Source organism: Ectobacillus soli, from assembly GCF_042610425.1.
GTDB lineage: Bacteria > Bacillota > Bacilli > Bacillales > Bacillaceae_G > Ectobacillus.
In genome coordinates, this window is the sequence record NZ_JBGJZM010000001.1 from 980,418 (window position 1) to 1,903,163 (window position 922,746).

The window sequence follows — 922,746 nt, forward strand, 5'->3', positions numbered from 1 at the left end:
TCCACTTTTTATGCTTATCATCGGGTCATTTACAATAGCAAATGAAATGGAAAATGGTCAATGGAAGTTGCTTTGCACATATCCAATTTCATCCTTCTCCTATGTGATAGGAAAATACGGGGGACAGGCTACAGCTCAGCTCATTTTATTTACAATGAGCTTTGGTACAAGCATGTTGATTGGGTTATTGTTTGGTATTCCGCTTTCTTTGGAGTGGACAGTAGCATTGTTTATCTTCAGTGTATGGCTCTTATTACTTTTCCTTTTACTTGGCGTTAGTGTAGGGGCGTTGGTACACACTAGGTGGCAGGCACTTGTTTCGTCAGTTATAGTTTGGTTTTTACTTATTATTATGTGGCCATCTATGATTATTGCAATTCTTTCATTTGTTCCTTATACTTGGATTTCCCCTATACTAAAGAGTATTTTATTTTTCAATCCTGCCGAATTATTGAGGGTTGTATTCATAGTCACATTAAATGGGGGCTCTGTTTTTGGTCAAACCTATGACACTCTTATTGTATCGCTTAGTACACCATTTGGCTGGACGTTATTACTGGTGTACACGATTATTTTTTCATTGCTATGCCTTCTGGTTGCCTCATGGAAGCTTGAGAGGGGGAGATGGCAATGACAGTACTAGAAATAACTAATATTTCTAAGATGTATAAGCAAACGACAGTTTTTCACCCATTTTCTTTAAAAGTTGAAGAAGGTACCACTATTGCACTATGTGGAGGAAATGGAGCTGGAAAAAGCACATGTTTACAAATGCTTGCGGGCTTAGCTTTACCATCTACAGGTTCAATTCATTTATATGATATGGATGTGAGCAAACAGAGAAAACAATATGTTTCTCACATTGGATATATGCCAGACGATTTTTCTGCACAAGAAATGCTAAGTGTAGAAGAATTTCTAAATTTTTATGCGCATTTTCGGCAAGTAAAACGGGAAGAAGTCGATGAATTGATTGAAAAGATTGACTTGGTAAAACAAAAGAACATGCAAATTAAACAGCTATCAAAAGGAATGAGACAGCGTCTATTACTGGGGCAAGCATATATAGGAAACCCAACTCTTCTTCTATTAGATGAACCAACAAATGGGCTTGATCCATATTGGATTCGTATGTTCATGAAGCTTATAAAAGAAAGAAATCAAATTACTATTTTTTCGACTCATATGATGGACGTAGCGGCAGAATTGGCTGATATCATTTTGTTTTTGAATGAAGGTAAAGTCACCCATCAATTTTTTCATAGTGACGATAAGGAGCAAATGACATTACAGTTATTAAAGCTTTATCGAAGCTAGAATAGCAGTACAGCCGGAAAAATGAATTACTATTATTTCCGGTTGTATGTATGGGTAATCCAATGAAACATTTTTTGTAACGTTTCATTGCGAACATCTGGCGGTAGGTGATGTCCGTAGCCTTTCAGTGGTAACAGTTCTACTTCTGCCTTATTGTCTTTTAAAGCTTCATACATGGCTTGACCATGACTATAATCAACTTGGACATCATTTGTTCCATGTATAATTAGAACGGGACAATGGATATCATGTGTCATATGAATAGGAGATCGTTGTTGATAAGCAGCTGGATTTCTTGCAGGAGTCCCATGTAAGACTCGTTTTAACATTCTTCTTAGTTCAATCCGTTCTTCATATGTTTTTGTAACGTCAGATACACCACCCCAAAGTATGAGTGATTGTATATTTCCGAGTTCAGCCGCTGCTTGCGTTGCATTAATCGATCCTCGGGAAAATCCTAGAATAGAAATGTTTCCATTACAAAAGGGGAGTTGCTCTAGCAATTCATAGGCTGCAGCTACATCGTGCTTGTCTGCTCCTCCGAATTCATCTCGTCCTTCTCCGCCTTCATTTCCTTGGTAAGCAGGAGCAAATACTACATAGCCAAAATTCGTATATTCCTCAATCCAACTCGTACGAACTTTCCCCACTTTCCATATGCCACCTCTGCAATAAATAAGTCCAGGCAGTTGGTAGGACATGATGTTCTTTGTTGGTCGTTGTAAGGAACAAGTAAGTTTTGTAATGGGAAGTGTATGTTCTCCGTATAGGATTCTTATTTCGTTTTGTATATGTGAAAGGGGAAGGTCGTATTCATTTGGAATTCCTAAGTACCCTTTTATCTTTAATCCATTTGAAATATAAGTAACATGGTAAATCATTGTATCCATCTCCAATAAATTGAATTGCTATATCAAAAACAATAACGCTAGTGAATAGTAATCGCAAGATATATGCATGATTTGGGGAAGAAACGGATTGGTCTACGTCTCTTAAAAAGGTATTTTGATTTTGTTAGAGATAATCTATTAAATGTAAAGTAGTGGTAGTTAAGAGTGAAAAAACATTTTACCTATATCTATTGTGTATTCGAATGAAATTTATTATTAATTAACTACAAAATAGATTAAGTATAGAGTATGATTATAGAGTACTAGGAAGTTACAAACAGGGGGATTAAAAGATGATTAGCTTGAAAAAAGTAGGAATGCTTGCAATCCTGTGTATGGGTGTTTTCTCAGTCGCTGTAGGTTGTTCTTCTAATCAAAAAACAGCAGCTGCTGCAAGTGAAACGAAAACACAAACGGTTCAGGAACTTGCTACAATTCCTACATCGAGTTCTTTGAAGGAAGAACCGGTGCAATTTAATGGTCAAATTCGAAAAGTAGCATACTTAACTTTTGATGATGGCCCAGGTAAATTTACAGCCCAAGTATTGGACATTTTGAAACAAAACAATATTAAGGCAACTTTTTTCCTAATTGGTTCTCATGCTGAGCAGTACAAAGATCTTGTGCAAAGAGAAGTAAAAGAAGGAAATTATGTGGGCATGCATAGTATGTCGCATGATTATAAAAAGTTGTATGTTCAAGGCGATTTTGTTAATGAAATGGAAGAAGATCAACAACTAATTAAAAAAATCTCTGGGGTGGAATCTCATTTAGTACGTCCACCATATGGATCTATGCCTGGTTTAAATCAACAATTGCGTGATAAAGTGGCGGATGCTCATTTAAAGATTTGGGATTGGACGATTGATTCTTTGGACTGGAAATATAATAAAGTACCCGCGGATAAATCAGTTCCTGCTATTGTACAAAATGTTGTATCGCAAGCTAAAGGAAATCGTGAAGTTATTCTTATGCATGATATTCATCAACAATCTTTAGATGCGCTTCCTGCAGTTATTAAGGCGGTTAAAGACAAGGGCTATGAATTTGAAGTGTATAGTGATCAAGAACATTTCAGCCTGAATTTTTGGCACGACAATCGGTTATAAAAAGACACTTCTATTATACTTCCTCCAAAAAAGGCCTTTACAAAAAGTAAAGGCCTTTTTTGGGTATATTTGTTATGGACTATCATCAAATTAAGTTTACCTTATTCGTGAACTAGTTTTCTGCAATTAGTATGGTTAGTTGGAGTATTCTTCATAGAAATCAGAGAGCCATTTAGATAACATTCTATCATTTCATCCAAACGTCGTATGGCACTAAGTGCCTTTTCTTGAGAAATTCTGCGATAATGATGGTTTCCACCTAGCTCTTCATCCATTTCATCTGCTGTTTTTACAATTTGCTGTAGTGTGCTTCTTTGTATAATAGCGCCGGGTAAGTATGAATCGGTATGAAGTAATATAGCGAGTGAAATTTCTTTCGCATCTTTTGGATTTTCTCCTAAACGAATAAGTAGTTTATGTGCACGTTCAGCGCCTTTAATCGCATGAATATCGTTCTTCTTATATAAATCATAGTCCCATTTACCATTATTGTACCAAGTATAATGTCCGATATCATGTAAGAATCCTGCTTTTGTAGCTAAATCTACAGAAATGTTATGTTCCTTTGCTAAGTGAAACGCATGATAGGCAACAGATAAGGCATGCACCATACCGGATCGATTTACATACTTCTGGACAATACGATGACTATATAATTGTTCTAACGTTACGTTACGCATATCATTCGCTCTCCTTTGCTACATAATTTTTCCCCTTATTTTATTCATGTTTATTTTCCCGCATATTTCCGAAAAATTAGTTAGAATTCGTTAATATATTCAGAACATTGTACTGTATTACAGCTGTTTCGTAAAGTATTTTCATTCCATTTTCCTTATTTAAAACTGGAAAAAGTATGTATGTTTCGATGAAAGTAAAACGTGGCAATAAAGGAAGACAAAGATTTGCCTATAACAGTTCGAATTTGTTTGTATAGTATTTGCAGATTGGTGAAAACTAACGTGGATAACTGTGAAGGAGAGTGCTTGAATGAAAATTTTATCTTCAATACTTGTTTTGCTGATTATGCTGTTTGGCGGGCAAGACTTTGCACATGCTAATGAAATGAAACCGGAAAAAGTTCTTACAGCTGAGCAGAAAAAAGAGATTGCATCGTTGCAACGTGATATTTTAACAAAAAGGAAAGAAATCATATCCAAGTATGTAAAGTATGGAGTGATTACAAAGGAAAAGGGCGATGCAATGATTGTTCATTTACAAGAACACTACGATACTCTTGAGAAAAATGGTTTTATTCATAAAAGAGATAAACACCATCAACATATAAAAGAGAATACCCCATAAAGAAAGAGGTTTGTTTCAAGAAGGACACTGAAAAAATTCATTTAGTGCCCTTTTTTCATGGATGTGCAAGATTTTTCTCCCTTATTCTAAGAGTTCTACCATTTGCTTTAATAAGAAAACAGGTATCGTTCTCTGTATGTATGAGAACGATACCTGTTCATCTGTATGGGACCTTTTTAATGCTCTCATTTCGAGAGCACTTTTTCCTGGCTTTTCCTTACTTAATACTGATCAGCATGGAGTTCTTGCCCTAACAAATAAGTTAAAAATCTTCCTACTTCCTTTGTATCTTCAGGGTGTACACCGAGCTTAGGTGCCCAATAGCTCGTATTCGGTATATCGTCATCACACAACAGAGCCATACGTTCACTTTGAAGAGAGACGACCATTGCTTTCCCTAAAAACTTCACAGAATAGATGATAGTTAAGTCATAGCGATGATTACCAGCTGAAATACAGTAGTAATGAATGTTTTGCCGTTCATTTTCTTCTGACAAGATATCAAAGTTCATTCTTACCACTCCTTTTTAATTGTCTCTTGCGTAATAGGCTGCTGAAGATTCCATAATTTGTGTACGATTGTTAAAAATATGGCGACTTGTACACATTATTACGTAATTTTATAAATTCGCCATAGAGTATAGTATATTCCTTCTATGTCACAAAAATGTTACTTTTGGACTCAGGGAACGGGCCAAAAAAAAAGGGAACTTATTTACGAAGAGACAGAAATAGTTCTTCCTATGCTAGGTATATAATTGTGTATACATAGGGATTGATTTCAGCATCATTATTTAAATAAAGAGCAGCTTTCTTCTTAAAGGGATTATCAACAATTACTACATCGAATCAGTCCGGTTTCGCTTAATAGTAAGCACATTGTGCAGATGAGATAACCACCTCCAATAATTAGAACATCGCATGTAACATCCTCCTCTAAGGAGGGATATTGAGGAGCATTTGGAAATATAGTTGGCCAGTACAATGTTCCTGATTGTAGATTCATCTAGTGTCACCCCATTCTTAATTGCTAGCCATTCTGTTCATTATCGTTGCCGAAAAAGGAATTGATATGCATGCATTTCGGTTTTGAGAATTGATCCTAAAATAATTGGATTACTAAACCACAAAGAATTTTTACGCATATTTGTACATGTATTTCAATACTATTTAGTGAATGAATAATTTCAGGAATAAGTTAACGTCTGCGTTATATAAAATTGTATAAGAGGAGTGAGAAGATGACAGAAAAGGAATTAATAAAAGAAGAGAAATTATGGGGGATGTTTGCACATCTCTCCTCGCTAGCTGGATTTTTTACAGGAATTGGATTTATTGTTGGGCCATTAATTGTGTGGTTAGTAAAGAAAGACGAGAGTGCGTTTGTAGATAGTGAGGGGAAGGAATCATTAAATTTTCAAATTAGTATGCTCATTTATTATATTGTTGCAGGCCTACTTTCTCTTGTATTAATCGGTCTCATTCTTATCCCTATTCTGGCGGTGTATCAACTTGTTATTGCTATTATCGCAGCGGTTAAAGCAAAGGATGGTCAACACTTTCGTTACCCTCTTACTATTCGTTTTATCAAATAAAATAGTATTCTAGTGTTCTAAAACTTCGGCAGTTATGCCGGAGTTTTTTTTATAAAAGGTAATAGATGTTGAGGAATTTTATGATAACAAGAAGTAGAAAAGTTATTGTATAATATTCTCGTGAAAATACAATTCTGTAAGCGCTTTACATAATGAATTTGCGAGAAACCCATGATAGAACTATTTATTTTATAGTAGAGAATGTGGAGTATAGCAGAATTTGTCGTAAATTATTTGTGAATTAGTGTTGTACAAAAACAATAAATCTTTTATTATTAAATTAAATATTCTAAATATTTTAAATATTTAGAAGAAATAATAAATAGGAGGGTTACATGTGTTATTAAAAAAAGAGATGTCATTTGTTCTAGCAGCTTCACTCGTATTCGGAATTTTGGCTGGATGTGGAAAAACAGATCAAGCATCTAGTTCAGCTTCGGGTGGAACTGGACAAGTTATTAAAATTGCAACGCAGTCTCCTTTGTCAGGTTCAAGTGCAACATCAGGTGAAGCAATTGAACTAGGAGCAAAATTGAAAGTTGAGGACGCAAAAGAAGAATTTAAGAAACTAGGATATGATTTACAATTTGTTCCTTATGATGATCAAGGTGATCCTAAAAAAGGTGCAGCAAACGCTCAGCTTATAGCTTCAGATGCACAAATTCTTGGAGTGGTTGGTCATTTAAATTCAGGTGTTGCCATTCCATCATCTGAAGTGTATGAAAAAAATAATATTGTCATGGTATCTCCTTCTAATACAGCAACTGCAGTTACTGACAGAGGGTTAAAAACAGTTAATCGCATATGTGCACGCGATGATTTCCAAGGACCTGCGGGAGCAGATTATGCAATGAAAACATTGAACGCAAAGAAAATTTTCGTTATCGACGATAAAACAGCATATGGTTCTGGTCTTGCTAAAGAATTTGGAGATGCTGTAAAGAAAAACGGCGGAACATTAGCTGGTACTGAATCCATTACAGTTGGTGAAAAAGATTTCAGCGGCGTATTAAATAAAGTAAAAGCTTCCAATGCAGATTTGATATTTTTTGGGGGATTATACGCTGAGGGTGGCTTAATTGTAAAGCAAGCTCGTGACAAAGGCATTACAGCTCCAATTCTTGGCGGAGATGCAATCGATTCAAAATCAATGGTAGACATAGCTGGTACAAGTATTGTTGATACTTATTTTACATCAGTAGCAGCAGATGTAACGAAAACTGCTGAAGGTAAAAAGTTTGCAGATGCATATAAGCAAAAATTTAATAAGGATGTAGAAGGATACTCAGCATATGGATATGATTCAGCAGGCGTTCTGCTTCAAGGGCTTAAAGATGCAATTGCAGCAAATGGAAATAAGCTTCCTTCTCGTCAACAAGTAGCAGAATCCGTACGTAAAATACAAGATTATCAAGGTGTTGTAACAAAAGTTGGATTTGATAGTAAAGGTGATAATAAGTTCGCTAAAGTTTATATTTATAAGTTTGATGGAGCAAAATATCCTGGCGTACAACAAGGAGAAATAGAAAAGAAATAAGCTTGGAGAGCGGGTACAAGAATCTTTGTACCTGCTTATATTATATTTTTCTTTTATTTCTAAAAAAAGAAATATGTGATTATACAGATTAATTAGAACAAGTGCGGCATAGGAGGGTATTCCGTACTAATAGATAAATAGAAAGCGAGGAACAAGCATGCTGAACGCAATATTGAATACTTTACCACAAGTTCTGATCGACGGTTTAACGCTGGGCTCTGTATATGCCACAATTGCCTTAGGGTATACGATGGTATATGGAATCTTGGAGCTGATTAACTTTGCACATGGAGAAATCTTCATGAGTGGAGCTTTTATCGGGACCGGTCTTTTACTTGTGATGACAGGATTCGGTTGGTTAGGAGCGATGCCGGCAATTTTAGCTCTTATTCTTGTGGTAGTAGTAGCTGGGGTAATAACCGGATTTTTAGGAATGGGAATTGAGAGGGTGGCTTACCGGCCATTACGAACTGCGCCAAAGCTAATTACACTCATTACAGCAATTGGAGTTTCCTTTTTGCTGCAAGATATCGTTCGTTTTATTACTGAACTTCGACAAGGAAATTACATTGTAACTGGACCTTCCTTATTTACAGATAAGGTTTCCATTCAAGCTTCTCATCTCTTACCGATGTTTAGTGATGCACAGCTAAAGTCATCTTCTATTATTCTCATTCTAATAGCAATTGTAATGATGATTTCTTTAGATTTTTTCGTTAACCGGACGAAATGGGGAATCGCAATGCGTGCTGTGGCGCTTGATCGTGAAACAGCGTCATTAATGTCCATTAATGTAAACAAGGTAATATCGTTAACGTTTTTTATTGGATCTGGACTTGGAGGAGCAACAGGGGTATTATTTGCCATGCAATATGGAACAATTGATCCGTATATTGGATTTATTTTAGGATTAAAGGCATTTACAGCTGCTGTAATGGGTGGGATTGGTAATATTCGGGGAGCCATGGTAGGCGGTATACTATTAGGAATTCTTGAAATGTTTGCAGCAACGAATCTTACTATATTTACAGGCGGATTATTTGGATCCGAGTATAAAGATGTGTTTGCGTTTATTATCCTAATTTTAATTCTTATTTTTAAGCCAGAAGGAATTTTTGGCAAAGCAGTCACAGAGAAAGTGTAGGTGATACGCATGTTAAAATTCAAACAAAACAAGCTATTACAAGGTGTATTACTTGCCTTATATATTGTAATTACGTCAGCCAGCTTATATTTTTCACAAAAGTCCGTTATTGCCTTTTTATTACTTCTTTTTTCTCTCTTGTTACTTTATTACACTAGCTTTACAACAAGAATAAAATGGATGATTGGTCTCGTGGAATTATTTTTGGTAGTACCATTTGCTGCAAGCGGTGGGCAAGCTTATCAATCTTATATGGAAGTCGCTACTTTAGTAGGAATTTATGTTGCAATGGCATTAGGATTAAATATTGTAGTTGGATTTGCTGGTCTTCTCGACCTAGGGTTTATTGCTTTCTTTGCAGTTGGAGCTTATACGTACGGAATCTTTTCTACTGCACAGGCAAGTAACTTTATGCCATTTGGTCATTATCCGTTATCTGGTGAAAGCTTCTGGATTTTTATCCTCATAGGAGGCTTTATCGCAGCCCTTTTCGGTATATTACTAGGAATTCCGGTTTTGCGTGTGAAAGGGGATTATTTAGCGATTGTAACGTTAGGGTTTGGTGAAATAATTCGCATTATATTTAATAATTTGGATAAACCAGTTAATATTACGAACGGGGCAATGGGCTTGACATCGATTCAAGCGCCTCAGCTTTTTGGTATTAGCTTTAGTAATGCTAGTCAATTTTATTACGTAGTACTTGTTATTTTACTATTCGTAATTTTTGCAGTCAGACGTCTTGAATACTCAAAAGTTGGACGTTCTTGGAAGGCAGTACGAGAAAATGAAATTGCTGCACAGGCGATGGGAATTCATCTTGTACGAACGAAGTTGCTTGCTTTCGCAATTGGTGCATCTTTTTCAGGAATGATGGGAGTTGTGTTTGCGGCTAAGCAGATGTTTATAGATCCTACTAGTTTTACGATGATAGAGTCTACAACCATCCTCGTAATGGTACTACTAGGTGGGATGGGAAGTGTTCCTGGTGTTATTCTCGGCGCAGCAGTAGTTACGATTTTAAATTTACAAGTACTTGCAGAGCTAACGAACTATTTAAATGCACTAACACAAAATGGAACCATAAATATTCCAGATGCACTCTCTCCAGCAAAAATGCAACGTTTCATTTTCGGCGGTATTCTCATTCTATTTGCCTTGTATCGATCTCAAGGATTAATCCCAGCAAAAAATCCAACTTTTAATAAAGCAGAGCTGGAAAAAACAACGAAACAAGAAAATGCGAAAATTGAGGAAAAAGCATTTGGAGCATAGGAGGTGCCAAGATGATTTTAACAGTTAAAAATGTAACAAAACGCTTTGGCGGTCTTACGGCAGTGAAATCAATTGATATGACTGTTGAAAAAGGCTCCATTACAGCAGTGATAGGTCCAAATGGTGCAGGTAAGACAACTTTCTTTAATATGGTCACAGGTGTATATAAGCCAGATGAGGGGGAAATTATCCTTGATTCGAAACCATTAGTCGGTTTAAAACCTCATAGTATTTCTCGAGCTGGTATTGCTCGTACATTTCAAAATATTCGACTTTTTAATAATATTACCGTCCTTGAAAATGTCATGGTCGGTGCGCACAATCATTTAAAGAGCACATTTGTAGGGGTATTATTAGACTTACCCCATGTAAAGCGGGAAGAAAAAGAGGCACAACGCGAAGCATTTCGTCTTCTTACCTATGTAGGACTTGGTGATTACTTAAATGAGGAGGCCCAAAATTTACCGTACGGTGCACAGCGTAGGCTAGAGATTGCTCGGGCTCTTGCTTCTAAGCCGAAGGTTCTTTTACTTGATGAGCCAGCTGCTGGTATGAATCCAAAAGAAACAAGGGAGCTAACGGATTTAATTTTTCGTATTCGAGAAGAATTAGGGATTACCATTATTTTGATTGAGCACGATATGAAGCTTATTATGAAGATTTCAGAGCATATCATTGTTCTTGATCATGGTGAAAAAATTGCAGAAGGTAAACCAGAAGAAATTCGAAATAATCCAAAGGTAATCGAAGCTTATCTTGGAAAGAGCGCAGTGGCGGCAGAGTAAAGGAGGAATAGAAGCAATGCTACAAATGAATAATGTTCATGCATACTATGGTGGAATTCATGCATTAAAAGGGGTTACCATTAGCGTTGAAAAAGGGGAAATTGTGACGTTGATTGGCAGCAATGGGGCTGGAAAATCAACGACATTAAAAACAATAAGTGGACAGGTGGTTCCAAAGGATGGAACGGTTACATTTGAAGGAAACAATATAACAAAACAACTGCCACATCTTACAGCGCTGTCCGGTATTGCTCACGTACCAGAAGGACGCCGGATTTTTTCCCGACTTTCTGTTCTGGAAAATTTAGAAATGGGTGCTTTCTCTGTTAAAGATAAAAAGGTAGTAAAGGAACGGATAGAACAGGTGTTTTATTATTTTCCAAAGTTAAAGGAACGTCTCGATCAACAAGGAGGTACGATGAGTGGCGGGGAGCAACAAATGCTTGCCATTGGAAGAGCATTGATGAGTAAACCGCATTTATTAATGCTAGATGAGCCCTCTATGGGTCTGGCTCCTATTATTGTAGAGCAAATATTCGAAATTATAAAAGATTTAAATAAAGAGGGAATGACAATTCTTCTTGTGGAACAAAATGCTTACCAAGCCCTTCAAATCGCTCATCGCGGATATGTAATTCAAACTGGTGAAATTAAAATGGTAGGAAAAGGTTCCGAACTATTGAAGGATGAAATTGTAAAGGAAGCATACTTAGCTTAGTAAACAATAGGGAAGGTGCAAAAGATTGCACCTTCCTTATTTGTGATTGTTCCTGTGAACAGTTAGTTCTTCCAATTTTTTTCAATAAATGTAGCGCGTCCGGATTCTATACGTTCTTGTTTGTATTTTTCGGGATTTTTCTTGTAAAAATGTTGATGATATTCTTCTGCTTCAAAAAACGTGTCGGCAGGAAGAATGCTTGTGACAACAGGCTTTTGAAAGCGACCGCTACGTTCTACTGCCTGCTTCGATTCTTCCGCTAGTTCCTTTTGTTTATTAGAATAGTAGAAAATTGCAGTTCGATACTGCGTTCCACGATCAAAAAATTGTCCACCATCATCGGTTGGATCAATTTGTGGCCAATAAAGTTCTAGCAGTTTTTCATAAGGAAATATAGTAGGATCGAACTGTATTTGCACAACTTCGTAATGTCCTGTCGTCCCACTTTTCACTTGCTCATAGGTAGGATGGTCAACACTTCCACCAGAATAACCAGAAACTACTCTTACAATACCTGGTAATTCATCAAATGGTTTGACCATGCACCAGAAGCATCCTCCGGCAAACATAGCAAATTCAATTCGAGATTCTTCCATTATCTATTCATCCTTTCATTATGTAGGTACTATTGTATTTATAGTAAGTTTCACTGAGAAACACAATCGGTACTCAGTAAATTTATGCCTCTTCACCGCGTGAATAGCAATTATTATAACTGAAGTATGTTTTCATGTAAAACAATGTACAAGTAGACTCCTATAATAGATATAGAAAAATATTACATTTGAAATAAGAAAACTAAAATACATAAATCTTTATATAAGCTAAACACAAAAATCCATTGACAAGGATTATAATGGAATTAATGGCATTTTCATCAAAATTTCATATTGAAGAAAAGAGGGATGGGATTGAGTTGGATTACAACATTAAAAAACGAAATGGATATTACGGGGAATTTAGAAAAAGACGTGGAGTCCTTTTACAAACATTTTAATGCCCTACCCCTGTTTTTGCATTCTGTCGATGTCGCAGAGGAATGTAGAAACCTAGCGAATCTTTTCCATACTAATGAAAAAAACGCACATATTACAGGTTATTTACATGATATAAGCTCTGTCATTCCTAAGGAAAATATTATGGAAGCTGTTCTTGATTTGAATATAGCTGTATTACCCGAAGAAACCCAATTTCCATATCTACTATATCAGAAATTATCGGCGGCACTTGCTCAAGAACTGTTTCAAATAGATAATAAGGAAGTATTAAGTGCTTTAGAGTGTCACACAACATTAAAGAAAAAATGTAAAAAACAAGACCTCATTTTATTCGTAGCAGATAAAATAAAATGGGGTAAAATTGGAAATCCACCATATATTGCAGCAATTCATATGGAATGGCAAAAATCATTAGAGCATGCCGCATATTGTTACATTACATATGTATGGGAAAGAAGAAATCAATACCAGGTCATTCATCCTTGGCTAATAGAAGCATATTATGATTTAAAGGAAAAGTTAGAAATCTCTTTCTCTAGTGAAAATGATACGAAATGAAAATGTTTTGTATACGACTCGTTATAAATTTTTAACTACATGTATATGAGTGTAGGTGAACTTAATAATATAAGTATTGTGAATACGAAAGAATTTGGTATATGATAAATATAGTATATGATAGAGTTGGATTTGATTGCTATGACTTTGATAACGATAGGGTGTTTAATATTATTTTAGTATGTATTGTCTAATCTTTTTTTTAGAATGTATGTGATTTTGTTTTTTAGTAATATAAAGTATATTCGGGTGATTGCAATGGAAAAAGAAGAGATGTTACTCATCAAAATAGGGAATACGATAAAATTGGAAAGAATGAAAAATGGACTTTCACAGGCAGACCTTGCTCAACAATCTAATCTTCATAAGAATTTTATTGGTATGGTAGAGCGAGGGCAACGCGGACCTACGATTTCTTCTTTACAAAAAATTTGTTTAGCATTGGGTATTAGCTTAACCGAATTTTTTCAATCTTTAAATTTATAATTGCATAAGAAAATGGCCAAAGGTGTTGACTCATGGGGTATTCTTACTACTTTCATTAGTAAAAAGACATTTGTACAAAGCGTATAAATGTCTTTTTGTATTTCTTATGTAGTTTACGCTCAATTGCTACGTATAGTACAATAATACTGTAACTCAAAATGTCTGGAGGAAATTAACATTGATCCAAGTTAGCAATGTAAGTTTACGATACGGAGACCGAAAATTATTTGAAGATGTAAATATAAAGTTTACACCAGGAAATTGTTATGGTCTGATTGGCGCAAATGGAGCTGGAAAATCTACGTTTATTAAAGTATTATCTGGTGAAATTGAGCCTAATACTGGAGATGTATTTATTACCCCTGGAGAGCGTCTTGCTGTTTTAAAACAAAATCACTTTGAATTTGATGATTATGCAGTAATTGACACAGTTATAATGGGCCATTCTCGTTTATATGAGGTTATGCAAGAAAAAAATGCAATCTATATGAAGGAAAACTTTACGGATGAAGACGGTATGCGTGCGGCAGAATTGGAAGCGGAATTTGCAGAAATGAACGGTTGGGAATCTGAAGCAGACGCCGCTATATTACTTAAAGGTGTTGGAATAGACGAAGAACTACATCAAAAGAAGATGGCTGAGCTAACAGGTGCTGAAAAGGTGAAAGTATTATTAGCGCAAGCATTATTTGGTAAGCCTGACATTCTACTTTTAGATGAACCTACCAACTATTTGGACATAAAAGCGGTACGTTGGCTTGAAAATTTTCTTCTTAATTTTGAAAACACTGTAATTGTTGTTTCGCATGATCGGTACTTTCTGAATAAAGTTTGTACACATATGGCTGATTTAGATTATGGACGTTTGCAAATATATGTAGGGAATTATGACTTTTGGTATGAATCAAGTCAACTAGCATTAAAAATGTCTCAGGATACGAATAAGAAAAAAGAAGAGAAAATAAAGGAACTTCAAGGTTTCATCGCTAGATTTAGTTCCAATGCATCGAAAGCAAAACAAGCGACGTCGCGTAAAAAATTATTAGACAAAATAACACTTGATGATATACGACCATCCTCTCGTCGTTATCCGTTTGTTGGCTTTACTCAAAATCGTGAAGTTGGTAATGATTTGCTTCAGGTTGAAGGACTATCCAAGACGATTGATGGCGAATTGGTTCTTAATAATGTGAGTTTTACTGTAAATAAGGGAGACAAAATTGCCTTTGTAGGACGTAATGAACTTGCAAATACAACTCTATTTAAGATATTATCAGGTGAATTAGAGCCAGATAGTGGCACTTATAAATGGGGTGTAACTACGACGCAAGCCTATTTTCCAAAAGACAACGCTTCTTTCTTTGAAAATAATGAATTGACGCTAGTAGAATGGTTACGTCAATTCTCTCCTGAAGATGAATCAGAAAGCTTCTTACGTGGATTTTTAGGTAGAATGCTCTTTTCTGGTGAAGAAGTAATGAAAAAAGCAAAGGTCCTTTCTGGAGGAGAGAAGGTCCGCTGCATGCTTTCCAAAATGATGCTAAGCGGTGCGAATGTATTATCTCTAGATGAGCCTACGAACCATTTGGATTTGGAGTCAATTACAGCATTAAATAATGGTTTAATTGCGTTCAAAGGAACGATTTTATTTACGTCTCATGACCATCAATTTGTACAAACTATAGCAAATCGTATTATTGAGATAGGATCCAATGGTATGATGGATAAACAAACTACGTATGATGAATATCTTGAAGATGCGGATATTCAAAAAAGAGTGGAACAATTGTATGTCTAAATATAGCTCAATAGGGTTGTAAAACGATTTCAAGTAATATTCATAATTGTATAATTTTCAACATATTTTTGAATTTCGAAAGCAGGCCTATTAACGGTCTGCTTTCCTTATTAATATAGAGAAAAAATTATGAATCCGATTCATAACATGAGGAACGAAGGGGAATAGTATACATTGTAAATGTTGATAGCATCTGGAGGTGTAAGACATATAATTCGACCATATCTTCTATAATTAAAGCGGGGAAATGATTCGGAATTATTCGAAAAATATTATATTCCGTTTTTTGTATTATAAGTATATATTATACAATATATGAAGTGTTTGTATATATGCTTACCTTTTTGTGGATAAAATGTGATGATTGATATGTAAAATCGACAAAAATGTATTTTTTTTATAATAGTACTTTACAAATCTCTAGAATTTAGTAGAATGTGTAGTAATAGAAATTTTCAGATAATTTTACTAGTAGAATTATTGTGAGATGTAAGAAAACTTCTATTTGACAAAAGATACATATAATCAAGGAGGGTACCCGAATGAATAAGAAAAAGATCACAGCTGTAGTTGCGCCTGTGCTTGTTGCCAGCTTGGCATTAAGTGCTTGCGGTACAAAAGATAACAACACAGCAAACAGTGGCACAGGAAAGTTAGCAGCAAAGCAAGTATTAAATTTAACGGATAGTGCAGAAATTCCTTCTATGGATTCTACGCTGGCAAAGGATCAAGTTTCCTTTATCGTTATGAATAACGTTATGGAAGGTCTTTACCGTTTGGATAAGGATCAAAAACCAACTCCAGGGGTAGCAGAATCGTATACAAAGAGTGATGACGGCAAAACGTATACATTCAAACTTCGCAAAGATGCGAAATGGTCGAATGGAGATCCTGTCACTGCAAAAGACTTTGTTTATTCTTGGAAGCGTGCGGTTGATCCTGCGACAAAGGCAGAATATTCTTATATCATGTTTGATATAAAGAATGCACAAGCAATTAATCAAGGTAAAGCATCACTTGACACGTTAGGTGTAAAGGCAATTGACGACAATACATTGGAAGTACAATTGGAAAATGCAGTTCCTTATTTCCTTGAATTAACTTCGTTTGGAACGTTCTATCCTCTTAACGAAAAATTCGTGAAGGCGCAAGGAGATAAATTTGGTTTAGAAGCAAGTACTACATTATATAATGGACCATTTGTTCTATCTGATTGGAAACATGAACAATCTTGGTCATATAAGAAAAATGATCAATACTGGGATAACAAAACAGTAAAATTAACAGATATTAACGTAAATGTTGTAAAAGATGTTGCGACTGGTGTTAACTTGTATGAATCAAACCAAGTAGATCGCGTTAGACTATCTTCAGAATTCGTTGATAAATACAAAGGACAAAAAGACCAATTTGTTACAGAACAACTTGCATCAACTTATTTCCTACGTTTGAATGAAAAACGTAATGGAAAAGATACACAATTAGCAAACAAAAACTTGCGTAAAGCAATCTCAATGGCATTTGATAAAAAAGGACTAGCTAACGTAATCTTAAATGATGGTTCTGTATCTGCTGATTACCTAGTTCCTAAAGATTTAGTTAAAGATTCTAGCGGTAAGGATTTCCGTGATAATAAAGGAAATCTATTATCAACGGATACAGCAAAAGCAAAAGAATACTTTGATGCTGCTAAGAAAGATCTTGGCACAGACAAAATCACTTTAGAATTCTTAAACTATGATACAGAAACTGCTAAGAAAACTGGTGAATATATTAAAGATCAATTGGAAAAGAATTTACCAGGTTTAACAGTTAACATCAAACAACAACCATTCAAACAAAAATTAGAACTTGAATCAAAACAAGATTATGAATTTTCATTAGCTGGTTGGGGTGCTGATTACCCAGATCCAATGACGTTCCTAGATATGTTTGATAGTAAGAATGCAATGAATGAAATGAGCTATTCTAATCCTGCATACGATAAAATTATCAATGATGCTAAAACTACATTGCTTGCAAATCCAAAAGATCGCCTAGATCAATTGGCTAATGCTGAAAAATTATTGTTAGACGATGCAGCTATTGCACCAATTTATCAACGTGGTGATTCCTATGCACAACGTCCGTATGTAAAAGGTATCGTAAAACATAACTTTGGCGGCGACTACTCATACAAATGGGCTTATGTAGAAGAACACTAAAATTCACATGGTTGTGAAAAACAGGGGGTGTATACTCCCTGTTTTTTTGTGCACATTTTTCTTTTCGCTACATACAAATGGTAGGAGTTTAGAATAAGGGTGATTCATGTGGAAAATCTGTATTTAGATTTATTGGCACAACTTGGTGTAAGTAGTGCACATCCGGGAGGCTTTTCTCTAACCACCCACTTACTTAGCTATCTCCCTCTCTCCTCACAATGCTCCGTATTAGATGCTGGTTGTGGCACAGGAAGGACGGCTATAAACATTGCAAATAAATATGGGTGCCATACTGTGGCAATTGATTTAAATCCAACTATGATAGCTAAAGCGAAACAAAATATCTTAAGAGAATGTGCAACGATTTCTCTCCTACAAGGCACGGTGGAAGCACTTCCATTTAACAGCGGAACATTCGATGTTGTTTTGTCAGAGTCAGTAATTGCATTTACAAACGTACAACAAACAATTGCAGAACTTAGGCGTGTCTTACGGCCAGGGGGATATCTAGCTTGTATTGAGATGTGTGTGGAACGACAACTCCGTCAGGAAGAGCAGGATGAACTTCGTAGTGTTTATGGTACAAAGGAATTTCTAACCTCGATGCAGTGGTACTATTATTTGCAGCAATCCGGCTTTTCTGATATAAGAATGGTTGAGGGGAGTACAATTGCTACTATGTTGCACTCGGCACAGGAAGTACCAAGTTGGGACGTTTCCCCGAGCATTCCCCCTTCCTATATGGACTTATTGGAAAAACATGAAAAAATCATAGCAAAATATCAACACGTACTTGGTCATCGTTCGTTCCTATGTAAAAAATAAAGGAAGTCTCCCTCAGTAATGTTCATAATCTTACTGAAGGGAGTATTATTAATTGTAGTTATGATTGATTAAAAAAAGAATAAGGCTGCAAGTGTAATGCCGACAATAAACCCAAAGGCAAGTTCTAAGCCGAATTCCCCATTGTAATCATAGCCATACCCATCGTATCGGGTATTGTCATAGCCATAATAATCTTCATCACTGTATCTTGGACCGTAGCCAAAACCACCATTGTATGGTCGCTTGCTAACGGGCTCAATCCAAACAGAATTATCTGTAATTTTTGTAATTCTTCCTACATGGTAGGAACCCTCTATATCGCGAATGTGTACAATTTTGCCATTGTATTGATGGCAAAGATGATAACAATCTTGCTTATTCATCTTTTTTCCTCCTCTCTTTTGAGCTACCATATAGTATATGGACTTGCTATAATAATGTTTGTATATCTAACTATGTACGTATCTCCTTTTTTAAAAGGACCATTATTTCCAGTGAAAGGAGGATTTCAATGTATTCGAAGAAGTCTTTTTTAGCAATCATTCTTATTTGTTTTCTAAGTATATTAGTAAGCGGATGTGCATCTGGACAAGCACATATTACGGTTCATGAAAATGGAAGTGCTGATGCTGATTTAACATTTGGACTAGAGCAACAAGTCAAAGCATATATTGGAACTTACAATCCATTTACGACGCTAGAAGATGAATTACACAATAATGGGTTTGTAATCAAGCCATTTGAAAGCCAAAGTGAGTTTGGTTTTCAGGCATCGAAGCATTTGGAGAGTATTGGACTTGAACCAAAACAATCTGGTGTTGCCCATGCTGCGTCTAAAGCAACACTTGAAAATAATGAATTTATTTCGTTTCATACAGAGCAAGTGGATAAGTATTTTTATTCGGTGTATTACGTTACGGGTAAGCTGAACATTTCAAGCTATTATAATAATTTATTACAAACAATAAACAAGCAATTTAAGGCTGCTCAGTCTGCCCCATCATTTGTAGCAAGTCAAATCAGACAAAACCTTGATTTGCGTGTGAAAGTATCTCTCCCTGTCAAAGCAATTACTTCAAATGCGAATGATGTATCTTTTGATGGGAAGGATTTGGAATGGCAAATTGATCCTACTAGTGAAAATACAGTGACAATGGCGATTACTGTACCTAATGTTCAGCATATTGTAACGGCAGCTAGTATTGTTCTCGTTTTCTTAATTGCCCTTATCCTATTTATAAAACGAAGAACAGGGACGAAAAACCAAATTTCATGATGCAAGAGATAATGTGTTTAAAGTGCGCTCTTTCGGTCACTTATGCTATGCTTATTTGTGCATACACAATTGAAATGAGGGGAAACAAATGCTAAACCAAACGGCTATACCGCTTCGAACACTCGGAAAAACAGAATTGGAGATTTCCGCACTTGGTCTTGGATGTTGGCAATTTAGTAAAGGGAGCGGTATGGTAGGTCGGTTTTGGCCAGTTTTATCGCAGGACGACATTCGTAACATTGTCAAGACTAGTTTGCAAGGTGGAATCAATTGGTTTGATACCGCTGAAGTATATGGAAAAGGGCAGTCAGAGGAAGCATTAGCAGAAGCTTTGGTAATGCTTGGTGAAGAAGCAAAGGATGCTCTAGTTGCAACGAAGTGGTGGCCACTATTTCGATCTGCTAGTAGTATTACTGCTACAATCGATAATCGAATACATGCTTTAAAAGGCCGCACAATAGACTTGTATCAAATTCATCAACCCTATGCACTTTCAAATGTTCGCTCACAGTTAATTGCAATGGCTTCGCTCATAAAGGAAGGAAAAATCCGTTATGCAGGCGTAAGTAATTTTAATGAATCAAAAATGAGGGAAGCTCATACGGTTTTGCAGGAGTTCGGATACCCACTTGCCTCTAATCAGGTGAAGTATAGCTTACTTGATCGTCGCATTGAGAAAAACGGTATTATGGATGCTGCTAAAGAGCTAGGCATTACGATTATTGCGTATTCTCCACTTGAACAAGGAATATTATCGGGCAAGTTTCATAAAAATCCAGAACTTGTGAAAAAAATTACAGGACCTCGGAAATATTTATCCTATTTCAAACCTACAGGTCTTGCAAAAACAAAGCCACTCATTGATCTTCTAGATAAACTAGCTTTAGAATATAACGTAACAACCAGTCAAATTGCATTAAATTGGTTAATTCATTTTCACGGAGACACAGTGGTGGCGATTCCAGGAGCATCGAAGATTCGACATGCAGAGGAAAATATCGGGACGCTTGGATTCAAATTATCGGAACAGCATCTTAATGAGATAGATAGGATGTCAAAGCAGGTAACTGCCAATTAAAATCGGAATACGATTTAACGAAAGGCACCTACAAGGTGTTCTTTTTTTTATGCATATGATAAAATTCAGTAAAATCCGATAAAATTAATGGGTAAAAACTATTGACTTTCTTTTACAAAATTATTAGAATAAAGACACTCTACAAAATATAATAAATTTTCCGAATTCTTATCAAGAGAGGTGGAGGGACTGGCCCTATGATACCTCGGCAGCGGATTCTCTTTGAATACTGTGCTAATTCCAGCAAGCAAAAGTGCTTGGAAGATAAGAAGAGTTTATAAATGTTTTCATATTTTTGTTAACATTTCAACCTCTTTCTATTTTCTAGAAAGAGGTTTTTTATTTGTAGTAGGGGATTACTTCATGTAAAGAAGAGTTGAATTATTACATGTACATAAGCTTAAAAAAGCATGGATTACATCAACCTACCATAACCCTACTGCATATGAACTATGGAAAATAAAAACGAGTTAGAAGTATTATGAGGTTCACTCATGAAAGGAAAAGGGGATTAAACATGAAAAAACTATTATTCGTACTAGCTAGCATTCTACTAATTGTAACTGGATGCAGTAACAAAACATCTACTCCTGTAGAAAAAACAATTAAGGTGGGTATTAGTGGATCTGATACACGTGTTTGGGATTTTGTTAAAGAAAAAGCAAAAAAGGAAGGTATTAATATTGAAATCGTTAAGTTTTCAGATTATATCCAACCAAACCTTGCACTTAGCAATGGTGAAGTAGATGTGAATGCTTTTCAAACGGTAGCGTATTTCAATTCCTTTAAGAAAGATCGTAATCTAGATCTAACAGCAATTGGAACGACAGTACTCGCGCCTTTAGGCTTGTATTCTAAAAAAATAAAAAGTGTACAGGATTTGAAGAATGGGGATCAAATTGCAGTGCCGAATGACACAACAAATTTAGGACGTGGACTCATTCTTTTAGAAAAAGCAGGGCTTATAAAATTAAAGCAAGGCTTTGATGGTAAGGGTGGATTAGAAAATATTGTAGAAAACCCTAAAAATTTAAAAATAACTCCTGTGGCTGCAGGTCAAACTCCTCGTGCTATGGATGATGTTGCAGCTTCCATCATAAACAATGGTATTGCAGTTGATGCTGGATTTAACCCGAGCAAAGATCCGATTTTCAGGGAAGATCAAACGGCTAAACCATATATAAACATCATAGCAACGCAAACGAAGCGTAAAGATGATCCAACTTTGAAAAAGCTAGTAGCCATTTATCAAACAGAAGAGGTTGCGAATTTCATTAAAGAAACATATAAAGGGGCTCAAATTCCAACGTCTATTCCTGTAAAGGATATTGAAAACTTGTAAAAAGGGGATGCTGATATGTCTGTAATACAAGCGGAGGAACAGCGTAATAGAATTATTGAAAATATCAATAGAGCAGAAGCAGTATATATTGATACGAGTCATACTATCCACAATAATCCTGAAATTGGAAATCAAGAATATTTTGCTTCCCAAACCTTACTTGCTCTTTTAGAGCAGGCAGGGTTTGAAATCACAAAAGATATTGCAGGACATGAAACAGGTTTTATTGCAAGCAAGCAATCTGGTAAACCAGGTCCTACCCTTGGATATCTTGCTGAATACGATGCACTTCCTGGACTTGGTCATGCTTGCGGACACAATATTATAGGAACAACAAGTGTAGCAGCTGCAATTGCAGTAGCTGAGGTCATCGATGAGACCGGAGGAGAAATTGTTGTTTTTGGTACACCGGCAGAAGAGGGGGGACCAAATGGAAGTGCAAAGGGAAGTTATGTGAGTGCTGGATTATTCAAAGATGTGTCTGCATGTTTAATGATTCATCCTCATAATAAAACGTCGACAACGAGTGAATCGCTTGCAGTTAACCCATTTGATTTTCACTTTTACGGTGTCTCGGCTCACGCAGCTGCATGTCCGGAAAAAGGAATCAATGCATTAGATGCAGTTCTATCTTTATTTAATGGTATAAATGCGCTTCGTCAACAATTATCAGCTGATGTCCGTATTCACGGTATTATTACGAATGGCGGTGATGCACCTAATATTATTCCAGCCTACGCATCCGCACGTTTTTTCATTCGTGCAAACACCCGAGTAGCTTGCGAGAGAGTAACTGAAAAAGTGTTTAATATTGCAAAAGGAGCAGCGCTTGCTACCGGAGCAACCTTAAAAATCGAGCAAACCCAGAACAAAATTGATAATCTATTATTAAATTCTACGTTTGATGAAATTGTTGCTAATGAATTAGAGCAGCTAGGCGAGGTTGTTTTTCGTGATGGGAGAACGGGAATTGGATCTACAGATGCTGGCAATGTAAGTCAAGTAGTTCCTACCATTCATCCGTATATAAAAATAGGAAATGATAATTTAGTTGCTCATACAGATGCGTTTCGTGAGGCTGCTTGTTCCCAGCAAGGAGATCAGGCCTTGATTATAGGGGCAAAGGCGCTAGCCTTAACGGGATATCGATTACTCATTGATCGTGATTTGCTTCAAAAGATCCATGCTGAGTTTGAATTAAAAAAGCAAGCTGAGCAAATAGTACAGTAGGTTAATTGAAGTATTTATTTTTTCTATTCTAGTATTTACTTGCAAACAGAGAGGGGAAATAGTTATGAAATATGGATTTTGGCTTCCGATTTTTGGAGGATGGCTTCGCAATGTAGAGGACGAAAATATGCCGGCGACGTTTGAGTATGCAAAATCAGTAATACAATCTGGTGAAAAATGGGGGTTTGATGTTACTCTTATAGCAGAACTATATTTAAATGACATTAAAGGACCTGATCAGGATTCATTAGAAGCGTGGACAACAGCAGCAGCACTTGCAGCGGTAACCGAACGGATTGAAATTTTAACTGCTATTCGTCCTGGATACCACAACCCAGCAGTTATTGCAAAAATGGCAGCAAACATCGATCAAATATGTAACGGAAGATTTTCACTAAATATTGTGTCTGCATGGTGGGCAGAGGAAGCGCGTCAATACGGCGGTATATTTACAGAACATGATGAACGATATGATCGTACAAAAGAATTTGTAGATATTATAAAGGGACTATGGACAGAGGATACATTTAGTTATAATGGTAAGTATTATACGATTGAAAATGCTAAACTGTCTCCTAAGCCTGTTCAACGACCGTATCCACTCCTTTATGCAGGTGGAGAGAGTGAAAAAGGTAAGAATGTAATTGTAAATGGTACGGATGCATATGTAATGCATGGTGGCACTCCTGAAGAAATTGAAGTGAAAGTGGCTGATATGAAACTACGTCGTAAAAATGCGGGGAAACCACCGTTTGAAACATTTGGTATGGCAGCTTATGTTATTTGCCGTGATACACCAGAAGAAGCACAGGCTGAATTAGATCGTATTACGGATATTAAGGATTCTAGTGGTTATGCAGGTTACGATGATTTCGTAAGCAAATCTCATCTTGAACAACAAGTGAAGCTATATGATTATTCTGTTTCAAATCGTGGTTTGCGTCCGAATTTAATTGGAACCCCAGAGCAAATTGCTGATCAAATCCTAGCATTCGAACGTGTTGGAGTCGATCTTCTCATTCTTCAATTTTCGCCACAATTAGAAGAAATGCAACGTTTTTCAGAGCAAGTAATGCCAATTGTAGAAAAAAAACGAGCACAAGCGATTACATTATAAGGAAAGAAGGAATTGTAGATGGCAAAGATTTATATTATTCATGAAAATGACGAATGGACGATTCATTTAACGAAACGCTTAGATGAATTGAAACTTCCATATGAAGTATTGCATTTAAATGCAGGAACAGTTGATTTATCTGCTGAGCCTCCAGAAGGAATTTATTATAGTCGTATGAGTGCCTCTTCTCATACTCGCGGTCATCGATATGCTCCGGAACTTGCTGGAGCCTATATAGCATGGTTAGAACACCATGGTAGAAAAGTGTTTAATGGTAGTCGCGCTCTTCAATTAGAGGTTAGTAAGGTCGCACAATATTTGGCATTAAATAAAGAAGGTATTCATACACCAAAAACTATTGCGGCAGTAGGTAAGGAACAAATAATAGAAGCTGCAAAGCAGTTTGAAGGACAGCCTTTCATTACGAAACATAATCGTGCGGGTAAAGGTCTTGGTGTACAATTGTTTCAAACAGTTGCTAGTTTGCAAGCATATGTAGAAAGCAGTGCATTTGAAGAACCAGTTGACGGTATTACGCTTATCCAAGAATATATACAATCATTGGGGTCATATATTACGCGTTGTGAATTTGTAGGAGGAACATTTGTATACGCAGTTCGCGTTGATACATCTGAAGGATTTCAGTTATGTCCTGCCGATGCGTGTCANTTTATATTTGTGGCGGACTCTTAATTATGCTCGGCTTTGTTCCGAAAATTGCAGCAGCCACGACAATTATACCGCCTTCAGTTCTTGGCGGAGCAAGCCTTGCTATGTTCGGAATGGTTATGGCATATGGAATGAAAATGCTTGGTAAGGTTGACTTTGCAAAGCAAGAAAACTTACTTATAGTCGCATGTTCGGTTGGAATTGGTCTTGGTGTAACTGCTGTTCCAACTTTCTTCGCAAAGCTTCCGGAAAGCATTCGGATTTTAACAGACAACGGCATTGTGCTAGGAAGCTTGACGGCGATTATTCTAAATCTCTTGTTTCATACAACATCCAATCAATCCAAGGCGAATCATGATGGAAAGTTAGCTTCTTGATTTTTATTCGTGAAATTTCAAATATTTTAAAAAACAACCCTCACCTGAATCAAATTAGTGAGGGTTGTTTTTTACGTCCATATGTTCCCCATCGCCATATATATTCGAGCGGTCCGTATGAAAAATGCGAGAGCCACCATTTACTAAAGAACACTTGGAGTATAAATACAAGGAAACAATAGGGAACGCCGATAGATAAAGGAAGCGTTCTAGAAGAAAAGAAGCCGCTAAAAAGGAATTGGGTTACAAGTGTTTGTCCAATATAGTTTGACAGAGCCATACGTCCTACAAACTGAAATGGATGAAGAAGTCGCTGCCATGCTTTGTGCTCCATTAGACGTAGTAGCGTGATAATGTAAAACAAACATAACGTTTTTCCGCTAAAGGAAACAAATGGATAGACTGTAGCTGAATAGTAAATGGTATGGTTATTAAAATAGGAAAGAATATAGTACCAGCTTGGTAATGTACATAGGAGGGCCACCATTTGTATTATTTGAAGAGGTCGTTTATAGTGACTAACCCGACGTAATACATCTTTTTTCCCTATATATAATCCAATAAGAAATAATCCAGCGATTTCCGGAAGGTAGACAAGATTGGAAGTCATATTTTCTCCAAAAAATTTGTAAAAGCGAGTACTTACGTATAGCCATTGAAAGCTCGGAATAGGCATTGCTGTTACCATTGTATTCTCAAGGGGTATGAATAGGGTGAGCATGGTGAAAAGTATAAATAAACATTGCATAGTAATTGCTGTAACGAGAATCGTTTTAGTACTTCTATGTATATATAGGAGAAGGACTAAACCAAATAAAGCATAGGAATGTAAAATATCACCGCTCCAAAATAAGATATAATGAAGAGCCCCAAATATAAATAGAGCGACTAAGCGTCGTATATAAACTAACGGAGCGTCGTTTCCCTTTTCTTTTGCTTTTTTCATAAAAATAGTAAAGCTAAGACCAAATAAAATAGAAAAAATGGTATAAAACTTTGTTTGGATAAATAAATCATAAAAACAGCGTGTATAAGCATCCAATCCTATATAGCCACGTTCTTGTTCCAGTGTCTCGACCCCGACCATGGTGGGCCAATTGACAAAGAAAATACCAAAAATGGCAAACCCACGAATAACATCCAAACTAGCAATTCGTTCTTGCGTGCGCAAATAATCCTCTCCTCCTTACTTCGACAAATCCATTATATCAAGAGAACCTATTCATCATATATGTAATAAATCAATCCTCATTTCCTTATTTCCAATAAATCTTCCAATTATTTTCACTATTGGATTCAGACTACTACGGTATAATAAGAAGGCACAACAAAATAGGTATCACTCCTTTGAACTGGCAGTTCATTACGGAGAAGCTCCCATATTGGGAGCTTTTTTTTATAAAATGCAAGTAGATTGTGCTTTTCATGTATACTTTTACATCCTTTGAACATAGTAAGAACAATTATGCAGAGCTAGGAGTGAAGAGTATGCCAAAGATCGTATCTGCTGGAATTTGTCCTCCGCCTCATGAGTTCACACAGCAATCTGTAGAAAAATTCGTTTCTCATTTATTCGATGGTTCTTTCAAAGATATGGGAAGGCTACTGAAAGTTTTTGCAAATGGACAAATTGAAAAACGTCATTTTACGAAGGATTTAGCATGGTTTAAAGAAGAACATACGTTTGAAGAGCGAAATGATGTATACATAGAATATGCTGTTGCTTTCGGGGTAAAAGCCATTCAAAATTGCTTACAAAGTGAACGTTTCTTAAAGGAGTTTGTATCTGTGGAGGAAATTGACGCCTTTTTCTTTATTTCCTCTTCAGGTCTTGCAACGCCAACCATTGATGCGAGAATTATGAATATATTGCCATTCTCTTCGCATACCAAGCGAATTCCATTATGGGGACTAGGCTGTGCTGGAGGAGCAGTAGGTTTGTCTCGCGCATTTGAGTACTGCCAAGCATTTCCGAACGCAAAGGTCATTGTGCTAACAGTGGAGCTATGTAGTCTTACCTTTCAACGTAATGATAAATCCAAAAGTAATTTAATTGGGACGTCCCTATTTGCTGATGGTGTCGCCTGTGTTTTTATTACAGGAGATGAGGTATCTATTTCCTCTGCCCTACCTGTGTTACCAATATTCAAAGGATCTCAATCCACGTTAATGAAAGATTCCGAAGATGTAATGGGCTGGAATATTCGAAATAATGGTCTGCATGTCATATTTTCTAAAGACATTCCATCTATTATTCGTAGTTGGCTTCGTCCAAATGTAGTCCGTTTTTTACATGATAAAGGGTTGGAATTACAGGATGTTTCACACTTTATTGCTCATCCAGGCGGGAAAAAAGTGCTAGAGGCGTATGAAGATTCTCTTGGAATGAGCTTGGAGCATACGCGAGTTTCGTTTGAAGTACTGAGGGATTATGGCAATATGTCATCTGCAACCTTACTTTATGTAATTGAAAGATATTTGTCGTTAGTGAATGAACCAGGACAATTCGGTTTACTTGCTGCGTTAGGACCTGGGTTTAGCTCTGAACTGCTGCTAGTTGAATGGGAGGAAGTTGGATGATTTTCTATTTCTTTTTCTCATTTTTCATATTGCAACGAATTGTAGAGTTGTTCATTGCAAAGAAAAATGAAAGAATGATGAAAAAGAAGGGGGCGATAGAGTTTGGAAAAAAGCAATATGCTGTTATTGTCCTGTTACATATCACCTTTTTCATCTCATATCTAAGTGAAGTAATGATTTTTCATAAGGGACTTTCAATCCTTTGGCCCTTATTGATAATAGCATTGTCTTTAACACAACTGCTCAGATTATGGGTAATTGTTTCTCTAGGAGAGCGGTGGAATACTAAAATTCTAGTTCTTCCAAAGAAAGATGTTGTTGTAAAAGGTCCCTATCGATTGATTCGACATCCAAATTATGTAGTTGTCGTGTGCGAATTTTTACTTATTCCTCTTTTTTTCCAGGCCTATGTAACAGCAATCCTGTTTAGTTTATGTAATGTATATATTCTTTTTATAAGAATTCGTGAAGAAGAGAAAGCACTACTAGAGATGACAAATTATGGACAAAGATTCACAAACATTTCGCGATTTACGCCATAATATATATTGATAATCATTCTCTGTAATGCTATAATACAAACAAGAAATGATAATCATTATCAAAAAGGGTGATAAATATGGTAATCGCTTTTTTAACAGGAACGGTAGTTGTATATTCGGTGCTAACAACAGTGGTTTTAAAACGAGTTTCTCACTAATTTATAGATAAAAAAGGATGAAGCAAAAGAATTTCTTTTGCTTCATCCTTTTTCGTATATGTCAGCTGAACAAAACCCTCTGCCCTCCGGAGCTTACAAGCCGATTAAGCTTTACTTTTTATTTTCTCGAAAATTTAGTAAGATAGAACATAAGTGAAATATTTTAGGTGGAAACGGTTACGTTTTCGAATATGGGGAGATACGTTTTTGAACTCGGCGTGTCATCTTAAGTAAAGGGGAACGGGTAGATGGTACAAATTGCGAATTCACAAGTACAACAAATGTTGTACTTGTACGAGATGATGAAAAGTAAAGGGGATTTGGAAAATAGTAAACGGACCCATGAGGTTATTCAAAAATATGTGCAGAATGAGTTTATGATTGCATTTTGTGGACATTTTTCAGCTGGAAAATCAACAATGCTAAACGAATTGTATGGGAAGGATTTACTTCCTACGAGTCCAATCCCAACGAGCGCGAACGTTGTGAAAATTCAGCGCGGGCACAATCGTGTTGTGATCACATTAAAATCAGGTGTTAAACATTCCTATGAAGGCGCATACACCGATGAACAGTTAAAGCAGCTCTTTAAGAATGGAGAGGAAGTTATTGGTGTACACATCACGAGAGAAGATGCATCTCTTCCGGATGGTGTGATTCTCGTTGATACGCCAGGGATTGATTCAACTGATGACGCACATAAGATAGCAACGGAATCAGCGCTTCATGTGGCAGACGTTATTTTCTATATGATGGATTATAACCATGTTCAATCACAGGTGAATTTACAATTTGTGAAGGAACTTAAGGAACGGAATAAAACAGTATATTTAGTTGTAAATCAAATTGATAAGCACAAGGAAGAAGAATTGTCCTTCTCTCTCTATATGGATAGTGTGAAACAATCGTTTTTAAATTGGAATATTCATGTAGATGGTATCTTTTATACTACGCTTCGAAGTCCAAATCATCTCTATAATGAAATCATGCAATTAAAACAATTATTAGCATCCATTATGGAAAAACGAACGGATTATTTAGAAGAAAGCGTGCATCAAGAGATAACGTATTTACTTCAGGAGCACGAAAAGAGCATTCGTAAAAGTCTTGAAAACAATGAGTATGATGTATCATTGCAATCTGTTGAGAATACAGAACGGGCGTTACAAGAAAATTATGCTAGAAAAAACGAGTTACTGCAAAAAGAAGAGAAAGTAAAAGTGCAATTTGCAAACGAATTGGAGCATATTTTGCAAAATGCGTATCTACTTCCTTTCGATGTACGTGCGTTAGCAGAAAAATATTTAGAAACAGAGTTGACGAATTTTAAAGTAGGTATCCTTTTTTCAAAGGCAAAAACAGAAAAGGAAAAGGAACAAAGACGCACTGCATTTTTTGAAAAGATTAGTCAAACAACTGAAACACAGCTAGATGTACATGTAAAACAATATATATTGTCCTTTTTACAAGCTTATGATATTTACAATGAGGAACTTGGAAAGGACGTATATAGCCTTTCTACTACATTTACAGCCTCTTTATTGACAGAAGCAATTAAACGAAGTGCAGGTTTATCTGGAAACTACGTCCTGACGTATACGAACGATGTTGCCGCCGCAATTAAGTCCATCATTCGCACTAAAGCGAATTCTTTTCTCGAACAAGTCCTTCCTATTTTACATGAAAAGTGGGAAATAGAACTGGCTGAAGTGAATGATCATATACGTGAAATGGAGAAGGAATATAGTGATAGAACAGAAGGTAGAGAAAGCCTGCATATTGTTACGACTTATTTACAAGATTTGTTTGATGTCTGGGAAGGTCGTAAGCAAATTGAACCGCTCTCACTTGCTTTGCTAGAAGAGGAAGAAGTTATAGTAACGGAGCACCCGTTATTCGTAAAAGAAAATGACATCGTTGAAAACCAAGAGCCAGAAATCATAGAAGAAGTCATCGAAAAAAAAGGAACGGCACAAGAACGCGTAAGAGTTATTACGAATTATATTCGCGAAGCAGAATCTATTATCCAACCATTCTCTGCACTGCGTCATTTATATGAGGAAATAGAAGAAAAACGTCGCCGCGTTGATACAAAGCAATTTACGGTTGCACTATTTGGAGCATTTAGTGCAGGAAAATCATCCTTTGCTAATGCCTTGCTTGGAGCTAAGGTCTTACCGGTTTCACCAAACCCTACGACTGCAGCTATTAATAAAATTGTTCCTGTATCACAGGAGCATCCGCATGGAAGCGTTACGATTATGGTGAAATCTGCAACAATTTTATTCGAGGATTTACAGCGGATTTATAAATTATTTGAAAAGCAAGTCGCAACGCTAGATGATGCAGTCAGAGGTATTGATGATCTCCTTAAGCATTCCTCACCGAGTGCACGTCAGAAAACAACACTAAGCTTTTTGCGAGCTGTACAGACAGGTTACAGTACATTTGCTGATAAACTTGGACAAAAAATTACAACGGATATGAGTGAATTTTCATCCTATGTTGCAAATGAGGAAAAATCATGCTTTGTGGAATTTATGGAACTTCACTATGACTGCGAGCTAACTCGTAGAGGAGTTACGATTGTGGATACGCCCGGAGCAGATTCTGTGAACGCACGTCATACGGATGTTTCCTTTCAATATATTAAAAATGCAGATGCCATATTATTTGTTACTTACTACAATCATGTATTCAGTCGCGCTGATCGTGAGTTTTTAATACAGCTTGGACGTGTAAAGGATTCATTTGCAATGGATAAAATGTTTTTCATGATTAATGCAGCTGATTTAGCAGCAACGACAGAAGAACTTCAAACAGTTAAGGATTATATTCGTGGACAGCTTTTACAATATGGAATTCGTAATCCACGTTTATATCCTATATCAAGCTTATTTGCACTAGAGGAAAAACTTGGAACAGTTAAAGAAAAGGGAGCATATGGAGTTCTTGAAACATCAGGCATAGCAGCATTTGAAGAAGCATTCACTACATTTATTATGCGCGATTTAATGCTAGTTTCTCTTTCTTCCTTACAATCAGATGTGAAATCTGCACACAATTTAGTAGCTAGTATCCTCGCAAACGCGAAAGCTGGTAATGAAGAAAAAGAGGTAAAACGTAAACAATATAAACAAGAGCACGCATCGATTATTAAAATGATTTCAAACTATAGCGTGCTAACGGAAGAACAAGCGCTCGTTCAGGAAATACGTGAGCTTCTCTTTTATGTTAAAAAACGAGTTATGCTCCGTTACAATGATGTATTTATTGAATTCTTTAACCCAGCGACCTTGCGCTCAGATAAAGGTGACATAAAACAAATTCTTTATAATTGTGTGGCAGAGCTTGTTGATTTTCTTAAAAATGACCTTATGCAAGAAATGAGAGCAACCTCCCTTCGCATAGAAAATTGGATGCAAAAAAAGCTACAATTTTCATCTGAAGGATTGCAAAAAGAATGTTTACAAATTTCAGATGGTGTTCCTTTCACTAAGGGAGAGGATTTCACCATTGCATCCGTCACACATACTGAACCATTTCAAAAGCTAGAGTTAAATCAATTTAAAAAAGCTATGTCGTATTTTAAAAATGCAAAGAGCTTTTTCGAGAAAAATGAGAAAGTATTGATGCAAGAAGAAATGCAGGAAGTTTTAGACGGGCCGATGGATTCTTATGTTCAAGACGAAGAGGAAATGATAACCGTCTACTATAAGAAAGAATGGGAAAAAATATGGCAAACGACGAAAAAAGAATTACAAGAGGATGTTACAAAATACTATGAGGGAATTGTTGCTGCTCTTTCGGAACATATTGATGTATCGTCCTATGAACTTGCACAAAAAAAGCTACATCTTATTATTACAATGATCGAAAAAGATATAAACGTGCTATAATAATCTCAATATATAGGTGCTATAGAAATAAAATGTATCCATTTCAAACAAACATATGATCTAGAAGAGGTGATTATAATGGAAGTACATGAAGCAATTTCAAGTCATTCACAAAAACAACATACACTCGTATCAACCTTTTTCAAATTAGATAAACAAAGAGAAGAAGCAATTAGCACAGCAGTCACACAATGTCAAAAAGGAAATAATTTTTCAGTTGAACCTATAAATATAGTAACTAAAAAAATAAATGAACTTGCGAAACAAGGTATTGTTCCAAATCGTCAGCTTGTTACAAATGAAATGGTAAAGGAATATGTTGGTCGTCTATCACAAGGATAAGGGGGAGTATGAATTGAGTCATGTACTCGATGTACAATGGCTAGCCGAGAATCTTCAAGATGATGGCTTGCGAATAATTGACTGTCGATTTCAAATGAATGATCCATCTTGGGGAAGAAAACAATATCAGGATGGACATATCCCACATGCAGTATATTTTGATTTAAATGAAGATTTATCAAGTGAAGTACAGGCTCACGGTGGACGTCATCCGTTACCTGATATGGAGAAATTCTCTCAAAAACTAGCTGAAGCCGGTATAGATGAACATACAACGGTTATAGCGTATGATAGCGAAGACGGTGCAATGGCTTCTCGTCTTTGGTGGTTACTTACGTTTCTTGGCCATAAGAAAGTTTTTGTTTTAAATGGGGGATGGCCACTTTGGCTGGATCGAGACTATGATATATCTACAGAAGTACCTGTCTTCTCTAAAAAGACATACATTCCCAACCTACAACGAGACTATGTTGTAGGTATGGAGGATGTGAAAATGCGCATTCTAGAGGGAAAAGATTTTACCCTTATCGATTCGAGAGAGCCGGAACGGTATAAAGGGAATGTTGAGCCCATCGATGCAAAGGCTGGGCATATTTCAACTGCTGTAAACTACTTTTGGAAAGAAGGAATTGCTGCAGATGGAACCTTTCGAAATAAGGAAGAACAATTGCTTCGATTTTCCCATCTTGATAAAGAAAAAGAAACAATTGTTTATTGCGGTTCAGGTGTAACTGCCTGCCCTAATGTGCTTATGCTACAAGAAGCAGGATTTTTAAATGTAAAATTATATGCAGGAAGCTGGAGTGACTGGATTTCTTACGAAGATAATGAGATTGTAATAAATAAGTAGATTGTTTATTTTGTCGATATTTGAAATTAAATAGTATAGATTAGATATTTTACAGCCATGAAAAAGTATGATATTATATGGACAAATAGTTTAGTCCTGCAGTGTTCGTGACTAATTTATGTTTAAATCAACGTTATTTCTACGGAAGCTCGATATTTAAAAGCTGACGTCAAGCCTTGATTAAGGAAGATGAAGACTTTTGTGAGGGCATCCACCTGCTAGGGCGGGTTTTTGGACATATGTGGTGACGGCACAGGCGGGGAATTAACTTAACCTTACGTAAAACGTGAGGTTTTTTATTTTGGGGGGAAATCAATTGAAGAAAATTTTACTCGTTGATGGCATGGCTTTACTGTTTCGAGCCTTTTATGCAACGAGCGTTTATGGACAATATATGAAAACGAGCAGTGGTGTTCCCACAAATGGAATCCACGGATTTCTCAAGCATTTGCTTACGGCTGTGCAAAAAATTCAGCCTACCCATGTGATTGCCTGTTGGGATATGGGGAGTACGACCTTTCGTACGGAAGTATTTTCACAGTATAAGGCAAATCGTGGCGAAGCACCAGCGGAATTAAAACCTCAATTCAGCCTTGTAAAAGAAGCGACAAGTATGTTGCAGATTCCGAATATTGGCTTGGTTGGCTATGAAGCAGATGATTGTATTGGTACCCTGTCGAAACTTTACGATCAGGACGGTGAAGTATTCGTCCTAACAGGAGATACAGATTTATTACAGCTCTCTGATCACAGTACGACAATTATGCTAATGCGAAAGGGAGTAGGAAATTACTCTTTCTATACTCCGGATGATATTTTTTCAGAAAAAGGCGTGCAACCATGGCAAATTGTACATGCAAAAGCATTTATGGGAGATACAAGTGACAATTATCCAGGCGTACGAGGTATTGGTGAGAAAACTGCGTATAAGCTTATTCAACAATTTCAATCGGTACAAGGAGTTTTAGATAACTTACATGTTCTTTCAAACGTACAACGCATAAAAATTGAGAGCGATATGGATAATCTGATGCTTTCTCTTCATCTTGCGAAAATTCAATGTGATCTGCCAATCTCGTGTGAACTAGAGCAAGCATCGGTTACAATGGATACAAACAAACTATCGCGTATTTGCACTGAATTAGAATGGAATCGTCCGCAATCATTGCTAACATTATTATAGTAAAGAATGCAAATGAGCATAATGCTAGCTCGTTTGCATTCTTTTTACAGCCTTTCTAATCAGGAAAGCCTTCCTTTTGATGGAAGTGTATCAAGAGGGAAGCCCTTTTTAAAGGTGAGTTGTCTTTTATATATGTAAAAATCCTAATTGCTTTTGTTATAGATGTGACGTTATGATGATAAAGGGATATTTGAAAAGGGATGAGGCTTCGTGAGAACGATAGAATACATATACTTTTTGCATGCAAAAGGATTTAGACTGTCAAAAGATGCCCTTGGATTTATTGAATTTGGACAGAAGTATACGGCATCCTCTGATGAATTAGTAATTGTTGCAATTGAAACTACTCTTAAACACCAACGAAATTTTGATGGAAGTTATTTTATTGCATTACTAGAACGTCTTCATCAAGAAAACATTTCAGATGTAAAGCAAGCACATGCGTTTTTTCGTAAGCTTGAAGGATAAGCTTACGCAGCGGCCTGTGGTTTCTTTCTTTTGGTAGGTAATTCTGCGAAAATCATACCAAACAAAATACATGAACATCCAATCAGTGCAGATGTAGAGAGAATTTCATTTGCGATAATTACTCCTGTTAGAGCTGCAAACACAGGTTCCATCGAAAGAATAATTGCGACTCGGGTTGGTGAAGTGTATGTTTGGGCTACTGTTTGAATGAGAAATGCAAGGGCTGTTCCCATAACAGCTGTAATAAGAATGGCAAATACAAAGGATGGATTACTCCATACAGCTACAGAAAAGATACGATGGTAATCTTCAAAAAAGATTGCACAAATGGATGATAATATACCTACTGTTAGTATTTGAATGGTGCTTAAAAAAAGTGGAGAATATTCTTTTGAAAAAATACCATTTATGATAATGTGCAATGCAAATGAAACCGCACAGAATAACACAAGAATATCACCCTTTTGTAAAGCAAATGAACCATCTGCTGTTAGAAAGAAAAGACCAATGGTTGCAATTCCAACACCGAAAATTGCAAATAAGCTCGTTTTATGGCGAAAGAAAATATAAGAAAATAAGGGAACCATCACAACGCTTAATCCTGTTAAAAATCCAGCCTTGGATGAAGTCGTATACAGCAATCCGAAGGTTTGAAACAAATAACCGCCAAATAAAAATACTCCAATTCCAATACCAGGACCAAGTTTCACGTTTTTTTCCTTATTGGGGGAAAAAGTGTGAGCCAACAGTAGAATCAATCCTGCAAAAAGAAATCGAACGGCGTTAAATGTAAAGGGCTCTATTAAAGAAATCGCCTTCTGAACAACTACAAATGTTGTTCCCCATATAAAAGTAATAAACAATAATCCGAAATGAGCAAAAACGACTTTACGCATTTGTCTCTTCTCGTCCGTTCATCAATATGGCTTTTCGAGCTAGCTTGTCAGCCACTTTATTTTGTTGGCTTGGAATCCATTTTAAGAAAAATAAATCGAATTGTTCAATAAGATGAAGAGCTCTTTGTAGAAGGGGAGAAAACGTCTTATTTTTTACATGTTTATTTTCAATTGCACGTTCGACAAGCTGCGAATCTGTGCGAACCGAAATAACCATATAGTGATGTGCTAAGCAGTAGTTTAATGCAGCAAGCAACGCTTCATATTCTGCTTCATGATTACTCATGACACCTAACGGTTTAGATAAAAAAACGGGTTTCTCAATTCCTTTAATAAAAATACCTGCTCCAGATGGCCCTGGATTTCCTTTTGATGCGCCGTCAATATATACTTCAATCAATGTATATACACCTTCTCTTTTATAAAATCCCATTTAATTTAACATAAACATAAATAAGAAATATGTTTTTATATCATTATAACAATGAATATGAAAACATGAACACAAAAATAAATAATCGTGAACAAATTAGCTATATGTTGGTTGCTTTTTACATGTAACTTTGTATGTAAGAATGAAGGTATTATACAATATAAAAAAGAACAAATAAGAATGCATTCTATTTATGGATAAGCAGTGAATAGAGTAAGACGTGAAAAAGGGGTATTTAGATGAGATATCAAATAATTTGGACATATAAACGAAATCAGTTGGAAACAGTATTGCATTCTGACTATATGACGTTAGAACAGTCATTGTTGGTTGCAGCTGATTTTGAAAAAACAGGACGTGTGAAAGAATTAGTTTTTTGTGATGAATTCGGATCAAACTGGACGAAAAAAGAAGCGACAAAGCTAGGAAAACAAGTAGAGGAAGAACCACAGGAAATCATTCTTTACTTTGATGGTGGGTATGATGTACAGACAAAGCAAGCAGGCGTTGGGGCGGTACTGTATTATACAAAAAACAAAAAGACATTTCGTTTGCGGCGTAACTTTAAATTTTATGAGCTAGACAATAATAATGAAGCAGAGTATGCAGCATTATTATTTGGCTTACAAATTCTTGAGGAATTGAATGTAAACTATCAGATTATTACATTACGCGGCGATTCCCAGGTTGTATTGAATCAGTTAGCTGGTGAATGGCCATGCTATGAAGAAAGCCTAACGAACTATATAGATCGTATTGAAAAGAAGCAGGAAGTAGGACGGTGGAAATTTGTATATGAACCCATTTCACGAAAAAATAATCATGAAGCTGATCATTTAGCAACACAAGCACTTCAAGGGACGATTATTGATAGTCATGCAATTGTGGAGGAATAGGCAATGAGGAAAAAAGAACTCATCGTTGAAATAAATGAACTGTTGGACACATATTGTACGGGCTGTTTTTTAAACAGTTATTTTCGAAAAGAATATGGTAAACACTATGCCCAAACATTTTGTATTAAGAAATGCACAGTCGGTGAAAAATTAAAAACGTTTGGGAAAGAACTGTCCTAAAGAAAATGCAATATTCCTAAGTGGAGATTAAAAAACCGCCATATTGGCGGTTTTATTGATTAGCTTCTAATAATTGTTTTTCAATTCGGGTAAGTCTTTTTTCCTGACTTCGAAGGTAATGTTCATCTAACTCTGTGGCTGTAGCCTTTACAAGGTCTAACTGTTCTTTTGCTTCACTCACGGAAGTAGCAGCGTGTTGTAAGAGCTCAGGATCCATAGTAACAGTAGCAGATCCAACCATTTTTTCGGCAGTCTCAACCTTTAGAAAAATCTGTTCTAAATCTGTAAAAGGTTCACTCATACAGAATTCCTCCTTCAGTATATAGTATCTATAGTGTTGTCTCTAAAGGAGAAAACCATACATTTTTAATGCCTATAGAGTGGAATTGAAAGACATAGTATAGCTTTCTTTATAATAAGTTTAGTTATGAAAGTGATAAAGGGAGGTATACATATGGTTGGAAATAAGCATTCCGTTCTTTTAGACAGACAATCTATTTATAATCGCAGGGATATTCCTAAATGGTTGGTGGATGAGTTTGAAACATTTTCTACGATTGTTGCTGATCCTACATTTCCCTGCTATTTTGGAATGACAGCATTTAAACGAAATGAATTACGATATTCGTATGTTGAAAGTAAGGATTGGAGTAATCTTCCGTCAACGCTTTTAGAGTTTTTACAGTTAATCGAACAACAGCCACTTGTACGTCGTGGGTTATTTTTATTTGTAGAGCCAGAAACAGAAGAACGGTCTCTTTCTTATTATCGCGATTATTTTTGGAATTTGCTTCAGTTTTTGCATGAGAAAGACAAACAGCCTTGGCCTAGACAGATTCCTGTAAATCCCGATCATCATTTATGGGAATTTTCTTTTGGAGGAGAGCCGATTTTTGCGTTTGGAAATGCACCTGCCTATAAAAGGCGTAAAACGAGACATCTTGGTCGCTCGCTTGTGATTGGTTTTCAACCTCGTATTATTTTTGAAGGGCTAGAAGGGAATAGACCGAGTGGTGCCTATTCAAGACAAACAGTAAGAGAGCGCACAGAAAAATGGGATGGACTTCCGAAGCATCCTAATATTAGTCATTATGGTGATTCAGATCATCGTGAATGGAAGCAATACTTTATTGGTGATGATAGTAAACCGATTGAAGGGTCTTGCCCTTTTCATTTTAAAGAATAAACAAAAAAAATCATCATATAGAGCAAAGTGATGTTGTGAGGAATAAATCCTGCGAACATCACTTTTTTTGTATAGTTTACCAGTGATAGGCAAACGCTACACGTATGTTTTTTACCAGTTCTATCTAGAAGACAAGCATCATCTACTATCAATATCAAGTATAGAAAGGAATGGGATATGTTAGTTGCAATTATTCAACAAGTTGTACTCGGTATATCATTAGCGGCTCCTGTAGGTCCAATCAATATTGAAATGGTAAAGCGTGGTATGGCAAAAGGGTTTTGGCATGCATGGGTTGTTGGATTAGGAGGTATGACTGCAGACATTTGTTTTATGCTTCTCATCTATTTTGGGCTTTCCACTTTTTTTATGAGAACGAATGTCCAGTTTTTTATGTATGGACTAGGATTTTTTTTCTTATTACATTTAGGTTTTACAAGTATAAAACAAGGGATTTTTCATCGTGAAATGGAATATATTAAAGATACAGTAGGCAACATTCGCCAGTCGTATACAACCGGTTTTTTGATTGCATTGTCGAACCCGTTAAATTTAGTATTTTGGTTTGGTGTATATGGCAGTACATTAAGCACCTTACTTACAGAAGTAAGTAGAACCAAAGCAATGCTCTACAGTCTCTGTATACTTGTGGGAATTGTTCTATGGAACTTGAATATTGCATTTACAGTTCATTTTGGCCGAACGCTCTTGAAACCGAAAATGCTTGGATATGTAACTGCAGTAGCAGGTATAATATTAGTTGCCTATAGTATTCATTTTGCCTATAAAGCAATGCAGCTTTTCAACTAAAGGGAGGATACATGTATGTATCGAACTATAATCTTCGAACGAGAGATTCTTATTAAATTATCATCGAAGCTCATAAAAGAAGTAGAGGATCGCGCCCCTATCTATTATGCTGTACTATCTATTGTAGAAAATGTACTTAGGCATGAACAGAAAACTAGTTTTGCAGTTGTACACGAAACGTTAGGTTTAATTATTGGAGAGGTTGTTCAGGCAGATATAGTTGTATTTTCAGTGGAATATATTATCGATAAACATAATTTGTATACTTTTAATCAATTCCCAGAACACGTACAAAGAGCGAATTAGAATGAAATATTAAAAAAAACTCGGAAATGATGTCTATATAGAAATCAAAATATGCCGCAGATATGCGGTTTTTTTTATGCAACAAGGAGTTTTGATTACAAATTAAGGTAAAAATGGATGTGATACGGAAATTGTCGAAAGAAAACCCTTTCAAAAGAAGGGAGTATCCAATAGAATGAATATAAGTTTCAGAATATTGTAACATTTTAAGTGGTTACGTCGAAGAGGGGGGAATATTTCGTTGTAAGGATTAGTTCCGAAACATAATAAAAGGGAGGAATGTTCACTATGGCTGTGAAGAAAGAATTTCAAGAGGAAATAAATGAAAATGATTACACGAGAGTTGCTGCTTCAAGAGAATTTAAACAGCTACTTCAAGTAAAGAAAAAATTTATTGTTCCTATTACCCTATTCTTTTTAAGCTTTTATTTTTTGCTCCCTATATTAACGTCATATTCCAAAATATTGAATACATCAGCAGTTGGCGCCATTACTTGGGCATGGATTTTTGCGTTTGCTCAGTTTATTATGACGTGGGCACTTTGCATTGTGTATAGCAAAAAAGCACGGACTTTTGATCGTTTGTCAGAAAAAATAGTAAAGCAATTAGATGATGGGAGGGATACGCAATGAATATGACAGCCTTTGGATTATTTTTAATTATAGTTCTTGGTACTTTGGTCATAACGTACTTTGCATCTAAAAAGACTAAAAATGCAAGTGAATTTTATACAGCTGGTGGGGGTCTTACTGGTTGGCAAAATGGACTAGCTATCGCAGGTGATTACATGTCTGCTGCTTCATTTTTAGGAATTGCAGGCGCAATTGCACTTGCTGGATTTGATGGATTTTTCTATAGCATTGGCTTTCTAGTTGCTTATCTTGTGGTGTTATATTTGGTTGCTGAGCCACTCCGTAATTTAGGAAAATATACACTTGCAGATATGATTGCAGCACGATTTGATGCTAAGAAAGTACGCGGAGTTGCGGCAATGAATACAATCACTATTTCGATTTTTTATATGATTGCACAATTGGTAGGGGCAGGGGCTCTTATCAAACTATTACTTGGAATTGATTATACAACTTCAGTTCTTATCGTTGGTACGTTAATGACTGTTTATGTTATTTTCGGTGGGATGCATGCTACAAGTTGGGTACAAATTGTTAAGGCTGTATTATTAATGATTGGTACATTAGTAATTTCTCTAATTGTATTTGCAAAATTTAATTTTAATGTGATGGATATGTTTCAAGCAATGTCAACTGCTACGCCTTATAAGGAATCATTCTTAAATCCAGGTATTAAATATACAAATGGGCTAGATACGATATCACTCAATATAGCTCTTGTTTTAGGGACAGCAGGTCTTCCACATATTCTAGTTCGTTTCTTTACGGTACGAGATGCAAAAACGGCACGTTCTTCCGTAGTATATGCGACTTGGTTAATCGGATTTTTTTACATTTTGACTGTTTTTCTCGGTTTCGGGGCAGCAGCGTTCGTCGGACATGATGCAATTGTGTTAGCAAATCCTGCTGGTAATATGGCGGCTCCGCTTCTTGCAAAAATGGTAGGTGGGGACTTCTTATTTGCTTTTGTTTCTGCAGTAGCTTTTGCCACGATTCTGGCTGTAGTAGCAGGGCTTGTATTAACGGCTGCTTCCGCCTTTGCTCATGATTTTTATAGTGAAATTGTCCGTGGTGGAAATGCAACAGAAAAGGAACAAGTGGCAATGGCACGATATGCTTCCATTGGGGTGGCAGTACTTAGTATTGTACTCGCATTGTTTGCACAAACACTTAATGTAGCCTTTCTCGTAGCTCTAGCATTTGCAGTAGCAGCAAGCGCAAATCTTCCAGTTATTTTATTCACAATTTATTGGAAACGCTTTAATACAGCTGGAGCTATTACGGGAATGATAGTAGGGCTCCTTAGCGCTATTATCGTTGTTGCGATTGGTCCAAACGTTTGGAATCCGGTTGCGGGTAAAGCAATTTTTGTTGGAACACCACTTATTTCATTATCGAATCCAGGGATAATTTCTATACCACTTGGTTTTCTTGCAGCTTACCTTGGCACTGTATTATCGGGTAAAAAGGAAAGCGAAGCGAAGTTTGATGAAATATTAGTAAAATCCAATACTGGTCATGGAGTAAGTGATGCATCAGCACATTAACTCAAGTAAAGGGTGATTTTAATCTTTAATAAAGAATGAGAGAAAGTCCTTGCTGAGGAAATGTTTTACTTTATAATAAAAACGTCCCCTTTTTTAGTTAGAAGGGGACGCTTTTATTTCATCGGATATTTGTAATGGTTTTAAAATCATTATATAAATTAGGAAGATTACGATGCTGTATTTATGTCCTTGTTTTGTACATTGCGATTACGCATGAGAATGGGATAGAATAGCAAACCAATTACAAATAATCCTATTCCAAGCATGAATGTTTTCAGATCTGCTGTACCAGTTTTAATAACCCAAATGGAATAAACTAGGGCAATTATTACAATGATTCCATCCTTTATACGTGCACCCATTGACTTATATGTTTCTCCCGTAATAACCAGTTTTAACTGGTAAAGGGAGCTTACAAGGTAAGGGATTAGGTATGCAAGTGTTGCAACGATAATAGCAAAGTTATAGGCTTGTCCAACTGTACCTGAAATAGTAGAAAATAGAAAAACTTGTGTCATTATGTTCGTAATAGTTAACGAACGGATTGGACTACCTCCTTTATTTGTCTTTGCAAAATACATAGGAAATAGTTCGCTTTTAGCAGCTTGATACGGAACCTCCGCACTAACGACAATCCAACCTACTATCGACCCAAACAATGAAATGAGAGCGAGAATAGCTAGAATGGCCGCACCGTTAGGTCCGATTGCCGTGCTAAGTGCATCAACTAGCGGTTTTTGAGAATCGCGTAACGCTTGTTGTGATAGTGCTCCCATTGTTAGCAGAGTAATGCCAATATAAATAATAATTGCAATCAAAAGTCCAATAAGTGTAGCTCGTTTTACATCTTGTTGCGATTTTGCACGGTTTGAGAGCATAACGGCTGCTTCGATACCAATAAATGCCCATAGTGTGGAAATGGCCGCACCGTTTACTTGCCCACTAAGTGAAATAGTTTCACCTGAACTGTTAACAAATGTGCTTCCAGAAACATTGGCAACGTTAAAAATGAAAAGAGTAAAAATGATAAATAACCCAAATCCGAGTACTTTCGCTGCTGTAGCAACAAAGTTAATTTTGCCAGCACTCGTAAAGCGAGTTGCGAGTATCCATTGTAATCCCCAGAGAAGGGCAGAACATACAATAAACGTTGTTAAATTACCACTATGCACTTCAAGTGATCCAATAGAAAATAAGACCGTCTTTGAAGATAATATTGGGAAAAATGTTGATAAATATCCCGCAAATGAAATAATAATAGATGCGGTAGCTGGCCAATTGGCTGCCCAATATCCCCATGCGACACTAAATCCTGCAGTGCGCCCCATTTTCTTAGACGCGAACATTGCTTGTGCATAACTTTGCGGACCAGCTTTTAAATCAGGACGTCTTATTGCCAAATTTCCAAAGACAAGAGCAATCATTAATACTCCAAGTCCAGTTGTAAGCCAAGCAATTGTTGATCCGATTGGACTTGCTACTTGAGCCATATTTGCTGGTAGCATAAAGATACCACCACCAACCATGTTTCCTACTACAAATGCAGTTAAGACCCATAATCCCCACTTTTTATTTTCCATGTTTGTCTCTCCTTTGTTTGTACACATATCCCCTAAAAAGTAAAAGCCATGAAGGCAAAAAATACCTACATGGCTTTATAGAAGCGTGTAGGTACAAATGGGAACAACCCTTGTACCTACACGTAATAGTTACGTTAGGTTCAAGGGTTATATATGGCGATGAAGTTGTGTGAATGTAATCAGACGGTTCATTTTTGTAATCTCCCTAATAATAGAATCAATCTTTATCGTATTACTAATACGATATGTCAGAAACTGTTTCTCTTTTTCATATGACCATTACATAAATCCTCAAAAAAAGTTTTATTCATACAACAAGTTATTTTACTGTATGTCTCACAGGATTGCAATGACTTTTATAGATTTAAATGATGTAGGGAATTAATAAAATTCTTTATAATGAACTATTATAATAATTTAATATCTATTATTTGGAATTTTATAATTTTATCTGAAATATTTTTGAAATAGTATAGCTATTTTAACTGTTTTTTTATATAATTTTAGTAGCAACACTGGGGTATAAAGTACTTTGTTCGTTTTAAAGAATTGTACTTGTTGTTTGGAATGCTGTTGACCAAAAGTTGTGAAAAATAGTAAAATAAAAATGGCATTTATTGGAAATGACAATTTGTTCGTTATAAAGAATTAAAGATAGAGATTTTAAGGGGGAAGTAATATGCATAATAAAAGTCGTATTATAGAAGAGATTACAGTTACATTAGAAAAATTGATTGAGTCTAATGATAGTGCAGAAATCAAAAGAATGCATATGCAGGAATTGTCTCAATCATTACAAGTAGAGTTTGAGGATATAATAACACTTTATAACAAGATGGAATTATTTCAACAAGAAGTATCTGAGTTAGGTGGTATGGATACATATCAGAAATCAAAGTATTCATGGTTGAAAGCCGAGCTAGATTTACTTCTATTTATATATCAATTTTTTCAAAAGAATGGTATTAGTGTCATTACCATTTCAGATTTACTAAGTATCAAGCATCTTAACATTTTTCCAAAGACAAAGAATCAATTACAAAATACGTACTACAAGTTACGTAACAACCAACTTCCACTTGAAAATATTATTAAGCAAAAACCAGGTCGTAAGCCTGGCCAAGAATATAAAAAAATAGCTAGTGATTTGAATGAATCCAATATGAAGAAAAAACAAGATCTTTCGGAAAATACAGAAATTATTTCACAACAGCCTAAGTATAGCTTGGTACATTTATTATCTGGCATGGTGAGAAATTTTCAAACAATTTGTGATGATAATGAAAATGAAAAACGTGTGTATCAGTTAATGGCTGGTATTTATGAATTATCAGGAATGGCAGCAGATGGAATAAATGTAAATAAGAATGGTTCAGATGAGCAAATGCTTTTACTTCGACAAGAAACAGAAAGACTTAAAAGAGAACAGAAAGAAATTATGCATGAAATTCGTGGAATAACAAACCATATTAAAGCTTTTGTTGAGAGTACAGACGTTGACCAAATTAAAAATTTATCCGGATTTGTAAATGAATGTAAACGAGATTTGAATCGCCTTGAAGTATATAATGTACAAAAACATTCAACGATGTAATTAGAAATAGCTAGGGAGAATTTTAATTCATTAATGAAATATAAGAAAAAACGAAGCACAGCATGGCTTCGTTTTTTTATGTCTTCAAAGGTTTTGTTTCTTCAATATTGTCATATTTACAGTACAATAAATGGGAAATTTAGAAAATAAATGAAGAAAAATAAGAGTGCGGAAATGTTGCAACTGCTTCATAAGCAAGCTTGGCTTCCTGTAATGCAATCTCCTTCATTCCGAGTTTGTCATAGCACAATGCTCGGTATGAACCTGCTGTATAAAGCTAAGCATGATCAAGCGGATGGAATAAATCTTCAAAATGAAAAATGTAAAGGAATCGTTATAGAAATCTGTAAAACTTAGAATTTCTATGATGATTCCTTTTTACGAAATGGAAATAATTATATTATTAAGAAAAGTAATCCATGCTATAATGAGATTATAATAGAAATGATTCTGTTATATCACTAGATTCTATACTCTTCCTATGTTCCAGCTTATCCTTTTTTCGGCTTCGGTAGGGACTCTTCTAACAATGTTTTTCTATCCCACTTTTACAAAGTTGTGAATGGTTAACATTCGACGCTTAGAAATAGATGGTTCGTTTATGAGCGTAATGCGTGTTTCAAATGTACAAAAATTGCGTTTTACGAAGTGCTACGTTACAGTACCGCGATTTGCTATGCTTCATCGTCTACGAATTGGCGGAATACCGAAACGAATTATGCTTATAAATACGGTTGTTACTGGTTGGTATTTATACAGTTGGTGTTCTCTCCTCTCTTTATGCTACTTTTTTTGAACCATTCTTTACATCAACAGCAAGTCAACTTACTGAATAATTAATGGCGTTGCCACGATATTACCCACTTTGTTTCTTGACCCTCACATTGCGATACTAACAGAACGTTCCTTGCAGCAAAAAACTGGGGCAGAGCAGATGGGAAAGCTATTCGGATGGCTTATGATTTCACGCTTTTTTGGCACGTTGCTCGCGCAGCTTTTTCTTGTGCCAGCTTCACAAATGATAATATGGACGAGCGCTATATTAAGTAAGATTTTATCATAATTAGTAAGAAGAGATTTAATAAGTTGAAAAAAGGTGTTTGGAACTAGAACATAGGACTTTATTTTACCATACTGTGAGTATATATGTTCAAAGGAGTGTAATGATTATGTATCCTTATTGGCAATCCAGTTATTTCATATATGATAATCCTTATTTAATGTGGAATCCAACACCTGTTCTTTCAACAACACGGAATGATTCCATTAGTAAGGCTGCAGTTGATTTTAAAAGTTATATGCGTTTACTTTGGGAACAACATGTTACGTGGACAAGAATGGTTATCCTTAGCCTTATTTTTAATTTGCCAGATTTGGACGTTGCTATTACACGTCTCCTTCAAAACGCTCCGGATATGGGGAATTCAATCAAACCTTTCTATGGTGAAAATATAGCGAGAAAATATAGTGACTTGATAAAAGATCACTTAGTAATTGCTGCAGATCTTGTCAAAGCAGCAAAGGCTGGTAACAAAAGCGCCGCATCAATTGCAGAGAGGAAATGGTACTCCAATGCAGACGAAATTGTTGAATTTTTACACAGTATAATTCCGTATTTATCTAAAGAAGGTTTTAGGAAAATGTTTTATGAACATCTAGCATTAACTAAATCTGAAGCGGTATCTATCCTGAGTAAAGATTATAAATCAGGTGTTCAAATGTACGACAAAATTGAGAAAGAAGCTTTAGAAATGGCGGATGCAATTTCTGAGGGTGTAATAAAGCAATTTCCTCACATGTTTTAAATTACAATAGGCCTTTATGTGATAAAATAATAAAATTGAGCAAGTCTGATTTGGAAATTTAGGATGTAAGGTGATTAGTAAAATGAAGTTAATTATTGCAGAAAAGCCAGATCAGGGGCTTAAGTTAGCAGCCCCTTTTTCCTTTAAAAAAAGAAACGGTTACTTAGAAATTGCTCCAAACTCACTGTTTCCAGAAGGTGCTATTTTAACATGGGCTGTTGGACATTTATGCGAACTTGTTCCACCTGAAGAATATGATCCAAAGTGGAAACGATGGTCTATCAATACGCTTCCGATGATTCCAGATACTTTTCACTACCGTGTGTCAAAATCAAAAGCTAAGCAATTTCATATCGTTCGCGAATTAGCGAAGCGCTCCAATGTGGAAGAAATTATTCATGCTGGCGATGCAGGGAGAGAAGGGGAATTAATAGTACGGACGATTCTCCAAACAGCACATATACATAAGCCAATGAAACGTCTTTGGATTTCCTCTTTAACAGAAAAGGCAGTGAAAGAGGGTTTCAGAGCATTACTATCAGAGAAGGAGACGTATCCTCTTTATGAAGAAGCATATAGCCGTGCTTGTGCCGACTGGCTCGTTGGAATGAATGCATCTCGTATTTATACTCTTCTGATGAAACAAAATGGAATTACAGATGTCTTTTCTGCGGGACGTGTGCAAACTCCTACACTAGCCTTAGTTGTGAAAAGAGAAAAGGAAATTGCAAGTTTCGTCTCAAAACCGTTTTGGGAAGTGCTGGCTATGTTCGATATGGACGGGAAGCAGTATGAGGGAAAATGGCATAATAAACAGGAAAGCCGGTTAGATCAGCCTGAAATGGCCGCGAAAATTGCGGCATTTTGTAAAGGGAAGCCTGCCTCCGTCCATGAAGTAAACACGGAACGGAAGGAATTTCAGCCACCCTACTTATTTAACCTCTCTTCCTTACAAGCTACCGCAAATCGAGCTTTTACGTTTTCACCGAAAAAAACGTTAGATATCGCGCAAAGTTTGTATACGAAAGGATTTATCTCCTATCCGCGGTCGGATAGTAGCTTCGTGACGAAAGGCGAGGCAGAAGGGTTTGCTGCAATCTTGCAAAAGCTAAGCAAACAGGACGCCTACAAGCTGTATTTTCCAACACCAATTACAAGTATTAGCAGGAATAGACGGTATGTGAACGAAAAAAAAGTAACGGATCACTATGCGATCATTCCGACTGAGCAAGTCCCTACCGTCTCGAAATTACAGGAAGATGAACGGAAACTTTATGATTTAATTGTAAAGCGTCTCATTGCCGCTCATTATGAATCAGCCATTTTTGATTATACAACCGTTACGACTCTGGTTGATGGAAGAGCGACGTTTCTTTCAAAAGGAAAGCAGCTAATTCGGCAAGGATGGCGGACCGTCTTATTTGCAGAGAATAGCAAAGACGATGACGATGAAGTTCTTCTTCCTATGTTGCAGCAGGGAGAGCTAGGAATAGTTGTCAACGTAAAAGTGAAAGAGGGAAAAACCCAGCCTCCAAAACGATATACAGAAGGACAGCTCATCACGCTAATGAAAACAGCGGGGAAAGTGCTAGAAGATCAGCAGCTAGAAAAGGTATTAAACAAAACAGAAGGACTTGGCACAGAGGCAACGCGAGCAGGAATTATTACGATGCTAAAGGACCGTAAATATATAGAAGTAAAAAAGAATCAAGTGTTTGCTAAGGAAAAAGGAACGCTGCTAATTGATGCAATTGGGGAACAAATTCTTGCATCTCCAGAAATGACAGCACGCTGGGAGCAAAGACTTTCTGAAATTGGAGCAGGAATGGCGGATGCCACGAAATTTATGGAGCAGGTTCGAAAACTTGCTACAACTATCATTGCTCACGCTGTTGAAGGTGCTAAAGACTGGGATTTTAGTCATGTAGATAAAGAACAGTTTCAACAGAAATCCCCATACAAAAAAACATCAGTACCACTTGGACTTTGCAAAAAATGCGATGGGGAAATGGTTGATAAAGGTACGTTTTATGGTTGCACAAACTATGCTAAAACAAAGTGTACATTTACTATATCTAAAAAAATACTTGGAAAAACAATTTCACAGGCAAATGTAAAAAAACTGTTAGCAACAGGTACTACAAATATAATAAAAGGTTTTAAAAAGGGAGAAAAGACGTTTGATGCTAAGCTAGAATGGAAAGAGGAAGGCATTGCTTTTGTCTTTTCAAATACGGAAAAAAAAGACGATTGAGTAGAAAATAGATTCACATTTTTTATTGACGTAAAGGGAAAATATTGCTATTATACCTATAACATACTATTCTGATAAGAAATAAAAATGATGTTGACCGGAAAACCGGAGGCACAACGATTTTAAATTGTTGTGTCTTTTTTATTTTCTTAACATATTTAATTGAACTAAAAAACGTATAGGCTAATAGGATTGGAGGCTTTCCATTTTTAACCCAGGCATTATAGCAGGATGTTTATCATACGGATATCGCTTTGTTTTAGTTGGAAAGATAAAATAGATATTACCATTCGGGTAGTTTAATTGATTTATTCATACTAAAACTATGTAAATAATAAGGTTAAACGTGGCGATATAAAGAAAGAGGGTGGCTACATGATTGTTGTGAAAGATGTAAGTAAAGTGTATAAAACTTCAAAACAGACGATACAAGCACTCGATCATATTAATCTAAAAATAGAAAAAGGCGATATTTTTGGAATTATTGGGTTTAGTGGTGCGGGGAAATCGACGTTGATTCGCTGCTTAAATCGGTTGGAGGATCCGAGTGAAGGAAGTATAGAAATTGCAGGACAACGGATTACAGAGCTAGGGGAAAAAGAATTGCAGTTAGCGAGACGAAAGATCGGTATGATTTTTCAGCACTTTAATCTATTTGATTCGATGACCGTCTTTCAAAACATTGCATTTCCTTTACAAATCGCTGGTCAAAAAAAGTCAGATATTGATAAAAAGGTAACGGAACTATTGGAACTTGTTAATCTGAGCGACAAAGGTATGGCATATCCTGCTGCGTTGAGCGGCGGTCAAAAGCAACGTGTCGGTATTGCGCGAGCATTAGTAAATGATCCGCATGTGCTTCTATGTGATGAAGCTACATCTGCACTTGATCCGCAAACAACCTATTCCATCTTAGAGTTATTACAGGACATTAATCGCAAGCTGAATCTAACAATTGTTCTTATCACACATGAGCTCGATGTGTTGGGGCATATATGTAACAACATGGCTGTGTTAGAAAATGGGAAAATAATTGAAACAGGAAGTGTTGATTCGTTTTTCTTACATCCATCTAGTGAAACAGCAAGACGGTTTGTCAGAATACTAGAATATTACCGTCAAAAGCGAGAGGCTTGGGACCATATGGGAGGCGTAATATGAATCCGGATTTAGTTGAATTGCTCTGGAAAGGATTAATAGAGACGCTCTATATGGTGTTTTGGTCTTCAGTATTTGCAATTATTCTTGGATTATTTCTTGGTGTAACGATTGTTGTAACTGAAAAAGGAGGAATTCTAGAATCTCTTAAATTACATACAGTCATAAGTACAGTAATAAATGGGATACGTTCGATTCCTTTTATTATATTAGTCGTATTGCTCTTGCCGTTTTCACGACTCGTTGTTGGTACAACACTTGGGCCGACCGCTGCGATTGTTTCGCTATCAATCGGGGCAGCTCCGTTTATTGGCCGTATCATTGAAAACTCATTAAAGGAGGTGAGTGCGGGGAAAATTGAAGCTGCGAAATCAATCGGAGCATCACGCTCTACCATCATATTTAAAGTACTTATACCGGAAGCGCTTCCTGCTCTCGTACGAGGGGTGACGATAGGAGTCATTGGTATAACAGAATTTACAGCTGTTGCAGGTGCAATTGGAGCTGGTGGATTAGGTAGTTTAGCTATTCGATTTGGCTACCAACGATTTCGAGAGGATATTTTGTTTTCTACGGTATTATTCATTATTCTTATCGTTGCTTTGATTCAATGGACCGGGAATTTTATCGCAAAATCAATTAACAAAAAGCGATACAAATTTGATCAATAGTAGAGTATGCAAAACAATAAAATGGAAATGGATGTGTATGTATGACAAAGAAATATATTGGGGTAATCTTTACATTTATTCTTTTATTCGCAGCCTTTGCTACTGGATGCAGTAATGGAACAGCAAAAACAAGTGGAACAGATGCCAAAAAGGAAATTACGCTCAAAGTAGGAGCAGCAGCAGTTCCTCATGCTGAAATTTTAAATTTCATTAAACCGAAATTGAAGGAACAAGGGATTAATCTAGAAGTCGTTGTTCTAGACAGCGAGGATTTATTAAATCCATCTTTAAAAGATAAACAAATTGATGCAAACTATTTTCAGCATGTTCCGTATTTAGATTCTGTAAAAACGGAAAAAGGATTTGATTTTGTTGTTACAACAAAGGTTCATGTTGAACCAATTGGTTTCTATTCAAATAAATTAAAATCAAAGGATGATATTAAAGAAGGAGCAAAGATTGGTATCCCAAACAATCCGTCTAATGAGTATCGAGCACTTACATTACTTCAGCAGCAAGGACTTATAAAGTTAAAGGATGGCATTACAACGTATCAGGCAACACCAAAGGATATTGTTGAAAATCCGAAAAAACTTCAATTTGTAGAAGCGGAAGCTCCAACACTCGCTCGTTCTTTGCAGGATTTGGATGGAGCAATTATTAATACGAACGTAGTGTTAGAAGCAAAAATAGATCCTAAATCAGCGTTATTCCGTGAAGATAAAAACTCACCTTATGCCAATGTAATTGTTGTTCGCAAAGGGGATGAAAACCGTGAAGAGATTAAGAAGCTAGACGCGGCATTGACAACACCAGAAGTGAAGAAATTTATAGAAGACAAATATGGAGTAGCGGTAGTACCTGCGTTTTAATATGAAAATTATTAAGTTGTAATTTAAGCTTGATAAGAAAACCTACCTGTCTAGTAATTATGAAAAGTCAGGTAGGTTTTCTTATAAAAATCCGTTTTTTTAATATTTTCTCCTCAAACAGATGATTTCCCTACATTCAACATAATAACCCCTACAATAATAAGTACAATTCCAATCCCACCCTGTATGGAAATCGTTTCTTTCCAAATAAGCACACCTACAATGGCTGTTAATGCTGTTCCAACTCCAGACCATATGGCATAAGAGACGCTCAGTGACAGGGACTGCAGCGCTAAAGATAGAAAATAGAAGGCGGATACATATCCGATTAAGACACCAATACTCGGATATAATTTAGAAAATCCATCGGAAGCTTTTAGCATAGAACTTCCAAATATTTCGGTTAGTATTGCAATAGCTAAAAATAGATATGCCTTCATAATTTTCCCCTTTATATAGGTATGTACATCATTATTTTTAAATGGTTTCTACAACTGAAAAGGATTTCATTCCATTAAAAAAAATGATAGCATAAAATCGTATAATGTGGAAAGTGAGGATTATCATATGCCAAATCAAGTTAAAGCGTTTATTTTTGATTTAGATGGGGTCATTACAGATAGTGCCGAACTTCATTATTTAGCATGGAAGCAGCTTGCTGATGAACTAGGAATCCCTATGGACCGTGCGTTTAATGAACGACTGAAGGGGATAAGCCGTATGGAATCATTGGAACTCATTTTGACACATGGAAAACAGGAGCACGATTTTACTTTCGAGGAAAAAGAAACGTTAGCTACAAAGAAAAATGATCATTACAAGGAGTTAATTGGTACCATTTCTGAAAAAGATGTATTACCAGGTATTATGGATTTGCTACAAGCCTTACAAGCGAATGGAATAAAAATCGGATTAGCCTCTGCAAGTAAAAATGCCAGTCTAGTTATTGAACGTTTAGGAATACAGTCTTTCTTTGATACGATTGTAGATGCAGCTACTATTGCAAATGGAAAACCAAATCCAGAAATCTTTTTAAAAGCTGCCGATAGCCTTATGGTTCCTTACGAATCATGCATAGGGGTAGAAGATGCGGCAGCAGGTGTGGAAGCAATTAAAGCGGCAGGCATGTATGCAGTCGGAGTGGGAACACCGGGAGCAATGGAAAAAGCAGATTATGCGGTTAATGGAACTGATGAATTACAATTTGATAAACTTGTTGCAGGATTTACTGCTAGCATGTAATTTGAGTATACTCGTTAAAGTAAACGTTCGCATATACAAATACATTCCCTTGGCAAATAGAATGGGAATGTATTTGTATAGTTTTTTCATCATGTTAACCTATCAAGTGGTTTTTTCGCAGGTCCTTCTAACACATCTCCATTGAATGAAAAGCGAGATCCGTGACAAGGACAGTCCCATGTTGATTCCCCATCGTTCCATTCTACCTCACAGCCAAGGTGGGTACACGTGGTATCAACAAGATGGAGCACACCATTACAATCTTTATAGGCACCTGCACGTTTACCATTGACACGAACAACAGAACCTTCTTCGTTGATTAGTTCTTCAGGAGTTCGTAAAGGAAATTCCAGCTTCCCCTCTATTAGATGTTTTGCCACATCTCCGTTTTGCGTAAGAAAATGTTTAATGCTTGGATCGGCTAGAAAGCGGGAAGGAGTAAATAGATTTCGGTACGGATTGCTTCGTTCCATAATAATATCTCGAATGAGTAAGGCCGCTGCAGTTCCGGTAGTCATTCCCCATTTTTTATAACCTGTTGCAACAAGTATATTCGGATGCTCAGAGGTGATATTTCCAATGTAAGGAAGCTTATCTAGCGTGAGTAAATCTTGTGCAGACCACCGATACTCAATAGTTTCTACACCTAGAACTTCATCTGCAAAGGATTGCAATGCCTCGTAGTGTAAAACTGTATCGATACCTTGTCCTGTTTTATGACTTTCTCCGCCAACTAGTACAAGTTTTTCTCCGTTATCCATCGTATATCGTAAGGAACGAACAGGTTCATCAACGCTTAGGTACATTCCTCCTGGAAAAGGTTGTTTGGTCTTTACCGCCAATACATAGGAGCGTTCTGCATACATTCTTGTAAAGTAGAGACCTTTTCCGTCATAAAATGGAAAGTGCGAGCAAGAAATAACATAATCACATGTAACGATTGGACCGTCTTTTGTAATAACGCGTGGATGAATTCCTTCATGCACGTCGATGGCTACTGTGTGTTCATAGATGCTTCCACCTGCTTTCGTAAATAAGTCGACGAGGTGTTGTAAGTAATGAACCGGATGAAATTGAGCTTGATTTTTCATAATGAGTGCTAACGTAACCGGGATGGAAACCGGTAACGTCTCACTTAGTTCTCCCGAAATGGATAGCCTTTCATATGCCTTGTATTCTTGTTCTAGCAGTTTTGCAGATTGTTCAGTGGTACTATACAGATACGAATGCTCCTGTGAAAAATCGCAATGTATGTTATACTCGTCGATCATGTTTTTAATAAATTGCAGGGCATCGTGGTTTGCATTGTAATATAATTTTGCTTTATCTTCGCCAATATGCTCTAGGAGTTCATGATAGATTACATTGTGCTGTGCAGAAATCTTTGCAGTTGTATGGCCAGTAGTCCCGTTTATAATTTTGTCAGCCTCTAGCAATGCTACACATAGCCCTTCCTTTGCAAGCAAGTAGGCAGTTGTAATACCCGAGATGCCACCTCCAACAATTGCGACGTCAACTTTTATATCAGATGAAAGCTTTTGAAAGGATGATTGTTGGGATGACGCTCTCCAAAACGAATTTGTTTGTTCATTATGATTCATAAGTTTGTCCTCCTAAGTAACAGATATATCCTTATGTTTCTATTAAAAGGAAAGAAACATACATGATTATCGGTAATAAGAAAAATAACAGGAGATACAATATCCTTTCATTCACATAAATATCCTTCAATTGTAAGGGTTTTATTTAAGGACGAGATTGATTAATAATAAATTATAATGTCTAAATAAGTGATAGTGATTATAAACAAATTTTGTTAATTTATGATTGAGGAAAAGGAGAGGGGAACAATGGAAATAACGAAAGTGCAGCTGTCTGATGCAAAGAAAATTATGGGGATTTATAAGGCTGTTGTGAAAGAATTACGAGCAAATGAAATTTATCAATGGGATCGTTTTTATCCAAATTCTTTTGTTATACGTGAGGATATAAAGAACGGATATGTATACGGTATAAAAGAAGAATCAACGTATGTAGGGGTAATCGTACTAAACACAAATCAAAGCGCAAAATATAAACAAATTACGTGGAATGAGATGGAGGGAACACCTTTAGTTATTCATCGCTTAGCTGTACATCCGGGGCATCAGGGTAAGGGAATCGGAAGACAACTGATGCAGTTTGCACTACAATTTGCCAGAGAGCATGGTCATCTTAGTATACGGTTAGATGTATATACGAAAAATCCTCATGCTGTCACCATGTATGAACGAGCTGGTTTTGAAAAGAGAGGACAAATAAAGTTCCCTTTTCGGAACGATCCTTATATTTGTATGGAAAAAAGCTTGTTTTCGTAAAAAAACTGAATTTTACAAAATAAATCGACGTTCTCAAGATAATACCTGCGTGTGATGTATGTATATGTTCAAGCAACTAATTTTTAGTTTCATATAAATTTGCGTACAATAAAAGAAAGGTGAAACGAAAAGAAGGAGCTAGAATTGGTATGGATAAAATTCAAAATATGGAAGAAATAAAAGGAATTATTTCAAATAATCAAATGTCTTTACTTTTTATTAAAACTGTACAGTGCGGTGTATGTGATGCGGTACTTGCACAAGCAGAAGATGTATTGGAGCGTTTTCCGAAAATACATTCTATCCTTGTATCTCTCGAAGAAACACCGCAAGTTTCTGGTGAATATTTGGTTTTCTCTGCCCCTACAATAATTATGTTTTTAAATGGAAAAGAAATGTTTAGAGAATCTCGATTTGTTGTGTTCAGCGAATTCGAGAGAAAATTACAACAAATATACGAAGTGACTGAAGAATCATGAATATATTATTCCTTTAGTAGAAATGCTATTTTATTGATAATATTTTCTAGCCTTTCTGAATGAGCATGATACATGTCTGCGGCATTTCTAGATTCTGTTTCAAGTGAAAACAATTCTAAATCTGCTTGACATTTTTTTAAAGTCGCAAGAAGTAAGGGCTTTTCCTGGGATGATGGAACTTGAATCTTATCATCGTACACATCGACAGTTAACACACCAGTGCTGTCAACTTGTCCAATAAAGACATTGTCTTGGGAAATGCCTATTTTTTTTAGTTCACTAAGAAGCCAATGTCGATTGTGACCACTAGCTGTTAGTGGTTCATCTAGTATTTTTCCATCCATAATAACAGTTTGTGGTTCTTTTTCAGTAGCTACTTGTAATCCTACCATGCTAGGGGTAAGAGGTTGGTTTTCTTTTTTTACGAGTACATTTAACTCACCAGCCGCTTCAAGTACAGCAAATTCAACATCTGCTACGCGAAATACATCCTTTTTTCGAAGTAACTCCAGTAATTCGTCGCTGGTGTATTTTTCTTTTTTTAAATTATCTTCAAGTATTTTCCCGTCTTTTATTACAACCGTAGCTTTTCCTTCCACGAAATCTCGTATCTTTTTATTTTTTAGTGCGAGTAGTCCTGCCAAGAATGGAATCATGGAAAATACAAGAATACTAAAGACTCCGTGTGTATAATTTTGTTCAAGCCCGGTTGATACTTCTGCAGCTATGTCACCAATTGTCATACCGCCAATATATTCAAAATAGGAAAGCTGTGATATTTGTCGTTTACCTAGAAGTTTTGTGATAAAGAATAGTATAGCTAATATACTTAAGGATCGAACGATTACCATTAACCATTCTGGCATGAAAATCAATTCCTTTCTTACATTCCTTTATATTGTGGTTCTTCGTTTTCTAAATGGGATATTCTTTTTTGTAAATCGGAAATAACGTCGTCTAATTCCATCATGCATTCGTGAAACAGTTGCTTTGTATGGTTATCTACGGTATCTTGGGCTAATACACTTAAACTAGACTGTGCGCCTTTCACACTAGCTAAACATGATTTAACATTTGCTACGATTGTCATCCAATTGCTCTCCTTATCCCTTTGGTTTAAAAAGTAGTGCTCCGATAAAGCCGAAAATAATTGCTGCAGAAATACCTGCACTCGTTACTTTAAACATTCCTGTTATAACTCCAACGAGACCGTGTTTTTCTCCCTCGGCCATGGCTCCGTGCACAAGAGCGTTTCCAAAGCTCGTAATGGGCACTGTAGCACCGGCACCAGCAAAATCAATAAGCGGTTCGTATAAATTAAAACCATCTAAAATCGCTCCTGTTACGACAAGTACAACCATCGTATGAGCAGGAGTTAACTTTGCAACGTCAAATAAAAGCTGACCGATTACGCAGATAAAACCTCCAACAACGAATGCTGAGATAAACATGGCCATTAGTGAACACCTCCATATTCTATGGATACAGCGTGCGCGATACATGGTATTGTTTCCTTCTGTTGGAATGATAAAGGTGAAAGCAAAGCTCCTGTAGCTACAACTAACATTTTTTTGAATTCTCCATTTTTCATTCGATTTAATAAATGACCATATACAACGGTAGCGGAGCATCCAGGTCCACTTGCCCCCGAAAAAACAGGTTGATCTTTGCTATAAATCAGTAATCCACAATCTTGAAATTGTTCATCGTTTATAGAATGTCCATGTTTGCGGAGTAAATGAAGAGCAATTTCTCTTCCGATTTTCCCTAAATCACCTGTTACAATTAAATCATAGTAAGCTGCATCAATTTGTCGGTCACGTAAATGAGCCTCAATTGTGTCAACAGCAGCAGGTGCCATTGCCCCCCCCATATTAAAAGGATCACTTAATCCCATATCTACAACTTTACCTATGGTAGCAGATGTGACAAAGGGACCGTCCCCTTGAGCGCAAAGCAGGGCAACTCCTGCTCCTGTAACTGTCCACTGGGCAGTAGGAGGTTTTTGTCCTCCGTATTCTGTTGGATAGCGAAACTGTTTTTCAACAGCTGCGTTATGACTGGAAGCTCCGGTTAATACATAATTAGCACATTTACTATTAATAATGAGAGCAGCTAAAGATAGACCTTCCATTGAGGTGGAACAAGCACCGAACAAACCTAAGTAGGGAATTCCAAGTAGACGACTTGCAAAGCTTGTAGGGGTTATTTGATTTATTAAATCCCCACCTAATAAAAACTGTACATCCTGCGTTCGAAGCTTTGCTTTTTCAGTTGCACGTTTGCAAGCTTCCTCAAATAGAACGCGATGCGCTTTTTCATAGGAATCTTGTCCAAGCCATAAATCCCCATGCAACGAATCAAAATCTTCAGCAATTGCTCCATTTGCTTCAAATGGTCCGCCAGTTACTCCGGTTGAGAGGATAGTAGGTGTATGCTCAAATCTCCAAGTTTGATGACCTTCTTGCATTTAAAATCCTCCCCAGTGAATGAGTATCGTTTTAATAATAGCAATTACAAATGCGGAAAAGACGCCAAATAATATGACAGAACCGGCCATTTTAAACATATTTCCGCCTACTCCCAACACAAACCCCTCAGTCCGATGTTCGATACAAGCAGAGATAACAGAATTACCAAATCCTGTTACAGGAACAGCAGTACCTGCACCCCCAAACTGCGCAATGCGGTCGTACACACCGAAACCAGTTAATAGCATCGATATAAAAATAAGAGTCGCTACAGTTGGATTGCCCGCGGATCGTTCTGTAAAGTCAAAGTAGGTTGTATAAAAAAGGGAAATAAACTGACCAATGATACAGATGAATCCTCCAACAAAAAAAGCTTTTACACAGTTTTTAATAATAGGTCGTTTTGTTTCATGCGTCTTTGCGAGCGTTTGATATTCCTGCTGTACAGGTGTCATATTTTTTTGCTTACTAGACATACGACGTCATCCTTTCCATATGGATTCTTTATGTATCAGAATTCATTTCTGAGTGGATTATTTTCCCTTCTTTTACAATGGTTGCAGCATCAATTTCTTTTTTATTTATTTCACTTTGTAGCTGTTCGACTAGCTTATAAATTTTACCGTCTAAGCTAACGTGATAGTTATAAGAAGGCAAAGTTTCCTGGAGCTTATTTGAAATTTCCTTACGTAACGCCTTTAATTGGAATCGTTTATATTGAGCAGGCTTTGCTGCTACATAAAGATCATTTCCTGCATTTACAGCTTTTACGGACACTATTCCTTCTAATGTAGAGATTTTATCCTGTGCTTGAACGGCAGGAGATTGATTTTCTACCATACTTACATTTTGCGTTTGTACGTTTTGTTTTGCTGTTTTGGTTTCTGGCAGCTTTGTACATCCAACTAAGCTGATTTGCATAAATAGGAAAGCCAAGCAATAGAGCATTATTTTTGGCATACTATCATTCCATTTCGTAATAAAGTAAGCAATGCTTTGGTTTGGAAAAAAGGATGATTGAAAATCACCCTTTTTTCTCTTTTTTCGTTTATTGATGAAACGAGCGATATTATGACTTATATTGCGGTTCTTCTAGTTCTACTTCTTGCATTCGTGGTGCCAGGGTGTCAATGATCGTTTGCGCTTGCTTGGCAGCACTTTGATAGGTTTGTTTTGCTTGTTGATTATCAGTTGCTATTGCAAATCCTTCCAAACTTGCTTGCGCACTTTTTAAACCAGAAATGGTTTGCTTTAATTGATTAATTACAGTCATATGTCGTTTCCTCCTATGAAATGAAAGTCAAATATAGATTGCTCTTTTTAAGCCAAAAGTATAGTTTCCAAATATTACAACATATGTATCACTTGTCTTTTGATCATAAAAAAGCATTCATTGTCGCATTAGTCAAACACACAAATTAGATTGTCAGTTTTGTCCTTTTACTGTGGTAGAAGCTAAATGCCTATGCCCTTTGAAGTTGCCATGCATACTGTGAAAATGAATACAGCACGAAAACAATAAAAGGAGGTTAACAAACATGATTGATGAGCGTCGTCCTATTGGAGGATTTGGAGGACACCATTTTGGAGGATTCGGCCGTCCGGGTTTTGGATTTGGAGGATTCGGTCGTCCAGGTTTTGGATTTGGAGGCTTTGGTCGCCCAGGTTTTGGATTTGGAGGCTTTGGCCGTCCGGGCTTTGGATTTGGAGGGTTTGGTCGTCCAGGCTTTGGATTTGGAGGTTTTGGATTCCCATTTATTGCAGGATTAACAGCAGGTGCATTATTAACACCAGGATATGGATATGGCTATCCGTATCCGGCACCATACCCATATCCAGTACCTTATCCGGCGCCGTATTACGGAGACTATGGCTATCCGTATGGTCAGGTAATCACATATTAGTAAAGTGTGTAAATTCTTGATGAATGTAACAGCAATTAAAAACTATGCAAGAACGCTACTTTTTTAAGCAGGTAGCGTTCTTATTTGCCCTAGGACCAAGTTTTTTCAAATTACTCATTATAAGAATTTCATGATATAGTTAGAAACGTAAAAATAAGAATAAAGGAAGTACATTCTAATGTTACAAACGACTATAAAAGATATAGAATTGAAATTTGATACAAATAATGGATTATTTTCTCCAAAGCATATTGATAAGGGGACATTATCCATGTTGTCTGTTATTGATTTTAATGAAAATGATAAAGTATGTGATCTCGGTTGTGGTTATGGGGTCGTTGGGATTTTAGCAGCAAAACAAATCGGTGCAAGTCATGTAACGATGGTTGATAATGATAAAGAAGCCGTTTTGGTTGCCAAGCAAAATGCTATATTAAATAATGTTCCTGAAATAGATGTTGAAGTAAGTGATGGATTCTCAAATGTACAAGAAACAGGTTTTACAAAAATTATTTCCCATCCTCCTTATCATGCTGATTTTTCAGTCCCTAAAGCATTTATTGAAAAAGGGTTTAATCGGCTATGTAAAGACGGTGCTCTATACATGGTTACGAAAAGAAAGGACTGGTATAAAAATAAACTAACTGCCATTTTTGGCGGTGTGAAAATATGGGAAGTCGATGGATATTATGTGTTTCTTGCGATTAAGAAAAGAGATTCGTATGCAAACATCAAAAAGAAAAAAGAAAAAACACCTCCTAAAAATATTCGAAAACATAAATAATTATTAATTCCATGGTAAATATTTTAGTCTAAGTGGGATACAATGCTCGTAAAAGTCAAGGTTGGTTCAATTCATCCTTTGGGTTTATGAACAAACCTCTGAGACAAATTTCACTTGATCTTTCATGTACAATATTAATATTATTTTTGAATGAATCATCAAAATAACTATTATCAAGTTGACAAATAGGAATTGTATGATATTATTAATTTAATTTTCATCGAAAAAAACACAATTATATACATAAGCTGATCAGATAACTGAAGGCGCATAATGTTCCAATTTGGAACCATTGTGTGCTTTTTTTATATTACGAGTTAATTGGAGTGTTGATATGAATTTAAATAGTTATCGTACGGCGGTACGGTCGATTCTTATTAGTTATCTTTTCGTCCTTGTCGCATTGCCAATAGCAGCTGTTTATGTGAAAGGTTTTTCTTTAGGCTGGGAGCCTTTTTGGAAAGAAATTTCCGGTGTCATTGCCTGGAAAGCGATTCTATTAACCTTTAAGCTTAGTATTTTAACCACCTTGATTCAGGCGGTTATCGGAACCTTTATCGCATTTGTTTTAGTTCGTTATCGTTTTATTGGGCGCAGATTGCTAAACAGCTTGGTTGATCTTCCCTTTTCCTTGCCTACAGCAGTTTCAGGTTTAATGCTACTGACACTGTTAGGTCCGCAAAGCCCAATTGGAAAATGGCTCAATTCCACCGGCATCAATCTGCTTTACAATCAATCCTCAATTGTTATCGGCATGGTTTTTATTACGTTTCCATTTGTAATTCGAACCGTACAGCCGATGATCGAGCAGTTCGATCCGTTTGAAGAAGAGGCAAGTTTTACGCTGGGAGCAGGCAAAGTGTTTACTTTTTTTCACGTACTGCTTCCTTCCATTGTTCCTGGTATTATAGCTGGAAGTATGTTGTCCTTTTCCAGGGCATTGGCAGAATTCGGTGCTATCTCGCTTATTTCTGGTAACATTCCGGGAAAAACACAGGTTGCTTCAGTGTACATTTATGGTGAGATTGAAAACTATAACATTCAGGGCGCGGCCGCTGTTTCTATTGTGCTGATAACCATTTCTTTAGTCGTCTTATGGCTGGTCAATGTATTTCAAAAAAGGAGGGGCACGAAAGCATGAGAAGAATTTTTATTGCTATCACTGTATTTTTGTTTGTTCTGATTCTCATTCTGCCTTTTTCCAGTATTGTATTTGGGGCTTTTTCAACAGGGTTCGGTCCGTTTTTCGAAGCTTTGAAGCGTCCGGAAGCTATTCATGCCTTAACAGTAAGTCTGATTATCGTAATTATAGTCACATTTCTGAATACCGTAATTGGCATTTTGCTTTCACTAGAAATTGTGCGCGGTACCTGGATATCAAAATGGCTTCGTCCCTTGGTCAATACCATCATCGATTTACCGTTTGCCGTTTCTCCCGTAATCGGTGGCTTGATGATTATCCTGCTTTTTGGACCAAATACGCTGTTAGGTGCTTTTTTTGAAAACTCCGGAATGAAAATCGTTTATGCACTTCCCGGTATGGTAATGGCAACGGTTTTTGTCACATTCCCGCTGATGATTCGCGAGATTGTTCCCGTTCTATCGGAACTTGGAGTGACTTCCGAAGAAGCTTCTGCTACTTTGGGTGCCAGTCCAATCCGTACCTTTTTTCGTGTAACTTGGCCTTCCATTCGCTGGGCAGTATATTATGGGCTGGTGCTTACGGTTGCAAGATCAGTCGGTGAATTTGGTGCCGTGCTCGTCGTGTCAGGTAATATCATCAATCAGACACAAACAGCAACCACGTTGGTTTATCAAGACTCCGTCGATTTTCATACGGTTGCAGCTAACAGTGTCGCACTGCTGCTCGGACTCTTTTCCGTCACGGTCCTTCTGTTTTTGGAATGGATGAAAAAAAGAAAGGAAGTTGAATGAATCTTATGGACATTGAAGTGAAAGAGTTAGAAAAACATTTCGGGGAGTTTCAAGCGATACATAAAGCCAGTTTTCGGATTCAAAAAGGACATCTGGTCGGACTATTGGGTCCAAGTGGAGGTGGCAAGACTTCCATTTTACGTATGCTCGCCGGTCTAGAGCAACCGAATTCCGGTGAAATCTTTTTTAATGGCAAGCTAGCCAATTCATTATCCGTACAAGAACGCGGGATTGGATTTGTCTTTCAAAACTACGCCTTGTTCAAGCATATGACAGTCTTTGAAAATATAGCGTATGGGCTGAAGGTAAAAAAGCAGAGAGGTAGTGTAATTAAGGAACGCATTTTCTATCTTCTCAAACTGATGGGACTGGAAGGTACCGAAAACAAATACCCGGACCAACTTTCAGGCGGGCAACGACAACGTGTTGCCTTTGCACGTGCGCTTGCACCAGAACCAAAACTGCTACTACTCGACGAACCGTTTGCCGCAATAGACGCGAAAATTCGTAAGGAGCTACGTCTGTGGCTACGTAATTTGATTAGTGAATTCGGTATCACTACGATTTTTGTGACACATGATCAAGACGAAGCAATCGAGGTTGCGGATCAAATTATTATCGTCCAAAAAGGAACAATTGAGCAGCAGGGCACACCTTGGGAAATATACAATAAGCCGGCTTCGGCATTCGTCGCATCTTTTATCGGCGAATCAAATAAGCTTGATGTTCCAATATTACTTCAAGGTTTTCAAGAATTGTTAGACTATCAGAATGGTGATCAATGGAAATCAGGTGTTCAAGTACTGATTCGTCCGGAAGCGATTGAGGTCCTCCCGGAAAACACATCGTATCTTGCTAGTGCCATGGAGGCAGGCACTGTCACGCATGTGCACTTTCGCGGTGATTCCTGGTATCTGGAAATCAAGCTTGCAAATGACACTAGGTTATTTGCCTTCCAAGCAATCAATCAAAAGGTGTTCCAGCCAGGAGACAAGATTAATATTTTAATTCATCAGCTCTCAGTGTTTACACCTATAGAAACCCGTGTGTTGGAAAATCGATCCAAAATTGATCCAATGCCTGTTTTCATATAAGCAATCATTTATTTATAAGGAGATGAAATGTATGACAAAGAAACAGATTTATTCATTTTTCACAATACTTATTTTACTTGTAGCAGTGGTGCTTTCCGGTTGCTCTTCTTCTAGTAAAACAAATAGTTCTGAAACAGCCGGCACATCGGCTTCTAAAGACAACGGTACCGTCACATTAACTATCGGTGGTTATTCTACAATCAAGGATGAATTTGAAGCGATATTTCCTTTGTTTCAAAAGGAATGGAAGAATAAGACTGGTCAAACTGTGGAATTCAAAGAGTCCTATCAAGCATCTGGAGCGCAGGCTCAGAACATTACAAATGGCTTTGAGGCAGATATCGCCGCTCTTTCACTTGAAGGAGATATCGACAAGATTGTAAAGGCAGGATTGATTACTCACGATTGGAAAAGTGCACCACATAGTGGCATTATTACCAAGTCAATCGCAGCATTCGGAGTACGTGAGGGGAATCCAAAGGGCATTAAGGATTGGTCGGACTTAACGAATCCAGGCGTTCAAGTTTTAGTTCCTAACCCGAAAACTTCTGGTGGCGCCAAATGGGATGTAAATGCCATTTATGGAGCAGGGTTAAAAATATCGGAAGAAAAAACAGGGAAACAAGATCCTGCTGAGGCCAAGGTATTACTTAGTAAAGTATATAAAAATGTAAAATCACTGGATAAAAGTGGCGAGGAATCAATGTCTACATTTGATAAAGGAGTTGGCGACGTCATCATTACTTATGAAAATGAACTGATTGACCGCATCAAAAAGGGAAATAAGTATGAGGAAATCGTGCCTCAATATACGACCTCAATTGAAAATCCAGCTTCTATTGTCGATAAGTATGTTGATAAGCACGGTACCCGAAAAGTTGCTGAAGCATTTTTGGAATTTCTGTGGACACCGGATGCACAAAAGATATTTGTCCAAAGCGGGTTCCGCTCAGTTGATCCAGACGTGGCTAAAGCCAATGCCAACACATACAAACAACCTGCAGGATTATTCGATACTAATTATCTGGGCGGCTGGAGTAAAGTTGGGAAAGACCTTTATGGCGATGGTGGTATTTGGGATCAAGTTGTTGCCGGGAAGTAATGATTACGTTCATAATTCGAATTTCAAAGGGGTTTGCGTTTTTTGTAGGTTATGAATACAAGGAATGTAACGAAGTAAAGAAGTACTGATTTCAGTACTTCTTAATCCCCTTCTTGTTCAGAAAGAGTTTTCCATCCAATTGCAGTAACGTCGTGTTCCAGACTTAACTTACCAACAATTTGTTCTATTAAAAGAGCTTTCGATTTATCACTATGAAGCAATGCTCTTACGGATACTTTGCTTCCGCTTTCGATTTCTTCACTGTACATTTCTTGTAACGCAAGTCCCTCTGATAGTATCATCCGAGACAGTGCCTCTCGAATGCTTGCTTCATGTTCATCTAAGCAGGATATTGTAATTTCATAGAATAGGTTTTCTTGTGAAAGAGCTTTCGATTTTTTATTCATAAATAACGCAACTGGACGGAGGAGGATATTTGCTAACACGACACCTATAGCTCCTATAATACTTACTTTTATAAAACCTGCTCCAACTAACGTTCCTACGGCCGCAGAACACCATAATGTAGCAGCTGTATTTAATCCACGTACAGTAAACCCTTCTCGCATAATAACACCTGCGCCTAAAAAACCGATGCCGCTAACCACTTGGGCGGCAATTCGAGTTTGACTGTTATCTCCTGGTGTCAAAACAGATAAAATGACGAATAAACATGCTCCCAGTGAAACAAGAGCATTTGTACGTATGCCGGCCATACGGTGTCGCCACTGACGTTCTGTACCAATACATGCACCAGTGAGTATAGCTATAAAGAGCCGAATTACCATGTCTTGCCATGGCATATGTATCATCTCCATACTATATTTGTATTATATAAGGAAGATAACATGATTTCTAATCAATACCCGTATTATGAAGGAATCAGTTAGGAAGCGTCAACTGTTTTCAATATTTTACCGGATATATCAAGCAAGAATGAATAATAAATATACTTGTATAATAGGGGGCTTTAATTGACGAATATGTTGAATAGGTATATTATTAAGAGCAAATCGATAGAAAGTGTATCGTACATACAATTTTCAAATATTGAATATGAAATTCTTATCTAGAGAGGTGGAGGGATAGGCCCTGCGAAACCTCAGCAACCCCTAGTACGTATAGGAAGGTGCTAATTCCAACAGAGTAACTTTTGTTTGCTCTGAAAGATAAGAGGTCGAAAATGTTAGCTCGTGGCCTCTTATAAAAGAGGCCACTTTTTATTTTTTACATGTCATTCGTATACCTATAACAGATTAATAGGAGGGAGTTGTTCAATATGGAAAAAGAGACGTTGATGAAGTCACCAGATATTTACGGTAAAATTGTAGCACATTCGAAATTACTAGGATTTCATCAGTCATGTGATACGAAAACAGGATTTTTATTAAAAGGGCTAGCAGCATCAAAAGCACACGGAACATTTTTAGAGCTTGGGACAGGAGCTGGTGCATCTGCAGCTTGGATTGTTGACGGAATGGACCAAGAGAGTACACTTATTTCAGTGGATATTGATCCTGCGCTTCAAAAAATAGCACACACGTATTTAGGAGACGATAAACGCGTTACATTTCGTTGTGAAGATGCAGCTGTCTTTATTCGAAATATGGAGGAGACGTTTGATTTTATTTTTGCAGATACATGGCCAGGAAAATTTGAACTTTTGGATAAGACGTTAGATCATTTAAATGTAGGTGGATTTTACGTCATTCATGATTTACTTCCTGATATGAGCGTGCCCGAGGAGTACCGTGTGAAAGCACCAAAGCTCATACATAAGTTACGTGAAAGAAGTGATTTAGTCATAACAGAAGTAGATTGGGGTACTGGTATTCTTTTAGCGATAAAGACAACTGAATAGATTGTTCTTTGAACAAAAATAGGCGATGCATTCCCCTTCCAAATCTCCGATTTGGTGGGGTTTAGTCGCCCTCTTATCAACTCTTTTCTTTTTTTCCTTGTCCTCGATGTATTTCTTTATGACATCAATGGTTGCCCCGCCTGTCGATAACACCATGTAACTTTGACTCCAAAAATAAGGTTTCCAGTAAAATTTCTGCAAGTGTTCAGCAAACTCCTTACGGATTAAACGTGAAGTGCCGGTTTTATAGCTATTAATCATTTTAGATAATTGGATTTGAGGGGGAGCATCAAATGATAAATGGATATGGTCGGCTTCTCCATTCATCTCAATCTTATATCATCAACGATACTTGTCACCAAATCATTCAATTTGCCAAAGAGCATAACGCTGATGTTATTGTGTTGGAGTACCTTAAAAAAATGAGAATCCCGAAGGGATTCTATGGAGCCAAGCGTTTACGATTTACATTACGTTACTGGCGCAAAACTGCTATCCAAAACAAGGTAACTGAAATGGCACACTATGTTGGTCTCCGTATTTCCCATATTGTCGCCCGCAATACAAGTGCTTTGGCTTTTGATGGAAGTGGATTTGTCACCCGTAACCCGAAGAAGGATATGGCTACTTTTACAACAGGCAAAGTGTATCATGCTGACCTATCTGCTTCTTACAACATTGGAGCAAGATACTTTATTCGAGAACTCCTTAAACCCTTTTCAGAAATGGAGAGGTTGTCCGTTCAGGCAAAAGTTCCTGAATTGGCAAAAAGAACAAATCAGACCTTATCTTCACTCATTAGTCTTTACTTGGCATTAGAGCCAACAGCGTTGACTCACAGCGAGGTTTAGATCGTATCTAAGATAAGAGAAGCACCTTCCAAGTGCAGTAACATTTGGTGGGTGAGGTTCACTATGTAATGCATCTAACTTAATGTTATTTACACGAACAAAAGGCTGGAAATAAAATAATCCCTCCATATATAGAAGGGATTATTTTATTAAGATTGTTTTATAGATTTCCGATAACGGTATTGTAACCATTGATATCGAATAAAGCAACCAATACAAAAACCAAGAATTGCTACAAATGCAGCAATAGCAACCATTATTGTAAAGATATATGCTACAAGCGTCCAGTTTGCAAGATAACTAATTAGTCCACCAGCTAAGCATGCAATTGCAATAATTTGATTGAATTGTTGTTGATCCCAATCTTCAAGAGCATATTCGGACGGTTTTTTTCTTAAAAATAATTTTGCCAAACGCATTACCGGATTAAACTGAAAGAATAGACCCATAAGACCTGCAACTAACGGGAATGCCAGCAACCATGCTTCACCAGAAATCCATGTCGCTACTACGCTTATTACGATAAACCATTGATTCGTTCTAACTAGAGGACGAGGAATAGACCGAACTGTTTGTGACATTTTATTCATACCTTTCATATAGGGAATATATGAATTTTACATCTTTTTTTATGATTTGTGAAGTGTTTTGTTTTTTTGTATGTCGGATTTTATAAATCAAATTCTATCCTGTTTCATGATGAGTGAAAATCGTTACTTTTGCTTAATCCCAGTAGCGCTTTTTCTGCTAAAGTTGCGAAATAATGGGCAGTGATAGATAGAGCACGTTCATCTAAAGTGAAAGAGGGATGATGCCATTCTTCGGTACCAGACGTCCCCATAAAAACGAAAAAGCCTGGAACCTCCCTTTGGTAGTAGGCAAAGTCTTCTCCTGCCATTGAGGGCTGCGGATCTACAATAGAAAGTCCATTTAAAGTTGCTGCATTTTGGCATAATTCCGTAAGTAGAGAATCATTTTGAATAGACGGCGGTCCTGGATACCAATGTAATGATGCTATCCCTCCCAAGGCAGATGCAACTCCCTGTATAATTTGACGAATTTTCTCAGGAATGGTGTTGCGTACATCGTCTTGAAAGGTTCGAACAGTACCTTCTAATGTAACAGTTCCGGGAATTACATTCCATGTGTTTCTTGCATGGAGGTTTGTTACACTTATTACTGCACTATGAAGGGGATTTATACTTCGACTGACGATGGATTGCAAAGCTAAAATGATGTGAGATGCTGTCACAATTGGATCGATTCCTCTATGCGGAGCAGCTGCATGAGTTCCTTTTCCATCAATTTGAATTTCAAATCGGTCTACACTGGCCATTAGCGGTCCTTCTGTAATCCCAATTGTACCTACAGAGAGATCTGGCTTGTTATGCAAACCAAAAATAGCAGTTACATCGTTTAGTAGTCCTGCCTTTATGACATCTTTAGCCCCACTGCTATTTTCTTCTGCAGCTTGGAAGATGAATCGTACGGTACCTTTAAGATGCGTTTCTTTCTGCTTTAATAAATAAGCAGCACCTAGGATGGAAGCGGTATGAAAATCATGACCGCAGGCGTGCATTTTACCAAGGTTTTTTGAAGCGTAAGGGAGATTTGTTTCTTCAGTAATCGGCAATGCATCAATATCTGCACGAAGAGCAATAACTGGTCCGTTTCCCTTGATTTCTGCTATAACACCTGTCTCGAGCGAAGATGGCAATATAGATATATCTGCATCTTCTAGTAGTTCTCTAATGTATACTGACGTTTGAAATTCTTGCCGCGATAGTTCAGGGTATTCATGTAAATGTCGTCGGATTTCCACTAGTTTATTTTGCAAATGAGGAACCATGGTTTGAAAATTCGTTTTAGTCATATATAATCCGTCCTTTCACTTTGGATAATCCTCACATAACTATTAAACCATTTGTACGAGAATTTATTTCCTTATAAAAATAAGGCACCTATCCATTTTGTAAGTCGGTAGGTGCCTTTGGTAATCCAATCAGCATTTATAAAAGTATATACATAATAAACTCATAATTCTTATAAGTCAAGATGGATTTATACTTATATAGTATTCTAATAGAAAAAATGAGTGATATGGAAAATAGCATTGACAACTTATCTAAATCAATTTATATTGTATTCAATGATTAAAACCAATTAAATTGATAGGTAATATATATTATGATTTAAATCACAGTTTACATTTTTAATATAAAGCTAGATTTCGCGTAACTCGAAACATACAGAATGCTGATTGGAAAACCAAAGGCGCCTGTTTATCAGGGGTCTTTTTGATTTTTTTTCGCTGGCAGTAGGTAAGGAGTAATTACTTCATTTTAGAGGAAACTGGTTTTTTAATAATAAATGCGTAGGAGGATTTCAAATGGGTAATATCATTTTAATTTCTGGTGGGGTATCAAAAAATTCGAGAACGGCAAGGGTGATTCATCATATCGCATCCTTTATTGAGGAGCGTGGAGGAAGTTCGCAAACTTTCGAGGTAACTGATTTTCGCGCTGAAGATGTTTTATTTGCAAATTTTGAAAGTTCAGCCATTCAAGAATTTGCTACGACAGTACTAAATTCGAGTGCAGTTATTATTGCAACACCAGTTTATAAGGCGACCTATACGGGAGCATTAAAGGCGTTGTTAGATTTATTACCGCAAAATAGTTTAAAGGGAAAAGTAGTTATCCCCATTGCAATAGGTGGTACCCTTAATCATGTTCTTAGTATTGAATATGGCTTAAAACCTTTAATAGGAGTGCTGGGTGGTGAGCATGTGCTTGCTGGAACGTTTATTTTAGATGAATACGTATCTGCAGATGGATCGATAACGGATTCATATACAGCAGAACGTTTATATAAGTCAGTAGAAGAACTATTATTATCTAGTAATAATCTCGTTCTAAAAAAGTGAATAACTTAACTTTAAATTTTAGGAGATAGTTTCTTTTGAAATAGGTCAGATAGTAAGTATATACATTAAGAAATAAGCTAATATTTTTCATAGAGAACAAGGAACGATTCTACTAGGATCGCTTCTTGTTTTTATTTTGCAAATGGAAGCAATGTATGTACTTTTACATATAAAAAAACAAATAATAAAGAATCATTTACAAACTATTTACGTAACTCTGTTTAAAATTAATATTTGTTTAATATCCCATTTACTTTGTTTGTTTAGTATTTTAGTTGTTAAACAAACAAAAACAAAAACAAAACAAAAATGGGAGGCACGTTCCGATGAATTTCAAATCTTTACTTAAGATTGGAACAGCAGGGGCACTATCTATATCATTACTGGTTGCATGTTCAACAAAGCAAGCTGAACCTGCAAAAACAACAGACACAAAGGTTTCTTTGGAAGACATTACAAAGAAGGCAAAAGTAGAAGGTACGGTTACTTCAATTGGTATGCCTGATTCTTGGGCAAACTGGAAAGGTACTTGGGACGATTTGCAAACGAAATACAGTATCAAACATACTGACACGGATATGTCGAGTGCAGAAGAACTTGCAAAGTTTGAATCTGAAAAGGATAATGCCACAGCTGATATCGGAGACGTTGGTATCGCATTTGGGCCATTAGCAAAACAAAAGGGATTAACACAACCTTATAAACCATCTCACTGGGATGAAATTCCTTCTTGGGCTAAAGATGAAAACGGAGATTGGGCAGTCGCTTATACAGGTTCAATCGCATTTATTACAGATAAAACAAAAGTAAAAAATCCTCCTAAATCATGGAAAGATCTTGAAAATGGTGATTATAAAGTAACAATTGGAGATGTACTAAAGGCTAACCAAGCGCAATTTGCCGTATTAGCAGCAGCATTTGCAAATGGCGGAGATGAAACGAATATTAAACCGGGTATTGATTTCTTTGCTAAGCTAGCAAAACAAGGACGCCTTAAAACAACGGATCCGAAAGTAAACACGCTAGAAAAAGGTGAAGATGCAGTATCTATCGTTTGGGATTTCAACGGATTAAACTATCGTGACCAAATCGACAAAAACCGCTTTGATGTAGTGATTCCGCAAGAAGCTTCCGTTATTTCTGGTTACACAACAATCATTAACAAGTATGCAAAACATCCAAACGCAGCAAAACTTGCTCGTGAATATATATTCTCTGATGAAGGTCAAGCAAATCTTGCACGCGGATATGCACGTCCAATTCGTGAAAATGTAAAATTACCAGAAGATGCAAAGGCAAAACTTCTTCCAAACGAAATGTATAAAAACGTAAAACCTATTAAAGACTTTAAGGCTTGGGAACAAACGACTAAAACATTAATGCAATCTTGGCAAGAACAGGTGTTAATTAATGTCAAATAAACTCATATTTATCATGCTAGACGGTCTGCGCTATGATACAGCCGTCTCTCAAATGGGATATGTACATCATCTCGTTGAAAAAGGATTAGCTGCAAGATATAAAGTGGAATCAGAATTACCAAGTCTTTCTCGTCCACTTTACGAAGTGCTACTAACAGGTACACCAGCATACAAAAATGGTATTACTACGAATCAAACTGTTCGGTTGTCACATGAAGAAAGCTTGTTTCATTTGACAAAGAAAAACGGCTTGAAAAACGCATCAGCATCGTATTATTGGGTGAGTGAGCTTTATAATAAAGCACCTTTTAATCCAGCAACAGACAGAATACAACTAGATAGTGAGAATCCTATTGAACACGGTATTTTCTACTGGGAGGATCATTATCCAGATTCTCATCTTTTCGCTGATGCCAATTATTTATTGCAAGCCTATCATCCGGATTTTTTGTATGTACATTCAATGAATATTGATGATGACGGACATAAATATACGGCTGATTCGAAGGGGTATCGAAATCGGGCTATTGCAACTGATATTCTTTTAGCAAGTATTTTGCCAAGTTGGATGGAAGCCGGTTATCAAATTATTATTACAGCTGATCATGGAATGAATGATGATGGGCAGCATGGAGGAACGACATATGCAGATCGGGATGTTCCCTTGTTCATCATAAGTGACCGTGTACAAGCAGGAGTCCATGATGAAGTGATTCCGCAATTACAAATTGCGCCGCTTGCGTGTGAATTATTATCAATCCAACCATCAGCAGCTATGCAGCATTTATCTATTCCTTTCGTTAACGAAACATCATTCATCGAAGATTAGACAAACATATTCGTTTATGCTCGAACCGATATGAGAATGTGAAAATAAGGGTTAAGTAAGATGCAAGAATGAGTTCATTTCGTGAGGTGACGCAAAAAGAGATATGTTTATCTCTTTTCACGTCACCTTATTCTTTATAAATGTGTATGTTCAAAGTTTGTACTCGTTGAAGGGAGTTTTTATATTGAAGCGAATCAATGGAATGCTCGTGTATAGTATCATTCCGTTTTTTATTTTCGTTATTCTCTTTTTATTGATTCCACTTTGCTTTATGCTCTATGGAAGTTTTCAAGAGGATGGAGGCACAGGGTTCACATTGAAGCAATACGAGGAAATATTTAAGAATCCGTACTATCATCAAGCCTTTCAAAATAGTATTCTTATTTCTTTCTCGTCTAGTTTGATTGCAATTATAATAGCCGTATTTGCAGCATACTCGATTACACGTTTTTCCAAAACGATACAAGATCGAATTTTAATATTTGCTAACCTAACATCCAATTTTGCTGGTATTCCATTAGCTTTTGCTTTTATCGTATTGTTAGGAAATAGCGGTTTGTTTACGATTCTTTTTGAAAAATTAGGGCTTTCTGTATTTCAATCGTTTAATTTATATTCCTGGACTGGGTTAGTGCTCATTTACGTTTACTTCCAATTGCCGCTAGCTGTAATGTTGCTTTATCCAGTATATCAAGGAATTCAAACGCAATGGAAGGAAGCGGCATCCTTATTAGGGGCTTCTACGTTTCAATTTTGGCTTCGTATTGGAGTTCCTATTATGCTCCCAAGTCTAGCAGGAACATTCAGTATTTTATTTGCTAACGCAATGGGTGCCTATGCATCGGCCTATGCACTTACTGGAAGCACGTACAATCTAGTAACGATTCGTATCGGCGCACTTACAACTGGGGATATTTTTGCACAACCAGAGCTCGGAAGTGCCATTGCTTGTATTCTTGGTTTAACACTTGTCATAGCGATGGTGATCAATGAATGGCTAACTGGTAAAGTACGGAGGGATTTATCATGAAACGTTCTGGCTTTCACTATGTATCGATTGGAATTGTCTTTCTCTATTTAGTTGTTCCTCTCCTTGCTACTCTGGCCTATTCCTTTGCAACGCAGTGGCATAAAACCGTTTTGCCGGAGGGATTTACATTTGAGTGGTATGTAGCCTTATTCAATGATCCGCGATTTATTAATTCGCTTGTTCGGTCTCTTCTTGTCACTGTAGGAACAACAATTCTTGCACTTGTCATTATGGTTCCGGCTGTTTTTTCAATCGTTTTATATGCACCAAAATTGGAAAAATTCATCCAAGCTATAATTGTAATGACGTATGCAATGCCAGGGGTTATTATAGCCGTTGGGTTGATTCGTGCTTATTCTGGAAGCGGAATTTCTATGGTATTTGTTACAATTGGTGCTTACTTTGTAAGTATTCTACCTTATATGTATCAAGGTACACGAAATAGTCTTCGAAATGTTAATGCAGCAACGTTAATGGAGTCCGCACAAATTTTAGGAGCGAGTCAATTTACTGCATTTAGAAAGGTAGTTTTACCAAATATCACTTCAGGAGTTCTCGTTTCATCTTTGCTTTCTTTTTCCATTTTATTTGGAGAGTTCGTACTTATTAACATGTTAGCCGGAGGAAATTTTGAAACAGTCCAAATTTATTTATATAAAAAACTAAATGAAAGTGGACATTTAGCAAGTGCTATTGTCGTTTGTTACTTCCTCTTAATCTGTATTCTCTCTATTGTTATTGTTAAAATGATTCGAACAAAAAAGGAGACCTTCTAATATGGGATATGTAACGATTGAAAAGGTTAGTAAGTCCTTTCAACATCAAACTGTACTTCATGAATTACAGCTTACTATAAATAAAGGGGAATTCGTGACTCTCTTAGGACCAAGTGGCTGCGGGAAAAGTACACTGCTGCGAATCGTGGCAGGGTTAACAAATCCTGAACAAGGTATAATTAAAATAGATGGACAAGATGTAACGAATGTCGTGGCTAAAGATCGTCAAGTTGGTATGGTCTTTCAATCCTATGCACTATTTCCTAATATGACAGTGGAAGAAAACATAGCATTTGGACTTACTATGAAAAAATTTAGTAAACAAGCAATTCAAGAAAAAGTAGCAAGTATAATTAAACTCGTAGGCTTATCAGAAAAAGAAAAAGCATATCCACGTGAATTATCAGGTGGTCAACAACAACGTGTAGCATTAGCACGTTCACTCGTAACGGAACCGAAAGTGCTCCTTCTTGATGAACCGCTAAGTGCACTTGATGCGCAAATTCGAAAAAATTTACAAAAACAACTTCGTATGATTCAACAAAAGCTAAATATGACAATGATTCTTGTTACGCATGATCAAGAAGAAGCAATGGCAGTTAGTGATCGTATTTATATATTAAACGCTGGACATATTGCTCAAAGTGGAACACCACATGAAATTTATACGCATCCTGCAAATGAATTTGTTGCGAGATTTATTGGAAATTATAACGTTTTAGAAAAGAAACAAATGGTACAGTTAATTGGGGAGAAAAAAGAGCTTACTACGAATCTGTATGCCATTCGACCTGAAGCATTTTCTACTTTACAGGTAGAAAATAGCTATGAGTTGTCAGGAAAGGTGTTAAGAACGATGATGTTAGGGAAAGTGATTCGCTATGAGATGGATTGCTTCGGAATTCCAGTAGTGGTGGAGCAATTGCATCATTCATCAGGACATATCCAAATGAATGAAACGATGAAAGTGTATCTTAGAAAACAGGATGTGATTGCACTGCAATGAATGTAATGTTTACAGAACGCCACCAATATATAATTGCAAAACTTTCGAAAGAGAAGAAAGTGTTTGTAACCACACTTGCCAAGGAATTAGGAGTAACACCTGAAACGATTCGTCGTGATTTAGATATTTTAGAAAGTGAAAAAAAACTGCAACGGATACATGGAGGTGCAGTCAAATATCATCAAACGAACAACGAACCTCATTTTGTAAAAAAGATGAATTTATATGCCAATGAAAAAAAAGCTATTGGTGAAAAAACTGCGGAGTTTATTAAAGATGGAGACACTGTGATGATTGACGTAGGAACGACTACAATCCATCTTGCTAGTAGCATAAGCGGAGTTAGAGGAGTTACAATCGTAACGAATTCGTTAGCTGCGGCACAAGAGCTAAACAACCGACTAGAAAATAAAGAATTTGAAGGAAAAGTTATTGTTCTAGGTGGCGTAACAAATCCAGAACAAAAATCGATTGTTGGTGCACTAACATGTAAATTTTTAGAGAATTTCCGCTTTGATAAAGTATTTTTATCATGTGGAGGTATTTCGATTGACAGCGTGAGTGACTATGATTGTGAGGAATGTGTAGTTTCGTCAGTTATGGTGGAACGAGCTAATCAAGTATTTCTCATGGCTGATTCTTCTAAACTGGAAAATGAAGCTTTTTATTCAATATGTTCGTTATCCAAAGTGGATTATATTATTTGTGATCAAGCTATGCCAAAAGAATGGAAGAACCGTCAGCTAGATACAATGCTGCGGTGGGTTATTGCAGAGATCGGTGCAGAATATGAAGGTTGACTATCATTTATATTTAAGCGTTAGCAACATTTGAGAAAATGAAGAGAATGATGAAACCATTGGGATAATGAAAATAGTCTGATAAGAGACTAGCAGTATTAAATAATATACGTTTAAATTTGTTTAGTTTTAGCAATAATAATGACTCGAAATGAAGGGATTTTTACTTTGTTTTATTTCTTTTTTTTTATTAATCTGTTATAATTAAATAAATTATTTTTGTTCGGTATATTGTTTAAAGAGTGTTTGTTATAACATCGTCTTGAAAGAGTATGAAGAGCAAGAATGGTAAAACAATGTGGGCAATCCACGCAGGAGGAAAAGATTATGTTACAAGGTAAAGTAAAATGGTTTAATGCAGAAAAAGGTTTTGGTTTCATCGAAGTTGAAGGTCAAGACGATGTATTCGTTCATTTCTCTGCAATTCAAGGAGAAGGCTTCAAAACTTTAGAAGAAGGCCAAACTGTTTCTTTTGAAATCGTTCAAGGCGCTCGTGGACCACAAGCAGCTAACGTTACAAAATAATTGTAACATCCAAAAAGCTGACTACAAACTATGTTTGTAGTCAGCTTTTTTGTGCAGAAATTATGTAAATCTTCCCCACAGTCTAAGGGCTCATGCAGCTATATATGTAAATCCCTTACCACATAGTACAAATTTTTTTCTATTTCAAAAAACTCACATGATTTCTTCGCATTTTCAACACATTTTTTTGGTATCTTACATTGTAACGTGAGAAATGTGAGATTTATCATTTTCTGCTTGAGAGGAATGTGGAAATGAAAGCGGTTAAATCTATACTAATCTTGGTAATATTACTATTTTTCTTTCCTTTTCAAAGTACGGCATGGGCACAATCATTACAATCTCGAATCGATGAGGCGCCAGAAAATAGTGTGATTCACGTAGATGGTGTATATAACGAAGCCATTATTATAGAAAAGCCCATTTCGTTAGAAGGAACTGCGGATACAAAGATCGTTTCTTGCACAGATACACCTTCGTTAGTTGTAAAAGGAAAAGGGGTGGCAGTGAAAAATATAACTGTTGAGAAATGTGAAGGTGGTCAAGATGTACCTGCAATATATGTGACTGGTAATGGGCATATGTTGAATTCTATCCATGTACGTGCTATGCAGACGGGCATTCAATTAGATAAAGCGTCTCACATTACGATAATCAATAGCTTAGTGGATGGCAGTGGTCAAAAAAACGGGATTGATCTCTGGGAGTCCAAGGATAATTTGATTTCAAACACGGGTATCACACATGCTAGAGATGGCATCTATTTAGAAAATAGTAATCATAATGTCATTGAGCGTAATTCGATTGAACAATCTAGATATGGAATGCACCTTATGTTTTCAGATGATGTGGTGCTTAACGCAAACCATTCCGAGCATAATGTTACTGGTGCGATGGTAATGGAAGCAAATCGTACGACCATATCCAATAATACCTTTTCGTACAATTCGAATAATGTAAATGCTCAAGGGTTACTTTTGTATGATGCAAATCGTACAAACATTTTTCAAAATACGATTTCATATAACAGAGTCGGAATTTATGTTGAAAAATCGGAACAAAATAAATTGTATACCAATATGGTGCAAGGAAATTTTGTTGGAATTCAGTTAAAGAATGCAAACAACCAAGCTGTCCAACAAAATGATTTTATTGGAAATGTAGTTGAAGCACAAGCTGTAAATAGTTCAAACAATCAATTTGCTACAAACTTTTGGGATTCATCCGTAAAACTTGATACGACAGGTAAAGGAATTAGTATCATTCCATATAGAATGGACCCATTTTTTCTAACATTAACGAGTAATATACCGGAATATCGGGTGTTTTTTCAAGCACCAGGGATGTTTTTATTACAAAAACTATTAAAAAGTCCAGATACAGCAGTGTTAACAGATTGGAATCCTGTTGTTCAACGTTCGTTGAAACAGGAAAATCGGTCTCAGCCAGTCACATATCTAGTACTAATAAGTGTGGTCATGGTAGCTCTAAGTGTACTTTTATTTCTAATTGGGAGGAAACGAATATGAAAAAAGGGTTTGTATCAACTGTATTAGTATTGGTTATCATTACAATTTTAGCGGCATGTGGAAAACAGGCAGTGAATCCGGTAGCAGTTGACGAAAAAAATGATAAATGTGCAACATGCAATATGGCTGTAACGAACAATCAATATGCGACGGAAGTGGTTTTAGAAAATGGAAAAGCACTTAAATTTGATGATATTGGCTGTATGTATAAATGGTTACAAGAAAATAGCGGTGAAAAGCTTCAAGCAAAATTTGTACGCGATTATAATACAAAAGAATGGGTGCCATCTGAGAAAGCAACCTATGTGTATGAAACATCTATTAAAACACCAATGGCATACAATGTTATTTCATTTCAAAATAAATCCGACGCTGAATCGTATGTGAAAAATCAAAAGGGATCAGTACTGTCATATGAAGATTTAAATAATCATAAGTGGGAAATGAATAAAGAAATGATGAAAATGATGAAGGATAATAAAGCCATGAATCCTACTAATTAAGAAGAAAAAATCGTTTTTTCTCTAGGGGGCATGCTTTATGTGGCATATTTGGCGCACGGAATGGCGCATTTCGATGAGACAACGTTCGTTCTATGCATTTTTCATATTGTGGGTCGTTGTGAATTCTTTGTTATTCCAACTTGTGAAGAATGTTTCTTCCTTATCATCTTATACAAATGTAACAGGGACTACAGTCAATCTTGTCCTGTATATGATTCCACTTTTTATGCTTATCATCGGGTCATTTACAATAGCAAATGAAATGGAAAATGGTCAATGGAAGTTGCTTTGCACATATCCAATTTCATCCTTCTCCTATGTGATAGGAAAATACGGGGGACAGGCTACAGCTCAGCTCATTTTATTTACAATGAGCTTTGGTACAAGCATGTTGATTGGGTTATTGTTTGGTATTCCGCTTTCTTTGGAGTGGACAGTAGCATTGTTTATCTTCAGTGTATGGCTCTTATTACTTTTCCTTTTACTTGGCGTTAGTGTAGGGGCGTTGGTACACACTAGGTGGCAGGCACTTGTTTCGTCAGTTATAGTTTGGTTTTTACTTATTATTATGTGGCCATCTATGATTATTGCAATTCTTTCATTTGTTCCTTATACTTGGATTTCCCCTATACTAAAGAGTATTTTATTTTTCAATCCTGCCGAATTATTGAGGGTTGTATTCATAGTCACATTAAATGGGGGCTCTGTTTTTGGTCAAACCTATGACACTCTTATTGTATCGCTTAGTACACCATTTGGCTGGACGTTATTACTGGTGTACACGATTATTTTTTCATTGCTATGCCTTCTGGTTGCCTCATGGAAGCTTGAGAGGGGGAGATGGCAATGACAGTACTAGAAATAACTAATATTTCTAAGATGTATAAGCAAACGACAGTTTTTCACCCATTTTCTTTAAAAGTTGAAGAAGGTACCACTATTGCACTATGTGGAGGAAATGGAGCTGGAAAAAGCACATGTTTACAAATGCTTGCGGGCTTAGCTTTACCATCTACAGGTTCAATTCATTTATATGATATGGATGTGAGCAAACAGAGAAAACAATATGTTTCTCACATTGGATATATGCCAGACGATTTTTCTGCACAAGAAATGCTAAGTGTAGAAGAATTTCTAAATTTTTATGCGCATTTTCGGCAAGTAAAACGGGAAGAAGTCGATGAATTGATTGAAAAGATTGACTTGGTAAAACAAAAGAACATGCAAATTAAACAGCTATCAAAAGGAATGAGACAGCGTCTATTACTGGGGCAAGCATATATAGGAAACCCAACTCTTCTTCTATTAGATGAACCAACAAATGGGCTTGATCCATATTGGATTCGTATGTTCATGAAGCTTATAAAAGAAAGAAATCAAATTACTATTTTTTCGACTCATATGATGGACGTAGCGGCAGAATTGGCTGATATCATTTTGTTTTTGAATGAAGGTAAAGTCACCCATCAATTTTTTCATAGTGACGATAAGGAGCAAATGACATTACAGTTATTAAAGCTTTATCGAAGCTAGAATAGCAGTACAGCCGGAAAAATGAATTACTATTATTTCCGGTTGTATGTATGGGTAATCCAATGAAACATTTTTTGTAACGTTTCATTGCGAACATCTGGCGGTAGGTGATGTCCGTAGCCTTTCAGTGGTAACAGTTCTACTTCTGCCTTATTGTCTTTTAAAGCTTCATACATGGCTTGACCATGACTATAATCAACTTGGACATCATTTGTTCCATGTATAATTAGAACGGGACAATGGATATCATGTGTCATATGAATAGGAGATCGTTGTTGATAAGCAGCTGGATTTCTTGCAGGAGTCCCATGTAAGACTCGTTTTAACATTCTTCTTAGTTCAATCCGTTCTTCATATGTTTTTGTAACGTCAGATACACCACCCCAAAGTATGAGTGATTGTATATTTCCGAGTTCAGCCGCTGCTTGCGTTGCATTAATCGATCCTCGGGAAAATCCTAGAATAGAAATGTTTCCATTACAAAAGGGGAGTTGCTCTAGCAATTCATAGGCTGCAGCTACATCGTGCTTGTCTGCTCCTCCGAATTCATCTCGTCCTTCTCCGCCTTCATTTCCTTGGTAAGCAGGAGCAAATACTACATAGCCAAAATTCGTATATTCCTCAATCCAACTCGTACGAACTTTCCCCACTTTCCATATGCCACCTCTGCAATAAATAAGTCCAGGCAGTTGGTAGGACATGATGTTCTTTGTTGGTCGTTGTAAGGAACAAGTAAGTTTTGTAATGGGAAGTGTATGTTCTCCGTATAGGATTCTTATTTCGTTTTGTATATGTGAAAGGGGAAGGTCGTATTCATTTGGAATTCCTAAGTACCCTTTTATCTTTAATCCATTTGAAATATAAGTAACATGGTAAATCATTGTATCCATCTCCAATAAATTGAATTGCTATATCAAAAACAATAACGCTAGTGAATAGTAATCGCAAGATATATGCATGATTTGGGGAAGAAACGGATTGGTCTACGTCTCTTAAAAAGGTATTTTGATTTTGTTAGAGATAATCTATTAAATGTAAAGTAGTGGTAGTTAAGAGTGAAAAAACATTTTACCTATATCTATTGTGTATTCGAATGAAATTTATTATTAATTAACTACAAAATAGATTAAGTATAGAGTATGATTATAGAGTACTAGGAAGTTACAAACAGGGGGATTAAAAGATGATTAGCTTGAAAAAAGTAGGAATGCTTGCAATCCTGTGTATGGGTGTTTTCTCAGTCGCTGTAGGTTGTTCTTCTAATCAAAAAACAGCAGCTGCTGCAAGTGAAACGAAAACACAAACGGTTCAGGAACTTGCTACAATTCCTACATCGAGTTCTTTGAAGGAAGAACCGGTGCAATTTAATGGTCAAATTCGAAAAGTAGCATACTTAACTTTTGATGATGGCCCAGGTAAATTTACAGCCCAAGTATTGGACATTTTGAAACAAAACAATATTAAGGCAACTTTTTTCCTAATTGGTTCTCATGCTGAGCAGTACAAAGATCTTGTGCAAAGAGAAGTAAAAGAAGGAAATTATGTGGGCATGCATAGTATGTCGCATGATTATAAAAAGTTGTATGTTCAAGGCGATTTTGTTAATGAAATGGAAGAAGATCAACAACTAATTAAAAAAATCTCTGGGGTGGAATCTCATTTAGTACGTCCACCATATGGATCTATGCCTGGTTTAAATCAACAATTGCGTGATAAAGTGGCGGATGCTCATTTAAAGATTTGGGATTGGACGATTGATTCTTTGGACTGGAAATATAATAAAGTACCCGCGGATAAATCAGTTCCTGCTATTGTACAAAATGTTGTATCGCAAGCTAAAGGAAATCGTGAAGTTATTCTTATGCATGATATTCATCAACAATCTTTAGATGCGCTTCCTGCAGTTATTAAGGCGGTTAAAGACAAGGGCTATGAATTTGAAGTGTATAGTGATCAAGAACATTTCAGCCTGAATTTTTGGCACGACAATCGGTTATAAAAAGACACTTCTATTATACTTCCTCCAAAAAAGGCCTTTACAAAAAGTAAAGGCCTTTTTTGGGTATATTTGTTATGGACTATCATCAAATTAAGTTTACCTTATTCGTGAACTAGTTTTCTGCAATTAGTATGGTTAGTTGGAGTATTCTTCATAGAAATCAGAGAGCCATTTAGATAACATTCTATCATTTCATCCAAACGTCGTATGGCACTAAGTGCCTTTTCTTGAGAAATTCTGCGATAATGATGGTTTCCACCTAGCTCTTCATCCATTTCATCTGCTGTTTTTACAATTTGCTGTAGTGTGCTTCTTTGTATAATAGCGCCGGGTAAGTATGAATCGGTATGAAGTAATATAGCGAGTGAAATTTCTTTCGCATCTTTTGGATTTTCTCCTAAACGAATAAGTAGTTTATGTGCACGTTCAGCGCCTTTAATCGCATGAATATCGTTCTTCTTATATAAATCATAGTCCCATTTACCATTATTGTACCAAGTATAATGTCCGATATCATGTAAGAATCCTGCTTTTGTAGCTAAATCTACAGAAATGTTATGTTCCTTTGCTAAGTGAAACGCATGATAGGCAACAGATAAGGCATGCACCATACCGGATCGATTTACATACTTCTGGACAATACGATGACTATATAATTGTTCTAACGTTACGTTACGCATATCATTCGCTCTCCTTTGCTACATAATTTTTCCCCTTATTTTATTCATGTTTATTTTCCCGCATATTTCCGAAAAATTAGTTAGAATTCGTTAATATATTCAGAACATTGTACTGTATTACAGCTGTTTCGTAAAGTATTTTCATTCCATTTTCCTTATTTAAAACTGGAAAAAGTATGTATGTTTCGATGAAAGTAAAACGTGGCAATAAAGGAAGACAAAGATTTGCCTATAACAGTTCGAATTTGTTTGTATAGTATTTGCAGATTGGTGAAAACTAACGTGGATAACTGTGAAGGAGAGTGCTTGAATGAAAATTTTATCTTCAATACTTGTTTTGCTGATTATGCTGTTTGGCGGGCAAGACTTTGCACATGCTAATGAAATGAAACCGGAAAAAGTTCTTACAGCTGAGCAGAAAAAAGAGATTGCATCGTTGCAACGTGATATTTTAACAAAAAGGAAAGAAATCATATCCAAGTATGTAAAGTATGGAGTGATTACAAAGGAAAAGGGCGATGCAATGATTGTTCATTTACAAGAACACTACGATACTCTTGAGAAAAATGGTTTTATTCATAAAAGAGATAAACACCATCAACATATAAAAGAGAATACCCCATAAAGAAAGAGGTTTGTTTCAAGAAGGACACTGAAAAAATTCATTTAGTGCCCTTTTTTCATGGATGTGCAAGATTTTTCTCCCTTATTCTAAGAGTTCTACCATTTGCTTTAATAAGAAAACAGGTATCGTTCTCTGTATGTATGAGAACGATACCTGTTCATCTGTATGGGACCTTTTTAATGCTCTCATTTCGAGAGCACTTTTTCCTGGCTTTTCCTTACTTAATACTGATCAGCATGGAGTTCTTGCCCTAACAAATAAGTTAAAAATCTTCCTACTTCCTTTGTATCTTCAGGGTGTACACCGAGCTTAGGTGCCCAATAGCTCGTATTCGGTATATCGTCATCACACAACAGAGCCATACGTTCACTTTGAAGAGAGACGACCATTGCTTTCCCTAAAAACTTCACAGAATAGATGATAGTTAAGTCATAGCGATGATTACCAGCTGAAATACAGTAGTAATGAATGTTTTGCCGTTCATTTTCTTCTGACAAGATATCAAAGTTCATTCTTACCACTCCTTTTTAATTGTCTCTTGCGTAATAGGCTGCTGAAGATTCCATAATTTGTGTACGATTGTTAAAAATATGGCGACTTGTACACATTATTACGTAATTTTATAAATTCGCCATAGAGTATAGTATATTCCTTCTATGTCACAAAAATGTTACTTTTGGACTCAGGGAACGGGCCAAAAAAAAAGGGAACTTATTTACGAAGAGACAGAAATAGTTCTTCCTATGCTAGGTATATAATTGTGTATACATAGGGATTGATTTCAGCATCATTATTTAAATAAAGAGCAGCTTTCTTCTTAAAGGGATTATCAACAATTACTACATCGAATCAGTCCGGTTTCGCTTAATAGTAAGCACATTGTGCAGATGAGATAACCACCTCCAATAATTAGAACATCGCATGTAACATCCTCCTCTAAGGAGGGATATTGAGGAGCATTTGGAAATATAGTTGGCCAGTACAATGTTCCTGATTGTAGATTCATCTAGTGTCACCCCATTCTTAATTGCTAGCCATTCTGTTCATTATCGTTGCCGAAAAAGGAATTGATATGCATGCATTTCGGTTTTGAGAATTGATCCTAAAATAATTGGATTACTAAACCACAAAGAATTTTTACGCATATTTGTACATGTATTTCAATACTATTTAGTGAATGAATAATTTCAGGAATAAGTTAACGTCTGCGTTATATAAAATTGTATAAGAGGAGTGAGAAGATGACAGAAAAGGAATTAATAAAAGAAGAGAAATTATGGGGGATGTTTGCACATCTCTCCTCGCTAGCTGGATTTTTTACAGGAATTGGATTTATTGTTGGGCCATTAATTGTGTGGTTAGTAAAGAAAGACGAGAGTGCGTTTGTAGATAGTGAGGGGAAGGAATCATTAAATTTTCAAATTAGTATGCTCATTTATTATATTGTTGCAGGCCTACTTTCTCTTGTATTAATCGGTCTCATTCTTATCCCTATTCTGGCGGTGTATCAACTTGTTATTGCTATTATCGCAGCGGTTAAAGCAAAGGATGGTCAACACTTTCGTTACCCTCTTACTATTCGTTTTATCAAATAAAATAGTATTCTAGTGTTCTAAAACTTCGGCAGTTATGCCGGAGTTTTTTTTATAAAAGGTAATAGATGTTGAGGAATTTTATGATAACAAGAAGTAGAAAAGTTATTGTATAATATTCTCGTGAAAATACAATTCTGTAAGCGCTTTACATAATGAATTTGCGAGAAACCCATGATAGAACTATTTATTTTATAGTAGAGAATGTGGAGTATAGCAGAATTTGTCGTAAATTATTTGTGAATTAGTGTTGTACAAAAACAATAAATCTTTTATTATTAAATTAAATATTCTAAATATTTTAAATATTTAGAAGAAATAATAAATAGGAGGGTTACATGTGTTATTAAAAAAAGAGATGTCATTTGTTCTAGCAGCTTCACTCGTATTCGGAATTTTGGCTGGATGTGGAAAAACAGATCAAGCATCTAGTTCAGCTTCGGGTGGAACTGGACAAGTTATTAAAATTGCAACGCAGTCTCCTTTGTCAGGTTCAAGTGCAACATCAGGTGAAGCAATTGAACTAGGAGCAAAATTGAAAGTTGAGGACGCAAAAGAAGAATTTAAGAAACTAGGATATGATTTACAATTTGTTCCTTATGATGATCAAGGTGATCCTAAAAAAGGTGCAGCAAACGCTCAGCTTATAGCTTCAGATGCACAAATTCTTGGAGTGGTTGGTCATTTAAATTCAGGTGTTGCCATTCCATCATCTGAAGTGTATGAAAAAAATAATATTGTCATGGTATCTCCTTCTAATACAGCAACTGCAGTTACTGACAGAGGGTTAAAAACAGTTAATCGCATATGTGCACGCGATGATTTCCAAGGACCTGCGGGAGCAGATTATGCAATGAAAACATTGAACGCAAAGAAAATTTTCGTTATCGACGATAAAACAGCATATGGTTCTGGTCTTGCTAAAGAATTTGGAGATGCTGTAAAGAAAAACGGCGGAACATTAGCTGGTACTGAATCCATTACAGTTGGTGAAAAAGATTTCAGCGGCGTATTAAATAAAGTAAAAGCTTCCAATGCAGATTTGATATTTTTTGGGGGATTATACGCTGAGGGTGGCTTAATTGTAAAGCAAGCTCGTGACAAAGGCATTACAGCTCCAATTCTTGGCGGAGATGCAATCGATTCAAAATCAATGGTAGACATAGCTGGTACAAGTATTGTTGATACTTATTTTACATCAGTAGCAGCAGATGTAACGAAAACTGCTGAAGGTAAAAAGTTTGCAGATGCATATAAGCAAAAATTTAATAAGGATGTAGAAGGATACTCAGCATATGGATATGATTCAGCAGGCGTTCTGCTTCAAGGGCTTAAAGATGCAATTGCAGCAAATGGAAATAAGCTTCCTTCTCGTCAACAAGTAGCAGAATCCGTACGTAAAATACAAGATTATCAAGGTGTTGTAACAAAAGTTGGATTTGATAGTAAAGGTGATAATAAGTTCGCTAAAGTTTATATTTATAAGTTTGATGGAGCAAAATATCCTGGCGTACAACAAGGAGAAATAGAAAAGAAATAAGCTTGGAGAGCGGGTACAAGAATCTTTGTACCTGCTTATATTATATTTTTCTTTTATTTCTAAAAAAAGAAATATGTGATTATACAGATTAATTAGAACAAGTGCGGCATAGGAGGGTATTCCGTACTAATAGATAAATAGAAAGCGAGGAACAAGCATGCTGAACGCAATATTGAATACTTTACCACAAGTTCTGATCGACGGTTTAACGCTGGGCTCTGTATATGCCACAATTGCCTTAGGGTATACGATGGTATATGGAATCTTGGAGCTGATTAACTTTGCACATGGAGAAATCTTCATGAGTGGAGCTTTTATCGGGACCGGTCTTTTACTTGTGATGACAGGATTCGGTTGGTTAGGAGCGATGCCGGCAATTTTAGCTCTTATTCTTGTGGTAGTAGTAGCTGGGGTAATAACCGGATTTTTAGGAATGGGAATTGAGAGGGTGGCTTACCGGCCATTACGAACTGCGCCAAAGCTAATTACACTCATTACAGCAATTGGAGTTTCCTTTTTGCTGCAAGATATCGTTCGTTTTATTACTGAACTTCGACAAGGAAATTACATTGTAACTGGACCTTCCTTATTTACAGATAAGGTTTCCATTCAAGCTTCTCATCTCTTACCGATGTTTAGTGATGCACAGCTAAAGTCATCTTCTATTATTCTCATTCTAATAGCAATTGTAATGATGATTTCTTTAGATTTTTTCGTTAACCGGACGAAATGGGGAATCGCAATGCGTGCTGTGGCGCTTGATCGTGAAACAGCGTCATTAATGTCCATTAATGTAAACAAGGTAATATCGTTAACGTTTTTTATTGGATCTGGACTTGGAGGAGCAACAGGGGTATTATTTGCCATGCAATATGGAACAATTGATCCGTATATTGGATTTATTTTAGGATTAAAGGCATTTACAGCTGCTGTAATGGGTGGGATTGGTAATATTCGGGGAGCCATGGTAGGCGGTATACTATTAGGAATTCTTGAAATGTTTGCAGCAACGAATCTTACTATATTTACAGGCGGATTATTTGGATCCGAGTATAAAGATGTGTTTGCGTTTATTATCCTAATTTTAATTCTTATTTTTAAGCCAGAAGGAATTTTTGGCAAAGCAGTCACAGAGAAAGTGTAGGTGATACGCATGTTAAAATTCAAACAAAACAAGCTATTACAAGGTGTATTACTTGCCTTATATATTGTAATTACGTCAGCCAGCTTATATTTTTCACAAAAGTCCGTTATTGCCTTTTTATTACTTCTTTTTTCTCTCTTGTTACTTTATTACACTAGCTTTACAACAAGAATAAAATGGATGATTGGTCTCGTGGAATTATTTTTGGTAGTACCATTTGCTGCAAGCGGTGGGCAAGCTTATCAATCTTATATGGAAGTCGCTACTTTAGTAGGAATTTATGTTGCAATGGCATTAGGATTAAATATTGTAGTTGGATTTGCTGGTCTTCTCGACCTAGGGTTTATTGCTTTCTTTGCAGTTGGAGCTTATACGTACGGAATCTTTTCTACTGCACAGGCAAGTAACTTTATGCCATTTGGTCATTATCCGTTATCTGGTGAAAGCTTCTGGATTTTTATCCTCATAGGAGGCTTTATCGCAGCCCTTTTCGGTATATTACTAGGAATTCCGGTTTTGCGTGTGAAAGGGGATTATTTAGCGATTGTAACGTTAGGGTTTGGTGAAATAATTCGCATTATATTTAATAATTTGGATAAACCAGTTAATATTACGAACGGGGCAATGGGCTTGACATCGATTCAAGCGCCTCAGCTTTTTGGTATTAGCTTTAGTAATGCTAGTCAATTTTATTACGTAGTACTTGTTATTTTACTATTCGTAATTTTTGCAGTCAGACGTCTTGAATACTCAAAAGTTGGACGTTCTTGGAAGGCAGTACGAGAAAATGAAATTGCTGCACAGGCGATGGGAATTCATCTTGTACGAACGAAGTTGCTTGCTTTCGCAATTGGTGCATCTTTTTCAGGAATGATGGGAGTTGTGTTTGCGGCTAAGCAGATGTTTATAGATCCTACTAGTTTTACGATGATAGAGTCTACAACCATCCTCGTAATGGTACTACTAGGTGGGATGGGAAGTGTTCCTGGTGTTATTCTCGGCGCAGCAGTAGTTACGATTTTAAATTTACAAGTACTTGCAGAGCTAACGAACTATTTAAATGCACTAACACAAAATGGAACCATAAATATTCCAGATGCACTCTCTCCAGCAAAAATGCAACGTTTCATTTTCGGCGGTATTCTCATTCTATTTGCCTTGTATCGATCTCAAGGATTAATCCCAGCAAAAAATCCAACTTTTAATAAAGCAGAGCTGGAAAAAACAACGAAACAAGAAAATGCGAAAATTGAGGAAAAAGCATTTGGAGCATAGGAGGTGCCAAGATGATTTTAACAGTTAAAAATGTAACAAAACGCTTTGGCGGTCTTACGGCAGTGAAATCAATTGATATGACTGTTGAAAAAGGCTCCATTACAGCAGTGATAGGTCCAAATGGTGCAGGTAAGACAACTTTCTTTAATATGGTCACAGGTGTATATAAGCCAGATGAGGGGGAAATTATCCTTGATTCGAAACCATTAGTCGGTTTAAAACCTCATAGTATTTCTCGAGCTGGTATTGCTCGTACATTTCAAAATATTCGACTTTTTAATAATATTACCGTCCTTGAAAATGTCATGGTCGGTGCGCACAATCATTTAAAGAGCACATTTGTAGGGGTATTATTAGACTTACCCCATGTAAAGCGGGAAGAAAAAGAGGCACAACGCGAAGCATTTCGTCTTCTTACCTATGTAGGACTTGGTGATTACTTAAATGAGGAGGCCCAAAATTTACCGTACGGTGCACAGCGTAGGCTAGAGATTGCTCGGGCTCTTGCTTCTAAGCCGAAGGTTCTTTTACTTGATGAGCCAGCTGCTGGTATGAATCCAAAAGAAACAAGGGAGCTAACGGATTTAATTTTTCGTATTCGAGAAGAATTAGGGATTACCATTATTTTGATTGAGCACGATATGAAGCTTATTATGAAGATTTCAGAGCATATCATTGTTCTTGATCATGGTGAAAAAATTGCAGAAGGTAAACCAGAAGAAATTCGAAATAATCCAAAGGTAATCGAAGCTTATCTTGGAAAGAGCGCAGTGGCGGCAGAGTAAAGGAGGAATAGAAGCAATGCTACAAATGAATAATGTTCATGCATACTATGGTGGAATTCATGCATTAAAAGGGGTTACCATTAGCGTTGAAAAAGGGGAAATTGTGACGTTGATTGGCAGCAATGGGGCTGGAAAATCAACGACATTAAAAACAATAAGTGGACAGGTGGTTCCAAAGGATGGAACGGTTACATTTGAAGGAAACAATATAACAAAACAACTGCCACATCTTACAGCGCTGTCCGGTATTGCTCACGTACCAGAAGGACGCCGGATTTTTTCCCGACTTTCTGTTCTGGAAAATTTAGAAATGGGTGCTTTCTCTGTTAAAGATAAAAAGGTAGTAAAGGAACGGATAGAACAGGTGTTTTATTATTTTCCAAAGTTAAAGGAACGTCTCGATCAACAAGGAGGTACGATGAGTGGCGGGGAGCAACAAATGCTTGCCATTGGAAGAGCATTGATGAGTAAACCGCATTTATTAATGCTAGATGAGCCCTCTATGGGTCTGGCTCCTATTATTGTAGAGCAAATATTCGAAATTATAAAAGATTTAAATAAAGAGGGAATGACAATTCTTCTTGTGGAACAAAATGCTTACCAAGCCCTTCAAATCGCTCATCGCGGATATGTAATTCAAACTGGTGAAATTAAAATGGTAGGAAAAGGTTCCGAACTATTGAAGGATGAAATTGTAAAGGAAGCATACTTAGCTTAGTAAACAATAGGGAAGGTGCAAAAGATTGCACCTTCCTTATTTGTGATTGTTCCTGTGAACAGTTAGTTCTTCCAATTTTTTTCAATAAATGTAGCGCGTCCGGATTCTATACGTTCTTGTTTGTATTTTTCGGGATTTTTCTTGTAAAAATGTTGATGATATTCTTCTGCTTCAAAAAACGTGTCGGCAGGAAGAATGCTTGTGACAACAGGCTTTTGAAAGCGACCGCTACGTTCTACTGCCTGCTTCGATTCTTCCGCTAGTTCCTTTTGTTTATTAGAATAGTAGAAAATTGCAGTTCGATACTGCGTTCCACGATCAAAAAATTGTCCACCATCATCGGTTGGATCAATTTGTGGCCAATAAAGTTCTAGCAGTTTTTCATAAGGAAATATAGTAGGATCGAACTGTATTTGCACAACTTCGTAATGTCCTGTCGTCCCACTTTTCACTTGCTCATAGGTAGGATGGTCAACACTTCCACCAGAATAACCAGAAACTACTCTTACAATACCTGGTAATTCATCAAATGGTTTGACCATGCACCAGAAGCATCCTCCGGCAAACATAGCAAATTCAATTCGAGATTCTTCCATTATCTATTCATCCTTTCATTATGTAGGTACTATTGTATTTATAGTAAGTTTCACTGAGAAACACAATCGGTACTCAGTAAATTTATGCCTCTTCACCGCGTGAATAGCAATTATTATAACTGAAGTATGTTTTCATGTAAAACAATGTACAAGTAGACTCCTATAATAGATATAGAAAAATATTACATTTGAAATAAGAAAACTAAAATACATAAATCTTTATATAAGCTAAACACAAAAATCCATTGACAAGGATTATAATGGAATTAATGGCATTTTCATCAAAATTTCATATTGAAGAAAAGAGGGATGGGATTGAGTTGGATTACAACATTAAAAAACGAAATGGATATTACGGGGAATTTAGAAAAAGACGTGGAGTCCTTTTACAAACATTTTAATGCCCTACCCCTGTTTTTGCATTCTGTCGATGTCGCAGAGGAATGTAGAAACCTAGCGAATCTTTTCCATACTAATGAAAAAAACGCACATATTACAGGTTATTTACATGATATAAGCTCTGTCATTCCTAAGGAAAATATTATGGAAGCTGTTCTTGATTTGAATATAGCTGTATTACCCGAAGAAACCCAATTTCCATATCTACTATATCAGAAATTATCGGCGGCACTTGCTCAAGAACTGTTTCAAATAGATAATAAGGAAGTATTAAGTGCTTTAGAGTGTCACACAACATTAAAGAAAAAATGTAAAAAACAAGACCTCATTTTATTCGTAGCAGATAAAATAAAATGGGGTAAAATTGGAAATCCACCATATATTGCAGCAATTCATATGGAATGGCAAAAATCATTAGAGCATGCCGCATATTGTTACATTACATATGTATGGGAAAGAAGAAATCAATACCAGGTCATTCATCCTTGGCTAATAGAAGCATATTATGATTTAAAGGAAAAGTTAGAAATCTCTTTCTCTAGTGAAAATGATACGAAATGAAAATGTTTTGTATACGACTCGTTATAAATTTTTAACTACATGTATATGAGTGTAGGTGAACTTAATAATATAAGTATTGTGAATACGAAAGAATTTGGTATATGATAAATATAGTATATGATAGAGTTGGATTTGATTGCTATGACTTTGATAACGATAGGGTGTTTAATATTATTTTAGTATGTATTGTCTAATCTTTTTTTTAGAATGTATGTGATTTTGTTTTTTAGTAATATAAAGTATATTCGGGTGATTGCAATGGAAAAAGAAGAGATGTTACTCATCAAAATAGGGAATACGATAAAATTGGAAAGAATGAAAAATGGACTTTCACAGGCAGACCTTGCTCAACAATCTAATCTTCATAAGAATTTTATTGGTATGGTAGAGCGAGGGCAACGCGGACCTACGATTTCTTCTTTACAAAAAATTTGTTTAGCATTGGGTATTAGCTTAACCGAATTTTTTCAATCTTTAAATTTATAATTGCATAAGAAAATGGCCAAAGGTGTTGACTCATGGGGTATTCTTACTACTTTCATTAGTAAAAAGACATTTGTACAAAGCGTATAAATGTCTTTTTGTATTTCTTATGTAGTTTACGCTCAATTGCTACGTATAGTACAATAATACTGTAACTCAAAATGTCTGGAGGAAATTAACATTGATCCAAGTTAGCAATGTAAGTTTACGATACGGAGACCGAAAATTATTTGAAGATGTAAATATAAAGTTTACACCAGGAAATTGTTATGGTCTGATTGGCGCAAATGGAGCTGGAAAATCTACGTTTATTAAAGTATTATCTGGTGAAATTGAGCCTAATACTGGAGATGTATTTATTACCCCTGGAGAGCGTCTTGCTGTTTTAAAACAAAATCACTTTGAATTTGATGATTATGCAGTAATTGACACAGTTATAATGGGCCATTCTCGTTTATATGAGGTTATGCAAGAAAAAAATGCAATCTATATGAAGGAAAACTTTACGGATGAAGACGGTATGCGTGCGGCAGAATTGGAAGCGGAATTTGCAGAAATGAACGGTTGGGAATCTGAAGCAGACGCCGCTATATTACTTAAAGGTGTTGGAATAGACGAAGAACTACATCAAAAGAAGATGGCTGAGCTAACAGGTGCTGAAAAGGTGAAAGTATTATTAGCGCAAGCATTATTTGGTAAGCCTGACATTCTACTTTTAGATGAACCTACCAACTATTTGGACATAAAAGCGGTACGTTGGCTTGAAAATTTTCTTCTTAATTTTGAAAACACTGTAATTGTTGTTTCGCATGATCGGTACTTTCTGAATAAAGTTTGTACACATATGGCTGATTTAGATTATGGACGTTTGCAAATATATGTAGGGAATTATGACTTTTGGTATGAATCAAGTCAACTAGCATTAAAAATGTCTCAGGATACGAATAAGAAAAAAGAAGAGAAAATAAAGGAACTTCAAGGTTTCATCGCTAGATTTAGTTCCAATGCATCGAAAGCAAAACAAGCGACGTCGCGTAAAAAATTATTAGACAAAATAACACTTGATGATATACGACCATCCTCTCGTCGTTATCCGTTTGTTGGCTTTACTCAAAATCGTGAAGTTGGTAATGATTTGCTTCAGGTTGAAGGACTATCCAAGACGATTGATGGCGAATTGGTTCTTAATAATGTGAGTTTTACTGTAAATAAGGGAGACAAAATTGCCTTTGTAGGACGTAATGAACTTGCAAATACAACTCTATTTAAGATATTATCAGGTGAATTAGAGCCAGATAGTGGCACTTATAAATGGGGTGTAACTACGACGCAAGCCTATTTTCCAAAAGACAACGCTTCTTTCTTTGAAAATAATGAATTGACGCTAGTAGAATGGTTACGTCAATTCTCTCCTGAAGATGAATCAGAAAGCTTCTTACGTGGATTTTTAGGTAGAATGCTCTTTTCTGGTGAAGAAGTAATGAAAAAAGCAAAGGTCCTTTCTGGAGGAGAGAAGGTCCGCTGCATGCTTTCCAAAATGATGCTAAGCGGTGCGAATGTATTATCTCTAGATGAGCCTACGAACCATTTGGATTTGGAGTCAATTACAGCATTAAATAATGGTTTAATTGCGTTCAAAGGAACGATTTTATTTACGTCTCATGACCATCAATTTGTACAAACTATAGCAAATCGTATTATTGAGATAGGATCCAATGGTATGATGGATAAACAAACTACGTATGATGAATATCTTGAAGATGCGGATATTCAAAAAAGAGTGGAACAATTGTATGTCTAAATATAGCTCAATAGGGTTGTAAAACGATTTCAAGTAATATTCATAATTGTATAATTTTCAACATATTTTTGAATTTCGAAAGCAGGCCTATTAACGGTCTGCTTTCCTTATTAATATAGAGAAAAAATTATGAATCCGATTCATAACATGAGGAACGAAGGGGAATAGTATACATTGTAAATGTTGATAGCATCTGGAGGTGTAAGACATATAATTCGACCATATCTTCTATAATTAAAGCGGGGAAATGATTCGGAATTATTCGAAAAATATTATATTCCGTTTTTTGTATTATAAGTATATATTATACAATATATGAAGTGTTTGTATATATGCTTACCTTTTTGTGGATAAAATGTGATGATTGATATGTAAAATCGACAAAAATGTATTTTTTTTATAATAGTACTTTACAAATCTCTAGAATTTAGTAGAATGTGTAGTAATAGAAATTTTCAGATAATTTTACTAGTAGAATTATTGTGAGATGTAAGAAAACTTCTATTTGACAAAAGATACATATAATCAAGGAGGGTACCCGAATGAATAAGAAAAAGATCACAGCTGTAGTTGCGCCTGTGCTTGTTGCCAGCTTGGCATTAAGTGCTTGCGGTACAAAAGATAACAACACAGCAAACAGTGGCACAGGAAAGTTAGCAGCAAAGCAAGTATTAAATTTAACGGATAGTGCAGAAATTCCTTCTATGGATTCTACGCTGGCAAAGGATCAAGTTTCCTTTATCGTTATGAATAACGTTATGGAAGGTCTTTACCGTTTGGATAAGGATCAAAAACCAACTCCAGGGGTAGCAGAATCGTATACAAAGAGTGATGACGGCAAAACGTATACATTCAAACTTCGCAAAGATGCGAAATGGTCGAATGGAGATCCTGTCACTGCAAAAGACTTTGTTTATTCTTGGAAGCGTGCGGTTGATCCTGCGACAAAGGCAGAATATTCTTATATCATGTTTGATATAAAGAATGCACAAGCAATTAATCAAGGTAAAGCATCACTTGACACGTTAGGTGTAAAGGCAATTGACGACAATACATTGGAAGTACAATTGGAAAATGCAGTTCCTTATTTCCTTGAATTAACTTCGTTTGGAACGTTCTATCCTCTTAACGAAAAATTCGTGAAGGCGCAAGGAGATAAATTTGGTTTAGAAGCAAGTACTACATTATATAATGGACCATTTGTTCTATCTGATTGGAAACATGAACAATCTTGGTCATATAAGAAAAATGATCAATACTGGGATAACAAAACAGTAAAATTAACAGATATTAACGTAAATGTTGTAAAAGATGTTGCGACTGGTGTTAACTTGTATGAATCAAACCAAGTAGATCGCGTTAGACTATCTTCAGAATTCGTTGATAAATACAAAGGACAAAAAGACCAATTTGTTACAGAACAACTTGCATCAACTTATTTCCTACGTTTGAATGAAAAACGTAATGGAAAAGATACACAATTAGCAAACAAAAACTTGCGTAAAGCAATCTCAATGGCATTTGATAAAAAAGGACTAGCTAACGTAATCTTAAATGATGGTTCTGTATCTGCTGATTACCTAGTTCCTAAAGATTTAGTTAAAGATTCTAGCGGTAAGGATTTCCGTGATAATAAAGGAAATCTATTATCAACGGATACAGCAAAAGCAAAAGAATACTTTGATGCTGCTAAGAAAGATCTTGGCACAGACAAAATCACTTTAGAATTCTTAAACTATGATACAGAAACTGCTAAGAAAACTGGTGAATATATTAAAGATCAATTGGAAAAGAATTTACCAGGTTTAACAGTTAACATCAAACAACAACCATTCAAACAAAAATTAGAACTTGAATCAAAACAAGATTATGAATTTTCATTAGCTGGTTGGGGTGCTGATTACCCAGATCCAATGACGTTCCTAGATATGTTTGATAGTAAGAATGCAATGAATGAAATGAGCTATTCTAATCCTGCATACGATAAAATTATCAATGATGCTAAAACTACATTGCTTGCAAATCCAAAAGATCGCCTAGATCAATTGGCTAATGCTGAAAAATTATTGTTAGACGATGCAGCTATTGCACCAATTTATCAACGTGGTGATTCCTATGCACAACGTCCGTATGTAAAAGGTATCGTAAAACATAACTTTGGCGGCGACTACTCATACAAATGGGCTTATGTAGAAGAACACTAAAATTCACATGGTTGTGAAAAACAGGGGGTGTATACTCCCTGTTTTTTTGTGCACATTTTTCTTTTCGCTACATACAAATGGTAGGAGTTTAGAATAAGGGTGATTCATGTGGAAAATCTGTATTTAGATTTATTGGCACAACTTGGTGTAAGTAGTGCACATCCGGGAGGCTTTTCTCTAACCACCCACTTACTTAGCTATCTCCCTCTCTCCTCACAATGCTCCGTATTAGATGCTGGTTGTGGCACAGGAAGGACGGCTATAAACATTGCAAATAAATATGGGTGCCATACTGTGGCAATTGATTTAAATCCAACTATGATAGCTAAAGCGAAACAAAATATCTTAAGAGAATGTGCAACGATTTCTCTCCTACAAGGCACGGTGGAAGCACTTCCATTTAACAGCGGAACATTCGATGTTGTTTTGTCAGAGTCAGTAATTGCATTTACAAACGTACAACAAACAATTGCAGAACTTAGGCGTGTCTTACGGCCAGGGGGATATCTAGCTTGTATTGAGATGTGTGTGGAACGACAACTCCGTCAGGAAGAGCAGGATGAACTTCGTAGTGTTTATGGTACAAAGGAATTTCTAACCTCGATGCAGTGGTACTATTATTTGCAGCAATCCGGCTTTTCTGATATAAGAATGGTTGAGGGGAGTACAATTGCTACTATGTTGCACTCGGCACAGGAAGTACCAAGTTGGGACGTTTCCCCGAGCATTCCCCCTTCCTATATGGACTTATTGGAAAAACATGAAAAAATCATAGCAAAATATCAACACGTACTTGGTCATCGTTCGTTCCTATGTAAAAAATAAAGGAAGTCTCCCTCAGTAATGTTCATAATCTTACTGAAGGGAGTATTATTAATTGTAGTTATGATTGATTAAAAAAAGAATAAGGCTGCAAGTGTAATGCCGACAATAAACCCAAAGGCAAGTTCTAAGCCGAATTCCCCATTGTAATCATAGCCATACCCATCGTATCGGGTATTGTCATAGCCATAATAATCTTCATCACTGTATCTTGGACCGTAGCCAAAACCACCATTGTATGGTCGCTTGCTAACGGGCTCAATCCAAACAGAATTATCTGTAATTTTTGTAATTCTTCCTACATGGTAGGAACCCTCTATATCGCGAATGTGTACAATTTTGCCATTGTATTGATGGCAAAGATGATAACAATCTTGCTTATTCATCTTTTTTCCTCCTCTCTTTTGAGCTACCATATAGTATATGGACTTGCTATAATAATGTTTGTATATCTAACTATGTACGTATCTCCTTTTTTAAAAGGACCATTATTTCCAGTGAAAGGAGGATTTCAATGTATTCGAAGAAGTCTTTTTTAGCAATCATTCTTATTTGTTTTCTAAGTATATTAGTAAGCGGATGTGCATCTGGACAAGCACATATTACGGTTCATGAAAATGGAAGTGCTGATGCTGATTTAACATTTGGACTAGAGCAACAAGTCAAAGCATATATTGGAACTTACAATCCATTTACGACGCTAGAAGATGAATTACACAATAATGGGTTTGTAATCAAGCCATTTGAAAGCCAAAGTGAGTTTGGTTTTCAGGCATCGAAGCATTTGGAGAGTATTGGACTTGAACCAAAACAATCTGGTGTTGCCCATGCTGCGTCTAAAGCAACACTTGAAAATAATGAATTTATTTCGTTTCATACAGAGCAAGTGGATAAGTATTTTTATTCGGTGTATTACGTTACGGGTAAGCTGAACATTTCAAGCTATTATAATAATTTATTACAAACAATAAACAAGCAATTTAAGGCTGCTCAGTCTGCCCCATCATTTGTAGCAAGTCAAATCAGACAAAACCTTGATTTGCGTGTGAAAGTATCTCTCCCTGTCAAAGCAATTACTTCAAATGCGAATGATGTATCTTTTGATGGGAAGGATTTGGAATGGCAAATTGATCCTACTAGTGAAAATACAGTGACAATGGCGATTACTGTACCTAATGTTCAGCATATTGTAACGGCAGCTAGTATTGTTCTCGTTTTCTTAATTGCCCTTATCCTATTTATAAAACGAAGAACAGGGACGAAAAACCAAATTTCATGATGCAAGAGATAATGTGTTTAAAGTGCGCTCTTTCGGTCACTTATGCTATGCTTATTTGTGCATACACAATTGAAATGAGGGGAAACAAATGCTAAACCAAACGGCTATACCGCTTCGAACACTCGGAAAAACAGAATTGGAGATTTCCGCACTTGGTCTTGGATGTTGGCAATTTAGTAAAGGGAGCGGTATGGTAGGTCGGTTTTGGCCAGTTTTATCGCAGGACGACATTCGTAACATTGTCAAGACTAGTTTGCAAGGTGGAATCAATTGGTTTGATACCGCTGAAGTATATGGAAAAGGGCAGTCAGAGGAAGCATTAGCAGAAGCTTTGGTAATGCTTGGTGAAGAAGCAAAGGATGCTCTAGTTGCAACGAAGTGGTGGCCACTATTTCGATCTGCTAGTAGTATTACTGCTACAATCGATAATCGAATACATGCTTTAAAAGGCCGCACAATAGACTTGTATCAAATTCATCAACCCTATGCACTTTCAAATGTTCGCTCACAGTTAATTGCAATGGCTTCGCTCATAAAGGAAGGAAAAATCCGTTATGCAGGCGTAAGTAATTTTAATGAATCAAAAATGAGGGAAGCTCATACGGTTTTGCAGGAGTTCGGATACCCACTTGCCTCTAATCAGGTGAAGTATAGCTTACTTGATCGTCGCATTGAGAAAAACGGTATTATGGATGCTGCTAAAGAGCTAGGCATTACGATTATTGCGTATTCTCCACTTGAACAAGGAATATTATCGGGCAAGTTTCATAAAAATCCAGAACTTGTGAAAAAAATTACAGGACCTCGGAAATATTTATCCTATTTCAAACCTACAGGTCTTGCAAAAACAAAGCCACTCATTGATCTTCTAGATAAACTAGCTTTAGAATATAACGTAACAACCAGTCAAATTGCATTAAATTGGTTAATTCATTTTCACGGAGACACAGTGGTGGCGATTCCAGGAGCATCGAAGATTCGACATGCAGAGGAAAATATCGGGACGCTTGGATTCAAATTATCGGAACAGCATCTTAATGAGATAGATAGGATGTCAAAGCAGGTAACTGCCAATTAAAATCGGAATACGATTTAACGAAAGGCACCTACAAGGTGTTCTTTTTTTTATGCATATGATAAAATTCAGTAAAATCCGATAAAATTAATGGGTAAAAACTATTGACTTTCTTTTACAAAATTATTAGAATAAAGACACTCTACAAAATATAATAAATTTTCCGAATTCTTATCAAGAGAGGTGGAGGGACTGGCCCTATGATACCTCGGCAGCGGATTCTCTTTGAATACTGTGCTAATTCCAGCAAGCAAAAGTGCTTGGAAGATAAGAAGAGTTTATAAATGTTTTCATATTTTTGTTAACATTTCAACCTCTTTCTATTTTCTAGAAAGAGGTTTTTTATTTGTAGTAGGGGATTACTTCATGTAAAGAAGAGTTGAATTATTACATGTACATAAGCTTAAAAAAGCATGGATTACATCAACCTACCATAACCCTACTGCATATGAACTATGGAAAATAAAAACGAGTTAGAAGTATTATGAGGTTCACTCATGAAAGGAAAAGGGGATTAAACATGAAAAAACTATTATTCGTACTAGCTAGCATTCTACTAATTGTAACTGGATGCAGTAACAAAACATCTACTCCTGTAGAAAAAACAATTAAGGTGGGTATTAGTGGATCTGATACACGTGTTTGGGATTTTGTTAAAGAAAAAGCAAAAAAGGAAGGTATTAATATTGAAATCGTTAAGTTTTCAGATTATATCCAACCAAACCTTGCACTTAGCAATGGTGAAGTAGATGTGAATGCTTTTCAAACGGTAGCGTATTTCAATTCCTTTAAGAAAGATCGTAATCTAGATCTAACAGCAATTGGAACGACAGTACTCGCGCCTTTAGGCTTGTATTCTAAAAAAATAAAAAGTGTACAGGATTTGAAGAATGGGGATCAAATTGCAGTGCCGAATGACACAACAAATTTAGGACGTGGACTCATTCTTTTAGAAAAAGCAGGGCTTATAAAATTAAAGCAAGGCTTTGATGGTAAGGGTGGATTAGAAAATATTGTAGAAAACCCTAAAAATTTAAAAATAACTCCTGTGGCTGCAGGTCAAACTCCTCGTGCTATGGATGATGTTGCAGCTTCCATCATAAACAATGGTATTGCAGTTGATGCTGGATTTAACCCGAGCAAAGATCCGATTTTCAGGGAAGATCAAACGGCTAAACCATATATAAACATCATAGCAACGCAAACGAAGCGTAAAGATGATCCAACTTTGAAAAAGCTAGTAGCCATTTATCAAACAGAAGAGGTTGCGAATTTCATTAAAGAAACATATAAAGGGGCTCAAATTCCAACGTCTATTCCTGTAAAGGATATTGAAAACTTGTAAAAAGGGGATGCTGATATGTCTGTAATACAAGCGGAGGAACAGCGTAATAGAATTATTGAAAATATCAATAGAGCAGAAGCAGTATATATTGATACGAGTCATACTATCCACAATAATCCTGAAATTGGAAATCAAGAATATTTTGCTTCCCAAACCTTACTTGCTCTTTTAGAGCAGGCAGGGTTTGAAATCACAAAAGATATTGCAGGACATGAAACAGGTTTTATTGCAAGCAAGCAATCTGGTAAACCAGGTCCTACCCTTGGATATCTTGCTGAATACGATGCACTTCCTGGACTTGGTCATGCTTGCGGACACAATATTATAGGAACAACAAGTGTAGCAGCTGCAATTGCAGTAGCTGAGGTCATCGATGAGACCGGAGGAGAAATTGTTGTTTTTGGTACACCGGCAGAAGAGGGGGGACCAAATGGAAGTGCAAAGGGAAGTTATGTGAGTGCTGGATTATTCAAAGATGTGTCTGCATGTTTAATGATTCATCCTCATAATAAAACGTCGACAACGAGTGAATCGCTTGCAGTTAACCCATTTGATTTTCACTTTTACGGTGTCTCGGCTCACGCAGCTGCATGTCCGGAAAAAGGAATCAATGCATTAGATGCAGTTCTATCTTTATTTAATGGTATAAATGCGCTTCGTCAACAATTATCAGCTGATGTCCGTATTCACGGTATTATTACGAATGGCGGTGATGCACCTAATATTATTCCAGCCTACGCATCCGCACGTTTTTTCATTCGTGCAAACACCCGAGTAGCTTGCGAGAGAGTAACTGAAAAAGTGTTTAATATTGCAAAAGGAGCAGCGCTTGCTACCGGAGCAACCTTAAAAATCGAGCAAACCCAGAACAAAATTGATAATCTATTATTAAATTCTACGTTTGATGAAATTGTTGCTAATGAATTAGAGCAGCTAGGCGAGGTTGTTTTTCGTGATGGGAGAACGGGAATTGGATCTACAGATGCTGGCAATGTAAGTCAAGTAGTTCCTACCATTCATCCGTATATAAAAATAGGAAATGATAATTTAGTTGCTCATACAGATGCGTTTCGTGAGGCTGCTTGTTCCCAGCAAGGAGATCAGGCCTTGATTATAGGGGCAAAGGCGCTAGCCTTAACGGGATATCGATTACTCATTGATCGTGATTTGCTTCAAAAGATCCATGCTGAGTTTGAATTAAAAAAGCAAGCTGAGCAAATAGTACAGTAGGTTAATTGAAGTATTTATTTTTTCTATTCTAGTATTTACTTGCAAACAGAGAGGGGAAATAGTTATGAAATATGGATTTTGGCTTCCGATTTTTGGAGGATGGCTTCGCAATGTAGAGGACGAAAATATGCCGGCGACGTTTGAGTATGCAAAATCAGTAATACAATCTGGTGAAAAATGGGGGTTTGATGTTACTCTTATAGCAGAACTATATTTAAATGACATTAAAGGACCTGATCAGGATTCATTAGAAGCGTGGACAACAGCAGCAGCACTTGCAGCGGTAACCGAACGGATTGAAATTTTAACTGCTATTCGTCCTGGATACCACAACCCAGCAGTTATTGCAAAAATGGCAGCAAACATCGATCAAATATGTAACGGAAGATTTTCACTAAATATTGTGTCTGCATGGTGGGCAGAGGAAGCGCGTCAATACGGCGGTATATTTACAGAACATGATGAACGATATGATCGTACAAAAGAATTTGTAGATATTATAAAGGGACTATGGACAGAGGATACATTTAGTTATAATGGTAAGTATTATACGATTGAAAATGCTAAACTGTCTCCTAAGCCTGTTCAACGACCGTATCCACTCCTTTATGCAGGTGGAGAGAGTGAAAAAGGTAAGAATGTAATTGTAAATGGTACGGATGCATATGTAATGCATGGTGGCACTCCTGAAGAAATTGAAGTGAAAGTGGCTGATATGAAACTACGTCGTAAAAATGCGGGGAAACCACCGTTTGAAACATTTGGTATGGCAGCTTATGTTATTTGCCGTGATACACCAGAAGAAGCACAGGCTGAATTAGATCGTATTACGGATATTAAGGATTCTAGTGGTTATGCAGGTTACGATGATTTCGTAAGCAAATCTCATCTTGAACAACAAGTGAAGCTATATGATTATTCTGTTTCAAATCGTGGTTTGCGTCCGAATTTAATTGGAACCCCAGAGCAAATTGCTGATCAAATCCTAGCATTCGAACGTGTTGGAGTCGATCTTCTCATTCTTCAATTTTCGCCACAATTAGAAGAAATGCAACGTTTTTCAGAGCAAGTAATGCCAATTGTAGAAAAAAAACGAGCACAAGCGATTACATTATAAGGAAAGAAGGAATTGTAGATGGCAAAGATTTATATTATTCATGAAAATGACGAATGGACGATTCATTTAACGAAACGCTTAGATGAATTGAAACTTCCATATGAAGTATTGCATTTAAATGCAGGAACAGTTGATTTATCTGCTGAGCCTCCAGAAGGAATTTATTATAGTCGTATGAGTGCCTCTTCTCATACTCGCGGTCATCGATATGCTCCGGAACTTGCTGGAGCCTATATAGCATGGTTAGAACACCATGGTAGAAAAGTGTTTAATGGTAGTCGCGCTCTTCAATTAGAGGTTAGTAAGGTCGCACAATATTTGGCATTAAATAAAGAAGGTATTCATACACCAAAAACTATTGCGGCAGTAGGTAAGGAACAAATAATAGAAGCTGCAAAGCAGTTTGAAGGACAGCCTTTCATTACGAAACATAATCGTGCGGGTAAAGGTCTTGGTGTACAATTGTTTCAAACAGTTGCTAGTTTGCAAGCATATGTAGAAAGCAGTGCATTTGAAGAACCAGTTGACGGTATTACGCTTATCCAAGAATATATACAATCACCAGAGTCATATATTACGCGTTGTGAATTTGTAGGAGGAACATTTGTATACGCAGTTCGCGTTGATACATCTGAAGGATTTCAGTTATGTCCTGCCGATGCGTGTCAAATCGGCGATCTATTTTGCCCAGTTGGTGAAGAATCAGATAAAAAACCGAAATTTCAAGTTATTGATGGATTTCATGAATCTATTCTTGAAAAATATAAAGCAGTCTTGGCGAATAACGGAATTTCTGTTGCTGGTATTGAGTTTATACGCGATAGTAAAGGAGAAATCTATACGTATGATATCAACACGAACACAAATTATAACTCAGATGCAGAAGCAAATTCTGGAAAATACGGCATGCTAGAAGTTGCAAAATTTCTTGGAAAAGAATTAGAAAAAGAATATGGAGCTCGCGTTAAATAATCTTCTCTCATTGATATTATAAATAGTTTTTCCCTAAAAACGCCTTTGGTTTCTAACTGAAGGCGTTTTTATTATGACTCATTTAACAAAATACAAGTCATATCCTTGTATTAGATTCATAAGCTTAATCAAGAGACTTTGTCTATTGCTATTCCAATGTAAAGGTGGCGCCTTCTTCTATGAAAAAACAAATGATTGCCACTTGTGTGCTGCTTCTTTTGATCCTTATTCCTATTCATTCACATGCGGCGGAAGGGGAAGGAAAACGCAGAACTGTAATGCTCATCTATGATGATTCTGGCAGCATGCGAACGAGTGGAGATGTAGAGGTTGATCGCTGGAAATATGCCAATTACGCTTTGCAAAGCTTTGTTGGATTGCTTGATAGTAAGGATCGGTTTTCTTATGTAGCAATGAGCAATCCAACTTCAGAAATAGCTGTCACTCTTGAACGGCGGCAAGAAGAAATCAATCAGCTTCGTTCCATAGACAAATTTAAAGACACTCCTTTTCAATCCGTTGTTACAGCGATAGAAGCAATGAAACGTCAAATCAAAGGGAACGAGTCTGATGAGTATTGGTTTATGATTGTTACAGACGGAGCCTTTAACGATTTGCAAGTTACAAATCCAGCACAATATGCTACCAATAAAAAAATGATGACAGATACACTTCAAAGTTTTATGCAATTTACGAATGATAACCATATTTCGATTCATACTCTTCTTATTACTATGGAATCGAATATAAGCAATGAAGAACGTCAGCAGATGAATACGTTTAAAGAAATTTGGAAGCAGACAACAAATGGATTGGTTATAAGTAGTGATGGGGAAGATGGAATTATTCGAAGTGTAAATGAAGCAGCGGCACTCATATCCAATCGTGATCCATTTTCAAATATAGAGGATGCGCTAAAGCTTACTGTAAAAGATACAACCATTTCGCTTGTATCACCGTTTCCGATGCGCCGTATTACAGTAGTTGAGCAAGAACATATTAACAATATTGTTGGTCTGTCTGATAAAGCGGCGACGACGGAGGGACCGTTTTTGATGAGCGCCCCGAAGATGCCAATGCTTGGCGGTGCAGTGGTTCATGTGGAACATCCGGATGGGTCTGTCATGAAACCTGGAACGTATACTTTGCAGCTTGAAAAACCAGTAGATGCATCTAAAAGCTTGAAGGTTCTTGTAGAGCCTGCACTTGATTTTACAGTCAATTTGTTTGAGAAAAATGGAAATCAATTAAATAAAAGTGAGGGTAGTCTCTATGTGGGAAGTACAGCGATCATAGAAGCAAGACCCACTTATTTACCTATTCATCCCACCGACTATACAGTCTCTTATAAACAAAATGGTCAAACATATGAAATGAAGTGGAATGAGGAAAGGAAAGCATTTCAATACACAACTACAGTTGGTAATGAAATTGTGCAAGGAAATGTGGTAATGAGTATTAAAGGATTTTATCAGCAAATGAAAGAAATTAGGATTCATCCTATTAGCAAGCCAAATTTCACATTACAGCTATTGACGTCAAATTGGAAAGACAATGTAGCTAATTTGTCAAACAGCCCTCCCATTATCGTGCAGCCTCTTCTGGATGGGAAACCGATGACGGAAGAGGACGTAGCAACATTACATACAACCCTCTCTCTTACTAAACATGTAAACATAGAAATAGAAAAAAAAGGAACGAAACTATATGTATATCCTCGTGCTTATTTCTCTCAACTATTTAATTTCACAGACACAGGTATGGTAGAAGCATCGTTACAATTGGAAAGTCAGCGATATGGAAAAGCCAGTGTTGTTATTCCATTCGAAGTATCGGACGCTTCGTTTTGGAAAAGATACAATATCTTACTTCAACAAGTTGTCCCTCTTTCTATATTGTTTCTTATTTTAGTAATTCTAGTAATTGGGTGGGTAACGAGGGCTCGTTTTCATAAAAGGGCTTTTATTCAATATGAATTAGATCAGTCACTGTATACTGAATGGATTCATACAGCCGAGCCGGAACCGTTGCAAGGTTCATGGTGGAAGCATTACGTAGGTATTCCATTTAGGGATGAACGCCGGACAGTGCAAGCTGTAACGTTTATTGCAAAGAAACGAACCAAGGCGGTGCAAATTGCTAAGGAATCGCAATGTGCTGGAATGATAATTGATGGTTCTGTGTTAGAGGAAGAAGAAGTAGGAATAGCAGTTCGAACTTTGTATCCGAATGAGACGATTGTCATTGAACGAGGTTATGGAAAAGAAACGTATAAATATGAATGTGAATAAAGGAGTGAGGATAATGAGTTTACAAGTTCCTACGATTCTAGTTGGCCTTGGTGGAATTGGAAGTTCAATTACGCAAGAGGTGTATAAGAAAATTCCGAAGGAGCTTCGAAAAAAGGTAGCGATGCATGTATTCGATACAGATGTGAATACCATTAATCAATTTGAGAATCGAAAGTTCGTGACTCAAACTAGTTCAAGTAAAACGCCGCGTGATTATATTGCAGAAGATGCGACCATTACAGACTGGTTTCCAGATGATATGACAATTTTGGATAAACCGCTAACAGAAGGAGCAGGTCAAATCCGCGTTATATCACGCTTAGCTCTTCGGGCAGCGATGAAGGAAGAGAAACTCACTACCTTTTGGCAAGAAATTGAACGGATTTTCCCGGTAACTAGTGATACGACAGAGTATGGAGTGCGTGTAATTATCATTACATCTCTGGCAGGTGGAACAGGATCAGGAATGTATTTACAAATTGCTTTGTATTTGCGGGAAATGCTCAGAAAAAAGCTGCATCATAACAATATTATTATTAGGGGTGCTTTTCTTCTTCCAGATGCACTTGTAAAAACACGAACCGTGAGTACAAAGGAATTTGAAACGGTTCAAGCAAATGGATATGCATCGTTAAAGGAGCTTCACGCGATTACTTTAGGAGCTTCTGGCGAGTTATCTCACCGGAGCGGAGTTACGATTGAACTGGAATACAGACCAGACCAAGTGGATGAAGAAGGTCGCAGTAATTATAGTATTATGCAAAAGCATTTGCCCTTTAACTATTGTTTTTTATATGACTATGAAAATTTACATGGTCATCATTTACAGACGCTGGCTGATTATATTGATCAAATGACGGATACAATTTACTTACAGCTTTTTAGTCCGTTATCTTCTTCTCATTTTGCTCAGGAAGATAATCAAATTCAGCAACTTGCCGATTCTAATGGAAAAGCCCGTTATTGCGGGGCTGGTGCAGCAAAGATTGTGTATCCATATGAACATATGGTAAAGTATTGTGCATTAAAATGGGCGGTGCAAGGATTAGATGAATCGTGGCTACACTTAGACCGTTTATATGAAGAGAAAAAGAATCGCTATGAACAAGATATACGCCGTGGTGTACAACGTGAGAAACCAGAACGTGGGCGTAGTTTTTTAGAAGACTTAGAGCACTTAGCAACGAGACCAGAGCGTGCTCACCCATTTTATAAACAAATGTATGTAGAAACTAGAGAGGGAGCGGAAGGAGGAAAAACAGGAATTTCAAAGGTACGGCTATTTTTAGAGGCAGTCGAAAGTTATGTTCATCGAACCGTACAAAAGGATGAGGAATTGAATCGCTTGCAGCGTGAGTGTAAAGTGATGCAAACGAAATTGAAGGTAACCGAACAAATGAAAGGAGAGGTGGGACGTGTCGATCATGCCATGCGATTATATGCATACACGATTCCGAGCCGTATTCATGAGCATGTCACAACACTAGTATATGACATTATAGAAGCTGATCAATATACACTAGGAGGTTCGGAAGGACAATCGTATCAATTAAATACGTTGTTTTTGAAAAAACCGTCACCCGTTCATCCGGTCGCTGCCCGTTATATGTTATATGAGATTCGGAAAACGGTGAATGAACGAATGAAACGATTACAGGAGAGCAATGAGCACAAACGAATGCTCATACGAAACTACGATAAAAAGTTTAATCTTGGTAAAGAGGATGAATCCATTACCGCTGTAAGACGTGTAGAGTTATCCCAGCAGCAAAATTGGTTTGGAAAGTTATTTCATAATGAGCAGCGAGAGTTTCGAAGAGAGTTTCAAGACATTAGCACATCGTATATAAATAAACTAAATGAATTTCGAAAAGACCTGCTGCTAGAACTCGTATATCAGGCTATATTCCAAGCGGTGAATCAAATGATCCGTCATTGGGAGAGATTTTTCAGTCAATTACACGAAACAAGAGAAAGCCTACTTTTAGAAATTAATAGACGTGAAAAGGAATTTGAAGGACGAACAAATCCGACAAATGTATACGTTCTTGCAAAGGAAGAACACATGAAAAAAATGTGGAAGCAACTGCATCAAAGCGTTGACAGTGGCATTCTACCTCACGAAATATCGGCAGAAATTTATTTAAATCTATACCGTGAATTTATTAGGGAAGCTGGAGGAGAAACGGAGCTGCATGACAGAGTGGAGGATTTTTATCGCCAACATATTTTATCCTATTGCAATGATCAACTACGTACCCGTTATCGTGATAAACTGGAATTCAATATTGTGGAGGCCATGCGTAAAGAAGCAGATTTTCAGCATATAGAAGGTGATACGTACGTAAGAGAACGAATCGTTGAACTCATTCATTTAGCTAGTCCATTTATCCCGAAAGTGTCCCATCACCGTGAACTGCAATACTGGGGAATTCATCCAAATGTCTATAACTCTCTAAATGAGGAATTATTACAAGATGTATTTTCTGAAAAGGAAACCGTCGATGAAACGTTCTCTACATTTGAAATCGTATGCTACCGTGCTCATTACGGATTATCATTACAGGATTTTCCTAAGCTTTCATCTGGTCATTTATCGAATGTAATGTTAGATGGAAAAGGCGATTATTTTCAAGCGTATTATCGCAGAATTAATAAATTAAACATAAAAAAGACGAATGTAACCCCGCATCTTGATAAGTATTGGCATCTGCCAGCTTTCATGCCAGATTTAAATGCAACGCAAACAAAGCTAGATTATGAAAAATGTAACCGTGCCTTCTTATACGCGTATATTTATCGTTGGATTGATCTCGTAAAAGTAGATGACCGGTATTTCTATCAATACAATGGAATAGGCAGAACACAGCTTATTCAATCGATGGGGAAAAATGTGACAGGCGAAGGATATAAATTGCACCGAGCTCTTCTTCATAATCCGTTTATTTATGAAAATATTATTTCTCGGTTTGAACAGGAACACGAAAAAGCGATGCAAGTTGGAGGACATTTGTATACACATCCATTCATAATGGGAGCACAAGACGTGAAATGGTTGAAAAAAGAACAGGTGCACAACATCGTAGATATTGTGACGGTATATGCGGGTGAGGCGAAGCGTGACGCTTTACTTGAAGAAACATCGGATGAGTTACTTCGTTTACTAGTTGATGAAATAGAAGGATATTTTAAAAGCTATTATGGTATTGGTGCAGAAGGAATGGCGCGCAAGGAAAGTGCAATTTTCATTGATCATTTATGGAATCGTTCCTACGCGAAGGATTATATCGATGAAAACAGTGCAGCGTATAAAAAGTGGCTGTATATGCTTGGAATTCAAGAACCAACGGAGGAAGGAACCAATGTATAGGTTTAACCTAGCAGAAATGCTAGGTTTTTGTTATGTAAATGGTCATCTAACCTAGGCATGATCAACAAATTAAAATCTATACACGAATAGGTATATACAATGGTACAATAGAAGAATGTGAAAGATTTTATGAATTGTTATCTAAACTTTGCGTGGTAGAAAGAATGAAGTGATTCATTTTCGCATAGGGTAGCAAATGGAGTTATAAGCAATACGATGATGTGTTTACATACATACAAAGAGATACATAAGCACATCTAGGGAGGAATTTTATATGGAAAGTGAAGCAACTGAACGAAAGAAGGGAATACTCTATACGGCTGCATCTTATATGATGTGGGGAGTGTTCCCCCTTTATTGGAAGATGGTAGAGAATGTAACATCGGATGAAATCATTGCACATCGGATATTCTGGTCATTTATATTTACAATCATACTTGTAATTATAGCAAATCGTTATCATGATTTTGCAAAAGAATGGAAGAAGGTTATCCATCAGCCGCGTACTTTTTTTGTACTGTTAGCCTCCTCCCTCTTAATTTCTACCAATTGGTATATTTACATCTGGGCAGTTAATCATAATCATATAATTGAGGCTAGCTTAGGATACTATATTAATCCACTGATAAGTATATTATTAGGAATGGTAGTATTAAAGGAACGCTTATCATTTTGGCAAATCGTTGCTGTTTTATTGGCATTACTTGGTGTTGGAGTGTTAACATTTGAATATGGTTCGTTTCCATGGATTGCTATTTCTTTAGCATGTAGCTTTGGATTATATGGGCTAGTGAAGAAACTAACGAATTTTGATGCATTGATTGGTCTTACGCTTGAAACGCTCGTTATTACCCCTTTTGCACTTATGTATACATTATATCTATTCTTTACGGGACATGTTGCATTTGGTACCAATACGGCGACATCCTTGCTGCTAATAGGCGGAGGGATTGCTACTGCTGTTCCACTTCTCTATTTTGCAAAAGGAACAAAGCGAATCCCGCTTTCCATGGTTGGATTTCTACAATATATTTCACCTACAATTACCCTTTGTTTAGGGATATTTCTATACCATGAGCATTTTACAGTAGCACATTTAACAGCATTTCTATTTATTTGGATCGCACTCGTTGTATTTTCTTTAGCAAAAACAAAAATAATGACGAAAATAGAACCGAAGATGAACAAACATAATGCAATGAAAATATCTTGATGCTCTTAATGAGGACGAATAAACATTTGCTAATTATATGTTAAGACACTATTATATAAACTATATTTCAAAGTGATAGGAGGCTTATTATGAATATGCTTCTAGCAAACGGTCCGCTTATGTGTGCCATTATTGCTTGGTTTGCAGCACAATTCGCTAAGTTCATATTAACCTTTATACAAACAAAGGAAATTGATCTTGCAAAGTTTTTTTCTTCAGGCGGAATGCCAAGTTCACATTCCTCCACTGTAACAGCATTAGCTACAGCCATTGCAATTAAAGAGGGTATCGATAGTTCGTTCTTTGCTATTACACTTATTTTTGCAATTATTGTTATGTATGATGCATCTGGCGTTCGTTTGGCTGTTAGTAAACAAGCAAAAATCTTAAATGATTTTTTTCATGGGAAAATGAGGGACTACAAACAATTAAATGAATTTGTGGGACATACGCCGTACCAAGTTATCGTGGGGGCTATTTTAGGTATTATAGTGGCTGCCTTATATTATCGATAAGGCCACTTATTATGTTACATAAGAAAAGCGGAGAAGGGAAGATTCCTTCTCCGCTTTTTATTACTTTTTTGTTTGTCATTGGGTTTATTTGACTACGTGTTTAGATATTCAATCCGCTTGATCAAGGGGGAAAAATGGGAATAGTAATTTTTAAAACGGGAAATGTAAAAAGGGAGGTGAAAGAAATGAAAAAAACGAAGAAGAATCCTTCACGTATGGTACTAGGTTCAGCTCATGTGGAGGGACAAGGAACAACAAATAAAGAAACAGGTTCTAAAGAAGTAGACTCTTCAAGGAATAAACAAAGAAGATAGGATGAATGTTGGAATTTTTCTCTTTTCTTGCTTATCGCCCTTCATGAATTTTTGAATCCATGAAGGGGAATTTCATGAAAAGTACATAAATTAATACTATTTGGTTAATTTTCTATCATAGTCTATTATTTCTTTAATGTTTTAAAATAATTTTAAGAATTATCCTGTATAATTAATTTGCGTACATATTCTACTAGGTGGTTTTGTTGTTTTAAAGGTAGTTGTTAAAAAGTTATATTAATCAGAATAAACGGAGGCTATTATTTATGTTCCAGGAAGTTACATCTCATATTCATCCTATTCTTGTTCACTTTCCAATTGCTCTCATTACTGTTGCTGTTCTATACGACTTATGGATTGCGTATAAGAAAGATGAATTTAAACCTAGTAAAGGATTAGCTTTGTGGGTTGTTGTAGTCATTAGTGCTTGGATTGCTGTATGGACAGGTCCAGAAGATTCAGCAAATGGGAATACAAACTACATCTTTTTACATTCTAAGCTAGCAGATTTAACAGCAATCTTTGTTACATTACTTACAGCATACCGTATATGGACTGGTGTTACACAACGTAAAGAGTTATTTAAAAAATTAGTAGTACCATATCTTGTCGTTTCCATTGCTTCTCTTGTACTTGTGTTTTCTGTCGGTTATTTTGGTGGAAAAATGGTGTACAGTGATGGTGTTGGTGTAAAAGTAAATAACACATTGGTTAACCCACCTAAATAATGTAAAATAATGGGTAGATGTACGCAATGCATTATACGAGGAAAACTAGTGTATCAAACAAGGGGAATTTACATATTTATTACGTAAAATTGGCTCTATATAAAACAAGCTAGCGGAGACGCTAGCTTGTTTTATATAGAGCCTCAACAAAAGGATTAAGATTTACGAATCTTCATCAATTCGTATCGTGCCACCTTGTAAAAATGAATCGGATTCTAGCAAGTTAATCACTGCATTTGCTACGTATTCAGGAGAAAGTAGCTTTCCTTCTTCTTTTAAATTTTGAAACCGATCCCGTTGTGTGAAATCTTGTTTATTTGCATTACGAATTTTGGATTGCATTGCAGTATCAATGACACCTGGAGAAAATGAAATAATGCGAGTAGGGTATTCAATATCTTCCTGCTCAAGTGCAACACACTGTGTAAACATATCGATTCCTGCCTTAGTTGTACAATACGCACCCCAGCCAAAGTAAGGCTTTTTTCCTGCTCCAGAAGAAATATTAATAATTCGCTTATCACAAGGAGCGTAACTTGATCGCTTTAAAAAGGATGATGTTATGAGCATAGGGGCCATCAAATTCACATTCACATTTTCAATTAATTCGTTTGGCTCCGCTTTTGCAATTGGTTTAATCGGATCAAGAATACCAGCATTATTAATGAGATAGATGGCACTAGCACTATCTAAATCTATTAAAGAGAATACCTCATCCATTAATTCTTCCATCTCACCAAGTTTTGATAAATCAAAACTGAATGGATAAAAAAGTGTACTGCCTTCCTTTGCTATCTCTTCTAAATCCATGTTTCTACTTCTAGAAATTGAAAAAACAATGACTTCTTTTGCAAGGAGATTGCGAACAATCGCTTCTCCGAGACCACGTGAAGATCCTGTAACTATCGCATATCTCACTTAAAAATCCTCCCTTTTTTCCAACATAACAGAAAATTCTACATAAGTAAATTGTGAAAACGCAGTCTTTTCTGATAATTTGTCGAAATAGAACGAATGTAAGAAGGATAATGAGAATATTCAACGAACAAAAAAAGATTCAAACATGATACTCGTTTGAATCCCTTTGAATATGTTCATCTGTATAAAAAATTGACTTATAGTGAAATTCTGTGGCGACAAATGGATAGACAATACTTTCTTCTTTCTTTATATGTTCACATAGACGTTCATCTAGTTCTATAATGTGGAATATGAGACTTTTTGCAGCAGCGAGTGGTATTTTAGTGGATCGTGGTTTTGCACAGTTTAAAAAGGCCCGAAGATGAAATGCTATTTGTTCATGTTCACAGGTAAATACAGTTGTGAGACCTTTTTCTTCACCAAGAATGTTCGTTAAAGCAGGAAGTAAGATTCGTTCTTCTTCTTCTGTATGCAGTGTAAAGAGTACATAGAATTGTTGGACTTTTTCATATAAAGATTGCAAGGCTTGGTCGTAGGTTTGCTGTTCTGTTAGAATGGGATTCGACGCTTCAAGTAATTCTTCTTTTAAAGCAATAAACTGTCGATGCTCCGCTAACCATTTTTCTATAAAGGTTATGACTTGAGCAGGCTGATGACGATTGGTTAGTATTGTCATTGTTATTCCTCCTAACTCTTTTTTCCTCATTATTATTTTCTCTCTTTTTCATGGTTACGGATGCCCAACATATGTAAATTAGGTGACGATTTTTTCTTGCATCTCATAACAAATGCATTCCATTTTTTCAGTATCACTGAAGACCGATTATATCCTATAATAGAAGCTGGAACATCCTGAAAAAACGCAATGTTTACAAGATGCCGAGCTCGGAGATGATAAAATGAACGAACGAGAAGATTATACTGAATTGATTGAAAGATTGTTACGAGATGTTGTTATTGTTAGTGAAGATCCTTATGAACCCATTCAGGTAAAGCGTTTGCCTCACCACTGGACATGTATAGGGGCCGGAAACTATGCAGCTGTTTTCCAACATGAAAGTTATCCAGATTGGGTTGTGAAAGTATATGGGAGAGACTACGAAGGTATTGAAAAAGAAGTAAAGGTGTATGAAAGATTAGGTGAGCATCCTGCATATTCCCAATTAATCTTATATGGAAAAACATATCTGGTTTTGAAAAGGCTGGGCGGTATTACTTTGTACGATGCGTTTCATAAAGGAATCTATATACCTGAGCGTGTTATCCTTGATGTAAACGAAGCTCTTGACTATGCACGAGCACGTGGATTAAATCCCTTTGATGTACATGGAAAAAATGTGATGATGAAGGATGGTCACGGGTATGTCATTGACGTATCAGACTTTTATAAACAAGGCATTGATACAAAATGGAAGGATTTAGTGAAAGCGTATTATGCCATTTATATTCCGATTTTTTCAAAGTTTCGTATTCGAATTCCGTATTTTGTATTAGACTTTGTACGACATTCCTATCGAACATATAAAAAATGGAAGAAAAAGATGAAAGGAAAGTCAGAAAACAGAAGCACTTATATGTGAGTGCTTTTTTATTTTAAATATTATCTGTTAGATTACATAACATACTAATTTCATGATTTGAAAATGAAAGATATAATAAAAATATATTTTTAAGATTCAGAAAATTTAATTTATTTATAATGATTACCTACATAACTAAGATGGGGTCCGCACTTGCTTGGGGAACATTCACTTTGAAAAGTAGGGTAAAGGAGGCTGTATACGTATGGAAACAAGTACATTGAATTATTTTCAAGAAATAGAAGCTGGGCTTTCTAAAGAGGAAGCGATGCAAGAGGCAAATCGATGTTTGTACTGTTACGATGCACCGTGTATACAAGCATGTCCAACATCAATTGATATTCCTTCATTTATTAGAAAAATCACCTCAGATAATATAAAAGGATCAGCTAAGACGATTATGCTTTCTAATCCAATGGGGGCAAGCTGTTCACGTGTATGTCCAACAGAAGAATTATGTGAAGGTGCATGCGTTCTCAATCACTCTACAAAGCCAATTCTCATAGGCGCATTGCAACGTTATGCTACAGACTGGGCCATTCAAAATGAACAAGTACTGTTTAAAGCAGGGATACAAAACGGGAAGAAGATTGCTATTGTAGGAAGTGGACCGGCTGGGTTATCAGCAGCACGTGATCTCGCTCTTATGGGTTTTGCAGTGACTATCTTTGAAGCAAAGGAAGAGGCAGGAGGACTTAATACTTATGGAATTGTTTCATTTCGTTTACCAAAAGCTATTTCATACTGGGAAGTAAATCAAGTAAAAAGCCTAGATGTAGAAATTCGAACAAATACGCGGGTCGGAACTGATATTTCAACTACGGAATTATTAGATTCCTTTGATGCAGTTGTTCTTGCTATCGGTATGGGACATGTTCAGAAACTTCATATAGAAGGAGAAACGTTAGACGGTGTTCATGATGCAATTGAATTTGTTAAACAAACAAAGGGAAAGGAATTACCTACAGAATATAAGGGAAAACGAATGCTTGTTATCGGAGCGGGGAATACCGCCATTGATGCAGCAACATGCTCGGTTCGTCTTGGTGCTGAAAATGTGAAAATTGTATACCGTCGTTCCAAGGACGAAATGACGGCCTATTCATTCGAGTATGAGTTTGCTAAGCAAGATGGCGTAGAATTCAGATGGTTAACGAATCCGAAACGTATTGTTGGGAATAAGGAAGGGAAAGTAATTGGGGTCGAATGTATAAAAATGAAATTAAGTGAATTTGGCGAGGATGGAAGAAGAAAATCAGAACCAATCAAAGGATCAGAATTTTTACTGCCTGCAGATGGGGTAATTATGGCAATCGGTCAGGAGAGATATCTTGATTTAATAGAAGAGTTTGATCTACTTCACGAAGATGGGGTTGTAAAGGTGAACGGGGATACATTAGAAACTTCTCATCCAAAGGTGTATGCATGCGGGGATGTAATCTTTGGAAAAGGGTATGGAGATGCCATGGTTGTCACCGCAGCGCAGCAAGGTAAACAAACGGCCTATGCTATTCATAAAAAAATAATGAACCTAAAATAAGCTTGGAAAAGGGGGAACACATGATGGCAAATTTACAAATTAACTTTGCAGGAATTACTTCACCGAATCCTTTTTGGCTAGCATCGGCACCTCCTACTAATTCCGGATATCAGGTGCAACGTGCTTTTGAGGCTGGATGGGGAGGAGCCGTATGGAAAACGATGGGGGAGCCGATTTTAAATACATCTTCTCGATTTGCAGCCATTAGCTTTAATGGTCAACGAGTAGCTGGATTTAATAACATTGAATTAATCACGGACCGTCCGCTTTCTGTGAATCTTCAGGAAATATATGAAACGAAGAAGCGATTTCCTACACATACCATTATTGCATCGTTAATGGTAGAACCTAAGCAAGAAAAATGGCATGAAATTGTAAAGCGAGTAGAAGATGTCGGAGTTGATGGATTAGAGCTTAATTTTGGCTGCCCTCATGGAATGGCAGAACGGGGGATGGGAGCGGCTTCAGGACAAGTACCAGCTTTAGTTGAAAAACAAACCTATTGGGTGAAAGAAGTTGCAAAAACTCCGGTCATAGTCAAACTAACCCCTAATATTACAGATATCACTGCTACCGCAGAAGCTGCAGTTCAAGGAGGGGCGGATGCTATTAGTATGATTAATACGATAAATAGCTTAGCAGGCGTAGATTTAGATACGTGGAATACTATTCCTCATGTTGGCGGAAAAGGGACGCATGGAGGCTATTGTGGGCCTGCTGTTAAGCCGATTGCACTCAGCATGGTGGCAGAATGTACACGAAACCCACTTATTACCGTTCCCATTTCTGGTATTGGAGGTATTTCAAGCTGGAAAGATGCAGTTGAGTTTATATTAATGGGAGCTACTGGCATTCAAGTTTGTACGGCTGCTATGCATCATGGATTTCGTATTGTGGAAGATATGATTGATGGCCTTAACCAATATTTAGATGACAAGGGTATTCATTCTGTAATGGATATAGTAGGGAAAGCTACTTCGAAATATAGCGATTGGGGGGATCTCAATCTTAATTATAAGGTAACAGCGCGTATAGATACAAACAATTGTATAAATTGTAATAAATGTTACATTGCATGTGAAGATACTTCTCACCAATGTATTGATAGAGTGAAAGGTAAAGATGGTACTAGTTATTTACGTGTTCGTGAGGAAGATTGCGTTGGCTGTAATCTTTGTAAGATCGTATGCCCAGTAGACAGTGCTATTTCGATGGTTGAGGTTCCTAATGAATTACCACCTATGACTTGGAATGAACGACAGCAAACAATAGTTGGAAGCTCAGCGTGTGAAATTGATGTAAAGTAATAAGTCACATTGACAGGAGGGTATATGAGCGATTATAAGGAGTTCATTGCGGAAAGAGAGAAAATTGATTTTCTAATTGAAAAACGGTTTTGCATAAAACAAATGCAAGACGTATTAGACGGAACAAGTGTGGTTTTTGAAAAAAATGAAGAGGAAACAATACTAACCATCTCAAATGCAAATGCACGTAAATATGTATCCTATCTTTTTATGAAGCCATAACAAGAAAGAAAAAAGAAGAACTCAACGTTGAGTTCTTCTTATCTTAATAGGAAAGTAGTTTGATTAGCCTACTTTCTTTGAACTTTCTTCTTTACCATTTAATGTGCTATGTTTTCTGCTGTACGTAAAGAAAATGATTAAACCTAATACAAGCCATATTCCAAATGCTTCCCATGTCATTAGAGGCAATTGAATGATTAAGTATGCACAGAATACAATAGCTAAAATCGGAATAAGTGGTACGAATGGTACTTTAAAGCCACGTTTTAAATTTGGTTGTGTTTTGCGAAGAACCATAATACCTATGGATACGGTAATAAATGCAAATAATGTACCGATGTTTGTAAGTTCAGCTAATTTGTTCAATGGAACAATACCAGCGAAAATAGAAACTAATACTGCTATTACCCATGAATTAACAACAGGTGTTTGTGTTTTTTTATTTACGCGAGAGAACACTTTTGGAAGCAATCCATCACGGCTAATGGCATAGAATAAACGAGATTGACCATAAAGCATAACAAGTAAGACAGTCGTAATACCGATAATTGCTCCAAGGGAAACGAAACCAGCAACCCAGTCTTGATGGATATAATTAAGTGCGAAAGCAACAGGATTTTTAACATTTAATTCAGTATATGGTACGATACCAGTCAAAATTAATGAAACGACAATGTATAATACAGTAGCAATTCCTAAGGAAGCAATAATACCGATTGGCATGTCGCGCTTTGGATTGCGAACTTCTTCAGCTGCAGTAGATACTGCATCAAATCCGATGTAAGCAAAGAATACGGTTGCTGCACCAGTGGCAACACCAGAAAATCCAAATGGCATAAACGGAGTCCAGTTAGATGGTTTTACATACCAAGCTCCAACGGCGATAAACAGAATAACAACTGCTAATTTAATTAATACCATAACGCTGTTAATACGAGCAGATTGTCTAATTCCTCGTGTTAATAATGCTGTAAGGATAAATACAATAATAATGGCAGGAACGTCAATAAATGTACCCTTAGCAGGATCGTAAGCACTGGTTATGGCGGTAGGGAAATGAATTCCAAATCCAGCTAACAAGCCTTGAAAATAGCCAGACCAACCAGATGCAACCGCAGAGGAAGCAAGACCATATTCAAGAATTAAATCCCATCCAAGAATCCAAGCGAAAAGTTCACCAAATGTCGCATAACTATACGTATATGCACTCCCTGAAATCGGTAAGGTGGAAGCAAACTCGGCGTAACATAGGGCTGCAAAAGCACATGCAAGTCCAGATAAAATAAAAGATAAAACAAGAGCAGGTCCAGCATGCTTTGCTGCTGCAACACCTGTTAATACGAAAATCCCAGTACCAACAATGGCACCAATTCCTAGCATCGTTAAATCAAATGCTCCTAAATCTTTCTTCAATGGTTTGGCATTCTCAATTGCGAGCATTTCTGCAACTGACTTTTTTCTAAATAAACTCATGTAAGTTTTCCTCCCAATCTACAACATCTGTCGAAACGTGTTGATTTATGGGTAATATTCTACACGCTTCCGTAATTTTTGTAAAGTTAGAAAAGTGAGAAAATTAAATAAACATTACATGAAGAGTTGCTGCAATAAGGTTGTTATATATTATTAATGAAGGTAAATTATGATAATTATAATATTTTTCTGTGAAAAGGGCATAAAAAAAGTGACAAGAGTCACTTTTTTTAACTTACTTTTCTACACGTTTACCTAGAATAATTAAGTCACGTTCAATGCCATCTAATTCTGCAATGCCTGGGAAATGGCCCCATTTATCAAAGCCATTTTTCAGAAATAGGCGCAAGCTAGGTTCATTATGGCCAAAAATAAATGCTAATAAGGTGTGTAGTCCTAACCCCGGACAAGAGGATATTGCCCTTTCTAACGCTAATTTTCCTAATCCATGACCACGATAATCAGTATGGATGTATATACTTATCTCTGCTGTGGCGTTGTATGCGGGACGTCCATAGAAGGATTGAAAGCTGAGCCAGCCACAAATAGTACCTTCGTGCTCCATTACCCATAGCGGGCGAAAGTTAGGAACATGTTCTCGAAACCAAGCTTCTTTGCTCTCGACTGAAACAAACTCAGTGTCTGCTGTAACCATTCTGCTTGGTATTGTAGAATTGTAAATAGTTACAATATCAGTTAAATCTTCTTTCTTTGCATCTCTAAATTCTATTTCCTTTAACACGTTCTCATCTCTTTCTTTATTTTTGATATAAGGCAAGCGTATTGGTTGTCAGCTGATTTATTACAGCTTGTAATGGAATCCCTTTTATCTCACTAATCTTTTTTGCAACATTCTGTAAGAAGAGTGGAGAAGTTGGTCTTCCTGTAAAAGGACCGGAATAGGACCAAGGACCATCAGTTTCTACTAATAATTGTTCTATGGGTACATGATTAGCAAGAACTACATCCCGATTTCGATAGCAAATCTCTGGTGTTACTGATATATAATACCCTCGTTCTACAATGCGTAGAACATCAGTTTCTTCAGCTTTTAACCAGTGAAAATGTGCTTTTTGTATGCTATGCTTCACCAATAATTCATAGGCGATGGATACATGAGAATGTACAGCATGTAGCACAACAGGTAATTGTTTTCTTGCAGCAAGTGCCATCATTTGATCGAGGAAATAAATATAGTGATCAAGGGTTACGTTTTCATATTGCGAGATTGTATAGTAGGGAAGTCCTACCTCACCAATCGCAGAAATAAGATGGTGTTCCATATGTACTAAACGTTCCCATTCCTTTACATCGCTTGCTTGGGGTAGCGGTTGCTCCGGATGAAACCCAATAGCAGCAAAAATAAAATCAGGATATTTCTCCTTTAGTGCCAATGTTTTATAGCTTGACCGAAGATCAGTAGAAACAGCAACAACACCCGTTACACCTGCACGCTTCCAATGTTCAATATTCCTGCTTATATATTCATATTGATCGAGATGAATGTGTGCATCATACATGGGAATGCCTCCAAACACGCTCATTTGTGACAATTGTAGCATAGAATAATGGGAAAAGTAATAGGACAGATAAAAGAGAGTTGGAGTTATGAAATACAAGATATTCACAGTGTATTCCGTTTAGTATTAGATAGAAACGGACCTATTTTCGTATGTAAAACTCCATTTGTTGATATAATGAATTCGGTTGTAATAAAAAGGAGTTGGATAGGATGCAAGTTATACAAGTTTTATTTCAGAATCAAAATTTATATCTTGTGAGCAGCATTATAATAAGTATTTTGTTGTATTATTTTGGCCTAAAAGTGTTACATACGAACAAGAACATTATGGATTTGCTTCTTAACACCTTTATTTATGGCTTGTTAATATGGAAATTCAGTTACATTCTTATTCATACTCAAACGGTTTTGCATAACCCGATAAGTATATTGTATTTTAATGGGGGTACAATAGGGATTGGAATCGCAAGTGTTTTTGTTATTTTTTATACTTGGGTTATGATTAGAAGAACTAATATAACTTGGATATCCTATATAAAAGCTGCCATTCCCGTATATTTAGGGTATTTTAGCACATTTATGTTGATTAATGTGAGCAGCGATTTAAATAATATAATTCTTATTTTACAAGTACTTGTAGCGGTAGGCTTTTTTGTAATAGTAACAAGAAATAACACAGGGAAGCAGCTTGTACACTTGCTTATTTGGTTTCATTTGCTCCAATTTGAGCTAGCCTTATTTAACCATCATTTTCTCTATTCAGGATTAGTATCGACAGAAGTCATTTATAACGGACTATTCGTTGTTCTTTTATTGATTGTTTCCTATTGGATGGAAAAACAGGATAAAGAAACGACACAGGGACGTATGAATTCAATTAATCAGCTGGTAATTGGTATTTTACTTGTAAGTCTTGCTACAACTAGTATTGTAACGAATACGAAGCCAACAAGTAAGCCACAGACTATAGTTGATACAGCAGTTTCAACAGGTTTAAACAAAGGACAAGTTGCACCTGATTTTGAATTACAATCAGTAATAGGCACGAATACGAAATTGTCTGATTATCGCGGGAAAGTTGTTATTCTTAATTTTTGGGCTAGTTGGTGTCCTCCTTGTAAAGCTGAAATACCAGAATTAGTAAACTATTATGAAGCTCATAAAAATGAACAGATTGAGATTGTGGGAGTAAACTTAACGAAAAGTGAAAGTAATTCTGGTGTTGTAAAGGATTTTGTAAAAAATAATAGCATGACATTTCCTATTTTGCTTGATGAACAAGGAAAGATTGGCGATTTGTATCGGACAATTACCATACCTACTTCTTATATAATTGATAAAAATGGTGTGATCCAGGATAAATATGTTGGTGCCATGTCTTATGAGACGATAAATAAGTTTGTATCTAGTATAAACAAATGATTGGTTTTATTTTGTTAAGATGAATACCTGGCGGAGTATATGATTTTGTGAGAAAATAGAAATACTAAGTGCTGATTAGCACACCTTTGAATGGTTTCAAAGGTTACACATTTTGAAAAAGGAGCTGTAAAAAATGGACTTTCATTATACGTTAGAGTCTAATAAATCATTTCCAGAAACGATATCATCAATTGAAAACGAATTAAAACAAGATGGATTTGGAGTTCTATGGCATTTTGATGTAAGGGAAAAGCTCCAAAGTAAAGGCCTTGACTTTGAGAACCAATTTCAAGTGCTTGAAGTATGTAATCCAAAAGAAGCTTACCGTGTGCTGAGTCAAGACATGCTTGCAGGATATTTTTTACCGTGCAAGATTGTTGTGTTTACAAAAGAAGAGAAAACATATATTGGGATGATCAAACCATCGATACTAATGAGTATAGTTGAGAACAAAGAACTGCAACAAATAGCAGTAGAAATTGAAGGACGATTAATGAAGGCAGTGGATCGATGTGTTAAGGGATAAATCACTTTTAAAGTAACTTAGTATGAGTTTCATACAAAATCATATAGAAATGGAATGAAATTATCAGTTCTATCTTGTTAAAGGTGTTTAAAAATGAGAGTTCACTATTTTGAATATGATTTGTAGTGAACTTTCATTTTTGGATATTTTCAACTAGTGTTTCTGCTTAGTCCGCTCAATCACCGTTCCAAGCTCATCTAGTTTCAAAACTCAATCGAAAAAAAACTCTTTTCAAACACAAGAGAATCAGCTTCAATCATCACAACATACCGGATTATCTACCTTTGCAGTATGTATTTGTTCCCCAAAATCAGTTAGCACCCCTTTTATCACGGTATGGTCTGTCGTCATCTTTAATTCTGCGTCTGAAGCAGGAAATTTGGCTACTTGCTTCATCGAACTTTTCTTGATGCATGATTTTAAGATTGCACGAGTCATATAAATTATAATTTTATGTTTATAGTATTTATTAACAAATCACTGAAGTTAATCTTAATAAATTCTGAAAATTTGATATAATCCGTATATGACTATCCCCTATTTTTCCCCATTTAATAAATATATTTTTATGGATTAATATTATAGGAAAAAATATTATAATCGATTTCATTATTTGAGATATTATTTTAATGAAAAATAGTCAGGATTTTGCAATGATATGGAGATAAAAGTTTGGATACATAATGAGGAGGGGATTTCAATGGATTTTATAGATCTAATTATTACTATTTTTTCCATTCGTAGTGAAAGAATTCAGGATAATATTGACATTCTTGAAGATGAAAAGTGGTTTATTCGTGAATATGGTCGAGAGCTCTTAGAAAAAAAAGAGTTTAGAAAGTTTATAAAAAAGTATAAACTTAGAAAAATATTTCGTGATAAAACAAAGAAGAGAAAATTTAAACTCGAACTAAAAAATTGGGTAGATGGATTACAATGATTGCAAAGGTAAAGTGTATCACTATTACATAATATTAAAAACTTAATTGTAATGAACTATAATGACCTTAGCCTGATAGAATATCGAACTAAGGTCATTATAAGAGCTTGTTTTGGTCACAAAATTATCTGTTATATTAATCATAAAAGCAATGACGATAAAACGAAAAAACCTTATTCTCTGTTAACCTTTCTTTCCAATCCGCTCAATCACCGTGCCAATCTCATCTGGCTTCAAAAACTCAATCGGAGAAAATCCCTTCTCAAACACAAGAGAATCCGCCTCAATCATCACCACATACCGTTCATTTACTTTCGCAATGTGTATCTGCTCTCCAAAGTCCGCCAGCAATCCCTTCACAGCTATATGGTCTGCCTTTAGCTTTAATTCCACGTCAGGAGCGCGTTGGACGATTTGAGCGGAAGCTTCGATGATTTCTTCCGTACTAAAATGTTCTTGAATTTCACGTTTTGGGCTTGCTGCCCAAATCTCCATAGCTTCGTCGAATTTTACTCGTTCCTCGCTGCCTTCTTCAAACGCTTCGTCGATTTCGTCATATACCATTGTCATGACTTCCCGCTTCATAATTTCTGGCATTGATTGTTCGTATTCGACAAACTTAAGGAAATCCTCGAAATAACGGGCGTGGGACGATTGATGAATTTTCAGCTCCCGTTCTTCGATCATGCCTTCTTCAGGCATGTATGGGTATTGGATGGATTTCATATTTTTCGTTGTGATAGCCATTTCAACGTTATGGATGAGAGTTGCTTCATCTGAAATTGAGGCAACCTTTGGCTCAAAATCGCATTTTAGTAGAAATAAAAAGGGAGCGTCAAAATATTCGCGTAATGTTGCGGTGACAGCAAGAAATACACCGCCCCGAACGGCACTTGTATCTACATAGGAAGTAACCACTGCTTCACTATATGTACGAAATTCTTCTTTGTTGACTGCAAAGCGAACACGCTGCATCATATTGTAGTTTGGATTGGAGTCAAGTTCATGACCTGGTTCTACAATAAAATAACCAATTTTCGTGGGCACTTGCTCGGACTTTGGATGTCGATCCACCTTCCGCTTTGAAATTTTCATCAATTCTCCGTCCAAAAATGTTTTGATCGCATTTTCCTCATATTCTGCGGCATCTAACGTTTGGAAATGTTTAAAACGTTTATTCGCTTGCTCTCCGTTTCCTTCTACTTGGACAACGTAAAAGGAGAGATAATGTATTTGAAAATCCATTGGTATCACCTAATCCTAACTGTAATTGCTTTTCTCAGTATAAAAACGAAAAAAGCATTCGTCAATGAACAAAGCGTAAGAAAGGTGGAGTTTTTTAGGAACTAATGTATTGATTAGGTGTACCAAAATAATATAAGCCGCGATAGGCTGGATAATTGGATTGAAAATAAATATAAATCGGAGCATTTTGTAATATAGGATAGGTGCTGAAAAATGTTTGATCACCGTTCACAATTCCTTGAAGGGCAGTCGTCATCTCCTCTTTAAAAATGGTAAACCGTAGTTTGGCTACTTCCTCTATAAATTGTCCGTCACTTACGAGTACGACGCCAAACAAAGCAGGGATTTGCTGCGGAGCAATCATCCATTCTGCAAGAACTTCATCGCGCATATTAGCATCGATTGCTTCAAAATCATAGCTGTCTCCAATTGTTACAAAGAGATCTCCTGTTATATCTGAATGGGTAAGAGTATATTTACGACCATGGACTGGTTCAATACTACTGGCTGGCGGAACATACTTTACTGATAATTTTGATGGATTAAATTGTGACATTCCCATGTTCCCCCTAGCTATTTATTTTGTCTTGAATAAATAAAAAAATATTTACAGTAAGTACAAATAGGAATCAACAAAGGATATTTTAAAAATGGGTCTTTTTATTACTATATGTGGATGCGTGTGAAGAACATCACTTTATTTTGGAAATTCCCTATTTTAGAATGGAGCCAGATTCGAAAAATAGCATGAAATAGATGAGGTTGGGGTGGGGAGATAGGTAGATTTCGGGTAAGCCAATTTCATTGAGCGCTCTGCCCCTCATAGTGTATAATTTCTCTGATAGAGAATGGGGGAATAGAGTATTGAAAAATAGAACAGTCGTTATGGTTAGTATTGTAATTGCGATGCTTGTTGCGTCGATGGATTCGACGATTATGAATACGACGATGCCGGTTATTGCGAAGGAGCTTGGACAGTTTGAGCTTTATGCTTGGTCGTTTGCATCGTATATGATTTTTTGTACCATTCTTTCTCCTGTTGCCGGGAGAATTTCTGACTTATATGGAAGAAAGCACGTGTTTGCTGCTGGGATTATTTTATTTTTTGGCGGATCATTACTTTGTGGGATGTCACAAAACATGGTGCAGCTGATAGTGTTTCGTGCTGTGCAAGGAATTGGTGCGGGAGTAATGATGCCATTTCCCGCAATTATTGCGGGGGATTTGTTCCCAATTGAAAAGCGAGGTAAAATTCAAGCGCTTTTCACAGCAATGTGGGGACTATCTGCGGTATTAGCACCACTATTAGGAGCGTTTTTTGTCCAGTATATGACGTGGAGATGGATTTTCTTCGTTAATCTTCCGCTTTGTGTCATTTCACTTGTTATGTTACTACCATACAAAGAAGTATACTCACCAAAAAAAGCAAGCGTCGATTATATCGGTGCCATTATTTTTGCAGTTGGGGTGAGTCTTGTTTTACTTGTTACGGTTCTTGATCACAATCAAGTAGTTTACGGCATTGCGGGAGTGCTGATTTTAGCAACTTTTTATTTTTATGAGAAAAAACAAGATTCACCGATTGTTCCACTTTCACTTATTCGGAATCGAACGATTAAGTGGATGAATGTGAACGGATTTGTTGGTTGTGTTGCTTTATTTGGAACTGCTAGCTATGTCCCGCTCTTTTTACAAAAAATAGCGAATCAATCTTTATTTATGAGCGGCGTTGCTTTGCTCGGAATGTCAATTGGATGGATGGTTGCTGCAGTACCAGCCGGAAATTTAATTGGTAGGTTTGGCTACCGGACATTGCTTATTATCGGGAATGGGTTGCTTGTATTATCTGGGATCCAACTAGCTATGTTAAATATAGGAAGTGGATTTTATTATGTTTTCTTTGCGATGATTGTCCAAGGCGTGGCATTTGGGTTAATTTCAACTGTAAGCTTACTCGGTTCACAGCAACTTGTTGAACGCCATGAAATGGGAATTTCTACTTCGTTCATTCTGTTCTCACGAAATATCGGTACCGCTATTGGTGTTACGGTTATGGGAGCGATTTTAACGAAGGCAGACACCTTTATGCTGGGCATTCAACATTTGTTTTTATTTGGTTTGATTGGAAGTATTCTTGCATTTCTCACATCTTTCTTCATTCATAATGAAGCTAAAACAACTTCTATTAGAACTGCAGAAAAAGCGTAAAAAAAGGTATGCCGCGGCATACCTTTTTTTACATAATTTTACTTGTAGGTGGCATCATAACTAGAAACCTATGAGAGAGGACTGATACGATGGAGCAGGAAGTTGCAATTAAAGAGTTGAATGCCTTTTTGAAAGGTCGTTATATGGGAATACATGCTTACGAGCATTTGATTCATCATGCACAGGATGCAGAACTAAAGAAAACGTTGCAGCTCATTCAGCAAAATCATAAGCAACATGCAATCACAGTAGCGGAGCGTATACAAAATTTAGGTGGTACACCCGCCGATGATGCAGGGTTCATCGGTTCCGTGCAAGAGCTGTTTAGCAATATTAAGGGATATGCACAAACAAAGGACGATATTGTAAAAACGGCCATAAAAAGCGAAGAAGATTACGCTGTTCGGCTTTCAGAGGAAATTGTAAAAGGAGATTTGGACGAGGAAAGCAATGTCATTGTTCATCATATTATTAACGAAGACCGAAAGCATACAGACACTTTGAAAAAGCTCCTCCACTGATGAAGAAGGCACTAACATATTAGTGTCTTTTTTACTGTGAATTCGTTACTATATAAGAGAGAAAATTGATAGGGGGACGTTTCATGAACGAAGTAATACAAACGATTCAACATCACCGCTCTATTCGAAAATATGAAGACCGATCATTATCGGACGAACAAATACGTACGATTGTAGAAAGTGCACAAGCGGCCGCTACATCAAGCTATTTGCAAGCGTATTCGATTATTGGTGTAAAAGATATGGGAAAAAAGAAGAAGCTAGCTGAATTAGCTGGTAATCAGTCTTATGTGGAAACAAATGGACATTTCTTTATTTTTTGTGCAGATTTGCACCGTCACGAAGTACTAGGAAACATGGAAGGAGTCGATCTTTCATCCTTCTTGGGAAGTACAGAAAATTATATGGTTGCAACTATTGATGCTGCACTAGCAGCGCAGAATGCTGCACTTGCTGCAGAATCTATGGGACTTGGTATTTGCTACATAGGGGGAATACGTAATAATTTAGAGGAAGTTGCAAAGCTACTTAACATTCCATCCAGAGTTGTCCCTCTTTTTGGGCTTACTGTCGGATATCCATTACATGAGGGAAGTGTAAAGCCACGTCTGCCATTTGAAGAAATTTATCATGAAGATGGATACCAAGATAATCTAGAGAAGACAAAAGAAAGTCTAACGAAGTACAATCAAGTCATCAAAGACTACTATATAAAACGTACGGGCGGAAAGCGTTCGGATACGTGGACAAGCCAAATGGTTCAAATGCTATCAAGTAAATCCCGTGAATATATGAAGGGATATGTACAAGGGCAAGGCCTAGATCTAAAATAAACAAGAAAAGCCGGCCTATTGGGGCCGGCTTTCTTAATCTGTCGGGACTGTATATGCAAAAGGAATGAGTTCATTAGCTTTGACTTTTCTTATACCATTTGAGGTGTTAATTATGACTAAGCAGTCTGGCATATAATCGGATAACATTTGTCTGCAGTTACCGCACGGAGCCAGTACTTCTCTGCCATCTATTCCTCTTACTGCAACAATACTATCAAACTTCCTTTCACCATTTGTAATTGCTGCGCCAATGGCAACAGTCTCTGCGCATGCGCCGTGCATGGAATACACATTTACTCCGACATATATCTTTCCATTTTTGCTGCGAACCGCACAACCAACTGTATGATTGCCATTCTCTGAATCGTAGTTTTGTTTAATAATCGATGTTGCTGCTTCGAGTAGTTCTTTATCTAAATCGGAAAGTGTTAGTAGGTTTTGTGTCATTTTTCCCCTCCAAAATTTTTTCTTACTTTCATTATTAAAACCACTCTTTCTATGAAAAATCAATCGTTTTCTTCAGTTTGCATGCCTTTTAATCTATACGAATGATATGCATAATCAACTTAGATAAAAATTTTTACAGGTTGTTAACAATTATTAATTAAAAAATAAATAAAAAAATATATAATGGTAGATGGGAATCCAATAATTTTTGGATAATTGAAAAATATATAATAAAACAGGGGAGAATTATGTTGAAAAAAATGATCCTGATTTCTCTTGGAATTGTGACGGTGTTAAGTGTTGGAGGGGTATACGCAAAACATTATAGTGAACAGCAAGTTAGTAAAGTGATTCTATCATCGGCCCAGTCACAGCACCTAACTGATACACTACAAAATCATTTGAATGATGTACAAGTAGTAGAAAAGAAAACGGAAGAAAAAACAGATCATCACGACGTTACAGTTGCGCCTACAGAATCCAGATCGAATGATCAGAATCAGCAAATAGAGGATAGAAAGCAACCAGAAGTAAATGCAATATCAAGTAAGGTTGATCTAGAAAAAGTAGATCAAGCAGCAGTTACAGACCTAGCAAAAAAGGAAAAAGTAGAGACGGAAGCAGATGCTGTACAATATGTGGAGCATAAATTATCAACTTCAGAAATGATCAAAACAATTGAGCTTTATAACAACCGAAAACAATTGACAGCCGAACAAAAACAAACAGCTAAGCAAGATATACTATCGCATTTTTCGAAAGAAGAAGTAGCTATGCTAGTTCAAGCGGTTCAAAAGAAATAATATTATTTTAACTACAAGTGACTAAAAACAAGGGCGAAGATTTTCTTCACCCTTGTTTTTTTGTGGAAAATATATAATCTTAAACCATGCAAAGAGTAGTTAGAATAAAATTATACTTCTTTTTGCATTGATGTTTTTAGGAAAAGAGGATAAACAATGGCCGAAGAATTAAGAAATGTGTTTAATCAGACGTTTATAGAGGAATTGATACAGGCATTTCAAAAGGAATATCCTTTAATGGATGGAGAAGCATTTCGTAAACTTATTTTTCAAGAGGATTGGAATGGACTAGCCTTAAAACAGCGCATGAGAAAAATTACAGTTTGTTTACATGAGGTATTACCTCAAGAATACACAGAAGCACTGAACATACTATATAAAGTGGCCCCACAGTTTTCAGGAGGACTGAGTGGCATCATTTTTCCAGATTATGTAGAACAATATGGTTTGGAAGAATGGGATGAATCCATAAAAGCATTGGCCTTTTTTACTTCATTTTCCACATCAGAATTTGCAGTTCGACCATTTCTATTAAAAAATCAGGATCGCATGCTTAGCCAAATGATTGAATGGTCCATTCACCCGAGCGAACATCTTAGACGGTTAGCAAGTGAAGGCAGTAGACCAAGACTTCCATGGGGATTATCTGTTCCTTCATTAAAAAAGAATCCAGAAAAAACGTTACCCATATTAATAAACCTGAAAGAGGACGAATCTCTTTACGTGCGCAAAAGTGTAGCGAATCATCTCAACGACATCTCTTATCTTGCTCCAGATATCGTAATTGAAATAGCGAAAGCATGGAAGGGGAAACAAAAACGCACAGATTGGATCATCCAACATGCGTGTCGTTCCTTACTGAAAAAGGGAGATGCACGGGCACTTTCGTTATTCGGATATCAGGATGATCATACCATTACAATTGAAAAATTAACGCTCGGTTGCGATCACATTACCATCGGGCAAAGCATTCCGTTTTCGTTTGAACTATATTCAGAAAACGCACTTCCCGTACGAGTCGAATATGGAATCGATTTTGTAAAAGCTAGAGGGCAAAGACATAGAAAAATATTTATGATAAAAAAAGGTGAAATTAAGAAAGGGGAAAGACAAGCCATTATTCGTGAGCATTCCTTTCAAGACTTAACTACAAGAAAACATTATAAAGGAACACATACATTGTCTATTATTGTAAATGGTGTAGTAAAAGCAACGAAGGATTTTCAAATTAATTGAGCTTGAATTAAAAGAAAAATCGTAAAGATTACACGTAGTTTTCTCTGTTGAACCTGTGTAAAAAGGGTAAACATTTAATCATGACAAACGTCACTATTCGCGAAAAAAACATCGTGTTACACTTCGAAATAGTTAATAAAAAACTACTTGAAACGAGGAATTACTTTGAACTTTCCCCAATTAAAAATAGGACATATTATGCCAAAAGTTCCCATTATGCAGGGTGGGATGGGTGTCGGAATCTCTCTTTCCAAACTTGCTTCAGCTGTAGCAAATGCAGGGGGGATTGGTATTATTTCCGGTACAGGAATTTCCGTTGATGAATTGCGTAGTCATATTAGACAAGCTAGAAGCTCTATGAAAGAAAATGGATATATCGGCGTCAATGTGTTATTTGCTATGAATGATTTTGCCGAAAAAATGAAAGCTGCTCTAGAAGAAAAAGTAGATTTCATTATTTCTGGCGCAGGGATTTCAAGAGATATGTATGCATGGGGAAGACAAGCAGGAATTCCGGTTCTTTCCATCGTCTCTTCTGCAAAACTAGCTAGAATTGCTGAAAAACTTGGAGCAGCAGCTGTTGTCGTTGAAGGATTTGAAGCTGGTGGACATCTTGGTACAGACAGACCTCTGTTTGACATACTACCAGAGGTAGTGGAAGCCGTTTCCATACCGGTTATTGCTGCTGGAGGAATTATGACAGGTGAAGATATTGCGAAAGCCATTGAAATCGGGGCTAATGGGGTGCAAATGGGAACAAGGTTTGTAGCAAGTCACGAATGTGACGCTCCTTTGTCTTTTAAAGAGAAATATATTGCTGCGCAAAAGGATGATATTCTTCTAGTTAAAACGTCTGTGGGTCTGCAAGGAAGAGTCATCGCTAATGCCTTTACTGATATAATAACAGGGCCAGACGAAGTGAAAATAAATAATTGCCAACGATGTCTTAAAAATTGTTCCTACCGTTTTTGTACATTAGATTCTTTGTTTAAAATTGTTAAAGGTGATGTAGAAAATGGACTTGTTTTTGCGGGTGCAAGAGTCCATGAAGTGAAAGAAATCCTATCTGTCCAAACCATCATCGATAAGCTCTCAGTAGAATATAGTTTGGCAAAAACACGGGGTTTTGCCAAACTGAATATGATTTAACATAATGATTAAGGAAAGACACTAGCATATGCTTCGTGTCTTTCCTTAATTTAGTATAAAATTCATGCAATATTCATTGAATTATTTCGTAGAATGTGAAACTTTTCTCAAAGAAGGTTGCTTTGATCTCCAATGCGTAATAAAATCTAGTAGTCTAGAAATATTTTCAGAGCCCGTTAAAGCGGATGTAATAGCAGGCTACGTCACTAAGTCAAACCTTTAGTAACCATTTTACCCTATTGTTACGTTAAAATGTGTGAAAACAATGTAAAGACTTTTTTAATAACAGGCCTGTACGCGTAGACATAGTTCTAAAAAAATTATTTTTTTGTGGCACCTTACAGGTTCGACAAATCTTATGGGTAAAGGGAATACTCGTTTCATTTCCCTAATTATTACCTATTATAAAGGAGAATTGGATATGTCAGAAACAATCACTGCAACAAAGCCTGAACAAGAATCACAACAAGTGTCTGCTAATCAGGATGTACTTGATCAGCTATTAAAGCCTGAGGTACAAGAATCTTTAACTACCTTAGTAGAACAATTGCCAAAATTGACTGAGTTATTAAATGTTTTAAATAAGTCTTATGACTTTGCTAAATTAGTTGCTACTGATGAAATCCTAAAGAATGATACTGTGGGAGCAATCCGTGAAGTTGCAGGTCCCGTAAAAGATACTGTGAAGAATATTGCATCTACAGCAATTGAAGCGAAAGATCGTGCAGAGGAAAGTAATGATGTTATTGGCCTATTTAGTCTTATTAAAATGATTAAAGATCCTCAAGCACAAAAGATTTTCCGTTTCATTAATGCTTATCTTGAAATCGCTAAAGAAAAAGAAATTCAAAAATAATTTTTTACAATGAGTTAGGATGGAGGATAAACATGTCAAAGCATATTGTCATCTTAGGTGCAGGTTATGGCGGACTTCTAACTGCTTTAACTGTTCGTAAATATTTAAATGAATCACAAGCAAAGGTTACTGTAGTAAACCAATACCCAACACATCAAATCATTACTGAACTACACCGCCTTGCAGCAGGAAACATTTCTGAACAAAATATTGCTATGCCATTAACAAAACTATTCAAAGGTAAAGATATCAATCTTAAGATTGCAAAGGTTGAAACTTTTTCAGTAGACCAAAAAGAAGTGAAGCTTTCAGATGGGTCTACTTTAACATATGATGCACTTGTTGTTAGCTTAGGAAGTAAAACGGCATACTTCAATATTCCAGGACTTGAAAAATATAGCATGGTGTTAAAGTCTACTGAAGATGCAATGAAAATTCAAAAACATATTGAAGATCGCATTCGTGAATATGCAAAAACGAAAAATGAAGCAGATGCAACAATCTTAATTGGTGGCGGCGGATTAACCGGCGTTGAACTAGTTGGTGAAATTGCTGATACTATACCTGAAGTTGCGAAACGTTATGGCGTAGATCCTAAAGAATTAAAATTCTTGCTTGTAGAAGCTGGTCCAAAAATTCTTTCCGTATTACCACAAGTGTTAATTGATCGCGCAACTGCTAGCTTAGAAGCACGTGGTGTTACATTCTTAACAGGTCTTCCTGTAACGAACGTTAATGGAAACGTAGTTGACTTAAAGGATGGCACAAAGATTGTTACAAACACATTCATCTGGACAGGCGGTGTACAAGGTAACCCGCTTATTGGTGAATCTGGTCTAGAAGTGAATCGTGGTCGTGCAACGGTTAATGAATATCTTCAATCAACATCTCACAAAGATGTATTTATTGCTGGAGACGCTGCTGTTGTCTTTGGACCAAATAGCGATCGTCCATTCCCTCCTACAGCACAAATTGCTTGGCAAATGGGAGAACTTGTTGGATATAACTTATTTGCATACTTAGAAAACAAATCCTTTGAAACGTTTGCTCCAGTTAACTCAGGTACTCTTGCAAGCTTAGGCCGTAAAGATGCTGTTGCTACAATCGGATCAAACTCTATTGAGCTTAAAGGATTATCAGCATCCTTAATGAAAAAAGCTAGTAACGCTCGTTATGTGTCACACATTAACGGATTATTTAGCTTTGTTAAATAAACTGTAATTTTTTTTGATATAGAAAATAGGATGTAGCAAAAAACAAGGGCACTGAAAGTCATCAGTGCCCTCTTTATATAGAGACGATTAATTTGATGTGCTTTGAAGACCGGTTACTATGATTTTAGATCGAAGCGGTAACCAAAATGGAGGATTGAAGACCGGCTACTATGATTTTAGATCGAAGCGGTAACTAAAGCAGAGGATTGAAGACCGAGCTACTATGATTTTAGATCAAAGCGGTAACCAAAACAGAGGATTGAAGACCGGGCTATCTTAATTTTCGCTCATGGCGGTAACCAATGCTCTTTTTATGTTCCCGTTGAAACGCATAATCCGCTCTCGCGGGCAACAATCTAGTATTTATGAGTGAAGGGATTACTACAAGTTCCATCATTGGTTAGGCAAAGAAATAAGGCATCCTTTTCTAAGTATGTAAGAGAGTGATACCTTTTTCAGTGTCCTAGCAAAAAACGAGTATGATTTGTTTATTTGCTAGGTCTTTTTCTATTTTTTCCACTACAGTGCGATAGTACGCCATGTTGGTGTAAGGGTCTCTTCCAGCTTATCATTCATATTTACACGAAATAACTACTTTACTCATTGGATTAATTAGAGTAAAATCGAATAAATTGGTAAAATAAATAAACAGCTGATTGGTCATCCAAAGGCTCCTGTACGCTTCAAGCGTGTAGGAGCCTTTTTTATACAGATGTGTGATGATTTTTGTTGAAGGCTAACCTTTTGTATATAAAGATAGATGAATTACTACAAAATATGAATTGACAAGTATTCCAAGGGTGCTTATAGCATCAACAATCGAATATATGAATAGGGGTTGAAAGAATGAATATTGATCATCTTGAAGCTTTTATCTATGTGGTCCATTTGGAGAGTATACATAAAGCAGCGGAAGCGTTGTATTTATCTCAACCAACAGTTACAGCGAGAATTAAAACATTAGAACGTGACCTTGACACTGAATTATTTTTGCGAAAGGGGAGAAGTGTTACATTAACTGAGGAAGGGAAAGCGTTTATCCCATATGCAGAACAAATCATAAGTACGTATCAACAAGGGAAAAAATTTCTAAAAAAGGGAAATAGGCAAGAAGAAATTATTATTGGAGCAAATACGATTACTTCACAATATTTTATTCCATTTGCCCTTCCTTTCTTAAAGAAAGCAAATCCTCATCTGCGTTTTAAATTTACTTCAGCACCAAATGATGTGTTGCTCGAAAAACTTTTACAGAAACAGATAGATATCGCCTTTATGAAAGAGGTTTCTCATAATAGGATTCAAAGTCAGGCACTTCTTGACAATTCTGTTCGACTTGTAGTGTATCCGGGGCATCCCTTCCAATTTCAAACAGATGTAACGGTTCAGCAGCTAGCCGCGGAGCCTATGGTGTTCTTTGAGTGCGGGGCGTTTGATTGGAATCGGATTCATAAACTATTTGAAGTGGCAAATGTAGAACTACAAATAGAATTTTTGGTTGACCATCTAGAAGTGGCAAAATCTATTATTCTAAATGAAAGTGGTATAGGATTTCTACCGTATTTATGCATGAAGCAGGAGCTTGCTAGAGGTGAACTTATTGAAATAGATTTTTCGCATAGTATTAAAATAAATCAGAATATTTTTGCAACGTATTTAAATAATGGTTTTGAAAATTCTATTTTATTGAAACAAATTCTTTTATGCGTCAAAGAATTTGAAAAGTATACATATGGTATACAACCCAAGCCTATTGATCAAATTTTCTTATAAAGACTATAAATTTTTCTATCAGTGAAAGTATTGCTGTTTTCGTATTTTCAATGATAGGATAAATCTCAAATAATAAAGTCTAATGATTCATACGTATAATTCCAACTATTTCGGTGACTATTGTTAGTTATAAAAAGGAGGGCATCTATCATGCAATTTAATAATAGGAAACTTTTATTAAAGTCTAAAAAGCAGAATTCTTTTGAAACAAGTAATTATCTTAACTTGCCAGATTTACAGTTCTATAATTGGTGCAATTACCAATATGCGATAAATAGAGGTGTTTATAATACGATTGATCAATGGTTTTACGATTACGGGATGAACCACATTCATTCCCGTAGAATTCACATCTTGGCATTCTTAGAATTTGCTAAAGAAGAAGGGGTAGAGGAGGATCGGCATAAATATATTCGATTTGGTAATGGTGGTCTTATAAGAAATCTAGATGCGTTTATGAATGAGATGGGAAAAAGAAGTACTATCGTTCAACTGGAAAGGTAAAGAAATCCGATTCTTCCTTTTGTGTTAGTCATCGAGCAAAGAACGATGGAATTAAATCACACTTTGTTTATGTGCAAAATAAGAATTGAAAGGGAGGATAAAGAAAATGAAGTATAAGCTAAGTATTTTAGATCAGAGCCCAATCATCCCTGGTACAACTGCCTTGGATGCATTGCAGCAAACTGTGAAACTTGCTCAAAAGGCTGAAGAATGGGGGTACACACGGTTTTGGGTTTCAGAGCATCATCATACAGACCAATTGGCAGGTTCTTCACCGGAAGTATTAATTTCTTATATATTAGCCCTGACAAGTTCGATTCGAGTAGGTTCTGGAGGTGTGATGCTTCAGCATTACAGTCCGTATAAGGTAGCCGAAAATTTTCATGTTTTATCAAATCTTGCTCCTGGAAGAGTTGATCTTGGCATAGGGAAAGCACCTGGTGGTCTACCATTATCGACAAAAGCATTACAATATGGGACCGTAAATGACGGAAAAGATTTTCCAGAACGGCTGTCTTTCTTGAAGAAACTAATTGAAAATTCTGTCGAGGAAGAGCATCCACTTGGCGGTATTCAAGCAACACCGATTCCAATTGAGAAACCGGAGCTATTTTTACTCGGTGCAAGTGCAAAAAGCGCTCAGCTAGCCGCAAGTCTAGGTATATCCTATGTATTTGCCAAATTTATTACGAGTGACGAAAAGGTACTAGAAGAAGCAGCAAATGTGTACCGGCAGGGTTTTCCAAGTGGCCGATTCATCGTCTCTGTGGCTGCTATTGCAGCCCCAACTCAAAAAGAAGCAGAAGCGCTGGTAGTAAATCAAAAGATTGTAAAGGTCCATCTACAAAGTGGACGCATTGTAACTGTGCAAACGGCCGAGCAGGCAGAACTGTTTGGAAAGCAGGCGGGAGGGTCGTATGAAATCAAAGAACAGCAGGCAGATATTACTGCTGGAACTCCTAATTATGTAAAAGAAGTATTAGAGCATCTTCACCAAACCTATCAGGTAGATGAATTTATTCTACATTCACCTATTCAAACAAAAACGGAACGATTTCGTTCATTCGAATTGTTGAGCCCACTTTATAGAGAGGATGTGAATGGAAATATAACAAGTAAAAGTGTGTATATACCGAATTAAAAGGAGTTCATTGAAACGATATAAAATCGAGTTAAAAGACGACTCCTTATTACTATAATTCAAACTATTTATATAGGAATAATTATTTTTATATTGATTTGTAAAAAGAAAGTAATGAATGGATAAGGGGAGTGTCACGTGAAATTCGTAGCGAATTGGACAAAAACAATCACAATGATTACAGCATTTGTACTTTTATTAACAGGATGTTCTAGTACCACCAATCCGAGCAGCAATGCAGTCGATACAAATAAAAAGGTACAATCTCAAGCGAAACCAGGCGGGGAATTAACGTATGCGCTCGCTACATCTCCTGATTCACTTGATCCGCATCGTAGTGGCTTAGCAGTAGCGGTTCGAGCATTCCGAACCATTTTTGACAGTTTAGTTGTGCAGGCACCTGACAACACGATAAAGCCATGGCTTGCTACTGAATGGACGATATCGGATGATGGAAAAAGTTATACATTTAAGCTTCGTAAGGATGTGAAGTTTCAAGATGGAACTCCATTTAATTCAGAAGCTGTAAAATTCAGCTTTGACCGTATTATTGATCCAACTACACAAGCAAAAAATGCAGTAGCACTTCTAAAGCCATATAAATCATCAGAAGTACTTGATGAATACACAATTAAAATTAATCTTTCCACCCCTTCTACGGCTTTTTTAAGTAATTTAAGTCAAGCTATGCTTGGAATTGTATCACCGACAGCGGTAAAGAAATATGGAGATCAGTTTGGTAAACATCCAGTAGGAACGGGTCCATTTAAATTCGTAAGTTGGGTAGAAAATGGAGATATTGTAGTTGAAAAAAATACAGATTATCATTGGGGCCCTTCTAATGTAGAAAACAAAGAAGTTCCTTATCTTGATAAACTTACATTTAAAATTATTCCAGAAGAAGCAACACGTATCGGAAGTGTACAAAGCAAACAAGTACTAGCTGCTGAAACTGTACCACCTCAAAATATCCTTGCCTTAAAAAATGATACACAAACGCAATTGCTTCAGGTAAACACGATCGGTTTGCCGTATACACTCTTTTTTAATCAGAGAAAAAAACCATGGGATGATGCCAAGGCCCGCCAAGCTGTACAGCTTGCTGTTGATGTCGATGCAATTGTAAAAACGTTATACTTAAACACCTATCAAAGAGCTTGGTCACCTCTTACACCGGGGATTTTAGGATATGATGAATCATTGAAAGGTAGTGTGAAGCCGGATATTGAAAAAGCAAATCAAATTCTTGATGAGTTAGGCTATGTGAAAGGAGCAGATGGGATTCGTGTGAAGGATGGAAAGAAACTTACTTTGAATTATGTAGACGGGGCTCCAAACCGAGAAAAGAGAAATGATATTGCTGTCATTATTCAGCAGCAATTAAAAAAGATTGGAATCGATGTGCAAATAAATATTACGAAAGATATAGCTATAGTCGTACAAAAAAATGCTGATTACGATTTGTATGGAAACAGCCAAGTAAATTCTGATCCAAATGCGTTACGCGCTTTTTATCACACTACGACCCCAGAAGAAGAAGCAATTGTGAAAAGATTGGGTGGTGGCTCGAACTCAGAATTAGATCGATTATTGGAAGAAGGTACAGTAGAACAGGATCCTGCAAAACGGGAAGAGATTTATAAGAAAGTTCAACAATTTATTATTAAAGATGCATGGATATTGCCGATTTATGTATTCCCTTATACAGTGGCAGCATCAAAAACCGTGAATGGAATTAAATTTGATTCATTAGGATATCCATTATTCAATGATGTAAGCATTAAATAATGAAGGAATAGGGGCTGATAGATATGGTACTTGCAAATAAAATTCTTTTGAAAATCTTTACTGCATTCGTATCGATTTTTGGTTCCCTCTTCCTTGTTTTTTTCATCAACTATTTGCTTCCAGGGGATCCGGTTCTCTCATTGCTCGATCCCTCAACTGCTACTCCGGAAATGGTAGCAAATTTACGCAAGGAATTGGGGCTTGATCAACCGCTTTATGTCCAATTTATAGAATATTTTTCCAATTTTCTTCACGGCAATTTTGGTCAGTCAATTGTCAATAGTGAGCCAGTACTTCCTAAAATTTTATCGCAATTTCCGGCCACATTTGCCTTAACCCTCACAAGTGCTTTTTTATCGGTTGTGATTGGTGTTACGTTTGGCGTATTATCAGCAATTTATCAGAATAGTTGGATTGATACGATAGCCCGCTTAATTGGATTATTTGGGATATCGATGCCAACCTTTTGGTCGGGAATTTTACTTATTCTTATTTTCTGTGTACAGCTTAACTGGTTTCCTGCCATGGGGTCTGATAATTGGAAAGCACTTGTATTACCGTCCCTTTCGCTTGGATTTGTTGGAGCTGGTTTAATTATTCGTTTGGTGAGAAATAGCATGCTTGAAATTATTCATGAACCATTCATTGTAACGCTTCGTGCAAAAGGTCTTTCAGAACGAGTCATTATGTATCGTCATGCACTTCGTAATGCTTTGATTCCAGCTATTACTGTTATTGGTTTAAACATTGGAGAAATGATGGCCGGTACGGTTGTGATTGAAACCGTGTTTTCAAGACAGGGGATTGGACGGATTGTAGCAGATGCTATTATGGCGAAAGACTTACCCGTCATTCAAGGTGTTGTCTTCTTCAGCGCGATTATTTATGTCATTGTCAATCTTTTAGTTGACCTTTCTTATTCAATGATTGATCCGAGGGTACGTCGATCTTCTTAAATTGAACGAAAATGAAGAAGGGGAAGGGATGTTGCATGAAAGAAGTAATACAAAGCAAAACGGTGCTACAGGTTCCAAAATGGAATATTGGAAAATATGCAACAAACGTGTCCGTAGCAAATTTGTTTTTCTATATTTCTAGTTTTATTGTATTGGCTATTATCGTTTGTGCACTGTTTCCAAAATGGATTGCCCCTTATTTGCCAACTGTTATGAATACGGAGTTTATTTTAAGTCCTCCAAGTTCGGCGCATTGGTTTGGAACAGATTATTTTGGAAGAGATGTGTTCAGTCTAGTCATTTATGGAAGTCGTGATTCGCTCATAATTGGTTTTGCTTCCGTTCTTATTGGAGGGTTAATTGGAGGATGTATAGGAGCACTTGCTGGTTATATTGGTGGTATTGTTGATGCCATCTTTATGCGTTTTATTGAAATTTTGATGACAATCCCAGGTATTCTTCTAGCACTCGCGATTGCTGCTGCCCTTGGACCAAGCTTATCTAATATTGTATTGGCTGTTGCAGCTTCCTCTATTCCAGGATATGCACGCGTAATGAGAGGGCAAATGATAAGCATTAAGAAACGACAGTATGTAGATGCCTCCCGTTCGATTGGAACACCGACATGGAAAATTTTTATTTTTCATGTTTTACCTAATTCTTTGTCCCCACTTTTCGTGATGGGGACGATTGGTCTAGGAACAGCCATTTTAATTGGTTCCGGATTAAGTTTTTTAGGCTTAGGCTATATTAAAGAAATTCCAGATTGGGGTGCATTGCTTTCACAGGGAAGAGGATATTTAAGTGTAGGTTGGTGGATTTCTACATTTCCAGGGTTAGCCATTACTCTTTTTGTTCTTTCTATCAATATTATAGGTGATCAACTGCGAGATAAGTTTGACCCCAAAATGAGTAGGACGAGATAAAGGAGAAATCGAAAATGGAGAAACTGCTTGATGTTCAGCGATTAAAGGTTGATTTCACCTTGAAGGATGGCAATCTTACAGCAATCAGAGATATAACAATGGATATGCAAGTTGGTGAAACGGTCTGTATTGTCGGAGAATCTGGCAGTGGGAAGACTGTGATGTCAAAGTCAATTATGAGACTAATAGACTTTGAAGGTGGAAAAATAGCAGAGGGAAATATTGTACTAGATGGTATCAATCTGACACAGCTTTCTCAAAAAGAGCTTCGTTCCATTCGAGGGAAAAAGGTAGCGATGGTTTTTCAAGAACCAATGGCTGCCTTTGACCCTGTATTTTCAATCGGTAGTCAGATCATTGAAACAATTCTTGAAAATAAGCAAGCGAGTCAAGTAGAAGCAAAGGAGCGTGCTCTTTTTTTATTAAAGAGGGTTGGGATATCTGACGCAGAAATTCGTATGAAGCAATATCCAAATGAGCTATCTGGAGGAATGTTGCAACGGGCTATGATAGCGATGGCACTAGCGTGTAGCCCAGACCTTCTAATTGCTGATGAACCGACTACAGCATTGGATGTAACGATTCAAGCACAAATACTGGAGCTTCTTCAGGAATTAAAAGAAGAGTTTGGAATGTCGATTCTTTTCATTACCCATGATATGGGCGTTGCAGCAGAAATAGCGGACCGAATTATTGTGATGTATGCAGGGAGAATTGTAGAACATGCACCAGCATCACCTTTGTTTGATCATCCCTATCACCCATATACGCAAGGATTGCTGCAATCTATTACGACAATGGATCATGATAGAAGTAAAAAGTTGTTTTCTATTAAAGGATCGATTCCAAGATTGGCTGATTTGCCGTCTGGATGTCTGTTTCATCCGCGTTGCCTGCATGCAACAGAGCGATGCTTCGTTGAATCACCTCCTTTATTAGAAGTTAATAATCGTCACACCGCTTGTTGGCATGCGGAGGACTTACTAGAGTTATATAAAAAGAACGAACCGGTTGTAGAAATACAAACAGATGTGACGTTTGAACAAGAAAAGAATTCAGGTGCCCCAAAGCAGCGTGAAACGCTGTTTTCCGTTCAGGGGTTAAGTAAATATTATCCGATTGGTAAAAGTTTGTTTTCCCGAAATTCGTCTATTGTAAGAGCGGTAGACAATGTGTCCTTCACAATTGAGAAAGGAGAAACGTTCGGACTTGTAGGGGAATCCGGAAGCGGGAAATCTACACTTGGGCGTGTTCTGTTACAACTAGAAAAATTGACTAGCGGAAAAGTTATGTTTCAGGATCAGGATCTTTCAAAGCTAAGCGCAAAACAGTTACGTGCAAAGCGAAAGGATATGCAGGTGATTTATCAAGACCCGTACGGCTCTGTCAATCCTCGTTGGAAAGTAGGAGATATAATTGGTGAGCCTTTGCAAGTACATGGATCACTTCATTCCAATGAAAGACAAACGAGAGTTCAAGAGCTATTAGAGGTAGTCGGCTTAAATAAAAGTGACTATAATCGTTATCCTCATGAATTTTCAGGAGGACAGCGCCAACGTATTGCCATTGCTAGAGCAATTGCACTGAATCCCAAGTTTATTTTAGCAGATGAAGCTGTTTCCGCATTAGATGTATCTGTACAGTCACAAATTATTAATTTACTTCAGGATTTACAGAGAGAGCGGAATTTAACGTATTTATTTATTGCTCATGGCTTGAATATTGTTCGGCATATTTCTGATCGTATTGGTGTGATGTATTTGGGTCAAATCGTAGAAATTGCAACAAGCGAAGAATTATTTTTACATTCGGCACATCATTATACAAAAGGATTAATTGATTCGATCCCAGTTGCCAACCCATCCTACGCTAGGGAACGGATTTCCATTCAGGGAGAAATTTCATCCCCTGCTAATCCACCAACAGGCTGTAGATTTCATCCTCGCTGCCCTGCAGCGACAGCTCGTTGCCGAGAAGATAATCCTCAATTTCTAGAAGTTCAGAAAGGACACTGGGTCGCTTGTCATCATCCTGTTTAATACGTTTGGCTTGTTTTGAAAATAAAAGTTTGACTGGAGGAATGGAAAGATGAAATTTATTTTGTTTGATCTTATGAGTAATCATCCGAACGATGTGACAGGAGAGGTAGTAACCACGCAGCAAAGAATTCAACAAGTACTTGATCAGGCTGTATTTGTTGAATCGCTAGGCTTTGATGGATTTGGGGTTGGTGAGCGCCATGGAGCTCCTTTTCTATCCTCTTCACCAGCTGTGATGCTTACGGCAATTGCCGCCAAAACATCAAGAATTCGTTTGTTGCCAACGGTATCTGTATTAAGCGTACTTGACCCAGTTCGTGTAGCGGAGGATTATGCGTCGCTGGATCATCTTTCAGGAGGAAGATTAGAGCTGATGATTGGGAAAGGGAATGATCCGCGCCATTACCCGTTATTCGGGATAACCGAGGAAGAGCAGTGGGAATCTTTAGCGGAACGGTATGAACTTCTCAAGCAATTGTGGACGGAAGAAAATGTGACTTGGGAGGGGAAATATCGTCCACCATTATACAATGTGACGACCGAGCCAAGACCATTTCAAAAGCAAATTCCTATTTGGCATGGAAGTGCCTCAAGTCCCCATTCTACAGAGCTTGCCGCAAGGAACGGGGAACCAATATTTTCATCCAATACGTTTCATCGAATGGAGAAGTATAAAGAATTAATCGATCACTACCGGACTCGTTTGGAACATTATGGTCACGATCCGAATAAGGCTATCGTTGGTGCTGGGGCTAGAGGCTTATACTTGGCCAATACAACAGAAGAAGCAATCAAACGTTACCGACCTTACTATGATATTTACATGAATACAGATGCATCAAAATATAATGAATCTCCCTTTAAGAATCTTGAAGATCATATTCAAAATGGTTCCGCTCTCGTTGGAACTGCTGATCAAGTCATAGAGAAAATACTAAAGTATCACAAAGCCTTTGGGCATCAAGTGCAAAGTATTAGTGTGGAGGGATTACGGATAGAAGAGCAACAAGAGCAGCTTGAGAGATTCGCGACGGAAGTAATGCCGGTACTTCGCCGTGAGATCCCAAGTACAGTATGGGAACAGAAACAATCGACATCTGTTTAAAAGGAGATGCCTTGTCATACGTTCATTGATAGAATAAATGAATCAATTCAATAAATTTTTTTATCAGGAAAAGTATTGAAAAAGAAGGGAGTAAAGTGTTAGGATAAAACACAATATCAAATTTTACTATTCTTATAGTTAAACTAAGATATAAAAATTTTAACGGATGCATGAGGAGGGTGAATGATGTCGCAGGAAAGAAAATTGAAATTTGGAGCAATTATTCATGGTGTTGGAGGGAATATAGCTGGATGGAGACATCCTAGTATTCAAGCAGATGCGAGTGTCAGTTTGGAATTTTACACAAATCAGGCTAAGAAGGCGGAAGAAGGAAAATTCGATTTAGTCTTTATTGCGGATGGCTTACATATTAACGAGAAATCTATCCCACATTTTCTAAATCGTTTTGAACCGATTACGATCTTATCAGCACTTGCAGCAGTTACTTCGAGAATCGGGCTTGTTGGGACGCTTTCTACTTCGTACAGTGAGCCATTTAATGTTGCAAGACAGTTTGCATCGCTTGATCACATTAGTCATGGACGTGCGGGCTGGAATGTTGTGACTTCCCCGCTTGAGAAAACGGCTTTAAATTTTAGTAAAACGATTGAGGAACATCCTGATCATGCTACGCGGTACCGAATTGCTGATGAATACCTTCAGGTAGCAAAAGGATTATGGGATTCGTGGGAAGATGATGCATTTATTCGCGACAAAGAATCCGGTGTGTTTTTCCAACCTGACAAAGTGCATCCTTTGCATCATAAAGGAGAGTATTTTGCGGTAGAGGGTCCTTTGAATATAGGGAGATCAAAACAAGGACGACCGGTTATTTTTCAAGCGGGTTCATCGGAAGCGGGCAAAACGCTAGCAGCGAAAGAAGCGGATGCGATATTTACTGGACATCCACTACTCGAAGAATCGCAAAAATTTTATGAGGATGTGAAAAACAGGGCAAAGGAATTTGGCCGTAATCCAGATGAACTAGTGATCATGCCTGGAATTGCACCGATTATTGGTGTTACAGAAGAAGATGCTGAGCGGAAATATCAAGCAATTGCTAATCTGGTATCCATCGATAAAGCACTTGCGTATTTAGGCCGCTATTTTGAACACCATGATTTTTCACAATATCCACTCGATGAACCCTTTCCTGAACTAGGTGACTTAGGAAAAAATAGTTTTCAAAGTCATACCAACCGCATTAAAAAGCAGGCAAAGGAACAAAATCTAACGCTTCGTCAAGTCGCATTATTCGAGACTACACCGCGGACACCTTTTATGGGAACGCCGGAAAAAGTAGCGAATTTGATTCAGGAATGGTTTGAAGCCAAGGGTGCCGATGGGTTCATTATTGGTTCCGCTGTTCCGAATGGCTTAGATGAGTTTATTGACTTTGTCGTACCGATTCTACAAAAGCGAGGCCAGTTCCGAACAGCGTACGAAGCTGATACATTGCGAGGCAACCTAGGACTTCCGTTTCCAGAAAACCGTTATGCGAAAGAACGAGTAAATCATTAATGTAAGCTAGGAACAGACGGATTATCGTAATCTTAAATCATACTTTTTTTATATGTTAAATGCAAATTAAGGTTAGTAGATTCAGATGAAAAAATACATTCTATATTGTAAGGGAGACATTATAAATGGCAAAAGAATTTTCTGTTGTAGTTTGGGCAAAAGAAGGATGTTCCTATTGTGCAGATGTGAAACAATATTTAAAAAATAAGGGGATTGAATACAAAACTATTGATGTTACGAATCATGATGAATATCGAGACATTTTGGAAGTTAAATACGGTGTCCGCCATGTTCCGGTCGTTGAAATTGGTCAAGGCGGGGTGTATGAGGGGGTAACGAAAGTAGGAATTGAGCATCTTGAAGCTGCACTTGCACAAGGACAGGTGATTAGCAAATGAAGAAAATTTTACTGATTTTCATGTCAATCGTACTTGCTTTCGTTGTTAGCGCATGCTCTTCCAAGGAAACGAATACCACTTCCAAAGCTAATTCGGATACTGCGAACAAGAATACGAAAGTACAAAAAATAATTGTAGGGACAGGGACGCAATTTCCAAATATTTGTTTTATTGATAAAAACGGGAATTTAACTGGATATGATGTTGAACTAGTTCGGAAAATTGATGAAAAGCTACCAGAATATGAATTTGAGTTTAAAACAATGGAATTTTCCAATCTATTACTAAGCCTTGAAACGAAAAAAATTGATTTTGTTGCGCATCAAATGGAAGTGAATAAAGAACGGCAAGAAAAATTTCTATTTAATACCGAACCGTACAATGTCTTTCCTTTACACGTAGTGGTTCGTCAAGATAACAAGGATATTCAATCAATCAAGGATCTAAAAGGGAAAAAAGTAGTCGTGAGTGCAACGAGTAATTCTGCTGTGTTTCTTGAAAAATATAATAAAGACAACAATGCAGGGATCAATATTGTCTATGCAGGGCAAGGGTCAGATGATACGAAAAATCAAATTAAGACGGGGCGTGCAGATGCAACGATATCAACACCGTTTGCTGTGAAATTCTTGAATGAACAAGCAGATGCTCAGGAAAAAGTAGTAGGGGAGCCGCTTCTAAATTCTAAGGTATATTTCCTTCTTAGAAAGGATGAAACAACGCTACAAAAAAGAATTGATGAAGCACTTGTCGAATTGAAAAAAGAAGGTGTTGTAAGCGAATTGAGTAAAAAATGGTTAGGAGCCGACTATACGGTTGACTTTTAATTGATGAAAATGCGTTTGGAGGTGTACAGAGGATGGGGAAAGCATTCGATCCTATGTTAATCATTGAGTTGATCCCGACATTAATTCATTATCTCGGGGTAACTCTCCTAATATTAGCATCATCTACTATTCTCGGACTGATTCTCGGTATAGCAGCTGCTATACCGAGGTTGTTTAAAATTCCTTTTTTTAATTACTTTGTCATTTTGTATGTATCCTTTATTCGAGGAACTCCGATTATTATACAATTATTTCTAGTTTTTTATGGCTTGCCTGCTGTTCTCTTACTTGTGGATGTAGATATTTCACGGATGGAGCCAATTTATTTCGTCATTATTACGTATGCCATAAGTAATGGGGCCGGTTTCTCAGAAATTTTTCGCGGATCGATTCAAGCTGTCGATTATGGACAGACAGAAGCAGCCTATTCTGTCGGAATGACAAATAGTCAAAGTTTTTTTCGAATCGTTCTGCCGCAGGCCATTCGGATTGCTTTTCCGAATATAGGGAATCATGTTATAGGCTCATTAAAGGATACTTCACTAGCATTTACCATTGGCGTGATGGACATGATGGGAAGAGGGGAAACGCTAATTGCTTCAACAGCACACGCGCTTGAAGTGTATATTGCCCTTTCTATTATCTATTATGTGGTGGTGGTATTGTTTGAAAAAATAGTTAGCAAACTAGAAAAATATTTCAATCGGTATCAGAAGGCGGATGGATCGATTGCAGCATAACTAGGAGGTTCTAGCATGACAATAGATATTCCTTTTATTTGGGAAGCAGGTAAAGAAATTATAAAGGCGCTTCCTATTACGCTCATCTTAACGATTATTCCTCTATTGGTCGGATTTCTAATCGGCATCACTGTGGCACTGATTCGTGTCTTCAATATGAAATTTCTCTATCATCTGGCAAATGGGTATGTATCCTTTTTCCGAGGAACCCCGATCATTATGCATATTATGCTCATTTATTTTGGCTTTCCGTTACTCCTTGATCGTATTTCTGAAAGCTTTCATTTAGGAATTCAGTCGAATTCCGTCCCTGTTATTTTATTCGTTCTAACCGCTCTATCGCTAAGTGCAGGTGCGTATTTATCTGAAATTATTCGATCTGGAATTATCAGTGTTTCCTCGGGTCAATTGGAGGCAGCCTATTCGGTCGGAATGAACAAGTGGCAAGCAATGAAACGAATTATTTTACCACAAGCACTGGCTCATTCGATTCCGAATTTCACGAATGTTTTCGTTGGGTTTTTACACACTTCTTCGATTGCTTTTCTCGTGTCGCAGAAAGAACTGACAGGGGCTGCCAATATCGTAGCTTCAACAAATTTGAAATTTTTAGAAGCTTTTATTGCCGCAGGACTTATCTATTGGGGACTCACCATTCTAGTAGAGAGAATTTCATTTTTACTGGAAAAAAGGGTAACTGCTTATAACCGAGGAGGGGTGTTATGATCTATTTATCCAATATTACAAAATCATTCGATACGAATACTGTATTAAAAGGGATTGACTTAACAATAGAAAGAGGAGAAGTTGTAACGATTCTTGGTCCGAGTGGATCAGGGAAAACGACCTTGCTACGGTGCATGAATCTTTTGGAAACGCCAGATGAAGGAATCGTTCAGATTGGAAATGTACATGTGAATGCAGATGCAGCGACGAAGAAAGAAATCTTGTCACTTCGTAAGCAATCTGCCATGGTTTTTCAGCATTATAATTTATTTGCTCATAAAAATGTGCTGGAAAATGTAATGGAAGGATTAATTGTAGCGAAGAAAGTGAAGAAAAAGGATGCGAGAGAGCAAAGTGAACGGGTGCTTGAAAAAGTAGGTCTAAGCGATAAACTGCATCACTACCCATCACAGCTTTCGGGAGGACAACAACAGCGAGTCGGAATAGCAAGGGCACTTGCATTAAATCCAGAAGTCATTTTATTTGATGAACCTACATCTGCTCTTGATCCTGAGTTAGTCGGAGATGTACTGGATGTTATCAAAGCAATCGCACAAGAAGGCATTACGATGGTTGTTGTCACACATGAAATGAGCTTTGCCAGAGAGGTGTCGGACCGGGTGTTGTTTATGGATGGTGGGGTCATTATAGAAGAGGGCACGCCTCTAGAAATTTTTCATACACCAAAAGAAGAACGAACACGTCGTTTTTTACAACGGATATCCAGTGATACATCTTTTTCTTATTTAAAAGAACAGATTAATTAAAGAGAAAATTCATGAGGAAAAGGTGGCGATACGATGATAAAGCAAATTATAATTGATGAACTAAGGGTAGAAGAAAAAGAAGCGGTTCGTCGTTTATTAGTTGAGAGTTATCAGCAGTATGAGGATTCTTATACAAATCCAAATGTTTGGAACGAATATCTAGCAAATATCAAATCATCGGTTGATAATCCTGATGTAGATAAGATATTGGTCGCAAAAAGTGATCAGATTATTCTGGGCACCTTACAGCTTTTTCAATCATCAGAAAAAGCGTATCAAAAACCAGAGTTGCAAATTTTTTCGCCTATTATACGATTATTGGCCGTCCATCCACAGGCAAGAGGACGCGGAGTAGCGCAGGAATTAATAAGGGCGAGTAGAGATTACGCAAAGTCTCAAGGAGCAAATACCTTGTATTTGCACTCAAGTGATAAAATGCAAAAAGCCATTCAACTCTATGAATGGCTAGGTTTTAAGCGGGATCATACAAAAGAATTTATGAACCATGATATTTTAGTAAAATGCTATCGATTAGATTTGTAAAAAGGAGATGACTATGAATCTACCAGAACTAGAGACCCACTTGATTTCTATTCGCCGTCATTTACATCAATATCCGGAGTTATCCCAACAAGAATTTGAAACAACTAAATTCATAAAAAAATGGTTGCAAGAAGGTGGAATTGAGAGTAGGAAAACAAATTTGGAAACAGGTGTATTTGCTGACATTAAAGGCGGAAAACCTGGTTTGACGGTAGCTTTACGTGCCGATATCGATGCTCTTCCAATTGAGGAGAAAACAGGACTTTCCTATGCTTCAAAAAGAAAGGGAGTGATGCATGCTTGTGGTCATGATTTTCACACAGCTGCACTTCTAGGTGCTGCTTATCTGTTAAAACGAAATCAGTCAGAACTATGTGGAACCGTTCGTCTTTTATTTCAACCGGCAGAGGAATTCGGAGGTGGTGCCACGCAGGTGATTGCCGATGGTCAGCTTGATGGAGTAGAGGCAATTATCGGGCTGCACAATAAACCGGAACTTCCAGTTGGGACGATTGGATTAAAAGAAGGGCCGATGATGGCGGCAGTAGATCGGTTCCATGTCGTACTGCATGGAAAAGGTAGTCATGCAGCGATTCCTCAAAATGGTAAGGATCCTATCGTAGCTGCCGGTCACCTCATTACAGCGCTTCAGACGGTGGTTAGCCGGAATGTGTCTCCGCTGCAAAGTGCTGTAGTAAGTGTTACGAGAATAACAGGAGGCAGCACATGGAACGTGATTCCTGCTGAAATTCAACTCGAAGGCACCATTCGAACGTTTGACACTGCTATTCGTGAAGAAGTAAAAGAAACGTTCAATCGAATTGTAAATTCTATTGCAGCAGCCTTTTCACAGGAAGCTGATGTCAAATGGGTTCCGGGACCACCACCACTTGTGAATTATCAGTCAATAACCGATATCGCCCGGAAATCCGCAAAGCAACAATCTTTGCATGTGATTGATCCAGAACCTTCTATGGCGGGTGAAGATTTCGCCTACTATCTTCAACAAATCCCAGGTGCATTTGCCTTTTTTGGTACAAACGGAAATGAGGAATGGCACCACCCTGCTTTTACGCTAGATGAATCTGCTATTATAAAAGCTGCTTATTTTCTATATGAAAGTGCTAGAGAATTTTTAGATGGAAATGGAAAATAAACGTTTGGATGAAGTCATCCGAACGTTTATTTTTTTAAAAATCATATGTCTCTGTTAAAGAGGTCAAGAACAGGTATTATATAAGACTTTTTACCACTGTAAAACGGAATTTCCTGTAAAAAAATGTTATAAGTAAAAAAGGAATTAAATTAGTGAATATAGAATGCTTTCAGTGTAAAAATACACTGAAAGAGGGTGGCTTATATGAAAAAATTTATTTTCATTACTATAGTTATCGTTATTACTGGTATGGCTATCCTTTCTACTACTATTTATTTCGCATTGCATGGTAATCCTATAAGTCAGTATGTGATGGTAAAAAACACGAAACAATATCTTATAGCAAAGGGGTATAAGGAAAGTGAACTTGATTCCATTACAGCAAGTTATAGCATCAAACGAAATACGAATAGAATAAAAGGGACAATAGCATATGTCGTATTTAAAAATGAACCGAACATAAAATATCAATATATTAAATGGAGAAATTTCGGGGAAATCCAACAGCACTGTGAGCACTATAATGAGAAGACAAGAACCTACGAAGTGAAAGGTACAGAACAGCTAAAGAATATAGAAGCTAACTGTGCTCTAAAGTATTGAGAATATGAAATAAGTTTGTATAGGCGACACCATTATAGGAATTTTGCTAGCAGATCTTACCTTACTCATATGGGGTGGAATTTGACATTCGAAATAGACCATCACAGCAAAAACTGATACTTGACGATCTATTTCGCGATATGACTCAAAATATATTATGTTGTTTAGCATCACCATTATTATTTATAAATTCAGCTAAGCTTTTACTATGCTTTCTGTTTTCTTTTCTTCTTGTAGCTCGTTCCTTGGCTGTTGTATGTAAATATTTTTCTTCTTCTGTTTCAGGAATGACTTGTGCAACTTCTGTTGGCTTTCCGTCCGCTCCAATAGCAACAAAAGTTAGGAAGCTCGTTGCTGCAATTTTACGTTCCTCTGTAAGTAAGTTTTCAGCTATTATTTTAACGAACACTTCCATAGAAGTTCTACCTGTCCATGTTACGTATGCTTCTAAACATACAGCATCTGCTTTTGTAATGGGGTTTAAAAAGTCAACAGAGTCTGTTGAGGCTGTAACAGTATCTCTTCTAGAATGTCTGGATGCTGCTATTGAAGCAATGTCATCGATCCAGCTCATTAAACGTCCTCCAAATAATGTTTCATAACTGTTCGTATCATTTGGAAAAACACGACTTGTTTTAATGGATTTGCTGTCTTTGCAATATTTTGGTTCCAATTCATCTGCACCTCTTACTTTTTTAATGTAATGTAGTAAATTATACTACTTTTTACTAACATTTCACATTCCCTCTCCAATTCAAAGGGGACACTGAAAAAGTCCATATAGTTTAGATAATCCGAACCTTTACTTAATCATCCTACTCCTTTAAACGTTAAAATCAGCTCATGAAATGGCTGTAAGCCAGGTTTTGTACTTCCGTACTACAATCGGCAGCAAGCCTTGTACAAGAAGCAGCAGTCATTTGACTATCGACCGATGGCCGATTCATCCGTTAGGTTCATTTCCCGCAGGATGATGCCCCTACCTATTTTGGGTTGCTCGCTCGTGGGGTTTACCCGTTTCATCTTTTCCATTTCCAGAAAAGCTGCGTCACTGTGGCACTTTTCAGGTTATTCTCAGCTTATCCTGAAAGGACTTAGCATGATTTCACCGCCGTCAGTCGATACTTAAGATCAACTGCCCACCCTTGCGGATGGCACGAACACTACAGGCATCTCAGCACTGTGCGAGCCTGGACTTTCCTCAGCTCCTGTTAAGGAACCGCGACTACTCACCATTTCATGTTAATTTTAAGTCGTTCAGAAGCGACAAAAGGTAATATATCACGGATTAACAGGATAAATCATTAGTATTTTAATTCCAATTTTGCAAATTATGTACTGCAATCTAAATTATTTATCATTATATGCGAGCAGACTCCTACCTCAAGGAATGGGAAGGGCGGAGCCTAATGAGTAGGAGGGGGATGAATCGCCTTCGGACAAGAGATACACTGGTGTTCTTAGGAATCTCCCACTTCAAACAACCCGGAAGGGTGTTAAGTGGTGAGTAGTTCAATTGTCCCAACCTAATAATATTCTCGTTATAACATAATGGTTCTTATCAAATGAACAGCCCAATTTTTTTGGAAAAATACAAGAAAAACTCGTAAGGAATTATCGAGGCATCCGGTTTGAACGAAGAATACTGTTATTGTCAGATTTGACTATGAACGTGAAAATAAAAATATAATTTGTATAGTTCTTGTGAAGACCACAGGCCTATTTTTGTATGTCAAAGGTAAATTAAGGTAAACTAGTATGGTGTATTTATAATGAAAATTTTAAAATGAAAGAAGGTGGCCTAATTGCCGACAAATCAGAAACCCAATAGATTAATCACTGAAAAATCACCATATTTACTCCAACATGCTTACAACCCAGTCAACTGGTATCCATGGGGAGAAGAAGCATTTGAAAAGGCGAAACGTGAAAATAAGCCTCTTTTCGTTAGTATTGGCTACTCGACTTCCATTGGTGACAATTATTCAATATATCCAAAATACTTTTAGATAAAGGAAATTTAATGGTAAAATAAAAGGAGGTAATAAATAAAATTGTTGGAGGTATATATGGCTAAAAAGTTAGGTGATGGTTTAAATGGTTGGTTAAAACCTGATGGTACATTTTATGAGTGTGAGTATGGTAAACATAAAGAATTAGCTAAATCCTTAAATCACAATTCTAAATCAGATAATGAAGGATCGATAATGAATGGATTAATATGAGTTCCATTCATTATGATAGTGTTGTAGGTTTTTATTCAAAACCAACACCAGAACAAATCGAATTTATAGAAAAAAATATTGACCAATTTGATGAAAAACAAATCAAAGATATTGAGGAAGCAAAACTATATTATGAATTCTAAAATAAAAATATATATAGACGGTGTAATACCGTTTTTTTATAAAGTTTAGCAATCTTCAACATTCGGAGACCTGTATAATTTGATAATTCTAATTTTAAAGATATGCAACTTATTTTTTATCTGCTAAGACTACAACCAAGCCACACTTACTTGAAATCAAGGAACATTATGAAGAAGTAAATGCTTTAAATGCTCGTATCGTTGAACTAGAGAAACAATTGGCTGTGGCTGTTTTGGAATATGTTATAATACTCTTGTCTAAGGGGGACGATAAAAATGAAAAAACTGGTTATATTATTAGGCTCATTTTTAATGCTTGCATTGGTATTAGCTGGTTGTGGTGGAACTAAAACTGTTAAAGCAGACTACACAACTACACAGTTTGAAACTGCTCTGAACAAAGGAGATAACTTAGAGGGAAAGACTGTATCTGTTGAAGTAGACAAGCTTGTGCCTAATAGCGCTTTTGGTTACAATATCGAGGCTGGTGAACATTTGAATTTCGTATCAACTAACAATCCGAATGTTAAAAAAGGTGATAAAGTAATACTGAAGGTCAAAAAAGTTCAAAGTACGCTTGGCTCATATATAATTACTTATGAAAAGCAATAATTATAGCAAACCCTCCGGTTATTCATTGAGGGTTTGTCTGTGTTATTAATTGGTTTTTTTCAGTCCTTTTCATAAATTCAGTCAGACACTTGTTTCATTAACTCAATAGACTCAATTTGTTGTTTTATAATTTCTTGCTGTTTCGCTATCTCTACTTTCTTTTCCAATATCTGCTGAAATAAATTTGAGGATTCTAAAGCCTGGTCTCTTTGAGTTCTAAGAAATGCTATACGCTCTCGATTTGTTTTTCTAGATTTAAGTCCAAACACAATTATGACAGCCCCTAATGCAACAAAGGTTGCAAAATCGTCAATTGGTGCAACCATTTCAAATAATGGCCTGTTTGATAAAAGAACAACTGGAAGCAAGAAAAAGCAAAATACAGCAATCATGGTCATAAAAGAGCTAAGAAATCGCCTACCAACATTACCAATAAATCGTTGTGGAAATATACTCGGATCAGAAAAAGTAAAAAATAAACCAGACAACGTAGCACCTAAAATAAATTCAGGCGGCACATCTGAAAACATATTAAGGACTCCTAATATAACAAGAGAAGCCCCAATAAATATCATAACTAAATCTGAAATCCCTTCTGATTCCACGTTTACATCTTCTTCTTTATTGAACAGATTCTCATCCACCGAAAATAGAATTATAGTATATAATTTTACCAGTAATTCTTTCCAATGAATAGTCCTTTTGATAGAGGAATAATGATATAAATTATTCAGGTGGTTGTTCATGTAAAAGCTTTTTTATCTTTTCTTTGATTTGTTTTCGCTTCGCCCAAATGGTATTACGATGATAACCCATCTATTGCCGGATTTCTTCACCTTCGTACCTTCTAAACTCCCTCATACTTTATTAAGCAATCAGATGTAATACGACATAAAAGTAGAAGAAATATATTTTTACCTATAGAAGTAAACTGCCACGTTAGTACAGTAAGGATAACTTGAAAAATATGTATAAATATTAGCATTTATACAATTTCCCCTTGAGAAATAATTCATAAAAAATAATAAACATACTGCCAAAACCTACATAGCTTAATTGCCACAAACAATTCAATGGATTTTTATTATGAACATCCTAAATACCATAAGGATGGAAGAGCTGATATTGCAGTAATGATAGATGAAAAAACTTATTTATATGTAGAAGTAAAATTTCCTGATAATAAATTAGATGTTAAAGAATCTAACCCATAACATAAACTTAACAAGATTAGGGTCTTGTTTCTTATTGCGTCTTTCTTTTTATCATGAAAACTTAGAATCAAGTCTATAGTTTCTTCTTTAATAATCTCATTTTTTTCAGTATTTTTCTCCTCAACATTTAGAAGTCTAATTATAACTGCTATTGTTTAAATGAATTTATACGGTTACATTTACGACCTATACGTCACATATGTAATGGTACATAGTCAAATTTTCCTACCGCCTCATGGTGACGGACGCGGACTGCTTAGTTAAAAGAGGTTATCAAATGACAACCTCCTTTTTATTAATCCTATTTATACAATAAGTCTAAAACAAATGTATATAAAAATCAGAAATGACTTATTGCGAAACTTTATTATTTTTATTAATTTTGGTCAATTGTTTCACTTTTAGCTTTTCTTCAACTTCTGCAGGTAAGTCTCCCAAAAAGTAATTTTCGATATGATTCCAAAAATCTTCTGACTTGAAATTTCCTTCAAATAAATATTTAAGCATTTCTACAGAAGTAAAGTGACGATTATGGACATTTTCTAAAATGCTATTTCGGTAAGTTTTAGGATTTTGTAGGACTTTTTCAATTTGATATTCAGAACCTACACGAATATAAATTTGTGGATGGTCTCCACCTTTAACTTCATAAACTAGTAATTCAAACATTTCTATTATCCCTAAGACTAAGAATATTTTTGCAGAACCTGAAGTATCTTTTTTACGTAATAAGTATTCTAATGAAGTGCCCTGTTCATTTAATTTATGAGCATAATGTAAAAGTTTTGTTGCTTCTTGCATGATAAACTTTGTAAAAGCATTAAAACTTGGATGGATGCGATATGTTGTTGAAAGACGATATTCATTTTTGTTTATAATATTTGTACGTTGAGTACTAGTTCTATTCATAATAGATTCATATTGAATGATACTTTCGATTAACTGTCCAACAAATGCCTCAGCTTTATAATTAGATATTGAAAAGTGTGTTTTTATTCTTTCTTGAATATCTTCAGATTTGAACACTTTTCTTTGCATTATATAAGGAGAAAATACTTGATTTAATTTATTGAGATTCTCTTCTAATATATGCATAAAAAACTCTTGAGAAGGTTTTTGTAAACTCAAGTTAATAATAAAGACTGGATCAAGTTTCCCTAAAAGGTTGTCTTTAAGTTGGCTATCTTTTTCATGTAAGATTCGCTTGAAGTTAGGGAATGATAAATGGCTAAACTTATCTCTCCACAGTCGATCTAAAAATACTTTATAAATTGAATAAGTGTTACCTTCTATATCTCGGTTTTTTTGAACATAGTCTTCGTATTTCTTTAGTAAACGGTTTTCATCTTCTTTTAGAATTTTAAAATATTCTACAGCAAACATACTACGTGGACGAGCAGTAATTGGAGAATATTTTAATGGTGAATTAATGAAACCTTTTTCAATAATTAAAAGAGCGGTTTTAAGCTGATTATCAACTAAATCATTTTGTAAAGAATCGTCTTTTTTAGATTGGAAAATAAAGTGAAATTCCTCTGAACTAACTAATAAATGACGAGACTTATTTTGGCGACTTCTATGTTTATATAAATCCAACACTTTCTGCATAACTTGAATGAGCTGATATTTTTTGATTGTGCTAATACCGTGAAGTCGATTAACATGTTTAAAATCCTCTTTTAAGAAAGTAAAGCTAGCTAACCCATTAGGTAACGCACGTGCTGCCCGACCAATTTCTTGCACATAGTCACATACATTTCCTGTGGGTGCAAAATGGAGAACAGTATTAATATCCGGAATGTCAATTCCCATACCAAATGCCTTAGTTGCTAACATTACTTTTGAGTTTCCATCTTTAAAACGTAAAAAGTTTTCATTTTTTTCTTCTTTTCGAAGGCGACCATAATAAGTAGTTACAACATTCAGCAGTTTATTTGAAGCATTTCTTTCAAGATATTCTTTGAAACCAAAAATAGAAGAAATTAGCGGGAAGTAAACAAGTACTTTGTGATTTTGATTTAATTCGTATTCAATCTGTTTCATTAAACAAAGATGTTTGATTTTTAAATACTCTTTTTCGTTACGTGTAGTTTCGTCTGCACCATTTGAATGAATTTGATTGATTTCAACATCAATATTATCTCGCTTTACATAGCCAAAGTAATTAATAGGATTATTTAAGATTAAACTATCACGAGTCTCTGCATACATATCTTCTACACCACCATAAATCGCTGTGGCTGTAAATGTTGCTATGGGGAAGAAATGTTTTGTTTCAGGTTCTCTTTGTTTTTCTTTGCTATATGTTTGTCCTCTACGTAGTTTTTGTAGGTAGTCACCTAAATACCAATAATCTGCACGGAATGCCTTGCCCCATGTAGTAACAATATGGGCCTCGTCAATAATGAATAAACCAATTTCACGAGTTCCAATAAGAGCACTAATATCTGCACGACTCAATAGCGTTTCCGGAGAGATATACAATATAGAAATCTCTTTATTTTCAATTCGAACTGCAATATTTGCTTTTTCGACAGGCGATATTTCGGAGTTAATTGTTGCACTAAAGGTTACATTTTTTTCTTGTAAATTATAAACTTGGTCTTTCATAAGTCCAATTAGCGGTGAAATAATTATTGTTAAGTAGTCGTATTTTTCAGCTAGATAAATTGCTGGTACTTGGAACATAACAGATTTCCCAGCACCTGTAGGGGCAGTAACGAATATATCTCTAAAGTTGGCGATAGTTTCATTATTTTTAGCAGCTTCAGCTTGAGTAACAACATTATGAATAATTTGCATTTGTGATATTTCAATAGTTTCTTTTTTATTAGTTAGCGAATCTACATTTTTATAGACTCTTAGTTGGCGATATGAGTCGTATCCCCAATAGCGTTTTAAAATATCCAAGTATGCATTTTCTTTTTCTTGAGGTATTTCCTTAGTAGGAACTTGCTTTAATACTTTATAGATTTGTAAATTTGGAAGGTAAGTTTGAAGAATTTTCAATTTAGTTAAGTTAAGATTTTCTATATAGTTCGTAGATGAATCATTTCCCCAACTTAAATATATTGTTGAATAAATTTTTGATGAAGAAAGCGTTTCAGTAATAAAGTCAAGAAAATCAAAAGGGATTTCTCCTCCGATTTCAATATACTTTACATCCTCTGTTACCTCTTTGAAAGTAATTTCTCCAGTTAAGTTAAATAGGTTTATTTCCTCAAATTCACTTTCAGTAATATAGGATACATATATTTGATTTTGATAAGATTCTTCAATGGAAGTATAAAATTGAAATAAGTAATGAGCATCTGTTATAGAAGTATCATCTTGCATATTTTGGAATAATTCAAGATGTTCCTGTGGAATAGGATAGTATAAAGGATAGTACGCATCATAAAAGTTATTATTAATAATAATAGGTCTACCGACAATAGTGAAGTTTCCAACGGGAATAGTCTGAAATTCTTCGTAAGTCATCCAATGGTGTTTTTTATTAGAACTTTGTGCAAAAAAATCGATAATATTTGCTTGTTTATTAGAATCTAGAGAGAGTAAAGATTCAGTTAATGGAAATTTAAGTAATTTCGTATCGGTAATTTCTTCTAGCCAACTATGAGGAAATCCCTTAAATACATATATAATTGTTTCGTCATCATTAAAGCGCTGTTTTACTTTTGAAAAATTTTCTAGGAAAATAGTTCTAAGCAAAAATAACTCCCCCTTAAACTGTAATATGGTAATATTATATCAATAAATACTATTTTTACAACAAATGGTGGTGTTACCATGGATGAAGAATTAGATTTAATTATCTCTCCACGTTTGAAGAGTATAGATAAAAATTCTAAAGTCAATTTAAAATGGTTATTAAATTTATATAAAGTATTGTCAGGTAATGATATTACAGAAGAAAAACTTATTGCTTATTTGGTAGAGCAAGGGTATTTCCTATATTCCAATCAGATATCTAAACAAGTAGTTCAAGAGAAAGAGGAAGAGATAAAAGAACTATCTTTACCAAGAAAGTCGTTTAACCCTAATGATTTTTTATCAGAGATAGATAATGATGATGATTTGAACATTTATTCATATAAGGATAATGAATACTTATTCCGCCAATACAATACAACAGGTGAACAAAGATTCTTAGATAGAATTGTAGAAGTTAACTTACGCTTAGTTCAATCTGTAGCTAAGAAATCACTTGGATTAGGCCATAATTTAGAGTTTGATGATTTAGTTCACACAGGAGTTCTTGGGTTATATAAAGCTATTGAAAAATTTGATGAAACTATGGACTATGCATTTTCAACTTATGCCACATGGTGGATACGGCAAGCAATAAATCGAGAGGTAATTAATACAGGATTTATGATTAGACTTCCCGTTCATATGCATGAGGAATTAATAAAATTAAAAAAATTCCAAAATAAATCGATTGAGACATTATGTAAAATTGATGATGAATGGATAACAAAAAAGATGAATATAACAATTGAAAAATATGAAGAATTAGTAAGGATAGACTATAATTTTTTTAGTTTAGCTTCATTAAATACTATTGTTTCAGAAGAAAGTGATAGTACAGAGTTAATTGAACTAGTTAATGTTACACAAGATTTAGAATTTAATTACCAATTGTATCACAGTGAAAATCCAGAGAAAATATATTTAAAAATGGCAACTATTGATATAGTAGAAGAATTGTTAGCATCTTTATCCGAACGTGAAGCAGATGTAATAAGAAAACGTATAGGATTATATGCGGATCAACCTTTAACATTAGAAGAAATTGGTGTTCAATATAATGTAACTAGAGAACGAATACGACAAATAGAGTCTAAAGCGTTAAATAGGTTGAGAAAAATTATATCTATTAAACAAATGAATAAATATGACCTCGTACCATAGAGTATAATAAATTACTTAAATGGGTGTTATAAGATTGAAATTCTATGCAACTTTTAATTCTAGTTCGCAGGTGATTAGTCAACACAAAAAGAATATTTTATGATTATAAATACACTTTAAATGGATAAATTGGATTATGATTACTAATAAATTAAGATGAAAGAAGGTGGTCATATGCCAACTAACAAAAAAACTAATATGTTAATCGATGAAAAGTCACCGTATTTGTTACAACATGCCTACAACCCAGTCAACTGGTATCCATGGGGAGAAGAAGCTTTTGAAAAAGCGAAACGTGAGAACAAGCCACTATTTGTTAGTATCGGTTATTCGACTTGTCACTGGTGTCACGTGATGGAGCATGAGTCCTTTGAAGATGAAGAAGTTGCTAAGCTCATTAATGATCGTTTCGTAGCAATCAAGGTTGATCGCGAGGAGCGCCCCGACATTGATTCGATTTACATGCGTGTTTGTCAAATGATGACTGGTCAGGGTGGTTGGCCACTAAATGTGTTTTTGACACCGGATCAAAAGCCGTTTTATGCAGGGACGTATTTTCCGAAGGAGAGTCGTTTTAATCGTCCAGGCTTACAGGATGTTGTTGTACAATTGTATGATGCCTTTACGAACGACCCGAAGCGGATTACTGGAATTACAGAGCAAATTACGGAGGCTTTGCAGCAAAAGGCTGCCTTGACGTCCAATCAACTAGATATTTCCGTTTTACATCAAACATTTGAGCAGCTTGCTACTAGTTTTGATAGTATATACGGTGGATTTGGTACTGCCCCGAAGTTTCCAATTCCGCATATGCTCACGTTTTTATATCGCTATCATCTTCTTACAGGGAATGAGCAGGCGCTGCATCTTGCAAAGAAAACGTTAGATGGCATGGCTAATGGAGGCATTTACGATCATATTGGCGGCGGATTTGCACGCTATTCTACCGATCAAGAGTGGCTTGTACCACATTTTGAAAAAATGCTCTATGATAATGCCTTATTGCTACATGCCTATGCAGAAGGCTACCAATTGCTTCATGATGAACGCTATGCACAAATTGTTGATGAAATCATCACGTTTGTGAAGCGTGAATTAACAGATGTAGACGGGGCATTTTATTCGGCTTTGGATGCGGATAGTGATGGCGTAGAAGGAAAATATTATGTTTGGACAAAGGAAGAAATATTGCAACTACTTGGAGATGAGATGGGCGAGTTAGTTGCGGAAGTATATGATATTACAGAATTAGGAAATTTTGAAGGAGAAAACATCCCAAATCTCATACATACGAATTGGGAGCGGATTGAACGTTTTGGATTTTCGAAAGAAGAGCTAGATGAGAAACTAACGGCTGCGAAGGAAACACTTTTGCTAGAACGAAGTACACGTGTGTACCCACATTGTGATGATAAGATATTAACCGCTTGGAATGCCTTGTTTATTTCAGGTCTGGCAAAAGCAGCGCAAGTATTTCAAAAGCAAGAATATGTAGATGTAGCAAAACGGGCTCTTCAGTTTATCGAAGATCGACTTATTATAGACGGTCGTGTTATGGTTCGATTCAGGGATGGAGAAGTAAAAAATAAAGGATATATTGATGACTATGCGTTTTTATTGTGGGCGTACATTGAAATGTACGAAGCAACATTTGATCTTTTGTATATCGAACGTGCGAAAAAGATTGCAGATGATATGAATGTTCTCTTTTGGGATGAGGAACAAGGAGGCTTCTTTTTTTATGGAAATGATGGAGAGAATCTTCTCGTTCGGGATAAAGAAGTGTATGATGGTGCCATCCCGTCTGGAAATGGGGTAGCAGCAGTGCAATTTATGCGGTTGTCTTCAATAACAGGGGAAGATGCGTATAGCAGGCAAGTAGAAAAGATGTTTGTAGCATTTTCGGAAGTAGGTCAATATGGAAATGGACATACCCAATTTTTGCAAGGTTTACTTCTTACGGCATTACCAAGAAAAGAAATTGTTATAGTAGGAGAACAATCGGATGAAGATGTTCAATCGTTACTTCGCACATTGCAACAATCGTTTTTGCCGCAATACTCGGTGCTCGTCTTTGATTCTTCTGAGCAGATAGTAAATATAGCAGCAAATGTAATGCAGTATAAAAAGATTGACGATAAACCAACTGTGTATATTTGTGAAAACTTTGCGTGTAAGCAGCCAACGACATCGATTGATGAGGTTCTTTCCATTTTAATAAAAAAATAACTCAAGAGGATATAATAAGGTAAATCGTGTTACCTTATTCGTCCTCTTTTTAATTTTTTGTAAAAAATGAATTTAAATTATTTTCAGAAAATTGTATAATATGATACATAAGTCAAAAATGAGGTAGGTAAGTATAATGAAAGATGTTAAAGAAGAAGTCAAAATCGAAGATGTACTCGTTGCATATCAACTATTAAAGGATGTTGTGGTTCATACTCCGTTGCAGCGTGATCCGATTTTATCTGAAAAATATGATTGCAATGTATATTTGAAACGTGAAGACTTGCAGGCAGTTCGTTCTTTTAAAATACGCGGTGCTTACAATGCGATAAGCAGTTTACCAATGGAACAGTTAAAAAAAGGAGTTGTGTGTGCGAGTGCAGGGAATCATGCACAAGGAGTTGCATACACGAGTCGGGAGCTTCAAATTCCAGCAAAGATCTTTATGCCAACAACAACCCCAAATCAAAAAGTATCACAAGTTCGTTTCTTTGGCGGGTCAACAGTTGAGGTAGTACTGGTAGGAGATACGTTCGATGCTTCTTATCAGGAAGCAGTGAAGTATTGTGATGAGAACGGGTTAACGTTTATTCATCCATTTGATAACCCACAAGTCATTGCGGGCCAAGGAACGATTGGCGTTGAAATATTTCATGATATTGACCGACCGGTAGACTTCGTATTTGTAGCAATCGGAGGCGGTGGCTTGGCTTCCGGTGTTGGCACATATATTAAAGGAGTGAGTCCTTCTACACAGTTGATTGGAGTCGAACCTGAGGGAGCGGCATCGATGAAAGAAGCAATCGCGCAAGGACATGTGGTAACCTTACCAAAAATCAGCTCATTTGTTGACGGTGCGGCTGTTAAGCGTGTCGGGGATCTTTCGTTCGATATTTGCAAACGAACATTAAGCGATATTGTAGTTGTACCAGAAGGAAAGGTATGCAGTACCATTTTAGATTTGTATAATCAAAATGCAATTGTGGCCGAGCCTGCTGGTGCTCTTCCAGTTTCAGCCTTAGATTTTTACCAGGAACAAATTCGCGGTAAAAATGTTGTTTGCGTCATTAGCGGAGGAAATAATGATATTGATCGGATGCAGGAAATGAAAGAGCGCTCTCTTCTATATGAAGGATTGAAGCACTATTTTATTATTAATTTTCCGCAACGACCACGTGCACTTCGTGAATTTTTAGATAATGTTCTTGGACCAAATGATGACATTACACGTTTTGAGTACACGAAAAAGAGCAACAAAGATAATGGCCCTGCTCTTGTTGGAATTGAACTTCATTCCAAGGAAGATTTCGAACCACTCATTCGTCGTATGGAAGAGCAAGGCGTACGATATATGGAATTTACGCAAAATCCAACACTATTTAGTTTATTAATTTAGTTTGTAAGCAGAGGAAAAAGATAGGAACGGAGTGTGCGCCCTATGTCCGAGGAAAAAAGCTTAGTTGAAACGGAAGTAAAGGAATTAAAGGAGACAATAGTGAGACTAGAGGAAACTGTAAATCTTCTTCAAAAGGAAATTTGGGAAATGCGATATGAAAAACAAAAATTCCAATGGTCTCCTGCTTTACTGAAGCAAATCTTTGGATTTATATTAGGGGCAATTGTGTTAATCGGAATCTTCTGGAAAAAATGAGCTTGCGGCTTTTGCCGCAAGCTCATTTTTTATAGAAAATAGCGGATATACAAGTACACATTAGATAGTAAGAGTGCCACGATTGTAAGTGGCAACCCAATTTTTAAATAGTCTACAAAACCAAAAGCATGTCCTTCACGGTTTGCGATGCCAGCTACTACTACATTTGCGGATGCACCGATGATTGTTCCGTTTCCTCCTAGACAAGCGCCGAGAGAAAGAGCCCACCATAATACTTCCATTTGCGGTGAATCAGGCTGCAGGCCAAGTCCAACTGCAAAGTTTTGAATGAGCGGAATCATGGTTGCCACAAATGGGATGTTATCAATGATTGCAGATGCCACTCCTGATCCCCACAGTATAAATGTTGCGGCAGTACTTATATTACCACCAGTCATTGTAATCATCTTTTGGGCTAGCATGCTTACGAGGCCAATATCAACGAGTCCACCAACGAGAATAAATAAACCAGCAAAGAAGAAAATGGTTGTCCATTCGATTTGGGAAAGAATATCTTCAACTTCGTGTTGTTTTAAAGCGATGGCCATTAAAATAGTAGCTCCCAATAGAGCAATAATAGCTGCATCAACATGAATAGTGCTATGCAAGACAAACCCAATAACGGTTCCGCCAAGTACGGTAAGAGATTGGGTGAGTAGCTTGCGGTCCTTAATATAATCATGTTCTTGTAATGACATTAGTTTTTCAATAAGATGGTCAGACGTACGAATGCTTCTATAATATATGATGTAAAGTAATATAATGCTTACAAGTCCTATGATGATGATGATTGGAGTTAGGTTAAATAGAAAAGAATTAAAATCTAAGTGTTTGTTTGCAGATCCAATCATAATATTGGGCGGATCACCAATTAATGTAGCAGTACCACCGATATTTGAAAATAAAATTTCTGAAATAAAAAAAGGCATGGGACTAATTTTTAGGATTCGCGTAACAGAAAGAGTAACCGGAACAATCAGCAGTACTGTTGTCACATTATCTAAAAATGCAGAACCTACAGCAGTTAGGAAAGATAAAATGATTAAAATCCAAATTGGTTGTCCTTTTGCTTTTTTTGCTGCGTAAATGGAAAGAAATTCGAATACACCCGATTTACTAGTAATATTAACAAGAATCATCATGCCAAGTAAAAGTGTGATGGTTTCCCATTGAATATGGGTTGTAAATGCCACCTTCGTTTCTACAATCCCAAATACAATCATGAGCGTCCCGCCCAAAAGAGCAATGACTGCCCGGTTCATCTTTTCGGAAATGAGAATTGCATAGGTAAGTAAAAAAATTGCAATGGCAGTGTAATATTGTATATTGCTAATATGGCTGTTTGCCTGCTCCATTGAATGCACCGTCCTCTATTATATAAACATCAAAATCATACAATACATTTCATTGTAGCAAATTCTAGTTTATAAGAAAACGCTAATGAAATTTCAATTACCGTATTAGTAGTACGAATATATTGCCTAAAGACGTAAAGTATGTAAAGCTAGTATAATGAAAGAAATTGAATTGTCTTGAGTCACGGTGAAGGAGGGTTTGAAAAGTGGAGCGTATTATAGATAAGAACGTGTTGCAAAAAGAGATTGAATCGTTCGCAAATAGAGACGTGTATCTTCATTTAGAGACTACGAACGGAGCATACGCCACTCATGTAAATGAAAAAACGATGACAGTAGGTGTGTTCATTCGAAATACCCGCATTCAGTTTGAAAGAGGATCGATTGCTGGAGAAGATCCGTATCGAGTTGGTTTGAAAATGGAGCAGGGCTGGGTATACGCACAAGGGTTGACTCATTGGGAGAAAGACGAAAAAGGAAGACTTCTTCTCGCTGGTCATAATGAGAAAGGGCAGCTAGCGGTTGCGTTTGAGCTTAGTAAAACACCGTTTTAAGGAGGTAGAATAATGGAACGACATATATTTGTTTCACTCCCCCATCCAGATGATGAAGCATTTGGTGCAGGGGGCACAATTTCACAGTTTACAAAATCAGGAGTTCCGGTAACCTATGCGTGTGGAACATTAGGACAAATGGGGCGTAATATGGGAGTGGAAGTATTTGCAAACCGAGAAACCATGCCAGAAATTCGCAAGAAGGAATTACAAGAAGCATGCTTACAAATGGGAATTCAAGATCTTCGTATGCTCGGCTTCCATGACAAAATGCTAGAATTTGAGGATGTAGAATTCGTAGCGGATAAAATTGAAGAAGTAATTCGAGAAGTTAAGCCGTCCCTTGTTATTACGTTTTATCCAGGACATGGTGTTCATCCTGACCATGATGCATATGGACGTGCCACGGTAACAGCAGTTGCCCGGCTACCAAAGGAAATGCGTCCTACGATATATGCGATGGCAATTACAAAAAATCGTGTGGAAGCGTTAGGTGAACCCGACATTACTAATGATATACAAGATGTATTTGAGAACAAACTAGCCGCACTTCACGCTCACCGTTCACAGACAGAGGCAATGCTCGAAGAAATTGATAAAAAAATAAAAGAGAAGGATTCAAAAACTCTGAATTGGTTACGATTTGAAAAGTTTTGGATCTATTCTGTATAGAAAAAAGTCGGGGTTGATGTGACCCTATAAAGTCGGACTCGTATTTCCTACTTAGGGGGGACATCAGTTTCGGCTTTTTTGTTCTATCCAATATATTATATATTGTTGAATTGTTCCGTGAACTTCAAGGATGATAACCTCATAACTATTTCTTAGGAATTTCATTCACCAAGCCCTCCCCCTATGATAATAACCTTTTTATTCATGCAAAACCTCCTTATATATTTGAAGAACTCCTACTAAACGAATAAAGGGAAACCATTCCTATTTTTCCCATATGTTAATTCTCTGTACTCCAGGCTGAAAGGATGAAAGAGATGTTCATTATGATTGTCCTGTCCCTTCTAATTGGTATCTTGTTGTTTCACAATATTACAGATTGTACGAGAGCAAAACCTCTTATTCATGTAAAACAAGTATCTATCATTATGTCCACTCGTAATGAAGAAAGGAATATTGAAAGATTGCTGCAGTCGATAAAGCAGCAAATGTATCCGTGTGTGGAACTAATCGTTTGTGATGATCATTCAACAGCTTCTATTGCTTTTTCACTTGGGGCGAAGGTAATACGTCTCCCCACTGTTCCAACAGGTTGGCTTGGGAAAGCTTGGGGCTGCTATAACGGGGCCAAGGAGGCGAGTGGCGATGTGCTCATGTTTGTGGATGCAGACACCATTTTGCAACCGAGCGGACTTCATCGTATGTTGTCCATTATTCAACATAGCAGAAAAACGATGTTGACGGTTCATCCGTATCATGAAATGAAGTAGCCGTATGAGTTTTTCTCATCCTTTTTTCATTTAATGATCTTTGCATTCGCGGATGGATTTTATTGGGTGTACTGTAAGGGGGATTTGGGCAATGTATCTTGATTCGGAAACAGGACTATTTTACGTATGATGGACATGCTGCAAACCCACCAGCTCTTTTTGAAAATAAGCAACTAACGCAGTATATCCAGAATTTGAGTGGTTCGGTTGGTTGTATTTATTAGTATTTTTTTATAATTTCTATTTTTCAAACCTTCATTCATAAAGAAGTTTTGTGGAAATGGCGTTCTATTGAAGTGAAGGGGAACAGGGATCGTTGAGTATGATTATTAGGAATGCACGGTCATGGGGTGGATCCATCTAATTATTTCGTCCTGTTGTATAAGAGTTTCAGATGTATATTTTGATAGGATGAAAACGACTGCAAAAATCTTCGGGATTATAAAAAGAAATAAAAAGCGAAAAAGGGTAGGAGAACGCCGCCACCCTTTTTATTGTGAAAAAAATATGGAATTTACAATAATGAAAAAATGTAAAAAACATATTTTATTTACAAAATAAAACATTTGTTATATAAATATAAGAGTGGAAAGTATTTTTTTAAATATTTTTTAATTATTATTATAAATGTACTGCGAAATAATGAAATAGGGAGATATTAGATAACTAAACGTTTTTGTTCATCACCCGATACTAAGAAGTAGATCTGTTTATTAAAATGAATCCAGGCATACAAAGTTTTTTTAGATTGTGATTATTAAAACGATTCTATGTTTTCTACTCCTTGAATAATAAATAAGTTACACAATCGTAATATATCAGAATATTAGTTTACAAAAAATGAAAAATGTAAATATACATTATTGAGTTTTTGTTAAAAGTATTCTACGATGGAGTGAGAAAAATGGAAATGTCCTTAGCTGTATACTATAAAATACAAGATTTAATTAACAACGCTTTACGTGTTAGAGATGTTACGTTACTTGAAATACAAACACAATTTGTTCTCATGAATACAATACTTGCAATTCCTGTATGGTTTTCTCAAACAGTTCAGTTTGCTAGGGTTACAGGTTTGAAGATGAAGGAAAGTCCGTCTTTCCTGTTCTCAGAAACAAATGTTTACATGGTGAGAAAATTATTAGATACATTAAAAGATGGTAAGAGAGTAAATCATGATTTTTCTCATTTTAAGTTGGATTTTGATTTGTGGTTTTTTGAAATGACATCTAGTGGTTGGATCGATTATGTGTATGACAAGACGCAACTTGTTTCGGCAGATTGTGCAGCTCGAATTCTTCTAGTGAGTAAACCTACTATTTATAATTATCTAAATAAGGGTATGGAGTATGTGGAGGTAAATGGAAATAAGAAAATTCCATTGTACGTTTTACAATTATGGTCAGAATCGGGACTAGCTCTTAAACTACAACTATTGGCTCAGCAAAAAAAAGATAGAATACAATCAATTGAGTATTAGTTGAATAAAATACAGCAGGAAATTACAGATTTATTGTTTTTTTTTTTAACACTCCTGTATTATTCATCACGAAGTCACCTTTGCCTAGTAAACAACAAATACATATCTTTCGTACAGCTATATAATAAGCATATAAGGAGAATTTCGTTATGCTGAACATAGTACAAAAATTGAATGGGGCAAAATTCATAGATTTAATTGAGAACTATTCAAACCAAACCTTATCATCGATTATTATTACAGATCCGAATCAAATGGATAACCCAATTGTATATGTAAATGAGTATTTTACGTTACATACAGGATATAGACTAGAAGAAGTGTTAGGTAAAAATTGCCGTTTTATGAATGGTGCTTTAACCGATAAAGACGATTTAAAAAAAGTTAAGGAAGCTATTCAAAATAAGCAATCAATTCATATAGAACTTATGAATTATAAGAAAACGGGAGAGCACTTCTGGAATAATATTTGTAATAGTCCCATATTTGATGTTGAGGGTAACCTGATCTATTTTATTAGCGTACAGCAAGATGTTTCATCTTATAAACAGTCTGAGCATATGTTTATGGCTTTAAATAAAACATTGCAAACCATTTACGAAGGGAAAAACCTGCAAGCTATTTTGAAAAACTTATGCGAATTAGTAGAGAAAACATTTAACTACGATGCAAAGTGTTCCATATTACTAGTTGATAAAGAGCAAGCCTATTTAAATGTTGGAGCGGCGCCTAGTTTACCTGAAGATTACGTGAAAAAAATAAAAAAGGTAGAAATTGGACCAAATGAGGGATCATGTGGATCGGCTGCTTATAATAAAAAACCGACTTTAGTTGATGATATTCAAACGAATCCATTGTGGGATAAGTACCGGACTTATGCTGAAAAGTATAATCTTCGTGCTTGCTGGTCTTTTCCTATTTTTAATCGGAATAAAAGTGAAGTACTTGGTACGTTTGCCATTTATTTTCATTACACGAGGAAGCCAGAGCCATTTGATTTAGAATTGATTGAAAAGGCGATTCAAGTGGCAACCATAGCGTTAGAGTATATCACTTCTCATAAACGAATTTTTAAATTAGCATATTTTGACACAGTAACAGGCTTTATGAATCAGAATTTATTATTTCAAACCATGGATAGTATGCTGCAATCATCAGAAAGAAAAATGCAGAAAAGTGCTGTTCTTTTCCTTGATTTAGCTCGGTTTAAGCTAATTGTTGATAAATATGGACACGCTGTTGCAGGGGCAGTCATCCAAACATTTGCAAAACGATTGGAACTAGCATTAGCGGATATGATTCCTTTACAAATTGCACGATACGCTGCTGACGAGTTTGTTTTTCTATTTTCTTTTGAAGAAAAATTGCAAGTGGAGCAGATTGCAAAGGCTGTGTTAGAGGTTGCAAAAAAGCCAATTATCCATAATGATGATGAACTATATTTAGCCCCATCAATTGGAATAAGTCTTTTTCCTTCAGATGCATCTAATTCTGATAGTTTAATTCAATATGCAGATATAGCAATGAGAAGAGCAAAGCAGCAGGGAATTCATCTTTATGAATTTTTTGCTGAGCAAATGGAATTAGATAATAATAATGACTTAGGATTATTAAACGATTTACATAAAGCTCTTGAAAATGAAGAATTTATTTTGCACTATCAGCCACAAGTCGATAGTAAATCAAGAAAAATTATTGGAGTGGAATGTTTAGTTCGTTGGAACCACAATAAGTACGGTCTTATTCCTCCCAATAGGTTTATCCCATTGTTAGAGGAAACCGGTCTCATTTTTGCAATGGATGAATATATTTTACGTAAGGCTTGTTTACAAAATAAAAAATGGCAAGATGAAGGTCTTCCGAAAATACCTATGTCGATTAATGTGTCAAGCAAACAGTTTTTACATAAAAATTTTGTGGAGACAGTAGATGAAATTCTACGAGAAACGGAAATTGATCCGCAATATATAATAATTGAAATTACCGAAAACATCGCCTTAAATCATAATGAATATGTGAGCCAAGTAATTCGTAAATTAAAAGAAACGGGCGTCTCCGTTGCTATTGATGACTTTGGAACTGGATATTCCTCTCTTAGTTATTTGCAAGACTATAATGTTGATATTTTAAAAATCGATCGATCGTTTACATGGCGCATAGGTAATAATAGCAATAGTGAAAATATTACAGAAGCGATTATATTTATTGCTAAAAAGCTAGGGCTTGCAATTATTGCGGAAGGAGTAGAAACGGACGAGCAATTAGAATTTTTAAATTTTCATGAATGCTGGAATATTCAAGGCTTTTTATTCGGAAAACCTATGGACGAAGAAAAGTTTTCAAAACAATTGCAGTTACAAAATATTAATTTATAAAATAAAAATTATACAATATGAGAAGCAATGATTTTAGATTGTGAGGAACTTGCATCTTTGTATAAATCAGTCTTTAAAATTTAACAATCTGGCTATCGATATCAAGGAATACTAACAAATAATTCTTATATTTATGATAAATTAGAAGATATGAATGTTTGGGTTAAGGACTTGTCACACTCATGTTAAATACTTGTTTCTGCGTAGTAGAAAAAAGATGCAGGTTATTCTGCATCTTTTTCTGTAATCGCACATAGTGTTGCGTTTGTCACTTTAACTAAATCCTTGCCGCTTATAAATATTTGTAACCCACGCTTACCTGCGCTAATGCTAATAGGATCTATATCTTCTGCTGTTTTATCAATATAAAGAGGATAATTTTTCTTTACACCTAACGGAGATACCCCGCCGCGAATATAGCCAGTAAGTGCTTGAATTTCTTTTACGTGAACCATTTCAACTTTTTTATTCCCACTTGCTGCAGCCAAGGATTTTAATCTTATTTCTGTATGAGAAGGGATACAAGCCATAACAATACCTGTTTTATCCCCGCGTACAACAAGCGTTTTAAACACTTGCTCAAGTGGAAGACCCACTTGCTCCGCTGCATGCTGTGCATTTAAATGTTCTTCGTCCCAATCGTACTCATGAAGACTATAGGGGATATGATTTCGATCTAGAATTCGACTAGCAATCGTTTTATTAGCCAATTGATTCAACTCCTTTCTTATATTAGTATACAAAAAAATTATAGAGTAGAAATAGAGGAATGAAAGTTTATTTCATTTACTATGATTTAAATGATTCTTTCAAAATATTACAATTATTATCGACAAAGAAGGGGATTTGTAGTAAGCTTATTTAGAATTTTAAAAGTTACTAATACTATTGGTACATAATGCAACTACATTATGTTTAAAAGGGAAGTCGGTGAAAATCCGACACGGTCCCGCCACTGTAAGTGCAGAGATTACGTGCAAGATGCCACTGGTTATCGGGAAGGCGCACGTTGTTGATGACGCACAAGTCAGGAGACCTGCCGGTAGAAAGAACACAACACCAAGATCCTACGAGGAATAGGAAGTTTTGTGTAGACGGATTTTATCATGAAAGTTGATGAACGGATACGCGCGCCCCTCTCTCGTAGAGGGGCGCTTTTTGCGTAGATTTAGGGTAGGGGGGAGATTAAGAAAGATGATTAAAAAGAAGTTTTCATTGTTTGTTATGGCAGTATTATTGGTAGTCCTTTCGTTCGCTAATGGAGGTACATTAGCCTATGCAGCTGGCAATCAAGCAACGCTTATTGTAGTAGGAGATTCACAGAAAAAGGTCATTCTATGTCCGAAGGTAGTGAATCTAGATGCTAATGAAACTGCTTATGATATGTTGAAGAAAGAATTGGGAGATAAAGTTGCTTCTTCTTCATTTGCTGGTAAGCCATATGTCACAGGTATTGACGGACTAAAAGAGTATGATGATGGTCCGCAAAGCGGATGGATGTATGAAATTAATGGCAAGTCTGCCGATGTTGGCGCATCCGATTACATAGTGAAAAATAATGATGTTATCGCTTACCGCTACACGCTTAACTGGGGAACGGATTTACTAGCACAGACTGTAAATGATAGCATAAAAGGATATGGCGCGTGCACAACATCACCGACATCACCGACATCACCAACATCAACACAAACGCCTGTACAAGCAACACAAAGTCCCACTCAAACATCGACTGTAGCGGTTGATGCTGCATTGAAAAAGGCAATTGATTTTACGTTAACCAATGGAATTCAGTCAGATTGGCAAGCTATTGCACTTACTCGTGCAACGGATACGGTTTCAAGTGATGTAAAAAACAATTATTTACAAAAATTAGCGGATCGTGTGCAGAATAGTGGCCGTTTACAAGGAACCTATTTAGCTAGTACGATACTAGCTGTAAATGCAGTAGGTGGAGATGCTACAAATATAGCAGGTCAAAACTTAATTTCAAAGCTGTACAATGATTCCAAAGTAAATGATATTTATGCATATACTTATGCGTTGCTTGCACTAGATAGCAAGGATTATAGTATTCCAAGCGATGCAACATGGAACCGTGAAAAGTTAATCGCTGCTATTCTGAAGACACAAACGTCTCCAGGTAAATGGACGGAAGATCAAGATCCAGATACAAATGCAATGGTATTAATGGCGCTAGCTGTTCATCAGGATAATTCAGATGTAGCAGCAGCCGTAAAACATACTGTAGATTATTTAAAGGGAATCCAATTACCTGATGGTGGGTTTGTATCCTATGGTAATGAAAATTCAAATAGCGCAGCAGTAGTTGTAACTGCACTATCCATGATGGGAATAGATCCAACTGGAAAAGACTTTACGAAAAATAGCTCTGCTGTTCAAAACCTATTATCGTTTCAACTTGATAATGGCGGATTTAAATGGATTGCTGGTGATGATTTCAATAATGGTATGGCGTTTGATCAAGCCTTCTATGCACTTGTACAATATAAGTACTTTGTGGATGGAAAAGGATCCATTTTTCATTGGACGAATACGCAGACAACTGATAGTAAGCAAGACAATCCATCGGTGACCCCTGTACCTGTTTCTGAGCAACCTAAAACAGACTTACAGGTTAAGCAAGAACAAAAGCAAGAGCAAGTACAGCAACAAGACCAAGTAAACAATACATCAACAGAGCAACAAACAAATCCATCTCAGGCGAAAGAACAAAAAAAACAACTACCTGATACCGGATTAATTGGAACAGATTTTTGGACGTCCATTGCTGCTGGACTATTATTTATCGGCGTCGCAATGATCGCCTTGCGAAATAAAGTAATGTAGTAGGATGGTAGGAGCAGTCTTGCTCCTACTCTTTTTAACAGGAAAGGATGTGGAATCATGAAATATGTAAAATTATTAATGGTCTGCTGCTTTTCGGCTGCGTTGTTAGTTAGCTGCAGTACGCAAGCAAAAAACAGTCAGCAAGTTTCTAAACCAACACAGCAGGCTAATGCAGGGCAAACACAAGAACAGCCAAAACAAGATACACAACAAGATACGAATAAACAACAAGAAGAACAGAAGAAGGAGACGACAAATCAACAGGGAGAATCCCCGTCCACACAATCTTCTTCGAATCAGCAAAGTAACGCTACTAATTCAGTTGCAGCGCCTACAGTTCAGGCATCTTCACAATCAAGTCAATCCCAATCACAACAAGCGTCATCATCGGCTTCAGCTTCACCTGCACCTGCACCCCCTCAAAAAAACGTTGCTACACTTTCGATTCGTTCTGATAGTGGAATGATTTTGGGTACAACAGAAGTAGAAGTACAAGGCAGTGATACTGTATTTACTATCTTATCACGTACAGTAAAAAGTAAGGGGATACAAATGGAATCAGAAGGAGTTGGTCCTTCTGCTTATGTAATGGGAATTAATAATTTGTATGAGAAGGACCGCGGTCCTCGAAGTGGTTGGATGTATCGTGTGAACGGCGTATACTTAAATGTAAGTGCCGGGGCAGCATCAGTGAAAAATGGGGATAAAATTGAATGGGTATATACGACGAACGGAGAAAAACCGTGAAGTCAGCATTTGCTTCCGTACATCCAATTGTTTCTTTTTTGTATTATGTGGGTGTTATCATATTATGTATGACCATGCTACACCCCATCTTTTTACTATCTGCTATTGTTCTACTATTGGTATTGCTATCTAGGCATGGCAGCGACCAACCATTAAAAAAATTACTGCTTGCATCACTTAGTTTGACATTGTTTATTGCAGTTTTAAATCCGCTATTAACTCACCGTGGGAGTACGATGTTATTTTATATTTTTGACAATCCTGTTACGCTCGAAGCTATCGTATATGGCATAACGATGGCTCTTTCATTTTTTTCGATTGCACTTTCCTTTGCATCGTTTCAAACGATCATTACAAGTCATAAATTCTTATATGTGTTTTCAAGATTTTCTCCCAAAATTGCCTTACTTACAATGATTTCGATTCGGTTTGTGCCCTTATTTATTCGGCGTTTATTGCAGATAAAACTCGTTCAAATGACAAAGGGGATTCAAACGGAGAGCGGAACATTAAAAAATAGAGCAAGTAATGGAATGAAGCTCCTGTCGGTTTTACTTGTTTGTTCCTTAGAAGAGGCACTTCAAACTGCTGATTCCATGCAGGCTAGAGGATTTGGTACAACAAAACGAAGTACGTATATTCGCTATCAGTTTGAGATTCGGGATCGACTCGTTCTGCTAGCACTTCTTGCTTTTTTTAGTAGTTGCATGGTAGCACTTCAGAGCGGTCAGGGGGTACTCCATGTGTATCCAAGGCTACATAATATGTTTCATATGGATTGGATCGCATATGCATCATTTCTATTATATATAAGCGTACCGCTAGTGGTGGAAGGAAGGGAATGGATTTGGTGGCACACACACAACTAAAGGAAGTAACATTTACATATAGCAATGAAAAAGATCCTGCGCTATCTGCCGTTTCATTATCAATAGATGAAGGACAATTTGTTGTACTTGCGGGACGGTCGGGTTCTGGAAAAACAACTTTACTTCATCATTTAAAAAAAGAGCTTCAGCCAATTGGCACGCGCACAGGTGAAGTGTTATATAACGGAAAGCCACTTCTTTCGTTACCCTCTGTCTCTAGCGCCCAGGAAATTGGTATTGTGTTTCAAAATCCTGATAATCAAATTGTGATGGATACGGTTGTTCAGGAACTTGCTTTTTCGTTAGAAAATTTAGGCTATGAATCGGCCGTTATTCAAAAAAGAATTGCAGAACTTATTAGTTTTCTTGGATTTCAAGATTTACTGCACACGTCTGTACATACACTTTCAGGGGGACAAAAGCAAATCGTAAATTTAGCTGCTGTACTCATTTTACAGCCTAAGCTACTATTATTAGATGAACCGACTGCACAACTTGATCCAATTGCAGCAAAGGATTTTTTAACACTTTTAAAGCGTATACACGAAGAACTGGGCATTACAATTATCATGAGTGAGCACCGTTTAGATGAAGTATTATCTCTTGCTGATCGTCTTGTCTTTATGGATGATAGTCATATTGTATATGATGGTCACCCAAGTGAGGTTGTGAAGCAACTTTGGAATCATAATGATTTTCGCTGTTATATACCGCAAATTCCACGTCTATTTTTAGAATGGGGGGCAGAATTTCCACCTTTTACCGTTCGAGATGGGAAGAAAATACTTCCGAAGTTTCACAATGATACTTGTGCTCAAATAGACAAATCAGAGGACCATGTGCTTCTAGAAGCAAAGCATGTTACGTTTCAATATGAAAAAAATAGTGCAATGGTATTACAAAATGTTTCATTTCAAGTACATACAGGAGATTGGGTAGGATTAGTCGGAAAAAATGGTACAGGAAAATCGACTTTTCTGCAGGTATTGGCAGGTTTAGTCACAGCAAGACGAGGGAAAGTATTATGGAATGGGACGTCCATTCAAAAGTTAGATGTAACGCGCCGTTATGAAGAAATCGGATATGTATCTCAACATCCCTACTATCATTTCACATTTGATACTGTGTGGGATGAACTGCTAAACCGTGCTAGAGATTGTAAATATGAACATCCAGAACATGTAGTCGAAGACATGTTACAACAATTTTCAATAGCGTCTACGAAAAACCGGCATCCTCATGATTGTAGTGGAGGGGAGCAACAACTTGTTGCTATTTGCTTGGCACTGCTAGCAAAACCATCAATACTTGTGCTTGATGAACCAACAAAAGGTCTCGATCCAGAAAAGAAGGAAGAGCTAGGAAATATTCTTACAAGTCTTAGGAAGAATGGAACCACTATTGTCATGGCAACACATGATTTAGCCTTTGCTGCTAAGTATGTAACTCGGTGTGTCATGCTTTTTGACGGTCAGCTTATTATGGAAGAAACACCGCAACGTTTTTTCAGCGAGAACTTCTTCTACACAACTTCGATTAATCGGTTAGTGCGCAAGCAAATGCCTTACGCTCTTACATGGGAGGATGTGATAGCATGCGAAAGTCAACTCTCCTTGCAATCCTAGTAGCATGCTCTTTCTTGCTAATCATTCTTGCATTTAACTCTATGAATGATCGGTATTATTTATGGATTAGTTTTTTATTCTTATTCATCATTATGTTGCCTTTCTACGTTCGATTTGAACGTAAGGCATTTGCATCTAGGGAAGTTGTTTTACTCTCAGTATTAGCGGCTATAGCTGCTGTAAGTCGTGTGCCATTTAGTATGTTGCCAAGTGTTCAGCCTACGTCTTTCGTTATAATCGTTTCAGCCATCGTTTTTGGTGGAGAATCTGGATTTTTAATTGGAGCAACAGCTGCTATTGTATCCAATCTGTTTTTAGGACAAGGACCGTGGACGCCGTGGCAAATGGTTTGCTGGGGATTAATGGGGCTCTTTGCGGGACTCCTACGTAATACATTTCTTATGAAGAAAGTATGGGGACGTATGATATACGGTGGTATAGCTGGCTTTGTTTTCGGTTGGATCATGAATGTTTGGGTCCTTCTAGGCTTTACTGACAGTGTAACATGGTCAACTGTCGTCGGAATTTATATATCTAGTTTTTACTTTGATCTTGCCCATGCGCTCTCCAATATATTTTTTCTCGGTCTATTTAGTACGCAATGGATTAAAATATTGACGAGATTTAAAGGTAAATATGGTATGCTACAAGAAATGCCTGAAAAGGAGAAAGCCGTATGATTGAAAAGATGCCAAAGGAAGAAAGACAGCAAATGGTGACGAATTTGCAAAATTATTTTCAAGAAAAGCAATGGTCAGAAATAGGAAATTTAGAAGCCGAGCAACTTCTTTCTTTTATCATGGATGATGTGTCTCCGTATATTTATAATGCCGCCCTTCAAGATGCTAGAAAGTTAATTATAGAGCGTATGGAGAATGTAGAAGAAGATTTATACACGCTTGAGAAACCGACAAGTAAATAAATCTATGGTAGTAACCGAAATAATTTGCTAAAGCAATGCGTTTCGGTTTTTTTGTTTAAACTTTGCTCGAGTCGTGAGACAGGAAAGACGGGAACGGATGTTGCTAAAATGGTGTAAAAAAGATAGAGGTTAGCGTTAGATATGTATTATGAAGGATCCTGCTATGACAGAGCACTTCATTTAAAGGACCATACGCACTCCGAGAGGACATTTAAACGTGATGGTGGTATTAAAGCTTGAAAATGGTTCATCTTACGATCAGGTGTAAGTGGTTTACCGCAAACGTTGTAGCACTCATTGATTGGGAGCGTATCGTACCGAATGCCGGTGAAAGTTATGTGCCGTGACACTATTCTCCCTGGAGCAGGGACGATAGGGGCGGTAGTTAGAGGATATCATATACTTTAATCAATTATGAATTTTTCGCACGTCCTTCTAGAATAATTGCAAAGTTCCTACGAATACAGAAATGAGACGAATAACAGATTTTACATATGAAAATTTAATTCTTTCTGACGAAATAAGCACCTATTTAGGTGCTTATTTCAGTATTACGATAGGAATGAAAGTTACTCTTGGGAAAGCGCTTGTTCTACGCTCGTACATTGCGTAATAGCGCCCTGCACCGCTTGTAAAGATGATTGGATTTGTTGGCGATTATTAGCCTTTTCTACTGTTTGTAGTGCATCTTGCAGGCATGATGCTGCCTGATTTAATGCTTGACAGGAATCTTGCACGTAACTTTTAGCATTTTTTTGCATACGAAATCCCTCCTTTTCTAATGTTTCATTTTAGTATGGGTAGATGGTAGAAATCTATTCCAAGAAAATAATTCTTCTGGTATCAATTTTGGTATTGTTTCATTTTATAAATTTTGAAACAATAACCATTTTGTGGTATTTTATACATATAACCATTCTTAAAAAAGGGGGAAATAGAATGGAGATAAAGTCTGGTGTTCAATCTGTTATATTACCAAATGGAGAAACCATTGCTTATCGCCAAGCTGGATCTGGAGAGAAGGTCCTTGTTCTCATTCACGGTAATATGACGTCCTCAAAGCATTGGGATGTGGTAATGGACAACTTGCAATTTTCTTATAGGATGTATGCGATTGATCTAAGAGGATTCGGTTTCTCAACGTACAAAAAGTCAATTGAGTCGCTTCGTGATTTTTCTGAGGATCTCTTTTTATTTGTTAATCAAGTAGGTCTCACTTCCTTTTCACTCGTGGGTTGGTCAACTGGTGGCGGAGTATCGATGCAGTTTGCAAGTAATCATCCTGAATATGTGGAGCAGTTAATCTTAGTGGAATCTGTTGGTATTAAGGGGTACCCCATATTTCAAAAAGATGAGAAAGGTCAGCCAATCCCGTTTAAATATCTTTCTTCAAAAGAGGAGATTGCAAAGGATCCCATCCAGGTTCTTCCTGCACTGCAAGCACTTGAAAAAAGGGATAAAGATTACTACAGAATGGTTTGGAACCTGCTTATTTATACACATAATCAGCCAACCCCAGAAAAATATGAGGAATATTTAGATGATATGCTGACGCAGCGTAACCTTGTTGATGTGGATTATGCACTGGTCACGTTTAATATATCGGATGAAAGCAACGGAGTAACAGATGGGACTGGCGAAGTACATCAAATTGTAGCACCTACTCTAGTACTGCAAGGGGATCGTGATTATGTTGTACCAAAAGGGATGGCAGATGGAATAGCAAATGCAATTCCCCATGCTAAATTTGTACTTCTTCCTGATTGCGGACATTCCCCACTTGTTGATTGCTTAGATGAACTTGTGCAACATATAAAAGCGTTTGTAAAGTAGAAGGTAAGAAAATTTTTTTTGATAAAATTAATAAATATTTATAGCGGATAGAGATTACAGGAGCATCTGCGGCATATGATAATAATGTAAAGGCTTACAAGACAAGATCCAACTGGAGGTGACATCATGAAATTTCTCACTTATCTCACTGGTTTTCTTGTTTTCATAGGTGCATTGAACTGGTTATTTGTTGCATGGCAATTTAATGTAGTTGAAAAACTATTCGGTTCCTTTCCTACAGTAGTAACGACAATTTATTGGCTCGTTGGTCTTTCAGCTATCTATCAATTGTTCGTCTATTTTTCTAAGCGCAACTAGCAATTATAAGCCTAATTTTTATTAATACAGAGCGAGAAGGAGATGATTTGTAATCTCCTTCTTTCTTTTTGGAAATATGTTTTTTAAATTAAACGAAAGATTGTTGAAAGTGTTGAATTTGCTTCATATGATGGAAGTCATGTTCAATTTCTTGTTTACTATAATCCGAATAATCTTCCTCGTATATAGTTTTTCAACTCCTAAGGTGATGGGGATCAAGAATTGACCCATGTGTAAATTTAGTTAAATTAAATAGTTATGCCCTATATTCCTTCTTTATCTTTTATTGGTTTTTAACAGCTAATTTATGTAAAATATAGAGGTTGCAATAGTAATTATGTTAAAATCTGTTACAAATTGTATTACGATTGATAACGGTTCCAAGACGTTTTAGTAAAATAGTGATGAAGACGTTGACCAACCTATGTATCTTGAGTTATAATTCAGAAAGTTTAAATTTTATAAATTATTGTTCTGATAAAAAAGGGGAGAGAACAGGATGGAGAGAGTGTTCAATTTTTCTGCAGGACCTTCTATGCTGCCATTGCCGGTTTTAGAGAAGGCACAGGCGGAACTAATTACATACAAGGATACAGGAATGTCAGTGATGGAAATGAGCCATCGTTCTGCAGCGTTTGAAGACATTATTACGGGTGCAGAAAAGCTTTTGCGTGAATTAATGAACATACCAGAAAATTATAAAGTGCTGTTTTTACAAGGTGGAGGATCGACACAATTTGCGATGGTGCCTCTCAACTTGTTTAAGAACAAAAAAGCAGATTATATTATTACTGGATCTTGGTCAAAAAAGGCATTCTCCGAAGCAAAAAAATATGGCGATGTTTCTGTTATTGCATCATCAGAGGAAAGTAATTTTACGTATATTCCTGAAGTTACTGCTGATATGATCCATAAAGATGCAGATTACGTTCACATTACAACGAACAATACAATTGAAGGAACAACATTCCCATATATTCCAGAAACGGGAGATATACCATTAGTAGCTGATATGTCATCTAATATTTTATCTGTACCGTATGATATTTCTAAGTTTGGAATTATCTATGCTGGAGCTCAAAAAAATATTGCGCCGGCTGGTGTAACAGTAGTTATTATTCGTGAAGATTTACTTGGGAATGCTTCTGATATTTGCCCAACAATGCTTGATTACAATATTCATGCAAAGAATAATTCACTTTATAATACACCTCCTGCTTACAGCATTTATATTGCAAAGCTAGTATTTGAATGGATAAAAGAATTAGGCGGCGTACCTGCAATAGCAGAACTAAATCGTAAAAAGGCAAAAATTCTATATGATTTCTTAGATGAATCGAAGCTATTTACTTCACCTGTGTCACCTGAAAGTCGTTCTATTATGAATATTCCATTTGTAACTCCTTCTAAAGAGCTCGATGCAGCATTTATAAAAGGAGCAACTGAACGTGGTCTTCAAACGTTGAAAGGACACCGCTCAGTAGGTGGAATGCGCGCAAGTATTTACAATGCAATGCCGATTGAAGGCGTAGAAAAGCTTGTTGAATATATGAAAGAATTTGAAGCAAACCATTGATAGGGGGAACCACTTTGTTTACGATTCAAACACTAAATAACATTGCAAAAATTGGTATTGAGCAGTTACCAACAGACAATTATTCTATTTCTAATGAAGCAAAAGCACCAGATGCTGTACTTGTTCGTAGCTTTAATATGCATGAATTAGAACTATCAAGTAATTTAAAAGCAATTGCTAGAGCTGGAGCAGGTGTTAACAATATACCTGTAGAAAAATGTACGGAAAAGGGTATCGTTGTATTCAATACACCAGGGGCAAATGCAAATGCGGTAAAAGAATTAATACTTGGCTTCTTGTTAGCATCTTCCCGGAATATAATTGAAGGTGTGGCTTGGGCAAAGACATTGAAAGGCCAAGATGGAATTTCTAAGTTAGTCGAAGCTGGTAAAAAGAAGTTTGTTGGAACTGAAATTAAAGGGAAACGTCTAGGAATTATTGGACTAGGCGCCATCGGTGGTTTGGTTGCAAATGACGCACTTGCGCTAGATATGGAAGTAATGGGATTTGATCCTTATGTATCGGTTGAAACTGCTTGGAGACTTTCTCGTCAAGTACAACGTGCTACAAATATAGAACAAATCTTCGCCACTTGTGATTATATTACCATTCATGTACCATTACTAGATTCTACTAAAGGAATGTTAGATGAAAATGCCTTTAAAGCGATGAAAAAAGGTGTTCGTATCTTTAACTTCTCACGTGGTGAATTAGTGAATGAAGATGCATTAGAAAATGCGATTCAAGAAGGTATTGTAGCAAAATATATAACAGACTTTCCAAATGACCGCGTGTTAGGAATGGAAAATGTTATTCCTGTTCCTCACTTAGGTGCGTCTACGGTTGAATCTGAAGAAAACTGTGCTATTATGGCAGCTCGTGAATTGAAGGATTATTTAGAAACAGGTAATATCCGAAATTCCGTTAACTATCCAAATGCAGTATTACCATATGTAGGAAAAAGACGTATTACAGTATTGCACCAAAATGTTCCGAACATGGTTGGTCGTATATCCGCAGCGTTGGCTGAGCATAATATAAACATTGCAGATATGGTTAATCGAAGCAAAGGAACATATGCATATACAATTATTGATATTGATAATGCTTTAGATAGCAATATTAAAGCTGGTATAGCAGATAAAATACAAACTATTCCTGGCGTTGCAGCAGTTCGTATTATTAAATAAATTGCTTGTTTTATAGAGAATTGGAAGGATTAGGAGGACCGTTATGTGAAATATATATAACGGTCTTTTTATATACTTGTGTCTATCTAATAGAGTAAATGCAATGCATGATACGTATGATGTATTTCTACATAGATGTAGGAGGGGTAAAATGGTTATCAATCGGAAAGAAATTATCGAAAAGTTTAATGAGATTTCAATGAATTATGATGAACAGAGAAGAAAATTAATCCCTTGTTTTGATGATTTTTATACGATACCTGTATCCATTGCAACAACTGAGCAGGACAAACCTTATATCCTAGATCTAGGAGCTGGTACCGGCTTGCTATCAGCAATTTTTCTACAAAAATACCCACAGGCGCATCTTACACTGATTGATTTATCTGAAAAAATGCTTGATGTTGCAAAAGAAAGATTAAAGGATTATGAGAATATAACTTATATTTGTGATGATTATACAAAGCATACCTACGATTTGAAGTATGATGTTATTATTTCTTCGTTATCAATTCATCACTTAACTGCTGTCGAAAAGGAAAAGTTGTATGCAAAGGTGTATACCCTTTTGCAAGATGAGGGCATTTTTATAAATGCAGATCAAGTTCTTGGTTCTACTCTCCATTTAGATGACTTGTATAAGAGAGATTGGAAACAAAAAGTAGAAAGTAGTGGCTTATCTGAGAAAGAAATTTTGTCTGCGTATGAACGAACCAAACTGGATAAAATGTCTTCTTTAGAAGAACAAATGCAGTGGCTTAAAGAAGCAGGATTTTCTAATGTAGATGTTATGTATAAATATTATAATTTTGTTATATTGTATGGAAAAAAAGAAAAATAGGCTACTACTATTGCATACATAATATGCCTATTAAAGTTTAGCTTAATTGAAAAGAGGCACCAATTAATGGGCAATATTTCATTTGTGGAGTGGGTAAGAAGAGATATAGAAAAGCAAGGCTTTATCGGTGCAGACATAATCGGTAGACAATATGAGGTCTTGGCTAACATACCATCGTCATTGCAGCAACTAGTAGAAGACGCATTATACAGCAATGCTGCTAAGCGTCCGCTTCTCCTTTATATTGAATCTTTGCGTGATATGGATGAGGAGGTGCAAAGAAAAAAAGACCTACTTGTACGATTTTTAGTTGAAGCCAAACAATAAGCAAAAGACACAAGTAAATGTGCCCTTTGCTTATTTTTTTAGGGGTTGGATTGACATACCGTAAGCGATTGTTTCGTTTTTTGTATACAAACGAAATCCCGTTTTGTACTCTATGTGTAACTCTGGACCAATGTATTCCTTTGCATATGAATTGCATTGTAGAAATAATCCCTCATTTTCAAAAATCAGATTATCTTTATGTAATTCATCTTGAACGAGCTCCATATCGACTGTAGCACTGCAACTGCAAGATGGTAACACACGAATCGTAATAATGGCGGGATTCCCATAGGAACGAAGCATGGCTTCAGCTTTTTCCGTAATGTATATGTGCATTATTTCACCTTCTTAGAATTTAAATTATACAATTTAGAATAAAACGAATCTATCCTTTTAGTCTACTATAAGGAGGGAATTACTTGAACAAAAATGCTTGTTTTTCATCCTATTTTTTTCAAATCATCGAAAACTTATAGGTATTTCGTTTTTTTAGTAAAAAAATACATTTTTCTTCACTTCTCTTTGTGAATCAGACCTACTTCTGGTATGCTAGTTACGTACATAACTTGGAGGTGTAATGATGAAATCATTTACTGTGCATTTTCATAATGAGGATCAAGTAGCAGCAATGAATGTTGAGAAGTTGAATGAGGAAGATTTTAATCGTGCAACCGCTGGTGGAACTCGTCATTTGTTTGAATTAGATACAAATGTAGGCTTTTTCGTATATTTTGATGCAGTAGACAGCGAAGGAAAAGAATCTTATCTTGTTCTTCAATATGAAGAAGAAAATGAAGATGCAAGTGCATGTTACTCCTTTGCTTTACAAGATTTTTATGAATTTTCCGCTCTATACTTAAATGATTTAGAATTTGATGAGGAAGACGATGAAGATGAGGAAAGTTATGGTCCACTCCATCACCTTGCACATCTTATGTTCCATATCGTTGAAGAAGGAAAAACTGTTGAAGTATAAATAATAAAACACCGTTTAGCAATTAGCTAAGCGGTGTTTTATTATTTACTAGAAAGATTGTAGTTGTTTTAAACCATCACTTTTTTAAAATATTGCTCTTCTCAATTCGGTCCACAACTTGTTTCATTACATTTTCGGGCTCGACAAGGGCAATACGGACATATCCTTCACCTGAAGGACCAAAAGCTTGACCTGGAATGACGACCACTCCTGCTCGGTCAATAAGAGCATATGCAAAATCTGTAGAAGTCCATCCATCTGGTATCTGTGCCCATATGAACATGCTTCCTGATGGTTTTTCTATGTTCCAACCAATGCTGCCAAGGCCATCTATTAATGCATCTCTCCGTTTTTGGTAGATACTCCGACTGTTTTCACAGAAAGAATCTCCTTGTAAAAGTGCAGCAGCAGCTGCTTTTTGAATGGGCAGAAATACGCCGTAATCCAAATTGGATTTAAAGGCATCAATTGCCTGTATCAGCTTTTCATTACCAGTTACATAGCCTATGCGACAACCAGCCAAATTAAAGCTTTTAGAGAGCGAATTAATTTCAATTCCGACCTCTTTTGCACCGTCCACAGAAAGAAAGCTAATCGGTTTTTTTTGATCGAAATACAATTCCCCATATGCAAAATCGTGAACAATCCAAATATCGTATTTGGAAGCAAATGCTATTGCTTCTTTGAAAAATGCTTCATCCGCAAATGCAGAAACTGGATTTCCCGGACAGTTTAAAAACATTAGTTTGGCTTTTTTTGCTACTTCTTCAGGAATACTACGGAAATCTGGTAAAAATTGATGTTCTTGACGTAGAGGCATCAAGTATGGAATAGCACCGGCCATAGCAATTCCAGTCGCATAAGCTGTATAGCCAGGATCGGGAACTAAAATGTAGTCTCCAGGATTTGCAACAATCATTGGGATATGTACAAGTCCGTCTTGTGATCCCATCAAGAGACAGACTTCCTTATCGCTGTTCACAGGAGCGTGAAGACGAGTTTCATAATAAGAGGAAACAGCCTCATGAAATTCTCTTGTTCCTGCCATGGTATAGCGATAGCTTCCATGGGAACTAGCTGCCTGTTGCAATGTGTCTATGACAAATTGGGGAGGAGATAAATCGGGACTTCCAATGCTTAAATCAATAATCTCGCACCCTTGTTTTACTTTCTGTTGTTTATACGCTACAAGCTCGCTAAAGATAGATGGCTGAAACGCTTGCATGCGATCTGATAATACCATTTTCATAGTTGAAACGCTCCTCTATTTTCCATGTATGAGCTTTATTTTATCACAATTCTTTATGGAAAATAACCTCTCCATTTTTAGATTAGTTTATTATTATTTCATACTTTATATGGTTTGGGAAGAAGATGCTGCAACCTTTGCAGTGCTGTTTTTGACCAATATACTTGAAAGTACTATAACAAAAAAAGATATCCCACTAAATATAAGAACCATGTAGCGAAGACCAATCGTATCTAGAAATAATCCTGTAGCTAACAATACGATTTGAAACATCATTCTTTCAAACATGTTACGAAATGAAAATAACCTTCCATGGTATTGTTTATCAATCTTTGTTTGAAAGATTGTAGAAGCAACCGGAAAAAATCCTCCAACTCCAAATCCAAACAAGGCGAATGAAGCAATGGCCATCATTTTTATATCGCTAAAGAAAAGTGAGGCATGTGCGATAGCGATAAGAAATGAGTATGCATAAAGCAATTTTAAGGAAGAAAGTACAGTTGAAACATACTTAATAAGAAAAGCTCCGAGTAAAAAGCTTATTCCTTCCACAGTGTACAACATACCCTTAATGGTTGGATCATGTTGAAGCTCGCTTATGGAAATGACAACGAGATTAAACCCACCAATGAAAAGAAGCGGTATGACATTTAGTAGTAATGTATGAGATGCAATCGGAATTTGTTTTAATAAGTGAAATATTTCTTTAAATCCAGATTTTTGTTGCGAGCTTGGTTGTTTGCTTGGTGTAGATGTATCTTGAAAATGTAAAAGAAAAGTAGAAAGAAATAAAATAGCATAGGCAGACATAGATAAGCTGTATATCCATTCTAAGCTTGTAACAGCAAGTAGTGCACCGCCAACGGCTGTTCCTGCAATACGGGAAATGGTGGACACGTTCATATGATAGCCATTCATTTGAAGTAGCTGCTTATCTGAAACAATTAAAGGAATGATCGCTTGTAAGGCGGGAAAATAGAATGCTGCAGCAATTTGGATACTAATCATAAAGAGCACCATAAACCAAATATTTTCAAAATGAAGTGCCAAAAACATAAATACAACGCTAATAAGACGACCAAATCCAGAATAAATTAATATTTTTTTCTTTGAATATTCATCAATCATTTTTCCAGCTAAAGGACCAAATAAAACACCCGCAAATAATCCTGAAAATAGTATGAGGGATTTCAAAAAGTCGGAAGGAATATAATGTTGCATAAACTCCAAATTTCCGATAATTCCTAACCATAAACCTAAACCAGCAACAAACTCTCCAAACAATACAAGCCATACATTTTTATTTCTCCACATATATAAAAGCCCTCTGATTTTCTGTATATTAACTTTTAAAGTTTATTATTATTTAACGTGTTATTCTCTTGTTCTGTCAAGAATAAACGAATCATTGCCCTATCGATATATATGAAAACCCAAGATATCAGTGAAACTTCCATCAGTGGGGGTCTTACTGCCCGTTAAGCGGGATAAAGCCGAAAAGAGAAAAAGATGATAAAATAGTAATGATTGTGTTTATAATAGTATAAATAGAAATGAAGGTAAGTAGGAAGGATTGAGACGTTTGAAACGTATTACGAGAGATACAATTGAATTATTAGCACCTGCTGGGAATTGGGAATGTCTGCGGGCAGCGGTTGCAAATGGAGCAGATGCTGTGTTCTTTGGAGTGGAAAAATTTAATGCACGTGTTCGTGCGAAAAATTTCCAAATGGATGAGTTGCCAAGCATTATGGCATATCTTCATAAGTATAACGTACGTGGGTATGTAACCCTTAATATTTTAATTTTTGAAAATGAATTGAATGATGCAAAATCACTAGTAGAAGCGTGCATAGACGCCGGGGTTGATGCACTGATTGTGCAAGATGTAGGATTGGTGCAATTGATCAGGGAGATTTCACCTGATTTTCCGATTCACGGCTCTACACAAATGACAATCACATCACCTGAAGCTATTGACTTTTTTAACCCATATGATTTAGAAGTCGTAGTTCTTGGACGCGAAAATAATTTAAAACAAATTCAAACGATTTCCAAAAAAACAGCAATGCCTCTTGAAGTATTTGTCCACGGTGCTCTTTGTGTATCCTATTCTGGGCAGTGTTTAACATCTGAAATGTGGGGCGGCCGGTCAGCAAATCGAGGCGAATGTGCACAAGCCTGCAGATTACCTTACGATTTAATGGTGGATGGACAAAAGAAGGAAATGGGAAATCTTGCTTATGTACTTTCTCCGAAAGATTTGGCTGCTCTTGATATTATTCCGGAAATGATTGAAGCTGGTGTTTCTTCTTTTAAAATAGAAGGCCGTCTCAAATCACCAGAATATGTTGCAAATGTTGTTAGTAAATATCGGAATGCAATTGATGAGTATATTGCTGGAAGAAAATATCAGCCTTCAAAAGAAGAAATACGTGAGTTAGAGCAAAGTTTCAGTAGAGGGTTTACGCACGGATTTTTAGAAGGTACAAATAATAAAAAGCTACTTGATGGAACGTTTCCAAAAAGCCGAGGCGTATATTTAGGCACCGTAAGCCATGTATTAAAAGATGCAGTTGTTTGTAAACTGGATGCACCGCTTAAGCGTGGGGACGGCATTGTATTTGATGCTGGACGTCCTGAAGAAAAAGAAGAGGGCGGAAGAGTATATGATTTACGCAGAAATGGTAAGAAGGTAGAGGGAGAAGTACAAGGAGGTCTAATCGAAATCGTTCCAGGTCGAAGAGATGTTACAATTTCGAAAATCCATGTTGGCGATCGTATCTGGAAAACGAGTGATCAAGAACTCTCTAGATTATTACAGAAAACGTTTGAGGAAGAACGTGCACATCGATTATTTCCTATTCATATTAAGGCCTATGGTAAAGCAAATCATCCACTCGTTTCGGTATGGTATGATGAAGAGACAGCCAACCACGTTACAATACAATCAGCAGACATGATGCAAGAGGCGAAAAAGCATCCGCTTACTGAAGACTATCTGCTAGAGCAATGGGGACGTCTGGGGGGAACCATTTTCAAGCTTGATAAGGTTGAAATGAACCTGAGCGGCGAAGTAATGTTACCAGTGAAGGAACTCAATCGCATGCGTCGTGAGGCGATTGAACAGTTACTATTACTTCGTGAAACGCCGCCCGTGTATGAAAAACGAAATGTAGAAATCATAGCAGAGAAACAAGTAATAGAAACGAACATAGAACCGCAGCTCATTGCACTTTGTAGAACGATGGAGCAAGTAGAAGCAGCAAGTCACGCGGATATCGACTACTTATATGCAGACTTTGAATTTACTACAGATTATCCGCAAGCTGTTCAAATTGCGCATGCGAATGGTAAAAATATTGCACTTGCTACACCACGTATTCATATGCCTGGAGAAAACGGAATCTTAAATAGTATCGTGAAAGCGAATCCCGATAGCATTCTCGTGCGCAGTTTAGGTGCACTGCAGCATTATAAACAGCAGCATTTGGATCTATCTCTTATCGGTGATTTTTCACTTAACATTGCTAACCATAAAGCTGTTTCTGTCTTTTTAGAATCTGGATTATCGCGCGTGACACCATCTTATGATTTAAACATCCAACAGATGATGGATATGCTTGCAGTAACGCAAAGTGACAAACTAGAAATGGTTATTCATCAGCATTTACCTATGTTCCATACGGAGCATTGTGTATATTGTACGTTCTTAAGCGAAGGAACTGACTTTACAAACTGTGGTCGTCCGTGTGAAAAGCATCGCATATCCTTGCAGGATCGTCTTGGTATGCATCATCCGGTTCGTGTGGATGTAGGGTGTCGTAATACCGTATACAATGCCATCGAGCAGTCTGGGGCTGAATATATTTCTCATTTTGTCGAAGAAGGTGTTCGCCATTTTCGCATAGAGTTTTTAGAAGAAGATGCAAAAGACGTTAGAAAAGTAATTGCTCTTTATCGTGAAGCACTGAGAGGCGAACGAACAGGTACAAGTGTATGGAGATCGTTAAAAGCTACGAACCAACTTGGCGTAACACGTGGTCAACTTATCAATAAAGAGAACGTAAGTAGAACAACTAGTAAATAAATTGGATGGAAAACCTCTTCTCATTAAATAGGGAGGAGGTTTTGTTTCTATATGAAACTAATAATTTCATATACCGTATGTGATTATATAAAAAACAAATTGAGATAAAAAAAAGGAGAAAATGAAATGAATTTTGGCCGCTTTCATTGTTGCGGAACATGTACTCATTTTCGAGTGGAAAAAGATGAAGGAAGGACTAAATATAGATGTGATCGATTGCAGTATGAAACAAAAACGACGTATCAATTCCGTTGCTGGCAACCAAAGGAGCATATAATTGCACTGATGAAAAAAGAGATAACTAATAGCAAAAAGAATGAATTCTAAAATGAATTCTAAATAGGGGAGTATGATGTCTATGAAAGATTTTGAAAACGAAACGCTACCAACATACGTAAAAGAAGGTTTAACTGTACTTTTTTGCGGAATAAATCCAGGTCGTATTTCTGCAATAAAAGGCTATCATTATGCTAATCCAGTGAATGTATTTTGGCGTGGTTTACACGAGGGCGGGCTCACCCCTTATCAGCTTAAGCCAGAAGAAACCATGTCACTACTTCATTATGGTTATGGTATTACGGATTTAGTAGCTAGGCCAAGCCGGTCCTCTTCTAATCTTCGAAAGAAGGATTATGATGATGGCAGGATTCGTTTTCAAAAACTGGTAGCATTCTATAAACCAAAGGTGGTTTGCTTTAATGGTATTACTGCCTTTCGCGAAGCAGTACGAGAGCGAACGGTTTCCCTTGGTCTTCAAACGAATATGTACTTTGGTAATGAAAGGTGGGAAGGTTGTTATGTTTTTGTAGTTCCCTCTACTAGCGGGGCAAATGCCAGATATTCGAGAGAAGAAAAGGTAGATTCTTTCAAAGAGCTTGGCACTTTTTTAAGAAAAAAAGGTTGGCTTCATTAAATAGAAGTCAACCTCTTATACCCAATAAAAATATAATCTATTATTTCTAAGTTTCCCTTACTCGGAAATAATTTCATATTCGTCTTCTTCTAGAATAAGGATTGTTGTTTTCTTTCCTTTGTTTTCAACTATAATTACGTCATAGGCACCTAAATTACGCAATTTACTTGCGGATGCATTTACAATTCCTTCTATGGAATCGATTAAAATGTCTTCTTCCATGTATGAATCTGGCAAGGACATATCTTCCGTTTCAAGTATACGTGTATAGAATATGCGTAGCATTTCCTCATTTGGATTTTGTTCTTCTACATCAATTGCATGTTTAACTTGAGGCAATTGTTCTTCTAGAGGTTGATAAACGCGTATTTTAGTCATTGTAAATCTCCTTTATTTTTAATAAGTCCTCTTTATTATACACAGGATTTGCCCTATCTTGCCGGTTGCTAAGGAAAAATTTATCAGTATTTGTCCCATCCTGCGGTTCCCTAGGAAATATAATCACTATTTCCTTAATTAGTAAGTAGAATTCCCTTTGAGACGGACGGCAGTATCGTACTGTCGTGAACTTTCTTATATGGAAAGTCTGTAATCTATTTTGTATTAGGTTGGTGAAACCATGTCTTCCATTATTTTATTTGATGGTGTATGTAATTTTTGTAATCGTAGTATTCAATTTATTATAAAAAGAGATCAACATGCAACGTTTCAATTTGCCTCTTTACAAAGCGATATAGGAAGAAAACTAGTATTAGATTACGACCTACCGACATATGTAGACAGTGTCATTCTAATCGAGGATGAATTGGTTTATATGAAATCCACAGCTGTTTTGAAAATTTGTAAAAGGCTAAATAGAGCTTGGGGACTTCTTTATATAGGTATCCTTGTGCCTAGACCGATTCGAGATTTTGTTTATGATTATATAGCAAATCATCGCTATCAATGGTTCGGAAAGGCAACCAGTTGCATTGTACCGTCAAAGGAAATACGAAAAAGATTTTTAGATTAAGTGGAAATATAATCTTGTATTTACACTTAATCTAAAAATTGTACTCATTCAGGTGACGATAGCTCACCTATGTTATGTAGAAACAATGTAGCAGATAGATACCGTTTTGCCATCATCTGAAAATAAGCTGTGTGTACAGATAGGGAAGCGATGACAATAACATTTGTAATCGCTTCATGCTGTCCATTTGTTGCATGTTGGAATGTATGGGACAGTTCTTTTGCTTTACGTTCAATTGAAAGCTCAATTTTTTGAATGGCGGTATGTAATTCCTCATTATTGTATAAATACGTATAATCTGTATTTAGTTCTTGAAAAAGAGAAGAATACGCTGCATATAATCGCACTGGATTGATTAAATCATCTTCCTGATCTGCGGGATCATTGACAATAAGCTGAAGTAATTTTCGAATCGAATCAAAGTCTAGCGCTGTTTTTAAATCTTCTACTATAAATAATAGGGCAGCTTGCTCAATCGAATATTTTTTTCCCTTTTGCGGTGAACCAACCATTTCTTTTATATCACGTTTCACCCAATTTTGCAGGGTAGTAATGGAGAAATTTGTGTTTTCAATTTGCCTCCCCAAATCTGCGATTTCATTTAACGATAACCCCATATCATATTCTTCATACTTCATTAATTTTTCAAATATAACAGGAAGTGTGGCCGATGCAAAGGTTTTGATTAATGGTTCCTCATTTTGTTGTAACGTACGACTTACCATCCAAGCATCTTGCAAGATAGAAAGAGCAGATTTTGAGTTCCATCCCTTTAATGAAAGAAGGAGGTCAGCCATCTCTTTCCTTGTTAGCTGAAAAGTGTTCATTTGTGTATCCTCCATAAATATAAGTTCTTATGAACTCATATTATTCTTTGTAACTCACAAAGTCAATGTGGAGAGTTTGTTAGAACGTAATCCTAAATTTACAATATATTTCTCTTGCATATTACAAAATAAGTTCATATAATAAGTTCATAAGAACTTTAATGGACAAGCATATCTATATGAATTACAAATCCATTATTATTGGAAAAAGGGGATACAAAAGAATGAAGAAAAAAATGATTGCTTTACTTACCGCATTTACTTTTGCTTTTGCTGCATTTAGCTTTGCAACTTCAAATGTTGCACAAGCGAAAGGATATTCATCAGGAAAAAGCTCTTATTCGCCGAGTCAAAGTCAAACGACTACACCAAATAAGAGTCAAAGTTCAAACGTTCAGCAATCTTCTACAAAACCGGCATCAACCTCTGCGGCTTCTTCTAACAAAGGCGGTCTTATGAAGGGACTTCTTCTTGGTGGAATTGGTGGATTGTTAATGGGAAGTTTATTTGCTGGTCTAGGGCCAATAGGATCAGGACTATCCCTTATTATCAATTTATTATTGTTTGCGGGTGTTATAATGTTACTTGTAAGTGCGTTTAAAGCTTTTAAAAACCGACGTAAGGATCAAGAAGCATGGAAACGTTAAAAATTTCAGAACAAGAAATTATAAATTCTATTTGTATATACATTGCAGATAAACGTCAAGTTTCACCTACAGATGTAATAGTTGAGCTTAAGTATGATGATGAATATGGATATTCTGCTGAAGTAGAAGTAAATGGGAGATCTCAAATACTCATACAAGCAAATCTAATTGAGGCGCTTCGTATGTGGCTAGATGAGCGTAGTGTTGATCCGTTTTCAGCGCGATTAAAACTGGCTCTTGAAGATAGTGAAGGAATCGTTGCTTACGCTAGCTTAGATAAAGAATATGTAGAGTAAAAGTAAAAGGAAGAGTCACTCGACTCTTCCTTTTTTTTACGATTTAACTTTTGTACATATTGATGTTCCTAATTGCTAGGCTAACCATGGCTTTTGGACAGTCATGAATTCAGCTAATTTTTTACTATGCTGTCTATTTTCTTTACGTCTCTTTGCACGTTCCTCTGCTGATTGGTGCAAATATTTTTCTTCTTCAGTTTCAGGTATAACTTGTGGGATTGCTGCAGGCTTTCCGTTCTCATCAATCGCAACAAAGGTAAGGAAGCTAGTCGCTGCAATTTTTCGTTCTCCTGTTAAAAGGTTTTCTGCAGTGATTTTAACAAATACCTCCATTGAAGTTCTACCTGTCCATGAAACATATGCTTCGAGGCAAACAGAGTCTGCTTTCGTAATTGGGTATAAAAAGTCAACCGAGTCAGTAGAGGCAGTAACAGTTGTATGTCTGGCATGTCTTGATGCAGCAATAGATGCTACATCGTCAATCCAACTCATTAAACGTCCACCAAATAATGTATTATGGCTATTTGTATCATTAGGGAAAACACGGCTTGTTTTAATGGATTTGCTTTCTTTGCAATATTTAGGTTTCATAAGTAAATACACCTCTATTTTAAATAGTGTAATGCGAGAACATTGTACATCATTTCCTAAAAAAAATGTTGTGAAACGCTTGTACCAGAGATACCCAAAAAAAGTACTGTACTCACACTACTTATATCATATTAGTTATACTGATATAAGTCTACTATTTTGATTTAATAAAAATATTCGGAAATTAATTGAAAACGAATACAAATAGAATAGCTGGATTAAATCATTAAAACAGAGAAAACGCTTTATTTTATAATATCATTGAATCTAATTGAAAATGAGAATCGTAATAAAAATAAGGAGGAAGATTTCTTGATAAAATTATAATAGGCAAACATATTGTTTGGATTTGTGAGTAAATAGACTATACTTATTTTCTTATTCTCCATAAATGTGTTATGCGTATTTGTTATAAACGTATATTCACATTTTGTTAAGGAATAAATTCTATATATGGAAAATAAATAAATATATGAGATTAACTAGGAGCTTTTTAGTTTGCTATATTCAACTTATTAACAAATAAAGGAGGGTTTCCTTTGCAAACAATACACTGGAAAAAATATAGATTCGCAATTATTTTGTATAGTATTATTTTACTTTTTCTTGTATACATTGTTTGGCAATTTATTCTTACTAACCCACGTAATGCTCCGCTGGCCACAGGAAAGCATCAAATCCCAAATTTCCCTTGGGCTATTTGGGAAAGTGTTTTGTATTTGCATATAACGTGCGGAATACTGGCTTTAGTTATTGGACCTTTTCAATTTGTTGAATCCTTTCGGAAGAGAAATATCCGTATGCATCGACTGCTAGGTAGTATTTATATATGGTCTATTTTAATATCATTCCCAATTAGCTGTTATTTAGCGTATTATGCTACAGGTGGAGTACCTTCTACAATTGCATTTACGGTTTTAAATATTTTTTGGATTACAGCAACAATCTTGGCTCTTAAGAAAGTAAAGGAACGTAATATTGCCGAGCATCAAAACTGGATGTTACGAAGTTATGCAATTACATGGGTTTTTGTTACATTTCGTATGTTTATGCCACTTACCAGCATCGTATTTGGGTTTAAACTAGGATTCCCTATCGCTGTTTGGGTTGCGCTTATTAGCAATATTCTATTTATCGAATGGCGTATTTCAAAACGCAATACAATAAAATTCACAAGTGCACTTTAATAATTGATTCATTGTCTGCCGAAATGGGGGGAAAGATATGTCTAAACGATTACATATAGTTGTTACCCTATTTATAAACGGGATTGTACCTTGGTTGTTATATGTTTTGTTATCCGATTATATGACGAGCTTGCTTGCATTATCGATTGCAACATTAGTACCATTAGTAGAAAATATCTTATATATTGTTAAAAATAAAAAAATCGATGCTTTTGGTGCTATTATGCTTTTTACTTTTGTAGTAGCCATTTTTCTCGTTCTTCTAGGTGGAAGTGAAAAACTTCTTTTAATTCGTGAATCTTTTATTACAGCCTCAGTGGGATTGATCTTTCTCTTATCTCTTTTGTTTAAACGTCCCATTATATATTATCTTGCCCTACGATTTACTGTTAATAACAATGAGTCCGATAAAAATATTTTTTCGGAAAATTGGGCTATCCCATATTTTCGTCAAGTAATTCGTATTATGACGATGGTATGGGGCATCGCTCTTGTACTAGAGGCAATTGTTAGGACGTTTTTAGTATTTGAGCTTTCGACTGCGCAATTTTTATTTTTCTCTAATTTTGTTTTGTATGGTTTTATTGGGGCTACGATTCTTTGGACAGCGATGTACCGAAGACGTGCAAGCGAACGACTACAAGACATTAAACTGAATAAGTAGCTAAGGCTAAACTCTTTCTTCTACGACATTATAAAAAAGAAAGAGTTTATTTTTTAACCATTTATTTTTGTCTAAGTGATTTACTAAAAAGGAATAATTGGATTGATAAAGAATACAATCCGACATTTTTATGTAGAAATTTAACTTCAGCTGTAGTGGAAATGACATGTAATTGAAACGTATTACTAATGAGATTTTGATAGAATGAACTGGAAAGCAAATAAAGTATAGACGAGCTTATGCTTCATGAGAAAGAAGCATAAGCAAACTGACACAGCGGGTGAAAATAATGATTCTAGAGAGACAATTAATTGGGAAGACGTATTATGAGACGTTTTTAAAGGATGAGGAAGACATTCATCCAGTTCAATCCTTAGGGGAAGAATATTACCGAGAATTAGGCAATGAAGAGACAGAATTAGCCTATATTCGTTTTGCGCAAGGAGAAGTGTATTACCACAATAAAGATTTTGAAAGTGCGATTTTTAAATGGGAGCAAGTTCAGAACGATTTACAGGATTGGGCGAATAAAAATATAGCTGATGCATTATTTGATCTTGGAAAGCTTTCTAGTGCAGAAGAGAAATATAAATCAATTACGTCTGACTCAAAATCGTTAACTGTTGAAGTGCTATTGCAATTGTTTTCTTTGTATATGCTCCAAGAAAATGATTCCAAGGCAGATGAAGTAATTAAGGAAGCTGTTACGTTTGCTCCTGATTATCCCAATGTTACACCTTTAGCAAAATCATTTTATGAAAAACAACAAGATTGGCAAAGTGCTGTTGCACTAGCTGTTCATGAAATGGTTCGAACCGAGTCTGTAGAATGGGCGGATGTATTAAAGCGATATATTGATGACGACCATTTGTCTTCAATCGAACCTAGCTATTTTACAAATGCACTCCTTGCGCTTTTTAAAGTCGATGATGAAAGATTTAAGAAGCTAATTGTTTCATTATGGAAAAATTATAGAGTCAAGGACTCCTACTTGTCTTGGCTTGAGACTGTAAATCAACTATTTCTACAAATTGAAGTTCATCAGTATGAATCTTGGCATGGAGTTGTTAATCAATTTCGTGATACATATAGGGAACTTCTTTCAGGTGAAAGATACATTCGAACATTTAAACCAATCATGCCAAATCATTTGCAGAATTGGATTAAGCTCTCTGATGTATCAGAATCTTTGTTTGCGGCGGCTGCATTGTTAGCTTGGGAGCAAGCCTTTCCTAATAGTATGAATGATTCCGTCATTACAGACGCACAGCAGCTTATGTATGAGTCGAATAAGTATGAACATAGTTTGGAAGATAGTGTGAACTTGTTTAATGAAGTACTTAGTTGGGCCCAGCAGAATGGAGTTTTTGTTTCCTTCAAATGGAAATGGCACATGCAACAACTACTCGATTTGAATTTGCACTATGTTCTTCTAGCAGGAACACAATCGAGTGGGAAGGAAAATGTGAGGGACATCATTTTAGGAAAAAAATTAGGAGAAGAACCTACTAATATTATATATTTTCGAGATGATACTCGTACATTTGCTCATTTGATTACAGATGCCGGAGAAGAAGAATATGCTTCAGGAACATATGAAGACAATGATCTATATTTCGATTCTCATTTTCCAAGCAGATTTTTAAATGAAAATAAAATGGTATTAATTGATTTACCTTTTATAAATGATGGGGAAATCAATCCATTGAATCATGCTTTATTTGCTGACACGATTCTTTTCGTTCTTCATGCACATTTACCGTTTACAGATCAAGAGCGGGATTTTATCATGCATATGCAAGAGCAAGCCCCACATGTACACATTCAATTCTTACTTAATAAAGCAGAATTACTTCATGATGAAATGGCACTACATGAAGTGAAAAAACGTATTCATACGTATTTTCCAGATGCCAATGTGATTCCATTTTCATCGCAAGAGGATAGTAAGGATATTGCTACATGTTTTGTTATAGATGGGAGCAAGCGAGATAGAGTCAAGGAACGAATTGGTCAATTGCAGCGAGTGATTCGAAATTTGTTAACGTATTTATTGGAAAAACGAGTTGAAGCTGAAAAATTACTTATAGAATCAATTAATTGGAATGAAGATATGGTAGTAAAACTAAATGGATTAATTAATAATGTTTCATCATTGGAACAAGAAAAAAATACTGTTATCTTACAATCGTATAAGAGTATCAAAGAAAAAATTGTTGCTGATTTAACAGCACAAATCCCTGCCATTCTAAAGCAATGTAGTAAGCAAATTAGTATTAATAGCGATTTTCGAATTGTAGATAAACAATTGAATGAAAGCATGAATGAACAGATTCAAAATTACGTAAACGATTCTGTTATGCCGAAATTTGTTAATTATATGTTGGATTGGATAAACAACTGTAAAGAAGAATTGACTTCGAGTCAGCATTATCTTGATGAAACGAAAGAAACGTTTAACTCGTTGTATGAGGAGAATCGAATGATGCTCTCCGGTGATTTTAAAGTGTTAGATGATTGGAAAAGAGATGTAGATCGAATCATGCGTAGAGTACACATCGATCATTTGAATATACTTTTAAAATTCGATCCAACTTTATTTGCATTAAAGAGTATAGGGAATCTATTTGGTCGTATAGACCGTAGTAAAACCATGCTCGCCAATCAATATAACAAGTATGTGGAACAAAAGGATTATACTGAAATAAAAGATGTTGTTATTCGTAAGTTTTTTGCAGAATTCGAATTGTTTGAACGTGCACTTGAACAAGATGTTGCTTTGTTTTTCCGAGAACCTATCGGAGAATTAAAACGGATGGTAGAAGAAACGCATGTCAGTATACAACAAAGCCGTGATGAGTTAAATGAAATGAGGGCCAAGCCAGAGGTATATCAAGATCCGATTACATTATTTGAAGTGCAATTACGACAACAAGAAATGATGTGGAATGTAGGGAATTTCCCAATATTTATTGATAATACTACAGTATAAAGATTTAGGAGATATGTGTTTAAAAGATGACTATAGAAATGGTATTCATTTTTATAGTCATCTTTTTTTTAATATAGGGGATAAAAGAAAATTTCCACAGTGATATGTTTCACTTTATAATGAAAAGGACTTGTTTTACATATTTTATTGTTACTGGCATAATGATAATAGAAAAGGTGGGGAATAGAATGACAGTAAAAATTATAACCGATAGTGCTTCGGACCTACCGAAGGAACTGGCCACACAGTATAACATCGAAGTGCTACCACTTCGTGTGTATGATCAAGATGAAAATGAATATATCGATGGTGTTACTCTAGATTCTTACGAGTTATTTCGTAATATGCGAGAAGGGAAGGTTTATAAAACTTCTTTACCATCCTATGAAACTATACATCAAGTATTTTCAGATTACGCAAAGAATGGGATTTCTTGCATCTATATTGCCTTCTCCTCAGAGTTGTCAGGAACTTATCAATCTGCACAATTGGTTAAAACGGATGTAAAAGAGAACTATCCAGATTTTGATTTGCATATTGTTGATACAAAGTGTGCATCCATGGGCCAAGGAATTGTAGCAATTCGGGCTGCACAGCTTTCCAAAGAAGGAAACTCTGCAGAAGATATTATACCGATTGTAAATAAACTTGCTTTTAGTATGGAACACATTTTTACAGTAGATGATTTGCAGTATCTTGTTCGCGGTGGAAGAGTGAGCAGAGTTGCTGGGTTTATTGGAGGATTACTCAATATTAAACCTCTTCTTCACGTAGAAAGCGGAAAGCTTATACCGCTTGAAAAATTAAGAGGAAGAAAAAAAGTATTTCATCGCATGGTTGAAATTATGGAACAAAGAGGAGAAAATCTGATAAACCAAACGATTGGAATTAGTCATGGTGATGATATAGAAAGTGCGACATTATTAAAAAATATGATTCATGAAAAGTTTGGTTGTAATGATTTTGTAATTAGTACAATAGGAGCAGCAGTTGGTGCACATTCAGGACCAGGTACACTTGCCCTCTTCTTTTTAAATAAAAAAAATAATTAATATGCTATCTTTTCGTTGCTAGTAAAATGAAGAGCAAGAAAATATTGAGATATTTTCATAATTATGATAAGCTACACTTTCCTCATGATGTGTTTTCCTATACAATCATAGTGGAAACTATTTGAAAAGGAAGTACGTTCTATGAATGAAATAATAAATCCGATGCTTATGTTTATTGCAATTATTTTAACAGTTATTGCTTCTTTTACTTCTTTTGATTTACTTGTACTCATGAAAAGTACGGACAGAAATAAGCGATTTCTATTTTTAGGAAGTATCTTTTCAATGGGTATTGGAATCTGGGTTACAAACTTTTTTGGAGTTCTTGCACGTGATATGAATGCTATAAGTTCCTATCATATATTCATTGTAGCTGCCGCAGCCGTAGTAGGGGTACTTTTAACTGGAGTTGCCTATTGTTGGTTATGTAAAAGGGATATTCGAAATGTTGACGTGCTCATAGCAAGCTTCATCATGACAGTTACAGCTTTATTGATCTTTGCTGGTAGTATGTATGGCATGAACGTAGATTTTCAGATTGATGTGTTTGTATGTATTCTTTCAGGTCTTATGATATTCTTTGCATTCTTTGCATCATTATGGATGCTTTTTCGTGCGAACAAGAGACAGGATAGTCACTTGTGGTTGAAGCCACTCGGGGCCTGCTTAGTGACAGCATCTATTATTGAGAGCCATTTTTTATTAATGCGAGCTACAATATTTCCTGCTATGCAAGAAACAAGCACACTTTCAGGAAATATATTAATGTACATGATGTTATTTGCTTCTATCCTAATATTAGGTAGTCTTGTTGTTTCTACAACAATTATTAGTAAACGTTTAACTGTAAGTGATACGTATTTAAGAGATTTTCAATATGCGCTAGATGCTTCTTCGATTGTTGCGATTACGGATCCAAAAGGAACCATTACTTTTGTGAATGATAAATTCGTTGAAATATCAAAATATAGTCGGCCAGAACTACTTGGTCAAAACCATAGTATTTTAAATTCCGGAGAACATCCAAAGGAATTCTTTAAAGATATGTGGCGAACGATAGGGAATGGAAAGGTATGGCATGGGGAAATTCGCAATCGTGCCAAGGACGGTACATTGTATTGGGTAGATACAACAATTATTCCCTTTTTAAATGAGAATAATAAGCCTTATCAATACCTTGCTATCCGCAATGATATAACAGAACGTAAAAGAACAGAAGAAATGCTACGTCGTCAAGATAAGCTGGCTGCAATAGGACAAATGGCTGCTGGTATTGCTCATGAAATTCGAAATCCCTTAACTTCTGTGAAGGGATATACTGAATTTTTGCAGCTAGATGAACATGATGACGAACGTAATGAGTATCTTTCTATAATTTTAGACGAGGTGGACCGAGTAAACGAGATTGTCGAAGATTTTCTCGTATTAGCTAAACCTAAAGTTGTACAACTAAAGCGCCATAATGTTGTTGCAATCGTTCAACACGTCTTAGCGCTCATGCAGTTTGATGCTAGAAAAAAAGGTATTCGATTTATGCTAGACTTTAACTTTGAAAATATTCTGGTAGATTGCGATGAAAGTCGTTTAAAACAGGTATTTCTTAACTTTTTGAAAAATGGAATGGAAGCAATGCCGGGTGGCGGGGAGATTCGAGTCAATCTTCATGCCCATTCTGGTCATGTCCATATATCAATCCAAGATACTGGACTTGGAATTCCTAAAGATAAACTGAAAAAAATTGGAGAACCCTTTTTTACAACGAAGAAAAATGGGAATGGTCTTGGTCTGATGGTAAGCTTTAAAATTATTGAAGGACATAATGGTAAAATTGTTGTGGATAGTGAAATGAATATTGGAACCACATTCACTGTGATTTTACCGGTACAAGAAATTGCATAGTACGAGTATGACTTAATTTTATAAAAAATGTGTTGACAGTTTACTGAATAACAATCTATAATACAAATCATAGTAATTCAAAAAATTTAAACAATTGCGACGAAGGGAACGAAGTAGTCTTTATTTCCAAGTTACAGAGAGCTGATGGTTGGTGCAAATCAGTACTGGAATAGAAACGAAATACAATCCTTGAGCATCTTTTTCGTAATAAAGAGAAGATTTCTTTATGAAGAGAAAGACGGTCCTAGTGGATCGTTATCAAGTAAGAGTGGCAGATACGTCTGCAATTAGGGTGGTACCGCGATAATAATCGTCCCTACTGAGAAATCAGTAGGGGCTTTTTTATTTATTATGGACCATTAATTTTATATATGTGTTGAAAGGAACAAAAGTAGTGGTTATCTCACTGTTACAGAGAGCTGATGGTTGGTGCAAATCAGTATATAGATAATCGTGAATTACAGTCCTGGAGCATTCTTTTCGAAATAGCATGGCTATCTAGGGAAGGACGGTCGTATGAGATCGTTAACAAGTCAAAGAGGCAGACATTGTCTGCAAATAGGGTGGTACCGCGATAATAATCGTCCCTGTCAAACATGACAGGGACGTTTTTTATAAATTGTGGAAAGTACTTTTGTTTTAGAAAGGAGAACCAGTAAAAATTGTTTTAATGGAAATAAGAATCTCGCACATTCTTATATTCAATCATTCCAACACATCGAAAAATTAACTTTCCAAAATTAAATAATAGTACACTTTGGTAATAAAGGCAATAATCATTTTAAGATAACTGATGTGTTTGTATTGTAAGTTTTCAATTGATAAAAATAAAACATATAAAAATCAGGAGGTAATACAATGACAACTCATGAATTAGATAATTTACGTAACAAGGTAGATGAAATTAACCTACAGCTTTTGCAATTATTAAATGAACGTGCAATGGTAGTACAAAAAATTGGGGAACAAAAGAAAGTACATGGTGTAAAACGTTTTGATCCAGTCAGAGAACGTCAAGTACTAGACATTATTGCGGAAAACAATGAAGGACCATTTGAAACGTCTACATTACAACATATTTTCAAAACAATTTTCAAAGCAAGTCTTGAACTTCAAGAAGATGACCATCGTAAAGCACTACTTGTATCGCGTAAGAAAAAACCAGAAGATACAGTCGTTGAAGTGAAAGGTGTAAAAATTGGCGACGGAACGCAAACATTTATTATGGGACCATGTGCGGTAGAAAGCTACGAACAAGTTCGCGAAGTTGCACAAGCAATGAAGCAACAAGGTTTAAAACTAATGAGAGGTGGAGCGTTCAAACCTCGTACTTCTCCATACGATTTCCAAGGGCTAGGCGTAGAAGGTTTAGAAATTTTACGTAAAGTAGGGGATGAATTCGACTTAGGGATTATCAGTGAAATTCTAAATCCGAATGATATTGAAATGGCTCTTGATTATGTTGATGTTATTCAAATTGGAGCTAGAAATATGCAAAACTTCGATTTGTTAAAGGCAGCAGGAAAAGTTAAAAAGCCAATTCTTCTAAAACGTGGATTGTCCGCTACGATTGAAGAATTCATGTACGCTGCTGAATACATCATGTCCCAAGGGAATGATCAAATTATCTTATGTGAACGTGGTATTCGAACTTACGAAAAAGCAACGAGAAATACGCTTGATATTTCTGCTGTTCCAATTCTTAAGAAAGAAACACATTTACCAGTATTAGTTGATGTTGTGCATTCTACTGGAAGACGTGATCTTCTAATTCCGACTGCAAAAGCGGCACTAGCAATTGGTGCAGATGCAGTAATGGCAGAGGTTCATCCTGATCCAGCTGTAGCGCTATCAGATTCAGCACAACAAATGAATATTCCACAATTCAATGATTTCATGAAAGAATTAAAGGAATTTCAAGCAAGATTAAATCCGCAACAATCTGTACAATCATAATAAACATCGATTACTATTTTTGAAAATAATCCTCCTTCTAGAATCTAGAAGGAGGAATCTATTATTACAGAGAAATCAGATCGCCACTTTCAGGAGGTTTTAACATGAGATATATAACTGCGGGTGAGTCACACGGGCCACAACTAACCGTTATTATTGAAGGAGTACCAGCTGGTTTGTCGTTGACTGCTGAGGATATTAATATAGAGCTACAAAGAAGACAAAAAGGCCACGGTAGAGGAAGAAGAATGGTAATTGAAAAGGATCAAGTCAAAATTGTAAGCGGTGTTAGACATGGCTATACACTAGGGTCCCCAATTGCATTAGTCGTTGAAAATAAAGATTATACACACTGGACCAAAATTATGGGAGCAGAGCCGGTTTCTGATCAAGATTTAGAAGAAATGAAGCGAGTGATCACAAAGCCCCGTCCTGGTCATGCTGATTTAAATGGTGCGATTAAATATGGTCATCGTGATATTCGAAATGTCTTGGAACGTTCTTCTGCTCGTGAAACAACGGTTCGCGTTGCAGCAGGTGCGGTTGCGAAAAAAATATTAGCAGAGTTAGGTATAAAAATTGGTGGACATGTTTTAGAAATCGGTGGTGTGGTAGATGAACCACATCATTATGAATCCATCGAAGAACTGCAGCGCATCACAGAGGCTTCACCTGTTCGTTGTTTAGATGAAAAAGCCGGTGAAAAGATGATGAAAGCAATCGATGATGCAAAAACGAATGGGGATTCTATAGGAGGTATTGTAGAAGTCATAGCGGAAGGGATGCCAACGGGAGTAGGTAGCTATGTACATTATGACCGAAAGCTCGATGCAAAGCTGGCTTTCGCGATGATGAGTATAAATGCGTTTAAGGGAGTAGAAATCGGAATCGGATTTGAAGCAGCAAAGAAGCCAGGTAGTGAAGTGCATGACGAAATTGTATGGAATAATGGATATGAACGGAAAACAAATCGTGCGGGTGGTATAGAAGGCGGCATGACAACGGGGATGCCAATTGTAATTCGCGGGGTAATGAAGCCAATACCTACTTTATATAAACCTCTTCAAACGATTGACATTGAGACAAAAGAGCCATTTCAAGCGAGTGTGGAACGGTCAGATAGCTGTGCTGTACCAGCAGCAAGTGTTGTAGCTGAATCTGTAGTTGCATGGGAGCTTGCTAATGCAATTGTTGATCAATTTGGAGTAGATCGTATGGATTTGATTGCACAAAACATTGCTAAGCACCGTGAATATAGTCAGACATTTTAATGTCAGGATTGTAGTTTTTTTTTCAACACGAGCACAAATGATAAGATTTATGTATGAAGTAGCGCGGAAATAAACGTAAGGAATGATTGCGATGCGAAAACAGGTGCTTCTTGTAGGAACGGGTCTAATAGGTGGATCCATTGCCCTTGCTATAAAAAAAGAAAATGACGTTTATATAGTAGGATATGATATTAATGAAGAGCAAGTACAACGCGCTAAGGAAATTGGTGTAATAGATGAAGTTGGTAGAAATGTGTTGGACGAAGCAGAGAAATCTGACGTTATTATTTTGGCTTCACCTGTAGAAGTTACTGTATCATTGCTCGAGCAGCTCGCCACTTGTCAATTACGTGAACATGTTATTATTACAGATGTTGGAAGCACTAAGGTAAAGATTATGCATGCAGCTAACCAACTTGCAGAGCGGGGCATTACTTTTATCGGTGGACATCCAATGGCTGGTTCTCATAAAACGGGAGTGGAAAGTGCTAAAGCACATTTGTTTGAAAATGCTTTTTATATTTTCACTCCTTTTCCTACCACACCGAAAGAAAAAGTAGATCAATTAAAAGAATTATTAAAGGGAACACGTGCACACTTTCTAATTCTTGAACAAACGGAACATGATCATGTTACAGGAATTGTTAGTCATTTTCCGCATGTTATTGCTTCTGGCTTAGTAAAGCTTATACAGAAGCATGCGGATGAAAATGATTATGTGACAGCACTGGCATCCGGTGGATTTCGAGATATTACGCGTATTGCATCGAGTAGTCCTAAGATGTGGACTGACATTGTAAAACAAAATCGTTCACAGCTTGTCACCCTTCTGCAGGAATGGATTGCAGAAATGAAACAAGTCGAAGAAATGATTGAGAGCGATAATGAAAAATGGATTTATGATTTTTTTGCACGTGCAAAGCAATTTCGTGATTCTTTGCCTGTAAATACGAGTGGAGCTATTCCATCTTATTTTGATTTATATGTTGACGTTATTGACAAAGTTGGAGCCCTTGCCGATATTACATCCGTACTTGCAAAACACGAGATTAGCGTAAGTAATTTGCAAATATTAGAGGCAAGAGAAGGGTTACTTGGCGTATTACGAATTAGTTTTCAATCCGAGAGAGACCGCAGTCATGCTAAAATCCAGTTAGAACACCAACATTACCAAACATACGAGGTATTATAAGGAGAGTGAGCGTATGCGAGTATTACATAGTAGTTTACAGGGATTAAATGGCGAATTGAAAGTGCCTGGAGATAAATCTATTTCACATCGTGCGGTTATGTTTGGCAGTATTGCAACTGGAACGACGAAAATTACAGGTTTCTTGCCAGGTGCTGATTGTCTAAGTACAATTGCATGCTTTCGAAAGCTTGGTGTTTCCATTACACAAGATCATGATTGTGTAGAAATAATAGGAAATGGTATAGATGGTTTGAAGGAAGCAAATGAAGTATTGGATGTTGGTAATTCAGGGACAACGATTCGTCTTATGCTCGGAATATTAGCAGGAACTTCGTTTCATTCTTGTCTGCAAGGTGATGAATCGATAGCAAAAAGACCAATGAAGCGTGTTACCAATCCTTTGCGTCAACTAGGAGCAAAGATTGACGGGAGACAAGAGGGAACCTATACTCCGCTTTCAATACGTGGTGGCGATTTAAAGGCAATTTCTTATCAATCACCTGTAGCAAGCGCTCAAGTGAAATCGTCTATCTTACTTGCTGGTTTGCGTGCAGTTGGAGTAACTGCTGTTACGGAGCCCCATCTATCACGAGATCATACAGAACGAATGCTTGAAGCGTTTGGCGTCCATGTAAAAAGAGAAGGAATGACGGTTATGATTGAAGGGGGACAGCAGCTAACCGGAACTACGATCGAAGTACCAGGTGATATTTCTTCAGCTGCATTCTTTTTAGTTGCGGGTGCTATCACACCGAATAGTAAAATTCTATTACATGATGTTGGTGTAAACCAAACTCGTTCTGGTATTTTAGATGTGTTAGAACGAATGGGTGCAAATATTGAAATAAAAAACAGTAATACAAGTTCCTTTGAACCAAGAGCTGATTTGCAAGTACAGACCTCATCCTTACGCGGGACGGTAGTAAAGGGAGACGAAATTCCTAGACTTATTGATGAAATTCCTATTATTGCATTGGCTGCTACGCAAGCTGAGGGAACTACGATTATAAAAGATGCAAGTGAATTGAAGGTAAAAGAAACGAATCGTATTCAAACGGTTGTAGAAGAACTAACGAAGTTAGGTGCAAAAATTGAACCGACTGAGGACGGTATGATTATTTACGGAAAAACAGCATTAAAAGGTGCACACGTAAATAGCCACGGTGATCACCGAATTGGAATGATGCTTGCAATCGCGAGTTGCATTGCAGAAGGAGAAATGGTCATTGAATCCGATGATGCCATTCAAGTTTCATTTCCCGGCTTTTTTGAAACGTTACAGGAATTGAAAAAGACTGAATAAAGCTTGGAATGTTATTTTTTATTTGTAAATAAAACTAAATGAATCTTTATAGATTCTTAATCGAATTATACATTCTTCTTAAGTCAAATTTGATACAATAATAAAAATGATTTAAGAGAGGGATGCTATAATTTGCAACGTACAGCTAGAAAAAAGAATCAGGATTGGAAAAGTACACTGTTTACATTTATAATTGCTGCAATCGGTGGAACTGTTTTTGCTTGGCTTCACATTCCGCTGGCCTGGATGCTAGGACCAATCATCTTTATTGTTATCGCAAGATGGATATGGAAGATGAAAGTTGTGTGGCCAAGCTACTATAGAAGTAGCGGTCTCATCGTCCTTGGCTATACGCTAGGTACATCATTTACAAATGATGCATTGCAGCATATTACTCATCAATTGCCACTCATTTTTTCTTACACACTTTTATTACTGTTGGTCAGTTCTTTGATTGGTTGGGTTATATCGCTCGTTACGAATGTTTCATTTCGAACAGCTATTATTGGCAGCATTCCAGGCGGACTTTCACAAATGGCAACGTTAGCAGAAGAAATACCGGGTGTTGATGTGGCACACGTTATGTTAATGCAGACCATACGCATCATGGGGATCGTTGGAATTGTCCCATTAATAGCATCTATGTTTCCAGCTACGCAGCTCACAAATCTACATCTTGTTACTAATCCTAGTAGCTACTCCCTAATTCATATGATGTTGTATATTATATGCATTGGAATCGGAACCTGGATTGGACGACGTATTCATCTTCCTACGCCATACTTATTATCACCAATGATTGTTACATCTATATTTGTACTAGTTGGATTTTCTCATCCAGCTATACCTAACTTTTTAACATTACTTGCCCAGCTTTTTGTAGGAACACATTTAGGTGCTACCTTACAAATTGATAGTGTAAAACGAGCGAAGGAAAATCTTATCTACTTTATTATAGGAACGATGTTACTAATATCTTTCGCCTTTTTCGCTTCCATTCTTTTTATGGGAATTGTACATAGTAGTATGTTATCTACCTTTTTAAGCTTTGCACCAGGTGGTATTGCTGAAATGGGAACGACAGCGATAGCTATGCATGCCGATTTAGCTACTGTGATAAGCTTTCATCTGTTTCGGATCTTTTTTATTCTACTTATCGTTACACCATCTATGAGTTATATATTTAGAAGAGTTACAAAAAGACAGCAGCAAGTTAAAAGTGCATAATATCAAATTGGTTTAGCATCCCAGTTTTTTGCTGAGGCCACTGAAACAGTACTATGTTTCAGTGGCCTCGGTTATTTAAGATATGTTTGATAGAAACAGCTTTATAATTTCACTTACCGTATGGGTAAATAAAAATACTAATTCTAAAAACCTACAAACTATAGGAGAAAAAATTATAAAAATGGGAAAAAGAATATGCAACATGCATTCACTAATGATTGCTTTCAAGACGGGATTTCAACAACATAAAAAAGGATAAAGGCAGGAAATATAACGCCTGTCTTTTATCCTTTTTACTAAGCTACCTGATGTTCATTCTTAGGAGCACAATCAACAGAATGATTTACGAACATCATAATTGAATTTATAATAAGAATACTCATCGTCACATAAAAAACCATATGAATATCCCAAACTGCAGCAATTTGGCTTCCTATAAGTGGTCCTACAAAGTTACCTAAAAATAAGGAAGAAGTATTCAGTCCAAAAGCAGTGGCTTGTACTTCTGGAGGTGCAAGTTTTTTTACTAGCACATTCAAAGAAGGAATCATGCCACCTACAAATAACCCAAGAGTAAAACGGCCAATTAGTAACATTGTGATTCCACTGGCGAAGACTTGTGGAATAAACGACATAGCTGCCATGAATAATGAAAATGCCAATATTCTTCGTTGCCCAATTTTATCTCCGATTTTCCCTAAAGTAGGGGATCCAACTAAATTTGCTATACCCGTTATCGAAACGACAAGCCCTGCGAGAAATTCAAGATGTACTCCATGATATAACGTTTTTACATAAACAGTAGCAAGTGGTTCAATGCTCATCATGCCAAGATTTGTTACGAAGGATGCAAGAAATACTGGAAACAGTGGCTTCATCAAGGAGAAATGATTCATAGATGCGGCACTTTGTTCGCTTTGTTCATGGTGTTCTTCATGCACAAAGAAAATGATGATAAAACTTGCGAGAAATAGCAATCCTCCAGTAAGAAAGAAAACTGAATGGTATCCCATGTTTTCTGCAAGTACTCCTCCAAGTAATGGCCCTAGTAAAGAACCAGCGATAGAACCTGTTTGGAGCGTGCCGAGAGCCCGACCTGATTTAGCATCAGGTGTAACAGATGCCTGTAAGGACACTGACATTGAAATAAATCCCGAAAAAATCCCGTTAATAATGCGAAGGATAAGCAATTGAAGTGGACTCGTAACTAATCCCATTAGAGCGGTCACAATCCCCATTCCAAATCCAGCACGTAAAAGCATAATTTTACGGCCATATTTATCTGCCATTGATCCCCAGAGAGGCTGAAATAGAAAAGAAAATACAAATTGAGCAGCAAAAATCCATCCTGTCCACTTCTCAATAGCAGCTGTCTGATGAACACCTAATTGTTCAATATATAAGGGTAAAAAAGGTAATATAATGCTCATACCCATCGCTGCAATAAAATCTGATATCCATAAAACCAATAACGTTCGTTTCCAAGTCAATCTTTCTACACCTTCTATTCCATTCCAATCATTTATTCGGTTTCGCTTGCTCCAAGCTTAGCAAGTATATCACGTAAAAATATCTTTTGTTCTTGGTTTAATGTTTTTGTCATATCTTGTTCAAATGTACGCACAGTCTGTTCGACAAATGGTAATTTTTCTTTTGCCTTATCGGTTAATTCTACAACTTTTTCGCGTTTATCCGTCCCTAATTTCCTTATTATCCATCCATTTTTTTCTAGACGAATAAGGGTTCTAGTAACTGTAGGCGCTTCTACATTTAAATACCTCCACAACGAGGTTTGTGTCATACCACCATATTTTTGTATGCAAAATAAAATCGTCCACTGCGAATGGTAAAGTCCATGTTTTGACAATCTCTCATTCATTTCTTTTGTTAATAGCCGAGCTTTTTGATTTAATTCATGCATCAAAAGACTGTTTAAATCCATATTCTCATCCTTACCTAGGTAATTATTATTTTTTTACTTTATAGCAACTCTATAAATAAGTAAAGAATATTGTTTAAATAACAAAACTGTACATTATGATTGTGAATAAATATAGAATCCATTACAATTACGTTACGAGAAAAGCTAACAAGGGGGTGAACATCCATGGAAATTGATGAGATGATACTGAAGCTACAGAATAGGGATTCCAATATATTAGGAAGTGAATCTGCATCTAAATTTGCAATACTACTACCGCTTATCGAAATAAATGGTTGTGCTCATGTTTTATTTGAGGTCAGAGCACACGATTTAAGAAGACAGCCTGGAGAGATCTGTTTTCCTGGAGGAAAAATTGAGGAAACTGATATAAATGAATGTGATACGGCAATTCGTGAAACAATAGAAGAATTAGGCGTACAAAGAGAGAGTATTCAAAATGTAATTCCCTTAGATTATATTCCTTCTTTTTTTGGTTCCATTATGTACCCATTTGTAGGGGTGTTGAAGGATTACGAACAGATTAATTATAATCTTTCTGAAGTTGCGGAAGTATTTACTGTGCCACTTTCTTATTTTCAAGATACACCGCCTGATTCCTATACTATTTCTTTCAATGTAGAACCTGAACAAGGATTTCCATTCCATCTTATAAACAATGGTGAAAATTATAATTGGCAAACAAGAGAGGTTCGTGAATATTTTTATTTTTACAAGGATAAAGTGATTTGGGGATTAACGGCTCGAATTTTAAAGCATTTTATGGATATCACGGGGAAGGATGTATAAATTTAGCACACCATCAGTGAAGGAAGATTCCTCCAACTGATGGTTTTATACGTTTATTTACTATAAAAATTATTGAACTCCAATATACTGATGAATAAGTTGGTTTGTTTCAGTTTGCGTTTGACTACTACTTTGGATTTGCTTGGTAATTTCCGAAGCAATTGCAGGAGAAGAAGCACTATACATGCCTTGTTGAGACATAAACGTATATAACTGTCCTTGAAGATTTAAAGTATCCTGCAATAGTCCTTGAAATTGTTGACGTACCTCTGTGCAATTAGCCTCCGTTACAGCAGTAGCATATTCATTTGAAGTTCGTTTTAAATCGGCCAAAATGGTATATAGTAAATCTTCATCTTTTAATATGGATTGTTGTGTCAATATATTCCCTCCCTTACTGAATAAACGATTGATCTGGTTGATTTGTCTTTTGCATACCTATCCACGTATTTTCTTGCCCCGTAGTAGGAGCAAGCGAACTATGTTGCTGTAGTACCCCAAGCAATGTTTGGTAATGTCCCTGATGCTTAGAAACAAATTGTCTGCAAATATTCTGTACTTGCGTATTTTTTGATTGAGTTGCTGTAGCAATGCATTGCTTTACTAGTAAGTCTTCGTTTGACATGGAATCCACGATATATGCCATTTCTTTGAATGTTAATGGTTGCATTTTAATTCCCTCCTTTTTTTCATACTTATTGTGGATAAAACACCCTCAATTTATTCAAATTCAATTTTCTATATTTCGGATAATTTCAACAAGTATTTATCGCTTATGCAATTTATACCAACTTAGGAAAGTATATCTTAAAGTAGTATGGAGTTACGTTTTAATACATAGTATTGTTAGATACACTAACATAAAGAGAAAAAAATCTAACAAATAACATCTTATGATATATTTTCTTCCTTAAAATAAAGACATTTTTGCTTCAATTTGGTAAAATTGAATTAATTAATAAATTAATAAGGGGAATGGGATATGATATCTGTGAAAAAACAACTATTTTCAGAGTACACAAACTTTCCAAGCTATGATGAGATGTTTTCTGAGATGAAAGAGGTTAGGATGAATTATCAGAATGTTTATAACTATCTGATAGATATTGGCGTGGAAGGCTTGCAGGAACGACATCAATCGATGCAGACTCAGATGGTAAAGCAAGGAATTACCTTTACTTTATATCATGGTCAAGATTCAGAACCACTTGAAAGAACGATTCCATTTGATTTAATTCCCCGTATTATCACATCGGATGAATGGAGCATGATTGAAAGAGGATTGAAGCAAAGAGTATCAGCGTTAAATATGTTTTTGTATGATATTTACCATGAACAGAATATTTTAAAGGACAGAATTGTTCCTAGAAAGATGGTTGTGACAAATCGATATTTTCGACCAGAGATGATGAATGTCACTATTCCGAAGAATATTTATACGTTTCTGTCCGGAATTGATATAATTCGTGATCAAACTGGAGATTTTTATGTTTTAGAAGATAATCTAAGAACTCCTTCTGGATTATCATATTTGTATAAAAATCGAGAGCTTATGACACATTGTTTTCCGGAGCTCTTCTTTGATAATCAAGTACGTGATATGCAGCATGGGCTAAATGATCTTTTATCCAATCTGCGTCATATGACACATACCAATAAAGACGACCCAGTGGTTGTTCTACTAACACCAGGTCGATATAATTCTGCTTATTTTGAACATATATTTCTTGCTAAAGAAATGGGCATTGATTTAGTGGAAGGGAAAGATTTATTAATAAGGGATCATAAAGTTTACATGAAAAGTATCCATGGATTAAAGCAAGTGGATGTGATTTATCGTAGACTCGATGATGATTATTTAGATCCTCTTGCATTCCGACCAGACTCTATGCTCGGAGTAGCGGGATTAATGAATGCGTACCGAGCTGGAAATATTACAATAGCAAATGCTCCTGGTACAGGGGTAGCAGATGACAAAGCGATATACGCATATGTTCCTGATATGATTCGCTATTACTTAAATGAAGAATCAATTTTGAAAAATGTACCTACTTATCTATTATCTAGGGAAGAAGAACGAGAATATGTGCTGGCTCACTTGAACGAATTAGTAGTGAAAGAAACGTCACTTTCGGGTGGGTATGGAATGCTAATTGGTCCAAAAGCAACCGAGCAAGAAATCAAAGAGTTTGCTAGAAAAATTAGAGAAACACCAGAACAATATATTGCGCAGCCTACGATTCAATTATCTACAGCACCATCATTAATCGGAGATAGTATTGTTCCTAGGCATATCGACTTACGTGCCTTTGTGACGATGGGAGATGATATTCGGGTCATACCTGGGGGATTAACACGAACGGCACTGAAGGAAGGTTCTCTAGTAGTGAATTCGTCCCAAGGAGGCGGTAGTAAAGATACTTGGATCTTACATTGACAAATATTGAAGGGAGAGAGGAACCATGTTAAATCGAACTGCTGAAATCTTGTTTTGGATAGGCCGATATACAGAAAGAATACAGAATCATGCACGACTAATTGATGTAAATTACCATATGCGTCATGAGCTACGAGGAGGAGACCAATCAGGTTGCGCTTGGGAAAGACTGCTTATTAATACCGGAGACTACAATACATTTTATTCTTCACACGAGCAAGCAACGGAACGTGACGTGTTGAATTTTATGACGTTTGATTCTACCCAAATCAATTCTATATTTTCGTGTTTGAAGCAGGCGAGAACAAATAGTCACATGGTTCGGGAAAGAATTCCGAGTGAATCTTGGGATATTATCAATTCGTTTTATCTATGGTTAAAGGATAAAACTATACAAGATGTTTTTTCAAGATCGCCTTATCTATTCTATCAACGACTGAAAGAATGGATTTCTCTTTTTCATGGCAGTCTAGAATCAACCATGCTCCGTCAAGAGGAATGGAGTTTCATTCAAATCGGAATTTTTCTTGAACGAGCAGAGAATACAGTACGTCTTCTCCAAGTCATCTACCATAACTTTGTGGAAGACGGGTGTTTATTAGAAGATCACAATAATTATCACCGGATGGTTGCTTCATTAAAATCATTAAATGCTTATGAAGTATTTCGAAAAATTTGTGCGGATGAAATGACAATGCAAAAAGTTATTGAATTTTTAATGAGTAATCCTCTATTTCCGAGATCCTTTTCCTTTTCTTTAACAATGCTAGAGTCGCATTTAAAAGTATTGCAGAAAAGTTCAGCTACTTCTTTAATATCACAACGAGCTTGTAGCTTAGTTGAACAGCGCAAAGCAAAATTGTCCTATTTAGAATGGTCAAGCCTTTCTTCAGAACAATTACATGATGTACTGCAAGAAATGCTCTTATCCAGTAATGAAATTGGATCCGTTATTTCAAAAGCATTTTTTCAAGAGGAGGTTACAAGAGTATGAAGCTAGAAATATCTCATTTGACTCGATATTTATACGAGGAACCGGTCATCAAGAGTGTCAATGAGATTCGCCTGACACCTAAAACAAATCACAGACAATCCTGTTATCATCATTCCATAGTAATTGAACCAGCGGTGTCCACATTTTCATACGATGATTTTTTTAATAATCATGTTTATTCTTTTTCTATCTACGAACCTCATAAAGAAATCGAAATTAAAGCTCATTCAATTGTTGTAACGCATGAAATCGAAAGAACGGAATCACAAATCATTCCATTTAGAGAAGAATTGAAGGTACTTCGAAGTGAAGAATTTCAAAATGATTATGCGGAATATTTAACTACGACCAATTATATATCTCTTACACCTGCTATAGTCAATTTTGCAGAAGAGATACGTAATTCTAGGTCAGTGACAAGTATACATGAATTACTTGAACAAATTTCTGCCATAATTTATTCTTATTTTACATATGATCCACAAGTAACTCATGTGTATACTACTGTAACAGATTTTCTGACAATGAAAAGAGGGGTATGTCAAGACTATGCCCATTTAATGATAGCAATTTGTAAATATTTTCATATTCCAGCAAGGTATGTAAGTGGGTATCATTATGTAAGTGATTTACAAGGAGGACTTGCTGATTTTACACAAGCATCTCATGCATGGGTAGAAGCATTTGTTCCCTATATTGGATGGGTAGGTTTTGATCCTACAAACAATGGAAATATTAATGAACGCTATGTAAAACTAGGGCACGGAAGAGATTATAGTGATATTGTCCCAATGAAGGGAATTTATCGTGGAACGGACAGACAGAATCTTGCAGTTATCGTTGATGTTAGAAAAATAGAAGATTAATCATATAGAATATGGATTGTTATAAAGAGACTCTTTCTAGATGGAGTCTCTTTATAATTGTTACATACGAAAATAATCAATGACAAACGATTTGAATTTTCGAGTAGCAGGGGATAGGTAATGATCGGATAAGGTTGCGATTGCAATCGTTCGTTCACATGGATAATCATTAATCGGTAATAATTTCATTTTTGTTTCATCTAATTCCTTTGTTTTTGGCAATACAGCAATTCCAAGTCCTACCGCTATAAAACCTGCAATCGTCGGAACTTCTTCGCCTTCAAATGTAATGGTAGGATTCAATTGTAAGTGCGTACATATCTGATCAAAAATATAACGAAGTCCGTATCCTTTTTTAAAGGATATAAAATCTTCATGTTCTAAGGAACCGATTGATACACTTGATTGTTTAGCAAGATAGTGATTAGAGGGTACGACAAGATACAACGGTTCAGTTGTCAAGGTAGTCCATTCAATATTCTCTCTTGGTACTGGAGGGGAGGTTAAACAAAGATCGACCAATCCTTTCTCTACTTTCTCCAATAAATAATTGTTAGCGCCTTCAAATAGTTGAAACGTAACGTTAGGATATATTTTTTTATAATCTACGATGAGTTGAGGTATTAAATTCGCTCCTAACGTATGTAAAAATGCGACGGATATTTCACCGCCATCTGGAGAAATAACTTCCTGAATTTCTTCAATTCCTTCCCGAATGCGTGCCTGAGCTTGTTGTGCTTTTTTTAAAAACATAGTTCCATAACGAGTTAATGTTATTGTTCTCCCATCACGAATAAATAAAGGAATTCCTAGTTCTTGTTCTAATTTGATAATGGATCGGCTTAAAGCCGGCTGTGATATCAATTGTTTTTTGGCAGCCTGGGTAAAATGTTTTAGTTCTGCTACCGCAATAAAATTTTCAAGTTGATGCCATTCCATATAAGCACACCTACTTCTCTATTCATAACTTATAAGCATCATATTAATGCAAATTATAAATTAGACGCATTAAAAAGAAAAGAGTAAGATTGAAATTACAATGATAGGTATCAAAAAAGAGGAGAAATAACATGACTTTTTTTGAAAAAGGAAGTAGGGAATATCGTAATGCCTGTATTTCACTATTTCTAGCTGGATTTGTATCATTTGCAACATTGTATGCAACACAACCAATTTTACCAATTTTTTCGATGGAATTTCATATCTCTGCGACTGCTGCAAGCTTAACTTTATCATTATCTACAGTTACTTTAGCAGTTGGGATGCTCTTTGCAGCACCACTAGCAGATGCAATTGGTCAAAAACAAATTATGATTCTATCTATGATCATTACATCCTTACTTGGATTATTAACCGCATTTAGTCCAAATTACATGATGCTCATTATACTTCGTGGAATTCTTGGTCTGGCTGTAACAGGTGTTCCAGCTATTGCTATGGCTTATACAAGTGAAGAGTTTCATCCAGGTGGAATTGGAAAAATCATGGGTCTTTATATAGGTGGAACAAGTATTGGAGGAATGGTAGGCAGATTAGTAACCGGGATCCTGACTGATTTATTTTCATGGAGGGTTGCATTGGCGGCACTCGGAATATTAACTATACTAATGAGTCTCTTATTTTGGAAACTGCTTCCTACTCCTGTAAATCATAAGAAACAATCGTTTCAGTGGAAGCCTGCACTAGATGCTTATAAAGTACATTTGAATAATAAATTATTAATCCCATTATTGTGTATGGGATTTGTATTAATGGGTAGCTATGTTACATTATATAACTACGTGGGATTTATGCTCATGGAGCCGCCTTATAATTTAAGCCAAACACTTATTGGGTTTTTGTTTCTTGTGAATTTAGGAGGAGCATATAGTTCTATGTATATGGGGAAGAAAGCAGATCAATATGGTCGTCCAGTCACCTTAAAAGTATCATTATTCATTATGATCTGTGGAGCAATCTCTACACTAATTCCTAACTTTATTATTAAATTATTAGGAATTACGATCTTCACATTCGGATTTTTTGGGAGTCATTCAGTTGCAAGTTCATGGGTGGGAGCCAGAGCTCAATCAAACAAATCGCAAGCTTCTTCATTATATCTATTACTATATTATGTTGGATCTAGTTTAGTTGGTTCGATTGGAGGAATTTTCTGGACAAATTATAAATGGATAGGAGTTATTTCGCTAATCGTATGTTTATTATTAAGTGGATATCCCCTTATCCTTGCTTCTCAAAAGAAATATCAAACATCTCCTAGTCTTGATCATAACTAAGAAAAGCAAAGGCTTCTGCCTTTGCTTTTCTTAGTTAATTAACGATTGTAGCGGAGCTGGAATCCGTCCTCCTCGTCGAATAAGCTTCTCGGAGCTGAATGGGTTTACGCCCATCACAGGAGCACGTCCAAGTAGCCCACCAAACTCAACCATGTCGCCTTCTTTCTTACCTGGAACTGGGATAACGCGAACGGCTGTTGTCTTTTTGTTTATCATTCCGATTGCTGCTTCATCTGCTATCATCGCAGATAAGGTTGAAGGGGAGACATCTCCTGTTATCGCAATCATATCAAGTCCTACGGAACAGACACAAGTCATCGCTTCTAGTTTAGACAACGTTAAGGATTGATCAATAATTCCGCGAATCATCCCGTTATCTTCACTTACTGGAATAAAAGCACCACTTAATCCGCCGACGTAAGAGCTTGCCATCGCACCGCCTTTTTTAACTGCATCATTCATAAGAGCAAGAGCTGCAATGGTTCCGTGAGTACCAACACGTTCAAGTCCAATTTCCTCTAATATTTCAGCTACACTATCATTTAAAGCATTTGTCGGTGCGAGAGATAAGTCCATAATACCAAATGGAACATCAAGCCTTTTTGCTACAACTCTTCCAATAAATTCTCCAGCACGCGTAATTTTAAAAACTGTTTTTTTGATGATGTCGGCTACTTCACCAAGATCAGCATCCGGGTATCGTTTTAACGCGTGTAAAACGACGCCTGGTCCACTTACACCAACATTCAAAACGACTTCTCCTTCACCAGAACCGTGGAATGCTCCGGCCATAAAGGGATTATCTTCAACAGGATTGCAAAAAACAACAAGCTTAGCGCAAGCAATTCCATTTCTATCTTTGGTACGCTCAGCAGCGTCCTTTATGATCTCACCTACTTGACGTACGGCATCCATATTTATTCCAGTTCTGGTAGTAGCGACTGAAATAGAGGAACATACTCGCTCCGTGACACTTAATGCTTCTGGAAGTGCATCAAGCAACGTTTGGTCACCTTTTGCAATTCCCTTATGTACGAGAGCGGAAAATCCGCCTATGAAGTCAACTCCTAGTTCGGTTGCTGCTCGGTCAAGTGTTTTTGCTAGCTCAATTGTTTGCTGCAAGGTTGCATTTCCTAGTAGTTCAGCAATGGGGGTAATGGAAATTCGCTTGTTTATAATCGGTATACCATACTCCCGTTCAACCTCTTCAGCAACCTCTTTTAATTGGCTTGCATAAGTTGTAATTTTTTGATAAATACGAGTATTCATCTTGTCAAAATCAGAATCTGCACAATCTCGTAAGCTAATTCCCATTGTAACAGTCCGTATATCTAAATTCTCCATTTGAACCATTTGGATTGTTTCTAACATTTCATCAAGTGCAATTGCCATATGTTTCTCTCCTCTGCTGTCTCCAACATAAGGATGTCCAACCCTTATGCTATCTGAGATATACCTTACACGCGGTGCATAGCGTGAAAAATTTCTTCAAGTTGAATGTTGATTTTCAATCCCATCTTTTCACTAATCATATCAAATTGATTTTGTAGCGTTGCTAAATCTTCAATGGTCGATACATCTACAATCATCATCATTGTGAAAAAGTCCTGTAAGATTGTCTGACTAATATCTAAAATATTCACATCATTGTCTGCTAATACATGAGTTACCTTACTAATGATTCCAACTTGATCTTTTCCAATTACGCTAACTACTGCTCTTCTGGTCACTATGTTCACCTCTTTATGTTGGTAGAAATCCGTGTTGAATTGTTGTACAACTATGAATAAAAAAAGATATAAAAAAGGATATAAAAAAGGATTGGAGTTTCCTCCAATCCCAGACAAGTAAAAAGAATAACGAAAGGTTTCATCGATTACTCTTCTGTCCTTTTGCCTGAGATTGTGAATCCTTCGGCGCTGCAGTGTGCAGTCTCTCCAGAAGCTGCTCCTGTTATAGTATTACCCATAACGATCATAGCGGCAATTTCTAAATATTACATCGATTCTATCAATTATTTTGGAGTTGGTCAATACGAATACACTCGTTCTTTGTTTTTCACTACCGACACGATAGAAAATAAGCATATTTCATGAACGGTTGTTCATCTTCGCCAAGGAACTTCGTGTATCATAGTGAAGTGCCTTTTTCATAGAAGAAACAGCTACTTCATTCTTTATGCTATAATACAAGTAGAATGGAGGGAAAAAGTGCGTGTCTACAAAAGCTAGTAGTTATTTACGACAATATTTCGGATATGAATCATTCCGCGTAGGTCAAGAACAGATTATTGAACACGTGTTGGCAGGGGAAAACACAGCTGGTATTATGCCAACAGGTGGTGGAAAATCAATTTGTTATCAGATTCCTGCTCTTTTACTTCCTGGTATAACCCTCGTAATATCACCGCTTATTTCATTAATGAAAGATCAAGTAGATAGTTTAGAACAAGTGGGTATACCTGCAACCTATTTAAATAGTACGTTAACATTTGAAAAAGCCAAAGAGCGTATGCATCGTATGCAGCATGGTGATTATAAAATCTTATACATAGCCCCAGAACGATTGGAATCTCCTCAATTCATGGAAGAACTTCAAAAGCTTTCTATCTCGCTAATTGCAGTGGATGAAGCCCATTGTATTTCACAATGGGGACATGACTTTCGTCCAAGTTACGTAAAAATTCAAACGTTTCTACAACAATTTTCTAACAAACCGACCGTTCTTGCTCTAACTGCAACAGCTACACCTGAGGTAAGAGAAGACATTTGTCAATTGTTAAACATACCGTCAGAGCATACAGTAATTACAGGATTTGAACGGGAAAATTTATCCTTCAAAATTGTAAAAGGACAAAATCGTCTCCAATTCGTAACAGATTATGTAAAGAAGAATAAAACAGAAGCTGGAATTATATATGCTGCAACGAGAAAAGAAGTAAATCATGTTCATGAATATTTAGAAAAACAAGGGATACAGGCGGGAAAATATCATGCAGGTATGACAGACGTTGCACGTATTGCATCGCAGGAAGCATTTTTACAAGATGATATTACCGTTATGGTAGCTACAAATGCATTTGGCATGGGCATTGATAAATCAAATGTCCGTTATGTTATTCATTATCAAATGCCAAAAAATATGGAAAGCTATTATCAAGAAGCAGGACGGGCTGGGCGTGACAGCCTGGATAGTGAATGTATCCTGTTATATGGGGCCCAGGATGTACAAATTCAACGATTTTTAATTGAACAATCCCATAACGAAGAACGAAAAGAGCAGGATTTAAATAAGCTACAGTTGATGAAAGATTATTGCTATACAGAGGGATGCTTACAAGCATATATTTTACAATATTTTGGTGAAACAGAAGTATCTCCTTGTGGTAGGTGCAGCAACTGTACAGACACACGTAGCTCCGTTGATGTAACGACAGAAACGCAAATGGTACTCTCTTGTATGATACGGATGGGAGAACGATTTGGTAAAACCATGATTAGCCAGGTTTTAGCAGGTTCTGCAAACAAAAAAGTACGAGATATGGGATTTGATAAGCTCTCTACGTACGGAATACTCAAACAAAAAACAGCGAAAGATATTATGGAATTTGTTGATTTTCTTACTTCTGAACAATATATAGGAATTACAGGAAGTCAATTTCCCGTTTTGTATGTGACAAACAATGGGAAGGAAGTGCTGCTTGGTAAGCAAACCGTGATGAGAAAACAACAGATGAAGGTTTCACAAGTATCTGTGAATGATGAGCTATTTGAACAACTCCGTCAATTACGAAAGATGATTGCATCTGAAGAAAAGGTACCGCCGTTTGTTATTTTTTCTGATCAAACCTTGCGAGATATGTGTAGTATCCTACCGCAAACGAAAGAACAGCTTCTTAGCGTGAAAGGAATTGGCGTGCAAAAAGAGCAGCGATATGGATATCGATTTTTACAACCTATTCAGGAGTACTTAAACGAACATCCTGAAGCGCAGGAGCATCAATCAACTATCCCTGTTCAAGGAAAGAAAGAGCGGACCAAGGATTCTCATCTTATTACCTATTATATGTTTACAGAAGGAAACACTGTGCAGGAGATTGCGAAGGAGAGGGAACTATCTGTTCTTACCATTGAAAATCATATTTTACAGTGTGCTGAACAAGGGATGGAAATAGATTGGAATGCACTTCTTCCAAGCGAATATGGGAAAGAAATTGAAGAAGTTATTAATAAAATAGGGATGGAAAGACTAAAGCCGATAAAAGAACAACTATCGGAAGAAATAAGTTATTTTCATATCAAGGCCTTTATTTGTCGGAAGAAGAGTTGTAAGGTTTGAAAGTAACTTGTATGTAATATATCAAAAAAAGATTCTGCTCTCTCATACCTCGTGTAAGAGTAAGCAGAATCTTTCTCTATTTATAGATGTGCAGAAGATTGACGAAGGACAACCCGCTTTTGTTTTTGCTGGAATAGAAAAGTTTGTAAGCCTGCAGATAATGGTTTCTCAATATAAGAATGAGAGAGACAACCCATACATACAACTGTTACGATGCAAACCGTAATAGATCCGACACTACCTATAATATTATTTATACCTGAGTTTACAAGTATTGCTGCTACTAAGCCTAGAAAAGGTGGATGAACAAGATAGATAGAAAAAGATGCATTACCAAGGTACTGAAGTACTCTCGGTAGTTTTATTTCCTTTTTCAAATCAATTGAAACGAGACCGAACATAAGAAATGTACCAGCAATTGAATACATTAACGTGTCGTCAAATCTCCACAAATGTTCAACTCCACTTACCCAAGTATAAATATATCCCGTTATTCCAAGTGTAAGATATAAAGTTCCGTTCTTAATTGTATGGTGCAAGGCATAATACGCACACCAAGTTCCGAGAGCAAAGTCGAGATTTATTTTATTAAAAATCATCGAAACGAAGAAATTGGTAAATGTTATATCAGTCAAAGTGAAGAACAAAATCGCAGAAATCCAAATTCCAATCAAAATTTTGAAGATTGATTTTGTTGAATAGATAAATAGTGAAAATATGATATAAAACATTAATGTATTTTGTAAAGACCATGCACTATAAATAATTGGCATTCCGGATTGAGGTAAAAGAAAATAGGAATTAAGCATGGTTTGCAAATCGTTAGAGTAGCTATACCCAATTGGAACAAAATAGAAAAAAGCTATTACAACTGTAGTTAAAAGCCAGTAATAAGGAATAAGTCGCGAAAATCGTTTAATAAGAAAGGTTTTAACCTTTTCTTTTTTTCCAAAATCCTTCGAATAAATATAATACATCATAAATCCTGTTAAAATGAAGAAATAATCAGCCCCACCTGTTCGAGTAAGATTCGTAAGACCAAGCAAATCATAATGAAAATAATAATTAGCTACAAAGCTCATGTGAAATAAAATTACCAACAAGGGAACAATCGCTCGAGATGCTTGCACAAGCTGTAGACGTTTCTTCGTTTTCATATTGGTTAAGCCTCCTTTTTTAAACAATGACTATATCGTAAAAAATTCTTACATGGATAGATGAGATTGGTTTACTACCAAATCCAGCTATTTTATAAAGGAGTTTTTAGATATATTTATAAAATTTTCTTCTTATTTATCTTATTTGTTTCGATACCTATATTATTGATTTTGTTCCTTAACATTTGCTTAACAAAAGTTAATGTAAAATTATCATTAAGTATATTATAATTTTGTTATGTAAACTAAAGACGGGGATAGCTAGATAATTAAATAGAAAAAGTCCCTTAAAGGGACTTTTTCTATTTGATAGGAATTTTACCGTAAGTCATCTGCGAAGCTTAGTGCTGCATTATCCTGACGTTTTAAATACTTTTCTAGATAAATTTGTGTCGTATATATAGAATCATGTCCGAGCGTTCGCTGAATTTTTGTAATTTCAACACCTCTGGCTGCTGCAGTGATTGCAAATAGATGGCGAAATGTGTGCGGGGTAATCGGATTTTCCCGATGTGCTAAGAAAGGTAAGGCTGTATCTTGTACCATCTTCGTCACTTGATTGGAAAGCTGATTCGGGTTATACGCGTTTCCTCGAATAGTCAGGAGAAGCGGTGATTCATCACCCGTACCAATCTCCGTTTGAAATCCTCTGTTTTTTCGAAATTCCGTAATAGAACGGAAAAGCATCGGAGAAATATATGCTTGTCTTTCTTTATTTCGTTTACCCACTACAGTTAACCAATAGTGCCCTTCTAAGTAATGAATATCCTTCATCTTCGCGGATGTAACTTCGCGAATACGAAGTCCTGTTGTAGCTAGTAATAATAAGATGGTGTAATTGACAATATGACTACGCGTACGGTAAAAACTTAAAATTTGTTCCATTTCAACAAGTGTTAAATCTCGGTTAGGACGATCTTCGCTACGAACACTACTTCGTTTTACTTCGTGATGAAGTGGCTTTTCGATATAATGGGACTCATATAAAAAGGAAAGAAATGATTTGATAATCGTCGTTTTCTTTGCTAAACTTGCGGGCTTATATGGTTCTCCCTTTCGTTTCCCTAAGGGAGCACATCGTAAGTATTCTCCGTATCTTCTTACATTCCACGGTTCAATAGCTTTTAAAAGAGATTCTTTCTTTGCAACTACATCTCCGCGTATTTCAAATTCCTCCGCATGAGTAACCAATGTTTGACAAAACGTTAAGATTTCATTAAAATAGCTTTTTTTCGTTGTTTCTTTTCTATTTTTTGATGCGTTCATATCTTTTTCTTGGTGAATGAAGTAATAAATGATTTCTATATCCTGAAAATATGAAAAACGGTCTTTCTCCTCCTTTTCAGCATCTTCCATCTTTTCTACGAGCATAGGAATATATTGGCTCGAAAGCAAGGTGCTTTTTATTTGCTTTGATAGAGAAGTCATGACGTTATGTAATGGTAAATTTAAAGGAAACTCTATGATACTCATAACAATTCTCCTTTATATATTATATGTGCAACTAATATGAATCATTTATAGTTAGTATAACATATATTTTATTATCACTTTATAGATAATGTTACTTAATAAGTATGTATAATATGTAATAATCGTCTATTCTTACATGTTGTACGTATATATATCATTTTATATAAATTGTTATTAAAAATAATATATATATGTTATCATGAACTAGTATTGGAAATATTTTTATATAAAACTAGTATATTATTTTATACTTAATTATAAGTAGCATTATAAATAAAGGAGAATACCAAATGCCTGAAGATGTATTATTTGATGATAAGCCAAAAGTAACAACGAAGGAAGCAGCAACTATGCTTGGAGTAACAGAAGCAACTATTTATCGATATGAAAAGGAGGGAAAGCTTTCTTCTGTTTACAAAGATAACTGGCGTAAAGATGGGACGAAAATGTTTTACGAAGAAGAGGTAACACATATTGTGCAATCCATGAAAAAACCAGGACTCACGATACAAGAAGTTGCAAATCAAGCCGGGGTATCTCACTCAACTGTTTCCAAATGGATTCAAGAAGGAACAGTTGTTGCTGAAAAAACGATATATAATGGAAGAAACACGTATTTTATTTCTGAAAATGAGGCATCTCGTATTCTAGAAGAATTACCTTCACTTATCCATCGTCGATTGGAGAAACGACAGCTATCTGCAATGATTGAAGGGTACGAAGTATTTTTGTATCAGTCGTTTTATCATGAGACGACAAATGAACAAGCACGTATTATGTTATTACAACATAATACTGGAAAAGTGGTTACTGATCGAGAAGATATGTTTCCAGTAGAAGAGCTATTTTCTCGCGGGTTTCGGCCGACATATATAATAGAAAAAAAGCGTCACAGTACGAAACGAGGGCAGGCACGCTTCAGCTTCCGAAAGCCTCAATTTGTACAGGCTGCTGCGTATACAATCATTGAATGGCTTTATCAGTTCGGAGGCACAGCAAATGTGAAAATTGAAGAACACGATCAAATGCTTCATGTAGAAGTAAAACCGTTAACCTTAGAAATTGATCTTCGAGAGCATCAAACTGAAATTGAGTTTTTAGCTAAGCACATTAAAGAAGGTACAGTATCTGTTCGAAGTAATAGTGTATATATTGAAAGTGATATCGAACCTGTTTCATTTTATGTTGAAAAAACAATAAAACAACGCATGAAAGAAGCTGCAGAAGAAGAGAAGATGGGTTTAGAAGAGTGGTTAAAACAGATTGTCGTTTCTTATTTACATAGGGAACAAAATAAAATCGAATAGAGATACAAGACATTAGACTAGCTAGGACGATTTTTTCGTTCTAGTTTTTATTTTAAAAACTATTTAAATTCTAGATGCATGATAAGTGACATTGCATACCTTTTCGTAATATGGGAAATATTATACTCAAGATAATGATGAGTTAAGGGAGGATCATATTGAAAAATTCTGATAGCATCACCGTCTTTCAACTTTCATACTTAGCGATGATGGCTATAGGCTTTAAAACGCATGTCACGATTATTCCACCTTTACTACAGACTGCTGGTCGTGATGGATGGATTTCCGTATTATTCTCCGTTATTGTCATAAGTATATGGTGTATTTTATTGATTTCTATTCATAAAGAAACAAAAAAACAACATTTGACGATTTGGTTAAAACAGCATATAGGCATATTCTTTACGGCGGTCATCATAATTGTAATTTGTATATATTTGATTTTGCTTGCTTCCTTTGCGATACGAGAAACTATAACATGGGTAAGAATTGACTTTTTACCAACAACACCGGAATGGGTAGGCACAATAGTTTTTGGAGCCCTCTGTACGGTTACTGCAGCATTCGGTCTACGGACGATGGCAATTATAAATTTTTTTCTATTGACGATGGTCTTAGTATTCGGATTTTTTGTTGCTACGGTTAATATACAGGTAAAAGACTATTCGTTACTTCTTCCGATATTAGAAAATGGATTTTCACCTGTTTTGAAGGCAAGTATATACCAAATTGCAGCAATGGCAGAACTTCTTTTTTTTCTATTCCTACAACAAAAAGTTGAAAGACCTTTTCGCTATCGTGATTTCTTTATTAATGTTATGCTACTCGGATTTTTAACAATGGGTCCTCTAGTTGCAGCCATTGCCGAATTTGGACCCGTAGAAGCTGCAAAACAACGGCATCCAGCTTATGAAGAATGGGGGCTTGTTCAGCTTGGTCAATTCATCGAACATTTTGATTTTTTATCCATTTATCAATGGTTTTCTGGCGCCTATATTCGCACTTCTTTACTTCTACTCATTATGATAGAGCTTATGAATATAAAGAACAAAAAAATAAAAAAATGGACATTATTTGGTGCATTCCTACTAATGACAAGTGTAGGTTTCATTCCCATGAGTGATTCTGTATTTTATAAACTTCTCATTACCATACTCCTTCCTACGACTGCTTATATTTTTATTGGAATCTCTATTTTGCTTGGAATAATCGTTTTGCTTACTCGACTTAGAGGAGGAAAATCAACCAATGGATGATAAAACATTCCGATCTTTATTTCAAAAATGTGGAGATGTTACATTCCAGCATATTTCTTTATCAGGGTACACAATCCTATTCTCCTTTTGCCAAGGAATGGTTAAGACAGAAATGATCGACTCTATTATTTTTGTAAGATTAAAAAATTTTATAGAGGAATATAAAATCATTACACAGGAAGTGATTCAAGAGAATTTCCCTGTTTCTGGATTAACATGGGTTGAAAATAAAGAACAAATTATCAGTAATGTGTTTTCTGGAAAGCTTGTAATATTAATAGAAGAATCTAATGTAATATTTTCTGTTGACATATCGAGCGTTCCAAATCGAAAACCAGAAGAAACCAAAACAGAAGTGACTGTACAAGGACCAAGGGATAATTTTATTGAAGATCTTACGACGAATGTAGCATTAATTCGTAAGCGATTACGAACTAATTCTCTATGCATAGAATACCTTGAAATTGGCAAACGGTCCAAAACGAAGGTAGGCATTTTTTATATTAATGATATTGCGGATCAAACAATTCTTAAAGAAATTAGAAAAAAACTACAATCTGTTAATATAGATGGTATTTTCAGTGGAAATCAACTAAAGGAACTTTTTGATGATGATCCTTACAATATTTTTCCACGAGGTCAATACACAGGTCGTCCTGATTTTATTGTTGACTCGTTGCTTAGTGGCCGTTTTTCTATCCTTATTGACGGGGTTGCCTATGCAATTATTGCGCCTGCTAATTTATTTTTTTTACTTAAGACAGGAGAAGACACAGAGAATACATATATATATAATTCCTTTGAACGATTGATGCGAGTTATAGGGTTAATTATTTCCACATTTTTACCCGGATTTTGGGTGGCACTAACGTCCTTCCACCAAAATCAAATTCCATTCACCTTGCTTGCCACTGTAGTAGAATCAAGAAGGGGAATTCCGCTTCCAAGTGTATTAGAAGCTTTTTTAATGATGCTTCTATTTGAATTATTCCGAGAAGCGGGGATGAGATTGCCACTTCCAGTTGGCCAGACTTTAAGTGTTGTTGGTGGATTAATTATCGGTGACGCCGCCATTCGCGCTGGATTGACAAGCGCATCAATGCTCGTCATTATTGGAGCTTCCACTGTTGCTACATTTACTCTTTCTAACCAAGCACTTATTGGCACGGTCACTTTGTTGCGCTTCTTTGTTCTTTTCCTTTCTGGTATGTTTGGACTCCCAGGGTTTTTTACAGCTCTTTTCTGCATTTTATTATATATGGCACGAATCCGGACATTTGGGGTTCCCTTTCTTGAAATTGCTACACGTATAAATGTATTAAATATTTTGCACGCTATATTTCGTTTACCAGCTAAAGCAAATAATCAACGTCCACATGCTCTTACTCCAAAGGATAAAACTCGCTCAGGAGGCAAGAAAAGATGAAAAGAGAAAGGATTATTCTGTTATTTTTCATTCTTTGTCCTCTTCTTAGTGGATGCTGGGATTCAGTTGAGCCAGAGCGAATGGCTTATTTACATGGACTAGGTGTTGATTATAAAGATGGCAAGTACGTTGTGTATGTACAACTTTTAAACATAGGAAGTCTAGCAAAATCAGAGAGTGGAGGTACAATTAGTAAAGAAAAGATTGAAATTGGTCACAGTACCGGAAAGGATATAGATGAAGCTATGTTTAAGTTGTACAATTCAACGCAAATTCGCCTCTTTTGGGGACATTTGAAATTTTTGCTACTGTCTAAGTCTGCACTTGAAAACCAAGGATTGGATAAAGTATTGGACTTAATGGACCGTTATCGTGAGACACGCTATCGCATATATATGTATAGTACCGAAGAAGATATTAAACAAGTATTAAGTTCTTATCAGCCAGTACAAATTACTTCAGCACTTAATAAATTGGCAGAGCCCACAAATAGCTTCAAGCAAAACTCTTTCATTTTACCAGTCAAAATGCGTGAGTTTTTAATTGCGCTTCAACAACCAGGAAATTCTGGAGTCCTTCCGAAAGTAAGTTTAACAAAAGGAGACACATGGGGGGAAGATCATAAAAAACTGTCAGCCATTCAACTAGATGGCATGTCTTTGGTAACAAAACAAAATTTAATTGGTTCACTAACCGGTAATGAAGTAGCAGGATATCGATGGATGACAGAAAAGTCAAAACGAAACGGTCTTTCGATTGAGAAAGATGGCAAAGCTATTGCGAAAGTTGTTATGGAGAAAAATAAAGTTAAGATTAAGCCGAGTATGAACGGAGAGAATGTTCACTTTACCATTAACGTTAAAGTTAGCGGAATTATCAATGAATTAGATCAGAGTGCAGATGAAGTGCTTATACGCGATAGCGCTGCTGCAAAAATAAAAGAGGAAATACTGCATACCTATGTTAAAGCAATCACCATGAATGCGGACATCTATCAATTAAATGAAATATTGCATAAAAAAAACAATAAGCTCTGGAAAAAATTAAGTAAAAATGGAATACTCCCTTTGAATGAGGATTCTATTTCGGTTAATGTATCAGTTATGATTAAAGACGCAGGAAAGCTTCGTACTGTTAAATAAATTCCCCCACTTTTGTTATTTTCTCTGAAGTGGGGGTCTTCTCGTTGCTATTGTTTATAGATTCCTACTTTCTCAAATGTGTGTATTGTGCCTTATATATGACAAGTATTCAAGATGAAAATTTAATTTAACTTTAATCTCTATCAAATACATAAAAATTTATTATTTCCAATAATATTAATTTTTATGTATAATTTTGTTATGGTTGGTTATTTGTTCTAAATATTCAACACTATTATCTAGTAATGGGGAGGATTATTATATGAAAAAACGGATAACTGTCATCGGAGCAGGAATTATGGGACATGGCATTGCACAAGCTTGTGCAATAGCTGGAAATGATGTTCATTTATACGATCTAAAAGAAGAGTTTATACAAAAAGCTACGGCTTCTATTCAAAATAACTTAGACATTTACGTTAAACAAGAACTAATCAATTCTGGGGAAAAAGATGAAATATTACAACGTATTTACACAACGATTCACTTACAAGAAAGTGTGAAGGACGCTGATATCATTATTGAAGCAATTCCTGAAGTAATTGAACTGAAATGGGATTTATACAAAAGCTTAGAAACTATGGTAAATGAAGATACCATCATCGCTTCGAACACTTCTACATTACCATTATCTCAACTTATTACATACGCAAAAGTTCCAAGCCGATTCATCATCGCTCATTTTTTTAACCCTGCACATTTAGTACCGCTCGTTGAAATAGTGAAACACGAAACAACCGCACAGCATGTAGTAGATACGACGATGCAATTTATTACGAGCATTGGAAAAACGCCAGTATTATTAAAAAAAGAAGTGCCCGGATTTATTGCCAATCGATTACAAGCTGCACTTTTGCGGGAAGCGCTGCATTTACTGTATAGTGGTGTCGCAGATGCTGCAGACATCGATACAGTAATAAAAAGTGGTCCAGGATTTCGTTGGGCATTTATTGGTCCATTAGAAACAGCTGACTACGGCGGCCTTGATACTTGGAAGCGAGTATTAGATAACCTTTCTCCAGAGTTAGCAAAGGATGAAGGTGCTCCAGAGCTAATATGTCATCTTGTCGAACAAAATAACCTAGGTGTAAAGACAGGAAACGGAATATACAACTATGACAAAGTATCTGTAGAAGCGGAATTAAATAAACGCGATGAAAATTTCATTCAGCTAGCAAAAATAAAACATGCACAAGTAAAATAATGGGGGACATAATATCATATTTACACTTTCTTATATTCGTTGTGATTCAACAGCTCGTAGGCATGCTACCTGACCGAATCGGACGTCGCCCGATATTCGGCTTAAGAGTATTGGACAACGAGTCACTCTTTTTTCTATTACGTAGCAACATGCTGTGCACTGGGAGTTATCGTCTACTGAACCATGTGTGAATCTTCGAAGGATTCTCATATTGAAGCTGAGATAGATGCTGAAAATGTACTTACTGTTCGTGAAACCAGCTCGCGGCAGTCTTACGTATTATTAGTGCTCAAAGGACGAAAACATTTGTAGCAAAACCCAGAAGAGTTCGAGACAGAGGTTATTGAAGCGATCCAGCTTCCCAATTACCTGTACGTCAAGCTACTAAAATATAAGAAACATCTTAGAAGCAATGGAAGTATCTCTGCGTTTTGGAGTTTTATTTAGAAAGACTTAATCCGAATGAATACAAATAAAGAGAATTCAAAGAACGATCTATACATACAAAAGGACCAAAAACTTGGCCTTTTTCTTTTGCTAAAATTAATCAACACGAATGTTTAACAGAACTATGTATCGAATATATCAATGGTACTTGTTATAATAAAATATTAAAGGATTATACCAATGTCTTCGCAAAAGGTGCGTTTTGCATCGCTTCATTTGCTTTAATGATGGAATAGAGCGTTTGATTTACAGGAGTTTCCAATCCGTATTTTTTCCCTAATTCACAAATCACCCCAGCAAAAGTGTCAACCTCTGTTATTCTGCCTAATTCCACGTCTTCAAGCATAGAAGTACGACTTGTTGGATTTAACTGGTTTAACACATCATACCATCTTGTAATATCATCGCCTGATAGACCCACACCAGCTTTATTCGCAACGTGAATTACCTCCCACATCGTCATTTCCATCAGCTGTTTGGCTTCATCAATTGTTTGAAAAATGCCGTAGCGTCCTCGTAACACCGCAGAACATTGGTTGATCCCTACGTTAATCATAAATTTATACCAAAGAGATCGAAGCATATCTTCTGGAATTTCATAGGTAATATCTGTTTGATCAAATAATTCTTTTACTGCTTTTACCTTTTTCGTATAATGTATATTTTCTTTTTCGCCAAACACAATGGTTCCTAAATTTGAAAAGCGAGTATGATTGTCCGCGCGATTGGCATCAATTGCAATACACATGGAATAAAGCATTTTCTCCATACCGTATACTTTTCCAATTGCTTCCTCGCTTGTAATTCCATTTAATAAGGAAAGGATAATAGTTTGTTCTCCCACGTGGTTTTTTATGTCTTTGATAGCTTGTGTTAATTGATTTGCTTTAACCGATACAATAATTAAATCGGCAGGTTCGACAATCTCTGTTGGATTTACATATGTAAAATCATATTTTTCACCATTCACAAAAATTCCCTTTTCTTGATACCGCGCTGCACGCTCTTGTTCAGCAATTACTCGGATTGTACCTTGATGCCGTTTCAATAATTGACTGCCATATGCACAGCCGATTGCTCCAAGACCTATGAGCGATATAGTGTTAATTTGTACCATTTAGATTTCTCCCCCTTATTTATGTACGAATCCTAGATTTATACTCTACTAATACTATATCATTGTTCATATACTCCGTAAAAAACAAATAAAGTCTTATCTCAAAAAAATATACATGAGAAGGTGACTAAATGATTCATATTGTAAATGGGGATGAAGTTGGCAAGAAAATAAAGGATCTTGACGGTGATGTTATCGTTTGGAGAGAAATGTATGATTTTGGTCCACTAACAAAAGATAGCTCGACAGAAGAGTTTATGATCCGTCGCGCAATTTTTTTTGAGAAAAAATTAGGTATTCCAGCAACAATATTTATTGCAAATTGTAAAAATCAAAATCAGCTGCTTAATGATTTGCCGAGATCAACAGAGATAACGCTTTGGTTTGAGCATGATAGATATGATCAAACGATGTTCATGTTTTTACTTCATGAATTATCAAGAAAAGGATTTCATAATCTTTCAATGGTAAGCGTGAATCATTATCCAAGTATTGTACCTTTTTATGGTTTAGGACAATTATCTTCTTCCCAATTAGGTGACCTTTTTCACGATAAAAAGCAACCAATCTCGTCTGATCAAATACATGAAGCAATTACAGGATGGACGGCTTATACCTCACCGAATCCTAGTAATATTGAAAATTGGATTGCTACTTCTAAGGGTCAACTCCCTTTCTTGAAACAAGCAATGCAGACTCATTTAAGTTATTTTCCATCTATACACACAGGATTAAATGAGGTGGAATATTTAGCACTATCCTTTGTTAATACTAGAACTTGCTCATTTACACAGTTGTTTCAATACATATGTCAACAAAGAATTTATGATGGTTTAAGTGATTTACACTTTGCTGCAATTCTAAATCAGCTCATACAAGGTAACCAACCTTTGCTGCACGTTGATGTTCCAATTCCAACTTACAACCATCCTGAGTCAAAATCAAATATGAAATTAACTTCGTACGGTTTAGATGTTTTACAAAGAAAGCGAGATCGGTTTGAGTTAATAGGAATTGATTGGTGGGTAGGTGGTGTGTATCTTCAGCAGGACGACTGGCGTATGAGTGAACAAGGTATTATGAAGCGTTTATGATTGTAAGTAGTTTTTTGTGAGCGAAACAAAAAAGCCCATTTTTAAAAGATTGGGCTTTTTTAGCATATATAAATGATTAAAGAATCTTACAGCGGCAATATAAACATTGGGTTAAGAAATACGTTTTAACTCTTCTGTTAACCGGAAAAATTCATCTTTATTTTTCGCTAGTAATGACTGGTCGATTTCCTCTAGAAGTGTCGATTTTCGAACATCGAATAAAACCTTTTCTAACAACAATTCAGCAAATTGAGCATCTGTAATATTTTCATCGAGTTGTGGAGCATTAAGAAAGTACTTTTCCATTGGAAATCAACTCCTTTGCTTTTTTCTATTATACAATTTATTATCAGATAATTCAAACACGAAAGTTTGAACAAATTTTGACATAAAATTTAATATGCTAGAGCTTTTTATCGAATGAGCAAAAGAGGTACTTGATAGGGGGAATTACGGAATCAAATCCCGCTAACAGCGGAAAGGACAATACTGTGGCAATATCTCTGGATTACCGATTTACAATTCACCTGATTTAGAATCTATTAAAAATTCATATTGAAAAGGTAAAAAAGGTTGTTTATTTTTACTTTTAGTATTATAGTTAATATATAAAAGTAAGTTAATAGACCACAGAAAGAAGGATTAAATATGACAACTTCATATACCTATGACATTCTTTATCCTGAACAGTATGATCCTGATCAAAAGTATCCTGTCATTTTCGCTATGCATGGTATGGGATCAAATGAAAAAGATCTTCCATCTATGCTTGGTGGTGTAAGTGACAAATTTATAATCATTAGTATTCGAGGGCATCTTACACAAGGCAATGGATTTGCTTTCTTTACTATTAAGAGCATTGGAAATCCGGACAGAGCAATTTTTGATGAATCAGTTCGTAACCTTCAGGATTTTATTCAATATGCTACAGAAAAATATCCAATTGATCCTAAGCGACGTTATCTTCTCGGATTTAGCCAAGGGTCTATTATGTCAATGTCACTCGCACTTACCTTGGGAGAAGAAATAAAGGGAATTGTTGCCCTAAGCGGATATATTCCATCATTTGTGAGAAATGAATACGAAAAAAAATCAGTTGCACATACATCCGTATTTATTTCACATGGTGAGCAGGATCCGGTTTTCCCGATTCACATTGGCGATGAAACAAAACAATATTTCCTTGATCAAGGAAGTAATGTCACTTATAAAACATATGATGCTGGTCATGAAGTAACTTCTCAAAATGTAAAAGACCTTACAGATTGGTTGCTTCGTGATTCAATGAATCTATAAGTCGTTTCTCCTATTATGAAATGATCTAGAATTGAGGAGAGTTGGCATGCGAAATAGACCGCAATTGTGGTCTATTTTGCATTTCTACACGTGAGGACAATCTAGCTTCCTCCTATTCTAGTAGGACTGATAATGGATTTTACATAGTGTTCAATCGATACACGTAAAGGAATAGGAGAGCAGTTTGATTCGCCTACCTGAAATTAACTCCGTTGCTTTTTTACCTATACTATTTATGTTCAAATATTGTGTTAAATTTAATATTCGTTCCTTGTGGTACAATAACTGTACATACTAATCTACGAGGGGGGAAGAAAATGAACGAAACAATGTCTAATTGTGCTGCCATTTGTCCCATTTGCGGAAAGGGTAATAGCTGTGGAAATGTACAAGGAAAAGCACATGGGTCCTGTTGGTGTAGCAACGAATCGTTTCCAGAGGACATTTTTAAGCTAGTACCTGAAGAAAAGATTAGAAAATCATGTATATGTCAGGAATGTCTTTCTGCATTCAAGCGAGAATAGAATGCAGAAGTGAGGAGGCCAAACTATGAAAATCGTAGTAATCGGTGCAGGAGCAATCGGGTGTTTTTATGGTAGTTTACTAGCAAAGGCTGGGGAAGATGTAACGTTTGTAGCAAGAGGAGAGACGCTTCGTCATTTGCAGGAACAGGATTTACTCGTACATAGTGTATGGGGAGATTATTCAATGGCAGTTCATGCAATTGATTCTTCCCATCTTAGCGAAATTCGAGATTGTGATTTGATTCTTCTAGCCGTGAAATCTACTTCTCTAACGAGTGTTCTTCCGCAAATTGAGCAGCTTCTTGCAAGTGAAACGAAAATACTATGTCTATTAAACGGCATTGGTAACGAAGAACGACTTGCTGAAACGTTCGGAGCGGAGCGTGTGATTGGCGGCTGCGCCTTTGTGTCTGTTATCAACGAAGGCGCAGGTAGAATTCAGCACCTAGCAAAGGGAGATCTTGCAATTGGTAGTTGGATCAAGCAGACTTCATCGTTTCTTTCCGAATTACGAGCGGCATTTACGAAAGCGGGTGTTGCCGTTACACTTGAAGAAAATATGAAAAAAGCCAAATGGGAAAAGTTACTTTGGAATATCCGATACAATCTCATTACAGCCTTAACGCGAACGACAGTTGGAGAAGCGGTGGATAGTCCATATTTATATGCCATCTTACATGAAATGACAAGTGAGTATATAAATGTTGCTGCATCCATTGGCATTACGTTTGATTTAGAAAAAAATAAGGAAACGTTTCATCCAAATCAAGCTGTAAAACAACATAAAACATCGATGCTACAAGACTTGGAGCACGGGAAAAAAATGGAGTTAGAAGCCCTAGTTGGCTATGTCATCAAGATTGCCAAAGAACAAAATGTTCCTGTTCCAACAATCGAAACTATTTATCAGTTGCTTCAGTTCGAAGAACAAAAAGAAAACTTGGCCCATAGATAAAACATTGTTTCAACAAGGAGATTCATTTTTTATGAAATTAATTTCGTGGAATGTAAACGGCCTACGCGCTTGTGTAAAAAAAGGATTTCTAGAATATTTTAAAAACATGGACGCAGATATTTTTTGTGTGCAAGAAACAAAATTACAAGCAGGACAAATAGATTTAAACTTAGAGAATTACTATCAATATTGGAATTATGCAGTGAAAAAAGGTTACTCGGGCACTGCTGTTTTTTCAAAGCAAAAACCACTAGATGTGAGATATGGTGTTGGCATGGAAGAGGACGAGCAGGAGGGAAGAATCCTTACCTTAGAGTTTGATAGCTTCTTCTTAGTCAATGTGTATACACCTAACTCACAGCGCGACCTGGCACGCCTGGATGTGAGAATGAGATGGGAAGATCAGATACGCAGCTATCTCATCGAATTGGATGGGCGTAAGCCTGTCATTCTGTGCGGGGATTTAAATGTAGCACATCAAGAAATTGATTTGAAAAATCCGAAACCGAATATTGGAAACTCTGGTTTTACAATTGAAGAACGAGGAAAGATGACAGACCTCCTCGCATCCGGATTTATTGATACCTATCGATATCTGTATTCAGATAAGACAGATGTTTACACGTGGTGGTCCTATATGAATCAAGTAAGAGCAAGAAATATTGGCTGGCGCATCGATTATTTCCTTGCTTCCGAACGGTTGAAGGAACATATTCAAGATGTTCAAATTCATGCAGAAGTCATGGGGAGTGACCATTGCCCAGTTGTGTTAGAAATTGAATTGCTTTAAACACAAAGACTACCAAACTCCAAAAATGGTTTGGTAGTCTTTGTATCTTTTATTATCCTCTAAACGTTATTTGCTCTGATGGAATGACTTGTTAATCCCCTTTTTCTCATTACACATACATCTTTCAAAAAATGATTATGTGAGATTTCCTTACAAACTGGTAAGCTATTTACGAATTTCCGTGTAATCTATTTATATAGCAGCCTTTTTTTTAATCATCGAATAGAAAGGAGAGATGGGTATTTTCATGGTGACATTACGAAACATAGCCAGTCTTCCTTCGTTACAAGCTATTTCAGTCGTTGCAGGAGAATCCGGATTAGAACGTTGCATTACAGGAGTGAATGTTACAGAAAGTGTGGATCTTGCAGAATTTATCAGGCCGCATGAACTTATTGTTACCACGGGTATTAATATGAATCATAACGCAGAAGAACTGATTGAAATGGTGAAATCAGCCTTTTACTGTAAAGCTGCAGGCATTGTTTTAAATATAGGTCCTTATATACCTAGTATTCCCTCAGACATCCTGCATTTTGCAAATGAACATCAATTTCCTATATTTGAAATGCCCTGGAGATATCGCATTGCTGACTTTATTAAAATTACCGTCTCCTATTTAACATCAGCACAGAATCTAAAGTGCGACAATCAGCAATTTCTAACCGGCCTTCTGTTCCAAGATCAACTTGATTTAGATGAGTATGAAGCAAAGCGAGCTTATTTTGGTTTTCCTTCTGATGTCGGCTTTAGAGTTATTGTTTGTAACGTCGACCAACGCATTGATTCCATACCAAATGTCCTCACACTTATAGACGAGAGCATTCGCATGCGTTATAAACATTTTCTGTCAATCTCATATGAAAATCAAATCATTTATATGGTAAAGGAACGAGAGACTTATCAAGTTCCCCTTACATCTTTAATCGCATCGTTGAAGCAAAAGAGAGGAGATGTAAGACTAGGGATTGGTAACGTGTACGAGAAATTGAAGGATGTAAAAAACAGCTATCAAGAAGCACGCCACGTAATTAAACTTTGCCAAAATCGCTGTAGTCAGACGATATATGCATATGAAAAGATGGGTGCCTATAAACTATTACTACATTTACAGTATCGGCACATGGCAGAAGAATATCATCATGAAATTCTAGGACCGCTCTATCGATATGACAGACTACATCAAACAGATTACGTTCCCTTTCTTCGCATTTTTATTGAAGAGGATGGGCATACATCAACAATAGGGCGAAGAAACTATATCCACCGGAATACCGTTCTTTATAAAATAAAAAAAATTGAATCGATACTCGAATGTAGTGTAAACACTACATTTATTAAAACAAATATAACACTAGCCTTTATGATCGAGGATATGTTTGAGTTACATACATCCTTAGATTGTGCAGTTGCACAATCTTTTTTGTAAAGGTGGTTCTTGTCAAAGCGGCTATAATTGCGATACGATTAAATTATCAAATAATTCAGAATTGTTAAAGGGGGAACAAGCAATGAAACCGATTGAAGATACACAAATAAAGAAAGATGATAAAGAATACGTCATGCATTCCTGGTCAAAGCAAAAGAATGTGAACCCAAAAATCATAAAAAACGCGGAAGGGATTTTCTTCTGGGATGAAAAAGGCAAGAAATATTATGATATGTGTTCCCAGCTTGTGTACTTAAATGTAGGACATCAGCATCCAAAACTACTTGAGGAGTTTAAGCATATCGGCGAGATTCCTATTGCAGCACCAGGCTTTGCCACTGCACCTAAAGCAGAATTAGCGAGAAAAATCATTGAAGTAGCCCCAAGTAATATGGCGAAGGTTTTCTTCACAAATGGGGGAGCCGAATCCAATGATCATGCTGTCAAAATCGCCCGAATGGCAACTGGGCGCTATAAAATTTTTTCCCGCTATCGTTCTTATCACGGCGCAACATTTGGTGCCGGTAATTTAACCGGTGAGGCTCGCCGCTTCACAGTAGAACCGGGTCTTCCTGGCTTTATTAAATTCGATACGCCGTATTTATACAGAGAAGTGATTGATTTTGCTAGTGAAGAGGATGCAACAAAGTTTTATATTAGCCGGTTACATAACCAAATTCAATACGAAGGTCCGGAAACGATTGCGGCCATCTTTATGGAGCCTATTCCAGGTAGCAATGGTGTTATTATTCCGCCAAAAGGCTATTTAGAAGGAGTTCGGGAGCTTTGTGATCAGTACGGAATTCTTATGATTTGTGATGAAGTGATGACAGGGTTTGGTCGTACAGGGAAAATGTTCGCCGTACAGAATTATGACTTTGAGCCAGATATGATGACTTTTGCTAAAGGAGTTACATGTGGCTATAGTCCGCTTGGCGGCGTCATTGTAAGTGAAAAAGTAGCAAACTACTTTGATGATAACGTATTTATGACCGGTTTAACCTATAGTGGTCATACCGTTTCCACGCAAATCGGCTGTGCGACACTTGATATTTATAAGGATGAAAATTTAATTGAACATGCTGCAGAAATGGGGAAAGTATTAGCAGCGCGGTTAGAAAAACTTCTAAAATTTGATTCGGTTGGTGAAGTTCGCTCCATCGGTTTATTTGCTGCTGTAGAACTTGTGAAGGACAAAGAAACGAGAGAGCCGATTATCGCATACGGAATGGATTACGGAAAAGATAAAGTGGGGCTTATGGGTAAATTTGTTAGCCTCCTCTCGGAACAAGGCTTTTACACATACTCTCATGAATCTAGCGTCATCATCGCACCGCCGCTCATTATTATTGAGGATCAACTTAACGCAGCAATGGATATTTTTGAATCAGTGGTTAAACAATTCGAAACAGAATACTTATTTGTGAATCGATGATTTCCCGGAACACCAAGGAGCCGAGCCTCTTTGGTGTTCATGTATTCATTTCTCCTTTTTCATTTAGTTTAATAATTCGTCCGTCATCTAATGCTATGGAAACCGGGTATATTTCAGACTCGCGGTTTGAAAAATACCATCGTCGTTTACGCGGAACGAGAAGAAAAAAGGCTCCGTCCTCATACTCCCCGATAAAATTCAAGTTGTCTGCGTCTAGTGGTTCATCCCGCATAACTGGAAAACCGAGTTGTAGCATACGCTTTCCTACAGTTATCACATCATTTGTCGTTGTACTAATTTCTCCTACTGATAAAATTTCTTCTGCAGAGAAAACAGAATTCTCAGAAGCGCGCGATACAGAATGTCTGGCAATGAGTTCCACTATATTTCCTGAAGGATCTTGAAAATACAATGAACTTGCATCGATAGATTGAAAGTACACTTCGTCCTCACCATCTTCTTTATTTAAAACAACTCTCGTCTTGGCCCATTCCTTTGCTGCATGAAACAAATTTTTCGGAATGTTAAAAGCAAAGTGATAAAAGGGAGAGCCCTCCTCATCATACGTTTGGAATTTCAACCTACTTGCTCCCGCCTGAACTTCAAAGCTTATATCATCTTCAGACAATAACGGAAATCCGAGATGCACCGCGTAGAAATCTTTCGTTTCCTTTAGAAAAGAGCTAAAGAGCGTGACTTGCTTGATGAACATAATGCGGCCCCCTTTGGTTTAAAGTTAGAGAAAGCGGAGATATGTTTCTAACATTGCAACAACCTATACTATTTATTCTGGTTATGCGATTCCCTTTCTTTTATAATAAATATGTATGTAGTCAGCCATCGTATTAAGTTCTAAGAAAAATTCTATTATCACAGCCGATGTATATACGAAAGAATGGAGGAGAAATGATGTCACATATTCAGAAATGGGGGAATAGTTTAGGAGTTAGGATACCGAAAGCACTCCTCGCGCAAGTTGGAATGAACGAGGGTGCTGAAGTGGATTTTGTGGCAGAAGGTGATACTATTATTGTGAAACCAAAACAAAAGAGACTAGATTCTTTTTTATCGAAAATAACAAATGAAACTCTTCATCATGAAATCCAAACAGGAGAACCACAAGGTCGTGAAACGTGGTAAGTAATTATGTCCCCAGTCGTTGTGATCTTGTTTGGCTACAATGTAATCCTCAATCTGGTCACGAACAATCAGGAAAAAGACCCGCACTCGTTCTTTCACCACTAGAATATAACAAAAAAGTAGGGTTAGCTATTTTTTGCCCCATCACCTCTATAAAAAAAGGGTATCCGTTTGAATTCGAGATTCCTCAATCTTATCCAATTGAAGGTGTTATTTTAAGTGATTAAGTGAAGAGTAGATTGGCAATCAAGAAATTTGATGTTTATTTGCAAGGTTGATGACGAAATATGTAACGAAGTAATGCTAAATCTATCAATGCTGCTCTACTAGTATACTTTCTATATACTACTTTCATCATTCACTACCCTGGAGGAAGCTTATGAAAAAAATACTTATCATTCTTGGTCATCCCGATTCAGATTCTTATTGCGGGGCTATTGCAAAAACTTATGAAGAAGCGGCTCGCTCAAAAGGGGCTGAGGTAAACCGGCTCTTTCTTGGCGACATGCAGTTTCAGCTTAATCTTGCACATGGATATAAAAAGCGAACAGAATTAGAAGCAGACCTAGTGCAAGCTCAGCAGCTAATAAAATGGGCTGACCATCTCGTATTTGTTTATCCGACATGGTGGGGAACGATGCCTGCGTTGTTAAAAGGCTTCATCGACCGCACATTTTTGCCGGGATTCGCTTTTTCGTACCGGAAAAACTCATCCTTATGGGACAAGTTGTTAACCGGAAAAACAGCAAGACTCCTTGTTACAATGGATACTCCGATTTGGTATTATGCGTTTGTCTATAAAAATGTTGGGCACCAAATTATGAAAAATAATATTTTATCTTTTTGCGGCATAAAGCCCGTACGCGTCCTTTCGTTAGGATCTGTGAAAATGGCTTCGGAAGAAAGGAAAAAGAATTGGCTGCAAAAGGTTCGAGTATTAGGAGAAAAAATGATATAGCAATCTTAAAAAGTTTAGGTGCTCACCTAAACTTTTTTTATAGTTTTAAAACGAAAGGATTGTTCTTTATAACTATAAATAGTATAGTTAATAAATAATAGTAATAAAGTTAATTATCTTTAAAAGTTACAAGGAGGAATAGAAAATGAATGAAAATAATAACATAGAAGCTTCAACCAAAAAAGGAATGGAAATCGGTATTTATACGTTCGGTGATGTCATACAAAACAAACAAACAGGGAAAAGAGTCAGCTCCCATCAACGAATTAAAGAAATTATCGAAGCAGCAAAACTAGCGGATGAAGCAGGTCTTGATATATTTGGGCTTGGCGAGCATCATAGTACAGATTTTGCTGTTAGTTCACCTGCCGTTGTCTTAGGCGCAATCGCCCAGCAGACGAAAAACATTCGGTTAACAACGACAACGACTGTTCTTAGTACGAATGATCCTGTCCGTGTATACGAAGACTTTGCGACACTTGACCTTATATCTGACGGACGTGCAGAAATACTTGCAGGGCGCGGTGCCTTCGTTGAATCGTTCCCGCTCTTTGGCTATGACTTAGCTGACTATAGTGAGCTATTTGCAGAGAAAATTGAACTATTGTTAAAGCTGAATGAAAATGAACGGATTACATGGAATGGGAACTTTCGGTCACCATTGCAAGATGTAGAACTTACGCCGCGCCCTATGCGGGGGCAACTTCCAATCTGGATTGGAGTAGGGGGAACACCGGAAAGTGCAAGAAGAGCAGGGCGTCTTGGTACTGGCATGGCAATTGCTATTTTAAGCGGAAATGGGGATAACTTTAAGCCACTCGTGGAACTCTATCGTAAAACCGGTCTGTTAGCAGGGCACAGCTTAGATCAGCTGAAAGTGGGTATCACAACACATGCTTATATTGCTGACACTACGCAGCAAGCGAAGGATGAATTCTACTCTTCCTATGTCAATTACTTTGGTTATCTTATGAAACTGATGCAAGGAATTGATACAAACGTCTCTCGCGCAGATTTTGAGCATCTATCTAATCGCCTTTTTGTCGGAAGCCCACAAGAAATCATTGAAAAAATACTCTATCAATATGAATTATTTGGTCATCAACGTTTTATCGCGCAAATGGACATTGGCGGCATGCCATATAAACAAGTCGCAAAGGCAATTGAACTTCTTGCGACAGAAGTAGCACCGGTTATCCGGAGGGAGACGAGTAAATAAATACACTTACATTTTCCAAAATGCTAAATTTGAAATGGAGTCCATTGAATTTCAGTATAAAGATGTTATCCTTATGCTAGATTAAAAAAATAAAAAGGATTAAGAACCCTTTATACAAAACAAGAGATTGGATGTGCTTTTACAGTATGAAATTAGATGTAGCAATAGTCGGCGGTGGTATTAGTGGTCTTTCCGCAGCGTTATATACGGGACATGCTGGATTAAAAACAGTCGTATTCGATACAGTTGCATCACAAATTAAAAAAGTATCTGCCTTATCAAACTACTTAGGAACACCTGGTCTTTCTGGTGATCAGCTACTTGAACAATTTACAAAACAGATAAAGGATTATGCCCAGCTAAAACAAGAAAATGTAGAAGGAATTCAAAAAGAAGGCGATATGTTTATAGTTAGTACAGATAAAGAAACCTATCAAGCCAAACGAGTAATTGTAGCAACGAATGTAAATACACAACTTTTAGAAAAATTAGGATTTGAAATTGGGATAAATGAAAACATCAAAAGCGGAAAGATAAAAAAGGTGGTTGGTGTTAACTGGGAAGGAATCACTTCCATTCCGAACCTTTATATCACTGGTTTATTAACTGGTATTCCGAGTCAGGCCATGATAGCTGCTGGTCAAGGGGCTGCGGTTGGTGTTCGTATTGCACAAGAAGCAACTGGTGAGAAGTATATGTGGCATGATAAATAATAAGAACAATAAGAGCATCTTACCTAGTAGGATGCTCTTTATCTTGAAAGTATACAAATGTAAACATATAATTAAAACATCAAAAAAAATTGATGAAGGAAGATTATATGAATACAAAACCAATGTTTAAACAATATGAACTGAAATTTAAAGCTTTAGCTGATCAAAAAAGATTGGAAATTCTCTATGAATTATGTCAAAGAGGCAAGACTTGTGTTTGTGATTTAACTGAAGCATTTGAAATGACACAATCCAAATTATCCTATCATTTAAAGGTTTTATTAGATGCCAATTTAATCACAAAAGAGGTCAAAGGAACTTGGAATTATTATGCTTTGAATGAAACAGAACTCAATGATACATTATCGGTACAACTTTGTAATGTCTTTAGTAAAATTCATAAAGATGGTTGTTGCTAAATGTTCACATATTATATCAATTTTATTTGATTTAATATACAACCCAATATATATAAGGATATAATTATATAAAAAGAAAGACAATAGAGTAGGGGCATGGCAAATGAAAAAAAATGATTTAACATCTGGAACCGAATTATTTGTTATTTCTAACCTTGCACTTCCCTTGATTGGAAGTGCTTTGCTTCAATTTCTGTATAACTTCATTGATCTGTTCTTTGTAGGAGGATTAGGTTCAAATGCCCTTGCTACCGTAGGGTCTGCTAGTTTTTTTATGAATGTAGGATATGCTTTTCAAGCCATGATTGTAGCTGGTGGTGGGATAAAGATTGCACATGCAATAGGAGGTAACAAAGAGAAAGAACTTTCCTCTTATATCGGCAACAGCATCTTCTTAAATCTATTATTTGGGGTGCTTACAGAAGTCGTATTCCTATTGTATGGACATAACTTATTGGGATTTCTAGGTTTAAACAATAAAGAAGTAGAAATATCTTCTTATTGGTACCTAGCTGTATCCGGTGTTATGCTGTTTTTTTCCTATTTCAATACCTTTTTCATTCGCATGTTTAGTAGCTTTGGAAATAATAAACAAAGCTTTTATATAAGTGCAATGGGGATCATCTTAAATATTGTTCTCGATCCCATTTTCATTTATTGGTTTAAATGGGGAGTAATAGGTGCAGCGATTGCGACACTTTTTGCACAAATCATCATGTTTGCCTCATTTGTATACCTTGCAAAAGATGTCTTACTTAATAGGGATAATAAGCAATTAAGCCTAAACAAGTCGTTGGATATTGTAAAGCTAGGTTTACCAATGTCTGTACAACGCGTACTTTTTACAATCATTTCGATTCTTTTAGCTAAATTAATCGTTTCCTACGGAACTAATGCGATTGCAGCTCAAAAAATTGGCTTTCAAATTGAATCTGTAACTTTTGTCGTAATGGGTTCTCTAAGTGGTGCTGTTAGTAGCTTTATAGGTCAAAATTTTGGGGCAGCAAAACATACAAGAATTTTGGCAGGATACCAAGTAAGTATGATGTTAGGAATTCTATACGCTCTCGTAACGAGTATTCTATTTTTCTTCTGGCCTGAGCAACTTGCACGCCTCTTTACGCTAGATAGAGAAACAATTGGTATTGCTTCCTCTTACTTAAAAATAGTCGGCATATCACAAATATTTATGGCAATGGAGATGATTAGTACTGGTGTGTATATAGGAATAGGTTTACCTAATATATCCAGTACAATCTCTATTGTTTTCACTGCTTTACGCATACCGTTAGCTATGTATCTTATCCCTATAGCTGGACTTAATGGGGTTTGGTGGAGTATTACTATCTCTTCCATTCTAAAGGGAGTTTTGTCTGTTATTATTTTTCAAATTGTATATAAAAGGAGAATGCAACATGAATTTTGATCTGTTTTCTGGACTTTCAACACAACAAATTCTTTCAGCTGAATTTGGAATTGAACGGGAAGGACTGCGTGTAACCAATGATGGGGTTCTTTCTTTAAAATCACATCCAAGCGTATTTGGAGACAAAAAAGAAAATCCATACATTACAACGGACTTCTCGGAAAGTCAATTAGAAGTAGTTACCCCTCCCTTTACTAAAACAATAGACGCAGTGAATTTTTTGGATTCCTTATACAATATAGTGGCTTTAGAACAAAAAGACGAATGGATTTGGCCACAATCCATGCCTGCCATTACACCTGAAGACGAACATATTCCACTTGCCGTTTTTTCTGATAAAGGAAACGATCAAAAGTACAGAGAATATTTGGCAAGAAAATATGGAGGTAAAAAGCAATTAATTTCTGGAATTCATATTAATTTTTCCATAGGAAAGGCACTATTAGATGCTCTTTACGCTAAAACGGATCAAAAAACATCTCTTCAAGATTTTAAACAGCATTTCTATTTAAAGCTTACTCGAAACTACTTACGTTATAATTGGCTACTCGTCTACTTACTTGGAGCTACTAGCACGATACACAAAACATTTGAACAAGAGTGTGTCGAAACATTAAATGAAATTTCTAAGGATACGTATTCAAATGAAGGGGCTATTTCTTTTCGAAATAGTATGTGTGGATACCAAAATAAACAACATATATGGCCGGATTATTCTTCCACTGAAAATTATGTTGCATCCATTAACTCCTATATTCAAAATGGTTTACTTAATGATTTTCGAGAGCTATATTCACAAGTACGGCTAAAAGGTCCAGGAATCTATTACAAAGCTGAAGACTTGCTTAAAAATGGGATTGCATATATAGAAATTCGTACAATCGATATCAATCCATTTGTCAAGAGTGGATTAACCTTAGATGACTTAGACTTTATTCATCTTTTGTTATTGTTTTGCATAGCAAAAGATGAGAGTGATTATGTAAATTGGCAAGAAGAGGGCGAGTCTAATAGTAAAAGAGTAGCAGTCAGCGGGCAAAATACGGAAACAATTCTCTATAAGGATGGGACAGGAGTTTCTTTACAGAAATGGGCCTTTGAAATTTTAGAGCATCTTCTAGAGATGAATAAGAAATATAAATTACCTTTCGAACGCATTTTAAACGAAAAAATTGAAGTCGTAAAAGATCATCAAAAAACGTATTCTTACCGAATTACCGAACTTTGTCATGAGAAAGGATATATAAAGGCACATATGGAATTGGCCAAACATTACAAACAAAAAGCATTCTCTGAACGATTCCAATTAAAACCGTATACAGATATGGAACTTTCTACACAAATTCTCATGCAAGAAAGTATTAAAAGAGGCATCCATATTGAAATCTTGGATAGAAAAGAGAATTTTATAGCATTAACAAAGGGTAATCATACAGAATATGTAAAACAAGCTACAAAAACGAGTAAGGATCAATACATTTCTGTATTAGTTATGGAAAACAAAAGTGTAACAAAAAAAATTCTAGAGAGATATCATATTTCAGTACCTGGCGGAGAAGAGTTTTTTGATATAGAATCTGCCATAGATTCCCTTCCTCGATGGATTCATAAGCCTGTGGTTATAAAGCCTAAATCAACCAATTTCGGTTTAGGGATATCTATTTTTCCGCAAGGCACAAATAAAGAAGAATTAATGCAAGGAGTACATCTCGCGTTTCAGGAGGATTCCACCATTCTTATTGAACCTTTTATTAAGGGGAAAGAATATCGCTTTTTGGTGATTGGTGATGAAGTAGCAGCTGTCTTGCACAGAGTTCCAGCTAATGTAATCGGTGACGGGACATCTACGATTACACAATTAATCGAATGCAAAAATGTTGATCCATTGCGAGGAAAAGGATATAAAACTCCACTAGAAAAAATTAGAATTGATGAAAGTATGAAGCTTTTCCTTCAACAACAAAATCTTAACGTCGATACAGTTTTACCAAAAGGGAAATTACAATACTTACGGGAGAATTCTAATATATCTACTGGCGGCGACAGTATCGATGTCACGGATATCGTACCCAACACATTTAAATATATAGCAGTAGATGCGTCTAAGGCAGTTGGTGCAAACATTTGCGGGGTTGATATGATTCTTGAAGATGTAACAGATGAGAAATCCCCTTATTCCATAATTGAATTGAACTTTAATCCAGCTATTCATATTCATTGTTTCCCTTACAAAGGAAAAGAGCGGAATATCGCATATAAAATTATTAAGCTTCTTGATTTAGTTTAAATCGAACAAATTGGGTCGTATATAATTCATAGTAAATAGATCGATAATAAGAGAAACTTATGCTCGACATAATATTTCTGACATTTTATTACTAATAGATTAGGGATACAATTGGATAAAAAAGGAGGCGTTATGAATGTCCTATCATTTTAAAGCCATTGACCATATTCAATTAGCAGCCCCATCTGGTTCAGAAGAAAAAGCAAGAGCGTTTTTCGGAGAACTATTAGGATTTGAAGAACTAGAAAAACCAGAAACATTAAAGAAAAGAGGAGGCGTTTGGTTTAAAAGCGGAACGATTCAAATTCATATTGGAATTGAAGAGCCATTCTCTCCAGCAAAAAAAGCACATCCAGCGCTTAAAGTAAAACATATTGAAGACTTAAAAAAACACCTAGTGAAAAATAATGTACCATTTGCGATAGATGAAAATTTACCTGGAGCAAACAGACTATATATGGACGATCCATTTGGCAATCGAATTGAAATGTTAGAATGGATTTAGAATCTTTACATATAGTTGTAGATATAGTATTTTATTCATAAAGTAAACCGAATTGATCATTACTATGTTTTCTAGGGTTCCGCGGTCAAAAAACCGGTCAGGTCCGAGAGAAAACGCACGGATACTCGTGTACACGGAGGGATAAAAGCCCGGGAGGAATATCTAAGAGATATTCTTTTCGGGCTTTATTTATTGTGTTTGAGAGAATACAAGAGGGAGAGTTTACTATGAACAAATATTGGTTTTTAGTCATGATTGCAGCAATATTTGAAGTAATATGGGTAGCTGGATTCAAACATTCTACGAATTGGATCGAGTGGAGTTTAACAATCATTGCACTGCTACTAAGCTTCGGAGTCCTTATTTATGCTGGGAAAAAGCTGCCAACGAGCACCGTATACGCTGTCTTTGTCGGACTTGGGACAACGGGCACAGTAATTGCAGAAATGATTTGGTTTCACGTTCCATTTAGTTGGGGGAAAGTTGGATTAATCACCTTGCTATTAATTGGGATTATTGGACTTAAGTCGGTTACTGCTAATTCGGAGCATGGTCATCAAAAGCGAGGTGAACTTTCTTGAATTGGGTTGCATTGATTTTAGCGGGCTGTTTTGAGGTTGTTGGTGTTTTGGGGGTTACTTTGATTAATCGAAATCCCTCGATTCGTTCTTTTCTTATTCTGATAGGGGGATTTTCCCTTAGCTTTGTCTTTCTATACATTTCCATGGAGAACATATCTATGGGAACCGCTTATGCAGTCTGGACAGGAATTGGAACCGTTGGAGCTACGTTGGTTGGCATGCTGTTTTTTGGCGAATCGAGAAATACAACAAGGATTTTTTTCATTTTACTCGTAATCATGTCTGTGTTGGGACTTAAATTCGTGAATTAAACATTATTTCAAAAAACTAATTAAAAGATATAAGCCCGTAATTTTTTTCATAATTTCGTATTAAAATTATTTTAAAATATTTTATTCGCTGTTTAAGTAATGAAAGCAGGAGGTTTTATGTTATTTTATCCAAAATTGACCAATAACTTTGATTAAGTATATACTTTGTTTACGATATACATAGATTATTAAAACTAGAAGGGGGAAAGAACCATGGGAAATGTGTTAGAAGGAAAACAAATTGTGATTGGAGGTTCCCGTAAGACGGATGAAATGCGTACATTAATTGAAAAACAAGGTGGCACACCTATTGTGCGATCTCTGCAAGGGACTGTGTTTCTAGCAGAAAAAGAAGTAGAGCCAAATCTTCGACAATTTATTGAAGAGGGAGCCGATTGGATAATTTTCACCACGGGAATCGGGATTGAAACGTTACTTAAGATGGCAGAGCAAATAGGGATGGCGGATGCATTTTTAACGAGAATTCGTGAAGCAAAGGTAGCGGTAAGAGGATATAAATCGTATGCTGCTTTAAAAAAGCTTGATATTCAGCCAGTAGCTGTTGATGATGATGGAACAACTAGAGGTTTAATTCGTGCGCTGCAGCCTTTTGCATTCGCTAATCAACGGGTCATGGTTCAGCTTCATGGGGATGCGGCACCATCCTTGCTTGCGTTTTTGGAAGGGCAAGGATCATCTGTTTTGCAACTACTACCTTATCAGCACATTGCCCCAAAAGAAGAAGTGGTGGAGCAATTATCTCAAGAGTTGCTAAATTATAAGATTGATGCGGTATGCTTTACAACTGCGATTCAAGTACGCGGATTATTTGATTGGGCAAAAAAGCATGGACATCATGCACGGATTGTACAACTTTTCCACGACAAGACTGTTGCAGTTTCCATTGGTAAACTAACAACAGAGGCGTTGCAAGAAGAAGGAATCAAGCGCATTGTGGCACCGGAGAATGAACGAATGGGAGCTATGATTATTGAGTTGGTCCGTTATTATGAAGAGTCTCACCCAAAATCGTATAGTTAATCAAAGCTAAGCGGAGCCTGTTTCTCATTTTTTTTCATAGGACAGGCTCGTATGTCCACCTCTTGTAATATAGTATAATGAGACAAAATAAGGGGTGTTTTTATGTACTGTCATAATCCTTTTTATTCACCATGTGTTCCATATCCGCCGTTTCCACAGCAAATTTGCTGTACAACAATCTTTCCAACGTATCAACAACCTGTTTATGCTGCGCCCACTTCGGTTAAGCCTACCTATGTCCAACCAGTTACCAGCAATCAACCGAATCTTCCGAACCTGCCGAATGTGCCAAATCAACCAAATATGTATGGGCGTATGTTCTAATTTGTGATAAGAAAAGTAGAAGGGAGAAATGCCCTTCTACTTTTCTGTATATGAAATATATACTATAATGCAAAAATCTTGTTTAATTCGCATGACCAAGTATAAATTAAAGAAAAATGAGTAAAATAAGATTTGGACTTGTAGTTCAATGGTAGAACAGTAAGTAATTATGAAGTGTAATTGCTATACATCTTGTGGGTTCGAATCCCACCAAGTCCATTTTGACAAAAGACACATATAAAATAAAGAATCCATTTTTTAAAATAAGCCCCTTATTCTCTACGATAAGCTGAGAATAAGGGGTTTATATTTTATAATTAAAATTTCATAATGAATTATTCTATAAAGCCTAGTGATTAATTTGGTATAAAATATGACCTATTTAAGCTTCATTCTTTTCAATCAAGACTTGTAAATATTTTACCAGTATTGTAGGTTAAGGATAAACTACTATCAGTCTGAATAGGTAAAGATTCCATTCGATATTTGATAATACTAAATTTAAAGGAGGATACAGCCATGTCCTTATTTACTAAAATCTATGATCCTGCAATGAGACCCATTGAAAATGCAGGGCTGCAGCGATTTCGAAAAGACTTAGTTGGGAAAGCAAGGAAGCATGTATTAGAGATTGGCTGTGGTACAGGCCTGAACTTTCCATTTTACAACCCTGCTACTCTCGTAACTGCAGTCGATCCGAATCCTGGAATGCTACATAAAGCAAAACACAGAGCGCAATTAGCAGATGCAAACATTTCGGTTATGCAAGGCAGCGTAGAAGAGTTGCCGTTTCCTGCTGATATATTTGACTCGGTTGTTTGTACGCTCGTTCTATGCTCCGTTCCAAACGTAGATTTGGCACTGGCAGAGCTCACCCGCGTTTGTAAACCGGGTGGTACGATGTTATTTATGGAACATGTACGAGCTCAGCAACCCGTAGTTGGAAAAATACAAGACTTCCTTACACCCGCTTGGAAAAAACTTTGTGACGGATGTTGCTTAAACCGAAACACGCGCCTTAATATTGAAAGGGCAAAGATCGAAACAACATCAGTTCAGTATCATTATGGACACGCTATGTTTATTTTAGAGGGGAAAAATATGAAAGAATAGACGATTATTTTGCACATGACCAGTGAATCTTCTTTGATATTTCAAATATGTATCATCAAACAACATGATTATGATGTAAAAGATGTTTATAGAAGCAAGTAAGGAGTAAAGTAGAAAAATATATAAATCGAATGTAATTCCAAATAAATGATACTATTCGTTATCTTATAACTAAATCAATAAGGGCTAGCGATTAAATCATTGCTAGCCCTTTACTAAAAGTTAAGCTCTTTTCCATGTTGCATCAATTTGTGTTCCAGCGTCCTTCAAAAGATTATAGACCGGACATCTTTTTTCCACGTTTTCCTTTAATAGTTGAATTCTTTCGTCACTTTCATCCGTTGTTATCTTTACATCAAAACGAACTTTTTGGAAATGAGGAGATACACCTTCAACACCTGATAATCCACGAATATCAATAATCCCTGTTGAATCAAATTCAATATCGGAGAAGCTGAAATTAATTTCTTTTGAAATTAAAGGAATCATAACACCATTACACCCATTCAATGCTGCTAATACAAATTCCATTGGATTAGGTCCTTCATCTGTTCCGCCTAGCTCTACTGGTTCATCCATAAGAAAAGGCTTAAAATTACGTATTACTATATTCGTTTTAACTCCAGATTCCCATTTTCCAGATGCAGATATTTTAGTAAGGGTAGAAGGATTTGCCATAACAGCACCTCAATTCAAATTATTTTTATAAGAATTATATACTATAATTTTAAAACTGTAAATATGCCATTTACCCACAGAATTAATTAGTACGGTATAAGAAGTAAAAAGCGATTATCAATATGAAAACACGTTGATGTTGAATATTTTTCCCAAAATCATCTATTACTTTTATATAATTATAAAGTAGAGATGAAAAAAACTAGAATACATGCAATCACAAATATACAAAAAAGGAGGACAAGCATGAAAATAGGTATACGAACAGTAAAAACAGCAGTCGGAGCAGGAATTTCCATTTGGATTGCAATGATGTTACATTTAGATTTTTATGTGTCAGCGGGGATTCTAACCATCTTATGTATTGAACGAACCAGAATGCGTTCAATTCAAGCAACTGTAAAGCGCTTCGTGGCGTGTATCTTAGGATTAACAACGGGAGCATTTTGTTTTACCGTATTTGGCTATCATCCTTTTGCCTTTACGATATATCTTCTAATCGTAATTCCGTTGTTGAATCGATTTAAAATACAAGAAGGACTAATATTTAGTTCTGTCATCGCCCTACACCTTTTTATTTTAAAATCGATAACAGTAGCCATATTTTGGAATGAGTTTCAAATTATATTAATCGGGATTGGAGTTGCGTTAATCCTCAATAGCTATATACCAGATTTAAAGGCGGAGGTGCTACAGTACCGAGACCAAATTGAGGAATATATAAAGAAAATCCTATTTGAATACGCAACGTATTTAGATAAAGGGGATCAAGGCTGGTCAGGAAAAGAACTGCTACAATTAGAAGAAACTTTGAAACAAGCAAGAAATACAGCACTAGCAGATATTGAAAATCAATTGGTAAAAAAAGAAGAAGACTATTATTTCTATTTTGGAATGCGGCAACAACAATATGAAATTATAAAACGAATGCTTCCAATCATTTCAACACTTTCAGAAGATGTGCCGCAAAGACATATGTTTGCATCGTTCTTGTATTATCTAAGCGAAAACGTTACATCCTACAACAAAACCGAAGCATCACTAGCGCAATTGCATGAAAAACTAGAAAGTATGAAAAAACTAGACCTGCCAACAACAAGAGAAGAATTCGAAACAAGAGCCAACCTGTATCATCTTATGAATGAGATGGAATTGTATTTAAAAACTAAAAATGAATATTATCAGCAAAAGATATCAGGTACGATTTAATCTGTATTAAAAAATTTCTTCAGTACATAATACGTAATAAATACAAGAGAGAGGGAGGGAAATGAATGGCTAATCAGAATGATAATCGAAAAAGAAAAAATAAATATCCTAATAATCTAAAAAGTGATACCGAATTCTCTAAGGATATAAATATTAGAAGTGAAGTAACGAAAAAAGATTTAAATAAATAATGTTTTGAGTTGTGGACACCCAATCCAAGAGAATTCCAGGAATACAAATATCACTTAACTAATCTAAAGGATAGTAAAAAATGAAATGACGTGCAAACTATTGTCAGTTTGCATGTCATTTTTTTGTTGATTCAGTAATTGTGCTAATCCTTATAAAAATGCTCTTATGGTTTAAAGGCGTTTGCATTTATTGAAAATGACCTCCAAGAAACAGGCTTAAGCATTCTCTATTCAAATTTCAAATCCTTTTTTTAGAAAATCCCTATAAATTATAGGATCATAATTTTATAAAGTTAACTCCTGTTCAATTTTTGAATATCGTTTAAAAAAGGTATTGACGAACGGTAAACAACCATGTTTATAATAAAATCAAACGTAATTACCATTTTATGTATTTATAACCAAAATAAAGGTTTTAAGGGAGGCCTAAATTTGGGTACATCTATTTTAACAAAAGAGCATGTGATGTTTCGAGAATCTTTGCGTAAAATGCTGGAAAAAGAAGCGTATCCGTATTTTGAGCAATGGGAAAAAGACCGTGAAATCCCGCGGGAATTTTGGTTGAAAATGGGGGAGAATGGATTTCTTTGTCCAGGAGTAGATGAGGAGTATGGTGGATTAGGATTAGATTTTTCTTATTCAAAGATATTAATTGAAGAATTAGAACGAGTGGGTCAAGGGCTTAGTAGTGGAATGTGTTTGCATTCTGATATTGTAACCCCTTATATAGCATCGTTAGGAACAGAGGAGCAGAAGCGTAAGTGGTTGTCCCGGTGTATGAGTGGTGAAATTATATCATCCATTGCAATGACAGAGCCGGGTGCTGGTTCGGACTTAGCTGGAGTCAAAACAACAGCTAGACGCGAGGGCGACAATTATATTTTAAATGGTGAAAAAACATTTATCACAAATGCAATTGCCTCAGATATTGCTATTGTTGTTTGCAAAACGGATGCCCATGCTTCTTCTGCACATCTGGCGATTAGCTTAATCGTTGTGGAAAAAGGAACAGAAGGATTCAAAAAAGGGAAAAAGCTTAACAAAATTGGTATGCATAGCGGTGATACGGGCGAACTCATTTTTGAGGATGCAAAGGTTCCTGTCTCCAATTTGCTTGGAGAAGAAGGAAAAGGTTTCTATTATTTGATGGAACATCTTCAGCAAGAGCGCCTTGTCGTAGCGATACAGTGTCAGGTTGAAGCGGAAGAGATGCTGCGTTTAACAATAGATTATGTAAAAAAACGACAAGCTTTTGGCAAGTCTATTAGTCATTTCCAGAATACACAATTTAAAATAGCGGAAATGGCAACGGAAATTGAGCTTGGTAGAACGTATATTAATGAGATTGCGGATCGTCATGTGAAGGGTGAATCGTTAATTAAAGAAGTGTCTATGGCAAAGTGGTGGATTAGTGAGATGGCAAAACGGGTTGCTTCTGAATGTCTTCAGCTCCACGGAGGCTATGGGTATATGGAAGAGTACGAGATTGCAAGACGTTATCGAGATATACCAGTCGCAAGCATCTATGCTGGTACAACTGAAATTATGAAGAAGATTATCGCAAAGCAACTAGACTTATAAAGATAGGATAAGATGACATGAAATTATCTGAAAAAAAGGTATTGAAGAAAAAAGAAGAAATTATTTTATCCGCAATAAAAATCGTAAATCGCAAGGGCTACCAAGCAGCTACTATGGAAGAAATTGCAGCTGAACTATTAATGACAAAGGGATCACTATATTACTATTTTAAAAACAAAGAAGATTTAATTTTCCAATGTCATGAGATAGTTTTATCAAAAGTTATGGAGGAATTACAAACACATCTAGAGGAGCCAGTTTCTTATGAGGAACGATTAAAGAAAATGATTATGACACATATTCATTATGCAATCGAAGAAAAGGAAACGTTTAATTTAATCATTAAACCGAATGAAACGTTTTCTGAGAAATTAAACCCAATATTAGAGAAACGACAGGCTTATGCTAGCTACTTTGATCAAGTCATTCAACGTGGTATCGAGGCAAAGCAATTTACAGTAACGGAACCCAAAATCGTACGTATGATTTTACTCGGTGCCATGAACTGGATTCAACAGTGGTACAGTTCAGATGGAATCATGACGAAAGAACAAATCCAATCGATTTATGCGGACTATTTAATAAAGTTAGTAAAATAAATACGACTCGTAAAGGGGTTATCTAGGATGTTTATTTTTGAACAGTTAGCAGAACATGCAAAACTACAACCTGAGAAAGTAATTACATCCTATCAAGGTAGGAACACAACGTATTCCGAATTTTACCAACAAGCAAAGAATCTAGCTGGGTACTTTCAAGCAAGAGGTTATAAAAAGGATGATATTATCGCAGTTTACTTACAAAATTCTGATTATTTCCTAGTTTGTTATTACGCTTGTCAGATTGGCGGTTTTACTGTATTACCCGTAAATATAAAATTAGCCGCACCAGAAACTGAGTATATTCTATACTATTCGAAACCTAAAGCCATTATTTATGATGATCGTTTTCACGAATTCTTACATCAACTGGATACAACTCTTGAAAAAATTGAAGATCATGTAGTAGTTGGAGGAGAAAAATGGCTTTCGATTGTCGCTAACGATTCCCTTTCCTTTCATCAGCCAGAGGTAGATCAGGATGATACAGCGGTAATTTTTTATACATCCGGTACTACTGGGAAACCAAAGGGTGTTATGCTCTCAGCTGGTAATGTACGATCTGTAGCACAAATTTGGTCTGAGGCGATGGAGATGACATCAGACGACCGTACACATATCGTAACCCCTCTTTTCCACTGTGCAGCGATTCATTGCTTTACGACTCCTACTATACTTAGAGGAGGTTCTGTGGTTATCGAAGAAGCATTTTCTCCAGAACAAACGTTACACACGATGGAAAAAGAAAATGTAACCATTTTCTTTGGAGTTCCAGCTATATATAGCATTCTACTAAACACGTCGAAAATGGGAGAGATGGATTTATCCCATCTGCGGTTGTTTGCATATGGAGCAGCGCCAATGCCATATGAGTTAGTGAAAAAAATTAAAGCGCTTTATCCTAACGTGAAAGTGCAAAATTTATATGGGCAAACAGAAAATTCACCAGGTGCTACTACGTTAAAAGATAAGTACGCTTTAGATAAAATTGGTTCTGTCGGTGAACCCCTGCCTCAAACACAAGTTCAAGTTGTAGATGAGTTTGGAGATAAGCTGCCTACTAGACAAGTAGGAGAAATCGTTGTGAAAGGACCACAAGTTATGAAAGGGTATCTACGAAATGAGGAAGCAACTCGACATGCTATTAAAAACGGTTGGCTATATAGTGGTGATTTAGGATTCTTTGATGAAGACGGGTTGCTATACATTGTAGATCGAAAGAAAGATATGATTATTCGCGGCGGTGAAAATGTCTATCCCGTGGAGGTAGAAGAGGTCTTGTATGAGATTCCAGAAATATTAGAAGCCGCTGTAGTCGGTATTCCTCATGAAGTATACGGCGAAGTGCCGAAAGCATTTATTGTACTTAAGAAAGGGCAGCCATTCACGGAGGAAGATGTGATTACGTATTGCAATCAAAAACTAGCAAAATATAAATTGCCTGTAGAAGTAGTTTTTCTTGACACTCTCCCTCGGAATGCGAGTGGAAAAGTGTTAAAACAAACGTTACGAGAAAAGAAAAGAGTATAAGTACTTTTTACTAAGTAAAATGGAAGGGCTTACAAAGCTAAGAAAAGAGGAGAATTAGGGATGACTTTAGTTAAAACAATTGGTGTAGTAGGGGCAGGAACGATGGGGAACGGTATTGCCCAAGTTGCCGCAGAAGCTGGATATGAAGTTATTATGCGAGATATGACGGAGGAGTTTGTACAAAAGGGAATACGTACCATTCAAAAAAATCTGAACCGAGCGATTGAGAAAAACAAACTGGATCAAGGGAAGGCCCAGGAAATCTTAGGGAGAATCCGAAGTACCGTGGACCTTCAGGACTTGGCAGACGCTGACGTAATTATTGAAGTTATTATTGAAAAGACGGAACCGAAAAAAGCTCTATTTCAAGAGCTTGATACAATTTGTACAGAAACAACCGTTTTCGCTACAAATACCTCTGGCTTAAGCATTACAGAGCTTGCAGCGTCTACGAAGCGTCCCAATCGCTTTATTGGAATGCATTTTTTTAATCCTGTTCCAGTCATGAAGTTAACAGAAGTCATTAAAGGTCAAGAAACATCTGAGAAAACATACCAATTAGCGAAGAGTTTAGTAGAATCCTTTGGAAAAGTTGGTATTACGGTCAATGATGCTCCCCTTTTTGCTGTGAACCGAATTTTGGTTCCAATGATAAATGAGGCAATCTTCGTTTTAGCAGAGGGAACAGCGAGTGCAGAAGATATTGATGAAGGTATGAAGCTAGGTGCGAATCATCCAATTGGACCATTAGCATTAGCTGATCTTATTGGGTTGGATACGTTGCTACTCGTTGTCGAAACATTGTACACAGAAACAGGTGATTCAAAATACCGTCCTTGTCCATTGCTAAAGAAACTAGTACGTGCGGGACACTACGGCAGAAAAACAGGTAAGGGATTTTATAATTATTCATAATTTATACGATAGGGGATATGTATATGAGAGATGTTGTAATTGTAAGTGCTGCCCGAACACCAATTGGTGATTTTTTTGGAGCATTAAAGGATTTTTCAGCTGTGGACTTAGGTGTAATTGCGTTAAAGGCTGCGATTGAAAAAGCAGGTATCGAGCCTGATCAAATAGAGGAAGTAGTAGGTGGCCATATTTATCAAGCTGGATGCAAAGGGAATACTGCTCGGCAAGTGGCACTGGGATCAAATTGTTCCGTACAAACAGTTGCATCAACCATTAATCAACAGTGTGCCTCATCCTTACGAGCAACTGAAATTTTGGTGCAAGAAATTATGTTAGGAAAAGTAGACGTAGGTGCAGCTGTTGGCTATGAAAGTATGACCAATGTCCCTTATTTGCTTCCTAAAGTGAGAAGTGGATATAAAATGGGTCACGGAGAATTGTTAGATTCTTTATTGCACGATGCTTTATTCGATGCTTTTAATAATTATCATATGGGTATTACTGCGGAAAATCTAGCAGAGAGCTATGATATTTCTCGTGAAGAACAGGATCATCTTGCATTACTTAGCCATGAACGTGCTAGCAAGGCAATTAAAGTGGAGAAATTTAAGGAAGAGATTGTCCCAATCGAAATCAAAACAAAAAAAGGATCATTCATTTTTGATACGGATGAACATCCTAAATCTGATATAAATATAGATAAACTTGCTTCTTTACGTCCTGCATTTAAAAAGGATGGAACGGTTACGGCAGGAAATGCTTCAAGTCTTAATGATGGGGCAGCTGCATTAATTATCATGACAGCTGAAAAAGCGAAAGAATATGGGCTTATGCCATTAGCACGTATTGTCGCAACTGCATCTGCGTCAGTCGATCCGAAAGTAATGGGGATTGGAGTGGTCCCAGCTGTTGAAAAAGCACTACGATTTGCGAACCTGCAAAAAGATGAGATTGGATACTGGGAAATAAATGAAGCCTTCGCAGCTCAGTTTTTAGCAGTGAACCGTGAGTTGAAACTAGATATAAACAAGGTAAATGCTAATGGATCAGGTATATCTTTAGGTCATCCGGTTGGTTGCACGGGTATACGATTATTGATTTCTCTTATAAACGAAATGCATCGCCGCGGTGTCCAATATGGCTGTGCTTCCCTTTGTAGTGGCGGCGGTCCGGCTGCAGCTATGATAATAGAGGTTCTGTAGTTGGGAAGATCTGTGATACATTTGCGAAAAAAGCGACTTTTAAACAGTCGCTTTTTTTATTAGGGAAATTCTTTTACAGCCAATTATTAGAAATATTTATAGTTATAATAGTTTATATATATTTTACTAATGCTTAGTATTCCGGTAAACTTTAATTAGGAAATTTTTCCAAGGAAATGTCTAAGTTAGGTAAAGCAATCGAGAGGCAAATAAAATGACGTACGAAAAGTTTATATTCCTTTGTGAGGTGGATATCATTGCAACTTCAGGTAATGAACAGTCCGTTTAATAAGGAGCAGGCAGAACTCCTAAATCTCCTTCTGCCGACCTTGACAGAATTTCAAAAGGTATGGCTAAGCGGTTATCTAGCCGCGTCGGCGGCAGAACTTTCTGCTGAAGGCACCGAGCAGGCAATCTCACAAGAAGTAACCATTCTTTACGGATCACAAACAGGAAACGCGCAGCGGCTTGCAGAAAATGTAGGTAAGATGCTTGACGAGCATGGCTTTCAAATGACCGTCTCGTCCATGAGTGATTTTAAGCCAAACAATTTGAAGAAAGTCCAAAACCTGCTTATTGTAGTGAGCACGCATGGAGAAGGAGCTCCGCCCGATAACGCGCTATCGTTCCATGAGTTTCTTCACGGTATACGGGCTCCCAAGCTTAACGAACTTCGTTTTTCTGTTTTAGCGCTTGGAGACAGCTCATATGAGTTTTTCTGTCAGACGGGAAAAGAATTTGATCAACGGCTGAATGAACTCGGCGGAACACGACTCTATCCGCGTGTTGACTGTGATATTGACTATGATGAGCTGGCAGCTGAATGGATGGAAGGAATCATTGATAGCTTACGTGAATCGACAGGCCAAAGTGCTGCACCAGCTATAGCGGCAGTTACTCAAGAAAGTGAAACAACGTATTCTAGAACCAATCCATTTAAAGCCGTAGTACTTGAAAATATTAATTTGAATGGTCGCGGCTCGAATAAGGAAACGCATCACATCGAATTATCACTTGAAGGTTCTGGTTTTACATATGAATCTGGTGACAGCCTTGGTGTATACCCGGAAAACGATCCGGTCCTTGTAGACATGCTTCTTGAGGAAATGAAATGGGATCCGGAAGAAATTGTGACAATCAATAAACAAGGAGACGTTCATTCGCTTAAAGAAGCGCTCCTTTCTTATTTTGAAATTACCGTTTTAACAAAACCACTTCTTCAACAGGCGACGCAGCTTTCAGTGAATGAGGATTTACGGACGCTTTTATCTCCAGGTAATGAAGAAAAATTAAAAGCGTATCTGAAAGGCCGGGATTTGCTTGATTTGGTTCGAGATTTTGGTTCGTGGGGTAAAACGGCGCAAGAATTTATCTCTATTCTCAGAAAAATGCCGGCACGTCTTTATTCGATTGCGAGCAGCTTATCCGCGAATCCGGATGAAGTGCATGTAACAATTGGCGCCGTTCGGTATGATGCACACGGGCGCAAACGAAAAGGCGTTTGCTCCACTTTATGTGCGGAACGTCTCCAACCAGGCGATATGCTGCCAGTTTTCATACAGCGTAATCCCAACTTTAAATTGCTAAAGAACCCGGATACATCGATTATCATGATCGGACCAGGGACAGGAATTGCACCGTTTCGTTCTTTTCTGCAGGAGCGTGAAGAAATAGGAGCGCGAGGAAAGTCATGGCTGTTCTTTGGCGACCAGCATTTTGTGACGGATTTCCTTTACCAAACAGAATGGCAAAAATGGCTGAAAGACGGTGTGCTGTCGAAAATGGATGTTGCTTTTTCCCGCGATACAGAAGAAAAAGTGTATGTACAACACCGCATGGTTGAACATAGCAAAGAATTATTTGAATGGCTACAAGAAGGAGCAGCAATTTACATTTGCGGAGATGAGAAAAACATGGCACATGACGTTCATAACACGATTATTTCGATTATCGAAAAAGAAGGCGGTATGAGCCGTGAAAAAGCAGAGGACTATCTTGCTTACATGCAACAGCAAAAACGCTACCAACGTGATGTATACTGATTCTGGATTGATAGGAGTGATATCAAAACATGGTGAATCATAAATTAACAGCACCGGACGGTCCGCCAAGCGATGTTGAACGGATTAAAGCAGAAAGTAACTATTTGCGCGGCACACTTAAGGAAACAATGCAAAACCGAATCAGCGCGGGAATTTCCGAAGATGACAATCGCTTGATGAAATTTCACGGGAGCTACTTGCAGGATGATCGGGATCTCCGTAATGAACGTCAAAAACAAAAACTGGAGCCTGCGTATCAGTTCATGCTGCGCGTCCGAACGCCGGGTGGTGTAGCAACACCGAAGCAATGGCTTGTCATGGATGAACTTGCTCAAACATATGGTAACGGAACTTTAAAACTTACAACTCGCCAAGCGTTTCAAATGCATGGTATTTTAAAATGGAATATGAAAAAAACGATTCAGGAAATCCATGCATCCCTTTTGGATACGATCGCAGCGTGCGGCGATGTAAACCGGAACGTCATGTGTAACACGAATCCCTATCAATCTGAAATTCATGCCGAAGTATATGAATGGTCAAAACGATTAAGTGATTATTTATTGCCACGTACAAGAGCCTATTATGAACTTTGGCTAGATGAGGAAAAAGTGGCTGGTACGCCGGAAGTGGATGAAGTCGAACCAATGTACGGATCACTCTATTTACCGCGGAAATTTAAGATTGGCATTGCCGTTCCGCCATCCAATGATATAGATGTATTTTCGCAGGACCTTGGACTCATAGCGGTTGTGGAAGATAACAAGTTGGTTGGTTTTAATGTGGCGATTGGCGGCGGCATGGGCATGACGCACGGTGATAAAGAGACGTATCCACAGCTCGCCAAATTAATCGGTTTTTGTACTCCTAATCAAATTCTTGATGTGACAGAAAAAGTCATAACAATTCAGCGTGACTACGGCAATCGCTCTGTCCGTAAAAATGCTAGATTTAAGTACACAGTTGACCGCCTCGGGCTAGAAACAGTAAAGGCTGAACTAGAGAACCGCCTCGGCTGGAACTTAGAAGAAGCTAAGCCTTATCATTTCGACCATAACGGCGATCGTTACGGTTGGGTGAAAGGCGTTCAAGGAAGATGGCAATTTACACTGTTTGTACAAGGAGGACGAATCGCGGATTTTGATGATTACAAGCTCATGACCGGCTTGCGTGAAATTGCCAAAATCCATACTGGTGATTTCCGTCTAACGGCAAATCAAAACCTAGTCATTGCCAATGTATCAAGCCAGAAAAAGAAAAAGATTACCGAACTAATCGAACAATACGGTTTAACGGATGGCAAGCATTATACAGCACTCCGCCTGGGTTCATTGATGTGCGTAGCTCTACCAACGTGCGGACTTGCGATGGCAGAAGCAGAACGCTATTTGCCGGTTCTCCTTGAGAAGATTGAGACTATTGTTGATAAAAACGGAATACGGAACGAAGAAATTACGATCCGCATGACCGGATGCCCAAACGGCTGCGCTCGTCCAGCGCTCGGCGAAATTGCCTTTATCGGCAAGGGACCAGGCAAATACAATATGTATCTCGGTGCAGCCTTTGATGGCAGTCGCCTAAGCAAAATCTACCGTGAAAGTATTGGAGAAGAGGAAATTTTGAGCGAACTACATGTGCTTCTTTCCCGCTATGCGAAAGATCGGCAAGAAGGCGAACACTTCGGTGACTTTGTCATACGAGTTGGTGTCGTTAAAGAAGTGACAGATGGAACGAATTTTCATGATTGATTAGAGACAGGAATTCATTTCGGCCTCTTTTTATGTAGGCCACTTAATTTAATCAAGTTTGTATAAAACTATTTATATTACTAAGAAACCGCAAAAGGCTGAGCCTTTGCGGTTTCTTTATTTTATGAATTAATGGACTTTTTCTAATGTCGTTTTATATATACCAAACATTTCTATGATATACAGCAGGAATCCCCCTATATCAAACGAATGGAACATAACAAGGGTATTAAAAATTGACACTAAAGGAGAGCTCATATGAAAAGGGGCGTTAGATATCAAATTCTAGATGAAAAGTCCAGCGATCAAAACATTGCAGATATACTTAAACCTATACCTTGTGACTTGTATAACTGGGATATTGGTTATACAGAGACACATCGCTATGAAAATAACAGGATGATTCATGACTCAATATTTGAGGAACAAGATGTATTAGATGGAAGAGAATTAGAACGTGTAGTGAATAAACACACTTACCTTGCCATATTTGCCGAACTAAAAGCGTTTCCTAAAACCGCAATTGTATCTGATATTGCAGACTATGAGGATTTTGTAAATAGCGAATGTGAAATAATAGTCTTATTAGTTGATTGTGCATATGTTGATGTTTATTGTAAGGACATTAACTTAACTGAAGAGGTTTACCAGTATGCACAACAAAAGGGCTATACAGATATAGAATATATCGACGAGAATGATTCAAGATATAAAATGTATGTTTGGTAGCAAAGAAATAGATGACACTATTGGATTTTTTTATATAGAAGGCACCAATTTAGGAGGTTATCAAATGGAATCATTTTCAGCAGGAGATATATACTCTTTTGAAGGAAGAAAAAGTGATCCGAGCCCTCAGATTATCATACTGGGAAAAGAGCCATTTCTAGATACGACAGCCGTTCATGTTCAAATAATCGGTATAGAATTACAAATATCCGATGGACAAACTCTAACAAAGATTGGACATGTACCTGTATGCGAAGAAAGCTTAAGAAATAGTGTAATAGATTACTTAGGAAAAGCTAACGTGCCAGATGATGAATTAGAAGGCATTAAAGTATGGAAAGAGGCAAAGGGAGGTATTTATACTGTTTCATTAAAAGAAATTGTTAACATAATAGAGAGAACATTACATGAAGAAGAATAAATATATTTTACCAAGTATATGTACAACATACTCTAATACATTTTTCGAAAAATAAAACCCTGATTTTCTTACGCTAAGAAAAAATCAGGGTTATTTTTATGTCCTTAGAGGACGTAGAAAATTCATGAATCTAGAAATCTCAGTTATTTTCCGTATTCAGTTTTCACAAATTTTTCTAACGCAAACAGTGAGCGTTCTACTTTTTCTGTCTCAATACAATAAGCCATTCTAAAGTATCCCGGGCAACCAAAGCTATCACCTGGTACCAAAATCAAATCATATTTTAAAGCTTTCTTGCAGAATACATTGGCATCTTCTTCAAGTGCTTTAGGGAAGATATAGAAAGTTCCACCTGGTTTTACACATGTAAATCCTAGTTCTATCAATTTCTCATAAATTAGGTTCATATTTGTTTCATAAACAGACATATCTGCAGTCAAATCCACCACTTCTGCAACAGCAAGTTGAATAATGGAAGAGGGGCAGTTATGTCCTGTGCCTCTAGAAATCTGTCCACACATACTAACAATCAAGTCAGAATCGACGCAAGCAGGATTTACTGCAATGTAACCAATCCGTTCACCTGGAAGAGACAAAGATTTGGAATAAGAATAACAGGACAGGGTATTATCGTAATAGTTTGAAATATAGAGAGCATCTACACCTTCAAACAATATCTCTCTGTATGGTTCATCCGAGATAATAAAAATTTCATGTCCGTATTCTTTTTCCTTTTTATAGAGGATTTCTACCAGCTTCTTAATGGTCTCCAAAGAATAAACAACTCCAGATGGATTATTAGGAGAGTTAATCAATACTGCGGACACGTTCTCCGTCAACATCTCTTCAAACAAAGTAAAGTTAATTTGAAAGTCTTCCATATTAGGAGGAACCACTTTAAGCGTAGCACCTGTTAAATCAATATAAGGGTGGTATTCAGGGAAAAATGGAGCAAAAGTCAACACTTCATCTCCAGGTTTTGTTACACATCGTATTGCATGCGCTAAAGCACCAGCGGCACCAGTAGTCATGAAAATATGATTTTCCGTGTAATTCATATGGAATCGACGGTTCAAAGATTGGGCTACTTTTACTTTAACGGACGGAATTCCTAAACTAGGGCTATAACTGTGAAGTTCTCCAGGGTTTTTACTAGATAGCATATCAATCATAACTTGAGTAAATTTTTTTGGAACAGGAACAGATGGATTGCCTAAGCTGTAATCAAATACATTTTCATAACCAATTTCATGTCCCCGTTTTGTAGCAAATTCAGCTAGTTCTCTAATAACGGATTTGGATTCTAACATTTTTTTGTATTTTTGTGCAATCATTTTTTTCCTCCTTGATATTATAGGCCATTTACAATAAAGTTCGGACGCTCACCTTTTAATGCAGCATCAATGTTCGACCAGTTTTTTTATGTGCGCGGTAAAAATAACTTGAAGTAATTCCACCTATATGTGGCGAAAAAATAATTCGATCAGCATATTCCTTTAGCAAATTCAAAAGGATATGATTTCTCAAGGTAGGTTCTGGAACAACGGTATCTAATCCAGCACCTTGAATCTTTCCGGATACAATGGCATCGTAAAGCGCTTGATTATAAATGATTTCGTCGCGGGCTGTATTAACGATATAAGTACATGTACGTGCCATCTCAGACAAATCTATGTAAGACACGTGATAGTCTTTTTCCACATCAACAGGCTTTTGAACTTTAGTATAATAGTATATCTCACATTCAAATGGGTCCAGTCTTTTTGCCGTTTCCTTTGTAATATCACCAAATCCAATCAGACCAACTTTACAATCAGATAGTTCTGTAATACCTTCGATCATCATTTGTTCCTTCATTTGTATCTGATTGCTTTCTCGCTCCGTACGGTCTCCAATGATAATGTTACGTAGCAATGCAAGCATGAAAAGCACTGTAGCAATTGCAATAGCATCTGCATCAAAAGCAGCTTGTAACAACTCTTCATCACTTGCACCACGAGGACAGAAAACCATAGTAATCTGTTTTACAATATAAGGTCGGGTATATATTTTCTATACCATTCTTCATTGCCAATAATCAAAATTTTCATATGTTTCTCCTTTATATTTTAAATCATTTTATATATAGTAAAAACCCCTAGTAACTAGAGAGTCAAATAAATAATTATATCGGAACATTTAAGGCTCTTAAGTACTTGATTAAATTTAATCATTCAAACTGTTGGGTTGAGTAATAACGGTAGTTCGTTTGTTCGTCCGTATATTGTGGTTTTAACAAACCAATTTCATCATATTACCTAAGGGTTGCGATTTTGATATGGAATAGCCTTGACATTTCTCCAATCGTAAAAAAATCTTTCATTACAGCTATCATTCCTTTCGCTAGGATCAAGGCACAAAATGAAATGAAAATCATTCTTTTGCAAATACTATCCATACTATCCATCGGATGAAACAGTATAGTACACCTGTATACTTAAATTTTTTTTGATTTTGATAGAAAATAGGGGGTATTTTCAATGCCGATTTTGAATATGTTTCATACCCTTATCAAACATAAGGTTAATACATAAAAGAATGGAGATGAAATAATTTTGAAAACCGTTACGTTGCAGAATATAACTCTGGCATATAGAGATGAAGGACACGGAAAGACAATTGTTTTACTTCACGGTTTTTGCGGAAGCCATAAGTATTGGGAAAAGGTAATCCCTGCCTTGTCAAAAGACTATCGAGTCATAGCACCGGATCTTCCTGGCCATGGAAATTCTACCTTTATAAATGAACAGCATACAATTGAAGACATCGCAGAGAGTATTAAGGAACTATTAGATACATTAAATATAGAGAAAGTAACCATGTTTGGGCACTCTTTAGGAGGATATATCACGCTTGCTTTTGCAGAAAGATATAGTAATCGTTTAGATGGTTTTTCTCTTGTCCACTCTACTGCGTTTCCTGACTCAGAAGAGGCGAAAAAAGGAAGAATAGCTACCATAGAAAAAGTGACAAACAGTGGAATTCATTCTCTAATCGACGGATTGGTGCCAAAACTCTTTGCTACAGACAATTTGAAGAAAAATGCAAGTGACGTAAATGTAGCTAAGGAAATAGGTTACTTGACTTCTTTAGAAGGGGCAATTGAGACACTTAAAGCAATGAAAGATCGACCTGACCGTAATTACATTCTTGAAAACACTCCATTGCCTGTCCTTTTACTCGCAGGCGAAAAGGATCAAATTATCTCTTACAAGCAAACATTTTCTGTTACGAAAGATAATATTACACATTCCTTACTCAAAGACACGGGTCATATGAGTATGTATGAAGCACCGGAACAACTTATTTCTGAGATGAAGAGCTTTTTACATTTTTAATGTCTAAATAATAGTATAGGAGTGAGTTTTATGAATAATGAACCCAAACGTTATATAGGGGAACAGATTGACGTTATTTTCCACACTGAAAGATGTGTTCATGCGGCAAAATGTGTAAAAGGACTACCAAAGGTTTTCAATGTTAATAAGAAGCCATGGGTGAATGCAGATGGGGAAGAGGCCAGCAAAATAGCAAAAGTTATTGAAGAATGCCCAAGTGGTGCATTGGAATATATAAGAAAAGATAGCGGGGAACAAGAAGTACCAAAAGATAAGACAACTGTTGAAGTTGCTGCAAATGGAATGATATATCTTACGGGTAACTTGGAAATTCAAAAAGGGGACGAAACGATTCCATGCACGCGTGCCACATTATGTGGGTGCGGAAGTTCTAAAAATAAACCTTTTTGCGATAATAGCCATTTAAAAAACTCCTAATGGTTTAAGAAGAATTTTTATAGAGGGGGGAAAACTAAAATGATCGATATAAAAAAAGATAACAACACGTTTTATGTAGGAAATCAGGTTAAAAAGGACGCCGAAATCCATTATGTTCCTACTGGTAAAAATAAAATTATCATAGATCATACACTTGTATCAGACAGTTTACGAGGTAAAGGAGTAGGAGAAGCATTAGTGAAACGAATAGTAGAATTTGCAAGGGAAGAAGGGATAAAGATTATTCCATTATGTCCTTTTGCAAAGAGTCAATTTGACCGTAATGAGAATTATCATGATGTTTTAGTAAAATAATAGGATTCGTATTCTCATTAGAGGAGAATGAAACTTTTTCTCCTCTTTTTAATTTTGTTTTCATTTCTTTTTTGATTCCTTAGAGGATGATTTATATATCGTAGTAGGGAAAGAGCGAATTTATCAAACAATAGTAATCAAACATAATTTAATAATTAAAACATATTGATTATTAAATTGAACTATTTATTAAGTTATTGTAACTATAGCATAGATAATAAAAAACAGAGCTAATTCCCCCATTATGACAATATCTGGAACTATTATAACCAAATTAATAATAAAAAAGGCTGCTAAAATCCCTACAAACATCCCTAAATGATATATTTTCAAACGATGTTGTTCATACCGGTATTGATGAAAAACAATGGTAGTTGCAATGAAATAGAGCAATACGGAACTAAATACAAAATATAAGATAAATGAATAATGGACCTGATGTAAAAACATCAGTTTGATAGATGCTGCAATCATACCCAAAGACATTAGAATAAACAGATGTCCGTATACAATAGTTTGTCCTGCTCCCTGAATCGACTTATTGACCTTCTTTTCTACGTTATCGAAATACTGCCACCACATCGAAATTATAAGAATAAATGAAATGATCGAAAATGAGATAGAATCCCAGTCACCTTTTTGCGGTTGCAAGACAAAAAGGGTGCTAACGACTGATTCCCCTAAAAGGATTAATGTCAATAAAGCAAAACGTTCTAATAAATGAGCCGTATTTGTCGGGGCTTTCACCAAATACTTACGTCCGAAAAAAGGCATAATAATATCCACAATAATCCCTGCATATAACACGGCGTATCGAATCCATAAATTAAAAAAGATAGAAAAAAATGAGATGATGATCCCAATCCAAAAACGTGTTCCTAAAAACCAAGCAACTTTTTTTCTATTACCTTTTTCTACGTTTTGAACAACAAGATATTGGATTGCTGTTATTGCTCTTATTCCAATATAACCAGTAAGGAAAGGGAGGTAGTATTGATCAAAATCAACCGATAAACTGGATGTCATAATAAGGACAAACAACATTTGAAGAATCATAAAGACACGTTGATGTAAAAGATCTCTCCCAAACCGATTAGTAAACATTGTTTGTCCAGTCCAAGACCACCATATCGGAATAAACATTAAAGCAAATTTTAATAAATATTCTGGATATATATACCCTTCTTCAACATGAAGCAAGACCTGAGTCGTATTTGCTACCGCTGCCACAAATAGCAAGTCATAAAAGAGTTCTAACCACGTAACCTTTTTTTCTTCCATTTTTACACACCTTTCCATTCCATAGTATGATGAAAGGTGATTTCAAACAAGAAGTATTCTGTATGACCCAAACCTTGGTTAGAGTTTTTTGTTAAAAAATCCCTATAAATTTAATTTATAAAAAGCATAGCTTTTTTCCTCTTCTTACCATAAAGCAAGTGGGTGTTTCATGCTAGGTTTTGGATAGATTGAGTCTAATTGCTCCAAATCTTGCTGTGTTAATTGTATCTCAGTTGCTTTCACATTATCTATCACATGAGCGGTATTACTAGATTGTGGTATAGCAATTGTTTGACCATTTCGAATACACCATGCTAATAAAATTTGAAAAATTTCTGAATGATGTTTTTCAGCAATCTCCTTTAAAACTTTTTGTTTAGTTAGATTAGTACCCAAGCTATCACCCCGAGCAACTGGGGCATAGGCGATTAATGGCATTTCAAGTTTGTTCATCATAGGTACTAAATCGAATTCAATCCCTCGATCTCCTAAATTATAACGTACTTGATTTGTTGCACATTTTCTTCCATCAGGTAATTTCATTATTTTTTCTAAGTCATCAACATCTAAATTAGAAACACCCCATGACTTAATTTTCCCCTGACTTTTTACTTTCTCCAAGGCTTCAATAGTTTCTTCAATAGGAATATTCCCTTTCCAATGGAGTAAGTATAAATCTAAATAATCTGTATTTAATCTTTTTAAGCTATTTTCTAAACTAATTGGTAATTGCTTTTTTGAGGCATTTGAAGGGAGAACTTTTGAAATGAGAAATAATTCTTCACGGTTATAAGGCATAATAGCATGTGCAACTAATCTTTCTGCATGTCCATCTCCATACATTTCAGCAGTATCAATAACTTGAGCGCCATTATCAAGACCAACTCTTATTGCTTCTACTTCTTGTTCAAATTTATATGCTTTGTCTCCCATATTCCAAGTGCCTAAACCTATAGGAAAAACTTTCCTTCCTGCAATTTTTACTTTATTCAATTTTTTCACTCCCCACCTGAAAATTTTATAGCTGATTTTGATATGATTTCCAATTAAAATATGGCTTTTTTATCATTCATAAAAATGTATCAGAGGCCAGAAATAACTTTTACTGACCGCTGAAGTCTTCATTGTTTATGTCAATTCTTTCATCTAAATATAACCGCCGTTTGACCTTCCCCATATAACATGCTATTTATTTCTGCACGTATACAATTTTCACTACATAGATCTACCTAAATGAAAAGAGCATATTGTTCTGCTCTTTTCATTAATTAGAATTTGATTGTTTTTTTATAATGAACGTTTTAGTAACTGACTATTTCTTCTTTCCACCAAATACAGGCATTATGCTTGCCTCACCATAATCCTTGATGCGTTCAAGATTTTTCAAGAACTCCATATCCTCTTCAGAAATAATGAAATCCACTTCTGCATTATTTTTCATATGTTCCGGATTTGCAGTTTTTGGTAACGGAAGAAGACCCAGCTGTAAAACATATCGAATACCTAATTGAGGTACTGAAACACTGTATTTTTCTGCGATTTCTAAAACTTTTTGATTTTTCAATAATTCTCCATGTGCAACCGGTGAATAAGCCTCCACAAGAATGCCTTGTTCTTGAGTATATTGAATCAATTCTGTCGGTGTATTGCTTATATGAGCCAAAATCTGATTTACCATCGGTCCGACTGTACAATCACTAAGAATATTATCTAGGTCCTCTTTTTGAAAGTTAGATACACCTATGGCACGAAGCTTTCCTGCTTTGTATGCTTCCTCAAGAGCTCTCCATGCTTCACGGTTTCCTTCGAAGTAACGATCTTCGTCACCGAAATTCTTCCATGGTTGTGGACTGTGAATAATCATCATATCGATATAATCAAGTCCCATCGCCTTCAGTGATTGATCAATCGATGAAACGGCTTCTTCATATGACTTTATTTCTGCAGCAAGTTTTGTAGTTATAAACAATTCCTCTCTGTTCACTCCACAAGCTCTAATCCCATCCCCAACACCACTTTCATTCGCATATGCCTGTGCTGTATCAATATGACGATATCCGATTTTCACAGCATCTACCACTGCCTGTACGACATCCTTATTATTTATCATCCATGTTCCAAGACCTAATTTAGGAATCTGAATTCCATTAGATAGATTATAATTTTCTTTTAAAATCATATATAACATCTCCTTTTTTAATGGTTGATTGGACATACATCTTTCTTAAAAATACTTATTATAAGTATATCCTAGGACCTAAAGTTAACTTTAAGTCAAGACCTTTTTTCTAAAATAATTACAAAAAAATTCATATATAATCTATGACATCTGGCGGGCTGTCCACTGGGAGGGTATGTAAATTGATAATTGGAAGCAAGAAAACCGTCCCTATGCTTCTGCTTAATTAGAAACAAAAGATCCTTCACTATGCTTTTCTGCTTGTTTTGAAGCGTTAAACATATTGTTTCTTAGTAGGATAACAGCAAGGCTTAGGATTACGGATAGGATTCCTACTAATACGACGTATGGTACGCCCATTTCTGAAATGAATAATCCACACCTACAGCAGCTGCTCCAATTAGAAACAGCTTTTGGAGCTTCTTCTTTACTTACTGAGGAAGCAGCAACAATAAATGGGATGGAAAAAGCCTAGAATTATACGAGCAATTAATAAAATGGTAAAGTTAGATATAAATATAGATACAATGTTTTCCAAAACGAAAACGCCTAATACAAATGACATGAATTCTGATGGAAAAAATACAGGAAATATTATCTTGTATAACCCGGATAAATGGGTGTATAGCCAATTCGTCTTTTATGAAGAAAAGCCCAAAATAGATGCAGCAGAGCACCTTACGATTTATGAAATTTTACACATTTCACAATAGCACGAGACTGTGATTGGGAGGAGGAGCCTCCTTTTTTTACTGTATAAACATGAAGTATAGATTGGAACAAAAACTTCTTATTATAGTAACTTAAAAAAATATAGTATAATGAAACTGCAAGATGCTAACATCGAACCATTAACATTTTATACAAAATTTTAAAGATTGAAATAAATCCAAAATAGATTGGCTTTTAAAGGAGCGAGATAGAAGTGAATAGCAAAATTATGAACATACAAAAATTAGGATTTCCATGGGAGACAGAAGATCCGTTCCTAATGACAGTGCACCATAAAGATGCATATCCTGCAGGAAATGATCAGCAGGGTCCTAACGTTTCATTGGAGGGAAGAAATCTTGGTGAGGATTTTACGATTCGTGACGGTTTTAGAATGTATCATGGCACATCCGTTCCAGGATTTCCTGTACATCCGCACAGAGGTTTTGAAACGGTAACCGTCGTTTTGGAAGGCTTTGTTGATCATTTTGATTCATATGGGTCAGTAGGGCGCTATGGAAATGGGGATGTACAATGGATGACAGCAGGGAAGGGGTGCCAGCATACCGAAATGTTTCCTCTCGTCCATCAGGACAAAGGCAATCCGCTTGAACTCTTTCAGATCTGGCTTAATCTACCTGCAAAAGATAAATTCGCTGAACCGGAATATAAAATGTTATGGAGTGAGGATATACCGGAAGTACAACTAGCTGCTGATGGACAGAAAACGACTGTAAGACTCATTGCTGGAAGTATGCAAGGCAAGTCTAGTTTAGAACCAAACTCTGCTTCTTGGGCAAACGATAAAAGTCATCATGTAGGAATCTACATCATTCATATGGAGCCAGATGCAGTTTTCACCCTTCCGTCCGTTTCAAAGACAATGACGCGAAATTTATATTTTTATCAGGGAGAGAAACTAAATATAGAGGAAACGGTAATTGAGGCTAACCATCGTGTAAAGCTTGCTGGTAATCAGGAAATTACGATTACAAATGGTTTATCAGAGAGTTATATGCTGCTCCTAGAGGGAGAGATGATTCAAGAACCGGTCGTAGCCTATGGACCATTTGTCATGAATACGAAGGAAGAAATCCGCGATACCTTTAAAGATTATCAAGAAACACAATTTGGAGGCTGGTCATGGGGTCGTCCTGATCCCGTAAATGAGCGGGAGTCAGGAAGATTTGCACGCCATGCGGATGGAAGAGTTGAAAAAAGGTAACTGCTATTCCTGGTAATTGAAAAAGTAGCAGTGACATAGAAAAGACAGTAGAAAATGATAAAAAGCTAATCACCTAAAATATATAGATGATTAGCTTTCCTTTTTTTATATCGATAAAAAATTACGATTTCCATTAACCTTCTATAGTTTTTAATTATTAATACGGTCTCGAATAACCGAGGAAGTGGCTGCTCCAGTACGGGTTGCTTACGGAAGATACGGTTACCCCGTTACCTGCAGCACTTATGAAGGTGCCATCTCCAAGATAGATGCCCATATGAGAGGCGCCGTTTGTCTGATAAGTACCTTGAAAATACACGAAATCGCCAGGTAGTGGATTATTTGTTTTCGTAAAGCTGTTCCAATAGCTATTTGCACTTTGACGGTCAAAGGAGAAGCCAAATTTGTTATATACATAATAAATGAAGCCACTACAATCAAAACCGCTTGGCGATGTTCCGCCAAATACGTAAGGTACACCTTCGAAAGACTTGGCATAAGAGAGCAAGGCAGGCACGTTATTAAAGATTGAAGAAGCTTGTGATGTAAAAGAAGAACTAGTTGTAGAAGTCGATACATTTTGTGACGTAGAAGCAGAGCTAGTTGTAGAATTAGATACATTCTGTGATGTAGAAACATAATCTTTATAAACATATCCATCAGATCCATTGTAATGAACTTTGTACCAATTTCCTGATTGGCCAGTTACTTCTATTTTGTCTCCATTAGATAATACATCAATACTACTGTAGTTTGTTCCAGGTCCTGTTCGAAAATGTAAACTATCTGCATTTACATAAAATGTAGAGGTTGACTGAACAGAAGTGGAATTAGTAGAAGAGTTGGAAGTGGAAGAAGATGTAAGATAATCTTTGCTAACATAGGCAGACTGATTATTATATGTAATCTTGCACCAGCCATTGTTTTCAGACTCTACTGTAACTTCATCCCCGTTACTTAACAATCCTATAATAGAAGAACTAGTATTTGCGTCGCTTCGAACACGAAGAACGTCTGCTGTAACTTTGTATTTGGAAGAAGAGACCGTAACGAAATCTTTATTTACATAGGCCTCTTGATTGTTGTATTGAATTTTGTACCAATTACCGCTTTCGCCCAGAATGGTAACTTTACCTTGATTTGGTAAGGCACCAATTACACTATCATTTGTGCTAGGACCTGTTCGTACATTTAAATATGTAGCATTTACAGAGCCAACTGAGTTACCGCTTGCTTGCACAGTATCTACAACGAAAGGTAAAGCAGCTAGTGCGACGGATGAAACAAAAAAAGTTTGAGCCTTCAAAGCAATTCCTCCATTTATAATAATTTTACATTTAGGTATAAAAACAATTGCGATAATTTCAATTCAGAATGAATACTCTTCTATTATTCTATTAATCTAATATTTTTTCAATGTATTTTTAATTATTTTTATGAAAACATCAAGAAAACATTAGTAAAATAAAATAAAAAATGATTGACAGCTCGTAATCGAGATTGATCCAGACGGAACACTTATAGATTAGCCACAGCAACTAACCAATATTGATCAACACACTTTTCCGTACTTCAAAGATTTACTTACAAAAGATCTTGGCTACTAACAAGATCCTAGGACAGCAATTACTTATATTGAATTACTCGTTACCGGCTAAATTAACTACATTTAATGAATGAAAACAAAAAGGGGCGTACCGATAAATATCGGTACGCCCCTACAATTCTATAATTTAATTTACATATTAAATATTTGATTTGAAGGAAAATAGATTTATTGTTTAGTTCCAAATCACTTCTTCTTAATCCTGGTTGATTAGATAATTAATATACCTTCATATAACTGCTTTATTCGGTAATATTCCTCAAAAATCTCCTCCACCTCAATGGAAAAGCATCCTCCAAAATGAAATAGCTTTGAAATGAAGTTAGATTTATAATGTAATATACCATTCATCATCGACAGGTTCTAACCAAACCGTTTCTCCTGGCGTAATTGCTAAGTGCACAAAGCAACTGTCTTTTGTCGCACCATGCCAATGTTTTACATGCGGTGGAATATTCACCACATCCCCAGTTACGAGTAATTGAGCTGATTTTCCTTCTTCTTGATACCAACCCTTTCCACCTGTAACTAACAAAACTTGTCCAATATTATGAGAGTGCCAGTTATTACGAGCTCCTGGAGCAAAGGTTACATTCCCGATTGGTGCATTGAGTGGCGTCACATCCGTAAACACCATTTGTAAATATGCATCCCCGATAAAGTGTGCTTGAACTTTTTCTCCCAATGGAAAGATGGTGCTATTGTTTAATTCTTCATTTGCCATGTTTTAAATCCCACTTTCTTTTAATTTTTATAGATTTTTTTTGCGATGTTAAATGCTGACCAAGCTTTAGGCCATCCTGCATAGAACGAAAGATGGGTGATGATTTCCGCAATTTCATCTTTTGTTAATCCGTTTTCCTTCGCTTTTTGAAGATGTGGAGTTAATTGTTCAAAGTTTCCGCCAGCGATTAACGCAGAAACTGTAATCATGCTACGATCGCGTAGAGATAGCTCTTTCTCTCTTGCCCAAACTTCACCGAATAAGACATCATCGTTAAGTTCAGCAAATTTTGGAGCGAATTCTCCTAACAAATCTTGTCCAGCTGTTTGTTTTTCTGTCATTTTTATTCATTCCCTTCACCCAGTCCTTATTCGTTACATGATGAAGTATAGACCTTAAAGTAAACTTTAAGGCAAGAAATAAAATTTTGAAAAAAGTTCAGAAATGTAAGGATGTCTTTTTTGCTTGACTTAAAGTTAACTTTAAATGGTAGATTCGATACATAAAAGATAGCGAGGTGAGGAAAATGAATATTGCACAAGTGGCAAGCCAGTTTGATCTAACAACAGCAACTCTCAGATATTACGAACGCGTAGGCTTGATTCCACCGGTAAACCGAAAGAAAAGCGGCATACGTGATTACGATGAAGACGATATCAAATGGATTGAATTTATAAAATGTATGCGAAATGCTGGATTGACGATAGAGGCGTTAATTGAATATACAACTTTATTTATCGAAGGAAATAATACCGTAGAAGCTCGCAAAAATATCCTAGTTGACGAACGACAGCGACTGATAGAGAAACGGATAGAGATTGACGAAACAGTAAAAAGATTAGATAGAAAAATTGAGGACTATGATGGGAAATTACTTAAAAGTGAGGCTGAACTCAAAAGTATACCTGCAACGGATAATATTCAAAAATAAAGCATCTTCATTTTATTGATTTCTATCATTGCTTTGTACGTTGTTTTTATGAATGGGAAAATGAACAAGACAAAGTATTTAGGAAGAAGGAATTAAAAAATTATTCTCATATCATTTGACTTAAAGTTAACTTTAAGTTGTAAAGTGGTTTCGTAACAATAACTAAGGAGGAATTTACCATGGAAAATATTGAAGGAAAAGTTGTCATTATTATGGGTGCATCAAGTGGGATTGGTGAAGCAGCTACCAAGAAACTTGCACAAGAAGGAGCAAAATTAGTGATTGCTGCTCGCCGCGAAGATCGCTTGAAAGCTCTCATTGAATCATTACCAAATGCTGAAATTTCATACGCTGTTGCAGACGTATCGAAAAAAGAGGAAGTTCAAGCAGTTGTAGATTTGGCAGTTGAAAAATATGGTCGTATAGATGTACTCTACAACAACGCAGGAGTCATGCCAACTGCGCCACTTTCAGAAACACACTTTGATGAATGGCGCCAAATGTTAGACATCAACATTATGGGTGTTTTGAATGGGATTGCTGCGGTTTTACCTATTATGAAAAAACAACAATCTGGTCATATTATTGCGACTGACTCAATTGCAGGACATGTAGTTTATCCTGGTTCTGCTGTTTACTGTGGAACAAAATTTGCTGTTCGTGCCATCATGGAAGGATTACGCCAAGAAGAACGTGAAAGCAATTTGCGTAGCACAATCATCTCTCCAGGGGCCGTGGATACTGAATTATATCTCACTTCAAAGAATCCTGAAATACAAGAATGGTTGAAGAATAATCAAAGTACAGAAGGCTTCGGATTGCAGTCAAGCGACATTGCAGATGCAGTAGCTTATGCAATAAGTACACCTGAAACTGTTGCGGTAAGCGAAATCATGATTCGTCCAACGAAACAAATTATCTAAGCATTCTTTTTCTACTATATAGTTGTCAAGAAAAGGACCAAATAGAATTCTCTCATCCATGTCACATGATGAAGAACTCTATTTGGTTTTTATTAGTGAAATAAAAACATTCGTTTAAAGTCCGCTTTATGTGTATCTTATTAGTAGAAACAAATACACAAAACGAGGTGGGTATTGTGACTTATTCAATTGGAGAATTTGCAAAAATCGTTGGTGTAACACCGAGTATGCTCAGATACTATGAAATGGAAGGGTTACTTACTGCTCAGCGAAATGAAAATAATGTACGAGAATTTACTGATTACGATATCGGTTGGGTTCAATTTTTGCTCCATTTGAAAGATTCAGGAATGTCGATGACAGAGCTTAAACAATATACCAGATGGCGTGAAATGGGTGAAGCCACGATTCCTCAAAGGCTGGATTTGCTTGAAAAGCGTAGGAGCCTCGTGGAACAAAAGATGCAAGCTTTGCAACAAAACCTGGATGTTTTGAATCGTAAGATTGTATTCTATGAAGATCAGTTAAAAGGGAATAAATATGAATTCGTCCTTTATCCAAGTGAAAAAGTGAATTCATAAAGCTTTTCAGAAGCATTAATATATGGTTCAGATACCTATTCCGAAAGAATATTCAACTAAATATCCAGACGTAAAAAAGAATTGAGATTATTACAATGGTTAAATATTGTATTCTAGAAAAGAAGTGATGAAATTGAAATTTTTACAAATAAATAGAACAGGAAAAAATAATAAAATAGTTGTTATTGAATTGAATCGCTAAGAAGCGCTAAATGCTTTTAATACGAAAATGGTTATGAACTTTTTAGAAGGCTTCCTAGCTTTTGTTGAGAAGCGTGTACCAATGTTTGGAGGAAAATAAATATATCAGGTTTGTGGGGAAAGGTGTCTGAAATACAAGGTTGCTCTTACATAATTTAGAAAACATTTTACATAAGGGAGTGGTTATAATGGCACGTGTTTTATTTATTAATGGTGGATCAGAAGGACATATCAATCCAACTATTGGAGTTGTGCAAGAGCTTATTTCGCGTGGAGAAGAGGTAGTGTACTTTACAATTGAGGCTTTTCGAGAACGTATTGAGAAAACGGGAGCTACTGTACGAACATTTGACGGTGAGAAATTTATAAAAGCTTTTATCTCAGGTGGAAGAAATTATTTAGTCGAAAGAATCAATGGCCTTTTGCGTACGGCAGATATCATGATACCTAGTGTTCTGGAGCAAATCGAAGGGGAACATTTTGATTATATCATTCACGATTCCATGTTTGGTTGTGGACGTTTACTTGCACAAATCCTTAAACTTCCGGCAATTAGTTCATGTACTTCTTTTGCACAGACGAAAGCATCATTTGATAACATGTTGGAACATCTTTCGCAAAGTATTCCAACAGAAATTGTTAAAATGATCAATGAGGATTATCAAAACCTGACAACAAAAATGAAAGAAAAATATGATGTGGAAATCGCTTCTCCCTATGAAGTTTTTTGTAACCCTGCACCACTTACAATCATTTATACAACGAGGGAGTTTCAGCCCTTTGGAGAGACATTTGATCAAACGTATAAATTTGTAGGTCCATCCATTTCTTTACGATCAACGCAGGAAAACTTTGACCTTACCACAATCAAGGGAAAAAACCTGATTTACATTTCACTGGGAACTGTCTTTAACCAAGCAATTGATTTCTATAAGCTTTGTTTTCAGGCATTTGGAAACACTGTTCATACTGTTGTCATGTCTATTGGGGAAAAAGCTCAAATATCTGAATTGGGAGTGATTCCCAAAAACTTCATTGTCAAAAATTATGTTCCACAAACTGAGGTGCTGAAATACACGAAATTATTTATCACACATGGTGGAATGAACAGTACCAATGAAGGTCTTTATTACGGGGTACCTTTACTTGTAATCCCCCAAAGCGCTGATCAGCCTATAATCGCCGGGCAAGTTGCCAATATCGGAGCGGGTATTACATTACAAATGCAAGACTTAACAGCGAATCAACTACGTGAAACCGCAGATCATGTGTTAAACCACCCATCTTTCCATAAAGCTGTTGTGAATATGAGAGAATCCTTTCAAAAATCAGGTGGATATCACCAAGCTGTTGATGAGATTTTCAAATTGAAAAGTAACTATGATATTTAACTGAAGAGGATATTCGTGAAATTTTAATGATATAAGTATAGATTTTTTTGATAATGAATAAAACAGAGGCACTACTTTTGTACAGAGTAGTGCTATTTCTGATGCTTGGGTGCGGGTATTTGCTTGAGGTTTCTCTTTTGTTTCTTTGAATTACGTCTTGTAATTCATGTTAAACAAGGGTTACTTCTTCTAATCATCCCTGCTATTATTGCAATCCTGCCCATCATTTGCATGTAAATACTGAATAATATGTATCCTATAATTCCGCCAATGACACCGGTTTGAAGGCTACCTAGCGAGAGTGTGTTAGAAAATTCGTGTCTAGAATCTGGACATAGTTCTAACCTTATTCCCATCCCCCGTAGAAATAGGCACCCAAATCAGTAACAGTGACCTAATTTGAATCATATTTTGTTGAAGAGAGTACACGAGGAATCTGGTGGTTCTATCTTACTAGATTAACAAATGACTTTTGTTATACTCTCCGTTCACATATCAGTTTTTACTTATTTATTTTAACTTTAAAGGGGGGATAAGTATGCAAGGCTTTCAAAATGAATTGCAAATGTTAGGCATGGATCATTACCAAGTTGGTCAGGTAAATCCAATAAATCCTCATGTCAACCAATATATGGAGGATTATCGGCGATGCGGAGGGTGCGGACGGTGCGGACGATGCGGAGGATTTGGTTGTGGAGGGTTCCGATGCGGAGGATTCCGATGTGGGGGATGTGCGGGCTGCTTTGGCTGTTTTAGTTGTTTTGGATGTGTTGGTTTTGTAGGTAGTTGTTTCGGAATTGGTATCGGTTTCATATAAAAAGAAAGTGTCCCTTCAGGTTTGCTCCAGGGGCACTTCTTTTTTGGTTTATCATAATGGACAAATAAATGAACATAAAATGATAGTGCAAAATTCGGATGAATGTTAGGAAGAAGGAGGAGCTGAATGACAAAACTGAACTCGTCCTCACGTTTGAAGGTTAAAAGGGAGACAATTTTTCTCCCTGATCCAAACAATGGTGTTTATTTTAGAAATAATTTAAGCTCGTTCCGTATGGAAGGTGCCACCATCTATCAGTGGATTGAAAAACTAATGCCGATGTTTAATGGGGAGCAGACATTGGGAGATTTGACAGAAGGACTAACTGCTCCTTATCGGAATCGGGTATATGAGATCGGTGAAACGTTGTATAAGAATGGCTTTGTTCGAGATATAAGCCAAGATATGCCCCATCAGTTAACCAGGGTAGTTCTTCATCATTTTGCTCCACAAATAGAATTTATAGAAAATTTTGTAGAATCGGGCGCATACCGATTTCAGCAATACCGACAAGCTAAAGTGTTGACAATTGGGTCAGGCTCCTTCATCGTTTCATTAGTTTCATCGTTACTAGAATCAGGACTACCTAAAATTTATGTCATGGTAACAGATTCCATTCATACAAATCAGCAGCGATTACATGAATTGGTGGAGAAAGCTAAAATGACGGACCCTGAGGTTGAAGTAGAGGTGGTACCTTTTCAAAAAGAAGAGGGGAGTAGTTTTTGGGGAGAAGTTGTGAAGCCCTATGATTGGGTTCTGTATATATCGCAGGATGGAAATATAAAAGAAGTAAGGGATCTAAACGAGGTTTGTAAAGAAGAAAGGAAGGCCTTTATACCCGCTATATGTTTAGATCAAGTGGGGTTAGCTGGTCCACTTGTACATCCAGAATCAGATGGCTGCTGGGAATCTGCTTGGCGGCGCCTTCATCAAACTGTAATTAATACAAATAAGCAACCCCAGGCTTTCTCTTCGATTGCAGGATCTCTTTTGGCGAATGTTACAGTGTTCGAATTTTTCAAGAGGGTGACAGGGGTTGCGGGATCCAATCAGAGTAACCAAATTTACCTTCTAGATCTTGAAACGTTAGAAGGAGATTGGATTTCATTCCTAACTCATCCTCTGGTGACGACTAAAAAGGATACACTAAGACTGGTTGAAAATATTGATGTTGAACTCAAACAGGATGCAGAGAGAAATGAATCACCAAGAAACCTCTTGGACTATTTCAGTCGCTTAACTTCAGAAGAAACTGGAATTTTTCATACATGGGAGGAACGAAATTTGACCCAGCTACCGCTTACACAGTGCTCTGTTCAAGCAGTTAACCCCCTGTCAGAAGGTCCGGCGGAACTGCTAACAGAATGTATCTGTGGAGGTTTAACCCATGAGGAAGCACAAAGAGAAGCAGGACTGACAGGTATTGAAATGTATGTTTCAAATATGATTGATTCATTCGTTAGGAGAGACGGCGATAACACAAGTGCAAGCCTATCAAGCGAATTTATAGGTATTGGTGCAGGTGAAACATTCGAAGAGGCTGTTTGCCGAGGGTTGCAAGCCTATTTAGAGGAAGAATTAAGAAAAAGAAAGATTGAACAACTGAAAATGATTTTTTGTATGGAGCTAGGATCGATGGAAGATCGACACTGCCGATTTTATTTAAATTCCCTAACTACTTTCAATAGCGAAACGACGATCGGAGTAGAAGAGGAAATACATGGCTTCCCCGTAATATGGATTAGATCAAATGACAGATGGTACACAAAGGTGGGTTTAAATACAACATTGGCGTTAAGGGGTGCATTACAACAAGCTCTAATGGATGCGCAAAATCAAGTGCTTTTCAATGAGAGGAAAGTAATGGAGCCAGCAGCTTTTTTGAAAAATAACTCTTCTAAACTCGAAATTCCTTCTTGTGAGGAAATGACACAATTTGAACTATTCCGATCCTCCATGCAGGTTCTTAATAGGAATAACAAACGACTTTTCGTCTATGATCTTGCCTTTGAACCTTTTTTAAAGCAGCATGAGCTGGCCGGAGTGTTTGGTGTTCAGCTGCGTGAGGGGGAATCCTGATGGCTGCCCAAATTCTAATTGAAGGAGAGGGAGTATTAGCTGATTATGTCAGTGATCTTTTGTCTATTGACTATGACATAAGGAGACAAAGTAACTTAGCAGAGGTCCCCAAAGAAACAGAATTAGCTTTGGTATTACACGATGGTTGGCATCCATCGATTCATCAAAAAGCGGAAGAAAAATTCCGGACTGCTCGTATCCCCTGGCTTCGAGGGTTTGTTTCGTTCGGGGAGGGAATCATTGGTCCAATTGTATACCCTGATGGACGCGGGTGTTCTCGCTGTGCTGACATACGGCGCATGATTGCAGGACCCGATCGGCAGGAAATGTGGTCGCTTCAAGCAAGAATGGAAGAAGCAGAAGAAATGCAGCGTAATGCATGGACATCGCGAACTGGACTATTGCATATGGCCTTGTTAATAAAGAAAGAGGTACAGAAGATCCTGAAAGGTGACCGTGCCTATTTAGAAAATAGGATGTGTATTACGAATTTAAGAACGTTACTTACTTCTAGCCACTTTTTCTTGCCTGTTCCAACGTGCTCAGTTTGCAGCCCATTACCGAATGACACAGCAGCATTAGCGCAAGTGAAAATCAAATCTAGTCCTAAAATAAGTGAGGATAGTTACCGCTGCCGTCCTACTCGTGAATTAAAATCATTTTTGCTGAAAGAATATCTGGATTTTCGAACCGGTGTCATGAATGGGAAAATGCAGGATTACAGACTGCCATTTGCTGATGTTCTTGTGAACATGCCGATGTTTGGAGCCGATGAGGGAGTTGCAGGGCGGTCTAATTCTTATGAGTTGAGTGAGCTGATAGCCATTTTGGAAGGCTTGGAGCGATATTGCGGGATCCAGCCTCGGGGTAAAACGACGGTCATTCGAGACAGCTACCGCAATTTGGAGCATATAGCACTATATCCTGGACGTGTAGGCTTTCATGAAAAGGAACAGTATGCAAAGGTGAATTTTCCATTTAAACCGTTTCATCCTGATGACCAATTGAATTGGGTATGGGGATATTCGTTTTCACAAGAACGTCCTATTTTGGTTCCAGAGTTACTCGCTTACTACAGTTTGGGCTATGGAGAGGGCGTTGTTTATGAAACGTCTAACGGATGTGCAGTGGGTGGGAGCCTAGAGGAGGCTATTTTCCATGGCATTATGGAGATTGTCGAGCGAGATTCCTTCCTATTAACCTGGTATGCAAGGTTGCCCCTTCCGCGTCTTGATCTTCATTCCGCGAACGATAAAGAATTACAGTTGATGGTCGACCGTGTGCGAGAGGTTGCCGGATATGACCTCTATTTTTATAATTCAACGATGGAACACGAGATTCCAAGCGTTTGGGCAATCGCAAAAAATAGAAGATCCACGGGTGTAAACCTTATTTGTGCAGCCGGAGCAAATCCAGATCCAGTAAGAGCAGTTAAAAGTGCGATTTACGAGCTTGCGGGAATGATGTATCGACATGATGAAAAATTGGAAGAAAACCGACAAAAATATGAAAGGATGTTACTCGATCCATTCGAAGTAAAGACGATGGAGGACCATGGCATGCTATATGGCTTACCAGAGGCTGAGGAGCGCCTACATTTTTTATTGAATAATAATCGTCCATTACGAACGTTTGAAGAGGAATATAAGACACAGCCGAAATATACAGATTTGCAAGATGATCTAGAGAACATCTTGCAAAGGTTTCGTCAGTTAAACCTCGAGGTTATCGTGATTGACCAGTCAACACCTGAAATCAAGCAGAACGGTTTATACTGTGTAAAAGTATTGATCCCAGGAATGTTACCAATGACATTTGGTCATCACCTAACTCGTGTAAAAGGACTGGAAAGGGTCTTAAACGTACCGATGAAACTTGGCTTTACAAAACATCCGTTAGTATATGAACAGCTAAATCCATATCCTCATCCGTTTCCATAATGGAAAGAGTAGGAGGTGAAAGGTTGAATCTTGACACATTTCTATACAATTTGCATTTTGAAACAGATAAAATCTCTCCGCCGGATTGGCAGGTTGATTGGGAAGATGCACCACTTTCCTATAAATTGTATCGTGGCTTACCTGAGATACCACTTTCTGCAGAAGTACCGTTATCCATCGAGAAACGGGAAGGTGCTGTAAAACCAAACCTTACAGACATAGGTCATCTTCTATGGTATGTATATGGCCTTACTCAATACTCACAGTCCGCTTTTTCCAATGGTGTCACAGAAAATGATGTGATGATTGCCTTACGGCGATTTGTTCCTTCTGGAGGAGCTTTGTATCCCAATGAAGTATACATCTATTTAAAGTTAGATGATATACCAGAAGGAATCTACCATTACTCCGTTGCTCATCACCGCCTCGTAATAGTAAGAGAAGGAAATTACGACTCTTATTTATCTCGTAGTCTAGGAAATAACTGTGATATTTCAGACTGTTTTGGAACTCTATTTATTTCAACAATGTTTTGGAAAAATTTTTATAAATATAATAACTTTTCCTATCGTTTGCAAGGGCTAGATACTGGTGTGTTAATCGGGCAAACGTTAGAAGTGGCGGATCGGTTAGGGTTCTCTACACGGATATGCTACCAATTTCTTGATCGGCCGATCAATCATTTACTAGGACTATACGAACAGGATGAAAGTGTATATGCAGTTATTCCTTTGTCAATACAACCAGTTATTAATTACCGTGAAATTGATAAACTAGATAGGGTTTCCGCCAGTGCTTTATGCCATGAGCTACCAGTGTTGACCCATGAATCCTATCAACGATCAAAGAGAGTACTAGATTACCCGATGATAAGAAAGCTCAATGAAGCATCCATGTTAGAATCAACAGATTCATTTTTGAAGATGGAACAAGATAATCAGATTAGTGTGTCTACAGAAACTATTATGCTGCCATTTACAGAGTCCTTATCATATGATCTCGCAACTGTTTGTAGAAAGCGACATTCTCCTGATGCAGATTTTTTGCTAGGGAAAGTAAGTCAAGTCCAATTATCCACTTTATTAAAAGAGACATTTTCCTTTTCCTATCAGAATGACCTTGATAGAACAGAGGGAAATATTGAGTCTCGTTTGGCCTTATATAGTTGTTTATATAATATTGAGGATGTTCCAAATGGAGCATACTCCTATGACAAAAGGATTAATGCCCTTCGGAAAATATCGTCAGGGGATTGTCGGGAGTATTTACAATATGGATTAACATTGGATAATGTAAATCTATTTCAGGTCCCGCTTAGCTTCCATGTCATTGGAGATAAGGATCATTTCATCAAGAAATTGGGGTATAGAGGATACCGGATTCAGCAGATGGAAGCAGGGATCCTTGTGCAACGGCTCCTATTGGCAGCAAATGCTTTGGGGATGGGCGGCCACCCGCTTCTGGGTTTTGATGTTAAATCATGTGACGAACTTTACCAGATTGAATCAAAAGGGAAAACCAGTTTAATCCACATCCCTGTCGGTCCCTACCGTCCACGCGCTTGGTTAAAGGGGAGCTTGCATAGCTAGTGTAGGGATATTCTAAAATGAACGTAAGATAATTATAGTAGGTGGGGAGACAACTGTAAGAGGAAAAGATTTTGTAGGAAGATATTTTATTAAACTTAAGGTGGCGAATCAGAATAAGTTGTTAGTTAGCGATCAGATACAGTCAAAAGGTTAAGCGAAATTACACCTATCGGGAGCTATAATTACTTGGAGCAATTGTTCCTGAATCATATTGTTGTGTTCATGCTCTGAATCTTAGGATATATGCTATAATTTGGAGGGTAAAATAAAGATAGAGGTGACCATTCTTGGCAATACATGTTGTACTATATCAACCAGAAATACCGGCTAATACTGCAAATATTGCACGTACTTGTGCCGGAACGGATACAGCCTTGCATTTAATCCGACCACTTGGATTTTCAACAGATGAGAATATGATAAAACGAGCAGGTATAGATTACTGGCAGTCTGTAAACATAACGTATTATGACTCATTGGATGATTTTTTTTCAAAAAATCAAGGCGAGTTTTACTATATTGAGACATTTGGTGAAAAATCACATTCGTCCTTTGATTTCAGTGATGTATCAAAGGAACATTATTTTATATTTGGAAAAGAAACAACGGGTTTACCAAAAGATTTACTAGAAAAAAATAAAAATCACTTTTTGAGAATACCAATGAGTGTTAATGTTCGTTCACTGAACCTTTCGAATACAGCTGCAATATTGGTGTATGAGGCTTTGCGTCAGCAAGGATATCCAAATTTAAAATAAAAAAATCTTCCAGACGGAAGATTTTTTTATTTGACTTTTTTTGCAGAATTCTTCTTTTTAATGGGGAGGAAAAACGCAGTACTTTTCTAACATTTGAACAGTATGTTTCCCTAAAAAATATTATTAGACATGTTTCCGCTGCTAATTAGTAGTTATGGAATTGGTAAGGGTACTTGGAATAAGATGAAGTTTAAAGATTTTTTGATCCATCTTGGGAAAGGAATGGAGGAACTACAAAATAGGCAAAACAAATGAACAGATTGATGATTATGATAAGTTTGTGTTTTTATCTAGTTAACATAATATATATTCCGTTTGATGAAAAATAGATTTATTGTTTAGTTCCTATAATTATTGGGTCGTTTCTTAAAGTTATTAGGTTCATCCCACATAGTTATGTTCAATTTATAGAGAAACAATAACTGATAATTATTATGTCCCCTTTTTTGTTTTATAATCCAATTCAAGAAACCTAAAGCATGAATATGTATCATAGTATTTAATTGGTTATGAATTTGTAGAAAGCTCTCTCACTATATGGTCCTTTTCTCTGTTTTCTACAACTAGGAAAAAATGATAAAAAGTCTTTACCAATAAAAATACTATGTCGTTTTCCATAGAAAATAATATTTAGCCCCTCCTCGTAATATTAGAAACTTAATAACAACTGGGATTGTTGCGGTTTTAATAAAGACTTTTAAAAATGCCCAACACATATTACTCTAGTAAAAGTTCCTGAATGAAGAATAATTAAACTGGTATACGATTCAAGAAGGTGAACTAGAAATAGTTTAGGTTTTAGAATTTATCAAATGAAAGGAATAAATTTTATATAATTATCGTATACAACACTAGCGTTTTAATAAACAGGAAATAGTTTTTTATATGGTGTATAATTTTGGTAAAACAATGGTGGTGATTTAATGGAAGTTTCAGATTTATCAACTTATTTAGAGGAAATAGCTAGTATATTAACTACCAATGAGAAACTTTGGTATAGAGGGCAGTCTAAAAACTCTGAAAAATATAAACTTCTACCCTCAAGTTACAGAGATAATGTTAATGATAATTACGAAGAAGACTTTTATATGAAGTTTAAAGCGAAGGCAGTTCCTTTTTTAGAAAAAGAACCACAGTCTTTTTGGGGTTGGTTATTTATTATGCAACATCATGGTGTTCCTACTAGATTATTGGACTGGAGTGAAGATGCATTTATAGCATTAATGTTTGCTTTGGAGCATAGAAGCTCAGAAGATAAAATTGAGTATGATGCTGTAGTTTGGTGTTTAAATCCTTTAAAGCTCAATGGGCAGTTCATCTTTTCTTCAACTAGAAATAATATACCAAATATAGAATCAACTGATATTACTAATGCATTCGGTCCAAATAGTATGCCGGGAATTCCTATTAATCATCCAGTTGCTGTTATAGGTTCTCTAAATAATGTAAGAATTATTGCCCAAAAAGGAGTGTTTACATTATTCCCAAAACCCCCTAACGTGAAGCCATTAGAAGAAACAATTGATGCTAGTAAATTTTTGACGAAAATTGTTATAAAAAAGGAATCTATAGATTCTATTAAAAACCAACTTTATCATATTGGATTAAATGAGAGCAGTTTGTATCCTGGGTTGGATTCAATAGGAGAAACAATAGTCAGAGAAAATAAAGAAAGAATAGCTAGTACATCAGGGAGGGTTTAACATGTTTGCAATTGAAAAGACTGCTTCCACAATTTCTGAATGGTATACTCACTATAAAAATAATAATATTGATTTTGAGCCACCATATCAACGGGTTGGTAGTTTATGGAGTCAAGAGAGTCAACAATTATTGATTGATAGTATACTTAATAAATTAGATGTTCCTAAATTTTATGTTAATTACTTTGTTTCTAAAGGAAATATACTAAATCCCAAAGAAAAATTATTCGCAATAATCGATGGAAAACAACGCTTTTATGCAATATTTCAATTTATGGAAGATAATTTCCCATTAAGTCGCAATTTTGAATTATTTGATAATCCAAAACTTGATCTTAAAGGATTAACCTATAGTGAAATTTCTAGATTTTATCCAGATTTTAAGCACTTTTTTGATAACTATAAAATAGATATAGCACTTGTAATAACAGATGAGCAAGAACGTATAGAGGAATTGTTTTTAAGATTAAACGAAGGAAAGCAACTTAATAATGCCGAAAAAAGATATGCGATTTCAGGTGATTTATCCACCAAAATAAAAGGATTGGTTAATAGTAATTCTTTTTTCAATAAGGTATCATTTAATGATAAGAGATACGATTACTTTGATGTGTTAACTAAATTATTTTTATTAGATAGCCAAGTTAATATTGTTTCTTTAAATAAGTCCAACCTGGATGGTATTCTAAAGTCTAATAGAATTTTAACAACAGAAATGAAAAAGAAATTTAAAGACTTTGAAGAAAATCTTAAAAAGTTTTCAGATTTATTCCAAGAAAATGATTCTTTGTTTAATTCAAAATCCAAAATACCTCTTTATTATGCTTTTATTCGTAAATTAAATGCAGAGTCCCTTAACTATGTTTATAACTTTTTAACACAATTTGAAAAGTTAATTTTACAAAATAGGGTATCTACTGAAAAAGATGAAACTTTAATAGAGTATGATCGTTTGACCCAGCAAGGAACTGTTTCTAAAAGTTCACTTGAAAACCGTTTACAAATTCTTCAGTTATATTTCGATAAGTTTATCGAAAATAACGAAAAACTAGAAGTAGTTAAAGTTGATATTGAATTTGATGAGTGAAATATTTACTTTTATATAAATAAGAAAGTATTACTAAATTGCATTTTGTAATAAGGTTACATAAAAATTAAACAGATTTACTTAACCCCGTTCTATTTATCAGAACGGGGTTAAGTTTGTTTCAGGTTTTTAGAATAAGGTAACTTTTGTCATTTTTCAAACTACTATTTTTTAACATGTGAAATTTAAATTTTGTTAGAAAACTATACAAGTTTCAAGATAACAGCCATGCCTAAAAGTGAGGGGTAATAACTTTTAGTGTCAAAAAAAACATTAATCGTAGCATCTATTGATTTTAGGGCACATTTTTATTCCTACAAATTAACAAAGGAGGCTACGTAAAGTGAACTTTACACGTGTCGTGGATAATAATGGAGGAGAGGGTAGAATCTACATACTGTAATCATGGTAGATTTCATCGTGATTATAATAAGTCAAAAGGTTCCAAAAGTAAATTTAGAGGTGGGAGATTAAAAGATACAGATATTCGAAATGATTCATGGGGGAAAAGTATGGCTCCTTTGCAGCTACTTGGAACTCCGGTATCATCTGATTTTATGGGTTTAAGATGGTCAAACTTTATAGAAGTAGATAACGTAATTAGTTCCTTTCCGAATAATCGAGGAGTTTATAGGGTCAAGTCATTGGAAAGTGATGTGCTCTTGTATATTGGTGAGTCAATAAATATAAGAAACCGAATTCGATCACACTTCAGAAAAGATTGGGGACAGAAAATAGGAATTTCCTATTGTATTTTAGAGGATGCAAAGTCTTATCATTTGAAGGAAACCGAAAAGAATCTTATTGGCGGCTATTATTCTATTCAACAGAATGTCCCTAGATTTCAGTTTAGAAATTTACAGTAAACAATCTCTAAAGGGGTAATTAATCAGAGTTTATCTATGATTTTTATTATGTAGAGAGATTTATTGTCGAATTTTAAAAGAATAGTTTGATCGTAATTAGAATAGTATAAAACTAATACTGTTAACTGGTTAGTTTGGTCAACTGAAGTCTGTTGAAAGGCTAGACAGAAGGGTAAATCATGTAACTTCTGGTAAATTTCGCTTATCATCTAATCATTTGGAGAAGTTAAGAATGTTATTATATTATGAATTTCTCGGAATAAGGATATTTACACTTTAGAATTCTACTTAGGGTGTCAATATTCTTTTTTGTATTAAAAAAGATAATTAGTTAACCACTTAGAAAAGCTTGAAGATTTTTATAAAATATTAACGATGTTAAGACTAGAACAAAGTAAATAAAAGTTACTTTTGAGACGTTCCATAATTATAAGGGACATACCATATTAATTAGGGACAGGTTCCAATAATAAATGTAACGTCATAATAAGTCACGAATCTAGTTAACATAATATATATTTGGTTTGATGAAAACTAGATTTATTGTTTAGTTCCTATAATTATTGGGTCGTTCCATACAGTTATGTTCGTTTCATTGAGGAACAAAAACTGATAGTCATTATGTCCAAATCACTATCTTTTAGTCGGAAATTTATTATAAATAATACAAAACATTGGATTAAAAAATAACATAAATATTTTACAGCAATCAAATGACCTCCTTAGATTTTTCCTTAAATAAGGAAGTTAATTCAAGTAAATTTCACAATGATTTTTATGTAGTGAGTATGAGATAACTACACCGTGAATGATTAAAAACGAAAATTCATCGAAAGTAGAGGGTTTCAACAAACCAATAAAAAAGGATAAGTGTTTTAATTGAAATCTATTCCTTTAATTACAAATAATACCAATAGTATTATATAATGAGTATATATTAATCACAGTAAGGTAGTGATTACGTGACAATAGCCAATATTCACGGAAAAATTCCCTAATATGAAGGAATGGAGGACTTGTTAACATCAGATGTATTTTCCCTATTTAAAAACCTTCCTGCTGATTTAGTATTGGTTCCATTTCTGAAAAAGTCAGTTAATTTTCAAATTAAAGAGACTATAAAATTCTCTTTTAATAATGTTACCAAGGCTGATTTTATTTTTTAGCCTAAAACATCATTCTATAAGCGTGAACCCGATATATTCATACTATTAACACAAAATAATAAACCTCCTTTTTCAATAATAGTTGAATCAAAGTATAGAAGTGGAAAAAGTAATATAACTCGAGTGAAAGATTCAAGTCAACTCTCATTATTTGAAGGCGACCAATTAGCGGAACAATACTTTGAGTTAATAAATGGAAACTTAAATCTAGATCAATCTATAATTGATCATTAAAACAACTCTCTCGACCATCTGATCTTAATCAAAAACAAACTCCCTAGCAGCAATATCTTCTGCTCTAAGAGCATGGAAGGTGTTAAGTACTAGCGAAATAAAGATATTATTAGAGTTCATTAAAGAAAATGAAAATAAAGGTTGGTTAAACAATAAGCTTCTTTCAATTGAAGAAGTTTTTCATGTGTAAGAAAGAGATATAGAAAATTTTATAGCAAGTAATCCCGAAATATTAGGTAAGGGGTTAAACTAATAAAACAACAATATATATTTTCTGATGAGACAAGACCTGGTCTTCTCTTAATTAATCCAATGAATGATGAAAATTATTGTGGTTGAAATTAAAAAAGTAAATTTGGACCTGAACAACAACTAAAACATTATATGAAATTATGCAAGTATGAAAACTTGGTTACTCGAATATAAAAGGTATAGTAGTATGGTATACTCTCTTATTTTAAAGAAGAAATGGTGCTTCAAAAAAGGAAAATATTTGTGGGAGAACTTTCGGGTGGAAATTGGATGTAAATTAATTAGGATAAACGTATTTTTACTAAACATTATGTAATACACTTATAATAAGGGAATCGTTTTATTTCTTCCTGCTCTTTCAACAGTAATCAGTTTTAGCTGTGTTTTACCATTAGTCACCACCTCCCCTTTCCTTTCAGATTTATAACCTTTCGTCAAGTTGGTGTAAAAATGGATTAAGCATATCCTACCTGTTTTATGACGTTCCTATTATTAAAACGGAACAAATTATTTATTATTTCCAAAATTTTCGAAGTAATAATGACTAAACTTTATGAAATTTATAACAAAAGGGAGTATGTGGTATATATTACTATATTAATCAAATTAAAAAGTTTTATCTTGCCTTGTTATAATAATAATTAGATGTGACAATTTAAGTCCTATATAAAAAGGAGTACATATTATGACCAATAATGTGACCTCAAAAGAAAGTATTCTTTCTCAATATACTGAAAATCAACAACGAGAGGACATATCAAGGAATTATGTAGAGCGTTTTTTTGTAACAAAAGGATGGAAATTTAGAAAAACTGAAAATGATAATGATATCGATGCAGAAATAGAAATATTTAAAAAAAGAATAACTACAGCGAAGTTCATAAAAATACAATTAAAATCTACTAAAGATATTGAAATAAAAGAAAATAATGGTGAAGTAATCTACGATTGTCCAGTAAAGTTTTTAAACTTTTGTGATATCTGCGAAGTGCCTGTACTTATATTTTTATATGACGATAATAGTAGTAACAGTAAAGCATATTGGCTTTGGGTACAACAATACATATATAACAATTTAGAAGTTGATAATCCTACATGGAGACTAAATGAGACAACAGTGCGAATTAAAATTCCTAGAGATAATATAGTTAGTCAGCAAGAAAAATTTTTTAACCAACTTATAAAAATATCATCAATCGGAATAAACGAAATAATAAATCTAAGAAAAGCTAAACTCGCAGAGCAATACATGTTGGTATTGTATAAATTCTCTTAGTAAGCGTATTGAAATAGAAGAAATTGAATGGATAACGGAAATTGCAGAGGAAATGCCAGTTATTATTGTATTAACTCAAACCATCAATAAAAAGGATAATGAACTTTACGATAAAATTAGATCTTATAATATCTCTTATAAACAAATTGTAAAAGTTCTTGCCGAAACTTATAATATTGAAGATAATGATGGAAATGTCATATATAAAAAACCATTTGGACTCCAAGAGTTGTCTGAGATCACCTTTCAACTTCTTCCAGAGCAATTAAGAAAAGCCTATACTGCTGCTCAAAAGGTTGATTTACAAAAAAAAATTAATTTTGCGTGGGTAACTGCTGGTTCGTTAATAGCAGGTACCGTAGCGTCTACGTTCTTGCCAACAGGAGCAGATTTGGCGGCAGTTGTAGCAGCTCAAGCTACGATGTTATCAAGTATTACTGTTATATTTGGGCTTGAGTTTGGTAAGAACTTCTTTCTCTCAGTAGTTGCAGGAGTGGTAAGTAGGGCTTGCGCTACAGCGGGGCTAGTATAGATCAAAACACTCACTACTTACACCAATAGTGGGATAAATAGCTAAATAAGTGATTAAACTTTTACAAATGATACACTTTGTTCATTTAACCCTCTTTTACAATAAATAAACATTAAGTAATAAAATATTAAAGCAGTTTTCCTATAGTTGGAAATATAGTATCATAGATTTAGTACATATTAGAAAATTCACTCAGTCAAAGTAAGGAGATTAGCATGCCGAATAGGAGTATCCCAGATAATATTAAACTCAACCTTATAGAAGAGGCTGGATGGAAATGTGCAAATCCGGGTTGTTCTGTTACCTCTCGTTTTGAAATACATCATATAAAAGAGTGGGCTGTATATAAGACACATGATGAAAAGCATATGATTGCTATATGCCCAACGTGTCATGCAAATGTCCACTACAATAATTCCTTAATAATTGAAGATTCAGAAATTTACCAATGGAAAACAATTATAAGGTCTAAAACTAATGAACTAATTACACAATTCTTTGTTGAGCCAAGTAGTAAATGTTCATTATTATTTGGACCAATGAAATTTATTTCATATAAAGGCATGCTCCCAATAAAATTAGCTGACCAATTAATAGAGTATAAGATATTAGATGGGAAACTGTATTTCATTAATTTATTTATCAAAGATCAAAATGGTAATCCATTGTGTAAAGCAAATCATAATATTATTATATCAAATGAAGTTGAAGGTTTTACAATAAACAAAAGAGAAGGTAGACTACAAATAATAGCAGATCTTTCAACTGGCCTATTACCAAAATGGGCCTTAGAGGATATTAGGAAGTTTGAACCAGATTTTGCTATGGATAATAAATTAACCGTACTAGATATTAAAGTTGAAGAACCGGGAACAGTATCAATCAGCAATCTTGTCATTGTCGAAAATAACGCTGCATTTGTAGTGAAGAAAGATGAATACTACTTTATTAAAAAAGGAAGAGTAAGACCTCTCATTTTTTCAGAAGTTCATAAATCCTTACCAATACTTTTCCCTAAAGAGCTGGATTATAGTCAATATGACTACATCGACCCCTTAGTATTTTTGAAAATTAATACAAAATTATAAATACTTTTGTAAAATTACTTCTAAGTAAAAAAAGGATTCATTGCTGTTAAAGAGCAAAAGACTTCAATATTAAATATTCATAAAAAAGTGCGAAAATTACCATTATCGCACTTTTTTTATGTGATCATAAGGTGTAAAAGTTTAATAGAAAATAAAACTTGCTATTTTGGACGTACCATAATTATAAGAAACAGCCATAATTATAGGGGACATGTGAATGTCGTCGTAAAACTTTAATGTAGGTATTTTTATGACAATTTTAATGCCGTGAAAATACCTACATAATGTTGTTATCAACTATTATATATAATCTTTAAATGAGATTTTTTTATTTTAATCATTTCTAAACTAGAGCCTTTTCTTATGTAAATTATAGCAGTAATATGATTTAATTTAATTAACAGATTTCAACTGTTATATAGAACCATTAGGGACGTTTCATAATTATGAGTAACGTCCCGTAATTATAGGGTTAATATTCCATTAATACCATAAACATCCTAATAATGTTTGATTTTAGTTAACATAATATATATTCGGTTTGATGAAAAATTGAATTATTGTTTAGTGCCTATAATTATGGGGTCGTTCCTTTAAGTTATTTGGTGCATTCCACAAAGTTATGTTCATTTTATAGTGAAACAATAACTTTTAGTCATTATGTCCAAATTGTGGTTTCATAATCCTATTTATGAAAATTAAGCATTAAAGTTAAAGAGAGAATTTACGCTGTTATATTAGAGCTATATCTATAAATATGGATTGTCAACACCAAACTAGACAATTTTTTAAAGTATGTAAGTTTGTATTGTAGGTCTGCATTAATAAAGGCAAGTACTTGGTAAACCAGTAAGGCATTTTTGTTCGGACCTGTGCTGCACCCAATGATTTCTCGATTAAAGAGGTCGACAAATACATATATAATGTCTTTTTTTATCGACTCTTACATAAGTCAAATCGCTTATAATGGCTCTCAACCGCTCATCCTGTTTAAACTCACGGTCCAGTTCATTAGCCTAGGTTGATTCGTTACACGTTTTTGCTTGCGGCTTGAACTGAGCCACTGTGTAGGAAGAGACAAGGCCTTGCTCATTCATAATACGACCTATTCGTCGTCTAGAGACGATTTTTCCTTGCTTTTTTAATTCGAATTTTATTTTACGAGTCCCATAGTTTTGACGGCTGGCCTGGAAAATCTCAACAATATCAGCCTCTAAAACTCTCTATTTTACTTCATAATAATAAGTAGTTCTCGGTAGATGGAGGGATTTTGCACATTGCTGATATCGAGTATTTGTCTCGGTTATTCCGGATCACATTTACTTTCGTCCTAGTATCAGCGCAGCTTGCTTTAAATATCATTTCCCATCAACAGTTGCTTATTTTTTTACGTATATTGTTCAACTCAATTTCTTCTGTGGTTTGGTTATCTTTCTCTTTAATTGAACCTGTAGTTTTGTTTTGCTCGATCCATTTATTTAGAGAGAAGGGTGTCAGATCGTACTCATGAATGATATCCTTTCTTGGTTTGCCATTCAGATACAGTTGCACCATTTGATTTTTAAATTCTTCTGTAAATGTTCCTCGCTCTCTTTTAGTCATCGTAGATTATCCTCAAATATATTATGTGTAGTCTACTTGACCTTAAAATTTCTGTCTAGATAAGTGTAGCCCATCCAATAATTAGTTTATTAGATGCTATTTCTCGGAGAGGTACGGATCACAAACTTATGACAAGAAGGACAAACCATTAATTATAGATTTTATAATTCACATGGACAACGCACCTCATTCTTCAAACAATAAATAGTTTATAAAGATATACTTTGTACACGTGGCTAGCAAGGCAGGCACAAGGAAATAGGAATGAAAATAAGGAAAATATAGTAATAATATCAAATTGTTAGTATAATAGTAATGAACATTTTAATCGAAAGTAAATAACTAGATTCAAGAGGGAGATTTATAAATATTAAATATTGATTGAGTCCAAGATGACATATCAATAAAGACATCTTCCTATAGACTGATCTCCTGAATGGTAAAACCATAACACATTTCTTACAGATATTACCTATACCTATTTGTTTGTGATTTATTAGGTTTAATGGAATGAAAGGTTTGTGAAAAAAGCTCATTACATCTAAGAAAACAGTGTCTATACATTCTGATAACTAATCCATTACAGACAAATCCTTACCCCTTCTAGACATCAAAGTTGGATATGACAAGATTTAAACAACTGTAAGTATTCCGTATCATTAAATTTTTCCAGGATTTGAAGTAGTTAAACAAGTATTTCTTGAAGATTAAGATATTTTACATTTTGAAAAAATTCAACAGAGGAACTTTGTTCCAACTGAACCTTCTCTTATGTTAAGTTGTCGCCAACAATATTGGCAGGAATTCGCGAGCGTTTTTTATTTTTGTCTAACTTACAAAATGTGAATATGAATCTATATTATAATATTCTATCTTAATAGAATTAAGGAGTGTAAGAGCATGAATAAGTACATAGGTTATATAGAGGGAAGAGGTAAATGTAAAGTCACTAAGGGTGGTAGTTTCTATGTATTCGCAACAGTGATCTCCCCTGTACCTCCTACAAAGGCAGCAGATATTGAACAAAAGGAGGTTAATATCTTCGCTAACGAGTTGTATAAACATGGTTTTCCTAAAATTAACTTAAAAATTGCTGGTGAACGCACTAAAAATCAGACAATCGATCAAGGATGGGACTTACTCCGGGAAAAAATTATTTCTTTTGAAATCGAGGAAAGTACGAACAACAGAACAGGTTCACCAGTGTTTATTGCCAAAAATGTTAATATTCATAGAACCAAAATATCAAGAGAAAACAATTTTTTGCATATCAAGGTTATTAATAGTGAAGTGGATTTTATTTCCTTAACAAAAGATAGCAAGGTATTAGAATTATCTGCCCCACAACTATTTCACTCGCTTTTTGCATGGAGAGGAAACATCTATTGGCTACCAATAGATGATATTAAAATTTTGGAGGATCAAGAACCCCAACTTGTCGATTCGATTTCAGCTATAGAGAAAATTCATAACATTAAACTCATTACATTCGGGGGAACCCCTGAAGAACCAGAAGAAATCTTGGTTGCTGATCATCAGTATGAAAGCATTATTAAAATCCTTAAACAACAAGAATCTACTAAGGCTGAGACATCTATCAAAATAGAAGAGCACTCAGAAGAAATTAGGTTTTTAGATTCACTTGTACAAAATAACCAGCTTTTGTACAAACCACAAACCTTACTTTCCTTACATACTTCCCTTAAGACATCCATGCTGACTATACTCTCCGGGCCATCCGGAACTGGAAAATCTAGTCTTTGCAGATTATATGCTAAATCCTTAGGACTCATTAACGAGGAAACATATAAAGAAGTACCTGTACAAACAAATTGGACAGATTCATCCGACTTTCTTGGTTATTATGATAATCAAAACGGTAGATATCTACCTTGCGCGAGCGGGATTGTTCAATTTTTATTAAGGGCTGATAAATATCGTAATCAAATACATATATTAGTTCTGGATGAAATGAATCTAGCCAAGGTGGAGCATTACTTTGCTGAATTTAGTAGTGTACTTCAGCGTCCATTAGAGGAACGCGTCATTCGTCTTTACACGTGTAGTAGTGAAAAGATGGACCCGACTTTCCCTGCAGAGATTCCATTGCATGACAATTTACTTATTATTGGAACAGTTAATACAGATGATTCGACTCATGTACTAAGTGACAAGATTTTAGATCGAGGAAACTACATAGAAATTAATGAATTAGATATTCGAAGTTGGCATCAGGCAAAACTCCAAGAAATGGAAGTAGATTCGTCTAGCATCTCAATATCAAATGATTGGTCCGAAACCTTCAAATCATGGTGCAAACCATTAGGTTCTCTAAACGATCATGAAATTGAATTCTTTGATCAACTGTACAATTGCTTGAAACGAAACAGAATGGAGAAGATAATTGGCTATCGAACTTTAACAGAAATTACATCGTTCCTAGCAAATATGCCAACTCTCTATATTAATGATCAACTAGTGCTCTCTCGGTCAGAAGCTCTAGATATGCAAATTTGTCAAAGGATACTATCAAAGCTACGAGGAAGCCGGAGGGAGTTAGAGAAAATATTAGAACAACAAAATGAGGAAAACCAATCCTCACTCTTTAATCTTTTTGAGTCATTCAGGGAAAATTTATTTGGTAAAAATTTAAAATCAGAAGAGATACTAAAACGAAAGAGGGATGAAGTAGAGGTGTATGGATTTGTCCAATAAATCACTTGGTTTCCTCCTCTCTTTTATCGTTAAAAATAATAAGTATACTTGTTCAGAACTATATACATCAGAACAAGAAGCTATGTTACCTGAGAATGTATTTACTTATGCTGAAATTACGGAATACGATATAACCCTCCACCTAGAGGTGTTAGAGGGTAATGACCCGATTATGATTACGATGGATGGATTAAAGACCCCACGAAATCGGCCACTTCGTTTTGACCCAGTGACCAATAGAATGAACTATGTAAATTGGGAATTAAAGGGCATTAACACTAGTAGACTTATTGCCTACTGTGGTGATTACATGTTGACCGTTAAGCGAGGAAATGAAGTCTGGTACCTTATGTTCCGTATTTATCCTGACAATATTCGTATTAATACATTAAGTGATATGATGCGGGAATTGGAGAATTTCGTTAAATCAATTACAATCGATGTGACATCGCCTGCTAGGATGAGGAGTAGGATAAATGAGGATACTAGCACTAAAAATTACTACCATTGGTATGAAATGCTTAAAGAAATAATTGAAACAATTAGTAGCACTGTAATAAGTATATCTAAAAACCCTTTACAGAAGATTGAAACGGCTTACAAGAATGTGGATGGTCGGAAATCAAAAGCAGTTGACTCCCGGGGACAAATGCTACAACTACATGTAAAGAATCAAAATCCAAACCGTGGTATTGCTAAGGAGTACTATTCTTCATACAATACCTCTGATAACCAGTTTCTCAAAGATGGATTAAATTTATTAATCGAATATTGTGAGGAATTGACACAATCAATTCTAAACTCAATCCAGCAAGAAAAGGATCGAATATCCACTTTTGAGAGTAGGAATACTCATCTTGATGAGATTACAAGGAAGAAATATATTGCCCCTAGTACACGTAAAATAAATAGGTTAAATTCAATTTTAGCAGATTTGAGTGGTATTAGGGTAACTATTGAGCAGTTATGTAATGAATGGTTTTTTCAAAAAGTTGATACTCGGTATTTAGATAGAAGAAAATCTATAAAATCAAGGGATGTAAGGTATAATGTTGTATTTGAAGAATTGAATAGATTGGAGGATGCTAGTTTTGAGGTGCACTTTGATTCGATAAGTTGGACGAGACTCAAGCGTACATTTATTTTATATGAGTATTGGTGCTATTTCCTGGTCATTAGTAAAATATGTAGGCTTGGTTTTACTCCAACCAATCAGTTTGCATTTACATTCCGCCAAATTGGTAAACAGTTTGAAGTTAATCTCCCATACAATTTTGAATGCGAATTAATTGACGGAGATGGAAACCGGATTATAGTCGCTTATGAAGAACAGATTCCATATGCCCTACGGGTTGAGGATGCGAGGTCTCAGGGTTATGATTACTTTGGTACCAGTCGCATGACACCGGATATCCATGTTCGTATATACACATCTAATCAATTATATAAAGGGTCTATAGTATTTGATGCAAAGTATAAACCTCGGTCCATGGTATGGGATGAAACTAATGAGACATCCGATCAGGATCAAATTAACAAGTATACTAATCAAATATACCATACACTTAATCAAAGAAGTGAAGTTGCTTGTGGAGTTTTACTGTTTCCCGACATGGATGAGGAGATAAATTTCATAGACACGGATGTAGATAATATTCTCAACCCCAATATGAATAGGACTGGTTTATTATCAGCTATTCCGGGTCAAGAAAATGAGGAAATTGAGAAAATTATCCGAGTGATGATTGACAAAGTATTACATGAAAAGGTGTGAAATATGTAAACATAACGATAACTATAGGGACGTACCAATAAATAGCGGTAACGTCCCTATAATTCTTTTTTAGTTAACATAATATATATTCCGTTTGATCAAAAATAGGTTTATTGTGTAGTTCCTATAATTATTAGGTTCGTTCCATATAGTTAGATCGAGGAACAATAACTGATAGTCATTATGTCCAATTTTTTGATTTTTAATCTAATTCAAGAAATCTATAACATGTATGTGTTCATAGTATTTAATTGATTAATTTAGCAATCTTCCCTCACTTGGTGTTTTTTTCTGTCTTTAAAAAATCATTATCAATGAAAAACCATGTCGTGTTCCATAGAAAATTTACTAAGACTTTAAAGCCTGATATGGTTTCTTTATTAAGATTTAATTACCCCTTAAAACCAATTATGACTATTAAAAGAATAGCCTTCTACATGAAATCTATATCCCTCTGATACCTGCTTTTTTTATTTATAAACTAAATTTTTATTTTTTCTACATTGTTTATAAAAACCTTATCACAAGTACATATATTGTCCATCGCTCTATGATACATTACCGATGTGTTAGCTAAAGGAAATAAAATGAAGTTTTAATCCTATAGATATTTCTGAAGGGAGATAGAATAATGGCTGAAAAAGAGATACAAACCTTAGATATAGAATGGGTAGAATTAATTTTGGAAGCCTTAAGCAATGGGATTACAGAAAGAGAAATAAGAGATTTTCTAGATAGGCAAAAGATGTAGATGTAAAATTGTGATAAAATACCAATATAATAATATATCGAATTTTAGATATAACAATTTAAATCAAGGTGATGGAAGAGATGGGGGAACAAGAAATAAAGTCATTGAGAATTTTGTCCTTATACGAGCGTTTGCGTAAGGGTGAGATGATAAGTAAAAAAGAAGAAGCTGTGCGTTTTGAAGTAAACCTAAAAACCATTCAGCGGGATTTGGATGAGTTACGGCTATATCTAGCAACTACCTATAAAGATTCAATCGCCCTAACTTATAACCGTTCGAAAAAAAGCTATAGTTTAAATCGTAGTGATGATATTGGGTTGACAAAGGAAGAAATCTTGGCATTAACAAAGGTTCTTTTAGAGACCAGGGCCTTTTCAGATAAAGAAATGAAGGTATTACTTGATAAGCTTATTATACAATCTAGGCCCGATGATAGGACCTTTATTAAGGAGGTCATCGGAAATGAGCGGATTCATTATGAACCACCTCATCATGATAAACCTTTACTATCCATGATATGGGACCTAGGTGAAGCTGTTAGGACAAAGAGGTTAATAGAGATATCTTACGAAAAGGAAGAGGGAACAAAGTCGTCTACACGTATGGTACAACCAGTTGGATTATTGTTTTCGGAATATTATTTTTACCTAGCAGCTTTTCTTGTGGATTATGATTTTAAGTTTCCAACAATTTATCGAGTGGATCGAATTTCAAACTATGAGATAAAGAAAGAACATTTCAAGGTGAATTACAAAGATCGGTTTGAGGAAGGACAGTTTCGCAAACGAATTCAATTTATGAACCCTGGTGCCTTGCTGAAAGTTACCTTCCGATTTTGGGGTACATCTTTGCAAGCTGTATTGGATCGTCTACCAACTGCACGTATTGTTTCACAAGATGAAAATGGAGCAATTATTGAAGCAGAGGTATTTGGAAATGGGGTGAAAATGTGGCTTCTTAGTCAAGGACCGTATATTGAGGTCTTAAAACCGACAGAATTTAGAAATGAAATGAAGGAAACGTTAGAGAAAATGTTAGAAAACCACTCGCATAAAGAAGAAATTATGGATTAAATATCTATTTTCATTGATTTTTAGTTTTTCATAATTGGAATGCATACATAAAAAGAGGAATTGTTTTAGTCTGTTAAATTACATTTGGAAATCTAAGAAATTTATATAGAACAATCTGAAGGTTTAGATACTTTTACAATACCCAAAATACATCATTAAATCACAAGGATTCTATAATAGTGGCAGTGGATAAAATGAACATATCTATGAACGCTTACTCACAATACTTTTTTTATTTAGTTGGATTAACAGTTTTTTTAATAGAATTGGAAGATAATTATAATTAATAGGAGTGTTATGAATGATTGACCGGACTTTCGTAGTAAAACATATTGAGCGAATTCAACAAATTATTAATGAATACAGTATCCAAGGAGAAGTGGAAGAAAAGCTACAGCAGTTACAAAAGAAAATTGATCTTTTTTCAATGAAAATTTTGTTCATTGGTGGATTTAGTGCAGGAAAAAGCGCACTATTAAATACACTATTGTCAGAAGAATTATTAATTGAGAACCAAAATCCTGAAACCGCAGTAGCAACAGAGTTATGCTACGGACCCATTAATAAATTTGAGGCTATCTTTACAAATGGTACAACACTTGATATGTCATTAGCAGATATTCAGCAACTTTCACCGAAGGATGTATTACATTTTCGTTTTACGATAAAAAACGACTTTTTACATAAATATACAGATTTCGTATTTGTCGATATGCCCGGATTTAATTCCACCCTTGAAGAACATAATAAAGCGATTATGCAATACATTGGTCAGGGTAATGCCTATATTATGGTTATAGACTGCGAAGATGGTGAAATCAAATTGACAGGGGTTGATTTTATTCATGAAATTCGTCAATACGATCATAATTTAGCAATTGCTGTATCGAAAGCTGATAAAAAAGCTCCGTCTGCCCTACAACAGATTGTAACGAATATTAAGGAAACGGCAGAGTGGGAATTTCAAGAAAATATTGCTGTTGAATCAGTCAGTAAATTTGATCGTGAAACTGTTACCAAAATGCAACGGACTATCGAAAGCTTCAATGTACAACAGATATTTAATGTAACGTTTCGTCCTATGATTGAGGAACTTTACGAGTATATTTTAATTAGTTTAAAAAAGTTGATGGCGACAGAAAAATTGGATGTATCTCATCTCCAACAGCAAATTGATAGTCATATACGTTTAAAGAAGGAGCTTGAAAGGAATTTACAAATAGAACGTAAAAAATTGACTCACAAAATGCAAAACTACGTACTACCAAATATTATTGCTGACGTAGAAACGGCATTATTTAATAACTCATACCAATTAGCAACAGCGGCAAAAACAAGTGAAAATGCGTTCTCACGCCAAGTGAATAACATATTACGACCAGTCCTAGTAGAGGCGACAAGACGTTATACAGAAGAGTCGTATGCTGAGTTTTTACAAGAACTTGAATTTGATTCTATTAATTTTGATAACGCAAATGTAGAAGAGAGTATTCAAGGAAAGCTCACTGATACTATTAAAGCATTAGAAAAAATCCAAAAGGTAATCAATCAATCATCGAAAATGTATAAGGTGATTACAAGTGTATTGGCTGTTACGACATCAGTGGTTACCCCATGGTTAGAGCTTATTATTATCTTTTTACCTGATATATTAAAATTATTTTGCATCGGTGGAGAAAAAAGTCAAACTGAGAAAATTAAGAAGAAAATGGAAGATGAAATCATCCCACAAATTGTGGATAAGCTTCGCCCAGCCATTGGTAAATCCTTAATTGAAGTAGAAGCAGAGTTATTAGAAGAAACTGAAAGCAAAATGACTGAACTCATTTCAATTGAAGAGGATGCATTAAAATCCGCCCAGCAAATGAAGCAAAGTGAAACAGAGCGTTATGAGGTAATGCAGCAACAACTACAAGTAACTATTCAACAAACACAACAACAATTGGAAGATTTAAGAGGTGTGAAATATGATAACAAGAGATGAAGAATTTACTAGTTTGATTGAAGAAATAGCTGAGTCTTTAACCACTGCCCGTGATTTGGTAAGTGAAAACAATATTCTAGATTTTCAGAAAAACGCCAGAACATTAAAAGAGAGTTTACAAGTAATAAAAGAAGAAAATCGTGCTATTCGAATTGGAATTGTTGGAGAGGTGAAGGCAGGTAAATCATCATTTTTAAACGCACTTATTTTTAATGGCGACTCTATTTTACCAAAAGCACCTACACCGATGACTGCAGCACTTACTAAAATTACTTACGGTAAAGAATTCGAAGGATGCATAGTTTTCTATACACAAAAAGATTGGCAATTAATCGAAAGAAATATGCAAGATGCTGATCAATTTATGAAAAACTTATACGAAGAGCATATTAAAAAATGTGGAACACTACGTATCCCAATGTCAAGAGATCAATTCTATAAACGTAATGAAAATAAAATTCCTCAAGAGCTTAAGTCATGCAAAGAACTTGTTGAAATGGCTGAACGAAACAAAATCAATATTTATGAATATTTAGGTGAAACAATTAAAATTCGTGGGAAGGACCAAGATGATTTTATACGAGAGTTGAACGAATACGTAGGTTCAGGCGGTCATTACACCCCAATTGTGAAACATACCGAAATTCAATTAAACAATGAACTATTAAAAAATGCAGAAATTATCGACACCCCTGGATTAAATGATCCAATTATTTCACGTGGTCGGACAACGATGGATTTCCTTGTGAAATGTGATATAGTGTTTTTTTTAAGCTACACAGGTCAATTTTTAACGAAAGAGGATCTGGACTTTTTATCCAATATTTTACCGGGTGAGTCGGTAAACCGGGCTGTACTTATAGGAAGCAAGTTTGATTCGGGGATTTTAGATTATAAAGAGCAAAGTGTACCACTGAAAAAAGCATTGAAGGCAAGTCAATATAATTTTAATAAACAAGCAGACAATATTTTTGGCGAAGCACTGAAAGATCCCAATTGTGCACAAATTATTCACAACATCGGTGAAAATTTGCCTCCAAAATATGTCTCTGCAATTATGTATACAATTGCTACAAAAATAGAAAAGCAACAAATGTTATCAGAGGAAGAAGAACATTTAGTGAAGACATTTGAACGTAGATTCCAAGGATTTTCAAGAAATCCAGAATTGTTGAAGGATTTATCAAATATTGAAGGAATCCAAAAGGAAGAGCTAGAAAGAATCTTAGCGCAAAAAGATGAGATAATCGTAGAAAAAGTGAAAAATACCATACGAGATAAACAAATTTATTTCCTAAAAGAACTTGAAACGATTAATATTCAAGCGCGTACGAATCGTCAAGATTTACAAACATATGATTTGGGTGAACTTCAAAACAAAATTGATTCTATTTCCAAAACATTAAATAAAATTCGCTACAACATTCAAGAAATATTTACCTCAGGAAGTGTTCGTGCACAAAAAACGCTTGAAACGATTAAAGTTGAAGTCGAGCGTGAGATTGATAACTTTGTAGGCGTTAGTGTAACCCCCAATTCTGAATCGCATAATGGCACTCACCGAACAGGTTTTTTGGGATTATTTAAAGAGCATTATACACAGACGGTTGTGACGAATACAGCTAGTGTACAAGAAGCTATTTCGGGTATTCGTCAGTATGTTATACGTAGTAAAGAACTTATTAATACAGAGTTTGATAAATTGTTCGATTTGAAGTCAATGAAAAAGCAAATAACAAATGAAGTTACACGCGCTTTTGATGTAGTTGATGAGGAATATAATGAACAGGAGATTTTGCTGCCGCTAAATAGTGCACTTTGTCAGATTACGATCCCTAAAATCAAATTAGAAGCAACAAAGTATGATCAAAAACTAACAGATGAATTTACTTCGAGCATCGTGAAAAATGAGGATATTAGCCGATTGATGCTGACGCAGGACCGAATAATGGCCGAGATTAACAAGGATATTGTTACTATTTTAGATTTGAAAGCAAAAGAAATTGACGGCTTATTAATGAAGCAAGCGAATACGTTTGTTGATAATATTGAGTATCAATTACGAGACAATGTACAAAAAGTACAAGCACTTTTAAAGGATAAAGAAAATAGTCTTCAAAAATATAATGATTTTATTGAACAAATTGTTCAGTATAAAAATCAAATTGTCCAGTATTCGTAGGAGAGTGAGAAATAGTGAGTCTTTGGGATGATGATGACGATTTTGAAGAATATGTGGAGGATGAAAATCCATACATAGCAAAACCTGAACTGGGGCTTCAGCTTATAGCATCATTATTAAATGTCGATAAAAATGCTATAAATCATATAAATAAAATGAAACGAATTGATACACTCATAGATAAACGTTTATTACAGTCTATCAGCCAAGTGAATTTAAATAACGAGTTAGAATTATATCAACAACTTATCCAATTAAGCGATAAATTGTTCGAACAAAATAAAATGAAATTACTCGAGAAAAAAATGGTAATTGGAATTGGCGGCAAATTTAGCGCTGGTAAATCAAAGTTTATTAATTCACTATTACAAAGTAATTTTTTACCTGAGGCTCAATCACCGACAACGTCTATTGCAACTTATCTGGTTCAAGGAAAAGAAGAAACGGTTAGTGCATATACAAAGTACGACCGTAAAGTGCCAATTACGATGGAAGCAGCCAATGCCTTAACGCATGCTTTTTACGACAAATACAATCTGGGATTCTCACAATTTATTAACAATCTTGTTATGACAATACCAAGTTTTCAATACAAACAGATTGCTCTGCTTGATACACCAGGATACAGTAAATCTGATTCAAGCATTGTACAAAATGTATCCGACGAACATAAAGCATTTACTCAGTTGCGTAGTGTTGATCGTCTTATTTGGCTTGTGGATATAGAAAATGGCATTATTCAGCAGGATGATATAGAATTTATTGAATCACTGAATTTAACACAGCCGGTTTTAATCGTTTTTAATAAGGCAGATAAGAAAAGTACTGACGATGTAGAGCGTGTTATTGAAGAGAGCAAAGAAATTTTACGGATGACAAATATTCCGATTTTTGAAGTTATTGCGTATTCAGCATTGGAGACAAAGGAATTTCGCGGAACGAACTATTTAGTCCAATTTATGGATGAAATAGAGCATATGAAACAATCGAACGATAATGTGTATGTTCAGATCATAAGAGTTATTGAAAGATTGCAAAATGAATTGATTAGAAAAAAACAAGCTTTTAGAAGTGAAAGCTACCGAATAAGCGATGTCATTTTTAAATCAGCAGATATTTTGGAAATTAAAACGTTGACGGAATCGTATGCTGCCATTTTAGAAGATATAAAAGAATGTAATTATGCGATGAAAAGCTTAGATAAGACATTTAAAACGATTGAGGAATTACTGCAACAAATTTAATTGATTGAAGGTGCAAAATTATGACTCAACCAAATAAAACATTTGATTTACTTTCTACATTATTATCTGAAAAAATACCCCAACTTACACCTGATGGTGTTAATATTCGTCAAAAGTATGATGAATTGTATGAGCATGTGACGAGTAAATTAGCGCGTAAGTTAGATGCAAGTATTTATGAGGAAAAAACGAATCTTATGCTACAGCTCGAACAATTGTTAAAAAGGATTGACTTTTTTACGTATTTTCCAAAAGTCGCTAATACCACGATTGTGACAGTTTATGGTTCTGCAAAAGAAGTGAAGCGTTTCTTTGAACAAGTGCTTTCAGCAGAAGTTGTGAAACTCATTCGTATGAATACAAACGTACCAACAATTATTTACCATGACGAGCATTTGAATGATATTTATTCATTTAATACTTTAAGAATCTTAAATACACTCCCTGTAGATGATTACAAGGAATCTAATACAGATTTATATAAAAAAGGAATTGACATTCGCCGGCTTATTCAGCTATACCAATTGTCTACAACAGAAACTGTCCAAAATGCTACATTTTTATATTTGCCTTATTTTAGCTTAAAAGAACAAGAAATGTATTCTTTATTAAGTCAATTAGGAGAAATCACAGTCATCTTAGTCGACGACAAGGATATATGGAAACGAGAATTGCAATCATTATTAAAATACAAACATGTTAAAGATATACATTTGTTTGCACCCTCCATAAAGTTAGAGGAAGTTCAGCAATTTGCTGTAAAAATTGCGGAAAGCATTTCAGTACATTCACTGGAAGGGGATATGCACAAATGGTTGGATACAATTGATGTACCAAGCTACAATACTGCGTTTGAAGAACTACTTTATGAAAAATTAATGGCATATTGCACATCAATTAAAGCGATTTTACATAAGCAAAATCATTTAATTCAAAATATTAGTAAAGATATAATAAATACATCCGATAAAGAAGCGGAAGCAATGCTACGTTTGCTTCGGGAGAAATTAAAGAAAGATAATAAAGATGTAAAAACTAACCATACAGCGATACTTAGTGAAATTAAAGAAGTGGTTGAACTTGCACAACAACTTGACAGTTTAATTTGTTCACAATCGAATGTACAAGTAGCAAAAATTACAAAAACATCGTCATTTATTAAACAACAGACTGTTAGCCTTATTTTATCTTTAATTGAAAACGGCGACTTAAATATTGCTCGCGGCTACATGGCTTTGTTAGAGAAATTTGACTTTGACTATTTGCGAGCATTTGAAATTTACATTAAATTAGAAAAAAGTTCGAAGTTATCTCTTGCGGATGTGAATTATTTAGCGAAGAACGGTTTACAACCAGAGATTAGTCGTATTCAATTGAAAGTATGGCCTCAATTAAAACTTGGTATAGACGTACTTCAAGATTTACAGCAACTGTACGGGAAATCGTATGATTCCAATATACTTTATGAGCTAGGTTTGGCATACGAATGCAGTAATGAAGTGAAAACAGCACAAGATTACTATTGGTGGGCAGCAAATTTGGGTCAAATAGATGCAGCAAAACGTTTAATTTTTTATGTTGATAAAAATAACATGAGAGATATGGAAAAACTGGCAAACTTGATGATTCCTGAAGCAAATTATTATGTTGGGATGTACTATTTACATCAAGATAGGGGCTATAAAAAGGCGGTAACTTCGCTTAAAATGGCGGCTGCATATGAACATTTAGGAGCGATTAAAGAATTATCGAAGATAGAGTTTATTAATTATATAAAAGTACGTAAGAAGGATCAAAATAGGGCTGACAATATGCTGGATTCATTAATTTTCCTTCATCAATATTTACTTCAAAACGGTGAAAACGATGATGAGATATGTGAGCGGCTGGGGAAACTCTTTTATTGGAACAAGGATTACCGAAAAGCGGAACCTCTTCTAAAGAAATGTAACACTGCCGACGCACAATTTTTATGTGGAAAAATACACCAATACGGAAATGGGTATGCACAAGATTTGCCTAAGGCAAAGGAATTCTTTGAAAAAGCGAAAAATTTGGGCCATTTTCAAGCGGATAATGAATACCGTAAAGTCGAAGGGTGGATCCAATCAAACAAATCGAAGGAACAGTATTCTGCAAGTCGTAGCTATACATCAACTTCTTATACCAGCTCAAGCTCAGAAAAAGGTTGTTTTTTGACCACCGCTACATGTGTAGCACTTGATAAACCTGATAACTGTGAGGAAATTATGGCTTATAAAGCGTATCGTGATAATAATTTAGTCAAAGATGCAGATGGTAAAAAGCTTATTATTGAATATTATCGTATCGCCCCATTACTCGTGGAAGCAATTAATGCTAAGGCAAATGCGAAAGAAATTTATGTCAGCTTATACAATAAATATATTAAAGTGGGATACAGTTATCTTCAAAAGAAAGATATGCGTCAGGCTAAAAAAACATATATTTACATGGTAAAAGAGTTATGTAAGGAATATAATATTTGTCCACTAATTGAAGAAAAAGAAATATTAATATAACTGAAAAGTCACGTGCATTTCATATATAAAAATTACTCTTTAATAAATAAAAAAATACAAATTCATTTTTTAGTTGCAACCAAATAGAAACTAAGAAATGAGTGTGAAGAATATTGTTTCCATCGAGAGAGAAAATTATGAGTATTTTAGCAGATAATTATTACTATTTTCTTAAAGGTCTTCCGTTTGACAATAAATTATATATGAATGGAATGGGTGAAGCACGAAGGAAATTCCTAGCTAATCTTCATATCACCGTTTTAAAGGAATACTTACCAAAAGGATATAAGGATTGGCGATATTCTACAGATTATGTTAGCGATAAAGCGTTAGAGCTACTTAAACAAAAAAATTGGGATAAAAATGAGTTAATTTATGAGCATATGGTTCCTAAAGCTAAATATATCAAAGATGAATGTGAAAAAGCCGCAGAAAAGGTAACTTATCATCACCTGTATATATATATGAAAAGTTAATCAAGTATTTTTGGACAGCAACTATACATAAAGATGAAAATACACTATTACTTCAAAGTAGAATGCCTGAAGGCTGGGCCGACGGTAATATATTCGCTAGATATGATTATGCAGAACCTAAGATTCAATTAAAACTACCCGATGAAAAAAGCGGGGTTATTACGTTGAGAAGACCTGATTCCTCAATCACACCTATATTTTACCAAAATTAGATTATCAACTATGTTTCAAATAGTTATAGTTTTGGTGAATAGAATACTGAATAGTGCTTTAATAGGAATTAATTGCATACGTTTATTATTATGAAGTCTATTAAGGATCCTGACAGGATTTATACGGTACGATATAGAAGCAATTATGTGATATTTAAGTACAATGAGTTAGGATGGTGTAATGATGAAAGTGGAAAAGGTCCATAATCTATATGGTGGTTTGGAGAGTTGTAAGTTTGAGGACTTAGATTTGCAAGACTTGAAAGCAATAAGAACTGCCTTAACAATAGCGATAATAAAGTACGAAGAATTAGGTTATAATGAAATGCCTAAATTCCATCAACTTTATGAGGATTTTCACCGATTACGTAACAAAATAGACGGTAGAGATTAAGTCGACAATTTTTTCATCTGAACTTACTAATTAATCTAATTGATAAGGATAACGAAGTACAAGATTTCAAGGAACATCAAATAGGGACGTTCCATAATTATAAGGATCGTCCCGTAATTGTAGAGGACATATATCAATAATGCATAGTACTGTCCTAATAAGTTCTGATTCTAGTTAACATAATATATATTATCGGAAGTTATAAAGAAAATTTATTTTCCGTCTCATATTGTAAGTATACTTAACTTATTGAGATGAAAGAAAAAAATCATTAGAGTTTTAGTATCCATTAAATCCACATCAATTACTACGTTATGCCATTAAATGAGTCAAGTTTTTAACAACGCTGACTCAGACTACGACTAATCTCTCTAAATAATTTTGTAAAACCGTGACTATCTCAACTATTTACAATGAGTCTATAACGTCTTACTATCAATTTGAGCATCTTTATATCTATTTATTTAAATGCTAATTCTCAAAATTTGTATTATTCTATTGGATTTTGGCTTGCAATTGTTTTAACAAATTCGATAAAGCGTCCCTTGTGTATTTTCAATCAGAATTGATCCAATGACCATATGGCCCTTGCTATGACCATTGGATCAATTCTTGGTTTTCAAATTGCCTTGACCGATTTTACCTAAATTTCCTTTACTGGCAGCCTACGTTTTATTAAGTATCGTTTCCTGTTTGTTGATCCTCCAAATGATTTTGTTATTCTAACAAAGTTATTCTGCACTCTCAGCATTTATCACTGTTCCATTCGTAATCGTTTGAAGCTTTTCAAATGTTATCGGCAGTGCTGATTCGGCTGTTCCTGCTGCTGTATAGACGAGTTCAAACCGTTTCATTGACTCATCTAAAAATATAGGTATCTCTTTGTTTAAAGCAAACGGACATACCCCTCCTACTTTATATCCTGTTATTTCTTCCACTTCTGCTGGTGTTGCAAGCTTTGGCTTGCCTCCAAGCAGCTTCTTGACCTTTTTCTGATGGACACGTATGTCTCCTGCGGTGACAAACAGTCCAAATGTATCCCCTGCTTTAAACAGGATCGACTTGGCTATTTGGGCTTCCTCAACACCAAGGACCTTCGCTGCCTCTGCGACTGTATTCGTTTTTTCCGTAAATGCAATTGGTTCTAAGCTAGTATCTAATTGTTTAACAGCTGTATAAACTTTCTCAAATGACATCTAAAATCCCTTCTTTTCTAATGATTTCCTTATTTATTGAAACTATTATCACATAAAATATGGTATTTTACTATATACACAAGAAAAACCCTAATATCAGTTTCGACATTAGGGTTTTATGTATTCGTAACATATTTTAGTTATAGAAGCTAACCTTGTTCTTCACTATCTTCTATTCTAATCGGAACCATCGCACGTTGTGGTTGAGTCATCTGTTGATATGCAACAAGAAGTAATGCTACTAATGTAATTGCAAAGAAAGTCATGCCTGTCATAATCCATGCACCTCCATTTTATATGCCTATCAATCTATAATCATTAGGTATTTCTTACTACACCTTTATTATACACCTTATTTTTGAAAACGGATACATTTCACAAAAATGTTGAAATAGTTGTACATACTCCTATCTGTATGTTAGTCAGTCTTTTCTAAAGGAGAATTCAGTACTGTAAACGCCTCTTTTTCAAGAGTTACAGTATAGTTCGGTATATCATCTTGTTGCTGTTTCCAGTTGTTCTGCTCCTTATTATTAAAAACATCCTTTATTCCCTCAGTAATAAGGTTGAGAAAGAAAATGATGATCGCAAATGCACAAAGTGGACTTAGTACAATCCACGGTGCTAGATTGAATTCGTATCGATCTAACCCGATTAATCCTGCCCATTCACTTGTTAATGATACATATTTCGTAACCATAGTAGAGATTGGAATTGCATACGATTGCTTTGCTCCGAAATTAATAATTTGAAAAGGCATCTGTCCCGTTTGCTTTAAGAACCAAATGAGCAATGCTTGTATTCCAACGATAACCATTACATCTGGAATAGCTTCCACTACAAATAACAACCACTTTATCCATGCTTTCATCGTTCGGTTAGAAATCATATATAGAATGCTTAGTATAATTGCTACAGTAAAAGCAATGAAAAATGCGCTCGCTAACAAGGTCATAGAATAGGAATATGGACTCCATATGTTTGAAAAAAACGTAATTAGATTAAACTTACTAAGTGAATGTATCAAATCTTCTATTGCAAATACGTATAAGAATGGTTGAAAGGAAACAGTATGATTATAGGTAAACAGCGAAGGCAAACAAAGAATCAAAGTCGTTGCGATAATAAAATGTAATAGGGTAATCATACTTATACGTAATCTGCTAAACATTTCTATCGCTCCTATATGATATAATTAACAAAACTTTATAATATTATATCATTATCTGGGATTACAGGATATAAAAGGAAATGAGGAGTGTTTATGAAATTCTTACTTGTAATCACAATCACTGGTTTGCTTTTGTCTGGATGCTCTGCCGATATTCAAACTTCACGAACGCAGCAAAAACCTATAGATAGCATAGAAACTGTAAATACAACAGGGATTACTGCTACCCAATTTGCTAGTATCAAGGAAGGAATGAGCTATGACGAAGTAAAGCAATTACTCGGAAGTGAAGGTGATATAATCAATGAATCAGGAGAAAAAGGAACGCCTACCTATAAAGTGGATTATGCATGGCCAGGTAAGACATCAAGAACAATGGGCCGTGTTACGTTTTTAGATGGAAAAGTAAGAAGTACATTTCAAAATGGATTGCAATAGCTATCACCGTAACATGTAATAGGAGCCATTCATAAATGGCTCCTATCTTTCTTATGTTCGTGTCAATACTTCAGGATTTGCAATATACTCTACTTTTTCTCCGTGAAAAAAGCGAATGACATTTTCCGCTACTGTCGTGGCTGTAATATAGTTACATTCAACTGTTGTTCCTGCGACATGAGGCGTTACCAGAACATTTGGTAGTGATAATAGTGGTAAATCCTTTGCAGGAGGCTCAGGATCAAATACATCTAGAGCTGCTCCCGCAATTTTTTCATTTAGTACGTAATGATACAAATCTTCCTGGTTGACGACTGCTCCCCGGGCAGTGTTAATCAAATACGCAGATGGTTTCATACACGATAAAAGTTTTGCGTCAAAAAAATGTTCCGTACTTTTTTGAAGCGGAATATGTAGGGACACAAAGTCAGCTTGTTTTACGACTTCTTCTAAATTTGTTGTTAAGTTCACGCCTATTGCACGTGCGATACTTTGTTTCGAATAATCATAGTTTCTAACCCATGCCGTTACCTTCATTTCAAGTCCAAGAGCTAATCGCTTCGCTACTTCCTGCGCGATATTTCCAAAGCCAATTAACCCTACTGATTTTCCTTTTAATTCATAGGTTGGTATGACATTTCTTGCCTGATAGTTTCCTTGTTTCATTTCATGATTGAACGAGATTACAGATTTACTAAGCGCCATGATGAACATGACTGTATGTTCTGCCGTAGAAACTTTATTGACCGACGGAGCATGTAAAACAGCAATTCCTTTTTTCGTTGCATAGTCTACATCAATATTATCAAGACCGACACCTGCCCCAGATATCATCTTTAGATTGGGAGCAGCGTCTATGACTTCTTTCGTAATTTTTGCAGGTGCTCGTAAAACAATTCCGTCAACATCGTCTGCTAATTTACATAAGTGCAAAATATCATATTCATTTGTTTGGATGACACTGGCACCCTTGCGAAGAATCGTTTCTCCTTCTTCATGATACATCGGAAGAATTTGTAATATGCGAGGCTTATTCAACTATATCACAGTCCTTTCTTGAAATTTAACTTGCTTTTGCTATTTCTCTTTTTTTATAATATCGATCTAGTACATGACCATTAAGCGATGCTAGTGTTTGCTGAAATAACATACCGAGTATGACAGGAACTGCTACTGCAGCAGGAAAATAGGTAATGGCTACAACTGCACCTGCGCTAATGTTTCGCATGCCTCCTGTAAAGGTTAAGGTTATTACATCCTCTTTATCAAAGTGAAGTACTTTCCCCGTTAACCATGAAAGAGCATACCCGGACGTGGAAATAACAAGAATCATGAAACAAATCAAAACAAGTTTACCGTTTATATGTACGAGGTAAGGTGCTACATTGGCACTATTGATCATAACAACAAGACCTACTCCAATTTTAGAAAACGGAGACAGTGGTTTTCCTATTGTCGTTTTTACCTTCCCAGCTGTAAGTTGATTTAACAGCATACCTAAAATAGAAGGCAGAACAACCATTCCTAGTAAACCTTTCATAATCGGCCATACATCCATAGAAACAGCACCGCCGCCTAATAAGGCAATGCTATAGGGAACAATAAGAGGAGATAATAGTGTATCAATTAAGATAATAGACAACGCAAGTACCGCATTCCCTTTATAAATAGTAGTCCATATTAAACTAGTAACACCTGTTGGGATTACAACCGCTAAAATTAATCCGGTTATTGTGAATGGATCCCCGCTAAATGATAGATGCCCAAGCAGCCAAGCAACAATTGGCATGAGGATGTGTAAGATAACTAGCACAACAATTGTTGGAAGCGGATGAAGAACAACACGCTTTAATGATTTAAAGCTCGAACCCAAGCTCCCTGTAAATGTAATAAAAGCAAAAATCCATGCAACAAGAAAAGCAAAGGATTTCAGATGGTCAGCAAAAAATACACCTAGTACTACACTTGTTGGTGTAATGATTGGCATCACTTTTTCCAAAAAACGATTCAGTTTTGACAACATTCTCAGTTCACTCCTACTGCTACATAACTATATTTTTTTCATGACAAAATGACCATCTCAAAATACTATTGCAACTAACTTATCTTTTTTTGAATTATAAGTAAAGAGCAAAAGTTTATAATTCCCCTCATTGTTTGCATAAAAAAGCATCAGAAGGCTATTCCCTCTGATGCTAAAATCCAAATACCTTGGATCCTAATACATGATCGATTGGAACAAATCCAATTTCTCTACTGTCTTTGCTATTGTTACGATTGTCACCCATGACAAATACATGTCCACTCGGTACTTTCCATTTTCCTTGTGCGACTAGCGTCATTTCTTCTTTTATGTAAGGTTCATCAACGAGAGTACCATTTCGATATAACTTATGATCTTTTAATTCGATTTCATCTCCAGGCTTACCGATAATACGCTTTACATAAAGAAAGCTATCTTGGCGTTTGTTTGTAACAAGCTGAAATAGCGCATTTTCAGTAATATCGTCAAGAACAGAACGTGCCCGGTCCACACGACTATCAATAATAACAACATCCCCATAATTAGGTTCCTGGGAAAATGTATGCGACAGCTTCGAAACCATAATTCGTTCTTGATCTCGTAATGTCGGATCCATAGAATGTCCCTCAACCTTATAAGGTTGAATCAAAAAAACACTTGTAATGAAGGCCAATACAAAAGCAATGGCAATGGAACGAATCCAACTCCATATTTCTTTTATTACTTTACTACCCAAGGAAATACCTACCCTTCTAAACAAAATATACTGCTAGTAAAAGAGTACCATGTTTTTGCCTATAATAACAATGGCTGTATCACCGTTATACAGGATAATTCATCGCATATTATGTAACGTTTATCTTAAAAAACTCCGTAAAATTGAAGACTAAGTATAAGTATGCCAAGCAGCCATACATAATAGGAAAATATTTTTAAAGAATGCTTCTTTAAAAATTGGATCATCCATGAAACAGCTATATAGCCAAAGAAAGCTGCGGATAGGGTTCCAATAAGTAGAGATGTTCCAGAAATCGTTTCTGCTTTTCCTTGTACAATATCTCCGGTCTGTAATACGATGGCTCCAATTATCGCCGGTGTGGATAATAAAAACGAAAAGTAGGCTGCTGTTTCCCGGTCTAGCTTACGCCATAATGCTGCGACAATTGTCATACCAGAACGAGAAATAGCTGGAAAAATAGCAAACGCTTGAAAGGAGCCAATAATTAGGGCGTCTTTGTAAGTAATATCCTCCATCTTTTTACTCCCGCTTTTCCCTACTTCGGCTATGTATAGAAAGCAACCAGTTGCTAAAAACTCCCATCCAATAGTTACTCCTGTTTTTGATATTTCCTCAAAAAAATCTTTAAATAAAAGCCCGATGATAACGGCAGGGATTGTTCCTACAACTAGAAGAAACGTCAATTTACTAAAGGGACGTTTGATAATACGAATCCACTCTTTCCGGTAATAAACAATTACTGCTAGTAACGTTCCAAGATGAAGCATTGTATCTAAAAATAAACCAGCGTCATCTAAGCCAACTAGATGACGTCCCAAATACAAATGGCCCGTGCTACTAATCGGCAAAAATTCCGTTAACCCTTGAATAATACCTAATAAAAAAGCTTCTAGCCCATTCACGAAAGTCCCTCCTCTTTACGCTTGTACCAGTATATGCGAGAAAAGTAGCGTTCATGATGCGAGGCAAGAAGCTGATTTATAAAAAAAGGAACGCAGAAAAAATTCTCTTTCTGCGTTCCTAACTTTGTTAAACCGGATATACAGCATGCTTCCGATCTGTAAATACTTGATATTTACTGCTGTACATGTCAAATCGCTTAATAAGCTTGCTTCGTAATGAATTAGGATGAACGACACCATCGATAATCATTTCAGATGCCAGATGGTAAACATCAATATCTTTTTTGTATTCTTCGCGCTTTTCTTCAATGAATGCTGCTCGCTCTTCCTCAGGAAGTGCAGCAATTTTATTAGCATAAACCGCATTTACCGCTGCTTCTGGTCCCATAACAGCTATGGATGCAGTAGGAAGTGCTAAACAGCAATCGGGTTCAAAGGCTGGGCCTGCCATTGCGTAAAGCCCTGCTCCATATGCCTTACGAACGATAATTGATATTTTCGGAACAGTTGCTTCACTCATCGCCGATATCATCTTTGCACCGTGACGAATAATACCTGCTCGTTCCACCTTTGTACCAATCATAAAGCCAGGAACATCTGCTAAAAACAGGAGTGGAATATGGTAGGCATCACACAATGTAATAAACTTGGCCGCTTTATCTGCAGAGTCATGGAACAAAACACCACCCTTCATTCGGGGCTGGTTGGCAACAATACCGACAACCTTTCCATCGATGCGAGCAAGACCAGTAATAATTTCTTGGGCAAACAGCTTTTTAATTTCGAAAAATGAGCCCTCATCAATAATGCGATAAATCAAATCCATCATATTAAAAGGTGCGTTTTGGTTTTGTGGTATGATTTCTTCTAACGTTTTTTCAAATGTTTTCGGTTGTATCGCTGTTGTGACAGATGGTTTTTCTAAATAGTGATTTGGAAAATACGAAATATAGTTGCGTGCAAGTATCAATGCTTCTTCTTCCGTTTTGCATAGTACATCTCCGCATCCGGAAACGGAACAATGCATACGTGCTCCGCCCATTTCTTCGAGGGTCACTTTTTCTCCGATTACCATTTCAGCCATACGAGGTGAACCGAGGTACATCGAAGCATTTCCTTCTACCATCATAACAATGTCACAAAAAGCGGGAATATAGGCTCCTCCTGCTGCAGAAGGTCCAAACAATAAGCAAATTTGCGGGATTTTCCCTGATAGCTTTACTTGATTATAGAAAATACGTCCTGCGCCGCGGCGCCCTGGAAACATATCAATTTGATCGGTAATACGTGCCCCTGCCGAATCAACTAAATAAAACAATGGTGCGCGCAGCTTTTCAGCTGTTTCTTGAATGCGAAGGATTTTTTCAACCGTACGTGAGCCCCACGACCCGGCCTTTACAGTTGAATCATTCGCCATCACACAAACAGTGCGTCCATGTATCTTGCCAATAGCAGTTACTACACCGTCTGCAGGTAAATCATCATTATCGCAATTTGCAAATAATCCATCTTCTACATAGTCAAAGTCATCAAATAAAGCAGTAAGGCGCTCTCTTACGAAAAACTTCCCTTTTGCATTATTTTGTTCATGATATTTTTTGGCTCCGCCCTTTGTTATTTTCTCCACGCGTTCTTCTAACGTACCTTGCTTCTGTTGTTGATCTAGCACGATTATTCCCCCTTATAGATTGGCTTTCGCTTTTCTCCAAATGCTTGTAGCCCTTCCAAACGATCCTTTGTCGGGATGATAGTTTCATATGCCTCTATTTCAACTTGAAGCCCGCTTTGAATATCCACCTGCATCCCTTTTGAAATAGCAAGCTTTGCAGCCTTTACGGCAAGAGGTCCATTTTGTGCAATGAGTGCCGCAATCTCATAGGCTTTCGTAAGCAGATCTTCCTTATTAGCTGTAAATTCTACAAGACCGTATTCCTTTGCTTCGACTCCTGTTATACGTCTGGCTGTATAAATGAGCTCTTTGGCCCTGCCTAAACCGACTAACCTAGGTAAACGCTGCGTTCCACCAGCACCAGGAATGATGGCAAGGGATGTTTCGGTTAAACCAAGTGTAGCGGTTTCAGCAGCGACGCGAATATCACATGCTAAGCAAAGCTCTGTTCCCCCGCCAAGTGCAGTGCCATTTATCGCAGCAATGACAGGTTGCGGCAATTGTTCGAGTTGATTTATCGTTTCACGAATTAATGTGACCGCCTGGCGTACCTCGGCTTCATTCATTCCCATTCGTTCCTTCAAATCTGCACCGGCGCAAAATGCTTTTTCTCCTGCACCGGTAATAATCACAACACGTATATCTGTATTTTCTCTTATCTGATTCCATACTTCTTGCAGTTCCTCAAGCAATGAAAGTGATAATGCATTCGCTTGCTTCGGCCTGTTTAGTATAATGGTCACAATATGCTCTGTACGAAATTCAACTGAAATATTCTCTAGCAGAAGCATCGCGTTCACCTACTTTTCATTTTTTGTTGCATAGCGCGGTGTACATGACTGTGTAACGGCATATTTAGCTTACGCTCTATAAACTGAGTAGCAATTGTAAAACGGCTTTCATCAATATTTGTTTGTATTCCCATAGCAGAAAGCATATGAATGAGATCATTTGTTGCGACATTTCCGGAAGCGCCTGGTGCATACGGACAGCCTCCTAATCCCCCGCACGCACTATCAAACGTTGTGATCCCCATAGATAGTGATTGCATAACATTAGCAAGGGCCATTCCATACGTGTTATGAAAATGAAGTGCTAGGGAAGAAGTTGGGAATTTACTAAGTAGAGACCCTAATACACGTTCTACTTGAGACGGATTTGCTACGCCAATCGTATCTCCAAGAGAAATTTCGTAAATTCCGTACGATAGCAATTCCTCACAAATCTCTTCAACTTTCGAAATGGAGACCTGCCCTTCAAAGGGACAGCCAAACACAGTTGATATGTAACCACGAACTTTTTTTCCAGCTTGTAAGCTATTTACGGTTACTTCTTTTATGGATGCAAGAGCATCCGAAATAGATGTGTTAATATTACTATGATTGTGAGTCTCACTTGCTGAGAGAAATACACTAACTTCATCTACATTTACAGAAAGAGCACGCTGTAATCCGCGAATATTTGGAACGAGAGCAGCATAGGTAACGCCTGCTTTTCGCTCCAAATGGGCAAAAACGTCCGCTGCATCTGCTAAAGCCGGAATCCACTTTGGATGAACAAAGGATGACACTTCTATATAAGATAGCCCCGTTTCGGATAGGAGGTGAATCCATTCGAGCTTATCTTTTGTTGCTACGATTTTTTTTTCATTTTGCAATCCATCTCGAGGACCAACTTCTTTTATCACAACAAAATCAGGCAACTTCATCCCTCATCCTCCTATTCCAGTTCCGCTATAACATCACCTTCGTTTACAAACTCTCCCTCACTTACGTTTAATTTCACAATTGTTCCTGCTTGTTCAGTTGAGATTGGAATTTCCATTTTCATCGACTCTAAAATGGCAACATCTTGTCCTTCTTCAATTACATCTCCTACATTCACCACAAGCTTCCATACGCTTCCTGCCATCGTAGCATATACATTTGCCATTTTTTTCTCCTCCTTTAATTTATTTTTGAACTACTCGTTCTGTTAAAAAGCTCGTCGTATACACTCCTATGCGAAATGTCTCATCCTCTAGCACTTGAAGTAGTAATGGAATATTTGTTTTAATACCTTGTAATTTGAAGTCTGTAAGTGCCTGATGAAGCGACTGGATTGCCTTCTCTCTTGTAGCTCCATGTGCAATTACCTTTGCAATCATTGGATCGTAATAGGGAGTTATGGTTGTTCCTTCTTCGACAAAATGATCAATACGAACCGTAGTTGGAAGTTGAAGAAACGTAATTTTTCCTGGTGAAGGATAAAATGTGTTGGGATCCTCTGCGTACACCCGTGCTTCGATACTATGTCCGTTTAAAGCAATATCCTCTTGTGAAAAAGAGAGCCTCTCTCCTGCGGCAATACGCAATTGTTGTTCAACTAAATCTAAACCCGTAATTTCTTCCGTTACCGGATGTTCGACTTGAAGGCGGGTGTTCATTTCTAAAAAATAAAAATTCATCTCTTCATCAACAAGAAATTCAATTGTTCCTGCATTCTGGTAGCCAATAGCCTTTGCTGCTTTTACGGCAATTTCTCCCATTTTTATACGTGTTCTTTCATCTATGAAAGGGGAAGGAGCCTCTTCCATTACCTTTTGGTTTCGCCGTTGAAGCGAGCATTCTCGTTCCCATAGGTATACGGTATTGCCATATGAATCTGCTAACACTTGTATTTCGATATGATGAGCGTTAGTAATCAATTTTTCAATGTACATGTCTCCATTTCCAAAAAAGTTCTTTGCACGTGTCATATTACTTTCAAAAACCTGAACGAGCGTTTGCTCATTTTCAATCCGCTGCATACCAATTCCACCGCCGCCAGCAGCAGCCTTTAGCATAAGCGGATAACCAAACTCTCCTGCGATAACCCTTGCATCAGAGATTGTAGGTATACGAGTTGTAATTCCAGGCACCACGGGAACACCTGCGGCAATCATCGCTTTTCGAGATTGAATTTTATTTCCCATCTGCAAGATGACTTCCTTAGAAGGGCCAATAAATGTAAGTCCTTCTTCAGCGCAGCGCGAAGCAAAATCTGGATGCTCCGACAGCAATCCATAGCCTGGATGAATAGCCTCAGCTCCTGTCTTCTTTGCAATTTCAATTATGGTATCAAGCTTTAAATAACTATCTTGCACGCGCGATCCGCCGATGCCATATGCCTCGTCAGCAAGCAAAACGTGCATGGAATTTGCATCGGCTTCTGAATACACGGCAACCGTCGTAATTCCTAAACGTTTACAAGTTTTTATAATTCGAACTGCAATTTCCCCGCGATTGGCAATTAGGATTTTAGTAAACATTTACATTCCTCCTTTAGCGAAGCCCTAACTGTCTTGCAATTACAAGGCGCTGTATTTCAGACGTTCCCTCTCCAATTTCAAGTAACTTGGCATCTCGCATATACCGTTCTACTTCATACTCTCGCATATACCCAGAACCACCATGTATTTGAACGGATTGATTTGCAGCACGGCTTGCCGTTTCTGATGCAAATAGTTTTGCAAAGGCAGCTTCTTTTGCAAAGGCTTTATTATGATCCTTCAACCATGCTGCCTTGTGTACTGCATTTCTCGCTAATTCAATTTCCATTGCCATGTCTGCTAACTTAAATTGAATCGCTTGGAAAGAGGAAATCGATTTTCCAAATTGCTTGCGTTCCTTAGCAAACTGGAGTGCTTTTTCAAAAGCAGCTTGTGCAATACCAACGGCTAATGCAGCAATTGATATACGTCCACCGTCTAGCGTATATAAAAATTGGTGAAATCCTTTATTTTCATCACCTAAAATATTTTCTCTTGGAACGCGTACTTGGTCTAAAATGATTTCACATGTATTGGAAGCTCGCACTCCCATTTTGTCATATGGGCTTGAAATCGATAGTCCTTCTGTATTTGTAGGAACAATAAAAGCGGAAATTTTCTTTTTTCCTCTTTCATCTACTCCATTGATAGCGGTTACAATTATTGTGTTAGAGTACTCCGCATTTGTAATCCAGCACTTTTCTCCGCTAATAATATATTCATCGCCATCAAGAATTGCCTTTGTTTGTGTTCCACCTGCATCAGACCCAGCATTAGGTTCTGTTAGACCAAATGCGCCAAGCGTTTTTCCAGATGCCATAGGAATGAGATAGGTTTGCTTTTGCTCTTCTGTACCAAAGTAATAAATGGGGGATGCACCAAGAGAAATAGTTGCTGCATAACTAAGCCCCGTCCCTCCGCATGCACGTCCAATTTCTTCGACTGCCAGTGCATATGACAATGTATCTCCGCCAGATCCACCATATTCTTCAGGAAAGGGAATTCCTAGTAGTCCAAGTTCCCCCATTTTTTGAAACGTTTCATATGGAAATTCTCCTGTACGATCGTAGTAGATTGCCTTTGGTGCGATTTCCTTTTCAGCAAAATCCCGAACCATTTCTTGAATCATCTGTTTTTCACGTGGTAAAGTGTACTCCATTTTGTCACGCTCCCTCACTTTATTCGACAGCGATTCATGTACTAACGAGATATAAATTTGAAGTAGGCATGATAAATAGTTTGGTTATTTTTTCAATTCTGTCATTATTTTCATTGTAAAGCATATTTCCATAAAATGGGCAAAAAAGAATCCTACATAGTTCTACAACTATGTAGGATTCCATCGAATCATCAGATATTTTGTTATAAATCAAATCGAGTACGTGGTACGACACAAGTGTATGTACGATAACCATAAGAATGAAACCATTCAAAATCCCAAAAACAACAAACCACTCAAAATACATATGAATTGATTATTCTTTTTTAGTTCCGCCATGATTTCACTTTCAATATGAATCCCCTTATTTTGAAACACGATTCCTTTATCTCTATTTTCTACAGCAATTATAATAGTACGTAGATTTTAATTTTTTTGCTACTGATTATTGAAAAATCTTATTTTATTTTTATATTAACCATACGGTACATGAAATTTAATTATTACTTATAAAAAAATGTGTCTAGAATCTAGACACATTTTTTTGTATGTATTATTTTACAGCTGCTTTTAATTCTTTTCCTGCTTTGAATGCTGGTGCTTTTGTTGCAGCAATTGTAATTTCAGCACCTGTTTGTGGGTTACGGCCTGTACGTTCTGCACGTTCGCGAACTTCAAATGTTCCGAAACCAATCAATTGTACTTTTTCACCAGATGCTAAAGCTTTTGTTACAGCTTCAAAAACTGCATTGACTGCTGATGTTGCATCTTTTTGTGATAATTCTGTTGTTTCCGCTACTTTTTTTACTAATTCTGTTTTATTCATGTTTGCCACCTCTATTTATACTATTGATGAGGGCTTTATTATAACGCACAATGTGGCTTTTGTACAAGTCATATCTGTTATTTCTTCTCTTTTTGACAATGAATACACCGAAGTATTCTTTAATGATCACACATTACTATTAGACATTTTGTGTATTTGAGATACCGGTTCCGTATTTGCGTTAAAGAAGCTGGTACATAAAAAATGTTACTATGGTATTGACATTGCTATAATTTTGAAATTGTGATACAATGAATTTACATGAATGCATCTTATTTATAATTCACATTTTGTCAAGCAGTGCTATTTTGTCTACGAAGCTTGCCAATGTGTGAATCATTTTTTTATAAATAAATATGTCATGCATAGTAACTTGTTGCAACGAACATGTAACCAGTTGTATCCGTTCCAAGTTACATTAAACAGGGTTCTAAATCATTTAAAATTGAACGAGGCCACCGTAATCCCTTTAGGGATAAAGTCATTTTTCTTTCCTTACAAGAGGATACAGGCTGTTAACAGATTCGTTAGCAGTCTTTATTTATTTTAGCCTTATTCTTAATTTAAGAAGGAGTGATTTCATGAATTGGAATAAGAAAAAAGACATTATGCAGCAAGAACGCAAATTAGAAGAAGTTGAGGTTTGGGCTTGCGAGGCAGACGATTGTAAGGGATGGATGCGAAAAGAATTTTCTCTTAGCGAAGTACCTACCTGCCCTTTATGTAAATCAAAAATGAAAACGGAAACTCGTATGCTATACGAATTATCGAATTAAACAAAAAAGCTAAGCCGATTTCAGGCCTAGCTTTTTTTGTTACTCACGATCATGATTCTTACTTTTCATCATTTGATAGTATGTAAAAACTAAGCAAGCAATGGCAAGCAAACTACATACATACTGAAAAAATTTCAAAACAGTCATAGGCACACCCTCCTTACATGATGTATAGTATGCCTATAATTTCACCCTTCTATATTATCTTCACGATTATATTAAAATTTCTATTCCCTAGTTTCTAACATTACTTAATAACAAATTTTGTTTGGCTAAATCCATCCTTACTCTTTGTCACTTCTAATGAAACTGGGAGAGCTTGCTTTAGTTCCTGTACGTGTGAAATAACTCCAATAATCCGGCCCGATTTCTGCAAATCTATTAACGTATCAATTGCTTTCATAAGCGACTCTTCATCAAGTGAACCAAACCCTTCATCGATAAACATTGTTTCAATGCTAATACCGCCCTCGTATGATTGAATAACATCAGCCATTCCAAGTGCTAGACATAGAGAAGCATTGAATTTTTCTCCACCTGATAGAGTTTTCACATCACGAGTTTGCCCAGTATATGCATCGTATACATCCAAGCCCAGTCCACTTTGTCGATTTCGTTTTTCAACTCGATCACTTCGTTTTAAGAAAAATTGTCCATTCGAAAGTTTTCGTAATCGTTCATTAGCAGCATGAACAATTTGCTCTAAATATTCAATTAAAACATACCGTTCAAAGGAAATTCTATTTTCATTATCTCCCTTCACGACTTCATATACATCTACTATTTCTTGATAGATTACTTCGTCATCATGAATTTGTTCATCGATGGAAGCAATCTTTCCCTTTAATTTGATTATATCTTCAATTGTACGCTTTACATTTTGTCTTTGCTCAATAAGGGATGTAACGAGTTGTTGAATATCCGTTATGTCTTGTGTCAGCTCGGCTAAATCGCTTTTTTCTTTTCCATCTAATGTTTGTTGCAAACGAACCAATTGCTTTTTCATCACATCCACAGATGAATAATAATCTTGCAGGTTTCTTTTTTCGCTCACCACTTGCTCAGGTGTTAATTTTGCTGTTTCATAGGCGGCCATATTTATAAAGCCTGCTCCTATTAGTTGCACATCGAACAATTTTTGCTTTTCTACTTTTTGTACAGTAGCACGTTCAAGCTCACGTGAGAGCGAATCAAATTCAGCACCTATTTGAATTGCCTGCTTTTGTATGGTCTCAAATTGTTGCTGCACGCTATGCCAAGATTGCTCTAATTCTTCAAATTTAGATTTTGCTATTTGACATTGTGAGCGCCATTCTTCTAAAGAAGTAATCGCACTGGGAAGTGTATTTCGATCATGTTCAAGAGACAGCTTCTGCTCCATTTCTTGAAGTTGGATCGTATGAATCTCACTATCGACTTCCTTTATTTTGTCTACTAAAGTGTCTATTCTTTGTTCTTTTTCTTTTTCCAATTTACGCATAGAAGAACGCTGTTTTTCATTCTCCTCTAGTTGCTTTACATCCTTACTTAACTGTTGTCCCCGCTCTGTTAGGGATTGAAAAATGACCGCAAAATTGGAAATATCATAGCCTCTATATTTCGCTTCTACTGCATATTCTTCATATTGCTTTATACTTAATTTCCACTTTTCATCGTTTCGAAAATAGATTTTTTCTGCTTGTTCTTTTCTTTTACGCACTTCGTTCATTTGGTGTTTGTCTATTACCTCAATCATTTGATCGGCCAGGTTCGGATGTAAGGTACTCCCACAAACTGGACAAGGCTCTCCATCATGTAAGTGAAGTGCAATTTGTCCAGCCTGTTCCGATAAATATTGCTTCTCAATTTCCTCGTATGCCGCGTTTGCATCGTTCACTTCTTTTTTCGCTTCATGAAGAGTGGATTCATCTTTCTTACTTTCATTAAGGGCTTTCTCAACCTTCATTAATAATTTCACATCATCACGTAATGTATCCAATTCACGCTGTTTTGTTACAAAATGCTGCGATGCCTCATCCAGTTGTTGCAATTGCATAGAGATCTGCTTACGCTCTTGCATAGCTCGTTCATATTGTTGCTTATAGGTATGTAACATTTCACTCTTTTTAGTTATATGAGAAGCTAAAGCTGCTATTTTCGTTGTTCGTTCCGCCCAAGTTTCCACAATGGATTGCATGTCTTGAAGCACATTCCACTCTTGCTTTCTCTGTTCACGCAGCGTTTGCTTTTCTTTTTCTTCTTCAAAGAGTAACGTAACTTTCTTATACGCAGAATCCAGTTGTTCTTTTTGTATTTGAACAGTTTTATAAACTTGATTCGTCTGTTCAACAACTCGGTTTGCTTCTTTACATGAAGCTTCATACGGCTGAATACGATTTGCCTTTTCTGCTTGTACCAATTGTTCCTCTTTTTGTTTCATATACGATTGATTTTCTATAAGATTATTATATTCAATATTCGTTTGCTCGAGCTGTTGAAACAGTTCATTAATGGACTTTGCCTCATGATAAGCTTTTTCTTTTTGACGCAATTGAGAAATCTGTAAGCTTTCTTCGTTACGTAATAGTTGTAGCTGCCCGTTGAAAAATGCCTGCTCTTCCTCTAGCGCCGCAATCATTTGAAAACTATTCCAACTGCTTTGCTGCGAAAGTTCCTGTAACAAGCTTTCTTCACGCACTGGCATGGCAAGTGCATTGCGGTAATAAATATCCCTTTCTTGTATTTTCCCCTCTAACTTGTTTTTTAATTGTTTTCGTTTATGATCTAATAACTCCCGAATTTGGTTATAACGATTCGTTTTAAAAATCCGACGCAATATTTCTTCTTTATTTTCTGTTTCCGAAGTTAATAGTTTCCGAAATTCCCCTTGTGGTAGCATCACAATCTGACTAAACTGATGCTTTGTTAATCCGATTAATTCTTCTAGCTTTTTATTTACATCATTCACATGAAACCGATCTACACACGGTATATTTTCGCCATCTACCACTTCATAAAGCTCAACAACTCCGCCAGTAGCCGTTTTATTTCCTTGTTTACGATGTGCCATTTGCCGTTTTATATAATAGGTTTTCCCGTGCATTTCAAATGTTAACGAAACAAACGTATATGTATCATCATCAGCAAAATGACTTCGTAGCATACTAACATCATTTCTCTCTTCCCCGCTCGCCTCACCGTAAAGAGCGTAGCAAATAGCATCGAAAATCGTAGTTTTCCCAGCGCCTGTATTACCTGAAATAGAAAATAGGCGATGTTCCCCAAGCTTTGTAAAATCGATGTTTTCTTGATATTTGTATGGACCAAATGCGGTCATTGTTAATAGAATCGGTTTCATTGTCGTTCCCCCTCCAGTGACTGGAGCTCTTCTAAAATGTCTTGAAAAATCCGTTGCTTATTTTCTGTTGGCTCAATTCCCTTCATTTCTTTGTAAAAGGCCTTAAGCAAAGCAAAATCATCCATCTTATGCCGCTCCGTCACTTGCTCACTATTTACTGTTTCCTGCCTTTTTATAATCCGTTCCACATGCATCGCATTTGGATAGACAGAACGAATTTTTTCCATAGGCTGCAATACAGGATTCTCATCAAGCAAGTGTACGAACACATAGTCATCTGAATTCTCATGCTGCAGTATATCATGCAAGGTTCCTTCTATTGTTCTCATTTTACGCAATGGTTCAAGCAACCGTTTTTCAATGGTAGCCTTACCATCACCGTCTAAGGTAACAATATAAAAACCTTTTTTATGAGCTTCTTCAGAAATAGAGTACGGTAAGGGGGAACCTGCATAACGTATCGTTTCATTTGTAACAAAATGAGCCTGGTGTAAATGCCCAAGTGCAGTATAGTCAAAACTAGTAAAATAGTTACTATTCACATATTCGGCACCACCAATCGATAACGGCCGTTCTGAATCACTTGTGTTTTCCTCTTCCTCTCCTAAGGATGTAACAAACGCATGACCAACAAAAACATGACGTGCTTGACGGTCCATTGATTCACGTATCATAGATGTAATGATTCGCATTGCATCGTCATGCGAATGAATATCTTCATTTTGCAATACATGACGAACAATACCTGGATCCGCATAGGGAACGAGGTGGACATGCACTTCTCCGTATTGGTCGTGTAATGTTACGGTTTCAAACGGGTACTGAAGCTGTCCGATAATATGAAGTCCTTGGCGTTTCAACAAATCACTACCAAAATGGATGCGGTCAGGGCTGTCATGGTTTCCTGCTATCGAAAGAACTGGTGTTTCTAAATCAATCACGATTTTTTTCAACGTTTCATTTAATAATTCCACCGCTTCCGTGGGAGGAATCGCACGATCATATAAATCGCCTGCAATAATAACCGCATCTGGCTTTTCTTCCTCTATTGCTTCTATAAAGCGATCTAAGATATAAGCTTGATCGTGCGTCATATACACACCGTGTATAAGCTTTCCTAGATGCCAATCGGCAGTATGAAATAGCTTCATTGTACTTAGTCCCTTCTTAGTTCACAGAATGAAGAGAAATAAGTTGATACTGGAATATTGTTTTCTCATCAGACCAAGAGATTTTTTTAGGAATAGCCGTTCCAATTCGTTCTTTTTCCGTTTTCAAGAGTGCAACTGATTCATTTAATGGATACACATGATATCCCTCTAACACAAGTTCAAATAAATTATTCTCTATATCAATCCGAATTTCATTATCATTTGTAACAATATTTGTATGCGTCTCAAATTTCACTTCATTCATCTCCTCTAGCATGTTCTTACTTTTATAGTAAATGCTTCTTTATAAATTGACAAGGGAGAGGAAAACAGTTGATTTCCTCTCCCTTGTATACTTATACATATCGAAACCATACTGTCCATTTTTTCCTGCTATCTTTACTTATAAAAAATTCACCTAGCTTGTTCATTTGTGAAGAATTCGGAAAACGTAACCGAACGAAGTATGAACGATTTGCTACTGTAAGCCCGCATTGCTGAACTGCAATGTGGTAATACGAGGCGTCCGTTCGCTTTAGATTCTGCAAAGGGCTAACGACTTCGGCTGTCCATTTTTTATTGTTTCCATACATATTCTTGACGATGTAATCTTGCAAAGCTTTTTCCACTTCTTCTTTGTCCTGTTCTGCATTAGCCGATAATTCCTCTGCTTTCGGACAAACGACTTGCTTATTTGATTCTGCATAAGCAATAGATTGAACCAAAAATAACAAAAGGAAAGCAAAACAAAACGGCACTAGCCTTTGTTTTCTATTTCTTAGGTTACTAAGCGAGCTATTATTTGTTTTCAATACAAACACCTCCCTGTCGCTTATATTTTCCTAATTTAGAAATTATAGTACCCTTTTCTCGATATCCCTCTATTATCCGTTTCAAATAATTGACACAGAACTGTAAAAAGATTATAAAGAAATGGAAGTATTATCGCTTATTACATATACAGGAGGGGATGAGAAAATGAAAAGCATCCAATCAGCAGCAGAATTCCGTGAAATTAGTAACAGTGAGACCCCCGTGGTAGTAAAATTTTATACAACATGGTGTCCGGATTGTGCACGATTAAATAATTTTATCGATGATGTAATTGCTGAATTTAATGCGTTCGCTTGGTATGAAATTGATAAGGATGAATTTCCAGAGATTGGGGATGAATTTCAAGTTATGGGGATTCCAAGCCTACTTGTATTCCAACACGGGAAAAAAATCGGTCATTTACATAGCGCCAATGCAAAAACAGAAGAACAAGTCACTGAGTTTTTACAAGCATATTAATTTTCGTTTAGTATTGATAATTTCTAGAAAGACGACCATCACATTATTTTGTGATGGCCGTTTTTTTGCTTACATAATTCATTGCAGCTTATCCTTATCTCGCTGCATCATACTGTGAAACAAAGTGCAGAGGAGCAGCCAACCACATCCAGCAATCATACCAGCGAGAACATCAGTCGGATAATGAACACCTAAATACACTCGGCTTAGTCCAATCGAAAATATAATGAAACTACTTATTACAATTAAAATAATTTTCAGACGCAATGTGAGCCGATATTCAGTAATGGCAAGATAGGAGACAAATCCTAAAAAAGCTGTTGCATTCATCGCATGACCACTCGGAAAGCTATAACCAGCTGCAGTGATAAGCGTTTGCACATCAGGACGAGGTCTTTCATACCAGGATTTTAATAGGTAATTCATGTAATCAGCTCCATATAGGCTAGCGATTGTAAACAACGCGGAAAGGAATCGTTTGTGTATGAATAAATACACCACTAACAAAACGGAAAGCGGAATGTAAACACGCATCGATCCGAGTGTAGTCATAAACAAAAACCAATCCGACAAAGCTGGATTACGAAAGCCCTGTACGAAACGACTTACAGCAGTATCGAACCTCACCATTAAACTCATATTGTAAGTAATCGAAAAAAAGTAAAAAACTAACCAACATCCTACCACATAACTAATTTTTCGATAGTTCATAATTTATGCTCCTAAGTAAATAGAATGGAGAGGTATAGTTTCCCTCTCCAAGCAACAATTATACATTAATAATTTAGTTTTCTAATAACCGCCTCAAATTGCTTCCCAAAGCAGAAATATTTTCTTCAGTGGTATGGATTTACTGATGCATCTTATCTACATCTAATGCCTCAGATAGCAACCCTAGGATTCCACTTCTATCAATTTCAATGTATATTCATTCCTCTACAAAAGTCAAAATGTCCATCATTAGTTCCTCTACTGATTCATATGGCTTTGCTATTTGTAGCATTCTTTTCAATATGGATCGGCCCATTGTACTGATATCTAGTTCCTCATACCATGGCTTTTCGTGTTCCGTAGTGGATTCATAGCCTGAATACAGCAGAAATAGTGCAAAATGTCCAAGTGCATAAAAATCACTATAAAATTGTATATTTCTCATTCGCAATTTTTCATCATAGAAGGTTTGGATTCGTTCGTCTTGTTCACCGATATAACGGGCAAGTCCGAAATCAATGATAGAAAAAGAATGATTATCATATAGGATATTCGGTATTCGAAGATCACGGTGAACAATATTATGTTTGTGGATATACATGACAATACATAGAATGCTATGGATAATTTGAAAAACATCTCGTTCGCAATACGTTTGATGTTGATCGAATATCAGTTCTTCAAATGTCAGCCCAGGCATACGTTCCATTACAAGAAATAAATTTCGACGCCACTTAAAATCATCTACTAGCTTGGGAATTGACGGGTGATTGAGCGCTTGCAGTATTTTCTTCTCGTATTGAAACGAATCTCGTCCATATTTCGACCAGCGTTTACTTGTACGTAGCTGTTTTACTACGTATTCCCTCCCCGCATCGTCCAAAACCACGTAAGAAATACCGTAGCTACCCATTCCTAACACACTTTGAATCGTATATCGATTTAGCTTCATTCCTATTCGTAAAGGTCGATCTATAATATAAGACGCATGGTACAGCAAATCCATCATTAGCTACTATATGATCTATGGCTCTTACGTTTTTTTGTATAATATTCATGTCCATGATGTTCTGAATGGCGTCTAGAACCAGAGTGATCACTCGATGAATGTCTCTTGTAATGTCTTTCGTGGTCACTTGATGAGTGTCTCGTGAATCTCCTCTTATGATCACTGCTAGAATAACGACGAGATTGGCTACCAAGAAGAGATTGCAATATTTTTTTTAACATAGTTTCTCCTCACAAAAATAGATTTTTAACAATTATAACAGAGTTTGGCAATGAAAATTCACTAAAAATTGTGACAAATTTAAAAACGACGAGCTTTTACCCGTCGTTATATACTCCGTTATTCTTCATCAAAAATTTCATCAATCATACATTTTTCTACTAAATAGTCAAATACAATATCTGCAAGCTCATCCGTCTCTTCGGTTTTCGGGACATAGCCTCTTTGGATTAACTGATTGTAAAAGAATTCTGCAATTTCATCTGTATCAATAACCACTTCGATTTCTTTCACACTCATCACTCCTTTAATTCTGTTTTATGAGAAAAAAGAAAAAATATGTTTCTTAAAAAAAACATTTTCCTTCTGCTTATGTACGAGTTATAGGAGATGAAGGTCTTGCATACTCTTAGAATACAAGCAATATTAAAGGGGGAATGTATATTGGCAAAGCAATTGTCCTGTGCGGAGAAAGAACAGACAAGAGGATCATTTACATTTTTGACGAACGAAAAAATTGATCAAGTTATGGAATCCATCATTCGTGCAATGGTTCTTTTTTTAACAGTTGTAGGCATACCTTACACTATATATTTACTTTGGAGGTTTCTTCTCTCTTTTTAGACGGTTCATCGTTTTTCTGATAACTTCGTTAAATACTGCATAACAACATTCATAACAGTTTCATATTCTTGATCTTGAAATGTTTGATACAGTTCTTTGTAGTCATTATAAATATCAAGTAATCCGTCGATAATTTCTTGCCGGTTTGTTTTACTACTAGCCCGTTGCGAATTATTTACTACCTTTAACTTTTCTAAGTCCAACTTATTAATACCGGCTTTATCATTTTTTAACTTTTTTAAAATGGCTGTTGCTGTTTGTGAATTAGCAAGTAATGTTAAATCTGATTCATCCGCTTCCAACCATTCACCATCCGTAATTCGCGATAGCTCATAGATTGTATCCTCCCAAGCATCATTCTTATAGCGCCATACCTCTGTTCGATATCCGACTACACGAAAAACATCTTTTTCGTAGCCAGATACTTGCACAAGATCACCAAATGAGAATTGATAATGTAACTGGAGCCACTCTTTTTCCACATTTTGCCCCTCATACTCTGTAATAAATTGTACAACGTTCTCGACATACACACCGTCATGATTATTAATTTCATAAACATACACACCGTCTAACATTTTAATATTTGTTATCTTTCCGACAGTGCCGTATAGAGTAACCACGACTATATCCCCGATACTAAATTTAGGCTGCTTCTTTTTTGTCAAAACCATCCTCCCCTTAAGAGTCGTGATTAGTAGCGTGTTATAACGATAATAGTATATGCGAGCTACAAGAAAACGCGTATCTTAGATATAGGGTAAAGAAAATATTTTTACAAAAACAACATAAAAAAGTAGTATCCGTTTTTATTTATGAATGAAGGGCTGTCTCCAATAAATAAGTTTCCCATGCTTGATCGAACATTGTCATTGAATCCAGTAGTCCGCTTACTTCTAGATACGAGCTAATTTCTTCATAATCATTTGAATACTTGGGGAAACTGTGGTCTTCATAAATTACAGTAGCTATAATTGCATAGAGATCTGCTTTCGTACTATGACGGTATTTCATCATATAATGATAGAATGACTTACTCATAGAATGCCTCCTCGTTTTTTTGATTCATTATACACATTGTAAAGTAAAAAAACCAGAAGCAAATCTCCTGCATATAAAAAATACGAACAGTTGGAAAAGGAGAATACTTCCTTTTTGATACCATCTGTTCGTATTCAAATTCAAAATATTGTTTTCAACAATCTTCTATTATCCAATTTCGAGTGCTTGATCAGCTGAAATCTTTATTTTTTCTACAATATTCCTTGCTATCCAAACCCCGCAAGCACTCGCTTGAGCGAGACCACGGGTAATACCAGCACCGTCTCCACCTAAATACAATCCAGAAATTTCGGATTCGAAATGCTCGTTCAACTTAGGACGTGCAGAATAAAATTTCGCTTCTACACCATAAAACAAAGTATGCTCGGATGCAATACCCGGTGTTACATGATTAAGGGCATCTGTCATTTCAATTAAGCTTTTCATTGTATTGTACGGAAGCACAAGTCCTAAATCACCAGGAACTGCCTCTTTTAATGTAGGTTCAATAAATCCTTCACGAATTCTCTTTTCAGTGGATCGACGACCCTTCAATAAATCTCCATATCTTTGCACAATAACACTTCCCATACTAAGCTGATTCGCTAGGTGAGATATTTCATGTGCATATTCATTCGGCTGATCAAACGGCTCTGAAAATTGATGAGAAACCAAAAGAGCAAAGTTCGTATTATCACTGCCAAGAGCGGGATCTTTATAGGAGTGGCCATTTGCATTCATAATTCCTGTATGATTTTCCACCACTACATGGCCGGAAGGATTGCTACAAAATGTACGTACTCGCGTTCCGACTGATGTGTTGTAGACAAACTTTCCTTCATATAAATATTTATTAATTTCCTCCATTACAATGTTTGATGTTTCCACACGAACCCCAACATCTACTTGATTCGATGTCATATGCAAACGACGCTTTTTTAAAATTTTTGTAAGCCATGTTGAACCATCACGACCAGGCACAATAACCACTTTATTTGCCGTGATTATTGTACCATCTTTTAGAAGAACACCGCAAATAGTGTCGGTACCATTTTTCTTTTCAGTCAAGATGTCCTCTACTTCTGTCTTTAATCGCATTTCAATTTTCGTTTTCAAATATTCATAAATGCTCTTTAATATTTCTAAATTTTGTTCGGTTCCAAGATGACGAACCTTAGCACGTAAGAGTTTTAACCCAACTGCATAGCCTCGTTTTTCTATATCTCGTACTTCCTCTGTTAGGGGATCTGTGATTGTATGTGTTGCACCGTGTTCCAAATTTATCTGATCCACGTAATGAATTAAATCTAAAATAGTAGAAGAATCCAAATAATCAGTCATCCATCCACCGAATTCGCTCGTTATATTAAATTTACCATCTGAATAAGCACCCGCTCCGCCGAATCCATTTGTAATACTGCATGCAGGTAGGCAACCAGCATGGTCTTTCTTTCCAACAGGAGGTGGACATTTCGTAATTTTCTTTTCTAAAATCGGACAATTTCTCCGGTAAATATCATGCCCTTTATCAATTAATAGTACATTTGCTTCCGGCATTTTCAAAGACAATTCATAACATGTGAAAATGCCTGCTGGACCTGCACCAATTACTATTACATCGTAATTATATTTCATATTTGTATTCCCCCCTAGACGTTCAGTAAAAAATCCTTTCTAAAGGTAACATGGAAAGTACCAATTGTCAATTTTTACGAATTATTTTAAATATAAAATGTTTATTGTTCGTTTTATCATTATATTCTTCCTAAATTTATACTATGTAATCCCTATCTATACAGAAAGAACCGATTAATGGTCCATTAATCGGTTTGATTGATGACGCTCTATAGAACTGCTTAGTGAATCCAAGATGCCCCGATAATAATTAAAAGAATAAACAATACAACGATTAATGCAAATCCAGATCCATAACCATGACCGTAGCCGCCACATCCACATCCATATCCATATCCCGGATATCCATATCCATACATAGTTTTTCACTCCTTACAGTAGATTGATAATCTTTACATGGTAAACTATGCAGGACATTCCTAGGTTGGTTTGTGCGTTTGCCTATATAGAAAAAATCTCTGCTAAGCAGAGATTTTAAAGTTCTTCATTTATTTGAAGCGCCGCTGTTTTCTTTAGTTTACGTCGCTCCATGAACATCGTTTGAATTGCCATAAATGTATTTCCCGCCACCCAGTACAAACCAATGGCAGATGCTAAATTAAACGACATGAAAAATATCATAATCGGCATCGCATACATCATCATTTTCATTTGTTGGTTCATCATTTGATTATCTGACATATTCGGCCGCTTGTTCATTACATAATATTGAAAGAAAGTTGCCACTGCAGCAAGAATCGGTAATATGTGATAAGGATCTGTTTGCCCTAGACTAAACCATAGAAAAGTATGTGCTGCAATGTCCTTTGTTCGAATAATAGCATTATATAACGCCATTAAAATAAACATTTGAATCACAGCTGGAAGACAGCCCATTGCAGGATTGATTCCTTGTTTTTTATAAAGGTTCATCATTTCTTTATTCAGCTCTTGCTGAGTTTTCTGATCCTTTGCACTGTACTTTTCACGTAGCTTCTTCATCTCAGGCTGCACAAGTTGCATTTTCCACTGATTATCATTTAAAGATATGACAAGTGGTGTAAGAACAAGACGAATAAGAAGCGTGATTCCAATAATACCAATTCCATAATTATCTTGAAACAGATGAGAAATTTGGGTAATGACAAAAGAAATTGGGTACACAAAATAATGATCCCAAAGTCCCGTGTTCTGTGGTGTAATAGCAGATTTCGTACTACACCCTGTTAAAAATAATAGAAACGTAAGGGGTAACATCCCCAATAGTTTTTTCAAATGATTTCCTCCTCGTTACTTTTGGTTTATAGTTATAACCTGTAACGAGGGTATTCCATCATCATCATTTTCCGGAGAAATTTTGTGCCGAATGGACATAACGATTTGCTTCCGTGCATCAAGCATCCATACATTCGCTGTTAATTCATACGATTGCCGAACGGATGTAGAAAAGGACATACGTCTATGAGAATCATATATACTAGGAAGCTCAGAGAATAGACGGAAAGACCATCGTCCGCCGATAAAAATCGTACTAAGTATCGCAATTGTAATCATCGTTTCCCCATAATCAACGAGAAAGCCTTCAATCATCATATTCTCCTCTGCCTCCTTTCCAAAATTCTACATCCCTAAACACGATGTTTATTATATTCTTAGTGTTTTCAATTTCGTTATCATTGTGAGGTAGAAAACAAAAAATGTCAATTGTTTGTTACAGGAACCTCAATATGATGAAATGCTTTGACATCGAATAAGCCCAAATCTGTTATTTTCAAGGACGGTATAACAGGTAAGGAAAGAAAAGATAACGTTAAAAACGGATTAAATGCGGATGATGCACCGATTTCCTGTAAAGCCCCGTCAATCTTCTTTATCTGTTTGTATACTTCTATATAGCTCACATCTGACATCAAACCAGCAACTTTAAGTGGAAGTTCTGCTATGGTTATTCCATTATGAACAACGACTAAGCCACCTTGCATCCGTTCAAGGGAATGAATAGCAGCTAACATATCTTTATCATTTGTTGCAACTGCAATTATATTATGAGAGTCATGTGCTACGGTAGTCGCAATTGCCCCGCCTTTCAATCCAAATCCTTTAACGATCCCAAGTCCTATATTTCCAGATGCAACGTGCCGTTCTATCACAGCCATTTTTAATAGGTCTTGTTCGATATTTGAAACAAATTTTCCTTCTTTCGTATCCACATTCATTACGAGATGTTCCGTTAGTAAATTATTTGGAATGATACCTATCACATTTGCTCTCGTTGCATCGTGCATCTCAATAGCTATATCTTTTTCTATAATGGACGGTATATGTACTGTCTGTTTTATATGTTGATGATTCGCTCCTTGCTTCGTTCCACCTACATATACTCCATCTTTTGCAACAAGCTTTCCTTTCTTATACACATATGAAATCTTAAAGTCATATAAGTCATCAAGTAGCAATAAGTCTGCATCATATCCAGGGGCGATTGCTCCTTTATTATGAAGTCCGTAGCACTGAGCAGCATTAAAACTCCCCATACTGATTGCTGTAAGAGGAGATAGTCCATGTGAAATTGCAACCCTAACGTTATAATCTACGCTACCTTCTTCAATCAAGTCATCCAAATGCTTATCATCCGTACAAAATAAACAACGATGTGCATTTGCTTCTGTTACAGCATCTAATAAGGAACGTAAATTTTTTGCAACAGATCCTTCTCGAAGCATCACGTACATTCCGAGACGTAACCGAATGAGTGCTTCTTCTTTTGTTACACACTCGTGATCCGTTAATATTCCTGCCGCACGGTACACGTTCATATCCTGCTCTGTCAACCCAGCAGCATGCCCATCTATTTGCTTAGTTAGCAGGAGTTTATCAAGCATTTCCTCTTTTGCATGTAAAACAGCAGGAAAGTCCATTACTTCTGCTAATCCTAACACTCTTCTATGAGATAAAAAGGACTGAATATGTTCAGCTTCTAGAACAGCACCTGCATTTTCAAACGGAGTTGCAGGAACACAAGATGGCAGCATGACAAAACAATCTAGCAAACAGGCTTCTGAATCATCTAACATAAACTGAATCCCTTTTGTACCAACGACATTTGCAATTTCATGTGGATCCGTGACTACGGAAGTAACACCATGAGGAAGAACAATGTGGGAAAATTGGCTTGGCGTAACCATAGAAGATTCAATGTGAACATGAGCATCAATTAGTCCCGGAGAAACATAGCGACCGTTAGCATCAAATTCTTCTATTCCTTCGTAATTTCCGATTCCTACAATCACGCCATCTGTGATAGCAATATCACCTTTTACTATTTCCTTTGTAAACACATTAACTATATTTGCATTACGAATGACCAAGTCAGCACGTTCTTTTTTATTTGCAACGCTAATCCGTTTTCGTAAATGTTGTTTCATTAGCAAGATGAACACCCTCCTTTTTTGTATACGAGAATAAAAGATGGTGCGTCCATCAGCTTTTATTCTCGTAGTCAAGCTATTTAAGGTAGCTTGGTAGAAACACACGGACCTTATTTCCGCAATTATACGAGAACAATGTTTCGCTATGATATTTTTAGTATTGTAGCGTATTAGAATACAAAAGACAAGTTAATAGATAATTCATACATATTGTCTGCTAGCCTGGGCATATAGTATAAGGAGAATGAGGAGGGAAAGCTATGACTGAAATACAAAAGCACGCTTTTGATGCAAGCATGTACGAGCAGTTAGCCTGTTATTACAAATATCGAAATCCGCAAAAGTACGTAGAATATTATTACAAACATTATGAAGCGGTGCAGAAACTAGTACAGGCTTATGAACAAGGACGAATTACCCCACAGCAGCCTATGCAACAAGCGAAAGTACGTGTATTACATGCCTCTCCAAATACACCTGCTGTTGATATATACGTAAATAGCCAGGAGGTCCTCCAAAATATTTCATACAAACAATCTAGTAACTATATGTCCTTACCACAGGGACAATACCGCATTGATGTATATGCAACGGGAACTCATACATCTCCAATATTTTCAGCATTAGTACCCGTAATGAACAACAAGGTGTATACGATCGCTGCTGTAGGAGATAGCAGTAAATTCCAACTACTTCCTTTCATCGACAGCACTTATTTACCTTACGGAGATGCGAAAATTCGAGTGGCCCATTTATCTCCTGATGCACCATTAGTTGACATTACCTTTAAGAATGGCGAAACGTTATTTTCTAATCTATCATATAAACAAATCACCGAATTTTTACAAGTCACATCTGGAACTGCAGATTTAGAAATTCATGTGGCTGGAACGAAAGATGTTCTTCTGACAGTCCCAACTATGAAAATACAACCAAATACATTATATACGATTCATATCATTGGTTTTGCTACGCATTCTCCAAAATTGGAAACCATTCTCCTTACAAACTAAAAAGTCTACAAGTTAATTTGTAGACTTTTTAGTTTGTATATAAGTAACATATTATATTATGTACTTTTGAAACGTAATATGAAAGCAAGTATATTCTTCTGTAGATTCACATATGATTTGCCCGCCATGTTTTTCCACAATTTGTCTACATACAAATAAACCAATACCAGTGCCAAGCTTTTTCGAGGTGACAAATGGCTCGAAAATCATGTCAATTTGATCCTTTGGAATCATGGGACCATTATTTTGAATCGCAATATCTATTGAATTCTTATTTTCCCAAGTATTAATTGTAATCTTTCTATCTTCTTGTATGGACTCTAATGCATCGATACTATTCATTAGGACATTAAGAAAGACTTGTCTTAGCTCACCACGATATCCAATCATTTCTATCGGCATAGATATATCTTCTTGAACCTTAACATTTTTATCCACAATACTTGGATATAAGAAATGAATAATTTCATGAAACATATCATTAAGTAGAAATTTTTCTTTTTGTTCACTCTCCTCTCTTTTAGATACGAGTAAAAATTGCGAAATTCGAAAATTCAATTGTTCTATTTCATGTGAAATAATATCTAAATAAGGCATAGATGAATGCTCATCCCGTAATAATTTTACAAAACCCATTATGGAAGTAAGAGGATTTCTAAATTCATGTACAAAACTCGCAGACATTTGTCCAAGAATTGTCAGTCGATCCTTATGCGTTTCACTAATATATCTCTGTTGATTTTGCAAATTTTGCGCAATGATCGAGGAATATCTAAGAACTGTATAATACGTTAAATGGTCAAAAAACCTGTGAACTTTATTAATTAGCGGAAGCAAATCAATTGCCTTAGCATCGAATGTACACATTTTCTCAAACAATGCATTGCGTCCAATGTTCGTATTATAAACAAAGTCTCCAATATTTGCTTTTGCCTTCACTCGTTCCGATGCAATTTTATCACACATAGGCTGCATATCCTTTAATTCCATTTCTTCCATTACTAATGCCTTTAATAACATAAGTAATTTTTCTCCATTTACTATGATTTCCTCTTGAAATGGATCGTTATCAGAAACAATAAGCTGCTTTTTCCAATACAACAAAAATTCTGTTCTTTTATTTTCTAAGTAATCACAGAACGCTAACTCAATGTCACTTAGCATATAATAACCTCCTATCCCCTCCGTTATGCACAATTGAGCGGTATAGCGGACTTCTGTTATGAACAATGGTACCATGCAATAATAAATGTATTATTATCATTGTAACATTAGAAACCTATTATATTTATAAAAATATACTTTGCAAATATATTTTTTAACATGTTAATTGAGAAGAAAAATCAGCATTTTTACTAGAATACAACTCTTCTTCTCTCTTGAAAAGTACAAAAGACCGACTGGTAGTGGGAAATTTCACTTTCTTTGCCGATTTCAGACTTGTTTTGTCGTCATAGAAGGGAAATACAAAAGAAAAGAGAAAACCTACTACAAACAAAGTAAAGGAGGATAATAATGGAAATTAAAACTCCGATGGTAGCTGAGAAATTAGGTGTGAGTCCAAAGGTTGTCATGCGTATCGTGCAGCAACTACAAATCAGTTTACAAAAAAACAAAAATGGTCACTATGTTTTTTCAGAAGAACAAGTAAAGCAAATTGAAAGCTATAATGCTTCCTCACAGATACATCCAGAAAATGAAGACTTTAAACAAACTGGTGTAACTCGTGAGGACTTTCAATCTTTAATACATCTCATTCAAAATTTAGATAAACGCGTAAGTAGAACAGAAGATCGTATACAAGAAAAGGCTGATGATGTAGTAAATTATCAACTGTTACAGCATAGAAAAGAACTGGAGGAGTTGCATACACATATTATACAGCTCGAAAACCAACTTACTACTACCGAACAACCTAAAGGATACAGTAAGGAAACAAATGAAGTAAAAACCGAACCAACAAAACGCAAAAAATTAAGTTTAAGCATGTTTGGATTATAATCCTAAGTAGCTTCGACTAGGAATAATATCCTTACTCGCAATGATAGAAGTAACGATAATAGGATTATTCAGACAAAGTAATCCTATTATCGTTATTGTTTAATAACTGCATAGCGTAGGCATTTGTTTTAATTACATCACGTATTTCTTTAATTGAATAGACATGTTTCATCCCCTCATATGCATTAATCATAATTGGGACACCAATCATTACTTCATTTATTCTAAATTCCTTGTCAAGCGTATCTATTTTAAACCCTAAAAAAAGTAAATACATATACATTCTCTTTGTGACAACAGTAATATATGTAGTAGCTTTTGTTTCTAACGCATGAATGAATAAAATTGCTGCAAGTCGTTTAAAATAACCGCGTCCTCGAAATTGTCGTTCAATCATAAATTTCCCAATTTCATATAAGTTTTGTTCATGTCGCTGTATAATGCTATTAGAAGAAAATTTATAAAAATACTCTGAATTAGATTCCTGTGGATGTACATACTTTGCACATTCAACAGTTCCAATGTATTTATTTCCATCGTCCTCTAGTAAAAACCGCTCCGGCTGTAAATTTCTCTCAACAAATTGAATATTTCTCTCTTCACAAAAATCTCCCCAAAGTTGTTCAAAAACGAAATGATCTTCTTTCGTTTGAACTCTATGAAACATAATTCCCCACCTTCCTGTATACTAACCTTACCTAGTTTACACTATTTGATAGCGTTTTCATTACTTTTACTATATTCGTATCCTTTTAAAGATGCAACTAAAAATTTTGGGTCTAGTCTTATAGAATTGTAACTATCATCCTAATGCTAACCATCTTTTTAACAATTCCATCATTTCATATTCCCCCTTGATCTTTACTTCTTCTTGATGGGTTTTATAGGGATAGAACTGCAGAAAGATCCCACACCCACTTTCTATCTTTTTCGGGTGAACTTGACTACCAGGATAAACACATAATACTTCATGAATCGCTCTTCTTTGATAGAAAAGCTTACCCTGTTCTTCATGTACATATTTAATAGCCCAATATTTATACATTTGTTCCGTCGCCTTCGTATTTCCAATCGGCTGAAATATATTGTACATAGGACTATACTTCACTTCAATTATGATGGTTGATTGGTAGTTCCATTTTCCTTCTTCCATTTCATAATAATCGAGACGGATATCAGGTTTTTTTGTGTCTTCTCCGTTATAAAAATTACTGTTTTTACTTAATGCTATGATAGGATGTGTTTCAATTAACTCATTGTATACAATTTTCACCATTTTCTCATTGTAATGTAGTTCCACAATGGTACCGTCTTGAAGTCCATCCATATAGAAATAAGTTTGAATTTGCTCCAAAATAGGGCGAATCGCAGCAAAACCGATTTCCTGTAGCAGAAAAAGTAACGATACATATACGTAATATTCGTAGATTAGAAATGTAGGTTTATACACAAGTAGAAAGGATGGGGTATATTCGTGTATGTGTCCATCGCTAAGTTCTAACATAGACACGCATTGACGAAATGGAATCGGCAAACTAGGAAAGGAATTAGCGTGTGCCATCTTCATATTGTTCCAAAATGGTAGTTGTAACCGGTGCTTCATATAAGTGAAGAATTCATTAACAAAGCTATGAATCATTCGATACTCTTGTTTATTCACATTTAGTTTCTTTCTCTCGGTATCCTTAACTAGATATAAGTTTCTATATTTTTGTTTTTCTCTCTCGGTAACAGACCCATTTTTTTCAATTGATTGCATAATAGTTTGGAGTGCCTGCTTTTCACGTATTTTCACATTCATTTCTTGTTCCAACTTTTTAATTGTATCCTCTAAAAATTGTGTCATGTGTTGAATCTGAGAGAGGAAACCAACGAGCTTATATTTCACATATTGATGGGGTGGACTTTGCCTTGTTGTAAACATTCGATTCCAGAGTTTCCCCTCTTTTTGTAAAGGCTGTTTTTCATTTTTTCTAATTGTTCTATAGTTAGGTTTTCGTGATGAATAGTTATACTTATAGATTGCCGTAAAAGAATCTATTTTTTCCACTGTTAGAATATGTTTTTTAATCATAGGTATCCTTTTTAACAGCAGACGAATCGTTTTCATATATGAAGAATCTTCTAAATCCGTAAACATACGAAATGTTTTTTTATATTGGCCACGATCAAGTAGAAGATTATTCCACACAGATTGTACCGTATTTTGTATAAGCGATAACTGCACATCATTAAAATTTTTCGGTACAATTTTAATGGCAGCCATATATATTTTTTCCCCTATTCGAATTTCACAATGATACAATCCGCATCTCCACGGGTACACATGTTCAGTTTTTCCATGTTCATATAGTAAAATCTGGTTTTGTTTTCGGTTTAAATGATAGCAATTATCCATTCCCTGCTTTTTCCCATCATAGACTTTATTCCAGACAAATGTTACAGAAACATCTTGGTTGGTATGGAGAATCAGACGCAATGGTTTGAGCTCTTGTATTTCATATATACAATTTAATATATTTTCAATCGTATCGCTAACCTTGTTTAGCGATACGATTTCAGCTCGTTCCCCTCCCCCAACATATATTTGTAATTGAAAGGGAAGGATTTTGTCACTATCTACAATTGCTGTATACACATCATTATTTAACATATCCGAACAACTCCAACTCTTTTGCCTTTTGTTTCAGAGAGGAAATACTACTAGAAAATGATGAAACTTCTTGAGCAATTGGTGATTGTAACAAATGTAACAGCGATGTTTGACCTCGGTTTTCTTCGTCAACAAACGGCCGTACAACAGTATCTACACCCCTTATTTTAGTAAGTATTCGTTGTAATACTTGTATGTCTAGCGCCTCTTCTCTAGAAAGTAATGGAAAGTGATCATCATCAATTGGGATATTAATTAAATAGGTAGAAATCGCTGCAACCGTTCGAAACGATACGCCTTTTGTTGGATCTACTTTCTGCAAGGAAGTATGTAACCGGTCAAAAAACTCAAGCTCCTCTTCGGAAAAAACCATTGAAAATTGCCGCCTACAAACCCACTGTTCTCTATATTCATTAGCAGAGATAGAATTGTACACATGTTTTTTATCTTTCTTCATGAGAAAAGATTCGCGAAAGGAAAGTTTTTTTAATATCACCATATTTACTCGGTCTAATAAACGATCTGACAGCTCCTTCGTTGTCTCATCAAAATTAACAGTACCGATAAATATAATATTGCGACCTATTTTAACGGAAGAGGGGACACGCGATATTTCTGCATCCGTTTTATATAGATGTAGAATCCGCTTCTCTTCTTCCAGTTCTAAAAGGGAAAGAAAACTTGTAAACCAATGCTCAATAATCGATAAATTCATCTCATCAAACACGATCATATAGAGCTGTTCTGGATGAGTTGCAGCTTCTAACAAAAACGAAATAATTCCATGTTCACTTTCCATATACGTTCCGTTTGGATGTAAATAGCCAAGTAAATCTTGAGGCTCTTGAATAGTAGGAGATATGGGAACGAGAAGGAAATGCTTGTTATATTGTAGGCCAAGTGCTTCCCCGTATATCTGAGCCAACTTAGATTTACCGATACCTGGCATCCCTCCAACAATTGTAATCGGACTTGTTTTCAAGCAAATATGGAAATTATAAATGTCTAACTCATCCAAGTAGAGCTCTCTTTCAAGAGCTAGTTGCTTTATATTGTATAAAAATTGAATTTCCTTTTCATTGATTCCATTGTAAGTAATAACAGTATTATCCTCTGCCATAACTTTTTTACCGTATTCTTGTACGGTTTTAAGCAATTTATGAAAAGTAGCTGATGAGACAAAGTAAAGCGTTTCATCTACTTGCATTTCGATATAGGTAGACCAGTTTTCTATATCTAGATAAAGAGCCTCCATTTTTTGCTCAACGAACATCATTGCACTCATAGATGACTTTAATTCAAGGTTTCCATATAATCTACCGTCTTTTATAAGCATTTCGGGCATACCAAAATCACTCGTATATTTTGGTAGAAAAATAGATGTGTAACCATTTGCTAGTTTACGATCTAGTACAGCCCTCGTTTGTCCTCTTTGTAATAAAGGTGCAGGAATAATTTGATAGGAATTTGCTACTATTGTTTTTTTGGTATGAAGAATTTGAACATGGAGCCGTTGATTTCCATACTGTAACCGAAACATGATGAGACTCTGTTCACGTTCTAAATTATTTGTATTGGAAAAAAATGAGTCATTGTGTTTATTAGATAATAATCCAGAAAAGATGGGCTGCTCTGACGAATCCAATTCGCGCAGGAAGGATGGTACCGGAGATAAGCATTGTATATAAAAATGAGTTTGATCTTGTTTTACAAACTTTCCGACAAACACCATATGATGCAACCGTTTCATAACTGTAGGATGAATCGTTTGCCAAAGCTTCACATATATAGCCTCCTTTACTATTGCTTTTCCCAGTAGAGAATTCGAAAATAAGACAGCATAAATGAGAAAATTCTTCCCCCATGCCGCCTATTATCGGTGGCTATGTGTAGTATATTATAATATTTGTGCATTTTTCTCACGTTCTACAATATTTTTTGCTACACGCATTTTCGTTACGGAATATTGAAATGTACTATGTTTATCTAAATCCTCTTCAAGAATAATCTTACTAAGAGCCGCTACTGTACCAGCTAGGTGTTCGATGGAATCCCGTATGTGAGCATCGCGGTTCTGAAAGGATTCGTTACGAAGCATCACTAAAATGTCCTGTGCTAAACAAGTAATACGTTGCAATTGTTTTTGTTCTTCCATTATTTCAACACTCCCTTACATTGGATTTGATGTTATTTAGAAGGATAGATAGTACTATTCTATTCGACAAAGTTTCAATTCTTTCCTTGATAAAAGATTTAATTTGAATAAAAAATAAAAGCAGATCTCTCCGCTTTTATTGCACCAATCCTTTAGTTTATAAATAATCCTTCACTTAGCAATAGTACTACTTTCTTGTTACCCAAGTATGTATGATGGCAGCATATTCTCGTAAATAAGAAGCAAGGATTATCTTACTAGGAGTAGAAGCAGCTAATCCATCAGCGTTTAATCCCATCCGATTCGCAATCCATTTGGATCGATACAAATGATAATCGTTCGTTACGATTATTACATGTTGCAATTGGAATTTTTCTTGTGAAAATAACAGATTCTCATATGTACTTGTAGATCGGTCTTCTACGAGAATTCTATCATCTGGAACTCCGTTTTTCAGTAAATATTGCTTCATCGCAAGAGCCTCTTCTACAGGCTCATTATCGCCTTTTCCTCCTGATACAATTACCTTCACGTACGAATGTTCCCTCATATAAGAAAGAGCCGTATCTAGTCTTTCCTTTAAAGATAGCGAAATTCCTTCTTTATACACCCTCGCTCCTAACACTAACAAATATTCTGCTTGTTCTTTCGGTTTTTGCTTACTCGCTAAAAAAATAAGAACGGAAGCAATAAAAACATACATACAAGAGACGACAATGATGCTGAGCAGGACTAGTTTCATCTATTCTATTCCTTTCCATCCTATTTCGAGGAATGCATGTAAAGTGAGTTTGGTAACTTTACCAATTATACCATATGCAAAAAAAGAGATGCTGCAAAATAGGATTTGCAGCATCTCGCCCTAATCTAGGTTATATTGTTATTATTGAATATCAATCACTTTACGTTGTTCTTCTGTTTTGTTTGTTTTAGGTAAAATTACTTCTAACACACCGTCATTATAGGAAGCTTTGATTTGTTCTTCATCAATTCCATCCACAACAAAACGTCGCATATAAGTACCACTATATCTTTCCTTGCGAATATAGGATTCATCTTTGCTTGTATCTTCTTTTTGACGAGAGGCTTGAATTGTTAGCACACGATCTTGATAGTCCACTTGAAGTTCTTCTTTGGAGAAACCAGGAAGATCAGCATGCACAATATATAAATCCCCTTTTTCTTCAATATCAGTTGCAAATGATTCTGTTAACATAGGCTTGAAAAAGTCCCCATTCCACATATTCCATAAGGAAGACTCAAGTTCCATTAAACCATTGCGACGATTCATCAACTCTGGTAATAACTTTCTCATTTTCCGTCTCCTCCTTGTTATTTGTGAAAGATTTTCTCTTTCTATTATTAGTATAAAACTTTGGTCAAAAAAGGTCAAACAAAAACCAAACTTTTTCGCATTAGAAAAAGACCGTTTTACTACCTAATAACGGTCTTCCCCTTTTTCTATATTTCCTCTTTTTTCAGCCAATTAACAAAAAAGATGTAAGACTGATAATGCAAACGCCGAATGAAACCTATAAGTAATAGTAGAATAAGTCCAGTAACACTGTATATGGCAATAAATTTCATTATAAGGCTTATCCCCAAGGGAAAGAAAAAGAAATGTTGCATTACAAGTATGGCTACAAGTTGCATTGCAAAAAGCGGGAGATGCTGCCACTCAAATGGCAACCCTCTTTTCCGTAAAGCTCCTTTTATCGGAATATGAAAGAATTCGGTCAAGCCAAGGCAAAGGATTGTACAGAATATACCCACTATCATGCCATCCCTACTTTCTACTTCGTTACAAGAAATTTCGTATACTCGTATGCCTACAGTAGTAACTCCTTTTCATAACAATCTACTACCATTCCTTTATTCGAGCGTTTTCTCGCATAATGGGTATAACCAACATGTTTCCAAAATAATTTCGCCTTTTCGTTATTTTGTAAAACGCCAAGCCGAAGTTTCACCTTTCCTTGCTTTCTAAGCATTTCTTCTATGAAATAATACGCATTTGTTCCGTAACCAAAGCGATGATAATCTCTGTGAATCATAAATAACCCAAGCCAAGGATACCCATCCTTTTCATCCATAGTCTCAACTAGTCCGATGTAGGTATCGTCTACTTTTATGAAACTAGTACGCAAATTTGGGTTCTCGTGAATAAATTCTTTGTATATCTCTTCATTTGTTCTTGTTGATCTTCCATTTTCACATTTATTGTAATCTTCATTACTATTAACGATTTCCTTGACGATGTATAAGGATGATTTCGTTACTGTTTCTAACGTAAACATACATTCCTCCAAAATTTAATCTATGTAGTATAAATATATCCCCTGTCCTTTCAATTTATGAACAGAATACAAAAAGGAAGATGATAGGAATGGAAACACCGTTTCTCCTCCCTCATCTTCCTTTTCGTGAAAAAAGTCACTTAATCTTATCGAACACTAGAATAGGACTGCTTTGTTATTTCTTGAAACATATTCGTATCGTATTTATTCTCCATGTATATTTGGTGCCAAACCATGAAGGATAGAACGGTCCAAATTTTACGGCTATAGTCACCTTTACCTGCACAATGATCTTCCAGTAAATTCAATACATATTGTTTATTAATACAATAATCTGTTCCACTTTCCATAATAATAGAAACTGCCCAGTCATGCATTTCATTCTTCAACCAATGACGAATTGGTACTGGGAAACCAAGTTTTTTACGATTTAATACATGATCTGGAACCACGCCTTGCACCGCTTCACGTAAAATTGCTTTCGTTGTACCATTTGCAATTTTAAGCTCCGTTGGTATCTTAGAAGCAACTTCAAATACTTCTTTATCTAAAAATGGTACCCGAAGTTCAAGTGAATGAGCCATTGTCATTTTATCAGCCTTTACTAGAATATCACCACGAAGCCACGTAAACATATCAATATATTGCATTTTGCTTACATCATCATAAGAACGGATTTCTTCATATAATGGCTTTGTAATATCCATATAGTTAACATGGCTATTGTAATTCAACATTAGTTTTGCTTTTTCTTCTTCTGTAAAAATTTTCGCATTTCCATAATACCGCTGCTCAATTGGTGTACAGCCACGTTCAAGGAAGCTCTTTCCTTTAAAGCCATCTTGCAGGGCACCACTTAGTGCCTTTAACATACGTTTACCAGGAGTAGGTATATATTCAAACATTTTCAATGATGTAGGTTCGTGATATATATTATAACCACCAAACAGTTCATCGGACCCTTCACCAGAAAGAACAACGGTAACATGCTTACGTGCTTCTCTAGCTACGAAGTACAATGGTACAGCAGCTGGATCGGCTAATGGATCGTCCATATGCCACATGATTTTTGGAAATTCTTTCATATACTCTTCTGGTGAAACCGTAACACTATAGTTTTTTACATTTAGCTTGTCCGCAGTTTCTTGGGCCACATCTACTTCACTAAATCCTTCTCTTTCAAACCCGACTGAGAATGTAAGTAGATTTGGATTTAATTCTTTCGCAATTGATACTACGATCGATGAATCGATTCCACCTGAAAGGAATGAACCTACAGGAACATCGCTACGCATATGAACCTTAACTGAGTCGAATAAAACGTCACGGATAGCTTTAATATGATCTTCTTTAGAGCTATTAGATGCTTGAAAATGGGGTTTCCAATACGTATGAAAGGAAATTGGTTTACCAGGTTCTTTAATAAAATAATGACCAGGCTCTACTTTACTAATATCCTCTGTTAATGAATCTGGCTCTGGTGCATATTGATATGTAAAATAATGTTGCAATGCAGTAGGATTTACCCCTTTGTTACGTAACACTGGTAAAATACTTTTCTTTTCTGAAGCGAAGTATATTGCATCATCATCCTGGGCAACAAACATTGGCTTAATACCAAAATGATCACGAGCTCCGAAAAGACGTTTTTCTTCGCGGTCCCAAATCATAAAAGCAAACATGCCTCGTAAATAATCAACACACTTTTCTTTCATATTTGCATAAAGTGCTACAATTACTTCGGTATCTGACTGCGTAGCAAATGTTGCACCTTTTGCAATAAGCATTTCACGTAATTCAACGTAATTATAAATTTCACCGTTGAAGATGATGATGTAACGTTCGTTTTCATATGTTAACGGCTGATGTCCTGCCGCAATGTCAATAATACTTAGACGGCGAAATCCAAATTGAATATGCTCATCTCTAAAGTATCCTTCATCATCAGGTCCGCGATGAAAAATCACTTCATTCATCGTATTAAACTGCTGCTTGTCTTCAGCAGAAAGTTCTCTAGGCTTTTCGTATAAGCAACCTACAAAGCCGCACATATTGTTACCTTCTTTCTATAGAATCCGTTTTTTCTATCCTACTATATTGACCTAATATATACTAGCACAAGAATGAAAAACGTGCGAGAAAAACTAAAAAAAGATAATTTCTATGCATATGCACACAATTAGGCACTTCCATCATATGCTATGACATAAAAGCATACTGTGGGAGGTAAAAAAATGAGTGAAAATAAAAGTAACGATCCTCGTTCGCAAATGAAAGGATACTTAAAGCAAATTGATGATTTCTTTGAACAGACACCATTGCGGGGGCTAATCGAAGAAATGAACCATTTCTTTCAAAAAGGCAATCGTCTCCTTACATTTCCGGTTGACTTATATGAGGTTGGGAACGATCTAGTTATCGAAGCTGAAATTCCAGGTATTCAAAAAAATCAAATTAAAGTTGAATTCGAACATGAATATGTACGTATTTCCGTTCAGGATGAAACAACCATTCAAGAAGAAAACGAAGTAAATAGCTACTATCGTAGGGAACGATCAATCGCGGAAACAACGAGGCTAATTAAGATGCCTTATGTAATTAACAAAAAACTAGCAAAAGCATCTTATACAGATGGGGTATTAATCATCCGTGCGCCTAAAGTTCCAAAACAAAGTGAAACATTGAGTATTGACTAATGAAACGATAAGAAGGATGCCCATGAAAAGGCATCCTTCTATTTAGATAGTAACTTTATATCATGAATAATATCTTCATAGGGAACATTACTAATCCCGCTATATTTTTTTACAACCGTACCAGTCTTATCTATTAAATAAAAACTTGTACCATGTGTAACTTGCGAATTACCTGCAGGTTTGTCTGCGACCGTATGAAAAGATTTTTGCACAAAATCTTGAATATCCGTTTGCTTATAACCGGTTAATAAATTCCAATTTGACAAATCACTCGTATATTTTGAAGTAAATGTACGGATAACTTCCGGTGTATCTACTTCCGGATCCACACTAAACGAAACGAATTGTACATCAAGATTTTCTTCCTTCGCCATTTTTTGCAAACGAACAAGATTAGCAGTCATAGGGGGGCATACAGTTTCGCAGCTTGTAAAAAATAAATCAGCAACTGTAACTTTCCCTTTCAAATTGTTGCTTCCAAATGATTCACCGTTTTGGTTTATATATTGGAAAGGTTCTACATTCCAATTCAGTGAATCCCGCAATTTAGAACTAGTGCTACACCCTGAAACAACAATAACAAGTATGCTAATTAATAATACTAAGAAACTTCTATTCCATTTCATACAATACCCCTTTCCCAAATGCTACATTACCATTGTAACAAAATAAGAAAGTGAATGAAAACCCTTTCCTACGCTTCCAAATAAAGCTGTGACAATTTAGTGAAATCTCATCTTTGTGGTGCATGGATGAATGTTTCAAATTGTGCCAATGCTTCTTCTTTATTAAATGTACTAAACCACCGATAATCTTCTTGATCTATAATGCGGTAGTGGCGGCTAATGATATTTTGCTGCAACCGATATAGACCTTGATGGTCTACCTCTTCCCACCAAATTTTTCCTCCAAGTGTTCGATCTTTACGATATACAATCGATTCTCGTGCAAGCACGGTTACCATTTCAAGTGGATGTCCCCCACATACTGAAACTAATATTTCACTATCCGCAAATAAGGCACACATTGCTACAACCGTTGTCCAAGAGGGAACCAACCGTTCCTTCTCAATTTGAACCAATGTTTTTTTGGAGATACCTAGAATATGTGCCATTTTCTCTTGGGTATGTCCATTTTCAATTCGTACAAGTTTCATTTTCTTAGCAACAAGTATACATGCTTCTTCTCTATTCATTTATGGCACCCCATTTCAATGTAAAGAATAATTAATGTAATTTTACACTTTTTTAATATGGAGTCAATGATTCCAGCTTCTTTCACTAACATTCGCTGTATACAATAATTATGAAACCAAAAACGGTAGAGGTGATATTTTGTGGGAAGAATACGATATGAAAATATGGATGGGATTATTACTGCAAAAACGCTTTCTCAGTACTTTCAAATGAAAAGGGAAGGAAAAAATAAGCTTAAGAATCTTCCATTTAAGATGGATCAGTCACCTATTAAGCAAATAGAATTCTTGAACAGAAATAAAACAACATCCTCCATTACTTGGATTGGTCATTGTACATTCCTGATTCAAGTAAATGGTCTAAATATTTTAACAGACCCAATTTGGACGAAAGATTTAAAAATGTACCGTCGTCTTACTGAACCTGGACTCAACATAGAAGATCTTCCGCCTATTGATATTGTTCTCATTTCACATGGACACTACGATCATTTAGATTTTTCAACGTTACGCAAGCTACCAACTACCATTCAATATCTAGTTCCTGTTGGCTTAAAAAAACTATTTCACCAAAAGGGATTTGATCGCGTACAAGAGTTTGACTGGTGGGAGCATACAGTCTATGACAATATTTCCTTTCATTTTGTTCCTGCGCAGCATTGGACGCGTCGAACACTATTTGACTTAAATAGATCACATTGGGGCGGTTGGGTCATTCAAGATGATAAATCGAAGGATAGTATTTATTTTTCTGGTGATAGTGGCTATTTCCGAGGATTTAAAGAAATTGGAGAACGATTTTCCATTCAGTATGCTCTGTTGCCTATTGGGGCCTATGAACCAGAGTGGTTTATGAAAGCTGTTCACATGTCACCTGAGGATTCTGTGCAAGCCTTTATCGATTGCAAAGCAAAGCACTTTATTCCTATGCATTACGGTTCTTATCCTCTTACAACTGAAACACCTTATGAAGCATTGGAACGCCTTCGGGCCGATTGGGCAAAGCGAAATCTTAATCCAGAATCTTTCCATGTATTACTACTAGGTGGTACGTTACATCTTGCACATCTACAATATATGCTCTATGAGAAAATTATCGAAAATAAAGTAATTACTGTATAACAACCACGTACTTCTGAACATTATATAAAGTAAGTAAATGTTTAGGAGGACGTTTTATGTTACGCACATTACCATCTTACTTAAAGCGGCGGTTCTTCATGAGCGCACTTGCCGTAGTTTCTCTCATTATCTGCTATTTTATTCATTAATACATGGAATTATTTAGATAAAAATAAAAGGTAAAGGAGTTATCCACTCCCTTTACCTTTTATTTCTATACAGTTGTGTTCAAACCTTATTCAGCAAAAAACATAAATCCGATTGCACCGGCTCCCGTATGAGTAGTAATTGCCGGCCCTGTATAACATATTTTTGTATCTGTAAATCCACTAATTTTCATAATAGCGTCCTTTACCGCTGTAGCAAGAGGAATGGCATTTGCTTGCGGAACACTTACTGCCTTAATTGTTTTTCCTTTTGTCTCTTCAGCAAAAAGGTTAGCTAACGTCTTAACTACTTGTCCGTAACTTCTTACTTTAGCGACAGGTGTATAAACTCCGTCCGCTAAACTTGCAATTGGCTTAATATTGAGAAGAGAACCTATTAGCGCTTTGCCGCGACCGATTCGACCACCCTTAACAAGATTTTCGAGTGTATCAACTACAACATATAAGTTAGAATTCTTTCTTACTTCTTCTACACGCTTTAAGATATCCTCCATTGGATAATTTTCTTTTGCGAGCTTAGCTGCTTCTAGGACTTGATATCCAAGTGCATGTGAAATAAACATAGAATCAACAACTGTAACTTTTGTATTCGTCATGGTTGCAGCTGCCCTTGCTGTACTGACTGTTCCGCTCATTCCGCCTGTCATATGTATAGAGAGGACTTCACTGCCATCTTCTCCGAGTTTGTCGTACATTTCTACAAATGATCCAACAGCTGGCTGAGATGTTTTTGGAAGTTCGTTAGCAGCTTTCATTTTTTCTAAGAATTCTTCTGGTGAAATGTCAACACGATCTAAAAATGTTACTCCATCAATACAAATAGATAGAGGAATAACATGAACTCCGTACTGCATTAATTCTTCTTGTGATATATCTATCGTGGAATCTGTCACAATTTTAATGTTTGTCATAGTGTTTTTCGTTCCTTTCTCTAACACTCTCCTAGTTATTATACTAATAATCATTCTGCTTTCAATATGATATTTGTCATATAAGACAAGTTGCATCTACTAGTTGAGATAAGAAATTCACTCCTCATCGTTACGTTCTTCCATCTAGATTGTATACGTTTACTTATTTGTCAAAGGTTCCTTTGACAATCATTTCCCCCTCCTTAATCATTGTCTTTCCTTTAGCTATGACAGAATGAATCGTTAAATCACTGCGACGAAGGAGTACAAGATCGGCGTCCTTTCCTTCGTGAATATGTCCTTTATTTGAAAGTTTTAGAACACGAGCAGGGTTTAACGTAATTGGTTGCAATGCCACTTCTATTGGGATGTGCTCTTCTAAAATAGCCTCTCGAACAGACTGAAACAAGGAAGAAACACGTCCTACTTGTAAGCCTGTTAATTCCCCCTCTTCATTAAACGCGGGCAAACTTGCTTGCCCATCAGATGAAAAAGTAATACAGCCAATAGGCACTCCTTCTTCTAGCATAAGGCGGAGTGCCACAGAACATTTCACTTCCCCTTCTTCTAAAAATTGAGGAATTGTACTTGTCGTGAAATCTACGTAACCACCGCTTTTCGCAAAATTTATACCTGCCTGAAATAAATCAGGATTACGATTTATATGAGTTGGATGGAATTGTCGTATTGGAATGGACGTTTCTTCGATAATCCGCTTTAGTAATGATAATTGGTCGTCTCCGTCTCCTACATGTATTTCCAATATGCCTGCTTTTCCAGATAAGATACCTCCATTTCTTGCAGCTGCAGAAACCTTAACGAGTTCTTCAAATGAAGGCTGAGACGAACGGTGATCTGCAATAGCTACCTCGCCTACACCAATAATTTTGTCAATTAGAATAATATCCTCCTGAACACTATTCATTATGGTTTGCAGTGGTAATTGATACGAACCAGTATGTATAAATACAGTGATTCCTTCTTCCTCTAACGCACGGGCCTTGGCAAGCAGGCTTTCCATACGTCTTGTGGTTCCATCCGTACCAAGCACTCCAACAACTGTTGTAATACCAGCTTGCGTAGCATCTGTAAGATTTAGTTCGGGCGTTCTCGTTTTAAATCCACCTTCTCCTCCTCCACCAATGATATGAACATGAGCATCAATAAATCCTGGTACGACGTATAGACCAGTTGCATCAATCACTTCCACATCTACAAACTGAGATGGAATTGCAATTGAATCACGTATGTAGCCAATTTTATCGTGAGTAAGTAAGATATCCTTTTTCCCGATGTAATGCGGGGCATACACTTCCCCGTTTTTTATTAACGTTAGCATGTGTATCACTCTTTTCTATATATCATCTATAATTTAAAATCGTATCATGTTCAGAAGGAAAAATCATTTTCTATAAATATCATGATAAAATAGAGATAACCTTACGCAAAGGAAAGGAACGAAGAAATATGGCAAGTACACACATTTTCTCTAAAGAAGAGGAAATTGCAAATGCGATTACTCACGGTTTGGGCGCTTTACTAAGTATTGCTGCACTCGTCATCTTAATCGTGGCAGCCTCACTTCACGGTACAGTATGGCATGTCGTAAGCTTTACTTTATTTGGCTCTACGATGGTGCTGCTTTACACTTCTTCAACCTTCGTTCATGCCTTACCCGCTGGAAAAGCGAAGCATGTCTTTGAAATTTTGGACCACTCATCCATCTATTTTTTTATTGCAGGAACTTATACACCGTTTCTATTTCTTGCAGTTAAAGGGACACTTGGATGGACATTATTCGGAATTGTTTGGGGAGCAGCAATTGGCGGAACCGTTTTTAAAGCATTCTTTGTCAACAAATTTCTCCACATTTCTACGATTCTGTATTTGATTCTTGGCTGGTTAATCGTACTGGTTTGGAAGCCACTTACGCAATCCATTTCTCAAGGTGGAATTAATTTACTTGTCATCGGTGGATTGCTGTACAGTATAGGAGCCGTTTTTTATGTTTGGAGAGGATTTAAATACCATCATATGGTTTGGCATATATTCGTACTATTAGGGACAATCGCTCATTTCTTTGCCGTTTTGATTTATTTATTATAAATGCAGGAAAAATAGAAACAAGCTAGTCCTACGGACTAGCTTGTTTCTAAACGTTTTTATTTGTTAGATTCGATAATTTCACGACAATAGCGTGCTAATTCATTCATATCCATGTCCTGATATTGCTTTGCATAAATCGGTTCATGAACCGTTAACGTAATGTCGGCAGGCTGTACCCGATTGTTGTTTGCTTCTAAAATGTTGTATGTTCCATTAATTGTAATCGGCACAACTGGTACACCCGATTTTACGGCCAAGTGAAAACTACCAGCCTTGAATTCCCCCATATCTTTCCCCTTACTTCTTGTTCCTTCCGGAAAAATAACAAGAGAATGTCCAGCTTTCAAATTTTGAATACCATCCTTGATTGCTTGTAACGACTGTCTTCGATTACTTCGATCCATAAATACACTATTCATAAGCGTCATCCAGTCTTTCACGATAGGTAACTTCTGCATCTCTGCTTTCGAAATAAATCCAAGTGGAGTTTGTAAATACCCCATTAAAAGCGGAATATCGAAGTTACTCTGGTGATTGCTTACAAAAAGAACAGCTTGATGTTTGGGAATGCGTTCAAGCCCCTTCACATCTACCTTTGAACCCGTTATTTGTATCATTCCTTGTCCAAACCAATTCGGTGTTTGATGAATGACTCGATCTCTCTCTTCTGTAGAAAGAGTATCTGGTAGCTTCTTAAAACGAACCAAACTCGGTATGGTCTTTAAAACAAGAAAAATTATTCCTATAACAGCAAATATAGTACGAATCATAATAAACCCCCAAATTTCATACATTCGAGTTATATTATACAAGACTCTCCTTGGAAAAAGAAGAAAAAATCAAAATGAGGATGGTAGGTAAGAAAGTTTTCTACCTTCTTACCTACCATCCTCTGTAAAGGGTTGTAATGTATCGTTATGTTAGCCTGGCTTCTCCAATTGATCACTTTGGAGTTATATTGGCTCATGATTTATGCCGTTTAAAGCATTATGTGTTTACCAGTTTTTTGCTAATTTTTTTGCTTCTTCAATAGCTTGCGCTTTAATTTCTTGTGCTTTATCAGCATTTGCAGCCATACCTTCTACAGCTAGATATTCAACATCTGTAACACCCATAAAGCCTAACACTGCTTTTAAGTGGTTACGTCCTAAGTCATAGCCAACTGCAGGGCCTTCTGAATATATGCCGCCTGTAGCTTGAATATGAAGGGCTTTTTTACCTTCTAGTAATCCTACAGGACCGTTTGCAGTGTATTTAAATGTTTGTCCAGCGATAGAAAGGTTATCAATGTAAGCTTTCACAACTGGTGGATAGCTAAAGTTCCACATTGGTGTTACAAATACATAACGATCTGCACTCTTAAATTGTTCAAGATTTGCAGTCATTGCTCCAACTTTTTCTTGTTGAAGAGCACTAAGTTCTTCAAATGCAGTACCTGCACCTAATTTGCCCCATGCAGCTAATACATCACCATCAATCAAAGGTACATTTGTTGCAAATAAATCAACAGTTACAACTTCATCACTAGGGTTTGCTTCTTTATATGCTTTGATAAATTCTTCGCCAACAGCCTTACCATAAGAGATAGTTGCAGGATTTGGATTTGCAGTAATATAAAGTAATTTTGCCATGTTGTTTGCTCCTTTTTACAATTAAAAATTATCTTAAATTTAAGAAATATAAGTAAAAAATAATCTACTTACATTACGTTAGCTAGTATATAAAAATGAAAAATGATTGTCAACTATAACATCTTGTCCCCCATATTTTTAGCATTTGTAACATTAAACATACCTACCTAATAATTTACATCTTTCATTCGACAACTTCCTATCATCTTCAACATCTAAAGAATCAGTTTTATTACATCCTCATGACTCAATTAACATTCCCTTAACATTTCAATTACTTTACTTGCTAGCCTCTATTACATCCCATATCCTTAATATACACTAAGGTAATAAATTCCATGTGAAAGGTGATGCTATTGCTGAGTATAAAACGATTTTTGTCGATACGAATAGTTCCTACTCTTATAATTGCCGTAGGTTTTGGAGGGGCAACAGCGACCGTACAAAGTCAATACGAAGGAGCAAAGCAACAGCACCAAGAAGTACAAAACGAATTACAACAAAAAAACGAAGATTTAGAACGAAGGATACAGGATTTAACCCAGCAAAAAGATCAGCTACAGCATACCGTTCAGGATAAGGATTCTGAAATCAAGCAAACCTCGCAGCAGCTACAAGATGCAGAGCATAAATTAGAACAAGCGGGAATCTCATTTTCCTCTCGTGACGACTCTGTTACCGCTCGTACTGTTACCGTTAAGGCAACTGCTTATTCAGCCGATCCTGCTGAAAACGGCGGTACATACCAAGGAAAAGTATTAACGAAAACTGGTTATAGTTTAACAGATAATCCAAATGCAAAGGTAATTGCGGTAGATCCAGATATTATTCCACTTGGAAGTTCAGTATGGGTCGAAGGATATGGCTTTGCAAAAGCAATTGATACGGGCAGTGCGATTCAAGGGAATCATATCGATATATTTATGAATGATAAAGAACGAATGAATCAGTGGGGGGTTCGTAACGTTCAAGTGAAAATCTTAACGCAATAATGTCGTTTATCACAGAAACCCTAAATGATTATTCATTCACATAAAGACTGCTACTATAAACGAAAGAAGGAAGTTTAAACTTATTATGCTTCCTCTTTCGTTTTTTTCCTTTTTTCATGTATACTTGGGAAGAATATGATTATTTTGTTCAAAGGAGCTTATTACTATATGTTTTCTTTACTTGTAGCAATGGATGAAAATCGAATTATCGGTAAAAATAATACATTACCGTGGCATTTATCAAATGACTTAAAAAAGGTTAAAGCGCTAACTACTTCCAATATTATTGTACTGGGAAGAAAAAATTTTGAGTCAATAGGAAAGCCACTTCCCAATCGACTAAATGTTGTATTAACTAGAGACCTGAATGTGTCCATTTCAGGATGTGTTGTTATGCATTCCGTGGATGAAGTTGTTACAGCCTTTCAACATGATACAAGAGAGGTATTTATATTTGGAGGGGCTGAAATTTACAAGCAATTTTTCCCGTTAGTTTCAAAAATGTACATAACATTTATTCATCATTCTTTTGAAGGCGATACGTATTTTCCGACCTATAACAGTGAGGAATGGGATCTTGTATCACAAGAAGAAGGTATCATGGATGAAAAAAATAAGTATCCACATACTTTTTGTGTGCTACAACGAAAAGCAAAAAACGTATAAATCAAACAGCCAAAGCAATGCTTTGGCTGTTTGATTTATACCGATACTTTTGCTTTAATATGTGGATGTGATTCATAACCTACCAATTCAAAATCTTCATACGTATAATCCAAGATAGAGGATGGCTTTCTCTTAATAACCAATTTTGGTAAAGGGTATGGGGTACGAGTAAGCTGCAGCTTGGCTTGTTCGATGTGATTTGTATATAAATGTACATCTCCGCCCGACCAAATAAATTCCCCTACTTCAAGATCACATTGCTGCGCAATCATATGTGTCAACAATGCATAACTTGCAATATTAAACGGAACCCCTAGAAAAAAGTCCGCTGAACGTTGATTTAGCATACAAGAAAGTTTCCCATCCACAACGTAGAATTGAAACGAATAATGACAGGGTGGCAACGCCATCTTATCAATCTCACCCACATTCCATGCACTTACAAGTAAACGTCTGGAATTCGGATTCGTTTTAATTTGTTGAATGACTTCGGAAATTTGATCGATAACTTTCCCATCCTTTGTTTCCCATGCACGCCATTGTTTACCATAGACAGGTCCAAGATTTCCTTCTTCATCGGCCCACTCATCCCAAATCGAAACACCATTTTCTTTTAAATAGGAGATGTTGGTATCACCTGTTAAAAACCAAAGAAGTTCATAGATAATAGAACGAAGATGTAATTTCTTCGTTGTAACGACCGGAAACCCCTCAGACAAATCAAATCTCATTTGTTTAGCAAATAACGAAATCGTTCCTGTACCAGTTCGATCGCCCTTCAATGCCCCATTATCTAAAATATCCTGCATGAGTTGTAAATATTGTTTCATTTGTAGAATCCTCCTCAATTGCAACTTGCTTGTTCTACTTTACAACATAAACTTACAAAATAAAAGGAAAGAGATATCCTCTTTCCTTCTAAGATAACCATTGTGGAGGTTGATTTTTACCCCAGTATATTTTTCCCAACTCGTGATGGGCAATAAAATTATCATTTGCTATATGGTAATGAAAATCGAAATAATAACCATCTTTAGGTGGATGATCCCGTCTTACGTGAAATCGTAATAGATCTTCGTTTGTACGCGAATCGTAAATATGCATAATTTTTTCATTTTCCCCGCCCTTAGGATATTGCGATACTGCTAAATAGGAAAAAGATTGTGGAGATTGGCTCTCTGCAAACGTTGTGATTGTATCAGTCACTTTTGGTAATATCGTTTCATCAAATTTTGTAGCAATTACAGGGCTGATTTTTGATCCGAATTTTTCTTTTGATTGTCTATCTGCTTCGGAGACTACATAAGTCACGAATGACGCAGCTGAAAGTTCATCAGCCTTTTCTTCTACTAGAGCTTGCGGTGCTTGTTCTACATTTACTTTGGATTTATCCGTCTTTGCTGGATCTAATAAAACAGCTGGCGGCGTAACAATGCCAAACGTACAAACCGTAATAATGACAACGAGCGCCTTTTTTAGCATTGTTAACATGTAGGTCATCTCCCTTCGACCTCTTCATTCTGGTGCATATGTCTATCATACAAAACATTTCTTTAAATTGTATTAAAAAAATGATACAACTTTTACACTACAAATGGGTGAAAAATAATAAAATTTCATAAAATATTAATACTTATGTAAGAATGCGTGAAAGGGCATTGTGAAAATAGAAATCTTCCACATAACCGTCAAACTTGCTCGTCCACAATAGAAAAGTCCAGTCTTGCAAAAAATACAAGCATAAACATTTTGTAGCTTCACACATTATGAATATTTTCTCACTCCCCTTTGAAATCAAATATGTAATTACTTCATAAGCTTAGTTGTAACATACCTCAAAATAATCGTTTTCCCAGTACTACCGACTGCGTTTGCAGCTTTTCTCCCTGCCCCTGTGCTATAGAGAAATCTTCGTAGAAAACTAGGCCCAGTTAGGCAAAATATCATAAATCCGAATCCAATAACAAAATCTTGTAGTGTATTCGCATCGCCCATACTATTAAACGATATCCATATAATCATAATTTGTAAGCTTTGTGTAAATACAGTCGCAATTGTTTCTCGCCACCAAATGCTCCATATATTCATTTCTTCATTTACAAGTGACCATGCAGCAAGTGGACTCATAATAAATAATATAAGTAGTTCTACCGTTCGAATCACATATTGAATAGCAAGTAAGAGAAAAATGATTGCCATACATAACCCTGCAAGTAACAAAGACGTTGCTCCCGCCCCAGGAATGGTAACAAATTTCGAGAACGTTTCTACTCGAATTCCTTTATTTAGAAAGATTTCTACAATTGCGTTATTGATTGGTAGAAATACGTCTTTTAATAGGAAAGGTGCAAGCATCGCTACTGTTCCTCCAAGAAATGTTTTTACAATTACCTCTTGATAGCCACGCTGACTATAGCCGCCCACTTTATCAACAAGAATCTTAATCAGATTAAATACGAAAAATACGCCGCCAATCGTTACCGAAATCATAAGGACTATATGATATGCCTCGGATACATAGGGATAGCGCGTTAAATCTGTCGGTGCAAACAAATAGATAGAAAGCCAGCTAAAGGCAGCATTGGCAATATCACTCATTAGACCATGAATGAGCTCATTCACATATTCAATTGGGCTTTTGAACATCAACTTCCCCCTTACTGACTAGGCACATTTGTTAAAAACGTGATGTCTTGGATTCGCCAAACATCTTGCTTGTGTAACTGAAGGAGAATGTAGTCCGTTTGGGTGGTACTAGCAGACTGAACCGAAACAGATCGGGTAATGGCTACAATACTTTCGGCACTGTCATCGGTAACATTTCGTGAGTAGACTCTAATGCCATCTATTTTCGTTTGAATCTTGACGGTTGTTTTACTCGTATTTTCACCAGGAGGAATAACTGTTGCCTTTACTCGTTCAGTCGCATACGGCGAAATATCACCGCCATCATATAAAGCCTTGCAAAATGCAACAACGGTCTCTTCCCAGGAAGCTTGCTTGCTTACAGCTTCCACATTATTTTTTTCTACTGTTACTGGTAGCCGAATTGATTTGGGTATAACTGCCTGGCGCTGCAAATAAAAATAAAGGATCCAAAGAAATACCAATATAAGAATGAACAATAGAATAGCCCACTTTATGATTTTCATTTCGTTCCTCCTCGGAGAACACGCCCATAACCATATATTTTACTTTTCCATATTGGGTCTGTTAGATTGCTATATCCAACCCCTGACGAGTTGCTATTATACATTTTTCCATTTCCCACATATACACCCACATGACTAATAAATGCATGATCACTCGTCCCTGTAAAAAACACTAAATCACCCGGTTTCAACTCTGCATCACTTATTCGTGACGAGTAATAATATTGTTCCTCTGCTGTTCGCGGCAGTTGAATACCGACCTTCGCATAAATCCATGTCATAAGACCGCTACAATCAAAGCTTGTATTTGGAGAATCTCCGCCCCATACGTAGGGCCAACCTTCAAATTTACGAGCCTCCGTTATAATCGTTTCTACTTGAGACGATACATTTTCATTTTTGTTCGTACTCGCAGCATATTTCAATACTTTTACCCCGTATGTATAATCCCCATAGCAGTAGGGACTCCGCCATCCACAACTGGCATTTCTCGCATGGGATAAGGAGAAGGTTTTACGGAGCTCTTCTGTACCGATGCCGCCATGCTCTTTAATGAAGTACAACCAGCCTGGGCCATAATTATAGCTTTGTACAATCGTTTCGGTATCGGTAATTCCTAGATTTCTAGCTAACGTAAGCATTTGCTTCCAATGCTTGATTCCTTGCCGAATACTCGCAACCGGATCCGTAATCGCTCCTACCTGTAACCCAGCCGATTCACTGCTCTGCATGATATCATTTAACTTGCCACCGCTTTCTTGCATCATAATGGCAAGTAAGATGGGAAGTTGTTCTTCCCCTAGTTGCTCTTTCATAGCTAGTTCACGGACGATCGGTTCCCACATCAACACTTCATTAGATAGGGTTCCCTTTTCTTTTGGCGGCAAGGTGCTAGGGAAAAACAACAGAAAGACGAGAAGGCATAGAAAAAAGAAAATCATAAGAAGGACTTTCCAAAGTCGAACTACTGCTGTGCCGTACATACTAGTTTGATCCCTCGTAAAGCTCCCTGTATTGCCGCGGATCAATAAGCTGTAGCTCTTCTGGCGTAACATCTACCCTCATATATACGCGAGAATGACCAGCAACATAGATACCTTCCCCTTGTTTGCGTCTGCTAATAATTGTCTCTTCCTCCTCAGACAGACGAAGCACATCATATTCTTTCAAGTCGCGAATATCATTATCCTGTAAGCCAAGAAGGAGCATGCTAATACTATTATTTATAATGGCCTTCCCGACATTATGCCCGCCCTCCACTGCACCTAAAAAATCAATAGGTTGCTGCGTAGCAACGATTGCATCTCCCCCATATTTTCGAATTCGTTTGTATACATCTAGTAAAAATAAGGCACTTTTTGCACTTCTCATCAAAAGATGAGCTTCATCCACATACAATTTTTTAGGTGTAATCGTATCGCGAGTAATCTCCTCCCATAAAAAGGAAAGGATATTAAACATCGCAACCGGTTGACTATCTCCGTCCTGCTGTAGGTCTTTAATATCAAAGCAAATAATAGCATTGTGCAAATTAACATTTGTCGTACCATTAAAGAGCTTTGCATTCGTTCCTTCTGTATACATACGTAATATTTCACGAAATTCTCGCAAGTTTTCAAATTCTTCTTGATTAATATAATGATATAAATCAAGTAATGTTGGAAAGGCCTCCGCCTTTCGGTTTGCAAATACTGTTACCTCCGTAATACCGTGCTGTTTATACACTGCAAATAGTGCTCTCTCAAGCAGGGCACTCTCTAATACGGTCATTGTGGGATAGATAAGCCGAAAAAAAATCTTAAGACGTTGCATTTTTAAAAATAGAACACTACCTCTAATGTCATCATCAGTAACATCATGTAAGATATGAAACGGATTAATGACATGCTCTGTATTATTACTAATGCGAATCACTTGACCGCCAATTTTGGCAACGAGACGAGCAAATTCCCGTTCCGGATCTACAATAAAAAAGCGTGTATCATTGCTCTCTAGTACCCATTGCCGCAAGAAATGCTTTTGCATAAAAAAGCTCTTCCCCATTCCTGTTGTACCAAGAATAAGCATATTTCGAGAGGGAAATCGCTTTTTATCGTTCATATCAACGAGGACAAGATTATCCGTATGTAGATTTTGACCCATTATAATGCCGCTTTTCATAAACAGTTCACTTTCATCAAAGGGAATTAAGGACGAGGCTGCCGATGTATGCATATTTTGATATGTATAGTGAGGAAGGGTAATCTTGCAAAGTGGAAGTACACTTTGCAATGCTTCTGCCATATTATCTCGTGCCGGTACGATCGACAGTCCGATTTGCCAAATAATCGATTGAAGCCTTTCTGTTAATCGGTTTAAATCATCTATACTGTTTGCCTGTAAATGAATATACGTATAAACAAGAAAGATGGTTTTATGATTATGACCAAGCAGAACGTCGAGCATATGATCTGCACTTTTTTTCTTTCGTTCGATCTCCTTTCGCCTCATAGGGGATAACGATTGGTTCAACCTTGCTTCATATTCTTCAATGGACTGGTTCAAATGCCGAACCATTTTATCACTCGCAACCGGTACTAAATGTGTACTCACATTCATATTGCCAGAAAAACGATAGAGCTTCGTGAGCCAGTTTCCTCTAACAGTATTCGGATAATCCACGACTAATAGAGTACGAGCAACATTTGATCCCAATTGAAGAAAATCACGATGTTCTTCAATAAAGTCAGGAGCAAGCTTATTCTTCAAAGCATTCGAATTTCCTACATATTGTTCAAGTTCTGATACATGCTTCTTACTCCCTATTTGCTTCATGGAGTCTCACTCCCATCGTAAACGGATACATTTGTGCATCTACAATTGGCCGATACTGAGAACTAATATAGTCATATAGAGTATGTAGATAACGAGCTACGTCCCTATCATTTGCTTCTTGCACTGATAGCCCGATTTCTTCTAATCCATTTTTTACATGTTTTTTCTTCTGCTCCAATATAAGCATACTCTCTTCATACGCCTGCTTTGTCGTTCCGGTAATTCGTTCCTCTAGGATAAGATAGCGCTGCCGCTGAATCATCGTAGTACTCGTTTCAATTCCCTTTGCATATTCCATATAGCCGTGTAACAACTTTTGTTTCATGGATGAAGTACGATCCTGCTTATTCTTTAGTTTTCTCACATAGCTTCCTAAATCAACTGGCTGTGACATAATCGTCGTTTGAATCGGAAAGGAAATGCTTCGCAAAAACATTTCATATTTTTCTAGCGTCTCATTTAATTCTCGGTAGCTCATGAGATCCAGATTAAAAGATGAAATGCGTAGCAATTGAACGAGGCGAAAATCATCGGTCACGATAATGCCCGCATCAAGAGCCCTTACTGGTATGAAATGTTGCACGCTCATTTGTTGTTGCAGTAGCTTCTTCCGCTCCCCACTCTTCTTCCTGCTCTTCATAGATTTCCTCCTTTCGGTAGTAATACAGACGCTGCCTATAGTAATAACGAATCAGCTCATTCGCATGTCGCCAAAACGGGATGTTTTCACGGACTGGTCTTACATATACGAACACGCACGATATAATGACTATAATCGTAACAAAAGGAACTTTTATATAGATGGAAATTGGCATAAGAATTATGGGAATGATCAGGAGCAGGGCCGGTATAAAACACAGGGAATCCTTGAGCGTAACATGCTGCATAATCTCAAAGTCACCATTCACATTTTCAGGAATCGTATATTCTTGTTTTTGATCCATCATTTACCCAAGTAATCCTAGGAACCATTTCATTAAAACACCTGCACACATAACAATAGCAACGACGATAAATGTATCCTTCATGCTACTTTTATACTCACTCTTTTTCCCTGAGGAATTGGTTAAGCTATACATTACACCAAATGCCATAATAGCAGCTGTACCAATGGAAGGCGCAATAATCATGAAAAAATTTATAATTCCATTTGCTACATTTTTAACAATAGTTGTTGGGTCATCACTTATAGCAAAGGCATGCTGTGGCACGAGTAAGAAGAACAAGATGCATACTACAAACTTCCATCGATTCATACGTTAATCTCCTCCTTATGTATGGAGTTTTCTTTCACTTTTCACTGACTAAACCATTCTCTTTCATATATATACGCGAAAGGTCAGAAAGACAACTCCGCTTTTCCTTCTTTTTATATACAAATACCGACAAGGCACAGGCATTCTTGTGCAAAACACATTTAATATCTGATAACTTGGTTTTTACCGATGGGCATCACTAAAAAAAGGTATTCCCCTCAAAAAATCAAGAGAAAAATACCTTTTCATTCCATCGTACTAGGTAATCAATAACACTACGGATATATATGTACTTATATTAGATGTGCCTTTATCTTTTTTTCTAATGCAGAAAGAATAGTAACATCCGGAGGTTGTATGTGGTCAGGAAGATCATTTAGGTGAAAAAATTGTAGTTCACTCGTTTCGTCTTCATCTGGTTGCATAATGCCGTGATAGTCATGACAGAAGTAAGCTGCGGCTACTACATAAACTTCATCCCCGTTCGGATATTGATAGTACAACTCAGGGCCTGAAAAAACATCAAATAATTCTAACTTGTCTGCTATTAACCCTGTTTCTTCTAACAACTCTCGCTTTGCCGTTTCTTCTGTGCGTTCGCCTAGCTCCATCGCCCCACCAGGCAAACCCCAACAGTCGTTATCGGTTCGATGCTGCAGCAAAAGCCTTCTTTCTTCATCCAAAATGATGACACAAGCTGCTGTCATAATAATCGGTCGACTTCCAAGCTTCTCTCGTAAATCCATAATATAGCCCATGCCCTGCACCTCTGCTTTTTCCTTAACATTAAAATACGTTTCTTATGTATTCTACCATTTATTGTGAGCAGACAGAATGGATTTGTATGTAATCATAACTTCTGCTTCCGGGCAGAAAATGAATCTTATATGATTTCTAGATAAAAACTTCCTATTATGCTAGTTGGTAATGAATGTTGAGTTTTATTAATATATTACAAATACGGTATGTGAAATTTATCATTAAGTTCTTTACTAATTCATTGTCCTCTTTGCATGCACAAAATGTATTCATAAAAATTAGAAACGAACATGAATGATTCCTTCATGTTCGTTCTTGGTCTCCATCAATTACATTTCAGCGCTTACTTCCTGCACTTGTTCCGTTTCCTCTTGTTTCGAATCATTCATATCTTGATAGTACGTTGGAAGTTCAATATTATGCTCAGAGAAATAGTCTTCAATTAAAACAATAAGGGTTTTTAAGGTTTTTAAACGCGCATACATTTTATCATTACTTGGAATGACATTCCACATGGCATTCGGTTTATCTGTTTGTTCAAACATATCCTCTGATGCTTCGACATATTCTTCCCACTTATCGCGATTACGCCAATCTTCTTCTGTAATTTTCCATTGTTTAAGAGGATTTTGTTCCCGTTCTTTAAATCTTGTTAACTGTACATCTTGGCTAATATGAAAGAAAAATTTTGCTACAATGTAATGATCATCTGTTAGTAGCTTTTCAAATTCATTGATTTCATCATAGGCTCTTTTCCATTCTTCTTTTGTGGCGAATCCTTCCACCCGTTCAACTAGAACACGACCATACCAAGAACGATCGAAAATGGTAATCTGACCATATTGGGGGATTTTACGCCAAAATCGTTGTAAATAATGATAGCGTTGTTCATGGGGAGCAGGTGCACCGATTGGAATTACTTGTGTTCCTCGTGGATCAAGATGCTCGGTAATTCGTTTGATTGCGCCGCCCTTTCCCGCAGCATCCCATCCTTCCATAGCAATGATGACAGCTATTTTTTCTTTCCGCAAAATCTGTTGCAGTGCTAGTAAACGCATTTGATATTTTTCAAGTTTCTTATTATATTTTTGCTTGGATTCAATTTTTTTTGATAAATCTGTTTTTGCAAGACGATCTTTTTTCATACTAGAAGACCCCTTTTCCTATAAATTATTACTATTTTACCCTATATTATAGTAATTTTGGTATAGCAATTTATTTAAATGTAAGAGTATGACTACATATTGTTGCATATGTTCCATTCGTAATGAATACGGTAAATGAAATTAAATAAGCATTCCTAAATTTTTGTGAAGGTAAATTTAATTCCTAACATCATACGCAAAGTTCAAAAAAGGGAAACCGTCCTCGCTCGGTACAGTCTCCCTTTTTTAAACCGAATTATTTTTCTAATACACCAAAATGAAAGCTTGCACTTTTTCGGCGTTGCACATTAAATCCATACGTTTCAAAACGAGCACTGCGGAAATGATCCTTTAAAACCACCCGTTTTTTCGCCACTCGTAGTGCTTCTCGTATCGTTTCCCCGTCTATATCTTCGTATAATGCAAAGTGTTTGAGCCCCTGTATCCCGTCCGATTGTGCTACCGTTTGTTCAAACATAGGATCTAAATAAACTACATCAAACGATTGGTCCTCACATTGCTTTAAGTACGTGAGATGCTCGTTATGGACAACAGAAATACGCCGCATAGCCTCATTCATTGCCTTTTGCTCGCTACCCCATTGTTGTAATCCTTCTTTCACGATATACGCAATCATTTTATTTCCTTCAATACCCGTTACTTTGCCGTTTTCCCCAGTCACATAGCTAGCCACAATACTATCCGAAGCAAGACCCAGTGTGCAATCTAACATGCTCATTCCTTGTTCTAATTTAGTTACCTCTATAAACGGATCATGTTCTCCTCGAAGTAATCGTTTCATTCGAAAGCTTGCGGAGTTAGGATGGAAAAAGAAAGAATCTTCCCCTGTTTCCGGGTACAATTCCAAGCGATTTTTCCCAACGACAAGTACGTCATCTTGAAATTTCTTCACAATATGCGCTATTGAATCCTCTTTCCTCTTTTCAAATCGGCACTGCAGATCATCAGCAACTTGTTTTGCACGTATCATCATATCTGCCGTTGTTCTTCCGGCTGTTGTAACAATCATTTTCTCACCTCAACTAGGGGTAAAAACCCCTGCCTATACAAGCAGGGGCTGACATATGCAAGGTACAAGCGTCCTTAGCAAAATTGATCGAACGCAGTTTTTAAATGTTCCCGAATACCTTCTAAGCTATTTCCTTCAATTTCATGACGATGGATAAAATGAACAACTTCTTTTCCGTTTACTAGGGCAATTGACGGAGAAGATGGAGGAATTTCACCAAAATATTCTCTCATTTTTGCTGTCGCTTCCTTGTCCTGTCCTGCGAATACAGTAACAAGATTCATAGGGCGCTTTTCTTCTGCTTGAACTAAAGCCTCTGCAACAGCAGGACGAGCAAGCCCAGCTGCACAGCCGCAAACAGAATTCACTACAACAAGTGTCGTTCCAGTAGCTTCCTCCATATAATTTTCAACAGATTCTGAAGTGGTAAGCTCTTTAAATCCAGCTGTTACAAGCTCTTGACGCATAGGAATTACTACTTGTTTCATATATTCTTCGTAAGCATTCATATAAGCTAATTCTCCTTTAAACATGGTTATCATTCATCTTATCATGATACGCTCCAATTGCAAAATGAGAGTACAGATAATTACAAAGTTTATTCATCCGTGCTGCGCGACTGGGTCATTTGTTTCCAAACAGATCCTTTCGCTTCCTCGCCGCCTTCGATGCGACTAGCCGCAAGCCGTGCTTGCATAGCAACTTCAAATTCAGAATCTTGCTCAGCATGTTTCAGCGCAGGTAAGGCACGTTCGTCTCCTTCCTCAAATAAAAACATCGCTGCACGCCAACGAACAAGTTTGCTCGGATCCCCTAACGCCTCTGTCATAGCAGGTATTGCTTCTTTCGCACCGATATCTGATAAACAGTCACCAGCCGTTCGGCGTACGCTCACGGCTTTATCCTTAAGTGCATGATATAGCATAGGTAATACTTCTTTCCCTTTTACCATTCCTAAATAAGCTGTCGCTAGACGGCGAATTGACACTTTTTCATCTTTTATTGCTTTCGCAAGAACAGGAATATCTTGTTCACTTGGATTCATTTGCTCTAAAGCAGCATAACGAGTTTTCCAATCTGGATTTTCCATCATGTCCATTGTGACTTGAAAGGATTCTCTTTCTTTTACCGTTATTTCATGATTAGTAGACTGTTGTAGCAGTTCGTCTACAAGCGATTGTACGCGTTTCTCAGGAAAGGCTGCTGTAAGTTCCTCAACCACTTCTTGGCCAATCTCCTCGAACTCCCCATAACGTGTTCCTTTCTCGGACCACTTTCTTTCCTTTACCACGTTTGGCGTTGCAAATTGTAGCTTCATAATGGATGCTTTAAAATAATCAGGAAGTCCAAATCGTTGATCCTTTTCACCGTCGGTTAGCTTCACTTGCATCGGAATATCATACAATTCTTGTACAAATACCTTTACTTCCCCAAAATGAGATACCTTTTCCTTTGCCTCTACGGATTCTGTTTCGCCAAAAACAGCGCGAACATTTTGCAATATGAACTTCCAATCATATTTAGGATTTCTTTCAACTGCTAAAAAATCAGCCACATGATAGACACCTTTTACACCTTCTATGGTAAGAATGGATTGAATGACTGCAGGAGCGGTATGTGCATTTTCCTTACTATAATTATTACGTGTTCCAAATGAAAGTTCTTCATCTAAAAGCACCTTCATTGTATTTGGACTTGGTGTAGGTTCAATGGCCTTAATTTTCAACTTTCTCTCCCCTTTAACAAATGTGTTTCCTTTAGTGTAGCACGAGGGAAAACAGACTACCTACAAAGAAGCATTCTCCTTTTTACGTTCAAGAAACGTAACATTCTCAGCAGAAACATCAGTTCGATACAATCGTTTACCCTCCTGATTTGTATAACTACTCGTTTGAATACGACCCGTTATCCCAATCAAGGAACCCTTTTTACAATATTGCGTAACGGTTTCAGCTGACTTACGCCATACGGTACAATCAATAAAATCCGTCTCTTGCTCACCATTTCCATTTTTAAAATTACGGTTGACTGCAATTCGTATTTTAGCGTAGGGTAACCCTTGCTTCGAATATAGTAATTCTGGATCACGAGTTAATCTACCTGTTAATACCACACGATTAATCATAACAATCGCCACCTATCCTCGTTTTGTTCATTGTAAATGATAGATAGCGATGAAGAAAAATTAGAAAAGTGGAGAGATGCTGTAGTTATTTTGTCTCTTTTCATAAAAGACTTACATAGAATCCTAGTATATTTTTCTTTTTCATAAGTTAATATTTTTTATTTTCATCATTTTACGGACAATGAAGTAAATAAAGAATGGAATGTACCAGCTAACTGAAAGCTTGTTGCACAAATGCTTTTTGGTAAATCTTCTGCAAACGATAAAGAATTTCAACCTGCAGAAGCTCGTGCACAATTCTTTAAATAATACTAAAAGACCGGAATAGCGGTGAGCTGTTCCAGTCTTCTTTCATTTATTTTGGAGCATCAGCCATTTTCGGTCTCCTTGCTGCACTACTTCAATCGGCACTTCAAAAAAGTCAGTTAATCTGTCTGTCGTTAAGCATTCCTCTGTTTTTCCCGATGCATATACTTCCCCTTTTTTTAACAACAGCGTGTTTGTAAAGCATGGTAAAATTTCTTCGATATGATGCGTAACATAAATGAGCGTTGGGGCATTCTCCTGCTTCGCAATAGCCTCGATCATAGTCAGCACCTGTTCCCGCGCAAGTACATCTAGCCCTGTACATGGTTCATCCAAAATAAGAATCTCCGGCATTGCCATAAGTGCTCGCGCAATCAATATTTTTTGTTGTTGCCCTTGGGAAAGCGTTGCAAAGTATCTACCAATCAAGGATTCACAGTTAAGAGTCGACAGCAGCTCTGCTGCCCGCTGCAAATCCGTTTCGTTCACTTCATCGTGCAAACCAATTGTTGAAAAAACACCACTTAGAACGACTTCTTCCGTCAATTCATCACCATGAAAGCGTTGTTGCAGTGACGTACTCACCCAGCCAATTCGTTTGCGAACGTCTGCAAGCTTTACACGACCATATGTAAAATCGAGAACACGAATTTTTCCTTCTGTCGGCCAAATGTAGCCGTTAATCATTTGCAAAAGTGTTGTCTTACCCGATCCATTTAATCCGACTAAGCAGCAGTGCTCCCCTTTTTGTATGTGCCAAGACACATCTTTTAAAATCCATTCCTGTTCCCTTTTCCATGAAACATGCTCAAGTGATACAATCATTTGTAACTTCCTTCCTATCCTAAAATAACGAATTTTCAATCTTTTTACCCATCATTATACTACGAAAATCTTTCCATAACCATTAAAAAGCTACACATAAAAATAGGCCGCCCACTTGTAGCGGACGACCCCATTTATGTTTCCATCAATCATTTCTTGTAAAATAAGAAATGAAACGTAAAATTTCGAAATATAACCATACAAGCGTAAGCATTAAACCTAAAGCTCCGTACCATTCCATATATTTCGGTGCGCGCTGGCTTGCTCCTGTTTCAATGAAATCAAAATCGAGAACAAGGTTTAACGAGGCAATGACGATAATAATCGCGCTTACGATAATGGAAACTGTACCACCATCGTGCAAAAACGGAACTTGTACGCCAAATAAATGGAGCACCGCAGTACCTACGTACAAAATCACGACGCCTAGTGTAGCTGAAAGCACAGCCATACGAAATTTATCCGTTACACGAATAATGCGGGTAGCGTACAAAATAAGCATAGCAAACAAAATCGCAAAGGTAAGCAATACAGCTTGAAGGACGATTGAATCTCCAGCTTGCAATGTAAACATAGCTGAAACAGATCCAAGAACAATCCCTTCTACCGCAGCATAAATTGGCGCAGTTACGGGAGAAATTCTTGGTATAAAGGTTGTAGCAATTGCGACAATTGCCGCGATAATCATGGCACCCATCATAACCGAAATGTTCATCTTATGATTCATCACTTGCACATAGGAATACATAGAGGTTGCCACGAGTAATAGGAGCATAATCAAGGTTTTCCCTACAGCCCCGTTAATCGTCATCGCTTCACTGCTTGCCGAAGCATTTTGCAACGTATCTTCTCTTAACATCGGGTTGTTCGTTCTCATCCAAATCCCTCCTAAAAAGGTTTCTGTTACAAGTTTACGTTGTTTTCATTTAAAGTTCAAGAGAACTTATTTTAGACCTTCTACGATTTCCGATAGCTCTTCCCATCTTTCCATCGCTGTCTCTAATTTTTCCTCTGTTTCCTGCTGCTCATCCGTCAACCTCTGCGCCTTTTCAAAATCGGAACCGACCGATTCTAGCTGTGCAGTAATTTCTTCTAGTTTCTCTTCAAGAGATGCAATCGTATCTTCAATAGTTTCCCACTCCCGCTGCTCATGATACGAGAGCTTGCGCTTTCTTTGCTTTGGCTGCTCTATTGCCACTTTCTTTTCCTTTATTTCTTCCTTAGCCAATCCTTGTTTTTCCTTCTTCTTTTCTAAATAATCCGTGTAGCTTCCAAAATAGAGGTCAATCTTTCCGTTTCCTTCAAACACGAATAATTGATCGACTACCTTATCAAGAAAATAGCGGTCATGCGATACCGTAACGACGACACCCGGAAATTCGTCTAAATAATCTTCTAATACGGTCAACGTTTGCGTATCTAAATCATTCGTTGGTTCATCAAGTAAGAGGACATTCGGCTCTCCCATCAACAGACGAAGTAAATACAATCTCCGCTTTTCTCCGCCTGAAAGCTTGCCAAGCGGCGTACCGTGAGAGCTAGGAATAAATAAAAATCTCTCTAGCATTTGCGAAGCACTTAGAACTTTCCCGTCCGTCGTATGAATGACTTCCGCTACTTCTTTAATGTAATCCAGCATCCGCATCTTTTCATCCATATGCTCATTTTCTTGCGTATAGTAGGCAATCTTTACGGTTTGACCAATTTCCACTTCTCCACTATCAGGCTCAAGCTTCCGTGCAAATAGGTTCAAAAGCGTCGATTTCCCGCTCCCATTTCGGCCAATAATCCCAATGCGATCGCCTGGCTTTATAATAGTGCTAAAATGATCCAGTACAAGCTTGTCATCAAACATCTTCGTTGCTTCCTTTAGTTCAATGACTTTCTTGCCAAGGCGACTACCGCTAATGGAAATATCAACTTGCTCCTTCATATTCGGGCGGTCCCGTTTTTCAAGCTCTTCAAAGCGCTGAATCCGGGCCTTTTGCTTCGTCGAACGAGCCTGTGCCCCGCGCCGAATCCAAGCAAGCTCTCTGCGAAATAGGTTTTGATTCTTCTGCTCTCTCGCTGCATCCGTTTCCTCGCGAATCGCCTTCGCTTCTAAGAACGCAGCATAATTTCCTTCATAACTATATAAATTACCATTATCTAGTTCAAACATACGATTCGTAACGCGATCAAGAAAATACCGATCATGCGTAACAAGAAGCAACGCGCCTGTATACCGGGACAAATATTCCTCTAACCATTCTACTGTTTCATGGTCAAGATGATTCGTTGGTTCATCTAAAATAAGCAAATCCGGTGTTTGAATAAGTGCCTGTGCCATCGCAACGCGCTTCTTTTGTCCCCCGGATAACGTTCCTACCTTTACGGTAAAATCGTGAATGCCTAGCTTCGTAAGTAGCGCCTTCGCACTCGCATTCGCTTCCCACGCATTCATCGCATCCATTCGCTGTTGCACGTCAAACAGTGCTTGCTGCGCAAGTTCGCTTGTTGGCTCTTTCTCTAGATTAAGAAGGGACGTTTCATATTCGCGAAGCAACCGGATTAGCGGCGTCTCACCGTAAAACACCTGCTCTAAAACAGTCAAATCTCGGTTGAAATCAGGCTGCTGCGCCAAATAGCTAATCGTATAATCACGAGTATGACTAATGTTTCCTTCATCTGCTTGCTCGGTGCCGGCAATAATTTTCAGCAAGGTTGATTTTCCCGTACCGTTCACCCCGATTACACCTACCCGTTGTCCCTCTGCAATGCTAAACGTAACATCATGAAATAAAGGCTTCACGCCATATGACTTTGCTAGTTGTTCAACTTGTAACATTTTCATCGTTCTACATTCCACTCTTTCATAAATTGTTCGGCAAACTGCTTCATATACGCATGTCGCTCATTTGCAAGCTCCCGTGCTGCTTCCGTATTCATTAAGTCTTTTAGCTTAAATAATTTTTCATAAAAATGGTTTAGTGACGTGCTATTTCCACTGCGATACTCCTCCTTCGTCATATGCAGGCGCGGTGGAACCTCTGGATCGTACATGAGTCTTCCCTTTGAACCACCGTACGCAAAGGTGCGCGCAATTCCAATCGCACCGAGCGCATCGATACGGTCAGCATCCTGTACAATTTTCCCTTCGATTGTATCAAGTTGACCACCATGACCGCCTTTAAAGGACATATTTTGAATAATCGATAGAATATGTATGCGGTCCTCTTCGCCGACCCGCGGATATAAAAAATCATTCACGCGGCGAAGACCTATTTCTTCACTTTCATTCAGCTTCTCATCTGCGACATCGTGAAGAAGAGCGGCCATCTCAATAATAAAAAGATTGCCTCCTTCCTTCTCGCAAAGAAGCCTTGCTACTTTATGTACACGCGAAATATGGTACCAATCATGACCACTCGCATCACCTTCTAAACAATCCTTAACAAATTGAATCGTTTCTTCTATTAATTGTTCCATACTATCACCTACTTATCATCTATACTACCATGAACGAAACGGGAGTCACACCTTTTCTCGTCCGCCCATACTATGAAGTATTTCATATGAAGGAGGAAAACACATGCAACAACAACCAATGTATCCGGTAGATCCTCGTTTTGCGCAGCAATACCCACAACAGCCATATCAAGGTCAACCTTATCCGCCGCAGCAATATCCCGGCTATCAAGGTCAAATGCCAGTAGAACCACCGCATCAGCTAGCGCAGCAAGCAGTCGGAACGCAGTACCAATCATGGAAAGCACCTGTTATGCAAGCCATTCGCCCCTGGGTCCAATACGGACTAAACGAAGCACAAAAAACATCTGTCCCCCACGCGATGACAGAAGTCGCAGCAATTGCTTACTTACTTGGAAAAGGGATTGATCCTCAAACCGCACATTATATTGTAGAGTCTTGGGAGAAAGGGGAAGGGTTTTAAAAGGAATTAATTTTGGGATTTGTAAGAGGAGGCAGTCAACCCAGATTAGATGGGATGGCTGTTTTTTTGTGGGTGTAGACAGGAACCTTTCATTAAAATTTCAAGGTACAAAATAAAGATTAGAATGATAATATTATAAAACTATCGTTTTTAGTACTCATTTGGAAACTACATCTTTGAATAGAGAGTAGATCGGTGATGGTGATTAGATGAAGAAATAGGAAAATAGCAGGCTGTCAAGGTGTTCTCGACAGCCTGCTATTTTGCGAAGAGCTCGAATTGTATAATTTTATTAACTTACAAGTTCTTGATCCAATCGGATTCCTGTAGATAATACTTCTTCTATATATTGAAGCACCTCATGGCCTTCTACATCGTAAAATAACGAATAATAACAAATATAATCAGTTTTAAGCATATTTTCTTTTATATCTTTTTGATCAATAGAATCAAGAATATGTAACTGGATTTGATTATTCTCATACTCCCCAGCAGCCAAGAAACACTCATCTTTATATGTAAACACAATATTATAATAGCCATCATACTGATTCGTTTGTATAATTTTAAACATAATAATCCCCCTAATATTGTTATTTCACCAACTATCAAGCTGATATATATCATTCTAAACAATAATAGTTAAAAATTTTGTCGATTCTACTCCTGAACGGAAAATTTTTTTCTGTTCTATTAAAAAATAAAAAGGACCTCATCTACACTTTTCTTACTTAACAATTACTATTTTTATTAAGAAGAATATAAAATGCATTATTTAAATCCACCAAGCGATACAGACCTCGAAAGTAGGCGCATTATATCATAAAACAATCTGATTAATAATGAGAAATCATATTCCAAGCAATTAACTACCTGACATCGTAACAGTAATAATCATCCAATAAATACGGATTATGAGATAAAATGCCTTATTGACCCTACTAAAATAGGAAAAACCCTATGCATGATTCGCATAGGGTTTTTCCCCATTCTATTTATTATTTTCCCTCTTCCCACAGTTCAAGCGGCAGTCCTACAAGTAGTTTTCCAACATGTTCACGTGCTAGGTTATTCGATGGAGCCATTGGAATGCCTGCTCTTGCGTCGCGGTACAGTCTTTCGAAGATTCCTTCTTTGTAGCCGTAGCCGCCGGCTACGTCCATCGCTATCCGGGCAGCAAAATCTGCTACCTCGGAGGCATGTACTTTGAATTTTGTTACCTCAGCTCCTAGTTTGCTAATGGGTTCTCCAGCTTCTAGCAACTCATCATACTGCCGAGCGATGTCTAACTGCCACGCTTTCGCACTTGTAATGGCGATTTCGACTTCTGCTAGCTTTTGACGAATGACTTGATAGTCTGCTAGACTTTTGTGGAAATCTTTGTGAACCGTCTTTTTAACGTGGTCGGTTGCAGCGGTTAGGGCACCTTGGGCAACACCGATCCAAGCTGAGGCGATTCCTACTAGATAAATTGGGTTAGCTCCTTCATCGAGGACTTGCTGGCCAATGTTTTCCCCGCCGACAATGTCACGGTGGCTCACTTTGACATTCTCATATTTGATTGGACCGCTATGGTTACCGCGAACGCCTAGCGCCTTCCAGGGCTGTGCTGTAATTCCTTTATCCTTGCCATCTACAATAAAATAACTAATATCGCTAGGGCTTTCTGTTTCAGGAGTACGAGTTTGGACAATATAAAAGTCTGCTTGCCCACCGCTTGTCGTAAAGGACTTTTCAGCGTTAATGATGTAATCTTTGCCGTCACGTGCTGCCTGGCTAAGGCTATACCAAATATGGCCTCCTGATGCCTTTTCGCTTATGGAGAACGTGCCAATGGAACCTTGACGAATCGGAGGGAGCCAGCGTTCTTTTTGATCATCATTCCCATATAATGAAATAACCTGTGCTGCCCCAACGTGCATGACATACACTAAAGCGGTGGAAGCATCTACTTTCCCTATTTCTTCCGCAACAATGGAAAAGCCGACATAACCTAAATCTAGCCCGCCCCATTTTTCTTCTAATGTGACTGAATTCCAACCTTCCTTCGCTAACGCGATAAGGTTTTCTCTTGGAAATTTTCCTTCACGATCGATGATTTCCGCATTTGGTTTAATCACTTCTTCAATAATCGGTCTTACCTGTTCCCGAATGGATTCAATATACGCTCTTGCATACGGATTTTTTTCTACAGTCGTTTTTGTCATATTCTCGCCCACTTTCTTCTCATTTTTTATACTTGTTCTGGGGTAGGAAGCTTCCGATAGGTTGCGGCTGGATGCTCATCAGGCAGGCGCGCTTGTCCTTTACCGAACATTTTCTCGCGGTATGTTCCTTCTTCATACTCTGTTTTCAGAAGGCCGCGGCGCTGCAACTCCGGCGACACGAGCTCAGCAAAATCCTGAAACGTTCCCGGTGTAATGGCATACGCCAAATTAAATCCATCAAGATCTGTATCTTGAATCCATTCTTCAAATGTATCAGCAATTTGCTCCGGACTTCCGACAAAGACCGGACCCATTCCGCCAATTCCGGCAAACTGGGCAAGCTCTCGCACCGTCCATTTTTTATCTGGACTTGACTTTGTTAGCACCTCTACTGCTGATTGAATGGCATTCGTTTCGATGTATTTAATTTCTTGGTCTAAGTCATACTGGGAGAAATCAATTCCCGTCCAGCCACTTAGCAATGTTAAGGCTCCTTCAATGCTGCTGTAGCTAGCAAGCTCCTCGTACTTGGCCCAAGCTTCCTCCTCCGTTCGGCCGGTAATAACCGTAACAAGAGCAAATACTAGCACCTTGCTTGGATCTCTTCCCTGAGTGGCAGCCTGGGATCTCAGGTCCTTTACATAGGTTGCAACGGATTCTTTATTTGGAGCGGAAATAAACGTGCATTCGGCATGCTTCCCTGCAAAGCTACGTCCCTTTGCAGATCCGCCTGCTTGGTACAATACTGGCGTTCGCTGCGGAGATGGCTCACATAAATGAATACCCGGTACATGAAAGTACTTCCCTTGATGATGGATAGGGTGAACTTTCGTAGGATCTGTAAATATCTTTCTCTCTTTATCCTTCACGACAGCCCCATCTTCCCAGCTGCCTTCCCACAATTTATAGCAAACTTCTAAATATTCATCTGCGATATTGTAGCGTTCGTTATGCTCGAAACGATCCCCAATATCAATATTCTTCGTCCCGCTTTCTAAATAAGATGTCACGATATTCCAAGCAATACGTCCGTTTGTTAGATGATCAAGCGTAGACATTCTACGTGCGAACGTATAAGGATGCTCAAATGTCGTGGAGCACGTAATTCCAAATCCGAGATGCTCAGTTACATTTGCCATCGCGGATACGAGCAGGATCGGATCATTGACTGGTACTTGCGTCGCTTGGCGCACGGTCTCATCCTTTCCTTCCCCGTATACATCATAAATACCAATTACGTCCGCAATAAAAAGGCCATCGAACTTCCCCTTTTCAAGCAGCTTTGCTAGCTCTGTCCAATAGGAAATATCCTTGTAACGATAGGATTGATCATCTGGATGTGTCCATAGACCAGCGGACTGATGTCCGACACAATTCATATCAAATGCGTTTAAGTACAATCGTTTTTTCGTCATTTTCTCTGTCTCCTTTCTAAATGATGTAGCGCCTTCTCTTTAAACACAGCATCTTTTCTTCTTGTGACAGAAAACAAAAAAACCGAAGACTTTCCCCTTACTAGGGTATGTCTCCGGTTTTCCGGTCAACTTATGTATTCCAATAAGAATAGTGTGTTTATTACAACCTATGATACAAAGATACAAAAGGTATTGTCAAGTGAAAACTCTATTATTATACAATCCTAAAAAAGATTACTAAGAAAAACAAAACAGTTAGTATACTCATTTGAGAAGTATACTAACTGTTTTGTTCTACATATATTTATTAAGTACTTACGATTTTTTGTACACGAATCATCAATAAATCAAAGTCCGTAAATACATTCTAATTAAACTGCCAACATATCAATCCTATGTGATACAAATCTTCCTTCGTTTACAAGCCGAAATATGGTTTCTTCCATATTCCCAACATAGGCCTGTATAATTTCAACGGAATGAATCACATCATTTTCTTTATTTGTTAGGACATGATTTACTCGTAACGTCACTTGTGATTCTAGCAAATCAAGAGTACTCAGGAGATTCTCAATCGTCATTACTACCTTTTCCTTGGATACGATTTCCATTTCAAATCCCTCCCTGTTTTGTCACTACATACAGTATTCTCTCTATTCCATCTACTCCCTTCCAGCCTGACAAAACTAGTATTATTTCGGCAAAGAAAGTGGTTTTTCACAGTAGGTATGAAAATTTCTCACATGGCTACAATACAGGTAGGAGGTGGGAAAATGAGCAAAAATAAAAAACAAACATCTAAGGAACAAAAGAAGCAAAATCAATCGATTAACTCTGGGAATCCAAAGGTTGAAGGACCCAATATTCCTTCTACTTAAAAACTTCAATATACAATGAAGAGAGAGGTGAATGAACATGGTCATTCGCCTCTTCTATTTTCACTAAAGGAAGGTTTCAATTGAGGCTAGCAATTGAATCTGTTTTCGTTTCGCTGTAAACCACTCTGTTACGTCCATACTCCCCTTAACGGAGACTGGGGCAAACAATGCGGATACATCCATTCCTTTTTCAAACCAATCGTCATTCTCATGTCTATGATGCGAAATAACTGGAAACACATCTCGTAAATACGGACTATCTGGTTCCTTTTTACCCATGTATTGTTCATAGTCTATACGAGAGCCTGTGTGAACCGTTTTATCCGAGAAAGATGTAAACATACTATAATATGAGGAATGGAATAATAGCATAGCTAGCTTCTTCCCTAATTCAATTCTCTTTTTTACTTGTACAAATTCATGGACAGAAAAGCCATATAATTTTCCTGATAATGCAGGAAAAATAACCGAGCTAAAATGAAATAATTCTTGTAATTGAAAGATGAGCGATTCAAATACATGTTTTTGAAAATAAGGATGTTCAATTACGGTTGCCTGAATCACATATTGTTCATTTATAATTTGCGCTGTCATCAATCTTTCTATATCTTTATTCTTCCAAAACCTCTCCCATTCTCCTTCCATAAATACTGATACAGAAAAGGCACGTAATAAATGAAACTGCGGTCTTTGTAACTGCAGAGAACGTTCATATATAAGAAGCTGCGGATACGCATCTTCAAAAATGAGCCAATTTGCTCTTTCATAAGTAAGAAATAAACGTTTCCTCATAGAAGTCGATAGTAACTTTGGTAAGTAGATTCCTTCTAAATCTGTCATATTCCAACCTGCATTACGAGAAACCATGCTAGCAAGAAAAGACCAAGGAATGTCCGAATGTGCTCGGTAAAATTCCTTGTATGCATCGGTTCGCGAAATATTATCCACGTTATAGAGCTTTACACGCTCTTTGATCTCCTTAATAAGAACATTTTCAGCTTCTGTAATTGCAGCGTCTTTGCGTCTTTTTCTAAATTGATCATAATCATGATTCCATGCAGTCATTCTTCTCCCCCCCCAATCTAGGATCCTTACTATAAAACTTTCTGTCCTATTGTGCCCTTTTTTTGATATAATCACCTTTGTAAGTAATTCAAATATTGGAGAAGACGAGACTATGAGCATCCGTTATCCGAATGGCAAACGGTTCTTGAAACAAGCAACCATCCAGCATTCACCTGCGAACAATCAAACATATAGTAACAGGGGGATGTCATTAGAAGAGGAGCTTAATGAAACAAACGAATATTATCTTGCACATGGCATCGCTTGCGTACATAAAAAGCCGATTCCTCTTCAAATTGTAAAGGTGAATTACCCGCAAAGAAGTGCCGCTGTTATTACCGAGGCATACTTTAAACAGCCTTCAACAACTGATTATAATGGCGTGTACAAAGGAAAATATGTTGATTTTGAAGCAAAGGAAACGAAAAATAAAACGAGTTTCCCTTTGCACAATTTTCACCCCCATCAGATTGAGCATATGAAGCAAGTGCTTAATCACGGAGGCATAACATTCGCCATTATTAAATTTACGCAATATAGCGAAATTTATTTCCTTGAAGGCAACTATGTTATCCAATTTTGGAATCGACAAGAACAAGGAGGAAGAAAGTCAATCACAAAACAAGAGATAGAAACTTATGGGCATGCATTGCAATCTGGTTATCACCCGCGTATACACTACGTTTGTGTACTAGACACACTGTATTTTTCATGATAGAGTCAACAATAAAGCCCAGGTTTCGACTTTTTTTCAGCTAGTGAAAGGTAGGAGAAAGGATAATGTCAGACAATTATCGTTCTCGCGAAGAACGAAAACAGGCAGAAAAATCAAAACAAGGACAGCAAATGAATGATTCATCGCCGCGTAAGAAGGGCTCGTTCTTGAAGAAGTTTTTAGTAGCCTGCTTACTTATCGGTATTATAACTTTAGGTGCTGGGGTTGCTACTTTCTTTGCAATGATAAAAGATGCTCCGAAGATAGATGATTCAAAGCTCGCTGATCCTGTATCTACAAAGTTCTATGATAAAGACGGGAACCTTATCCATGAATATGGTTCACAAAAACGTACACTTATTACTTACGACCAAGTACCAAAAATAGCAGAGGAAGCATTTCTGGCAACAGAAGATTCTAGATTCTATGAGCATCATGGTGTAGACGTAATCCGAACTGCCAAAGCCATATTTGAAAATGTCAGTGCCGGCTTCGGATCACAGGGTGGAAGTACGATTACCCAACAGGTTATTAAAAACTCTTTTTTGTCCTCTGATAAAACGTTAAAAAGAAAAATACAAGAATGGTATTTAGCTTACAAGCTCGAACAGAAGTATAGTAAGCATGAAATACTAGAAATGTATTTGAACAAAATTAATCTGGGGAACAAATCATGGGGACTTGCAGCTGCTGCCAAAAATTATTATGGCATTGATGTTAAAGATTTAAAGAATTTAACATTGCCACAAGCTGCACTAATTGCTGGTCTTCCGCAAAGTCCGAACAAATACGACCCAACGAAGCCAGAAAACCGAGATGCGGCTTTAAAGCGCCGTAATCTAGTTTTAACTCTTATGAACAAACAGGGCTATATTACGCAAAAAGAAATGGAAGATGCAATGAAGGTTCCAATCGATCAAGGATTGCAACCACCTGCTTCTAATGCAGAAATGCCGTACCAAGCATTTCTAGACGCTGCTGTGAAGGAAGTAGAAGCGAAGATACCAGATGTAAATATCGGTACGGATGGGCTTGCCATTTATACAACGCTTGACCCGAAAGCACAGCAATATGCAGAACAAATTGTAAATACAGAAGACGTTGTAAATTATCCGAATGATAAATTCCAAGCTGCTTTTGTATTTATGGACTCTAAAACGAGTGAAGTACGCGCAATTGGTAGTGGACGTAATGAGAACAAGGCTCAATTTAAAGGTAGTAACTTTGCCATTGACATCAATCGTCAACCAGGTTCTTCCTTTAAGCCAATTTTTGATTACGGTCCCGCTATTGAAAACTTAAAATGGTCTACCGGTCATCAAATTGAAGATAAAGCAACAACATATGATAATGGTGCACCTATTAACAACTACGACAATCAATACCATGGTGTAATGTCGATTCGAACTGCACTAGCCAAATCATATAATATCCCTGCTTTGCTTACATTGCGAGCTGTTGGTAAAGATAAGGCACAAACATTTGCACAAGGACTTGGCATAACGTTTGATAAGAATCAAACATTTGAATCTACCGCAATCGGAAGTAACTCTGTAAATCCATTAGAAATGGCCGGAGCATACGGATCCTTTGCGAATGGCGGTAACTATACACAGCCTCATTTTGTTCAAAAGGTCGTGTATCCGGATGGAAAAGAAGTAAGCTTTAAAGCAAAAGCAAAACGGGTGATGAAAGACTACACAGCATTTATGATTACTGATATGCTTCGCTCTGTTGTTAGCGATGGTACTGGTACAACTGCAGCCGTGCCTGGTTTGGATGTTGCTGGTAAGACAGGAACTACAAACTTCCCTGCAGATATCATAAGTAAGTATGGATTCCCTAGTACAGCTACAAACGATAGCTGGTTTGCTGGGTACACACCGCAGTATACGATGGCGGTATGGACGGGTTACGTAAAAAATGGCCCTGGAATGTATATGGATGGAAGTACGACAAAAATTTCGCAACGAATATTCAAAGAAATGTTCGCAAAATTTGGTACAGACAATTCTACCTTCCAAATGCCAGATAGTGTTGAACGTGATCCTGCTACCAATGAACTTAATGTCAAAGGTGGAGAAAAAGTAGATGCACCTAAAGTGAAACCAGATGCACCTAGCGGCTTACAAGCGAAGTACGACCAAGCATCTAACACAATTTCTTTAAACTGGGCATTCAGTTCTGCTACTATGAAGGATCCATCCTTTGACATTAGTTATACATTAAATGGCGGCGCTAAAACGTCACTTACTTCAACAAAGAGCACGAATGTAACACTAAGCAATGCACAAGCAGGAGGTCAATACTCCTTCTCTATCGTTGCAAGTGCAAACGGGCAAAGTAGTGATGCTGTAACTGTCACTGTAGTCGTTCCTGGTGCAGCTACGAATCAAAACAACAATCAGCCGAATACAAATCAAAATAATGGCCAAACGAATACACCTAAAACTCCTACTACGCCAGCAACTCCAAGTACAGGCGGAAGTACGGGCACAGGAACAAATTCTGGTAACACAGGAACAAATTCTGGTAGCACAGGAACTGGTAGTACAGGCGGAACAGGAACAAATTCTGGTAGCACTACTACCAAACCAACTCAATAAGTATTAATGGTGAAACATCTTCTAATCAAGAGGGCGCTGAAAACATTCATTCAGTGCCCTCTTTTTTATAGATGCGAATACTTTGACGTACTTTGGTGGCCACAAGGTCCACCTTATTGCAGTCACCAATCAAGTATCTATGAGCAAAAGGTTACTACAAGTTCCATCATTGGTTAGACAAAGAAAAAAGGTATCCATCTCTAAGTATGTAAGAGATGGATACCTTTTTCAGTGCTCTCCTAATCAAGGAGATGGGTTTTTTTCATTATCATCGTTTTCTCAAATAGTTTCTCAACTTCTTCATATAACTCTGAAAGCTGAATAAAGGAATGATAATGGTCAGGTTGCTCTAGTATAAAATCCAGCCTTTCTACTACATTCACAGGCTTTCTACGTAATGCTTCAATTTGCACGGTATACTGCTGCAAAGAGGATAAATAGGTTTCATTCATCCAAAACAAAATGGAGAGAAATCTAGCTGTATTTGTCACCATTGGCGGCCCTGCTTCTTTTCTCTTTCGTTGTCTGAATAAGGAGGCAATCGAATCTTTATTTTGTTTCCACATTTGAAGTATGATTGGTACCGTTTTCTCCCTCTTATTCCATGGCTTATCGAACGGGAGTCCTTCTTCTGCTGCTATTTCAAATACAAATATGCTACCGTCTTCAATTGTTACTGTGGAATCGAATCGAATACAATCTCCCTCTTTAAAAAAAGGAGAGAATACAAATTTATCTGGTACTACAATGTTCATTCTTTTCCTTCTCCTTCATACGCTTCGTACCTTCCCGGCAAATGGAGAGGAGCGGGCACGTTTCGCATTGTGGACGCTGTGCCTTACAATGGTAACGTCCGAAAAAAATGAGACGATGATGAGTAATCCCCCACTCTTCTTTCGGTACTTTTTTCATTAACGTTTGTTCCACTTCTAATACGGAATCCTTTAATCGACAAATACCTAATCGTTTACTTACCCGTTCCACATGCGTATCTACTGCTATAGCAGGAATATCAAATGCGACAGAGATAACAACATTTGCTGTCTTTCGCCCCACTCCTGGCAATTTCATTAACTCTTCGCGATTGCGAGGTACTTCCCCGCCATACTCATCGATAAGCAGACGAGATAACTGCTGAATATGCTTCGCCTTATTACGGTATAACCCAATTGACCTTATATCCGCTTGTAATTCTTCTAACGAGACTGCTATATAATCCTCTGGTGTTTTATATTTCTCGAACAGACTTTTTGTTACTTTATTTACAAGTGCATCTGTACACTGAGCAGACAACGAAACCGCTATGACAAGCTCAAAAGGATTTGAATGATTGAGCTCGCAATGGGCATATGGAAACATGTCCGCCATCGCATCAAGACAATATCGAATTTGTTTTAACGTTAACATGCTCTACCTCCTACCAAGACAAAAACCTTGGTCACTTGAAAGCCTTCCACTCATGGAAAAGCAACCCTACGCTATGTTTACTGCTCCAGCCAATTGTAAAATGGAATTTTTCCTGTATATTTTGCATCTTGTTTAGGAGAAGAGGATGTCTTTTGATGCGAGCGAAATTTACGACCATATTCCTGTGCATCCTCGACCGACCGAACGCCGTTCTTCTTCCATTCAAAAAGAATGCGGTCAATATACCGAAAGTTCAATTTTCCGCTCATTACTGCCTCACGAAGGGCAGCTTGTATAATATTAGCGCTATGCTCATCTTGATCTTGCCACATCATGAGTGTTTCACATTCGAATGGAGATAAAGGACGACCGAGTTCTTTTTCAAAAATCGTATATAAGCTGGATTGCAATTGTTCCATCTTCTCTTGCTCTTGCTCCGTTGATTCATGCAAAAGAAGCTGTAACATTTTTTCCCAAAGTGGCTGCAAGGAATATGCTTCAGATAGAATTTCGTCGTCTTTTTTATTAGCCTCAATGATCATATAACCGCGTTGGATAAGCGTTCGCAAAATGTCCATGCATTGTTGGGATGTAATGGTCATTCTACTTGCTATTTCATCGGGCGTAGGAAACGATTTTCCCGATTCTAAAAATGTATGGACATGTAAAACAACCATAAATTCCATCTCATTTAATCCGATATTCTTATAATGATTCATAAGAAGCTTCGGAATTGCAATACTTCCCTGTTCCATCCATTCCACCATTACGTTGTGTTTCATTTCATACACCTCTCTTTCTATAGCAAAGCTGGTGTGCATTGCTTGTATGGAATGTAATGTAAGACCCAATCATTAACTGTAAAAAAGACCTCCCCTGCTTCGAACAAATACCGTTCGTTCGAGGCATGCGGAGGTCAAAGAGTACGTTCCTTATTATGGATAAATACGGTTTAATAAACGAGGGAACGGAATTGTTTCTCGCACATGTTCTACCCCTGATAGCCATGCTACTGTTCGTTCAAGACCTAATCCAAAGCCAGAGTGAGGAACAGAACCGTATTTACGAAGATCTAAATACCATTGGTAGGCATCCTCACTTAAATTATTTTCATCGATGCGTTGTTTTAATAAATCATAATCATCAATACGTTGGGAACCACCAATGATTTCACCGTATCCTTCTGGTGCGATTAAGTCCGCACATAAAACAACTTCAGAACGATTTGGATCTGGCTTCATATAAAATGACTTAATTGCTGCAGGATAATTTGTAATGAAGACCGGTTTCTCAAAGCTGTCTGCAATGGCAGTTTCATGAGGTGCCCCGAAATCCTCACCCCATGTTATATCATCAAAGCCTTTCTCATGTAAAAGCTTAATCGCATCATCATAGGAAATACGAGGGAATGGAGCTTTAATTAATTCTAGCTTTGTTGTATCTCTTCCCAATGTTTGTAGTTCCAATGCACAATTTTTTAGAACGGATTGAACAATATACGTAACGTACTTTTCTTGAACTTGTAAGCTATCTTCATGATCCATAAAAGCCATTTCAGGTTCAATCATCCAAAACTCAATTAAGTGACGACGAGTTTTCGATTTTTCGGCACGGAAGGTTGGCCCAAATGAAAATACACGACCCATTGCCATAGCTGCGGCTTCCATATATAACTGTCCACTTTGGGATAAATAGGCATCTTCATCAAAGTATTTCGTATGGAAAAGCTCTGTTGTACCTTCTGGCGCACTGCCAGTAAGAATTGGCGGATCTACCTTTACGAACCCGTTTTGATCAAAAAATTCGTAAGTAGCACGAATGATTTCATGGCGAATACGTAATACAGCATGCTGACGCTTTGATCGAATCCAGAGATGACGATGGTCCATTAAAAACTCTGTACCATGCTCCTTTGGTGTAATGGGATAGTCCTTTGATTCATGAATGATTTCAACATTCGTAACAGCAAGTTCATAACCAAACGGTGAACGAGTATCTTCATGAACAATTCCTGTTACATACAGGGATGTTTCTTGTGTTAAAGATTTTGCTCGTTGAAATAGTTCCTCACCAACTTCAGCCTTTACAACAACGCCTTGAATAAATCCTGAGCCGTCACGCAATTGTAAAAATGCAATTTTACCACTTGAGCGTTTATTTGCTAGCCAAGCGCCAATGGTTACCTCTTGATTTACATAGTTTTTTACTTGTTCAATAGTCGTTTTCACCTACGTAGTCCCTCCAACAAAGTCTCTCTATATGTTTTATTTGTTCCTACACGTTATATGGTGCAATGTACGTAATGATTCTAAAACAAAACCATCTTTATATGCTATATTGCCCTTCAAATTTCCCATCAGTAAAATTCACATAATAATAATGGTAATGATTAGCTTGGTCAATATACGTAATTTCCCACAATGGGGTTTCATTTTCAGCCCCTAATTTGACTTTAATGATTTGTTTTGGCTGCTTGTCTTTCGTAACAATTTGTGCAGCTTGTTGCTCGGAAATACCATCCTTTTTTTGCTTTGATAGTACTTTTCCCCCGCTCGTCGGCACCCAAACAATCATTTGTTCACCCTTAGAATTTGTACCTTCAATTATCGTGTAGGAACTCATTCCATGGTAATAATCTGTAGCAGTAATTGTAGAAAGAGAAGCTTCTTTCTTAGCATCTGTAATAGCTTTATCTTCTCCCAAATGCTTGTTATTCATTGTATTGTTATAAATGTACACTCCGTATGAGATTCCCGTTACAATAACTAATATGATTATAAGTATCCACTTTTTCATTGTATCACTACGATCTATAAATAGTAAATATTGCCGTATTTGTCTCGTTATCGTCTAGAGCTAAGCCGAACTTTAAATCCTTTTCCTTCAAAGTGCGGTTCAAACTATCAACGCTCTTATACAAATCACTTGAGTATTGCATGCGAGTCGTTGCCAACACTTCAGTCTTCTTATCCATGAAAACTCCCCCGTTACAAAAATTTCTAATCATATTAGTTCGTCATACGGTTACAATAAAGGTACATTCTCTACAACACCTGCTTCTACCCTCACCTATTATAGCAGGAGATTTTCATCTATTAAAGGTTTAGGCATAAAGTGGCCGGTTCTACGTTTTTATTTTTTAATATGACGTATTCCCGTTCCATCAAATCAATTGACATTCATGCAGAATCAGTTACAAATAACAAAATAGCCTCCAACCCACATAAATAGCCTGTAAACAGTTACAGGCTATTTAAATGATGACAATTTCTTTACTAAATCTTCAATGGGTTCTTCATAAATAGGAACTTTTGGAATCGATGTGATAAATCGTTTTCCATAATAGGTAGTTGTAATGCGGCGATCTAACACGAAACATATACCTCTGTCATCCTTCGTTCGAATCAATCTCCCGAATCCTTGTTTAAAGCGAAGAATTGCTTGAGGTAAGGAAAGATCTTGGAAAGCGTTTTTTCCTTCTTCTGTAAGCTTCTTTGCCTTTGCAGCCATAATAGGTGAGTCAGGAGGAGCAAATGGAAGACGAACGATTACAAGACAACTCAGTGCTTCTCCAGGTATATCAATACCTTCCCAAAAACTACTTGTGCCAAACAAAATAGCCTTATCAAATTGCTGAAAATTCTTTGTCATCCGCATCCGGCTCATCCCATTTATGCCTTGAGCAAGCAGTGCATATTCTTCCAAAACAGCATTTTCCTTCACAATCATATATGTCTGTCGTAGCATGTCATAGGATGTAAATAATACAAGCATACGTCCCCGCATTGCTTTTGCAATTAATACAATATGCTCTGAAATTTGTTCTACATACTCCTGTTCCGATACAGTCTTAATATTTGGCACAGTCGTAGGAATCATCATGGTCACTTGTTTGTCATATTGAAATGGTGAGGATACATGTAAAGTTGATGTTGGAAATTTTGTGAGACCTAGTGCTTGCTTCACATAATCAAATGTTCCATTAACAGTTAAAGTAGCTGATGTTAACACGACGCTTTTTCGTTTTGAAAAAAAAGTCTCGGCTAGCATGGTGCTTACATCAGTTGGTTGTTTATACAGCATCGTAGAATGAAGAGACCCCTTCGTTTCTGCTTCCATCCAAGTAACTCCGTCAACCTGCTCCTGTACTAGCAGTGATGTAAGAGTCAGATGCATAGCATGTAAGGAATCGGCTAAACTTGCAAATTCCTCCCCAATTACAAAACCTTCAAATTCTGTTTGTAATGTGTGACGCAATGATTCAAAGATCTCTTGAACACGGCGTAATAATGAATCAAGCCGATAAGTGGATTCTACAATTGCACTCCATAGTTTCCCTTTTTCCCGTTTCAATACGTATTTGTATTGAAGCTTGACATTTTGATTCACGTTTCTCCTTTTATTTCGATCTAAAATAAACCCGCGCAGCATGCGGAACAGTTCATCTGATTCAAATTTTGCCGTACGTAACATTTCATCAAGTTTACTAAATACAGTACTTTGCTGAGGACTCATCGTATCGTATACACGCCGAATAGTTCCATCTGTATCTAATGTTCCAAGCCGTGACAAAAGCAATTGAAACGACATACAAGAAAATTGCTCTCCTAATGCATGGCTAGCTACTTCTTCTATATGATGTGCTTCATCCAACACTACGTATTCATACTGAGATAATAAGGGCTCCTCATTTGTACTATCCTGCAGGAGCATAGCATGGTTTGTAATAATGATATCGGCAAAAAAGACACGATTCCTAGCATATTCATAAAAGCAACGAGAATTCCAAACATTTCGTTTACCGGTAGGACTGTTTCGATCGCTACAAATACGTTGCCACAGCATCTTCCCACCCGATGGCAAATTTAACTCATCTACATCTCCTGTTTCCGTTTGCAAAAGCCAAACAAGTATTTTTGCTTTTGTTAATACACTGTCGTAGTTTGCATCTTCTTCTTGCAAGGCATGCTCAAACTTATGTAAGCATAGATAATGCTTTCTCCCCTTGATTAAAGCTACTTCAAATGGAAAGGGTACTATATTCTTTAGAAACGGTATCTCTTTTTCAATAATTTGCTGCTGCAGCTGCACAGTATGTGTACTTATCACAACAGGTTTTTCCGCTTCTTTCGCATAAAATATGCTAGGAAGTAAATAGGCAAGTGTCTTCCCAGTACCCGTTCCTGCTTCAATGAATGAAATATTGCTATGTATAAATGCATGATATACTTCCTTCATCATCAATCTTTGTCCATCACGTCTATCATAGTTATCCATCGAATGTTGCAGATGTTCATCTATATGTTTTTCATAATTCGTAAATGACATAGGTGTTTGTTCTTCCTGAAATGAAACTGCATACGATTTTTTACGAAGAGCAATATTATGAAAAATATCGAAGCCTTCACTTGGTTCATTATGTTCCATCTTCTTCATCACCAATAAAGCGATGACTTCCCCGCTGTCGCTTTTAAAGTACCGACTTAATTCATACAAGGATTGCAAGGTCACTAGCGGAAAACCACTCATAATATCCAGTAATTTTAAAAATAAATGAGCAGTTACAAGGGCATCACTATCGGCACGATGTGGATGATCATGGGAAAGTTCAAATGATTTTGCTAAATCGCCCAGCTTATAGCTATCGGAAGTAGGAAGTAAAAACCTAGCAAGCTCGACCGTATCCATAATCGAACATGTGAAGGGTGGATATCCGGCCAATATCATTTCTTCTTGTAAAAATCCCCAATCAAAATGAACATTGTGAGCGACAAAGGTAGCATTTGCTAATAATCTTTGGATAGTTGGAACAATATCATAAAAAAGCGGAGCATTTTGCACCATTTCATCATCTATTCCTGTTAGCTCTGTTATGAATGGTGGAATTGATTTTTGAGGATTGACAAACGTAGAATACACTTCGCAAACTTTTCCATCCTCAATGACAACCGCCGCAAATTGAGTAATTTTATCATTACCGTTTTTAGGGGAATTTCCCGTCGTTTCCAAGTCGACGACAACATATCTGTTCATAGTCTACACCTCTCTTACCTACTAAATGAACAAACCTCGTTCTCCCTGTGTTTACTATACCACGTTTTACCTTCGCATTAAGAGTACTAGAAAAAAGGGCAACACAAAAAGATTTTCCTTTTTGGTTACCCTCTTTTCACATCAATTATAAAATAGTACTTGCAGGCTCATAGCCAAGCATTTGCTCTATATTATTATTTTCGTCTAACACCGCAATTTTAGGCTGATGGGTTTGTAGTTCTACTTCATTTACCATGCCATAGCAAATGACAATAATCTTATCGCCAGGTTGAACGAGTCTTGCTGCAGCTCCGTTTAAACACATAACTCCGCTTCCTCGTTCTCCTTTAATTACGTACGTTTCCAGACGTGATCCGTTATTGTTGTCTACGATTTGCACCTTTTCATTTTCAACAATTCCTACAGCGTCCATAAGATCTTCATCTATCGTAATACTTCCTACATAATTCAAGTTTGCTTCCGTAACGGTTGCACGGTGTAACTTTGCTCTCATAACAGTGCGAAGCATATATAATCCTCCTAGATTGTGAATGTAATGTTATCGATTAATCTTGCATGAGGAAACTTAACGGCAATTGCAATCAGCATCGATCCTTGTATCGTTTCGACTTCAGTCAAGGACGGGTATGCGTAAAGTTCAACATAATCGATTTCCCCTTGGGTATGATCTTGTAGATATTTAGAAATAAGAGAAATAATTGCTTGCGGAGACCGTTCTCCCTCATCAATTGCTTTTTTGGCTAGTTGTAAGCTTTTATTTAGATGGGGTGCATCCTTTCTTTCCTCACTTGAAAGAAAAGTATTTCGTGAGCTTTTTGCAAGACCATCTTCTTCTCTTACAATATCAACTGGATTAATCGTAACAGGAATATTATAATCCGCCACAAATCCTCTTATCACCGCAACCTGCTGTGCATCCTTTAAACCGAAATATGCATTGTGAGGCATTGTAATATGAAATAGCTTAATTAAAACGGTTGCAACCCCGTCAAAATGGCCAGGGCGTTTTCTACCACATAATACATTTGTGCGTGCAGTTACCGTTATGCTCGTTGATAGCGGTTCTGGATACATTTCATTTACACTTGGATAAAAAACGTAATCAACATTTGCATTCCGTGCTACTTGTTCATCTCGTTCTTTATCGCGTGGATACGTGTCAAAGTCTTCATTCGGCCCAAATTGTAAAGGATTCACAAAAACACTAAGAATAACAATATCATTTTCTTGTCTAGCACGTTTTAACAATGCTTGATGTCCCTCATGCAAATAACCCATGGTAGGTACAAATCCAATTGTTTTTCCTTCTGCACGTAAAGAAAGTGCAGTTTTCTGCATTGTTTCAATAGTTGTAATTACTTGCACGATAAATTCCCTCCATAAAGAGCTTGTAGTTCTTCTTCTTTCATAGTAAATGAATGTTTATCTTCTGGAAATTGACGTTGTTTCACTTCGTTTGTATATTGCGTAATCCCACGAACAATTTCATCCTGAACAGAAACATAGGCTTTCACAAATTTAGGAACTCGTCCAACACCGTACGTAATTAAATCATGATAAACGAGAACTTGTCCATCTACTCCGTTACCAGCTCCAATTCCAATTGTAGGAATGGTAAGAGCAGATGAAATTTCTAATGCCAGCTGCTTTGGTACACATTCAAGCACGATTGCAATCGCGCCTGCTTCCTCACAAAGACGGGCATCATCAATCAGCTTACGGGCACTTTCAGCATCCTTACCTTGAACTTTATATCCACCTAATACATTAACGGATTGCGGCGTTAAACCAAGGTGCGCAACTACTGGTACTCCTGCATGGGTTAATTGCCCTACTACGTCAAGAACTTCGTCTGCACCTTCAATTTTAAGAGCATGTGCACCACCTTCTTGCACAATCCGCATCGCGTTCTTCATTGTATCTTCTTTCGAAACATGATAGGACATAAATGGCATATCTGTAACAATAAACGTATTGGTTGCGCCGCGTTTGACCGCTTTTGTATGATGAATCATATCCTCAACAGTTACAGGAATTGTTGAATCATAACCAAGCACAACCATTCCTAAAGAATCCCCAACCAGAATCATATCAACATTTGCTTGCTCCGTTAATTTCGCAGATGGATAATCATATGCTGTTACCATTACAATTGGTTCACTTTGACGCTTCATTTCAATAAAGTCTTTTGAAGTTTTCATCAATTTCCTCCTCGGTTTCGAATAAGGAAGGGGAAGGACATAAAAAAATCCTTCTGTCCATAAGGAAGAAGGATTATCTGTCGGTTTCATCCCTCTGTCCCAGTCCGTTTGGATCCAGGCAGAATCCGCTATAAGTTGAAAGGGTGCAGTTCCTGTTGATACTGCCCATGCACAACATTATACCAAATTCTATACAGAACTACTAGATTTCAATATCAGCAGAAGGGATATAATGAATGTTACCGTCGTAATCTTCTAAAATAAGGACACCATCGTCCCGAATACCTTTAGCAATACCAACGTACGTTTCATTCATTGTTATCGCCTTAATTTCTTTTCCAATGCTTATAGCATAGCTTTCCCAAAGCACTTTAATAAATGAAAACCCATGTTGTAAATATTCTCCGTACAATTTTTCCATTTGCGCAAATATAGCTTGCATTAATCCAGCACGATTGATATCGCTTCCTTTTTCGATAGCAAGTGAGGTAGCAATATGCTGAATTTCAGGTGCAAAATGTTCTTTTTTCTGGTTTACATTAATTCCAATCCCAATAATTATAGCTTGGATTTTATCTATTTCAGCTTGCATTTCAGTTAAAATACCAACAACCTTTTTTCCCTTAATTAAAATATCATTTGGCCATTTAATCCCTACTTCTACCCCTGTATATAATTCGATTGCCTGTGCAACACTTACAGCGGCAAGCAAAGTAAGCTGAGGAGCTTGTTGCATTGGAATATCAGGACGTAAAATGATGCTCATCCAAACTCCCGTCCCTTTTGGAGCAAACCATTTGCGTTGCAATCTACCTCGCCCTTCGGTTTGTTCTTCTGCAACGACAACAGTTCCTTCAGGTGCTCCTTCATACACAAGGCGGGCAGCAACTTTTTGTGTAGATGAGACGGTTTCTTCAAAATGAACATTTCGACCAATATAGTTCGTTTGTAACCCTAAATGAACTTCATTTTCTGTTACTTTATCAGGCTTGCTGGCAATACGGTACCCAAGGCGACGAATCGCCTCAAGCTCATAACCTTCTGACCGTAAATCTTCCATATGTTTCCACACAGCAGTTCGTGAACATCCAAGCTGTTCACTAATCGTCTGTCCGGAAACAAACTTTCCATCTGCTTCTGAAAAAATTTCCAAAAGCTGCTTTCTTATAGAAGTTTGCATGAGATGAGCCACTCCTTAATATCATCCTTCGTATTTGTAATGTCTTTATTTATGACTGCTTTTTCTACTTCATCTAATATATTTGCAACCCACGGACCTGCTTGCTGCTTGCTCCAAGTAAGTAAATCATGTCCCGATATAGCAAGCTCTGCCCGATTGTGAATAGGTAATGCTCGAAGCATAGATGAAATATCCTGAAAAGAAGCTTGGGGTGACAAAATACGAAATAGTTTTTCTACCATCCTTGCGATTTCTTCCCCCGCATGATACAGCATCACTTCATCCCATTGCTTTTCCATTCGTGTTCGCAAATAAATTAGCATCGTATGAATCCGTTTCATTTTTTTACCGGGTAATTTCCAATTTTTTAACATATTGATTTCATTTTCGATTTCTAAAGTAAAGAGCACCAATGTCCATGCTTCCACATCATAATCAATCTTCGACCAATCATAAGTCGTTAAACAAGCTAACTTCTCCCGCTTGTCCTCAAGCCCCGGTAAATACCGTTGCATGTTTACCTCGATTAAAATAGGAATTGCCATCGTAACGAATTCTCCGAGTAGTAATTTTTCAAATTCTACTGCTATCCGTTCAATTGCAATATGGGAAAGATGTTCCATATTTTCTATCATCGCTTGCTTCGTTTCTTCCTGTAAAGTAAAACCAAGCGTGCTCACAAACCTAGCCCCTCGCATAATACGAAGAGCATCTTCCCTAAACCGTTCGTGCGGGTTCCCTACTGTTACAATTCGTTTTTCAGCAATCGCCTTCTGGCCACCATATGGATCAATTAAAACTCCATCCTCTGTCATGGCAATGGCATTCATCGTAAAGTCTCTTCGCTTCAAATCTTCCTGAAGAGAGCGGACGAATTTCACCTCTTTCGGATGTCGAAAATCATCGTACCCTTCCTCTACTCGAAATGTCGTTACTTCATAGGGTATTCCTGATTCTAAAACAATAACTGTCCCGTGCACAAGCCCAACAGGAATGTGATGAGGAAACAGATTCATGACATCGGCAGGCATCGCCGATGTGGCTATATCAATGTCTCCAAGTGAACGCCCGAGTAATAAATCCCGAACACTTCCTCCTACAAAATAAGCTTCATATCCGTTTTCCTTTAAGAGTTGTAAAATAGCCGTTGCTTGCTTAAATTCCTTCATGCAACTCACCTAACAGTTCATAATAGATTGCTTCATACTTAGAAACGATATATTCTGCAGAAAATTGCTCCTTCACAACTTGCAAGGCACGATGCGACATCTGTTTGTGCAACGATTGACTTTGTAAAATGCGAAGCGACTTTTGACTAATATCTTCAACATCTCCCAGTTCACAGATGAAGCCAGTTTCCCCGTGCCGAATAACTTCTGGAATGCCACCAATATTTGTCCCTACGCACGGAACCCCACATGCCATCGCTTCCAGAAGAACGAGTCCAAAACTTTCCTTCTCAGACAGCAAAAGCATTAGATCGCTGATTGATAATAAGTCTTCTACATTGTCTTGCTTTCCAAGAAATAAAACATTTTTCTCTAGATGCAGTTCTTTCACAAGAGATGTCATTGCGCAATACTCAGGTCCATCTCCCACAAGAAGAAGCTTGGCAGGAACCTTTTGCTGAATACGTGAGAAGGAACGAATAATATCATCTAATCGTTTTACTTTTCGAAAGTTAGAAATATGAATCAATACCTTTTCATCGTCACGTATACCGTATTCTTTTTTCAGATGTAACATTTTCTTTTTATGATACACTCTTTCATCTATGAAATTATGAATGGTATGTAATTCTTTATCAGGTGAAATCAGTTCCTTTGTTTGCTCCCTAAGCGAATGGGATACTGCTGTAACATAATCCGACTGCTCAATACCAAATCGTATTAAATTATTTAAGGTTGCATCATAACCGAGTACCGTAATATCTGTTCCATGAAGCGTTGTCACAATTTTCAATGGCGTATTTGCCATTTGTTTCGCTAAATAAGCACATACAGCATGTGGAATGGCATAATGAACATGTAGGAGATCAAGATGCTCCCTTTCTGCCACCTCCGCCATCTTACTAGCTAAAGCTAAATCATAAGGAGGATATTGAAAAACGGAATATTGATTTACTTCCACTTCATGAAAATAAATATTGTGATAAAATTTATTAAGTCGAAATGGGACGCCAGACGTAATGAAATGAATTTCATGGCCACGCTCTGCAAGCAGCTTTCCGAGCTCGGTACCCACAACTCCTGAACCGCCAACTGACGGATAGCATGTTATTCCAATTTTCAACATTATGATCCTCCCAGCAAGTCTTTATGCAAAACAAGAGGCTTTTTACTCATAAAACCTTCCGCATATTTCACTCCGACTTCTTTGCCAAATAATTTTTCCCGAGCAATGACAGTTTCAGTATAACCATCCGTTAACGGCGTACTCACTCCCTCAACGCCTTTTGAAAATTGACTTTCATAGGCTTGCAAGGCACGAACCTTATCATCCATATATTCGCTTACATCTACACAAAAGTTCGGCTTATGAAAGCCATTTATCATGTAAAAATACATAGATTGAACGCGGTGATGCTCTAAGTGCGGCATAAACTTCCGAACACCAGCAGAAAACATTGCTTCCTCAACAAGTTTGGCACAAGAAGCATGATCCGGATGACGATCCTCTAAAAAAGGGGCAAAAATAAGCTTCGGTTTGTATGTGCGAATGACTTCTACTATTTTTTGAATGTATTCATCCTTGTATTGCAAACCGCGATCTGGAAATCCAAGATTTAATCTAGTCTTTACACCCATGACATCGGCAGCCTTTTGCGCTTCACGTTTACGTAAAGGAACTGACCCATTGGAAGATAAATCCGCTTCTGTTAAATCACAAATTCCTACTTGATAACCCAGTTTTGTATATTTAATAATAGTCGCTGCCATACCGATTTCTACATCATCGGCATGCGCTCCAAATGCTAGTATGTCTAATCCCATGATGATCTCCTTATTTTAACTTTCGATAATCTAAATCTCCTCGATCTAGTGCATGCATCAACAACTCAGCACTTGCCATATTGGTTGCGAGTGGAATGGAATATACATCGCATAATCGCAACAATGCATTTACATCTGGTTCATGCGGCTGCGCAGTTAGAGGATCTCGGAAAAAAATAATCATGTCCATATTCTTATCTGCAATCATAGCTCCAATTTGTTGGTCTCCACCAAGTGGTCCAGATTGAAACCGAGTAACAGATAACCCGGTTGCTTCTGCTACTTTAAGTCCAGTCGTACCCGTTGCAAATAATTCATGCTCGCAAAGGATTGGTGTATATGCCGTCGTAAAAGACACCATGTCCTGTTTCTTTTTGTCATGGGCAATTAAAGCAATCTTCATGTGTCATTTCTCCTCTTAATCTACGATATTTTCTAATCCGTATATAAGTGTATCGACTTTCATTACGGTTTCAATTGCAATTTTCACACCTGACATAAAGGAAGCACGGTTATAAGAATCGTGACGAAGGGTAAGGAGCTGTCCATCTCCTCCAAATAATACTTCTTGATGAGCAATAAGCCCAGGGAGTCTTACACTATGAACATGAATTCCATCGATATTGGCACCGCGAGCACCTTGAATTTGCTCTTTCTCATTTGGATGTCCTTGCTCTTTTGGCTGTCTTTCCTTACGAATTAAATCTACTGTTTTTAATGCTGTTCCTGAAGGCGCATCCAATTTCCGATCATGATGAAGCTCAATTACTTCTACATCTTGAAAATATTTTGCTGCCATTTGTGCAAACTTCATCATCAGAACCGCTCCAATAGCAAAGTTAGGGGCAATAATAGCGCCAATTTCTTTGCTTTCTGCGATTTGTGTAAGCTCTTTAATTTCGTTTTCTGTAAAGCCAGTTGTCCCGATTACGGAGCGTACTCCGTTCACAAGTGCTGTATGTAAATGTTTTTTCCCCACTTCAGGCGTTGTTAAATCAAGAACGACATCTGCCTTAACATGTTGCAAACATTCCTCTAATGATTCATATATAGGTGCATCCAACGAAGGAAGTCCTTCAATATCTGAAATAAGCTTTCCCCCATTTTTATAATCTACTGCTGCTACTAGTTCAAAATGAGCTGTTCTTTCCATAAGAAGCACCGCTTCACGGCCCATCCGTCCTCTAGGACCTGCAATAATAACTGAGATTGTATTCATTTTCTTATTCCTCCTCTTTACGTGTCCAACGGTCTTTATCCCGCGTACGAAATTTCTCCATAACACGATCATGTGCCGTTGCTAAGTCTATATGTAGACTATTTGCCATACAAATAACAACAAATAGTAAATCTGCTAGCTCTTCCTCGATTGTACGCTCTTTCTCCGTATTTTTCTTCGGTTTTTCCCCATAATAATGGTTTATTTCCCGCGCTAGCTCCCCTAGCTCCTCTGTTAAACGAGCTGTCATCGCTAGAGGACTAAAATAGCCTTCTTTAAATTGACCTATGTATGCATCGACTTCTTCTTGCATTTGCTTCATTGATTTATTTTCCATTTTCATCACCTCTAGATCCTATCTACCATGTTAGCTAATTCCATTCATTTTGACAAATGATAAGCTAATTCATCATTTGCCTCGTAATAAAGGATACACTATAATAAATTGTTGGACTACATATCAGGGGGAAGATTATGCAAAACATACATATTCGTAACATCTTTTTTATCATAGTTGGTGCAGCCATTTTTTCTTTTGGTATCGTGAATATTAACATCGAAAACCATTTAGCGGAAGGTGGATTCACAGGGATTACACTATTGCTGTATTTTTTATTTCACCTTGATCCCTCTTATACAAATTTAATTTTAAACGTACCTCTCTTTTTTATTGGTTGGAAACTACTTGGAAGAATTACGTTTATTTATACAATCCTTGGAACGGTTGCTGTATCCGTTTTTTTATGGGTATTTCAACGATACTCCATTTTTCATTTGCATTTAGAATTACAAAATGATATGACGCTGGCAGCTTTATTAGCAGGAGTCTTTATTGGGGTTGGACTTGGTATCATTTTTCGCTTTGGTGGAACGACCGGCGGGGTCGATATCATTGCTCGGTTAGCACATAAATTTGCTGGATGGGGCATGGGAAAAACGATGTTTTTATTTGATGCCGTTGTCATTTCCCTTTCAATTGTTATGTATCTTTCCTACAAGCAAGGAATGTATACGCTTCTAGCTGTTTTTGTTGGTGCACGTGTTATTGATTTCATGCAAGAAGGTGCCTATGCAGCAAAGGGAGCAACCATTATTTCAGATAAAAACGAAGCGATTGCTTCTAAGATTTTAACCGAAATGGATCGCGGTGCTACCTTTTTAAAAGGCGTAGGGACCTATACAAAACTAGAAAGAGATGTCTTATATTGCGTTGTTGCAAAAAATGAAGTATTTAAATTAAAAAGCATTATTACGTCCATTGACCCTCATGCATTTGTTGCAGTAAGCGATGTGCATGATGTATTAGGTGAAGGATTTACTTTAGACGAAAACAAGAAACCAATACATAAATAATAAAAGTGAGTTGATCCAACGTCTGTGTTGAATCAACTCACTTTTGCATTACCATTATTTCGTATATACTGGCGTACAGTAATGCGCATATTTCGGATTTTTAGCAATCGTTAAATCAAAGAATAGTTCTTTAATCTTTCCGCATACTTCGCCTTGATGACCTGTTCCTACTACACGGTGATCCACTTCTACAACCGGCGTTACTTCCATAGCAGTTCCGCTAAAGAATACTTCATCAGCTGCATAAAGTTCCGTTCTAGATACACTTCGTTCTACTACTTCCATACCTAGATCTTCCTGTGCAAGTTGCATAACGAGCTCACGCGTAATACCTTCAAGAATATTGTCAGATGGTGGTGGTGTAATCAACTTACCCTTTTTATACATAAAGATATTTTCTCCTGGTCCTTCACATACATGACCGGAATTTGTAAGGAAAATAGCTTCATCAAAGCCAGCTCTTGTAATTTCTAATCCAGCAAGCGCAGAATTTAGATAAGCAGCTGTTGCTTTTGTACGAGGTGGTAACATATTGTCTTCAATTCGTTTCCAAGAAGTTACCCCTACACTTAGTTCTGCTTTACCTGCGTATTTATTTAGTGGCTGCGTATAGATTAAAATGCGCGGCTCTGGATTTGTTAAAGAAGGACCAATGTCTTGTGCATCATTGTAGACAATTGGACGAATATATGTTGTTTGTTTACAATTATTTTTCTTAAGTAGTTCGACTGTTCCTGCACATAACTCTTCAACAGTCATGCCGAAATCTAAGTTTACCGTTTTGGCAGATTGCAGCAATCTTATGTAATGATCTTCCATTCGAAAACCATACAATTGTTCCGTTTCATCATCCCAGTAAGCTCTGATTCCTTCAAAAACCCCAAGACCATAGTTAAATGCTTTACTACGGATTCCGATTTTTACTTCTTCTTCTTTTACAATCTTCCCTTGATAAAACACATATGATTCTGTCATAAAACTGCCTCCTTATTCAATTACTGTATCATTCGTACAGATTATCTTTTTATATAAGTAGATAACTGATACTAGTATAAATGCCCCTAAACGAAAGAGTAATTATAACTCACTATTCTATATCTACTGTTATATATGATACCATAAAAATCGACATACTTTTTAAAAAATCAAAATATAATGACTTGCCTTATAATTTCGTTTAATTAGTGGAAAGACCTTCTTTCTATCATTATCTGATTTTACATTCCCCTGAACTAACCATTTTTCCGGCAGCTGAAATTTATTTTTTCATACATTTCTCAAACTGTGATTTAAATCATAGTATGATTGTTCTTCTTTCACTATACTAAAGCTATTCAAAGAAAAAGGAGCTGTATAGGATGACTATAATTTTCAATTCTTCGACTAAAACTGGTGATATCGTAACAAAACTTCCAGCTGCAAGCAAGCTGTTTAAACAATATAAAATTGATTTCTGTTGTGGTGGTGATCAACCAATTGGAATGGTGCTACAAGAAAAAGGATTACATGAAAATGATATTCTACAACAATTAAATGAACTTTATGCTGCTACTACTACAAAACAAGAAATAAATTGGGAAACTGCCTCCTTACAAACGTTTGTTGACTACATTATTACAAATTATCATGTACGTACAAATGAAATGCTCGCTGAATTAAATACGTTCGTCATGAAAGTTTATCGAGTTCATGGTGACCGTCATGCCCATTTAAAAGATGTGTATCAACTATTTTCGATGCTAAAAGCTGAACTTGAGCCGCATCTAGTGGATGAAGAACGTGATGTATTCCCTCATATTGTTTCATACGAACAGTCTGGTTCACAAACCGATTTAGCACAAGCAAAACAACAAATTGCGGATCTAGAATCCGAGCATGAAGCAGCTGGGACTCTTCTAAAAAAACTAAGAACGGTAACTAACGATTATCAAGCACCAGAAGATGCATGTACTACGTATCGTCTTACCTATTTAAAACTAGAGGAGTTAGAATCCTTAACATTTGAACATATCCATTTGGAAAATAACATTTTATTTCCTCGACTAATGAGAAGATGAAGATGATGAATATAACGATAGAGCAAATTTATGAAGAACTTGAAAGTGTGATGGATCCAGAGCTTGGTATTGACATTGTCAATCTTGGTCTTATATACGATATAGCGTTAAATGAACAGAGCGTCGTAATCACGATGACAATGACATCAATGGGTTGCCCGCTTGCTGGGCATATAATTGCGGACATAAAAGACACTTTGTCAGTAGCCCTTCCCTCGCTGCCGCCAGTAGATGTTAAGATAGTATGGACTCCTTCTTGGACAAAGGAGCGTATGTCCCGTTATGCTAAAATAGCACTTGGTGTACATGAGTAAAATTTTTAGATAGGTTCCCTCAACTATTTGTTCCAACTCTCAGTTCTTAATACAGGGCTCATAAGCCCAGTTCATACAGATTCAATGTGGGTACTGAAAAAGTGATTCAGTGCCCTCTTTTTATGGAAATACATACTTTGATGACCATCTACCTTGATTTTCGCTCAAGGCGGTAACCAAAGCCCTTTTTATGTTCCCGTTGAAACGTATGATTTGCTCTCGCAGGTACCAGATTCTATGAGTAAAGAAAAAAGGGATCCCTCTCTAAGTATGTAAGAGAGGGATCCCTTTTTCAGTGTCCTCGATTCAATCGACTGTCCTTTACATGAGATACGAAAAGCTATTAGTCGTTTCGTTGCATCCCTGTATAGATTAAAATTAGACGAACCAACTCAGATACTGCAACTGCTGCTGCGGCCACATACGTAAGCGCTGCTGCATTTAGTACTTTTCGTGCATACTTTTCTTCATCGTGGTCAACAATTCCAAGCGATGAAATTTGTTTCATTGCTCTACTAGAGGCATCAAATTCCACAGGCAATGTAATAAGTTGGAACAAAACACCAGCTGCCATCAAAACGATACCAAGTAATAGCATATTCGTTAATCCAGCAAATAAGCCAATCATAATGAAAACCCATGACATATTACTTCCTATATTCGCTACAGGTACAAGTGCGTGACGAAAACGCATAAACGTGTAGTTTTTTGCATCTTGAATCGCGTGTCCAACTTCATGGGAAGCGACAGCTGTGCCAGCAACTGACTGACCGTAGTAATTGTTCGTAGATAGTCGTACCGTCTTCGTACGTGGATCATAGTGATCAGATAATGTTCCAGGTGTTTCTTCTACTGCTACATCGTACAAACCGTTTGAGTCTAAAATTCTACGGGCAACCTGTGCCCCTGTCATTCCTGATGTAGAATATACTTCTGAGTATTTTCTAAAAGCCCCTCGAACTCTCGCTTGTGCAATCAATGGTACAATCAAGATTATCAAGAAGTAAACTAGGTATAACATAACCATCCTCCAATGATGTTCGTATTACTATACATTGTATTTTCACTATCATTTCTTGTCAAATAAAATGATAGAAAATAACCTGACATATCGTTAGCTATCCTTTGATTTTAATTGTTTTTTCTTTTCTTGTTCACCTTTATACTTTCGAAAACCGACATACGTTAATGTGAAAATAATAATGCCACCTGTCATAATCATCATCCAAACGAGGGAAAAATCCGCATCTTTTCCTTTTGGATACAAAAATACACTCTCCACATCTCCTCGAATGAGTTGTAGACGCTGCTTACTATCAGATTGCTTTACAATTGCATTACGAGATTGATCTAAATACGAAAGATCGCTATTCAATTGTTGCAGCTGCTTCTCAGACAAATCAAGTGTTAAACTTGGATAAATAATATCAAATTGACGCAAAAATTGATTTAGAGCATATTGAAATTCGGTATTATCTTGCTTTGCCAACGATGCTTCCATTCCCTGAAAAGCACTAATAACAGTTTCCTGCCGATTTAACCAGAGCGGTTGTATATTTGAACCTTCTGCATCTATAACTAGCCTTAGTGCAAGCAGATTATCTTCCTTATCCTGTTTACTCCCAATATCTATCGCTTCTAGAGCTTTGTCATATGCTAATGAAATAACACGTGAATGCTCTGGCGATGAGACAGCTACAGGAAATCCAGTCGCAGATGATAGCATCTGTTTTGCTTTTTCATATTCATCCTGTTTCACAAGCTGAATTGATTCGTCAACCAATTGATTCCACTCATTCCACTCCTTTGCTATGGTTTGCAGTGGAATGAGTAAAAGAAAAAGCCCTATGACAATGGTAAAGACTTTTTTCATCCCTGTCCCCCCTAAAGCTACTACTTCATTGTATGAAAGGAAGGACAAGAAAAGACTATTATTTTCATTAACGAAGCGGCAATGATAGATGCTTTTCACGGATACATAATGCGTATGCAATAAAAATAGAAAGGATACTTAACCAAAATGTTGCGTATCCAATTGGCTGATAGTAAAGATCTAACACACCGTACTGCGGCATTTGTCTATAGACATAGTCAATGATTACGTCATGCAGTGTCCATACTGCAGCAACTACTAGATGCCATTTTTTTATGCGATAAAACGGGGCAAATAAGAGACCTTCTAGTGCCATCGAACCGTGCGAAATCATCAGCATATAGCCTGTCCAATCTAAATCTCCTGTTACAATTAGAAGAAGGAGATTCATGGATACAGCCCAAACACCATACTTAAACAATGTGACAATTGCTAATGCTTCAAACAATCCCCAATTTTTATTCAATAAAAAGCCGAGTAAAACGATAACGAAAAATAAACTTGCCGTCGGACTGTCAGGTACAAATATTAAAAATTGCGGAGGTGTTTCTACAAGCTGATACCGGTACCAAATATAGCCATAAATCGTACCTAACAGATTGATAATAAATAAAAGTTTTAAAATGGTGCGATCTCGTAAAATGTGATACAGAAATGCCACTGTCTTTCCCTCTACTTTCTATAGTTTCCCATATTACCTTCATTATAGCATGACCTATACATAAAAAAAGAGACTGTGGTAGCTATTACGCACCAAGCACAGCCTCTTTTTATGCTAATCGTTTCATTATTTTTTGTTATATTGAGATATAAATTCTACAATTTGTTTTAACTCCTCATCTGTACCTTTAAACACGCCTTTTGGCATTTTCCCTATTCCTTCCTTCGCAATCGTTGCAATCTCTTCCGGTTTTTTTGTGGTATTTTGTAGTGCTGGTGCTGCTGGTCCCCCTTGTAGGTTTTCCCCGTGACACGTTAAACAAGTATTTTGTTGCATCAATTTATATCCACCTGCGTTTTTGTCTACTTCTACTGTTTTAATAATAGCACCTTGTTTTTTGGCTGCTTCCCAATTATGATTTGCAACCGATTCATAGGTTAGAAAGACCATGGAACAAAGTGCAAGAAGCATAAATCCTGTCGCTAGAGGACGCTTATGTGGGCGCCTCTCTGTTCCTCGATCAAGGAACGGAGCGAGTAGTAAAGCCCCGCCTGCAATTCCTGGTATAATAAAAGCGCCAATCGCCGTATAAGGGCCTGATGCATACGAATATTTTAAAAGTTGATATAAAAATAAGAAATACCAATCTGGTAATGGTATGTAGCTCGCATCTGTTGGATCAGCTGCTCTCTCGAGGGGGGCTGGTTCTGCTACTGTTAAGCATAAAAACCCAACTAAAAATACTGCACCTACCATCCATTCTTTTAAAAGAAAGTTTGGCCAAAATGCCTCTGTCTTGCCCGGATATTCGGAATAATCCTTAGGGATGTTTGGCTTTCGAGTAGCTGACACGCGTGAATCACCTACAAACTTCATGCCTTTGCCGCGATGCATAATCTCCCTCCCTTATGCTTCTCTCTTAAAGTGGACCTGAAATTCCTTGCTTTCGAATAATTAAAAAGTGAGCTCCCATAAGTCCAAGTAATGCACCAGGTAAGAAAAAAACATGAATGGCGAAAAAGCGTGTTAATGTTTGTGCCCCGACAATTTCAGAATGACCAGCCAGTAGTGTTTTAACATATGGTCCAATTAATGGGGTTTGCTGTGCAATTTGTAGACCTACCTTTGTTGCGAAAAGAGCCTTCATATCCATAGGAAGCAAATAACCAGTGAATCCAAGTCCCATCATAATTCCGAATATAAGTACCCCGACAATCCAGTTTAGTTCACGAGGTTTTTTGTATGCTCCTTGAAAGAACACGCGCAATGTATGCAAAAACATCATAACAATAACTAAGCTAGCACCCCAATGATGCATACCGCGAACAATTTGTCCGTACGCAACTTCATTTTGTAAATAGTAAACGGATTCCCATGCATTTTTTATATCTGGAACATAATACATCGTTAAAAACATACCAGAAAGAATTTGGATAACTGTTACGAAAAAGGTAAGCCCGCCAAAGCAGTATACGAATGCTGAGAAATGATGAGCAGGATTTACATGTTCTGGTACTTCATGATCAGCAATATCCCGCCATAAAGGTGTTATATCTAAGCGTTCATCAACCCAGTCGTATATTTTATTAAGCATTTACTTACCACCTCCATGCGGTTTCGCCTTTCCTAGATACAACGTTCCATCCTTCAGCATGGATTCATACACATCTAACGGGGCTAAAGGAGGTGTATTCGGGATATTTATGCCACTTTTCTCATAACGGCCACCATGACAAGGACAGAAATATTGGTTCGGATGCGCAGTATCTCCGTTCCAGTTTACTGTGCAACCTAAATGTTTACATACAGGTGATAATGCTACAATGTCTCCGCTTTCATTTTTATATACCCAAGCTGACTTAGGCTCGTCTGATTTATACCATGCATCTACTTGCTTTATTTTAAAATCAAAGCGTTTCGGATCATTGGTAATATCAGAAATTCTCGCAACCGCAACCATATCTGTTCCTGCTTCCTGCTTCAAAATGGGGTCTAGCGCAGCACGAACCATGGGCATCAACATGCTAGCCGCCATAAATCCACCTACTCCTGTAAGTGTATAGGTAAGAAACTGACGACGTGTAACCTTACGATCGGATTCACTCATAATCATCCCCCCTACGTAAAAAATCCCATAAAAAATATGAAGTAATTCTTCTTTACAAAGGACAGCGGTCAATCAGATAGTGTAGCTCATATACTTGGATAAAAGGTAAATATCAGAAGGAATGTAGTAGCGCATTCATATAGAGGTTTTTTTGAAGTGAATGTTATAAAGCACATCAGTGGGATTTTATTCCCACTGATGCTAATTTATGTTTATAATTTTTTTAACTCTGCAGTAAGTTTTTCAAATTCATCCCGATCTTGTCTATCAAGGGCCTCGTCAATTTTCTTAAGCAATTTATCACGAGTAAAGCTAAAAATACTTTCTTCTAAAAATCTTTCCGCAAGTAGTCGATCCTTCTCATTGATTTCTAAGCTTTTTGGAAGATACGGATTTTCTTCCAATACTGCAACGTAGTTGGACGTTTGAAAAGAAGATTTAAAATTTAACTGAATATAAATATCCTCATCCCGATTAAGTCGTATGTCATGAAATGATTTCTCAGCATCCGTCGTCATTACATTCTGTTTATAAAAGCAAAATGGTGTTTCCTTGACACAGCTTGTTGACATGACAATACCTCGTGGACAATACTTCGCGTGCTCAACAAAGTGTACCTTCTTCATTAACTGATCATGACTCATCAAATAATTCAAAATCCAAACACACTCCCGCTGCTTAAGCTGGTAGTTGCCTAAAAACCATTTGACAAAATCCTTCTTCTCATTCACAGAAACAGGGGTATTCATCTCGTATCAACCCTCCTCTGTCTTTCTTTTCTTTTTTACTAACATTCAAGAAGCATGCTCTCGTTTCCTTCTAATCACTGCAAATCCTCTAAATTAAATAAAAGTTCTTCAATATGTGTTTGCGTTTGGTCTAATTCAAGCAGCCTTGTAAACACATCTCTCGCCTGTTGTCTCAGCCCTTCTTCTAATAAAAAATGGCCGTATTCTTCTAAGAAGGTAAGATTATCCTTAAAAGAAGTATATGCTTCTTGGTAAGCATTTAATGCATCCGAATACTGTTCTAATTGTTTCTTAGCAAATGCTAAATCCCATAATAATTGCGGGTCGTCTTCCCCATTTTCATTAGCCGTAACAATAGCAATTACGATATCGTCATATTTTTCTGCATGCTTTAGAATATGAATGTATTTTAATACTGCCTCTAAATGACCAGGATCAAGAGCAAGTGCTTCTAGAAGGGCTGCCTCTGCTTCGTCCATCTTACCAAGACTTGCCGCCGCATCTGCTAGTTTTATATGATATCCAACTGAGAAAGAATCTGATTTCAGTCCTTCCTTTAGCGTATCATAACTTTCCTGCAACATTCCTTCTTCTTCATAACACTCGGCTAAATAAACATGTAAGGATGTATAATGTGGATCCAGTTCTTTCAGTTCTAAAAATACTGGAATGGCACGTTGGTGTAAGCCTGCTTGAAACATCGTAAATGCATATCCAAAAAGGGTATGAATATCTTTATGCTTCTCTAACCCACTTTCATAATAAGGAAGTGCTTCCTCCCATTGTCCAAGTGAGCTTAACGCTTCTGCAATTCGAAGTGGGATGTGCACATCACCAATTTCATCTTGTTGTTCTACCAATTCTTCATAATACGGCAGTGCCTTTGCAAAGTCACCACGGCTGCTGTAAAATTCACCTAGACCAAATAAAATGATCGGCTCATCCGGTAATTCTTCACGTGCTAGCAATAATTTTTGTTCTGCTACTTCATCCAGTCCTTGCGCTTGATATAAATCAGCTAAAAGTAATAAGCCTTGTACATACAAATCATCATCCTGATGTATATCATTTAATATCTCAATAGCTTCATCTTCACGATCGAAATCGATATATAACTCAGCTAGAAAAAGGATTAATTCACTTTCTTCTGGATAGAGCAAACATAAGTCTTCCATTATGACAAGCGCTTGTTCTAAAAACCCAAGTGTATGATAATAGTGCGCAACTTCGTACTTTTCTTCATCGGTACCCTGCTTTGCAACTTGTTGTAATAATTGTAACCCTTCTTCTGTTTTTCCTTGCTCAATATATTGCACAGCTTCTTGTAACGTATTCATTTGTCTTAACTCCTTTTTGGTATACTCCTATTTTCTCATCGTAGCGAACACAATGCAAATATTGATACATTTATGTATAAGCAATTTTCATTCCTACAAAAAAAGAATCCCCTCCTAACGAGAAGATTCTTTATCATATCATGTTTTTCTTCCAATTTAAATCAATAAGAACGTTCTTCCATACTTATTTTGAACTTTCCCGTTCTATAAACTCTTGGAGTACATTGATAACCACGTCATCATTTACTGAGACTACTTCGACAGTTCCAATTTCACGAAGTAAGACCATTCGAATGATTCCACCATTTGATTTCTTATCTAACTTCATTTTCTCAACTAGAGGTTCTACTTGTAAATGCTTTGGCATGGTTGGATAGCCGTAGGAAGCAAAGAGACCATCTAATTCACTATAGTTTAAATCCGTTTGATAAATACGTTCACTTAAAAGAATCGCATACCGCATACCAATGGCTATGGCGTCACCATGTGTCATCACGCCGTACCCAAGGATAGATTCAATAGCATGTCCTAGCGTATGCCCAAAGTTTAAAAAGGCCCGAATTCCTTTTTCTTTTTCATCTTGGGAAACGACTGCAGCCTTGACTCCAATCGCAATTTTCAAGGCGTATTGTAGCTTGTCACCTCGCAGCGCAGAAATAGTCGGCACTTCCTTACGAAGCCATTCAAAAAAGGCAGGATCCCATATAAGAGCGTGCTTAATAACTTCTGCAAAACCGGAACGCCACTCGTTTTCTGGAAGTGATCTAAGAAATGTAAGATTATACAAAACTATCTCTGGTTGATGGAAGGCACCAATCATATTTTTACCAAGAGGATGGTTTACTGCCACTTTTCCTCCTACTGCACTATCATGGGCTAGTAGAGTCGTTGGTATTTGAATAAAACGAATACCGCGCATAAAGGAAGCAGCAACAAATCCTGCTAAATCTCCAATCACTCCCCCTCCAAGTGCAATGATAATAGAGTGGCGATCGAGATGATTTTCGAGAGCAAATGTTAAAATATTATAATAGTTTTCAAATGACTTTGCTGTTTCCCCATTTGGTACCACATAAGAATACACCTTACCAATAATGGCTTGTTTTACTTGCTCCAAGTAAAGCGGAGCAACGTTATCATCTGTAACAATAAGAATAGAAGATACACTTGGTTCCATATCATGAATGATAGGATCAAGTTCATCCAAAATTTGTTCTCCAAGCAGTACAGGATACTGCTTCTTGGTTGCAATATGTACGCGTTCCATGATAATCCCCTCACATAGTAAAGACTCATTTCTCCATGACCTACTAGCGGTAACGAAATCAACTTCATCTCGCAACATCACCCTATATTCAAGTTGAAATCTACTGAATCTTTTTATTATTTATGTACCAATATAACACATATGACTCCCTTTGATAAGCTATCGATATACAAAAACCAAAGCATCTTCCTTAACGTCCTTACCTTTTTTAGGAAAATGAAAAAAACATGATCCAGAACCACCTGTCTGTACCATGTCTTTTTTCTCAAATATTGTAAAACGGTTACAAATTATGTAGTAAAAAAATTAATAAATCCACTTATTTGCAAGCTTTGTGTATTCTACTAATTCTTCTTCTTTAAAGAAAATTCCAATTTCACGTTCTGCACTAGCAGGAGAATCAGAGCCATGAATAATGTTTTTACCCATTGTTACTCCATAATCACCGCGAATAGTACCTTGTACTGCATCACTAGGATTTGTTTTTCCCATCATTTGACGAGCTGTTGCAATTACATTTTCACCTTCCCAAACCATTGCAAAAACAGGGCTAGATGTAATAAAGCTTACCAATTCACCGAAAAATGGACGTTCTTTATGTTCAGCATAATGCAATTCTGCTGTTTCTTTAGAAATTTGCATTAATTTTGCGCCTACCAATTGATAACCTTTCTTTTCAAAACGAGAAACGATTTCTCCAACTAGACTACGTTGTACGCCATCCGGTTTTACCATTAGAAATGTCTTTTCCATTATGGTTTCCACTCCCTATAAGTTATGTATTTTGACCCAAAGAAAATAGTATCATTAGTTTTTCATTTTAGCAATAGTGGTAACTAGAACCGTAAATGATTAAAATTTACGTTTGCCTATATATTTTGCAACATTTTGCAACGCTGACTTCGCTTGGCTTTTTGGGAGCGGAGCAATTACTTGTAGAGCCTTTTGCAAATATCGTTCACTAAACGCGAAAGATTTCTCAATTGCATCACTTGCTTTAATCATTTCAATAATACTGTTCATTTCTTCTCTACTCGTTCCTTCATGAACTTGCATTATTTTTTCCCGAAGTGATTCTTGCTGCAACGCATATAAGGCTGGTAACGTAACATTTCCTTGAAGTAAATCTCCACCTGCCGGTTTACCAAGATCTCTTTCTGTTGCAACAAAGTCTAATATATCATCAATAATTTGATACGACATTCCAACAAAATACCCAAACCAATAAAGTCTTTTCTCCGTATCTCGCGTGGCACCTGTCGCAATAGCTCCAAGTTGACAACTAGCAGCAATTAACAACGCTGTTTTCCGCTTAATCCGTCGTAAATAAATGCGTAAATTTTGATAAAAATCGTATTTATCCCGTATTTGCTCAATTTCTCCTTTGCACACTTCTACAATGGTATGAGAAAGTGCAATATGTGCTGCAGGCGTTTCTAATTTCGTAATACACTCAAGTGCCTTTGCAAATAAATAGTCTCCCGTATACATTGCAATACGATCACCCCATATTGCATTTACCGTAGCACTACCTCTCCGAAGCATTGCTGCATCAATAACATCATCATGAATAAGAGATGCCATATGAATGAGTTCAAGAGCTACAGCTACGTTTTTAATCGTTTCTAACTTGTACGTACCGAATTTTCCAGCGAGCAAAACAAAAACAGGCCGTATGCGTTTTCCGCCTGCCCTAATGAGCTGAAGTGCCGCATCCTGAAGCATTTGCTGATCCGAAGACACGACAGCTTGCAACTCTTGTTCAATTTTTTCAATATCTGATTTTAAAAAAGAGTACATAACTTGTAGCTTCATATCTTTCACCTTAACCTAGATTCTAATAATCATTTTGGTTTGTATCCCAAATGCATTGCTGCTACCCCAAACGTAAACGGTTTTACTTCAATTTTCTCTAATCCAGCTTGTTTAAACATACTTGCTAATTCTTTCATGCCTGGAAATGTACTTGCTGATTCTTGTAACCAAGAGTATTCGTTATAGCTCTTTGCAAATATTTTACCTATTATAGGCATAATATAACGAAAATAAAGGAGATATAATTGACGAATTCCAATTGCCGTAGGCTGAGATGTTTCAAGACACACAACTTTACCACCCGGCTTTACAACTCTCGTCATTTCCTTAAGCACTTGCAAATAGTCGGGGACATTTCGTAATCCGAATCCTATAGTCACATAGTCAAACGTGTTATCTTCAAATGGAAGTTCCATGGCATTTCCATGGATAAGATTCACTTGATCCAACTGCATACTATGTATTTTTTCTTCCCCTACAGACAACATATTCTGACTGAAATCAAGTCCAAATACTCGTCCCTTTTTCCCTACGGCATCTGCTAAAGAGATCGTCCAATCACATGTACCGCAGCAAACATCGAGTGCCTTTTCACCCTTTTGTACATCCATTATTTTCATTGTTTCTTTTCGCCATGTTTTATGACGTTGAAAACTAATAACAGAATTCATTACATCATATCGTTTATAAATTTTCTCAAAAACATCATGAACTCTTTCTTCCTTAGATTGATGCATATGCTTCCCTTCTTCCAATCTTAATTAAATGTTTACCTAGTCAGTAACAGCTTATTTAATATTTCTACCTGATCATTCGTGGTAGCAAGATTGGTAAGCTGCTTTTCTATTCGCTGTAAATAAGATTGATAATAAGCTTCAACTTCACTAGTTGGAAGGAATGTCTCCCACAATGCAAATACAATCGAATCTTTCTGCTGTTTGTAAAGATTAAATTCTCTTTTTATGCGCTGTCTAGCTAGAAAACTTGCGGAATATTCGTCCAAGTTTTCAATTTGAAAGTAGTTGCACGTTTTTTGTATTAGGGCAGATTCAACTATTTCCACACTTCGCACTACATCTTCTGCCGAGAAATTCAATCGTTGGTGTAGGCGAATTTTTTGTTCATTTATTTCTTTAATTCCTTGTGCCAGTTCGCGAATTAAACAAATATCTGATTGCTGGGCTAATAAATAGTAATAAAGACCGCTATAATAATCACCTGCGAGAGCAGTAAGCTGACGTCTTTTATGTAAATCAATTGCTTCTACATCACCTTTATCTGAGACCTTTTCATGAGTATCAAGTGCGATTTGTACAAGCATAATTGTTAGAGCATACCGCTGCTTTTTTTCTATATGTAAATTTGTATGATTTAAAATAGAATATAAAATAAACAGCTTTTCTTCATCAATAACTGGCGTATCGATATAACGCATCAAAAAAGGATGCTGTAATCTCTCCTGTAGGCTCTCCTTTACAGCAGAAAAGCCGTAGTTGTCGTTATACACACTTAATCACCCTTGTCCTCCGTAATCCATACGACCTATTATAACACATATACGAAGTGTTCCTACAAAAAAAGAAAAGCAGAATCTGCTTTCCTATTCGTTCTACTTAATCAGAGACAATACTTCTGCACGCGCAGCTGCATCCGTTTCCAACACACCTCTAACAGCAGATGTGATTGTTTTTGCGCCAGGTTTTTTTACACCGCGCATTGTCATACACATATGCTCGGCTTCTAATACGACCATAACACCATGTGGTTCCAATACTTCCATAATACTATTTGCCACCGTAGACGTAATCCGTTCCTGTAATTGTGGTCGACGTGCAATCGTATCTACCGTACGTGCTAACTTACTTAAACCAGTTACCTTACCGCCTCTAGGTATGTATGCAACATGTGCAACACCATAAAAAGGTACAAGATGATGCTCACACATACTAAAAAATGGTATATCCTTTACTAAAACGAGTTCTTCATGTTCTTCCCCGAAAACCTTATGTAGATGTTCCTTCGGATCTTCGTGCATACCAGAAAAAACCTCTGCATACATTTTTGCGACACGTTTCGGCGTTTCAAGCACGCCTTCACGATTTGGATCATCACCAATTGCTTCTAGTATAAGCCGAACGGCGTGTTCTATTTTTTCTAAATTTACTGTTTCCATCCGCTGTTATCCTCCCAAAATCATACCTTTTACTGTATGAACACATTCTAGCATATGTACGATTTTAAAAGCAAAAAACTGAATCCAAAATGAAAACATTTTCATTTCTGCTTTAAAAAAGGAAAAAGCTCTCCTATTGGAAATAGAAGAGCCTACATACCATATCAAGGATGGAAAAAGGAATCTCTACGTTGAAAAATCATATGTACTGGGCATGATTCCCCATTCATACACCTTATTGTTGTACTGCATCTTTGAGTGCTTTACCAGGTTTAAATGCAGGAACCTTACTTGCTGCAATTTCGATTTCTTCCCCCGTTTGAGGATTACGTCCTTTGCGAGCAGCACGTTCACGAACTTCAAAATTACCAAATCCGATCAATTGCACTTTGTCTCCGCTTTTCAATGATTCTAAAATAGAATCAAACACAGCTTCAACTGCTTTCGTAGCGTCTTTCTTAGAAATTTCACTAGCTTCTGCAACTGCGTTAATTAAATCAGTCTTATTCATGCCATTCACCTCCTCCCAAAGGGACCACTATATGCATAATAAAGTGAGTCTTATCTTCATTTGTAGGCAATTTCTACAATTTCTATACAACGAAGCTGTAGATAATTCATTATCAACGCTTATATTATACGATTCTTCCTTATAATTCAATGATTTTAAAGAAAATGTTACCAACTAAGTTTTAAAATATGTAACGCTTTCCTAATTATATATAAAAAAAAGACCTCGCGTAAAGAGGTCTTATCTTCACTATAATATAATTGCAATGAGCCCACCCGATCCCTCGTTTATGATACGTTCAAGCGTTTCTTTTAATTTGTAGCGTGCATTTTCAGGCATTAGCGAGAGTTTTGCTTGAATCCCTTCGCGAACGATGGAGCTAAGAGATCTGCCAAAGATGTCAGAATTCCAAATAGAAAGCGGATCATCTTCAAAATCCTGCATCAAATAACGAACAAGTTCTTCGCTTTGCTTCTCCGTCCCAATAATCGGTTCAAACGTAGATTCTACGTCGACTTTAATCATATGAATAGAAGGGGCAACCGCCTTTAACTTTACCCCGAACCGAGAACCATGACGAATAATTTCGGGTTCATCCAAGCTCATGTCAACTAAAGCAGGTGCTGCGATGCCGTAGCCCGTTTGTTTTACCATTTTCAGTGCATCAGCTACTTGGTCATACTCTACTTTGGCATGAGCAAAATCTAGCATCAACTTTAATAGATGGTCTTTCCCGCGAATCTCTACTCCTACCACTTCTTTTAAAATTTCATCATATAATTCGTCTGGTGCATATAAATCAATTTCTGCTACTCCCTGCCCCATGTCGATGCCAGCAAGGCTCGCACGGTCAATAAATTCATATTGACTAAATTGCCATACAACGCGATCTACATCGCGCAGTCGTTTAATATCCTTTACTGTCTCCTGAACTGCTTCTTGATAGCTTTCACGAAGCCAGTGATTTTCATTTAGCACCATCACCCAGCTAGGAAGATTCACATTCACTTCCAGAACAGGGAATTCGTAAAGAGCTTCGCGAAGTACATTATGGACATCGCCTTCGCGCATGCCTTCCACACTCATAGCAAGAACGGGAATATCATATTGCTCTACTAAACTTTGCCGCAGCACCTCTGTGTCCGGATGGTACGGCTGTACGGTGTTAATGACCATAATAAAGGGTTTCCCAACTTCTTTTAATTCATTGACGACACGCTCTTCGGCATCCACATAATCACGACGGGGAATTTCACCAATCGTTCCATCTGTAGTCACAACTACCCCAATAGTTGAATGCTCTTGAATCACTTTTCTTGTACCAATTTCTGCAGCCTCATGAAATGGAATTGGTTCGTCATACCAAGGCGTAGTAATCATACGAGGCCCATTTTCATCTTCATACCCTTTCGCACCTGGCACAGTATACCCAACGCAGTCAACGAGTCGTATGTTCACATCAAGCCCATCCTCTACATGAATAGAAACAGCTTGATTTGGAACAAACTTCGGCTCCGTTGTCATTATCGTTCTTCCAGCAGCACTTTGTGGCAGTTCATCTTGCGCCCGTTGACGATCCCCTTCATTTTCGATATTTGGAATGACAACAAGCTCCATAAACTTTTTAATAAATGTAGATTTCCCTGTTCGAACTGCACCGACTACTCCAAAATAAATATCACCGCCTGTACGTTCGGCAATATCTTTAAACACATCAATCTTTTCCAAGTATGTTCCCCCCTAAGAGTTGTTGGGAATGTGATTTTGGTTTCGTCAGGACATCTTACCTATGATTTTGTCCTACTTTATTATGACGAGTGTAAACAAAATAGTTTTTTCCCATTTCATAGAAAAACAAAAACCCTTCTTTTAGAACGTATTCGAAAATAGAAGGGTTCATGCCATATCACATGAAAAATTTTGACTCATTGGTTAGGATATAATTATGTCAGAGTGAATCTAAGATTCCTATCATTCATTCGTTGGGCCACTTAACAACACCAGTAGCATCAATAACCCTGCTACGATCATAATACAATAAGCAAAAAATGCAGCAATGCCTTTCCATACTTGGTTTTGAACTTTATATCTGCTAAAAAGAATGAGGTAAACAGCAAGGCCCATACCGCCCATAGAAGTTAGTGATAGCCACATTTTTAAAAGAGAAGTCGACATGCAAATCCCCCCAATTTCTTCCCCATTCTTATATCCTTTAATTAGAATATTTTATATTTATTACCAAAATTTTTCAACTTTTATTTTATTCCACAACTAAAACCGAAGCGAACGGGGGGCTCTTCGCTTCGGTTGACCATGTATCCCCTATTTAGCTCATGGATTGCTTCGTACGTAGTATCATATGCGACTTTATATCCTATTGTTTCCTACTCCTAAACCACAACTCTATTTTTTAAACATATTTCCTAATGAACTTAAATCAGTAGGCATATTATTATTCATAATTGCCTTTACAATTTGATCTTCTTTTTCTTTCGTAACGTTGCGTCCTGCAATAGCGCCTACTTGTTGCACGAGCTGACGTAACACCTTTTCATCCTTTAAATTCGAGTTTTGTACCGAAGCAGCTAGTTTGAATATATCTTCTTTGTTAACATTTGCTTTCTTCTCTACATTATCAAATAAATTATTGGAGTTCATTACTTCCACCCTCTCTTCATATCTTCCCTTTATCATATGCAAGAGAAGATATTGGGTGAATGTCATCCTAATGAACAACCTTAACGACCAATTTTTTTGAATAAAGCAAAAAAGAGGGGGTACACCCCTCTTTTTTATACTATCGTATTGTATTAATGGTTCCGCTGAGAAAGATTTGGTACAACTTCCATTTCATGCTTACGAACACGTCCCATTAAAGAATGAACCGCTTCCTTGACATCTTTGTTGTGGAATAATACATCGTTTAATTCGGAAGTAATTGGCATTTCTACATTCATTGTTTTCGCTAGCTGGTGTGCAGCTTTTGTAGTACGTACCCCTTCTACAACCATGCCCATGCTGTCTAATACATCGTCAAGAGAATGACCCTTTCCTAACATGTTTCCCGCTCGCCAATTTCGACTATGGACACTCGTACACGTTACGATAAGATCCCCCATGCCTGCTAGCCCAGCAAATGTTAGCGGATTCGCCCCCATTTTTCTACCAAGCCGAGCAATTTCAGTTAATCCACGTGTCATAAGTGCAGCTTTAGCGTTGTCGCCAAAGCCCATGCCATCCGTCATTCCTGCGGCTAACGCAATGATATTTTTTAATGCTCCGCCGAGTTCCACACCAATAATGTCCGGATTCGTATATACCCGAAAGTATTGATTCATAAATAAATCTTGAACCATTTCTGCAGCTTTCATATTTTTAGAAGCTGCAGTAATAGTTGTAGGATAACGAAGTGCCACCTCTTCTGCATGGCTAGGTCCCGATAGAACGACTACATCACGAAGTAAATCGGCCGGTACTTCTTCTTCGATCATTTCGGATATGCGTTTTAACGTATCCGGTTCAATTCCTTTACTTGCATGAATCATCGTAACAGGGTAAGACAAAAGCCCTTTCATCTTACGAAGTACATCTCGAATCGCTTTCGTAGGTACGACGAGCAATATGTTCTCCACTCCGTCTAATGCCTGTGCCAAGGAATGATATCCAATAATACTTGACGGCAAAACAACTTCGGGCAAATAACGAGTATTCGTATGTTTGGTATTAATTTCTTCTATTTGTTCTATCCGATTGCCCCAAAGGCGGACTTCATGACCATTGTCTGCGAGCACCATAGCAAGCGCACTTCCCCAACTACCTGCTCCTATAACTGCAACTTTCTCCATCGTTCTACACCCTCCTTTTAGCTTCGTGTTCTAGCTATAATTTTAATAGGAGTTCCCACAAATCCGAATGCATCTCGAATTCGATTTGTTAGGAAACGTTCGTATGAAAAATGTAATAACTCCGCTTCATTTACAAATACCACGAATGTTGGCGGCTTGACAGCTACTTGTGAAGCATAGAAAATTTTCAAGCGTTTTCCATTATGTGTTGGTGTAGGGTTCGTTGCAACAGCATCCATTATAATATCATTTAACACATTTGTTTGAACCCGAATCATTTGATTTTCACTTGCTGTATGAATCATCGGTAGTAAGGTATGAATGCGTTTTTTTGTTTTTGCTGATAAGAATACGATCGGTGCATAGTCTAAAAATAAGAAATGTGCCCGGATTTTTTCTTCGAATTCCTTCATCGTTTTTTCATCTTTTTCTACCGCATCCCACTTATTAACAACAATAATAACGGCTCTCCCTGCTTCATGCGCATAGCCAGCAATTTTCTTATCCTGCTCAATAATGCCTTCTTCGCCGTCTAATACGACAAGGACAACGTCTGAGCGTTCAATAGCACGTAATGCGCGTAGCACACTATATTTCTCGGTGCTTTCGTATACTTTCCCTCTTTTTCTCATTCCTGCTGTATCAATAATGACGTATTCTTTTCCATCCTTCGTATAAGGGGTATCGACAGCATCACGAGTCGTACCTGCAATATTACTTACAATAACGCGTTCTTCACCGAGCAACGCGTTTACTAACGATGATTTTCCTACATTTGGCCGGCCAATCAAACTAAATTTTATGGTATCCTCACCGTACTGGTCTTCCATATCTTCTGGAAAATGCTTAGCTACTTCATCAAGCAAATCGCCAAGCCCTAGACCATGCGATCCCGAGATTGGAAATGGTTCTCCAAAGCCAAGTGAATAAAAATCATAGATATCTTCTCGCATTTCTGGATTATCTATTTTATTCACTGCGAGAACAACGGGTTTCTTTGATTTGTATAAAATTTTGGATACTTCTTCATCCGCTGCTGTAATGCCATCACGACCATTTGTCATAAAGATAATAACATCTGCTTCGTCGATAGCAATTTCTGCTTGCTGACGGATTTGTGTTAAAAATGGTGCATCACCAATATCAATTCCACCTGTATCAATAATATTAAATTCGTAGGCAAGCCATTCTCCTGAACTATAAATTCGATCTCGAGTCACGCCAGGAACGTCCTCCACAATGGATACTCGCTCTCCAACAATTCTATTGAAAATCGTAGATTTCCCTACATTTGGACGTCCTACGATCGCAATCACCGGTTTTGGCATATTTTTGTCATCCTTTCATCTGTTGTGCTATGTAAAAAAACCCTTCTTTCATCAAGAAGGGATTGACGATCAACCACAGTTTTTTTAGCATCAAAACAAATTCATTATATCATAATCTATTAGTGTTTCACAATAATATATACATCTTCTTGCAATCGATGTGCGATTCCATCTAAAATTGCTTCTAAATTTGAAGCAACAAATTCCATTTCCTGTACTGATGAACAAGTAAAAAAAGGAGCGCCGCCAGCAAATTTAGTAGCATCTGTTGTAATAACGGCTAAAATATAATTTTCAATCATCATCTAGTAGGCTTCTCCTTCCCTGCCTTAGAGGACATTCGAATTGCATTTTCAAGTGTTGGAGCATTTTCTATCACGTGGATTGCCTTTGTTATATCCCGTTCCTGCGGAAGGACAAACACCCCGACTCTTCCATCATTTAAATCTAATTTTGCTAACGGAACAAGTGATGGCGTTCCTGCATCTCGAATGACACCTAATCCAACTGAAACATCATGCAAGATGGCTTGTCTTTGTCCTAAATTAGCAAGTGTAATTCTTGCATCAGACGACTTAGGCGTTAATAGAAAGCCCATACCATATTGTAAAATTTCCTTCTGCCGCGCAGGTAAGCCAATATTCATAATGTAAATTGTATCAATATATAAACCTGCTCCTTCAAAGCGAAGCGGAATATGATCAATTTTCGCAATATCACATAGTTTCTTCCCAGCCATCAAATGCTTTGATAGAAAAAAACTCAGTGCAGCAACGCCTAATGCGGCATAAATTGAATTCAGAGCTAAATAAGCAAACGTTGTAACAAGCGAAGTAAGAATAACTAAATAATTGCGGCTCTCAAATACAAGTGCAATCCCTTCTATATAGGTATGTCCACGTGGTACAAGTTCATAAGCATCCATCGACTGCAATGTATTTCGCTCCATATTTCTCACATCACGAAATTGTGATGCCGCAAGAGTTAAAAAAGTAATTGCAGAAAAATCTTTACTCATAATAGATGGAATTGCCACCGCTCCTAACGTGGCAGCAATAAACCCCATCGCAAGATGAACAATTTTACCATGAAGTCTTGTAGGATATTGCCGAGAATCGGTTTTCAGCATGATAAGTCGTGTCATCATTCCAGACACAATTCCTACTAGTATTGGATAGGTGAATTGATTCATAGACTGCTTTTCCCTTCCCGAACTTGTTTTTGTTTAAATAACTCCAACAAAAATTTACTTTTTCCAAACACCGTGTATATACTTACTAAGCAGAAAGCACACATTAAGACATCCAGTGAATAGAACGTTCCGATTTCGTTATGAAATTGGAATTTCCATAATACGACAGAAAGCATCGTCTCTCCTTGCACTATACTTATTCCCAATACAAGAAGCTTTTCTCGATACGTACGAACCATAAGGAAGAGCAATAGAGCCATCACACTGCTACTTATCCATAAATTTCCCTTTAAAAACCAAATTGGATCATACAAGACCATAAGCTGTATGGTTGCATAAAACATAGCGACTATTCCCATACAAATAAAAAGGTATAGCGTCTTCCACCAAGGATACTGACATAAGCCAAGTAAACAAAGCACCAAAATAAATAACAAGCTTCCAGAAATCAAAAGTACTCCTACCGAAATATGAATGCCTGAACTTATAAGAAGTAACAGGAACCCTGTTGCTATGTAAAGACGGCTAGCGGTTTGTTTCATCCAAAATGTTGCAATCCACCATCCGAACCAAGAAACAATGTAAAAATATACACCCTCCATCGCTCTACCTCCTATCCTCCCCATTATGGGTACATTGTATGAGAAATATAATCGGACGCATAAAATAAATAAGGACAGAAACACTTGTAAATGGGAGGTGATACGAATGAGCAAAGACCGGCAGGAAAAAAAGCTCCGTGAATCTCGTAGGGTGGAATCGGACCGTGATCAATCCATTCATTACAGCGGAGCAACTCGTCTGGACAATCCAGAGCAAGCGCGACAAGACAATAAGAAATAATAAGTAAACAGAGATTTACTTGGGAACTAGTCAGAAAATATGCATGTAGTAGGGGAAAATGACTTTATCTGATACCAATTAATGCTTGTTTTTACGAGGAAAAAGCGGTATAGCTTAGTTGCTATACCGCTTTCTTGTACTGTATGAAGCTGTATCAATACCTCTTTGCGTTAACCAATGAAAAGAATCACCGCTAATAACAAGTGGTGTAGTTTGAAGTTCCTCAATCGACCTAGCACCTAGGGCTGTCATCATATACTTTATATCCTTGTGGATGGTATCAATTTCCTCAAGAAGACCTTCGATACCAGTATTCATATAAGCCTTCAGAAAATAACCCGCAAATGCCACTGCTGATGCACCAATTGCAAGCGCCTTTGTAGCATCGAGTGCCGTCTGCATTCCTCCTGATGCTATGAAAGATACCACCTTATTGTTTGTCTCACTTAAGCCCTCTATAAGGGATACTGCAGTTGGTATGCCCCATTCACTAAAGTAGGTGAGCATGCGCTTTCTCCGTTCGTTCTCGATAGTAGCAAAGTTAGTACCACCAAAACCACCTACGTCAATTATTTGTACACCGATATCAGTTAATTGGCGGACTGTTTCTTTGCTCATCCCAAACCCTACTTCCTTGACAATAACCGGGACTCCAACCCCCTTAACGATTCGTTCAATTCGTTCAAGTGAGTGAGTAAAATCACGATCGCCCTCAGGCATTGTAAGTTCTTGAATCACATTTAAATGAATTTGAATAGCATTACCCTCTACCATAGCAACTGCTCGCTTAGCTTGTTCCACTGTGGCTTCGCTACCTAGATTTGCAAACACAATTCCATTTGGATTCACTTTTCTTACTATTTTATAAGACCGTTCTTCTGTCTCATCCTTTATTGCAGCCATCTGAGAACCGACTGCCATTGCAATGTTTTTTTCACGTGCAGCTTCTGCAAGCGCCTGGTTGATACGCTCCGTTGCTTCTCCACCACCGCCTGTCATTGCATTGATATAAATAGGCGAACTTAAAGAAAGTTCGCCTATTTCCGTATGCAATGAAACGTCTGCAAGCGCTATGTTCGGTAAACTTTGATGAACGAAGGATACGTCATCAAACCCTTGCGCCCGAGACTGACCGGTAGAGAGAGCGTACTGAACATGATCAATTTTCCGCTTTGCTCTCGTCACAGTCATCACCTATTATTTTTTTAGCTTTTTTAATTGTTCTCCAATTATATCACCAAGCTGGAATGAAGCTGATTCTGAAGTGGATTGGTACTTACTGAAATCTTCTTCATAGTCATTACTTTCTTCTGTTGCATCTTTCATACTTAATGAAATTCGTTTTTCTTTTGCATTTACTTCAAGAACTTTTACTGTCACCGTTTGTCCAACTTCTAATACTTCATTTGGATTTTTAATATGGCGACTTGAAATTTGTGATACATGAACAAGACCTTCTACAGAAGGTAACACTTCAACAAATGCACCAAATGTAACAAGACGTCTCACAGTACCTTCTACGATATCTCCAGCCTTAATTTTTTCAATAACTGTATCCCAAGGACCAGGCTGAGCTGCTTTTATAGAAAGAGAGATACGTCCAGTATCGGCATCCACAGAAAGAATTTTCACTTTAACGGATTGTCCTTCTGCAAGTACATCAGAAGGTTTTCCTACACGTTCATGCGAAATTTGAGAAATATGTACTAATCCGTCTACTCCGCCAACATTTACAAATGCACCGAAGTCAGTAAGACGTTGTACAGTACCTTCTACTACATTCCCAGGTTGTAGAGAATGAATGACTTCTTTTTTCTTAGCTTCTAATTCTTCTTCTACTACAGCTTTATGAGAAAGAATCACACGATTTTTTTCGCGTTCTAATTCTACGATTTTAACCACAATTGTTTTTTCTTTGTAGTCTGTGAAATCTTCAACGTAGTGAGTTTCAACGAGAGAAGCAGGAATGAAACCTCTTACGCCAAGATCTACAACTAAACCACCATTCACAATATCTTTAACTGTTACTTCGAATGATTCGCTAGCTTCGAATTTTTCATATAAATCTTCCCAAGCACGTTCAGCATCTACTGCACGCTTAGAAAGAACTAAATCGTCTTCTTCAAGTTTAATTACTTTTAATTGAAGAGTTTCCCCTTCTTTCACAACATCGCTTGCTTTTTCAATGTGAACGTTAGCTAATTCACTAATAGGAATAATACCTTCCGTTTTGTAGCCAACATCTACACGCACTTGTTTTTCTTCTACTTTTACAATTTCTCCTGTTACAACATTCCCTACTTCTAATGGTGTAACCTCTTCATTCATCTTTTCTACCATGGAAATACCTCCCTACTAAAATGGCAAAGCCTCTTTATGTATATACGAAATGGAAATAAGTTTTCCATTTGCATGCTGAATTACAATTCGCATCTGCTGCGGAGGAATCTCAAATGTCTCTTCTTTTAATGTGAATTATATGACTTCACATTTAAATCAAAATACAGGCGTTTATTGATATAACCTCTACATTATAACAAAATGAAATCTAACTAGTACTGAAATAGTTTGAAAACATTTTCCTCTTACTAACTTCTAATAAATCAGAGAATTTGTCAAGTAAATTGTATCTTTACATGAATTTGCGCCTGCTTCAAATAATGTATCTAGCATTCATTTTAATTTTCAAATCACGAAATAGCTACCTTATTCTCCCTCTTCGATATAGGCTAGAAAAACCTCCACAGTATGGAGGTTTTTCTTTTATATTATGCTAATTTTGTATGTATAATATCCATAATTTTCTCTACTACCTGCATGATTGACAAAGCAGTCGTATCAAGTGCGATTGCATCGGCGGCTTGTTTTAACGGAGCCACTTCGCGCTCAGAATCGAGTTTATCACGATTTGCAATTTCTGTTTTTAATTCTTCTAAATCAGATGGAAACCCTTTATCCATATTTTCCATATGGCGTCGTTTCGCCCGTTCCTCAACAGATGCGAGAAGAAAAATTTTCACCTCAGCATTTGGGAGCACATGGGTACCAATGTCTCTACCATCCATAACTACTCCGCCCTTGCTTCCAAGATACTGTTGACGGTGTACCATTTCTTCTCGGACGAGACGATTCTTCGCTACAACTGACACTTTATTTGTAACTTCACGCGAACGAATGACATCTGTTACATCTTCACCATTTAAAAGTACACGCTGCGAATCATCTTTGTTTACTAATTCAATTCTACTGGAGTGCAACAAATTAGCCACCTGTATTTCATCTTGTAAATCTAACTCATTCAATTGAGCGGCATATGTTAATGTGCGATACATCGCTCCTGTATCAATATAAATGTATGATAGCTGTTTTGCGATGATTTTTGCTACTGTGCTTTTTCCAGCAGCAGCTGGTCCATCAATCGCGACTGAAATTTTTTTCATCGTAATCACCCCATAGTAAAGTACAAAAGACATACCAAAAAACAGGCATGTCCGCTGCTTTTGGATGTCTTCTCCATGCTAGCTCTAAGTCTGAAACTATTGTAGCACAACTATCACTGGATGCAAAAGCTTGGATTGCTCCCTTTCTAACATCCACATCTATCTTTACACATATGTAACTTATACAGAATCGCCTTCATTGCGTTACTATCATACACATCTACATGATTGATAGCGCCAGGCTATGCCAATTTATTTCCATTGAATATACTCTAGTTTGCGTGATATCTTCATATAGTAGTATTCAGAGGAAAGGACGATTTATTTTGAAAAATATACTCGTATTACATACAGGTGGAACAATAGCCATGGAGGAAGACCATAATACAGGTGCTGTACTCCAAAAAGGGTATAACCCTCTTTTACAATACATTCCCCAGACCAATACAGTGCATTTAATTGTAGAGGATGTCTTCTACTTGCCTTCTCCTCATATCACTCCAAAGGAAATGCTAGTTTTGCAACAAATTATTGACAAAAGAGCTGATGCAGAGCACATAGATGGTGTTGTGATCACACATGGTACAGACACACTTGAAGAGACAGCATACTTTTTAGATATAACGGTTCAAGCAAATATTCCAATTGTCGTAACAGGCGCCATGCGTTCTAGCAATGAGCTTGGCTCGGATGGTCTCTATAATTTTCTCTCTGCTGTAAAGGTTGCAAGCAGTGATGAAGCTAAAGGGAAAGGAGTTTTAGTCGTATTAAATGACGAGATTCATTGTGCTACAAATGTTACAAAGACTCATACCAGCAATGTTGCCACTTTCCAAAGTCCGCAATACGGACCAATCGGCGTTGTAACAAAACAAGGCGTTATCTTTCATCAGGCTCTTTTGCATAGGGAGCACTATAGAATTGGAGCAATTACAAAAAAAGTTGTTTTACTGAAAGCATATGCCGGAATGGATGAAACTCTTCTACAAGCTATAGAAAGCTTACATGTTGATGGTTTAGTTATTGAGGCACTTGGACAAGGAAATCTTCCGCCAACAACCATTCCCGCACTAGAACGCCTTATTAGCAAAGATGTTCCAGTCATTCTCGTATCACGCTGCTTTAATGGGATTGCACAAGATGTATATTCCTATGTAGGTGGAGGAAAACAGCTAAAGGAAATAGGAGCGATTTTTACCAATGGATTAAACGGTCAAAAAGCACGGTTAAAATTACTAGTCGCACTTGAGGTTACATCAACAATCGAGGACATTCGCAATTTATTTCATCAATAAAGGGTAACTTATTTTGGTAGACCGCAAATAAAAAAACAACGTAGACAAAAAGAGAAGAACAGCTCTCTCCCTTTGTCTACGTTATTATTTTGGTGACCGTATTTAGTTTTGCTTGATAATCGTTTTTGCGATTTGATCACCATGAAATCTCCCGTTTTCAATAAAAATTTCATTGGCATCATTTCCCGCAGCAATTACCCCCGCAATAAATATGCCTTGTACATTGGTTTCCATAGTTTCTTCATTAAATGCAGGTCGCCCAGTTTCTGGATCGATACGAACACCCATATTTGATAAAAAACTGTGATTGGGGTGATAGCCAGTCATGGCAAATACAAAGTCATTTTTAATTGTTACCTCTTCGCCGTTCACTATATATGTTAACGAATGTTCTTCTATTGCCTTTACATTAGCTTGGAACACCATTTTAATCACACCGTTACGAACTAAGGATTCAAACTCAGGTAGAACCCATGGTTTAATACTAGGAGAGTATACCTCTCCGCGATATAATACTGTAACATGTGCTCCGCTCTTCACAAGCTCTAGTGCTGCATCAATACTTGAGTTTTTTCCCCCAATGACAACAACATCACGGTCAAAATATGGATGAGCTTCTTTAAAATAGTGAAATACCTTTTCTAACTCTTCACCTGGAACATTCATATAGTTTGGATGATCATAATACCCTGTAGCAATAATTACATGATTTGCTTCATACACACCACTATTTCCGTCTCGTTTTGTAGTCTGAATATGAAACAATCCATTTTCTTGCTTCCTAACAGCATGAACTTCTTCAAACGCTTGAATGCGGATTTGTTTCCGTTTCACTACTTCACGATAGTATGCAAGCGCTTGATTACGTACAGGCTTCCGGTTTTCTGTAATAAAGGGTACTCCACCGATTTCTAGTCGTTCACTCGAAGAAAAAAACGTTTGATGAGTGGGATACCGATAGATTGCATTCACAATATTCCCTTTCTCAATCACTAAACTATTAATCCCAATCTCTTGCATGGATAGTGCTGCTGCTAGACCACATGGTCCTCCGCCAATAATAATTACTTTTTCTTTTTGCATGTTTCTATCACTCCCTACCATAAATACCAACAATAATTATGACACGAAAAGAATTATCTGTCCAAAAAGAAAAAACCTACTTACGTAGGGATAAGAGATATACTCCATATTTATCTAATAAATTACTTCTATTTCATAGTGCCATCATTTGTGTTACTACTAAAATAAATAATAAAATTGTGAGTGAAATGCCGTAAAATCCATAGAACCATACACGATCGCCTCTTGATTCCAAACCAAAAAACATATCTAAGCGCTCAATAAGACTAGTTACTTTAACTTGATGTCTAGGTTTTTCATCCATGTAATGAGATGGCAGTGCAACTGATTGATTATACGCAGCTTTCATTCTCTTCTCCCCTTTTCTTCGTACAAGTGTTCTCCTTATGAGGAAAGTATACCACGAACCACAAAAACGAACAAGTGTTCTTTTTTGTTTTTATCAAAAAAAAATAGACCGATACGCAGAAACTTTGCATCGGTCTATTTGAATCGCTTCCATTTATAAGTAAAAAAAAATTAAACCCATCCTCTAAAACGACTTGCTTCTGCCATCTTACGAACCCCTATCATATAAGCAGCTAACCGCATATTAACCTTTCGTACTTGCGCTGTCTCATAAATGGCATTAAATGATTTTACCATAACTTTCTCAAGACGTTGTTCTACCTCTTCCTCTGTCCAGTAGTAGCCTTGATTATTTTGTACCCATTCGAAATAAGAAACAGTAACTCCACCAGAGCTAGCTAGAACGTCTGGAACGAGTAAAATACCGCGATCCGAAAGTATTTTTGTAGCCTTCAGCGTGGTAGGCCCATTTGCCGCTTCTACTACAATTTGAGCTTTTATCTGATCTGCATTTTCTTCTGTAATTTGATTTTCTATCGCTGCTGGAACAAGAATATCACAATCAAGTTCTAGTAATTCTTTATTCGTAATCGTATTTTGAAACAATTTAGTAATGGTACCAAAACTATCCCGACGGTCTAGTAAATAATCTATATCGAGTCCCTTAGGATCATACATTGCTCCGTATGCATCTGAAATTCCAATTACTTTCGCACCTGCATCATGCATAAATTTTGCCAAATAACTTCCTGCATTTCCGAATCCTTGTACAACAACCCGAGCACCATTTACGTCAATACCACGTTTCTTTGCAGCCTCGCGAATCATAATGGTAACTCCCTTAGCCGTGGCAGTTTCACGACCGTGTGATCCACCTAATACAATCGGCTTACCTGTTATAAATCCAGGCGAATTAAATTCATCAATTCGGCTGTATTCATCCATCATCCAAGCCATAATTTGTGAATTTGTATATACATCTGGAGCTGGAATATCTTTTGTAGGTCCTACAATCTGACTAATAGCACGAACGTATCCTCTGCTTAATCGTTCAAGTTCTCGAAAAGACATATCACGCGGATCACAGACGATTCCGCCTTTTCCTCCGCCGTATGGTAAGTCTACAATTCCACATTTTAAGCTCATCCAAATTGAAAGTGCCTTGACTTCATTTTCAGTTACATTCGGATGAAAGCGTATTCCACCTTTAGTTGGACCAACTGCATCATTATGTTGAGCACGATAACCCGTAAAAATTTTAACGTGTCCGTCATCCATTCGAACCGGGATTTTTACGGTCATCATACGAATAGGTTCTTTTAACAACTCATATACTTCTTGCGGATAGCCTAATTTTTCTAGTGCCTCTTTTATTACAATTTGAGTTGATTGTAACAATTTTAAATGCTGTTCTTGTTGTAGCTTTTGATTCTGATTCTCGGCTACCATGATTGCCCCCCTACTCATTTCTAATTCTTTCACATTGCTTAGTATACACGGATACATTTGGAATGCAAACGAAAACCGCCATACGTTCTAAACTGGCACAGCCTACTTGTAAGCGATTACAAACAGGCTTTTTGCGCCCTTTTTAGATAACATTAACAAGATCATGACATAAACCTATGTAGAAAGCCTCAACTTTATGAGTTGAGGCCATTGTTTGCAACAAAATAAGAATATATTTGTTCAATTGCGCGTTCCTTCATTAACTCTTTTCCGTATTCCACTAAACGATAGATCGTTATAGTAGCTGAATTACCGTACTCAGCTAAAATTGCAATCATATTTTCCTTGTTAAGTATCATATCTTCTTCTAACAGAACATAAAATCTATCTTGAAACGAATATAATTTTCCACCCGTAATACCTAATGAATAGAGTCTGTTCGCTAGCGCGATCACATCGTCTAGTGAAGAAAATTCATATAATATATCATCGCTTTCATCTAGCGTAACCTGCATTTCAATAAATTCATCACTAAAATCTTCTTCTAAATCTTCCTCTAGACGCTCTTTCGTTACGATAACAATCATACCCTGTGCTTGTAATGAAAAAACTTCAACAGCAATTGGACCATCTGCTTCAAACCCAAGCTCAAGATTTGCCTCATGCATCATATCACGAAACAGTTGCTGTACTTTCGGAGCATTTTTCCACAAATCTTCTTTGGTCAGTCCACGTTCCATTAAATCATCAAACGTTAGAAATATTTTAATTTTGTTGTAATTTAGTCGTTCCAGCCTCATCCCATACCCTCCTAACATCAACAGCAGCATCTAAAATTAGTATATGAAAGAGAGATGGGATGGTTCATCATAACATTTGTGACATCCACCGATCCCACTCTTCTTTCGTTGTACCTACTATATATTCCTGCAAAGCTTCTTTTTCTTGACTAGACAACATAGTGAATGCCAATCCTCCAAGGCCAACCGTTAGAAAATTATACGTTTCTCTGAGACGGTTCGCCAATTGAATGGTAGGCATTACATTCTTTTGAAGTGTACAAGAGAAAAAAACGAACTTCGGATTTACTTCCTCTATTACGATATCAATATCAGTTTCGACAATACTCGTACCAAAGTAGATGACCTGATACCCTTTTCTTCTTAAATAAATAGTAAAAATTAAAAGTCCAAGTTCATGAGTTTCATCGGGACCACAAACCGCAATTACCTTAGGAAGAACTGTATTCACTGGTAGATTGTGATAAATCATTCCAATGCGAGATCGAAGAAAAGATGTAGCATAATGTTCATGAGCGCTCGTAATTTTATGATTCTCCCACATCTCTCCAACCTTAATCAATACTTTGGAAATAATATCCATCGTTACCTTATCCACGGAAAAAATACTAAAGGATTCGTTTAAATATTCATGAGCTTTAATTTCATCAAATTGTAGCAGAGAATGGAGAATAGAGTCAATTAAAATTTCAACACGGCTATCTTCTTTATTGAATAATTGTGTAGTTAATTGGTTACTTTCTAATAGGCTAACCGCTTGACCAATCGTAAACCCTTCATTTACTTTCTCAAGAAGCCACTTAAGTATTTTAACATGTTCTTCTGTATAAAGCCGATGTCCCGCTTCGTTTCTTTTCGGAGCAATTATTTGATATCTTCGTTCCCATGCACGTAACGTCCCCGGTTGAATGCCAAGCATATTTGAGACTGCTTTAATGTTATATTTTCCTTGATAAGTTTCCATATCTATTTTCCCACCTTACCAATCGTATCAATCGTCATTAGCTTTTATTGTGAGTAAACATACTTCTGATGAAGGATACCGATAAGGAAAATACGATGAACGGTATCCATTACTACAAAATAACTTCGTGCAATCCAACATATTGATCCCCCCTCCAAATGATGGATTCTTTGTGTATCCACTTAAAATGAGTGAAATATGATTGTCTGCAGTAACCTTATTCACGATGCTACTATCGTGACATGCAAGGATACGAAATCCAGCTTCTTCTGCATCGCTTAATGCCAAATCGAGTCGATCTCTACCTATTGAAACATCATCTACACCAAGAAGAATGAGTAATTCTCCACTATTTGATTCAAACACCGCACGGGTATTATCAAGGATTGTTACATTATAATCGTGCAAGAGTGCATCAAGATCATGCGCATTGCCTTCATAATCTTTTTCTCCCCATACAAAGTAGATAGGACCAATCTTCCTTAGCCGTTCAATATTTTGTGAGACTCGTTCCAAAGGCACTCCCTTATCTGTCACGTTTCCTCCAATGACAACAAAATCCGCTATACCTATTGCTTGTTCCACTATAGAGGTTGACACGAGGCAACGACGAATATCCGAAATATAAAAAATAGTAATTTCCCCAAAGCTATTAGGAAAGTCTTCACATATTATATTTTGCTTTCGAATAATTACTTTTTGTGCTGCTTTATATTGATAGCAAACCATTATAAATCCTAATAGAACTATTACAACAAAACCAATCATAACATACCCCTTATATTTATCTTATACACTTCCTATTACATAACCTATACAGATAATACCACATTCATGTATCAAAGATAAAAGACAATGAACTGTACTCATAAATAAACCTTCCTTGTAACAAGGAAGGTTCATCATAGCACCAATCGCTTATAAAATACGATTACCGCGATGGGATTTTTAACACTTGTCCAACTGTCACACTATTATTTGGAAGTGTATTGTTTTTCAGAATAATTGAAACACCATCATCATTAGGAAAGTAGGTCTTGGCAATACTCTCCAACGTTTCTCCGTCCGTAACTTTATGAAAAGTAAATGTACCCGTTTGATTTGATTGCTTTATTTGCTCTGTTTGTGCACTTTTCTTTTCAAAAAAAATTTCTTCAAATATTTTTGAATTTTGTTGTATTTCTTTTTGTTTTTGAACGATATAACGATTTGTGAAAAAGTAAACAGCAACTGGTAATATAATAAAAACAGCCACAAGGAAACGGATAAACAAGTATTGAATATGACGTTTCTTTTTTTTAACGTCTCGTTTTCTATGTACCTCACTTCTTGGGGGTAAAGATTGTATTTCTTCCTTTTTCTCGTCTTGTAACGTGGATGTATATTCAGACATGCTCTTCTCCCTCCCCTGTTTTTCTTACATATAACCCCATAATAAAATCCACAAGAAAGTGCGCAAAAATAGTAACGAGTATATTTCCCGTCCATAAAAATAAAGAACCGAATACCACGCTTATAAATAATACAAAAATGAATAAAAAAGGCTTTTTTAAATAACGTATATGTAAGACTGCAAAAACGATACTCGCATATACGAGCCCCACCTTCGTTTGTAGAATACCACGAAATAATAATTCCTCCGAAGTACCGATAAGTAAAGTTAATAAAAAAAGATGTGATATGCTAATACCACGAAATATTCGATCATTTATCCCACCATCATCAAGCCATTCTTCTGGCAATAATTTTGTATATGCAAAATCTATCAAAACAATTATACAAGCTATGCCCCCACCTAAAATTATAATCTCTTTTGGATTCCACACAAACAATAAATAGAGAACCGTAACGTCATGAAATAGCATGTATGATAAAAATATGCTAAGAGCGATAATTATAGCTTGTGTAATATACAAATTAAAGCGAAGTTCACGTTCCGACATTGCTTCTTTTACTTTCTGCTCTTTATTCATGTTTCCTCCATAGATTTGGGTAAAGCAAATGCTGTAACTCTAATTTCCAATCCATACACTCCATGGATGTAGCATTGTCGGTTTCACAATAATTGGAAATATCTATCCCACACCTATCACAGCAAGGATCTGGTTTTTCCTCAAGTGTATAATTAAAGAGCTGCAACAATCCTTCACGTCTACATCCCTCAACCTCAAGCCATCTTTGCATATCTTGTAATTTATCAATCTTTGTCTTAAGCAATGACGTTGCAGCCGTCATTATTACTTCCTTGACGTTAGCTCCAAGTTTATTTTTATCCAACCCTTCTTCTGTTATTACACCAAGTTTTTCTAGTTGAAAGTAGACAAAACGCCAATGTTGCTCTGTAAATCCAAACGTATTTCGAGCTACTTCTTCTGCATGATCTACAGAAATCAGACTTTCCTGTCCTTGTTCTATGCTCATTATAAAACTTGCAATTCGTTCATTACTTGGGAGTTCATCTGCTATCATATGCATCGGTCCTTCATGATCCATCGGTGAAAGTAGAATAATGGCAACACTCTTCTGCCCATCACGCCCTGCTCGGCCAATCTCTTGCAAATAGGATTCAATATTGGAAGAATATTGAAAATGAACAATATAACGTATGTTTGGTTTATTAATCCCCATTCCAAAAGCACTTGTACATGATATAATCCGCAACTGATCATGGATGAACTGCTGCTGAATTAGCATACGGTCTTCTTGCTCCATTCCCCCATGATAGTGAGAAACTCCTGCTATTCCCTCTTGTCGTAAATAATGGGCAATTGCCTCTGACCAATACCGACTCGAACAATATATAATTCCTGGTCCTTGTAATTTTTTTATATAATCAAGTAAGACTTTCTTTTTCTCTTCTATTGATTCAACCTTATTAACACAAAGGGCAATATTGGGTCGATCAATCGAAAATAAGTGCATCTTGACGTCAGTTAGATGTAAGCTACTGACAATATCCTCTAACATAGGTTGTGTTGCTGTAGCCGTTAGTGCAAGAACAGGAGGATTACCTAGTTTTTTCACAACTCGGTATAGTCGCTGATAATCCGGACGAAAATCATGACCCCACTGTGAAATACAGTGCGCCTCATCTACTACGAACAAGGCTACTTGAATGCGTTGCAACGTCAAGATAAATTGCGTTGCTTGTAACATTTCTGGTGAAGCAAATATAAATTTATACCTATGTATACGATGCATTGCTGCTCGTTTTTCTTCGAACGTACGGAAGCTATTAAAGGCTATTACTCGTTTTTCTCCAATCATACGCAGTTGGTTTACTTGATCTTCCATAAGCGATAGTAACGGTGACACAATGACAACGGCTCCATCTAGTGCATATGCTGGTAGTTGATACGTAATTGACTTTCCACCGCCCGTAGGAAGCATTGCAACGACATTATGCCCCGCTAGTAAATCAATAATAATTTCCTTCTGTCCTGTACGAAAAGAATCATACTTGAACTTTTCCTGTAGCAATGCTTCAAGATTCACTGGCTCCTCCTAACGATGCGAGTACTAGACGTATGGAAAAATAATCAATATCTGTACCTACATACTCTTTAAGTACACGTAGCTTCCTCGTATTCACTTCCTGAATTACAGTACGAATTCGCTTCAGCTTATCATCTGATACGAAATGGTCTACTCGAAATGAAGGCACATGCATTGCTATTTCCACTAAATGATCTTCTATCGTATTTTGTTTCAACCTACGTAAAGCAGCCATTTCCTCTATTCCTCTCCCATTTTTCCATAGCATGTACGTTTTTTGTGCAGACATGCTTAAGATTGTGGCAAAATCATCACGTTCTGGAATTAATGCCTTTAAAAAGGATAACTCATTATCTTGTTCTATATGCGATATTAGATAATGAAGGGTTCCAAGAAACGACAAATGTACTTGAAATGAATCTTGGTGATAGTATAACGCTAATTGCTCACTTGTGTATCCAACGCGATGTGCACCTGTTAAACGAAAAACGAACTTAGCTGCATCCTCATCCGGTAGTGCCTCGAGCAATTTGAGGATTTCCTCATAAAGCTTGTCCCGAACCTGCTCTCTCGAATATGGAAGAGAAAATAAGAATGTTCTCACCCAAGACGTAGTATCATGATCTTGCTGTACTGGGAGAAACGACGTATATGTTTGTAAATGGGAAACGGTTTGTATAAGTAAGGATAACCGCCTCCACACGACTTCCGTTACATCTTTATATACCAAGCCATTTAAATTGGGAGGAAAAGGTGTAACTTGAAGTGCCTGTGTAAGAGCTGCTTCTCCTAGTGAAGAAAGCAAAAAAGTATTTTCTTCAATTTTTACAATTTGATTTAGGTTTAATAATTGATTAATTTGCTCATCATATACGTGTCGACTTAGTTTCTTGCAGATTCCGAACAAAAAGGATAAGCCATATACCGTTCCATCTTGTAGAGTTTGTGAAGAACGCTTTCCCTTTAGAAGATGATAAATGGAAGCAGTCGTCCGTTCACCATTAATTTTTCTAAGTCCGAACAAAATCGTATGTGAAAGTTGCAAAGCAAACTCCCCTTTTCTACTTCATATGCCTATATTGTAACAAAAAAAAACAAGTATCGTCATAGTTGAAAAATTGAGAGTGCTTAAAAAACATGTCGATTTTATAACAAAACATGTATTTTCCACGAGTTTTTAATTGAAAAGTTGAAGAAACCGTTTTACAATAGGTTTAGAATTTCTTTCATTAGATTTTTCTGAAAAAGATTTGATACATAATATTAGGAGGTTTTCAAAAATGGCAAAGTATACAATCGTTGATAAAGAAACATGCATTGCATGTGGAGCTTGTGGAGCATCTGCACCAGACATTTATGATTATGATGATGAAGGTCTAGCATTCGTAACATTAGATGAAAACAAAGGGATTGTTGAAATTCCTGACGTTCTTCTAGACGATATGATGGACGCTTTTGAAGGTTGTCCAACTGATTCAATCAAAGTTGCTGAAGAACCATTTGATGGCGACGCAACAAAATTCGAATAATATCGTAAAAAAGCGTTATTCCTAATTGGAATAACGCTTTTTTTACGTAAAGTAAAAACGACCGAAATATACACTCGGTCGTTTTAATCATAGATATTATTATGCACTCTTCATTTTTAGACTCATCCAAACCCGTAATCGGCTAATGAGAAGAACAGCCACTACAGCGATGAATACACCCTTGATAATATTAAATGGCAATATGCTTGTTATAATAAGTTGTTTCATCACTGCACTAGACATGGCAGGTGAGTTTAAAAACCATGTGTACGCAGGTAAAATGAGGTAATAATTCAATACACTCATGCTAACCGTCATAATCACTGTCCCAAGAACAAGACCTGTTGTTAACCCTTTAACAGAACGATATTTTCGGTACAAATACGCTGCTGGCAAAATGAAAATGCATCCTGCAATAAAGTTAGCAATTTCTCCAACTGGTACACCTGTTAGGCTTCCTTGAATACCATAGTATAAAATATTTTTCGTAGCTTCTACGATCATCATAGCAACTGGTCCAAACATAATCGCTGCCACCAGAGCAGGCACATCACTAAAATCAATTCGTAAAAACACAGGAAATCCTGGAAATGGGAAATCCAACATCATAAGTAAGTAAGCAATACTACCTAACATCGCTACAGTCACCATTTTGGTTACGTTTCTGTTCTTCATATTTCTCTCTCCCTTTTCCTTCGATCTTCGTTTGGAAAATGGGAAGGCCCCATCTATCGTACTCATAGAAAATCCCCTTTTCAATAAGAAAAGGGGAGAATTTGTGGTACGGTAAATAACGTTTTCATGAATGTAATGATAACGCCGAACCTCCATCTTCTCCCATCCAGACTGTACTGTCGGCTTCGGAATCTCACCGAATCGTGCCAAATAAAGGCTCGCGGGCTTAAAAGCATATAGCTCTCATACCGCCGGTAGGGAATTGCACCCTGCCCCGAAGATAGATCGATATTTGATTTTATAACTCGATTATACAATATTTCGCATGAATTGTGAAGAAAAATGTCAGATTTTTATACCATTTCATTGAAGTGACTACTAATTTCGATTATACTTATGTCCTAAAGTTATATACAGACAATTGACTTAACACGACTTTGTTTATTTCAACTATAGTCTGATGTTTCGCATTACATGCTTATTAAAGGAGGATGATCTCATGACATTTGAAAACAGAATTGTTGAGGCTTTTATCGAGATTCCAACAGGCAGCCAAAATAAATATGAATTCGATAAAGAAAAAGGTGTTTTTAAATTAGACCGTGTACTTTTCTCTCCTATGTTTTATCCAGCTGAATACGGATATATTGATCATACATTAGCAAATGATGGTGATCCATTAGATATTCTTGTTCTCGTAACGAACCCAACTTTTCCTGGTTGCGTCATTGATGCACGTGTAATTGGTTTTTTAAACATGATAGACGGCGGAGAAGAGGACTCAAAGCTTATTGCGGTCCCAACTGAAGATCCTCGTTTTCAAGATGTTACGTCATTAGATGATGTTCCGCAGCATAAATTAAAAGAGATCTCCCATTTCTTTCAAACATATAAAGATTTACAAGGAAAAAAAACAGAAATAGGGGCATGGGAAGGTGCAGAAGCCGCTTCTTTACTGATTGATGCCTGTATAGCTCGGTACAAAAGCGCACAAAAATAACAATTATTTGTGCATGTTATAAAGAAATATATTACTCATTTTAGCATTTACACTGGTGTTTATAAATCCAAAGTGCTAGTATGTTATATTGTGAAGAAACGGCAGTTCTTTGTTGGAGGAAATGTCATGAAGAAAACGCAAAAGCAGACTGTTTATCAGTTTATGAAGAAAAGTCTGCGTAAAGAATATTTTTATTTAAAAAGGGATTTATTGCTATATTGTCCAGTTGAACTTGGAGAATTTTCAACAAATGCATATTACGCTTCACTTGATAAGGACGGCATTAGTATTTATCAATACGATAAAAAAGTAGATAACCGTATTAAATTATTAGAAAGACATCCTTGGAAAACATGGAATCATGTGAAAATTGATCATTTTTTAAAAAAATCAGAATTTGTTTTTCAAGGTCAATCAAATCGAATTTTTTATTTTTTAAACGATGGAAAATCGGTTCAAGAAATCATTGCGAACTACACTGCTATTGAGGTAGAAGTAGCAACCAGATCCTTTTGGCGAAAGTTGCCAGGATACCGGTCACTTTCTCCGATAAATATGTATGTAGCATCGATATTTTACGCTGCAATCCCATCGTATATTCTCAAGCTGCTTCTTCCATATATCGTTCAAAAATTATTCTTTGCAATTTCTGTTTTCACGATGCTACTTGGACTTCTTTGCTTGGTCATCGGACTCATTGATCCGACAATTGTACTTTGGAAACAAAAAGACAAAACACGTAAAAAAGTTTTATATTATTATAGTTATATCATGATTACTGGATTTATTTGTATTTTTATTTTTTGGTAATACATAGTAACGACATAAAACAGACCATCAATGGGAGGATGGTCTGTTTTCTTGTTATAAACATTTGTTAGTATATCATTCTATGCTTGTCCGCATTCCCTGTATACGCAGCTGCTGAGAAGGATAAATTGTATCGTTTTGCAAATGATTTATGCTTTTTAATTCCTGAACAGTCATACCAAACTTTGTAGCAATACTACGGAGTGTATCTCCTTTTCTCACAAAATAAGATGTAGATGACACCATTTCTGATGGTACATTTCCTAATACACGAAGTGGATTGACTGCATTTGTTTTTGCGACATTCCAAGCACCTTTATGTACTTCAAAATGGAGATGAGCCCCGTGTGATAAACCGGTATTTCCTACCTCGCCAATTTTCTGTCCACTTTGTATGACTTGCCCAACTGTAACGATGCGTTTGCTTAAATGTGCGTAAATCGCTTCATACCCATTCGAATGACGGACAAAAATAACATTACCATAACTCTTACTATAATACGATTTCGTCACCTTACCCGAACTAGCTGCTAGAACGGCAGTCCCTGCTGTTGCAGCAATGTCGATTCCGTAGTGATGTCCATTTCGCGTTCCAAAATAATCGCTTATAACACCCGATACGGGCCATGTCCATTTTGTTTCTGCCCTTGTATGAACCGGCAAAATGAATACGAAAATGAACACGAGCTTCAACCATTTCATCTTATCTCCCTCCTAAAGCTCACCGTATTAGTTTGCTCATTTTGTCAAACTCATATACGAGTGTACAATAGGAAAAATATCATTTGCTTATCAATTAGAGGACTCTTCCTCTTTACTACGAAATACAATTGCACTTCTTTCGTATTCTACATCCTTAACACCAAGTCTTGCATTAATTACCCGTGCTACCGCGAATAAGTAATCTGATAGACGATTCACATACTTTAATACGTTCTCATTAATAGCATCTATTTTTTTCAGTGAAACAATCTCACGTTCTGCCCGTCTTGTAATCGCTCTTACGATATGTATAGCGCTTGAAGCAGGGGATCCTCCTGGTAAAATAAATCGTTCGAGTGGCGGTGCCTCTTGAATATATGTATCAATACGTTCTTCTAGAAACGTAATCATGTTTTCCGTAACTTTGTAAGGAATTTTATTGTTGACAACTGCTAAATCTCCACCGCAATCAAATAATTCATGCTGCACCTTTTCAAGTTCTTTATATAAATCAGAAAACACATCATCTTTTAGGAGTGTCATTGCTTGACCCAGAAACGAATTGACCTCATCAATTGTTCCGTACGCTTCTACACGAGCATGATCTTTATCAACCCGTCCCCCCACTAAGCTTGTCTTACCTTCATCACCGGTTTTCGTATACAATTTCATTCATACCCCTACCTTTCTTATGCAATGCATATTTTACATTTTTCTACAAGTAATGCACGTACTCCTTTATTTTATCTGTATTTTCTATACTTCGCATCTTTCATTGCCTAACCATGTACAAATAGCTCTTACGATTACTTTCACAAAGAAATCGTAAGAGCTTTTTGTTATCTATCTAGGGATGCTTGGGCAAAAAAATCGAAAACGTTGTACCTTCGCTTACAATGCTATGCACCGAGATATGACCGCCGTGTGTTTCAATGATATTTTTTGCTATAGCCAAGCCGAGCCCTGTTCCGCCTGTTTTTCCACGGGTTCTCGCTTTATCACCTTTATAAAAACGTTCAAAAACAAATGAAACATCCTCTTCTGGAATTCCAATACCAGAATCCTTTACTTCAAAGGACACTCCCTTAGCATCCTGATCAATGATAAGAAGAACTTCCCCGCCTTCATTAGTATGTCGAACAGCGTTATCAATCAAATTGGTGAACACCTGCTCCATACGGTCCGGGTCAAACGAAATCTGTTTCACATCCGAACGATAGACGGCATGTAATTCAACTGATTTTTCCTTTACAATTCCTTGAAATTTACGAATGATTTTTTCTACAAAGGGAACAACTTCAATCACTTCCCAATGTAATTCTACGACTCCACTTTCCATCCGGGCCAAATCGAGCAAATCATTAACTAAACGTCCTAAACGAACCGATTCATCGTAAATAATTTGAACAAACTCATGCACTTCTTCCTTAGTAGAAACAATATCATCTAGAATGGCTTCGCTGTATCCCTGCAACATAACCATTGGTGTTCGCAATTCATGAGACACATTTGCAATAAAATCTTGTCTCATCTTTTCCAACCGTCGTTCTTCCGTCATATCACGAAGTACGGCAACTGCCCCACGCACATTCGTTTGATTGTATAGTGGTGTCATAAGTACAACATAATTACCATTTTGAAAATTCACTTCCACGACTTGCTGCTGCTCACTTTTAACAACTCGGTGAAATAAATTTGTCAAAACATCAGGGATATGCCCTTTCGTTTCCAATACTTTGTAGTCTTCATCCAAAAGTTTTACGAAACGCTCCGCAGGTGGGTTTATCATAACTGCTTCCCCGTCATGATTAAGAGTAATCACGCCATCCGCCATACTACTTAGAATACTTGATAAATGTTCCTTCTCTTGCTGTAAGGCGTTAATATTAAATTTAAGCTGCTTCCCCATCTGATTAAGAGCTGTAGCAAGCTCACCTATTTCATCTTGTGAACGTGCCTTTGCTTTTACATCAAATTTCCCACGTGCAACTTCAAAGGCTACCTCCCTCATTTTACGCAAGGGAGCAGTAATTCGTGTTGATAGAAAAAAAGCGAAAAAAGTCGTCAAAATTATAGCAATTCCAGCTGATAAAAAAATGAAATCTGTCGCCTTATCCATCGCTTGATTTGAAACCTGAAGAGACTGATATACAAATACAGCTCCTCCATTTTGGTTTTTGATAGGAATACCAACAATCATGATTTCATTGTTATTCGTACTTACATCCTTTGGTACAAGAAGCTTCTTTTTCACTGTCTTTTTTTCAGTAAATACTTGATCGAGTTGACTATCCTTTTTCAAATCATCAAGGGTTAGTCGAACTAGTCCCTCCTGTTCTGGAGAGTAAGAAATGGTAGCCCCGCTTTTCACCACAACAATTTGGGAGAGAGGATCGACAAACTGATATGCGATATTTTCAATCGTTCTTTCATCCATACCATCATCAATCATTTGGGATATACGTGTCGCAAAATGAGTAAGACGTGTCTCACTTAGATTATCATAGTAGCTTTGAAAGAATTGATGTAGTAGCAGCATTACAAAGCCTAGTACGAAGGAAACAAGAAGTAAAATCGTAATCCAAAGCTTCCCTACAACGCTTCGCCAAAACATCAATCGTTCACGACCTCAAATTTGTAGCCAACGCCCCATACTGTTACGATCATCTTCGCTGCATTAGCAGATTTTTTGTTTAGTTTTTCGCGTAAACGTTTCACATGTGTATCGACTGTTCGCAAATCACCAAAAAACTCGTATTGCCATACTTCTTTCAGCAATTGTTCCCGGTCAAACACTTTATCGGGTGACTTGGCTAGAAAAAGCAGAAGCTCATATTCTTTCGGTGTTAACCCAACTTCCTCCCCATCAGCAACGACGCGGTGCGCATCATTATCAATTGTAAGATGTGGAAATACTGTAACATCCTTTGATGTCGTTTCACTGGAGAAAAAATTATTCGAAGCAGACCGACGAAGCAAAGCTTTCACGCGAAGTACCACTTCACGAGGGCTAAATGGCTTCACAATATAATCGTCTGTCCCTACTTCAAAGCCTTGCACACGGTTTACTTCCTCACCCTTTGCAGTTAGCATGATAATCGGTGTTGCCTTTTTTTCACGAATTTCCTTACAAGCTTCAATGCCATCTTTACCCGGCATCATAATATCGAGAATAATTAAATCGTAATCATATTGAAGTGCCTTTAAAACGGCAGTATCTCCGTTATCAGCTTCATCAATTGTATAGTTTTCCCGCTCTAAGTACATTTTTAAGAGGCGGCGAATTCGTTCTTCATCGTCTACTACTAAGATTTTTGCATCTTTTTCCATTGTCATTCCGTTAGAAGAATAAATTCTTCTTCGGATTCCACCTGCCTTTCATCTATATACTCTAAATATTACCATGCTAACTTTCTTTATTCTGTTCATTTTTTATAATAGCAACATTATTTTGCCATTACTTTGTTACAGAAATGGCATTTTAACATAGTAAACATGAAACCCCCTTAATATTTTACAGAAGGTGCATTCAGTTTGCTATGTTTTTCATAAAATTGAAGAAAAATTGACAAATTTAGAAACAAACCGTGACTTTCCTTAGGCATAAGAATGTAAGCCTACAATAACAAGATTTACAGCAACTAAGTTAAACATAATAATAGCAAATCCCATGACAGCTAGCCATGCTGACCGTTCTCCGTGCCATCCTTTCGACAGGCGCAAATGCAAAAATGCAGCGTAGAACAGCCACGTAATAAGCGCCCATACTTCCTTGGGATCCCACCCCCACATACGCGTCCAGGCTGCTTGGGCCCAAATCATTGCAAAAATAAGGGCTCCAAGGGTGAAAATTGGGAATCCAATTGCAACGGAACGATAGCTAATTTCATCTAATAACTCGTCGTCCGCCTTCTGAATGAGAGGCTGTAGGGCTGTGCCTATTCGTTTTCGCAAGATAATGCGAAGCAAAATGTAAAGCGCTCCACCAAATAACAATGACCATACAAATGTATTCAACTTCTTTGCATCAAGTACTGCTGGTAATTGCACAATTGGCTTTATAACCGTATTTGTCAGCTCCTTACCTTCATGAAGTCCAATAAGTGGTGGAAACTTGTATGCAGTTTCTACTCTCTCATCATTTTTGTTCGTCCATTGAAATTTCGCTTCATAAGAGATAGCTGAAAATAAGGAAGCAGCAATAATAAATCCCAGCGTTGCTAGTAAACAATACATAATAAATTCAAGCCAAAATGTTTTCGCACTCCGTATGGTTTGATCTACATGCTTCAGTAAATAAAGAAGCCCTGCCACTGCACTAATCGAAAGAATCGCTTCTCCTGCAGCAGCAGTTGTAACATGAATGTAAAGCCAATTGCTCTTAAGAGAAGGAATTAACGGAGCAATATCTGTCGGAAACATACTTGCGTACGCAATAATGAGTAGTGCTATCGGTAAAGCGAACAATCCGAGCAAACTCGAACGATATATAAAATAGATAATGATAAAAGCAAGAACCAGCATCATACCGAAAAATGTAGTAAATTCAAAGAGATTGCTAACGGGTGCATGCTTTGCTGCAATCCAACGTGTAATAAAGTAAAGAAGCTGTGAAACAAACCCTATTATGGTTATTATTATACCAATGTTTGCCCACGTATTTCCCTTATCACGTACTGCACCTCCAAAAACTAAGGTACCGAGTAAGTACAACAGGAATGCAACAAATAAAAAGTTACTGCTCAGTCCCGCCACTTTGATCCCCGCCTCTCGTTTTCTTTTCCAGAACTTAATCACGCAACTCTTCTATCGAAGTCCCTTCTAGTATTTTCTTACACTCCCTTTGAAACCCATACCAATTTTTATTTGTAAACCCAGCAATCCACCATTCATCATTCACTCGTTGCACCCAAATACGACGATGATTCCAGTACATCCCTTGCGATACACCAATCATAAAAATAATGCCACCTAGTGCAACCATCCACAGTGTACGATCCTTACGCACCGTTAATGCAGTGACATTCTTCGTTTCCGTACCTGCAAACGATATTTTGTAAAGATTCTTCCCATCCGTTTCAATATTTTGACGAATACCTACAAAGCTAACCTCACCATTAGGTGTTTGCGGAGTAGTCATTTTAAACACGAAACCAGGATTGTTTGGAATCTTCGTTTTCGTATTCGGCTTGCCTTGCTCATCTAAATAAAAATCTGGAAAATAACTTACGAGTTGTGCAGAATATCCATTTCCTAGGTCATATTTTTCTTTTGGATTAGTTAGATCAACTTCAATAGGTCCCCATTTTTGTTTGGATTCCTTATTTTCAAGATTAAAAAACATTTTACTAAATTCGCCCTCTTTATAATCGACCTGATAAAGAGCATAATCGGCAAATTTCAACGGATCATTCACCCGAATGGCATAATCCTCTACTTTTTCTAACTGAGGCTGTTCTCCCGCTATCGTGTTCCCAATCACTTTAAATAAAACAGCGTTGGTTTGAAAGTTTTTTGGAATCATCCCATCGCCAACACGGTTAATGGCGCTTTGAAACACCTTGTCATCCTTTTGACTATCATATACTTCCTTTATAAACGCTTCATTCTTTAAATAATACATTCCATTTGTTCCTGGTATTTCCTTCGTCTGTCCTTCACGAAGCCAAAGAAGCTCATCTACATACATTCCTGGGACAAATCGCATCATAATGCCTATTAGAAAAATAATAATACCTAAATGATTGACATAGGGACCCCATCTAGAAAACCGTCCCTTTTCTGCAAGTATGTTACCCTGTTCGGTGCGGATATGATAATGCCTACGTTTCATATTTACTTTTAATGTGTCAATATCTTCTTCAGATAGTATCATTTTTTTGAATAAACGTTGCCGACTAAGAAAATTAGGATGTCTTGTCACACCTTGTTTGGCAAGCGCTTTGTATAGCGGTATCACACGATCTAAACTCGCAATTACAAGGGAAATTCCGATTGAAGCGATAAGCAGCATATACCACCAAGAACTATATAAATGATGAAACCCAAGGGTATAATAGATTCCCCCTAACGTTCCGTATTGTTCTTGGTAGAACTCGCTTGGTGATGCAGAGGGTGGAATATACATTTGCTGCGGAAATATCGTACCTATCATGGAAGCAACCAACGTAATCACAATGAGCCAAATACCGACTTTAACAGATGAAAAAAAACTCCAAATACTATCAACGATTGATTTCGTCTGTATAATAGACCGCCTTGCACTTCCTTCATATTTCATATCTAACAAACCTTCATTTTGCACAAATGGCTTCCCACATTTCTCGCAAAAGGATGTGCCAAAAGGGTTCACGTGTCCGCATTCACATGTAACGTGTTCCATTCCCTCACCCCAATTTTTGTCATGTAAAGGCTTTCTATTCTTTCGTTGCAATTTCCTTTAAATACCCTTCAATTTGTTCTTTCGTTTGTGTACCGGTTATTTGTTTCAACACTTTTCCATTTTTATCAATTAAAAATGTAGTGGGCAGAGGACCTACTCCGTATGTATTAATTACTTTTTGTCCTTTATCAATCGCAATTGGGAAGGTTAATTTATATTGCTGTGCAAAATTTTTCACTGCTAGATTCGTTTCGTCGGCATTTAAAGCAACTATTTCTACACCTCTATCTTTATAGGTTCCATATAATTCATTCATATATGGCATTTCCTCTTCACATGGTTTGCACCATGTGCCCCAAAAATTCAACAAAACACCTTTTCCACGTAGATTCTGTAACGTAATAGAATTCCCATTTGTATCCACCAAAGAGAAATTTGGTGCCGTTTTTCCTATTTGCACCTTTTCCTTAGCTGCGAAAAAGTTTTGATAAAACGTAAATACTAATGCACCAATGAGAATAAGTAGAATACTAGAACGAAAGAGCAGTCTCTTTTTTTTCATTGTATTTCCTCCTAATATGAAAAGAAATGGTCCTAAGCTGACCGATACAAATGTAGTTCAACCAATGGAGGACCATTTCCTTTTCGAAGCTTTCTAAATGATTTAACAATACAAGCCTATGAGTAGGAGATATCCTACGGTAAAATCACCCTGCTCATTATTTTATTTGTTTAAGTGCTAGTGACCGAAGTTGTTTTACTTCATGAGGAGATAATCCTCTCGAATCACCAGGGCGAAGAGCTCCGACCCCTAAAAACGCATATTGCTCTCTTTTTAATTTCACAACTTTACAACCGACCGCTTCTAACATTCTTCGTACTTGGCGATTTTTTCCTTCATGAATCGTAATTTGCACGATTGCTGTTTCCTTGCGACGATCCCCGCCAAGCAATTTGACTCGAGCTGGAGCAGTTTTACCATCCTCTAACATGACTCCCTTTTCAAGCATGGTTATTTTCTCCCGATCAAGTACACCTTTCACCTTTGCAATATACACTTTTTCAATTTCGTGCTTTGGGTGCATAAGTAAATTAGCAAATTCACCGTCGTTCGTCATTAGCAGTACACCTGATGTATCATAATCTAATCGACCGATAGGAAAAATACGCTGTTCAATGTGTGGGAAAAAGTCTGCAACTACTTTGCGCCCTTTATCATCACTTACGCTTGAAATGACTCCAACAGGCTTATATAGCAAAAAGTATACCGGCTCTTCTTTTTCAATTTGAATGCCATTTACTTCAATGCGATCTTGTCTCGCCACTTTCGTTCCCAATTCTGTCACAACGACGTCATTGACTTTTACTTTTCCTTGTTTAATAAGCTCTTCCGCATTACGTCGTGACGCAATTCCGGCCTGAGCAATAACCTTCTGTAAACGTTCCATATTTGATTATTCACCTCAAATTTATCTTATAGCCATGCAAAGTGGAATACAAGCGATCCCTGTCATTTGCGTATTAACTCCACACTCTGTTCCTTTTTTCGTCAAAATTCATTCAAAAAATTATCACATAAAAAGGCCACTATTAAGCTCTTTTTTCTTAATAGCGGGGCTTACCCATTATACTAGAATTTCCTGTAAAAAGAAAATAGAGTCGTAAAACAATCAGGATTATGCTAGGAAAACATAAGTGATACAAACACAATACTACATATAATTCCAATTAAGTCCGCAAATAAGCCTACCTTTACAGCGTCCCCCATCTTTCGAATACCAACTGCTCCGAAATAGACGGTTAGCACATAGAATGTAGTATCTGTACTTCCCTGCATAGTTGAAGCAAGCCGCCCAATAAAAGAATCCGGTCCATACGTAGCAATAAGATCCGTTGTTATACTTAAACCTGCTGAACCAGAAATCGGACGAATCAGTGCAAGGGGTACAATTTCTGCTGGGACACCAATTTGATCAAGCATCGGCTTAAGTAAGGTAACAAAAGCATCGAGTGCTCCCGATGCACGAAAAATAGAGATGGAAACGAGCATGCCAACCATAAAGGGTAAAATAGCTATAGCAATTGAGATACCTTCCTTTCCTCCTTCTACAAATGATTCGTACGTAGGTACTTTCTTCCATGTACCATATAATAAAATAAAACCAATGATACAAGGGATGAGCCAAAGGGAAATCGTATTTATAATACTCATTTTTTCTTTCCCCCTTTTTTAAATCGTTTATGATAAAAATACCGATCAATCCATATTGCACCCATCATCGATAGAGCCTGTGCTATAAAAGTAACACCAACAATCTCTGTAGGATTAGCTGATTCATATGTCATACGGACGGAAATAACCGTTGTTGGAATAAGCGTTATTGCTGAAGTATTTAAAGCAAGAAATGTAACCATTGAACGACTGGCAGAGTCACTCCCCCCATTTAGTTCCTTTAAATGCTCCATTGCCTTTATACCAAGCGGTGTTGCTGCATTGCCAAGTCCAAATAGATTTGCCATCATATTTGAAAGAATGAACCCCATGGCTGGGTGATTTTTCGGCACATCTGGAAATAATTTTTTTACAATCGGCATGAACAGTGCCACAAGTTTCTTTAGCAATCCTGCTTCTTCCGCAATTCGCATTAGGCCGAGCCAAAATACAAGTACACTTATAAGACCAATACAAATGGTAACAGCTTGCTTTGCCCCGTCAAATACAGCTTTATTTACTTCCTCCATCGTTCCATGTAACATAGCGAACACGACGCCAATAACCGTCATGAGTACCCATATGATATTAACCATTGAATCTAACACCTATCATACAAGAGAAAATTTGAATGAAATCATGCCAAAGATCTCCTGTTACAGATACAAGCAACCGTTTACTATAATACAAGTTACGTTCACCAATCTTTTGTCCTTCTAAGGATATAATTGCTTTGCCTACATTTTGTCCTTCCTGAACATTCTGATTCTCGTTCCATTGTAATGTAACAGCTACTTTTTGACTTTCTTCCTTGGTTAATGGGTATGAAAACTCTTGCTGGATATAAACATGATTAGCGAGTGACGGATGACTTACCTCGTAAGCACCCTTCTTTAGTATTGGCACCATCTGATAGTCTTGAAAAGCTTGCTCAAATAAATTTGTATGGTCGTCCCAGTCGTTTGAATCATTGAGCGTAACAACAATCAGGTTCATACCATTTTTCGATGCGGTTGTAACAAGAGTTCGACCTGCTTTTTTCGTAAATCCGGTTTTCCCGCCCGTTGTAAATTCATACATAGAGGTTAGCAGCTTATGCTTGTTGGTCCACGGATAGTCCCATGCATTTGAACGGAATTTTTTCGTACCAAATATAGTTTTAAAGGTATCGTTTTGCGTCGCATAGCGAGTCAGAAGTGCCATATCATAGGCAGAAGAATAGTGCTGTCCGTCCCCATCTAGTCCACTTGGATTCGAAAAGTGAGTGTGTTGCATGCCAAGTGACGCAGCTTTTTGGTTCATCAAAAACACAAACCCATCGACACTCCCGCCGACGTATTCTGCAATAGCTTGGGCTGCATCATTGCCAGAGCGAAGCAAAAGCCCATATACTAAGTCGATCAGCTTTACCTTGTCCCCAGCCTTTAAGTAAATAGAGGAACCCTCTACGCGGACCGCATTATCACTAATCGTGACTGTTTCCTGAAGCTTGCCCGATTCTACCGCTAGCAAAGCTGTCATAATCTTCGTAATACTCGCAATTCCACGGGACTCATTTGGCAATTTCGCATATAACACTCTCCCAGATTGCTGGTCCATTAACACCGCATTATGAGCGCTCACACTAAAAGCATATGTAGGGAGAGGAACCAAACAAAAGCAAGCTAGGCACATCCAAAAAACACACTTGCGCCACATCTGCACCAACCTCACGTCCTTTATCAGCCTAATTTGTACAAGTGTATGCCGAAAAATAATATATATACCAGAAAAGCTACACCGGCTCGTTCAGTCCCATAGGACAACAAAAAAGACGCATCCTCTGCGTCTTTTTAGTAAGGCTGCCATTCTACTCTTTCAGCTTTTTCGAGTCTCTGGGCTACGTTATCCCAATTTACGATGTTCCACCAGTTTCGTATATATTCGTCTTTTCGGTTTTCGTATTGCAAATAATAAGCATGCTCCCATACATCAAGTGCTAGAAGCACGATTGTATCCCACTGTGCAAAAAGGTGATGTAACGTGCTTTGAAGAAGATCTAAACGTCCTGAACGAGGAGACCATATGAGAAGTGCCCAGCCTGATCCTTCCACTCGGTTTGCAGCTTCCGAAAAGTGTCTTTGAAAAAGTTCCAAGCTTCCAAAATCTCGCTGAATAAGCTGCAACAATCTCCCTTTTGGTTGACTGCCCCCTTGCTTCATATTATTCCAAAAAATCGTATGCAGAAAGTGGCCAGAACCATGAAAAGCAGCTTCTCGTTCCCAATGCTTGAGTATGTCATAATTACCACTTTCCCTGGCCTTTGCTAACATTTTTTCCGCCGTATTTAATCCTTCCACATAACTACGATGGTGTTTATCGTGATGAAGACGCATAATCTCTTTTGAAATATATGGCTCTAATGCATTATAGGCATATGGAAGTGGTGGTAGAATATGAGAGCCAACTGGCACTGCACGAACAGCAGTGGTTGGATATCCTCTTGCATATTCTTCATGCTGACCGGACACGAAAACATCTTGTAATTGATATTGAATACGTTCAACATCATCACTCAGTTCATATACGAAATCTACATCATAATCGATTTTCTTCCCCTTAATCCGGTCTAATAGCGTTTGTATTCTATATTCAAGCATATGAACATCATAGATTTCAGCAGCGCGGCTATCGAGTACATGCAATACACTCTCACACCAATCTCCCACCTCATAAATATAGTGGTCAAATAAATCACGCTGACTCATATGGCACCCCCTTATGCAGTACCCTCTATATATATTCAAACAGAGAAATAGCTATGCCTACCAAGAAAAGCAAAAACGGCTCGTTCAGTCCCATAGGGCAGAGGTTCCTCGCACAAAAAGGCGCTTTCCGCCTTTATGGGCGAGGGTTCTCTGACCGGAGGGACTAGCCGGTTTTGCTAGACACAAGAAAAGCAAAAACGGCTCGTTTTGCTCCGGAGGACAGAGGTTCTTTCCCCTTAAAGGCGCTTTTTTCCCTTATAGGGAACGAATCCGACTAGATTCTCATGAAAGAAGCCACTGAATCATAGTACTTATTCAGTGGCCTCTCACAATAACTATTTTTGTTGTGTGTTTTATTTGTTATCTGTTTCTTAGCTTCGCAAAAATTTAGATTGCATTGTCTTCGTCTTATAGTCCGTTTCGTAATATTCCAGCTCTTCGCGTATAGATTGAAATTTACCTTCAAGTTGTTTCATCATCGTTTGCAACGAAGGAGGCGGTGTTTGCGGAAACGCAATCGCATTTTTTCCCGTATAGGCTGAACGACTATTTTCAAACCAATAATCATTTTTCGGTGAAAAGAATTCCGAAATGACCTGATGATAAATTTTATACAACGTGTTTTCAGCGGCATTTTTACGGAACGGGCTACTTTTTAGAAGAACACGGCTTGCATCCAATCCCTCTTCGCAAAAGACAAGAAGACGACGATTTGCAGAAAGCAGTCCTTCATAATATACTTTGTCACCATCGCTCACTTCTTCAACAAGATCTGTGATTGTATGATGATTAAGATAGTCTGTTATGACGTTAACCGTTTCTTGCAAAAATGCTTCAACCTGCTTAGTTTGATTTTCCACAATGGAATTTGACATTCCGAATCCTCCCTATACCTCAAGTTTTTATACAAGAGATTGTTCTATTGCGCCTTCATCCCGCTGTTCAATTGTTCGATCGCTATCTTCACTTGTTGCACATTTTCTTCATCAAAATAAGATGCTAATTCTTCTTTTGAATTTATATATACTCGCTTGCGCTCTGTTAAGCTTGGATCTTTAAGCAAACAAGCAAGTGCAACAATCTCCTTAAAGTTTACGTCATTTTCCCCTATTCTAAAAACAGGATCTCCTGTGAATGGAGTGAAGTCATTTAATTGTTCTTCAAAAAAACGTACGTACAATACATGTAATGTTTTTTCAATTCCTTCGTATTCGTACGTAACTTCAGAACGATTAAAAAAATCTTCTGACGTATTCGGCAATGCCTTTTCTAGTTCATATCCTTTTATCTCTTTCAGGATCATGCTTTCACCTCTATTCTATTTCATTACTTGTATCTTATCATAAAAAGTTTTTAATTTATGCAAATTTTTTCGAAATATACCGCATTCCATAAGGATTTTTACTTCTTTTCTAACTATCCTCGCTGCCTTATTCCTACATTATTACTATATTTACTAGCAATGGTTCTTTTTATTTTTCTCATGTTTTGTCATAATAAGAAGAGGCTTGAGGGAGGATTTGATTTATGAACACATTCTTAAATAAATTACTTACAATTACAAAAATAATTGTTCCAATTGTTATATTAATTCTTGTATTTTTTGAAGCCAGGAAAGAACTGGCCCATCTTTCTATACGCCATGCTGTTGTTGTAATTAAACAAATACCAAACGGAGGATTTTTCCTAGCAGTTGCTGCTGGACTTCTCGCAGTATCAACCATGTTTTTTTACGATTTCTTTATGCTACGATCCGTACACGCTTCGGTCCCAATTAAGAAGGTCTTTCGCATTTCCTGGATTGCAAACTCTTTTAATGGAGTTTTTGGATTTGGTGGTCTAATTGGTGCAGGTGTACGCAGTATGTTATATCGCCCTTATATTCAAGAACAAGGAAAACTGGTAAGAACGATAGCATGGATGACGACTGCCTTCATCATGGGTCTGTCATTCCTTTCTATTTTTGGCTTATTAGGGATCTTACATACTTCCTTTATCGCATTAGAAAAACCATGGATATGGCCTGCACTTATTGGGTTTGCGGCAATTGCGCCCATCTATATCATTGTCTCCAAATTAAATATTGGGAAAAACCCAAAGAAAACAATTAATAAAAATCCTACGTTCCTCTATTCAATTGTATCTCTAATTGAATGGACAGCAGCCGGCATTGTAATCTACGTTATCCTTCGACTTCTTGGAGTTGAACTTGACTTAAGTCAAGCATTGGGTATTTATGTTATTTCCGCTATTGTTGGTAGCTTGAGCCTTGTTCCAGGTGGACTCGGTTCCTTTGATTTAATCTTCCTTATGGGAATGAACGAATACGGGATTGCGGCAGAAACAACACTTTCTGCATTGCTCCTATATCGACTCGTTTATTACATTATTCCATTTGGGGTAGGCTTAACATTTGCAGCGTTTGAAATGACCGAAGTAGCCAAAAAACGGATTGGGAATCGCACAATATTAACAAACGCATTTGAAACGAGCAGCGTAATTGTCTCCTTACAACGCCAATTATTTTCTAAAATGGAGGCCTGGGCACTTGCATCTCTTTCCGTTCTTACTGGCCTAGCTGTCATTTTGTTTGTATTATTTCCTACCGCAGTTGAAAGAGTACACGTACTTCGTATTTATGTACCGAAGTACTTTATTCAAATGTCATTTGATCTTTCCTTATGTGTAGGTGTGTTACTGATTCTTCTTGCTAAGCCAATCTATGAACGAACAAAACAGGCATATAATATGACCGTTATCGTTCTGATTACTGGAATTATTTTTAATACGCTTAAAGGAATTGACATCGAAGGATCCTTTCTACTACTCATCATCCTTATAATCTTTTACCTGCTTCGAAAACAATTTGTACATGAACAAATTTCCTTTTCATATATTGAGACTATCAAAGTAGGATTTTTCTTATTTATATTACTGTACACGTATCAATATTTTGGAGCATGGTTATGGGCACATCAACATGAGTTTCGTCCCCATTATGTTGTACGGTCCAATATACAAGTAACAAGAAGTATGCTTATCACTGCTGGTCTCGTCCCACTTTTTCTTTATATTGCTACATTCTTTCACAATCGAAAGGGAACAAAAGTACCGGGACAACCCGCTTCCACTCCCATCTTGGAGCAATTTCTTCAAAATTACGGTGGCAATGTTTTAAGCCATCTTGGTTTTTTAGGAGATAAGCGTTTTTTCCTAAGTAGTGACGGGAAAGCACTTCTTCAATTTGCAGTAACAGGAAAACGTCTTGTCGTTCTCGGAGATCCGATTGGCGCTAGTTCGTCTTACGCAGTGGTGATAACAGAATTGTTAGATGAAGCTACACAGTTTGGATACGTTTGTATTTTCTATCAAGTAGAAGCAAAATGGCTAGGGATGTATCATGACTTCGGCTATAATTTTTTGAAACTTGGTGAGGAAGCCGAAGTAGATGTAACAACTTTTTCTTTAGAAGGGAAAAAACGATCCAGCTTGCGGGCTGTCTTTCATAAATTTGAAAGAGAAGGATATATGTTCTCTGTAAATAAGCCTCTCCATTCAGAACAACTATTATCGCAGCTAAAGCAAATATCAGATAACTGGTTACATGGAAAAAAAGAAAAAGGCTTTTCTCTAGGCTATTTTGATAATGATTATTTAAACCGAAGTCCTATTGCAACTCTATCTAAAGGGGGAACAATAGTTGCTTTCGTAACTCTAGTACCAGACTATCAGCCCAACAAAATTTCGATTGATTTAATGCGATATTCACAAAATGCCCCCTCATCAGTAATGGATGTTATGTTTCTTCATTTGATTATGTGGGCAAAAACGAATGGCTATAAACAGTTAAATATGGGGATGGCTCCTCTTTCTAATGTCGGCGCCTCTCCTCACTCATTCTTTGCAGAACGCGTTGCAGCAACAATTTATAATAATATAAGGTATATGTATAGCTTTAGCGGATTGCGTCAGTTTAAAGAAAAGTACAAGCCAACTTGGAGAGGAAAATATTTAGCCTATCGTAAAACGCGCTCTTTATTTGCCACGATGCTCGTTGTAACAAAGCTAATTGGAAAAGGAAAACAGTAAAGCTATTCCTAGTAGTAGGCTACTAACAACCATGCGCCAAATGGTAGCCTACTCGCCCCCTTATCCTTTTGCAACTTTCACTACATACGATTTCAAATACGTTTTTCCATTTAAATAGAATGTTCCCATCAATTTATAGTTTCCCTCTTCTGGAAAAGTGACATCGAAGGTGATTTGTCTTCCTGGCTTATTCGATTGTGGTACTACCGAAATTAAATGTGTCAGCTTTTCGTCTACAATTAATAATCGGGATACTTCACCACTTGGAGATATATTGGTGAGATCCTCCTCACTTTGAATCTGTATTGCAATTGACTCCTTACGATTTGCTTTCAACATACTAAATTGCAAGGATGCTGGATACGGACCAATATTTGATGTTAACAATGCATCCACCGTAAGCGGAGTCTGTTTGTCATTCGCCGGTCCAATGACAAGCTCCTTCTTAGCTAGTTCTTGACGTGTTTCCTGATCTTTTATGTATAAAAACAAGGTCGTATTTTGTATGAAAACATGTTGAAACGTAAACGTACCGTTTCCGATATAGGTTGGTTTAACATCCTCACATTGTTTAAGCATGTTGTTCATAATACAAACGACAAATTTATTTTGTTCATTTTCTCCAATAGTACGGAGTGGTTCACCCTTTTCGTTTTGCAATGTAAATGATACGCTTCCTCTTTTTCCGTCTATTTGCCAAGAAACATTTGGTACCGCATCCTTTTGTCCTGAGCTAAACAGTATACCGCTTTTACTTTGAATCACATACATAGCTAACAAAATTAGAAAAAAACAGGCAAGACCAATTTTACTAATTCGCATATATCCTCCTTTCTTGAAGAAGTATCGTATTTGTATGTACATAGATATTCTCGCATAGAAAAAGGACTCCTGCTTAGAGTCCTTTTTCTATGCGATTTATTTGTGTTCAACCGCCTCATATGCAACAAGTGCAATTCGTTTTCCAAGTCTTCCTTCGAATTCATCTTCTATTTGCTTTAGCTTGTCGTGTATATCGTCAGTTATATGAGCAATCGTGAATGGTTTTTTATTTTCCATTATTTATCACATCCCATTTCTTTTATTTATCTTCACCAAAGATATCATTACCCATTAATTCATCAAATGTTAAAACACCCAATGCTCCTGCCGAAACTTCACCAACCACACTCATCGTACTAGTGGGGCTAATTATAATTCGGGAGTTGTTTGGATAAGATATCCTCTTTCCCCTTTGTTTTTTATCAACAAATTCTTTTTTACCTTCGTGATTCATATGCAGTTCTTCATCTCCCTTTCTTTACCTATTTGTACGTCAACTAGGATTCCCAGATCTGGTTCTCCTCATTCTAGTTCTCCTGTACCGAATAAATATTTTACGGAAAAGGAGCAACTAGTATATAATGCAAGAAACAGAATGATATAGTGAAACTCCCCAATATAGTGGGATAAAGAAGGAGGAGCAGAATGAGTATACATATTGGAGCAAAAGAAGGAGAAATTGCTGAAACAATTCTTCTTCCTGGTGACCCACTTCGCGCAAAGTATATTGCTGAAACCTTTTTAGACGAACCAACGTGTTACAATGAAGTTCGTGGCATGTATGGTTTTACGGGTACTTATAAGGGAAAACGAGTTTCCGTACAAGGAACCGGAATGGGTGTTCCTTCTATTTCTATTTATACGAATGAGCTCATTCAAAGTTACGGGGTGAAAACCTTAATTCGTGTAGGTACATGCGGTGGTGTGCACAAGGATGTACACGTGCGTGATGTCATTTTAGCCATGACAGCATGCACGGATTCAAATATGAATCATCTTACTTTTCCTGGTTTTGACTATGCTCCTTGCGCAAGTTTTTCATTACTAAAGGGTGCATATGATGCTGCACTAAATAGAAATCTGAACGTTCGCGTAGGAAATGTATTAACCGCAGACGTTTTCTACCGCGAAAGCATGGATATGGTGAAAAAACTTGGTGAGTATGGAGTTCTAGCTGTTGAAATGGAAACGACAGCTCTCTACACGATTGCTGCGAAGTATGGTGTCCAAGCTCTATCTGTATTAACAGTGAGTGATCATATTTTCACCGGTGAAGATACAACGGCGCAGGAAAGACAAACTACATTTAACGATATGATTACCATTGCGCTTGACACTGCCATAATGGAGCACTAGAACAGGAGTAGCTTTACTCCTGTTTTCTTACACATTCCTCTTTAAATTTCTTCTCAAAAGACATGTTTTTCACCGATGAAATACAAGTTTTGCATGCTTCTTTGTTATAATAGAAGAACCATTTATATACAATGGTTCCTAATCACAAGATTTCTGTATAGAGGTGCACTCGTGACACGAAAAAGTATTGTATTTAAATTATTTATTTTAACTTTTGGTTTTTTTACTCTAACATTTGTTTTATTCTTTGTTGGACAATCTCTTTTTTTAGAAAAATTTTATATAAACCAAAAAGTAAATGGGGTCCAAAAAGCGTTCGAAACGTTTGTGGACGATTATTCAAAAAGTGATCAAAGCTTTGATACTGCCAAAAAACTAAAACAACAGTTTTTTGATCAAACGAATGCTCAGCTTATTCTGCTTGATCAAAATGGCGTTATTCAGGATGAGCATAATTATTACATTGAGGTACACGATGAAAATAATACGAATGAATATCATATTGCATTAAACAACATTATGACCGGTCAAGAATACAGTAACTTTATGAAGCTTGCCATACAAAACAATGAAAGCATTTCTGTGCAGGGTATCCGCAAAAAAGATACAATTATTCCCATTACAATCAAATCCACTCACGGCACATGGACAAATGGAAACATAATTGGTGATTTAAAAGCTTATGGTATTAGTTCAAGTGAAGTGAAAGGAGATTCATCTTCTAATAACATACTCATTCAAATTAAGGGACAAGTAACAAAAATGAATATGCCCTCAAAAGCTGACTTACAAATCGCCAATAATATTGATACTCTTGTTCAAGGCGTGCAGCGTTGGGAAATATCGGCGATTTTAGGAGAAATTGATCGCAACGCGTTAACAACTTATACCTTTAGCGATGAAAAAGGGAAAAATCAAATGTTCGTAAAGCCTATTCTCCAAAATAATACCATAACTGAATTTGCTTTTGCTATGACTTCCTTCCAACCTGTAAACGAGGCAATGATTGTGTTAAAGGATTACTATGTCTACGCTATGATGATTGTGTTTCTTGTAATTATTTTGCTATCCTTTTACTACTCAAAAATCATTGCAAAGCCGCTTATTCGGGTAAATCGAGTCACAAAGCGTATGGCAAATTTTGATTTCTCAGAGACCCTTCCCGTAACATCGAATGACGAAATTGGAAGCTTGTCGCAAAGTATTAATACGATGTCTGTTACATTGAAGGACCGAATCGAACAGCTACATGTTGCTAATGAAAAGCTGCAAAAAGATGTGGAAATGGAAAGACAGCTAGAACGAACAAGAAAAGACTTTATTTCTGGTGTTTCCCACGAATTGAAAACACCATTAAGTGTAATCCGTAGCTTTGCGGAAGGAATTAAGGACGGCGTTAGCAACAATACAGATTACTATACAGATGTTATCTTAGAAGAAGTAGATAAAATGAACACGCTAATCGTTGAAATGCTAGAGTTAGCAAAGCTTGAATCAGGTACCTACAAGCTAGAGGTTCAATCATTTACAATTGATACCCTCATTCACCAAGTCTACACCAAGCTTCTTTTTAGCATCGAGGAAAAACAACTAGCTGTAACCATTAATGCCGAAACAGATTTAATAGTCGAGGCAAACCGTAATCGAATGGAGCAGGTCATTATCAATCTACTAAGCAATGCCATTCGGTATACTCCGGTAGGAAAAGCAATTACCATTTCAGCATTAAATCGAGAAGATAACGTATATATTTCCATTAAAAATGATGGTTCGCCAATCCCTGAAGAAAACCTAAATAAGATTTGGGAACGATTTTATCGCTTAGATACATCACGGAGCCGCCACACAGGAGGTACAGGCCTTGGTTTATCTATTGTAAAAAATATTTTGGAGCTACATCACGTCCCGTATGGCGTACGCAATGAAAGTGATGGCGTATTGTTTTACTTTTCTTTGAAAAAAGGCAATAGAAACGAATAGTTTTCTTCATTTTCACGCAAAGTTCACATGAAGTACACACCGCCTCGCTATATTGAAAGTGTAAATTCTTTCCTTATGGATGGAAATGGAGGAGAGTGTTTCTATGAAACAATTAGGACAACCTATTCAAAGTGAAAAACTATTGCAAGAAATGAAGCATATACTTCTTCAAACTTCTAAACGTGATGGGCTACTTTTTGCACTTGCAGTTAATTCTGGTTTAAAGGTCAGTGAAATTCTTCAATTAAAAATTGCTGATGTAATAGATGTAAACGGAAACGTTCGACACTCTATTCTATTTAATAACGATAAAACAAAAAAACAAAAGTGGTTCGCCGTCAATCATGAGCTAGAAGAAGCAATTCAGGCGTATATGTGTGAACGTAAAGGGATTCGACGAAATGAATATTTATTAAAATCGCAAAAGGGAAATGGACCAATTACGCGTCAACATGCTTGGTTTATACTGAATAAAGCTGCAAAAGAAGCTGGTCTAGATGGAATCAGCTCTCATACCCTTCGTAAAACATGGGGATATTGCGCTTATAAATCAGGCGTGGATATCGCATTCTTGCAGCATTTCTTCGATCATAGTACCCCTTCCAAAACATTAAAGTACATCGGAATCGCTTAGTATGACATATTGGTGAAATATCCCCTATCATATTACCTCTTTAGGGAAGTTATGATATGATACATAAGGGGGAATACACAATGAGTATATCGAAATTAACGATTGAGTTACCAGATGATATTTTGGAAAAATTAATGCTATTGAAACAATGCTATAAAAAGAAAAATGGGAATACAATATCCGATACAACTCTCATACAATCACTTATAGCACGAGAGTTCATCCAAGAAATTTCGCCGTTTGATTTACATTTCTATCTTGAAGAAAAGGAACAGCATTAATGCTGTTCCTTTTCATTTGCTATTTTCTCTTTTTTTACGCAGTGGACAAACAAGAAATGCCCCTTTTATTCCATCAATTTCAATCGTTCGTAAGAGATTAATAAGCCGTTTACGATCCTGAGGAGAATTTGTAAGGATGCCTCTTTTTATCAAAAAATCATTCAATTCAGTGAATGATACTCCTCTTTTCTCTGTCAACAAGTCTCTAATAGCAGCATACAAGCGATCTTCTTCCATGCCTACCCCCCATTAAAATAACTTCATTTGCTCGACTGAATGTGTTTCATAGGATATACCAAGTACCCGCATAAGCTGTTTCGCATTGTCTGCAGCATCCCCGCCAGAATTGTTATTAAATAAAACAACAATGTCCTTTGAATATTTTTGCAAGTCATGAATACGTAAAGCCCATTCCTGCAATTCCTCTTCACTGTAGCGATACAAACAACGTACAGCCCGCCAATTTTGTTCTGATTTTCCGCGCAACCAGCCATGAACATTCCTACCGTGCAATCGAATTAATGTTAATTCTGAATGAGTTGCCTGAGGCACAATCGGAACTGAGCCGGTACTTGTTTGCGGTTCGTCACAAATGGTATGCATCCATTTCGATTGTATTAAAAATGAAATGGTTCGTTCCCGGTACGTCGGCATAAACCAAGTTTCATTGCGAAATTCGATAGCACACGGAATATCCCCCATCTTTTCTTTCGTATAGAGAAGCATATCAACATGCTTTGTTTGACAATCAAACCATGGTGGATATTGAAATAACACCGTTTTCAGCTTTCCTGACTCTACAAGAGGTGCAATGGACTCTACAAATATAGCAAACATTTCGTCTACATTTGCAAATGGAATTGTTCCTCTCATATGACCCGTCATCCCTTGATAGGCTTTTACTACAAAAGAAAATGGTTCTGGCGTTTCTTCAATCCACTTCTTATAATTTCGTTCTGGTTGAATCGCGTAGAACGAGCTATCAATTTCAACAATAGGAAAATGACCGCTATATGCTTGTAGCTTCCTCTTAGAAGAAGTTAAATCGCGATATAAGGAGTCATGATCGCCCCACCCTGTTAATCCTATTTCAATCATATAGAGACATTCCTTCACTTATATTTCTATAGTACTTTAAATTACATTCATTCTTACATTTTAACAAAGCAAGGTTTGATTGTCGAAGAAGACGGTGTTTACAATTACACTACCATTCAAAAAAGAGTTTGAATTAATTTTTTTAAATATAGTGAAATACCCCATATCCTGTCCTTTCGTTATGAATACCATGTAGTATTGCAAGCTTTCTAACAAAAGGGAGGAATAACAATGTATCAAAAGCAATCTGCTTATACTCAATATTCAGCTGTAAAAAGTTTAAAGGATTTACAAGGGCAACTTGTTCAATTAAATTTAGGCGGACCAGAATCAGGTAAAGGCACGCTCGTAAAGATTGGTTTAGACTTCTGCGCTTTAGAGAGTGAAAAAGAGATTCACTACTACCAACTCCAGCACATAAAAAGCTTCACACTCCTACTAAGTAATGAAGAAGATGAGAATTCAGAAGAAAATAAACAAAGCAAATCTAATGATAAAGGTAGCGAGAATAAGAAAGAAAAAGAAAACAAGAAAGAGAAACAAAGCAAATCTAATGATAAAGGTAGCGAGAACAAGAAAGAAAAAGAAAACAAGAAAGAGAAACAAAGCAAATCTAATAATAAAGATAAAGACAGCAAGGAAAATAAAAAGGCGCCTATACTCTACGGTAGAACCTTTACACAAATTATTGATTGCTTACGAGGAGAAGAAATTCAAATCAATCGCGGCGGTCCGCAAAAAGTCATTGGGGTATTAGAAGGACGAGATCAACAATACATGATTCTTACCGTCAATAAAGATATTGTACTCATTCCTATTTTCCACGTTCAAAACATCAGTTGGAAATTTTAGATAGACAAAAACGAAGGACTATTCCTAATTGGAGATAGTCCTTCGTTTTTCAATAGATTTTTTCCTTTGCACGAAATTTGATGGTGCAAAGCATAATTTTATTGTAAATTAATTATTGTTTTGCTAATTTTTCTACATGTATATTATTAAATTTTTGTTAATTTATTTTTATTTCTATCCTATGCGGCACATTTTTTGGTAAAATTGATTAGCCAATGCAATGAATCGACTAATTTTGGTGGAGGTTACCATATGAGTTTTCTTAATAGAAAAGATAAATGTTTTACACTACTTTCTAGCATTTCAGAAAATGTAAAAGAAAGTGCTAAATTTTTCATGGAATATAAATTAGATACTCCAAGTGAAGTACGGAGAATTGCAAAAAGAATGAAGGAGTACGAAGCAAAAGGTGATACATTTATCCATGAACTTATTTTAGAGCTGAATAAAGTATTTATAACGCCTATTGAGCGTGAAGACATACTACAATTGGCGATGAGCATGGATGATATACTTGACAACCTTGAATTATGTGCAGCCCAATTTGAAATATTTGAACTTACACGAGCAAATCAGAATATGAATCGATTAAATTCTACAATTTATGCTTGTACATGTGAAATGGATGCCGCACTCAAACGTATTCAGTCAATGAAGTTTCTTGAAATTCGAACCAATGCAATTAAAATGAAAGATTACGAATCAACATGTACAGATATTCTTCGTGAAGCATTACATAGCCTTTTTTCACACGAAAAAAATCCAATTACGTTGATGAAATATAAAGAAATATATGAGACGTGGAATAAGCTAGCAAAATCTTGCCAACATGTGGCAAACGTACTTGAATTCATTGTAATGAAAAATGCATAGTAAGGAGTACATAATATACAATGAGCACTCTGTTTGTGTTAACTATCTTTATTGTACTGGGAGCTATTTTATTTGATTTCATAAACGGCTTCCATGATACAGCTAATGCCGTTGCAACGGCCGTTTCAACGAAGGCTTTAACGCCTCGTCAAGCTATTACACTTGCAGCATTTATGAACATCATTGGTGCCTTGTCATTTACCGGAGTAGCCAAAACTATTTCGAGTGGTATTGTAGATCCATTTAAACTTCAAAATGGGTCTCTCGTTATTATTGCTGCACTGCTTGCAGCAATATGTTGGAACCTAATTACATGGTATTTCGGAATTCCAAGTAGCTCCTCTCACGCTATTATTGGTGCGATTGCAGGGTCAGCTATTGTCGCGTCTGGAGTACATGCTGTAAATTTTAAAGGCTTTCTAAAAATCATTGAATCACTTATCATTTCACCTATTCTCGCTTATGCATTAGGGTATATTGTATTCCTGATTATCAAATTGATTTTTCGAAACCTGGACCTAATGAAAACAAATCGACGTTTCCGTTACGTTCAAATCGTAACAGCTGCTTTACAAGCATATACACACGGAACAAACGATGCACAAAAATCTATGGGAATCATTACATTAGCACTTCTCACAGGTGGGTATATTTCGACTGATAATATTCCATTGTGGGTACAGTTATCATGTGCAATCGCAATGGGACTTGGAACATTTGTAGGTGGCTGGCGAATTATTAAAACAGTGGGTAGTAAACTAATGAAAATTCGTCCTGTACACGGAGTAGCAGCAGATATAACAGGAGCTTCTATTATTTTCACTGCGACTATGATTCATTTGCCTGTTAGTACAACTCATGTCATCTCCTCTGCCGTTCTAGGAGTTGGCTCTTCGCAGCGAATGAAGGGCGTACAGTGGAAAACCGCACAACGTATTATCATTACTTGGTTTATTACACTTCCGTTATCTGCATTCCTTGCCGCTGCACTTTATTACGTCTTACACATGCTAATTTCGTTATAAAAATTTAAAAATACGAATATATATCGCATTTATTTCTTTAATAAACAAAAACGAACGATACGATTATAAATCATAATCATATCGTTCATTTTTTAATACAAACATCTATATAAAAACATTCCAAAAGGTATAAGAATGCTTAAAAAGGCAAATAGTAAAAATAAGTTTGAAGCATACCATTTTTGTGTCATCATATTCCCCCATTCCTTCATTTCCTACATACATCATAAACGAAATAGTGAAGAAATAGGTTAAAAACAGATTACATACGTTTTACAATCAAAATACAGATATATTTCTATTAAATCATTAATGAAGAAGCTTCCATCCCATTAAATCATCATGTACTTGTCGTGCACGTTTATCATTACGATCATATAATACCCCGTAACTTTCGTCCACTTCATCATATGCCATAGTGAAAATGATTTGGCCTTCCATTTCAACGGATAATACAATTCCGCCTTTCATTTCTTCCACACGAATCACTGCATTTTGCGGAAGCTTCGCATCAACCAACATTCTCTCAAACATACTAATCCCCCTAATACCTTGCAGATTTATACACTACACAGTATACTATCAAACAGTAGCAAAAAAAGAAAGTGAAACTTCCTTTCGGGGTATGAAAGTCGTACGAACACATATCGATTAGAAAAATAAAGAGGTGTACATACGTTGATTCTACATAAAGGAGATATTTTATTTCGACAAGGAGAAGAGGGACCTCTCTATCGTATTACCAGTGGTCTTTTAAAAGTAGTACGCCTACAGGAAGACGGAACACCCTTTTTATTCAACATCATTGTTCCAGGAGAGATGATTCCGCACCATTCTTTACTTTCTCCTAAAGAATATCACGGAACAGCCATTGCCCTAGTGAAAACGGAAGCAGAACCCATTTCCCCGCAGAAATGGTATGAACAACTACAGCAAGAACCTCTTGCATATGCAAATGTTGCTTTGCAGCTCCAATCAAAGCTGCGCATGATGCAAGAGCGAATCGACCAACTTACAACTGTTACCTCAAAAGAACGCATCGAACGTCTACAACAGTGGTTTTCTACTTATTTAGGAAACATTCCTGTATATGACATTCTTACACAAACAGAAATTGCACAGCTTGTCGGCCTTCGGCGTGAGACAGTAAACCGATTACTTCGTGAACAAACAATGAAAACGAGCAGCATGTAACCCCTGCTCGTTTTTTCTTAGACATTCTTATTAAGTTTTACGATTTCATCTTCGACCACTTTAATATTTGCTCCGTTTCCAAATTCGGATACCCCCCAAATATTCTGTTCTTTTTGATAATTATTGATTATAATATCTAGATCATGATAAATACGGTGACCATATATAACATTTTGCATATTATTAGTTTCTATTCCATTTTTCATTAGTTCATAGCTTCTTTTTACATCCCGCTTCAATTTTTCATTTTTCACTCGCTTATCAAATTCCCTTAACTCTGACTCTTGACTTTGAAACCACTGCTTCATATATTTCCAATCTCCTTCTGTATATCGATCGGATTTCCCATAGTTTAAAAATCCATTCAAGCTTTCATGTGTTTTTGAAATAAAATGCTTTACTGACTCTTCTTCCTCTACTTTTACATTTACCGCAGCTGGATTGGCAATCGGTCGATTTGCTATGTATATAAATAAATTGGTTAATAAAAGAAAGGTAACTGCCATCAGCATGATAACACCAATTATGCGCAAGGTTCTCTTCATTCGTTAAACTCCTTATCTAGCACTTTAACTTTGCATGTATATATTACCTTTTATTGTCATATATGTGATATTCGTGAAGAAATATGTTTTTCCTTTCAAAAATTTTCTAGTATTTTCGACAATCCCCATCATTCTACATAAAGCCCATCCGATATATCATTTTACAATGTATTTTTTTGTGAATTCACGTTTGATTTACATTTTTTGACCCATACTATGGGAGAGGAGGTGATATGATGAAACTTCAATTAATTGTTATGGGACTTCTTTCATTTCTTGCATCTATATGTATTCTATATGCTATTGGTAGCTTGTTTTCAATTGACTGGCTTCAATTTGATGATCAGCAACCCCTATTCTCACCAGGCTTTTGGCTTCCCTTATCCATCGCATTATTAATCGGTTATTTAATTGTACGAAAAACGAGACTCGGATAACATCGAGTCTCGTTTTTCATGGTTGTAAATCCATTTTTGCGCCATATTGCTTTACAATTTGTATAATATTATGGAATATCCCTTTTGGCTTATAATCCTTGTCCATCAAAACTAAATCATAGTTATCGTAATACAAAGAAATTGCTTGCTTTTGTGATTGTGTGATCTGTTGTGCAGGTACATCAATCTGGACGTTATATTCTTTTTGACCTTCTTTCATGCTTTCTCCTAGAACTGCTCCACTCTCCCTCATACCAATAATATTTTGTACCTTTTGCGGAAAGATAAGCTGGATATAGTACGTTTGTTGTGCATATAAGTCATCGTATAATGTATCTGATATCCGATATGTGACCTTGTAGGTTATCGATTGTGATTGCTGCCGTGCTTGTATGATGAACCTTGTAATTTGAAAATCATTCTTACCTACAGGAAGGGATTCTTGCCCTCCGCTTACGCCTGGTAGAGATGGATTGAATGAAAACAATTCTATCAGCTTTTCTGCTTCTTCATTACTTAGTGAAATTAGCTTATTTTCCTCTCCCACCTTTTTAGCGTAGCCGGTCTTCTCTTCCTTATTAAACCAAACATGATAGGTTTCTTCATTCGAAGAATTATATACTTGCACAATATATTGCGGTTGTTTTAGCTCTATGTTTACATCACGTATCTTAGCATATGTAAGAATTTGTACAATAACTTGCATTTCTAACTCATTTTTAATTGTCTTCGAATCGTTTGTATTGTTTGATTTCATAACAATAATCTGATTAGGTATTTTATTTTGTTTCACATCACTCATCGTCTTTTCTCCTGTCGTAGCTGAACTACATGCTACTAGCAACATGACATATAGCAAACAAAGCACTCGCTTCATTCTACACCATCCTATTTTTGTGCATACACCCTATTAATGCTGGATAAACAAACAAGAGCCCTAATAGTAGAGGGCTCTCCTAATTTATAAACGGTTTCCACAGCATTCCTGGTATCCCCCATGTCTAGCATGAGCACGACCACACTTTGAACATACTAAGAAATGAGATTGTCTAGCTAGGTTTCCTTTTCCACTAAGCAATACACCCACTTGCTTCCATGACCGAAAATAAACATAATATACAAAGAATACGACCGTACTAGCAACAAGTAAAAGACCGGCAATGAACACTGCCTTCACCTCTTTATATAATCTCATCCATAAAATGGATTGTATTACTATTTTCTAGAAAAAAGAGAAAATTCCTTCCTTATTTTTAATAAAATTCTAATTTTTCTAAATATATAATAATATTTTATTTATAATTGATTTCGTAAAAAAATAGCCTCCTATCAGAAGCTATTACGTACATTCAAAATGTTCAATCATTCGCAAATCGTAACCAGCATACATCCAACGATAGCGACTAGGACTCCAGCGGTATCCAGCAATGGAATCACGTCCTAGAAACACAGGATAAAACCAAAAATTTCGACCTGTGGTTAACCACACATATGTGTAACGATATAAGCAACGTCGAATGGCTCCTGGATCAACTGCATAAGTTGTTAGTTGCGGCTTAGGTGGGATAGTTGCTGGAGGAGGTGATTGCGGCGGTCCCGCTTGCATAGAACCACCACCTGGTGGATACGAAGGGTATCCTCCTCCCTGACCAGGCGGATACGAGGGATATCCCCCTCCATGGCCCGGCGGATAAGGTGGATACCCGCCACCTTGACCGGGTAGATAAGGTGGGAAAGCACTTGGCTGAGATTGTTGTGGCCGGTTGTATTGCCAATTCGGATCATACATATCCATTCACTCCTTTTCATAACCATACATTTAGTCACTCTAAATGTATGTCGGAGATGCTTGGCCATATCCTTCATTTTCCAATTTTACAAAACTCGCCAGAAGACTTTATATAGTGGTGAGGAGGTCTACTTCGTTACTTGATGGCGAAATGCATAAATAACCGCTTGCGTTCGGTCGCTTACATTCAGCTTATTTAAAATATTACTAACATGTGTTTTTACGGTCTTTACCGTAATAAAAAGTTCGCTTGCAATGTCTTGATTTGACTTTCCTTCAGTCATTAGCAGCAATATTTCCAACTCACGCTCAGTTAAATCCTCATGAAGCTGATGAACATCCTTTTGTCTCATTTTCGACATCATTCTCCCCGTTACTTTTGGTTCAAGAATGGAGTCTCCCTTGTATGTTGCACGTACCGCATTTGCAATATCGCTTGCACGTGATGTTTTTAATAAATAACTGATTGCTCCTGCCTCAATTACAGGATACAATTTCTCATCATCTAAAAAACTGGTAACGACGACTATTTTCGCTTCAGGCCATTGTTTTATAATTTCTCTTGTTGCTTCAATCCCATCCATTTCTTCCATTACTAAATCCATTAAAATAATATTAGGACGAAGACAAAGTGCGAGTTCTACTCCTTTTTTCCCATTCTCTGCTTCTGCTACTACTTCGATATCCGGCTGAGTAGATAAATAACTGCTTACTCCTAACCGAACCATTTCATGATCATCTACAAGCAACACGGTAATCATCTTGTCATCTCCTCTCATTTTATCCCGCATCAATGGGCAGTATGGCCCCTACTTTAGGGAAGTTTCACTTTATAATAGGAACCTTTACCTCTATTTGCGTCCCTTTATTTGGCAAGCTCATAATTTTTAGCAAGCCACCAATTTCTTGTACACGTTCTTGGATCGAAGAAAGTCCGTAGGACCCCGCTTTACGAACATTCACATCAAACCCCACTCCATCATCAAGCAATTTTAATAGAGCATGCCCCTCTATTTTTCGCAGGCGAAGCTCCATATGCTTTGCTTTAGAATGGCGCAACGTGTTTGATATCACCTCTTGGATAATACGAAACAGATGATCTTCGACTCCTTTTTCTAGTGCAATGGATTCCACATGCCAATCAATTTTCATTTGTTGCTTTGCAGATAACTCAGTTAACAGTTCATGAATCCCTTCTTCAAGTTTTTTCCCCTCAAGCTGTACAGGGCGCAAATGAAGAAGTAAGGCACGCATTTCAGATTGTGCATTCACAATCATCGTTTCTACTAACGATAGCTGGCCTCGCGTTTCATCAGAGAATAAGTTTTGTTGTTCATTTATGGCAGACATCATCATTGACATAGCAAAAAGCTGTTGACTTACCGAATCATGTAATTCCCTTGCTAATCGTTGCCGTTCCTGTGAAATAGCCTCTTGTTTCATTTCTTCGTTCCACGATGCTCGTTCGTTCGTTAGTTTTTGAAACAGACGCGCCTGCTCTTCAAACCTTTTCCCAAGTTCTGTAATACGGTTTGTGATTTCATCAAACTCATCATGTTCAGAAAACACGGTTTCTACATGATAATTTCCCCTCTCCAATGCCATTAAGGAAACTGAAAGTTCATGAACACGTCGCTTCATAAATTGGCTAATTGCATAGCCAATTGCGATTCCAAACAAACAACTGCTTCCTACTACAAATAATACGACTGGAATTGTTGCGACCTTTTGTTCAAAGAGAAAATGATACATAGTTTGACCACTTTTCCACGTATATACAACCGTTGCAAGGAGAGAAACAGTAAAGCTTAGCATTAACGAATAGTTAAAATATATAGAGGAAATGCTACGCTGCTTATGCATATCTCACCTCTGTATCTCCTACAATAAGTGAAGAAATAATTTTAATTTTTCTCGTTGCAAGCAGATATCCATCTGTTCTAAGAATCAAACTTTGATTAAATCCCTTTTCCTCTTCTCCTAGTATGAACATGTTTCCAACCACTACTGAATGGTGCACAGATAACTCTAAATCGTAAGGTATATATAAACTTATATTACCAACAAGACCATGTATGATAATCACGGTTTCTCCCTCGGGAATCATTGCAGTAGTGAGATCAATCACAATGTCCCCTAGCCCGTAACGAATATTAATGTCATGTAACTCGAAGGTATGATTCATCATTCGATAATTCCCAATCAGCATACTTTTTAAAAATGGCTCATGCCGTATGATCCGTTCTCTCTGAATATCATCTTTCAATTCTACTTGAATAGATGACGGATGTTTCCTACTTGTATACAGGTGATAGCCCACTAAAACTAATAAACCGACAAACAGCATTTGAAATGCTGTAGAAGAAAAAATAGTACTAATCAAAGAAAACGCACCAAGAACAAGCAATACATTCCCACGAATACGATGTCCTTTTTTTCGAAAATGCCGCCCGAGGATGAGGAGAACGATTGAAATAATAAGACCTGCTGGCTGAAAACGATGAAATATAATGTCTATTAACATACCTATTGCAAAAATAATCGTAAAAATTCCGATTATTTGCGTTTTTGAATATGGTTTTTTCATGCTCCTCCTCCTCTTTTACATAGTGAAGAAAAGGTATGGACTCCCAATACCTTCTCCTTTTTACTATATCATATGACGTATGTTCCATGTACCCTATTTCCCTAGTGATGCACTTCTCTCTTTCTCTAGCTTTGCAATCTTTGCATCAAACGTATCTCGTTTGTAATCTTCATTTATTCGCTGTTCTAGATTTGAAATGTACTGTTCAATTTCTTCGAACCGTAAAAATGGACTGTTGTCAGAAATTTTCGTAAGTGTATCATTCATACGACGATTTGCATGCGCGACATTTTCACGCGCCATTAGTTCCATACGCTTCGTATGCATTTCCTTTAGCTTATTCTTCATTTCTCGTAATCGTTGCTGTAATGAGTCAATTTGTTCAATAGATGTATCGTACAAGGTCGCTAATCGGTCACCTTGCTGTTTGTAGTAATCCGCTTCTTTATGAGCACGATCCTCAAGTTCCTTTTCTCCTGCTTCTCCTGCAATGACAGCTTGATGACTACGTTTTTTCTCCATATACCGCACGTCTTCCAGCTCTTTAAAGAAGTTGGTTTTTAAGACATGTTGACGTTCGATTAATTTCTCGATTTTTCGAACCTCTCCTTCTCCATCTCGTACATATTGATTTAAAAGAGCAATCGGATTTTTCTTTTCTTGCTCATCTAATAATTGGTGCACATCCGCTAACACAACATCTCTTACCCTTGAAAATATAGAACGTTTCATTACAATCTTCCTCTCCACAATTTATTTTCTTGCCATGATCTTGTCCCATTCTTCATCAAAATGATGGTACGAATGATACTCTTTTTCCTGCTTTTTGTTCGTTTTCCACTTACGATACAACAGAAACAGAAGCAGCACAGCGCCAATTCCTACTAGTCCTGGTACATTACCGAATATCAACATAAACGAAACAACTCCAAGTAAGCTCCATCCAATCTTGCTTAGTACAGAGTCTGCTTTTAAAAATGAACGAAAGCTCCAATATAACAGAGCAATTCCTAAACCAAGAAAAACAATATGTCCAACACTTCCTAAAGCCACCAACGTTAATAAGCCAGCTCCTATAAAGAATAGAATATTTTTCACTACACTCAGCCTCCCTTCGTTTTGATATCTTTATCTTACCGAGAATGATGTTTCACCATAACTGGCTGAGGGATGGTTTTTATATCAGACTTTAGACTGAGGAGTGCTAGGACTATAACGCAAAAAAGGCCTCACGCTATGCGTGAGGCCCTTGTTAGCTATCTAGCTATTAAGATGCATGCTTGATTTCTTCTAAATACTTGGTTGCTACTTTGTCATCATACTGTTTTTCCCATTTGGACATAATAACAGCTGCCAAAGAGTTTCCAATCACGTTTACGACCGTACGAGCCATATCAAGAAGACGGTCAATACCTGCGATAAATGCCAATCCTTCTAATGGAATACCTACAGAACCAAGTGTCGCTAGCAATACAACGAACGATACGCCTGGAACACCAGCAATCCCTTTAGATGTTACCATCAACACGAGAAGAAGCGTAATTTGTTGGGAAATCGGCAAATTGATGCCGTACATTTGCGCCAAAAAGAGAGCTGCAATTGCTTGATACAATGTAGATCCATCCAAGTTAAATGAATAACCAGTTGGAATAACGAATGATACGATCGCTTTAGGACAACCGAATTTCTCCATTTTTTCCATAATTTTTGGTAAAACAGTTTCTGAACTTGCTGTTGAGTAAGCAAGAATAATTTCATCTTTTAAAATTCTAAAAAATTGGAAAATATTAATTCCAAATATCTTTGCAATAATTCCAAATACTACTATTATAAAAAAGAACATTGCCCCGTAGACAACTAGTACAAGTTTACCTAACGGAATAAGTGAGACTATGCCGAATTTCGAAACCGTAACCCCAATTAGAGCAAATACACCAAACGGAGCAAATTTCATTACTTGATTTGTAACGTAAAACATAGCTTCTGCAGTACCTTTAAAGAAGCGAAGAACCGGAAGCCCTTTTTCTCCAATAGCAGCAACACCGAGACCGAACATAACAGAAAAGAAAATAATAGCGAGCATATCGCCCTTAGCCAATGAATCGATAATATTGGTAGGAACAATATTAACAAATGTGTCGGCCATTGAATGTGTACCTACTTGATGAGCTGTAGTTACATAAGAAGCAATATCGGTCTTTTGTAAGCTTTTCATATTTACTCCAACACCGGGTTGAAATAAATTTGCAAAAAGCAATCCTAACACAATCGCAAATGTTGTAACAACTTCGAAATAAAGAATGGTTTTCCCACCTAATTTTCCAAGCTTTTTAATATCACCTACACCTGCTACCCCTACAACAAGACTAGATACAACAATTGGTACAACAATCATCTTAATGAGACGAATAAATACATCGCCAATCGGCTTTAAGTAAGTGACTAGATTTGCGTTACCATAAAAGATGGCACCTACAACAATACCTAAGATGAGACCAATTAAAATTTGCCAAGCTAACCCAATTTTTCTCATACTGACTCCCCCCTCAAGGAATAATCTATTAACTTTGGATAAATATATTGAATTTTCTAGTATTTTTATATATTTCTAGACGATTTAATATTTTTACCCTTAAGAATACATCATAATAAAAAATTTACTTTCTGACAATAACTTTATTGTTATATTCATTTAAAATTCTCTTTTTTGTATATTTTTATTTCTTTCAATATAAGGAACCTAGAAAAAGAAGATACCTCTTTTTCTAGGTTCCTTAATGTACAATAATTTCAATCTGCGCCATACCCTGGTCAGTAATTACTTTGATTAAACCACCTATTGGGAATGTAATAATCGGAGAAGTATGTCCAAAATTCACATTTGCAAGCACCGGAAGATGATGAAGTTCTTTTTTCGTCATAACGATTTGTTGAAGAAGTTTCATTGTCAAGTTTGATTTCTTCTGAAAACGACCGATTAGAACGCCTTGAATACCATTCGCTCCATTTATCTGTAGAAGCGACTGCAAATCACGATCAAATATGCGAGCATCTACTAAATCATCATCTTCAATAAATAATATAGTATTATGTAAATCTGGCATATATTCTGTTCCTTGTAGTAAGTTCAACGTACAAAGATTCCCGCCTACAATTCGTCCCTCGCTACTGCCCTCCTGAATCACAACAGGGCCCTCATTTGGCAAAAAGCAGCGCGTTTCTTGGTTGAGATACCAAGCATCATCGCTCCACTCTTGCGAAGGCTCGACGATAATCGAGCTATCATCCATTAGACATGCTTGAAAGTAATTCTTCGTATAGGAAAAACCCTGCTTCATTGCAAAAGTTGAAAAATGAGGTCCAGAATAGGTCACAAGTCCTGTTTTTTGATAAATTGCATTGCACAGCGCAGTAATGTCTGAATAGCCGCAAAGGACTTTCGGATGATTACGAATCAAATCATAATCCAAATACTGTAGTAATTGATTTACATTAAACCCTCCAAGCGTCGTTAAGATTCCTTTAACGTGCGGATCACGGAACGCCTCATGCAAATCTTCTATTCTCGCTTGTAGGAAGAGGAAAGAAAATCATCGCATTCTAATGCATGTTTAGAGAACGTTACATAGAACCCCATTTCATTTAAAACCGTTGTTGCGAGATCACGTTGTTCTTCTGCTACTACAGCTAAACTAGTAGAAGGAGCAACAATACGAATTTCGTCTCCACGTGTCAATTTTATAGGTATCATAGCTATATTTCTCCTATTAGCAAAGTGAATTTATTATATTTTAAAAATATAATAAATATTCTAAAAAATTAGATATTTATTCATAGACAATCAATGGGTATTCTTTTCATTTTTGCTAAATTTACCTTTTTCCCTTTTTACCAAATTTACCATAACAAAAAATGCCATTTTATTCAATTATTTAATTACATACACAGAAAAAATGGATGGCACATTTAATTATATAAGTATCATTATTATAAATGTATTATCAAATTCATTTTTATATTTTTATAATCAAAAACCCCATTATTTACCTATATTTCTATAATTAACTCTTTTTTTACTAAGCAATTATTAAAATATTATTACACTTTCTTAAAATAATAGATTCTCTTTTTTTTACATGTAAAATGAATAAGGTAAAGAAAGGAGACTGTCATTCATGAATAGAAAGAATACGATTCTGAGTTTACTAACAGCCGGGACTCTCGTTGTATTCCCTAGCTTCACATACGCAGAATCGAATCAAAACCAGTTAAACAGCATTGATTCACAGCTATCTAGTAAACAACAAGATTTGCAAAACAAACAGCAACAAAAATCACAAATCGAAACAGATATTTCTTCTTTGCAAAAGAAGCTGGATGACTTACAAGCAGCTGCTAGTACAAATGAACAACAATTAAAGGCAACAAACGGTGAAATTTCGCAAACCCAAAATCAAATTAAAGAAAAACAAAGTCGTATTGCAGCTTTAGAACAACAAATCGCAAAGCGACAGGAATTAATTAAAAAACGCTTGCAATCTGTTCAAGAGCAGCCTCGTACCACTTTAATAACAGAAGTCGTTGCAAACTCTGGAAATCTTGCTGATTTAATCGAAAACTTATATTCTGTAACACTTATCTTAAATTCTGATAATGACATTCTCAAAGCACAGGATCGCGATCAACAGGAAGTTAAAAATGAGAAAACTGCTATTGAAACAAAACAGAATGAATTAAAGAACTATGAGTTAACATTAAAACAAAAACAGCAAGACCTTGATTCAAACAAGCAGCAGCAACAAACTGTTATGAATGCGATGAGTGACAAATTAAAGCAAACAACACAAGATATTATGAGCACCGAGGAAGCACAAAAACTACTAGAATCTCAAAAGTCAGCACTGCAGCAAGCAATTGCTCTAGAAAATGCTAAAGTTGCAGCTGCTAAGACAGCTACCTCCACACCAACTACAGGATCTACAAGTAGTTCTAGCGGTTCAAACTATAGTCAGCCATCTAACACTGGCGGCTTTATTAAGCCTGCTGCTGGTGCCTTTACATCTGGATTTGGTGGACGCTGGGGCGCTATGCATTACGGAGTGGATATTGCTGGTAGTGGCACAATTCCTATTGTTGCTGCCGCTGATGGTGTAGTTATTCAATCCTATTTATCTAGTAGCTATGGAAATGTCGTTTTTCTCGCACATAGCATAAATGGAAAAACATATACGACGGTCTATGCACATATGCAAAATCGAATGGTTTCGGAAGGACAAGTTGTCAAACAAGGACAACAACTTGGCATTATGGGAAGTACAGGTGAATCTACAGGACAGCATCTTCACTTTGAACTACATATTGGTGAATGGAACTACGCAAAAAGTAATGCCGTCGATCCCATGCCTTATATACAATAACAAAGAAAGGGTGACATATCAGTCACCCTTTTTTTCTACATATTCCGTTAGTTTCTCATAAAATTGTTTCCGTTTAGTTGCATCGATTCGGTACATATCTTCTAATACTTCCTCTAGCAGTTGACGTCTTTTCTCTTTATCATCGTATTGTTTGATTTTCAAACGACAATCATATAAGAAATCCACATAATTTTCATAAGATTCATCATATATGGTTGCTAGATGATCTCGTACTTTCTTGGTTAGTTTTGGACTTGCCCCGCCTGATGAAACTGCCAATATTAATTTCCCCCTATGGACAGCTGCAGGAAAATGACAATTTCCGCGTTCAGGATCCGTTACAACATTCACGAGCTGATTCTGATCAGCTTCTTCGGCTACCCTTTCGTTTACAAGTTTATCATTTGTCGCCGCAATAAGTAAAAAGGATGACGCAACATCACACCGCTCGTATTCCTTTTGCAGCCACTGCACTTCGTTTTTCTCTACAAGCAGTGTAATGTTATTGTCAAGCTTTGGACTAATAACGGTAATAGTAGCTCCCTCTTTTAAGAGCGACTTTATTTTAAAATAAGCTACCTTTCCGCCCCCAATGACGCTAACCTTCTTATCCTTCATACATATTGTAATGGGATACAAGAACCTCACCTCTAATCGTTTCTTCCGTACGTTGCTTTAGCAACTCTACTAACTTAGGATGATAACCTAGGCAAGGGCATAGCACAACATTTTTTCTATGTAACTGCTTAATTGTACATTCCATTTTCTGCATAAGTCTACCTGTAAACAACAAATATGGAACGACGAATAGTTGATTAAGATGAGATGAAAGTGCTTGCTGCAAGCCTTCTTGAAAACTAGGCTTAGCTGCGGCTAAAAAGCAAAAATCCACCTTCTGGAATGGATAGGCATTCTCCATTAAGGATGTAATGCGTTGCATGTCTCGCAAGACGTCAGGATCACTGCTACCTCTTCCAACAATCAGGACTCTAGCACATGGCTCAATCCGTTCCTTACCGATTCGTTCCAGTAAAATAGACGGGATATGCTCATGCACGCCGAGAGGTCTTCCGTAAGAAACTGCGACCTCTTTGTATTTGTGTTGCAGCGCATATAGTTCATTTGGAATATCCTGTTTTGCATGTCCTCCAGCTAGCAGCAGGACAGGGACGACGGCGATTTTCGTCGCTCCCTTTTCAATACACCTTGCAAAGCCTTCTGCTATGGACGGCTCCTCCAACTCAAGAAAGCAAATTTCTTGAAGAGGCACGTCCACCACCTTCATGCATTGTTCGATAAATAACTTTGCCTCTTTAGCTGCTTCCTTCACACGACTGCCATGGCATATATAGAGAACCGCTTGCATTATAATGCCTCGCTTACATAGTTCGGTGAAGCTTGCATAAACCACTGTATTTTCTCACGAAGACGCACAACTTCACCAATAATGATCATACTCGGATTTTGCACCGCTTGTTTTTGCAATATGGTGACAATCGTTCCGAGCGTCCCTGTAATCGTCCGTTGATCGTTTGTTGTCCCCCATTCAACGAGGGCTACCGGTGTGTTCTCATCCTTACCATGTGCAATCAATTGATTACATATATAGGGAAGATTACTTACTCCCATATAAACGGCAAGTGTGTCAATTCCTTTTGCCAAGTTTTCCCATTTTGTCTCCTCTTCCTTCCCACTTCGGCGATGTCCCGTCACAATTGCAAAGCTTGAACCCATATCGCGATGGGTAACAGGAATACCAGCATAGGCGGGCGCTGCAATTCCCGAAGTAATACCTGGAACGATTTCAAAGGCAATTCCGTTTTTTGCAAGTACCTCGGCTTCTTCCGCACCTCTTCCAAAGACAAATGGATCTCCGCCCTTTAGGCGCGTTACCAATTTTCCATTCTTTGCATGCTTGACGAGACAAGCATTTATCGTTTCCTGCTGCATCGTATGGTTATTTGGCAATTTTCCACAATAAATCAAATCACACTTAGGCTTTGCATGCTGTAACATAAGCGGATTCACGAGCCTGTCATACAAAATAACATCCGCCTCCTGAATACATGCCAATCCTTTAACCGTAATCAAATCCGGATCACCCGGTCCCGCTCCAACAAGATACACCTTCCCCATAAGGCAGACCTCTCCTTTACAAACTTTCTGTTTCGTATAGAACAAATCCTGTGCTACTTTGAATTCGTTTCTTTTCGTATAGTGTAATGTCACGAATACTTGGTAACCGCAAAAAATACTTTTCTAGTTCAATTTCTACCGCGCGGAATGCTTTCTCTTCACTATCAGCGACAATGACAACTGGGATAACTTCTGCTTCTGTTGTTACTTCAAAACGATATAGTTCCAATTCGTTACACCAACACTTCTGCCAAAATTTGAGTAAAGTGGTTTTGTAACTCCTCAATCCCAACACGACCGACGAATTCATAAAAGGTTTCACTTAGTAACTTTTCATCTTTAAAGAACGTAAGAAATGAGAGCAGTACATCCTGCAATGCATCTGCGTTAACTTTTCCCTTTAGCTTTTCATTGAATTTTCCACCGTTTAAAAGCGTTCCTCCAACGTACAGTTCAAACGCTTCGACCATTCCTTTATCACTTTTTAATTTCACGCCTTGCAAACCGATATCAGCAATTTGTCGTTGCCCGCACGAGTTAGGGCAGCCTACCATATGAATACGAACTGGTACATCAATTGTTAAATGCTCATCTAAATATGTCGCAACACCTCGAAGGCGTGCCTTTGTCTCAACTAATGCCAAATTGCAGTATTCCATTCCTGTGCAAGAAACAGCGTATCCGATAAAAGATTGTGGGTTTGTCGTAATACTCTCGAATAGAGACTGCTGCGATAACTCTTCTACCTTCTCCCTTGGTACGTTTGGTATAATAAAGTTTTGGGAATTACACGTACGAATATCGCCATTTCCGTACTCTCTTGCAATTCTTGCGATTTCAAATAGTTCATTTGCATGCAAGCGTCCCACTGGCACGTGAAATCCTGCGTAAAATACTCCCTCCTGTTTTTGCTCATGAATTCCGTAAAAATAGCCGGCCTTCCAACCTTTTGACGCATCTTCTCCTTTCGTAGGCAGGGGTCCTGTAAGCTCAAATAGCTTATCTCTAAATTTGTCTACTCCCCAATCTGCTACTAAAAACTTGAGACGTGCATGGTGACGCTTCTCACGATATCCGTTATCACGAAAGATCGTTGTAATTGCAATGGTCACATTCTTCACTTGCTCAGGACGAACGAATATATCTAACTGCTCTGCTAAATACGGACGTGCCGATAAACCTCCGCCCACTTTCACATTAAAACCAACCACGTACTCTCCGTTTATTTCCTTCGTTGCAGGAATAAATGATGCACAGTTCAGTTCCGCATTTGAAGCATTGTAAAGATTGGAACTAATCGACAGCTTGTACTTACGCGGTAAATTCGAAAATTCTTCATTACGTTGAAAAAAATTGTATATATCTTTTACAATTTCCGTTGTATCAAATAATTCATCTTTATCGATTCCTGCTAACGGATTCCCTACAATATTTCTCGTAATATCTCCGCATGCCCCAGCACTCGATAACCCAACATGCTCTAGACGATTAAAAATATCAGGAATCTCTTCTATTCGGAGCCAGTGAAATTGAACGGCCTGACGAACCGTAATGTCAATGACATTCCGTCCATAATCACGTGCAATCCCTGCAATAGTTTCAACCTGCCCGTTTGTTAAAATACCAGATGGAATATTCACGCGCATCATAAAGTATCCCGCTTCTTTTGGACGCTGTAAGTACAATCCTGCAAATTTAAATGAATCCCATTCCTCTCTAGGGATCGAACCAAAACCGTTTTCTGCGTAAAAGGGAACATCATTAAATATTGCTAAGCCGTCCTTTTCCAATTTTTTTATCTCTGATGCATGTAAATTCGGACGATTCGCCCATACCTTTTCATACGACATTCTTTTTTTCCTCCTAATTATAGATGCAAGTATATCTATATCCTACTATTTTCCAATGAGTAGCAATTTTCTCTTTTGTAAGTAGTGAATTAATTGATCCACACATTCTTCAACACTAAACTCATGCGTATGAATCGTAATTTCTGGCTGCAACGGTTCTTCATACGGCGAATCAATTCCTGTAAAATGCTTCACTTCTCCATTTCTTGCTTTCTCATACAATCCTTTTGGATCACGCTTTTCACACTCTTGCAGGGGACAATGCACAAATACCTCTATAAATTCATCGTCGGATAGAAGCGTCCGCACAAGATTTCTATCTTCACGAAATGGTGAAATAAAAGCAGTTATCACAATTGTTCCACTATCAACAAACAATTTAGATACTTCCCCAATGCGGCGAATATTTTCCTTTCGATCGTCTTCAGAGAAACTTAAATCTTTGTTAAGCCCGTGACGAATGTTATCCCCGTCCAACACATAGTTATGAACATTACTTTCAAATAAACGTCTTGCCAGAGCATTTGCAATCGTTGATTTACCGGAAGCTGACAATCCTGTAAACCAAAGAACGAAGCTTCCATGATTATTTTGTGTACGACGCTCTTCCTTTGTTACGGACGCTTGATGCCAAGTTAAATTATTCATGTTCTTCCTCCTCTACTTTATAACTTCTTCACGCTGCATTCCGCGAATCAGAACTTCTACGACTTCTTTTCGACTAAATGTACTTGGTGGTAATTCACCATTTCGGAGCATGGCACGTACCTTTGTTCCTGATAAAATGATATGATCTTCCGATCCGTGCGGACACGTTTTCGATGATGTCATTCCTTCACATTTTCTGCAGTAAAAGCTGTGCTCAAAAAAGAGAGGAGTAATGTCGAGTTCCTCTTCTGTGAAATTGGAAAAAATCAATTGCGCATCATATGTGCCGTAATAGTTTCCTACCCCTGCATGGTCGCGTCCGACGATAAAGTGCGTACAGCCGAAGTTTTTGCGTACAATCGCATGAAAAATCGCTTCACGAGGACCCGCGTATCGCATCGCTGCTGGAAAAACAGCTAGAAATACATGGGACTTTGGATAATAGTTTTTCAAAAGCACTTCATAGCTTTCCATCCGAACATCTGCAGGGATATCATCAGATTTTGTTTCGCCTACTAACGGATTTAAAAACAATCCATCTACGATTTCGAGTGCTGCCTTTTGAATGTATTCATGTGCACGATGTACTGGATTACGTGTTTGAAAGCCCACTACCGTTTTCCAGCCAAGTTCTTGAAACTTTTGACGTGTTTCAATTGGATCTAAACGATAGGTTGCAAATGAATCCTTTGGTACCCGTTTTACAAGAATGATAGATCCTCCTACATAGACTGAAGGGCGATGCTTCATTTTTTTTACACCCGGATGGTCTTCATCCGCTGTTTGAAAAACAAACTCTGCTTCTTTTTGCTTATCGGGAGTGTAAATATCTTCTACAGTTATGACTCCGTACGTAACCCTGTCCTTCACTAGCTTTACTTCTTCACCAACTTGCAACTTATCTGCATTTTCTGCTGTTACGGGAAGCGTAATAGGAATACTCCATACCGTTCCATCTGCTAAGCGCATCGTCTCGACGACAGAGTTATAATCACTTTCTGTTAAAAAGCCAGTGAGCGGGCTATACGCGCCTGTGGCGATTAATTCTAAATCACTAAGCGCTATGCCATCTAGTGAAATTTCCTTTTGTATATGTGATACATTGTAGTTTTCATAAATACGATTGATTAATAATCCTCCGTGCGGTGCGATTTGACTCATCTGATTATTCCTCCAATTTTATTTTTTTGCTTCGTATGTTTCCATAAGCTTGCAACTCCCAATGTTGCGAGCACACCTACAATTACAATAAAAGTTGTGTATAAATCCTTTTGGACTAGCAGCTTTATGATAGAGTACGCGAGTAGCATGGATAAAAATGGAGCTACAATCCACATCTTCAGCATTTGTGAAACGATCTTCTTACGAAACACATCTACACCTTGCGATACTCCCATGCCGATAATAGCGGATGACGTAATTTGGGCAATAGGCAATGGAATACCAAAAAACGCCGCAATCATGACTATGCATGAGCTTGTTGAAGAAATCGTTATTCCTTCCGTTAAAGAAACAGATGTAATTTTCTTTCCATTCGTCTCTAGTACTCTCGTTCCTAATAAGAATGCTCCTGCTGCAACAACAAGACCACCTAGTAGCGAAGCGGAAGACATAGGCAGCAAATGTGCACCGACTATAGGTGCAATCGCATTCGCTACGTTTTTCATTCCCGCTGAGTACGCTTCAAAAAATCCTGCTACAATCACAAGTACCGTAAACAATGGCTTCCATTTTCCTGATTCCAAATACGGATACTTGGTATGAAAGCGATGAATAAACTTGCCAGCCATATATGTAATCGTAAATGCTACTACGGGAGTCACAAACCAAAGTGATACTATAAATAGTACCTTTCCTACGTATAAAACCTTGTATGCAATACCTACGCCTACTACCGAGCCCACTGTAATTTCACTCGTTGACAGTGGGATGCCGAGAACATTTGCAAGAAATAACGTAACGGTGGCAGCTAGAAGCGTTACTACAACAACTTCTACAGTGAACAAGTTCTCCGGAATAATACCGGAGCTGATTGTCCTTACAACCATTTGTCCACCTAAAATAGATCCTCCAATAATAGCAATTGCACACACCAATAGTGCAACATACTTGCTTTTAATGGCACCGGATGCATAAGCCACTCCCATAGATGCTGCTGCCCCGCTCGCTCCTATATTTAAAGCAAACATAAATGCGATACAAAACGCGATTGTGATCATACCTACTCATCTCCTCTATTGATGAAGACCACATTCCGTTTTTGATTTTCCAGCCCAGCGCCCATCTCTTGAATCTCCTCCATCCTGGACAGGACGAGTACACTTTTCACAGCCAATGCTTGGATATCCATGATCATGCAATGGGTTGTACGGTAAATTATGATTGTACACATATCGCCATATTTCCTTATTTGTCCAATGAATAAGAGGACATATTTTAATAGAATGGAACTTATGATCTTGATTAATAAATTGAACATGCTGCCGCGTTGCGGATTGCTCTCTTCGTAATCCAGAAATCCAAGCCTTACCTTGTGACAGGGCCTCGCGAAGTGGTTCTATTTTCCTCATTCCACAGCACGCGTTTGGATCACGCTCCCATAATGCAGCGCCGTATTTTTCTTCCTGTTCTTCTACACTTAGCTTCGGGGTCTTCATTTCAATTTTTAGTAACGGGAAACGCTCTTTTATTTTCGCAATCGTTTCATACGTTTCTTTAAAATGAAGATTCGTATCCAAGAAAACAATCTTTGCATCTGGCTTTACTTGCTGAATGAAATCAATGAGTACAATTCCTTCGATTCCGAAACTACAGGCGTACACGATATCTTCTCCATATTGCTCATACGCCCAGTGCACTACAGAAAGAGCTCCCTTTGTTTCATCATTGTCTGAAAAAGAAACCCCTGAATCATCCCATGTTTCATACGTTATCATTGTCTATTCTCCTTTACTGTTGAAAATACGTAACTTACATACAGAATAAAAGCCAAATAAAAAAGGCAGTCTTATCCTAATAAAAGGTAAGACCGCCTCTAGTTTTTCTAGTCAGCGAATGTATGTTATTTTAACCGTACTTTCTCGTTTCTCTCTAGTTGAATTACTTTCCCATCTTGGACAACGAGTGTAATAGATCCATATTTCATGTCACCTAACATTGTCTTAATGGTTTCAGTCAATAGCCTCAACTGTTCTTCTGCTACCACAACAGTCAACCCCCTCTATTTTCCCTTCTAAAAAACAAAAAATCTTTTCCATTTCGAAAAGACTGTTGAGGTAACAATTTTACCTTATCTTTCAAAATGGATTCCATTTTGCTGGAAGTAGCACCTTGCCTATAGCAGGTTGCCGGGTTTCATCGGGCCAGTTCCCTCCACCACTCTGGATAAGTATTTTTTATAATAGTAACACAATTCCAAATATTTTCAATCATATTTTTTCAATTTGTTTAATGTGGTATCATTTTTTTCATAAGAAAGGCTTGATTCCATACTAAATACATGACATAGCTTACGAACAATAATTCCTTCCCCAGCCAAATAGGTACACACACTTTGTTTCTTATCCGCATCTGTTCCAGCAATGGCATCTTCCACAATAGTTACATGAAACCCCTTTTTCTTAGCCTGAAGTGCAGTACTACTAATAGTCGTTTCCGCCAAAAGGCCTACCACAATTATGTGATGAATCTTACATTCCCTTATAAAAACAGCGAGCCTATCATTAGAAAAGGCACTACTTCGTCTTTTTGTAAATACCATATCATTTATAATTTTCAAACGAGGATCGAGCATTATTCTACCTTCCGTTGCATCCATATAATATCGCCATTTCTTCCACCAATCGCCCCCACTATTCTGGGTTACCACATAAACAACTACTATATTATGATGATTCGCTTTATCAATTGCTTCATTAATTGTGCGTAGCATAGCAGGCATATCTGTGTATTCAATTGGTGTAACAGCATTTAAATAAGGAGGCTGCACATCCATAACAAACAATGCCGTATTTCTCATATAAACTCTCCTCGTCAGGAATCGTGCTCTTCATTATATGAGACCTTATGCAAAAAAATGCTACATAAAAAAGCGAGATAGAAGAAACGACTTGATTGGACGTTTTTCTACTCGCATTTTTTACTGCCTACACACCGTTTATGAATTGGTGTTACACGATTGGTTGTGAGACAAAATTATTCATGTTCATACGATCATTCTTCACAAGGTCAGCATAACTTTCTCGTTCGACCACAATTTTTGATTTTCCATCTTTAACAAATACAACTGCAGGTCTAGGAATACGATTATAATTGCTTGCCATGGAGTATCCGTATGCTCCTGTGCATGATACAGCTAATACATCCATAGATGCTACTTTTGGCAAGTCAATATCCCAAATGAGCATGTCTCCACTCTCACAGCATTTTCCTGCAATGGATACTTTTTCTTCTGGTTGTTCCTTTGCACGATTGGCAAGCATTGCCTCATAGGATGCTTGATACAGAGCAGGACGGATGTTATCAGTCATGCCACCATCCACAGCAACATACTTGCGAATTCCTGGTATATCTTTTATCGATCCAATTGTATATAAGGTCGTTCCAGCATCTCCGACGATACTACGGCCTGGTTCAATCCAAATTTCTGGTATAGGATAGTTTCGACTTGTAAACTGCTCACGAACAGTATCTGTCATCTCTTTTACATACGTGGAAACGGGAAGAGGAGTATCTTCCTTCGTATACCGAATACCAAAACCACCACCTAAATTTAAGATGGGCATCGTCTCTCCTGTTTCCACACGTACTAACTCTAGAAAGGTACTTAAAATTTCAATGGCACGAACAAATCCGTCTGTTTCAAAAATTTGTGAACCAATATGGGAATGAACACCTTGCACACGGTAAAAAGGCTTTCGTACAGCAATTTTCATAGCTTGAAGTGCCTGCCCACTTGAAATACCAAAACCAAACTTTGAATCATCCTGACCGGTTGTAATATATTCATGGGTATGAGCTTCCACACCTGGAGTTACGCGCAATAAGATATTAACAATTTTTCCTGATTCCTTAGCAATGTCATGTAAAATTTCAAGTTCGAAGAAATTATCCACTACAAAGCAACCAATATTTGCTTCAATTGCCATACGAATTTCTTCTTCTGTTTTGTTATTCCCATGAAAATGAATACGCTGTGCTGGAAATCCTGCTTGCAGCGCTGTATATAATTCTCCTCCTGAAACTACATCTAGGGATAGATGTTCTTCCTTCACTACATTACACATTTCTAAACATAAAAACGCCTTACTTGCATACGCTACCTGATAAGAAAATCCGCTTTCTTCAAAGGCACGAATAAACGCCTGGCTTTTTTCCCGAATTAATGATTCGTCATATACATAAAGAGGTGTTCCATACTTTTTTACAAGTTGGGTCGTGTCACAACCTCCAATTTCTAAATGCCCTTGCTCATTTATGCGGCTTGATCCATGCAAATACATTGCTACTCCCCCTAGTTTAGTCGTAAAAAAACGCGTTGAACCAATGTTCATACGCGTTTCTTTAAAAATGAATCATCATTTTAATAAGAAACCGCATCAACATCTCCAATAGTTCTCCACAAGCATTGCTTGTGACAGTCATGCACTTCTTCAATGCAAGCCCAATAGAATAGCATTACGGCTACTAGTCCACTTCGGCAACCATTTCCTTTCGTACTATGATCGATGACCCCAGAAAGTCTCACATAGTCTACTATTAAAGGTTGCAACCTCTATTCATGAGATAAGATGAGGCTGATCTATTTAATTTACAAACGTTTTATATTGCTTTTAACAATACCAGAACAAAAACAAATCTGTCAATTCATTTTCCCCATATTTACAGGGGATATATCCTTGTCCATTCGATAAATTTAATTTATCATATAAATTCTGAACATTTCAATGGTACATATATATGGAAATGTTTGCTTTGTATCCGCTGTTTTGTGGTATGATATAAAGGACAGCCTTTCATATGGTTACCATTTATTCTTCTCTTTGAGAGGTAATGACTCACATATACTACAGTTAGGATAAATGGATAAAAAAGAATCTAAAAGGAAAGTAAGGGATCTTATTTTGTACAGAACAGCTATTCCGAATCTATTTACTCTCGGAAATTTATACAGCGGATTTCTGTCCATTGGCTATGCCTCCATGGGACATTATCGATCTGCAGCCATATTGGTTTTAATTGGTATGATGTTAGACAGTTTAGACGGTAGACTTGCTCGTTTACTCCGAGTTGACTCCCCGATAGGTAAAGAATTAGACTCATTAGCAGACATTATTACATTCGGAGCTGCACCCGCCATTTTAATGTATTATACGTATTTTTCTAAATTCGGTCTAATGGGGTTATACATTGCAGGTTTATTTCCACTATTTGGTGCCTATCGACTTGCTCGATTTAATATTACGCCTACATCGAGCTCCTTGCATTATTTCACAGGAGTTCCGATAACAGCAGCCGGTGGAATTATGGCATTTCTTACATTGTTCTCTCATGTCATTCCCCATATTGTTCTCGTTATCCTATACATTGCATTCGCCTTTCTCATGGTAAGCCGAATTAAAATTCCTAGCTTAAAGGAAGTACCTATCCCAAAGTATAGCATCATTGTTACGCTCTTTTTGTTAGGTGTCATTCTTACGATGTATAAACGCAATATTGGTAATATACCGGAATTTTTATTCATAGCGATTCCACTCTATATTGTTTACATGCTTTCACAGTTTTTACGTCAGCGACATTTTGATCACATTAAAGACCATGATGAAAAAAGGGAAGAAGACTAAAAGAGACATCCTCGGCGGAGGGTGTCTCTTTTTGTCCTATCGTACTGGTGTTAGCGGTGCACGGCCATCTAATACCTGTAAAATGTTGCGTACAGCCATTTCTGCCATATTATCACGCGTTTCAAATGTCGCATTCCCGATATGCGGCGTAAGTACAACATTTGTAAGCTCTTTCAGTTCTTCTGTAATGCTCGGCTCATATTCGTACACATCAAGTGCCGCTCCTTCAATGCTTTTGTTCTTTAATGCCCTGGCAAGAGCGAATTCATTTAGAATAGGACCACGAGATGCATTAATTAAATAGGAGGTAGGCTTCATCATTGAAAGCTGTTCATCATCTATCAAGTGATGAAGATCTGGGTGATACGAACTATTAATTACGACAAAGTCCGAATTTTTGAGTACATCCTCTAGCGAGACATACGTAGCACCTACTTCTTTCTCTTCCTCCTGCTTGCGATGAGGCCCCGTATATAATACGTTCATTCCAAAGGTCTTTGCACGTTTGGCAACCGCTTGGCCAATGGCACCAAATCCAATAATACCGATTGTTTTCCCATATACTTCACGCCCTAAAAAGAAAAGCGGTGCCCATCCCTTAAACCCTACTGTACGACATAACTGATCTCCTTCAGGGATACGGCGGGCAGCTGCTAGTAAAATGGCAAAAGTAAGTTCTGCTGTCGCTTCCGTTGATACGTCTGGTGTATTGGTAACAGGAATCCCTTTACTTGCTGCATAAACATAATCAATATTGTCAAAACCTGCACCATAATTAGCAATGACTTTTAAATGGGGTGCGGATTCAATTGTCTCTTTCGTTACCTTTGTAGATAGTAAACTAAGCAGTGCGTCTGCATCATAAAGAAGATCCTGCAGATGCCCCTCTTGAATTAGGTCTTCCCCTTCATACATTTTTACTTCATGTCCTTTTAACATTTCTAATCCAGCGCTCGGTATTTTTCCTGCTACAACTATTTTCGCCATCGTTTTTATCCTCTCCATTAAAAATAGGGTATGCGAAAAGGACCCTCAGACAGTATAACTGTATGACGATCCTTTTCACGCAATCTATTAGAAATCACTAGCTCTTCCCATTCATGAAAATACATTCTTTCCAGCCTTGCACGAAGGCCGCTTATTTGTTGTATAAACAAAAGAAGGATTTTCACAAATGGAAGAATGCCAATCCTTGCTTAGTCAAGTGGCTTCATAATACGCTTTCGGTTTTCAAATGTCGCGATTTCTGTAATGCCATGCTTACGTATTGTTTCAAAATTTTGTGCCACATAACTTCCAATATCATCGGGATAATGGGAATCAGAAGAAACGGTTAATGGCACATGGTGTTTCGCTAACACACTTAAAAAGAGCGGGCTTGGGCACATTTCATGCACAGGATAACGGTAGTACAATCCTGCATTGATTTCAGTTGCCACATCGCTTTCTAGTAGAGCATTTGCTATATTTTCATAGTATGGAAGCAAACTATTTTCATCTGGACGATAGTTAAATACTTTCATATTATCAAGATGTGCTACGAAATTAAATAGCTTAGAACGTATCGCACGTTCTACGGTTGCAAAATGATTTTTATATAAAACATCAAGATCTTGTCCAATAAAAAGTTCTTGTGTATCTGGATTATCAAAACCCCATCCATCATCTGTAAAATGGACGGACCCGATTACATAGTCCCAGTTCCCAAGCTTTAATAGTTCGGCTAATTCTTCTTCCCCACCGACAAAATAATCTGCTTCCAGTCCTAGACGTAATGTAATCCCTTTTTTCGCCCATCTTTCCTTCGCTTCTTCAATTGCATTTGTAAACTGATTCACGTTCATAATCATGACTTGGTCTAGCCATTCTTTCTGCAGTACACCTAGTTCACTATCAGAAATGTCAACATAACGATAATAATACTCTCTCGCTTCTGTAAAACGATATAAATGATCTACAATCCCGACTTCCGTTAACCCTTTACGAAGAGCTTCTTCTAAATACAAATCAATCCAGTATGCAGAAAACGCACCTAGCTCCAATCGTTTTTCTAATAATTCATTCGACTGTAACAACCATTTCATCGAATGAATTGGTGCAGAAACTGGTGTAAAATGCTGGATTGCACGATTTGTCCGGTCTAACCAACGAAGTGAGTATGGTCCTTCTTCTAAATGAAGATGATAATCGACTCGCATCCTATTCTCCCCCTTATAGCGTTTCGATATCTTTACGATCATGTACATGAGATAGCTTTCCGCGGCGACGATTCGCTTCTTCTTTCAGCTCATCTAATGTAATGTTTTGCTCTGCAAGTAAAACGAGACAGTGGTATGTTAAATCCATCATTTCACTGACAAGTTCCTCACGACTGTTATTTTTTGCAGCAATAACAACTTCCGTAGCTTCTTCTCCTACTTTTTTCAGAATTTTATCTAAGCCCTTTGTAAATAAGTAGTTTGTATACGATTCTGCTACTGGGTTTTGCTTACGATCGAGAATTTCATCATATAATTCTTGTAATACATTTGTCATTTTTAGTTCCCCCTACAATACTTTTGTAAAAAAACAGCTCCTGCTGCCTGTATGACAGGCAGGACCAATTTGATCCACTCGTACTAAAATCGTATCTTGGTCGCAGTCTAGGTACATTTCCTTTACATGTTGAAAATGACCAGACGTTTCCCCTTTATTCCATAGCTTATTACGAGAACGAGAAAAAAACCATGTAGTTTTCGTTTCCAATGTTTTCGCATAAGATTCTTCGTTCATATAACCAAGCATTAGTATATCATTGCTTTTGTCATCCACGATAACAGCCGGAAGCAACCCTTTAGAAAAATCTGGTTTCATTTTCTTACCTCAACTCCCGCTTCATCCAATTTTTTCTTTGTTTCTGCAATTGTAGTTTCCCCGTAATGATAAATAGAAGCGGCAAGCGCTGCATCTGCCGTTGTTTGCTTAAACAACTCAACGATATGCTCATTATTGCCACAGCCACCAGAAGCAATAACCGGGATGGTTACAGCTTGTGAAATCGCCTCAGTCAATGCTAAATCATACCCCATCTTCGTACCATCTGCATCCATGCTCGTTAGCAAAATTTCGCCTGCCCCTAGCTCTTCTGCACGTTTCGCCCATTCTACTGCATCTAAGCCCGTGTCAATGCGCCCACCATTTACGTACACATTCCATTTTCCTTCTCCAACCTTCTTAGCATCAATGGCAACAACGATACACTGCGCACCGAAACGCTCTGCCCCATCTGCAATCAGCTGTGGATTGCGTACAGCTGAAGAATTAATGGAAATTTTGTCAGCACCTGCACGTAAGAGATGATACATCTGTTCAACTGTACTAATTCCACCACCTACTGTTAGCGGAATAAATACCTCGTTTGCTGTACGTTCTACTACATCAATCATCGTTTTACGTCCTTCATGCGTAGCAGTAATATCTAAATACACAAGTTCATCCGCACCTTGTTTATTATAAGCAGCAGCGATAGCAACGGGATCTCCTACATCAGTAAGCTCAACAAAATTAACCCCTTTTACTACTCGACCGTTTTTCACATCTAAGCAAGGAATAATTCGTTTCGTTAACATGATTCCACCACCTGCAATGCTTCCTCAAGGGCAAATTTCCCTTCATATAAAGCCTTACCTGTAATAACACCGTACAAATTCATGTCTTGCAATCTTTTTATATCGTCTAGTGAGCTCACGCCACCGGATGCGACAATTTGAATAGATACCGCTTCTTGCAGAGCTTGCAATTGCTCGAAGTTTGGTCCAGTAAGCGTACCGTCCCTAGAAATATCAGTAAAGACAATCGTTTGTACCCCTTTTTTCTCCATTTGCTTCGCAAGTGTAAGATAGTGTACATCCGAAACATCAAGCCAACCACGCGTTGCAACGTATTCATTTTTTGCATCGATGCCAACTACAATGCGATCTCCATACTTTTCTATTGCCTCTTCTAAAAATGCAGGATTTAACAAAGCGGCTGTTCCTATAATGACACGCGCTACTCCAATTGATAATAACGTTTGTATTGTTTCCATTGAACGAATACCGCCGCCTACTTGTACAGGAATACGTAATGCCTTCGCAATACTTTCGATAACGGGAAAGTTCGTTGGTTTTCCTTCAAGTGCACCGTCGAGATCAACGAGATGCAAATATTTCGCTCCTAGCTTTTCAAACACGAGTGCTTGCTCAAGAGGATTTTCATTTACTACCGTTTCTTGCTGGAATTGTCCTTGATACAAACGAACACAGCGGCCGTTCTTTAAATCGATTGCTGGGAAAATGACCATGTTTCAACCAACTCCTTAAAGTTTTCTAGCATTTTCAGTCCCGTTTCACTGCTTTTTTCCGGATGAAATTGGGCACCAAAAATGTTACCGCGCGATACAACACCTGGAACAAATACACCATAGTTGCTTCCTGCATCAACTACTTCATCCGGGCAATCTGCATAAAAGGAGTGAACATAATAAACGTATGAATTTTCCTTTACATCTTTTAAAAGAGGGGACTTCTTTTTTTGTTCCAAAGAATTCCAACCCATATGAGGAATTTTCCGTCCAGCTGGAAGCTTTCGTACAGTACCAGGTAAAAGGCCAAGACCTTTTGTATTTTCAATTTCTTCTCCTGCTTCAAACAAGAGCTGCATGCCGAGGCATACACCAAGAAACGGCTTTCCTGTAGCAGCTTCCTCTTTCAAAAGTGGAGTTAGACCACGCTTTTCTATTTCCTTCATCGCTCTAGGAAATGCACCGACTCCAGGTAATATAATTGCTTCGCTACCACGAATGACATCTGCATCGTCAGTAATAACGTAAGAAACACCAACATGTTCAAGCGCCTTAGAAACACTGCGCAAATTTCCCATTCCGTAATCGATAATTGCAATCATATTACAGCATCCCTTTCGTGGAGTTAACTCCTTTAATATTTTCGTTAATCTCTACTGCCTCGCGCAATGCACGTCCAAACGCCTTAAAGAGTGCTTCAATTTTATGATGTGTATTTTTCCCATAAAGGGCACGTGCGTGTAAAGTAATACCCGCATTAAAGCTCACAGCTCTGAAAAATTCCTCTGTCAATTCGGTATCAAAGTTGCCAAGCTTTTCATTTGCAAGTTCCGCATCAAAGACAAGAAAAGGGCGATTACTTATGTCGAGTGTAACAAAGCCAAGTGCTTCATCCATCGGTACATAAGATGTACCATATCTATTTATTTGCTTTTTATCACCAAGCGCCTCTTTCATACATTCCCCAAGTGCAATTCCTACATCCTCTACAGTATGATGCGAATCGATGTGAAGATCGCCTTTAGCATGAATGTGTAAACCAAATCGGCCATGTCTAGCAAATAAATTAAGCATATGGTCAAAGAAGCCAACACCAGTTTCAATACTTACTTCGTCTGGATTATCAAGGTCAATTTTTACGGTGATGTCAGTTTCTGTTGTCGTACGAATACGCTCTGCACTTCTTGTCATGCTTGATTCTCTCCTTTGCCATCAAATCGAATTTGGATTGCCTTCGCATGCGCCTGCAATCCCTCTTTTTCTGCTAAAATGACAATTTGATCTTTTACATTTTCTAGCGCTTTTCTCGTATACGATACAAAGCTTGATTTTTTTATAAAATCGTCAACAGAGAGCGGTGAGAAGAAGCGAGCGGTACCACTTGTTGGAAGTACATGGTTTGGTCCAGCGAAATAGTCGCCAAGCGGTTCTGGAGCATATGGTCCTAAGAAAATACTGCCGCCATTGTGTACGTTTGCTAAGGCTAGCATGGGTTCCTTCACATGGAGCTCTATATGCTCAGGGCTAATAGCATTCGCTGCCTCAAATGCTTCTTCCATTGTATCAACGACAATAATAGCACCGTTTCGCTCAATAGACGTCTTTGCTATTTCTTTTCTTGGTAGTTCTTCAACTTGTTTTTCCACTTCTTGTTTAACTGCAAGTGCAAGTTCTTCATTAGGAGTAACAAGAATAGCCGTTGCATTCACATCATGCTCCGCCTGGGAAAGAAGATCAGATGCAATATAGCGTGCATTTCCCGTTTCATCGGCAACAACAAGAATATCAGAAGGTCCAGCAATCATATCAATATTTACATCACCAAATACAGCACGCTTAGCCAAAGCAACATACATATTTCCTGGTCCTACAATTTTGTCAACGCGAGGGATGCTTTCCGTACCATAAGCTAATGCTGCAATCGCCTGTGCTCCCCCTATGCTATATACTTCATCAACGCCGGCAACCTTCGCTGCTGCCAAGATGTAAGGATTCACCCCACCAGCATGTGGCGGCGTTACCATAACAATGCGAGGTACTCCTGCTATTTTTGCAGGTAAGATATTCATAAGAACTGAAGAAGGATACGCAGCTGTACCACCCGGAACATAAACACCAACTGTTTGCAAAGGACGAATGAGTTGACCACGAATAATGCCATCGTGTTCTGCCTCCACAAAACCTTGACGCTTTTGTTTTTCATGATACGAAACGATATTCACTTTTGCTTCTTCAAGTGCTTGTAGGAAAGACGGTTCTACTACAGAGAACGCTTCATCGATCTCTCGTTGCGGAATACGAAATTCTTTCAACTCTACTTTATCAAATTTTCTTGTATAGTCTCGGAGCGCTTCATCTCCGTTTGTTTTCACTTCTTGAATGACTGCTTCCACAGCCAATGCTGCTTCTTTTTCTACGATCTTTGATGATTCACGCAGATTTTCAATATTCTTTAAAATTTCATCTTGCTCTCCATACCATACTTTCATGGTGTTACCTCCTCTACTTCAATGCTTCCTCAATACGATCAATAATGGAGAACATCTCTTTCGTCTTCATTTTCAACGATGCTTTATTTGCTATAAGGCGAGCAGAAATGTCCGATATTTCTTCAAAAATGATTAGTCCATTTTCTTTTAGCGTTTGTCCCGTTTCAACGATATCAACGATGGCATCCGCAAGACCTAATAGGGGTGCAATTTCAACGGATCCTTCAATCTTGATAATTTCTACATCTTCTCCCTTTTGACGGAAATATGCAGATGCTACATTTGGATATTTAGTTGCAATTGTTTTTTTCTTATAGCTATTTGGATCATAAGATGGAACGGATGCCACGCAAAATTTACAACGTCCAATTCCAAGATCAATCATTTCGTACACTTCTCTTTCATTCTCCTGCAAAACGTCTTTACCGACGATGCCAATATCAGCTACGCCGTGCTCAACATATGTTAAAACGTCGATCGCTTTTACAAGAATAAACGAAATGGCGCCGTCTCCACTTTTAAAAACAAGCTTTCTTCCTTTATCCTTAAGCTCTGAACAATCTACTCCGATACGTTCCAACAATGGAATAATATTTTTTTCTAATCGGCCCTTTGTTAGCGCAATTTGAATGTTACGCATGAAGCTTCCCCCTCTTTATCTAGCACCCATTTATCCGTCCATACATATGATGTAAGTTTATCATTCGATGTATCAATAACATGCATGATTTGATGTTTTCTAGCGAAAGTAAATGTATCTTGCAATGTATCATGCATCGACAATTCAGCTTTCACACCATCCTTAGCAAACATAGTTCGCAATCGTTCGGCTTCTTCAATTGATTCTAATGAATAATGAATCAGAACTGCAGGCTCCTCAGTTGAAGTAAGGGGTGAGGTTTCCTTCAAAACGCGTACAATTTGATCTACATTCAGCGCAAGTCCAACAGCCGGAAGTGGTTCACCAAAGTGTCCCATTAAATCGTCATAACGTCCCCCGCTTAGAATTTCTTCCCCAATATCGTTGGCATATCCTCGGAAAATGACGCCTGTATAATATTGAAGATTTTGAATCATACCTAGGTCCACAGTAATATAATTGCTGTACCCTAACCGGTCGATTGTTTCATAAATTTGTCGAACGCGAATAACTGCTTGTTTCATTTCATTATTGGATGCTAACCGCTCGGCTTCTTCAATAATCTCCATACCACCGAAGAGTCGTGGTAATCGTTTAAGTAAGCGAATCGTCTCATCATTGCTATCAAAGTTCTTTTTCTCTAAAAATTCGGATAATCCAGTATAACTCTTATTCTCAATGTAGTTTCGTAAACTTGCTTCATCTTCTTCCGTTAACGAAAGTTTCTTCACAATAGATTTATATAATTCCACTTGTCCAATTTCAATTTTACATTGAGTTACGCCAACAGATTGCAGAGCATGAATAGCACTAACAATACATTCAACTTCTGCGCGTAAATTGTCGATACCAATTATTTCAATACCTGTCTGTGTGAGTTCATTGTATTTACCTGTCATGCTTTTATTTGCACGGAAAATATTACCGCTATATGTAAGCTTTAACGGCGGTTTCATCATGGTTGATCCAATGACCCGAGCTATTGGAATCGTCATATCTGGACGCATGACGAGAATACGACCGTTTTGGTCAAAGAATTTATACATTTTTTCTTCGTCAATGGGACGATTACGGAAAGAAAATACATCGTAAAATTCAATTGAAGGCGTACGTATTTCTTCATATCCTCGCGATAGAAATACACGACGTAATCGCTGTTCTACTTCTTCTTGGCGGGTACATTCTTCAAATAGCAAGTCCCTCGTCCCGGTTGGGTTTGCTCTCTTCCATTTAGTCATCAGTAACACTCCTTGTCTTAGAAAACGAAAGTAGTCATATAAAACGATACAAAGGATTAAAAATTATGTCAAATTATTTCGAAATATGTATTCATTATCGCTTGTTACGGATATTTATTCAAGCCAATATACCTAAACTTCCTTATGTAGAATTATAAACTGCATAAATTCCAAAATAACTATGCCATTTATATCCATCTTATGACAACATGGGAAATTCATAGAAAAACCTTCAATTCTATTGCAAATTGAAGGTTTTTCCCTACCTATGCACGCTGTTCGAAGCTTGAGATTTCCTTTTCGTATCTAAGGGTTACTGCAATGTCATCAAGTCCAAGAAGTAATTTTTCCTTCCAAACCGGTTCGATGTCAAATGTATAAGTTTCAGTTTTCATTTGAATCGTTTGTTTCTCTAAATCAACGATAATTTCTTCATCTGATTTGAGATTGCTAAGGGCATTTCGTTCCTTTTCACCGAGTACAAGAGGAAGAATACCATTTTTCGTACAGTTCATATAAAAAATATCAGCAAAGCTTCCAGCTATAATAACTCGGAACCCATAATCATCAAGTGCCCACGGTGCATGCTCACGAGATGAGCCACAGCCAAAGTTATCACCCGCGACTAGTATAGTAGCCGATTTTCTTACATTTAACGGGAAATTTGGGTTATCACTACGATCATCATTATAGCGCCACTCATCAAAAAGAAATTGTCCGAATCCCGTGCGCTCAATACGCTTCAAATATTGCTTCGGTATAATTTGATCCGTATCGATATTATCACTCATAAGAGCTACAACCGTTCCTTTATGCGTATGAAATGGCTTCACGGTACTCCTCCTTTCGAATATCTACAAATGTTCCGTAAATTGCAGCTGCTGCTGCCATTGCAGGGCTTACAAGATGGGTACGTGCTCCTTTTCCTTGTCGCCCTTCAAAGTTACGATTCGATGTAGAAGCACAGTGCTCACCACTTGGTACTTGATCTGGATTCATTCCCAGACACATAGAACAACCGGCTTCGCGCCATTCAAATCCAGCATCTGTGAAAATTTTGTCCAAGCCTTTTTCCATAGCTTGCAAACGTACTTGCTTTGATCCTGGTACAACAAGAGCTCGCACACCGTCTTTTACTTTTCTTCCCTTTATGAAAGCGGCTGCTTCTTCTAAGTCAGATAAGCGTGAATTTGTGCATGATCCAATAAACACATGTTGCACTGGTATACTATTTGCAGTTTCACCTGGCTTCAAATCCATATAATCGTATGCGCGTTCCAAATTGTTATCTGTAATTTCAGGGAACGCCTGATCAATGCTAACACCCATGCCAGGATTTGTTCCCCACGTTACATACGGTGCAAGAGAAGCGACATCCACTGTCACCTGACGATCGAACGTTGCGCCTTCTTCTGTATATAACGTTTTCCAATTAGCTACGGCCTCATCAAAGTTAGTTGGCGTATACGGACGTCCTTCCATATAGGCAAATGTCGTCTCATCAGGAGCAATAAGACCTGCTTTGGCACCGCCTTCAATGGCCATGTTACAAATCGTCATTCTTTCTTCCATTGACAGATGCTTGATGGCATCTCCGTAGAACTCAATAACATGACCTGTACCCATGGAAACACCGTACGTTGCTAGTAAATGTAGAATAATATCTTTTGCATACACACCTTGTGACAAACGACCTTTAAGCTCTACACCCATTGATTTCGGTTTCTTTTGCCAAAGTGTTTGCGTAGCAAGGACATGCTCGACTTCACTTGTGCCGATACCAAATGCAAGTGCTCCAAATGCACCATGGGTAGAAGTATGGCTATCGCCGCACACAATCGTTTTTCCAGGCTGCGTTAACCCAAGCTCTGGTCCAATAACATGAACGATTCCTTGACGATCATCATCCATATCTGCAAGTGTGATACCAAATTCTTCACAATTTGCACGAAGCGTATCCATTTGTTTTTTTGCAATTACATCCGTAATGTTCCAAACATCTTTCGTTGGCACATTATGATCCATTGTTGCAAAGGTACGATCAGGTCTACGAACCGGACGACCTGCAAGTCGAAGTCCTTCAAACGCTTGCGGAGATGTAACTTCATGTACAAGATGAAGATCAATGTAGATTAAATCTGTACCATTGTCTGAGCTTGCAACTACATGGCGATCCCACAATTTATCAAATAGTGTTTTCTTCATGCTTTCCCTCTCCCCACTAAAACTTGTTCTTCAATTGTTTGAATAATAAGATTCGTGAACGAAGTCGTTGTTTCCTTACCACCTAGGTCTGCTGTGAAGTTACCAGTACCTAATACAGAAGAAATAGCATTTGTAATGGCACTTGCCTCATTGGTTAATCCAAATGACTGCTCAAGAAGCATGGATAGCGAACGAAGCATGGCTATCGGATTCGCAATATTTTTCCCTGCAATGTCGGGAGCTGAACCATGAACAGGCTCGTATAAAGATGGACCATCTTGTGAATGACTTGCAGATGGTAGCATACCAAGCGAACCAGTTAGTACCGATGCTTCATCGCTCAAAATGTCCCCAAACATATTTTCCGTTACTAAGACATCAAATTTGCCTGGGTTGCGAATCATTTCCATAGAGGCGGCATCAACATACAGATGCTCAAGCTTTACATCTTCATAGCGTCCTGCGATTTCTAGTGCAATTTCTCGCCAAAGCTTGCTTGTTTCAAGAACATTTGCTTTATCTACACTCGTTACTTTTTTACTTCTCGTTCTTGCTAGCTTAAACGCATACTCAATAATTCTTTCAATTTCTTTTCTTGTATAAGAAAGCGTATCGGTTGCCTTCTCGGCATCACGTTCCTTCGGAAGAGCGAAATACAAACCACCTGTTAATTCGCGAACAACTACGAATTGTACATCTTTCGCACGATCTTCCTTAAGCGGAGACAAGTAGGCAAGAGAGTTTTCCACCTCTACCGGTCGCACATTAGCAAATACACCAAGCCCTTTGCGAAGAGCAAGTAATCCTTTTTCAGGACGTTCTGTTACATGATCCCACTTTGGGCCACCAACAGCTGCAAGTAATATAGCATCACTTGTTAAGCATGCTGTAAGAGTTCGAGCCGGAAGCGGTTGCCCATATTCGTCAATCGCAGCTCCCCCAAACGCTTCATCCTGCAATTCAAAATGATGTCCATACAGCCGTTCGATTACCTGCAATACTTTTTTTGCACTGTCCATTACTTCTGGACCGATGCCATCACCTGCTAAACAAACGATTCTCTTCTCCATTCGTATCACCTCACCGTTTTACTGCTGACAATCGGATAAGCTTACCTGCCGCATGTACATAGGCTCTTGCGGAAGCTTCCAGAACATCAAACGCAACACCGAACCCAGATAAAGTTTTCACACCATCGCTTAGTTCGACATTTACATGTGCTAACGCATCCTGTCCTTGCGTAATTGATTGTATACGATAGTCTACTAGATTAAATTCTCTTCCTATAATTCGGTCTATTGCATGATAGATAGCCTCAATACTACCTGCACCTGTTGCTGCGTCCTCTACTGTGTTACCTTGCTCATCTACGAGAACGACAGTTGCTGATTGCGTACCATTCGAATTAAAATGTACTTGTAAATCTTTGACTTCGTATGGTTGATCAAGAAGCGCTTTTTCCCCTAAAACAAGGGCATGTAAATCTGCTTCTGTCACTTCTTTTTTACGATCGGCAAGTTGTTTAAAAGCTTTGAATGCTCGGTCGCGCTCTTCATCTGTCAGTTCATAGCCAAGCTCAATCATTCGATCTGTAAAGGCATGACGTCCAGAGTGCTTTCCTAACACAAGTTTATTTTGTTCTTCCCCAACAAGCTCAGGTGAAATAATTTCATAAGTAGAGGCTTCCTTTAACACACCATCTTGATGAATTCCAGACTCATGTGCAAATGCATTTGCTCCAACAACAGCCTTATTTTTCGGAATAATCATTCCTGTTAATCGACTGACAAGTGAGCTGGTCGCTTTAATTTCCTTCAACTGCAAAGAGCTTGCAGCTTGGTAGTGATCTTGACGAATGTGAAGGGCAACAGCAACTTCTTCCAAAGCTGCATTTCCTGCACGTTCCCCTATTCCGTTGATTGTTCCTTCTACTTGGCCAATTCCACTTTCAATTGCCGCTAGTGAATTTGCTGTTGCCATCCCTAAATCGTCATGACAGTGGCAAGAGAAAATTGCTTGTTCAAAAGACGGAACATGTTGTTTTAAGTATTGGAACAAAGCATAGTATTCCTGCGGATTCGTGTATCCAACGGTATCAGGGATGTTAATTACACTCGCTCCGCAGCGAATAGCCAACTCGGATGCTTCTGCAAGAAAAGCGTAATCCGTTCTCGTTGCATCCTCAGCTGAAAATTGAACAACTGGAAACAAAGATTTTGCTAATACCACCGATTGTTTAATTGAATCCAGTACCTGCTCTCTCGTCATACGAAGCTTATATTTCATATGAATATCACTTGTAGCGATAAACACGTGCAAGCGAGGTTGCGCCGCATCCTTCAACGCATCAAAGGCAGTCTTGATATCGCTTTCTTTTGCACGAGCAAGACTCATAACAGATGCATTTTTTACAAGCTTTGCAATATCACGTACAGATTTGAAATCACCGTCGGAAGCGGCTGCAAAGCCGGCTTCCATGACGTTGATTCCTAATTTTTCTAACTGACGTGCGATTTGCAATTTTTCTTGCGGATTCAAGTTTACGCCGGCTGATTGTTCCCCGTCTCGAAGCGTCGTATCCATGAATTGAATTTGTCTCATTGATTATGCCTCCACTTTAGTACGTGGTTTTACAAACGGCATCATTTCGCGAAGCTTACTTCCAACTGTTTCAAGTTGATGATTCTTTTCATCTTCCACAAATTTATTAAAGTTTGGACGGCCTGATTTATGTTCATTAATCCAACCATGTGCAAACGTACCATCTTGAATGTCAGTCAAAACATCCTTCATTGCTTTCTTAGATTCAGCTGTTACTACACGTGGTCCAGAAACATAATCGCCCCATTGTGCTGTGTCTGAGATAGAGTAATGCATGTTAGCAATACCACCTTCATACATCAAATCTACGATTAGTTTAAGTTCATGGAACGTTTCAAAGTAAGCAAGTTCCGGTTGGTATCCTGCTTCCACAAGCGTTTCAAAACCAGCCTTAACAAGAGCAGTAACCCCGCCGCAAAGAACAGCTTGTTCGCCGAATAGATCCGTTTCTGTTTCTTCTTGGAATGTTGTTTGAAGAACCCCAGCGCGAGTTGCACCGATGCCATCTGCATAAGACAATGCTTTTTCAGTTGCAGTTCCAGTAGCATCTTGGTATACAGCAAACAATGCTGGAACAGCTCCGCCTTCTACAAATGTACGACGTACAAGATGTCCTGGACCTTTAGGAGCTACTAGGAATACATCTACATCCGCTGGAGGTGTGATTTGTTTAAAGTGAATGTTAAATCCGTGTGCAAATACAAGAGAATTTCCAGCTTCTAAATTTGCGGCGATTTCTGCTTCATATACTTCTGGTTGAAGTTCATCTGGAAGAAGGATCATAACAACTTCTGCTTCTTTAGCAGCTTCTGCTACTGTTTTTACAGAAAATCCGTCTTCTTTCGCTTTATTAAATGATTTTCCAGCACGAACTCCGACTACTACATCGAATCCGTTATCGCGTAGATTTTGCGCATGTGCATGACCTTGAGAACCGTAACCGATAATTGCAATTTTCTTACCTTCTAATACGTTGTTTTTAATGGAATCCTTGTAATATACTTTTGTCATTTTCTTTTCCCCCTAATTTTTAATGGATAATAAGTGTTTGTTGTTTTTCTTGCTTCTTCATACTGCGTGTAAATGCGGTAACGCCAGTACGAGCAATTTCTTTGAGCCCGTACGGACGGAGCAATTCAATTAAAGCTTCTACCTTATCCGACGTTCCAGTTACTTGTACGACGACAGAATCTTTACCTACGTCGATAACTGATGCACGAAAAGGTTCGATTAAGCTGTAAATCTCAGTGCGAGTTGCCTGTGTAGTCGACACTTTAATTAGTGCGAGCTCACGAGCAATCATCGCTTCATCTGTAATATCAGATACCTTAATAACATCAATTTGTTTATGGAGATTTTTGATGAGCTGCTCCACTTCCTGTAGATTTTCTACATGAACAACAAATGTCATACGTGAAATCGTAGATACCTCGGTATGGCCGACTGAAATACTTTCAATGTTATATTGCCTTCTGGACATAACACCCGTAATCCGATTCAAAACGCCACTTTGATTTCGTACGGTTGCTGTAACAATGCGTTTCATCCTTCCACCCCTTCCATCTGATGAATACCTTTACCAGGTGCAATCATTGGCATTACGATTTCAGATTGTAATACCCGGCAGTCAATTACAACAGGTCCATCAAAAGCAATAGCCTCTTCCAATTGTTGCTTCGCAGTAGCAGGATCAGTGATTCTTACTCCCTTAATTCCATAAGCCCCTGCTAATGCAACAAAGTCGGGTTGACAGGAAAGCAATGAATGTGAATAACGTTCATTGTAGAATGATTCTTGCCATTGGCGAACCATACCAAGTGCCTCGTTGTTTAAAATAAACACTTTAATTGGCAACTGATGCTGCTTTAATACACTTAGTTCTTGCAGCGTCATTTGAAAACCAGCATCGCCAACTACCGCAACGACTAACTCATTTGGTTTTGCAAATTGTGCACCAATCGCAGCTGGTAAGCCAAAGCCCATCGTACCTAGTCCTCCGGATGTTACCCATTTGTCCGGATACTTAAGGGGATAATATTGTGCTGCCCACATTTGATGCTGACCTACATCTGTTGCTATAATTGCATTTCCTTTTGTCACCTCGTATAGAAGCTCAATTGCAGTTTGCGGCTTTAATACATCGCCGCCTTTTTTATATTGCAATGGGTACTTTTCTTTACGAGCTTTTACTTCATTGATCCATTCTTCGTGATCCGTTTTTACGACTTCTTTTTCCAAAAGAGCTTGCAAGGCACGCTTTGCAGATGCCACAATTGGAATTTCCGTCGGTACATTTTTGCTTATTTCAGCAGGATCAATATCTATGTGAGCAACAACTGCATTTTGTGCGAAAAAGGCTAGGTTACCCGTTAATCGGTCATCAAATCTTGCTCCAATATTGATGAGAAGATCACATTCGTACAAAGCCATATTGGCTGCATACGTTCCGTGCATACCGCCCATTCCTAAAAATAAAGGATCTTGCGGCGAGAATGCGCCTAAGCCAAGTAAAGTATGCACAACTGGTATGTGATATAATCTTGCAAATTTCGTAAGTTCTTCAGAAGCTTGTGCGTGAAGAACTCCAGCACCTGCAAGAATGACAGGCTTTTTCGACTTTTTAATCGCTAATAGAAGCTTTGCTATTTGCTGACGATTCGGCTCATAATTTGGTTGATATCCAGGCAAATCCATTTCTACCTGGGCATTTGCAGTACCCTTATCTATTACCATATTTTTCGGTAAATCAATAACAACCGGACCTTTTCGTCCTGTAGATGCAATATGGAAGGCTTCTTTTATAATTCTTGGAAAATCAGATACTTTACGAACTTGATAATTATGTTTGGTTACTGGCATTGTTATTCCAATAACATCTGCCTCTTGGAATGCATCTGTTCCAATTACCTTGCTTGATACCTGTCCGGTAAATACTACAAGTGGAAGAGAATCAATCATCGCATCAGCCAATCCTGTAATGAGGTTAGTCGCTCCAGGTCCACTAGTTGCAATGACAACACCCGGTTTTCCTGTTACTCTTGCGTATCCTTCAGCTGCATGTATGGCTCCTTGTTCATGTCTCGTTAAAATGTGTGGAATATCGCAATCATACAAGGCGTCATATAAAGGTAAAACTGCCCCGCCCGGATAACCGAAAATAAGTTCTACACCTTCTTGTACCAACGAATTAATGAGAAGCTCTGCACCTGTTCGTTCCTTCGTTTGCGAAGACATGTTCTTCAAACCCCCAATTCATATTCATATTTATATACAAAAAAAACCATTCGCCAAAAGCCACAACAACGCTGTGACTAAAGGGGCGAATGATTTCGCGGTACCACCCTTCTTTACAAGAAGTTTACCTTCTTGCCTCAGAGACTCCTATGGAGCCGAGCCTATAACGCGGCTAACGTTTGAGCCTACCAATTTAGCCCAACACTCAGGGGCGATGTTCGCTGTCTTGAACCATCGGTTTCCACCAACCACCGACTCTCTGTGAGGCTTCAAGAACAACTACTCCTCCCCGTCATCGCTTTACACTTTTAAAATTCCACCTGTGTTTGCAGAAGTAACGAGTTTCGCATAACGTGCTAAATAGCCACGTTTTATTTTTGGTTCAGGTAATTTTATATTTTGCTTACGTTCTTCAAATTCTTCATCTGAGATATCCCAATGTAACGTACGATCCTTTAATGCAATTGTAATCGTATCGCCATCTTTCACATAAGCGATTGGTCCACCTTCAGCTGCTTCCGGCGAAATGTGACCAATTGCAATTCCTCTTGTTGCACCTGAGAAACGTCCATCGGTGATGAGCGCTACCTTCTTGCCAAGCCCTCTACCAACAATAGAAGACGTTGGTGCAAGCATTTCTGGCATCCCAGGTCCACCCTTTGGTCCTTCAAAGCGAATAACAACAATGTGTCCTTCTTTAACGAGACCTTTATCTATTGCTTCAACTGCTTCATCATGTGAGTTAAAGCAAATAGCTTTCCCAGTAAACGTTTCAATTGAAGGATCTACACCGCCTACTTTAATAACACCACCATCAGGAGCAAGGTTTCCAAATAATATAGATAATCCGCCGGTCTTTTTGTAAGGATTTTCTTTTCGATGGATTACTTCATCATTTGTAATCTCTGCATCTTGGACATTTTCTAGTAATGTTTTACCTGTAATCGTTATACGGTCTGCATGTATGGCTCCTGGTATCGAAGAAAGTTCTTTGATGATGGAAGAAACACCTCCAGCATTATGAACATCATGCATAGAATACAAGGATGCAGGACTAATTTTCGCAAGATACGGAACACGATTTGCTACTTCGTTGATGCGGCTTAGATTATATTCAATTCCTGCTTCGTTAGCAATGGCAAGCATGTGAAGGACTGTATTTGTTGAACCGCCCATCGCCATATCAAGTGCAAATGCATCATCAATTGCTTCTTTTGTAATAATGTCACGCGGTTTTACATCATTTTGTATTAATTCCATCAAATGAGATGCAGCTTTATAAATCAGTTCATGTCTTTCCTTGCTAGTTGCTAAAATGGTTCCATTGCCTGGCAGGGCAACACCAAGCATTTCCATAATGGTATTCATGGAGTTTGCTGTAAACATTCCTGAACATGAACCACATGTAGGGCAAGCCGCTTGTTCCATTTCTACAAGATCTTCTAAACTAATTTTTCCTGACTTGAGAGCTCCCACACCTTCGAAAACGGAAGCAAGTGATAATTGTTTGCCATTTTTCGACACTCCAGCTTCCATCGGTCCACCAGATACGAACACAGCAGGCACATTCGTACGAACAGCTGCCATAAGCATGCCTGGTGTAATTTTATCGCAGTTTGGTATGTAAAATACACCATCAAACCAATGCGCTTGAATGACCGTTTCAGCTGCATCCGCAATAATTTCACGGCTTGGAAGTGAATATCGCATTCCAACGTGTCCCATTGCAATACCATCATCAACACCAATTGTATTAAACTCAAAAGGTACACCGCCCGCTGCTCGAATGGCAGCCTTTGCTACATCTGCTAACTCACGCAAATGGATGTGCCCTGGTACTATGTCTATATAAGAATTACAAATCGCAATGAAAGGCTTGTTAAAGTCTTCCTCCTTAACCCCAGCTGCATGAACCAAACTGCGATGGGGAGCGCGATCAATTCCGTCTTTTATCATATTGCTTCGCAACGCGATCTCCTCCATTCTTCTATCGCATTAGGAATCTCTATGAGAATTGATGTAGCTAATTTATGCAAACAGATTATATGTTGTTTCTGGAAATAGACATTACTGCTCTATATGCACGTATGCCTAAAAATATACCATCAACCATCACCATATAAATATCCGTTATTATAAAAAGTAACCTTTACTTCATTCTCCTGAACGAAACTATATTTAAGTAGGTAAATTGCTCGTTCATTTTAAATCCCCAATGTCTTGTGCATTTATTTTTATTGTTTCTTAGTTTACGCTTCCTTTATGAATTAATCAAAACAATTTTTTTAATATTTTAAATATTATATACGAAGAATTAACTGAATTTATTGTAATATCAGTATTGTTAGCGCTTACATTTTAAATAAAATTTTTTTCGACATATTTCATTATCTCTTAAGAAGGACATTCTCCTATTTATTGCGAATATATATTGCCAATTTCTATTATTGTCGTATTTTGTCCTTCCCCTAATTTAAGAAAAGACATTTCGGTCGTAATGTGTTTGTATTTTTTCCCAATACTGTTTCTATATTCAAAAAGTTTTAAAAGGGAGATTAGAGAAATGGCAACTATTCAAATGAAAGATACCCCGGAAGAGGTTGGCAACGTGCTACAAATCTTTTATTTTCTACGTTCGAAAGGATTGTGTAGCTTTGGAAATTGTGAAGAACATCACGTCGAAAAATCAGAACATTCAGAACTGACAATCACTTCAGTTATATGGAATAAAGAGGCAACTACATCTGATACTGAGGATGTTCGTTTCGTTAGTTCCATGCTTACGGGTGTATACAATGATTAAATGACAAACAATTGAACACGTAAAAAAAGGGCTCTTTACTTAAAAAGAGACCTTTTTGCATTTGAATGAGAGGGTTAGTAACATGCTAATTCTACTTTTCAGATAAAAGCCCTACCTCTCTTTTATCCCTGCGGCTCCAATGACCGCTCCTGCTGCGCTGGCTTCATTTACTTAGCTTACGAACACAACTAGCATGAAGGTTGAGAAAGTTGTTGGCGTTCCTGACCCGATCTTTCCCAGCAGTTTCATTGTGTAATACATAGAGCATAACGAGTAACAGAATCAATAGTGCCAGCGTTCTTCCAAGTATAACTGAGACACAAATTTTATTATATAACATAAAAAACAAAAAAACAATGTATAATAAAGAATTTTTTTAATAACTACACACAATTCAATCCAAATTCCCACTTAAACATACTGTTTTTTATTTTTTACAATACTCTCCATTTCCTTCCATGTATATATGACGAAGGCACCGGTTAACAGAAATACGCCTATGGTAAATTTCTTTACGTTAATCATTTCCCTTCCTCCCATTCCACTTTTATCGTAGTTGTTTTACCTAATTTTTCCCAGTAACATGTGCTGCTATACATGTTACATTTTTGTGACATGTATATTTTTTTGTTTCCATTCTATCTATGACATAAAACAACAGAATTTGCAATAAATTGTATATACTATAATAGTGAGGTTCCTTGTTTCACCAGTATCATACCCATATTCAAAAGAAAAAAGTAAAAAAGGGGCGTGTAAAATTGTGTTAAGCTTGGTAAAACAACATAAATGGAAAGTAATTTTGTCTTTGCCGTTTTTTTCAGCTCTCTCCTACCTTGGTGCAAAAAAAGTTTATACTATGAAGAAACCAGCGCTTCTTCTTACTACACATATTTCACAAAATCCCGAACTCCCAAGGGGTTGTGAAGTAACTAGCTTAGCTATGTTGCTTTCATATGCCGGAATGAACGTCGACAAAATGGAGCTAGCAGCAAAAATTGTTAAGATTCCATTTGAACAAAAGGGCCTTCATGGCAATATGGAGGACGGGTTTGTTGGTGATATGTTTTCCTTCAGCCGTCCAGGCCTTGGCGTGTTTGCAGGTCCCATATTTAAGCTAGGGCTTCGGTATTTACCAAATCAGCTTGTTAATTTAACAGGAGGAGCACCTGAGGATATGTATGCTATGATTGATAATGGTTCCCCTGTCTGGACCATCATCAACGATACATATGCTTTATTACCTGAAGACCGTTTTGAAACTTGGTATACAAATGAAGGACCGATGCGAATTACATTTGCCCAACATAGTGTTTTGCTTGTTGGCTACAATTCCTTTTATGTTTACATACAGGACCCTCTTCATCCAACTCCAAACCATAAAATAAACCGCAGAGATTTCGAAAAAGCATGGATTCAAATGGGAAGACAAGCCATTAGTTATAAAAATATTTTATCGAACAAAGCAGAAGAGAAAGAAAAACCAAAGGTTACATCAATATAAACAAGATGATCACATAAAGGAATGGAGACACATATAATTGCGTCTCCATTCCTTTACAAATTAGGTTATTTCACTTTACCCGTTATGTGCGGTAGAACTCGCATTCCTTACTTTTTGTATAGATTGAATCGTCTTTGGTGCTGTTTCCATCACCTTTTCAATTAAATGCGTACTGCTTTGTAAATGCATCACTCGAACCCCTTTTTCACCTACCACTAGAAAAGCTACAGGACTTATGGACACGCCCGCTCCACTTCCTCCACCAAAGGGATACTCCGTTTCATTCTCCAACGTCTTTTCAACATTCGGATGAAACTTATTCCTTGGCCGTTTCAAGCTTAATGATCCTTCACCCTGAAAATCACTTCCTCCTGCTCCAAACCCAAAGGATACTTTCGATACAGTTAAAATTACACTCCCGTCCTGCGTTGATACAGGCTTCCCTATAATTGTATTTACATCTACCATAGCTTTCAAATTGTGCATCGTCGTTTTCATGAGATCTTCAATTGGATGTTGCATCAATCTAAGCCTCCTTCGTATCATCACTTCCTCCCTATCGTTTCCAATAGAAGTACAATCATACCAATTTTTTTCAGATAGTTTTTGAATTGAAAATGAGATATGCAGGTCATACTAGTTATAGCTCCTTTCATAGGAGCCAACAGAAAAGAGGGGGATTATTATGGCAGATAAAGATCACGATCATGACTTATTTCGCGATTCAGAAGATACAGAATATGCCGCTGAAGTTTCTCCTGTTCGTTTAAATCCCGAGCGAAAGGAAGTAGAACCTACTACAAGTGGTGCGGTGATTGGCTACACTGCGTTAGCACTTGCAGTATTGTCCTTCTTTACCTATCCGGCTATGTTTGGGATTATTGCTGTAATTCTCGGTTTTTTCGCCATGAGCCGGGATGCCAAAACAACAGGAAGACTAGCGATTATCATTGGCGGAATTGCCGCTATACTTGCAATCGTATTTCGCGTTGCAGTAATTAGTGCTATCCTATCGTTGCTGAGATAGAGATACGTTTTACACAAAACAAAAAACCAGGAATTTTTCCTGGTTTTTTTGTTCGTTTAAAATTATTCTGGGTTGTTAGCTTAATCCCTCCACCAGTTGACACACGACTGGCACCAATATACATAAGAATCAAAACCCAGAGGCTAATATTTGCGGTGGATATAATTGTATAAAACGATCATTAAACGTAGATTTCTTTCTCTTCCCCATACATGTATGAAACCCCTTAGCGTTTGCAATTTTTCTTTTCATCTTGTGAAATGAATGTATTGATATTTACTTACGCAAGTAAAGACAATCCACCATCTACTATAATCGTCTGTCCACAAACCATACTAGCAGCAGGTGTACTTAAAAAATATACCATTTCTGCTAGGTCCTTTGGCTCAACAAGTCTGCCAGCTGGATTTCGGGATGCCGCTGAATGCAATAGCTCTTCTCGGTTTGGAAAATGAGTAAGCGCATCCGTATCTACAGCCCCACCAGATACCGCATTTACAACAATTCCTTTTGGCGCAAGTTCAACTGCTAAATATCGTGTTAACGCTTCTACTGCTGCTTTTGAGACGCCTACTGTAACATAATTCGGAAGTGCACGAATAGAACCAAGACTTGACATGGCAATGATGGAACCGCCATTTTCCATTAGCTTAGCAGCTTCTTGTGCTGCAAATAAATAAGCTTTAGCATTAATATCTTGCGTCCAATCCCAGTGACTTTCTTCTACTTCCATAAGAGGACGTAGCACACCGGATGCTGCATTGTTTACAAATACATCAAGACGCCCAAAATAATTCTTAACTTCTTCAAACAGCATCCTAATTTGACTTACTTCTTTAACATTCGCCTTCACAAGCAATACATTTACTCCAAACTCAGCTTCAATTTCTTCTTTTGCTAATTCTGCATCACTCTTTTTACGCATGTAATTGAGAACAACATTATATCCTTCCATCGCAAATCGTTTTGCGATTGCCTTTCCAATCCCTCTCGTTCCTCCTGTGATTAATGCTACCTTTTCTGCCATATGTATTTCCTCCTCAAATATGAATCTGTAAAAAATTGTACCGTTCTTATGACATTCGGTCAATGAAACAAAATTTCAATTCTCTAACACGTAGAGTTCACAATGATTTCACACAATGGCTGTAAAGTAAGAAATAAGGAAGTTGCACCGCGCAACTTATTCCTTATTGACATAGATAGTCCTCTTTCCCGCTCCTTGTTCTGCTAGCAAGGAGTTTTTTCTTGAAATAAAATAGACCGTCGCAGTCTAAGCTGCAAAGGTCTACTTTTCAGATGAAAATTTTTTATTGTCTATGTTTTTCCTTAGACTGACTTCCTTGCCGCGACCGATATTCTTTCCCCTTATTATCATTTCCAACCGAGGAATTATGTTCGATGCTTTGATTCGTTTTTGGGGAACCTTGATTTCCACTTCCCTCGCTGCCATTCCGACTGCTCATTCTACTCACCCTTTCTTATAATGTGAGTTTAGTCTTTTGCAATTTGCATCGTTTTAGTCACACTAGAAGAAGGTTTTTCTTCGCTATTCTTTTTTCACACTTGTACGAATTAAGGATTTCCTTTTCGAAAAGGGTATCCCAATGAATTACGACTTTGTTATTTTTTGAAACACATCAATGGTTACCTTCATATCTTCCTCTGATAATGCCTCAAATTTTTCTTTTATATATTTTGTTTTACGTTCTTCCATTTCTCGTACAAGCATACTTCCTTGCTCGGTTATTTTTAAAAAAACAACGCGTCGATCCGACGTGCACCGCGTTCGTTCTATCAATTTTCTGGCAATTAACTTTTCAGAAACTGCTGTAATATGACTGCTTGAAACATGCAATTCATTTGCTAGTTGCGACACTTTCTCTTGTTTTTCTCGATCTAAAATACGTAAAACGAAAAACTCATTCATTGGAATAAATTCCTCAAACTGTTTTGCTACACCGCTACGCAAGGAACGGAAGACGGTAAACATAGATGCTACGAGCTCATTGGATAGCTCTTCGCGATTATCATTCATAATTGATTTACGGCTCCTTTTATGTAATTAAGTTAATTAAAAATAAAATTAACTATATAATATATTAAATGAAATGTCATCTATTTTATTTAAATACTGGGTATGAGGCAATCTCAAATTGGCTATAACGGTAGTAGGTTGCTTTCATTGGCGATTCTGCCAAAGGAAGAGTACAAAAGTTACTCTTCCTTCTTTATTATTTCCAGTACAATACAACACATAAATAAAGGAAAGGGAGAGGCTTAACACTTCTCCCTTTCCTTTATTTACCTACTACTATCGTTCAAATCGCTTTAATACATACGGCAGCATATTGCTTATATCACTTGCTAGCATGGTCGCTTCAGCACGGTCTACTGTCCATTCATCTGCACATAAGCCATGAATATATACTGCGTTTGAAATGGCTTTCTGTGGGTTTTCGTATGTGCATAAAAACGCTAGTAGCATGCCTGTTAACGTGTCACCTGTCCCGCCTTTCGCTAGTCCAGAATTGCCCGTTGTATTGATTACACCTGAACCATCTGGGTATGCAATGACCGTGTAGGCTCCTTTTAATACAACAATAACTCCATGCTTTTTTGCATATTCCGATGCAAACGTGATTCGATTAGCTTGTATATCTATCACTTTCATATCAATCATTCGACTAAATTCACCTGGATGAGGTGTTACCACTGTTACATGGCTGCGAAGAGGATAGGTTCTTTTGTTTAACGCACCTGCATCTAGGACGACAGGTATATTCATAGTAAGAAGTGTTGTGACGGCCTGTTCGACGAGAACACGATCTTCAATCCCAGGTCCAATGGCAGCAGCGCGGAAAGAAGAAGAAAGATTTCCGTTTGCAATCCTTTGCAACCCTTCCGTCCAATACGTCGCTTCAGGCACCCGAGGTGTTAAAACGCTAGTTGTAAACTTCGTCGTTGCAACGGTTAGCTTTCCAATACCCGAGCGCATCGCTCCAAGCGCAGCTAGCATGGCACTCCCTGGCATTTCATCGCTCCCCGCGACCAACAAGCCTGTTCCATATGTTCCTTTATGTGAATATGGAGAGCGTACCGAAGTGCTCTGATTGACATCTTCTTCGGTCCACACCTTCCATCGCCCTGTCTGTGGTAATCCAATATCTACACTTTTCCACGCACCGTAATAAGAAGATGATGGTTCCAGAAATACCGACGGCTTCAAACCATGTAAACAAAATGTATAACTCGCGCAAAATGCATTGTCCACATAACCAGAATCTGCCGTAAGCCCAGTCGGAATATCAACTGCAATGCGCAGAGAAATTGCTTGATTAGCCCACTGCACAACCTCTTGCAATGTCCCATGCAGGCCGTAGCGAGCACCTACACCAAGCAGCGCATCTATGATTACATCATATTTATTGGATCGCGACCATTCATCCACCTGATAGCCGCATTCCTCATAATACTGTAAATGATCAAGCGCTGGCTCTGTCTTTGGTTTTCCAATAGGCAGACATAGAGAGGCATTGTAACCATGCATCTTTAAATAACGTGTAAGAACGATACCATCCCCGCCGTTATTTCCAGTCCCTGCCACAATACAAATGGAATCATGCTTATTTATTACGTTCGTAATAGCTTCAAACAGGGAACGTCCTGCATTTTCCATCAGAGTTTGTAAAGTTAATCCGTGTCTTTGAGCAAGCTGATCACTCCTGCGAATGTCTTCTTCAAAGTATACATTCATTCTTACCCCTCCTGTTCTTTCGCAATGGAATAAGCAAATGGTATTACCCGCATCATTACAAAAAGCCCGAGCCAACATGGTCCGGGCAAAGAAGGCTACTTCACATTCCATTCGGATAGCTCTTTCACTTCAGGAAAGAGACTTTTCGCAAGGGAGCCGATTGCCCCTTCCTCTACCCAATCTACTTTATTGAGATAGGAATCTGGTTCATTGCACATATCAGTTATCTCTTTACGAAGTCGTTCCGTTAGTAATTCCATTTCATTCCATTCCCAGTGTGAAAATTTTGACATATGATACAAATCTTTACCCTTGCTATCACGAATATACATAAAAAGCCGAATTTCATGTTCATTTGGCACAGCAAGAAAAGAAACTGAAAGAAGCATACGCATAAAATAGCCTGTAGGAACGAATTTAAAATACTGCACGCATCCATCAAAAAATCCAAACGAAGGATCACGCCTAAAATCAAGATTATACAGTGAACTAATCACTTGTCGAAGCGGCTCATTTGGAACAATATCAATTAACTTAACATCCTCATGCCCTGACAAGGTGTGAAGACGTATACTATACATGATATGGTTACTAGAAATAGCAATTGTTTCAGGAATTTGATAAGAAAATATAAAATTGGACTTTTCACCCTTAGTAAGATTCATATACTGCTCCTCAAAAAAAGTAAGAACTGTCCTCGTATATTCTCTTCCTCGCATCGTAACAAGTGTCATCATTAGCTCTACACGCACATCTTGAAATGGCTCTGAACCTCCTGTTACACGTATGTAACCTTGTAGCCATTCTCCTTGCTTCCAAGTATCCCTTGTAAGAACGAGCTTTATTCGTCCAGCTCCTATTCCCCACGCATGAAATAAACGTCGAAGCATACAATCCCCTACCTTACGCCACTCATCTATAATTAAGTATTCATTACATTCAAATTTATTATGTATAAACATAGCACAACCAAGCCATCATGGAAAGCTATATAGTCACTTTACTACGACAAAAAGATATCACTGTAGCAAACTGATAGATGGCAAATATGAAAAAAGGTGCCAACAACGTTAGCACCTTTTTGTATTACATTATGACAAAGAAATAGAATAAAATTGCAACTGCAAATCGATAGTAAGCAAACGGTGTTAGCTTCCAACGCTGTAAGAGTTGTAAGAAGGTTACAATTGCAACCATTGCCACAACAAACGCAGCAATAAATCCTACTGCAAATAATGGAATATCTGCAGCCGTTAAAAAGTGCCAGCTTTTCACTAAATCAAGACCTGTTGCCGCAATCATCATCGGAACAGCCAAAATGAAAGTAAATTCTGCTGCTGCTTTATGAGAAACACGAGTCAATATACCACCACTTATTGTAGAACCCGAACGGGAGAATCCAGGCCAAAGTGCTAAACATTGGAACAAGCCGATCATAAATGCTTGCTTATAAGTAACATCATCTAAAGTTTTGGATATACTTGGATTTTTCTTTGCAAAACGTTCTGCAACAATCATTAAAATACCACCGAGAATTAAACTAATTACAACAGGTCCCGGTCCAAACAATACCGTTTTAATTTGATCGCGGAATACCACACCAACAAGACCTGCTGGAATCATAGCAATCAAAATATGAATTAAATTCAAGGATGGACCATTTACCTTACGGCCAATTCCAAATAGTGACCATAGGCGCTTCCAATATAGAACAACAACCGCTAATATCGATCCTAATTGAACAACGACCTCAAATGTTTTTGCTTTATCTCCTTCAAATCCAAGAAGATGACCTACAAGAATCATGTGTCCTGTTGAAGAAACAGGTAAAAATTCCGTTAATCCTTCTACAGTCCCAAGTATAAGACCTATTAACCATTCTACCAAGATAGGTTGCCTCCTCTATGTACATTTTGTATCAAAGATTTCATACTTTTTAATATTACATGATTCTGTCAAATTTCGCACAATTTTTTTCTGTATATCCTGCCATTATGAACATGTTTGAGAGGACTCTAATGCTCTTTTTGATAACTCCAACTTGATATTATATTCCATTTTTCACCAACACAATTTTCTTAGTTACCTTGGAAAATGATTTTCATATGGTATCATAGAATACAAATAGGCTTATATGTAAGATTAAATGAGGAATTTAACCTTCAAACTCCTCTAGATTTCGAGTACACGATTTATCTTTTTTCTAACAAAAAGTAAAGAGAGGAAGTGCTAAAATGTTAGATAAATTTATGGCGAAGCTAGGAAAAGGTGCTGCAGACGTATATTTACAATTACCGGAGGATACATTTCGATTAGGGGAAACTATCCAAGGAACTATCATTGTAAGAGGCGGAAAAGTAGAACAACGCATTAATACCATCTTTGTAGAGTTATATCGTGGATTTTCAGATTTAACGATGGGTGAACAGCTACTTATTTCTGTCATACCTGTGGTGAAAGATCATTTTGTAATTGCACCAAATGAAACGAAATCATTTCCTTTTAAAACCACACTTCCTACTGAAATGGACTTCGATGAAGAACACGAATTTTATTTTGTGACAAACCTAGATATTAAAGCAGGAAAAGATGATCATAGAAAAACAGTGATTTCTCTTCTTCCTCCAGCTGTGCAAAAATAATAGTGACTTTTACATATTCGTAAGCTGGCTACCTTTCATCATAACCATTTCCGGTAGCCAGCCTTTTTTTGCCTGCCTTGTATTTCTCTAATTAAGAAAGGATTTTTATGAAAGAAACAACAACTCAACTTCATAAGATACGACAATTTATTCTTTTATTTTTACCTATTTTTATTACCCAGCTCGCTTTGTTTGCGATGACGTTTTTTGATACAACCATGTCTGGACACGCCAGCTCCGCAGATCTCGCAGGTGTTGCAATTGGTTCTAGTTTATGGATACCTGTAAACACAGGGCTAACAGGTATACTGCTTGCAGTAACCCCGATTGTCGCGCAGCTGACCGGTGCAAAAAAAGCCGGAGATGTAGCTCCGTCCATTATGCAAGCAATTTATCTTGCTATCGGCATAGCCGTCGCTATTATAATCGTCGGTATGTTCTTAGTAGGACCAATTTTGCAAGCAATGAATTTGGATCCTCATGTTCGTCAGGTTGCAGGTGACTTTTTGCATATGCTAGCGTTTGGTATTATACCATTATTCATTTATACAGTACTCCGCTGCTTTATTGACGCCCTTGGAAAAACGCGAGTTTCCATGATGATTACCGTATGCTCATTGCCAATCAATATTATTCTTAATTATGCCTTTATTTTCGGGCATCTTGGAATGCCACGACTGGGAGGGGTTGGTGCTGGAATCGCCTCAGCAGTTACATATTGGTGCATATTAACAATCGCTATCATTATTATTCATCGCAGCCATCCATTTTCTAGCTATCGAATTTTCCATAAACTATACAAATTGAATATTTCAACATGGAAGGACCTATTGAAACTTGGTGTGCCGATTGGCTTTGCTATTTTTTTCGAGACGAGTATTTTTGCAGCCGTTACGTTACTGATGAGTCGATTTGATACAGCCACTATTGCTGCCCATCAGTCTGCAATCAATTTTGCTTCTATGCTTTATATGACTCCTCTTAGCATTTCGATGACACTTACTATTGCCGTTGGCTTCGAAGTTGGTGCACGGAGAATGAAAGATGCAAGAACATATAGTTTCATAGGAATTGGCTTTGCCCTCCTATTTGCTCTCTTGTATTCGCTTATCATCTTTCTTTTTAATGATCAAGTTGCAGCCATTTATAGTAATGATGGAACTGTTCAAAGACTCACCGGACAATTTCTATTGTTCGCGATTCTATTTCAAATATCAGATGCCATCGCAACACCGGTACAAGGGGCACTGCGCGGGTATAAGGACGTAAATGCCGCTCTCATTATGACACTTGTAGCCTATTGGGTAATTGGATTACCACTCGGGTACGTTCTTGCTAATTTTACTTACTTAGCAGCTAAGGGATATTGGATTGGTCTCATAATAGGACTTGCGTTTGGTGCAACATTTCTACTCATTCGACTTATGTATGTGCAACGAAAAAATCAGGAGGAAGCTGCTTAATGCAGCTTCCTTGATAACCTCTCTCTACTATTTAAGCCGATAACTTCGTAGAAGGAACACTCCAATCGTAACAAATACACTTATTAGCTCTAGAATAAGCGGAACGATTCCTAGTCCACCTCTTCGCCCAAGGGCTATTTCAATCGTCATCCAGTCATTGTAAACAAATAAAAGTACCAGCTCAAACTTTAGCCATCCCATCAATAGCTGTGCATTTTTATACTGATCGTACGCATTTTCTTCAGTAATTTTAACAAGAAAATTAAAAGTGTGTGGAAATTTACTCAAAATAGAAAACAACATAAATAATAGTGTTGGCACAATTAAAATAGCAATAAGAGATTCCTTCCCACCAAAACTGTCCGGTGTTCCATACATATTAAAGTGCTTTGGAATAGACTGCGGAAGTTCCTTCCATATCATAACAACATCCAGAATGATACTAATCAACAATACTGCTGTAAGTAGATCCAGTACCCGCTCCATTATCGTCTTTTCAAGTTGTAACTTAGGTTTCATTTCCATCGTTCATCTCACCTCAAAACATAAAATATTCTTATGCTTTAATTATAAAGGAAGAAAAGAAAAATGATTATATATTATTATTCGTATAGTAGAGTCTATTCACAATAGTAGACGGCTGTGTTCTCATTCATGATGTTTGTCTATACACCTCATTTGACTTTCTTTCATCCAACGTCAAAAGACGGGATAAGCCCTACGCGCAGGCTTTCCCGTTCAGAAAATCTGTAATAATAAACTATTTACTATCATCATAGTCATAGCGAAAACCATCACTGCTTACATCTACTTTCTCTTCTATTTGTGTGTTTTCATACTGAAAATTTTTATCCTGTTCCTCTTTTGTAAATACAACTTTTGCTTTTTGCTTACGGTTACTCTTCATCTTTTCTGCTCCTTTCAGTTTACTCATCTATACTTTGAGGCTCAGAAAACAATTTTATTCAGATTAGAAAAACCACGCACTTACTTCGTACGCGGTTTTTCTAATGCCCCTATTTCTACATATGTGAGGAGCTAACTCGTAAAATAGACGTTAGCAATCCAGGAAACAACTTATTTAAATCGTTAGTCCGAAGCGAGTAAAAGTGCTGTGTCCCTTCTATGCGCACTTGAATTACTCCAGCCTCCCGAAGCACTCGAAAATGATGTGACACCGTAGATTTCGATATATTCAAACTACAATAGGACGCACAGTGTTGTTCCTTTGTTTTAGCCAAGCTTCGGACAATGGACAAACGAATTGGATCACTTAATGCATGCAACACAGACGTTAACTTTAATTCATCAATAGACGGTTGTAGTGGTGTTTTCATATGGTTACTGTATCATAATCACCTTATGGTCGCAACGAGAATGCAAAATCGTTGCGCATTTAAAACAGTCGTGCTATAGTTCTTAACGTTCGATATCTATCGAACGTTAAGAGGAATTAGGAGGCTAACAAAATGGTTACAATTCAAGGATTTATGCAAATAAAGCCAGAATTTCACGATGAGTTTATAGAGAAACTGGCATTATTACTGCAAGCCTCTCGTACTGAGAACGGCAATATTGACTACAATTTATATGAAAATGTGGAAAAACCAAATCATTTCGTCATGCTGGAGCAATGGGAAAGTGAAGAAGTACTGGCCATGCATAGTAAAACACCACATTACATAAGCTTTCGAAAGTATGTCCAAGACGTATTAGCAGCACCCCCAGAATTTAAACGTATGTAACTCTTCCTTACAAAGGAACTGATTATATAACCAGAAGGGATGAATCAAATTATGAATGAAGTTATGAAAACTTTAACCAACCACCGTTCTATCCGTAGTTACACAAACGAATCTGTGTCTGAAGAACAATTAAACGAAATTATTGCAGCTGCACAAGCAGCCCCAACTTCAATCAATGGTCAACAACTAACAATCATTAGTATCCAAGATCCTGAGAAGAAAGCAAAGGCAGCTGAATATGTTGGCGGTCAGCCTTGGGTTGCACAAGCACCTGTTTTTCTTGTATTCTGTGCAGATTTCTACCGTGCCAAAATTGCTGCTGATAAAAATGGTCTACCACTTGGCATTACAGACGGAGTAGAATCTCTTCTTGTTGGGGCAACAGATGTTGGTCTTGCCATGGGCAACGCCATAGCAGCTGCAGAATCAATGGGCCTTGGCATTGTGCCAATTGGCGGAGTTAGACGAAATCCACAAGAATTAATTGAACTTCTTGCTATTCCGGAATATGTATTCCCGGTATGCGGTCTGGTAGTCGGTCATCCAGCAGATCTTTCTGCGAAAAAACCACGCTTGCAACCTGAAGCGATTCATCACAAGGAAAGCTACAACAAAGATCAAAAAGCCTTCATTGATGCATATGATGAAACAATATCTGCTTATATGAAAGAACGTACAGGCGGCAAAGAAGATCGTAACTGGTCATCCATGATTGCTGGATTCTACCAAGGTATATACTATCCAAACATTCAATCAACCATTCTAAAGCAAGGCTTTAAGCTTAAATAATAGCATTCACACCCCATTTACTATTAAGGTAGGTGGGGTCTTTTTTCGTCAAATCCTACCTCATTACAGTCACAATCATTCCATCAATAATACATGGTCTCATTGTGCGAAACCTTCCTTATCTCAATTTCTTACCTTACTTTGAAATAGCCGTAGTTTGCTCATAAAATCGGCGAAGAACTTGTCCAGAATAAGTCTCATTTGTAATCGCGTGATCAATAACGATACTACCGTTCACAATGACATAATCGATGCCTTCCGGATATTGACGAGAGTTTGTATAGGTTGCTGTATCAATAACCTGCTCTTCGTCAAATACAACGAGATCGGCTTTCATGCCCGTGCGAACGATTCCTCGATCCTGCAATCCAATAATTCTTGCCGGCTGAGATGTTAGTCTGCGAATCATTTCATGTAGGGGAAGAACGTTTTCTTGTCTGACATATTTGCCTAATACCCGTGGAAAGGAGCCATAAGCACGCGGATGAGGTTTTCCGCCAAGCAAGCCGTCGCTACCAATCGTTCCAGCCGGATGTGCCATAATTTTGGAAACATACTCATCGCTCATTACAAAATCAATCATGCCAACTGCATTTTTCTCTGCTAGAATAAGATCTAAAGCCACATCTGTAGGATCATCTTTTCCAAGCAATGCAGTAATTTCAAGCACATTTTTTCCGACGAGTTGCTGATTTGCCTCGGATACAACCGAAGTGATGATAATACCGTCCCAGCCAGCCCACTCGGACATGCTATCCCAGCCTGGATAGCCGGTTTCCATTTCCTGCTTCATTTTATTTCGTAGTTCTTGATCTGCTAAGCGCAGCAAGAGTTTCTCAGTTCCACCATCGTGAGCCCAAGGAGGAAGAATGGCGCTTAACATCGTACTGCCAGCCGTGTAAGGATATTGGTCGAATGTCACTTCAATCCCCTCACTGCGTGCTTTATCGATGGTTGCTAGCACATCATCTGTTTTATGCCAGTTTTTCTTTCCGCACACCTTGAGATGAGAAAAGTGAAGATGGGCACCCGTTACCTTCATCATGTCTATTAACTCGTTCATAGACTCGATAATTTCATCGCCTTCACTGCGTTGATGAATGACAAGAGGTACACCGTACTGTGCAATGACAGAGCAAAGTGCCGTAAGCTCTCTCATATCTGCAAAGCAGCAAGGAGGGTAGATCAGACCCGTCGATAATCCGCATGCTCCTTGTTCTAATGACTTACGCAGTACATCTTTCATTTTCTCAATTTCTTCATCCGTTGCAATTCGATTGGCTAGACCCATCACTTCCATCCGAATATTGCCATGAGGAACTAGAAATGCGAGATTGTAGCTTGGCTGAAGTTTCTCGATTTTCGTCAAATAACTATCAACATTTCTCCAATCCCACTCAATATCAGGTGTTCCATCAAGACCAGACAAGTTTTTTCTCCACGTTTCTACGTATTCACTAGGTAGCGGCGCAGCTGCGATTCCGTCCTGACCAAGTAGGTCCGTGGTAATTCCTTGACGGATTTTCGCTTCAATAAGCGGTTTTTCTAAGACGAATAAATCGGAATGCGTGTGCATATCGATAAAGCCAGGACACACCGTTTTTCCTTTCACATCTAAGACTTGTTTGGCTAAAGCACCAGATAATTTTCCTATTGTAGCAATGGTATCTCCCTTGATACCAATATCACCATAAAACCAAGGTGAACCTGTACCATCGATAATTTTGGCATGAGTTATTAGTAAGTCGTACATAGCATCCTCCATTTACAGAATATTCTGTTATTTTTAATTAAATCCTTTGAATAAAGCTTCCATGATTCCATAGTACCCAAGAGTAGCAGCAGCTAATTGTTCCGTTTCGATGTATTCATCATCTGTGTGAGCAAGTGATTCTTCAGAGGGACCAAAGCCTATTGTCGGAATGCCGGCTTCCCCTGCATAATGACTGCCATTGGTACAGAAAGCATAATGAGTAAGTGATGGTTGCAGTCCACTCAATTTCAACCCTTGGAGCGCTGCTTGGACAAACGGATCCTCATCTTCCATTAACCACGCTGGAAAAAATCTCTCAGCTTCAATTTCGGCACCTGTATAGCACAGTTCTTTACCCTTTGCAAAGCTGACAGCTGCATGAAATGTAGGATCTTCCTTTTCTAACGTAGCGATGAGTTCCTCAATCGGTGCAAGGACCGATTCCCTCGTTTCTCCGACAAGCGTTCTACGGTCAAACGTTGCTTTGCAATAATGCGGCACGACAGAAGCACCCGGATATGGCTCTGATTTCATATCCGTCAGCTCTAAAATGCCTTTGCCTAGCACTGGATGATTAGAGAGTGGCAACGTTTGGATATGCTGGATAAGCTTCATCATTTGATAGACTGCATTAACACCTTTTTCTGGGTTGCTTGAGTGAGCCGGCTTTCCGAACGTTTCCACAACAATCTCAGCTCGTCCACGTTGACCCCGCTTTAATTGCAAGCTCGATGATTCTCCGATGATAACATAATCTGGCTGCATTCGATCGCTTACCTTTCGCGGTGCAATTCCCTCAAAACATTCTTCATGCACACTACATGAAACAACAATGCTTCCGGAAAAATCTTTGCTGCGATCCTGTGCAAAATAAGCTGCGGCACTTATCATCGCACTTACTGCACCTTTCATGTCAGATGTACCACGTCCATAAATGCGACCATCTCGTATCTCCCCTCCAAAAGGGTCTATAGTCCAGTTATCTTCCTTAACGGGAACGGTGTCAATATGACCATCCAATAGAAGCCGAGGACCTTCCTGTTTTCCTTTTAGTACCCCCATCACATTTCCATATAAATCTACAATTACATCGTCATAACCTAGTTTGTTAAAGGCTTCTTTGACCACCTCAGCTGCCTCGGTTTCTTTGCCTGAGTAGCTCTTCTTCTGAATTAACGATTGGCATAGAGCAATCGTATACGCCTTTCTTTCGTCTGTTAACATTAATTGTTACCCCCTATCATACGGATATGTTCCTTCCCACACAATGCTGCGATAATGCTCTGGATCCGTATCTCCTTCAGTATTAATAAGAAGAACTTTAGAATCTGCAGTAAGACCTAGTTTTTCGCGAATTGTGGCAAAGCGTTCTTCCTTACATACACGGTATAGCATTCCAAGTGTTACTGCTCCAGATTCTCCTGAAATAATACGTTCATCATTGCCGAGCGGATTGCCATACACACGCATTCCAGTCGCTGCCACATCGTCACTACAAGAGATAGCCCCTTTTGCATATTGCTGAATAATGCTCCATGCTAATGGGTTTGGTTCTCCGCAAGCAAGTCCTGCCATAATCGTTTGCATATCTCCTGTTACATTTACTGCTTTCCCCTGTGAGATAGATTGATAGAAGCAATCTGCTTCTTTCGGCTCGACAATGACAGTAATCGGTGCATTCCCCTGAAACTTTGCTACAAAATAGCCAAGAATCGAAGCCGCATACGATCCAACCCCAGCCTGTAAAAACAGATGTGTGGGAGGTTCGTCCATTTGCTCCATCAGCTCTGCGGCAAGTGCACCATACCCTTGCATGATCCATTTTGGGATATCTTCATACCCTTCCCATGCTGTGTCCTGAACAACCACCCATCCTTCCTTCTTCGCTTCCTGTGCTACAAATCGAACTGTATCATCATAGTTCCAATCAGTAATGTAGCCTTTGGCACCCGTATCATGGATGTGCTTCAAGCGATGAGGAGAAGAACCCTTTGGCATATAAATAACTGCCTCAAATCCAAGTGTCTTTGCAGCCCACGCAACGCCGCGGCCATGGTTGCCATCTGTCGCGGATGCAAAGGTAATGTTTCCTATTTTTTCCTTCACATCTTTCTCCATCAAGCGTTCAAACGTTATGTCCCCTTCATTAATACCAAGCTGTTTGCTCACGTAAGCAGCAACCGCGTAAAATCCACCAAGCCCTTTGAATGAATTCAATCCAAGACGATAAGACTCATCTTTTACGAAAATCGTATCAACGCCAAGTTCACTTGCAAGGGATGAGAGAGATCTTAGAGGCGTGGGTTTATAGTTTGGATAGCTCATATGAAACGCAAACGCTGATTTAATTGCATCTGGCTGCAAAAAGGATAATGATTTCGTATTTCTTTGCTCTACTTGAAATAAATTTTTCTTATATAAAATCTTACTCATAAGAACCTCCTACTCTATTCTCTTACCTTTATGATTTTACGGTAAGTAAAAGCTGGTACAATATTTTCGGTCTTCCTTTTCCCCCCAAATGCTCCTCACCAATCGGGATTGCCAATCCTTTTTCCACAAAATACTTAAGAGTTCTCCGGCTGTTTCGTATTGTTTGACCCAGCTCATTGGCCAGCTCCTCAGCCGTTATTGTCGTTTTCCCTAACTTCTCAAGCACGTGAGACACACGCTTTATAACCATTGCCGATACATGATGCTGCTCTGCTAAGTGCTGAATCTCTACGTCATCTGTTCGATACGACTGCTCTTTATTATCAAACAAGTTAACAATTTGCTCTTCATCCAGCGTTAAGAAGCATTGATCATCCTCAAACCTCTTACAGTAGACCAGTGCCATTTTCGCACGCTCACCCGCTATTTGAGCTGTATTTCCAAATCCAAGCCCAATATGAACAGAATTTTGCGAGATAGATTTCAAATCACGAAGCAACTTCTCAATAAATGCGAAATCTCTTTTTTCAAGCATTCCTCTCGTTGAATAAAAAACAAACTGTGTACGATTCATTGCAAAAATATCAGCGTGTAGCTCCTTTGCATATGTAACAAGTTGACGATGTCGTTCTAGATGAATTCGCTGCCCTTCATACTCCGATTTATCAGGATCATCAAGAAAATGAATATGTCCTACGGCTATTTGAGATTTTTTAAAATAGTTGGAACTATCGAGCAATACAGCCCGTTGAATCCCCTCGCGAATTGCTGACTCCGTTGCTAGCACAAGTACGGCTGGAATTCCTTCACTTCTTAGTAGCTCAAACGTAGACAACACACACGTAATGGCACATCTCGTCTTTCCCCCCTCGTATAGTGATTTATGAAACGTAAAATACTGTTTACCCGTTCCATCAAGAGTAGGATACACATAAGCAGACGAAGAGGATAATCCCAAATCCTCATATACCCGATTGACGGTTTGCGGTAGAATCATATCTACACTAAGCTTTTCAATTGGAAGCTCTAATTGTACAAGCACATGAAGTAGTCCTCGGTAAAACGCTGCACCGTCATACGAAATGTAAAGCAATGGAGCCTTCACCTTGGGGTCTGATTCAGCTACATAATAGGGAACCGGTCCTCCAAATAAAACAACGTCCACTTCCTTCTGAGCAGCAAGCGTTAGTTCCAGTGCTTCTCGCTCCGATTTGTAAAAATAGTAGTTAAGCTCCACATCTGTAAATTCAGTGGACACCTCATCCAAAACCGGCTGTAATATACAATTTCCTACAAATCCAATTTTTGTTTTCATATCGTACCTCTTTAAAGGAAATGTCCTAAAATATCCTTTTTTAAAATCTATTATATCTAGTAACTTCTTGTTGATATAAAGATAGCAAAGAAACTAATCATTCACCACAATCTTGTTATATAATCTGACAGAACTTTTGAAATTATCTGTTTTTATTTCATGGAAATAAGTATGGGATAATACAAAGGAAAAAACAAAAAACCCCGACCATTTCAGATCGAGGTTGTGTATGAGTAGCTATACATCATATAGATGTCCTCACGGAAAGGAGCACATACAGTACTCTTACTAGGGTATAGCAATTCCGCAAGTCAGACAGTCACTCTTGTGCTGTAAGCTAATCATACACAATTTACTATAACCTGTAAAGATTCAATCATTCATTCCATCAGGAAGTTTTAAATGTGTATACCCAGATTTTAACAACCCACTAATATCTTTATTTTCCGATGAAATTTTAAACATAGAATTCGCTAAGAGATCCGCGGCTTGGATAAGATAATGGATGCGGGAATCTCTATACAAAACTCGAAAATCACAGACAAAAGAAGTCGGATCATATTTTTGATGAATTCGGTAGTGATTGTCCTCGTTAAAAATATTAAAGAGATAATCTTGCAAGGAGTCTTGGGCAGAATGAGCAATGTTTTGATGGTCTATTCGTAATTCGATAAATGTGCAATTCTGAGGTATTTTACATGTTATGATAAGCTCTTCAATCAACCTCTTAATGATATAATTTTTGTATCGTACGACGTCTTTTTTGGAACGAAAATCAATTCTTTGTAATGCTGACACCTTCACACTAACGAAAATTTGTTCACAAGAATACTTTGATAGTCTATTTAGCAGCCTTCTTCTGGTTGGAATATCCATTCTCGTTGTTTTTAACTCTTCCGTAATTCCTTGCTCCTTCTTTATGTTTTGCACAAACTTTGTGTAAGATGCATGAATCCCATGATAATCGGAATCCTTTACCAATAATCCCCCATACACAAAATAGTCCCCTACCGGATAATTGGGATGCAATTGTCCTGAATCGTCTAAGAAAATATAATATTTCATTCGATCACCATTTTTATCACAAAGTTAGGAATCTTTAATATACAGAACGTATTTTGCCTAAATCCTATTCGATGTTCTTTCTCAAACGTTGTTTTTCTCTAATTACTAAAAGTATACAACATAGAACATATGTTCGCTAATGTTTTTTAAAACAACTTTGCCAATCCTAATATTTTTCCTTTGCTTTTATACCCCACTAGGTATATTATGAGTATAACAAAGCAAGAACCTATTTTAACTTACAAGGAGGAAGATATATGTTTTTTCGTTATTTTTTCGATGAACGTTTAGCTCATTCTTCATATATGGTTGGCTGTCAAAGAACAGGAGAAGCGATTATCGTTGATCCAGGTAGAAACGTAACACCTTATTTTGAAGTTGCAGAAAAAGAAGGATTACACATAACTGCAGCAACTGAAACACATATTCATGCCGATTTTCTATCTGGTGCACGTGAATTAGCAAAGCGCCACAATGTAAAATTGTATCTCTCTGATGAAGGGGATGAAAACTGGAAATACCAATATGTAGATGATATCGATCATAAACTCGTTCGTGATGGTTCTGTTTTTCAAGTAGGGAATATTTCATTTGAGGTTATGCACACACCAGGACATACCCCTGAAAGTATTTCATTCCTTTTAACGGATAAAGGCGGAGGCTCTTCGGTACCAATGGGTATCTTTACCGGTGACTTCGTATTTGTTGGAGATGTTGGTAGACCAGACCTTCTTGAAAAGGCAGCTGGAATTGTAGGAACAGCAAATATCGGTGCAAAACAAATGTTCCATTCGCTAGAACGCTTCAAAACGCTTCCTGAACACTTGCAAGTATGGCCCGCTCATGGAGCAGGGAGCGCATGCGGAAAGGCATTAGGTGCCGTTCCTCTTTCTACCGTTGGCTACGAGCTACGAAACAACTGGGCCTTGCAATATAAGGAGGAAGAACCCTTTGTAAAAGCATTACTGTCTGGGCAACCTGAACCACCAAAGTATTTCGCAATGATGAAAAAGTTAAACAAAGTAGGTCCAAACCTACTATCAGATGAAGCCGTTATGAAATACAATACGATTGAACAAGTAAAAGATAGCATCAATGAAAAAACAATTGTTATCGATACACGTCCTGCAGCAGATTTCCGAAATGGACATATGAACGGCGCTATTAATATTCCATTTAATAAATCCTTTACAAACTGGGCCGGATGGGTTGTTCGATATGATCAAGAGATGATATTGATTGCAGAAGAAGTAAAGCTAGCTAACATTCTAGAAGCTCTTCAATCCATTGGACTAGATCAAGTTAAAGGATATATCAATGTTGATGTTGCAAAACAATCTGCGTACATGACAGAAAGCTACGAAAACATTGATCCAAAACAATTAAGTCAGTTACTAAAACAAGAAGATACATTCTTGCTAGATGTTCGTAACCAATCCGAATGGGATGAAAGCCATATTGAACAAGCGCATCATTACATGCTAGGCTACTTATCAGACCGCATTTCCGAGCTTCCAAAGGATAAAACATTAGTTGTACAATGTCTATCTGGCGCTCGTTCTGCTATTGCCACAAGTATTCTACAAGCCAACGGCTTTAAACATGTTATAAACCTAGCAGATGGGTTTAAGGGATGGACAAAGGAACGGATGCCGGTTGTAAGTGGGAAGTAATACTATATAAAACGTTCGTATTCAAAGTGCAATGAAAAATGCCGCATTCTTTTCAGTTCAAAAGAATGCGGCATTTTCTTCCTATCATAAAATTCTACTTAAAAAGGTTTGTGTTCTCTCTTCACGTGGATGAAGCAGCACTTCATCCGGCGAACCCATCTCCACAATTTGACCAGCATCCATAAAAATAACACGATCCGCAACTTCCCGCGCAAAACCCATTTCATGTGTAACAACAATCATTGCCATTCCTTCCGACGCAACCTGCTTCATTACACCTAATACATCTCCGACAAGTTCGGGATCAAGGGCGGACGTCGGCTCATCAAAGAGAATACATCTCGGTTCCATCGCAAGTGATCTGGCAATGGCTACACGTTGCTGCTGTCCTCCCGATAATTGATGAGGATGGGCATCTAATTTGTTTCCAAGCCCTACTTTATTCAGTAGTTCTGCAGCCAATTCTTTAGCCCTATCTTTATTCATTTTCTTAACCCAAACGGGGCCTTCCATTACATTCTCCAAAACAGTGCGGTGAGGAAACAAATTAAACCGTTGAAACACCATTCCGATTTCTGTGCGAATAGATTGTAATTTTTTCTTATTTAGCAAAGACTCATTTTGATATAAGATGTCCCCTCCTTCAATCGTTTCTAAACCATTGATGCATCGTAAAATCGTACTTTTCCCCGATCCACTCGGTCCAATAATAACAACCTTCTCCTGCTTTTCAATCTCTAAATTGATGTCAAATAATACTTGATGCGTTCCAAAACATTTCGTAACATTCTTTAGCTCAATCATGCAGTCTCAACCCCCTTTCCAAACGACCAGCAACAATCATAAGCAAAGAAGTGACGATTAGGTACAAGAAAGCAATGACTGTATACACTTCAAAACTACGGAATGTTGTCACAATCACTTGTTCTCCAGTATGAAATAATTCCGTAATCGTCAAAAGCGAAACCATCGAAGAATTTTTAATCGTCATAATAAATTGATTGACCATTGGTGGAATCATCACCTTTACTGCTTGCGGTGCTATAACCCGATACATCGTCATAAATTTAGACATACCAAGCGACTCTGCTGCTTCCCTTTGTCCTTTATCAATCGATTGAATACCAGAACGAACAATTTCAGTTGCATAAGCTCCTGTATTTAATGATAATCCTAATACCGCTGCTTGCATCGGTTCCAAGCGAATCCCTAGTTGAGGCAACCCAAAATACAAGATAAATAATTGCACAAGTAAAGGCGTACCCCGAAAAATCCAAACATATAAAAATGCGATTTTATTAATTATAAAATTGGGGGAGAGGCGAGCAACCCCTCCCAGAATAGAGAATATAACCCCAATACTTAAGGAATAAAATGATAATTCTATTGTTTTCCATAATCCTTGTAAAAATATTGGCAGAAAGGGGATCATGTCTGCATAATGTAAAGTCATTCAAACCCCTCCTTTATTTCAACCACTTATCAAATAGTTTGCTTTCATCGCCACTATCCTTCATAGTTTTAATTTCATTATTTACAAACTTCAGTAAGTCATCCTGTCCCTTGCTTACACCAATTCCTAATGAAGCTTTTGTAAATGCTTGTCCGACAATTTCTAATTTACTGTCTGGATTTTGTTTGTTATATCCCATTTGATTTAAATAATCATTAAATGCTACATCAACGCGGCCCAGCTGTAAATCCATCAAATAATCAGTCGTATCTTTATACGATTTAATAGTCAATTTCGTGCCTTTCGCTACCAAATCTTTAGCCGCTTGTTCACTTGCTGCACCTGCTTTAACCCCTACCGTTTTACCATTCAAATCATCTAAACTTTTGATAGAAGTATCATCTTTCCGTTTGACTAACACCATACCGGTGTCACTATAAGAATCAGACATGTCGATAACTTTTTTACGGTCATCTGTTACATACATCGCTGCAATAACAAGATCGGCCTGTCCATTTTGCAAAGTTGGTATTAATGAAGTAAACTGCATTTCCTTCCATTCAACAGTAACTCCTAATTTATCAGCTAACTTCTTCCCAAGATCAATATCATAACCTACTAAATTATTGCTTCCTTTTTCATGGTACTCAAACGGATAGTAATTTCCCGTTGCAATAACAAGTTTTCCACTTTTCTTGATTTTATCGATGGTTGGTCCAGATATTGCAGTACTAGCATCTGTTGACTTCGTTGTATCGGCAGTTATCGGTGCTTTTGTTGAATTGCTACAAGCTGTAAGAATTGCTAGTGTCAAAATAATTAAATATAAGGAAATTTTCTTAAAACTAAACATGTTTTATTGCCCCTCTCGAACCATCATTTTTTTGTTTTTCATGCTTCTTCTTTGTTCGCTGGATGTTCCTACCTCACCTAAAATCGACTACAGCACACCATCAATTCATAGCAAACAACTTTATAGCCGTATGCCCAATTGATTTAAAGGAAATGTCCTAAAATATCCTTTTTAAAATGCAATCATGAAACTGAAATCCTTAAGTTGTTTTAAAGATATCAGAAACAAAATTCGACAACCACAAGTGTGTTATATAATCTAACATTGTTTTTTGAATTGTCTGATTATATCTTAAAAAATAATGGTAGCAGTCCATCTCCGTCCGTTAGTGTCGTTAGATAGAATCAATTGTGTGAAATTTTATATACAAAGCCATTCTACCTATATGTCACACATCACTATTTTCTTTACATACAGATTGTACATCTGCTCCTATCCGCAATATTAATCTCTACATTTTTCTATCGTAATTTTCTTTCTTATGGAATTTCCACCTATTATGTAAAATTTTATATATTTTTACGGTATTAACTCTTGCAATATCATCCATTCCCTGTTATATTTAAAAAGAATTATTTTTGTTCGGCAAGGTATGTTAAGTGAACAACTTTCAATCTTGAAGATTTGAGCAAGGATAGTAACACATTGTGTGCATCGCACACGCCTGGAGGCAACAACAATGGAACAAGGTAAAGTAAAATGGTTTAACGCAGACAAAGGTTTTGGCTTCATCGAACGCGAAGGTGGAGACGATGTATTCGTACATTTCTCAGCAATCCAAAGTGAAGGCTTTAAATCTTTAGATGAAGGTCAAGCAGTTACATTCGACGTAGAACAAGGTCAACGTGGACCTCAAGCTACAAACGTTCGTAAAGCTTAATTTAAATCGACATCTTTAACAGACTCTACTTGTAGAGTCTGTTTTTTGTTGTTTCTAACCCAACTAAAAAATCCCTATTCACGAATGAATAGGGAATATACGTGCAAGTAAAGTAAAATGGTAGCTTAAGTATAGCATAGTATCTTTACACTACCTAATTATTTTTACTAAAATTAGTTACGTTAAAAAACTCAAATCGCTATCTCGTATTATATAAAATGAACAAACACCTTCTACATAAACTGAGATGATACACTCCTAGAAAAATTTCAGATATAAAGACACCGTCTTATGCAGGATATCATCTGCACAAGAGGTGTCTTTGAGCCTTCATTAATGAAAGGCACTGAAACCAATCTAAGTTTTCTATTTTAAACTTAGATTAGAAAATCGTCTTCTTATCTTGTTCTTCTTTTAATATTTCAACGGCCTCCCGAAATCGTTGAGAATGAATGATTTCTCTTTCTCTTAAAAACTGTAAACTATCATTAATGTCAGGATCATCGGATAAGTTTATCAGCCATTGATAGGTTGCACGTGCCTTTTCTTCTGCCGCAATATCTTCATATAAGTCAGCAATAGGATCACCTTTTGCTTGGATAAAGGTTGTAGTAAACGGGACACCCGCCGCATTATGATAAAACAATGCACTATTATGATTCGCATAATGACCATCCAAGCCAGCCTCTTTCATTTGTTCCGGTGTCGCGTCTTTTGTCAGCTTATAAATCATTGTTGCAATCATTTCAAGATGCGCAAATTCTTCCGTTCCAATATCCGTAAGCAAGCCAATGACTTTATCCGGAATCGTATAACGTTGATTTAAGTATCGAAGAGCGGCTGCCAATTCCCCATCTGCTCCCCCGTATTGCTCAATTAAGTATTTCGCAAGTCTAGGATTACACTTACTGACCTTCACAGGATATTGTAACTTTTTCTCATAAATCCACATTGTTCTTGCCTCCTATGCTTGCCATGGCCAAGGACTCTGCCCCCACTTCCATTCCCCCTCTGACGTGCTATTTCCATATTGCAAAAGCGGGCCAAACTTCGATTCAAACACCTGCTTCACCTGTCTTTGGTACTTTGCAAAATGATTAAATTGTTCCAATGCTTGCGCATCGTGCGGGTGAGTATCCAAGTACAAGGTCAGATCCACTAATACGAAATCTACAGCTTGGATATCTGCAAGTAGAGAATAATATTCATCTGGTAAAGATTCATGCATCGCTATTCCCTCCTGCTTTGATATGGATTCTCATAATAATCATAGAAGGCAGGCCATAAAGTTCCTTTTTTAAGTGCGTCAACTGGCGAAAATTGGGGCAAATTTACTGGCTGAAAACCAATATATAAATGGGGCGGTGTAGAATAATACTTCTTCCCGATAGGAGGACAAGGATCGCTTTGAGCATGATAAGGAACGTACACTTTCGTGTTCGAAAAATTAGTCATCTTATCTTTAGCACCTCCCTAAATACAGTTCACATTATTGTATTCCTCCTACCCAAATGATATGAATCAGAAATCCCCCCTATTTATACAGCAGATAGCGATTGCGGTGCGATCTACCTGAATCATTTCTTTATTCTTGACATCTTTCTTCGATGAAATTACGATATAATTAACAATATTAATTATTCATTATTGAATGGTTTTATTAAGAACAGTTCACGTAGGAATAAAATTGAGGTGATATAGTATGGAAATAAAAAATGAAGAGTTGGAGCTAACTCGCGTTATTCTAACATCTTTTTTTCGTATTCATCGACATTTTGGTAAATGGCTCCACGCTACGATGATAAATAATGACTTAAATGTCCCACAATTCATTATTTTGCAATCAATGCCACCCGGACAAATCGTTCCGCAAAAAATAGTAGGTAAGAAGCTTTTGTTTCCCAAAAGTACACTTAGCTCCAGTGTAGATGGATTAGTTTCACTTGGATTTTTACAACGAATCATTTCTGAGGAAAATCGCAGAGAAGTATCTCTCCTAGTAACGGAAGCCGGGAAAGAAAAGTTACAAGCTGTCTACAACGATCCGGATGGCTTACATCAAAAAATGACTGCTATTTTAACACAGTATCCTAAAGAATCAATCGATATATTACTAGAGATGCATAGTCAATTATATGAATTGATGCTCCAGGAAGAAACAACAGAGATAGGAGGCAAGGCAAGTGATAAAACTCTTTCGTAATTTAAAGCCGTTTACTTGGATGATCGCGGGTGTACTTATATTTGTATTTATTCAAACAATGTCTGATCTCTATTTACCGACATTAATGTCTGACATTATTAATTCAGGTGTTGTGAAAGGCGATGTAGATTACATCTTAAGAATTGGCGGCATTATGCTAGGCGTTGCTGCTGGCGGTGCTATTTTCTCTGTATTTGCAAGCTATTTCTCCTCAAAGATAGCGATGGGATTTGGCCGCAACTTGCGTAAAAAAGTATTCTCGCGAGTAGAAGCGTTTTCCCTACAAGAGTTTGATAAGATTGGCACAGCTTCCTTAATTACACGTACAACGAATGATATTACACAAGTACAACAGGTGTTAATCATGATGATGCGAATGGTGTTAAGTGCACCGATTATGTTTGTCGGAGGCATCATTATGGCAGTATCAAAGGATGCCAAACTATCCCTCATCATTGTAGCCATCACACCTATTCTTGTACTAACGATTGTCCTTACGATGTATAGAGCTTTACCACTTTTTAAAATCGTACAAAAAAAGCTCGATAAACTGAATTTAATTCTTCGTGAAAATTTAACAGGCGTTCGCGTCATTCGCTCCTTTAACCGTGAATCGTATGAACAGACACGTTTTGACGTAGCAAATCATGATTTAACAGACGTTTCCATTCGCGTGAATAAAATCATGGCGTTTATCATGCCGATCATGATGTTAATTATGAACATGGCAACAATCGCTGTTCTTTGGTTTGGTAGTATTCGAATCGATAGCGGCAGTATGCAAATAGGTGATTTATTTGCGTTTATCCAATACGTTGCACAAATTATGTTTGCTCTCATCATGGCATCTATCATGTTTGTTATGGTTCCCCGTGCTTCGGCTTCAGCAGATCGGATTAATGAAGTGCTCGCTATGGAGCCAAGTATCGTTGATCCAGAAGAAGCGTTGGGAACAGAAACAAGTAAGGGTGATATTGTGTTCGACCACGTTACATTTAGTTATCCAGGAGCCGAACGACCTGCGCTATCCGATATTTCCTTCCACGCCAAGCCAGGACAAATTACTGCCATTATTGGCGGTACAGGTTCAGGAAAATCGACACTTGTAAATTTAATACCCAGATTTTACGATATCGATTCAGGTACGATTCGCTTGAACGGAGCAGATATTAACGAAATGAAGCAAGCCGACATTCGTTCTAAAATTGGGTTTGTTCCGCAAAAAGCCGTTTTATTTTCCGGCACGGTCAATGAAAATATTCGATACGGGAAAGAAGATGCAACACCAGAAGAAATTGTGCACGCAGCGAAAATTGCACAGGCTGCTGACTTTATCGTTCAAATGCAGGAAGGCTACGAATCACCAATTACCCAAGGCGGTTCGAATCTTTCGGGTGGACAAAAACAACGTCTATCCATTGCAAGAGCATTGGTTCGTAAACCGGATATTTATATTTTTGATGATAGCTTTTCTGCACTAGACTATAAAACGGATGCAAACCTACGCGCTGCACTAAAAGCAGAAACGAAAGAAGCAACCGTACTAATCGTTGCACAACGTGTGAGTACCGTCTTACATGCTGATCAAATTATCGTGTTAGATGGTGGAAAAGTTGAAGGAATTGGTAACCATGCAGAGCTGTTAGAATGCTGTACGGTATATCGTGAAATCGTTGAATCGCAGTTGTCAGAGGAGGAGATTGCATGAGTGAATCAAAACAACAGTCTCAGCAAGGGCGCCCAGTAGGGCCTGGTCATGGTCCTGGCGGCGGGATGATGGTACAAGGAGCTAAGGTAAAGGATTTTAAAGGGACACTCAAACGTTTGCTTATCTATTTAAAGCCTCGCCGCATTAAATTGTTTGTGGTTTTTCTTACTGCGATTCTTAGTACGATTTTCATGATTGTCGGCCCTAAGCTAATGGGGAATGTAACGACCAAGCTGTTTGAAGGCGTTATATTGAAAATGAAAGGAATTCCTGGAGCTAAAATTGATTTTACCTATATCGGGAACGTACTGTTTCTTCTCGTTGGTCTTTATCTACTGAGCGCCTTATTCAGCTACTTCCAGCAATATCTTATGTCCGATGTTGCCCAAAAAACAGTGTATGATTTGCGACTTGAGGTCAATAAGAAACTAGCAAGACTTCCCCTTAAGTATTATGATGAACACGCACACGGTGATACATTAAGCCGTGTTACGAATGATATCGATACGATTGGAAGTACGTTACAACAAAGTATTACGCAGTTTATTACTTCTTTTGTAACGATTATCGGGATCATTATTATGATGCTCACAATCAGTCCGATGCTTACGTTAATCAGCGTTGTAGTAGTGCTCCTATCCGTTTTCGTGCTCGGACCAATTATGAAACGGTCGCAAACGTATTTTGCCAACCAACAACAGTCTCTTGGTCAATTAAATGGTCATATTGAAGAAATGTATAACGGTCACAATATCATTAAAGCCTTTGGCCATGAAGACAAAGCGAAAGTAGAATTTGATGAAGTGAATGCGAAATTATACGATGCAGGCTGGCGTGCACAATTTATATCAGGAATCATCATGCCACTTATGTCTTTTGTCAGTAACCTCGGCTACGTTGCCATTGCCGTAGTTGGCGGAATTTACGTAACAAAAGGGTTTATTCAAATCGGAGATATCCAAGCGTTCATTCAATATTCCAGACAATTTTCTCAGCCAATTGCGCAAACTGCAAATATTGCAAACATTATTCAATCTACGATTGCTGCAGCAGAGCGTGTCTTCGAAGTGCTAGATGAAGAAGAAGAAGTAACAGAAACAAAAGATCCAGCTAACATAGCTTTTGCCAAAGGGGAAGTCCGCTTTGAACATGTACATTTCGGCTACAAACCAGATTTCCTGCTCTTCAACGATATAAATATCAATGTACTACCTGGTCAAACGGTAGCAATTGTCGGTCCAACAGGTGCCGGAAAAACGACATTAATAAATTTACTTATGCGCTTTTATGAAACGAATAGCGGCACAATTAAAATTGATGGCATTGATACGCTAAATATGTCTCGGGATGACCTTCGCAAAACATTCGGAATGGTTCTGCAAGACACATGGCTCTTTAACGGGACAATCAAGGATAATATTGCTTATGGACAATTGGATGCGACAGACGAAGAAGTCTTTAAGGCAGCGGAGGCTGCGCATGCTGATCAGTTCATTCGTACCCTTCCTGATGGGTATGAGACCGTATTAAATGAAGATGCTTCGAATATTTCACAAGGACAGCGGCAGCTTCTCACGATTGCCCGTGCAATCTTAGCAAATCCGCCAATCATGATTTTAGATGAGGCAACAAGCAGCGTAGATACACGAACAGAAATCTATATTCAAAAAGCAATGAATACGTTGATGCAAGGTCGCACAAGTTTTGTTATTGCTCACCGCCTCTCTACCATCAAGGATGCAGACTTAATTTTAGTCATGAACAAAGGGACAATCATTGAACAAGGAACACATCATGAACTGCTCGAACAAAACGGCTTCTATGCTGACTTGTACAATAGCCAGTTCGGCGAAGAAATACCGGCTGTATAAGGAAAGAAGCTTAAGTGGAATATCCGCTTAAGCTTCTTTTTTTCTTCTTAGAAATTAAAATTGTCTGGATCGGCCCCTAATCGGATGCCTGTTTCAAGGCTGTCCACTTTCTTCATATCCTCTTCTGTTAACTCAAAATCAAAAATTGTAATGTTTTCCTTGATTCTAGCAGCATTTACCGATTTTGGAATAGCAATGACGCCGTTTTGATAGTGCCACCGCAAAATAACCTGTGCTGGCGATTTTCCGTTCTTCTCCCCTATTTCTTGAAATATAGGATGATTGAGCGCATCTTTCCCGCGTAGGATCGGCCCCCACGCTTCAATTTGTATTCCCTTCTCTTTGCAATATGTACGAAGTTCCTTTTGATTAAAGAGTGGATGAAGCTCGACTTGATTTACCGCAGGAACATACTTCTCCCCTTCTAACTCGCGGAGATGATGAATGTTAAAGTTACATACACCAATTGCTTTCACTTTTCCTTCGTCATACAAATGCTCAAGTGCTCGCCACGTTTCGACGAACTTTCCTTTCACCGGCCAGTGTACAAGATAGAGATCGAGGTATTCGGTTTGAAGCTTCTTTAAAGAATCTTCAAATGCTTGTAACGTACTTTCATATCCTTGATCAGAGTTCCATACTTTTGTCGTAAGAAACAATTCTTCTCTCTTCACGCCGCTTTCTTTTATTGCTGTTCCTACTCCCTTTTCATTTGCATAAAACGAAGCCGTATCGATAAGTCGGTAGCCAATGCGGATTGCTTCCTTCACCGCCTCTACCGTTTGATTACCATCTTCCATTTTGTATACGCCAAGTCCGAGTGCAGGCATAGCTAGTCCGTTGTTTAAAGTGAAGCTTGGGGTTGATGCCATGGGATGGATCCTCCTTTTTAAAGTAATTATCACGCAATTACTATCAGAACGGATATGTTCTGTTCATCTGTAATTATACTTCAACTTTAATACAAAAAATAACAAAATCTGCTATGAAGGTGCTGAAAATATCATTCAGCGAAAGCTTTGATGAGCGTAATGTAGGATGTTGGGGCGTTGTGGTAACTAAAGTTCGGGATTGGTTACCGCCCTCCTTGATTTTCACATGTAGCAAACATCAATCCGCCTTTTATATTCCTGTCGCATCGTAAAATCTACTTTCACCACCCATTTACGAAAGATGTCTTTTGAACGGAATCCTCCTGCTCATTATCGAAACATCCAACATCTCGGCATCTCTTCCATTTTTTCGGTACAATATGCCAATAATCCGGCACATCGATTCAATAGAAAGCTACAAAATCCCATTTGTAAACGTTTTAAAAACTGGCACACTACTTGCATATATAAAGAATGAACACCAAAAAGGGTGGGAAAGGGGATGTTGTCCATGTGTTCGAATCACAACGATAGAACGATGAAAGCAGCTGTAGTAAATGAGTTTAAACAGCAGCTTGAAATCAAAGAAGTGCCTATACCTGAAATCGGGTACGGAGAAATTCTTGTGAAAATTAAAGCGTGCGGAGTTTGTCATACAGACTTGCATGCGGCAAATGGGGATTGGCCCGTAAAACCAAAACTTCCTCTTATTCCAGGTCATGAAGGCGTTGGAATTGTGGAAGAAGTTGGCGAAGGCGTTACTGCTATTAAAGTCGGAGATCGTGTTGGTGTTCCTTGGCTATATTCCGCTTGCGGGGAATGTGAATATTGTTTAACAGGGCGTGAAACGTTGTGCCCTCATCAATTAAATGCAGGTTATTCCGTAGATGGCGGTTATGCCGAATATTGCAAGGCACCTGCCAACTATGTTGTCAAAATTCCAGAACACCTTGATTTTGCTGAAGTTTCCCCTATTTTCTGTGCGGGGGTAACGACCTATAAAGCATTAAAGGTATCCGAAGCAAAACCAGGAGATTGGGTAGCTATATATGGAATCGGTGGACTCGGTCATGTTGCTTTGCAATATGCCAAGGCGATGGGATTCAACGTAATCGCGATTGATATTCAAGACGACAAACTAGAACTTGCTAAGGAATTGGGAGCCGACATTACCATTAATGGATTAAACATAGACCCCGTCAGAGCAATTCAAGAGAAAGTAGGCGGTGTTCAATCCGCAATTAGCGTTGCTGTCACGAGAAAAGCCTTTGAACAAGCGTACCGCTCAGTGAAACGTGGCGGCACGTTAGTAGTAGTCGGACTTCCAAATGACGAATTACCAATTCCAATTTTTGATACCGTGCTAAATGGGGTAACTGTCAAAGGCTCAATTGTCGGGACGAGAAAGGATTTACAGGAGGCACTTGCGTTTGCTGCCCAAGGAAAAGTACGCACGAACATCGAAACCCAGCCGTTGGATTCGATTAATGATGTATTTCATCGGTTGGAAACAGGAAATATTAATGGCCGTGTTGTCCTAACGATGTAACCTGCGAGAAAGTATAAAAACATAGATTAGAAAACGATTTCTAAAAGAATGGGAGAGATGAAAATGACAAATGCAGGAACAACTGAAATGGGATTAAGTCCAAGATTGGTAGCATTTTTACAAGGTGTGAAAAGGCTGTATATAAACGGGGAATGGGTACACTCAGTTTCCGAGAAAACGTTTGAAACTCTTAACCCTGCAACAGGCGAAACGTTAGCCTATGTTGCAGAAGCCGGTCCTGAAGATATTGATTTGGCTGTCCGTGCGGCAAGACAAGCATTTGATCACGGACCATGGTCAAAGATGGGAACAGCCGAAAGAAGTCATTTGATCTATAAGCTTGCGGATTTAATGGAAGAGCATAAGCTAGAGCTTGCACAACTTGAAACATTGGATAATGGAAAACCAATTCGCGAAACGTCGAATGCAGACATTCCTTTAGCAATCGAACATTTCCGCTACTTTGCAGGCTGGGCAACGAAAATGGTAGGACAAACCATTCCTGTGCAAGGCAATTATTTCAACTACACGCGCCATGAAGCCGTTGGTGTTGTTGGGCAAATCATACCGTGGAACTTCCCATTATTAATGGCTACTTGGAAACTTGGTGCTGCTCTTGCGACAGGTTGCACTGTTGTCTTAAAACCAGCGGAACAAACACCGCTATCTGCTCTGTATTTAGCAACATTAATCGAAGAAGCTGGATTTCCGAAAGGTGTTGTGAATATTGTTCCTGGCTTTGGATTAACTGCTGGTTCACCGCTCGTTGATCATCCATTAGTCGACAAGATTGCCTTTACCGGTTCCACAGCGGTTGGAAAATATATTATGAGACAAGCAAGTGAATCCTTAAAGCGTGTCACACTGGAGCTTGGCGGAAAATCGCCAAACATAATTTTACCTGATGCTGATCTTTCAAGCGCTGTTCCAGGTTCCTTAATGGGTATTATGTTTAACCAAGGTCAAGTATGCTGTGCTGGTAGTCGTTTATATGTTCAAAAGGATATGTACGATAATGTAGTGGCTGATTTGGCCTCCCTTACAAAAACAATTAACCAAGGTAATGGGTTATTACAAGACACAACAATGGGTCCTCTCATTTCAGCAGCGCAACAAACCCGCGTAAAAAATTATATTGATAAAGGTATTGAGGAAGGTGCTGAAGTGTTGGCAGGTGGTACGATTCCGTATAATCAAGGCTACTTTGTTGCACCGACAATCTTTGCCGATGTAAATCATTCAATGACCATTGCAAAGGAAGAAATTTTCGGTCCTGTTGTTGCTGCGATGCCATTTGATGATATAGATGATTTAATCGCAAAAGCAAATGATTCGGATTACGGTTTAGCTGCTGGTGTTTGGACCCAAGATATTAAAAAGGCTCATTACTTAGCACATCGTATTAAAGCAGGAACGGTTTGGGTTAATTGCTATAATGTATTCGATGCAGCTAGTCCATTCGGAGGTTATAAGCAATCCGGGATTGGTCGTGAAATGGGTAGCTATGCACTAACAAACTATACAGAAGTGAAGAGTGTCTGGGTAAACATGGACTAAGTCCCTTCCCCAGGCTCTACTCAAAACGTTGACGTGTACGATTCCAATCGTACACTTTTTTTGTTTTCGTGCGTTTTTATGCAGCTAAAAGAAATTTTTCTTACAATTAGCCAGAATTAAACAGGAATTTACATATTTTACGGATAAGTTAGTATAAACACAATTTTCCTATAGGTGGTAATTATGAGAATTAATAAATTTGTAACTCCCGAAATTATATTTGGTAAAAATGCAATCAAACAAGCTGGGGACGCCTGCTTAAGGCTTGGAGCAAAAAAAGTATTAATCGTGAGTGATGATGGGGTTGCCAAAGCTGGATGGCTGGAGACGGTTATTGCCATCTGTAAAGAGTCTCAACTATCATTTGCAACATTTATTGATGTAACAATAAATCCAAATGATACAGAAGTTTCTATGGGATGTCATGCTTTTATAGAAAATGAATGTGATGCCATTATCGGTGTGGGAGGTGGCAGCGCATTAGACGTAGCAAAAGCTATTGCCATACTTGCGACAAACGGCGGAAAAATCAGCGACTATGAAGGGGTTGATAAAATCGATAAGCCTCTTCCCCCGATGATTATGATTATGACAACAGCTGGTTCAGGCTCTGAAGTATCTCAGTTTTCTGTCATTGTAGACGCAGCGCGAAAAAAGAAAATGACAATTATCTCGAAAACATTGGTACCTGATATTGCCATTGTTGACCCATATACCCTGGTAACGAAAGATAGTAGTTTAACAGCGTCAACTGGGATGGATGTGCTCACACATTCTATTGAAGCTTATGTTAGTATAGCTGCTACACCGTTAACAGATGTGCAAGCTAAAAACGCGCTTTCCCTTGTCTCAACCTACTTACGTCCATCTGTAGCTTCTAAAACAAATGAAGAAGCAAAGGAAGCAATGGCAATGGCCAGTTTGCAGGCGGGACTTGCCTTTTCAAATGCTATTTTAGGTGCTGCCCATGCCATTTCTCACGCGATTGGAGGAAAATTACCCTTGTCACATGGTGAAATTAATGCTATCTTACTTCCTCATGTAATGGAGTTTAATTTTATCGCTTCTCCTAGGAGGTTTACAAAAATAGCAGAATGTATGGGAATCGATACAAGAGCTATAACAGAGCGAGAAGCTGGGAATGCCGCCATTCAATTTGTAAAAGAATTATCCTATGATATCGGAACACCGCAGCGCCTCTGCGATGTAGGAATTACAGAAGAAATACTTGATACAACAAGCCAAGCTGCTCTTGAAGATGCTTGTATGATTACGAATCCCCGCGATATGACTCTTACACAGGTAAAGGATTTACTAAAACATGCACTATAAGGCGGTGAACAAGCTTGCTAGAGGACAAACATGAGATGATCGCCCTATTAACGGGTGTAAAATCTTCTAAAAAAAGCTATTATACAGAATTAAAAAAAACAGTTGAACAATTAAAAAAGAAAAACATGCAGCTAGAAATCATTAATGAAGTGATGAAAAGCATTAAAATTGATATGACATTAGAAGACATTTTAAAAAATATGGTAACGAAATTAAAGGTCCTTGTCCAATTTGATCGCCTGAGTCTATTACTATTACAAGGTGATAGACTCACGTTAACAAATGTATACCCAGAACATAGTCATTATTTTGACGTGGGAACTACCATACCTAACAACCATTCTCTCTACTGGTCAGCACTAAAAAAAAGACAAATCATTTTTACACGTTTTCAAGACCCCCATACTAGCTTTTATGAAGAGGAATATCTTACTCTCTTACACCTAAAAACGATTTTAGTATTACCTATTTATAGTAAAAACAATGGAATTGGTGTTTTAAGCATCGGCCGTCTGAATGAATCTGCATGGGGTATAGATGACCTTGCTTTTCTTGAACAGCTTACAGATCATCTAGCTGTAAGTATTGAAAATGCACAATTATTTAATGAAGTATTGCGAGGAAAACAGACATGGGAGGATACCTTTAAAGCAGTTGAAGACATGATTATTGTGTTTGATAAGAATTTACAGGTGCTTCAATTTAACGATTCCGTAAAAGACTTTTTTACTATCAATGAACAATCCCCTGACTTTTCTATACTAGTAGAGCCTTGTAGAACACTTGTTACAGAAACGTTTCACTCGCAAAAGCCAGGATATAAAGAAATGTATTTCAAAAATCATTTTACTTGTGAAATGTATACATATCCCGTGCATAATAATGATCAACAGGTTTATGGAGTTATTGCGTATATCAAGGATGTAACGAAAAAGCGAAAGATGGAAGTACAATTGCTCCATTCTGGAAAACTGGCGGCTATTGGAGAAATGGCTGCTGGTGTAGCCCATGAATTAAATAGCCCTTTGACCGCTATTCTAGGAAATTCGCAACTATTATTACGGGAAATAGCAAGTACTTCTCCGACCTATACATTGCTAAATGATATAAAAAATTGCGGTATTCGGTGCAAACAAATTATAAAAAGTCTTCTTACCTTTTCTAGACAAGATGAATATACTTTTTCTTCTTGTTCCTTAAACGAAGCTGTTGAGCAAGTTTTAAATCTACTAAAGTACCAATTAGAAACACAACAAATAAACATTACGTTACTCCTTCAAGAAAATTTACCTGTTATCGAAGGAAGCCAGCCACAAATTGAACAAATCATCATTAATTTACTTCTTAATGCAAAGGATGCTCTTACATCTAGAACAAATAAAGAAATCATCATCCAAACATCCTCTTATCAAAATGAAGTCCACTTATCGGTTAAAGATAATGGGGTTGGCATTGAAGAAAACAGACTATCTGAAATCTTTCACCCTTTCCATACAATAAAAGAATCAGAAAAAGGGACGGGACTCGGCTTATCTGTAAGCATTGGTATAGCGAAGGCACACAACGGGACAATTCAAGTTAAGAGTCAACTTAATATTGGAAGCACTTTCACATTAAAGTTGCCTGTTCAACAACAAAAGATCGTTGAGGTGATGCAATGACAAATCTATTAATTGTGGATGATGAAAAGGAAATTGGCACATTTCTCTCTCATCTTTTTACAGCAAAGGGATATCTGGTTACTGTTGTCAACAGCGGTAATGCTTTTTCTATGATTGATTTTACGAAGCATTCATTTCACGCTGCTATGATTGATTTAAAACTACCGGATGCAGATGGTCTTTCCTTGCTACAACAATTAAAAAAATTTCAACCAAAATGTAAAGCTATCATTATGACTGGTTACAGTACAGTGAAAACAGCTGTAGATGCCATAAAGTTTGGTGCAGTCGATTATTTTGAAAAACCATTTGATGATATTGATTTACTAGAAAAACAAATTGATAGTCTATTAGTTTCTAGTGATACATCTACCCAACAACATATAAAAGATTTAGCTAGTGAAGTCGGTCTTATTGTGGGACAAAATGAAGAAATGAATCAATTAATTCAGACTGCCTATAAAATAGCAAAGAAACATGTAAATGTTTTAATCGAAGGTGAAACTGGAACTGGAAAAGAATTGTTATCACGCTTTATTCACCACGCAAGTCAACGTAGTCAGGAATCTTTTATTGGAGTTAATTGCGGGGCAATCTCTGAATCTCTTTTAGAAAGCGAACTTTTCGGTCATGAAAAAGGAGCATTTACAGGGGCAACACGGCAACGAAAAGGATTATTTGAAATTGCAAGCAAAGGAACGCTATTCCTTGATGAAATCGCTGAGGCTTCACATACTATTCAAGTAAAACTGCTTCGTGTACTGGAAACTCGTGAATTCATGCGTGTTGGAAGCGAAACGATTTTACATACAAATACTCATATTATTGCTGCAACAAACGAAGATCTTCAAGAATCTGTTAGGCAAAAGAAATTCCGGGAAGATTTGTATTATCGCTTGAATGTCGTTCACTTAAAGATTCCCCCTCTTCGCAATAGAAGAGAAGACATTCCTTTATTAATTAATCATATCTTACAACGACATCCAAACATAAATATCTCCTTTTCTGAGAGTGCCATTAAAGTCTTGCAAAATTACGAATGGCCGGGAAATATTCGTGAGTTATCTAATTTTATTACAAGAGTTGTTGCCTTATCTGATTCAAGTCACACCGTTATTACCGCCGATGATTTATCGCAGCATGTGAAAGCAACGTATACACCTGTAAAATCATTGCAACAACCCAATACGGAAATAGAGAAAAGCCACCTTGAAAATTTCTTGCAAGAATGGACAAATGAAATTCTCTCTGACTTCGAACAAAAAGAGGAAATTGATTTAGAAGAGGTTCTTATACAGGTTAAACAACTAGAGTCACAAATTGGGAAAGCATTTATTTTACGAACGTTACAAGATACGCTTGGAAATCGAAAAGAAGCAGCAAAACGATTGCAAATTACAGTTAGAAAACTTCGTTACCTATTAAATGAAAAAAAGCTTAGTCCTGAAGGTTAAACTTTTGATTAATCAGTGATCTCCCTCCCATGCTCCATATCAGCGAAACATGGGCAACAAGTTTTTCTATGGGAGGGGTTTTGCAGGTTTATAGCAAATAGAAAATTCATTCAAAATAATCTAAGATTTATCGTGAATTCAATCTTCCTGCTATTACCTTCATCCTAGATATAATATAAGAAAAATAGCTACCCCTTTTGGGCAGCTATTTTTCTTGCGTTACCAACTTCATTTTTAATTTTTAGCTGGAGACGGAGCACTGCTTTCTGGTTGTTCTTCTACTTCATCTGGTGTAAGTGCCTTTTTGTCACCAGGATATGGTTTATCAAAACCGTTTGTCGCATACCAAACTGAATGGTTCAACATGTTTGCATTGGTATCATCTGGTTCTGCATTTTTTCCGGTAAGGTGAACCTTGTTATTGTTAGACCATTCCGTCCACTTTGTAGCAAGTTCTTTTGCTTCCGGCGTAACTTGCGCTGTGTTAGCAAGCGCTGCAGTATTTGCATATGGTTGCCCATTTATAGTGTCAAGTGGGATTTGATTTGGCATAAAAGTATATGGCGTAAAGTCAGGCTTGTCAGTAAAGATTTCACTCATCGGCTGCGCTGCAGCATCATTTTGATTCATTGCAGGAAGTCCAAGTATCTGTTCCATACTCCGAACCATATTAATAACTGTCCAGTAATGACTGTCGGTAGTTTCTTTTTTAACCCATGGACTAATTACAAATGCTGGTTCACGATGACCGTCAACGTGATCTAACCCATTTTGTGAATCATCTTCCGTAACAAAAATGGCAGAGTCTTTCCAGTATGGACTGTGTGAAATTAGGTCAATAATTTTACCAACAGCTAAGTCATTGTCAGCAACCATAGCTTGCGGTGTAGGATTACCTGTTGCGTTTCCGGCAGTGTGGTCATTCGTAACCCACAATGTGTTCAACTGTGGCAAATCATTGTTTTGAACGTGTTTTTCAAACTGCTGCTTGAAAAGTTCAAACCGATATTGATCTGGAATATTCATATCAAAACTTGGGTACGGTTTATAAGTAATAGATCCAAGTGACGGAATATCAAAAGTTGTTTGGTAATCTCCAATAGGAACATGAAGCGCTCCTTGTTGTTGACCCGTTAGTTTTAAATAATCATTGTACCAATCTGTCCAAGTTCCAAAGTTTTCTGGGCCAGTGAAACCTGTCGCATCTTCACCAAAGTTTTCAGTGGATACTTTATGCTTAATGGCGTTATCCCAAAGGTGGCCAGTAGGAGCATATGCCATATTATCCCCTGCTCCACCAGGATAGCTTTTAACATTAGCTGTATCAGTCTCTTTATCCTCATAGTCAGTATTGGTTCCTTGCATTACCCATTGGTGTCCACTTGCTGATTGAATTCCAGAAGTATAGAAGTTGTCCAAAAGCGGGAATGTATTTGCAAGTTGATGGAAATTTGGAGTCACATTTTTACCAAACTGTGTTAAGGCAGGTTCCCCATTACCTCGTCCAAGGTCACCAAGAACTTGGTCATAGGTACGGTTCTCTTTAATAATATAGAATACGTGTTTAATAGTCGAAGGTTCCCCTATTCGTTCAGGCATTGCAACAGGTTTTTTATTGTCACGAGGTTCATCGTTAAGTTCTTTCAAGCCAAACCAGTTGTTATTGGCGTACACTTGTTTTGTCCCTTTAACAAGGTCTTCAGTAGAAGGGAACGGAATCATTGATAAAGATCCTACTTGTGCATATGATGAATGGCCTGTTGTTGAAATTCCTTGAATAGTTATAGTACGATCAGGACCAAGTGCCCCAACCCCATCAGCGTTTGCAACAAGTAATCGATTATTTGCGGTATCAGTAGCAATATCGACTGGAAACCATGCAGTCGGTAAAAGTCCTTGAAGTTGAGGTGCCTTTGTTGGACCGTTCCAGGCATATACCGCAATTGCATTATCACGGCCTAGACTTACCATTAACTTATTATCACCGATCATCTTAACGGCATTTGGTGCAGCTCCCTTTGGAGCATTCGGGTATGGCTTTACATCGATAGTTTGTACTACTGAATTGGTTTTGGTATCAATAACTGAAACCGTATCACTGTTCGTGTTTGCTACAAACAAGTATTCACCAGATTGAGTCATACGCTCTGGTTGCACCCCAACAGGAATAGTTTTTGTGACTGTGTTCGTCGTAAGATCAATAACAGAAACGGTTCCGGTTGAAGTTGCTCCCGTACTAGGATCAATCACAACTTGTGTCCCTGAAGAATCACTAGTAATATCCCCTGGCTGTGCTACCCTACCGCCTTGATTGGTTACATACGCAGTATTACCATTAACTAAAACACTAGTAGGAGCATTCTCAACTGGAATTTTGGCAGATATTGAACCCGTTTCAGGATTAATAATTCCAAGACTGTTATCCCTGTTGAGTGCCACAAGTAACTGATCTTGTGGTCCAACTGCTAAGTCTAGCGGATTGATATTTCCTCCAACAGTTGCTTTAGGAAGATTATACGTATTTTCTATAGTTGGAGTTCCATCATCTGCCACTGACATAACAACAACCTTACCAGTAGACCCTGATGAACCAGTTGCATAAAGATGACGTCCATCCTTAGAATAAATTAATCCCCACATATGTGAAAGATTTAATGAGAAATTTGTTTTTATCAATTTTCCTGTTGTAAGATCTACAATGTTGATTCCAGTACCACCGTAATCTTTTCGACCAACGATAACCCCAGCTGTTTTCCCATCTGGACGAACTGCAACAGATATCGGATTTCCACCAAACTCAAGCTGCTGACCAGCCGGTGTAACCAACTGGTTAACTGGTGTCATAACAGAACCATCTGATTGACGTCCAACAAGGTTGGTACCAAAAGCACTACCCTTCATCGCATAAACACTAACCGAACTAGCAAGTACAGTACTCAAAGCAATTCCAACAAATAATCTTTTTTTATTTTTAATTTTCCGCAAAATTCTCACTCCTTTCAAATACTAGCGTAATAGTATTTTTGTAAGAATTCGTTATTCATCTGTTAAATAATGGTAAATAATTATAAAAATATTGAAAATAAACCAAAAATAATATTATGAAAACAAAAGGAAACTTCCTTCAGTGGGGATTGTACTGACCGTTAATGTGGGATAAAAAAATCAACCATAAACTATGGTTGATCAAATACACGAAATTCTTCTATTTATAACCTTTTATTACACTAAAAGATGTTTTTATCCTATTGCAGGATACTTATTCATGTGAAATGTGGTAGTGTAAACCTATTTATCCTTGTTTTGCCGATCTTCTATTGGAATCCCGCCTACTCCCCAGTTCTCCTTAGGAACTTCGTGAAGCAGCACCCGAACTGATTCTGAAGGATTACCTAATGTTCGACTGATTGCATCCGTGACCTCAGAAATGAGTTGCCGTTTCACCTCGGTTGTTCTGCCTTCTAGCAAATGTAAATGAACAATTGGCATCTTCTTACTTCCCTTCCTAGTGGTCTTTCCTATGACTAAAAAATGCTTTTTTGTTTAACCAAACTGCCAAACACTGTGACCAAGATTTGCATATCGATAGCTTCGATGTAACAAAGTTGCTTTTCGCATGTCATCTGCAGCTCCCATTGCATAAAAAAGAGGGATAAAATGCTCATTTCTACGAGGTGGTACTGCCATATCTGCTGACGGTGCAATTGACGCATAGTTATAGAGTGAATCTAAGTCCCATTCATACATATGGTCTCCTAACCAGTTATCAAAATCAAGTGCCCATTGATCCACTTGACCGTTATCTTCCGCAAATTTTACAGCTCGCAAGTTATGCACCAGTCCTCCGCTAGCGATGATTAACACATCATTAGCCCGTAAAACCGATAACGATTTTCCAATTTTATATTGTTCTTCTGGCGAAAGATTAGGATTAACTGACATCGCAATGACCGGGATATCAGCATTCGGATAAAGCAGGCGAAGGACAACCCAAGCCCCGTGATCCAAACCCCGTTTCGTTTCCACTTCAAATGGCACTCCATTTTGCGTGAACAACTCTTCTATTTCTTTTGTAAGCGTCGAATTCCCATTAGCCGGATATTGAATCGTGTATAATTCTGGAACAAATCCACTAAAATCATATATTGTTTCATACTTCTCCACTTCACTTACCTGCTGAGTAGTGGACTCCCAATGTGCGGAAAATAATACAACGGCTTTCGGTCTAGGTAATGTACGACCTAATTCATTTAAAAACTGTGTATACTCATTATCTTCAATGGCTATTAACGGAGCTCCGTGAGCGATAAAGAAAGATGGTAACATTTAACTTCCCCCTTCATTTTATATTTTTATTTTTTTACATCATTAATGATCCATTGTTGAAAATCTTGAAGGTTTTCATATGATACAGAATGCCCTTCTGGGTACGTCTTGAAAGTGACAGGAATGCCTAATTTTTTAAAATACTCTACATTTTCGGTACCCCATTCATAAGGGAGTACCTGATCCATGTTGCCGTGTGAGATAAATACAGATAATTGTTTACTTGGCTTAATCGTATATTCTTCTTTTACAAACGCAGGAATATATCCACTAAGAGCCACGACACCCTTAAGTTTTTCAAGAGTTAATCCAAGCGTCATCGCAAGGATAGCCCCTTGGCTAAAGCCAAGTACGTATAAACGGCTTTCATCCAAAGAATATTGGTTACAAGCGTAATCAATGAAATTGGTAAGTTTATTTACACCCTCATCGAAAACCTCTCTATGTGGCTTTCCATATCCTTGAATTGTAAAGTAAGCAAAACCAGGTCCTTGTAATATATGGCCCCGAATACTAAAAATGAAGAAGGAGTCTTCTAGACCATTTACCATCGACATCATGTTCTTTTCATTACTCCCAATTCCATGCATGACAAACAACGCTGGATACTTCTCTCCAGCTTTATAGTTCTTTGGACGATGAAGCTCATAAATCATTGGTGATTCCATTTTATAATCATCCTTTCTTAAATAAGTTATAGTTTATCCTCAGAAAAGTATGTTAAAGAAATAAAAGTTTTTTATTACAAAACTTTGTTTCCTAAAAAATATCAAAAAACGGTATAGCTTGTCAACGATTATTTTGCTAATATGTAAATAAGTTTTCTATTAAGAAACTATCGAGGTGCTACTTATGGATATTGGTTCTAAAATTCGTGCAATCCGAAATAAAAAAAAGATTACAATAGCAAAAATGTGTGAAGAAACTGGACTATCAAAAGGATTTATAAGTAACGTGGAAAACAACAATACATCTCCATCTATCAATACATTGCAAACGATTGCAAATTTTTTGAAGGTTCCTGTGACCTATCTATTGCTCGAACAAGATAGACATATGAGTGTTATCAAAAAAAATGAAAGAAGATTCACGACTCTTCAGAATGGAAATATAAAAATTGAGCATTTAACGAAAAAGGGAAGCTTACGAATGATGCTCGTTGAATTTCCCCCAGGAGCTTCAACGGGAGAAGGTCATGCCCATGAAGGAGAGGAGTCACATTTAGTATTGGAGGGAAAAGTCCTTGCTGAGCAGGGAGATGACTCTTACATTCTTTGTGAGGGAGACACGTTCAGTTGGAATGCAAGTGTACCGCATTTCGTTAAAAACATTGGAGAGGAACGTGCCATTATATTAATTTCGATTTATACTGATCTTGAACTTCATGAAATATATTAAGGATGTAAGTAAAAAGACCGATGCATGCATCGGTCTTTGCTATTCACAAACTACAATCTGCCTAGAAAATACTCCTTTTTTTGCTACGCAACGATCTATAATAGTAAATCCAGCTTCTTCAATCATCTGATCCATTACTTCAATGGTTATCACAACCACTTTAGTAGCAAAACGACGAGCATGCTGCAGAATAGAAAATTGCTGTTCCAATGTAGCATGTGTATATAGGTTGTATGGCATATCGATAATTGCTACATCATAGTTTGTTTCTACTTCAGAGATTGGTCCTAGTTCTACTTTCCCTTCAAGTCCAAAATAAGCAATGTTCTCTCTAGATCCGCTCGTGACAAGAGGGTTTATATCACGGCCAACAATGTTTATTCCCATAGAAAGTGCCTCAACCAAAACCGTTCCAATACCGCAGCAAGGATCGATTGCACGAACTCCATCAGGATTTGGTACGGCAATATTAGCCACTGCTCTCGATACACGTGTGCTAAGAGCTGTAGAATACATACGTGGTTTTTTAATATGTTGAAACCAAACAGATTCTGCTTGCACGTATGGTCCAAAATACCATCGTCCTTCATAGGGAACAACGCCAAACACACGCTCTGGATGATGTACATCTGCCTCCCCATCTATTTGCGCTCCAATTTTTCTTTCAATGTTTCGCCGTTCTTTGTATTCAACTTTCTGCTTTTCACCTAAATCGTTTATTTTAATAAAAATGACTTTAAAGGTAGCTTCATTTAATTCAATTTGCCCGACCTGACTAATAACGTCTGCTAGCTCGTCTCCTTCAAACATTACTTCAATTCGTTCTTTTATAAACGGACTACGGCTCGGATTAATTTCAACCTCACTTTTTAAAATATATGCAGCCGTGTCCTTTCCAAAAAATGCTCGCATCTCTAATTGACAAAGGGAAAGTTCTTCCTCACGGCAAGCATAGGTATAAATAAATGCCGGTGCCTGGCTTTTTGTTTCCAACGTTACACTCTCCTTACAAACAGACAATAAGCTGAGGAGACTAGACCTCAGCTTATTGTCCCATTTCCTATTTTATTTATAAAATACTTTATCTACATTACATTTTGCATGAAGTTTATTAATAATATAGGTTTCATAAATTTCTCTTTCCATTGGATCGTCCACAAGACAAACAGCGATTTTCACGATGTCGTCTCGGTTCATTTTCACAACAGAAACTGAATCTTCAAAATGTTTCTTAATACGTGGTCTTAGCTTTCTTGCTTTCCCAACGAACAATAGCTCTTTATCCTTATTATAAAACATAAAGATACCACCTTTATCTCTTGGGATTAGATGAAAATCTGTAAACCCATAAATATTGCTTTGTTCGGGATCTTTTTGTTTTGAAATCGTAACATCTGGTTTTGGTATTTGAATAGTAATCACAATCGCTCACGTCCTCTTATTGTATGAAAGTAAATGATACCATAAGTTTATAGGAAAATCCATTATAGGTTGGTTGAAACCCAACTAAACGTATTTTAAAACTATTTTATCACAGCACTTGCAATTCCTTCCGTTAACTGCTATATTTAGATAGAATTATTTTTGTTCGGTAGGATCGACAAGTGATAAGCTTTCCATTTTGAAGATTTGAGCAAGGATAGTAACACAATGTGTGCAATATGCACACGAGGAGGATACAATAATGGAACAAGGTAAAGTTAAGTGGTTTAACGCAGACAAAGGTTTCGGTTTTATCGAACGTGAAGGTGGAGACGATGTATTCGTACATTTCTCAGCTATCCAAAGCGAAGGTTTCAAATCTTTAGATGAAGGTCAAGCTGTTACTTTTGACGTAGAACAAGGCCAACGTGGACCTCAAGCTTCTAACGTTCAAAAAGCATAATTTAACCTTACATTTCAAAAGACTCTACTTTGTAGGGTCTTTTTTTATTTTACAAAAAAAATCCCAGTCTTCTTGCAATTGCATACAGATTCTGTTATATTTAATGAGTATTATTTTTTGTTCGGTTAGGAACGATAGGTTATATATTTTCTATCTACAATAGTTGAGCAAGAATAGTGACACAATGTGTGCAATGCACACGAGGAGGAAATATTAATGGAACAAGGTAAAGTAAAATGGTTTAATGCAGACAAAGGTTTCGGTTTTATCGAACGTGAAGGTGGAGAAGACGTATTCGTACATTTCTCAGCTATCCAAAGTGAAGGTTTCAAATCTTTAGACGAAGGTCAAGCTGTTACTTTTGACGTAGAACAAGGCCAACGTGGACCTCAAGCTGCTAACGTACGTAAAGCTTAATTAAAACTGATTCCTACACAGACTCTTTATAGAGTCTGTTTTTTTGTTTTCAAGCGACATCCTCTAGCTCTCTTTCTGGTCCTCTTGAATCACTTTCTATACAATTAATACTTTAAGTAACAATTAAAAAAAGAGAGGCAAACGCCCCCCTCCTTATTACGGTTTAAAAAACCCATTCAAATCTTCTGACTTCAATGTTGTATTTGATAAAAGTGAATGTAATACCAATTTACCATCTGCTAATTGATTTAGTAAATATTCGCTATCAAAGGTTTTGTGTTTCCCTGTTCCGTCCGCATAATAAATATTGTATTCTTCAAAAGTTTTTACTTTAAACTGCGTTTCACTTATTCGTTGAACGTCTCGTACTTCAAAGGTGAGTAGCGACTCTGTTGTTTTCTTATCGCTTAATTGTTTGAGATAGTTGCGATCCTCCTCCAAGGATTTTCCGCTCGGATCATAGTCATTTGCGATTAAAGAAAAATCATTTAGGTAAATAGCTCGCGTTGATTTTTGAAGATGATTTTGTATAAAAACGCGAACATCATCTGTAGTAACTTGCCTTGGAAACGATAGAAAATAACTTGAATTACCACCAACATAAATACTTTGCGTTTTTGCTTTACCCCAATCGTATTGCTTTTCCAGATGTACTTCTACTGAGCCATCAGTCGAAACAGGTCCAAGCTTATATGAACCATTTTTTAAAATTCCTTTTTTCTTTCCATTTACATACACATCTGCATCCATCTCATCAGATTGAACCGTAACATAATCACCAATTAATGATAAATTCACTGATACCTTTCCCGTTGGTTGATTTGCAAGTACTGCTTCCTCTTCCGTTTCTAGAGACGCCAAATCAGAAGTGGAAGTAGCTTTCAATCTATAGCTTCCTGGAAAATACGGACCAATCTCTTTTTTATAATTAGCGTTTTTTGATTTATCCGTTTCCTTATCATTTACCAGTATAGTAGCCCCTTCTGTGTTTGTGGACACTTCTATGTAATAGGGCATTACTTGAAGCTTATACTCGGGGAAAAAAATCCATTTTTTACCATCTTGTGCAATCTGCACATCCGTAAACGTTGTTTTGGATTGAATACCAATATTTTCTGACTTTTGATTGTTTAAATATAAAAGTAAATCACGTTTGTAGGATGGATTGTCTTTCAAATAGGCAAAATAAGCTTTTATGTCTTCTTCCTTAATTTTCATTGTAGGATCATTCGATTTCATCATTGTAACTAGCGTTTTTGCATCTTCTTTGTTTACAGCTTGAATGAAGGACTGCACTTGTTTTTCTCTTGAAAACTGCTGTGCTCCATATTGATATGCACCAAAAAAAACAACTACAGCGATAAGCAAAAGAATAATCCCAATCATTTGTCCTTTTTTTCCAAATCCCTTATGATTACGACTCTGTACTGGCTGTTGTTTATTTAGATCCGTTTTCTTCGAAACGTTTACACCACAATTGGGACAAAATTTTAAATGCTCTTGCAACTTCGTACCACACTCTGTACAAACATTCAACGAGATTCCCCTCCATTTGAAAACAACATACCTGTATAGGAAATAGCGTAGGCAAGTATGAAGCTTGTAAAGAAAACAAAGACACCATTTCCCCCTATTTCAATAAAAGACGTAGTTCCATTCCCTATCAATCCAAGTTGCCCAGATGCATGAACAGAAATACGAGATACGGCATTAATAATCACCATCATTATTGCATATACCCCACTGAATACTAATAATTCCTTATAAATGCTATGAGAAGAGGAACGTTTTATTTTTCTACCTGCTATAAAAAAGAAGAGAGCTGGAATTATAAATAAAAAAGAAAGATAATGTATTTTGGTATTTATATTATCAATTACAGATAAATCATCAGGATTATACGTCTGAGTAGAAGCCCATTCTTTTACAGAAATTTGATTTATTTTCAATCCTTGTACACTGGATGCAGATAATACCGTTGTTTCATCGTAACCTGTTATCCCGAGCTTTCCTGACAAAGTATTAAACAGCGGGCTTTTCGCTTCTAATGGTGCGAAGTGTGCCATGTTCCATACGAATGGAACTAGGCTTGCCCCTATTACTGACATCTCTACTTTGCTCATTTTTTTAACCCCACCATCAAAAGAATTCAACGGACTTACAAGTAAAGAAACAAGTAGGGAAAGGAGTAAAGTAACAAATATTCCTTTAATAGGAGCTGTAATTCCTTGATAAATAGCAGTACCAAACGGTAGTAATCTCTCCCATGCATCTTTTCCTAAAGTAAGGAAAGATCCTATACAGCTGAATAGAAATCCAAACAGCACACCTCTAAAAAGACTACCTAGATGAGGATAAATAATGGTTAATTGAGAATCCTGCATATTCAGCGTTCTTGTTGCGATAAAACTTAGGATGAATAGAAAAAGCCCATAGGTAATCGAAACACATAAAGCCAATGTAAGCTTGTCAGCAAGCGTTGTGCCCTCGTGTCTCTTTGTTATCCAATATCCCGCAAATCCTAAAATAAGTAATGGAATGAATAGCGCTACAAATACCGCAATTCGTAAACCAATAGAAAAATCAGCACTAACAAAACTTGAAAAGTGACCAGTGATAGAAAAACTTGAAAGATTAAAGTTTAATATGGTAGGTGCAACGCCTGTAATAAAAAATTGTATTTTTGAAGAAAAAGGAACTCCAAATGTATTCTGTAAACTTACAGATAAAATTGACGGCCATGAACCCATTATGAGACTACCAATCAAACCTGCTAGTAGCATGAGTAGGATAGCAAGTCCTCCAGCTAACAAGCCTTGTTTTAGTAACTTTATATTTGGAAACTTAAAGGTAGCCTTTGGTATCCTATTCCTAAATGTATGAACGGATTCTTTCTTCTGTGCGATAAAAAGAGAATGCCCGCAATTTTCACAATATAAGCTATCGAAAGAATTTTCTGAACCACACGAACGACAATATTTCGCATCGCCTTGAACAAGTTGTATATGTTGTGGGAGTGGTGATAGCATCGTACCATCGTGAGTACAATAGTTTGCCGTCTCTCCCTCTTCATTACCACATATTCTACAATACATTATTTTCCCCCCTTTAGTTTCGTTTTGTTCCACATACTGGACAATAAGAAGCGTCATTAGGCGTATCTTGTCCACAATTTTGGCATTTTACTAGATTTGTTTCCTTCGCACGATTTAGCATGGGATTAGGGGTTCCACAATTACCACAGAATTTATCTGACATAGTTAACGGTGCACCACAATTACATGTAATCCCATCTTCTTGACTCTGTTTCAGTTCTGAAAGACGTTTATTCGCTTGATATATAGAAATATCAATTTTTTCAATTGGATCTATCGTATGTACTAAATCTACCTTTTGTAATTCATCAGAGCGAAGCTGTAAATATGCCAGCTGTCCTAATTCCAGTAGGAACTCTGCTTTTTTTTGAAGAAGATCTTGTATTTCTCTTTTTAATTGCACCATCTCCTGTGCAAGCTGCAATTTGATCTTCCCTTGCTCAATTCCTCCATGAAGTTTGGTAACACCACTTTCCAATGTTTCTTGTAAATTTACCAAAAATAACACCCACCCTTTAAAAATTACTTTTTTGTTTTATTATTACAATTACTATACTACTATAAATCTTACAATTTATATATATTAAAATTCAAAAAAATAAATATACATATTTGTACATTATTTTTTATTTACACAAGAATACTTTCTCTTTTCCAGACTATTTTTTATACTAAAATACAAGATTCTCGAAAGTATACTGAATCCATTCATCAAAATTGACATATCTAATATCCCCACTTATTGTTAATAAAAAGAGTAGGAGAATTTCTATGAAACGAAAAATAGGATGTTTACACGCTCACTATTCCAATATCGCCTATATTGAACAAGCTCTTTCTTTATGCGAAATAGAGTGTATCCACTTTGTAGATCCTGGACTTATGTATCATCGTACTTTAGATGAAGTAATTTTACGAAACAAGGTTAAGGAGCAGCTTGAATGGATAGCAAGTTGTAATGTAGATTCTATCATCATTACATGTACAGATTATATCGCTATTTTAGGAGAACCGGATTTCCTACCTGTACCCATTATCAAGATTGACGAACCATTTTTTGCTGAAATTTGCGCAATTCAGCAGCAACAGACTATGTTTTTTACAAATCCAGCTACGGTTTCTGGCACCGTAGAGCGTCTGCATTTATACGCCAAGCAAGTGAAAGCATGTATAGATGTAGAAATAATTCTCATAGACCATGCGTTTGATTTGCTTATGCAAGGACAAATCGAGGTGTATAATAGTGAGGTAATGAAGTCTCTAAAGCAAGCCAGCGATAGAAAAATCGTATCAGTTGCTCAGCTTTCGATGGTAGATGCAGCCAAGAAAATGGAAAAAAAGAACGTAACCTCCATCATAAATCCATTGGATTCGTTGGTTTCATACATACACAAGAATCTTTCCTAATACCAAATATCTTTTCAAAAAGGTGGGATAGTGTGAATAAATGGGTATCCGTAAGTGCAAAACGAAATTTTTTGAAGTGGTTTTTAGATCATCATCGATTAAAGCGAACAGATGCACGCAAGGTACTGGAATACATGCTGAATGCCCCTCCCATTCTTGAATGTATTTCCTTTACCGAGCAAATTCAATTAAATAGGAAAACCATTGTGATTTCCAGTGCACAATCCGATGAGCCGGGCTTTGAATTTTACTATAATAAACGAAAAACAGAAGATATCGCAATTGCTTTAGGGGAGCTCATGGCAAATCCATCAGATCGAGTGAATGTAATGATTCATTTCTACGGAAAAATGTCCAATCATAGTTATTTGCAACTAATCGAATCCCCTGCCATCGATAATTTGCGGCAATATACCCAATATGAGAAGGATGCCAAAGAAGTAGATGTGATGATTAAGAAACTAATGCTAGAACAAAAAAGACAAATCCTCAAACAACAAATTGACGAAGCACTTGATGCAAATAATAAACCTTTATTTGCATCTCTCGTTGATCAATTAAATCAGCTACCAAAAATATAACTCATATTCATACTCTCTCTACTCTTTTTTGCTATAATATATAAATAATCAGAAATTTCAGGAGATGGTGGATATGAGTATACATACTGTAGAAGAAGGGTATTACGGAGAATTTGGTGGAAGCTTTGTCAACGATGATTTAAAACATGTACTTTCCTTATTAGAAGAGCAGTTTAAGCATTACAAAGATGATCCCACATTTAAAGAAGAATTTAAATATTATTTAAAAGAATACGTGGGTCGTGAAAATCCCCTCACTTATGCAAAGAACTTAACCGAAAAAATAGGTGGAGCGAAAATTTATTTAAAACGTGAAGATTTAAATCATACGGGTGCTCACAAAATCAATAATGCCATTGGACAAATTTTGTTAGCTAAGCGTATGGGGGTAAAGCGGATTATCGCAGAAACAGGTGCTGGTCAGCATGGCGTTGCAACGGCAACTGCCTGCGCGTTATTCGGTATGGATTGCACCATTTATATGGGAAAAGTGGATACGGAACGTCAAGCGCTGAATGTATTTCGTATGGAATTACTTGGTGCCAAGGTTGTACCGGTTGAAAAAGGACAAGGACGCCTGAAAGATGCCGTAGACGTAGCTTTTCAAGACTTAGTTGAAAATTATGAGAACACTTACTATTTATTAGGATCGGCAGTTGGTCCGCATCCATTTCCAACTATCGTTAAACACTTTCAATCCGTAATTAGCGAAGAATCCAAACGTCAAATTTTAGAAAAAGAAGGTAAATTACCTACGGCTGTTATTGCTTGTGTAGGTGGGGGAAGCAATGCAATCGGAGCTTTCGCCCACTATATCGAGGAACCAACTGTACGATTAATCGGTGTCGAGCCAGCAGAAGCAGCCGCTGTATCCGAAGGAGTTTCTGCCGTGCTTCATGGATTTAGATGCCTAACCCTACTAGACGAAGAAGGTAATCCAAAGCCAACATATTCAATTGCAGCAGGCCTTGACTATCCAGGTGTTGGTCCAGAGCATAGTTTTTTAAAAACAATTGGTAGAGCCGAATATGTAACTGTAACGGGACAAGAAGCGTTGGAAGCCTTTCAAACATTGTCCAAAGTAGAGGGAATTATTCCTGCATTAGAAAGTTCTCATGCAGTTGCCTATGCACTCAAACTTGCAGCAGAACTATCAAAAGATGATATTCTCATTGTCAATTTATCTGGCCGCGGTGATAAAGATGTGGAACAAGTTCATGAAATGCTTAAATCGAAATAAAACTATACACAGGATGACGCAAACTTATAATAGAGGGCAAGATGATGGTTCTTTCCGTCATCTTGCTTTTTTTGTGTTTTAAAATGTCGGCTTTTCTTCCCGCCCTAGCTAGTTTCCTACAAAATAAATTCATAGACAAAAAAGGAAAACCATATTACCATAGAGAATATAGTCTAAATGAAAGCGTTTTCAATTATCTCCAAAAGGTGGGATTGCCATGGAAACTGAAGGTAACTTTCTGGTAGGACTGTTTTGGGGCGTCATGTGTAGTATTCCGTTGTGGGTTTCCTTTTTCGGTTGGTTAAAGCTTCTCACTCGTGTGATTTCACACGGATAAGATGGGGCAGCTTTTGTTATTCATACAAAGTGAAACGAACTTCCAATCTAAAATTGAAAGTTCGTTTTTTAATATGATTAAATATTACAAGAACCATCCGTACACCCTACTCCATCATTGTTAGAACCAAGTACTTGTAATGGCTTGTTGTTCTGTTCTTCTTTCCATACATTTCCCATTACTTCCAAGAACACTTCTACCGGTTGTGCACCAGAAACAGCATATTTTCGATTGAATACAAAGAATGGCACTCCTTGTACTCCTAATTCTTCGGCTTCACGTTGCTCTTCTTTTACTTCATTTCGGTACGTTCCCTCTTCCAAAATGCGCTTTACATCTTCTTGATCTAGTCCAACTTCAACAGCAAGCTTTAACAAATTGTCCTGTTCACCGACATCCAAGGAATCGGTAAAGTATGCTTTCATAAGCCGTTGCATCATTTCGGTCATCTTTCCTTGTTCCTTTGCATAGTGGCTTACACGATGTGCAGCTTCTGTATTCGTTAACACAATGCCATCCATATTAAAATCAAGACCAATTTCCTTTGCTTGCATGGAAATTTGTTCATTGTTTACCTTCGCTTGTTCAACGGAAACGCCGTACTTCGATGCGATTGCTTCATGAATATTTTGCTTAGATCCTCTCGTAGCAGCAGGATTCAATTGAAAGCTCTTAAATACAAGTTCGACGTCTGCTTTATGATCAAATTGCTTAAGCGCAATATCAAATCTTTTCTTACCAATATAGCAAAATGGACATGCTATATCTGACCAAACTTCAACTTCCATATGTGTAACCCCCCTTAATAATTAGCTATCCTACTACTATTATCTATATAGTAACTATAAAAAGCAAATTCCTGAATCACACAATCAAAGTTGACGGTCGCAAAGTAATTCTACTATGATAATCTTATTGTATTCTTAATACAAATAAAGATAGTTTTCTAATACACTATATTTACAGTGGTTACCGAACTACTTTTTTATTAGAATACGAATGGAGAGAGGATGAAGAGTATGAGTACGAATGCAAAAACATCCGTATCAATAAAATCGCTAATTGGTCCATTGTTAGCCGTTATTGTTGGTATGATTATGGTCATTCTCGATAGCACTGTGGTAAATGTAGCGCTACCAGGATTAGTAAAGAACTTTGGCAGTACAGTTTCAACGTTACAATGGGCTATTACTGGCTATACCCTTGCCCTCTCTGCTGTTATTCCATTAGCAGGATGGATGACAGACCGTTTTGGCGCAAAACGGATTTTTCTCATTACAATCGGTCTGTTCACAATTGGTTCCGCTCTTTGTTCCCTTGCTCAGACACCTGAGCAATTAATTATGTACCGTATTATTCAAGGGATAGGCGGAGGAATGGTAGCTCCAATCGGCATGGCCATTATCTTCCGAATCGCTCCCGAAGGAAGGATAGGTTCTGTCATGGGGATGCTCGGTATTCCGATGCTGCTTGCTCCTGCTCTAGGCCCTGTTCTATCAGGATGGCTCGTTGAGTATGCATCTTGGCACTGGATTTTCCTTATCAATTTGCCGATTGGGATCATTGCCATTTTAATCGGAATTCGCTTTTTGCCTACCTTTGAAAGCAAAACGGTGCCAACGCTAGACATATTAGGTATCGTATTGGCACCAATCGCATTTTCCATGCTTGCCTACGGAATCAGTGAAGGCGGAAAAAGCTGGAGCTCTCAATATACCTTGACAGGATTAGGAATCGGAGGCGCTGCTTTACTACTTTTCATTTTTGTAGAATTCCGTCAAAAACAACCACTTCTTGAGCTCAAAGTATTCCGATCATCCGATTTTACAAGAGGTATTATCGTAGCTTGGATTGCTCAAATTGCATTATTCGGTTCAATTCTACTTATTCCTTTATATTTACAGACGGTGAAGGGCTACGGTTCGTTTGAAACGGGATTATTATTGCTACCACAAGCATTAACCTCCGCGGTATTCATGCCAATCGGTGGACGGTTATTTGATAAAGTAGGCGCTCGTCCCATGGCCATTGCAGGATTCACCATTATTACGGGTGCATTATTTATACTCTCTAAGATTACAATTGATACGAGTAACAGTTACATTATCGCTGCACTTGTGATGATCGGAGCAGGTATGGGATTTTCAATGATGTCCATTAATACGCATGTTTTACAGGCAGCTCCTAAGAATTTGGTAAGCCGAGTTACACCACTTACTACCGCAGCCCAACAGGTTATGGTTTCCTTTGCCGTTGCAGGAATGACTGGCTTTCTTACATCAAAAATGTCGCAGCATATGACAGAAACAAAAAATCCTCTTGTAGCTGCTTCGTCAGCCTATGATGATACATTCTTTCTTGCAGCTAGCATTGCAGCAATAGGAGCTATTGCATCGTTGCTTCTTCGAAAACCTAAAACACTGTCAGAAGAAACGACGAATGAAACACCAGCACCAATCATAGAATCGTAAATGTGAAAAAAGCTTCATTCTATTAAAAAAGGGTATGACATCTTATGCGATGTCATACCCTTTTTATTGATATGCTTCTTTTACCTTTAGCCGCTTGCCCTTTATTGTCGTTTGTTCCATAGCCTTAAGCACAATCAAACCTTTTCCATTTAAAATATCCACATAGGAAACATGATCCTGTATCGTAATAATCCCAATATCGTCTGCTGTCACGCCTGGAATTTTGGCAATCGTCCCCACAAAATCTACAGCTCTCATTTTTTTATTCTTTCCACCATTAAAGTAGAGCTTCATAATTTCTTGATTGAGCTTTGCGTTTCTATCCTGCTTAATAACCGGACGCGTGTCCATTTTTTCGTCAAATGCAGCTTTGCACCTTGCTACTTCCTCTTTAGAAGGAGCCTCTCTTCTTGGTATTTCAAATCCAAGATACGTCTGTAGCTCATCTATATATTTTTCTTCGTATGGCGTAAGAAAAGTAATAGCTTTTCCTGATTTCCCTGCACGCCCTGTTCTACCTGTTCGGTGCACATAGCTTTCCTTTTCAAGAGGCAGGTCATAGTTAATCACAAGTGTAATATTTTCAATGTCAATCCCTCTAGCGGCCACATCAGTAGCGACTAAGTAGCGAAACTTTCCTCTCTTAAAATCATTCATAACCGAGAACCGATCCTCCTGCATCATGCCACCGTGAATTTCATCACAGGAATAGCGATCATGATCAAGTCTATCCCATACTGAGTCGACTTGCTCTTGCGTTCTGCAAAAAATCATACAGCTATCCGGATTTTCAACGGTTGTTATATCACGAAGAAGACTGTACTTCTCCTCTTCTCTAACTTCTACAAGGGAATGTTCAATTCGTGCTGTCGTATGTTCCGTAGAAGGAATGATGATTTCAACTGGATCGTTCAAATATTTAAAGCATAGTGTTTCAACATTCTTTGGCAAGGTTGCCGAGAAAACCATCGTCATTCGATTTGTGGGTAAGGCTTGCAAGATAGCCTCTACCTGCTCAATAAACCCCATGCTTAGCATTTCATCTACTTCATCAATTACAAAATATTTCAGTTTATCTAAACTAAGAGTTCCTTTTTCAATATGATCCAATACCCGCCCTGGTGTTCCCACAACGACATGTGTTTTTTGCTTTAATTCTAATTTTTGCGTAGCAAACGGTTGCTTACCGTAAATAGCCGTCGCTTTTACTCGTTTCAATCTTCCTATATTGGAAAAATCCTCTTTCACCTGGGCAGCAAGCTCCCGTGTCGGCGTAAGGATTAGTGCTTGCGGCTTATTTTCTTCCCACTCTACCATTTCACAAAGCGGAATAGCAAAGGACGCCGTCTTCCCGCTTCCTGTTTGCGCCTTAACAATCAAATCTTTCCTTTCCAAAGCAGCAGGTATTACCTTCCTTTGCACCTCTGTAGGAACCTCATAGTGTAAATAAGCAAGCGCCTGAATGATCTCCTCACTTAACTGATAATCGGTAAAACGTTTATTCATAGGATAACCTCGTTTTGTTTTAGGATCGATTGCAAAAGCAGTCTTCATATCTCATTATACTGGAAATTTGCTCATATAAACATGCAGAAAAAAACTGCCTGTTTCAGAAAACAGACAGCACAAATGCAAAAAAGAGGTCTGCTGCAATAACCCCCTTGCAGCAGACCTCTTTTTATAAGTATGTGTTGATTAAGCTTGTTTAGCAGCTTGAAGTTCCACAGAAATTTTCACATCGTCACCGATTAATACGCCACCAGTTTCTAATGCTGCATTATAAGTTAAGTTGTAATTGCTACGTTTGATGCTTCCTTTTACAGTGAAGCCAGCTTTTTCATTGCCCCATGGATCTTTTCCTGATCCTTCATATGTTACATCAAATGTTTCAGAACGAGTTACGCCATGAAGTGCAATATCACCAGTCATTTTGTATTCATCTTCACCAGTTTTTACAATACTAGTAGCTACAAATGTTAGCTTAGGAGTTTCTTCTACATTGAAGAAATCAGCAGAACGTAAATGTGCATCACGATCAGCATTACGTGTAGAAATACTTTCTAAATCAATATCAAATGAAATAGTAGCTGTTGTTAAATCAGCTGGATCTGCTTCAATTTCAGCACTGAAAGATTGAAAAGCACCCTTAACCTTAGAAATCATCATATGTCTAATAGAAAAATCCACGTCTGTGTGTGCAGGATCTAAAGCCCATTTTGAAATTGTCATTTTAATATACCCCCGAATTTGTTTTTAGTTTTGGTTTTTTAAATTAAATTCTTACTACACTTATTATTATATTTACTTACTTTAAGTATGTCAATTACTTTTTAGAAAAAACTATATTTTTTCTATTATCACTATATAATACTCGTTTATCCCTTCAACAACAAAGGTATGGATTCATTCCATACCTTTGTTCACACACTTCATTCCAGCGCACTGCTTTGCTTTTGTTGGTGTATCATATTATAATAAGCCCCCTTCTTTGCAAGTAAAGAAGAATGACTACCTTGTTCCGTAATTTCACCATGGTCAATTACCATAATGGTATCTGCATCTCGGATTGTATTAAGCCGATGCGCAATGATAAAGCTCGTCCGTCCTTTCATAATATTCAAAAGGGCATCCTGGATATGAAGCTCTGTTCGCGTATCAATGCTGCTTGTTGCCTCATCTAATATTAATATAGAAGGATTCGCTAAAATTGCCCTCGCAATCGCCAATAACTGTCTTTGTCCTTGACTTAAATTTCCACCATTTTCTGCTAATTGCGTCTCATATTGTTCAGGAAGACGTCTTATAAATACGTCTGCATTGGCCATGCGTGCCGCTGCCTCTACCTCGTAATCGGTAGCGTCAATGTTGCCATATCTAATATTTTCCTTAATGGTACCTGAAAATAAATAGGTATCCTGCAACACCATGCCAAAACTACTTCTTACACTATCTCGCGTATATTCCCGAATATCCCGCCCGTCAATGGTAATTTTTCCAGCAGATACATCATAGAAGCGGGTAAGTAGATTAACAATCGTTGTCTTTCCAGCTCCCGTTGGTCCTACAAGTGCCACATTGCTACCTTCCTTAGATGAAAAGCTAATATGATTCAGAATCGGTACATCCATTCGATATCCAAAGCTAACATCTTCAAATACAACATGCCCCTTCGGATTGGTTAGGGCAACTGCATACGGGCTATCGGGCTGCTCCTCTTGTTCATCCAGAACTTCGAACACCCGCTCTGCGCCTGCAATGCCCGATTGCAGAGTATTAAAGATATTTGCTAAATCATTTAACGGTCTAACAAATTGTCTAGAATAGCTTAGAAAACTTGCTATAATCCCAACCGTAATCAAGCTTTTCACCGCTAATATCCCGCCAACAATAGCAACCATTGCAAATCCAACATTATTGATTACATTCATGATTGGCATTAAGAAGCCAGACCAAATTTGCGCCTTTAATCCTACGTCGCATAGCTTTTGATTAACTTCATCAAACTCCTTAATTGCTTTTTCCTCATGGTTAAATGCCTTTACAACATTCCAACCTGAAATGGTTTCTTCAACTTGACTATTTAAATTTCCAAGCTGCACTTGCTGCGATTTAAAGAGGACACTTGTTTTCCGTGCAATCGTCCGGGTAAGGAAAAATACCATTGGAACGGTAATGAGACTTGCTAGCGTCAAGAGAGGGCTGAGCACAACCATCATCACAAAAGAACCAACAAGCACAATAAGTCCCGACATAAGTTGCGTAGTAGACTGAGAAATTGTCGTACTCACATTATCGATATCATTCGTTAGTCGGCTCATAATCTCTCCACTTTGCCGCGTATCAAAAAAGGAAATAGGTAGCTTTTGCAATTTGTCAAATAAGGTACGTCTCAGACTCATTACGATTCGCCCAGAAACACCTGCCATTAGCCAACCTTGTAAAAACGTAAGAAATGCATCCATAAAATATGCCGCTGCTAAAGAAGCAATGGCAACTTCAAGCATCCCAAAATTCACCTTGCTAGAAGAGGACATGGAATCAATTGATACACCTATTAAGTAAGGAACTGCAAGCGTTAGCACCGAATCCAATATGATAAATAGAAAAATAAGCAACAACAGCCTTCTTTCCTTTCCAAAGAAAAGCCACAATCGTTTCAATGTTCCTTTAGCATTCTTTGGTTTTACAACAGGACCTCTTCTTTGATGGCCTCCAGGTCTCATGACTCCATTTAGCATAGGACGTTCTGTTTCTTTTGATTGTGTCATGTTTACACCACCTTGCCTACTTGTGATTGTGCAATTTCCTGATACAGTTTGCAGCTCTTTAGCAGATCTTCATGTTTCCCCATCCCTACAATTTCACCATGATCGAATACAAGAATCATATCCGCATCCATAACAGAACTCATACGCTGTGCAATAATAAGACGGGTCACAGTAGCATAACTAGAGAGTGCCTGCTTTATTCTTCCTTCCGTTTCCACATCGACTGCACTCGTACAATCATCTAAAATGAGAATTTCCGGTTTTCTGACGAGCGCCCTTGCAATAGCAAGACGCTGTTTCTGACCTCCAGATAGATTCACACCACCTTGTCCAATTTTCGTTTCATAACCTTCCGGACAGGCAATTATAAAGTCATGTGCACCTGCCATCCTTGCCGCCATTATGATTTCCTCTCTCGATGCGTCTTCTTTTCCCCAACGTATGTTATCGATAATGGTACCTGTGAATAAAATATTTTTTTGGGGGACAATCGCGATTTTTTCACGCAGTATTTTCGGATCAATCAGTCTTACATCTTCCCCATTGATTTTTATAGAACCAGACGTAACATCATAGAAACGCGGGATCAAACTAATTAAGCTACTTTTCCCCGAGCCCGTTGATCCGATAATCCCAACCGTTTCCCCAGGCACACAATGAAAGGTTACATGATTCACAACCGGATCACCTGCTGCCCCCTTGTAGGAGAAACAGACATCATCAAAATCAATGCTTCCTGTTATCTGTGTTTGGCTGCTATTATCACTCCACGTCATATGATTTTCCTGTAAAAATACTTCATTAATACGACCGAAGGAGGCTCTTGCCCGAACAAACATCGTTAACACCATCGAAATAATCATCAACGAAAATAAAATTTGCGTGATATAGTTAATGAATGCAATCACGTGACCAATCTGCATTTGCCCATGATTGACTCCCAGTCCTCCTAGCCAAAGCACCGCAACAATTCCAATGTTTACGGTAAGTGCAATGGCCGGGTTAAAGCCTGCCATGACGCGAAGTGCAGCAATCGATCTGTTTTGATATTCTTCATTCACTGTTTTAAATTTATCACCCTCATGATCAAAGCGGTTAAATGCCTTCACAACCCGAATGCCAGACAAGTACTCTCTTACGACACGATTTACACGATCAAGTTCCTGTTGTACCCTTAAAAAAAACGGAAATCCAATTTTCATATTCAACCAAATAAAGAGTCCAACAATGGGAACAATTACCGCAAGCACAACAGCCAATTGGGGATTTAGACGAATCGCCAAAATCAAGCTTCCAATCCCAATTAAAGGAGCCTTCACAAAAATTCGCATTAACCCGTTTACAAATACTTGAACCTGCGTTACATCATTGATTACTCTTGTAATCAATGACGCTCTATCAAATTCATCGATATTCTCAAAGCTTAGCATTTGGATTTTCCGAAACAAATCGGCTCGTAAATCCATTCCAAAATGCTGCGAAACATAACTAGATATAATATTGCGTGTGGAAGCAAAGACAGCTCCAAGCAAAGTAATGAATAGCATAAGTCCGCCATATCTCATCACATAATTCATATCTTTATTTGCAACACCATTGTCGATAATATTGGACAATATAGTAGGCTGCAAGAGATCACACAATGCTTCGAACGTTAAAAAAACAATCGCTATAGAAAAAGGCTTCCAATATGTTTTACTATATTTACGATACAACTTTATATGACCCCCTAAGAACATAATCAACTGCTGACCACCGATACTTCATTCTAACAATTTTTCTCTACTTTTAGTAAAATGGAAATAGTTATATATTTCAGAAAATTCTTTTTATAATTAAGATAAATTAAGAAAGGAAGTAAGTGCTATGGAACATTCTATCCGGCAAATCAGTCGTACAGTGACGAATCAAACGAGAATTGATACATTTTTATCCAAGGCAAAAACCGGTCATTTAGGTCTTACAGATAAGGAAATCCCTTATGTGATACCATTAAATTTTATATGGTGGAATGATGCAATATACTATCACGGAGCAGCTGAAGGGAGAAAAGTTGAGATAATCAAAAAAAATACAAATGCTTGCTTTACTGTAAGTGCGGACTATGGAACTTTAGTTGACCCCGTTCCTGCCCATACCGATACTGCCTATATGAGCGTTCTCCTATTTGGAACGGTCGAAATTGTACAAAGTATAGAAGAAGCCACTGCGGCCCTGCAACAGCTATTACATAAATACGTTCCAGGATATTACCAATCACCGCTTGCACAAAGCCATGTGGAAAAATACACCTCATCCTTGGATAGTAAAACCATGGTATTTAAAATCATGCCTACTAGAATCACCGCAAAGGAAAATAAATTAATAGAGTCGCTTACTTTTTTTGCTGGTCGCACAGTTCAAGATGATCTATAAAAAAGGGAAGCTATCTGTTTCTATGACAGATAGCTTCCCTTTTCTGCTTCTATTTATACGCTCACTTTTTTCTTATTGGTACGCTCTACCGTAATACCGGTTGTTTCTTCAAAATCATATAAATTCGTTGGTAAATCTGTAAAACGTTCAAGTTCGTTGTAGGCAGGAATGCCGTGATAAGACATATCGAGACCCTCTTCTTCTTCCCGTTCGGTTGCACGAAGTCCTACTGTTATATCGGCTATCTTTGCCATAAATGTCCCGCCAAGTAAACCCCAAACTATAACTACAACAGCTCCAAGCAGTTGAACACCTAGCAATGCTGCATGGCCGGTCGTGAATAATCCTTTACTACTATCAAACAACCCAACCGCAATCGTCCCAAATACCCCATTAAATCCATGAACCGCTACCGCACCAACTGGATCATCAATTTTCAAATTATCAATAAACAGTGTTGCATAAATCACTATCACACCGCTAATCGCACCAATAAGAATAGCGCTTGTTTCTGAAACAAAAGCACACCCTGCTGTAATTGCCACTAAACCAGATAGCACTCCGTTTATGGTCATACTCGGATCTGCCTTACCAAACTTCATCGTTGTTAAAAATAATGCAACCGTACCACCAGTCGCACCTGCTAGCATCGTATTTAAAGCAATCGGCGCAAGGGCTGCACTTGATGCATCAAGCGTACTTCCAGCGTTAAATGCAAACCAGCCAAACCAAAGAATAAATGCACCCGCTGACGCTAATGGAATATTACTTGGCGCAAATACATTTGCACTTCCATCCGTATTAAATCGGCCTTTACGTGGTCCGATAAATTTTGCCATTGCAAGCGCCGCAAACCCGCCAACAGCATGAATCGCAGCCGATCCAGCAAAATCCTTCATACCCATTTTTGCAAGCCAGCCATGACTATTCCAAATCCAATGACCCGAAAGTGGATATACAACAATCGTAATGAGTGCAGCGGTTACCAAATACGCTTTAAAATTCATTCGTTCAGCCACTGCACCGGAAACAATGGAAATACACGCAACCGCAAATCCAATTTGAAACAGCACATACGCAGCACTAGGAAGCGGAATGGAAAGAGCAATATGATCAGGACTTCCAAATAAATTCGTTCCAATTACACCAAACGCATCCTTACCATACATCACACCAAATCCAATCAGCCAATATGCCAATGCTCCAACTGTTAGATCCACAAAAATCTTCATGGTCACATTCACTGCATTTTTTGTCCGGACAAATCCCGATTCTAGTAAGCTGAATCCACCTTCCATAAATAAAATCATAGCTGCCGAGATGACAACCCAAATCGTATTGATGTACATAAGCTCCATGGTTATCACTCTCCCTGCTCGATTAATTCATCAATGCTATCGTCCATTTCTTTCGTACGAATGTTGTAAGCCTCATACACCGGGTATACAAAAATTTTACCGTCCCCATCTTCACCCGTATGCGCATATTCCATGACCGTCTCAACGGTTTTCTTCACCATATAATCAGAAAGAACAATTTCCAGCTTTACCTTAGGATGAAGCGTCACTTTATAATTTTTCCCCCTATACACACCTTTTTGATCCTTCTGCTTCCCTCTTCCCACAACTTGAGAAACAGTAAAACTTGTAATCCCTATATTTCGCAATTCCTTAATTGTCTCTGTAACTTTTTCAGGTCGAATAATCGCTTCAATCTTTTTCATATTTCGCACCATTCCCTGTTAGATTTTCTAACACATTATGATATTTATTATAACAATGGTTTCCTTTGTGTCAATAAGAAATTTGAAAATTTGAAAATTCAAAAAGCATGCTTCGTGCAGCATGCTCTTCTCCTATTCTTACATTTCTAGCTTTCTACTATTTAATTTTCGTGAAGAAAACATATAACCAACACTAGACAAGGCTAGGGAAATTGTCTCACCTGGACACCATAGATATCGGATACTACCCCCATAATAATGGTCGATAAACCAAACATTACCGCATTAATCATATCAGTTACACCGAATATTTTTGCAATCTTCTCACGTTCTACATAAGTTTGAAGTAACGCCTGATAGGGAATATTTACAAATTGCTCAAAAAAACCATAGAAAGCGGAAAAAATAAGACAAAGAGTCGGTCCAATCCCAATACCAAAAAGAAACGTACTACTCGCAAGCATCGCACTTCCAAGTATAAGCAACATTCCTTTTCTCTTTTCAATATACCGACTAGCCTTAATAATGAATATTCTTCCGATAAGCAGTCCCCACATATACAAAGCGTTACTATTTCTCCTCCCATTATTCCTTCTTACATAATCATCGATTACATTCCCAGATTCCTAGCTGTTCCATCAAGTTATTTCATAGTACAATTATGAAATATTTGATATACTTTCCTATGTCAAAACATTCAGCACAGCTCATTCAAGATAAAATTTATAAATTCTATTATATATTTATTAAGATACTATGTTATCTTTAGAATAAGATTAGGATTACTAATCACAAAATTGTTATAAAATTATGCGTTTTATATCCGTATTCATTCCAATTTAATTGCTAAATTTAAATCGTATAGTTGAAAGTGTTTTCCCTACATTCTATATCTACTATTTTGACATTCAACCCAGATTATCTACTAATAGTAACCCTTTCCCTCAACCGGACGAATTTCTGTTTTTTTCAATTCCTCTTCCAATTAACACTTTTATCACTATTTGATTTTTCACTTTTATAAAACAAGGAGTTTGAGAATATTGCAAGATTATACATACACGCCGAATGTAGGAAAAGTAATAGAGAGACAGAATCCTATTGCCATTTTGAATAATATGGGGGCTATTATCGATATAAGCGATGCATTTAGTGATATTTCTAAATATAGCCGGGAAGAAATAATAGGAAAATTATACAAATCTATAATTGCTCCCGATTATGCTACAAACGACAAGCTTGATAGACTATACCATGCCATAGAAGAAGGAAACGAATGGAAAGGAGAAATACTTCTTACAGCAAAGGATGGAATCGATTATTGGGTAGATATGCTGCTAGTACCTGTCTGCGATGACCATTCCAAGGACGTTGCATGTATCGCCTTCCATACGAACAAAACTGCTTATAAATCGCTAGAAGAAGAGCACTTCAAAATAGTCAAACAGCTTGATGATATTAATTATGCGTTAAATATTTCAACAATCGTGGCTACTACCGATAAATACGGCGTTATTACATATGTAAATAATAAATTTTGTGAGATTTCTCAGTTTACGAAAGAAGAATTAATTGGGAAAACACACCGTCTGATTAAATCAGGCTTCCATTCAAAGGATTTTTTCCAAGAATTATGGACTACCATTAAAGCAGGAAAAGTATGGAAAGGGGAAGTCAAAAATCGTACGAAGGATGGTTCCACCTATTGGATGAATACTTCAATCGTACCCTTTTTAGATGAAGAAGGAGTCCCTTATCAATATATGGCGATTCGTTCAGATATTACAGATCAAAAAAAAGCAGAAGTTTCCTTAAAAGAGGCATTAAAAAATGATTTTCAAACAACCATTAAAAATATGGAGAACTGTATATTTAAATATCGCAGAAATGATGAAGGAAAGTTTGTGTTTACTCTGTCAGAAGGAAAAGGTGCTGAGAAAATCGGTTTTGTAACAGATAAAATATACAATAAAGAGATAAAGGACTTTTTTGATGCTAGCATTACACCAAATATACAAACCTTTTTCACGAAAGCCTACGAGGGAATGGCGGTAAATTTCGAGATGCAGTTACAGGGAACAGATCTCTTGGTCGATCTTTCACCGATCATTCATAAAGGCAAGGTCATAGAAGTTGTTGGTACAGCAACTGATATAACGAAACGAAAAAAGGCTGAACAAACCATTAACCATATGGCATATCATGATGCACTCACTAATTTGCCGAATCGGTTACTGTTTCATAAACGCACAAATGAAGCAATCCATAACGCTCAAGTTAATAAAGAAACATTCGCGGTTGTATTCTTAGATATCGATCGATTTAAAAACATCAATGACTCACTTGGCCACAGTACGGGAGATCAAATTCTAGTGGAAGTTGCAAAGCGATTAGTAAACTGTATAGGTAACGATAATGTTGTGTCTCGTCAAGGCGGAGATGAGTTTACTCTTCTCATCAAGAACAGCAATGAAGAAAGGATTACTAGTTTCATAAATCTTATTAAACAGCGGTTTTCTGAAGTTTTCATTATCGGTCATCACGATATATATATAAGTCCGAGTATTGGAATCAGCATATTCCCTAAAGATGGAAAAGATGTTGAAACCCTGCTTAGAAATGCAGATGCAGCCATGTACGACGCCAAGCAAAAAGGAGAAAATAATTTTAAATTTTTCACACCCCGTTTGCATAAGCAAATAAGTGAAAAGGTAACATTAGAAAGTAAATTACGGAAAGCACTTGAGAACAATCAATTTAAACTTGTATACCAACCTCAAATGGATAGTTACACCAATCAAATCATCGGGATTGAATCGCTCATTCGTTGGGAACATCCTGATATCGGAACCATTAGTCCCTTTGAATTTATACCTTTAGCTGAAGAAACCGGATTAATCATTCCAATTGGTGAATGGGTATTGCGAACAGCATGTATACAAAATAAGAAATGGCAGCAAACTGGATTTAATTTCTTACCAATAAGTGTAAATGTATCATTAAAACAGTTTAATCAAACTAACTTTGTAGAGTTAGTTAGCAATGTCCTTCAAGAGACAGGATTAGCACCAGAATATTTAGAATTAGAAATAACTGAAAGTATGACTATGGACATCAAACTAGCAGAAGAACAATTAGAAAATTTAAATATATTAGGTGTGAAAGTGAGTATTGATGATTTTGGAACAGGATACAGTTCACTACATTATCTAAGTAAATTGCCTATTTCCAAATTAAAAATTGATCAATCCTTTATCAAAAATCTGAACAAGAAAAATCAAGCAATTGTGAAATCTATTATTGCCTTAGCAAAAAACCTAGATATAGATGTGATTTCAGAAGGGGTCGAAACAAAGGAACAATTGAATTTTCTTAAGCAGCAACACTGTTACAAAATACAAGGATATATTTTCAGTCAGCCACTTTCTACCTACAATATGACGGATTTCTTGCATAGGGAAAACAGTGAACTTAGAATCTAATTCTTTGAATACAAACTCGTTCACCCTTTAAAAAATATCGGGAGTGACTACAATATATAGTTTTATTTGTATGGAATTTAACTTTTATACAAATATGTCTTCCTTAACAATTCTGTAGTCCTCCTGAATTACTGTAATTTTTATTCTAATCCCCTCGCACCAAGGCCCACTTTCTTCAGCAAATAAATCAGTTCTTCCTTCTCTTCCTTACTAATAAAAGACAAATTTTTCGTGATAGTTTCCACATATTTTGGAAAAATTTCGTCGAATAACTCTTCTCCTTTTTCAGTAAGGACTACATTGGATATTCTTCGGTCCTCCAAGACTTGTTGTCTACTTACAAATTCGCTTTTTTCCAATTTATCGACTACATATGTGATACTGCCGCTCGGTATTGATAAGAAGTCGCTAATTTTCTGAACAGGATGCGCCCTTTGTATAAAGAAGCTTGAGAATCATGAAATGTTCCTGGCTAATTCCATAGCGATTAATATCATTACGCACATGATCAAATACTGCTTTCGTCGTTTTCATCTAAATGCAACAGCCGTAAATCGAGCTGACTTTGTTCGTTTTCTTGATACATAAACTCTTCACCTTTCGTCAATTCCTGATTGATTAAACCATTATTTCGTTTTTTTGTACAAAGGATAGTCTACCCTTCGCTGAAGAATTCATATCTTTCAACTGCTGTTCCATTTGAAATTTTAAAATAGGAATTTTATTTGCAACTTCCCATAAGTTAGGTACCTGCACTACATTTACACATTTGCATAGAATAATTTGTGATCAAAATCTAATTCCCTCTATTACTATATAAAGAGAAGAAGTTTAATTTTATGAAATTTTTTTGGGCTTAGAAAATTTTGTATACTAAGAGCATAGGTATAAACACCTTTCACATTTAAAATTACAAATATACGAAGTAACAATTAATGACCTGCATCAAATAGAGGCAGGTCATTAATTGTTACTTCGTCTTACAAGAAAATAAATTTTATTACTGTTTTTGTTCCTTATTTTTTCTACTACTTTCTTGTTCGCTCCGATATGCCAGTACCCGTTCTCTTATAATAGTTGGATCCTGTTTGCGAGTAAGTATTTTCACAAATTCATCTTCAACTTTATAGCAAATTGTTCGATATAATCCCATCTTAATCACCCTTTAGTTAATCATTTTTCGTACGATGTAGAAGCGTCGACCTAACCATCCTATTAGACCTAGTCCCAAAACACTTGTACCCGTATTACGTTCTTGTTCTACTTTTTTGTCGTATTCTTGCTTTCCTAAATTATAATAATGCTCGTATATAACCTTAGCTTCCCCATATTCTGATGGAATTTCAAGAGTTTTCCCTTGCAAACCATGTTGATACGCATCATTCTGGATCTTTTTTACCTCATTGTTCGATTCAAAACCTTCCTTGTACCAATCTATGTATTTATCCTTAGGTAATTTCGGCTGTTCGTAGGTAAGAATCATAAAAGCCGCATCATAGCCTTGTTTATAATATTGCTCCTTTAAATCATCCTGTCCTTTTTTAAAGCCATCCTTGTAAGCATCTATGTAAATTATTTTACCATCTTTAGGTGTGTTCCCATCACTATCATCTTTTCCATCTTTATAACCAAGGGAATAAAACTCTTCTTTTTTCTTTTCATCTCTTGCCTTTATACCTTGGTCAAAACCGTCTTTAAAAGCTTGCTGAACAGCATTATTAATTTTATATGTATCCGGAATGTCAAGATTATCCTGCTTAGAACCAAGTTCATATCCTGCTTTTTGTGCAGTATCTTTTTCACCATTCAATTTATTGTTACCTTCTGAATATCCCTTTTCGTAGCCATTCTTATATCCTGCATTATATGCATCCGAACCATTTGGATTCACATTCTTCACTGCAGCCGCATAGCCTTCTGCATAACCTGTTGAATGACCATCTTCGTCACCTTTTTGTCTTTCTTGTTGAGCAATTTCTTGAGGTGAAGGAACTGATGTATTTTTGGAAGTTGATGTATCAGCATTTCCTCCAGATGAATGATCATTGCTAGTGGAACTGCCTTCACTAGACTTTTTCTCGCCATTTGGATAATGGTATTCACCATATTTTAATCCCCATTTTGCACAATTCGTCCAGCAATAATGCCCCCCATTTGCATCAGTATTTCCTGGATGCGCCTCTACTACATTCGTTGTAAATATAAATAGACTAGCTACAACAAATGTAAGAAATAATTGTTTCATTTAACCATATCCCCTATCTATATATTAAGATATTACTAGTATAGTAAATTTATGTAGGAAATTCTATACAATTTTGTAAGATAAGGAAATTTAGTCTATAAAATGCGCTAGTTAAAAATTAAAAACACCCGCCCAGTCCCAACCAACACAAAATCGAAACATTTCGAGTGTATCAAACGGAAAGGTTACTGGAAAAGGAATTTCTAATCTAATTATAGAAATTAACAAGTTATTGTTATAGAATTCAAAGTTAATTCAAGGAGATTACTATGGAGATTTCATTGATCAGGCATGGGAAATCACAGCTAACTGAAAATGAAAAAATGACTTGTATGGAGTTTAAGAAGTGGGTTGAAAAATATGACCATAATGGAGTGTTTAAAGAGTCATCATTCCCTTCGGCAACGCTCAAAAAAATAGCAACTGCTAATATTGTTATTACCAGTGATTTAAAAAGGTCTATTGAATCAGCAAGGTTATTAAATCCAGTAACCAAAATAATTTCTGACCCATTATTTCGAGAAACCGAGTTACCTTCTAATCCAACAAAATTATTTGATGTAAAATTAAAACCAAATATCTGGGCGGTTATTTTAAGATTACTATGGTTTAGTGGCTATTCGAAGGAATGCGAGTCTTTGAATCAAACGAAATGCAGAGCGAGGAAGGCATCCCATCAGTTAATTGATTATGCCAATAAGTATAAATCTGTAATTTTAGTTGGGCATGGTTTTTTTAATATGTTAATTGCTAAAGAATTGCAGAAAAAGGGATGGAAAGGTAGAAGGAAAAAGGATGCAAAGCATTGGAACTGTACTACATTTTCCTATTATATTTGAAATGACGGATACTTATGATAGTTTGTATCAAAATTTGTTATGTAATCAAGACTTTTCATATAATTGAGTTGGTGATTGATTATTTATGGACAAGAGTTAGTACATAGACTAATAGAAGCAAAAGTGCCATCACAATCTCTATAAACTCGATGGCGGTTTGTCTCCATAAAGACGGGAACAAGAAATAATTGTTTCAATTTATGAGTTCCTATTACTCTTATCATTCATACACTATTTTACTCAGCTGCAATCAACCCAATCTCACCCTAGAATCACTTCACCCCATAAGAAAAAGCCAGCCCACAGACTGACTTTTTCTACTCAATCATAATGCTTAAAATTCCGAGCAATTCGTTCCATTGTTATATTACACTTGTAATCTTATATTGTAAATCATTTCCTAAAAAATAATTTTTATCCTATTCGCCATTTCTGATACAATATTGAGGAAAGGATGTGATAAAATATGGGAGTTCCTTACGGGACAATGATTTACCAACTTATCATTTTTATCTTTCTAATCAGCATACCAACTGCAATCATTGGTGCTCTCGTATATTTATTTAAAAAAGCGAGCCGAATCAAAAAGCTTGAGGAACGAATTGCGGTGTTAGAGGAGAAGATGAAAAGATAAGCGAGCAACTGCGATGTTTTCAGTGGGACGCTATGATGCGTTCTTTTTTATGAAAATGACAATCAGCATTGTATTCGATTTTTAAATTCCCTCCATTGTTGAAAAAAAAACACCCGCTTCCCCATCAAAAAAAGGGAACATCACGAGTGTTCAACACATTTCAATTCCATCTGCCGCCTAAAGATCCAAAACAACGTATCCCTCTTTCGCTCTAGACACACAGGTCAACATCACCTTTTTATTTTTCTTCTCATCTTCTGAGAGGAAACAATCCCTATGATCGACTTCTCCTTCTAACACATTAACCTGACAGCTTCCGCATCCGCCCATTTTACAAGAATAGGGGGCGTTAACCCCTTGCTTTAAGAGGGTATCCAGTAGACTTTCTTCCGCTGGAACTTGGATGATTTGCTCACTTGAAGCAAGTCTTACTTGAAATGCTTGCTTCGGTCCGAGGTCTGGCGGTGCAAATAGTTCAAAGTGAATACTTGTTTCGGGATATCCATATGCTTTCGCTGCTTTCCTATATTGCCCTACCATATTTTCGGGACCGCAAAAGTAAACATGGGATCCGATAGGTTTGTGCTTCATCACATCTGCAGTCATTTTATGATTTTCCTTTGAAAAATAGAAATGTGTTTCATTTGGATAGAGAGTAGTGAGCCTATCATAAAACGCACATCCTGCCTTGGAAGGAGCCGCATAATGCAGTTCAAACGATTTGCTGTTTCGTTTTAATTCAGCTGCCATGGCGAGAAAAGGTGTGATACCAATGCCTGCTGCAATCAAAATATGATGTTTCCCTTTAAAACTAATAGGAAAATGATTTTTCGGATAGCTAATCTTAAGCATGTCACCGACATTCATAGAATCGTGCCAATATACAGATCCGCCCCTTGACGAATCGCTGCGACGAATGGCGATTTGATAGAATTTCGTCGTATTAGAATCATTAAGTAAAGAGTAGGATCTTTCGATTGTCCTCTGGTCCGTTTGAACGTAGGTTGTAATATGAGAACCACCGCTAAAACGAGGTAATCTAGAACCGTCTGCAGCTTGTAGCGTAAATCGTTTTATATTGGGAGTTTCTTCTTTAATTTCTTGAATAATCACTTCTACCATTCTGCAAGCTCCCTTCCCGGATGTTAATGTAACCAAGATACGCACCATGCCGTTTGGAAAACAACTGCGAAACACTTAGTCTCGTCTGGCAATTGTCACATACTTGCTCATCCTGCTTTTTGTTCAGATGATAGCATTTGATACAAAATACCTTTTCTTCCTTTGGTCCAAATCCTCTGTACTGAATTTCTTCATCTGTAAATCCCGCATTATGAGCTGCCTTTACCGCCAAATCTACGAAAGGCCATGTGCCGGATAAACAAAGCTTTGTCCCCATCGTCTGGTGCTCAAAGATTTCATAGACCGCCTCATAAGTAGGTGCAGAGAGAAAGGTAATGGGAGGAGCAACGATATCTTTGACGTATTTCTGTTGTTTTGCTGTAACATACACCTCCGTTTCAATATGGGTGAACCGAAGGGATTCGATGCAAACTACATATTCAAGAGGCGAGGCTTCTTCCATTAGAAGTACAACCTTCGCAGCGTTTGCCGGGATATCAAAAACGGAATAAGCATTTACATCAAGCTGAATTTGCTCACTTATAATTTGCTCTGTAAAGTGTAGAAGTTTCTGTTCCGAATAAGATGCAGCATCCATATAAACATGAAACTTTCCTTCCTTTTCAGCCACGATATAAATTGGAAGTAAATATGTAGCCTTGTTACATTTCATCTGGCTAGCAGTACCTACCATTTGTACGAGTGCTCCTTCACGGGTCCGAACATCCAATCGGTACACATGATCAAATAGCCACTTTGCATGTAGCACATTCCCTGTCATGATAGTCAAATGTTATTCCCCCTTTCGTATCGCTTCCAAGTATTGCACGACATAATTCTTGTAGGAAAGAAAGCCTTTGTAAGCAGCCATATAATCTGGTATGTCCTGTAATACATGATAGAGCTGATTCATCCACCGTGTATTTTCACGTAATTCACGTAGTGAAATCATATGGGTATGGATGCTAAAGAAAATACCATTACTGCCGGGAAGACGAAACAATCGTTGATCCTCTACGCGCAAGTAGACCATCTCACCTACGTTTTCTGCCGTGACTGCTCCTTTTTTCGGTCCCCATTCGTCAAATGTTTCAGGCGCTGTTTCTAGAATATGCCCCACCGTAAACGTCCAGTTGAACCGCGTCCAAGGTTTACCTGCTTCCATCCGCATAAGAAAATCCCGAACCTTTTGAGCGAGTCCGCTATCTGAGAAATGCGGTACAGGAGAATGAAATTCAGTATATGTCATACCGAGATCAAAAGCCATTGACCAGTTACCCGGAAAGCACAATTGTCCGGCATCCAAATAAATATCACCGTCCCGCTCTGCGAGATAAAACAAATCTTCTTGAATGTGCCGGCCTATAAAATCTAGCGGCTCGTATGGCAAACTTTCAGCATCCCCAAATGTAAATTGCTGTACTTCATCTAGTAGTACATTCCGAAAGGTCCAGCTTGACCCATTTTTACGAAGCTGAAAATATTGAGGGTACAGACTTACCATTTCTTCCATAATCATTTCTAGAATTTCCCACTGCGCAGGCAACGAATGAGCAAGAGATTGATAGGCTTTTAGATCCGGTTTGTTCAAAATTTGTCTCTTCAATTTTACTTCTTCAAAATATTCGGGAGTGATATCTAGGATAACCTGCGGCTCAAGTGACTCAGAATTATTGGAGTACCGATACGAATCTCCCTTAAACGGGAAAGGAAACCTTGTAAGTAGAGGCTGCTCTATAATTGAATGTTCCTTCTGCATATTTACTTCTGTCATCACGCTACCCCCTTTATGAATACAGTGATACAAAAGAAAGTTCTTTTGTGTCACTGCTAGGCTATATACGAATTAAGATGGCTCAGAAAATGCGTTTGTTTCCATTCTACTTTCTTTGTTCGTTAGACGTTCATTTACCTCTTGGTACGAGCCTAAATGTGGTCCGTTAAATAAGTTTTTGCCTCTAAACACATAGAGAAGAGTGAGCACAATCGTTGCAGCAGCAAAGGCATAGCCGGTAGCATTAGGCAACGTAAAGGAATCTGTTAGCTTTACATCATTTGGTGCAATCATGAAGAGAATATCTAAAAATACAACCCACGCTGCTGCGATAACATTCACAAATACACTCCAGTTTCCAAGTGTCCAAGGACCATCATCCTCTTTCGTCCACACGCCGCGGTACTGCGCCCGAAGCTTAAGAAATATAGGGATGAGATAAGACGTTTGAAGCCCAATTACACTGAGCGAAGTAACAACTGCATACACATTGTCAAATATTCCGCAAAGGAACGCCATTGTAACGACAATCCAAATCGCATAGAAAGGGGTATGAAAGGTTTCGGATACTTTTGCCCATAAATTCGATAACGGTAGTCCTTTGTCACGAGCAAAGGCATAAATGATCCGGGAAGCTGACGTTACACCGGATAATCCACAAAACCACATCGCAAATGTAACCATCCATAATACAATCTTCCCAAATGTTCCTCCCATTGCCTGTTCGATGGCAACTATGAATGCATTACTTCCACCAGCTGCAACAGCAGCCGGATCTTTAATTGATAACGTTACTAAAGCAAGCATGACAAATCCAACAATTGCTGAAATCAAAACGGATAGGTATACGCCCCAAGGTGCTCGTACCTTTGGATCAATCGTTTCTTCACTCGTATGTGCCGAAGCATCATAACCGGTAATTGTCCATTGTGCCTGCAAGAGCCCGACTAGAAAAGCAAACCAATACGGAGTTGTACTGGAAGTAGCGGTAGAAGAGCCTGTTTGGAACAAATAGCTTACATCTTGCGTAGGACCAAAATAGATAAGTGCACCAATAATTAACCCAACACCTAGCAAATGATAGATAGCAGAAACGCCATATAATTTTGAAACTATGCGAATGCCGACATGATTTAAAATAGCATGACTCGCTAGTATAATAGCGTAGATAACAAGAGTTTGTGTTTTGGTTGGTTGATCAAATAACAAAGAAGAAGCAAATCCTGCACACCCAAAATCAATTCCTGCAACCATCGTAATTTGCCCAATCATGTTAAACCATGCTGCAAACCAGCCCCAGCCCTTGCCGCCAAGTATCGAAGCCCAGTGATAAATCGCACCTGACGTTGGAATAGCGGACGTTAATTCGGCAAGTGCAGCCGCCAAAAACAGAACAAAGATTGTCACAAGCGGCCAGCCCATCCCCATCATGGCAGCTCCGCCTTGGTTAAAGCCAAATCCATACAAGGTAACGCCGCCCGTTAAAATGGAAATAACCGAAAAAGATATGGCGAAATTCGTAAATCCTCCCATATCACGAAGCAGCTCCTGCTTATACCCAAAGGAGCTTAAATCATCGCCTCCAATTCCTTTTTGACGTGCAAGCTTGATTCCCTTATTCGCCTTTACAAGAAAAGAAAACATAACTACCAAAGCTGTCACTATCAATAGAATTCCTAGAATCATTCGATTACCTCCTATTATTGTCTGTATGCGCCATACCTGGCGGAATAAATCCTCCTTTAGAAGCGAGGAATGGAACACTCATTTAAAACTGAAGAGTCACACCGCTTACCTTTTGCTCGATCATCCTTTGCATCATCGTTCCAATATGTGCCCCTGCTTCAACCGGAGGCGTACCGTTTTGATGAATGTTTGAGATAACCATGCGATCTGACTCCTTCGTATCGGCTCGTGGCCGGTAGCACATATACGCACTAAGAGAATGGGCGCATACAAGTCCCGGCCGTTCCCCAATTAAGAGAACAAAGGCCTCAGGCTCGAGCAGTTCTCCAATTTGATCCATACATGCAACCCGGCCGCCTTTAACAAAAAACGGAGTACCTACCGTTAATCCATAGGAAGCAAGTGAATCCATCATCGCTGGATAGACATCCAATATATTTTCTTGAATGGCATTTGCACTGAGTCCATCCGATATCACAACTTGTACTTGCGGCTTTTTCAGACAGTGCTGCAAAATCGTCTCCTTCCCTTCCTTGGATAAAATGCGACCTTGATCGGGACGCTTTAAATAGCTTTCCTTAGTTTTAAAACACGTTTCAACCGAAAATAGAGTAAGGCGCTTTAACAGTTCCTCTGGTACTTCCCCGTACACAGCATCAACAGCAGCTGCGTGATCAATACGAACCGACAAAAAATCCTTAGTAAGTGGCCTTGTACCAGTACGCCCGACACCAATACGAGCCGGCGTATGTTGTTTTAACCTTGCCAACAACTCTGCAGTCATTTTTTCCTCCCCTTTCCTTGATTTCTATTTCATTTTCCTAGCTTAGATAGAAATATGGTTGGATCGCCAGCCCTTGCTGTTAATTTTCCATCCTCCATAATTCCTTGTTTTTCAAGCCACTGTTCAAATGGATGAGAAGGTTTTCGCTTTAAGATGCTGCGGAATGTTGCAATATCATGGTAGCTCAGCGATTGGTAATTTAGCATACAGTCATCTGCCATTGGCACACCAATCAGGAAATTCACCCCTGCATTTGTTAACAGCATACCGAGCGTATCCATATCATTTTGGTCGGCCTTCATATGATTGGTGTAGCAAACATCCACTCCCATTGGCAAGCCGTGCATTTTTCCCATAAAATGGTCCTCTAAACCAGCACGAATGACTTGCTTGGAGTCGTATAAGTATTCAGGACCAATAAACCCAACTACTGTATTAATTAAAAAGGGCTGAAACTTTCGTGCTAGGCCGTAGCATCTTGCTTCAAGTGTCACTTGATCGATTCCAAAATGCGCAGACGACGATAATTCTGATCCTTGACCGGTTTCAAAATACCATCGATTCGGACCCGCTGCTGTTCCTTTTTCTTGAATAAGTATTGTTGCTTCTTCTAGAAGTGGAACGGAAATGCCAAAGGATTCATTTCCTGCACCCGTTCCAGCTAAGCTTTGAAAGATTAAATCTGCCGGAGCTCCTTTTTCAATTGCACGCATCTGACTTGTTACATGTGACAAAATACAGTTTTGAGTTGGAATACGAAATTCATCAATGATCTGCTTTGTCTCGCTAAGTAACGTATATATATGATCAGTCGTATCCATTACCGGATTGATCCCAATGACCGCGTCGCCTACTCCATAGCTCAGTGCCTCATATAGAGATGCCCGAATTCCTTTCAAACTATCAGAGGGATGATTGGGCTGCGCTCTGGAGGCAAGTACTCCTTGTTGTCCAATCGCCGTTTGACAATGGGTAATCACCTCAATTTTAGAAGAAGCCTGGATGAGATCCAGATTGGACATGATTTTGGCGACCGCTGCAATCATTTCGCTTGTTAGTCCTTTGCTTAGCTGTAGCAAATCGGTTCCACTTTGTTCGCTACCTAGGATATATTCCCGCAAATCAGCGACTGTCCACGTTTGAATGACAGCGTAAATCTTTTCGTCCACACCTTCTTCAATCACTCGCGAAACTTCATCCTCTTCAGGAGACAACAACGGATAGTTTCGAATATCCGCAAGCGTTAAATCGGCTAGCACTATCTTGGCGGCCATTCGTTCCTTCATATTTGCTGCACTGATGCCTGCCAGCTGATCGCCAGAACGCTCTTCATTTGCTTTCGCCAAAATCTCTTTTAAGCTTGTAAACTCGTATGTATATCCGAGTACCGTTGTTTTTTTATGCATCTTCGTCACCTCGCCTTGCATTTTATGTAAATGCCAATGTTTTGATGGAAATAGAAATCGCTTCACCTGCTACAGACAACCCTAAATCTATATAATCACCATAGGAAAAATCAACTTGATCGATACAAATCAGGTGAAGCTGACACCGCTTTGCTAACGCCTGCCCAAGCGCTTTTGCCATATCTCTCTCACAAATCACAACGAGACAGGTAGACTGCGGAAAATAAAAGGTATATTGATTATGCAAATCATCGGCTAATCGTTGCACCATGTCGTACGTGCAATATGGAATGTTTGCTAATGCAAGAGCAAATGGTGGGTCTTGTTTGCTATCATATATTTGCCTCCCCTGCAGCATCGCCTTACTTAGACGACATTGAAACGAATCAAGCTCATTTTCTTCTAGCGAAACATGTAGAAGTGGAATATTTTTAATTGGCAGGATTCGTTCGTCCACATAGACCGTTGCCCCGCTAATTTCTGTGTTTTGCATGCCCGCTCCAATCACGGTCGCCCTCGTCGTTTCCTCTGCTTCTCGAATCAAAATTTCGTATGTTTTAGCTACAAGCTTCAGAGTATACGCTAGCAAGGGACCAATATCTCCGTACTTCGTCACCTCACTCATTTGGACTGGTTGTTCCTTGCCGAGCATATGGCCAACCCCGCCTGAAAACATCCACTCTGAAATCTGACCAAAGGAGCCTTCATCTGGCAATGCAAGTAATAGATGCGCATTATGCTTAGGCGAGCCGAGTAGGTAAGTTAGCATGCTCTCATTCAGCTGATAACAAAAGTGGTACAACTCTTCATACGAAACAATTTTGCCTACGTGAAGTTCAAATTGATTTTTCTCTAGCCAACTTTGAATCGGCTGCGCAATGTATGTGACCTCTCCCTGCTCCGTTAGACGAATCAGTCTACCGCCTACATGAAAGGTTACCGTTCGCACTGGCCTTCCTCGCTGAAAGAAGGCGACATTTGCAGTACCCCCACCGATGTCATTATTTGCAACAATACCGTCCGTGTTTTCGGAACGTTTCATCGCTCCGGAGCCTTTCCCAGCTAATATGCCTTCAAGATGAGCCCCCGCCGTTGCAACGACAAAGTCACCTGCTCGGTCTGCTAAATAATGAACAATCGTCTCGGCATTTTCCTTACGAGCCGTTTCCCCTGTTATAATCACTGCACCAGCTTTCACATCCTGCAGGCTAATGTGCGACTGCTCATATTCATAGGTTAATAACGTGGAAAGTTCCTCCATATCAATTTCATATTCATTCTGCAGAGGCGTTGGATAAATCGGACTCCTATATAAAATCTGGCGATCGACAATTTGATAGCTTGGAAGCCTATATCCATCTGTTGCTTGCCCAATGCTTAGCTGACTTACAACAAGTTTCGTCGTACTCGTTCCAATATCAAGACCAATGCTCGTAATCTTGTTCATCACTTTCCCTCCTTTCCAAATGCAAAAAAGCGCTCGAAGCTGATTCTGCTTGAAGAGCAGAATTGCTACAAAGCGCCATTGCTTTTTTGCTATACACTTGTCAGTTTCATAATCGTTTCTGCCACGCGGCCAAGCGTCATATGACTGTTCATGCTCTTTTTCTGCATATATCGGTAGGCCTGATCCTCGGTATAGTTAAATCGCTGCATCACGATTCCTTTTGCTCTTTCAATCATTTTTCGTTCCGCCATTTTCTGTTCCAAACTCGTAATTTTTTCTTGCAGAGCAAGGAACTGCACGCGCTGACTAAGCGCAATTTCAACAGCTGGAAGCAATTCTCTTTCTTGAACTGGCTTAACCAAATAGCTATTAATTCCTGCCTTCTTCGCATCTTCGACAAGCTCCTTATGACTATAGGCCGTAAGGAGCAAAATCGCACAATCCGAAAAGCGTTTAATAATTGTGGAAGCTTTAATCCCATTCATTTGGGACATCTTCACATCCATAATAATTAAGTCAGGCTGTAGCAAGCGAGCCTTTTCAATTGCTTCTTCCCCGTTTCTACCTTCTCCTACGACATCGAATCCGTGCTCTTCCAGCATCTCCTTCAAATCCATACGTGTAATCGGCTCATCATCGACAATCATGACCTTCGTTTGCATCATATCATCACCTTTTCTGGAATCGGAAACGATATGGAAACCTTCGTTCCTTTCGCAGAATGGAAGAATGAAAGATCACCCTGCAGTTCTTCCTCCACTAGCATTTTCACAAGCTGTAAGCCTAAAGACGAGCCTTGCGAGGAAGAAGTACCCTCCATTCCACAGCCATTATCCTGCACAATAATCGTCGCAATCTGTTTTCGATCATTGATACAAATTTCAATTCTGCCCACATCTTGAGAAAGGAAGGCGTGCTTCATACAATTTTGAACGAGCTCGTTCACAACAAGAGCTACTGATGTAGCCTTATCTGAACGTAATACTAACGATTCTCCTTGTACATGGATCTCAATATGCTTTTCTGGGATATTAAACGAGGAAAGAAGTAACGTTGCCATTTGCTCCATTACAAACGTAACATTCACTTCATCCATTCCCGTTTTCGCCAAATAGTCGTGAACCATTGCCATACTCGAAATCCGTGATACACTATCTTGAAAAACTTCTGCAACCTCTTTCGACGAAGATCGCCTCATTTGAAGCCGAAGCAAGCTCGCAATTACTTGTAAATTATTTTTTACCCGGTGATGAATTTCCTGCATCATCATCGAATGAAGAACGGTCTGCTTCTCTCCAGCAGTGGAAGATTGCATGAGTGTCTTCACGTTTTTCTCATTTTGAATGAGCTGTGAAATATCCTGTTCTTTTATTAACACTGCTATTGTCACACCGTTTTCATCCGTAATTGGTACAATATCCTGCTGCATGACCACTTGTTCCTGGGAAATCCCCCTCGAACCAATAACAGACTTGCCTGTTTGTAAACTAAACAAAACCCCAGGTTCATTTTCCTCATAGGCAATTTGACCTACCACACAGTTTCGATACAATGACTGTGTCGTACTTGGATGTGCCTCAGCTACTACAATCGCAGTCTCTCGATCTGGCAAAAAACAATCTATAAACATATCCGCCTGTGAAAGATCCGCAATCACTTGAAGATTTCGAGCAAAATTTGAGATAATCTTACATTGATTTTCAGATAGACTAGTAGTTTGATATAAATTTAACATATCTATCATATCGCTAGTCATCCCTTCTATACATTCCAAAAACAAAGCTGCTTCACTTGTTCCAATGAAGTAGGAACCATTTAATATTTGAGATTACTATAGCATACTGGAATTTCATGACAAGAGGTTTGGTAGATTATCTTACATGAAAATTCCAATGATCCACCTTGTAATTATTGTGAACTCCTAGTTTGGTATACAATCAATCGTTACAACTACTAGCACTTCTATATTTTTTATCTACGATTTTATACAATAGACTTATTATTATGATGCACCCTACGTAAGACCCCTACCTTTTCAAAGAAAAGAGAGTCCTCCTATTAATGCTGAAAAAAATTTAATATTTCTATTTCTCTTTCCTATAAACAAGATTACAATGAATTTTGTGCATAAATAATATTTCATTAAAAATAAGGAGAATTACTTTTGGTTGTTCAAACAAATCCCTATCAAGAACAGACACTTTTCCATATATCTTGGCCTATTTTTATAGAATTAGCTCTTCATATGGGTATGGGAATAATAGCTACACTTATGCTAAGCCATTATTCTGACAGCGCAGCTTCTGGTGTTGGCGTTGCTAATCAATTAGTAAGTATTTTTATTTTAGTTTTCAATGTTACTTCGATGGCAGCAATGATTTTAATTGGTCAAAGACTCGGTGCAAAACATTTAAACGAGGCTCGCCAATTGGCTTATTCAGCCATTGGCTTGAACTTTTGGTTTGGTATTATCGTTTCTTTTATTGTTGTAACCTTTGGCGGACAGCTACTACTTTTATTTGATATACATGGTGATGTCCTACAGTACGGACTTACATTTATTCGTATTTCTGGAGCTTCTCTGTTCCTTGAATCACTTTCATTAGCGTTAAGCGCGATCCTTCGAAGTTATGGATATACGAGAGAATCCATGATTGTAACGGTTTTAATGAATGTTATTAGTATTATTGGGTACAGTTTTGCTATTTTAGGACTTTTTAATTTTCCTATTACAGGTGTAATAGGCGTTTCGTGGACCATAATAGGTGCCCGTACATTTGCAATTTGTGCTCTTTTCTATTTAATCTATAACAAGCTTGCATTACGAATCCAGTTCGATACTATTTTCAAATTAAATCGAAAAGATGTCCACGCAATGCTTTCCATTGGCATTCCATCAGCTGGAGAAAATATATCCTATCAATTTTCCCAGTTGGTTATTACTGCTTTAGTTGCTACTTTTGGAGATGCTTCCCTTGCTGCAAGAATTTATATAACGAACATATCCATGTTTTGCTACTTATTCACGTTAGCAATTGCAGAAGGAACGCAACTGCTTGTTGCACGTTATGTTGGGGGAAGACAATATGAAAAAGCATTAAAACGAGGAGTACGAACCTTAAAAATAGCTATGGTTGCTTCTTTTCTCACTTCATTCGCTACCGCTCTTATCGGTACACCGATATTAAAATTATTTACTAGCGATTTAGCTATCCTTGCAGTCGGCCTTCCTGTATTATGGGCTGTCGCCTTTACAGAACCAGGAAGAGCTATGAATATCGTTTTAATGAGTTCATTAAAATCATCAGGTGATGTTCGTTTTCCAGTTGTAATTGGGATTTGTGCAATGTGGGGTATCGCTGTTTCTCTCAGCTACGTGCTAGGAGTTCAATTCGGACTCGGTTTACTAGGTGTTTGGATTGCGCAAGGTGTAGATGAATGGTTCCGAGGTTGCTTCGCTCTTAAACGATGGCTTGGCAAACCGTGGAGAAAACAAGTACACGTTCAAACTAATTTCATTGCAAAATAAAATGAAAGTAACCTTTGATTTAAAAAGTACATCTTGGTAACGTCGCCAATACAAAGAGGAGCTTAACTAGAAGATTGTTTATATAAAGCTAAAGAAAGCCTGAGCAAATATGAGGTTTGGCACGTAGTTGTTTTATGTTTCTTATATGATTTTATATTTGTCTTTGGAGTTTTTTCAAATTAACTGGCCATTTCTAGAAAGTAGTTTCACTTCTTACAAAAAAGTCATGATTCTTCTTTAATCATGACTTTTTTTTCATATCGTTCGATTGTATACTACGTAATAGAAATTTTTATTATTTCGGGGCATTAGCTCAGCTGGGAGAGCGCTACGCTGGCAGCGTCGAGGTCAGGGGTTCGAGCCCCCTATGCTCCATCTTTAAAACCCTTGTATTCCAAGGGTTTTTTATTATATTTTTGTTTGCGGCTTTCGACTTAAATAATACTTGGGGACGAAATTTATAAATTTCTACTTTTTACCCATGCATCTAGAATAATGTTTGATTAAATTTATACTACTACCCTTGATAACCGAACAAAAGAAAGAGCGTGTTTTTAAAAAAAAGATTGATCAAAACACGCTCTTCTATATTCAATTGAATCCATCCTTTATAGTAAGTTTGATCATCTCTGTGATCATTCTTCAATTAAAGCCCCCGTTACTTTAAGTAAAAATATTCACAAACTTGCTTTTACTATGAGGGTAGTCTTTTCTTGTTATCTTTTTTGAAGAGAAAGGTCATGTAAAGAATATGTAACATTCTATTAAGGCTTTATTAAAATATCATTGTTAGAATAGACGAGGAAATCAGCATCCTATCATTACTATACAAAAAAGACCGGAGAAAAGAGGAAAAGGGGAAACGATGACAACGAAGACACTTACATATCTCGCCATGAATACAACATTTGAACTCAGGTTGGATTCCAAACATGAAATTTCAACCGATTTTTTCACTAAGGTCATTTCGGAGACGGAACGTCTCGAACAAATCATGTCCCGTTTCCGGGAAACAAGCGAGCTGACATCCTTGAACCGCAATCCGAACCATTGGAATCACGTTTCCGAAACGATGTATGACGTTTTAAGGAAAACGGAAAAGAAATGGGCGGAGACGAATGGTGCTTTCGATCCAAGGGTTCTCGCATATTTGGATCGATTGGGTTACTCGGGTGCAGAAGTCGCACCCTCGTCTTCGAGCGAGGATGCGCTATTCGACTGGAAGGCTGATGGAAAAGTGAAATTCTCCGCTCCGGTCGACCTTGGCGGCATCGGGAAAGGCTATACGGCGGATTACTTATCCACCTTGATCGAACTGGAATGCAAAGATGAATTGACAGGGTATATCATAAACGCCGGCGGTGATATGATCGTTTGCGGAACGCAAGCAGATGGCAGCGCTTGGAATGTTGGAGTGGAAGATCCCATTCATGCTTCGAATGATTTGGCGATGGTTTTGAGCATATCCGGTGAAAAAACCGCCATTTGCACAAGTTCCACATGGAAAAGAAGATGGGAAAGTGAAAACCGAACCTTCCATCATTTGATCAATCCGTGGACGAAACTGCCGTATCAAGGGAACATGGTGAGTGTGACGTCATTTGCGAAAAGCTGCGTGAACGCGGAAGTTTATACAAAATCCTTGTTCATACAAGATGAGCAGAAAAACATACACTTGCCATACTTGCCTCACATTTCGATCAATGCCAACAAAGAGATTGTCTGTTCGAACGAAATCGTTTCAAATATTATTTGGACTTTTTCCGATTTTCATGGAAAGGAGAATGTTTTTCATGCCGTTAATGACTAAAAAACGTACCATTTTACTATTCTTTACGTTTGTTTTCTTTGTCAGCACTTACGTAACAGTACATTCCTATTTGAAAAACAATCATCCAACCACTTATCCAACTATTTCTAATGTTCAAATACAAAATCAAGCTGATTCTGTAGCAGGACAAATTCAAAAACTACAAAGCAATTTGGATGAAGCAACAAAAGCAAAGAATGCAATCGATAATCAATACTCCAACCTAGTTACTCAAAAAAATGCATTATTACAAAAAGAAGGTGGAACTAATAAATAAAGTATGGAAGAAATCTACCATTGGAATTCTATGTGCTGGTGGTTTATACGCAGGCGTCCTTTATAATGTCCAAGACCAAGTAAGTGCTGCCAATATTCAAAAAAATGCATATTTGCAAAAAATTCAAGAGCGAAACAATTTAAACACAAAATTAAATGACTATAATCAAAAATTATATCAATTACAGCTCACTTACACGCAAACGGTAAATGATACGAATGTGAAAAACCAACAAATAAATGCGCTTAATTCAGAAATCGCTCAAATACAAAACCAAATTGCTGCGATGTCAGTTCGTTCGTCTTCGACGACTTCAGCGAATACAAACAGTGGCACAAGTAGTAGTACAAGTTCTGTAACAACTCAGGGACCAACAGTAGGTAAGTCTTCATCTCCCGCTCCCGCTGTAACTCCAAAGCCAACGCCAACGCCGCCACCGCCTCCCGTACAATCGGTGACAAAGGCATCTTGAAAACAACAAAAATACCGCTATTTACACAGCGGTATTTTTGTGTTTTAACGGAACCGTCATTCTCTTTTTTGGCTCTTTCTTTATTGCCCAGTGACGGTAAAAGAACGTACCAAAAGTAAGTAACGTCGACAACCCATACATTAGCATGAACGCCCGTGTGTCGGATCCACCAAAGAATCCATGAAAGGTGACCAAAAACCAAATGACGATAGAAATCCTGTGAATATCAATCCATTGTTTAAAGTGCTTCCTGATGGATGCGGTGAACCCGATCAGGATAAGGAAATAAAGTCCAAACGCCCCTGCCAAATATGGATAGGGATGTACCGCGGCATGGATTGGGAACCACATTTGTTTGAAGGTTACCCCGGATTTGGGGTCGATCACCGTAAAGATGAGGTGCATGGCAACTAACGTATAAGTTGCCGCTATCAATGCCTGGTGCCATGGCAATAGATATTTCGACAGTTTCCATCTATCCTTATTCCTTGGGTTACTGAGCAGGTTCCCCAGTATGATCACGAAAGTCAAGACTATGTAGGAAACAATAGAGGACGACCGGCTGATGATCCAATATCTTTGGTTTTGAACAATCGGATTATGCCCAACAATCTGCAAACCTACAAGTGTGAATGCAATGATGGAAGCCACGACTAAAAGTAAAAATTTAACTGAAGCATTTCTTTCCTGATTCACTCATTTTTCACTCCCTTTTATCGGATTTCCCTTCATTGTATCAGTGTTGTTTTAAAAATGTTTTAAAAGGAATCAGTAGTAGAAGAATGTCCCTTCCATCTCTGATTCCTTTTAGAGCATTCACAAGTCCTTATAGAACTAAACTGTCCTTTGCTTAAATAATGCTAAATTCATAAATTAACATTTACTTTTACCTTTACTTATTCAAGAAAATGGTCCTTAGCATAAAGACAGTGCACAATTCTTCTTACTGCAGAATTGCACCAAAGTGTTGAAGATTATTACTTAAACCTTATTTAAATAGGCACCCGTAATTAAAAAAGGCCATTTCTACTAACATCCATTATCTTTGGTTATCCAGAGTATTTATTTTGGGTAATTGAATAATGAAATATCTCAATATCACTGTCTATAAAACCTCTTCTTTGAGCTGCTTTAAGGGTATGAAACATATTTTCTCTCCCAACAACATTATCTGTATGAAGGTAGATTTTATCTGCACGCAACCCTTTTTGACAGATGTATTTTACCAGATCATATCCTGTCGGCAACAAGTTTCCATCCATGTCTTCTCCTAAGTCATGGTCAAGGGAGAGTATATGGATCTTATAGTTTTCAATAAAATGTATTGCTTCTTCAATGCTCCTTGCAATTGTATATCCATTTGGACAGTCCCTTAAATCATCCACATACAGATTTATCATTTTAATAGTCATAAGGATTACCTCACTCTATCGTTTTTCGCAAAAGCGCCCTATTGCTGAATATTGTTATTAAGTTAAGCCCCCGTTACTTTAAGTGTATTCCCTCACAATCTTTCCGATAAACCCTTTTTATCTGAACAGGGAAACTATTAATTGTAAAACTCCATATGTGTTTTTTCCTTTTTGTAATAATCCAGCCTGTCTTGTAAAGTACCTGTATGAAATTCAAATTTATGACCATCAGGGTCAGTAAAGTAAATGGATTTTTTATCCTTTTCGTCTCTTGGACGACCTGAAAGGATGTGTACATTCAATTCCTCAAGTTTACGGTACATATCATCAAACTCAGCTTCTTCTATTGAAAATGCAATATGAGTGTATGATTGGCAGATTTCATTACGAGGAATATCTTTTTCTTCATTAAGGGCGAGCCATATACCATTCAAATCAAAATAGGCTGAGCTTCTGCCCTTGACTAACAACTTTGCATCAAACACATTTTTATAAAAATCTATCGATTTCTCTAAATTAGACACAGAAAATAAAAAATGATTAAGACCTTTTACCGACATTATAACACCTCAAAAGTAGACTTTTTAATAATTCCATCATACAAAGGAAACAAATTTTATGGAAGTATTCTGATTCGTTAGTTTAAGTTCAATACTTCACAATCTTGTCTGTATTTCAATATAATATCCAGTTTTCTTTAAAGTAAGTTATTCCATTAAATGGACCGATTGCTGAATATTACTATAACTTATTCATCGCCGACTTTACATATAGTGTAGTCTTATCAATACAGCCATAAAAATGATCCCTATCAATAGATTCATAATTCATTTTATCTTCATAGTATATTAACTCAGAGCCTGTAAGTACTCGATATTTAGCATGTAAATATTTATTACATTCTTTTGTAAAGGAGATATAACTAGGTTTATTTTGATTTTCACCACAGTTTCTGTTAAATACGAATATACAATTTTATATTATTCCATCTATTATACCAAGGACTTCTAATTCAAATCATAATGGGAAATACTACAATTACGAATGGAAACAGGAGGGAATCAATTTGACTATAACAAACAATGTATTGTCCATATTCGCCCTTGGTGGCATAAATGAAATAGGTAAAAACATGTATGTGATCCAATATGCAAATGATATTGTAATTATCGACTGCGGTGCAAAGTTTCCAGATGAAAGTTTATTAGGAATCGATTTAATTATCCCTGATATTTCCTACTTAGAGGAAAATCAGGACAAAATCAGAGCATTACTTGTTACACATGGACACGAAGATCATATTGGAGGGGTTCCCTACTTTATAAGAAAATTGAATATACCCATTTATGCAACGCGTTTTACACTTGGGTTAATTGAATTAAAATTACAAGAGCATGGACTTTTAAGGGATTGTGAATTATTTTCAATTGATTCAGATTCCAATCTTACGTTTGGAGAAATTCATACTACTTTTTTCAAAACGAGCCATAGTATTCCGGATTGTCTAGGCATTGTCTTACATACACCAGAAGGAAATGTCGTACATACCGGTGACTTTAAATTTGATTTAACTCCTGTGAATAACCAATATTCTGATATTCATAAAATGGCTGCAATTGGAGAACAAGGTGTGTTGGTTCTTATATCTGAAAGTACGAATGCAGAACGTCCGGGCTCTACCCCATCCGAACGACTTGTAGGAACCCAAATTGAAGAAGCTTTCATGAATGCTAAGCGAAAAGTCATTATCTCTACTTTTGCTTCGAATGTGAATCGTGTTCAGCAAGTCGTTTCTGCAGCATTAAAAACAAATCGAAAGCTAGCGTTGCTTGGTAGAAGTATGGTGAATATTGTATCGGTTGCGATGGAACGTGGATATGTGCAGATTCCTGATGGGCTGCTCATTGAACCACAGGAAATCAAGCAATTACCTCCTGAAAGTGTGGCGATTCTGTGCACAGGAAGCCAAGGAGAGCCGATGGCCGCCCTCTCGCGTCTTTCAAGTTCTAACTACAGAGATGTAGACATCCTACCTGATGATACCGTTATTATTGCCGCCACTCCAATACCTGGGAATGAACGTAGTGTTTCACGAATCGTAGACAACTTATTTCTTTTGGGCGCGAGAGTGATATATGGTTCGTCAAGTCGAACAGGTATGCATGTTTCCGGACATGGCTACCAGGAAGATTTAAAACTCATGCTTACATTGATGAAACCAACTTATTTTATTCCCGTTCATGGTGAATTTAGAATGCTACATCTGCATCGTTTATTAGCAGAATCTGTTGGAGTCATGAAAGAAAATACGTTTATCATAAATAATGGAGATGTTGTCGAATTTGAAAACAGGAGAGCTTGTCAAACTCGGAAAATACCGTCAGGAGATACTTATGTTGACGGATTGGGTATCGGGGATGTAGGGAATATTATATTACGAGATCGAAAGCAGCTGTCTGAAGATGGAATGTTGGTAATTGTGATAACCCTTAGTAAAACAGAAAGAAAGTTACTGTCTGGTCCCGACACTATTACTCGTGGATTCGTTTTTGCAACGGATTCCGAAAAGCTCTTAAGAGACATCAATCACATCGTAAAAACAACCGTTAACGACTTGCTAGAAGGGAATAGACTGCAAAGAAATAGTATGAAACAAAACATAAAAAAATCGATTGGACAATATGTGTATACCCAAACGAAGAGAAAGCCAATGATCCTTCCCATCATTATTGAAATATAAGTAAAGGTGATATCATGATCATATGGATTTCGATAGGAGCTTTTTTGGGTTTCACGGTAATCGTTCCGCTTGTCTTCCTTTATTATTTACACGCCAAGCGTCCTAAATCTGAACCATTCAATTTTATTGAATATCAACGTACGAAATGCCAGAGTCCTATAGAAAGACGTTTATTTAAAGCACTTTGCTATCATGGTTTCGACGTAAGAATACAGGAACGTTGCGGACCGTATTGAATTGATATAGCTTTACCATCCTATAGAATTGCAATAGAGTGTGATGGTAAAGCATACAACTCAACACCAGTACAGGAACGAAGTTGAATGTATCACTTAAAAAAAGCTAAGATTTTAAAAAGTAAATAACTCGATTTCTTCTTTTTGTTCATAAGATAGGTACCTGCACTACAATTATACATTTGCATAGATTAGTTTGTAATCATAATCTAAAAGCAATGGAGGAATACAAATGGCTTCGTCTTTGGATTACACTTCCCCTACTACACAATTCACTTTCGATGTAAATAATAGTAATCTATTCACAAAGGATAGCCACAATTTTATTAATATCTTAGGGATTAATCAATTAAACACATTAGAAAATGTATCCTTACTCGATATTTTCTTGAGTGCAAATAATGTGATAGAGCCCCACTATCACCACAATGCTGCTGAGCTTGTTTATTGTATTTCAGGATCTTCTGTAGTTTCTATATTCAACCCATTTACAAGACAAATGCAAGATTATCCAATTAAACCAGGTCAAGTTGCAAATGTTCCACAAGGATGGTGGCATTATGAAGTAGCAACTGTAGATAACACACACCTTCTGGCGATATTTAATACACCAACTCCTGAAGTGATTTTAGGTTCAGATTTATTAAAATATACGCCATCAAATATCATGTCACATACCTATTGTCTCGATGAGAATCAGTGGAAAAAATCCACTTCTCCTATACAGCCTTCTACATTTATAGGTCCGTCTAAAAATTGTAATCGTAAGCAAAATCCAAATGATGAAGTTAAATTAAACTATCATAATCAGGGCTATGACCAACATCACTATCAAAACCACTACATTCAATATTATCAACATCCACGGTATTGGGGATAAATTACAACGTAAAAATATCATTTCCATAAATTATTCAACCCGTTTCCTCTAAAATTAATACCATTCCAATAATAAAAGAAATAACCATACGACTTGGTATACCCTTTTTCTTGAAGATACCACACGATATTTATGTTACTTTGCTCTCTATAATTTATATCTCCTGTAACAAAGTACCGATCATATACAGATTTCCCGTAGATGTACAGGCTATATGAAGATAAAACACATGTAATTAAAACTAGTATAATGAATTTTTTCATAGGTTGCCTCTCTCTTTTTAGTGTAATTTTACACAAATAGAGATTATTTTTCTACCATATTTTGGACATAAGAAAGAAGTTCCTTCCATAGATCATCATTTATTCTTCACGTTCTTAATAAGATGGTGATAGCCGGTCTACGCCCTAAAAAAAGAATATCCATATTAACGGGAGGAAGAGAGATGCACCACAACGATTGGAAAAGGAAATGCAATGGCTTTTCCAGGACGATTCCGTATTCTCTTTTAGATGTAAAAAATGAATTAAAGAAAAAAGGTAAAAAAAAACAAACTTCCGTTAAAACATGGGAGTTAACAGAAGAAGAGGCAATGCTAATTCATCAGATTAAAGAACGAACAAGGCAACAAAACAAAAATAATATAACGCGAACACAGGCCTATTATCAGTTTTACATCCGCTACCCAGAAATACACTGGGCACTACTTGGACATATGGTATCGCGTAATGGCGGTTGGAATATGACGGATTTAAAAGGTGAGTTATATACAAGACTATTGTCGGAGAAAGAGCAACTCACCTTCTTTTCTTTTTTGGAACGAGGGAATTGGTTAATCTTCCAGGATGTATACCCACAATTTTTGTTGTATGAACAAAGTGTCAAAAGATCTAAACGACTGTTTCATCTTCTTCCTTTTTTCAATGTATCAACATTTATGGAAACGATGTGGAACCACTTTTGGAGAACAGGCGACCACTATACGTTAGCCATTTCCACTGTTATTAATGAACAAAGCTATCTAGAAAAAAGGATCATTCAAAATGCTCATTTTAAAAAGACCATACTAAATAGTATCGGATTTAAACTTTATGATTTTTTTCACTTTAATCAAATTCTTTTTCCATTCTATAAGGATGAGACCGAACAAAAAACATTACTAGTCGGTGATACGATGAAGCATTTTACCTCCCTTCATGAGCGGATTTTGCTAGGCAAACGATTATACTCACTGCTGTTTCGCCATGAGAACATCTTAACAGGAGTAGTAGATTGGGCACAGGATCATCCACATACCGGTTCGCGAAAAGACTACTGGCCACATTTGTTTTATGATGTAAACGAATCATTCCCCCGTACATTTTATAAACGGCGGATAAAAAAATGCCAATTAAGAAAAGATGCGGATCGTTTATACAGTCCGCGATTACTATACGCATGGAAAGATGTTAATCATGAAGAGATGGAGCGCACAGACTGGTTCGAAGATTGGCACATTATAGACTACTTAATCGATAAAGGAGAAAATACAGATGGAAAGATTTATGATGAATACTGCAAAACGCTTGAAAAAATTGAACTTGCCATTCTCGCCAAAAAAAGCATCCTGCTCCGAGAAGAAGCAGAAGACGAGTAATCATCGGGCTTTTGTAGCCACCATCATTCTCTCTAGTTTCATCGGGACGTATTTAGACTTACTGTTTGTCGGTAAGCAAATGTATGCCTTTCCAGTAAGGCCATTCCCAGATGTATTTACACTCAATGTGGCTTTTACATTATTGATATTGCCAATCTTTACTGCGCTCTTTTTACAGATTGCAAAAGCATTGCCTACCTTTTCAAGAATGCTGTTTATCGTTTTGATTGGACTGAGTGTAGGTGTTTCCGAACAAATTGCGGAGAATGTAGGATGGTTTACTCATAGCGAAGCATGGCATCATTCTTATTCCCTTTTCGGATACATGATCTTCATGCTCCTCTTATGGAAGTTTTATCGATGGTTTCAATAATAGGCGACTGTTTTATATTGTACAGGATAAACCTCTTTTCATGCAGAGGGACTGAAAAATCTTTTAATCATTGTTTGGCCTTCATAGATAGGATAATATATCTTTACATAAGTCTGTTCCCCGCGTCTCACCTTGTTAATTGGCAAAAATCATAAGTGATGACTTAAAATAGGTTCTGTATAAGTTGCCCAACTATAGCCAGTAAACGTAAGGCAAGTACAAATTAGGAGTGAACCTAAGTGAATTACGATGAACTCAAACAAATCATCTATCATCTCGAGTGCAGTCACTTAAAGCCAAACGTTCGCGTATCTGCTGAAAAACTCTCTACCATTCTCGCAGATGACTACTTCGAATTTGGCACTTCAGGACATATTTGGAGAAGAAGTGACTATGCAGGTGATCATCCGTTATCGCCTGATCGATTCGTCATTTCCAATTTTGACATTCATCTCCTCGCACCAGACTGCGTATTAACGACGTATCATATATTAAATGAGACAAAAGCCGTCAGCACCCTTCGTAGCTCCATTTGGAGAAATAGCAATGGTACGTGGAAATTGTTTTTTCACCAAGGAACCAAAACGAACGAACCACCTTTTACTAATCACTAATGGTAGTTCGTTCGTTTTGGTTTGATCTAGTCCATGATTTTGTTAGTATATAGTACGAAAATCATTTAAAAAAAGATAAAAACCAAACTGCATGATTTTGCTCATCAGCTGCTGCGCGGCGGAACTGTTCTTTAATATAAGGATTTTGTGCTTTATCAGCAATATCTAAATAGAAATCGACGGTTTCTTGTTCATCTTTAAACGCCATTCTAAGACCTGGTTGGTATTCGTTTGCGCAAGATTCCATCATTTTCGGCGTTGGTTGTGTTCCGCTAAGAGATGTATAAATATGTGAAAAGGATTGAAAATGCCGGATTTCATCCTTTCGAATTTCAAGTATGCGATCTTTTTCTTCTTTACTAGATGCAAGCTTTGCCAGCTGTTCATAGCATGTAATCGCACCATATTCCCCGTTAATCGCTTTCGCAACATCCTGTATGAGATCCATGTCTGACGAAGGTCGACTATAATAAGCATTATTATAATACATGTATACACTCCCCCTTCCAATTTATTCTCATAGTAGCGTATGCCCCGGTATATGAGTGGAAAGTTGTACATTAATAATTGTTTTAATAAAATGTGCAGCCCAAAGTCGATTGATACAAGCAATTAACAGCAACCTTTTAATTCTTAGAAATTGTAAAAATTTTACTTATATAATTTTCCTACAGCTGGACAAATTAAATGACGTGGAGGTGATAAAATGACGAATAACTTTAAAAATCAAACTAATAAAACGGTAGCTGGTACAGATATACAACAAGTACGTCAACAAAATGCTCAGTCTGCACAAGGAGCAAATTCATTTGCAACTGAATTTGCGTCTGAGACGAATGTGCAAGAAGTACGTCAACAGAATGCTAAATCTGCACAAGGTAAAAGTTTGTCAGGATCTCAATCATCCCTTACAGAATTTGGTTCTGAGACAAATGTACAAGAAGTGAAAAAACAAAATGCTCAAGCAGAATCACACAAAGGGCAAAATGTGAATCCTTCTTAATCTGCTAAAAGGGTGTCTCCAAAGTAATTCATTTTTGGAGACACCCTAATTTACTGAAGATTTATATCGATAGGATGTCGCCATTCGGTGCCGATTCATCAATAAACCACTCTTAAAGGTTAAAGCACAAAAAATCATCCCCTTTTCTCTTATTAAACCTTACTAAATTTCCTTTTAAAATTAGCTAACGCTACTAATGGCCAAATGTATTCGTAACTATGGTAATGGATATAAAATGCCCCTGCTGCGCCTCTTCCTTTTGGATAGTATGTCGTCCAGTCTTCGTGCTTGCCGTCTACTAAAAATGATATTCCCCGTTCAATTGCTGGTGTAATGTTAGCAGAAACAGCAATTAATGCATCTAGCGCCCATGCCGTGTGAGTACTAGTACTTACTCCTAATGGCACATAATGCTTTTCACTATCACTTTTACAAGATTCACCCCAGCCGCCATCTGCATTTTGGGTTTCTTGCAACCATTTTACTGCCTTTTGCATGGCAGGATGAGTAAGAGGCATTCCAACTGCAGCCATTCCGGTTACAGCTGACCATGTTCCGTATACATAACAGATTCCCCACCGTCCTTGCCAAGAGCCGTCTAATTTTTGATTGTGCAGTAACCAGTCTACACCCCGCTTGATTACTTGATGATCGATGTTTAAACGTGTACAGCTTCCAAAAAACTGCAAAGTTCTCCCCGTTAAATCTGCCGCCGAAGGATCAAGTAAAATTTCCTCTCCTAGCTCGGCTAGCAGCAAGGAGAGGAGTCGCTGATCGACATTTTTTTCAAACGCAGGCCAACCGCCATCGTTGTTTTGCATAGAAATGACCCAATCTATCCCAACGTCCCATGACTTACGAAACGAAGTTTCTTTGATAGCAAGTGTGCGAATTGCTCGCAAAGCGGCAGTCGAATCATCAACATCCGGATTGATTGAGTTATGATTTGAAAAGCCCCATCCTCCTGGCTTTGTAAGAGGATTATGGATCGCCCAGTCGCCGTATTTCGTATGCTGACGGGAAAGTAAATATTGATTCGCCTTTTGAATAACTGGTGCGGAAGAAGAAACCCCCGCTTCTTGCAAAGCGTAACTGATTAATGCTGTGTTCCAAACGGTTGCCGTCGTAAATTGCATATGCTTTGTATCGTCAATTTGAGTTACCATAGACTTTAATCCCTTCAAAGCTTTCTTGATAACGGGATTACTTTGGGAGTAACCCCTAGCTAATAAGGCAAAGATCATCAAAAAGGTTGAGCTAAAATAATTGTAAAGGGTTCCGTCACCTTCTATTCGCTCTATCATAAATTGTTCTGCATGTTTTAATGCCTTGTCATGAAGCTCTTCTTTAAAACCAGGCAACTTCTCTATCCCCTCTGTTATTTGCCTCCATATCGTTTGTCTCCTGTCCTCTTTATTCAATTTAGGCATGGCTTCCCTCTCTAGTATCAAGTCAGTTAAATCCAACGAATGCTTTGTTTTCATACTAAATTGACGGTCAGCTAGAATGAGAAGGGGGGCAAGATTAGCCCTGCCGAACACAGAAAGATCAAAAAAGTTTACTGGGAAGGTATACGGTAGGAGGATTGCTTCTATTGGAAGGAATGCATCACGGGGCCACTCGTATTGTCCGGTTATCGCTAACATGATTTTTGTAAGAAAATGAGCCTTCGTAATGCCTCCATTTGAGACTATAAACTGCCTCGCCCTTTGCATCTCCATATCTTGTTTGCTTCGATAGCCCGAATAAAGAAGAGCAACGTACGCTTCAATCGTCGATGATACATTCCCGTCTCCCTCATCATGAAATAGCTTCCATGAGCCGTTTTTCTCTTGTTTGCGTACAATCCTTTCAACGAACCCTTTGATTAATTCCTCGTCATTTCGGTCCAATGTCCGCAACAAAATAATCATATAACAATCACATATAATACCAGTCTCAAACGGATAGTCCCACGCCCCATCTAATGTCTGATCATGAACAAGCACATCCACAATTCGTTTCATTTCGGTCTCCACTTTATGTAACACGTATGATCATCCTCTCTTTATCAATCTGTCATTTCCTAAAGATGGGGAAACCATCAAAACTGGTACCATACTTTCATACTCTTCTCTATCTGAATTTTATTCCTATCAATTGACTGTTTATCCTTATTCACATTTTTTAAGCAAAGTAACGATTGATGGAAAGGAAGAAATCGTCCGCTTGCTGCTTATTGATACTCCCATGACAGCAGAACCGTGGGGAAAAGAAGCAAATGATACGACAAAAACGAGGGGAGATGAGATTACCCATCCCCTTTTCTCACCCTACAAGCATCTGAATAATAGCTTCATTCGTAATTTGCAGCTCTTTTGGAATATCTGTACGGCTAGATTCCAATCCAAAATACCGTATTTCTTCCGTTTCATCAAAGAGATGATACGGAAGATTTACATCTTGATTCGTTATCTTCCGAAGTAAGTTTTCAGCAAATTTAGCATGCATCATCATATCAGTAGATCCTAGATGAAAGATTCCTTTTAAGTTTTGTTCGAAAATATACCGCATTTGCTTAGCAAGTTGCGTATCTAATAGATTATTACACGCCAAATTATGGTATATTTCCATTGCTTTATTGCCAGAAATAAATTCTTTTAATTGATTAAGTCTAAGTGATTCCTTTCCCCATATTTGGGGAATACGAATAATTGATACATGTTCACCTAATATTTGCTGTAATATATGTTCACATTGTATCTTAAAATTACCGTATTCAGATTCAGCTACAGTTAAATCAGCTTCTTTATGGTGCTGAGAAAAATCTCCATCAAAAACATTTGCAGTAGAAAAATAATAAAGCATACTTTGACTCTCTTGTAAAACAAAAGCCAATTTTTGATGAAATGCAAGCTGATGGGGAAACTCTCCTCTTAAGCAAGAAACAACGATTTCTGGTTTCATTTCACGTATCATTTCCAGGATCTTTTCACCTTGCTGAATATCTAAATAGAGTTGTTTCCCTCCAGGTAAGAGGGAAACGGAAGAATGATAGGTTCCATATACATCAAACCCATCCCTGCATTCCTCAAGTAACGCTTTTCCGACCAGACCGCTTGCACCAAGAACTAGTAATTTTTTCATTGCCTTTCCCCTTTCCATCACATTTTAAAATCTATGTACCTACAAATTGGGTTATTATCCTCCAAGTAACAAAAAGATTCCAAAACATATAGATGCTATGCCAATAAGGAATAGCATTAAAACAAGTGGTAGTAGAAATGAATCGGATAAAATTTCAATCGTACTTACCACAATAACCACAAAAATTACCCATAAATTATCTTTCGTTGTTCTTTTCTTAGCCTGAAAATAGAAATAAATACACAAAGAAACGACGATTAATAATCCGAAAACGAGACACAATATACCTGGAATTATCATATTTTTTCTCCGTTTTTCGTATATTATAGCAAATATTTCATATTTTAATAAGTTACGTTAAGAATGATTTTTTTGGGAAAATACTGAATTCTGGTACTGATTCATTACTTGGATACATTCCTCAACAATGCGTTTCCTTTTAGACTCTATTCTTTTAAGCTAGGACGATTCTCCCCCTATACATCTATGAAAAATAAATTGGCACCAGAACTGGTACCAATTTTGCAAACTCTTCTCTTTCTATAGTTAGTTCTTTTAATAATGTTGATAGCCATAATGATGGTGGTGAGGATAAGGATAATACTGTGGATAATGGTATGGATAGTGATGATGATGAGGATAATAACCTACATGGTATGGATTGTAATAGTGATGATGATAAGGATATCCGTATACAACTGGATTTCTCTCCATTTTCTTCACTCCTTTTTATCTCGACTTAGTAGTATAGTTATGTGTCCATCATGAAATAGGTAACAGGGATAAATACCTATTTCGTATCGTGTGGATTGTACACTATTAGATAGGTAGGAATCTCTATAAATACTTATAACAAAAATGGCATGCTTTATAAAAACAACATGCCACCTTTTATTCAATCTAATTTCTCACGATCACCGCACCCCGTCCAAAATAAATCCAACAATGTAATCAAGCTCTTCCTCTTCCACATCTCCCTCAAAGAGAAAGATAAATCGTGTAGTGAAGTAGCCTCCTAGGAAGGTGCCGAGCATTTTCATGATGACGGGTGTAGGGAGATTTTTTATTTCGCCTTTTTCTTTAAACGTATCAATGATGTGCTGGACGAAGACGAATATATCTTTATCCACATACGAAAGAAATTCCTTACGCAGTTCATCTCGGTATAGAAGCTCTTTTACTAAAATTTTAAACACTTCCCGATTTTCCTTGAGGAAATTCATTCTATTGAGCACAACCGCTCGCAAAAATGATTCAAATGTTTCAAATTTGTCCGGAGAAAATTCATGCATCATTCCTTGGGCAATAGAAGGCAGTAACTCCTTTATAAACGGCAGCAAGACAGCAAGAAGAAGATTGTCTTTCGTCCCATAATGGCGGAAAATTGTTCCTTCTGCGACGCCGGACGCTTTTGCAATTTCGCTCGTGGATGTATTGGCATAACCTTTTTCCGCAAAAATTTTGATGGTCATCTCTGCAATTTTTTGTTGCTTTTCGGTTGGCTTTTTCGATTTACTCGTTTGCGATAGAAGATTATCGAGAATATTCCCTTCTATCATCGGTTTCACCACCTTTTTACAAGCTTTCATTAAAACAAATAGGTTCTACTGCTTCCGATATTTTTTCATCGCTAGTACATTTAATAAGATAAAGATGCCTGCAAATAATACTAATATACCAATATCCCCTTGGATCGTGCTAAGTCCCTCGCCTTTATACATAATACCTTTAATGGCATCTGCTGCGTAATACAGAGGCATCATTTTCCCAATGGATACTACCCAATCTGCCATTCCTTTTAGTGGAATAATGCCTGCAAAGAAGATTTGCGGTACGATAATGATCGGAATAAACTGAACCATTTGAAATTCAGATGAAGCAAATGTTGATAACAGTATGCCCAGTGATAAGGCAACAAAGGCAACAATAAGATTTACCAAAATGACGTTCCATATCGATCCTACCAATGTAATGTTGAGAACTGAAATGGCATAAAATACGACAATCACGGTTTGAATTATCGCAAAAATTCCATATCCTATTAAATATCCGAATATAATTTCTAATCGTTTAATTGGCGTTGCCATTAACCGTTCGAGCGTTCCTGTTGTTCGTTCCCGCAGTAATCCAATTCCCGCTATTAAGAAAACAAAGAAGAAAACGAAAAAGCTAATGAGTACCGGGCCGAGCACATCGAAAAAGCTCGTATCCTTCGTTCCGTACTTATAATACGTAGTAATTTGCGGCTTCGTATTCAATACTTTTGCTATAGCAGGGTTCTGTGCAACCTGTGATTGGATTGCCTGTGCCTGCGCACTAGCAGTAATTACCTGCGTAACCTTCATTTCTAATGTTTTCGCTGATGTAGGGTCATCGTTTTTTATCGTTAAGCGAAATGCTCCGTTATTCACTTCCAATACACCATCAAGACCATTTGTTTCAACCGTATCATCCGAAACTGTATCTAGCTGCTTGACATCAATATTCGCATTTTTCAGCGTTTCAACTAGCTTGCTATCTAGATGATTTACACCAAGAACCGGATTCACCGTATTTCCATTAAACACATAGTACATTAACGTTAGGATTAACAAAGGGGCTAAAAATAATAACGCAAGCGTTCGTTTATCGCGCACCAATTCCAATACAATCCGTTTAATTAAGGCTGCTATTCTCATTGTTTCGCACCTCCAGCTTGCAAGAATACTTCCTCAAGGCTAGTTACCCCATATTGCTCCTGCAACTGTTGCGGAGATCCACTTGCTATAATGCGTCCTTCGCGAACCATCGCGAGTTGGTCACATTTTCCCGCTTCATCCATGACATGCGTCGTCACAATAATAGTTTTTCCTTCTTCTTCTTTGAGACGAAGTAATTCTTCCCAAACGGATTTGCGAAGCTCTGGATCAATCCCAACAGTCGGCTCATCTAAAATGAGCAAATCTGGATTTTGAATTAACGCAATCGCAAGCGAAAGCCGGCGTTTCATCCCGCCTGAGAAGGCAGACACCTTTTTTGATAATTCATTGGTTAGGTTAACAATACTTGCCGCGTAAGCAATACGCTCCGCTTGCTCCTTCTTTGACAATTGAAAGAGTGATGCGAAAAATTGTAAATTTTCCTTCGCTGTTAACGTTGTATAGAGGGCATCAGACTGCGCCATATATCCAATGTTTTGTAGAACGTGTAAATTTGGCATCGTTTTACCGAGTACCGACACCTCACCCTTACTCGCTTTATCCATACCGACAATTAATTTCACAATCGTCGTTTTTCCTGCTCCAGAAGGCCCAATAAATCCATAAATCTGTCCTTTTTCAATTTCCATATTAATATCATCGAGAACCATTTTCTTACCATAATGCTTACTTACTTGCTGAATACGAACGGAAGCATCCATGTATCTTCCCTCCTTTAAAATTGTGAGTGATTACTCACTTTTATTATATTTGGAAAAAACCTACGAATCAAGTTCAAAGCAATAAATTAATTTTTAAATCTAAACACAGTAATTATTAAAGAACAACTATTTACTTTATTGAATCATTGGCTAATTATTTCTACTTTTTTCTTCCTTTTGCTCGCTTTATAGCTTGCATTTTTTTGTAATTCTGCTTGGATAGAAGTCCAGGATCGTTTTGAAAAGTAAATAGGAATTGACTGTTCTTGCGCTTTTCTTTTAATAATTGTTGAAAGATTATGGTTAATAAAATCAGTTAGCACTAATACACCATCTACATTACTAGGTATTACCTTTCTAGTCATCTGTACTTTTCGCCCGCTTAAATGAATGACTTCTTTAATTCCCTCATACTCTAATTTTTTGGTAATTTGACCTAGCTTATCTCCACCAACAATTAACAATGATTCCACGACCATTCGCTCCCTTCAAAAATAAAAGACTTCAACTCTTTAACCTATAATTAGGTAAGAATTAAAGTCTCTAGTTGTCTAGTCGACGTATTTAAATAAAATTAGATTTAAAATCAAATAATTCCTATGTATTTACTATAAAATTAAATTAACACAATATAAATCTAATTTCAATCATTCTTTACAAAGGCAGACTATACATACAAGTACAGTCTGGTCGATATAGTGTTACCGTAAAAAAACTCCTTACTTTCTCCAACATGTTTCATAGAAAGAAAGTAAAGTTTGAACAAAGGGACTCGGTCTAATAATACTTGCTTCAAAATAGAATGACTAACAAGGAAAGGAGTGAGACATTTTGGAGGAAGAAAAAAGCAATGAAGGATCTACTGACATAAAAGCAGAGTTAAAAGAGGAAATAAAAGCAGAACTCGCAAGTGAACTGAAACTACATTATTTTAATGGAAAGAAAAAAATTTACAAAATTCTTTCTGCGGTAGTTATCTTCCTATTTGTATTTGCGGTAGGGTTTGCAGCAGGGCATTTTGGAGGGCATCATAATGAACATCAAGCATTTCATAAAGGATTTCATAACAAGCATGAAAATTTACAAAGATATACTCGATAACATGGGCATAGGAATACTTTGATATCTTTCTGGTCTTATGCTGAGTAGCAGGTATGGTAGGCTCCTTACTTATTCATGTTACTTACCCACCTTCATCTAACATTGCAAATGAAAACATTTGCAAAAGACTTTATACCTCTTATCATAATTAGCCTAATTTTTAGACAGATAAGCTCTCTTACTTTCTTAAAGCATAGTCTGTAAAGAACAAAGCAGCCTTAAGAAAAGTAGGTGTAAATATGACAAACGATTCTCTACGTATTTCTGGTGTGGGCATGCCTCAGTATCCTGGTTACCCTGGTATGGGCGGCATGGGTATGTCTCAGTATCCAGCTTATCCTGGCATGGGCGGCATGGGTATGTCTCAGTATCCGGGTCACCCTGGCATGGGCGGCATGGGTATGTCTCAGTATCCGGGTCACCCTGGCATGGGCGGCATGGGTATGTCTCAGTATCCGAGTTACCCTGGTATGGGCGGCATGGGTATGTCTCAATATCCGGGTTACCCTGGTATGGGTATGTCTCAGTATCCAGGTTACCCTGGCATGGGCGGCATGGGCATGTCTCAGTATCCGGGTTACTCTGGCATGGGCAGCATGGGTATGTTTTAACCATAAAAATGTAATATTTAATACATCAAATTAGAATTAATTATGACATTAAGTAGAATTATCATAAGAATATAGACTGTATGAATATCAATAAGCACCTCAGAATGCACTGATTTAACAAGTGTTATTTCATGAGATGACTCGACTTAAATCGTTTATTTTTTTGAGTCATCTCTTTTTTATAATAAAACTACATATGAATTGTCCTTAGAAACTCACCAAATGGAAATATTTACAGTTTGTCACCATATACTTTTAAAGGGAGAAAATATTACCCATTTTTTTTGGGAATGGAGGAACTTTTTTGCAGAACACGTATATTCGACCTGCTCGTAAACAAAGCCAGCCAAAGGTTATCAAACATATGTTGTTTTTTCTAGCTTTTTTATTATCCATGATAATTATAATTCCTACTCTAATAGTGAATGTATCAGGACTAAATACCCTGTTTACCTCTCCCTCTCCTAAAAAAAGCCGAACGCCCGATTCAAACATCCTTTCTCCTACTAAAGAATCAACCCCTAGTGCGGGGCTTCACTTAGGATGGACGGGAAATCAGATAAATAGCAATTCTTTAGCTCGCTACAAAGGGTTAAACATTATCTCGACTGCAGCTGGTTCCATAGACAATCAATTTCATCTACATCTCAGTACAAATCCTCTAACAAACGAAATGTTACGTAAGCAAAATCAACAAGTTTGGGCACGAATTACAATGGGACAAGATGTGAAACAAACCATTCATCAGCTTTTTACCAATCCAACCAAAACCGATTCCCTCATTAAAAATCTAAATCAAGCAGCCTTTCAAAATCATTGGGATGGAGTTAATATTGATATTGAAAATGTGAGCAGTCAGGATCGCAACACCTTTTCCCAGTTCATTAAAAGTTTATCATCTGCTTTACATCAATCCCATGTCATCCTTTCCATTGATATTCCACCAGATGCAAAAGGTGGAAATGATTCCTCTCCCTTTGATCATCAAGTGCTTGGACAATATTGTGACTATGTCGCCTTAATGGGTTACGATGAACACTGGTCGACAGATCCCAATCCTGGACCGATAACTTCTTTACCTTGGTTAACAGATGGGATAACTGAGCTCATTCAAACGGGCATTCCTTCCCATAAAATTATCTTAGGGCTTCCCGCCTATACAAGAATTTGGAAACAAAATCAAGCAGGAAAAATAACGGCTAACCCTGCTTATCCATTTCGTTACGTCGAACAGCAGTTGCTTCAAAATCATAGACTACTGACTTGGGACCCACAATTAGATGAATATTATGCATCCTACCGTGATAGCAGCAACAATGAGTATAAAATCTGGCTGACCAATGTAAAGTCCCTGCAACTATATCTTGCACTGGTTTCTAAGTACCAATTAGCTGGTTCTGCGATTTGGAATTTAGATATGATGGATGCTAACACTTGGAATACTCTTTATTAAGTCCTCCATTTTGTTGCCCTTAAACATAACAGATAGAACACTAGCATACTGCACTTACTAAAAAACAAGACACTTGGCAAACCCTGTTCGAAATCAAGTAATGATTCTACACGACTAAAACGTATAAGGATTCCCACTCATTTTACTTCTTATTTCATCCGTTATTTCGAATGATTTCGTTTCGGTCAATTCTTCATTTGTAGCATAGTCAATCTGAATACTCCCATCAAAATATAGTGGATTTTGTTCCAAAGCTTTCACTCCTTTCGATTTTAATTTACTAAATACTTACATTCATTTGTACACATCGAACATCCTGCTTGAAAAAACATATATTTGTAATTTATACCAAAAAAGAGAGATGCATCTGCATCTCTCTTTTCTTTTATTCTATTACCTTAGTAATCTCTTTACTCATACCGAAGTGCATCAATCGGATTCAATTTAGAAGCCTTTCTCGCAGGGTATACCCCAAATACAATTCCGACGAGAATAGACGTTCCAAACGAATATAGGATTGGAGCAAGTGTGATAGTAGTTGCAATGTTTGCTACCTTTGTCAATAACGCAGCTACGCCGACTCCAAGCCCGATTCCTATAATTCCCCCTAACACACTAAGTGTTACGGCTTCGATAAGAAACTGTTGCAGGATGGCGGATCCTGTTGCCCCAACTGCTTTTCGGATACCGATTTCTCGCGTACGTTCCGTTACTGAAACAAGCATGATGTTCATTACCCCAATTCCGCCAACAACTAGGGAAATAGCGGCAATACCAGACAACAGAGTGGTCATAATAGATGAGACTCCTTGCGCTGTGCTTAAAATTTGCGTTTGAGAACTAATTTGGAAATCATCGTCACTTTTCGGCGTTAAATGATGTTGCGCCCGCAAAGTTTGTTCAATTTGAAACTGCGCTGTGTCCATTTTGTCAGCGGAAACGGCTGACACATAAATGGAACGGACTTTCGTTTGCTCAAACAAACGGTTCATCCCTGTTGTAATTGGTACAATGATGCGGTCATCATTATTTGTTGAGCCTTGACTTCCTTGACTTGCTAGCACACCGATTACGGTAACAGGCAAGTTATTAACCTGAATCGTTTGTCCAACCGGATTGGCGTTCTGATTACCAAATAGATTTGCCACGACTTGCGGACCGAGTACTGCTACGTTTGCTTGACCTAATACTTCATAGTGAGAAAAGAAGCGTCCAGAACGCAGGGTTAAGTTTCGAATATCTGCATACGACTCTGACCCAGCTTCAATCGTTGTCGTATAACTTTGACTTTTATAGACCACTTGACCTTGCTTACTCGAAAATGCAGATACACCGCTTATAGCATCTTGATTTTCTAATGCCTTTGCATCGTCTAAAGTCAAGTTTTGCAAAGATCCTGCCCCTAAACGGACATTCCCTTGCTGTGCTTGCCCCGATGTAACGATTAACAAATTACTTCCTAAACTATTTACTTGGGAAGCAACACTCGAAGAAGCTCCTTCTCCAATTGCAACCATGGAAATTACTGCGGATACCCCAATAATGATCCCTAGCATCGTTAAAATGGAGCGAAGTACATTGGTACGCAAACTATAGAAGGAGATTTTTACACTTTCCAAAAATTTCATTGTAAAACCTCCGCTTCACGCTTACCTATACGCCGCATTGTTACCGGCTCGTCACTTTCAATTTTTCCATCGCGGAAGAATATAATTCGCTTTGCATATTCTGCTACTTCTCGTTCATGAGTAACCATAATAACTGTTTTACCTGCATCATTTAGCTCTTGGAATATGCTCATAATTTCAACGCTCGTTTTCGTATCGAGTGCACCGGTTGGTTCATCTGCTAATAATATGACTGGGTCATTAATTAACGAGCGTGCGATGGAAACCCGTTGTTGCTGCCCACCAGATAATTCATTCGGTTTATTTAACAATCGGTTACCAAGTCCTACACTTGTGAGCGCCTTTGCTGCTCGCTCCTTACGATCCGAAGCAGCTACCGAAGAATAAATCATCGGTAACTCCACATTTTGCAAAGCACTTTGTCTTGGTATTAAATTAAAGTTTTGAAAGACAAAACCGATTTTTTGATTACGGATGAATGCTAGGGCGTCGTCATCTACATCTGAAACGGGAAACCCTTGGATCAAATATTCGCCTGATGTTGGTTGATCTAAGCAGCCAATCATATTCATCATCGTCGATTTTCCTGAACCGGAAGGTCCCATTATGGCAACAAATTCTCCCTCCTGCACAGATAAATTTACATTTTGCAGGGCATGAATTGTTTGTCCACCTAGCTGGTACGTTTTTTGAATGTTTTTCAGTTCAATGACGGTTTTCATATTAGTTACCTCCTCGGCTACTACTAGAAGTTCCGCCTCCGCCACTAGTTCCGCTTCCGCCGCTGCTTCTGTTGCCGCTTCCGCCTCCACCAAAGCTATTGCCACCGCTAAGTCCAGAGAATGCGCTTGTTCCGTTGGTTGTTCTAGTGGAATTCGTGCTTGGAACGCTTAAGATGATAGCAACACTATCTCCTTCTTTTAGCCCTGATGTAATTTCTACCTTATCCGTAGCATAATATCCAACTGTTACAGCTTGGAATTTTAAATTGGACGGAATGCCTGCATTTTGTCCGCGTTTACTGTTTTGTCCCGTACCAGTTTGAGAAGTATCAGAAGATGTAGAACCGTTTGTATTTTGTACATATACCCCATCTTTGCCACCTCTATTTTTCAAAGCCATAGACGGAACGTATAGAACACCTTGATGGTTACCAACTTCTACTGTTACATTTGTAGTCATACCTGGTTTTAGTAAATTATCTGTATTGTCTACAGAAAGTGTAACATCATAGGTTGTTACACCTGATGTTGTAGTAGCTTCTGGGGCCACGGAAGTAACTTTACCGTTAAATGTTTTGTTATCAACTGCGCTAGTAGTAATTGTTGCTTTCATATCGTTTTGTACCTTACTAATATCACTTTGACTTATTTGTGCGGTAATCTTAAGCTGACTCATATCCGCGTTGTCCATCACTATTAATGCCTTACCATTCGTGGAAGTATCACCAATAGCGCCGTTTACTTGTACAATTGTTCCATCAATTGGAGCTTTGACGCTTAATTTATCCAATGCCACTTGCTGTTGCTGTAAAGCTGATGAAGCTTGGTCAACTGCAGCTTTTGCAGTTTGCACATCGGAATCCTTTGGCGGTGCCTTTAGTTGGGTCATTTTTACTTGAGCCAAATTATAATCTGCTTGTGCTGACTTCAGTGCATTTAGCGCTTGGTTCAGATCACTTTGCGTAATCTTCTTTGCATCAAACTGTGCTTGTGCATCGTTGTATTTCTGTTGTGCACCATCCACCGCAATTTGTGCTTTATCAATACTTACTTGTTGTGCGGCGATATCAGCACTGGTAGCAGTACCTTGTTGCACTTGACTTAACTTTGCTTGTGCAACTGTAAGGTTTGCTTGTGCGCTTGAAAGCTTACTCTTTGCATCGGTATCATCCAATGTAGCAAGTACTTGCCCTGCCTTCACTTGATCTCCTACTTTTACATTAATAGCTGTCACCTTACTAGTAGAATCCCCGTTTAATGATAATTGCTGTGCAGCTGCAACCGTTCCAGAAGCAGAAACTGTTTCTACTACATCACCCTTTTTAACGGTAACATATTGAACCTGTGCTGCCGTGTTGCTTTGTGCACTTGTTTTTGTATAAACAAAATAAGCAATAATTCCAAGAATAAGAACAGCTACAATACTAATAATAAGAACCTTTTTCCCCTTTTTTTGCTTATACGGTATTTCATTTTCTAAAGCCAATTCAGACACAAGAAGACCTCCTTTTTTCCTACAATGTAGTTACGTTCGTACTTTTTGAAGAAAAGAAATAACACACATAGCCCTGCAATTTCTCACGCCGAATTGGAAAGTACCATACACGACTCCACGTCTATCGTATTCTCCTTTGCACCACCTCCTGCATAGATGTTTTTGCGCAAGTATGTAGAGCGTACTGCCCGTAAATGTGCGAGAGGCTCCACTATTTAGCATAACGGTATCGAACCAACCTTAACTTTTCCTTAAGAATAGATACACCAGCTAAATTCGATATATTTAGCTCCCATTTTCTTTCTCTTCATTACTTATCGTTGGGCTTGACCAACTTTTTGTAATTACAAGTTAAAGTGAAAATTCCCCAGGTTGAGATCTTACTGCCAGTATCCGTGGGAGAAAGGTCATATTTCAGAAGGACTCGTATAGAAACAGATTGCAATCATACATATATAAATGAAAATTCTATTGACAGAAACTAATAATATTAGTTAAATAAATACTAACATTAGTAATTTATTAAAATAAGAGGAGGCTATTCGGATGATTGCTATTAAAGCCATAAATATTGCAGTGAGATTTTTCTTAGAGCTTGGTGTTCTAGCTTCATTAGGGTATTGGGGTTTTACAATCCAAAGAGGTTTCGTTATGAAATTAGTTATTGGTATCGGAATTCCACTACTGGTTGCAATTATTTGGAGTATATTCGGTGCACCCAGTGCTTCCGTACTGCTACCTGATCCCTTTCATCTTCTATTAGAACTCGTTGTATTTGGATCAGGAGTTGCAGCACTGTTCGCAGTTCGAGGTCTACCCCTAGCTGTGACGTTTACAGGACTTATCCTTTTAAACCGATTACTTATGTATATATGGGAGCAATGAAAACATGTAGAGGGAAAGAGGTAAAATGAGGTAATCCGATGAAAAAGCCGCAAATTTGCAGGAAGTTCACAGGATATCTTTATTGTAATTGGAGCATTCGTTACAGGCACTGGATTTACTCGATTAGGATTCGCTCTTTTAAAAAAGTAAGTTTACAAGAGTTGTTATATTTTTTTCATAGATAAATGGTATAATTAATCAAATTTTCTATTATTTAAGGAGAACCTATGCCTACTATTAAAACAAGTTCAATGTCTAGAGTCGCCTCCAACGCATGGACGGGTGACGTTGTGTTACTTCTTGTTGCGCTCGTTTGGGGATCTAGTTACATCACTGCCAAAACGGTACTGCAGCAGTATGATCCATTTATGTTTTTATTCTATCGATTTTTCCTTACCACACTCATCATGCTACCCTTTACTTGGAAATACTTGAAACATGCCTCCAAAGAAACATGGAGTACAGGAATTATATTTGGCGTTTTCTTATTTTCTATTTTTTCGTTTGAGACATGGGGAATCCATTTCACATCAGCTGCTAACTCTGCTTTTATTATTAGTCTAACACTCATTCTAACACCGCTCATGGATTGGGTCGTGAATAAGAAGTTTATGGGTTATGCCTTTTTCTTTGCTGTTTTTTTATCCATTATTGGAACAGGTCTTCTCACCTTCAAAGATACGTTATCATTTAATTTAGGTGATACACTCATTTTGGTAGCAGCCTTTCTTCGGGCTAGCCAAATGACCTATACGAAAAAATTGACCGACGGGAAAACATTAGACAGTAGTGCACTAACCGTCATTCAGCTAGGAGTCGTGGCTATTCTGTCTGGTCTGTTTAATGTGACAACGGAAGGTGCTACACTTACCACGATTCCCCTTTCTGTAGAGTTTTGGCTTCTCACTCTCTATTTGGCACTCTTTTGTACCGTTTTTGCATTCTATGCACAAATGGTTTTCATTCGGAAAACCTCCCCTTCCCGTGTTGGCTTGCTGATGGGAACAGAGCCTGTTTTTGGAGCTCTATTTCCGATTATGTTTGGAGGAGAAATTCTTTCGGGAATTAATTGGATTGGTGGGCTATGTATTCTGGGAGCAACGTTTTGGGGAAGACAGTTACTCGACCGTTGAAGGCTTACTTTGCTTACAAAAAACTCGCTACGTTCTATATTAAAATGAAACGTGGCGAGTTTTTTCGTTTTTATATGCAGTCATACCTGTCCTCTTATTCTTCTCCAAGTGGCAATACAGTGGAATATTTAATTTCTCGGAGTGCTAAACTCGTTTGAATCTTCGTAATGCCAAGATGATTTAATTTTCGGATGAAGCTCTCTAATCCCTTCCGATCCTTGTTTGCTACCTTTAATACATAGTCGTGCTCGCCCGTTAAACAGTGACATTCCAATATTTCTGGCATCGACCGTAATGCTTTCTCCAATGTTTCCACTTCATTAGATTGATGAATATTCATATTAATAAAAATAAAACAGAGTAAATCAAATCCTAGCTTTTCTTGGTTTAAAATTGCCACTTGCCGGTCGATAAATCCTTCCCCTTCTAATCGTTTCACCCTTACATGGGTAGCGGGCGGAGACAAATTGACGCGCCGTGCAATCTCAGCATTACTTACCTGTGCCTCCTTTTGCAAAATATCTAAAATTCGGATATCAACATCATCCAATACTTTACTACTAATCGATTCCACTTTAATCTATTCCTCCTACAATTCTTCTAAAAATAGCCATACTTTCATGTCAAATATGAATATTATTTATTTAATTACGATGATTAATTTATTATGTTTTGATTTTATCTCATTATACAGAATAATACACTGAATGGAGTAGATTAATGTTAAAATTATTTACATACTCAATCATTTAATTTTGCACGATATACTAGGGCTTCCAACATTTTTATAACTATACAACACGAAAGGAACTGATTCACATGCCTATTTACTATATTTTATTACTTCTGTTAACAAGTTTTTTATGGGGAGGAAATTTTGTAGTAGGAAAATCACTTATCGGTCATGCTTCTCCCTTAACTTTAACGAGTCTACGATGGATTATTGCGGTTGCTTGTCTTTTTCCCATTGTATGGGTCAAAGAAAAAAAGATTCTACCTCCACGCGGCGCCATTCTTCCTTTATTTTTAATGGGGCTAACCGGTGTTGTCTTATTTAATATATTGCAATTTTTAGCATTAGCCCAAACGTCCGCAACCAATGTCGGATTAATTTCCACCTTAAATGCCATTTCCATTGCAGTTTTTTCCACTCTATTAGTAAAGGAACGAATGAATGGGCTGCAAATTGTTTCGATGATTCTTTCACTCGTTGGCGTTATTTTGTTTCTCTCAAAGGGCACAGGATTTTCCCTCCACTTTCATTCGGGGGATATATATATGCTGCTTGCAGTATGTGTTTGGGGATTGTTTTCTGTAGTTAGCAAATGGGCAACCTCGAAAACATCACCGATGATGGCAACACTATACTCTGGTATATTCGGACTTGTCGTGTTGCTTCCATTTAATATCTCAAGCTTTACCGTTTCAAATGTGAATGCTCCGTTCCTAGCATCCCTTTTTTATACAGGCGTAATCTCTACTGTGTTATGTATGGTATTTTGGAATATTGGCGTTCAGAAATTAGGTGCCACAGCATCCGGCATTTTCTTAAACTTCAATCCTATTTTCACAGCTCTCTTAGCGTTTTTCTTATTGGGTGAGAAAATAACATGGATACAAGGAATCGCAAGTGGCATCGTCATTCTAGGCTGTTATTTATTCTCTCACTTTAAAACAAATGAAATTTCAAAGCAAAATCATACGACTCGGCGCCGTTCCCATGCGGCTATGGAACATTAAAAAAAACACTCGCAAAACCCCCTATCGGAGCGATGCGAGTGTTTTCCTTTTTCTTAGGAATTCTTTCGCTTAAATCCACTAAGATTACGTAACTGAATTCCAACTATGCTTCCTAGCATCGCCATAATCATCCAAACCCAGCCATGTAAGCTGAATGATGCAATTCCTGAAAAATAAGCACCGATGTTACATCCAAAGGCAAGGCGAGCACCGTATCCCATTAATATTCCACCAATCATAAGACCAACCAACATCTTAAATGGATACGAACGAAGGCTAAAACGGATTGCTTTACCAGAAAGTGCAACAGCTAGTAAGGCCCCTAGCATAATGCCAATGTCAGAAACGGTTGTACCGTCATGAAAGACACTCGTATTAAGGGCCGCTGCATTCGGTGCACTCTTCCAATAACCCCATGTTTCAACAGGAATTCCAATAGCTCCAGATACCTTTGCACCCCATAATGCGAATGCAGATGTAATGCCCCACGGTTTTCCTGCAATAAGAAGAAAGGCAACGCCTCCAATAGCTAATGCAATCGTTCCTGCCATCCAAGACCATGGACCTTGAAGAAGCATTTTAAGCGAAAACGGTTCTTTGCTAAATACAGTTTCCAATTTCCCGTGACTACGACGTTCTACGAAAATCGTGATGAAAAAAACAATGGCAATTAACAATAAATTAAATGCGAAGCCGCCAACCGTACCAAATGATTGTAGGAAGGAAATCGGTTGCAGATGCGGCAAATTCGTCCACCATATAAAATGAGCGCTACCAATCACCGATCCGATGATAAAACCAACGAGAGTGATAACCGAACGAGCATCTCCGCCGCCAAGATGATACAGTGTGCCAGATGCACATCCATCTCCCATTTGCATCCCGATTCCAAATAAAAATGCTCCAAAAAGGAGAGATACCCCTACCGGCGAAATGGATGCTACAACAGGGTGACCAAACATCGTCCCCTTTATTAAAAACGGTAAGAATAATAGATTTGTAATCACAAATAGAATCATTTGTGCACGAATACCCACACCTTTTTTATCGCTCAAAAAATAACGAAATGAACTAGTAAAACCGTAGTGTGCATGATATAAAGCTAATCCTAAAAAACCACCTAGAACATATAATTCCGCCTGCTTTCCTGAAAAAGCATTTCCTAACCACACGGCTCCAAGAACAAAAAGAAGAAGGGTAATATAAATGATTGCTTGATTATTTTTTGGCACTATTCCTCTTGATTTAGTTGGAATTATTTGTGTCGCATTAGCTGAATTTGACACGTACATCCTCTCCTTCACTAATCTATAACAGTAGAAGTATAGCATATTATGTGTTTATATCCAATATTACCGATGGGCTTTATTAAAAATAATTTAAAATAATGATTACTATGTCTATTACATCTCGTTGCAACATCAATCCAAATACGGTAGGATAAAATAGAAAGAGAGAATGATTCTATGTCAAATTATTTTATGAAAATTATTATTGTAGCTTTGATTATTGTATTTGCTTTTGTTATGCAAAATTGGAGAACAAAATATTATGATTATCAATGTGGAAAGTGTGATTGGAAATTCAACTTGCCTGTTCCGATTGCCGTTTTATCTATTCATTTTTTTGGATATAAGTATGTAAAATGTCCAAGCTGTGGTAAATGGGGTTGGGTACGTCCTGTTGGAAAAGGATAAAGTAAAATAAAGGTATGGAATTAAACCTTTGCTAATGATTAGAAGAAATAAAAAGTATGTAGATGACTATAACGGGTTTACTTTAGAGGTGCAAAACAAATAATTGCAGTCACTTTTACAGGAATTTTTACATTTAATTTGTTATTGCTGAACAATAGAAGAAGATTGCGACGTAGATACTGATTAATTTTTACTTATAAGTTAAGTTTCTTTTCTCGTTTGATTCCAGTATAATTACCATCTTGAACCATTCCAACATACTCAAATCCAAGTCCACTATAATATTCATTTAACTTATGATTTGAAGCCTGACAATCTAATCTAATTTTATTTTTACCATGTTTAATTGCAATTTGTTCACAGAATTTAATTATAGTCGCTCCAATGCCAGAAACCCCTATATCGGTAACCAAATTATGAATATAGTAACTTTGCGAACTGTCATTCCAACACTTATCTTGTTCTAATAATGCAAATGCTCCTATAACGCTATTTAAATCCCCATATTTAACAACATAAAGTTGACCCTTTGATACTAATTCTTCATAATAGTTTTTGGGATAGTATTTAAGATAATTCGTTTTATTCCATTGACTTATGTTATTTTCATCCATCCATTTTATACGTTTTTGTATAAGTATCAAAATTTCATCAATATCTTCATTCATTGCCTTTTGAAAAATATATCTATCCACGACATAGTTCTCCCTTCTTTTCTAATCTATAATTTTACACTATAATAAAATAAAATTTACTCAATTATGTAAATGATTTTTGTTGCACATTATATTACTATTGTCTATTTATATTATAAACTAATCCTATAGAAGTTAGCATTCTACTATCGATGTTTTACCTAGATTTTTTATTTCGTCCTGTCACGAAAATAATATTTTCAATTCCAGACTGAACCGCTTCTTCGACAATATATTGATCCTCTTCTTTCCTTTGTATGTTCGGCAAATACCCAGAAACGGCTTCCTGTAAAGTTTACGATTAATCCCAGTGCAGTTACCCCGCACTTACTAATTAGGATGGACCATCCTGCATATTGATGGAGAATGACGAGCATTACGGAAGTAATTACAAGTGTGATTATGTTCACAAAAACAAATTTTCCCATTTCATATTTTCGGCCAATATATTCCCCAATAACTCCACGCATAATAAGTACAATTCCACTAAAGAGCAGCTGAATGATGATAATAGAGGCCCAGCCCGTTACGGTGCTGTCAGTAAATAATTTTAAATACAGTACTACGAGCATGTAGAGAAAGCCTGCGACGGAAAACATACCACCGACAATGCTGGCAAGTTTTAGCGGCTAATAGGAGAAAGAAGTCATCCCGTCCATAGACAACTTCGTTCACAATTATAATTTTTTTTCAAATACGTGATGAGTTTCTCATCCACTTGTGTGTCCTTATTTCCTGTATTCTTCACAGCTGTTCCTTCCTGGCTCGTTTTTAATGCAGACTGTAACCATTCATCTTAACTTCTGCTTTATCCAAAATGGACTATAGAGTAGTAAAAAACTAATAATGAGTACTCCTTCCACTGATAAAAGATACCATGGCCATGGACCTAGATAATTCAGAATGGATGAAATCTCAGGTTTTTTCATCAAGTACAGATAATTTGCATGTAGAAAACGATTGATCAAAAATACACACCCTGCATACAAATTCACGATTAGCACACTCATCCAAAGTGAGCGAAATGTCGGTTTATATTTCTCTACTGCTAGCATAAAGATACAGGCAAGAATAACACCCCCGTGAGAGACATAAAAATCAATGTATCGAAAATGCGGAAAGGAGTAGATACCCAGATCAGGTGTCAGCATGGCTTGGATCGAACTGCTTATTCCAGCAAAATATAAAAATCGAAATAAACTAACGCTCCTTGTTACTAACATCACGATGGAAAGCAAAATGGAAATATCGCTAAGATGAAGAGGTAAAGTCGAACCAAGCGACCAAATATGAAAATAAAGGAACCAGATGTGGTAACTGGCTTCTGCAAGAATTAAAAGAATGGCGAGTGAATAACAAAACAAATGATTCCTTTTTGACTCTGCAAACCACGTTCTAACCATGAACAGGCACATACAGAGTAACCCAATCGTTAATACGGTTAAAAGATGTTCTTCTGAAAACAATTGAAAAGGATGATTTGGATAGTCTTTTTGAAAATATGGCTGCATCATTTCACCTCATATTAATAAGTCTAGCTACACCCTTATTTTCACTTAAACCACCATCATTTTATTCGGTTTTGTTTATTATCAAAATTCCTCATCTTTTTCAAACTAAACTACTTTATTTAGCAGGAATTATTTTTGCAGCTTGGGCTGAATTAAAAACATACATCCATAGCATATTATTTCTTAATATCCAATATCGCCGGCGGGTTTTATCAAAAATAATAAAAGAGGAAGAAAGCAAAAAATTTTGTTTTCTTCCTCTTTTGTAATTAAATTATTCTTTAAATAGTTTCATCCGATTTATTCCATGGCACTTTTCCTTATTTTAATGTAAATATTTTCTTTTTCACAGCAATATCCCATCCTACTTTAATAAGATAGATAAAGAATAATACATTCAAAAGTGACGTTATAATCAATGGTAAGCTATACGGTAGACCGTCTGAACCACTTGTTCGGAATAAAACTGCAAAGGTATTGATAAAAATAGTTGCACTGAAACCGGCACATAACCAAAGTAATCTTTTGTCCTTAATGTAGATAAATGCCAGTAGAGACAGGGCAGCAGCAGGGAATAAATATCTTTCATGCATACTAGTAGAAAAAGTAAAGACTCCTGAAATCTGCAAAAGCGCCGCAATAGAAGCGAATTTTGTAGTACGTCCTTTTATGTAAACAAACCACGAAAACAAGGTAACTATAACAATAGCTATAAGTCCCCATACATGATAGTTTAGTAGAAACAAAGTCGTCGTATTTGGCTTAAAGTTGCCTCCAATAAGACTGAAGAAGTTGAATGCATTCATCGAACCATAAGGATATTCCCCAATTGTTTTAGAATAGAGTTTAACAATCCATATCGGATCTTGTTGTAATGAAAAGGGAATAATTACCATCAATACTGTTGCTATACTCGTAACAGCCGCTATTACAAAACGTTTTACATTTTTCAAACTAATTAGCACAAAGAAAAATACAGGAAGATAAATAATACCTTGTGGTTTCATGAGTATGGCTACTGTAAAAATAGCGGTAGCGATATAAATCTTTCCCTCACATAAGGTAAAAACTGCTAAAACAATAAGCATGGTGAAGAAGGAATCTACCTGTCCCCAGAAAGTTGAATTGATAATAATTGCCGGATTAAATATATAAAAAGCCGACAAAAGAATACTAATTTCTAAAGAAAGATATTTTAAAGATAGTCTATACATGATATATGCTGTTGCTACGTCAGCAAGAATAGATGGCAATTTAATTAGCAAAGTAAAATATAAATTCATCGTCTGCATTGACGCAATTTTCCCAACTACATACAAAATATAAACAAAGAAAGGAGGATAATCGCTCCAACCGTTCATATAAAACCCACTCAGACTTTTTGCAGCGGAAGTTGCCCATTCTTTGAAAAGATTGATGTCATAAGGAAATCCTCCTACCCATGGGGCAACAGCAATCCGTAACAATAATCCAGCTGCTAATATGGTCCAAACTAATAATTTTTTATTCTTATGAACTATAATGTTCTTATAAACGAACAAATAATAAAAGATTGTAAATACCCCAAAAAATAGAATGCTGTATAGGATAAGAGGCGCTGCATACTTCGTATCTGTATGCTCAGTTTCTTTAAACATATCCCCATTTGGAGTGTATATGTTTCCGTTTGAAGGGGGGTGATTTGTATGAGGGGAGAAGCTATTTCTTCCATCTTGCATACCTTGACCCAGAATAGTTGTTGAACTACAATAAAAACTCCACATAGAATAAACACTTACTGCAATGATTGCAAAAAGTACTAGGAACAATCCTATCCTTACCTTACTATCTTTTAATGTTGACATTGAATTACCTCTCCATCTACTTTGTTTCCTAATACTACGTAATTTCTAATTACTTTCTTACAACTAGTTTCCATATTTCACAGTAACATTGATAACTAGTTTTTAACAAGAAGAAAAGTGACAAGTGAATGACAAAGTAATTGGTTTCATTAGTAAAAAGACATATTCTGCGAATATGTCTTTTTACTAATTTATACTGACAATAAGTACTTAGTAATGTTGGTACCCACCACTTCACTTACTACGTTACGATATTAATTTCGCAATCGTAAACGCAATACCAGCAGCTAATCCGCCTACTAAAGTTGTTTGCCATGCACTCTTAAATGGCTTGGATCCAGTAAATGTGCCCTTCACATATCCAAAAATAAACAACGCAATCAGTGTCATAACAACGGAAACTAAAAGTGCTGAATCTGGTTTGGAAATAAACATATATGGAGATAAAGGAATAAGACCACCTACTATGTATGATATTCCAATCGTAAGGGAACTATTTAATGCACGTTTCGGTTCAGGCTTTTCAAGTCCTAGTTCATATTTCATCATAAAATCAACCCATTTTTCATCATCTTTACTGATCGCATCGACAGCCGCATTGACTGTTTCATCAGGAATATTCCACTGACGTAATATGTCTGCTACTTCTTCCCGTTCGCGATTTGGCAATTCAATTACTTCTTTTCGTTCCCGTTCCAATTCAGACGCATAGTGTTCTTCATCTGTACGAGCAGCAAGAAATCCACCAAGTCCCATTGCAATCGATCCTGCAGCAACTTCTGCCACACCTGCAATTACAACCAAACTTGTAGTAGGAACGCTACCTGATAATCCGGCTGCTAGAGCAAACGGAACCGTGAGTCCATCGGCCATTCCAATGACAACATCCCGAATAAATTCAGGTGCCAAAAAGTGACTTTCTTCATGGGTTTCTTTATTCATTCCATTCTCTGACATAGAAATTCTCCCCCTTTATGTTCCAAATCAACTGTTTTTCTAATAGCTACGATAATGAAAATCCTTATCGTTACCCTTAAAATGCCACATGGTGCTATTACATATGTAATAGCACCACGTTAGAATTTCAGTATAATTTGATTATTTTTATTATATCATATTTACGAGAGTCGTACATGTTTTTACCAATAGGAAGCGCTCTGCATGAAAACTACGCACTTACCTCCTCTTTACGAGTAACTGTACCTTTATGTGAAACATAGCTATGTATAATCATCCCCATAATAAGAAGCAACATTCCGAACCAAGAAAGTGCGGTAGGTAACGAATTAGGAAACAATATCCATTCACCCATTACAGTAAACAATACTTCCATAGATTGCGTAGCTTCGACTGCTGCTAGCTTCTGCATATTACCTCTCACCATGTCGGTTGCATGAAAAAAGAGAACCGTTGCAATTGCTCCTGAACAAATCGCAACTATAGAAGATTGCAACATTTGTCCTTGACTTGGTAAACCAACCGTAAAGATCCCGTATACAGAAAGCAGTAGCCAAAAAGGTAAGCTTGCAATTGTCATACCTAACACGCGCTGATACGTATCTAACCGCCCATCACAAGCATCCATCATTTTACGATTGCCTAGTGGATAGGCAAAGGATGCAAATAGAACAGGTATACTCCCAAGCAAAACTTCTTGTAAAGATAAATGATTTGCCTGTTGCATCTGCATAAGAACAATGCCTATTAGAACAATGCTAGATATAGCAAGACCTCTCCCTGGAATTTGTCCCCGAACCTTCACAGGCCCCTTTGATGTTTGAAGGGTCAACGAGAAAAACGGTGCCAGCAAGGAACCAGATATAATCGTAATTTGCCACGTTCCCGCCGTAAGCCATCCTGGTGCAAAGGCAGCTGCAAAGCAAAGCGGCGCATAGAATAAGCCAAATCCTACAAAGCTCCACAAAAGCCATGTCCCTGGCTTCTCCTTCAACATTTGCCAAAGAGGACGCATTCCCCTTCTCATTATGACCAAAAGCAGCAGAAAAGGAACGGTAAACATATACCGTAATGATGCACTCCAAATCCAGCTTCCACCCGAAAGCTCCATAAAGCGATTAAAGATAAAGGAGGAAGAAAAAAAGAAAGCTGCCAAAACTCCTAAAATAATTGGTCGCAATGTAGTCACCTCAAGCATTTTATTATGTAAGAATTCTTCTAAGTCTAGCCTTTTTGTTCAACTAGCGAGATGAACAATCTACTATATCTATACTTTCAATCTAGTAGCTTTAAATTGAATACATGCATAATCTTATTTTTTCACAATTCATGTATTATTTAATTATACATGCAATATATCGTATGCAAGTTGTCAATTCAACCATATTTTATTTCAAAGAGATGTTGACAATTGTAGATCATTTCCAATTATTTTTTTGCTTTTTTCATATGAATTTATTATAAATATAAATACTGCGAAAATAGGGTACCTTTTTGCGATTCTTGCTTCTTTGGAATTGCTGCGTTTTAAGATTGCACAAAAAACAGACCGCTGCACTTTTTCGCACGGCGGTCTGTTACTAGTTTCCTTACATACTGCTTTCCAATGTCATTTTTGGATGCTTTTGTTGGAACATACGGAATACGAAATCATTTTCAAATAGAAGTACAGGATTTCCTTCGCGGTCTTCGACGTGCATAACGCGTGAATCGAACATATCGTCTTCTAGTTCTTCCTTTTTCGTCCACATGGCAATACTATGCTTCATCGGAACCATATCAATATCTACATTGTATTCAGCCTTCATTCGATATTCGAATACTTGGAATTGTAGTTCCCCTACTGCTCCTAAAATGTAATCCCCAAAAAACGGAGTGCGGTAGAGCTGCACAGCTCCTTCCTGTACAAGCTGCGTCATCCCTTTATCGAATTGCTTATGCTTCATCGCATTTTTTGCATGCACCTTCATAAACAATTCTGGTGGGAATTTCGGCAAGGCTTCATATTGGAATACATCATTTCCGTCCATAATGGTATCTCCAATTTGGTAAGTTCCAGAATCATACAATCCGATAATATCACCGGGATATGCTTCTTCAACCGTTTCTCGATCCGATGCTAAGAATTGCTGCGATTGACCAAGCTTTATTTTTTTACCCGTACGTGCTAACGTCACCGACATACCGCGCTCAAATTTACCTGAGCACACACGAACAAATGCAATGCGGTCGCGATGGGCCGGATTCATATTGGCCTGAATTTTAAAAACAAATCCTGAAAAATGGGGATAATCAAGACCTATCATTCCTGATGTCGAATTTCTTGGCTGTGGTGAAGAAGTCAACTCAATAAATGCGTCGAGAAATGATTGTACACCGAAGTTCGCAATCGCACTTCCGAAAAATACAGGCGTTAACGTACCATTTTTCACTTTTTCAACCGAAAAATCATTACCTGCTTCATCTAATAAAGCTAGCTCTTCGGTTAAAGTTTCAAGGTAAGAAGGATCAATTTCTTTTTTTACTTCATCAGTAATATGCTCACCGTCAAAGTTAGTGAAAAAAGATTCTTTGTTACCGCGGAATACTTCTATTTTCTTCTCAAATCGATCATATGTACCTTGGAATCGTTTTCCCATGCCAATAGGCCACGTAACCGGGTACGATTCAATTCCAAGCACTTCTTCAATTTCAGCAAGAAGTTCTAGCGGTTCTTTCCCTTCTCGGTCTAGCTTATTAATAAAGGTAAGAATGGGAATACCTCGCATCCGACATACTTTGAAAAGCTTGATTGTTTGCGCTTCAATCCCCTTTGTTCCATCAATAACCATGACCGCACTATCAACTGCAGTTAACGTTCGATACGTATCTTCACTAAAATCTTGGTGACCTGGTGTATCCAAAATGTTAATCCGATGGTCTTTGTATAAAATTTGCATCACACTTGATGTAACGGAAATTCCACGTTGCTTTTCAATTTCCATCCAGTCTGATTTTGCATATTTCCCTGTTTTTTTCGCTTTTACTGTCCCTGCTGAACGGATTGTACCACCAAGGAGCAAAAGCTTTTCTGTCAATGTCGTTTTCCCAGCATCTGGGTGAGAAATAATTGCAAACGTACGACGTGACGAAATTTCTTTATTCATTTGCTCACTAATCATAATTGCATTCCTTTCCGATGAAAATGTATATAAAAAATCTAACGATGTAAGATATCATCGTAGTCAAAACAAAACGCACCAGTTCCTTCTACTCAGCACTTCTTATCATATCAAATCCTCACCCGTAGTTAAAGTTCTACTTATCATTCTCATAAGAAAATATCAATTTTTCTTTGTATAATACTTGAACTTCAGCATAATGTAATCTATAATAAACATCGTCTTTACGATAATTTTATATTTACAAAATCCTCATCAATCCGATGAGGTAGAGGTCGCGGCCTTTAAAAGTACGACGGACGAGATGCAGAGAACATCGACCGACTCCGTCTGGAAAGGAAAGGCTGCCGAAGTTTGTGCTTTTTTCTGGGAGCATGAGCTGGGACTGTTTTCGAATAGGAACAGGACTGTCACATGTGCAAAAACCGGTACATGTGATGAGCTATCTTACGGAAGGCATGATGCGGGGTAGTATATAACGTCGTCAAATCCTTTTGACGGCTTTTTTTATTCCCCACTCCTTCCATATCAAAATTTTAGGAGTGTTACTTATGGAAAGTACAGCTAGAAATGTTTCATTACATGAAACAACATCAAAACACACTGAATTGCGCAGAGGATTAAAATCACGTCATTTAACGATGATTTCTCTCGGCGGAACCATTGGAACAGGATTGTTTCTCGCCAGTGGAAATTCGATTCATAATGCCGGACCGGGCGGAGCCCTTGTGTCCTATATCGCTGTTGGGATAATGGTATACTTCCTCATGACAAGCCTTGCAGAAATGGCAACATATATGCCAGTAGCCGGTTCGTTCAGTACGTATGCAACGAAATTCGTCGATCCTTCTCTTGGATTCGCACTAGGCTGGAACTATTGGTATAACTGGGCTATTACCATTGCGGCAGAATTATCAGCTGTAACAATGATTATGAAATTTTGGTTCCCTCAAACGTCTTCCTTATTATGGAGCGCTCTTTTCTTAGCAATTATGTTTCTATTAAATTACTTATCTGTAAAAGGGTTTGGCGAGGCTGAATATTGGTTTTCACTCATTAAAGTCGTTACCGTTATTATCTTTTTAGTTGTTGGTACCGCTATGATTTTTGGCATCATTGGTGGAAGTGCCGTTGGATTTCAAAACTTTACCATTGCGGATGCACCGTTCCATGGTGGATTTATGGCAACGATCGGTGTCTTCATGGCAGCTGGATTTTCTTTTCAAGGAACGGAGCTTCTTGGTGTTGCTGCTGGAGAAACTGAAGATCCAAAAAAATCTATTCCACGAGCAGTAAAAAGTGTGTTTTGGCGTATTCTTCTCTTTTATGTGCTTGCTATTTTTGTTATTAGCTGTCTTATTCCGTTTACAAACCCAGATTTAGCAAACAGCGATGTTACTGTTAGCCCGTTCACACTCGTATTTAGCCGTGCAGGGATCGCATTTGCTGCATCTGTTATGAATGCCATTATTTTAACTGCAGTATTATCTGCTGGTAACTCTGGTATGTATGCGTCCACTCGTATGCTTTGGGATTTAGCCCGTGACGGAAAAGCTCCAAAGTTTCTTGGAAAGCTTGATTCTCGCGGCGTTCCTGTAAATGCATTAATTGTTACAGCATCAATTGGTGCTGTAGCATTCCTTGCTTCATTATTTGGTGATGGCGTTGTTTATACATGGCTCTTGAATGCGTCTGGAATGTCAGGCTTTATCGCATGGCTTGGAATTGCAATTAGCCATTATCGTTTCCGCAAAGCATATGTAACCCAAGGACGAGAAATAAGCAATCTACCATTTAGAGCAAAGTGGTTCCCATTTGGACCTATATTCGCCCTTGTTCTATGTACGATTGTTATCCTCGGCCAAGGCTATTCTGCTTTTGTAGACGGCAAAATTGATTGGAACAGCGTCATTGTCTCCTACATTGGCTTACCTGTCTTTCTAATTGTTTGGATTTGGTATAAAGTAGCGAAAAAAACAAAGATGGTTCCCCTTCAAGAATGTGAGTTTGACGAAGAATAAAAGTAGAAAGAGGGAAACTCACAATTTTATGAGTTTCCCTCTTTTTATATACCCCTTCAAAATCAGCTTAATACACACGTTACCCCCTTTTTTGACAAACTCCTAATCTATTTCAACACTCTTCCTCATATTTAAAAAATGATTGAAATGTACAAGCTTTCTCTATCAATTTGCATATACTTACTAGTGGACATAGTTCTTTTTACCCCTCTCCAGTCCGAAGCTTGAAGCAGCTGTTTCTAACAGCTGCTCTTTTTATAGCGTATTACTCCGTACGCAGCATGCTATGGACAGCATGAACAAACATTTGCACACCAATACATAAAGACTCTTCATCAATATCAAAACGGGGATGATGATGTGGATAGGATGTACTCGGAGAGCTTCCCGATCCGAGCTTAAAAAAGCATCCTTTTGCTCGTTGTAAATAAGCAGAAAAATCTTCACCTCCCATAGAAGGATCGATTGAAACGACTCCCTCCTCGCCATATAGTTCTACCGCACAACGTTCGATTAGAGACGTAATATCAGGATCATTAATAACAGGTCTGTAACCATATCGATACGAATACGTAAAGGTTGCCCCGTGTGCATCCGCAATACCCTTTGTAATTTGCCGAATTTTGACTTCTGCATCACGGCGCAAATCCTCCTTAAACGAACGGACGGTACCCATAATATGTGCACGTTCTGGTATAATGTTATCGGCTGTGCCGGCATGAAATTGTGTCACGGAAAGTACGCGTTGATCAAAAGCATCCGTCCCTCTTGAAATAATATGCTGTAGGTTCGTGATGAGCTGCGCACCAACAGCTATAGGGTCAATACATGCCTGTGGATGAGCTGCGTGTCCCCCCTTTCCTTCTATTGTAATGTCGAACACATCTGGTGCTGCCATCATCGGACCATAGGCAATGCCAATCTTCCCCGTTGGCAATCCAGACATCATATGGAGTCCTAGTACGGCATCTACTCCATCCATCACACCTGCTTGCACCATTTCCTCCGCCCCGCCTGGATATTGCTCCTCGGCATGCTGAAATAGAAAACGAATCTCTCCCCCTAAGGAATCTACATGCTTCGTTAATATGTCAGCTGCCCCAAGCAAAATAGCAGTATGTGCATCATGCCCACATGCATGCATAACACCATTTATTTTAGAAGCATAACTTACCTCATTTTCCTCTTGAAGAGGAAGGGCATCCATATCAGCTCGTAGTGCAACCGTTCTTCCCTTTTCCCTTCCTTTTAATATAGCCATAATGCTACTTGCTGTTGGGCGAACGACTTCTAAATTAGGAAACAATTGTAATGTATCGAAGACAAATTGTGCTGTTTGATGTTCTTGAAAGGAAAGCTCAGGATAGCTATGCAAATGCCGTCTCCAATTCACTATTTTTTCCTTATTAATAATATAACGGAAATTATTCACACACTTCACCACTTTCCCCAGTCATTTTTTTGTATTAACATATACATTTCAAGCAGAATGTACTATACTATTTTCTGATTCTTTTTAGCGTTCCCCTCTCTAATTCCATATGGAAAAAGTAAAAAAATATGCTAGTAATGTATGGCTATTTGAAAGGGGTACGGATTTTCTTTTTGCCATAAGAGTGATACTATCAGAAATGAACCTTATTTCGGTAGTTGGTACGCGGCAAGTAAATGAGGAGGGACTTATGAAAGCGATTCAAAGTATGTGGTCTCGGCCACTAACGCAGTGGGTAGTCAAAACCCTCTATTATTTATTCATTCTTCTAGCTCTTCTAGGGCTATATGGATTTAAAGATACAAATTCAAGTACGTTTATTTACAATGAGTTTTAAAGCGGGGTAAGAACATGAATGTTTTCGAAGAAATTGAACATTGGGCACAAACAGAGCCGAGCCGAAATGCCTTCGTATGGAGAGATAAGCCTATTACATACGGGCAGTTAAAAGAACAATCGGATGCACTGTCGTATTGGATAGCTGAGCATGATAAGGATGCAGCACCAATTATTGTGTATGGTCATATGCAACCGGAAATGATTGTTATGTTTCTTGCATGTGTAAAGGCTGGACATGCATACATTCCAATAGATTACAGCATCCCTGTAGATCGAATTCACCATATTGTTACGAATTCTGGTGCAAAACTATTCTTATCGGCAGCAGATACTATAATTTCTAATGTTGCTATTCAGACAGTCCAAAAGGAAGAAATGAAAACTATTTTTTCTACCTATAAAGGAAAAGCTGCAAATCCTTCACTGCAAGTAACAGAAGAGGATACGTTCTATATTATTTATACTTCTGGCAGTACGGGAAACCCAAAAGGCGTGCAAATTACTCTTGGTAATTTGCAAAGTTTTGTAAGCTGGATGCAATCGGATTTTCCAATTGCAAAAAACCAAGTGTTTTTAAACCAAGCACCGTTCTCATTTGATCTCTCTGTTATGGATTTGTATTCATCCTTGACAACAGGTGGCACATTGTGGGCTGTTGATAAGGATATGATTGCTAAGCCAAAGGAATTATTTTCTTCCTTTAAAAATTCTCAAATGGAAGTTTGGACATCTACACCATCGTTCGCGCAAATTTGCCTTATGGAGCCAGACTTTACCGAGGAAATGCTACCGAACATGCGCACCTTCCTCTTTTGCGGAGAAGTACTTTCTAGCGACACTGCCCGCAAGCTAAAGGAACGTTTTCCAAAAGCAAGCATCATTAATACATACGGTCCAACCGAAACCACGGTAGCCGTTACAAGCTTAGAAATAACAGATGATATTTTAAGTAAGTATACTGCTCTTCCTGTCGGATACTGTAAATCAGATAGCCGGATACTTATTATGAAGGAAGACGGCACCGAAGCAGTGGAAGAAGAAAAGGGAGAAATTATAATTATTGGACCGGGCGTAAGTACCGGGTATTTAGGCAGCCCTAATTTAACAAACAAATTCTTTACAATCATAGGTAGTAAGCGTGCTTACAAGACTGGTGATGCCGGACATATGCAAAACGGACTTCTCTTTTTCCATGGTCGCTTGGATTTTCAAATTAAGCTACACGGCTACCGAATGGAGCTAGAGGAAATTGAGCATCAACTAAGAACAAGTAGCTATGTTGAAGCAGCCGTGATTATTCCTGTTAAAAAAGGAGAAACCTACGACCACTTATTGGCAGTAGTAATTCCTAAGAAACATATGTTTGAAAAGGAATATCAGCTCACCTCGGCCATAAAAAAAGAGATTGCATCCTTTCTTCCAAACTATATGATTCCGCGAAAATTTATGTATCGCGAAAGCATACCGATGACAGCAAACGGAAAAGTCGACCGAAAAAAATTGTTGAGTGAGGTTACAGCATGATTCCGTATGCAACATTTACTTATTTTGTAATTATAACGATTCTACTTGCACCTACAATCATAGCTGGATTACGAGGGAAATCACTGCGGACGTACAACTCTGTCATCACGGTGATTATACTTGCTATTATTTTTGCAAGTAAACCCGTGCAAGCCATTTCATTAATTGGCTACACGATATGGCAAGTCTTACTTGCAAAGAGCTATTTACCGTTGCGAAAGCGAAATAACAAAGCAAGTACATTCTATCTTGCTACTTTGCTTTCGTTATTGCCGCTTGTACTTGTGAAAATCGTACCGATTCTACAAACATCAAGCACCATTGGCTTTCTCGGCATATCTTATTTAACATTTAAATCGGTGCAAATGATAATTGAAATAAGAGATGGACAAATCAAGGAATTATCGCTATATGACTTCCTCCGTTTCCTTCTCTTCTTTCCAACCATTACATCTGGTCCAATTGATCGCTTTCGTCGCTTTCAAAAAGATATTATAAAAACACCGTCATCCAAGGAATATACGGAACTTCTCTATATAGGTATCAATCGTATTTTCCAAGGATTTCTGTATAAATTCATCATCGGCTATTTGATTAACGAGTATATTCTTCATGCAGATTTCGTCATGAAGCACTCCTTTACATCAGTGCTTATATATATGTATGCGTACAGCTTTTATCTATTTTTTGATTTTGCTGGTTATAGTGCCTTTGCGATTGGGGTTAGTTATTTCATGGGCATTAAGACTCCTGAAAACTTTAATAAGCCATTTATTAGTCGTAATATTAAGGATTTCTGGAATCGCTGGCACATGAGCTTATCCTTCTGGTTCCGTGATTATATTTATATGCGCTTTGTTTTTCTCATGACTAAGAAAAAGATTATTAAAGATCGGTACATCGTTTCCTACTCAGGATTTTTCTTAAACTTTTTCATTATGGGCATTTGGCACGGGCTTCACACAAATTATATTATTTACGGTCTATATCATGCCTTACTTATTATTTTATTTGATGTATTTGAACGTTTAAACAAGAAGCACAAGTTCTGGTCAAACAACAAACTAACCCATGCTGTTTCGATTGTGCTTACGTTCCACTTTGTATGTTTTGGATTTCTCATCTTCTCAGGCAAGATTATCTAACGTTGCACCTTGCCAGGGAGCAAGTACTAAGAATGTAAGATTGAAGAAAAAGGAGATAGTAACCATGAATGACTTAAAAGACCAAGTATTAGACCTTCTTGAAGAAGTATGCGAAAACGATATTGTAAAGGAAAACCCTGATGTTCTTCTATTTGAAGAAGGCATTCTTGACTCATTTGGAACTGTTAATTTGCTAGTAGAAATTCAAGAACGTTTAAATATTGAAGTATCCATTTCTGATTTCGACCGTGATGAATGGGCTACACCAAACTTAATTATCAAAAAATTGGAAGAGTTAAAATGAAAACACCGACGTTTGGTCCGATTCTTCTTGCATTGCTAATCCTTTGCACTTTGCTACTTCTTCCCAATTCGTTCCTTCAATCTCTATTAAACAATACGAAAGTGGAAGAAGCCGCAAATTCCTTAAGTACTAACGTATTTCAAGGAATTGATTTGCAGAAGAAGATGCTAGAGGATCCGAAATACCTTCCGATGTACGGCTCATCAGAGCTGTCTCGCTTGGATGTATACCATCCGTCAAACTACTTTCGCGTAAATCCTGATGGCTTTACGCCATTTCTTATTGGTCGTGGTGGTACGCAGTCGCTTACCCATTTCTTAAGTCTTGCAGCAAATGCAAATCAATTAGAAGGGAAAAAGGTCGTCTTCATTCTTTCCCCGCAATGGTTTGTAGCAGAAGGATTAAATGATGAACATTTTTCACCAAACTTTTCATCAGTTCAAGCCTATGATTTTCTCTTTAATCAAACATTAGATCCTATACTTAAGAAACAAGCTGCAAGGAGACTGCTTGACTTTGAAGTAGTAAAAAAGGACTCCTTGCTTACAACAATGCTAGAAGGAATTGTGTATACGGACTCCGTACATACATGGAAAGCAAAAATTGTTAAACCTCTAGCATACGTGTACCGAAGCATTTTACAACGAAAGGATTTTGTACTTTCTCTCGTTGCCGTTTATGGGCACAAACCAAATACGGATCCCCATTTGAAAAATCTTTCGTGGGATCAACTCATACATCGCGCCGAACAATCGGGAAAAAGTGGGTCACAATCAAATGAATACGGCATAGTCGACGATTACTATAATGATAAAATTGCCCCAAAATTGTCCCAACTAAAAGGCTACCGAGCAAATGAATCATACGATGCGTCACCCGAATACACCGATTTACAAATGGTACTAGATCTATTAAAACAAAAACATGCACAAGCATTATTCGTCTCCGTTCCTGTAAACGGACCGTGGTACGACTATGCAGAATTTCCAAAAGAACGACGCCAAACCTACTATAAAAAAGTAAAAGATCAAATTGAGCAATCTGGGTTTGCAGTTGCTGACTTTTCAGATCATGAATACGATCAATATTTCATGAAAGATACCATTCATGTTGGATGGAAAGGTTGGATATACGTCGACAAAGCAGTGAAGCAATTTTATGACGGTAAGTAAAAAAAGGAAACACTTGATGTGTTTCCTTTTTTGATGATTCTTCAAAACTCCATTTTCCTATTAATACCCGAATCCCTTCAATTCCATGATTCGATTCTTTGCTTCCACTATCGTTTTCTCAATTAATGAAGCCGCCGTTCGTTCTTTTGCAAGCGCTGATGCCTGCCCTGCCCAAAGTGCCATATAATCGCCGTTACCTTGCTGTGCGGCTGCACTTCTAAGCGGAGAGGTAAGAGAATTTTGAATCGGATAAGGAGGTAGCTCCTGCTCTTTCCCTTGCATTTGCTTAATAAATGTGTTTTCAATTCCACGCGCATAGCGTCCTGAAAATGCTCTTGTAACGACCGTACTCCGTTCATGACTATGTAAGACCGCCTCTTTATGTACAGGATGCGTACCACTTTCTGTACACGTTAAAAATGCCGTTCCCATTTGTATCCCTGCTGCTCCTAGAGCTAAAGCGGCAACGAGACCTCTCCCGTCCATAATTCCTCCTGCTGCAATAATCGGCATAGAAGGAATTGCTGCTACGATTTGTGGAATCAGAGCCATTGTTCCAATTAATGATTGCTGCTCAGAACCAAGAAACGTGCTACGGTGTCCTCCTGCCTCGCTGCCTTGCCCTACAATTGCATCTACACCAATATTAGCAAGAACTTTTGCTTCTCTTACATTTGTGGCGGTCCCGATTACAAGTGTGCCATTCTTCTTAAGCGCGTGCATTTCCTTTACAAATGGAATATCAAAGGCAAAGCTAACAACAGGAACCTTTTCTTCAATTAAAACGGTTAGCTTCTCGTGATAATCCTCTTCTTGTATAGCTGCGCTTAGCTCTTTTACACCAAGCTGTTGTTCCATAGGACGAAGTATGCGTTTTCCATTTTCAATGGTTTGATTATCCAATAATCTTCTTCTTACAATAAGTAAATTTACAGCAAATGGCTTTGATGTACGCTTACGTATGTCAGCAATCGCCCTACGAATAGCATCTGGTCTCATATACCCTGCACCAAGTGTACCCAGACCCCCAGCCTCTGACACTGCCGCCACCAGTTCTGCCGTTGTTACAGTTCCAGCCATTCCTGCTTGAATAATCGGATACTTTATACCAAGCATGCTAGTTAGTCTTGTTTCTACCATGAAAACCCTCCTTTGTTTGTATAAACTTACCTTCTATTGTTGGTAGTAAAATCCTTGTATTCTCTGCATATATTGCAAAGAGGGGGAATGAATCCATGAACAAACCATCTGTTCTTGCTAGAGGAGATACCGTACAAATTGTTGCACCTGCAAGTCCTGTAAAAGAAGAGGCGGTACGTTTGATGCAGCACTATCTTATGCAGCTCGGTCTGGATGTTCAACTAGGGCGTCATATTTTTGAACAAGATGGATATTTAGCTGGGAGTGATGATTTACGGATTGAGGACTTACAACATGCTATCGAAAATCCTAACGTCAAGGCAATTTTCTGTGCGAGAGGTGGATATGGAAGCGCACGATTACTTCCTCATTTAGATATCACCCCGTTGCTTCTACGTCCGAAAATTTTTTGGGGATACAGTGATATCACTTATTTACATACGGTCATGATTCAGCAGGCTAAGATGATAACCTTTCATGGACCGATGTCAGAAGAATATGGTACAACAACCGTTCATCCTCACTCCCTATCCGCATTACAACAGCTATTTATTCCTAGATCACTTACATTATATGCAACGCAGCACGATTATCCAGTCTTTTCTCATAGTATACGTGCTCCCATCGTTGGCGGAAATGTAACTGTACTTGTAGGAACGCTTGGCACCCCTTACGAAATAGATACTAACGGCCGCATCCTCTTACTGGAGGATGTGGACGAAGAGCCTTATGCCATTGATCGTCTGCTTAACCAGCTCCGGCTATCCGGTAAGCTGCAAAACTGCGCTGGCATCATTATAGCGGATTTCCACGACTGCGAACCGAAAAAAGGGAAGCAATCTCTTTCCCTAACACGCATCGTGTATGACCATATTGTTTCGGCCCAAGTTCCTATCCTTGGGGGATTTCCTATCGGTCATTGCCGACCAAACTATGCCATTCCGCTGGGCGGATATGCCGTTATGAACGGATTAGACCGAACGCTATTACTAGAGCCGGGCGTCGCTTCTCCCTGCTGACAAAAAAGTGGATACATATGATGGAAATCATCGTATCCACTTTTTTATGTATTCTTCCTTTTTTTATGAATACAACGTAAATATTCTACCGCTAGCAATATCTTTAATTTCCTCAGGTGTGAAAGTCTTACTCACTTCCGTACCAATATTTAACACTACAGTTGCATCAGGATCTATGATTTCAAACAATTTCTTACCTTGAATCGTTATAGCTGATATTTCACTTGGAATTGCTTCTTGCATATAAGAAATCCGAGTAAAAATCGGGAGAATCCATCTGCTATCTCCTTGAAAATAACGGAGTTTTACCGTTCCTTGCAGTGCGTCCTTTTCTGATTCTAACGTGCCAAACGTATACAAGCTTATATCAAGCAAGGCTTCATAAAATTCTTTCCGACGCTTTTTATCATCCTTAGCAAGTACGACTAACGTTTCAACCTTCGTTAATGCCGAATATTCTGTCATACGATTACATCCTCACTTCTCTTGGTGGTGTAACCACCATTATACAAACAATTCCTAATCATTTCTAGAAAAAGCGAATTCTTCTACCGTAAATTTTCGAGCAACCTCTAGTAACAATAAAAAAGGGATGACTACATTTATTTCATATACGATACGCTTGCAAACATACCATGCTTCGCTTACTTGAATAGATTCCTCAACCTTTTTTTCAAGCTCTAGCATCCTGTCCCACAGACGTCTCCACTCCTGCATCATTTCATCATAAAAAATCATTATTTTCCCCTTCCATATGCTCTACATATTATTTTAATACAATTGGTTAGATTTTCCTATCCTAAAAATAGGGAAATCACCCCTTTGTAACATTCCCATGCGAAAAAGCACAAAAAAAAGAATAGAATCATTGCAAAATAGAATAAATATGATATATTATGTATAAAAATAAGTTTACGGCGATGAAAGGGGTCACAGTATGAAAATCTGGTTTTACGAACAACAAAAAAAGGAATCTGACTTATTAGGAATCTGGGAAAACGTACCCGTTATTCCTCGCATAGGAGAAAAAGTAGAAATCATCGATCAAGTCCGCACCGTAATGGACATCAAATATATCAAAAAAGGTGGAAACTTCAAAGTAGAAATCGTCATCGGGTAAAACGAAAAGCATTTCCGGTTCGTTCAGCTCCATAGGGCAGAAGTTCTCCGCTCAAAAAGGTACTTTTTGCCTTTCTGGCCGGAGGAACTAACATAAAAAAATCCAATTTCATGTTAACTACATGAAATTGGATTTTTTTATGTAAAATACCCTACATGAGGGTCTCTTCATAATATCATAGAATGACTTTGGTTAGACTTTGTAATAATTAACTTTTCTCCGTCCATCTCTAGCTTTACATAATCATCTTCTTCTAAATGAAGCTTGTTGACGATTTCATCCGGCAAGTCAACTGCCATTGCATCTTCGGCAATTCGTACTTTTCGAATCACGTCTTCTTCTTCGTCCCTAACCGGATGAATTCGTTTCAAAAGAGGCAATCCTTCCTCTACTGCGCGGTTCCATCCTTTCCAAATAAAAGGAATAAACCAAACAAGACTTATTATAACAGCAATAACAGAGTATATTAAATCAGGAATGGATTGCAAATCAGATAATTGTATCTGTGCATGATTTACATCTGCCGGACCCATTAGTTGAATCATGCTCACAGTTAAGTTATTCAATGAGTGAACAACCATTCCCACCAATAAGCTTCTTGTCTTTATATAAATCAAACACATCGTAATGCCAAAGAGAGTAGCACCAAGCACATCAGAATGACCCAAGCCGAACATGATTGAAGAAATCAATACAGCCTTTCGAATGCCCCATTTATAGCTAAGTCGATTGAGGAAAAAGCCTCTGAAAATAAGTTCTTCCATTATCGGAGCAAACACGCATGCGGATACAATGCTAAAAATGGTTGTAAACAAATTGTAATTATCGATAGTCTGATCTGTATTCAATATATTAATAATATAATTCGGTGTCACATACGATAAAATATAAAATTCAATTGTTGAAATTCCGTAGGAAAAAAGCATCCCCATTACTGTTGCCAGAATAATTAACTTCCAGTCCCATTTCATAGGACGATCTAGAAAACTTCGAAACTGCAAGTTTTGATGTTTCATTTTATATGAAAGCCAGAGTATGGGAAAGGCGAAAAAAACAAGTGAATCGGTACATACCGTAAATATACTATCACTTACAGAACCGTCATTTGAAAAAAGATATAACGGCACGATGACAACGAAAGCCCCTAACAGCATCCACAAGAAAAAGCTTCGAAGTTTAATATTCGCAAATGTAGCTGAAATAGAAAACACCTCCAAACCCTTTTCATTTACTCTTCATTTTACAGCATTTCACTACAATTTTCTTACTTTTCAATTGGAAAAAAGAAAAATTCGTGCTTTTGATAAATATTCTGTATAATTTAAGAAAATACAAATTATTTCGTCTATTCATTACATATACAAAGACTTTACTTTATGTTTATTTCGATTTTGATCTTGTTTTTCAAAGGAACCTGCATAACATATAGGGAATAGACAAATAGAGTGGAAAAAGGAGGGAAAATATGAAATATATTTATATTATTAGCTATGAAGACCCGGCAAGCATAGAAGAAATAGATTTGCAGCGAAGGCAATTAAATCATTATTTTATGGCGGATCCCATTAAAAAAGTTGTATGCGGTTACGATTCCTTCGTATTTCATCTTCTTGATGAGGCTATTACAAAATTTAATGTTCTTGTTTCCGTAAAAAGCGAGTTTCATACCGATCATGATTTTGATTATAATCAGACGATTCTCTCTACATTTGAAAATGAGATTTTGCTACCGGATTCCCCTGTCGTATTTATCATGAATAAGCAACATGCGAGGCACTTACTTACCTATATCAATCCGGTGTTTACCGAACTTGATGAAGTTACTTCGCATGAGCTTGGTCTGTTTCGGATTGTATGCGAATCGGATCATATTGGGATAGAAAGGCTATGGACGCCATTTCTGAAGCCAATTACAGATCTCTAGATTACTCCAAAAGCTTCTCTATGGCAGTTTGCAGCATATTCTGCAACGGTCCCGTTGCATAGTCAACGTCGAGTCGTTCAGTCCATTTATGCGCGTCCTTTCCACGTGGTCCAATATTTAGAACAGGAAGCTGCAGCTGCTGTAATTCTTTTAGAGGCAACGAATACAGGCTACCCCACAACGGCAGATTGCCAATGAGCTTCGCAAGTGAAGAAGCAGATTGCCCAAGACCTGTATAGCTCAAATCGGAAATACCACCGAAATACAACTGCTCTTTCAGTTCTATTTCATATTGTTTCATAGCCATTATGATAATGTCTTCCGTTACCCTAGCTATCTTCTCATTATGACGAGAACTAACAGCAGGATAATAAGGCGGTGCAAAAAACAACAAGATCATCGGTGCCTTTTCATTACATAATGAAGCAACCTTATCTACAAATGCTATGGCTACCTCCCTTTCATCACCTATCTCTCCTTGTCTTTCTAAAACTTCATTCTGCAATTTAACTATTCTCTCTTTTCCGTAGGTATCTTTCGCATATTGCAAAAGCTCCTCAAACTGCAATACATTCAAACTGACAGATTGATAGTCTTTCATTGCTGCATACTGCTCGGCTCTCTTTTCAAACCATGATTCAATACTATGTCCTGCACGCTTTGCAAGGTTTAATAAATTCTCTGTAATCTCTTCAAGCGGTCGTTCCATCAAAAATAAATTATAAAGTGCAACGGCTTTATGAGGTGTTTGAACCGAATATCCCATTTTCAAGTCTTTTTGCATAAGTGTAGAAGGAGGTGGAGATACTTCACCATCGACCCATTCACAAAATTCTGTATTTAATTCCAATTCCGTTGTTACAAACGACATCATACTATTGGCGTTTAAACCAGCAAATGGCTCTCCCACATGAGACTCTTTCCCATAACAGAAAAATGCAGGCATAATTTTCCCAAGTGAGCCGGTATATATATAATCCTGTTCATCACCAGGATATCGAGCAAACATTGGTTCACAATTCACGCAGGCTTGATAATTCAAATTATGCTCTTCTTTTATTTTAAGAAGGGCTGGTACAGATGTGATCATTCCACGGGAATTGACTTCCTCATCGGCAACAACCAGAAAAAGCACATTACCTTCTATACATCCATAGGCAGCGCGCTCGATCATCATCATTTGCAAGGCGATGCCGCACTTCATATCCATTACCCCGCGGCCAAATCGCCATTCCCCCTTTTCTATATCACGCTGCACATTCGCGGGAAGAACATCTTTATGATTATAAAATTCCTCCGTTAATTGTTTCGGCTTAAACGCAAGCGATTTATACTTTCCGTAATCCTCCACATTCACGACATCAAAGTGACTGACGAGTACGACAGTATTTGGAGTATCTCCATTTTTCACGAGAGCGGATATAGATGTGCGCCCATCCCCAGTTGGATGTATTTGGATATAACTAGGGTGCTCTTGAAAATAAGGTATAGCTTGCAACTGATCCCTAATAAAATAAGCAATTGCAACTTCATCCTCACTTCCAGAAATACTTGGAATTTCTACAAGGTCGTCTAGTAGCTTTATAAATCCTTCCTTCGTTTGCCATTTCATAGGACGTTCATTCATAATACTCCCTCTTTTCTCTATTTTTTCTTTATGGTGAGAGTAGGCATCAATTAGTTTCAAAATATTATAATACTTTTCTAATTATTCAGTCAAATGAATATAATAGAAGAAAGTAGGATGTTCATTCCAAAATAATAGATTATCATATTCAAAATAAACAAGAAATGTGCATAGAAGGAGGAAACCAATATGAATAAAAAACAGGAAGTACAGCGGCAATTTGGCTCACATGCTCAGCAGTATGTGACAAGTGAAACGCATGCAAAGGGAAATGATCTGACTGCCCTTTTGAATGCCGGTAACGCGGATCACACCGATATTGTCCTTGATATTGCAACAGGTGGTGGCCATGTAGCAAACGGATTTGCTCCGTTTGCTAAGCAGGTGATTGCCCTTGATATTACAAAACGAATGCTCGAAAAGGCCGAGGAATTTATAAATGGAAATGGGCACAAAAATGTTTACTTCGTACAAGGAGATGCCGAGCAACTCCCCTTTCCAGATGACAGCTTTACTATCGTAGCATGCCGAATTGCACCTCATCACTTTCCTTCAGTCACTAATTTTGTCAAAGAAAGCTATCGTGTGCTCAAAGAGAATGGAGCCTTTCTCCTCCTTGACAACGTAGCACCGGAGAATGACATACTTGACTCCTTTTACAATAACGTTGAAAAAAAACGCGATTATAGCCATAACCGTGCTTACAAAAAATCAGAATGGCTGAACATCGTCGAAGAAGCTGGATTTTATGTTCAAACCATGCAAACCTTCTCCAAAACCTTTCCGTTTGAGAGTTGGTGTAACCGAATGAGCTTACCAAGTCAAGAGAAAGGACAGCTACAAGAATATATGCTGCATGCTCCCGTAATTGTGAAGCAGCATTTTCATATCCAAACCGCCAACAATCAAGTAGTTAGTTTTCAAGGCCAGTCTATCCTCCTGCACTGCCGAAAATAGCCATCCATAAAAAGGGCCATCCCAGATTTAATCCATGATGGTCCTTTTTATGGAATCAACAGTATTTTTCCTGTGCTTTTTCGGCTTTCTAAATAGGTATGTGCTTGTGCTCCGTCCTGCAGCGTAAATATAGTAGGAGATTTCAGGGTGATACTTCCTTCTATAACCCATCGAAAGAGCTCGCTTGACCGAGCTACCCTCTGTTCATATGAGGTTAACACATTCCAAAGATCACCGCCCGTAAGCGTTTTAGACGTATCCATGAGCATACGCGGATCAACTGGTACCGGATCGCCTCCAGCCATACCGTAAAAGACAACCGTGCCACCAATCCGAGTCGCTTCAAAGCTATCCATAAGCGTCGAACCAACTGATTCGTAAACTACATCTACTCCTCTTCCGTCTGTCACTCGCTTTACTTCCTGTTTCCAGTCATCATTATATAGCAACGTAACATCTGCACCTGCATCTTTCACCGACTCTGCTTTTACCTTAGAAGATGTTAACCCAATAACCGTGCCCCCGTATCGCTTGATCATTTGAACAAGCAATTGACCAACACCGCCAGCAGCGGCATGGACAAGAGCGACATCATTCGAACGGACCCCGTAGCTATCCTTCGTTAAATAATGTGCCGTTAATCCTTGCAATAAGAGGGAAGCAGCCATTTCAAAAGAAATTTCATTTGGCAAGGGAATGATCTTATCCTTCTTAACTGCAACTAGCTCTGCATTAGCAAATGGAACATCCGCAAAAGCAACTCTATCCCCAATCCATACTCCCTCAACGTTACGTCCTACCTTCGTTACTATGCCAGCCCCTTCATATCCTAATATATAAGGAGGATTTCCAGCTAAATGATAATTACCCTTGCGCCGATACACATCTGCAAAATTTAAACCGATTGCTTTCATAGAAACGAGAATCTCGTCGTCTTGCATGATTGGGTCTGCTACATCTCCGTACTGCAGAACATCTGGTCCTCCAAACTTTTCAAAAAATAAAGCCTTCATATGCCTATCTTCCTCTCGTATATATGTTGGCGTGAAAAAGACAGGAACAAGTCCTGTCTTTTCTCATTCAAATACAAAGTCTTCATCAGTCAATTCTTCTACATTTGTTGCCTTCACATATCCGTTTCCTTTAACCGAGAAGAAATCATGATTTTTCGTATCCGTTCGGAGCCCGTTTAATACGATAGGATTCACATCCTCTTCCTCAAAGTACGGATCGAGCCCGAGATTCATTAACGCCTTATTTGCATTGTAACGGACAAACGCATTAACCTCATCCACTAGCCCAATGGAAGTATAAATCTCCTCCGTATATAGTTTTTCATTTTCATATAAAGTAAGTAAGAGCTCCATCGTTTCCTGTCTTACTTCTGCCTGCTCCTGCTCAGAAAGATGCTGGAATGTTTCCTGTGCAAGCATCCCAACAAAGACGCCGTGAATACTCTCGTCGCGAATAATTAGATTAATAATTTCACCGCTTGCAGTAAGCTTACCTTGTCCAGCCAGATACAATGGATAGAAAAATCCGCTGTAAAATAAATAGCTTTCTAGGAATACACTTGCAACCATTGCCATATAAAGTTCTCGTTTCGTCGCATCTGGACGAAATAAACGATGATAATAATCAGTTATAATCTGAGCTTTTTTTCCAAGTAACGGATGATGATGAACCCAGTCGAAAATTTCTTCGATTTCTTCTTCGCTCGTAAGTGTGGTGAATATGTGACTATAACTCTTCGCATGCACTTCTTCCATCGCACCCATAAAGCCAAGGACACTCTTTGCCTGGAGATTGTCGACGTGAAGAAGAATCATCGGCATTCCTTCGCCGCCCTGCTTCGTATCAAGCAGCGTAAGTCCACCTAAAATTTTCTTATACGCATTCTGCTCATCCTTAGAAAGTCGTACCCATGTATTTTTATCAGAAGAAACGGAAATTTCCTCTTCTGTCCAAAACTGTGCAATATTTTGTTTCCAAAAGACGAGGCTATACTCATCCTCTTGCTTGTTCCAGTTTACTGCCCGCATGATGTTCACTCCTTCTTAAACTCATACTACACATGCTACACATTCTTCCACTGTCAGTTTACGTGTTCTTGTATAATAAAGGCTTTTTAACCCTTTCTTATGAGCGTATATATAATAACGCGCTAAATCTCTTGTTGAGATATCACTATTTACATAGAGAATGGTGCTAATCCCTTGATCCACATGATCTTGAATTTCTGCAATTAAATCGATTAACTTAAATTGGTTCATTTCATAGGCTGATTTATAATACCAGAACGTCTCTCTAGACAAATATGGCATCGGATAGTATGTAGTTGCGTTTGCATACGTTCTTGACTCGATGATATTTACGATTGGCATTACGCTTGAAGTTGCATTTTGGACGTAGCTAATACTTTGCGTTGGCGCAATGGCAAGTCGGTATGCATTGTACAGTCCATTTGTTTGCACATTCTTCTTCAAATTGCTCCAATCTTCTTGCGTTGGAATCGGCATTCCTACAAATAAATCCCGCACCTTTTCTGTGCGCGGTTGATAATTCGTTTCTTCATATTTATGAAAATACGTTCCTTTTGCATATTCAGACTGTTCAAAGCCAAGGAAGGTTTCTCCCTTTTCTTTCGCAATCATCATACTCTTTTCAATTGAATAAAAATTAATCATCATGAAAAAGGTACGAACAAAGTCCTTTGCTTCTTCACTTTCAAAGGCAATCTTATTTTTTGCAAGGAAGCCATGTAGGTTCATGGCTCCAAGTCCAACCGAATGAAGCTCTTCGTTCGCTTTCTTTACAGTTGGTGCGTTTGGAATAACCGTCATATCTGAAACAGCAGTCAATGCTTCCATTCCTGCATGAACAGCCTCACGAATTTCTCTGTTATTCATCACGTTTACGATGTTTAAGGAGCCTAAATTACAATTAATATCACGGCGAATGATATCCATGTCCCCATAATCATTAATTTCAGACGTCTCCTGCAATTGGAAAATCTCCGTACAAAGGTTTGACATTTTCACAGTTCCGATATCTTTTAAAGGGTGCTTGTTGTTTGCGTTTGATTTAAACATTAAGTACGGATAGCCAGATTCCAATTGGATCATTGCAATTTTAACCAGCATTTCACGAGCACTTAAGTCAAGCTGCTTTTTTTCTACTAACGGGTTATTCAATAATTCATCATACATTTCATCAATATCAATATCGTCTAAATGCTTGCCATACTCTTTAAATACTGTGTACGGTGCAAACACATACAAAGGTTGATTTTTCTCTGCGAGCTCAAAAAATTTGCTCGGTACGATAATACCAATGGATAGGGATTGAATCCGCGTCTTTTCATCCGCATTGATTTTTTTTGAATCGAGAAACTCAATTATATCCCAGTGAAATATATTTAAATAAACAGCTCCTGCTCCTTTACGTTGGCCTAATTGATTTGCATAGGAAAACGAATCCTCGAGCAACTTCATAACTGGCATAACACCACTAGCGGCATTTTCAATTCCTTTAATTTGCTCTCCACGTGCACGTAGCTTGGACAAATTTAGCGCCACACCACCACCAATTTTACTTAGCTGCATGGCTGTGTTGATATTAAAGCCAATTGAATTTAAGCTATCATCTATTTCAAGTAAGAAGCAGCTCACCATTTCACCACGGCGACTACGTCCAGCATTTAAAAACGTTGGGGTAGCAGGCTGATAATTCTGTTTACTAATCATCGTTGCAAATTGCTTTGCTTTTGCTATGTCTCCGCGTCCTAAGAATAGAGACACAATGGCAACGCGGTCTGCATAGCTTTCTAAATAGCGCGTAGAATCATTTGTTTTTAACGCATAATCTTTATAAAACTTAGAGGCTGCCATATACGATTGAAAAACAAAATTGGCACCATATGTAATGGCGTACACCGCTTCAACTTCTTCCATCGTATATTGTTCCTGCACGTTATAGTAATAATCATTCTCGGTCATGAATGAAATACGTTCGGATACGCTATCAAAGTGAACCATATGTTCGTCCACTTCTTTTAGAAATTCTTCGAGTGCCTCCTGGTCTTTCTCAAGCTGATAGAAACCATCCTTCATCTTTGTAATTTCGTTATTTAATTCAATGTGCCGCAATCTCCCGCACCCTTTCCTTAAAGTATTCTACATCTCGCGTTGTACCGGACAATTCAAATTTAGATACAACTGGGACAAGATAATGATTCGCAATTTTATCTGCACTTGCTCCGTAGTTAGCACCCCAATTTCGATTTCCACTTGCCGATACACCCTTTAAGAAGGAATTATTGTTTTGTAAAAATTTCATCACACGGTCTGGAACATTTCCAAAACCTGTCGTATACGTTACGAGAACAAAATCTTCATTCATTACTAAATCTTCGCGAATTTGCATAGCTGGCATTCCGATCTTATGAATGAAGCGCTTTACATTCCCTGTCATAGAATCATACACAATTCGCATTGCAAGACCTCCACTTTTCACAGATACAATGGATGCACATCGTCCAAATGGGCGGTAATACCCCACTTTTCTTGTAAGTGGGGGCAACGTACATCAGATCCGTTTTTTATAACTTACAAACAGTAAGGATGGAAAATCAACTTACTGATGCATGTCTTCATTTCGTTCTCATCTCTATTTACCTATATATTGTAGTATGAATCATTAAACGACACAAGATATATACATAAAATAGTTAAGAACAAAAAAAATTGTTTTTCGACAAAAAACCGAACCAAAAAATAAGTACAAATCATATGAAACAACATTCTAAAAGACGTGTCAATAAAGTCTATTTCAAAAATCTTGTCAACGCATTTGTCTAGAAATATAAAAGACGAACTAACAATCTAACAAAGTATGAATAATTCGGCAAAAAAACGGTACATAAACAAAAGCAAAGAGACTCCATTTCTTAGAGTCCCTTTGCTTACTCGTTAGGATGCTCGTCATGCTGCTTTTCAATGTGAAGAACATCTTTCATTTGAATAAAATAATAAGTGCCTGACGCGTCACGAACAGTTACTCTATTTTTTTCTTCTACCACATCCCATATCCGTGCATCTATATCCAAAAAAGAATCATTGTGCAAAATCGTCATAGAGACGAAATCTTGACTTTTGTATGCCTCTACTATCTTTTTTTTCATTTCCCATAAGTATCGGCCTTCCCGTTTTCTTTTGCCTGGATATAATACAGCTCCAACAAATTTATGTCCTAATTTGTCTTGCCACATATAGTCCCAACGGGAAAGACGCATGTCCTTCTCTTCCAATCTTGTATTCCTCCTCTGCCAAACAACAAGTAATGTTAAGATCTCTCTGTTTCCATATATGTGTACACTACAATCGCATTATGCTGTGCGATGCCACGAAAGTGTTTAAAATCTGGTTGCTTTACAAGAACCTCCCGAAAGGAATAAAAATCATCCTTCTGTACTATATATTCCATAATCGCGCCCGTTCGAAGTTGTTGTAATACATCTTCTGCTACAGTTACATCCATATATTTCACCTCTATCGTAATTCATTTTACCTTGGTTTCCAAAATTCGACAAGATTATTAAAAAATAAAAACGTAAGCACGTCGTAACGCTTACGTTGCAGTTAAACCAAAGCCCCTTTTCATGCCTTCTAACGCTTTTGGAAATTCATAGGTCACGGTTCCCCAATAATCACTCGACACGAGCATCGGACCCGACCAACCACGCTTGCGTAATTCCTTAGCAATCATTCCGTTAAAATAATCATGTCCTACTAATGCAATGTGGTCATAGCAAATCGCGTATCCAATTAACAAATCGACGGCTTGTTTAGCACGTTCAGTTGCTTGTGTATAAGATTCAATATGATCAGAATAACCAGCCATCCAGAGGGTACGACTCATTGTAATCCACCCATTTGGCTTTAGCTTGATCCATAGTGGGACTTTTATCACATAGGGCAAATCTGTTTCAACAAAAATAGAATTTTGCACAAAGGAAAGAGAATCCGTTAGCAATGTAGCCGTCTGAATAGCTTGAGCAGACGTACTTGAAAGAACAATTTTAGCCGTACGAATAGCTTCCACCGTTTCAACTGGTATATTCTTCTCAGGCAGTATATTCTTCTTATTATACTGTACAAGCCATTTACGGAATTGCTTTGCATTCATAAAATCGGATGTCATTTCTTTGCGACCGTGCTTAATCAACGAGATTTTCATCTCACTCACACTCCGTTTTCATGAAAACTACCAGTAATCTGTATCGTTTGCTATATATATATATATCATACCACGTCAGAAGAAAGTAGATGCATCTATCACCTTTTTTTGAAATTCCACTTGTATCCTATTCCTTTTTAATCCAATTTGATTTATTTTCTCCTTCTTTTTTTCTTTTTCAAAAAAATTTCCAAACAAATTGCAAGGGAATCATTTACAAAATAGACTTTTTAGTTCAAAATAGACGAAAGTAGATAAAAAGTATGGTAATATTTGGTAAAAATATCTGCTAATACTTGTTTATGAGGAGAATGCTTATGAAGATTGCGGAAGCAGGAGACATTGTTGAATTTAAAGACGGATTGCAAGGCCGCGTTCAGAAAGTGAATCAAAACTCCGTTATTGTAGACATAACGATTATGAAGAATTATCGAGAACTCGATTTAGAGCCTCTAACCGTAGTCAATCATCGGAATTATCGCGTGGTTGAAAATCTATAAGGCTAGCGAAAACATTTTCGCTGTGCAAGTATAGCTATACAAAAAAGTGGCACAAGTACCTGTGCCACTTTTTTCGGGACGCTTATCGATTATCGATTTTTTCTGGATACATATCATGATTCATAAGGCGGTAATCAGCCATATCCTCATATTTTGTACCCGGCCGTCCATAGTTGCAGTACGGATCAATGGAAATGCCGCCGCGCGGCGTAAATTTACCCCATACTTCGATATAACGCGGGTTCATGAGCTCAATTAAATCATTCATAATGATATTCATGCAATCTTCATGAAAATCACCATGATTACGGAAGCTAAACAAGTATAGCTTCAGTGACTTGCTTTCTACCATTTTTAATTCAGGAATATAGCTAATGTAAATCGTAGCAAAATCAGGTTGTCCGGTTTTTGGCATCTGCAATTTGCAGGTGGACTATATCATGTTCTTAGTACACTGCGATATATACGAAAGAACCCTCGCGCTTCCATCATTTCTGATGTACTCTACTCTCTTCCACAATGCTACTTACTCGCTTCACAGTTGTGTGATTTCGATAGTCTCTGCACCTTCCCGAAAGCGGGCTTGGCTCAGGATTAGAATCGCTTCCTTCCCTGAATTCACGAGGTTTAAGCGACTGTGTCACCACAGAAGTGTGCCCTTATTGACACAAGCTAGTAAACTCCGGACAATTGAATTTGACAAAATAATCTCGTCCTTGATGATGATTATCAAACGTTTCTAAAACTTCGGGTGTATAATCAAACGCATAATTTGTTTGTTGATTTCCTAACAGCGTTACATCCTCTAACTCTTCGTTTTTACGTCCCGGCATGTTCTCTGCTCCTCTCTTATACTCCACGCTTATTGCCCCACACGAGCGTATGTAGCTGCGGGAGAACTGTTACATCATTCATATTCGATTCGATCACTTGATTAATTAACCATTCGTATTTATGAAGTAAATTCGTTACGAGCGTAGCATTCTGATCCGTATGGACATCGTCATTGCCTACCTGCACATAAAACGGAACGTCTGAATATCGTTGATGTACCTCTCTCGCATACGCAAAATCAGTTTCATCAAACACAACCACTTTAAGACTCATATGCTGATTACGTAGCCGCTGCACAATCGTATCTAGAATTTCAAAATTCGTTTCCATATGGGAGCTTGGTGGTTTGGGAGAGATAGTTACGTCGTCTATGTCAAGAAGCCACTCTTGCCATCTGCTACCTTGTGTTTCAATTGCGGTGCGAATATGATGTTCCTTCAACAAGGACACAAGATCGCCAATAGCTGGAATCAACACCGGATTTCCACCCGATATCGTAACATGTGAAAATCGATTCTCTCCTAAGCGCTGTAATTCTTCCCAAATTTCTTCGACGTTCATTCGCCTAATATGTTCCTTTGCTGACCCGTCCCATGTAAAAGCAGAATCGCACCATGCACAATGATAATCACATCCAGCTGTTCGAACAAACATCGTTTTTTTTCCGACGACCATTCCTTCTCCTTGAATGGTTGGACCAAATATTTCTAAAACCGGAATGTTAGTCAAGGAGCATCCACTCCCGTCTCATTTCAGCATAGCTAGTCGGTGTTTCATACAATTTCACAAATTCTACCCGTGCTTCTCGAAATTCCTTTGCACAACTCGCCAAGGATTCTTCCATTTTTTCAAAAATCCAAACGACCATGTTCTCTGCTGTTGTATTCATCGGTGGCAATGTTTCATTCAAATATCGATGATCTAAATAAATTTCAATCTGTTCTTTCCAAATTTTCTTTATATCACCAAAATCAACGGCAATTCCGATTTCATTTGGATATGCACTAATGCCAAACACAACTTTATACGTATGCCCATGCAAATTTTTGCATTTTCCTTCGTATGCATGTAAATGATGCGCAGCGTCAAATGTAAATTCCTTGCTGACCATTACACGTTTTGCATGGTACTTTAGCTGCGTCCGTTTTATATCAATATCTATTTTTTGTAAATTATCTACAATGCGAAAACCAAAAAAGCCTTGTTCCATTACGCATTCGCTCCTTCGCGCTCTGCGATAAACGTATCAAGACCAGCTTTTCGAAGCTTACATGCAGGGCATTCTCCACAACCATCTCCCATAATTCCTTCATAACAGGTTAATGTTTTTTCGCGGACAAAATTAAAAGCACCTAGTCTATCAGCCATTTTCCACGTCTCAGCTTTATTTAACCACATAAGAGGCGTATGGATAACAAACTCATAATCCATTGCTAAATTAAGCGTTACATTTAAAGACTTCACAAAAACATCCCTGCAATCCGGATACCCACTAAAATCCGTTTCACAAACACCCGTTATAATATGTCTTGCTCCTACTTGCTTTGCCAGCACAGCCGCAAAGGATAGAAACAATAAATTACGTCCATCTACAAACGTAGAGGGAAGTTCGCCGTCTTCCTGTGTAATTTCAATATCATTTCGAGTTAGTGCATTAGGAGCAAGCTGGTTTAACAAACCCATGTCAAGAATCGTATGCTTTATGCCCAGTTCCTTTGCAATGTTCGCTGCACATTCAATTTCTAAACGATGACGTTGATTATAATTAAACGTAACTGCTTCTACTTCCTTAAACTGCTGCAGCGCCCAAAACAAACACGTTGTACTATCTTGTCCGCCGCTAAATACAACAACTGCCTTTTCTTGCTTCATCATCGACTCATTCTCCTTTTCTCTCTTAAGAAAATTAGAAGACGAGTATTCTTGAACTTCATAAAAAACAAAACAAATCCTCTGGATGTTGTTTTTCTTAGTTTTTTATAGAGGGAGTTCGCGAACCTCTCCCATGCCTAGGCATGGACTTTCTTCCATTCAACTATTTTGTACGATAGGATACCTATGTATTGTAATAGAAAGAACAAAATTTCGCAACAGACCCTTCATCTAGTACAACTTTTACGTGGACAAATTATAGTATTTATATTTTTTTCTAATAATAGTATTATATACCTATAAAGATTTTTTCTTTGAAAGAATGAGGTGGTTTAGGTATTGAAGATTTTTATCGTCTACCAGCTGATGAACATGTTAATTATTTTAATTTCCACCTTAACATATCATCTTTTCTGGGTACAAAAAGGGAAACAACATCCCAAGCTTAGTTCCTTCATTTTCATTATTCTAAGTATATGCTCTGCCTTTCTTTGCATTACATTTGCAGCCCAGCCCTTTAGTGGCTATCGATTTGATATGAGACAAATTGTTCTCATTAGCAGTACCTATATTGGTGGTCCTGTTGCAGGAGGAATCGTATGGGTTGCAATGAATATATATCGTTTATTTTGGGGTGGTATCGGCGGGTATAATACCCTACTTGCTTCAACCATTCTATTTATAGTACTTATATTTACACGTCGAATTTATATCCAATCTACCTTTTCTAAGAAAATTGTACTGTCCATTTTCATCTCAGCCGTATTCTCAGGAGGTTGGATTCCATTTTTCATTGCTGAAGTAGGTCCAAAAGAATACATGGACTATATTATTGTATACCAACTTTGCAGCACGTTTGGAACTATATTAATACTCTATTTAATAGAAATTTTGCGTTCTCAGGTAAAACTCCAGGACGAACTTATGAACGCGGAAAAGTTTCAGCTTATTGGTGAAATGGCGGCTTCCATTTCACATGAGATACGCAATCCCCTCACTTCCACACGCGGTTTTTTACAGCTTCTTCAATCGGGAAATTGCTCGCGTGAAGAACAAAAGGTGTACTTAGATATAGCAATCAATGGGATTGACCAAGCAAATCATGTGCTTACGGATTACTTGACATTCGCTAAGCCAAGCATTGACAAAATGCAAACGTTAGATTTGCATCACGAGATAGCTAATGTTCTTAGTCTCATTACGCCGATGGCTAATTTTGCAAACGTCATCATTCAGTATAGTCCGCCTCATTATTCATCTTCCGTTCTTGGTGAAAAACAAAAGCTGCATCAATGTTTGCTTAATATTCTTAAAAACTCAATTGAGGCGATGCCTACGGGAGGAACTTTAACAATTTCAACAAAATCGTATGAACAAGAAATCGAGCTTCTAATAGAAGATACTGGAATTGGAATGAATGAAGATCAATTAAAGCGACTTGGGTCCCCCTTTTACTCTACGAAAGAAAAAGGGACTGGTCTAGGAATGATGGTCGTATTTAGTGTTATAAAGGCAATGGGAGGTACCATTGCCATATTAAGCAACCTCGATAATGGTACAAAATTCAAATTACGCTTTCCAATTGTAGTAAAAATGAAGAAAACGTAAACGTGGTACATTACGATTTCTTCATTTTTTCTATTACTGCTTTCTTTCATTCGATTTTTCGTTATCTGTAAGTTCTGCAAATGATTTCACTTTTCCATGTGGTTGTTGATTTTCTTTCCGTGATTTCCATTGTCGCTGTGCCTCTCGCTTTTGATCAGCCATGCCTATCATCTCCTTGTAAATCGTTTCTACATTAGAATGGCACATTCTGAAAAATATATTCTTTACAAATGGATTAGAAAGCATATACAAAACTTATAAAAAACTAATACATATCATGTGCATTTTTCATAACTATCATCTAGAATAATGCTTATGTAAGAATATTAAAGCAGAAAGGACTGACACTATGAACTTTCTAACAAGGTTTAGCTTAAAGAATGCGGTGGCTGTTTTCATCATCTCGTTTCTTCTCATTGTAGGTGGCTTATATTCTTTTAGCAGTCTAAAGGTAGATCTTCTTCCAAATGTTGAATTCCCGCAACTCTCTGTTGAAGTAGTATATCCTGGTGCATCCCCAGCAGATGTAAATGAACAGGTAACAACGAAACTCGAGGAAAAATTCAAAGGAATTGAGGGAATTAAAAAAGTAAGTAGCTCTTCTTTTGAAACGATGGGAATTGTGAATCTCGAATTTCCATTTAACACTGACATGACTAAAGTTGAGCAGCAGATTAACACACTAATCAAGGATGCCAAACTTCCTGATACTGCTCAAACCAAAGTAAATCGTTTTTCTTTTGGAACATTTCCAATTTACAACATCTCCATTTTCGGGAAAGACCATGCGGATGTTCAAACTTTATTAAAGGATGAAATCATCCCGGAATTAAACAAAATCCCTGGTATAAACAGTGTAACGATCGGCGGAACGAAAGAAAGTCTTGTGCAAATTACTGTAGATAAAGAAAAGGCTACACAATATGGCTTAACCCTTAGTAGCATAAAGGATCAAATTAATGCAAAATACTTATCCTTTCCTGCCGGGCGGGTTAACACTTCTGATCTACAAGTACCCGTACGTGTCGATGAAAAAGTAGATCAAGTGAAAAAATTAGAGGAATTGCAACTAACAGTTGGTTTTTTAGGTACAAAAACGACAGGGGGTACTCCAACTCCTGTAGCAGCTCCAATTTTATTGAAAGATGTTGCCAAAATTGAAGCCATAACAGATCAAGCTGAAAAAACACGCTACAATCAAAAAGATTCCATTTCAATGGCCATTACGAAAAAACAAGATGCCAATACTGTTGAAGTGGCAGATAAAGTAATGAGTACATTAAAGAAATATGACGACAAAATCAACTACAATATTGGATATGACTCAGCTAGCGGCATTAAGCAATCCGTTGAATCTCTTGTAAAAGAAGGATTACTTGGCGCATTATTTGCTTCAATCGCTGTACTTTTATTTTTACGCAATATTCGAGCGACCATTATTGCTATAATCTCGATTCCACTTTCACTGTTGTTTGCAAGCATCTTCCTAAGCAGACTTAATATTTCACTTAACATTATGACGCTTGGTGGTATGGCAGTTGCTGTCGGTCGTGTTGTGGATGACAGTATCGTTGTAATCGAGAATATCTTCCGCCGCGTACGAAAATCGAAGGACGGCATGTCTAACGAACTGGTAGAAAGCTCGACCAAAGAAATCTTAAAAGCCATTACAGCCTCCACCATTACAACGGTAGTCGTATTCCTACCACTTGGATTTGTCGGTGGCATTACAGGGGAATTCTTCCTACCATTTGCTTTAACCGTAGTATTTTCTTTACTAGCATCACTTTTAGTTGCCATCACAGTGGTGCCAATACTAGCTCGCTTTGCCTTTAAACAAGCGCCGAAAGAAGAAAAAGAAAATACACTGCAACGTGCCTATGCTCGGGCCATCTCTTGGTCTTTAAACCATAAGGCGATCATCCTCATTTCTTCTTTTGTTTTACTAATTGGTTCCTTTACACTCGTTTCAGGACTAGGTTTTACTTTTATCCCGAACGAACAGCAAAAGACACTAGTAGCATCTATTGAACTTCCTGCCTCAACATCCGTTTCTAAGACAAACGATATTTCCTTAAAAATGGAAAAAATGTTTGCAGAAAAGAGTGAAATTAAAGAAGTAACAACTAGTGTTGGTGGACGTAACTTTAGTACGGGCCTAAAACGTGAAAATCAAGCCAACTACTTCATTAACTTGAAGGACGTAACAGATGTTCAATCTTTCATTCCAAAGCTTGAAAAAGATATGCAAACGCTCGCCGATGAAGATGCAAAAGGTACAAAACTCGGCGTACAAGAGCTATCTAGTGGCGGTCCGCCATCTAACAATAATGTCGACATTGATTTGTATTCAAATAACTTAGATTCGTTGCAAGAGGCTGCAACGAAAGTCGAAGATTATTTGAAGAAAAATGATAATTTAAAATACGTTACAAACAATTTCTCAGAAAAACAAAAACAATATTTAATCCAAATTAAATCGGATAAAGCAAGCGAATATGGTTTATCTGGATTCCAAATTCTCGGCACTATTTCTGATCAAACAACTCCTGTTAGCGTTGGTACACTAAAACTGGACAACAAGGACCAATCCGTACAACTATCGTATGATAAATCTCTTACATCTCGTGAAGATTTAGAGAAAATCACTTTATTTAGTCAGCGCGGGCCTATATCACTAAGCGATGTTGCAGATGTGAAAGATGCAGACACCTTTACGTCCATTCAAAAACTAGATGGTAAAGTGTATGCACGTGTATCTGCACAAGTAAAAGGAAACAATACACAAAAAGTGACACAAACTGTAGTGAGCGGCGTTAAAACAGACCTCACGCTTCCAAAAGATGTTTCTCTGACTGCTGGTGGCGGAAGTGATGATACGGTAAAAACATTCCAAGATCTCTTACTTGCTATGCTTGTAGCAATTGGTCTTGTGTACTTAACCATGCTAATCACATTTGGAAAAGCACGTATTCCATTTATAATCCTTTCTTCCTTAATATTCGTTCCAATTGGTGCATTCGTATTCCTATTTTTAGCCAAAGAACCTTTATCGGTTAGCGTAATGATTGGATTCTTAATGCTCATTGGTATTGTTACAACAAATGCAATTGTTTTAGTTGATCGTATTGGTCAAAACCATAATTTAAAAGGAATGACGATTCGTGATTCCTTAATTGAAGCTGGAAAAACTAGATTACGCCCAATCCTAATGACAGCTTTCGCAACAATAACAGCTTTGATTCCATTAGCACTAACTTCTTCTTCAGGAACGCTTATTTCAAAAGGCTTAGCAATTACAGTAATCGGCGGCTTAACTTCTTCTACCTTATTAACGCTCATTATCGTACCAATTATGTATGAGCTATTCTTCCGCAGAGAAGCGAAAAAAGAACGGAAACAAACGAGTAAATGAAGTGAAATAAAAAAGAAGTTCCAGTTTAGTATAATCTAATCTGGGCCTTCTTTTTTCATCCTAACCAATATTCATCTAGCTATGCTGCAACGATCGTTTCGCCTCTTTAATTTCATACAAATAATGTCTTTCATATCGTTCATAGAACTGTAGCCATTGACCTAATCCAAGTTCTCCTAACATAGGATGCTGGGTAGCCTTCGTCCACAGCTCACGTTCATCATCAACCCCTTGTAAACACTCCAATAAACTAGTTCGAGAAGCATGAAGAAGCTCTTCGATTTCATTTCGTTTCATAATAGTTTCCGTTGGTGTCAACTGTTCCGGCATATTTACATGATCAAGCGTAACCGGTAACATCTTACGGGGTACATCGCACTTTTTACAAGTTCGAAGAGCATAAGTAATATTAGACGTAACAGATTGTTCCACTAAATGAAGGTGATGCAACATTTGAATTATACTCCACGATTCTCTCTTTGGTTTTGCATTAAGCTGAGTATCCGGAAGCTTTTTAATTTCATGTAACACAGCGGCTCGGGTTTCCTTCAACTCATGTAAAATAGATGATAAGCTCTCCGTTTTCATGATAGAATCCCACTCCTTTGTCTCACCCATAGTAAATGGCAAAAAGGGTGTTTCTTTCTTAAGAAAGAAACACCCTTGCCTAGTAACTATAGAAAGGGAAACCTCTTTCCTTCCCCTTCATTATCTCACGAAAAAGCATTTAAAATCGTAACAACCATTTCTATTTTTTACATTTTTGTGTCGTCAACGGAATCCAGATAAGCTTGAATATCACCAATAATGGATTCTACACAACCATCTGCAAAAGGCGATTGTAAATGAGCTGCTTCTACAAGATGTAAAAACGATTGACTACCTCCAAGACGGCAAAGTGTAACATAATCATTCCAAGCCGCTTCTCGTTCTTCACGCGAACGTTTCCAGAACTGGAAGGCACAAACTTGTGCAAGTGTATAATCAATATAATAGAACGGTGAGTTGTAAATATGCCCTTGACGTTGCCAATACCCACCCTTTTCTAAAAATTCATTATCCTCGTAGTCTCGGTGCGGCAAATATTTCTTTTCAATTTCTCTCCATGCCTGCTTACGCTGTGCAGGAGTTGCCTCTGGATGCTCATAGACAAAATGTTGGAATTCATCAACGCTCACACCGTATGGTAAAAATAGAAGTGCAGAGCTCAAATGAGAAAAATAATATTTTTCTGTATCTTCCTTGAAAAATAGTTGCATCCAAGGCCATGTAAAGAATTCCATACTCATTGAATGAATTTCACATGCTTCATAGGTTGGCCATGTATATTCAGGTATCGGAACATTACGGCTTTCATAAACTTGGAATGCGTGTCCTGCTTCATGCGTAAGCACATCAATATCACCTGACGTACCATTAAAATTAGAAAAAATAAACGGTGCTTTATAATTTTCAATAAATGTACAGTATCCTCCGCCTGCTTTTCCCTTCTTCGCTACAAGATCCAGCAAATGATTATCCGTCATGAAAGAGAAAAACGTATCTGTTTCCTTTGAAAGCTGACGATACATCTCTTTTCCTTGTTCCAAAATCCACTGGGAATCACCCTTTGGCATGGGATTTCCAGACTTAAATTCAAATCCTTCATCATAATACTTTAGATTATCAACACCGATGCGCACCTGCTGACGGCTACGAAGCTTTGTCGCAAGCGGAACAATATAGTCCAATACTTGCTTACGGTATGCCGCTACCATTTCTGCATTATAATCCGTCCGGTACATTCTCGCATAACCAAGCTCAACGAAATTAGAAAACCCTAGTTTTTTAGCAATATTCGTTCGAACGGTAACGAGTTCGTCGTAAATATGATCCAATTCACTCTCATGATCAGCTAAGAAGCCATAGTACGCTTCACTTGCTTTTCTACGCAATTCACGATTTGGCTGCTGCATAAATGGGGAAAGCTGCGATAAATTTCGTTCTTCCCCTTCAAATGGAATTTTGGCAGAAGACATCAACTTTGTATATTCTGAAGAAAGTTTATTTTCAAGCTGTAAGTCCTCTACTATATCATCAGAATACGTTTTGAGCTCGCACTCCGCTAATGAAAATAGCTGTTTACCATATTTATTCTCAAGATCCCCTCGAAACGAAGAAGATAGTAAAGCTGCATAATACTTACTCACATGCCCCTTCACAATCGGTGACGTTTCATCAAAAAAGTCCTGTTCATTTTTATAAAACTCGTCATTCGTATTTATCGTATGACGAATGTAGCACAGATTCGCCATCGTATCATATTCATTGCGAATTGCATTAACCCGCTTCATCGCATCTTCCTGCTCTATTGCAGATATAGCACTCGTAAACTGCCCAATGGCTTTTTCCACTTCCGTTGAAATATCATTCATATTTGGTCGTATGTATTCATATTGCTCAAAACTCATACTCTCACCTCAATTTTTTTTCGCGTTTCGATACAAAAATTTGTACCAGAACGACGATATAAATAGATTATATTCCATTTGAGATTTAATTTCCCTTTTTATACTAAAAAAAGACAGCTAATGTATACTACTACACCAGCCATCTTTTTGATTATTCGTAATTTCATTTGTTCGGGAGATCAATTACCATAAAACGGGATTTCCCTTCAGTAATAAAGACAAGTTCTTCTTCATTTTCAATTCGAGCAGAATCTCGTTTCATTAACCATTCATCCCCGACTTTTACTTTTCCTTCAATGACGAAAACAAATGTTTTCCGATCATTCTTTTGGGAAAATGAGATACTTTGATTAGGTTCTAAATCACTTAAATAGATAGTTAAATCTTGATTAATGAAAGCTGCCTCTTCTAGCTTATCTGCGTGATAGGAGACTACTGGTAATAACGCATTCTTCATTTTTTCAATCGTAAAAGAACTCTTCTCATAAGAAGGTTTTGTGCCAAGTTCCTTAGGCAAAAACCACATTTGAAGAAAGTTTACTTCCTCATCAGCAGGATTGATTTCCGAATGGAAAATCCCTGTTCCCGCTGACATACGCTGAATTTCTCCAAATGTCGTAGTAGCGCCATGCCCATAACTATCTTCATGCTTTAAATATCCTTCAAGTACAATTGATACGATTTCCATTTCCTTATGGGGATGTGTACCAAATCCACGATGCGCAGCAACACGGTCATCGTTTAACACTCTCATCGGACCAAATTGTAAATTATTCGGATCAAAATATTCTGCAAAGGAAAAACTAAATTTACTGTGTAACCATCCGTGTTCTGCAGAGTAACGGGATTCTGCTGGAAATACTTGTATCATAATGATTCATCCTCTCTTTCAATAGCTTGGTGCTTACCGACTTTTTTTAATAGTGTTAACAATTGATCTTTCTCTTCGCTGTTTAACATCGTAAGTGACTCATGTAACAACAATTCATGACTTGGAAAGATATCATCCATTAGCTGTTTTCCCGCATCAGTAAGCTCTGCATAAATGACGCGGCGATCCTCCTTACAAGGATTTCGCTTAACGAGCTTCTTTTTTTCTAATTTATCAACCACATACGTAATGCTCCCACTTGTAATCAGGATTTTATCTCCAATTTGCTGCAATGCTAGAGTACCTTTATGATATAAAATCTCTAACACTGCAAATTCAGTAGGATTTAAGCCATAGGACTGGGCAGACCGATTCGATATATCCATTAACCTGTGATGAACACGAGATAATGCAATAAAAATCTTTAACGACGTATCAATCGCTACTCTTTGCGGATCTTTACTCATCTTCAAACATCCTTTAAAAATTTATTTGCTATATATTTTTATTTTAAATATCTTAAATTAAAGATATCATGTATTAAAATATACGTCAACAATACAATTTTACTCCTTTAGTACAACTAACATACAAAGCATTATATTTTTTCCGTATTGTTCTATATAATGTAAGTATTACAATCATAAAAGGAGTCATCTTTGTGAAAGCTTTTGCTAAAACGATTCTTATATACGGCTTGCTAGTTATCCTCCCCACAACTGTTTTAAGTATCGCTTCGTATATTTATTATAATAATACGTTACAAAAACAAAGTATACAGCGAGCAGGAATCGTTGCTGATTTATACCGAGATAGTCTAGACCGTTTTGTGGGAGACTCACTAACAACCATTGAAACATTGGCACTAGTCGTAAAGGCAGCTGATTCAAATACTAACGAAATTGAACAAATTTTAAAACATATGCACGAACAAGATCCTAGATTTTCCGGGCTTTATTATTCAGATTCAACTGGACATATTTTATTTGGTTCCAATTCATTGGATCATTCAATAGATTTATCTGATCGCCCATACATACAAGAAGTACTTAAATCAAAGAAAACAACAATATCGTCTGCTCTCATTGGACGAGTGTTAGGACAAAGAGTAAGCGTAATCGTTACACCGGTTTTCACATCCTCCAATCATATATCAGGTCTAGTTATGGCAAGTCTTCGTTTAGATTATGCTACTCAGTTACTAAAAGGATTAACAACCCCCAATCCTTATCTGTTATTGGACAAGGATGGATCTGTAATATTACAAAATGGTGAATTAAGCAATCAAAATAATAGGGTTGTACTTCCAATTGCACGAACACCATGGGAAATTTCAGTTTATCCATTATCAGTGAATCAGCAATCTGTATACAACAAAATGCTCCTTCCCTTTCTTCTTACACTGTTTCTATCAAATGGTGTTTTTATACTCACTAAATATTGGATGTTACGAAAACAGGCTAAAGACAGTATGCGAGAAAACGAGCAACAAAAAATAAACCTGATTGGCACATTAGCTGCAAGTACCGCTCATGAAATTCGAAATCCACTAACGGGGATTAAAGGACTCGTAACTCTTTTAAGTGAAAAGCATAGGGATGACGAAGATCGTCTTTATTTTTCAGTTATTCAAAAAGAAATACAACGCATTAATCAAATTGTAAGCGAATTTCTCATACTAGGAAAGCCAACGGCAATTGTTCAAAGTGTCTACGATTTACGAGACATTATTATGGATGTCACACCTATTATGGAGGCAGAAGCAAACCAAAAAGGTGTGACATTTCTTTGCATTATGGAGCAGAAATACATCCCTATTCTTTGTTCAAATGACCATATTAAGCAAGTGTTATTTAATCTTTCAAAGAATGCCATTGAAGCGATGGATCCGGGTGGGCAGATTCGTTTAGAAGTTGGAATGGAAAAGGAACAGGCAAAGGTCCTCATCATTGATAACGGCGTTGGAATACCTATTCATGTTCAGGAACGCATATTTGATCCATTTTTCACAAGTAAGGAAAATGGCACTGGTCTGGGCCTCGTCATATGTAAACGAATCATTGATTTACACGGAGGAAATATTCATATCACAAGCAAGGATGGTGTTGGAACAACCGTCGAGTTATCCTTTCCACTAAACTCTTTCCTTATAAAAAAATAGCACCCAGACAGGATGCTATTATTCTTTGTGTACAATTGCACGAACAAGGTCAAAATGTTAGCAGAAGAAAGATTATCTTAATAAGCTTATAAAAACTAATTGTAAAGTTGATTTGTACAATATATTCTTATCACTACCGCTTACATACTTACGTATCTTCGTAAATAAATGTTCTTTTTCTTGTGCCTTGAGTCGTTGATACTTAACAATGTATACATCCAGTTCTTGACTCACTGTAAGAGTTTCAGGACTGTTAAAACCTGTTCGTAATCCGATTTCTATCATTTCCCTTTGTTTCACCTTAATTTCAAGTAAGAGCTTGTCCATCACATTCTTTTTTCTTGCCATAAACATGAGTATCCCCCTCATAAATAAGCAATCTATACGTATCATTTTTAAATTACTAGTTATTCTAGACTGAAATTCCTATAATTAACAATTATTTTACCCCACTCTGAAGATTATTACAAATTATTCTAACTTTGTAAATACAATCGCAAAAATAGACATGATTTTTATGCAACTTTTTTTATATCCTATGTACTATGACGTAATACCTTATTCTTCGACATAATTCTTGGTTTACAAATACCATTCTTGCAAAGACTAACTATGAATTTAAATGAAGAGGGGATTATTACGATGAAAAAAAATGTATGCTTTTTGCTTTGCTTACTATTCATTCTTCCAACAGCTGTATATGCAGAGGAGGAACGAAAGATTGCCATTGTCATTGATGATTTTGGAAATAATATGAAGGGTACCGAAGAAATGCTATCTCTCCCTATTCCACTAACAATAGCAGTGATGCCTTTTTTACCTTCGACAAAGCAGGATGCCGAGTTGGCCCACAAGAAAGGTTATGAGGTGCTTGTTCATCTTCCAATGGAACCTATTCGCGGTAAAAAAAGTTGGCTCGGTCCTAACGCCATTACAACCGATTTAAGCGATGAAGAAATTAAAAAACGAGTAGAAATGGCAATTGCTGATGTTCCCCATGCCATTGGAATGAATAATCATATGGGATCAAAGGCTACAGCAGATGAAAGAGTCATGCGAATTGTGTTAGCTGTTTGTAAAACACACGGTTTGTTTTACTTAGATAGCAAAACAAATCCAAACAGTAAAGTACGTCCACTCGCCGAAGAATTAGGCGTTCCGGTTATTGAAAACAATTTGTTCTTTGACGATCAATACACAAATTCTCATATAGCAAAGCAAGCTTCCCTTCTTTTAAAACGAGTGAAAACAGCACCTACTACGGTAGCAATTGGTCACGTTGGTCCTCCTGGGGAGATTACATCTCGTATTATTCGAACAACTGTAATAGAGGCAAAGCAAGATGCTACCTTTGTGTTTGCCTCAAATCTCGTAAAGGCACAGAAGTGATTACGAATTTAGACTGGTATGGGACTCCCACGCGCGTATGGATAAATCTATACCCTGCGCGTGGATATCTCAAAGTTAGGTATCACCTCATTTGTTAAGCGCTTACATTTTATTGATTTTATAAAACACTCATCTACAGAGTGTTTCATACCTTTAAATAACCGAGCTCCGTGCTCCTTTTATCATAAGTAGCTTGACATGATAATTCATTAAATATTCAATTCCCTCTAGCCATCTTCTCGTCTCTTCAGGAGTGCCAGCCCATACAATTAGACCATATTCTTCAATAAGTAACGCACCTCTTCGTCCTGAGAATAGTGTCGCATCCTCTGCAAGCATTGTTTCGAATTCTTGCTTCGTCTCAACAATCGGGATTTTAATGCTTTCTATCCCATCCTTTGCAAACACACGGACAACATTCTTTGGATCAAAGGTCACTTCTTTCTGTTCCCCATAAATTTCAGAAACAAGATGACAATCTACTGTTTGCACTTGCAAAATACATCCTGCTACAGTTTTTTGATATATAAGAGAATGCAATGAAGCTTCCGTTGCAGGCTTGCCTTCTAATTCAAAAACGGGTTCACAAGCAGCATTTACAATAAAAAAATCATCCTCTGCAAACAGCCCCTTATCTTTTCCCTCTGCATTGATAAAAAACGTAAGTGGGTCCTCTGAGGCTTTCATCGACAAACTAATTTTCGTCCCATAAAACCAATCACGCAGCGCTAACTCGACCTTCACATCACGTAATTCCTGCCATTTTCGTAAAAAAAATAGCATCCTGTTCACCTCCGTATTTTTTCACTAACCTCTATCTTATCTATATAAAACAAGTTTTCTTTTAAATTTTTTGATTATTCTCAAAATTTAATTGAATTATCACATGTAAGAACCTCTTTGTCAATCGTTTTCATTCTCAATTACACAAAATTCCACTGTAATTATCTCTTATTTTACTGGAAATATTACGCAATTTAAAGTCTGATTATTATAAGATTATTGGATTAATTTTTTCCTGTATCTGTTTCTTTATTTCACAAAATACTAGGAAGATACGACACATTTATATAAGATACTTGCTCTTTTTGATATTGTTTGCCTATACTATTAAAGAATCATGATCAAACTTGAAATTGAGGGTAGATAACCATGAATGTTGTAATTAGCACATTAAATGCAAAATATATCCATACAAATCTAGCCATTCGTTACATAAAAGCGTATGCGGCTCCCGAATACACGATTGAGCTTGCAGAATATACGATCAAAGACCCATCCATGAACATTGTCACGGATTTGTTTCGTCGTAAACCCGATGTAATCGGATTCAGCTGCTATATATGGAATATTGAAGAAACGATTACTGTCATAAAAATGCTAAAGAAGATTAATCCGAAGCTTATTTTATTCGTCGGTGGTCCAGAAGTATCATACGATGTAAAAGAATGGCTGCAACGCGTACCTGAAATTGATTTTATTATTGTCGGTGAAGGTGAAGCAAGCGTTAAATCACTTCTATTTGAGATTGAAGGCAACCAAAAATATGAACAACTTGACGGCATTGCTTTCCTACAGAACGGAGATACTTTCATTTATAAACCGCAACTTCAAAAGCTGAATCTTAGTGAATTGCCATCACCATACCGCTTTAAGGAAGATCTTCCCCACCTAGGAAAACGAATTACCTACATCGAAACAAGCCGTGGATGCCCCTTTAACTGTCAATTTTGTTTGTCTTCTATTGAAGTAGGTGTCCGCTATTTTGATCGTGAGCGTATTAAAGACGATATTCGGTACCTAATGCAAAATGGGGCACGTGTCGTAAAATTCGTAGACCGTACCTTTAACATTAGTCGTAGCTATGCGATGGAAATGTTTCAATTTCTTATTGATGAACACAAGCCAGGTACTGTTTTTCAATTTGAAATAACCGCTGATATTATGCGTCCTGAAGTCATTGAATTTTTAAATAAAGAAGCTCCGCCTGGTTTATTCCGCTTTGAAATAGGAGTTCAATCCACAAATGATCAGACGAATGAGCTAGTAAAACGGCGTCAAAATTTTGAAAAGCTTACCCGCACAGTAATGATGGTCAAAGAAGGCAAAAAAATTGACCAGCATCTCGATTTAATCGCAGGTTTACCAGAAGAAGATTACACATCTTTCAGAAAAACATTCAATGATGTGTTTTCCATGCGACCAGAAGAACTACAACTTGGCTTTTTAAAGATGCTCCGTGGTACCGGCCTTCGCCTACGTGCAAGCGATCATGATTATATTTATATGGAACAAGCACCCTACGAAATTCTAGGCAATAACGTTCTTCCTTTTGAAGATATTATTCGAATTAAACAAGTCGAAGATGTGCTTGAAAAATATTGGAATGATCATCGAATGAACAATACGATTGAATATGTTGTCTCAGCTGTTTTCTCATCTCCTTTTGACTTTTTTCAAGAATTCGGTAGTTACTGGGATGAAAGAGGATGGTCTCGTATCGGTCATCAGCTCGAAGATTTATTTACACGGCTCTATGACTTTTTAGAGATGAAACAAGTTACACAATTATCAACTGTAAAGGGATTCATGAAGATCGACTACTTGCGAAGTCACAAATATAAACCTCGGAAGCCGTGGTGGGAAGAACGTGTTAGTAAGGAACAACTAGCTGTTCTATACGAGGAGATTGCAGCGCAGCCCCATCTATTGGGAGAGGACTTTGCATCTATTGACTTGTCTGAAAAAGACTTATATAAACATACTGTACTGGAATTTATCTCCTTTGATTATCTAACATTTTTGCAAACGGGAACGATTGTGTCAGAACCTTCCATCATTCTCGCGTATTACAATCCAAAAACTTTACAATGCGAGATATACAGTATGAAGCACGATTTGATTATTTGATAGCAAAAAGAGGCATACTATTGCCTCTTTTTTTACGATTGTCCACCTTTTTTTGAATTTCGATTTGCATATTTTGCACTCTCTTCCTTCGAAAATGCTGCAAATTCATCCTTTGGCATACTTTCCTTTGGCGTAGAATTATTACTAGCAGCTGCTAGCCCTGCATTCTTTCGCTTCATCTTATCACCTCATTTTGATTAGTATGTAACGAACTGTAACATATAAAAATGGTAATTATTAACGTATCATCCGATGCAACAATTATAAAAAATCTGTTCAAACTATGAAGAAAGCAATCCATCCTTCGGGATATAAAGGAGATCTGTATATGGATGATAAGAACAAAGAAGCCTCCCCTATATTAGATGAAACGTTACCACATCAAATGAACTTTCCCTCTTTTAAAGGTACGGGAATGAAGATGGAGCCGCCATTTGTGAATGAGCATGGTGTCATTATTGGAGATAGTCGGTATAACTCAGAAAACAGTCCCTTGAATAATTGGAGCACCGATGTAGATCCTGCTATTATGGCCGGGGATCAGTGGGTCCACCCTACAAATGATATCGGTTGGACCTCACGGGAAAACCAAGAAATTCTAGAAGAGAAAAAAAGGAAGGAAACCGAAGCTTCACCTTCCATAAATAAGGAAAACAAACCGGATACAGATGCATTTATGCATCCTCAATTTGGTATCAACGATTAAAAAAGCGAGAAAAGCTCCTACGGCCTTTGTCCCAACCGTAGGAGCTAAACATTTCTATAGAAAATTAGTTAGAACGTTCTTCCAACCAATCACCAATAGTTGGATAGGTTTGTTTAATAGCAGTTGGACCATACACAATACTCATATGTCCTGTTGGGATACAAACATACTGTGCATCCGTGCTTGAAATATGTTGATTAAGTGCTTCCACTTGGCACGGCAATGCAATATGATCTCGTTTTCCAGATATATTCAACACATTTGCTTTTATATTTTCTAACTGCACTTGTTGTCCTCTAATTTGCAGTTCACCTTTTACGAGTTTATTCTGCTGATAAAAATCTCGAATCCATTGACGATATGCTTCGCCTGGAAACGGAATTCCATCGCCAACCCATCGTTGTACCAGCTTCCAGCTCTGTACAAATTTCTCATTATCCGAACGATCCAAAAGTGCTACATAAGGTCCTGTGAAATTTGTAAGCGGCTTTAACATTTTATTTCCAAAGTCAATCATTTCAGGAGGAATATTTCCATACGTATCGACTGCTTTATCTAAATTGAAATATCGTTCATCTAATAGTGGGCCATATAATCCTGTATCAGAAAAATCAAACGGACTTGTTAGAAAAATAATGTTTCGGATAGGAACTTGAGGATGAAGTGCTGCATAAATAGATGTTAACGTTCCTCCCATGCAATAGCCCAGCAATGAAATTTCATCCGCACCAGAAACACGAAGAACCTTCTTAACAGCCTTTGCAATGTAATCCAATACAAAATCATCGAATTTCAACACACTATCTTCTGGTCCAAACGTACCCCAATCAAGTAAATATACATCGTGTCCACGTTCTACTAAATATTCAACTAGGCTATTCCCGGGAGTTAAATCAAGAATAAATGGTTTATTAATAAGGGCATAAATCAACAGGATTGGAACCTTCTTCGTTTCATTATGGTTAGAAACATAGCGATATAATTTACTTTTGTTTTTTGTCCAGATTACTTCTTTCGGTGTTTGACCAACCTGTGGATCTGGCTCACGCCAAAGAACGTCATTTGCACGCTTTACTCGATTATAAGTATTTCGGAATTCTTTCGGCAAGTATTCCCATTGCTTTTCCCATTCTTCCTTAACTGATACCATACTTTATTTCCCCCTTTTTCAAAAGAAGTGCACGAATCACATGCACCTCTTCAAGATTCAATCTGTTACGTCTCTGCCTTACATGTATAAACCGCCATTAATATTAAGCTGCTGTCCAGTAACATATGCACCGTTTTTACATAAATAAAGCACACCTTGTGCAATTTCGTTGGGTAGACCGAATCGTTTTTTGGGTATTTTTGCTACAATTTGATCACGAACAGACTCAGGTACTTCTGCTACCATATCTGTATCAATAAATCCCGGGCAAATTGCATTAACCGTTACATTGGTTTTTGCAAGTTCTAATGCCAATGACTTTGTGAATCCAATCAAACCTGCCTTTGCTGCAGAATAATTTGTCTGACCGAAACCACCAGCCTGTCCAATGATGGAGGAAATATTAATAATTCTACCAGCCTCCGATTGTGTTATGTACGGGAGAATCGCACTTGAGGTATTGAAAACGCTATTTAGATTCACATCAATTACACGTTCCCAATCTTCTCTATTCAACTTTTTAAAAGTACGATCTCTTGTAATCCCTGCATTGTTTACAAGTATATCTAGCTGCCCAAATGTTTCAACTGCAAAAGCTATAAGCTGGTTCGCTTCGTCCACTTTTGAAACGTCTGCTTGTATAGCTACCGCTTCGTTTCCTTCATCTACTATAGATTTAACAAGAGCTTCAGCAGCATCTTTACTGCTATTGTAGTTAATAACAACCTTTGCTCCTTCACTTGCAAGCGCTCTCGAAATTGCCTCACCTATTCCCTTTGCTCCCCCTGTTACAATAGCTACTTTGCCTTCTAAATGTTTCATATTCATTCCCCTTTCTATATCTCTTAGTATATTTATTATTTTGTCTCTGGTACGTGAGATTCTTGTTTACTTGCCAATAGCTCAACTACTTTATCAAGTTTTGCTTCTAACGAACGTATATCACTTTTCAACTTTGTTAAATCACGCTTAGTAGAAGAAGATTGTTCAAAGACTTCTATTTTTTCTTCTAAAAGCTCTTCCATGTTATCAACTTTATTTTCCAAGTTCACAACAAGTGTAGCTACTCTAGCGATATCATCCTGTGTTGGAAGATTTACCTTTTCTAAATATCCCTTTGTCATATCATTCATTACTTTTTGATAAAACAAATTTACATCCAACACGCTGCCCATCCAAGCTGAATATTCCTCTGACTTAATAGTTTCATTCATCGACTTTCCCCAAAGTCTCTCTGTTTGCTCATACGCATCTTTCCACGTTTTCAGCGGATCGAACTTTTGATCAGCCATCATCCCTACACCCCTTTGCCCACATATTTAAAAACAATACATTGTTTTCTTTATTTTCCAACATTTTATAGAAGTAGGCAAGAACTTTTTACAAATAAAAACATTTTTGTTGACTATTCTCACATCTAAGTGTAAATTACACATATGGATACTCACAAGTTAGCCTGAGGTGATAATCTTGCAAAGTAAAGATCAAAATCAAGCTGGGCAACCAGAAGAACGTTCGTCCATGCATCTGAATGCAATGCCGAAAAATTTTCTCGTTCCCTTCTTGCTTCTTTGTTTAAAAAGTTGGAGCTTACACGGGTACAAACTCATACAGATGTTGGTGGATTTAGGATTTCCCTCTATTGATCAAGGCAATGTGTATCGAACATTGCGTAAATTGGAAAAGGAAAATCTCATCTCCTCCACATGGGACACTAGTGAAGATGGCCCTGCTAAGCGAATCTATTCCATAACAAAATATGGAGAAACCTATTTGGAAACGTGCGCCTCCTCCTTCTTGCAATATCAGCATATGTTGCGAACGTTTTTCCAACTGTACACGAACGCATTTTTCCCGTTTCCGTCACCATGGGAAACAGAAAAATCCGACGGTGATTCTGCAGAATAATCTGCATTCACACATATGAAAATTTTAGGAGGAATAAACATGGAACTAAAGCCTAATGAATTGGTAGAAGCATTCTGGAACAATTGGTCACATTCTCTGTCTTTGCTAACTTCAGCTGGAAAACAGGTGGAACAAATTACAGTAGATAGCTTGAAACAGCAACAAGAAGTATTTGAAAAAATAAGAGAAAGCGTAGACACTGTAGAACAAGAATGGAAACAAAACCTGGCACAACTACAAACGCAATATGTTGATTATGTAAAAGGATTTGTTGGTGCTACTTACGCTGAGCAAGTACAACAATGGCAAGAAAAATGGACGGAATTATCCGATCAAGTACAAAACATCACGTTAGCTCCTGCAAAAACTTCTCTGTCTCTACTCTCACAAACAAGTGGTCAATTTGAAGAAATCTATACAAATTGGATTGCACAACAACAACAACAACGCGAAGCTGCGCAAGAACAAATTGAAGGCTTTTTAAAAGATCTTCAAGCAAAGCAAGTAGAAGCAGCAAAAAAATTCGAAGAGCAAGCAAACAAGTTATACACTACTGTTTAAGCAGAAAAATATCGGTACGTACTCATATTACTCGTCTGAACCGTAAACCATACTCATCCTTACCGCCTACATTTTTCTGCAATTTGAAAAAGGAGGATGACATGAACCTTCTAGAGCAATCTAAGCTCGTTCCTGATGTTCGTTACGATGATATTACGATAGGTGATAAAGCTACATTTACCAAATCAATAACAGACGATGTAATCCAATCATTTGCAACCTTTACCGGTGATGTTAATCCAATTCACTTAGATAAAGAATTTGCATCAACAACAATGTTTCAACAAAGAATTGCACATGGTATGCTTGTAGCCAGTTTTATCTCTACGGTACTTGGTACCAAGTTACCTGGAAAAAATACGATTTATCTATCCCAGCAGGTCAGCTTTAAAGCTCCGGTTTCGATAGGAGATACCATTTCTGTTGTGGCAGAAGTAATAAAAAAACGCGATGATAAAAAAATAATTACATTGCAAACGAATGTGTACAATCAGCATAATGAAATTGTAGTCGAGGGAATAGCAGCGATTATGAAGATGGAGTAGCTACAGCTGCTCCTTTTTTTATGTCCAACAACTTACATCTTCCCCTATTACTTCCGCGTATGATACCGACTAAAACACAAATGCTAGGTATACCAGCACATGCTGGAATGGATAAAAAGGAGAATTTAATATGACAACTACAAATAAACTTCTCGTCCCTGGGTCTGCTCAAGTGCTAGATCAATTTAAATACGAAATTGCCAGTGAATTTGGAGTTACATTAGGATCCGATACGACTTCACGGTCGAATGGTTCAGTTGGCGGAGAAATTACGAAACGATTAGTAGCAATGGCACAAAAACAAATAAAGGGATAAACCTCATATATAGAAATGGCTATGCGGACAGTTATACTGTCCGCAAATAAACGTAAGAATAGAAAAAAATCACTGTGTATGCAGTGATTTAATACGATTGTATGACAACTTTTATTAAGGAATTTATTTCACCTTTTTCTTTGCCTTGGAGAAATCTCTCTTCCATTCTTTTTCTTCCAATAATATCATTTGTATGTAAAATGATTTCATTTGCATACAACCCTTCTTTACAAAAAACTTCGACAAAATCTAGTCCCGTTTGCTTACGAAATCCCATATTATAATCAAGCGACAGTATTTGAACCGCATTTGTTCGAACGAGATGAAGAGCCTCCTCAATAGATTCTGCCAGGATAAATCCGTATGGTGCAGGGCGTTGATCATCCATAAATATATTCATTTCAATCACTCACAATCATACTTTTTCAAAAAGCGAAATGTACCTAATAATAGGATAGACCAATCAAATAGTAACATCCGCTTTTAATTTTTCTTTTGTTACCCCCTGTATCCTTTTTCCCCGAGCGAGCGCAATTTGAACCATATCTTCCTATTCCTAAGTAAGACCACTGAAAATAGTATTATTTTCAGTGGTCTTACAATTTGCAGGATGCCCGTTTCTTATTTACATTGCTGGGGCTCTACAGGATTACTGCGGTTTTTGCATAGTGGTGGAAGCTGGATGCTTGGCACTCCTTGCTCTAAGTCCTTCATAGATGGCATATAATATACTGCTATCTGCAAAATACAATGATAAGGTGTGATCTTCGTGTTTGGTTGCGTAACTTCATCTCGCCCTTGAAACGCTATACCTTGTACATATGTTATGCGTTGCATCCCTTCCAATTCCTTTAAAAACGATTGTAGCTGTTCATATACATTATATTGTACGTCTATATTTAGTGTAATAGGTACAGGCGCACTCGTTGCTTGTTTCTGATTAGTAGACGCTTGTGTCGCCGTGTTATTTGTTTGGTTTGTCGTACTTTGCGTTGTAGTAGTTCCTGTAGCCCCATTTGTGTTTGTAGAATTAGCTGTTCCATTCGTTTGAGCCGTTTCTTGCAGGGTAATATTTCGAATCGTAACCCCCGAAATTCCCTCCGCCTTTGTTAACTCTAGCATATATTCATCCACAAGCGGCTTCACAGGAAGCTGCTTTAGTACGAAATCACTCGTTCCATTACTTACTTTATCCGTCTGCCCAGGCTGCACAACTCTTGCTAGAAGGAGCTGTTCCGTTTTTAATTGTTGCTCCGTTTGTGTCACCTTTAATTCAGCTGGTTTAATCCAAACAAAATACACCAATAGATAGGATCCCATTATAATCAGGAGACTGAGTAAGAAAATGGTGAGTTGTTTTCTGGAAAAATGAAAATTCATTGTTTCCCCTCCTTCTCCAGCTCCTTTACTTTGTCTTTATTGACGACAAGTACATACTGCGCGATATAACGAGGTGTTGGATTGCTAGTTACCTGCTGATTTTGACTTTGAACATCCTGTGCCTTTATAGAAGATAGCTTTGCCTCTTGAATCCATGGCTCGCTTCCTAATCGGCTAAAGTAGTAGGCAGCTGCTTGCTTATCATCAAACCGTATTTCAGTGGTTATCGTATTGGGATCCTTATATACAAACGATACGAACACACCCCTCCCTGGAAGGAAGCTCGTCATTTTTATAAGTACAGGAAGCAATTTTATCTGGCCATCCGCTAACGCTTTTGCTGATTTTTCTAAATCTGCTCCTGTTACAGTACTCGTTGTGGATGCGGCTGTCTTTTGCTGCGTCTCAACCTTTACTTTAGCGACTGCCAGTTGCTTACTCAAATCAGTTGTTTGCGAGTTAATTTGTTGCATTTTTACATAGGTTGCAGCTCCCAGGCCGAGAAATACGATACTTAGTATTAGAATCAGTATACGAGATGAAGAACCTTCCTTCTGCTGCTTTGGGAGCAAGTTAATATTGGCTACCATAAGCTACACTCCTTTCCCAATCAATCCAAGGGCAGGATAATATTTAGGACGAAGGTCATTATCTTTGTTCACCGTAACTGAGGATACATGCATAAACTCCACAGCAAACGGCAAACGATTCCGCATCATTCCGTACACTTCTTCAAGTAATGGATGATCTCCAACAAGAAGGAGCTTCTGCATATTCCCCGATCCGCCCATAAATGAATACTTATAAAAATGGAGGATACGATCCATTTCCTCCATAAGCTCATCCATTTCCGTCATGACCATCTCCTTATTACGAACGGTCATGCCATCTGAGGAAAGCTCAATCGAATCCTCATAAGAAAATTTTTGATTTTGCATAAAGACGGGAGTCGTTCCATGAAATATAGTAATGTTTGCATCTGAAACATCTAGCTTTACTAACAGCAATTCCTTCTCATTCGTCAGTTTCGATTCTTCGTAGAGCCGCATAAGAGATAGAGAAGAAAGATCTGCAGAAACCGGATTGAGCTTTGCTTTCTCAAACATCGTGGCATATGATACAACAAGATTCTCTGGAGATGCGAATAACATGATTTCCTGCTGATCTTCCTTTTGACCAAGCTGAATAAAATCGAACGTTGGACTCTCAAATGGAAGATGAATGCTATGACCAAGTTCTAAATTAATGTAACCTTGAATTTCTTCCTCCGTAATATCAGCAGGGATTTGCTGCTTTCGCACTATGACATACGCATCAGGAACAATGAAGTGAATATTTTTCTTCTTCAGTCCCCATTTTGATACACAGTTGCGAAGGAGTAATTCAAATGAATTTGTATCCACAATCATTCCGCTTTTTACAATACCTGGCGGAATATATGTCTCTCCAAACGAATGAACCTGAGTCGAGGATGAACCTCGACCTTCTACATAACGTATTACATAATCTTTACATTCTAAGCCGATAGATTTTTTTCGAGTCGGAATTAAAAATGCCATAGTTGTCATCACCGCTTAATAGAAAAGTGAAATATAATATCGAATCATCTCGTTTCCGAAAAAATACGCAACGAGTGTACCCATCATAATATAGGGTCCAAACGGCATTGGCTTATTCCGTTTCAACCGACCTGTCATGAGGCCGAGTAAGCCAAATACCGTTCCAAAAAATGCAGATAAAAGAAACGCTAAGATAACGAGCTTGCCGCCTAGCACAAATCCTAATAAGGCAAAGAGCTTTACGTCTCCTCCGCCCATTCCCCCCTTGCTAAACGCAGCAATGAGAAATAAGAGAATAAAAGCAATGCCTGCTCCGCTCAAACTAGACCACCAAGGCTGCAAGGGAATAATCAATCGCTCAATTGCAAAAATAACGAAAAAGAATAACAAAATGATATTAGGAATGAGCATATAGGTCAAATCAGACACGACAATAATGATAAGAAGAGACACAAGTGTCCAACCGACAAATACCTCTGCTTGAAATCCAAGCAAATCGAATGTGTAAACGAATAACAAACCTGTTAGCAGTTCAAAGATTAGATAAATAGGTGAAATCGAAGCACCGCAGGTTTTGCACTTGCCTTGTTGCCAAATATACGAAAACACAGGAACCAGCTCTGCATATGTTAATGTATGTCCGCAAGATGCACAAGCCGACCGAGGCCTCACAATGGATTTTTTAGCTGGTACGCGCAGACCAACAACGTTATAGAAGGAACCAAGCACCAGACCAACTACAAATATGTATGCATAGACAAACCACATCGTTACCAAACTCCTTATCTATACCTCATCTATAAAACTATTACTATATAAAGAAAGGGTATGAGAAAGGGAACGTGAAGGCTCCTTTTCATACCCTTTTTTACTCAATACTAATAAATGGTTAATCCATTAATTATTTTGCAATAGTACGATTTGTACCATATCCAGTATCAGTATTAATACCGTCTATTGTAGCATTTGTAAATGTAATTGTTACCCCACCAGCTACACCAGTACCAGTGATACTAAATGTTGTTCCATCAGTAGAAACCGTTACACTATAAGAAGTTAATTTTACATTGCTTACATATTGTTGTAGCATAGTGCTAGTAATTGTTGTAGTCTTATCCCCAGCAGTAGCGACCGCAGGCACACCATTTGCAGCTACATACGTTTTTGCAGAATTAATTACTGTAATTGCATCGGCTTTCACGCCATCTTCTTTCGACTTCTGAATAATACTACCAATACTAGGAATTGCAATAGCAGCAACGATACCTAAAATTACGATAACTGCTAACAATTCGACAAGGGTTAGCCCTTTTTCATTTTTCAAGAATTTCTTCAACATGCTAACGCACTTCCTCTCAGTCTAATGTATATTTTGATAAATTGTGAATAACGGAATCATAATTGCTAGAACGATTGTACCTACGACTGTTGAGAGTAACACTACCATTGCGGGTTCAATGAGCGCCTTAAAGCGATCTGTCGCAGATTCTACTTCTGCCTCATAGAAATCAGCTACCCTTTCAAGCATGCTATCAAGGGATCCTGTTTCCTCCCCAATGGCAATCATACTAGAGACAAGTGCGGGAAATACCCAGTGATTTTTCATTGGATCAGAAAGAGGTTTCCCATTTTGAAGTGCCTCGCGCGATTTTCGAATGGCACGCGCTACAACCTCGTTATCTACTACATCCTCTACAATGGTTAGCGATTGAAGAATCGGAACGGCTCCTGATACAAGGGAACTCAGCGTACGAGTCATTCTTGCAATTACCGCTTTTTGAAACAATTTTCCTATTAAAGGCAGCTTTAGTATAGCATAATCGACATAAAATTTACTACTTGTATTCCGCATTATTAACATAAAATTCATATATAAGAAGATAATTATAAGCAGTAAAATCCACCAATAATGCTGCATCCAATTACTAGAGGAAACAACCGCCTGTGTTAGCCAAGGAAGCTTCGCATTGTTCTCCTTAAACATCGTTACAAACGTAGGCACAACCTGGACGAGTAAGAATACGACTACAGCAATTGCAATGATCGCTACCGTGAGCGGATAGGCCATGGCCGATTGAATTTTTTGCCTTGTGCGTAGCTGCTTTTCAAAATAATTTGCCATGTTCTCGAGCGTTACATCTAGCTGTCCCGTTGATTCCCCAGCCTTCACCATACTTATAAACATACGAGAAAACATTTTTTTATGCACTGCATATGCACTCGACAAACTTCGACCTGCACGCAAATCATCTTCTACGGTTTCCAGTGTTCTTTGAAGCACTTTGCTTTCCGTTTGATTTCGGAGAATACTTGTTGCATCGACAATCGTTACACCAGCCTGCAGCAAAGTAGAAAATTGCCGTAAATAAACGACAAAGTCACGAAGCTTCAGCACAGCACCGAAGGTAATCTCTTTTGTTAACAGAGTTTCCGGTACTTCCTTCACATCCAAAATTCGCATTTCTTTATCTCGCAATTTCCCATATGCTTCCCGTTTAGAAATCGCTGAAAGTTTCCCAGTCTGCTTTTTTCCTGTTTTCGTACGAACTACATATTGAAATTGCGGCATCGTTTACACTTCCCTTTCGTGTAAAAATGGTTGCGCCGCTTCATAGGAAATAATCCCTTTTGCAACATAGTCCTTCATCGATATCTCTAACGTGTGCATACCTTGCTCACGTCCGGTTTGCATCACACTAGGAAGCTGTTCAAGCTTTTCACTACGAATTAAATTCGAAACTGCAGCATTGTTCATAAGAATTTCCGTAGCAGCAATCCGTCCCCCGCCGTCCATACGTGCAAACAAACGCTGAGCAACCGTAGCAACTAATACGGTAGCAAGCTGCAGCCGTATTTTACTTTGCTGATCTCCTGGAAATACATCAACTATCCGTTCTATCGTTGCAGCAGCACTTGACGTATGAAGGGTCGCAAGCACAAGATGGCCCGTTTCGGCAGCGGTAATAGCTGTACTGATTGTTTCTAAATCACGCATTTCTCCGACTAATATCACATCTGGATCTTGACGCAGAGCAGCGCGCAGTCCATTTGCAAAACTTTTCGTATCCTGCCCTACTTCCCGTTGCTGAACAATGCAGCTGCGATGATTATGAACATATTCAATCGGATCCTCAAGAGTTATAATATGTTTCCGCTCTGTTCGATTTAAATAATCGATCATAGAAGCAAGTGTTGTTGATTTCCCGCTCCCTGTAGGACCGGTTACGAGAAACAATCCCTGCGGTTTTTTCACTAGCTTTTTTAACACCGGTGGTAAAAACAAATCTTCTAAGCTTGGAATTTTATTCGGTATAACCCGAATCGCTAACGCAATATTCCCGCGCTGATGAAACAAATTCAAACGGAATCGTGATAACCCTTTTATTTCATAGGAAAAATCAAGCTCTCCTTTTTCTTCAAACATGCGCCATTGTTCTTCTGTTGTTATGCTTCTAGCAATGTTATATACATCTTCTGCCTCAAGAGATGGTTCTTCCATACGATGAAGGTCACCGTAGATACGAAAGGTTGGTTGCATTCCTGTTGTAATATGTAAATCTGAGGCTTTCATTTCGCACACTTCATACAACCATTTTGTTAACTTTTGCACGCTACCGTCTCCTTTCTATTGTTCCATAGCTACTTGAAGTACTTCTTCCGTGGTTGTAAAGCCTTGTTTTACTTTTAATAGGCCATCATCAAGGAGAAAAATTGTTTTATTTGCAACAGCAATATCTCGAATGGTAGCAAAGCTTTCTGCATTTGCAATCGCATTTCGCACCTCTTCATTCACAACGAGAAGTTCATGAATGGCAATCCGTCCTTTATATCCGGTCATATCACAAGCTGGACAGCCCTTACCACGGTATACTTTATCAATGGTTAAACCACGGCTAGCAAAAATTTCTTTTTCGCGATCAGTTGCTTCCTGCTCTTCCTTACAATCTCGGCAAATTCTTCGAATCAATCGTTGTGACACAATCCCCGATAAGGATGAAGCAAGAAGGAACGATTCTACCCCCATATCAAGAAGACGAGAAATTGTTGCAATCGAATTGTTTGTATGAATCGTACTTAATACTATGTGCCCAGTTAAGGAAGCACGGATTGCAATCTCAGCCGTTTCGCGGTCACGAATCTCCCCAATCATAATTATGTCCGGATCCTGACGCAAAATAGAACGAAGCCCTGTTGCAAATGTCATTCCTGTATTTTGATTGACTTGAATTTGGTTCACACCTTCAAGCTGATATTCAACTGGATCTTCAATTGTAATAATATTCACTTCTTCATTATTCATTTTATTTAACGCTGCATATAAGGTAGAGGATTTTCCACTTCCTGTTGGACCTGTAATTAAAATAATGCCATGTGGATTTTGTAAAAAGCCAAGAAATCGCTGCAAATTTATAGTGTTAAATCCAAGCTTTGTTATATCGTTTAGTGAATTTCCTAAATCAAGTAAACGAAGAACGAGCTTTTCCCCAAAAATCGTAGGAAGTGAGGAAACACGTAAATCAATTTGATAATAATCGTAATGAAACCGAATGCGTCCATCCTGTGGAACACGCTGTTCCGTAATATCCATGCCTGACATAATTTTGATACGTGCCGTTATCATCCCTTGCATATATTTTGGTAAGACACGCTCTGTATGAAGATGACCGTCTACACGATATCGAACAACGATATTTTTTTCCTGCGGATCGATATGAATATCACTTGCTTTTTGTTGAATTGCATATTGTACAATTTGATTTACGAGCTTAATCGCTGGAGAGTCTTCCTCCATTGGTACCTCTTCTTGCTGTTCAGGCTCTTGCTCTGTTGTCCATTCATCAAAGGACTCCTGCATATCATAATAACGAGTGATTGTTCGTAATACATCTTCTTTTGCAGCAATAAGCGGTTCAATTTGAAACCCCGTTGAAAGACGAAGATCATTCATCACTACATAATCCATCGGATCGGCCATCGCTACGAAAAGCTTATCTCCTTGCTTCTTTAAAGGAACAACTAAGTTACGTTTGGCAACCTCTTTTGGAACGATATGAAACAGGGAATCATCAAACGGATAACGAAATAAACTAACATGCGGAATACCGAGCTGCACCTCTAATACTTCCATTAGCTGCTGCTCCGTTATGTACCCACGCTGTAATAAAGCATCGCCAATCTTTTGTTGAGGTCCTTTTTCTTTTAAAGCTGTTTGGAGCTGTTCTTCTGAAATCAGACCTTCTTGAACGAGCAAATCACCTAACCGAACTCGTAAACGTTTCATATATTTCCCTCCAAACTAATCTGTTTATTTTCCATTTGTTGTGTTACTTTGATTTTGTACTGTTGTCTGCGTAGTAGATGGATTCGTATATGATGTAGTAGCTTGCTGGGTTGTTTGTCCATTCGTTGGTGTTTGTATCGTCGATTGCGCTGCTTGCGACGCCACTTGTATATTCTTGACACCATTTACTTGCAGATAAAAGTCCTGTCCTATTTTATCTCGGGTTATGAGATTTCCATTTTTATATTGTTCACGATACACCGTTACTGCAAATCCATTCTTTCCCTTGCTCTCTGCTGTTACTGCATCGTTTTTCGTTTCATTTTGAATTACATATTGTTGAATCTCCCGCGCATCAATAGTTTCAACTTCATTTTTATTCGTTACATATGTATACACAAACGGAAGCCCCTGTAAAGAAACCCCCATACTAGTACCATCTAACGAAAATTGAAAGGTATAATCCGTATCATTTGGATTATAGAATACGAAATCACTTTTCCCTTGTTCTATATAGGCCTCTAATCCAAGCTTTGCATAAGCAGGGAGGACCATACTCGTATTTCGCTTTCGTACTTGAAAATTTGTCGGCGCCACTGCTTCATACATAAGGGATGAAATGACACTTAAGGAACCATCATCAATGTTAAGGTTTTTTTGAACAGCCACATTTGTTACAGACAGCTCACCTTTAGCAGGAATCGTAACGGTTCCAAGCTGGCTCATCCATTGCTGCAGTCCCTCTTGATAAGAGGCTGTAGAAGAAGCTGTCGCTTGTGAAATTGCTTTGCTTGCTTTTTGTACATCTATGTATCGAACCAACTGTAAGGATGTCTTTGATTCTAAAGAACTGGCCGCCTTTACTAAATCTTTTTCTAACTTATTTCGATCTACTTGATCTGCAATTTCTGGATTCAATTGATCTAATAATAATGTATCTAGCTTATTTGCTTGAATACTTACAGAAATACTAGAATGCTGGCCTGATTTAATATTCTTTATGCTTTCGGTCACATCAAATGAAAATACATCCACTGGAACGAAGAACGTCGTTTCCCCATACTGCAACTGCACATGCGGTGTTGTTTTCCAAGTCGTAATTTGCTGTTGTAATTCGGATTGCGCTTGCTCTTTCACTTTTTTCTCTAGTGAGAGCGGTCCTACAAAGGTATTTGCTGCATATGCATAGGATGTATCAAACAATTTCATAAGTGCCGCCTTTGCCCCGTATTGCAAAGCGAACACTGCCATACTAGATATGAGAACTATGAAAAAAAGGCGGAAGTTTTTCTTCAAATTTTTGAACCTTCCTTCTTTTCAGTTTCCTCACGTTGAAACAGCTCTTCTAAATAGCTCATTTCTACCTGCTTCGATTGTGTTTCATCTTCTGATACTTTAATTGGTTGTTCCTCTGGCTCGCTTTCATTCTTGGATTCTGCCATTTGAGTAACAGGCATCATTTGGTCATAATTCTCTTCTACCTCATTTTCTTGTTCTGCCACAAAGAAATACCGATATAATCTAGTTTCTAATACATATGAAATGACAAGTGCAAGTAATAGAATTAGGATTACATCCTGCCAAAGGGGCAAAACACCATTTAATCCAACGACAAGCATAACAAATGTGAAGGATAATAGGGATACAGCAAGGATTCCTAGTTTTGTTAATCCGGTCTGCAGTACATACAATACTGGAATTAACAACAAGGATGCGAATATTATTGGAAATAGGTAGTCCATCTTTGCACCTCTTTTGTAGTAAAATAAGATGAAGTTATTCTCTCACTATATTATACTAACTGTGCGAAGGAAAGAAGGATGGAAATGAGAAAAAACAATGAAAACGGACTAACACTTGTAGAAGTACTGGCATCCATTACCATTCTATCCATTATTACCGTCGGATTATTTTCTGTTTTTCCCAAATCCTACTCCGTCATCAAACAAAGTCAATCAAAATTAGTTGCAGTGAATCTTGCACGCGGGGCAGTACATTATATGGAAAAACAAGATTACGATATACTAAACAACTATCTTACTAGCTTAGGTAGCGGAAACGTAGCTGTCTTCGATACAGCGAATGCCTGCAACACATCTTACAGCAGTTCTGTCAGCCCAAACACTCCGTTTACCATTTTCCCTGACACGAGTAGCTGCATAAAAATCATTACCCCTTCCATAAATAACGTCACCTATACTAATTATAATGTACAATTATTTGTAGTGCCGCCATACTATAACGATAGCCATGTGCAGGCTATTCTAACTCATATCCATGCAGTTCATCCTAAAACCGCACTGCAAAATCTACCAAACCAATTAAACACAATGATGGCAAAAGATGCAGCAAACATACAGCAAAGCCCTGCGTACACACCGCTACACGTATTCGCCTATGTCGATACAAATGAACAAGACAATACGGAGGGAATCTTGCTAGAGGGGAGCATAACCAAAGATGGAATACGGTAAGCTAGATCAACGAGGCGTCACACTAGTAGAACTTCTCGGGACAATTGTTATAGCATCGATTATTATGACTTCCTTATATAGCGTATTTACAATGGGGTTAAAAACGTATAACAATATTACGGCCGAAACGAATGTGCAAAATGAAGCAGATTACGTCGTATCGATGATTATGAATAAACTATATGCTACATCCTACGATGATGTGATATTTAACGATGCAACGAAGAGCGTAGAACTTTATAAGAGAAAACAAAGTCCCTTGTTCTCAAAGGATGATGTAACTGTTAGCTATGACAACAACGCTCTGCCGATTGCTCGCTTATACATACAAAACGGGAAAGTCATATTTGAAGAGTACGACGGACAAGGTAACACGCTGAATACAAATTCCTATCAGCAGGATGCAACCATTGAACTACTAACAGAATCAAACATAGGGATGACTTGTACAAAACAAAGCACCGTATACGCACGTTCAGGTGCTACCGTTGTCCCCTTTTCCATATGTAACAATGGCATCATTCAACTTTCATTGTCATTTCATTCGAAAAACTCTACTACGGCACCACTTACTTTAAAAAGCGAAATTGGATTTTAAGAGAGGGATCACTATGAAAAACGAACAAGGGTCTACGTTACTTACCGTACTTCTTATCAGTGTGATATTTGTAACAATTGGTCTTACCATCGCTACCATGACAATATCAAGTACAAAGCAAGCTGAAATTAGAAAAATCGATGTATCTACCTCGCAGCAATCCGCTGATGAGATCAACCGAGTAATTGCAGATTTTACCGATAGTGTAAGCAAGCTTTCCTTACCCGATATGAGCAAAACTGATTATGATACGAAACTGCAAACGATTGTTTCAGGATTGGAAGTAAAATATACAACAACGGGGTCTCCCCAAACTGTACTCACCATTACAGACGTAACACAAAGTAAGCTCGGTATTTCCAATCCGCAAGATTATTACACGCGCTATTACACATTTCAAATGCAATATGTAAACAATGTAAATAGTGCGCAGCCTACCATAACAAACACGAGTTCGCGAACTATGCTTCTATCCCCTACCCCTAGCTTTCTTCAATATGCGGTTGGGTCTGAGAATACATTAAATTTAAACGGTGCCTCCGATATTACTGGAAATATATACGGAAGTAAGGTTACACTCGCAAATGCAGCCCGCTATGCAAATCAACTCACTACAGCGGATCAAACGACTCCGAAGTATACATTGCTTGAAACCTTGTACCCTTCCGTTGTGGGAACGGTTGTTGTTGATAATGAGATTGATGTTTATAACAATACAACAAAGCAAGATGGCTTGCCTTCAACCGTCTTAAACAAGCAGTCACTTTCCACAACACCCGTTTCGCAGGCTACAAAATATTTTTATGAAAAAAGCACACCACCGCTCCTTCAAAAATCAAACGGAAACTTTACAACCGTTGATTTTCCAAAAACGGTTGCTGACAAATTAAATCAGCTAGGACTTGGTTTATCCATGAGTAAAACGGACATACCGCTCATAACTGCAACAGATGCTGAGAGACAACAAAAGCGAAACGCAATCGTCCAGAAAATACTTGCTACGAATGCACCGGCCTTGTATACAATTGATAGTAGTAAAAATATGAGCGATTTGTTTTCAGCTAGGGTTCTCCAAGGGAAAAAGGTTGTACTGCTCACAAATTCAGCCCAGACGAGTGGAACGAATACATACACTATAGAGAGCAACCTAACGCTTGCAGCAGATCAGTGGCTCGTGGTAGACGGAAATTTAGAATTGAGTAGCAGCCAATCTCCTTTAACGATACAAGGCAATATTCTCGTTCTTGGGAATGTCATGATTCACGGTAATACCGTCTCTTTTTCACACACGACGGACACAATGGCTTTCGCAACTACAATATATGCAACCGGGAAGGCGACTATCAATTCAACAAATATTGTCGGTAGCAACAATAAAATGCTTGTATTACTTGCTCAGGACGATTTATTAATCACTCGTATTAACGAGCTAACAGATGCAACAAACTCTGTTCCCACAATGGACGGTTACTTTTATACCGATAATAACGCAGAACTGTACGGGGCAGGCTCACTCTTCCATATTCGCGGCGGTATCTTTGCCAAAGACGAGTTAACGATTAACGCGATTCGCCAAAATTCATTCGGATCATTCACAAGTACCAACACTGCCGTCAACGTTCCTTTCGATTCTAGAACCACCCAAATCGGTCAGTCATCACGGTTCGTCGTTACCTATGATAAATCCGTTCTCGTAAACAATGTCAATGCCCTGCCGTTTGCAACAAGGTTAAGTGTAATCTCTGATGATGAGGGTACACAAACAAAAGGGACCGGACAATAAAGGTACAAGAAAATAGAAGAAGCTAATCTCGTTGATTAGCTTCTTCTTCATGTATGAATACAATTGATTTACCATCGATACAACGGATTGCTAATATCAAACGCTCCTTTGTACGGGGTATCTACTGTGATTGTTAGGACCGCTTGTAGATTTGTAGCTGTTTGTGCTGTAACGCTAACGGTACCTGCTTTTTTCGCAGTCACAACACCGTTTCCATCAACAGTTGCAATATCTGGATTGCTGCTTGTCCAAGATGAAATCTTTTGATTGGTTGCATTTGCTGGAACAAACTTTAAGTTTGCAAGCGCATTTAGTGTATCCCCAATTTTCATTGTTGTGGAAGAAGGATCAAAGTACACAGATTGCAATGGAATGGTCGTAGATTTAACAGTAACTGTGACTTGCTTCGTGAAAATCGTACCTGTACTTCCAATCCCTGTAATCGTAAGCAACGTTTGTCCGACATGATTTCCCGTTATCTGATTTGAATTTGAAACTGATGCAATATTCGTATCAGCCATCGTCCATTTTAAACTGGAAATTGTACTTGGCGTTAACGTATACGGGAAAGCCTTCGTTTCCCCTTCATTTACAGTAATCGAACTATCGCTTACAAATTGATATAGCATCACATGAGCTGTCTTTTGCACGACATCTCCGAAATCATCCTTCACACTTACCGTAACATTCATTTCGCCTGGACTTTTTGGTGTAATCATTATATTTGGATTTTGAAAACTTACATCCGCAAAGTTTTGATCCGCCGTTACACTATATTGTAGTTGCAATTGTGTAGTGGCACTAGCAGGCACTACCGTGATGGGTATTGGTGCAGAAGGATCCACGACATTTCGTTCAATTAAACCTGGGATCGTTACATCCTGCAGACCATCTTTTGCCGTAATAGTTAAGGAAGGAAAATTGCCGGTTTTCCAAGAATTACTTACATCATAATATTTCACGCTGGCCTGATTCAATTGATAGGAACTACCTGCAGGAGAAGCACTAGTTGCGGTCACCGTTAACGTGAAATCTTGATTTACTCCATCATAATCTCCACTTAGATTTTTATAAAATTGGATATCAGATAAGGGTCCCGTTACCGTTTCCCCTGATTGCGGTGTACCTGTCTTTGTGAAGCGACTATCTGGCATTTGTACGTCTAGACCAGCTGGAAAATTTTCCTTAAATTGTACTTGGGTGAGTGAAAAATAATCCGAACCGACCCATCCAGCATACGTACCTTTAATTTGGGATCCATCTACCTTCAACTTAACCTTTACAAACCCAACGAAGTTTGGATTTTTATTATCGAATACCTCCATCACAGGAATGGTAACAGTCGGATTCCCATATTTACTATTTAAATCCTGAACGGCTTGTATAACCTCTTGATAATTATTGCTATTACCAGGTAATACGATTTTCTTTATATTATTAAGATTATCTACCGAAAGTGAAGAATTATATCCATTCCGTATTTCATCCAATACATCGCCTTGCATACCTGTATAACTAAGAAGGCCACGTGACCCTTCCTCCGTAAACGCGGAATCCAGTAAGACAAGATCACTACCAATTGCGGCATTCTGCATGTCAGCTTGCGTTACAAAAAAGGGGCGTAATGAAGATACAGAGGTAGTACTTAACGTCAAATTACCTACATTAGAACTAGATACACTACCAGGCGTTATGTGATACGGAATATCCACACTACTTCCTGTCTTCATAACAATTTCAGAAGCGGACTTGGCAATGACATTCGTTACTTGTGCTGTCGTAAACTCTCGTGAGAATTTCGCATTGATTTCAGCTTGACTTGGATACCCACAGCCGACTAATAACAATAACAAACATGCACTTACACTGATCCGTTTTAGCATGTTGCACCTCAAATCGATAACAGAATAGTATTATATTTTTATTATAACAAGCTAACATATTAGTAGAAAGGCTTTTTCGGTGCATATTGTATGATATTCATGACCTATTGCTAGTATCGTAAAAAAGTATTCTTTTATTTGTATCCCTCTTCAGAGCTTCATCATAAAAAAATCTCCTACGAAAGATGTATTTACCTTTCGTAGGAGATTTCTTAATCTACAATTATATAATAAGCCTTAAGTGGTCCATGTACCCCAACAACAAGATTCATTTCAATATCTGCTGAGTTACTTGGTCCGGAGATAAAGTTAATGGCTGATGCAACTGCTTCTCCGTTTTCTACTCGCTTGTTTAAATCCCGAACTGCCTGCGTAATACGTGGTACGATTGTACTTCGGCGTATAATCGCAACATACACTTCCGGTAAGAAATGAAGGGAACGCCCTTGTCCCGGGCGGGCCTGCATGACAACAGTACCGGATTCAGCTAGCGCATAATCGGCAAAGACAACACCATAAGAAGCATTCGTTGCCTTTGTAAAGTTTGTTTCCCTTTGACTATTGTCCCATTCGTATACATCGACCTGCTCATCTTCCTGCAAAAACTGTGTTACTCCGTACTCCGCAAACCGATCATCCTTTGCCATTACAACCGATCCCTTTCCGCTTTCGTCCATAATTTGTTTAATGGCCGCGGAAAGATTGTTCGATTCGATTACGGTTGTATGAATGCTGCTACATTGTTTTTTAAATACTTCTAGCAGTTCGTCTGCTGTACAATTTTGCAATACTTCTTCGTTCATTTTGTGTTTCCACTCAGGACGCGTGACATCGCTCATTTTCCGCTCACGACCAAGCTGCTCCGCAATATGATTTAAAAACGAATCGCGATTTTGTATCGTTCCTGTCATTCGTTGTCCCCGCCTTTCTTCCGATTTTTATACCAGTCCCGGAATCGCTCTTTACTTGGGGCAGGAAACTCCCGAATATCCGTCCAATTTTTCAGTGGTCCGACTCCTTTAGAAATATGATCTCCTGTTTGGAATGGACTCATCGCCGTAGGGGCAAGTTTCGAACCAATCTTGTATAACAAGGAAGAGGATGCCCCCATTTCAAACATCTTCATGGCTAGTTTCTCTGCCATTGGTGCGCGTCCTTCCTTCTCCACGATGACCTGACGATGTTTCAGCAACAATTCATGAAGTGGAATCTTAACGGGACATGCATCGGTACACGCTCCGCAAAGACTTGAAGCGTATGGAAGCTCTTTATACTCGTCATATCCTTCAAGTAGCGGGGTTAATACAGCCCCGATTGGACCTGAATAAATTGAACCGTACGAATGACCGCCCACATGACGATAGACTGGACATACATTGACACAAGCTGCACAGCGGATGCATTGAAGCACAGGACGGAACTGAGAACCTAGAATTTCAGAACGACCGTTGTCCACAATAACCAAATGGAATTCTTCCGGACCATCTGCTTCCCCTTCCTTTACTGGACCTGCTACCGTCACATAGCTTGTGAGTTTCTGTCCAACGGCACTTCTGCATAGAAGCCCAACTAGAACATCGAGCTCTTCCATTGTCGGCACAAGACGTTCCATTCCCATTACCGCAATCTGTGTTTTCGGAATACTCATCGTAAGATCAGCATTTCCTTCATTGGTTACAACTGCAATCGAGCCGGTATTCGCCACCGCAAAGTTGCAGCCCGTCACGCCGATATCTGCTTCGAGAAATTTTTCACGCAAAATTTTACGAACAAATTTCGTCATTTCATAGGGATCTTCAGATTCTGAATAGCCAAGTTTTTCCTTAAATACATCCCGTACTTGCTCTTTGTTTTTATGCAAGGCAGGTGCCACAATATGAGAAGGCTTTTCTTCTGCAATTTGGAGAATGTATTCCCCTAAATCACTTTCCACAACCTCGCAGCCAATTTGTTCAAGCGCCTCATTCATACTGATTTCTTCTGTTACCATTGATTTCGATTTTACAATTTTCTTGGCTTGCTTCTCTTTGGCTACATCTTGTATATATCTAGCAGCTTCTTCCTTCGTTTTAGCAAAGAAGACATGACCGCCACGCTTTGCAACATTTTCACTTAGCTGCATTAAATAGTAGTCAAGGTTTTCAAGTGTGTGCTGGCGGATTTGCTCGCCGACCTCACGCCACTGTTCCCAGTTTCCAAGCTCATCGGCCGCAGCAAGACGTCTCGTATATAAGCTATTTTGTGCTGATGCTACCGCACCGCGCATAAAGGTATCATGTATCCCTTCATCAATTCGTTCTTTAAACGGCTCATCGCCTATTTTAATTGACATCCTGCATTCCTCCTTAACGACTATTTAATACTTCCGCAATGTGCATGACGCGAACAGGTTTATCTCTGCGTTCCATCCGTCCTCCGATATTCATAAGACACCCGCAGTCGGCTCCAATCAAGTAGTCTGCCCCTGTTTCCGTTACACTGTCTACCTTCTCATCAACCATTTGTTCTGAAATAGCTGTCATTTTCACAGAAAATGTTCCTCCAAAGCCGCAGCAGTTTTGCGCATTTGGCAATGCTTCAAGCTCGAGCCCCTTCACGTTTGAAAGCAAGGTAAATGGTGCGTCCTTCACGCCAAGAAGACGGGTCATATGACAAGATGTATGATAGGTTGCTTTTCCCTCTAAATGCGCACCTACATCTGTCACGCCTAAGACATCAACGATAAACTGCGTAAGCTCGTAGGTTTTATCAGCTAATTCCTGTGCTGATTGCTCCCACTTTGCATCTCCTTTAAAAATGCTCGGATACTCCTTAAACATTGTGGCACATGAGCCCGACGGCGTTACTACATATTCTGCATTTTTAAAGGTTGTAATCATGTTTTTCATCGCTTCTTTTGCATTTTCTACATAGCCACTATTGTAAGCTGGCTGTCCGCAGCAAACTTGCGATTCAGGAAATTCAACCTCGCAACCGAGTCGTTCAAGAAGTTCAGTTGTAGCCTTTCCAACATTCGTTTGGAACATATCAACTAAACAAGTAGCAAACAAGGTAACTTTCATCCTATTCTCTCCTCTCAGTCTCTACTTATTTGTATTCATACGGTCATCTGATGACTAGGATAAAAAAAGAAACAATCTATTTCAATCGTTCTCTTTTCCTAACAAAATAGCAACCGCTTACTTCCTAAAGTATACCATAGAAAAAGGTTCCTTTTTCATTCTACATACACTTTACATAGTTTACAAGTTTCGCATACTAAAAATCATGTTTTCTACATCTGTTAAATGTTCAAACATCCTTTGTTGTGCTTTCTCACCATCGCCATTAACGATGGACTCGAAAATGGACTGATGCTCTTGTGCCAAGGTCTCCGCCGTTGTATGCTCTCCGTACAGAAGCAGACGTCTTGTTTCACCTATTGCTTCAGCAATAGTGCTTGAAACATGGTTCATAAGCTCAACAAGAATCGGATTATGAGATGCTGATGCAATAGCCATATGAAATTGAAAATCTGCTTTTTCTCCTACTACTTCATTGCCTTGTGAATGCAACATTTCATCCACCCAATGTTTCATTTCTTGCATATCCGCATCGGTACGACGCAGCGCAGCCGCACGTGCCACGCCAACCTCTAACACTTTACGAACTTCAAACAGGTTAATGATATCTTGTTTATTCATAAGAAGGGCGCTAGGGAACGTCTTTGTCATAGAAGCTGCATCGAATATCTTGACATAGGTTCCTTCTCCTTGCCGCATTTCAATCAGTCCCATCGCCCGGAGCGCACTTAATGCTTCCCGAACAGCAGAGCGACCTACTTGAAACTCTTCAGCAAGCTGATGTACAGGCAATAATTGGTCTCCTGGCTTTAACGTACCATCCTTAATCATTGCAAGAAGTGCATCTGACACTTCTTCATATATTTTCTTCGGTCGAATCGATTTGTATACCAGAATCATCACCCCTACTTTCTCCATCAATATGCAGGAAATGACTAAGCTTATCATTTCTATTCTTATTGTAAATCGAAATATCATATAGCTCAAATACTTTATCCACTCATCAATCGTCCATTGTTGGTAATATCAGTGTAATCCTCGTTCCTTTGCCTTCCTCACTTTCAATCTGCAGCATTCCCTCATGCATCTCGGCAATTTGCTTCACAATCGCAAGACCAAGACCTGTCCCCCCATTTTCACGCGTACGCGCCTTATCTACTCTATAAAATCGTTCGCCAAGCATTTGTAGATGATCTGCCCCGATTCCAATGCCTGTATCGGTAATTGTTAGCTTACATTGTTTATCCGTTTGCACTAAACGCACAGTTATCCTACCGTTTTTCGTATACCGTATACTGTTATCCATTAGATTGTGTAGCACTTGACGAATTCGATCTTCATCAATGTTTGCAATAATAGCTGGGTCTAGCTCGGTATCGAGCTGAATATTCTTCTCCACTAACTTTGGTTCATACGTTTGTAGCTCATCTTCAAGTAATTGTGCTAGCACAGTCGGCTGTTTTTTTAGTGGAAACAAATCACCCTCTAACTGGGCCAAATCAAGTAAATCGTGAACGAGTCTATGCATGCGTCCGGCCTCCCTATGTATAAGGGCAATATATTTGGTATGCTGCTCGGGCTTTATTACTCCATCCATCATCGCTTCACTATAGCCCTTCATATAACTAAGTGGAGTACGTAGCTCATGCGAAACATTCGCCAAAAACTCCTTACGCTGTAAATCTTCCTTTTGCAATGCAAGTGCCATATTATTAAAGGCTGTCCCGAGGCGCCCAATTTCATCTGTCGACGTAATCGTAATACGCTCGGTGAAATCTCCTTCTGACATCTTGTACGACACACGTTCCATTTGAAGAAGTGGCTTGGTTACTGCAAGTACAATTTTACGACCAATAAAGGCCGTTGTAATAATGAGCAATACAGAAAGCGGGGCTAAAATAAGACCTAACTCAAAAATTAAATCTTTCGCGCTCTTAAGCGGAATGTAGGAATAAATAATACCTACAAGCTTTTTTTCATCTAATACCGGGGTCACGACGCCCATTACATTTCGCTGAAAGCGAGGTTCAAATCCAACCTTAGCAACTGTCTTTCCTTGCAGCAATTGCTGCCGATCTTCTTCACTAATAATCGGATTGTACTGCACGTCAAACGGCAAGCATGCACTTAAATCTCGCGGATTGTTGACAAACAATATATTTGCCTGCGATATATCCGCAAACGATTTTACTTTTTTTGTAAAATCATCTATTCCAGCATTTCGTGTATACTGGGATGCCAAACGATGTCCTTCTCCTTTTAATGTATCCTCTACATTTTGGACATATAGTCTTTCATATGAGTATAAAGACACCAAGTATAAACATGACACAGTTACAATAGCTACTACAATAATGGTAATCCATAGCTTTTGTACAATCGACATTTTTTTCATTCTACACCTCGAACTTATAGCCAATGCCCCACACCGTTTGGATTGTATCGGCGTAATGTCCAAACTTCAGTCGAATTGTTTTCACATGTGTATCGACTGTTCGTGTGCTTCCCGCATAATCATAGCCCCATACTTTTTCAAGTAATTGATCTCTACTAAATACTTGTCCCTCATGTTTGCACAAGAAATAGAGCAAATCAAACTCTTTCACCGTTAAGGATATCGTTTCCCCATCTAGTATTACGCGCCGTCCTTTTTCATCAATCGTTACAGGTCCCCATATCTCCGTTTTGCTTCCTTCCGTTTTCACACTTCTGCGCAGTACAGCCTCCAGACGTGCAATTAATTCTCCGGGACTAAACGGCTTAACAATATAATCATCTCCGCCCGTTCGAAGTCCATTCACACGATTCCATTCTTCGCCTTTCGCTGTTAAAAAAATGATAGGAATATCCGATGTTTCCCGAATTACTTTACAAAGCGAAATACCGTCCATTTGCGGCATCATTAAATCTACAATCACGAGATCAAAGGAATGTTCCTTCATCTTTTCCAAGGCATGCACACCATTTTCCGCTTCATCCCATTCATAACCTGAGTTATCCAAATACATCCCAACAAGCTGACGCATATCACTTTCGTCATCGACAACTAAAATACGGTATCCATTCATTTTTCTTCCCCCTTGACCACTGTAAACTGAAACGGGCCCTTTCCCACGGAAATCGTTGCTAGTTTCGTCATGGTGCTACTATCCACCACTACAACCTCGTCACTATCATAGCTCGCTATGAAAAGCTCGTTACCAACGAGTGTGAGCGCAAACGGATTCGAACCAACCGTTATCTGCGCTTCTTGAGCATAAGTCGTACCATTTATTTTTCGCACTGTATCTGAGCCGTGACTAAGCACATATATACTCATTCCGTCAGAGGCAAAGCTTACTGGCATTTGCGGTGCAGGTACGCTTCGTAATAATTCCCCGCTTTGAACATTAAAAATATGAATCGATTCATTCACGACATCGCCATTTCCGTGTCCACCAAGCCAAAGTTCATTTCCATGGAGAAGCGCTCCCATAGAAGAGACCGGCACGGTAACTGCAGAAATTACCTTATTCGTGCTCCAATCTATGTTAGATAGTTTTCCGTCTCGAAAATTCACAACATATAAATGCTGCTCATCTTGAACAAACGTGAGCGGATTGTCCCCTATTGGAATGCGAGCCTCTTCCTTTCCAGAAGGACTGTACATACGAATCGTATTCGTATTTTGATCAGCCAGGGCAAGCTTATTTCCTTGCGGTGCAACAATTATATTTACAATTCCTACTCCGGTCTCCCATTCTCCAACTTGTTTACCCTTTGCTAGAGAATAGAGAAGAACGTGAGAAAGCTGCTTACCATAAAAAGCAATTGTATCTCCGTCCGGAAGCAAAACACTTCCTTGAATCGCTTTATTCATATTCCACGTAGTACGCAATGTATGGGTCCTAGCGTCAATAAAGCTAACACTGCCATCCTTTTGATTCGTAGTTACGATAATTGTTCCTTTAGATAAAGGTGTGTATGTTTGTTGATTGCAGCCAGAGAGCAAGCCAATCAACAAACACAACACGAGCAACTGCTTCATGCTCTCCCCCCATTTCATTTATTTCACTACGATAGCAAATAATTGTGAAGAAAGTGTGAAGCCTTCTCTCTCCTCCCTCACACTATATAATAGGAAAGAATCGTTTTCAACGGATGGATATCCTTTGCTTTTCATAAAAGTAGTTCAGAGTTTTCTTACCTTTCATTACAATGTAACAATATGTCGTGGCTTCTGTAACAAAGACGACAGATCTATTACAAATCCATTAAAAACATTCCATTATTATCCTACCCACATTCCGCTAATCCCTTATTTTAAAGCATTTCCGATCATTTCTTTTGGTATTTTTATGAAATCCATCAACATTTCTATTTTATTTGTACACCATTTCTAGTTTGTATGCATCCCTTGCTATGCCTACTACTATGATACATACGATATATTTTACGGTCATTCTACTCTATCATTCTTTGTGGGAGATTCAGGAAATCTCCCACATCAAGCAATATTTCCCATCTTTTCTCCCTTAAAAACTATGATACTATGAACGTGTCAGAGAGAGCGAGACGAAGTGAGAGACCCCACTTCATCTTAGCTTTCCAAATATACTAAACTACAACATCAGGAGGAATAACATGAAGAAAACACTATTACTATCTTTAGCAACTGCTGCTGCATTCACATTTGGAGTATCATCACACGATGCAAAGGCGGCAAGCCTTCAACCAGAAACAACTAATCATGTAACCTACTCTGCTTTTCAATTCCTATATGAACCAATGAATCAACAAGACTTTCAATCCTTTTTAAATACATTCTTTAAAAATCAAATGACGTGGAAGATCGTAATGGCACCACAAACAACTTATCCAAATATTACGCCGGCTCCAACACCAGCGCCAGTTTCAACACAGACTCAACAATCTACACCGGCTCCAACACAGACTCAGCAGTCTACACCAGCTCCAACGCAGACTCAACAGTCTACACCGGCTCCAACGCAGACTAAGCAATCTACACCGGCTCCAACGCAGACTAAGCAATCTACACCGACTCCAACGCAGACTAAGCAATCTACACCGGCTCCAACACCGGCTCCGCAACAAGGTGTTCTTAGCGCCTATGAGCAGAAGGTTGTTGACTTAACGAATGCTGAACGTGCTAAAAATGGACTAGGTGCCTTGAAAGTTGATGCAACGTTAAGTAAGGTTGCTAAAGCAAAATCACAAGATATGAACAATCTAAACTATTTTGATCACACAAGCCCAACGTACGGATCACCATTCGATATGATGAAACAATTCGGCATCACATACACGACAGCCGGTGAAAACATCGCAATGGGACAACAAACTCCAGAAGAGGTTGTACAAGCTTGGATGGCTAGCCCTGGTCACCGTGCCAATATTTTAAATAACACATATACCTACATTGGTGTGGGCTATGTATCAGGCAAAAACATTTGGACACAAGAATTCATTTCAAAATAATGCATTGGAAAAGCCCTCTTGCACAAGAGGGCTTTTTTAGTATGTGTATACATGCGAAGGTTATGCATGAACCATACATCAAACTACCTATTTTTTACGTAGATTGCTGCTTTTGTTTAAGCCGCTCTTCCAAAACATGAATCATGAAAAGGAAATGCTCCGCCTCTCTTGTTACATGATCGGCTAATAATGGATTGATGACATTTTTGATTTGACATGATTTAATCAGTTCCAATCCTGCCTTTTTAAAATTTCTCAATTCCACTGTGGCATTTTCACTATCTTTATTCATTTTACCAATAATCGGATACGTCGGTTCTTTCTTGTACAGCATCGATTCAACATCCCGTGCCTGACAAAGCAAAACCTCAAAATCATCTCCAAATTTTAAAGCTGTTTTAACTAAGTTACGTTCCGATTGATCAAGCAAAGAAGCAATGAATCGTGAATGTTCCATCATGATGCGTAGCCAAAACACATTCTCATTGATAATCGCATCTTGAATCGGATCCATCTTACCTTCATTAAACTTCTGTAGTGACCGCAAAAAGTATTCTGCTTCCCTCGCCACATGATCTACTAACAACGGAAAATTAAATCCACTAATTTTACAATTAATGATTAAGAGGAGTAGATTTCGCTTAAAATTTCGGAATCCATAAACTAACTGAATGCTTTCTTCATTTAATTGCCTCACTGCTTGCACGGTTTCAGGAACAGAGTGTGCTTTTTGTAATTGCTGATCAAAATAATGATAAAACTGGTCTACTTGTTGAATTAACGCTTTGTCATTGCGATTAAAGCCCTCACCTAGAAAAAGAGCATGTTCTTTCATAATTCGTAGCCAAAATCGATTTTCCGTTAATGATCGTTCGATAAATAATCGTTCTGTTAAGGATTCAGTAGGTGCTGCCTTTAATTCTGGAGGCAGAAGCATTCCTCGTTCTTTATCCATAACAAAATGCCCAGGAATCGGTTGCTCGATAGTCAAAAACCTCTCCCCTTTCTATTGCTGTTTTTATAGCTCATTTATTTCCCGGAGCAGGATGATCTACACCCTAATCCGATGTCTATGCCCATTGTCTTCAGTCGTATAAAAATCGTAATAATGAACATGCATGCCATTGCCAACAGGTATAGCAGGTCCCGAATAAGCTTTATAAGAATGAGTATGAGAATTCTCAAAAACAACATAACCTTCTGTATAGTGTATATGTCCTCCTTCTTGCGTTGGAATAGGAGGCGATGTTACATCCAAGCATTGATGTACATGATCTGATTCCACAGATGTATAATCGACCGAGCCATGGTTATGATTCGGAACAAATCCAGCAACAAATTCATCTTTTCCTACCCGATTCAATCCACAGAACCCCCTTTGACAAAAATAAACCTGTTAAACGTATATGCACGAATTGACGATGCAATGCCTAGCTAGTTGTTTATCTAAGTTACGATTTTCTATACTTCTTACCTAATAACCAAAAAGAAGCTACCCATTGGGTAACTTCTTTTATGAAATAATCATCTATCCTTTACCTCATGCATGCAAGGGGAACAACTAGTTTATACACCTTCGTATGCTACCCAATAAATGTCTGCAAGTTCTCTTACAAGTGGCATTTTTGGATTCGCTGTTGTACATTGATCTTCAAAGGCACGTTCAGCCAAATTGTTTACTTTACTTTCGAATACAGTGCGTTCTACGCCTTGAGCGGCAATGCTCATTGGGATATTTAGTTCCTTACCAAGTGAAATAATTGCATTCACAAGGCTTTCTACCCCTTCTTCTACCGTTGCAGCAGGCATTCCTAGCAAGCGGGCAATTTTCGCATACCGTTCATCAGCGATAAAGTGCTCATATTTCGGGAAGAGTGCATGCTTAGTCGGTTTTTTCGCATTATAACGAATAACATGCGGTAACAAAATAGCATTCGCACGTCCGTGTGCAATGTGAAACTCAGGTCCAAGCTTATGTGCAAGACTATGATTAATGCCTAGGAAAGCATTAGCAAACGCCATACCAGCAATTGCAGAAGCATTATGCATTTTTTCGCGTGCTTCTTCGTCGCTTCCATCTTTATACGCTCTTGGTAAATATTCAAAAACTAACTCAATCGCCTTTAACGCAAGTCCATCTGTATAATCATTTGCTAGTACAGACACATATGCTTCGATAGCATGGGTTAATACGTCCATTCCAGTATCCGCCGTGATGCGTGGAGGAACCGTCATAACAAACTGCGGATCCACAATGGCTACATCTGGTGTTAATTCATAATCTGCTAGCGGATATTTGATATTATTCTTCTTATCTGTAATAACGGCAAATGGCGTTACTTCAGATCCTGTTCCAGATGTTGTCGGAATGGCAACGAACTGCGCTTTTTCACCCATTTCAGGATATTTAAAGGTACGTTTGCGAATATCTAAAAACTTTTGCTTTAAGCCGTGAAACTGAACATCTGGATGCTCATAGAAGAGCCACATTCCTTTCGCTGCATCCATCGCAGATCCTCCGCCAAGTGCGATAATAACATCTGGCTGGAAAGAGCGCATCATTTCTGCACCTTTGTATACCGTAACATCAGATGGATCTGGTTCTACATCAGAAAAAATTTCAATTTGAACATTGTTTGCATTTTGATTTAAATAATGAACAACTGTATCTACATAATTTAATTTCACCATGCCAGGATCAGTAACAATGAAAGCACGAGAAATTTTCTTCATTTTCGCTAAATATTGTGTTGCATTTTTTTCAAAAAACAACTTTGGCGGTAGTTTAAACCATTGCATATTATTTTGACGCGTACCAATACGTTTGATATTTAATAAATGAATAGCACTTACGTTAGAAGATACTGAGTTTTTACCGTAAGATCCGCATCCTAGTGTTAAAGAAGGGATAAATCCATTATATACATCGCCAATGCCGCCTTGAGAAGACGGGGCATTCACAATAATACGGCAAGCCTTCATACGAAGTCCAAACTGTATTTGCAACTCTTCGTTCGTGCTATGAATAACAGCGGAGTGGCCTAATCCACCTAGATATAGCATATTTTCACATTGATGAAAGCCTTCTTCTGTACTATTTACACGAATGCAAGCAAGTACTGGACTTAATTTTTCACGAGAAAGTGGATACTCTGCACCAGCACCTTCAATTTCAGCAACTAGGATTTTTGTATCTTCTGGAACTTTAAATCCAGCAAGCTTTGCAATCCATTCTGGTGATTTTCCAACAATATCTGGGTTTACAGCACAAGTATCTTCGCGAATAACTAGTTTTTCAAGAAGCTGCTTTTCTTTATCACTCACAAAGTAGCATTGATTTGCAATCATTTCTTTCTTTACTTCTTCATAAATTTCCGTATCTATAATAACAGCCTGTTCAGAGGCACAAATCATACCATTATCAAACGATTTAGATAGAATAACATCGTTAACGGCACGTTTGATTTTCGCTGTTTTTTCAATATAACAAGGTACATTTCCTGGGCCAACTCCTAATGCTGGTTTTCCAGTACTATATGCTGATTTCACCATTCCTGCTCCGCCTGTTGCTAACACGAGTGCAACGCCTGGATGATTCATTAGAAGCTTTGTTCCATCGATGGAAGGCTTTTCAATCCATTGAATACAATCCTCTGGTGCACCAGCTTTTACTGCTGCTTCATATAAAACGGAAGCTGCTTTTGCACTACAGCCTTGTGCAGATGGATGAAAAGCGAAAATGATAGGATTTCGTGTCTTTATCGCAATGATTGCTTTAAATAAAGTTGTAGAAGTTGGATTTGTGACTGGTGTTACCCCTGCAATGACGCCGACAGGTTCTGCAATTTCTGTAATACCCGTGTACGGATCTTCATGAATGACACCGACAGTTTTATCATTTTTAATGCTATGCCAAATGTATTCCGTTGCAAATATATTCTTAATTATTTTGTCTTCATAAATTCCTCTGCCAGTTTCCTCCTGTGCCAGCTTTGCCAAAGGCATATGCTGATCTAAACCTGCAAGTGCCATTTCATGCACGATTTTATCAATTTGTTCTTGCGTAAACATTTCAAATTGTGCTAGAGCACGGTTACCTTTTACTACGAGTTCATCAATCATGGTGGATGTGTCTTGTAACTGCTCTACCTTTTTTTCTTCTACAGCCATATGAACTTCCTCCTTATGTTAGGGCCTCTGGGTGCCCCTCGGTGACATGATGCGTCCCAATAGCATGAATGAATATAACGTCTCTAATAGACAAAAAATAATCTTGCAATTGTTTGCCAATTCGTTGTTTAACTTTATACTAGTTAATTGTGAAATATTTCACAATATCTATATCAATACTATACGATACATTTATGATAAATTGCATGTCGATTTTGTGAATTATTCGGTATATATCTTTCTTGGATGAAGTAAATAATCAGTAATTCTAACACAATCTTTTTCCAATCATTTCAAACCTGTGATAAAATAAAAAAAGGAGCATATATCATTAGAAACTCTCGCTTCAAGCCTAATTGGGTTTGGTGTTTCTCTAGTGGGTGGTACGACATTCATTTCATTAAGTGAGTGTCAAGGCACTCGTTATTGCGGGTAAATCTAATAAAGAAAGGATTTTGATACCATGGCTGCTCGAAGGAGCATCTGGAAGCGTCAAGATTTGTCTTACACATAGCGTTACTGCTTGCTATTCGTCGTTAGCTACTAGCAAAAACGAAAGTGGGCGAAAGTATGTTGGAATATAATTATTCCTTCTGTTATATATAGCGTCGTAGTTAGTGAACAACTAACTACACATAGAGGAGATTTCTCCTTTCTATATATGAGTAGTTAGTTGAAAACAATTGTTTTCGAATAAACTAACTACGGAAGAGGAATAACAATGAAATGGATTAATTGGCGAGAAGTAGGAATGATTGTTTTTGGCTCATTTGTGTTATCAGCAGGTTTTTATCACATTCATGTGCAAAATAACCTAACAGAAGGCGGATTTATTGGAATTGCATTACTTATAAAACAGTTTTTCCATATCTCACCTTCTATTACAACGCTTTCTCTCGATATTCCCTTAATCATACTTGGATCAAGGTTAATCGGTAAGCGATTGGCTGTTAAAACAATTATTGGCGCTTCGTCTTTTTCAGTCTTCTATGCACTTATGGAGCGCTATTCACCGTTTGTCATCAACCTATCTCAGCATTTATTTATTGCTGCAATTATAGGAGGGATTCTCGTAGGATTTGGTCTTGGCCTTATTTTACGTTACGGTGGTGCTACCGGAGGAGACGATATATTATCCATATTGCTTAGTAAAGTTTCCCATCTATCGATAGGAAAAGTTTACTTTTTATTTGACGGGCTCGTTTTAGCATTGTCATTATTGTATATGAACTGGACAGATGTTGCCTATACGATTTTATCGGTGGCTGTTTGTGCATACATGACGGATTTAGTAATGGCATTTCATAAGAAAGATTCTGCTACAAAAGCATATGTATAAAGATGTAAGTAAAAACACAGTGCAAATTCATTGCGCTGTGTTTTTCTGTCCCTTACGAAAAGTGAAATTCTTTTCTATTTCCTGTTGTTTCATACCCTTTCGTGCTGCGCCTAGAAAAGCGATAATTGAACCTACCGCTTGAATCCAACTTCCTTTCACAATAAGTGATACTCCGGTTTTATCATCCTTTGTTTCTAGTTCATAGATTGCTCCAATAGCCTGCAACGAATTTCCTATAGCTTGTAATCCATTTCCAATTATAATAAAAGACTGTATCAAGCCTACATCGTTTTCAATGGCATCTGCTACTTCTACTACTCCTCCTAATGCTTGTAACCAATTTCCTGTGATGTGTAACTTTAATTCTGTTACCTTTTCAAAATCTATTACTAAACCAGCCACTACTGTACTATTTCCAGCCGCTTGAATTTGATTTCCTAATTGTCCAAGTGACAGTAATTCTTTTGCATCGGCTTGAAGACCATTTCCTGTAGCCTGCAAGACATTTCCATATATATTTAGGTTGTGTAACTCTTCTTTTTTTATAAAGAAAATCGGTGTACTTCCGACTGCAGCTGTAACTGTCCCCAATGCTTGTATGCCCGAGCCAATGATTTCTTTGGTTTGATTGTTCATAGGCAAGCCGCCGATCGATCCAAGATGATATACAGTATATGCAAAAAATGCTCGAACGTAATTACAATTCATGTTCTAGTAAATGCTGAGTCTTGGTTTACGTTTCACAGTCATTTCGCATTCCTTTCATTTTTTCAATACACAAATTTGCTTTTTGCTCATAGCAATTGTCGTTAAATAGCTCTGCAAGGCATTTGTAGTCATTATACCTATCAAGCAATTTGTTTAACTGTTCCTCCTTCGTTTCTTTGACAATCGGAGGTCTTTTTACATGTTTTACTTTAGCTGGATAGCTATATCCGAATGTATCTGTCATTTTATAATATTCTTCCTCTACTTGAATAACGCGAACGATTTCATCCTCCATTGCATCTAACATATAGCCGTCAAATTCACGTAATAATTCATACACAATATGCGTCCACTCCCTTTCGGGCTCGAAACCTTTCTCAAGCCGATAACCTACGATTCGATAAATATGTCCATCGTTTTCATGAAACTGCACCGTATCATTCAGCTTATACTTGAAATAGCGAAACATCATCTCTCACCCATTTCTAGAAGTTTCTTTACCACATACTATTGTCAAAAGGATAGGTAAACTATTCATTTGTTTTCCATATAGTTTAATGGAAAAAGCAACGCGATTCATCATGAAATCGCGTTGCCTTTTGGTTTTACTTTAATAACTTTTTGATGAGGTTCAGCCCTTTTTCACTCGGATAATAGCGGAATTTAAAATCAAATTTCGTACTTTGAGTAAGTACACTCTTCTGATGAGAGAAAGAATAAAAGCTATGTTCTCCGTGATACCCTCCCATTCCACTTTCACCAACTCCTCCAAATGGTAAATATGGATTTGACAAATGATATACCGTGTCGTTTATACAACCGCCGCCATAAGAAATTCGGTCAACAATCTCGTCTTGAATCTTTTTGCTTTCCGTAAATACGTACAAGGCGAGCGGTTTCGGATGATTTTGAATAACTGAAATGACGTCCTCTAAATTTTCATAAGAAAGAACAGGAAGAATGGGACCAAATATTTCTTCTTGCATAACGGCATCTTCCCATGAAATGTGGTCTAGAATAGTAGGAGCAATGGCGAGCTGCTTTTCATCTTTCTCTCCTCCGACGACAATCGTTCCGTCAGCTAAAAATCCTGCCAGGCGGCGGAAATGGCGCTCACTGACAATATGCGTATATTGATCATTTTCAAGTGGATGCTCCTTATATATGAATTCGATTTCCTTTTTCATATAGGATAGCAATTCTTCCTTCACTGCCTGATGAACATATAAATAATCAGGAGCTACACACGTTTGTCCTGCATTTAAGAACTTGCCCCATACAATTCGCCGAGCGGCTAGTTTTAAATTTGCATCATAATGAACAATACTTGGACTTTTCCCCCCGAGCTCCAAAGCAACTGGAATTAATTGCTTGGCCGCTGCTGTCATAATAATTTTTCCAACATTCACGCTACCCGTAAAAAATATATAATCAAGAGGCTGCTCTAATAACTCTGTTGTTACCAAAGCGTCGCCCTCTACTACTGTAATGTAATGTCGTTCAAATATTTCCCCTATTAGCTTTGCCATAACCTCTGATACGGTCGGCGTTAATTCCGAAGGTTTAACAATGGCAGTATTCCCTGCAGCAATCGCCCCAATCAACGGTGCAACCGCTAATTGAAACGGATAATTCCACGGTGCGATAATGAGAGTCACCCCATACGGTTCTGCAACAATTTTCCCCTTTGAACCGAAATTTAGAAGTGCACCTTTCGTTTTCTTTGGTTTCATCCAAGAAGAAAGATGCTTTTTAATAAACGAAATTTCCTTATATACATAGCCAATTTCTGTTGTATACGAATCAAACTCAGATTTATGTAAATCCTTTTGAAGTGCCTCTATAATTTCCTTCTCATACTTCTGAATCCCTTTATAGAGAGCATCTAAATGAAGAAGTCGAATTGGAAGGGCACGAGTTTGCCCACTGTAAAAATATTTCTTCTGCTCTTGTACCAATGAAGAGATATCCATCATGGTCACACCTTTCGTCTTTAAGTTTAAACTTTCGAACGTTATAGTTTTATCTTTACTATGCCACTACCCATTCCTCCTGTCAACTGATTCCATTTAACATCGAACCATACAAATAAACTGGTAGAACTTTCCGAGGTTACTGGTTTGATTACCGCTTCGAGTTTAATTCAGGGTTGATGGGCTTCAATCCTCTGGTTTGATTACCGCTTCGAGTGTAAATCACAGTAGACGGTCTTCAATCCCCTGTTTTGATTACCGCTTCGAGTGTAAATTAAGGTAGACGGTCTTCAAAGTAATCATCTCTATAAAAAAAGGACACTGAATGACTTTTTCAGTGCCCTCGAACTTTCCTACCAGTTTTCTTTTTCGTTTACTTCTTTTTAATCCAAACCGCTCCAGCTGAGTTGTCATTCGCTTCTCCTATTACTCGGAATTGTAAGCCGTAGGTTGGAACGTTTCGACCTGCATCTGGAATCAATGGATCTACATAAGATTTACTATCATCGAATGTAGTAACACCTGGAAATCCTTTGTAATCATAAATACCACGTGACGGAGAGTTCACATACCAAGACGGAGTTCTATCATAAGAAAACGCCGCATCTGCTATTTGATAGCGAGTGCTATTCGTTATAGTTGGTGCACCATCTAGACTTCCAACGATCGCTTGCGGATGGGAATCCACGACTCCAATGAATCCTTCACCCGGATGCACGCCAGTCCAGTTATCTAAATAACTATCATCCGCATACCAAACAACAAGGCCAGTATTGTATATAGGTCCACGTGCAAATTGTAAGGCAACATCAGCACCTGCATAGTTTCTCCACTCTAGATAATAATAATGTTTCTTGAGCTCAAAACCACTTGATGAGACAAATCCATCTAGCGTAACCGCTGGCGTGCCTTCCGCATCATCATTAAATACGGTTTTTCCGTCTACCGTTAACGATAGATTATCCAGAGCAAACCCATTCGGTGCTAAACCACCGTCTGTTATATATTCAAACTGAAGCTTGACCTTTTTTCCTGTAAATTTACTTAAATTATACGACTTAGCAATCCAGTTTCCGTCAGTCGTATCCATTCCATTTTTTACATTTTCATCACCGAGCGTATCAATTTCCTCAAGCTTTCCTCCATTTTCATCTAACACATTAATATGAACATAATCATAATCTGTCTCGACCTCATATAACGTTTTAAAGTTGAAGGTAGCACTCTTTGCACCGGTCAAATCAAAAAGTGGTGTTTCCAATATCGTATGAAGATTATCACCCTTTGTACTATAATAATACTTCTTACCAAATGCAGGCTGAATCCCCTGTACTTCTTTATCAGGTAAGTTTACACGTACAATACCTGGTCGCTTCGATTTCGTTACACTTTGATCAAGAAACGAAAAGACCCCTTGCCGCGGCAAGTCACTATAGTTTACTTCCAAGATTTTTGCCCAGTTTCCTCCAATTGTTTTTTGGAAAAATTCTTTATTTTGCGGCGAAAAACTTGTTGATTGCGTACCTGCTATTGATCCTGCCCAGCTACCTCCGCTCATAATGGACCAAGACTGCACTGGTTCACCGTTTCCTGTATATTGTGTATCATATTCATCTGGTAAGCCAAGATCATGGCCGTATTCATGTGCGAATACACCAACTGCACCGTCCTCAGGTTCAATCGTATAATCATACGCGGCCATTTTACCACCCCAGTATTTCACAGATGCAGTTGTATTAGCTACTGGATAGACACCGTCTAAATTCCAGCGATGAGACCAAATCGCATCGTCCCCTAGCTTTCCGCCCCCTGCTTCTTGTCCTACACCAGCATGAATAATCATTAAATGATCGATAACGCCATCTGGCTCATTCGTATTTCCATCCCCATCGACATCATACGGATCAAGCTGATCATACTGGGCAAGATCTACACCTTTTGCCACCGCAGCATTTATTGCATCCTTTACAAAATCACGAGGTCCTAACGGGCTTTGGTTATCATTCCCTCCGTAGGGACTATCGTCTCCATATTCCTTTGCTGTTCCTGGAACCGTTACCCAAGGAGTTACATATCCGTCTACTGTATAACTCCCACCCGATTGCTCTTCATAATATTTCTTAAACGATTCTACTTGCGAACCGTCTTGTAATTTAAATGGCTGATTTCCGAATAAGAGACTTTGATAATGTTCCTGATTAAAATCATTAGTCCACATATACCCTGGCTCTTGAACAATATTGTTATGCTTATAATCCGAAAACTCAGCTAATATAACAAGTACTTTATCCGTCCGTACAGGTCCGTTATAGGACGCTTGCTGCGCTGAAGATGTCGGAATAAAGCCGTCCTTCGCTTTCGGTGCAATTGGTGTTAGAGAAGCATTACTTAATGGCTGCGCCGCCTTTTCCTTTACCCTTTGATTTGCATCCTTTACTTTTTTCACAAAATCTGTAAGTTTAGCAGACGATAGACTATCCTTACCTGGTTTATCTGCTTGTTTTTTTGTCACATAGACTTTAACAGCCTTAACAGATTCGTTATAAGATGCATCTTTCCTAATTACACCTCGTTCCTTTAATGCCTTAATCAGACGTTCCTCAGGAATTAAATGATCGTCAATGGGACTACTGAAGAATTGAGTTGGAACTCCTGAATTACCCACAGCCTTTACTGTTCCCACAAAACCAAACGACACACTAAGAATAGAAAAAGCAGTGATTACAGAAACAACTTTAATTAAATTGTTTTTCTCCAAATAGCTCCATCTCCCACAAAAAAATATTTTTTCTAATATTTTGAAAATATAGAATTTTACATATTTTTTCAACACATTTCGGAAATTTGTAATATTTTTAATGGGATTTTTATAAAATTAATTAATCATAAGCAACTTGGCTAAACTTTCAATCCAATTATGCCGTTACTTATAGTAGTAATAATAAAAACGGAGAATATTCGTATTTGTTAAATACGCAGTTTATAACGTTTCTATTGCCATGAATAGCCCAAAACCAAACAAGATGGTCTCTTCACAAAATAGAAAATATACTGCATCAATAATAAATATATTTATAATGCATTGAAAACAATTAAAATCTAGACATAGGTTCTATAACAATCGCATAATAAATATGTTATAATTTAAAAGATAAAGCGGATTTCTTAAGAAAGGTGCGTTTAACTATGATCGGCGAACGTATCAAACGATTGCGCCAGCAACGAGGCATTTCATTAACTGAACTGTCAGAACGAGCAGGTGTAGCAAAATCATACATAAGTTCCATTGAACGAAATTTGCAGTACAATCCATCTATTCAATTTTTAGAGAAGATTGCCGTTGTGCTCCGTGTTAAAGTTGATCACCTTATCCAGGATAAAACCGTAGAAAAGTCAGAATTAGACTTAGATACGGAGTGGATGCAGCTTGTACAAGATGCGATGCAATCCGGTGTATCAAAGGAACAATTCAAGGAATTCCTAGAATTTAACAAATGGAAATCTAATCAAAAGTAAGAAGAGCAGTCAAATGGCCGCTCTTCTTACTTTTTAGTTTTCTTTCCAGACACACTATGCTTGTTTTCTTTTGCCAAGTAAAAATAAACCCACAATCAAGATCACTCCGCCGACAACGAGAAAATTACTATATCCCGTAGCAGTATCTGGCAAAGCTTTTGAAATTACGCTTAATCCTTTGTCAACAATTGAACTTGTGTTCGTAGAATTACTAGGATGATTGCCGCTTGTTGAAGTAGCCGCTTCGGTTGCATATACGACAAACTGCACCGTAGCCTGTAATCCTTGGTATTCATTGCCAAGCTCGGCTGGGAAGAGGACTGTATAGGTTAAGTGGTCTGTTTTCCCTACGTCTAGCTGACGATTTTCTACATATTTCAAATCCTGTAGCTTTCCTGTATATATGACCTTATCTGCATCTCTTACTGTAATATATAGTCCTTTATAGAGTATCTCACTCCCACCAATCAACTCTGTCTCCATTTGATACTGAAGACCCTGGCGGCCATCATTATGAATAACCCAACCATCATTCACTTCATCGCCTGGCTTCATATTATTGATTGGCATGTTTATGGTTTGGGGGGTAAGTCGTACATCTATTTCCTGCTGATTTGCTGCAAATACTTTACTCGTTGGATTGGATATGCATACAAGTAATACATAAGCGAGTAATCCGAGCCAGAATACATGTGATCGCATAGCAATCCCTCACTTACAATCATATATTTACAAAAAGGTAGTGTACGTACCATATTTGTATTTTTATTTATTAGAATCTCCAGGTTCTTGCGTTGCGTTAAATGTCCAATTGAGGTTTAATTGGTCACCTTGAAATACATTTTGATCCTGCTGATTGTCAACAAATTCGAATTCTACGAATATCGTATCATCTGTATGCGGTGCCAGTCCTTTTCCTTCATAATCAACAATACCTTTATCAATTAAATCCGTTACTTGTCCATTTTCAGTAGCCTTCTTTAAATCTGAAAGAGTCGTTTCCCAAATAGGTGTAGTATTTTTATCAAGATTCCATAGAAATTTCACTTTAATATGATCACCAAAATCTTGTTCACCGTTATCCCCTTTTGCATCTACCACATTGTAGTTCGTTAGCAAGTGAATATTTTGAATTGGTAATGTACCTTTATTAATGAGTTGAAATCCGCGATCCACAACATCACCTGGCTTAAGCTGATCTAAATTCACAATTACTTGCGGATCAACAGATAAATCAAGCGTACCTGCAGCAAATGTATTTTGAGTTACTTCTTTGTCACTAAAGTATGCAACCGTGCCGCCCCCAATTAAAGATAGTCCCAGTGCTGCAGCAGTAATACCCATTCCAAGCTTTTTTTTCATACCCATTTTCGTTTTCCCCCTATTAATGGTTTTTTATTTAACATAAAAAGACTTACGTAGAATGACCTTCATCTGAATGATTGGCTGAAGCATTTATGCCGCGAATCCCTCCTATAATTGATATAGAAGCATACAACAGCAAAGCAATTCCTGAAGAGATTAGAAAAAGAGCAGATCCCACCTTTGAGCTAGCAAAGCTCGCAACATACCCAACATACGGTATAGTGAACCCTGTATATTTCCCTATAATATTTTGAGGCAAAACAATTCCTTCATCAGCGGCATGATTCGCATCACCTTTTGTTTTGTATACAGCTTGTCCATTTGCTTCAGTTGTTTCTACAATGCGATGCGTAACAAGCGGACCGTTCTTCAATTTAAATGTAATAACATCCCCTGGCTTGAATGACATGCCGTTTTTGATAGGTTCGATTACTATAACAGAACCAGTGTGAAAGACAGGTTCCATAGAACCAGAAAGAACAGACTTTATTTCATAACCAAACATCTTTGGTTCCCCGCCGTATAATCTAGATGATATAGAAAAATATGCTAACAAAAGGATGAAACAAAACAAGAAAATGGAGAGTAAATTACTTACAATACGTACTGTTTTTTTCATGTAGAATGATCTCCAATCTGTACTACTTGTTCAGTTACTTTACATTCTAAGGCTGAGTTTTTGATGGTACCTGAGCTCCTGATGTGGTTGGTGTCTGTGTTTGAGGTAATAAACTAGATGTCTTAGCTGAAGATAATGCACTGGGAGTTCCATTGCCTGGTGGTTGATTTTGAACTAGATTCATTAAATCTGCTTTTATTTTCTCTGTATTCTTTATGTAGGTATCTACGCTTGTAACCATTTGTTCAAATGATGTATAAGCAGGATTTACGTAATCTGTAATACTTCGATATTTACTTGTTACATCCTTTGAAACCGGTGGTTCTTGCTGTGCTTTCTGATAATAGTCCACCATTTGCTTGTTCATCGTTTGTAAAGAGATTTGATCCTTTTTCATCACTTCTAACTTTTTTGAAACTTCATCTAGCTTACTTGTTGCGAGTTTAAGAGACAACTCGGCATTCGGGCCTGAAATACTTTCATAAGTAGCGGAAACCCGGTTGGTTACATCCTGTGCTTGTTGTTGTAAATTTTCAATCGTCTTCGGAAAAACAAATGCAGTATGAATCTCATAAGCTGTACTTTTCTTGCTAGAAAAGTATGACCTTGTTTCACCAACAACTTGAGAACTTACATAGAACGACAACGAACATAAACATGCTAGTACTGACACATTTCGCATTACCTTAACTGGGGCATTTTCCATAGGTCTCCCCCTTTCTCTGTTGCATACATTGTTCTTTTTAAAGAACTTATAACGATAGTATAATGGCAAAATAAGTAAAACAAAAGGATAATTTAGTATAAAATGTAAAATTTATATTTTTCGCCATTTTTATACAATATATATAATGCGATTCTTATATATTTTAAGAAGTAGAAAGGGACTATGTCTCAATTGACATAGCCCCTACTATTATGCAGAAATATTTTGTTTTCGTTTTCTCATTCTAACCCCAACACTACCAATTAATACGAGCGCAAGTAACCCTATCCCTATAGGTATAACGCCCTGCATCATCATTTGAGTAGGTGGCTTTTGAAAGGTTGCACTTTCCTTGGACAGCACATGAATTGAATCGATGACTTGTCCATTTTTTATCAGATCAACCTGGCCAAGCATTTGGCCTTTTACAATGCCATGCTCGTATAATGAATCATTATCCAGTTGAAGCGGATGAAACACAGCATTAACATTTTTCCCTTCGCCTTTTTTCAAGACGAGATCTGAGCTTCGTTCTAGCTCTAACGGGATAGACTGACCTAATAAATCCGTCTTCTGTGACCACTGGGTTTTATCTACAATATGCTGCTTCTCAAAAAGCGGGAACACATCATTTGTGATTGCCTTCGCATCCTCATACACTTCCGGATTTCGAGAGCTCATCACAACATTAATAATGCGATTTCCATTCTTTTCATTTATCTGCACAAGTGTATTATGCGCTTCATTCGTAAATCCAGTTTTCCCAGCAATAACATTTGGATTATCAAAATATTTAGCTTTATTTAAAATAGAAATTGTCTGACGCGATGTCGTAACCGTCGTTCTCTTCGTATTCATCGCTTTCATAATTTCTGGATATTTACTAGCCTCACGCGCAATAAGCGCCATATCATAGGGCGATGTATAGTGATTCGGATCATGCAATCCATTTGGCGTTACAAAGTGACTATCCTTCGCACCGAGTTCGTTTGCCTTTTCATTCATTAAACTAGAGAAGTCTTCCGCACTACCTGAAATATGCTCCGCAATTGCATACGCCATATCATTTGCACTAAGCACCATCATAATCGTAAGCGCGGTATCCCGGTCAACGGAATCACCCACATGAAAATCAACCTGATAATTACTCTTTTCCTGCCCTAACGCCTTTTGCGAAAATGTAATCCTCTCCCCCGGCTTCATATGCTCCATCATCAAAATAGCCGTAAGCACCTTCGTAATACTAGCCGGATAAGCACGGTGATGTGCCTGCTTGTCATACAAAACATCACCCGATTTCGCATCCATGGAAACAGCAAATTCCCCAACAACATGTGGCTGTTCTTCAGCATAAACAGAAGACACACCAAATAGCAGCAAAGCCATCAAGACTAGCGCAATTCTCCGTTTCATCTTATTCTCCCTTGTGTGTTATCTCTCTATCTAGATGTATTGTAAATTCCCCTTAATAAACAAAAAACTTCCGCATTATTTTAAAATACCATCCGCTTAAATTCCTTTTTTAATATATCACAATGTATAAAAAAATAACATACAAGATTCAATTGACAATTTCTTCATGCTTCTGTATAGTGTTACTATATTTCTCCCTGATCCTGTAGCTCAGCAGGGAGAGCGCCACCTTGACAGGGTGGAGGTCGCTGGTTCGAGACCAGTCGGGGTCATCCAACATAAAACGCATAAAAACGTTATTCCACTAGGCTTTTCAATTATTTAATAATTGAGAAGCCCTTCTTCATTTTGACGCCTTTTACAGTCTTGGTCACACTTTGGTCACAGTAAGATTATTTGATGATTGCATCAATTTTTTTCATCACTTCTTCTTGCATGATTGGTAACACATGCGAATATGTGTCCAGTGTGATTTTAATATTACTATGACCCAACCGCTCCGATATCACTTTAACATTAATTCCTTCCGACAAGAGTAATGTTGCATGCGTATGCCGTAAATCATGAAACCGTATTTTAGGCAATTCTGCTTTCTCTATCAATCGGTTATATGTTCTTCTTAAATTAGCTGGATTTAATGGCGTACCCATTTGTGTACAAACTACTAAGTCCATTTCTTGATAAGAAGAACACTCCTGTCTTACCTTGTCAGTATATTGTTTGTGTACTTTAAGTGTTTCTATAGTCTTGTCTGACAGTCCTATCGTACGGATACTTGCCTTTGTTTTAGCCCCTGATAGAAAAGTCTTACCATCATGGCTTAGTGTTTGTCTCACATACAGATAACCCTTTTCCAAATCAATATCTTTCCAACGCAGACCAAGAATCTCACCTTGTCGCATTCCTGTAGATATGGCTAAATAAAATGCTATATAATTTACGTCTTCTTCAGCCACCTTCAAAAAAAGGTTTGCTTGATCAGCATCCCATATTGACATTTCTTTTTGTTCAATTTTTGGAAGCTTTACTTTCTTAGCCACATTCATTTGAACTAAATTAAAATCAACAGCATATTCTAAAGAATTCCGAATAATATTAAAAACCTTTTTAACAGTGGCACTTGCTAAACCTTCCTCTTTCAAGTTATTGATAAATTTTTGAATATCAATAGTCTTAAGTCTATTTAGTTTAATGTTGCCTAATCCAGGAATGATTCGATTATTTAAAACGTGTTCATACAAATTTGATGTTTGTAAGCCTAAATTATTCTTCTTCGTTGTAAACCAATCTTTTAAGAAATCTTTGTACACCAAATTAGAAGGTTCAACATAATTTTGATTATTTAAAGCGTTTAAGGCTTGTACCAAACATTTTGATGCTTCTTTCTTTGTTTTAAAACCACGTTGCTTTTTCTGATGACGTTTCCCAATTTCATCATAATAACTAAATACATAATACCAGCTACTACCTTCCTTTTTTACAGAACCAGACATAAGAGTCTCTCCTTTTAACAAATTTTTTTCATGTGATAAAAGGTGAGATGAAGCAGTGTTTACTTATATATATCGTATAGACCCTACTACATCAAAGTCAATATTTATACGGCCGTGTATTTGACACCTTTAATAACCTTATGTTATCAAAAATATCCCAAGATATCATTTCCGGCTATCCTTCATATTTAGCAATCTCCTTTTGCTTAATCTAGTCTATAGTGAGCATTTAAACTTCACCTTAGATTTTTCACTATATACTCTAGTATATTAAGATTTCTTTATTTTTCATTTGTCTAAATTATTATAAATACTTACAACTTACCTTTTGTTACTTGATTAGACTATAAAATTACCAAATCAATAATATGGTTGTAACCTTCTGACTAGGAAAAGATCCCATTGACGGTCAAAACTGTATTAAGAAGCCATAACTGATTCTCTTTTATCTGTAACTTTCACCAAAGATGGAGTAAAGTCCAATTCACATAAATGATTTTTATAAAAAGAAATGCAAACACTGTTTTCAGTCCTAACAATGGAACCTGCAAGCTTATTATCAGCAACAATCTGATAAACATATTGATAATAATACTCATTGTTGAAAGAATAAGGAATGATGCTCGCTTCTTGTAAAAATAAAGAAAAACGATTATGTCCAAGAGATTCTTTTACTTGAACATACACTTGAGACATGTCCCCTTTTCCATCATAATCAGCAAAGAAAATACTAGAATTTGTAAGTTTAAACATTTATTTCATCCTCCGAAAAAAAGCATGATAAAGCACATGATTGGCATGTACTTTTCACTGACATATTTGCGGAGCAAACCCACAAATTGTCAAAAAATGCTCCCATGATAATCTATTACTGCTAAATAACGGACAAATTGTGGACAAAAATTGAACAGAATGTAAAGGTTTTGTAAAGTTGAAAAAGCAGGGTTGGAAAAAGGGCCAAAAAAGAGGTAATTAATATATATGAGAGCTACTTTTCATGTAAGTTCAAAAACATGGCAGTTCAAACACACACATGAAAGTTCAAGTTCTTACAAAAACAAAACATTAACGTGTAAGAAATGACGCGTACTAACATGTACATGTAGGAACCAACATCACATGCAAGACGGATCATTCACATTCATGTAGGAACCAACATCACATCACAGTGTGAGCCAACACATCACACACACCATGTGAGAATCCAATTTACATACAGAGTGTTAGTAACATGCAAAGGGGGTAGTCTGCCCTTTTCTAAATAGGACACAAAACAGTAAACCAACAACCATAAAAACCTAAGAGCCTATTCATCGGTGGGGTAACGTAGTTGATAGAGATTACATTCACATCACATACAATCAAATTGCAAAGTGATACCAACATAATGTTCATTACAACTTGCTACGTACAACTCATACATGCTGTCCAATCATTGCGAAGGAACAAGAACCTTCCTATTATTTGTGAAAATATTCACAAATAAAGCCTATGAACATTATTACCTGTTATGCCTCTCCAAAAAGAAAGGTGAGCAGCTATATAACTGCTCACAAGAGGGGCAAAGGTAGTGTATGACTAATCTTCATCCACCATTCAAAGACCGTATTTTATAAACCTAGTCCTCCATCCAATCTCTGTGAGCAGGATTATTTGGATCTAATATAATACTACCGTTTTCATCAACTGGTAATGGCGTTGCATGTTTCAAAAATTCATCAAGATAATCTAATTGTGAAGCTAATCTTTGATTAATTTCCGCTGCTTCCTTACCTGTAAGATAGATTCCTTTGTTGTCACGTTTAATGTGCAACCTTCTTCATAAACCATATCCTTTATGTTTACGACATCTAACACAACAACCAGATAATGTCTTTACTTTTCGCCCACTCTTTATCAAAAGTTCATCTCTCCTTCATTGCAGGTTATAACTATAATTCAATAAAACCTAGTATTGTTTATAGATAACTGCAATAATGTAACTGCTAAACTCTATTTACCCTATTTTACAATAAATGTATTGTTTACAGTACTTTGCATTTTAAAAAAAACTCCTTTTATCCTAACAGTATTTATTTTCTTGTATTTATGCATCTTTATTTTAACTTTTATACATACACGTTAGTTTTTCTGAAGGGGTAGGGGCACAAAACTCCATTATCCTTACTACTACCAAAGGCACTTACCTCTCAAAAAAATTTTTTATGATTTTTCGTATATAGGCAATATTTCCTGGCAATTAAGAAATCTGAGGAATTTTAATGGAGTTTGGTAATTGAAACAAATTTACTGAATTTCTTATCTGTTAGAAACTTCTATCCCTATTTATTTAATAACTTGAAATAAATATACATTGAAGATTATTTAAAATAAGAGATTTTCTAAGAAAATAGATAATATTTTCTTAGAAGATATAAAATACTTTCTTAGAAAATAGAATATAGATAATATTTTCTATGAAAATAGATTATACTTGAAATTAAACTTTAGATGATAACTAACTTTTTGAACGCACCATCTAGTTGTCTTACAATCTAGGGAGGTACTCCTTTTCGTGTCTTCAAAACCATTGGTACATAAGGGCTTTGAGTTGTGAAATTGATTCTGTTGAATAAACTATTTACCCTTTATGCTAAAAGGGCACCTGGTACAGGAATTTTAGAATATAATTTTACTGTACAATCATAACGAAGAATTCTAGCTCTTCCTACTGCCTGCATTAGTTCTGATTCAATGAATGCAAACTGAACTTCTTGCAAATGTTTATTTTGTTTGAAGGTAACACAGGAAAAGTCATAACCATTTCGATTAACAGGGCAAAATACATAATTCTCATTCTTTATATCATCATCTGTAACTTCAATTCCAAGTTCTTTTGCTATTAAGAGATAAACTTCTCGATAGGTATACGGAGAACCTATAACTACTAAGTCTTCACCCTTATATTTATCTAATCCTGCTGTTGCACCAAAAGTCGCCACTACATTAAGTCCTTCTTTACTTAATTGATTCTTATACCTTTTGTAGGTAATTACATTCGTCCTTCCTATAGAATCACAAATCTCCTTAAAATTAATGTGTTTTATAAACTGTGAGCGAGAAAATGATTTATCGGAATGCCAGAGAATCCTCCCCTTAGTAACCGTTTGACCAATATCAATAAAATTTAATCGTTCTTTAAAGACTTTTTGATACATAAATCTATTAACAGTTGCTGACATAACTATAATCGTTTTTTGTTTTATTGCATCCAAGGGTTGCAATTTAACTGTATGAATAAATGTTTCCCTGTCCCGATTTTGTGTAGACAAATAATAATTGCTTTGTAAAAAATCTAAAACATTATCCTGAATATGCTCCTTATTACTAAAAATGTACTCTTCTAGCAATTTACGATCAAAATATTCCTTTTTTGTGTAGAAACAATCTACTGGCAGAAATAAAAATTGACTGAAAGTATCAATCATAGTTTTATCATAATCACCCGAAATGCCATCCATTATATTCAATGGAGCAGTCATAATAATATCTTTTATATTTGTTTCACTAATGGTAACAGTTTTTAACATAGATGTTAACAATATATCTTCATCAATGATATAAGTCTTAATGTTTTTGTTTTTCAAATTCAATAATCTTTGGTGAGTAATAATAATTTTACTTGCTGTATTCATTTTCTTTAATGCATTTATATAATTTAGAAAACTTTGCTCCTCATTGGTAAGTAGTTTCTTCTGTTTTTTATTTAGCTGGTTGCTATATTTAAAAAAAATCCGATTGGCTTTCTTGTATAATCCAACTCTCTGTAGTGCCATAAATTGATCTTCTAAATCTGAGGGCAACATTGGTCTTTCAGGCATCAGAAGGAAATCATGTCCTGCGTCTTTTAATCTATGATACACCTCTCTACATAATTCGTGAGTAGGTAAGGCAATAGCAACATTATCTAAGTTTAAACTTAGCATTGCTTCTGTTTTCCCAATACCTGTTGGTGCTTTAAGAACATGAATCATTTTATCATCAGCTTGATATGCGTTCTTTAATACATCAGTATATTCCTGAAATGCATCAGCAACTTCTTTTCTAGGAGTATAGTCGCCAATGTAACGTACTTCTCCACGTTTTGCTCCAGCCTGCTGAAGCATATGAACATTATGACGACACTCATTGAAAAATGGACAAATAAAACTGAAGGTATCATCTTTACATTTGACTGTACCCACATTGGATAATCGAATCATGTCAAACTGATAACTCAAAGCATGTTTCTGTACATCAGATAGTCCAGAAACATTCAAAATCTTATTATGCATTGATTTACCTGAGTCCACTTGTGACAATGCAGATTGCAAAACAAAAAACTCATATCCATTAATTATCTGACTACCATTTGTGTAAGTTCTAAACAAATGGCAATTAGCTGCAACTTCATTCATGTTAATGTTACGATTTCCTCGTGAAGGTTTAACATTATACATAATAGATTTAAATTTGTTAGCTTTACGTTTACCTTTAGAAGTAAAGCAATTTTCATGATTTTTAAACTCATCTTCTGATATTGAAAAACTAATGTGTATAGGTGGCTTATTTGAGGTAGGCTCTATTAAATTGTTTTCAGTATTAATAGAGCTTGTCAAAATTCCGCCAAACATATTATTTTCTTGAAAGGTTATCCATGGACGGTGATTGAGAATGTTTAATCCCATGTCTTGGCAGTATGATTTTATTTTATGGGAAACTTTATTTGATTTATCCTCAGTAATGATTTTGCCTACATAAGCTTTTATAAGTTCATAAGCAGTAATGGTAGCTTCTTCATTTAAAACTTGTTGAATCGATGTACTTTCTGGAGTAGTAGCTTCAGCCATTGGATACAAGTATATAAGCGTTTCCCCCATAAGAAAACATGCTCTTTCATCTGTTACGGTTGTATATGCTGTGAATATATACTGAGTCTCGTTTTCTCCACATATCTTATGAGAAGGATGTATCCCACAATCTTGCACTGCAGTTTCAAATTGATTTATTTTTTCTCGGGTTACTGTAACTGAAAATTGTTTGACCATTTAAGATGAATAGACTCCTTTCGTGACCATTGATGATCACATTTAATTTATGATTATATTGTACGATTACTAATTATTACTAAACCAATACGATGAGGCCTATTCCTCTACCAATCACGTATGATGTAACCTATTATTGTGTTGAATCTTTATTTAATCGTATACATAAACGGATTTTCTCAATTTTCCTCCATTTCTTAAAGTAAACGGATAAATTTTAAAAAATCCTTTCGATCATTCCCAATTTTTCAAATACCTGAAACAAAATAAAAATATCTGTACTTATCAAAAATGAGTACAAACATTTAAAGGGGCAGGGAGCTCCAAACGACATTAAGCTTTTTTAGTTGTATTATGGTACTCCATCTAGAATTTTTTATAAATTCTTATCATTTATAAGAAAATTATAGGTATATCTGGTTGGTCAGATGGCTTATATTAATGTCTCTCGATTTGGACTTTAATTGTAGTTGTGCCTTTGTAACTCTGCTTTTACGACTCCATTCAGTTTGAGATACGTTTCCCTCCAGATAAGTGTGGGCATCTATACATCATGAGTTATTTTCTCAATTCTTGTATAAACTCTTTATTATTTTATCAGCGTTGTTCATTGCCCTCTCCTTGCATCCTTTCCCCATCCCAGTTGCGTTAACTAAATTTAAATTTGTATTCTTTAATATGTTATATTCTGCATCTTTAGCCTCTTCGGGAGTGTATTTTTTCCAACTAAGAAACCAATAACTTGTGTCATTAATGGCATTTAACAAAGAATCAATAACCTCTCCTTCTCCTCCATGTCCATAAAGGACCTTCAAATATCTTCTTGTTCGCTGACAAAGATTTTGTATTTCACCACAGGCTCGACCAATGTATACAGGTGTTATCGGTAAATAATCATCCAATTTAACTCCTAACATGTACACACCGGTAGTTCTCGGAACAAATTCATTTACATTTTGCTTCGTAAAAGGTATGTAAAACTGTCCCAATTCAAAATCACCAAAGTTGTCTTTTGTCTCCATATTTCAACCCCTAAACATAGTAAATAATTTATTATTTATGGCTATTTTTTCCGCAAACCTTGTTAATTAAACTTCAAATACCTAATAATCTACTAATTAATAATTTAAAAATAGGGATTAATTTTCAAAAAGTCTTGATTTCATCTCAGCTATGACTTGTGGGGTTAATCCATTTTCAGTTCCATCCACTGGTGATAGAGCTTTAATCCACTTATTAATTGTTACTTCTGACACACCATATTCGCTGCTTAACATACGTACTGAGCTATCAGTATGATACAGTTCCACTACCGTTTTCTTGAAATCTTCGTTATAGGTTGGCTTATTCTTTTTCTGATCCATGCACGACACACCCTCTCTTATTTTTATAATAGAGAGTTAACTATATAAATGGTGGCAATGGAACTATACTAACTCCAGCCTTATGTAACGACCTTCTAATTATGTATACCTTTTAGAAATTGGCGGAATTTAATGCAATTGTAAGTAATTAATTAAAAAGGCGGGTGCATTCGCTACAGGTTCCTTCAGACTTTCACATATAAGGAATAGAGTATTTGGACTTTAAAGAGAGCTTAGAAGTAGAATTAGAGCATGAACAAAACGTTTTGAATACACCGGTGCAAGCATGTTCATAGAAGTTCTTTAATTAATGCACCTTGATGAATAGTGATTAATTTGACGAAAGTTATTTTACTTACATCAAGAGGTACCATATAAACAAAAAGGAAGTGTCCATATATGTTAAAACCACATATGAAGATAACAATGAGCAACAAATACGTGGAAGTCACACAACTTAGTTTCATACCTTGTATGAATAGAACTTCCTCAGGAGGTCGTAAGCCCTATCCAAATCAAAGTACCGAAGATTATGAGAATAATAAAAAGGTTGCAATTAATCGTGCTCGTAAAAATATTCGTAGATATCTAGAGTGTAATTTCACTGATCGATATGCGTTTCTAACACTTACCTTTAAATCATCACAGGATATAGATGTTACCAATCTAAATAGCTGCCAGCAAGCTTTTATTGACTTCAAAAAACGTCTTGCATATTACCTACAGAAGAATGATTTATCCAAGTTCGAATATTTAGGTGTCACAGAATTTCAAGATAAGAACCGTGGAGGAGCTATTCATTATCACTTAGTGTGCAACCTAATAGACATACCTTCAGAAGTCATACAAGAACTGTGGCAATACGGTGGCATAAACAGAGAAATCATTCAATCGGATGCACATGGCAATGAAAGAATCACAAATTATATAAAAAAAGGAATTACCGATGATAGATTGAATAGTGGTCATAGATTTTTCCATTCACGCGGTCTTAAGACTCCCATTTCTATCACAGTTGAAGATTCAGAAGACTTCTATAATCTCCTCGATAAATGTCAACCAACCCTACTTCATTCAGCTGAATACCAAACACCCATGTTCGGAGAAATAAAACAAGAAGACTATTATGTTAAAAATCCAAAGGAGCTTATGAATTATGTACAAGAACTATAAAGATTATCCTGAAATTCTAAATGTATCTGATGTACAAAAGCTACTTGGAATTGGCAGAAAACAAGCATATGAACTGTTTCATTCCGGAGAATTTCATGTGGTTAAGGTAGGAAAACGCATGAAAGTGTCTAAAAATATACTACTAAGTTGGATTGAAGGAGATAACTATGCAAACTAAACTGGTTAATTGTGGGGATAGTATTATTGTTTACGATTATATGGGAAAACGTATGATTGATAAATCAGTTTTCAGTAGAGACTATATAGATATTTCACTTATACAAACTGAAACTTATACGTAAATTTTTCACTTAAAAACACAAAAGCTTGTTATTATATTTATTTTATTCTTCTATCTGCGCACTAAATAAGGAAAAATCCGCTGAGATTTACTACACTATATATAATGACATGCTCATACCAAGTTTAAATCAATTATGACTTAAAATGAGGAGTAAGGTTGTATGAAACTATATGAAAGTAAAATAACTTGTCCAAAATGCAATAAACGTATAAGGAATATTCCTAACGATTCATATGCTTTTAAAAAAAATTCCAATTATAAAATTTTTGAAGATGTATGTTCTTATTGTTATTTTCAAGGTTATCTTGACTATTATCTCAATAATGCCAAGTTATTTGACACTTTAGGCCTATCTCCTCACGTTATTAAGCCATATTTTGTGTTAAATAATATTACAAATAAATATAGATTAGTAACTATTCCCAATGAATTAAAAGGCTTTGATACAAATATCCAGTCAATGTATAGGATGTACTTTGAACTAAATTCCTTTAGAGATATTCTAACTAGTGATGATAATTTTGAAACTTTAGCTTACAGGATTTTTTCATTAAAAAATAAGGGCATTTATCTTTTTGACGAGCTATTCGGAATTGAAACTGAAAACAACCTTGCAGTAATATTTTATAAATACCATGATAAAGACTATATCCACATTAATGGTGGAATAAACACTGATAATGAAATGTATCTTCAAAAGGAAATCCTTGACTCTTTTAAACTAATAACCCTAGAGGACTATATTTATAAATACCAATCCTGTAAATATTTAGAGAACTTAAATGATGGAGATTTTTATTCTAAGGAAGCATATAGAATTAAGAGTGAGGCTTTAAACAAGTTTAATATAGAAATTACTTTTTTTGATTCAGAGTATAAAAATCTTACAAAAAGAGATGTTCATTTAAATTATTTAATAGAAGATGAGAATAGTATCGATTATAAAGATGTAAACGAAGATGGAGATATTTACAAGCAATTGAAAAGTTTTATTTTTAAAGATTTCAAAGAAACCTTTAGCGGATTTGTACATTCATTAAGAAGGAATGATTTACCATTTGAGCAAAAACTAGAGGTATTTAATAAATATTTATCATACGTAGATACAATACGAAATGGAAAGTACATTTGTGAAGGACTACATACCCCACTCGACTTAGACCCAGGTATTACACTTATCTTAAAAAGAGAGGGATTAGATTATAATAATTCCATAAATGAAGCCTATATACTATTTGAAGGATGGAAACTAACTGATGATGATCATTACTTAGAACAATCTTTTGATAGAATAAATATTTATTTTCAGGAGCATATTCTTGAAAACCTCTATACGTTGGTACAAGATGTACCTACAAAAAGTTATGACAACGGGCTAAATATCATAGAAAGTATAGAAAGAATATGTAATTACTTTACCTTTTTTAATCAAAACTTTGGTTCAGAGATTAAAAATCTTCAATTAAAGGCTACTTTTAAAAAGTTCACTGAACTCAGGTTAAAAGAAACAAGATACTCTAGTTTACTTTCAGATGATTTAGAAACAAATTTAATAATATTTTTGGCTAAGATGATTGAACCTGGGGTTCTCTTTAGAGAAATAATAACGAGTTATATTGATAAACTGGAGAACAGTAAACTAGGTACCCCACGAGAATTAATACTAGAAATAAAAGAATTACGCCACTTATTTATAGGCGTATTTGAAGAAAAAATAATTGACATTCTCTACCAATCAAAGTCAACCTTCGAAAATTTAATCAAGAATGAGAAAGATGAAGATAGTTTATCTTTATATATTGTTCATTATCTTGATCGAATTACAGAACGAATAGTCTATTTAAAGAATAAAGAACAAATTCAAAACAACGAGATTTTGGAACTATTTGATTTCAAAAGATTTCAGTTTGCATTTATTCCAAAAGGAATAGAAAATTATAAAGTAGTAGATTCAGTAGAAAACCTATTGAATTCCCTACAGGAACTGTTAATTGACAAGATTTCAAAAAGGCCAGAATTAAATATCGTTATTAAAAATTTAGAATTAGAATTAGGAAGGAATATTTGTGACAGGTTAGGGGGAAATTTAAAAACTCTAGCTACTGCAGAATATTTATATAACTTATTTGTTTTAGGAAGTTCTACTGAAAAAGATGAGTTTAAAGATTACTCTTGTATATCGATTCTTTATTATAAAGCACTTGAATCATTCCTCAATAAGTTTCTTTTTGAACCATATATAAATAAACATTTTTCAACTAATAAAGATTTTTCTTATATTTCTTCTCAATGTATTTTCGATTATTTTCCAGTGCCTAATAAGCAAGATTTGAAGAGCCATTATTTTTACAAAAATAGATCAGGTAATTACTATTTGTCTAATAAATTAGCTTTAGGTAATATTGGACATTTCTTAAAATTGGAAGAGGATAAACCTAATCCTAAATATTTAATTGCTTTTTTAAATGATATTATAAAGCCATCAAAAAATGTAGTTAAAGAATTTAATGGATTAAGTACCAATATACTCGGAGTAAAAAATAATAGAAACAATGCTGCGCATGGTGGTAACATAATTAATAAAAATCAAGCTATTCAAGATAAAAAGAATGTTTTCTTTTTAGATAACACGGTTAACTGTAAAAAAATTTTAATAAGATTACTTAATATCTTAAAGTAATTAGGTATTTTAATTCAGGCATTTACCTATAAGAATTTATTCTTTTTCGAATCTTAATTACTTAGAAAAGGATACCATTTAATTTTGGTATCCTTTTCTTTATATCCTTTTGCTTAATAAAAACTAGTAACCTTCTTTATATAGATTTCCTTGTATTTTATTGCCCTTTTACCAATTGAACAGTAATATGGATGTTGTAGACGTGAAGCAATAGGGTAGCTTAATCTTCCCTCTTTTATCATTTTCTTTAAAGTTTTTTCAACTTCTTTACTTAAAGGAACAATATCCATTTCAGTTATAAAAGATTCAGTAAAGGTGGTTGACAAAGGTGAAGGTAAATCATAGTAATTTAGATTATTTCCGTCCTTTATAAAACCGAACCATGATATATTTGTCATGTATACATTTTTATAAAATGTATTAATGCCAATTTTATCAATGATGGACAAGATAAATTGTGCACTCTGTTCCCTATCATCCTGATTAACATCAGAAAGTAAGTGAGAGGCACCTTTATAGTCAATGAATGGTATACCCGTTTTACCAGCCCCATTCCTCCCAGGATTTATGCCGCATAATACTACCCATTTTCCATGTATTTTATAGAAAGTTTGATAATACCTGTGAACAAGATCGATATTTTTTTTAAACCCATCCATTATGGTTATTTTTTCCTTACTGAGTATCTCCATTATCTCAGGATTCATCTTTATGCTTTCGTAAAAATTGAGGTGTAGTTGAATTATCTTTTCCAATGCAAACACTCCATTGTTTTTTAGACTAACATTCTACATTCTCTAAATAGGTCCCTTTCTTAAATTGACACGAAGATCCCCTAATTTAATCAATTTATTTCTCCTATAGACAATACCTATAGGTCCTCATTTTTGTATTTGGCAATTAACTTATACACTAATTGCCAGTATATTTATAAGTAATATACATCAATAATTTGTCGCTTGACATAGAGCCCCTACGGTCACATTTCTTGAAAAGGCAATAGCCACAGGATTTTCATGGCTATGAATCTAACATGTCCGTCTCTCCATGTAAGCTCAGCGATATTCAAAAAGCATACTGCCATAACATACTTTTTGATTGCCACTAATACTCATTTTTGTAATCAAATATTTCTCGAATTATTTAAGAAATGAATTTCTCATTCTTATTGGCCCATCTTTTTCAGTTCCTAATTTTAATTTCCAAGGAGACCTTTTCAAGTTCTTACAACACTGTATTTATTAATATGTATTCTTCTAGTAAGGATATATTTTAAGAACTAAGCAAATAATTAAAAATTTACACTAAAATCCATAAAATACAAATCACGATTAATTTTAAAAATGCGAACGTAATCTCTCCCGTATCTATATAAATCGCTTACCTCGACTTTTTCCCCTAGTTGTACACCTAATCTTGATCTGAAATACTTTCCTAATTCACTATTATTTCTACAAATTGTAATAGCTTTTCTGTTATCCTGTTCCATTTTACATAAAAAACTTTTACCATCATCTGTTATTATAGTAAATTCTTCTTTAAGATTAGGAAAAAAGTTAGGATTTTCCTTATGAACTTCTAATGGTACTGGAATATACGCTTGATTCGGTTCCCTTCCAGGTCTTTGTCCCCAATTCAAACCGCCTTTTTCTTGTATTATATCCTTGCCAAAAATTTTTAATGAAAGATCAATAAATTTGTCAGTTTTAACAAATGGGTAATAGTTTGTTAAATAAAGAACATTTTCTCTCCTACGGGATAAAGGGTGTTTTCTATATTCTTGCAACTTTACATTGTATCTTATATCTTTATCAGTGCATAACATTACAGGGGAAATATTAATACTATCAAGAACTTCATATGTATCAATATTTACCATGATTTCATGCTGGGTCTCCCAACCCATTCCAGGTAAAATTAGAGTAACCCGTAATTAGGTTCTCCATAAAATAATATTCAACAGTAGTTCCCTCGATTGTTCCAATCCAAACTGCATAAGACAGCCCCATAGATTATTAAAAGAAAAAATAGCTTGGAAATTCTATGTAATTAATGTTAATTTCTTTGATTGGGTTATTCTAGCTCCTTCATATTGTTTTAAAGGGTTCCCCTCTAAAAAGTCTAATATCATATCATAAAAAATATCACGTTTCATTATGATTAAAGGATCAAAAGCGTTTCTGAATATTGCTAGTGTTGCATTGGGGATATGTTCATAAACTGAGACTCAAGACTAGAATTAAAGCACCTTAGCAATTAACGAATCCCACATCGTATTACCAAGGTGCTAATAAATGACACTGTTTAATTATTTCTTGCTCTATTCATATTCAAAATGAAATTATTTGATTTTCTTACATTTTTTAGCACACGTTCCACGATCATTTGTACCAAAACCAAATTCTACTTTATCTCCAATATTCAAGTTGGAAAATTCTCCTTCAAAATCCCCCCAAAAAAGAAATAACTTTTCATATTTATTGTTAGTTATAAAAGCATATGATTTAGATTTCTTTGTTACATATCCTTGATTTTCATTTAAATCTTTTTCCCCTAGAAAACGATCCAATTCCTTTCTTATTTCCGTTGAACAACTATGGTAAATGCTTTCAACCGATTTTCGAACTTCATGGTAAGATTCACAACGTCTCAATTGTTTTCCAAAATTACGGATTATTTGCACTAATAATTCATTTGCACCTTCATTTTGATTCCATATAAAGGTCAGTGTTTTTATAATCTTAGAAATTGTTTTTAACATCTTTGCATCTTGATGAGGATGATTTTCTAAAATATCTATAGACTTTCTTAAAACAGCTACTGCTTCTGTCAAATTATCTTCATTAGCATATATTTCTGACCATCTTCTACAATTCTCAGCAGATAAATCAGCTGTAATATTGTTATATTTATTTTGGGCTAACGTCAAAGACTCCCTTAACTTTTTGAATATCATTTCTGATTCTTTAAATTTCCCTAAAAACATATACAATCTGGCTTTTTGAATTTTTATATCAACATTTTCGGAATCAATCTCCTCGGCTCTCTTAGTTAACTCCAAGGCCTCTTCAAAATCCTCTAAATACCGCATTTTAAAACCTGCATAAAGAAATAATAATGAAGGGGAATTAGTATTACATTGAATTGCAGTTTGATATTCAGTATCAGCTTTAAAATAATCCCCAGATCTAGAATATATAAAACCTGACACTTTATATATTTCAAAATAATTTGGATCGATATCTTTAGCTCTATCAATATACTTATATGCATTCTCATAGTCAGACTTTGCTGAGCATAATAAAGCTTGCTTAAGGTTATACGCAGCTATAACCTCATCCTTTGATTGATACGTTATCGATCTAGGACTATATGGATCTACTGTTACACTAATTGCTAAATTTTGACCTAAAGCTTTAAGCTCCTTTATTCTTTTATTTACATTTTTAAATGAACTATTTGATGGTCTGCAATGCTGATGCAAATATTCCTTAGCAAAATCTGTAATTGAGAAAACACTTTTTCTTTCACCGTTATTAGATATTGTCTTCATCCTAATCATGTTCGTTGCCATTAATTCATTTAATGCTTTTCTATGCAAAATTGAATCTAATTCTAACAAGTACGCTAGCTCAGCATCGCTGCAATCTTTATTATAGATCAATAATGTTTCTAGGACTGTTTTTGCATTTGGGGATAATTTATCATACACATTAGACATACAATAGGATGTTAAATCTTGTGTATTAGATAAAATAGATTGAATAGGTTCTCCTTTCATTAAATTAGCTACAAACCATTTAATAGCTAACGGATTAGAATGGAGCTTTTCACAAATATCATTTAATTCCTCTTCATTCATTTTTAATACATCTTTTAGTTTATAATTTTGTGCTAATCTTCGTAAGTAGTAAACTCTCTCTTTTTTATTAAATCCCTCCAAAACATGCCTTGCTTCAAATTCACCTATTCCTATTCTTGATGTAGTTAATATTTTAGAACCCGAAGGAATCTCAAACAAAAACTCTCTAATGGATTCTGAGTTTATACTTTCTAAATTATCGAGAACCAATAATGTTTTAAACTCCTTCATATATTCAAGGATTTCATTAGTCACCATATTATTATCTAAGATTTCAATATTATCACCAATTAAAACATTTTTTATCTCCTTATATAACTCAAATGTGCTAGTAATTGTGTTTTTAATATTAATAAATTCCCCGTTATTTAATGTTTTTGTTTTTAATGATATCCATATAACTGCTTCAAATGGTTGAATAGGATCATCAATTAATTCATACAGACATTTTAACGTTAGAGCTGTCTTTCCAACCCCACCATCTCCAATAATAGATATCACGGGGTAATTACCTAAGATTTTCTTTTTAATCGCATCTAAATCTTTATCTCTTCCAACAAAACCTGTATCATCAAACTCTGACGCTGGCAAATTATTCAAAACTTTTTCATCAAAGGCGTCAACAAACTCGGGAATTTTAATACCAAAAATACTTGAAGGATCTGCTTTTATTTTGTTCCTTATGTCTTTAGAACTTATCCAGTCAATTAACTGAGTTTCCTCTAATGTCTCCATAAAAGTAGCTACAGTTGGAAAGTCAGTGAATTCTAAAGGTCTTGAATGCATGACTCTATTTCTAATAGGCGTAATCTTTTCTAATCTATCTCCAATTTCTTTGATTTCCTTTTCAAAAGAATTAGGAATAAACTTCTTGAATTTATTAAGAATACTAATACAATCCCCAAAGTCCAAGTAGTCTATTAAAGCTTTTATTTCTTCTTCTTTAAAATCCCCATTTTTCTGTGCTCGTTCTTTCAATTTATGTACTAGGTTATTATCAAATAAAAATAATTCGTTTTGATCATTTAAATTTTCTTTTATAAATCCTCTTAAATCAGTCTCTATTGCAGAAATATAGGCATATAGAGTCAAACGAGTAGCAGAGACATTATACATAAAATTCCTCCTTTTTAATACTACTCTTAATTTTAACATATAAATATATAACTTTTTATAATTAAACCAAAAAATAACAATTGGCTTCTAATTCTTCAAATATTAATTGAACATCTTTTTTTACTAAAGGTTATTTATAGTAAATGGTATAACAAAGTTCTTATTTGTATCATGTGCTTTTTTCGACTCCCTTTATAATTTTCATTTCATTACCTGGTCATTTTACGTTACGCTATTGTCCCAAGATTTGACATTTCAACTATGTACTACTCAAATAAAAAAAGGCTAAACCTATTTAGGTTAGCGTATTTTATTAATACATAATGTTCTGTTAATGGGAGCTTCGTTGTAGACAAAAGGAGGTGTGAAAAAATGGATGGCATGTCAATCCATTACGGAACAATTTGAAGGAATTAAACAGATCATGCAGCAACAAAAAAGGCAATACTACCTTTGTTAGATCAAGGTAAGATATATAATATCAACGTAGTAGAAGCCAATACGGGCAAATATAAGATCCATGTGACCCTATACCGATGAATTCCTTTACAACCATAAGTGGATATCGGAATATACATACGAAGAAAGGAAAACCATTTCATTTTGGCACTATTATAAGCTTTGCACTTGTCTTTATGAGAATAGAATATACCTCATACTTAGGAGTTTTACTATTAGGAATACCCTAGGTAACGCCCATCATTTACTAAGAAAAAATAAATAATGGCACACCAAACCAAAGCAGAAATAAGGGTATATATTATTCCTCCTTTAAAAAAGTAAAAAGTAGTTCTCCGTTCGGGCAAAAAGGACGAATAAGTAGTGTGTTTGTAAGCGGTTTCAAATTCTCTTCACTTACCTTATAAGGTGCAAATAAGTAAAGAGAAGAATCATGGTTGTTAAACACCAAGTGGCTAGAAAAACAGACAATCAATTGACATCCTTTCTCTATACGGATAACAAAAAATCACTTTGAAAACTTATGTACCAGTAATATAAAAAAGAAGAAAAAGAATTGTACAACCTCTGATGTTACAAGTCCATATCTTTTTATGATAGCAGTAATGCCAAAAACATGAATAGCGTAGTGTGTATAAATATGGAAGGAAATGAATATAACATGCCACTAAATTCTAACCATAATAGTTTCTCAAATACAGTTAAATTTTATGTCAATTCTTATTGTGCTATCCTGGACGTTAAATTGAATAAGAAAAACTGATATCTCTTTTGTGACTAATTTAAGCGTTTAGTCTAGTCAAATCCTAAAAAAGGCTTGTCCACCATTTCCAACTGTTTAATCCTCATCCCCTCTACCCTCACCAATCTTACCTTCACCTTCATTACATACTGTTTATGTACTACCCCCTGACATTGCTTCACGTACATAATGTCTTGACTATATGTGCAACTAGTCGAAGATTGTGTTCGATTAACATATTTCGTGCATGGCTATCCCCTTGTTCCATTAATTCCAAATATTTCTGCTCATCATCCGGTGACAACGGCTGTGGAAATGCATTGTTTTTCACGTACGATACGAACATAAATAACTCGCGAACCATGTATCCAAGTGCGGCAAGCATACTCACGTTTCCACCCCCCACTATAAAATAGTGTTCGTTATTATATGTATGAGACGGGGCGAGTGTCCTTGTTTGTACAGAAAAAATATCATTTTTGGATTATAAGGTGTTTTTTACAAGTATTTATGTTTATGCCTAAATAAAACACATTCGATGAGGAGGATACCAATCGGAGATTGTAGCTTTGAAATAAAGTTTGATTAAAATATCTCGCAAATCCCCGATTAACAGGCAAATAAAAAGAATCTGTTTTGAAAAAAGATTGATCAAAATAGATTCTACAGTTCTGAGTTCAGATGGAATTTTTATAATAAAGTTTAACCATTTTGTGCTACGTTTTTAAACAAATACATAATTTCGTTGTAATAACATTATTGTTGATAAGGGGTTTTAAGTACTTTTTGTATAAATAGTTCTGGATTATCAATTTGTTCAAACCCATATTGGTTATATAATGAATGTGCATCATTAGTAGCTAACATAAACCTACGGACTCCTTGTAGTTTGTAATGGTTTATGATGATATCCATTAACCATTTTGATAATCCTATACTAACTCCACAGTAGTTAAAGAGGATCCATTCAAAGGCGATACTTGTAAATTAAGAGAGGTTATCTTAACCAACTTCACTAATGAAGGAATATTTTCAACCTTTACTATTAAGATAGCCTTAAGTGACTATAATCAAATACAAGAAAAATTGAATTCCTTCATCATCAAAATCAAAGAATTAAGTGGTTATTCATATATTAAGTATCTTGCAGTCATGGCACTTCCTACTACGAATCATGAAGACTATATAAGAATATCCATTGTTACAAATATAGAAAATATTTATCTGGATAATGATTCATATGATGACGAAGTATTAGTGTGGGGAGATTATGCCTCGTTTGAAATATTCACACTAGAAGACGTTTTAACAATGTTTACTTCTGTATATAGTCAATCACTATCTAGCCCATTTCTTAAAGAATATCCAACAATAATTTTTCAAAGCAAACTAAAAAAACCAAAGGTCTTAAGAAACGAAAAGGCTACATCTTATATAGAGGAACAAAATTTATTAGATTATCCTTACCAAAATTCGTATGAATTCTATGATAACCAAGTAGGATTAACAATTGTAAATGAATATAGCCTATATAACGCCCTCCTTTATGAGGAGATATGCGATGGGTACTATATATAAAACTATGCATTATTACCCCCATTTTATAAGAGGAGCTCTTTAATTAGGGTTCCTCCTTTTTACTTGTTTATCATTATTTCACTTAGAAAAAGTCATGAATAATCATCTTGCACGATAAAAGTTAAAAATACATACTAAAACGAAAGTGTATTCCTTTTACCCGCCTATAGAAGCACCCTACATATATATTATTACTTACAAAGTAGACATTGAGGGGATTTCCAGTCAGTTCACTATGAACATCTATACTATCAAAATAAGGAAATAAATTAACATATAATTCCCGTTTTGTTATAATTAACTCAAAGTTTTCCTTATATGATGACTCATAATACGTTAGAAAGGAGTATGCTCCTATGTATAGAAGAAAAAATAACCATAAAAGATCTGTCCCTACTACAGGTTCTATCATTACGCTTCCTGCTTTTAAGAGGTATAGTTTTCGGAGAAGAATTTATAATAAAGGGAGATTGTTATCATTTGCTGCCAATCAACGAGCTAATGCTGCTATTGCCTCCATATTTAACCTCGAAAAATTTCTCATAGATAAGGATGCCAAACCATTAAAAGTAAATGAACATGGTGCATATATATTAGATCCAAACAATCCAGCTGATCGCCTCTGGATGGAAGATTAGCCACAAAGGAAAAATAATCATTTTAATAATACAAGTCCCATTACCCAACAGCTTAATACTTGTCACGACAATAAGAGAAGCAAGTTTCAAAATAAGTTTACTTCTCTTATTCGCTTTTTACCTATCCGTTATGCTATAGAAAGGTGGGGGCACCAAACGTAGGTATACTAAAATGCTTATAGACCAGGTACCTTGCGAAAAATTTTTATAAATTTAAAGTATACTTCGATTTCTTGATATATAAACGACTTTCTCCTTCCTACATTGAAGGAATTCCCCTACGTATCTACTTTCAAATAATTCTGTGTTACATTTTATCACTTTCAAGTGTAGCTTTGAAATAAAGTTTAATCCAAATGATGCCATTAAGCTTGATAAAAGAACAAAAGAAAAGAACATATTTTTGAAAAAAAGATTAATTAAAACATGCTCTTCTTGTGTTAAATTGAATGATTCTTTTATAAAAAAGTTTGATTGTTTTGTGTTCCTTATTCAACAAAAGCGCCCTTATCTACAGTATGTTTTTCGACCGTATTTATCGTATTTTAAGATACTAAAAATGCCAAAAATTTAACTTTGTGGAGGTAATATCTACAGTAATTATTTTTCGTATTCAATGTACACAAACATAGGACTTTACTTGGAGAGGCGGGTATGATAGGCTTGTTTGCCTGATGAAACAATTGCTTCAGCCTTTCAAGACAAATCGTACCCGCAGAGGCTCCAAGTCAATTCCTTAACCACTTATCTTGGCATACATATGCATAAAGATAAAAGGTGCATTCTATCAAACTCTTTTTGGTGATACTGTAGATAAGAGCCCGATTGTTGAATATCGTTATTGAAGTAAAGCTACTCGTTACTTTAAATGTAATTCTTCACAAATGAAAAAATGATTCTTGCATCTTGAAGGTTATCCGTAGTGAATAATAGGATTGGACAATCACTTTTATTTAATCACTGTTTCAGCAGGTGTAAAGACTTCCTATTGACTATATTTCGTTATTATTGATGAAATTAACCAGTTCGTCATATGTGGCACTGGATTCTTTTCGACAGTAATAATCTTTTGTCCCTTCCCGAAATTTGCATATGAACTTAGTAAATCGTATACAACCGTATATTGTATTTTTGAATCGCTAAGCTTGTTAACCTTTACAAAGAGAAAGTTATCGAACAACGGGCTTGATACTCCTGTTACCCATCCTCTTTGTTCAAATTGTTTCCTTGTATTTTGTTGAAACGAAGGTGACAACATAGCAAATTGAAAAGCACCACTTCGGTTTTGCACACCTAATATCCATAATTCAACAGCTTGTTTCGATTCTTGAACATGCAAACCAGTCATAAATGATGTTATCTGGCTTTCTAATGGATTTTTTTCTGTTTCGGCATGGGCCGGATTTTTTTGTAATAAAACTATCGTAATAAAAAGGGGAAGAAGAACAATTAAACGCACATTATCACCTCTGATGTATTATCTCCTTTTCCCTCTTTTATAGTCCCTCTTATAACCGTACCGTTAGTTCCATAAGAGAAAGGCGATAACCTTTATTCAGCTATCGCTTACCCGTTAGTGTAATCCCGTGAGTATTTGTCTTACATAAGAATCCCAGTCTACTTCGTCAGTGTGTATCTCTAAAGTGGGGCCTTATTCTTTAATGATGTTCCGAACCTTTACTATTAGCTAAAGAATCTACATAATCCATATACTCGTCCCAGTCCATAACGTTTGTGCTGATGCTGAGTCTTTGATATATGAGCTTCGATCGATCCTTAAATTTTTTGTCCATCGTAACAAAAATATCCGTCCCCGCCGCATAAATCATGTGCTCGATATCATGTGCGCTGCTTTTTATTGCACGGTTCTTGTCTGTCTTGTATCCGAGATTATCCAACGCTCGAACAAGTGCATGTATCGCTTGATGGACGAACGTATAGTGTTTTACTCGCCCTTTCTCATCGATGAGTTCTTCCCATTGAAACTCCTCACATACCGCGGTAACCGTCTGATGGTTAAATACCTCATCAAAGGTTAATCTTCTCAGGTAGACTTCATCTGTACGTTCGGGATGAAATATTTTTCGGTCATCGGTGGTAATAACGCGATAATCTTCGACGTCCGGTGCGACCTCACTTTTCAATACCCTGCGCATACCATAATCCGGATCCTCGTGGGCAAGGCTTAATTTGCTACCTTCAAAATTAGAAATGAAGAGAGAACAGGTAACTTCCCGGATCGTAGACATTACTTTCTGTTCCTCTTCTTCATTGTTCATCCGTTTGATTTCCTCGAGATGAGAAGGGCTGTAGACATATTGGATGTCTGCATAGCCAGGGACTAGTCTTTTCCTCTTTTCCTCCTCTTTATGGAACTTGTCCACCACATTATGATCCAAATAAACAAGCGGTTTATTATTCGGAATGTATGGTCTCCTATTGTATTCTTCAGAGTTTACCTGAATTGAAGGTAAGTGTCGGAGGATTTGATCAAGGCCCCTTGCTTTTCTGACATACTGTTCCTGTTCTATTACCCATTGCTGGTCTTTCCCGTCAAACAAATAACCATACACTAGCCGTCTGTTCTCCACAAACGTCAAACATTCGTCACACATTCGACAAGGCGGTTCAATTTCTCCGGCTTCCAGCTGTTTCTCGAGTTGTATGCACATCATTTTAAAAGTGAAATAATCCTTAGATTTTCCCTGTTTGATTTCTTCTAACGTCTTAGATAAAGCTTGAGCTACCACACCATAATTAGAGCAATTATCCATATTCATCCCTCTTCAGTATCAATTTTTGTTGTTTCTAAAAAATCATCATTGTACTAAAATCTATCTGCATCGCGCATTTTCGAATGCACCGGCCGATCCTGTCCCCAATGCTGCTTTTTCTGTGTAAGAGGATTAACTCAAACCCTTTTAGTAACTCTTTCAATCAATTTCCACCGCTTCAGGGAACATTAATTGCCCATCTTAAGTATCCGGGAAAATATCGCATTATCCTGCCACGTAGTTCACAATCAGAAAGAACATTTTTTCCCTATACCAGAATCTGAAAGGAAAAAGACGTGTGCCAATTAACACGTCTTTTCTTATACCAAGTAAGCACCCGAAAACGAAACCGTTTATTTTTTACGTTCCTATTTATATTACACCCTTAACTAATTCAGCGAAGGTATCACACACATCTGTTATTTCTTTTTCAACGTTTTTAATATCTGTTGCTGCTGTAGTATGACCTATTTCATTTCTTAGCCATGTATATTTTGTTATTTGTTTGCCCAGCGTTCTTGGATTAGTACTAGTTCTTTCTTCAATATTTGGATTTATAGATCTAACATAAGCATCAACTAGATTTTGACTACTATTCTTAATATGATAGATTATTCCATATAAAAACATATATCTTGTAATGATATCATCTGTTTGCATAGCAGCTCTATACAATCGATGGTAATCGTTATTTTTTAAATCAGATAATAGGTTATTATTTCTTAAATCTAATTCTAAGGTATTAGATAACCCTTGAGGTAAATCCTTATTTTTTGGATTGTAAAGTGTTAGTTTACCTATGCTCACTATACCATGTCCATTGATATTAAAATGGCCACGTCGAGGAATCCCAAACTTCCCTCCTGTTTTAAAAGTTAATAAATTTATAATATCTTTTGCAGTTTCGAGTGTTGATTTTAAAGTATCATCTACACTTATAATATTTTTATTTAGAATAAAAAGGATTACCATTTTATATTTTTTAAGGTCGATTTCCTTATCAAAATTAATTTTAATATCTATTCCATTAACATAATTATCAGTATAATTAACTTTTAATGTGCTTGGGTTTATACCTTCAACCTCAGTATAATATTCTACAAAATCCAAATTTATCCATCCCTTTTTAGTTTAATAATACTTTCGCCAAAAGAAGACAAAATTCCTCTAACTATTCCCTTCTAACGACTCCATTCTTTCTGGTGTAAGTATCCCAGTTAATCCCCATGACTTCTTCCAATTAACTTGACTGAGCTTCTCTTTCGTTTTTTCTTACGAGTTGATATTTTTCTAAAATTGCTGTTTCTGTTTTTTGGATAAACAATCACCAATTGCCATAGACTCACCTTCCAATAAAAATGTTTTGAATCAACCATTTTGTTTCTAAAAATGAAAAATCTGCCAATATTGCCGAGTTTTTTGATTATGATGTTCTGGATGCTTGTTCAACTAAAGCGCCCGATCGTAATATAAGTTTAGCCAGTTTTTACTGGTTGAACTTTTTTTATTTGGTTTTATAATGCTGCAATAATCCCGGTAGAGATAACTCCAACTGAACCTTCAACACTAGCTTTATCTTTCGGGGTACGAACCCTTTGCCGGCATGACCACAGTGTTGTAGTAGTCCGCCATCTCTTTATAAGCAGGATTTAATATCAGTTCGCGTGTAGTATGCTTCGTAACGCTTGTTTTTAGGTAGGTTATTTGGAACTACAATTTGAGTCGTGCCACCGAAATACTTATACGCATGATTGTGAAGTGTAATCCATGAATGAGAATCCATTGATAAGCTTGCTTCTGCGTATGAAAATTGACTGCACGGCAGATTCGCAACAAAGACATAAGCCTTTATTTTCTCCCCGGTATCTCTATCAATGATGAAGGCGGTGGAACCGGCCCAATCAACTTCCATGATTTCACCTGGTTTTCTGTAAATGCGCAAAGTCGCTTTGTACTTATCTGCATAATTGCTGTAATAACGCAAAAAACTTCGATATGAGTACGGGATCTTTTGATTCACTCCAAAGCGTCACATTGGGCTTAGCCAACTCTTCATGAATATAGTCAAAATTCAAAGGGTGTCGACCTGGGGCCTCCAAGGTCTTCTCAGGAAAGAGAAATTCCTCAATCCATTTATCCGTCATTTCTTCCTCTAACGGACAGACTAACCCCTTCTTTTAGGCAAGGCCGATGATTTCTGTTACTTTTTGACGAGAGTGACTAGTACTTGATGAAATGCCTCTAAGGCTGATGCCCTCATCGTGTAATTCCAATATCTTTCGATAAAGAATCATACAAAAATACCTCCTGAATAATAATGGCACACCCGAAGGTGTGTTCACTAATTATACAGAAGGCAAAGTGGTAAACAGCTTGTCATTTACTGGTACATTTCTTGTCATTAGGTGGTAAATAGAATGTCATTAATGGTACATTTCATTGGCCGTAATCATTAGTGCTTGTTTTTGCTGACTTCATTTTGAGCCACTCCAATCACCAGAATGTGAGCCACTTGTCACTTTGACTCTGGAAAACCTGGAATGTCTTGACATGGAGCCTCCAGAGGTATGATTTTGCTCGAAAGCCGAGACACCAAGGTGTTTCGAATCGGCGATGAGCCTATCATACCTCTCACTCCAAATCAAGACGTGTTCTAGCTGGAGATGAGTGGCTTATGATTTCACGATCGATGTGGCTCTATTTGAATGATCAAATACACTCATTGCCTCCTTTCCAAAGAAAATTCTACAAAGTAAGGGGTGTAGTTGAGATGTTAAAAGACTAAATAGGATTTATATAACTGAAATTTTGACAAATTTACATTCCATTTAGTTGATATAAAACTGCTGATATTCCTGTTGGTACTTCTTACAATGTGACGTTTACATTCCATTTAGTTGATATAAAACAAACGCTTGGGCAATTGTTTCTATATTAATTGCAGCGTTTACATTCCATTTAGTTGATATAAAACAATATATGAAACTCTTAATTGATAACTATTATGCAAAGTTTACATTCCACTTAGTTGATATAAAACGCCAGCTTCAACAACTTTCATACCTTGAAATACAGGGTTTACATTCCATTTAGTTGATATAAAACAGTTTATGAGCAATTGATTCATCAATTAATTCTTTATTTACATTCCATTTAGTTGATATAAAACGTAAGATAAGCTCCAATATTATCCACGAACTCAATATTTACATTCCATTTAGTTGATATAAAACAATCATAGACGGAATCAGCAGCGTAACAAGTTTATGGTTTACATTCCATTTAGTTGATATAAAACCAACAAGCACCTTCTTCTGTAAACATCGGAGCATTGTTTACATTCCATTTAGTTGATATAAAACTATACCGTAGTAGAAATCCGTCAAGGGATAGCTACATTGTGTGCATTCCATTTAGTTGATATAAAACGGAAACGGAAGAAAGTTCATCGACCACCACCACGGCGTTTACATTCCATTTAGTTGATATAAAACCAATGTCGATTGTGCCTTGTGCGATTGCCTTACTATAATTTACATTCCATTTAGTTGATATAAAACCGACCTACCACGAACTTACTTAATCCTTTTATTTTAAATTTACATTCCATTTAGTTGATATAAAACGCGTGACATGATGATATTTCAGCTCTTCTGTCAAACATTTACATTCCATTTAGTTGATATAAAACATTTGACAATGAATTATTTAAGTATGCAAAGTCATTATTTACATTCCATTTAGTTGATATAAAACAGCCACTCGAAAGAAAGTATATCGAAACACTTCGCAATTTACATTCCATTTAGTTGATATAAAACATTATGAATGTAACATAACAAATACAACGATACATTTTTTACATTCCATTTAGTTGATATAAAACACATGACAGACGCACAGGGCTACGTAGTAGAAGTTAATTTTACATTCCATTTAGTTGATATAAAACGAACCACAAACCGAAAAAAGCTCGCATGGGGCAAGAAATTTTACATTCCATTTAGTTGATATAAAACTTACATCGCCGATAACAAGAGAAGCACCACGAGTGATTTTTACATTCCATTTAGTTGATATAAAACGCTGCTTACCGTATGACAAACGTAAATCTCGAATTACTTTTACATTCCATTTAGTTGATATAAAACAATTGCTCCTTCTTCAAATTCAATATTCCGATTAGATTTTACATTCCATTTAGTTGATATAAAACCACGCTAGAGCATATTAGCTTCACGTTCGCTATCGATTTTACATTCCATTTAGTTGATATAAAACTATTGCTGAAGGTCTTGCAGTAACTGCTATAACTGTTTTTACATTCCATTTAGTTGATATAAAACGCGACCAGGCGTGAAAGAATATGAAGTGCCGAATAATTTTACATTCCATTTAGTTGATATAAAACCCTTACCAAACTCTCCTTTGAAAGCATATTAAATCAAGGCTTTCTAAGGAGTTTTCGTTCATTAATTTTAACATTTTTGCAGTGAATCTAGAGTCCTGTTTTTGTAAAAAATTAATTTTCATTATAAATATTGTTATATCAACGTTCATCATAGTTGATACATAAAATGGTTCACTGCAAATCACTAAATATTCATTGTATATCTTCCTCAAACTTTAGCCCAATTTCACCGTTATATTGATAATGTACTACAGGAATGCTGGTATAATTATCTATATCAACAAAAGTAGTGAGTAATTTATTATGTCTTGCTTTTTGATATCTCTCACACGGTATTGATACTGTGTATTGTAAAATTCTTTCTCTGGACTTAACCCTTGTTATTCTATCAGCTTTTTTATCCCTTAGACTTTCTAAGTGTTTCTCTATAATGTCTACATTTTCAATGTAAATTGAATGGGGAATAATTGAATAAGATAGAATATTTCTTAAATCAACTTCACTTTTTTCTATCTCATAATCATATAAACCATCAATTATTTGATAAGTGGATCGATATTCATCCATATAATTGCTATGTTGTAATTTAGACGATGTAAAAGTATTATTAATTAAATCAACTTTACTTTCTTCGGTTAAAATACCACTTAAATTATCTACAACTTCTTTAGACAGTTTATAGATTGTTTCATCGATAAATCCCTTAGTACCCCTTCTGATTATGGATGGATCTATATTTGAAAAGACATAACAATTAGGAAACTCTACTGGTTTTACGCCCTTTCTATTACATCTTCCTAATCGCTGAAATAATCCATTTAAGTCAGATAATTCCGTAAAAAGAAAGTCAAAATCAATATCTAATGATGCTTCTACAATCTGTGTTGATATCCAAATGCCGTTACTAAAGTTTATGGTACCATCTATGTTGTATGTTTCTCCAAAAGTAATAATTGCTTTTTCCTTCTTGGATCGGTCTTTCTTTGTAAAACGACTATGAATTAATTGAATATTTCCTACTCCCTTAAATTTAAGCTTTAGATTCTCATACATTTCTTGAGCTTTTTTTACGGTATTACATACAATTAAAATTTTGTTACTCACATTTTTTTTGAAATTTTCTAAATATTTTTCATAAATTAATTGAGAACTCATTTGTTCCTTATACACTTTTATGTGATGCCGTTTTATATCATTTAAAAATACACCTTCTTTAAACTCAATTGGAGCTAATAACTCTTTAATAAAGGGTGGAAATGTAGCTGTTATTATAGCTATTTTACCACCAAATTCATTTATCCTTTTCAAACCATAAATTAAATAGGCCAGTAAATCAGGACTATACATTTGGATTTCATCAATCACAACTTTTGAATAAGATAATGTTGCTAATTTCAATTCATAACCTTGATATTTAAAAACAAAATCAAACAATTGATCAAGAGTTGAAATGTTTAAAGGCATAGATAAATGTTTACTCTTGTTATAATAATCTATGATATCTAATTCCTCGGTTTTTGTATTTTGAATATGGTACTCTAATGCATTCGAATGCAATAATCCTAACCTTTCATCAATATGATGATTATGTAAAACTTTTTCCTTTATGCGGTCATAAATTGCATTAATAGCTGTAATTATAGGCAAAATATAAAATCCTTTATTATTGCCCACCCAAAGAAGTCCAGCTTCTGTTTTTCCCATACCTGTTTGTGCTACCGTAATAACATTGTTATTTCTATTTTCAATACAAAAATACTGTAGATCATTCCATTCAACATTTTCATTAACTTTTTTCCAATTCATTAATAAATATTCTAATTCATTTTCTAGAAAATCATTTTTATATTCTATAGTTATTCCCGAACTGGCGCTATAATCACATTTATGAAGAAAACCTTTTACTAAAATGCTATCATGATCTGTGACCTTCTTTTTTATATTTTTTATCGTTCTCAATTTCAATGGAAAAGTATCAAATGGAGTTAACAGTTGTTCGATAATCCTTTTTGTTTCCTCATTCTGAAGAACTTCAAACGTATTACAATAATCATGATGATTAAGTACAGCATGGGCAACTGAATAGTAATCATCCATGTTTTCAAATAAATTTGGATCGATTAAATAAAGAGACAGCACATTGTGTGCCACCTCTTTGCTAGAATCAAACTTCGTATGATTACGAATCCTATTTTGAAATTCTGTATTTACTTTCCCAATATCGTGAGAATAACAAGCTAACTTTGTTAATTTATAGATTTTTTCACTTCTTATATATCCAAATTCCTTTAATATACTTAACTCACTAAAAAGATCCTCATTATGTTCAGCAATGCTTTTTTTATTTTTCGCAAAATATTGGGATAAATCTAGCATAAACATGCTCCTTAGATAAAATTAACGATATACGTTTGATTTGTGGTTTTATCCAAAAATAAATTTTCAGCAAGCTCATCTACTAGATAAGAAGATGCGTAAATCACTTTCTTTTTTTCAAAAATACGTTGATAATTAATAATTTGATAATTTTTATTCAAATAATACTTAGTTCCACCTGCAGGAGTACCATAACTTTTTTCATTTAATAGAATAACCTCATTCTTCACTAAATCATAATCCAAATAAGCAGAATACTGACTTTTAACTTCATCATCAATTTCACTTGATAATGAAACAAGTTTAGCATCTATAACATTGACAAAATCTTCACTTCGACCCAAAGATTTAAGATTATAAATTTTTTCTTGAATAACCCTTAACGTTTCTTCGTCACTTCTTATATGTATTACAAGTTCGATTTGATCAAGAATTTCATAATACATAGGAGAAGTAGTTAATGTTTTAAACCTTGAGTACGGAACTTGAAAATGGGTATTTTCATATGCAGATATTTGGGCTTTAATACATTTTTCTAATTGTTTAATTTCTGATTCTCTTTTTACTAACCTTGTATAATCCCTCGATTTTTTATCCAAACCCTGCTTTTTTCTTGTAAGTATGCTCTTTCTTTTTTTTATTAGAGCCAAAACTTTCTTAATTCTGTTTTCTTTAAATTTGTCCAGCTTGTCTTTTAGATTTTTTAAATCCCTGTATTCTTGCAGCAAGGACTCATTATGAATCTGAATTGTCTTACCCTCACGAAAGCTATTTCCTTGTTTTTTTTCCGCAACTGCTACCTTATCGAATGCCTTTGAGAGAAAATGATTGTTCCTCATTTTCACCATAATCCCTCGATCATCTTGTAATGAGTTTAAAAAAGAATGATTAGTATACATTTCTTTGTGCATTGATTCATATTTTCCTTGAATACTAATATCCATTGGATGATACGTTTTAAATCCACATGCATTGTGTAACGCTCCAATTATGGTTGAAAAAGGCGGTAAAGGATAGGTCATTTTATTTATTACAGTTTCTTCTCTTTTATAATTGGCACTAGATTGATGTAAAATTATCCGCAACGCATCCATAGCTACTATTCCCCGTAATATTCTTTTACTTCAGTTTTTAACGTATTAAAAAATGTAGAAATCGGTACTGGATCAAGGGTTCTTTCAATCTCTAACTCATTTTTGAAATTATTTCCTTTTAACAGGCCTACTTTGTATCCTTGTTTAATTTTATATTTCAAATCATCTGTAATTAATAAGTTCTCGTCTACTACTTTCACCACATTTTCAAAATAATGAGTTTTTCTATCAGACATTCCTCCGACAACAAAGATGGGTTCAGCATTATCTAAATTACCTTTAACAATTAAATGTAAATATTCTACTGCATCTAAAATTGCTATTACTCTTTCTTCTTTTTCATTTTTGTTTGCTTCTTCATTAAAGTTTTCGTCTTTTCCTATCATCTCAAGATCAATAGTCAAACTATACACTTTTAATGACTTATCATACTCATATTGGTACGGCATTAATCCTGCTTCTCCTGCATTATCCTGTAGATTAATTTTATTCGTCTTTGCATAGTTTGAAGCTAAAAATAAGTTATTATGGAATCTTGTTTCGTTGATGAAACTTTCACAGGATATAGCATCCGTTAAATAAAAAGAACTATTTCGTTTATTAGCCTTGCCTGATGTGTTCATATATCCACCTTCTAAGGCACGACAATTACTAGCGTTTAACTCACTTGTAACTAATTTTTGTGTTGCTCCATCAACCGATGTTTGTAAATCATCGTACATTCCACTTTGTACCATGATTGCATTTTTTAAACTTTCCCTACTACGAATCGCATATGCTTTTTTATTTTTGAAAACTTTTTGGATACTCGAGATATTACCCAATCCTTCTGAATAATTAGATGTCATATTAGCTACAACTGTTAAGGTTAAACTATTTTTTTCCATTTCCATATTCTTCTTTCTCCTTTTCTTCACTTTCATAGGTATTTAATGTATTTATGAAGGTGTATGCAACATTTTTATGTTTTTCAAAATCGCCAAACAAATCATATGCAAAGTTAAATACAACACCCGAATAGGATGATAATTGCAGTAATACTTCACAAACACGGTCGTAATCATGAAAAACGATTGCGCTAATTAATTTTTGTTTATAACTATTTACTTTATTGGATGGAATTTTCTTTTTTACTTCCTTTGCGCAGGCATACGCAGCCTTCATATCCTTATCCATACTTACCCCCCCATATAATTTAGTATTGATTTTGATTAATTGATTGACTCTATAACTATAATTATTTTCAGATCTATCTTTTAGTAGTAGTTCTATTAAATCATCTAGAATTAGATTGTTTAAGATTCTGTCAACTACTTCTTGTTCAAAATGAATATACAAATTTTCACTAATCTTATAATTGAACTTAATAGAATTATAATTATCAATTTCACGTATTACATCAATAGCCTTTTTCCGAATGTATAATGATTCAAAATAATCAGAATCTCTTGATTTCATTATTATCTCTACGTCAAAGTTAGCAAAATCAGCTGATTCTTTAATTTGTGCAAACAGAAAACTTTTAGCATCAGCAGCCTTTTCAATTTTCCGATTAGTTTCAAATAACTGGCGAATTGTATAATTGTTATTTATAAAGAAAGAATCGAATGATTGAGAAAATGCAAACGGAATAAAATCAAATTCTTTTTCATCTGAAAACAAAAATGTCTCTTTATTAAACCCATAAGAAATGGATTTGGTCTTTCTACCTTTATCTACATAATATCCCTGCAATCTACAAGTCCCTTGATTGTCCATAAAAAAGCAACTTTGATTTGAAAATTTAGTATATAAATTCTTACCATTTATGTATGTTTCTTTTATGAGATTGTCACGATGTTCATTAATTAAGCTTAAAATCTTATCCTTATTTTCCAAGGGGAACTTTACTGTGGAAAACACCTTTTTCATTATGGAATTAGCTGATAGTTTCCCATTTAATAACTTAATTTGTTCTTCAGATAGTTCGTGAACCTCCAACAGATCTTCCACAATTCTGTGATGCATATCCTTTTCAAAATATTTTTCTACAAATTGTAAGTATAATTCTAGTTTTAGATCATCTTGGTTATATTCAATAACATCCACATCATTGTCATATCCACTGTAGTCAATATTGAAATAATTAAAGTATTTTATCAACCCTACTATACTAGCACTATACCTCCAATCAGATGCTTCTAATCTGGTATTATATTTTTGATTATTTAGTACCGTTTTCACATTAAATCACCACCTTTACTGTCCACAATGCTCAATAACACCAAATCCTTGAGACCTTCTATACCCGATTCCGGTTTGTGTAAGCAATTGTAAATCTTCCCTTGCTCCCTCTAATTGTAGTAACCCTTTATATGCTTCTACATAAAAGATTCCTTCACGATTCATTGAAAAAGAGTCATGCTTCATTTTTACTACTACCTTTTTCATTTCAATAGGTGTAAATTGCAGTGTTTTGTATAAGTCCCTTCCTGCAACACTTTTTATTATTTCGTTGCAGATGTATTGAAAGGCTTCCTGGTAATCATCTTCATCAGGCCTTAAAAAGTTATTACTTCTACCCTTTATAGCTATTGGTGACAATGTTTGAAATAATGCATAGTTATCTTGGGGCAAGCTTTCTTGCCCTAAATGTATTTTTTTCACTGTTAACCCATATTTCTTATATTTAAAGGTTCTTAATGTCATTAACCCATTCTGTAGAAGTAATAGCAGCTTGTAGTTACTAGTGCTAAAAATCATCTTTACATCACCATTAATCACAAAATCATCTTTCAACCTTGTAAAGTTGTTCAAATAAATAGCAAAGGAAAAATCTTTAATCTTTTTATTCGTCTTCCCTTCAAAATTATACATAGACTCTGCCAATTCCTTACCATTAACTGATAATGCACCTTTTATCAAACTAACAAAGAGAAAATGATATGAAAGTGGAATTCTTTTTACGTCAAAAGTTACAACTAATTTCATTTATGTTCTCCTTTATATTCTTAATTAATTTAAATAATCAGTTCCTAAAGTAGCCACTTTAAATTCTTAATCAAACCTTCCTTCTATATATTAATTCAATTTAAATTTTTAGTAAATAAAGCCAATTGAGTTAAAGCCTGTTCATTCTATATTTATATGGTTGGTTCAAACTTCATATTTAGGGATTGTATTTTTGCAAAAAAGAGACTCCGGTTAGTATGAGGCCACTGAAAAAGTCCATATAGTTTGACAAGCGAGCTTTTCTTCGATTTTATTCGGGAAGAGTTCGCTAATTTTCTGTATAATAATAGTAGTACTAATACCAGGTGGTGTTTTCGATGATTTCCAACCAAGAAGTTCTTAACCTTAGTCCTTTTATGGCGATTTACGATATAGTTGTAAATAAAGATATATGCTCCGTCAAATTAATGAACTTATCGATTTTTCCTTCGTTTTAGAAGAATTACGGAATAAATATTGTCTAAATAATGGTCGTGGGGCCGTGCCACCCAAATACCAGCTCCTTTTCAACAACTATTAAAAAGGTGAACCTGGTTACGCTCCAAATCTGATTGGGATGGGGATGGAATTGCTTGTGAGGGTAGTGACTTTGAATCTAGTACTACCACTTCTTCACAGCCTGCTGCTTCTTGCCACAACCAAGTCAAAGCAATGTTTATTATGCAAATTGTACTGCAGTACGGCAAGCCGGAAAAGCTCCTTTACATAGAAGAGATCCAGTCTATTCAAATAAACTTGATAGATACGATGACGAAATTGCTTGTGAATAATTTTCAAGCTCGCTAAATGTGGGCTTTTTTTAAATTAGATTGGCAGCAATAATATCGTCATAAGGTACAACATATTCCGCTCTATTAGATGTTATTATTACTACATGTTTAAATATAGTACTTATATTTTTTATACTTCCTGCGTATTTGTTTAAAAATCCGTCATTATAATAGGTAATAACAATTTCTAGTTTCTTGTTGTAAGCTTCAACAAGGGCTCGATTTATCTCATCGATTTTGTCCTCACTAAGAATAGAACGTGGTTTCTTCTTTTGATTATGTAGTATTCTTCTTATTCCTTCATATTGAGGAGTTAATGATTGAAAAGCCATCCATTTTTTCATTCCTCTATCCCTTGCTTGCATATTCCCCCTCCCAAAATAGAACATTTGTTCTATAACAAGAATAGTATATGCCAAATAAATAAGAAATAAAAGTGAAAATGATAAAAAAGAAACCGAATCAATAGAGACGGATTTTTAAAATTCCTATTTCTGGATCCTTCAAGGAAAGATGGTTTCGGATTACTTTAATACCTTAACATCTTATCCCCTTCTAATTCCCTAGTCCTCCATCCAATCTCTATGAGCAGGATTATTAGGATCTAATATAATACCTTGTTCATCATATGGTAATGGTTTTGCATTTTTAAACATTTTTCCAAAATCTAATTGAGAACCGATAGCTTGATTAATATGTTGTACTTCTTCCGTTGTAAGTCCTCTAACTAATGAAGATCTATTTCGTTTTGTGGGAGCATAAGTACGTGACTTTTTCATAGTAGCATTACGCATTTTTATTCTCCTCCTCATTCTCTTCACCACCTAATCAAATGGGCTGTTATAGCTATTATATACTTCAATATATATTACCATAAATTGGAGTGACCAATTACAAAATATACAGCAACTCTCTTGTTATTGTTACTTATCATTATAGGAGTATACATAAGAAGGTTCACATACCTACTGTTCATCAATTTCCAATATGAATTTAAAGCTGTATGTCACAATTACTGCTAAACTGTATTTGCATAAAACAAGGTATTTCTTTTTCTTTTTTGTGTTCCTTTAAAAAAATATACATACGCACAAATTGGTTTTTCTAAAGGGGGTGGGCTCAAAACTCCATAGCCGAAGGCCTTAGCAAAACCATGTACCCATCAGAAATTTTTATAAATTTCTAACCTATATAGACTTTTTAAAGAAATATGAAGAAAATCAATGAAAATTCACGAATTTATACTTACATAATATAATTTGATATTCCTACGGTTTTCTAATCCTTTATAAACTCTCTCAGCACTACATACGAACCTAGGTGTTTGCCTATAATCCTTTTATAATTAGTATTAGAAATCAGCTGAGATCACTACAAATCATTGAAAATCACATATTACAGATTTTTAGAATTAATAGGTCTAGACCTCTTTATAAATTAAGGAGGATAAGTACATGAAAGTTGGACACTTTTTTAATGAAGACACAAGTATTACAATTCAAGACATTGCACAATCTTTTTTAAATGAGAAAATTGACATTCTTCTCAATGACTACTACCATCAAGGTAAGGTGAACACTGCTACATCTTTAGAACAGGAGGATGTAGCATGAAAAGCAGTTGGCAGAGTAAGAATCTTTTTTAGATTCACTTTGCCAACTGCTTTTATTTTAACGTGGGCTTATCAACTAACGCACTTCACATAACAGGTGTGCATGTGGCAACACATGGGGTATTGGTGTGTGTTATCTAATAATAGCCCTGCAATGAACAGTATTAATATTTTTTACGTTGCTGTGACTGGACCTAAAACAATCACTTTCTCAATATCATCTATAGGAATAGTATATCTAAAAGGATCACCAGGCGTTCCCATTGCCTCTGCGAGAATAGTCGGCTCCCCAGTTTGTTCAACAAATAGGGAATTTCCGAATTTTTTTAAAACAAGAACTGTTTCGACATATGAGCTGTAATGAATTTGATATTCTACTTCTTTTAAAACAAAATTATAGGTAAGATATTGGTTTTCAATCACCAAATGCATTTGTTTATTTTCCTCTTTTTTAAAGCCTGTTTGCTCGTTCTTTTTAATATACGATTGTTTTAAATTTTCTTCAATAAATAATGAAATAGCTTCAGCCATCAATGTCATAATTTCCACCGATGCAACCTGTATCATTTGATCATATTTAGGATTTAAGATATTATTTTCAAACATTAAGTTGACAAAGTAGTCAACATTTGCAGTTGTAAATTCTAGAAAATTGTTTATATCTTTAGAATAAAAATCCTTTTTATCAAAAAGCGAAATTCCCATTTTCATGTAATCATTACCGTATTGTGCCATAGCATTTATTATTTCTTTTTGACTAATTGTTTTACCAAATCCTGTATTAATTTCTACTAATGTATAATCCCAATAGTTACCAAAATATTCGTTTTTTCTCCTATTTGAATCCATTTTAATTTGATAAGGAATATTTAGTAGATTACTATTGAAAGTTGTTAAAACGGTATTTTCCCCTATACTAATTGATGAACGTACCAATCTTCCACTTTCAGGGACTTTTTTCTCATTTATTAAAATGGTACGACTGCTTTGAATTGCGTCACTTTTTTCTTTTTTAGAAACTTCAATTCCTACTCCGTAACTATAGCCATTACCACCCAGTTTCTGCTTAATCCTTACGGTGTATTTTGTTCCACTATCCATTAACGGAGCTAAGCTTTTGGCAAGTTCTGCAGGTATCCAACCAATCTGTCTCCCTTCAACAAGGTGTACACCTATTGCATACGGATCGTAGGTGTTATTGTAGTCCCTCTTCAAATAAATTCTATCTTGAGGCGACATACCAGCAATAATGCTTTGTCTCCCTTCAAATGTAACCCCTGCAATCCTAGTAATGAATGGTTTACTTATGTCTAGGTTAGGAGTTACCTTTGTCTTTGCTACAGAAGTTTTCTCTACATTGCCTTCTTTTTTTAATTCATTTTGATTTCCTTTTTGTTCGTTAGTCTGCCAGATTAATATTTCTAAACCATTTTTTCCAAAAGCACCAATAATTTTTGCATCATATTTAATTCCCCAATCCATTTTCTTAGCAATATCTGATGAGATTTCCTTCGGTATTGACCCTAAAAGTCTATTATTGCTATCGTAAACATTAATTTCAGTTAGTGAAAGTATATGCCTTTTTATTTTAATTTTATCTGACAATTTCATATTACTGATTAATTTATTTGTTTCTTCAATATTATTCTTACGAAGCATGAATGTTGTTTTCCCAGGATAATTTTCTGATTTCCAACTGTTATCTACTTCATTTTTTGCAACATTGTTTATGCTTTCAAAACCTCCTATTAATCTTCCATTTTCCTCCTTTGATTTTGAAAATGATTTTGGATGTGACTTTGGAAGAATAACAAATGCAAAATATAAAATAACAATCATTACTATGATAAAAAGCACTAGAAAAGAACCTCCCAATTCAACTATTTTTAACCTCATTTTTTTATTAATCTTAGGCATTTCTCCTAATAAAAGATTTCATAATAGATTAAGAATCTTACATAAAGACACATGCTAATACAATACCTTTAATAACATAGATCTATTTTTTTGTTTAACTGTTTTTTCACATGGACTTTTGTAGCTTTTGAAGCATAGAGTAAATAAACTAAATAATAATTGCCATTTTTACTGCCCTCCCTTGATTTTGATTTAAGGCTATCATTTTAAATATGTTTATATATACTAATATATCAAAATTATTGTACTGTAAAATTAAAGAGTCTTATCAATTAAACAATAAATTATAAATTCCTCTTTAAAATAAGGCCTCTGCATTAATTTAAAATAATAAACTGTTGCATTTTTTAATTTAAATGGTTTTATTATTCTTACATAGAAAGTCCCCAAAGGCATAAAAAAGCAACGCCTAGGGTTAGTTGTCTTCCTTTAAAATGAGTTGCGTCACACACTCCACATGACTGGTGAGCTGATTTTAGTCAATATGAGATATTGACTTGTAGTACTGTTCACCTAAATTAGTACTTATCAAGTGTGTAAAGACAGAGATATATTAGAAAACATTCTTAAAATCCAGCATTCAATATGCAAATAATTTTATACTATAAGTTTGAAATAAATATACTTTGAAGATTATTTAAAATAAGATACTTTCTATGAAAACAGATAATATTTTCTATGAAGATATAAAATATTTTCTAAAAAAATAGATTATACTTGAAATTAAACTATAGATGATAACTAACTTTTTGAATGCACCATCTAGTTGTCTTACAATCGAGTTCCGTCCACAATCCAATAAAGAACCAGTTTAGTTACGTGAAAACCTATTTTTACGACGTCTACACTAAACGAAAAATAGGTCGCTGATATCACCTATATCCACACTTTAAAAGACGGTTGGTGTTTATTTAGCCTCGGTTTTAGACTTGCATTCTAAAAAATCATAGGTCATTCTTTCTCTCGCTTTATCACCACAGATCTCGTTTTACATGCATTTGACAATGCCGTTTCCGTTCAAAAACCAGCTCCAGGTCTCATCTTGCATACTGATCTTAGCACGCAATACAAGTGCGGATTTTAGTAAGGCTATTAAAAGGCAAGGAATCGTTCCATATTTTAGCCGCAAAGGCTGCCCATATGAGATAACACATGTCATGTTCTTCTGTTTCCATCCTCCAAGTGTACAGAGTGTATGCGGCAACACAAGAGGTGCTGGTTATTATTCCTACTTTTAATTACCACAATTTACATTGTAATATTTAATATCAGCAAAAGGATACGCTTTAAAATAATTCTTTTTTAACAACATTAACGCTATCATTTTTCTTAAAATCAACTGACCACTAGCTAATAAATCGAATTCTATTTCATTTACTTCAGTGTTTCCATGGGACAAAGAATTTCTTACGTCACATATTTTTTTTGCATTAGCTAATTCTTCTGTATTAAACCCTTTTAATTCTTTTAATTCTTTCAAAATCTTTCTTGTATCAGTCATTAATTTCTTTGAAATTAAAGGTTTAAACTCATCAAATAATTGTCTATGGTGTTCACCGTATTCTTCATCAACGGTCTTTCTCAAAAAATCAGAAAAAATATTTTTAAAATTGGTTATGATTTGTGATTCAATAGCTTTATAGCCTTCTCTCCCTAGTATTTCGAGCCCTCTATATTGGTTAAGCAATGCATCCTCATAAAGTTCTATGTCTAATGCATCAAGGCTCCGGTTAAAATAATCTATTGCTGCATAATATTTTTTTCTTAAACTAATCTCTTTTTCTTTCTGATTTTTATTTTCTGATTTTACTATGTTGTTTAACGCTCCCATAAAGCAATGAATTCTATTTATATTTTCTGAACTTATCAAAGGGGTTTCCTGGATATTATTTACTTTTTTTATGTTCCTTCTATAAATATTTTGATATTCAATAATTAATTTAATACCAAATAGAAAACTTAATAATTTGTTTGACCTTTCAAAATTTGATATTGCACGTCGATAAACATGATCTAAATCTGACAAGTCACCATCATACACAAAGGAATCGACATCTAAAGAGATACAATTTTCATCCCAACGATAGTTATAGTAAAAACATTCATTAATCCAGAATCCGCTTCCCCTCCTTATTTTCAGTCTAATTCTTTCTCCATTTGGTCCTTCTAAACTAACTTTACAAGTAAGTTTAAACACAACTCTTCTTCACCATCTTTCATTCTATTCATACGTCAATATGGTATCCAACATCCTCTTCTATGTATGATATAATCTTATCATTTTTTTCATACGATATTATCAAGGATTGAAAGGTTCAATGCTATTAATTTACAAAAACAAAAACTTGTATTTTCAACTTTAAATGGTTTTATTAATTATACATTAGTTAAATCCCAACAGGGTCAAAGACGCACCCTCTGTAAAAACGCTGTCGTTTTGTAGGATCCGACATTTAAATAACTACAATAATAGAATAACCGTGGGAATGCCATTAAGTCATGCTAAATAAGAGGTCAGATGAGTTAAGCCAATGCAAAAAATCAACGTAGCAATCATTTGGCAAGGTCTTTACTGCTGTTTTCAGGCTGGATTGCTCAGAGAAGTGGAAACGACTTCTTACAGACAGTTCGGATGGAGTTTCGATTGTGGTTACGACCAATGGTGCTTGTCACGATATATGTGGGCGAAACTACATATGCTTATAAAGCAAATAACAAGTTGAAGAGATTCAGATATGAACAGCATCATCATCGGTACCCAACTTACACTAAAGGTTACATTCATTTAGAATACTACTTCCTCTGTCCACGAATTATACTTGAATCCTTAGACAGGTGTATTTGTCAACATTGAATTTGAGCCAGAGTGATCCTTCAAAAGTGAGCCTGTCATCTTTTCTTCTTCAAAAATAGAGGTCCATTCCGTAAATTCCAGATTGGTTGTGATCACCACACTCGCCCGTTCATATCTGCCGGAGAAAAATTGGAGTAAGAGTTCTGAACCCATTTTAGTAAATGGGACATATCCTAATTCATCTATGACGATCAAATCAAATTTTGAGCCACCTCTTCTCAAACATACCTAGCTTATGTTCCTCAATGGCCATCAAGAGTTCCTCAACTAATTCAGCTGCGGTGACAAACTTTACCTTGTAGCCATTCTTGACCATTTCTATACCAAGACCTGTTATCAACTGCTGAAAATCAACGAGCTAATGCTACTATTCCAAGGATACCAAGCCATTAAAAGTAAATGAACATGATATATATATTAGATCCAAATAATCCAACTGATCGTCTCTAGATGGAAGATTAGCCACAAAGGAAAAATAATCATTTTAATAATACAAATTCCATTACTCAACAGTCAAATAATAATTTCACGACAGTCAGCGAAGTGTAGTTTAAAGCTAATAAGCATGCTTCTCTTATTTTTTTATCTATCTCCATTTTTATTAGAGAGGTTTGGGCACTGAACTTAAGATAGCCAAGGAATGGTTCATCAAGTACTTTTAGTTCTTAACAATAAAGAAATCAACATTACAGAGGAAAGGCTTATCTATCAAAACTATACAAAATTATTCCATGTTTAAAACAAGACAATCTAATTAAGATTCCCTTGTTTTAATTATCTTTTCAGTTACAGGAACATCTATCCTTAAAGAACACTCATTTTAAAGGGGTGTGGCACACAACGTTACTATCCGAAGGATACAAAGAAGGCAACTACCTTGCAAAATTTTTTATATAAATTTTAATCTTTTAGGATGTTAAATGAAAAATATAAAAAAACCATAAAATCCAAGGACTATAAATCTTTTCGGAAACTTCTTATAAAAATTTATTGCAATACAAAAACCACTTACTTTAACAGTAAGTGGTAGCCTACTTATTTTACGAACTTTTTTGTAGGAAAATCAAACTTGACCTTCTAACCATCCAACAAAAATTTTCTTAGCAATTTTAATCCTTTTTCCAATTCTAACAACATGAAAGACACTCGAGTTTACCAACTCATAGGCCTGTCTACGACCAATTCCCAATATATTTTGAATATCAGTTACATTTAAAACATCTGGATACTTATCAAGATTATACATAATTTAGCACCTTATCTTTATATTTTTTTATTCCTCAAAGTTAGTAAAAACGGAACAATTAGAACAGTAAATAATTCTGTAGTCCCAGAGTCATTTCAAACTTCTCTTAATACTTAAAATTTTACTAGAATTACCTATAATATGCACACTACGTTAAAATCGATTATTCACTGTCTATTATGATTCTACACTAACTTTACCTCTCTATTTAAAACAGTCTTAAAATTCCTTATATTTTCTCGTCTTTTTAGAACTATTACAAAACAAAAGACTTCTTAAATAATACGAACAGACCATTTTACATAATAAAAATAGCCTGTTCACATTCTATCTTGAAAAAGTATTCTATGTATTTAATCTGTATAGGTAACTTCAAGTTAAATGAATACTATTTAAAATGTTTTGATTAAGTAAACACTGCATGCATCTCACACAATTTTGGTCACACTTTGGTCACACAACATAGGAAAAGTTCGTTTATACCGGTGATTCTAAGGCTATGAAAACCTTATTAAAGTAGACCCTAAATAACTTCAGGTAATGTCCAAATGACCTTGACAGGGTGGAGGTCGCTGGTTCGAGACCAGTCGGGGACATTACAATCTACGAAAACCGTGTCAAATCAATGTTGACAAATACAACAAACACGGTGGTGGTCGGCTAAGGCAGGTAGTTATACGTCTCTTGTCTCGTTTTCCAAAACGTAAAGGGAAACGTGTGAAAAAAGAATTACGAACAGCTACGACACAAACGATTGATGACTTGTTTGAGAAGTTTTACCACGCTAAGTTGCTGAAGGGCGAACTGAACGTACCTTACATCAATACAAGGAGAACTTTCGTTACTTTACGTATTTTCTCGACTACAAAGCTCTCAGTAGAAACATGAACACTATTACGACCGACTTGATCCACAACTACGTAGTGTTCATGAAAAACGAAAAGGTACAGTTTGAAGACCACGCTTATAAACCAAGTGATAGTATATCGGTTGGTCTCTCCCCTTTTACCATTAAAGACATTACGAGTAATGTTCCGTTTTCTAGTTGAGGATGGATTAATTGACAAGAATCCGATGAAACAAGTGAAAGACGTAAATGAACCACAGGAGCAAATCGACATACTAACGGTAGAGGAACTGCGAGAACTGCTGAATGCGCCTGATAAAAGAAGCTACAGTGATTTTCGAGAACACGTTATCACGAATCTTCTACTAGATACATTCTTGCGTATTAGCGAAGCATTGTCGCTTACAGTTAACGATATCGACTTCTCAGCTAAGGTAATTACAGTTCGTGCCACAGTCGCCAAAAATCGTAAATCACGTATGGTTCCAATTAAAAATACGACTGCCAATCTACTAAAAGATTTGATTAAAGAAAACGAAGAATTTGAAACGGATCACGTCTTTGTGACGAACTACGGCGAACCGATGGATCGTAATCATTTCCGCAAACGATTGAAAAAGTATGCACAAGAAGCAGGAATTACGAAAAACGTTCACCCTCACCTTTTCCCACACACGGGTGCTACGATGTTTCTAGAAGCAGGTGGAGATATATTTGTAGATGTTGCTCGGTCATTCTGATCTGCGTAGGGTAATGCGGTATACACATCTATCGAAGCAAGCTCTGATTCATCAACATGACCAGTTTTCTCCGCTGAATGCCGTAATTGGAAAGCTGAACAAGGAACGAAAGATATTGTGTTAGACGTCGTGTTACTATAGTGCATCATGAGCCTTTGAGTTATCCTTACTGGACTCCAAGCGTGTTTCAATTCATTTTTTATCTAATGACATATACTAGGAGGAACTCTTGTGTATGTAAATTATCTCATTGTTAAGAAGTGTCAGCTTGATCCAAAACGTTCCGCCGAGAAAACTTTACACATTTGGAATTTTATAACAAAAAAGTTGAACGAGAACGAATGGTTTTCTAGTGAAGAAATATACACTCGTTTTGCTGATGTATATCGGCGTGGTGATATCACTAGAGCGTTGAATTTGCTGGAGGAGAAACATGGCGTAATTAGACGTGAGCAATTCGGCGTCAGAGTTATCAATCGTCAGTACCTACACCAACTTGTTGATTTAGTGCCGTTGGAAAATGTTCATAATCTAGCCTTTATCATAGAAAACCTATTTGTAAGTAAAAATCATTCCGAAAGCAACGGCTCGGCCCTGGTGAGTTTTGTGAGGAACAACTTTGGTATCCAAATCCGTATAGCAAATTTCAAAATCAACTAGGATTAATTATACACAATCATAATGTACTAACCCTAATGAATAGAAGGAAGTAGAACTAAATAGATGCAGGGGGGTTCTAGTAACTTAAAAAGAACATTCCCCCATATCATCTAGCACTCCTTTAAATTGCAAGGTCGCAAGTATCCATACGTACGTATATCCACGCAATTCTAGGCGTAGTATGTATAACATGTGGGTCTTTTTTTGTACTAGGGTACCCATGGAATCAGATTGGAAAAGTATAGACAATTATCTCTCCCAACTTACAAATTCTCTTTTGCTCATGATAAGTTATAATTTAAATAAAAGCACCCAGAAAGATGCTTTACATTTTTAAGTATTTTATTATTGAATCAAACTTTTTTAATTCATATATATTTGTAAGGGTATTTTCAACAATTTCCAAACCAGAGAATATAATTTTACCAGGTGGATTATTCAACTTATGGACTGTTTGATTACCTAATTTTCGAATCATATGTAAAATTACTGTTTGACTTGCTGTTAAGACACCTTGCTCCGCAAGACCATTTATTTTCCCATTAAGATTTCCGCTTCTTACTTGATTATTGTCTTTGTCGAGTACAATTAAACCGGTATTGTCATCTGTTACATAACCATTTTTTATAGAAAGGTCGTTACAAATACCTTCTATAATCATCCTTAATCCTGCTCCAGCAAGTAAATAGTACTTTAATTCATAATTAGCTACTACTTGTTCATATAATGCTGCTAATAATTCAGGTAAGTGTTTAAATTTTTTCATCTTGTACTTATTACGATTATCTTTATCAGTCAATGGCTCAGGAGGGAAAACTTGAATATCCTCAAAATCAATCTGTTCGTTTTCATCATGTACATAAAAATGCATGGTTGAATCGTCATATTCTTTAATGAATGTAAGGGTTTCGCAACCCAGACATTGAGCAATAATATAGTCTTCTGACCAACTAAAACCAGCTTCTTCATGATCCCCACTGATAGAATGTTGGACTACAATACCATGGTTTGTTTTATGTTTACATATTCTACAATAAACCCTCTTCCTAAATCTCTTCAACTCTGTCAACAAAATCCCCTCCTTTTTATCTACATCACTTTCGACAAAAAGAGATATTTTCCTGCCTCTATTATCAATTTCGCTATATATTATATTTTTCTAAAGGTACTTAAAACAGCGTTCTTGGGATAGTACGAAAGTATACCTTCGCGAATACTCAGTATTTATCTTATAGCTATCTCGATATAATACGTATAAAATTATAATAAAGTAGAATTAAAATGATTGAGTAAAGGAGCTCTAATAATGCCATTAATAGACTTTAAGAAATTCCCTAGAGGTAATGGAGCAGATGACGGCAAAGATCTAATTGTAGTTGAATGTAGAAAAGGAATTTTGGTTGAAAGCAAAATTAGATGGTTAGTTAGTTAGTTAGTTAGTTAGTTGCAAACTCTATGCACATTCAGGGAGATCCGTATCAGTGGACGATGAACTCAATATAACAGATAGGCTAAATTTGCATAACTGTCAGGGGTTTATCGGATTTTATTCCACGTTGCCTAATTCTAGTTTAAATAGAAGCCTTAGATCTTATGAAGATCGTTTTCAGATTAATGTATTTAATCAAGAAAGCATCGAAAGTATACTCTTGGAAGGAAAACAAGAAATGCAATTAATTAAACGGTACTTCCTCCAAACTTTCTTAGCAATTAATAATTCAGACTCTTTACCTTCCAATTTATTTGCTGCATATGAAACACTAAACTGTGACGTTTGCCAAAAGGATTTATTAAAGCCAGAAATGAAAGGACTTGGAATAATTGTTTTTGTCGAAAAGCCTAACGATAATTTTACCTTTGATGAATGTGTTGACATTTACTGCGTATGTAAAGGTAAATGTGATACCTTACTAGAAACTACTATAAATACAGAGTACATAACAAAATAGGGGGATATTTCCATTCTGTTTATACCCACAAATTATTTGAGATGGAATATGGCAATTTTAAATAGAATTCGTGATAACAACGATATATATTCTGATCGAGCTTTTAAAAAGCTTAAGCACTTTATCTTAAAGACTTCACAATTGGTATTAAAAAGCCAAACTGAACAACAGATTAATAGATTCAAGGAACTTAGTCAACTTCCACCTTATTTATAAAAATCTTATTAACATCCAAACACTCAAAAAAATTCAGCAAAATAAACCCAACATATTTTATAAGTTCTTTAATATACACCCATGTACGAGTGCCTTTTTGTTACCATGTTCCTTACCTAGTGCGCATCGTACCAAGAAAAACAAATCCTTTCAATCACTGTAGTTTCTCAAGTTGGAAGGGAAACAATTTACCTATGTAAAAATGAATGCCAACCAATTTTCATTATAGGAAAACCTAGAATTAAACCCGTTGTAGGCAGAGGAAACAGGATAAATGCCCACGTAATTAGAAACGCTGAAGAGCTGGAGACGTATTATGAATTCGAATCTAAAGATCTGCCTTATGTTCTCAAAGTTTCCTTTATCATTAAGTAATAATGTACAAAGCAAAGTCACAATTTCTAATAACGAGTTTTATGTAGCCTGCGTCGTCAATCAACGTGGGCATTTCCTTTGTATGCATGTCATACCGTATGTCCAACTGACAAAGACTGAAGGTTCGCCCCGCGCTCAAACATTAAATACATCACAGTTTGCGAATGTGAATTAATCTCTGATAATATCCCTTGAGGTTTTCGAATTCCACAAAAAATTTTTAAGCGAGACTGACTCTTCGAACAGGCTAGCTAGTCTAGCGTAAGAGGCGTACCAAATAGACTCATTTGTCCTAACGTACTGAAATATCCTATGGCACATAATCCGTCAAGGTTTCGTATCCATGTTCGTCTATCATCAGGCGTATTGCTTTAATATTACCCCACCCGCTCTTGCACTAGGATACCCCTGTACCTACGTTAATCCGTACTACTACCCTGTCCGTTACCATTTGAGCGCGATATGATCGTTGAACGAACACAGGAAGGCAAGGCAATTACAAAGCAGCACCAAGGTTTTCGAGAAGGTCGCCCAAATAAATTCGCCAAAAAACAGATAGACTACGCCCTACGGCTGTTAGCAACGCATTCGTACAGACAGGTAGAGGACTTAACGGGAATATCGAAAAGTACGCTGATCAGAGCAAAGAAGAGACTACTGACGAAGCAAAACTATCTTCCCTTGTCTAGTTTGCAGCAGGGGGTTTTTTTATGCCTTAAATGTCGTAACGTTAAATAAAAAGCACTTTTCATATTATTCAACGTACCGTCACACTATTTGTAACATCACCCTTATCGAATATGTTCAACCTGCCGCAGAATATCTCCCAATATTTTCGTGAGTGACGTATCCCAACGTCCAATATTAGGGCGTTTGGGCTACGTTAACCAACGGGACTCAACAACAGTCAGTATGTCTAAGTGATTCTATCGTAGGTACTGCAATATGAAGTCTGGGAGGTACAATATTTTTAATGTTTTCTGATTTTTGATAATTATTGATACATTTTTCCTTTAAATTCATTTACAAATGTCACACTATTTTCTTTGAGACTTTTCCAATCACCTTTTAATAGGGATTTAGGTAAGACTTCATACACAAATAACCAATTTTGATTAAAATCATCTTCATCTTTAAGTAATTCTCTTGCTAATTTCTTAAATTCTTTCACTTCTGATGATATTTTATGATGATCACAATACAAAAAAGCTAGTAATAATAAAATACAATGACTACTTTTTCTTATTTTTCCAAAGTCGATTGTATCAATGATAAAGTCATACTTAAGTGAATAATATATAGCATAAGAAACTACTTCAAAATTATTACTCTCCATACCTTCTTTGTAAATTAACTTAGAATATTCACTAATATTCTCTTTTTCCACTTCAAATACATTAAATACATTTCTTTCTAATAACGGAATTAAATAAGGGTATATGATTGAAAGATGAAAGATTGTTTTTACACAATAGTCAATAGCATTGTCCGTCAATTTTTTCTTCGATAAAACTTTTATCACAAAATTTAAAATAGCTGAATTGTTATTATTTTCATGCATTAATTGTATTGATAAGTCTAAATAAGCCTGAACTTCCTTAAAATTCATAAGGTCATTTTCATTAAATTTCGCATAAGTATTTAACTTTCTTACCCAGTGTTCAACAGAAGCCAGTGGCAATGGTGTTATTTTTGTTTTCTTGTGATTTAGTATTAAATTATATGCACGAAGTTGTTCCGATAGCTCTAATAAAAACTTCTGACCTTCTTCATAACTCGTAACATAGCAAGTGTAATCATCAATATTTCTTATATATTTCCAATTCTTATTACGTAGTTCATAGTCAATAGAAGTCAATATTATTTCTGATAATAGATTCGAAGTATGTGGACCAATCAATAATCCATTTGTTTCACCATTTTTTGTATTTCGAACGTGAAAGTCTAAAATATTATACCATTCTTGATGATTGGTCTTATTTGCCTTTGCTGTTTCTTTACCAACTAGAGCCCACGAAATTGAATGTGTATATATACTCGGAAAACAAGTTGAAATATCAGCATTTACTAAATACTTGCTTCCAATTAATAAATTAGGTTCTGGGGTACCATCATTCTTAAAATCACTATAATTCATCTCAAAAATCTTAGGGTTATTTTTCATTTTCCTTATATGAATCCGACTTGTTTTATAGTCTTCACCCTGGGTTTTATTTTTAAAATGATCTAATATTGTACCCCAATAATCGCTTAAATATAAGCAAAGCCGTTGATATGACATTGGATTAGGTATCCCTAAAGGACGTGGTATATTTATATTTCTCATATTTTCATAATAAATATACGACTGTTCCTTCTTAGTGTTGCTAAATGCTGGATTTTGGGTTTGACAATATTCAAAAAATTTTTTGGATGTTAAAAATGGTGGTAATTTCTCACTAAACAATCCATAACCTAAAAGCCCTTCATATAACTCATCTGAAGACAATTCATCCATAAACTCATTATATTTTTTCTCCACCATATCCCGCCTCCTGAGAAATTTCCCATCCTGTTATTAACTTACTTTCGATACCTGATGGTAGTATTATATACAGATCTTCTAAATATTTTTCACTATTACTACCTGGAATGTTAACTAAAGTATTACTAGGAGTATTACTTTTTAAAGCTACCAAAATATATTTTAATGATTCTTGTAATCCCCTATTTCCCCTTGGTATATTGGGCATGGCAAAAACTTTAGTTTCACCAACTTCTTATTGATGGATACTCTGAGACACTTACATACAACATATTTCAATAACCTCTCAATTCTTTTATTGATAATATAATTTCTTACAATATCAGCCTAACTCTTATCAAATATTATAATCAATATTGTAAGCCCTCTTCATTTAGATAGACCTTAGAGTATATCAAAGCTACCAAATATTTTCTCTTCAACATTGTCCGCATTTACGTCTGTCAGTGGAAAATCTATATAACTTACTTTTTTTAATCCCCAATAATATTTTTCACCTAATTCTTTTGTTTTTGGCGTAGCAATAGTTGTCTCTTTGCCTGTTTGAATGTTCATTACTTCCTGATTTCTTAAAGGATTATAAAATCGCCAATGATTCGCCGGTGAACAACCCTTGCTCCAGGAGCCAATATTAGCGTACTCGAATTTCGATAAGTACACGGTGGGTTGCTGTTTGGATTCATCATTGTACAATTCCATCTCCATGACGTAAATTGGTCCATCTCGCCATTCGTTTTCTAATTCATTGTCAGATCTTTGCTGGAACAACAAAATAAAATCTTTAATATACCATCCTGTGTAATCGTTATCAGACTTATATCTTAAAAACTTATCAACGACACTAATATAATTACTTTTTTCAGAAACAATCGTTTTACAATGATCCATTAGCTTTTGAATATTTTCATAAGTTTTGTGCACCACCATAAAGGCATTTCGAATATTTTCAGATGAATTCATAGTAGAGCCCTCCATTAATCGTATTAGTAACATCAAAGTTTACCATTGAAGACTTAGTTGAATTGAATTTATAAAATCCATCCGGTGCAATGTCTTCATCAATAGTTACATTCATATCTTTAAAGCTTTCAAACCCTTTTTTAGCTAACAATAAAATTAAATCATTGATGATTATTTGATGAAATGGATTTTCCAGTTTCATTTTATTCAATTCCTCTAAAATCGTTTGCCATGAAATATATCCAAATAAGACATCAGGTTCAATAATCGGTAGCGAACGTTTAACTATATTTTCATATACTTCTATACATGATTGATTGTATGCAATAAACAGAAGTATTTTTGTTTTACCAGCACCCTTTTGCGATACAATTCTGGACTCTCTTGCTAGCTGATTGCAGCTTTTTAAAGCTTCCTCTGCTAACATTTGCTCGCTAGCTTCATCTGATAAACCGATGTCATCATCCGAGGAAAGTCCATGCAAATACTTTACCTCGATGCCAATTGTCACACGATCAAAATCTATTAAAGCATCTATTTCACCTTCACTATGATATGGCCAAAATGTGATTTGATCAGCCCAGAAATCGATATCGATCTCCTCAATGTATTTGCGAATATTATGAGGAAATATACCGTTCAGAAAAATATTTCTTAAAGCTAAATTAAACGGAATATACCTTAAAGCACCAAAAAAGTTTCCAGTCAAATTGTCTTCTAATCTATTGGTCAAGTTCGATCCTGTTTGACTAAGTTTACCTTTAATTTCAGCAATCATTGTTTCTCCCTTATCTTTCATTATTCTTTTTACACAATTAATTTTCATTTATGGGATGGTTCTTCATGATGTAGCTATGTGAATTTTCTATTTTTTACAATAATATAGAAAGTTATTATACTTTAATTGTATAGACGATATCTTCTGCACTTAATAAATCACCTACGCTATAATACCAGCCTCCTGTATTATTTTTTGGTGGTCTTGGACAATTATGAAGCTCATATCTTTCATTTAAAATATAGAATTTATAAGGCACAGACTTTTCATAGTTAAATCCGTTTTTGCGTTCAATAATATAACTTACTAAACGGTTTTTAACAGCCTCTGAAAAATCTCGTTCTTCAATTACCCTTTTCCAATCAGATATATCAATCTCTAATGTCTCAACAATATCGTATGTACCGCCAATTGAAACAGAAAGAACAATTGCTTCTTCATCCAATGAATTATTATTCAGTAGCTCTGCCCCCCACGAATAGTTCATTCGAGCATCTTGCTTTATAGATGATTTTAAGTGATTCTTCATTTCTATTTCGATATTAATCATATCTTCGTTAACATACCAATGACCAGACATTAAAATATCTTCAAGTAGTTGTTTTGCATAACTTAAAATAGGAATAATTTCATGTTGTTTATAAAGAAACATTAACAATTCTTTATTTTCTTTTAATCCTTTCTTAGTAAAATTAGCGGAACCAGTAATACAAACATTTTCATCTAAAATGTAAACTTTAGAATGCAAGTTTTTGAGGGCGATAATTTTTACTCCTTGTCTTTTTAAAAGCTTTAACGCCTCAATACTACTATTCCCATTAATAAATAAGTTTCTGTCAAACCGGGTTATTAAAATGCATTCTACATTGTCATTCCGCAGTTTATTTAGAAGTCTTTCAGCTGTATACATACTAATAAATGGACTAATAATCATTATTGATTCTCTACTTTTATTCAATTCTTCAAATAGATGTTTTTCAAGATTATTAGTAACTAACTTCACTATACATCACCCCTTATCCAAATTATAACAGTAAAAACCCACTACTTAAAATGTAAGTGGGTTTCTTTTACTTAATATATATCCTGCATAATATTAGACGGTTTCTTGAAAATTAGAAACTGCTTTTTTCTTTTTATAAACTACTTTGACCACATTTACTAATCTTTAACTTATTTAATCAAAAAACAACCCTGACACCCATTGGTACCAAGGTTGTTTCAATAGTTTAATTGTACTTAGTGTTGCTTTGAAAAAAAGATTGATCAAGATTCTTTTCAGTAGCTCTAAGTTTCGTTTTTATAAAAAAGGTTGATAACTTCATAATGGTGTTGCTCCACAATCGCGCCAGATTGTTTAATACCCTCAATTCTTTAACTGCTTGTCGGTTGGCAAAATGATCGCCGCAATAATATAAATCAACAATACTATACTAACTCCAATAGAAGACACCCCTTATATCGATATAAACATATTTGATTTTTTGTATTTTCTTTCCGTCTGGTTTAAAATAAGAACAAGCGTTTAATGGAAAAAATAAGGAGGGTATTGTATGTGGATTTTTTGGTTTATAGCAGGGGCTGTAGCAATGTATTACTGGCAAAAGTATAACCAAAATATGGATAAAAAGAACAATGAAGATGAGTTAGCCACAAAATTAGATAAAGGTCAAAATCTTAAAGAAGACAACTTAACTAAAAACTTAGGTAAAGGTGTAAAACCTCAAGAATACAATGAAGCTATAAATTTGGGTAACTTTAATCATTATTTGGAGCCTGACGAAATATGTTTGTTTCAGCAAGAGGATGTAGCTTGGTATGGATATACTCCTAATTATAGAGACCAGATGTATTTAAAAACCTCTACGGATATTGGTAATGTTAGGTTAAGTTCTATTAGCGAAATGTCAGATGGTGAGCCTGATAATATATGGAATGTTAGAGCCGCGGGAACTCTTTATTTAACTAACAAAAAAGTTATTCTTTATGATAAAGGTTTTAGTAACGTGTGGACTAAATTAAGTATTGAAGGTGATTATCCTGAACAGGTTTTGAAATTTCTCTTAGAAGATATTATGGATGTTAAACAAACAAATTTAACTAATGTTGGTTTAAAAGGAGTTCTTCTTTCAACAAGTAATGGACAATGTATTTTAGCCCCTTCATATAGAAAGTACGTTGGAAGAAGAACTCCTATTGTGAATGAATATAAGTCACTAGCAGAATTTGGAGAACGACTGATTGGTTTAAAAGGGGCTCCTGAAATTGATAAACTGAAAAAATCCATTGATGACATAATGAAGGAAAGGGTTGAACTGGAAAAAAAGCTTAATCTTTAAGGATTCTTTATACATAGAGATGAAGATAAATTAACGGAAGTAACAAAATAAGATTTATTATTAAACTGGTCTTTATGTTTGTTTTTCTCTTAATAAAAAGATAAAACGCCAAAGAACAGGTTAGATAAATAATTTTATTTGAGAGTTAGAAGGTACCAAAAGCTTATACCTCAAATTCAGTTTCGAAATATATAGGTAATACATCTCTTATACTATTGTAAATTAATAGGGATTCAGATTTAGAAAAGAAAAGGTTATTAGAGGAATACTCTCAATAACCTTTTCAAAACCTCATTTACTTATGATACGGTTCATCTCATCGTAGCACAATCCTCCTTTAAATTTATAAGAAATTGATTAAAAACTGGTCAAGATTCTGGTCAAGAATTTTCATTATTCTACGTTACAGGATTTGCATGAAAAAATATAGAATACTCTATAAACCCTTGATACGACTAGCTTTCCGTTCGATATTCCCGAAACATAAAATATATGTTTCTTATCTTGACAGGGTGGAGGTCGCTGGTTCGAGACCAGTCGGGGTCATTAATACAGAAAGATAAAAGCCCTTTTAATGAAAGGGTTTTTATTATGAAATAGATCTATTCATTTCACTAATACAGGTCTATTGAAAGTCCATTGGGGCAAATTTGGGGCAAAAATAGGCGGTGTTTCCTAGTAATTAACCATAAAGAAAAAGAAACGAGCAAAAAATAGCACAGAGATACTTATTTTATAAATGGATTTATTTAAACACTATTCCTTTAACATATTCTATCGGATCATAATCTTATAATAAAGTTTAATCTGCAAATTCCTCTTAATTGTAAGCGCCCGATTGTTGAAGATAAAAAGTGTTGCTTAGGGCTTGATTTTATTTTAATTGAGCAAATACTCGCTTCTAACTATCTATTCTCCTTGGTTTTAGTACCGATTGCATAATGTATATCTTCAGAATCTGCAAAATAATTATTAATTATCTTATTTAATTCATGAATCCTTCTGCTATTCAAGACTATTCTTAAATGATTAGGAATAGGAGTATTAACATTTGCAGGTATATTTTTTATAGTCAAACCACCTTGTGCTGTATATAGATATGTAGCATACACTATTCCTATTAGTTCCACAGAAGTAATAAGTTCAAAGGTTTCCTTATGTAATAGTTGTTTAACAGAAAGTACAGGTGAACCACTTGATCCCGGATAAATAGCACAATCAATTAGGAATTCTTTCTCACCTTTATAATCAATAGCAGGAGATGTAGCTATAGTTCCTTTTCTAAAAATCGGATAATTATTCAGTTCGTCCCAGATTCCATTCGGATAACCTATAACTATTATATCTTCAGCAGGAAGAAAGTTCTTTAGATTATCACCATTTGGTATTTGTTGAAGTCTGATACCATAATAATATGGCTTTATTCTATCCTTTTCTGCCAGTTTATATAAATTAGCTATTGGCATTGCACATAAATCCACATTTGGATCAGGATGCATAAAAAAAATTATCAATAGGAACTACGAATTCACAATGTGAATTCGTTTTCTTACCATTTATATCAGCTGCATGGAATCTTACAGTAATATCGACTGTGCCATCAATAACATGTTTATTAGTAACAATTGATGGAACGTTGACATATTGTCCGTCTCTTGTCTGTTCGGCAAATCTGATGATAAACCCAGTTCCGGTACTAAAACCATTTTTCAATCTTGAAGTAATTCTTACTGTTGAATAATTTAATTCATTAATATTTATCTCTTCATCCTCCATATTTTCTATTAATAGTCTCTAACTAGCAAGAATCTATGTAGCTATATTTTTTCAACCTTTAATTACACCTTCCTACGAGACTTTATATGTTAAAGATCAATAATCCGTTCGTGCTTATTAAATGATACCCTCGATAGTTGAAAATATTTATATCCAATCATATTAACTGAGATTGGTGCCTATCTATAAAACCTTTAAGAATTGTCTAATTTATTCCACTCGCTTAAATAAGGGACAAAATCTAATTCCTTTGGTTTATCATCCAGCATGGAAATGAATTCTAATTTATTCCCATCCGGATCTAAAAAATAAATACTAGCAGCTGGCATCCATGCTTGAACAATCGGTTCCTCGTTGCCTTTTCCCTGACTTCCGATAACCTCAATTTCTTGGTTCTGTAACCATTGAATGGAATGAACTAAGAAATCCAATTCTACTTCAAATGCAAAATGCCTTTTTTCGATTTCACTTGAAACGGGCGCCAGCCATAACCCTAACATTTGATAGCCAGGTTCTCCAATCCAAAAGAAGGCGTTTTTTTCAGTAGTATGTCCTAATTCGAGCCCTAACTTTTCTTGATAAAAGTTGATGGCAGCTTTTAAATCCTTTACTTGCAAGTGAGTTTCATAGATTTTTTTTATCATTATAAATGATCAGCCTCCTTCTAAGAAAATTTAACAATAATCATCTTTTTGATATTAACATAAATATCCATTAAATATTTTGAAAATCTTATTCAATTAAATGCCCCTTAACATAAAGAAAAAGCACAATTCTTGCTGGAGAATCGCGCCCGAATGTCGAAGATTGAAAATGCGAAAGAGCTGCAAAATTATCCTCAGTAATTTCACTAAAGATATGCGTTACTTTCAGTACATTATTTCACAATCTCTTCTAAACTTTAAAAGTTTTTAAAGAAAATAAATGAGTTATATTTCGTATTATAAGAATAATACGGCATAATTTTGTATAAAGGAAATGCTTATTTTATGTATTTTCGCTTTTTAAAATATACAGCAGAAATAAAGCAAATTACGCTTGGCAATAGAAATACTACACTTCTACCAATTATAAAAACATAAAATGGTGCAGAATTGATTGTGTTTTGATATTTATAATAATCAGCCCCTAAACGAATAACAAACCCTATTATCAAAAGAATACCTGTAACGTTCAAAAACTTATCTACTTCTAATAATTTTTTCATCCCCAAACCTCCAAGCTATAACTAATCTTTATTGCACAATATTCTACAAATATGTAGCTCTAAGCATATTATTTGATTATATTTTATAACTTTTATAAGTCCTTGAATACTTGTTCATTTGTCATATTATTTACCTTTTTAACTATTCTGTCCGTCAGTTTAAGTGAAAATCTCACAATCTCTTCACCCTTAACAATTTTCTTTAAATGCATTATTCAATCATATGGACCTAAAATGGAAAATGCACTTTCCTTATTACAGGAAAGCGCCCTATTGTTGAAAAAGTAATTATTAGCAGACTTACTCAAGTACGTGATTATAAAATTAAGTTTTGTCTTATCACTATTTCTTATACAGTTCACGATGTAATTATGGTAAACACTATAAACATTTTAATCACTTGTTTTTCAATAATTAATCAGTTATACTGATTATATATCAAACTGATTATCATAGGAGGTGAAAATTCAATTGCATAAATGGAATCAATCTTATGGTTTTTTGCTTGGAAAGGTTCTGCAGGAAATGGAAAATAAGTTTGCTGAAGGACTTATTCCATTTAATATTAACGCAAGACAATATGGTGTACTTTTATTTATTCAGGAAAACCCTTACTCATCACAAAAAGATATTTCTGAAAACCTACAAATCGATCGGACAACTATGGTGAGTCATATTGATCATTTGGAAACTTTAGCATTTGTTGAGAGAACAAAAAATCCTAATGACAGAAGATCCTATAGCCTTAAAATTACTGAAGAAGGTAAAGATGTATTGGATTCGCGTTGGAAATTTTTAACCAATATTGAATCAGAGGTTTTAGCCCCTTTAAATCAGCAAGAAAGACAATTGCTTAAAGATTTTCTTGTTAAAGTTTGGCTATATAAAAAACAGGAGGTTATAAAATATGAACGCACTTGATTATTTTAATGCACGTCTTCAAGGAACAATAAGTCCTATGGATTATCTGAAATCTAAGCAAATGGATTCGGAAAAATATTTCTTAATCGATGTTAGAAACGGTCCAATTCATTTAAGAAATTTAACAATTATAGATGCTAATGTTATACCTGAACAAGAATTATCTAATCGTTTAAATGAAATACCAAAAGAAAAGGAAATTATTGTTTATTGCTGGGATGTATGGTGCAATACTGCTGCCAAAGTAGCAAAGTTTTTATTGGAACAAGGTTATAAAGTTAAAGAGTTGACCGGAGGCATTGCAGCATGGCAGGAAATGAACTTTCCTGTTTCAAAATCAACCATAGATGACAACATCTCTGATAATTGTGGTTGTTAACTCAAGTGCAAAAAAATACAAGGTATTGGATTGGAGTTGCTTCTCGTGATCATGTAATGAAGGGTGTCGATGGTGGATTTGCTCAACTTTGTCACGGTAAAGAGGCTCCTTTAAAAAAGATGAATACTGGTGATTGGATCATTTATTACTCTTCAAAAGTAAGTTTTAATGAAAGTACTCCGTATCAAAAATTTACTGCTTTGGGGAAAGTTATCGATGATTATGTTTTTCAGTTTGATATGGGAAATGATTTCATCCCTTTCCGAAGAAATATAGATTTTATTAGTTGTACAGAAATATCAATTCATCCATTAATCCCACACCTTTCTTTCATTAAAAATGAGAAGCGTTGGGGTTATCCTTTTCGATTTGGCCATTTTGAGATAAGTGAAAAAGATTTTAAACTAATTGCAGAAAAAATGATGGATGTTAAAGGAGATTAGAGAATTCTAATCTCCTTTTAACTTTTTTATAACATAATGTATCAAATCCCTTGCTCCACAATCTGGCCCTAAAATGGAAAAAGCACTCTCCTTATTACAGGAAAGCGCCCCATTGTTGAATAGTGGTAAATGAAAATAGACTTCAAAAATAGAACTAAGTTAATTTTACTAGAGCAACCTTTAGTTTCCTTCCATAATTCCAAAGTGTTGAATAAAAAACCTCCTTTTAAAATTAGAATAAAGAGAGTTTTTTGTGAAATCCTTTAAACGATCCAAGACCTATAGCTGTTAAAATCAATCTTCTTACCTCTTTAATAGTTGGCATCTTTTAAGGATTTTTGTTTATACATATTTTGATCAGCAATACTCAATAAACCATCTAATGTTTTCGCATCGTTTGGGTACACAGATGTTCCAATAGAAACAGAGATATCTATATTTAGCTCTTCAGATAATTTTCTTAATTCGTTATTTATGTGGTTAATTATTCTATCCATGCCATTTATTTCGATAAAAGGAGTAATAATAATAAATTCATCTCCTGCAAGACGAGCAACAATATCTTTTTTCCTTGTAATTTTTACTAATAAATTTGAAAGATGTTTAAGCACTTCATCACCGATCTCGTGTCCATCCTTATCATTTATTATTTTAAAATTGTTTATATCGACAAAAAATAATATTAACTTCTCATTTTTTCTGTCCATTAGAACTGAAATTTTAGGAAATATACGATAAATGTATCTCCTATTGTAGATTTTTGTTAAAGGATCATTTTCTGAAAGAAATTTAACCATATCATATTGTTTTCCTAACCACCAAAAAACAGGAGCTAAACCCAAACTAATAAAAGGAAATCCATAAGGGGGATAATTGTAATAAAGAACTCCATACTCTCTGAGTGCTTGTATAACTACTATCATAACTACTAACCCGGTTATTCTTCCATTATATTTCATCATTTCTCCCCATATATTGTATAATAAAGTTTTCCTTCACTAAATTTTTTGTATTTTAAAAAGCAATGGCAATAACATTGAATTTTTCGAATATCAGAAATCTATAATAAACTATTTTACTTTAGAAAATGAAAAAAATAAACAATCTTTTCTTCAGGTAACCTGAGACTATAGTCATAATGAACAATAGGCTGCCAATGGTATCCGACGCTTCAACTCTTGCTCCCAATAAAGAAGACGCCTTCATGTTCAAGAAAGGCGCCCTATTCTGGAATAACTAAGATGTGACCTCAGCCTTAGTACCAATTAATTGTTCTTCTACTAACAGCCCCCGTTAGTTTAAGTAGATTTATTCACAAACTTTAACCTTTATTTGATTTTTTATCAAAAAGGAGAAACTGTAATGTTCTATTTTAAAACTGTCTCGGCTGGGGTAAATGCTTCCCATTGATTATATTTCGTTGTTATTGATAAAATTAACCAATACTCTCTAAATGGATTCGCTAAGTTTTTCTGCTTTGGTAAGACGAAAGTTATTAACCCAAGGGCTTGACTGACCTGTCACCTAGTGAGTTTGCTCAAATTTTCTCCTTGATTCTTTTTGAAGCAAAGGGGACAACATCGCATATTGACTCTTCATTCGTTAAACCCAAATATAGATATTATATGGGGGAACATTTTTATAAATCAAAGGTTTGTTTTAATTTTAAAAAATAACCCCTGTCCAAAAACAGAGATATCTTTCTAAAGATATAGTGAATTTTTAATGCCCTACACAAAAGGGGATAACTTTCATTTAGGCTTGTTTTTTATTCCGTTATAATAAATACGTTAAACTATCAGTTCCAATACTTTATGCTGCCTGCACAGTTCTTTAGTAAATGTTGTTGCTAAGTGATCGGATTTAAAATTAGAACTAAAAATCCACCCGGATTCATAGTCCGTATATTTATTTTTCACATATTGGATAGCCTTATGGAATAAGGCTAGAATAACACCGCCCCCCTGGTATTCCGGCAAGACCGCAATTTCAGCGATGATGATCCGTTTAATGCGGTGAGGAAACAGTTTATTTTTAATATAAGTGGCGACTCCTAAAGTTCCCCCGTTGGGCACTAATTCATTTATGTCTGGATACCACAAAATATAGCCAATCGGAACACCTTCCTTTTCGGCGATTATTAGGCATTCACCATTGATGAATAAGGAAAGACTTTTGAATAACTCGTAATCTTCTTCAAAAGTGGTAGGAAAGTATAGGGGATGATCCATAAAGCACTTGCTACTAATTGCTGAATAAATTTTTATTTCGTTTTTTAACTGGGTAAAATCTGAGGTTCTAAACGAGAAGTTTCTATTGACACGTTGGATGATTCTTTGGTATTTAACCAATTGTATCTCCGAATCTTTGATTTTTCCTTGATAGCAATTTAGCAAAAATTCTTCGGTGGCATATTTAGTGAAATAGCTCAGGTAATAGGGGGGATTATATGTGCCCCCAAATACAGGGGGATTATTATATGAATTGGCAAGAATTCCAATTCCGTAACTCATATGTCCATTCACACCAATAATAATTTTCTTTATTCCTCGTTCACGGCTAATTTTATAAGCTTCCTCAACCAGCAAATCTACTGCATCCTGGACACCTTCAATAGCTTCAAAAAATCCAATCTGACAAACAGCCGGATAGTTTTTTGCCACTATATAAATACAGGCTGCAACAATTTCCCCCTTCTGTTCAACAACAACCGGGTCAATCAATAAACAATTTTCACAAAAACTCCCACGTTTTTTCAACATCATTTTTAATATTTGTGAAAAGCCTGATTTGTAAGCAGTAATTCCTCTATATACTTTCTTTGTAAACTTAAAAAGCTTTCTTTTTTGTCTTCTGCTTTTGCAGTGTAAAAGTCGAAAATCCAATTAATCACCTGCCCTTCTCTTGTAAGTCTGTTTCTACAGAGTATGTATGAAAGGGACAAGGGTGAGGGCGATAGAGAAAAAGCTGTCAATATAAATGGAAGCTGCTTTACCTCTTCCATCTTATAAACCAATGACCTTAGTTGAGTAAAAAACCATCTTTTGAACAGCAGCCGGCTCTACCAGTAATGCACCCTTTGCTTAGATGACAAACATTTTCTATAGTAGAGCACTTTTTAAGATTAGATCAATCATTAACATTACACTTGTGAATGAAGGAAAATGGCAAATATTAAGAATATGAGAGTGAATACTTAGCTAAATCACCAAATAAAGAGAAAATAGATGCTGCCAGTGGTATGTCTTCGGTTCCCATCATTGCTCCAGATTGTTAAAATTACCATTTGGGAAATGTACAGAATACACATAAAGGAATCAAAAAAATAATGAAAGTTATTCGTAAAGTGGATTCTCAAGTAAGACCTGCTATTTTCTGTGGGATCATGCCGTTAATTAAGAATACTTAAAAACCTGGTGGGGGTGATATGCTTATTGGGGATAATTATGGTGGTAGCACATATTTTTCATCATATTATCTAACTGCTTTTTACAGTAACAAAAAAGGCCGTTTTAAACGGCTTATTTCATATTTTTGTATTACTAAAAGAACTAGCTATGTGAAAATTGTTACTCCTATTGAAATACAATGGGTAGCAGTTGCTTTATTAGTGAGTTCCAAATAAAAAAATTCTCCAACTCCTATCGGTTCTTTCCCAACTGGGAGAGTAGCAATCACCATATTTGTGGTTCTATCAATGACGGAAACAGTTTAGCCAATGAATTTAAATATACTCCGAGGTATTAATTATTATTTTGATAACTGAACTAAATAAAGATGACTTTTATACATTTCTTCTGCATCAGTTATATCTTTAAGCGTAATTTCATATATATACGGTCTGCTCGCTAAAAATGGTAGAATGGGTTTCCAATTAATTCTGCCAGTTCCTAGTTGTAATCCATCATGTTTCCGACCTTCGCTATCTACAACGTGGAAATATTGAATATATGAATCCATTTTTTGTATCTGCTCTAACAATAACTTGTTATTACCCCTGAAGGAGATAAAAGCGTGGCTAATATCGTAAGCCACTGGCAAATTTAATGGTCTAACAAAATCCTCGAACCAATTCGGATTTTCAGCAGTAAAAAGACCATTAATGGAATTTTCCCATAAAAAAACTTCTTTGCCGTATGACAAAATCTGTTTGATTTCATTTACCATTTTATCTTTATTTTCCTTATTAATTTTAGATGTGACCGTGAGTATATAGTGGGGGTGAATGACACATTTAATAGAATGTGATAAACAAATATCAGCAAGAATCCTTGTAGATAAATGATAAAAGAGATAGTCTTCTTTCTGTTCGTGGATAATGTCTAAATATCTTCCATTGTGCTTTGAAGGGTGATGTAAATATACGTCACATCCTAGGCTAGAAAGCATTGTGATGGTATTTTCTAATTGTTTTCTTTTGTCACCAAACAAATCGTCCTCATTTAAATGAAGTTCAATAATATCTGGCTTATATTGTAATCGGTCATACAATTGTTCAGGATGGTATGAACATTTTAATCCTAACTTCAACAAAACACATCACCACCTTCGAAATTTCGAAATAATACTATTGTATGAGAAACGTTTATCTACACTCCCTTTATTAATCACTGTCTATTAATAAACCTATTCAGTTTTAGTTCGTACAAATTTCCAAACTAATATTGTCGCTAAAAGGTAAGCGATAGACATAACTAAAAATGTATTACTTGCCCCATTACTCCAATTTTGGGATTCGTCAAGTACAGCTCCCATTACCGCTATACCTACTAAAGCACCAATTTGTCTATTTGCATTTAAGGTTGCTCCAGCAATATTTGCATTAGAACCAGCATCTTGCATAACAGCTGCAGTCATAGCTGGAACTGCTACACCGATTCCGCCATTAACTATTGCGTAAATAACCGCAATAATCCAATAAGGCATTGTAGGAGAAATTGCGGTCAATATGAATGACCCTATTGCGGCTAATAGTAAAGATAGTAGTAAAGGAGTTTTAACCCCTAATTTAGTTGTCAATCTAGCAAATAGTAAATTTCCGATTACAAAAACAACCATCATTGGTAATAACTCCAAACCCGCTAAAAATGGACTAGCTCCACGTGCCTTTTGAAGAAATAAACCAAACATGAAAATACCGCCAAACATGGAGAAATTTATAAAAAACCCAACCGTATTTCCAGCTGAAAAACTTTTATTTTTAAATAATTTTTTTGGAATAATAGGATTTTTAGATTTATTTTCTCTTATTATGAATAAAATTCCAGATGCAAACATTAGAATAACTATTCCTATAATCCGAGGTGAAACCCATCCTAGGGTTGGTCCTTGAATAAGAGCATATGATAGCAGCGCTAAAGTGGTAATGCCTAAAATATTACTAATAACACTGAGCTTAATTTGTACACGAGGTGGTTGCTCAACGATGAAATATGCGAGCACAATCCCGACAATACCAATTGGTATGTTTATTAAAAAGATACTTTGCCAACCCAATGTATTAACCAATGCACCACCAATAAAGGGTCCTAAGCCCGCAGCAACGGATACAATTGATTGCCATATTCCAAAAATCTTAGCTCGTTTTACAGGATCTGAAAAAGAGAATGCTAATAAGCTCAGCGAACTTGGCATAAACAACGCTGCTCCAATTCCTTGAATAATTCGTGCTGTTATAAGAGTATTTCCATTCGGCGCTAGAGCACAAAATATTGATGCAAGTACGAAAAAGACTAATCCAATTAAATACACATTTTTGGCACCGTATCGATTAGCTAATGATCCTCCAGCAAGTAACAAAGAAGCGAATGATAAAATATAGCCATCGACTACCCAGGTTGCCCCTGAAATCCCCATATTTAATTTATTCTGAATATCTGCTACTGCAACAGTTACTACTGTTACATCCAATGTTGCCATAAAAAAACCCAATGCTAACGCAATTAATATCCAAATATCTGATGAAAGTTCTAATTGTTGTTTAGTAGCTGTGTTTGTATTTATATTAATCTGTGATTTTGACATCTCAAATCAGTCCTCTCATAATTTAGTATTGACAATTCAAAAAACCACTAATTAGAATATTATATATTTATAGACAAATTTACATAATTATCACCGCCCTACTTTAAATTAAGAAAATATATTTCCAAATCTCAATCATGTAAAAAAATGGAACACAATGTTATAATAAACAAAGTACTTTTATTATTAAAGTACTGATATTTTTTACATATACTTTCTTAAACTATAGTGAGGGGAGATTATAATGTCTGATTATACTAAAGATGATCACTGTGCTTGTTCTATTGAAATAGCAATGGATGTAATAGGAGGGAAATGGAAATTTATTATTCTTAGAGATCTTTTCTTGGGTCCTAAAAGATTTGGAGAATTACAAAGATCAATAAATGTAAACAGTCCAAAAACCCTTTCCATTCGATTAAAAGAGTTAGAAAAAGAAGGAATTATAAGAAGAAGGATTTATTCTGAAATTCCGCCGCATGTAGAATATTCCCTTACAGAAAAGGGACAAACTCTTCTTCCAATTTTTAATGCTATGAAAGATTGGGTAAATAAGTGGGACCTTCTGGAGAAAAAGGGGAAATAAGATAGAAGGTGAAATTTAAGCACCATATTCCACCCCTTTTATTTTTTCTTGTTGTCTATTTTGTTCTTTTTCTATGGCTTTTGCTGACTTCTTGCGACTAACCTTTTTCGACTGTACTACTTACAAAGTTACGCACATCTTTTGGACTTTGACTTGTGTTGGAGTCTCATCCCTTTGTAAAGCCTTTGTATCAGATTTCTGTTCGTCGAGCCAAGATTTTATTCCACGCTTCCTCCAGCCCTTATCTCATGATAAGTACCTTGCGCTTCCTTAGTGGTTGGTCGATGCGTACCTCCACAGTGGATTTTCACCACCTAGATAGTTGCCATGCCTGGCACACAACGAAAAAGCACCCCAATGGATGCTTAAATCGATTTAATAAATTTATTCTTGTTGTTACATCTAGGACATTTTACAGTTACTTCAACTTGATTTTTATCACAGAATACAAGATCTCCCGTATATTCTATTTCAGGTGTTTCTACTACCCCAACTGGTTTACTATTGGAAATATCACCACACCACTTTAATAGAATTCCACATCTAAAGCAATTGTTATCTCCTTTGATTTTGCTTACATTTAACAATACTTTCATCCCCTTTAGTTTTACTTTTCGGCAAAAAACGGTAATTCCCTGTTAAAGATTACCAATTTGTAAAACTAATAAATATAGTACTTGTCATATCATTGTCGCCTACGTTCTTTATTGTAATTGTACTGCGACGAAAGTACCGCCATCTGATACCTTGTTAAGCATAAATTCATTACCAACTTTCTCTTTTTTTCTCTGAAAATGTAAAAAAGAATTTACCATAAAAATATTTTGTTACAATAAAATTCGGAAATGTCTTTATTGTTTAATATTAGGACAAGCGCATAGGTTAATGAGCTATATTTGGAAACATACATATTTGACCGAAGTATATTAATGAAGCGATTATTAAAAAAGAGAATGTTGTATGGACAACCTAATAAAAGAATTTCAAAATATCCCAACGACCTGTATTTCTGATGCGATGGATGGATATTATTATTTAAGCTTGGAATCCTATAGCATTTCAGATGTTGATTTCGCTTGCATATGGAGAAGTAAATAATCAGGGCCGCCTGCTTTGGAATCTGTTCCTAACATATTAAATCCACCAAATGGCTGGTAATCAACAATTGCACCTGTGCAAACACGGTTAATATAAAAATTTCCAACATAGAACTCTTCGCGGGCACGTTCGATATGTCTACGATTATTGGAAATAAGAGCACCAGTTAGACCGTAATCAGTGTTGTTGACAATTTCCATCATATGGTCAAAATCACGTGCTTTACAGAATGTAACTACTGGTCCGAAAATTTCTTCTTGCATGAGTCGGCTCTTTTCATCTAAATCAGCAAAAATCGTGGGTTGAATAAAGTAACCTTTAGAATCATCGCCTTCTCCACCTGTCATGAGCTTCCCTTCTTGTTTTCCAATTTCAATATAATACATAATTTTTTTAACAGCAATCTGTCCAACATAAGGAATCCGTGTGATTTCTTGGGCTGCTTTTGTGTAAAGTATGAGGGCGTTTGTTACATCTATCCTTTGTTCCTAAAAAGTATGTTATGAAATTAGTAATAACCGACCCCTTTTATCAAACCTTAGATCACTTCAACTGAAGTAATCTAGGGTGTGTAAAATCCATATTAAGGATTCGAAAATCCTTGACGTTTAAGAAAGTGTACCTTACGATGATGTGAGAGTTCATCCCTCTTGCTTTGGGAAGTGAAACGCATATAAGAAATATAGAAAATCATCAAAAGGAAGGGACGACTCGCCTTCTAGCTCACCATTTTCAAAAACACTTGTTTTAATGGATTTTCCCCATACTTGAAGGCTGTCGTTATTTGGATTATAAAAATAAACGCGAATACAGCCATTGGGGTCGAGGCTTACTCTTTGTATAAGTACTGCATGTGCTCCAAGCACCTTACCAGAATGGTTGTAAATAGTGATGCCAGCAGGCTGAGGAAGCTCTTCATTAACATTTGGATTGTTCGTTGGGTGGTAGTGTCGGTGGAATTTGGCTTCGAACTCTAAGTCACTATAGACATCTGAAAACCCAGTCCATATGCCTTTTATATGAAAGGCTGGGTTGATCCATTTATGTGGATCATGTACGCGCCCTTGTGCAGTCTTTAACATTTCAAAATAGATAGAATTAAGGTGAGGAATCAAGAGTAGTGATATTGTATCAATATGAATCTCATCATCCAATGGGACAAGCGGATGCGTATCAGAGGAAATAGAATTTCCCTCTATATCAAAAGTGATTGAACCGTGCTCTAGGAAATGATTAAACATTCTTAGCAGCAGAACAGGCTCTTTTTGTGACCAATAACTGAGTGCTCTTGTGGATTGGCACGTTGGATTAAAGCCTTGACCAATTCCTAGCGGTTGTCCTAATACGCTTATCATTCCCGATATTAGATGAGAACGAAGTTCATCCGCATTTGTTATTTTATATACTGCAGAAACCCTTTTATTAATCTTATCATGAATAGGAACTTCCATTAACTTTTTTACTTCTTTAATGAGTTCGCTGGTAAAAATATCTCTCTGTAACCATCGCATTAAACCATAAATGCTTCTCCTTGTTTTTACCGTTATTGCCGAAGTGATGAGAGAAGAAACAAAATGTAGATTTAACTGTAGGTTTTCTTTCGCTTTTTTGTCCACGGCCAGTAGGCTCTCCAGCAAGTCTAACTTTTTTTTATTAATATGGTTCAAAAATAGTGCATGAAACGGTGAAACTAGCCCAGTATGCTTCATTGATTCACGTAATTGCTTGGCCTCTTGGATTAATAATAAATCATTGCTGGAATTCAATTTATTTTTATAATTTTCCCAAGACGCATCAGCCATATCAGATGGACAATAAACTGCATTTTCATATTGCATTAAGTTTGAATCCCTCTCTTCCAATCCACCCGCTAATCTTTTTGCACTGGAAATTAATTTTAGAATTTTGTCAGTTACAATCGGCCTTTGAACGGCGAGATTATTGACTTCCTGATACAGACTTTGAAAAACAAGTGGTGAAAAACAATGATCTGAGATAAATCCCAAAATTTCTGAGGCCTGTTTGTCTTTGTAAAGCTGTTTTATTCGATTTTCTTCCGTTTCCTTCATTAGTAGAAGATCCAGGTTCAAAGCCAAAACCTTCGTCAAAAATCCAGTTGCTTCAGACGCAGACATTTCTGGATGTACATATACACCTCTAGCAATGGAAATAATTCTCAGTTCACTCAATGCTTCGGCAGTTGCCGTAATACCGCCTGAATGGAGAGTCCCCCTAACAAGTGCAGGATTTAGCTTACCAACATTCTCCCATGGCTTCCCTGCAAAGACCCCGGATTCATCAAAAAGATGCGCATATAAAAAAAGTTTTTCCAATCCATTCGGTTCTTCTAGAAGGACACCCGCTTCCTCAAGAACTTTTTGCTGCAATAACTTTTTATTTGTTGCCGAAGTTCGCCATAACTGATGAAAGGCTTTTTGAAACGAATCCTCTGAAGCAAATTGAAAAAGTCCCATATGTCCATTTCCCTTTCCAGCATATTCTTTTACAGTATCATACTGTTTAAATACAAATAGAATTACTAATGAAAAGAAAAAAACCAAATGAGTCGTTCAGACTAAGAATTGATGGCAGCTTTAGTTGTTAAATTCATTCTTCACTTCACTAGATGAGCGTAAGGTAAATCGAGGTACAGGGCATGCTTATATATTTAATATTATGAATATTTTTAAAATTAAAATATAAATTATTGTTTGATTAATCTAACACAAAATAGTGTACATTACAAATCATTTTGTTGGACACAAACTAAGGAGCATGGGTTAGGGTGTGATCATGAAATTACCGCTCAATTATTGTACTAGTAAAAAAGGACCATGAAATTTTATTTCGGGTCCCTTTTAATCTATCGGTCTATTGTATCATTTAATAATCATTGTACTGCTTTTCGGTTGACATGTACTTTTTTCCAAAATTTCTTTTATAATGTTAACTCCATCTAATAGTTCTTCTTTTGATACGGTAAGCGGGGGCAATATTCGAATGACCTTTTCCCCTGCTGTCAATACGATAAGCCCCCTATTTCGAAGCTCACTTAACAATGTATTTACGGCAAACTTGCATTCGATTCCAACCATCAATCCAATACCTCTTATATCCTGTATAATGTTTAAGTGTTTCAAATTAATCAATATTTGCTTAAAGAAAAACTCACTTTTATCAACAATATCATCTAAAAATTCCTTTTTAAAAATGGCATCCATGGTAGCAATAGCTGCGGCTATCGATACAGGATTTCCTCCAAAGGTCGAGCCATGACTTCCTGGGCCAAAAAATTGCGCAAGTTTTCCTTTCCCAATTACAGCGCCGATAGGAAAACCGCTTCCTAATCCTTTGGCTGATGTAATAAGATCTGGTTCTAAGTCAAAATGTTGGAAGGCGAATGGTTTCCCCGTTCGTCCAATTCCTGTTTGGACTTCATCAATGATTAAAAGTGCACCATGCTGTTTACAAAGCTCCTGAACCCCCTGTAAAAAATCCATATTTCCAACATGAATTCCACCTTCACCCTGTACTACCTCAATCATAACTGCGGCTACATCATTTCCTATTACACTCTTAACCCCTTCGATATCATTATATGAAACATATACAAATGTTTCGAGCATTGGCCCATATCCCTGCTTTATTTTATCTTGGCCTGTTGCTGACATCGTCGCATAAGTGCGGCCGTGAAAGGAATTTTTAAAGGTGATAATTTTCGTTTTTCCTGTTGCTTTACGAGCTAGCTTAATGGCTGCTTCGTTTGCTTCTGCACCGCTATTGGCAAAGAAAACTCGATCCATCCCGGCAGCTTCTGCAAGCATTTTTGCGGCTATCTCTTGGTTTCCACTTTGGAATAGGTTCGATACGTGCCAATATTGACTGAGTTGCTTAAATACCGCTTCCTCTACATTTTTCGGGCGGTGTCCAAGATTACAGACCCCGATTCCTGAAGTAAAATCTAGATACTTTTTCCCATTTTTATCTGTAATCGTACTGCCGTACGCTGTTTTAGGTTCAACCTCCCAGCGTGCATAGGTTGCAAATAAGTGATTCAATTTTTGATCAGCTCCTTATGAACAATTCTCGTACCGTTCCATTTACCATTTTCAAAAAATGTTTTTTTACCGGACACGATCATAACACTTTCAACGCCCTTTTCCACAGCATGAATCGCTGATTGAACTTTCGGAATCATCCCGCCATTAATTTCACCATTTGCAATATAGGTATCGATCTCATATTTTGTAAGGTCACTGACGAGCGAGCCCTCAATGAATACTCCATCAACATTGGTAACAAATAGGCATTGTTCTGCATGAAGGGCTTTAGCCACCTCTACTGCCGCATAATCTGCATTAATATTTAGTTTTTCGCCGTTTTCAGTAATTCCTATCGGAGTAATGACAGGAGTATAGTTTCCATTAATGGCAAGTTCTAAGAATTTTGTATTCACCTTGCTGACTTCTCCAACAAAACCAAGCTCTTCACGGTTTATGTAATCAGCTTGTAATAAATGCCCATCGCTACCGCTAATCCCCATTACAGAGAATTGATACTGCTGAAGCATTGCCACAAGCTTTCTGTTCGTCTGACCTGATAGAATCATTTCAGCAATTTTTAGTGTTTGCTCATCTGTTTTTCGAAGTCCGTTTACAAATTGTGGTTTCACATTAAATAATTCTAGCATTTCATTAATATCGGGGCCCCCGCCATGGACAAAGACCAGTTTATAACCTTGGTTTTCCAGTTCGGAAAGACTTGTAAAAAAAGCGGATGTTAACTCGTCTAAAACACTGCCGCCACATTTGATAACAATATATTTCATCCTATTTTCACCTATCCTTACGAACGATAGCTGGCATTGATTTTGACATAGTCATAAGACAGGTCACAGCCCCATGCCTTACCAGCTCCATTTCCTACATGCAGATCAACTAAAATTTTTATTAATGGCTGATTTAAATACTTTCGTGCTTGGTCCTCTGAAAATGCACACGGTACACTATCTTCAAGCATCTTAATATGGTTGATGGAAATATCAACTGTATTAGGATTAATCGTCGCTTTTGTCTGACCAATAGCACTAATGATTCGTCCCCAGTTGGGGTCGGCACCAAATACAGCGGTTTTCACTAAATTTGACCCAACAATTTGTTTGGCAATTACTCTAGCTTCCTCATGATCCTTTGCACCTAGTACCTCAACTTCTACTAACTTTGTAGCTCCCTCTCCGTCCATAGCAATTTTCTTTGCTAATTTTTCACAAGCCCTTGTTAAAAGCTCAACAAATGTTTTCCATTCTGGATGTTCTGGAGTTAACGGATTATTTCTTGCCAGTCCATTCGCCATAACAAGCACCATATCGTTTGTAGAGGTATCTCCATCCACAGTAATTTGATTAAAAGTATTATTGGTTACACTTTTTAAAGCTTTCGATAAATTCTCAGAAGAAATAGATGCATCCGTTGTTAAGAATCCGAGCATAGTAGCCATGTTCGGATGTATCATCCCCGACCCTTTTGCCGCACCCCCAATCGTTATGGTTTTGCCCTCGATCATAGTTGAGTATGCACAGCTTTTCATGACGATATCGGTAGTTAGAATACCAGTTTGAAAATCAACTGCATCACTGTCTAAATTGCCTGGTGATAGTAATTGAATACCGTTAGCGATTTTATCCATATCTAAAAACTCACCTATAACACCTGTCGATGCAACAGCCACATAATTTTCCTTAATGTTGAATTTCTCAGATATTAAGTAGCGCATTTTCAATGCATCCTTGTATCCTCTTTCTCCAGTACAAGAATTGGCACATCCACTGTTTACAACAACAGCCTGTAAAAGTCCTTCACTCTCAATGCTTTCTTGCGTTACTTTTAAAGGTGCTGCTTGGAATTGGTTTGTAGTATAAACTGCAGCAGATGAAGCCGGGATTTCACTAATTATGATCCCTAAGTCTTTTTTAGAGTAGCGGAGACCAGCATGAACCCCTGAAGTTGTATATCCTAAAGGTGATAATATATTCCCATTTTCAATTTCAACTATGTTATCCTTTAACAATATTTGCATTTCGAATCCTCCTTAAGGGTACAAGGGAATGAACTCTAATCCCATTTTTTCATCTAATCCATTCATTAAATTGGCATTTTGAACCGCCTGACCTGCAGCACCTTTCATGAGATTATCGATTACAGAAACGATCGTTAATCTTCCTGTTCTCTCATCAACATGTAAACCAATATCACAATAATTTGATCCTGATACTTCGCTTACAGATGGGAAATTACCTTTCTTCCTTATCCTCACAAACGGATTCCTAAAATACTGTTCATTATATAATTCAATGAGACTATCAGTATCCATATTTGCTGTAAGCTTTACATATATGGTTGCCATGATTCCTCTTGTGATTGGCAGCAAATGGGTATTAAATGTAATAGGTGAAACTCTTGCATTCCAAAGGTTCAATTGCTGTTGAATTTCAGGAATATGCTGATGTTCGTTTACCTTATATATTCGAAAATTTTCATTCATCTCGGAGAATAGCAGGCTTTTAGATACAGATCTTCCAGCTCCGGAAACGCCAGATTTTGCATCAATTATGATTATATCTGGGTCAATCAGTCCCTCTTTTACCACTGGTGCAAGACCCAATAGGGTGGCTGTAGGGTAACAGCCTGGATTAGCGATTAATTTAGCATCGATAATTTTTTCCTTATTCCATTCGCTTAACCCATATACAAATTTTTTTAATAAACTGTTTTCAACTGGTTCGTGCTTATACCATTTCCTATACATTTCTCCATCGGTCAAGCGCAAATCACCAGATAAGTCGATAATTTGAATACCTGTATCCATGAAGGCTGGAACAAGCTTACTAGATACCCCTGATGGGGCGGCTATAAAAACGATATCTGAATGCTTCGCTATTTCTTCAGCATCGATATGCTCAAGTTTTAAGCTTGTAATTCCGTTCAAATGTGGAAACTCTTCATATAACGGAATCTCATCCCTTGTTGTATGGACAGATTGTATACGAAATAAAGGATGATTATGTAATATGCGAAAAAGTTCGCCACCGCCATATCCAGAAGTACCAATTATAGATACTTTCATTACAATCCTCCTCGTGACAGCATGTAATATATATACATAAAATTTATACTTATACTAGGTTTTAAAAATTTATAAAAAGAGCAGCATTGGGGAACTCACCTTGGATATTGGTTTAACCATTTCAAGACTTACCATACATTAGTTCTTTCAACCAGAGTACATCTGATACTGGCTGAGGATTGCACCCATATAATTCCCTTATTTTAAAAGCATGTACATCATTATAGATTGATTTCATTCGGTCATATACCCATTGTTCCGTTTTATGTACTGGTGCCCAGCAAAAAACATCCATCATATTCTTCTCATTTGTGACCGTATGAATTCTTTCATACTGAATGGTATTCATCTTTAAAAAGTTATTATTTTCATAGAATCGAATTCTTTTCTCCGAGCCTGGATCTAAAGGATTAATTGGTTCAACCTCCAGTATAATAGCTTTCCCCTTTGATTTTAGCTGGTTAAGAACGATACTCCCTATCCCTTTACCACGGCATTCTCCATTCACTAGAATATAATCAATGAAAATATAATCAGACTGTTCATAATATACAAGCACATGATCTTGGCTTTCCTCTAATTGATACATACCTTCTTTTTCTTGTAAAAGGATTTCAAAATGCTTTTGGGATTTCATTTCCTTTTCAGGAAAAAATTCTGTCAATCTAGTAAACCAATTGTTCATCACACTGCTCTCCTTTTAACATATTCGACATATTTGTCATTTTTATCTAAACGCTTAGAAAAAATCAATTTTTCAGTAAACTTAAACTTTACAATTTATATTATAATTGTCATTTTGTGTATATTTAATAAAAAAATGTTAATTTTTTGTAAAATTATTTGGAATATGTATATTTTTGTTAAAATATAGTTGCGTGATTATTTTAAATATTTATTTAGGACAGGGAGAGTTATGCAGATGGATGTGAACAAAGGGAAAATTACAGCTTTACTAGGTTGGAGCCTACAAGCAATTGAAGCGATTGACAAAATGAATCGACCATATGTAGTTGTTGGTCCTTCTGAATTTCAGGGTTTTGCTGATACCAATGGTATTCAGTTTATCCCTTGGAAATTTGAAGATTTAAATGAAAGGTCCGATGAACTCTACCAAAAATTAAAAGATTTTAACACTAAAATTACTGTTCCAATATACGAGGAAACAGTTGAATGGGCTGGTGCCATGAATGCAAAGCTCCTGAATAGCCCTCGAATTTTCAATAAATCTCTGTTATTGAGAGACAAAGGTTTGATGAAGCGCAGAGCACAAATAGCAGGCATCCGAGTGGGAGTATTTGAAGAAGCTCAAAACAAAGATGATATATATCGATTTCTAAAAAGAGTAAATGAAGCACTGATCAAACTGGATGGGGAGCCGAATGACCCGATTCATGTTAAGCCATTTGATAAAGCTGGTACTGTCGGTCATCGGATGATTCGGGAGCCGCAGGAAATTGAAAAAATTGATGATTCAGAATTTCCACTTTTGATTGAAAGCCACCTGGAGGGCCAGGAATTCTCGTGCGAAGCTTTTATTCATAATGGCAAAGTAAAATTCCTAAACATTACGGAATACGTAAAGCTTGGCCACTCCAACTTCGTACCTGCGTCACCTTCACTTGAAAAATGGCGGCCCCAGATTAGAGCGGCAATTGAGAAGCTAGTCAATGCCTTTGAAATCCAATATGGCATTATTCATCCTGAATTTTTCATTTCACCGGATGGAACATTGAAATTCGGAGAAGTCGCAGGACGAGTTCCTGGCGGTCATATTTTTCAATGTATCGAACGGGCATATGGATTCAGCCCCTTTCAGGCTCAAGTGCTTTGCAGCGACCCGGATACAACAGAAGAAGAACTGGAAGCCTTTTTCCCTAAAGAAGTTGTATCTGCCAAAGGACATGCCGGCAGCTTGATGGTCTATCCAAATGTACAAATCGTAAAAAGATTGAATGTACCTGAAGAGATTAAAAACCATCCTTATTTTTTAAAACATGATATGTTCATTCCGTCCTCATCGAAAGTCGCCGAACGAGTGGGGTTTGGTAACCATTACGGAACGATTTTTTTCTTTGGAAATGACAGTGAAGTCATAAGGAATCTCATGAAAAAATACGAAAAATACGATTTTTACCTATAAGGAGAGAAACGAAGGATGACAACTCAAACAAAAAAAAGGATAAGTATAAAAACAACTCTCTTAAAAACTAGATTTGAAGCTGCACTGGACAAGCTAGAACAGGCAAAGCCCTTCGCCAAAAGCTTGTACCAAACAGATGTCTTCCAGCTAGCTATTGAACTTGCAGGTTCAGATGACGGGATGACCATCATCTATAGCAATGCTTATCGATTTGATCAAGCTGGAGTCTTCCATGGAGGTCCATGGGAAAACGCAGCGAAAATGCAACCTCCCTTTGTCGGCGGTGAATTGAGGCTTAGGAGTGTTAATTCCATTATAGAATTGTTAAGTGAAATGAGAATGCTGGCGATCGCAAAAGGAGATTGCATACATGAAGAATTGAGTAAGATAGAAGCTGGATCATTTTTAAATGAAGTGCTGGCCCTAAACCTTGACCTTTTGTTTCCTTCGGAAACAGAAAGTCAATTAGAAGATCATATGATCCGCACGAAACACTTGTTCCGCTACCTTGGCCAGGAACTTTCCTTGACTGCGATTGCTGCTAAAATTGCTCAGGAGATCGAACGCTTGACAGTCCAGCGCCCGATTATGACGGGACGGATTTTAAATATGATCAATTTGTCTGGTCAATTAATTGAAAGCGGTATTGATGAAAAAATGGCGGAGGCCCTTGAAAAGTACTCCCGTGCTGCTAATGATCCAACACCGCTTAACAGGGATGTAACCAGTCAAAGAGAATACAGACTCAGATTAGAGAATGCCTATGATGATGAACTTGAGGCCGAGGCTAAGATTTTTGCATGTTCCATGAAAGCTACCGGACTTGTTTCACCATACCATGCTGTTTTGCTTCGGTTCCTTAATAGAAAAAATAATTATGTAATTCCAATGTCCCTTGGTTTATCAGAAACGGGGATTGCAAACTATAATGCCAATAAAAAACTAATTCATGACATCATCCAAATTTCCATTTATCCTGAAACACGGCAGGCAATATACGGTCTTGCAAAAATACTTGACATGGGAGTACTGACACAGGAACCTGTGCTTACTGCCATTCGCTGTCTGTTTGAGCTCCCTGTTCATGCTCAGGTACGCCAAACTCTATCAAAACTTGAGCATGAACAAGGCGGAATCAGCCTAAATGGTCTACTTGTTGCCGGGGTAGTAAGTGTTTTGGGCCAACCGCTTGGTGTAGGACAAGGACTCAATCCAACCTGCCAATCAGCAAGAGCCATATCTCTCTGGGCACAGCATGGAATCGGACACCTGCTGGAATACATAATCCGTGCTGTCCGTGACAATGATATTGAGATGACATTTGAAGATGTACCAATCCACTCAAGCCTCCTTACAGGGGGAGTTGCCAATGAAATCCACCATGATTTAGATCCTGTATCCATTATTCTTGTCCCACATCTTGATAAAATTTATAACGAAATGATGAAACGAACGCTCCTTCGCGGAGAGGACGGTCATAAGTGGGTAAACCCTGAATTTTACGGTAAGTGGATTCCGAAGGGCTTTATTAATGTGATTGATCAACTTACACTGAATGTTACCAATTATCCGGCATTTGTTAAGCTATTCTATGCTACCCACCATCCAGATTATAATGAAGGACATGAATTGATTTATCCCAACCCTGTTGGTATTTTCATCACAAATGTACATGGGGATCTGCTTGGTCTTCACGCCGTATCGATTCAAAGAATAAAAAAAGACAAGAACGGCGATTACCGAATTTATTTTTACAATCCTAACAATGACAGTGGCCAGAATTGGGGCCAAGGCATCAGAGCAAGTGTTTCAGGTTTCGGTGAACTTGAAGGAGAAGCATCCATGCCGTTTCATGAGTTTTTGTCAAGAATGTACGCCTATCACTATAATCCATTCGAACAGGGTGATACCTATATGGTAGAAGATCGTCTTGTTGAAGAAGTGGAAGTACTGGCAAAAAACAGCTGGGGAAAAAGTTATGTTTGGCATGAGTAAATATTATACCAGTTTTTCTTTAAATTATTAATTTGAACCTTGCAAAAAAAATTGTCATAATTAATTATGACTTATAAGATTTAATCAAAAGTACTTTTATCGATTTGTATAATAAAAGCACAACAACCCAACCTTTATTGAGGACACTAAAAAAGTCTAGAATAAGCGTTGCCTTCCTTGATAAGATTGTGGAAGGCAACGCAATTTATTTGTATTGAACCTTTGCTTAGTTCCTGGTTCTATATAAAATCCTTCCTCAAAAACCTTCAGGAATATACTTTTCATTATGCAGTATTGAACATAGAAGTACATGACTTATTCACTTCTTTTTTACGATAAAAAAATGGAATACTCGTATTCCTAAGGATACAATTCCTCATATCTTATTTATCCCTTTAATCCCTTGTCTTGCATCTTTGACCTATACAATTCAAAAAATGAGCATGCACCCAACAAAAACAACTTGTTTTTCGTTGGTACTTTTTCATTGTTTAATCAAACATAAGTGTACATATTTAGGTTGGCATTTATAAGTTTCTCAAAAAGCTATATTGGAAATGGACATAACGTATTAGGGGATATCAAGACCCCCCTCTGTTTTGGAGTTGGTATAATAGAAAAGCAGTTGATATAGAAAAAATCTATACCATCTGCTTTTTTGTTTATAAAAATACCATTCAGGACCGATTTTAGTTAAAATAAACATTGTCGATTTTCACAAATTATAAATGTCCAAATGTACTTGTGTTTGATAATAAGTTATTAAGCATGATATAAGTGTAAAAGAAGTGGAACATTTGGCTTTATATTTTTTGACCGAGAGTTTGAAGTTGTATCCATAGTGAGAGGATTTGAGTTTAAAATGATAGATAATTTTTGGCGTGATTTACCACGACCATTTTTTGTACTTGCACCAATGGAAGATGTGACAGATGTTGTTTTTCGTCACGTAGTAAGGGAAGCCGGTCGTCCGGATGTATTTTTCACAGAGTTTACAAACTCGGATAGCTATTGTCATCCAGAGGGTATAAAAAGTGTGCGTGGCCGTTTAATTTTTACAGAAGATGAACAGCCAGTGGTGGCACATATTTGGGGGGATAATCCCGAATATTTCCGGCAAATGAGTATTGGCATGGCAGAGCTAGGATTTAAAGGCATCGATATTAATATGGGCTGCCCTGTACCGAATGTGGTATCGAGAGGGAAAGGTAGTGGACTTATTTTGCGTCCAGACGTTGCGGCAGAACTTATTCAAGCAGCAAAAGAGGGCGGACTGCCTGTCAGCGTGAAAACACGACTTGGCTATAAGGATGTAAATGAGTGGGAGGAGTGGCTAACGCATATTTTAAAACAGGATATTGCGAACCTTTCTATTCATTTACGTACAAGAAAGGAAATGAGCCAAGTAGATGCGCATTGGGAGCTAATTCCGGAAATCAAAAAATTACGTGACCGTATCGCACCAAATACTCTACTAACCATCAATGGAGACATTCCTAACCGTCAAACTGGGCTGCAGCTTGCCCAGCAATATGGTATTGATGGCGTTATGATTGGGCGAGGTATTTTTAAAAATCCTTTTGCTTTTGAAAAAGAGCCAAAAGAGCATAGCAGTAAAGAATACCTTGATCTTTTAAGACTGCAGCTTGATCTTCAAGATCAATATGTGGAAGCACTGCCACGTTCAATCACAGGGCTTCATCGTTTTTTCAAAATTTATGTCAAAGGATTCCGTGGAGCTGGTGAATTAAGAAATCAATTGATGAATACGAAATCAACAGATGAAGTACGTGCATTACTTGATAACTTTGGAAAAGAATGTTGATGGAACGGGGACAGCATTTAATCATTCAACTTCTATTTACTTAGCTTAAATAGTATAGATAATGACTGAATTACTAAGATTTAATACATAAAATTATTACATGATTCTTATGATACAACTATCTAAGACTAAGTGATAACCGGGAGGAATCCTTGGCTTTTTTATTTTTGCATAAATTGTAAAGATAAGGGATAAAGTATATTTAAGCCAAGGAAAGCTGTATTCCTCCGTAGTTCACCCTTTTAGTAGTCGAGTGCAATCTCGGCTTTTTTTTTAGCCATATTGTATAGTCTAAAATGTAACAGCATTTCTCTTGTGTAACTTCATGACTTAAATTAAATTTTTATTTATTGTCAATCCAAGATTTAATCCCTTATACGCATTCCCATTGAGACAAGCTCTTTGCTAAGTACACAGACATAACATGTAAATAGTAATAACCACCTACTGTAAAGGGGGACATACCTTATTATGATACTGCCGAATTTAAACAGCGTACGTCAATTCGGTACTACTATCGCGTATTCTGCAGGGCAAGAAACAATTCATGCAATTCACCAGATGCTGGCGGCACACTATCCTCTTATACATCCTGTACAACACTACACTTTTGCGCATCTCATACAACATTATCTTCCTACACAGCCTATACAACACTACCCTGAATCTTCTACCAATCTTGTATATCACTATCCAGCCTTACATCTCTCATTTTACTAACTTATTACGCTATTTATGGTGCAATCGATCTACTCCCCTTTTTCTTTAAAATGGATTTTTTATTAAGGTTCGTCGTAATATTCATGCCTTACATCTTTCCAATAAGCCGTTTTAACGCTTAGTAGAAATCGTATTTACCATTACTTAATGTTATTTTCACACGTAATTATCTTTATGGGGGTATAGTAACTATGTTGAGCCTAAACCCCTTCGGTCTCTCCCTTTCTAACTGCCAGGTTATCTCCTGGCTTTTTGTATTTACTTGAACCTCGTGTGTTTTGCTTCCAACACAGCCCATTTACAACCTTTGTCTGTATTTACCCATCCATATGTGGAGGAAAGTTAGTTGTTATGATGATGTCTGGGCGATAATACGTAAGTTAACATTGCTATTAAAAAAGCAAGGCCCGATTAGCCTTGCTTCATGCTTGTTATTCAACTATTACTTTTCCAACCATTCCTTCCCGTAAATGACACCGACATACCAGGTCATATGTACCGGCCTTTTTTGGTTTCACAGTAATGGTTTTTTCTGTTCCCAACGGGACTTCGGCGTTGATTCCGAGCTTTTCCACTATAAAAGTATGCCTTTTCTTGCCTTTGTTTTTCAATATCAACGTTGTCGTTCTTCCTTTTGGAATAGTGATGATTTTTGGATTAAAGTTATCATCGTTCAGCTCTACCTCAATCGCTTTCACTGACGCAATCGGTTGTATTGCGACGCCGGATTCGGCAAATACACTGAGTGAGTCAGGAGTTGTCACAACCACAATCATCACAAGCAAAGCGACCAGTCCAGTTAACCACTTTTTCACAGACATTCGCAATTCCCCCTTTCCTAATACTATTATTTTCCAGTCTTAAAATATTATTACTATAAATTAGAGTCCAACGTTCTTCAAATAGTAACTCTTTTATTTGAAACAATGGCTAAGAAAAAAGACCGACTATAAGGATGATCTTCTAGAATTCATTCTTCTTCAATTAACCTGCCCTATACTTGAAGCTAACTTGGTACTAATAGAACAAGCCTAATCATATTCTTATAAGAGAAAACGATAAGAAGGAGTGTAGAGTTAGTTGATAAAAGTGAAGGTTCGTTTACGGCCCATTGTTAGTCAGATAAATTTACCCACTGTTTTGAAAACAACTATACTTCCAGGTGACTCAATTGAAAGTTTATTTATCGCAACCCAAATAGGAGAGATCTTTTACATAGGAAACTCAAGTTTAAGAACTTTTTTAGATATTCGCACGCGAATCATAAAACTAGGTGTTTCTAGTGGTGGATATGATGAACGGGGATTGCTAGGGCTAGCGTTTCATCCCCAATTTAATTATAACAGGCTGTTTTATCTTCATTATTCAGTTGCTGGAACACAAGGTCCAGGTGCTCTTCCTGAACCTTTTAATCCTGACCCGTGTGATCCCAGAACCTTAAACCTGAAGTGGATAAATAGAGAAACTCAATATAATCATATTGATACAGTTGAAGAATGGATTTTACAATCGAATGGTCAACCTCAAAAACGACGGACATTACTTAACATAAGAAGGCCATTTTTAAATCATAATGGTGTCAATAGCTTAAACTTTTCACCTGAAACAGGAAAACTTGTTTTAACAACCGGAGATGGCGGGTCAGGCTATGATCCATTTAATTTAAGTCAGGATGATATGGAACTTGCTGGTAAAATAATTGAAATTGATGTAGGTAAGAATACATTTATCAATAATCCACCCGTCGTCACACGTTTTAATGAACTTCCCGTACCTATTCAGGAAACGCTAACGGTAATTGCCAAAGGAGTTCGCAATATACCAGGCATTTCATTTCAAAGGTTTTATAATCAATATATTAAATATGTGGGAAATGTCGGACAGGATTTGGTAGAGTCGATTTTTTCATTCATTGATTATAAACCAATACCGGTTACTCAGCTTATTCAAGCTTCTTTCATGCAATATGAACCTGACCAAGAAGGATTGATTAACTTTGGCTGGCGAGGGTGGGAAGGTGCTTTTCCTACTTCGATTATAAGGGGTTGCTCAGTAAATCCGACTTTAGATGAGAAAACAATTGCTTATTACAAGGAAGCAGTAAAAACTTCAGTAGGGCGTCTTCAGCCTTTAACTAGTTATTTTCATAAAGATCAAAGACCCGATAAGTTTGGTGGAACTGCACTTACAGGGGTCCAGTCATATATGGGGAATGGAATCCCCGATTTAACAGGAAGCGTTGTGTTTACCGATCTTGCCAAGGTTGAAGAATCCGGGTCTCCGGTTAGAGGGATTTTAGCTTATACAAGGGTAAGAACAGATTGTAAACGAAATGATTTTAGTGTTATTGAAACCGATTATAATTTTGGGTCTCAATCAGCTTATTATGTTACTTTAGGAACGAATCTGGATCAAACCAGACTATATTTAGGAGTTTATGGCTCTATAAAAGTGACTGATTTTAACCAAGGTAGTGTTTTTGAAATTGTTCCATGATTCATAACTAATTCGACTTAATATCAGTTAAGTCTCTTTCTTTACTCCTAAGTTGGACTAGTAAATTCAAAGTAATTCACAATCACTTTATCCTTAAGACAAAGAAGCCGGCTCCTTAAGGAAACTGGCTCTTTACTTACTTATTTCGTAAAAAATCGTATCATGCATTTCAGATATCCATTTTTATATCGTGCGTACCTCTAGGAGGAACATATAGTTAAATAAGGAATCGTGATTCGTCCAAACTTGTTTCGTTTGAAATGAGTTAATATCGTATTTATATGAGTTTTCGGTATGAATGGTTTCGTATCGATCGTAACAACCTAATTTATTTGGAAGATAAAGTAACCAATCTTTAGGGAGAGCTCCTGAATTTGATTAAGAGACTTAGTTAGTCGTAGCGTTTCCTCTTAAAAAAGCTCTAATTTCTTCACTAGAAATTCCCATTGTTAAAGCATATAATATTAATTCTGCCCATTCGTTATCTAAATTTTTTTCTTCATTTATTGAAATTAACGGACTGTACAAATCTAGCATGTAGTTTTTTCACCTCCATACAAATTCATCTTTTATACCGACCCAGTTATTATAGTTTTCTAACCTTTAGATGCTTCATCTATTATTTCCAAATATTTAAAATATTCACTGCTTAAAAAGCAGAAAATATGTACTTGGTGGAAATAGAATTAAGGACTTCCAATGTGCGTGATTCATTGGTCTTCCTACAAAAAACTTATGAATTCTATTACCAGAAACGAGCATCTTGTTATCCTCTCCGATTTATAATCATACAAAATGGTGCGTTACACTATTGATACAATATGTACAGTATCAATAACAAAAAGAGAGCTGACATGCTTCTGTTAGCGTATGAATAAGATTCCTATCCTTTTTTGTAAATTTCATTAATCATGAATGTTTAATTTTCTCTTCGCAATTTAGTAATTTTATATTCAATAGTACAATCATCGGGGCGGTATTGATTAGCAAGTCTATAGTATTCTAATGCCTTTGAATTTTGATTTTTATCAAAGTAAAAATCCCCCATCCATTGTGCCAAATTAAACAATTTACTCTCTAATTCTTCACGTAATTCAAGAATCCAATTTTCATATAACCCAATTAATAAATTACGAGGAGCGTTATGGAAAATTTTCTGTGCCATTATTGATTTTTGGTTTATCTCTTTTTCCTGAATCGCTTTATTTACCTCTTCATAAAAATCAATCAAATCACATTTCACTCTTCCTTGAAGGTTTATATGTTCATTATCCATAACTAAAAATTGGGTTGTATTCCCCTCATAATCGAGTAATTTTTTTAAATGAGATAGATAAACTCTTAAATTATTTCGAGATTTTCTTAAAGGTATGTCAGACCACAACTCATCACAGAGCTGCTCCCTTATAACTGTTCTATGGAATATTAAATAAACAAGAATTTGCTTTGCATTACGTTGATTCCACCCTTCGAGAATCTCTTCACCATTCACATAAACGTGAAATGTCTGTAACAAGTCTATTTTTAATTCATTTGTAGAATCTACTTTCTTTTCTCCTTCTCTAAAGATGTCTTGAAACTTTGATCGTATTTCATCGAAAAATTTATCATAACTGCTTTCATAAGTTATTTGAGTATCCTTATCTAAATCTAAAATGAAATTGTGAATCCATTGAAAAGTGACTTCAGGTTGATCTATATACATCATATTTGATGAGCCAGGGACAATAAGAAAATGAGATTTAGACAAATAAAGAGCTGACATGTTTGAAAGAAAAGGAGGATAAATCGGATCTAATTCTCCAGCAAGGATTAATGAAGGGATATGTATATGCTGTAAGTAATCAGTAGATTTCGACTGTATCATTAATTGATAGATATTAAAATAAGTTTCTACTGACACATTTGCATAAGGGGAGAGTAACTTTTTGAACGGTTCGCTATTTTTGGACAGTCTAGTAGCAAATGCTAAAACTTTTTCTCCAACGGACACCATGGATTCCACTTTATATTGAGCTTTACGAGTTTCTCCTAATTTCTGTGCAATAGATGTCGGATAAATAGACACAAATGAAAGCAATATCAATGACTTGACAATATCAGGATTGATAAACGCAAAGTTAGTTGCAATATTACATCCAAATCCATGTCCAATTAGATGAAAAGATTGGATATGGAGAGTTTCCACTATGTATAATAAATCTTCATAAAAGGTTTCCCAGCTAATTGTTTTGTCTCCTTTATCACTATTTCCATGGCCACGTAAATCATATCTTACTATGTTGTAATGGTTTTTAAATAAAGGCACAAATGTCTCCCAGGTTAGATGATCTAATCCAACTCCATGAATAAAAATCAATGTATCGTTATTTTTTTTAGTTTTCGTAAATTCATAGTAAATCGAGTCGCCATCACGATATATAATAGGCATGATTGCCTCCTCCTGTTTTTTTACACTATTCTATTACATGATTTTGTACAATAACAATAAAAACATAAATCAATAAATGAAAGACGTCTCTTTCAATCCTTTAGATAAGAAAACCTATTATTCTCTCTTTATTGACATGCTGCATAAACTTACCTTTCTCTTTTCTGTAAAAACCTTTTTACTCCTAGCATTTTCTCCAGTCTCTATGTTTTTCTTCATTATACAAAAAAGTACCCTATAAGTAGACTCATGTCCACTTTATAGGGTATTTTTCAGAAAAATTCTGCTTCTTTTCTTCCATGAAATCTAAGACGGTTGAATTTTATGTGAATTCTCATTATAAAGTTCGATTCGTTAACATAAAAAAAGAGTTGCCGATCCCTTGATGGATCTTCAACTCTTTCACCCATATGCTTTCTATTTTGCATTGACGTCGGGTTGATGAATTCCAAAAACATTTCCCTCGGTATCCATATAATATCCTTGCCACGCCATTCCAGGCAGGGCATATTTCGGCATTGCGACCTTCCCGCCATTCTCAATAATTTTAGCTTCCGTTACAGCGTAATCTCCCACTCCCATTGTACATACAAATGCATTTAAACTCTGATTTGGTTCTGGCGAAGCACTTTGGCGTTGCATCAAAGCTCCATTGATTCCAGGTTCATTGTCATTTCCCGTCACCGCACCAAAGTAAGGCATTCCAGCATATTCACTCCAATCTTGAAACGACCATCCGAATACCTCTCCATAAAACTTCTTCGCCCGTTCCATATCATCCACATGAATTTCGAAATGAATTAATCTTCCCATAATTACCTCCTAGTATATACAGTGCGTTCTTTTACAAGTACTTATTTTTATTGTAATGGATATAGAAATAAATTCAATCCTTGTAAATATTTATTATTTTTTAGTGACAGCTATATCTGTAAGAGAAACACCTACATCATTGCTAACGACTGCTGAATCAGCATCTCAAAGTCTAAGTAATCGTGCTCATTACATAACTGGATATTTTTTCTAAGATAAATAACTACAATTTCAACCATTATGATCAATATAATATTTGAATAAATAATGAAAATAGATAATTAACAATATTAAATCGAAAATTAATATTATTAATTTTTTTATTGAGAAAATTTAATATTTATTATTTATATTTTTAATTACTTGTTATATAATCGAATCAACTGAAAGGAAGGAATTTCATTATGGCTTATAAAGTAATTACAAATTGTCCTGTCTGCAGTGAAACATTGAAAATTACAAAGTTGCAGTGCTCTCATTGTCACACTACGATTGAAAATGAGTTTGAATTATCTAAACTGGCATCCTTATCAAAGGATCAACTTCATTTTGTGGAAGTATTTTTAACATGCAGAGGGAATATCAAAGAAGTTGAAAAGGAACTGGGGATTTCGTATCCAACGGTTAGAGGCAAGCTAACAGACATCATTTCATCCCTTGGATATGTGCAGAAGAAGAAAAATGAAGTAGACGAGAAAAAAGTTGTCACCATGTTGGAAAATGGCGAAATCACACCAGAAGAAGCCATTAAGCTCTTAAAAGAGGAATAGGGAGGAATTTATCATGAAAGAGGAAATTACAAGAGTGTTAACAATGATTCAAGAAGGGAAGATTGATGCAGATAAGGGATCAGAACTGATTCAAGTATTAAAAGAGAAAGAAGAAACAGGTAATAAGCTTTTTGAAAAACCGACTAAATATTTAGATAAAACATTAAAAATTCGTGTTGTATCAGACGAAAATGATAACGTCACGGTCAATTTGCCTATAAAACTTGTCAAGGCAGTATTAATGGCTGGACACAGCATCGCAGCGAGTATTCCTCAATCGGAAAAATACGTTAAAGATATAGACATAAGCCTTATTATTGAAGCGATTGAAAACGAATTAGATGGCCAAATTGTTGATATTAAATCGGCAAACGGGGATACCGTTTCGGTCATCATTGATTAGTGATTTGCTTATGATGCATGTAAAAGTGAAAGCAAAAGACGTTCGATTTACTATCCCCATTCCATATGCTATTTTAAACATTATTATTTCAATTTTGTCTTCAAAATTTTTTCAGCAAATTGCAAACAAATGGACAAAAGAGCACTTCGAAAGAAAAAAACTGGACTTTACCTTTCCACTAATAGACAAAAAAACGCTAAAGCCTATCGTCAAGGAACTGAAACATTATAAGGGAATCGTGCTAGTAGATGTCAAAGCTAAGGACGGTACAGAGGTTAAGGTTAGACTATAATTTATTATAGAATACACCTACCGCTGACTGACATTTTGAAGAAAAAGCCTAATTTCTCGCTTACAATACCGAGAAAATTGTAAACAGACAAGAAGGTTATTTAATTATAAAAGCTGAAACAATCATAACCCCGTTCTAAACTTAGGACGGGGTGAAAAGTCGTTTAAATCTATATGTGTCTCCACAATCGTGCCCGATTGTGGAAGATAGAAAAATGCGAAAGAGTTGTAAAATTATCCTTGGTAAATTATACAGATAGGAAAGGCTTTGAAGTTATCGCTACCTTTTCCTCCTGTTCACACCATTAATTAATTGGCTTAGGAATTTAAACCGCTAATAAGGGGCTCTTACTTAACGTATTCCGCCATTACAATATTTCAATATACCCTTCTGTTCCACTCACGCGAATTCGTTGCCCTTCTTTTATCAGTTTGGTGGCATTTTCCACTCCGACAACTGCTGGTAAGCCATATTCACGTGCGATAACTGCTCCATGGGTCATCAGTCCGCCAACTTCAGTAACTAGGCCTTTTATGGATACAAACAGTGGAGTCCAGCTAGGGTCAGTAAAGGAGGTGACTAATATATCTCCCTCTTCTAGATCTGCACCTTCCATGTTTAAGATAACACGTGCTCGTCCCTCTATCACTCCGGAGGAAACAGGCAGACCTACAAGAGCTTCGGCTGGGAGATTTTCTCGTTTGTACTCTGATGAGAGTGTTTCACCATCTGATGTGATAACACGCGGTGGAGTCAGTTTTTCATATAATTTGTAATCGTCTTTTCGCTTGCCTACGATCTGGTAATCTAGTTTATTTGTGCGTACGGTCTCGCAGAGTTCTTCAAAAGTGAGATAGTATATATCTTCTTTTTCATGAATCACGCCCGCTTGTACGAGTTGTTCAGCTTCTTTCAGTAAAGACTGCTTATAAACGAAGTAGCGATTAATCATGCCGTATTTTGGATATTCACGATAGCCGATGAAATTTCGGATTAGGTCGATCATTCGTTTTGTTTCTTTAACCTTTTGTTCACCATCCGGTAATTGCTTCAATCGGTCTAATAACTCTTGTTCTTTTTTCAGAGCAACACGCCGCCCTTTCTCAAATTTCCGCTTACCAGCATTAGGCTCAAAGTTTTTAATATGACTGAGAATCATGGGAACAAGTGTAATTGGCTTTTCGCTCCACCGAGTTTTCGTAATATCAATTTCTCCGGCACATCGCATTCCGTATTTGTTGAGAAAAGCATAGAAAGCTTCTCTAGCTTTCTGTCCACCAACAAACTTAACCAGTTCATCCAAAAAGTTATCATCATTTACATGTTGTAAATAATCCATTACTTTTGGATAAGGGCGAATCACATCTGCAACATCCAATAGTGCCAAACCCATTTCCGAAGTAATGTTGTTTGGTACAGATTGAGAAAGCGTGTCTGCTGCGTTTTTTTCACCTAACCACTCGTTCATTTTTGCATTGATCCATGTTGAAGCATTTATAGCAGCCATAAATACAGCTGAACTTTGTGGGTCAAATAAAATCTTCTTTAATTCCTGAATATCTTCTAGAATAAAATCAAATAAATCAGATCCTGATTTCGTTTGGATGTTTTGTTTTAACTCTTCAATGGATGTTTGACTACGCTTAATCAAATCAGCAACGATTGATGGATTATTTTCAATTTGTGCCAGTATATCTGTATTGCCCCTAGTGTGACTCGGTGCTTTATTATCATTTGGCAACGATTTTATAAAATCTCCTCGCAGAGTAATGTTCATAAGTGCGTCTTTCATGAGCGGATCGTGTTGTCCCATGGCGTTTAATAACATGTCTCTACTGACAGGTGAAGCCAGTTGATGTGTGACATCAACAAACAACCTTCCACCAGCTTTAAACATGGGTCGAAAAGCTGTTAACTGGAAAAAAGACAATCCCAATGGTTTGATGGGGTCGGTCATCATTTGTTGGTGACCGACAGATACATAGACGTGGTTTTCTTGATCATTCGCTTCAGGGACAGGGAAAAGCGTAGTGATTGGCCGACTCTGGACAATATAAAAAGTATCATCAACCAAACACCATTCGATATCTTGTGGGCAACCAAAATAAGCCTCGATCTGTCTTCCAATGCGTGCCAGTTGTAAAATTTGCTGTTCAGTAAGTGTTTGCGCCTTTTGCTGTTCAGGATCAATCGGCTGTGTCTCTGTTCCGCCTTCTTTTCGTCCATAGATAGCCAATTTTTTGGTTGCTATCATCTTACTTGTGATTTCCTCTTCCTGTACTTTATAACAATCGGCTGATACCAAGCCAGAGACCAGTGCTTCTCCAAGTCCAAAACTGGCATCGATTGATAGCAGCTTTCGGTTAGATGTAATCGGATCAGCGGTAAATAATATCCCTGAAGCATGCGGGAATACCATCCTTTGAACGATAACGGATAAATAAACTTGACTGTGGTCAAATCCGTTTTTCATGCGGTTGATTACAGCGCGATCCGTAAATAGGGAAGCCCAACATTTGCTGATATGGTGCAAGATTGCTTCTTTGCCGATTATATTTAAATAGGTGTCTTGTTGACCAGCAAAAGAGGCATATGGTAAATCTTCAGCAGTTGCACTAGAACGCACTGCATAAGCATGTTCCTCACCAAGATGGGAGAGATAGTGAGTAACTGCTTCCACAACATCGGAAGGAATTTCTATCTCCATAATGATTTGTCGAATCTTCCCGCTGATTTCACCAATTTGATCTAGGTCTTCTACCCTTAGCATTGTTAGTCGATCCAACAAAGCATGATACGTTTCGTTTTGTTCGATGGCTTTTTGATATCCCACTGTTGTAACACAAAATCCTTCTGGTACTTGAATTCCTTGAATTTTGGATAATTCACTTAAATTCAACCCTTTTCCACCGATCACCATTTGTCTCGTTTTATCGATCTCCCGAAACTCAAGTACATATGGTTTCATTTCTTTCCCTCCCATTTATTACTCCATACCAAGACGAATCATGTGACAAAAATTGTTCATCTGATCAACTAATCACACTTACATGTATCATCGAAGAACCAACTTCGCTTTATTAATTATTAACAATGTAATAAAGAAAAAACAGACTAATAATGGTTAGTTAAAAATGGTATAATTAAATTAGGGAAAAGGACAGTTACCGATTATTTTTCGTAACTGCCCCTTTTTAGTTTAACAAATAGTTTTGAACTATCCTGCCACGTTAAGTGAAAATTATTACAAGCTATTCACTATACCAATTTTATTTAAACGTTTTATTCCGTAATCTGCCCCTTTTGTGGAACAAAAAAATCCTGCATATCATACAGGACTTTTAATCAAACTTTATTTTAAATCAACAAATAACAGTAACCATACATTTAATTTAACTACTTGGACTTGAGTCAATATCTTGGACAAAAATAAGTTAACTTTCTCTATTAAACTAATTTAATAACCACTATCCATTAGGTGTTTTAATAGTTCTTTCTGTATTCGAAGCAAAGACTGAATATCTTCTTCGGGCAATTTATCTAATGCGAAAAGCATTGCCCTATAAGATATTGAATTTTTGCTGGATTTCTTTGACACTTCTTCACCTTTCATCGTAAGTTTCAGCTTTATTTCTCTTCGGTCTTCCACTGAAAGTTTTCTTTCTACTAACTCCATTTTAACTAATTTATCTATGCCCACGCTAACTGTACTTTTTGATGAGATAAGCTTATCAGCCAACTCTTGTTGAGTTAACTCAGGAAAAGCCAATAATGTATTAAGGATTGATAACTGTTGTAATGAAAGCCCAAAGCTTTCAGCATGCTTTTTAGTTAATTTAGCCGTAGTTTTGTTAATTGCCCAAAATGACTGATAAACTTCCATAACTTGCTTAACTTTTGGGTCATTAAAATTTAAGTCCATTTAAGTCACTCCTTTAATAAACTAGTTCAATAATAAACCATTTTACATAAGAAATTGGCAAAAATAAACCGTTTGTTGTTCAATTAATCTGCCCCTTTAACGGAACAGCCCTATGTCACTCAATTATTCCTTAATCCCCCTTTTATTCAGATGTTCTTTTTCTTTTAGTCATAAAAATACCCCTTCAGAAAAAATATTCAAAAGGGATAAGCTTCGCATCTTTTTTATAAACATCGCGATTTTATTTCAAATCCACACCTGTCTTTTGAAAGGAAGAACAACATTAAATCACAAGTATGTTTTCAAAAGAATGTTCTGTTTAATGTGTAGAAGACTATCTTTATTAACCAATTGCTTCAAAATGCAAAATAGCCCATCCTTGATACACAAGAATTTGAGGTTTCTCTTCTCTACTCATCTATCTGTATTTAGACAGTCTAGGAGATTTTTTAACTCGCTCAGTAATTCTTTACATATTAGTGGGTTGAGATCTTCTGCGAAAACACAACCAACACTCCAAAAACCTGTTGGCTATACATGTTTCTGTTTTGTTGTCTAAAAAGAAATTAATCCCCCTATTTGTCTCACCGCTTTTAATACTTTATAAGTTTATTTGTTATTCATAAAATATAGGAAATATCCTTTTCTTGCTGGTAGCATCCCGGCCATTAATCATGTATTTCTGATATCCGTTTCTTTTTGTGTTATGCGTACCTCTATGAGGAGCATACAGTCAAATAATGAACACTAAATAAGGAATTGGGATCCTTCCAAACCTGTTTCGTTTTAAACCCATTTTTCTCAGTCATTGTTTGAAATGAGTTAATGTCGTATTTATACGAGTTTTCGGTATGAATGGTTTCCCCTTTTTTAAACATAATTGGTTTCTTATCGATCGTAACAACCTGATCAACTAAACTTTTAATATGCATTTCAATCCGTTCGTGTTCATCGTTGTAAAAGGCATCGTGTTTAAACTGATGAAGCTGAAAGCTAGCATGTAGTTCACGATTGATTCGATCCAGTACATTCAAATTAAAAGCGGCAGTGACCCCAAGAGAATCGTTATAAGCTCGATGGAGAATCGAAGTGTCTTTCTTCATATCGATTCCAATAAGTAAACCATCCCCTTTTGTTAACATCTTTGAAATCCGTTTTAAAAACGCCTCAGCATGGCTCGGCTCGAAATTTCCGAACGTTGAGCCTGGGAAGAACACGATCCTTTTACGTTCTTGATAGATGTTCGGTAAATCAATAGATTGAGTATAATCGGCACACATCGCAGTTACCTTAAGATTTGGGTATTCATTAGCTAAGGCAGTGGTCGATTTTTCTAGAAATACCTTTGAAATATCTACAGCGATATAAGCTGCAAGATTAGGTGCCTTGTTCAGTAAAATTTTCACCTTTTCACTGCTGCCGCTGCCTAAGTCTATTAAAAGTGCATGTTCTCCAAAATACGAGACTATTTCTTTTCCATATCGTCTTAAAATCAAAAGTTCCGTTCGCGTCAAATAGTATTCCGGCAGTGTTGTAATTTTTTCAAACAAGTTGGAGCCTTTTTCGTCATATAGCAATTTTGAATCAAGTTGTTTCTGCTTTTTATTCAAGCCGGCAAGAACTTCATTGTGAAAGTTTTCAGCATTCGGTTGTAAATCAAGTACCTCAACGGATGATTTCGATATATTCATCTCACGTCACCTGCCAAACGAAATCCACTGAACTGCCAACGTTTTTCCGGTTGGAAAAAGTTACGGTAGGTTAGTCGGATATGAGATGAGGGGGTTACGCAGGAACCTCCCCGAAGCACCATTTGATTGGCCATAAATTTGGCATTATATTCACCAAGCGCTCCTTCTAATGGTTTGTTACCCGGATACGGCATATATGGGCTCATTGTCCATTCCCACACATCGCCGAACCCTCTAGATAATCCGCCTTTGTCCGTTGTTTCACCAGCAGGATGATAATAACCAGACTCCGCAAAATTCCCCTTGATTTCTTTGTTAACAAAAGCGTTCTCCCATTCCGCTTCTGTTGGTAGCCGCCAACCAGCCCAACTTGCATAGGCAGAGGCTTCGTAATAACTGACATGAGTGACCGGTTCATATTCATTTACTTTACGCATTCCCGATAGAGTAAAGTAATGCCATACCCCATTAAATTTTTCCCAGTAAAGAGGAGCATTCCACCCTTCTTCTTTAACAGTGGACCAGCCGTCTGATAACCAATATTTCACTTTTTCATACCCACCGTCTTCGATAAAGGCAATAAACTCTCCATTTGTCACCGGACGTGATGCCAATCGATACGGGTCAAGCCAAACCTTGTGGCGCGGACCTTCATTGTCAAAAGAAAACTCGTCTCCGTCGTGGCCGGTTTCAACGATTCCTCCTTCGAATCTCTCCCAATTCAAAGGCTCTTCAACAGCAACGGACAGCGATTGTTTTTCATGATAGACCGGACGTAGTGGATTAACATAAAAATTGTATTTAATATCCGTAAACAGGAGTTCTTGATGCTGTTGTTCGTGGTTTATACCGATTTCAATAATTGGACTAAGCCTTGATAACTGTTCATTATCACTTTGTTTCAACAGGCGCAGAACACATTCTTCTACATAACGACGATAATCCATGACTTCTGTTATTGTCGGTCGTGCAAGCAATCCCCGAGACGAGCGTGGAAGTGGTTTTCCTATCGTTTCATAATAGGAATTGAACAGATAACAAAACCTGGGATGAAACACCTTATATAACGGATCATTCGGGACCAAAACAAAAGCTTCAAAGAACCATGTAGTGTGCGCCAAGTGCCATTTTGCAGGACTAACATCAGATGTCGCCTGGATAGTAAAATCCTCTGTTTCAAGGGGGTATACAATATGCTCGGTAAATTTCCTGACCTGGATAAACTTTGATTCAATCGTTTTGGAATGTTGATAGGTCTCCTTAATCATTTGTTATTCATTTCCTCCTCAACCAAAATGATTTCTCTACACACAGCCATATATTTATCTTTATTTTAATTTAACTTTAATATGAGTGAATTATAGTCAAAATATTCTGGTAAAAGAGTATGCTAGATTATATCTGATGTATCATGTTTTGGAATTCCAATACGTTAATAATCGTGATTGTGCCATTCATTTTCTAACTTCTACTTCTAATACCCTTGATCTTCTCATTTAATTTAAAGACAAGCTTTAAACAAGGGGGATTGAGATATGTTTTTACTTTTATTAAGACAAATCGTTCTTGGTTTATCCATTGCTGCACCAATTGGACCTATTAATATAGAAATAATTAGAAGAGGAATCTATCAAGGGTTGTGGTCTTCTCTGCTTGTTGGAGCAGGCGGCATGACATCTGATCTCATTTTAATGTTCCTTATGTATCAAGGACTTTCTGAATTTCTAACGTTAAACTGGGTACAACTTACATTGCTGATACTTGGTGCACTAGTTTTAACCTATACCGGCGTTCAGAGCTTCATTCATAGAACAGAGCCAATCGTTGATTCTCCCCGTAGCAAGGGAGATCATTTAAGCACAGGGTTGATTCGCTCCTATATTACGGGGGTATCCATAGCAGCTTTTAACCCCTTAAATATTCTTTTCTGGCTAGGAATTTACGGATCCGTGTTAAGTGATTCATTTCATGACGACAATATAATAAGAGCATTCTACATTAGTAGTGCAGTTTTTATTGGTATAGGGTTGTGGAATTTGAATTTGGCGTTAACCGTTCACTTTAGTAAAACATTATTGAAACCAGAAATTATGAAAGTCATCTCATTAACGACAAGTCTAGTTTTACTAGGATTTGGTTTTCATTTCGCTTATGAGGCTATCGTTAGAATTACAGTATTCCTTTAAGGGTTATTGTACAAATAAAAACCACCTACTATGAAGTGAACCCCCTAAATTGAATTTACTAGTCCAACTTAGGGGGTTCACTTCATTCTCACGGGTGGTTTTATGTTTCGCCCTCTCCAGTCTCAACGGACTGAAGTCCATAAATGTGAAGGATATCTCTGTGATATCCATGGTTTAATTTTTTTGATATCAGTTTAATTATCGGTCCAGAATCGCTCCATGTTCTTGGCTTACCAGAGATTATATATCATTAGTTCCTATTCATTAATTTGCACGTGATTTACTTTCTAATGTGTTTTGCGCTTTTCTGATTTGTTTGCTTCTTAACTGTCCACAGGCGGCATCAATGTCAGTCCCATGCTCTTGGCGTATTTTGCAATTGATTCCCCGCTTTTTCAACGTATCATAAAACGACAGTACTGATTCCTGCTCACTTCTTTGGTATTGACTATGTTCATCCACTGGATTATATGGAATTAAATTTACATAGGTCCGCTGATTTTTGTCGCTGAGAAGATCAGCAAGCTGCAAAGCCTCTTCCTTATGATCATTTATTCCCTTAAGCAAAATATATTCAATCGTAATCCGACGATTTGTTTTTTCTAAATAATAGTCAATTGCCTGCATGAGCTCCTCGATTGGAATCGCCCGATTTATTTTCATAATCCGGGATCTTAGCTCATTATTTGGCGCATGCAAGGAGATTGCTAAGTTTATCGGCAACTTAGTATCAGTAAATTCATAAATTTTGCTGGCAAGACCACTGGTTGATACAGTAATATGTCTAGCCGCTATGGCTAGTCCTTTATCGTCCGTAATTACCCTTAGGAAACCCACTAGATTTTCAAAATTATCAAATGGCTCACCGATTCCCATTACGACAATATGACTTACGTTTTCTCCCTGCCCCATCTGATCGAGAAGAAGTTGAACGTTCATAATCTGTTCGACAATTTCACCACTAGACAGGTCGCGACTTTTCGCTAATAGGCCGCTTGCACAAAAACTGCAGCCAATGTTACAGCCTACTTGTGTTGTAACACAAACCGATAAGCCATATTTATGTCGCATCAAAACTGTTTCGATCAAGTAACCATCAGATAATTTAAATAAAAACTTTATTGTTCCGTCCTTAGATTCTTGCTTTATATGCTGGTTTAAAGTTTGAATGACAAAGTTATCTGCCAGTAATTGAACACATTCCTGATTCACGTCCAGCATCTCGGAGAAATCTGTTACCCGCTTCCTATAAAGCCAATCCCAAACCTGTGATGCCCTATATTTTTTATGACCATGCTCTTGGAGCCATTCAGTCAATTGATTAAATGTTAATCCATAAATAGATCCTTTATTCATAAGTTCCCTCCTAGAATATACTTATACTAAGCAAGGAGCTTGCCTAAAAAGATTTTAAAAATCCTCCATTATTTATGATAAGGTTCACCATGCTTATTATTAAGCTGTTTAATAAATATAGCAAATTACAATCCCTTCTTCAACAAACTGACCTTTTTAATGGAATAACTCGTTTATATTTTATCTTTTGATTCATAACTTTTTTTGGCCTATCTATTGTTTATCTACTTAGCATCATTTGACAAAATCCTAATCTACCAGTATTATCACTATCAATTCGAACTTATTTATGGGAGAGATAAAGATGAAAATTTATGTTGATGCAGATGCTTGTCCGGTAAAAGATATTATTATCTCTGAAGGTACGAAGGAGGAAATTTCTGTTATCCTTGTTACTAGCTTTTCTCATTTTTCTAATGCGGAACAACCAGTAGGAGTAAAGACCATTTATGTTGATTCTGGAGCGGATGCTGCGGATTATCGGATTATGAAGTTAGTAGAAATAGGAGATATAATTGTTACGCAAGATTATGGTCTTGCTTCGCTAGGTTTAGCAAAAGGGTGTACGGTTCTTCACCATAAAGGGTTTAGCTATACAAATGAAAACATTGATCAATTATTACAAACACGTTATTTTAGTGCAATGGCTCGAAAAAGCGGAAAGCGTACAAAAGGGCCAAAACCATTTACATCAGAAGATAGGGAGAAATTTAGGGGACTTTTTATAAGCGTGATTTCACGTTAAAATCAAAGGGGGATTTCAATCTAGTGGTGCACCAGCCCCTCCAGATAATACGAATTTTCTCAACCACATGGACAAAATGCTCTAAATAAGTCTATATTTAGAGCATCAGAATCTCACGAATATCCTCTTCGGTTAAAGTTGCTGAATACTTTTCTTCTGAATCGATAATATCTGCAATAAGATCTCTCTTTTTTTCTTGGAGCTCATTCATCTTTTCTTCAATTGTGCCACGAGCAACAAGCTTGATCACCTGTACAACATTTTTCTGACCCATTCGATGCGCCCGGTCTGCCGCTTGCTCCTCGACCGCAGGATTCCACCAAAGATCATATAAGATGACTGTATCCGCACCTGTTAGGTTCAGTCCTGTACCTCCTGCTTTTAAAGAAATAAGAAACAAGTCTCGCTCACCATCATTAAATCGATTGCAGATTTCCACTCGTCTTTCTGAAGGGGTTTGTCCGTCAAGATAGAAATACGTTTGACCTCGCATTGTTATCTCTCTGCCTATCAGCCCAAGCATTTTTGTAAATTGGGAGAATATCAACACTCTTCTTCCAGAAAGTCTTGATTCCTCTATTATTTGTAACAGCTGCTCGTATTTTGCTGAGCTTCCCTTGTAGCCTTCTACAAATAGGGCAGGGTGACAACAAATTTGTCGCAATCTCGTCAATCCCGCTAAAATCCGAATACGATTTTTTCGAATGGTATCCTTGTCGAGGTGCTTAAATGTATCATGGCGCAGCTTCGCCAAATATGCTGTATAGAGCTTCTTTTGTTCAGGCAGCAACTCTGATAATGCAAGCGACTCCACTTTTTCAGGTAACTCAGCAAGTACATCCGCTTTTATTCTACGAAGCAAAAAGGGACGAACCCTTCTGGCAATTGTTTTCCTTGAAAGATGGCTGTATTCCCTTAATCCTTGGAATAGCTGCGGGAAGACAACGTGAAAAATCGACCAAAGCTCTTCAAGTGAATTTTCCACCGGTGTTCCGGTAAGAGCAAAACGATTCTCTGCCTGTATCCTTTTCACAGCCCGAGCCGTTTGAGTCACTGGATTTTTAAACGCCTGTGCCTCATCAAAGAAAACAGTATGAAACGTTTGCTTCTCATACCATTTTATATCACGGCGTAGAATCGGGTAGGACGTAATTATGACATCTACATCTTCGCTATCCTTTTGTAGCTCTTCTCGATCCGTTTTCTTCCCGTCTATAACGATTGCTTGAAGTTCAGGAGCAAATTTCGTGATTTCCTGTAACCAGTTATAGGTTAAGGATGATGGGCAAACAATGAGGACCGGGAGCCTGCTTTCCCGAATGCTGGAAAGCTCTGAAACAATGAATGTAATACTTTGCAACGTTTTGCCAAGTCCCATATCATCTGCGAGAACACCGCCAAATCCGTAGCTAGCAAGCGTCTTCATCCATTTATATCCATGTTTTTGATAGTCTCTTACGATGTTAACTAAACTTTGTGGCACCTCGAAATCTAAGTTACCTGGGTTCCATATGTTATCAAGAACCTGCCGGAACGATTCTTCTACCGTGAAGACTTGACTACCATCAATCACATCAAAAAATTTAAGACTTTGTATAACAGGCATATTTAAACTGGCTTCAAAATCATCATCCTGAACCGGAACTTCCTTCAGAAAACGCTGGATTTCTTTCATTTCTCTTGTCTCGAGAGATAGGAGTGATCCATTTTGAAGGCGGTAATATTTCCGTTTTTCTTCCAACGCCGCTAAAATCTCTCGAATCTGTTTGTCAGCAATACCGTCCATCTCAAATTTGAATTCCAACCAATTAGTGCGTTGTTTTTGAACCTTCACTCTAATCTTGGGATGAGCATTCTTTCTCAAGATGCGAATCCGAACAGCTGTTGTCGCATAAATTTGAACGAGTTGATGAAGCCTTGGCACGATATGATATAAAAATTCATACTCCAATGCTTCATTTTGCATATAATAGCCGCCTTCTGTTTTAGAAAATCTGCCCTCCTCCATGACCTGAAGGATTTCCTCTTCCTTTTTCAGATCCCTTATAATCATTGGTCCTGCTTTGATATCTCGGCTTTCCAATGGTTGAATCACAACATTTTCATATTGAAACTCTAGTCCTGCAAGCAGTCGATTGTTCAAACGATCCAAGTAAAGCTTGGCAACAAGTGGTGTTTTCATAATCTCCTGAGATAACGCTTTAGACAGTTGAACATCGCCAATTTTTTTCAGACCAGGTACGATTTTTTTTAGAAAAAAATCAATTTGTTCCTGCGGAATCGGAATATGATTCGTAGATGGAGATGTTAGCATTTGCTTTAGTTCGGATAATCGTTCACAGTCCTGTCCTTCTAACCGAAAGACTATCCCGTCACATAGCACAGAACTATAGGAATTCAAAACGACCATTCGGTCAAAGCCCTTAATCATCAATTGGTAATCATCGCCTTCGCTTTCTTCAAATGTAAACTGTATAGGAGGTGGTCCATCCATCATTCGCAGGCTCTCAAAAGACTGACCATCATGCTCAATTGTTACCAACGGAGTCTTTGTGAGTAAAGGGATAAGTCTCACCCAAGTGGATGGCGGAATAAGTAATGTTTGATTACTAACTGTACAGTCAGAATGGTTCGGTAATGCTTCTAAAAAGGCCTTTTCATCATGTACGACCCGGACGAGTTGATGAATAATCGCATCTGATTCATTTAAAAAGCAATGAAGACCTGGGTCATATCTAAATGTAGAGGATATGTTACTGGGTTCCCCATGTTTTACGTCCTGTAGAAAGTCTCGAATTTTTTTTAGCTTCGTATGACCAATCTCTACTTCCATTCCAAACAAGTACTGACCTTTTCCTATCGAGAACGGCTTACAGATGAACTTGACATCAAGTACTTTTCTTTTTTCAAAATGAAGCTGATGTCCACTTGTTCGAGTTGGTCTGTCATGGAAGAGCTTCATGAAGTCTTCTGTTAGCTCTCCAGAATTGGATTGCGGACCCTGTACCCCGATAGGAAACGTTCCTTGTCGTTGCTGTTCATAAATGGCTAATAAAACGGCCGCAATATGTTGGCAACACTTCCCGAAGTTTGGTAACGTAGGACAGCTACATTTCGTCTGCATGACCCCTTTCACATCTTCTTCAATTGTGACATGAAAGTCTTCCGTTCCATTAACGGTGGCTTCGCAGAAATCCGGGCTATACTGGTTAAATGTTACTTTACTCGCTTGATAAAAAGATTCTCCTCTTTTGAAGGAGACGGTACCGCACATTTCTTTTATCATCTTATAATTTATTTTTATATCCATGTACTCCCGCTCCTTCCTTTCTATTTGTCGAAGGGTATCTATATATTCGAAGCCTGTACTATTTTTCTTCACTTGTCCCATTTTATCATGTTCATGTATTCTTTGTTCAATCGAACTGGTAGTGGAACAAGAAAAAGGCGATGCCATATTTAAGCATGGCACCCGTTACTTCAATAGCAGCTATTTTATTTGCAAATCAGAAATAGCCCCGCCTCGTTATACAATTGAAATTGAGCTTTAAATTATTTTGAAGAATGGAGCAAAATATAAATATTATCATAAAGACCAAACAGATTTCATATTACTGACCTTGACCTTTTCAATTAATACTGGTAGAATTCTAAACTATCATACAATAATTTTTAGCCGTTTTTTTGATTACTTACAATCAAATAGGTTGCTATGATTGTTATGGGTAAAACTATAACAGGAGCAGTTTCTGGAGAGATCGCAAATCGTTGCGACGCCGAAGGGTTCACAATCTCAGGCAAAAGGACAGAAGGATAAACAAAGCTATTTGCTATGTTATTATTCTGACGTTTAATGAGATTGGAGAATTCCAATCTCATTTTTTTATCTAAAAAAAATAATACTTTACTAAATAATAGCTATAAAAATTATTATTTTTATGACTACTACATATAAATATCAATATAATTTGGAGGGATTGCAGTGGCACAGCAAGCGTTAAAAAGAGATTTGAAGAATCGACATGTACAATTAATCGCAATTGGTGGTACGATTGGAACTGGTTTGTTTTTAGGTTCAGGTAAAGCGATCCAATTGGCAGGCCCTTCTATTATCTTTGCTTATTTAATCGTTGGGATTGCAGTGTTTTTTGTCATGAGAGCATTAGGAGAATTACTTCTATCGAATACGGGGTATCAATCATTTACAGACTTTGCTGTAGATTATATTGGACCGTGGGCAGGCTTTGTGACTGGATGGACATATTGGTTTTGTTGGATTATGACAGCCATGGCTGATCTTATAGCAATTGGTGTCTATGTACAATATTGGTTCCGCATTCCTCAATGGATACCTGCAATCATCGGTTTAGTCATTTTATTAGGGCTGAATTTACTGACTGTTAAACTTTTTGGAGAGTTAGAGTTTTGGTTTGCCTTAATTAAGGTCATCACCATTCTTGCTTTAATTATTATAGGAATTGTTCTCCTATTCATAGGATTCAAAACAGATACGGGAGCTGTTTCAGTATCAAATCTATGGGATTATGGTGGACTATTTCCAAATGGAATATCTGGTTTTTTCCTCTCATTCCAAATGGTCGTATTTGCATTTGTTGGCGTTGAGTTAGTAGGTGTTTCTGCAGCAGAAACAGCTGATCCACAAAAAAGCATTCCATCAGCGATTAATAAAATTCCTCTTAGAATTCTGTTCTTCTACGTGGGAGCACTTGTCATCATTTTATGTATTAATCCATGGGTTCAATTAAGTCCATCTAGCAGTCCTTTTGTACAGGTGTTCCGTTTAGTAGGAATCCCAATAGCAGCTGGAATCATTAACTTCGTTGTCTTAACATCAGCAGCCTCAGCTTGTAATAGTGGTTTGTTTTCAACAAGCAGAATTTTATATAACTTAAGTGTTCATAATGAGAAGAAAGCTAGACTTGCAAAGTTAAATAAAAATTATGTACCTAGTAATGCTTTGATCCTATCCGCGATTGTTCTTTCTATCGGAGCACTTTTAAGTAAACTAATTCCAGAACAGGCTTTTGGCATTGTAACTACCATTAGTGCCATTTGTTTTATTTGGGTTTGGAGCATTATCTTAATTTCTCATATACGTTATAGCAAATCACGTCCAGATTTACGAAAACAATCCATTTTTAAAGCACCGTTCACACCATTTATTAATTATGTCGTACTAGCACTATTTGCATTCATTTTAATCATCATGTTATTTGCTGCAGCGACTCGTTTAGCCCTGTTAATGACACCTTTATGGTTTGCACTATTATTCATACTGTATTTCTTCAAACTGAAAAATATAAAATAATTACTTCAAAAAGCCCTTTCATTTATTCGGTTATATTTGATTGATTTAATCAACTGACAGATGGATGTCATTGGTGCAAAACAGCTAGGATCATCAAATAAATGTCGCTATAATGCTATTTCTCAATGTTGAGGAATAGTATTTTTTTATATAAATTTAAAATACTAACCTTGATAAACAGCAAAAGAAAGAACATGTTTTGAAAAACGATTGATGAAAACATATTCTTTCTATATTTAGATAGATAAATATCTTTATAATATTAAATTATATCCTTGATTATCCTTCAATTAAAGCACTCATAAGTTAACCTAAGAAAATAATTAAAATTACAAGGAATTATCCTTTTCTTTTTTTGAAGAAAACAAGATAGAGTATTTCAAGAATCCCAACTGTATTTACTATTAACAGTACAATATACCATGCTAATTGTTTATTACGAGCAGAATGCCAAAGTGCTATGCCTTTCCAAATAAATGCCCAAACAATTACTAAATAAAGTATCGGACTATTATTTAAAACTTGAATTATATCATTCATTTTACTCCCCCCTCAGCAGATATATCATCTTTCTTGCAACCACCCCCTTTACTAAATTTTAACATAGTTCGTTCTCATTTACGGTTGAATTTTATGTGAATTCTTATTGAATCCTATCCGTTATTACCAACTTAACCCTTTTTTTTCTAAAAATACAAAAAAAGATTTACCTGAAAAATATTTTGTTATATAATACAATCCATAATACGTTTAATTGTTATATAACATTAATACTAGTTAATCTACTATTAAAAAGGAGAATGTTTTGTGGACAACCTAATAAAAGAATTTCAAAATATCCCAACGACCTGTATTTCTGATGCGATGGATGGATTAAATAATTTGAATCCGGAGATTAAACCTCTTAAGGAAGAATACAAGCTTGCTGGAAGAGCTTTAACGGTAAAAGTTCCTGTGGGAGATAATCTTGCCGTTCTAAAAGCAATCAGAGAATCGAAGCCGGGTGATATTTTAGTTATCGATGCTAAAGGAGACCAATATCGGGCAATTGCTGGAGATTTTGTTGTAGGGATGGCAAAAACATTAGGCGTTGGAGGAATAGTAGTTGATGGTGTTATTCGTGATATCATTGGGATCAAAGAACTAAATTTTCCTGTTTTCTCTAAAGGAACTGCTGTAGCCTCAAGTGGCAAAACTGGTATAGGTGATATTAATATTCCCATTTCATGTGGCGGGGCATCAATAACTCCAGGAGATATCATTGTTGGAGATGCAGACGGCGTTGTTGTGATTCCACAATCAATAGAACAAGAGATTTTCATCAAATCTTTAGAAAAAATGAAAAAAGATCAAGTGAGAGAAGACAATATTTCAGGAAATCCTGAAGCAATTATCGAACATTTAGATAAACAATTATCAAAATCCTTTTAATTCAACGCATTTTAAACAGCAAATTAAAGTTAATTCTCGTGCCATTTACCTCAAATAAAACTCCCCAAAAAAGTTGGGGAGTTTTACTTTTATTTCAACCAGAGATCAGGGTCAGGATCAGGGGTTAATTCGTCTGATGCCTCTGTCATGTATTGTAAACTTCCTATTCGTTTTCTCTTACCTTCCCAAAGCCTTACAATATATTTATGAAAAAAGATTTCAAATAGGGTCACTCCTACTGTAGCTATTAAAGAGGGAACAAATACATGAGACCCATACATGACATTTTTAGACATTAACCAAATGACTACGAAGGCAAGTCCAAAATCTGCAATAGTAGCTATTATATTATTGGTTCTTCGTAGAATAATCATGTCACCTAGGATAAATGAAGACACTCCTAATACAAATGTAATTAAAAAAACATTTCTAAAAGACATACCATAAATTAATCCGAGGACAATATACAAAAGAGCTAAACTAGCAACAAACTTAACTAAAAATGCCTTCATTATATTATCTCCTTACCTTGATACAAAGTTTTAGTTACATAAGCGTTGATTTTATGTGCTTTTTAATAAAAATCTGATCAAATGTCATCGGGTCGAAGTTTATTCCTTATGTCGTTGACCGTCGTTTAAAGTATGTTGAAGGTGCAGATATACAAACAGATTATCCGTTTTCGAATAACAAGAGGAACTTTTTATTAAAACATAAAAAATCGGTTCCTGATGAAACCAATATTTTATGTTTTTTCGTTATAATAGCCCTTTTTTCTAATGTGTCATATTATTATTTTGCATTTGTGGCTGGCCTTGGACATGAGTATATGAACTCATCATTAATTGCATATCTTGTGGTGCAAGCTGAGGTATTTGATAATAATTGTGTTTATTTTGGTAAATAGAGATCTCATATGCCATTTCAATACAATTTGGAACTGAATCAGCTAAAACACGACGCACAACTGGATTTGTTACTTCTAATGCTGCCATTGCTTTCAGAGCTACGCCAGATTTCACAGACCCAAGCATACAACTTGAAATCCATTCATCTGTAATTTCTGTCACGGAAGCCATCGGTTTTTTTGGCTGAGTTGCTTTTACACCATATATGAAGTCATTGTTTTGTTTCATCTTATAGCTTTGTGTTGGTTTAGAAGGATCTTGACCTGTCTGAAAGCATTCCACAGTTAAATTATATTCATCTTGGATAAAACTATACTGGCGATTAAGAATATCAAGTAGTTCTGGATCTTTTACATACTGACTTAATAATAAATATTGATTCAATGTACTGATTGTTCCAGACAAGATTTCATGTACATCGAACATTTCGTGTCCTCCATGATTCATCTGCTGAGGTACATTGCCTATATGCATATTTTGGTGCATTTGATCTTGTGCATTTTGCATCATTCAAAGATTCCTCCTAATATATTAGTGCTAGTCATATTTATTTTCTATAAAAAGGAAAAAATTATTCAACAAAATAAAAATTACATAAAATTCTTTCATCATTAAGGAATCTATTCCTTTCAAGTATCTCACAAAATACGAGGCTGACATCTTACGCGGTATTTTACCAAACATATAAATATGATCAATCTGGTATTGCATGTGCTTCAATAATCCCTACATCTTTCATTTCACATAGTCTTCTTAGAATAGACTAATGTATCTTCTAATTATTTTTCGTATAAATAGTTTAATGAATGAGAAAAATATAAATATGCCAAACTATCCTCCGTGTTATAGAAAATTTGGCTGCCAGGATTTCTCCTGGCTTTTTTATTTCAAATTTTTAGCTAAACTTCGTATGTTTCGCTTCCATCACAGCCCATTTACGACCTTCAATTGTATTTAACCAAGATTCAGCTTTACGAAAGCTATTTACTTTTTTAATAATGCCCTTTACTTTCAGATCCTCAGCATTAATGTATTTATAACCTACCCTACGCTTTTTATTATCTAAAAAACGTACTTCCATAACATTTAATTGACCTATTGAGACACCAGTCACAACTTCTATCTTATTAACTTCATCTAGTTTCATTTTTCAAACTCCTTTTTTAAAATAAAGTTTTTTTATATAGTCTCGACATTTTGTATTTTAATTAACCTCAATGAATCAATCTGTTCATTTTTGATGCAACATTAATCACCACAATAAGTTCTTAGTACATTGGATAGATTCGTGTTATTTTTGAACTTTTAACTGGAAGCTAATGCTTCATAGGACAATCTTGAAGATATGTTGGTAACTATAAGTAATTTTTAGATTTTATTTCTGGTTAGATGAATATTAGGGGTATTGGAGGGTTTCAACGCTATTTTTTGAAATGTAAGAATTAATTTTTAAGGAGAATTTTCATTCACTAAATAAATATAAAATACGTGCAAAAACAAAAGGAAGCATAAATTTGCCAAAACGGCAATTTATGCTTCCTTTAAGTATTAGGTATAATCAGGACAAATAAGGGCAGTTATTTATACGTACTGCTTTTTACCCTCTAAGCCAAGCGAGCGCGCTGTTGAAGTATGAAGTTCATGGAAAAGCTCTGGATTTTCCACTAGTGACATACCATAAGAAGGAATCATTTCTTTTAATTTTGGTTCCCACTCTTTTAGATGTTGCGGGAAGCATTTATTTATTACATTAAGCATGACAGGAACGGCAGTAGAAGCACCCGGAGAAGCACCGAGCAATGCAGCTACCGAGCCATCAGCGCTACTTACAACTTCCGTACCAAATTGAAGGGTTCCTTTGCCGGCAGCAGTATCTTTAATAACTTGTACACGTTGACCCGCTACCACGATATCCCAATCTTCATTTTTGGCATTTGGAACAAACTCTCGTAACTCTTCGATACGCTGTTCTTTCGATAACATAAGTTGTTGGATCAAGTATTTTGTCAATGGAACGTTTTTTGCACCTGCCGCTAACATAGTGAAGACATTATTCGGTTTTACGGAACATAATAAATCCATATTTGAACCCGTTTTTAAGAATTTTGGTGAGAAACCGGCAAACGGTCCAAATAGCAATGATTTTTTGTTGTCGATAAATCTTGTGTCAAGATGCGGAACAGACATTGGAGGAGCACCAACCGCAGCTTTGCCGTATACTTTGGCATGATGCTGTGCTACAACCTCTGGATTGTTACATACTAAGAATAGTCCGCTTACTGGGAATCCTCCAATATGTTTACTTTCAGGAATACCAGTTTTTTGTAGTAAAGGTAGGCTTCCGCCACCTCCGCCTATAAAGACGAATTTTGCAGTATGGCGTTCGATGATACCGCTATCGTTCCGCACTTTTAATTCCCATGAGCCGTCGCTAGTACGTTTAATATCATCAACCTTATGATTGAATTTTATATCGACGTTTTTACTCTTTAAATGGTCAAATAACTTGCGCGTTAAAGCACCAAAGTTAACATCAGTTCCAGAGTCGATTTTTGTTGCCGCTATAGGTTCATTCGCTGTACGATCTTTCATTATAAGCGGAATCCATTCCATCAGTTTTCCTGGGTCATCGGAAAATTCCATCCCTTGAAACATAGGATTGTTTGAAAGCGCTTCAAAACGTTTTTTCAAAAATGTTACATTTTTTTCTCCTCGTACAAAACTCATATGAGGCAATGGCATGATAAAGTCCTGCGGATTACGAATCAAATTGCTGTTTACAAGAAAGGACCATAATTGTCTTGAAACCTGAAACTGTTCATTAATTTTTATAGCTTTGCTAATATCTATAGATCCGTCCGGTTTTTCAACGGTGTAGTTAAGCTCACACAGTGCCGAATGCCCCGTTCCCGCATTATTCCATTCGTTAGAGCTTTCCTCTCCTGCTTTTTCGAGCTTCTCAAACACTGTAATATTCCAGTCCGGCACTAATTCTTTCAGCAGTGTGCCCAAAGTCGCACTCATAATTCCGGCACCAATTAAGATAACGTCTGTTTTAGTTTGTCTGTCGCTCATATTTATCTCCTTATCACCCTAAAATTTGCAAGAAAAGATGTATACGCACCTGCTTAGGCGTTACAGCAAGCGAGGGTGCGACCTAGTTACACACCTTTTCTGGATCAGTTTTTTCCCTATTATAGTGTATCACTATTGTTTATAAATTAAAAATATTTTTTACTATTATATGATAGTTATAGGTTATTTAAAAGATGGTAAATTTCAACGGTGAAATACTGTTACAGTTAATTCTTCATCACATTAACGCATTAAATAATACAATTGCTTATCCTGCATCGCCATCATTAGCCTTCTTGTTTACCGATAGATTTTCCTTTTTGAAGAGGATCAGGGACAAATTCCCGTTTGGATAAGGGAAGGTCGATAGTAAATATTGTACGTTCCTGATTACTATTTACAGTGATTTTCCCCTTGTATTGTTCAATGGTTTTGTTCGCACTTGCCAATCCTATTCCAGAACCTTCTTTCTTTGTTGTAAATTCATATTCAAATATTTTTTTTAATAAATGTGGTGGAATCATGTCGCCATTATTTCGGATGCAAATTTGTAATTTCTTCTCCATGGCTTTTCCAGTAATGGCTACAAAACGATTTCCTTCCTCATTTTTCTCCACTTCATAAAAGGAGTTATTAAGAATATTCCCCATAACTTTAACTAAATCCGTTGTTTTTTCTATATCTAATTCTAAATATTCAAACCCTTCAAAGTGATGATCAAATTTGATATTTTTTTCCATACTCTCTGCAATTTTCACTTGCAAGAGTCCAATAAAAGCAGGAATATGAATATTTACGATTGCTGATGTTTCTTTATGAATATGGCTCAATTGCTTTATATATCCTTCTGCGTCGGAATAATGCTTTAATGAAAGTAACCCTTGTATAGTAAAAATATGATTGGCGACATCATGGCGATATTCCCGAATCGTTTTATACAGACTGTTTACTCTTCCGGCGTACAGGTTTTGAATATCCGATAAAAGTTTCCCTTGTTTCCTGATATGCCGAAATAAAATGTAAATCAACACAAAACAAATGATAAAGCAAAAAATAACCACTAATGTCAGTTGAATCATTCCCTTACGTAATTCATTGGAAATTTGAGAATAATCAACAGAAGAAATAATGATTGTTTTATATTGATTGGTGTTCCCATCTATTTTAATTTCGATTGGAATATAAAATTGCAAGATTTGTTTTCCGTTTAAAGTGACCATTCTGTATATGGTTTTGTTTTGATTAATAGCCTTACTGGCAAAATTTTTATCTGATGCATAGTTGTTGGTTCCACTAATGACTTCGCGGTTATGGAAAGCAATTCGATTTGTCCACAACTCACCGTTAGCGAGCTTGAAATCTCCTGTAAGTCGATTATAATTTAACACACTGATTTCTTTGATAGAAGGATTGTTGTTCATAAGGCTATTGATGGCAGCGTCTACCCCTGCTTCTTTTTGATAGTCAACCAGCTTTTTTCCATTATATGCTGGTTCAATAATATAATTTTTTGTTCCATCATAGTAATAGCCATATTTAATTAGCTTGTCTGGAATATTAGCAGAAGAATCAAAAGGTCCTGCCCAAAAGTGAGGATAAACTTCCCCAAAATTTGGTTCTACGGTTACATTTTTATTTTTAACTAACTGAAAAAATGTCTGATTCCATTTGTCTCCCCACATCTTGCTATTAGTTCCCACTTCAGTAGAAGAGGTAGATTGAACTAAATCAAACCATTGATTATCTGGAACTAGAATGGAGATTTCATCGATCTGTAGTTTTTTGACCAACTCCTGCAATTGCGATTGGGACACTTGTTTAGCATCTGATGGAAGTTGATTATTAATAAAAAGTGAGTCTGTATACAGTTGTTGTGCTAATGAACTCTCGAACAGTTCAACGCTTTTTTGGTTCATTTCAACAGTTGACTTGATGTTTTTGGATACACTCTCATTGATTTCTACTTCTTTTTTTATGAGATTATCCTTTGATGTCCAATAAAATGCAAAATTGATGACAGCGATAATAGCGATCATAATAACAAATGTGTTGAAGTAAATTTTATTCATGGAGTATTTGTTCTTACATACTAGTAAAAGTATATGAAGCCTTTCTGATATTTAAAATCAAACTATATCAATTTTATAAAATTACCGACATTTGTTTATTCAATTAATATTCTAACAATTAAAATGTTTAAAGTAATCTTACTTTACCCTCTTTTGTCTTTAATAATAAATACTATTTACAGATTGTCAATATAGTTAAGCGTCTTACCTATAGATCTAATCCATACGACATGCTTCTTTACCGTTGCTCTTCCATGCAGATTTTATATTTTTAACTTAGTCTTTTCCTTATACATTTCCTTATCAGCAAAATGAATCATTTCTTCTAAGGTAACATCCATGCCTGATTTATAATGATATAAACCATGACTTGCCGAGATGACGTACTGATGATTTGGTGAATGAAAACTGTCGAATGCCAAGAGGATTGAATCCCAGATTTTTTGAACATCATGCATTTGTTTATGAAAAAATAGAATGATGAATTCATCTCCACCAAAACGGAAAAAAATATCATCTTTATCAATTATTTCACTAATTAATTGACAAACAGAAACAATAAAATAGTCCCCCTCAGCATGCCCAAATGTATCATTAATTTTTTTCAGATTGTTTAAGTCAATAAAACATAAAATAAATTCAACATTATGTATCTTTGCTTTTATAAGTTCATTTTTTAAAAATTCAATTCCATGACGTCTATTCATAATCCCAGTGAGTGAATCTGTTGAAGCGTGTAAAGTAAGTTCATCTTCAATCTTTTTCAAATCTGTTATATCCATAATACCACTTAGGATACATGGCTCATCTTCATAGTCAATTAATTCAAAATTTATCATAACCCATCGTGTGGAGGGCATTTGCTGTGAACAAATATAGTTTTTCACACTCCCCATCGTTTTTAGTTTTTCTATGATTATCATTCGTTCCCGGTTGCTTTGAAACACGATAGATGTATCCTTTTCTTGAATTTCCCCTTTCGATAGATCATAAAAGTCCATTGCCTTTTTGTTTAAAAGGATGATTTCTCCATCCTCTAATCGAGAAAGAATTTGAGGAAAAGGGGTAACTTCAAATAACTTTCGAAAATTATTTTCCTTATCTTTTATTTTTAATTTGTTAATAAAATCTTGTCTTTTAAAAGAATAAAAAGAAAAGGAGACTAAAAATGCAATTGCAGTTGTGGCAATTGTATTCACTTCCTTTGTAAGCAGTGTATACTTATCACTGTTTATAAGGAAAAGGCCGATTATAAAAGAAGTATGAGTCGTTAAAAGGATAAAGAAAAAAATTAGTGGTCTTATAGGAAATATGACGGCAACACTAATAAGTATAATGATATTAGGGTCAAAATTTCCAGTTAATCGTTGTGTATTAAGAGAAGCAAGTGCACCTATAAACAAGCAAAAAGCAATGTATGCATAAATAAGGAAGGAAGACCAGCGTGAATTAATAAACCAGTCTTTTTTATGTATAGAACGATAAATAACTAAATACAAAAAAGATACGAGGATACCCGAAAAGTGAATGATAATAGAAAAAAATCGGAATGAATTGTTTTTTAGGTCATTTAATTGTATAAAATCCATATAAAAAAAATAGACACTAAAGATTATGATAGAAATTGAAAAAACTTTAATTCTATTTAATAACATTTTCTTATTCGAACGAGAAAAGCCTTCACTATTTTCCAATCTCAAGAAACGATTTATACTATTAAATGTTTTTAGTAATTTTGAATACAAAAATATCCGACCTTTTTTATTGATAGTATATCATAATTCATTTTTTTAAAACAAATGTTGATTAAAAAAATAATTGTGAATATATTAATTAATGAATATAGGTCTTATATTTCTTCTATTGATAAAAAGAGCTACCTTAGTAGCCCTTCCTACGAGTTTTCCCTATTTCGAATACGCTTTGATCGACTTTATAGGTTTTTCCCATTTGCCGCGATTACGTCTTTATACCAGAAAAAGGACTTCTTCTTTTTGCGTTCTAATGTTCCGCTGCCATCGTCATGTTTGTCAACATAAATATAACCATACCGTTTCGAGAATTCTCCTGAAGAAGCACTAACTAAATCAATACAGCCCCAGCTTGTATATCCTATTAATTCAACACCATCTTCGATTGCGTCCCCCATTGCTTTCATATGCTCACGGAGATAGTCAATTCGGTAATCATCATTGATAGAGCCGTCCTCTTCTACTTTGTCATAGGCTCCTAGCCCATTTTCTACAACAAATAGCGGTACTTGGTAGCGGTCATATAATTTGTTTAAGCTAATACGTAATCCGTCCGGATCAATTTCCCATCCCCAGTCACTTGCTTTTAAGAATGGATTTTTTATGCCACCAATAATATTTCCTTGCGCAGCTTCTAGCTCTGTCTTCACTTTCTTCTCGGTGCGAGACATGTAATAACTAAAGCCGATATAATCAACCGTTCCTTCTTTTATTAATGCTAAGTCTCCATCTTGCATCTCTATTTCGATATGATGTTCTTTAAAGTATCTCTTCATGAAAGCGGGATACTCTCCTCGTACTTGCACATCGGCACAAAAGTAATTGAAAAGCTGTTCTTCCTGAAGAGCATACATGACGTTTTCCGGATTGCAATCAATGGCATAGACAGGTGCAAAGAGAATCATACAGCCAATTTTGGAGTTAGGAATAATCTCGTGGCATGCTTTAACTGCAAGGCTGCTGGCAACAAATTGATGATGGTATGCTTGGAAAGTAGGCAGGTATTTATCCTCTTCTTTCTGAATGGAAAAACCAAGACCTTGAATCGGCATCACCAAGCCACTATTTATTTCATTGAAAGTCATCCAAAACTTCACTTTATTTTTATAACGATTAAAAATAGCTTTTGCATATCTCTCAAAAAACGTCACCACCAGGCGGTTTCTCCAGCCACCATATTCCTTCACAAGGTGCAGAGGCATTTCATAGTGGGATAGGGTGACAACTGGCTCTATCCCCCACTTGTGCAGTTCATCAAACACACGATCATAAAATGCTAATCCTTCCTCATTTGCTTCTAACTCATCGCCCTTTGGGAAAATACGCGTCCAGGCAATCGACATACGAAATGCCTTGAAACCCATTTCCGCAAACAACGCAATATCTTCTTTATACCGATGATAGAAGTCAATCGCTTGATGGTTTGGATAGTAGTATTGGTCTTGATGGATTTCAAAATCAAATCCTGGATTCATTAATACTTTATACCGCTGTTTTCCGCCCGGAAGAACGTCGGCAATATTTAACCCTTTATTTCCTTCATGAAATCCACCTTCCATTTGATTCGCAGCAGTTGCTCCGCCCCATAAAAAGCCTTCAGGAAATTGATATTCTTTCATTTGATTCCCTCCCAATCTGTATATGATTTACTATTTACTTATAGTGTAAATGTATAACTGTTTTCTTCTTCATAAAGAAACGTAAAAGACTACAAAGGAATCATAGCTATATTTGGCAAGCTAGTAAATAAGGAAAGCATATCTAGTTTTTTATAACGAAGGCAGTCACTTGTTACATAAATGTAACGCTATGTTTCATACTGAATCAATGTGTTAGAATGGAGAAAGATGAGTTGAAATACTTTATTTTTTATATATAGAAGGAGAATTCTACCTATATGTTTTCAAACGACATTATTGCATCTTTTAATGAGCTAGAAACTTCATTATACAACTACATTTGTCAAAACAGTGATAAAGTCGCATATATGCGGATACGTGAACTAGCAGATGAAACCCATGTTTCAACAGCGACGATTTTACGTTTTTGTAGAAAAATAAATTGTGAAGGCTTTTCCGAATTCAAAGTAAAGCTTAAAATGCAGTTGCAAGAGAATAAAAAAACGATAGTAAAAAGTTCTCAACATTCATTAGCAGAGTTTTTTGACCGCACGTTAAAAGGGGATCTAGAAGAAAAAATTAAGGATGCTGCAAGTCTAGTTACGAAAGCAGATAATGTTATTTTTATTGGAATCGGAAGCTCAGGTATTCTTGCAGAATATGGTGCAAGATATTTCTCAAGCTTAGGTACATTTTCGATGTATATTAAAGACCCTCACTTTCCGATTCACTCCAAACTCCGTTATAATAGCGTAACCATTGCTTTATCTGTCTCAGGAGAAAATAATTTTACAGTCACTCATCTTAATATACTGAAACAAGAAGGAAGTAAAATTATTAGTATTACAAACAATAAACTCTCAACCATTGCCAAAATGTCTGATTTAAACATTCCTTATTATGTAACCGAGGAATTTATTGAACAGGCGAATATTACAACCCAGGTACCTGTCGTTTATATTTTAGAATCCATGGCTCGTGAAATATATAAGCGTAATCACTAGGATGAAATTCAAGAGGAAACTCCAAATGGCCTTAGCCCACTAGAAATTTAGGGCTAAGGCTACATCAATCCAACCTCTGTAGTTTCCATCTACTTGACATTAAATTAACTACGATTATTGTGTTATGCTGAACATACTTCATTTACGAAACGTATACGTGAGAATAATATAAAGAGTACGAGAAATTATTAAACTGCTTTTAAGCTTTTCATTTCTTTAATAAATTCAGGAATCACCTCAAACATGTCTCCAACTATTCCATAATCAGCAATATCAAAAATAGGAGCATCCGGATCTTTATTAATTGCGATAATCACTTCTGATGAAGACATTCCTGCTACGTGCTGAATCGCTCCGGAGATGCCACAAGCAATATAAATTTTTGGTCCCACCGTTTTTCCTGTTTGCCCAACTTGTTGTAGCGGGGATATCCAACCAGCATCAACGCATGCCCTTGATGCTGCCACTGCACCGCCAAATTGATCGGCCAAATTTTTGATTAGTTCAAAGTTTTCAGCTTTTCCTACGCCTCTACCCCCTGCAACAATCACCTCTGCTTCTTCAAGGTTAACTCCTGCTTCTGCTGTAGCATTAATAATTTCTACAATTTTTGTTCTAATTTCGTTTGCAGGTGTTCGAATATCTTCATTTATAATAGTCGCCGTTCTAGAATCGTCTTTCTCTGCTTTTTTAAATACTCCAGGTCTTACCGTTCCAATTTGTGGTCTAGCTGAACAAATGATGGTACCCATCAAATTTCCTCCATATGCTGGTCTAGTCCACGCAATTGTTCCATCTTCATTGACGTCTAATTGTGTACAATCTGCCGTTAACCCTGTCTCTAGTCTAGTAGATACCCTTGACCCTAAATCTCTTCCATTATATGTAGCGCCAATTAATATCGCTGCTGGCTTATACTTTTCTACTAACCTAGACATTACATTTGCGAATCCGTCAGTAGAAAAATCTTTATACTCTTCCCCTTCAACAACAATAATTTCATCAGCACCATATGCTGTTGCTGATTTTACGACAGAATCTATATCTTTGCCAATAACTACAGCAATAACCTTTTCATTATTTATCTGTGCAAGTTTTTTCCCTTGATTTAAGAGCTCCAAACCTACATTTTTTGCTTCTCCCTCTGAAGTTTCGATAAACACCCAAATATTCTTATATTCTGCAAAGTCCATTATTAGTGCCTCCCTCTTATACAAGCTTAGCTTCAAGTAAATTTCCGATTAGTTTTTGTACGGATATACATGCAGTATCTTCCTGAATCTTAATGCCAGAACTTCTTTTTGGCGGTGTATAAGATCTCTTTACTTTAGTAGGTGAGCCTTTAAGACCTATTTTCGTTCTATCAATATCAGGCATATCTGCAAAAGTTATTTCTTCAATTTCAACTTTATTGGCCGCCATTTTGCTCTTGATTGTTGCGAATCTTGGCTCATTGATTGATTTTACAACTGTACAAACAACAGGAAGCTTAGATTCAATTATTTCGTAGCCTTCTTCCGTTTCTCGCTTAATTGTAATTTTTTCCCCTTCAACATCAATCTTTGCTGCATAAGTGAGTTGAGCAATTCCAAGGTGTTCTGCAATGGCTGGTCCTACTTGTCCCGTATCCCCGTCAATTGCCTGTTTACCACATAAAATCAGATCAAAATCCCCCAATTTTTTAATAGCATTGGCCAAGATGTAGCTTGTAGCAAACGTATCTGAGCCGCCAAATAGCTTGTCTGTAACTAATACAGCTTTGTCTGCTCCAACTGAAATGCATTCCTTTAAAGCAGCTTTTGCTTGTTGTGGCCCCATGCTTAGGACCGTTACAGTTCCGCCATGCGCTTCTTTAAGCTGTACTGCTGCTTCAAGCGCATGCTTATCGAATGGGTTTACAATACTTGGTACACCACTTCTTATTAGTGTATTCGTTACCGGATCAATTTTGATTTCTGCTGTATCGGGTACTTGTTTCACACAAACTAAGATATCCAAAATATATTCCTCCTTGCGTTTTTAAGGATTTAAAAAACTAATTGTTCTTTTAAGTTATAATAGATCTATCTATTTCACTAATTCTTATTTCTTAGGGAATATGGATAATCTATAAATTTTGTGAATAAATTCACTTGATTAACTAATAAAAATAAGCGCCAGAACATATATCTAGCGCTTTCATTTTATTCATTTTTTCCAAACAAATTCTAGAAGATCAATTCGAACGTTAGTTTCATGAAACCCCGGTAGCGTTTTGTTTTTTGCCTGATGAGCTCACAATCGGTTCAACCTTGCAAATTGTCAACAATAATAGCGCGCCTACTATCGCTACAACAGCACCTACATATAAGGCATAGTCATATTTTCCAGAAAGATCAATGATAAAGCCAGTTAATAACGGTGCAAGTATTCCAGCAATCGTTCCGAGTGTAGTAAATACCCCTGTTATCATGCCGGCATTTACTTGGGAAAAGACCATTGGCATAGTAAAAAATCCGCCCATCGTAAGAGTTAAAAAACCATTGGATGCTGATATCAAAGCTACAGCTGCACCTGCACTCGTTGCCTGAGATCCAAGTATTAAAAAGACTCCTGCCACAGATAATCCGACAATTGGAAACAACTTTCTCCCTACATTTTGTCCGAACTTTTTCGAAGCAGCGTCAGCTAAATAACCGCCGAATGGATACGTAAAGATTGCAACCAGATATGGCATCATTGAATAGAGTGCACTATGCTGCAAATTCAACCCACGACCATTGACAAAGTACGTTGGAAGCCATGTTATAAATAAGAAAAAGAGGTAGTTTGCACAGAAATAGGATAATGCGCAGAACCACACAGATTTATTGGATAGAATTTCTTTTTTAGTCAAGATTCCACCTTGACTAACGTTTTGATGTACGATGTAATCTGATTCTATATATTCCAATTCTTGTTGGCTTATTTTAGGATGTTGGCTTGGTTTGTCCTTTCCAAATTTCCACCAAAGCAAACACCAAATTGGTCCAAGAAAAGCAAATGTATGAAATACCATTTGCCAGTTCCAGGTTTGGATAATCCAAGTTGAAATAGGCATCGTGATTGCAACTCCGACCGGAAGTCCAGCCTGAACAAATCCAGTCGCTTTTCCAGATTCCTTTTTTGGGAACCATCTTGCTATAATGGAATGAATTGCAGGTAATGACATACCCTCGCCTAGCCCCATCAATGCACGAATAAGTAACATTAAAGCGAGCGATGAACCATAAGGAGTAAGATAGACAAAGAGAGACCATGTTAATGCACCGACCATAACAACTTTGCCGCCTCCAAATTTATCAGCTAACCGCCCCCCTGGCATTTGCATAATGGCATAACCAATAAAAAAAGCAGTTGAAACCAGTCCAAATTCCGTAGCACTCCATTTGTAATATTTCATCATTGATGAACCAGCCATAGACATATTTGATCTGTCCATATACAAAACTAGATAGCATAATGCCAGCAAGAAAATGATTCCAAAACGTTTAGTACCGACTTTTAAATTCATGATGATTCTCCCTTTTCTTATAGTATAGTAAGAAACGGCTACTATTCATTTACTATGAATGAACATACACTTGTCTGAAGGAGCATGAAATAGGAATCAGTCCTACAATTTCATTTGCTCATAATTGAGCATAGTTAGTGATTTAAAAAATTTCTTTCACTTGTATCACCCTCATACATAGGCATTTGAATTGAAATAAGTAGCTGTACATAACACCTACTTATTTCAATTTGCAAGGTGTTTTTTCTACTCCATTGTATAGAATACATAAAAATCGTCTGATATTTACGAACAAAATATGTTTATTAGATGACAAAGGAATTATCCTGATTTTCTTCTTTTAGCTTTGTCTTAATGTCTTCTCGCAATATATATTTCTTAATTTTACAGTTTTCATTTCTCGGGATACATTTTATAACTTCAATTCGTTCGGGAATTTTATATTTGGCTACATTCGTTTGTCCGAAAAGCGTTTTCACATCATCTAGTGTTATCCCTTTTTCAGGGAATTTTACTACTACATACGCACATGCTTTCTCACCCAATCTTGGATCAGGCATCCCTACTACAGCAACGTCACGAACATTAGGATGATTGAGTAAGATATCTTCTATTTCGGTACTACTTATATTTTCCCCACCACGAATGATTATATCTTTTTTTCGTCCGTTTATACGGATATATCCATCTTCGTCCATCGTACATAGGTCTCCGCTATAATACCAGCCATCATCATCTAAGGCGAGCGCAGTTAATTCTGGTTCTTTAAGATACCCTACAAAAACACTTGGTCCACGAGACGCTTCCTCTCCTTGGACTCCCGCTTGAACCGTGTTTCTAAATTCATCAACTACTCTTATTTCCACACCCGGTACAGCAGTTCCATCTGTATTAATAATTCTCTCACATGAGTCTTCTAGACGAACCGTTGAATGCGGTACACTCTCGGTAGAACCGTATACCCCAATCAATTTAAACCCTGATGCCAACGATTGTTTTAGCATATGTCTTGGTATTGGTGATCCTCCGCATAAAATAAAGCGCAGGGAAGAAGTATCACATTTCTTTTTTTCTAACGTATATAGAATATCGTAAACTAGAGGCGTGCTTGCATTTGCACATGTACATCTTTCACGCTCAATGAGCTCTAGACTATTTTCCGGATTATATTTGTCTTGTAAAACACATTTGGCCCCAATTAAAAACGAAATTGTTACTCCATGATGAAAACCAGAGGCGTGAGCCAGTGGAGAAGGCATAAAGATCGTATCAAGATACGTAAGGTTTAATCTTCCTGCAAATGCTTTTTCACTTGCAATAATGTTATTATGGGTTAACATAACACCCTTTGGAAATCCCTCTGTACCAGATGTAAACAGAACTACAGCCACATCATCAGCACTACAAGTTCGACATTTTTCTAATGGGGTATATTTGCTAAGCACATTGCATAGCGTTGTTCCCTCTTTAACAGGCACTTCTTTTTCAACAACAACAACTTCCTTCAAAGAGCGGACATTTGAAACCAAATTTCCAATCATAGAAGGGTAATTTATTTTTCTATATATAGAAGGAATAAACAATACTTTCGATTCACATTTAGTAAGAATATAAGTTAATTCTGCTTCACGTAAACTTGGCAATATAGGATTTACGATAGCTCCGACCTTTAAACAAGCAATGTATATCAGTGTAAACTCAGACCACCCAGGAATTTGTAAGGATACAATATCACCTGGTTCAACCCCAACGTCTATTAAATAGGATGCTAGCCTTCCAGCAGCTTCATCAAGTTCAGCATACGTGTAACTGGTACCCTGCCAATCAATTACAGCCGTTTTTTCTGGAGCACGTAACACTGAGTGTTGCCAATAGTCTGCCAAGGTGGCATCACCCCAGTATCCCTTTTTACGATATTCATTCTTTTGGTATTCATTTATTTTAATCCCCATGTCCATTCTTTGAGCCTCCTCGAAGATCGATTCTGGTAATAGCTATTTCGTAAAGACAAATTTCCCATTCCACCGGTTGCTGTCGTTAAAAAAGGGAAAGAAGATCAAATCATTCAAAATTTGATCTTTTCCTTTCCACAAAATGACACTACCAAAAGAAATGAAATCAGAGATAAAAGGTAATTGTATAAGTATTAACTATTATTTTAATTTCTTGATTTCTTCTATAAATACTGGTATAACCTCAAACAAATCTCCAACTACTCCGTAATCAGCTACTTCAAAAATTGGGGCATCCGGATCTTTATTAATTGCTACAATTACTTCTGATGAAGTTATGCCAGCTAAATGCTGTGTTGCTCCTGAGATTCCACATGCAATATATAGCTTTGGTGCAATTCTTTTACCTGATTGTCCAATTTGTAGCTGAGGAGGCATCCATTCAGCATCTACGCAAGCTCTTGTTCCCCCAACTGTTCCACCTAGAACATCTGCTAATTCTTTAATTAGTGCTACGTTTTCAGCTTTTCCTAGTCCTCTTCCACCTGCAACAACTACATCAGCATCTTCTAATTTAATACCTTCACCTGCTGATTTAATAATCTCAATAACTTTCGTTCTGATTTGATCTTCGGGCGTTTGTATTTCTTCTTTTACAACATTGGCTGTTCTTGTATCATCAGCTGTTCCTTTTTCATATGAACCTGCACGAACCGTACCGATTTGTGGCATTGTTCCAGTGAAAGATACAACCGACATGAGGTTACCCCCATAAATTGGTCTTGTCCAAGCAATAGAACCATCTTCACTAATTTCTACTGCCGTACAGTCTGCTGCTGAACCTACTTGTAATCTTCCGGCTACTCTCGATGCTAGTTCACGTCCATTATTGGTAGCTCCTAGCATGAATACAGAAGGCTGATACTTTTCTACTAATTTCACAATCGCATTTGTATAACTGTCAGTATTGTATTCTTTATATTCTTCACCTTGGACTACTATCACTTCATCCGCACCGTAAGCAGTTGCTGCTTGAACTGCTGCATCTACATCTTGTCCAACGACAATTGCTACTACATTTTCATTTGTTGTTGCTGTAAGCGCTTTCCCTCGGTTGATTAGCTCCAAAGCCACATTTTTTACTTCGCCATTGGCTGTTTCTAAAAATACCCATATATTCTTATAATCTTGCATATTCATTTTTACCCCTCCATCCTATATGAGCTTAGCTGCAGTTAGATTTTCAAATAATTTATGAGCTGAATCGCTTCCAGATGCCTCTTGAATTTTGATGCCAGCTTCTCTTTTTGGTGGTGCAAAGGTTTTGATTACTTTTGTAGGTGATCCCATACCTACCTTTGTCGTGTCAATTTCTAAATCAGCAGCAGTTAGTACTTCTATTTTCGCTTTATTCGCTGCCATTTTTGTTTTAATGGTTGCTAATCTAGGGTCATTAATCGAATCTACCACGGTACAAACCGCAGGAAGCTTTGCTTCCACCACTACATACCCATCATCTGTTTCACGGTTTACAACTAATGCATCACCCGTTACTTCCATCTTTCCAACGAAGGTAAGTGGTGAGAGACCAAGCTGTTCTGCAATTTGCGGACCTACTTGTCCAGCATCAGTATCTGTAGCTTGGTTCCCGCAAATAACTAAGTCAAAATGTCCTAGTTTTTTAATCGCTGCAGCTAGTATAGAGCTTGTTGAATAAGAATCCGATCCCTCAAAGGCTCCGTCACTGATTAATACAGCTTTATCAGCACCAACTGAGATACATTCTTTTAACGCTGCTTTTGCTTTATCAGACCCCATTGAAATAACAGTAATACTTCCGCCATGTGCTTCTTTCAATTGAACAGCAGCTTCAAGAGCATTTTTATCATATGGATTTACAATATTTGGAGCACCATCTTTGATTTTACCCGCTTCCACATCTACTTTTATTTCTTCTGCATCCGGCACTTGTTTCACACAAACTAGCAGTTCCATAAATTTATTCCTCCATTCAGTTAGAATATGAGATTCACTTTATACAATTAATCTTTCAACATTTGTCTAGCAATCGTTACCCGTTGAATTTGATTCGTTCCTTCGAAAATTTGGAATACTTTTGAATCTCTCATTAGTTTTTCAACAGGATATTCTTTACTAACACCATATCCACCGAAAATTTGAACTGCATCTGTCGTTACCTTTACAACTGTATCTCCGCAGAATGTTTTCGTAATGGCTCCCTCTCTTACAACTGGGTCACCACTATCCATTAATCCCATTGACCATTGAACTAGATTACGGGCTGCTTCTGTCTGAATTTCCATATCAGCCAATATCATTTGTATCGCTTGGAAATTACCAATTGGTTTACCAAATTGTTTTCTTTCCTTAGCAAACTTAATAGATTCATCAATTGCTGCCTGACAAATACCAACTGCTAGCGTACCAACGAACGCTCTAGATACGTTTAATGTAGCCATGGCAATTTTGAAACCATCTCCTTCTTGTCCAAGAAGATGACTAGCAGGTACTCGAACATCTTCAAGAATAAGATCTGTCGTATTTGATAATCGAAGTCCCATTTTGTTTTCATGACTACCAACTGAAAGACCCAGGCGATCTCGTTCTACGATAAATGCAGAAATTCCCTTAGCTCCCTTGCTCTTATCTGTCACACAGAATACTACATATACGCTAGCATAACCTCCATTTGTAACAAAACACTTCGTGCCATTAAGAACATACTCGTCTCCGTCTTTAACTGCTGTCGCTCTAAGAGATGCTGCATCAGTCCCAGCATTAGGTTCAGATAAAGAAAATGCTCCAAATGCTCCAGGAACGATAATATCGGAGAACATTTTTTTCTGTTCTTTATTTCCTGCAAATATAACAGAACGCAGTGCAACAAATGTTGTAACTAAGGAAATTGCGAACCCTGCATCAACTTTAGCTAATTCTTCAAAAACAATCGCCGTTGTTTTAAAATCTAAACCAGAGCCACCGAATTCTTCAGGAATTTCTAACACATGCAAACCCATGTCAAATGCCTTTTTCAATATTTCAATTGGAAATTCTCCAGATTCGTCAAACTTTTTCACATGCGGTTTTAGTTCTTTAAGTGCAAAATCTCTTACTAAATCTCTTAATTCAGTTTGTTCTTCTGTTAATATATGTCCCATTTCAATTCCTCCATTATTTATCAAATGTAAGTATTTTTTTATAGAATGAACCTAGAGTATGTCTTCCATTACCCTTCTCGGTAAATAATTCCGACTCCTTGCACCGGATAATTCCAAGAATACCCGTCTACACCTTTATTGATTCGCTCACAAACATAGCGACAATTTCCACATTCTAAACATCCTACATGGTCAAAATTTAAAACATTGTTAACAGCATCCCATGTATAACGTTCAGCCGGACAACAAGTTGTACATGCACGATGATCGCATGTTGAGCAAGCTGCCTTATTAACCAAAATGTGTGCGTTATGATCATCACTATCAAAACGGTTGGTTGCTAAACGATCATCCATAGATAACATTTTCATAGAGATCTACTCCCTTTAATCACATCTTTTAGTACATTGAAATATGGTATCTTACCCGCAACAGTTTGCTTTACGACACCCATCACAGATTTTGTCGGATTACTATCAACTGTATAGAGACTTTTTAAAAGTTTGGTTGCAAGCTCTGGATAAGTAGTAAACATATGCTGTGAATGACTAATATAATCGTGAGAATTTTTGAATGTTCTAAGATCTTTTAATACCACTTCTTCTAATTTACTTTCATACATCTTTAAAAAGCTCTTAGAATAATTTTCAGCATTCACGGCCTCAATTGCTGTTTCAGCAGCTGCTATACCAGAAAGAATGGCGTAGTCCATACCACGAACAGTAAATCCTCTGTTAACAACCAATCCTGCCGCGTCTCCTGTAATCATAAATCCATCTGCGCAAAGTTCTGGAAGAGATTTAAATCCTCCCTCAGGAATGAGGTGCGCGGAGTATTCAATTAATTCGCCGCCTTCGATATAACGTGCTATCGATGGATGCTGTTTCAACTGTTCAGCTACATCTGCTAATGGCAATTTTGATTTTTTCCAGCCCACGGAGTCGACTACAAGCCCTAGGGAGACACTATCAACGTTTGTATAAAGAAATGCTCCTCCGCTTATTCCCTTGTTCACATCTCCTACACAAAGCAGGGCTACTCCTTTGCCACTTTCTGTATTAAAACGTTCATTAATTTTTTCCTCTGAAAGTTTAATTACATGTTTGACACCTACAGCAATGTCTTTCACGTCTACTGCTTTAATGAGCCCAGCACGTTCGGCAACAAGGGCATTTACACCTTCTGCACTAATGACCAGATCTGCCTCAAGTTCCTCTTCTCCGGTCTTAATACCACAAACTTTCCCATCACGGATAATTAACCCATCTACCGTACTACCAGACAACATCATGGCGCCTTCTTCTTCTGCCTTTGCTGATAACCAAGCATCAAATTTTCCTCTTAATACAGAGTATGATTTCTGGTTCATGGAAGGAAATGTAGAATCAATTGCCATACTGTCTTCTTCAGTCATCATCATGATGATTTCTCGCGTTACTTCGCGTTCAACTGGAGCATCTGCCCATTCACCAGGCATCAACTTATCAAGAGCATGTGTATAGAGACGTCCACCAGTCATATTTTTTGTTCCTGGCTCATTTCCTCTCTCCACTACTATTACTTCTACCCCAGCCTTGGCTAGACGATATGCAGCTGCTAATCCTGCGACGCCGGCTCCAATTACGATAACCTGAACTTTTTCCTCAGACATAGTAATTCCTCCTCTCTTTTAATACTTCCTTGATACACGTTTTTAGTTAGTGAATTATTTGCATGTTTTAACTCTTCATTTATTTAGGTCGATTTTCTACTATGATGAGATGCTTGATTTGTTTTCAAAGTACAAATCGACCCGCATATTTTTCACAAAATTATTGGTAGAAATTTAGGCTTGAATTAAGGCCTTATTAGCTATCATTTTTTCAATAGATTCTTGCGAGTAGCCAAGTTGTGTTAATACCTCTACTGAATGATATCCAAGTGGTTTTGATACTACTAAATCTGGATCACCTACAGTATTAAATCTTACAGGAGCAGTCGGAATTGCTACTTCTTTTCCTGAAGGATATGTTATTTTTCTAAGAACATCGTTAGCCCACACCTGTTCATCATGCACAACTTCGTCCATGCTATATCCTTTTTCAATAGGTATATCATTTTCTTTAAATAGCTTCATGATATCGTCAAGAGTAAATTTAACTAATTCATTTTCAAGTATTTCAATAATTTCACGATTTTTTCCACGATTATTTACTGCTTCAATCGTATTGTAATTGTCATTATCTATTAAATCTTCTCTACCAAGGAGTTTCATAACTTTTGGAAAATCCCTGTTGTATTCAGGAGCACAAAACAAGAACCATCTACCATCTTTTGACATATAAGTGTCGTTAAAAGGATTAGACACTTCTTTTCTACTCTTAGGATATACATTACCCGGGAATTGCGAAGAAACAACTGCAATATTCAGCATAAATACTGCTGCGTGGTGAAGACTCGCCGTCACTTTATCACCTACACCCGTTTTTTCTCTTCCTACTAGTGCGGCACATATTCCTGATACGAGACACATCGTTACTTGAAAATCGCCATATGCATTTGGTTCTAATAGAGGAGATTCTCCCCGCTCTGTCATTGCCGTTAAGGCTCCGCCACGACAAACATAGGAAGTAGCATCGTATCCAGGAGTATCTTTTTCAGGTCCATTCTCCCCGTAGCCAAGAATTTGAGCAAAAACCAGTTTAGGAAATCTCTTGCTAAGTTCTTCATAAGAAAAACCTAATTTTTCAAGTGCCTTTGTTCTATAACTTGTTACAAGAACATCAGCTGATTCAATCAGTTTATAGGCTGCTTCTTTTCCATCTTCATCTTTCAAATTAAGACAAACAAATTTTTTATTAAAATTGGCTATATCAAATGCCGGATTTTCTTCATTACTATAAGGCATGTTAAATACTCCGCCTTGAGTTCTAGAAGGATCTCCTTTTGGTGGTTCTATCTTAATAACTTCTGCTCCCCATTCCGCTAGAACTCTTGGTACTGTTGGGGCAGCATAGAATCCTGTTAATTCAACAACCTTTATTCCTTCTAATGGTTTCAAGTGTATTTCCTCCTTCACTTCAATTTAATTATTTGAAAATACCTTATGCAGTGGCTTTTGGATACCATCGACTACTCATTTATTTATAGATTTGATTGGGCATTTTTAGAAACAATAGGTTTAACCTTTGTAATTAGAATCAAAATGATTGCTCCTAAAACAGCCATAGCAGAACCTAAATACATAGCAGTTTCATATTTACCAGACATATCGATAACAAAACCAGTAAGGATTGGGGCTGTTATTCCAGCAAACGTTCCAATAAAGCCATACAAACCAACAATCATACCTGCATTCTTAGGAGCAAGAATGATTGGAATGGAGAAAAATCCTCCTTGAGTAAGGGTTAAACCACCCATTGACACTGATAACAATAAGATAGCTGTAAATAAACTGCTTGTTTGAGTGGCAAACATTAACGCAATTCCACCAAAGATTAAACCAATGATTGGGAACAATTTCCGACCAATGTTTTGACCGAACTTTTTAGCTCCCCAGTCAGCTAACATACCACCTATTGGATAAGTGAATACGGCAACCAGATACGGAAACATCGTAGCGTATCCAGCTTGAGATAAGGATAAGTGACGTCCCTTAGCAAAATAAGTTGGTAACCATGTAAGGAGCAAGTAAAAGACGTAATTGTAACAGAAATAGGATAGTGTTGCTCCCCATACTGACATACTTCCATAAACTTCTTTCGTGGTAAGCGCTTCACCGGCAATTTCCTTCTTACCTTGACCAGCTTTAATATAAGCTACTTCTTCTTTGCTGATTGTAGGATGAAGTTCTGGCTTGTCTTTACCAAATTTCCACCAAATTAAACACCATACTGGACCAAGAATAGAAAATAAGTAGAAAATTGTTTGCCAGTTAAAATTTTGGATAAGGTAGACGCCAAGCGGCATAGTGATTGCAACCCCAAGTGGAACGCCTATAAGGGTAAATCCTTGTGCTTTTCCAGCTTCCTGGCTTGGCACCCATCTCGATATCAGTGAAGATGCGGACGGTAGTGTAACACCTTGGCCAACACCAACCAGCGCACGGATGGCAACGAAAAGACCAATTGATCCAGCAAAAGGACTTAGTAATGTAAATAATGACCAGAACAATGTACCGATAACAATAACTTTACCTGCACCGAATTTATCAGCTAAGTAACCAGCCGGTAACATTGAAATTGCATAACCTATGAAAAACGCCGTCGAAACTAGTCCAAATTGCGTAGCATTCCAACCATAATATTTCATAATTGTTGAACCTGCGATTGAAATACTAGATCTACCAAGATACATGAATGTATAACATAATACTAAGATGAAAACTGTAACCCAACGTTTATTGCCAACCCTTGATTCCATAACTACTTCCTCCTTTATTGATAAACTAGAGTTCCTAACTCCTTCTTCAGAATATAATATGTCTATCCATATATCTAATTCTTATTACCTTGGGAATTCGGACAACCTATAAACATTGTATATAGATTCACATAATGCTATCCAATTCGAACCAATTCAAGTAGGCTATCAAAATATGGACTGGGCTTTACACAGATAAAGCTTCAACAGTTTGAATATCTACTTAGATAAAAGTATGTTAGTATTGGGCCGACATCTTTTCCAAAGGAACCTCCAGAAGTCCTATTGTTTTGCTATATACATAGATGATAAAACCTCGTTTGCATCGAAAGACACACTGTAGACATGGATCTTCATCACAATACACATAGGCGTCCTCATCTGCCAAAGAGAATACGATAGGTGGACGCTTCTTTGCAGAGACATACTTGATGTAACTCCCTGTGAAGGTCTTAAGTAAAACCCATTCAATACTATCCTCCGGCCGTTTCATTTCCCAAAATACCTGTACAGCATTTTGGTTGTGACCACCAACAATCTTGTAGTCCACATTTATGTCAGATCCTACTTCCTCCAGATGTTGCGGTTTTAGTCGTTCCATAAGTTCACCGCAGCAGCTAGGCTCTTGAGACGGTACATTGTAGTCCAAATTTTGGTACAATCTGCCGCAATGATTACAGCGGTAAATTACGATATCGGGACATTCCGGCCAGGGTTTTCTAGATGCCTTGCTTCTTAATGGACTAAATTCCTTTTCTTCCATCTTCCAGCCCCCCATTCCATTCTAAAAATAATTCTTATGCGATATGTAGCTTCCTAACGATTATAAAAAAGGAGCATCAGTCATGATGCCCCCTTGTAATCTACATATTTCTTCAGATTAGTCCTCGTACTTTAATACGCCACCGTGTTTAATCGTTTGACGAGAAATGGTAATGCGTTGTACAGTAGGAGTTCCTTCCTCTAACCACATTGCACGAGCATCGCGGTACAGACGTTCAACAGGACCATATTCGCAATCTTCGAAATAACCAATACCACCGAAAATTTCCAGCATTTCATCACTTACCAATTTAGTAACTTGAATACTGAACAATTTACACATAGCTGCCTTTTCTTCAATATATTCTCCCTCAGGATCTTTTTCATAGTCCTGGGCAAAGTCGCGAACCATAGTACGAAGAGCATGAGTATAAGTAGCCATATCTGCAATCTTCATTCTGATAGCCTGACGTTCAATAATAGGTTTACCAAATGTAACACGATCATGGGCACGTTTAAGAGTAATCTCTAGCATCCGTTGAGCCATACCTAGATTACTAGCTGCGATGTGAACACGAGAAACAGAAAGTGAATGAATAGCGATTTCAAGGCCTTGGCCTAGTTCACCTAACAAAAATCTCTTGTTAACTCTCATGTTAGTAAATTTTAAGCCGGTATGACCTGAACCACGTGCACCCATCATGTGAGGCATAGGAGTAAGTTCGTATCCTGGTGTGTCTGCTGAAACCATGAATGTAGAAAGACGATGGTCCTTATCGCCATTAGGATCCGTAATACAAGTAATATAAGAATAGTTACTGCAATCAGTATGAGAGATTAAGAACTTCTCACCGTTAATGATGTAATCATCACCGTCTTTAACAGCTATTGTTTGAATATCCATACCAGTACCGCCTTTTTCCTCGGTAACGGCCCAGTTAGTGAAAACTGATCTATCTTGGAACTTAGGCATTAACTCTGCTTTCAACTCTTCCGTACCATAGTCGAACAGCGGACGCCAGTTCAAATCCATTGCATAGTGTAAATGCATACGCATTCCACCAGGACCACGACTAAATTCTTCTTGAAGTTCTAATATTTGTTGTTCAGAAAGACCCCAGCCGCCATACTCAACTGGAAGTGGAGCACGATACAGGTCATTTTTAATATTTGTTTCATAGAATTCCTCAGGAAACTTATTCGTAACCTCGATTTCTTTCTGCATTTCATCGTAACGACCCTCAACGAGTTCACGAATCTGCATCTTGTAAGCTTCAAATTGTAGTGGGGTTAATGTACTCATAATATCCTCCTAATTGTTTAAAAAATTAATGTGTTTCTGTCTACACACAAATTGTATCAAGGACCTTTTCCAAAAACTAATTCTTAAAACCCCACCTTTATCCATAATTTATAGAAGCCATCAATGTAATCCGTTTTTATGAAATAAGTATGATCTATATAAAGTTGCAAATAATCGGAGGGTGACGGTATGAAACGGTATTCATATCCTACAATATAAGAAAAATCCTTTCATTCTATATAAAATCGGGAGTGAAAATGCCTTATATAAATATATTCTTCTACTAATTAGCTATAGAAGGTCTTGAGAGAAAATGATTTCACCTTTTATATACTATTTTATTACGATAATAAAAATAGAAACCTTATTAATTAGATTTATAGCTATCATCTATTAATAGCACCGAATCCACTAAACTTTCACATGTATTTGTATTTTTTTCGAACAAATAGTACATCTCATAGACGGAAAAATGTTTTATCCGTAAACTAATTTGTAAAGAGATATCATAAAACTTTGTTACTTACTTCACATTCAAATTTATTGTTAGCTCGTTCTTAGATTGGAGAGGAAAAATATGAACCTGTACCAACTTTATTATTTTAAGACACTGGCAAGACTGGAGCATTACACAAAAGCCGCTGAAGAGCTTTGTTTGACTCAACCTAGTTTAAGTCATGCAATTTCATGTTTAGAAGATGAACTTAATATACTATTATTCGAAAAGCGTGGGCGAAATATACAATTAACAGAATACGGAAAACAATTTTTACCTTATGTTGAAAGCGCTATCGAAGAAATAGAAACAGGGACTAAAAGAGTGAAAGAATTAGTAGAAAAAAAAGACGGACACATAAGCATCGGATTTATTTACACACTTACCTCACAGTTTATTCCTAATTTAGTTCGAGGTTTTCAAAATAATGAACAAAATAAAAACATTAAGTTTTCTTTAAAAGAAGGCTTTACTAAAGAACCATGTACGATGAGTTTAGTCAAAAGCTTAAAAGAAGAAAAATTTGATCTGATATTTATTTCTCTTATTCCGAAGGACCCAGAGATAGAATTTATTCCTCTCTTCGACCAAAACTTAGTTGCACTTCTTCCTAAAGATTGTCCTCTTGCTAGTCAGCCAACCATTGATTTAATAGATACTGTACCCTATCCATTAATTCAATATTGCGGGAAAGCGGGATTAACACAAGAAATTAATCGGATGTATGAGAAAGTGCATGTTGTTCCGAACATTGGCTGTGAGGTTGAGGATGAACTTGCAATGGCTAATTTTGTTGCAGCCAATTTAGGGATAGCCATCGTTCCAAATAACCCAATAATTCAGAAGTTAAAAGATATTGTCATTCGTCCAATCCAAAATCCTGCTTATACGAGAACAATATACATTGGTACAAAGAAAAATCGTCAATTACCGCAATCCATACAGAGATTCAAAGAGTATGTAATCAATTCTTATAAATAATTCTACATATTGTAAATTGATAACGTTTACTAACAAAAATCTCAAGATGCCTACTTCTTTCTTCATTAAGCATTTTTGCGGACTTTAGTTGATTATAAGAATCCCCAAGCGATAGCAAAATAGATACTTTTTTTAGGTTTCGTTTATATTGGATTTGGGAGCGTTTTTCATGAGGATCAGAAAGCAGCGCTATGAAAAATCCCTACAAGAAAGGCTAGTCACCGACTCAGGCCAACCTTGTGGGGATTTTTCTGTTGCTATAAAATGAGCAGGTTTCATTTTAGCCCATCCCCAAAAAGAAATTATTTCATGCTCGGGTGTACTCATTTTCAATAACTTACAGACACGTTTCCCCCGAAATAATCGGTATTTCTCCATTTGCAATAATCTTATTTTGTAATATTTTACTTTATTTGGAAAGGAGATAGTACATAAAGTGTAGAATCTTACCATATGATTTTGATTTCTCTTTACTGAAAAGGAGGCGAACTTGTTGAAAAAACGTGTTTTGTCCAAAAACATGTAATACAAATGTAGGAAAAGCTGTTCTCTTAATGAAAATGAGTAAAGCATTCTTCATAAGATAAGCTCCTACATACGATTATGTGTAAAGTAAAAAAATTTATGGGAGAGTTGCTGATGAATAATGAATAAAGAAAGAAGAAAAATGGATGTTAAAAAAATGAGCCGAAAAGTCAAAACTATTATTATTGCTGGGTTAGTAGTCGTTGCATCGCTTCCTGTGACAGAGATTCAAAAGGTACTACCAGCACAGGCTGCTACTACCAATATGAACCAAGGTTCGACACCTGACTATTATCAAACACCGAATTACGCAAACAGCCCCCTTCCTGAGTTTGATGCGAATAGTAACATCGTTCCTGGGACGGGAATGCGGAAATTTGTCGATACTTTACCCGGTATGGGTTCAAACAATGCAAATGATTTGGGACAGTATATTCCCGTTGCTGTGCCTGATACAACAACGTATCCTGGCTCAGATTATTATGAAATTTCACTTGTTGAATATAAGGAACAAATGCATAAAGATCTTCCTGCAACGAAATTACGAGGATATATGCAAACCAATACAAATGATCCGACAGTAAAAGACAAGCCAAGTTATTTTGGTCCGACAATTATTGCCCATAAGGATCGTCCCGTTCGGGTTAAATTTACGAACAAGCTTCCTACCGGTAGTGGCGGAGACCTGTTTCTCCCTGTGGATACTTCCTTAATGGGGGCTGGAATGGGACCAGACGGCAAGAGTATGTATACGCAAAACCGCGCTACTCTCCATTTACATGGAGGGATTACACCATGGATAAGCGATGGAACCCCGCATCAGTGGATCACACCTGCAGGAGAAAATACTCCTTATCCGAAAGGCGTTAGCGTGAAAAATGTCCCTGACATGCCAGATCCGGGGGATGGTTCCATGACATTCTTTTATACAAATCAACAAAGTGCAAGAATGATGTTTTACCATGATCATAGTTATGGTCTGACCCGGTTGAATATTTATGCTGGGGAAGCATCCGGTTACCTCATACGTGACCAAGTTGAACAAGATCTAATTGACAAAGGAATCATTCCTAAAGATGAAATTCCTTTATTTATACAGGATAAAACGTTCGTACCAACGGATAATCAGTTAGCAGCTACAGATCCAACCTGGGATAAAATGAAATGGGGCGGACTAGGCAACTTGTGGTTCCCGCATGTATATATGCCAAACCAAAATCCGTATGATCTCTCAGGTGCAAATCCAATGGGGCGCTGGGATTATGGTCCATGGTTTTGGCCACCAAATACTGGATTAGCAAATGGGCCTGTCGCGAATCCGCTTTATGGAAAACCGGGTCAACCACCTAAGAATCCTGGTACACCGAATATATCTGCCGTTCCGGAAGGGTTTATGGATACGCCAGTCGTCAATGGTACTGCCTATCCATCCCTTACAGTCGAACCAAAATCATACCGTTTCCGAATTTTAAATGCTTCGAATGATCGTGCTTGGAATCTACAGTTTTACAAAGCAAAATCAAGCTCGAAAATGTGGAATCCAGATGGAACGCTTAACGACGCCAATGCTGGTGAGATTCCAATGGTCGACGCTGTTCGGAAAGCAGGTTACCCGAGTAAGTGGCCGACAGACGGAAGAGCCGGCGGTGTTCCTGATCCAGCTGCTGCCGGACCTAATATGATTCAAATTGGCAATGAAAGTGGTTTCTTACCAAATGCGGTAGAACTTCAAAATCAGCCAATCGATTATGAATATGGAAGAAGAAGTATCACAGTGCTTAACGTATCCAGTAAAACATTATTATTAGCACCAGCCGAAAGAGCCGATGTAGTTGTCGATTTTAGCAAATACGCGGGGCAGACTCTTATTCTTTATAATGATGCACCTGCGCCGGTTCCAGCATTTGATCCGCGCTATGATTATTACACAGGCGATCCCGATCAATCTGCAACTGGTGAAAATACGGGCGGAGCGCCTACCACTCAACCTGGTTACGGTCCAAATACGCGTACCGTTATGCAGATTAAGGTTGCACCTGCTACCTCGACTACTACTGATACAACACAAAAAACCGTTGATACGTTAAAAACAGAAATACCAAAAGCATTTAATGCAGGCCAAAACAAGCTCATTGCTCCCGATCCTAAAACATATGGCACGATTCAAGACACGACACTTACGTTCACACCTCCAGGCGCTACTTCTCCTGTCACATTACCGGAGGAGCCGAAAGCAATTGCCGAGGAATTCGAAACAAAATATGGACGGATGAACGCAACTCTTGGGGTTGAATTACCGAACACCAATTTCCAAAATCAAACAACCATTATGCTAGGATATATCGATCCTTCTACCGAAAATCTCACCGATGCAGCAACGCCGCTCACTCCTCCGTCAGCTGACGGGACCCAAATTTGGAAAATTACGCACAATGGTGTGGACACACATGCAATCCATTTCCATTTATTCGATATACAGCTTATTAACCGAGTTGGCTGGGATGGTTCCATTCGATTCCCAGATGATAATGAACGAGGTTGGAAGGACACCGTTCGAATGAATCCATTAGAGGATACCATTATCGCACTAAGACCTGTAGCACCAAAACTACCATTTGCACTGCCAGACAGTGTGCGCCTTCTCGATCCTACCATGCCAGAAGGTTCAACAATGGGCTTTATGGGAGTCGATCCAAAAACAGGAAACCCAATGACAGTTACAAATAAGCTAACGAATTTCGGATGGGAATACGTATGGCACTGTCACCTACTCGGTCATGAAGAAAATGACATGATGCGCCCAATTTCTTTTACTGTATCGCAAAATGCTCCAGCAGCTTCCACCTTAACTGCTGCGAGAAACAACGGTGGTCCAGTTGATTTATCTTGGACAGATCCGACACCTATTAACTATAGCGACCTAACTACTTTTGGTAATCCGTCCAATGAAATTGGCTACAGAATCCAGCGCGCAACCATTACAAACGGTAAAGTTGGATCCTATGCTGATATTGGAACAGCGTTGGCCAATAAAACGACTTTCACTGATCCTACAGTCAATGCTAACACGGATTACAGCTACCAAATTATTGCCTATAACGCCAAGGGTGAGACAGTTTCTAATGCTGCCGTAGCACAAGGAGTTCCTTTACCTCCTGCTGACCCGACGAATCTATCTGCAATTCTATCAGGAACACAAGTAAACCTTGCTTGGACAGATAATGCTACCAATGAAACGAACTATATCGTCGAGCGTTCAACAGATGGGACCAACTTTACCGTCATTTCCACACTTGGGGCGGGCAGTGTAAGCTACAGCGATCCAAACATCACACCAGGAACATACACGTACCGTGTGAAAGCTGTAAATGGAAATTTAGCTTCTAATTACTCAAATACTGCTAGTGTTACGATGGTTTCGGCACCTGTTAAACCAGCGGCGCCAACCAATCTAAGGGCAACTGTACGAACAGGACCAGCAGTAGACTTAACTTGGAAAGATAATGCTACAAACGAGACGGGATTTATCGTTGAACGTTCAACAAATGGCGGTGCGTATGCCGCAATTACAACACTAAATGGAAACCCTAATACGGGAACCATGAACTTTACCGACTCCACGACAGTAGCAGGAAACAGTTATAGTTACCGGATCAAAGCCGTAAATGGAAACTTGGCATCCGGCTATTCAAACATCGCACAAGTAACTATTACAGCACCGCCTGCAGCACCAGCAGGATTGAAGGCAACCCTTTCAGGAAGAAATATATTTAATAATACAGATTACCTCTTTTTATATTGGAGTAAACCGACAGGTACGGTTACGCAATACACTGTTCAATATGCTACTGATAGTGCTTTTACAAAGGACCTTACAACAGTTAAATTGACAACGACCTATAATTTCATTATGGGCTTAGCAAGACATAAAACCTATTACTTTAGAGTACAGGCAACGAACCAAAGCGGTTCATCTCCGTGGTCGCAAACTCTAACTGTAACGACACCTTAAGAAAGATGTTTTCATGCATGAGCAAGCGAAAGAAAACAACAAGGAGGTTCAATAGAATGAGGAAAAAGCTTCTCCTACCTTCTGCAATTGCAGGAGTGCTCATATTGGTTTTCGCCGTTACAATCGCGTTTAATCATTCGGCTTTCGCGAAAAATCAACAAACCAATACAAAAACAGCCGGAATGGAAAAGTATGCAGATCCCAAAAAGAAAAATGATACTAAGGCCGCAAGCAAAAGTCGCTTAAAGCAAATGAATATTGTAGGTGAAACAGCAACCGTTCTTAACGTTTTACCCATCACAATCATAGAAGAAATGCAAAAAGGAAAAACAATCGCACAAATCGCCAAAGATAAAGGTTTATCTGAACAAGAATTCACCCAAAAGTTATCCGACTTAGAAACAGAAATGGTGAATAACGCAGTAAGCAAAGGGACGATTACCCAAGAACACAAAGAGGCACTCGTTGCAGGAAAAACAGACAGACTGAAAAAAGCCCTTCAAACTAAAGGAGTCGACGTCAACGACCATGCTGCGATGGATATGGGGAATTAGTAGATAAATAGGTTTCATGATGGAATGGATAAACCGCCAAAATAGGGAATTTGTTTTGGCGGTTTATCTGTCTAATTTATTTATCTCTCCAATCATTACCGTTATAAGTAATTTGTGATACCTTTTGTCCTGCACCGAAGCATTCATATACAGCGCAGCCGTGAAGCCCTTTCGTTCTAAGATTTGTATGAATGCTACAGCTTGTAAGTATTGACAAGGACAAAATCTGCTGACTTTGCATGGATAAACGCCGTCATATGTTTACCCAAGCTTTTGTTCTTTCATCTATTTTCTTTACACACTCATCCTGACTTCTACAAAGAAAAGTAGCAATTATGATTGTTCAAATTTCTCAATAGTACAAGCGCTTACATTTTTATCACCGCCTACTTACTAGTAACGGCATATTTAGTCTTTTGTACAAAATTACACTCTACAATTATACGTACATATTGTTTGAATTGAAAACTAAAGAAATTATCTAATTGGAAATAATGCTCGTATATGGAGGATTTACTCTAGGAAAAAAACAAAAGGGTTCATCTTCTAATGAAGTGAACCCAAAAACAGATCGATTTGCTAGTCAAACTCCTCTACTATCTATTAATCTACAAAAAGGTCTTATACTTCCGACGATATTTCATCCTCATACTTCATGTATAGATTTTCGTACTTCTTCGCAATTTCTTTTTTATTAAATTTACCTACACTTGTTTTCGGAATCGCTTTCACAAAAAGAATCTGATCTGGAAGTTGCCATTTTGTAAAGCGTTCATATAGGAGAGTATCAAGCTCTTCTCTAGGAATCGTATAGTTGTCTTTTGTTACAACCAATGCTAGAGGTCGTTCCTGCCATTTTGCATGTGGAATTCCAACGACTACCGCCTCAAGTACCTCGTCGTGTCCCATTAACACATTTTCCATATCAATAGAAGAAATCCATTCCCCTCCGCTCTTAATGACATCCTTAATTCTATCTACAATTTTTACATATCCATTTTGATCGATGGTCCCTGCATCACCACTTCTCCAGTAACCATCTCGGAAACCGCTTTCAGTTTCTGGTGCTTTGTGGTAAGAACCTGTGATCCACGGACCTCGTAAGCATATTTCACCAACCGTTTTACCATCACGAGGTACTTCTTCGCCTGTTTCTGGATCACATAATTTGAACTCTACTCCTGTTACCGGCAACCCTTGTTTCCGTCTTAAATCCCATTTTTCTTCTTCTGTCAATTTATTTTTTAAAGTAGGACTCAGATGGTAGTTGAATGCCACCATTGGAGTAGTTTCTGTTGCACCGTATGCATGAATAATTTCTGCCCCTGTTAGTTCTTTGAACCCTTTCATCATGGAAATAGGTGGTTCTGTTGCACCTGATAAGAATCTTGCTCTGCTAAGATCAGGCTTTTTCTCAAGTGTTCGAATATAATGAAGCATCGGAAGGAAAATAGCAGGTGAACCAGCTGCAATCGTGACATTTTCGTTTATCATTATATCCACAAGAGGGGACGTATCTTCTGCTGTGAAGTTTCCGGGCAAGATTATCTTTGCCCCCACCATCGTAGCAATGTGAACAAGGCCCCATGATTGACTATGAAACATTGGAACAATCACGAGCAAACAATCATGGCTCGTAACTCCAAACCAAGCTGCTCCACCCATCGTATGAAGGTAGATATTGCGGTGCGAAAGATACACACCTTTAGGTCTACCGGTCGTTCCAGATGTATAGCATGCACTGTAAGCAGTTGTTTCTTCAATCATCGGCCAATCATATTCTGCACTTTCATCCTTGATTTGTTCCTCATAATGATAGAGAGGTGCTAATGACGTTTTTATTTCTGACATTGGCTTATCAGACATAACAATAAATCCTTTAACTGTTTTTAAATGAGGAGCGATTGCTTCAGCTACCGATAATACAGATTCGTCTACAAAAATGTATTTGGCTTCACTATGGTTTGTAATATAGGCTAAATCATCTGGCGAAATACGTAAATTCATTTGAAGAAGTGTTGCGCCGGTCCCAGGAATCGCAAAATATAATTCAAAATGTCGCTGAGAATTCCAATCTAATACCCCTATTTTATCTCCTGGTTCTACACCTAGCTGGTTTTCTAGAAAATTCGCAATCTTTGACATGCGTATAAAAGCATCTTTGTACGTATAACGATTAAGCTGTTTATTGCTCATATACAGAATCTCTTGATCTGGAAAGTTTCGTACAGCATGACGAATTAACGTAGTTGTATTCAATTGAAAATCATTCATTGAAGTCGATGGGCAGCCTTTTAATAGTCTCATCAAATTATTCCTCCCCTTATAATGATTCACTTCATGCATTGGATAGAATTGAAATACCGAAAGTTCATTCCCTCTATGCAAATCATCTTTTCCATAACAGAAGTGTATATTCTGTTAGTCTTTCTGATATAAAGTAACGACGCAAGCACCGCCAAGACCTAAGTTATGTTGGAGGCCAATCCTTGCTCCTTCTACTTGTCGATTACCTGCTTCCCCTCGCAAATGCCAAACAAGCTCTGTACACTGAGCCAAACCAGTTGCTCCAAGAGGATGCCCCTTAGACATTAATCCGCCGGATGGATTGACGACATATTTTCCACCATACGTATTATCTCGATCATTAATAAGCTTTTCGGCTTCGCCTTCACCACAAAGTCCTAACCCTTCGTAAGTGATGACCTCATTGGGCGTAAAACAATCATGTAGTTCCACTACATCTATATCCTGTGCACCTAAACCTGCTTTTTCATAAACCTGTTTAGCTGCACGAGCTGCCATATTACAGCCGACTAAATGCATATTATCCTCATAGCTATTCGGTGTATCTGTTGTCATTGCTTGGGCGATAATTTTCACTGTCTTATGAATATTGTGTTGTTTGGCAAACCGCTCACTACAGACGATGACAGCTGCTGCTCCGCATGTCGGTGGACATGCCATGAACCGTGTCAAACCCGGGTATACAACAGGGGCATTCATAACCTCATCTAATTGGATTTCTTGTGTAAACAAGGAGTACGGATTGTTTACGGCATGTTTCCTTGATTTCACAGCTACTTTCCCGTAAATATCAGGATTGGCCCCATATCTTTCAAGATATTCTATACCAGCAGCACCAAATACTTTTAATGCAAAAGGACCATTTGGTAATTCATGGTTTAATTGATCAAACCGATTGTGAATCCATTGGAAGGGTGATGTTCGATCAGTCCAATGTTCACCTAAGGCTCCCGGCTGCATTTCTTCAAATCCAAACGCTAGGACACAGTCACTTGCTCCGGATTCCACAGCTTGACGCGCCATGTATAAGGCAGTTGACCCTGATGAACAGTTATTATTTACATTAATAATTGGAATGCCTGTCATTCCTACTTGATATAACGCTGTTTGACCACATGTGCTATCTCCATAAACGTAGCTGGCATATGCTTGCTCGACGTCTGATAAAGCAATCCCAGCATCAGCTAGCGCCCCTGTAATTGCTTTTGATGCCATGACTTCATACGGCTCATTTCTTCCGGGTTTCTCAAATTTCACCATACTTACACCAATAACATTTGCTTGATTCGGCATATAGATAACCTCCTGTTTTTGTATACTGGATTTACCGTGGTGACATTCGAATACCGCCATCTAAACGAATGACTTCCCCATTTAAATATTCACTCTCGATGATAAACGTTGCTAGTTCCGCATATTCATATGGTTGTCCTAATCGTTTTGGAAATTCCACGCTTTCAGATAGTTTTTGAATAACCGCTTCGGACAACGTATCTGCCATTGGCGTCATAAACAAGCCTGGTGCAATCGTGTTCACACGAATCCCATATTCCGATAAATCACGTGCAACCGGCAACGTCATCCCCGCAACTCCTGCTTTACTTGCCCCATACGCAGCCTGCCCCATTTGTCCATCGAAGGCAGCCACAGAAGCCGTGTTAATGATGACCCCTCTTTCCCCAGAGTCTGTAAAAGTTTCATTATCTTTCATCTTATTAGCAGCCAACCTTAATACATTAAATGTTCCAACTAAATTAATCCCGACAACTTTATTGAAAGACTCTAGCGGTAATACCCCCTTTTTCCCAATTGTTTTCCCAGATGTTCCCACACCTGCACAGTTCACACAAATGTGAATACTGCCAAAGGCCTCGATAGCTTCGTTCATCCCTTGCTGCACAGATTCATCATCTGCTACATTCACAATTGCATAGTGAACATTCGTACCGATTTGATTCACTGCTTCCTTTGCTTTGGCTTCATCTAAATCAAAAATAACCACTTTAGCTCCCTTTTCTACTAGTCTAGTTACTGTTGCTAACCCTAATCCAGACGCTCCTCCTGTTACAACAGCTACCTTATCTTTTATATTCATACACGATCATCCTTTCAGCTCTTTACTTGTTTTCCAAAAATCCCTTTATCCGATAATGCCTCAATTCTTTTCTGGTCAAAACCAGCCTCTTTCAAAATGTTCTCTGAATGCTTTCCTGTTTGCACTCCTATAAAACGGTATTGTGCGGGCTGAGTCGAAAACTTTATCGGAAATGCCATTTGCTCTTGTGTACCACCCTGTAACTTTGGTACAGAAACAAGTAGCTCCCGTGCCTTTATTTGCGGATGATCTATCGTTTCTGAAAAATTCAAAACAGGCTCGACACAGCCGTCAAAATCATTGCCTAGAATCTGTAACCACTCGTCAAACGTTTTCTGCTTGAAGATATCAATCAGCTTTTCTTTAAAAATCCGCTGATCTTCAATACGCTGACTACTACTCAGTTTTACTAACTGTCCATCACCAACTAATTCACAGAGTCTTGCTTGAAATTGCGGTTCTAAGCTGCCAACGGAAAAATAACGTTGATCCTTCGTCTCATAATAATCGTAAAAGGTACCACCATTTAACAACATTGATTCAGGTTTTGGATCCACGCCTCCTACTAAATATCCGGAACCATAAAGGGCATTTAAAGAAAAAGTGACATCCGTAATGCTTACATCTATATACTGTCCTTCCCCCGTTTGTTCACGGTGATATGCTGCAGCTAATATACCAATTACTGCAGGCATAGATCCTCCCGCGATGTCAGCTACTTGTGTCCCTGCAGGAATAGGAGCTTGGTTTTTTCTGGATGAATAACTTGCAACACCTGCTATCGATAAGTAGTTAATATCATGTCCACCTCGATTCTGATATGGTCCTGTTTGTCCATAACCAGTAATGGAACAATAGATTATTTTGGGGTTAATCTCCTTCAGCTTTTCATAGCCAATTCCTAATCTGTCCATAGCCCCAGGCCGAAACTGTTCAATCACAATGTCATATTCCTGAACTAATTGGTATATAACATCCTTCGCTTCCTCTTGTTTCAAATCCAATGCTAAAGAACGTTTGGAGCGATTCAGATATCCAAATGCAGCTGATACCTCACCATCTAGCGGCGGAAGATGTTTCGTTAAATCCTCTCGATAGGGAGACTCCACTTTAATCACATCCGCACCCATATCTGCTAGCATCATGGTAGCAAAAGGACCTGGCAATAAAGTAGAAAAATCCAATATTTTTAATCCTGTTAAAATTCCCAACGTCCATCCTCCTAATCCCTTACTTTCTAAAAATATCCTTACTAATGATTTCTTTCATAATTTCGGACGTTCCGCCATAAATACGTTGTACCCTTGCATCTACATACGCTCGAGAAATTGGGTATTCCTCCATATAGCCATATCCACCAAATAGCTGCACACAGCCATCCACAATTCTACCTTGTGCTTCTGTAGTCGATAATTTTGCCATGCTTGCATCAGCAGTAGACAGTTGGTTTTTCTCCAACAATAGGAGACATTGATTTACATATGCTCGGTTAACTCTTGCTTCTGTTGTCATTTCGGCCATTTTATGCCGAATGACTTGCATCTTACTGAGAGGATTGCCGAATGCTTCTCGTTCATTCAGATACTTAATCGTTATCTCTAGTGCCCCTTCCATAGCACCGCACGCTCCAACAGCGAGAATCATCCTTTCACGTGGTAATTCATGCATCAATGTGATAAATCCATAATCAAGTTCTCCAAGTATTTGGCTAGAAGGTACGATTACATCATCAAAATATAATTCTGATGTGTCAGCTGAATGCAGACCGATTTTCTTTAAATTTTTACCCTTTGTTACACCTTTGCTATTGGCATCAACAATAAATAAAGTCGTTCCTTTGGAAGCTGGTACATGTTGATTCGTTCTGGCAATAACAATGACAAAATCAAAATGTTGTCCATTCGTGATAAACGTCTTCGAGCCATTGATGATATATTCACCTGTTGTCGCATTTTTCGTGGCTGCTGTTTTAATCCCCTGTAAGTCACTCCCAGCACCCGGCTCTGTCATAGCAATCGCACCAACGTATTCCCCGGTTACCATTCTTGGTAAATAATGAGCTTTTTGTTCTTCCGAACCCGAATGTAGAATATAGTGGGCTACAATATTAGAATGAACCGAGAGATTACTAGAAATGGCGTTGTATCCAAGTCTGCTGAATTCATCAACGATACTCGCTGCAAACTGTAAAGGAGCACCTAACCCTCCATATTTCTCAGGAAGATCAACACAAAGGAATCCTAAATCACCCAACTTTCTCCATAACTCTCTTGGCAGAATCCCGTCTGCCTCCCACTGGCAATACTGCTCTTCAATTTCCTTTTTTGCGAAGGCTTCAATCGACTTTTTGAATAATGCAATTTCTTCATCAATTGCTACTGATTGAGTCATCATATTCCCCCCATATTAAAAAACTATCTACACTTATATATCTTGCAATTTCCATGCCACTTTTTTTCTACTGAAACAATGCCTTTTCTTTGCAGATGTGTTAACGATCATTATCATAAATTTGTAAACTGTAAAATTTGTTTACAAATAAGTGTTAACGCTTACATTTATTGTTGATATAATGGAGATAATTAGGAGGTGATTTTATTTGTTAGTTTCAGAAGTCATGACAATGAATTTTGCTTGCTGCTCTCAAAATCATTCACTTCATGATGTGCTACCCATGTTTGCCCAAACCCATGCCAATATGCTTCCGATTGTTGATGACGAAAACAAATTAATTGGAGTTATTACTAAGAATACAATTTTTCAAATATTAACTACGAAACCATCTTTCGATACTACGATTCACGATTACTATAATCCAAACCCTATCTTTCTACGTCCGAACGATTCAATTGAAAATACCAGACAGTTGTTTTTAAAGCATAATATTGGACATGCCCCGGTTGTTAATGAAGAATTGATACCTATAGGAGTCATTTCCACCAAACAAATATTAAGTTCCTACAATATTGTCTTAAATCAAGTTGAATCTCAATTAGCATTGTTATTTAACAACTTGAACTTTGGTTTATTGTCCATTGATACAAGCTTCCGTATAACAGCAGCAAATTCCTTAGCATATCGACTATTAAATATAGAAGAAAACGAACGAAATGATTTTAAAGAAAATACGACGTTAAGAAGAATTACAGAATTAGTAGAAGATATTCTAATCAGTTTTTCCAAAGTTGCAAAAAAGCAGGTAATGTTGAACGAATTTAGCTTATATGTACATTGTTATCCACTGTACAACCATGAAGCGTTGGTGGGTGCAATGGTAATTATCGAAGATGTTACACAAATTGAACAGACAATTAATGAATTACAACTAACAAAAGAATGGGAGCAAAAACTAAGGTCTGTCATCGAATTCGCCTATGACGCTATTACTCTCGTTAATAAAAAAGCCGAGATTACGATGGTAAATAAGGGCTTCCGCGATCTATTTGGATTGGGTAGTAAAGATGTCTTACATCAATCTACAACCGAGTTATTCCCTGAACTCGAAATTGAAAATGTAATCAAGAATGGCATTAGCATTCATAACACACCACAAATTATCAGGGGACAACAATCTCTCATTTCTATTTTGCCTATAAAGGAAAATGGCGAAACGATCAGTGCCGTTTGTAAAGTAACATATCGTGGCTTACCCCATTTGCATGAAGCCTTAACAAAAGTGAAAAAGTTAGAAAAGCAGGTATCTGCCTATCAACATGAAATCAATGAAATAAAAGGAACCAAGTATACATTGTTTGATATTGCAGGAGAATCTAACGTCATACGAAAAGTAAAGCATGAAGCAACGCTAGCATCTAAAAGTATGTCCACCGTTTTGATTATTGGGGAAAGCGGGACGGGAAAGGAGTTATTTGCACAAGGTATCCATGCGGCTTCTGGACAAATGGGTCCCTTCGTCCAAGTAAATTGTGCGGCCATCCCTCCTGAACTGCTTGAATCTGAATTTTTCGGTTACACAGATGGTGCTTTTACAGGAGCGAAAAAAGGCGGAATGAAAGGGAAATTTGAGCTTGCACAAAATGGTACCATCTTTTTAGATGAAATCGGGGATATGTCCCTGCCCCTTCAAACAAAAATATTACGTGTCCTACAAGAAAAAGAATTTCAACCAATTGGCAGCTCGAAGACGATTCATTTAAATACGAAAATCATTGCCGCAACGAATCAAAATATTGAAAAATTAATTACTGAGGGGAAATTTAGAGAGGATTTATACTATCGGTTAAATATTATGCGGCTCAATATTCCCCCTTTACGAGAAAGAATAGAAGACTTACCCGATATTATTCATGAAATTATAAGTCGATTAAATCAAAGCGGCTTTTACATTAAAGGTGTCACCCACTCTGCTTTAACCAAACTTATGAAGCATACATGGCCTGGAAATGTAAGAGAATTGCATAATATTCTGGAAAGAGCAGCTAACTTAAAAACAAGTGATTACATTGATGCCGAAGATATTCCTACTTCCCACCATGTACCAGAAGAAAAAACCAACACGCAACAGACAACATCATCCTATAAAAATAGGATTCATTCGACTGAAAAAGATATGATCATTACAGCCCTAAAGGAAGCGAAAGGGAATAAAACAAAAGCAAGTCACTTACTCGGTATCAGTAGACCGTGGCTCTATGCAAAAATTAAGAAATATAATTTAGAATGAAACAGGTGTGGCTGACCTAAATTTGGGCAGCCACACCTGTTAGAAAGACAGTCACTTCTTCTCTAAGTCGGGTTGACTTTGTGCAAATCCCCGAAGTTAATCAAAATATGCCTGAATATTTTGTTTCATGTTCTCTTTGTTTTCCGCAAACTGCTTATGACGGTGACCGTTACCGCCAGACGGATGAGGAAAACCAAATAAAACAGCACTTGGGTTCATGTAATCGTTCTCTGCAAGAAAGGTTAACGCATTCGTTACGTTTACCCCTAACGGGATGATCAAAGCATCTTGTAGCTTTTTTAACTCACTTGTAAAATTTTCCATAACATATTTCTTTAGCAGCTCCGTTTTTAATAGATTAGGCACTGAGCCGTTATAATTTTTTCCGTTATAAAAAACGGGGTATGTGATAATGCTAGTAGTTTGAACAAGATGACTGGCCGTGTTAAACAACTCACTTGTAGAGGACAGTCCAAGGTATTGATGTAATTGCAGTTCATCTAACATCTTAATCAGATTTTTTCTCATTGGTCCTTCAAAGCTCGAATTTTTCTTCACTTGGTGCAGTATTTCTTCGTCTGTTACTTTGTTATCTCTCAAGTTTCGTACCGTTTCATACGACCTTTTCATTTGATGAAGTCCAGGAGTAATGCCAACAATAACAATTTTTGCTTGCTCATTTACATAGTCAAATGGAGCATAGTAGATTTCAAGTTTTTTCTTGTCATCTTTTTCAAGTAAAAACTGTGAGCTAAGCAGTGCTTCTTCCTCTATCGGTGAGGACAATGAAAATATTTTGCTTTTATATGTATCAAATTTCGAGTAGGATGTGATTGCCATAAGCTTTCCTCTATTCATTTGTTTATATTTAGAGCAGGATTCCTTATATAATCATTTTGGTTCGGTCATGCGCTGTCCTTTTCTCATCTACTAGTTTTTTGATTGTTTCGCGACCAAATGACAACTGGGATAAGTAATAAGGAAAGAATTCCTCCTATAAATGCGAGGATGTTATAACTAGAATGAGCTACGACCATTCCTGACAATGCTCCCGCTGCTGCCCCTGATAACGCGATAAGGACATCAACCGTTCCTTGCGTCTTTGCACGAGTAGAAGGGGTCGTTGCATCCACAATGAGCGCCGTTCCACTAATTAAGCCAAAATTCCATCCAAGCCCAAGTAAAGCAAGTGCGGTTATGAGGACGAGTAAGGAATCAGCTGATGCAAAAGCAGCTACTACACCAGCAGCAAGTAATGTAACGCCAGAAGCAATTGCGATGGCAGTTCGTCCAATTTTATCTACGAGTATACCCGTTATAAGAGAGGGAAGATACATTGCACCAATATGAATACCAATTACCATTCCTACCTCTTTCATACTATGTCCATGATGCACCATAAATACAGGCGTCATCGTCATAATGGAAACCATAACAATCTGAGTTAGGACCATGACTGTGGCTCCGACCACGATTCCTCGCTTATTTGTTTCTAATTCACTCGCTGTCTTTTCAGAAAGATTACTCCGGTCTCTTTTTTCTACCTCTGCGATTGCTTTCGCAACAACGAGAGGATCTGGACGAAGTAATACGAGAAGTACAATACCAGCAAGGGTATATGCGGTCGCAGCTAAAATAAACGGACCTGCAAGAGCGGGAACTCCGATTTGCGTGGCAAACTGCCCCATCACTTCAACCAAGTTTGGACCAGCAACTGCGCCGAATGTAGTAGAAACCATGGCGATGCTGATAGCGGTTGCCCGCTTCGATGGACTTGCTATATCCGTCCCTGCATAACGTGCTTGTAAATTGGTAGCTGTTCCAGCACCATATACTAATAGAGAAACAAAAAGAAGTACGATATTATTTGTTACTGCTGCCATAACAACTCCCATTGCGCCTATGCCACCAGCCAAGAAACCTACCCCAAGTCCTAAACGTCTTCCAAACTGTTGGGAGAGACGTCCAACGAGTAGAGCTGCAGCCGCGGAACCTAATGTAAATAACGCTGTTGGGACACCTGCAAAACTATCGGTACCTAACATGTTTTTAGCAAGAAGTCCGCCGACGGTAATACCTGCTGCAAGTCCTGCTCCTCCAAAAATTTGAGAAAGAACAACGATAATCATCGTACGCCGATATAGTTGCTGTTGCTTTTCTGGGGAATGAATATAACTCTGTAACCAAGCTGGTTGATTTTCTAAGGCTTTTGAATCATCAGTACTATTTGCCATTATGTAATCCGCCTTTCCTTATTTTACGATACAATCTAGAGACCTTTCCCCTTATGAATAGTTATAAATCACTATAACGAATGTTGCATTTGCCTGCAAATTTTTTGACTATTCCCCAATATTACACCTCTTAACTTTCACATAATTGGTAATGACAGAACATTCCCATTATGTATTAGATTCTCCTCTTTCTTCTAACAGTCCTATTGATCAGACTAATTCTCTCTACTATATTATATACCTTCCATTAATTCCTACATTCACTTATAATATAGTGTACTGTAAGTTGAAACCATTCACGAAAGGAGACCCACATTGATTGAGTCTTTACTTTTAAATTTTCTTTTTCTTCTTTTACCGGTTTTAATTTTTCTACTTTTCTTTGAAAACAGACCTCATTCTTATAACAAATATATTATTTCATTTCTTTCATCTATTACTATGCTTCTATGCATGTTATTTCCTATAAAATTATCCATTGGCTATCTCGTTGATTTACGTTATATTCCTTTTTTAATTATGGCCCTTTACGGAGGCTACAAATACTCGTTTCCACTCTTTATTACATTAAATGTCGTTCGGTTTATTATTGGTGGAAACGGATTTCTCAACTCTCTTGTTTTTTCTACCCTTACATTTATGTTAGTACCTTTACTAAGTAACCTATTTAAAAAACAAAACTATCAATATCGAATTCTAATGGCTGTAATGGTGTCTATTCTAACCGTTGTAAGCTATCTTGGTAGCCTTGTTTTCTTCATACCTGCAGTAAACAAGGAATACTGGGCGTTAGCTTACTTTACATTGACCATTTTCCTAATTAGCATGGTTATCATTATGATTTTAGTTGAGAAAATTATTGCAAATATGAAAAGACGCGAATCTCGTTTGAATACGGAACGATTGAATGTAATCAGTGAGCTATCAGCTAGCGTCTCACATGAAATTCGAAACCCTCTTACCGTTACGAGTGGATTTCTTCAACTTTTAAATCAATCAAAAACAATGACTAAGGAAGATAAGAGATATATTGAGTTTTCGTTGTTAGAATTAAAACGAGCGGAAAAAATTGTGAGTGATTTTTTAGCTTTCTCTAAACCTCAATCAGAAAACATGATTTATTCCAATTTAAAAGAAGAAACAGAGTATGTAAAAGACATTATTACCCCTTACGCAAACATGCATCAAGTTGACATACAATTTAGTTTTCATAACACTCATTCTTTTCGATATGATAAAAACCAAATACAGCAGTGCCTACTTAATTTATATAAAAACGCAATCGAAGCGATGAAAGAAACAGGCGGAACCCTTTCCATTGATGTTTCGGAACAAAAGAAAAACATTGTGATTACAATACGAGATACGGGGATTGGAATGTCACGAGAGGAAATGTTACGTTTAGGAAGACCTTATTATTCTACGAAAAAAGAAGGAACAGGTCTTGGTATGCTTATGGTGTATAGTACGATGAATAAAGTGAATGGCAAAATTGAAGTAGAGAGTGAAAAAGGAAAAGGAACTACTTTTCTTTTGACTATTCCTGTATAAGAAGTAGCTGCAACTATTTCTTATACTTTTTCTTTCTCTTTGCTCTTTTCTTCACTTTATTTTCAGCTTTTATCTCAAGCTCATAAAACTTTTTAAAAGATGCGATTGCAATTTCTACATGTTCTTTTTCAGGTGTATTTGTAAAAATATAATATTGCATGAATCTACCAAACATGAAAAGCGGTTTAAATACTACTTTAAGAACACCTTTTTCTATATAAGATAGTTCATATGCAATCATAAGAGAGGCTATAAATATGATTGGTGCTTGAAGTGGAAAGTTAAAAATATAAACGCATACTGATAAAAGTATAAAAATAATAATTCTAAAAGAAGTCTCATTTGTTCCACAAAAATAATGCGTTCTTTTTTGTTTTTGAACATTCTCCATCGTAAGCGGCAAGTCCTGATCAAAAGCATTGCATACCATATGTTCAGCTGCATGATATTGACCTGTTGAAGTGCTTCTCATTGAAAAAAATCCTAGTATAAAAGGTAACATTATAATAATCAAGTATGCTACATATCCCATATTAAAATCGAAAGTTCCTATTTTATTTGAGAAAACTAGTACTGGTAGGAGCAAAACAATTAATTTGAAGACTGTTTTCATTTTTGAATCTTCATCTTCTACAGCATCCCAAATCGCTCTTATACATGGAATTTTATACATAAAGTCTGATACTCCAAAGATATCAACATCCTCAAGCTCATCTATATCATATTTTATTTTTCCTTTACTATTCCTGTAAGTAAATACCGAAACATATTCACCTGAGAATTCAATTCCTTTTTTAGAGGACAAGCCTTCATAATCCATATTTATCACCTATACCCAAAGACATAACTATAATTCTATCATGTTATATACAATTGTTAACCCCTATTTAACTTTCCATTAAACCATATTTTTAAAGTCTTGAAAGCATTCTTTATAAATCTAATAGTATTCATCTTCAGTCGTATACCCTTCGCGTTCCACTTTAGAAATATTGGTATCCATAATTTTCTATAACATAGCTTGCGATGATTATGGACCCATTCCTTCAAACTAGGACCAAATAGGGAAAAGGGAGCATTCTTACGAAAAGATAAGAGGGTGTTCCCTTTATTTTCCAGAAAACTCCGTTGCAATCGTTTATACCAACAAGGTGCTGAAGGTATGGTATTAAGATGTACAGATCTTCAAATACCCAGATCACCAAACACTTCATCAAAAACGTCCATAAATGTCCGTGCAGTCAAACTTAAGTACCGTTCCCCTAAGTACGTAAATACTAATGTACGTGTTGGATGAGAATCAAGTGGAACGTACAACGGGTTCAGCTTCAGGTTTTGTCGCATCACCATTTTCGGAACTATAGTGACACCTAATCCGGAAGCAACCAGTGATTGTGCTGTCTCAATATTACTTGTCATAAAAGCAACTTGAGGTTGAAACCCACTTTCTGCACAAAGGTCCAGCACAACGCGACGAAATCCAAATCCCTGCTTTAGCAATATAAATGGAGATTCATTCACCGCTGCCAAAGGTAGCATTTTCTCTGCAACTTGTACGTTTTCATCTACAGAATTGACAATAAAGCGCACTTCTTCTGACATCCAGTTTTTTTCTTCTCGTGGAATCGCAAGTAACAAAGTTTCTGTTAACATCGAACGAGTGACCAAGCGGTTACTCTCAATCGGCAACGGTAAAACGGATAAATCCACTATCCCTCTCACCGTTAAATGTTCTAACTCTTCAGTTGATTCCTCAATTAAATGCACCTTTACTTGTGGATATCGCTCCAAGTAAGCCTGTATAAGTGGTGGCAGGACGTGACCACCTGTGACAGCTGGAACACCGATTGTCAATTCTGATCCAACTCCCTCATTGCTCTCGTGCATTTCACGCAAAAGATCGTCATGTGCTCGTATGATTTGCTCGGCTTTCTCGATAAACCGAATGCCTTCAGGGGTTAGAACAACCGGACCATGTCCTCGGTAAAACAAGCAGACACCAATTTCTTCTTCCAGTTTTCTAATTTGCTGACTCAGTGAGGGCTGGGCGATATGTAAGCTCACAGCAGCTTTCGTAAAGCTTCTTTTTCTATAAACCTCTAAGGCGTATTGTAATAATCTCAGTTCCACAAAACCAACTCCATAGTTTATACCTATCATTTTTATAGATTATATATCTTAGACGAATACTTGTCGATTCGTTATTCTACATATAAGAAATAGAATATCTGAGGAGGAAAAGGAAATGAATAATGGAAATATATCAGTTCAAAAGCAGTTTTCAAAAAATCCTGAGAAATATAGAGATGAAAAATTATTTGCAGCAGGTGAAGATCTACTTGAGATGATACAATCCGTCCCGCTAACAGGAAAGGAAATCGTACTTGATATTGGGACAGGCGCGGGGCATACAGCACTCACATTTTCCCCTTTTGTTGAGCAATGCATTGGTTTAGACGTAACCGAAGAAATGGTTCAAGTGGCAACGAATTTTGCAAAAGAACGCAGTGCTCACAATGTATTATTCCGTCAGGGTGATGCGGAACATCTGCCGTTTCCCGATTCGATGTTCGACATCATAACGTGTCGCTACGCAGCGCATCATTTTTCAAATGTTCGAAGGGTAGTACAAGAAATATCACGCGTACTTAAACCTAATGGGCACTTCTTACTCGTAGACCATTATGCCCCAGAAGATATAACATTAGATCGCTTTATCAACGAATTAAACAAGATGCGAGATTCGTCTCAAGTTCGCGAAAGTTCCCTATCTGAATGGCAGACTATGTTCGCCCAACATGCATTCACTTATAATGAAGTGGTAACATGGGATTTGCCTATCGATTTTGCTCGTTGGATTGAACGAGCAGGAACTTCAGCTGAAGTACAGCAGAAAATCGTATCACATATGCAAACTGCCCCAGCTCAGTGCCAAGATACATTTCATTTTGTCTATGATGAACAGGGGTATCCTACTTCTTTTTGCTTAAAAGCCGTTTTGTTGCATGGGATTAAGGAAGAAGTTGAAGATAACTAACTCTCTACTTTGATTCGTCAATTTACTCAAATCCTTTATTAGTAACTACCTTACTATCAACATTTTAAGTAAATCACAAACTTTAGTGAAAGCAACTCATGTTTAATTATATTTTCTTCATTCTTGCATACTACAGATATTTAATAATAAATAGATCAAAGCCAGATATACTTAGCATGGAGATATCTGGTTTTTTCCTCTATAAATATTATCCTATCAAGCAGGCAAATAAATGAACACCGGCATTACTAAGCAATAACAAAAAAATTTACTTTTCCAATGAATTCGGTAGAGTGTAAGTCAATCTTTTCAAAAGAGGAATTCCCATCTGACTTAAAAATGCTTGTAAAATGTAAGAACAGTGGTCAATCAAGAATTGATACAATTGAAGTTTCAATACGTATAAAATGTGAGGATAGTTATTTTAAAAACGTTCAAGCAGATTTACATTGTCTTTTATTGCAACTTTAGTTTTTCTCTAAATATTGATACTTTTAAGCAATTTTAGCATAAAAGAAAAAAATGTTATCCAACAATATAGAATGATATCAAGAGTAGTTAATAATCACTCACTACCTTCTTTTAGTACTTCTTGAATCGCATAAGCCACTCCATTTTCATTATTCGTTTTTGTCGTATAGCTACATACTTTTTTAATTTCATCCTCTGCATTTCCCATAGCAACACCTCGTCCAGCCATTTGAAGCATGGTTATGTCATTATAGTTGTCTCCCACAGCCATGACTTCTTTCATCTCAATCCCCCTACTTTCCGCAAAAAAGCGTAACGCAATTCCTTTTTGTGCAACGGGATGGTTAAATTCAAGATTACCTCTTGCTGATGAAGTAACTGTGAGATTTGGCTCATTTTCTAATTGCTTATATATTCTATCTAATTTCTCTTTTTCATGTGAAAAGGCAAGCATTTTGTATATTTTAAGATTCTCAATAGAAAATAAATCATCGTAGTTTTTTATAAATTGAAACTGTTCATTCTGAAAACGTTTATCTGCACGTTCCCGAATTTCCTCTTTATTGAAATCTGGGTTAACTGTTGTCATAATATCAATCATTACTTGCACATAGCCTTCTCTATTATCCGAATAAACACCATGATTTGTAAAAAATTCAAAATAGATATTTTCACTTTGACATGTAGATTTGATTTTTTGGCATTGGATTGTATGTAAAGGTACGTCTTTTACAATCTCCCCTTCCACAGAATGAATTTCAGCACCATTTAAACAAATAATGGGACATTTTAATTCAAAAGGTTGAAGGGTTTTTCGCGCACTATTATAGGGTCTTCCTGTTACAATGACAACTTCAATTCCCCGTTCCTTGGCATTTCGAATCGCGTATGCATTTTCTACACTAACCTCACCTAATTCATTTAATAATGTACCGTCTAAATCGGTTGCAATTATTCTCATTTTCGATCTCCTCTCGGTAAAGTAGCCATCCACATTTCAACTGTAAAATTATCACAACTGATTATTAAAATCAATTTTACGCTTCAGCCAGCAAGTTTTTGAATGATGAAATACCAAAAATACTCTCATATTTAAGAAATGGTATACTTATAACGAAATGAGAAAAGTTTACATGTATCTAAAGGTTATGAGTTATTACTTTATAAGAAAAAAGGAGCAAAAGTATGGAAACAAATAATAATACATTACGTGATATCAAGCAAACGGCCATTTTTAAAGCACCTATTCAAAAAGTATGGGAAGCAGTATCAACTTCAGAAGGTATTGTTTCATGGTTCATGCCAAACGATTTCCAGCCAAAAGAAGATCACGAGTTTCTTTTTCAATCACCTTTTGGTCCATCTCCTTGTAAAGTATTAGAAATAGATGCTCCATATCGACTATCTTTTGCATGGGATACAGATGGTTGGATCGTTTCGTTTGTTTTAAAAGCTTTGGAAGACAACACAGAATTTACTCTTATTCATAGTGGATGGAAACATCCTGATGCTATTGTGGGGAAAGCCACCGAAAAAAGTTCCGTCATTCACGATAGAATGGAACATGGCTGGGTAGGGATTGTGAATGAACGGCTAAAAAAAGTTGTAGAGGGCTAACTGAAGAATCACATGTTATATTGACTCAACACGTGAAATGGTCTTTAGGGAGGAATGATTATGGCTGTATCTAATGACATTCAAGAACTATATCACCATCTCTTAGATGCATGGAACAACCGCAATGCCAGCGGAATGGCTGAGTTGTTCACCGAGGATGGAGAGAGCATTGGTTTTGATGGGAGTCAGTCGATTGGAAGAATGGAAATATTTTCTCATCTCAACCCCATCTTCGAACACCGCCCCACTGCAACGTTTGTAAGCAAGGTTAAAAGTGTCCGTTTTCTGAGTAAAAATGTAGCCATTTTACGAGCGATAGCAGGTATGATTCCTCCTGGGGCATCAGATATCAATCCGAAAGTCAATACACTTCATACCCTTATTGTAATTTATACCGAAGGAAATTGGCGAATCCAGCTTTTTCAGAATACTCCAGCGCAGTTTCATGGGAGACCTGAGTTAGTAGAACAAATGACAGAAGAGTTGAGACAGCTACTTTAGTAAAATTTAAATAGTATCTACATTTCAAAGCAACCTTATTGTATGCATATCCATGCATTGTCCAGGTAGAATTGCGTCTTTTCTGAGTCATTCATAGTTTTCTATAAGTGTATGAATATGATTTTCTAGTTTTCTAAAATACTTTTCACTTAAAACATCTCTTCCGCCACGTATAATTTCTTCTGCATATTTAGTTGATGGAGGCGTTTCTTTTTCTTTAGTAATGACGACAAATGTTAACACATCAGGTAGTGACTTTCCTTGGTATAGAGGATGGACAAGGGTAGGTCGGTAAACACCTGCATGAACGCCCTCTCTTGTAAACAGATACTGTAGTGTGGATTTATGGATTTTGTATATTTTTCCTTCAACATAATCAGTTCTATCTTCTACAATATCTGCTTTGCCTCCGTCATCTGACTTTCTGGTGAAGCGTAATGTGTATCCGTCAAGGACGCCAACACCAATCATATCTTGAAACAAGCTATCTACACCTGCTTTCACAAATCTTTCGTGATCCATACAGGAGCCATAAGCAAAATAATAGAAATACTCTTTACTTTTTAAACGTTGATATACGTTCCAATCGCCTAATTCAAGCCATTCCCCTCTAGCAATTAACTCCTTACCTGCTACATATACTAAGGATTCACAACTCCCATTGTCTGTATAAACCTTCTTTGTCATTCTTTCATACAAATTATCTTTCCTACCCTCAACATAATCTTCTAATTCATCGATCAGTTTTAATTGTTCATTTGTTATCGTGTATAACTCCCCATACACCTTTTGAAATGGATGTTCTACTATTGCAGGATACCCAAAGCCAGTGTCATACATCTCTCCATATATCCAGCATTGCTGAGAAATGAGCTTGGCACCAAGTAAGAAATGGTGATTCTCTTCTCCTTTTCGTAGCGTTCCATAAACAAACATGTGAATCATAGACCTTCACTCCTTTATGAAATTTGAATCAAAAATGGATATGCTGAAAAATATAAATATTAGATTGGTATTTACATTACATGCAGGTTTTATATATCATTTAACCGAGCTAAATAAGACAATAAAAAATACAACGTAATACTCGATATCAAGCTTGTATATCCTAAAACTAAGAAAATAGATTGAAAGATAGAATTTTTTATGAATGCACCAACCGTACCTAGCACAAATCCAATTATGGCTGCACTAATTTCGTATGTAAATAAGGTATCAGTTAATATGTCCTTTGAATGCCCGTCAAATAGCCCCAAAAGTGTAAACAGAAATAAATAGAACGTTATACAATCTATAGAAAACCCTAAAATAATAACCACAGTTTTTCGCTCTAGCAATCCAACAAGTATCGTAAAAAGGCCTAAAACGATTGCTCCGATATAAAACAAGAATAAAATAAACAAGATTTTCTCTCCTATCATTCTTTACTATCTACAGTTATACATGGAGAGTTGATCATAAGATGATAATATTGCAAAAAGCGTATTTGCCTATAGCAAGTACACAATAGATACTATTCTATTTTCAATTATCTTACTACCAGAAGCAATATCATTCTGGTAAAAATATACACGAGTTATCATTTCACTTCTCGTTTCTACATGAAGAAAAGCCCACCCTACATACAGGGGAGCTTATTGTGTACAAAATACAAATGTCTAGCTTAGCACTTGATGGAGGCCGACCAAAATTAGAAGTATACCTGAAATCACATTGGCCTTCTTTCCTAGTTTTTCAGCAGCATATCTCGCCCCAAGATAAGCACAGAAACCTACACATATGTAACTGAAGGCTCCTGAAATTAATGATGTAACCCATATATTTAAATGAATAATACCTGCATCAAATCCGCCTGCTAAATTATTGATGGATAGGGCGATTCCAAGTATGATAGATTCCAGAAAACCTACCGATTTTGAGGCATCTAAATCTGCGTCTTCTGGATTTTGTAAAATTTGCAAAAGCAGATTGCGATTGGATGATTGCTGTTTTACCTTTTTCTCAAGTAAAGGTTGGATCAATACCCAAGTTCCTACAGCAACGAGTACAACCATGCCAATGAAATTTGCAATAAATGTCGGTATCCAATGGGATATCCAATTTCCAGATAGCCCGCCCACTAGCGCAAATAGAAATCCGATCAGTGCGATCATAGAGTTTGCCATAAATGGAATTTTAATTTGTTTCACTCCATATGCAACTCCAACGCCTGCATTATCTAAATTTGATGCCATTCCAATTGCAACCATCTGGAGTAAAATTCCGAAATTCATTCCAATTCCCCCTTAGCAACACATATAAAGCATTGTATTCTGGATGACTTAAGAATGTGCTACTTGCTTATATATTGTTAAAAAGGGGGAGCCGTGTAAATTTCTACTCGTTATTTCACCGGAATCCAAATCTCACTATAGTAATCCGGGCTGGACGGATTTCCTTCCGGATAAAGCTCAAATTCTGGTGCGTTTGCATGTGTATAGCCACTTCCAGGGAACCATTCTGAATAGATTTTATTCCAAACGTCTTGAATCGCTCCTGGCATCGGGCCGTTCACTTCAAAGACAACCCATTTAGAAGCTGGGATTGTAAGGTGTTCCATACCTTCTGGCACTTCTCCATCAAAATCGACTGCGACCCAATAGTCCATGACCTGCTTTGGATTAGATTCATTTGCGGCGCATACGCCGAGCAACCCACGAATCGAACCGTTGTTTAGCTTACTTAATGTCTCGCTTGTTCCATTTGCATTTACTTCATCCCAAAATTTAGGAATCCCGATGCTATTTTCTCCATGTTCGTATGAAAATTCTCGTTTGACTCCCATTACGAGAAAACTCTCTTTTTCTACAAAATTCCACTTCATCAGATCTGCCCCTTTCAATATGACCTGAATAATCAGGCACTCATAGAATGTAAGCTTTCCAACATATTTTCGGGATTCACATTCCTTAAAGGAGAATAAAGATAGGCCAATAGATTACCGCTAGTCTACTTTTTTTCTTATACCAGTAAGGCAGAACATACAATTAATTATCTTCAAAAAACAAAAATCCGATTATGCTCAAAACAAATAAAACGCCTAATGCACTTAGTCCTAGGAACCCAATGCCACCCACTAAAAATAAGCCCTTTGGAAATACGATTGCCACGATAATTCCAATTAATAATAGCCAAAACGCAAATTTAATTGTCGCTTTCAAAAGCTTCCACAGAATATAGCCAAAAAATACTCCTACTAATATATGAATGATTAGCACAATACTCACCGCCTAATAAAAGTTCTGTACCTACTATAGCAAGATAGGCTAATAATGACTAGCTAGCGAATAATACATACAATCCTTCGTATAATAAGCCTTCACTTCATTATATTACGAAAGTATGAAAAAGTAAGATCTGGTTAATCCGATTCTCACTCTAGATCCAGTATTTTTCTACATCAAGCCTTGCACTTTGTAGAAAATGGTCATCGTATCATGTACTCCCTCTTTCTTAACTATATACTCTAATTTACGCCATGTTATAATGGTTGGTAACCTGAACAAATGAGGTGGAATATGAGCAAAAAAAGAAAGGTAGTCTTATTTATTGCGATGAGTTTAGACGGGTATATCGCCGATAAAAACGGCGATTTGGACTGGCTTTACGCCGTAGAAGGAGAAGGGGACAATGGTTTTTCATCCTTTTATAAAACGATTGATACAATCGTAATGGGACGAACTACGTATGATCATTTGCTTCGCCTTGTTCCGGAATACCCTCATGGAGATAAGAACAGTTATATCTTTTCACACACTGAAAAAAGAAACGAACCATATGTTACGTTTGTGAATGAAGATCCGGGTACGTTTATTCAAACACTTCAAAAGCAAGAAGGAATGAACATCTGGCTGGTCGGGGGTGCAGGATTACTTGATTCCTTCTTACAAAAAAATCTTGTTGATGAAATCATTTTAACAATCTCCCCTATTATTCTTGGTGAAGGTACCCCTTTATTTCGGCCAAATGCTCACGAAATACAATTTCATCTAGTAAATCAGAAGCAATACGGACAGTTTGTACAGATTCATTATAAGGTACGATCAGCTACTAATTGAAACTGAAACATATTTTTGAAATCTTCATAACACGTTTCACAAATCCAATAGTAGTCATTCTTAGTTGCATATCCTTTTTGGCTTGGTTTATCGAATTTGTCCGTACAAAACTCACAATGATCGTGATTCCATGATTCACTTCGAATTTCATAGTTTTTGTACGTGACCGATTCCTTATATAAGTAATCCATCTGATCAGTTAGTCTCCAGTCATTTTTTTCAGTCAAAACGGCCATCCCTTCCAATCATTTATGTTTCCGTTCCTTTATCACATTCTAACTTTCAAAAATATTTTTCCTGTACTAAGCCTTCCTTATATTCTTTCTCATTTCCTCCTTAACGTATTAGAATAGAAGAAAAGCAAAAAAAGAGGTTGATAGCCGTGTTTGATATGAAAACCATTCAGCTCGTTCGGAGCCAAATAGAGAAAATGGAGGAGCTTGGGCAGCTGACACCAGATGTTCTTGAACTAATTTATGAACAACGCCTATTTAAATTGTTTATTCCAAACGAACTAAACGGAAGAATGACTCCCTTTCCCGAAGCGATTCAACTGTTTGAGGATGCAGCTTGGATTGATGGAAGCTTTGGCTGGCTTGTGCAAATTGGATCAGGCGCTGGATTTTTTGTGACGACCATGAAGGCGAAAACGGCTGCGAAGGTTTTCGCAAAGCGGGACGTGTATATCGCAGGAAGTGACCGGCCAACCGGCATTGCCAAAAAAGTGGACGGGGGCTATCTTGTAAATGGCAGCTGGCCATTTTGCAGCGGCTCGATGAATGCTACGATTTTTACCGCAAATTGCATTCTTGAAACAGGCAATGACAAAAACGGAACAATACAAGCCTTTGCGTTTACACCCGAGCAAGTGAAAATTGAAAAGGATTGGCATGCATTTGGACTAAAAGCAACGAACAGCTACACCATTCATGTTATGGATGCATTTATTTCCGAGGAAAAGGTGTTTGATGCTTATCATCCACATTTTTATTATGATGATCCGGTGTTCCACTATCCGTTCATTCCCTTTGCGGAGGCAAATATTGCCGCAACGACCATCGGCATCGCCCGACATTTTTTTGACGAAGCCAAAGAGTTTGCTTCCACCAAGAAAGACATGTGGGGTTCTTCGCGTTATGCTTTTGTAATGAGCAAAATTGAGGAAATGGAGTTACCATATAGCATCGCTGTTCATGCGTTTCACAACGCGGTGGAACAATCTTGGATGACCCATATTTCCGGGAAAGAATGTTCACCGGAAGAACTTCAAGCAATTAGCTTACAGAGTAAATTGGCTGCGGGGCATGCCATCCAAGGAGCGCAGGTTATATTCCGATATCTTGGAATGGATGCCATTATGGAGCATACGAACATCAACCGTATATACCGTGATTTACATACGGCATCACAGCATAAGCTGCTTGTATCGTTTGATTGAAAAAAATGGTTCTAGGATGGTGAAAGAGCACTGAAAAAAAATGGACTTCGAAAAATAGATGCGATGGTAACCTGCGGGTATTTTGTTACCGTCCGCAAACTTCTTCTTCGAAAGCAGGCACAATTGGAGCCCTTTTGTTACCGCTCGTAAGCTTTTTCCCCGTGAGCGGGCACAATCGAAGCTCTTTTGTTACCGCCCGTAATCTTTTTCCTCGTGAACGGGCACAATCAAAGCTCTTTTGTTACCGCCCGCATGTTTTTTCCCCGTGAGTGGGCATAATTCGATCCATATTTCTGTATTCTATGTTCATAAATTAGGGCTCTGAAAAATAGTAGTAGTCTTGGATGATACCTAGACACATTTTTTAAAATAGTAATTGTAAATGTCTGTCGTAGATTTCCACCAATTCATATACTTTTTCAACAATCTTCTCCTCTTTTACCGCTATCGTTTCGCTCGCATAAGTAGCAAGTTCCTTATGATACCGAATCATAACCGAATGTTTCGCATGCTGAAACATCGTAATATCATTTGCATCATTTCCGAAGGCGATATAATCCTGGATGCCAAGTGCTTGCAGCGCACTCCACTTATGTACGCCTTTTGGGCTAATGTCTAGAACGTTCTCATTTTTATGTTGATGGATGACAACATCAAGAGTATTCAATTCTTGATAGAAGGCAACTAAATCCGATGCGGTTAGAATAAGCACCTTAATGATATTTTTTAAGTTTTGTAGCTCTACCTTTTTAGCTAATCGATTCGGATCGACCCGCTGTAAAATAGGATGTTGAAGTATTTATCAGCGATATCTTAAATTTATCAGCGAAAAGTAATACTTTATCGGCGAATTTTTCGATTTATTGACGATTCGGGCTAATTCAGCAATTTCCGCCGACATCGCCATCCCGATCCCCGTCCATCTCAAAATAAAGATGATAATGCTTCGCACATCCTTCGTTAAACGTAAATCTGCAGTTAGGGCATTGCTCCGTTCCCATGTATTCAGCAATAGTGAGTTCGGTCCCGCATACCCCACAGAGGATGGCGTGCTCTCCGAATTCTTCCTGTTTCCATACGGTGATGGGATGATCTTCGCATTCTTCGTGGCATTTGTAGCATGGATAATATTTCCCGCAGCATTTGAATTTGATTGCAATGATGTCTTTTTCGGTTGCATAGTGCTTGCATCGTGTTTGATCGTCAACGATTGGTCCGTATACGTGTTTCATCTTACTGTCCTTCCCTAATAAGTGGTTTTGTTACTTTTCATCATATCAAAAAATGGAACAATTTTTCATTTTATTTGCTGTGAGTATATTATTTGTAATTTTTGTAAAAGGACGATATTCTGGATTAAACCACTAATTTTTTGTTAGCTAGTGGAAATAGATAAAAGGAATGGGAGGCGTACATAATGAAACATACAACAAGCAGTAAGCTTTTTGAACCTATTACAATCGGAGCGTGGAATCTACGTTCGAGAACTGCAATGGCGCCGATGACACGCTGTTTCGCTGATGACGGGACTGGCGTTGTTGGAGATAATGTTGTGGAATATTATCGTCGACGTGCAAACGATGGCATTGGTCTCATTATTACTGAAGGAATCGTTATTAGCCCGCGTGCCAAAGGAAATCCTGGCGTTCCCGGTATTTATACACAAGCACAAATCGATGCATGGAAGAAGGTAACCGATGCCGTGCATGCAGAAGGCGGTACAATTATTGCCCAAATTTGGCATGTCGGTAGAGCGAGCCATCATACGATTGCCGGTAATCTGCCGCCGCAAGCTCCATCTGCAATCCGAGCCGAAGGAAAAGTATCTCGTTTTGGAGAGCCATTTGATGTGCCAGAAGAAATGAGTATAGAAGACATTAAAGAAGTCATACAACAATATACACAAGCTGCAAAAAATGCGATTGAAGCTGGATTTGATGGTGTAGAAGTACACGGTGCACATGGCTATTTAATTGACCAATTCAACTCTGATATTTCTAATCAGCGTACTGATCGGTACGGTGGTGATCTTGCAAACCGGCTTACCTTTATGAAGGAAGTATTAACAAACGTCATTGCAGCCATCGGTACTGATCGTACGCTCATTCGTTTCTCTGCGCTTAAAATTGATCAGCCTCATTACATGTGGGATGATCCGGAAACAGCCATTCAAACCTTTATCGAAGCTTTCAAGCAAGTGGGAATTACAATGATCCATCCATCCACAATGGAATTTACGAAGAAAATTGCAGATGAAAAAACAATGCATCAACTCGTCCGTAAATACTGGGATGGTGTCATTGTCGGTGTGGGAGATATAAACCCCGAAACTGCTGAAGCAGCGCTTACAGAACGTACAATTGATATTGCTGCCTTTGGACGTCCGCTTATCGCAAATCCTGATTTTCTTCACCGCTTAAAAAATGGAGAAGACTTGATTACCTATGATGCAAAAACACATTTGAAGAACTTGATTTAATCCTATCTCTTCTATGATTAAATAAAAAAGGGGTACGCTTATCTTCCTAGATATGCGTACCCTTTTTAGCAACACTTTATTTGTACAAAATATCATCACGTAGTGTAGAAACAGTAGCTAATACTTGGTCAATGTCTGATTCCGCAACTCCAAAATGTGCCAGTGCATCGTGAAGATGTGTTGCAATTGCACCAAAGTGAGCAGGTTGAAGATTCATTCCTTCATGTGCCTTAGCCATAGAATTTCCAGAATACTTGTTTGGTCCGCCTAATGCGAAGCTAATAAACTTTGTTTGATGACGTCTTTGCTTTTCCATATCTGTATTCGCAAAAAATGTATTCACTGTGTCATCTGCTAACACGAGTTTATAAAAATAATCAACAACCTGACCAATCGTTTCTTCTCCGCCAAATTTTTCATAAAGATTTGTCATTGTCATGTGCCTCCCAGAGTAATTACTATTGTTTACATGGTGAGTATACTTGATATCGTTTACAATGGTTGTGATTTATATCACAGTTTTAAATTTCAACTACGTTTTTTATGTAAATATTCAACGATTTGTCACTTCTTACCAGTTGTTCTCTGTTTTTCAAGATTAAACTCGAAACTCATTATACATTTGATGTATAATGTTTTAGTGAATATATACACATCTTCAATAGAACTTATCGTTATTTGTTGTTGAAGAGGCTATCAAATCATAGTAATCTAGGTGTAGATTCAAAGTGGAAAGAGAGTGTTATTAATGGGCCGTAAATGGAATAATATTAAAGAAAAAAAAGCATCAAAGGATTCTAATACGAGTCGTATCTATGCAAAGTTCGGACGCGAAATTTATGTGGCAGCTAGAAGCGGGGAACCGGATCCGGAATCAAATCAAAATTTAAGAGTCGTTCTTGAACGTGCGAAAACATACAGTGTGCCAAGAACGATTATTGATCGTGCGATTGAAAAAGCCAAAGGTGGATCGGATGAAAAATACGATACACTCCGTTATGAAGGATTTGGACCAAATGGATGCATGGTAATTGTCGATGCATTAACAAATAACGTAAACCGTACAGCATCAGATGTACGTGCTGCATTTGGTAAAAATGGCGGGAATATGGGCGTAACGGGATCTGTAGCTTATATGTTTGATGCAACAGCTGTTATCGGAATTGAAGACAAAACGGCAGATGAAGTTCTTGAGCTATTAATGGAAGCCGATGTAGACGTTCGTGACATTCTCGAAGAAGATGAATCAGTTATCGTATATGCAGAGCCTGATCAATTCTATGCAGTGCAAGATGCATTCAAAGCTGCGGGTATCACGGACTTTGTAGTCGCTGAACTTACAATGATTGCCCAAAACTATGTAACATTAGAAGAAGATGCACAAGCACAATTCGAAAAAATGATTGATGCTTTAGAAGATTTAGAAGATGTTCAACAAGTGTATCACAATGTGGAGCTTGGCGAATAATCAGAAAAACATTTTACTTAAAGAGGTCCTTGAAATGTCATATCATTTTCAAGGGCCTCTTTGTATTGGAAAGAAAGGCTTATTACAGATGCTATTTTGTTCCCAGCACGAATCACCAATCGTTTCTCTTCTTAACTAAAAGCAACAGAAACGTCTAATGAATATACCACGATGTCTCTTTTTTTCACTCTGGCGAGCACAATCCTCCCCCTTTTGTTACCGCTCCCCCTCTACTATCTGAAACATGGGCACAAAAAAGACTACTGAAACATTGTATGGTTTCAGTAGCCTCTTTTTTCTTTTCTAATTATTTCAAACCATCTAAAGAAGTGGTAACATTCATGTCGACAGTTCCTACGCCATTAACGCTGCCGCTATCTGTATATTGCCATGAATTCCACCCATTCCAATCGCTTAATGTTGACGGAGTGGTTGAGCTATATTTTGAAATCCATAGCGGAACATCATTAAGCCCAGATATCCCAAAGCCATTTACATACCAACGGCCTGTATACAGCATGACACGTCTGCCTGTTGCACTCTGTACATAGTTTATAAAATCTCTTGCCCAGTTTGAAACATAAGAGCCTGTTAGCGTACTAGTTGGACCTGCTGGCGATTCAAGATCCAGTACAGGCATTAAGTCTGTATGGTATTGATTTAATACATCAACAAAATGCTTTGCTTCCGATATAGCGTCATCTTGTTCAGGATGAGCAAAATGATACGCACCCACTAAAAGACCTGTAGCAGATGCATTTTGAACATATTGTGCGTACGTAGGATCTGTATATGTTACACCCTCTGTTGCCTTCATATAAGCAGCAGAAATGCCAGACTGCTTCACTTGATTCCAGTCCACACTTCCTTCCCAGTGGGAAACATCGATAAAGGAATATGCAGGTTTCAATACTGTCGTTACTTTACTAAAGCCTGTACCTTGCATATATTCCACTTCAATCCAGTGCACATCAGTTAAACCATTTGCTGCATTTGGGTTATCATAAATATTTATTCTTAACGCTTGTTCATTGTAAGTATTATACCCCCATGTATCTGCAACCTTTTGTCCATCTACATATACACGAACACCATCATCCGCTCCTGTGTATAGAAGATACTGTCCAGCTTTAAGATGTTCTGCCGTAACATAACGTGATGAGAAATGAGTTCCAGGAACACCTGTAGCAGGGGATCCTTCCAAGCCATTATCATCTTGTAACCCACCATTGGCTGCTTGTGGAAGTGTCTTCGCTGCAACCGGATATCCAGAAAGCGATTCATTTGGATAATAATAAGCAAGCCAGCTACCAAATGGTACTACATCTGAAAATACAGCTGCTCCCCCACCATTTTGATAATATTGCGTATGAATGTTATGTGAGCCTGCTGCTAGGTTTGGTAATAAAGCACGATCAGTTTGGCCAGCGGCTGGTGTCCAGCGATCAATCACTGTATTATTATCAACCGATACCTTGACTCCATCATCTGCAAATGACTGGGCGAAATAATCCCCACCATTTAACTGCTTATTCTGAACAAAGTCAGCTTGGAACAATTGTGAATTAAAACCAGTAGGTCCACCATTATTCCAATTATAATGAACGTCCCCATTTGAATCTAGCATAGAAAATACATTTTGAGCAGAAAATACATTTGCATCAACCCAACCTAAAACGCGATTACCCTGCTGAATTTTGTTCCAAGTGGTTGTTCCTTTTGTTGCACTTTGCACAATTTGCACCATTTGAAAACTAAAATCATTGGTTGGTTCTACAAAATTTGCACCATATTCCCCATACGGTAAGCTCCATATGCCATCACCTTTACTTGAAGGTGCGATAACTGCAGTTCGATTCTCATCTTTAATATTTGTCAAATCTGTCAATGTCTTTACACTGTCAATCCAGCCCAGCAACTTACCGTCTTTTTGCACTTGATACCAAGTGGTACTTCCAATTGTTACGGACTTAACTGCTTGTACTGTTTGATAGGTATAATCATTGGTACTTGCTACATACTGAGCACCCGTAATACCATAAGGAACTGTCCAAATACCGTTGCCAGCCGTACTCCCAATCGTCACGGATACATTTATCGTCTTTGCCAATCCTGCATTGTCTAGCGCATTGCTGCTAATCCAGCCGATTACTTGACCGTCTAGACTAAACTTGTACCATTGTACATTTCCATATGTAGCGCTCTCCAGCAATTGCAAATTTCGAAAAGCATATTGGTCCGTAGAGCCAAGATAATTTGCACCTGAAAGACCATAAGGAATGGACCAGATGCCATTGACATTCGTCGCACCCATTACGGCAGTCTGATTCATCATTTGAAAATTAGTCAGATTACTTAACACACTGCTATCAAGCCAGCCGATTACTTGACCATTTACACTAAATTGATTCCATACGACATTACCAATCGTAAGTTTCTGTGTTACTTTTATGTCTTTTCCTACATAATCATTGGTCGAACCAATATAACCCGCACCATTTAAACCATACGGAATAGACCAAACACCATTTCCTGCTGTAGACACTACTAGTTGATTTTGATTCAAATTCGTTGCAGCATTTACAACCTTACTATCAAGCCAACCTAGTTCTTGACCATTTACCTGCACATGATACCATAGTACATTTCCAACTTGCGTGCTCCCCATAATATGAACCATCATACCGCTATACATAGATACGTCTCCTACGTAAGTAGCGCCCTGTACCCCATACGGAAGAGTCCATACCCCATTGCCATTCATTTTATCTCTAACAAGCGCATCAAAACTTACTGTTTGCTCATTAACCACACCTTGAGCAGCTACAGAACTTGTAGAGGTTACAACTGAATTAGGCACTGCTTGGACACCGTAAACTGTAACGAGGGTACATACAGTTAGCCAAATCTTTTTCACTCCTACACATCCTCTCCTTAAAATAATAAGCATGTAGTTGGAAGAGGTTGATCCTTTATAATTGCGGTGCAAATGAAAAGGATACACAAATGACCCTCTTCACTACCTTTTTATATTACTATTTTCATAGAAATTTTTATATAGTATATCTTGCAAATATTTTAACAATAAAGTGCCAATAGTTCATACAATATTATCCATAAACACACTATTTCCTTGTGATTCTACTAAATACTAGAAATTAACCATTCTTCTATACTCATAATTAATGTTTTTGTAAAAAAATAGAAATAGTAATTTACAATACTTTAATATAATTCTATTTAGTAAATACTACATATTATCATGATTGATTTCACATACTATCTTCAATACAGCAAAATGGAGGAAGAGAAAATGAAAGTAGCAATCATGGGAGCAGGATTATCTGGGCTTACGTGTGCCATTATGCTAGAACGTCATGGGATTTATCCAACTATTTTTGAAAAACGTGACCGGGTTGGGGATCGATTTATTTGTGCCGAGAGCATGTTATCGATTTTATCAGCTCCTATCGCAGATCCAATTCGATATTTGTCAGAGGAATTTCAAATTTATTTAAAGCCTACGAGTCATATAGGAGAGCTCATTATCCATTCTGAACATCAAACAGCCAGTATTCAGGAACATGTAGGCTACATAAATATTAGAGGACGTCATGAGCAGTCTTTTGAACATCAATTAGCAGAGCAAGTAAAATCCGAAATTACCTTTCAATCCTCTTATTCCTACGAAGAATTGTCACATGAATTTACGCATGTTGTCGTTGCTACCGGTGATGCTTCTTATGCAGTGAAATTACGAAATTTTCGAGAAGATCTATCGGTTTCATTAAAGGGGGCTACCGTAAAAGGAGAATTTGAACGGTCTACAGTACAAGTCTGGTTACGTAATGATTGGGCACCAAAAGGATATGCCTATCTTCTTCCGTACTCGAATGCAGAAGCTAATATTGTCATCGCTCACCCAGATTTACCTGCACAATCCGAGGTAGATACCACTACTCTTTGGAATCGGTTTTATGAGGGAATCCAAGAGGAACTAGGTCAGACGTTGCCTATTACCGACCAGTTTCAATTTACGAACTATCCAATGGGAATTTGTACCCATCCGCGCATCGGAAATACATTATTTGTCGGGAGTTGCTTTGGTTCACTTATGCCCTTCCTTGGGTTTGGACAATTTGAATCCATGTTGACAGGTATTTATGCAGCTTATGATCTGTGTGGGTTAGAAACATTTGAGGAGCTTACAAAACCCTTGCGAGATAGCTATCGCCATTCTTTAACCCTACGCCGCGGGGTGGAGGCTCTCAGTAATCATTCGTTTGATGTAATGGTAAGCGGACTTAACGGTCCAATTGGGAAAACCTTACTTACACGCAATCATGTAAATTCATTAAAACTCATAAGTTACTTATTGCGTCCGTTTGTAAATAAGTAGGGAGCTAAATACAGGAAAAAAGGTGTCATCGAAATGACACCTTTTTTTATCATTATATAACCTGTAATGGACCAGTAAGAGTAGAAAATTTTGTTTCAGAATGTTGTTCCAAAAAGTCATACGCCTCACGTAACAATTGATTTTTCTTACTGTATAAGCTTGGACATGTTGATGTATTTCTTGTATGGCAGCAAGGACACCACAAACCTTCAAATGAAACATTGTTTGCTTTGATCGTATGCTCTTCCGGATTGAATTCAGTAAATAGAAGAACTGTTCCTCCCTTTTCCATATCTAAATAGAGAATAACTCTATTATTTGCGAGACGGATTTCACCATTCATATCCTTATCAAAAGTAACGCGCTTAATCTTCACCTATACTCACTCCTAGACAGTTATAAATAATTGTGTACTACTAGATAAAAAACATATACATTATATCACTTTTTATCCATTGTGTTATAGAAAACAATAATTACTAATATACTATGATTACAGTCTGTCTTCAAGTGAAATGTCTGTTTTTTTCTTTTCTAGCAAAGTCACAAAGGATGCTACTGGATTCACTACAAATAAAATAGCCTCAGATTAAAAAGCAATCTAAGGCTGACTACGCATGACACTAGGTTAGTCATGTAATTATTGTTTTTTTTAAATAGTTTAAACTGCTGATGCGATGTTTGCATCATTGAAGTAGATGACTTGTGAAAGATATTTGATTCCTTTAATATTTTCAAATACTTCTTTCGCTTCTCTTAATGTGTCAAACTCAAACATAGTTGTTTGGTCCTTGCAATGAACAGTAATTACCCACATATGAAAGCCTCCATTTAAATTATTTTTCGCTTATATGTTATATAACAAGGCTTATTATAGCACTCTCCTGTGCTATAAAATGTTACAGCTTTGAAACACTTTTTCAAGATAACGTTTTCACTTTGTTTACGTTGTAAATTAAATTTATATATTTAGTACATTTGTATTTATATGTTAATTTTTATAGAATACTAGGTGTAACGCTATTGGTAGGAGGAGGAAAATGAAGAAAATATGGGTAATCATTGTTGGGGTACTTCTTTTTTTAGTAGGCTGTGGACAAGAAGCAAAGCCTGAACAGACGCTTCAGATTTATACAAAAGCATGGAATGAACAAAAATTTGATGTGATGTACGATCAACTTTCGAGCGCATCTCAAGCTGCTATATCGAAGGATGATTTTATTAAACGTTATGAAAAAATTTATAAGGACATGGAAGTCAGTCAAATTACAATCGGTGCAGTTGAGTCAAAAACAAAAAACGAGGAACAAAATGGGAAAAGTTCACTTCCCTTCTCTGTGAAAATGAATACATTAGCGGGAGACATTTCGTTCAACGAGTCGCTTCCTCTCATTAAGGAGGTGCAAGATAAGAAAAATGTGTGGAAAGTAGAATGGAATCCATCGCTCCTCTTCCCTTCCATGAAAGAAGGAGATAAGATTGGCATTCAAACCTATAAGGCAAAGCGCGGGGAAATTCTCGATCGAAGCGGACAAGGTCTTGCTATAAATGGAAATGCAAACCAAGTTGGCATTGTCCCTGGAAAGCTCGGCGATAATGGGGAGCAAACAAAGCAAACTTTAGCTGTTAAACTTGGTATTTCGGTTGATACGATAAACAATAAGCTAAAGGAAAAATGGGTACAGCCTTCTCTTTTTGTCCCTCTAGCGTTTCTTCCAGATTCTGATAATATAACGGATTATGTAAGCTTACCTGGCGTTGCAACCAAATCCGTACCAATTCGGACGTATCCATTAAAGGATGCAGCTGCCCATCTAACCGGGTACATACGAGAAGTAAGTGCTGATGATTTAAAGACATTAAAAGGTTATCGTACAGGTGATGTAGTAGGAAAGGCTGGTTTGGAACAAGTCTATGAAGCGAAGCTAAGAGGTGAAAATGGCGGAAGAATCTACATTACAGATTCCTCTGGCAAGGAAAAAGAAACACTGGCAGAGAAAAAACAAACAGATGGTGAAACCATTACAGTAAATATTGATAGTCGTCTGCAGCAAGCAATCTATAATCAGATGAATCAAGATGCCGGAACTGCTTCGGCTATCAGTCCGAAAACAGGAGAAATACTTGCACTTGTAAGCAGCCCCTCTTATGATCCAAATGGATTTGTTAGAGGATTAAAGGATGCAGATTGGCAGTCTTTAAACAATGACCCGAAAAAGCCGCTGATGAACCGCTTTACAAAGGCCTATGCACCAGGCTCCGTATTTAAACCGATTACCGCTACGATTGGATTACAAGTAAAAACGATAGATCCGACCGAGGCACTCCCCATCACCGGATTGCAATGGGCCAAAGATGCATCTTGGGGAAATTACTATATAACACGTGTACATGAAGTTAATCCAGTCAACCTAGAAACTGCCATGGTCTATTCAGATAATATATATTTTGCCCAATCGGGTTTAAAAATTGGCAAAGATAAATTCACCGAAGAAGCGAAGAAATTTGGACTTGGCGAGAAACTTCCGCTTGCATATCCATTTCAAGATTCAAAATTAGGTGACATAAAAAATGATATCCAGTTAGCAGATACTTCCTATGGACAAGGGGAAGTTGTTTTAACATCCCTACAAGCCGCTCTTTCCTATGCACCCTTTGTAAATGATGGTAACATTCCTTATCCATCCTTACTACGAGGAGAAAATGATAGTAAAGTGTGGAAATCCAATGTTACAACAAAAGAAAACGCTGATGTCATTAATAAAGCACTGATTGCTGTTGTAAACAATCCCGAAGGAACAGGAAAAGGTGCCAAAATAGAAGGAATGACGCTTGCAGGTAAAACAGGAACAGCTGAATTAAAGCAAGGAAAAGAGGAAAATGGTACAGAAAATGGCTGGTTTATCGGCTATAATGCCGATGCTCCAAATTCCATAGTAGCAATGATGATTGAAGATGTAAAAAACCGGGGCGGTAGCGGTTACGTGGCTAACAAAGTGAAAACTATCTTTCAAGAAATGAAATAAGGACAGCAAACGCTGTCCCCTTTTTTTATTTTAAAACATCGTGATCAACATAACGTGCGCCGCTCATTTCACTTAAAATGTTAACAGCAACTTTTGCGCCGTCTCCTGCTGTAATAATGGTATGGAAACCTGATCCTGCAGCGATACCTGCTGCCCAAATACCATCAATATTTGTTTTTCCAGCTGCATCTACATCAAATACAGCTTTTAGGCGAGGTTCTGTTGCTGGCTTCGTTTTCAAACCTACTGTTTCTGCAAGATCAACGGACATACCTGTTGCAAGAATTATATATTTTGCTTCGTAAGAACCGTTTTCTGCTTGAATTTGAAAACCTTCCTCATTTTTAACAATGTTTACTACCTTATCTCCTACAATTTCAGCTCCAAATTTCGCTGCCTGTTTTTTTCCCATTTCTAGTAATTCAGGTCCAGTGATTTCCATCACGCCGTAGTGATTTTCAATCCATGCACGTTTTGTTAAGCTTTTATCATTTTCAAGTACTAATGTTTTCTTTCCAGCCTTTGCTGTAAATAGAGCAGCACTTGCACCAGCTGATCCGGCTCCAATAATTACTACATCAAACATCTTCAACAACTCCCTTTTTTCTTTTTAAATGTTGGTTCGTAGATGCTTAGTCGCTATAAAAAGCCACCTTCTATATGTAGCTTAGGTTGCTTTCTTTTCAAAGTCAAGAAAACGCTCTCCCTCAAACAACCATACATAATTAATTTACCTATTCCATATACTACAAATACATTTACATAAACTACTAGGAGGGAATCATATTGGGCAAAAAAAACGAGGATACATTGTATGAAGGAAGAGATCAAGCATACTTAGATATTGATCGTATGATTAATGAAGGTCTTTCTGGTGGCACAGTGCACCTAAAAGGGGAAAAAACGAATATTGAGGAAGCACGAGAGCTAGTGGAAGAAGAAAAACCATATACAACGGAGTAAAAAAAACCCATTCAGGGTTTTTTTTACTTCTCCTGTTTCGCAAATAAATTTGCCACAGAGGATACTTCAAATGGAAATAGAATCGTACTATTTTTTTCTGCTGCGATTTCTGTCATCGTTTGTAGCATACGAAGTTGAATAGCAGCCGGCTGTTTATTAAGCACTTCTGCTGCCTCAGCAAGTTTTTCTGCGGCTTCGTATTCCCCTTTTGCCGCAATAACTTTAGCTACCCGTTCACGCTCAGCCTCGGCTTCTTTCGCCATTGCACGGCGCAGACCTTCTGGTAAATCCATAGATCGTATTTCTACGCCTGTTATTTTAATGCCCCATGACTCAGTAGCCTCATCCAATTCCTTTCTAAGCAAATCATCTAATTTTTTTTGCTCCGTAAGCATTTCTGACATCGTATGCGCACCTAAATTAGAACGAAGAATCGTTTGCGCTACGGTAGAAGTTGCTTTTCTGTAGTTTTCTACATCAAGAAGTGCCTTATGTGCATTTACGACTTGATAGTAAACAACTGCATTAATTGTAACGGGTACACTATCTTTCGTAATAATATCTTGATTCTCTACATTTTCAACGCGAATCCGCATATCTACAGGTTTCACGACATCAACAAGCGGAATAATAAACTGAATTCCAGGTTGTAGGGAACGAGTGTAACGTCCTAAACGAAGAACAACGGCTTGTTGATATTGTTGTACAATACGAATTGAACTAATTATAACCAAAATAACTAAAACAATAATAATAACGACTGGTGCTATCATAACCTGTCAACTCCTTCAATCGGCAACTATCGCCTGCATTAGCTTTCCTATTTAGTTTACTAGATTTGGTATATTGTTACTATAAGAACGCTATATAATTCAAGGATTGTTTACATTTGCTACTTTCCCACAGAATCACAGAAACTAAATAAACCCAATTAATTAAAACCTGAGATAAGTTTGAACTATTGCTAGGATGTCAAGACTGTAACTATATACAAGGATTCTTTAGATGAAATAATTTAATACAAAGGAGCTAATTATTAATGATAGATGTAATCGTTGGATTAGGATTAGTATTAGGATTTGGTATTATTGCATCTGTGGTTTGGGTGATATTAAAAAATAAGCCAAAATAATGTATCGTATTTTCAAAAGCAAGGCAATAAAAAGAGAACATGATTACTTGTACAAAAATGAATTTGTAAGCTACCCTCGTTCTGTAATTCTAGCAATTTCTTGAAAGGACTCAATATCCCCTTCCCCACTTCCAAAATATAATTATTCAAATAATTTTAAAAACAAATTTTTTTATACAATCCTATTGACAACCCAATATGAATTTATTAAAATTTAGAAAAATCAAACAATCGAAAATCTCTTATCCGGAGAGGTGGAGGGACTGGCCCTACGAAGCCTCAGCAACCACACAGCAATGTGTACGGTGCTAATTCCAGCAAAGCTATGCTTTGAAAGATAAGAAGAGGTGTCTTTTTTATACAAAAACCCTCTTCTTAGGAAGAGGGTTTTCGGTTATAAAAAAGGAGAATAAACATGAATAGAGAAACTGAATTAGTAATCAATGATTATTTAGACTTATACCTATATGCAGGTAGTATTAATGATACCGCTTGGCAAAAAGATATCTTGGATAAACTACAATTTGTAAGAACAGAAGAAAAACAAGATACATTTTCTCTTCAAACTCTTTGGGATCAATATAATAGCATAAACCAAGAAATTCTTACGATTTATCATCAACTGCAAACGAAAGATTCCTCTAGTGAATTAGATCAAAAGCTTTGGAATTTAAAACAAACGCGAGTTTCGTTAGGAAAACAAATTCGTCTTGCCTATATTCAGTCTAAACAAATTTCTTAATACAACAGCACCTTACTGAGTAAGGTGCTGTTCCTAAAAAGTTAGCACTTTTCTTTCATTCCGCTCATCATGCCCATCATCATTGTCATCATTTCATCACATTCTTGCATTTTCACCATCATTTGATCCATGTTCATTTCCATATTCATTTCTTTCATTTGTTCCATCATCATTTTCATACCATTCATTTCACCCATCATACGGTCCATAGACATCATCATCATCATATTCATACACATTTTTTCCATCTTGCATTCCTCCCATTTCGCAATAATTTTGATTAAAAGGAATAAAAAAAGCGACATACCTCTTACACAATATTGATAATTGCAAAATTTCAATTATCAAGCAACGTAAGAACTTTGTGCGCTTCTGGCCGTTAACCATTCTTCCTTTTATATCTAATTTCATTATAAATTCCCAGTTTTTGTTTTACAATACTATGTGCCGTATTTCACAAGAATTATCTAATTATTCTATTTATAACTCCCCTTCCTACTATAAAACAAGTGAGCCTTGTGTAATATAAACAAGGCCCACTCTCCTACTATTGAATAACAGTAAATTTCGATGCCGCACTCGCTCCGTTACTAGTTACTTTAACGGATTCTACTCCAATCGTCTCTTTCTCGCTAATATGCCATGACCAGGATACAGTACCGTTTGCATCTGCTTTGTGTGCTTCAAGTCCAGCGATATTGCTTGTACCCTTTCCATCATTTACTGTAATTTGTGCTGTTGCATGCGGTGAGACTTTTGCTGTAACGGTCACAGTACTATTTCGCGGAGCGGGTGTGGATACGTTTACAATTTTAACTACATCGGTTGTCTTTGAATCAGTAGTATTGGAGGAAGTAGATGTTGAATTAGATGATTTCGTTGTATCTTGTTTTGAATTGGAAGAATCCTTTGCTGTGTCACTTCCTGAGGATGAGCTTGTAGATTTCGTTGCATCTTGACTGGTTGGATCGGTCGATGCTGGTTTACTTTGGTCTGCAGCAGCAGGATTTGGCGTTGCACTATTCTTCGTATCAGGTAGACTTGCACAGCCCATTAACGAAATTGACAGCAATACGAGAATCAAAATTTTTTTCATATGTAGCCCCCTTTTTCATTTCAAAAGCACCTTTCAAATGTAATAATTATCCAATTTTATACAAACTCCTGCACCTTCCACTTCTTTTAATAAAATTTTCAATCTAAAAGTAAGATTTCCACACCATTTAAACTAAAAAGCAATTGTTCTCCTATTAAAATAGATTTTACGCTTTCCTAACGAGAATCCAATATTACGACTATAAAATCATTGCCCAATATACCTATAAGTAAAATTCCCCCGTTCACGATATTGTGATACCTTCTGTAAAGTAATCGTTACAATCTCTCTTATACTAATAATGTTTATACTTCAAGGAATTGGGGAGATAGAATGCTAATGGAAACAAAGGATCGTTCAACTACGAAATATTCTTCATTGAATGCACATACAGCGCCTCGCTTGATTTTTTGGGAGCTTACAGAAGGTTGCAATTTAAAATGCGTTCATTGCCGAGCGACAGCTCAACCGCAGCGGGCAGCGGATGAGCTAACTGACAAGCAAGCTTATGAAGTAATTGATGATATTGCAAAATTTGATAAAAAACCTATTTTAATTTTAACTGGTGGAGAACCTTTGTATCGTCCGGACTTTTTTGACATTGCAAGCTATGCTTCGTCAAAGGGCATTCCAGTTGCAATGGCCTCTAATGGAACATTGATTACGGAAGAGATTGCAAGGAAAATTAAGGATGCCGGAATCAAGCGGGTTGCGATTAGTATGGACGGACCTAGTGCTGAGATTCATGACAGCTTTCGCGGGTTGCCGGGAGCATTCGAGGCTGCGCTTCGCGGGGCAAGAAATGTGCAAGCAATGGGATTGGAATTACAATTTAATTCAACCATTACAACACATAATGTCGAAGATATAGAGAAGATGTTCCAGCTTGCCCAGCAGATGAATGTAAATGCACTTCATTTGTTTATGCTCGTTCCCGTTGGATGTGGATTGGAAATTGTAGAGAGCAATATGTTAAGTGCAGATAAGTATGAGGAAGTACTTCGTTGGTTTTACAACCGTTCACGGGCTGCTTCCTTTGAGGTACGGGCTACATGTGCTCCGCATTACTACCGCATAATGCGACAAGAAGCAAGAAAAGCTGGGGAACGTATAACAATGCAAACACATGGTATGGCTGCCGTGACAAAGGGTTGTCTTGGCGGAACGGGCGTATGTTTCATTTCTCATAAGGGAAATGTGCAGCCGTGTGGATACCTTCCCGTCAAAGCAGGGAATGTGTTAGAACAATCGTTACAAACGATCTGGAATGAGTCTAGCGTATTCCAAAACCTACGTAATCCATCTTTATTGGAGGGAAAATGCGGAGTATGTGAATATACAAATGTTTGCTCAGGATGCCGGGCACGTGCCTACTATGCTGAAGAAAATTATCTTGCAGAAGAACCATATTGTAATCACAAGCCTAGGGAGCAATATTTCTAAAAGATATTCACAACATAAGAAAAAACGATAACTGGCTGTCAAATGACCACTGAAAAAATACTACCTTTCAGTGGTCTTATTTATGGGTAAAAGATGGAAAAATTCAGCTCCGATTGTGACCGCTCGCAGAAAAAGCAACTATTTTTCGAAGTCCATATTTTTTCAGTATCCTCGGCCGTCAACTATCGTTTTTTATTACATACATCTTAAAATTACTATCATTAGGTAGTTGACTCTCACTGTTATTTTCATTACCATACCAAAGTAGGTATGGTATGCCATATAAAGATTTAATTACCTGGCATCTTTGCAGAACTAACATAGGAAAAGGGAGTGCTACTTGTGTCAAAAGGAACGAAAATAGTCATAGTTGGCGGAGTTGCTGGCGGTGCAACAGCTGCAGCTCGCTTACGTCGTTTAGATGAAAATTTTGAAATCGTATTATTGGAACGGGGAGAGTATATTTCCTTCGCAAACTGTGGGTTACCCTATTATATTGGTGGTAGCATAAATTCTCGTGATAAATTACTGCTGCAAACTGTAGAGAGCATGTCTTTACGTTTCAATATGGACATTCGTAACTATAGTGAAGTAACCAAAATCAATCGTGACGAGAAGACAGTAACAGTAAAACATGTACAAACTGGAAAGATATATGAAGAATCCTATGATGTATTAATTTTATCTCCTGGAGCACATCCTGTAAAACCTGCGATTCCTGGTATTCAAGATGCTAATAATCTATTTACATTACGGAATATTCCCGATACAGATAAAATCAAACAGTATGTTGATACCCATCACATTCAAAAAGCAGTGGTCATTGGTGGAGGATTCATCGGTATTGAGATGATGGAAAACTTATGTAGTCTTGGCATCCATGTTTCGCTCGTACAAAAAGGAAATCAAGTGATGGCTCCTGTAGATTATGAAATGGCAGCTCTACTTCATGAGCATATCGTCCAAAATGGAGTAGAACTGATTTTAGAAGATGAAGTTAAGGCATTTGAAGATAACGGAAAGAAAGTAATCTTAAATAGCGGTACTTCATTAGATGCAGATATGATTATATTATCAATTGGTGTTGCACCAGAACATACATTAGCGAAAGAAGCAGGGTTACCTCTCGGAGTAAAAAACGCAATCAAAGTTGGCCCGACTCTTCAAACTGAAGACCCATCTATTTATGCTATTGGAGATGCTATTGAAGTTAGTGATTATATCAATGGTACGAAAGCGATGATTCCTCTCGCTTGGCCGGCAAACCGACAAGGCCGTTTAGTTGCAGACCATATTGCTGGTAAGGATGTTACTTATAATGGAACGATGGGCACATCTATTGCAAAGGTATTTGAATTAACAGTAGCTTCGACTGGTAATAATGAAAAGACATTAAAAGAACTAGGATTACCATATCAAGCCATCCATATTCATCCAAATTCTCATGCAGGGTATTATCCGGGTTCAACTACTATAGCGCTTAAATTATTATTTCATCCAACAGAAGGAACCATTTACGGCGCACAAGCGATTGGAACGGATGGTGTAGATAAACGAATTGATGTCATTGCAACAGCAATGAAAGGAAAATTAACCGTTCGTGATTTACCAGATTTAGAGCTTTCCTATGCTCCTCCTTATTCATCCGCTAAAGATCCAGTAAATATGGCTGGATATGTAGCATCAAATATTATCGAAGGTATGGTAGAAACTGTACAGTGGCATGAAATTAACGAAATCGTCCAAAACGGTGGACTTCTAATCGACGTTCGTGATCCATTCGAACTAGAAATGGGTTCTATACCAGGTTCCGTAAATATCCCTCTTGACGCAATTCGCGAACGTATACATGAATTACCAACAGATCAAACCATATATGTTTCTTGTCAATTCGGGCTTCGTGGTTACCTAGCAGCTCGTATACTACAGCAACATGGCTTTAATGTAAAAAACCTGGACGGAGGCTATAAAACATATAAAGCAGCATACGGAGACAATGAGAACGACTTAATAGAACCAGTAGAACAAATTGAAGCTATAAAAGAGGTGGCAGCTAGCGTGGAAACAGCAAACACGATAACAATTGATGCTTGTGGTCTACAATGTCCAGGTCCCATATTACAAGTAAAAAAACAAATGGATGCACTCTCACAAGGAGATATTGTAGAAGTTTCTGCTTCTGATCCCGGCTTTGCAAGTGATATAGGTGCATGGTGCAAACGGACAGGGAATACACTTCTTTCATCTTCATTCGAAAACAAAATCGTAAAAGCTATTATTCAAAAGGGAACAGGCAACTCAAATGCTCACCAAACAGTTTCAGAGACAAAAAATGGAACGACTATGGTAGTATTCAGCGGGGATTATGATAAAGCAATGGCTTCCTTTATTATTGCAAATGGTGCAGCTGCAATGGGTAAGAATGTAACAATGTTCTTCACATTCTGGGGCTTAAACATTCTGAGAAAAGAAAACTCTCCGAAAGTAGAAAAGAGTATAATAGAAAAAATGTTTGGAATAATGATGCCAAAAGGGATCAATAAATTGCCACTTTCTAAAATGAATATGGGTGGAATCGGAACGAAAATGATGAAAAATGTCATCAAACAAAAAAATGTAGAAAGCCTGCAATCACTTATTCAAATGGCACAAGCTTCAGGTGTAAAACTGATTGCATGCACAATGAGCATGGATGTAATGGGTATTAAAAAAGAAGAATTGATGGATAACATTGAATATGCAGGAGTGGCAACCTATCTAAGTGAAACAGAGGATGCTAATCATAACCTGTTTATATAATAAATAAAAAAGGGAATGGCTCAAAAATAGGTGCCATTCCCTTTTTTATACTCACTACCCTTGATATACATACAATTTTTGTGACATTCCTGCAGCTTGGTTATCCGTTGTGGAGGACGTCGCTTGCCATTCACTGCTTGGTACTTCCTTACAATGAGATGTAATCCACTTAGTAACCTCTTGATTACCCCTTCCTTGACCGCTAATAAGGAAGTATTTCACTTGTCCTTCCTTTAGCATATATTCAAGTTTTGAAACCGATAAGGCGGGATCACTTCCGGAGAATCCTCCCATAGCCATTACAGCATAATTCGTATTCAGCATGGTAGATCCTGCTTCTTGTGAGCTTTCGGTCGCATAGAGAAAGGTTTCGCCGGTATAATTGTTTTCTAAATACGTAAGCAATTTCTGGTTAACCTGCGTTCCTCTGCCTGGCATATTCCCTCGTGCAAATCCTTGTCCGCCGCGGTTAGGTCTGCCTTCTCCGTTATCAAATCGTTCCTTCATCGAAGAACCATTTTGTACACTGCCAGGTCCGCCCGGAGGCATCTCTCCTATTGGACCACCTCTCATAAAGTTTTGTTGGGTACTAGGTCCTGCAACAGGAAGTGTGCTATTTCCCCCGCCTAAAACCGTCCACATCGTCCAAACGAATGGAAAAATGAGCAAAGAAAGCACGCCCGCTAAGGATGTATAATATGCTGCTTTTTCACGTTCTTTCAAGAAAATAAGAAGTCCTGATAGAATAATTCCTAAACCAAGGGGTACAATCATCCATCCTACTGCAATAGCACTACTATTTTCATAGATAATAATCGCTTCAAATACAGAAGTAATGAAAATCGCACCTGGCAATAACATCCAGCCTTGTTTTTCTTTATATAGCTTCCAGAGTGCTGTCCAACCGATTCCGGTTAATGCTGCGATGGCCGGTCCCATCATGCTCAAATAATATTGATGAAAAAACTGTGCGATGCTAAAAAACACGAGCATGGGGAGCAGCCAGAGTGCCCAAAATGCTGTAAAATACTGCTGCATGGTGAGCTCCCGCTTGCTTTTCAGCGAAGCAAACACACCGATTACGGTAAATAAAACAAATGGTAAAAGCCAGCTTGCTTGGCCAGACAATTCTTTTTGGAACAGACGAAGTACACCAGCTTTACCAGTACCAAACATACCTCCCATTCCTTGACCTCCAGGAGGAGAAAAGGAATTCGTTCCACTTTGCACTGGATTGTTACCGTTAGGCATAGCATTACCAAAGTCTAGTTGTCCTTGGATGGCTTGGTCATTTTTCTTTGGCTGATTGCCTTTATCTCCGGTTAACCGTGAAATCCCATTGTATCCAAATGCCAGTTCAAGCACAGAGTTTGTTTGACTACTTCCAATGTATGGCCGGTTATCCTTCGAGATAGAATCTACAACTACTGCCCATGAAAGCGAAACTGCTGCAAGTACAACGGTTGCGATAGCAAGCTGAGCAATTTTTTTCTTCCACGATGTTTTTACAGCAAACAAATAGAATAAGTAAAAGGCTGGAAGAACCATATAGGCTTGCAGCATTTTAACGTTAAATCCAATTCCAACTAACATTACACTTACAATAAGCCAGCTTAGTTTTTGTTTTTCTACCGCTTTCATAAGTGCCATAGTCGCAAGTAACAATGTTACAATTAAAATACTATCTACATTGTTTGTCCGAACAACTGCAACAAAAATCGGCGTACATGCTAACGTAAGACTAGATAGAAGTGCGCTACTGCGTCCAAATTTCGGCTTTACAATCCGATACAATAGCCATACAGACACAACTCCCGCTAGTGCCTCTGGTAAGATTACACTAAAATCATTTACACCAAAGATTGCTGCGCTTAGTGCTTGAATCCAAAGGGCAACCGGCGGTTTATCTACCGTAATAAATCCAGCTGGGTCATAGGAAACGAAGAAAAAGTTATGGAAGCTAGTTAACATACTTTTCACGGCAACCGTGTAATACGTGTTAGATCCTGCCTTTGTCACTTGATAAAAATTCAAAAATAGAGAAAATATAAGTATTGCTACTAAAAGCAGGTCAATCCTACCCTTTTCTTTCGATTTCATTCTGAAACTCTCCTTTGTTTTAGCTTTAAATTCACATGGCACAACTGTAGCTTAGCATTCTTAACTTTTGCTTAAGGAAAGCGAATACGATTTTTCCAACAAAGGGTGGACTATCCTCTATGTTCACGTTGTATAATACATATAACGATTTATATTCATGTGCATAACAATTAATTTTGAGGAGCGTTTTTATCAAATGAGTTTAACCATTCTACAATTTATTGTTCCAATCGTTATTTATATTACAGTTACTTTGTTTTTTCGTGCAAAGCTAAAAGTGAAATGGATTTGGGCGATGCTAATAGGGGCTTGTGCTTCTTTTTTAATTACATATATTGCATTTAAATCCATTGATACGAACGCGACGCAGACTCCATCGCAAGACCAAAGCCAAAGTGCGACGCAGGATACAACAAAGCAAGCAGCTTCCAATCAATCGGCTGCCACAAAAACGGCTGCTATAGGTACAAAATTCCAATATAATGCTACCTTAAAAGAAGTCGAGCAAGCACTTGGAAAACCAGTTAAGACCATAAATGATTATTGGGCAGGATATAGTCTTATTAAATTCGATACTGAATCTTACCTTTTTAACAAACAAGACAAAGTCGTCGGTATGTACATTACATCTCCTTCCATTTCCATTTTCGGGGCCAATATTGGGATGACGAGTGCAGAAATAGCCACGAATCTCGGTAAAGCCGTTGATACGAGAGAAGAAAATACAACCTACTATACGAGATATAAGCATGAAGGAAGTACCATTTCTTTTGCCTCTAAGCAAAAAAATGGAAAAATCGAATATGCCATTGTTACGAAAGACTGAACCTAATAAAGGAGTAGCGCATAGAAGCGCTACTCCTTTATTGCTTGAAATACAGATAATACATGCGAAACCTGCTTGTCCGTGTGCGTAGCCATCAATGCCAGTCGTAAGCGGCTACTTCCTTGCGGTACTGTTGGCGGGCGAATTGCTGGAATGTAAATATTCGCGTCCAGTAAGGATTTTGAAAATGACACCGCATCTTCTGCATCGCCTATGATGATGGGAATAATGGGAGTGATGCCATCCGGAACATTGTATCCGATACGCTGCAGCCCCTTTCTAACCCGCATTGAAATCTGTTGCAGACGAAGTACACGTTTTTCACTTTGCTTCAAGAGATGGATGCTTTCCCTAGCTGCGGCAACCACTCCTGGTGAAAGAGACGTTTGAAAAATAAAGGTCCGTGCCTTCTGTCGTAGATAACGAATCAACACATCACTTCCGCAAACAAAACCTCCTTCACTTCCAAGTGCCTTACTCATAGTTCCAATCGTTACATCAACCGTTACGCCGAAATAGTCAGCACTACCGCGGCCATGTGATCCGATTACACCAGTCGCATGGGCATCATCTACAATTACGAACGCCTCATACAACCGTGCAATTGTAACAATATCTGGAAGCGGAGCAAGATCTCCGTCCATGCTAAACACTCCATCTGTTACGATGTATTTCCGCTTCACATTCCGGTACCTATCTAGTTTTTCTTGCAAATCCTTCATATCGGCATGCTTGTATACAACCGTTTTCCCTTTGCTTAACCGACAGCCGTCAATAAGACTCGCATGATTGAGCTCATCACTAAAAATCATACTTCCTTCCGTTGCCAATGTCGTAATAGTTCCAACATTTGCAAGAAATCCACTTGAAAAAATCAGCGCTGCTTCAGTCCCTTTAAACGCTGCAATCTCCTTTTCTAGTTGTTCGTGCTCGTTCATATTACCGGTTGTTAACCTCGCACCGCCACTACCTACCCCATTTTTCTCAATAGCCCGTATGGCAGCTTCCTTCACTCTCGGGTCATTGGCGAAACCTAAGTAGTTGTTGGAAGCTCCCATCATAACAGGTTTTCCGCCAATGGTAGTCCTTGCTTCACTAGGCCCTGCCAGATGTAATGTGCGTAGTAATCCTTTTTCTTCATCTATAAGAAGTTCCCTCTGCATCCACTCCTCGTAAGTCAATTCACTCATCTCCTCGTATCATCACAGGAACCTGTTCCAGAAAATGAATATATTGTTCTAAATCAATCGGCTGACGTACATAAAACACACGTCCCCCGCTTTCATCGCCGCGCAGTTTGAGATGTGGAATGCGGCAATAGGTGTTTCCAGCTACATAGCCAGTGATATATTCGGGATCATCGGACCAGCATAATTCTGCTACACTCCCTGCCAAGTGAACCTTCGTTGCTAGTGCAATTGATTCACGAACACGGGAGGATCCTCCCTCTCTCCTTTGCCACTTGTTCCAATATTCCTCTTCCCAGTCCAAATGAGATACCCGTACACCGCGTATGCCCTTATCATCTAAACGCTCTCCGCTACTAGCATCCATAATAATAGCGCCGCGTGTTGTAGTATCATGAGTGATAAAGTGAATGCCCTTTCTTGCCGCCAGTTCACTGACTCCTTCTTTCATAAGCCAATTTACCGCATATTGACGGGCATCCATCACGGTTTCACAAGTAAGGCTTTCAACTGAAAGCGGATAGATATAATGAATCGTGTTAGGTGGTACTCGATCTATTGTTATATTAATAAAGTCAGCCTCGCCCCTGCTATGATGGAGAGCCCGGTCAATCAACTGCTGTGCATATTGCTGTAATCCTTCCTCTGTAACCAACCGTTCCCCACCAGAAATATGCCGGCCTCCGATTTCATGGGATCCGCCCTTTGCTGCGCGCATACGAATACTATAGAGTGCTTCCATACCGAAATCCTCCTTTTCAAATATACGGAATTAGTGCATCTACATCCAAATATTGCTCAAATAGCGATTGAACATATTCACGGTCTTGCTTTCGGTCCGTCCAAGGTATATTTCCTAACAGTGGTACATCAGTCATTTTTTGTAAGAGAGCCGGATTGGTCTGCTCCGCTAGTCCATTTTCCCGTAATCCATTAAAAATAATACCGGCTACATATAGCCCATGTGCCCTTGCATAATGTATCGTTAACAGAATATGATTAATCGTTCCTAAATTGGGCCGTGCTACAAGTAGAAGGGGCAATTGAACTTCTTGCGCCAAATCAATAACAGTAAAATTGGGACCATACGGAACCGTAACGCCTCCAGCACCTTCAATAAGCATACTATCGTGTTTTGGAGATAACTCGTACCATGCCTCCATGACATGATCTAAATCATAATTCGTTCCTGCTCGCTCCTGCGCTAGTGCCGGTGCGAGCGGTTCATCAAATTGAAATGGATTAATTTCCTCTAATGAATCGGCTACTCCTGACATTTTCTTCAAAATATGTACATCACTTGTTTCGCTCTCACGGCGATCTCCGCTCATAAGGGGTTTGAATACCCCCGTATCAAAACCTCTACCACGTAGTACTCCTGCTATCCCCGCTGTAACAAATGTTTTCCCGATTTCGGTATCGGTTCCTGTAATAAAAAATCCTTTGTTCATTTCAAAGTCGCTTCCTTTGTAACATGATAGATTCCTTCTTTAATTCGGCTAACCATTTCCCTAATATCTTCTTCCGTTGAAGCAAGCGGCGGCATAAAGACAATGACATCCCCGAGCGGACGAGTCATTAATCCCAATTTCCGCATTTCTATCGTAGCCTTCCAGCCTATCCGTTCTTGCCAAGGGTATAATTCCTTGGTTGCTTTATCTTTAACAAGCTCAATTCCTGACATAAAGCCAACTTGACGAATATCACCAACGTGCTTTAACTCATAGAGACTACCAAGCTGCTCCTTCATATACGGCGTTTTCTTGGCAACACCTTCTACTGTTTGTTCTCGTTCATAGATGCGTAAGTTTTCTAAAGCAACTGCACAACCGAGTTGATTTCCTGTATAAGAATGACCGTGAAATAAGGTTTTCATTTTTTCATAGTCATCATAGAAGGCTTGATAAATCGTTTCACTTACCATCGTAATGGCCACAGGCAAATAGCCACCCGTTAGCATTTTTCCAGCTGTCATAATATCAGGAACAACCGATTCATGCATACAAGCAAACCATTTTCCCGTCCGGCCAAAGCCGACAGCTACTTCATCTGCAATCATAAGTACGTTATATTCCGTGCAGAGATCACGTACCTCTTTTAAAAATCCTGCAGGCATATTAATCATGCCTCCAGCACCTTGCATCATTGGCTCTAAAATAACTGCACACACTTCCTCATGATGTTCATCCAATTGCTGCTTCAATCTTGCAAGACAATCTGCTTTCGTTTGTTCCGGATCCCCAGTTGGATGACGATAGACATACGGATACGGTGCTACGTAACTGGAAAACATAAGCGGATTATAAATTTTATGATAAATATCAATATCTCCAACACTTATTGATCCAATCGTATCGCCGTGATATCCGTTATGCATCGTAATAAATTTCGTCCGCGTCGTAACACCGATATTAAGCCAATATTGAAATGCCATCTTTATTGCAATTTCAACCGCGGTAGCCCCGCTATCCGAGTAAAAGACGCGGTCTAATCCTTTTGGCGTAATTTCAACTAGTTTCATGGCAAGCTCAACCGCTGGAACGTTCGCCATCCCTAGCATCGTAGAATGTGCAATTTTGTTTAGCTGTTCCATTAAGGCATCATTTAGCTCCTGCTTGCGATGACCATGCGGATTCAACCATACAGATGAGTTTGCATCATAGTATTCATTCCCCTCAGTATCTCGTATTTTTACTCCTTGTCCGCTTTCAATTACGAGGGGATCCTGATCATATTCCTTCATTTGTGTAAAAGGAAGCCATAGAACCTCTTTACTTTTTTGTACATAATCAATCGTCATTTTTCATTCTCCTTATGTTAACCATTTGTTTATTTTTGTTTACATTTAAAGCATACCAAATGCTTTTCCATTCTAATGTGTATGCTAGTTATGAAAACGCTTATCTATTATTTTACAGTAATTAGTTTTTATTGTTAACCTATATTGATTAAAAGTTTACATTAATAAAGGAACTTTGTCGTGTGAGAGGAGAAAATAAGGAGAAAAATTCTTATTAAACCAAGAAATGGATAAAAAAAGCAAAAAAAAAAAAACGAGAAGAGGGCGAACCCCCCTGCTCGTTCTTATTTTTTGTTTACGTTTGTAGCTTGAGGTCCACGGTTACCTTGTTCAACATCAAAAGTAACTTCTTGGCCTTCTTCTAAAGTTTTGAAGCCTTCACCTTGGATAGCAGAAAAGTGAACGAATACATCGTCTCCGCCTTCTACTTCAATAAAACCGAAACCTTTGTCTGCATTAAACCATTTTACTTTACCGTTTTGCATGAAAAAAATCCTCCTAATGTACCTTATGTACACATTTTTCAACCACTTCACCATTATATAGGAACAAAAAAGCCGCAACTCCATTGAAGATTTAACCTTGCTATCCCCAGAAGTTACAGCTTATTTAAATCTCTATGATATAAAAAGTAAAATGGTTTAAATACACATTACCATGAAGAAAGTAAAAAAGCAAATGTTTAAGCAATATTTTATCGATGCGTTCTCCCCCAACTTGTGATGCCGTAGTATTTTCCTGCTCCGTCATTCTGATTCATCACAACATCAAGATCATGAAAATAGCGGTGCAATTTGATTAAGTCCCCTTTTCCCGTTCCCGTTGTTAGCGTTTCTGCAAGACTGCGAATATCCTTTATATCCTTTTGTAAATCTTCATTTCCTGTATCGTTCATCGCACTTACTGAATCCACTATTTCCTTTGCACTTTGATGAACCTCGTTCCAATCTGGATTATTGATTTGCCCCCATCCTGTTAGACTATTTAAGATTTGGTGCTCCTTGGAAATAAATTGAGGGACCACTTGATCACCAATATTATTCGCTTTCACCTGGGTAAATTGCTGCGATGTCGAATTCACTTGCACAGATTGCTTTCCAAATAGGTTGGGAATAAATATATATGCGCCGTATAATACGATACCTATATTAATCGCAATTAGTGCAGACCAAATAATCTTGCTTTTCAACGTATAAGTCCTCCTCTAACCAATTGTGTTGTGAAAGACGATGAATATATATTAACTGTTATGTAATCTATTTCCATACTATCATATTAGCACGTTACCAAAGAAACTATTTATTAACATGTTAAGGATAAGTTAAGGTTACTATTGGATACTTCTCGTAGAAACAAAAATACGAAAAATAGTAGGAGGCACCACAATTATGAGATTTAAACGTAGCTTGATTATCCCTGTATTAGCAGCTTCTATATTAATACCAACCCTAGCAAGTGCAGCATCAAATCAGACTGATGCATCAAGTAACACAGCCGCTTCTGAGCAGCACCATGCGAAAAAACAAGCTAGTGATCATCAAAAGAAAGATGGAAAGCAAAAATTAACAACAATTATAAATCAATATGCTTCTTCTACGCTAAAGGATCAACTGACAAAGGATCTTGCAACGCATGATAGCTTAATGCAACAATTACATCAATCAGCAGCTTTCCAAAATAATAAAAGCCAAGAAAAATCGCAACGTGATGCTTTTTATCAAGCAAATAAACAACAAATTGATTCCATTCGTCAGCAAGAGAAGGATGGAAAACTAACAAAGCAACAAGCTCATGATCAAATTGACGCACTTCCAGGGCATCCACAAAAACAAACAAATACAAACAAGGAACAGACACGCACTGTCCATACTGAATTACAAACAGCTGTTAAAAACAAAGACACTGTAGCCATTACAACAGCTTTAGAAAAGCTAGATCAACAATTACAAAGCGAAAATCAGCAATTACAACAACAACTTAATACTGCAAAATAAGAGCCAAGTCATTCTAAAAAAGAAGGCACCTTCTATAAGCCCACTGAAAAAGCGCTAATTTTCAGTGGGCTTATTTATGAATTAAGAATGGAAAAATCTAGCTCAAATAGTGCCCGCTCACGGAAAAAAAGGATACGGGCTGAACAAAAGGGGGCCAATTGTGTCCGCTCACGAGAAAAAGCTTATGGGCGGTAACAAAAGAGCTCCGATTGTGCCCACTCACGAGGAAAAAGCTTGCGGACGGTAACAAAAGAGCTCCGATTGTTCCCGCTCACGAGGAAAAAGCTTGCGGACGGTAACAAAAGAGCTCCGATTGTTCCCGCTCACGAGGAAAAAGCTTGCGGACGGGTAACAAAAGAGCTCCGATTGTGCCCACTCACGAGGAAAAAGCTTGCGGACGGTAACAAAAGAGCTCCGATTGTGCCCGCTCACGAGAGAAAGCTTACGGACGGTAACAAAATGCCCGCACAGATCAGTTACTCTTGCACTTATTGTTTGAAGTCCATCCGTTTTCAGTGCCCTCGCTTCTATAGCTGCCTTCTGTTTTCGCATGGTATCGTATAAAAAATTGTTATGCTTCTACATTATTTTATGTATAATATATGATGGTAAGCATAGTGATACTTTGTTTCTTCCTATCTCTATGAATCTTTCAACTAGCTGCTGACTTGATTAATATACAGTTCAAACATATAAGGAGATTTTATGAGAAGCGCGATCTATAGTCCTTTACTTATAGCATTTGTGATTTATGTAGGTTTTTTACTACTCCCTGTCTCGTACTTTCCGAACATCATATCTGACAGTGAGATAAAGCAAGGTAGTTCTTCACCTGATGCCCTTCGATTTAAAAATACATATATACAACAACAAGTTTTGAATAGCAATAGATATATTCCTTTATTTGGTTCTTCTACGATTGGAATTTTTAGTCGCTTTCATCCTTCTCATTATTTTTCAGATGAGACGGTTATTCCGTATTTACAAGGACAGCCTGGTAGCACCGGTTTACTCCACGCGATGAATCTTGCAACCTTATCCCATTCCCTCCAAAATAAAAAGCTTGTCTATTTTCTAGATCCTTCTGATTTCATGAGTAAAGATGGACTTTCAGATAGTGGCTTTACGAAATATTTCTCAAGCTATCAAGCATACCAATTTCTATTTACCGATGACATTAGTACAGAATTGAAAACAAAGGTGGCTCCTAGGCTACTAAACTATTCTATGGTTAAAAAAGACCGTTTACTAACAATCATGTTAGAACGATATATATATAAAGATCCATGGCATCAATTCAAAGCGTTTTCATTAACACCTATTGCCTATTACCGCTTAAAACTGAAAGAAAAACAAGATTATTTTGACAGCTTGTCTGCAGTAAAAAACATAAAACCTGTGAAACTCCAAGCACCTACTAATAAGCTTTCGTGGGATCAGCTTGCCAAGGAGGCCGAGCAAGAAGGACAACTCCAAACAAATAGCAACTCGTTTGGCATTGTAAATGATACTTATAAAAAATACGAAGAAAAATATATGAGAAATCAAAATTCTTGGAATTCTTCTTCTTTTTTAGAATCCAGTGAGTTTGATGATTTACAGATGGTATTAGATGTACTACGAAAAGAACAGGCAACTCCTCTTTTCGTTTTATTGCCACGAAAAGGCGCTTATAGTGATTATATCGGCTTTACGAAGCCCTATCGCGAACAACTATATGCAAAAATTCGCAGTCAAGTAGAAGCATCTGGATTTCAGGTTACAGATTATTCGGGCGCAGAATATGATAACTATTTCATGAATGATCCTAATCATTTAGGATGGAAGGGCTGGGTTCGCGTGGATCAAGATTTATCGGAATTTTTATATGGTAGACTTGATAACAATCTAAACTAAAGAGAAGGGGAATCGTGAGATGAATCAATTAATGAAATATATCCATACATTGTGGTGCAATGCCTCCGTACGCTGGGCCGCTATGTTCCTGTTTTATGTAAGTATTCTGTTCGTTTTAACCTATCTCTATGGCTTTGTTAATCAGAATACGGATTCTAAATTTATTTACAATGAATTTTAAAAGAACGCTGTTCATTTTTTTCGATCATTCACAACAGACAATCCCATTATACAAATCATTAGCCAAGAACCTCCTGCTGCAAAGCCAGCTAGTACATCACTTGGATAGTGGACGCCGAGATAAATTCGGCTTATTCCTATCATGAAGATAAGTAATGCCATTACGCATATGGCTAAAACCTTCTGAACCCTTCCTTTGCATTGCCGAACAAGAAGGTAAGTAATCATACCATAAAAAACAAAGGAACTCATAGAATGTCCACTTGGAAAACTATATCCTGTTTCATGAATGATTGGATGAATGGTAGGCCGTTGTCGTTGAAAAATCCATTTCAACAACAGATCAAAACCAATTCCGCCTGAAGCTGCAAGAAATAGGAACATGGCTTCCCACATCCTTTTCTGCCAAATTAGGATAACAAGTAGCAACATAAGGATAGCCGCAATGGTTTGCCCAGCTCCCATAAAGGTGAAGCATTCCATTATAATTGTCTCGCGGTTAGATATAAAGGATTGAATCAACTTTATTATAGTAATATCAAAATTATACAGCTCTTTTTCAATTAGTTCCGAGGCGAACCTTGCAAAAATATATGTAAATGCTATCAAAATAGCAGTAGAATATACTAAAAATTTTCTTTCCGATGTGGATAACTTCATCAGCCTTACTCTCCCTATTCCCTCATTTTATATATACCTATAGTAACGGTCTCCATGCAAAAAGGCAAACCCGTGGAAGTTTGCCTTTTTGCTTATCTATTTAAACATTGGATAGGATGCTCTAAATTCTTTATTTTGTAGCTTTTAACTTTTCAAGCTCTTTTTGTACTTCTTCTTTTAGCTCACTACTTACAGATGGCATATGATCCCTTGTGTAAGCTTGTTGGAAGTATTGACTTGCAGCAGCTTCCGCTTCTAACTTTTGAATATATTCTTCCATTCTTGCAAAGCCCTTTAATGTATGTTCCGTTTGGAAGGATGCAAGAGTATCTTGTCCAGATTTTAGCGCTTTTGCAGCGTTTGCTCTAGAGATTAACACCAATTTTTTATATTGTAATTCCTTAAATGTTTCTTGCATTTTACCAATTTGATCGTAGAGAAGAGCTGTTTGTTTTTTCGTTGCTTCTAATTGTTGCTTGTACATCGCTAGCTTCTTCTCTTGTGTAATTTTTTCTTGTAATGCTACTTGCGCCACTTCGTCTTCGCCTCGGTCTACCGCTAATTGTGCTTGACGAACTCGTTTCGCAACGATAGCTTCTGCTTCCTCCACAAGTGTTTCATACTTCTTCTCCATAAATAACTGGTCGGCTAATGCATGCTGTGCTTTCCCGATTTGTTCTTCTACATCACGCATATACTGTTTTAACATCACGACTGGATTTTCTAATTTATCAATCACATCATGTACATCTGCCGTTACTAAGTCTTTCACTCTTCTAAATAATCCCATTTTATTTTTCCTCCTTGTTTATGTTTCGTTCCCATTCATCTAAGTAATCTGGTTGCTTCACAGTTTGTGTAGATGTATATTCATCACTTACTAAGTTGTCATTCTTGTTTTTAAATTTCTTATAGAGCCAGTAAATAGCTGCTGCAATAAGTAGAATTGGAAGGGTAGGTAGTGCACCTAGGCCGATTAACAGTAAGCCAATCCATTTTCTAGGGCCGTGATCTGCACCTCTCCATAATAACCAACCAACAAGAATGGATCCTAGCGCTAAGAAGAATGGAAGGATAGAGAACCCACCGAACCCTCTTTCATGATGACCAAATCCACCTTGATGCATCATACCTTCTTGATGTATGCCTTTGTGATGCTGGCCATTTTCTCGAAACTCACCAGCTTGATTTCCGCCTTGAAATTGTCCTTGTCCACCTTGAAACGTAGATTGTGTTGGTTGTTGACTATTCATCATTGATGTCATATTGAAGTTGTTGAAACGATATCCTTGATTTTTCACTACTTGAAATCCAGTGAAAATCACAATACCAATGACTGCTAAAAGCACCAGCCATTTTAATCCTTTTTTCTTTTTCATGCTTACACCTCCTATTAGTAGATTGCCTTGCTTACAGGACCCATTGTAGAAAAGAAAAAAGAAAATATGGTGAAAAATAGAGTCGGTGAAAAACTTTTTAAAAAGTTTTTGGGGAAAGAAAAAAAGCGTAAGGATTCTTACGCTTTCGTAGGTATGAGCACTGTAAAAGTAGTTCCTGCTTCGGTACTTGATACTTGAATCGTGCCGCGGTGAGCGTCGACAATCCACTTCGCAATAGATAAGCCGAGTCCATATCCGCCAATATTTTTTGAGCGGGATTTATCACCGCGGTAGAATCTTTCAAAAATCCGGCTATAGTCCTCCGGTTTTATGCCGATTCCCGTATCCTGAACGATCATACATAGACTATGTTTCTTATCGTTTTCCATGCGTAACGTGACGGTAATTGATCCATGATCCGGTGTGTATTTAATCGCATTGTCTACTAAAATATATAAGAGCTGTGTAAGGCGGTCTTCATTTCCATACACCTGTAAGGATTCTGGTGCATCGAATGCTATTTCTATTTGCTTGCTTGCAGCTATAGAGTGGAATGTTTCAATTACCTTACTAGCTGCTGGACGAAAATCAAATAGGATTTGCGTCACTTCTTGTTCATTTGAGTCGGACCGAGCGAGCGTGAGTAAATCACTGACGAGCTTTGTCATTCGCTTTACTTCCTCTTTCATATTCTGTTGTACCTTTCGAGAAAAGGCGCTCGTATGCTCGTCCTGTTCCATTTCTAATGTATCAAGAGAAGAAAGTAAAATGCTGAGCGGCGTTCGTAATTCATGGGAGGCGTTCCCTACAAATTCGCGCTGTCTTATATAGGATTCTTGGACCGGGACAAGAGCCCGCTTAGACATATAGCGGCTTAATGATAATGCAACACCAAAGAATACGACCCCAAGTCCGATTAAAATCATCAACAATATTTGAAAGAGATGGTAAACCGGAGAAATATTCTCCCCGACATAAAGCGTTCCTGTCTGATCTTTCCCATTCATAATAGGCAGGGCAATCATAAGGATTTTTAATTGCTGTACATCCTCACTATGCATCATATGGTGAGAACGCACTTCTAACGTTATATTTCGGATTTCACTTTGCTGAGGATACCAACCCTGTATCGTACTTAGAAAATCTTCTCGCATCGGATGAATCGTTTCATCACCGGATATAATTTTTCCTTGCCGATCGGCTACGTAGTAGAAATATTGATTTTGCCCAAATGTAACCGTTGATGAGGATCCAGACGCTCCGTTCATAGAATCTTGAATAACACTTGCTTGTTGGCTTGCAAGGGATTCTATTTCTTGGTTTTGATTATACATCATTATAAAATAAAGAAGTCCGTAAACAATACAAATAAACAGCACGAGAAACGTCATAAGCAATAGACTATAAGAAAGTGTTAATCTTGTTTGTGTTTGTCTAAAGACATCTTTGACCACCCGTTTCGTTCTTTGGATTCCAGTATGATCATTCAAGTTTATACCCAACCCCCCTTATGCTCTGAATCCACCCTTGTTGCCTTGGTATATTCAATTTTTTTCGTAATAATTTCACCGTTGCATCGATTGTTTTTACTGATACATCCGCATCATAGCCCCATATTCGATCAAGGATAATCTCCCTTGGCAAAACTTGTCCTTGATTTTGCACCAATAGATCAAACAATTGAAATTCCCGCGGTGTAAGGAGTATTTCTTCGTTTCCTTGAAATACCGCGTGGCTCGTTCGGTTCAATGTTAAGTGATGAATCGTGACGATTTCTTCCTGAATCGGAGCATAATTTCTCCGGGATACGGCACGCAAACGAGCAAGTAATTCATCAATTTCAAAAGGTTTTACGAGATAATCATCTGCACCCGAGTCGAGTCCCAGTATACGGTCCTGAAGTGCATCCTTTGCTGTTAGCATCAAAATGGCTCCTGCGTATCCCTCTTTTCGCAAACGACGGCAAACATTAACTCCGTCTTCGCCGGGCATCATCCAATCAAGAATGAGCACATCATAATGAGAGGCAAGCGCATAATCATAAACCTCATCGCCCCTCATGACCCAATCTACGTTATACCCGCCCTTTTTCTTCAGCATATGTACAACTAGCTCCCCAAGATGCTGATCATCTTCTGCTAGTAATAAATTCATGAAAACCACTCTCCTCTTCTTTACCTACTGTTTTCACTATATCGTATGAAAATGAAATATAAGTGAAACAAGCTGTAACATCTACGATATACCATGCAAAGAAAAGGTATGCTAGCTTTATTTTATATAATTCTTTCGATAATTACGACACTTGTCTTCGTTTTCTTGTGATTGCGTGTGAATTTCACTACCACTAAATGCATAGCAAAAACAATAGGGAGGGCTCCATGTAAAGGAGCCCTCCCTATTGTTTTTGCATTAAGCCTGATTTCGCATGGAAGCGTATTCTTTTTCCCGGTTAATCAATTTATGTTTCACTTCATGCCAGTCTTGGTCTGTGATGGAGTATAAAACCGCATTTCGAACGTATCCGTTATAATGAATTCGTTCGTTTCGGATAATCCCCTCTTTTACTGCGCCTAATCTCTCTATTGCTTTTTGTGAACGAATATTCCATTCATCCGTTTTGAACTGAACTCGTATGTATCCTAGCTGTTCAAAGCAATATTGTAGTAATAAATATTTGCAATCTGAGTTTACGAACGTTCTTTGATAAGGCATAGCATACCATGTATAGCCAATCTCACACGACTTCGTTTTATTATTCATTTCATAAATTCGCGTTGTTCCGATTACTTTGTTTGATTCTTTTATCATTACCACAAATGGAAGCGAAGTCATTTTCTGACGCGCTCGCAATGCGTTTGCAACCCATCTTTCCATATCCGCTTCTTTTTGGATATTTCCTAGCATAAACGACCATATATCATGGTTACTAATTTTATAAAGGAAAGGGGCATGTTCTTGCTGCATCGGAACAAGCTTAATTCTATCATTCTCAAGAGAAGGTGGTTGTTGGAATAATAATGGATTCAATGATATCTCTCCTTTTTACGGGTTACCTTTATATTAATTGGAAAATTAAAAAAATTAAATAGGAATTTCTCAAAAAATGTAATTAATTTTTATTTGGATCCATTATACAAATAAGCTGACCAATATCGAAATCGTAATAAAACTGAGCACTGTACTTACAAAGGTGATAGCTGATACAAGCTGCGGACGTGCATCGTATTGAACAGAGTAAAGAAGAGTTGTTACTGCAGATGGCATCGCTGCTAACACAATTATGACATGTTTAAGCAACGGGTCTATAGGTAGTATACTTACAATTCCCCATGCAAGAACAGGAGAAACAAGTAAACGGATTGTAGTTCCCATTGTAATTAATCGTTTATCAAAATCTTGAAATCGAATCATCGCAAGTTGCATACCTAGCACAAGCATGACTACAGGAATCGACGATTGCCCCACTAAATCAATGGCTTGCATAATACTTGGGGTGATGGAAATATGAGCATATTGAAATACTAAGCCTAGTCCTACTGCATATATATTCGGTATCCGAAAAATATTGAGAATTGCCTCCTTCATACTGCTTTTTCCGCGAGATGCATAATAGACACCAAATATCCCCATGATCAAAGCATGAAGAATCATAATAATAACCGCATCGTTAAATCCCTTATCCCCAAATGCAAATAAAATAATCGGCGTTCCGTAATTTCCTGAATTCATAAAGGCTGTTGTTAGAATCAAAGCATTTTCACTAAGGGAATCATAGTGAAGCCAACGACACACCATTCTCGTAATAAGAATTAATGCAGCTAATAAGAGTAGCTGGACTAGAACAATATAAAAAAATTGATGATCGAGTTTATTCATATAAAACGTACGAAAGATTAATGCAGGAGATAGAATATAGAGGGAAATAACAGAAACGGTTCGTATATCAAGCTGAAATCTCTTCTGGGCCCAATAGCCCGAAAAGAAAATAAGAAAAACTGGTAGGATAATTTCGAATAATGCCAATGTAGGAACCCCCAAGCGAATTAAGTAAAACTATATTATAATTTTCATATTATGTATCATAACGCGTTACAGCTGACCTGCCTAGTACCCTACTTTTGAATTTATATTATTAATATACTTCACTTAAATATATACGCAGCAGATACGGATCTTATCGCTTTGGGGACAATGGCTGCCCTTACAAAAGTCCCTGATGATTGAGTGAAGATTGAATGTAACATTGCAAACGGCCCCCCTGTTTTCTTTCAGTATCTTTTATCAATTCATTTCGCTGCTTACTTGCCAGAGCCCCATTTTTTAGATCAATCTCAATCAGGCTTCCATCATTCTCTTTCTAACTCATGAGTAAGGCCACTGAAACATCGTATTGTTTTAGTGGCCTCATTCGTAATTTGTGGTTTATTAATAGTCTTATTGTTGCAGTGGAATCTCTAGGTTTTGGCGTAATTTGTTTGTAACTTCTTTGCGCGTTTCATCCTTTACGCGGTAATGCCACATCGTACCTGTGAAGAAACCTTCTCCGCCTAATAGTTGGAGCTCTTCATTATTATTTCGGCTATCTTTATAGTTTTGAATGATTGAGATCATATCATCTTGCGTTAGGTTTGTTTTCACATCTTTGCCAACGGCGGTAAGGATTGGTTCAAGATTGGAAAGGGATGAGAGATCCGCTCCCTTTTTAATAGTGGCATTTACCAAGTCGCGAATTCTTGACTGACGGCCAAAGTCTCCGCTAGGATCATTATACCGATCACGTACGTAAGCCTCTGCCGTATTTCCCGTTAAATGAACGACTCCTTGTGGAAAATGAATCGTCCCTGTTGTGAAATCTAAATTGTTGTTTACATCGATGCCGCCTAATATAGTAACAATATCTTTTACCGAGCTTGTTTCTACTGTTACATAGTAGTCAACCGGAACATTCATATACTTCTCGATTGTGTTCACTGCCATGTCAATGTTCCCATATGCATATGCACGGTTAATGTTGTCACTCTCATTCTTTCCAACAATTTCTCCGTATGTATCACGCGGAATACTTAGCGTCTTCATTGTTTTGGTATTCGGATTTAACGTAAGGAGCATAATGGAATCAGAACGACCATATGTTTCTGTTTTGCTTTCTAGTTCATCTTCTCCGACTGGATCAATGCCTAGTAACAAAATCGAAATTGGCTTTTTCGCCTTTGCACTCACGTCCTCAGGTCGCTGCGAAGAATGGTCTCGGTTGAGCGATTGATGAATTTGGTTCATTGTATTTGACACCTTTTGATACACCGTGAATGCATATATGCCTCCCCCAATTAAGAGTACGGTAAAAATGCTAGCAATCCATATTAACACTGTTTTTTTCATTTGAACTATCCTCGTTTCCATACTAGGTCGTTATTGTTATTTACGTAAGTAATATGCCTATCTTTTAATCTATTATATCTTAATATAGGAATTTTTTCCTGTCCAATATCCATGTAATTTTATCTGTAACTATAGCATAATCAAGACCAAGCTTTAAGCTTTTTTTAGTTGCGGGTGTCAATCCAGGGCTTTGATTCCCGCTTCAGCACTGTTTCTTCTTTTACGAGCTTCAATCTCTGCCTTTGATTACCACTGCGGCACCTTTTCTTCTTTTACGAGCTTCAATCTCTGCCTTTGATTCCCGCTTCAGCACTGTTTCTTCTTTTACGAGCTTCAATCTCTGCCTTTGATTCCCTCTCCGGCACCTTTTCTTCTTTTACGAGCTTCAATCTCTGCCTTTGATTCCCTCTCCGGCACCTTTTCTTCTTTTTCGGGTATCAATCGCGGCATTATCGCCCGTTTTTTTCTTATAAAAGAAAAAAAGTATAATCCCCTCAAAAAGCGAGAGAATTATACCTGTAGGAATGGTTACACTTATGCCTTTGTAAATCTGCTTGCGGAAAAGAGTGACAAATCATATGTGCTTTTTCCCTCTTGTACTAGCTCTGCTAATTGCTCGCCAACGACGCTGCTAAATTTAAAGCCGTGACCGGAAAAACCGCAGGCAAATACGACGTTTGAATGCTCAGGATGTGTATCAATAATAAAGTGTTCATCTGGCGTCATCGTATACATGCACGTTTTCCCCATTTTCATTTCGTTCACTTGCGGCATATACGCTTGAACAAAGGAAGTTACGTCCCCGGCTTCTTCTGGAAATACACCGAATTCTTCTCTAGGTGCATCTGGATCCATTTCCCGTCCGCCGTCGTGACGACCTACCTTTAATCCAGCCCCTTCAATGCTTGGAAATCCGTAATACGTACCATCCGCTGTTTCAAACGCAAAGGCAGGAAACTGTTCCATACCATATAACTCTTCCGGGCAGTTAAACCAAGAAAAGGTTTTGCGAAGCACGGTGAGCGGCAAGTCAATTCCTGCCTGTTGAAGCAATTGTGATGCCCATGCCCCAGCTGTTACAATTACCGATTTTCCTTTGTATTCTTTATCATTCGCAGAAACGATGACTTCATCTTTTAGAATAGATACATTCGTAACTTTTGTGTTTGGTAAAATTGTAGCTCCGTATTTGACGGCAAGCTCGCGGTAGGCGGTGATGCAATCCTCCACACGTAATACGCCGGAATTCGGCTCGAGGCATGCAATTTCATCGTCTTTTGCTGCAATTCCTGGCCATTTCGCTTCGATTTCAGGTTTTTCAAGTATTTCTAGCGGCAAAGAGTACGTGTTCGCACTTTTAATTACTTCTTGTATAAACGGAGAAGATGCTTTTCCTACATTGATAACCCCCGTTTGATAAAACAGCTGCTTTCCTGATTCTTCTTCCAGTTCCGTCCAAAGCTCCTGTGCCCGTAGCGCAAGTGGTACATATCCTTCCCCTTCCCCGTACGCATGACGAATAATCCGCGTTTCGCCGTGATGCGTTCCTTGCGTATGTGG

At 36.9% G+C, this 922,746-nt stretch carries 894 protein-coding genes, 3 tRNA genes, 2 other RNA genes, 23 pseudogenes, 1 CRISPR repeat array, 14 riboswitches and 3 other annotated features (2 of these 940 running past the window's edge); of the genes and pseudogenes, 407 read left to right on the forward strand and 515 right to left on the reverse strand.

The features are described 5' to 3' along the window. Together ACAN53_RS05135 and ACAN53_RS05140 are read left to right on the forward strand one after the other, a co-directional pair. Nucleotides 1-634: the 3' portion of an ABC transporter permease gene (locus tag ACAN53_RS05135; RefSeq protein ID WP_379967883.1), read on the forward strand. 179 nt of this gene lie to the left of the window's left edge; 634 of the gene's 813 nt are visible here — the last part of the coding sequence; the start codon falls outside the window, past its left edge; the stop codon is at nucleotides 632-634. Then, nucleotides 631-1,317, forward strand: coding sequence for an ABC transporter ATP-binding protein (locus ACAN53_RS05140; protein ID WP_379967885.1), 687 nt, complete (start codon nucleotides 631-633; stop codon nucleotides 1,315-1,317). Before ACAN53_RS05135 ends, ACAN53_RS05140 begins: the two co-directional genes overlap by 4 nt. A gap of 32 nt (nucleotides 1,318-1,349) precedes the next feature. Here ACAN53_RS05140 and ACAN53_RS05145 read toward each other — a convergent pair whose 3' ends face one another. Next, nucleotides 1,350-2,198: an alpha/beta hydrolase family protein gene (locus ACAN53_RS05145; RefSeq protein WP_379967887.1), complete on the reverse strand. Its 849-nt coding sequence runs from the start codon at nucleotides 2,196-2,198 to the stop codon at nucleotides 1,350-1,352. Nucleotides 2,199-2,500: 302 nt separating this feature from the next. Between ACAN53_RS05145 and ACAN53_RS05150 the strand changes: the two genes are divergently transcribed. Then, nucleotides 2,501-3,316 carry a polysaccharide deacetylase family protein gene (locus ACAN53_RS05150; RefSeq protein WP_379967889.1) on the forward strand — a complete coding sequence of 272 codons (816 nt, stop codon included), beginning with the start codon at nucleotides 2,501-2,503 and terminating at the stop codon, nucleotides 3,314-3,316. A 101-nt stretch (nucleotides 3,317-3,417) separates the two neighbouring features. Here ACAN53_RS05150 and ACAN53_RS05155 read toward each other — a convergent pair whose 3' ends face one another. After that, nucleotides 3,418-3,996 (reverse strand): HD domain-containing protein, encoded by a 579-nt coding sequence (locus tag ACAN53_RS05155; protein WP_379967891.1) that lies wholly within the window; start codon nucleotides 3,994-3,996, stop codon nucleotides 3,418-3,420. 310 nt (nucleotides 3,997-4,306) lie between these two features. Here ACAN53_RS05155 and ACAN53_RS05160 point away from each other — a divergent pair, with 310 nt between their 5' ends. Continuing rightward, nucleotides 4,307-4,621, forward strand: a complete 315-nt coding sequence (locus tag ACAN53_RS05160; RefSeq protein WP_379967893.1) for a YckD family protein — start codon at nucleotides 4,307-4,309, stop codon at nucleotides 4,619-4,621. A 221-nt stretch (nucleotides 4,622-4,842) separates the two neighbouring features. Here ACAN53_RS05160 and ACAN53_RS05165 read toward each other — a convergent pair whose 3' ends face one another. Continuing rightward, nucleotides 4,843-5,133, reverse strand: coding sequence for an SAV0927 family protein (locus ACAN53_RS05165; RefSeq protein WP_379967895.1), 291 nt, complete (start codon nucleotides 5,131-5,133; stop codon nucleotides 4,843-4,845). 729 nt (nucleotides 5,134-5,862) lie between these two features. Between ACAN53_RS05165 and ACAN53_RS05170 the strand changes: the two genes are divergently transcribed. The 6 genes from ACAN53_RS05170 to ACAN53_RS05195 all read left to right on the forward strand — a co-directional run bounded on the left by ACAN53_RS05170 (nucleotide 5,863) and on the right by ACAN53_RS05195 (nucleotide 11,675). Next, a complete protein-coding gene (locus tag ACAN53_RS05170; protein WP_379967897.1) occupies nucleotides 5,863-6,216 on the forward strand; it encodes a DUF4870 domain-containing protein in 354 nt (117 codons plus the stop codon). A gap of 337 nt (nucleotides 6,217-6,553) precedes the next feature. After that, on the forward strand, nucleotides 6,554-7,753 hold the full coding sequence (locus tag ACAN53_RS05175; RefSeq protein ID WP_379967899.1) for a branched-chain amino acid ABC transporter substrate-binding protein: 1,200 nt from the start codon (nucleotides 6,554-6,556) through the stop codon (nucleotides 7,751-7,753). Between the two features lie 157 nt (nucleotides 7,754-7,910). Continuing rightward, entirely contained in the window at nucleotides 7,911-8,897 is a 987-nt protein-coding gene (locus ACAN53_RS05180) for a branched-chain amino acid ABC transporter permease (protein WP_379967901.1), read from the forward strand. 9 nt (nucleotides 8,898-8,906) lie between these two features. After that, complete coding sequence (locus ACAN53_RS05185; RefSeq protein ID WP_379967903.1) at nucleotides 8,907-10,172, forward strand: branched-chain amino acid ABC transporter permease; 1,266 nt, start codon at nucleotides 8,907-8,909, stop codon at nucleotides 10,170-10,172. Nucleotides 10,173-10,183: 11 nt separating this feature from the next. Further along, on the forward strand, nucleotides 10,184-10,957 hold the full coding sequence (locus tag ACAN53_RS05190; RefSeq protein ID WP_379967905.1) for an ABC transporter ATP-binding protein: 774 nt from the start codon (nucleotides 10,184-10,186) through the stop codon (nucleotides 10,955-10,957). Nucleotides 10,958-10,973: 16 nt separating this feature from the next. Then, nucleotides 10,974-11,675 (forward strand): ABC transporter ATP-binding protein, encoded by a 702-nt coding sequence (locus tag ACAN53_RS05195; protein ID WP_379967907.1) that lies wholly within the window; start codon nucleotides 10,974-10,976, stop codon nucleotides 11,673-11,675. A 62-nt stretch (nucleotides 11,676-11,737) separates the two neighbouring features. Here ACAN53_RS05195 and msrA (ACAN53_RS05200) read toward each other — a convergent pair whose 3' ends face one another. Further along, the gene (msrA, locus tag ACAN53_RS05200; protein WP_379967909.1) at nucleotides 11,738-12,271 is read right to left on the reverse strand and encodes a peptide-methionine (S)-S-oxide reductase MsrA; all 534 of its coding nucleotides are present in this window, start codon (nucleotides 12,269-12,271) and stop codon (nucleotides 11,738-11,740) included. 315 nt (nucleotides 12,272-12,586) lie between these two features. Between msrA (ACAN53_RS05200) and ACAN53_RS05205 the strand changes: the two genes are divergently transcribed. The 5 genes from ACAN53_RS05205 to ACAN53_RS05225 all read left to right on the forward strand — a co-directional run bounded on the left by ACAN53_RS05205 (nucleotide 12,587) and on the right by ACAN53_RS05225 (nucleotide 18,544). Continuing rightward, the gene (locus tag ACAN53_RS05205; protein WP_379967911.1) at nucleotides 12,587-13,231 is read left to right on the forward strand and encodes an HD domain-containing protein; all 645 of its coding nucleotides are present in this window, start codon (nucleotides 12,587-12,589) and stop codon (nucleotides 13,229-13,231) included. A gap of 258 nt (nucleotides 13,232-13,489) precedes the next feature. Continuing rightward, the gene (locus tag ACAN53_RS05210) at nucleotides 13,490-13,717 is read left to right on the forward strand and encodes a helix-turn-helix domain-containing protein (protein ID WP_379967913.1); all 228 of its coding nucleotides are present in this window, start codon (nucleotides 13,490-13,492) and stop codon (nucleotides 13,715-13,717) included. A gap of 178 nt (nucleotides 13,718-13,895) precedes the next feature. Further along, complete coding sequence (locus ACAN53_RS05215; protein ID WP_379967915.1) at nucleotides 13,896-15,515, forward strand: ABC-F family ATP-binding cassette domain-containing protein; 1,620 nt, start codon at nucleotides 13,896-13,898, stop codon at nucleotides 15,513-15,515. 542 nt (nucleotides 15,516-16,057) lie between these two features. Next, nucleotides 16,058-17,719, forward strand: coding sequence for a peptide ABC transporter substrate-binding protein (locus ACAN53_RS05220; RefSeq protein ID WP_379967917.1), 1,662 nt, complete (start codon nucleotides 16,058-16,060; stop codon nucleotides 17,717-17,719). A 108-nt stretch (nucleotides 17,720-17,827) separates the two neighbouring features. Beyond that, nucleotides 17,828-18,544 (forward strand): class I SAM-dependent methyltransferase, encoded by a 717-nt coding sequence (locus ACAN53_RS05225; RefSeq protein ID WP_379967919.1) that lies wholly within the window; start codon nucleotides 17,828-17,830, stop codon nucleotides 18,542-18,544. Between the two features lie 68 nt (nucleotides 18,545-18,612). On the opposite strand, the gene ACAN53_RS05230 is transcribed toward ACAN53_RS05225, so the two are convergent. Beyond that, nucleotides 18,613-18,927, reverse strand: a complete 315-nt coding sequence (locus ACAN53_RS05230) for a hypothetical protein (RefSeq protein ID WP_379967921.1) — start codon at nucleotides 18,925-18,927, stop codon at nucleotides 18,613-18,615. A 128-nt stretch (nucleotides 18,928-19,055) separates the two neighbouring features. Between ACAN53_RS05230 and ACAN53_RS05235 the strand changes: the two genes are divergently transcribed. The 7 genes and pseudogenes from ACAN53_RS05235 to ACAN53_RS05265 all read left to right on the forward strand — a co-directional run. Continuing rightward, on the forward strand, nucleotides 19,056-19,820 hold the full coding sequence (locus ACAN53_RS05235; RefSeq protein ID WP_379967923.1) for a hypothetical protein: 765 nt from the start codon (nucleotides 19,056-19,058) through the stop codon (nucleotides 19,818-19,820). Nucleotides 19,821-19,908: 88 nt separating this feature from the next. Continuing rightward, nucleotides 19,909-20,898 carry an aldo/keto reductase gene (locus tag ACAN53_RS05240; protein WP_379967925.1) on the forward strand — a complete coding sequence of 330 codons (990 nt, stop codon included), beginning with the start codon at nucleotides 19,909-19,911 and terminating at the stop codon, nucleotides 20,896-20,898. Nucleotides 20,899-21,063: 165 nt separating this feature from the next. Next, nucleotides 21,064-21,169: riboswitch (SAM riboswitch) on the forward strand. Between the two features lie 246 nt (nucleotides 21,170-21,415). Beyond that, nucleotides 21,416-22,240: a MetQ/NlpA family ABC transporter substrate-binding protein gene (locus ACAN53_RS05245; RefSeq protein WP_379967927.1), complete on the forward strand. Its 825-nt coding sequence runs from the start codon at nucleotides 21,416-21,418 to the stop codon at nucleotides 22,238-22,240. 15 nt (nucleotides 22,241-22,255) lie between these two features. Beyond that, nucleotides 22,256-23,470 (forward strand): M20 family metallopeptidase, encoded by a 1,215-nt coding sequence (locus ACAN53_RS05250; protein WP_379967929.1) that lies wholly within the window; start codon nucleotides 22,256-22,258, stop codon nucleotides 23,468-23,470. 64 nt (nucleotides 23,471-23,534) lie between these two features. Continuing rightward, complete coding sequence (locus ACAN53_RS05255) at nucleotides 23,535-24,587, forward strand: LLM class flavin-dependent oxidoreductase (RefSeq protein WP_379967931.1); 1,053 nt, start codon at nucleotides 23,535-23,537, stop codon at nucleotides 24,585-24,587. Between the two features lie 18 nt (nucleotides 24,588-24,605). Continuing rightward, nucleotides 24,606-25,253, forward strand: a pseudogene (locus ACAN53_RS05260) (ATP-grasp domain-containing protein); the annotation flags it as partial. Beyond that, nucleotides 25,250-25,633, forward strand: a pseudogene (locus tag ACAN53_RS05265) (solute carrier family 23 protein); the annotation flags it as partial. The pseudogenes ACAN53_RS05260 and ACAN53_RS05265, both read left to right, overlap by 4 nt. 49 nt (nucleotides 25,634-25,682) lie before the next feature. Here the strand turns inward: ACAN53_RS05265 and ACAN53_RS05270 are convergent. Further along, a complete protein-coding gene (locus ACAN53_RS05270) occupies nucleotides 25,683-26,804 on the reverse strand; it encodes a DUF418 domain-containing protein (protein ID WP_379967767.1) in 1,122 nt (373 codons plus the stop codon). Nucleotides 26,805-27,121: 317 nt separating this feature from the next. Between ACAN53_RS05270 and ACAN53_RS05275 the strand changes: the two genes are divergently transcribed. The 8 genes from ACAN53_RS05275 to ACAN53_RS05310 all read left to right on the forward strand — a co-directional run bounded on the left by ACAN53_RS05275 (nucleotide 27,122) and on the right by ACAN53_RS05310 (nucleotide 35,655). After that, complete coding sequence (locus ACAN53_RS05275) at nucleotides 27,122-28,213, forward strand: type III polyketide synthase (RefSeq protein ID WP_379967769.1); 1,092 nt, start codon at nucleotides 27,122-27,124, stop codon at nucleotides 28,211-28,213. Then, the gene (locus tag ACAN53_RS05280) at nucleotides 28,210-28,755 is read left to right on the forward strand and encodes an isoprenylcysteine carboxyl methyltransferase family protein (protein ID WP_379967771.1); all 546 of its coding nucleotides are present in this window, start codon (nucleotides 28,210-28,212) and stop codon (nucleotides 28,753-28,755) included. The genes ACAN53_RS05275 and ACAN53_RS05280 overlap by 4 nt, the downstream gene beginning before the upstream one ends. Before the next feature lie 406 nt (nucleotides 28,756-29,161). Continuing rightward, nucleotides 29,162-32,812, forward strand: a complete 3,651-nt coding sequence (locus ACAN53_RS05285) for a dynamin family protein (protein ID WP_379967773.1) — start codon at nucleotides 29,162-29,164, stop codon at nucleotides 32,810-32,812. A gap of 78 nt (nucleotides 32,813-32,890) precedes the next feature. Beyond that, nucleotides 32,891-33,154: a DUF2533 family protein gene (locus tag ACAN53_RS05290; protein WP_379967775.1), complete on the forward strand. Its 264-nt coding sequence runs from the start codon at nucleotides 32,891-32,893 to the stop codon at nucleotides 33,152-33,154. Nucleotides 33,155-33,167: 13 nt separating this feature from the next. Next, a complete protein-coding gene (locus ACAN53_RS05295; RefSeq protein ID WP_379967777.1) occupies nucleotides 33,168-34,004 on the forward strand; it encodes a sulfurtransferase in 837 nt (278 codons plus the stop codon). Nucleotides 34,005-34,094: 90 nt separating this feature from the next. Then, a non-coding RNA gene (gene ssrS / locus ACAN53_RS05300) (6S RNA) lies at nucleotides 34,095-34,271 on the forward strand. A 49-nt stretch (nucleotides 34,272-34,320) separates the two neighbouring features. Then, nucleotides 34,321-35,187: a 5'-3' exonuclease gene (locus ACAN53_RS05305; protein WP_379967779.1), complete on the forward strand. Its 867-nt coding sequence runs from the start codon at nucleotides 34,321-34,323 to the stop codon at nucleotides 35,185-35,187. A 210-nt stretch (nucleotides 35,188-35,397) separates the two neighbouring features. Continuing rightward, entirely contained in the window at nucleotides 35,398-35,655 is a 258-nt protein-coding gene (locus tag ACAN53_RS05310; protein WP_379967781.1) for a DUF6123 family protein, read from the forward strand. A gap of 2 nt (nucleotides 35,656-35,657) precedes the next feature. Here the strand turns inward: ACAN53_RS05310 and ACAN53_RS05315 are convergent, their stop codons facing one another. Beyond that, complete coding sequence (locus ACAN53_RS05315; RefSeq protein WP_379967783.1) at nucleotides 35,658-36,551, reverse strand: DMT family transporter; 894 nt, start codon at nucleotides 36,549-36,551, stop codon at nucleotides 35,658-35,660. Further along, nucleotides 36,544-36,951: a reverse transcriptase-like protein gene (locus ACAN53_RS05320; protein WP_379967785.1), complete on the reverse strand. Its 408-nt coding sequence runs from the start codon at nucleotides 36,949-36,951 to the stop codon at nucleotides 36,544-36,546. The genes ACAN53_RS05315 and ACAN53_RS05320 overlap by 8 nt, the downstream gene beginning before the upstream one ends. A gap of 272 nt (nucleotides 36,952-37,223) precedes the next feature. On the opposite strand from ACAN53_RS05320, the gene ACAN53_RS05325 reads away from it, so the two are divergent. Together ACAN53_RS05325 and ACAN53_RS05330 are read left to right on the forward strand one after the other, a co-directional pair. Beyond that, the gene (locus ACAN53_RS05325) at nucleotides 37,224-37,880 is read left to right on the forward strand and encodes a reverse transcriptase-like protein (RefSeq protein ID WP_379967787.1); all 657 of its coding nucleotides are present in this window, start codon (nucleotides 37,224-37,226) and stop codon (nucleotides 37,878-37,880) included. 3 nt (nucleotides 37,881-37,883) lie between these two features. Next, nucleotides 37,884-38,060, forward strand: a complete 177-nt coding sequence (locus ACAN53_RS05330; RefSeq protein WP_379967789.1) for a zinc-finger domain-containing protein — start codon at nucleotides 37,884-37,886, stop codon at nucleotides 38,058-38,060. A gap of 52 nt (nucleotides 38,061-38,112) precedes the next feature. Here the strand turns inward: ACAN53_RS05330 and ACAN53_RS05335 are convergent, their stop codons facing one another. Then, a complete protein-coding gene (locus ACAN53_RS05335; protein WP_379967791.1) occupies nucleotides 38,113-38,361 on the reverse strand; it encodes a DUF2564 family protein in 249 nt (82 codons plus the stop codon). 153 nt (nucleotides 38,362-38,514) lie between these two features. On the opposite strand from ACAN53_RS05335, the gene ACAN53_RS05340 reads away from it, so the two are divergent. From ACAN53_RS05340 to ACAN53_RS05360, 5 genes are all read left to right on the forward strand, one after another. After that, nucleotides 38,515-39,246: a YqcI/YcgG family protein gene (locus ACAN53_RS05340; protein WP_379967793.1), complete on the forward strand. Its 732-nt coding sequence runs from the start codon at nucleotides 38,515-38,517 to the stop codon at nucleotides 39,244-39,246. Between the two features lie 147 nt (nucleotides 39,247-39,393). Beyond that, the gene (locus ACAN53_RS05345; protein ID WP_379970260.1) at nucleotides 39,394-40,056 is read left to right on the forward strand and encodes a LysE family transporter; all 663 of its coding nucleotides are present in this window, start codon (nucleotides 39,394-39,396) and stop codon (nucleotides 40,054-40,056) included. A gap of 15 nt (nucleotides 40,057-40,071) precedes the next feature. Continuing rightward, on the forward strand, nucleotides 40,072-40,362 hold the full coding sequence (locus ACAN53_RS05350) for a hypothetical protein (protein WP_379967795.1): 291 nt from the start codon (nucleotides 40,072-40,074) through the stop codon (nucleotides 40,360-40,362). Nucleotides 40,363-40,650: 288 nt separating this feature from the next. Next, nucleotides 40,651-40,995, forward strand: a complete 345-nt coding sequence (locus ACAN53_RS05355; protein ID WP_379967797.1) for a DUF485 domain-containing protein — start codon at nucleotides 40,651-40,653, stop codon at nucleotides 40,993-40,995. Continuing rightward, nucleotides 40,992-42,542, forward strand: a complete 1,551-nt coding sequence (locus ACAN53_RS05360; protein ID WP_379967799.1) for a solute symporter family protein — start codon at nucleotides 40,992-40,994, stop codon at nucleotides 42,540-42,542. The genes ACAN53_RS05355 and ACAN53_RS05360 overlap by 4 nt, the downstream gene beginning before the upstream one ends. A 167-nt stretch (nucleotides 42,543-42,709) precedes the next feature. On the opposite strand, the gene ACAN53_RS05365 is transcribed toward ACAN53_RS05360, so the two are convergent. Next, a complete protein-coding gene (locus tag ACAN53_RS05365; RefSeq protein ID WP_379967801.1) occupies nucleotides 42,710-44,122 on the reverse strand; it encodes an amino acid permease in 1,413 nt (470 codons plus the stop codon). Between the two features lie 679 nt (nucleotides 44,123-44,801). On the opposite strand from ACAN53_RS05365, the gene ACAN53_RS05370 reads away from it, so the two are divergent. The 10 genes and pseudogenes from ACAN53_RS05370 to ACAN53_RS05415 all read left to right on the forward strand — a co-directional run bounded on the left by ACAN53_RS05370 (nucleotide 44,802) and on the right by ACAN53_RS05415 (nucleotide 52,476). Continuing rightward, nucleotides 44,802-45,716, forward strand: coding sequence for a DNA-binding domain-containing protein (locus ACAN53_RS05370; RefSeq protein ID WP_379967803.1), 915 nt, complete (start codon nucleotides 44,802-44,804; stop codon nucleotides 45,714-45,716). 150 nt (nucleotides 45,717-45,866) lie between these two features. Then, on the forward strand, nucleotides 45,867-46,073 hold the full coding sequence (locus ACAN53_RS05375) for a hypothetical protein (RefSeq protein WP_379967805.1): 207 nt from the start codon (nucleotides 45,867-45,869) through the stop codon (nucleotides 46,071-46,073). Nucleotides 46,074-46,278: 205 nt separating this feature from the next. After that, a pseudogene (locus tag ACAN53_RS05380) lies at nucleotides 46,279-46,434 on the forward strand (DUF2837 domain-containing protein); the annotation flags it as partial. Nucleotides 46,435-46,450: 16 nt separating this feature from the next. Further along, nucleotides 46,451-46,552: a lipid II flippase family protein gene (locus ACAN53_RS05385; protein ID WP_379967807.1), complete on the forward strand. Its 102-nt coding sequence runs from the start codon at nucleotides 46,451-46,453 to the stop codon at nucleotides 46,550-46,552. Continuing rightward, nucleotides 46,552-46,779, forward strand: a complete 228-nt coding sequence (locus tag ACAN53_RS05390; RefSeq protein WP_379970261.1) for a lipid II flippase family protein — start codon at nucleotides 46,552-46,554, stop codon at nucleotides 46,777-46,779. The genes ACAN53_RS05385 and ACAN53_RS05390 overlap by 1 nt, the downstream gene beginning before the upstream one ends. Nucleotides 46,780-46,885: 106 nt before the next feature. Beyond that, nucleotides 46,886-47,521 (forward strand): acetylglutamate kinase, encoded by a 636-nt coding sequence (locus ACAN53_RS05395; protein ID WP_379967809.1) that lies wholly within the window; start codon nucleotides 46,886-46,888, stop codon nucleotides 47,519-47,521. Nucleotides 47,522-47,603: 82 nt separating this feature from the next. Further along, nucleotides 47,604-49,775, forward strand: a complete 2,172-nt coding sequence (locus ACAN53_RS05400; RefSeq protein WP_379967811.1) for a DNA topoisomerase III — start codon at nucleotides 47,604-47,606, stop codon at nucleotides 49,773-49,775. Nucleotides 49,776-50,150: 375 nt separating this feature from the next. Continuing rightward, entirely contained in the window at nucleotides 50,151-50,936 is a 786-nt protein-coding gene (locus ACAN53_RS05405; RefSeq protein WP_379967813.1) for a methionine ABC transporter ATP-binding protein, read from the forward strand. After that, nucleotides 50,933-51,604 carry a methionine ABC transporter permease gene (locus ACAN53_RS05410; protein ID WP_379967815.1) on the forward strand — a complete coding sequence of 224 codons (672 nt, stop codon included), beginning with the start codon at nucleotides 50,933-50,935 and terminating at the stop codon, nucleotides 51,602-51,604. Before ACAN53_RS05405 ends, ACAN53_RS05410 begins: the two co-directional genes overlap by 4 nt. 41 nt (nucleotides 51,605-51,645) lie before the next feature. Next, nucleotides 51,646-52,476: a MetQ/NlpA family ABC transporter substrate-binding protein gene (locus ACAN53_RS05415; RefSeq protein ID WP_379967817.1), complete on the forward strand. Its 831-nt coding sequence runs from the start codon at nucleotides 51,646-51,648 to the stop codon at nucleotides 52,474-52,476. Nucleotides 52,477-52,589: 113 nt separating this feature from the next. Here the strand turns inward: ACAN53_RS05415 and ACAN53_RS05420 are convergent, their stop codons facing one another. Next, complete coding sequence (locus ACAN53_RS05420) at nucleotides 52,590-52,916, reverse strand: DMT family transporter (protein ID WP_379967819.1); 327 nt, start codon at nucleotides 52,914-52,916, stop codon at nucleotides 52,590-52,592. A gap of 127 nt (nucleotides 52,917-53,043) precedes the next feature. Here ACAN53_RS05420 and pgmB point away from each other — a divergent pair, with 127 nt between their 5' ends. Beyond that, entirely contained in the window at nucleotides 53,044-53,718 is a 675-nt protein-coding gene (gene pgmB, locus ACAN53_RS05425) for a beta-phosphoglucomutase (RefSeq protein WP_379967821.1), read from the forward strand. Nucleotides 53,719-53,807: 89 nt separating this feature from the next. Here the strand turns inward: pgmB and ACAN53_RS05430 are convergent, their stop codons facing one another. Beyond that, a complete protein-coding gene (locus tag ACAN53_RS05430; protein WP_379967823.1) occupies nucleotides 53,808-55,319 on the reverse strand; it encodes an FAD-dependent oxidoreductase in 1,512 nt (503 codons plus the stop codon). A 249-nt stretch (nucleotides 55,320-55,568) separates the two neighbouring features. On the opposite strand from ACAN53_RS05430, the gene ACAN53_RS05435 reads away from it, so the two are divergent. Continuing rightward, nucleotides 55,569-56,075 (forward strand): GNAT family N-acetyltransferase, encoded by a 507-nt coding sequence (locus ACAN53_RS05435; protein ID WP_379967825.1) that lies wholly within the window; start codon nucleotides 55,569-55,571, stop codon nucleotides 56,073-56,075. Nucleotides 56,076-56,224: 149 nt separating this feature from the next. Then, nucleotides 56,225-56,554, forward strand: a complete 330-nt coding sequence (locus ACAN53_RS05440) for a thioredoxin family protein (protein WP_379967827.1) — start codon at nucleotides 56,225-56,227, stop codon at nucleotides 56,552-56,554. A gap of 5 nt (nucleotides 56,555-56,559) precedes the next feature. On the opposite strand, the gene ACAN53_RS05445 is transcribed toward ACAN53_RS05440, so the two are convergent. From ACAN53_RS05445 to ACAN53_RS05475, 7 genes are all read right to left on the reverse strand, one after another. Next, nucleotides 56,560-57,429, reverse strand: a complete 870-nt coding sequence (locus ACAN53_RS05445; RefSeq protein WP_379967829.1) for a DUF421 domain-containing protein — start codon at nucleotides 57,427-57,429, stop codon at nucleotides 56,560-56,562. Nucleotides 57,430-57,437: 8 nt separating this feature from the next. Then, entirely contained in the window at nucleotides 57,438-57,644 is a 207-nt protein-coding gene (locus ACAN53_RS05450; RefSeq protein ID WP_379967831.1) for a DUF1657 domain-containing protein, read from the reverse strand. A gap of 13 nt (nucleotides 57,645-57,657) precedes the next feature. Continuing rightward, complete coding sequence (gene spoVAE, locus ACAN53_RS05455) at nucleotides 57,658-58,005, reverse strand: stage V sporulation protein AE (protein ID WP_379970262.1); 348 nt, start codon at nucleotides 58,003-58,005, stop codon at nucleotides 57,658-57,660. A 5-nt stretch (nucleotides 58,006-58,010) separates the two neighbouring features. Next, the gene (spoVAD, locus tag ACAN53_RS05460) at nucleotides 58,011-59,024 is read right to left on the reverse strand and encodes a stage V sporulation protein AD (RefSeq protein ID WP_379967833.1); all 1,014 of its coding nucleotides are present in this window, start codon (nucleotides 59,022-59,024) and stop codon (nucleotides 58,011-58,013) included. Beyond that, nucleotides 59,025-59,501 carry a stage V sporulation protein AC gene (gene spoVAC / locus ACAN53_RS05465; protein WP_379967835.1) on the reverse strand — a complete coding sequence of 159 codons (477 nt, stop codon included), beginning with the start codon at nucleotides 59,499-59,501 and terminating at the stop codon, nucleotides 59,025-59,027. 28 nt (nucleotides 59,502-59,529) lie between these two features. After that, complete coding sequence (locus ACAN53_RS05470) at nucleotides 59,530-59,985, reverse strand: YhcN/YlaJ family sporulation lipoprotein (protein WP_379967837.1); 456 nt, start codon at nucleotides 59,983-59,985, stop codon at nucleotides 59,530-59,532. A 109-nt stretch (nucleotides 59,986-60,094) separates the two neighbouring features. Next, nucleotides 60,095-60,298: a DUF1657 domain-containing protein gene (locus ACAN53_RS05475; protein WP_379967839.1), complete on the reverse strand. Its 204-nt coding sequence runs from the start codon at nucleotides 60,296-60,298 to the stop codon at nucleotides 60,095-60,097. Nucleotides 60,299-60,563: 265 nt separating this feature from the next. Between ACAN53_RS05475 and ACAN53_RS05480 the strand changes: the two genes are divergently transcribed. From ACAN53_RS05480 to ACAN53_RS05505, 6 genes are all read left to right on the forward strand, one after another. Then, nucleotides 60,564-60,929, forward strand: a complete 366-nt coding sequence (locus ACAN53_RS05480; protein WP_379967841.1) for a hypothetical protein — start codon at nucleotides 60,564-60,566, stop codon at nucleotides 60,927-60,929. Between the two features lie 178 nt (nucleotides 60,930-61,107). After that, entirely contained in the window at nucleotides 61,108-61,713 is a 606-nt protein-coding gene (locus ACAN53_RS05485) for a class I SAM-dependent methyltransferase (RefSeq protein WP_379967843.1), read from the forward strand. A gap of 334 nt (nucleotides 61,714-62,047) precedes the next feature. Continuing rightward, on the forward strand, nucleotides 62,048-62,854 hold the full coding sequence (gene cysT / locus ACAN53_RS05490) for a sulfate ABC transporter permease subunit CysT (protein WP_379967845.1): 807 nt from the start codon (nucleotides 62,048-62,050) through the stop codon (nucleotides 62,852-62,854). Continuing rightward, the gene (locus ACAN53_RS05495) at nucleotides 62,851-63,648 is read left to right on the forward strand and encodes a sulfate ABC transporter permease subunit (protein ID WP_379967847.1); all 798 of its coding nucleotides are present in this window, start codon (nucleotides 62,851-62,853) and stop codon (nucleotides 63,646-63,648) included. The genes cysT and ACAN53_RS05495 overlap by 4 nt, the downstream gene beginning before the upstream one ends. Before the next feature lie 5 nt (nucleotides 63,649-63,653). Beyond that, nucleotides 63,654-64,742 carry a sulfate/molybdate ABC transporter ATP-binding protein gene (locus ACAN53_RS05500; protein WP_379970263.1) on the forward strand — a complete coding sequence of 363 codons (1,089 nt, stop codon included), beginning with the start codon at nucleotides 63,654-63,656 and terminating at the stop codon, nucleotides 64,740-64,742. A 31-nt stretch (nucleotides 64,743-64,773) separates the two neighbouring features. Beyond that, nucleotides 64,774-65,844 carry a sulfate ABC transporter substrate-binding protein gene (locus ACAN53_RS05505; RefSeq protein ID WP_379967849.1) on the forward strand — a complete coding sequence of 357 codons (1,071 nt, stop codon included), beginning with the start codon at nucleotides 64,774-64,776 and terminating at the stop codon, nucleotides 65,842-65,844. A gap of 101 nt (nucleotides 65,845-65,945) precedes the next feature. On the opposite strand, the gene ACAN53_RS05510 is transcribed toward ACAN53_RS05505, so the two are convergent. After that, nucleotides 65,946-66,647, reverse strand: a complete 702-nt coding sequence (locus ACAN53_RS05510; protein ID WP_379967851.1) for an MgtC/SapB family protein — start codon at nucleotides 66,645-66,647, stop codon at nucleotides 65,946-65,948. Between the two features lie 259 nt (nucleotides 66,648-66,906). After that, a riboswitch (SAM riboswitch) is annotated at nucleotides 66,907-67,020 on the forward strand. Between the two features lie 103 nt (nucleotides 67,021-67,123). Here ACAN53_RS05510 and ACAN53_RS05515 point away from each other — a divergent pair. Then, on the forward strand, nucleotides 67,124-67,705 hold the full coding sequence (locus tag ACAN53_RS05515) for an O-methyltransferase (protein WP_379967853.1): 582 nt from the start codon (nucleotides 67,124-67,126) through the stop codon (nucleotides 67,703-67,705). Here ACAN53_RS05515 and tnpA read toward each other — a convergent pair. Next, on the reverse strand, nucleotides 67,682-68,032 hold the full coding sequence (tnpA, locus tag ACAN53_RS05520; protein ID WP_379967855.1) for an IS200/IS605 family transposase: 351 nt from the start codon (nucleotides 68,030-68,032) through the stop codon (nucleotides 67,682-67,684). The two genes, ACAN53_RS05515 and tnpA, sit on opposite strands and share 24 nt — an antisense overlap. Between tnpA and ACAN53_RS05525 the strand changes: the two genes are divergently transcribed. After that, nucleotides 67,999-68,556, forward strand: a complete 558-nt coding sequence (locus ACAN53_RS05525) for a hypothetical protein (RefSeq protein WP_379967857.1) — start codon at nucleotides 67,999-68,001, stop codon at nucleotides 68,554-68,556. The two genes, tnpA and ACAN53_RS05525, sit on opposite strands and share 34 nt — an antisense overlap. 149 nt (nucleotides 68,557-68,705) lie before the next feature. Here the strand turns inward: ACAN53_RS05525 and ACAN53_RS05530 are convergent, their stop codons facing one another. Beyond that, nucleotides 68,706-69,137: a DUF4395 domain-containing protein gene (locus ACAN53_RS05530; RefSeq protein WP_379967859.1), complete on the reverse strand. Its 432-nt coding sequence runs from the start codon at nucleotides 69,135-69,137 to the stop codon at nucleotides 68,706-68,708. Nucleotides 69,138-69,250: 113 nt separating this feature from the next. Beyond that, nucleotides 69,251-70,429 (reverse strand): M20 peptidase aminoacylase family protein, encoded by a 1,179-nt coding sequence (locus ACAN53_RS05535; protein ID WP_379967861.1) that lies wholly within the window; start codon nucleotides 70,427-70,429, stop codon nucleotides 69,251-69,253. A 516-nt stretch (nucleotides 70,430-70,945) separates the two neighbouring features. On the opposite strand from ACAN53_RS05535, the gene ssuE reads away from it, so the two are divergent. The 12 genes from ssuE (at nucleotide 70,946) to ACAN53_RS05595 (ending at nucleotide 81,434) form a co-directional block, all read left to right on the forward strand. Continuing rightward, the gene (ssuE, locus tag ACAN53_RS05540; RefSeq protein WP_379967863.1) at nucleotides 70,946-71,482 is read left to right on the forward strand and encodes an NADPH-dependent FMN reductase; all 537 of its coding nucleotides are present in this window, start codon (nucleotides 70,946-70,948) and stop codon (nucleotides 71,480-71,482) included. A 326-nt stretch (nucleotides 71,483-71,808) separates the two neighbouring features. Further along, on the forward strand, nucleotides 71,809-72,903 hold the full coding sequence (locus ACAN53_RS05545; RefSeq protein WP_379967865.1) for an ABC transporter substrate-binding protein: 1,095 nt from the start codon (nucleotides 71,809-71,811) through the stop codon (nucleotides 72,901-72,903). After that, entirely contained in the window at nucleotides 72,893-73,732 is an 840-nt protein-coding gene (locus ACAN53_RS05550; protein WP_379967867.1) for an alkaline phosphatase family protein, read from the forward strand. Before ACAN53_RS05545 ends, ACAN53_RS05550 begins: the two co-directional genes overlap by 11 nt. A gap of 184 nt (nucleotides 73,733-73,916) precedes the next feature. Continuing rightward, nucleotides 73,917-74,762: an ABC transporter permease gene (locus ACAN53_RS05555; protein ID WP_379967869.1), complete on the forward strand. Its 846-nt coding sequence runs from the start codon at nucleotides 73,917-73,919 to the stop codon at nucleotides 74,760-74,762. Further along, on the forward strand, nucleotides 74,759-75,538 hold the full coding sequence (locus ACAN53_RS05560; RefSeq protein ID WP_379967871.1) for an ABC transporter permease: 780 nt from the start codon (nucleotides 74,759-74,761) through the stop codon (nucleotides 75,536-75,538). Before ACAN53_RS05555 ends, ACAN53_RS05560 begins: the two co-directional genes overlap by 4 nt. A 1-nt stretch (nucleotide 75,539) precedes the next feature. Continuing rightward, entirely contained in the window at nucleotides 75,540-76,544 is a 1,005-nt protein-coding gene (locus ACAN53_RS05565; RefSeq protein ID WP_379967873.1) for an ABC transporter ATP-binding protein, read from the forward strand. Continuing rightward, entirely contained in the window at nucleotides 76,541-77,344 is an 804-nt protein-coding gene (locus tag ACAN53_RS05570) for a DeoR/GlpR family DNA-binding transcription regulator (protein WP_379967875.1), read from the forward strand. The genes ACAN53_RS05565 and ACAN53_RS05570 overlap by 4 nt, the downstream gene beginning before the upstream one ends. Before the next feature lie 327 nt (nucleotides 77,345-77,671). After that, complete coding sequence (locus ACAN53_RS05575) at nucleotides 77,672-77,869, forward strand: cold-shock protein (protein WP_379967877.1); 198 nt, start codon at nucleotides 77,672-77,674, stop codon at nucleotides 77,867-77,869. A 254-nt stretch (nucleotides 77,870-78,123) separates the two neighbouring features. After that, nucleotides 78,124-79,398: a right-handed parallel beta-helix repeat-containing protein gene (locus tag ACAN53_RS05580; protein WP_379967879.1), complete on the forward strand. Its 1,275-nt coding sequence runs from the start codon at nucleotides 78,124-78,126 to the stop codon at nucleotides 79,396-79,398. Continuing rightward, on the forward strand, nucleotides 79,395-79,901 hold the full coding sequence (locus ACAN53_RS05585) for a nitrous oxide reductase accessory protein NosL (RefSeq protein ID WP_379967881.1): 507 nt from the start codon (nucleotides 79,395-79,397) through the stop codon (nucleotides 79,899-79,901). The genes ACAN53_RS05580 and ACAN53_RS05585 overlap by 4 nt, the downstream gene beginning before the upstream one ends. A 37-nt stretch (nucleotides 79,902-79,938) precedes the next feature. Beyond that, complete coding sequence (locus ACAN53_RS05590) at nucleotides 79,939-80,751, forward strand: ABC transporter permease (RefSeq protein WP_379967883.1); 813 nt, start codon at nucleotides 79,939-79,941, stop codon at nucleotides 80,749-80,751. Beyond that, on the forward strand, nucleotides 80,748-81,434 hold the full coding sequence (locus ACAN53_RS05595) for an ABC transporter ATP-binding protein (RefSeq protein ID WP_379967885.1): 687 nt from the start codon (nucleotides 80,748-80,750) through the stop codon (nucleotides 81,432-81,434). The genes ACAN53_RS05590 and ACAN53_RS05595 overlap by 4 nt, the downstream gene beginning before the upstream one ends. Before the next feature lie 32 nt (nucleotides 81,435-81,466). Here ACAN53_RS05595 and ACAN53_RS05600 read toward each other — a convergent pair whose 3' ends face one another. After that, a complete protein-coding gene (locus tag ACAN53_RS05600) occupies nucleotides 81,467-82,315 on the reverse strand; it encodes an alpha/beta hydrolase family protein (protein ID WP_379967887.1) in 849 nt (282 codons plus the stop codon). Nucleotides 82,316-82,617: 302 nt separating this feature from the next. Between ACAN53_RS05600 and ACAN53_RS05605 the strand changes: the two genes are divergently transcribed. Then, nucleotides 82,618-83,433: a polysaccharide deacetylase family protein gene (locus tag ACAN53_RS05605; RefSeq protein WP_379967889.1), complete on the forward strand. Its 816-nt coding sequence runs from the start codon at nucleotides 82,618-82,620 to the stop codon at nucleotides 83,431-83,433. A gap of 101 nt (nucleotides 83,434-83,534) precedes the next feature. Here the strand turns inward: ACAN53_RS05605 and ACAN53_RS05610 are convergent, their stop codons facing one another. Next, nucleotides 83,535-84,113, reverse strand: coding sequence for an HD domain-containing protein (locus ACAN53_RS05610; protein ID WP_379967891.1), 579 nt, complete (start codon nucleotides 84,111-84,113; stop codon nucleotides 83,535-83,537). A 310-nt stretch (nucleotides 84,114-84,423) separates the two neighbouring features. On the opposite strand from ACAN53_RS05610, the gene ACAN53_RS05615 reads away from it, so the two are divergent. After that, a complete protein-coding gene (locus ACAN53_RS05615) occupies nucleotides 84,424-84,738 on the forward strand; it encodes a YckD family protein (RefSeq protein WP_379967893.1) in 315 nt (104 codons plus the stop codon). Nucleotides 84,739-84,959: 221 nt separating this feature from the next. On the opposite strand, the gene ACAN53_RS05620 is transcribed toward ACAN53_RS05615, so the two are convergent. Then, the gene (locus tag ACAN53_RS05620) at nucleotides 84,960-85,250 is read right to left on the reverse strand and encodes an SAV0927 family protein (protein ID WP_379967895.1); all 291 of its coding nucleotides are present in this window, start codon (nucleotides 85,248-85,250) and stop codon (nucleotides 84,960-84,962) included. Nucleotides 85,251-85,979: 729 nt separating this feature from the next. Here ACAN53_RS05620 and ACAN53_RS05625 point away from each other — a divergent pair. The 6 genes from ACAN53_RS05625 to ACAN53_RS05650 all read left to right on the forward strand — a co-directional run bounded on the left by ACAN53_RS05625 (nucleotide 85,980) and on the right by ACAN53_RS05650 (nucleotide 91,792). Then, nucleotides 85,980-86,333, forward strand: a complete 354-nt coding sequence (locus tag ACAN53_RS05625) for a DUF4870 domain-containing protein (protein ID WP_379967897.1) — start codon at nucleotides 85,980-85,982, stop codon at nucleotides 86,331-86,333. 337 nt (nucleotides 86,334-86,670) lie between these two features. After that, complete coding sequence (locus ACAN53_RS05630; RefSeq protein WP_379967899.1) at nucleotides 86,671-87,870, forward strand: branched-chain amino acid ABC transporter substrate-binding protein; 1,200 nt, start codon at nucleotides 86,671-86,673, stop codon at nucleotides 87,868-87,870. 157 nt (nucleotides 87,871-88,027) lie between these two features. Next, nucleotides 88,028-89,014, forward strand: coding sequence for a branched-chain amino acid ABC transporter permease (locus ACAN53_RS05635; RefSeq protein ID WP_379967901.1), 987 nt, complete (start codon nucleotides 88,028-88,030; stop codon nucleotides 89,012-89,014). Nucleotides 89,015-89,023: 9 nt separating this feature from the next. Then, nucleotides 89,024-90,289 carry a branched-chain amino acid ABC transporter permease gene (locus ACAN53_RS05640; protein WP_379967903.1) on the forward strand — a complete coding sequence of 422 codons (1,266 nt, stop codon included), beginning with the start codon at nucleotides 89,024-89,026 and terminating at the stop codon, nucleotides 90,287-90,289. Nucleotides 90,290-90,300: 11 nt separating this feature from the next. After that, nucleotides 90,301-91,074, forward strand: a complete 774-nt coding sequence (locus ACAN53_RS05645; RefSeq protein WP_379967905.1) for an ABC transporter ATP-binding protein — start codon at nucleotides 90,301-90,303, stop codon at nucleotides 91,072-91,074. A gap of 16 nt (nucleotides 91,075-91,090) precedes the next feature. Beyond that, complete coding sequence (locus ACAN53_RS05650; RefSeq protein ID WP_379967907.1) at nucleotides 91,091-91,792, forward strand: ABC transporter ATP-binding protein; 702 nt, start codon at nucleotides 91,091-91,093, stop codon at nucleotides 91,790-91,792. A 62-nt stretch (nucleotides 91,793-91,854) separates the two neighbouring features. On the opposite strand, the gene msrA (ACAN53_RS05655) is transcribed toward ACAN53_RS05650, so the two are convergent. Next, entirely contained in the window at nucleotides 91,855-92,388 is a 534-nt protein-coding gene (msrA, locus tag ACAN53_RS05655; RefSeq protein ID WP_379967909.1) for a peptide-methionine (S)-S-oxide reductase MsrA, read from the reverse strand. A 315-nt stretch (nucleotides 92,389-92,703) separates the two neighbouring features. Here msrA (ACAN53_RS05655) and ACAN53_RS05660 point away from each other — a divergent pair, with 315 nt between their 5' ends. The 5 genes from ACAN53_RS05660 to ACAN53_RS05680 all read left to right on the forward strand — a co-directional run bounded on the left by ACAN53_RS05660 (nucleotide 92,704) and on the right by ACAN53_RS05680 (nucleotide 98,661). After that, on the forward strand, nucleotides 92,704-93,348 hold the full coding sequence (locus ACAN53_RS05660) for an HD domain-containing protein (RefSeq protein WP_379967911.1): 645 nt from the start codon (nucleotides 92,704-92,706) through the stop codon (nucleotides 93,346-93,348). A 258-nt stretch (nucleotides 93,349-93,606) separates the two neighbouring features. Further along, nucleotides 93,607-93,834: a helix-turn-helix domain-containing protein gene (locus ACAN53_RS05665; RefSeq protein WP_379967913.1), complete on the forward strand. Its 228-nt coding sequence runs from the start codon at nucleotides 93,607-93,609 to the stop codon at nucleotides 93,832-93,834. A 178-nt stretch (nucleotides 93,835-94,012) separates the two neighbouring features. Continuing rightward, nucleotides 94,013-95,632, forward strand: coding sequence for an ABC-F family ATP-binding cassette domain-containing protein (locus tag ACAN53_RS05670; protein ID WP_379967915.1), 1,620 nt, complete (start codon nucleotides 94,013-94,015; stop codon nucleotides 95,630-95,632). 542 nt (nucleotides 95,633-96,174) lie between these two features. Further along, complete coding sequence (locus ACAN53_RS05675; protein ID WP_379967917.1) at nucleotides 96,175-97,836, forward strand: peptide ABC transporter substrate-binding protein; 1,662 nt, start codon at nucleotides 96,175-96,177, stop codon at nucleotides 97,834-97,836. Between the two features lie 108 nt (nucleotides 97,837-97,944). Beyond that, a complete protein-coding gene (locus ACAN53_RS05680) occupies nucleotides 97,945-98,661 on the forward strand; it encodes a class I SAM-dependent methyltransferase (protein WP_379967919.1) in 717 nt (238 codons plus the stop codon). 68 nt (nucleotides 98,662-98,729) lie between these two features. Here ACAN53_RS05680 and ACAN53_RS05685 read toward each other — a convergent pair whose 3' ends face one another. After that, the gene (locus tag ACAN53_RS05685; RefSeq protein WP_379967921.1) at nucleotides 98,730-99,044 is read right to left on the reverse strand and encodes a hypothetical protein; all 315 of its coding nucleotides are present in this window, start codon (nucleotides 99,042-99,044) and stop codon (nucleotides 98,730-98,732) included. Nucleotides 99,045-99,172: 128 nt separating this feature from the next. Between ACAN53_RS05685 and ACAN53_RS05690 the strand changes: the two genes are divergently transcribed. The 12 genes from ACAN53_RS05690 to ACAN53_RS05745 all read left to right on the forward strand — a co-directional run bounded on the left by ACAN53_RS05690 (nucleotide 99,173) and on the right by ACAN53_RS05745 (nucleotide 114,107). Next, nucleotides 99,173-99,937, forward strand: coding sequence for a hypothetical protein (locus tag ACAN53_RS05690; protein WP_379967923.1), 765 nt, complete (start codon nucleotides 99,173-99,175; stop codon nucleotides 99,935-99,937). A gap of 88 nt (nucleotides 99,938-100,025) precedes the next feature. Further along, nucleotides 100,026-101,015 carry an aldo/keto reductase gene (locus tag ACAN53_RS05695; protein WP_379967925.1) on the forward strand — a complete coding sequence of 330 codons (990 nt, stop codon included), beginning with the start codon at nucleotides 100,026-100,028 and terminating at the stop codon, nucleotides 101,013-101,015. A 165-nt stretch (nucleotides 101,016-101,180) separates the two neighbouring features. After that, a riboswitch (SAM riboswitch) is annotated at nucleotides 101,181-101,286 on the forward strand. A 246-nt stretch (nucleotides 101,287-101,532) separates the two neighbouring features. Beyond that, nucleotides 101,533-102,357: a MetQ/NlpA family ABC transporter substrate-binding protein gene (locus tag ACAN53_RS05700; RefSeq protein ID WP_379967927.1), complete on the forward strand. Its 825-nt coding sequence runs from the start codon at nucleotides 101,533-101,535 to the stop codon at nucleotides 102,355-102,357. A gap of 15 nt (nucleotides 102,358-102,372) precedes the next feature. Beyond that, nucleotides 102,373-103,587 carry a M20 family metallopeptidase gene (locus tag ACAN53_RS05705; protein ID WP_379967929.1) on the forward strand — a complete coding sequence of 405 codons (1,215 nt, stop codon included), beginning with the start codon at nucleotides 102,373-102,375 and terminating at the stop codon, nucleotides 103,585-103,587. Between the two features lie 64 nt (nucleotides 103,588-103,651). Continuing rightward, entirely contained in the window at nucleotides 103,652-104,704 is a 1,053-nt protein-coding gene (locus ACAN53_RS05710; RefSeq protein WP_379967931.1) for an LLM class flavin-dependent oxidoreductase, read from the forward strand. Between the two features lie 18 nt (nucleotides 104,705-104,722). Further along, nucleotides 104,723-105,676 (forward strand): ATP-grasp domain-containing protein, encoded by a 954-nt coding sequence (locus ACAN53_RS05715; RefSeq protein ID WP_379967933.1) that lies wholly within the window; start codon nucleotides 104,723-104,725, stop codon nucleotides 105,674-105,676. Between the two features lie 179 nt (nucleotides 105,677-105,855). Beyond that, complete coding sequence (locus ACAN53_RS05720; protein WP_379967935.1) at nucleotides 105,856-107,967, forward strand: VWA domain-containing protein; 2,112 nt, start codon at nucleotides 105,856-105,858, stop codon at nucleotides 107,965-107,967. Between the two features lie 13 nt (nucleotides 107,968-107,980). Then, nucleotides 107,981-111,337 carry a tubulin-like doman-containing protein gene (locus ACAN53_RS05725; RefSeq protein WP_379967937.1) on the forward strand — a complete coding sequence of 1,119 codons (3,357 nt, stop codon included), beginning with the start codon at nucleotides 107,981-107,983 and terminating at the stop codon, nucleotides 111,335-111,337. Between the two features lie 274 nt (nucleotides 111,338-111,611). After that, entirely contained in the window at nucleotides 111,612-112,550 is a 939-nt protein-coding gene (gene rarD, locus ACAN53_RS05730; RefSeq protein ID WP_379967939.1) for an EamA family transporter RarD, read from the forward strand. Nucleotides 112,551-112,639: 89 nt separating this feature from the next. Further along, the gene (locus ACAN53_RS05735) at nucleotides 112,640-113,065 is read left to right on the forward strand and encodes a divergent PAP2 family protein (protein WP_379967941.1); all 426 of its coding nucleotides are present in this window, start codon (nucleotides 112,640-112,642) and stop codon (nucleotides 113,063-113,065) included. 185 nt (nucleotides 113,066-113,250) lie between these two features. Further along, nucleotides 113,251-113,379, forward strand: a complete 129-nt coding sequence (locus ACAN53_RS05740; protein WP_379967943.1) for a YuzL family protein — start codon at nucleotides 113,251-113,253, stop codon at nucleotides 113,377-113,379. A 266-nt stretch (nucleotides 113,380-113,645) separates the two neighbouring features. Next, a complete protein-coding gene (locus tag ACAN53_RS05745; RefSeq protein ID WP_379967945.1) occupies nucleotides 113,646-114,107 on the forward strand; it encodes a DUF2231 domain-containing protein in 462 nt (153 codons plus the stop codon). 162 nt (nucleotides 114,108-114,269) lie between these two features. Here ACAN53_RS05745 and ACAN53_RS05750 read toward each other — a convergent pair whose 3' ends face one another. Together ACAN53_RS05750 and ACAN53_RS05755 are read right to left on the reverse strand one after the other, a co-directional pair. Further along, complete coding sequence (locus tag ACAN53_RS05750) at nucleotides 114,270-115,025, reverse strand: (S)-benzoin forming benzil reductase (RefSeq protein ID WP_379967947.1); 756 nt, start codon at nucleotides 115,023-115,025, stop codon at nucleotides 114,270-114,272. 139 nt (nucleotides 115,026-115,164) lie between these two features. Then, on the reverse strand, nucleotides 115,165-115,704 hold the full coding sequence (locus ACAN53_RS05755; RefSeq protein ID WP_379967949.1) for a hemerythrin domain-containing protein: 540 nt from the start codon (nucleotides 115,702-115,704) through the stop codon (nucleotides 115,165-115,167). Nucleotides 115,705-115,927: 223 nt separating this feature from the next. Here ACAN53_RS05755 and ACAN53_RS05760 point away from each other — a divergent pair, with 223 nt between their 5' ends. From ACAN53_RS05760 to ACAN53_RS05775, 4 genes are all read left to right on the forward strand, one after another. Next, nucleotides 115,928-116,608, forward strand: a complete 681-nt coding sequence (locus ACAN53_RS05760) for a serine/threonine protein kinase (RefSeq protein ID WP_379967951.1) — start codon at nucleotides 115,928-115,930, stop codon at nucleotides 116,606-116,608. Between the two features lie 205 nt (nucleotides 116,609-116,813). After that, a complete protein-coding gene (locus ACAN53_RS05765; RefSeq protein WP_379967952.1) occupies nucleotides 116,814-118,148 on the forward strand; it encodes an NAD(P)-dependent oxidoreductase in 1,335 nt (444 codons plus the stop codon). Between the two features lie 23 nt (nucleotides 118,149-118,171). Continuing rightward, nucleotides 118,172-119,455 carry an NAD-dependent dihydropyrimidine dehydrogenase subunit PreA gene (preA, locus tag ACAN53_RS05770; protein ID WP_379967954.1) on the forward strand — a complete coding sequence of 428 codons (1,284 nt, stop codon included), beginning with the start codon at nucleotides 118,172-118,174 and terminating at the stop codon, nucleotides 119,453-119,455. Between the two features lie 24 nt (nucleotides 119,456-119,479). Beyond that, entirely contained in the window at nucleotides 119,480-119,677 is a 198-nt protein-coding gene (locus tag ACAN53_RS05775) for a hypothetical protein (RefSeq protein ID WP_379967956.1), read from the forward strand. 63 nt (nucleotides 119,678-119,740) lie between these two features. On the opposite strand, the gene ACAN53_RS05780 is transcribed toward ACAN53_RS05775, so the two are convergent. From ACAN53_RS05780 to ACAN53_RS05790, 3 genes are all read right to left on the reverse strand, one after another. Beyond that, nucleotides 119,741-121,150: an amino acid permease gene (locus ACAN53_RS05780; protein WP_379967958.1), complete on the reverse strand. Its 1,410-nt coding sequence runs from the start codon at nucleotides 121,148-121,150 to the stop codon at nucleotides 119,741-119,743. A gap of 235 nt (nucleotides 121,151-121,385) precedes the next feature. Next, nucleotides 121,386-121,892 (reverse strand): GNAT family N-acetyltransferase, encoded by a 507-nt coding sequence (locus tag ACAN53_RS05785; protein ID WP_379967960.1) that lies wholly within the window; start codon nucleotides 121,890-121,892, stop codon nucleotides 121,386-121,388. A gap of 16 nt (nucleotides 121,893-121,908) precedes the next feature. Then, on the reverse strand, nucleotides 121,909-122,670 hold the full coding sequence (locus ACAN53_RS05790; protein WP_379967962.1) for a TatD family hydrolase: 762 nt from the start codon (nucleotides 122,668-122,670) through the stop codon (nucleotides 121,909-121,911). 212 nt (nucleotides 122,671-122,882) lie between these two features. Between ACAN53_RS05790 and ACAN53_RS05795 the strand changes: the two genes are divergently transcribed. Then, nucleotides 122,883-124,094: a peroxiredoxin family protein gene (locus tag ACAN53_RS05795; protein WP_379967964.1), complete on the forward strand. Its 1,212-nt coding sequence runs from the start codon at nucleotides 122,883-122,885 to the stop codon at nucleotides 124,092-124,094. Nucleotides 124,095-124,227: 133 nt separating this feature from the next. Continuing rightward, on the forward strand, nucleotides 124,228-124,620 hold the full coding sequence (locus ACAN53_RS05800; protein ID WP_379967966.1) for a DUF302 domain-containing protein: 393 nt from the start codon (nucleotides 124,228-124,230) through the stop codon (nucleotides 124,618-124,620). A gap of 252 nt (nucleotides 124,621-124,872) precedes the next feature. Here the strand turns inward: ACAN53_RS05800 and ACAN53_RS05805 are convergent, their stop codons facing one another. Continuing rightward, nucleotides 124,873-125,016: a DUF3898 domain-containing protein gene (locus ACAN53_RS05805; RefSeq protein WP_379967968.1), complete on the reverse strand. Its 144-nt coding sequence runs from the start codon at nucleotides 125,014-125,016 to the stop codon at nucleotides 124,873-124,875. Nucleotides 125,017-125,320: 304 nt separating this feature from the next. Here ACAN53_RS05805 and ACAN53_RS05810 point away from each other — a divergent pair, with 304 nt between their 5' ends. Beyond that, nucleotides 125,321-125,560, forward strand: a complete 240-nt coding sequence (locus ACAN53_RS05810) for a hypothetical protein (protein WP_379967970.1) — start codon at nucleotides 125,321-125,323, stop codon at nucleotides 125,558-125,560. 183 nt (nucleotides 125,561-125,743) lie between these two features. On the opposite strand, the gene ACAN53_RS05815 is transcribed toward ACAN53_RS05810, so the two are convergent. Both ACAN53_RS05815 and ACAN53_RS05820 read right to left on the reverse strand, forming a co-directional pair. Further along, nucleotides 125,744-126,805, reverse strand: coding sequence for a DUF3900 domain-containing protein (locus tag ACAN53_RS05815; protein ID WP_379967972.1), 1,062 nt, complete (start codon nucleotides 126,803-126,805; stop codon nucleotides 125,744-125,746). A 94-nt stretch (nucleotides 126,806-126,899) separates the two neighbouring features. Further along, entirely contained in the window at nucleotides 126,900-127,361 is a 462-nt protein-coding gene (locus ACAN53_RS05820; protein WP_379967974.1) for a staygreen family protein, read from the reverse strand. 308 nt (nucleotides 127,362-127,669) lie between these two features. On the opposite strand from ACAN53_RS05820, the gene ACAN53_RS05825 reads away from it, so the two are divergent. The 3 genes from ACAN53_RS05825 to nfsA all read left to right on the forward strand — a co-directional run bounded on the left by ACAN53_RS05825 (nucleotide 127,670) and on the right by nfsA (nucleotide 130,367). After that, nucleotides 127,670-129,013: an MDR family MFS transporter gene (locus ACAN53_RS05825; RefSeq protein ID WP_379967976.1), complete on the forward strand. Its 1,344-nt coding sequence runs from the start codon at nucleotides 127,670-127,672 to the stop codon at nucleotides 129,011-129,013. A gap of 89 nt (nucleotides 129,014-129,102) precedes the next feature. Next, nucleotides 129,103-129,534: a DUF2383 domain-containing protein gene (locus tag ACAN53_RS05830; protein WP_379967978.1), complete on the forward strand. Its 432-nt coding sequence runs from the start codon at nucleotides 129,103-129,105 to the stop codon at nucleotides 129,532-129,534. Between the two features lie 83 nt (nucleotides 129,535-129,617). Then, nucleotides 129,618-130,367 carry an oxygen-insensitive NADPH nitroreductase gene (nfsA, locus tag ACAN53_RS05835; RefSeq protein WP_379967980.1) on the forward strand — a complete coding sequence of 250 codons (750 nt, stop codon included), beginning with the start codon at nucleotides 129,618-129,620 and terminating at the stop codon, nucleotides 130,365-130,367. 33 nt (nucleotides 130,368-130,400) lie between these two features. Here nfsA and ACAN53_RS05840 read toward each other — a convergent pair whose 3' ends face one another. Continuing rightward, complete coding sequence (locus ACAN53_RS05840; protein ID WP_379967982.1) at nucleotides 130,401-130,814, reverse strand: cytidine/deoxycytidylate deaminase family protein; 414 nt, start codon at nucleotides 130,812-130,814, stop codon at nucleotides 130,401-130,403. Nucleotides 130,815-131,065: 251 nt separating this feature from the next. Here ACAN53_RS05840 and ACAN53_RS05845 point away from each other — a divergent pair, with 251 nt between their 5' ends. From ACAN53_RS05845 to ACAN53_RS05950, 22 genes are all read left to right on the forward strand, one after another. Then, entirely contained in the window at nucleotides 131,066-131,617 is a 552-nt protein-coding gene (locus tag ACAN53_RS05845; protein ID WP_379967984.1) for a hypothetical protein, read from the forward strand. A 156-nt stretch (nucleotides 131,618-131,773) separates the two neighbouring features. After that, complete coding sequence (locus tag ACAN53_RS05850) at nucleotides 131,774-132,853, forward strand: hypothetical protein (protein ID WP_379967986.1); 1,080 nt, start codon at nucleotides 131,774-131,776, stop codon at nucleotides 132,851-132,853. Nucleotides 132,854-133,000: 147 nt separating this feature from the next. After that, the gene (locus tag ACAN53_RS05855) at nucleotides 133,001-134,002 is read left to right on the forward strand and encodes an NAD(P)H-dependent flavin oxidoreductase (RefSeq protein WP_379967988.1); all 1,002 of its coding nucleotides are present in this window, start codon (nucleotides 133,001-133,003) and stop codon (nucleotides 134,000-134,002) included. Between the two features lie 421 nt (nucleotides 134,003-134,423). After that, on the forward strand, nucleotides 134,424-134,858 hold the full coding sequence (locus ACAN53_RS05860; RefSeq protein ID WP_379967990.1) for a helical membrane plugin domain-containing protein: 435 nt from the start codon (nucleotides 134,424-134,426) through the stop codon (nucleotides 134,856-134,858). Nucleotides 134,859-134,890: 32 nt separating this feature from the next. Beyond that, nucleotides 134,891-136,072, forward strand: a complete 1,182-nt coding sequence (locus ACAN53_RS05865; protein WP_379967992.1) for an NAD(P)/FAD-dependent oxidoreductase — start codon at nucleotides 134,891-134,893, stop codon at nucleotides 136,070-136,072. A gap of 846 nt (nucleotides 136,073-136,918) precedes the next feature. Beyond that, entirely contained in the window at nucleotides 136,919-137,845 is a 927-nt protein-coding gene (locus ACAN53_RS05870; protein WP_379967994.1) for a LysR family transcriptional regulator, read from the forward strand. 150 nt (nucleotides 137,846-137,995) lie between these two features. Beyond that, a complete protein-coding gene (locus ACAN53_RS05875; RefSeq protein WP_379967996.1) occupies nucleotides 137,996-138,349 on the forward strand; it encodes a hypothetical protein in 354 nt (117 codons plus the stop codon). A gap of 106 nt (nucleotides 138,350-138,455) precedes the next feature. Continuing rightward, the gene (locus ACAN53_RS05880) at nucleotides 138,456-139,490 is read left to right on the forward strand and encodes an LLM class flavin-dependent oxidoreductase (protein WP_379967998.1); all 1,035 of its coding nucleotides are present in this window, start codon (nucleotides 138,456-138,458) and stop codon (nucleotides 139,488-139,490) included. Nucleotides 139,491-139,664: 174 nt separating this feature from the next. Then, nucleotides 139,665-141,278 (forward strand): ABC transporter substrate-binding protein, encoded by a 1,614-nt coding sequence (locus ACAN53_RS05885; RefSeq protein ID WP_379970264.1) that lies wholly within the window; start codon nucleotides 139,665-139,667, stop codon nucleotides 141,276-141,278. 23 nt (nucleotides 141,279-141,301) lie between these two features. Next, nucleotides 141,302-142,234 carry an ABC transporter permease gene (locus tag ACAN53_RS05890; RefSeq protein WP_379968000.1) on the forward strand — a complete coding sequence of 311 codons (933 nt, stop codon included), beginning with the start codon at nucleotides 141,302-141,304 and terminating at the stop codon, nucleotides 142,232-142,234. A gap of 35 nt (nucleotides 142,235-142,269) precedes the next feature. Beyond that, complete coding sequence (locus tag ACAN53_RS05895; RefSeq protein WP_379968002.1) at nucleotides 142,270-143,160, forward strand: ABC transporter permease; 891 nt, start codon at nucleotides 142,270-142,272, stop codon at nucleotides 143,158-143,160. A 14-nt stretch (nucleotides 143,161-143,174) separates the two neighbouring features. Further along, nucleotides 143,175-145,199 carry a dipeptide ABC transporter ATP-binding protein gene (locus tag ACAN53_RS05900; protein ID WP_379968004.1) on the forward strand — a complete coding sequence of 675 codons (2,025 nt, stop codon included), beginning with the start codon at nucleotides 143,175-143,177 and terminating at the stop codon, nucleotides 145,197-145,199. Nucleotides 145,200-145,248: 49 nt separating this feature from the next. Further along, entirely contained in the window at nucleotides 145,249-146,304 is a 1,056-nt protein-coding gene (locus ACAN53_RS05905; RefSeq protein WP_379968006.1) for an LLM class flavin-dependent oxidoreductase, read from the forward strand. 186 nt (nucleotides 146,305-146,490) lie between these two features. Next, a complete protein-coding gene (locus ACAN53_RS05910; protein WP_379968008.1) occupies nucleotides 146,491-147,825 on the forward strand; it encodes an LLM class flavin-dependent oxidoreductase in 1,335 nt (444 codons plus the stop codon). A 125-nt stretch (nucleotides 147,826-147,950) separates the two neighbouring features. Then, on the forward strand, nucleotides 147,951-148,223 hold the full coding sequence (locus ACAN53_RS05915; RefSeq protein ID WP_379968010.1) for a glutaredoxin family protein: 273 nt from the start codon (nucleotides 147,951-147,953) through the stop codon (nucleotides 148,221-148,223). Next, a complete protein-coding gene (locus tag ACAN53_RS05920; protein ID WP_379968012.1) occupies nucleotides 148,220-149,050 on the forward strand; it encodes a transporter substrate-binding domain-containing protein in 831 nt (276 codons plus the stop codon). Before ACAN53_RS05915 ends, ACAN53_RS05920 begins: the two co-directional genes overlap by 4 nt. 32 nt (nucleotides 149,051-149,082) lie before the next feature. Beyond that, a complete protein-coding gene (locus ACAN53_RS05925; protein ID WP_379968014.1) occupies nucleotides 149,083-149,790 on the forward strand; it encodes an amino acid ABC transporter permease in 708 nt (235 codons plus the stop codon). A 15-nt stretch (nucleotides 149,791-149,805) separates the two neighbouring features. Beyond that, nucleotides 149,806-150,516: an amino acid ABC transporter permease gene (locus tag ACAN53_RS05930; protein WP_379968016.1), complete on the forward strand. Its 711-nt coding sequence runs from the start codon at nucleotides 149,806-149,808 to the stop codon at nucleotides 150,514-150,516. Then, nucleotides 150,513-151,283, forward strand: a complete 771-nt coding sequence (locus tag ACAN53_RS05935) for an amino acid ABC transporter ATP-binding protein (RefSeq protein WP_379968018.1) — start codon at nucleotides 150,513-150,515, stop codon at nucleotides 151,281-151,283. The genes ACAN53_RS05930 and ACAN53_RS05935 overlap by 4 nt, the downstream gene beginning before the upstream one ends. A gap of 33 nt (nucleotides 151,284-151,316) precedes the next feature. Further along, nucleotides 151,317-151,826 (forward strand): GNAT family N-acetyltransferase, encoded by a 510-nt coding sequence (locus ACAN53_RS05940; protein ID WP_379968020.1) that lies wholly within the window; start codon nucleotides 151,317-151,319, stop codon nucleotides 151,824-151,826. Nucleotides 151,827-151,833: 7 nt separating this feature from the next. Beyond that, a complete protein-coding gene (locus ACAN53_RS05945) occupies nucleotides 151,834-152,982 on the forward strand; it encodes an amidohydrolase (protein ID WP_379968022.1) in 1,149 nt (382 codons plus the stop codon). A gap of 204 nt (nucleotides 152,983-153,186) precedes the next feature. Then, entirely contained in the window at nucleotides 153,187-153,585 is a 399-nt protein-coding gene (locus ACAN53_RS05950; protein ID WP_379968024.1) for a DUF3139 domain-containing protein, read from the forward strand. A gap of 145 nt (nucleotides 153,586-153,730) precedes the next feature. Here the strand turns inward: ACAN53_RS05950 and ACAN53_RS05955 are convergent, their stop codons facing one another. Together ACAN53_RS05955 and rnpB are read right to left on the reverse strand one after the other, a co-directional pair. Next, nucleotides 153,731-154,285 (reverse strand): acyl-CoA thioesterase, encoded by a 555-nt coding sequence (locus tag ACAN53_RS05955; protein WP_379970265.1) that lies wholly within the window; start codon nucleotides 154,283-154,285, stop codon nucleotides 153,731-153,733. A 150-nt stretch (nucleotides 154,286-154,435) separates the two neighbouring features. Continuing rightward, nucleotides 154,436-154,822, reverse strand: an RNA gene (gene rnpB, locus ACAN53_RS05960) — RNase P RNA component class B. Nucleotides 154,823-155,390: 568 nt separating this feature from the next. Here rnpB and ACAN53_RS05965 point away from each other — a divergent pair. From ACAN53_RS05965 to ACAN53_RS05980, 4 genes and pseudogenes are all read left to right on the forward strand, one after another. Beyond that, nucleotides 155,391-155,552 (forward strand): annotated as a pseudogene (locus ACAN53_RS05965) (DUF255 domain-containing protein); the annotation flags it as partial. Nucleotides 155,553-155,654: 102 nt separating this feature from the next. Beyond that, nucleotides 155,655-155,810 carry a hypothetical protein gene (locus ACAN53_RS05970; protein WP_379968026.1) on the forward strand — a complete coding sequence of 52 codons (156 nt, stop codon included), beginning with the start codon at nucleotides 155,655-155,657 and terminating at the stop codon, nucleotides 155,808-155,810. After that, nucleotides 155,807-155,953 (forward strand): hypothetical protein, encoded by a 147-nt coding sequence (locus ACAN53_RS05975; RefSeq protein WP_379968028.1) that lies wholly within the window; start codon nucleotides 155,807-155,809, stop codon nucleotides 155,951-155,953. Before ACAN53_RS05970 ends, ACAN53_RS05975 begins: the two co-directional genes overlap by 4 nt. A gap of 276 nt (nucleotides 155,954-156,229) precedes the next feature. Next, a complete protein-coding gene (locus ACAN53_RS05980; protein ID WP_379968030.1) occupies nucleotides 156,230-156,565 on the forward strand; it encodes a hypothetical protein in 336 nt (111 codons plus the stop codon). 77 nt (nucleotides 156,566-156,642) lie between these two features. Here ACAN53_RS05980 and ACAN53_RS05985 read toward each other — a convergent pair whose 3' ends face one another. Both ACAN53_RS05985 and ACAN53_RS05990 read right to left on the reverse strand, forming a co-directional pair. Continuing rightward, nucleotides 156,643-157,170, reverse strand: coding sequence for a hypothetical protein (locus tag ACAN53_RS05985; RefSeq protein WP_379968032.1), 528 nt, complete (start codon nucleotides 157,168-157,170; stop codon nucleotides 156,643-156,645). A gap of 960 nt (nucleotides 157,171-158,130) precedes the next feature. Next, nucleotides 158,131-161,490, reverse strand: a complete 3,360-nt coding sequence (locus ACAN53_RS05990) for a helicase-related protein (protein WP_379968034.1) — start codon at nucleotides 161,488-161,490, stop codon at nucleotides 158,131-158,133. A gap of 78 nt (nucleotides 161,491-161,568) precedes the next feature. Here ACAN53_RS05990 and ACAN53_RS05995 point away from each other — a divergent pair, with 78 nt between their 5' ends. The 4 genes from ACAN53_RS05995 (at nucleotide 161,569) to ACAN53_RS06010 (ending at nucleotide 166,573) form a co-directional block, all read left to right on the forward strand. After that, entirely contained in the window at nucleotides 161,569-162,693 is a 1,125-nt protein-coding gene (locus ACAN53_RS05995; protein WP_379968036.1) for a sigma-70 family RNA polymerase sigma factor, read from the forward strand. Nucleotides 162,694-162,867: 174 nt separating this feature from the next. Beyond that, a complete protein-coding gene (locus ACAN53_RS06000; RefSeq protein WP_379968038.1) occupies nucleotides 162,868-164,922 on the forward strand; it encodes a thioredoxin domain-containing protein in 2,055 nt (684 codons plus the stop codon). A gap of 133 nt (nucleotides 164,923-165,055) precedes the next feature. After that, nucleotides 165,056-166,318, forward strand: a complete 1,263-nt coding sequence (ilvA, locus tag ACAN53_RS06005) for a threonine ammonia-lyase IlvA (RefSeq protein WP_379970266.1) — start codon at nucleotides 165,056-165,058, stop codon at nucleotides 166,316-166,318. Between the two features lie 42 nt (nucleotides 166,319-166,360). Beyond that, on the forward strand, nucleotides 166,361-166,573 hold the full coding sequence (locus ACAN53_RS06010) for a hypothetical protein (RefSeq protein ID WP_379968040.1): 213 nt from the start codon (nucleotides 166,361-166,363) through the stop codon (nucleotides 166,571-166,573). Between the two features lie 29 nt (nucleotides 166,574-166,602). On the opposite strand, the gene ACAN53_RS06015 is transcribed toward ACAN53_RS06010, so the two are convergent. Then, on the reverse strand, nucleotides 166,603-167,928 hold the full coding sequence (locus tag ACAN53_RS06015) for an ArsB/NhaD family transporter (protein WP_379968042.1): 1,326 nt from the start codon (nucleotides 167,926-167,928) through the stop codon (nucleotides 166,603-166,605). Between the two features lie 206 nt (nucleotides 167,929-168,134). Between ACAN53_RS06015 and ACAN53_RS06020 the strand changes: the two genes are divergently transcribed. From ACAN53_RS06020 to ACAN53_RS06045, 6 genes and pseudogenes are all read left to right on the forward strand, one after another. Then, nucleotides 168,135-168,482, forward strand: a complete 348-nt coding sequence (locus tag ACAN53_RS06020; RefSeq protein WP_379968044.1) for a YojF family protein — start codon at nucleotides 168,135-168,137, stop codon at nucleotides 168,480-168,482. Nucleotides 168,483-168,494: 12 nt separating this feature from the next. After that, a complete protein-coding gene (gene bshB2, locus ACAN53_RS06025; RefSeq protein ID WP_379968046.1) occupies nucleotides 168,495-169,154 on the forward strand; it encodes a bacillithiol biosynthesis deacetylase BshB2 in 660 nt (219 codons plus the stop codon). 317 nt (nucleotides 169,155-169,471) lie between these two features. Further along, the gene (locus ACAN53_RS06030) at nucleotides 169,472-169,924 is read left to right on the forward strand and encodes a glycosyltransferase family 2 protein (protein WP_379968048.1); all 453 of its coding nucleotides are present in this window, start codon (nucleotides 169,472-169,474) and stop codon (nucleotides 169,922-169,924) included. A 904-nt stretch (nucleotides 169,925-170,828) separates the two neighbouring features. After that, entirely contained in the window at nucleotides 170,829-171,404 is a 576-nt protein-coding gene (locus ACAN53_RS06035; protein WP_379968050.1) for a hypothetical protein, read from the forward strand. A 149-nt stretch (nucleotides 171,405-171,553) separates the two neighbouring features. Then, entirely contained in the window at nucleotides 171,554-173,779 is a 2,226-nt protein-coding gene (locus tag ACAN53_RS06040) for an EAL domain-containing protein (RefSeq protein WP_379968052.1), read from the forward strand. Nucleotides 173,780-173,863: 84 nt separating this feature from the next. Beyond that, nucleotides 173,864-173,968, forward strand: a pseudogene (locus ACAN53_RS06045) (putative beta-lysine N-acetyltransferase); the annotation flags it as partial. Nucleotides 173,969-174,003: 35 nt separating this feature from the next. On the opposite strand, the gene ybaK reads toward ACAN53_RS06045, so the two are convergent. Beyond that, complete coding sequence (gene ybaK, locus ACAN53_RS06050) at nucleotides 174,004-174,489, reverse strand: Cys-tRNA(Pro) deacylase (RefSeq protein WP_379968054.1); 486 nt, start codon at nucleotides 174,487-174,489, stop codon at nucleotides 174,004-174,006. 162 nt (nucleotides 174,490-174,651) lie between these two features. Beyond that, nucleotides 174,652-174,837: riboswitch (cobalamin riboswitch) on the forward strand. A 136-nt stretch (nucleotides 174,838-174,973) separates the two neighbouring features. Here ybaK and ACAN53_RS06055 point away from each other — a divergent pair. The 6 genes from ACAN53_RS06055 to ACAN53_RS06080 are packed head-to-tail and all read left to right on the forward strand — an operon-like array spanning nucleotide 174,974 to nucleotide 180,792. Continuing rightward, nucleotides 174,974-176,629: a DUF4430 domain-containing protein gene (locus ACAN53_RS06055; protein WP_379968056.1), complete on the forward strand. Its 1,656-nt coding sequence runs from the start codon at nucleotides 174,974-174,976 to the stop codon at nucleotides 176,627-176,629. A 57-nt stretch (nucleotides 176,630-176,686) separates the two neighbouring features. Then, entirely contained in the window at nucleotides 176,687-177,376 is a 690-nt protein-coding gene (locus tag ACAN53_RS06060) for a DUF4430 domain-containing protein (RefSeq protein WP_379968058.1), read from the forward strand. After that, on the forward strand, nucleotides 177,373-178,245 hold the full coding sequence (locus tag ACAN53_RS06065) for an energy-coupling factor transporter transmembrane component T (protein ID WP_379970267.1): 873 nt from the start codon (nucleotides 177,373-177,375) through the stop codon (nucleotides 178,243-178,245). The genes ACAN53_RS06060 and ACAN53_RS06065 overlap by 4 nt, the downstream gene beginning before the upstream one ends. Beyond that, the gene (locus tag ACAN53_RS06070; protein ID WP_379968060.1) at nucleotides 178,218-179,870 is read left to right on the forward strand and encodes an ABC transporter ATP-binding protein; all 1,653 of its coding nucleotides are present in this window, start codon (nucleotides 178,218-178,220) and stop codon (nucleotides 179,868-179,870) included. Before ACAN53_RS06065 ends, ACAN53_RS06070 begins: the two co-directional genes overlap by 28 nt. Before the next feature lie 41 nt (nucleotides 179,871-179,911). Beyond that, nucleotides 179,912-180,550, forward strand: coding sequence for an ECF transporter S component (locus ACAN53_RS06075; protein ID WP_379970268.1), 639 nt, complete (start codon nucleotides 179,912-179,914; stop codon nucleotides 180,548-180,550). Continuing rightward, nucleotides 180,547-180,792, forward strand: a complete 246-nt coding sequence (locus ACAN53_RS06080; RefSeq protein ID WP_379968061.1) for a DUF2164 domain-containing protein — start codon at nucleotides 180,547-180,549, stop codon at nucleotides 180,790-180,792. Before ACAN53_RS06075 ends, ACAN53_RS06080 begins: the two co-directional genes overlap by 4 nt. 569 nt (nucleotides 180,793-181,361) lie before the next feature. On the opposite strand, the gene ACAN53_RS06085 is transcribed toward ACAN53_RS06080, so the two are convergent. After that, complete coding sequence (locus ACAN53_RS06085; RefSeq protein WP_379968063.1) at nucleotides 181,362-181,553, reverse strand: hypothetical protein; 192 nt, start codon at nucleotides 181,551-181,553, stop codon at nucleotides 181,362-181,364. A 178-nt stretch (nucleotides 181,554-181,731) separates the two neighbouring features. On the opposite strand from ACAN53_RS06085, the gene phaZ reads away from it, so the two are divergent. The 6 genes from phaZ (at nucleotide 181,732) to ACAN53_RS06115 (ending at nucleotide 186,877) form a co-directional block, all read left to right on the forward strand. Further along, nucleotides 181,732-182,625: an intracellular short-chain-length polyhydroxyalkanoate depolymerase gene (phaZ, locus tag ACAN53_RS06090; RefSeq protein ID WP_379968065.1), complete on the forward strand. Its 894-nt coding sequence runs from the start codon at nucleotides 181,732-181,734 to the stop codon at nucleotides 182,623-182,625. A gap of 126 nt (nucleotides 182,626-182,751) precedes the next feature. Then, nucleotides 182,752-182,943, forward strand: coding sequence for a DUF378 domain-containing protein (locus ACAN53_RS06095; protein WP_379968067.1), 192 nt, complete (start codon nucleotides 182,752-182,754; stop codon nucleotides 182,941-182,943). Between the two features lie 499 nt (nucleotides 182,944-183,442). Further along, nucleotides 183,443-184,519 (forward strand): 3-phosphoserine/phosphohydroxythreonine transaminase, encoded by a 1,077-nt coding sequence (serC, locus tag ACAN53_RS06100; protein ID WP_379968069.1) that lies wholly within the window; start codon nucleotides 183,443-183,445, stop codon nucleotides 184,517-184,519. A gap of 14 nt (nucleotides 184,520-184,533) precedes the next feature. Next, complete coding sequence (locus ACAN53_RS06105) at nucleotides 184,534-185,709, forward strand: phosphoglycerate dehydrogenase (RefSeq protein ID WP_379968071.1); 1,176 nt, start codon at nucleotides 184,534-184,536, stop codon at nucleotides 185,707-185,709. Nucleotides 185,710-185,860: 151 nt separating this feature from the next. Then, nucleotides 185,861-186,550 (forward strand): class I SAM-dependent methyltransferase, encoded by a 690-nt coding sequence (locus ACAN53_RS06110; protein WP_379968073.1) that lies wholly within the window; start codon nucleotides 185,861-185,863, stop codon nucleotides 186,548-186,550. A gap of 66 nt (nucleotides 186,551-186,616) precedes the next feature. Beyond that, nucleotides 186,617-186,877 carry a hypothetical protein gene (locus tag ACAN53_RS06115; protein WP_379968075.1) on the forward strand — a complete coding sequence of 87 codons (261 nt, stop codon included), beginning with the start codon at nucleotides 186,617-186,619 and terminating at the stop codon, nucleotides 186,875-186,877. Between the two features lie 30 nt (nucleotides 186,878-186,907). On the opposite strand, the gene ACAN53_RS06120 is transcribed toward ACAN53_RS06115, so the two are convergent. Continuing rightward, the gene (locus ACAN53_RS06120) at nucleotides 186,908-187,213 is read right to left on the reverse strand and encodes an iron-sulfur cluster biosynthesis family protein (RefSeq protein ID WP_379968077.1); all 306 of its coding nucleotides are present in this window, start codon (nucleotides 187,211-187,213) and stop codon (nucleotides 186,908-186,910) included. A 244-nt stretch (nucleotides 187,214-187,457) separates the two neighbouring features. Here ACAN53_RS06120 and ACAN53_RS06125 point away from each other — a divergent pair, with 244 nt between their 5' ends. Further along, nucleotides 187,458-187,853, forward strand: coding sequence for a cytosolic protein (locus ACAN53_RS06125; RefSeq protein WP_379968079.1), 396 nt, complete (start codon nucleotides 187,458-187,460; stop codon nucleotides 187,851-187,853). 76 nt (nucleotides 187,854-187,929) lie between these two features. On the opposite strand, the gene ACAN53_RS06130 is transcribed toward ACAN53_RS06125, so the two are convergent. Next, entirely contained in the window at nucleotides 187,930-189,102 is a 1,173-nt protein-coding gene (locus ACAN53_RS06130) for an LL-diaminopimelate aminotransferase (protein WP_379968081.1), read from the reverse strand. Between the two features lie 105 nt (nucleotides 189,103-189,207). Then, nucleotides 189,208-190,416: an MFS transporter gene (locus ACAN53_RS06135; protein WP_379968083.1), complete on the reverse strand. Its 1,209-nt coding sequence runs from the start codon at nucleotides 190,414-190,416 to the stop codon at nucleotides 189,208-189,210. Between the two features lie 268 nt (nucleotides 190,417-190,684). Between ACAN53_RS06135 and ACAN53_RS06140 the strand changes: the two genes are divergently transcribed. The 3 genes from ACAN53_RS06140 to ACAN53_RS06150 all read left to right on the forward strand — a co-directional run bounded on the left by ACAN53_RS06140 (nucleotide 190,685) and on the right by ACAN53_RS06150 (nucleotide 194,105). Then, a complete protein-coding gene (locus ACAN53_RS06140; protein WP_379968085.1) occupies nucleotides 190,685-193,192 on the forward strand; it encodes a U32 family peptidase in 2,508 nt (835 codons plus the stop codon). 126 nt (nucleotides 193,193-193,318) lie between these two features. After that, nucleotides 193,319-193,519 (forward strand): hypothetical protein, encoded by a 201-nt coding sequence (locus ACAN53_RS06145; protein ID WP_379968087.1) that lies wholly within the window; start codon nucleotides 193,319-193,321, stop codon nucleotides 193,517-193,519. A gap of 31 nt (nucleotides 193,520-193,550) precedes the next feature. Then, nucleotides 193,551-194,105 (forward strand): mismatch-specific DNA-glycosylase, encoded by a 555-nt coding sequence (locus tag ACAN53_RS06150; protein WP_379968089.1) that lies wholly within the window; start codon nucleotides 193,551-193,553, stop codon nucleotides 194,103-194,105. A 57-nt stretch (nucleotides 194,106-194,162) separates the two neighbouring features. Here ACAN53_RS06150 and ACAN53_RS06155 read toward each other — a convergent pair whose 3' ends face one another. Then, nucleotides 194,163-194,483: a hypothetical protein gene (locus ACAN53_RS06155; RefSeq protein WP_379968091.1), complete on the reverse strand. Its 321-nt coding sequence runs from the start codon at nucleotides 194,481-194,483 to the stop codon at nucleotides 194,163-194,165. A 241-nt stretch (nucleotides 194,484-194,724) separates the two neighbouring features. Here ACAN53_RS06155 and ACAN53_RS06160 point away from each other — a divergent pair, with 241 nt between their 5' ends. Further along, on the forward strand, nucleotides 194,725-195,117 hold the full coding sequence (locus ACAN53_RS06160; protein WP_379968093.1) for a thiol-disulfide oxidoreductase DCC family protein: 393 nt from the start codon (nucleotides 194,725-194,727) through the stop codon (nucleotides 195,115-195,117). Nucleotides 195,118-195,161: 44 nt separating this feature from the next. Here ACAN53_RS06160 and ACAN53_RS06165 read toward each other — a convergent pair whose 3' ends face one another. Next, nucleotides 195,162-195,944: a DUF1836 domain-containing protein gene (locus ACAN53_RS06165; RefSeq protein ID WP_379968095.1), complete on the reverse strand. Its 783-nt coding sequence runs from the start codon at nucleotides 195,942-195,944 to the stop codon at nucleotides 195,162-195,164. 224 nt (nucleotides 195,945-196,168) lie between these two features. Between ACAN53_RS06165 and ACAN53_RS06170 the strand changes: the two genes are divergently transcribed. Beyond that, nucleotides 196,169-196,591, forward strand: coding sequence for a hypothetical protein (locus tag ACAN53_RS06170; RefSeq protein ID WP_379968097.1), 423 nt, complete (start codon nucleotides 196,169-196,171; stop codon nucleotides 196,589-196,591). Further along, complete coding sequence (locus ACAN53_RS06175) at nucleotides 196,579-196,887, forward strand: YxcD family protein (protein ID WP_379968099.1); 309 nt, start codon at nucleotides 196,579-196,581, stop codon at nucleotides 196,885-196,887. The genes ACAN53_RS06170 and ACAN53_RS06175 overlap by 13 nt, the downstream gene beginning before the upstream one ends. Nucleotides 196,888-196,962: 75 nt before the next feature. Here the strand turns inward: ACAN53_RS06175 and ACAN53_RS06180 are convergent, their stop codons facing one another. Beyond that, the gene (locus ACAN53_RS06180; RefSeq protein ID WP_379968101.1) at nucleotides 196,963-197,478 is read right to left on the reverse strand and encodes an acyl-CoA thioesterase; all 516 of its coding nucleotides are present in this window, start codon (nucleotides 197,476-197,478) and stop codon (nucleotides 196,963-196,965) included. Nucleotides 197,479-198,017: 539 nt separating this feature from the next. Between ACAN53_RS06180 and ACAN53_RS06185 the strand changes: the two genes are divergently transcribed. From ACAN53_RS06185 to ACAN53_RS06230, 10 genes are all read left to right on the forward strand, one after another. Next, a complete protein-coding gene (locus tag ACAN53_RS06185) occupies nucleotides 198,018-198,665 on the forward strand; it encodes a DUF2306 domain-containing protein (RefSeq protein ID WP_379968103.1) in 648 nt (215 codons plus the stop codon). 37 nt (nucleotides 198,666-198,702) lie between these two features. Beyond that, nucleotides 198,703-199,329 (forward strand): VC0807 family protein, encoded by a 627-nt coding sequence (locus tag ACAN53_RS06190; protein ID WP_379968105.1) that lies wholly within the window; start codon nucleotides 198,703-198,705, stop codon nucleotides 199,327-199,329. A gap of 289 nt (nucleotides 199,330-199,618) precedes the next feature. After that, complete coding sequence (locus tag ACAN53_RS06195) at nucleotides 199,619-202,321, forward strand: GTP-binding protein (protein WP_379968107.1); 2,703 nt, start codon at nucleotides 199,619-199,621, stop codon at nucleotides 202,319-202,321. A 188-nt stretch (nucleotides 202,322-202,509) separates the two neighbouring features. Beyond that, complete coding sequence (locus ACAN53_RS06200) at nucleotides 202,510-203,373, forward strand: DegV family protein (RefSeq protein ID WP_379968109.1); 864 nt, start codon at nucleotides 202,510-202,512, stop codon at nucleotides 203,371-203,373. Between the two features lie 141 nt (nucleotides 203,374-203,514). Beyond that, complete coding sequence (locus ACAN53_RS06205; RefSeq protein WP_379968111.1) at nucleotides 203,515-205,272, forward strand: ATP-binding protein; 1,758 nt, start codon at nucleotides 203,515-203,517, stop codon at nucleotides 205,270-205,272. Nucleotides 205,273-205,362: 90 nt separating this feature from the next. Further along, nucleotides 205,363-205,593: a binding site (T-box leader), on the forward strand. A gap of 46 nt (nucleotides 205,594-205,639) precedes the next feature. Beyond that, nucleotides 205,640-205,864: a binding site (T-box leader), on the forward strand. A gap of 266 nt (nucleotides 205,865-206,130) precedes the next feature. Beyond that, complete coding sequence (locus tag ACAN53_RS06210) at nucleotides 206,131-207,228, forward strand: bifunctional 3-deoxy-7-phosphoheptulonate synthase/chorismate mutase (RefSeq protein WP_379968113.1); 1,098 nt, start codon at nucleotides 206,131-206,133, stop codon at nucleotides 207,226-207,228. 104 nt (nucleotides 207,229-207,332) lie between these two features. Beyond that, the gene (gene aroC, locus ACAN53_RS06215; protein WP_379968115.1) at nucleotides 207,333-208,499 is read left to right on the forward strand and encodes a chorismate synthase; all 1,167 of its coding nucleotides are present in this window, start codon (nucleotides 207,333-207,335) and stop codon (nucleotides 208,497-208,499) included. Between the two features lie 91 nt (nucleotides 208,500-208,590). Then, entirely contained in the window at nucleotides 208,591-209,691 is a 1,101-nt protein-coding gene (locus ACAN53_RS06220; RefSeq protein WP_379968117.1) for a prephenate dehydrogenase, read from the forward strand. Between the two features lie 13 nt (nucleotides 209,692-209,704). Next, complete coding sequence (aroA, locus tag ACAN53_RS06225) at nucleotides 209,705-210,994, forward strand: 3-phosphoshikimate 1-carboxyvinyltransferase (RefSeq protein WP_379968119.1); 1,290 nt, start codon at nucleotides 209,705-209,707, stop codon at nucleotides 210,992-210,994. A gap of 132 nt (nucleotides 210,995-211,126) precedes the next feature. Beyond that, nucleotides 211,127-212,221 carry an AbrB family transcriptional regulator gene (locus ACAN53_RS06230; RefSeq protein ID WP_379968121.1) on the forward strand — a complete coding sequence of 365 codons (1,095 nt, stop codon included), beginning with the start codon at nucleotides 211,127-211,129 and terminating at the stop codon, nucleotides 212,219-212,221. Nucleotides 212,222-212,517: 296 nt separating this feature from the next. On the opposite strand, the gene ACAN53_RS06235 is transcribed toward ACAN53_RS06230, so the two are convergent. After that, nucleotides 212,518-213,711, reverse strand: coding sequence for an MFS transporter (locus ACAN53_RS06235; RefSeq protein WP_379968123.1), 1,194 nt, complete (start codon nucleotides 213,709-213,711; stop codon nucleotides 212,518-212,520). 32 nt (nucleotides 213,712-213,743) lie between these two features. Beyond that, on the reverse strand, nucleotides 213,744-214,163 hold the full coding sequence (locus ACAN53_RS06240) for a MarR family winged helix-turn-helix transcriptional regulator (protein ID WP_379968125.1): 420 nt from the start codon (nucleotides 214,161-214,163) through the stop codon (nucleotides 213,744-213,746). A gap of 165 nt (nucleotides 214,164-214,328) precedes the next feature. On the opposite strand from ACAN53_RS06240, the gene ACAN53_RS06245 reads away from it, so the two are divergent. Next, a complete protein-coding gene (locus tag ACAN53_RS06245) occupies nucleotides 214,329-214,952 on the forward strand; it encodes an NUDIX hydrolase (RefSeq protein WP_379968127.1) in 624 nt (207 codons plus the stop codon). 69 nt (nucleotides 214,953-215,021) lie between these two features. Here ACAN53_RS06245 and ACAN53_RS06250 read toward each other — a convergent pair whose 3' ends face one another. Both ACAN53_RS06250 and ACAN53_RS06255 read right to left on the reverse strand, forming a co-directional pair. Further along, nucleotides 215,022-215,333 carry a spore coat protein gene (locus ACAN53_RS06250; protein WP_379968129.1) on the reverse strand — a complete coding sequence of 104 codons (312 nt, stop codon included), beginning with the start codon at nucleotides 215,331-215,333 and terminating at the stop codon, nucleotides 215,022-215,024. 13 nt (nucleotides 215,334-215,346) lie between these two features. Continuing rightward, entirely contained in the window at nucleotides 215,347-215,622 is a 276-nt protein-coding gene (locus tag ACAN53_RS06255) for a hypothetical protein (RefSeq protein WP_379968131.1), read from the reverse strand. Nucleotides 215,623-215,934: 312 nt separating this feature from the next. On the opposite strand from ACAN53_RS06255, the gene ACAN53_RS06260 reads away from it, so the two are divergent. Genes ACAN53_RS06260 through ACAN53_RS06270 form a run of 3 tightly spaced genes read left to right on the forward strand, consistent with a single transcriptional unit; the run spans nucleotide 215,935 to nucleotide 219,249 of the window. After that, nucleotides 215,935-217,389: a circularly permuted type 2 ATP-grasp protein gene (locus tag ACAN53_RS06260; RefSeq protein ID WP_379968133.1), complete on the forward strand. Its 1,455-nt coding sequence runs from the start codon at nucleotides 215,935-215,937 to the stop codon at nucleotides 217,387-217,389. A 25-nt stretch (nucleotides 217,390-217,414) separates the two neighbouring features. Then, entirely contained in the window at nucleotides 217,415-218,383 is a 969-nt protein-coding gene (locus ACAN53_RS06265) for an alpha-E domain-containing protein (RefSeq protein WP_379968135.1), read from the forward strand. Continuing rightward, nucleotides 218,380-219,249, forward strand: coding sequence for a transglutaminase family protein (locus ACAN53_RS06270; protein WP_379968137.1), 870 nt, complete (start codon nucleotides 218,380-218,382; stop codon nucleotides 219,247-219,249). Before ACAN53_RS06265 ends, ACAN53_RS06270 begins: the two co-directional genes overlap by 4 nt. Nucleotides 219,250-219,309: 60 nt before the next feature. Here ACAN53_RS06270 and ACAN53_RS06275 read toward each other — a convergent pair whose 3' ends face one another. After that, nucleotides 219,310-220,188 (reverse strand): LysR family transcriptional regulator, encoded by an 879-nt coding sequence (locus ACAN53_RS06275; protein ID WP_379968139.1) that lies wholly within the window; start codon nucleotides 220,186-220,188, stop codon nucleotides 219,310-219,312. Nucleotides 220,189-220,319: 131 nt separating this feature from the next. Between ACAN53_RS06275 and ACAN53_RS06280 the strand changes: the two genes are divergently transcribed. Further along, entirely contained in the window at nucleotides 220,320-221,525 is a 1,206-nt protein-coding gene (locus ACAN53_RS06280) for an MFS transporter (RefSeq protein ID WP_379968141.1), read from the forward strand. 30 nt (nucleotides 221,526-221,555) lie between these two features. Here ACAN53_RS06280 and ACAN53_RS06285 read toward each other — a convergent pair whose 3' ends face one another. Further along, a complete protein-coding gene (locus tag ACAN53_RS06285; RefSeq protein ID WP_379968143.1) occupies nucleotides 221,556-222,917 on the reverse strand; it encodes a PFL family protein in 1,362 nt (453 codons plus the stop codon). Nucleotides 222,918-222,982: 65 nt separating this feature from the next. Beyond that, on the reverse strand, nucleotides 222,983-223,258 hold the full coding sequence (locus ACAN53_RS06290) for an ACT domain-containing protein (protein WP_379970269.1): 276 nt from the start codon (nucleotides 223,256-223,258) through the stop codon (nucleotides 222,983-222,985). A 141-nt stretch (nucleotides 223,259-223,399) separates the two neighbouring features. After that, nucleotides 223,400-223,476, reverse strand: a riboswitch (glycine riboswitch). Between the two features lie 263 nt (nucleotides 223,477-223,739). Between ACAN53_RS06290 and recQ the strand changes: the two genes are divergently transcribed. After that, complete coding sequence (recQ, locus tag ACAN53_RS06295) at nucleotides 223,740-225,863, forward strand: DNA helicase RecQ (RefSeq protein ID WP_379968145.1); 2,124 nt, start codon at nucleotides 223,740-223,742, stop codon at nucleotides 225,861-225,863. An 80-nt stretch (nucleotides 225,864-225,943) separates the two neighbouring features. On the opposite strand, the gene ACAN53_RS06300 is transcribed toward recQ, so the two are convergent. Both ACAN53_RS06300 and ACAN53_RS06305 read right to left on the reverse strand, forming a co-directional pair. After that, nucleotides 225,944-227,020 (reverse strand): acyltransferase family protein, encoded by a 1,077-nt coding sequence (locus ACAN53_RS06300; protein ID WP_379968147.1) that lies wholly within the window; start codon nucleotides 227,018-227,020, stop codon nucleotides 225,944-225,946. A gap of 318 nt (nucleotides 227,021-227,338) precedes the next feature. After that, on the reverse strand, nucleotides 227,339-228,493 hold the full coding sequence (locus ACAN53_RS06305; protein ID WP_379968149.1) for a tyrosine-type recombinase/integrase: 1,155 nt from the start codon (nucleotides 228,491-228,493) through the stop codon (nucleotides 227,339-227,341). Nucleotides 228,494-228,783: 290 nt separating this feature from the next. Here ACAN53_RS06305 and ACAN53_RS06310 point away from each other — a divergent pair, with 290 nt between their 5' ends. The 5 genes from ACAN53_RS06310 (at nucleotide 228,784) to ACAN53_RS06330 (ending at nucleotide 234,828) form a co-directional block, all read left to right on the forward strand. Beyond that, the gene (locus tag ACAN53_RS06310; protein WP_379968151.1) at nucleotides 228,784-229,800 is read left to right on the forward strand and encodes a MerR family DNA-binding transcriptional regulator; all 1,017 of its coding nucleotides are present in this window, start codon (nucleotides 228,784-228,786) and stop codon (nucleotides 229,798-229,800) included. Between the two features lie 158 nt (nucleotides 229,801-229,958). Continuing rightward, the gene (locus ACAN53_RS06315; RefSeq protein WP_379968153.1) at nucleotides 229,959-231,056 is read left to right on the forward strand and encodes an endospore germination permease; all 1,098 of its coding nucleotides are present in this window, start codon (nucleotides 229,959-229,961) and stop codon (nucleotides 231,054-231,056) included. Then, nucleotides 231,049-232,482, forward strand: coding sequence for a spore germination protein (locus ACAN53_RS06320; protein WP_379968155.1), 1,434 nt, complete (start codon nucleotides 231,049-231,051; stop codon nucleotides 232,480-232,482). The genes ACAN53_RS06315 and ACAN53_RS06320 overlap by 8 nt, the downstream gene beginning before the upstream one ends. Next, the gene (locus ACAN53_RS06325; protein ID WP_379968157.1) at nucleotides 232,479-233,624 is read left to right on the forward strand and encodes a Ger(x)C family spore germination protein; all 1,146 of its coding nucleotides are present in this window, start codon (nucleotides 232,479-232,481) and stop codon (nucleotides 233,622-233,624) included. The genes ACAN53_RS06320 and ACAN53_RS06325 overlap by 4 nt, the downstream gene beginning before the upstream one ends. 262 nt (nucleotides 233,625-233,886) lie before the next feature. Then, the gene (locus ACAN53_RS06330; protein WP_379968159.1) at nucleotides 233,887-234,828 is read left to right on the forward strand and encodes a 3-hydroxyacyl-CoA dehydrogenase family protein; all 942 of its coding nucleotides are present in this window, start codon (nucleotides 233,887-233,889) and stop codon (nucleotides 234,826-234,828) included. 619 nt (nucleotides 234,829-235,447) lie between these two features. Here ACAN53_RS06330 and ACAN53_RS06335 read toward each other — a convergent pair. Continuing rightward, nucleotides 235,448-236,392 (reverse strand): ketopantoate reductase family protein, encoded by a 945-nt coding sequence (locus ACAN53_RS06335; RefSeq protein WP_379968161.1) that lies wholly within the window; start codon nucleotides 236,390-236,392, stop codon nucleotides 235,448-235,450. 131 nt (nucleotides 236,393-236,523) lie between these two features. Here ACAN53_RS06335 and ACAN53_RS06340 point away from each other — a divergent pair, with 131 nt between their 5' ends. Beyond that, entirely contained in the window at nucleotides 236,524-237,486 is a 963-nt protein-coding gene (locus tag ACAN53_RS06340; RefSeq protein ID WP_379968163.1) for a DUF1835 domain-containing protein, read from the forward strand. Between the two features lie 111 nt (nucleotides 237,487-237,597). Here ACAN53_RS06340 and ACAN53_RS06345 read toward each other — a convergent pair whose 3' ends face one another. Beyond that, a complete protein-coding gene (locus ACAN53_RS06345) occupies nucleotides 237,598-237,792 on the reverse strand; it encodes an IDEAL domain-containing protein (RefSeq protein WP_379968165.1) in 195 nt (64 codons plus the stop codon). Between the two features lie 342 nt (nucleotides 237,793-238,134). Here ACAN53_RS06345 and ACAN53_RS06350 point away from each other — a divergent pair, with 342 nt between their 5' ends. From ACAN53_RS06350 to ACAN53_RS06375, 6 genes are all read left to right on the forward strand, one after another. Beyond that, a complete protein-coding gene (locus ACAN53_RS06350; protein WP_379968167.1) occupies nucleotides 238,135-238,782 on the forward strand; it encodes an alpha/beta hydrolase in 648 nt (215 codons plus the stop codon). A 317-nt stretch (nucleotides 238,783-239,099) separates the two neighbouring features. Continuing rightward, nucleotides 239,100-239,306 carry a cysteine-rich CWC family protein gene (locus ACAN53_RS06355; protein WP_379968169.1) on the forward strand — a complete coding sequence of 69 codons (207 nt, stop codon included), beginning with the start codon at nucleotides 239,100-239,102 and terminating at the stop codon, nucleotides 239,304-239,306. Between the two features lie 25 nt (nucleotides 239,307-239,331). Further along, a complete protein-coding gene (locus tag ACAN53_RS06360; protein ID WP_379968171.1) occupies nucleotides 239,332-240,261 on the forward strand; it encodes a ketopantoate reductase family protein in 930 nt (309 codons plus the stop codon). A gap of 31 nt (nucleotides 240,262-240,292) precedes the next feature. Next, the gene (locus ACAN53_RS06365; RefSeq protein ID WP_379968173.1) at nucleotides 240,293-241,051 is read left to right on the forward strand and encodes an exodeoxyribonuclease III; all 759 of its coding nucleotides are present in this window, start codon (nucleotides 240,293-240,295) and stop codon (nucleotides 241,049-241,051) included. A 247-nt stretch (nucleotides 241,052-241,298) separates the two neighbouring features. After that, nucleotides 241,299-242,480 carry a PucR family transcriptional regulator gene (locus ACAN53_RS06370; protein ID WP_379968175.1) on the forward strand — a complete coding sequence of 394 codons (1,182 nt, stop codon included), beginning with the start codon at nucleotides 241,299-241,301 and terminating at the stop codon, nucleotides 242,478-242,480. Between the two features lie 82 nt (nucleotides 242,481-242,562). Beyond that, complete coding sequence (locus ACAN53_RS06375; protein WP_379968177.1) at nucleotides 242,563-243,915, forward strand: aminotransferase class III-fold pyridoxal phosphate-dependent enzyme; 1,353 nt, start codon at nucleotides 242,563-242,565, stop codon at nucleotides 243,913-243,915. Nucleotides 243,916-243,952: 37 nt separating this feature from the next. On the opposite strand, the gene ACAN53_RS06380 is transcribed toward ACAN53_RS06375, so the two are convergent. Then, on the reverse strand, nucleotides 243,953-244,627 hold the full coding sequence (locus tag ACAN53_RS06380; protein ID WP_379968179.1) for a VOC family protein: 675 nt from the start codon (nucleotides 244,625-244,627) through the stop codon (nucleotides 243,953-243,955). Between the two features lie 197 nt (nucleotides 244,628-244,824). Here ACAN53_RS06380 and ACAN53_RS06385 point away from each other — a divergent pair, with 197 nt between their 5' ends. From ACAN53_RS06385 to ACAN53_RS06455, 15 genes are all read left to right on the forward strand, one after another. Continuing rightward, nucleotides 244,825-245,055 carry an AbrB/MazE/SpoVT family DNA-binding domain-containing protein gene (locus ACAN53_RS06385; RefSeq protein WP_379968181.1) on the forward strand — a complete coding sequence of 77 codons (231 nt, stop codon included), beginning with the start codon at nucleotides 244,825-244,827 and terminating at the stop codon, nucleotides 245,053-245,055. After that, complete coding sequence (locus ACAN53_RS06390; protein WP_379968183.1) at nucleotides 245,049-245,282, forward strand: type II toxin-antitoxin system PemK/MazF family toxin; 234 nt, start codon at nucleotides 245,049-245,051, stop codon at nucleotides 245,280-245,282. Before ACAN53_RS06385 ends, ACAN53_RS06390 begins: the two co-directional genes overlap by 7 nt. Before the next feature lie 152 nt (nucleotides 245,283-245,434). Continuing rightward, the gene (locus tag ACAN53_RS06395) at nucleotides 245,435-246,013 is read left to right on the forward strand and encodes an NAD(P)H-dependent oxidoreductase (RefSeq protein ID WP_379968185.1); all 579 of its coding nucleotides are present in this window, start codon (nucleotides 245,435-245,437) and stop codon (nucleotides 246,011-246,013) included. Nucleotides 246,014-246,158: 145 nt separating this feature from the next. After that, entirely contained in the window at nucleotides 246,159-247,232 is a 1,074-nt protein-coding gene (locus ACAN53_RS06400; protein ID WP_379968187.1) for an LLM class flavin-dependent oxidoreductase, read from the forward strand. A gap of 146 nt (nucleotides 247,233-247,378) precedes the next feature. After that, the gene (locus tag ACAN53_RS06405; protein ID WP_379968189.1) at nucleotides 247,379-247,945 is read left to right on the forward strand and encodes an NAD(P)/FAD-dependent oxidoreductase; all 567 of its coding nucleotides are present in this window, start codon (nucleotides 247,379-247,381) and stop codon (nucleotides 247,943-247,945) included. Nucleotides 247,946-248,052: 107 nt separating this feature from the next. Next, entirely contained in the window at nucleotides 248,053-248,364 is a 312-nt protein-coding gene (locus tag ACAN53_RS06410; RefSeq protein ID WP_379968191.1) for an ArsR/SmtB family transcription factor, read from the forward strand. 103 nt (nucleotides 248,365-248,467) lie between these two features. Next, entirely contained in the window at nucleotides 248,468-249,790 is a 1,323-nt protein-coding gene (locus tag ACAN53_RS06415) for an MATE family efflux transporter (RefSeq protein ID WP_379968193.1), read from the forward strand. Then, on the forward strand, nucleotides 249,780-252,077 hold the full coding sequence (gene gshAB / locus ACAN53_RS06420) for a bifunctional glutamate--cysteine ligase GshA/glutathione synthetase GshB (RefSeq protein ID WP_379968195.1): 2,298 nt from the start codon (nucleotides 249,780-249,782) through the stop codon (nucleotides 252,075-252,077). The genes ACAN53_RS06415 and gshAB overlap by 11 nt, the downstream gene beginning before the upstream one ends. A gap of 136 nt (nucleotides 252,078-252,213) precedes the next feature. Continuing rightward, entirely contained in the window at nucleotides 252,214-252,582 is a 369-nt protein-coding gene (locus ACAN53_RS06425; RefSeq protein ID WP_379968198.1) for a VOC family protein, read from the forward strand. Between the two features lie 60 nt (nucleotides 252,583-252,642). Continuing rightward, nucleotides 252,643-252,740: riboswitch (guanidine-I (ykkC/yxkD leader) on the forward strand. A 69-nt stretch (nucleotides 252,741-252,809) separates the two neighbouring features. After that, complete coding sequence (locus ACAN53_RS06430; RefSeq protein WP_379968200.1) at nucleotides 252,810-253,163, forward strand: DMT family transporter; 354 nt, start codon at nucleotides 252,810-252,812, stop codon at nucleotides 253,161-253,163. Further along, a complete protein-coding gene (locus ACAN53_RS06435) occupies nucleotides 253,160-253,474 on the forward strand; it encodes a DMT family transporter (RefSeq protein WP_379968202.1) in 315 nt (104 codons plus the stop codon). The genes ACAN53_RS06430 and ACAN53_RS06435 overlap by 4 nt, the downstream gene beginning before the upstream one ends. A 213-nt stretch (nucleotides 253,475-253,687) precedes the next feature. After that, the gene (locus tag ACAN53_RS06440; protein ID WP_379968204.1) at nucleotides 253,688-254,515 is read left to right on the forward strand and encodes a uroporphyrinogen-III synthase; all 828 of its coding nucleotides are present in this window, start codon (nucleotides 253,688-253,690) and stop codon (nucleotides 254,513-254,515) included. Between the two features lie 102 nt (nucleotides 254,516-254,617). Next, entirely contained in the window at nucleotides 254,618-254,839 is a 222-nt protein-coding gene (locus tag ACAN53_RS06445; RefSeq protein WP_379968206.1) for a hypothetical protein, read from the forward strand. 134 nt (nucleotides 254,840-254,973) lie between these two features. Then, nucleotides 254,974-255,058, forward strand: a tRNA-OTHER gene (locus ACAN53_RS06450). 300 nt (nucleotides 255,059-255,358) lie between these two features. After that, on the forward strand, nucleotides 255,359-255,952 hold the full coding sequence (locus ACAN53_RS06455) for a class I SAM-dependent methyltransferase (protein WP_379968208.1): 594 nt from the start codon (nucleotides 255,359-255,361) through the stop codon (nucleotides 255,950-255,952). A 222-nt stretch (nucleotides 255,953-256,174) separates the two neighbouring features. On the opposite strand, the gene ACAN53_RS06460 is transcribed toward ACAN53_RS06455, so the two are convergent. Beyond that, nucleotides 256,175-256,630 (reverse strand): OsmC family protein, encoded by a 456-nt coding sequence (locus ACAN53_RS06460; RefSeq protein WP_379968210.1) that lies wholly within the window; start codon nucleotides 256,628-256,630, stop codon nucleotides 256,175-256,177. Nucleotides 256,631-256,876: 246 nt separating this feature from the next. Here ACAN53_RS06460 and ACAN53_RS06465 point away from each other — a divergent pair, with 246 nt between their 5' ends. The 11 genes from ACAN53_RS06465 to ACAN53_RS06515 all read left to right on the forward strand — a co-directional run bounded on the left by ACAN53_RS06465 (nucleotide 256,877) and on the right by ACAN53_RS06515 (nucleotide 268,797). After that, a complete protein-coding gene (locus ACAN53_RS06465) occupies nucleotides 256,877-257,839 on the forward strand; it encodes an aromatic acid exporter family protein (protein ID WP_379968212.1) in 963 nt (320 codons plus the stop codon). 65 nt (nucleotides 257,840-257,904) lie between these two features. Beyond that, nucleotides 257,905-258,030, forward strand: coding sequence for a hypothetical protein (locus tag ACAN53_RS06470; RefSeq protein WP_379968214.1), 126 nt, complete (start codon nucleotides 257,905-257,907; stop codon nucleotides 258,028-258,030). A 432-nt stretch (nucleotides 258,031-258,462) separates the two neighbouring features. Continuing rightward, the gene (locus ACAN53_RS06475; RefSeq protein WP_379968216.1) at nucleotides 258,463-259,611 is read left to right on the forward strand and encodes an acyl-CoA dehydrogenase family protein; all 1,149 of its coding nucleotides are present in this window, start codon (nucleotides 258,463-258,465) and stop codon (nucleotides 259,609-259,611) included. A 17-nt stretch (nucleotides 259,612-259,628) separates the two neighbouring features. Continuing rightward, nucleotides 259,629-260,210 carry a TetR/AcrR family transcriptional regulator gene (locus tag ACAN53_RS06480; protein ID WP_379968218.1) on the forward strand — a complete coding sequence of 194 codons (582 nt, stop codon included), beginning with the start codon at nucleotides 259,629-259,631 and terminating at the stop codon, nucleotides 260,208-260,210. A gap of 27 nt (nucleotides 260,211-260,237) precedes the next feature. Further along, nucleotides 260,238-261,740 (forward strand): class I adenylate-forming enzyme family protein, encoded by a 1,503-nt coding sequence (locus ACAN53_RS06485; RefSeq protein WP_379968220.1) that lies wholly within the window; start codon nucleotides 260,238-260,240, stop codon nucleotides 261,738-261,740. Between the two features lie 60 nt (nucleotides 261,741-261,800). Next, nucleotides 261,801-262,655, forward strand: coding sequence for a 3-hydroxybutyryl-CoA dehydrogenase (locus ACAN53_RS06490; RefSeq protein ID WP_379968222.1), 855 nt, complete (start codon nucleotides 261,801-261,803; stop codon nucleotides 262,653-262,655). A 23-nt stretch (nucleotides 262,656-262,678) separates the two neighbouring features. Beyond that, nucleotides 262,679-263,857, forward strand: coding sequence for a thiolase family protein (locus tag ACAN53_RS06495; RefSeq protein WP_379968224.1), 1,179 nt, complete (start codon nucleotides 262,679-262,681; stop codon nucleotides 263,855-263,857). 257 nt (nucleotides 263,858-264,114) lie between these two features. Then, nucleotides 264,115-265,899 (forward strand): assimilatory sulfite reductase (NADPH) flavoprotein subunit, encoded by a 1,785-nt coding sequence (locus ACAN53_RS06500; protein ID WP_379968226.1) that lies wholly within the window; start codon nucleotides 264,115-264,117, stop codon nucleotides 265,897-265,899. Nucleotides 265,900-265,928: 29 nt separating this feature from the next. Continuing rightward, nucleotides 265,929-267,647 (forward strand): assimilatory sulfite reductase (NADPH) hemoprotein subunit, encoded by a 1,719-nt coding sequence (gene cysI / locus ACAN53_RS06505; protein ID WP_379968228.1) that lies wholly within the window; start codon nucleotides 265,929-265,931, stop codon nucleotides 267,645-267,647. 258 nt (nucleotides 267,648-267,905) lie between these two features. Further along, the gene (locus tag ACAN53_RS06510; RefSeq protein ID WP_379968230.1) at nucleotides 267,906-268,376 is read left to right on the forward strand and encodes a DUF2691 family protein; all 471 of its coding nucleotides are present in this window, start codon (nucleotides 267,906-267,908) and stop codon (nucleotides 268,374-268,376) included. A 64-nt stretch (nucleotides 268,377-268,440) separates the two neighbouring features. Beyond that, nucleotides 268,441-268,797 carry a hypothetical protein gene (locus ACAN53_RS06515; protein ID WP_379968232.1) on the forward strand — a complete coding sequence of 119 codons (357 nt, stop codon included), beginning with the start codon at nucleotides 268,441-268,443 and terminating at the stop codon, nucleotides 268,795-268,797. 143 nt (nucleotides 268,798-268,940) lie between these two features. Here ACAN53_RS06515 and ACAN53_RS06520 read toward each other — a convergent pair whose 3' ends face one another. The 3 genes and pseudogenes from ACAN53_RS06520 to ACAN53_RS06530 all read right to left on the reverse strand — a co-directional run. Beyond that, nucleotides 268,941-270,131, reverse strand: a complete 1,191-nt coding sequence (locus ACAN53_RS06520; RefSeq protein WP_379968234.1) for a pyridoxal phosphate-dependent aminotransferase — start codon at nucleotides 270,129-270,131, stop codon at nucleotides 268,941-268,943. Between the two features lie 55 nt (nucleotides 270,132-270,186). Continuing rightward, nucleotides 270,187-270,774 carry an NAD(P)-dependent oxidoreductase gene (locus tag ACAN53_RS06525; RefSeq protein WP_379968235.1) on the reverse strand — a complete coding sequence of 196 codons (588 nt, stop codon included), beginning with the start codon at nucleotides 270,772-270,774 and terminating at the stop codon, nucleotides 270,187-270,189. Nucleotides 270,775-271,009: 235 nt separating this feature from the next. Further along, a pseudogene (locus tag ACAN53_RS06530) lies at nucleotides 271,010-271,159 on the reverse strand (MerR family DNA-binding transcriptional regulator); the annotation flags it as partial. Between the two features lie 232 nt (nucleotides 271,160-271,391). Here ACAN53_RS06530 and ACAN53_RS06535 point away from each other — a divergent pair. From ACAN53_RS06535 to ACAN53_RS06545, 3 genes are read left to right on the forward strand one after another with little or no spacing between them, the layout of a single operon-like run. Continuing rightward, on the forward strand, nucleotides 271,392-272,174 hold the full coding sequence (locus ACAN53_RS06535) for an alpha/beta fold hydrolase (protein WP_379968237.1): 783 nt from the start codon (nucleotides 271,392-271,394) through the stop codon (nucleotides 272,172-272,174). A gap of 30 nt (nucleotides 272,175-272,204) precedes the next feature. Continuing rightward, complete coding sequence (locus ACAN53_RS06540; RefSeq protein ID WP_379968239.1) at nucleotides 272,205-272,612, forward strand: (4Fe-4S)-binding protein; 408 nt, start codon at nucleotides 272,205-272,207, stop codon at nucleotides 272,610-272,612. A 39-nt stretch (nucleotides 272,613-272,651) separates the two neighbouring features. Beyond that, the gene (locus ACAN53_RS06545) at nucleotides 272,652-272,927 is read left to right on the forward strand and encodes a GNAT family N-acetyltransferase (RefSeq protein WP_379968241.1); all 276 of its coding nucleotides are present in this window, start codon (nucleotides 272,652-272,654) and stop codon (nucleotides 272,925-272,927) included. Nucleotides 272,928-273,116: 189 nt separating this feature from the next. Here ACAN53_RS06545 and ACAN53_RS06550 read toward each other — a convergent pair whose 3' ends face one another. The 3 genes from ACAN53_RS06550 to ACAN53_RS06560 form a co-directional block, all read right to left on the reverse strand. After that, the gene (locus tag ACAN53_RS06550) at nucleotides 273,117-274,208 is read right to left on the reverse strand and encodes a low temperature requirement protein A (protein WP_379968243.1); all 1,092 of its coding nucleotides are present in this window, start codon (nucleotides 274,206-274,208) and stop codon (nucleotides 273,117-273,119) included. Between the two features lie 144 nt (nucleotides 274,209-274,352). After that, entirely contained in the window at nucleotides 274,353-275,201 is an 849-nt protein-coding gene (locus tag ACAN53_RS06555; protein WP_379968245.1) for an aldo/keto reductase, read from the reverse strand. Between the two features lie 319 nt (nucleotides 275,202-275,520). Next, complete coding sequence (locus ACAN53_RS06560; protein WP_379968247.1) at nucleotides 275,521-276,387, reverse strand: aldo/keto reductase; 867 nt, start codon at nucleotides 276,385-276,387, stop codon at nucleotides 275,521-275,523. Nucleotides 276,388-276,914: 527 nt separating this feature from the next. On the opposite strand from ACAN53_RS06560, the gene ACAN53_RS06565 reads away from it, so the two are divergent. Together ACAN53_RS06565 and ACAN53_RS06570 are read left to right on the forward strand one after the other, a co-directional pair. Next, entirely contained in the window at nucleotides 276,915-277,100 is a 186-nt protein-coding gene (locus ACAN53_RS06565) for a DUF4865 family protein (protein WP_379970270.1), read from the forward strand. 212 nt (nucleotides 277,101-277,312) lie between these two features. Next, on the forward strand, nucleotides 277,313-278,323 hold the full coding sequence (locus ACAN53_RS06570; RefSeq protein ID WP_379968249.1) for a pirin family protein: 1,011 nt from the start codon (nucleotides 277,313-277,315) through the stop codon (nucleotides 278,321-278,323). 157 nt (nucleotides 278,324-278,480) lie between these two features. Here the strand turns inward: ACAN53_RS06570 and ACAN53_RS06575 are convergent, their stop codons facing one another. The 3 genes from ACAN53_RS06575 to ACAN53_RS06585 all read right to left on the reverse strand — a co-directional run bounded on the left by ACAN53_RS06575 (nucleotide 278,481) and on the right by ACAN53_RS06585 (nucleotide 280,994). Then, entirely contained in the window at nucleotides 278,481-279,629 is a 1,149-nt protein-coding gene (locus ACAN53_RS06575) for a C40 family peptidase (RefSeq protein WP_379968251.1), read from the reverse strand. A gap of 628 nt (nucleotides 279,630-280,257) precedes the next feature. Then, nucleotides 280,258-280,653: a cupin domain-containing protein gene (locus ACAN53_RS06580; protein ID WP_379968253.1), complete on the reverse strand. Its 396-nt coding sequence runs from the start codon at nucleotides 280,651-280,653 to the stop codon at nucleotides 280,258-280,260. Between the two features lie 20 nt (nucleotides 280,654-280,673). Further along, nucleotides 280,674-280,994 carry a carboxymuconolactone decarboxylase family protein gene (locus tag ACAN53_RS06585; RefSeq protein ID WP_379968255.1) on the reverse strand — a complete coding sequence of 107 codons (321 nt, stop codon included), beginning with the start codon at nucleotides 280,992-280,994 and terminating at the stop codon, nucleotides 280,674-280,676. Between the two features lie 185 nt (nucleotides 280,995-281,179). On the opposite strand from ACAN53_RS06585, the gene ACAN53_RS06590 reads away from it, so the two are divergent. The 15 genes from ACAN53_RS06590 (at nucleotide 281,180) to ACAN53_RS06660 (ending at nucleotide 300,070) form a co-directional block, all read left to right on the forward strand. Beyond that, nucleotides 281,180-281,584: a MerR family transcriptional regulator gene (locus tag ACAN53_RS06590; RefSeq protein WP_379968257.1), complete on the forward strand. Its 405-nt coding sequence runs from the start codon at nucleotides 281,180-281,182 to the stop codon at nucleotides 281,582-281,584. Nucleotides 281,585-281,763: 179 nt separating this feature from the next. After that, entirely contained in the window at nucleotides 281,764-282,507 is a 744-nt protein-coding gene (locus tag ACAN53_RS06595) for an SDR family oxidoreductase (protein WP_379968259.1), read from the forward strand. 176 nt (nucleotides 282,508-282,683) lie between these two features. Then, nucleotides 282,684-283,088 carry a MerR family transcriptional regulator gene (locus ACAN53_RS06600; RefSeq protein WP_379968261.1) on the forward strand — a complete coding sequence of 135 codons (405 nt, stop codon included), beginning with the start codon at nucleotides 282,684-282,686 and terminating at the stop codon, nucleotides 283,086-283,088. A gap of 389 nt (nucleotides 283,089-283,477) precedes the next feature. Then, on the forward strand, nucleotides 283,478-284,680 hold the full coding sequence (locus tag ACAN53_RS06605) for a macrolide family glycosyltransferase (RefSeq protein ID WP_379968263.1): 1,203 nt from the start codon (nucleotides 283,478-283,480) through the stop codon (nucleotides 284,678-284,680). A 538-nt stretch (nucleotides 284,681-285,218) separates the two neighbouring features. After that, nucleotides 285,219-285,497, forward strand: coding sequence for a heterocycloanthracin/sonorensin family bacteriocin (locus ACAN53_RS06610; protein ID WP_379968265.1), 279 nt, complete (start codon nucleotides 285,219-285,221; stop codon nucleotides 285,495-285,497). 126 nt (nucleotides 285,498-285,623) lie between these two features. After that, the gene (locus ACAN53_RS06615; protein ID WP_379968267.1) at nucleotides 285,624-287,579 is read left to right on the forward strand and encodes a putative thiazole-containing bacteriocin maturation protein; all 1,956 of its coding nucleotides are present in this window, start codon (nucleotides 285,624-285,626) and stop codon (nucleotides 287,577-287,579) included. Continuing rightward, entirely contained in the window at nucleotides 287,579-289,519 is a 1,941-nt protein-coding gene (locus ACAN53_RS06620; protein ID WP_379968269.1) for a TOMM precursor leader peptide-binding protein, read from the forward strand. The genes ACAN53_RS06615 and ACAN53_RS06620 overlap by 1 nt, the downstream gene beginning before the upstream one ends. Before the next feature lie 23 nt (nucleotides 289,520-289,542). Beyond that, nucleotides 289,543-291,108: a SagB family peptide dehydrogenase gene (locus tag ACAN53_RS06625; protein ID WP_379968271.1), complete on the forward strand. Its 1,566-nt coding sequence runs from the start codon at nucleotides 289,543-289,545 to the stop codon at nucleotides 291,106-291,108. A gap of 287 nt (nucleotides 291,109-291,395) precedes the next feature. Beyond that, nucleotides 291,396-291,866 (forward strand): tRNA (uridine(34)/cytosine(34)/5-carboxymethylaminomethyluridine(34)-2'-O)-methyltransferase TrmL, encoded by a 471-nt coding sequence (trmL, locus tag ACAN53_RS06630; protein WP_379968273.1) that lies wholly within the window; start codon nucleotides 291,396-291,398, stop codon nucleotides 291,864-291,866. A 923-nt stretch (nucleotides 291,867-292,789) separates the two neighbouring features. Beyond that, nucleotides 292,790-293,569, forward strand: coding sequence for an FRG domain-containing protein (locus ACAN53_RS06635; protein WP_379968275.1), 780 nt, complete (start codon nucleotides 292,790-292,792; stop codon nucleotides 293,567-293,569). Nucleotide 293,570: 1 nt separating this feature from the next. Next, nucleotides 293,571-294,656, forward strand: coding sequence for a DUF262 domain-containing protein (locus ACAN53_RS06640; protein WP_379968277.1), 1,086 nt, complete (start codon nucleotides 293,571-293,573; stop codon nucleotides 294,654-294,656). A 512-nt stretch (nucleotides 294,657-295,168) separates the two neighbouring features. After that, on the forward strand, nucleotides 295,169-295,522 hold the full coding sequence (locus ACAN53_RS06645) for a GIY-YIG nuclease family protein (RefSeq protein WP_379968279.1): 354 nt from the start codon (nucleotides 295,169-295,171) through the stop codon (nucleotides 295,520-295,522). 2,337 nt (nucleotides 295,523-297,859) lie between these two features. After that, the gene (locus ACAN53_RS06650; protein WP_379968281.1) at nucleotides 297,860-298,450 is read left to right on the forward strand and encodes a DUF4365 domain-containing protein; all 591 of its coding nucleotides are present in this window, start codon (nucleotides 297,860-297,862) and stop codon (nucleotides 298,448-298,450) included. A gap of 52 nt (nucleotides 298,451-298,502) precedes the next feature. Beyond that, nucleotides 298,503-298,982: a hypothetical protein gene (locus ACAN53_RS06655; protein ID WP_379968283.1), complete on the forward strand. Its 480-nt coding sequence runs from the start codon at nucleotides 298,503-298,505 to the stop codon at nucleotides 298,980-298,982. 215 nt (nucleotides 298,983-299,197) lie between these two features. Continuing rightward, nucleotides 299,198-300,070 carry an HNH endonuclease signature motif containing protein gene (locus ACAN53_RS06660; RefSeq protein ID WP_379968285.1) on the forward strand — a complete coding sequence of 291 codons (873 nt, stop codon included), beginning with the start codon at nucleotides 299,198-299,200 and terminating at the stop codon, nucleotides 300,068-300,070. 808 nt (nucleotides 300,071-300,878) lie between these two features. On the opposite strand, the pseudogene ACAN53_RS06665 reads toward ACAN53_RS06660, so the two are convergent. Continuing rightward, nucleotides 300,879-301,672 (reverse strand): annotated as a pseudogene (locus tag ACAN53_RS06665) (IS3 family transposase); the annotation flags it as partial. 900 nt (nucleotides 301,673-302,572) lie between these two features. On the opposite strand from ACAN53_RS06665, the gene ACAN53_RS06670 reads away from it, so the two are divergent. The 10 genes from ACAN53_RS06670 to ACAN53_RS06715 all read left to right on the forward strand — a co-directional run bounded on the left by ACAN53_RS06670 (nucleotide 302,573) and on the right by ACAN53_RS06715 (nucleotide 317,017). Continuing rightward, on the forward strand, nucleotides 302,573-304,387 hold the full coding sequence (locus tag ACAN53_RS06670; RefSeq protein WP_379968287.1) for an McrB family protein: 1,815 nt from the start codon (nucleotides 302,573-302,575) through the stop codon (nucleotides 304,385-304,387). Then, the gene (locus tag ACAN53_RS06675) at nucleotides 304,377-306,161 is read left to right on the forward strand and encodes a DUF2357 domain-containing protein (RefSeq protein WP_379968289.1); all 1,785 of its coding nucleotides are present in this window, start codon (nucleotides 304,377-304,379) and stop codon (nucleotides 306,159-306,161) included. The genes ACAN53_RS06670 and ACAN53_RS06675 overlap by 11 nt, the downstream gene beginning before the upstream one ends. Nucleotides 306,162-306,792: 631 nt before the next feature. After that, complete coding sequence (locus ACAN53_RS06680) at nucleotides 306,793-306,912, forward strand: anti-repressor SinI family protein (protein ID WP_379968291.1); 120 nt, start codon at nucleotides 306,793-306,795, stop codon at nucleotides 306,910-306,912. A gap of 80 nt (nucleotides 306,913-306,992) precedes the next feature. Beyond that, a complete protein-coding gene (locus tag ACAN53_RS06685; protein WP_379968293.1) occupies nucleotides 306,993-307,985 on the forward strand; it encodes a helix-turn-helix transcriptional regulator in 993 nt (330 codons plus the stop codon). A 301-nt stretch (nucleotides 307,986-308,286) separates the two neighbouring features. After that, on the forward strand, nucleotides 308,287-309,969 hold the full coding sequence (locus ACAN53_RS06690) for a dynamin family protein (RefSeq protein WP_379968295.1): 1,683 nt from the start codon (nucleotides 308,287-308,289) through the stop codon (nucleotides 309,967-309,969). Continuing rightward, nucleotides 309,953-312,151: a dynamin family protein gene (locus ACAN53_RS06695; RefSeq protein ID WP_379968297.1), complete on the forward strand. Its 2,199-nt coding sequence runs from the start codon at nucleotides 309,953-309,955 to the stop codon at nucleotides 312,149-312,151. The genes ACAN53_RS06690 and ACAN53_RS06695 overlap by 17 nt, the downstream gene beginning before the upstream one ends. A gap of 14 nt (nucleotides 312,152-312,165) precedes the next feature. Next, entirely contained in the window at nucleotides 312,166-313,395 is a 1,230-nt protein-coding gene (locus tag ACAN53_RS06700) for a dynamin family protein (RefSeq protein WP_379968299.1), read from the forward strand. Between the two features lie 20 nt (nucleotides 313,396-313,415). After that, on the forward strand, nucleotides 313,416-315,935 hold the full coding sequence (locus ACAN53_RS06705; protein ID WP_379968301.1) for a tetratricopeptide repeat protein: 2,520 nt from the start codon (nucleotides 313,416-313,418) through the stop codon (nucleotides 315,933-315,935). Between the two features lie 137 nt (nucleotides 315,936-316,072). Beyond that, nucleotides 316,073-316,411, forward strand: coding sequence for a hypothetical protein (locus tag ACAN53_RS06710; RefSeq protein ID WP_379968303.1), 339 nt, complete (start codon nucleotides 316,073-316,075; stop codon nucleotides 316,409-316,411). 396 nt (nucleotides 316,412-316,807) lie between these two features. Next, nucleotides 316,808-317,017 carry a hypothetical protein gene (locus ACAN53_RS06715; protein WP_379968305.1) on the forward strand — a complete coding sequence of 70 codons (210 nt, stop codon included), beginning with the start codon at nucleotides 316,808-316,810 and terminating at the stop codon, nucleotides 317,015-317,017. Between the two features lie 731 nt (nucleotides 317,018-317,748). On the opposite strand, the gene ACAN53_RS06720 is transcribed toward ACAN53_RS06715, so the two are convergent. The 3 genes from ACAN53_RS06720 to ACAN53_RS06730 all read right to left on the reverse strand — a co-directional run bounded on the left by ACAN53_RS06720 (nucleotide 317,749) and on the right by ACAN53_RS06730 (nucleotide 319,384). After that, a complete protein-coding gene (locus ACAN53_RS06720; RefSeq protein WP_379968307.1) occupies nucleotides 317,749-318,213 on the reverse strand; it encodes a YbaK/EbsC family protein in 465 nt (154 codons plus the stop codon). A 149-nt stretch (nucleotides 318,214-318,362) separates the two neighbouring features. Further along, nucleotides 318,363-318,488 carry a hypothetical protein gene (locus tag ACAN53_RS06725; protein ID WP_379968309.1) on the reverse strand — a complete coding sequence of 42 codons (126 nt, stop codon included), beginning with the start codon at nucleotides 318,486-318,488 and terminating at the stop codon, nucleotides 318,363-318,365. 143 nt (nucleotides 318,489-318,631) lie between these two features. After that, on the reverse strand, nucleotides 318,632-319,384 hold the full coding sequence (locus tag ACAN53_RS06730) for a hypothetical protein (protein ID WP_379968311.1): 753 nt from the start codon (nucleotides 319,382-319,384) through the stop codon (nucleotides 318,632-318,634). 93 nt (nucleotides 319,385-319,477) lie between these two features. On the opposite strand from ACAN53_RS06730, the gene ACAN53_RS06735 reads away from it, so the two are divergent. After that, nucleotides 319,478-319,822: a hypothetical protein gene (locus ACAN53_RS06735; RefSeq protein ID WP_379968313.1), complete on the forward strand. Its 345-nt coding sequence runs from the start codon at nucleotides 319,478-319,480 to the stop codon at nucleotides 319,820-319,822. 51 nt (nucleotides 319,823-319,873) lie between these two features. Here ACAN53_RS06735 and ACAN53_RS06740 read toward each other — a convergent pair whose 3' ends face one another. From ACAN53_RS06740 to ACAN53_RS06790, 11 genes are all read right to left on the reverse strand, one after another. Continuing rightward, complete coding sequence (locus tag ACAN53_RS06740; protein ID WP_379968315.1) at nucleotides 319,874-320,860, reverse strand: hydroxyacid dehydrogenase; 987 nt, start codon at nucleotides 320,858-320,860, stop codon at nucleotides 319,874-319,876. A gap of 25 nt (nucleotides 320,861-320,885) precedes the next feature. After that, nucleotides 320,886-321,845 (reverse strand): bile acid:sodium symporter family protein, encoded by a 960-nt coding sequence (locus tag ACAN53_RS06745; protein ID WP_379968317.1) that lies wholly within the window; start codon nucleotides 321,843-321,845, stop codon nucleotides 320,886-320,888. Nucleotides 321,846-322,017: 172 nt separating this feature from the next. Continuing rightward, nucleotides 322,018-322,566 (reverse strand): signal peptidase I, encoded by a 549-nt coding sequence (gene lepB / locus ACAN53_RS06750; RefSeq protein WP_379970271.1) that lies wholly within the window; start codon nucleotides 322,564-322,566, stop codon nucleotides 322,018-322,020. 140 nt (nucleotides 322,567-322,706) lie between these two features. Continuing rightward, nucleotides 322,707-323,486: an undecaprenyl-diphosphate phosphatase gene (locus tag ACAN53_RS06755; RefSeq protein WP_379968319.1), complete on the reverse strand. Its 780-nt coding sequence runs from the start codon at nucleotides 323,484-323,486 to the stop codon at nucleotides 322,707-322,709. A 127-nt stretch (nucleotides 323,487-323,613) separates the two neighbouring features. Further along, the gene (locus ACAN53_RS06760) at nucleotides 323,614-325,155 is read right to left on the reverse strand and encodes an acyl-CoA carboxylase subunit beta (RefSeq protein ID WP_379968321.1); all 1,542 of its coding nucleotides are present in this window, start codon (nucleotides 325,153-325,155) and stop codon (nucleotides 323,614-323,616) included. 2 nt (nucleotides 325,156-325,157) lie between these two features. Further along, nucleotides 325,158-325,946, reverse strand: a complete 789-nt coding sequence (locus ACAN53_RS06765) for an enoyl-CoA hydratase (RefSeq protein ID WP_379968323.1) — start codon at nucleotides 325,944-325,946, stop codon at nucleotides 325,158-325,160. 5 nt (nucleotides 325,947-325,951) lie between these two features. Next, nucleotides 325,952-326,863, reverse strand: a complete 912-nt coding sequence (locus tag ACAN53_RS06770) for a hydroxymethylglutaryl-CoA lyase (RefSeq protein ID WP_379968325.1) — start codon at nucleotides 326,861-326,863, stop codon at nucleotides 325,952-325,954. A gap of 11 nt (nucleotides 326,864-326,874) precedes the next feature. Next, entirely contained in the window at nucleotides 326,875-327,087 is a 213-nt protein-coding gene (locus ACAN53_RS06775; protein WP_379968327.1) for an acetyl-CoA carboxylase biotin carboxyl carrier protein subunit, read from the reverse strand. Nucleotides 327,088-327,106: 19 nt separating this feature from the next. After that, entirely contained in the window at nucleotides 327,107-328,444 is a 1,338-nt protein-coding gene (locus ACAN53_RS06780; protein ID WP_379968329.1) for an acetyl-CoA carboxylase biotin carboxylase subunit, read from the reverse strand. 13 nt (nucleotides 328,445-328,457) lie between these two features. After that, nucleotides 328,458-329,603: an acyl-CoA dehydrogenase family protein gene (locus ACAN53_RS06785; protein ID WP_379968331.1), complete on the reverse strand. Its 1,146-nt coding sequence runs from the start codon at nucleotides 329,601-329,603 to the stop codon at nucleotides 328,458-328,460. 553 nt (nucleotides 329,604-330,156) lie between these two features. Next, the gene (locus ACAN53_RS06790; RefSeq protein WP_379968333.1) at nucleotides 330,157-330,429 is read right to left on the reverse strand and encodes an HU family DNA-binding protein; all 273 of its coding nucleotides are present in this window, start codon (nucleotides 330,427-330,429) and stop codon (nucleotides 330,157-330,159) included. 581 nt (nucleotides 330,430-331,010) lie between these two features. Between ACAN53_RS06790 and ACAN53_RS06795 the strand changes: the two genes are divergently transcribed. Continuing rightward, nucleotides 331,011-331,205 carry a cold-inducible protein YdjO-related protein gene (locus ACAN53_RS06795; protein WP_379968335.1) on the forward strand — a complete coding sequence of 65 codons (195 nt, stop codon included), beginning with the start codon at nucleotides 331,011-331,013 and terminating at the stop codon, nucleotides 331,203-331,205. Nucleotides 331,206-331,452: 247 nt separating this feature from the next. On the opposite strand, the gene ACAN53_RS06800 is transcribed toward ACAN53_RS06795, so the two are convergent. From ACAN53_RS06800 to ACAN53_RS06815, 4 genes are all read right to left on the reverse strand, one after another. Then, nucleotides 331,453-334,542 carry an AAA family ATPase gene (locus tag ACAN53_RS06800; protein WP_379968337.1) on the reverse strand — a complete coding sequence of 1,030 codons (3,090 nt, stop codon included), beginning with the start codon at nucleotides 334,540-334,542 and terminating at the stop codon, nucleotides 331,453-331,455. After that, nucleotides 334,539-335,693 (reverse strand): exonuclease SbcCD subunit D, encoded by a 1,155-nt coding sequence (locus tag ACAN53_RS06805; RefSeq protein WP_379968338.1) that lies wholly within the window; start codon nucleotides 335,691-335,693, stop codon nucleotides 334,539-334,541. The genes ACAN53_RS06800 and ACAN53_RS06805 overlap by 4 nt, the downstream gene beginning before the upstream one ends. 16 nt (nucleotides 335,694-335,709) lie before the next feature. Next, nucleotides 335,710-335,949 (reverse strand): DUF2584 family protein, encoded by a 240-nt coding sequence (locus ACAN53_RS06810; RefSeq protein WP_379968340.1) that lies wholly within the window; start codon nucleotides 335,947-335,949, stop codon nucleotides 335,710-335,712. Between the two features lie 100 nt (nucleotides 335,950-336,049). Then, complete coding sequence (locus ACAN53_RS06815) at nucleotides 336,050-336,505, reverse strand: hypothetical protein (RefSeq protein WP_379968342.1); 456 nt, start codon at nucleotides 336,503-336,505, stop codon at nucleotides 336,050-336,052. 166 nt (nucleotides 336,506-336,671) lie between these two features. On the opposite strand from ACAN53_RS06815, the gene ACAN53_RS06820 reads away from it, so the two are divergent. Continuing rightward, on the forward strand, nucleotides 336,672-336,986 hold the full coding sequence (locus ACAN53_RS06820) for a thioredoxin family protein (protein WP_379968344.1): 315 nt from the start codon (nucleotides 336,672-336,674) through the stop codon (nucleotides 336,984-336,986). 78 nt (nucleotides 336,987-337,064) lie between these two features. On the opposite strand, the gene ACAN53_RS06825 is transcribed toward ACAN53_RS06820, so the two are convergent. The 3 genes from ACAN53_RS06825 to ACAN53_RS06835 form a co-directional block, all read right to left on the reverse strand. Next, the gene (locus tag ACAN53_RS06825; protein ID WP_379968346.1) at nucleotides 337,065-337,697 is read right to left on the reverse strand and encodes a phosphatase PAP2 family protein; all 633 of its coding nucleotides are present in this window, start codon (nucleotides 337,695-337,697) and stop codon (nucleotides 337,065-337,067) included. 217 nt (nucleotides 337,698-337,914) lie between these two features. Beyond that, the gene (locus ACAN53_RS06830; RefSeq protein ID WP_379968348.1) at nucleotides 337,915-338,703 is read right to left on the reverse strand and encodes a serine/threonine protein kinase; all 789 of its coding nucleotides are present in this window, start codon (nucleotides 338,701-338,703) and stop codon (nucleotides 337,915-337,917) included. 342 nt (nucleotides 338,704-339,045) lie between these two features. Further along, on the reverse strand, nucleotides 339,046-339,219 hold the full coding sequence (locus ACAN53_RS06835; RefSeq protein WP_379968350.1) for a YozD family protein: 174 nt from the start codon (nucleotides 339,217-339,219) through the stop codon (nucleotides 339,046-339,048). 150 nt (nucleotides 339,220-339,369) lie between these two features. Between ACAN53_RS06835 and ACAN53_RS06840 the strand changes: the two genes are divergently transcribed. Continuing rightward, nucleotides 339,370-339,549 carry a DUF3930 family protein gene (locus ACAN53_RS06840; protein WP_379968352.1) on the forward strand — a complete coding sequence of 60 codons (180 nt, stop codon included), beginning with the start codon at nucleotides 339,370-339,372 and terminating at the stop codon, nucleotides 339,547-339,549. A gap of 5 nt (nucleotides 339,550-339,554) precedes the next feature. Here the strand turns inward: ACAN53_RS06840 and ACAN53_RS06845 are convergent, their stop codons facing one another. From ACAN53_RS06845 to ade, 7 genes are all read right to left on the reverse strand, one after another. Further along, complete coding sequence (locus ACAN53_RS06845; RefSeq protein WP_379968354.1) at nucleotides 339,555-340,217, reverse strand: hypothetical protein; 663 nt, start codon at nucleotides 340,215-340,217, stop codon at nucleotides 339,555-339,557. Nucleotides 340,218-340,362: 145 nt separating this feature from the next. Then, entirely contained in the window at nucleotides 340,363-340,590 is a 228-nt protein-coding gene (locus tag ACAN53_RS06850) for a YozE family protein (RefSeq protein WP_379968355.1), read from the reverse strand. Nucleotides 340,591-340,758: 168 nt separating this feature from the next. After that, on the reverse strand, nucleotides 340,759-342,225 hold the full coding sequence (locus ACAN53_RS06855) for an NAD(P)/FAD-dependent oxidoreductase (RefSeq protein ID WP_379968357.1): 1,467 nt from the start codon (nucleotides 342,223-342,225) through the stop codon (nucleotides 340,759-340,761). 221 nt (nucleotides 342,226-342,446) lie between these two features. Then, on the reverse strand, nucleotides 342,447-342,584 hold the full coding sequence (locus ACAN53_RS06860; protein ID WP_379968359.1) for a YjcZ family sporulation protein: 138 nt from the start codon (nucleotides 342,582-342,584) through the stop codon (nucleotides 342,447-342,449). Between the two features lie 115 nt (nucleotides 342,585-342,699). Then, entirely contained in the window at nucleotides 342,700-343,479 is a 780-nt protein-coding gene (gene yidC / locus ACAN53_RS06865; protein WP_379968361.1) for a membrane protein insertase YidC, read from the reverse strand. A gap of 15 nt (nucleotides 343,480-343,494) precedes the next feature. Further along, the gene (locus ACAN53_RS06870; RefSeq protein ID WP_379968363.1) at nucleotides 343,495-343,797 is read right to left on the reverse strand and encodes a hypothetical protein; all 303 of its coding nucleotides are present in this window, start codon (nucleotides 343,795-343,797) and stop codon (nucleotides 343,495-343,497) included. A gap of 107 nt (nucleotides 343,798-343,904) precedes the next feature. Then, the gene (gene ade, locus ACAN53_RS06875; protein WP_379970272.1) at nucleotides 343,905-345,629 is read right to left on the reverse strand and encodes an adenine deaminase; all 1,725 of its coding nucleotides are present in this window, start codon (nucleotides 345,627-345,629) and stop codon (nucleotides 343,905-343,907) included. Between the two features lie 51 nt (nucleotides 345,630-345,680). Next, a riboswitch (purine riboswitch) is annotated at nucleotides 345,681-345,782 on the reverse strand. A gap of 110 nt (nucleotides 345,783-345,892) precedes the next feature. Here ade and ACAN53_RS06880 point away from each other — a divergent pair. Next, the gene (locus ACAN53_RS06880; protein WP_379968365.1) at nucleotides 345,893-346,645 is read left to right on the forward strand and encodes a DUF4397 domain-containing protein; all 753 of its coding nucleotides are present in this window, start codon (nucleotides 345,893-345,895) and stop codon (nucleotides 346,643-346,645) included. A 51-nt stretch (nucleotides 346,646-346,696) separates the two neighbouring features. Here ACAN53_RS06880 and ACAN53_RS06885 read toward each other — a convergent pair whose 3' ends face one another. Next, on the reverse strand, nucleotides 346,697-347,809 hold the full coding sequence (locus ACAN53_RS06885; RefSeq protein WP_379968367.1) for a histidine kinase N-terminal domain-containing protein: 1,113 nt from the start codon (nucleotides 347,807-347,809) through the stop codon (nucleotides 346,697-346,699). Between the two features lie 351 nt (nucleotides 347,810-348,160). On the opposite strand from ACAN53_RS06885, the gene ACAN53_RS06890 reads away from it, so the two are divergent. Beyond that, on the forward strand, nucleotides 348,161-348,646 hold the full coding sequence (locus ACAN53_RS06890; RefSeq protein ID WP_379968369.1) for a chromosome segregation protein: 486 nt from the start codon (nucleotides 348,161-348,163) through the stop codon (nucleotides 348,644-348,646). Between the two features lie 64 nt (nucleotides 348,647-348,710). Here ACAN53_RS06890 and ACAN53_RS06895 read toward each other — a convergent pair whose 3' ends face one another. From ACAN53_RS06895 to asnB, 8 genes are all read right to left on the reverse strand, one after another. Then, a complete protein-coding gene (locus ACAN53_RS06895) occupies nucleotides 348,711-349,313 on the reverse strand; it encodes a GNAT family N-acetyltransferase (protein WP_379968371.1) in 603 nt (200 codons plus the stop codon). A 135-nt stretch (nucleotides 349,314-349,448) separates the two neighbouring features. Continuing rightward, on the reverse strand, nucleotides 349,449-351,299 hold the full coding sequence (locus ACAN53_RS06900; RefSeq protein WP_379968373.1) for a hypothetical protein: 1,851 nt from the start codon (nucleotides 351,297-351,299) through the stop codon (nucleotides 349,449-349,451). Then, a complete protein-coding gene (locus ACAN53_RS06905) occupies nucleotides 351,289-353,082 on the reverse strand; it encodes an AAA family ATPase (protein WP_379968375.1) in 1,794 nt (597 codons plus the stop codon). The genes ACAN53_RS06900 and ACAN53_RS06905 overlap by 11 nt, the downstream gene beginning before the upstream one ends. 114 nt (nucleotides 353,083-353,196) lie before the next feature. Next, nucleotides 353,197-353,454 carry a hypothetical protein gene (locus ACAN53_RS06910; RefSeq protein WP_379968377.1) on the reverse strand — a complete coding sequence of 86 codons (258 nt, stop codon included), beginning with the start codon at nucleotides 353,452-353,454 and terminating at the stop codon, nucleotides 353,197-353,199. Nucleotides 353,455-353,641: 187 nt separating this feature from the next. Then, on the reverse strand, nucleotides 353,642-354,196 hold the full coding sequence (locus ACAN53_RS06915; protein WP_379968379.1) for a YdcF family protein: 555 nt from the start codon (nucleotides 354,194-354,196) through the stop codon (nucleotides 353,642-353,644). Between the two features lie 141 nt (nucleotides 354,197-354,337). Further along, the gene (locus ACAN53_RS06920) at nucleotides 354,338-354,769 is read right to left on the reverse strand and encodes an Hsp20/alpha crystallin family protein (protein WP_379968381.1); all 432 of its coding nucleotides are present in this window, start codon (nucleotides 354,767-354,769) and stop codon (nucleotides 354,338-354,340) included. A gap of 514 nt (nucleotides 354,770-355,283) precedes the next feature. After that, a complete protein-coding gene (locus tag ACAN53_RS06925; protein WP_379968383.1) occupies nucleotides 355,284-355,751 on the reverse strand; it encodes a GNAT family N-acetyltransferase in 468 nt (155 codons plus the stop codon). A 146-nt stretch (nucleotides 355,752-355,897) separates the two neighbouring features. Beyond that, nucleotides 355,898-357,802 carry an asparagine synthase (glutamine-hydrolyzing) gene (gene asnB / locus ACAN53_RS06930; RefSeq protein WP_379968385.1) on the reverse strand — a complete coding sequence of 635 codons (1,905 nt, stop codon included), beginning with the start codon at nucleotides 357,800-357,802 and terminating at the stop codon, nucleotides 355,898-355,900. Between the two features lie 183 nt (nucleotides 357,803-357,985). Between asnB and ACAN53_RS06935 the strand changes: the two genes are divergently transcribed. Beyond that, nucleotides 357,986-358,447: an Hsp20/alpha crystallin family protein gene (locus ACAN53_RS06935; RefSeq protein ID WP_379968387.1), complete on the forward strand. Its 462-nt coding sequence runs from the start codon at nucleotides 357,986-357,988 to the stop codon at nucleotides 358,445-358,447. Nucleotides 358,448-358,485: 38 nt separating this feature from the next. Here ACAN53_RS06935 and ACAN53_RS06940 read toward each other — a convergent pair whose 3' ends face one another. Together ACAN53_RS06940 and ACAN53_RS06945 are read right to left on the reverse strand one after the other, a co-directional pair. Next, nucleotides 358,486-359,073 carry an SCO family protein gene (locus ACAN53_RS06940; RefSeq protein ID WP_379968389.1) on the reverse strand — a complete coding sequence of 196 codons (588 nt, stop codon included), beginning with the start codon at nucleotides 359,071-359,073 and terminating at the stop codon, nucleotides 358,486-358,488. 107 nt (nucleotides 359,074-359,180) lie between these two features. Then, nucleotides 359,181-359,642 (reverse strand): helix-turn-helix transcriptional regulator, encoded by a 462-nt coding sequence (locus ACAN53_RS06945; protein WP_379968391.1) that lies wholly within the window; start codon nucleotides 359,640-359,642, stop codon nucleotides 359,181-359,183. A 165-nt stretch (nucleotides 359,643-359,807) separates the two neighbouring features. On the opposite strand from ACAN53_RS06945, the gene ACAN53_RS06950 reads away from it, so the two are divergent. Beyond that, nucleotides 359,808-360,764 carry an MBL fold metallo-hydrolase gene (locus ACAN53_RS06950; protein ID WP_379970273.1) on the forward strand — a complete coding sequence of 319 codons (957 nt, stop codon included), beginning with the start codon at nucleotides 359,808-359,810 and terminating at the stop codon, nucleotides 360,762-360,764. 235 nt (nucleotides 360,765-360,999) lie between these two features. On the opposite strand, the gene ACAN53_RS06955 is transcribed toward ACAN53_RS06950, so the two are convergent. After that, a complete protein-coding gene (locus ACAN53_RS06955) occupies nucleotides 361,000-361,842 on the reverse strand; it encodes a DegV family protein (protein WP_379968393.1) in 843 nt (280 codons plus the stop codon). A gap of 163 nt (nucleotides 361,843-362,005) precedes the next feature. Next, nucleotides 362,006-363,181 carry a beta-aspartyl-peptidase gene (gene iadA / locus ACAN53_RS06960; RefSeq protein ID WP_379968395.1) on the reverse strand — a complete coding sequence of 392 codons (1,176 nt, stop codon included), beginning with the start codon at nucleotides 363,179-363,181 and terminating at the stop codon, nucleotides 362,006-362,008. A 128-nt stretch (nucleotides 363,182-363,309) separates the two neighbouring features. Here iadA and trhA point away from each other — a divergent pair, with 128 nt between their 5' ends. Continuing rightward, nucleotides 363,310-363,948 carry a PAQR family membrane homeostasis protein TrhA gene (trhA, locus tag ACAN53_RS06965; RefSeq protein WP_379968397.1) on the forward strand — a complete coding sequence of 213 codons (639 nt, stop codon included), beginning with the start codon at nucleotides 363,310-363,312 and terminating at the stop codon, nucleotides 363,946-363,948. A gap of 56 nt (nucleotides 363,949-364,004) precedes the next feature. Here the strand turns inward: trhA and ACAN53_RS06970 are convergent, their stop codons facing one another. Both ACAN53_RS06970 and ACAN53_RS06975 read right to left on the reverse strand, forming a co-directional pair. Beyond that, nucleotides 364,005-364,718 (reverse strand): lysophospholipid acyltransferase family protein, encoded by a 714-nt coding sequence (locus ACAN53_RS06970; protein ID WP_379968399.1) that lies wholly within the window; start codon nucleotides 364,716-364,718, stop codon nucleotides 364,005-364,007. 225 nt (nucleotides 364,719-364,943) lie between these two features. After that, the gene (locus tag ACAN53_RS06975; RefSeq protein ID WP_379968401.1) at nucleotides 364,944-365,579 is read right to left on the reverse strand and encodes an FMN-dependent NADH-azoreductase; all 636 of its coding nucleotides are present in this window, start codon (nucleotides 365,577-365,579) and stop codon (nucleotides 364,944-364,946) included. A 356-nt stretch (nucleotides 365,580-365,935) separates the two neighbouring features. Here ACAN53_RS06975 and ACAN53_RS06980 point away from each other — a divergent pair, with 356 nt between their 5' ends. Together ACAN53_RS06980 and ACAN53_RS06985 are read left to right on the forward strand one after the other, a co-directional pair. Further along, nucleotides 365,936-366,571 carry a 3D domain-containing protein gene (locus tag ACAN53_RS06980; RefSeq protein WP_379968403.1) on the forward strand — a complete coding sequence of 212 codons (636 nt, stop codon included), beginning with the start codon at nucleotides 365,936-365,938 and terminating at the stop codon, nucleotides 366,569-366,571. A 168-nt stretch (nucleotides 366,572-366,739) separates the two neighbouring features. Continuing rightward, a complete protein-coding gene (locus tag ACAN53_RS06985) occupies nucleotides 366,740-367,237 on the forward strand; it encodes a dihydrofolate reductase (protein WP_379968405.1) in 498 nt (165 codons plus the stop codon). A 35-nt stretch (nucleotides 367,238-367,272) separates the two neighbouring features. On the opposite strand, the gene thyA is transcribed toward ACAN53_RS06985, so the two are convergent. The 19 genes from thyA to ACAN53_RS07080 form a co-directional block, all read right to left on the reverse strand. Then, a complete protein-coding gene (gene thyA, locus ACAN53_RS06990) occupies nucleotides 367,273-368,067 on the reverse strand; it encodes a thymidylate synthase (protein WP_379968407.1) in 795 nt (264 codons plus the stop codon). Between the two features lie 88 nt (nucleotides 368,068-368,155). Then, nucleotides 368,156-368,728, reverse strand: coding sequence for a YpjP family protein (locus ACAN53_RS06995; RefSeq protein WP_379968409.1), 573 nt, complete (start codon nucleotides 368,726-368,728; stop codon nucleotides 368,156-368,158). A gap of 315 nt (nucleotides 368,729-369,043) precedes the next feature. Beyond that, on the reverse strand, nucleotides 369,044-369,883 hold the full coding sequence (locus ACAN53_RS07000; RefSeq protein ID WP_379968411.1) for a conjugal transfer protein TrbL family protein: 840 nt from the start codon (nucleotides 369,881-369,883) through the stop codon (nucleotides 369,044-369,046). An 11-nt stretch (nucleotides 369,884-369,894) separates the two neighbouring features. Further along, nucleotides 369,895-370,389, reverse strand: a complete 495-nt coding sequence (locus ACAN53_RS07005) for a hypothetical protein (RefSeq protein ID WP_379968413.1) — start codon at nucleotides 370,387-370,389, stop codon at nucleotides 369,895-369,897. Beyond that, nucleotides 370,386-371,444 carry a bifunctional lytic transglycosylase/C40 family peptidase gene (locus tag ACAN53_RS07010; protein ID WP_379968415.1) on the reverse strand — a complete coding sequence of 353 codons (1,059 nt, stop codon included), beginning with the start codon at nucleotides 371,442-371,444 and terminating at the stop codon, nucleotides 370,386-370,388. Before ACAN53_RS07010 ends, ACAN53_RS07005 begins: the two co-directional genes overlap by 4 nt. Further along, complete coding sequence (locus tag ACAN53_RS07015; protein WP_379968417.1) at nucleotides 371,374-373,203, reverse strand: VirB4 family type IV secretion system protein; 1,830 nt, start codon at nucleotides 373,201-373,203, stop codon at nucleotides 371,374-371,376. Before ACAN53_RS07015 ends, ACAN53_RS07010 begins: the two co-directional genes overlap by 71 nt. Continuing rightward, nucleotides 373,184-373,843 carry a hypothetical protein gene (locus ACAN53_RS07020; RefSeq protein ID WP_379968419.1) on the reverse strand — a complete coding sequence of 220 codons (660 nt, stop codon included), beginning with the start codon at nucleotides 373,841-373,843 and terminating at the stop codon, nucleotides 373,184-373,186. Before ACAN53_RS07020 ends, ACAN53_RS07015 begins: the two co-directional genes overlap by 20 nt. Then, a complete protein-coding gene (locus ACAN53_RS07025; protein WP_379968421.1) occupies nucleotides 373,755-374,150 on the reverse strand; it encodes a hypothetical protein in 396 nt (131 codons plus the stop codon). The genes ACAN53_RS07020 and ACAN53_RS07025 overlap by 89 nt, the downstream gene beginning before the upstream one ends. Further along, complete coding sequence (locus tag ACAN53_RS07030) at nucleotides 374,151-374,459, reverse strand: hypothetical protein (protein ID WP_379968423.1); 309 nt, start codon at nucleotides 374,457-374,459, stop codon at nucleotides 374,151-374,153. Between the two features lie 293 nt (nucleotides 374,460-374,752). Then, nucleotides 374,753-375,217, reverse strand: a complete 465-nt coding sequence (locus tag ACAN53_RS07035) for an NUDIX hydrolase (protein ID WP_379968425.1) — start codon at nucleotides 375,215-375,217, stop codon at nucleotides 374,753-374,755. Between the two features lie 330 nt (nucleotides 375,218-375,547). Further along, on the reverse strand, nucleotides 375,548-376,363 hold the full coding sequence (locus ACAN53_RS07040) for a polyphosphate kinase 2 family protein (RefSeq protein ID WP_379968427.1): 816 nt from the start codon (nucleotides 376,361-376,363) through the stop codon (nucleotides 375,548-375,550). A gap of 256 nt (nucleotides 376,364-376,619) precedes the next feature. Further along, nucleotides 376,620-377,393, reverse strand: a complete 774-nt coding sequence (locus ACAN53_RS07045) for a class I SAM-dependent methyltransferase (protein WP_379968429.1) — start codon at nucleotides 377,391-377,393, stop codon at nucleotides 376,620-376,622. 74 nt (nucleotides 377,394-377,467) lie between these two features. Continuing rightward, entirely contained in the window at nucleotides 377,468-377,902 is a 435-nt protein-coding gene (locus tag ACAN53_RS07050) for a BrxA/BrxB family bacilliredoxin (RefSeq protein ID WP_379968431.1), read from the reverse strand. An 89-nt stretch (nucleotides 377,903-377,991) separates the two neighbouring features. Then, nucleotides 377,992-379,119, reverse strand: coding sequence for a conserved virulence factor C family protein (locus ACAN53_RS07055; protein WP_379968433.1), 1,128 nt, complete (start codon nucleotides 379,117-379,119; stop codon nucleotides 377,992-377,994). 60 nt (nucleotides 379,120-379,179) lie between these two features. Beyond that, complete coding sequence (ssb, locus tag ACAN53_RS07060) at nucleotides 379,180-379,518, reverse strand: single-stranded DNA-binding protein (RefSeq protein WP_379968435.1); 339 nt, start codon at nucleotides 379,516-379,518, stop codon at nucleotides 379,180-379,182. A gap of 351 nt (nucleotides 379,519-379,869) precedes the next feature. After that, on the reverse strand, nucleotides 379,870-380,649 hold the full coding sequence (locus ACAN53_RS07065; protein WP_379968437.1) for an ABC transporter ATP-binding protein: 780 nt from the start codon (nucleotides 380,647-380,649) through the stop codon (nucleotides 379,870-379,872). Between the two features lie 145 nt (nucleotides 380,650-380,794). Further along, nucleotides 380,795-381,526 (reverse strand): Bax inhibitor-1/YccA family protein, encoded by a 732-nt coding sequence (locus ACAN53_RS07070; protein ID WP_379968439.1) that lies wholly within the window; start codon nucleotides 381,524-381,526, stop codon nucleotides 380,795-380,797. A 66-nt stretch (nucleotides 381,527-381,592) separates the two neighbouring features. Continuing rightward, nucleotides 381,593-383,482 carry an ABC-F family ATP-binding cassette domain-containing protein gene (locus ACAN53_RS07075; protein WP_379968441.1) on the reverse strand — a complete coding sequence of 630 codons (1,890 nt, stop codon included), beginning with the start codon at nucleotides 383,480-383,482 and terminating at the stop codon, nucleotides 381,593-381,595. Then, on the reverse strand, nucleotides 383,479-384,117 hold the full coding sequence (locus ACAN53_RS07080) for an HD domain-containing protein (RefSeq protein WP_379968443.1): 639 nt from the start codon (nucleotides 384,115-384,117) through the stop codon (nucleotides 383,479-383,481). The genes ACAN53_RS07075 and ACAN53_RS07080 overlap by 4 nt, the downstream gene beginning before the upstream one ends. Nucleotides 384,118-384,220: 103 nt before the next feature. Here ACAN53_RS07080 and ACAN53_RS07085 point away from each other — a divergent pair, with 103 nt between their 5' ends. After that, a complete protein-coding gene (locus ACAN53_RS07085; RefSeq protein WP_379968445.1) occupies nucleotides 384,221-384,580 on the forward strand; it encodes a hypothetical protein in 360 nt (119 codons plus the stop codon). 292 nt (nucleotides 384,581-384,872) lie between these two features. Here ACAN53_RS07085 and ACAN53_RS07090 read toward each other — a convergent pair whose 3' ends face one another. The 5 genes from ACAN53_RS07090 to ACAN53_RS07110 form a co-directional block, all read right to left on the reverse strand. After that, complete coding sequence (locus tag ACAN53_RS07090) at nucleotides 384,873-385,154, reverse strand: hypothetical protein (RefSeq protein ID WP_379968447.1); 282 nt, start codon at nucleotides 385,152-385,154, stop codon at nucleotides 384,873-384,875. A 424-nt stretch (nucleotides 385,155-385,578) separates the two neighbouring features. Then, entirely contained in the window at nucleotides 385,579-386,787 is a 1,209-nt protein-coding gene (locus ACAN53_RS07095; RefSeq protein ID WP_379968449.1) for an acyl-CoA dehydrogenase family protein, read from the reverse strand. Between the two features lie 26 nt (nucleotides 386,788-386,813). Then, a complete protein-coding gene (locus ACAN53_RS07100; protein ID WP_379968451.1) occupies nucleotides 386,814-388,202 on the reverse strand; it encodes an LLM class flavin-dependent oxidoreductase in 1,389 nt (462 codons plus the stop codon). A 371-nt stretch (nucleotides 388,203-388,573) separates the two neighbouring features. After that, entirely contained in the window at nucleotides 388,574-388,813 is a 240-nt protein-coding gene (locus ACAN53_RS07105; protein WP_379968453.1) for a hypothetical protein, read from the reverse strand. A gap of 330 nt (nucleotides 388,814-389,143) precedes the next feature. Beyond that, nucleotides 389,144-390,145, reverse strand: a complete 1,002-nt coding sequence (locus tag ACAN53_RS07110; RefSeq protein ID WP_379968455.1) for a DUF2515 domain-containing protein — start codon at nucleotides 390,143-390,145, stop codon at nucleotides 389,144-389,146. Between the two features lie 112 nt (nucleotides 390,146-390,257). Here ACAN53_RS07110 and recU point away from each other — a divergent pair, with 112 nt between their 5' ends. Together recU and ACAN53_RS07120 are read left to right on the forward strand one after the other, a co-directional pair. Next, nucleotides 390,258-390,860, forward strand: a complete 603-nt coding sequence (gene recU / locus ACAN53_RS07115) for a Holliday junction resolvase RecU (RefSeq protein ID WP_379968457.1) — start codon at nucleotides 390,258-390,260, stop codon at nucleotides 390,858-390,860. A 65-nt stretch (nucleotides 390,861-390,925) separates the two neighbouring features. Beyond that, nucleotides 390,926-393,466, forward strand: coding sequence for a PBP1A family penicillin-binding protein (locus ACAN53_RS07120; RefSeq protein WP_379968459.1), 2,541 nt, complete (start codon nucleotides 390,926-390,928; stop codon nucleotides 393,464-393,466). 239 nt (nucleotides 393,467-393,705) lie between these two features. Here ACAN53_RS07120 and ACAN53_RS07125 read toward each other — a convergent pair whose 3' ends face one another. The 17 genes from ACAN53_RS07125 to ACAN53_RS07205 all read right to left on the reverse strand — a co-directional run bounded on the left by ACAN53_RS07125 (nucleotide 393,706) and on the right by ACAN53_RS07205 (nucleotide 408,857). Next, nucleotides 393,706-394,221: a YpoC family protein gene (locus ACAN53_RS07125; RefSeq protein WP_379968461.1), complete on the reverse strand. Its 516-nt coding sequence runs from the start codon at nucleotides 394,219-394,221 to the stop codon at nucleotides 393,706-393,708. Continuing rightward, the gene (gene nth, locus ACAN53_RS07130; protein ID WP_379968463.1) at nucleotides 394,199-394,873 is read right to left on the reverse strand and encodes an endonuclease III; all 675 of its coding nucleotides are present in this window, start codon (nucleotides 394,871-394,873) and stop codon (nucleotides 394,199-394,201) included. The genes ACAN53_RS07125 and nth overlap by 23 nt, the downstream gene beginning before the upstream one ends. A 77-nt stretch (nucleotides 394,874-394,950) precedes the next feature. Continuing rightward, entirely contained in the window at nucleotides 394,951-395,655 is a 705-nt protein-coding gene (locus tag ACAN53_RS07135; RefSeq protein WP_379968465.1) for a DnaD domain-containing protein, read from the reverse strand. A 153-nt stretch (nucleotides 395,656-395,808) separates the two neighbouring features. Beyond that, complete coding sequence (gene asnS, locus ACAN53_RS07140; RefSeq protein WP_379968467.1) at nucleotides 395,809-397,101, reverse strand: asparagine--tRNA ligase; 1,293 nt, start codon at nucleotides 397,099-397,101, stop codon at nucleotides 395,809-395,811. A 97-nt stretch (nucleotides 397,102-397,198) separates the two neighbouring features. Then, nucleotides 397,199-397,669: a cell wall elongation regulator TseB-like domain-containing protein gene (locus ACAN53_RS07145; protein WP_379968469.1), complete on the reverse strand. Its 471-nt coding sequence runs from the start codon at nucleotides 397,667-397,669 to the stop codon at nucleotides 397,199-397,201. A 7-nt stretch (nucleotides 397,670-397,676) separates the two neighbouring features. After that, nucleotides 397,677-397,847: a DUF4264 family protein gene (locus tag ACAN53_RS07150; protein ID WP_379968471.1), complete on the reverse strand. Its 171-nt coding sequence runs from the start codon at nucleotides 397,845-397,847 to the stop codon at nucleotides 397,677-397,679. 275 nt (nucleotides 397,848-398,122) lie between these two features. Beyond that, nucleotides 398,123-400,906 (reverse strand): ATP-dependent DNA helicase DinG, encoded by a 2,784-nt coding sequence (gene dinG, locus ACAN53_RS07155; RefSeq protein WP_379968473.1) that lies wholly within the window; start codon nucleotides 400,904-400,906, stop codon nucleotides 398,123-398,125. Nucleotides 400,907-401,051: 145 nt separating this feature from the next. After that, on the reverse strand, nucleotides 401,052-401,435 hold the full coding sequence (panD, locus tag ACAN53_RS07160) for an aspartate 1-decarboxylase (RefSeq protein WP_379968475.1): 384 nt from the start codon (nucleotides 401,433-401,435) through the stop codon (nucleotides 401,052-401,054). Nucleotides 401,436-401,446: 11 nt separating this feature from the next. After that, nucleotides 401,447-402,292: a pantoate--beta-alanine ligase gene (gene panC, locus ACAN53_RS07165; RefSeq protein WP_379968477.1), complete on the reverse strand. Its 846-nt coding sequence runs from the start codon at nucleotides 402,290-402,292 to the stop codon at nucleotides 401,447-401,449. Continuing rightward, a complete protein-coding gene (gene panB, locus ACAN53_RS07170; RefSeq protein ID WP_379968479.1) occupies nucleotides 402,283-403,128 on the reverse strand; it encodes a 3-methyl-2-oxobutanoate hydroxymethyltransferase in 846 nt (281 codons plus the stop codon). Before panB ends, panC begins: the two co-directional genes overlap by 10 nt. Nucleotides 403,129-403,330: 202 nt before the next feature. Beyond that, nucleotides 403,331-404,308, reverse strand: a complete 978-nt coding sequence (locus ACAN53_RS07175; RefSeq protein ID WP_379968480.1) for a biotin--[acetyl-CoA-carboxylase] ligase — start codon at nucleotides 404,306-404,308, stop codon at nucleotides 403,331-403,333. Next, nucleotides 404,293-405,477: a CCA tRNA nucleotidyltransferase gene (locus tag ACAN53_RS07180; protein ID WP_379968482.1), complete on the reverse strand. Its 1,185-nt coding sequence runs from the start codon at nucleotides 405,475-405,477 to the stop codon at nucleotides 404,293-404,295. Before ACAN53_RS07180 ends, ACAN53_RS07175 begins: the two co-directional genes overlap by 16 nt. Beyond that, nucleotides 405,464-406,606 (reverse strand): N-acetyl-alpha-D-glucosaminyl L-malate synthase BshA, encoded by a 1,143-nt coding sequence (gene bshA / locus ACAN53_RS07185; protein ID WP_379970274.1) that lies wholly within the window; start codon nucleotides 406,604-406,606, stop codon nucleotides 405,464-405,466. Before bshA ends, ACAN53_RS07180 begins: the two co-directional genes overlap by 14 nt. Next, a complete protein-coding gene (gene bshB1 / locus ACAN53_RS07190) occupies nucleotides 406,603-407,304 on the reverse strand; it encodes a bacillithiol biosynthesis deacetylase BshB1 (protein WP_379970275.1) in 702 nt (233 codons plus the stop codon). Before bshB1 ends, bshA begins: the two co-directional genes overlap by 4 nt. A 7-nt stretch (nucleotides 407,305-407,311) precedes the next feature. After that, complete coding sequence (mgsA, locus tag ACAN53_RS07195; protein ID WP_379968484.1) at nucleotides 407,312-407,704, reverse strand: methylglyoxal synthase; 393 nt, start codon at nucleotides 407,702-407,704, stop codon at nucleotides 407,312-407,314. A gap of 15 nt (nucleotides 407,705-407,719) precedes the next feature. After that, a complete protein-coding gene (dapB, locus tag ACAN53_RS07200; RefSeq protein ID WP_379968486.1) occupies nucleotides 407,720-408,520 on the reverse strand; it encodes a 4-hydroxy-tetrahydrodipicolinate reductase in 801 nt (266 codons plus the stop codon). Nucleotides 408,521-408,524: 4 nt separating this feature from the next. Beyond that, nucleotides 408,525-408,857, reverse strand: coding sequence for a nucleotide pyrophosphohydrolase (locus ACAN53_RS07205; protein ID WP_379968488.1), 333 nt, complete (start codon nucleotides 408,855-408,857; stop codon nucleotides 408,525-408,527). A gap of 137 nt (nucleotides 408,858-408,994) precedes the next feature. On the opposite strand from ACAN53_RS07205, the gene ACAN53_RS07210 reads away from it, so the two are divergent. Then, nucleotides 408,995-409,873, forward strand: coding sequence for a YitT family protein (locus ACAN53_RS07210; RefSeq protein WP_379968490.1), 879 nt, complete (start codon nucleotides 408,995-408,997; stop codon nucleotides 409,871-409,873). 54 nt (nucleotides 409,874-409,927) lie between these two features. On the opposite strand, the gene ACAN53_RS07215 is transcribed toward ACAN53_RS07210, so the two are convergent. Next, nucleotides 409,928-410,848 (reverse strand): branched-chain amino acid transaminase, encoded by a 921-nt coding sequence (locus ACAN53_RS07215; RefSeq protein ID WP_379968492.1) that lies wholly within the window; start codon nucleotides 410,846-410,848, stop codon nucleotides 409,928-409,930. A gap of 383 nt (nucleotides 410,849-411,231) precedes the next feature. On the opposite strand from ACAN53_RS07215, the gene ric reads away from it, so the two are divergent. Beyond that, nucleotides 411,232-411,930 (forward strand): iron-sulfur cluster repair di-iron protein, encoded by a 699-nt coding sequence (gene ric, locus ACAN53_RS07220; protein WP_379968494.1) that lies wholly within the window; start codon nucleotides 411,232-411,234, stop codon nucleotides 411,928-411,930. 2 nt (nucleotides 411,931-411,932) lie between these two features. Continuing rightward, the gene (locus tag ACAN53_RS07225) at nucleotides 411,933-412,244 is read left to right on the forward strand and encodes a metal-sulfur cluster assembly factor (RefSeq protein ID WP_379968496.1); all 312 of its coding nucleotides are present in this window, start codon (nucleotides 411,933-411,935) and stop codon (nucleotides 412,242-412,244) included. A gap of 343 nt (nucleotides 412,245-412,587) precedes the next feature. Here ACAN53_RS07225 and ACAN53_RS07230 read toward each other — a convergent pair whose 3' ends face one another. From ACAN53_RS07230 to ACAN53_RS07340, 23 genes are all read right to left on the reverse strand, one after another. Beyond that, nucleotides 412,588-413,265, reverse strand: coding sequence for a zinc metallopeptidase (locus ACAN53_RS07230; protein ID WP_379968498.1), 678 nt, complete (start codon nucleotides 413,263-413,265; stop codon nucleotides 412,588-412,590). A gap of 93 nt (nucleotides 413,266-413,358) precedes the next feature. After that, nucleotides 413,359-414,117: a sporulation protein YpjB gene (locus ACAN53_RS07235; RefSeq protein ID WP_379968500.1), complete on the reverse strand. Its 759-nt coding sequence runs from the start codon at nucleotides 414,115-414,117 to the stop codon at nucleotides 413,359-413,361. A gap of 67 nt (nucleotides 414,118-414,184) precedes the next feature. Continuing rightward, nucleotides 414,185-414,778, reverse strand: coding sequence for a lipoprotein heptaprenylglyceryl N-acetyltransferase LhaT (gene lhaT / locus ACAN53_RS07240; protein ID WP_379968502.1), 594 nt, complete (start codon nucleotides 414,776-414,778; stop codon nucleotides 414,185-414,187). Nucleotides 414,779-414,904: 126 nt separating this feature from the next. Next, the gene (locus ACAN53_RS07245; protein ID WP_379968504.1) at nucleotides 414,905-415,672 is read right to left on the reverse strand and encodes a menaquinol-cytochrome c reductase cytochrome b/c subunit; all 768 of its coding nucleotides are present in this window, start codon (nucleotides 415,670-415,672) and stop codon (nucleotides 414,905-414,907) included. Between the two features lie 25 nt (nucleotides 415,673-415,697). After that, a complete protein-coding gene (qcrB, locus tag ACAN53_RS07250; protein ID WP_379968506.1) occupies nucleotides 415,698-416,372 on the reverse strand; it encodes a menaquinol-cytochrome c reductase cytochrome b subunit in 675 nt (224 codons plus the stop codon). Further along, nucleotides 416,373-416,885 (reverse strand): QcrA and Rieske domain-containing protein, encoded by a 513-nt coding sequence (locus ACAN53_RS07255; RefSeq protein ID WP_379968508.1) that lies wholly within the window; start codon nucleotides 416,883-416,885, stop codon nucleotides 416,373-416,375. 212 nt (nucleotides 416,886-417,097) lie between these two features. Next, nucleotides 417,098-417,634, reverse strand: a complete 537-nt coding sequence (locus ACAN53_RS07260; RefSeq protein ID WP_379968510.1) for a ReoY family proteolytic degradation factor — start codon at nucleotides 417,632-417,634, stop codon at nucleotides 417,098-417,100. A gap of 74 nt (nucleotides 417,635-417,708) precedes the next feature. Continuing rightward, on the reverse strand, nucleotides 417,709-418,971 hold the full coding sequence (locus ACAN53_RS07265; RefSeq protein WP_379968512.1) for a tetratricopeptide repeat protein: 1,263 nt from the start codon (nucleotides 418,969-418,971) through the stop codon (nucleotides 417,709-417,711). A gap of 184 nt (nucleotides 418,972-419,155) precedes the next feature. Continuing rightward, on the reverse strand, nucleotides 419,156-420,238 hold the full coding sequence (aroB, locus tag ACAN53_RS07270) for a 3-dehydroquinate synthase (protein ID WP_379968514.1): 1,083 nt from the start codon (nucleotides 420,236-420,238) through the stop codon (nucleotides 419,156-419,158). 306 nt (nucleotides 420,239-420,544) lie between these two features. Continuing rightward, entirely contained in the window at nucleotides 420,545-420,991 is a 447-nt protein-coding gene (gene ndk / locus ACAN53_RS07275; RefSeq protein WP_379968516.1) for a nucleoside-diphosphate kinase, read from the reverse strand. Nucleotides 420,992-421,090: 99 nt separating this feature from the next. Beyond that, nucleotides 421,091-422,053 (reverse strand): heptaprenyl diphosphate synthase component II, encoded by a 963-nt coding sequence (hepT, locus tag ACAN53_RS07280; protein ID WP_379968518.1) that lies wholly within the window; start codon nucleotides 422,051-422,053, stop codon nucleotides 421,091-421,093. A 29-nt stretch (nucleotides 422,054-422,082) separates the two neighbouring features. Next, a complete protein-coding gene (locus ACAN53_RS07285; RefSeq protein WP_379968520.1) occupies nucleotides 422,083-422,790 on the reverse strand; it encodes a demethylmenaquinone methyltransferase in 708 nt (235 codons plus the stop codon). Nucleotides 422,791-422,822: 32 nt separating this feature from the next. After that, nucleotides 422,823-423,560, reverse strand: coding sequence for a heptaprenyl diphosphate synthase component 1 (locus ACAN53_RS07290; protein ID WP_379968522.1), 738 nt, complete (start codon nucleotides 423,558-423,560; stop codon nucleotides 422,823-422,825). A 102-nt stretch (nucleotides 423,561-423,662) separates the two neighbouring features. Then, nucleotides 423,663-424,226 (reverse strand): GTP cyclohydrolase I FolE, encoded by a 564-nt coding sequence (gene folE, locus ACAN53_RS07295; RefSeq protein ID WP_379968524.1) that lies wholly within the window; start codon nucleotides 424,224-424,226, stop codon nucleotides 423,663-423,665. Nucleotides 424,227-424,461: 235 nt separating this feature from the next. Further along, complete coding sequence (locus tag ACAN53_RS07300; RefSeq protein WP_379968526.1) at nucleotides 424,462-424,737, reverse strand: HU family DNA-binding protein; 276 nt, start codon at nucleotides 424,735-424,737, stop codon at nucleotides 424,462-424,464. A gap of 249 nt (nucleotides 424,738-424,986) precedes the next feature. Next, nucleotides 424,987-426,465 carry a stage IV sporulation protein A gene (gene spoIVA / locus ACAN53_RS07305; protein WP_379968528.1) on the reverse strand — a complete coding sequence of 493 codons (1,479 nt, stop codon included), beginning with the start codon at nucleotides 426,463-426,465 and terminating at the stop codon, nucleotides 424,987-424,989. Nucleotides 426,466-426,708: 243 nt separating this feature from the next. Next, entirely contained in the window at nucleotides 426,709-426,912 is a 204-nt protein-coding gene (locus tag ACAN53_RS07310; RefSeq protein ID WP_379968530.1) for a DUF2768 domain-containing protein, read from the reverse strand. Between the two features lie 228 nt (nucleotides 426,913-427,140). Next, nucleotides 427,141-427,395, reverse strand: a complete 255-nt coding sequence (locus tag ACAN53_RS07315; protein ID WP_379968532.1) for a stage VI sporulation protein F — start codon at nucleotides 427,393-427,395, stop codon at nucleotides 427,141-427,143. A 152-nt stretch (nucleotides 427,396-427,547) separates the two neighbouring features. Further along, complete coding sequence (locus ACAN53_RS07320) at nucleotides 427,548-428,582, reverse strand: NAD(P)H-dependent glycerol-3-phosphate dehydrogenase (protein WP_379968534.1); 1,035 nt, start codon at nucleotides 428,580-428,582, stop codon at nucleotides 427,548-427,550. Nucleotides 428,583-428,599: 17 nt separating this feature from the next. Then, complete coding sequence (der, locus tag ACAN53_RS07325) at nucleotides 428,600-429,910, reverse strand: ribosome biogenesis GTPase Der (protein WP_379968536.1); 1,311 nt, start codon at nucleotides 429,908-429,910, stop codon at nucleotides 428,600-428,602. Nucleotides 429,911-430,029: 119 nt separating this feature from the next. Further along, nucleotides 430,030-430,215 (reverse strand): capping complex subunit for YIEGIA, encoded by a 186-nt coding sequence (locus ACAN53_RS07330; protein ID WP_379968538.1) that lies wholly within the window; start codon nucleotides 430,213-430,215, stop codon nucleotides 430,030-430,032. Further along, nucleotides 430,212-431,102 (reverse strand): YIEGIA family protein, encoded by an 891-nt coding sequence (locus ACAN53_RS07335; RefSeq protein WP_379968540.1) that lies wholly within the window; start codon nucleotides 431,100-431,102, stop codon nucleotides 430,212-430,214. The genes ACAN53_RS07330 and ACAN53_RS07335 overlap by 4 nt, the downstream gene beginning before the upstream one ends. Further along, the gene (locus tag ACAN53_RS07340) at nucleotides 431,099-431,704 is read right to left on the reverse strand and encodes a YphA family membrane protein (protein WP_379968542.1); all 606 of its coding nucleotides are present in this window, start codon (nucleotides 431,702-431,704) and stop codon (nucleotides 431,099-431,101) included. The genes ACAN53_RS07335 and ACAN53_RS07340 overlap by 4 nt, the downstream gene beginning before the upstream one ends. Before the next feature lie 106 nt (nucleotides 431,705-431,810). Here ACAN53_RS07340 and ACAN53_RS07345 point away from each other — a divergent pair, with 106 nt between their 5' ends. Then, a complete protein-coding gene (locus ACAN53_RS07345; RefSeq protein WP_379968544.1) occupies nucleotides 431,811-431,945 on the forward strand; it encodes a YpzI family protein in 135 nt (44 codons plus the stop codon). Nucleotides 431,946-432,059: 114 nt separating this feature from the next. On the opposite strand, the gene fni is transcribed toward ACAN53_RS07345, so the two are convergent. The 3 genes from fni to cmk all read right to left on the reverse strand — a co-directional run bounded on the left by fni (nucleotide 432,060) and on the right by cmk (nucleotide 435,385). Further along, a complete protein-coding gene (gene fni, locus ACAN53_RS07350; RefSeq protein ID WP_379968546.1) occupies nucleotides 432,060-433,130 on the reverse strand; it encodes a type 2 isopentenyl-diphosphate Delta-isomerase in 1,071 nt (356 codons plus the stop codon). 12 nt (nucleotides 433,131-433,142) lie between these two features. Then, complete coding sequence (rpsA, locus tag ACAN53_RS07355; protein WP_379968548.1) at nucleotides 433,143-434,285, reverse strand: 30S ribosomal protein S1; 1,143 nt, start codon at nucleotides 434,283-434,285, stop codon at nucleotides 433,143-433,145. Between the two features lie 428 nt (nucleotides 434,286-434,713). Then, nucleotides 434,714-435,385: a (d)CMP kinase gene (gene cmk / locus ACAN53_RS07360; RefSeq protein WP_379968550.1), complete on the reverse strand. Its 672-nt coding sequence runs from the start codon at nucleotides 435,383-435,385 to the stop codon at nucleotides 434,714-434,716. A gap of 326 nt (nucleotides 435,386-435,711) precedes the next feature. On the opposite strand from cmk, the gene ACAN53_RS07365 reads away from it, so the two are divergent. Further along, entirely contained in the window at nucleotides 435,712-436,680 is a 969-nt protein-coding gene (locus ACAN53_RS07365) for an asparaginase (RefSeq protein ID WP_379968552.1), read from the forward strand. Nucleotides 436,681-436,782: 102 nt separating this feature from the next. On the opposite strand, the gene ACAN53_RS07370 is transcribed toward ACAN53_RS07365, so the two are convergent. The 10 genes from ACAN53_RS07370 to ACAN53_RS07415 form a co-directional block, all read right to left on the reverse strand. Beyond that, nucleotides 436,783-437,763 (reverse strand): YpdA family putative bacillithiol disulfide reductase, encoded by a 981-nt coding sequence (locus tag ACAN53_RS07370; RefSeq protein ID WP_379968554.1) that lies wholly within the window; start codon nucleotides 437,761-437,763, stop codon nucleotides 436,783-436,785. A 133-nt stretch (nucleotides 437,764-437,896) separates the two neighbouring features. Beyond that, nucleotides 437,897-438,112 (reverse strand): DUF3961 domain-containing protein, encoded by a 216-nt coding sequence (locus ACAN53_RS07375; protein WP_379968556.1) that lies wholly within the window; start codon nucleotides 438,110-438,112, stop codon nucleotides 437,897-437,899. Nucleotides 438,113-438,282: 170 nt separating this feature from the next. After that, nucleotides 438,283-439,560, reverse strand: a complete 1,278-nt coding sequence (locus ACAN53_RS07380; RefSeq protein ID WP_379968558.1) for a Glu/Leu/Phe/Val family dehydrogenase — start codon at nucleotides 439,558-439,560, stop codon at nucleotides 438,283-438,285. 194 nt (nucleotides 439,561-439,754) lie between these two features. After that, on the reverse strand, nucleotides 439,755-440,360 hold the full coding sequence (locus tag ACAN53_RS07385) for a genetic competence negative regulator (protein ID WP_379968560.1): 606 nt from the start codon (nucleotides 440,358-440,360) through the stop codon (nucleotides 439,755-439,757). A 67-nt stretch (nucleotides 440,361-440,427) separates the two neighbouring features. Then, the gene (locus tag ACAN53_RS07390) at nucleotides 440,428-441,324 is read right to left on the reverse strand and encodes a MerR family transcriptional regulator (protein WP_379968562.1); all 897 of its coding nucleotides are present in this window, start codon (nucleotides 441,322-441,324) and stop codon (nucleotides 440,428-440,430) included. A 27-nt stretch (nucleotides 441,325-441,351) separates the two neighbouring features. Next, entirely contained in the window at nucleotides 441,352-442,092 is a 741-nt protein-coding gene (locus tag ACAN53_RS07395) for a metallophosphoesterase (RefSeq protein ID WP_379968564.1), read from the reverse strand. Between the two features lie 163 nt (nucleotides 442,093-442,255). Further along, nucleotides 442,256-442,717 (reverse strand): LysM peptidoglycan-binding domain-containing protein, encoded by a 462-nt coding sequence (locus ACAN53_RS07400; RefSeq protein WP_379968566.1) that lies wholly within the window; start codon nucleotides 442,715-442,717, stop codon nucleotides 442,256-442,258. Then, the gene (locus tag ACAN53_RS07405) at nucleotides 442,710-443,297 is read right to left on the reverse strand and encodes a CPBP family intramembrane glutamic endopeptidase (RefSeq protein ID WP_379968568.1); all 588 of its coding nucleotides are present in this window, start codon (nucleotides 443,295-443,297) and stop codon (nucleotides 442,710-442,712) included. The genes ACAN53_RS07400 and ACAN53_RS07405 overlap by 8 nt, the downstream gene beginning before the upstream one ends. Then, nucleotides 443,290-444,819, reverse strand: a complete 1,530-nt coding sequence (locus tag ACAN53_RS07410; protein ID WP_379968570.1) for a RecQ family ATP-dependent DNA helicase — start codon at nucleotides 444,817-444,819, stop codon at nucleotides 443,290-443,292. Before ACAN53_RS07410 ends, ACAN53_RS07405 begins: the two co-directional genes overlap by 8 nt. After that, nucleotides 444,809-445,864: a YpbB family protein gene (locus tag ACAN53_RS07415; protein ID WP_379968572.1), complete on the reverse strand. Its 1,056-nt coding sequence runs from the start codon at nucleotides 445,862-445,864 to the stop codon at nucleotides 444,809-444,811. The genes ACAN53_RS07410 and ACAN53_RS07415 overlap by 11 nt, the downstream gene beginning before the upstream one ends. A 235-nt stretch (nucleotides 445,865-446,099) precedes the next feature. On the opposite strand from ACAN53_RS07415, the gene ACAN53_RS07420 reads away from it, so the two are divergent. Then, nucleotides 446,100-446,348 carry a ferredoxin gene (locus ACAN53_RS07420; RefSeq protein ID WP_379968574.1) on the forward strand — a complete coding sequence of 83 codons (249 nt, stop codon included), beginning with the start codon at nucleotides 446,100-446,102 and terminating at the stop codon, nucleotides 446,346-446,348. Between the two features lie 99 nt (nucleotides 446,349-446,447). On the opposite strand, the gene ACAN53_RS07425 is transcribed toward ACAN53_RS07420, so the two are convergent. Next, nucleotides 446,448-447,023: an ECF transporter S component gene (locus tag ACAN53_RS07425; RefSeq protein ID WP_379970276.1), complete on the reverse strand. Its 576-nt coding sequence runs from the start codon at nucleotides 447,021-447,023 to the stop codon at nucleotides 446,448-446,450. Nucleotides 447,024-447,173: 150 nt separating this feature from the next. Then, nucleotides 447,174-447,309, reverse strand: a riboswitch (FMN riboswitch). A 213-nt stretch (nucleotides 447,310-447,522) separates the two neighbouring features. On the opposite strand from ACAN53_RS07425, the gene ACAN53_RS07430 reads away from it, so the two are divergent. Continuing rightward, nucleotides 447,523-448,023, forward strand: a complete 501-nt coding sequence (locus ACAN53_RS07430; RefSeq protein WP_379968576.1) for an inorganic diphosphatase — start codon at nucleotides 447,523-447,525, stop codon at nucleotides 448,021-448,023. Between the two features lie 126 nt (nucleotides 448,024-448,149). Further along, nucleotides 448,150-448,833, forward strand: a complete 684-nt coding sequence (locus tag ACAN53_RS07435; RefSeq protein ID WP_379968578.1) for a hypothetical protein — start codon at nucleotides 448,150-448,152, stop codon at nucleotides 448,831-448,833. Between the two features lie 75 nt (nucleotides 448,834-448,908). Here the strand turns inward: ACAN53_RS07435 and ACAN53_RS07440 are convergent, their stop codons facing one another. The 14 genes from ACAN53_RS07440 to ACAN53_RS07505 all read right to left on the reverse strand — a co-directional run bounded on the left by ACAN53_RS07440 (nucleotide 448,909) and on the right by ACAN53_RS07505 (nucleotide 462,179). Beyond that, nucleotides 448,909-449,535: a peptidoglycan DD-metalloendopeptidase family protein gene (locus ACAN53_RS07440; RefSeq protein WP_379968580.1), complete on the reverse strand. Its 627-nt coding sequence runs from the start codon at nucleotides 449,533-449,535 to the stop codon at nucleotides 448,909-448,911. A gap of 90 nt (nucleotides 449,536-449,625) precedes the next feature. Next, complete coding sequence (locus ACAN53_RS07445) at nucleotides 449,626-450,207, reverse strand: cob(I)yrinic acid a,c-diamide adenosyltransferase (protein WP_379968582.1); 582 nt, start codon at nucleotides 450,205-450,207, stop codon at nucleotides 449,626-449,628. Between the two features lie 175 nt (nucleotides 450,208-450,382). Beyond that, entirely contained in the window at nucleotides 450,383-452,149 is a 1,767-nt protein-coding gene (locus tag ACAN53_RS07450) for an ATP-binding protein (RefSeq protein ID WP_379970277.1), read from the reverse strand. After that, nucleotides 452,149-452,865, reverse strand: coding sequence for a response regulator transcription factor (locus tag ACAN53_RS07455; RefSeq protein ID WP_379968584.1), 717 nt, complete (start codon nucleotides 452,863-452,865; stop codon nucleotides 452,149-452,151). The genes ACAN53_RS07450 and ACAN53_RS07455 overlap by 1 nt, the downstream gene beginning before the upstream one ends. Before the next feature lie 267 nt (nucleotides 452,866-453,132). Next, complete coding sequence (gene ccsB / locus ACAN53_RS07460; RefSeq protein ID WP_379970278.1) at nucleotides 453,133-454,290, reverse strand: c-type cytochrome biogenesis protein CcsB; 1,158 nt, start codon at nucleotides 454,288-454,290, stop codon at nucleotides 453,133-453,135. 34 nt (nucleotides 454,291-454,324) lie between these two features. Beyond that, nucleotides 454,325-455,917 (reverse strand): cytochrome c biogenesis protein ResB, encoded by a 1,593-nt coding sequence (gene resB / locus ACAN53_RS07465; protein ID WP_379968586.1) that lies wholly within the window; start codon nucleotides 455,915-455,917, stop codon nucleotides 454,325-454,327. Between the two features lie 34 nt (nucleotides 455,918-455,951). Continuing rightward, complete coding sequence (gene resA, locus ACAN53_RS07470) at nucleotides 455,952-456,479, reverse strand: thiol-disulfide oxidoreductase ResA (RefSeq protein WP_379968588.1); 528 nt, start codon at nucleotides 456,477-456,479, stop codon at nucleotides 455,952-455,954. A 157-nt stretch (nucleotides 456,480-456,636) separates the two neighbouring features. After that, on the reverse strand, nucleotides 456,637-457,365 hold the full coding sequence (gene rluB / locus ACAN53_RS07475) for a 23S rRNA pseudouridine(2605) synthase RluB (protein ID WP_379968590.1): 729 nt from the start codon (nucleotides 457,363-457,365) through the stop codon (nucleotides 456,637-456,639). Nucleotides 457,366-457,598: 233 nt separating this feature from the next. After that, a complete protein-coding gene (locus tag ACAN53_RS07480; protein WP_379968592.1) occupies nucleotides 457,599-458,129 on the reverse strand; it encodes a spore maturation protein in 531 nt (176 codons plus the stop codon). Continuing rightward, complete coding sequence (locus ACAN53_RS07485; RefSeq protein WP_379968594.1) at nucleotides 458,126-458,725, reverse strand: nucleoside recognition domain-containing protein; 600 nt, start codon at nucleotides 458,723-458,725, stop codon at nucleotides 458,126-458,128. The genes ACAN53_RS07480 and ACAN53_RS07485 overlap by 4 nt, the downstream gene beginning before the upstream one ends. Further along, a complete protein-coding gene (locus tag ACAN53_RS07490; protein ID WP_379968596.1) occupies nucleotides 458,718-459,827 on the reverse strand; it encodes a D-alanyl-D-alanine carboxypeptidase family protein in 1,110 nt (369 codons plus the stop codon). Before ACAN53_RS07490 ends, ACAN53_RS07485 begins: the two co-directional genes overlap by 8 nt. A gap of 134 nt (nucleotides 459,828-459,961) precedes the next feature. Continuing rightward, nucleotides 459,962-460,876: a superoxide dismutase gene (locus ACAN53_RS07495; protein ID WP_379968598.1), complete on the reverse strand. Its 915-nt coding sequence runs from the start codon at nucleotides 460,874-460,876 to the stop codon at nucleotides 459,962-459,964. Nucleotides 460,877-461,247: 371 nt separating this feature from the next. Then, nucleotides 461,248-461,751, reverse strand: a complete 504-nt coding sequence (locus ACAN53_RS07500; RefSeq protein ID WP_379968600.1) for a DUF3907 family protein — start codon at nucleotides 461,749-461,751, stop codon at nucleotides 461,248-461,250. Between the two features lie 44 nt (nucleotides 461,752-461,795). Beyond that, nucleotides 461,796-462,179 (reverse strand): hypothetical protein, encoded by a 384-nt coding sequence (locus tag ACAN53_RS07505; RefSeq protein WP_379968602.1) that lies wholly within the window; start codon nucleotides 462,177-462,179, stop codon nucleotides 461,796-461,798. A 224-nt stretch (nucleotides 462,180-462,403) separates the two neighbouring features. Here ACAN53_RS07505 and mprF point away from each other — a divergent pair, with 224 nt between their 5' ends. Beyond that, nucleotides 462,404-464,965, forward strand: coding sequence for a bifunctional lysylphosphatidylglycerol flippase/synthetase MprF (mprF, locus tag ACAN53_RS07510; RefSeq protein ID WP_379968604.1), 2,562 nt, complete (start codon nucleotides 462,404-462,406; stop codon nucleotides 464,963-464,965). A gap of 60 nt (nucleotides 464,966-465,025) precedes the next feature. Here mprF and ACAN53_RS07515 read toward each other — a convergent pair whose 3' ends face one another. From ACAN53_RS07515 to ACAN53_RS07525, 3 genes are all read right to left on the reverse strand, one after another. Then, nucleotides 465,026-465,787 (reverse strand): hypothetical protein, encoded by a 762-nt coding sequence (locus ACAN53_RS07515; protein ID WP_379968606.1) that lies wholly within the window; start codon nucleotides 465,785-465,787, stop codon nucleotides 465,026-465,028. Nucleotides 465,788-465,883: 96 nt separating this feature from the next. Next, entirely contained in the window at nucleotides 465,884-466,024 is a 141-nt protein-coding gene (locus tag ACAN53_RS07520; RefSeq protein ID WP_379968608.1) for a hypothetical protein, read from the reverse strand. Between the two features lie 22 nt (nucleotides 466,025-466,046). Next, a complete protein-coding gene (locus tag ACAN53_RS07525; RefSeq protein ID WP_379968610.1) occupies nucleotides 466,047-466,241 on the reverse strand; it encodes a hypothetical protein in 195 nt (64 codons plus the stop codon). Between the two features lie 191 nt (nucleotides 466,242-466,432). Between ACAN53_RS07525 and deoD the strand changes: the two genes are divergently transcribed. From deoD to ACAN53_RS07545, 4 genes are all read left to right on the forward strand, one after another. Continuing rightward, nucleotides 466,433-467,143: a purine-nucleoside phosphorylase gene (gene deoD, locus ACAN53_RS07530; protein ID WP_379968612.1), complete on the forward strand. Its 711-nt coding sequence runs from the start codon at nucleotides 466,433-466,435 to the stop codon at nucleotides 467,141-467,143. A gap of 171 nt (nucleotides 467,144-467,314) precedes the next feature. After that, on the forward strand, nucleotides 467,315-469,123 hold the full coding sequence (locus ACAN53_RS07535; RefSeq protein WP_379968614.1) for a sensor histidine kinase: 1,809 nt from the start codon (nucleotides 467,315-467,317) through the stop codon (nucleotides 469,121-469,123). A 103-nt stretch (nucleotides 469,124-469,226) separates the two neighbouring features. Further along, entirely contained in the window at nucleotides 469,227-469,757 is a 531-nt protein-coding gene (locus ACAN53_RS07540) for a tyrosine-type recombinase/integrase (protein ID WP_379968616.1), read from the forward strand. Nucleotides 469,758-469,843: 86 nt separating this feature from the next. Continuing rightward, on the forward strand, nucleotides 469,844-470,038 hold the full coding sequence (locus ACAN53_RS07545; RefSeq protein ID WP_379970279.1) for a DUF3924 family protein: 195 nt from the start codon (nucleotides 469,844-469,846) through the stop codon (nucleotides 470,036-470,038). Nucleotides 470,039-470,050: 12 nt separating this feature from the next. On the opposite strand, the gene ACAN53_RS07550 is transcribed toward ACAN53_RS07545, so the two are convergent. Together ACAN53_RS07550 and ACAN53_RS07555 are read right to left on the reverse strand one after the other, a co-directional pair. Continuing rightward, nucleotides 470,051-470,275, reverse strand: coding sequence for a hypothetical protein (locus ACAN53_RS07550; RefSeq protein WP_379968618.1), 225 nt, complete (start codon nucleotides 470,273-470,275; stop codon nucleotides 470,051-470,053). A 12-nt stretch (nucleotides 470,276-470,287) separates the two neighbouring features. After that, nucleotides 470,288-471,136 (reverse strand): DUF72 domain-containing protein, encoded by an 849-nt coding sequence (locus tag ACAN53_RS07555; RefSeq protein ID WP_379968620.1) that lies wholly within the window; start codon nucleotides 471,134-471,136, stop codon nucleotides 470,288-470,290. 231 nt (nucleotides 471,137-471,367) lie between these two features. On the opposite strand from ACAN53_RS07555, the gene ACAN53_RS07560 reads away from it, so the two are divergent. The 3 genes from ACAN53_RS07560 to ACAN53_RS07570 all read left to right on the forward strand — a co-directional run bounded on the left by ACAN53_RS07560 (nucleotide 471,368) and on the right by ACAN53_RS07570 (nucleotide 473,886). Continuing rightward, entirely contained in the window at nucleotides 471,368-471,988 is a 621-nt protein-coding gene (locus ACAN53_RS07560) for a hypothetical protein (protein ID WP_379968622.1), read from the forward strand. Nucleotides 471,989-472,240: 252 nt separating this feature from the next. Further along, nucleotides 472,241-472,861: a DUF47 domain-containing protein gene (locus tag ACAN53_RS07565; protein WP_379968624.1), complete on the forward strand. Its 621-nt coding sequence runs from the start codon at nucleotides 472,241-472,243 to the stop codon at nucleotides 472,859-472,861. Nucleotides 472,862-472,881: 20 nt separating this feature from the next. Then, the gene (locus ACAN53_RS07570) at nucleotides 472,882-473,886 is read left to right on the forward strand and encodes an inorganic phosphate transporter (protein WP_379968626.1); all 1,005 of its coding nucleotides are present in this window, start codon (nucleotides 472,882-472,884) and stop codon (nucleotides 473,884-473,886) included. A gap of 309 nt (nucleotides 473,887-474,195) precedes the next feature. On the opposite strand, the gene ACAN53_RS07575 is transcribed toward ACAN53_RS07570, so the two are convergent. Further along, entirely contained in the window at nucleotides 474,196-474,420 is a 225-nt protein-coding gene (locus ACAN53_RS07575; RefSeq protein WP_379968628.1) for a hypothetical protein, read from the reverse strand. Between the two features lie 144 nt (nucleotides 474,421-474,564). On the opposite strand from ACAN53_RS07575, the gene ACAN53_RS07580 reads away from it, so the two are divergent. Next, on the forward strand, nucleotides 474,565-475,080 hold the full coding sequence (locus ACAN53_RS07580) for a Crp/Fnr family transcriptional regulator (protein ID WP_379968630.1): 516 nt from the start codon (nucleotides 474,565-474,567) through the stop codon (nucleotides 475,078-475,080). A gap of 17 nt (nucleotides 475,081-475,097) precedes the next feature. Here the strand turns inward: ACAN53_RS07580 and ACAN53_RS07585 are convergent, their stop codons facing one another. Then, a complete protein-coding gene (locus tag ACAN53_RS07585; RefSeq protein ID WP_379968632.1) occupies nucleotides 475,098-475,625 on the reverse strand; it encodes a hypothetical protein in 528 nt (175 codons plus the stop codon). A 236-nt stretch (nucleotides 475,626-475,861) separates the two neighbouring features. On the opposite strand from ACAN53_RS07585, the gene ACAN53_RS07590 reads away from it, so the two are divergent. After that, nucleotides 475,862-476,062 (forward strand): hypothetical protein, encoded by a 201-nt coding sequence (locus ACAN53_RS07590; protein ID WP_379968634.1) that lies wholly within the window; start codon nucleotides 475,862-475,864, stop codon nucleotides 476,060-476,062. A gap of 16 nt (nucleotides 476,063-476,078) precedes the next feature. On the opposite strand, the gene ACAN53_RS07595 is transcribed toward ACAN53_RS07590, so the two are convergent. From ACAN53_RS07595 to ACAN53_RS07640, 10 genes and pseudogenes are all read right to left on the reverse strand, one after another. Further along, nucleotides 476,079-476,939 carry a hypothetical protein gene (locus tag ACAN53_RS07595; protein ID WP_379968636.1) on the reverse strand — a complete coding sequence of 287 codons (861 nt, stop codon included), beginning with the start codon at nucleotides 476,937-476,939 and terminating at the stop codon, nucleotides 476,079-476,081. Nucleotides 476,940-477,023: 84 nt separating this feature from the next. Next, nucleotides 477,024-477,230, reverse strand: coding sequence for a hypothetical protein (locus tag ACAN53_RS07600; protein ID WP_379968638.1), 207 nt, complete (start codon nucleotides 477,228-477,230; stop codon nucleotides 477,024-477,026). 171 nt (nucleotides 477,231-477,401) lie between these two features. Beyond that, nucleotides 477,402-477,851 carry a transporter gene (locus ACAN53_RS07605; protein WP_379968640.1) on the reverse strand — a complete coding sequence of 150 codons (450 nt, stop codon included), beginning with the start codon at nucleotides 477,849-477,851 and terminating at the stop codon, nucleotides 477,402-477,404. A gap of 128 nt (nucleotides 477,852-477,979) precedes the next feature. Continuing rightward, nucleotides 477,980-478,612 carry a response regulator gene (locus ACAN53_RS07610; RefSeq protein WP_379968642.1) on the reverse strand — a complete coding sequence of 211 codons (633 nt, stop codon included), beginning with the start codon at nucleotides 478,610-478,612 and terminating at the stop codon, nucleotides 477,980-477,982. Between the two features lie 64 nt (nucleotides 478,613-478,676). Beyond that, a complete protein-coding gene (locus tag ACAN53_RS07615; RefSeq protein WP_379968644.1) occupies nucleotides 478,677-479,714 on the reverse strand; it encodes a sensor histidine kinase in 1,038 nt (345 codons plus the stop codon). Further along, nucleotides 479,707-480,438, reverse strand: a complete 732-nt coding sequence (gene liaF / locus ACAN53_RS07620) for a cell wall-active antibiotics response protein LiaF (RefSeq protein WP_379968646.1) — start codon at nucleotides 480,436-480,438, stop codon at nucleotides 479,707-479,709. Before liaF ends, ACAN53_RS07615 begins: the two co-directional genes overlap by 8 nt. A gap of 93 nt (nucleotides 480,439-480,531) precedes the next feature. Beyond that, on the reverse strand, nucleotides 480,532-481,170 hold the full coding sequence (locus ACAN53_RS07625) for a PspA/IM30 family protein (protein WP_379968648.1): 639 nt from the start codon (nucleotides 481,168-481,170) through the stop codon (nucleotides 480,532-480,534). Nucleotides 481,171-481,191: 21 nt separating this feature from the next. Next, the gene (locus tag ACAN53_RS07630) at nucleotides 481,192-481,536 is read right to left on the reverse strand and encodes a lmo0954 family membrane protein (protein ID WP_379968650.1); all 345 of its coding nucleotides are present in this window, start codon (nucleotides 481,534-481,536) and stop codon (nucleotides 481,192-481,194) included. Nucleotides 481,537-481,705: 169 nt separating this feature from the next. Next, complete coding sequence (locus ACAN53_RS07635; RefSeq protein ID WP_379968652.1) at nucleotides 481,706-482,971, reverse strand: cation:dicarboxylate symporter family transporter; 1,266 nt, start codon at nucleotides 482,969-482,971, stop codon at nucleotides 481,706-481,708. Between the two features lie 241 nt (nucleotides 482,972-483,212). After that, nucleotides 483,213-484,189, reverse strand: a pseudogene (locus ACAN53_RS07640) (S66 family peptidase). A gap of 424 nt (nucleotides 484,190-484,613) precedes the next feature. Between ACAN53_RS07640 and ACAN53_RS07645 the strand changes: the two are divergent. Beyond that, on the forward strand, nucleotides 484,614-485,855 hold the full coding sequence (locus tag ACAN53_RS07645) for a murein hydrolase activator EnvC family protein (protein ID WP_379968654.1): 1,242 nt from the start codon (nucleotides 484,614-484,616) through the stop codon (nucleotides 485,853-485,855). 18 nt (nucleotides 485,856-485,873) lie between these two features. Here ACAN53_RS07645 and ACAN53_RS07650 read toward each other — a convergent pair whose 3' ends face one another. From ACAN53_RS07650 to lysA, 12 genes are all read right to left on the reverse strand, one after another. Continuing rightward, nucleotides 485,874-486,494, reverse strand: a complete 621-nt coding sequence (locus ACAN53_RS07650) for an NAD(P)-binding protein (protein WP_379968656.1) — start codon at nucleotides 486,492-486,494, stop codon at nucleotides 485,874-485,876. Beyond that, nucleotides 486,463-487,221: a sirohydrochlorin chelatase gene (locus ACAN53_RS07655; protein ID WP_379968658.1), complete on the reverse strand. Its 759-nt coding sequence runs from the start codon at nucleotides 487,219-487,221 to the stop codon at nucleotides 486,463-486,465. Before ACAN53_RS07655 ends, ACAN53_RS07650 begins: the two co-directional genes overlap by 32 nt. Beyond that, complete coding sequence (gene cobA / locus ACAN53_RS07660; RefSeq protein WP_379968660.1) at nucleotides 487,221-487,991, reverse strand: uroporphyrinogen-III C-methyltransferase; 771 nt, start codon at nucleotides 487,989-487,991, stop codon at nucleotides 487,221-487,223. Before cobA ends, ACAN53_RS07655 begins: the two co-directional genes overlap by 1 nt. Before the next feature lie 16 nt (nucleotides 487,992-488,007). Beyond that, a complete protein-coding gene (locus ACAN53_RS07665) occupies nucleotides 488,008-488,220 on the reverse strand; it encodes a DUF3906 family protein (RefSeq protein WP_379968662.1) in 213 nt (70 codons plus the stop codon). Between the two features lie 4 nt (nucleotides 488,221-488,224). Further along, on the reverse strand, nucleotides 488,225-489,841 hold the full coding sequence (locus ACAN53_RS07670; protein ID WP_379968664.1) for a nitrite/sulfite reductase: 1,617 nt from the start codon (nucleotides 489,839-489,841) through the stop codon (nucleotides 488,225-488,227). A 45-nt stretch (nucleotides 489,842-489,886) separates the two neighbouring features. Further along, complete coding sequence (gene cysC / locus ACAN53_RS07675) at nucleotides 489,887-490,489, reverse strand: adenylyl-sulfate kinase (RefSeq protein WP_379968666.1); 603 nt, start codon at nucleotides 490,487-490,489, stop codon at nucleotides 489,887-489,889. A gap of 12 nt (nucleotides 490,490-490,501) precedes the next feature. Then, nucleotides 490,502-491,650 carry a sulfate adenylyltransferase gene (sat, locus tag ACAN53_RS07680; RefSeq protein ID WP_379968668.1) on the reverse strand — a complete coding sequence of 383 codons (1,149 nt, stop codon included), beginning with the start codon at nucleotides 491,648-491,650 and terminating at the stop codon, nucleotides 490,502-490,504. Further along, complete coding sequence (locus tag ACAN53_RS07685; RefSeq protein ID WP_379968670.1) at nucleotides 491,647-492,708, reverse strand: inorganic phosphate transporter; 1,062 nt, start codon at nucleotides 492,706-492,708, stop codon at nucleotides 491,647-491,649. Before ACAN53_RS07685 ends, sat begins: the two co-directional genes overlap by 4 nt. A gap of 15 nt (nucleotides 492,709-492,723) precedes the next feature. Further along, nucleotides 492,724-493,425 (reverse strand): phosphoadenylyl-sulfate reductase, encoded by a 702-nt coding sequence (locus tag ACAN53_RS07690; RefSeq protein ID WP_379968672.1) that lies wholly within the window; start codon nucleotides 493,423-493,425, stop codon nucleotides 492,724-492,726. A 125-nt stretch (nucleotides 493,426-493,550) separates the two neighbouring features. Continuing rightward, nucleotides 493,551-493,676 (reverse strand): YezD family protein, encoded by a 126-nt coding sequence (locus tag ACAN53_RS07695; protein ID WP_379970280.1) that lies wholly within the window; start codon nucleotides 493,674-493,676, stop codon nucleotides 493,551-493,553. A 99-nt stretch (nucleotides 493,677-493,775) separates the two neighbouring features. Continuing rightward, nucleotides 493,776-493,880: riboswitch (SAM riboswitch) on the reverse strand. Nucleotides 493,881-493,913: 33 nt separating this feature from the next. Beyond that, on the reverse strand, nucleotides 493,914-494,507 hold the full coding sequence (locus tag ACAN53_RS07700) for a cysteine hydrolase family protein (protein WP_379968674.1): 594 nt from the start codon (nucleotides 494,505-494,507) through the stop codon (nucleotides 493,914-493,916). Between the two features lie 151 nt (nucleotides 494,508-494,658). Next, entirely contained in the window at nucleotides 494,659-495,990 is a 1,332-nt protein-coding gene (gene lysA, locus ACAN53_RS07705) for a diaminopimelate decarboxylase (protein ID WP_379968676.1), read from the reverse strand. Nucleotides 495,991-496,091: 101 nt separating this feature from the next. Then, nucleotides 496,092-496,273: riboswitch (Lysine riboswitch) on the reverse strand. Between the two features lie 338 nt (nucleotides 496,274-496,611). On the opposite strand from lysA, the gene pssA reads away from it, so the two are divergent. Then, a complete protein-coding gene (gene pssA, locus ACAN53_RS07710) occupies nucleotides 496,612-497,331 on the forward strand; it encodes a CDP-diacylglycerol--serine O-phosphatidyltransferase (protein ID WP_379968678.1) in 720 nt (239 codons plus the stop codon). Between the two features lie 36 nt (nucleotides 497,332-497,367). Here pssA and ACAN53_RS07715 read toward each other — a convergent pair whose 3' ends face one another. The 19 genes from ACAN53_RS07715 to ilvD form a co-directional block, all read right to left on the reverse strand. Then, complete coding sequence (locus ACAN53_RS07715) at nucleotides 497,368-498,318, reverse strand: NAD(P)-dependent oxidoreductase (RefSeq protein WP_379968680.1); 951 nt, start codon at nucleotides 498,316-498,318, stop codon at nucleotides 497,368-497,370. A 209-nt stretch (nucleotides 498,319-498,527) separates the two neighbouring features. Then, entirely contained in the window at nucleotides 498,528-499,529 is a 1,002-nt protein-coding gene (locus ACAN53_RS07720; protein WP_379968682.1) for a histidinol phosphate phosphatase domain-containing protein, read from the reverse strand. A gap of 13 nt (nucleotides 499,530-499,542) precedes the next feature. Further along, nucleotides 499,543-499,866, reverse strand: coding sequence for a phosphoribosyl-ATP diphosphatase (gene hisE / locus ACAN53_RS07725; RefSeq protein ID WP_379968684.1), 324 nt, complete (start codon nucleotides 499,864-499,866; stop codon nucleotides 499,543-499,545). Nucleotides 499,867-499,878: 12 nt separating this feature from the next. Further along, complete coding sequence (hisI, locus tag ACAN53_RS07730; RefSeq protein WP_379968686.1) at nucleotides 499,879-500,184, reverse strand: phosphoribosyl-AMP cyclohydrolase; 306 nt, start codon at nucleotides 500,182-500,184, stop codon at nucleotides 499,879-499,881. Continuing rightward, a complete protein-coding gene (gene hisF / locus ACAN53_RS07735; protein ID WP_379968688.1) occupies nucleotides 500,181-500,939 on the reverse strand; it encodes an imidazole glycerol phosphate synthase subunit HisF in 759 nt (252 codons plus the stop codon). Before hisF ends, hisI begins: the two co-directional genes overlap by 4 nt. Then, nucleotides 500,933-501,652 carry a 1-(5-phosphoribosyl)-5-[(5-phosphoribosylamino)methylideneamino]imidazole-4-carboxamide isomerase gene (hisA, locus tag ACAN53_RS07740; protein WP_379968690.1) on the reverse strand — a complete coding sequence of 240 codons (720 nt, stop codon included), beginning with the start codon at nucleotides 501,650-501,652 and terminating at the stop codon, nucleotides 500,933-500,935. The genes hisF and hisA overlap by 7 nt, the downstream gene beginning before the upstream one ends. Then, nucleotides 501,625-502,254: an imidazole glycerol phosphate synthase subunit HisH gene (gene hisH / locus ACAN53_RS07745; protein WP_379968692.1), complete on the reverse strand. Its 630-nt coding sequence runs from the start codon at nucleotides 502,252-502,254 to the stop codon at nucleotides 501,625-501,627. Before hisH ends, hisA begins: the two co-directional genes overlap by 28 nt. 1 nt (nucleotide 502,255) lies before the next feature. Next, nucleotides 502,256-502,843: an imidazoleglycerol-phosphate dehydratase HisB gene (gene hisB, locus ACAN53_RS07750; protein WP_379968694.1), complete on the reverse strand. Its 588-nt coding sequence runs from the start codon at nucleotides 502,841-502,843 to the stop codon at nucleotides 502,256-502,258. After that, nucleotides 502,840-504,141: a histidinol dehydrogenase gene (gene hisD, locus ACAN53_RS07755; protein ID WP_379968696.1), complete on the reverse strand. Its 1,302-nt coding sequence runs from the start codon at nucleotides 504,139-504,141 to the stop codon at nucleotides 502,840-502,842. Before hisD ends, hisB begins: the two co-directional genes overlap by 4 nt. A 13-nt stretch (nucleotides 504,142-504,154) precedes the next feature. Further along, on the reverse strand, nucleotides 504,155-504,781 hold the full coding sequence (hisG, locus tag ACAN53_RS07760; protein ID WP_379968698.1) for an ATP phosphoribosyltransferase: 627 nt from the start codon (nucleotides 504,779-504,781) through the stop codon (nucleotides 504,155-504,157). Continuing rightward, nucleotides 504,757-506,019 carry an ATP phosphoribosyltransferase regulatory subunit gene (locus ACAN53_RS07765; protein WP_379968700.1) on the reverse strand — a complete coding sequence of 421 codons (1,263 nt, stop codon included), beginning with the start codon at nucleotides 506,017-506,019 and terminating at the stop codon, nucleotides 504,757-504,759. Before ACAN53_RS07765 ends, hisG begins: the two co-directional genes overlap by 25 nt. A gap of 266 nt (nucleotides 506,020-506,285) precedes the next feature. Then, entirely contained in the window at nucleotides 506,286-506,852 is a 567-nt protein-coding gene (gene leuD / locus ACAN53_RS07770; RefSeq protein WP_379968703.1) for a 3-isopropylmalate dehydratase small subunit, read from the reverse strand. Continuing rightward, nucleotides 506,830-508,224, reverse strand: coding sequence for a 3-isopropylmalate dehydratase large subunit (gene leuC, locus ACAN53_RS07775; RefSeq protein ID WP_379968705.1), 1,395 nt, complete (start codon nucleotides 508,222-508,224; stop codon nucleotides 506,830-506,832). Before leuC ends, leuD begins: the two co-directional genes overlap by 23 nt. Continuing rightward, on the reverse strand, nucleotides 508,221-509,294 hold the full coding sequence (leuB, locus tag ACAN53_RS07780; RefSeq protein ID WP_379968708.1) for a 3-isopropylmalate dehydrogenase: 1,074 nt from the start codon (nucleotides 509,292-509,294) through the stop codon (nucleotides 508,221-508,223). Before leuB ends, leuC begins: the two co-directional genes overlap by 4 nt. A 10-nt stretch (nucleotides 509,295-509,304) precedes the next feature. Then, a complete protein-coding gene (locus ACAN53_RS07785) occupies nucleotides 509,305-510,825 on the reverse strand; it encodes a 2-isopropylmalate synthase (protein WP_379968710.1) in 1,521 nt (506 codons plus the stop codon). Between the two features lie 3 nt (nucleotides 510,826-510,828). After that, complete coding sequence (ilvC, locus tag ACAN53_RS07790; RefSeq protein ID WP_379968713.1) at nucleotides 510,829-511,836, reverse strand: ketol-acid reductoisomerase; 1,008 nt, start codon at nucleotides 511,834-511,836, stop codon at nucleotides 510,829-510,831. Between the two features lie 19 nt (nucleotides 511,837-511,855). After that, a complete protein-coding gene (gene ilvN / locus ACAN53_RS07795; protein WP_379968715.1) occupies nucleotides 511,856-512,371 on the reverse strand; it encodes an acetolactate synthase small subunit in 516 nt (171 codons plus the stop codon). Beyond that, a complete protein-coding gene (gene ilvB, locus ACAN53_RS07800; protein ID WP_379968717.1) occupies nucleotides 512,368-514,059 on the reverse strand; it encodes an acetolactate synthase large subunit in 1,692 nt (563 codons plus the stop codon). Before ilvB ends, ilvN begins: the two co-directional genes overlap by 4 nt. Nucleotides 514,060-514,137: 78 nt before the next feature. Continuing rightward, nucleotides 514,138-514,364: a binding site (T-box leader), on the reverse strand. After that, nucleotides 514,360-516,027, reverse strand: a complete 1,668-nt coding sequence (gene ilvD, locus ACAN53_RS07805) for a dihydroxy-acid dehydratase (protein WP_379968719.1) — start codon at nucleotides 516,025-516,027, stop codon at nucleotides 514,360-514,362. It overlaps the preceding feature by 5 nt. A 595-nt stretch (nucleotides 516,028-516,622) precedes the next feature. Here ilvD and ACAN53_RS07810 point away from each other — a divergent pair. Beyond that, complete coding sequence (locus tag ACAN53_RS07810; protein WP_379968721.1) at nucleotides 516,623-516,862, forward strand: DUF3911 family protein; 240 nt, start codon at nucleotides 516,623-516,625, stop codon at nucleotides 516,860-516,862. Between the two features lie 859 nt (nucleotides 516,863-517,721). Next, the gene (locus tag ACAN53_RS07815; protein WP_379968723.1) at nucleotides 517,722-518,366 is read left to right on the forward strand and encodes a C39 family peptidase; all 645 of its coding nucleotides are present in this window, start codon (nucleotides 517,722-517,724) and stop codon (nucleotides 518,364-518,366) included. Nucleotides 518,367-518,441: 75 nt separating this feature from the next. On the opposite strand, the gene ytfJ is transcribed toward ACAN53_RS07815, so the two are convergent. Next, nucleotides 518,442-518,888 (reverse strand): GerW family sporulation protein, encoded by a 447-nt coding sequence (gene ytfJ / locus ACAN53_RS07820; RefSeq protein WP_379968725.1) that lies wholly within the window; start codon nucleotides 518,886-518,888, stop codon nucleotides 518,442-518,444. 163 nt (nucleotides 518,889-519,051) lie between these two features. Between ytfJ and ACAN53_RS07825 the strand changes: the two genes are divergently transcribed. After that, entirely contained in the window at nucleotides 519,052-519,393 is a 342-nt protein-coding gene (locus tag ACAN53_RS07825; RefSeq protein WP_379968727.1) for an imidazole glycerol phosphate synthase, read from the forward strand. Nucleotides 519,394-519,673: 280 nt separating this feature from the next. Here ACAN53_RS07825 and fabL read toward each other — a convergent pair whose 3' ends face one another. The 6 genes from fabL to bacA all read right to left on the reverse strand — a co-directional run bounded on the left by fabL (nucleotide 519,674) and on the right by bacA (nucleotide 525,037). Next, nucleotides 519,674-520,420 (reverse strand): enoyl-[acyl-carrier-protein] reductase FabL, encoded by a 747-nt coding sequence (gene fabL, locus ACAN53_RS07830; protein ID WP_379968729.1) that lies wholly within the window; start codon nucleotides 520,418-520,420, stop codon nucleotides 519,674-519,676. A 283-nt stretch (nucleotides 520,421-520,703) separates the two neighbouring features. Further along, the gene (locus ACAN53_RS07835) at nucleotides 520,704-520,859 is read right to left on the reverse strand and encodes an imidazoleglycerol-phosphate dehydratase (protein ID WP_379968731.1); all 156 of its coding nucleotides are present in this window, start codon (nucleotides 520,857-520,859) and stop codon (nucleotides 520,704-520,706) included. A gap of 146 nt (nucleotides 520,860-521,005) precedes the next feature. Then, nucleotides 521,006-521,431, reverse strand: a complete 426-nt coding sequence (locus tag ACAN53_RS07840) for a MarR family winged helix-turn-helix transcriptional regulator (protein WP_379968733.1) — start codon at nucleotides 521,429-521,431, stop codon at nucleotides 521,006-521,008. Nucleotides 521,432-521,707: 276 nt separating this feature from the next. After that, nucleotides 521,708-523,150: an NAD(P)H-hydrate dehydratase gene (locus ACAN53_RS07845; RefSeq protein WP_379968735.1), complete on the reverse strand. Its 1,443-nt coding sequence runs from the start codon at nucleotides 523,148-523,150 to the stop codon at nucleotides 521,708-521,710. 95 nt (nucleotides 523,151-523,245) lie between these two features. Beyond that, on the reverse strand, nucleotides 523,246-524,040 hold the full coding sequence (locus ACAN53_RS07850; protein ID WP_379968737.1) for a sporulation protein: 795 nt from the start codon (nucleotides 524,038-524,040) through the stop codon (nucleotides 523,246-523,248). Between the two features lie 196 nt (nucleotides 524,041-524,236). Then, nucleotides 524,237-525,037, reverse strand: a complete 801-nt coding sequence (gene bacA / locus ACAN53_RS07855; protein ID WP_379968739.1) for an undecaprenyl-diphosphate phosphatase — start codon at nucleotides 525,035-525,037, stop codon at nucleotides 524,237-524,239. Nucleotides 525,038-525,384: 347 nt separating this feature from the next. Between bacA and ACAN53_RS07860 the strand changes: the two genes are divergently transcribed. Beyond that, the gene (locus ACAN53_RS07860) at nucleotides 525,385-525,792 is read left to right on the forward strand and encodes a sporulation protein (protein WP_379968741.1); all 408 of its coding nucleotides are present in this window, start codon (nucleotides 525,385-525,387) and stop codon (nucleotides 525,790-525,792) included. A gap of 107 nt (nucleotides 525,793-525,899) precedes the next feature. Beyond that, on the forward strand, nucleotides 525,900-527,255 hold the full coding sequence (locus tag ACAN53_RS07865; RefSeq protein WP_379968743.1) for an MATE family efflux transporter: 1,356 nt from the start codon (nucleotides 525,900-525,902) through the stop codon (nucleotides 527,253-527,255). 27 nt (nucleotides 527,256-527,282) lie between these two features. On the opposite strand, the gene ACAN53_RS07870 is transcribed toward ACAN53_RS07865, so the two are convergent. The 3 genes from ACAN53_RS07870 to ACAN53_RS07880 form a co-directional block, all read right to left on the reverse strand. Continuing rightward, a complete protein-coding gene (locus ACAN53_RS07870; protein ID WP_379968745.1) occupies nucleotides 527,283-527,780 on the reverse strand; it encodes a DUF1648 domain-containing protein in 498 nt (165 codons plus the stop codon). Nucleotides 527,781-528,015: 235 nt separating this feature from the next. Continuing rightward, a complete protein-coding gene (locus ACAN53_RS07875) occupies nucleotides 528,016-528,162 on the reverse strand; it encodes a hypothetical protein (RefSeq protein WP_379968747.1) in 147 nt (48 codons plus the stop codon). A 115-nt stretch (nucleotides 528,163-528,277) separates the two neighbouring features. Beyond that, entirely contained in the window at nucleotides 528,278-528,592 is a 315-nt protein-coding gene (locus ACAN53_RS07880) for an ArsR/SmtB family transcription factor (RefSeq protein ID WP_379968749.1), read from the reverse strand. 132 nt (nucleotides 528,593-528,724) lie between these two features. On the opposite strand from ACAN53_RS07880, the gene ACAN53_RS07885 reads away from it, so the two are divergent. Both ACAN53_RS07885 and ACAN53_RS07890 read left to right on the forward strand, forming a co-directional pair. Continuing rightward, nucleotides 528,725-529,000: a putative quinol monooxygenase gene (locus ACAN53_RS07885; protein ID WP_379968751.1), complete on the forward strand. Its 276-nt coding sequence runs from the start codon at nucleotides 528,725-528,727 to the stop codon at nucleotides 528,998-529,000. 51 nt (nucleotides 529,001-529,051) lie between these two features. Continuing rightward, nucleotides 529,052-529,789, forward strand: a complete 738-nt coding sequence (locus ACAN53_RS07890; RefSeq protein WP_379968753.1) for an NADPH-dependent oxidoreductase — start codon at nucleotides 529,052-529,054, stop codon at nucleotides 529,787-529,789. Between the two features lie 136 nt (nucleotides 529,790-529,925). Here ACAN53_RS07890 and ACAN53_RS07895 read toward each other — a convergent pair whose 3' ends face one another. From ACAN53_RS07895 to ACAN53_RS07915, 5 genes are all read right to left on the reverse strand, one after another. Continuing rightward, nucleotides 529,926-531,542: an N-acyl-D-amino-acid deacylase family protein gene (locus tag ACAN53_RS07895; protein ID WP_379968755.1), complete on the reverse strand. Its 1,617-nt coding sequence runs from the start codon at nucleotides 531,540-531,542 to the stop codon at nucleotides 529,926-529,928. 33 nt (nucleotides 531,543-531,575) lie between these two features. Continuing rightward, nucleotides 531,576-532,766 (reverse strand): YgeY family selenium metabolism-linked hydrolase, encoded by a 1,191-nt coding sequence (locus tag ACAN53_RS07900; protein WP_379968757.1) that lies wholly within the window; start codon nucleotides 532,764-532,766, stop codon nucleotides 531,576-531,578. 6 nt (nucleotides 532,767-532,772) lie between these two features. Then, nucleotides 532,773-533,975 carry a diaminopropionate ammonia-lyase gene (locus ACAN53_RS07905; RefSeq protein ID WP_379968759.1) on the reverse strand — a complete coding sequence of 401 codons (1,203 nt, stop codon included), beginning with the start codon at nucleotides 533,973-533,975 and terminating at the stop codon, nucleotides 532,773-532,775. Nucleotides 533,976-534,003: 28 nt separating this feature from the next. Then, complete coding sequence (locus ACAN53_RS07910; protein ID WP_379968761.1) at nucleotides 534,004-535,290, reverse strand: substrate-binding domain-containing protein; 1,287 nt, start codon at nucleotides 535,288-535,290, stop codon at nucleotides 534,004-534,006. Between the two features lie 372 nt (nucleotides 535,291-535,662). Then, a complete protein-coding gene (locus ACAN53_RS07915) occupies nucleotides 535,663-536,355 on the reverse strand; it encodes a DUF3800 domain-containing protein (protein WP_379968763.1) in 693 nt (230 codons plus the stop codon). A 257-nt stretch (nucleotides 536,356-536,612) separates the two neighbouring features. On the opposite strand from ACAN53_RS07915, the gene ACAN53_RS07920 reads away from it, so the two are divergent. Beyond that, a complete protein-coding gene (locus ACAN53_RS07920) occupies nucleotides 536,613-538,028 on the forward strand; it encodes an MBL fold metallo-hydrolase (RefSeq protein WP_379968765.1) in 1,416 nt (471 codons plus the stop codon). A gap of 84 nt (nucleotides 538,029-538,112) precedes the next feature. Here the strand turns inward: ACAN53_RS07920 and ACAN53_RS07925 are convergent, their stop codons facing one another. The 3 genes from ACAN53_RS07925 to ACAN53_RS07935 are packed head-to-tail and all read right to left on the reverse strand — an operon-like array spanning nucleotide 538,113 to nucleotide 540,334. After that, on the reverse strand, nucleotides 538,113-538,832 hold the full coding sequence (locus ACAN53_RS07925) for an amino acid ABC transporter ATP-binding protein (RefSeq protein ID WP_379968767.1): 720 nt from the start codon (nucleotides 538,830-538,832) through the stop codon (nucleotides 538,113-538,115). Then, on the reverse strand, nucleotides 538,825-539,481 hold the full coding sequence (locus ACAN53_RS07930; protein ID WP_379968769.1) for an amino acid ABC transporter permease: 657 nt from the start codon (nucleotides 539,479-539,481) through the stop codon (nucleotides 538,825-538,827). The genes ACAN53_RS07925 and ACAN53_RS07930 overlap by 8 nt, the downstream gene beginning before the upstream one ends. Nucleotides 539,482-539,494: 13 nt before the next feature. Next, nucleotides 539,495-540,334 carry a substrate-binding periplasmic protein gene (locus tag ACAN53_RS07935; RefSeq protein WP_379968771.1) on the reverse strand — a complete coding sequence of 280 codons (840 nt, stop codon included), beginning with the start codon at nucleotides 540,332-540,334 and terminating at the stop codon, nucleotides 539,495-539,497. Nucleotides 540,335-541,013: 679 nt separating this feature from the next. On the opposite strand from ACAN53_RS07935, the gene ACAN53_RS07940 reads away from it, so the two are divergent. Next, entirely contained in the window at nucleotides 541,014-541,214 is a 201-nt protein-coding gene (locus ACAN53_RS07940) for a cold-shock protein (protein ID WP_379968773.1), read from the forward strand. 382 nt (nucleotides 541,215-541,596) lie between these two features. Here the strand turns inward: ACAN53_RS07940 and ACAN53_RS07945 are convergent, their stop codons facing one another. The 3 genes from ACAN53_RS07945 to ACAN53_RS07955 are packed head-to-tail and all read right to left on the reverse strand — an operon-like array spanning nucleotide 541,597 to nucleotide 542,669. Continuing rightward, complete coding sequence (locus ACAN53_RS07945) at nucleotides 541,597-542,166, reverse strand: manganese catalase family protein (RefSeq protein ID WP_379968775.1); 570 nt, start codon at nucleotides 542,164-542,166, stop codon at nucleotides 541,597-541,599. A gap of 12 nt (nucleotides 542,167-542,178) precedes the next feature. Continuing rightward, the gene (locus ACAN53_RS07950; RefSeq protein WP_379968777.1) at nucleotides 542,179-542,442 is read right to left on the reverse strand and encodes a spore coat protein CotJB; all 264 of its coding nucleotides are present in this window, start codon (nucleotides 542,440-542,442) and stop codon (nucleotides 542,179-542,181) included. A 2-nt stretch (nucleotides 542,443-542,444) separates the two neighbouring features. Beyond that, nucleotides 542,445-542,669 carry a spore coat associated protein CotJA gene (locus ACAN53_RS07955; protein WP_379968779.1) on the reverse strand — a complete coding sequence of 75 codons (225 nt, stop codon included), beginning with the start codon at nucleotides 542,667-542,669 and terminating at the stop codon, nucleotides 542,445-542,447. A 247-nt stretch (nucleotides 542,670-542,916) separates the two neighbouring features. On the opposite strand from ACAN53_RS07955, the gene ACAN53_RS07960 reads away from it, so the two are divergent. From ACAN53_RS07960 to ACAN53_RS07970, 3 genes are read left to right on the forward strand one after another with little or no spacing between them, the layout of a single operon-like run. After that, nucleotides 542,917-543,417, forward strand: a complete 501-nt coding sequence (locus tag ACAN53_RS07960) for a MarR family winged helix-turn-helix transcriptional regulator (protein WP_379968781.1) — start codon at nucleotides 542,917-542,919, stop codon at nucleotides 543,415-543,417. Next, the gene (locus tag ACAN53_RS07965; protein ID WP_379968783.1) at nucleotides 543,398-545,125 is read left to right on the forward strand and encodes an ABC transporter ATP-binding protein; all 1,728 of its coding nucleotides are present in this window, start codon (nucleotides 543,398-543,400) and stop codon (nucleotides 545,123-545,125) included. The genes ACAN53_RS07960 and ACAN53_RS07965 overlap by 20 nt, the downstream gene beginning before the upstream one ends. Then, entirely contained in the window at nucleotides 545,122-546,996 is a 1,875-nt protein-coding gene (locus tag ACAN53_RS07970; RefSeq protein WP_379968785.1) for an ABC transporter ATP-binding protein, read from the forward strand. The genes ACAN53_RS07965 and ACAN53_RS07970 overlap by 4 nt, the downstream gene beginning before the upstream one ends. 47 nt (nucleotides 546,997-547,043) lie before the next feature. Here the strand turns inward: ACAN53_RS07970 and ACAN53_RS07975 are convergent, their stop codons facing one another. Beyond that, nucleotides 547,044-547,868, reverse strand: coding sequence for an aldo/keto reductase (locus ACAN53_RS07975; RefSeq protein ID WP_379968787.1), 825 nt, complete (start codon nucleotides 547,866-547,868; stop codon nucleotides 547,044-547,046). A gap of 538 nt (nucleotides 547,869-548,406) precedes the next feature. On the opposite strand from ACAN53_RS07975, the gene adhP reads away from it, so the two are divergent. The 5 genes from adhP to ACAN53_RS08000 all read left to right on the forward strand — a co-directional run bounded on the left by adhP (nucleotide 548,407) and on the right by ACAN53_RS08000 (nucleotide 555,421). Further along, nucleotides 548,407-549,417: an alcohol dehydrogenase AdhP gene (gene adhP, locus ACAN53_RS07980; RefSeq protein ID WP_379970281.1), complete on the forward strand. Its 1,011-nt coding sequence runs from the start codon at nucleotides 548,407-548,409 to the stop codon at nucleotides 549,415-549,417. An 87-nt stretch (nucleotides 549,418-549,504) separates the two neighbouring features. Next, a complete protein-coding gene (locus tag ACAN53_RS07985) occupies nucleotides 549,505-550,974 on the forward strand; it encodes an aldehyde dehydrogenase family protein (protein WP_379970282.1) in 1,470 nt (489 codons plus the stop codon). A gap of 183 nt (nucleotides 550,975-551,157) precedes the next feature. Further along, nucleotides 551,158-552,306, forward strand: a complete 1,149-nt coding sequence (locus ACAN53_RS07990; RefSeq protein ID WP_379968789.1) for an iron-containing alcohol dehydrogenase — start codon at nucleotides 551,158-551,160, stop codon at nucleotides 552,304-552,306. A 35-nt stretch (nucleotides 552,307-552,341) separates the two neighbouring features. Next, complete coding sequence (locus tag ACAN53_RS07995; RefSeq protein ID WP_379970283.1) at nucleotides 552,342-553,967, forward strand: sensor histidine kinase; 1,626 nt, start codon at nucleotides 552,342-552,344, stop codon at nucleotides 553,965-553,967. Next, entirely contained in the window at nucleotides 553,964-555,421 is a 1,458-nt protein-coding gene (locus tag ACAN53_RS08000) for a sigma-54-dependent transcriptional regulator (protein ID WP_379968791.1), read from the forward strand. Before ACAN53_RS07995 ends, ACAN53_RS08000 begins: the two co-directional genes overlap by 4 nt. A 234-nt stretch (nucleotides 555,422-555,655) precedes the next feature. Here the strand turns inward: ACAN53_RS08000 and ACAN53_RS08005 are convergent, their stop codons facing one another. The 4 genes from ACAN53_RS08005 to ACAN53_RS08020 all read right to left on the reverse strand — a co-directional run bounded on the left by ACAN53_RS08005 (nucleotide 555,656) and on the right by ACAN53_RS08020 (nucleotide 560,415). Next, entirely contained in the window at nucleotides 555,656-558,406 is a 2,751-nt protein-coding gene (locus ACAN53_RS08005) for a bifunctional YncE family protein/alkaline phosphatase family protein (protein ID WP_379968793.1), read from the reverse strand. A gap of 303 nt (nucleotides 558,407-558,709) precedes the next feature. Next, a complete protein-coding gene (locus tag ACAN53_RS08010; protein WP_379970284.1) occupies nucleotides 558,710-558,943 on the reverse strand; it encodes a 4-oxalocrotonate tautomerase in 234 nt (77 codons plus the stop codon). 21 nt (nucleotides 558,944-558,964) lie between these two features. Then, nucleotides 558,965-559,747, reverse strand: coding sequence for a dioxygenase family protein (locus ACAN53_RS08015; RefSeq protein ID WP_379968795.1), 783 nt, complete (start codon nucleotides 559,745-559,747; stop codon nucleotides 558,965-558,967). Nucleotides 559,748-559,773: 26 nt separating this feature from the next. Then, the gene (locus ACAN53_RS08020; RefSeq protein WP_379968797.1) at nucleotides 559,774-560,415 is read right to left on the reverse strand and encodes an alpha/beta hydrolase; all 642 of its coding nucleotides are present in this window, start codon (nucleotides 560,413-560,415) and stop codon (nucleotides 559,774-559,776) included. 184 nt (nucleotides 560,416-560,599) lie between these two features. On the opposite strand from ACAN53_RS08020, the gene ACAN53_RS08025 reads away from it, so the two are divergent. Further along, on the forward strand, nucleotides 560,600-561,145 hold the full coding sequence (locus ACAN53_RS08025) for a cupin domain-containing protein (RefSeq protein WP_379968799.1): 546 nt from the start codon (nucleotides 560,600-560,602) through the stop codon (nucleotides 561,143-561,145). 39 nt (nucleotides 561,146-561,184) lie between these two features. Here the strand turns inward: ACAN53_RS08025 and ACAN53_RS08030 are convergent, their stop codons facing one another. After that, a complete protein-coding gene (locus ACAN53_RS08030; protein WP_379968800.1) occupies nucleotides 561,185-562,138 on the reverse strand; it encodes a TRM11 family SAM-dependent methyltransferase in 954 nt (317 codons plus the stop codon). 72 nt (nucleotides 562,139-562,210) lie between these two features. After that, the gene (locus tag ACAN53_RS08035; protein ID WP_379968802.1) at nucleotides 562,211-562,567 is read right to left on the reverse strand and encodes a nucleotide excision repair endonuclease; all 357 of its coding nucleotides are present in this window, start codon (nucleotides 562,565-562,567) and stop codon (nucleotides 562,211-562,213) included. A gap of 262 nt (nucleotides 562,568-562,829) precedes the next feature. On the opposite strand from ACAN53_RS08035, the gene ACAN53_RS08040 reads away from it, so the two are divergent. After that, nucleotides 562,830-563,030 carry a cold-shock protein gene (locus tag ACAN53_RS08040; protein WP_379968804.1) on the forward strand — a complete coding sequence of 67 codons (201 nt, stop codon included), beginning with the start codon at nucleotides 562,830-562,832 and terminating at the stop codon, nucleotides 563,028-563,030. Between the two features lie 216 nt (nucleotides 563,031-563,246). After that, nucleotides 563,247-563,447, forward strand: a complete 201-nt coding sequence (locus tag ACAN53_RS08045) for a cold-shock protein (protein WP_379968806.1) — start codon at nucleotides 563,247-563,249, stop codon at nucleotides 563,445-563,447. A 156-nt stretch (nucleotides 563,448-563,603) separates the two neighbouring features. On the opposite strand, the gene ACAN53_RS08050 is transcribed toward ACAN53_RS08045, so the two are convergent. From ACAN53_RS08050 to ACAN53_RS08060, 3 genes are read right to left on the reverse strand one after another with little or no spacing between them, the layout of a single operon-like run. Beyond that, nucleotides 563,604-564,983: a zinc ribbon domain-containing protein gene (locus ACAN53_RS08050; protein ID WP_379968808.1), complete on the reverse strand. Its 1,380-nt coding sequence runs from the start codon at nucleotides 564,981-564,983 to the stop codon at nucleotides 563,604-563,606. Next, a complete protein-coding gene (locus tag ACAN53_RS08055) occupies nucleotides 564,980-566,542 on the reverse strand; it encodes a hypothetical protein (RefSeq protein WP_379968810.1) in 1,563 nt (520 codons plus the stop codon). The genes ACAN53_RS08050 and ACAN53_RS08055 overlap by 4 nt, the downstream gene beginning before the upstream one ends. Before the next feature lie 13 nt (nucleotides 566,543-566,555). Next, nucleotides 566,556-567,041: a zinc ribbon domain-containing protein gene (locus ACAN53_RS08060; protein WP_379968812.1), complete on the reverse strand. Its 486-nt coding sequence runs from the start codon at nucleotides 567,039-567,041 to the stop codon at nucleotides 566,556-566,558. Nucleotides 567,042-567,313: 272 nt separating this feature from the next. On the opposite strand from ACAN53_RS08060, the gene ACAN53_RS08065 reads away from it, so the two are divergent. The 3 genes from ACAN53_RS08065 (at nucleotide 567,314) to trpB (ending at nucleotide 569,770) form a co-directional block, all read left to right on the forward strand. Then, entirely contained in the window at nucleotides 567,314-567,949 is a 636-nt protein-coding gene (locus ACAN53_RS08065) for a hypothetical protein (RefSeq protein ID WP_379968814.1), read from the forward strand. A 32-nt stretch (nucleotides 567,950-567,981) separates the two neighbouring features. Continuing rightward, nucleotides 567,982-568,530: a YpiB family protein gene (locus ACAN53_RS08070; protein ID WP_379968816.1), complete on the forward strand. Its 549-nt coding sequence runs from the start codon at nucleotides 567,982-567,984 to the stop codon at nucleotides 568,528-568,530. 73 nt (nucleotides 568,531-568,603) lie between these two features. Next, nucleotides 568,604-569,770 carry a tryptophan synthase subunit beta gene (gene trpB, locus ACAN53_RS08075; RefSeq protein WP_379968818.1) on the forward strand — a complete coding sequence of 389 codons (1,167 nt, stop codon included), beginning with the start codon at nucleotides 568,604-568,606 and terminating at the stop codon, nucleotides 569,768-569,770. A gap of 414 nt (nucleotides 569,771-570,184) precedes the next feature. Here trpB and ACAN53_RS08080 read toward each other — a convergent pair whose 3' ends face one another. Next, the gene (locus ACAN53_RS08080; protein WP_379968820.1) at nucleotides 570,185-570,895 is read right to left on the reverse strand and encodes a DsbA family oxidoreductase; all 711 of its coding nucleotides are present in this window, start codon (nucleotides 570,893-570,895) and stop codon (nucleotides 570,185-570,187) included. 231 nt (nucleotides 570,896-571,126) lie between these two features. Between ACAN53_RS08080 and ACAN53_RS08085 the strand changes: the two genes are divergently transcribed. Continuing rightward, nucleotides 571,127-572,578, forward strand: coding sequence for an MDR family MFS transporter (locus ACAN53_RS08085; RefSeq protein ID WP_463323062.1), 1,452 nt, complete (start codon nucleotides 571,127-571,129; stop codon nucleotides 572,576-572,578). A 63-nt stretch (nucleotides 572,579-572,641) separates the two neighbouring features. On the opposite strand, the gene ACAN53_RS08090 is transcribed toward ACAN53_RS08085, so the two are convergent. The 4 genes from ACAN53_RS08090 to ACAN53_RS08105 form a co-directional block, all read right to left on the reverse strand. Beyond that, the gene (locus tag ACAN53_RS08090; RefSeq protein WP_379968824.1) at nucleotides 572,642-574,084 is read right to left on the reverse strand and encodes a DEAD/DEAH box helicase; all 1,443 of its coding nucleotides are present in this window, start codon (nucleotides 574,082-574,084) and stop codon (nucleotides 572,642-572,644) included. A gap of 189 nt (nucleotides 574,085-574,273) precedes the next feature. Further along, entirely contained in the window at nucleotides 574,274-574,807 is a 534-nt protein-coding gene (locus ACAN53_RS08095) for a YceI family protein (protein WP_379968826.1), read from the reverse strand. 200 nt (nucleotides 574,808-575,007) lie between these two features. Continuing rightward, a complete protein-coding gene (locus tag ACAN53_RS08100) occupies nucleotides 575,008-576,846 on the reverse strand; it encodes an ABC transporter ATP-binding protein (protein WP_379968828.1) in 1,839 nt (612 codons plus the stop codon). 2 nt (nucleotides 576,847-576,848) lie between these two features. Beyond that, nucleotides 576,849-578,567, reverse strand: a complete 1,719-nt coding sequence (locus tag ACAN53_RS08105) for an ABC transporter ATP-binding protein (RefSeq protein ID WP_379970285.1) — start codon at nucleotides 578,565-578,567, stop codon at nucleotides 576,849-576,851. A 145-nt stretch (nucleotides 578,568-578,712) separates the two neighbouring features. Here ACAN53_RS08105 and ACAN53_RS08110 point away from each other — a divergent pair, with 145 nt between their 5' ends. Beyond that, nucleotides 578,713-579,261 carry a pyridoxamine 5'-phosphate oxidase family protein gene (locus ACAN53_RS08110; RefSeq protein WP_379968830.1) on the forward strand — a complete coding sequence of 183 codons (549 nt, stop codon included), beginning with the start codon at nucleotides 578,713-578,715 and terminating at the stop codon, nucleotides 579,259-579,261. A gap of 53 nt (nucleotides 579,262-579,314) precedes the next feature. Here ACAN53_RS08110 and ACAN53_RS08115 read toward each other — a convergent pair whose 3' ends face one another. The 3 genes from ACAN53_RS08115 to ACAN53_RS08125 all read right to left on the reverse strand — a co-directional run bounded on the left by ACAN53_RS08115 (nucleotide 579,315) and on the right by ACAN53_RS08125 (nucleotide 581,547). Beyond that, complete coding sequence (locus tag ACAN53_RS08115) at nucleotides 579,315-580,619, reverse strand: ammonium transporter (protein ID WP_379968832.1); 1,305 nt, start codon at nucleotides 580,617-580,619, stop codon at nucleotides 579,315-579,317. A gap of 5 nt (nucleotides 580,620-580,624) precedes the next feature. After that, entirely contained in the window at nucleotides 580,625-580,984 is a 360-nt protein-coding gene (locus ACAN53_RS08120; RefSeq protein WP_379968834.1) for a P-II family nitrogen regulator, read from the reverse strand. Nucleotides 580,985-581,187: 203 nt separating this feature from the next. After that, the gene (locus tag ACAN53_RS08125; RefSeq protein WP_379968836.1) at nucleotides 581,188-581,547 is read right to left on the reverse strand and encodes an MFS transporter; all 360 of its coding nucleotides are present in this window, start codon (nucleotides 581,545-581,547) and stop codon (nucleotides 581,188-581,190) included. Nucleotides 581,548-582,027: 480 nt separating this feature from the next. On the opposite strand from ACAN53_RS08125, the gene ACAN53_RS08130 reads away from it, so the two are divergent. Then, nucleotides 582,028-584,466: a sensor domain-containing protein gene (locus tag ACAN53_RS08130; protein ID WP_379968838.1), complete on the forward strand. Its 2,439-nt coding sequence runs from the start codon at nucleotides 582,028-582,030 to the stop codon at nucleotides 584,464-584,466. Nucleotides 584,467-584,606: 140 nt separating this feature from the next. Here the strand turns inward: ACAN53_RS08130 and ACAN53_RS08135 are convergent, their stop codons facing one another. The 3 genes from ACAN53_RS08135 to ACAN53_RS08145 form a co-directional block, all read right to left on the reverse strand. Beyond that, nucleotides 584,607-584,906 carry a MarR family winged helix-turn-helix transcriptional regulator gene (locus ACAN53_RS08135; RefSeq protein WP_379970286.1) on the reverse strand — a complete coding sequence of 100 codons (300 nt, stop codon included), beginning with the start codon at nucleotides 584,904-584,906 and terminating at the stop codon, nucleotides 584,607-584,609. Between the two features lie 560 nt (nucleotides 584,907-585,466). Then, nucleotides 585,467-585,619, reverse strand: coding sequence for a hypothetical protein (locus ACAN53_RS08140; protein ID WP_379968840.1), 153 nt, complete (start codon nucleotides 585,617-585,619; stop codon nucleotides 585,467-585,469). A gap of 12 nt (nucleotides 585,620-585,631) precedes the next feature. After that, nucleotides 585,632-586,711, reverse strand: a complete 1,080-nt coding sequence (locus tag ACAN53_RS08145; protein ID WP_379968842.1) for a YHYH domain-containing protein — start codon at nucleotides 586,709-586,711, stop codon at nucleotides 585,632-585,634. A 269-nt stretch (nucleotides 586,712-586,980) separates the two neighbouring features. On the opposite strand from ACAN53_RS08145, the gene ACAN53_RS08150 reads away from it, so the two are divergent. Together ACAN53_RS08150 and ACAN53_RS08155 are read left to right on the forward strand one after the other, a co-directional pair. Beyond that, entirely contained in the window at nucleotides 586,981-587,550 is a 570-nt protein-coding gene (locus ACAN53_RS08150) for a histidine phosphatase family protein (RefSeq protein WP_379968844.1), read from the forward strand. 466 nt (nucleotides 587,551-588,016) lie between these two features. Next, nucleotides 588,017-588,184, forward strand: a complete 168-nt coding sequence (locus ACAN53_RS08155; RefSeq protein WP_379968846.1) for a hypothetical protein — start codon at nucleotides 588,017-588,019, stop codon at nucleotides 588,182-588,184. 177 nt (nucleotides 588,185-588,361) lie between these two features. Here ACAN53_RS08155 and ACAN53_RS08160 read toward each other — a convergent pair whose 3' ends face one another. The 9 genes from ACAN53_RS08160 to ACAN53_RS08200 all read right to left on the reverse strand — a co-directional run bounded on the left by ACAN53_RS08160 (nucleotide 588,362) and on the right by ACAN53_RS08200 (nucleotide 598,147). Beyond that, entirely contained in the window at nucleotides 588,362-589,306 is a 945-nt protein-coding gene (locus ACAN53_RS08160; RefSeq protein ID WP_379968848.1) for a PDR/VanB family oxidoreductase, read from the reverse strand. Further along, the gene (locus tag ACAN53_RS08165) at nucleotides 589,278-590,087 is read right to left on the reverse strand and encodes a hypothetical protein (RefSeq protein ID WP_379970287.1); all 810 of its coding nucleotides are present in this window, start codon (nucleotides 590,085-590,087) and stop codon (nucleotides 589,278-589,280) included. Before ACAN53_RS08165 ends, ACAN53_RS08160 begins: the two co-directional genes overlap by 29 nt. Before the next feature lie 12 nt (nucleotides 590,088-590,099). Beyond that, the gene (locus ACAN53_RS08170; protein WP_379968850.1) at nucleotides 590,100-591,080 is read right to left on the reverse strand and encodes a heme-dependent oxidative N-demethylase family protein; all 981 of its coding nucleotides are present in this window, start codon (nucleotides 591,078-591,080) and stop codon (nucleotides 590,100-590,102) included. A gap of 72 nt (nucleotides 591,081-591,152) precedes the next feature. Beyond that, on the reverse strand, nucleotides 591,153-592,766 hold the full coding sequence (locus tag ACAN53_RS08175) for an amino acid permease (RefSeq protein WP_379968852.1): 1,614 nt from the start codon (nucleotides 592,764-592,766) through the stop codon (nucleotides 591,153-591,155). An 82-nt stretch (nucleotides 592,767-592,848) separates the two neighbouring features. Further along, the gene (gene eutC, locus ACAN53_RS08180) at nucleotides 592,849-593,550 is read right to left on the reverse strand and encodes an ethanolamine ammonia-lyase subunit EutC (protein ID WP_379968854.1); all 702 of its coding nucleotides are present in this window, start codon (nucleotides 593,548-593,550) and stop codon (nucleotides 592,849-592,851) included. Nucleotides 593,551-593,579: 29 nt separating this feature from the next. Next, the gene (locus ACAN53_RS08185; RefSeq protein ID WP_379968856.1) at nucleotides 593,580-594,956 is read right to left on the reverse strand and encodes an ethanolamine ammonia-lyase subunit EutB; all 1,377 of its coding nucleotides are present in this window, start codon (nucleotides 594,954-594,956) and stop codon (nucleotides 593,580-593,582) included. Nucleotides 594,957-594,978: 22 nt separating this feature from the next. Beyond that, nucleotides 594,979-596,403, reverse strand: coding sequence for an ethanolamine ammonia-lyase reactivating factor EutA (locus ACAN53_RS08190; protein WP_379968858.1), 1,425 nt, complete (start codon nucleotides 596,401-596,403; stop codon nucleotides 594,979-594,981). An 89-nt stretch (nucleotides 596,404-596,492) separates the two neighbouring features. Then, complete coding sequence (locus tag ACAN53_RS08195; RefSeq protein ID WP_379968860.1) at nucleotides 596,493-597,065, reverse strand: ANTAR domain-containing response regulator; 573 nt, start codon at nucleotides 597,063-597,065, stop codon at nucleotides 596,493-596,495. After that, the gene (locus ACAN53_RS08200; protein WP_379968862.1) at nucleotides 597,065-598,147 is read right to left on the reverse strand and encodes a sensor histidine kinase; all 1,083 of its coding nucleotides are present in this window, start codon (nucleotides 598,145-598,147) and stop codon (nucleotides 597,065-597,067) included. Before ACAN53_RS08200 ends, ACAN53_RS08195 begins: the two co-directional genes overlap by 1 nt. A gap of 420 nt (nucleotides 598,148-598,567) precedes the next feature. On the opposite strand from ACAN53_RS08200, the gene ACAN53_RS08205 reads away from it, so the two are divergent. The 5 genes from ACAN53_RS08205 to ACAN53_RS08225 all read left to right on the forward strand — a co-directional run bounded on the left by ACAN53_RS08205 (nucleotide 598,568) and on the right by ACAN53_RS08225 (nucleotide 602,491). Then, nucleotides 598,568-599,932 carry an MATE family efflux transporter gene (locus ACAN53_RS08205; RefSeq protein WP_379968864.1) on the forward strand — a complete coding sequence of 455 codons (1,365 nt, stop codon included), beginning with the start codon at nucleotides 598,568-598,570 and terminating at the stop codon, nucleotides 599,930-599,932. A 302-nt stretch (nucleotides 599,933-600,234) separates the two neighbouring features. Then, nucleotides 600,235-600,307: transfer RNA gene (locus ACAN53_RS08210), tRNA-Ala, on the forward strand. A gap of 490 nt (nucleotides 600,308-600,797) precedes the next feature. Then, nucleotides 600,798-601,742, forward strand: coding sequence for an FAD:protein FMN transferase (locus tag ACAN53_RS08215; protein ID WP_379968867.1), 945 nt, complete (start codon nucleotides 600,798-600,800; stop codon nucleotides 601,740-601,742). Next, a complete protein-coding gene (locus ACAN53_RS08220; protein ID WP_379968869.1) occupies nucleotides 601,726-602,019 on the forward strand; it encodes a hypothetical protein in 294 nt (97 codons plus the stop codon). Before ACAN53_RS08215 ends, ACAN53_RS08220 begins: the two co-directional genes overlap by 17 nt. Continuing rightward, nucleotides 602,003-602,491, forward strand: a complete 489-nt coding sequence (locus ACAN53_RS08225; protein ID WP_379968871.1) for a hypothetical protein — start codon at nucleotides 602,003-602,005, stop codon at nucleotides 602,489-602,491. The genes ACAN53_RS08220 and ACAN53_RS08225 overlap by 17 nt, the downstream gene beginning before the upstream one ends. Before the next feature lie 21 nt (nucleotides 602,492-602,512). Here the strand turns inward: ACAN53_RS08225 and ACAN53_RS08230 are convergent, their stop codons facing one another. From ACAN53_RS08230 to fosM, 3 genes are all read right to left on the reverse strand, one after another. Beyond that, the gene (locus tag ACAN53_RS08230) at nucleotides 602,513-603,187 is read right to left on the reverse strand and encodes a hypothetical protein (RefSeq protein ID WP_379968873.1); all 675 of its coding nucleotides are present in this window, start codon (nucleotides 603,185-603,187) and stop codon (nucleotides 602,513-602,515) included. 353 nt (nucleotides 603,188-603,540) lie between these two features. Continuing rightward, nucleotides 603,541-603,903 (reverse strand): cyclic-phosphate processing receiver domain-containing protein, encoded by a 363-nt coding sequence (locus ACAN53_RS08235; RefSeq protein WP_379968875.1) that lies wholly within the window; start codon nucleotides 603,901-603,903, stop codon nucleotides 603,541-603,543. Nucleotides 603,904-604,040: 137 nt separating this feature from the next. Beyond that, nucleotides 604,041-604,463 carry a FosM family fosfomycin resistance protein gene (gene fosM, locus ACAN53_RS08240; protein ID WP_379968877.1) on the reverse strand — a complete coding sequence of 141 codons (423 nt, stop codon included), beginning with the start codon at nucleotides 604,461-604,463 and terminating at the stop codon, nucleotides 604,041-604,043. A 572-nt stretch (nucleotides 604,464-605,035) separates the two neighbouring features. On the opposite strand from fosM, the gene ACAN53_RS08245 reads away from it, so the two are divergent. From ACAN53_RS08245 to ACAN53_RS08265, 5 genes are all read left to right on the forward strand, one after another. Further along, nucleotides 605,036-606,643 (forward strand): ribonuclease J, encoded by a 1,608-nt coding sequence (locus ACAN53_RS08245; protein WP_379970288.1) that lies wholly within the window; start codon nucleotides 605,036-605,038, stop codon nucleotides 606,641-606,643. 468 nt (nucleotides 606,644-607,111) lie between these two features. Beyond that, entirely contained in the window at nucleotides 607,112-607,759 is a 648-nt protein-coding gene (locus ACAN53_RS08250; RefSeq protein ID WP_379968879.1) for a cupin domain-containing protein, read from the forward strand. Nucleotides 607,760-608,204: 445 nt separating this feature from the next. Then, nucleotides 608,205-609,395: a DUF2515 domain-containing protein gene (locus ACAN53_RS08255; RefSeq protein ID WP_379968881.1), complete on the forward strand. Its 1,191-nt coding sequence runs from the start codon at nucleotides 608,205-608,207 to the stop codon at nucleotides 609,393-609,395. Further along, nucleotides 609,292-609,768 (forward strand): CBO0543 family protein, encoded by a 477-nt coding sequence (locus ACAN53_RS08260; protein ID WP_379968883.1) that lies wholly within the window; start codon nucleotides 609,292-609,294, stop codon nucleotides 609,766-609,768. Before ACAN53_RS08255 ends, ACAN53_RS08260 begins: the two co-directional genes overlap by 104 nt. A 239-nt stretch (nucleotides 609,769-610,007) precedes the next feature. Further along, nucleotides 610,008-610,382: a nuclear transport factor 2 family protein gene (locus ACAN53_RS08265; RefSeq protein ID WP_379968885.1), complete on the forward strand. Its 375-nt coding sequence runs from the start codon at nucleotides 610,008-610,010 to the stop codon at nucleotides 610,380-610,382. A gap of 61 nt (nucleotides 610,383-610,443) precedes the next feature. Here ACAN53_RS08265 and ACAN53_RS08270 read toward each other — a convergent pair whose 3' ends face one another. Further along, complete coding sequence (locus ACAN53_RS08270; protein ID WP_379968888.1) at nucleotides 610,444-610,872, reverse strand: ferritin-like domain-containing protein; 429 nt, start codon at nucleotides 610,870-610,872, stop codon at nucleotides 610,444-610,446. A 216-nt stretch (nucleotides 610,873-611,088) separates the two neighbouring features. Here ACAN53_RS08270 and ACAN53_RS08275 point away from each other — a divergent pair, with 216 nt between their 5' ends. Continuing rightward, nucleotides 611,089-611,385, forward strand: a complete 297-nt coding sequence (locus ACAN53_RS08275) for a gamma-type small acid-soluble spore protein (RefSeq protein ID WP_379968890.1) — start codon at nucleotides 611,089-611,091, stop codon at nucleotides 611,383-611,385. Between the two features lie 152 nt (nucleotides 611,386-611,537). On the opposite strand, the gene shc is transcribed toward ACAN53_RS08275, so the two are convergent. The 7 genes from shc to ACAN53_RS08310 all read right to left on the reverse strand — a co-directional run bounded on the left by shc (nucleotide 611,538) and on the right by ACAN53_RS08310 (nucleotide 618,384). Continuing rightward, complete coding sequence (gene shc, locus ACAN53_RS08280; protein WP_379970289.1) at nucleotides 611,538-613,391, reverse strand: squalene--hopene cyclase; 1,854 nt, start codon at nucleotides 613,389-613,391, stop codon at nucleotides 611,538-611,540. 301 nt (nucleotides 613,392-613,692) lie between these two features. Further along, nucleotides 613,693-614,511, reverse strand: a complete 819-nt coding sequence (locus tag ACAN53_RS08285) for a sugar nucleotide-binding protein (RefSeq protein WP_379968892.1) — start codon at nucleotides 614,509-614,511, stop codon at nucleotides 613,693-613,695. Nucleotides 614,512-615,066: 555 nt separating this feature from the next. After that, nucleotides 615,067-615,225: a hypothetical protein gene (locus tag ACAN53_RS08290; RefSeq protein ID WP_379968894.1), complete on the reverse strand. Its 159-nt coding sequence runs from the start codon at nucleotides 615,223-615,225 to the stop codon at nucleotides 615,067-615,069. Between the two features lie 200 nt (nucleotides 615,226-615,425). Then, the gene (locus ACAN53_RS08295) at nucleotides 615,426-616,070 is read right to left on the reverse strand and encodes a TetR/AcrR family transcriptional regulator (RefSeq protein WP_379968896.1); all 645 of its coding nucleotides are present in this window, start codon (nucleotides 616,068-616,070) and stop codon (nucleotides 615,426-615,428) included. A 45-nt stretch (nucleotides 616,071-616,115) separates the two neighbouring features. Further along, entirely contained in the window at nucleotides 616,116-617,189 is a 1,074-nt protein-coding gene (locus ACAN53_RS08300; RefSeq protein ID WP_379968898.1) for an ABC transporter permease, read from the reverse strand. Continuing rightward, nucleotides 617,186-617,911 carry an ABC transporter ATP-binding protein gene (locus tag ACAN53_RS08305; protein ID WP_379968900.1) on the reverse strand — a complete coding sequence of 242 codons (726 nt, stop codon included), beginning with the start codon at nucleotides 617,909-617,911 and terminating at the stop codon, nucleotides 617,186-617,188. Before ACAN53_RS08305 ends, ACAN53_RS08300 begins: the two co-directional genes overlap by 4 nt. Nucleotides 617,912-618,054: 143 nt before the next feature. Then, nucleotides 618,055-618,384 carry a DUF2325 domain-containing protein gene (locus tag ACAN53_RS08310; RefSeq protein ID WP_379968902.1) on the reverse strand — a complete coding sequence of 110 codons (330 nt, stop codon included), beginning with the start codon at nucleotides 618,382-618,384 and terminating at the stop codon, nucleotides 618,055-618,057. A gap of 358 nt (nucleotides 618,385-618,742) precedes the next feature. On the opposite strand from ACAN53_RS08310, the gene ACAN53_RS08315 reads away from it, so the two are divergent. The 3 genes from ACAN53_RS08315 to ACAN53_RS08325 all read left to right on the forward strand — a co-directional run bounded on the left by ACAN53_RS08315 (nucleotide 618,743) and on the right by ACAN53_RS08325 (nucleotide 621,076). After that, nucleotides 618,743-619,012, forward strand: coding sequence for a hypothetical protein (locus ACAN53_RS08315; RefSeq protein ID WP_379968904.1), 270 nt, complete (start codon nucleotides 618,743-618,745; stop codon nucleotides 619,010-619,012). A 239-nt stretch (nucleotides 619,013-619,251) separates the two neighbouring features. After that, nucleotides 619,252-619,623: a hypothetical protein gene (locus tag ACAN53_RS08320; protein ID WP_379968906.1), complete on the forward strand. Its 372-nt coding sequence runs from the start codon at nucleotides 619,252-619,254 to the stop codon at nucleotides 619,621-619,623. Nucleotides 619,624-619,927: 304 nt separating this feature from the next. Beyond that, nucleotides 619,928-621,076: a glycosyl hydrolase family 18 protein gene (locus ACAN53_RS08325; protein WP_379968908.1), complete on the forward strand. Its 1,149-nt coding sequence runs from the start codon at nucleotides 619,928-619,930 to the stop codon at nucleotides 621,074-621,076. A 114-nt stretch (nucleotides 621,077-621,190) separates the two neighbouring features. Here the strand turns inward: ACAN53_RS08325 and ACAN53_RS08330 are convergent, their stop codons facing one another. The 4 genes from ACAN53_RS08330 to ACAN53_RS08345 all read right to left on the reverse strand — a co-directional run bounded on the left by ACAN53_RS08330 (nucleotide 621,191) and on the right by ACAN53_RS08345 (nucleotide 624,921). After that, nucleotides 621,191-621,328, reverse strand: coding sequence for a hypothetical protein (locus ACAN53_RS08330; protein ID WP_379968910.1), 138 nt, complete (start codon nucleotides 621,326-621,328; stop codon nucleotides 621,191-621,193). A 158-nt stretch (nucleotides 621,329-621,486) separates the two neighbouring features. Then, nucleotides 621,487-622,704, reverse strand: a complete 1,218-nt coding sequence (locus ACAN53_RS08335; RefSeq protein ID WP_379968912.1) for an ABC transporter permease — start codon at nucleotides 622,702-622,704, stop codon at nucleotides 621,487-621,489. Further along, entirely contained in the window at nucleotides 622,701-623,426 is a 726-nt protein-coding gene (locus tag ACAN53_RS08340; RefSeq protein ID WP_379968914.1) for an ABC transporter ATP-binding protein, read from the reverse strand. Before ACAN53_RS08340 ends, ACAN53_RS08335 begins: the two co-directional genes overlap by 4 nt. A gap of 1 nt (nucleotide 623,427) precedes the next feature. Then, entirely contained in the window at nucleotides 623,428-624,921 is a 1,494-nt protein-coding gene (locus tag ACAN53_RS08345; RefSeq protein ID WP_379968916.1) for an efflux RND transporter periplasmic adaptor subunit, read from the reverse strand. A gap of 546 nt (nucleotides 624,922-625,467) precedes the next feature. Here ACAN53_RS08345 and ACAN53_RS08350 point away from each other — a divergent pair. Together ACAN53_RS08350 and ACAN53_RS08355 are read left to right on the forward strand one after the other, a co-directional pair. Next, nucleotides 625,468-625,806 (forward strand): YrdB family protein, encoded by a 339-nt coding sequence (locus ACAN53_RS08350; RefSeq protein WP_379968918.1) that lies wholly within the window; start codon nucleotides 625,468-625,470, stop codon nucleotides 625,804-625,806. A gap of 227 nt (nucleotides 625,807-626,033) precedes the next feature. Further along, nucleotides 626,034-626,939: a DMT family transporter gene (locus ACAN53_RS08355; RefSeq protein ID WP_379968920.1), complete on the forward strand. Its 906-nt coding sequence runs from the start codon at nucleotides 626,034-626,036 to the stop codon at nucleotides 626,937-626,939. Between the two features lie 94 nt (nucleotides 626,940-627,033). Here the strand turns inward: ACAN53_RS08355 and ACAN53_RS08360 are convergent, their stop codons facing one another. Then, nucleotides 627,034-627,513: an Lrp/AsnC family transcriptional regulator gene (locus tag ACAN53_RS08360; protein WP_379968922.1), complete on the reverse strand. Its 480-nt coding sequence runs from the start codon at nucleotides 627,511-627,513 to the stop codon at nucleotides 627,034-627,036. Nucleotides 627,514-627,758: 245 nt separating this feature from the next. Here ACAN53_RS08360 and ACAN53_RS08365 point away from each other — a divergent pair, with 245 nt between their 5' ends. Next, nucleotides 627,759-628,679 carry a DMT family transporter gene (locus ACAN53_RS08365; protein WP_379968924.1) on the forward strand — a complete coding sequence of 307 codons (921 nt, stop codon included), beginning with the start codon at nucleotides 627,759-627,761 and terminating at the stop codon, nucleotides 628,677-628,679. Between the two features lie 53 nt (nucleotides 628,680-628,732). Here the strand turns inward: ACAN53_RS08365 and ACAN53_RS08370 are convergent, their stop codons facing one another. Further along, on the reverse strand, nucleotides 628,733-629,965 hold the full coding sequence (locus ACAN53_RS08370; RefSeq protein WP_379968926.1) for a YeeE/YedE family protein: 1,233 nt from the start codon (nucleotides 629,963-629,965) through the stop codon (nucleotides 628,733-628,735). Nucleotides 629,966-630,145: 180 nt separating this feature from the next. On the opposite strand from ACAN53_RS08370, the gene ACAN53_RS08375 reads away from it, so the two are divergent. Further along, complete coding sequence (locus tag ACAN53_RS08375) at nucleotides 630,146-630,376, forward strand: hypothetical protein (protein ID WP_379968928.1); 231 nt, start codon at nucleotides 630,146-630,148, stop codon at nucleotides 630,374-630,376. Between the two features lie 194 nt (nucleotides 630,377-630,570). Here the strand turns inward: ACAN53_RS08375 and ACAN53_RS08380 are convergent, their stop codons facing one another. From ACAN53_RS08380 to ACAN53_RS08415, 8 genes and pseudogenes are all read right to left on the reverse strand, one after another. After that, the gene (locus ACAN53_RS08380; RefSeq protein WP_379968930.1) at nucleotides 630,571-631,071 is read right to left on the reverse strand and encodes a GNAT family N-acetyltransferase; all 501 of its coding nucleotides are present in this window, start codon (nucleotides 631,069-631,071) and stop codon (nucleotides 630,571-630,573) included. 200 nt (nucleotides 631,072-631,271) lie between these two features. Next, nucleotides 631,272-631,499 (reverse strand): GtrA family protein, encoded by a 228-nt coding sequence (locus tag ACAN53_RS08385; protein ID WP_379970290.1) that lies wholly within the window; start codon nucleotides 631,497-631,499, stop codon nucleotides 631,272-631,274. Next, nucleotides 631,491-631,739: pseudogene (locus tag ACAN53_RS08390) on the reverse strand (glycosyltransferase); the annotation flags it as partial. The gene ACAN53_RS08385 and the pseudogene ACAN53_RS08390, both read right to left, overlap by 9 nt. Nucleotides 631,740-631,862: 123 nt before the next feature. Continuing rightward, nucleotides 631,863-632,582, reverse strand: coding sequence for a YwaF family protein (locus ACAN53_RS08395; RefSeq protein WP_379968932.1), 720 nt, complete (start codon nucleotides 632,580-632,582; stop codon nucleotides 631,863-631,865). A gap of 320 nt (nucleotides 632,583-632,902) precedes the next feature. After that, complete coding sequence (locus tag ACAN53_RS08400; RefSeq protein WP_379968934.1) at nucleotides 632,903-634,426, reverse strand: hypothetical protein; 1,524 nt, start codon at nucleotides 634,424-634,426, stop codon at nucleotides 632,903-632,905. 246 nt (nucleotides 634,427-634,672) lie between these two features. After that, nucleotides 634,673-635,383, reverse strand: coding sequence for a VIT1/CCC1 transporter family protein (locus ACAN53_RS08405; protein WP_379968936.1), 711 nt, complete (start codon nucleotides 635,381-635,383; stop codon nucleotides 634,673-634,675). 211 nt (nucleotides 635,384-635,594) lie between these two features. Then, a complete protein-coding gene (locus ACAN53_RS08410) occupies nucleotides 635,595-636,563 on the reverse strand; it encodes a DMT family transporter (protein ID WP_379968938.1) in 969 nt (322 codons plus the stop codon). Nucleotides 636,564-636,972: 409 nt separating this feature from the next. Further along, nucleotides 636,973-638,544 carry a peptide chain release factor 3 gene (locus ACAN53_RS08415; protein ID WP_379968940.1) on the reverse strand — a complete coding sequence of 524 codons (1,572 nt, stop codon included), beginning with the start codon at nucleotides 638,542-638,544 and terminating at the stop codon, nucleotides 636,973-636,975. 261 nt (nucleotides 638,545-638,805) lie between these two features. Beyond that, nucleotides 638,806-638,997, forward strand: a riboswitch (Lysine riboswitch). Between the two features lie 98 nt (nucleotides 638,998-639,095). Between ACAN53_RS08415 and ACAN53_RS08420 the strand changes: the two genes are divergently transcribed. Next, nucleotides 639,096-640,565, forward strand: a complete 1,470-nt coding sequence (locus ACAN53_RS08420; RefSeq protein ID WP_379968942.1) for an amino acid permease — start codon at nucleotides 639,096-639,098, stop codon at nucleotides 640,563-640,565. 265 nt (nucleotides 640,566-640,830) lie between these two features. On the opposite strand, the gene ACAN53_RS08425 is transcribed toward ACAN53_RS08420, so the two are convergent. Further along, nucleotides 640,831-641,997 (reverse strand): amidohydrolase, encoded by a 1,167-nt coding sequence (locus ACAN53_RS08425; protein ID WP_379968944.1) that lies wholly within the window; start codon nucleotides 641,995-641,997, stop codon nucleotides 640,831-640,833. 250 nt (nucleotides 641,998-642,247) lie between these two features. Here ACAN53_RS08425 and ACAN53_RS08430 point away from each other — a divergent pair, with 250 nt between their 5' ends. The 5 genes from ACAN53_RS08430 (at nucleotide 642,248) to dltD (ACAN53_RS08450) (ending at nucleotide 646,541) form a co-directional block, all read left to right on the forward strand. Beyond that, on the forward strand, nucleotides 642,248-642,394 hold the full coding sequence (locus tag ACAN53_RS08430; RefSeq protein WP_379968946.1) for a teichoic acid D-Ala incorporation-associated protein DltX: 147 nt from the start codon (nucleotides 642,248-642,250) through the stop codon (nucleotides 642,392-642,394). Nucleotides 642,395-642,408: 14 nt separating this feature from the next. Continuing rightward, nucleotides 642,409-643,920: a D-alanine--poly(phosphoribitol) ligase subunit DltA gene (gene dltA, locus ACAN53_RS08435; protein ID WP_379968948.1), complete on the forward strand. Its 1,512-nt coding sequence runs from the start codon at nucleotides 642,409-642,411 to the stop codon at nucleotides 643,918-643,920. Further along, nucleotides 643,917-645,065 carry a D-alanyl-lipoteichoic acid biosynthesis protein DltB gene (gene dltB, locus ACAN53_RS08440; RefSeq protein WP_379968950.1) on the forward strand — a complete coding sequence of 383 codons (1,149 nt, stop codon included), beginning with the start codon at nucleotides 643,917-643,919 and terminating at the stop codon, nucleotides 645,063-645,065. The genes dltA and dltB overlap by 4 nt, the downstream gene beginning before the upstream one ends. 64 nt (nucleotides 645,066-645,129) lie before the next feature. Further along, nucleotides 645,130-645,369, forward strand: coding sequence for a D-alanine--poly(phosphoribitol) ligase subunit DltC (gene dltC, locus ACAN53_RS08445; RefSeq protein ID WP_379968952.1), 240 nt, complete (start codon nucleotides 645,130-645,132; stop codon nucleotides 645,367-645,369). Further along, nucleotides 645,366-646,541, forward strand: a complete 1,176-nt coding sequence (gene dltD / locus ACAN53_RS08450) for a D-alanyl-lipoteichoic acid biosynthesis protein DltD (RefSeq protein ID WP_379968954.1) — start codon at nucleotides 645,366-645,368, stop codon at nucleotides 646,539-646,541. The genes dltC and dltD (ACAN53_RS08450) overlap by 4 nt, the downstream gene beginning before the upstream one ends. A 60-nt stretch (nucleotides 646,542-646,601) precedes the next feature. On the opposite strand, the gene ACAN53_RS08455 is transcribed toward dltD (ACAN53_RS08450), so the two are convergent. Continuing rightward, a complete protein-coding gene (locus tag ACAN53_RS08455) occupies nucleotides 646,602-647,681 on the reverse strand; it encodes an NAD(P)H-dependent flavin oxidoreductase (protein WP_379968956.1) in 1,080 nt (359 codons plus the stop codon). A gap of 95 nt (nucleotides 647,682-647,776) precedes the next feature. Here ACAN53_RS08455 and ACAN53_RS08460 point away from each other — a divergent pair, with 95 nt between their 5' ends. Continuing rightward, nucleotides 647,777-648,700 carry a S66 peptidase family protein gene (locus tag ACAN53_RS08460; protein WP_379968958.1) on the forward strand — a complete coding sequence of 308 codons (924 nt, stop codon included), beginning with the start codon at nucleotides 647,777-647,779 and terminating at the stop codon, nucleotides 648,698-648,700. A gap of 63 nt (nucleotides 648,701-648,763) precedes the next feature. On the opposite strand, the gene ACAN53_RS08465 is transcribed toward ACAN53_RS08460, so the two are convergent. Both ACAN53_RS08465 and ACAN53_RS08470 read right to left on the reverse strand, forming a co-directional pair. After that, a complete protein-coding gene (locus ACAN53_RS08465; RefSeq protein ID WP_379968960.1) occupies nucleotides 648,764-649,165 on the reverse strand; it encodes an SseB family protein in 402 nt (133 codons plus the stop codon). A gap of 54 nt (nucleotides 649,166-649,219) precedes the next feature. Further along, complete coding sequence (locus ACAN53_RS08470) at nucleotides 649,220-649,438, reverse strand: hypothetical protein (RefSeq protein ID WP_379968962.1); 219 nt, start codon at nucleotides 649,436-649,438, stop codon at nucleotides 649,220-649,222. A gap of 199 nt (nucleotides 649,439-649,637) precedes the next feature. Between ACAN53_RS08470 and ACAN53_RS08475 the strand changes: the two genes are divergently transcribed. Next, the gene (locus ACAN53_RS08475; RefSeq protein ID WP_379968964.1) at nucleotides 649,638-649,820 is read left to right on the forward strand and encodes a DUF3913 family protein; all 183 of its coding nucleotides are present in this window, start codon (nucleotides 649,638-649,640) and stop codon (nucleotides 649,818-649,820) included. A 167-nt stretch (nucleotides 649,821-649,987) separates the two neighbouring features. Here ACAN53_RS08475 and ACAN53_RS08480 read toward each other — a convergent pair whose 3' ends face one another. Beyond that, nucleotides 649,988-651,031, reverse strand: coding sequence for a CPBP family glutamic-type intramembrane protease (locus ACAN53_RS08480; RefSeq protein WP_379968966.1), 1,044 nt, complete (start codon nucleotides 651,029-651,031; stop codon nucleotides 649,988-649,990). Nucleotides 651,032-651,285: 254 nt separating this feature from the next. On the opposite strand from ACAN53_RS08480, the gene ACAN53_RS08485 reads away from it, so the two are divergent. Further along, entirely contained in the window at nucleotides 651,286-651,744 is a 459-nt protein-coding gene (locus ACAN53_RS08485; RefSeq protein WP_379968968.1) for a hypothetical protein, read from the forward strand. Between the two features lies 1 nt (nucleotide 651,745). On the opposite strand, the gene ACAN53_RS08490 is transcribed toward ACAN53_RS08485, so the two are convergent. Next, nucleotides 651,746-653,371, reverse strand: coding sequence for a M20/M25/M40 family metallo-hydrolase (locus tag ACAN53_RS08490; RefSeq protein WP_379968970.1), 1,626 nt, complete (start codon nucleotides 653,369-653,371; stop codon nucleotides 651,746-651,748). A gap of 189 nt (nucleotides 653,372-653,560) precedes the next feature. On the opposite strand from ACAN53_RS08490, the gene ACAN53_RS08495 reads away from it, so the two are divergent. Then, nucleotides 653,561-654,328: a class I SAM-dependent methyltransferase gene (locus ACAN53_RS08495; protein ID WP_379968972.1), complete on the forward strand. Its 768-nt coding sequence runs from the start codon at nucleotides 653,561-653,563 to the stop codon at nucleotides 654,326-654,328. Between the two features lie 47 nt (nucleotides 654,329-654,375). On the opposite strand, the gene ACAN53_RS08500 is transcribed toward ACAN53_RS08495, so the two are convergent. The 7 genes from ACAN53_RS08500 to ACAN53_RS08530 all read right to left on the reverse strand — a co-directional run bounded on the left by ACAN53_RS08500 (nucleotide 654,376) and on the right by ACAN53_RS08530 (nucleotide 660,565). Beyond that, entirely contained in the window at nucleotides 654,376-655,341 is a 966-nt protein-coding gene (locus ACAN53_RS08500; protein ID WP_379968974.1) for a quinone oxidoreductase family protein, read from the reverse strand. Between the two features lie 63 nt (nucleotides 655,342-655,404). Next, nucleotides 655,405-656,370 (reverse strand): class 1b ribonucleoside-diphosphate reductase subunit beta, encoded by a 966-nt coding sequence (nrdF, locus tag ACAN53_RS08505; protein ID WP_379968976.1) that lies wholly within the window; start codon nucleotides 656,368-656,370, stop codon nucleotides 655,405-655,407. Nucleotides 656,371-656,391: 21 nt separating this feature from the next. Beyond that, nucleotides 656,392-658,476, reverse strand: coding sequence for a class 1b ribonucleoside-diphosphate reductase subunit alpha (nrdE, locus tag ACAN53_RS08510; protein ID WP_379968978.1), 2,085 nt, complete (start codon nucleotides 658,474-658,476; stop codon nucleotides 656,392-656,394). Then, the gene (gene nrdI, locus ACAN53_RS08515; protein ID WP_379968980.1) at nucleotides 658,463-658,822 is read right to left on the reverse strand and encodes a class Ib ribonucleoside-diphosphate reductase assembly flavoprotein NrdI; all 360 of its coding nucleotides are present in this window, start codon (nucleotides 658,820-658,822) and stop codon (nucleotides 658,463-658,465) included. The genes nrdE and nrdI overlap by 14 nt, the downstream gene beginning before the upstream one ends. A 469-nt stretch (nucleotides 658,823-659,291) precedes the next feature. After that, nucleotides 659,292-659,636, reverse strand: coding sequence for a hypothetical protein (locus tag ACAN53_RS08520; RefSeq protein ID WP_379968982.1), 345 nt, complete (start codon nucleotides 659,634-659,636; stop codon nucleotides 659,292-659,294). A 35-nt stretch (nucleotides 659,637-659,671) separates the two neighbouring features. Next, entirely contained in the window at nucleotides 659,672-659,866 is a 195-nt protein-coding gene (locus tag ACAN53_RS08525; RefSeq protein WP_379968983.1) for an abortive phage infection protein, read from the reverse strand. A 90-nt stretch (nucleotides 659,867-659,956) separates the two neighbouring features. Continuing rightward, nucleotides 659,957-660,565: a histidine phosphatase family protein gene (locus ACAN53_RS08530; RefSeq protein ID WP_379968985.1), complete on the reverse strand. Its 609-nt coding sequence runs from the start codon at nucleotides 660,563-660,565 to the stop codon at nucleotides 659,957-659,959. Nucleotides 660,566-660,882: 317 nt separating this feature from the next. On the opposite strand from ACAN53_RS08530, the gene ACAN53_RS08535 reads away from it, so the two are divergent. After that, nucleotides 660,883-661,065, forward strand: coding sequence for a YkvS family protein (locus ACAN53_RS08535; RefSeq protein WP_379968987.1), 183 nt, complete (start codon nucleotides 660,883-660,885; stop codon nucleotides 661,063-661,065). An 82-nt stretch (nucleotides 661,066-661,147) separates the two neighbouring features. On the opposite strand, the pseudogene queF reads toward ACAN53_RS08535, so the two are convergent. The 5 genes and pseudogenes from queF to queC form a co-directional block, all read right to left on the reverse strand. Then, nucleotides 661,148-661,477, reverse strand: a pseudogene (gene queF, locus ACAN53_RS08540) (preQ(1) synthase); the annotation flags it as partial. Nucleotides 661,478-661,724: 247 nt separating this feature from the next. Beyond that, nucleotides 661,725-661,898, reverse strand: a complete 174-nt coding sequence (locus ACAN53_RS08545; protein ID WP_379968989.1) for a hypothetical protein — start codon at nucleotides 661,896-661,898, stop codon at nucleotides 661,725-661,727. Nucleotides 661,899-661,914: 16 nt separating this feature from the next. Beyond that, nucleotides 661,915-662,628 (reverse strand): 7-carboxy-7-deazaguanine synthase QueE, encoded by a 714-nt coding sequence (gene queE / locus ACAN53_RS08550; protein WP_379968991.1) that lies wholly within the window; start codon nucleotides 662,626-662,628, stop codon nucleotides 661,915-661,917. After that, nucleotides 662,621-663,109, reverse strand: coding sequence for a 6-carboxytetrahydropterin synthase QueD (queD, locus tag ACAN53_RS08555; RefSeq protein WP_379968993.1), 489 nt, complete (start codon nucleotides 663,107-663,109; stop codon nucleotides 662,621-662,623). Before queD ends, queE begins: the two co-directional genes overlap by 8 nt. Next, the gene (gene queC, locus ACAN53_RS08560; RefSeq protein WP_379970291.1) at nucleotides 663,109-663,771 is read right to left on the reverse strand and encodes a 7-cyano-7-deazaguanine synthase QueC; all 663 of its coding nucleotides are present in this window, start codon (nucleotides 663,769-663,771) and stop codon (nucleotides 663,109-663,111) included. Before queC ends, queD begins: the two co-directional genes overlap by 1 nt. Nucleotides 663,772-663,862: 91 nt before the next feature. Beyond that, a riboswitch (PreQ1 riboswitch) is annotated at nucleotides 663,863-663,906 on the reverse strand. 237 nt (nucleotides 663,907-664,143) lie between these two features. Between queC and ACAN53_RS08565 the strand changes: the two genes are divergently transcribed. Beyond that, nucleotides 664,144-665,379: an ATP-binding protein gene (locus ACAN53_RS08565; RefSeq protein ID WP_379970292.1), complete on the forward strand. Its 1,236-nt coding sequence runs from the start codon at nucleotides 664,144-664,146 to the stop codon at nucleotides 665,377-665,379. A gap of 33 nt (nucleotides 665,380-665,412) precedes the next feature. Here the strand turns inward: ACAN53_RS08565 and ACAN53_RS08570 are convergent, their stop codons facing one another. Further along, entirely contained in the window at nucleotides 665,413-665,541 is a 129-nt protein-coding gene (locus ACAN53_RS08570; RefSeq protein ID WP_379968995.1) for a DUF6254 family protein, read from the reverse strand. Nucleotides 665,542-665,728: 187 nt separating this feature from the next. On the opposite strand from ACAN53_RS08570, the gene ACAN53_RS08575 reads away from it, so the two are divergent. After that, nucleotides 665,729-668,794: an efflux RND transporter permease subunit gene (locus ACAN53_RS08575; RefSeq protein WP_379968997.1), complete on the forward strand. Its 3,066-nt coding sequence runs from the start codon at nucleotides 665,729-665,731 to the stop codon at nucleotides 668,792-668,794. A gap of 75 nt (nucleotides 668,795-668,869) precedes the next feature. Here ACAN53_RS08575 and ACAN53_RS08580 read toward each other — a convergent pair whose 3' ends face one another. From ACAN53_RS08580 to ACAN53_RS08595, 4 genes are all read right to left on the reverse strand, one after another. Next, a complete protein-coding gene (locus ACAN53_RS08580; protein WP_379968999.1) occupies nucleotides 668,870-669,382 on the reverse strand; it encodes a DinB family protein in 513 nt (170 codons plus the stop codon). A gap of 167 nt (nucleotides 669,383-669,549) precedes the next feature. Then, complete coding sequence (locus tag ACAN53_RS08585; RefSeq protein WP_379969001.1) at nucleotides 669,550-671,244, reverse strand: M3 family oligoendopeptidase; 1,695 nt, start codon at nucleotides 671,242-671,244, stop codon at nucleotides 669,550-669,552. 163 nt (nucleotides 671,245-671,407) lie between these two features. Continuing rightward, the gene (locus ACAN53_RS08590; protein ID WP_379969003.1) at nucleotides 671,408-672,115 is read right to left on the reverse strand and encodes a pirin family protein; all 708 of its coding nucleotides are present in this window, start codon (nucleotides 672,113-672,115) and stop codon (nucleotides 671,408-671,410) included. After that, a complete protein-coding gene (locus ACAN53_RS08595; protein ID WP_379969005.1) occupies nucleotides 672,112-672,582 on the reverse strand; it encodes a MarR family winged helix-turn-helix transcriptional regulator in 471 nt (156 codons plus the stop codon). The genes ACAN53_RS08590 and ACAN53_RS08595 overlap by 4 nt, the downstream gene beginning before the upstream one ends. 194 nt (nucleotides 672,583-672,776) lie before the next feature. Here ACAN53_RS08595 and ACAN53_RS08600 point away from each other — a divergent pair, with 194 nt between their 5' ends. Next, nucleotides 672,777-674,276 carry an ATP-binding protein gene (locus ACAN53_RS08600; protein WP_379969007.1) on the forward strand — a complete coding sequence of 500 codons (1,500 nt, stop codon included), beginning with the start codon at nucleotides 672,777-672,779 and terminating at the stop codon, nucleotides 674,274-674,276. 72 nt (nucleotides 674,277-674,348) lie between these two features. On the opposite strand, the gene ACAN53_RS08605 is transcribed toward ACAN53_RS08600, so the two are convergent. Next, complete coding sequence (locus ACAN53_RS08605) at nucleotides 674,349-674,630, reverse strand: Spo0E family sporulation regulatory protein-aspartic acid phosphatase (protein WP_379969009.1); 282 nt, start codon at nucleotides 674,628-674,630, stop codon at nucleotides 674,349-674,351. A 288-nt stretch (nucleotides 674,631-674,918) separates the two neighbouring features. On the opposite strand from ACAN53_RS08605, the gene ACAN53_RS08610 reads away from it, so the two are divergent. Continuing rightward, nucleotides 674,919-675,665, forward strand: coding sequence for a divergent polysaccharide deacetylase family protein (locus ACAN53_RS08610; protein WP_379969011.1), 747 nt, complete (start codon nucleotides 674,919-674,921; stop codon nucleotides 675,663-675,665). A 153-nt stretch (nucleotides 675,666-675,818) separates the two neighbouring features. Here ACAN53_RS08610 and ACAN53_RS08615 read toward each other — a convergent pair whose 3' ends face one another. Further along, nucleotides 675,819-676,448: a class II aldolase/adducin family protein gene (locus ACAN53_RS08615; protein ID WP_379969013.1), complete on the reverse strand. Its 630-nt coding sequence runs from the start codon at nucleotides 676,446-676,448 to the stop codon at nucleotides 675,819-675,821. A 369-nt stretch (nucleotides 676,449-676,817) separates the two neighbouring features. Here ACAN53_RS08615 and ACAN53_RS08620 point away from each other — a divergent pair, with 369 nt between their 5' ends. Further along, nucleotides 676,818-678,575, forward strand: coding sequence for a B12-binding domain-containing radical SAM protein (locus tag ACAN53_RS08620; RefSeq protein WP_379969015.1), 1,758 nt, complete (start codon nucleotides 676,818-676,820; stop codon nucleotides 678,573-678,575). 32 nt (nucleotides 678,576-678,607) lie between these two features. Here ACAN53_RS08620 and ACAN53_RS08625 read toward each other — a convergent pair whose 3' ends face one another. Next, on the reverse strand, nucleotides 678,608-678,754 hold the full coding sequence (locus tag ACAN53_RS08625; RefSeq protein WP_379969017.1) for a hypothetical protein: 147 nt from the start codon (nucleotides 678,752-678,754) through the stop codon (nucleotides 678,608-678,610). A gap of 149 nt (nucleotides 678,755-678,903) precedes the next feature. Between ACAN53_RS08625 and ACAN53_RS08630 the strand changes: the two genes are divergently transcribed. After that, nucleotides 678,904-679,281: a DUF3905 domain-containing protein gene (locus ACAN53_RS08630; protein ID WP_379969021.1), complete on the forward strand. Its 378-nt coding sequence runs from the start codon at nucleotides 678,904-678,906 to the stop codon at nucleotides 679,279-679,281. A 64-nt stretch (nucleotides 679,282-679,345) separates the two neighbouring features. Here ACAN53_RS08630 and phaC read toward each other — a convergent pair whose 3' ends face one another. From phaC to phaR, 3 genes are all read right to left on the reverse strand, one after another. Next, nucleotides 679,346-680,431 (reverse strand): class III poly(R)-hydroxyalkanoic acid synthase subunit PhaC, encoded by a 1,086-nt coding sequence (phaC, locus tag ACAN53_RS08635; protein ID WP_379969023.1) that lies wholly within the window; start codon nucleotides 680,429-680,431, stop codon nucleotides 679,346-679,348. 78 nt (nucleotides 680,432-680,509) lie between these two features. Beyond that, nucleotides 680,510-681,253, reverse strand: coding sequence for a 3-oxoacyl-ACP reductase (locus ACAN53_RS08640; RefSeq protein WP_379969025.1), 744 nt, complete (start codon nucleotides 681,251-681,253; stop codon nucleotides 680,510-680,512). A 35-nt stretch (nucleotides 681,254-681,288) separates the two neighbouring features. After that, nucleotides 681,289-681,723, reverse strand: coding sequence for a polyhydroxyalkanoic acid synthase subunit PhaR (gene phaR / locus ACAN53_RS08645; protein ID WP_379969027.1), 435 nt, complete (start codon nucleotides 681,721-681,723; stop codon nucleotides 681,289-681,291). A 178-nt stretch (nucleotides 681,724-681,901) separates the two neighbouring features. Here phaR and phaQ point away from each other — a divergent pair, with 178 nt between their 5' ends. The 4 genes from phaQ (at nucleotide 681,902) to ACAN53_RS08665 (ending at nucleotide 683,761) form a co-directional block, all read left to right on the forward strand. Continuing rightward, entirely contained in the window at nucleotides 681,902-682,339 is a 438-nt protein-coding gene (phaQ, locus tag ACAN53_RS08650) for a poly-beta-hydroxybutyrate-responsive repressor (RefSeq protein ID WP_379969029.1), read from the forward strand. 39 nt (nucleotides 682,340-682,378) lie between these two features. Next, nucleotides 682,379-682,900: a polyhydroxyalkanoic acid inclusion protein PhaP gene (gene phaP / locus ACAN53_RS08655; RefSeq protein ID WP_379969031.1), complete on the forward strand. Its 522-nt coding sequence runs from the start codon at nucleotides 682,379-682,381 to the stop codon at nucleotides 682,898-682,900. Nucleotides 682,901-683,001: 101 nt separating this feature from the next. Next, complete coding sequence (locus tag ACAN53_RS08660; protein ID WP_379969033.1) at nucleotides 683,002-683,445, forward strand: MaoC family dehydratase; 444 nt, start codon at nucleotides 683,002-683,004, stop codon at nucleotides 683,443-683,445. Nucleotides 683,446-683,575: 130 nt separating this feature from the next. Next, nucleotides 683,576-683,761 (forward strand): small, acid-soluble spore protein, alpha/beta type, encoded by a 186-nt coding sequence (locus ACAN53_RS08665; RefSeq protein ID WP_379969035.1) that lies wholly within the window; start codon nucleotides 683,576-683,578, stop codon nucleotides 683,759-683,761. Between the two features lie 88 nt (nucleotides 683,762-683,849). Here ACAN53_RS08665 and ACAN53_RS08670 read toward each other — a convergent pair whose 3' ends face one another. The 11 genes from ACAN53_RS08670 to ACAN53_RS08720 form a co-directional block, all read right to left on the reverse strand. Next, the gene (locus ACAN53_RS08670) at nucleotides 683,850-684,161 is read right to left on the reverse strand and encodes a cyclic-phosphate processing receiver domain-containing protein (protein WP_379969037.1); all 312 of its coding nucleotides are present in this window, start codon (nucleotides 684,159-684,161) and stop codon (nucleotides 683,850-683,852) included. A 221-nt stretch (nucleotides 684,162-684,382) separates the two neighbouring features. Continuing rightward, a complete protein-coding gene (locus tag ACAN53_RS08675) occupies nucleotides 684,383-685,141 on the reverse strand; it encodes a hypothetical protein (protein ID WP_379969038.1) in 759 nt (252 codons plus the stop codon). Continuing rightward, nucleotides 685,138-685,731 (reverse strand): hypothetical protein, encoded by a 594-nt coding sequence (locus ACAN53_RS08680; protein ID WP_379969040.1) that lies wholly within the window; start codon nucleotides 685,729-685,731, stop codon nucleotides 685,138-685,140. Before ACAN53_RS08680 ends, ACAN53_RS08675 begins: the two co-directional genes overlap by 4 nt. 3 nt (nucleotides 685,732-685,734) lie before the next feature. Further along, a complete protein-coding gene (gene pilM / locus ACAN53_RS08685) occupies nucleotides 685,735-686,700 on the reverse strand; it encodes a type IV pilus biogenesis protein PilM (protein ID WP_379969042.1) in 966 nt (321 codons plus the stop codon). A gap of 15 nt (nucleotides 686,701-686,715) precedes the next feature. After that, nucleotides 686,716-687,468, reverse strand: coding sequence for a prepilin peptidase (locus ACAN53_RS08690; protein WP_379969044.1), 753 nt, complete (start codon nucleotides 687,466-687,468; stop codon nucleotides 686,716-686,718). Nucleotides 687,469-687,601: 133 nt separating this feature from the next. After that, nucleotides 687,602-688,039, reverse strand: coding sequence for a type IV pilin protein (locus tag ACAN53_RS08695; protein ID WP_379969046.1), 438 nt, complete (start codon nucleotides 688,037-688,039; stop codon nucleotides 687,602-687,604). Nucleotides 688,040-688,060: 21 nt separating this feature from the next. Beyond that, the gene (locus tag ACAN53_RS08700; protein WP_379969048.1) at nucleotides 688,061-689,269 is read right to left on the reverse strand and encodes a type II secretion system F family protein; all 1,209 of its coding nucleotides are present in this window, start codon (nucleotides 689,267-689,269) and stop codon (nucleotides 688,061-688,063) included. A gap of 3 nt (nucleotides 689,270-689,272) precedes the next feature. Then, the gene (locus ACAN53_RS08705; RefSeq protein WP_379969050.1) at nucleotides 689,273-690,310 is read right to left on the reverse strand and encodes a type IV pilus twitching motility protein PilT; all 1,038 of its coding nucleotides are present in this window, start codon (nucleotides 690,308-690,310) and stop codon (nucleotides 689,273-689,275) included. Between the two features lie 15 nt (nucleotides 690,311-690,325). Next, nucleotides 690,326-691,981, reverse strand: a complete 1,656-nt coding sequence (locus ACAN53_RS08710; RefSeq protein ID WP_379969052.1) for a GspE/PulE family protein — start codon at nucleotides 691,979-691,981, stop codon at nucleotides 690,326-690,328. A 24-nt stretch (nucleotides 691,982-692,005) separates the two neighbouring features. Next, a complete protein-coding gene (locus ACAN53_RS08715; protein ID WP_379969054.1) occupies nucleotides 692,006-693,277 on the reverse strand; it encodes a VanW family protein in 1,272 nt (423 codons plus the stop codon). Beyond that, nucleotides 693,274-693,723, reverse strand: a complete 450-nt coding sequence (locus ACAN53_RS08720; protein ID WP_379969056.1) for a hypothetical protein — start codon at nucleotides 693,721-693,723, stop codon at nucleotides 693,274-693,276. Before ACAN53_RS08720 ends, ACAN53_RS08715 begins: the two co-directional genes overlap by 4 nt. 84 nt (nucleotides 693,724-693,807) lie before the next feature. Here ACAN53_RS08720 and ACAN53_RS08725 point away from each other — a divergent pair, with 84 nt between their 5' ends. The 3 genes from ACAN53_RS08725 to ACAN53_RS08735 are packed head-to-tail and all read left to right on the forward strand — an operon-like array spanning nucleotide 693,808 to nucleotide 696,836. After that, nucleotides 693,808-694,455 (forward strand): prepilin-type N-terminal cleavage/methylation domain-containing protein, encoded by a 648-nt coding sequence (locus tag ACAN53_RS08725; protein ID WP_379969058.1) that lies wholly within the window; start codon nucleotides 693,808-693,810, stop codon nucleotides 694,453-694,455. Next, nucleotides 694,442-695,053 carry a PilW family protein gene (locus tag ACAN53_RS08730; protein ID WP_379969060.1) on the forward strand — a complete coding sequence of 204 codons (612 nt, stop codon included), beginning with the start codon at nucleotides 694,442-694,444 and terminating at the stop codon, nucleotides 695,051-695,053. The genes ACAN53_RS08725 and ACAN53_RS08730 overlap by 14 nt, the downstream gene beginning before the upstream one ends. Before the next feature lie 13 nt (nucleotides 695,054-695,066). Then, entirely contained in the window at nucleotides 695,067-696,836 is a 1,770-nt protein-coding gene (locus tag ACAN53_RS08735) for a hypothetical protein (protein WP_379969062.1), read from the forward strand. Nucleotides 696,837-696,904: 68 nt separating this feature from the next. Here ACAN53_RS08735 and ACAN53_RS08740 read toward each other — a convergent pair whose 3' ends face one another. The 8 genes from ACAN53_RS08740 to ACAN53_RS08775 form a co-directional block, all read right to left on the reverse strand. Beyond that, a complete protein-coding gene (locus tag ACAN53_RS08740; RefSeq protein WP_379969064.1) occupies nucleotides 696,905-698,719 on the reverse strand; it encodes an Ig-like domain-containing protein in 1,815 nt (604 codons plus the stop codon). A 212-nt stretch (nucleotides 698,720-698,931) separates the two neighbouring features. Next, nucleotides 698,932-699,630, reverse strand: a complete 699-nt coding sequence (locus ACAN53_RS08745) for a LutC/YkgG family protein (protein ID WP_379969066.1) — start codon at nucleotides 699,628-699,630, stop codon at nucleotides 698,932-698,934. Next, nucleotides 699,627-701,051, reverse strand: coding sequence for a LutB/LldF family L-lactate oxidation iron-sulfur protein (locus ACAN53_RS08750; protein WP_379969068.1), 1,425 nt, complete (start codon nucleotides 701,049-701,051; stop codon nucleotides 699,627-699,629). The genes ACAN53_RS08745 and ACAN53_RS08750 overlap by 4 nt, the downstream gene beginning before the upstream one ends. A 13-nt stretch (nucleotides 701,052-701,064) precedes the next feature. Continuing rightward, nucleotides 701,065-701,781 carry a (Fe-S)-binding protein gene (locus ACAN53_RS08755; protein WP_379969070.1) on the reverse strand — a complete coding sequence of 239 codons (717 nt, stop codon included), beginning with the start codon at nucleotides 701,779-701,781 and terminating at the stop codon, nucleotides 701,065-701,067. Nucleotides 701,782-701,961: 180 nt separating this feature from the next. After that, nucleotides 701,962-702,675, reverse strand: a complete 714-nt coding sequence (locus ACAN53_RS08760; protein WP_379970293.1) for a FadR/GntR family transcriptional regulator — start codon at nucleotides 702,673-702,675, stop codon at nucleotides 701,962-701,964. 109 nt (nucleotides 702,676-702,784) lie between these two features. Then, nucleotides 702,785-704,167 (reverse strand): sensor histidine kinase, encoded by a 1,383-nt coding sequence (locus ACAN53_RS08765; RefSeq protein WP_379970294.1) that lies wholly within the window; start codon nucleotides 704,165-704,167, stop codon nucleotides 702,785-702,787. A 10-nt stretch (nucleotides 704,168-704,177) separates the two neighbouring features. Then, complete coding sequence (locus ACAN53_RS08770) at nucleotides 704,178-704,849, reverse strand: response regulator transcription factor (protein ID WP_379969072.1); 672 nt, start codon at nucleotides 704,847-704,849, stop codon at nucleotides 704,178-704,180. Further along, entirely contained in the window at nucleotides 704,846-705,808 is a 963-nt protein-coding gene (locus tag ACAN53_RS08775) for a YncE family protein (RefSeq protein ID WP_379969074.1), read from the reverse strand. Before ACAN53_RS08775 ends, ACAN53_RS08770 begins: the two co-directional genes overlap by 4 nt. 596 nt (nucleotides 705,809-706,404) lie before the next feature. On the opposite strand from ACAN53_RS08775, the gene ACAN53_RS08780 reads away from it, so the two are divergent. Next, on the forward strand, nucleotides 706,405-707,259 hold the full coding sequence (locus ACAN53_RS08780; RefSeq protein WP_379969076.1) for a CAP domain-containing protein: 855 nt from the start codon (nucleotides 706,405-706,407) through the stop codon (nucleotides 707,257-707,259). 94 nt (nucleotides 707,260-707,353) lie between these two features. On the opposite strand, the gene ACAN53_RS08785 is transcribed toward ACAN53_RS08780, so the two are convergent. The 3 genes and pseudogenes from ACAN53_RS08785 to adhE form a co-directional block, all read right to left on the reverse strand. Continuing rightward, complete coding sequence (locus ACAN53_RS08785) at nucleotides 707,354-708,250, reverse strand: DUF2935 domain-containing protein (protein WP_379969078.1); 897 nt, start codon at nucleotides 708,248-708,250, stop codon at nucleotides 707,354-707,356. A 34-nt stretch (nucleotides 708,251-708,284) separates the two neighbouring features. Beyond that, nucleotides 708,285-708,622, reverse strand: a pseudogene (locus tag ACAN53_RS08790) (YmaF family protein). Between the two features lie 203 nt (nucleotides 708,623-708,825). Further along, a complete protein-coding gene (gene adhE, locus ACAN53_RS08795) occupies nucleotides 708,826-711,429 on the reverse strand; it encodes a bifunctional acetaldehyde-CoA/alcohol dehydrogenase (RefSeq protein WP_379969080.1) in 2,604 nt (867 codons plus the stop codon). A gap of 721 nt (nucleotides 711,430-712,150) precedes the next feature. Between adhE and ACAN53_RS08800 the strand changes: the two genes are divergently transcribed. Continuing rightward, on the forward strand, nucleotides 712,151-712,768 hold the full coding sequence (locus ACAN53_RS08800; RefSeq protein WP_379969082.1) for a YitT family protein: 618 nt from the start codon (nucleotides 712,151-712,153) through the stop codon (nucleotides 712,766-712,768). A gap of 27 nt (nucleotides 712,769-712,795) precedes the next feature. Here ACAN53_RS08800 and ACAN53_RS08805 read toward each other — a convergent pair whose 3' ends face one another. The 4 genes from ACAN53_RS08805 to ACAN53_RS08820 form a co-directional block, all read right to left on the reverse strand. Then, the gene (locus ACAN53_RS08805; protein ID WP_379969084.1) at nucleotides 712,796-713,404 is read right to left on the reverse strand and encodes a DUF6944 family repetitive protein; all 609 of its coding nucleotides are present in this window, start codon (nucleotides 713,402-713,404) and stop codon (nucleotides 712,796-712,798) included. A 97-nt stretch (nucleotides 713,405-713,501) separates the two neighbouring features. Continuing rightward, nucleotides 713,502-713,945 carry a histidinol dehydrogenase gene (locus tag ACAN53_RS08810; protein ID WP_379969086.1) on the reverse strand — a complete coding sequence of 148 codons (444 nt, stop codon included), beginning with the start codon at nucleotides 713,943-713,945 and terminating at the stop codon, nucleotides 713,502-713,504. Nucleotides 713,946-714,081: 136 nt separating this feature from the next. Beyond that, the gene (locus ACAN53_RS08815) at nucleotides 714,082-715,449 is read right to left on the reverse strand and encodes an aldehyde dehydrogenase (RefSeq protein WP_379969088.1); all 1,368 of its coding nucleotides are present in this window, start codon (nucleotides 715,447-715,449) and stop codon (nucleotides 714,082-714,084) included. A gap of 373 nt (nucleotides 715,450-715,822) precedes the next feature. Further along, on the reverse strand, nucleotides 715,823-718,207 hold the full coding sequence (locus ACAN53_RS08820; protein ID WP_379969090.1) for an immune inhibitor A domain-containing protein: 2,385 nt from the start codon (nucleotides 718,205-718,207) through the stop codon (nucleotides 715,823-715,825). 428 nt (nucleotides 718,208-718,635) lie between these two features. Here ACAN53_RS08820 and ACAN53_RS08825 point away from each other — a divergent pair, with 428 nt between their 5' ends. Beyond that, nucleotides 718,636-718,965 (forward strand): helix-turn-helix domain-containing protein, encoded by a 330-nt coding sequence (locus tag ACAN53_RS08825; protein ID WP_379969092.1) that lies wholly within the window; start codon nucleotides 718,636-718,638, stop codon nucleotides 718,963-718,965. A gap of 54 nt (nucleotides 718,966-719,019) precedes the next feature. Here ACAN53_RS08825 and ACAN53_RS08830 read toward each other — a convergent pair whose 3' ends face one another. The 5 genes from ACAN53_RS08830 to ACAN53_RS08850 all read right to left on the reverse strand — a co-directional run bounded on the left by ACAN53_RS08830 (nucleotide 719,020) and on the right by ACAN53_RS08850 (nucleotide 723,041). Beyond that, entirely contained in the window at nucleotides 719,020-719,667 is a 648-nt protein-coding gene (locus tag ACAN53_RS08830; protein ID WP_379969094.1) for an LPXTG cell wall anchor domain-containing protein, read from the reverse strand. 63 nt (nucleotides 719,668-719,730) lie between these two features. Then, nucleotides 719,731-720,333, reverse strand: coding sequence for a TasA family protein (locus ACAN53_RS08835; RefSeq protein WP_379969096.1), 603 nt, complete (start codon nucleotides 720,331-720,333; stop codon nucleotides 719,731-719,733). Nucleotides 720,334-720,379: 46 nt separating this feature from the next. After that, on the reverse strand, nucleotides 720,380-720,949 hold the full coding sequence (gene sipW, locus ACAN53_RS08840; RefSeq protein ID WP_379969098.1) for a signal peptidase I SipW: 570 nt from the start codon (nucleotides 720,947-720,949) through the stop codon (nucleotides 720,380-720,382). Nucleotides 720,950-720,995: 46 nt separating this feature from the next. Next, complete coding sequence (locus ACAN53_RS08845; protein WP_379969100.1) at nucleotides 720,996-721,655, reverse strand: DUF4047 domain-containing protein; 660 nt, start codon at nucleotides 721,653-721,655, stop codon at nucleotides 720,996-720,998. Between the two features lie 210 nt (nucleotides 721,656-721,865). Next, nucleotides 721,866-723,041: a D-alanyl-D-alanine carboxypeptidase family protein gene (locus tag ACAN53_RS08850; protein WP_379970295.1), complete on the reverse strand. Its 1,176-nt coding sequence runs from the start codon at nucleotides 723,039-723,041 to the stop codon at nucleotides 721,866-721,868. Nucleotides 723,042-723,266: 225 nt separating this feature from the next. On the opposite strand from ACAN53_RS08850, the gene ACAN53_RS08855 reads away from it, so the two are divergent. Then, nucleotides 723,267-723,344, forward strand: a tRNA-Val gene (locus ACAN53_RS08855). A gap of 116 nt (nucleotides 723,345-723,460) precedes the next feature. Here ACAN53_RS08855 and ACAN53_RS08860 read toward each other — a convergent pair. The 6 genes and pseudogenes from ACAN53_RS08860 to ACAN53_RS08885 form a co-directional block, all read right to left on the reverse strand. Next, complete coding sequence (locus ACAN53_RS08860) at nucleotides 723,461-724,561, reverse strand: site-specific integrase (protein WP_379969102.1); 1,101 nt, start codon at nucleotides 724,559-724,561, stop codon at nucleotides 723,461-723,463. A gap of 420 nt (nucleotides 724,562-724,981) precedes the next feature. Beyond that, entirely contained in the window at nucleotides 724,982-725,314 is a 333-nt protein-coding gene (locus ACAN53_RS08865) for a hypothetical protein (protein ID WP_379969104.1), read from the reverse strand. Nucleotides 725,315-726,179: 865 nt separating this feature from the next. After that, the gene (locus ACAN53_RS08870; protein WP_379969106.1) at nucleotides 726,180-726,374 is read right to left on the reverse strand and encodes a hypothetical protein; all 195 of its coding nucleotides are present in this window, start codon (nucleotides 726,372-726,374) and stop codon (nucleotides 726,180-726,182) included. 814 nt (nucleotides 726,375-727,188) lie between these two features. After that, nucleotides 727,189-729,627 (reverse strand): DEAD/DEAH box helicase family protein, encoded by a 2,439-nt coding sequence (locus ACAN53_RS08875; RefSeq protein WP_379969108.1) that lies wholly within the window; start codon nucleotides 729,625-729,627, stop codon nucleotides 727,189-727,191. 566 nt (nucleotides 729,628-730,193) lie between these two features. After that, nucleotides 730,194-730,649 carry a hypothetical protein gene (locus ACAN53_RS08880; protein WP_379969110.1) on the reverse strand — a complete coding sequence of 152 codons (456 nt, stop codon included), beginning with the start codon at nucleotides 730,647-730,649 and terminating at the stop codon, nucleotides 730,194-730,196. A gap of 188 nt (nucleotides 730,650-730,837) precedes the next feature. Continuing rightward, nucleotides 730,838-730,991, reverse strand: a pseudogene (locus ACAN53_RS08885) (transposase); the annotation flags it as partial. Between the two features lie 399 nt (nucleotides 730,992-731,390). Between ACAN53_RS08885 and ACAN53_RS08890 the strand changes: the two are divergent. The 3 genes from ACAN53_RS08890 (at nucleotide 731,391) to ACAN53_RS08900 (ending at nucleotide 735,148) form a co-directional block, all read left to right on the forward strand. Beyond that, nucleotides 731,391-732,164, forward strand: coding sequence for a rolling circle replication-associated protein (locus ACAN53_RS08890; RefSeq protein ID WP_379969112.1), 774 nt, complete (start codon nucleotides 731,391-731,393; stop codon nucleotides 732,162-732,164). After that, a complete protein-coding gene (locus ACAN53_RS08895) occupies nucleotides 732,148-732,342 on the forward strand; it encodes a helix-turn-helix domain-containing protein (protein WP_379969114.1) in 195 nt (64 codons plus the stop codon). The genes ACAN53_RS08890 and ACAN53_RS08895 overlap by 17 nt, the downstream gene beginning before the upstream one ends. Before the next feature lie 286 nt (nucleotides 732,343-732,628). Next, nucleotides 732,629-735,148 (forward strand): hypothetical protein, encoded by a 2,520-nt coding sequence (locus ACAN53_RS08900; protein WP_379969116.1) that lies wholly within the window; start codon nucleotides 732,629-732,631, stop codon nucleotides 735,146-735,148. A 113-nt stretch (nucleotides 735,149-735,261) separates the two neighbouring features. Here the strand turns inward: ACAN53_RS08900 and ACAN53_RS08905 are convergent, their stop codons facing one another. From ACAN53_RS08905 to ACAN53_RS08920, 4 genes and pseudogenes are all read right to left on the reverse strand, one after another. After that, nucleotides 735,262-735,903, reverse strand: coding sequence for a uracil-DNA glycosylase family protein (locus ACAN53_RS08905; protein WP_379969118.1), 642 nt, complete (start codon nucleotides 735,901-735,903; stop codon nucleotides 735,262-735,264). Nucleotides 735,904-736,439: 536 nt separating this feature from the next. Next, nucleotides 736,440-737,027 carry a phospholipase D-like domain-containing protein gene (locus ACAN53_RS08910; RefSeq protein ID WP_379969120.1) on the reverse strand — a complete coding sequence of 196 codons (588 nt, stop codon included), beginning with the start codon at nucleotides 737,025-737,027 and terminating at the stop codon, nucleotides 736,440-736,442. A 462-nt stretch (nucleotides 737,028-737,489) separates the two neighbouring features. Further along, entirely contained in the window at nucleotides 737,490-740,126 is a 2,637-nt protein-coding gene (locus ACAN53_RS08915) for a tetratricopeptide repeat protein (protein ID WP_379969122.1), read from the reverse strand. Nucleotides 740,127-741,520: 1,394 nt separating this feature from the next. Further along, nucleotides 741,521-741,718 (reverse strand): annotated as a pseudogene (locus ACAN53_RS08920) (RNA polymerase sporulation sigma factor SigK); the annotation flags it as partial. 761 nt (nucleotides 741,719-742,479) lie between these two features. Between ACAN53_RS08920 and ACAN53_RS08925 the strand changes: the two are divergent. Continuing rightward, nucleotides 742,480-742,905, forward strand: coding sequence for a hypothetical protein (locus ACAN53_RS08925; RefSeq protein ID WP_379969124.1), 426 nt, complete (start codon nucleotides 742,480-742,482; stop codon nucleotides 742,903-742,905). A gap of 356 nt (nucleotides 742,906-743,261) precedes the next feature. Beyond that, complete coding sequence (locus tag ACAN53_RS08930; protein WP_379969126.1) at nucleotides 743,262-743,543, forward strand: hypothetical protein; 282 nt, start codon at nucleotides 743,262-743,264, stop codon at nucleotides 743,541-743,543. Nucleotides 743,544-744,528: 985 nt separating this feature from the next. Here ACAN53_RS08930 and ACAN53_RS08935 read toward each other — a convergent pair. The 9 genes from ACAN53_RS08935 to cas6 all read right to left on the reverse strand — a co-directional run bounded on the left by ACAN53_RS08935 (nucleotide 744,529) and on the right by cas6 (nucleotide 757,168). After that, nucleotides 744,529-745,002: a hypothetical protein gene (locus ACAN53_RS08935; RefSeq protein ID WP_379969128.1), complete on the reverse strand. Its 474-nt coding sequence runs from the start codon at nucleotides 745,000-745,002 to the stop codon at nucleotides 744,529-744,531. 199 nt (nucleotides 745,003-745,201) lie between these two features. Then, nucleotides 745,202-746,323, reverse strand: coding sequence for a hypothetical protein (locus tag ACAN53_RS08940; protein ID WP_379969130.1), 1,122 nt, complete (start codon nucleotides 746,321-746,323; stop codon nucleotides 745,202-745,204). Between the two features lie 366 nt (nucleotides 746,324-746,689). Continuing rightward, nucleotides 746,690-747,427, reverse strand: a complete 738-nt coding sequence (gene mauJ / locus ACAN53_RS08945) for a methylamine utilization protein MauJ (protein ID WP_379969132.1) — start codon at nucleotides 747,425-747,427, stop codon at nucleotides 746,690-746,692. A gap of 526 nt (nucleotides 747,428-747,953) precedes the next feature. Continuing rightward, nucleotides 747,954-748,229, reverse strand: coding sequence for a hypothetical protein (locus tag ACAN53_RS08950; protein WP_379969134.1), 276 nt, complete (start codon nucleotides 748,227-748,229; stop codon nucleotides 747,954-747,956). Between the two features lie 903 nt (nucleotides 748,230-749,132). Further along, nucleotides 749,133-750,728: direct repeats of the CRISPR family, unit length 29 nt; unit sequence TTTTACATTCCATTTAGTTGATATAAAAC. Between the two features lie 192 nt (nucleotides 750,729-750,920). After that, complete coding sequence (gene cas3 / locus ACAN53_RS08955) at nucleotides 750,921-753,104, reverse strand: CRISPR-associated helicase Cas3' (RefSeq protein WP_379969136.1); 2,184 nt, start codon at nucleotides 753,102-753,104, stop codon at nucleotides 750,921-750,923. An 11-nt stretch (nucleotides 753,105-753,115) separates the two neighbouring features. Continuing rightward, a complete protein-coding gene (gene cas5 / locus ACAN53_RS08960) occupies nucleotides 753,116-754,198 on the reverse strand; it encodes a CRISPR-associated protein Cas5 (protein ID WP_379969138.1) in 1,083 nt (360 codons plus the stop codon). Nucleotides 754,199-754,203: 5 nt separating this feature from the next. Beyond that, nucleotides 754,204-755,091, reverse strand: a complete 888-nt coding sequence (cas7i, locus tag ACAN53_RS08965) for a type I-B CRISPR-associated protein Cas7/Cst2/DevR (RefSeq protein ID WP_379969140.1) — start codon at nucleotides 755,089-755,091, stop codon at nucleotides 754,204-754,206. Beyond that, a complete protein-coding gene (gene cas8a1 / locus ACAN53_RS08970) occupies nucleotides 755,072-756,421 on the reverse strand; it encodes a type I CRISPR-associated protein Cas8a1/Csx8 (protein WP_379969142.1) in 1,350 nt (449 codons plus the stop codon). Before cas8a1 ends, cas7i begins: the two co-directional genes overlap by 20 nt. Before the next feature lie 15 nt (nucleotides 756,422-756,436). After that, complete coding sequence (gene cas6, locus ACAN53_RS08975) at nucleotides 756,437-757,168, reverse strand: CRISPR-associated endoribonuclease Cas6 (RefSeq protein ID WP_379969144.1); 732 nt, start codon at nucleotides 757,166-757,168, stop codon at nucleotides 756,437-756,439. A gap of 338 nt (nucleotides 757,169-757,506) precedes the next feature. Between cas6 and ACAN53_RS08980 the strand changes: the two are divergent. Both ACAN53_RS08980 and ACAN53_RS08985 read left to right on the forward strand, forming a co-directional pair. Next, nucleotides 757,507-757,694 (forward strand): annotated as a pseudogene (locus ACAN53_RS08980) (IS5/IS1182 family transposase); the annotation flags it as partial. A gap of 124 nt (nucleotides 757,695-757,818) precedes the next feature. After that, on the forward strand, nucleotides 757,819-757,959 hold the full coding sequence (locus ACAN53_RS08985; protein WP_379969146.1) for an excalibur calcium-binding domain-containing protein: 141 nt from the start codon (nucleotides 757,819-757,821) through the stop codon (nucleotides 757,957-757,959). A gap of 29 nt (nucleotides 757,960-757,988) precedes the next feature. On the opposite strand, the gene ACAN53_RS08990 is transcribed toward ACAN53_RS08985, so the two are convergent. Then, nucleotides 757,989-758,324, reverse strand: a complete 336-nt coding sequence (locus ACAN53_RS08990; RefSeq protein ID WP_379969148.1) for a YolD-like family protein — start codon at nucleotides 758,322-758,324, stop codon at nucleotides 757,989-757,991. Between the two features lie 198 nt (nucleotides 758,325-758,522). Next, complete coding sequence (locus tag ACAN53_RS08995; RefSeq protein WP_379969150.1) at nucleotides 758,523-758,753, reverse strand: hypothetical protein; 231 nt, start codon at nucleotides 758,751-758,753, stop codon at nucleotides 758,523-758,525. 660 nt (nucleotides 758,754-759,413) lie between these two features. Between ACAN53_RS08995 and ACAN53_RS09000 the strand changes: the two genes are divergently transcribed. Beyond that, nucleotides 759,414-759,572: a hypothetical protein gene (locus ACAN53_RS09000; protein WP_379969152.1), complete on the forward strand. Its 159-nt coding sequence runs from the start codon at nucleotides 759,414-759,416 to the stop codon at nucleotides 759,570-759,572. 173 nt (nucleotides 759,573-759,745) lie between these two features. On the opposite strand, the gene ACAN53_RS09005 is transcribed toward ACAN53_RS09000, so the two are convergent. Continuing rightward, entirely contained in the window at nucleotides 759,746-761,488 is a 1,743-nt protein-coding gene (locus tag ACAN53_RS09005) for an HIRAN domain-containing protein (protein ID WP_379969154.1), read from the reverse strand. A gap of 832 nt (nucleotides 761,489-762,320) precedes the next feature. Here ACAN53_RS09005 and ACAN53_RS09010 point away from each other — a divergent pair. Further along, nucleotides 762,321-762,633, forward strand: a pseudogene (locus ACAN53_RS09010) (transposase); the annotation flags it as partial. A gap of 89 nt (nucleotides 762,634-762,722) precedes the next feature. Here the strand turns inward: ACAN53_RS09010 and ACAN53_RS09015 are convergent. From ACAN53_RS09015 to ACAN53_RS09025, 3 genes are all read right to left on the reverse strand, one after another. Further along, nucleotides 762,723-763,685: a HEPN domain-containing protein gene (locus ACAN53_RS09015; RefSeq protein WP_379969156.1), complete on the reverse strand. Its 963-nt coding sequence runs from the start codon at nucleotides 763,683-763,685 to the stop codon at nucleotides 762,723-762,725. A 630-nt stretch (nucleotides 763,686-764,315) separates the two neighbouring features. After that, complete coding sequence (locus ACAN53_RS09020) at nucleotides 764,316-764,537, reverse strand: ATP-binding protein (RefSeq protein ID WP_379969158.1); 222 nt, start codon at nucleotides 764,535-764,537, stop codon at nucleotides 764,316-764,318. A gap of 868 nt (nucleotides 764,538-765,405) precedes the next feature. Next, the gene (locus ACAN53_RS09025; protein WP_379969160.1) at nucleotides 765,406-765,588 is read right to left on the reverse strand and encodes a helix-turn-helix domain-containing protein; all 183 of its coding nucleotides are present in this window, start codon (nucleotides 765,586-765,588) and stop codon (nucleotides 765,406-765,408) included. 684 nt (nucleotides 765,589-766,272) lie between these two features. On the opposite strand from ACAN53_RS09025, the gene ACAN53_RS09030 reads away from it, so the two are divergent. From ACAN53_RS09030 to ACAN53_RS09040, 3 genes are all read left to right on the forward strand, one after another. Beyond that, nucleotides 766,273-766,476, forward strand: a complete 204-nt coding sequence (locus ACAN53_RS09030; RefSeq protein ID WP_379969162.1) for a hypothetical protein — start codon at nucleotides 766,273-766,275, stop codon at nucleotides 766,474-766,476. Nucleotides 766,477-766,539: 63 nt separating this feature from the next. Next, nucleotides 766,540-767,175, forward strand: a complete 636-nt coding sequence (locus tag ACAN53_RS09035) for a tyrosine-type recombinase/integrase (protein ID WP_379969164.1) — start codon at nucleotides 766,540-766,542, stop codon at nucleotides 767,173-767,175. Nucleotides 767,176-767,406: 231 nt separating this feature from the next. After that, entirely contained in the window at nucleotides 767,407-767,835 is a 429-nt protein-coding gene (locus ACAN53_RS09040) for a hypothetical protein (RefSeq protein WP_379969166.1), read from the forward strand. Nucleotides 767,836-768,160: 325 nt separating this feature from the next. Here the strand turns inward: ACAN53_RS09040 and ACAN53_RS09045 are convergent, their stop codons facing one another. Further along, entirely contained in the window at nucleotides 768,161-768,904 is a 744-nt protein-coding gene (locus ACAN53_RS09045) for a DUF4145 domain-containing protein (protein WP_379969168.1), read from the reverse strand. Between the two features lie 237 nt (nucleotides 768,905-769,141). Between ACAN53_RS09045 and ACAN53_RS09050 the strand changes: the two genes are divergently transcribed. From ACAN53_RS09050 to ACAN53_RS09060, 3 genes and pseudogenes are all read left to right on the forward strand, one after another. Then, nucleotides 769,142-769,267 (forward strand): hypothetical protein, encoded by a 126-nt coding sequence (locus tag ACAN53_RS09050; RefSeq protein ID WP_379969170.1) that lies wholly within the window; start codon nucleotides 769,142-769,144, stop codon nucleotides 769,265-769,267. 49 nt (nucleotides 769,268-769,316) lie between these two features. Continuing rightward, nucleotides 769,317-769,784 (forward strand): hypothetical protein, encoded by a 468-nt coding sequence (locus tag ACAN53_RS09055; RefSeq protein WP_379969172.1) that lies wholly within the window; start codon nucleotides 769,317-769,319, stop codon nucleotides 769,782-769,784. 1,041 nt (nucleotides 769,785-770,825) lie between these two features. Further along, a pseudogene (locus ACAN53_RS09060) lies at nucleotides 770,826-771,113 on the forward strand (hypothetical protein); the annotation flags it as partial. 256 nt (nucleotides 771,114-771,369) lie between these two features. Here the strand turns inward: ACAN53_RS09060 and ACAN53_RS09065 are convergent. From ACAN53_RS09065 to ACAN53_RS09080, 4 genes are all read right to left on the reverse strand, one after another. Then, complete coding sequence (locus tag ACAN53_RS09065; RefSeq protein ID WP_379969174.1) at nucleotides 771,370-772,899, reverse strand: RNA-directed DNA polymerase; 1,530 nt, start codon at nucleotides 772,897-772,899, stop codon at nucleotides 771,370-771,372. A gap of 384 nt (nucleotides 772,900-773,283) precedes the next feature. Beyond that, nucleotides 773,284-773,859 (reverse strand): hypothetical protein, encoded by a 576-nt coding sequence (locus ACAN53_RS09070; RefSeq protein WP_379969176.1) that lies wholly within the window; start codon nucleotides 773,857-773,859, stop codon nucleotides 773,284-773,286. Beyond that, entirely contained in the window at nucleotides 773,846-774,637 is a 792-nt protein-coding gene (locus ACAN53_RS09075) for a hypothetical protein (RefSeq protein WP_379969177.1), read from the reverse strand. Before ACAN53_RS09075 ends, ACAN53_RS09070 begins: the two co-directional genes overlap by 14 nt. Nucleotides 774,638-774,752: 115 nt before the next feature. Continuing rightward, nucleotides 774,753-775,640 carry a phospholipase D family protein gene (locus ACAN53_RS09080; RefSeq protein ID WP_379969179.1) on the reverse strand — a complete coding sequence of 296 codons (888 nt, stop codon included), beginning with the start codon at nucleotides 775,638-775,640 and terminating at the stop codon, nucleotides 774,753-774,755. A 550-nt stretch (nucleotides 775,641-776,190) separates the two neighbouring features. Between ACAN53_RS09080 and ACAN53_RS09085 the strand changes: the two genes are divergently transcribed. Then, nucleotides 776,191-776,976: a hypothetical protein gene (locus ACAN53_RS09085; protein WP_379969181.1), complete on the forward strand. Its 786-nt coding sequence runs from the start codon at nucleotides 776,191-776,193 to the stop codon at nucleotides 776,974-776,976. 905 nt (nucleotides 776,977-777,881) lie between these two features. Here the strand turns inward: ACAN53_RS09085 and ACAN53_RS09090 are convergent. From ACAN53_RS09090 to ACAN53_RS09100, 3 genes are all read right to left on the reverse strand, one after another. Then, entirely contained in the window at nucleotides 777,882-778,442 is a 561-nt protein-coding gene (locus ACAN53_RS09090; RefSeq protein ID WP_379969183.1) for a S1 family peptidase, read from the reverse strand. 504 nt (nucleotides 778,443-778,946) lie between these two features. Beyond that, nucleotides 778,947-779,396 (reverse strand): VOC family protein, encoded by a 450-nt coding sequence (locus tag ACAN53_RS09095; RefSeq protein WP_379969185.1) that lies wholly within the window; start codon nucleotides 779,394-779,396, stop codon nucleotides 778,947-778,949. A 338-nt stretch (nucleotides 779,397-779,734) separates the two neighbouring features. Further along, on the reverse strand, nucleotides 779,735-779,959 hold the full coding sequence (locus ACAN53_RS09100; RefSeq protein ID WP_379969187.1) for a hypothetical protein: 225 nt from the start codon (nucleotides 779,957-779,959) through the stop codon (nucleotides 779,735-779,737). Between the two features lie 471 nt (nucleotides 779,960-780,430). Between ACAN53_RS09100 and ACAN53_RS09105 the strand changes: the two genes are divergently transcribed. The 3 genes from ACAN53_RS09105 to ACAN53_RS09115 are packed head-to-tail and all read left to right on the forward strand — an operon-like array spanning nucleotide 780,431 to nucleotide 781,702. Beyond that, nucleotides 780,431-780,880 carry a MarR family winged helix-turn-helix transcriptional regulator gene (locus ACAN53_RS09105; protein ID WP_379969189.1) on the forward strand — a complete coding sequence of 150 codons (450 nt, stop codon included), beginning with the start codon at nucleotides 780,431-780,433 and terminating at the stop codon, nucleotides 780,878-780,880. After that, nucleotides 780,867-781,259 (forward strand): rhodanese-like domain-containing protein, encoded by a 393-nt coding sequence (locus ACAN53_RS09110; RefSeq protein WP_379969191.1) that lies wholly within the window; start codon nucleotides 780,867-780,869, stop codon nucleotides 781,257-781,259. The genes ACAN53_RS09105 and ACAN53_RS09110 overlap by 14 nt, the downstream gene beginning before the upstream one ends. 5 nt (nucleotides 781,260-781,264) lie before the next feature. Next, nucleotides 781,265-781,702: an EVE domain-containing protein gene (locus tag ACAN53_RS09115; protein WP_379969193.1), complete on the forward strand. Its 438-nt coding sequence runs from the start codon at nucleotides 781,265-781,267 to the stop codon at nucleotides 781,700-781,702. A gap of 311 nt (nucleotides 781,703-782,013) precedes the next feature. Here the strand turns inward: ACAN53_RS09115 and ACAN53_RS09120 are convergent, their stop codons facing one another. The 5 genes and pseudogenes from ACAN53_RS09120 to ACAN53_RS09140 all read right to left on the reverse strand — a co-directional run bounded on the left by ACAN53_RS09120 (nucleotide 782,014) and on the right by ACAN53_RS09140 (nucleotide 787,726). Next, nucleotides 782,014-782,661, reverse strand: coding sequence for a GGDEF domain-containing protein (locus ACAN53_RS09120; protein ID WP_379969195.1), 648 nt, complete (start codon nucleotides 782,659-782,661; stop codon nucleotides 782,014-782,016). A gap of 831 nt (nucleotides 782,662-783,492) precedes the next feature. After that, a complete protein-coding gene (locus ACAN53_RS09125; protein ID WP_379969197.1) occupies nucleotides 783,493-784,587 on the reverse strand; it encodes a GNAT family N-acetyltransferase in 1,095 nt (364 codons plus the stop codon). Between the two features lie 670 nt (nucleotides 784,588-785,257). Continuing rightward, nucleotides 785,258-785,404: pseudogene (locus ACAN53_RS09130) on the reverse strand (hypothetical protein); the annotation flags it as partial. 48 nt (nucleotides 785,405-785,452) lie between these two features. After that, entirely contained in the window at nucleotides 785,453-786,235 is a 783-nt protein-coding gene (locus ACAN53_RS09135) for a sugar phosphate isomerase/epimerase family protein (RefSeq protein ID WP_379969198.1), read from the reverse strand. A 93-nt stretch (nucleotides 786,236-786,328) separates the two neighbouring features. Further along, nucleotides 786,329-787,726: an MFS transporter gene (locus ACAN53_RS09140; protein WP_379969200.1), complete on the reverse strand. Its 1,398-nt coding sequence runs from the start codon at nucleotides 787,724-787,726 to the stop codon at nucleotides 786,329-786,331. A gap of 244 nt (nucleotides 787,727-787,970) precedes the next feature. Between ACAN53_RS09140 and ACAN53_RS09145 the strand changes: the two genes are divergently transcribed. Next, the gene (locus tag ACAN53_RS09145; protein WP_379969202.1) at nucleotides 787,971-788,312 is read left to right on the forward strand and encodes a winged helix-turn-helix transcriptional regulator; all 342 of its coding nucleotides are present in this window, start codon (nucleotides 787,971-787,973) and stop codon (nucleotides 788,310-788,312) included. A gap of 365 nt (nucleotides 788,313-788,677) precedes the next feature. Here the strand turns inward: ACAN53_RS09145 and ACAN53_RS09150 are convergent, their stop codons facing one another. The 8 genes and pseudogenes from ACAN53_RS09150 to ACAN53_RS09185 all read right to left on the reverse strand — a co-directional run bounded on the left by ACAN53_RS09150 (nucleotide 788,678) and on the right by ACAN53_RS09185 (nucleotide 797,217). Beyond that, a complete protein-coding gene (locus ACAN53_RS09150; RefSeq protein WP_379969204.1) occupies nucleotides 788,678-788,899 on the reverse strand; it encodes a hypothetical protein in 222 nt (73 codons plus the stop codon). A gap of 462 nt (nucleotides 788,900-789,361) precedes the next feature. Next, nucleotides 789,362-789,889 (reverse strand): annotated as a pseudogene (locus ACAN53_RS09155) (aldehyde dehydrogenase family protein); the annotation flags it as partial. A 162-nt stretch (nucleotides 789,890-790,051) separates the two neighbouring features. Further along, on the reverse strand, nucleotides 790,052-791,884 hold the full coding sequence (locus ACAN53_RS09160) for a hypothetical protein (RefSeq protein ID WP_379969206.1): 1,833 nt from the start codon (nucleotides 791,882-791,884) through the stop codon (nucleotides 790,052-790,054). A 405-nt stretch (nucleotides 791,885-792,289) separates the two neighbouring features. Beyond that, entirely contained in the window at nucleotides 792,290-793,468 is a 1,179-nt protein-coding gene (locus ACAN53_RS09165; protein WP_379969208.1) for an acetylornithine transaminase, read from the reverse strand. After that, nucleotides 793,465-794,238 carry an acetylglutamate kinase gene (gene argB, locus ACAN53_RS09170; protein WP_379969210.1) on the reverse strand — a complete coding sequence of 258 codons (774 nt, stop codon included), beginning with the start codon at nucleotides 794,236-794,238 and terminating at the stop codon, nucleotides 793,465-793,467. Before argB ends, ACAN53_RS09165 begins: the two co-directional genes overlap by 4 nt. 17 nt (nucleotides 794,239-794,255) lie before the next feature. Continuing rightward, on the reverse strand, nucleotides 794,256-795,485 hold the full coding sequence (gene argJ, locus ACAN53_RS09175; protein ID WP_379969212.1) for a bifunctional ornithine acetyltransferase/N-acetylglutamate synthase: 1,230 nt from the start codon (nucleotides 795,483-795,485) through the stop codon (nucleotides 794,256-794,258). 12 nt (nucleotides 795,486-795,497) lie between these two features. Further along, on the reverse strand, nucleotides 795,498-796,532 hold the full coding sequence (gene argC / locus ACAN53_RS09180) for an N-acetyl-gamma-glutamyl-phosphate reductase (protein ID WP_379969214.1): 1,035 nt from the start codon (nucleotides 796,530-796,532) through the stop codon (nucleotides 795,498-795,500). A gap of 121 nt (nucleotides 796,533-796,653) precedes the next feature. Further along, nucleotides 796,654-797,217: a GNAT family N-acetyltransferase gene (locus ACAN53_RS09185; RefSeq protein ID WP_379969216.1), complete on the reverse strand. Its 564-nt coding sequence runs from the start codon at nucleotides 797,215-797,217 to the stop codon at nucleotides 796,654-796,656. A 237-nt stretch (nucleotides 797,218-797,454) separates the two neighbouring features. Here ACAN53_RS09185 and ACAN53_RS09190 point away from each other — a divergent pair, with 237 nt between their 5' ends. The 4 genes from ACAN53_RS09190 to ACAN53_RS09205 all read left to right on the forward strand — a co-directional run bounded on the left by ACAN53_RS09190 (nucleotide 797,455) and on the right by ACAN53_RS09205 (nucleotide 803,215). Then, nucleotides 797,455-798,675, forward strand: a complete 1,221-nt coding sequence (locus tag ACAN53_RS09190; protein ID WP_379969218.1) for an ATP-grasp domain-containing protein — start codon at nucleotides 797,455-797,457, stop codon at nucleotides 798,673-798,675. Between the two features lie 15 nt (nucleotides 798,676-798,690). Then, nucleotides 798,691-800,670, forward strand: coding sequence for a hypothetical protein (locus ACAN53_RS09195; RefSeq protein WP_379969220.1), 1,980 nt, complete (start codon nucleotides 798,691-798,693; stop codon nucleotides 800,668-800,670). An 862-nt stretch (nucleotides 800,671-801,532) separates the two neighbouring features. Then, nucleotides 801,533-802,495, forward strand: a complete 963-nt coding sequence (locus ACAN53_RS09200; protein WP_379969221.1) for a tRNA dihydrouridine synthase — start codon at nucleotides 801,533-801,535, stop codon at nucleotides 802,493-802,495. Between the two features lie 471 nt (nucleotides 802,496-802,966). Beyond that, a complete protein-coding gene (locus ACAN53_RS09205; protein WP_379969223.1) occupies nucleotides 802,967-803,215 on the forward strand; it encodes a hypothetical protein in 249 nt (82 codons plus the stop codon). 431 nt (nucleotides 803,216-803,646) lie between these two features. Here the strand turns inward: ACAN53_RS09205 and ACAN53_RS09210 are convergent, their stop codons facing one another. Continuing rightward, nucleotides 803,647-804,036, reverse strand: coding sequence for a cupredoxin domain-containing protein (locus ACAN53_RS09210; protein WP_379969225.1), 390 nt, complete (start codon nucleotides 804,034-804,036; stop codon nucleotides 803,647-803,649). A gap of 259 nt (nucleotides 804,037-804,295) precedes the next feature. Here ACAN53_RS09210 and ACAN53_RS09215 point away from each other — a divergent pair, with 259 nt between their 5' ends. After that, nucleotides 804,296-805,711, forward strand: a complete 1,416-nt coding sequence (locus ACAN53_RS09215) for a PQQ-dependent sugar dehydrogenase (RefSeq protein ID WP_379969227.1) — start codon at nucleotides 804,296-804,298, stop codon at nucleotides 805,709-805,711. A 387-nt stretch (nucleotides 805,712-806,098) separates the two neighbouring features. Here the strand turns inward: ACAN53_RS09215 and ACAN53_RS09220 are convergent, their stop codons facing one another. From ACAN53_RS09220 to ACAN53_RS09230, 3 genes are all read right to left on the reverse strand, one after another. Continuing rightward, the gene (locus tag ACAN53_RS09220) at nucleotides 806,099-806,248 is read right to left on the reverse strand and encodes an anti-repressor SinI family protein (RefSeq protein ID WP_379969229.1); all 150 of its coding nucleotides are present in this window, start codon (nucleotides 806,246-806,248) and stop codon (nucleotides 806,099-806,101) included. A 382-nt stretch (nucleotides 806,249-806,630) separates the two neighbouring features. After that, nucleotides 806,631-808,142 (reverse strand): alpha/beta fold hydrolase, encoded by a 1,512-nt coding sequence (locus ACAN53_RS09225; protein ID WP_379969231.1) that lies wholly within the window; start codon nucleotides 808,140-808,142, stop codon nucleotides 806,631-806,633. A gap of 417 nt (nucleotides 808,143-808,559) precedes the next feature. Beyond that, on the reverse strand, nucleotides 808,560-808,955 hold the full coding sequence (locus ACAN53_RS09230) for a VOC family protein (protein ID WP_379969233.1): 396 nt from the start codon (nucleotides 808,953-808,955) through the stop codon (nucleotides 808,560-808,562). Nucleotides 808,956-809,359: 404 nt separating this feature from the next. Here ACAN53_RS09230 and ACAN53_RS09235 point away from each other — a divergent pair, with 404 nt between their 5' ends. Genes ACAN53_RS09235 through ACAN53_RS09245 form a run of 3 tightly spaced genes read left to right on the forward strand, consistent with a single transcriptional unit; the run spans nucleotide 809,360 to nucleotide 810,420 of the window. Next, nucleotides 809,360-809,725, forward strand: coding sequence for a DUF2089 domain-containing protein (locus ACAN53_RS09235; RefSeq protein WP_379969235.1), 366 nt, complete (start codon nucleotides 809,360-809,362; stop codon nucleotides 809,723-809,725). A gap of 13 nt (nucleotides 809,726-809,738) precedes the next feature. Next, a complete protein-coding gene (locus tag ACAN53_RS09240) occupies nucleotides 809,739-810,128 on the forward strand; it encodes an SHOCT-like domain-containing protein (protein ID WP_379969237.1) in 390 nt (129 codons plus the stop codon). A 10-nt stretch (nucleotides 810,129-810,138) separates the two neighbouring features. Continuing rightward, nucleotides 810,139-810,420 (forward strand): hypothetical protein, encoded by a 282-nt coding sequence (locus tag ACAN53_RS09245; protein WP_379969239.1) that lies wholly within the window; start codon nucleotides 810,139-810,141, stop codon nucleotides 810,418-810,420. Between the two features lie 367 nt (nucleotides 810,421-810,787). Here ACAN53_RS09245 and ppsA read toward each other — a convergent pair whose 3' ends face one another. The 4 genes from ppsA to egtB form a co-directional block, all read right to left on the reverse strand. Then, nucleotides 810,788-813,388 carry a phosphoenolpyruvate synthase gene (gene ppsA / locus ACAN53_RS09250; protein ID WP_379969241.1) on the reverse strand — a complete coding sequence of 867 codons (2,601 nt, stop codon included), beginning with the start codon at nucleotides 813,386-813,388 and terminating at the stop codon, nucleotides 810,788-810,790. A 489-nt stretch (nucleotides 813,389-813,877) separates the two neighbouring features. Then, on the reverse strand, nucleotides 813,878-814,342 hold the full coding sequence (locus ACAN53_RS09255) for a MarR family winged helix-turn-helix transcriptional regulator (protein ID WP_379969243.1): 465 nt from the start codon (nucleotides 814,340-814,342) through the stop codon (nucleotides 813,878-813,880). A gap of 716 nt (nucleotides 814,343-815,058) precedes the next feature. After that, nucleotides 815,059-816,033, reverse strand: coding sequence for an L-histidine N(alpha)-methyltransferase (gene egtD, locus ACAN53_RS09260; protein WP_379969245.1), 975 nt, complete (start codon nucleotides 816,031-816,033; stop codon nucleotides 815,059-815,061). Beyond that, nucleotides 816,030-817,301, reverse strand: coding sequence for an ergothioneine biosynthesis protein EgtB (gene egtB / locus ACAN53_RS09265; RefSeq protein WP_379969247.1), 1,272 nt, complete (start codon nucleotides 817,299-817,301; stop codon nucleotides 816,030-816,032). Before egtB ends, egtD begins: the two co-directional genes overlap by 4 nt. A gap of 267 nt (nucleotides 817,302-817,568) precedes the next feature. On the opposite strand from egtB, the gene ACAN53_RS09270 reads away from it, so the two are divergent. Beyond that, the gene (locus ACAN53_RS09270; RefSeq protein ID WP_379969249.1) at nucleotides 817,569-818,219 is read left to right on the forward strand and encodes a LysE family translocator; all 651 of its coding nucleotides are present in this window, start codon (nucleotides 817,569-817,571) and stop codon (nucleotides 818,217-818,219) included. Between the two features lie 264 nt (nucleotides 818,220-818,483). On the opposite strand, the gene rlmN is transcribed toward ACAN53_RS09270, so the two are convergent. Continuing rightward, entirely contained in the window at nucleotides 818,484-819,575 is a 1,092-nt protein-coding gene (rlmN, locus tag ACAN53_RS09275; protein WP_379969251.1) for a dual-specificity RNA methyltransferase RlmN, read from the reverse strand. A gap of 304 nt (nucleotides 819,576-819,879) precedes the next feature. On the opposite strand from rlmN, the gene ACAN53_RS09280 reads away from it, so the two are divergent. Then, nucleotides 819,880-820,320, forward strand: coding sequence for a YaiI/YqxD family protein (locus ACAN53_RS09280; protein ID WP_379969253.1), 441 nt, complete (start codon nucleotides 819,880-819,882; stop codon nucleotides 820,318-820,320). Nucleotides 820,321-820,417: 97 nt separating this feature from the next. Here the strand turns inward: ACAN53_RS09280 and ACAN53_RS09285 are convergent, their stop codons facing one another. After that, nucleotides 820,418-823,630 (reverse strand): DEAD/DEAH box helicase, encoded by a 3,213-nt coding sequence (locus ACAN53_RS09285; protein ID WP_379969255.1) that lies wholly within the window; start codon nucleotides 823,628-823,630, stop codon nucleotides 820,418-820,420. Between the two features lie 429 nt (nucleotides 823,631-824,059). Then, nucleotides 824,060-824,139: riboswitch (glycine riboswitch) on the forward strand. Nucleotides 824,140-824,302: 163 nt separating this feature from the next. On the opposite strand from ACAN53_RS09285, the gene ACAN53_RS09290 reads away from it, so the two are divergent. Then, nucleotides 824,303-825,649, forward strand: coding sequence for an amino acid permease (locus ACAN53_RS09290; RefSeq protein ID WP_379969257.1), 1,347 nt, complete (start codon nucleotides 824,303-824,305; stop codon nucleotides 825,647-825,649). 339 nt (nucleotides 825,650-825,988) lie between these two features. On the opposite strand, the gene ACAN53_RS09295 is transcribed toward ACAN53_RS09290, so the two are convergent. Beyond that, the gene (locus ACAN53_RS09295) at nucleotides 825,989-826,189 is read right to left on the reverse strand and encodes a DUF5652 family protein (RefSeq protein WP_379969259.1); all 201 of its coding nucleotides are present in this window, start codon (nucleotides 826,187-826,189) and stop codon (nucleotides 825,989-825,991) included. A 267-nt stretch (nucleotides 826,190-826,456) separates the two neighbouring features. On the opposite strand from ACAN53_RS09295, the gene ACAN53_RS09300 reads away from it, so the two are divergent. Then, nucleotides 826,457-827,080: an RraA family protein gene (locus tag ACAN53_RS09300; RefSeq protein ID WP_379969261.1), complete on the forward strand. Its 624-nt coding sequence runs from the start codon at nucleotides 826,457-826,459 to the stop codon at nucleotides 827,078-827,080. 89 nt (nucleotides 827,081-827,169) lie between these two features. Here ACAN53_RS09300 and ACAN53_RS09305 read toward each other — a convergent pair whose 3' ends face one another. The 8 genes and pseudogenes from ACAN53_RS09305 to ACAN53_RS09335 all read right to left on the reverse strand — a co-directional run bounded on the left by ACAN53_RS09305 (nucleotide 827,170) and on the right by ACAN53_RS09335 (nucleotide 836,502). Further along, nucleotides 827,170-827,592, reverse strand: a complete 423-nt coding sequence (locus ACAN53_RS09305) for a YndM family protein (protein ID WP_379969263.1) — start codon at nucleotides 827,590-827,592, stop codon at nucleotides 827,170-827,172. A gap of 264 nt (nucleotides 827,593-827,856) precedes the next feature. Further along, nucleotides 827,857-828,495 (reverse strand): spore coat protein, encoded by a 639-nt coding sequence (locus ACAN53_RS09310; protein ID WP_379970296.1) that lies wholly within the window; start codon nucleotides 828,493-828,495, stop codon nucleotides 827,857-827,859. 93 nt (nucleotides 828,496-828,588) lie between these two features. Then, nucleotides 828,589-828,751: pseudogene (locus tag ACAN53_RS18085) on the reverse strand (transposase); the annotation flags it as partial. A 132-nt stretch (nucleotides 828,752-828,883) separates the two neighbouring features. Beyond that, nucleotides 828,884-829,135, reverse strand: a complete 252-nt coding sequence (locus tag ACAN53_RS09315) for a hypothetical protein (protein ID WP_379969265.1) — start codon at nucleotides 829,133-829,135, stop codon at nucleotides 828,884-828,886. Nucleotides 829,136-829,569: 434 nt separating this feature from the next. Further along, nucleotides 829,570-831,063 carry a malate:quinone oxidoreductase gene (locus tag ACAN53_RS09320; protein ID WP_379969267.1) on the reverse strand — a complete coding sequence of 498 codons (1,494 nt, stop codon included), beginning with the start codon at nucleotides 831,061-831,063 and terminating at the stop codon, nucleotides 829,570-829,572. 287 nt (nucleotides 831,064-831,350) lie between these two features. After that, a complete protein-coding gene (locus ACAN53_RS09325; protein WP_379969269.1) occupies nucleotides 831,351-833,132 on the reverse strand; it encodes a sensor histidine kinase in 1,782 nt (593 codons plus the stop codon). A 263-nt stretch (nucleotides 833,133-833,395) separates the two neighbouring features. Continuing rightward, nucleotides 833,396-834,877, reverse strand: coding sequence for a sensor domain-containing diguanylate cyclase (locus ACAN53_RS09330; RefSeq protein ID WP_379969271.1), 1,482 nt, complete (start codon nucleotides 834,875-834,877; stop codon nucleotides 833,396-833,398). A 188-nt stretch (nucleotides 834,878-835,065) separates the two neighbouring features. Beyond that, nucleotides 835,066-836,502, reverse strand: coding sequence for a glycoside hydrolase family 1 protein (locus ACAN53_RS09335; RefSeq protein ID WP_379969273.1), 1,437 nt, complete (start codon nucleotides 836,500-836,502; stop codon nucleotides 835,066-835,068). 278 nt (nucleotides 836,503-836,780) lie between these two features. On the opposite strand from ACAN53_RS09335, the gene ACAN53_RS09340 reads away from it, so the two are divergent. Further along, nucleotides 836,781-837,506 (forward strand): MurR/RpiR family transcriptional regulator, encoded by a 726-nt coding sequence (locus ACAN53_RS09340; RefSeq protein ID WP_379969275.1) that lies wholly within the window; start codon nucleotides 836,781-836,783, stop codon nucleotides 837,504-837,506. Nucleotides 837,507-837,694: 188 nt separating this feature from the next. Here ACAN53_RS09340 and ACAN53_RS09345 read toward each other — a convergent pair whose 3' ends face one another. The 13 genes from ACAN53_RS09345 to ACAN53_RS09405 all read right to left on the reverse strand — a co-directional run bounded on the left by ACAN53_RS09345 (nucleotide 837,695) and on the right by ACAN53_RS09405 (nucleotide 852,635). Beyond that, nucleotides 837,695-838,699, reverse strand: a complete 1,005-nt coding sequence (locus tag ACAN53_RS09345) for an electron transfer flavoprotein subunit alpha/FixB family protein (RefSeq protein WP_379969277.1) — start codon at nucleotides 838,697-838,699, stop codon at nucleotides 837,695-837,697. A gap of 16 nt (nucleotides 838,700-838,715) precedes the next feature. Beyond that, nucleotides 838,716-839,504: an electron transfer flavoprotein subunit beta/FixA family protein gene (locus ACAN53_RS09350; RefSeq protein WP_379969279.1), complete on the reverse strand. Its 789-nt coding sequence runs from the start codon at nucleotides 839,502-839,504 to the stop codon at nucleotides 838,716-838,718. Between the two features lie 235 nt (nucleotides 839,505-839,739). Further along, a complete protein-coding gene (locus ACAN53_RS09355; RefSeq protein ID WP_379969281.1) occupies nucleotides 839,740-841,038 on the reverse strand; it encodes an MFS transporter in 1,299 nt (432 codons plus the stop codon). A 305-nt stretch (nucleotides 841,039-841,343) separates the two neighbouring features. Next, the gene (gene fadK, locus ACAN53_RS09360; RefSeq protein ID WP_379969283.1) at nucleotides 841,344-842,996 is read right to left on the reverse strand and encodes a medium-chain fatty-acid--CoA ligase; all 1,653 of its coding nucleotides are present in this window, start codon (nucleotides 842,994-842,996) and stop codon (nucleotides 841,344-841,346) included. Between the two features lie 195 nt (nucleotides 842,997-843,191). Next, a complete protein-coding gene (locus ACAN53_RS09365) occupies nucleotides 843,192-844,190 on the reverse strand; it encodes an electron transfer flavoprotein subunit alpha/FixB family protein (RefSeq protein WP_379969285.1) in 999 nt (332 codons plus the stop codon). Nucleotides 844,191-844,205: 15 nt separating this feature from the next. Beyond that, the gene (locus tag ACAN53_RS09370) at nucleotides 844,206-844,985 is read right to left on the reverse strand and encodes an electron transfer flavoprotein subunit beta/FixA family protein (protein ID WP_379969287.1); all 780 of its coding nucleotides are present in this window, start codon (nucleotides 844,983-844,985) and stop codon (nucleotides 844,206-844,208) included. Nucleotides 844,986-845,032: 47 nt separating this feature from the next. Beyond that, nucleotides 845,033-846,169: an acyl-CoA dehydrogenase family protein gene (locus tag ACAN53_RS09375; RefSeq protein ID WP_379969289.1), complete on the reverse strand. Its 1,137-nt coding sequence runs from the start codon at nucleotides 846,167-846,169 to the stop codon at nucleotides 845,033-845,035. A 68-nt stretch (nucleotides 846,170-846,237) separates the two neighbouring features. Beyond that, the gene (locus tag ACAN53_RS09380; RefSeq protein WP_379969291.1) at nucleotides 846,238-846,540 is read right to left on the reverse strand and encodes a ferredoxin family protein; all 303 of its coding nucleotides are present in this window, start codon (nucleotides 846,538-846,540) and stop codon (nucleotides 846,238-846,240) included. Beyond that, a complete protein-coding gene (locus ACAN53_RS09385; protein ID WP_379969293.1) occupies nucleotides 846,537-847,820 on the reverse strand; it encodes an FAD-dependent oxidoreductase in 1,284 nt (427 codons plus the stop codon). Before ACAN53_RS09385 ends, ACAN53_RS09380 begins: the two co-directional genes overlap by 4 nt. 174 nt (nucleotides 847,821-847,994) lie before the next feature. Beyond that, nucleotides 847,995-849,209, reverse strand: coding sequence for a CaiB/BaiF CoA transferase family protein (locus ACAN53_RS09390; protein WP_379969295.1), 1,215 nt, complete (start codon nucleotides 849,207-849,209; stop codon nucleotides 847,995-847,997). A gap of 83 nt (nucleotides 849,210-849,292) precedes the next feature. Next, nucleotides 849,293-850,570 (reverse strand): MFS transporter, encoded by a 1,278-nt coding sequence (locus ACAN53_RS09395; RefSeq protein ID WP_379969297.1) that lies wholly within the window; start codon nucleotides 850,568-850,570, stop codon nucleotides 849,293-849,295. A 238-nt stretch (nucleotides 850,571-850,808) separates the two neighbouring features. After that, on the reverse strand, nucleotides 850,809-851,333 hold the full coding sequence (locus ACAN53_RS09400) for a hypothetical protein (RefSeq protein WP_379969299.1): 525 nt from the start codon (nucleotides 851,331-851,333) through the stop codon (nucleotides 850,809-850,811). A gap of 117 nt (nucleotides 851,334-851,450) precedes the next feature. Beyond that, nucleotides 851,451-852,635, reverse strand: coding sequence for an acyl-CoA dehydrogenase family protein (locus tag ACAN53_RS09405; protein WP_379969301.1), 1,185 nt, complete (start codon nucleotides 852,633-852,635; stop codon nucleotides 851,451-851,453). Between the two features lie 577 nt (nucleotides 852,636-853,212). Between ACAN53_RS09405 and ACAN53_RS09410 the strand changes: the two genes are divergently transcribed. The 3 genes from ACAN53_RS09410 to ACAN53_RS09420 all read left to right on the forward strand — a co-directional run bounded on the left by ACAN53_RS09410 (nucleotide 853,213) and on the right by ACAN53_RS09420 (nucleotide 859,203). After that, nucleotides 853,213-854,112 carry a LysR family transcriptional regulator gene (locus ACAN53_RS09410; RefSeq protein WP_379969303.1) on the forward strand — a complete coding sequence of 300 codons (900 nt, stop codon included), beginning with the start codon at nucleotides 853,213-853,215 and terminating at the stop codon, nucleotides 854,110-854,112. A 667-nt stretch (nucleotides 854,113-854,779) separates the two neighbouring features. Further along, nucleotides 854,780-858,649, forward strand: a complete 3,870-nt coding sequence (locus ACAN53_RS09415) for a fibronectin type III domain-containing protein (RefSeq protein WP_379969305.1) — start codon at nucleotides 854,780-854,782, stop codon at nucleotides 858,647-858,649. Nucleotides 858,650-858,705: 56 nt separating this feature from the next. Next, nucleotides 858,706-859,203: a hypothetical protein gene (locus ACAN53_RS09420; protein WP_379969307.1), complete on the forward strand. Its 498-nt coding sequence runs from the start codon at nucleotides 858,706-858,708 to the stop codon at nucleotides 859,201-859,203. 82 nt (nucleotides 859,204-859,285) lie between these two features. On the opposite strand, the pseudogene ACAN53_RS09425 reads toward ACAN53_RS09420, so the two are convergent. From ACAN53_RS09425 to ACAN53_RS09450, 6 genes and pseudogenes are all read right to left on the reverse strand, one after another. Continuing rightward, nucleotides 859,286-859,402: pseudogene (locus ACAN53_RS09425) on the reverse strand (pentapeptide repeat-containing protein); the annotation flags it as partial. A 422-nt stretch (nucleotides 859,403-859,824) separates the two neighbouring features. Next, nucleotides 859,825-861,510: a long-chain-fatty-acid--CoA ligase gene (locus tag ACAN53_RS09430; RefSeq protein WP_379969309.1), complete on the reverse strand. Its 1,686-nt coding sequence runs from the start codon at nucleotides 861,508-861,510 to the stop codon at nucleotides 859,825-859,827. Nucleotides 861,511-861,624: 114 nt separating this feature from the next. Then, complete coding sequence (locus ACAN53_RS09435; protein WP_379969310.1) at nucleotides 861,625-862,803, reverse strand: lipid-transfer protein; 1,179 nt, start codon at nucleotides 862,801-862,803, stop codon at nucleotides 861,625-861,627. A gap of 31 nt (nucleotides 862,804-862,834) precedes the next feature. After that, the gene (locus ACAN53_RS09440; RefSeq protein WP_379969312.1) at nucleotides 862,835-863,605 is read right to left on the reverse strand and encodes an SDR family NAD(P)-dependent oxidoreductase; all 771 of its coding nucleotides are present in this window, start codon (nucleotides 863,603-863,605) and stop codon (nucleotides 862,835-862,837) included. Between the two features lie 14 nt (nucleotides 863,606-863,619). Then, nucleotides 863,620-864,816 carry a CaiB/BaiF CoA transferase family protein gene (locus ACAN53_RS09445; RefSeq protein WP_379969314.1) on the reverse strand — a complete coding sequence of 399 codons (1,197 nt, stop codon included), beginning with the start codon at nucleotides 864,814-864,816 and terminating at the stop codon, nucleotides 863,620-863,622. Between the two features lie 19 nt (nucleotides 864,817-864,835). Then, the gene (locus tag ACAN53_RS09450) at nucleotides 864,836-865,996 is read right to left on the reverse strand and encodes an acyl-CoA dehydrogenase family protein (RefSeq protein WP_379969316.1); all 1,161 of its coding nucleotides are present in this window, start codon (nucleotides 865,994-865,996) and stop codon (nucleotides 864,836-864,838) included. Nucleotides 865,997-866,204: 208 nt separating this feature from the next. Here ACAN53_RS09450 and ACAN53_RS09455 point away from each other — a divergent pair, with 208 nt between their 5' ends. After that, a complete protein-coding gene (locus ACAN53_RS09455; RefSeq protein ID WP_379969319.1) occupies nucleotides 866,205-868,289 on the forward strand; it encodes a sigma 54-interacting transcriptional regulator in 2,085 nt (694 codons plus the stop codon). A 96-nt stretch (nucleotides 868,290-868,385) separates the two neighbouring features. Here the strand turns inward: ACAN53_RS09455 and ACAN53_RS09460 are convergent, their stop codons facing one another. Together ACAN53_RS09460 and ACAN53_RS09465 are read right to left on the reverse strand one after the other, a co-directional pair. Continuing rightward, nucleotides 868,386-869,129 (reverse strand): uracil-DNA glycosylase family protein, encoded by a 744-nt coding sequence (locus ACAN53_RS09460; protein ID WP_379969321.1) that lies wholly within the window; start codon nucleotides 869,127-869,129, stop codon nucleotides 868,386-868,388. 83 nt (nucleotides 869,130-869,212) lie between these two features. After that, entirely contained in the window at nucleotides 869,213-870,523 is a 1,311-nt protein-coding gene (locus ACAN53_RS09465) for an MFS transporter (RefSeq protein WP_379969323.1), read from the reverse strand. A 315-nt stretch (nucleotides 870,524-870,838) separates the two neighbouring features. On the opposite strand from ACAN53_RS09465, the gene ACAN53_RS09470 reads away from it, so the two are divergent. Continuing rightward, nucleotides 870,839-872,074: an ATP-binding protein gene (locus ACAN53_RS09470; protein WP_379969325.1), complete on the forward strand. Its 1,236-nt coding sequence runs from the start codon at nucleotides 870,839-870,841 to the stop codon at nucleotides 872,072-872,074. 13 nt (nucleotides 872,075-872,087) lie between these two features. Here the strand turns inward: ACAN53_RS09470 and ACAN53_RS09475 are convergent, their stop codons facing one another. Both ACAN53_RS09475 and ACAN53_RS09480 read right to left on the reverse strand, forming a co-directional pair. Then, nucleotides 872,088-872,894 (reverse strand): DUF1385 domain-containing protein, encoded by an 807-nt coding sequence (locus ACAN53_RS09475; RefSeq protein WP_379969327.1) that lies wholly within the window; start codon nucleotides 872,892-872,894, stop codon nucleotides 872,088-872,090. Nucleotides 872,895-873,259: 365 nt separating this feature from the next. Further along, complete coding sequence (locus ACAN53_RS09480) at nucleotides 873,260-874,204, reverse strand: LysR family transcriptional regulator (protein ID WP_379969329.1); 945 nt, start codon at nucleotides 874,202-874,204, stop codon at nucleotides 873,260-873,262. 130 nt (nucleotides 874,205-874,334) lie between these two features. On the opposite strand from ACAN53_RS09480, the gene ACAN53_RS09485 reads away from it, so the two are divergent. Beyond that, on the forward strand, nucleotides 874,335-875,111 hold the full coding sequence (locus ACAN53_RS09485; RefSeq protein WP_379970297.1) for a class I SAM-dependent methyltransferase: 777 nt from the start codon (nucleotides 874,335-874,337) through the stop codon (nucleotides 875,109-875,111). Between the two features lie 565 nt (nucleotides 875,112-875,676). Here the strand turns inward: ACAN53_RS09485 and ACAN53_RS09490 are convergent. Next, nucleotides 875,677-876,543 carry a Cof-type HAD-IIB family hydrolase gene (locus ACAN53_RS09490; protein WP_379969331.1) on the reverse strand — a complete coding sequence of 289 codons (867 nt, stop codon included), beginning with the start codon at nucleotides 876,541-876,543 and terminating at the stop codon, nucleotides 875,677-875,679. Between the two features lie 224 nt (nucleotides 876,544-876,767). On the opposite strand from ACAN53_RS09490, the gene ACAN53_RS09495 reads away from it, so the two are divergent. Together ACAN53_RS09495 and ACAN53_RS09500 are read left to right on the forward strand one after the other, a co-directional pair. Next, nucleotides 876,768-877,199 (forward strand): SRPBCC family protein, encoded by a 432-nt coding sequence (locus ACAN53_RS09495; protein WP_379969333.1) that lies wholly within the window; start codon nucleotides 876,768-876,770, stop codon nucleotides 877,197-877,199. A gap of 54 nt (nucleotides 877,200-877,253) precedes the next feature. Continuing rightward, a complete protein-coding gene (locus ACAN53_RS09500; protein ID WP_379969335.1) occupies nucleotides 877,254-877,700 on the forward strand; it encodes an SgcJ/EcaC family oxidoreductase in 447 nt (148 codons plus the stop codon). Nucleotides 877,701-877,787: 87 nt separating this feature from the next. On the opposite strand, the gene ACAN53_RS09505 is transcribed toward ACAN53_RS09500, so the two are convergent. The 5 genes from ACAN53_RS09505 to ACAN53_RS09525 all read right to left on the reverse strand — a co-directional run bounded on the left by ACAN53_RS09505 (nucleotide 877,788) and on the right by ACAN53_RS09525 (nucleotide 880,957). Continuing rightward, on the reverse strand, nucleotides 877,788-878,645 hold the full coding sequence (locus ACAN53_RS09505; protein WP_379969337.1) for a gamma-glutamylcyclotransferase: 858 nt from the start codon (nucleotides 878,643-878,645) through the stop codon (nucleotides 877,788-877,790). 89 nt (nucleotides 878,646-878,734) lie between these two features. After that, nucleotides 878,735-879,103, reverse strand: coding sequence for a hypothetical protein (locus tag ACAN53_RS09510; RefSeq protein WP_379969339.1), 369 nt, complete (start codon nucleotides 879,101-879,103; stop codon nucleotides 878,735-878,737). Between the two features lie 255 nt (nucleotides 879,104-879,358). Then, nucleotides 879,359-879,973, reverse strand: a complete 615-nt coding sequence (gene ytaF, locus ACAN53_RS09515; RefSeq protein ID WP_379969341.1) for a sporulation membrane protein YtaF — start codon at nucleotides 879,971-879,973, stop codon at nucleotides 879,359-879,361. A gap of 110 nt (nucleotides 879,974-880,083) precedes the next feature. After that, complete coding sequence (locus ACAN53_RS09520) at nucleotides 880,084-880,563, reverse strand: GyrI-like domain-containing protein (protein WP_379969343.1); 480 nt, start codon at nucleotides 880,561-880,563, stop codon at nucleotides 880,084-880,086. A gap of 163 nt (nucleotides 880,564-880,726) precedes the next feature. Further along, nucleotides 880,727-880,957 (reverse strand): hypothetical protein, encoded by a 231-nt coding sequence (locus ACAN53_RS09525; RefSeq protein WP_379969345.1) that lies wholly within the window; start codon nucleotides 880,955-880,957, stop codon nucleotides 880,727-880,729. 300 nt (nucleotides 880,958-881,257) lie between these two features. On the opposite strand from ACAN53_RS09525, the gene ACAN53_RS09530 reads away from it, so the two are divergent. Next, nucleotides 881,258-881,797, forward strand: coding sequence for a dihydrofolate reductase family protein (locus ACAN53_RS09530; RefSeq protein ID WP_379969347.1), 540 nt, complete (start codon nucleotides 881,258-881,260; stop codon nucleotides 881,795-881,797). Here ACAN53_RS09530 and ACAN53_RS09535 read toward each other — a convergent pair. Continuing rightward, entirely contained in the window at nucleotides 881,770-882,024 is a 255-nt protein-coding gene (locus tag ACAN53_RS09535) for a hypothetical protein (protein ID WP_379969349.1), read from the reverse strand. The genes ACAN53_RS09530 and ACAN53_RS09535 overlap by 28 nt on opposite strands. Nucleotides 882,025-882,188: 164 nt before the next feature. Here ACAN53_RS09535 and ACAN53_RS09540 point away from each other — a divergent pair, with 164 nt between their 5' ends. Continuing rightward, nucleotides 882,189-883,235: an acyl-CoA dehydrogenase family protein gene (locus ACAN53_RS09540; protein WP_379970298.1), complete on the forward strand. Its 1,047-nt coding sequence runs from the start codon at nucleotides 882,189-882,191 to the stop codon at nucleotides 883,233-883,235. Nucleotides 883,236-883,599: 364 nt separating this feature from the next. On the opposite strand, the gene ACAN53_RS09545 is transcribed toward ACAN53_RS09540, so the two are convergent. Together ACAN53_RS09545 and ACAN53_RS09550 are read right to left on the reverse strand one after the other, a co-directional pair. Continuing rightward, nucleotides 883,600-884,034 (reverse strand): HAD hydrolase family protein, encoded by a 435-nt coding sequence (locus ACAN53_RS09545; RefSeq protein WP_379970299.1) that lies wholly within the window; start codon nucleotides 884,032-884,034, stop codon nucleotides 883,600-883,602. 82 nt (nucleotides 884,035-884,116) lie between these two features. Further along, nucleotides 884,117-884,467 carry a CHY zinc finger protein gene (locus ACAN53_RS09550; protein WP_379969351.1) on the reverse strand — a complete coding sequence of 117 codons (351 nt, stop codon included), beginning with the start codon at nucleotides 884,465-884,467 and terminating at the stop codon, nucleotides 884,117-884,119. 203 nt (nucleotides 884,468-884,670) lie between these two features. Here ACAN53_RS09550 and ACAN53_RS09555 point away from each other — a divergent pair. Further along, a pseudogene (locus ACAN53_RS09555) lies at nucleotides 884,671-885,714 on the forward strand (alkene reductase); the annotation flags it as partial. 76 nt (nucleotides 885,715-885,790) lie between these two features. On the opposite strand, the gene ACAN53_RS09560 reads toward ACAN53_RS09555, so the two are convergent. Next, nucleotides 885,791-886,147, reverse strand: coding sequence for a group I truncated hemoglobin (locus ACAN53_RS09560; RefSeq protein ID WP_379969353.1), 357 nt, complete (start codon nucleotides 886,145-886,147; stop codon nucleotides 885,791-885,793). Nucleotides 886,148-886,462: 315 nt separating this feature from the next. Here ACAN53_RS09560 and ACAN53_RS09565 point away from each other — a divergent pair, with 315 nt between their 5' ends. After that, a complete protein-coding gene (locus ACAN53_RS09565) occupies nucleotides 886,463-887,182 on the forward strand; it encodes a YebC/PmpR family DNA-binding transcriptional regulator (RefSeq protein ID WP_379970300.1) in 720 nt (239 codons plus the stop codon). A gap of 310 nt (nucleotides 887,183-887,492) precedes the next feature. Here ACAN53_RS09565 and ACAN53_RS09570 read toward each other — a convergent pair. Both ACAN53_RS09570 and ACAN53_RS09575 read right to left on the reverse strand, forming a co-directional pair. Beyond that, nucleotides 887,493-888,809: pseudogene (locus tag ACAN53_RS09570) on the reverse strand (GH25 family lysozyme); the annotation flags it as partial. A 27-nt stretch (nucleotides 888,810-888,836) separates the two neighbouring features. Continuing rightward, nucleotides 888,837-890,132, reverse strand: a pseudogene (locus ACAN53_RS09575) (GW domain-containing glycosaminoglycan-binding protein); the annotation flags it as partial. 363 nt (nucleotides 890,133-890,495) lie between these two features. Here ACAN53_RS09575 and ACAN53_RS09580 point away from each other — a divergent pair. Continuing rightward, nucleotides 890,496-891,581, forward strand: a complete 1,086-nt coding sequence (locus tag ACAN53_RS09580; protein WP_379969355.1) for an NAD(P)/FAD-dependent oxidoreductase — start codon at nucleotides 890,496-890,498, stop codon at nucleotides 891,579-891,581. Between the two features lie 52 nt (nucleotides 891,582-891,633). Here the strand turns inward: ACAN53_RS09580 and ACAN53_RS09585 are convergent, their stop codons facing one another. Beyond that, nucleotides 891,634-891,957, reverse strand: coding sequence for a hypothetical protein (locus ACAN53_RS09585; RefSeq protein ID WP_379969357.1), 324 nt, complete (start codon nucleotides 891,955-891,957; stop codon nucleotides 891,634-891,636). A 285-nt stretch (nucleotides 891,958-892,242) separates the two neighbouring features. Next, the gene (locus ACAN53_RS09590; RefSeq protein WP_379969359.1) at nucleotides 892,243-892,398 is read right to left on the reverse strand and encodes a hypothetical protein; all 156 of its coding nucleotides are present in this window, start codon (nucleotides 892,396-892,398) and stop codon (nucleotides 892,243-892,245) included. 223 nt (nucleotides 892,399-892,621) lie between these two features. On the opposite strand from ACAN53_RS09590, the gene ACAN53_RS09595 reads away from it, so the two are divergent. Continuing rightward, a complete protein-coding gene (locus tag ACAN53_RS09595) occupies nucleotides 892,622-894,607 on the forward strand; it encodes a penicillin-binding transpeptidase domain-containing protein (protein WP_379969361.1) in 1,986 nt (661 codons plus the stop codon). 25 nt (nucleotides 894,608-894,632) lie between these two features. Here ACAN53_RS09595 and ACAN53_RS09600 read toward each other — a convergent pair whose 3' ends face one another. Continuing rightward, nucleotides 894,633-895,193, reverse strand: a complete 561-nt coding sequence (locus tag ACAN53_RS09600) for an FAD-dependent oxidoreductase (protein WP_379969363.1) — start codon at nucleotides 895,191-895,193, stop codon at nucleotides 894,633-894,635. Between the two features lie 200 nt (nucleotides 895,194-895,393). On the opposite strand from ACAN53_RS09600, the gene ACAN53_RS09605 reads away from it, so the two are divergent. Then, the gene (locus ACAN53_RS09605; RefSeq protein WP_379969365.1) at nucleotides 895,394-895,570 is read left to right on the forward strand and encodes a hypothetical protein; all 177 of its coding nucleotides are present in this window, start codon (nucleotides 895,394-895,396) and stop codon (nucleotides 895,568-895,570) included. Nucleotides 895,571-895,593: 23 nt separating this feature from the next. Here ACAN53_RS09605 and ACAN53_RS09610 read toward each other — a convergent pair whose 3' ends face one another. Continuing rightward, the gene (locus ACAN53_RS09610) at nucleotides 895,594-896,343 is read right to left on the reverse strand and encodes an SPFH domain-containing protein (RefSeq protein ID WP_379969367.1); all 750 of its coding nucleotides are present in this window, start codon (nucleotides 896,341-896,343) and stop codon (nucleotides 895,594-895,596) included. A gap of 598 nt (nucleotides 896,344-896,941) precedes the next feature. After that, nucleotides 896,942-897,046, forward strand: a riboswitch (SAM riboswitch). A 71-nt stretch (nucleotides 897,047-897,117) separates the two neighbouring features. Here ACAN53_RS09610 and ACAN53_RS09615 point away from each other — a divergent pair. Further along, nucleotides 897,118-897,444 carry a hypothetical protein gene (locus ACAN53_RS09615; RefSeq protein ID WP_379969369.1) on the forward strand — a complete coding sequence of 109 codons (327 nt, stop codon included), beginning with the start codon at nucleotides 897,118-897,120 and terminating at the stop codon, nucleotides 897,442-897,444. Nucleotides 897,445-897,485: 41 nt separating this feature from the next. Here ACAN53_RS09615 and ACAN53_RS09620 read toward each other — a convergent pair whose 3' ends face one another. Beyond that, a complete protein-coding gene (locus ACAN53_RS09620) occupies nucleotides 897,486-897,692 on the reverse strand; it encodes a hypothetical protein (protein ID WP_379969371.1) in 207 nt (68 codons plus the stop codon). Between the two features lie 299 nt (nucleotides 897,693-897,991). Beyond that, nucleotides 897,992-898,540: a hypothetical protein gene (locus ACAN53_RS09625; RefSeq protein ID WP_379969373.1), complete on the reverse strand. Its 549-nt coding sequence runs from the start codon at nucleotides 898,538-898,540 to the stop codon at nucleotides 897,992-897,994. A 333-nt stretch (nucleotides 898,541-898,873) separates the two neighbouring features. On the opposite strand from ACAN53_RS09625, the gene ACAN53_RS09630 reads away from it, so the two are divergent. Both ACAN53_RS09630 and ACAN53_RS09635 read left to right on the forward strand, forming a co-directional pair. Beyond that, entirely contained in the window at nucleotides 898,874-899,983 is a 1,110-nt protein-coding gene (locus tag ACAN53_RS09630; RefSeq protein ID WP_379969375.1) for a radical SAM protein, read from the forward strand. 342 nt (nucleotides 899,984-900,325) lie between these two features. Beyond that, nucleotides 900,326-902,782 carry a CoA-disulfide reductase gene (locus ACAN53_RS09635; protein ID WP_379969377.1) on the forward strand — a complete coding sequence of 819 codons (2,457 nt, stop codon included), beginning with the start codon at nucleotides 900,326-900,328 and terminating at the stop codon, nucleotides 902,780-902,782. Between the two features lie 54 nt (nucleotides 902,783-902,836). Here ACAN53_RS09635 and ACAN53_RS09640 read toward each other — a convergent pair whose 3' ends face one another. Then, nucleotides 902,837-904,882, reverse strand: a complete 2,046-nt coding sequence (locus ACAN53_RS09640; protein ID WP_379969379.1) for a glycosyltransferase family 39 protein — start codon at nucleotides 904,880-904,882, stop codon at nucleotides 902,837-902,839. Nucleotides 904,883-905,078: 196 nt separating this feature from the next. Here ACAN53_RS09640 and ACAN53_RS09645 point away from each other — a divergent pair, with 196 nt between their 5' ends. Next, the gene (locus tag ACAN53_RS09645; protein WP_379969381.1) at nucleotides 905,079-905,708 is read left to right on the forward strand and encodes a hypothetical protein; all 630 of its coding nucleotides are present in this window, start codon (nucleotides 905,079-905,081) and stop codon (nucleotides 905,706-905,708) included. Between the two features lie 29 nt (nucleotides 905,709-905,737). On the opposite strand, the gene bioF is transcribed toward ACAN53_RS09645, so the two are convergent. The 6 genes from bioF to ACAN53_RS09675 form a co-directional block, all read right to left on the reverse strand. After that, nucleotides 905,738-906,889 carry an 8-amino-7-oxononanoate synthase gene (gene bioF / locus ACAN53_RS09650; protein ID WP_379969383.1) on the reverse strand — a complete coding sequence of 384 codons (1,152 nt, stop codon included), beginning with the start codon at nucleotides 906,887-906,889 and terminating at the stop codon, nucleotides 905,738-905,740. A gap of 1 nt (nucleotide 906,890) precedes the next feature. Continuing rightward, nucleotides 906,891-907,637, reverse strand: a complete 747-nt coding sequence (locus ACAN53_RS09655) for a 6-carboxyhexanoate--CoA ligase (protein WP_379969385.1) — start codon at nucleotides 907,635-907,637, stop codon at nucleotides 906,891-906,893. Nucleotides 907,638-907,653: 16 nt separating this feature from the next. Beyond that, nucleotides 907,654-908,346 (reverse strand): dethiobiotin synthase, encoded by a 693-nt coding sequence (gene bioD / locus ACAN53_RS09660; protein ID WP_379969387.1) that lies wholly within the window; start codon nucleotides 908,344-908,346, stop codon nucleotides 907,654-907,656. Then, a complete protein-coding gene (gene bioA, locus ACAN53_RS09665) occupies nucleotides 908,343-909,695 on the reverse strand; it encodes an adenosylmethionine--8-amino-7-oxononanoate transaminase (RefSeq protein WP_379969389.1) in 1,353 nt (450 codons plus the stop codon). Before bioA ends, bioD begins: the two co-directional genes overlap by 4 nt. Nucleotides 909,696-909,979: 284 nt before the next feature. Further along, nucleotides 909,980-910,180 (reverse strand): cold-shock protein, encoded by a 201-nt coding sequence (locus ACAN53_RS09670; RefSeq protein WP_379969391.1) that lies wholly within the window; start codon nucleotides 910,178-910,180, stop codon nucleotides 909,980-909,982. 209 nt (nucleotides 910,181-910,389) lie between these two features. Then, complete coding sequence (locus ACAN53_RS09675; protein ID WP_379969393.1) at nucleotides 910,390-910,884, reverse strand: hypothetical protein; 495 nt, start codon at nucleotides 910,882-910,884, stop codon at nucleotides 910,390-910,392. A gap of 199 nt (nucleotides 910,885-911,083) precedes the next feature. On the opposite strand from ACAN53_RS09675, the gene ACAN53_RS09680 reads away from it, so the two are divergent. From ACAN53_RS09680 to ACAN53_RS09690, 3 genes are all read left to right on the forward strand, one after another. Then, nucleotides 911,084-911,689 (forward strand): hypothetical protein, encoded by a 606-nt coding sequence (locus ACAN53_RS09680; RefSeq protein WP_379969394.1) that lies wholly within the window; start codon nucleotides 911,084-911,086, stop codon nucleotides 911,687-911,689. Between the two features lie 705 nt (nucleotides 911,690-912,394). After that, entirely contained in the window at nucleotides 912,395-913,585 is a 1,191-nt protein-coding gene (gene dltD, locus ACAN53_RS09685; RefSeq protein ID WP_379969396.1) for a D-alanyl-lipoteichoic acid biosynthesis protein DltD, read from the forward strand. A gap of 19 nt (nucleotides 913,586-913,604) precedes the next feature. After that, a complete protein-coding gene (locus ACAN53_RS09690; protein WP_379969398.1) occupies nucleotides 913,605-913,766 on the forward strand; it encodes a teichoic acid D-Ala incorporation-associated protein DltX in 162 nt (53 codons plus the stop codon). An 11-nt stretch (nucleotides 913,767-913,777) separates the two neighbouring features. Here ACAN53_RS09690 and ACAN53_RS09695 read toward each other — a convergent pair whose 3' ends face one another. The 9 genes from ACAN53_RS09695 to solA form a co-directional block, all read right to left on the reverse strand. Further along, nucleotides 913,778-914,425: a phosphatase PAP2 family protein gene (locus tag ACAN53_RS09695; RefSeq protein ID WP_379969400.1), complete on the reverse strand. Its 648-nt coding sequence runs from the start codon at nucleotides 914,423-914,425 to the stop codon at nucleotides 913,778-913,780. A gap of 130 nt (nucleotides 914,426-914,555) precedes the next feature. Continuing rightward, the gene (locus ACAN53_RS09700) at nucleotides 914,556-915,215 is read right to left on the reverse strand and encodes a PspA/IM30 family protein (RefSeq protein ID WP_379969402.1); all 660 of its coding nucleotides are present in this window, start codon (nucleotides 915,213-915,215) and stop codon (nucleotides 914,556-914,558) included. Nucleotide 915,216: 1 nt separating this feature from the next. Beyond that, entirely contained in the window at nucleotides 915,217-915,804 is a 588-nt protein-coding gene (locus ACAN53_RS09705) for a hypothetical protein (RefSeq protein WP_379969404.1), read from the reverse strand. Nucleotides 915,805-915,941: 137 nt separating this feature from the next. After that, on the reverse strand, nucleotides 915,942-917,294 hold the full coding sequence (locus ACAN53_RS09710) for a sensor histidine kinase (RefSeq protein WP_379969406.1): 1,353 nt from the start codon (nucleotides 917,292-917,294) through the stop codon (nucleotides 915,942-915,944). After that, complete coding sequence (locus ACAN53_RS09715) at nucleotides 917,287-917,958, reverse strand: response regulator transcription factor (RefSeq protein WP_379969408.1); 672 nt, start codon at nucleotides 917,956-917,958, stop codon at nucleotides 917,287-917,289. The genes ACAN53_RS09710 and ACAN53_RS09715 overlap by 8 nt, the downstream gene beginning before the upstream one ends. Before the next feature lie 258 nt (nucleotides 917,959-918,216). Then, nucleotides 918,217-918,834 carry a GNAT family N-acetyltransferase gene (locus tag ACAN53_RS09720; RefSeq protein WP_379969410.1) on the reverse strand — a complete coding sequence of 206 codons (618 nt, stop codon included), beginning with the start codon at nucleotides 918,832-918,834 and terminating at the stop codon, nucleotides 918,217-918,219. A 102-nt stretch (nucleotides 918,835-918,936) separates the two neighbouring features. Then, nucleotides 918,937-919,830 carry an AEC family transporter gene (locus ACAN53_RS09725; protein WP_379969412.1) on the reverse strand — a complete coding sequence of 298 codons (894 nt, stop codon included), beginning with the start codon at nucleotides 919,828-919,830 and terminating at the stop codon, nucleotides 918,937-918,939. 411 nt (nucleotides 919,831-920,241) lie between these two features. Continuing rightward, nucleotides 920,242-921,186, reverse strand: a complete 945-nt coding sequence (locus tag ACAN53_RS09730) for an LCP family glycopolymer transferase (RefSeq protein ID WP_379969414.1) — start codon at nucleotides 921,184-921,186, stop codon at nucleotides 920,242-920,244. 534 nt (nucleotides 921,187-921,720) lie between these two features. Continuing rightward, nucleotides 921,721-922,746 carry the 3' portion of an N-methyl-L-tryptophan oxidase gene (gene solA / locus ACAN53_RS09735; RefSeq protein WP_379969416.1) on the reverse strand. It continues 108 nt past the right edge of the window, so 1,026 of the gene's 1,134 nt are visible here — the last part of the coding sequence; its start codon lies off the right edge, out of view; its stop codon occupies nucleotides 921,721-921,723.

Excerpts from the sequence above, each read along its gene's own strand:
- ACAN53_RS05140 (WP_379967885.1), top strand. The coding sequence starts at position 631 with ATGACAGTACTAGAAATAACTAATATTTCTAAGATGTATAAGCAAACG.
- ACAN53_RS05145 (WP_379967887.1), bottom strand. The coding sequence starts at position 2,198 with ATGATTTACCATGTTACTTATATTTCAAATGGATTAAAGATAAAAGGG.
- ACAN53_RS05150 (WP_379967889.1), top strand. The coding sequence starts at position 2,501 with ATGATTAGCTTGAAAAAAGTAGGAATGCTTGCAATCCTGTGTATGGGT.
- ACAN53_RS05155 (WP_379967891.1), bottom strand. The coding sequence starts at position 3,996 with ATGCGTAACGTAACGTTAGAACAATTATATAGTCATCGTATTGTCCAG.
- ACAN53_RS05160 (WP_379967893.1), top strand. The coding sequence starts at position 4,307 with ATGAAAATTTTATCTTCAATACTTGTTTTGCTGATTATGCTGTTTGGC.
- ACAN53_RS05165 (WP_379967895.1), bottom strand. The coding sequence starts at position 5,133 with ATGAACTTTGATATCTTGTCAGAAGAAAATGAACGGCAAAACATTCAT.
- ACAN53_RS05170 (WP_379967897.1), top strand. The coding sequence starts at position 5,863 with ATGACAGAAAAGGAATTAATAAAAGAAGAGAAATTATGGGGGATGTTT.
- ACAN53_RS05180 (WP_379967901.1), top strand. The coding sequence starts at position 7,911 with ATGCTGAACGCAATATTGAATACTTTACCACAAGTTCTGATCGACGGT.
- ACAN53_RS05185 (WP_379967903.1), top strand. The coding sequence starts at position 8,907 with ATGTTAAAATTCAAACAAAACAAGCTATTACAAGGTGTATTACTTGCC.
- ACAN53_RS05190 (WP_379967905.1), top strand. The coding sequence starts at position 10,184 with ATGATTTTAACAGTTAAAAATGTAACAAAACGCTTTGGCGGTCTTACG.
- ACAN53_RS05195 (WP_379967907.1), top strand. The coding sequence starts at position 10,974 with ATGCTACAAATGAATAATGTTCATGCATACTATGGTGGAATTCATGCA.
- msrA (WP_379967909.1), bottom strand. The coding sequence starts at position 12,271 with ATGGAAGAATCTCGAATTGAATTTGCTATGTTTGCCGGAGGATGCTTC.
- ACAN53_RS05210 (WP_379967913.1), top strand. The coding sequence starts at position 13,490 with ATGGAAAAAGAAGAGATGTTACTCATCAAAATAGGGAATACGATAAAA.
- ACAN53_RS05220 (WP_379967917.1), top strand. The coding sequence starts at position 16,058 with ATGAATAAGAAAAAGATCACAGCTGTAGTTGCGCCTGTGCTTGTTGCC.
- ACAN53_RS05230 (WP_379967921.1), bottom strand. The coding sequence starts at position 18,927 with ATGAATAAGCAAGATTGTTATCATCTTTGCCATCAATACAATGGCAAA.
- ACAN53_RS05235 (WP_379967923.1), top strand. The coding sequence starts at position 19,056 with ATGTATTCGAAGAAGTCTTTTTTAGCAATCATTCTTATTTGTTTTCTA.
- ACAN53_RS05240 (WP_379967925.1), top strand. The coding sequence starts at position 19,909 with ATGCTAAACCAAACGGCTATACCGCTTCGAACACTCGGAAAAACAGAA.
- ACAN53_RS05245 (WP_379967927.1), top strand. The coding sequence starts at position 21,416 with ATGAAAAAACTATTATTCGTACTAGCTAGCATTCTACTAATTGTAACT.
- ACAN53_RS05250 (WP_379967929.1), top strand. The coding sequence starts at position 22,256 with ATGTCTGTAATACAAGCGGAGGAACAGCGTAATAGAATTATTGAAAAT.
- ACAN53_RS05255 (WP_379967931.1), top strand. The coding sequence starts at position 23,535 with ATGAAATATGGATTTTGGCTTCCGATTTTTGGAGGATGGCTTCGCAAT.
- ACAN53_RS05275 (WP_379967769.1), top strand. The coding sequence starts at position 27,122 with ATGCCAAAGATCGTATCTGCTGGAATTTGTCCTCCGCCTCATGAGTTC.
- ACAN53_RS05280 (WP_379967771.1), top strand. The coding sequence starts at position 28,210 with ATGATTTTCTATTTCTTTTTCTCATTTTTCATATTGCAACGAATTGTA.
- ACAN53_RS05285 (WP_379967773.1), top strand. The coding sequence starts at position 29,162 with ATGGTACAAATTGCGAATTCACAAGTACAACAAATGTTGTACTTGTAC.
- ACAN53_RS05290 (WP_379967775.1), top strand. The coding sequence starts at position 32,891 with ATGGAAGTACATGAAGCAATTTCAAGTCATTCACAAAAACAACATACA.
- ACAN53_RS05315 (WP_379967783.1), bottom strand. The coding sequence starts at position 36,551 with ATGCGTAAAGTCGTTTTTGCTCATTTCGGATTATTGTTTATTACTTTT.
- ACAN53_RS05325 (WP_379967787.1), top strand. The coding sequence starts at position 37,224 with ATGAGATATCAAATAATTTGGACATATAAACGAAATCAGTTGGAAACA.
- ACAN53_RS05330 (WP_379967789.1), top strand. The coding sequence starts at position 37,884 with ATGAGGAAAAAAGAACTCATCGTTGAAATAAATGAACTGTTGGACACA.
- ACAN53_RS05335 (WP_379967791.1), bottom strand. The coding sequence starts at position 38,361 with ATGAGTGAACCTTTTACAGATTTAGAACAGATTTTTCTAAAGGTTGAG.
- ACAN53_RS05340 (WP_379967793.1), top strand. The coding sequence starts at position 38,515 with ATGGTTGGAAATAAGCATTCCGTTCTTTTAGACAGACAATCTATTTAT.
- ACAN53_RS05350 (WP_379967795.1), top strand. The coding sequence starts at position 40,072 with ATGTATCGAACTATAATCTTCGAACGAGAGATTCTTATTAAATTATCA.
- ACAN53_RS05355 (WP_379967797.1), top strand. The coding sequence starts at position 40,651 with ATGGCTGTGAAGAAAGAATTTCAAGAGGAAATAAATGAAAATGATTAC.
- ACAN53_RS05360 (WP_379967799.1), top strand. The coding sequence starts at position 40,992 with ATGAATATGACAGCCTTTGGATTATTTTTAATTATAGTTCTTGGTACT.
- ACAN53_RS05365 (WP_379967801.1), bottom strand. The coding sequence starts at position 44,122 with ATGGAAAATAAAAAGTGGGGATTATGGGTCTTAACTGCATTTGTAGTA.
- ACAN53_RS05370 (WP_379967803.1), top strand. The coding sequence starts at position 44,802 with ATGCATAATAAAAGTCGTATTATAGAAGAGATTACAGTTACATTAGAA.
- ACAN53_RS05375 (WP_379967805.1), top strand. The coding sequence starts at position 45,867 with ATGAAGAAAAATAAGAGTGCGGAAATGTTGCAACTGCTTCATAAGCAA.
- ACAN53_RS05395 (WP_379967809.1), top strand. The coding sequence starts at position 46,886 with ATGTATCCTTATTGGCAATCCAGTTATTTCATATATGATAATCCTTAT.
- ACAN53_RS05400 (WP_379967811.1), top strand. The coding sequence starts at position 47,604 with ATGAAGTTAATTATTGCAGAAAAGCCAGATCAGGGGCTTAAGTTAGCA.
- ACAN53_RS05405 (WP_379967813.1), top strand. The coding sequence starts at position 50,151 with ATGATTGTTGTGAAAGATGTAAGTAAAGTGTATAAAACTTCAAAACAG.
- ACAN53_RS05410 (WP_379967815.1), top strand. The coding sequence starts at position 50,933 with ATGAATCCGGATTTAGTTGAATTGCTCTGGAAAGGATTAATAGAGACG.
- ACAN53_RS05415 (WP_379967817.1), top strand. The coding sequence starts at position 51,646 with ATGACAAAGAAATATATTGGGGTAATCTTTACATTTATTCTTTTATTC.
- ACAN53_RS05420 (WP_379967819.1), bottom strand. The coding sequence starts at position 52,916 with ATGAAGGCATATCTATTTTTAGCTATTGCAATACTAACCGAAATATTT.
- pgmB (WP_379967821.1), top strand. The coding sequence starts at position 53,044 with ATGCCAAATCAAGTTAAAGCGTTTATTTTTGATTTAGATGGGGTCATT.
- ACAN53_RS05430 (WP_379967823.1), bottom strand. The coding sequence starts at position 55,319 with ATGAATCATAATGAACAAACAAATTCGTTTTGGAGAGCGTCATCCCAA.
- ACAN53_RS05435 (WP_379967825.1), top strand. The coding sequence starts at position 55,569 with ATGGAAATAACGAAAGTGCAGCTGTCTGATGCAAAGAAAATTATGGGG.
- ACAN53_RS05440 (WP_379967827.1), top strand. The coding sequence starts at position 56,225 with ATGGATAAAATTCAAAATATGGAAGAAATAAAAGGAATTATTTCAAAT.
- ACAN53_RS05450 (WP_379967831.1), bottom strand. The coding sequence starts at position 57,644 with ATGACAATCGTAGCAAATGTTAAATCATGTTTAGCTAGTGTGAAAGGC.
- spoVAE (WP_379970262.1), bottom strand. The coding sequence starts at position 58,005 with ATGTTTATCTCAGCATTCGTTGTTGGAGGTTTTATCTGCGTAATCGGT.
- spoVAD (WP_379967833.1), bottom strand. The coding sequence starts at position 59,024 with ATGCAAGAAGGTCATCAAACTTGGAGATTTGAGCATACACCTACTATC.
- spoVAC (WP_379967835.1), bottom strand. The coding sequence starts at position 59,501 with ATGTCTAGTAAGCAAAAAAATATGACACCTGTACAGCAGGAATATCAA.
- ACAN53_RS05470 (WP_379967837.1), bottom strand. The coding sequence starts at position 59,985 with ATGCCAAAAATAATGCTCTATTGCTTGGCTTTCCTATTTATGCAAATC.
- ACAN53_RS05475 (WP_379967839.1), bottom strand. The coding sequence starts at position 60,298 with ATGACTGTAATTAATCAATTAAAGCAAACCATTTCTGGTTTAAAAAGT.
- ACAN53_RS05480 (WP_379967841.1), top strand. The coding sequence starts at position 60,564 with ATGATTGATGAGCGTCGTCCTATTGGAGGATTTGGAGGACACCATTTT.
- ACAN53_RS05485 (WP_379967843.1), top strand. The coding sequence starts at position 61,108 with ATGTTACAAACGACTATAAAAGATATAGAATTGAAATTTGATACAAAT.
- cysT (WP_379967845.1), top strand. The coding sequence starts at position 62,048 with ATGAATTTAAATAGTTATCGTACGGCGGTACGGTCGATTCTTATTAGT.
- ACAN53_RS05495 (WP_379967847.1), top strand. The coding sequence starts at position 62,851 with ATGAGAAGAATTTTTATTGCTATCACTGTATTTTTGTTTGTTCTGATT.
- ACAN53_RS05500 (WP_379970263.1), top strand. The coding sequence starts at position 63,654 with ATGGACATTGAAGTGAAAGAGTTAGAAAAACATTTCGGGGAGTTTCAA.
- ACAN53_RS05505 (WP_379967849.1), top strand. The coding sequence starts at position 64,774 with ATGACAAAGAAACAGATTTATTCATTTTTCACAATACTTATTTTACTT.
- ACAN53_RS05510 (WP_379967851.1), bottom strand. The coding sequence starts at position 66,647 with ATGCCATGGCAAGACATGGTAATTCGGCTCTTTATAGCTATACTCACT.
- ACAN53_RS05515 (WP_379967853.1), top strand. The coding sequence starts at position 67,124 with ATGGAAAAAGAGACGTTGATGAAGTCACCAGATATTTACGGTAAAATT.
- ACAN53_RS05525 (WP_379967857.1), top strand. The coding sequence starts at position 67,999 with ATGATAAATGGATATGGTCGGCTTCTCCATTCATCTCAATCTTATATC.
- tnpA (WP_379967855.1), bottom strand. The coding sequence starts at position 68,032 with ATGAATGGAGAAGCCGACCATATCCATTTATCATTTGATGCTCCCCCT.
- ACAN53_RS05530 (WP_379967859.1), bottom strand. The coding sequence starts at position 69,137 with ATGTCACAAACAGTTCGGTCTATTCCTCGTCCTCTAGTTAGAACGAAT.
- ACAN53_RS05535 (WP_379967861.1), bottom strand. The coding sequence starts at position 70,429 with ATGACTAAAACGAATTTTCAAACCATGGTTCCTCATTTGCAAAATAAA.
- ssuE (WP_379967863.1), top strand. The coding sequence starts at position 70,946 with ATGGGTAATATCATTTTAATTTCTGGTGGGGTATCAAAAAATTCGAGA.
- ACAN53_RS05545 (WP_379967865.1), top strand. The coding sequence starts at position 71,809 with ATGAATTTCAAATCTTTACTTAAGATTGGAACAGCAGGGGCACTATCT.
- ACAN53_RS05550 (WP_379967867.1), top strand. The coding sequence starts at position 72,893 with ATGTCAAATAAACTCATATTTATCATGCTAGACGGTCTGCGCTATGAT.
- ACAN53_RS05560 (WP_379967871.1), top strand. The coding sequence starts at position 74,759 with ATGAAACGTTCTGGCTTTCACTATGTATCGATTGGAATTGTCTTTCTC.
- ACAN53_RS05565 (WP_379967873.1), top strand. The coding sequence starts at position 75,540 with ATGGGATATGTAACGATTGAAAAGGTTAGTAAGTCCTTTCAACATCAA.
- ACAN53_RS05570 (WP_379967875.1), top strand. The coding sequence starts at position 76,541 with ATGAATGTAATGTTTACAGAACGCCACCAATATATAATTGCAAAACTT.
- ACAN53_RS05575 (WP_379967877.1), top strand. The coding sequence starts at position 77,672 with ATGTTACAAGGTAAAGTAAAATGGTTTAATGCAGAAAAAGGTTTTGGT.
- ACAN53_RS05580 (WP_379967879.1), top strand. The coding sequence starts at position 78,124 with ATGAAAGCGGTTAAATCTATACTAATCTTGGTAATATTACTATTTTTC.
- ACAN53_RS05585 (WP_379967881.1), top strand. The coding sequence starts at position 79,395 with ATGAAAAAAGGGTTTGTATCAACTGTATTAGTATTGGTTATCATTACA.
- ACAN53_RS05590 (WP_379967883.1), top strand. The coding sequence starts at position 79,939 with ATGTGGCATATTTGGCGCACGGAATGGCGCATTTCGATGAGACAACGT.
- ACAN53_RS05595 (WP_379967885.1), top strand. The coding sequence starts at position 80,748 with ATGACAGTACTAGAAATAACTAATATTTCTAAGATGTATAAGCAAACG.
- ACAN53_RS05600 (WP_379967887.1), bottom strand. The coding sequence starts at position 82,315 with ATGATTTACCATGTTACTTATATTTCAAATGGATTAAAGATAAAAGGG.
- ACAN53_RS05605 (WP_379967889.1), top strand. The coding sequence starts at position 82,618 with ATGATTAGCTTGAAAAAAGTAGGAATGCTTGCAATCCTGTGTATGGGT.
- ACAN53_RS05610 (WP_379967891.1), bottom strand. The coding sequence starts at position 84,113 with ATGCGTAACGTAACGTTAGAACAATTATATAGTCATCGTATTGTCCAG.
- ACAN53_RS05615 (WP_379967893.1), top strand. The coding sequence starts at position 84,424 with ATGAAAATTTTATCTTCAATACTTGTTTTGCTGATTATGCTGTTTGGC.
- ACAN53_RS05620 (WP_379967895.1), bottom strand. The coding sequence starts at position 85,250 with ATGAACTTTGATATCTTGTCAGAAGAAAATGAACGGCAAAACATTCAT.
- ACAN53_RS05625 (WP_379967897.1), top strand. The coding sequence starts at position 85,980 with ATGACAGAAAAGGAATTAATAAAAGAAGAGAAATTATGGGGGATGTTT.
- ACAN53_RS05635 (WP_379967901.1), top strand. The coding sequence starts at position 88,028 with ATGCTGAACGCAATATTGAATACTTTACCACAAGTTCTGATCGACGGT.
- ACAN53_RS05640 (WP_379967903.1), top strand. The coding sequence starts at position 89,024 with ATGTTAAAATTCAAACAAAACAAGCTATTACAAGGTGTATTACTTGCC.
- ACAN53_RS05645 (WP_379967905.1), top strand. The coding sequence starts at position 90,301 with ATGATTTTAACAGTTAAAAATGTAACAAAACGCTTTGGCGGTCTTACG.
- ACAN53_RS05650 (WP_379967907.1), top strand. The coding sequence starts at position 91,091 with ATGCTACAAATGAATAATGTTCATGCATACTATGGTGGAATTCATGCA.
- msrA (WP_379967909.1), bottom strand. The coding sequence starts at position 92,388 with ATGGAAGAATCTCGAATTGAATTTGCTATGTTTGCCGGAGGATGCTTC.
- ACAN53_RS05665 (WP_379967913.1), top strand. The coding sequence starts at position 93,607 with ATGGAAAAAGAAGAGATGTTACTCATCAAAATAGGGAATACGATAAAA.
- ACAN53_RS05675 (WP_379967917.1), top strand. The coding sequence starts at position 96,175 with ATGAATAAGAAAAAGATCACAGCTGTAGTTGCGCCTGTGCTTGTTGCC.
- ACAN53_RS05685 (WP_379967921.1), bottom strand. The coding sequence starts at position 99,044 with ATGAATAAGCAAGATTGTTATCATCTTTGCCATCAATACAATGGCAAA.
- ACAN53_RS05690 (WP_379967923.1), top strand. The coding sequence starts at position 99,173 with ATGTATTCGAAGAAGTCTTTTTTAGCAATCATTCTTATTTGTTTTCTA.
- ACAN53_RS05695 (WP_379967925.1), top strand. The coding sequence starts at position 100,026 with ATGCTAAACCAAACGGCTATACCGCTTCGAACACTCGGAAAAACAGAA.
- ACAN53_RS05700 (WP_379967927.1), top strand. The coding sequence starts at position 101,533 with ATGAAAAAACTATTATTCGTACTAGCTAGCATTCTACTAATTGTAACT.
- ACAN53_RS05705 (WP_379967929.1), top strand. The coding sequence starts at position 102,373 with ATGTCTGTAATACAAGCGGAGGAACAGCGTAATAGAATTATTGAAAAT.
- ACAN53_RS05710 (WP_379967931.1), top strand. The coding sequence starts at position 103,652 with ATGAAATATGGATTTTGGCTTCCGATTTTTGGAGGATGGCTTCGCAAT.
- ACAN53_RS05715 (WP_379967933.1), top strand. The coding sequence starts at position 104,723 with ATGGCAAAGATTTATATTATTCATGAAAATGACGAATGGACGATTCAT.
- ACAN53_RS05720 (WP_379967935.1), top strand. The coding sequence starts at position 105,856 with ATGAAAAAACAAATGATTGCCACTTGTGTGCTGCTTCTTTTGATCCTT.
- ACAN53_RS05725 (WP_379967937.1), top strand. The coding sequence starts at position 107,981 with ATGAGTTTACAAGTTCCTACGATTCTAGTTGGCCTTGGTGGAATTGGA.
- rarD (WP_379967939.1), top strand. The coding sequence starts at position 111,612 with ATGGAAAGTGAAGCAACTGAACGAAAGAAGGGAATACTCTATACGGCT.
- ACAN53_RS05735 (WP_379967941.1), top strand. The coding sequence starts at position 112,640 with ATGAATATGCTTCTAGCAAACGGTCCGCTTATGTGTGCCATTATTGCT.
- ACAN53_RS05740 (WP_379967943.1), top strand. The coding sequence starts at position 113,251 with ATGAAAAAAACGAAGAAGAATCCTTCACGTATGGTACTAGGTTCAGCT.
- ACAN53_RS05745 (WP_379967945.1), top strand. The coding sequence starts at position 113,646 with ATGTTCCAGGAAGTTACATCTCATATTCATCCTATTCTTGTTCACTTT.
- ACAN53_RS05755 (WP_379967949.1), bottom strand. The coding sequence starts at position 115,704 with ATGACAATACTAACCAATCGTCATCAGCCTGCTCAAGTCATAACCTTT.
- ACAN53_RS05760 (WP_379967951.1), top strand. The coding sequence starts at position 115,928 with ATGAACGAACGAGAAGATTATACTGAATTGATTGAAAGATTGTTACGA.
- ACAN53_RS05765 (WP_379967952.1), top strand. The coding sequence starts at position 116,814 with ATGGAAACAAGTACATTGAATTATTTTCAAGAAATAGAAGCTGGGCTT.
- preA (WP_379967954.1), top strand. The coding sequence starts at position 118,172 with ATGGCAAATTTACAAATTAACTTTGCAGGAATTACTTCACCGAATCCT.
- ACAN53_RS05775 (WP_379967956.1), top strand. The coding sequence starts at position 119,480 with ATGAGCGATTATAAGGAGTTCATTGCGGAAAGAGAGAAAATTGATTTT.
- ACAN53_RS05780 (WP_379967958.1), bottom strand. The coding sequence starts at position 121,150 with ATGAGTTTATTTAGAAAAAAGTCAGTTGCAGAAATGCTCGCAATTGAG.
- ACAN53_RS05790 (WP_379967962.1), bottom strand. The coding sequence starts at position 122,670 with ATGTATGATGCACACATTCATCTCGATCAATATGAATATATAAGCAGG.
- ACAN53_RS05795 (WP_379967964.1), top strand. The coding sequence starts at position 122,883 with ATGCAAGTTATACAAGTTTTATTTCAGAATCAAAATTTATATCTTGTG.
- ACAN53_RS05800 (WP_379967966.1), top strand. The coding sequence starts at position 124,228 with ATGGACTTTCATTATACGTTAGAGTCTAATAAATCATTTCCAGAAACG.
- ACAN53_RS05805 (WP_379967968.1), bottom strand. The coding sequence starts at position 125,016 with ATGAAGCAAGTAGCCAAATTTCCTGCTTCAGACGCAGAATTAAAGATG.
- ACAN53_RS05810 (WP_379967970.1), top strand. The coding sequence starts at position 125,321 with ATGGATTTTATAGATCTAATTATTACTATTTTTTCCATTCGTAGTGAA.
- ACAN53_RS05815 (WP_379967972.1), bottom strand. The coding sequence starts at position 126,805 with ATGGATTTTCAAATACATTATCTCTCCTTTTACGTTGTCCAAGTAGAA.
- ACAN53_RS05820 (WP_379967974.1), bottom strand. The coding sequence starts at position 127,361 with ATGTCACAATTTAATCCATCAAAATTATCAGTAAAGTATGTTCCGCCA.
- ACAN53_RS05830 (WP_379967978.1), top strand. The coding sequence starts at position 129,103 with ATGGAGCAGGAAGTTGCAATTAAAGAGTTGAATGCCTTTTTGAAAGGT.
- nfsA (WP_379967980.1), top strand. The coding sequence starts at position 129,618 with ATGAACGAAGTAATACAAACGATTCAACATCACCGCTCTATTCGAAAA.
- ACAN53_RS05840 (WP_379967982.1), bottom strand. The coding sequence starts at position 130,814 with ATGACACAAAACCTACTAACACTTTCCGATTTAGATAAAGAACTACTC.
- ACAN53_RS05850 (WP_379967986.1), top strand. The coding sequence starts at position 131,774 with ATGGCCGAAGAATTAAGAAATGTGTTTAATCAGACGTTTATAGAGGAA.
- ACAN53_RS05860 (WP_379967990.1), top strand. The coding sequence starts at position 134,424 with ATGTCAGAAACAATCACTGCAACAAAGCCTGAACAAGAATCACAACAA.
- ACAN53_RS05865 (WP_379967992.1), top strand. The coding sequence starts at position 134,891 with ATGTCAAAGCATATTGTCATCTTAGGTGCAGGTTATGGCGGACTTCTA.
- ACAN53_RS05870 (WP_379967994.1), top strand. The coding sequence starts at position 136,919 with ATGAATATTGATCATCTTGAAGCTTTTATCTATGTGGTCCATTTGGAG.
- ACAN53_RS05875 (WP_379967996.1), top strand. The coding sequence starts at position 137,996 with ATGCAATTTAATAATAGGAAACTTTTATTAAAGTCTAAAAAGCAGAAT.
- ACAN53_RS05880 (WP_379967998.1), top strand. The coding sequence starts at position 138,456 with ATGAAGTATAAGCTAAGTATTTTAGATCAGAGCCCAATCATCCCTGGT.
- ACAN53_RS05885 (WP_379970264.1), top strand. The coding sequence starts at position 139,665 with ATGATTACAGCATTTGTACTTTTATTAACAGGATGTTCTAGTACCACC.
- ACAN53_RS05890 (WP_379968000.1), top strand. The coding sequence starts at position 141,302 with ATGGTACTTGCAAATAAAATTCTTTTGAAAATCTTTACTGCATTCGTA.
- ACAN53_RS05895 (WP_379968002.1), top strand. The coding sequence starts at position 142,270 with ATGAAAGAAGTAATACAAAGCAAAACGGTGCTACAGGTTCCAAAATGG.
- ACAN53_RS05900 (WP_379968004.1), top strand. The coding sequence starts at position 143,175 with ATGGAGAAACTGCTTGATGTTCAGCGATTAAAGGTTGATTTCACCTTG.
- ACAN53_RS05905 (WP_379968006.1), top strand. The coding sequence starts at position 145,249 with ATGAAATTTATTTTGTTTGATCTTATGAGTAATCATCCGAACGATGTG.
- ACAN53_RS05910 (WP_379968008.1), top strand. The coding sequence starts at position 146,491 with ATGTCGCAGGAAAGAAAATTGAAATTTGGAGCAATTATTCATGGTGTT.
- ACAN53_RS05915 (WP_379968010.1), top strand. The coding sequence starts at position 147,951 with ATGGCAAAAGAATTTTCTGTTGTAGTTTGGGCAAAAGAAGGATGTTCC.
- ACAN53_RS05920 (WP_379968012.1), top strand. The coding sequence starts at position 148,220 with ATGAAGAAAATTTTACTGATTTTCATGTCAATCGTACTTGCTTTCGTT.
- ACAN53_RS05925 (WP_379968014.1), top strand. The coding sequence starts at position 149,083 with ATGGGGAAAGCATTCGATCCTATGTTAATCATTGAGTTGATCCCGACA.
- ACAN53_RS05930 (WP_379968016.1), top strand. The coding sequence starts at position 149,806 with ATGACAATAGATATTCCTTTTATTTGGGAAGCAGGTAAAGAAATTATA.
- ACAN53_RS05935 (WP_379968018.1), top strand. The coding sequence starts at position 150,513 with ATGATCTATTTATCCAATATTACAAAATCATTCGATACGAATACTGTA.
- ACAN53_RS05940 (WP_379968020.1), top strand. The coding sequence starts at position 151,317 with ATGATAAAGCAAATTATAATTGATGAACTAAGGGTAGAAGAAAAAGAA.
- ACAN53_RS05945 (WP_379968022.1), top strand. The coding sequence starts at position 151,834 with ATGACTATGAATCTACCAGAACTAGAGACCCACTTGATTTCTATTCGC.
- ACAN53_RS05950 (WP_379968024.1), top strand. The coding sequence starts at position 153,187 with ATGAAAAAATTTATTTTCATTACTATAGTTATCGTTATTACTGGTATG.
- ACAN53_RS05970 (WP_379968026.1), top strand. The coding sequence starts at position 155,655 with ATGGCTAAAAAGTTAGGTGATGGTTTAAATGGTTGGTTAAAACCTGAT.
- ACAN53_RS05975 (WP_379968028.1), top strand. The coding sequence starts at position 155,807 with ATGAGTTCCATTCATTATGATAGTGTTGTAGGTTTTTATTCAAAACCA.
- ACAN53_RS05980 (WP_379968030.1), top strand. The coding sequence starts at position 156,230 with ATGAAAAAACTGGTTATATTATTAGGCTCATTTTTAATGCTTGCATTG.
- ACAN53_RS05995 (WP_379968036.1), top strand. The coding sequence starts at position 161,569 with ATGGATGAAGAATTAGATTTAATTATCTCTCCACGTTTGAAGAGTATA.
- ACAN53_RS06000 (WP_379968038.1), top strand. The coding sequence starts at position 162,868 with ATGCCAACTAACAAAAAAACTAATATGTTAATCGATGAAAAGTCACCG.
- ACAN53_RS06010 (WP_379968040.1), top strand. The coding sequence starts at position 166,361 with ATGTCCGAGGAAAAAAGCTTAGTTGAAACGGAAGTAAAGGAATTAAAG.
- ACAN53_RS06015 (WP_379968042.1), bottom strand. The coding sequence starts at position 167,928 with ATGGAGCAGGCAAACAGCCATATTAGCAATATACAATATTACACTGCC.
- bshB2 (WP_379968046.1), top strand. The coding sequence starts at position 168,495 with ATGGAACGACATATATTTGTTTCACTCCCCCATCCAGATGATGAAGCA.
- ACAN53_RS06030 (WP_379968048.1), top strand. The coding sequence starts at position 169,472 with ATGTTCATTATGATTGTCCTGTCCCTTCTAATTGGTATCTTGTTGTTT.
- ACAN53_RS06035 (WP_379968050.1), top strand. The coding sequence starts at position 170,829 with ATGGAAATGTCCTTAGCTGTATACTATAAAATACAAGATTTAATTAAC.
- ACAN53_RS06040 (WP_379968052.1), top strand. The coding sequence starts at position 171,554 with ATGCTGAACATAGTACAAAAATTGAATGGGGCAAAATTCATAGATTTA.
- ACAN53_RS06055 (WP_379968056.1), top strand. The coding sequence starts at position 174,974 with ATGATTAAAAAGAAGTTTTCATTGTTTGTTATGGCAGTATTATTGGTA.
- ACAN53_RS06060 (WP_379968058.1), top strand. The coding sequence starts at position 176,687 with ATGAAATATGTAAAATTATTAATGGTCTGCTGCTTTTCGGCTGCGTTG.
- ACAN53_RS06070 (WP_379968060.1), top strand. The coding sequence starts at position 178,218 with ATGGATTTGGTGGCACACACACAACTAAAGGAAGTAACATTTACATAT.
- ACAN53_RS06075 (WP_379970268.1), top strand. The coding sequence starts at position 179,912 with ATGAATGATCGGTATTATTTATGGATTAGTTTTTTATTCTTATTCATC.
- ACAN53_RS06080 (WP_379968061.1), top strand. The coding sequence starts at position 180,547 with ATGATTGAAAAGATGCCAAAGGAAGAAAGACAGCAAATGGTGACGAAT.
- ACAN53_RS06085 (WP_379968063.1), bottom strand. The coding sequence starts at position 181,553 with ATGCAAAAAAATGCTAAAAGTTACGTGCAAGATTCCTGTCAAGCATTA.
- phaZ (WP_379968065.1), top strand. The coding sequence starts at position 181,732 with ATGGAGATAAAGTCTGGTGTTCAATCTGTTATATTACCAAATGGAGAA.
- ACAN53_RS06095 (WP_379968067.1), top strand. The coding sequence starts at position 182,752 with ATGAAATTTCTCACTTATCTCACTGGTTTTCTTGTTTTCATAGGTGCA.
- serC (WP_379968069.1), top strand. The coding sequence starts at position 183,443 with ATGGAGAGAGTGTTCAATTTTTCTGCAGGACCTTCTATGCTGCCATTG.
- ACAN53_RS06110 (WP_379968073.1), top strand. The coding sequence starts at position 185,861 with ATGGTTATCAATCGGAAAGAAATTATCGAAAAGTTTAATGAGATTTCA.
- ACAN53_RS06115 (WP_379968075.1), top strand. The coding sequence starts at position 186,617 with ATGGGCAATATTTCATTTGTGGAGTGGGTAAGAAGAGATATAGAAAAG.
- ACAN53_RS06120 (WP_379968077.1), bottom strand. The coding sequence starts at position 187,213 with ATGCACATATACATTACGGAAAAAGCTGAAGCCATGCTTCGTTCCTAT.
- ACAN53_RS06125 (WP_379968079.1), top strand. The coding sequence starts at position 187,458 with ATGAAATCATTTACTGTGCATTTTCATAATGAGGATCAAGTAGCAGCA.
- ACAN53_RS06130 (WP_379968081.1), bottom strand. The coding sequence starts at position 189,102 with ATGAAAATGGTATTATCAGATCGCATGCAAGCGTTTCAGCCATCTATC.
- ACAN53_RS06135 (WP_379968083.1), bottom strand. The coding sequence starts at position 190,416 with ATGTGGAGAAATAAAAATGTATGGCTTGTATTGTTTGGAGAGTTTGTT.
- ACAN53_RS06145 (WP_379968087.1), top strand. The coding sequence starts at position 193,319 with ATGAATTTTGGCCGCTTTCATTGTTGCGGAACATGTACTCATTTTCGA.
- ACAN53_RS06150 (WP_379968089.1), top strand. The coding sequence starts at position 193,551 with ATGAAAGATTTTGAAAACGAAACGCTACCAACATACGTAAAAGAAGGT.
- ACAN53_RS06155 (WP_379968091.1), bottom strand. The coding sequence starts at position 194,483 with ATGACTAAAATACGCGTTTATCAACCTCTAGAAGAACAATTGCCTCAA.
- ACAN53_RS06160 (WP_379968093.1), top strand. The coding sequence starts at position 194,725 with ATGTCTTCCATTATTTTATTTGATGGTGTATGTAATTTTTGTAATCGT.
- ACAN53_RS06165 (WP_379968095.1), bottom strand. The coding sequence starts at position 195,944 with ATGAACACTTTTCAGCTAACAAGGAAAGAGATGGCTGACCTCCTTCTT.
- ACAN53_RS06170 (WP_379968097.1), top strand. The coding sequence starts at position 196,169 with ATGAAGAAAAAAATGATTGCTTTACTTACCGCATTTACTTTTGCTTTT.
- ACAN53_RS06175 (WP_379968099.1), top strand. The coding sequence starts at position 196,579 with ATGGAAACGTTAAAAATTTCAGAACAAGAAATTATAAATTCTATTTGT.
- ACAN53_RS06180 (WP_379968101.1), bottom strand. The coding sequence starts at position 197,478 with ATGAAACCTAAATATTGCAAAGAAAGCAAATCCATTAAAACAAGCCGT.
- ACAN53_RS06190 (WP_379968105.1), top strand. The coding sequence starts at position 198,703 with ATGTCTAAACGATTACATATAGTTGTTACCCTATTTATAAACGGGATT.
- ACAN53_RS06195 (WP_379968107.1), top strand. The coding sequence starts at position 199,619 with ATGATTCTAGAGAGACAATTAATTGGGAAGACGTATTATGAGACGTTT.
- ACAN53_RS06200 (WP_379968109.1), top strand. The coding sequence starts at position 202,510 with ATGACAGTAAAAATTATAACCGATAGTGCTTCGGACCTACCGAAGGAA.
- ACAN53_RS06205 (WP_379968111.1), top strand. The coding sequence starts at position 203,515 with ATGAATGAAATAATAAATCCGATGCTTATGTTTATTGCAATTATTTTA.
- ACAN53_RS06210 (WP_379968113.1), top strand. The coding sequence starts at position 206,131 with ATGACAACTCATGAATTAGATAATTTACGTAACAAGGTAGATGAAATT.
- aroC (WP_379968115.1), top strand. The coding sequence starts at position 207,333 with ATGAGATATATAACTGCGGGTGAGTCACACGGGCCACAACTAACCGTT.
- ACAN53_RS06220 (WP_379968117.1), top strand. The coding sequence starts at position 208,591 with ATGCGAAAACAGGTGCTTCTTGTAGGAACGGGTCTAATAGGTGGATCC.
- aroA (WP_379968119.1), top strand. The coding sequence starts at position 209,705 with ATGCGAGTATTACATAGTAGTTTACAGGGATTAAATGGCGAATTGAAA.
- ACAN53_RS06240 (WP_379968125.1), bottom strand. The coding sequence starts at position 214,163 with ATGGATTTAAACAGTCTTTTGATGCATGAATTAAATCAAAAAGCTCGG.
- ACAN53_RS06245 (WP_379968127.1), top strand. The coding sequence starts at position 214,329 with ATGGAAATTGATGAGATGATACTGAAGCTACAGAATAGGGATTCCAAT.
- ACAN53_RS06255 (WP_379968131.1), bottom strand. The coding sequence starts at position 215,622 with ATGCAACCATTAACATTCAAAGAAATGGCATATATCGTGGATTCCATG.
- ACAN53_RS06260 (WP_379968133.1), top strand. The coding sequence starts at position 215,935 with ATGATATCTGTGAAAAAACAACTATTTTCAGAGTACACAAACTTTCCA.
- ACAN53_RS06265 (WP_379968135.1), top strand. The coding sequence starts at position 217,415 with ATGTTAAATCGAACTGCTGAAATCTTGTTTTGGATAGGCCGATATACA.
- ACAN53_RS06270 (WP_379968137.1), top strand. The coding sequence starts at position 218,380 with ATGAAGCTAGAAATATCTCATTTGACTCGATATTTATACGAGGAACCG.
- ACAN53_RS06275 (WP_379968139.1), bottom strand. The coding sequence starts at position 220,188 with ATGGAATGGCATCAACTTGAAAATTTTATTGCGGTAGCAGAACTAAAA.
- ACAN53_RS06280 (WP_379968141.1), top strand. The coding sequence starts at position 220,320 with ATGACTTTTTTTGAAAAAGGAAGTAGGGAATATCGTAATGCCTGTATT.
- ACAN53_RS06285 (WP_379968143.1), bottom strand. The coding sequence starts at position 222,917 with ATGGCAATTGCACTTGATGAAATGTTAGAAACAATCCAAATGGTTCAA.
- ACAN53_RS06300 (WP_379968147.1), bottom strand. The coding sequence starts at position 227,020 with ATGAAAACGAAGAAACGTCTACAGCTTGTGCAAGCATCTCGAGCGATT.
- ACAN53_RS06305 (WP_379968149.1), bottom strand. The coding sequence starts at position 228,493 with ATGAGTATCATAGAGTTTCCTTTAAATTTACCATTACATAACGTCATG.
- ACAN53_RS06310 (WP_379968151.1), top strand. The coding sequence starts at position 228,784 with ATGCCTGAAGATGTATTATTTGATGATAAGCCAAAAGTAACAACGAAG.
- ACAN53_RS06320 (WP_379968155.1), top strand. The coding sequence starts at position 231,049 with ATGGATGATAAAACATTCCGATCTTTATTTCAAAAATGTGGAGATGTT.
- ACAN53_RS06325 (WP_379968157.1), top strand. The coding sequence starts at position 232,479 with ATGAAAAGAGAAAGGATTATTCTGTTATTTTTCATTCTTTGTCCTCTT.
- ACAN53_RS06330 (WP_379968159.1), top strand. The coding sequence starts at position 233,887 with ATGAAAAAACGGATAACTGTCATCGGAGCAGGAATTATGGGACATGGC.
- ACAN53_RS06335 (WP_379968161.1), bottom strand. The coding sequence starts at position 236,392 with ATGGTACAAATTAACACTATATCGCTCATAGGTCTTGGAGCAATCGGC.
- ACAN53_RS06340 (WP_379968163.1), top strand. The coding sequence starts at position 236,524 with ATGATTCATATTGTAAATGGGGATGAAGTTGGCAAGAAAATAAAGGAT.
- ACAN53_RS06345 (WP_379968165.1), bottom strand. The coding sequence starts at position 237,792 with ATGGAAAAGTACTTTCTTAATGCTCCACAACTCGATGAAAATATTACA.
- ACAN53_RS06350 (WP_379968167.1), top strand. The coding sequence starts at position 238,135 with ATGACAACTTCATATACCTATGACATTCTTTATCCTGAACAGTATGAT.
- ACAN53_RS06355 (WP_379968169.1), top strand. The coding sequence starts at position 239,100 with ATGAACGAAACAATGTCTAATTGTGCTGCCATTTGTCCCATTTGCGGA.
- ACAN53_RS06360 (WP_379968171.1), top strand. The coding sequence starts at position 239,332 with ATGAAAATCGTAGTAATCGGTGCAGGAGCAATCGGGTGTTTTTATGGT.
- ACAN53_RS06365 (WP_379968173.1), top strand. The coding sequence starts at position 240,293 with ATGAAATTAATTTCGTGGAATGTAAACGGCCTACGCGCTTGTGTAAAA.
- ACAN53_RS06370 (WP_379968175.1), top strand. The coding sequence starts at position 241,299 with ATGGTGACATTACGAAACATAGCCAGTCTTCCTTCGTTACAAGCTATT.
- ACAN53_RS06375 (WP_379968177.1), top strand. The coding sequence starts at position 242,563 with ATGAAACCGATTGAAGATACACAAATAAAGAAAGATGATAAAGAATAC.
- ACAN53_RS06380 (WP_379968179.1), bottom strand. The coding sequence starts at position 244,627 with ATGTTCATCAAGCAAGTCACGCTCTTTAGCTCTTTTCTAAAGGAAACG.
- ACAN53_RS06385 (WP_379968181.1), top strand. The coding sequence starts at position 244,825 with ATGTCACATATTCAGAAATGGGGGAATAGTTTAGGAGTTAGGATACCG.
- ACAN53_RS06395 (WP_379968185.1), top strand. The coding sequence starts at position 245,435 with ATGAAAAAAATACTTATCATTCTTGGTCATCCCGATTCAGATTCTTAT.
- ACAN53_RS06400 (WP_379968187.1), top strand. The coding sequence starts at position 246,159 with ATGAATGAAAATAATAACATAGAAGCTTCAACCAAAAAAGGAATGGAA.
- ACAN53_RS06405 (WP_379968189.1), top strand. The coding sequence starts at position 247,379 with ATGAAATTAGATGTAGCAATAGTCGGCGGTGGTATTAGTGGTCTTTCC.
- ACAN53_RS06410 (WP_379968191.1), top strand. The coding sequence starts at position 248,053 with ATGAATACAAAACCAATGTTTAAACAATATGAACTGAAATTTAAAGCT.
- ACAN53_RS06415 (WP_379968193.1), top strand. The coding sequence starts at position 248,468 with ATGAAAAAAAATGATTTAACATCTGGAACCGAATTATTTGTTATTTCT.
- gshAB (WP_379968195.1), top strand. The coding sequence starts at position 249,780 with ATGAATTTTGATCTGTTTTCTGGACTTTCAACACAACAAATTCTTTCA.
- ACAN53_RS06425 (WP_379968198.1), top strand. The coding sequence starts at position 252,214 with ATGTCCTATCATTTTAAAGCCATTGACCATATTCAATTAGCAGCCCCA.
- ACAN53_RS06430 (WP_379968200.1), top strand. The coding sequence starts at position 252,810 with ATGAACAAATATTGGTTTTTAGTCATGATTGCAGCAATATTTGAAGTA.
- ACAN53_RS06440 (WP_379968204.1), top strand. The coding sequence starts at position 253,688 with ATGGGAAATGTGTTAGAAGGAAAACAAATTGTGATTGGAGGTTCCCGT.
- ACAN53_RS06445 (WP_379968206.1), top strand. The coding sequence starts at position 254,618 with ATGTACTGTCATAATCCTTTTTATTCACCATGTGTTCCATATCCGCCG.
- ACAN53_RS06455 (WP_379968208.1), top strand. The coding sequence starts at position 255,359 with ATGTCCTTATTTACTAAAATCTATGATCCTGCAATGAGACCCATTGAA.
- ACAN53_RS06460 (WP_379968210.1), bottom strand. The coding sequence starts at position 256,630 with ATGGCAAATCCTTCTACCCTTACTAAAATATCTGCATCTGGAAAATGG.
- ACAN53_RS06465 (WP_379968212.1), top strand. The coding sequence starts at position 256,877 with ATGAAAATAGGTATACGAACAGTAAAAACAGCAGTCGGAGCAGGAATT.
- ACAN53_RS06470 (WP_379968214.1), top strand. The coding sequence starts at position 257,905 with ATGGCTAATCAGAATGATAATCGAAAAAGAAAAAATAAATATCCTAAT.
- ACAN53_RS06480 (WP_379968218.1), top strand. The coding sequence starts at position 259,629 with ATGAAATTATCTGAAAAAAAGGTATTGAAGAAAAAAGAAGAAATTATT.
- ACAN53_RS06485 (WP_379968220.1), top strand. The coding sequence starts at position 260,238 with ATGTTTATTTTTGAACAGTTAGCAGAACATGCAAAACTACAACCTGAG.
- ACAN53_RS06490 (WP_379968222.1), top strand. The coding sequence starts at position 261,801 with ATGACTTTAGTTAAAACAATTGGTGTAGTAGGGGCAGGAACGATGGGG.
- ACAN53_RS06495 (WP_379968224.1), top strand. The coding sequence starts at position 262,679 with ATGAGAGATGTTGTAATTGTAAGTGCTGCCCGAACACCAATTGGTGAT.
- cysI (WP_379968228.1), top strand. The coding sequence starts at position 265,929 with ATGGTGAATCATAAATTAACAGCACCGGACGGTCCGCCAAGCGATGTT.
- ACAN53_RS06510 (WP_379968230.1), top strand. The coding sequence starts at position 267,906 with ATGAAAAGGGGCGTTAGATATCAAATTCTAGATGAAAAGTCCAGCGAT.
- ACAN53_RS06515 (WP_379968232.1), top strand. The coding sequence starts at position 268,441 with ATGGAATCATTTTCAGCAGGAGATATATACTCTTTTGAAGGAAGAAAA.
- ACAN53_RS06520 (WP_379968234.1), bottom strand. The coding sequence starts at position 270,131 with ATGATTGCACAAAAATACAAAAAAATGTTAGAATCCAAATCCGTTATT.
- ACAN53_RS06540 (WP_379968239.1), top strand. The coding sequence starts at position 272,205 with ATGAATAATGAACCCAAACGTTATATAGGGGAACAGATTGACGTTATT.
- ACAN53_RS06545 (WP_379968241.1), top strand. The coding sequence starts at position 272,652 with ATGATCGATATAAAAAAAGATAACAACACGTTTTATGTAGGAAATCAG.
- ACAN53_RS06550 (WP_379968243.1), bottom strand. The coding sequence starts at position 274,208 with ATGGAAGAAAAAAAGGTTACGTGGTTAGAACTCTTTTATGACTTGCTA.
- ACAN53_RS06560 (WP_379968247.1), bottom strand. The coding sequence starts at position 276,387 with ATGATTTTAAAAGAAAATTATAATCTATCTAATGGAATTCAGATTCCT.
- ACAN53_RS06565 (WP_379970270.1), top strand. The coding sequence starts at position 276,915 with ATGTTTTCCAAAACGAAAACGCCTAATACAAATGACATGAATTCTGAT.
- ACAN53_RS06580 (WP_379968253.1), bottom strand. The coding sequence starts at position 280,653 with ATGGCAAATGAAGAATTAAACAATAGCACCATCTTTCCATTGGGAGAA.
- ACAN53_RS06585 (WP_379968255.1), bottom strand. The coding sequence starts at position 280,994 with ATGACAGAAAAACAAACAGCTGGACAAGATTTGTTAGGAGAATTCGCT.
- ACAN53_RS06590 (WP_379968257.1), top strand. The coding sequence starts at position 281,180 with ATGAATATTGCACAAGTGGCAAGCCAGTTTGATCTAACAACAGCAACT.
- ACAN53_RS06595 (WP_379968259.1), top strand. The coding sequence starts at position 281,764 with ATGGAAAATATTGAAGGAAAAGTTGTCATTATTATGGGTGCATCAAGT.
- ACAN53_RS06605 (WP_379968263.1), top strand. The coding sequence starts at position 283,478 with ATGGCACGTGTTTTATTTATTAATGGTGGATCAGAAGGACATATCAAT.
- ACAN53_RS06610 (WP_379968265.1), top strand. The coding sequence starts at position 285,219 with ATGCAAGGCTTTCAAAATGAATTGCAAATGTTAGGCATGGATCATTAC.
- ACAN53_RS06615 (WP_379968267.1), top strand. The coding sequence starts at position 285,624 with ATGACAAAACTGAACTCGTCCTCACGTTTGAAGGTTAAAAGGGAGACA.
- ACAN53_RS06620 (WP_379968269.1), top strand. The coding sequence starts at position 287,579 with ATGGCTGCCCAAATTCTAATTGAAGGAGAGGGAGTATTAGCTGATTAT.
- ACAN53_RS06635 (WP_379968275.1), top strand. The coding sequence starts at position 292,790 with ATGGAAGTTTCAGATTTATCAACTTATTTAGAGGAAATAGCTAGTATA.
- ACAN53_RS06640 (WP_379968277.1), top strand. The coding sequence starts at position 293,571 with ATGTTTGCAATTGAAAAGACTGCTTCCACAATTTCTGAATGGTATACT.
- ACAN53_RS06645 (WP_379968279.1), top strand. The coding sequence starts at position 295,169 with ATGGCTCCTTTGCAGCTACTTGGAACTCCGGTATCATCTGATTTTATG.
- ACAN53_RS06650 (WP_379968281.1), top strand. The coding sequence starts at position 297,860 with ATGACCAATAATGTGACCTCAAAAGAAAGTATTCTTTCTCAATATACT.
- ACAN53_RS06655 (WP_379968283.1), top strand. The coding sequence starts at position 298,503 with ATGCCAGTTATTATTGTATTAACTCAAACCATCAATAAAAAGGATAAT.
- ACAN53_RS06660 (WP_379968285.1), top strand. The coding sequence starts at position 299,198 with ATGCCGAATAGGAGTATCCCAGATAATATTAAACTCAACCTTATAGAA.
- ACAN53_RS06670 (WP_379968287.1), top strand. The coding sequence starts at position 302,573 with ATGAATAAGTACATAGGTTATATAGAGGGAAGAGGTAAATGTAAAGTC.
- ACAN53_RS06680 (WP_379968291.1), top strand. The coding sequence starts at position 306,793 with ATGGCTGAAAAAGAGATACAAACCTTAGATATAGAATGGGTAGAATTA.
- ACAN53_RS06685 (WP_379968293.1), top strand. The coding sequence starts at position 306,993 with ATGGGGGAACAAGAAATAAAGTCATTGAGAATTTTGTCCTTATACGAG.
- ACAN53_RS06690 (WP_379968295.1), top strand. The coding sequence starts at position 308,287 with ATGATTGACCGGACTTTCGTAGTAAAACATATTGAGCGAATTCAACAA.
- ACAN53_RS06695 (WP_379968297.1), top strand. The coding sequence starts at position 309,953 with ATGATAACAAGAGATGAAGAATTTACTAGTTTGATTGAAGAAATAGCT.
- ACAN53_RS06705 (WP_379968301.1), top strand. The coding sequence starts at position 313,416 with ATGACTCAACCAAATAAAACATTTGATTTACTTTCTACATTATTATCT.
- ACAN53_RS06710 (WP_379968303.1), top strand. The coding sequence starts at position 316,073 with ATGAGTATTTTAGCAGATAATTATTACTATTTTCTTAAAGGTCTTCCG.
- ACAN53_RS06715 (WP_379968305.1), top strand. The coding sequence starts at position 316,808 with ATGAAAGTGGAAAAGGTCCATAATCTATATGGTGGTTTGGAGAGTTGT.
- ACAN53_RS06720 (WP_379968307.1), bottom strand. The coding sequence starts at position 318,213 with ATGTCATTTGAGAAAGTTTATACAGCTGTTAAACAATTAGATACTAGC.
- ACAN53_RS06725 (WP_379968309.1), bottom strand. The coding sequence starts at position 318,488 with ATGACAGGCATGACTTTCTTTGCAATTACATTAGTAGCATTACTTCTT.
- ACAN53_RS06730 (WP_379968311.1), bottom strand. The coding sequence starts at position 319,384 with ATGTTTAGCAGATTACGTATAAGTATGATTACCCTATTACATTTTATT.
- ACAN53_RS06735 (WP_379968313.1), top strand. The coding sequence starts at position 319,478 with ATGAAATTCTTACTTGTAATCACAATCACTGGTTTGCTTTTGTCTGGA.
- ACAN53_RS06745 (WP_379968317.1), bottom strand. The coding sequence starts at position 321,845 with ATGTTGTCAAAACTGAATCGTTTTTTGGAAAAAGTGATGCCAATCATT.
- ACAN53_RS06765 (WP_379968323.1), bottom strand. The coding sequence starts at position 325,946 with ATGCTTCTGCTAGAGAATATTTCAGTTGAATTTCGTACAGAGCATATT.
- ACAN53_RS06770 (WP_379968325.1), bottom strand. The coding sequence starts at position 326,863 with ATGAAGTTGCCTGATTTTGTTGTGATAAAAGAAGTTGGTCCTCGAGAT.
- ACAN53_RS06775 (WP_379968327.1), bottom strand. The coding sequence starts at position 327,087 with ATGGCAAATGTATATGCTACGATGGCAGGAAGCGTATGGAAGCTTGTG.
- ACAN53_RS06780 (WP_379968329.1), bottom strand. The coding sequence starts at position 328,444 with ATGTTTACTAAAATCCTAATTGCCAATCGCGGGGAAATTGCAGTTCGA.
- ACAN53_RS06785 (WP_379968331.1), bottom strand. The coding sequence starts at position 329,603 with ATGGAGTACACTTTACCACGTGAAAAACAGATGATTCAAGAAATGGTT.
- ACAN53_RS06790 (WP_379968333.1), bottom strand. The coding sequence starts at position 330,429 with ATGAATAAAACAGAATTAGTAAAAAAAGTAGCGGAAACAACAGAATTA.
- ACAN53_RS06795 (WP_379968335.1), top strand. The coding sequence starts at position 331,011 with ATGAATTGGAATAAGAAAAAAGACATTATGCAGCAAGAACGCAAATTA.
- ACAN53_RS06800 (WP_379968337.1), bottom strand. The coding sequence starts at position 334,542 with ATGAAACCGATTCTATTAACAATGACCGCATTTGGTCCATACAAATAT.
- ACAN53_RS06805 (WP_379968338.1), bottom strand. The coding sequence starts at position 335,693 with ATGAAGCTATTTCATACTGCCGATTGGCATCTAGGAAAGCTTATACAC.
- ACAN53_RS06820 (WP_379968344.1), top strand. The coding sequence starts at position 336,672 with ATGAAAAGCATCCAATCAGCAGCAGAATTCCGTGAAATTAGTAACAGT.
- ACAN53_RS06825 (WP_379968346.1), bottom strand. The coding sequence starts at position 337,697 with ATGAACTATCGAAAAATTAGTTATGTGGTAGGATGTTGGTTAGTTTTT.
- ACAN53_RS06830 (WP_379968348.1), bottom strand. The coding sequence starts at position 338,703 with ATGGATTTGCTGTACCATGCGTCTTATATTATAGATCGACCTTTACGA.
- ACAN53_RS06850 (WP_379968355.1), bottom strand. The coding sequence starts at position 340,590 with ATGAGTAAGTCATTCTATCATTATATGATGAAATACCGTCATAGTACG.
- ACAN53_RS06855 (WP_379968357.1), bottom strand. The coding sequence starts at position 342,225 with ATGAAATATAATTACGATGTAATAGTAATTGGTGCAGGTCCAGCAGGC.
- ACAN53_RS06860 (WP_379968359.1), bottom strand. The coding sequence starts at position 342,584 with ATGTATGGATATGGATATCCGGGATATGGATATGGATGTGGATGTGGC.
- ACAN53_RS06870 (WP_379968363.1), bottom strand. The coding sequence starts at position 343,797 with ATGATGATTGAAGGCTTTCTCGTTGATTATGGGGAAACGATGATTACA.
- ade (WP_379970272.1), bottom strand. The coding sequence starts at position 345,629 with ATGAAACAACATTTACGAAAACGGATTAGCGTTGCAAATAAAAAAGAA.
- ACAN53_RS06880 (WP_379968365.1), top strand. The coding sequence starts at position 345,893 with ATGACTGAAATACAAAAGCACGCTTTTGATGCAAGCATGTACGAGCAG.
- ACAN53_RS06885 (WP_379968367.1), bottom strand. The coding sequence starts at position 347,809 with ATGCTAAGTGACATTGAGTTAGCGTTCTGTGATTACTTAGAAAATAAA.
- ACAN53_RS06890 (WP_379968369.1), top strand. The coding sequence starts at position 348,161 with ATGGAAATTAAAACTCCGATGGTAGCTGAGAAATTAGGTGTGAGTCCA.
- ACAN53_RS06895 (WP_379968371.1), bottom strand. The coding sequence starts at position 349,313 with ATGTTTCATAGAGTTCAAACGAAAGAAGATCATTTCGTTTTTGAACAA.
- ACAN53_RS06900 (WP_379968373.1), bottom strand. The coding sequence starts at position 351,299 with ATGTTAAATAATGATGTGTATACAGCAATTGTAGATAGTGACAAAATC.
- ACAN53_RS06910 (WP_379968377.1), bottom strand. The coding sequence starts at position 353,454 with ATGGAAGAACAAAAACAATTGCAACGTATTACTTGTTTAGCACAGGAC.
- ACAN53_RS06915 (WP_379968379.1), bottom strand. The coding sequence starts at position 354,196 with ATGAAACTAGTCCTGCTCAGCATCATTGTCGTCTCTTGTATGTATGTT.
- ACAN53_RS06920 (WP_379968381.1), bottom strand. The coding sequence starts at position 354,769 with ATGAGAAAGTTATTACCAGAGTTGATGAATCGTCGCAATGGTTTAATG.
- ACAN53_RS06925 (WP_379968383.1), bottom strand. The coding sequence starts at position 355,751 with ATGTTTACGTTAGAAACAGTAACGAAATCATCCTTATACATCGTCAAG.
- asnB (WP_379968385.1), bottom strand. The coding sequence starts at position 357,802 with ATGTGCGGCTTTGTAGGTTGCTTATACGAAAAGCCTAGAGAACTTTCT.
- ACAN53_RS06935 (WP_379968387.1), top strand. The coding sequence starts at position 357,986 with ATGAGTGAAAATAAAAGTAACGATCCTCGTTCGCAAATGAAAGGATAC.
- ACAN53_RS06940 (WP_379968389.1), bottom strand. The coding sequence starts at position 359,073 with ATGAAATGGAATAGAAGTTTCTTAGTATTATTAATTAGCATACTTGTT.
- ACAN53_RS06945 (WP_379968391.1), bottom strand. The coding sequence starts at position 359,642 with ATGAATAGAGAAGAAGCATGTATACTTGTTGCTAAGAAAATGAAACTT.
- ACAN53_RS06950 (WP_379970273.1), top strand. The coding sequence starts at position 359,808 with ATGGATGGGATTATTACTGCAAAAACGCTTTCTCAGTACTTTCAAATG.
- ACAN53_RS06955 (WP_379968393.1), bottom strand. The coding sequence starts at position 361,842 with ATGACAAACATTAAAATTGTGACAGATTCCACGATAGATATATCACAA.
- iadA (WP_379968395.1), bottom strand. The coding sequence starts at position 363,181 with ATGCTAACGTTAATAAAAAACGGGGAAGTGTATGCCCCGCATTACATC.
- trhA (WP_379968397.1), top strand. The coding sequence starts at position 363,310 with ATGGCAAGTACACACATTTTCTCTAAAGAAGAGGAAATTGCAAATGCG.
- ACAN53_RS06970 (WP_379968399.1), bottom strand. The coding sequence starts at position 364,718 with ATGATTCGTACTATATTTGCTGTTATAGGAATAATTTTTCTTGTTTTA.
- ACAN53_RS06975 (WP_379968401.1), bottom strand. The coding sequence starts at position 365,579 with ATGGCAAAATTACTTTATATTACTGCAAATCCAAATCCTGCAACTATC.
- ACAN53_RS06985 (WP_379968405.1), top strand. The coding sequence starts at position 366,740 with ATGTTTTCTTTACTTGTAGCAATGGATGAAAATCGAATTATCGGTAAA.
- thyA (WP_379968407.1), bottom strand. The coding sequence starts at position 368,067 with ATGAAACAATATTTACAACTCATGCAGGATATTTTAGATAATGGGGCA.
- ACAN53_RS06995 (WP_379968409.1), bottom strand. The coding sequence starts at position 368,728 with ATGTTAACAATGCTAAAAAAGGCGCTCGTTGTCATTATTACGGTTTGT.
- ACAN53_RS07000 (WP_379968411.1), bottom strand. The coding sequence starts at position 369,883 with ATGTTCAAAAGCCCAATTGAATATGTGAATGAGCTCATTCATGGTCTA.
- ACAN53_RS07005 (WP_379968413.1), bottom strand. The coding sequence starts at position 370,389 with ATGAAAATCATAAAGTGGGCTATTCTATTGTTCATTCTTATATTGGTA.
- ACAN53_RS07010 (WP_379968415.1), bottom strand. The coding sequence starts at position 371,444 with ATGTTACGCCAGAAGAGCTACAGCTTATTGATCCGCGGCAATACAGGG.
- ACAN53_RS07015 (WP_379968417.1), bottom strand. The coding sequence starts at position 373,203 with ATGAAGCAAATAGGGAGTAAGAAGCATGTATCAGAACTTGAACAATAT.
- ACAN53_RS07020 (WP_379968419.1), bottom strand. The coding sequence starts at position 373,843 with ATGAAGAGCAGGAAGAAGAGTGGGGAGCGGAAGAAGCTACTGCAACAA.
- ACAN53_RS07025 (WP_379968421.1), bottom strand. The coding sequence starts at position 374,150 with ATGATGGATCAAAAACAAGAATATACGATTCCTGAAAATGTGAATGGT.
- ACAN53_RS07030 (WP_379968423.1), bottom strand. The coding sequence starts at position 374,459 with ATGAATCGATGGAAGTTTGTAGTATGCATCTTGTTCTTCTTACTCGTG.
- ACAN53_RS07035 (WP_379968425.1), bottom strand. The coding sequence starts at position 375,217 with ATGGGCTATATTATGGATTTACGAGAGAAGCTTGGAAGTCGACCGATT.
- ACAN53_RS07040 (WP_379968427.1), bottom strand. The coding sequence starts at position 376,363 with ATGAAAAAAGATCGTCTTGCAAAAACAGATTTATCAAAAAAAATTGAA.
- ACAN53_RS07045 (WP_379968429.1), bottom strand. The coding sequence starts at position 377,393 with ATGATTGTTACAACAGCCGGAAGAACAACGGCAGATATGATGATACGT.
- ACAN53_RS07050 (WP_379968431.1), bottom strand. The coding sequence starts at position 377,902 with ATGAATGCTTACGAAGAATATATGAAACAAGTAGTAATTCCTATGCGT.
- ssb (WP_379968435.1), bottom strand. The coding sequence starts at position 379,518 with ATGATTAATCGTGTGGTATTAACAGGTAGATTAACTCGTGATCCAGAA.
- ACAN53_RS07065 (WP_379968437.1), bottom strand. The coding sequence starts at position 380,649 with ATGATTGTATCACTTGAGCATGTTTCATGGAAAAGGGAACAGGAATGG.
- ACAN53_RS07070 (WP_379968439.1), bottom strand. The coding sequence starts at position 381,526 with ATGAGAACGAACAACCCGATGTTAAGAGAAGATACGTTGCAAAATGCT.
- ACAN53_RS07075 (WP_379968441.1), bottom strand. The coding sequence starts at position 383,482 with ATGAAAATGTTACAAGTTGAACAACTAGCAAAGTCATATGGCGTGAAG.
- ACAN53_RS07080 (WP_379968443.1), bottom strand. The coding sequence starts at position 384,117 with ATGGAACAATTAATAGAAGAAACGATTCAATTTGTTAAGGATTGTTTA.
- ACAN53_RS07085 (WP_379968445.1), top strand. The coding sequence starts at position 384,221 with ATGCAACAACAACCAATGTATCCGGTAGATCCTCGTTTTGCGCAGCAA.
- ACAN53_RS07090 (WP_379968447.1), bottom strand. The coding sequence starts at position 385,154 with ATGTTTAAAATTATACAAACGAATCAGTATGATGGCTATTATAATATT.
- ACAN53_RS07095 (WP_379968449.1), bottom strand. The coding sequence starts at position 386,787 with ATGACAAAAACGACTGTAGAAAAAAATCCGTATGCAAGAGCGTATATT.
- ACAN53_RS07100 (WP_379968451.1), bottom strand. The coding sequence starts at position 388,202 with ATGACGAAAAAACGATTGTACTTAAACGCATTTGATATGAATTGTGTC.
- ACAN53_RS07105 (WP_379968453.1), bottom strand. The coding sequence starts at position 388,813 with ATGGAAATCGTATCCAAGGAAAAGGTAGTAATGACGATTGAGAATCTC.
- ACAN53_RS07110 (WP_379968455.1), bottom strand. The coding sequence starts at position 390,145 with ATGACTGCATGGAATCATGATTATGATCAATTTAGAAAAAGACGCAAA.
- recU (WP_379968457.1), top strand. The coding sequence starts at position 390,258 with ATGAGCATCCGTTATCCGAATGGCAAACGGTTCTTGAAACAAGCAACC.
- ACAN53_RS07120 (WP_379968459.1), top strand. The coding sequence starts at position 390,926 with ATGTCAGACAATTATCGTTCTCGCGAAGAACGAAAACAGGCAGAAAAA.
- ACAN53_RS07125 (WP_379968461.1), bottom strand. The coding sequence starts at position 394,221 with ATGAACATTGTAGTACCAGATAAATTTGTATTCTCTCCTTTTTTTAAA.
- nth (WP_379968463.1), bottom strand. The coding sequence starts at position 394,873 with ATGTTAACGTTAAAACAAATTCGATATTGTCTTGATGCGATGGCGGAC.
- ACAN53_RS07135 (WP_379968465.1), bottom strand. The coding sequence starts at position 395,655 with ATGAAACACAACGTAATGGTGGAATGGATGGAACAGGGAAGTATTGCA.
- ACAN53_RS07145 (WP_379968469.1), bottom strand. The coding sequence starts at position 397,669 with ATGAAAAAGTGGATACTTATAATCATATTAGTTATTGTAACGGGAATC.
- ACAN53_RS07150 (WP_379968471.1), bottom strand. The coding sequence starts at position 397,847 with ATGGATAAGAAGACTGAAGTGTTGGCAACGACTCGCATGCAATACTCA.
- dinG (WP_379968473.1), bottom strand. The coding sequence starts at position 400,906 with ATGAACAGATATGTTGTCGTCGACTTGGAAACGACGGGAAATTCCCCT.
- panD (WP_379968475.1), bottom strand. The coding sequence starts at position 401,435 with ATGCTTCGCACTGTTATGAGAGCAAAGTTACACCGTGCAACCGTTACG.
- panB (WP_379968479.1), bottom strand. The coding sequence starts at position 403,128 with ATGAAAACTTCAAAAGACTTTATTGAAATGAAGCGTCAAAGTGAACCA.
- ACAN53_RS07175 (WP_379968480.1), bottom strand. The coding sequence starts at position 404,308 with ATGCAAACTTCTATAAGAAAGCAGCTTTTGGAAATTTTTTCAGAAGCA.
- ACAN53_RS07180 (WP_379968482.1), bottom strand. The coding sequence starts at position 405,477 with ATGAAGGAATTTAAGCAAGCAACGGCTATTTTACAACTCTTAAAGGAA.
- mgsA (WP_379968484.1), bottom strand. The coding sequence starts at position 407,704 with ATGAAGATTGCTTTAATTGCCCATGACAAAAAGAAACAGGACATGGTG.
- dapB (WP_379968486.1), bottom strand. The coding sequence starts at position 408,520 with ATGAATACAATCTCAGTTATTATTGCAGGTCCTAGAGGACGGATGGGC.
- ACAN53_RS07205 (WP_379968488.1), bottom strand. The coding sequence starts at position 408,857 with ATGGAAAATAAATCAATGAAGCAAATGCAAGAAGAAGTCGATGCATAC.
- ACAN53_RS07210 (WP_379968490.1), top strand. The coding sequence starts at position 408,995 with ATGCAAAACATACATATTCGTAACATCTTTTTTATCATAGTTGGTGCA.
- ACAN53_RS07215 (WP_379968492.1), bottom strand. The coding sequence starts at position 410,848 with ATGACAGAATCATATGTGTTTTATCAAGGGAAGATTGTAAAAGAAGAA.
- ric (WP_379968494.1), top strand. The coding sequence starts at position 411,232 with ATGACTATAATTTTCAATTCTTCGACTAAAACTGGTGATATCGTAACA.
- ACAN53_RS07225 (WP_379968496.1), top strand. The coding sequence starts at position 411,933 with ATGATGAATATAACGATAGAGCAAATTTATGAAGAACTTGAAAGTGTG.
- ACAN53_RS07230 (WP_379968498.1), bottom strand. The coding sequence starts at position 413,265 with ATGTTATACCTAGTTTACTTCTTGATAATCTTGATTGTACCATTGATT.
- ACAN53_RS07235 (WP_379968500.1), bottom strand. The coding sequence starts at position 414,117 with ATGAAAAAAGTCTTTACCATTGTCATAGGGCTTTTTCTTTTACTCATT.
- ACAN53_RS07245 (WP_379968504.1), bottom strand. The coding sequence starts at position 415,672 with ATGCATCGCGGCAAAGGCATGAAGTTTGTAGGTGATTCACGCGTGTCA.
- qcrB (WP_379968506.1), bottom strand. The coding sequence starts at position 416,372 with ATGCTTAATAAAATATACGACTGGGTTGATGAACGCTTAGATATAACA.
- ACAN53_RS07255 (WP_379968508.1), bottom strand. The coding sequence starts at position 416,885 with ATGAGTGAATCCGATCGTAAGGTTACACGTCGTCAGTTTCTTACCTAT.
- ACAN53_RS07260 (WP_379968510.1), bottom strand. The coding sequence starts at position 417,634 with ATGAATACCCCTGTTTCTGTGAATGAGAAGAAGGATTTTGTCAAATGG.
- ACAN53_RS07265 (WP_379968512.1), bottom strand. The coding sequence starts at position 418,971 with ATGAATACGTTACAAGAAGCTGTGCAATATATTGAGCAAGGAAAAACA.
- aroB (WP_379968514.1), bottom strand. The coding sequence starts at position 420,238 with ATGGAACGCGTACATATTGCAACCAAGAAGCAGTATCCTGTACTGCTT.
- ndk (WP_379968516.1), bottom strand. The coding sequence starts at position 420,991 with ATGGAAAAGACATTTCTAATGGTAAAACCGGATGGCGTACAACGTAGT.
- hepT (WP_379968518.1), bottom strand. The coding sequence starts at position 422,053 with ATGAAGCTACAAGTTATGTACTCTTTTTTAAAATCAGATATTGAAAAA.
- ACAN53_RS07285 (WP_379968520.1), bottom strand. The coding sequence starts at position 422,790 with ATGCATCAATCTAAGGAAGAAAGAGTTCATGATGTTTTTGAGAAAATT.
- folE (WP_379968524.1), bottom strand. The coding sequence starts at position 424,226 with ATGGAAACAGTAAATTTAGAAAAAATAGAACACGCCGTTCGGCTTATA.
- ACAN53_RS07300 (WP_379968526.1), bottom strand. The coding sequence starts at position 424,737 with ATGAATAAGACTGATTTAATTAACGCAGTTGCAGAAGCTAGTGAAATT.
- ACAN53_RS07310 (WP_379968530.1), bottom strand. The coding sequence starts at position 426,912 with ATGTCGACTTCTCTTTTAAAAATGTGGCTATCACTAACTTCTATGGGC.
- ACAN53_RS07315 (WP_379968532.1), bottom strand. The coding sequence starts at position 427,395 with ATGAACTCCAATAATTTATTTGATAATGTAGAGAAGAAAGCAAATGTT.
- ACAN53_RS07320 (WP_379968534.1), bottom strand. The coding sequence starts at position 428,582 with ATGGAGAAAGTTGCAGTTATAGGAGCAGGTAGTTGGGGAAGTGCGCTT.
- der (WP_379968536.1), bottom strand. The coding sequence starts at position 429,910 with ATGCCAAAACCGGTGATTGCGATCGTAGGACGTCCAAATGTAGGGAAA.
- ACAN53_RS07330 (WP_379968538.1), bottom strand. The coding sequence starts at position 430,215 with ATGATGATTGAAAATTATATTTTAGCCGTTATTACAACAGATGCTACT.
- ACAN53_RS07335 (WP_379968540.1), bottom strand. The coding sequence starts at position 431,102 with ATGAATCAATTCACCTATCCAATACTAGTAGGAATTGTGTCTGGAATG.
- ACAN53_RS07340 (WP_379968542.1), bottom strand. The coding sequence starts at position 431,704 with ATGGAGGGTGTATATTTTTACATTGTTTCTTGGTTCGGATGGTGGATT.
- ACAN53_RS07345 (WP_379968544.1), top strand. The coding sequence starts at position 431,811 with ATGAGCAAAGACCGGCAGGAAAAAAAGCTCCGTGAATCTCGTAGGGTG.
- rpsA (WP_379968548.1), bottom strand. The coding sequence starts at position 434,285 with ATGGTAGAAAAGATGAATGAAGAGGTTACACCATTAGAAGTAGGGAAT.
- cmk (WP_379968550.1), bottom strand. The coding sequence starts at position 435,385 with ATGAAAAAAATTTCAGTCGCGATTGATGGACCAGCTGCTGCTGGAAAA.
- ACAN53_RS07370 (WP_379968554.1), bottom strand. The coding sequence starts at position 437,763 with ATGCAAAAAGAAAAAGTAATTATTATTGGCGGAGGACCATGTGGTCTA.
- ACAN53_RS07375 (WP_379968556.1), bottom strand. The coding sequence starts at position 438,112 with ATGAAAGCTGCGTATAATCAATCAGTTGCACTGCCATCTCATTACATG.
- ACAN53_RS07380 (WP_379968558.1), bottom strand. The coding sequence starts at position 439,560 with ATGGTAGCCGAGAATCAGAATCAAAAGCTACAACAAGAACAGCATTTA.
- ACAN53_RS07385 (WP_379968560.1), bottom strand. The coding sequence starts at position 440,360 with ATGAGGCTGGAACGACTAAATTACAACAAAATTAAAATATTTCTAACG.
- ACAN53_RS07390 (WP_379968562.1), bottom strand. The coding sequence starts at position 441,324 with ATGGAAACTTATCAAGGAAAATATAACATTAAAGCAGTCTCAAATATG.
- ACAN53_RS07395 (WP_379968564.1), bottom strand. The coding sequence starts at position 442,092 with ATGATTGGTTTTGTTGTAATAGTTCTATTAGGATTTATAATGGTTTGC.
- ACAN53_RS07400 (WP_379968566.1), bottom strand. The coding sequence starts at position 442,717 with ATGTCTGAATATACATCCACGTTACAAGACGAGAAAAAGGAAGAAATA.
- ACAN53_RS07405 (WP_379968568.1), bottom strand. The coding sequence starts at position 443,297 with ATGAATAAAGAGCAGAAAGTAAAAGAAGCAATGTCGGAACGTGAACTT.
- ACAN53_RS07420 (WP_379968574.1), top strand. The coding sequence starts at position 446,100 with ATGGCAAAGTATACAATCGTTGATAAAGAAACATGCATTGCATGTGGA.
- ACAN53_RS07425 (WP_379970276.1), bottom strand. The coding sequence starts at position 447,023 with ATGAAGAACAGAAACGTAACCAAAATGGTGACTGTAGCGATGTTAGGT.
- ACAN53_RS07430 (WP_379968576.1), top strand. The coding sequence starts at position 447,523 with ATGACATTTGAAAACAGAATTGTTGAGGCTTTTATCGAGATTCCAACA.
- ACAN53_RS07435 (WP_379968578.1), top strand. The coding sequence starts at position 448,150 with ATGAAGAAAACGCAAAAGCAGACTGTTTATCAGTTTATGAAGAAAAGT.
- ACAN53_RS07440 (WP_379968580.1), bottom strand. The coding sequence starts at position 449,535 with ATGAAATGGTTGAAGCTCGTGTTCATTTTCGTATTCATTTTGCCGGTT.
- ACAN53_RS07445 (WP_379968582.1), bottom strand. The coding sequence starts at position 450,207 with ATGAAATTGTATACGAAAACCGGTGATGAAGGTAAGACAAGCTTAGTG.
- ACAN53_RS07450 (WP_379970277.1), bottom strand. The coding sequence starts at position 452,149 with ATGTTTTGGCGAAGCGTTGTAGGGAAGCTTTGGATTACGATTTTACTT.
- ACAN53_RS07455 (WP_379968584.1), bottom strand. The coding sequence starts at position 452,865 with ATGGAAAAAGATGCAAAAATCTTAGTAGTAGACGATGAAGAACGAATT.
- resB (WP_379968586.1), bottom strand. The coding sequence starts at position 455,917 with ATGGAACACGTTACATGTGAATGCGGACACGTGAACCCTTTTGGCACA.
- resA (WP_379968588.1), bottom strand. The coding sequence starts at position 456,479 with ATGAAAAAAAAGAGACTGCTCTTTCGTTCTAGTATTCTACTTATTCTC.
- rluB (WP_379968590.1), bottom strand. The coding sequence starts at position 457,365 with ATGGAACGTTTACAGAAGGTTATTGCTCAGGCCGGAATTGCGTCACGA.
- ACAN53_RS07480 (WP_379968592.1), bottom strand. The coding sequence starts at position 458,129 with ATGAGTATTATAAATACGATTTCCCTTTGGCTCATCCCTTGTATCATT.
- ACAN53_RS07485 (WP_379968594.1), bottom strand. The coding sequence starts at position 458,725 with ATGGTTAATATCATATGGGTACTCATGACGGTTATTGGCGTCGTGTTC.
- ACAN53_RS07490 (WP_379968596.1), bottom strand. The coding sequence starts at position 459,827 with ATGTGGCGCAAGTGTGTTTTTTGGATGTGCCTAGCTTGCTTTTGTTTG.
- ACAN53_RS07495 (WP_379968598.1), bottom strand. The coding sequence starts at position 460,876 with ATGAGTCAGCGTGATTTATTTGACCACTATATTTATGAGGTGGGAGAT.
- ACAN53_RS07500 (WP_379968600.1), bottom strand. The coding sequence starts at position 461,751 with ATGTCAAATTCCATTGTGGAAAATCAAACTAAGCAGGTTGAAGCATTT.
- ACAN53_RS07505 (WP_379968602.1), bottom strand. The coding sequence starts at position 462,179 with ATGATCCTGAAAGAGATAAAAGGATATGAACTAGAAAAGGCATTGCCG.
- mprF (WP_379968604.1), top strand. The coding sequence starts at position 462,404 with ATGAACACATTCTTAAATAAATTACTTACAATTACAAAAATAATTGTT.
- ACAN53_RS07515 (WP_379968606.1), bottom strand. The coding sequence starts at position 465,787 with ATGCGAATTAGTAAAATTGGTCTTGCCTGTTTTTTTCTAATTTTGTTA.
- ACAN53_RS07520 (WP_379968608.1), bottom strand. The coding sequence starts at position 466,024 with ATGGAAAATAAAAAACCATTCACGATTGCTCATATAACTGACGATATA.
- ACAN53_RS07525 (WP_379968610.1), bottom strand. The coding sequence starts at position 466,241 with ATGAATCACGAAGGTAAAAAAGAATTTGTTGATAAAAAACAAAGGGGA.
- deoD (WP_379968612.1), top strand. The coding sequence starts at position 466,433 with ATGAGTATACATATTGGAGCAAAAGAAGGAGAAATTGCTGAAACAATT.
- ACAN53_RS07540 (WP_379968616.1), top strand. The coding sequence starts at position 469,227 with ATGAAACAATTAGGACAACCTATTCAAAGTGAAAAACTATTGCAAGAA.
- ACAN53_RS07550 (WP_379968618.1), bottom strand. The coding sequence starts at position 470,275 with ATGGAAGAAGATCGCTTGTATGCTGCTATTAGAGACTTGTTGACAGAG.
- ACAN53_RS07555 (WP_379968620.1), bottom strand. The coding sequence starts at position 471,136 with ATGATTGAAATAGGATTAACAGGGTGGGGCGATCATGACTCCTTATAT.
- ACAN53_RS07560 (WP_379968622.1), top strand. The coding sequence starts at position 471,368 with ATGTATCAAAAGCAATCTGCTTATACTCAATATTCAGCTGTAAAAAGT.
- ACAN53_RS07565 (WP_379968624.1), top strand. The coding sequence starts at position 472,241 with ATGAGTTTTCTTAATAGAAAAGATAAATGTTTTACACTACTTTCTAGC.
- ACAN53_RS07570 (WP_379968626.1), top strand. The coding sequence starts at position 472,882 with ATGAGCACTCTGTTTGTGTTAACTATCTTTATTGTACTGGGAGCTATT.
- ACAN53_RS07575 (WP_379968628.1), bottom strand. The coding sequence starts at position 474,420 with ATGTTTGAGAGAATGTTGGTTGATGCGAAGCTTCCGCAAAATGCAGTG.
- ACAN53_RS07585 (WP_379968632.1), bottom strand. The coding sequence starts at position 475,625 with ATGAAGAGAACCTTGCGCATAATTGGTGTTATCATGCTGATGGCAGTT.
- ACAN53_RS07590 (WP_379968634.1), top strand. The coding sequence starts at position 475,862 with ATGAAACTTCAATTAATTGTTATGGGACTTCTTTCATTTCTTGCATCT.
- ACAN53_RS07595 (WP_379968636.1), bottom strand. The coding sequence starts at position 476,939 with ATGAAGCGAGTGCTTTGTTTGCTATATGTCATGTTGCTAGTAGCATGT.
- ACAN53_RS07605 (WP_379968640.1), bottom strand. The coding sequence starts at position 477,851 with ATGTATGATCCGAATTGGCAATACAACCGGCCACAACAATCTCAGCCA.
- ACAN53_RS07610 (WP_379968642.1), bottom strand. The coding sequence starts at position 478,612 with ATGATTACCGTGTTGCTTGTAGATGATCATGAAATGGTTCGGTTAGGA.
- ACAN53_RS07615 (WP_379968644.1), bottom strand. The coding sequence starts at position 479,714 with ATGCATAAGCAGCGTAGCATTTCCTCTATATATTTTAACTATTCGTTA.
- liaF (WP_379968646.1), bottom strand. The coding sequence starts at position 480,438 with ATGAAAAAACCATATTCAAAAACGCAAATAATCGGAATTTTTACGATT.
- ACAN53_RS07625 (WP_379968648.1), bottom strand. The coding sequence starts at position 481,170 with ATGAAACGTTCTATATTTTCAAGGGTAAGAGATGTTGTGTTAGCGGAT.
- ACAN53_RS07635 (WP_379968652.1), bottom strand. The coding sequence starts at position 482,971 with ATGAGAAAAATTGGGTTAGCTTGGCAAATTTTAATTGGTCTCATCTTA.
- ACAN53_RS07645 (WP_379968654.1), top strand. The coding sequence starts at position 484,614 with ATGAATAGAAAGAATACGATTCTGAGTTTACTAACAGCCGGGACTCTC.
- ACAN53_RS07655 (WP_379968658.1), bottom strand. The coding sequence starts at position 487,221 with ATGCAAGCGGTTCTCTATATATGCCATGGCAGTCGTGTGAAGGAAGCA.
- cobA (WP_379968660.1), bottom strand. The coding sequence starts at position 487,991 with ATGGGGAAGGTGTATCTTGTTGGAGCGGGACCGGGTGATCCGGATTTG.
- ACAN53_RS07670 (WP_379968664.1), bottom strand. The coding sequence starts at position 489,841 with ATGTCGTATGAAAAGGTATGGGCGAATCGTCCGAATTTACATGCATCA.
- cysC (WP_379968666.1), bottom strand. The coding sequence starts at position 490,489 with ATGAATAATTTAACTTGGCATCAAGCGTCCGTAACAAAGGAAGAGCGT.
- sat (WP_379968668.1), bottom strand. The coding sequence starts at position 491,650 with ATGAGTCAAATCGCACCGCACGGAGGATTATTAATCAATCGTATTTAT.
- ACAN53_RS07685 (WP_379968670.1), bottom strand. The coding sequence starts at position 492,708 with ATGATCACAATCGCGTTTTGTATCGCATTTATGTTTGCTTTAAATATA.
- ACAN53_RS07690 (WP_379968672.1), bottom strand. The coding sequence starts at position 493,425 with ATGATAACGTATGAAACATGGGATGATTCAGGGGTTTCTTTTTCAGAC.
- ACAN53_RS07700 (WP_379968674.1), bottom strand. The coding sequence starts at position 494,507 with ATGAGAAATACGGCATTGTTTGTTATGGATGTGCAGCCTCCTTATTTA.
- lysA (WP_379968676.1), bottom strand. The coding sequence starts at position 495,990 with ATGTATTTGCATGGATCAAGCCGCATAAATGAGCAAGGGCATTTAGAA.
- ACAN53_RS07715 (WP_379968680.1), bottom strand. The coding sequence starts at position 498,318 with ATGGCGAAAATAGTTGTAGCAGGAAAAATACCGAGCGCTGGATTAGAA.
- ACAN53_RS07720 (WP_379968682.1), bottom strand. The coding sequence starts at position 499,529 with ATGCGAGTCGATTATCATCTTCATTTAGAAGAAGGACCATACTCACTT.
- hisE (WP_379968684.1), bottom strand. The coding sequence starts at position 499,866 with ATGACAAATGTATTACAAGAATTATATGATGAAATTCTCGATCGTAAG.
- hisI (WP_379968686.1), bottom strand. The coding sequence starts at position 500,184 with ATGAAACCAGATTTTTCTAAAGGGTTGCTTCCGGCTGTTATCGTGGAT.
- hisF (WP_379968688.1), bottom strand. The coding sequence starts at position 500,939 with ATGTTAACGAAACGAATTATTCCTTGCTTAGATGTGAAAAACGGTCGA.
- hisA (WP_379968690.1), bottom strand. The coding sequence starts at position 501,652 with ATGGTCATTTTCCCAGCAATCGATTTAAAGAACGGCCGCTGTGTTCGT.
- hisH (WP_379968692.1), bottom strand. The coding sequence starts at position 502,254 with ATGATTGCAATTATCGATTACGGAATGGGAAATTTGCGCAGTGTTTCT.
- hisB (WP_379968694.1), bottom strand. The coding sequence starts at position 502,843 with ATGACAAGAAGTGCAGAGCGTATTCGTACGACAACAGAAACTGACATC.
- hisD (WP_379968696.1), bottom strand. The coding sequence starts at position 504,141 with ATGAAAGTATGGTATGGAGAGCAAGATGAAATTTTAAAGAATATTGAA.
- hisG (WP_379968698.1), bottom strand. The coding sequence starts at position 504,781 with ATGCGTAACATTCAAATTGCGCTAACAAAGGGCCGATTAGAAAAAAAT.
- ACAN53_RS07765 (WP_379968700.1), bottom strand. The coding sequence starts at position 506,019 with ATGACTAAATGGAAGAGAGCAAACCCAACCGGGACGAGGGACTTGCTA.
- leuC (WP_379968705.1), bottom strand. The coding sequence starts at position 508,224 with ATGAAGAAAACACTATTTGATAAATTGTGGGATCGCCATGTAGTTGCA.
- leuB (WP_379968708.1), bottom strand. The coding sequence starts at position 509,294 with ATGGAGAAGAGAATCGTTTGTTTAGCAGGTGATGGCATCGGTCCAGAA.
- ACAN53_RS07785 (WP_379968710.1), bottom strand. The coding sequence starts at position 510,825 with ATGAGACAAATTCAATTCATGGATACGACGCTTCGAGACGGGGAACAA.
- ilvC (WP_379968713.1), bottom strand. The coding sequence starts at position 511,836 with ATGACAAAAGTATATTACAAGGATTCCATTAAAAACAACGTATTAGAA.
- ilvN (WP_379968715.1), bottom strand. The coding sequence starts at position 512,371 with ATGAAACGCATTGTTACAGCAACCGTACGAAATCAAAGTGGCGTTTTG.
- ilvB (WP_379968717.1), bottom strand. The coding sequence starts at position 514,059 with ATGTCTTCGCAAACGAAGGAACGAACAGGTGCAGAGCTTCTCATTAAT.
- ACAN53_RS07810 (WP_379968721.1), top strand. The coding sequence starts at position 516,623 with ATGGCAACTATTCAAATGAAAGATACCCCGGAAGAGGTTGGCAACGTG.
- ACAN53_RS07815 (WP_379968723.1), top strand. The coding sequence starts at position 517,722 with ATGAAGAAACCAGCGCTTCTTCTTACTACACATATTTCACAAAATCCC.
- ytfJ (WP_379968725.1), bottom strand. The coding sequence starts at position 518,888 with ATGCAACATCCAATTGAAGATCTCATGAAAACGACGATGCACAATTTG.
- ACAN53_RS07825 (WP_379968727.1), top strand. The coding sequence starts at position 519,052 with ATGGCAGATAAAGATCACGATCATGACTTATTTCGCGATTCAGAAGAT.
- fabL (WP_379968729.1), bottom strand. The coding sequence starts at position 520,420 with ATGGCAGAAAAGGTAGCATTAATCACAGGAGGAACGAGAGGGATTGGA.
- ACAN53_RS07835 (WP_379968731.1), bottom strand. The coding sequence starts at position 520,859 with ATGAGCAGTCGGAATGGCAGCGAGGGAAGTGGAAATCAAGGTTCCCCA.
- ACAN53_RS07840 (WP_379968733.1), bottom strand. The coding sequence starts at position 521,431 with ATGAATGATAATCGCGAAGAGCTATCCAATGAGCTCGTAGCATCTATG.
- ACAN53_RS07845 (WP_379968735.1), bottom strand. The coding sequence starts at position 523,150 with ATGAATGTATACTTTGAAGAAGACATTCGCAGGAGTGATCAGCTTGCT.
- ACAN53_RS07850 (WP_379968737.1), bottom strand. The coding sequence starts at position 524,040 with ATGCTTCGACGTTTATTTCATGCGTGGGGAATAGGAGCTGGACGAATA.
- ACAN53_RS07860 (WP_379968741.1), top strand. The coding sequence starts at position 525,385 with ATGTTAGATAAATTTATGGCGAAGCTAGGAAAAGGTGCTGCAGACGTA.
- ACAN53_RS07865 (WP_379968743.1), top strand. The coding sequence starts at position 525,900 with ATGAAAGAAACAACAACTCAACTTCATAAGATACGACAATTTATTCTT.
- ACAN53_RS07870 (WP_379968745.1), bottom strand. The coding sequence starts at position 527,780 with ATGGAAATGAAACCTAAGTTACAACTTGAAAAGACGATAATGGAGCGG.
- ACAN53_RS07875 (WP_379968747.1), bottom strand. The coding sequence starts at position 528,162 with ATGAAGAGTAACCGTAAGCAAAAAGCAAAAGTTGTATTTACAAAAGAG.
- ACAN53_RS07880 (WP_379968749.1), bottom strand. The coding sequence starts at position 528,592 with ATGAAAACACCACTACAACCGTCTATTGATGAATTAAAGTTAACGTCT.
- ACAN53_RS07885 (WP_379968751.1), top strand. The coding sequence starts at position 528,725 with ATGGTTACAATTCAAGGATTTATGCAAATAAAGCCAGAATTTCACGAT.
- ACAN53_RS07890 (WP_379968753.1), top strand. The coding sequence starts at position 529,052 with ATGAATGAAGTTATGAAAACTTTAACCAACCACCGTTCTATCCGTAGT.
- ACAN53_RS07895 (WP_379968755.1), bottom strand. The coding sequence starts at position 531,542 with ATGTACGACTTACTAATAACTCATGCCAAAATTATCGATGGTACAGGT.
- ACAN53_RS07900 (WP_379968757.1), bottom strand. The coding sequence starts at position 532,766 with ATGTTAACAGACGAAAGAAAGGCGTATACGATTGCTCTATGCCAATCG.
- ACAN53_RS07905 (WP_379968759.1), bottom strand. The coding sequence starts at position 533,975 with ATGAGTAAGATTTTATATAAGAAAAATTTATTTCAAGTAGAGCAAAGA.
- ACAN53_RS07910 (WP_379968761.1), bottom strand. The coding sequence starts at position 535,290 with ATGAAAACAAAAATTGGATTTGTAGGAAATTGTATATTACAGCCGGTT.
- ACAN53_RS07915 (WP_379968763.1), bottom strand. The coding sequence starts at position 536,355 with ATGAAATATTATATTTTCTTAGACGATTCAGGACAATTGCATCCCAAT.
- ACAN53_RS07920 (WP_379968765.1), top strand. The coding sequence starts at position 536,613 with ATGTTTTTTCGTTATTTTTTCGATGAACGTTTAGCTCATTCTTCATAT.
- ACAN53_RS07925 (WP_379968767.1), bottom strand. The coding sequence starts at position 538,832 with ATGATTGAGCTAAAGAATGTTACGAAATGTTTTGGAACGCATCAAGTA.
- ACAN53_RS07930 (WP_379968769.1), bottom strand. The coding sequence starts at position 539,481 with ATGACTTTACATTATGCAGACATGATCCCCTTTCTGCCAATATTTTTA.
- ACAN53_RS07935 (WP_379968771.1), bottom strand. The coding sequence starts at position 540,334 with ATGTTTAGTTTTAAGAAAATTTCCTTATATTTAATTATTTTGACACTA.
- ACAN53_RS07940 (WP_379968773.1), top strand. The coding sequence starts at position 541,014 with ATGGAACAAGGTAAAGTAAAATGGTTTAACGCAGACAAAGGTTTTGGC.
- ACAN53_RS07945 (WP_379968775.1), bottom strand. The coding sequence starts at position 542,166 with ATGTGGATTTATGAGAAAAAGTTACAATATCCTGTGAAGGTCAGTAAG.
- ACAN53_RS07950 (WP_379968777.1), bottom strand. The coding sequence starts at position 542,442 with ATGCATGAATCTTTACCAGATGAATATTATTCTCTACTTGCAGATATC.
- ACAN53_RS07955 (WP_379968779.1), bottom strand. The coding sequence starts at position 542,669 with ATGACTAATTTTTCGAACACGAAAGTGTACGTTCCTTATCATGCTCAA.
- ACAN53_RS07960 (WP_379968781.1), top strand. The coding sequence starts at position 542,917 with ATGGAAATAAAAAATGAAGAGTTGGAGCTAACTCGCGTTATTCTAACA.
- ACAN53_RS07970 (WP_379968785.1), top strand. The coding sequence starts at position 545,122 with ATGAGTGAATCAAAACAACAGTCTCAGCAAGGGCGCCCAGTAGGGCCT.
- ACAN53_RS07975 (WP_379968787.1), bottom strand. The coding sequence starts at position 547,868 with ATGGCATCAACCCCAAGCTTCACTTTAAACAACGGACTAGCTATGCCT.
- adhP (WP_379970281.1), top strand. The coding sequence starts at position 548,407 with ATGAAAGCAGCTGTAGTAAATGAGTTTAAACAGCAGCTTGAAATCAAA.
- ACAN53_RS07985 (WP_379970282.1), top strand. The coding sequence starts at position 549,505 with ATGGGATTAAGTCCAAGATTGGTAGCATTTTTACAAGGTGTGAAAAGG.
- ACAN53_RS07990 (WP_379968789.1), top strand. The coding sequence starts at position 551,158 with ATGAGAATTAATAAATTTGTAACTCCCGAAATTATATTTGGTAAAAAT.
- ACAN53_RS07995 (WP_379970283.1), top strand. The coding sequence starts at position 552,342 with ATGATCGCCCTATTAACGGGTGTAAAATCTTCTAAAAAAAGCTATTAT.
- ACAN53_RS08000 (WP_379968791.1), top strand. The coding sequence starts at position 553,964 with ATGACAAATCTATTAATTGTGGATGATGAAAAGGAAATTGGCACATTT.
- ACAN53_RS08015 (WP_379968795.1), bottom strand. The coding sequence starts at position 559,747 with ATGTTACCATCTTTCTTTATCGCTCACGGAGCTCCGTTAATAGCCATT.
- ACAN53_RS08020 (WP_379968797.1), bottom strand. The coding sequence starts at position 560,415 with ATGGAATCACCAATGATTTATGAGCTTCATCGTCCAAAGAACTATAAA.
- ACAN53_RS08025 (WP_379968799.1), top strand. The coding sequence starts at position 560,600 with ATGGATATTGGTTCTAAAATTCGTGCAATCCGAAATAAAAAAAAGATT.
- ACAN53_RS08040 (WP_379968804.1), top strand. The coding sequence starts at position 562,830 with ATGGAACAAGGTAAAGTTAAGTGGTTTAACGCAGACAAAGGTTTCGGT.
- ACAN53_RS08045 (WP_379968806.1), top strand. The coding sequence starts at position 563,247 with ATGGAACAAGGTAAAGTAAAATGGTTTAATGCAGACAAAGGTTTCGGT.
- ACAN53_RS08055 (WP_379968810.1), bottom strand. The coding sequence starts at position 566,542 with ATGTATTGTAGAATATGTGGTAATGAAGAGGGAGAGACGGCAAACTAT.
- ACAN53_RS08065 (WP_379968814.1), top strand. The coding sequence starts at position 567,314 with ATGAAACGAAAAATAGGATGTTTACACGCTCACTATTCCAATATCGCC.
- trpB (WP_379968818.1), top strand. The coding sequence starts at position 568,604 with ATGAGTATACATACTGTAGAAGAAGGGTATTACGGAGAATTTGGTGGA.
- ACAN53_RS08080 (WP_379968820.1), bottom strand. The coding sequence starts at position 570,895 with ATGGAAGTTGAAGTTTGGTCAGATATAGCATGTCCATTTTGCTATATT.
- ACAN53_RS08085 (WP_463323062.1), top strand. The coding sequence starts at position 571,127 with ATGAGTACGAATGCAAAAACATCCGTATCAATAAAATCGCTAATTGGT.
- ACAN53_RS08090 (WP_379968824.1), bottom strand. The coding sequence starts at position 574,084 with ATGAATAAACGTTTTACCGATTATCAGTTAAGTGAGGAGATCATTCAG.
- ACAN53_RS08095 (WP_379968826.1), bottom strand. The coding sequence starts at position 574,807 with ATGACAATTTCAAAATGGGCTTTAGATCCTGCACACACAGACGTGGAT.
- ACAN53_RS08100 (WP_379968828.1), bottom strand. The coding sequence starts at position 576,846 with ATGACACAATCAAAAGAAACAGAACGTCCTATGCTAAATGGAGTCATG.
- ACAN53_RS08110 (WP_379968830.1), top strand. The coding sequence starts at position 578,713 with ATGGAACATTCTATCCGGCAAATCAGTCGTACAGTGACGAATCAAACG.
- ACAN53_RS08115 (WP_379968832.1), bottom strand. The coding sequence starts at position 580,619 with ATGGAGCTTATGTACATCAATACGATTTGGGTTGTCATCTCGGCAGCT.
- ACAN53_RS08120 (WP_379968834.1), bottom strand. The coding sequence starts at position 580,984 with ATGAAAAAGATTGAAGCGATTATTCGACCTGAAAAAGTTACAGAGACA.
- ACAN53_RS08140 (WP_379968840.1), bottom strand. The coding sequence starts at position 585,619 with ATGGGATTATATCGAACAATTTGCTATAAAGTTGAAGATGAATTTGTG.
- ACAN53_RS08145 (WP_379968842.1), bottom strand. The coding sequence starts at position 586,711 with ATGAAACAATTATTTCTTACATTTGTTGTAGCTAGTCTATTTATATTT.
- ACAN53_RS08150 (WP_379968844.1), top strand. The coding sequence starts at position 586,981 with ATGGAGATTTCATTGATCAGGCATGGGAAATCACAGCTAACTGAAAAT.
- ACAN53_RS08155 (WP_379968846.1), top strand. The coding sequence starts at position 588,017 with ATGGGAGTTCCTTACGGGACAATGATTTACCAACTTATCATTTTTATC.
- ACAN53_RS08160 (WP_379968848.1), bottom strand. The coding sequence starts at position 589,306 with ATGGTAGAAGTGATTATTCAAGAAATTAAAGAAGAAACTCCCAATATA.
- ACAN53_RS08165 (WP_379970287.1), bottom strand. The coding sequence starts at position 590,087 with ATGACAGGGAATGTGCTACATGCAAAGTGGCTATTTGATCATGTGTAC.
- ACAN53_RS08170 (WP_379968850.1), bottom strand. The coding sequence starts at position 591,080 with ATGACAGAAGTAAATATGCAGAAGGAACATTCAATTATAGAGCAGCCT.
- ACAN53_RS08175 (WP_379968852.1), bottom strand. The coding sequence starts at position 592,766 with ATGATTCTAGGAATTCTATTGATAGTGACAGCTTTGGTAGTTATGTTT.
- eutC (WP_379968854.1), bottom strand. The coding sequence starts at position 593,550 with ATGACTGCAGAGTTGTTGGCAAGGTTAAAACAACATACGCCGGCTCGT.
- ACAN53_RS08185 (WP_379968856.1), bottom strand. The coding sequence starts at position 594,956 with ATGCATAAAAAAACAACGGTACTCGGATATACATACGAGTTTACAAGC.
- ACAN53_RS08190 (WP_379968858.1), bottom strand. The coding sequence starts at position 596,403 with ATGAACAAGATTACGAGCATTGGTCTTGATATTGGAACGAGTACGACG.
- ACAN53_RS08195 (WP_379968860.1), bottom strand. The coding sequence starts at position 597,065 with ATGCAAACGAAGGTCATGATTGTCGATGATGAGCCGATTACACGTATG.
- ACAN53_RS08200 (WP_379968862.1), bottom strand. The coding sequence starts at position 598,147 with ATGATAGATATGTTAAATTTATATCAAACTACTAGTCTATCTGAAAAT.
- ACAN53_RS08215 (WP_379968867.1), top strand. The coding sequence starts at position 600,798 with ATGACAACGAAGACACTTACATATCTCGCCATGAATACAACATTTGAA.
- ACAN53_RS08220 (WP_379968869.1), top strand. The coding sequence starts at position 601,726 with ATGCCGTTAATGACTAAAAAACGTACCATTTTACTATTCTTTACGTTT.
- ACAN53_RS08235 (WP_379968875.1), bottom strand. The coding sequence starts at position 603,903 with ATGACTATTAAAATGATAAATCTGTATGTGGATGATTTAAGGGACTGT.
- fosM (WP_379968877.1), bottom strand. The coding sequence starts at position 604,463 with ATGTCGGTAAAAGGTCTTAATCATTTTTTATTTTCTGTGTCTAATTTA.
- ACAN53_RS08245 (WP_379970288.1), top strand. The coding sequence starts at position 605,036 with ATGTATGTGATCCAATATGCAAATGATATTGTAATTATCGACTGCGGT.
- ACAN53_RS08250 (WP_379968879.1), top strand. The coding sequence starts at position 607,112 with ATGGCTTCGTCTTTGGATTACACTTCCCCTACTACACAATTCACTTTC.
- ACAN53_RS08255 (WP_379968881.1), top strand. The coding sequence starts at position 608,205 with ATGCACCACAACGATTGGAAAAGGAAATGCAATGGCTTTTCCAGGACG.
- ACAN53_RS08260 (WP_379968883.1), top strand. The coding sequence starts at position 609,292 with ATGGAAAGATTTATGATGAATACTGCAAAACGCTTGAAAAAATTGAAC.
- ACAN53_RS08270 (WP_379968888.1), bottom strand. The coding sequence starts at position 610,872 with ATGTATTATAATAATGCTTATTATAGTCGACCTTCGTCAGACATGGAT.
- ACAN53_RS08275 (WP_379968890.1), top strand. The coding sequence starts at position 611,089 with ATGACGAATAACTTTAAAAATCAAACTAATAAAACGGTAGCTGGTACA.
- shc (WP_379970289.1), bottom strand. The coding sequence starts at position 613,391 with ATGAAACGAATTGTGGATGTGCTTGTTCATGATCAGACATTAGATGGG.
- ACAN53_RS08285 (WP_379968892.1), bottom strand. The coding sequence starts at position 614,511 with ATGAAAAAATTACTAGTTCTTGGTGCAAGCGGTCTGGTCGGAAAAGCG.
- ACAN53_RS08290 (WP_379968894.1), bottom strand. The coding sequence starts at position 615,225 with ATGGAGAGAAATCCAGTTGTATACGGATATCCTTATCATCATCACTAT.
- ACAN53_RS08295 (WP_379968896.1), bottom strand. The coding sequence starts at position 616,070 with ATGATAGAAGGGAATATTCTCGATAATCTTCTATCGCAAACGAGTAAA.
- ACAN53_RS08300 (WP_379968898.1), bottom strand. The coding sequence starts at position 617,189 with ATGAGAATAGCAGCCTTAATTAAACGGATTGTATTGGAATTGGTGCGC.
- ACAN53_RS08305 (WP_379968900.1), bottom strand. The coding sequence starts at position 617,911 with ATGGATGCTTCCGTTCGTATTCAGCAAGTAAGTAAGCATTATGGTAAG.
- ACAN53_RS08320 (WP_379968906.1), top strand. The coding sequence starts at position 619,252 with ATGACAAACGATTCTCTACGTATTTCTGGTGTGGGCATGCCTCAGTAT.
- ACAN53_RS08335 (WP_379968912.1), bottom strand. The coding sequence starts at position 622,704 with ATGAAATTTTTGGAAAGTGTAAAAATCTCCTTCTATAGTTTGCGTACC.
- ACAN53_RS08340 (WP_379968914.1), bottom strand. The coding sequence starts at position 623,426 with ATGAAAACCGTCATTGAACTGAAAAACATTCAAAAAACGTACCAGCTA.
- ACAN53_RS08350 (WP_379968918.1), top strand. The coding sequence starts at position 625,468 with ATGATTGCTATTAAAGCCATAAATATTGCAGTGAGATTTTTCTTAGAG.
- ACAN53_RS08355 (WP_379968920.1), top strand. The coding sequence starts at position 626,034 with ATGCCTACTATTAAAACAAGTTCAATGTCTAGAGTCGCCTCCAACGCA.
- ACAN53_RS08365 (WP_379968924.1), top strand. The coding sequence starts at position 627,759 with ATGCCTATTTACTATATTTTATTACTTCTGTTAACAAGTTTTTTATGG.
- ACAN53_RS08375 (WP_379968928.1), top strand. The coding sequence starts at position 630,146 with ATGTCAAATTATTTTATGAAAATTATTATTGTAGCTTTGATTATTGTA.
- ACAN53_RS08385 (WP_379970290.1), bottom strand. The coding sequence starts at position 631,499 with ATGGGAAAATTTGTTTTTGTGAACATAATCACACTTGTAATTACTTCC.
- ACAN53_RS08395 (WP_379968932.1), bottom strand. The coding sequence starts at position 632,582 with ATGCAGCCATATTTTCAAAAAGACTATCCAAATCATCCTTTTCAATTG.
- ACAN53_RS08400 (WP_379968934.1), bottom strand. The coding sequence starts at position 634,426 with ATGTCAACATTAAAAGATAGTAAGGTAAGGATAGGATTGTTCCTAGTA.
- ACAN53_RS08405 (WP_379968936.1), bottom strand. The coding sequence starts at position 635,383 with ATGTCAGAGAATGGAATGAATAAAGAAACCCATGAAGAAAGTCACTTT.
- ACAN53_RS08415 (WP_379968940.1), bottom strand. The coding sequence starts at position 638,544 with ATGATTAGTGAGCAAATGAATAAAGAAATTTCGTCACGTCGTACGTTT.
- ACAN53_RS08420 (WP_379968942.1), top strand. The coding sequence starts at position 639,096 with ATGGAAAGTACAGCTAGAAATGTTTCATTACATGAAACAACATCAAAA.
- ACAN53_RS08430 (WP_379968946.1), top strand. The coding sequence starts at position 642,248 with ATGAAAGCGATTCAAAGTATGTGGTCTCGGCCACTAACGCAGTGGGTA.
- dltA (WP_379968948.1), top strand. The coding sequence starts at position 642,409 with ATGAATGTTTTCGAAGAAATTGAACATTGGGCACAAACAGAGCCGAGC.
- dltB (WP_379968950.1), top strand. The coding sequence starts at position 643,917 with ATGATTCCGTATGCAACATTTACTTATTTTGTAATTATAACGATTCTA.
- dltC (WP_379968952.1), top strand. The coding sequence starts at position 645,130 with ATGAATGACTTAAAAGACCAAGTATTAGACCTTCTTGAAGAAGTATGC.
- dltD (WP_379968954.1), top strand. The coding sequence starts at position 645,366 with ATGAAAACACCGACGTTTGGTCCGATTCTTCTTGCATTGCTAATCCTT.
- ACAN53_RS08455 (WP_379968956.1), bottom strand. The coding sequence starts at position 647,681 with ATGGTAGAAACAAGACTAACTAGCATGCTTGGTATAAAGTATCCGATT.
- ACAN53_RS08460 (WP_379968958.1), top strand. The coding sequence starts at position 647,777 with ATGAACAAACCATCTGTTCTTGCTAGAGGAGATACCGTACAAATTGTT.
- ACAN53_RS08465 (WP_379968960.1), bottom strand. The coding sequence starts at position 649,165 with ATGACAGAATATTCGGCATTAACGAAGGTTGAAACGTTAGTCGTACTT.
- ACAN53_RS08470 (WP_379968962.1), bottom strand. The coding sequence starts at position 649,438 with ATGATTTTTTATGATGAAATGATGCAGGAGTGGAGACGTCTGTGGGAC.
- ACAN53_RS08475 (WP_379968964.1), top strand. The coding sequence starts at position 649,638 with ATGAAAATCTGGTTTTACGAACAACAAAAAAAGGAATCTGACTTATTA.
- ACAN53_RS08485 (WP_379968968.1), top strand. The coding sequence starts at position 651,286 with ATGAAATATATTTATATTATTAGCTATGAAGACCCGGCAAGCATAGAA.
- ACAN53_RS08490 (WP_379968970.1), bottom strand. The coding sequence starts at position 653,371 with ATGAATGAACGTCCTATGAAATGGCAAACGAAGGAAGGATTTATAAAG.
- ACAN53_RS08495 (WP_379968972.1), top strand. The coding sequence starts at position 653,561 with ATGAATAAAAAACAGGAAGTACAGCGGCAATTTGGCTCACATGCTCAG.
- ACAN53_RS08500 (WP_379968974.1), bottom strand. The coding sequence starts at position 655,341 with ATGAAGGCTTTATTTTTTGAAAAGTTTGGAGGACCAGATGTTCTGCAG.
- nrdF (WP_379968976.1), bottom strand. The coding sequence starts at position 656,370 with ATGCGGGCAGTAAACTGGAACAAGCAAGAGGATGAGTATAGCCTCGTC.
- nrdI (WP_379968980.1), bottom strand. The coding sequence starts at position 658,822 with ATGCGAATTGTGTATGATTCTATGACAGGGAATGTAAAGCGCTTCATT.
- ACAN53_RS08525 (WP_379968983.1), bottom strand. The coding sequence starts at position 659,866 with ATGGATGTAACTGTAGCAGAAGATGTATTACAACAACTTCGAACGGGC.
- ACAN53_RS08530 (WP_379968985.1), bottom strand. The coding sequence starts at position 660,565 with ATGAAAATCTCGTTGATTAAGCACGGTCGCAAAGAAATGACATCCGAT.
- ACAN53_RS08535 (WP_379968987.1), top strand. The coding sequence starts at position 660,883 with ATGAAGATTGCGGAAGCAGGAGACATTGTTGAATTTAAAGACGGATTG.
- ACAN53_RS08545 (WP_379968989.1), bottom strand. The coding sequence starts at position 661,898 with ATGCCGGGACGTAAAAACGAAGAGTTAGAGGATGTAACGCTGTTAGGA.
- queD (WP_379968993.1), bottom strand. The coding sequence starts at position 663,109 with ATGGAACAAGGCTTTTTTGGTTTTCGCATTGTAGATAATTTACAAAAA.
- queC (WP_379970291.1), bottom strand. The coding sequence starts at position 663,771 with ATGAAGCAAGAAAAGGCAGTTGTTGTATTTAGCGGCGGACAAGATAGT.
- ACAN53_RS08565 (WP_379970292.1), top strand. The coding sequence starts at position 664,144 with ATGTTAATTATTTTAATTTCCACCTTAACATATCATCTTTTCTGGGTA.
- ACAN53_RS08570 (WP_379968995.1), bottom strand. The coding sequence starts at position 665,541 with ATGGCTGATCAAAAGCGAGAGGCACAGCGACAATGGAAATCACGGAAA.
- ACAN53_RS08575 (WP_379968997.1), top strand. The coding sequence starts at position 665,729 with ATGAACTTTCTAACAAGGTTTAGCTTAAAGAATGCGGTGGCTGTTTTC.
- ACAN53_RS08580 (WP_379968999.1), bottom strand. The coding sequence starts at position 669,382 with ATGAAAACGGAGAGCTTATCATCTATTTTACATGAGTTGAAGGAAACC.
- ACAN53_RS08585 (WP_379969001.1), bottom strand. The coding sequence starts at position 671,244 with ATGAGTTTTGAGCAATATGAATACATACGACCAAATATGAATGATATT.
- ACAN53_RS08590 (WP_379969003.1), bottom strand. The coding sequence starts at position 672,115 with ATGATACAAGTATTTCCAGCAGAATCCCGTTACTCTGCAGAACACGGA.
- ACAN53_RS08595 (WP_379969005.1), bottom strand. The coding sequence starts at position 672,582 with ATGAGTAAAGATCCGCAAAGAGTAGCGATTGATACGTCGTTAAAGATT.
- ACAN53_RS08605 (WP_379969009.1), bottom strand. The coding sequence starts at position 674,630 with ATGTTTATGGCAAGAAAAAAGAATGTGATGGACAAGCTCTTACTTGAA.
- ACAN53_RS08610 (WP_379969011.1), top strand. The coding sequence starts at position 674,919 with ATGAAAAAAAATGTATGCTTTTTGCTTTGCTTACTATTCATTCTTCCA.
- ACAN53_RS08615 (WP_379969013.1), bottom strand. The coding sequence starts at position 676,448 with ATGCTATTTTTTTTACGAAAATGGCAGGAATTACGTGATGTGAAGGTC.
- ACAN53_RS08620 (WP_379969015.1), top strand. The coding sequence starts at position 676,818 with ATGAATGTTGTAATTAGCACATTAAATGCAAAATATATCCATACAAAT.
- ACAN53_RS08625 (WP_379969017.1), bottom strand. The coding sequence starts at position 678,754 with ATGAAGCGAAAGAATGCAGGGCTAGCAGCTGCTAGTAATAATTCTACG.
- ACAN53_RS08630 (WP_379969021.1), top strand. The coding sequence starts at position 678,904 with ATGGATGATAAGAACAAAGAAGCCTCCCCTATATTAGATGAAACGTTA.
- phaC (WP_379969023.1), bottom strand. The coding sequence starts at position 680,431 with ATGGTATCAGTTAAGGAAGAATGGGAAAAGCAATGGGAATACTTGCCG.
- ACAN53_RS08640 (WP_379969025.1), bottom strand. The coding sequence starts at position 681,253 with ATGAAACATTTAGAAGGCAAAGTAGCTATTGTAACAGGGGGAGCAAAG.
- phaR (WP_379969027.1), bottom strand. The coding sequence starts at position 681,723 with ATGGCTGATCAAAAGTTCGATCCGCTGAAAACGTGGAAAGATGCGTAT.
- phaP (WP_379969031.1), top strand. The coding sequence starts at position 682,379 with ATGGAACTAAAGCCTAATGAATTGGTAGAAGCATTCTGGAACAATTGG.
- ACAN53_RS08660 (WP_379969033.1), top strand. The coding sequence starts at position 683,002 with ATGAACCTTCTAGAGCAATCTAAGCTCGTTCCTGATGTTCGTTACGAT.
- ACAN53_RS08665 (WP_379969035.1), top strand. The coding sequence starts at position 683,576 with ATGACAACTACAAATAAACTTCTCGTCCCTGGGTCTGCTCAAGTGCTA.
- ACAN53_RS08670 (WP_379969037.1), bottom strand. The coding sequence starts at position 684,161 with ATGAATATATTTATGGATGATCAACGCCCTGCACCATACGGATTTATC.
- ACAN53_RS08675 (WP_379969038.1), bottom strand. The coding sequence starts at position 685,141 with ATGAATTTTCATTTTTCCAGAAAACAACTCACCATTTTCTTACTCAGT.
- ACAN53_RS08680 (WP_379969040.1), bottom strand. The coding sequence starts at position 685,731 with ATGGTAGCCAATATTAACTTGCTCCCAAAGCAGCAGAAGGAAGGTTCT.
- pilM (WP_379969042.1), bottom strand. The coding sequence starts at position 686,700 with ATGGCATTTTTAATTCCGACTCGAAAAAAATCTATCGGCTTAGAATGT.
- ACAN53_RS08690 (WP_379969044.1), bottom strand. The coding sequence starts at position 687,468 with ATGTGGTTTGTCTATGCATACATATTTGTAGTTGGTCTGGTGCTTGGT.
- ACAN53_RS08695 (WP_379969046.1), bottom strand. The coding sequence starts at position 688,039 with ATGTTGAAGAAATTCTTGAAAAATGAAAAAGGGCTAACCCTTGTCGAA.
- ACAN53_RS08700 (WP_379969048.1), bottom strand. The coding sequence starts at position 689,269 with ATGCCGCAATTTCAATATGTAGTTCGTACGAAAACAGGAAAAAAGCAG.
- ACAN53_RS08710 (WP_379969052.1), bottom strand. The coding sequence starts at position 691,981 with ATGAAACGTTTACGAGTTCGGTTAGGTGATTTGCTCGTTCAAGAAGGT.
- ACAN53_RS08720 (WP_379969056.1), bottom strand. The coding sequence starts at position 693,723 with ATGGACTACCTATTTCCAATAATATTCGCATCCTTGTTGTTAATTCCA.
- ACAN53_RS08725 (WP_379969058.1), top strand. The coding sequence starts at position 693,808 with ATGAGAAAAAACAATGAAAACGGACTAACACTTGTAGAAGTACTGGCA.
- ACAN53_RS08730 (WP_379969060.1), top strand. The coding sequence starts at position 694,442 with ATGGAATACGGTAAGCTAGATCAACGAGGCGTCACACTAGTAGAACTT.
- ACAN53_RS08735 (WP_379969062.1), top strand. The coding sequence starts at position 695,067 with ATGAAAAACGAACAAGGGTCTACGTTACTTACCGTACTTCTTATCAGT.
- ACAN53_RS08740 (WP_379969064.1), bottom strand. The coding sequence starts at position 698,719 with ATGCTAAAACGGATCAGTGTAAGTGCATGTTTGTTATTGTTATTAGTC.
- ACAN53_RS08745 (WP_379969066.1), bottom strand. The coding sequence starts at position 699,630 with ATGACAGGAACGATACAAAATCGCGATTCGTTTTTAAATCATATTGCG.
- ACAN53_RS08750 (WP_379969068.1), bottom strand. The coding sequence starts at position 701,051 with ATGTCAATTAAAATAGGCGATGAGCCGTTTAAAGAACGAATTGATGAA.
- ACAN53_RS08755 (WP_379969070.1), bottom strand. The coding sequence starts at position 701,781 with ATGAAAGTTACCTTGTTTGCTACTTGTTTAGTTGATATGTTCCAAACG.
- ACAN53_RS08765 (WP_379970294.1), bottom strand. The coding sequence starts at position 704,167 with ATGTCGATTGTACAAAAGCTATGGATTACCATTATTGTAGTAGCTATT.
- ACAN53_RS08770 (WP_379969072.1), bottom strand. The coding sequence starts at position 704,849 with ATGAATGGATACCGTATTTTAGTTGTCGATGACGAAAGTGATATGCGT.
- ACAN53_RS08775 (WP_379969074.1), bottom strand. The coding sequence starts at position 705,808 with ATGAAGCAGTTGCTCGTGTTGTGTTTGTTGATTGGCTTGCTCTCTGGC.
- ACAN53_RS08780 (WP_379969076.1), top strand. The coding sequence starts at position 706,405 with ATGAAGAAAACACTATTACTATCTTTAGCAACTGCTGCTGCATTCACA.
- adhE (WP_379969080.1), bottom strand. The coding sequence starts at position 711,429 with ATGGCTGTAGAAGAAAAAAAGGTAGAGCAGTTACAAGACACATCCACC.
- ACAN53_RS08800 (WP_379969082.1), top strand. The coding sequence starts at position 712,151 with ATGAAATGGATTAATTGGCGAGAAGTAGGAATGATTGTTTTTGGCTCA.
- ACAN53_RS08805 (WP_379969084.1), bottom strand. The coding sequence starts at position 713,404 with ATGAACAATCAAACCAAAGAAATCATTGGCTCGGGCATACAAGCATTG.
- ACAN53_RS08810 (WP_379969086.1), bottom strand. The coding sequence starts at position 713,945 with ATGTTTCGCTATTTCAAGTATAAGCTGAATGATACGGTGCAGTTTCAT.
- ACAN53_RS08815 (WP_379969088.1), bottom strand. The coding sequence starts at position 715,449 with ATGGATATCTCTTCATTGGTACAAGAGCAGAAGAAATATTTTTACAGT.
- ACAN53_RS08825 (WP_379969092.1), top strand. The coding sequence starts at position 718,636 with ATGATCGGCGAACGTATCAAACGATTGCGCCAGCAACGAGGCATTTCA.
- ACAN53_RS08830 (WP_379969094.1), bottom strand. The coding sequence starts at position 719,667 with ATGCGATCACATGTATTCTGGCTCGGATTACTCGCTTATGTATTACTT.
- ACAN53_RS08835 (WP_379969096.1), bottom strand. The coding sequence starts at position 720,333 with ATGGGTATGAAAAAAAAGCTTGGAATGGGTATTACTGCTGCAGCACTG.
- sipW (WP_379969098.1), bottom strand. The coding sequence starts at position 720,949 with ATGAAAAAAACAGTACGTATTGTAAGTAATTTACTCTCCATTTTCTTG.
- ACAN53_RS08845 (WP_379969100.1), bottom strand. The coding sequence starts at position 721,655 with ATGGAAAATGCCCCAGTTAAGGTAATGCGAAATGTGTCAGTACTAGCA.
- ACAN53_RS08850 (WP_379970295.1), bottom strand. The coding sequence starts at position 723,041 with ATGGCTTTGCTGCTATTTGGTGTGTCTTCTGTTTATGCTGAAGAACAG.
- ACAN53_RS08860 (WP_379969102.1), bottom strand. The coding sequence starts at position 724,561 with ATGTCTGGTTCTGTAAAAAAGGAAGGTAGTAGCTGGTATTATGTATTT.
- ACAN53_RS08865 (WP_379969104.1), bottom strand. The coding sequence starts at position 725,314 with ATGTTTAAACTTACAAATTCTAGTATTTTCTTTGCTGATTATGATGGA.
- ACAN53_RS08875 (WP_379969108.1), bottom strand. The coding sequence starts at position 729,627 with ATGGTCAAACAATTTTCAGTTACAGTAACCCGAGAAAAAATAAATCAA.
- ACAN53_RS08880 (WP_379969110.1), bottom strand. The coding sequence starts at position 730,649 with ATGGAGACAAAAGACAACTTTGGTGATTTTGAATTGGGACAGTTTTAC.
- ACAN53_RS08890 (WP_379969112.1), top strand. The coding sequence starts at position 731,391 with ATGTTAAAACCACATATGAAGATAACAATGAGCAACAAATACGTGGAA.
- ACAN53_RS08895 (WP_379969114.1), top strand. The coding sequence starts at position 732,148 with ATGTACAAGAACTATAAAGATTATCCTGAAATTCTAAATGTATCTGAT.
- ACAN53_RS08900 (WP_379969116.1), top strand. The coding sequence starts at position 732,629 with ATGAAACTATATGAAAGTAAAATAACTTGTCCAAAATGCAATAAACGT.
- ACAN53_RS08910 (WP_379969120.1), bottom strand. The coding sequence starts at position 737,027 with ATGGTAAATATTGATACATATGAAGTTCTTGATAGTATTAATATTTCC.
- ACAN53_RS08915 (WP_379969122.1), bottom strand. The coding sequence starts at position 740,126 with ATGTATAATGTCTCTGCTACTCGTTTGACTCTATATGCCTATATTTCT.
- ACAN53_RS08925 (WP_379969124.1), top strand. The coding sequence starts at position 742,480 with ATGGCACTTCCTACTACGAATCATGAAGACTATATAAGAATATCCATT.
- ACAN53_RS08930 (WP_379969126.1), top strand. The coding sequence starts at position 743,262 with ATGTATAGAAGAAAAAATAACCATAAAAGATCTGTCCCTACTACAGGT.
- ACAN53_RS08940 (WP_379969130.1), bottom strand. The coding sequence starts at position 746,323 with ATGAATATGGATAATTGCTCTAATTATGGTGTGGTAGCTCAAGCTTTA.
- ACAN53_RS08950 (WP_379969134.1), bottom strand. The coding sequence starts at position 748,229 with ATGGAAGTTGATTGGGCCGGTTCCACCGCCTTCATCATTGATAGAGAT.
- cas3 (WP_379969136.1), bottom strand. The coding sequence starts at position 753,104 with ATGCTAGATTTATCCCAATATTTTGCGAAAAATAAAAAAAGCATTGCT.
- cas5 (WP_379969138.1), bottom strand. The coding sequence starts at position 754,198 with ATGGATGCGTTGCGGATAATTTTACATCAATCTAGTGCCAATTATAAA.
- cas7i (WP_379969140.1), bottom strand. The coding sequence starts at position 755,091 with ATGGAAATGGAAAAAAATAGTTTAACCTTAACAGTTGTAGCTAATATG.
- cas6 (WP_379969144.1), bottom strand. The coding sequence starts at position 757,168 with ATGAAATTAGTTGTAACTTTTGACGTAAAAAGAATTCCACTTTCATAT.
- ACAN53_RS08990 (WP_379969148.1), bottom strand. The coding sequence starts at position 758,324 with ATGCAAGCAAGGGATAGAGGAATGAAAAAATGGATGGCTTTTCAATCA.
- ACAN53_RS08995 (WP_379969150.1), bottom strand. The coding sequence starts at position 758,753 with ATGCGTAATGCTACTATGAAAAAGTCACGTACTTATGCTCCCACAAAA.
- ACAN53_RS09000 (WP_379969152.1), top strand. The coding sequence starts at position 759,414 with ATGAAAGTTGGACACTTTTTTAATGAAGACACAAGTATTACAATTCAA.
- ACAN53_RS09005 (WP_379969154.1), bottom strand. The coding sequence starts at position 761,488 with ATGCCTAAGATTAATAAAAAAATGAGGTTAAAAATAGTTGAATTGGGA.
- ACAN53_RS09025 (WP_379969160.1), bottom strand. The coding sequence starts at position 765,588 with ATGTATAATCTTGATAAGTATCCAGATGTTTTAAATGTAACTGATATT.
- ACAN53_RS09050 (WP_379969170.1), top strand. The coding sequence starts at position 769,142 with ATGCCATTAATAGACTTTAAGAAATTCCCTAGAGGTAATGGAGCAGAT.
- ACAN53_RS09065 (WP_379969174.1), bottom strand. The coding sequence starts at position 772,899 with ATGGTGGAGAAAAAATATAATGAGTTTATGGATGAATTGTCTTCAGAT.
- ACAN53_RS09070 (WP_379969176.1), bottom strand. The coding sequence starts at position 773,859 with ATGAATTCATCTGAAAATATTCGAAATGCCTTTATGGTGGTGCACAAA.
- ACAN53_RS09075 (WP_379969177.1), bottom strand. The coding sequence starts at position 774,637 with ATGATTGCTGAAATTAAAGGTAAACTTAGTCAAACAGGATCGAACTTG.
- ACAN53_RS09085 (WP_379969181.1), top strand. The coding sequence starts at position 776,191 with ATGTGGATTTTTTGGTTTATAGCAGGGGCTGTAGCAATGTATTACTGG.
- ACAN53_RS09090 (WP_379969183.1), bottom strand. The coding sequence starts at position 778,442 with ATGCCAATAGCTAATTTATATAAACTGGCAGAAAAGGATAGAATAAAG.
- ACAN53_RS09095 (WP_379969185.1), bottom strand. The coding sequence starts at position 779,396 with ATGATAAAAAAAATCTATGAAACTCACTTGCAAGTAAAGGATTTAAAA.
- ACAN53_RS09100 (WP_379969187.1), bottom strand. The coding sequence starts at position 779,959 with ATGAAAAAATTATTAGAAGTAGATAAGTTTTTGAACGTTACAGGTATT.
- ACAN53_RS09110 (WP_379969191.1), top strand. The coding sequence starts at position 780,867 with ATGAACGCACTTGATTATTTTAATGCACGTCTTCAAGGAACAATAAGT.
- ACAN53_RS09120 (WP_379969195.1), bottom strand. The coding sequence starts at position 782,661 with ATGAAATATAATGGAAGAATAACCGGGTTAGTAGTTATGATAGTAGTT.
- ACAN53_RS09140 (WP_379969200.1), bottom strand. The coding sequence starts at position 787,726 with ATGTCAAAATCACAGATTAATATAAATACAAACACAGCTACTAAACAA.
- ACAN53_RS09145 (WP_379969202.1), top strand. The coding sequence starts at position 787,971 with ATGTCTGATTATACTAAAGATGATCACTGTGCTTGTTCTATTGAAATA.
- ACAN53_RS09160 (WP_379969206.1), bottom strand. The coding sequence starts at position 791,884 with ATGGGACTTTTTCAATTTGCTTCAGAGGATTCGTTTCAAAAAGCCTTT.
- argB (WP_379969210.1), bottom strand. The coding sequence starts at position 794,238 with ATGAAATATATTGTTATCAAATGTGGCGGCAGTGTTTTAGACGAGTTA.
- argJ (WP_379969212.1), bottom strand. The coding sequence starts at position 795,485 with ATGCAAATATTGTTAAAGGATAACATAGTTGAAATTGAAAATGGGAAT.
- argC (WP_379969214.1), bottom strand. The coding sequence starts at position 796,532 with ATGAAAGTATCTATAATTGGTACTTCTGGATATGGCGGTGGCGAACTT.
- ACAN53_RS09185 (WP_379969216.1), bottom strand. The coding sequence starts at position 797,217 with ATGAACAATTGGTTTACTAGATTGACAGAATTTTTTCCTGAAAAGGAA.
- ACAN53_RS09190 (WP_379969218.1), top strand. The coding sequence starts at position 797,455 with ATGGATGTGAACAAAGGGAAAATTACAGCTTTACTAGGTTGGAGCCTA.
- ACAN53_RS09195 (WP_379969220.1), top strand. The coding sequence starts at position 798,691 with ATGACAACTCAAACAAAAAAAAGGATAAGTATAAAAACAACTCTCTTA.
- ACAN53_RS09200 (WP_379969221.1), top strand. The coding sequence starts at position 801,533 with ATGATAGATAATTTTTGGCGTGATTTACCACGACCATTTTTTGTACTT.
- ACAN53_RS09205 (WP_379969223.1), top strand. The coding sequence starts at position 802,967 with ATGATACTGCCGAATTTAAACAGCGTACGTCAATTCGGTACTACTATC.
- ACAN53_RS09210 (WP_379969225.1), bottom strand. The coding sequence starts at position 804,036 with ATGTCTGTGAAAAAGTGGTTAACTGGACTGGTCGCTTTGCTTGTGATG.
- ACAN53_RS09220 (WP_379969229.1), bottom strand. The coding sequence starts at position 806,248 with ATGCTAGATTTGTACAGTCCGTTAATTTCAATAAATGAAGAAAAAAAT.
- ACAN53_RS09225 (WP_379969231.1), bottom strand. The coding sequence starts at position 808,142 with ATGCCTATTATATATCGTGATGGCGACTCGATTTACTATGAATTTACG.
- ACAN53_RS09230 (WP_379969233.1), bottom strand. The coding sequence starts at position 808,955 with ATGGGAAGATTAATTCATTTCGAAATTCATGTGGATGATATGGAACGG.
- ACAN53_RS09235 (WP_379969235.1), top strand. The coding sequence starts at position 809,360 with ATGGCTTATAAAGTAATTACAAATTGTCCTGTCTGCAGTGAAACATTG.
- ACAN53_RS09240 (WP_379969237.1), top strand. The coding sequence starts at position 809,739 with ATGAAAGAGGAAATTACAAGAGTGTTAACAATGATTCAAGAAGGGAAG.
- ACAN53_RS09245 (WP_379969239.1), top strand. The coding sequence starts at position 810,139 with ATGATGCATGTAAAAGTGAAAGCAAAAGACGTTCGATTTACTATCCCC.
- ppsA (WP_379969241.1), bottom strand. The coding sequence starts at position 813,388 with ATGAAACCATATGTACTTGAGTTTCGGGAGATCGATAAAACGAGACAA.
- ACAN53_RS09255 (WP_379969243.1), bottom strand. The coding sequence starts at position 814,342 with ATGGACTTAAATTTTAATGACCCAAAAGTTAAGCAAGTTATGGAAGTT.
- egtD (WP_379969245.1), bottom strand. The coding sequence starts at position 816,033 with ATGAATATATCGAAATCATCCGTTGAGGTACTTGATTTACAACCGAAT.
- egtB (WP_379969247.1), bottom strand. The coding sequence starts at position 817,301 with ATGATTAAGGAGACCTATCAACATTCCAAAACGATTGAATCAAAGTTT.
- ACAN53_RS09270 (WP_379969249.1), top strand. The coding sequence starts at position 817,569 with ATGTTTTTACTTTTATTAAGACAAATCGTTCTTGGTTTATCCATTGCT.
- rlmN (WP_379969251.1), bottom strand. The coding sequence starts at position 819,575 with ATGAATAAAGGATCTATTTATGGATTAACATTTAATCAATTGACTGAA.
- ACAN53_RS09280 (WP_379969253.1), top strand. The coding sequence starts at position 819,880 with ATGAAAATTTATGTTGATGCAGATGCTTGTCCGGTAAAAGATATTATT.
- ACAN53_RS09285 (WP_379969255.1), bottom strand. The coding sequence starts at position 823,630 with ATGGATATAAAAATAAATTATAAGATGATAAAAGAAATGTGCGGTACC.
- ACAN53_RS09295 (WP_379969259.1), bottom strand. The coding sequence starts at position 826,189 with ATGAATGATATAATTCAAGTTTTAAATAATAGTCCGATACTTTATTTA.
- ACAN53_RS09305 (WP_379969263.1), bottom strand. The coding sequence starts at position 827,592 with ATGAAGGCATTTTTAGTTAAGTTTGTTGCTAGTTTAGCTCTTTTGTAT.
- ACAN53_RS09310 (WP_379970296.1), bottom strand. The coding sequence starts at position 828,495 with ATGCAAAATGCACAAGATCAAATGCACCAAAATATGCATATAGGCAAT.
- ACAN53_RS09315 (WP_379969265.1), bottom strand. The coding sequence starts at position 829,135 with ATGAAACTAGATGAAGTTAATAAGATAGAAGTTGTGACTGGTGTCTCA.
- ACAN53_RS09320 (WP_379969267.1), bottom strand. The coding sequence starts at position 831,063 with ATGAGCGACAGACAAACTAAAACAGACGTTATCTTAATTGGTGCCGGA.
- ACAN53_RS09325 (WP_379969269.1), bottom strand. The coding sequence starts at position 833,132 with ATGAATAAAATTTACTTCAACACATTTGTTATTATGATCGCTATTATC.
- ACAN53_RS09335 (WP_379969273.1), bottom strand. The coding sequence starts at position 836,502 with ATGAAAGAATATCAATTTCCTGAAGGCTTTTTATGGGGCGGAGCAACT.
- ACAN53_RS09340 (WP_379969275.1), top strand. The coding sequence starts at position 836,781 with ATGTTTTCAAACGACATTATTGCATCTTTTAATGAGCTAGAAACTTCA.
- ACAN53_RS09345 (WP_379969277.1), bottom strand. The coding sequence starts at position 838,699 with ATGGACTTTGCAGAATATAAGAATATTTGGGTGTTTATCGAAACTTCA.
- ACAN53_RS09355 (WP_379969281.1), bottom strand. The coding sequence starts at position 841,038 with ATGAATTTAAAAGTCGGTACTAAACGTTTTGGAATCATTTTCTTGCTG.
- fadK (WP_379969283.1), bottom strand. The coding sequence starts at position 842,996 with ATGGACATGGGGATTAAAATAAATGAATACCAAAAGAATGAATATCGT.
- ACAN53_RS09365 (WP_379969285.1), bottom strand. The coding sequence starts at position 844,190 with ATGAATATGCAAGATTATAAGAATATATGGGTATTTTTAGAAACAGCC.
- ACAN53_RS09370 (WP_379969287.1), bottom strand. The coding sequence starts at position 844,985 with ATGGAACTGCTAGTTTGTGTGAAACAAGTGCCGGATGCAGAAGAAATA.
- ACAN53_RS09375 (WP_379969289.1), bottom strand. The coding sequence starts at position 846,169 with ATGGGACATATATTAACAGAAGAACAAACTGAATTAAGAGATTTAGTA.
- ACAN53_RS09380 (WP_379969291.1), bottom strand. The coding sequence starts at position 846,540 with ATGAAAATGTTATCTATGGATGATCGTTTAGCAACCAACCGTTTTGAT.
- ACAN53_RS09385 (WP_379969293.1), bottom strand. The coding sequence starts at position 847,820 with ATGTCTGAGGAAAAAGTTCAGGTTATCGTAATTGGAGCCGGCGTCGCA.
- ACAN53_RS09395 (WP_379969297.1), bottom strand. The coding sequence starts at position 850,570 with ATGGAATCAAGGGTTGGCAATAAACGTTGGGTTACAGTTTTCATCTTA.
- ACAN53_RS09400 (WP_379969299.1), bottom strand. The coding sequence starts at position 851,333 with ATGGAAGAAAAGGAATTTAGTCCATTAAGAAGCAAGGCATCTAGAAAA.
- ACAN53_RS09405 (WP_379969301.1), bottom strand. The coding sequence starts at position 852,635 with ATGAGTACATTAACCCCACTACAATTTGAAGCTTACAAGATGCAGATT.
- ACAN53_RS09410 (WP_379969303.1), top strand. The coding sequence starts at position 853,213 with ATGAACCTGTACCAACTTTATTATTTTAAGACACTGGCAAGACTGGAG.
- ACAN53_RS09415 (WP_379969305.1), top strand. The coding sequence starts at position 854,780 with ATGGATGTTAAAAAAATGAGCCGAAAAGTCAAAACTATTATTATTGCT.
- ACAN53_RS09420 (WP_379969307.1), top strand. The coding sequence starts at position 858,706 with ATGAGGAAAAAGCTTCTCCTACCTTCTGCAATTGCAGGAGTGCTCATA.
- ACAN53_RS09430 (WP_379969309.1), bottom strand. The coding sequence starts at position 861,510 with ATGAGACTATTAAAAGGCTGCCCATCGACTTCAATGAATGATTTTCAA.
- ACAN53_RS09435 (WP_379969310.1), bottom strand. The coding sequence starts at position 862,803 with ATGCCGAATCAAGCAAATGTTATTGGTGTAAGTATGGTGAAATTTGAG.
- ACAN53_RS09440 (WP_379969312.1), bottom strand. The coding sequence starts at position 863,605 with ATGAATATAAAAGATAAGGTAGCTGTTGTAACAGGAGGAGCGTCTGGA.
- ACAN53_RS09450 (WP_379969316.1), bottom strand. The coding sequence starts at position 865,996 with ATGACTCAATCAGTAGCAATTGATGAAGAAATTGCATTATTCAAAAAG.
- ACAN53_RS09460 (WP_379969321.1), bottom strand. The coding sequence starts at position 869,129 with ATGGCAATCACATCCTACTCGAAATTTGATACATATAAAAGCAAAATA.
- ACAN53_RS09465 (WP_379969323.1), bottom strand. The coding sequence starts at position 870,523 with ATGGCAAATAGTACTGATGATTCAAAAGCCTTAGAAAATCAACCAGCT.
- ACAN53_RS09475 (WP_379969327.1), bottom strand. The coding sequence starts at position 872,894 with ATGGATTATGAAGGCTTGTCCTCTAAAAAAGGAATTGAATTCTCAGGT.
- ACAN53_RS09490 (WP_379969331.1), bottom strand. The coding sequence starts at position 876,543 with ATGAGAATAATTGCAACCGATTTAGACGGTACATTATTAAATGAATTA.
- ACAN53_RS09495 (WP_379969333.1), top strand. The coding sequence starts at position 876,768 with ATGGAAACAAATAATAATACATTACGTGATATCAAGCAAACGGCCATT.
- ACAN53_RS09500 (WP_379969335.1), top strand. The coding sequence starts at position 877,254 with ATGATTATGGCTGTATCTAATGACATTCAAGAACTATATCACCATCTC.
- ACAN53_RS09505 (WP_379969337.1), bottom strand. The coding sequence starts at position 878,645 with ATGATTCACATGTTTGTTTATGGAACGCTACGAAAAGGAGAAGAGAAT.
- ytaF (WP_379969341.1), bottom strand. The coding sequence starts at position 879,973 with ATGAATTTCGGAATTTTACTCCAGATGGTTGCAATTGGAATGGCATCA.
- ACAN53_RS09520 (WP_379969343.1), bottom strand. The coding sequence starts at position 880,563 with ATGAAGTGGAATTTTGTAGAAAAAGAGAGTTTTCTCGTAATGGGAGTC.
- ACAN53_RS09530 (WP_379969347.1), top strand. The coding sequence starts at position 881,258 with ATGAGCAAAAAAAGAAAGGTAGTCTTATTTATTGCGATGAGTTTAGAC.
- ACAN53_RS09540 (WP_379970298.1), top strand. The coding sequence starts at position 882,189 with ATGAAAACCATTCAGCTCGTTCGGAGCCAAATAGAGAAAATGGAGGAG.
- ACAN53_RS09550 (WP_379969351.1), bottom strand. The coding sequence starts at position 884,467 with ATGAAACACGTATACGGACCAATCGTTGACGATCAAACACGATGCAAG.
- ACAN53_RS09560 (WP_379969353.1), bottom strand. The coding sequence starts at position 886,147 with ATGACAAATCTTTATGAAAAATTTGGCGGAGAAGAAACGATTGGTCAG.
- ACAN53_RS09565 (WP_379970300.1), top strand. The coding sequence starts at position 886,463 with ATGGGCCGTAAATGGAATAATATTAAAGAAAAAAAAGCATCAAAGGAT.
- ACAN53_RS09580 (WP_379969355.1), top strand. The coding sequence starts at position 890,496 with ATGAAAGTAGCAATCATGGGAGCAGGATTATCTGGGCTTACGTGTGCC.
- ACAN53_RS09590 (WP_379969359.1), bottom strand. The coding sequence starts at position 892,398 with ATGTGGGTAATTACTGTTCATTGCAAGGACCAAACAACTATGTTTGAG.
- ACAN53_RS09595 (WP_379969361.1), top strand. The coding sequence starts at position 892,622 with ATGAAGAAAATATGGGTAATCATTGTTGGGGTACTTCTTTTTTTAGTA.
- ACAN53_RS09600 (WP_379969363.1), bottom strand. The coding sequence starts at position 895,193 with ATGTTTGATGTAGTAATTATTGGAGCCGGATCAGCTGGTGCAAGTGCT.
- ACAN53_RS09610 (WP_379969367.1), bottom strand. The coding sequence starts at position 896,343 with ATGATAGCACCAGTCGTTATTATTATTGTTTTAGTTATTTTGGTTATA.
- ACAN53_RS09615 (WP_379969369.1), top strand. The coding sequence starts at position 897,118 with ATGAATAGAGAAACTGAATTAGTAATCAATGATTATTTAGACTTATAC.
- ACAN53_RS09620 (WP_379969371.1), bottom strand. The coding sequence starts at position 897,692 with ATGGAAAAAATGTGTATGAATATGATGATGATGATGTCTATGGACCGT.
- ACAN53_RS09625 (WP_379969373.1), bottom strand. The coding sequence starts at position 898,540 with ATGAAAAAAATTTTGATTCTCGTATTGCTGTCAATTTCGTTAATGGGC.
- ACAN53_RS09630 (WP_379969375.1), top strand. The coding sequence starts at position 898,874 with ATGCTAATGGAAACAAAGGATCGTTCAACTACGAAATATTCTTCATTG.
- ACAN53_RS09640 (WP_379969379.1), bottom strand. The coding sequence starts at position 904,882 with ATGAAATCGAAAGAAAAGGGTAGGATTGACCTGCTTTTAGTAGCAATA.
- ACAN53_RS09645 (WP_379969381.1), top strand. The coding sequence starts at position 905,079 with ATGAGTTTAACCATTCTACAATTTATTGTTCCAATCGTTATTTATATT.
- ACAN53_RS09655 (WP_379969385.1), bottom strand. The coding sequence starts at position 907,637 with ATGGAAGCACTCTATAGTATTCGTATGCGCGCAGCAAAGGGCGGATCC.
- bioD (WP_379969387.1), bottom strand. The coding sequence starts at position 908,346 with ATGAACAAAGGATTTTTTATTACAGGAACCGATACCGAAATCGGGAAA.
- bioA (WP_379969389.1), bottom strand. The coding sequence starts at position 909,695 with ATGACGATTGATTATGTACAAAAAAGTAAAGAGGTTCTATGGCTTCCT.
- ACAN53_RS09670 (WP_379969391.1), bottom strand. The coding sequence starts at position 910,180 with ATGCAAAACGGTAAAGTAAAATGGTTTAATGCAGACAAAGGTTTCGGT.
- ACAN53_RS09680 (WP_379969394.1), top strand. The coding sequence starts at position 911,084 with ATGAGATTTAAACGTAGCTTGATTATCCCTGTATTAGCAGCTTCTATA.
- dltD (WP_379969396.1), top strand. The coding sequence starts at position 912,395 with ATGAGAAGCGCGATCTATAGTCCTTTACTTATAGCATTTGTGATTTAT.
- ACAN53_RS09690 (WP_379969398.1), top strand. The coding sequence starts at position 913,605 with ATGAATCAATTAATGAAATATATCCATACATTGTGGTGCAATGCCTCC.
- ACAN53_RS09695 (WP_379969400.1), bottom strand. The coding sequence starts at position 914,425 with ATGAAGTTATCCACATCGGAAAGAAAATTTTTAGTATATTCTACTGCT.
- ACAN53_RS09700 (WP_379969402.1), bottom strand. The coding sequence starts at position 915,215 with ATGGGATTATTTAGAAGAGTGAAAGACTTAGTAACGGCAGATGTACAT.
- ACAN53_RS09705 (WP_379969404.1), bottom strand. The coding sequence starts at position 915,804 with ATGAAAAAGAAAAAAGGATTAAAATGGCTGGTGCTTTTAGCAGTCATT.
- ACAN53_RS09715 (WP_379969408.1), bottom strand. The coding sequence starts at position 917,958 with ATGAATTTATTACTAGCAGAAGATGATCAGCATCTTGGGGAGCTAGTT.
- ACAN53_RS09730 (WP_379969414.1), bottom strand. The coding sequence starts at position 921,186 with ATGAAAAAAACAGTGTTAATATGGATTGCTAGCATTTTTACCGTACTC.